Annotated in this window: 889 protein-coding genes, 6 tRNA genes, 10 pseudogenes and 3 riboswitches (1 of these 908 only partly in view); of the genes and pseudogenes, 410 read left to right on the plus strand and 495 right to left on the minus strand. The window is 64.5% G+C overall.

Translation table 11 applies throughout. From position 1 onward, the window contains the following. Positions 1-183: 183 nt before the first annotated feature. The 5 genes from ACM42_RS33475 to ACM42_RS33495 all read left to right on the plus strand — a co-directional run bounded on the left by ACM42_RS33475 (position 184) and on the right by ACM42_RS33495 (position 4,966). Complete coding sequence (locus ACM42_RS33475; RefSeq protein ID WP_271532296.1) at positions 184-951, plus strand: hypothetical protein; 768 nt, start codon at positions 184-186, stop codon at positions 949-951. A gap of 266 nt (positions 952-1,217) precedes the next feature. Next, positions 1,218-1,736, plus strand: a complete 519-nt coding sequence (locus tag ACM42_RS33480) for a hypothetical protein (protein WP_271532298.1) — start codon at positions 1,218-1,220, stop codon at positions 1,734-1,736. Positions 1,737-2,065: 329 nt separating this feature from the next. Next, positions 2,066-2,458 carry a hypothetical protein gene (locus ACM42_RS33485; RefSeq protein WP_271532300.1) on the plus strand — a complete coding sequence of 131 codons (393 nt, stop codon included), beginning with the start codon at positions 2,066-2,068 and terminating at the stop codon, positions 2,456-2,458. A 198-nt stretch (positions 2,459-2,656) separates the two neighbouring features. Next, positions 2,657-4,261: a hypothetical protein gene (locus tag ACM42_RS33490; protein ID WP_271532302.1), complete on the plus strand. Its 1,605-nt coding sequence runs from the start codon at positions 2,657-2,659 to the stop codon at positions 4,259-4,261. Positions 4,262-4,276: 15 nt separating this feature from the next. Beyond that, positions 4,277-4,966: a hypothetical protein gene (locus tag ACM42_RS33495; protein WP_271532304.1), complete on the plus strand. Its 690-nt coding sequence runs from the start codon at positions 4,277-4,279 to the stop codon at positions 4,964-4,966. An 86-nt stretch (positions 4,967-5,052) separates the two neighbouring features. On the opposite strand, the gene ACM42_RS33500 is transcribed toward ACM42_RS33495, so the two are convergent. Then, positions 5,053-5,355 (minus strand): antibiotic biosynthesis monooxygenase family protein, encoded by a 303-nt coding sequence (locus ACM42_RS33500; RefSeq protein ID WP_015687991.1) that lies wholly within the window; start codon positions 5,353-5,355, stop codon positions 5,053-5,055. Positions 5,356-6,513: 1,158 nt separating this feature from the next. On the opposite strand from ACM42_RS33500, the gene ACM42_RS33505 reads away from it, so the two are divergent. Continuing rightward, positions 6,514-7,755, plus strand: coding sequence for a DUF5677 domain-containing protein (locus tag ACM42_RS33505; protein WP_271532309.1), 1,242 nt, complete (start codon positions 6,514-6,516; stop codon positions 7,753-7,755). A gap of 225 nt (positions 7,756-7,980) precedes the next feature. Here the strand turns inward: ACM42_RS33505 and ACM42_RS33510 are convergent, their stop codons facing one another. Beyond that, a complete protein-coding gene (locus ACM42_RS33510; protein WP_271532311.1) occupies positions 7,981-9,072 on the minus strand; it encodes a hypothetical protein in 1,092 nt (363 codons plus the stop codon). A gap of 389 nt (positions 9,073-9,461) precedes the next feature. On the opposite strand from ACM42_RS33510, the gene ACM42_RS33515 reads away from it, so the two are divergent. Both ACM42_RS33515 and ACM42_RS33520 read left to right on the plus strand, forming a co-directional pair. Further along, on the plus strand, positions 9,462-10,079 hold the full coding sequence (locus ACM42_RS33515; RefSeq protein ID WP_271532313.1) for a DUF5343 domain-containing protein: 618 nt from the start codon (positions 9,462-9,464) through the stop codon (positions 10,077-10,079). Further along, positions 10,076-10,645 carry a Swt1 family HEPN domain-containing protein gene (locus tag ACM42_RS33520; RefSeq protein WP_271532315.1) on the plus strand — a complete coding sequence of 190 codons (570 nt, stop codon included), beginning with the start codon at positions 10,076-10,078 and terminating at the stop codon, positions 10,643-10,645. Before ACM42_RS33515 ends, ACM42_RS33520 begins: the two co-directional genes overlap by 4 nt. A gap of 68 nt (positions 10,646-10,713) precedes the next feature. Here ACM42_RS33520 and ACM42_RS33525 read toward each other — a convergent pair whose 3' ends face one another. From ACM42_RS33525 to ACM42_RS33540, 4 genes are all read right to left on the minus strand, one after another. Then, positions 10,714-10,977 carry a hypothetical protein gene (locus ACM42_RS33525; protein WP_271532317.1) on the minus strand — a complete coding sequence of 88 codons (264 nt, stop codon included), beginning with the start codon at positions 10,975-10,977 and terminating at the stop codon, positions 10,714-10,716. 410 nt (positions 10,978-11,387) lie between these two features. Beyond that, a tRNA-Arg gene (locus ACM42_RS33530) sits at positions 11,388-11,464 on the minus strand. 150 nt (positions 11,465-11,614) lie between these two features. After that, positions 11,615-12,136, minus strand: a complete 522-nt coding sequence (locus ACM42_RS33535; protein WP_271532319.1) for a hypothetical protein — start codon at positions 12,134-12,136, stop codon at positions 11,615-11,617. A gap of 160 nt (positions 12,137-12,296) precedes the next feature. Then, positions 12,297-12,869: a hypothetical protein gene (locus ACM42_RS33540; RefSeq protein WP_271532321.1), complete on the minus strand. Its 573-nt coding sequence runs from the start codon at positions 12,867-12,869 to the stop codon at positions 12,297-12,299. Positions 12,870-13,048: 179 nt separating this feature from the next. Between ACM42_RS33540 and ACM42_RS33545 the strand changes: the two genes are divergently transcribed. Beyond that, entirely contained in the window at positions 13,049-13,435 is a 387-nt protein-coding gene (locus ACM42_RS33545; RefSeq protein WP_271532322.1) for a VOC family protein, read from the plus strand. Positions 13,436-13,489: 54 nt separating this feature from the next. Here the strand turns inward: ACM42_RS33545 and ACM42_RS33550 are convergent, their stop codons facing one another. Further along, on the minus strand, positions 13,490-13,987 hold the full coding sequence (locus tag ACM42_RS33550) for a hypothetical protein (RefSeq protein WP_271532324.1): 498 nt from the start codon (positions 13,985-13,987) through the stop codon (positions 13,490-13,492). 261 nt (positions 13,988-14,248) lie between these two features. On the opposite strand from ACM42_RS33550, the gene ACM42_RS33555 reads away from it, so the two are divergent. After that, entirely contained in the window at positions 14,249-14,602 is a 354-nt protein-coding gene (locus ACM42_RS33555) for a GrlR family regulatory protein (protein ID WP_028178611.1), read from the plus strand. Here ACM42_RS33555 and ACM42_RS33560 read toward each other — a convergent pair whose 3' ends face one another. From ACM42_RS33560 to ACM42_RS33600, 9 genes are all read right to left on the minus strand, one after another. After that, positions 14,603-17,290 carry a PAS domain S-box protein gene (locus tag ACM42_RS33560; protein ID WP_271532326.1) on the minus strand — a complete coding sequence of 896 codons (2,688 nt, stop codon included), beginning with the start codon at positions 17,288-17,290 and terminating at the stop codon, positions 14,603-14,605. A 123-nt stretch (positions 17,291-17,413) separates the two neighbouring features. After that, positions 17,414-18,328 (minus strand): DMT family transporter, encoded by a 915-nt coding sequence (locus ACM42_RS33565; protein ID WP_271533692.1) that lies wholly within the window; start codon positions 18,326-18,328, stop codon positions 17,414-17,416. Between the two features lie 79 nt (positions 18,329-18,407). After that, positions 18,408-19,205, minus strand: coding sequence for an NUDIX hydrolase (locus ACM42_RS33570; RefSeq protein WP_271532328.1), 798 nt, complete (start codon positions 19,203-19,205; stop codon positions 18,408-18,410). 4 nt (positions 19,206-19,209) lie between these two features. After that, a complete protein-coding gene (locus tag ACM42_RS33575) occupies positions 19,210-20,163 on the minus strand; it encodes a dihydrodipicolinate synthase family protein (RefSeq protein ID WP_271532330.1) in 954 nt (317 codons plus the stop codon). Between the two features lie 64 nt (positions 20,164-20,227). Next, complete coding sequence (locus tag ACM42_RS33580; RefSeq protein ID WP_271532332.1) at positions 20,228-21,106, minus strand: SDR family oxidoreductase; 879 nt, start codon at positions 21,104-21,106, stop codon at positions 20,228-20,230. Positions 21,107-21,258: 152 nt separating this feature from the next. Then, positions 21,259-22,119: a MaoC family dehydratase gene (locus ACM42_RS33585; protein ID WP_271532334.1), complete on the minus strand. Its 861-nt coding sequence runs from the start codon at positions 22,117-22,119 to the stop codon at positions 21,259-21,261. Between the two features lie 197 nt (positions 22,120-22,316). Further along, positions 22,317-22,706 carry a Zn-ribbon domain-containing OB-fold protein gene (locus ACM42_RS33590; RefSeq protein WP_014494555.1) on the minus strand — a complete coding sequence of 130 codons (390 nt, stop codon included), beginning with the start codon at positions 22,704-22,706 and terminating at the stop codon, positions 22,317-22,319. Then, on the minus strand, positions 22,706-23,863 hold the full coding sequence (locus tag ACM42_RS33595) for a thiolase domain-containing protein (RefSeq protein ID WP_271532336.1): 1,158 nt from the start codon (positions 23,861-23,863) through the stop codon (positions 22,706-22,708). Before ACM42_RS33595 ends, ACM42_RS33590 begins: the two co-directional genes overlap by 1 nt. A gap of 479 nt (positions 23,864-24,342) precedes the next feature. Continuing rightward, positions 24,343-27,834, minus strand: coding sequence for an indolepyruvate ferredoxin oxidoreductase family protein (locus ACM42_RS33600; protein WP_271532338.1), 3,492 nt, complete (start codon positions 27,832-27,834; stop codon positions 24,343-24,345). A 291-nt stretch (positions 27,835-28,125) separates the two neighbouring features. Here ACM42_RS33600 and ACM42_RS33605 point away from each other — a divergent pair, with 291 nt between their 5' ends. Beyond that, positions 28,126-29,334, plus strand: coding sequence for a c-type cytochrome (locus ACM42_RS33605; protein WP_271532340.1), 1,209 nt, complete (start codon positions 28,126-28,128; stop codon positions 29,332-29,334). A gap of 40 nt (positions 29,335-29,374) precedes the next feature. On the opposite strand, the gene ACM42_RS33610 is transcribed toward ACM42_RS33605, so the two are convergent. Further along, entirely contained in the window at positions 29,375-30,019 is a 645-nt protein-coding gene (locus tag ACM42_RS33610) for a trimeric intracellular cation channel family protein (RefSeq protein ID WP_271532343.1), read from the minus strand. A 166-nt stretch (positions 30,020-30,185) separates the two neighbouring features. Between ACM42_RS33610 and ACM42_RS33615 the strand changes: the two genes are divergently transcribed. Further along, positions 30,186-30,611, plus strand: a complete 426-nt coding sequence (locus ACM42_RS33615) for a hypothetical protein (RefSeq protein ID WP_271532344.1) — start codon at positions 30,186-30,188, stop codon at positions 30,609-30,611. 268 nt (positions 30,612-30,879) lie between these two features. Here ACM42_RS33615 and ACM42_RS33620 read toward each other — a convergent pair whose 3' ends face one another. The 3 genes from ACM42_RS33620 to ACM42_RS33630 are packed head-to-tail and all read right to left on the minus strand — an operon-like array spanning position 30,880 to position 32,424. Continuing rightward, positions 30,880-31,689: an isocitrate lyase/PEP mutase family protein gene (locus tag ACM42_RS33620; protein WP_271532346.1), complete on the minus strand. Its 810-nt coding sequence runs from the start codon at positions 31,687-31,689 to the stop codon at positions 30,880-30,882. Positions 31,690-31,740: 51 nt separating this feature from the next. Next, entirely contained in the window at positions 31,741-32,091 is a 351-nt protein-coding gene (locus ACM42_RS33625) for an antibiotic biosynthesis monooxygenase family protein (protein WP_271532348.1), read from the minus strand. Between the two features lie 24 nt (positions 32,092-32,115). Further along, positions 32,116-32,424, minus strand: a complete 309-nt coding sequence (locus ACM42_RS33630) for an NIPSNAP family protein (protein WP_271532349.1) — start codon at positions 32,422-32,424, stop codon at positions 32,116-32,118. 71 nt (positions 32,425-32,495) lie between these two features. Here ACM42_RS33630 and ACM42_RS33635 point away from each other — a divergent pair, with 71 nt between their 5' ends. The 3 genes from ACM42_RS33635 to ACM42_RS33645 all read left to right on the plus strand — a co-directional run bounded on the left by ACM42_RS33635 (position 32,496) and on the right by ACM42_RS33645 (position 34,839). Beyond that, the gene (locus tag ACM42_RS33635; protein ID WP_271532351.1) at positions 32,496-33,194 is read left to right on the plus strand and encodes an ArsR family transcriptional regulator; all 699 of its coding nucleotides are present in this window, start codon (positions 32,496-32,498) and stop codon (positions 33,192-33,194) included. Between the two features lie 194 nt (positions 33,195-33,388). Next, on the plus strand, positions 33,389-34,399 hold the full coding sequence (locus tag ACM42_RS33640; RefSeq protein ID WP_271532352.1) for an alpha/beta fold hydrolase: 1,011 nt from the start codon (positions 33,389-33,391) through the stop codon (positions 34,397-34,399). A 188-nt stretch (positions 34,400-34,587) separates the two neighbouring features. After that, positions 34,588-34,839, plus strand: coding sequence for a GCG_CRPN prefix-to-repeats domain-containing protein (locus tag ACM42_RS33645; protein WP_271532354.1), 252 nt, complete (start codon positions 34,588-34,590; stop codon positions 34,837-34,839). A 165-nt stretch (positions 34,840-35,004) separates the two neighbouring features. On the opposite strand, the gene ACM42_RS33650 is transcribed toward ACM42_RS33645, so the two are convergent. Both ACM42_RS33650 and ACM42_RS33655 read right to left on the minus strand, forming a co-directional pair. Then, entirely contained in the window at positions 35,005-35,289 is a 285-nt protein-coding gene (locus ACM42_RS33650; RefSeq protein ID WP_271533694.1) for a twin-arginine translocation signal domain-containing protein, read from the minus strand. 112 nt (positions 35,290-35,401) lie between these two features. Then, a complete protein-coding gene (locus ACM42_RS33655; RefSeq protein ID WP_271532357.1) occupies positions 35,402-35,716 on the minus strand; it encodes a hypothetical protein in 315 nt (104 codons plus the stop codon). Between the two features lie 129 nt (positions 35,717-35,845). Here ACM42_RS33655 and ACM42_RS33660 point away from each other — a divergent pair, with 129 nt between their 5' ends. Together ACM42_RS33660 and ACM42_RS33665 are read left to right on the plus strand one after the other, a co-directional pair. Next, the gene (locus tag ACM42_RS33660; protein ID WP_271532359.1) at positions 35,846-36,499 is read left to right on the plus strand and encodes a glutathione S-transferase family protein; all 654 of its coding nucleotides are present in this window, start codon (positions 35,846-35,848) and stop codon (positions 36,497-36,499) included. 95 nt (positions 36,500-36,594) lie between these two features. Continuing rightward, positions 36,595-36,747 (plus strand): hypothetical protein, encoded by a 153-nt coding sequence (locus ACM42_RS33665; RefSeq protein ID WP_199762825.1) that lies wholly within the window; start codon positions 36,595-36,597, stop codon positions 36,745-36,747. Positions 36,748-36,768: 21 nt separating this feature from the next. On the opposite strand, the gene ACM42_RS33670 is transcribed toward ACM42_RS33665, so the two are convergent. Beyond that, positions 36,769-37,116, minus strand: a complete 348-nt coding sequence (locus ACM42_RS33670; RefSeq protein WP_271532363.1) for a hypothetical protein — start codon at positions 37,114-37,116, stop codon at positions 36,769-36,771. Between the two features lie 111 nt (positions 37,117-37,227). After that, complete coding sequence (locus ACM42_RS33675; protein WP_124157696.1) at positions 37,228-38,760, minus strand: acyl-CoA carboxylase subunit beta; 1,533 nt, start codon at positions 38,758-38,760, stop codon at positions 37,228-37,230. Between the two features lie 148 nt (positions 38,761-38,908). On the opposite strand from ACM42_RS33675, the gene ACM42_RS33680 reads away from it, so the two are divergent. Next, complete coding sequence (locus tag ACM42_RS33680) at positions 38,909-39,313, plus strand: DUF4260 domain-containing protein (RefSeq protein ID WP_271532367.1); 405 nt, start codon at positions 38,909-38,911, stop codon at positions 39,311-39,313. A gap of 248 nt (positions 39,314-39,561) precedes the next feature. On the opposite strand, the gene blaOXA is transcribed toward ACM42_RS33680, so the two are convergent. The 6 genes from blaOXA to ACM42_RS33710 all read right to left on the minus strand — a co-directional run bounded on the left by blaOXA (position 39,562) and on the right by ACM42_RS33710 (position 44,827). Next, positions 39,562-40,380: a class D beta-lactamase gene (gene blaOXA / locus ACM42_RS33685; RefSeq protein ID WP_271532369.1), complete on the minus strand. Its 819-nt coding sequence runs from the start codon at positions 40,378-40,380 to the stop codon at positions 39,562-39,564. A gap of 74 nt (positions 40,381-40,454) precedes the next feature. Next, complete coding sequence (locus ACM42_RS33690; protein WP_271532372.1) at positions 40,455-40,718, minus strand: EscU/YscU/HrcU family type III secretion system export apparatus switch protein; 264 nt, start codon at positions 40,716-40,718, stop codon at positions 40,455-40,457. After that, entirely contained in the window at positions 40,715-42,286 is a 1,572-nt protein-coding gene (gene fliK, locus ACM42_RS33695; protein WP_271532374.1) for a flagellar hook-length control protein FliK, read from the minus strand. The genes ACM42_RS33690 and fliK overlap by 4 nt, the downstream gene beginning before the upstream one ends. A 54-nt stretch (positions 42,287-42,340) precedes the next feature. Then, complete coding sequence (locus ACM42_RS33700) at positions 42,341-43,135, minus strand: ATP12 family chaperone protein (protein WP_271532376.1); 795 nt, start codon at positions 43,133-43,135, stop codon at positions 42,341-42,343. A gap of 135 nt (positions 43,136-43,270) precedes the next feature. Next, a complete protein-coding gene (locus tag ACM42_RS33705) occupies positions 43,271-43,543 on the minus strand; it encodes a hypothetical protein (RefSeq protein ID WP_271532377.1) in 273 nt (90 codons plus the stop codon). 69 nt (positions 43,544-43,612) lie between these two features. Continuing rightward, positions 43,613-44,827: an RluA family pseudouridine synthase gene (locus tag ACM42_RS33710; RefSeq protein ID WP_271532379.1), complete on the minus strand. Its 1,215-nt coding sequence runs from the start codon at positions 44,825-44,827 to the stop codon at positions 43,613-43,615. Between the two features lie 133 nt (positions 44,828-44,960). On the opposite strand from ACM42_RS33710, the gene ACM42_RS33715 reads away from it, so the two are divergent. Further along, positions 44,961-45,599 carry a hypothetical protein gene (locus ACM42_RS33715; protein WP_271532382.1) on the plus strand — a complete coding sequence of 213 codons (639 nt, stop codon included), beginning with the start codon at positions 44,961-44,963 and terminating at the stop codon, positions 45,597-45,599. Positions 45,600-45,671: 72 nt separating this feature from the next. Here the strand turns inward: ACM42_RS33715 and ACM42_RS33720 are convergent, their stop codons facing one another. Continuing rightward, a complete protein-coding gene (locus ACM42_RS33720) occupies positions 45,672-47,006 on the minus strand; it encodes a replication-associated recombination protein A (RefSeq protein WP_271532384.1) in 1,335 nt (444 codons plus the stop codon). Next, positions 47,003-48,409 (minus strand): DegQ family serine endoprotease, encoded by a 1,407-nt coding sequence (locus ACM42_RS33725; protein ID WP_271532386.1) that lies wholly within the window; start codon positions 48,407-48,409, stop codon positions 47,003-47,005. The genes ACM42_RS33720 and ACM42_RS33725 overlap by 4 nt, the downstream gene beginning before the upstream one ends. A 310-nt stretch (positions 48,410-48,719) precedes the next feature. On the opposite strand from ACM42_RS33725, the gene ACM42_RS33730 reads away from it, so the two are divergent. Next, the gene (locus ACM42_RS33730) at positions 48,720-50,333 is read left to right on the plus strand and encodes an OprO/OprP family phosphate-selective porin (protein WP_271532388.1); all 1,614 of its coding nucleotides are present in this window, start codon (positions 48,720-48,722) and stop codon (positions 50,331-50,333) included. Positions 50,334-50,375: 42 nt separating this feature from the next. Here ACM42_RS33730 and ACM42_RS33735 read toward each other — a convergent pair whose 3' ends face one another. Next, positions 50,376-50,753 (minus strand): winged helix-turn-helix transcriptional regulator, encoded by a 378-nt coding sequence (locus ACM42_RS33735; protein WP_271532390.1) that lies wholly within the window; start codon positions 50,751-50,753, stop codon positions 50,376-50,378. A gap of 121 nt (positions 50,754-50,874) precedes the next feature. Between ACM42_RS33735 and ACM42_RS33740 the strand changes: the two genes are divergently transcribed. Then, positions 50,875-51,888, plus strand: coding sequence for a zinc-binding alcohol dehydrogenase family protein (locus ACM42_RS33740; protein WP_271532392.1), 1,014 nt, complete (start codon positions 50,875-50,877; stop codon positions 51,886-51,888). 107 nt (positions 51,889-51,995) lie between these two features. On the opposite strand, the gene ACM42_RS33745 is transcribed toward ACM42_RS33740, so the two are convergent. The 48 genes from ACM42_RS33745 to ACM42_RS33980 form a co-directional block, all read right to left on the minus strand. After that, on the minus strand, positions 51,996-52,289 hold the full coding sequence (locus ACM42_RS33745) for a DUF1330 domain-containing protein (RefSeq protein ID WP_271532394.1): 294 nt from the start codon (positions 52,287-52,289) through the stop codon (positions 51,996-51,998). Positions 52,290-52,299: 10 nt separating this feature from the next. Further along, on the minus strand, positions 52,300-53,088 hold the full coding sequence (locus tag ACM42_RS33750) for an SDR family NAD(P)-dependent oxidoreductase (protein ID WP_271532396.1): 789 nt from the start codon (positions 53,086-53,088) through the stop codon (positions 52,300-52,302). A gap of 168 nt (positions 53,089-53,256) precedes the next feature. Further along, positions 53,257-53,673: a 50S ribosomal protein L17 gene (gene rplQ / locus ACM42_RS33755; protein WP_063682058.1), complete on the minus strand. Its 417-nt coding sequence runs from the start codon at positions 53,671-53,673 to the stop codon at positions 53,257-53,259. A gap of 147 nt (positions 53,674-53,820) precedes the next feature. Then, the gene (locus ACM42_RS33760; RefSeq protein WP_271532399.1) at positions 53,821-54,852 is read right to left on the minus strand and encodes a DNA-directed RNA polymerase subunit alpha; all 1,032 of its coding nucleotides are present in this window, start codon (positions 54,850-54,852) and stop codon (positions 53,821-53,823) included. Between the two features lie 112 nt (positions 54,853-54,964). Further along, positions 54,965-55,354, minus strand: coding sequence for a 30S ribosomal protein S11 (gene rpsK / locus ACM42_RS33765; protein ID WP_007603045.1), 390 nt, complete (start codon positions 55,352-55,354; stop codon positions 54,965-54,967). Between the two features lie 131 nt (positions 55,355-55,485). Next, positions 55,486-55,854, minus strand: coding sequence for a 30S ribosomal protein S13 (gene rpsM, locus ACM42_RS33770; RefSeq protein WP_028137012.1), 369 nt, complete (start codon positions 55,852-55,854; stop codon positions 55,486-55,488). A 185-nt stretch (positions 55,855-56,039) separates the two neighbouring features. Then, positions 56,040-56,930, minus strand: a complete 891-nt coding sequence (locus ACM42_RS33775; protein ID WP_271532402.1) for an adenylate kinase — start codon at positions 56,928-56,930, stop codon at positions 56,040-56,042. Then, positions 56,927-58,138 carry a preprotein translocase subunit SecY gene (locus ACM42_RS33780; RefSeq protein ID WP_271532404.1) on the minus strand — a complete coding sequence of 404 codons (1,212 nt, stop codon included), beginning with the start codon at positions 58,136-58,138 and terminating at the stop codon, positions 56,927-56,929. The genes ACM42_RS33775 and ACM42_RS33780 overlap by 4 nt, the downstream gene beginning before the upstream one ends. Then, positions 58,135-59,466 (minus strand): preprotein translocase subunit SecY, encoded by a 1,332-nt coding sequence (secY, locus tag ACM42_RS33785; RefSeq protein WP_271532405.1) that lies wholly within the window; start codon positions 59,464-59,466, stop codon positions 58,135-58,137. Before secY ends, ACM42_RS33780 begins: the two co-directional genes overlap by 4 nt. Positions 59,467-59,614: 148 nt before the next feature. Continuing rightward, entirely contained in the window at positions 59,615-60,100 is a 486-nt protein-coding gene (gene rplO, locus ACM42_RS33790; protein WP_271532407.1) for a 50S ribosomal protein L15, read from the minus strand. 75 nt (positions 60,101-60,175) lie between these two features. After that, positions 60,176-60,370 (minus strand): 50S ribosomal protein L30, encoded by a 195-nt coding sequence (rpmD, locus tag ACM42_RS33795; RefSeq protein ID WP_027554162.1) that lies wholly within the window; start codon positions 60,368-60,370, stop codon positions 60,176-60,178. Positions 60,371-60,395: 25 nt separating this feature from the next. Beyond that, positions 60,396-60,992 carry a 30S ribosomal protein S5 gene (rpsE, locus tag ACM42_RS33800; RefSeq protein WP_014494507.1) on the minus strand — a complete coding sequence of 199 codons (597 nt, stop codon included), beginning with the start codon at positions 60,990-60,992 and terminating at the stop codon, positions 60,396-60,398. Between the two features lie 47 nt (positions 60,993-61,039). Further along, complete coding sequence (gene rplR, locus ACM42_RS33805; RefSeq protein WP_024342458.1) at positions 61,040-61,402, minus strand: 50S ribosomal protein L18; 363 nt, start codon at positions 61,400-61,402, stop codon at positions 61,040-61,042. Between the two features lie 11 nt (positions 61,403-61,413). Then, positions 61,414-61,947: a 50S ribosomal protein L6 gene (gene rplF / locus ACM42_RS33810; RefSeq protein ID WP_028177973.1), complete on the minus strand. Its 534-nt coding sequence runs from the start codon at positions 61,945-61,947 to the stop codon at positions 61,414-61,416. Positions 61,948-61,963: 16 nt separating this feature from the next. Beyond that, on the minus strand, positions 61,964-62,362 hold the full coding sequence (rpsH, locus tag ACM42_RS33815) for a 30S ribosomal protein S8 (RefSeq protein WP_027554158.1): 399 nt from the start codon (positions 62,360-62,362) through the stop codon (positions 61,964-61,966). 14 nt (positions 62,363-62,376) lie between these two features. Further along, positions 62,377-62,682 carry a 30S ribosomal protein S14 gene (gene rpsN, locus ACM42_RS33820; protein WP_035673563.1) on the minus strand — a complete coding sequence of 102 codons (306 nt, stop codon included), beginning with the start codon at positions 62,680-62,682 and terminating at the stop codon, positions 62,377-62,379. Between the two features lie 46 nt (positions 62,683-62,728). Next, positions 62,729-63,286, minus strand: a complete 558-nt coding sequence (gene rplE / locus ACM42_RS33825) for a 50S ribosomal protein L5 (RefSeq protein WP_018647250.1) — start codon at positions 63,284-63,286, stop codon at positions 62,729-62,731. Then, complete coding sequence (gene rplX / locus ACM42_RS33830) at positions 63,279-63,593, minus strand: 50S ribosomal protein L24 (RefSeq protein ID WP_028177970.1); 315 nt, start codon at positions 63,591-63,593, stop codon at positions 63,279-63,281. The genes rplE and rplX overlap by 8 nt, the downstream gene beginning before the upstream one ends. Continuing rightward, positions 63,593-63,961 carry a 50S ribosomal protein L14 gene (gene rplN, locus ACM42_RS33835; protein WP_007603030.1) on the minus strand — a complete coding sequence of 123 codons (369 nt, stop codon included), beginning with the start codon at positions 63,959-63,961 and terminating at the stop codon, positions 63,593-63,595. Before rplN ends, rplX begins: the two co-directional genes overlap by 1 nt. Before the next feature lie 84 nt (positions 63,962-64,045). Continuing rightward, positions 64,046-64,294 carry a 30S ribosomal protein S17 gene (gene rpsQ, locus ACM42_RS33840; protein ID WP_028177969.1) on the minus strand — a complete coding sequence of 83 codons (249 nt, stop codon included), beginning with the start codon at positions 64,292-64,294 and terminating at the stop codon, positions 64,046-64,048. Positions 64,295-64,307: 13 nt separating this feature from the next. After that, positions 64,308-64,514, minus strand: a complete 207-nt coding sequence (gene rpmC / locus ACM42_RS33845; RefSeq protein ID WP_011088144.1) for a 50S ribosomal protein L29 — start codon at positions 64,512-64,514, stop codon at positions 64,308-64,310. Between the two features lie 5 nt (positions 64,515-64,519). Continuing rightward, positions 64,520-64,933, minus strand: coding sequence for a 50S ribosomal protein L16 (rplP, locus tag ACM42_RS33850; protein ID WP_008136349.1), 414 nt, complete (start codon positions 64,931-64,933; stop codon positions 64,520-64,522). Between the two features lie 30 nt (positions 64,934-64,963). After that, positions 64,964-65,686, minus strand: a complete 723-nt coding sequence (gene rpsC, locus ACM42_RS33855) for a 30S ribosomal protein S3 (protein WP_028177968.1) — start codon at positions 65,684-65,686, stop codon at positions 64,964-64,966. A 17-nt stretch (positions 65,687-65,703) separates the two neighbouring features. Then, a complete protein-coding gene (gene rplV, locus ACM42_RS33860; RefSeq protein WP_024342451.1) occupies positions 65,704-66,090 on the minus strand; it encodes a 50S ribosomal protein L22 in 387 nt (128 codons plus the stop codon). A 10-nt stretch (positions 66,091-66,100) separates the two neighbouring features. After that, complete coding sequence (rpsS, locus tag ACM42_RS33865; RefSeq protein ID WP_008136357.1) at positions 66,101-66,379, minus strand: 30S ribosomal protein S19; 279 nt, start codon at positions 66,377-66,379, stop codon at positions 66,101-66,103. 12 nt (positions 66,380-66,391) lie between these two features. Further along, positions 66,392-67,225, minus strand: a complete 834-nt coding sequence (gene rplB / locus ACM42_RS33870) for a 50S ribosomal protein L2 (RefSeq protein WP_092294147.1) — start codon at positions 67,223-67,225, stop codon at positions 66,392-66,394. A 12-nt stretch (positions 67,226-67,237) separates the two neighbouring features. Further along, positions 67,238-67,540 carry a 50S ribosomal protein L23 gene (locus tag ACM42_RS33875; protein ID WP_007603019.1) on the minus strand — a complete coding sequence of 101 codons (303 nt, stop codon included), beginning with the start codon at positions 67,538-67,540 and terminating at the stop codon, positions 67,238-67,240. Next, a complete protein-coding gene (rplD, locus tag ACM42_RS33880; protein ID WP_035709574.1) occupies positions 67,537-68,157 on the minus strand; it encodes a 50S ribosomal protein L4 in 621 nt (206 codons plus the stop codon). Before rplD ends, ACM42_RS33875 begins: the two co-directional genes overlap by 4 nt. A 1-nt stretch (position 68,158) precedes the next feature. Further along, the gene (gene rplC, locus ACM42_RS33885; RefSeq protein ID WP_024342448.1) at positions 68,159-68,872 is read right to left on the minus strand and encodes a 50S ribosomal protein L3; all 714 of its coding nucleotides are present in this window, start codon (positions 68,870-68,872) and stop codon (positions 68,159-68,161) included. 98 nt (positions 68,873-68,970) lie between these two features. After that, positions 68,971-69,279: a 30S ribosomal protein S10 gene (gene rpsJ / locus ACM42_RS33890; protein ID WP_002712302.1), complete on the minus strand. Its 309-nt coding sequence runs from the start codon at positions 69,277-69,279 to the stop codon at positions 68,971-68,973. Positions 69,280-69,364: 85 nt separating this feature from the next. Further along, complete coding sequence (gene tuf, locus ACM42_RS33895) at positions 69,365-70,555, minus strand: elongation factor Tu (RefSeq protein ID WP_028177965.1); 1,191 nt, start codon at positions 70,553-70,555, stop codon at positions 69,365-69,367. A 40-nt stretch (positions 70,556-70,595) separates the two neighbouring features. Then, the gene (gene fusA / locus ACM42_RS33900; protein WP_028177964.1) at positions 70,596-72,668 is read right to left on the minus strand and encodes an elongation factor G; all 2,073 of its coding nucleotides are present in this window, start codon (positions 72,666-72,668) and stop codon (positions 70,596-70,598) included. Positions 72,669-72,701: 33 nt separating this feature from the next. After that, positions 72,702-73,172, minus strand: a complete 471-nt coding sequence (gene rpsG / locus ACM42_RS33905; RefSeq protein WP_194393362.1) for a 30S ribosomal protein S7 — start codon at positions 73,170-73,172, stop codon at positions 72,702-72,704. Positions 73,173-73,187: 15 nt separating this feature from the next. After that, positions 73,188-73,559, minus strand: coding sequence for a 30S ribosomal protein S12 (rpsL, locus tag ACM42_RS33910; RefSeq protein WP_007603006.1), 372 nt, complete (start codon positions 73,557-73,559; stop codon positions 73,188-73,190). Between the two features lie 852 nt (positions 73,560-74,411). Then, complete coding sequence (locus ACM42_RS33915; RefSeq protein WP_271532423.1) at positions 74,412-76,418, minus strand: ABC transporter ATP-binding protein; 2,007 nt, start codon at positions 76,416-76,418, stop codon at positions 74,412-74,414. A 133-nt stretch (positions 76,419-76,551) separates the two neighbouring features. Continuing rightward, positions 76,552-78,606, minus strand: coding sequence for an FAD-dependent oxidoreductase (locus ACM42_RS33920; protein WP_271532425.1), 2,055 nt, complete (start codon positions 78,604-78,606; stop codon positions 76,552-76,554). 194 nt (positions 78,607-78,800) lie between these two features. Further along, entirely contained in the window at positions 78,801-82,997 is a 4,197-nt protein-coding gene (gene rpoC, locus ACM42_RS33925) for a DNA-directed RNA polymerase subunit beta' (RefSeq protein ID WP_271532428.1), read from the minus strand. A 128-nt stretch (positions 82,998-83,125) separates the two neighbouring features. Beyond that, the gene (gene rpoB / locus ACM42_RS33930) at positions 83,126-87,250 is read right to left on the minus strand and encodes a DNA-directed RNA polymerase subunit beta (RefSeq protein ID WP_027574048.1); all 4,125 of its coding nucleotides are present in this window, start codon (positions 87,248-87,250) and stop codon (positions 83,126-83,128) included. 482 nt (positions 87,251-87,732) lie between these two features. Next, complete coding sequence (gene rplL / locus ACM42_RS33935; RefSeq protein ID WP_028177960.1) at positions 87,733-88,110, minus strand: 50S ribosomal protein L7/L12; 378 nt, start codon at positions 88,108-88,110, stop codon at positions 87,733-87,735. A gap of 54 nt (positions 88,111-88,164) precedes the next feature. Next, on the minus strand, positions 88,165-88,683 hold the full coding sequence (rplJ, locus tag ACM42_RS33940; protein WP_036041495.1) for a 50S ribosomal protein L10: 519 nt from the start codon (positions 88,681-88,683) through the stop codon (positions 88,165-88,167). Positions 88,684-89,269: 586 nt separating this feature from the next. Further along, a complete protein-coding gene (locus ACM42_RS33945; RefSeq protein WP_271532433.1) occupies positions 89,270-90,223 on the minus strand; it encodes a 2-hydroxyacid dehydrogenase in 954 nt (317 codons plus the stop codon). Between the two features lie 90 nt (positions 90,224-90,313). Beyond that, positions 90,314-91,006: a 50S ribosomal protein L1 gene (gene rplA / locus ACM42_RS33950; protein WP_018647230.1), complete on the minus strand. Its 693-nt coding sequence runs from the start codon at positions 91,004-91,006 to the stop codon at positions 90,314-90,316. A 6-nt stretch (positions 91,007-91,012) separates the two neighbouring features. Beyond that, on the minus strand, positions 91,013-91,441 hold the full coding sequence (gene rplK, locus ACM42_RS33955) for a 50S ribosomal protein L11 (protein WP_008136439.1): 429 nt from the start codon (positions 91,439-91,441) through the stop codon (positions 91,013-91,015). Positions 91,442-91,575: 134 nt separating this feature from the next. Then, positions 91,576-92,130 (minus strand): transcription termination/antitermination protein NusG, encoded by a 555-nt coding sequence (nusG, locus tag ACM42_RS33960; RefSeq protein WP_028146088.1) that lies wholly within the window; start codon positions 92,128-92,130, stop codon positions 91,576-91,578. Next, entirely contained in the window at positions 92,130-92,321 is a 192-nt protein-coding gene (gene secE / locus ACM42_RS33965; protein WP_007611620.1) for a preprotein translocase subunit SecE, read from the minus strand. Before secE ends, nusG begins: the two co-directional genes overlap by 1 nt. A gap of 343 nt (positions 92,322-92,664) precedes the next feature. Then, on the minus strand, positions 92,665-93,933 hold the full coding sequence (locus ACM42_RS33970; RefSeq protein WP_271532445.1) for a class I SAM-dependent methyltransferase: 1,269 nt from the start codon (positions 93,931-93,933) through the stop codon (positions 92,665-92,667). An 82-nt stretch (positions 93,934-94,015) separates the two neighbouring features. Continuing rightward, entirely contained in the window at positions 94,016-95,038 is a 1,023-nt protein-coding gene (locus ACM42_RS33975; protein WP_271532447.1) for a lysylphosphatidylglycerol synthase transmembrane domain-containing protein, read from the minus strand. A gap of 12 nt (positions 95,039-95,050) precedes the next feature. Beyond that, a complete protein-coding gene (locus ACM42_RS33980) occupies positions 95,051-95,638 on the minus strand; it encodes an SIS domain-containing protein (protein WP_271532449.1) in 588 nt (195 codons plus the stop codon). A gap of 165 nt (positions 95,639-95,803) precedes the next feature. Between ACM42_RS33980 and ACM42_RS33985 the strand changes: the two genes are divergently transcribed. The 17 genes from ACM42_RS33985 to ACM42_RS34065 all read left to right on the plus strand — a co-directional run bounded on the left by ACM42_RS33985 (position 95,804) and on the right by ACM42_RS34065 (position 113,528). Further along, positions 95,804-96,832 (plus strand): SDR family oxidoreductase, encoded by a 1,029-nt coding sequence (locus tag ACM42_RS33985; protein WP_271532450.1) that lies wholly within the window; start codon positions 95,804-95,806, stop codon positions 96,830-96,832. 84 nt (positions 96,833-96,916) lie between these two features. Further along, the gene (locus ACM42_RS33990; RefSeq protein ID WP_271532452.1) at positions 96,917-98,482 is read left to right on the plus strand and encodes a PfkB family carbohydrate kinase; all 1,566 of its coding nucleotides are present in this window, start codon (positions 96,917-96,919) and stop codon (positions 98,480-98,482) included. A gap of 26 nt (positions 98,483-98,508) precedes the next feature. Then, positions 98,509-99,510: an NAD-dependent epimerase/dehydratase family protein gene (locus ACM42_RS33995; RefSeq protein WP_271532454.1), complete on the plus strand. Its 1,002-nt coding sequence runs from the start codon at positions 98,509-98,511 to the stop codon at positions 99,508-99,510. A gap of 5 nt (positions 99,511-99,515) precedes the next feature. Then, entirely contained in the window at positions 99,516-100,127 is a 612-nt protein-coding gene (locus ACM42_RS34000) for a hypothetical protein (RefSeq protein ID WP_271532456.1), read from the plus strand. Further along, positions 100,124-101,161, plus strand: coding sequence for a phosphotransferase (locus tag ACM42_RS34005; protein WP_271532458.1), 1,038 nt, complete (start codon positions 100,124-100,126; stop codon positions 101,159-101,161). The genes ACM42_RS34000 and ACM42_RS34005 overlap by 4 nt, the downstream gene beginning before the upstream one ends. After that, positions 101,136-101,984, plus strand: coding sequence for a transketolase (locus ACM42_RS34010; protein WP_271532459.1), 849 nt, complete (start codon positions 101,136-101,138; stop codon positions 101,982-101,984). Before ACM42_RS34005 ends, ACM42_RS34010 begins: the two co-directional genes overlap by 26 nt. 10 nt (positions 101,985-101,994) lie before the next feature. Next, positions 101,995-102,954, plus strand: a complete 960-nt coding sequence (locus ACM42_RS34015) for a transketolase family protein (protein WP_271532461.1) — start codon at positions 101,995-101,997, stop codon at positions 102,952-102,954. A gap of 8 nt (positions 102,955-102,962) precedes the next feature. Next, entirely contained in the window at positions 102,963-104,069 is a 1,107-nt protein-coding gene (locus ACM42_RS34020) for a DegT/DnrJ/EryC1/StrS family aminotransferase (RefSeq protein WP_271532463.1), read from the plus strand. After that, positions 104,059-105,177, plus strand: a complete 1,119-nt coding sequence (locus tag ACM42_RS34025) for a DegT/DnrJ/EryC1/StrS family aminotransferase (RefSeq protein WP_271532465.1) — start codon at positions 104,059-104,061, stop codon at positions 105,175-105,177. Before ACM42_RS34020 ends, ACM42_RS34025 begins: the two co-directional genes overlap by 11 nt. Then, on the plus strand, positions 105,174-105,980 hold the full coding sequence (locus ACM42_RS34030; protein WP_271532467.1) for a sporadic carbohydrate cluster 2OG-Fe(II) oxygenase: 807 nt from the start codon (positions 105,174-105,176) through the stop codon (positions 105,978-105,980). Before ACM42_RS34025 ends, ACM42_RS34030 begins: the two co-directional genes overlap by 4 nt. Next, entirely contained in the window at positions 105,973-106,365 is a 393-nt protein-coding gene (locus ACM42_RS34035; RefSeq protein WP_239624486.1) for an LIC12192 family sporadic carbohydrate cluster protein, read from the plus strand. The genes ACM42_RS34030 and ACM42_RS34035 overlap by 8 nt, the downstream gene beginning before the upstream one ends. Positions 106,366-106,390: 25 nt before the next feature. Continuing rightward, on the plus strand, positions 106,391-107,056 hold the full coding sequence (locus ACM42_RS34040; RefSeq protein WP_271532471.1) for a class I SAM-dependent methyltransferase: 666 nt from the start codon (positions 106,391-106,393) through the stop codon (positions 107,054-107,056). Continuing rightward, positions 107,034-107,618 carry a WbuC family cupin fold metalloprotein gene (locus tag ACM42_RS34045; protein WP_271532473.1) on the plus strand — a complete coding sequence of 195 codons (585 nt, stop codon included), beginning with the start codon at positions 107,034-107,036 and terminating at the stop codon, positions 107,616-107,618. The genes ACM42_RS34040 and ACM42_RS34045 overlap by 23 nt, the downstream gene beginning before the upstream one ends. 103 nt (positions 107,619-107,721) lie before the next feature. After that, on the plus strand, positions 107,722-109,383 hold the full coding sequence (locus ACM42_RS34050; RefSeq protein ID WP_271532475.1) for a hypothetical protein: 1,662 nt from the start codon (positions 107,722-107,724) through the stop codon (positions 109,381-109,383). A 694-nt stretch (positions 109,384-110,077) separates the two neighbouring features. After that, a complete protein-coding gene (locus ACM42_RS34055; protein WP_271532477.1) occupies positions 110,078-111,295 on the plus strand; it encodes a class I SAM-dependent methyltransferase in 1,218 nt (405 codons plus the stop codon). Next, the gene (locus ACM42_RS34060; protein WP_271532479.1) at positions 111,288-112,493 is read left to right on the plus strand and encodes a class I SAM-dependent methyltransferase; all 1,206 of its coding nucleotides are present in this window, start codon (positions 111,288-111,290) and stop codon (positions 112,491-112,493) included. The genes ACM42_RS34055 and ACM42_RS34060 overlap by 8 nt, the downstream gene beginning before the upstream one ends. 3 nt (positions 112,494-112,496) lie before the next feature. Then, positions 112,497-113,528, plus strand: coding sequence for a Gfo/Idh/MocA family protein (locus tag ACM42_RS34065; RefSeq protein WP_271532481.1), 1,032 nt, complete (start codon positions 112,497-112,499; stop codon positions 113,526-113,528). On the opposite strand, the gene ACM42_RS34070 is transcribed toward ACM42_RS34065, so the two are convergent. After that, on the minus strand, positions 113,525-115,108 hold the full coding sequence (locus ACM42_RS34070) for a hypothetical protein (protein ID WP_271532482.1): 1,584 nt from the start codon (positions 115,106-115,108) through the stop codon (positions 113,525-113,527). The two genes, ACM42_RS34065 and ACM42_RS34070, sit on opposite strands and share 4 nt — an antisense overlap. 239 nt (positions 115,109-115,347) lie before the next feature. Between ACM42_RS34070 and ACM42_RS34075 the strand changes: the two genes are divergently transcribed. The 3 genes from ACM42_RS34075 (at position 115,348) to ACM42_RS34085 (ending at position 117,271) form a co-directional block, all read left to right on the plus strand. Beyond that, complete coding sequence (locus ACM42_RS34075; RefSeq protein WP_271532485.1) at positions 115,348-115,854, plus strand: hypothetical protein; 507 nt, start codon at positions 115,348-115,350, stop codon at positions 115,852-115,854. 74 nt (positions 115,855-115,928) lie between these two features. Next, the gene (locus ACM42_RS34080) at positions 115,929-116,369 is read left to right on the plus strand and encodes a hypothetical protein (RefSeq protein WP_271533696.1); all 441 of its coding nucleotides are present in this window, start codon (positions 115,929-115,931) and stop codon (positions 116,367-116,369) included. Between the two features lie 140 nt (positions 116,370-116,509). Further along, entirely contained in the window at positions 116,510-117,271 is a 762-nt protein-coding gene (locus tag ACM42_RS34085; protein ID WP_271532486.1) for a glycosyltransferase family 2 protein, read from the plus strand. A 118-nt stretch (positions 117,272-117,389) separates the two neighbouring features. On the opposite strand, the gene ACM42_RS34090 is transcribed toward ACM42_RS34085, so the two are convergent. Then, positions 117,390-117,465, minus strand: a tRNA-Trp gene (locus tag ACM42_RS34090). Between the two features lie 147 nt (positions 117,466-117,612). On the opposite strand from ACM42_RS34090, the gene ACM42_RS34095 reads away from it, so the two are divergent. Continuing rightward, positions 117,613-118,848, plus strand: a complete 1,236-nt coding sequence (locus ACM42_RS34095; RefSeq protein WP_271532488.1) for a serine hydrolase domain-containing protein — start codon at positions 117,613-117,615, stop codon at positions 118,846-118,848. A 207-nt stretch (positions 118,849-119,055) separates the two neighbouring features. Here the strand turns inward: ACM42_RS34095 and ACM42_RS34100 are convergent, their stop codons facing one another. Then, complete coding sequence (locus ACM42_RS34100) at positions 119,056-119,823, minus strand: SDR family NAD(P)-dependent oxidoreductase (RefSeq protein WP_025037031.1); 768 nt, start codon at positions 119,821-119,823, stop codon at positions 119,056-119,058. A 66-nt stretch (positions 119,824-119,889) separates the two neighbouring features. Next, positions 119,890-120,588 (minus strand): histidine phosphatase family protein, encoded by a 699-nt coding sequence (locus ACM42_RS34105; RefSeq protein ID WP_271532491.1) that lies wholly within the window; start codon positions 120,586-120,588, stop codon positions 119,890-119,892. Between the two features lie 135 nt (positions 120,589-120,723). On the opposite strand from ACM42_RS34105, the gene ACM42_RS34110 reads away from it, so the two are divergent. The 3 genes from ACM42_RS34110 (at position 120,724) to ACM42_RS34120 (ending at position 124,002) form a co-directional block, all read left to right on the plus strand. Then, positions 120,724-121,509, plus strand: a complete 786-nt coding sequence (locus ACM42_RS34110; protein ID WP_028182362.1) for an SDR family NAD(P)-dependent oxidoreductase — start codon at positions 120,724-120,726, stop codon at positions 121,507-121,509. Positions 121,510-122,351: 842 nt separating this feature from the next. Next, positions 122,352-123,524, plus strand: coding sequence for an acetylornithine deacetylase (gene argE / locus ACM42_RS34115; protein ID WP_271532492.1), 1,173 nt, complete (start codon positions 122,352-122,354; stop codon positions 123,522-123,524). 127 nt (positions 123,525-123,651) lie between these two features. Beyond that, positions 123,652-124,002, plus strand: a complete 351-nt coding sequence (locus tag ACM42_RS34120; RefSeq protein ID WP_271532494.1) for an immunity 8 family protein — start codon at positions 123,652-123,654, stop codon at positions 124,000-124,002. Positions 124,003-124,075: 73 nt separating this feature from the next. On the opposite strand, the gene ACM42_RS34125 is transcribed toward ACM42_RS34120, so the two are convergent. From ACM42_RS34125 to ACM42_RS34140, 4 genes are all read right to left on the minus strand, one after another. After that, positions 124,076-124,702: a LysE family translocator gene (locus ACM42_RS34125; RefSeq protein ID WP_271532496.1), complete on the minus strand. Its 627-nt coding sequence runs from the start codon at positions 124,700-124,702 to the stop codon at positions 124,076-124,078. 21 nt (positions 124,703-124,723) lie between these two features. Continuing rightward, on the minus strand, positions 124,724-125,065 hold the full coding sequence (locus tag ACM42_RS34130) for an NIPSNAP family protein (RefSeq protein WP_271532498.1): 342 nt from the start codon (positions 125,063-125,065) through the stop codon (positions 124,724-124,726). Positions 125,066-125,467: 402 nt separating this feature from the next. After that, the gene (locus ACM42_RS34135; protein WP_271532500.1) at positions 125,468-126,526 is read right to left on the minus strand and encodes a phosphotransferase family protein; all 1,059 of its coding nucleotides are present in this window, start codon (positions 126,524-126,526) and stop codon (positions 125,468-125,470) included. A 140-nt stretch (positions 126,527-126,666) separates the two neighbouring features. Beyond that, on the minus strand, positions 126,667-127,902 hold the full coding sequence (locus tag ACM42_RS34140) for an acyl-CoA dehydrogenase family protein (protein ID WP_271532502.1): 1,236 nt from the start codon (positions 127,900-127,902) through the stop codon (positions 126,667-126,669). A gap of 214 nt (positions 127,903-128,116) precedes the next feature. Between ACM42_RS34140 and ACM42_RS34145 the strand changes: the two genes are divergently transcribed. Beyond that, the gene (locus ACM42_RS34145) at positions 128,117-128,782 is read left to right on the plus strand and encodes a TetR/AcrR family transcriptional regulator (RefSeq protein ID WP_194393328.1); all 666 of its coding nucleotides are present in this window, start codon (positions 128,117-128,119) and stop codon (positions 128,780-128,782) included. An 85-nt stretch (positions 128,783-128,867) separates the two neighbouring features. Here the strand turns inward: ACM42_RS34145 and ACM42_RS34150 are convergent, their stop codons facing one another. The 12 genes from ACM42_RS34150 to ACM42_RS34205 all read right to left on the minus strand — a co-directional run bounded on the left by ACM42_RS34150 (position 128,868) and on the right by ACM42_RS34205 (position 139,088). After that, on the minus strand, positions 128,868-129,083 hold the full coding sequence (locus ACM42_RS34150) for a hypothetical protein (RefSeq protein ID WP_271532505.1): 216 nt from the start codon (positions 129,081-129,083) through the stop codon (positions 128,868-128,870). A gap of 177 nt (positions 129,084-129,260) precedes the next feature. Then, positions 129,261-130,490 (minus strand): CaiB/BaiF CoA transferase family protein, encoded by a 1,230-nt coding sequence (locus ACM42_RS34155; protein WP_271532507.1) that lies wholly within the window; start codon positions 130,488-130,490, stop codon positions 129,261-129,263. A gap of 180 nt (positions 130,491-130,670) precedes the next feature. Next, complete coding sequence (locus ACM42_RS34160) at positions 130,671-131,876, minus strand: MFS transporter (protein ID WP_271532509.1); 1,206 nt, start codon at positions 131,874-131,876, stop codon at positions 130,671-130,673. Positions 131,877-131,996: 120 nt separating this feature from the next. Continuing rightward, on the minus strand, positions 131,997-132,167 hold the full coding sequence (locus ACM42_RS34165; RefSeq protein ID WP_271532511.1) for a hypothetical protein: 171 nt from the start codon (positions 132,165-132,167) through the stop codon (positions 131,997-131,999). Positions 132,168-132,209: 42 nt separating this feature from the next. Further along, positions 132,210-132,413, minus strand: coding sequence for a hypothetical protein (locus ACM42_RS34170; protein ID WP_061030115.1), 204 nt, complete (start codon positions 132,411-132,413; stop codon positions 132,210-132,212). 26 nt (positions 132,414-132,439) lie between these two features. Continuing rightward, complete coding sequence (locus ACM42_RS34175) at positions 132,440-133,774, minus strand: PQQ-dependent sugar dehydrogenase (RefSeq protein ID WP_271532514.1); 1,335 nt, start codon at positions 133,772-133,774, stop codon at positions 132,440-132,442. Further along, on the minus strand, positions 133,771-134,223 hold the full coding sequence (locus tag ACM42_RS34180) for a DUF2231 domain-containing protein (RefSeq protein WP_271532516.1): 453 nt from the start codon (positions 134,221-134,223) through the stop codon (positions 133,771-133,773). The genes ACM42_RS34175 and ACM42_RS34180 overlap by 4 nt, the downstream gene beginning before the upstream one ends. A 272-nt stretch (positions 134,224-134,495) precedes the next feature. Then, positions 134,496-134,669, minus strand: coding sequence for a hypothetical protein (locus ACM42_RS34185; RefSeq protein ID WP_246790101.1), 174 nt, complete (start codon positions 134,667-134,669; stop codon positions 134,496-134,498). 128 nt (positions 134,670-134,797) lie between these two features. Further along, positions 134,798-136,510 (minus strand): DNA polymerase/3'-5' exonuclease PolX, encoded by a 1,713-nt coding sequence (polX, locus tag ACM42_RS34190; protein ID WP_271532520.1) that lies wholly within the window; start codon positions 136,508-136,510, stop codon positions 134,798-134,800. Positions 136,511-136,591: 81 nt separating this feature from the next. Continuing rightward, positions 136,592-137,980 carry a nicotinate phosphoribosyltransferase gene (locus ACM42_RS34195; protein ID WP_271532522.1) on the minus strand — a complete coding sequence of 463 codons (1,389 nt, stop codon included), beginning with the start codon at positions 137,978-137,980 and terminating at the stop codon, positions 136,592-136,594. Further along, complete coding sequence (locus ACM42_RS34200) at positions 137,977-138,642, minus strand: phosphoribosyltransferase (protein WP_271532524.1); 666 nt, start codon at positions 138,640-138,642, stop codon at positions 137,977-137,979. The genes ACM42_RS34195 and ACM42_RS34200 overlap by 4 nt, the downstream gene beginning before the upstream one ends. After that, positions 138,588-139,088, minus strand: coding sequence for a hypothetical protein (locus ACM42_RS34205; protein WP_271532526.1), 501 nt, complete (start codon positions 139,086-139,088; stop codon positions 138,588-138,590). The genes ACM42_RS34200 and ACM42_RS34205 overlap by 55 nt, the downstream gene beginning before the upstream one ends. Positions 139,089-139,115: 27 nt before the next feature. Between ACM42_RS34205 and ACM42_RS34210 the strand changes: the two genes are divergently transcribed. Further along, positions 139,116-139,811 (plus strand): hypothetical protein, encoded by a 696-nt coding sequence (locus tag ACM42_RS34210; protein ID WP_271532528.1) that lies wholly within the window; start codon positions 139,116-139,118, stop codon positions 139,809-139,811. A 16-nt stretch (positions 139,812-139,827) separates the two neighbouring features. On the opposite strand, the gene ACM42_RS34215 is transcribed toward ACM42_RS34210, so the two are convergent. Further along, positions 139,828-140,856: a ribose-phosphate diphosphokinase gene (locus ACM42_RS34215; RefSeq protein ID WP_271532530.1), complete on the minus strand. Its 1,029-nt coding sequence runs from the start codon at positions 140,854-140,856 to the stop codon at positions 139,828-139,830. 27 nt (positions 140,857-140,883) lie between these two features. After that, positions 140,884-141,450 carry an HPF/RaiA family ribosome-associated protein gene (locus ACM42_RS34220; RefSeq protein WP_271532532.1) on the minus strand — a complete coding sequence of 189 codons (567 nt, stop codon included), beginning with the start codon at positions 141,448-141,450 and terminating at the stop codon, positions 140,884-140,886. Positions 141,451-141,623: 173 nt separating this feature from the next. Here ACM42_RS34220 and ACM42_RS34225 point away from each other — a divergent pair, with 173 nt between their 5' ends. From ACM42_RS34225 to ACM42_RS34235, 3 genes are all read left to right on the plus strand, one after another. Beyond that, complete coding sequence (locus ACM42_RS34225; RefSeq protein ID WP_271532534.1) at positions 141,624-142,052, plus strand: DUF2267 domain-containing protein; 429 nt, start codon at positions 141,624-141,626, stop codon at positions 142,050-142,052. Positions 142,053-142,070: 18 nt separating this feature from the next. Next, a complete protein-coding gene (locus tag ACM42_RS34230; protein WP_271532536.1) occupies positions 142,071-142,736 on the plus strand; it encodes a dienelactone hydrolase family protein in 666 nt (221 codons plus the stop codon). Positions 142,737-143,049: 313 nt separating this feature from the next. Beyond that, positions 143,050-143,478, plus strand: a complete 429-nt coding sequence (locus ACM42_RS34235) for a universal stress protein (protein ID WP_271532538.1) — start codon at positions 143,050-143,052, stop codon at positions 143,476-143,478. A 178-nt stretch (positions 143,479-143,656) separates the two neighbouring features. Here ACM42_RS34235 and ACM42_RS34240 read toward each other — a convergent pair whose 3' ends face one another. Then, positions 143,657-143,998, minus strand: a complete 342-nt coding sequence (locus tag ACM42_RS34240; RefSeq protein ID WP_271532540.1) for a response regulator — start codon at positions 143,996-143,998, stop codon at positions 143,657-143,659. A 427-nt stretch (positions 143,999-144,425) separates the two neighbouring features. After that, positions 144,426-144,734, minus strand: coding sequence for a hypothetical protein (locus tag ACM42_RS38530; RefSeq protein WP_333922502.1), 309 nt, complete (start codon positions 144,732-144,734; stop codon positions 144,426-144,428). 215 nt (positions 144,735-144,949) lie between these two features. On the opposite strand from ACM42_RS38530, the gene ACM42_RS34250 reads away from it, so the two are divergent. The 3 genes from ACM42_RS34250 (at position 144,950) to ACM42_RS34260 (ending at position 146,208) form a co-directional block, all read left to right on the plus strand. Next, complete coding sequence (locus ACM42_RS34250) at positions 144,950-145,186, plus strand: DUF6894 family protein (protein WP_028182355.1); 237 nt, start codon at positions 144,950-144,952, stop codon at positions 145,184-145,186. Between the two features lie 197 nt (positions 145,187-145,383). Further along, on the plus strand, positions 145,384-145,584 hold the full coding sequence (locus ACM42_RS34255; protein WP_271532544.1) for a hypothetical protein: 201 nt from the start codon (positions 145,384-145,386) through the stop codon (positions 145,582-145,584). 6 nt (positions 145,585-145,590) lie between these two features. Then, entirely contained in the window at positions 145,591-146,208 is a 618-nt protein-coding gene (locus tag ACM42_RS34260) for a hypothetical protein (RefSeq protein ID WP_271532546.1), read from the plus strand. Here the strand turns inward: ACM42_RS34260 and ACM42_RS34265 are convergent. From ACM42_RS34265 to ACM42_RS34285, 5 genes and pseudogenes are all read right to left on the minus strand, one after another. After that, the gene (locus tag ACM42_RS34265; protein WP_271532548.1) at positions 146,205-148,499 is read right to left on the minus strand and encodes a heavy metal translocating P-type ATPase; all 2,295 of its coding nucleotides are present in this window, start codon (positions 148,497-148,499) and stop codon (positions 146,205-146,207) included. The two genes, ACM42_RS34260 and ACM42_RS34265, sit on opposite strands and share 4 nt — an antisense overlap. Before the next feature lie 237 nt (positions 148,500-148,736). Further along, positions 148,737-149,936: an efflux RND transporter periplasmic adaptor subunit gene (locus ACM42_RS34270; protein ID WP_271532550.1), complete on the minus strand. Its 1,200-nt coding sequence runs from the start codon at positions 149,934-149,936 to the stop codon at positions 148,737-148,739. A 2-nt stretch (positions 149,937-149,938) separates the two neighbouring features. Next, positions 149,939-152,302 (minus strand): ABC transporter permease, encoded by a 2,364-nt coding sequence (locus tag ACM42_RS34275; RefSeq protein ID WP_271532552.1) that lies wholly within the window; start codon positions 152,300-152,302, stop codon positions 149,939-149,941. Beyond that, entirely contained in the window at positions 152,299-153,036 is a 738-nt protein-coding gene (locus ACM42_RS34280; RefSeq protein WP_271532553.1) for an ABC transporter ATP-binding protein, read from the minus strand. Before ACM42_RS34280 ends, ACM42_RS34275 begins: the two co-directional genes overlap by 4 nt. Before the next feature lie 46 nt (positions 153,037-153,082). After that, positions 153,083-153,286 (minus strand): annotated as a pseudogene (locus ACM42_RS34285) (universal stress protein); the annotation flags it as partial. A 483-nt stretch (positions 153,287-153,769) separates the two neighbouring features. Between ACM42_RS34285 and ACM42_RS34290 the strand changes: the two are divergent. From ACM42_RS34290 to ACM42_RS34300, 3 genes are read left to right on the plus strand one after another with little or no spacing between them, the layout of a single operon-like run. Next, positions 153,770-153,949, plus strand: a complete 180-nt coding sequence (locus ACM42_RS34290) for a hypothetical protein (RefSeq protein WP_271532556.1) — start codon at positions 153,770-153,772, stop codon at positions 153,947-153,949. Then, the gene (locus ACM42_RS34295; RefSeq protein ID WP_271532558.1) at positions 153,946-155,229 is read left to right on the plus strand and encodes an MgtC/SapB family protein; all 1,284 of its coding nucleotides are present in this window, start codon (positions 153,946-153,948) and stop codon (positions 155,227-155,229) included. The genes ACM42_RS34290 and ACM42_RS34295 overlap by 4 nt, the downstream gene beginning before the upstream one ends. Positions 155,230-155,250: 21 nt before the next feature. Then, positions 155,251-157,905 carry a cation-translocating P-type ATPase gene (locus ACM42_RS34300; RefSeq protein WP_271532560.1) on the plus strand — a complete coding sequence of 885 codons (2,655 nt, stop codon included), beginning with the start codon at positions 155,251-155,253 and terminating at the stop codon, positions 157,903-157,905. A 537-nt stretch (positions 157,906-158,442) separates the two neighbouring features. On the opposite strand, the gene ACM42_RS34305 is transcribed toward ACM42_RS34300, so the two are convergent. From ACM42_RS34305 to ACM42_RS34320, 4 genes are read right to left on the minus strand one after another with little or no spacing between them, the layout of a single operon-like run. Continuing rightward, positions 158,443-159,429, minus strand: coding sequence for a Bug family tripartite tricarboxylate transporter substrate binding protein (locus tag ACM42_RS34305; RefSeq protein ID WP_271532562.1), 987 nt, complete (start codon positions 159,427-159,429; stop codon positions 158,443-158,445). Beyond that, positions 159,426-161,063, minus strand: a complete 1,638-nt coding sequence (locus ACM42_RS34310; RefSeq protein WP_271532564.1) for a hydantoinase B/oxoprolinase family protein — start codon at positions 161,061-161,063, stop codon at positions 159,426-159,428. The genes ACM42_RS34305 and ACM42_RS34310 overlap by 4 nt, the downstream gene beginning before the upstream one ends. After that, positions 161,060-162,682, minus strand: a complete 1,623-nt coding sequence (locus ACM42_RS34315; RefSeq protein WP_271532566.1) for a hydantoinase/oxoprolinase family protein — start codon at positions 162,680-162,682, stop codon at positions 161,060-161,062. Before ACM42_RS34315 ends, ACM42_RS34310 begins: the two co-directional genes overlap by 4 nt. Beyond that, positions 162,679-163,917, minus strand: a complete 1,239-nt coding sequence (locus tag ACM42_RS34320; RefSeq protein WP_271532567.1) for an NAD(P)/FAD-dependent oxidoreductase — start codon at positions 163,915-163,917, stop codon at positions 162,679-162,681. The genes ACM42_RS34315 and ACM42_RS34320 overlap by 4 nt, the downstream gene beginning before the upstream one ends. Positions 163,918-164,017: 100 nt before the next feature. Here ACM42_RS34320 and ACM42_RS34325 point away from each other — a divergent pair, with 100 nt between their 5' ends. Next, positions 164,018-164,932, plus strand: a complete 915-nt coding sequence (locus tag ACM42_RS34325; protein ID WP_271532569.1) for a LysR family transcriptional regulator — start codon at positions 164,018-164,020, stop codon at positions 164,930-164,932. Positions 164,933-165,122: 190 nt separating this feature from the next. On the opposite strand, the gene ACM42_RS34330 is transcribed toward ACM42_RS34325, so the two are convergent. The 3 genes from ACM42_RS34330 to ACM42_RS34340 form a co-directional block, all read right to left on the minus strand. Continuing rightward, positions 165,123-165,196 (minus strand) — tRNA-Gly (locus tag ACM42_RS34330). A 341-nt stretch (positions 165,197-165,537) separates the two neighbouring features. Then, positions 165,538-165,741, minus strand: coding sequence for a hypothetical protein (locus ACM42_RS34335; protein ID WP_271532571.1), 204 nt, complete (start codon positions 165,739-165,741; stop codon positions 165,538-165,540). Between the two features lie 26 nt (positions 165,742-165,767). Next, a complete protein-coding gene (locus ACM42_RS34340) occupies positions 165,768-165,953 on the minus strand; it encodes a hypothetical protein (RefSeq protein WP_271532573.1) in 186 nt (61 codons plus the stop codon). A 192-nt stretch (positions 165,954-166,145) separates the two neighbouring features. Between ACM42_RS34340 and ACM42_RS34345 the strand changes: the two genes are divergently transcribed. Beyond that, the gene (locus tag ACM42_RS34345) at positions 166,146-166,526 is read left to right on the plus strand and encodes a YciI family protein (protein ID WP_061880604.1); all 381 of its coding nucleotides are present in this window, start codon (positions 166,146-166,148) and stop codon (positions 166,524-166,526) included. 129 nt (positions 166,527-166,655) lie between these two features. Here ACM42_RS34345 and ACM42_RS34350 read toward each other — a convergent pair whose 3' ends face one another. Continuing rightward, on the minus strand, positions 166,656-167,246 hold the full coding sequence (locus ACM42_RS34350) for a TMEM175 family protein (protein ID WP_271533699.1): 591 nt from the start codon (positions 167,244-167,246) through the stop codon (positions 166,656-166,658). Positions 167,247-167,369: 123 nt separating this feature from the next. Here ACM42_RS34350 and ACM42_RS34355 point away from each other — a divergent pair, with 123 nt between their 5' ends. Next, the gene (locus tag ACM42_RS34355) at positions 167,370-169,427 is read left to right on the plus strand and encodes an ATP-dependent helicase (protein ID WP_271532576.1); all 2,058 of its coding nucleotides are present in this window, start codon (positions 167,370-167,372) and stop codon (positions 169,425-169,427) included. A 93-nt stretch (positions 169,428-169,520) separates the two neighbouring features. Further along, positions 169,521-170,552, plus strand: a complete 1,032-nt coding sequence (locus ACM42_RS34360; protein WP_271532578.1) for an LLM class flavin-dependent oxidoreductase — start codon at positions 169,521-169,523, stop codon at positions 170,550-170,552. 121 nt (positions 170,553-170,673) lie between these two features. On the opposite strand, the gene ACM42_RS34365 is transcribed toward ACM42_RS34360, so the two are convergent. Next, a tRNA-Tyr gene (locus tag ACM42_RS34365) sits at positions 170,674-170,759 on the minus strand. A 206-nt stretch (positions 170,760-170,965) separates the two neighbouring features. Here ACM42_RS34365 and rlmB point away from each other — a divergent pair. Beyond that, entirely contained in the window at positions 170,966-171,796 is an 831-nt protein-coding gene (gene rlmB, locus ACM42_RS34370; protein ID WP_271532580.1) for a 23S rRNA (guanosine(2251)-2'-O)-methyltransferase RlmB, read from the plus strand. A gap of 165 nt (positions 171,797-171,961) precedes the next feature. Here the strand turns inward: rlmB and ACM42_RS34375 are convergent, their stop codons facing one another. Together ACM42_RS34375 and ACM42_RS34380 are read right to left on the minus strand one after the other, a co-directional pair. Beyond that, positions 171,962-172,474 carry a hypothetical protein gene (locus ACM42_RS34375; protein ID WP_271532582.1) on the minus strand — a complete coding sequence of 171 codons (513 nt, stop codon included), beginning with the start codon at positions 172,472-172,474 and terminating at the stop codon, positions 171,962-171,964. Positions 172,475-172,518: 44 nt separating this feature from the next. Continuing rightward, positions 172,519-173,004: a hypothetical protein gene (locus ACM42_RS34380; protein WP_271532584.1), complete on the minus strand. Its 486-nt coding sequence runs from the start codon at positions 173,002-173,004 to the stop codon at positions 172,519-172,521. Positions 173,005-173,285: 281 nt separating this feature from the next. Between ACM42_RS34380 and ACM42_RS34385 the strand changes: the two genes are divergently transcribed. After that, a complete protein-coding gene (locus tag ACM42_RS34385; protein WP_271532586.1) occupies positions 173,286-173,759 on the plus strand; it encodes a hypothetical protein in 474 nt (157 codons plus the stop codon). Positions 173,760-173,921: 162 nt separating this feature from the next. Continuing rightward, a tRNA-Thr gene (locus ACM42_RS34390) sits at positions 173,922-173,996 on the plus strand. 41 nt (positions 173,997-174,037) lie between these two features. Here ACM42_RS34390 and ACM42_RS34395 read toward each other — a convergent pair. Together ACM42_RS34395 and ACM42_RS34400 are read right to left on the minus strand one after the other, a co-directional pair. Beyond that, positions 174,038-174,751, minus strand: a complete 714-nt coding sequence (locus ACM42_RS34395) for a class I SAM-dependent methyltransferase (protein WP_271532588.1) — start codon at positions 174,749-174,751, stop codon at positions 174,038-174,040. 72 nt (positions 174,752-174,823) lie between these two features. Further along, a complete protein-coding gene (locus ACM42_RS34400; RefSeq protein WP_271532590.1) occupies positions 174,824-174,961 on the minus strand; it encodes a hypothetical protein in 138 nt (45 codons plus the stop codon). 357 nt (positions 174,962-175,318) lie between these two features. On the opposite strand from ACM42_RS34400, the gene ACM42_RS34405 reads away from it, so the two are divergent. Then, a complete protein-coding gene (locus ACM42_RS34405) occupies positions 175,319-175,546 on the plus strand; it encodes a hypothetical protein (protein ID WP_271532592.1) in 228 nt (75 codons plus the stop codon). Between the two features lie 3 nt (positions 175,547-175,549). Here ACM42_RS34405 and ACM42_RS38535 read toward each other — a convergent pair whose 3' ends face one another. Continuing rightward, a complete protein-coding gene (locus ACM42_RS38535; RefSeq protein WP_333922804.1) occupies positions 175,550-175,954 on the minus strand; it encodes a hypothetical protein in 405 nt (134 codons plus the stop codon). Here ACM42_RS38535 and ACM42_RS38540 point away from each other — a divergent pair. Beyond that, a complete protein-coding gene (locus ACM42_RS38540; RefSeq protein WP_442868969.1) occupies positions 175,875-176,189 on the plus strand; it encodes a hypothetical protein in 315 nt (104 codons plus the stop codon). The genes ACM42_RS38535 and ACM42_RS38540 overlap by 80 nt on opposite strands. 300 nt (positions 176,190-176,489) lie before the next feature. Beyond that, entirely contained in the window at positions 176,490-176,744 is a 255-nt protein-coding gene (locus ACM42_RS34415) for a hypothetical protein (protein ID WP_271532596.1), read from the plus strand. A 26-nt stretch (positions 176,745-176,770) separates the two neighbouring features. Here ACM42_RS34415 and ACM42_RS38545 read toward each other — a convergent pair whose 3' ends face one another. The 4 genes from ACM42_RS38545 to ACM42_RS34435 all read right to left on the minus strand — a co-directional run bounded on the left by ACM42_RS38545 (position 176,771) and on the right by ACM42_RS34435 (position 179,262). Beyond that, positions 176,771-177,013: a hypothetical protein gene (locus tag ACM42_RS38545; protein ID WP_333922512.1), complete on the minus strand. Its 243-nt coding sequence runs from the start codon at positions 177,011-177,013 to the stop codon at positions 176,771-176,773. Positions 177,014-177,257: 244 nt separating this feature from the next. Beyond that, positions 177,258-177,965, minus strand: coding sequence for an outer membrane protein (locus ACM42_RS34425; RefSeq protein WP_271532601.1), 708 nt, complete (start codon positions 177,963-177,965; stop codon positions 177,258-177,260). A gap of 285 nt (positions 177,966-178,250) precedes the next feature. Further along, positions 178,251-178,646, minus strand: coding sequence for a hypothetical protein (locus ACM42_RS34430; protein ID WP_271533701.1), 396 nt, complete (start codon positions 178,644-178,646; stop codon positions 178,251-178,253). Positions 178,647-178,878: 232 nt separating this feature from the next. Next, entirely contained in the window at positions 178,879-179,262 is a 384-nt protein-coding gene (locus tag ACM42_RS34435; RefSeq protein ID WP_271532603.1) for a His-rich protein BRANT, read from the minus strand. Between the two features lie 249 nt (positions 179,263-179,511). Here ACM42_RS34435 and ACM42_RS34440 point away from each other — a divergent pair, with 249 nt between their 5' ends. Both ACM42_RS34440 and ACM42_RS34445 read left to right on the plus strand, forming a co-directional pair. After that, positions 179,512-180,054 (plus strand): tetratricopeptide repeat protein, encoded by a 543-nt coding sequence (locus tag ACM42_RS34440; RefSeq protein ID WP_271532605.1) that lies wholly within the window; start codon positions 179,512-179,514, stop codon positions 180,052-180,054. A gap of 109 nt (positions 180,055-180,163) precedes the next feature. Further along, on the plus strand, positions 180,164-181,546 hold the full coding sequence (locus ACM42_RS34445) for a serine hydrolase domain-containing protein (protein WP_271532607.1): 1,383 nt from the start codon (positions 180,164-180,166) through the stop codon (positions 181,544-181,546). Positions 181,547-181,597: 51 nt separating this feature from the next. On the opposite strand, the gene ACM42_RS34450 is transcribed toward ACM42_RS34445, so the two are convergent. Further along, positions 181,598-183,166 carry a S10 family peptidase gene (locus tag ACM42_RS34450; RefSeq protein WP_271532609.1) on the minus strand — a complete coding sequence of 523 codons (1,569 nt, stop codon included), beginning with the start codon at positions 183,164-183,166 and terminating at the stop codon, positions 181,598-181,600. Between the two features lie 239 nt (positions 183,167-183,405). Between ACM42_RS34450 and ACM42_RS34455 the strand changes: the two genes are divergently transcribed. The 3 genes from ACM42_RS34455 to ACM42_RS34465 all read left to right on the plus strand — a co-directional run bounded on the left by ACM42_RS34455 (position 183,406) and on the right by ACM42_RS34465 (position 185,438). Then, positions 183,406-184,185, plus strand: a complete 780-nt coding sequence (locus ACM42_RS34455; RefSeq protein WP_271532612.1) for an NAD kinase — start codon at positions 183,406-183,408, stop codon at positions 184,183-184,185. 100 nt (positions 184,186-184,285) lie between these two features. Continuing rightward, on the plus strand, positions 184,286-184,831 hold the full coding sequence (locus ACM42_RS34460; protein ID WP_008549760.1) for a response regulator: 546 nt from the start codon (positions 184,286-184,288) through the stop codon (positions 184,829-184,831). A 28-nt stretch (positions 184,832-184,859) separates the two neighbouring features. Continuing rightward, positions 184,860-185,438: an Hpt domain-containing protein gene (locus ACM42_RS34465; protein ID WP_028180048.1), complete on the plus strand. Its 579-nt coding sequence runs from the start codon at positions 184,860-184,862 to the stop codon at positions 185,436-185,438. A 117-nt stretch (positions 185,439-185,555) separates the two neighbouring features. Here ACM42_RS34465 and ACM42_RS34470 read toward each other — a convergent pair whose 3' ends face one another. The 4 genes from ACM42_RS34470 to folE all read right to left on the minus strand — a co-directional run bounded on the left by ACM42_RS34470 (position 185,556) and on the right by folE (position 189,392). Continuing rightward, positions 185,556-186,731, minus strand: a complete 1,176-nt coding sequence (locus tag ACM42_RS34470) for a DUF2336 domain-containing protein (RefSeq protein ID WP_271532615.1) — start codon at positions 186,729-186,731, stop codon at positions 185,556-185,558. Between the two features lie 286 nt (positions 186,732-187,017). Beyond that, positions 187,018-188,079 (minus strand): lytic transglycosylase domain-containing protein, encoded by a 1,062-nt coding sequence (locus ACM42_RS34475; RefSeq protein ID WP_271532617.1) that lies wholly within the window; start codon positions 188,077-188,079, stop codon positions 187,018-187,020. A 173-nt stretch (positions 188,080-188,252) separates the two neighbouring features. Continuing rightward, a complete protein-coding gene (gene hisI / locus ACM42_RS34480; RefSeq protein ID WP_271532619.1) occupies positions 188,253-188,675 on the minus strand; it encodes a phosphoribosyl-AMP cyclohydrolase in 423 nt (140 codons plus the stop codon). Positions 188,676-188,702: 27 nt separating this feature from the next. Then, a complete protein-coding gene (gene folE / locus ACM42_RS34485) occupies positions 188,703-189,392 on the minus strand; it encodes a GTP cyclohydrolase I FolE (protein ID WP_271532621.1) in 690 nt (229 codons plus the stop codon). Positions 189,393-189,633: 241 nt separating this feature from the next. Between folE and ACM42_RS34490 the strand changes: the two genes are divergently transcribed. Then, a complete protein-coding gene (locus ACM42_RS34490) occupies positions 189,634-190,089 on the plus strand; it encodes an iron-sulfur cluster assembly scaffold protein (RefSeq protein ID WP_024340718.1) in 456 nt (151 codons plus the stop codon). A 115-nt stretch (positions 190,090-190,204) separates the two neighbouring features. On the opposite strand, the gene ACM42_RS34495 is transcribed toward ACM42_RS34490, so the two are convergent. After that, positions 190,205-191,104 carry a hypothetical protein gene (locus ACM42_RS34495; RefSeq protein WP_271532624.1) on the minus strand — a complete coding sequence of 300 codons (900 nt, stop codon included), beginning with the start codon at positions 191,102-191,104 and terminating at the stop codon, positions 190,205-190,207. A gap of 229 nt (positions 191,105-191,333) precedes the next feature. On the opposite strand from ACM42_RS34495, the gene yidD reads away from it, so the two are divergent. Both yidD and ACM42_RS34505 read left to right on the plus strand, forming a co-directional pair. Continuing rightward, positions 191,334-191,666 carry a membrane protein insertion efficiency factor YidD gene (gene yidD, locus ACM42_RS34500; RefSeq protein WP_271532626.1) on the plus strand — a complete coding sequence of 111 codons (333 nt, stop codon included), beginning with the start codon at positions 191,334-191,336 and terminating at the stop codon, positions 191,664-191,666. A gap of 90 nt (positions 191,667-191,756) precedes the next feature. Beyond that, complete coding sequence (locus tag ACM42_RS34505) at positions 191,757-191,963, plus strand: hypothetical protein (protein ID WP_028180055.1); 207 nt, start codon at positions 191,757-191,759, stop codon at positions 191,961-191,963. 1 nt (position 191,964) lies between these two features. On the opposite strand, the gene ACM42_RS34510 is transcribed toward ACM42_RS34505, so the two are convergent. The 3 genes and pseudogenes from ACM42_RS34510 to ACM42_RS34520 form a co-directional block, all read right to left on the minus strand. Beyond that, positions 191,965-192,921, minus strand: a complete 957-nt coding sequence (locus ACM42_RS34510) for a PDR/VanB family oxidoreductase (RefSeq protein WP_271532628.1) — start codon at positions 192,919-192,921, stop codon at positions 191,965-191,967. Continuing rightward, positions 192,918-193,439 carry an MOSC domain-containing protein gene (locus ACM42_RS34515; protein WP_271532630.1) on the minus strand — a complete coding sequence of 174 codons (522 nt, stop codon included), beginning with the start codon at positions 193,437-193,439 and terminating at the stop codon, positions 192,918-192,920. The genes ACM42_RS34510 and ACM42_RS34515 overlap by 4 nt, the downstream gene beginning before the upstream one ends. A gap of 50 nt (positions 193,440-193,489) precedes the next feature. Further along, positions 193,490-194,801 (minus strand): annotated as a pseudogene (locus tag ACM42_RS34520) (MFS transporter). 356 nt (positions 194,802-195,157) lie between these two features. On the opposite strand from ACM42_RS34520, the gene ACM42_RS34525 reads away from it, so the two are divergent. Further along, on the plus strand, positions 195,158-195,715 hold the full coding sequence (locus ACM42_RS34525; protein ID WP_028180477.1) for a helix-turn-helix domain-containing protein: 558 nt from the start codon (positions 195,158-195,160) through the stop codon (positions 195,713-195,715). Positions 195,716-195,736: 21 nt separating this feature from the next. On the opposite strand, the gene ACM42_RS34530 is transcribed toward ACM42_RS34525, so the two are convergent. Both ACM42_RS34530 and ACM42_RS34535 read right to left on the minus strand, forming a co-directional pair. Beyond that, on the minus strand, positions 195,737-196,951 hold the full coding sequence (locus ACM42_RS34530; protein ID WP_271532632.1) for a hypothetical protein: 1,215 nt from the start codon (positions 196,949-196,951) through the stop codon (positions 195,737-195,739). Between the two features lie 2 nt (positions 196,952-196,953). Continuing rightward, positions 196,954-198,321, minus strand: a complete 1,368-nt coding sequence (locus ACM42_RS34535) for an APC family permease (RefSeq protein ID WP_271532634.1) — start codon at positions 198,319-198,321, stop codon at positions 196,954-196,956. A gap of 327 nt (positions 198,322-198,648) precedes the next feature. Here ACM42_RS34535 and ACM42_RS34540 point away from each other — a divergent pair, with 327 nt between their 5' ends. Then, positions 198,649-199,980, plus strand: coding sequence for an alpha/beta hydrolase (locus tag ACM42_RS34540; RefSeq protein WP_271532636.1), 1,332 nt, complete (start codon positions 198,649-198,651; stop codon positions 199,978-199,980). 48 nt (positions 199,981-200,028) lie between these two features. Here the strand turns inward: ACM42_RS34540 and ACM42_RS34545 are convergent, their stop codons facing one another. After that, complete coding sequence (locus ACM42_RS34545) at positions 200,029-200,406, minus strand: hypothetical protein (RefSeq protein ID WP_271532638.1); 378 nt, start codon at positions 200,404-200,406, stop codon at positions 200,029-200,031. A gap of 90 nt (positions 200,407-200,496) precedes the next feature. Continuing rightward, positions 200,497-201,672, minus strand: a complete 1,176-nt coding sequence (locus tag ACM42_RS34550) for an MFS transporter (protein ID WP_271532640.1) — start codon at positions 201,670-201,672, stop codon at positions 200,497-200,499. Positions 201,673-201,857: 185 nt separating this feature from the next. Between ACM42_RS34550 and thrS the strand changes: the two genes are divergently transcribed. The 3 genes from thrS (at position 201,858) to ACM42_RS34565 (ending at position 205,893) form a co-directional block, all read left to right on the plus strand. Then, a complete protein-coding gene (gene thrS / locus ACM42_RS34555) occupies positions 201,858-203,900 on the plus strand; it encodes a threonine--tRNA ligase (RefSeq protein ID WP_271532642.1) in 2,043 nt (680 codons plus the stop codon). A 92-nt stretch (positions 203,901-203,992) separates the two neighbouring features. Continuing rightward, positions 203,993-204,556, plus strand: a complete 564-nt coding sequence (locus tag ACM42_RS34560) for a nitroreductase family protein (RefSeq protein ID WP_271532644.1) — start codon at positions 203,993-203,995, stop codon at positions 204,554-204,556. A 68-nt stretch (positions 204,557-204,624) separates the two neighbouring features. Further along, positions 204,625-205,893: a serine hydrolase domain-containing protein gene (locus tag ACM42_RS34565; protein WP_271532646.1), complete on the plus strand. Its 1,269-nt coding sequence runs from the start codon at positions 204,625-204,627 to the stop codon at positions 205,891-205,893. On the opposite strand, the gene ACM42_RS34570 is transcribed toward ACM42_RS34565, so the two are convergent. Together ACM42_RS34570 and ACM42_RS34575 are read right to left on the minus strand one after the other, a co-directional pair. Next, complete coding sequence (locus tag ACM42_RS34570; RefSeq protein WP_271532648.1) at positions 205,879-208,341, minus strand: putative bifunctional diguanylate cyclase/phosphodiesterase; 2,463 nt, start codon at positions 208,339-208,341, stop codon at positions 205,879-205,881. The two genes, ACM42_RS34565 and ACM42_RS34570, sit on opposite strands and share 15 nt — an antisense overlap. A gap of 1,052 nt (positions 208,342-209,393) precedes the next feature. Further along, positions 209,394-210,254 (minus strand): LysR family transcriptional regulator, encoded by an 861-nt coding sequence (locus ACM42_RS34575; RefSeq protein ID WP_271533703.1) that lies wholly within the window; start codon positions 210,252-210,254, stop codon positions 209,394-209,396. A gap of 103 nt (positions 210,255-210,357) precedes the next feature. Here ACM42_RS34575 and ACM42_RS34580 point away from each other — a divergent pair, with 103 nt between their 5' ends. After that, entirely contained in the window at positions 210,358-211,362 is a 1,005-nt protein-coding gene (locus ACM42_RS34580; protein ID WP_271532650.1) for a zinc-dependent alcohol dehydrogenase family protein, read from the plus strand. 13 nt (positions 211,363-211,375) lie between these two features. Here the strand turns inward: ACM42_RS34580 and ACM42_RS34585 are convergent, their stop codons facing one another. Together ACM42_RS34585 and ACM42_RS34590 are read right to left on the minus strand one after the other, a co-directional pair. Beyond that, a complete protein-coding gene (locus ACM42_RS34585) occupies positions 211,376-211,615 on the minus strand; it encodes a hypothetical protein (protein ID WP_271532652.1) in 240 nt (79 codons plus the stop codon). Positions 211,616-212,050: 435 nt separating this feature from the next. Beyond that, positions 212,051-213,124 carry a hypothetical protein gene (locus ACM42_RS34590; protein WP_271532654.1) on the minus strand — a complete coding sequence of 358 codons (1,074 nt, stop codon included), beginning with the start codon at positions 213,122-213,124 and terminating at the stop codon, positions 212,051-212,053. Between the two features lie 251 nt (positions 213,125-213,375). Between ACM42_RS34590 and ACM42_RS34595 the strand changes: the two genes are divergently transcribed. After that, positions 213,376-214,395 carry a patatin-like phospholipase family protein gene (locus ACM42_RS34595; RefSeq protein ID WP_271532655.1) on the plus strand — a complete coding sequence of 340 codons (1,020 nt, stop codon included), beginning with the start codon at positions 213,376-213,378 and terminating at the stop codon, positions 214,393-214,395. 18 nt (positions 214,396-214,413) lie between these two features. On the opposite strand, the gene ACM42_RS34600 is transcribed toward ACM42_RS34595, so the two are convergent. Together ACM42_RS34600 and ACM42_RS34605 are read right to left on the minus strand one after the other, a co-directional pair. Next, positions 214,414-214,842 (minus strand): CBS domain-containing protein, encoded by a 429-nt coding sequence (locus ACM42_RS34600; RefSeq protein ID WP_271532656.1) that lies wholly within the window; start codon positions 214,840-214,842, stop codon positions 214,414-214,416. 191 nt (positions 214,843-215,033) lie between these two features. Next, on the minus strand, positions 215,034-215,840 hold the full coding sequence (locus ACM42_RS34605) for a rhomboid family intramembrane serine protease (protein WP_271532658.1): 807 nt from the start codon (positions 215,838-215,840) through the stop codon (positions 215,034-215,036). Positions 215,841-216,294: 454 nt separating this feature from the next. On the opposite strand from ACM42_RS34605, the gene ACM42_RS34610 reads away from it, so the two are divergent. Together ACM42_RS34610 and ACM42_RS34615 are read left to right on the plus strand one after the other, a co-directional pair. Next, positions 216,295-216,849 (plus strand): PAS domain-containing protein, encoded by a 555-nt coding sequence (locus ACM42_RS34610; RefSeq protein ID WP_271532660.1) that lies wholly within the window; start codon positions 216,295-216,297, stop codon positions 216,847-216,849. A 121-nt stretch (positions 216,850-216,970) separates the two neighbouring features. Further along, positions 216,971-218,104 carry a DJ-1/PfpI family protein gene (locus ACM42_RS34615; RefSeq protein WP_271532661.1) on the plus strand — a complete coding sequence of 378 codons (1,134 nt, stop codon included), beginning with the start codon at positions 216,971-216,973 and terminating at the stop codon, positions 218,102-218,104. A gap of 64 nt (positions 218,105-218,168) precedes the next feature. Here the strand turns inward: ACM42_RS34615 and ACM42_RS34620 are convergent, their stop codons facing one another. Next, entirely contained in the window at positions 218,169-218,555 is a 387-nt protein-coding gene (locus tag ACM42_RS34620) for a COG4315 family predicted lipoprotein (protein ID WP_271532664.1), read from the minus strand. A 145-nt stretch (positions 218,556-218,700) separates the two neighbouring features. Between ACM42_RS34620 and ACM42_RS34625 the strand changes: the two genes are divergently transcribed. Both ACM42_RS34625 and ACM42_RS34630 read left to right on the plus strand, forming a co-directional pair. After that, the gene (locus ACM42_RS34625) at positions 218,701-219,207 is read left to right on the plus strand and encodes a GNAT family N-acetyltransferase (protein WP_271532666.1); all 507 of its coding nucleotides are present in this window, start codon (positions 218,701-218,703) and stop codon (positions 219,205-219,207) included. Positions 219,208-219,333: 126 nt separating this feature from the next. Then, entirely contained in the window at positions 219,334-219,624 is a 291-nt protein-coding gene (locus tag ACM42_RS34630) for a hypothetical protein (protein WP_271532668.1), read from the plus strand. A 78-nt stretch (positions 219,625-219,702) separates the two neighbouring features. Here the strand turns inward: ACM42_RS34630 and ACM42_RS34635 are convergent, their stop codons facing one another. Next, positions 219,703-221,643, minus strand: coding sequence for a DEAD/DEAH box helicase (locus ACM42_RS34635; RefSeq protein ID WP_271532670.1), 1,941 nt, complete (start codon positions 221,641-221,643; stop codon positions 219,703-219,705). 799 nt (positions 221,644-222,442) lie between these two features. On the opposite strand from ACM42_RS34635, the gene ACM42_RS34645 reads away from it, so the two are divergent. After that, positions 222,443-222,796, plus strand: a complete 354-nt coding sequence (locus ACM42_RS34645; protein WP_271533705.1) for a cupin domain-containing protein — start codon at positions 222,443-222,445, stop codon at positions 222,794-222,796. A gap of 33 nt (positions 222,797-222,829) precedes the next feature. On the opposite strand, the gene ACM42_RS34650 is transcribed toward ACM42_RS34645, so the two are convergent. After that, positions 222,830-223,252: a VOC family protein gene (locus ACM42_RS34650; RefSeq protein ID WP_271532672.1), complete on the minus strand. Its 423-nt coding sequence runs from the start codon at positions 223,250-223,252 to the stop codon at positions 222,830-222,832. A gap of 109 nt (positions 223,253-223,361) precedes the next feature. Then, on the minus strand, positions 223,362-224,513 hold the full coding sequence (locus ACM42_RS34655) for a zinc-binding dehydrogenase (protein ID WP_271532674.1): 1,152 nt from the start codon (positions 224,511-224,513) through the stop codon (positions 223,362-223,364). A 175-nt stretch (positions 224,514-224,688) separates the two neighbouring features. Between ACM42_RS34655 and ACM42_RS34660 the strand changes: the two genes are divergently transcribed. Then, on the plus strand, positions 224,689-225,186 hold the full coding sequence (locus ACM42_RS34660) for a GNAT family N-acetyltransferase (RefSeq protein ID WP_271532677.1): 498 nt from the start codon (positions 224,689-224,691) through the stop codon (positions 225,184-225,186). Between the two features lie 70 nt (positions 225,187-225,256). On the opposite strand, the gene ACM42_RS34665 is transcribed toward ACM42_RS34660, so the two are convergent. Then, positions 225,257-226,006 (minus strand): class I SAM-dependent methyltransferase, encoded by a 750-nt coding sequence (locus tag ACM42_RS34665; RefSeq protein ID WP_271532678.1) that lies wholly within the window; start codon positions 226,004-226,006, stop codon positions 225,257-225,259. Positions 226,007-226,089: 83 nt separating this feature from the next. Between ACM42_RS34665 and ACM42_RS34670 the strand changes: the two genes are divergently transcribed. From ACM42_RS34670 to ACM42_RS34680, 3 genes are all read left to right on the plus strand, one after another. Next, the gene (locus ACM42_RS34670) at positions 226,090-226,596 is read left to right on the plus strand and encodes a nuclear transport factor 2 family protein (protein ID WP_271532680.1); all 507 of its coding nucleotides are present in this window, start codon (positions 226,090-226,092) and stop codon (positions 226,594-226,596) included. Positions 226,597-226,812: 216 nt separating this feature from the next. Further along, positions 226,813-227,424, plus strand: a complete 612-nt coding sequence (locus ACM42_RS34675; RefSeq protein ID WP_024340745.1) for a PilZ domain-containing protein — start codon at positions 226,813-226,815, stop codon at positions 227,422-227,424. A 331-nt stretch (positions 227,425-227,755) separates the two neighbouring features. Further along, positions 227,756-228,382, plus strand: coding sequence for a transglutaminase-like cysteine peptidase (locus ACM42_RS34680; protein WP_271532683.1), 627 nt, complete (start codon positions 227,756-227,758; stop codon positions 228,380-228,382). Positions 228,383-228,490: 108 nt separating this feature from the next. On the opposite strand, the gene ACM42_RS34685 is transcribed toward ACM42_RS34680, so the two are convergent. Genes ACM42_RS34685 through ACM42_RS34695 form a run of 3 tightly spaced genes read right to left on the minus strand, consistent with a single transcriptional unit; the run spans position 228,491 to position 234,211 of the window. Then, positions 228,491-231,553 carry an efflux RND transporter permease subunit gene (locus ACM42_RS34685; protein ID WP_271532685.1) on the minus strand — a complete coding sequence of 1,021 codons (3,063 nt, stop codon included), beginning with the start codon at positions 231,551-231,553 and terminating at the stop codon, positions 228,491-228,493. A 58-nt stretch (positions 231,554-231,611) separates the two neighbouring features. Beyond that, positions 231,612-232,727 carry an efflux RND transporter periplasmic adaptor subunit gene (locus ACM42_RS34690; RefSeq protein ID WP_028181541.1) on the minus strand — a complete coding sequence of 372 codons (1,116 nt, stop codon included), beginning with the start codon at positions 232,725-232,727 and terminating at the stop codon, positions 231,612-231,614. Beyond that, positions 232,724-234,211, minus strand: coding sequence for an efflux transporter outer membrane subunit (locus ACM42_RS34695; protein WP_271533707.1), 1,488 nt, complete (start codon positions 234,209-234,211; stop codon positions 232,724-232,726). Before ACM42_RS34695 ends, ACM42_RS34690 begins: the two co-directional genes overlap by 4 nt. 188 nt (positions 234,212-234,399) lie before the next feature. On the opposite strand from ACM42_RS34695, the gene ACM42_RS34700 reads away from it, so the two are divergent. Next, entirely contained in the window at positions 234,400-235,119 is a 720-nt protein-coding gene (locus ACM42_RS34700) for a TetR/AcrR family transcriptional regulator (protein WP_271532687.1), read from the plus strand. A 12-nt stretch (positions 235,120-235,131) separates the two neighbouring features. On the opposite strand, the gene ACM42_RS34705 is transcribed toward ACM42_RS34700, so the two are convergent. Then, complete coding sequence (locus tag ACM42_RS34705) at positions 235,132-235,839, minus strand: GntR family transcriptional regulator (protein WP_271532689.1); 708 nt, start codon at positions 235,837-235,839, stop codon at positions 235,132-235,134. Positions 235,840-236,094: 255 nt separating this feature from the next. On the opposite strand from ACM42_RS34705, the gene ACM42_RS34710 reads away from it, so the two are divergent. The 6 genes from ACM42_RS34710 to ACM42_RS34735 all read left to right on the plus strand — a co-directional run bounded on the left by ACM42_RS34710 (position 236,095) and on the right by ACM42_RS34735 (position 241,863). Then, complete coding sequence (locus ACM42_RS34710) at positions 236,095-237,081, plus strand: ABC transporter ATP-binding protein (protein ID WP_271532691.1); 987 nt, start codon at positions 236,095-236,097, stop codon at positions 237,079-237,081. A gap of 41 nt (positions 237,082-237,122) precedes the next feature. Next, positions 237,123-238,412, plus strand: a complete 1,290-nt coding sequence (locus ACM42_RS34715) for an ABC transporter substrate-binding protein (protein ID WP_271532693.1) — start codon at positions 237,123-237,125, stop codon at positions 238,410-238,412. 5 nt (positions 238,413-238,417) lie between these two features. After that, on the plus strand, positions 238,418-239,371 hold the full coding sequence (locus tag ACM42_RS34720; protein ID WP_271532695.1) for an ABC transporter permease: 954 nt from the start codon (positions 238,418-238,420) through the stop codon (positions 239,369-239,371). A gap of 3 nt (positions 239,372-239,374) precedes the next feature. Further along, positions 239,375-240,253, plus strand: a complete 879-nt coding sequence (locus tag ACM42_RS34725) for an ABC transporter permease (RefSeq protein WP_271532696.1) — start codon at positions 239,375-239,377, stop codon at positions 240,251-240,253. A gap of 20 nt (positions 240,254-240,273) precedes the next feature. Then, entirely contained in the window at positions 240,274-241,005 is a 732-nt protein-coding gene (locus ACM42_RS34730; RefSeq protein WP_271532698.1) for an aspartate/glutamate racemase family protein, read from the plus strand. Positions 241,006-241,368: 363 nt separating this feature from the next. After that, positions 241,369-241,863 (plus strand): hypothetical protein, encoded by a 495-nt coding sequence (locus tag ACM42_RS34735; RefSeq protein ID WP_271532700.1) that lies wholly within the window; start codon positions 241,369-241,371, stop codon positions 241,861-241,863. A 180-nt stretch (positions 241,864-242,043) separates the two neighbouring features. Here the strand turns inward: ACM42_RS34735 and ACM42_RS34740 are convergent, their stop codons facing one another. The 4 genes from ACM42_RS34740 to ACM42_RS34755 form a co-directional block, all read right to left on the minus strand. Beyond that, positions 242,044-242,439: a hypothetical protein gene (locus ACM42_RS34740; RefSeq protein ID WP_271532701.1), complete on the minus strand. Its 396-nt coding sequence runs from the start codon at positions 242,437-242,439 to the stop codon at positions 242,044-242,046. 103 nt (positions 242,440-242,542) lie between these two features. After that, positions 242,543-242,881, minus strand: a complete 339-nt coding sequence (locus ACM42_RS34745; RefSeq protein WP_271532702.1) for a hypothetical protein — start codon at positions 242,879-242,881, stop codon at positions 242,543-242,545. A gap of 173 nt (positions 242,882-243,054) precedes the next feature. Continuing rightward, on the minus strand, positions 243,055-243,585 hold the full coding sequence (locus tag ACM42_RS34750) for a gamma carbonic anhydrase family protein (RefSeq protein WP_271532704.1): 531 nt from the start codon (positions 243,583-243,585) through the stop codon (positions 243,055-243,057). A gap of 81 nt (positions 243,586-243,666) precedes the next feature. Continuing rightward, complete coding sequence (locus ACM42_RS34755; protein ID WP_028180891.1) at positions 243,667-243,996, minus strand: DUF6949 family protein; 330 nt, start codon at positions 243,994-243,996, stop codon at positions 243,667-243,669. Positions 243,997-244,217: 221 nt separating this feature from the next. Between ACM42_RS34755 and ACM42_RS34760 the strand changes: the two genes are divergently transcribed. Then, the gene (locus ACM42_RS34760) at positions 244,218-244,925 is read left to right on the plus strand and encodes a hypothetical protein (RefSeq protein WP_271532707.1); all 708 of its coding nucleotides are present in this window, start codon (positions 244,218-244,220) and stop codon (positions 244,923-244,925) included. Positions 244,926-245,150: 225 nt separating this feature from the next. Here ACM42_RS34760 and ACM42_RS34765 read toward each other — a convergent pair whose 3' ends face one another. Then, positions 245,151-246,050, minus strand: a complete 900-nt coding sequence (locus ACM42_RS34765) for an AraC family transcriptional regulator (RefSeq protein ID WP_271532708.1) — start codon at positions 246,048-246,050, stop codon at positions 245,151-245,153. A gap of 195 nt (positions 246,051-246,245) precedes the next feature. Here ACM42_RS34765 and ACM42_RS34770 point away from each other — a divergent pair, with 195 nt between their 5' ends. From ACM42_RS34770 to ACM42_RS34780, 3 genes are read left to right on the plus strand one after another with little or no spacing between them, the layout of a single operon-like run. Beyond that, the gene (locus tag ACM42_RS34770) at positions 246,246-248,372 is read left to right on the plus strand and encodes a molybdopterin-containing oxidoreductase family protein (protein WP_271532710.1); all 2,127 of its coding nucleotides are present in this window, start codon (positions 246,246-246,248) and stop codon (positions 248,370-248,372) included. A gap of 2 nt (positions 248,373-248,374) precedes the next feature. Continuing rightward, positions 248,375-248,680 (plus strand): ferredoxin family protein, encoded by a 306-nt coding sequence (locus ACM42_RS34775; RefSeq protein WP_271532712.1) that lies wholly within the window; start codon positions 248,375-248,377, stop codon positions 248,678-248,680. Next, the gene (locus ACM42_RS34780; RefSeq protein WP_271532714.1) at positions 248,677-249,993 is read left to right on the plus strand and encodes an FAD-dependent oxidoreductase; all 1,317 of its coding nucleotides are present in this window, start codon (positions 248,677-248,679) and stop codon (positions 249,991-249,993) included. Before ACM42_RS34775 ends, ACM42_RS34780 begins: the two co-directional genes overlap by 4 nt. A gap of 109 nt (positions 249,994-250,102) precedes the next feature. Here ACM42_RS34780 and ACM42_RS34785 read toward each other — a convergent pair whose 3' ends face one another. After that, the gene (locus tag ACM42_RS34785) at positions 250,103-250,582 is read right to left on the minus strand and encodes a GNAT family N-acetyltransferase (protein ID WP_271532716.1); all 480 of its coding nucleotides are present in this window, start codon (positions 250,580-250,582) and stop codon (positions 250,103-250,105) included. A gap of 72 nt (positions 250,583-250,654) precedes the next feature. On the opposite strand from ACM42_RS34785, the gene ACM42_RS34790 reads away from it, so the two are divergent. Then, positions 250,655-251,131 carry a PaaI family thioesterase gene (locus ACM42_RS34790; protein ID WP_271532718.1) on the plus strand — a complete coding sequence of 159 codons (477 nt, stop codon included), beginning with the start codon at positions 250,655-250,657 and terminating at the stop codon, positions 251,129-251,131. A 49-nt stretch (positions 251,132-251,180) separates the two neighbouring features. On the opposite strand, the gene ACM42_RS34795 is transcribed toward ACM42_RS34790, so the two are convergent. After that, entirely contained in the window at positions 251,181-251,399 is a 219-nt protein-coding gene (locus ACM42_RS34795) for a DUF3126 family protein (RefSeq protein WP_007602550.1), read from the minus strand. A gap of 134 nt (positions 251,400-251,533) precedes the next feature. Continuing rightward, positions 251,534-252,358, minus strand: a complete 825-nt coding sequence (gene cysE / locus ACM42_RS34800; protein WP_028180886.1) for a serine O-acetyltransferase — start codon at positions 252,356-252,358, stop codon at positions 251,534-251,536. A gap of 279 nt (positions 252,359-252,637) precedes the next feature. Here cysE and ACM42_RS34805 point away from each other — a divergent pair, with 279 nt between their 5' ends. From ACM42_RS34805 to ACM42_RS34815, 3 genes are all read left to right on the plus strand, one after another. Next, positions 252,638-253,996 carry a hypothetical protein gene (locus ACM42_RS34805; RefSeq protein ID WP_271532720.1) on the plus strand — a complete coding sequence of 453 codons (1,359 nt, stop codon included), beginning with the start codon at positions 252,638-252,640 and terminating at the stop codon, positions 253,994-253,996. Between the two features lie 379 nt (positions 253,997-254,375). Then, complete coding sequence (locus ACM42_RS34810; protein WP_271532722.1) at positions 254,376-255,122, plus strand: cytochrome b/b6 domain-containing protein; 747 nt, start codon at positions 254,376-254,378, stop codon at positions 255,120-255,122. Positions 255,123-255,222: 100 nt separating this feature from the next. Continuing rightward, positions 255,223-256,260, plus strand: a complete 1,038-nt coding sequence (locus tag ACM42_RS34815; protein ID WP_271532724.1) for a cytochrome-c peroxidase — start codon at positions 255,223-255,225, stop codon at positions 256,258-256,260. A gap of 239 nt (positions 256,261-256,499) precedes the next feature. Here the strand turns inward: ACM42_RS34815 and ACM42_RS34820 are convergent, their stop codons facing one another. Further along, on the minus strand, positions 256,500-256,913 hold the full coding sequence (locus ACM42_RS34820) for a hypothetical protein (RefSeq protein ID WP_271532726.1): 414 nt from the start codon (positions 256,911-256,913) through the stop codon (positions 256,500-256,502). Positions 256,914-257,020: 107 nt separating this feature from the next. Here ACM42_RS34820 and ACM42_RS34825 point away from each other — a divergent pair, with 107 nt between their 5' ends. Continuing rightward, on the plus strand, positions 257,021-257,956 hold the full coding sequence (locus ACM42_RS34825) for a LysR family transcriptional regulator (RefSeq protein ID WP_271532728.1): 936 nt from the start codon (positions 257,021-257,023) through the stop codon (positions 257,954-257,956). 93 nt (positions 257,957-258,049) lie between these two features. On the opposite strand, the gene ACM42_RS34830 is transcribed toward ACM42_RS34825, so the two are convergent. Both ACM42_RS34830 and ACM42_RS34835 read right to left on the minus strand, forming a co-directional pair. Further along, a complete protein-coding gene (locus ACM42_RS34830) occupies positions 258,050-258,805 on the minus strand; it encodes an alpha/beta fold hydrolase (RefSeq protein ID WP_271532730.1) in 756 nt (251 codons plus the stop codon). Between the two features lie 116 nt (positions 258,806-258,921). Continuing rightward, positions 258,922-260,058 carry a hypothetical protein gene (locus ACM42_RS34835; protein WP_271532732.1) on the minus strand — a complete coding sequence of 379 codons (1,137 nt, stop codon included), beginning with the start codon at positions 260,056-260,058 and terminating at the stop codon, positions 258,922-258,924. Positions 260,059-260,369: 311 nt separating this feature from the next. Here ACM42_RS34835 and ACM42_RS34840 point away from each other — a divergent pair, with 311 nt between their 5' ends. Further along, positions 260,370-260,615, plus strand: a complete 246-nt coding sequence (locus ACM42_RS34840) for a zinc-finger domain-containing protein (protein WP_007602543.1) — start codon at positions 260,370-260,372, stop codon at positions 260,613-260,615. Between the two features lie 19 nt (positions 260,616-260,634). Continuing rightward, positions 260,635-261,834, plus strand: coding sequence for an FAD-dependent monooxygenase (locus ACM42_RS34845; protein ID WP_271532734.1), 1,200 nt, complete (start codon positions 260,635-260,637; stop codon positions 261,832-261,834). Positions 261,835-261,867: 33 nt separating this feature from the next. Here the strand turns inward: ACM42_RS34845 and ACM42_RS34850 are convergent, their stop codons facing one another. After that, complete coding sequence (locus tag ACM42_RS34850) at positions 261,868-262,284, minus strand: twin-arginine translocation pathway signal (protein ID WP_271532736.1); 417 nt, start codon at positions 262,282-262,284, stop codon at positions 261,868-261,870. Between the two features lie 174 nt (positions 262,285-262,458). Here ACM42_RS34850 and ACM42_RS34855 point away from each other — a divergent pair. Next, positions 262,459-262,547 (plus strand) — tRNA-Leu (locus tag ACM42_RS34855). 173 nt (positions 262,548-262,720) lie between these two features. Here ACM42_RS34855 and ACM42_RS34860 read toward each other — a convergent pair. Beyond that, the gene (locus ACM42_RS34860; RefSeq protein WP_271532737.1) at positions 262,721-263,512 is read right to left on the minus strand and encodes a crotonase/enoyl-CoA hydratase family protein; all 792 of its coding nucleotides are present in this window, start codon (positions 263,510-263,512) and stop codon (positions 262,721-262,723) included. Between the two features lie 89 nt (positions 263,513-263,601). Between ACM42_RS34860 and ACM42_RS34865 the strand changes: the two genes are divergently transcribed. Together ACM42_RS34865 and ACM42_RS34870 are read left to right on the plus strand one after the other, a co-directional pair. Next, positions 263,602-264,183 carry a TetR/AcrR family transcriptional regulator gene (locus tag ACM42_RS34865; RefSeq protein WP_271532739.1) on the plus strand — a complete coding sequence of 194 codons (582 nt, stop codon included), beginning with the start codon at positions 263,602-263,604 and terminating at the stop codon, positions 264,181-264,183. A gap of 137 nt (positions 264,184-264,320) precedes the next feature. Further along, complete coding sequence (locus tag ACM42_RS34870) at positions 264,321-265,568, plus strand: multidrug effflux MFS transporter (RefSeq protein ID WP_271532741.1); 1,248 nt, start codon at positions 264,321-264,323, stop codon at positions 265,566-265,568. 324 nt (positions 265,569-265,892) lie between these two features. Here the strand turns inward: ACM42_RS34870 and ACM42_RS34875 are convergent, their stop codons facing one another. Then, positions 265,893-267,500: an ABC transporter substrate-binding protein gene (locus ACM42_RS34875; RefSeq protein WP_271532743.1), complete on the minus strand. Its 1,608-nt coding sequence runs from the start codon at positions 267,498-267,500 to the stop codon at positions 265,893-265,895. A 96-nt stretch (positions 267,501-267,596) separates the two neighbouring features. After that, a complete protein-coding gene (locus tag ACM42_RS34880) occupies positions 267,597-269,204 on the minus strand; it encodes an ABC transporter substrate-binding protein (protein ID WP_271532745.1) in 1,608 nt (535 codons plus the stop codon). 269 nt (positions 269,205-269,473) lie between these two features. Between ACM42_RS34880 and ACM42_RS34885 the strand changes: the two genes are divergently transcribed. The 9 genes from ACM42_RS34885 to ACM42_RS34925 all read left to right on the plus strand — a co-directional run bounded on the left by ACM42_RS34885 (position 269,474) and on the right by ACM42_RS34925 (position 281,700). Further along, positions 269,474-270,604 carry a M20/M25/M40 family metallo-hydrolase gene (locus tag ACM42_RS34885; protein WP_271532747.1) on the plus strand — a complete coding sequence of 377 codons (1,131 nt, stop codon included), beginning with the start codon at positions 269,474-269,476 and terminating at the stop codon, positions 270,602-270,604. 181 nt (positions 270,605-270,785) lie between these two features. After that, a riboswitch (glycine riboswitch) is annotated at positions 270,786-270,890 on the plus strand. Positions 270,891-270,893: 3 nt separating this feature from the next. Beyond that, a riboswitch (glycine riboswitch) is annotated at positions 270,894-271,012 on the plus strand. Between the two features lie 69 nt (positions 271,013-271,081). Beyond that, positions 271,082-272,383 carry a D-amino acid dehydrogenase gene (locus ACM42_RS34890; protein ID WP_271532765.1) on the plus strand — a complete coding sequence of 434 codons (1,302 nt, stop codon included), beginning with the start codon at positions 271,082-271,084 and terminating at the stop codon, positions 272,381-272,383. A 178-nt stretch (positions 272,384-272,561) separates the two neighbouring features. Further along, the gene (locus ACM42_RS34895; protein ID WP_271532767.1) at positions 272,562-273,503 is read left to right on the plus strand and encodes an ABC transporter permease; all 942 of its coding nucleotides are present in this window, start codon (positions 272,562-272,564) and stop codon (positions 273,501-273,503) included. A 19-nt stretch (positions 273,504-273,522) separates the two neighbouring features. Then, positions 273,523-274,410, plus strand: coding sequence for an ABC transporter permease (locus ACM42_RS34900; protein ID WP_271532769.1), 888 nt, complete (start codon positions 273,523-273,525; stop codon positions 274,408-274,410). A 106-nt stretch (positions 274,411-274,516) separates the two neighbouring features. After that, on the plus strand, positions 274,517-276,166 hold the full coding sequence (locus ACM42_RS34905; RefSeq protein WP_271532771.1) for an ABC transporter ATP-binding protein: 1,650 nt from the start codon (positions 274,517-274,519) through the stop codon (positions 276,164-276,166). A gap of 235 nt (positions 276,167-276,401) precedes the next feature. Further along, positions 276,402-277,907: a M81 family metallopeptidase gene (locus tag ACM42_RS34910; RefSeq protein ID WP_271532773.1), complete on the plus strand. Its 1,506-nt coding sequence runs from the start codon at positions 276,402-276,404 to the stop codon at positions 277,905-277,907. A 13-nt stretch (positions 277,908-277,920) separates the two neighbouring features. Then, positions 277,921-279,093, plus strand: coding sequence for a M20 aminoacylase family protein (locus tag ACM42_RS34915; RefSeq protein WP_197967681.1), 1,173 nt, complete (start codon positions 277,921-277,923; stop codon positions 279,091-279,093). Then, positions 279,086-280,507 (plus strand): amidase, encoded by a 1,422-nt coding sequence (locus tag ACM42_RS34920; RefSeq protein ID WP_271532775.1) that lies wholly within the window; start codon positions 279,086-279,088, stop codon positions 280,505-280,507. The genes ACM42_RS34915 and ACM42_RS34920 overlap by 8 nt, the downstream gene beginning before the upstream one ends. Positions 280,508-280,809: 302 nt before the next feature. Further along, positions 280,810-281,700 (plus strand): crotonase/enoyl-CoA hydratase family protein, encoded by an 891-nt coding sequence (locus ACM42_RS34925; protein WP_271532777.1) that lies wholly within the window; start codon positions 280,810-280,812, stop codon positions 281,698-281,700. Between the two features lie 103 nt (positions 281,701-281,803). Here ACM42_RS34925 and ACM42_RS34930 read toward each other — a convergent pair whose 3' ends face one another. From ACM42_RS34930 to ACM42_RS34940, 3 genes are all read right to left on the minus strand, one after another. Beyond that, positions 281,804-282,781, minus strand: a complete 978-nt coding sequence (locus ACM42_RS34930) for an NADPH:quinone oxidoreductase family protein (RefSeq protein WP_271532780.1) — start codon at positions 282,779-282,781, stop codon at positions 281,804-281,806. After that, on the minus strand, positions 282,781-283,389 hold the full coding sequence (locus ACM42_RS34935; RefSeq protein WP_271532782.1) for a 2-hydroxychromene-2-carboxylate isomerase: 609 nt from the start codon (positions 283,387-283,389) through the stop codon (positions 282,781-282,783). The genes ACM42_RS34930 and ACM42_RS34935 overlap by 1 nt, the downstream gene beginning before the upstream one ends. A 134-nt stretch (positions 283,390-283,523) precedes the next feature. Further along, positions 283,524-284,225, minus strand: a complete 702-nt coding sequence (locus tag ACM42_RS34940) for a glutathione S-transferase N-terminal domain-containing protein (RefSeq protein ID WP_271532784.1) — start codon at positions 284,223-284,225, stop codon at positions 283,524-283,526. Between the two features lie 134 nt (positions 284,226-284,359). On the opposite strand from ACM42_RS34940, the gene ACM42_RS34945 reads away from it, so the two are divergent. Beyond that, on the plus strand, positions 284,360-285,382 hold the full coding sequence (locus ACM42_RS34945) for a methionine synthase (protein WP_271532786.1): 1,023 nt from the start codon (positions 284,360-284,362) through the stop codon (positions 285,380-285,382). Positions 285,383-285,387: 5 nt separating this feature from the next. Here ACM42_RS34945 and ACM42_RS34950 read toward each other — a convergent pair whose 3' ends face one another. The 4 genes from ACM42_RS34950 to ACM42_RS34965 all read right to left on the minus strand — a co-directional run bounded on the left by ACM42_RS34950 (position 285,388) and on the right by ACM42_RS34965 (position 287,902). Next, positions 285,388-285,744 carry a hypothetical protein gene (locus tag ACM42_RS34950; protein ID WP_271532788.1) on the minus strand — a complete coding sequence of 119 codons (357 nt, stop codon included), beginning with the start codon at positions 285,742-285,744 and terminating at the stop codon, positions 285,388-285,390. A gap of 22 nt (positions 285,745-285,766) precedes the next feature. Then, positions 285,767-286,384 (minus strand): hypothetical protein, encoded by a 618-nt coding sequence (locus tag ACM42_RS34955; protein WP_271532791.1) that lies wholly within the window; start codon positions 286,382-286,384, stop codon positions 285,767-285,769. Between the two features lie 131 nt (positions 286,385-286,515). Further along, the gene (gene gpt / locus ACM42_RS34960; protein WP_271532793.1) at positions 286,516-287,043 is read right to left on the minus strand and encodes a xanthine phosphoribosyltransferase; all 528 of its coding nucleotides are present in this window, start codon (positions 287,041-287,043) and stop codon (positions 286,516-286,518) included. Positions 287,044-287,164: 121 nt separating this feature from the next. Then, positions 287,165-287,902: a competence/damage-inducible protein A gene (locus ACM42_RS34965; protein WP_271532795.1), complete on the minus strand. Its 738-nt coding sequence runs from the start codon at positions 287,900-287,902 to the stop codon at positions 287,165-287,167. A 282-nt stretch (positions 287,903-288,184) separates the two neighbouring features. Between ACM42_RS34965 and ACM42_RS34970 the strand changes: the two genes are divergently transcribed. The 6 genes from ACM42_RS34970 to ACM42_RS34995 all read left to right on the plus strand — a co-directional run bounded on the left by ACM42_RS34970 (position 288,185) and on the right by ACM42_RS34995 (position 293,673). Next, a complete protein-coding gene (locus ACM42_RS34970; protein ID WP_271532796.1) occupies positions 288,185-289,603 on the plus strand; it encodes a circularly permuted type 2 ATP-grasp protein in 1,419 nt (472 codons plus the stop codon). Between the two features lie 4 nt (positions 289,604-289,607). After that, positions 289,608-290,552 carry an alpha-E domain-containing protein gene (locus ACM42_RS34975; RefSeq protein WP_028177332.1) on the plus strand — a complete coding sequence of 315 codons (945 nt, stop codon included), beginning with the start codon at positions 289,608-289,610 and terminating at the stop codon, positions 290,550-290,552. Positions 290,553-290,670: 118 nt separating this feature from the next. Continuing rightward, a complete protein-coding gene (locus ACM42_RS34980) occupies positions 290,671-291,519 on the plus strand; it encodes a transglutaminase family protein (RefSeq protein WP_271532798.1) in 849 nt (282 codons plus the stop codon). Between the two features lie 67 nt (positions 291,520-291,586). Continuing rightward, entirely contained in the window at positions 291,587-291,994 is a 408-nt protein-coding gene (locus ACM42_RS34985) for a carboxymuconolactone decarboxylase family protein (protein WP_271532799.1), read from the plus strand. Positions 291,995-292,131: 137 nt separating this feature from the next. Further along, the gene (locus ACM42_RS34990) at positions 292,132-292,890 is read left to right on the plus strand and encodes a proteasome-type protease (RefSeq protein WP_035678903.1); all 759 of its coding nucleotides are present in this window, start codon (positions 292,132-292,134) and stop codon (positions 292,888-292,890) included. A 24-nt stretch (positions 292,891-292,914) separates the two neighbouring features. After that, on the plus strand, positions 292,915-293,673 hold the full coding sequence (locus ACM42_RS34995) for an SDR family oxidoreductase (protein ID WP_271532801.1): 759 nt from the start codon (positions 292,915-292,917) through the stop codon (positions 293,671-293,673). Here the strand turns inward: ACM42_RS34995 and ACM42_RS35000 are convergent. Continuing rightward, positions 293,670-294,953: a hypothetical protein gene (locus ACM42_RS35000; protein WP_271532803.1), complete on the minus strand. Its 1,284-nt coding sequence runs from the start codon at positions 294,951-294,953 to the stop codon at positions 293,670-293,672. The genes ACM42_RS34995 and ACM42_RS35000 overlap by 4 nt on opposite strands. 344 nt (positions 294,954-295,297) lie before the next feature. On the opposite strand from ACM42_RS35000, the gene ACM42_RS35005 reads away from it, so the two are divergent. Next, positions 295,298-296,548: a NupC/NupG family nucleoside CNT transporter gene (locus tag ACM42_RS35005; protein WP_271532805.1), complete on the plus strand. Its 1,251-nt coding sequence runs from the start codon at positions 295,298-295,300 to the stop codon at positions 296,546-296,548. A gap of 236 nt (positions 296,549-296,784) precedes the next feature. Here the strand turns inward: ACM42_RS35005 and ACM42_RS35010 are convergent, their stop codons facing one another. Next, on the minus strand, positions 296,785-297,234 hold the full coding sequence (locus ACM42_RS35010; RefSeq protein ID WP_271532807.1) for an SgcJ/EcaC family oxidoreductase: 450 nt from the start codon (positions 297,232-297,234) through the stop codon (positions 296,785-296,787). A 252-nt stretch (positions 297,235-297,486) separates the two neighbouring features. Here ACM42_RS35010 and ACM42_RS35015 point away from each other — a divergent pair. Beyond that, positions 297,487-298,233, plus strand: a pseudogene (locus ACM42_RS35015) (IS5 family transposase). 268 nt (positions 298,234-298,501) lie between these two features. Here the strand turns inward: ACM42_RS35015 and ACM42_RS35020 are convergent. Beyond that, positions 298,502-298,687, minus strand: coding sequence for a hypothetical protein (locus ACM42_RS35020; RefSeq protein ID WP_271532809.1), 186 nt, complete (start codon positions 298,685-298,687; stop codon positions 298,502-298,504). Between the two features lie 267 nt (positions 298,688-298,954). After that, on the minus strand, positions 298,955-299,482 hold the full coding sequence (locus ACM42_RS35025) for a cupin domain-containing protein (protein ID WP_271532811.1): 528 nt from the start codon (positions 299,480-299,482) through the stop codon (positions 298,955-298,957). Between the two features lie 219 nt (positions 299,483-299,701). On the opposite strand from ACM42_RS35025, the gene ACM42_RS35030 reads away from it, so the two are divergent. Beyond that, positions 299,702-301,831 (plus strand): O-linked N-acetylglucosamine transferase, SPINDLY family protein, encoded by a 2,130-nt coding sequence (locus tag ACM42_RS35030; protein ID WP_271532813.1) that lies wholly within the window; start codon positions 299,702-299,704, stop codon positions 301,829-301,831. An 8-nt stretch (positions 301,832-301,839) separates the two neighbouring features. On the opposite strand, the gene ACM42_RS35035 is transcribed toward ACM42_RS35030, so the two are convergent. Beyond that, a complete protein-coding gene (locus ACM42_RS35035; RefSeq protein ID WP_028177340.1) occupies positions 301,840-302,127 on the minus strand; it encodes an usg protein in 288 nt (95 codons plus the stop codon). A 376-nt stretch (positions 302,128-302,503) separates the two neighbouring features. On the opposite strand from ACM42_RS35035, the gene groES reads away from it, so the two are divergent. The 3 genes from groES (at position 302,504) to ACM42_RS35050 (ending at position 304,946) form a co-directional block, all read left to right on the plus strand. Then, a complete protein-coding gene (groES, locus tag ACM42_RS35040; RefSeq protein ID WP_024340799.1) occupies positions 302,504-302,818 on the plus strand; it encodes a co-chaperone GroES in 315 nt (104 codons plus the stop codon). Between the two features lie 45 nt (positions 302,819-302,863). Further along, a complete protein-coding gene (gene groL, locus ACM42_RS35045) occupies positions 302,864-304,504 on the plus strand; it encodes a chaperonin GroEL (RefSeq protein ID WP_035696468.1) in 1,641 nt (546 codons plus the stop codon). 154 nt (positions 304,505-304,658) lie between these two features. Further along, entirely contained in the window at positions 304,659-304,946 is a 288-nt protein-coding gene (locus ACM42_RS35050) for a GIY-YIG nuclease family protein (protein ID WP_271532817.1), read from the plus strand. Between the two features lie 61 nt (positions 304,947-305,007). Here ACM42_RS35050 and lepB read toward each other — a convergent pair whose 3' ends face one another. Both lepB and ACM42_RS35060 read right to left on the minus strand, forming a co-directional pair. Then, complete coding sequence (lepB, locus tag ACM42_RS35055) at positions 305,008-305,757, minus strand: signal peptidase I (protein ID WP_271532819.1); 750 nt, start codon at positions 305,755-305,757, stop codon at positions 305,008-305,010. A gap of 137 nt (positions 305,758-305,894) precedes the next feature. After that, positions 305,895-306,734: a LysR family transcriptional regulator gene (locus tag ACM42_RS35060; protein WP_271532821.1), complete on the minus strand. Its 840-nt coding sequence runs from the start codon at positions 306,732-306,734 to the stop codon at positions 305,895-305,897. Between the two features lie 130 nt (positions 306,735-306,864). Here ACM42_RS35060 and ACM42_RS35065 point away from each other — a divergent pair, with 130 nt between their 5' ends. Continuing rightward, on the plus strand, positions 306,865-307,458 hold the full coding sequence (locus tag ACM42_RS35065; protein WP_271532823.1) for a cysteine hydrolase family protein: 594 nt from the start codon (positions 306,865-306,867) through the stop codon (positions 307,456-307,458). A gap of 11 nt (positions 307,459-307,469) precedes the next feature. Continuing rightward, a complete protein-coding gene (locus ACM42_RS35070; RefSeq protein ID WP_271532824.1) occupies positions 307,470-308,099 on the plus strand; it encodes a glutathione binding-like protein in 630 nt (209 codons plus the stop codon). 7 nt (positions 308,100-308,106) lie between these two features. Here ACM42_RS35070 and ACM42_RS35075 read toward each other — a convergent pair whose 3' ends face one another. Beyond that, positions 308,107-309,195, minus strand: a complete 1,089-nt coding sequence (locus ACM42_RS35075; RefSeq protein WP_271532826.1) for a tlde1 domain-containing protein — start codon at positions 309,193-309,195, stop codon at positions 308,107-308,109. A 619-nt stretch (positions 309,196-309,814) separates the two neighbouring features. On the opposite strand from ACM42_RS35075, the gene ACM42_RS35080 reads away from it, so the two are divergent. Both ACM42_RS35080 and ACM42_RS35085 read left to right on the plus strand, forming a co-directional pair. Beyond that, the gene (locus tag ACM42_RS35080; protein ID WP_271532828.1) at positions 309,815-310,339 is read left to right on the plus strand and encodes a FecR domain-containing protein; all 525 of its coding nucleotides are present in this window, start codon (positions 309,815-309,817) and stop codon (positions 310,337-310,339) included. A gap of 55 nt (positions 310,340-310,394) precedes the next feature. After that, positions 310,395-312,284, plus strand: a complete 1,890-nt coding sequence (locus tag ACM42_RS35085) for a CHASE2 domain-containing protein (RefSeq protein ID WP_271532830.1) — start codon at positions 310,395-310,397, stop codon at positions 312,282-312,284. A 191-nt stretch (positions 312,285-312,475) separates the two neighbouring features. On the opposite strand, the gene ACM42_RS35090 is transcribed toward ACM42_RS35085, so the two are convergent. The 4 genes from ACM42_RS35090 to ACM42_RS35105 form a co-directional block, all read right to left on the minus strand. Continuing rightward, on the minus strand, positions 312,476-313,978 hold the full coding sequence (locus ACM42_RS35090; protein ID WP_271532832.1) for a glycosyltransferase family 39 protein: 1,503 nt from the start codon (positions 313,976-313,978) through the stop codon (positions 312,476-312,478). Positions 313,979-313,984: 6 nt separating this feature from the next. Then, on the minus strand, positions 313,985-315,118 hold the full coding sequence (locus tag ACM42_RS35095; RefSeq protein ID WP_271532834.1) for a glycosyltransferase family 2 protein: 1,134 nt from the start codon (positions 315,116-315,118) through the stop codon (positions 313,985-313,987). A 238-nt stretch (positions 315,119-315,356) separates the two neighbouring features. After that, a complete protein-coding gene (locus ACM42_RS35100) occupies positions 315,357-315,560 on the minus strand; it encodes a hypothetical protein (protein WP_271532836.1) in 204 nt (67 codons plus the stop codon). 142 nt (positions 315,561-315,702) lie between these two features. After that, positions 315,703-316,083 (minus strand): hypothetical protein, encoded by a 381-nt coding sequence (locus ACM42_RS35105; RefSeq protein ID WP_271532838.1) that lies wholly within the window; start codon positions 316,081-316,083, stop codon positions 315,703-315,705. Between the two features lie 114 nt (positions 316,084-316,197). Between ACM42_RS35105 and ACM42_RS35110 the strand changes: the two genes are divergently transcribed. Beyond that, positions 316,198-317,019, plus strand: coding sequence for a DUF72 domain-containing protein (locus ACM42_RS35110; RefSeq protein WP_271532840.1), 822 nt, complete (start codon positions 316,198-316,200; stop codon positions 317,017-317,019). 154 nt (positions 317,020-317,173) lie between these two features. Beyond that, positions 317,174-317,635 carry a DUF488 domain-containing protein gene (locus ACM42_RS35115; RefSeq protein ID WP_271532842.1) on the plus strand — a complete coding sequence of 154 codons (462 nt, stop codon included), beginning with the start codon at positions 317,174-317,176 and terminating at the stop codon, positions 317,633-317,635. Between the two features lie 146 nt (positions 317,636-317,781). Here the strand turns inward: ACM42_RS35115 and ACM42_RS35120 are convergent, their stop codons facing one another. From ACM42_RS35120 to ACM42_RS35145, 6 genes are all read right to left on the minus strand, one after another. Beyond that, a complete protein-coding gene (locus ACM42_RS35120) occupies positions 317,782-318,696 on the minus strand; it encodes a PhzF family phenazine biosynthesis protein (protein ID WP_271532844.1) in 915 nt (304 codons plus the stop codon). 152 nt (positions 318,697-318,848) lie between these two features. Then, positions 318,849-320,156, minus strand: a complete 1,308-nt coding sequence (locus ACM42_RS35125; RefSeq protein ID WP_271533709.1) for an adenylate/guanylate cyclase domain-containing protein — start codon at positions 320,154-320,156, stop codon at positions 318,849-318,851. A 105-nt stretch (positions 320,157-320,261) separates the two neighbouring features. Next, positions 320,262-321,425: an ABC transporter permease gene (locus ACM42_RS35130; RefSeq protein ID WP_271532846.1), complete on the minus strand. Its 1,164-nt coding sequence runs from the start codon at positions 321,423-321,425 to the stop codon at positions 320,262-320,264. Then, a complete protein-coding gene (locus ACM42_RS35135) occupies positions 321,422-322,354 on the minus strand; it encodes an ABC transporter ATP-binding protein (protein WP_271532848.1) in 933 nt (310 codons plus the stop codon). The genes ACM42_RS35130 and ACM42_RS35135 overlap by 4 nt, the downstream gene beginning before the upstream one ends. Then, a complete protein-coding gene (locus tag ACM42_RS35140) occupies positions 322,351-323,268 on the minus strand; it encodes an HlyD family secretion protein (RefSeq protein ID WP_271532850.1) in 918 nt (305 codons plus the stop codon). Before ACM42_RS35140 ends, ACM42_RS35135 begins: the two co-directional genes overlap by 4 nt. Continuing rightward, positions 323,265-323,960: a TetR/AcrR family transcriptional regulator gene (locus ACM42_RS35145; RefSeq protein ID WP_271532853.1), complete on the minus strand. Its 696-nt coding sequence runs from the start codon at positions 323,958-323,960 to the stop codon at positions 323,265-323,267. The genes ACM42_RS35140 and ACM42_RS35145 overlap by 4 nt, the downstream gene beginning before the upstream one ends. A gap of 108 nt (positions 323,961-324,068) precedes the next feature. Between ACM42_RS35145 and ACM42_RS35150 the strand changes: the two genes are divergently transcribed. Genes ACM42_RS35150 through ACM42_RS35160 form a run of 3 tightly spaced genes read left to right on the plus strand, consistent with a single transcriptional unit; the run spans position 324,069 to position 325,291 of the window. After that, positions 324,069-324,404: an ArsR/SmtB family transcription factor gene (locus ACM42_RS35150; protein ID WP_212023706.1), complete on the plus strand. Its 336-nt coding sequence runs from the start codon at positions 324,069-324,071 to the stop codon at positions 324,402-324,404. After that, on the plus strand, positions 324,401-324,862 hold the full coding sequence (locus tag ACM42_RS35155) for an SRPBCC family protein (RefSeq protein WP_271532855.1): 462 nt from the start codon (positions 324,401-324,403) through the stop codon (positions 324,860-324,862). Before ACM42_RS35150 ends, ACM42_RS35155 begins: the two co-directional genes overlap by 4 nt. 15 nt (positions 324,863-324,877) lie before the next feature. Next, entirely contained in the window at positions 324,878-325,291 is a 414-nt protein-coding gene (locus ACM42_RS35160) for a GFA family protein (protein WP_271532857.1), read from the plus strand. A 32-nt stretch (positions 325,292-325,323) separates the two neighbouring features. Here ACM42_RS35160 and ACM42_RS35165 read toward each other — a convergent pair whose 3' ends face one another. From ACM42_RS35165 to ACM42_RS35220, 12 genes are all read right to left on the minus strand, one after another. Beyond that, the gene (locus ACM42_RS35165; protein ID WP_271532859.1) at positions 325,324-326,604 is read right to left on the minus strand and encodes a family 4 glycosyl hydrolase; all 1,281 of its coding nucleotides are present in this window, start codon (positions 326,602-326,604) and stop codon (positions 325,324-325,326) included. Positions 326,605-326,623: 19 nt separating this feature from the next. After that, on the minus strand, positions 326,624-327,649 hold the full coding sequence (gene adhP / locus ACM42_RS35170; protein WP_271532861.1) for an alcohol dehydrogenase AdhP: 1,026 nt from the start codon (positions 327,647-327,649) through the stop codon (positions 326,624-326,626). A gap of 137 nt (positions 327,650-327,786) precedes the next feature. Next, positions 327,787-328,197, minus strand: a complete 411-nt coding sequence (locus tag ACM42_RS35175) for a DUF2000 family protein (protein WP_271532863.1) — start codon at positions 328,195-328,197, stop codon at positions 327,787-327,789. 74 nt (positions 328,198-328,271) lie between these two features. After that, positions 328,272-328,661, minus strand: coding sequence for a DUF4189 domain-containing protein (locus tag ACM42_RS35180; RefSeq protein WP_271532865.1), 390 nt, complete (start codon positions 328,659-328,661; stop codon positions 328,272-328,274). A 197-nt stretch (positions 328,662-328,858) separates the two neighbouring features. Further along, a complete protein-coding gene (locus ACM42_RS35185; protein ID WP_271532867.1) occupies positions 328,859-330,463 on the minus strand; it encodes a molybdopterin-binding/glycosyltransferase family 2 protein in 1,605 nt (534 codons plus the stop codon). Further along, complete coding sequence (locus ACM42_RS35190) at positions 330,460-331,161, minus strand: XdhC family protein (protein WP_271532869.1); 702 nt, start codon at positions 331,159-331,161, stop codon at positions 330,460-330,462. Before ACM42_RS35190 ends, ACM42_RS35185 begins: the two co-directional genes overlap by 4 nt. Before the next feature lie 2 nt (positions 331,162-331,163). Beyond that, positions 331,164-331,487, minus strand: coding sequence for an XdhC family protein (locus ACM42_RS35195; protein WP_007602422.1), 324 nt, complete (start codon positions 331,485-331,487; stop codon positions 331,164-331,166). A gap of 10 nt (positions 331,488-331,497) precedes the next feature. After that, the gene (locus tag ACM42_RS35200) at positions 331,498-332,700 is read right to left on the minus strand and encodes a vWA domain-containing protein (RefSeq protein ID WP_271532881.1); all 1,203 of its coding nucleotides are present in this window, start codon (positions 332,698-332,700) and stop codon (positions 331,498-331,500) included. A 154-nt stretch (positions 332,701-332,854) separates the two neighbouring features. After that, positions 332,855-333,778: an AAA family ATPase gene (locus tag ACM42_RS35205; RefSeq protein ID WP_271532883.1), complete on the minus strand. Its 924-nt coding sequence runs from the start codon at positions 333,776-333,778 to the stop codon at positions 332,855-332,857. A 62-nt stretch (positions 333,779-333,840) separates the two neighbouring features. Next, a complete protein-coding gene (locus ACM42_RS35210; RefSeq protein ID WP_271532885.1) occupies positions 333,841-334,647 on the minus strand; it encodes an FAD binding domain-containing protein in 807 nt (268 codons plus the stop codon). Positions 334,648-334,674: 27 nt separating this feature from the next. After that, positions 334,675-335,160, minus strand: a complete 486-nt coding sequence (locus ACM42_RS35215) for a (2Fe-2S)-binding protein (protein WP_028137319.1) — start codon at positions 335,158-335,160, stop codon at positions 334,675-334,677. Positions 335,161-335,293: 133 nt separating this feature from the next. Further along, positions 335,294-335,740 carry an SRPBCC family protein gene (locus tag ACM42_RS35220; protein WP_028179269.1) on the minus strand — a complete coding sequence of 149 codons (447 nt, stop codon included), beginning with the start codon at positions 335,738-335,740 and terminating at the stop codon, positions 335,294-335,296. A 171-nt stretch (positions 335,741-335,911) separates the two neighbouring features. Here ACM42_RS35220 and ACM42_RS35225 point away from each other — a divergent pair, with 171 nt between their 5' ends. The 3 genes from ACM42_RS35225 (at position 335,912) to ACM42_RS35235 (ending at position 338,597) form a co-directional block, all read left to right on the plus strand. Next, entirely contained in the window at positions 335,912-337,267 is a 1,356-nt protein-coding gene (locus ACM42_RS35225; protein WP_271532889.1) for a 3-carboxy-cis,cis-muconate cycloisomerase, read from the plus strand. Between the two features lie 27 nt (positions 337,268-337,294). Beyond that, positions 337,295-338,077: a 3-oxoadipate enol-lactonase gene (gene pcaD, locus ACM42_RS35230; RefSeq protein ID WP_271532891.1), complete on the plus strand. Its 783-nt coding sequence runs from the start codon at positions 337,295-337,297 to the stop codon at positions 338,075-338,077. 127 nt (positions 338,078-338,204) lie between these two features. Next, entirely contained in the window at positions 338,205-338,597 is a 393-nt protein-coding gene (locus tag ACM42_RS35235) for a carboxymuconolactone decarboxylase family protein (RefSeq protein WP_271532893.1), read from the plus strand. A gap of 12 nt (positions 338,598-338,609) precedes the next feature. Here ACM42_RS35235 and ACM42_RS35240 read toward each other — a convergent pair. From ACM42_RS35240 to ACM42_RS35250, 3 genes are all read right to left on the minus strand, one after another. Further along, a protein-coding gene (locus tag ACM42_RS35240; protein ID WP_442868965.1) for an IS630 family transposase occupies positions 338,610-339,549 on the minus strand; the annotation gives its coding sequence in 2 pieces (ribosomal slippage) (positions 338,610-339,212 and positions 339,214-339,549; 939 coding nt in all). 56 nt (positions 339,550-339,605) lie between these two features. Next, a complete protein-coding gene (locus ACM42_RS35245; RefSeq protein WP_271532897.1) occupies positions 339,606-340,142 on the minus strand; it encodes a hypothetical protein in 537 nt (178 codons plus the stop codon). Positions 340,143-340,342: 200 nt separating this feature from the next. Next, a complete protein-coding gene (locus tag ACM42_RS35250) occupies positions 340,343-340,528 on the minus strand; it encodes a hypothetical protein (RefSeq protein WP_063195310.1) in 186 nt (61 codons plus the stop codon). 292 nt (positions 340,529-340,820) lie between these two features. Between ACM42_RS35250 and ACM42_RS35255 the strand changes: the two genes are divergently transcribed. The 5 genes from ACM42_RS35255 to ACM42_RS35275 all read left to right on the plus strand — a co-directional run bounded on the left by ACM42_RS35255 (position 340,821) and on the right by ACM42_RS35275 (position 345,913). Beyond that, the gene (locus tag ACM42_RS35255) at positions 340,821-341,738 is read left to right on the plus strand and encodes an ABC transporter permease subunit (RefSeq protein ID WP_271532900.1); all 918 of its coding nucleotides are present in this window, start codon (positions 340,821-340,823) and stop codon (positions 341,736-341,738) included. A 27-nt stretch (positions 341,739-341,765) separates the two neighbouring features. Then, positions 341,766-343,067, plus strand: a complete 1,302-nt coding sequence (livM, locus tag ACM42_RS35260; protein ID WP_028179276.1) for a high-affinity branched-chain amino acid ABC transporter permease LivM — start codon at positions 341,766-341,768, stop codon at positions 343,065-343,067. Beyond that, complete coding sequence (locus ACM42_RS35265; RefSeq protein ID WP_271532903.1) at positions 343,064-343,897, plus strand: ABC transporter ATP-binding protein; 834 nt, start codon at positions 343,064-343,066, stop codon at positions 343,895-343,897. Before livM ends, ACM42_RS35265 begins: the two co-directional genes overlap by 4 nt. After that, complete coding sequence (locus tag ACM42_RS35270; protein ID WP_271532905.1) at positions 343,894-344,637, plus strand: ABC transporter ATP-binding protein; 744 nt, start codon at positions 343,894-343,896, stop codon at positions 344,635-344,637. Before ACM42_RS35265 ends, ACM42_RS35270 begins: the two co-directional genes overlap by 4 nt. A 157-nt stretch (positions 344,638-344,794) precedes the next feature. Beyond that, positions 344,795-345,913: a branched-chain amino acid ABC transporter substrate-binding protein gene (locus ACM42_RS35275; protein WP_271532907.1), complete on the plus strand. Its 1,119-nt coding sequence runs from the start codon at positions 344,795-344,797 to the stop codon at positions 345,911-345,913. Between the two features lie 83 nt (positions 345,914-345,996). Here ACM42_RS35275 and ACM42_RS35280 read toward each other — a convergent pair whose 3' ends face one another. Continuing rightward, entirely contained in the window at positions 345,997-346,383 is a 387-nt protein-coding gene (locus tag ACM42_RS35280) for a response regulator (RefSeq protein ID WP_271532909.1), read from the minus strand. 237 nt (positions 346,384-346,620) lie between these two features. Here ACM42_RS35280 and ACM42_RS35285 point away from each other — a divergent pair, with 237 nt between their 5' ends. The 3 genes from ACM42_RS35285 to ACM42_RS35295 are packed head-to-tail and all read left to right on the plus strand — an operon-like array spanning position 346,621 to position 350,768. Beyond that, the gene (locus tag ACM42_RS35285; protein ID WP_271532911.1) at positions 346,621-349,446 is read left to right on the plus strand and encodes a PAS domain S-box protein; all 2,826 of its coding nucleotides are present in this window, start codon (positions 346,621-346,623) and stop codon (positions 349,444-349,446) included. Between the two features lie 58 nt (positions 349,447-349,504). Further along, the gene (locus ACM42_RS35290) at positions 349,505-350,500 is read left to right on the plus strand and encodes a P1 family peptidase (RefSeq protein ID WP_271532913.1); all 996 of its coding nucleotides are present in this window, start codon (positions 349,505-349,507) and stop codon (positions 350,498-350,500) included. Between the two features lie 55 nt (positions 350,501-350,555). Continuing rightward, positions 350,556-350,768: a KTSC domain-containing protein gene (locus ACM42_RS35295; RefSeq protein ID WP_271532915.1), complete on the plus strand. Its 213-nt coding sequence runs from the start codon at positions 350,556-350,558 to the stop codon at positions 350,766-350,768. 13 nt (positions 350,769-350,781) lie between these two features. Here the strand turns inward: ACM42_RS35295 and ACM42_RS35300 are convergent, their stop codons facing one another. After that, a complete protein-coding gene (locus ACM42_RS35300) occupies positions 350,782-351,567 on the minus strand; it encodes an EF-hand domain-containing protein (protein ID WP_271532918.1) in 786 nt (261 codons plus the stop codon). 250 nt (positions 351,568-351,817) lie between these two features. On the opposite strand from ACM42_RS35300, the gene rpe reads away from it, so the two are divergent. The 5 genes from rpe (at position 351,818) to ACM42_RS35325 (ending at position 353,787) form a co-directional block, all read left to right on the plus strand. Further along, entirely contained in the window at positions 351,818-352,519 is a 702-nt protein-coding gene (gene rpe / locus ACM42_RS35305) for a ribulose-phosphate 3-epimerase (RefSeq protein WP_271532919.1), read from the plus strand. Between the two features lie 85 nt (positions 352,520-352,604). Then, positions 352,605-353,129 (plus strand): hypothetical protein, encoded by a 525-nt coding sequence (locus ACM42_RS35310; protein WP_271532921.1) that lies wholly within the window; start codon positions 352,605-352,607, stop codon positions 353,127-353,129. A gap of 131 nt (positions 353,130-353,260) precedes the next feature. Continuing rightward, positions 353,261-353,395 (plus strand): hypothetical protein, encoded by a 135-nt coding sequence (locus ACM42_RS35315; RefSeq protein WP_271532923.1) that lies wholly within the window; start codon positions 353,261-353,263, stop codon positions 353,393-353,395. A 4-nt stretch (positions 353,396-353,399) separates the two neighbouring features. After that, positions 353,400-353,579, plus strand: a complete 180-nt coding sequence (locus tag ACM42_RS35320) for a hypothetical protein (RefSeq protein WP_271532925.1) — start codon at positions 353,400-353,402, stop codon at positions 353,577-353,579. Between the two features lie 25 nt (positions 353,580-353,604). Beyond that, positions 353,605-353,787, plus strand: a complete 183-nt coding sequence (locus tag ACM42_RS35325) for a hypothetical protein (RefSeq protein WP_131871275.1) — start codon at positions 353,605-353,607, stop codon at positions 353,785-353,787. A gap of 26 nt (positions 353,788-353,813) precedes the next feature. Here the strand turns inward: ACM42_RS35325 and ACM42_RS35330 are convergent, their stop codons facing one another. The 5 genes from ACM42_RS35330 to ACM42_RS35350 all read right to left on the minus strand — a co-directional run bounded on the left by ACM42_RS35330 (position 353,814) and on the right by ACM42_RS35350 (position 358,153). After that, positions 353,814-355,253, minus strand: a complete 1,440-nt coding sequence (locus ACM42_RS35330) for a serine/threonine protein kinase (protein WP_271532929.1) — start codon at positions 355,251-355,253, stop codon at positions 353,814-353,816. Between the two features lie 5 nt (positions 355,254-355,258). After that, positions 355,259-355,999, minus strand: a complete 741-nt coding sequence (locus ACM42_RS35335; RefSeq protein ID WP_271532931.1) for a metallophosphoesterase family protein — start codon at positions 355,997-355,999, stop codon at positions 355,259-355,261. Positions 356,000-356,116: 117 nt separating this feature from the next. Next, the gene (locus ACM42_RS35340; protein ID WP_271532933.1) at positions 356,117-356,722 is read right to left on the minus strand and encodes a hypothetical protein; all 606 of its coding nucleotides are present in this window, start codon (positions 356,720-356,722) and stop codon (positions 356,117-356,119) included. After that, complete coding sequence (locus ACM42_RS35345) at positions 356,715-357,386, minus strand: hypothetical protein (protein ID WP_271532935.1); 672 nt, start codon at positions 357,384-357,386, stop codon at positions 356,715-356,717. Before ACM42_RS35345 ends, ACM42_RS35340 begins: the two co-directional genes overlap by 8 nt. Further along, positions 357,383-358,153, minus strand: coding sequence for a MotA/TolQ/ExbB proton channel family protein (locus ACM42_RS35350; RefSeq protein ID WP_271532937.1), 771 nt, complete (start codon positions 358,151-358,153; stop codon positions 357,383-357,385). Before ACM42_RS35350 ends, ACM42_RS35345 begins: the two co-directional genes overlap by 4 nt. A gap of 199 nt (positions 358,154-358,352) precedes the next feature. On the opposite strand from ACM42_RS35350, the gene ACM42_RS35355 reads away from it, so the two are divergent. The 3 genes from ACM42_RS35355 to ACM42_RS35365 all read left to right on the plus strand — a co-directional run bounded on the left by ACM42_RS35355 (position 358,353) and on the right by ACM42_RS35365 (position 360,797). Further along, on the plus strand, positions 358,353-359,720 hold the full coding sequence (locus tag ACM42_RS35355) for a sensor histidine kinase (protein WP_271532939.1): 1,368 nt from the start codon (positions 358,353-358,355) through the stop codon (positions 359,718-359,720). Positions 359,721-359,727: 7 nt separating this feature from the next. Next, positions 359,728-360,381, plus strand: coding sequence for a response regulator (locus ACM42_RS35360; RefSeq protein WP_271532941.1), 654 nt, complete (start codon positions 359,728-359,730; stop codon positions 360,379-360,381). Positions 360,382-360,491: 110 nt separating this feature from the next. Further along, positions 360,492-360,797: a hypothetical protein gene (locus ACM42_RS35365; protein WP_271532943.1), complete on the plus strand. Its 306-nt coding sequence runs from the start codon at positions 360,492-360,494 to the stop codon at positions 360,795-360,797. A gap of 135 nt (positions 360,798-360,932) precedes the next feature. Here ACM42_RS35365 and ACM42_RS35370 read toward each other — a convergent pair whose 3' ends face one another. Then, entirely contained in the window at positions 360,933-361,520 is a 588-nt protein-coding gene (locus ACM42_RS35370; protein ID WP_271532945.1) for a TetR family transcriptional regulator, read from the minus strand. A 585-nt stretch (positions 361,521-362,105) separates the two neighbouring features. Between ACM42_RS35370 and purB the strand changes: the two genes are divergently transcribed. Together purB and ACM42_RS35380 are read left to right on the plus strand one after the other, a co-directional pair. Continuing rightward, positions 362,106-363,413, plus strand: coding sequence for an adenylosuccinate lyase (gene purB / locus ACM42_RS35375; RefSeq protein WP_271532947.1), 1,308 nt, complete (start codon positions 362,106-362,108; stop codon positions 363,411-363,413). A 114-nt stretch (positions 363,414-363,527) separates the two neighbouring features. Beyond that, positions 363,528-364,700, plus strand: coding sequence for a M20 aminoacylase family protein (locus ACM42_RS35380; protein ID WP_271532949.1), 1,173 nt, complete (start codon positions 363,528-363,530; stop codon positions 364,698-364,700). Positions 364,701-364,821: 121 nt separating this feature from the next. Here ACM42_RS35380 and ACM42_RS35385 read toward each other — a convergent pair whose 3' ends face one another. Next, the gene (locus ACM42_RS35385) at positions 364,822-366,729 is read right to left on the minus strand and encodes an acyl-CoA synthetase (protein WP_271532951.1); all 1,908 of its coding nucleotides are present in this window, start codon (positions 366,727-366,729) and stop codon (positions 364,822-364,824) included. A 229-nt stretch (positions 366,730-366,958) separates the two neighbouring features. On the opposite strand from ACM42_RS35385, the gene ACM42_RS35390 reads away from it, so the two are divergent. The 9 genes from ACM42_RS35390 (at position 366,959) to ACM42_RS35430 (ending at position 374,439) form a co-directional block, all read left to right on the plus strand. Continuing rightward, the gene (locus ACM42_RS35390) at positions 366,959-368,041 is read left to right on the plus strand and encodes a SecDF P1 head subdomain-containing protein (protein WP_271532953.1); all 1,083 of its coding nucleotides are present in this window, start codon (positions 366,959-366,961) and stop codon (positions 368,039-368,041) included. A 252-nt stretch (positions 368,042-368,293) separates the two neighbouring features. Then, positions 368,294-369,100 carry a Crp/Fnr family transcriptional regulator gene (locus tag ACM42_RS35395; RefSeq protein WP_028181837.1) on the plus strand — a complete coding sequence of 269 codons (807 nt, stop codon included), beginning with the start codon at positions 368,294-368,296 and terminating at the stop codon, positions 369,098-369,100. Positions 369,101-369,209: 109 nt separating this feature from the next. Next, positions 369,210-370,007, plus strand: coding sequence for a glutamate racemase (gene murI / locus ACM42_RS35400; RefSeq protein WP_239624961.1), 798 nt, complete (start codon positions 369,210-369,212; stop codon positions 370,005-370,007). Positions 370,008-370,068: 61 nt separating this feature from the next. Further along, a complete protein-coding gene (locus ACM42_RS35405; protein ID WP_271532957.1) occupies positions 370,069-370,842 on the plus strand; it encodes an HpcH/HpaI aldolase family protein in 774 nt (257 codons plus the stop codon). 316 nt (positions 370,843-371,158) lie between these two features. Continuing rightward, a complete protein-coding gene (locus ACM42_RS35410; RefSeq protein ID WP_271532959.1) occupies positions 371,159-371,926 on the plus strand; it encodes an acyltransferase in 768 nt (255 codons plus the stop codon). A 241-nt stretch (positions 371,927-372,167) separates the two neighbouring features. Further along, positions 372,168-372,785 (plus strand): 30S ribosomal protein S4, encoded by a 618-nt coding sequence (gene rpsD, locus ACM42_RS35415; protein WP_028181912.1) that lies wholly within the window; start codon positions 372,168-372,170, stop codon positions 372,783-372,785. 68 nt (positions 372,786-372,853) lie between these two features. Then, the gene (locus ACM42_RS35420; protein WP_271532961.1) at positions 372,854-373,069 is read left to right on the plus strand and encodes a hypothetical protein; all 216 of its coding nucleotides are present in this window, start codon (positions 372,854-372,856) and stop codon (positions 373,067-373,069) included. After that, positions 373,062-373,220, plus strand: coding sequence for a type II toxin-antitoxin system RelE/ParE family toxin (locus ACM42_RS35425; protein ID WP_271532963.1), 159 nt, complete (start codon positions 373,062-373,064; stop codon positions 373,218-373,220). Before ACM42_RS35420 ends, ACM42_RS35425 begins: the two co-directional genes overlap by 8 nt. 151 nt (positions 373,221-373,371) lie before the next feature. Continuing rightward, positions 373,372-374,439, plus strand: coding sequence for a threonine aldolase family protein (locus ACM42_RS35430; RefSeq protein ID WP_271532964.1), 1,068 nt, complete (start codon positions 373,372-373,374; stop codon positions 374,437-374,439). On the opposite strand, the gene ACM42_RS35435 is transcribed toward ACM42_RS35430, so the two are convergent. The 3 genes from ACM42_RS35435 to grxD all read right to left on the minus strand — a co-directional run bounded on the left by ACM42_RS35435 (position 374,440) and on the right by grxD (position 376,714). Next, the gene (locus ACM42_RS35435) at positions 374,440-375,702 is read right to left on the minus strand and encodes a serine hydrolase domain-containing protein (protein WP_271532966.1); all 1,263 of its coding nucleotides are present in this window, start codon (positions 375,700-375,702) and stop codon (positions 374,440-374,442) included. It abuts the gene before it with no gap. A gap of 111 nt (positions 375,703-375,813) precedes the next feature. Then, positions 375,814-376,383, minus strand: a complete 570-nt coding sequence (locus ACM42_RS35440) for an O-acetyl-ADP-ribose deacetylase (protein ID WP_271532968.1) — start codon at positions 376,381-376,383, stop codon at positions 375,814-375,816. A 4-nt stretch (positions 376,384-376,387) separates the two neighbouring features. Next, the gene (gene grxD, locus ACM42_RS35445; protein ID WP_271532970.1) at positions 376,388-376,714 is read right to left on the minus strand and encodes a Grx4 family monothiol glutaredoxin; all 327 of its coding nucleotides are present in this window, start codon (positions 376,712-376,714) and stop codon (positions 376,388-376,390) included. Between the two features lie 236 nt (positions 376,715-376,950). Between grxD and egtB the strand changes: the two genes are divergently transcribed. Together egtB and egtD are read left to right on the plus strand one after the other, a co-directional pair. Beyond that, positions 376,951-378,249, plus strand: a complete 1,299-nt coding sequence (egtB, locus tag ACM42_RS35450) for an ergothioneine biosynthesis protein EgtB (RefSeq protein ID WP_271532972.1) — start codon at positions 376,951-376,953, stop codon at positions 378,247-378,249. Positions 378,250-378,382: 133 nt separating this feature from the next. Continuing rightward, positions 378,383-379,354 (plus strand): L-histidine N(alpha)-methyltransferase, encoded by a 972-nt coding sequence (gene egtD / locus ACM42_RS35455; RefSeq protein WP_271532973.1) that lies wholly within the window; start codon positions 378,383-378,385, stop codon positions 379,352-379,354. Between the two features lie 9 nt (positions 379,355-379,363). Here egtD and ACM42_RS35460 read toward each other — a convergent pair whose 3' ends face one another. Further along, positions 379,364-380,557: a low temperature requirement protein A gene (locus ACM42_RS35460; protein WP_271532975.1), complete on the minus strand. Its 1,194-nt coding sequence runs from the start codon at positions 380,555-380,557 to the stop codon at positions 379,364-379,366. Positions 380,558-380,581: 24 nt separating this feature from the next. After that, positions 380,582-380,818: a BolA/IbaG family iron-sulfur metabolism protein gene (locus ACM42_RS35465; RefSeq protein ID WP_008139419.1), complete on the minus strand. Its 237-nt coding sequence runs from the start codon at positions 380,816-380,818 to the stop codon at positions 380,582-380,584. A gap of 214 nt (positions 380,819-381,032) precedes the next feature. Here ACM42_RS35465 and ACM42_RS35470 point away from each other — a divergent pair, with 214 nt between their 5' ends. After that, entirely contained in the window at positions 381,033-381,392 is a 360-nt protein-coding gene (locus ACM42_RS35470) for a DUF427 domain-containing protein (protein ID WP_271532977.1), read from the plus strand. A gap of 136 nt (positions 381,393-381,528) precedes the next feature. Here ACM42_RS35470 and ACM42_RS35475 read toward each other — a convergent pair whose 3' ends face one another. Beyond that, entirely contained in the window at positions 381,529-381,702 is a 174-nt protein-coding gene (locus ACM42_RS35475) for a DUF1328 domain-containing protein (RefSeq protein ID WP_061883064.1), read from the minus strand. A gap of 178 nt (positions 381,703-381,880) precedes the next feature. Here ACM42_RS35475 and ACM42_RS35480 point away from each other — a divergent pair, with 178 nt between their 5' ends. After that, entirely contained in the window at positions 381,881-383,068 is a 1,188-nt protein-coding gene (locus tag ACM42_RS35480) for an acyltransferase family protein (protein WP_271532979.1), read from the plus strand. A gap of 119 nt (positions 383,069-383,187) precedes the next feature. On the opposite strand, the gene purL is transcribed toward ACM42_RS35480, so the two are convergent. Beyond that, complete coding sequence (gene purL, locus ACM42_RS35485; protein WP_271532981.1) at positions 383,188-385,398, minus strand: phosphoribosylformylglycinamidine synthase subunit PurL; 2,211 nt, start codon at positions 385,396-385,398, stop codon at positions 383,188-383,190. A 186-nt stretch (positions 385,399-385,584) separates the two neighbouring features. On the opposite strand from purL, the gene ACM42_RS35490 reads away from it, so the two are divergent. The 3 genes from ACM42_RS35490 (at position 385,585) to ACM42_RS35500 (ending at position 387,629) form a co-directional block, all read left to right on the plus strand. After that, the gene (locus ACM42_RS35490) at positions 385,585-386,064 is read left to right on the plus strand and encodes a PaaI family thioesterase (protein ID WP_271532983.1); all 480 of its coding nucleotides are present in this window, start codon (positions 385,585-385,587) and stop codon (positions 386,062-386,064) included. A gap of 74 nt (positions 386,065-386,138) precedes the next feature. Continuing rightward, entirely contained in the window at positions 386,139-387,104 is a 966-nt protein-coding gene (locus ACM42_RS35495) for a DMT family transporter (protein ID WP_271532985.1), read from the plus strand. 57 nt (positions 387,105-387,161) lie between these two features. Then, on the plus strand, positions 387,162-387,629 hold the full coding sequence (locus tag ACM42_RS35500) for a GFA family protein (protein ID WP_271532987.1): 468 nt from the start codon (positions 387,162-387,164) through the stop codon (positions 387,627-387,629). 89 nt (positions 387,630-387,718) lie between these two features. Here ACM42_RS35500 and ACM42_RS35505 read toward each other — a convergent pair whose 3' ends face one another. After that, positions 387,719-388,696, minus strand: a complete 978-nt coding sequence (locus ACM42_RS35505) for a tripartite tricarboxylate transporter substrate binding protein BugD (RefSeq protein ID WP_271532989.1) — start codon at positions 388,694-388,696, stop codon at positions 387,719-387,721. Further along, entirely contained in the window at positions 388,693-389,394 is a 702-nt protein-coding gene (purQ, locus tag ACM42_RS35510; RefSeq protein ID WP_197967337.1) for a phosphoribosylformylglycinamidine synthase subunit PurQ, read from the minus strand. The genes ACM42_RS35505 and purQ overlap by 4 nt, the downstream gene beginning before the upstream one ends. 169 nt (positions 389,395-389,563) lie before the next feature. Between purQ and ACM42_RS35515 the strand changes: the two genes are divergently transcribed. Continuing rightward, the gene (locus tag ACM42_RS35515; protein ID WP_271532992.1) at positions 389,564-390,580 is read left to right on the plus strand and encodes a magnesium and cobalt transport protein CorA; all 1,017 of its coding nucleotides are present in this window, start codon (positions 389,564-389,566) and stop codon (positions 390,578-390,580) included. Positions 390,581-390,590: 10 nt separating this feature from the next. Here ACM42_RS35515 and purS read toward each other — a convergent pair whose 3' ends face one another. Together purS and purC are read right to left on the minus strand one after the other, a co-directional pair. Continuing rightward, a complete protein-coding gene (purS, locus tag ACM42_RS35520; protein WP_100176665.1) occupies positions 390,591-390,833 on the minus strand; it encodes a phosphoribosylformylglycinamidine synthase subunit PurS in 243 nt (80 codons plus the stop codon). Between the two features lie 14 nt (positions 390,834-390,847). Continuing rightward, the gene (gene purC, locus ACM42_RS35525) at positions 390,848-391,615 is read right to left on the minus strand and encodes a phosphoribosylaminoimidazolesuccinocarboxamide synthase (protein WP_173015815.1); all 768 of its coding nucleotides are present in this window, start codon (positions 391,613-391,615) and stop codon (positions 390,848-390,850) included. A gap of 323 nt (positions 391,616-391,938) precedes the next feature. Between purC and ACM42_RS35530 the strand changes: the two genes are divergently transcribed. After that, on the plus strand, positions 391,939-392,262 hold the full coding sequence (locus ACM42_RS35530) for a DUF1476 domain-containing protein (protein WP_271532996.1): 324 nt from the start codon (positions 391,939-391,941) through the stop codon (positions 392,260-392,262). Between the two features lie 5 nt (positions 392,263-392,267). On the opposite strand, the gene ACM42_RS35535 is transcribed toward ACM42_RS35530, so the two are convergent. Then, entirely contained in the window at positions 392,268-393,236 is a 969-nt protein-coding gene (locus tag ACM42_RS35535; protein WP_271532998.1) for a LysR family transcriptional regulator, read from the minus strand. A gap of 105 nt (positions 393,237-393,341) precedes the next feature. On the opposite strand from ACM42_RS35535, the gene ACM42_RS35540 reads away from it, so the two are divergent. Next, positions 393,342-394,169, plus strand: coding sequence for an isocitrate lyase/PEP mutase family protein (locus tag ACM42_RS35540; RefSeq protein ID WP_271533000.1), 828 nt, complete (start codon positions 393,342-393,344; stop codon positions 394,167-394,169). On the opposite strand, the gene cynS is transcribed toward ACM42_RS35540, so the two are convergent. From cynS to ACM42_RS35560, 4 genes are all read right to left on the minus strand, one after another. After that, on the minus strand, positions 394,156-394,644 hold the full coding sequence (cynS, locus tag ACM42_RS35545; protein WP_050995055.1) for a cyanase: 489 nt from the start codon (positions 394,642-394,644) through the stop codon (positions 394,156-394,158). The two genes, ACM42_RS35540 and cynS, sit on opposite strands and share 14 nt — an antisense overlap. Positions 394,645-394,658: 14 nt before the next feature. Continuing rightward, entirely contained in the window at positions 394,659-395,582 is a 924-nt protein-coding gene (locus ACM42_RS35550) for an ABC transporter ATP-binding protein (protein ID WP_271533003.1), read from the minus strand. Positions 395,583-395,587: 5 nt separating this feature from the next. Beyond that, positions 395,588-396,427, minus strand: coding sequence for a nitrate ABC transporter permease (gene ntrB, locus ACM42_RS35555; protein WP_271533005.1), 840 nt, complete (start codon positions 396,425-396,427; stop codon positions 395,588-395,590). A gap of 64 nt (positions 396,428-396,491) precedes the next feature. Beyond that, complete coding sequence (locus ACM42_RS35560) at positions 396,492-397,874, minus strand: CmpA/NrtA family ABC transporter substrate-binding protein (RefSeq protein WP_271533007.1); 1,383 nt, start codon at positions 397,872-397,874, stop codon at positions 396,492-396,494. A 160-nt stretch (positions 397,875-398,034) separates the two neighbouring features. On the opposite strand from ACM42_RS35560, the gene ACM42_RS35565 reads away from it, so the two are divergent. Then, positions 398,035-399,975, plus strand: coding sequence for a sigma 54-interacting transcriptional regulator (locus ACM42_RS35565; protein WP_271533009.1), 1,941 nt, complete (start codon positions 398,035-398,037; stop codon positions 399,973-399,975). A gap of 212 nt (positions 399,976-400,187) precedes the next feature. Here ACM42_RS35565 and ACM42_RS35570 read toward each other — a convergent pair whose 3' ends face one another. From ACM42_RS35570 to ACM42_RS35580, 3 genes are read right to left on the minus strand one after another with little or no spacing between them, the layout of a single operon-like run. After that, positions 400,188-401,066: a sulfurtransferase gene (locus ACM42_RS35570; RefSeq protein ID WP_271533010.1), complete on the minus strand. Its 879-nt coding sequence runs from the start codon at positions 401,064-401,066 to the stop codon at positions 400,188-400,190. A gap of 52 nt (positions 401,067-401,118) precedes the next feature. Continuing rightward, positions 401,119-402,273, minus strand: a complete 1,155-nt coding sequence (locus ACM42_RS35575; RefSeq protein ID WP_271533012.1) for an acyl-CoA dehydrogenase family protein — start codon at positions 402,271-402,273, stop codon at positions 401,119-401,121. Positions 402,274-402,308: 35 nt separating this feature from the next. After that, the gene (locus ACM42_RS35580) at positions 402,309-402,851 is read right to left on the minus strand and encodes an OsmC family protein (protein ID WP_271533014.1); all 543 of its coding nucleotides are present in this window, start codon (positions 402,849-402,851) and stop codon (positions 402,309-402,311) included. A gap of 247 nt (positions 402,852-403,098) precedes the next feature. Between ACM42_RS35580 and ACM42_RS35585 the strand changes: the two genes are divergently transcribed. Together ACM42_RS35585 and ACM42_RS35590 are read left to right on the plus strand one after the other, a co-directional pair. Next, positions 403,099-403,752, plus strand: coding sequence for a TetR/AcrR family transcriptional regulator (locus tag ACM42_RS35585; RefSeq protein ID WP_271533016.1), 654 nt, complete (start codon positions 403,099-403,101; stop codon positions 403,750-403,752). 285 nt (positions 403,753-404,037) lie between these two features. Continuing rightward, on the plus strand, positions 404,038-404,187 hold the full coding sequence (locus ACM42_RS35590) for a hypothetical protein (protein ID WP_194393097.1): 150 nt from the start codon (positions 404,038-404,040) through the stop codon (positions 404,185-404,187). A gap of 6 nt (positions 404,188-404,193) precedes the next feature. On the opposite strand, the gene ACM42_RS35595 is transcribed toward ACM42_RS35590, so the two are convergent. After that, positions 404,194-404,757, minus strand: coding sequence for a DoxX family protein (locus ACM42_RS35595; protein WP_271533019.1), 564 nt, complete (start codon positions 404,755-404,757; stop codon positions 404,194-404,196). 66 nt (positions 404,758-404,823) lie between these two features. Beyond that, the gene (locus tag ACM42_RS35600) at positions 404,824-406,032 is read right to left on the minus strand and encodes a TrmJ/YjtD family RNA methyltransferase (RefSeq protein WP_271533021.1); all 1,209 of its coding nucleotides are present in this window, start codon (positions 406,030-406,032) and stop codon (positions 404,824-404,826) included. 337 nt (positions 406,033-406,369) lie between these two features. Between ACM42_RS35600 and ACM42_RS35605 the strand changes: the two genes are divergently transcribed. Next, positions 406,370-407,584, plus strand: coding sequence for an NADP-dependent isocitrate dehydrogenase (locus tag ACM42_RS35605; RefSeq protein WP_271533023.1), 1,215 nt, complete (start codon positions 406,370-406,372; stop codon positions 407,582-407,584). A 100-nt stretch (positions 407,585-407,684) separates the two neighbouring features. Further along, positions 407,685-408,188, plus strand: coding sequence for a DUF3455 domain-containing protein (locus tag ACM42_RS35610; RefSeq protein ID WP_271533025.1), 504 nt, complete (start codon positions 407,685-407,687; stop codon positions 408,186-408,188). A 4-nt stretch (positions 408,189-408,192) separates the two neighbouring features. Here the strand turns inward: ACM42_RS35610 and ACM42_RS35615 are convergent, their stop codons facing one another. Both ACM42_RS35615 and alaS read right to left on the minus strand, forming a co-directional pair. Beyond that, positions 408,193-409,419, minus strand: a complete 1,227-nt coding sequence (locus ACM42_RS35615) for a cyclic nucleotide-gated ion channel (RefSeq protein ID WP_271533027.1) — start codon at positions 409,417-409,419, stop codon at positions 408,193-408,195. A 6-nt stretch (positions 409,420-409,425) separates the two neighbouring features. Then, positions 409,426-412,104, minus strand: a complete 2,679-nt coding sequence (gene alaS, locus ACM42_RS35620) for an alanine--tRNA ligase (protein ID WP_271533029.1) — start codon at positions 412,102-412,104, stop codon at positions 409,426-409,428. Between the two features lie 223 nt (positions 412,105-412,327). After that, positions 412,328-412,416, plus strand: a riboswitch (glycine riboswitch). A 146-nt stretch (positions 412,417-412,562) separates the two neighbouring features. Here alaS and gcvT point away from each other — a divergent pair. From gcvT to gcvP, 3 genes are all read left to right on the plus strand, one after another. Continuing rightward, complete coding sequence (gene gcvT, locus ACM42_RS35625) at positions 412,563-413,711, plus strand: glycine cleavage system aminomethyltransferase GcvT (protein WP_271533031.1); 1,149 nt, start codon at positions 412,563-412,565, stop codon at positions 413,709-413,711. A gap of 10 nt (positions 413,712-413,721) precedes the next feature. Beyond that, positions 413,722-414,090, plus strand: a complete 369-nt coding sequence (gene gcvH, locus ACM42_RS35630) for a glycine cleavage system protein GcvH (RefSeq protein ID WP_028178850.1) — start codon at positions 413,722-413,724, stop codon at positions 414,088-414,090. A 273-nt stretch (positions 414,091-414,363) separates the two neighbouring features. Further along, positions 414,364-417,231 (plus strand): aminomethyl-transferring glycine dehydrogenase, encoded by a 2,868-nt coding sequence (gene gcvP / locus ACM42_RS35635; RefSeq protein WP_271533710.1) that lies wholly within the window; start codon positions 414,364-414,366, stop codon positions 417,229-417,231. 437 nt (positions 417,232-417,668) lie between these two features. Here gcvP and recA read toward each other — a convergent pair whose 3' ends face one another. After that, on the minus strand, positions 417,669-418,757 hold the full coding sequence (gene recA / locus ACM42_RS35640; protein ID WP_028142816.1) for a recombinase RecA: 1,089 nt from the start codon (positions 418,755-418,757) through the stop codon (positions 417,669-417,671). A 324-nt stretch (positions 418,758-419,081) separates the two neighbouring features. Between recA and ACM42_RS35645 the strand changes: the two genes are divergently transcribed. The 4 genes from ACM42_RS35645 to ACM42_RS35660 all read left to right on the plus strand — a co-directional run bounded on the left by ACM42_RS35645 (position 419,082) and on the right by ACM42_RS35660 (position 420,477). Further along, positions 419,082-419,282, plus strand: a complete 201-nt coding sequence (locus tag ACM42_RS35645; RefSeq protein WP_271533035.1) for a hypothetical protein — start codon at positions 419,082-419,084, stop codon at positions 419,280-419,282. A 34-nt stretch (positions 419,283-419,316) separates the two neighbouring features. Further along, the gene (locus ACM42_RS35650) at positions 419,317-419,493 is read left to right on the plus strand and encodes a hypothetical protein (protein ID WP_271533037.1); all 177 of its coding nucleotides are present in this window, start codon (positions 419,317-419,319) and stop codon (positions 419,491-419,493) included. 456 nt (positions 419,494-419,949) lie between these two features. Continuing rightward, positions 419,950-420,150 carry a hypothetical protein gene (locus ACM42_RS35655; RefSeq protein ID WP_271533039.1) on the plus strand — a complete coding sequence of 67 codons (201 nt, stop codon included), beginning with the start codon at positions 419,950-419,952 and terminating at the stop codon, positions 420,148-420,150. A gap of 156 nt (positions 420,151-420,306) precedes the next feature. Next, positions 420,307-420,477, plus strand: coding sequence for a hypothetical protein (locus tag ACM42_RS35660; protein WP_271533041.1), 171 nt, complete (start codon positions 420,307-420,309; stop codon positions 420,475-420,477). A gap of 568 nt (positions 420,478-421,045) precedes the next feature. Here the strand turns inward: ACM42_RS35660 and ACM42_RS35665 are convergent. Further along, positions 421,046-421,303, minus strand: coding sequence for a DUF2798 domain-containing protein (locus tag ACM42_RS35665; protein ID WP_239625028.1), 258 nt, complete (start codon positions 421,301-421,303; stop codon positions 421,046-421,048). A 318-nt stretch (positions 421,304-421,621) separates the two neighbouring features. On the opposite strand from ACM42_RS35665, the gene ACM42_RS35670 reads away from it, so the two are divergent. Continuing rightward, the gene (locus tag ACM42_RS35670) at positions 421,622-421,855 is read left to right on the plus strand and encodes a DUF6894 family protein (protein ID WP_035680900.1); all 234 of its coding nucleotides are present in this window, start codon (positions 421,622-421,624) and stop codon (positions 421,853-421,855) included. A gap of 14 nt (positions 421,856-421,869) precedes the next feature. Here the strand turns inward: ACM42_RS35670 and ACM42_RS35675 are convergent, their stop codons facing one another. Both ACM42_RS35675 and ACM42_RS35680 read right to left on the minus strand, forming a co-directional pair. Further along, a complete protein-coding gene (locus ACM42_RS35675; protein WP_271533045.1) occupies positions 421,870-422,124 on the minus strand; it encodes a hypothetical protein in 255 nt (84 codons plus the stop codon). 108 nt (positions 422,125-422,232) lie between these two features. Beyond that, on the minus strand, positions 422,233-422,529 hold the full coding sequence (locus ACM42_RS35680; RefSeq protein ID WP_271533712.1) for a hypothetical protein: 297 nt from the start codon (positions 422,527-422,529) through the stop codon (positions 422,233-422,235). Positions 422,530-422,911: 382 nt separating this feature from the next. Here ACM42_RS35680 and ACM42_RS35685 point away from each other — a divergent pair, with 382 nt between their 5' ends. After that, positions 422,912-423,376, plus strand: a complete 465-nt coding sequence (locus tag ACM42_RS35685) for a PaaI family thioesterase (protein WP_028181100.1) — start codon at positions 422,912-422,914, stop codon at positions 423,374-423,376. A gap of 121 nt (positions 423,377-423,497) precedes the next feature. Further along, a complete protein-coding gene (locus tag ACM42_RS35690; protein ID WP_271533047.1) occupies positions 423,498-423,737 on the plus strand; it encodes a PilZ domain-containing protein in 240 nt (79 codons plus the stop codon). A gap of 121 nt (positions 423,738-423,858) precedes the next feature. Here ACM42_RS35690 and ACM42_RS35695 read toward each other — a convergent pair whose 3' ends face one another. Further along, positions 423,859-424,083 (minus strand): hypothetical protein, encoded by a 225-nt coding sequence (locus tag ACM42_RS35695; protein WP_028181098.1) that lies wholly within the window; start codon positions 424,081-424,083, stop codon positions 423,859-423,861. Positions 424,084-424,235: 152 nt separating this feature from the next. Between ACM42_RS35695 and ACM42_RS35700 the strand changes: the two genes are divergently transcribed. The 4 genes from ACM42_RS35700 to ACM42_RS35715 all read left to right on the plus strand — a co-directional run bounded on the left by ACM42_RS35700 (position 424,236) and on the right by ACM42_RS35715 (position 426,254). After that, positions 424,236-424,640, plus strand: a complete 405-nt coding sequence (locus ACM42_RS35700) for a hypothetical protein (protein WP_271533048.1) — start codon at positions 424,236-424,238, stop codon at positions 424,638-424,640. 96 nt (positions 424,641-424,736) lie between these two features. Then, entirely contained in the window at positions 424,737-425,318 is a 582-nt protein-coding gene (locus ACM42_RS35705; RefSeq protein ID WP_271533050.1) for a bifunctional transcriptional activator/DNA repair enzyme AdaA, read from the plus strand. 136 nt (positions 425,319-425,454) lie between these two features. Next, entirely contained in the window at positions 425,455-425,805 is a 351-nt protein-coding gene (locus ACM42_RS35710; RefSeq protein WP_333922794.1) for a PaaI family thioesterase, read from the plus strand. Between the two features lie 116 nt (positions 425,806-425,921). Further along, positions 425,922-426,254 (plus strand): hypothetical protein, encoded by a 333-nt coding sequence (locus ACM42_RS35715; RefSeq protein ID WP_271533054.1) that lies wholly within the window; start codon positions 425,922-425,924, stop codon positions 426,252-426,254. 78 nt (positions 426,255-426,332) lie between these two features. On the opposite strand, the gene ACM42_RS35720 is transcribed toward ACM42_RS35715, so the two are convergent. The 4 genes from ACM42_RS35720 to ACM42_RS35735 all read right to left on the minus strand — a co-directional run bounded on the left by ACM42_RS35720 (position 426,333) and on the right by ACM42_RS35735 (position 431,344). Beyond that, entirely contained in the window at positions 426,333-426,689 is a 357-nt protein-coding gene (locus ACM42_RS35720) for a carboxymuconolactone decarboxylase family protein (protein WP_271533056.1), read from the minus strand. A gap of 10 nt (positions 426,690-426,699) precedes the next feature. Beyond that, positions 426,700-429,924 carry an efflux RND transporter permease subunit gene (locus ACM42_RS35725; RefSeq protein ID WP_271533058.1) on the minus strand — a complete coding sequence of 1,075 codons (3,225 nt, stop codon included), beginning with the start codon at positions 429,922-429,924 and terminating at the stop codon, positions 426,700-426,702. Continuing rightward, on the minus strand, positions 429,921-430,913 hold the full coding sequence (locus ACM42_RS35730) for an efflux RND transporter periplasmic adaptor subunit (protein WP_271533714.1): 993 nt from the start codon (positions 430,911-430,913) through the stop codon (positions 429,921-429,923). The genes ACM42_RS35725 and ACM42_RS35730 overlap by 4 nt, the downstream gene beginning before the upstream one ends. 131 nt (positions 430,914-431,044) lie before the next feature. Continuing rightward, on the minus strand, positions 431,045-431,344 hold the full coding sequence (locus ACM42_RS35735) for an ArsR/SmtB family transcription factor (RefSeq protein ID WP_442868970.1): 300 nt from the start codon (positions 431,342-431,344) through the stop codon (positions 431,045-431,047). Positions 431,345-431,460: 116 nt separating this feature from the next. On the opposite strand from ACM42_RS35735, the gene ACM42_RS35740 reads away from it, so the two are divergent. From ACM42_RS35740 to ccoG, 4 genes are read left to right on the plus strand one after another with little or no spacing between them, the layout of a single operon-like run. Then, entirely contained in the window at positions 431,461-432,747 is a 1,287-nt protein-coding gene (locus ACM42_RS35740) for an NAD(P)/FAD-dependent oxidoreductase (RefSeq protein ID WP_271533062.1), read from the plus strand. Then, a complete protein-coding gene (trxC, locus tag ACM42_RS35745; RefSeq protein ID WP_271533064.1) occupies positions 432,744-433,187 on the plus strand; it encodes a thioredoxin TrxC in 444 nt (147 codons plus the stop codon). Before ACM42_RS35740 ends, trxC begins: the two co-directional genes overlap by 4 nt. Before the next feature lie 25 nt (positions 433,188-433,212). Then, a complete protein-coding gene (locus ACM42_RS35750; protein ID WP_011088520.1) occupies positions 433,213-433,416 on the plus strand; it encodes a YgaP family membrane protein in 204 nt (67 codons plus the stop codon). A gap of 36 nt (positions 433,417-433,452) precedes the next feature. Continuing rightward, positions 433,453-434,892 (plus strand): cytochrome c oxidase accessory protein CcoG, encoded by a 1,440-nt coding sequence (gene ccoG / locus ACM42_RS35755; RefSeq protein ID WP_271533074.1) that lies wholly within the window; start codon positions 433,453-433,455, stop codon positions 434,890-434,892. 87 nt (positions 434,893-434,979) lie between these two features. Here ccoG and ACM42_RS35760 read toward each other — a convergent pair whose 3' ends face one another. Next, positions 434,980-435,843 (minus strand): transglutaminase-like domain-containing protein, encoded by an 864-nt coding sequence (locus tag ACM42_RS35760; protein WP_271533717.1) that lies wholly within the window; start codon positions 435,841-435,843, stop codon positions 434,980-434,982. A 181-nt stretch (positions 435,844-436,024) separates the two neighbouring features. Between ACM42_RS35760 and ACM42_RS35765 the strand changes: the two genes are divergently transcribed. Both ACM42_RS35765 and ACM42_RS35770 read left to right on the plus strand, forming a co-directional pair. Further along, positions 436,025-436,957 carry a transglutaminase family protein gene (locus ACM42_RS35765; RefSeq protein ID WP_271533076.1) on the plus strand — a complete coding sequence of 311 codons (933 nt, stop codon included), beginning with the start codon at positions 436,025-436,027 and terminating at the stop codon, positions 436,955-436,957. 112 nt (positions 436,958-437,069) lie between these two features. Further along, positions 437,070-438,239, plus strand: a complete 1,170-nt coding sequence (locus tag ACM42_RS35770; protein WP_271533078.1) for a GNAT family N-acetyltransferase — start codon at positions 437,070-437,072, stop codon at positions 438,237-438,239. Between the two features lie 5 nt (positions 438,240-438,244). On the opposite strand, the gene ACM42_RS35775 is transcribed toward ACM42_RS35770, so the two are convergent. Both ACM42_RS35775 and ACM42_RS35780 read right to left on the minus strand, forming a co-directional pair. Then, positions 438,245-438,910, minus strand: a complete 666-nt coding sequence (locus ACM42_RS35775) for a DsbA family oxidoreductase (RefSeq protein ID WP_271533080.1) — start codon at positions 438,908-438,910, stop codon at positions 438,245-438,247. Positions 438,911-439,190: 280 nt separating this feature from the next. Beyond that, positions 439,191-440,012, minus strand: coding sequence for a helix-turn-helix domain-containing protein (locus tag ACM42_RS35780; RefSeq protein WP_271533082.1), 822 nt, complete (start codon positions 440,010-440,012; stop codon positions 439,191-439,193). A gap of 101 nt (positions 440,013-440,113) precedes the next feature. Between ACM42_RS35780 and ACM42_RS35785 the strand changes: the two genes are divergently transcribed. Then, positions 440,114-440,344 carry a hypothetical protein gene (locus tag ACM42_RS35785; RefSeq protein ID WP_271533084.1) on the plus strand — a complete coding sequence of 77 codons (231 nt, stop codon included), beginning with the start codon at positions 440,114-440,116 and terminating at the stop codon, positions 440,342-440,344. A 37-nt stretch (positions 440,345-440,381) separates the two neighbouring features. Next, positions 440,382-440,780: a hypothetical protein gene (locus ACM42_RS35790; protein ID WP_271533085.1), complete on the plus strand. Its 399-nt coding sequence runs from the start codon at positions 440,382-440,384 to the stop codon at positions 440,778-440,780. A 139-nt stretch (positions 440,781-440,919) separates the two neighbouring features. Here the strand turns inward: ACM42_RS35790 and ACM42_RS35795 are convergent, their stop codons facing one another. Beyond that, positions 440,920-441,486 carry an SET domain-containing protein gene (locus tag ACM42_RS35795; protein WP_271533719.1) on the minus strand — a complete coding sequence of 189 codons (567 nt, stop codon included), beginning with the start codon at positions 441,484-441,486 and terminating at the stop codon, positions 440,920-440,922. A 163-nt stretch (positions 441,487-441,649) separates the two neighbouring features. On the opposite strand from ACM42_RS35795, the gene ACM42_RS35800 reads away from it, so the two are divergent. Next, on the plus strand, positions 441,650-442,255 hold the full coding sequence (locus ACM42_RS35800; protein WP_271533087.1) for a hypothetical protein: 606 nt from the start codon (positions 441,650-441,652) through the stop codon (positions 442,253-442,255). Positions 442,256-442,310: 55 nt separating this feature from the next. Here the strand turns inward: ACM42_RS35800 and ACM42_RS35805 are convergent, their stop codons facing one another. Next, positions 442,311-443,036, minus strand: a complete 726-nt coding sequence (locus ACM42_RS35805) for a TetR/AcrR family transcriptional regulator (RefSeq protein ID WP_271533089.1) — start codon at positions 443,034-443,036, stop codon at positions 442,311-442,313. 105 nt (positions 443,037-443,141) lie between these two features. On the opposite strand from ACM42_RS35805, the gene ACM42_RS35810 reads away from it, so the two are divergent. The 6 genes from ACM42_RS35810 (at position 443,142) to ACM42_RS35835 (ending at position 447,466) form a co-directional block, all read left to right on the plus strand. Further along, positions 443,142-444,533 (plus strand): carotenoid oxygenase family protein, encoded by a 1,392-nt coding sequence (locus tag ACM42_RS35810; protein WP_271533091.1) that lies wholly within the window; start codon positions 443,142-443,144, stop codon positions 444,531-444,533. 107 nt (positions 444,534-444,640) lie between these two features. Next, positions 444,641-444,904 carry a hypothetical protein gene (locus ACM42_RS35815; protein WP_271533093.1) on the plus strand — a complete coding sequence of 88 codons (264 nt, stop codon included), beginning with the start codon at positions 444,641-444,643 and terminating at the stop codon, positions 444,902-444,904. Between the two features lie 77 nt (positions 444,905-444,981). Then, positions 444,982-445,557, plus strand: coding sequence for a hypothetical protein (locus ACM42_RS35820; RefSeq protein WP_271533095.1), 576 nt, complete (start codon positions 444,982-444,984; stop codon positions 445,555-445,557). 12 nt (positions 445,558-445,569) lie between these two features. Further along, positions 445,570-446,124 (plus strand): inner membrane-spanning protein YciB, encoded by a 555-nt coding sequence (locus tag ACM42_RS35825; protein WP_271533097.1) that lies wholly within the window; start codon positions 445,570-445,572, stop codon positions 446,122-446,124. A 104-nt stretch (positions 446,125-446,228) separates the two neighbouring features. Further along, positions 446,229-446,525 carry a hypothetical protein gene (locus tag ACM42_RS35830; RefSeq protein WP_028181202.1) on the plus strand — a complete coding sequence of 99 codons (297 nt, stop codon included), beginning with the start codon at positions 446,229-446,231 and terminating at the stop codon, positions 446,523-446,525. 17 nt (positions 446,526-446,542) lie between these two features. Further along, a complete protein-coding gene (locus ACM42_RS35835) occupies positions 446,543-447,466 on the plus strand; it encodes an SH3 domain-containing protein (protein WP_271533099.1) in 924 nt (307 codons plus the stop codon). A gap of 170 nt (positions 447,467-447,636) precedes the next feature. Here ACM42_RS35835 and ACM42_RS35840 read toward each other — a convergent pair whose 3' ends face one another. Next, positions 447,637-449,292 (minus strand): fumarate hydratase, encoded by a 1,656-nt coding sequence (locus tag ACM42_RS35840; RefSeq protein WP_271533101.1) that lies wholly within the window; start codon positions 449,290-449,292, stop codon positions 447,637-447,639. Positions 449,293-449,502: 210 nt separating this feature from the next. Here ACM42_RS35840 and ACM42_RS35845 point away from each other — a divergent pair, with 210 nt between their 5' ends. From ACM42_RS35845 to ACM42_RS35855, 3 genes are all read left to right on the plus strand, one after another. Further along, complete coding sequence (locus ACM42_RS35845; protein WP_271533103.1) at positions 449,503-449,976, plus strand: hypothetical protein; 474 nt, start codon at positions 449,503-449,505, stop codon at positions 449,974-449,976. 312 nt (positions 449,977-450,288) lie between these two features. Beyond that, on the plus strand, positions 450,289-450,462 hold the full coding sequence (locus tag ACM42_RS35850; RefSeq protein ID WP_194393053.1) for a hypothetical protein: 174 nt from the start codon (positions 450,289-450,291) through the stop codon (positions 450,460-450,462). Between the two features lie 116 nt (positions 450,463-450,578). After that, a complete protein-coding gene (locus tag ACM42_RS35855; protein WP_271533105.1) occupies positions 450,579-451,253 on the plus strand; it encodes a methyltransferase family protein in 675 nt (224 codons plus the stop codon). 28 nt (positions 451,254-451,281) lie between these two features. On the opposite strand, the gene ACM42_RS35860 is transcribed toward ACM42_RS35855, so the two are convergent. The 9 genes from ACM42_RS35860 to flgB all read right to left on the minus strand — a co-directional run bounded on the left by ACM42_RS35860 (position 451,282) and on the right by flgB (position 459,708). Then, complete coding sequence (locus tag ACM42_RS35860; protein WP_271533108.1) at positions 451,282-451,989, minus strand: glutathione S-transferase; 708 nt, start codon at positions 451,987-451,989, stop codon at positions 451,282-451,284. A 250-nt stretch (positions 451,990-452,239) separates the two neighbouring features. Further along, a complete protein-coding gene (locus tag ACM42_RS35865) occupies positions 452,240-453,247 on the minus strand; it encodes a Tim44 domain-containing protein (protein WP_028180900.1) in 1,008 nt (335 codons plus the stop codon). A 284-nt stretch (positions 453,248-453,531) separates the two neighbouring features. Beyond that, the gene (gene cckA / locus ACM42_RS35870) at positions 453,532-456,111 is read right to left on the minus strand and encodes a cell cycle histidine kinase CckA (protein ID WP_271533111.1); all 2,580 of its coding nucleotides are present in this window, start codon (positions 456,109-456,111) and stop codon (positions 453,532-453,534) included. Positions 456,112-456,265: 154 nt separating this feature from the next. After that, positions 456,266-457,345, minus strand: coding sequence for a flagellar biosynthesis protein FlhB (gene flhB / locus ACM42_RS35875; RefSeq protein WP_271533113.1), 1,080 nt, complete (start codon positions 457,343-457,345; stop codon positions 456,266-456,268). 12 nt (positions 457,346-457,357) lie between these two features. Next, positions 457,358-458,128: a flagellar biosynthetic protein FliR gene (gene fliR / locus ACM42_RS35880; RefSeq protein ID WP_194393047.1), complete on the minus strand. Its 771-nt coding sequence runs from the start codon at positions 458,126-458,128 to the stop codon at positions 457,358-457,360. 17 nt (positions 458,129-458,145) lie between these two features. Then, positions 458,146-458,409: a flagellar biosynthesis protein FliQ gene (gene fliQ, locus ACM42_RS35885; protein WP_028180904.1), complete on the minus strand. Its 264-nt coding sequence runs from the start codon at positions 458,407-458,409 to the stop codon at positions 458,146-458,148. A gap of 107 nt (positions 458,410-458,516) precedes the next feature. Beyond that, positions 458,517-458,825 carry a flagellar hook-basal body complex protein FliE gene (gene fliE, locus ACM42_RS35890; protein WP_028180905.1) on the minus strand — a complete coding sequence of 103 codons (309 nt, stop codon included), beginning with the start codon at positions 458,823-458,825 and terminating at the stop codon, positions 458,517-458,519. 16 nt (positions 458,826-458,841) lie between these two features. Continuing rightward, positions 458,842-459,267 carry a flagellar basal body rod protein FlgC gene (gene flgC / locus ACM42_RS35895; RefSeq protein ID WP_028180906.1) on the minus strand — a complete coding sequence of 142 codons (426 nt, stop codon included), beginning with the start codon at positions 459,265-459,267 and terminating at the stop codon, positions 458,842-458,844. A 36-nt stretch (positions 459,268-459,303) separates the two neighbouring features. Further along, positions 459,304-459,708, minus strand: coding sequence for a flagellar basal body rod protein FlgB (gene flgB / locus ACM42_RS35900; RefSeq protein WP_271533118.1), 405 nt, complete (start codon positions 459,706-459,708; stop codon positions 459,304-459,306). A gap of 353 nt (positions 459,709-460,061) precedes the next feature. Here flgB and ACM42_RS35905 point away from each other — a divergent pair, with 353 nt between their 5' ends. Beyond that, complete coding sequence (locus tag ACM42_RS35905) at positions 460,062-461,099, plus strand: flagellar biosynthetic protein FliO (RefSeq protein ID WP_271533121.1); 1,038 nt, start codon at positions 460,062-460,064, stop codon at positions 461,097-461,099. Continuing rightward, positions 461,096-461,854 (plus strand): flagellar type III secretion system pore protein FliP, encoded by a 759-nt coding sequence (gene fliP, locus ACM42_RS35910; RefSeq protein WP_239625093.1) that lies wholly within the window; start codon positions 461,096-461,098, stop codon positions 461,852-461,854. Before ACM42_RS35905 ends, fliP begins: the two co-directional genes overlap by 4 nt. A gap of 9 nt (positions 461,855-461,863) precedes the next feature. Here the strand turns inward: fliP and ACM42_RS35915 are convergent, their stop codons facing one another. The 5 genes from ACM42_RS35915 to fliL all read right to left on the minus strand — a co-directional run bounded on the left by ACM42_RS35915 (position 461,864) and on the right by fliL (position 468,601). After that, entirely contained in the window at positions 461,864-465,571 is a 3,708-nt protein-coding gene (locus ACM42_RS35915; protein ID WP_271533124.1) for a tetratricopeptide repeat protein, read from the minus strand. Positions 465,572-465,673: 102 nt separating this feature from the next. Further along, a complete protein-coding gene (locus ACM42_RS35920; RefSeq protein ID WP_271533126.1) occupies positions 465,674-466,429 on the minus strand; it encodes a MotE family protein in 756 nt (251 codons plus the stop codon). Positions 466,430-466,438: 9 nt separating this feature from the next. Next, the gene (locus ACM42_RS35925; protein ID WP_035675328.1) at positions 466,439-466,885 is read right to left on the minus strand and encodes a DUF6468 domain-containing protein; all 447 of its coding nucleotides are present in this window, start codon (positions 466,883-466,885) and stop codon (positions 466,439-466,441) included. Then, positions 466,882-468,084, minus strand: coding sequence for a flagellar motor switch protein FliM (gene fliM, locus ACM42_RS35930; RefSeq protein ID WP_061883026.1), 1,203 nt, complete (start codon positions 468,082-468,084; stop codon positions 466,882-466,884). Before fliM ends, ACM42_RS35925 begins: the two co-directional genes overlap by 4 nt. A gap of 19 nt (positions 468,085-468,103) precedes the next feature. Further along, positions 468,104-468,601, minus strand: coding sequence for a flagellar basal body-associated protein FliL (fliL, locus tag ACM42_RS35935; RefSeq protein WP_131874774.1), 498 nt, complete (start codon positions 468,599-468,601; stop codon positions 468,104-468,106). A 383-nt stretch (positions 468,602-468,984) separates the two neighbouring features. On the opposite strand from fliL, the gene flgF reads away from it, so the two are divergent. The 4 genes from flgF to flgH are packed head-to-tail and all read left to right on the plus strand — an operon-like array spanning position 468,985 to position 472,490. Beyond that, on the plus strand, positions 468,985-469,746 hold the full coding sequence (gene flgF, locus ACM42_RS35940; RefSeq protein ID WP_271533130.1) for a flagellar basal-body rod protein FlgF: 762 nt from the start codon (positions 468,985-468,987) through the stop codon (positions 469,744-469,746). A gap of 16 nt (positions 469,747-469,762) precedes the next feature. Then, the gene (gene flgG, locus ACM42_RS35945; RefSeq protein WP_271533132.1) at positions 469,763-470,551 is read left to right on the plus strand and encodes a flagellar basal-body rod protein FlgG; all 789 of its coding nucleotides are present in this window, start codon (positions 469,763-469,765) and stop codon (positions 470,549-470,551) included. Between the two features lie 10 nt (positions 470,552-470,561). After that, positions 470,562-471,722 carry a flagellar basal body P-ring formation chaperone FlgA gene (gene flgA, locus ACM42_RS35950; protein ID WP_271533134.1) on the plus strand — a complete coding sequence of 387 codons (1,161 nt, stop codon included), beginning with the start codon at positions 470,562-470,564 and terminating at the stop codon, positions 471,720-471,722. Positions 471,723-471,725: 3 nt separating this feature from the next. Next, a complete protein-coding gene (gene flgH / locus ACM42_RS35955) occupies positions 471,726-472,490 on the plus strand; it encodes a flagellar basal body L-ring protein FlgH (RefSeq protein ID WP_271533136.1) in 765 nt (254 codons plus the stop codon). Between the two features lie 268 nt (positions 472,491-472,758). On the opposite strand, the gene ACM42_RS35960 is transcribed toward flgH, so the two are convergent. Both ACM42_RS35960 and ACM42_RS35965 read right to left on the minus strand, forming a co-directional pair. Next, entirely contained in the window at positions 472,759-473,538 is a 780-nt protein-coding gene (locus ACM42_RS35960; RefSeq protein WP_271533138.1) for a 2-keto-4-pentenoate hydratase, read from the minus strand. Between the two features lie 78 nt (positions 473,539-473,616). Further along, complete coding sequence (locus tag ACM42_RS35965) at positions 473,617-474,645, minus strand: SDR family oxidoreductase (RefSeq protein WP_271533140.1); 1,029 nt, start codon at positions 474,643-474,645, stop codon at positions 473,617-473,619. 96 nt (positions 474,646-474,741) lie between these two features. Between ACM42_RS35965 and ACM42_RS35970 the strand changes: the two genes are divergently transcribed. After that, positions 474,742-475,140 (plus strand): winged helix-turn-helix transcriptional regulator, encoded by a 399-nt coding sequence (locus ACM42_RS35970; protein ID WP_271533142.1) that lies wholly within the window; start codon positions 474,742-474,744, stop codon positions 475,138-475,140. Between the two features lie 280 nt (positions 475,141-475,420). Here the strand turns inward: ACM42_RS35970 and dksA are convergent, their stop codons facing one another. Beyond that, entirely contained in the window at positions 475,421-475,786 is a 366-nt protein-coding gene (dksA, locus tag ACM42_RS35975) for an RNA polymerase-binding protein DksA (protein WP_085966600.1), read from the minus strand. Between the two features lie 216 nt (positions 475,787-476,002). Further along, complete coding sequence (locus ACM42_RS35980; protein ID WP_271533144.1) at positions 476,003-476,614, minus strand: NAD(P)-dependent oxidoreductase; 612 nt, start codon at positions 476,612-476,614, stop codon at positions 476,003-476,005. A gap of 147 nt (positions 476,615-476,761) precedes the next feature. On the opposite strand from ACM42_RS35980, the gene ACM42_RS35985 reads away from it, so the two are divergent. Further along, complete coding sequence (locus ACM42_RS35985; protein WP_061023262.1) at positions 476,762-477,133, plus strand: winged helix-turn-helix transcriptional regulator; 372 nt, start codon at positions 476,762-476,764, stop codon at positions 477,131-477,133. Positions 477,134-477,172: 39 nt separating this feature from the next. On the opposite strand, the gene ACM42_RS35990 is transcribed toward ACM42_RS35985, so the two are convergent. Beyond that, positions 477,173-477,589, minus strand: coding sequence for a flagellar assembly protein FliX (locus ACM42_RS35990; RefSeq protein WP_271533146.1), 417 nt, complete (start codon positions 477,587-477,589; stop codon positions 477,173-477,175). Positions 477,590-477,871: 282 nt separating this feature from the next. Here ACM42_RS35990 and ACM42_RS35995 point away from each other — a divergent pair, with 282 nt between their 5' ends. The 4 genes from ACM42_RS35995 (at position 477,872) to ACM42_RS36010 (ending at position 480,390) form a co-directional block, all read left to right on the plus strand. Continuing rightward, entirely contained in the window at positions 477,872-478,996 is a 1,125-nt protein-coding gene (locus tag ACM42_RS35995; protein WP_028181459.1) for a flagellar basal body P-ring protein FlgI, read from the plus strand. Beyond that, positions 478,996-479,364, plus strand: coding sequence for a flagellar assembly peptidoglycan hydrolase FlgJ (flgJ, locus tag ACM42_RS36000; RefSeq protein WP_271533149.1), 369 nt, complete (start codon positions 478,996-478,998; stop codon positions 479,362-479,364). Before ACM42_RS35995 ends, flgJ begins: the two co-directional genes overlap by 1 nt. An 11-nt stretch (positions 479,365-479,375) precedes the next feature. Next, complete coding sequence (locus ACM42_RS36005) at positions 479,376-479,873, plus strand: hypothetical protein (protein WP_271533151.1); 498 nt, start codon at positions 479,376-479,378, stop codon at positions 479,871-479,873. A gap of 157 nt (positions 479,874-480,030) precedes the next feature. Next, positions 480,031-480,390, plus strand: a complete 360-nt coding sequence (locus tag ACM42_RS36010) for a hypothetical protein (RefSeq protein WP_028181462.1) — start codon at positions 480,031-480,033, stop codon at positions 480,388-480,390. Between the two features lie 252 nt (positions 480,391-480,642). Here the strand turns inward: ACM42_RS36010 and flaF are convergent, their stop codons facing one another. The 7 genes and pseudogenes from flaF to ACM42_RS36045 form a co-directional block, all read right to left on the minus strand. Further along, complete coding sequence (flaF, locus tag ACM42_RS36015; protein WP_028181463.1) at positions 480,643-481,011, minus strand: flagellar biosynthesis regulator FlaF; 369 nt, start codon at positions 481,009-481,011, stop codon at positions 480,643-480,645. A 295-nt stretch (positions 481,012-481,306) separates the two neighbouring features. Next, positions 481,307-483,595 carry a DUF1522 domain-containing protein gene (locus tag ACM42_RS36020; protein ID WP_271533154.1) on the minus strand — a complete coding sequence of 763 codons (2,289 nt, stop codon included), beginning with the start codon at positions 483,593-483,595 and terminating at the stop codon, positions 481,307-481,309. 219 nt (positions 483,596-483,814) lie between these two features. Then, positions 483,815-486,085: a DUF1522 domain-containing protein gene (locus ACM42_RS36025; RefSeq protein WP_271533156.1), complete on the minus strand. Its 2,271-nt coding sequence runs from the start codon at positions 486,083-486,085 to the stop codon at positions 483,815-483,817. A 324-nt stretch (positions 486,086-486,409) separates the two neighbouring features. After that, a pseudogene (locus tag ACM42_RS36030) lies at positions 486,410-488,272 on the minus strand (DUF1522 domain-containing protein); the annotation flags it as partial. A gap of 350 nt (positions 488,273-488,622) precedes the next feature. Next, positions 488,623-489,024 (minus strand): annotated as a pseudogene (locus tag ACM42_RS36035) (flagellin N-terminal helical domain-containing protein); the annotation flags it as partial. 357 nt (positions 489,025-489,381) lie between these two features. Next, a pseudogene (locus ACM42_RS36040) lies at positions 489,382-491,211 on the minus strand (DUF1522 domain-containing protein); the annotation flags it as partial. 239 nt (positions 491,212-491,450) lie between these two features. Then, positions 491,451-491,855, minus strand: a pseudogene (locus ACM42_RS36045) (flagellin N-terminal helical domain-containing protein); the annotation flags it as partial. 321 nt (positions 491,856-492,176) lie between these two features. Here ACM42_RS36045 and flbT point away from each other — a divergent pair. Further along, positions 492,177-492,617 carry a flagellar biosynthesis repressor FlbT gene (flbT, locus tag ACM42_RS36050; RefSeq protein ID WP_035671936.1) on the plus strand — a complete coding sequence of 147 codons (441 nt, stop codon included), beginning with the start codon at positions 492,177-492,179 and terminating at the stop codon, positions 492,615-492,617. Positions 492,618-492,704: 87 nt separating this feature from the next. Here flbT and ACM42_RS36055 read toward each other — a convergent pair whose 3' ends face one another. The 9 genes from ACM42_RS36055 to ACM42_RS36095 all read right to left on the minus strand — a co-directional run bounded on the left by ACM42_RS36055 (position 492,705) and on the right by ACM42_RS36095 (position 506,407). Further along, positions 492,705-494,204 (minus strand): pyridoxal phosphate-dependent decarboxylase family protein, encoded by a 1,500-nt coding sequence (locus tag ACM42_RS36055; protein WP_271533158.1) that lies wholly within the window; start codon positions 494,202-494,204, stop codon positions 492,705-492,707. Continuing rightward, positions 494,201-495,454: an ATP-grasp domain-containing protein gene (locus ACM42_RS36060; protein ID WP_271533160.1), complete on the minus strand. Its 1,254-nt coding sequence runs from the start codon at positions 495,452-495,454 to the stop codon at positions 494,201-494,203. Before ACM42_RS36060 ends, ACM42_RS36055 begins: the two co-directional genes overlap by 4 nt. Before the next feature lies 1 nt (position 495,455). Continuing rightward, on the minus strand, positions 495,456-497,090 hold the full coding sequence (locus ACM42_RS36065) for a hypothetical protein (RefSeq protein ID WP_271533162.1): 1,635 nt from the start codon (positions 497,088-497,090) through the stop codon (positions 495,456-495,458). Between the two features lie 10 nt (positions 497,091-497,100). After that, positions 497,101-497,886, minus strand: a complete 786-nt coding sequence (locus tag ACM42_RS36070) for a hypothetical protein (RefSeq protein WP_131872826.1) — start codon at positions 497,884-497,886, stop codon at positions 497,101-497,103. Between the two features lie 71 nt (positions 497,887-497,957). Further along, positions 497,958-499,841 (minus strand): flagellar protein, encoded by a 1,884-nt coding sequence (locus tag ACM42_RS36075; protein WP_271533166.1) that lies wholly within the window; start codon positions 499,839-499,841, stop codon positions 497,958-497,960. A 21-nt stretch (positions 499,842-499,862) separates the two neighbouring features. Then, positions 499,863-501,746 carry a flagellar hook-associated protein FlgK gene (gene flgK / locus ACM42_RS36080; RefSeq protein WP_271533168.1) on the minus strand — a complete coding sequence of 628 codons (1,884 nt, stop codon included), beginning with the start codon at positions 501,744-501,746 and terminating at the stop codon, positions 499,863-499,865. Between the two features lie 32 nt (positions 501,747-501,778). Further along, positions 501,779-504,031, minus strand: a complete 2,253-nt coding sequence (locus tag ACM42_RS36085; RefSeq protein WP_271533170.1) for a flagellar hook-basal body complex protein — start codon at positions 504,029-504,031, stop codon at positions 501,779-501,781. A gap of 290 nt (positions 504,032-504,321) precedes the next feature. Continuing rightward, positions 504,322-504,834 (minus strand): peptide-methionine (R)-S-oxide reductase MsrB, encoded by a 513-nt coding sequence (msrB, locus tag ACM42_RS36090; RefSeq protein ID WP_271533172.1) that lies wholly within the window; start codon positions 504,832-504,834, stop codon positions 504,322-504,324. An 88-nt stretch (positions 504,835-504,922) separates the two neighbouring features. Next, the gene (locus ACM42_RS36095; RefSeq protein ID WP_271533175.1) at positions 504,923-506,407 is read right to left on the minus strand and encodes an NAD(P)/FAD-dependent oxidoreductase; all 1,485 of its coding nucleotides are present in this window, start codon (positions 506,405-506,407) and stop codon (positions 504,923-504,925) included. A 221-nt stretch (positions 506,408-506,628) separates the two neighbouring features. Between ACM42_RS36095 and ACM42_RS36100 the strand changes: the two genes are divergently transcribed. Further along, the gene (locus tag ACM42_RS36100; RefSeq protein WP_271533177.1) at positions 506,629-507,165 is read left to right on the plus strand and encodes a SixA phosphatase family protein; all 537 of its coding nucleotides are present in this window, start codon (positions 506,629-506,631) and stop codon (positions 507,163-507,165) included. A 49-nt stretch (positions 507,166-507,214) separates the two neighbouring features. Next, positions 507,215-507,640 (plus strand): universal stress protein, encoded by a 426-nt coding sequence (locus ACM42_RS36105; RefSeq protein WP_035707892.1) that lies wholly within the window; start codon positions 507,215-507,217, stop codon positions 507,638-507,640. A 934-nt stretch (positions 507,641-508,574) separates the two neighbouring features. Here the strand turns inward: ACM42_RS36105 and ACM42_RS36110 are convergent. Beyond that, positions 508,575-508,811 carry a DUF1127 domain-containing protein gene (locus tag ACM42_RS36110; RefSeq protein ID WP_271533179.1) on the minus strand — a complete coding sequence of 79 codons (237 nt, stop codon included), beginning with the start codon at positions 508,809-508,811 and terminating at the stop codon, positions 508,575-508,577. A 184-nt stretch (positions 508,812-508,995) separates the two neighbouring features. On the opposite strand from ACM42_RS36110, the gene ACM42_RS36115 reads away from it, so the two are divergent. Continuing rightward, positions 508,996-510,339, plus strand: a complete 1,344-nt coding sequence (locus ACM42_RS36115) for an aminotransferase-like domain-containing protein (RefSeq protein WP_239625150.1) — start codon at positions 508,996-508,998, stop codon at positions 510,337-510,339. 1 nt (position 510,340) lies between these two features. Here the strand turns inward: ACM42_RS36115 and ACM42_RS36120 are convergent, their stop codons facing one another. Further along, a complete protein-coding gene (locus ACM42_RS36120) occupies positions 510,341-510,940 on the minus strand; it encodes a YdcF family protein (protein WP_271533182.1) in 600 nt (199 codons plus the stop codon). A 62-nt stretch (positions 510,941-511,002) separates the two neighbouring features. Next, positions 511,003-511,584, minus strand: coding sequence for a hypothetical protein (locus ACM42_RS36125; RefSeq protein ID WP_271533183.1), 582 nt, complete (start codon positions 511,582-511,584; stop codon positions 511,003-511,005). Between the two features lie 65 nt (positions 511,585-511,649). On the opposite strand from ACM42_RS36125, the gene ACM42_RS36130 reads away from it, so the two are divergent. Then, positions 511,650-512,084: a hypothetical protein gene (locus tag ACM42_RS36130; RefSeq protein ID WP_271533185.1), complete on the plus strand. Its 435-nt coding sequence runs from the start codon at positions 511,650-511,652 to the stop codon at positions 512,082-512,084. A 106-nt stretch (positions 512,085-512,190) separates the two neighbouring features. Here ACM42_RS36130 and ACM42_RS36135 read toward each other — a convergent pair whose 3' ends face one another. Continuing rightward, positions 512,191-512,697: a YciE/YciF ferroxidase family protein gene (locus ACM42_RS36135; protein WP_271533187.1), complete on the minus strand. Its 507-nt coding sequence runs from the start codon at positions 512,695-512,697 to the stop codon at positions 512,191-512,193. A gap of 427 nt (positions 512,698-513,124) precedes the next feature. On the opposite strand from ACM42_RS36135, the gene ACM42_RS36140 reads away from it, so the two are divergent. Both ACM42_RS36140 and ACM42_RS36145 read left to right on the plus strand, forming a co-directional pair. Next, positions 513,125-514,207 (plus strand): lysylphosphatidylglycerol synthase transmembrane domain-containing protein, encoded by a 1,083-nt coding sequence (locus tag ACM42_RS36140; RefSeq protein WP_271533189.1) that lies wholly within the window; start codon positions 513,125-513,127, stop codon positions 514,205-514,207. Positions 514,208-514,291: 84 nt separating this feature from the next. Beyond that, positions 514,292-516,244: a hypothetical protein gene (locus ACM42_RS36145; RefSeq protein WP_271533191.1), complete on the plus strand. Its 1,953-nt coding sequence runs from the start codon at positions 514,292-514,294 to the stop codon at positions 516,242-516,244. Between the two features lie 36 nt (positions 516,245-516,280). Here ACM42_RS36145 and ACM42_RS36150 read toward each other — a convergent pair whose 3' ends face one another. Next, positions 516,281-516,739 carry a hypothetical protein gene (locus tag ACM42_RS36150; protein ID WP_271533193.1) on the minus strand — a complete coding sequence of 153 codons (459 nt, stop codon included), beginning with the start codon at positions 516,737-516,739 and terminating at the stop codon, positions 516,281-516,283. 62 nt (positions 516,740-516,801) lie between these two features. Here ACM42_RS36150 and ACM42_RS36155 point away from each other — a divergent pair, with 62 nt between their 5' ends. The 6 genes from ACM42_RS36155 (at position 516,802) to garD (ending at position 524,808) form a co-directional block, all read left to right on the plus strand. Further along, on the plus strand, positions 516,802-518,154 hold the full coding sequence (locus tag ACM42_RS36155; RefSeq protein WP_271533195.1) for an MFS transporter: 1,353 nt from the start codon (positions 516,802-516,804) through the stop codon (positions 518,152-518,154). Between the two features lie 121 nt (positions 518,155-518,275). Further along, the gene (locus ACM42_RS36160; protein WP_028177417.1) at positions 518,276-519,181 is read left to right on the plus strand and encodes a LysR substrate-binding domain-containing protein; all 906 of its coding nucleotides are present in this window, start codon (positions 518,276-518,278) and stop codon (positions 519,179-519,181) included. A gap of 124 nt (positions 519,182-519,305) precedes the next feature. Then, positions 519,306-520,250, plus strand: coding sequence for a 5-dehydro-4-deoxyglucarate dehydratase (gene kdgD, locus ACM42_RS36165; protein ID WP_271533198.1), 945 nt, complete (start codon positions 519,306-519,308; stop codon positions 520,248-520,250). Between the two features lie 26 nt (positions 520,251-520,276). Beyond that, on the plus strand, positions 520,277-521,620 hold the full coding sequence (gene gudD, locus ACM42_RS36170) for a glucarate dehydratase (protein WP_271533200.1): 1,344 nt from the start codon (positions 520,277-520,279) through the stop codon (positions 521,618-521,620). Positions 521,621-521,698: 78 nt separating this feature from the next. Continuing rightward, the gene (locus ACM42_RS36175; RefSeq protein ID WP_271533202.1) at positions 521,699-523,147 is read left to right on the plus strand and encodes an aldehyde dehydrogenase family protein; all 1,449 of its coding nucleotides are present in this window, start codon (positions 521,699-521,701) and stop codon (positions 523,145-523,147) included. Positions 523,148-523,266: 119 nt separating this feature from the next. Further along, a complete protein-coding gene (gene garD / locus ACM42_RS36180) occupies positions 523,267-524,808 on the plus strand; it encodes a galactarate dehydratase (RefSeq protein WP_271533204.1) in 1,542 nt (513 codons plus the stop codon). Positions 524,809-524,812: 4 nt separating this feature from the next. Here garD and ACM42_RS36185 read toward each other — a convergent pair whose 3' ends face one another. Continuing rightward, positions 524,813-525,553, minus strand: coding sequence for a hypothetical protein (locus tag ACM42_RS36185; RefSeq protein ID WP_271533206.1), 741 nt, complete (start codon positions 525,551-525,553; stop codon positions 524,813-524,815). 6 nt (positions 525,554-525,559) lie between these two features. After that, positions 525,560-526,447, minus strand: a complete 888-nt coding sequence (locus tag ACM42_RS36190; RefSeq protein WP_271533208.1) for a MipA/OmpV family protein — start codon at positions 526,445-526,447, stop codon at positions 525,560-525,562. A gap of 342 nt (positions 526,448-526,789) precedes the next feature. Between ACM42_RS36190 and ACM42_RS36195 the strand changes: the two genes are divergently transcribed. Beyond that, the gene (locus ACM42_RS36195; protein WP_271533210.1) at positions 526,790-527,470 is read left to right on the plus strand and encodes a response regulator transcription factor; all 681 of its coding nucleotides are present in this window, start codon (positions 526,790-526,792) and stop codon (positions 527,468-527,470) included. Then, positions 527,467-528,831, plus strand: coding sequence for a sensor histidine kinase (locus ACM42_RS36200; protein WP_271533212.1), 1,365 nt, complete (start codon positions 527,467-527,469; stop codon positions 528,829-528,831). The genes ACM42_RS36195 and ACM42_RS36200 overlap by 4 nt, the downstream gene beginning before the upstream one ends. On the opposite strand, the gene ACM42_RS36205 is transcribed toward ACM42_RS36200, so the two are convergent. After that, positions 528,797-529,009: a hypothetical protein gene (locus ACM42_RS36205; protein WP_271533215.1), complete on the minus strand. Its 213-nt coding sequence runs from the start codon at positions 529,007-529,009 to the stop codon at positions 528,797-528,799. The two genes, ACM42_RS36200 and ACM42_RS36205, sit on opposite strands and share 35 nt — an antisense overlap. Before the next feature lie 12 nt (positions 529,010-529,021). Between ACM42_RS36205 and ACM42_RS36210 the strand changes: the two genes are divergently transcribed. Then, positions 529,022-529,291, plus strand: coding sequence for a hypothetical protein (locus tag ACM42_RS36210; protein ID WP_271533217.1), 270 nt, complete (start codon positions 529,022-529,024; stop codon positions 529,289-529,291). Between the two features lie 242 nt (positions 529,292-529,533). Here ACM42_RS36210 and ACM42_RS36215 read toward each other — a convergent pair whose 3' ends face one another. The 3 genes from ACM42_RS36215 to ACM42_RS36225 form a co-directional block, all read right to left on the minus strand. Next, on the minus strand, positions 529,534-529,890 hold the full coding sequence (locus ACM42_RS36215; RefSeq protein WP_028177426.1) for a hypothetical protein: 357 nt from the start codon (positions 529,888-529,890) through the stop codon (positions 529,534-529,536). Positions 529,891-530,240: 350 nt separating this feature from the next. After that, complete coding sequence (locus ACM42_RS36220; RefSeq protein WP_028177427.1) at positions 530,241-530,831, minus strand: DUF2147 domain-containing protein; 591 nt, start codon at positions 530,829-530,831, stop codon at positions 530,241-530,243. Between the two features lie 105 nt (positions 530,832-530,936). Then, the gene (locus ACM42_RS36225) at positions 530,937-531,965 is read right to left on the minus strand and encodes an NAD(P)/FAD-dependent oxidoreductase (RefSeq protein WP_028177428.1); all 1,029 of its coding nucleotides are present in this window, start codon (positions 531,963-531,965) and stop codon (positions 530,937-530,939) included. A gap of 182 nt (positions 531,966-532,147) precedes the next feature. Here ACM42_RS36225 and ACM42_RS36230 point away from each other — a divergent pair, with 182 nt between their 5' ends. After that, entirely contained in the window at positions 532,148-532,615 is a 468-nt protein-coding gene (locus ACM42_RS36230) for an acyl-CoA thioesterase (RefSeq protein ID WP_271533223.1), read from the plus strand. Between the two features lie 15 nt (positions 532,616-532,630). Here the strand turns inward: ACM42_RS36230 and ACM42_RS36235 are convergent, their stop codons facing one another. Then, positions 532,631-532,951 (minus strand): 2Fe-2S iron-sulfur cluster-binding protein, encoded by a 321-nt coding sequence (locus ACM42_RS36235; RefSeq protein WP_008143731.1) that lies wholly within the window; start codon positions 532,949-532,951, stop codon positions 532,631-532,633. 170 nt (positions 532,952-533,121) lie between these two features. Further along, positions 533,122-533,496, minus strand: a complete 375-nt coding sequence (locus tag ACM42_RS36240; RefSeq protein ID WP_271533234.1) for an Hpt domain-containing protein — start codon at positions 533,494-533,496, stop codon at positions 533,122-533,124. Between the two features lie 396 nt (positions 533,497-533,892). Between ACM42_RS36240 and ACM42_RS36245 the strand changes: the two genes are divergently transcribed. Further along, positions 533,893-539,532: a negative regulator of septation ring formation gene (locus tag ACM42_RS36245; protein WP_271533235.1), complete on the plus strand. Its 5,640-nt coding sequence runs from the start codon at positions 533,893-533,895 to the stop codon at positions 539,530-539,532. Between the two features lie 658 nt (positions 539,533-540,190). On the opposite strand, the gene ACM42_RS36250 is transcribed toward ACM42_RS36245, so the two are convergent. Genes ACM42_RS36250 through ACM42_RS36260 form a run of 3 tightly spaced genes read right to left on the minus strand, consistent with a single transcriptional unit; the run spans position 540,191 to position 542,993 of the window. After that, positions 540,191-541,057, minus strand: a complete 867-nt coding sequence (locus ACM42_RS36250; protein WP_271533236.1) for an MlaD family protein — start codon at positions 541,055-541,057, stop codon at positions 540,191-540,193. A gap of 29 nt (positions 541,058-541,086) precedes the next feature. Beyond that, positions 541,087-541,857 (minus strand): ABC transporter ATP-binding protein, encoded by a 771-nt coding sequence (locus tag ACM42_RS36255; RefSeq protein WP_271533237.1) that lies wholly within the window; start codon positions 541,855-541,857, stop codon positions 541,087-541,089. Positions 541,858-541,859: 2 nt separating this feature from the next. After that, a complete protein-coding gene (locus ACM42_RS36260) occupies positions 541,860-542,993 on the minus strand; it encodes an MlaE family ABC transporter permease (RefSeq protein WP_271533238.1) in 1,134 nt (377 codons plus the stop codon). A gap of 134 nt (positions 542,994-543,127) precedes the next feature. On the opposite strand from ACM42_RS36260, the gene dgcA reads away from it, so the two are divergent. Beyond that, positions 543,128-544,123 carry an N-acetyl-D-Glu racemase DgcA gene (gene dgcA, locus ACM42_RS36265; protein WP_271533239.1) on the plus strand — a complete coding sequence of 332 codons (996 nt, stop codon included), beginning with the start codon at positions 543,128-543,130 and terminating at the stop codon, positions 544,121-544,123. On the opposite strand, the gene ACM42_RS36270 is transcribed toward dgcA, so the two are convergent. After that, positions 544,093-545,289 carry an MFS transporter gene (locus ACM42_RS36270; protein WP_271533240.1) on the minus strand — a complete coding sequence of 399 codons (1,197 nt, stop codon included), beginning with the start codon at positions 545,287-545,289 and terminating at the stop codon, positions 544,093-544,095. The two genes, dgcA and ACM42_RS36270, sit on opposite strands and share 31 nt — an antisense overlap. A 75-nt stretch (positions 545,290-545,364) precedes the next feature. Between ACM42_RS36270 and ACM42_RS36275 the strand changes: the two genes are divergently transcribed. Then, the gene (locus tag ACM42_RS36275; protein ID WP_271533241.1) at positions 545,365-546,705 is read left to right on the plus strand and encodes a hypothetical protein; all 1,341 of its coding nucleotides are present in this window, start codon (positions 545,365-545,367) and stop codon (positions 546,703-546,705) included. A 167-nt stretch (positions 546,706-546,872) separates the two neighbouring features. On the opposite strand, the gene ACM42_RS36280 is transcribed toward ACM42_RS36275, so the two are convergent. Then, positions 546,873-547,232, minus strand: a complete 360-nt coding sequence (locus ACM42_RS36280) for a hypothetical protein (RefSeq protein ID WP_271533242.1) — start codon at positions 547,230-547,232, stop codon at positions 546,873-546,875. 140 nt (positions 547,233-547,372) lie between these two features. Then, on the minus strand, positions 547,373-547,816 hold the full coding sequence (locus ACM42_RS36285) for an RbsD/FucU family protein (protein WP_271533243.1): 444 nt from the start codon (positions 547,814-547,816) through the stop codon (positions 547,373-547,375). A 164-nt stretch (positions 547,817-547,980) separates the two neighbouring features. Here ACM42_RS36285 and ACM42_RS36290 point away from each other — a divergent pair, with 164 nt between their 5' ends. Further along, positions 547,981-549,711, plus strand: coding sequence for a caspase family protein (locus ACM42_RS36290; protein ID WP_271533244.1), 1,731 nt, complete (start codon positions 547,981-547,983; stop codon positions 549,709-549,711). Positions 549,712-550,096: 385 nt separating this feature from the next. On the opposite strand, the gene ACM42_RS36295 is transcribed toward ACM42_RS36290, so the two are convergent. From ACM42_RS36295 to thiD, 4 genes are all read right to left on the minus strand, one after another. Further along, on the minus strand, positions 550,097-551,080 hold the full coding sequence (locus ACM42_RS36295; RefSeq protein ID WP_271533245.1) for a threonine/serine dehydratase: 984 nt from the start codon (positions 551,078-551,080) through the stop codon (positions 550,097-550,099). 64 nt (positions 551,081-551,144) lie between these two features. Next, positions 551,145-552,188 (minus strand): glycosyltransferase family 4 protein, encoded by a 1,044-nt coding sequence (locus ACM42_RS36300; protein ID WP_271533721.1) that lies wholly within the window; start codon positions 552,186-552,188, stop codon positions 551,145-551,147. 13 nt (positions 552,189-552,201) lie between these two features. Beyond that, positions 552,202-553,014: a UDP-2,3-diacylglucosamine diphosphatase gene (locus tag ACM42_RS36305; protein ID WP_028182133.1), complete on the minus strand. Its 813-nt coding sequence runs from the start codon at positions 553,012-553,014 to the stop codon at positions 552,202-552,204. 319 nt (positions 553,015-553,333) lie between these two features. After that, complete coding sequence (gene thiD, locus ACM42_RS36310; RefSeq protein WP_271533246.1) at positions 553,334-554,134, minus strand: bifunctional hydroxymethylpyrimidine kinase/phosphomethylpyrimidine kinase; 801 nt, start codon at positions 554,132-554,134, stop codon at positions 553,334-553,336. Between the two features lie 127 nt (positions 554,135-554,261). Here thiD and ACM42_RS36315 point away from each other — a divergent pair, with 127 nt between their 5' ends. Beyond that, positions 554,262-554,507, plus strand: a complete 246-nt coding sequence (locus ACM42_RS36315) for an Lrp/AsnC ligand binding domain-containing protein (protein ID WP_018642903.1) — start codon at positions 554,262-554,264, stop codon at positions 554,505-554,507. A gap of 109 nt (positions 554,508-554,616) precedes the next feature. Here the strand turns inward: ACM42_RS36315 and ACM42_RS36320 are convergent, their stop codons facing one another. Beyond that, a complete protein-coding gene (locus ACM42_RS36320; RefSeq protein ID WP_271533247.1) occupies positions 554,617-555,543 on the minus strand; it encodes a c-type cytochrome in 927 nt (308 codons plus the stop codon). A 154-nt stretch (positions 555,544-555,697) separates the two neighbouring features. Between ACM42_RS36320 and ACM42_RS36325 the strand changes: the two genes are divergently transcribed. Continuing rightward, positions 555,698-556,114, plus strand: coding sequence for a CHRD domain-containing protein (locus tag ACM42_RS36325; RefSeq protein ID WP_028182282.1), 417 nt, complete (start codon positions 555,698-555,700; stop codon positions 556,112-556,114). Between the two features lie 73 nt (positions 556,115-556,187). Here the strand turns inward: ACM42_RS36325 and ACM42_RS36330 are convergent, their stop codons facing one another. The 10 genes from ACM42_RS36330 to ACM42_RS36375 all read right to left on the minus strand — a co-directional run bounded on the left by ACM42_RS36330 (position 556,188) and on the right by ACM42_RS36375 (position 568,604). Further along, a complete protein-coding gene (locus ACM42_RS36330; RefSeq protein ID WP_271533248.1) occupies positions 556,188-557,471 on the minus strand; it encodes a cystathionine gamma-synthase family protein in 1,284 nt (427 codons plus the stop codon). A 278-nt stretch (positions 557,472-557,749) separates the two neighbouring features. After that, a complete protein-coding gene (locus tag ACM42_RS36335) occupies positions 557,750-558,196 on the minus strand; it encodes a c-type cytochrome (protein ID WP_271533249.1) in 447 nt (148 codons plus the stop codon). A 160-nt stretch (positions 558,197-558,356) separates the two neighbouring features. Then, positions 558,357-560,666, minus strand: coding sequence for a xanthine dehydrogenase family protein molybdopterin-binding subunit (locus tag ACM42_RS36340; protein WP_271533250.1), 2,310 nt, complete (start codon positions 560,664-560,666; stop codon positions 558,357-558,359). A 160-nt stretch (positions 560,667-560,826) separates the two neighbouring features. Next, positions 560,827-561,351, minus strand: a complete 525-nt coding sequence (locus tag ACM42_RS36345) for a GNAT family N-acetyltransferase (RefSeq protein ID WP_271533251.1) — start codon at positions 561,349-561,351, stop codon at positions 560,827-560,829. 52 nt (positions 561,352-561,403) lie between these two features. Continuing rightward, positions 561,404-561,679: a DUF1127 domain-containing protein gene (locus ACM42_RS36350; RefSeq protein ID WP_271533252.1), complete on the minus strand. Its 276-nt coding sequence runs from the start codon at positions 561,677-561,679 to the stop codon at positions 561,404-561,406. A gap of 359 nt (positions 561,680-562,038) precedes the next feature. Then, positions 562,039-563,565, minus strand: a complete 1,527-nt coding sequence (gene murJ / locus ACM42_RS36355; RefSeq protein ID WP_271533253.1) for a murein biosynthesis integral membrane protein MurJ — start codon at positions 563,563-563,565, stop codon at positions 562,039-562,041. A gap of 237 nt (positions 563,566-563,802) precedes the next feature. Then, positions 563,803-564,954 carry a DegT/DnrJ/EryC1/StrS family aminotransferase gene (locus tag ACM42_RS36360; RefSeq protein ID WP_271533723.1) on the minus strand — a complete coding sequence of 384 codons (1,152 nt, stop codon included), beginning with the start codon at positions 564,952-564,954 and terminating at the stop codon, positions 563,803-563,805. A gap of 51 nt (positions 564,955-565,005) precedes the next feature. Continuing rightward, positions 565,006-566,010 carry a Gfo/Idh/MocA family protein gene (locus ACM42_RS36365; protein WP_271533255.1) on the minus strand — a complete coding sequence of 335 codons (1,005 nt, stop codon included), beginning with the start codon at positions 566,008-566,010 and terminating at the stop codon, positions 565,006-565,008. 184 nt (positions 566,011-566,194) lie between these two features. Then, on the minus strand, positions 566,195-567,607 hold the full coding sequence (locus tag ACM42_RS36370) for a mannose-1-phosphate guanylyltransferase/mannose-6-phosphate isomerase (protein WP_271533257.1): 1,413 nt from the start codon (positions 567,605-567,607) through the stop codon (positions 566,195-566,197). Positions 567,608-567,614: 7 nt separating this feature from the next. Beyond that, positions 567,615-568,604, minus strand: coding sequence for an SDR family NAD(P)-dependent oxidoreductase (locus tag ACM42_RS36375; RefSeq protein WP_271533259.1), 990 nt, complete (start codon positions 568,602-568,604; stop codon positions 567,615-567,617). Positions 568,605-568,800: 196 nt separating this feature from the next. Here ACM42_RS36375 and ACM42_RS36380 point away from each other — a divergent pair, with 196 nt between their 5' ends. Both ACM42_RS36380 and ACM42_RS36385 read left to right on the plus strand, forming a co-directional pair. Beyond that, the gene (locus ACM42_RS36380) at positions 568,801-569,760 is read left to right on the plus strand and encodes a lysylphosphatidylglycerol synthase transmembrane domain-containing protein (RefSeq protein WP_271533262.1); all 960 of its coding nucleotides are present in this window, start codon (positions 568,801-568,803) and stop codon (positions 569,758-569,760) included. Continuing rightward, the gene (locus ACM42_RS36385; RefSeq protein WP_271533264.1) at positions 569,757-570,776 is read left to right on the plus strand and encodes an MraY family glycosyltransferase; all 1,020 of its coding nucleotides are present in this window, start codon (positions 569,757-569,759) and stop codon (positions 570,774-570,776) included. The genes ACM42_RS36380 and ACM42_RS36385 overlap by 4 nt, the downstream gene beginning before the upstream one ends. Here ACM42_RS36385 and ACM42_RS36390 read toward each other — a convergent pair. From ACM42_RS36390 to rfaD, 5 genes are all read right to left on the minus strand, one after another. Then, positions 570,764-571,711 carry an NAD-dependent epimerase/dehydratase family protein gene (locus ACM42_RS36390; RefSeq protein ID WP_271533266.1) on the minus strand — a complete coding sequence of 316 codons (948 nt, stop codon included), beginning with the start codon at positions 571,709-571,711 and terminating at the stop codon, positions 570,764-570,766. The two genes, ACM42_RS36385 and ACM42_RS36390, sit on opposite strands and share 13 nt — an antisense overlap. A gap of 82 nt (positions 571,712-571,793) precedes the next feature. Continuing rightward, positions 571,794-573,707, minus strand: a complete 1,914-nt coding sequence (locus ACM42_RS36395) for a nucleoside-diphosphate sugar epimerase/dehydratase (protein ID WP_271533268.1) — start codon at positions 573,705-573,707, stop codon at positions 571,794-571,796. Between the two features lie 84 nt (positions 573,708-573,791). Next, positions 573,792-575,078, minus strand: coding sequence for an O-antigen ligase family protein (locus ACM42_RS36400; RefSeq protein ID WP_271533270.1), 1,287 nt, complete (start codon positions 575,076-575,078; stop codon positions 573,792-573,794). Continuing rightward, on the minus strand, positions 575,075-576,559 hold the full coding sequence (gene rfaE1, locus ACM42_RS36405; protein ID WP_271533272.1) for a D-glycero-beta-D-manno-heptose-7-phosphate kinase: 1,485 nt from the start codon (positions 576,557-576,559) through the stop codon (positions 575,075-575,077). Before rfaE1 ends, ACM42_RS36400 begins: the two co-directional genes overlap by 4 nt. 11 nt (positions 576,560-576,570) lie before the next feature. Next, positions 576,571-577,551, minus strand: a complete 981-nt coding sequence (gene rfaD / locus ACM42_RS36410) for an ADP-glyceromanno-heptose 6-epimerase (protein ID WP_271533274.1) — start codon at positions 577,549-577,551, stop codon at positions 576,571-576,573. Positions 577,552-577,712: 161 nt separating this feature from the next. Between rfaD and waaF the strand changes: the two genes are divergently transcribed. Continuing rightward, positions 577,713-578,783, plus strand: coding sequence for a lipopolysaccharide heptosyltransferase II (waaF, locus tag ACM42_RS36415; protein ID WP_271533275.1), 1,071 nt, complete (start codon positions 577,713-577,715; stop codon positions 578,781-578,783). Positions 578,784-578,961: 178 nt separating this feature from the next. On the opposite strand, the gene ACM42_RS36420 is transcribed toward waaF, so the two are convergent. Beyond that, positions 578,962-579,999, minus strand: a complete 1,038-nt coding sequence (locus ACM42_RS36420; protein WP_271533277.1) for a glycosyltransferase family 4 protein — start codon at positions 579,997-579,999, stop codon at positions 578,962-578,964. Positions 580,000-580,125: 126 nt separating this feature from the next. Here ACM42_RS36420 and galE point away from each other — a divergent pair, with 126 nt between their 5' ends. The 3 genes from galE (at position 580,126) to ACM42_RS36435 (ending at position 583,803) form a co-directional block, all read left to right on the plus strand. Further along, the gene (gene galE / locus ACM42_RS36425; RefSeq protein WP_271533279.1) at positions 580,126-581,139 is read left to right on the plus strand and encodes a UDP-glucose 4-epimerase GalE; all 1,014 of its coding nucleotides are present in this window, start codon (positions 580,126-580,128) and stop codon (positions 581,137-581,139) included. 118 nt (positions 581,140-581,257) lie between these two features. Then, positions 581,258-583,066 carry an ABC transporter ATP-binding protein gene (locus ACM42_RS36430; protein ID WP_271533281.1) on the plus strand — a complete coding sequence of 603 codons (1,809 nt, stop codon included), beginning with the start codon at positions 581,258-581,260 and terminating at the stop codon, positions 583,064-583,066. Positions 583,067-583,101: 35 nt separating this feature from the next. After that, on the plus strand, positions 583,102-583,803 hold the full coding sequence (locus ACM42_RS36435) for a fumarylacetoacetate hydrolase family protein (RefSeq protein ID WP_028179464.1): 702 nt from the start codon (positions 583,102-583,104) through the stop codon (positions 583,801-583,803). A gap of 55 nt (positions 583,804-583,858) precedes the next feature. On the opposite strand, the gene ACM42_RS36440 is transcribed toward ACM42_RS36435, so the two are convergent. The 4 genes from ACM42_RS36440 to ACM42_RS36455 all read right to left on the minus strand — a co-directional run bounded on the left by ACM42_RS36440 (position 583,859) and on the right by ACM42_RS36455 (position 586,628). Beyond that, the gene (locus tag ACM42_RS36440) at positions 583,859-584,317 is read right to left on the minus strand and encodes a YybH family protein (protein WP_271533282.1); all 459 of its coding nucleotides are present in this window, start codon (positions 584,315-584,317) and stop codon (positions 583,859-583,861) included. A 12-nt stretch (positions 584,318-584,329) separates the two neighbouring features. Continuing rightward, positions 584,330-585,259 (minus strand): aspartyl/asparaginyl beta-hydroxylase domain-containing protein, encoded by a 930-nt coding sequence (locus ACM42_RS36445; RefSeq protein ID WP_271533284.1) that lies wholly within the window; start codon positions 585,257-585,259, stop codon positions 584,330-584,332. Between the two features lie 143 nt (positions 585,260-585,402). Further along, positions 585,403-585,558 carry a hypothetical protein gene (locus ACM42_RS36450; RefSeq protein ID WP_014493894.1) on the minus strand — a complete coding sequence of 52 codons (156 nt, stop codon included), beginning with the start codon at positions 585,556-585,558 and terminating at the stop codon, positions 585,403-585,405. A 146-nt stretch (positions 585,559-585,704) separates the two neighbouring features. Next, positions 585,705-586,628, minus strand: coding sequence for a LysR family transcriptional regulator (locus ACM42_RS36455; RefSeq protein ID WP_271533286.1), 924 nt, complete (start codon positions 586,626-586,628; stop codon positions 585,705-585,707). A gap of 213 nt (positions 586,629-586,841) precedes the next feature. Between ACM42_RS36455 and ACM42_RS36460 the strand changes: the two genes are divergently transcribed. From ACM42_RS36460 to ACM42_RS36470, 3 genes are read left to right on the plus strand one after another with little or no spacing between them, the layout of a single operon-like run. After that, positions 586,842-587,552 carry an SDR family NAD(P)-dependent oxidoreductase gene (locus ACM42_RS36460; protein ID WP_271533287.1) on the plus strand — a complete coding sequence of 237 codons (711 nt, stop codon included), beginning with the start codon at positions 586,842-586,844 and terminating at the stop codon, positions 587,550-587,552. 16 nt (positions 587,553-587,568) lie between these two features. Next, positions 587,569-587,805, plus strand: a complete 237-nt coding sequence (locus ACM42_RS36465; RefSeq protein WP_271533289.1) for a tautomerase family protein — start codon at positions 587,569-587,571, stop codon at positions 587,803-587,805. A 30-nt stretch (positions 587,806-587,835) separates the two neighbouring features. Next, entirely contained in the window at positions 587,836-589,065 is a 1,230-nt protein-coding gene (locus ACM42_RS36470; protein ID WP_271533291.1) for a YbfB/YjiJ family MFS transporter, read from the plus strand. An 18-nt stretch (positions 589,066-589,083) separates the two neighbouring features. Here the strand turns inward: ACM42_RS36470 and ACM42_RS36475 are convergent, their stop codons facing one another. From ACM42_RS36475 to ACM42_RS36490, 4 genes are all read right to left on the minus strand, one after another. Next, positions 589,084-590,544, minus strand: a complete 1,461-nt coding sequence (locus ACM42_RS36475) for a flavin-containing monooxygenase (RefSeq protein ID WP_271533293.1) — start codon at positions 590,542-590,544, stop codon at positions 589,084-589,086. 159 nt (positions 590,545-590,703) lie between these two features. Beyond that, positions 590,704-592,125 carry an adenosylhomocysteinase gene (ahcY, locus tag ACM42_RS36480; protein WP_061878853.1) on the minus strand — a complete coding sequence of 474 codons (1,422 nt, stop codon included), beginning with the start codon at positions 592,123-592,125 and terminating at the stop codon, positions 590,704-590,706. A gap of 74 nt (positions 592,126-592,199) precedes the next feature. Beyond that, positions 592,200-593,396: a methionine adenosyltransferase gene (gene metK / locus ACM42_RS36485; RefSeq protein WP_271533296.1), complete on the minus strand. Its 1,197-nt coding sequence runs from the start codon at positions 593,394-593,396 to the stop codon at positions 592,200-592,202. A gap of 60 nt (positions 593,397-593,456) precedes the next feature. Then, entirely contained in the window at positions 593,457-594,812 is a 1,356-nt protein-coding gene (locus tag ACM42_RS36490; protein WP_271533725.1) for a hypothetical protein, read from the minus strand. Positions 594,813-594,929: 117 nt separating this feature from the next. Here ACM42_RS36490 and ACM42_RS36495 point away from each other — a divergent pair. Further along, a pseudogene (locus tag ACM42_RS36495) lies at positions 594,930-595,144 on the plus strand (caspase family protein); the annotation flags it as partial. A 168-nt stretch (positions 595,145-595,312) separates the two neighbouring features. Here ACM42_RS36495 and ACM42_RS36500 read toward each other — a convergent pair. From ACM42_RS36500 to ACM42_RS36525, 6 genes are all read right to left on the minus strand, one after another. Next, on the minus strand, positions 595,313-596,431 hold the full coding sequence (locus ACM42_RS36500) for a cobalamin-independent methionine synthase II family protein (protein WP_271533298.1): 1,119 nt from the start codon (positions 596,429-596,431) through the stop codon (positions 595,313-595,315). 73 nt (positions 596,432-596,504) lie between these two features. Further along, a complete protein-coding gene (locus tag ACM42_RS36505) occupies positions 596,505-597,221 on the minus strand; it encodes an ABC transporter ATP-binding protein (protein WP_271533300.1) in 717 nt (238 codons plus the stop codon). Continuing rightward, positions 597,214-597,969 carry an ABC transporter ATP-binding protein gene (locus ACM42_RS36510; RefSeq protein ID WP_271533302.1) on the minus strand — a complete coding sequence of 252 codons (756 nt, stop codon included), beginning with the start codon at positions 597,967-597,969 and terminating at the stop codon, positions 597,214-597,216. Before ACM42_RS36510 ends, ACM42_RS36505 begins: the two co-directional genes overlap by 8 nt. Beyond that, positions 597,966-598,994 carry a branched-chain amino acid ABC transporter permease gene (locus ACM42_RS36515; RefSeq protein ID WP_271533303.1) on the minus strand — a complete coding sequence of 343 codons (1,029 nt, stop codon included), beginning with the start codon at positions 598,992-598,994 and terminating at the stop codon, positions 597,966-597,968. Before ACM42_RS36515 ends, ACM42_RS36510 begins: the two co-directional genes overlap by 4 nt. Positions 598,995-599,002: 8 nt before the next feature. After that, a complete protein-coding gene (locus ACM42_RS36520) occupies positions 599,003-599,872 on the minus strand; it encodes a branched-chain amino acid ABC transporter permease (RefSeq protein ID WP_028180555.1) in 870 nt (289 codons plus the stop codon). A gap of 210 nt (positions 599,873-600,082) precedes the next feature. Continuing rightward, a complete protein-coding gene (locus ACM42_RS36525; RefSeq protein WP_271533304.1) occupies positions 600,083-601,273 on the minus strand; it encodes an ABC transporter substrate-binding protein in 1,191 nt (396 codons plus the stop codon). A gap of 503 nt (positions 601,274-601,776) precedes the next feature. Here ACM42_RS36525 and ACM42_RS36530 point away from each other — a divergent pair. Further along, positions 601,777-602,061 carry a hypothetical protein gene (locus ACM42_RS36530; RefSeq protein WP_271533305.1) on the plus strand — a complete coding sequence of 95 codons (285 nt, stop codon included), beginning with the start codon at positions 601,777-601,779 and terminating at the stop codon, positions 602,059-602,061. Between the two features lie 70 nt (positions 602,062-602,131). Here ACM42_RS36530 and purU read toward each other — a convergent pair whose 3' ends face one another. Next, on the minus strand, positions 602,132-602,995 hold the full coding sequence (gene purU / locus ACM42_RS36535) for a formyltetrahydrofolate deformylase (RefSeq protein ID WP_172785327.1): 864 nt from the start codon (positions 602,993-602,995) through the stop codon (positions 602,132-602,134). Between the two features lie 137 nt (positions 602,996-603,132). Between purU and ACM42_RS36540 the strand changes: the two genes are divergently transcribed. Then, positions 603,133-603,975: a uroporphyrinogen-III synthase gene (locus tag ACM42_RS36540; protein WP_271533306.1), complete on the plus strand. Its 843-nt coding sequence runs from the start codon at positions 603,133-603,135 to the stop codon at positions 603,973-603,975. A 124-nt stretch (positions 603,976-604,099) separates the two neighbouring features. Beyond that, complete coding sequence (locus ACM42_RS36545; RefSeq protein ID WP_271533307.1) at positions 604,100-605,362, plus strand: MFS transporter; 1,263 nt, start codon at positions 604,100-604,102, stop codon at positions 605,360-605,362. Positions 605,363-605,374: 12 nt separating this feature from the next. On the opposite strand, the gene ACM42_RS36550 is transcribed toward ACM42_RS36545, so the two are convergent. After that, entirely contained in the window at positions 605,375-606,049 is a 675-nt protein-coding gene (locus tag ACM42_RS36550) for a Crp/Fnr family transcriptional regulator (RefSeq protein WP_028181433.1), read from the minus strand. Positions 606,050-606,384: 335 nt separating this feature from the next. On the opposite strand from ACM42_RS36550, the gene ACM42_RS36555 reads away from it, so the two are divergent. The 6 genes from ACM42_RS36555 to ACM42_RS36580 all read left to right on the plus strand — a co-directional run bounded on the left by ACM42_RS36555 (position 606,385) and on the right by ACM42_RS36580 (position 613,545). After that, positions 606,385-607,206, plus strand: coding sequence for an ABC transporter ATP-binding protein (locus ACM42_RS36555; protein WP_271533308.1), 822 nt, complete (start codon positions 606,385-606,387; stop codon positions 607,204-607,206). Then, on the plus strand, positions 607,203-609,134 hold the full coding sequence (locus ACM42_RS36560; protein ID WP_271533309.1) for a long-chain fatty acid--CoA ligase: 1,932 nt from the start codon (positions 607,203-607,205) through the stop codon (positions 609,132-609,134). The genes ACM42_RS36555 and ACM42_RS36560 overlap by 4 nt, the downstream gene beginning before the upstream one ends. A 130-nt stretch (positions 609,135-609,264) precedes the next feature. Beyond that, positions 609,265-610,158, plus strand: a complete 894-nt coding sequence (locus ACM42_RS36565; protein WP_271533310.1) for a branched-chain amino acid ABC transporter permease — start codon at positions 609,265-609,267, stop codon at positions 610,156-610,158. A 3-nt stretch (positions 610,159-610,161) separates the two neighbouring features. After that, entirely contained in the window at positions 610,162-611,235 is a 1,074-nt protein-coding gene (locus ACM42_RS36570; RefSeq protein WP_035674391.1) for a branched-chain amino acid ABC transporter permease, read from the plus strand. A 44-nt stretch (positions 611,236-611,279) separates the two neighbouring features. Further along, on the plus strand, positions 611,280-612,563 hold the full coding sequence (locus ACM42_RS36575; RefSeq protein WP_271533311.1) for an ABC transporter substrate-binding protein: 1,284 nt from the start codon (positions 611,280-611,282) through the stop codon (positions 612,561-612,563). Between the two features lie 142 nt (positions 612,564-612,705). Further along, positions 612,706-613,545 (plus strand): ABC transporter ATP-binding protein, encoded by an 840-nt coding sequence (locus ACM42_RS36580; protein WP_035674385.1) that lies wholly within the window; start codon positions 612,706-612,708, stop codon positions 613,543-613,545. 59 nt (positions 613,546-613,604) lie between these two features. Here ACM42_RS36580 and ACM42_RS36585 read toward each other — a convergent pair whose 3' ends face one another. Next, positions 613,605-614,759, minus strand: a complete 1,155-nt coding sequence (locus ACM42_RS36585; RefSeq protein WP_271533312.1) for an AGE family epimerase/isomerase — start codon at positions 614,757-614,759, stop codon at positions 613,605-613,607. 86 nt (positions 614,760-614,845) lie between these two features. Here ACM42_RS36585 and ACM42_RS36590 point away from each other — a divergent pair, with 86 nt between their 5' ends. Continuing rightward, on the plus strand, positions 614,846-616,069 hold the full coding sequence (locus ACM42_RS36590; RefSeq protein WP_271533313.1) for a phenylacetate--CoA ligase family protein: 1,224 nt from the start codon (positions 614,846-614,848) through the stop codon (positions 616,067-616,069). Positions 616,070-616,085: 16 nt separating this feature from the next. On the opposite strand, the gene ACM42_RS36595 is transcribed toward ACM42_RS36590, so the two are convergent. The 9 genes from ACM42_RS36595 to ACM42_RS36635 form a co-directional block, all read right to left on the minus strand. Further along, complete coding sequence (locus tag ACM42_RS36595) at positions 616,086-616,880, minus strand: class I SAM-dependent methyltransferase (RefSeq protein WP_271533314.1); 795 nt, start codon at positions 616,878-616,880, stop codon at positions 616,086-616,088. Continuing rightward, positions 616,880-617,641, minus strand: coding sequence for a methyltransferase domain-containing protein (locus ACM42_RS36600; RefSeq protein ID WP_271533315.1), 762 nt, complete (start codon positions 617,639-617,641; stop codon positions 616,880-616,882). Before ACM42_RS36600 ends, ACM42_RS36595 begins: the two co-directional genes overlap by 1 nt. After that, positions 617,638-618,240, minus strand: a complete 603-nt coding sequence (locus ACM42_RS36605; RefSeq protein WP_271533316.1) for a class I SAM-dependent methyltransferase — start codon at positions 618,238-618,240, stop codon at positions 617,638-617,640. The genes ACM42_RS36600 and ACM42_RS36605 overlap by 4 nt, the downstream gene beginning before the upstream one ends. A gap of 6 nt (positions 618,241-618,246) precedes the next feature. Further along, the gene (gene asnB / locus ACM42_RS36610; RefSeq protein WP_271533317.1) at positions 618,247-620,112 is read right to left on the minus strand and encodes an asparagine synthase (glutamine-hydrolyzing); all 1,866 of its coding nucleotides are present in this window, start codon (positions 620,110-620,112) and stop codon (positions 618,247-618,249) included. 4 nt (positions 620,113-620,116) lie between these two features. Continuing rightward, positions 620,117-621,115, minus strand: coding sequence for a glycosyltransferase family 2 protein (locus ACM42_RS36615; protein WP_271533318.1), 999 nt, complete (start codon positions 621,113-621,115; stop codon positions 620,117-620,119). Positions 621,116-621,180: 65 nt separating this feature from the next. After that, entirely contained in the window at positions 621,181-622,602 is a 1,422-nt protein-coding gene (locus ACM42_RS36620; protein WP_271533319.1) for a hypothetical protein, read from the minus strand. A 646-nt stretch (positions 622,603-623,248) separates the two neighbouring features. Continuing rightward, positions 623,249-623,479, minus strand: coding sequence for a carbamoyltransferase N-terminal domain-containing protein (locus ACM42_RS36625; protein WP_271533320.1), 231 nt, complete (start codon positions 623,477-623,479; stop codon positions 623,249-623,251). Next, entirely contained in the window at positions 623,473-623,622 is a 150-nt protein-coding gene (locus tag ACM42_RS36630) for a hypothetical protein (RefSeq protein WP_271533727.1), read from the minus strand. Before ACM42_RS36630 ends, ACM42_RS36625 begins: the two co-directional genes overlap by 7 nt. A gap of 51 nt (positions 623,623-623,673) precedes the next feature. Then, on the minus strand, positions 623,674-623,850 hold the full coding sequence (locus tag ACM42_RS36635) for a hypothetical protein (protein ID WP_271533321.1): 177 nt from the start codon (positions 623,848-623,850) through the stop codon (positions 623,674-623,676). Positions 623,851-624,106: 256 nt separating this feature from the next. On the opposite strand from ACM42_RS36635, the gene ACM42_RS36640 reads away from it, so the two are divergent. Genes ACM42_RS36640 through ACM42_RS36670 form a run of 7 tightly spaced genes read left to right on the plus strand, consistent with a single transcriptional unit; the run spans position 624,107 to position 631,328 of the window. Beyond that, positions 624,107-625,483 (plus strand): GHMP family kinase ATP-binding protein, encoded by a 1,377-nt coding sequence (locus tag ACM42_RS36640; protein WP_271533322.1) that lies wholly within the window; start codon positions 624,107-624,109, stop codon positions 625,481-625,483. A gap of 22 nt (positions 625,484-625,505) precedes the next feature. Further along, positions 625,506-627,425, plus strand: coding sequence for an N-acetylneuraminate synthase family protein (locus ACM42_RS36645; protein WP_271533323.1), 1,920 nt, complete (start codon positions 625,506-625,508; stop codon positions 627,423-627,425). Then, positions 627,425-628,114, plus strand: a complete 690-nt coding sequence (locus ACM42_RS36650) for an acylneuraminate cytidylyltransferase family protein (RefSeq protein ID WP_239625288.1) — start codon at positions 627,425-627,427, stop codon at positions 628,112-628,114. Before ACM42_RS36645 ends, ACM42_RS36650 begins: the two co-directional genes overlap by 1 nt. Then, on the plus strand, positions 628,107-628,871 hold the full coding sequence (locus tag ACM42_RS36655; protein WP_271533324.1) for an SDR family oxidoreductase: 765 nt from the start codon (positions 628,107-628,109) through the stop codon (positions 628,869-628,871). Before ACM42_RS36650 ends, ACM42_RS36655 begins: the two co-directional genes overlap by 8 nt. After that, positions 628,868-629,716 carry a sugar phosphate isomerase/epimerase family protein gene (locus ACM42_RS36660; protein WP_271533325.1) on the plus strand — a complete coding sequence of 283 codons (849 nt, stop codon included), beginning with the start codon at positions 628,868-628,870 and terminating at the stop codon, positions 629,714-629,716. Before ACM42_RS36655 ends, ACM42_RS36660 begins: the two co-directional genes overlap by 4 nt. Next, entirely contained in the window at positions 629,713-630,474 is a 762-nt protein-coding gene (locus tag ACM42_RS36665; RefSeq protein WP_271533326.1) for an SDR family NAD(P)-dependent oxidoreductase, read from the plus strand. Before ACM42_RS36660 ends, ACM42_RS36665 begins: the two co-directional genes overlap by 4 nt. 14 nt (positions 630,475-630,488) lie before the next feature. After that, positions 630,489-631,328, plus strand: a complete 840-nt coding sequence (locus ACM42_RS36670) for an SDR family oxidoreductase (RefSeq protein WP_271533327.1) — start codon at positions 630,489-630,491, stop codon at positions 631,326-631,328. 46 nt (positions 631,329-631,374) lie between these two features. Here ACM42_RS36670 and ACM42_RS36675 read toward each other — a convergent pair whose 3' ends face one another. The 3 genes from ACM42_RS36675 to ACM42_RS36685 are packed head-to-tail and all read right to left on the minus strand — an operon-like array spanning position 631,375 to position 633,950. Then, positions 631,375-631,599: a hypothetical protein gene (locus tag ACM42_RS36675; RefSeq protein WP_271533328.1), complete on the minus strand. Its 225-nt coding sequence runs from the start codon at positions 631,597-631,599 to the stop codon at positions 631,375-631,377. Between the two features lie 10 nt (positions 631,600-631,609). After that, the gene (locus ACM42_RS36680) at positions 631,610-633,019 is read right to left on the minus strand and encodes a DUF6418 domain-containing protein (protein ID WP_271533329.1); all 1,410 of its coding nucleotides are present in this window, start codon (positions 633,017-633,019) and stop codon (positions 631,610-631,612) included. Positions 633,020-633,029: 10 nt separating this feature from the next. Further along, positions 633,030-633,950, minus strand: coding sequence for a hypothetical protein (locus tag ACM42_RS36685; RefSeq protein ID WP_271533330.1), 921 nt, complete (start codon positions 633,948-633,950; stop codon positions 633,030-633,032). 379 nt (positions 633,951-634,329) lie between these two features. On the opposite strand from ACM42_RS36685, the gene ACM42_RS36690 reads away from it, so the two are divergent. The 5 genes from ACM42_RS36690 to neuB all read left to right on the plus strand — a co-directional run bounded on the left by ACM42_RS36690 (position 634,330) and on the right by neuB (position 640,125). Beyond that, positions 634,330-635,532: an HAD-IIIA family hydrolase gene (locus ACM42_RS36690; RefSeq protein ID WP_271533331.1), complete on the plus strand. Its 1,203-nt coding sequence runs from the start codon at positions 634,330-634,332 to the stop codon at positions 635,530-635,532. 134 nt (positions 635,533-635,666) lie between these two features. Then, positions 635,667-636,686, plus strand: a complete 1,020-nt coding sequence (locus ACM42_RS36695; protein WP_131873020.1) for an NAD-dependent 4,6-dehydratase LegB — start codon at positions 635,667-635,669, stop codon at positions 636,684-636,686. A 16-nt stretch (positions 636,687-636,702) separates the two neighbouring features. Beyond that, a complete protein-coding gene (locus tag ACM42_RS36700) occupies positions 636,703-637,887 on the plus strand; it encodes a LegC family aminotransferase (protein WP_271533332.1) in 1,185 nt (394 codons plus the stop codon). Continuing rightward, positions 637,880-639,058 (plus strand): UDP-N-acetylglucosamine 2-epimerase, encoded by a 1,179-nt coding sequence (gene neuC / locus ACM42_RS36705; protein WP_271533333.1) that lies wholly within the window; start codon positions 637,880-637,882, stop codon positions 639,056-639,058. The genes ACM42_RS36700 and neuC overlap by 8 nt, the downstream gene beginning before the upstream one ends. Continuing rightward, on the plus strand, positions 639,055-640,125 hold the full coding sequence (gene neuB, locus ACM42_RS36710; protein ID WP_271533334.1) for an N-acetylneuraminate synthase: 1,071 nt from the start codon (positions 639,055-639,057) through the stop codon (positions 640,123-640,125). Before neuC ends, neuB begins: the two co-directional genes overlap by 4 nt. Here neuB and ACM42_RS36715 read toward each other — a convergent pair. After that, entirely contained in the window at positions 640,122-640,733 is a 612-nt protein-coding gene (locus ACM42_RS36715; RefSeq protein ID WP_271533335.1) for an acetyltransferase, read from the minus strand. The two genes, neuB and ACM42_RS36715, sit on opposite strands and share 4 nt — an antisense overlap. Here ACM42_RS36715 and ACM42_RS36720 point away from each other — a divergent pair. The 10 genes from ACM42_RS36720 to ACM42_RS36765 all read left to right on the plus strand — a co-directional run bounded on the left by ACM42_RS36720 (position 640,698) and on the right by ACM42_RS36765 (position 651,773). Then, the gene (locus ACM42_RS36720; protein WP_271533336.1) at positions 640,698-641,981 is read left to right on the plus strand and encodes a nucleotidyltransferase family protein; all 1,284 of its coding nucleotides are present in this window, start codon (positions 640,698-640,700) and stop codon (positions 641,979-641,981) included. The genes ACM42_RS36715 and ACM42_RS36720 overlap by 36 nt on opposite strands. Further along, the gene (locus ACM42_RS36725; protein WP_271533337.1) at positions 641,978-642,886 is read left to right on the plus strand and encodes a Gfo/Idh/MocA family protein; all 909 of its coding nucleotides are present in this window, start codon (positions 641,978-641,980) and stop codon (positions 642,884-642,886) included. Before ACM42_RS36720 ends, ACM42_RS36725 begins: the two co-directional genes overlap by 4 nt. Beyond that, a complete protein-coding gene (locus ACM42_RS36730) occupies positions 642,883-643,584 on the plus strand; it encodes an acylneuraminate cytidylyltransferase family protein (RefSeq protein WP_271533338.1) in 702 nt (233 codons plus the stop codon). Before ACM42_RS36725 ends, ACM42_RS36730 begins: the two co-directional genes overlap by 4 nt. A 13-nt stretch (positions 643,585-643,597) precedes the next feature. Beyond that, positions 643,598-644,419 carry an SDR family oxidoreductase gene (locus ACM42_RS36735; RefSeq protein WP_271533339.1) on the plus strand — a complete coding sequence of 274 codons (822 nt, stop codon included), beginning with the start codon at positions 643,598-643,600 and terminating at the stop codon, positions 644,417-644,419. A gap of 13 nt (positions 644,420-644,432) precedes the next feature. Continuing rightward, on the plus strand, positions 644,433-645,968 hold the full coding sequence (locus ACM42_RS36740) for a lipopolysaccharide biosynthesis protein (protein ID WP_271533340.1): 1,536 nt from the start codon (positions 644,433-644,435) through the stop codon (positions 645,966-645,968). A 62-nt stretch (positions 645,969-646,030) separates the two neighbouring features. Further along, positions 646,031-646,957 carry a hypothetical protein gene (locus tag ACM42_RS36745; protein WP_271533341.1) on the plus strand — a complete coding sequence of 309 codons (927 nt, stop codon included), beginning with the start codon at positions 646,031-646,033 and terminating at the stop codon, positions 646,955-646,957. Positions 646,958-646,982: 25 nt separating this feature from the next. Further along, complete coding sequence (locus ACM42_RS36750; RefSeq protein WP_271533342.1) at positions 646,983-648,371, plus strand: surface carbohydrate biosynthesis protein; 1,389 nt, start codon at positions 646,983-646,985, stop codon at positions 648,369-648,371. Positions 648,372-648,375: 4 nt separating this feature from the next. After that, positions 648,376-649,782 carry a capsular polysaccharide export protein, LipB/KpsS family gene (locus ACM42_RS36755; protein ID WP_271533343.1) on the plus strand — a complete coding sequence of 469 codons (1,407 nt, stop codon included), beginning with the start codon at positions 648,376-648,378 and terminating at the stop codon, positions 649,780-649,782. 11 nt (positions 649,783-649,793) lie between these two features. Next, the gene (locus ACM42_RS36760; protein ID WP_271533344.1) at positions 649,794-650,543 is read left to right on the plus strand and encodes a glycosyltransferase family 2 protein; all 750 of its coding nucleotides are present in this window, start codon (positions 649,794-649,796) and stop codon (positions 650,541-650,543) included. Between the two features lie 267 nt (positions 650,544-650,810). After that, positions 650,811-651,773, plus strand: coding sequence for a UDP-glucuronic acid decarboxylase family protein (locus ACM42_RS36765; RefSeq protein WP_271533345.1), 963 nt, complete (start codon positions 650,811-650,813; stop codon positions 651,771-651,773). Positions 651,774-652,082: 309 nt separating this feature from the next. Here the strand turns inward: ACM42_RS36765 and ACM42_RS36775 are convergent, their stop codons facing one another. Beyond that, positions 652,083-655,376: a M10 family metallopeptidase C-terminal domain-containing protein gene (locus ACM42_RS36775; protein WP_333922702.1), complete on the minus strand. Its 3,294-nt coding sequence runs from the start codon at positions 655,374-655,376 to the stop codon at positions 652,083-652,085. Positions 655,377-655,593: 217 nt separating this feature from the next. Further along, positions 655,594-655,947 (minus strand): hypothetical protein, encoded by a 354-nt coding sequence (locus ACM42_RS38550; protein WP_333922704.1) that lies wholly within the window; start codon positions 655,945-655,947, stop codon positions 655,594-655,596. Between the two features lie 96 nt (positions 655,948-656,043). Between ACM42_RS38550 and ACM42_RS36785 the strand changes: the two genes are divergently transcribed. After that, positions 656,044-657,237: a CaiB/BaiF CoA transferase family protein gene (locus tag ACM42_RS36785; protein WP_271533347.1), complete on the plus strand. Its 1,194-nt coding sequence runs from the start codon at positions 656,044-656,046 to the stop codon at positions 657,235-657,237. Between the two features lie 66 nt (positions 657,238-657,303). On the opposite strand, the gene ACM42_RS36790 is transcribed toward ACM42_RS36785, so the two are convergent. The 6 genes and pseudogenes from ACM42_RS36790 to ACM42_RS36815 form a co-directional block, all read right to left on the minus strand. Continuing rightward, a complete protein-coding gene (locus tag ACM42_RS36790; protein WP_271533348.1) occupies positions 657,304-658,257 on the minus strand; it encodes an outer membrane protein in 954 nt (317 codons plus the stop codon). 75 nt (positions 658,258-658,332) lie between these two features. Beyond that, positions 658,333-659,849: pseudogene (locus tag ACM42_RS36795) on the minus strand (tripartite tricarboxylate transporter permease). 13 nt (positions 659,850-659,862) lie between these two features. Continuing rightward, positions 659,863-660,405: a tripartite tricarboxylate transporter TctB family protein gene (locus tag ACM42_RS36800; protein ID WP_271533349.1), complete on the minus strand. Its 543-nt coding sequence runs from the start codon at positions 660,403-660,405 to the stop codon at positions 659,863-659,865. A gap of 59 nt (positions 660,406-660,464) precedes the next feature. After that, positions 660,465-661,451, minus strand: a complete 987-nt coding sequence (locus ACM42_RS36805; protein WP_271533350.1) for a Bug family tripartite tricarboxylate transporter substrate binding protein — start codon at positions 661,449-661,451, stop codon at positions 660,465-660,467. 145 nt (positions 661,452-661,596) lie between these two features. Continuing rightward, entirely contained in the window at positions 661,597-662,394 is a 798-nt protein-coding gene (locus ACM42_RS36810) for an enoyl-CoA hydratase/isomerase family protein (protein ID WP_271533351.1), read from the minus strand. 61 nt (positions 662,395-662,455) lie between these two features. After that, on the minus strand, positions 662,456-663,655 hold the full coding sequence (locus ACM42_RS36815) for a pyridoxal-phosphate-dependent aminotransferase family protein (protein WP_271533352.1): 1,200 nt from the start codon (positions 663,653-663,655) through the stop codon (positions 662,456-662,458). 204 nt (positions 663,656-663,859) lie between these two features. Here ACM42_RS36815 and ACM42_RS36820 point away from each other — a divergent pair, with 204 nt between their 5' ends. Further along, positions 663,860-666,868: an FAD-binding and (Fe-S)-binding domain-containing protein gene (locus ACM42_RS36820; protein ID WP_271533353.1), complete on the plus strand. Its 3,009-nt coding sequence runs from the start codon at positions 663,860-663,862 to the stop codon at positions 666,866-666,868. Next, complete coding sequence (locus ACM42_RS36825) at positions 666,861-667,289, plus strand: GlcG/HbpS family heme-binding protein (RefSeq protein ID WP_271533354.1); 429 nt, start codon at positions 666,861-666,863, stop codon at positions 667,287-667,289. The genes ACM42_RS36820 and ACM42_RS36825 overlap by 8 nt, the downstream gene beginning before the upstream one ends. Before the next feature lie 313 nt (positions 667,290-667,602). On the opposite strand, the gene ACM42_RS36830 is transcribed toward ACM42_RS36825, so the two are convergent. The 6 genes from ACM42_RS36830 to ACM42_RS36855 all read right to left on the minus strand — a co-directional run bounded on the left by ACM42_RS36830 (position 667,603) and on the right by ACM42_RS36855 (position 674,508). Then, a complete protein-coding gene (locus ACM42_RS36830) occupies positions 667,603-668,385 on the minus strand; it encodes an enoyl-CoA hydratase/isomerase family protein (protein WP_271533355.1) in 783 nt (260 codons plus the stop codon). A gap of 127 nt (positions 668,386-668,512) precedes the next feature. Next, on the minus strand, positions 668,513-670,603 hold the full coding sequence (locus ACM42_RS36835; RefSeq protein ID WP_271533356.1) for a molybdopterin oxidoreductase family protein: 2,091 nt from the start codon (positions 670,601-670,603) through the stop codon (positions 668,513-668,515). Positions 670,604-670,807: 204 nt separating this feature from the next. Then, positions 670,808-671,614 carry an SDR family NAD(P)-dependent oxidoreductase gene (locus ACM42_RS36840; protein ID WP_271533357.1) on the minus strand — a complete coding sequence of 269 codons (807 nt, stop codon included), beginning with the start codon at positions 671,612-671,614 and terminating at the stop codon, positions 670,808-670,810. 22 nt (positions 671,615-671,636) lie between these two features. Further along, entirely contained in the window at positions 671,637-672,929 is a 1,293-nt protein-coding gene (locus ACM42_RS36845) for a TRAP transporter large permease (RefSeq protein ID WP_271533358.1), read from the minus strand. Next, positions 672,920-673,471 (minus strand): TRAP transporter small permease, encoded by a 552-nt coding sequence (locus ACM42_RS36850; RefSeq protein ID WP_271533359.1) that lies wholly within the window; start codon positions 673,469-673,471, stop codon positions 672,920-672,922. The genes ACM42_RS36845 and ACM42_RS36850 overlap by 10 nt, the downstream gene beginning before the upstream one ends. 65 nt (positions 673,472-673,536) lie before the next feature. Continuing rightward, entirely contained in the window at positions 673,537-674,508 is a 972-nt protein-coding gene (locus ACM42_RS36855; protein WP_271533360.1) for a TRAP transporter substrate-binding protein, read from the minus strand. A gap of 286 nt (positions 674,509-674,794) precedes the next feature. Between ACM42_RS36855 and ACM42_RS36860 the strand changes: the two genes are divergently transcribed. After that, entirely contained in the window at positions 674,795-675,571 is a 777-nt protein-coding gene (locus ACM42_RS36860) for a cyclase family protein (RefSeq protein WP_271533361.1), read from the plus strand. A gap of 219 nt (positions 675,572-675,790) precedes the next feature. Here the strand turns inward: ACM42_RS36860 and ACM42_RS36865 are convergent, their stop codons facing one another. From ACM42_RS36865 to ACM42_RS36875, 3 genes are all read right to left on the minus strand, one after another. Then, entirely contained in the window at positions 675,791-676,519 is a 729-nt protein-coding gene (locus tag ACM42_RS36865) for a Crp/Fnr family transcriptional regulator (RefSeq protein ID WP_271533362.1), read from the minus strand. A 281-nt stretch (positions 676,520-676,800) separates the two neighbouring features. Next, complete coding sequence (locus ACM42_RS36870) at positions 676,801-676,929, minus strand: hypothetical protein (protein ID WP_271533768.1); 129 nt, start codon at positions 676,927-676,929, stop codon at positions 676,801-676,803. Positions 676,930-677,020: 91 nt separating this feature from the next. After that, positions 677,021-677,734: a helix-turn-helix domain-containing protein gene (locus tag ACM42_RS36875; protein WP_271533731.1), complete on the minus strand. Its 714-nt coding sequence runs from the start codon at positions 677,732-677,734 to the stop codon at positions 677,021-677,023. 150 nt (positions 677,735-677,884) lie between these two features. On the opposite strand from ACM42_RS36875, the gene ACM42_RS36880 reads away from it, so the two are divergent. Then, complete coding sequence (locus tag ACM42_RS36880; protein ID WP_271533363.1) at positions 677,885-678,202, plus strand: c-type cytochrome; 318 nt, start codon at positions 677,885-677,887, stop codon at positions 678,200-678,202. 6 nt (positions 678,203-678,208) lie between these two features. Here ACM42_RS36880 and ACM42_RS36885 read toward each other — a convergent pair whose 3' ends face one another. Genes ACM42_RS36885 through ACM42_RS36895 form a run of 3 tightly spaced genes read right to left on the minus strand, consistent with a single transcriptional unit; the run spans position 678,209 to position 681,222 of the window. Next, complete coding sequence (locus ACM42_RS36885) at positions 678,209-679,312, minus strand: ABC-type transport auxiliary lipoprotein family protein (protein ID WP_271533364.1); 1,104 nt, start codon at positions 679,310-679,312, stop codon at positions 678,209-678,211. Positions 679,313-679,315: 3 nt separating this feature from the next. Beyond that, positions 679,316-680,083 (minus strand): ABC transporter ATP-binding protein, encoded by a 768-nt coding sequence (locus tag ACM42_RS36890; RefSeq protein ID WP_271533365.1) that lies wholly within the window; start codon positions 680,081-680,083, stop codon positions 679,316-679,318. Positions 680,084-680,085: 2 nt separating this feature from the next. Further along, a complete protein-coding gene (locus tag ACM42_RS36895; RefSeq protein ID WP_271533366.1) occupies positions 680,086-681,222 on the minus strand; it encodes an ABC transporter permease in 1,137 nt (378 codons plus the stop codon). A gap of 176 nt (positions 681,223-681,398) precedes the next feature. Here ACM42_RS36895 and ACM42_RS36900 point away from each other — a divergent pair, with 176 nt between their 5' ends. Both ACM42_RS36900 and ACM42_RS36905 read left to right on the plus strand, forming a co-directional pair. Next, the gene (locus tag ACM42_RS36900) at positions 681,399-681,674 is read left to right on the plus strand and encodes a hypothetical protein (protein WP_035704954.1); all 276 of its coding nucleotides are present in this window, start codon (positions 681,399-681,401) and stop codon (positions 681,672-681,674) included. Next, entirely contained in the window at positions 681,675-682,163 is a 489-nt protein-coding gene (locus ACM42_RS36905) for a phage holin family protein (protein ID WP_271533367.1), read from the plus strand. 37 nt (positions 682,164-682,200) lie between these two features. On the opposite strand, the gene ACM42_RS36910 is transcribed toward ACM42_RS36905, so the two are convergent. Together ACM42_RS36910 and ACM42_RS36915 are read right to left on the minus strand one after the other, a co-directional pair. Continuing rightward, positions 682,201-684,894 carry a bifunctional acetate--CoA ligase family protein/GNAT family N-acetyltransferase gene (locus ACM42_RS36910; RefSeq protein ID WP_271533368.1) on the minus strand — a complete coding sequence of 898 codons (2,694 nt, stop codon included), beginning with the start codon at positions 684,892-684,894 and terminating at the stop codon, positions 682,201-682,203. Positions 684,895-684,958: 64 nt separating this feature from the next. Then, positions 684,959-685,792 carry a universal stress protein gene (locus ACM42_RS36915; RefSeq protein WP_271533369.1) on the minus strand — a complete coding sequence of 278 codons (834 nt, stop codon included), beginning with the start codon at positions 685,790-685,792 and terminating at the stop codon, positions 684,959-684,961. Positions 685,793-685,969: 177 nt separating this feature from the next. On the opposite strand from ACM42_RS36915, the gene ACM42_RS36920 reads away from it, so the two are divergent. Genes ACM42_RS36920 through ACM42_RS36930 form a run of 3 tightly spaced genes read left to right on the plus strand, consistent with a single transcriptional unit; the run spans position 685,970 to position 689,501 of the window. Next, positions 685,970-686,953, plus strand: a complete 984-nt coding sequence (locus ACM42_RS36920) for a zinc-dependent alcohol dehydrogenase family protein (RefSeq protein WP_271533370.1) — start codon at positions 685,970-685,972, stop codon at positions 686,951-686,953. An 11-nt stretch (positions 686,954-686,964) separates the two neighbouring features. Beyond that, a complete protein-coding gene (locus ACM42_RS36925) occupies positions 686,965-688,515 on the plus strand; it encodes a bifunctional aminoglycoside phosphotransferase/ATP-binding protein (protein WP_442868966.1) in 1,551 nt (516 codons plus the stop codon). An 11-nt stretch (positions 688,516-688,526) separates the two neighbouring features. Then, on the plus strand, positions 688,527-689,501 hold the full coding sequence (locus ACM42_RS36930; protein WP_271533371.1) for a CHAD domain-containing protein: 975 nt from the start codon (positions 688,527-688,529) through the stop codon (positions 689,499-689,501). Here ACM42_RS36930 and ACM42_RS36935 read toward each other — a convergent pair. Further along, positions 689,498-691,351: a PHA/PHB synthase family protein gene (locus ACM42_RS36935; protein ID WP_271533372.1), complete on the minus strand. Its 1,854-nt coding sequence runs from the start codon at positions 691,349-691,351 to the stop codon at positions 689,498-689,500. The two genes, ACM42_RS36930 and ACM42_RS36935, sit on opposite strands and share 4 nt — an antisense overlap. Before the next feature lie 210 nt (positions 691,352-691,561). Here ACM42_RS36935 and ACM42_RS36940 point away from each other — a divergent pair, with 210 nt between their 5' ends. Beyond that, complete coding sequence (locus ACM42_RS36940; RefSeq protein ID WP_271533373.1) at positions 691,562-692,290, plus strand: CBS domain-containing protein; 729 nt, start codon at positions 691,562-691,564, stop codon at positions 692,288-692,290. Positions 692,291-692,316: 26 nt separating this feature from the next. Here the strand turns inward: ACM42_RS36940 and ACM42_RS36945 are convergent, their stop codons facing one another. The 3 genes from ACM42_RS36945 to ACM42_RS36955 form a co-directional block, all read right to left on the minus strand. Then, entirely contained in the window at positions 692,317-692,781 is a 465-nt protein-coding gene (locus tag ACM42_RS36945) for a RidA family protein (RefSeq protein WP_271533374.1), read from the minus strand. A 15-nt stretch (positions 692,782-692,796) separates the two neighbouring features. Then, positions 692,797-694,488 carry a benzoate-CoA ligase family protein gene (locus ACM42_RS36950; RefSeq protein ID WP_271533375.1) on the minus strand — a complete coding sequence of 564 codons (1,692 nt, stop codon included), beginning with the start codon at positions 694,486-694,488 and terminating at the stop codon, positions 692,797-692,799. 148 nt (positions 694,489-694,636) lie between these two features. Further along, positions 694,637-695,155, minus strand: a complete 519-nt coding sequence (locus ACM42_RS36955; RefSeq protein ID WP_035672496.1) for a MarR family winged helix-turn-helix transcriptional regulator — start codon at positions 695,153-695,155, stop codon at positions 694,637-694,639. A 252-nt stretch (positions 695,156-695,407) separates the two neighbouring features. Between ACM42_RS36955 and ACM42_RS36960 the strand changes: the two genes are divergently transcribed. Continuing rightward, positions 695,408-696,583 (plus strand): ABC transporter substrate-binding protein, encoded by a 1,176-nt coding sequence (locus tag ACM42_RS36960; RefSeq protein WP_271533376.1) that lies wholly within the window; start codon positions 695,408-695,410, stop codon positions 696,581-696,583. Positions 696,584-696,613: 30 nt separating this feature from the next. After that, positions 696,614-697,066 (plus strand): cupin domain-containing protein, encoded by a 453-nt coding sequence (locus ACM42_RS36965; protein ID WP_271533377.1) that lies wholly within the window; start codon positions 696,614-696,616, stop codon positions 697,064-697,066. Between the two features lie 220 nt (positions 697,067-697,286). On the opposite strand, the gene ACM42_RS36970 is transcribed toward ACM42_RS36965, so the two are convergent. From ACM42_RS36970 to ACM42_RS36985, 4 genes are all read right to left on the minus strand, one after another. After that, positions 697,287-698,537 (minus strand): flavin-dependent oxidoreductase, encoded by a 1,251-nt coding sequence (locus ACM42_RS36970; RefSeq protein WP_028180307.1) that lies wholly within the window; start codon positions 698,535-698,537, stop codon positions 697,287-697,289. A gap of 51 nt (positions 698,538-698,588) precedes the next feature. Next, entirely contained in the window at positions 698,589-700,940 is a 2,352-nt protein-coding gene (locus ACM42_RS36975; RefSeq protein ID WP_271533378.1) for a bifunctional salicylyl-CoA 5-hydroxylase/oxidoreductase, read from the minus strand. A gap of 100 nt (positions 700,941-701,040) precedes the next feature. Beyond that, entirely contained in the window at positions 701,041-701,877 is an 837-nt protein-coding gene (locus ACM42_RS36980; RefSeq protein ID WP_035672506.1) for an enoyl-CoA hydratase family protein, read from the minus strand. A 42-nt stretch (positions 701,878-701,919) separates the two neighbouring features. After that, positions 701,920-702,681: an SDR family NAD(P)-dependent oxidoreductase gene (locus ACM42_RS36985; RefSeq protein WP_271533735.1), complete on the minus strand. Its 762-nt coding sequence runs from the start codon at positions 702,679-702,681 to the stop codon at positions 701,920-701,922. 211 nt (positions 702,682-702,892) lie between these two features. Here ACM42_RS36985 and ACM42_RS36990 point away from each other — a divergent pair, with 211 nt between their 5' ends. From ACM42_RS36990 to ACM42_RS37010, 5 genes are read left to right on the plus strand one after another with little or no spacing between them, the layout of a single operon-like run. Continuing rightward, positions 702,893-703,690, plus strand: coding sequence for an alpha/beta fold hydrolase (locus ACM42_RS36990; RefSeq protein ID WP_271533379.1), 798 nt, complete (start codon positions 702,893-702,895; stop codon positions 703,688-703,690). 12 nt (positions 703,691-703,702) lie between these two features. Then, a complete protein-coding gene (locus tag ACM42_RS36995; RefSeq protein ID WP_271533380.1) occupies positions 703,703-704,992 on the plus strand; it encodes an acyl-CoA dehydrogenase family protein in 1,290 nt (429 codons plus the stop codon). Positions 704,993-704,994: 2 nt separating this feature from the next. Next, the gene (locus ACM42_RS37000; protein ID WP_271533381.1) at positions 704,995-706,530 is read left to right on the plus strand and encodes a class I adenylate-forming enzyme family protein; all 1,536 of its coding nucleotides are present in this window, start codon (positions 704,995-704,997) and stop codon (positions 706,528-706,530) included. After that, positions 706,527-707,615, plus strand: a complete 1,089-nt coding sequence (locus tag ACM42_RS37005; RefSeq protein ID WP_271533382.1) for an NAD/NADP-dependent octopine/nopaline dehydrogenase family protein — start codon at positions 706,527-706,529, stop codon at positions 707,613-707,615. The genes ACM42_RS37000 and ACM42_RS37005 overlap by 4 nt, the downstream gene beginning before the upstream one ends. A 3-nt stretch (positions 707,616-707,618) precedes the next feature. Beyond that, on the plus strand, positions 707,619-708,611 hold the full coding sequence (locus tag ACM42_RS37010; protein ID WP_271533383.1) for a 3-hydroxybutyryl-CoA dehydrogenase: 993 nt from the start codon (positions 707,619-707,621) through the stop codon (positions 708,609-708,611). Here the strand turns inward: ACM42_RS37010 and ACM42_RS37015 are convergent. From ACM42_RS37015 to ACM42_RS37040, 6 genes are all read right to left on the minus strand, one after another. Continuing rightward, the gene (locus tag ACM42_RS37015) at positions 708,608-709,654 is read right to left on the minus strand and encodes a peptidase M29 (RefSeq protein ID WP_271533384.1); all 1,047 of its coding nucleotides are present in this window, start codon (positions 709,652-709,654) and stop codon (positions 708,608-708,610) included. The two genes, ACM42_RS37010 and ACM42_RS37015, sit on opposite strands and share 4 nt — an antisense overlap. Before the next feature lie 32 nt (positions 709,655-709,686). Beyond that, positions 709,687-710,454: an ABC transporter permease gene (locus tag ACM42_RS37020; RefSeq protein ID WP_271533385.1), complete on the minus strand. Its 768-nt coding sequence runs from the start codon at positions 710,452-710,454 to the stop codon at positions 709,687-709,689. Next, the gene (locus tag ACM42_RS37025; protein ID WP_271533386.1) at positions 710,451-711,236 is read right to left on the minus strand and encodes an ABC transporter permease; all 786 of its coding nucleotides are present in this window, start codon (positions 711,234-711,236) and stop codon (positions 710,451-710,453) included. Before ACM42_RS37025 ends, ACM42_RS37020 begins: the two co-directional genes overlap by 4 nt. Beyond that, positions 711,233-712,078 carry an ABC transporter ATP-binding protein gene (locus ACM42_RS37030; RefSeq protein ID WP_442868967.1) on the minus strand — a complete coding sequence of 282 codons (846 nt, stop codon included), beginning with the start codon at positions 712,076-712,078 and terminating at the stop codon, positions 711,233-711,235. Before ACM42_RS37030 ends, ACM42_RS37025 begins: the two co-directional genes overlap by 4 nt. Positions 712,079-712,172: 94 nt before the next feature. Next, positions 712,173-713,867: a dihydroxy-acid dehydratase gene (gene ilvD, locus ACM42_RS37035; protein ID WP_271533387.1), complete on the minus strand. Its 1,695-nt coding sequence runs from the start codon at positions 713,865-713,867 to the stop codon at positions 712,173-712,175. Positions 713,868-713,941: 74 nt separating this feature from the next. Next, positions 713,942-714,925, minus strand: a complete 984-nt coding sequence (locus ACM42_RS37040) for an ABC transporter substrate-binding protein (protein WP_271533388.1) — start codon at positions 714,923-714,925, stop codon at positions 713,942-713,944. Positions 714,926-715,091: 166 nt separating this feature from the next. Between ACM42_RS37040 and ACM42_RS37045 the strand changes: the two genes are divergently transcribed. Then, the gene (locus tag ACM42_RS37045) at positions 715,092-716,009 is read left to right on the plus strand and encodes an NAD(P)-dependent oxidoreductase (RefSeq protein WP_271533389.1); all 918 of its coding nucleotides are present in this window, start codon (positions 715,092-715,094) and stop codon (positions 716,007-716,009) included. 15 nt (positions 716,010-716,024) lie between these two features. Here the strand turns inward: ACM42_RS37045 and ACM42_RS37050 are convergent, their stop codons facing one another. The 13 genes from ACM42_RS37050 to ACM42_RS37110 form a co-directional block, all read right to left on the minus strand. Further along, complete coding sequence (locus ACM42_RS37050) at positions 716,025-716,588, minus strand: flavin reductase family protein (RefSeq protein WP_271533390.1); 564 nt, start codon at positions 716,586-716,588, stop codon at positions 716,025-716,027. Positions 716,589-716,597: 9 nt separating this feature from the next. Beyond that, positions 716,598-717,803: an acyl-CoA dehydrogenase family protein gene (locus tag ACM42_RS37055; RefSeq protein ID WP_271533391.1), complete on the minus strand. Its 1,206-nt coding sequence runs from the start codon at positions 717,801-717,803 to the stop codon at positions 716,598-716,600. Between the two features lie 90 nt (positions 717,804-717,893). Beyond that, positions 717,894-719,162, minus strand: a complete 1,269-nt coding sequence (locus ACM42_RS37060) for a CaiB/BaiF CoA transferase family protein (RefSeq protein ID WP_271533392.1) — start codon at positions 719,160-719,162, stop codon at positions 717,894-717,896. Positions 719,163-719,400: 238 nt separating this feature from the next. Further along, entirely contained in the window at positions 719,401-719,829 is a 429-nt protein-coding gene (locus tag ACM42_RS37065) for a GNAT family N-acetyltransferase (RefSeq protein ID WP_271533393.1), read from the minus strand. 63 nt (positions 719,830-719,892) lie between these two features. Next, positions 719,893-720,192 carry a hypothetical protein gene (locus tag ACM42_RS37070; RefSeq protein ID WP_271533394.1) on the minus strand — a complete coding sequence of 100 codons (300 nt, stop codon included), beginning with the start codon at positions 720,190-720,192 and terminating at the stop codon, positions 719,893-719,895. Then, complete coding sequence (locus tag ACM42_RS37075; protein WP_271533395.1) at positions 720,189-720,572, minus strand: hypothetical protein; 384 nt, start codon at positions 720,570-720,572, stop codon at positions 720,189-720,191. Before ACM42_RS37075 ends, ACM42_RS37070 begins: the two co-directional genes overlap by 4 nt. A 1-nt stretch (position 720,573) precedes the next feature. After that, positions 720,574-720,804: a hypothetical protein gene (locus ACM42_RS37080; RefSeq protein WP_271533396.1), complete on the minus strand. Its 231-nt coding sequence runs from the start codon at positions 720,802-720,804 to the stop codon at positions 720,574-720,576. Beyond that, positions 720,801-721,490, minus strand: coding sequence for a hypothetical protein (locus ACM42_RS37085; protein ID WP_271533397.1), 690 nt, complete (start codon positions 721,488-721,490; stop codon positions 720,801-720,803). Before ACM42_RS37085 ends, ACM42_RS37080 begins: the two co-directional genes overlap by 4 nt. A 38-nt stretch (positions 721,491-721,528) precedes the next feature. After that, positions 721,529-722,344 carry a class I SAM-dependent methyltransferase gene (locus ACM42_RS37090; protein ID WP_271533398.1) on the minus strand — a complete coding sequence of 272 codons (816 nt, stop codon included), beginning with the start codon at positions 722,342-722,344 and terminating at the stop codon, positions 721,529-721,531. Positions 722,345-722,392: 48 nt separating this feature from the next. Beyond that, positions 722,393-723,388, minus strand: coding sequence for a phage tail protein (locus ACM42_RS37095; protein ID WP_271533399.1), 996 nt, complete (start codon positions 723,386-723,388; stop codon positions 722,393-722,395). Positions 723,389-723,457: 69 nt separating this feature from the next. Next, the gene (locus ACM42_RS37100) at positions 723,458-723,679 is read right to left on the minus strand and encodes a hypothetical protein (RefSeq protein ID WP_271533400.1); all 222 of its coding nucleotides are present in this window, start codon (positions 723,677-723,679) and stop codon (positions 723,458-723,460) included. Beyond that, positions 723,645-724,133 (minus strand): hypothetical protein, encoded by a 489-nt coding sequence (locus ACM42_RS37105; protein ID WP_271533401.1) that lies wholly within the window; start codon positions 724,131-724,133, stop codon positions 723,645-723,647. The genes ACM42_RS37100 and ACM42_RS37105 overlap by 35 nt, the downstream gene beginning before the upstream one ends. Next, the gene (locus ACM42_RS37110; protein ID WP_271533402.1) at positions 724,130-724,324 is read right to left on the minus strand and encodes a hypothetical protein; all 195 of its coding nucleotides are present in this window, start codon (positions 724,322-724,324) and stop codon (positions 724,130-724,132) included. Before ACM42_RS37110 ends, ACM42_RS37105 begins: the two co-directional genes overlap by 4 nt. 652 nt (positions 724,325-724,976) lie before the next feature. Between ACM42_RS37110 and ACM42_RS37115 the strand changes: the two genes are divergently transcribed. After that, entirely contained in the window at positions 724,977-726,500 is a 1,524-nt protein-coding gene (locus ACM42_RS37115; RefSeq protein WP_271533403.1) for an FAD-dependent monooxygenase, read from the plus strand. A 150-nt stretch (positions 726,501-726,650) separates the two neighbouring features. Here the strand turns inward: ACM42_RS37115 and ACM42_RS37120 are convergent, their stop codons facing one another. From ACM42_RS37120 to ACM42_RS37130, 5 genes are all read right to left on the minus strand, one after another. Next, the gene (locus ACM42_RS37120) at positions 726,651-728,291 is read right to left on the minus strand and encodes an AHH domain-containing protein (protein ID WP_271533404.1); all 1,641 of its coding nucleotides are present in this window, start codon (positions 728,289-728,291) and stop codon (positions 726,651-726,653) included. 418 nt (positions 728,292-728,709) lie between these two features. Next, positions 728,710-729,342, minus strand: coding sequence for an imm11 family protein (locus ACM42_RS37125; RefSeq protein ID WP_271533405.1), 633 nt, complete (start codon positions 729,340-729,342; stop codon positions 728,710-728,712). Positions 729,343-729,648: 306 nt separating this feature from the next. After that, complete coding sequence (locus ACM42_RS38775; RefSeq protein ID WP_442868971.1) at positions 729,649-729,834, minus strand: hypothetical protein; 186 nt, start codon at positions 729,832-729,834, stop codon at positions 729,649-729,651. After that, positions 729,747-729,938, minus strand: coding sequence for a hypothetical protein (locus tag ACM42_RS38780; protein ID WP_442868968.1), 192 nt, complete (start codon positions 729,936-729,938; stop codon positions 729,747-729,749). Before ACM42_RS38780 ends, ACM42_RS38775 begins: the two co-directional genes overlap by 88 nt. 60 nt (positions 729,939-729,998) lie before the next feature. Continuing rightward, positions 729,999-730,766, minus strand: a complete 768-nt coding sequence (locus ACM42_RS37130; RefSeq protein ID WP_271533406.1) for a DUF4261 domain-containing protein — start codon at positions 730,764-730,766, stop codon at positions 729,999-730,001. Positions 730,767-731,304: 538 nt separating this feature from the next. Between ACM42_RS37130 and ACM42_RS37135 the strand changes: the two genes are divergently transcribed. Together ACM42_RS37135 and ACM42_RS37140 are read left to right on the plus strand one after the other, a co-directional pair. After that, positions 731,305-731,505, plus strand: a complete 201-nt coding sequence (locus tag ACM42_RS37135) for a hypothetical protein (RefSeq protein WP_271533407.1) — start codon at positions 731,305-731,307, stop codon at positions 731,503-731,505. Continuing rightward, positions 731,502-731,729 (plus strand): hypothetical protein, encoded by a 228-nt coding sequence (locus tag ACM42_RS37140; RefSeq protein ID WP_271533408.1) that lies wholly within the window; start codon positions 731,502-731,504, stop codon positions 731,727-731,729. The genes ACM42_RS37135 and ACM42_RS37140 overlap by 4 nt, the downstream gene beginning before the upstream one ends. Here ACM42_RS37140 and ACM42_RS37145 read toward each other — a convergent pair. The 3 genes from ACM42_RS37145 to ACM42_RS37155 form a co-directional block, all read right to left on the minus strand. After that, on the minus strand, positions 731,723-731,992 hold the full coding sequence (locus ACM42_RS37145) for a DUF6894 family protein (RefSeq protein ID WP_271533409.1): 270 nt from the start codon (positions 731,990-731,992) through the stop codon (positions 731,723-731,725). The two genes, ACM42_RS37140 and ACM42_RS37145, sit on opposite strands and share 7 nt — an antisense overlap. Before the next feature lie 144 nt (positions 731,993-732,136). Continuing rightward, positions 732,137-732,385, minus strand: coding sequence for a hypothetical protein (locus ACM42_RS37150; RefSeq protein ID WP_271533410.1), 249 nt, complete (start codon positions 732,383-732,385; stop codon positions 732,137-732,139). Positions 732,386-732,818: 433 nt separating this feature from the next. After that, positions 732,819-733,046 (minus strand): hypothetical protein, encoded by a 228-nt coding sequence (locus ACM42_RS37155; RefSeq protein WP_028178924.1) that lies wholly within the window; start codon positions 733,044-733,046, stop codon positions 732,819-732,821. 128 nt (positions 733,047-733,174) lie between these two features. On the opposite strand from ACM42_RS37155, the gene ACM42_RS37160 reads away from it, so the two are divergent. The 6 genes from ACM42_RS37160 to ACM42_RS37185 all read left to right on the plus strand — a co-directional run bounded on the left by ACM42_RS37160 (position 733,175) and on the right by ACM42_RS37185 (position 737,793). Continuing rightward, a complete protein-coding gene (locus ACM42_RS37160) occupies positions 733,175-733,372 on the plus strand; it encodes a hypothetical protein (protein WP_271533411.1) in 198 nt (65 codons plus the stop codon). Positions 733,373-733,525: 153 nt separating this feature from the next. Beyond that, a complete protein-coding gene (locus ACM42_RS37165; protein ID WP_271533412.1) occupies positions 733,526-733,846 on the plus strand; it encodes a hypothetical protein in 321 nt (106 codons plus the stop codon). A 12-nt stretch (positions 733,847-733,858) separates the two neighbouring features. Beyond that, positions 733,859-734,509, plus strand: coding sequence for a general stress protein (locus ACM42_RS37170; protein ID WP_271533413.1), 651 nt, complete (start codon positions 733,859-733,861; stop codon positions 734,507-734,509). 231 nt (positions 734,510-734,740) lie between these two features. Next, positions 734,741-734,926, plus strand: coding sequence for a hypothetical protein (locus ACM42_RS37175; RefSeq protein ID WP_035676373.1), 186 nt, complete (start codon positions 734,741-734,743; stop codon positions 734,924-734,926). Between the two features lie 228 nt (positions 734,927-735,154). Beyond that, a complete protein-coding gene (locus ACM42_RS37180) occupies positions 735,155-736,441 on the plus strand; it encodes an NRAMP family divalent metal transporter (RefSeq protein WP_271533414.1) in 1,287 nt (428 codons plus the stop codon). Positions 736,442-736,578: 137 nt separating this feature from the next. After that, positions 736,579-737,793 (plus strand): mandelate racemase/muconate lactonizing enzyme family protein, encoded by a 1,215-nt coding sequence (locus ACM42_RS37185; protein ID WP_271533415.1) that lies wholly within the window; start codon positions 736,579-736,581, stop codon positions 737,791-737,793. Positions 737,794-737,796: 3 nt separating this feature from the next. Here ACM42_RS37185 and ACM42_RS37190 read toward each other — a convergent pair whose 3' ends face one another. Then, positions 737,797-738,081: a hypothetical protein gene (locus ACM42_RS37190; RefSeq protein ID WP_035676369.1), complete on the minus strand. Its 285-nt coding sequence runs from the start codon at positions 738,079-738,081 to the stop codon at positions 737,797-737,799. Between the two features lie 170 nt (positions 738,082-738,251). Beyond that, positions 738,252-739,229: an arginase gene (gene rocF / locus ACM42_RS37195; RefSeq protein WP_271533416.1), complete on the minus strand. Its 978-nt coding sequence runs from the start codon at positions 739,227-739,229 to the stop codon at positions 738,252-738,254. A 210-nt stretch (positions 739,230-739,439) separates the two neighbouring features. Here rocF and ACM42_RS37200 point away from each other — a divergent pair, with 210 nt between their 5' ends. Further along, a complete protein-coding gene (locus ACM42_RS37200) occupies positions 739,440-739,700 on the plus strand; it encodes a hypothetical protein (RefSeq protein WP_028178916.1) in 261 nt (86 codons plus the stop codon). A gap of 15 nt (positions 739,701-739,715) precedes the next feature. Here the strand turns inward: ACM42_RS37200 and ACM42_RS37205 are convergent, their stop codons facing one another. Both ACM42_RS37205 and ACM42_RS37210 read right to left on the minus strand, forming a co-directional pair. Next, positions 739,716-742,457 (minus strand): EAL domain-containing protein, encoded by a 2,742-nt coding sequence (locus tag ACM42_RS37205; RefSeq protein WP_271533417.1) that lies wholly within the window; start codon positions 742,455-742,457, stop codon positions 739,716-739,718. Between the two features lie 57 nt (positions 742,458-742,514). Then, positions 742,515-743,774: a FecR family protein gene (locus ACM42_RS37210; protein WP_271533418.1), complete on the minus strand. Its 1,260-nt coding sequence runs from the start codon at positions 743,772-743,774 to the stop codon at positions 742,515-742,517. Between the two features lie 130 nt (positions 743,775-743,904). Between ACM42_RS37210 and ACM42_RS37215 the strand changes: the two genes are divergently transcribed. The 4 genes from ACM42_RS37215 (at position 743,905) to ACM42_RS37230 (ending at position 747,291) form a co-directional block, all read left to right on the plus strand. Then, complete coding sequence (locus tag ACM42_RS37215; protein ID WP_271533419.1) at positions 743,905-745,701, plus strand: ShlB/FhaC/HecB family hemolysin secretion/activation protein; 1,797 nt, start codon at positions 743,905-743,907, stop codon at positions 745,699-745,701. 150 nt (positions 745,702-745,851) lie between these two features. Beyond that, the gene (locus ACM42_RS37220) at positions 745,852-746,682 is read left to right on the plus strand and encodes an alpha/beta fold hydrolase (RefSeq protein ID WP_271533420.1); all 831 of its coding nucleotides are present in this window, start codon (positions 745,852-745,854) and stop codon (positions 746,680-746,682) included. 77 nt (positions 746,683-746,759) lie between these two features. Continuing rightward, positions 746,760-746,936 (plus strand): hypothetical protein, encoded by a 177-nt coding sequence (locus tag ACM42_RS37225; protein ID WP_271533421.1) that lies wholly within the window; start codon positions 746,760-746,762, stop codon positions 746,934-746,936. A 37-nt stretch (positions 746,937-746,973) separates the two neighbouring features. After that, the gene (locus ACM42_RS37230) at positions 746,974-747,291 is read left to right on the plus strand and encodes a c-type cytochrome (protein ID WP_271533422.1); all 318 of its coding nucleotides are present in this window, start codon (positions 746,974-746,976) and stop codon (positions 747,289-747,291) included. Positions 747,292-747,481: 190 nt separating this feature from the next. On the opposite strand, the gene ACM42_RS37235 is transcribed toward ACM42_RS37230, so the two are convergent. Together ACM42_RS37235 and ACM42_RS37240 are read right to left on the minus strand one after the other, a co-directional pair. Beyond that, entirely contained in the window at positions 747,482-747,823 is a 342-nt protein-coding gene (locus ACM42_RS37235; RefSeq protein ID WP_271533423.1) for a phasin, read from the minus strand. 134 nt (positions 747,824-747,957) lie between these two features. Beyond that, positions 747,958-748,143, minus strand: a complete 186-nt coding sequence (locus ACM42_RS37240) for a hypothetical protein (protein ID WP_131871037.1) — start codon at positions 748,141-748,143, stop codon at positions 747,958-747,960. 624 nt (positions 748,144-748,767) lie between these two features. On the opposite strand from ACM42_RS37240, the gene ACM42_RS37245 reads away from it, so the two are divergent. Continuing rightward, the gene (locus tag ACM42_RS37245; protein WP_271533424.1) at positions 748,768-749,124 is read left to right on the plus strand and encodes a hypothetical protein; all 357 of its coding nucleotides are present in this window, start codon (positions 748,768-748,770) and stop codon (positions 749,122-749,124) included. 45 nt (positions 749,125-749,169) lie between these two features. On the opposite strand, the gene ACM42_RS37250 is transcribed toward ACM42_RS37245, so the two are convergent. Next, entirely contained in the window at positions 749,170-749,745 is a 576-nt protein-coding gene (locus tag ACM42_RS37250; protein ID WP_271533425.1) for a hypothetical protein, read from the minus strand. Between the two features lie 46 nt (positions 749,746-749,791). Beyond that, the gene (locus ACM42_RS37255; RefSeq protein WP_271533426.1) at positions 749,792-750,325 is read right to left on the minus strand and encodes a GcrA family cell cycle regulator; all 534 of its coding nucleotides are present in this window, start codon (positions 750,323-750,325) and stop codon (positions 749,792-749,794) included. A gap of 164 nt (positions 750,326-750,489) precedes the next feature. Here ACM42_RS37255 and ACM42_RS37260 point away from each other — a divergent pair, with 164 nt between their 5' ends. Together ACM42_RS37260 and ACM42_RS37265 are read left to right on the plus strand one after the other, a co-directional pair. Next, positions 750,490-751,098, plus strand: a complete 609-nt coding sequence (locus ACM42_RS37260) for a S24 family peptidase (protein ID WP_027576185.1) — start codon at positions 750,490-750,492, stop codon at positions 751,096-751,098. Positions 751,099-751,207: 109 nt separating this feature from the next. Beyond that, positions 751,208-751,483: a hypothetical protein gene (locus ACM42_RS37265; protein ID WP_271533427.1), complete on the plus strand. Its 276-nt coding sequence runs from the start codon at positions 751,208-751,210 to the stop codon at positions 751,481-751,483. A 43-nt stretch (positions 751,484-751,526) separates the two neighbouring features. On the opposite strand, the gene ACM42_RS37270 is transcribed toward ACM42_RS37265, so the two are convergent. Further along, complete coding sequence (locus ACM42_RS37270; protein WP_271533428.1) at positions 751,527-752,501, minus strand: quinone oxidoreductase family protein; 975 nt, start codon at positions 752,499-752,501, stop codon at positions 751,527-751,529. A 225-nt stretch (positions 752,502-752,726) separates the two neighbouring features. On the opposite strand from ACM42_RS37270, the gene ACM42_RS37275 reads away from it, so the two are divergent. The 3 genes from ACM42_RS37275 to ACM42_RS37285 all read left to right on the plus strand — a co-directional run bounded on the left by ACM42_RS37275 (position 752,727) and on the right by ACM42_RS37285 (position 755,404). Next, positions 752,727-752,927 (plus strand): hypothetical protein, encoded by a 201-nt coding sequence (locus ACM42_RS37275; protein WP_018319162.1) that lies wholly within the window; start codon positions 752,727-752,729, stop codon positions 752,925-752,927. A 147-nt stretch (positions 752,928-753,074) separates the two neighbouring features. Continuing rightward, the gene (locus ACM42_RS37280; protein ID WP_271533429.1) at positions 753,075-754,022 is read left to right on the plus strand and encodes an AAA family ATPase; all 948 of its coding nucleotides are present in this window, start codon (positions 753,075-753,077) and stop codon (positions 754,020-754,022) included. A 5-nt stretch (positions 754,023-754,027) separates the two neighbouring features. Further along, positions 754,028-755,404: a vWA domain-containing protein gene (locus ACM42_RS37285; protein ID WP_271533430.1), complete on the plus strand. Its 1,377-nt coding sequence runs from the start codon at positions 754,028-754,030 to the stop codon at positions 755,402-755,404. Positions 755,405-755,423: 19 nt separating this feature from the next. Here the strand turns inward: ACM42_RS37285 and ACM42_RS37290 are convergent, their stop codons facing one another. Beyond that, complete coding sequence (locus ACM42_RS37290; protein ID WP_271533431.1) at positions 755,424-755,606, minus strand: hypothetical protein; 183 nt, start codon at positions 755,604-755,606, stop codon at positions 755,424-755,426. A 350-nt stretch (positions 755,607-755,956) separates the two neighbouring features. Here ACM42_RS37290 and ACM42_RS37295 point away from each other — a divergent pair, with 350 nt between their 5' ends. Further along, positions 755,957-756,175 (plus strand): hypothetical protein, encoded by a 219-nt coding sequence (locus ACM42_RS37295; protein ID WP_271533432.1) that lies wholly within the window; start codon positions 755,957-755,959, stop codon positions 756,173-756,175. An 8-nt stretch (positions 756,176-756,183) separates the two neighbouring features. Here ACM42_RS37295 and ACM42_RS37300 read toward each other — a convergent pair whose 3' ends face one another. Then, a complete protein-coding gene (locus ACM42_RS37300) occupies positions 756,184-757,569 on the minus strand; it encodes a hypothetical protein (RefSeq protein ID WP_271533740.1) in 1,386 nt (461 codons plus the stop codon). 97 nt (positions 757,570-757,666) lie between these two features. Next, complete coding sequence (locus tag ACM42_RS37305; RefSeq protein ID WP_271533433.1) at positions 757,667-758,941, minus strand: allantoate amidohydrolase; 1,275 nt, start codon at positions 758,939-758,941, stop codon at positions 757,667-757,669. 387 nt (positions 758,942-759,328) lie between these two features. Between ACM42_RS37305 and ACM42_RS37310 the strand changes: the two genes are divergently transcribed. The 5 genes from ACM42_RS37310 to ACM42_RS37330 all read left to right on the plus strand — a co-directional run bounded on the left by ACM42_RS37310 (position 759,329) and on the right by ACM42_RS37330 (position 764,737). Further along, the gene (locus tag ACM42_RS37310; RefSeq protein ID WP_271533742.1) at positions 759,329-759,814 is read left to right on the plus strand and encodes a nucleoside deaminase; all 486 of its coding nucleotides are present in this window, start codon (positions 759,329-759,331) and stop codon (positions 759,812-759,814) included. Between the two features lie 202 nt (positions 759,815-760,016). After that, entirely contained in the window at positions 760,017-761,606 is a 1,590-nt protein-coding gene (locus ACM42_RS37315; protein ID WP_271533434.1) for an ABC transporter ATP-binding protein, read from the plus strand. Then, a complete protein-coding gene (locus ACM42_RS37320; RefSeq protein ID WP_271533435.1) occupies positions 761,590-762,681 on the plus strand; it encodes an ABC transporter permease in 1,092 nt (363 codons plus the stop codon). The genes ACM42_RS37315 and ACM42_RS37320 overlap by 17 nt, the downstream gene beginning before the upstream one ends. Continuing rightward, positions 762,668-763,585: an ABC transporter permease gene (locus ACM42_RS37325; protein ID WP_271533436.1), complete on the plus strand. Its 918-nt coding sequence runs from the start codon at positions 762,668-762,670 to the stop codon at positions 763,583-763,585. The genes ACM42_RS37320 and ACM42_RS37325 overlap by 14 nt, the downstream gene beginning before the upstream one ends. 75 nt (positions 763,586-763,660) lie before the next feature. Beyond that, positions 763,661-764,737, plus strand: a complete 1,077-nt coding sequence (locus ACM42_RS37330; RefSeq protein WP_271533437.1) for a BMP family ABC transporter substrate-binding protein — start codon at positions 763,661-763,663, stop codon at positions 764,735-764,737. Between the two features lie 109 nt (positions 764,738-764,846). Here the strand turns inward: ACM42_RS37330 and ACM42_RS37335 are convergent, their stop codons facing one another. After that, positions 764,847-766,196 (minus strand): 8-oxoguanine deaminase, encoded by a 1,350-nt coding sequence (locus ACM42_RS37335; protein ID WP_271533438.1) that lies wholly within the window; start codon positions 766,194-766,196, stop codon positions 764,847-764,849. A gap of 149 nt (positions 766,197-766,345) precedes the next feature. Between ACM42_RS37335 and ACM42_RS37340 the strand changes: the two genes are divergently transcribed. Beyond that, positions 766,346-767,173: an FAD binding domain-containing protein gene (locus tag ACM42_RS37340; RefSeq protein WP_271533439.1), complete on the plus strand. Its 828-nt coding sequence runs from the start codon at positions 766,346-766,348 to the stop codon at positions 767,171-767,173. Then, a complete protein-coding gene (locus ACM42_RS37345; RefSeq protein ID WP_271533440.1) occupies positions 767,170-769,896 on the plus strand; it encodes a molybdopterin-dependent oxidoreductase in 2,727 nt (908 codons plus the stop codon). Before ACM42_RS37340 ends, ACM42_RS37345 begins: the two co-directional genes overlap by 4 nt. A gap of 55 nt (positions 769,897-769,951) precedes the next feature. Here the strand turns inward: ACM42_RS37345 and uraD are convergent, their stop codons facing one another. The 4 genes from uraD to ACM42_RS37365 all read right to left on the minus strand — a co-directional run bounded on the left by uraD (position 769,952) and on the right by ACM42_RS37365 (position 774,247). Continuing rightward, positions 769,952-770,839, minus strand: coding sequence for a 2-oxo-4-hydroxy-4-carboxy-5-ureidoimidazoline decarboxylase (gene uraD / locus ACM42_RS37350; RefSeq protein WP_271533441.1), 888 nt, complete (start codon positions 770,837-770,839; stop codon positions 769,952-769,954). Positions 770,840-770,846: 7 nt separating this feature from the next. Then, positions 770,847-771,782, minus strand: coding sequence for an allantoinase PuuE (puuE, locus tag ACM42_RS37355; protein WP_271533442.1), 936 nt, complete (start codon positions 771,780-771,782; stop codon positions 770,847-770,849). Then, the gene (locus ACM42_RS37360; RefSeq protein ID WP_131870951.1) at positions 771,783-772,196 is read right to left on the minus strand and encodes a DUF3830 family protein; all 414 of its coding nucleotides are present in this window, start codon (positions 772,194-772,196) and stop codon (positions 771,783-771,785) included. It lies immediately after the preceding gene. Positions 772,197-773,839: 1,643 nt separating this feature from the next. Further along, complete coding sequence (locus ACM42_RS37365; RefSeq protein ID WP_271533443.1) at positions 773,840-774,247, minus strand: hypothetical protein; 408 nt, start codon at positions 774,245-774,247, stop codon at positions 773,840-773,842. A 290-nt stretch (positions 774,248-774,537) separates the two neighbouring features. Between ACM42_RS37365 and ACM42_RS37370 the strand changes: the two genes are divergently transcribed. Next, the gene (locus ACM42_RS37370) at positions 774,538-774,789 is read left to right on the plus strand and encodes a DUF2798 domain-containing protein (RefSeq protein WP_271533444.1); all 252 of its coding nucleotides are present in this window, start codon (positions 774,538-774,540) and stop codon (positions 774,787-774,789) included. 7 nt (positions 774,790-774,796) lie between these two features. On the opposite strand, the gene ACM42_RS37375 is transcribed toward ACM42_RS37370, so the two are convergent. Next, positions 774,797-776,584 carry a chloride channel protein gene (locus ACM42_RS37375; protein ID WP_271533445.1) on the minus strand — a complete coding sequence of 596 codons (1,788 nt, stop codon included), beginning with the start codon at positions 776,582-776,584 and terminating at the stop codon, positions 774,797-774,799. A gap of 13 nt (positions 776,585-776,597) precedes the next feature. After that, positions 776,598-777,251: an L-fuculose-phosphate aldolase gene (locus ACM42_RS37380; RefSeq protein ID WP_271533446.1), complete on the minus strand. Its 654-nt coding sequence runs from the start codon at positions 777,249-777,251 to the stop codon at positions 776,598-776,600. 507 nt (positions 777,252-777,758) lie between these two features. Here ACM42_RS37380 and ACM42_RS37385 point away from each other — a divergent pair. The 5 genes from ACM42_RS37385 to ACM42_RS37405 all read left to right on the plus strand — a co-directional run bounded on the left by ACM42_RS37385 (position 777,759) and on the right by ACM42_RS37405 (position 781,742). Next, positions 777,759-777,965 carry a hypothetical protein gene (locus ACM42_RS37385; protein WP_028180880.1) on the plus strand — a complete coding sequence of 69 codons (207 nt, stop codon included), beginning with the start codon at positions 777,759-777,761 and terminating at the stop codon, positions 777,963-777,965. A 110-nt stretch (positions 777,966-778,075) separates the two neighbouring features. Continuing rightward, positions 778,076-778,642, plus strand: coding sequence for a YciE/YciF ferroxidase family protein (locus ACM42_RS37390; RefSeq protein WP_271533447.1), 567 nt, complete (start codon positions 778,076-778,078; stop codon positions 778,640-778,642). A gap of 165 nt (positions 778,643-778,807) precedes the next feature. Further along, the gene (locus tag ACM42_RS37395) at positions 778,808-779,191 is read left to right on the plus strand and encodes an Hsp20/alpha crystallin family protein (protein WP_028180878.1); all 384 of its coding nucleotides are present in this window, start codon (positions 778,808-778,810) and stop codon (positions 779,189-779,191) included. An 8-nt stretch (positions 779,192-779,199) separates the two neighbouring features. Next, a complete protein-coding gene (lon, locus tag ACM42_RS37400) occupies positions 779,200-781,581 on the plus strand; it encodes an endopeptidase La (RefSeq protein WP_271533448.1) in 2,382 nt (793 codons plus the stop codon). A gap of 5 nt (positions 781,582-781,586) precedes the next feature. Then, positions 781,587-781,742 (plus strand): hypothetical protein, encoded by a 156-nt coding sequence (locus ACM42_RS37405; RefSeq protein ID WP_162832024.1) that lies wholly within the window; start codon positions 781,587-781,589, stop codon positions 781,740-781,742. A 70-nt stretch (positions 781,743-781,812) separates the two neighbouring features. Here ACM42_RS37405 and ACM42_RS37410 read toward each other — a convergent pair whose 3' ends face one another. The 5 genes from ACM42_RS37410 to ACM42_RS37430 form a co-directional block, all read right to left on the minus strand. After that, positions 781,813-782,115: an HU family DNA-binding protein gene (locus ACM42_RS37410; RefSeq protein WP_035705209.1), complete on the minus strand. Its 303-nt coding sequence runs from the start codon at positions 782,113-782,115 to the stop codon at positions 781,813-781,815. Positions 782,116-782,457: 342 nt separating this feature from the next. Beyond that, positions 782,458-783,690: an acetyl-CoA C-acetyltransferase gene (locus ACM42_RS37415; protein WP_271533449.1), complete on the minus strand. Its 1,233-nt coding sequence runs from the start codon at positions 783,688-783,690 to the stop codon at positions 782,458-782,460. Between the two features lie 168 nt (positions 783,691-783,858). Next, positions 783,859-785,322, minus strand: a complete 1,464-nt coding sequence (locus ACM42_RS37420; RefSeq protein ID WP_271533450.1) for a GH1 family beta-glucosidase — start codon at positions 785,320-785,322, stop codon at positions 783,859-783,861. A 149-nt stretch (positions 785,323-785,471) separates the two neighbouring features. Then, positions 785,472-785,879 carry a hypothetical protein gene (locus ACM42_RS37425; protein WP_271533451.1) on the minus strand — a complete coding sequence of 136 codons (408 nt, stop codon included), beginning with the start codon at positions 785,877-785,879 and terminating at the stop codon, positions 785,472-785,474. A 62-nt stretch (positions 785,880-785,941) separates the two neighbouring features. Then, positions 785,942-786,109, minus strand: coding sequence for a hypothetical protein (locus ACM42_RS37430; protein WP_271533452.1), 168 nt, complete (start codon positions 786,107-786,109; stop codon positions 785,942-785,944). A 298-nt stretch (positions 786,110-786,407) separates the two neighbouring features. On the opposite strand from ACM42_RS37430, the gene ACM42_RS37435 reads away from it, so the two are divergent. From ACM42_RS37435 to ACM42_RS37455, 5 genes are all read left to right on the plus strand, one after another. Beyond that, entirely contained in the window at positions 786,408-787,367 is a 960-nt protein-coding gene (locus ACM42_RS37435) for a helix-turn-helix domain-containing protein (RefSeq protein ID WP_271533453.1), read from the plus strand. A gap of 97 nt (positions 787,368-787,464) precedes the next feature. Then, positions 787,465-787,734 (plus strand): hypothetical protein, encoded by a 270-nt coding sequence (locus ACM42_RS37440; protein WP_271533454.1) that lies wholly within the window; start codon positions 787,465-787,467, stop codon positions 787,732-787,734. A gap of 121 nt (positions 787,735-787,855) precedes the next feature. Beyond that, on the plus strand, positions 787,856-789,061 hold the full coding sequence (locus ACM42_RS37445) for an NAD(P)/FAD-dependent oxidoreductase (RefSeq protein ID WP_271533455.1): 1,206 nt from the start codon (positions 787,856-787,858) through the stop codon (positions 789,059-789,061). A gap of 65 nt (positions 789,062-789,126) precedes the next feature. Then, positions 789,127-790,062, plus strand: coding sequence for an MBL fold metallo-hydrolase (locus ACM42_RS37450; protein WP_442868972.1), 936 nt, complete (start codon positions 789,127-789,129; stop codon positions 790,060-790,062). A gap of 148 nt (positions 790,063-790,210) precedes the next feature. Then, positions 790,211-790,957, plus strand: a complete 747-nt coding sequence (locus ACM42_RS37455) for an SDR family NAD(P)-dependent oxidoreductase (protein WP_271533456.1) — start codon at positions 790,211-790,213, stop codon at positions 790,955-790,957. A gap of 146 nt (positions 790,958-791,103) precedes the next feature. Here the strand turns inward: ACM42_RS37455 and ACM42_RS37460 are convergent, their stop codons facing one another. Beyond that, positions 791,104-793,551: a TonB-dependent receptor gene (locus ACM42_RS37460; RefSeq protein WP_271533457.1), complete on the minus strand. Its 2,448-nt coding sequence runs from the start codon at positions 793,549-793,551 to the stop codon at positions 791,104-791,106. 351 nt (positions 793,552-793,902) lie between these two features. On the opposite strand from ACM42_RS37460, the gene ACM42_RS37465 reads away from it, so the two are divergent. After that, positions 793,903-796,068, plus strand: coding sequence for a PQQ-dependent dehydrogenase, methanol/ethanol family (locus ACM42_RS37465; RefSeq protein WP_442868973.1), 2,166 nt, complete (start codon positions 793,903-793,905; stop codon positions 796,066-796,068). A gap of 100 nt (positions 796,069-796,168) precedes the next feature. Then, a complete protein-coding gene (locus ACM42_RS37470) occupies positions 796,169-796,807 on the plus strand; it encodes a response regulator transcription factor (RefSeq protein WP_271533459.1) in 639 nt (212 codons plus the stop codon). A gap of 16 nt (positions 796,808-796,823) precedes the next feature. On the opposite strand, the gene ACM42_RS37475 is transcribed toward ACM42_RS37470, so the two are convergent. Beyond that, positions 796,824-797,222 carry a calcium-binding protein gene (locus tag ACM42_RS37475; RefSeq protein WP_271533460.1) on the minus strand — a complete coding sequence of 133 codons (399 nt, stop codon included), beginning with the start codon at positions 797,220-797,222 and terminating at the stop codon, positions 796,824-796,826. Between the two features lie 38 nt (positions 797,223-797,260). After that, positions 797,261-798,619 carry a histidine kinase gene (locus tag ACM42_RS37480; protein ID WP_271533461.1) on the minus strand — a complete coding sequence of 453 codons (1,359 nt, stop codon included), beginning with the start codon at positions 798,617-798,619 and terminating at the stop codon, positions 797,261-797,263. A 201-nt stretch (positions 798,620-798,820) separates the two neighbouring features. Here ACM42_RS37480 and ACM42_RS37485 point away from each other — a divergent pair, with 201 nt between their 5' ends. Beyond that, on the plus strand, positions 798,821-799,441 hold the full coding sequence (locus ACM42_RS37485; protein WP_271533462.1) for a response regulator: 621 nt from the start codon (positions 798,821-798,823) through the stop codon (positions 799,439-799,441). Between the two features lie 69 nt (positions 799,442-799,510). Then, positions 799,511-800,356, plus strand: a complete 846-nt coding sequence (fghA, locus tag ACM42_RS37490; RefSeq protein ID WP_271533463.1) for an S-formylglutathione hydrolase — start codon at positions 799,511-799,513, stop codon at positions 800,354-800,356. Positions 800,357-800,503: 147 nt separating this feature from the next. Here fghA and ACM42_RS37495 read toward each other — a convergent pair whose 3' ends face one another. Beyond that, complete coding sequence (locus tag ACM42_RS37495; RefSeq protein ID WP_271533464.1) at positions 800,504-801,076, minus strand: DUF3280 domain-containing protein; 573 nt, start codon at positions 801,074-801,076, stop codon at positions 800,504-800,506. Between the two features lie 60 nt (positions 801,077-801,136). Here ACM42_RS37495 and ACM42_RS37500 point away from each other — a divergent pair, with 60 nt between their 5' ends. The 6 genes from ACM42_RS37500 (at position 801,137) to ACM42_RS37525 (ending at position 806,159) form a co-directional block, all read left to right on the plus strand. Next, positions 801,137-802,318 carry an ABC transporter substrate-binding protein gene (locus ACM42_RS37500; protein ID WP_271533465.1) on the plus strand — a complete coding sequence of 394 codons (1,182 nt, stop codon included), beginning with the start codon at positions 801,137-801,139 and terminating at the stop codon, positions 802,316-802,318. 218 nt (positions 802,319-802,536) lie between these two features. Continuing rightward, positions 802,537-803,475, plus strand: a complete 939-nt coding sequence (locus tag ACM42_RS37505; protein WP_271533466.1) for a YVTN family beta-propeller repeat protein — start codon at positions 802,537-802,539, stop codon at positions 803,473-803,475. After that, positions 803,472-804,281, plus strand: a complete 810-nt coding sequence (locus ACM42_RS37510) for an ABC transporter ATP-binding protein (RefSeq protein ID WP_271533467.1) — start codon at positions 803,472-803,474, stop codon at positions 804,279-804,281. The genes ACM42_RS37505 and ACM42_RS37510 overlap by 4 nt, the downstream gene beginning before the upstream one ends. Continuing rightward, positions 804,278-805,126, plus strand: a complete 849-nt coding sequence (locus ACM42_RS37515; RefSeq protein WP_271533468.1) for an ABC transporter permease — start codon at positions 804,278-804,280, stop codon at positions 805,124-805,126. The genes ACM42_RS37510 and ACM42_RS37515 overlap by 4 nt, the downstream gene beginning before the upstream one ends. Further along, on the plus strand, positions 805,123-805,731 hold the full coding sequence (locus ACM42_RS37520; RefSeq protein WP_271533469.1) for a hypothetical protein: 609 nt from the start codon (positions 805,123-805,125) through the stop codon (positions 805,729-805,731). The genes ACM42_RS37515 and ACM42_RS37520 overlap by 4 nt, the downstream gene beginning before the upstream one ends. A 125-nt stretch (positions 805,732-805,856) precedes the next feature. Further along, complete coding sequence (locus ACM42_RS37525) at positions 805,857-806,159, plus strand: copper-binding protein (protein WP_271533470.1); 303 nt, start codon at positions 805,857-805,859, stop codon at positions 806,157-806,159. A 57-nt stretch (positions 806,160-806,216) separates the two neighbouring features. Here the strand turns inward: ACM42_RS37525 and ACM42_RS37530 are convergent, their stop codons facing one another. Then, on the minus strand, positions 806,217-806,777 hold the full coding sequence (locus ACM42_RS37530) for a PQQ-dependent catabolism-associated CXXCW motif protein (protein WP_271533471.1): 561 nt from the start codon (positions 806,775-806,777) through the stop codon (positions 806,217-806,219). Continuing rightward, positions 806,774-807,658: a substrate-binding domain-containing protein gene (locus ACM42_RS37535; RefSeq protein ID WP_271533472.1), complete on the minus strand. Its 885-nt coding sequence runs from the start codon at positions 807,656-807,658 to the stop codon at positions 806,774-806,776. Before ACM42_RS37535 ends, ACM42_RS37530 begins: the two co-directional genes overlap by 4 nt. Before the next feature lie 129 nt (positions 807,659-807,787). Here ACM42_RS37535 and ACM42_RS37540 point away from each other — a divergent pair, with 129 nt between their 5' ends. After that, complete coding sequence (locus ACM42_RS37540) at positions 807,788-808,711, plus strand: quinoprotein relay system zinc metallohydrolase 2 (protein ID WP_271533473.1); 924 nt, start codon at positions 807,788-807,790, stop codon at positions 808,709-808,711. A 53-nt stretch (positions 808,712-808,764) separates the two neighbouring features. Then, complete coding sequence (locus ACM42_RS37545) at positions 808,765-809,583, plus strand: quinoprotein dehydrogenase-associated SoxYZ-like carrier (RefSeq protein WP_271533474.1); 819 nt, start codon at positions 808,765-808,767, stop codon at positions 809,581-809,583. A gap of 117 nt (positions 809,584-809,700) precedes the next feature. Here ACM42_RS37545 and ACM42_RS37550 read toward each other — a convergent pair whose 3' ends face one another. Further along, positions 809,701-810,060, minus strand: coding sequence for a hypothetical protein (locus tag ACM42_RS37550; RefSeq protein WP_271533475.1), 360 nt, complete (start codon positions 810,058-810,060; stop codon positions 809,701-809,703). A gap of 138 nt (positions 810,061-810,198) precedes the next feature. Here ACM42_RS37550 and ACM42_RS37555 point away from each other — a divergent pair, with 138 nt between their 5' ends. From ACM42_RS37555 to ACM42_RS37575, 5 genes are read left to right on the plus strand one after another with little or no spacing between them, the layout of a single operon-like run. Further along, positions 810,199-811,146 (plus strand): ABC transporter substrate-binding protein, encoded by a 948-nt coding sequence (locus tag ACM42_RS37555; RefSeq protein ID WP_271533476.1) that lies wholly within the window; start codon positions 810,199-810,201, stop codon positions 811,144-811,146. 1 nt (position 811,147) lies between these two features. After that, positions 811,148-811,885 carry an ABC transporter permease gene (locus ACM42_RS37560; protein WP_271533477.1) on the plus strand — a complete coding sequence of 246 codons (738 nt, stop codon included), beginning with the start codon at positions 811,148-811,150 and terminating at the stop codon, positions 811,883-811,885. Continuing rightward, positions 811,875-812,615, plus strand: coding sequence for an ABC transporter ATP-binding protein (locus ACM42_RS37565; protein ID WP_271533478.1), 741 nt, complete (start codon positions 811,875-811,877; stop codon positions 812,613-812,615). The genes ACM42_RS37560 and ACM42_RS37565 overlap by 11 nt, the downstream gene beginning before the upstream one ends. Before the next feature lie 48 nt (positions 812,616-812,663). After that, a complete protein-coding gene (locus ACM42_RS37570) occupies positions 812,664-813,458 on the plus strand; it encodes a pentapeptide repeat-containing protein (RefSeq protein ID WP_271533479.1) in 795 nt (264 codons plus the stop codon). Between the two features lie 26 nt (positions 813,459-813,484). Further along, entirely contained in the window at positions 813,485-813,832 is a 348-nt protein-coding gene (locus tag ACM42_RS37575; protein ID WP_271533480.1) for a hypothetical protein, read from the plus strand. Positions 813,833-813,842: 10 nt separating this feature from the next. On the opposite strand, the gene ACM42_RS37580 is transcribed toward ACM42_RS37575, so the two are convergent. The 5 genes from ACM42_RS37580 to ACM42_RS37600 form a co-directional block, all read right to left on the minus strand. Continuing rightward, a complete protein-coding gene (locus ACM42_RS37580; protein WP_271533481.1) occupies positions 813,843-814,052 on the minus strand; it encodes a hypothetical protein in 210 nt (69 codons plus the stop codon). 184 nt (positions 814,053-814,236) lie between these two features. Further along, positions 814,237-815,106, minus strand: coding sequence for a hypothetical protein (locus ACM42_RS37585; protein WP_271533482.1), 870 nt, complete (start codon positions 815,104-815,106; stop codon positions 814,237-814,239). 237 nt (positions 815,107-815,343) lie between these two features. Next, positions 815,344-815,424, minus strand: a complete 81-nt coding sequence (gene pqqA, locus ACM42_RS37590; RefSeq protein ID WP_008562446.1) for a pyrroloquinoline quinone precursor peptide PqqA — start codon at positions 815,422-815,424, stop codon at positions 815,344-815,346. Positions 815,425-815,642: 218 nt separating this feature from the next. Continuing rightward, the gene (locus tag ACM42_RS37595; RefSeq protein WP_271533746.1) at positions 815,643-815,972 is read right to left on the minus strand and encodes a hypothetical protein; all 330 of its coding nucleotides are present in this window, start codon (positions 815,970-815,972) and stop codon (positions 815,643-815,645) included. A gap of 146 nt (positions 815,973-816,118) precedes the next feature. Continuing rightward, the gene (locus ACM42_RS37600; protein WP_271533483.1) at positions 816,119-816,517 is read right to left on the minus strand and encodes an EF-hand domain-containing protein; all 399 of its coding nucleotides are present in this window, start codon (positions 816,515-816,517) and stop codon (positions 816,119-816,121) included. 345 nt (positions 816,518-816,862) lie between these two features. Here ACM42_RS37600 and ACM42_RS37605 point away from each other — a divergent pair, with 345 nt between their 5' ends. The 5 genes from ACM42_RS37605 to ACM42_RS37625 all read left to right on the plus strand — a co-directional run bounded on the left by ACM42_RS37605 (position 816,863) and on the right by ACM42_RS37625 (position 821,585). Further along, positions 816,863-818,527 carry a methanol/ethanol family PQQ-dependent dehydrogenase gene (locus ACM42_RS37605; protein ID WP_271533484.1) on the plus strand — a complete coding sequence of 555 codons (1,665 nt, stop codon included), beginning with the start codon at positions 816,863-816,865 and terminating at the stop codon, positions 818,525-818,527. A gap of 10 nt (positions 818,528-818,537) precedes the next feature. Beyond that, positions 818,538-818,894, plus strand: a complete 357-nt coding sequence (locus ACM42_RS37610) for a c-type cytochrome (protein WP_271533485.1) — start codon at positions 818,538-818,540, stop codon at positions 818,892-818,894. Continuing rightward, entirely contained in the window at positions 818,891-819,820 is a 930-nt protein-coding gene (locus ACM42_RS37615; RefSeq protein ID WP_271533486.1) for a substrate-binding periplasmic protein, read from the plus strand. The genes ACM42_RS37610 and ACM42_RS37615 overlap by 4 nt, the downstream gene beginning before the upstream one ends. A 225-nt stretch (positions 819,821-820,045) precedes the next feature. Continuing rightward, the gene (locus ACM42_RS37620; protein ID WP_271533487.1) at positions 820,046-821,035 is read left to right on the plus strand and encodes a Bug family tripartite tricarboxylate transporter substrate binding protein; all 990 of its coding nucleotides are present in this window, start codon (positions 820,046-820,048) and stop codon (positions 821,033-821,035) included. A gap of 124 nt (positions 821,036-821,159) precedes the next feature. Next, a complete protein-coding gene (locus ACM42_RS37625) occupies positions 821,160-821,585 on the plus strand; it encodes a hypothetical protein (protein ID WP_271533488.1) in 426 nt (141 codons plus the stop codon). 136 nt (positions 821,586-821,721) lie between these two features. On the opposite strand, the gene ACM42_RS37630 is transcribed toward ACM42_RS37625, so the two are convergent. Beyond that, positions 821,722-822,690: a helix-turn-helix domain-containing protein gene (locus tag ACM42_RS37630; protein ID WP_028177980.1), complete on the minus strand. Its 969-nt coding sequence runs from the start codon at positions 822,688-822,690 to the stop codon at positions 821,722-821,724. A gap of 512 nt (positions 822,691-823,202) precedes the next feature. Here ACM42_RS37630 and xoxF5 point away from each other — a divergent pair. The 7 genes from xoxF5 to ACM42_RS37665 all read left to right on the plus strand — a co-directional run bounded on the left by xoxF5 (position 823,203) and on the right by ACM42_RS37665 (position 831,085). Then, a complete protein-coding gene (gene xoxF5, locus ACM42_RS37635) occupies positions 823,203-825,008 on the plus strand; it encodes a lanthanide-dependent methanol dehydrogenase XoxF5 (protein WP_271533748.1) in 1,806 nt (601 codons plus the stop codon). 122 nt (positions 825,009-825,130) lie between these two features. Then, positions 825,131-825,622: a c-type cytochrome, methanol metabolism-related gene (locus ACM42_RS37640; protein WP_271533750.1), complete on the plus strand. Its 492-nt coding sequence runs from the start codon at positions 825,131-825,133 to the stop codon at positions 825,620-825,622. 61 nt (positions 825,623-825,683) lie between these two features. After that, a complete protein-coding gene (locus ACM42_RS37645) occupies positions 825,684-826,793 on the plus strand; it encodes an S-(hydroxymethyl)glutathione dehydrogenase/class III alcohol dehydrogenase (RefSeq protein WP_061883481.1) in 1,110 nt (369 codons plus the stop codon). A 32-nt stretch (positions 826,794-826,825) separates the two neighbouring features. Next, positions 826,826-827,389 (plus strand): S-(hydroxymethyl)glutathione synthase, encoded by a 564-nt coding sequence (gene gfa / locus ACM42_RS37650; protein WP_028177984.1) that lies wholly within the window; start codon positions 826,826-826,828, stop codon positions 827,387-827,389. Positions 827,390-828,006: 617 nt separating this feature from the next. Further along, positions 828,007-828,459: a (2Fe-2S)-binding protein gene (locus ACM42_RS37655; protein ID WP_271533489.1), complete on the plus strand. Its 453-nt coding sequence runs from the start codon at positions 828,007-828,009 to the stop codon at positions 828,457-828,459. A gap of 1 nt (position 828,460) precedes the next feature. Beyond that, positions 828,461-830,773 carry a xanthine dehydrogenase family protein molybdopterin-binding subunit gene (locus ACM42_RS37660; protein WP_271533490.1) on the plus strand — a complete coding sequence of 771 codons (2,313 nt, stop codon included), beginning with the start codon at positions 828,461-828,463 and terminating at the stop codon, positions 830,771-830,773. A 54-nt stretch (positions 830,774-830,827) separates the two neighbouring features. After that, complete coding sequence (locus tag ACM42_RS37665) at positions 830,828-831,085, plus strand: hypothetical protein (RefSeq protein WP_271533491.1); 258 nt, start codon at positions 830,828-830,830, stop codon at positions 831,083-831,085. A gap of 159 nt (positions 831,086-831,244) precedes the next feature. Here ACM42_RS37665 and ACM42_RS37670 read toward each other — a convergent pair whose 3' ends face one another. The 4 genes from ACM42_RS37670 to ACM42_RS37685 form a co-directional block, all read right to left on the minus strand. Further along, a complete protein-coding gene (locus tag ACM42_RS37670) occupies positions 831,245-832,969 on the minus strand; it encodes a methanol/ethanol family PQQ-dependent dehydrogenase (protein ID WP_271533752.1) in 1,725 nt (574 codons plus the stop codon). A gap of 131 nt (positions 832,970-833,100) precedes the next feature. Further along, on the minus strand, positions 833,101-833,754 hold the full coding sequence (locus tag ACM42_RS37675) for a QcrA and Rieske domain-containing protein (RefSeq protein WP_271533492.1): 654 nt from the start codon (positions 833,752-833,754) through the stop codon (positions 833,101-833,103). 254 nt (positions 833,755-834,008) lie between these two features. Further along, complete coding sequence (locus ACM42_RS37680) at positions 834,009-834,473, minus strand: group III truncated hemoglobin (protein ID WP_271533493.1); 465 nt, start codon at positions 834,471-834,473, stop codon at positions 834,009-834,011. Positions 834,474-834,610: 137 nt separating this feature from the next. Next, the gene (locus ACM42_RS37685; protein ID WP_271533494.1) at positions 834,611-835,462 is read right to left on the minus strand and encodes a 3-hydroxybutyryl-CoA dehydrogenase; all 852 of its coding nucleotides are present in this window, start codon (positions 835,460-835,462) and stop codon (positions 834,611-834,613) included. A gap of 476 nt (positions 835,463-835,938) precedes the next feature. Between ACM42_RS37685 and ACM42_RS37690 the strand changes: the two genes are divergently transcribed. Further along, entirely contained in the window at positions 835,939-836,637 is a 699-nt protein-coding gene (locus ACM42_RS37690) for an ABC transporter permease (protein WP_271533495.1), read from the plus strand. Here the strand turns inward: ACM42_RS37690 and ACM42_RS37695 are convergent. Then, positions 836,611-837,420, minus strand: coding sequence for a substrate-binding domain-containing protein (locus ACM42_RS37695; protein ID WP_271533496.1), 810 nt, complete (start codon positions 837,418-837,420; stop codon positions 836,611-836,613). The genes ACM42_RS37690 and ACM42_RS37695 overlap by 27 nt on opposite strands. Before the next feature lie 166 nt (positions 837,421-837,586). On the opposite strand from ACM42_RS37695, the gene ACM42_RS37700 reads away from it, so the two are divergent. From ACM42_RS37700 to ACM42_RS37715, 4 genes are all read left to right on the plus strand, one after another. Further along, positions 837,587-837,871: a hypothetical protein gene (locus ACM42_RS37700; RefSeq protein ID WP_271533497.1), complete on the plus strand. Its 285-nt coding sequence runs from the start codon at positions 837,587-837,589 to the stop codon at positions 837,869-837,871. Between the two features lie 263 nt (positions 837,872-838,134). Next, positions 838,135-839,265: a hypothetical protein gene (locus ACM42_RS37705; protein WP_271533498.1), complete on the plus strand. Its 1,131-nt coding sequence runs from the start codon at positions 838,135-838,137 to the stop codon at positions 839,263-839,265. A gap of 61 nt (positions 839,266-839,326) precedes the next feature. Next, complete coding sequence (locus ACM42_RS37710) at positions 839,327-839,605, plus strand: Plug domain-containing protein (protein ID WP_271533499.1); 279 nt, start codon at positions 839,327-839,329, stop codon at positions 839,603-839,605. Positions 839,606-840,045: 440 nt separating this feature from the next. Beyond that, positions 840,046-842,055 carry a putative bifunctional diguanylate cyclase/phosphodiesterase gene (locus ACM42_RS37715; RefSeq protein WP_271533500.1) on the plus strand — a complete coding sequence of 670 codons (2,010 nt, stop codon included), beginning with the start codon at positions 840,046-840,048 and terminating at the stop codon, positions 842,053-842,055. A gap of 2 nt (positions 842,056-842,057) precedes the next feature. On the opposite strand, the gene ACM42_RS37720 is transcribed toward ACM42_RS37715, so the two are convergent. Genes ACM42_RS37720 through ACM42_RS37755 form a run of 8 tightly spaced genes read right to left on the minus strand, consistent with a single transcriptional unit; the run spans position 842,058 to position 850,419 of the window. Then, a complete protein-coding gene (locus ACM42_RS37720) occupies positions 842,058-842,777 on the minus strand; it encodes an ABC transporter ATP-binding protein (RefSeq protein ID WP_271533501.1) in 720 nt (239 codons plus the stop codon). Further along, positions 842,770-843,525, minus strand: coding sequence for an ABC transporter ATP-binding protein (locus ACM42_RS37725; RefSeq protein ID WP_271533502.1), 756 nt, complete (start codon positions 843,523-843,525; stop codon positions 842,770-842,772). Before ACM42_RS37725 ends, ACM42_RS37720 begins: the two co-directional genes overlap by 8 nt. Next, positions 843,522-844,520 (minus strand): branched-chain amino acid ABC transporter permease, encoded by a 999-nt coding sequence (locus tag ACM42_RS37730; RefSeq protein ID WP_271533503.1) that lies wholly within the window; start codon positions 844,518-844,520, stop codon positions 843,522-843,524. The genes ACM42_RS37725 and ACM42_RS37730 overlap by 4 nt, the downstream gene beginning before the upstream one ends. Continuing rightward, positions 844,517-845,392, minus strand: a complete 876-nt coding sequence (locus ACM42_RS37735; protein WP_271533504.1) for a branched-chain amino acid ABC transporter permease — start codon at positions 845,390-845,392, stop codon at positions 844,517-844,519. Before ACM42_RS37735 ends, ACM42_RS37730 begins: the two co-directional genes overlap by 4 nt. Before the next feature lie 11 nt (positions 845,393-845,403). Continuing rightward, positions 845,404-846,645 (minus strand): ABC transporter substrate-binding protein, encoded by a 1,242-nt coding sequence (locus tag ACM42_RS37740; protein WP_271533505.1) that lies wholly within the window; start codon positions 846,643-846,645, stop codon positions 845,404-845,406. A gap of 23 nt (positions 846,646-846,668) precedes the next feature. After that, positions 846,669-849,044, minus strand: a complete 2,376-nt coding sequence (locus ACM42_RS37745; RefSeq protein ID WP_271533506.1) for a xanthine dehydrogenase family protein molybdopterin-binding subunit — start codon at positions 849,042-849,044, stop codon at positions 846,669-846,671. Further along, the gene (locus ACM42_RS37750) at positions 849,041-849,562 is read right to left on the minus strand and encodes a (2Fe-2S)-binding protein (RefSeq protein WP_271533507.1); all 522 of its coding nucleotides are present in this window, start codon (positions 849,560-849,562) and stop codon (positions 849,041-849,043) included. Before ACM42_RS37750 ends, ACM42_RS37745 begins: the two co-directional genes overlap by 4 nt. Then, a complete protein-coding gene (locus tag ACM42_RS37755; RefSeq protein WP_271533754.1) occupies positions 849,559-850,419 on the minus strand; it encodes an FAD binding domain-containing protein in 861 nt (286 codons plus the stop codon). The genes ACM42_RS37750 and ACM42_RS37755 overlap by 4 nt, the downstream gene beginning before the upstream one ends. 252 nt (positions 850,420-850,671) lie before the next feature. Between ACM42_RS37755 and ACM42_RS37760 the strand changes: the two genes are divergently transcribed. Further along, positions 850,672-851,307, plus strand: coding sequence for a TetR/AcrR family transcriptional regulator (locus tag ACM42_RS37760; RefSeq protein ID WP_271533508.1), 636 nt, complete (start codon positions 850,672-850,674; stop codon positions 851,305-851,307). Positions 851,308-851,344: 37 nt separating this feature from the next. Here the strand turns inward: ACM42_RS37760 and hutU are convergent, their stop codons facing one another. The 3 genes from hutU to hutI are packed head-to-tail and all read right to left on the minus strand — an operon-like array spanning position 851,345 to position 855,796. Continuing rightward, positions 851,345-853,015: a urocanate hydratase gene (hutU, locus tag ACM42_RS37765; protein ID WP_271533509.1), complete on the minus strand. Its 1,671-nt coding sequence runs from the start codon at positions 853,013-853,015 to the stop codon at positions 851,345-851,347. Positions 853,016-853,025: 10 nt separating this feature from the next. Further along, a complete protein-coding gene (gene hutH, locus ACM42_RS37770) occupies positions 853,026-854,585 on the minus strand; it encodes a histidine ammonia-lyase (protein ID WP_271533510.1) in 1,560 nt (519 codons plus the stop codon). Further along, entirely contained in the window at positions 854,582-855,796 is a 1,215-nt protein-coding gene (gene hutI, locus ACM42_RS37775; protein WP_271533511.1) for an imidazolonepropionase, read from the minus strand. The genes hutH and hutI overlap by 4 nt, the downstream gene beginning before the upstream one ends. 82 nt (positions 855,797-855,878) lie before the next feature. Between hutI and ACM42_RS37780 the strand changes: the two genes are divergently transcribed. From ACM42_RS37780 to ACM42_RS37815, 8 genes are all read left to right on the plus strand, one after another. After that, positions 855,879-857,237 carry a formimidoylglutamate deiminase gene (locus tag ACM42_RS37780; RefSeq protein ID WP_271533512.1) on the plus strand — a complete coding sequence of 453 codons (1,359 nt, stop codon included), beginning with the start codon at positions 855,879-855,881 and terminating at the stop codon, positions 857,235-857,237. Further along, complete coding sequence (gene hutC, locus ACM42_RS37785) at positions 857,234-857,962, plus strand: histidine utilization repressor (RefSeq protein ID WP_028178008.1); 729 nt, start codon at positions 857,234-857,236, stop codon at positions 857,960-857,962. The genes ACM42_RS37780 and hutC overlap by 4 nt, the downstream gene beginning before the upstream one ends. A gap of 105 nt (positions 857,963-858,067) precedes the next feature. Further along, the gene (locus ACM42_RS37790) at positions 858,068-859,012 is read left to right on the plus strand and encodes an ABC transporter substrate-binding protein (RefSeq protein ID WP_271533513.1); all 945 of its coding nucleotides are present in this window, start codon (positions 858,068-858,070) and stop codon (positions 859,010-859,012) included. 71 nt (positions 859,013-859,083) lie between these two features. Continuing rightward, on the plus strand, positions 859,084-859,857 hold the full coding sequence (locus ACM42_RS37795; RefSeq protein WP_271533514.1) for an ABC transporter permease: 774 nt from the start codon (positions 859,084-859,086) through the stop codon (positions 859,855-859,857). Then, the gene (locus ACM42_RS37800) at positions 859,854-860,639 is read left to right on the plus strand and encodes an ABC transporter ATP-binding protein (protein WP_271533515.1); all 786 of its coding nucleotides are present in this window, start codon (positions 859,854-859,856) and stop codon (positions 860,637-860,639) included. The genes ACM42_RS37795 and ACM42_RS37800 overlap by 4 nt, the downstream gene beginning before the upstream one ends. Beyond that, on the plus strand, positions 860,632-861,864 hold the full coding sequence (locus ACM42_RS37805; RefSeq protein ID WP_271533516.1) for a Zn-dependent hydrolase: 1,233 nt from the start codon (positions 860,632-860,634) through the stop codon (positions 861,862-861,864). Before ACM42_RS37800 ends, ACM42_RS37805 begins: the two co-directional genes overlap by 8 nt. A 1,251-nt stretch (positions 861,865-863,115) precedes the next feature. Then, entirely contained in the window at positions 863,116-864,276 is a 1,161-nt protein-coding gene (locus tag ACM42_RS37810; RefSeq protein WP_271533517.1) for an MFS transporter, read from the plus strand. A 264-nt stretch (positions 864,277-864,540) separates the two neighbouring features. After that, on the plus strand, positions 864,541-867,390 hold the full coding sequence (locus tag ACM42_RS37815; RefSeq protein ID WP_271533518.1) for an ATP-binding protein: 2,850 nt from the start codon (positions 864,541-864,543) through the stop codon (positions 867,388-867,390). Between the two features lie 7 nt (positions 867,391-867,397). On the opposite strand, the gene msrA is transcribed toward ACM42_RS37815, so the two are convergent. The 7 genes from msrA to ACM42_RS37850 form a co-directional block, all read right to left on the minus strand. After that, positions 867,398-867,913 carry a peptide-methionine (S)-S-oxide reductase MsrA gene (msrA, locus tag ACM42_RS37820; RefSeq protein WP_271533519.1) on the minus strand — a complete coding sequence of 172 codons (516 nt, stop codon included), beginning with the start codon at positions 867,911-867,913 and terminating at the stop codon, positions 867,398-867,400. A 29-nt stretch (positions 867,914-867,942) separates the two neighbouring features. Beyond that, positions 867,943-868,398: a cupin domain-containing protein gene (locus tag ACM42_RS37825; RefSeq protein WP_271533520.1), complete on the minus strand. Its 456-nt coding sequence runs from the start codon at positions 868,396-868,398 to the stop codon at positions 867,943-867,945. A 22-nt stretch (positions 868,399-868,420) separates the two neighbouring features. Then, positions 868,421-868,843 carry an OsmC family protein gene (locus ACM42_RS37830; RefSeq protein WP_194392753.1) on the minus strand — a complete coding sequence of 141 codons (423 nt, stop codon included), beginning with the start codon at positions 868,841-868,843 and terminating at the stop codon, positions 868,421-868,423. A gap of 113 nt (positions 868,844-868,956) precedes the next feature. Then, complete coding sequence (locus ACM42_RS37835) at positions 868,957-869,805, minus strand: enoyl-CoA hydratase/isomerase family protein (RefSeq protein ID WP_271533521.1); 849 nt, start codon at positions 869,803-869,805, stop codon at positions 868,957-868,959. Between the two features lie 31 nt (positions 869,806-869,836). After that, positions 869,837-871,150, minus strand: coding sequence for an epoxide hydrolase family protein (locus ACM42_RS37840; RefSeq protein ID WP_271533522.1), 1,314 nt, complete (start codon positions 871,148-871,150; stop codon positions 869,837-869,839). A 242-nt stretch (positions 871,151-871,392) separates the two neighbouring features. Next, on the minus strand, positions 871,393-872,082 hold the full coding sequence (locus ACM42_RS37845; protein ID WP_271533523.1) for a VOC family protein: 690 nt from the start codon (positions 872,080-872,082) through the stop codon (positions 871,393-871,395). Between the two features lie 45 nt (positions 872,083-872,127). Beyond that, positions 872,128-872,796, minus strand: a complete 669-nt coding sequence (locus ACM42_RS37850) for a sensor histidine kinase (protein WP_271533524.1) — start codon at positions 872,794-872,796, stop codon at positions 872,128-872,130. Between the two features lie 326 nt (positions 872,797-873,122). Between ACM42_RS37850 and ACM42_RS37855 the strand changes: the two genes are divergently transcribed. The 5 genes from ACM42_RS37855 (at position 873,123) to ACM42_RS37880 (ending at position 879,693) form a co-directional block, all read left to right on the plus strand. Next, a complete protein-coding gene (locus ACM42_RS37855) occupies positions 873,123-875,966 on the plus strand; it encodes an ATP-binding protein (RefSeq protein WP_271533525.1) in 2,844 nt (947 codons plus the stop codon). Positions 875,967-876,084: 118 nt separating this feature from the next. Continuing rightward, positions 876,085-876,792, plus strand: a complete 708-nt coding sequence (locus tag ACM42_RS37860; protein WP_271533526.1) for a hypothetical protein — start codon at positions 876,085-876,087, stop codon at positions 876,790-876,792. Positions 876,793-876,986: 194 nt separating this feature from the next. Then, positions 876,987-877,688: a type 1 glutamine amidotransferase domain-containing protein gene (locus tag ACM42_RS37865; RefSeq protein ID WP_271533527.1), complete on the plus strand. Its 702-nt coding sequence runs from the start codon at positions 876,987-876,989 to the stop codon at positions 877,686-877,688. An 82-nt stretch (positions 877,689-877,770) separates the two neighbouring features. Continuing rightward, positions 877,771-878,727, plus strand: coding sequence for a heme-binding protein (locus tag ACM42_RS38555; RefSeq protein WP_333922770.1), 957 nt, complete (start codon positions 877,771-877,773; stop codon positions 878,725-878,727). A gap of 15 nt (positions 878,728-878,742) precedes the next feature. Further along, a complete protein-coding gene (locus ACM42_RS37880; RefSeq protein WP_271533528.1) occupies positions 878,743-879,693 on the plus strand; it encodes an alpha/beta fold hydrolase in 951 nt (316 codons plus the stop codon). A gap of 129 nt (positions 879,694-879,822) precedes the next feature. On the opposite strand, the gene ACM42_RS37885 is transcribed toward ACM42_RS37880, so the two are convergent. Beyond that, a complete protein-coding gene (locus ACM42_RS37885) occupies positions 879,823-882,702 on the minus strand; it encodes an ATP-binding protein (protein ID WP_271533529.1) in 2,880 nt (959 codons plus the stop codon). A 344-nt stretch (positions 882,703-883,046) separates the two neighbouring features. On the opposite strand from ACM42_RS37885, the gene ACM42_RS37890 reads away from it, so the two are divergent. Then, positions 883,047-884,024, plus strand: coding sequence for a helix-turn-helix domain-containing protein (locus tag ACM42_RS37890; protein WP_271533530.1), 978 nt, complete (start codon positions 883,047-883,049; stop codon positions 884,022-884,024). Between the two features lie 245 nt (positions 884,025-884,269). Here ACM42_RS37890 and ACM42_RS37895 read toward each other — a convergent pair whose 3' ends face one another. Then, entirely contained in the window at positions 884,270-886,591 is a 2,322-nt protein-coding gene (locus ACM42_RS37895; protein WP_271533531.1) for a molybdopterin guanine dinucleotide-containing S/N-oxide reductase, read from the minus strand. A gap of 361 nt (positions 886,592-886,952) precedes the next feature. Then, entirely contained in the window at positions 886,953-887,147 is a 195-nt protein-coding gene (locus tag ACM42_RS37900; protein ID WP_061883519.1) for a hypothetical protein, read from the minus strand. 87 nt (positions 887,148-887,234) lie between these two features. On the opposite strand from ACM42_RS37900, the gene ACM42_RS37905 reads away from it, so the two are divergent. Continuing rightward, a complete protein-coding gene (locus ACM42_RS37905) occupies positions 887,235-887,750 on the plus strand; it encodes a YciE/YciF ferroxidase family protein (RefSeq protein WP_271533532.1) in 516 nt (171 codons plus the stop codon). A 91-nt stretch (positions 887,751-887,841) separates the two neighbouring features. Here ACM42_RS37905 and ACM42_RS37910 read toward each other — a convergent pair whose 3' ends face one another. The 4 genes from ACM42_RS37910 to ubiT form a co-directional block, all read right to left on the minus strand. Beyond that, on the minus strand, positions 887,842-888,699 hold the full coding sequence (locus ACM42_RS37910; protein ID WP_271533533.1) for an SDR family oxidoreductase: 858 nt from the start codon (positions 888,697-888,699) through the stop codon (positions 887,842-887,844). Positions 888,700-888,817: 118 nt separating this feature from the next. Next, positions 888,818-889,747, minus strand: coding sequence for a ubiquinone anaerobic biosynthesis protein UbiV (ubiV, locus tag ACM42_RS37915; protein WP_271533534.1), 930 nt, complete (start codon positions 889,745-889,747; stop codon positions 888,818-888,820). 25 nt (positions 889,748-889,772) lie between these two features. Then, entirely contained in the window at positions 889,773-890,750 is a 978-nt protein-coding gene (ubiU, locus tag ACM42_RS37920) for a ubiquinone anaerobic biosynthesis protein UbiU (protein WP_271533756.1), read from the minus strand. Continuing rightward, positions 890,750-891,403 (minus strand): ubiquinone anaerobic biosynthesis accessory factor UbiT, encoded by a 654-nt coding sequence (ubiT, locus tag ACM42_RS37925; protein ID WP_271533535.1) that lies wholly within the window; start codon positions 891,401-891,403, stop codon positions 890,750-890,752. Before ubiT ends, ubiU begins: the two co-directional genes overlap by 1 nt. On the opposite strand from ubiT, the gene ACM42_RS37930 reads away from it, so the two are divergent. Next, the gene (locus ACM42_RS37930; RefSeq protein ID WP_271533536.1) at positions 891,344-892,927 is read left to right on the plus strand and encodes a UbiD family decarboxylase; all 1,584 of its coding nucleotides are present in this window, start codon (positions 891,344-891,346) and stop codon (positions 892,925-892,927) included. The two genes, ubiT and ACM42_RS37930, sit on opposite strands and share 60 nt — an antisense overlap. Next, positions 892,924-893,520 (plus strand): UbiX family flavin prenyltransferase, encoded by a 597-nt coding sequence (locus ACM42_RS37935; protein ID WP_271533537.1) that lies wholly within the window; start codon positions 892,924-892,926, stop codon positions 893,518-893,520. The genes ACM42_RS37930 and ACM42_RS37935 overlap by 4 nt, the downstream gene beginning before the upstream one ends. 38 nt (positions 893,521-893,558) lie before the next feature. On the opposite strand, the gene ACM42_RS37940 is transcribed toward ACM42_RS37935, so the two are convergent. The 3 genes from ACM42_RS37940 to ACM42_RS37950 are packed head-to-tail and all read right to left on the minus strand — an operon-like array spanning position 893,559 to position 895,747. Beyond that, a complete protein-coding gene (locus ACM42_RS37940) occupies positions 893,559-893,882 on the minus strand; it encodes a metal-sulfur cluster assembly factor (protein ID WP_271533538.1) in 324 nt (107 codons plus the stop codon). Further along, on the minus strand, positions 893,879-894,388 hold the full coding sequence (locus ACM42_RS37945; RefSeq protein WP_271533539.1) for a DUF2249 domain-containing protein: 510 nt from the start codon (positions 894,386-894,388) through the stop codon (positions 893,879-893,881). Before ACM42_RS37945 ends, ACM42_RS37940 begins: the two co-directional genes overlap by 4 nt. A gap of 12 nt (positions 894,389-894,400) precedes the next feature. Beyond that, positions 894,401-895,747 (minus strand): hypothetical protein, encoded by a 1,347-nt coding sequence (locus ACM42_RS37950; RefSeq protein ID WP_271533758.1) that lies wholly within the window; start codon positions 895,745-895,747, stop codon positions 894,401-894,403. Between the two features lie 355 nt (positions 895,748-896,102). Between ACM42_RS37950 and ACM42_RS37955 the strand changes: the two genes are divergently transcribed. Then, entirely contained in the window at positions 896,103-897,068 is a 966-nt protein-coding gene (locus tag ACM42_RS37955; RefSeq protein WP_271533540.1) for a DMT family transporter, read from the plus strand. A gap of 113 nt (positions 897,069-897,181) precedes the next feature. Here ACM42_RS37955 and modD read toward each other — a convergent pair whose 3' ends face one another. Next, a complete protein-coding gene (gene modD / locus ACM42_RS37960; RefSeq protein ID WP_271533541.1) occupies positions 897,182-898,099 on the minus strand; it encodes a ModD protein in 918 nt (305 codons plus the stop codon). Between the two features lie 233 nt (positions 898,100-898,332). On the opposite strand from modD, the pseudogene ACM42_RS37965 reads away from it, so the two are divergent. Further along, positions 898,333-898,485: pseudogene (locus ACM42_RS37965) on the plus strand (molybdate ABC transporter substrate-binding protein); the annotation flags it as partial. Between the two features lie 173 nt (positions 898,486-898,658). Here the strand turns inward: ACM42_RS37965 and ACM42_RS37970 are convergent. Then, a complete protein-coding gene (locus ACM42_RS37970) occupies positions 898,659-899,498 on the minus strand; it encodes an SDR family NAD(P)-dependent oxidoreductase (RefSeq protein ID WP_271533542.1) in 840 nt (279 codons plus the stop codon). A 317-nt stretch (positions 899,499-899,815) separates the two neighbouring features. On the opposite strand from ACM42_RS37970, the gene ACM42_RS37975 reads away from it, so the two are divergent. Together ACM42_RS37975 and ACM42_RS37980 are read left to right on the plus strand one after the other, a co-directional pair. Then, entirely contained in the window at positions 899,816-900,652 is an 837-nt protein-coding gene (locus ACM42_RS37975; protein WP_271533544.1) for a xanthine dehydrogenase, read from the plus strand. Beyond that, positions 900,649-900,846 (plus strand): (2Fe-2S)-binding protein, encoded by a 198-nt coding sequence (locus ACM42_RS37980; protein ID WP_271533546.1) that lies wholly within the window; start codon positions 900,649-900,651, stop codon positions 900,844-900,846. The genes ACM42_RS37975 and ACM42_RS37980 overlap by 4 nt, the downstream gene beginning before the upstream one ends. A gap of 399 nt (positions 900,847-901,245) precedes the next feature. On the opposite strand, the gene ACM42_RS37985 is transcribed toward ACM42_RS37980, so the two are convergent. The 3 genes from ACM42_RS37985 to ACM42_RS37995 form a co-directional block, all read right to left on the minus strand. After that, the gene (locus ACM42_RS37985) at positions 901,246-902,031 is read right to left on the minus strand and encodes an ABC transporter permease (protein WP_271533548.1); all 786 of its coding nucleotides are present in this window, start codon (positions 902,029-902,031) and stop codon (positions 901,246-901,248) included. Then, positions 902,028-902,840, minus strand: coding sequence for an ABC transporter permease (locus ACM42_RS37990; RefSeq protein WP_271533760.1), 813 nt, complete (start codon positions 902,838-902,840; stop codon positions 902,028-902,030). Before ACM42_RS37990 ends, ACM42_RS37985 begins: the two co-directional genes overlap by 4 nt. A 156-nt stretch (positions 902,841-902,996) precedes the next feature. Further along, a protein-coding gene (locus tag ACM42_RS37995; protein WP_271533550.1) for an ABC transporter substrate-binding protein crosses the window boundary here: on the minus strand, positions 902,997-903,213 show its 3' end. 833 nt of this gene lie beyond the right edge of the window; only the last 217 of its 1,050 coding nucleotides appear in the window; its start codon lies off the right edge, out of view — the gene reads right to left on this strand; the stop codon is at positions 902,997-902,999.

The raw sequence follows: 903,213 nt of genomic DNA on the forward strand, positions 1-903,213 counted from the left end.
GCAGCCTAACTCTGGCAGAAACTCCACTTATCGACGCGGAATTGCTGTTCAGACAACCGGGGCCAGCTCTCCTTCGCGCAAGGTCGAAAAGCAATCGATCAACACAGACCAAGTCCGCGCTACAAGCGGCAGATTCGCAAGAGCTACGAGAGCTATCGCCACCATGATTTTACCAACGTTGGCTTGGCTGCCTATTCGAAGGGATATAAGCGGTTCAAGCTCGACAGACCGCTGTCCATCACCTTGACGCGCGCCAGCATACTACGCGCTGCCGGTCTGGGCCCTGCCCAATCACGCCAGACGAGGAACAGACGCGAGTTACAAGGCGCGTTGCAGCGGCTGACCGAACCGGTCGTGAAAGGATTGCCACCGCTCGTCCGCAGTATCAAGACGATGCGGAGCGGGAGGTTACGGCTCATCATCGAACCCAAGTGGTTGCCGGACGGCAACTATGGCCAACTGGTTTGGCCCCCACCCAAAAGTGGCGCGACGGTACTGGCCCTGTACTTATTCCTCGGTGGCTGCCGGTTACGATCGAGGATCGACCCCATGGCGGTAGAACGCCTTTACCGCCGCATCGGCATCCATCATCTTCGGCCCAGCCATGCGGAGCGTGCGCTGGACCATGCTCTGGTGGTGATCAACGAGCACCTGAAGCTGACAGATGCTGATCTGGAAGAAAGGGATTTCCCCCAAGGAGTAAAGGTAAAGCGTTTCGAGAATGGCAATCGCATCCGGTTCTCAGCGGTCTTGAGTACGAAGCAGAAAGAAAATCGCCGGATCAAAATAGAGCTCAACAAGTACCGACCACAGAAAGAGGAAATCGACCAAAATCGTCGCGAGGAAGAAGAGGCAGAGCGCTGGTACGATGAACACGATCGAAAGCGGAAGCGCAGACAAGCAAGGGAGCGAGAGGATTACGAGGAGAACGGCTACTACGATACGGTCTAGTTCCCCCACGACCCGCGCAGCCAAAAAAAGTAGTTCCCCCACAACCCGCAAATCAGGCTGGGGTAGTTCCCCCACAGCCCACCGAAAAGTGGTGTTTGTGACTGCAGCGCTAGGTGATTTCGTGTTTTTGTAATTCCGTCTAATAGATACACTCTTCAATACAGAGAATATATAAGATTAATGGTGCTAGCACCGTTGCGCTGCGCGCGCCTTTTCTTTTCGATGCTGGATCATGGATACTTAAGCGAGCAAAGGGTGCTGTCTTCATGAGCCAGGGTGTACGGTTACTGATCACTGCTGTCCTTCTGATGCTGAACGTAAAGTACGTCACCGCGGCAGAGCCAACAAAAATCAAAGGGTTCTACATAGGAATGACCCGTGCGGAGGTTCTGAGCCTCAAACCAGCGGACGTAGAGTTCTTTGAGGAAGGCCCAGAACGGTACACCGGCTCGATGGATCTAAATTTCACAGCCAAGTACAGTGGAGCGCCCCAGAACATTGCCGTGTTCATTCATCGGAAAGACCACGTTGACAGCTTCGTGCTGCGTCAAACGTATTTTGACAGAGCGCTGACGTTAAAGCCGAGAGAGTTCATAAACGAGATTCTGGCTCACTACCCCTTCAAGGGGGTTGCGTGCGGCGCACAGCAATCTGGCAATCGATGCACAGGAAAGACCCCCGAGGGGGATTTCGTTCAGCTTGATTGGGATACGCAACTGGGTGCAGCAATTCGCGTCACGAAGGCACCAGAAACGCCGGCTGAACCTAAGCCATCCTTCGATTAGAGCTTGCAAGATCGTCCCGCACGAACACGCCCAGCACACATGAATTTCTGATCTCGTCATTCGAGGTCAACAGTCTCAGTGATGCTCTCTCCCAGTCTCTGGGATTGACTCCCCTACCCCGACCGCCGGTTAGCTAAACCGTAGGCCCTTTCGACCAGCCGCGCCTAAAAACGCTTATGTTGCTCGGGGTTGCGCCTTCTTTGTAATACAACCAAATCCCGCTACGATGGAAGGGGTAACAGCGGGGTATTCAGGTGGCGCGTTCTAAGCCGCGTAGACGCTATCAACTTTCAACCGAGACTAGCTCGGCTCCCATACCGGTGCCACCCATGCGCAGGTCGGGTGTCACGAACGGTTCACGGCTGCACATCGAATTGCGGGACAAGAATTCGCCTTGGGCCAGACGATTGCGTGATCTGCTCGCTCTCATGGTCTCCGATCTCGGCGGCGCGGACAACTGCTCCGAAGCAGAGAAATCACTGGTTCGCCGTGCATCGATGCTCACACTGCAACTTGAACTGATGGAACAGAAGTGGGCTCAGAACGGCGGCGAAGCCTCCGACAAGTCGCTAGTCACCTACCAGCGTGTAGCGAACAGCCTACGCCGTATTCTCGAAAGCATCGGACTCAAGCGGCGCTCTCGCGACATCACGCCATCGCTCGACCAATACCTGCGGCAGAAGCGAAAGGAGGCGAATGGTGCGTCGTCGGAGGAGGATTAGACGTCAGCCTACGGGCTTGATGCTCTCCCACGACCAACGAGAGACGATCACCAACACCGCCAACCAACTCCGACCGGATCTTCGGCATTCCTTCGTGCTCAGGGTCCAGCGGACTCTTACGATCAGTACGTCCGCCGCCTTCGCAAGCGATGCCTTGGTCACTCGGGCAATCGATGCCGCCCTGCGGGAGCTGGTCGGATGATCCCGCGTTACAAGCCGAAGCCCCAATCACCCAAGTTCAAGCGGCATCGGCCAACTGAGCCTAACATCTCGATCCTCGATGCAATGGACGACCCACGTCTGTTCCGACATCACTTCCGAGACGTCAGGACGTGGTCAGCATGGCGGGTCTTCCTTGCGGCTCTGTTCGGCCTGCCTCTCGATGCGGACCAACTCGGTGTCTTTCAGGAATGCACGGGCCGGGACGGTCCCGACCCGAATGGCTACCGCGAGGCGGACCTCGTCATCGGACGGCGTGGCGGCAAATCGTTCGTCCTAGCCTTGATAGCAGTATTTCTCGCGACGATACGCACGTGGACCCAATATCTCGCCCCCGGCGAAAGAGCGACGATCATGGTGATCGCAGCCGACCGCAAGCAAGCCAGGACGATCTTGCGCTACTGCAAGGGCCTCCTATCGGAGACGCCCATGCTAAAACCGCTGATCGGGGGCGAGCGCGCAGAAGCCATTGATCTCAAGAACCGGGTCACGATTGAGGTCCACACGGCTAGCTTCCGCAGCACGCGCGGCTACACCATGATTGCGGCGCTCTGCGATGAGGCCGCATTCTGGCGCTCCGACGAAAGCGCCAATCCCGACGTTGAAATCCTAAACGCCTTACGGCCGGGCCTCGCCTCCATTCCTGATGGGTTGTTGCTCGTCGCCAGCAGTCCTTATGCCCGAAAGGGAGCGCTGTGGACGGCATATCGCAAGCATTACGGGACGGAGTCGCCGGTTTTGGTCTGGCAAGCCGCTACGCGCACGATGAACCCTAGCATTGCGCAGGCTATTATCGATGAGGCGTACGAGGCAGACCCGGCTTCTGCTGCCGCAGAATATGGTGCTCAGTTCAGAGGCGACGTTGAGACCTACGTGAATTTGGAGGTTGTACAGGCTTGTATCAGCCTTGGAGTGTTCGAACGTCCTCCATCGACCAAATTCAACTATCGAGCGTTTACCGATCCGTCTGGCGGGTCGTCGGACAGCTTCACCTTGGGTATCGCCCATGACGAACTGGATGCAGTAGTTCTCGATTGCCTAAGAGAAGTTCGTCCGCCATTCAGCCCGGAAAGCGTTGTTGCTGAATTTTCTCAGACTTTGAAGTCCTACGGCATCTCGCGGGTCATCGGTGACAGGTATGCGGGCGAGTGGCCTCGCGAGCAGTTCCGAAAGCACGGCATCAGCTATGAGCTGAGCGCAAGAACTAAGTCGGATTTGTATAGGGACGCCCTGCCGCTGCTGAACAGCCGCCGCGTTCAGCTTCTAGACGACGCCAAGCTTACGAGACAGCTTATCGGCTTGGAGCGCCGAACAGCTCGCGGGGGGCGTGACAGTATAGACCATGCGCCGGGTGCCCACGACGACGTTGCCAATGCGGCAGCCGGCGCTCTGTTGGCCGCATACGGCGCCAGTAAGGCCCGCATCCGAATGTTTGCGATGCACTCCGGCACTGTTCCGCCTAATGGCCGCCTGCCCCCAACTGTCGAACTCGATCCAGCGACATGCCGGCCCATTGAGCCCGCGGCGGCGCGCATCAGGTGGGTGAAGGTAGACGCGTCGATTCAACGAGCAAAGGCCCCCTAACCAGAGAAGGAGATCATGATGACAAGACGGGTAACTGATACTGAAATTGCCGCAAGGATCGTTCCAACGATGTTGCGCTGGCCGGCTGACGCAAAGACTATCGCATGGGATCGCTTGCGCGAGTGCGTCGATGCGCTGCGCGGTCTCGTTTACACGGTCAATGTGCAATGCTCCGAGGCCGAGCAGGATGGCGACCTTTCGCCGGAAGGTATTATACGTCGCCGCACCAAGATCGGCCAAAAAGCACTATCCGAGTTGGCTGAGTTCGAGCCGCTCCAGTTGGCCGCCAAAGCTGTCGCTGCGAACCTAACCGCTCTTGAAGATCGTATGGTCGAGCTGCCGAAGCCGACAACAAATGCCGTCGATTTCATGCTTGAGCAGGAAATTCGCAGTTATGTCGCCGACCAGAACTCTCCGGTCGAATTCGTTCTGAAAGCGATGCCAGATAGGCGAGTACTGAGTGCCGTTCTGACTGCCCCAGCGTTCCTTTCAGGTCTCAGCGATAATGAATGGAATTTGGTCCGGGAGCGAGCCCGCGCCGCTCTGCATCCCCAGCAATCGGAGATGCAGCACTGGCTGAACAAAGCTCTTTCAGAGGTGCGCGAGGGAGCAGCGGCGGCCAAGCGCATGCTCCTGGAGAGGTGCGAATTGCGAGAGGATAGCGAGGGTCAGTTTCGGCCTATTCGTTCGGCAAAAGTCGCCTGACACCCCAAATCCGGAAATCGCTCTCACTTTTGGTCATGTCAGCTTGGGGCCAACAGCGGAAGTTCGATTCGCGCGCGGGGCGAGGCCTACCTATCAATGGGCGAGAATGTGCGCACGACCTCATACATGCCCGGCTCAAATTTCGCGATCGTGAGCGCCTCTTCGAGAAAGGGTAGCGGTCCAGGATCCTGGCGCATGGACTCATAGTCTTCCGCGCTGCGCCACTGCGCATACATGGTCACCTTCGTGCCGTCGAGGCTCCGATGAAGGGTCGAGGAAACAAAGCCAGGTGCCCGGCTGACGAATTCATCGGTCGCGCGCGCAAGCAAATCGAGGAGCCGGTTCTGGTTGGCTGGATCTACCGTGAAGACATTTATTAGGCTGATCATACGGCTCGGTCCTCTCCTTTGTTGCCTGATGCCTTGCCTATCACGAAGGGGGGAGTTCCAATAGGACCGTCACCATTTCAGCTTCGCGCCGGATCGACCGCCCGAGGTCGTTGCTGGACGCAAATGACGCGCCCCTGAGAGAACACTATCAAACCAAAGGTAGGCCGCACCGGGTCAAGGCCATTGATGCCCGTTGCGGGTCAGCAGCGCCGGTTTGAAAGGCGCCCTGTCACTTCCGGTGTGCCCCGATCACTGACCATATCTGAGCCAACCCGGACTTCGCCATCGGGCCAAAAGCAGATACCGAGTAGTACGAAGCATGTTCATCCTCTGACCTTACTAGGTGCACCAATCATCATCTTTTGGTTGCATCGCCAATGGACGTCAACTACCTGCACTGCGCATGCTAAGCTTTGAATGAGCACGCGGTCCGCTCGGGGTCACAAGCCGATTCTCCAGCTCCATGCGCGATAGGTCTGCTGTTCGCTTCGAACCGGACTAACGGTTCAGCTTTGGCGATTTCCAACCAAAGATTGGCTGAAATTTCCAAATTTTGGAGGGCATAATGATTGTGGTCGCTCCGTCTGGCAAAACAGCGGTTCGATAACGTATTGGCGCAACAGCTCGTAAGTAGTTGAACTTTCTATGGAACAATCCGCTATCCGAGGCGCTGCTTGGCTGGTGCGTTGCGGTTGGACGCGATAACTATTGGTGTTGGATGAAGCGTCTAAAGGAATTTGCAAACCCGCAAACCTGATGACGCTAGGTTGGTGCGTTGTTTGCGGTTGACGCACCGGCGAGGGTCTTACGGTAATCAGCGCTCCTCAGTAAATCCGGGAGCGTTTTGAGGCAATCAACTGCGGGAGCGATTCCGCAGAAGGAGAGCTGCTGTGTCTGAGCAGGACTTGAAGTATTCGGACCTAGTGGAGATCGCCAAACGCAACGGCGATTTCAGAAAGAATTACGGACAGGTAATCGGAGCGTTCCTTTATCTCCGGTCTATAAGCGCCACTCGTCCTAAAGCGATATGGTGGAGTGGTCTGATAACCGCCGCGTTGACCGTTGCAGCGGCCGTACTACACAGGTTGGGCCTGCCATCCTGATCCTTCATCGGATGCCAGTCCTAAATAACTCAACTACCGCTCGTGAGGCGACGATATGAGCTCTTTCGCTAAGGAATTCGAGGAAGCGATCGCCGCCATCCCGCAACAGATCCTTGCCGACACGATAATAAAGAAGCTTTCCGCACATGGCATCAAGCTTTCGCAGAAGAAGGCCCATTTGCTAGCGGGCAAGCTTCTGAATGGCGATCCTGTCAGCAGCGAGACATTTATTGATCGTGTTAGAAGGACGCTCGGCTTTGCGGTTAAAGAGACGGTCGTTGCATTTACGGAGGACGACGTTCGAGCCGTCGAGGAAGCCCTTGACGCGTTCGTCGTCAGCCTGCCGCAGACCGTTCAGGACACGATCGAGAACACGTCGTCCGATCTGCTATTCGCATTGAAGAAAGACTGGTCGCGCGAGGCACGTCGTCAAATGCGAGAACGCGAAGCGTTCAAAAGACGACTGTACCAGCGATGGGGCGAAGGCCTTCACCTTCTGAAGCTTCTCATTGCAGTCTGCCAGGAGGTGGGCAGCGAAATCAGCTCAACTGAAAGGAAAACGGCTGAGGCTCCTTTATCAGCGGCGGTTCTAGCACGGCTGCATGCGCGAGGTTGCCAAATCTCTGAAGAAATTGTCTGCCTTCTTGAGGGCGGGTTTTCGGACGGCGCGATGGCTCGCTGGAGGACCCTGCATGAAATTTCCGCCGTGGCTGCTTTGATCAACGAGCATGGGGAAGAACTAGCCGAGCGCTACCTAGAGCATGATGCTATTGAATGCGCGCGGGCGGCCCGCCAGTACCAGAAATATCACACAAGGCTGGGAGCGGAGGCCATCTCAGATCAGGAGATGCAAGAATTCGAGGAGCGCGCGCAGTTCCTCAAAGAAAAGTACGGCAAGGACTTTGGTAGCTCAAACGGCTGGGCCGCGAACCATTTGGGCATCGCAAAACCAAACATCGATCAACTCATCGCCGCCGCGAGGATCGACCACATGTTGCCGTACTACAAGATTGCAAGTCACAACATTCATGCAAATCCCAGAGGGATATTCTTCAAGCTCGGAATAATCGGCGAGACCGAGATTCTGTTGGCCGGACCAAGCAATGCGGGTCTCGAAGACCCCGGACAGAACACTGCGATCTCACTCATGCAGATAACGTCGGCGTTTGCTCTCATGAACCCGACTTTGGATGATCTGATCTCCATGAAAGTGATCCAGCAGCTTGCAATCCAAATTGGCGATCTGTTGGTCACAGCTCAACAGCAACTTGATCGAGACGAAGCATCATCGAAATGACGTAGCGGCTCGTCCCCGCGTTATTATCCCCATTTTCGGAGCGAGGACTGTGGCTGAACAGTTCCGATGCTTCCAAAACCTTCGGCAGGCCAAATCGGTACGGCATTTTCGTTGCGCCTGGAAGGAGACCTCGATGTGCTCGTGAGCCATAAAGGGTCGCAAACCCAGGAGGTCGGGAAGCCTGCAACGTTCGCCGCAGGCGGTCCGCCACCTGTAAACCCACGACTAGTCCTCACTCCAATTGGTCAGGGACAAAATTCTTGGGAGTTCGCCGAAGCGACGCCAAAAAGCCGGCGGCAGCTCCACCCGTAACGGATGGTGCTCGTCGATTCCTATGTAAAAATTCCGCTCGTCGCCGGCAATGGCAAGGCGGACCGGGCAACCCGGATGCTTGGTCCAACCCTTCAGGTTGGCAAGACTCATTGGGCCGAACCCCATACGAATGGCTTCAGCATCCTCGAATATGTTTGCCGCGGCCGAGATTCCATGGGACAGCATACGAGCGGCTTTGGCTTGATCCTCTTTTGTCATTGAGCGGACGCGCTCCTGCGTCTCCTCCCCGAAATCCAGCAAGCCAAGCCGTTTTGCCGTCCCCTTTATCCGACCGGCCAGTCGTGATGTCTTCGGGCTAAACATCCGGTAGCCGGGAAACTCGAATAACTTCCGCACGTCCAGGAAGCTCTCGACCTCTTCAGCGCCGGCACGCGTCCGACGCATGCGACGCGACATTTCGGTCACGTCGAGCGAGCCGCGACCGACGTGCCGCCATAGGTCAACGCGGATGATTTCGGTCAATCGCTGCTGCAAGACCGAATGCACCTCATCGATTGCTTCAAGGGTCGGCAGTGCGTCTGCAATCACCTCGCGAGCAGGCCGGTTCAAGTGCAGGTTCGTGAGCAGGTATGCAATAGTGCGTCGCTCGGCCTCTTCCCGGGTAAACTGCTCCATCGCCTCCCAGTGGCCCTCCGGGTTGAGAGTAGCGAAGCAGTCCGGACCAATCATTCGGATCACGTGCTCGTCAGGAAACCAAGCTATTTTGCCGTTTTGAGAGTACTTCGGCGCTCGCGGTGAACAGCAAGGGCACGGAGCGTGCCGGTCGGGGGCTCGATGACTGGGAGGTAGGTCGTAGGTGCCGAGATAGACGATACGCGAGCCCGTTACGGGCTTGGAATGGGTATGGTGGCGCCAAGTGTGCGGCTCACCGGTCTTCTTGATGTGGTCCTTGATCTCGCGGACCACTGCTTCCGCTGCGGCGCGGTTGCGATAGTAAGGCTTCTGATCAAAAAACTCGTCGGGGATCTCCAAGTGCAAGGACATTGCGAATCGCTCCTGAGTGATGTTCTGTCACGCTGGCGGTCCTCCCCTGTTTCAGGTTGTTTGTTCCGTCCATACACCTCGGGATGTCGATTCGTAAGGATCTGACAAGCCTTTTAGCAGGTATCCCCTTATTTTTGTCGGGTGTGGCTTCACTACGGGCTGATCAGTGCCAGGCAAGATAGGCAGTAGCGTTGCCGCCCTCAATCGGATGGGATTGACCGGCAGTTCTGTCGCATGAATTCCGGCCTACGATGGTAGCTAGCCGTCGGCCCCTTCAGCCCAAAAACTAGTGAAAAAGGTGGTCAGGAAACAACCTCGGAACAGTTAACAATCTGGCGTTGTGCTAGGGCTTCTTTCCATTGATTCATCCAGTTGGGGAAATGCGATTCATGGCGAGCCTGCCGTATGTTGTGAGCTATAAGAACCTGCCGACACTCTTCGAGAAGATCAATTCAGCAAAAATCCCAGAGCAGGGCTTCACGTACAATTTTCTGCTGACGACTATCGGTTTGAAGTCGACGAACGATAGAGCTTATATCCCGCTACTGCGGCACCTCGGCTTCTTGGACCAGTCGAACATCCCGACGCCGAACTACCGACTTCTCAAAGGAGAAAAACGGAAGGCAGCTCTAGCAGACGGAATCCGCCGCGCGTATAGCGCACTGTTCGATGCCGATCAGGATGCCAACAAGCTCAATGGAGAGAAGCTTAGAAGTCTAGTCGCGCAAGTGGCAGGAACAGACGCTGATCTTACCGGCCGAATTGCTGGCACGTTTGCTTCACTGGTCAACCTTGCCGACTTCGAGACAAATGGACCGGCGGACGAGAAGAGAGCTGAGGAGAAGGCCGATACCGGGGACCTGCCACCTGAAACGGACGGCAATCGGCCCAAACCGAAAGGACTGCGAACGGAATTTCACTACAACATCCAGGTGCAGTTGCCCTCGAATGGCACCGAGGAGACCTATCTGAACATTTTCAATGCGATTCGTAAGACCTTCCAATGACTGTCGATTCAAGAGCTGCCTTATTCTTGATGCTGGGCCAGGCGGCTGAGAGGACCGTTTCTCAGCTTGAGGAGGTCGTGCCAAAAGAAGCCCTATTGATATCTCCATCCTATGATTTGGCGGCGCTCGTTCCAGAGAAGACAAGGCGGGCAGCGGAAGCGTCGGAAGCGTATAAGCTGTTCTTTGTCTTCGAAAGCTATCTTCGAGAGATGATGGTTGAGGTGCTTTCTAACGACGGCCAGAACACCAATTGGTACGAAAAGGTGCCGCCCGACGTGCAGACTGAAGTGACCAAGTTGGAGCAGACAGAAGAGGTGAAGAGCTGGATGGCGCTAGAGTCGCGCGACAAATCTGCGCTGTTGACGCTCCCTCAGCTTCTAAGGGTGATCGATGTCAATTGGAAAGACGGTTTCGAGGACTTGGTGAGAGACAAGAGCCTGATTCAGCAGGCGCGAGTTTTGGTGCATCTGCGCAATACGATCTGCCACATGAGCACCATACCTGTTGAGGAGCTTGCGCGGCTAAAGCAGACGATGCGGGACTGGTTCAGGGTCGTGGCGCCCTAGCTGCTAATGGAAAGTACATTGGGCCACAGCCAGTTAAGGCCGTGGCCCAGAGCTTCGCGCAGAACGGATCAGCTCAGGAGCAGTGAACGTGCCCGCGCGATCTCCAGCGTCGCCGCGTTCTCGATTGCCATCCGTTCATCGCCCTTGATGCGGAGGAGGCCGCTTGCCCGGTTCGTGATCCGGGCCAGTTCGCCCAACGATGGTTTCGCGTTGTCTTGATATGCAAGGACGACGTCTGCAATCGCGATCAACGCTTCGACCCGCTTGCTCTGATCTGACTTGGGCTGCTCGTTCTTAGTTTGCGGCTCGGCCGCTTTATTAGGTTTTGACATGGTTCTCTCGCTCTCTCATTGACGTGCCCGCTAAGATTGTTCAGCGGAGTAGATTCGCCTCTAACCCGTGTTCGGGGAAAACGAAAGAACGATCTCGGGAAATGCCGGCCGCCCGGGAAGTAAAAGGGACCGTAGCGGTCCTATCGGTGGCGGCGCCCTGCGGACGCCGCCTGTTGGTTATGCGGACCGGGGGCGGCGGGTGCCCGGGCGCAGCCAATAGCTCCTGTACGGACGCCGGCCCGACCGGCGGCAGCCGTCCCCCGGCCCCCGCCCTTGGACCGGTGAAGCTCGGCCCGCAATCACCCGCAAGTCAACTAGCTAAGACGTTACCCGCAGCGTTACCCCTGCGATCAAAGCTGTCGAACGGCCCCAGATACCTACAAACAAACTATTGATAATTAATGGCTTTCTGGCGCGCTCGGAAGGATTCGAACCTCCGACCCTCGGAATCGAAATCCGATGCTCTATCCAGCTGAGCTACGAGCGCCCTGGCCCGGGCACCGGGCCACCGAGATTCGCCAGACCGCGCCGGTGACGAACCAGCACACCGGACGGCGCTCGGATTGGTTCGAATTAGCAGAGAGCCCGGCCAATAAAAAGCCCTTCCGGCCTTCATCGAGGCGGGTCGAAGGCGCTGTCACCAGGTCGTGTTGAAGAGACCGAAATGCGGCTGCTGAGCGACCTGCATCATCGGCCGGCCGGGCTGCGGCGCCGGATGCGTCCTGACGATCTTGCGCCTGGGCTGAGGAGCCGGCACCGGAGAAGCTTGAGCCTGAGCAATCTGAGATTGAGTGGCCCCTGCCTTCTTGGCGGCGGCGGTATTGGCCTTCGGCTCCGGCGTGAACTGGGCGAAGGTCTCGCGCACCCGCGTCTTGGCCGAGATCTCGGCTAGTGCCGGCGAGACGTCGTCCTGTACCGGCGGCTGGGGAGCCGCAACAGCGGCAGTCTTCACCGCAGGCGCGGCAATCGTCGGCTGGCTGGTGTCGAGCACGACGCGCTCGGGCAGGTGCCGATTGGACCGGATTCGGATCAGGGGCTGGTCGTTGCCCGCGGTCGCGACGGCTTGTGTTACGGGCGCTGCCGGGAAAACGAAATCCGCCGCGAACAGCAGTGCGAGCAAGGCTCCACCGACAAAAATGAAATACCTAAAGATGGGCATTGGCCGCACTCCGCCCCCCGCATCCCCGCGTGGGCTCTCCGCCTCAACAGGCGATCTCTCAATTGGTTCCTGACCCAGCCATTTGGTTCAAATGGCGATGCATAGTTTCTTGGCCAAGGTCCGCGTAGAGTAACTTTTCCGCTACCGGAACGTGCCGCCTTTAAGCGCGGCGCGCTGCGACCAGCGAACATTTCGCCTGATCGGCATTCACGTTAACGAAGCCGACGGGGATACGCGCAAAGGTCTTGCGGCTCTTCATGCTGACTGCATTCGCCAGCACCCGGCTACGGTTGGTCAGATGACTGCCGTCGCGCCGCGTAAACGCGCAGACGATCTCGACATCCTTTACGGCATAGTCATTGTCGTTTCGCAGCGTTAACGTCACCAGGGCTTTGGAGCCGAGGCCGCCGCGGCGCCAGGTCTGCGATGAAATCCTGAGCCGACTGAGTTCCGCCTTCGCAGGTGCCGACGCTTCGGACGCCGAAGACACCACCGCGGACGCATCGCCCGAAGGAGCCAACTCAACAGCCGCCAGCTCCGGCCTCGCCGGCTCAGCACTAGTGCCTTTGGAAAGGGGCAGCAGCATCCAGATGCCGCAGCCGACGACGATTGCCGCCAGCAGCCACAGAAGGCTACGGCCAAACGAGACGCTCGCGATCGTTACGGCCCGCGCCAATCGTTCGCCGGTCCCGGCGAAGCGCTCCAATCCGATCCGGTCGAGCCTGCCACTCATGGTTGCATCACCGATCGCAGCCGAGCACCATGAACGATGGACTGGGCCACTGCTACGTTAATCCGGGCGACGAACTAAGGTTCCCGCACTTGTGCGAGGCGGCAAGGACGGTGGCGACCGCCGGCCGAGGCCGCTAACATGCGCCGCAACATCGAAGGACCCCGTTGGGAGAACATGAAATGCCAATCGCCGTCACTTGGGATCACGTCCATCTGCGCAGTCCCGATCCAGAAACCACGGCGGCCTGGCTGCGCGACATCCTTGGTGGCGAGATCGTGCGCGCCCCCGGACGGATCGACGTGAACCTCGGCGGAGCCAGGATCTTCATCGCACCACTCGAGGGCGACAGCGCCGTCAACCCGCCGCCCCCGCATCCGCATCAGGGTCTCGACCATTTTGGCCTGACGGTGAAGGACATCGACGCCGTCGCCGCCGAGATCAAGGCCAAGGGTGTCACCTTCACGCGCGAGCCGACGACCATTCGCCCCGGCGTGCGCATCTGCTTCATCCGCGGCCCCGAGGGCATCTCCATCGAGCTGCTCGAGCGCAACAAGAAGTACACCTGACGCGGCGCCGGCCGTCTCAGGCATGCCACCGGAACGACGTGACGCCGCGTGGGGCTAAGTCATGCTACCGGGCATAAAGCAGCGGATGGTGACGCCCATGTAGCCGTAGATCGGCCAGACCATGGTGCGCCCCACCCGATTCGGCTCCGAGATCACGGCTTCCTCGGGCACATCGACCCAGACGAGTTCCTGCTGCTGGCCGTCGAGCGCGTAGCCGTAGCGCGGGACGCGGACGCGATAGTGCCCGTCCTTGCTGTCCCAGTCGGAGTCCGAGAGCGCCGAACCGTCGGCATCGGAGCAGCAAGGCCCCTTGCCGCTGCGCAGACCGTCGAACCATGCTTTCAATTCGGCATTGGTGTTGACGAACTGCCCGCGGTCGCGTGCGTGCCCAAAGGGGGCTGCCAGCGCAAACAAGGTCAAGGCGTACGCTAGGCTTGTCAGGCTTCGCCGGCGTATCGCACTGCCAATCCGCCGTTGTTCGCTTCTGCAGTTCGTGGGACGCGCACCGTACAGACGCGGCTCATCACCGCCGGAATCGATCCAGTTGGTCACGTTCGTCTTGCTCCAGCACCCCGCGGCCAGTGCAACAATGATTATGCATTTCGCGGGCCAACTCCGATTCGTAACGGCGAGCCCCGCTTCACCATCAGAGCGTCACGACGGCATCACGCACAAGCCGGGATAACTACGGCTCGCCGCTGCAGGCTTCCGCGAACGGCCGGCAAACTGCCGCGTTGCGCGAGGGGATGGGCTTTGGCATAAAAGCCGGACCGGTGACGCCATTGGGCGATGGCGGCCGGCCCACGGGACGTTATGAAGAACGGCCTCTATTCAATTCACGTGACCCTGCTCGATGGTCGAGTCGGCAAGGGCAGCGGCGTGATTCTTTTCCGCGACGGCAAGATTCTTGGCGGCGATGCCTACCTCTATTACACCGGCAGCTACACGGTGAAGAACAACAATACCTTCAAAGGCGAGGTGCTGGTGCAACGGCACACTTCGCCTCGGGGCGACGACAATCCGCTGTTCGGGGGCCCCGCCCCGGTCGGCATCGGCGTCAGCGGCACCTACACGGACACGCGCGCGGAGATGACGGGCACAGCGCTGGTCGGCAAGGCCAGCCTGATTTTCGGCGCCACCCTGCACAAGCTAGCAGAGGTCGATTAGCTATTCCGCAGCCTGCTCGAGCGGCGCCACGCGCGGCAGGATGATCTGGATACGCGTGCCGCCGCCAGGTTCGGAATCGAGATCGAGCCGTCCGCCGAGCCGGTTCGTAACGATGCTGTAGACGATGTGCAGCCCAAGGCCGGTGCCGCCCTGGTCGCGCCGCGTCGTGAAGAACGGATCGAAGGCACGGCGGCGGACGTCGAGCGACATGCCGCAGCCATTGTCGGAGAAGATGATCTCGACATTGTCCTTGCCGGACTCGCGCACCTGGATCTCGATGGTTCCCGGCCGGCCGTCCGGGAACGCGTGCGCCACCGAATTAAGAAACAGGTTGGTCAGCACCTGGCCGTATGGGCCGGGATAGCTGTTCATGGTCAGGTCCGGCTGGCACTCGACGTTGAGCGTCAGATTGTGCTTGCGCAGGCCCGGCCGCAGGCTCATCACCACCTGCTCGGTGAGGTCGCCGAGATCGAAAGTACGCTGGTCCGAATAGTTGCGGTCCGCTGCGACCTGCTTGAACGACTGGATCAACTCGGCGGCACGGTTGAGATTGGAGACGAGCTGCGAGGACGCATCGCGGCTGGTGTTGAGGAAGTCGTTGAGCGTGGAGCGGCGCAGCTCGCCTCGCTCGACTTCGGCGGTGAACATCGCGGTCTTGCGCTCCAGCGCGGAGGCGACCGTGAGGCTGATGCCGACGGGATTGTTGACCTCGTGGGCGACACCGGCGACCAGGCGCCCGAGCGCGGCGAGCTTCTCCGCCTCGATCAACGACGCCTGGGTTTCGCGCAGATTGCGCAGCGCGGTTTCGGCGGCTTCCTTGGCCTTGCGCATTTCCTGCTCGCCGCGCTTGCGCTCGCCGATGTCGAGCGCGACAGTCACGATCCGCTCGATCTCGCCCTCGGCATCGAGCAGCGGCAGCTTGTTGACCAGCCATTGGCGCATGTTGCCTGCCGCGTCCTTGTACTCCTCCTCGTAGAAGCCGAGCCCCTTGCGGAGCTTGAGCACCCTCTTGTCGCTCTCGTCGGACTTGGCCGCGCCATAGCGCGACATCAGATCGGACGTGGTGCGGCCGAGCGCATCGCCGGGCTCGATGCCGAAGATGCCCGCCATGTAGCGGTTCATCAGCACGTAGCGCAGCTCGCGGTCCTTGACGTTGATCACAGCGGGCACGGTGTCGATGACCTGCTGGAGCAGGCGCCGGCCTTCGGCGATGGCGTCCTCCGCGCGCTTCTGGTCGGTGATGTCGCGCAGCGTACCCTCGTAGCGGACGATGTTGCCCTGCTCATCCCGCACGCCCGTGGCACTGTCGGAGAGCCAGAGGATGTTGCCGTTGCGCTGACGCACCTGGTACTCGAACTCGCGCACCATGCCGTCGCGCGCCATCAACCGCTGGTATTCGGTACGCGCCTCGGGATGGACGTAGATCGTGTGGGCGATGTCGTTGATGCTGTCGATCAGCTGCTGCGGGCTGTCATAGCCCATCATCCGCGCCAGCGCCGGGTTGGCGTTGAGGAGGTCGCCGGCCGGCGTCGTCACATAGATGCCGTCGACCGAGCCCTCGAACAGCTTGCGGTAGCTCTCTTCGGCGAGGCGCTGCTCGGTGAGCGCGCGCACCGCCGCCTCGCGCGCCGTGTCGGCCTCCTCCAGCGCGCGGCGGAACACTTCGGCAGCCCGTGCGATGTCGCCGATCTCGTTGTCGAGCTCGGCGGACGGAATCGACGTGTCTTTCCGGCCGGCCGCAAGCGCGCGAATGGATCGGGCGATCTGGGCGAGCGGACGCACCGTCCTGCGTACCACGAACAGCGCAGCGGCGATGCCGATCAGCACGCCGATCGTACCGAGCACGATGCTCTGCCACCGCGCCTCGGTCAGGGTGCGAGCAAAGTCGCGCGACAGCACGTGGCCGCGCCTTGCGCTGACCTCGCGCAGCAATTCGGTGACGCGGCCGATCAATCGGCCCTCGGTGCCCAGCACCTCGCGATCGATGTCGACGATCTGCCGTTCGCGGACGGCGACGGCCATGATGGCCTCGGCATAGTCGTTCACCGCCGACTTCAGCTTGGCATCGCCAATATCAAGCGCCCGCATCCCCTGCGCGGCTTGCTCGGCCGCGGACGGATTGCGCGCGAGCAGCCCGACTGCGATCCGGCTCTGCGCCTCGGACAGGCGGGATGCCAGCTCGCGGTCCGCAGTGCCTGCGATGGCTGCATCGAACCGTTCGCGCAGCGGCGGCAGGCCGGCGAGCAGCTGGGCGCGGCGGTCGATCAGGGTCGAGATCCGCTCCAGACCGTTGCGATAGGTCGCAAGCCGCTCGGTGACCCCGTCGATCATATCCTGCTGTTCGGGCGCGAGCTCGATGCGGGTCTTCTTCAGGATGTCACTCAGGGTCGAGGCCGCCTCGCCCACCTGCTGGAACTGGATGCCGGCGCCGGGGTCTGTGACGAAGTCTCGCGCGGCGACGCGCAGCTCGTTCATGCGGCGATCGATATCCTCGGCGAGATCTCCGACGCTCTGGAGCCGCTGCAGCTCGGCGAAGGTCGTGTCGATGTGCCGGATCGCGATCACGCTCGCGGTCGAGGTGACGATGATCACCGCCAGCATCAACAGAAAACTGCCGAAGGTGAGCTGGCCGATGGAGAGCGAAAATGTTCGCCTTTTCTCAGGGGGCGGCGTCAATTCGGCGGACATTGCTGGTTTGAGGACCGGGCTGCTGGAGACCCAATATACGACGTATTGCCGCCCGGGGGGAACATGCCTCGGGGCGCGGAATATCCTTAATATCGGGGCCTGCCGCCTTCTTCAGCCGCGGCCCTACGACAGTTTGACGCTGGCTGCCCTGCGGGCCGGGATGGTCATGGCGGCGACGCCGAGGACGACGCAGGCAAGGCCGATCCAGGCGGTCCGGCTCAGGGCTTCACCCAGGAAGGCGACGCTGATGGCGACCCCGATGGGAACGCGGAGATAGGCCTGCGCGGTGGTACCGACCGATCCCAGGGTCTGGATCAGGCGGAAATAGATCGCGAACGCTGTCGCGGTCGAGAACACCGCGAGCGCGGACAGTGCCAGCATGGAGCTCGGCGAAGGTGACAGCGTCCAGGGCTGCTCGAGCGCCAGCGAGGCCGGGATCAAGACCGCGGCGCCTGCCAGCAGCGAGCCGGCAGCAGGCGCCATGGGGTCGAGGCCCTTGAAGCTGCGGCCGAAGATCGCGGCGCAGGCGTAGCAGATGGTGGCGGCAACGATGGCGGCTTCGGCGAGGAGGCCGCTGCCGATGCCATGAAAGGCATCGGCCCCGACGATCAGCAGGATGCCGGCCATCCCCGCCACGACCCCGAACAGCTTCCGCGGCGTCGTCGCTTCGTGGCGGGTGACGGCCGCCGTGAGCAGGAAGGTGAAGATCGGCGCGGCCGAGTTGAGGATGGTGGCGAGCGCGGCATCGACATGGCGCTCGCCCCAGGCGATCAGCGTCCAGGGGATGACGCCGTTGAGCACGGCCTGGAACGCGAAGCGCTGCCAGGTCGCCCCATCCGTCGGCATCTTGATGCCACGTATCCACATGACGGCCAGCAGCAGCAGCCCGGCAATCGCGGTGCGCGCCGCGATCAGCGTGATCGGCGGGATGGTGGCAACGCCGAGCTTGATGAAGGTATAGGAGCCGCCCCAGAGGGTTGCGAGCGCAACCAGCAGGGCCAGCTCGACGGCAATATTGGTGTCCTGCCGGTTGTCCATGGCGCGCATTCCGTCCTTCTCGGTGGACGGAACCTAGCGCGTCCGCGTTCGCCAATACTTCGTTGCCTATCGAAGTGTACTAGCCGACCGCTCCGACCTCGAACACCTCGCCGTCGTAACCGGCTTCCCGGGGAATGCGGAGCTGGCGGCCGGTTTCGGTCTTGGTCATGACCGGCATCACCGTGACGATCGACAGGCCGCGGGCGTGCTCCAGCGCCGCGTTCACGTTCGGCTGCTTCGCAAGCCGGATCAGATTGCGCGTGGTCGGAAACGGCAACTTGAAGCGGCCGCTCTCACCGCCCTCCACCGCTTCGCGCGGCGAGACCCAGATCGAATCCGTGGACTCGCGGCCGTCGTGGGCGCCGAGCTGGTCGGGCGGAGCTGCCGCGAGGAAGAACCATGTGTCGAACCGCTTGGGCATGCCCTCCGGCGTGATCCAGTGCGCGTAGGGCACGAGCGTGTCGAGCGCGAGCTGGAGCCCGTTCTCGGCCAGAACGTCGAGGAAATTGATCTTGTGCTCGTTAAGCGCAACGCGGTGCCCATCTGCGATCTCGCCGGCGCGTCTGGCATCGACCGGCGTCCCTGTTGCTTTCGACCGCGCCAGCAGGATGCCGCTCTCCTCGAAGGTCTCACGGATCGCGGCGATGCGAAATCCGCGGTCCGCTTCGCTGAGGCCCTCGCCGCCCGAATACAGGTCCGAGCGCGCGACGATCTCCTTGTCGCCGGCATCGACGCTGCCGCCGGGAAACACCAGCGCGCCCGAGTTGAACTCGATCTGATGATGGCGAACCATCATGAAGACCTCGACTTCCCGTGCGGCACTGTCGCGCAGCAGGAGGATCGTCGACGCCGGGCGTGATGCTGATGTCTCGGTCATTCAACTAACCTGCGGCGCTGGATTGCGGCCCGAGATGGGCGCGCTTGTCGACACGGGCGACGCGCGACAGCAGGTACTCGACCTCCGCCTTCGCCGCCGCCGTGATGGTGGCGCCGGGCTTGCGCTGGGCGCTGGAAGCGATGACGCCGCGCTTCTCCAGCACGTATTTGCGCACGGCAAGGCCGGCGCCCGGTTGCTGCTCGTAGCGGATCAGCGGCAGATGAGCGTCGAACAGGTCATGCGCGGCGTCACGCTTGCCTTGCTTCGACAGGCGCACGACATCGATCAGAAGCTCGGGGAAGGCGTAACCGGTCATGGCGCCATCGGCGCCGCGCTCCATCTCGAAATCCAGAAAGAGCCCGCCATTGCCGCAGAGGATCGAGAGCGGCCGCAGCGAGCCGTCCTTCTGGAAGTTGCGCAGCGCCGAGATCTTCTCCAGGCCCGGCCAGTCCTCGTGCTTGAGCATCACGCAGTTCGGATTGTCGGTGACGATCTTGCGGATCACCGCAGGCGTAAACACCACCGACAACGTCAGCGGATAATCCTGCAGCACCCAGGGCACGTCGGGGCCGATCGCCTCGGCCGCCTGCTTGAAATAGCCGATAATCTGATCGTCGGTGCGCAAGCTGGGCGGCGGCGCGATCATCACGCCGGCCGCGCCCGCATCCATCGAGGCCTTCGCCAGCGAGCGCATGGTGGCAAAGCCCGGCGCGGAGACGCCGACGATGACCTGCATCTTCTTGGCGCGCTTGACGAAGCGCACCGCCACCTGCTCGGCCTCGGCCGCATCGAGCTTGGGGGCCTCGCCCATGATGCCGAGCACCGTGACGCCGTCGCAGCCGACCTCCTCGTAGAAGTCGGTGAGGCGGTCGATCGAGCGCTCGTCGATCCGGCCGTCGTCGTGGAACGGCGTCGGCGCGATTGCGAAGGTGCCCTTGGCGTCGGCGGTGAGTTTCATCGTCTCTCTCTTTCTCCGTCATTCCGGGGCGCGCGCAGCGCGAACCCGGAACGACAACATCAGCCTAAAACCGCCGCGCCCCCATCTTGATCTGCTCCTCGGAGAAGAAGATCTCCTTGGCGTGATCGACAATGTCCTGGGCCTTCCAGCTCGTGTGCGGCGGTTTCCAGCCTTCCATTTCCATCATCCGCATTTCGCGCACGCCGCGGGGCCCGGACACGCCCAGCACCTTGCCGGTCTGGTCGCCCGACAAATCGCTGACCATGTATAGCACGGCCGGCGCGATGCCGTCCGGCTCGAGCGCGGCGCCGGGGTTCTCCTTATAGCGGGGCAGGTCTGCGGTCATGCGGGTCAGGGCGCCCGGGGCCAGCGTCCAGACCCGGATGTTGTACTTGCGGCCCTCGATCGCCAGCACGTTGGACAAGCCCCAGATGCCGCCCTTGGCCGCACCGTAGTTGCTTTGGCCGAAATTGCCGATCAGCCCTGATGTCGAGGAGGTGTTGACGATAACGCCGCCGCCGTTTTCCCGCATCCAGCGAAACACCGGCAGGGTGCAACAAAAGGTGCCCTTCAGGTGCACCTTGATGACCTTGTCCCAGTCGGCCTCGGAGGCCTTGGCGAAGGTCTGGTCGCGCAGAATGCCCGCGTTGTTGACGAGGATGTCGGCACGGCCGAAATGCTTGATGGCGTCGTCGAACACCGCCTGGCCGCCCTCCATGGTGGAGATGTCGGCGCCGTTGGCGACCGCCTTGCCGCCTTCGGCCTCGATCGCGTCCACCACCTGCTGCGCCATTGACTTGTCGGCGCCGGAGCCGTCGCGAGGCCCGCCGAGATCGTTGACGACGACCGATGCCCCTTCCCGCGCGAACAGTCTTGCGTAGGCCTCACCGAGCCCCCCGCCCGCGCCGGTGATCAGCGCAACCTTGCCGTCGAGCAATCCCATGGTGGCTTCTCCCTGTTTGTTTTTCTTGCTCCGTCATGGCCGGGTTTGTCCCGGCCATCGACGAACTTGGTCGCCAACTGCACGAAAGAACGTGGATGCCCGGGACAAGCCCGGGCATGACGAAATAACTCAGAGCCGCGCAAGCGGCGTCATCACCCCAGCACCGTCTTGCCGTTCTTGATCACGGTGACGCCGCGCGACTTCACCTTGGCTTCGAACGAGATCACGTTGCCGTCCTTCCAGAGGTCCATGGTCACGGTCTCGCCGGGATAGACCGGCGAAGAGAACCGCGCGACGTGCTGGCGGAAGGCGCTCGCGTCGTAGTCGGCATAGGTCTGGAGTACGCCGCGGCAGGTGATGCCGTAGGTGCACATGCCGTGCAGGATCGGGCGTGGGAAGCCGGCCTTCTTCGCGAATTCCGGATCGGAGTGCAGCGGATTGCGGTCGCCGCAGAGGCGATAGACCAGCGCCTGGTCCGGACGCGTCGTGATATCGATGATCTTGTCGGGCGCGCGCGAGGGGATCTTGTGCGGATCGGGTTGGGTCAGGTTCGGACCGCCGAACCCGCCGTCCCCACGCGCAAAGCGCGAGGCAACTAGCGTCGCCAGCTTCTCGCCTTTCTCGTTCTTCAGCACGGTCTGGTGAACGATGACGACGCCCTTGTCCTTGCCCTTGTCGTAGACCTCGAGCACGGAGGAATCGGCAGTGATGTTGGCGGCGACCGGCAGCGGCTGGTGGAAGGTAATGTCGCGCTCGCCGTCCACCACCATGACGCGGTTGAGGTTCATCTCGCCGGGCCCTGAGCCCCACGCTGCAACGGACGCGAATGTCGGCACAACCTTCAGCGGTCGCGGTGTGAACGTGCCCTCGTTGACGAAGGCGAGCTCGTTCTCGTCCATGGGATCGGCGCCGAGGCCGATGCCGTAGGCGTAGAGCATCACCTCGCGATCGGTGTAGGCGTATTTCTGGCCGATGTTCTTCAGGCCCTTGAGCTCTTCGTATCTGGCGGACATCTTGTTTGTTTCCTCGGATTCTTATGCGCCGCTGCCAGTCGAAGTGCCCTCTCCCCTTGTGGGAGAGGGCCGCGAGAGCCATGCGGCAAACTCGTTTGGGTGAGGGGTTGGCTCCGCAGTGAAAGTCTCTCTGTGGAGAGAAACCCCTCATCCGGCGCTTCGCGCCACCTTCTCCCACAAGGGGAGAAGGGAAGATGCTAGGCCGGCGTGAAGAACGGCAGCGGCGCGCCGTCGGTCGGCTTGAACACCACTTTCACCTTCTGGCCGATCTTCAGCTTCTCGAGATCGCAGTCGACGAAATTGGTCTGCACCGACGGCCCCTCCTTCAACGTGACATAGCCGATCGCGTAAGGCCCGGTCGGCGACTTCCGCATCAGGCTCCAGGTGTAGATCGTGCCCTCGCCCGACGCCTCCTCCCACACCGTCTTGTCGGAGTAGCAGAACGGGCAGATCGAGCGCGGGAAGTAGTGCGCCTCACCACAGGCGGTGCAGCGCTTGATCATGAACTTGCCTTGCTTCGCCGCGTCCCAGAACGCTGCGGTTTCCGGGTTCGTCACCGGGGCCGGATATTTCTTTGCATCTACCATCACACGCGCTCCAGAATGGCGGTCGAGGCGGCGTGGCGGACGCCCAAAAGGCCGCCGGTGCCGTGGGCGATGGCGAGATCGCAATTCGGAACCTGCACCTTCGGATGCGCCTCGCCGCGCAGCTGCCTGACGGCCTCGAGGATCTTGGTCATGCCGCCGCGGTTGACCGGATGGTTGCTGCAGAGGCCGCCGCCGTCGGTGTTGAACGGCAGCTTGCCGACGCCCGAGATGAGGTTGCCGTCGGCGACGAACTTGCCGCCCTCGCCCTTCTTGCAGAAGCCGAGGTCTTCCAGCTGCATCAAGACGGTGATGGTGAAGCTGTCGTAGATCGAGGCGTATTTGATGTCCTTCGGCGTGATGCCGGCTTCCTCGAACGCGCGGGGACCGGACCACACGCCGGCGGAATAAGTGAGGTCGAGATCCTTGCCGCCGCGCGGGCCCTTCATCGCCTCGCCATGGCCGATCAGGCGCACCAGCGGCTTCTTCAGGCTCTTGGCGATCTCGGGCGTCGTCACGATCATCGCGCCGCCGCCGTCGGAGACGACACAGCAATCCATGCGATGCAGGGGATCGGAGATCATCGGCGAGTTCAGGACATCCTCGACGGTGACGACGTCCTTGAGCATCGCATGCGGATTGTATTGCGCGTGGTGCGAGGCCGCGACCTTGATCCAGGCGAGCTGCTCCGAGGTGGTGCCATAGTCGTGCATGTGGCGCATGGCACACATGCCATAGGCATTGTGCGTGGTCGCGCCGTAGGCTGTCTCGAAATCAACCTCGGCGCCCGCCGCGCGCGGCGGCATTGCCCCGGTGCGCGGCTTGCCGGCGAGCGTAACGAGCGCGATCGAGCATTTGCCCGCGGCGATCGCCTCGGCGGCATGGCCGAGATGGATGATGTAGGAGCAGCCGCCGGTCTCGGTGGAATCGACATGACGAAGCTTCTTGGTGTTCAGGCCGAGATAATCGACCATCGGCCAGGCGCCGCCCGGCGCGTCGCCCGCGCAGAAATAGCCGTCGATATCGTCCTTGCTGATCCCGGCATCCTCGATCGCGCCCTTGGCGACCTCGGCATGGAGCTGGGCGGTGGATTTGTCCGGCGCATGCCGGGTCGGGTGTTCATAGATCCCGGCAATGTAGGCCTTGCCCTTGATGGTCAAACTTCAGGTCTCCGCTTGCGCTTCTTCTTGCTCGGTTTTTTCTGAACCGCGATGGCCTGATTGGCAAGCGCGGAAATATTCCGTCGCGCGAGAGGGCAGCGGGTTGGCGCAAGTGGACGATGTTCTTGTGTCCCGGACGCGCTGCAACGCTCCAGCGTTGCTGCGCAGAGCCGGGACCCACGCGGCTGCTCATCGTTGTGACATGGGCCCCGGCTCTGCAGCGCACCGCCAAGGGCGCTGCGCTGCGTCCGGGGCACGAGAGCTCGACTGCACAAAATCCTAAAGGTGTTTTGCCCGACGACACAACCGATATTCAATTTCCGCGAAAACAACCCCATGCACAGTAGAAGGGTGGTTGATTTCAAAGAGGAAATCGTAAGGTCGATTGTAGCCCGGATGAGCGAAGCGACATCTGGGATCTCATGAGCAATGTCCCGGGTCTCGCTTCGCTCACCCGGGCTACGAGCAAATCAATGCCCTTACTCGGCCGCGATCTGCCTTGGCGCGGGCGGCGGATTAGCGAGGTCCGCGGCGAGCTGGGCGTAGCGCACCTTTGCATCCGCGACCGCCTTCTCCTTCACCGGGCCGTAGCCGCGGATGCGGTCGGGCAGCGACAGCAGTTCGACGGCGGTGTCGATCGTGAGCGGCGACAACAGACCGAGCACGGTGGCGACGTCCTTCTCGTAGCCCGTGATCAGATCGCGCTCGAGCTTGCGATCGGCGCTGCGGCCGAAAATGTCGAACGGCGTGCCGCGCAGGAATTTGAACTTTGCCAGCACACGGAAGACGTTCAGCATCCACGGGCCGAAGGCGCGCTTCTTCGGGCGTCCGAGCGCATCGACGCCGCTCGCCAAAATCGGCGGTGCCAGGTTGAAGCTGAACTTGAAGTCACCCTCGAACTGGTCGCGGAGCTGCTGCTCGAAGGCGCCGTCGGTGTAGAGGCGCGCGACTTCGTATTCGTCCTTGTAGGCCAGGAGCTTGGCGTAGTTCACCGCGACCGCCCGAGGCAGCGCATCGCCATAGCCGCCCTTCACAGCGGCATCGCGCACCTGATCCACCAGTTTGCGATAGCGTTTTGCCAGACGACCATTCTGATAGGCGGTGAGATGCTTGGCGCGGTGCTCGATGACCTCGTCGAGAGACATTGCGTCCAGCGTCTTCGGCGCAACCACCTCGTCCGTCCCCTTCAGCATCGCGGCAAGGCGCGCGGGGTCCGCGACCGCCAGGCGGCCGAGGCGGAAGGCTTCCTTGTTCATCTTGATCGAGACGCCGTTGACCTCGATCGCCTGCTCGATCGAATCCGCCGACAGCGGGAACAGCCCCTTCTGATAGGCGTAGCCCATCATCATCATGTTGGTGGCGATGCTGTCGCCGAGCAGCTGCTCGGCCGGCTTGGTGAAGTCGAAGAAGACGGAGTCCTTGTGCAGCGCCGTCTCCAACAACCCATTCAGCTTGCGGGTCTGGAAGTTGAAGTCGCGGTTGAGGACGAAGTCGGCGGTCGGGATCACGTGGCTGTTGATGATGCCGCGGGTGCGGCTGGTGTCGCAGAGCGAGATCGTGTCCTTGGCGACCGCAACCACCTCGTCGGCCGCGAGCACGAGATCGGCCGTGCCGGTGACGATGCGCGAGCAGGTCACCTCTGCCGGATGATCCGACAGGCGGACATGGCTGAGCACCGCCCCGCCCTTCTGCGCAAGGCCCGACATGTCGAGGATCATCGAGGCCTTGCCCTCGATATGGGCGGCCATGCCGAGCAGCGCGCCGATGGTCAGCACGCCGGTGCCGCCGACGCCGCCGACCGCGATGTTGTAGGGCTTGTCGAGAGTCGGTCGCGAGGCCGGCTCAGGCAGCTCGCCGATCTCGCTGAACTCGGCCGGCGCACGGTGACGCGGTTTGCCGCCGTCGACGGTGACGAAGGACGGGCAGAAGCCCTTGAGACACGAATAATCCTTGTTGCAGGAGGACTGGTTGATGGCGCGCTTGCGGCCGAACTCGGTCTCCAGCGGCTCCACCGAGATGCAGTTCGACTGCACCGAGCAGTCGCCGCAGCCTTCGCAAACGGCGGGGTTGATCATGACGCGGCGCGCCGGATCCTCCATCAGGCCGCGCTTGCGGCGGCGGCGCTTTTCGGCCGCGCAGGTCTGCACGAAGACGATCGCCGAGGTGCCCTTATACTCGCGGCACATCTTCATGACGCTGTCGAGCTCGTCGCGGTGATACTTCTTCACGCCGGGCGCGATGGTGTCGGCCGGATAGGCGTCAGGGGTCTCCGAGACCAGATAGATCTCGCGGATGCCCTCGGCGTGGAGCTGGAAGGTGATCTGCTGCGGCGAGAGATCGCCGTCATGGCGCTGGCCGCCGGTCATGGCGACCGCGTCGTTGTAGAGGATCTTGTAGGTGATGTTGGTCTTGGAGGCGACAGCCTGGCGGATCGCCAGAAGCCCGGAGTGGAAGTAAGTGCCGTCGCCGAGGTTCGCGAAGATGTGGTTCTCGTTGGTGAAGGGCGCGATGCCGACCCAGGGCACGCCCTCGCCGCCCATATGCGTGAACGTCTCGGTCGAGCGGTCCATCCACAGCGCCATGAAGTGACAGCCGATGCCGGCGAGCGCGCGGCTGCCTTCGGGGACTTTTGTCGAAGTGTTGTGAGGGCAGCCGGAGCAGAAGTAGGGAGTGCGGGAGACGGGGGCGACCGCCTGCATCTGGGTCGCCTGGCGGCCGTTGAACCAGTCGGCCTTAACGCGGAGCATCTCCGCGATCTCAGGGTTGAGATTAAGTCGAAGCAGCCGCTCGGTCAGCGAGGTCGCGAGCGAGGCGACGCTGAGCTCGGCGGCGAAGGTCAAAAAGCGCTTGTCGTGCTCGTCCATCTTGCCGACGATGCGCGGGCGGACGTCGTCGCGCCAGTTGAACAGCTCCTGCTTGACCTGGTTCTCGACGATCTCGCGGCGCTCCTCGATGATGAAGATCTCCTCGAGGCCGACAGCGAACTGCCGCACGCCTTCCGGCTCCAGCGGCCAGGGCATGCCGATCTTGTAGAGACGAAGGCCGATCTTGGCGGCGACCTCCTCGGTGATCCCCAGCTCGCGCAGCGCCTGGCGAACGTCCTCATAGCTCTTGCCCGACGCCATGATGCCGAAACGGGCGTTCGGCGAATCCATGGTGACGCGGTTGACCTTGTTGGCGCGCGCGAAGGCGATGGCGGCAAAGCCCTTATAGTCCTGCAGGCGCCGGTCCTGCTCGAAGCGGTCGTCGGGCCAGCGCAGATTGAGCCCGCCGGGCGGCAGCTCGAAATCGGTGGGGATGACGAAAGGCTTCATCTCGTCGGTGAGGTCGATCTCGGCGGTGGTCTCCACCGTCTCGGTGATCACCTTCATGCCGACCCAGCAGCCGGAATAGCGCGACATCGCGATGCCGAGCAGGCCCATCTCGATCATCTCGTGGATGCTCGAGGGATAGAGATAGGGCATCAGCGCCGAGATGAAGGCATGGTCGGACTGATGCGGGACGGTCGAGGATTTTGCGCCGTGGTCGTCACCGGCAAGGCAGAGCACGCCGCCGTTCTTGGCCGAGCCGGCCGCATTGCCGTGGCGGAACACGTCGCCACAGCGGTCGACGCCCGGGCCCTTGCCGTACCAGATTCCGACCACGCCATCATATTTGGCACCGGGCGAGAGGTTGAGCTGCTGCGAGCCCCAGACGGCGGTGGCCGCCAGATCCTCGTTCACGCCGGGCTGGAACTTGATGTTGTACTGCTCCAGATGCTTGCGGGCGGCGAAGAGCTGCTGGTCGTAGCCGCCGAGCGGCGAGCCGCGATAGCCGGAGATGAAGCCCGCGGTATTGAGGCCGTTGGCGCGGTCGCGCCGGATCTGGGCCATCGGCAGGCGGACCAGGGCCTGGATGCCCGTGGTGAAGACGTGCCCGGTCTGCTGGGTGTATTTCTGATCGAGACTGATCGGACCCTGGTTGATGCCCATGCTGTCCTCGTTTGGCCCTGCTCAGGCCTTTGTTACTTAAGGTCGCTTAAGCCGTTGCCTTCCCGTCGTTTTTAGCTAGGGCGCGCCGACCGTCACCGCCACTCTATGTCGGATATTTCATGATCCGCACCACAAATCTGGACGAAAAGGCGCGCCGGGTAAAAATCGCAATTTCGTGGCCTCAAACACGCCGGGCATTTTCAATTTGTGTCACCATACCCCCGCCGTCGCGAAATGAATGGCCGCCCCAATGGCCCCGATGACGGCGATTGGTCGCAGGAGAAGCCGAGCATGCGCACGATTCTGGCTTTGATTGCGTTGTGCAGTGCAGTTGCTGGCGCGGCGCTTGCCGCCGAGCCATCACCGGAACTGATCGCCTATGGCAAGACGCTGGTCGAGGCCGGCGACTGCGCGGGCTGCCACACCGCCGATCCGGCGAAGCCGTTCGCGGGCGGCAAGCGGATCGACACGCCTTTCGGCGCGATCTTTGCGCCGAACCTGACGCCGGACCGCGACACCGGCATCGGCGCCTGGACGGATGCCGATTTCGTGCGCGCGGTGCGCACCGGCATCGCGCCCGACGGCTCGAACTATTACCCGGCGTTTCCCTATCCTTACTTCACCAAAATGACGAAGGACGACACGCTGGCGATCCGCGCTTATCTTGCCACGCTGGCGCCCGTAGCGAACCGCAACAAGCCGCCGGAGCTGCGCTGGCCGTTCGGCTATCGCGGCCTGATGCGGCTCTGGAACGCCATGTACTTCAAGCCCGGCCTATTCGAGCCGGACCAGAGCAAGAGCGCGGCCTGGAACAGAGGCGGCTATCTCGTCACCGGGCTCGGTCATTGCGGCGCCTGCCACACGCCCAAGAACTATTTCGGCGCCGACAGGGATGGGCAGGCGCTATCCGGCAATGAGGTCGGCGGCTGGTTTGCCCCCCGCCTCGATGGCGCCGTCCGCACCGGGCTGAAATCGTGGAGCGAGGAGGACATCACGGAGTATCTGCAAAGCGGACGCAACGCCAAAAGCCATGCCGGCGGGCCGATGGCGGAGGTCGTCGTCAACTCGACCGCGAAGATGAGCGATGCCGATGTGCGCGCAATCGCCGTTTACTTGAAGAGCCTGCCGCCGGCGCGGCGTGAGACGATCGTGACGCCGCCGGATGATGCCGAGATGAAGGCCGGCCAGGCCGTCTACGCAAAACTCTGCATCGCCTGCCATGAGGCCGACGGCTCCGGGGCCCCGCGCATCTATCCGCCGTTGCCAGGCAATGCGCTGCTGCAATCCAACAACCCATCCTCCACCTTGCGCATCATCCTCGACGGCGCCTACACCGTGACCACGCCGCGCGCGCCCAACACCGGGGAGATGCCGGGCTATGCCAAGCAACTGTCCGACGAGGAGATCGCGGCGGTGACGAATTACATCCGCAATTCCTGGGGTAACGCGGGCCTGCTGGTGACGTCGGCCCAGGTGGCGAGGGCGAGGAAGGAGCCGTAGCCACCTCCCTCCCTCGTCATCAGAATGAGGCGACTTGACTCTACCTCTCCTCATCCCCGGTGAACACGAATTTCGGCATCTCCCATCTGTAGTGCACCGCAAGCAGGCGGAAGCTGAGGCCGAGCGCGAAGGTCAAAATCGTCCAGAGCTCGGCATTGAGATTGAAGCCGAACGCCGTCGCGTAGAACAAGCCAGTCACGACCGAGACGCTGGCATAGAGCTCGGATCGAAACAGCAGCGGCACGTCGTTGCAGAGCACATCGCGCAACACACCGCCGGCGCAGCCCGTCACCACGCCCGAGACGATCACGATCGGGAGCGAGGCGTCCATCTGCCAGGCGACGTTGCAGCCGATCATGGTGAAGACGACGAGGCCGATGGCATCGAGCACGATGAAGGCGAGGTGCAGCCGGTGGACGAGGCGCGCGATCAGGATCGTCAGCAGCGCCGCCCCACCCGGCAGAGCAAGGTAGATCGGGTTGGCCACCCACACCAGCGGATAGTGACCGAGAAACAGGTCGCGTAGCGTGCCGCCGCCAAGCGCGGTGATGCAGGCGAGAAGACAAACGCCGACATAGTCCATGCTGCGCCGCCCCGCGGCCAGTGCCGCCGTCATGCCCTCTGCCGTCAAGGCGACGAGGGCCAGAAAGTGCAGCACGCTATCGGTCGGCGGCAGACTCCACATCGGTCTCGTTCCCTCGTCGCAGCCATGGAACTCGCGTCCAGTTCCCGAGCGAACAGGTTCCCGATTCCCGACACGAGGGCAACATGCGACGAAAGCATGGGGTGGCGCGGAACGGAATCTCGCACCTGAGGGTTGTCCCGACGTCATAACCGAGGAGATCCAATCGATGGCTGACGACCGTTTTCCCAACGATCCGTATCGCCCGAACCTCGCCGACGATGAGTTTTCTCGCGCGGCGCGCCGGGATGCCGACCTTCAAGCCGATCCTGAGCTCGGGGAAGGCCCTGCCTCCAGCGGCAAGATCGCGCTGTTTGCGGTAGCGGTCGCCCTGGTGCTGGGCGCCGTGTTCTACGGCTTGAACAATACCACCACGACCAACGAGGCCAGCAACACGCCGGCCTCGCAGACTGCGCAGACGCAGCCGACCAATCCGGCGGCGCCTCCTGGCGTGCGCGACGTGACGCCGCGCAACAACACCGAGCCGGGCGTGACCACGGGTGCGGCGCCGAGCAGGCCTGCTGCCCCGGCTCCCGATACGCCTGCTGCAAAGCCGGCGCCGGGTTCGCAGACGCCGTCTGACGGCGCGAAGTAACAGTTAGCAATGAGATGTGACAGCGGCGGGATGCAACATCCCGCCGCTGTTCGTTGGCCTAGATGAGGTGAGATGAGGCTTGATCGCTGCAACGACGGAGGTGCACTCCCTCTCCCGCTCGCGGGAGAGGGTCGGGGAGAGGGTATTTCCGCAATGGGACAATCCCCAAGAGGAGAAAGCCCTCACCCGGCGCTTCGCGCCGACCTCTCCCGCAAGCAGGAGAGGTGAAGGAGCCGCGGCAATCGATTCAACCTAAAGCCATTCCGCTTTAGCTGAACATCTTGTTGAGCTCGCCGCCGGGATAGCCGCCGGCAAGCTCTGTGAACGTTCCCTTCTCCGCCATCTCCTTTGCAGCGCGCATGAAGCCGCCCCAGGCGGCGCGGGCGAGCGAGCCGCCCACACTGATGCGGCGCACGCCGAGATCTTCTGCCTCCTGCAACGACAGGCCGGACGCGCCGATCAGGAGATTGAACGGCTTCGGATGCACCGCCTTCACCACCGCGGCGATGTCCTCGCGGCTCTTCAGGCCCGGCGCGTAGAGGCAATCGGCGCCGGCATCGGCATAGGCGGTCAGCCGATCGATGACGAGCTTGAGGTCGGTGACGCCCCACAAGTAAGCCTCGCAGCGGCCGACCAGCAGCGTGCCACTGTCGCCGATCGCCTTGCACGAGGCCTTGATGCGCTCGACCGCAAGCGCGCGGTCGTAGAGCGGCTTGTCCTTGTCGCCTGTGGAATCCTCGATCGAGAGGCCCGCGACGCCGGTACGCACACAGCGCTCGACATTGTCGGCGACCCTGTCCGGCTCGACGGCAAAGCCGCCCTCGAAATCGGCGTTCACGGGGATATCGACGGCCGAGCTCAATGCTGCCAGATGCTGACAGACGTCCTCGACGCTGACGTGGTTGTCGGCCTTGCCGATGGTCCAGGCAAAGCCTGCGCTCGAGGACGCGATCGCCTTGAAGCCGAGATGCTGCAAGGCTTTCGCGCTGCCGACATCGACCGGATTAGGCAGGATGAAGCAGCCGCTCTCGTGCATCTTCCTGAACGTCGCGCGCTTGTCCGCGGTCGTCACGTGCATGTTTCTCTCCCTAGTTGGCCGCGCAGACATAGGCGCGCCCTTTCAAGTGCGCTAGTGCCCGTCGTGTACGGCGCGGCTGTCCTTCGGAGCCTGCTCGCGGTCGGTCATGCTGTAATCCCGGATCACGCTGGCGATGCGCAGATGATAGTCCGCGAAGATTTTTGCGCGGCCTTTCGCTTGCGTGCGGCGATGCTCCATCGTGTTGCGCCAGGCCTGCACGGCTGCCTCATCCCGCCAGAACGACACCGACAGGATCTTGCCCTTCTCGGTCAGGCTCTCGAAGCGCTCGACCGAGATGAAGCCGTCGATGGTGTGCAGCAACGGCTTCAGATCGGCCGAGAGGTCGAAATAGTCCTGGCGGTGTTCCGGCTTGGGCCAGACCTCGAAGATCACGGCAATCATGAGCATCTCCTGCTGTTGGTTGGCCTACAATACCACCTTGCGCAGGAAGGTGCGCTCTTCGGCGAGGATGAATTTCTCGGACTCGGCAAAATTGAAGTTTGCCATGCCGTCGAGATCGGCCCGCAGCCGTTTGCGATAGGCCTCGTAGGCGGCCAGGCTCTCGAACGAGATCAGGGCGGACGCGATGTTGTTGGTGCCCTCGTGGGGCATGAAATAGCCGATCAGCTCGCCGCCACATCTCGGGATGATGGTGAGCCAGCGCTTCGAATATTCCTCGAACTGCGCGCGCTTGAAGGGATCGAGCTGGTAACGGATGAAGACGGTGACGGACATGACGGGTTCCTGTGCTTGAAGCAACACGCTACGCCCTTGCCCGGCCACAATGCTTCGGCTACCATCGAAGCATGAAAGCAGGTCCTGATATCGCCATGGTCGCCTCCCTCGTCGGCGACCCCGCGCGCGCCAACATGCTCACGGCGCTGATGAACGGCCGCGCGCTCACCGCGAGCGAGTTGGCGCAGGAGGCCGGCATCACACCGCAGACCGCAAGCTCGCATCTTTCGAAGCTCGAGGCCGGCGGCCTCGTCGAGCCCGAGAGGCAGGGCCGCCACCGCTATTACCGCCTCACCGACGACGACGTCGCCGGCGTGCTGGAGGGCCTCGCGGGCCTCGCCGCGCGGACCGGCCACATGCGCGTGCGCACCGGACCGAAGGATCCGGCGCTGCGGCGGGCGCGGATCTGTTACGACCATCTCGCCGGCGATCTCGGCGTGCAGATGCTCGACACCATGCGCGAGCGAAACCTGATCAGGCAGAAGAAGCAGGACATCGAGCTGACGGCCGAGGGCGAGCGCTTCCTCGCCAAGCATCTGCAGATCTCGCCCGAGATGCTGGCGCATCCGCGCCGCCCGGTATGCAAGGCCTGCCTCGACTGGAGCGAGCGGCGGCATCATCTCGCCGGCACGCTGGGCGCCGCCATGATGCAGCGCTTCGCCGAACTGAAATGGGCTTCGCGCGATGCCACGCCCGGCAGCCGCGTGGTGAATTTCACCCGCACCGGCGAGAAGCACTTTGCCACGCTCTTCGGGAATGCGAACGACTGATCACGCGGGGCGCGTGGGTTCGCACGTTTGCGTGTGAATGCGGGCTCTCGTCGCGGCCGGGCTTGACCCGGCCATTGACGTCTTTATGCGCATTGTCATTCCGGGATGGTCCGAAGGACCAGACCCGGAATCTCGAGATTCCGGGTTCGCGCTGCGCGCGCCCCGGAATGACTGCTCCAATTACGAGACCCTCCATGAACCGCCTCCTCCCGGCCGCGCTCGCCGCCGCCCTTCTCGTCTCTCCGTTCACCTTCGCCATCGCCGCCGACAGCCCGCCCCGTGAGCCCTATGGCATCGCGCTCGAAGGCTTTGCCTATCCCTACCCCGTGCACCTCCTGCCGGTCGTCAACGATGGCGAGCAGCTCAGCATGGCCTACATGGACGTGTCGCCCGCGCAGCCGAACGGCCGCACCGTGGTGCTGCTGCACGGGCGCAATTTCCCGTCGAGCTATTGGGCGCCGGTGATCAAGATGCTGAGCGAGGCCGGCTTCCGCGTCGTGGTGCCGGACCAGATTGGTTTCGGCAAATCCTCCAAGCCGCAGGGCGAACTGCATTTCGACACGCTGGCGCGCAACACAATCGCGCTGCTCGATCATCTCAAGATCGACAAGGCCGAGATCGTCGCCCACTCGCTCGGCGGCATGCTGGGCGTGCGCATCGCCCGCGCCTATCCCGACCGCGTCGCCCATCTGGTGCTGACCGCGCCGATCGGGCTCGAGGATTACCGCCTCTACGTGCCGCCGACGCCGACCGGGAAGATGATCGAGACCGAGGACAAGCTCACGCCGGAGGGCTATCGCAAGCAACTCCAGACCAATTACGCGATCAAGCTGCCGGCCGAGGCGATCACGCCATTCATCGATGCCCGCTTCAACATCAAGGGCAGCCCCGACTATCCGCGCTGGCTGCGCGCCTTCGTCAGTTCCGGCCAGATGATCTACCGAGAGCCGGTGGCGCACGAGATTCCGCTAATCGCGCTGCCGACGCTGTTCATCATGGGGGCCGACGACCATAACGCGCCGGGCCGGCCGCTCGCGCCCGAGGCGCTGCGAGCCAAGATGGGGCAGAACGCCGAGCTGGCGAAGGCGCTGGCGGCGAAGATGCCGAATGCGCGGGCCGAGGTGATCCCGAACACCGGGCATCTCGTCTTTCTGGAGGCGCCCGAGAAGTACAAGGAGCTGGTGCTTGGTTTTCTCGGCCGCTAGCGACAGTTGCGTGTCGTCTGAGGCAGGATGCGCGGAACGTTCATGCCGCATTCAGGTCATGATTGGCAGGTTTGGATCGCGACGTGTCGGCACGCCCCAGATTTAACGTGTCGAATCGTGTCTCTTGATTCATTGTGCGCCGCAAGCGCCGTTCCCCTAGCCTGCCTAAGGACGAGAAGGAAGACCAAATGAAATACCTGTTTGCCGCCGTCATGCTCGCCAGCGCGGTCGTCGGTTTCAGCGAGGCGGCCAGCGCCGCCGGAGGTTGCGGCCCGGGTTGGTATCGCGGCCCCTATGGCGGCTGCCGTCCGATGCGCGGCCCGGTCGTCGTTCGCCGCGCTCCGGTGGTGGTCGCCCCGGCGCCGGTCGTCGTTGTGCCTCGCGCACGCGTGTGCCCCTACGGCTTCCGCTGGTACGCCGGCCGCTGCCGCCCGTTCTGATCTCGTCCATTTGCGTTACTGAATGGCCGCGCGGCGGAAGCCTGCGCGGCCATTTTATTTGGGATTGCGACCAAACAATCCATCCGCCGTGGAACCGGAGTGCCTCCAGAATCGAAACGGGGACCGCCGGCGGCGACCCCCGTCCAATCCGCGAACTTCGCGAGCTTACCAGTGATGGCGGCGGTGCCAGCGTCGGCGATGCCGGCGCCAATGACGGCGGTGCCAGCCCCAGTGGCGGTGATGGCCGTAGTGTACCTGCTCTGGCGTCAGCTTGGTGGCTTCCTCGCTGGTGGTGACCGCGGGATGAGCGTCGGAATTGCCCTGCGGCATACGGGCGGGGTCACCGACCGGCTGCGGTGACAGCGGCGCGGCCTGCGCGGCCGTCGCGGCGAAGGCGGCGGCGCCCGCCGTCACCCCCAATGCAAGTTTCAAAAAGTTCCGGCGCTCCATCATTTCTTCCTTTGGTCATCGTGACTTGTGATGCAGAGGAAGTGTCGCGTTCACGACATGAACCGAAGCTGAATCGCGCGTTCAGATTTATTGAGCTGCGGATGTCTCCCGCCTATTTCGCTAATTCCTGCGCCAGCACAAGCGTTTCGCGCGTGCGCTTCACGTCGGGCCAGTCGCGGTTGAAGTCGGCGACGAGCTTTCGTAGCGCGTCACCTTTCAGCATCGCATTCAGCTTTGCCTCGTCATCGAACTGATACATCGCCTGGTGCAGCGAGGGATCGTCCAGACTCCAGAACCGCCAGGCCTTGCTCACGCCGAACGCCTTCACCGCATCGGGCAGGTGTTCCGTCTCGTACCATCGGTCGAAAGCAGCGCGCTTATTGGGATCGGTGACGATGGCGCGGACGACGAAAAAGGCTGCTGGCATCGGATTTCCTCCTGTTGTTTGAACCGAGACTAGCCGGTTAAGCCGCCGGCGACAAAAAGAGTTGGTCAGGTGTCGGAATGGACGCCCTTCGTTCGTCCTTTGCCTCGAACCAGGACACGGAGACAGCAAATGGCCGACCTCACCCTGACCACCTTCGATTGGGTTCCCGCAGCGCCGCGAGGCTTCGTGCGCGACTTCCGCGTGCGCTGGGCGCTGGAAGAAGCCGGCCTGCCCTATCGCGTCGCCAGCGCGCCGTTCGACGATCGCGGGCCCGCGCACCTCGCGCACCAGCCGTTCGGGCAGGTGCCGTGGCTGACCGACGGCGACCTCTCGATCTTCGAGACCGGCGCGATCCTGCTGCATCTCGGCGGGCTCAGCGAGAGGCTGATACCATCCGATCCGCGCGGTCGCGCCGAGGCGACGAAATGGGCGTTCGCGGCGCTCAATTCGGTGGAGATGGCCAGCATGCCCTGGGGCATGTCGAAGTTCATGGGCCATCCGACCGACACGGCGGCGTGGAAATTCGTCGACGACTTCCTCAAGCTTCGGCTCAAGCATCTCGAGCCGGTGCTGGGCAGCCGCGAATGGCTGGCGGGCTCCTTCTCCGTCGCCGACATCCTGATGGCGGACGTGCTGCGCGTCGTCGATGGTTTCGACGGGCTGACGGACAGTCCTGCCTGCCGCGCCTACGTCGCGCGCGCCACCGGCCGCCCGGCGTTCATCAAGGCCCATGCCGACCAGATGGCTCATTTCGCTGCGGCGGATGCGACGCGCAAGGCGTGATGTGGCTCACACATCCAATCCAGCTCCTGGCCTATAGAGTCGCCACCGCCGAATGAAGCAATTCGCCTGAGTTTATTTCCGCTAAGAGGTGACCCGTGGCTCGCATCGAATATCTCAAGCAACAGATCGCCCGCGCCGAGCGGCTGGCAAAAGCCATCCTCGACCGGCAGACGGCCGAGCGACTTCAAGCCTTCGCCGCCGAATGCCGCACGGAATTGTCGGTGCTGACGCTCAAGACGGCCGCGTGAGGCGTGGTGGCGCTGGTTGCGTCACACCAGCTTCAACGGAGCATCGGCGACCAGGCGAAGGTCGATGCGTCCGATCAACGCCGCACGTTGCGCCTCCGCAGCACGAATGGCGTCATCCGTCTGCCGCAGCGTGCTGACATTCGAACCGAGCGAAACGATCCCGCCGAGCACCAGAGCGATCGAGCCGAGCGCGGCGGTCTGACCTGTGCCAAATAGGCCGAGGATCGTCACCAACAGTAGCGCTGCTCCCCCACCGATGGCGATCTTGGACGCCAGGATGTACTTCCGACACCGCTCGGCGATCTCGGCGAGCGCCTCGATCCGATCTTCGATATCGGAGATTTCGTCGGTCGGATCGTCTTCGGTCATTGGATCGAGGATGCCAAATCAGAAGGAACCAGTGGCCCGCATGAGCGAAGCGACATGCGGGACTTGGACAAAGAACCCGGACGTCGCTGCGCTCATCCGGGCTACACGTCCTCACAACGGCAGATTGTCGTGCTTCTTCGCCGGCATTTCCGTCTTCTTGTCCTTCAGCATCGCCAGCGCCCTTGCGATGCGCTTGCGGGTCGAGTGCGGCATGATGACGTCGTCGATGTAGCCGCGCTCGGCGGCGATGAAGGGCGACAGGAAGCGGTCTTCGTATTCCTTCGTTCGGGCCGCTATCTTGTCGGGGTCGCCGATGTCGGAGCGGAAGATGATCTCGACCGCGCCCTTGGCGCCCATCACCGCGATCTGGGCGGTCGGCCAAGCGTAGTTCATGTCGGCGCCGATCTCCTTGGAAGCCATGACGTCGAAGGCGCCGCCATAGGCCTTGCGAGTGATGATGGTGACGAGCGGCACGGTGCATTGCGAATACGCAAACAGCAGCTTCGCGCCGTGCTTGATCAGGCCGCCATATTCTTGGCTCGTGCCCGGCAGGAAGCCGGGCACGTCGACGAAGGTGACGATCGGGATGTTGAAGGCGTCGCAGAAGCGGACGAAGCGCGCGGCTTTCCGCGAGGCGTCGCTGTCGAGCACGCCGGCCAGCACCATCGGCTGGTTGGCGACGAAGCCGACGGTGCGGCCGGCGATGCGGCCGAAGCCGGTGACGATGTTCTTGGCGAAGGCTTCCGCGATCTCGAAGAAGTCGCCCTCGTCGACGACCTTCAGGATCAGCTCCTTCATGTCGTAGGGCTTGTTCGGATTGTCGGGGATCAGCGTGTCCAGCGACATGTCGACGCGGCCGATGTCGTCGAAGCTCGGCCATTCCGGCACGCCGTCGGTGTTATTGGAGGGCAGGAAGTCGATCAGGCGCCGCATCTGCAGGAGCGTCTCGACGTCGTTCTCGAAGGCGCCGTCGGCGATCGAGGAGCGCGTCGCGTGCACCGAGGCGCCGCCGAGCTCTTCGGCGGTGACGACCTCGTTGGTCACGGTCTTCACGACGTCGGGGCCGGTGACGAACATGTAGCTGGTGTTCTTCACCATGAAGATGAAGTCGGTCATCGCCGGCGAATAGACGTCGCCGCCGGCGCAGGGCCCCATGATGACGGAGATCTGCGGGATCACGCCCGAGGCCAGCACGTTGCGGCGGAAAACGTAGGAGTACCCGGCGAGCGCGGCAACGCCCTCCTGGATGCGGGCGCCGCCGGCGTCATAGAGGCCGATGATAGGCGCCCTCGCCTTCATCGCCATGTCCTGGAGCTTCGTGATCTTCAGCGCGTGGGTCTCGGACAGCGAGCCGCCGAACACGGTGAAATCCTTGGCGAAGACGAAGGTCTTGCGGCCGTTGACGGTGCCCCAGCCGGTGACGACGCCGTCGCCGGGCACCTTGGTCTTCTCCATGCCGAACTCGGTGGAGCGGTGCTCGACGAACATGTCGAACTCCTCGAACGACCCCTTGTCGAGCAGCAGCTCGATGCGCTCGCGCGCCGTCAGCTTGCCGCGGGCGTGCTGCGCCTCGATGCGCTTTTCCCCGCCGCCGAGTTTTGCGGCGGCGCGACGGTCTTCGAGGGCGTCCAGGATGTGTTTCATTTGCTCCCGCCAGTTCTTAAGCCTTAAGTGACGCCGGGGGTTCTAACACGGCATTTTGCGGGCCGGGAAGCGGCTTTCGGCGTCGCAGGGCCGCCCTGCCGCAGCGTGAAAGCGCAAGGAATTACAAAGTTTTGCCTGGGAGACGAGCATGACCGAAGGAACCGCCGGGACCGGCGCGGCGACAGGCGGTGTCAACATCCTGCTGCGGTTGGAGGGCCTGACCCTGTTCGCAGGGATGGTGACGCTCTACTGGGCCTGGGACGGCTCCTGGTTGGTCTTCGCCGTGCTCTTCTTCGCCCCGGATTTGAGCTTTCTGGGCTATCTTGCCGACGCCAAATTCGGCGCGATGGTCTACAACGCCGCCCACAGCTACATGGCGCCGGTGGCGCTGCTGACGCTGGGCTTCGGCCTCGCCTCGCCGCTTACTTTGTCAATTGCCTTGATCTGGCTTGCCCATATCGGCATCGATCGGGCGCTCGGCTACGGCCTGAAATATTCCGCCGGGTTCTCCTTTACCCATCTCGGCCGGATCGGGCGGCAGAAGGCCGCCTGATTGGCGCGCGACCTCGCAAGACCCGGTGTTCCGGCCCGATTGACCGAGCAGCCCGATCAGGCTTGCTTCGCGCTCACGGGCTGGCGCCGAATGTGGCGTGGGCCCAATCGGCACGGCGGCGATCACGACACCTTGGCCCGCGCATCACGCAAGCATCGCCGAGATGCTCGCGACGGTCGTCCCCCGGCGCCGTGGAGGAGTTCTTGCAGGCGCTCATCAAGCCAGGTCAGGCGGCAACGGCGTTGGAGCTAGATCGCGCCGATCTCGGCAAGGCAGGCCTGTGTCAGCGGCATGCGCTCGCCGACGAGACGCGGCTCCTTACAATCCATATTGAGCGCGAACACGGTGTGCGCCTCGCCCTTCTCGGCCCAGCCGACCATCCAGCCGAGCGACGGCTCGCCGCGCTCGGCACCCAGCAATCCGGACTTGGCGCGGATGATGCTGTCGCCCACCTTGGTCACCGGCAGGATGTCGGCGACGAGATCCTGGCTGCGCTTTGAGATCGGCAGCACGCGGCGGCGCAGCCGGTCGACGAAATCGACCTGCTCGACCGGATCGATGCGCAGGGCGCCGGTGAGCCAGAACTGGTCGATGCCGCCGCCGATGTCGCGATTGCCGTAGTCGAACTCGTCGACATATTTTTGCATGCGCTCCTGGCCGATGCGCCGTGCAATCTCCTGAAAGACCGGCACCGCGCTCACTGCGATGGCGCTGCGCAGTGTGTGATCCTTGTTCCAGGCCTCGATCGGGCGCTTGACGCCGTCCCAGGGAAACACGTCCTTGTCGGGGTCCGCGACCACGCCGGTCTCCAGCGCAATCAGCGCGTTCGGAATCTTGAAGGTCGAGGCCGGCAACTTGCCCTCGCCCGAGCGCTCCTTGTCGCTGGCGACGATCAGATAGTCCTCGACCTTGTAGCCGACGAAGGTGCCGGATGTGCCGAGATCGGTGAAGCGTTTTGCAAGACTTTCACGGATTTCATTGCGCGGCGGCGCGACGTGGGCGCGCGCGCGGGATGGCAGCACCGCGGCTGCGGCGAGAAGACCGAGGGTGGAACGACGGGTCAGCAAAAGCGATATCCGTGAACTGTGAGAAGCCGCGCGACCATGCAGCCGCTACGTGGTGAAACGATGACAGGTTATTCTTACCGCCCCCGGCCCGACAGCCGCAGCACGAACACCAGCACCTCGGCGACGGCCTTGTAGAGATCCGGCGGGATCTCGTCGCCGAGCTCGACCTTGGACAGCGCGCCCGCCAGAATCCCGTTCTCCTCGATCGGGATGTCGTGGGCATTGGCGATCTCGACGATCTTTTCGCCGATCGTGCCCTTGCCCTTGGCGACGACGACAGGCGCGTTGGTGCCCTTCTCGTAGTGGAGCGCGATCGCAAGCTTGGATGGATCGCTCATGTCGCGCGATCCAGGAAGTGCCCGGCGCGGGCCGGCGCCGGCTGCGGCGGCGTGCCATCGCGGACCACGATGTCGCCGGGCTTGAGTTCGGCTCTCGTCAATGCCTGGCTGAGTTCACCGACGCCGGCACGGAGCTGCTGCGCCGTCGCCGGCCGCTCCGCCCACATCCGCACGAATGTCTTGTCGCCGTTCAGCGTGATCAACGCATGCACGGGTCCGGCCGGCTCCACATTAAGGGAGAAGCGCGCGCGCCAGGTGCGCTGGGCAGGATCGGCGGACTCGTTGCCGCCATCGCGCGAGATCTCGAACTGCGCCATGGCGGTGCCCTGCGGGGTCGCGAACGGAATCTCGAAATTCCACTGCGGCACGGTCGGATCGATCCGGTGCCCGCTGGCATCGATGCGATCGGGGAGCGAAGCAATTTGCAAGAGCGTCTGCCGCGCGAGCGCCGCATCGGTGTCGTCGAGCAGGCGATGCACGGTGGCAGCGAGCGGCGTATCCGGCGCGAGCGATGGCGCGGCGACGGACTGCGGCGCCGGCAGCGCACCGCGGAATGGCGGGGGCGTCGCGTGTGCAGCGGCCTCGAAGAGGTGGCCATCCGGCACGGCCTTGTTCGAGCCCGGCACGTTGCCGGTCAGGTGCGGCAGGTTTTGCGTGACCTCTTGCAGCAGGCTCGCGGCAAGGCCAGCGGACATGATCCGCGATGTCGCCGCCTGCGAAGCGCCGCCGGCGATGTCTCCGAGCACGGCCGCCGTAGGATTGGCGCTGCGCGGCGTTTGCGGCTGCTGCGCGATTTCGGCTGATGGCGATCCCGCCTGCGCCGCCCCACCTGCTGCCGGAGCCGGCGGGGCGCCTTGTGTCGATGGCACGGCCCTCTCAATCGTAGCCAGTGCCTGGCGCAGCACCAGCAGCGCCGCCTTCAGATCGGGCATTGTGCCTGACGACGGCGTCGCGCCTGCGGCGAGCGAAGCCTCGAGGAACAGCCCCGACTTCTGAAATGCGGATTCGATATCGCCGCCGGCAAGCCCGGTATCGAGCGGCGTCTGCTGCGCCAGCACGGCCAGCACCGCCTGCTTCAAGCCCGCAGGCAGATCGCTCCCGGTGACGACGGCGGCCAGATTGGCAAACAGCGGCGCCTGGCTGCCCTGCCTGGTGACGGCATCGGCCGAAGCCACCGTGACGGCGACTTGCTCCAGAGGTGTCAGCGTGTTGCGCGCGGCGCCCGCCGACGGCGCAAGCGGCGGGCTCTCCACCAGCGAGGCCGCACGCGGCGTCAGCGTGACCACGTCGGCGGCCGCCTCGCCTGTCCCGCTCACGACGGCAAGACGAACGGTGCCGTCGTTCCGCGACACCGCCAGCTGGAGATTTTGCCCGGGCGACAGCGCGACTTCCGACATCACGTCGAGCGATAGATTTGCGATCGCGATCCGCACCAAATTGTCGGCGAGGACGCTGACGACCCTGGCATCGACGACGCTGCCGGCTTGGAGCACAAGATCGGGTGTCGCCGCATCAGCCAAGGGGCTGGCGGCGCTGACGGGAGCAATGGAAGTGACCGGCGTCGGCATCTCAGCGGCCTTAGGGAGCGCCGGCTACCGTAACGCTGCGTCGTAAACCTCTCGTTAAGGACCTATGGCTCGGGCCGGGTTTACGGCCGCCAGCACAGCCACGGCGGCCTCGAAATCCCTGAGGCGGATGGCCCGGCGGCTGGCTGCCTCCTCGTCCGCGCCCCATTGCTCGGCGTTCCAGTCCTCATCGACATGGGCGGCGGTCCAGACCTGGTCGGCGTCCCGCGCGCCATGGGCGAGCGCCAGTGCCAGCAACGCCGAGCCGGTCAGGGTCGTCACCACATGGAGAGCGGCGACCGACCAGGCATCCTGCGGCAGCGCGGCGCGCGCCGCCCGAAGCGCCTCGTCCGGCTGCTTCACATGCATGATGCCCTCGGACAGGATGAAATGCGCTCCCAGCGTCCCCGCCGCCCAGAACAGCACAGGATCCCAATGCGCGGCCTCGCGGGCGACCAGTCCCTCGGGATGGCCGGCACGATAGAACAGCAAATCGGACTCGAAATATCTGGCGAGGTCGTTGCTGACGAGCTCGACGCGATCGACGACCCCCTCCACCACGCTGTTGGCGATCCGCGTCAGCGGCATGCTCATGGGGTCGATCGTCTCGCCCTGGGCCGCCCATTCCGCAGCCACCGCCTCGGCAAGTTCGCGCGAAGGGATCACCACCTGGCGACCGGACGGCGTACGGATCGGCCTGCCGTCCAGCGCAATGGCATACCCGCCCTCGGCCTCGCTCACGCCCGCCTCCTTGTAGAAGCGCTTGCGCTGCGGCGGGCGCGCCGACTGGCGTGCCGCCTCGCGCGGATCGGGCGGGCTTTGCCCCGCAGCTTCATCGAACAATTCGCGCATGTCGGTTTTTCGGTCCCTGCCGCTGAATGCCAGGCTTTTAGGATAAACCCGGCAGCCGATAAAGCGAGCGGCGGGCATGAGGGAACTTGGCGGGCGTTGCGGACCTGTTCGCCGGGCCTAGCCGCTAGATCGACCCTAGTTCGCGCATCTGAGCGCATAGGTGCCACGGTGACCGGGGCTCAGCCCCGCGCCTGCGGCATCCTCGAGGCACTTCGAAAAGCGATCGCCGAACGAATTACGCGGAAGCGGCCGGTAATTGTAGCTCGGCGGCGCATCGAGTTGCGGCATCTTCGGCACCTCGAGCTTCGGCGGCGGTGGCGGCGAAGGCAGCGGAACGACCTGCGAGGGGCCCGGCAGCACCAATTGTGCCTGAGCCCCCTGCCCCATAAACAGTGCGGTCAGAACCACGAGACATATCGCGAGCCGTTTCATAGGCGATATGTTGTGCTTCGACTGCCCCCGTTCAACCTGACTTAATTATTCTTCAGGCGCGTTCTCGATCGGATCAAATCTGGTTGCATCAAGCCCGAGCAGGTTCCACGACTGCTGCATATGTGGCGGCAGAGGCGCGGTGGCGTCGATCACGCCGCCGCGCGGATGCGGGATGACGATGCGGCGTGCCAAGAGATGCAGCCGGTTCTGCAAGCCGCCCGGCAGCTGCCAGTTCTCGATGTTGAAATATTTGGGATCACCGACGATCGGATGGCCGATATGGGCCATGTGGGCGCGCAGCTGGTGGGTGCGGCCCGTTACCGGCTTCAGCGACACCCAGGTCAGCTTGTTACCCGCGGTCTCGACCACCGCATAATAGGTCACCGCGTGGCTCGCGCCCTCATCGCCATGCTGGGCGATGCGCATGATGGTGTCGTCCTCGCTCTCTTCCTTGGCGAGGAAGGTCGAGATGCGGCCCTGCTTGGGCTTCGGCAGGCCCGGTACCAGAGCCCAATACACCTTTCGCGCCGATCGCGAGCGGAATGCGCCTGTCAGGTGCGAGGCGGCGAAGCGCGTCTTGGCGATCAGGAGACAGCCCGACGTCTCCCTGTCGATGCGGTGCACGAGCCGCGGCTTCTGGCCCTTGGCGTCGCGCATCACCTCCAGCATCTGGTCGATGTGCCGCGTCATGCCCGACCCACCCTGCACGGCAAGGCCGGCCGGCTTGTTCAGGACGAGGACGTCGTCGTCCTCGTAGATCGTCATCTCCTGCAGCGCCTTGAGCGTTTTTTGCGCAGCGTCCGAGAGCTCCCCGACGACCTTCGGTGCGTCGAGCTTCAGCGGCGGGATGCGGACGCTCTGCCCCTCCTCGAGGCGATCCTTGCTGTCGACGCGCTTGCCGTCGACGCGCAGCTCGCCTTTGCGGACGACGCGCTGGATGTGGGAGAACGACAGGCCGGGAAAGCGCGCTTCGAGGAAACGGTCGACACGCATGTTGTTCTCGTCCGCCGTCACGGTGACGGTCTGGACCTTGGTGGGCAGCAATGCTTCGACCGGCTTTGCCGGAACGGCCTTTTCCAGCACAGCTTTGGGCGCGCGGCGCTCGGCCCGTTCGCCCGCAAAGCGCGGCGGCTTGCTGCCGGGCTTGCCGCCCGGCCGCGGCCCGGCCTTCTTCGCGCTGCGCGCCTGATGCGGACGCGCGTCCTCGCGCTCGTCTCGCGAACGCGGCCTTGGATTCATTCTCTTGATGCGGCGGCTCATGATTGCCTGCGTACCCTAAAAGCGGCCCTACGTCACCGCAAAATCAGTTCAATCCGGCTATGGCCCGGCTATACTGAAGCAGCCCGTGGTTGAAACCCTGCCCAACGCCAGGAGATGAATTTTGGGATACAACATGTCCTGGATTTTGGTCGACGGGATCACCGAAGAAGTTCTGTACGATTGTCTTGATCTCGCTCCAACCGGAGGAACGCCCGATCGATATGATCTAGGAACGAGCTATGTGCCGCTGGCAGGAGCTGTCCTCAAGTCGGGATGGTGCGGTGTATTCGCAAAGTATGCGCTGGTCATGGACGCAACCGTTGGCAAAAGTCCGATACCGCTCACCAGGCTTCCGGCGAAATCCCGATGTATCACCTGCGTCGTTCTCGAGCATGCGATGGTCTCGTACGCGAGCCTTTGGCAAGGCGGCCACTCGGCCTGGGAAATTCGGCATGACAGCGGCCAAGGACGTTCACATCTAGAGGCGCGCGGAGACCCGCCTGTCGTGTTCAAGGAGTTATGCGACACAGCGATGAAGAAGCAACGCGCAGAGGACGCGCAGGGCAAACCCGGTGAATGGGGAGTGGACTATGTTTTCGATGTCCCGATCAACACAGCCGCTTCAATCGCCGGGTACCGCCACGATCGTGTAGTCGAGGAGGATTTCTTCAAAGCTCTGCGCACTCTCGCACCGGCTAACGGGAATGTCCTCACAAAGCTCAACCAGCCGCCTGGATGGTGGCAGACCGTAGGCTCCACAAATTACGAATAGCGAGACGCAAATTAGCTCCGAATCGCAGCACACGGCCCAGCCGCGAGCGATCTCCTGTCAGCAGGCGCCTGGCTATTTCCCGCCCCGCTCCTTGCGCAGCTTGGCCCAGTAATCCAGCCGCTTCCTGATCTCGCGCTCAAAACCGCGCTCGGGCGGGTCGTAGAAGGTCTGGCGACCGAGCGCTTCCGGGAAGTAGTCCTGGCCGGAGAAGGCGTCCGGCGCGTCATGGTCGTATTCGTACGCTGCACCGTAGCCTTCCGACTTCATCAGCTTGGTCGGGGAATTGAGGATGTGCTTTGGCGGCAGCAGCGAGCCGGCCTGCTTGGCCACCTGCATCGCCGAGCCGAAGGCGGTGTAGACCGCGTTCGATTTCGGCGCGGTGGCGAGATAGACCACGGCCTGCGCGATCGCGAGCTCGCCCTCGGGATGGCCGAGGAAGTCGAAGGCATCCTTCGCCGCATTGGCGACGACGAGCGCCTGCGGATCGGCAAGCCCGATGTCCTCGACCGCCATGCGCACGACACGGCGGGCCAGGAACAGCGGGTCCTCGCCAGCGTCTAGCATGCGCGCGAGATAATACAGCGCGGCATCGGGATCAGAGCCGCGCACCGACTTATGCAGCGCGGAGATCAGGTTGTAATGGCCGTCGGCCGACTTGTCGTAGATCGGCGCGCGGCGCTGCAGGATGTCCTGCAATTGCGCGGCATTGAAAATCTCGTCCGCCCGCGCCGAACGCCAGACCTCTTCGGCAAGCGTCAGCGATGCGCGGCCGTCGCCGTCGGCCATGCGCACCAGCACCGCACGCGCCTCCGCATCCAGCGGCAGCTTCTTGCCCTCGACCGCCTCGGCATGCGCGAACAGCTTTTCGATCGCGGCGGCATCGAGCGAACGAAATACCAGCACACGGGCGCGGGACAGGAGCGCTGCGTTGAGCTCGAAGGATGGGTTCTCGGTGGTGGCGCCGACCATGACCACCGTGCCGTCTTCCATCACAGGCAGAAAGGAATCCTGCTGGGCGCGGTTGAAGCGATGCACCTCGTCCACGAAGAGCAGCGTGCCCTTGCCCATCTCGCGGCGGGCGCGCGCGGCATCGAATGCCTTCTTGAGATCGGCGACGCCGGAGAACACCGCGGAGATCTGCTCGAAATGCAGATCGGTGGCATCCGCCAGCAGCCGCGCCACCGTGGTCTTGCCGGTGCCCGGCGGGCCCCAGAACACCAGCGAGCCGAGCGTGCGCGTTTCCAGCATGCGCGTCAGCGCGCCGTCGGGGCCGAGGATATGGTCCTGGCCGACGACCTCCGACAGCGTGCGCGGACGCAGCCGGTCCGGCAGCGGATGCGGCGCCTCGTGGTCGAGCCCGGCCGCGGCAAAGAGAGTCGGCGTCTGCTGTGGTCGTTTCGGACTCATCCGCCCAACGTGACGTTGATCTGCTGGCCGCCGCGCACCAGCGTGATGCGCCAGATCCGCGGCCGCTCGCCTGCGGCCTTCTCGAGATCGCCGGTCTTGCTGATCTTCTGGTTGTTGACGGCCAGGATGATGTCGCCTTTCTGGAAGCCGACATTGGCAGCCGCGGTATCGCCGCCGATATCGGTGATCACGACGCCTTCGGTGTCGGCGTCCAGACGCAGCTCGTCAGCAACCGCGGGCGTGATGGTCGAGACCTTCGCGCCCTGGAACGGCGAGCGGGCGGTGACGACGAGTTCGCTGCGCCCGGTATCGGGCGCGGTCTCCAGCGCCACGGTCAGCTTGATCGGCTTGCTGCCGCGCTGCACGTCGATCTGCGCGGTGCCGCCGAGCGGACGGGTTGCGAAGCGGTAGTCGAAAGCGTTGGGATCATCGACGGCCTGGCCGTCGATGCCGGTGATGAGGTCGGAGGATTTCAGACCGGCCTTCGCTGCGGGGCCGTTGGGCACCACGCTTGCGACCAACGCACCGGTCGGCGAGCGCAGGCCGAGGCTTTCCGCGATCTCCGGAGTCACCGCCTGCAATCTTGCCCCGAGCCACGGCCGCTTCACTGCCTTGCCACCGCTCTTGGCGGAGGCGACGACGACGCGCACCATGTTGGCGGGAATCGCAAAGCCGATGCCTTGCGAGCCGCCGGAGCGCGAATAGATCGCAGTGTTGATGCCGGCGAGCTTGCCGCTCATGTCGACCAGCGCGCCGCCGGAATTGCCGGGATTGATCGGCGCATCGGTCTGGATGAAGAACTGGTAGTCGGTGATGCCGACTTGCGTGCGCGCCAGCGCCGAGATGATGCCGTGGGTCACGGTCTGGCCGACACCGAAGGGATTGCCGATCGCCAGCACGACGTCGCCGACCAATAGCTCATCGGAATTCGTGAAATCGAGCGTCGGGAATTTTTCCTTGGCGTCTTTCAGGCGCAGCACGGCGAGATCGGTACGCGAATCCTTCAGCAGGATCTCGGCCTCGAACTCGCGCTTGTCCGACAGCGACACTTTCACCTGGTCCGCGCCTTCGATGACGTGGACGTTGGTGACGACGAGACCGGAGGCATCGACGATGACGCCGGAGCCGAGCGAGCGCTGCATCTGCTCGGGCTGCTGACCCGGCACGCCGAAGAAGCGGCGGAAGATCGGGTCGTCCAGCAGCGGATTGCGGTTCTGCACCACCTTGGCGGCATAGACGTTGACGACCGCGGGCTGCACCCGTTGCACGATCGGCGCATAGGACAGCCGCAGCTCGGCCGGCGATGACGGGACGCGGCGGTCCTGCGCTGAGGCCGGATTGAAATGGGCCGAAAAGGCTATGCACAAGGCCGTGACGACGGCGGTCCAGGTCGATCGAAACATTCCTACCTCTTGGAAAAGACGTCGGAATATAGGCGCGTTCGCCCCTCAATAGAAGGGCGCGTGGCGGCAATATTCGGCCTCATTCCGGTGTCTCCCGAATGCATGCCCAGCGTGCGATTCGGCAATCTGCCGGAGCGATGGATTGGCATGATGCGCGTCATCCAGCATTGTGGAGTAACGCGGATTCGGTTGCGGCGAATTTGCACCAGTGGGAACCGCGCAACCGGGCGCAGCGTCGCGGGGCAGTCATCGATCACACCTAGGCTCCGCAAACAACTTGGGGAAGTTCGTCAAACGATGGAGTCATGACGTGAGCAGGACAAGAATTACAGCCACGGCAATTGGTCTCGCCGGTGCGCTGGCGGCCTCGCAGGCCCAGGCCCAATCGGCGAGCAGCAGCGAGCAGGAGATCGCGCTGCTGAAGCAGCAGTTGAAGATGCTGGAGCAGAAGCTCGACAAGCTCCAGAGTCAGACCGCGGCGAACACGGCGGCCACGGCGAAAGCCAGGGCCGAAGCGAAGGCTGAAGCGAAGGCCGAGGCGCGTTCGGAGGCGAAGGCCGTCGTTGCCAACGCCAATGCGGCGATCCCCGTCAAGGGACCGGCCCCGGCATCCGGCGTCGTCGTGACGATGCCGAACAATCGCCCGACGATCTGCACCGCCGACCAGGCCAACTGCGTTGCCATCACCAGCCGCCTGCATTGGGATGTCGGCGGCTATGACTATCGTCCCAATACCGCGGCCACTGTGCCGCAGAAGCTCGACAGCGGCCAGAACGTCCGTCGCGCGCGCATCGGCGTCGCCGGCAAGTTCTTCAACGACTGGAACTTCGCGCTGGTCTACGATTTCGGCGGCTCGTCCGACGGATTTGGCGGCGCCGCGCCGGGATCGCTGCCGGGCGGCGGCGTCTCCGGCGTCGAGAACGCGTATCTCAGCTACACCGGCTTGAAGCCGTTCGGCGGCAAGATGGCGATCGAGGCCGGCATCATGGATCTGCCATACACGCTCGACGAAGCGACGAGCTCAAACGACATCATGTTCATGGAGCGCGCCTCGCCCGGTGTAATCGCGACCAACATCGCCGCCGGCGACTTCCGCTCCGCAGCCGGTGCACGCTGGTTCAATGACCAGCTCTGGATCGGCGGCTATGTCACGGGGCCCTCGACCGGCGCGATCCATTCCGCCTCGAGCGCTTCGCCGCCGGGTACGAGCGAGCAGTATGGCGCCGTGGCGCGCGTCGCCGGCAATCCCATCAGCGGCAAGGACTACTCCGTGCATATCGGCGCCGACGCGCAATGGCTGATCCAGCCGCCGCGCAACCTGATCGCCAACACGCAGACGGTCACGCTCAGCGATCGTCCGGAATTGCGTCTCGACCCGACCACCCTGATCTCCACCGGTGCCATCGCCAATGTCTCGGGGGCACAGGTCTACAGCGTCGAAGCGGCAGCGACCTACGGGCCGTTCATCGTCCAGGGCGAGTACTTCTGGTACAACGTCGATCGCACCGCCAACACCGGCGTGCCGCTGGTCGGCGCACCGAGCCTGAAATTCCAGGGTGGCTACGCACAGGCCGGCTACGTGCTGACGGGAGAAAGCCGGGCCTACAATGCCGCGGCCGCGGCCTATCACGGCGTCAAGCCCGCGCATCCGTTCTCGCTCGACGGCGGCGGCTGGGGGGCGTGGGAAATCGCCGGGCGCTTCTCGACGATTGACCTCAACGATCAGCTCGCGACCGCGACCGGTGTCGCCGGTGGCCGGCAGACGGTCTACACCCTCGCGCTCAACTGGTACGTCAACGGCAATGTCCGTTTCATGCTGGACTATCTGCATGGCACGGTGTCGCGACAGGCCTCGCCGATTTCGACCGCCGATGTCGGCTCGAAGTTCGACGCGGTCGCGATGCGCACGCAGTTCGCGTTCTGACGCTCACCTTTTCCGGGAGCGGTACGATCCGCTCCCGGATACTCACGCCGCGCGCTTCGGCTTCCTCACCACCACCGGCGGCGGCGCGCAGGACAGCCGTTCCTGATGACTCTCGCCCCAGGCCTTCAGGATGTCGATGACAGGCCTGAGGCTCTCGCCGAGCTCGGACAGGCAATATTCCACGCGCGGCGGCACCTCGGCATAGACCTTGCGGATGACCAGCTTGTCCTCCTCGAGCGCGCGCAGCTGTTTCGTGAGCATGCGCTGGGTGATGCCGGGCATCCGGCGGCGCAATTCGCCGAAACGCTGGGTGCCGCTCTGGAGGTGGTAGAGGATCACGCCCTTCCACTTGCCGTCGATCAGGTCCAGCGTCGCCTCGACCGAGCAGCCGGGACGACGGGCAAAATTGCGCCGCTTCATGCGTGTTTTCCCAATAGTATCCAAACAGGGACTATATCCCCAAATTTACAGTACTTGCCAATTTGAAGCCAGGGCGACAGTTAGAGCGGCAGGCGAACAGCCCATCTGATGGAGACAAGCCATGAAGGCCGTCGGCTACAAAAAATCGCTTCCGATCGAGGATGCGGATTCACTGATCGATTTCGAGACCGCCAAGCCCGAGCCCAAGGGGCGCGACATCCGCGTCGCCGTGAAGGCGATCTCGGCCAATCCGGTCGACTACAAGGTGCGCAAGCGCGCAGCTCCGCCCGAGGGCGAGACGAAGATCCTCGGCTATGACGCGGCCGGCGTGGTCGATGCCGTCGGACCCGACGTGACGCTCTTCAAGCCGGGCGACGAGGTGTTCTATGCCGGCTCGATCCTGCGCCAGGGCACCAACGCCGAGTTCCACCTGGTCGACGAGCGCATCGTCGGCAACAAGCCGAAGAGCCTGTCGTTCGCGCAAGGAGCCGCCCTTCCCCTCACCTCCATCACCGCCTGGGAATTGCTGTTCGACCGGCTCGGCGCGGTACCCGGCAAGAGCGTCGATCCGCGCACGCTCCTGATCACGGGCGGCGCCGGCGGCGTCGGCTCGATCCTGATCCAACTTGCCCGCCGCCTCACCGGGCTGACGGTACTTGCCACCGCGACGCGGCCGGAGTCGCAGAAATGGTGCCTCGATCTCGGCGCCCATGCGGTGATCGACCACGGCAAGCCGATGAAGGAGCAGATCGACAAGCTGAAGCTGCCGCCGGTCGCGCTGGTGGCGAGCCTGACCTTCACCGACCAGCACTACAAGGCGATTGCGGACTTCATGGCCCCGCAGGGCAAGTTCGGCCTGATCGACGATCCCCCGGAATTTGCCATGAGCACGTTCAAGGGCAAGGCCATCTCGGTGCACTGGGAATCGATGTTCACGCGCTCCTCGTTCCAGACGCCAGACATGATCGCGCAGCATCATCTGCTCAATGATGTAGCCGACCTCATCGACAAGGGCGTGCTGCGCACCACGCTCGACCAGACCTTCGGCACGATCAACGCCACCAACCTCAAGCGAGCCCATGCGCTGCTCGAAAGCGGCAAGTCGCGCGGCAAGATCGTGCTGGAGGGGTGGTAGCAGCCGCAACACTTCGTCATGCCCGGGCTTGTCCCGGGCATCCACGTTCTTGGTGGAGTGGCGAAGGTCGTGGATGGCCGCGCCAAGCGCGGCCATGACGAACTTCGCTACGGCGCAACACCCTCCACGAACATCAGCCGCCGCTCCAACGCCGTCTGCCGCAACTTGAGTGCTTCGGCATATTCGGCCGACGCGTACCATTCGCGCGCCCGCGCCAACGAAGAAAACTCCACGATGATGATCGACTTCGCCGGCGGACCGCCCTCCACCACGTCAGCGGCGCCGCCGCGCGCGAGATAGCGGCCGCCATATTGGGCAATGGTCTGCGCCGCGAGCGTGCGGTAGGCCTCCATCGCGGCTCTGTCGCGCACCTCGACCTCGGAGATCACATAGGCCGCCATGCGCGTCGCCTCAGGCGATCGTGTTGACGATGCCGCCCTCGGCGCGCAGCGCTGCACCGTTGGTGGCCGACGCCTGCTTCGAGGCGACATAGACCACCATGTTGGCGATCTCCTCGACGCTGGCAAAGCGCTGCAGCAGCGAGCTCGGGCGATGCTGCTTGACGAAGTTCGCAGCAGCCTCGTCCACCGACTGTCCATTCTGCTTGGCGAGATCCCTGACGAACGTCTCGACGCCCTCCGACATGGTCGGGCCCGGCAGCACGGAGTTGACGGTGACACCGGTGCCGCGGGTGAGCTGCGCCAGGCCGCGCGCGACCGAAAGCTGGGCCGTCTTGGTCATGCCGTAATGGATCATCTCGACGGGAATGTTGAGCCCGGACTCCGAGGAGATGAAGACGATGCGGCCCCAGTTGCGCTCGAGCATGCCCTTCATGTATGCGCGCGACAGCCGCACGCCGCTCATCACGTTGACCTCGAAGAAGCGGCTCCAGTCCTCGTCCGGGATATCGAAGAAATCCTTGGGCTCGAAGATGCCGGCATTGTTGATGAGAATGTCGACCTCGGGCAGCGCCGCGACGAGTGCCTTGCAGCCCGCCGCGGTCGAGACGTCGGCGGTGATGCCGCGCACCTTGGCGCCCGCCCCTTCCAGTTTGCGCACGGCGGCATCGACCTTGTCCTGGCCGCGCCCGTTGATGACGACGCTCGCGCCCGAGGTGGCAAGGCCCCTGGCTATGGCGTGGCCGATGCCGGCGGTCGAGCCGGTGACGAGGGCGGTCTTTCCGGTAAGGTCGATGTTCATGCGATGTCTCCATGGCTGATGACGGAGATATCGGGAGCGACCTGTGATGCCGCAATCGGGCTCACTGACGCGTGAGGAAGCGCATGTACATGGGCGAACCCGCCCTATGCGTCCAAACAAAAACGGCGCCCGGAAAGGCGCCGCTTCAATTCATATCCGCCGATCGGCTTACGCCGCCTCGGCTTCCTTCTCCTGCACCGGACCGGAATCCTGGCCCTTGGCGTCGACGTCGCGATCGACGAACTCGATCACGGCCATCGCGGCGTTGTCGCCGTAGCGGAAGCCGGCCTTGATGATGCGGGTGTAGCCGCCCTGCCGGTCCTTGTAGCGGGTCGCGAGCGTGTCGAAGAGCTTCTTGACCATGTCGACGTCGCGCAGCTCCGCGATCGCCTGGCGGCGCAGCGACAGGCCGCCCTTCTTGCCGAGGGTGACGAGCTTCTCGACGATCGGGCGAAGCTCCTTGGCCTTGGGCAGCGTGGTGACGATCTGCTCGTGCTTGATCAGCGAGGCCGCCATGTTGGCGAACATCGCGCGGCGGTGCTCGGCCGTGCGGTTGAGCTTCCGATGAACCTTGCCGTGACGCATGTGTTTATTCCTTACATATGAACTGCCGCGACGGTTCGTCGGACATGTTGCTCAGGTGGGCTGCCTGCGTTCGCCCAAGTCAGCGAGTGGCGAATGGTGAGTAGCGAATAGTTCTTCCCCATTCGCCACTCCCTGCTCGCCATTCGCTCAGTAATGATCCTCGAAGCGCTTGGCGAGCTCGTCGATGTTCTCCGGCGGCCAGCCCGGCACTTCCATGCCGAGGTGCAGACCCATCTGGGCCAGCACTTCCTTGATCTCGTTCAGCGACTTGCGACCGAAATTCGGAGTGCGGAGCATTTCCGCTTCGCTCTTCTGCACGAGGTCGCCGATGTAGACGATGTTGTCGTTCTTCAAGCAGTTGGCCGAACGCACCGACAGCTCGAGCTCGTCCACCTTCTTGAGGAAGGCCGGGTTGAAGGCGAGGTCCGGGATGATCTCCTGGGCGACTTCCTTGCGCGGCTCTTCGAAGTTGACGAACACGTTGAGCTGATCCTGCAGGATGCGCGCAGCGTAGGCCACCGAATCGTCCGGCGTGAGCGCGCCGTTGGTCTCGATCGTCATGGTCAGCTTGTCGTAGTCGAGGATCTGGCCCTCGCGGGTGTTCTCGACCTTGTAGGAGACCTTGCGGACTGGCGAGTACAGGCTGTCGACCGGGATCAGGCCGATCGGCGCGTCCTCGGGACGGTTGCGCTCGGCGGGCACGTAACCCTTGCCGGTGGAAACCGTGAACTCCATGCGGATCTCGGCGCCCTCGTCGAGCGTGCAGATCTGCAGATCGGGGTTCAGCACGACCACGTCGCCGACGGTCTGGATGTCGCCGGCGGTGACGACGCCCGGGCCCTGCTTCTTCACGACCATGCGCTTGGGGCCTTCGCCCTGCATCTTGATCGAGATGTCCTTGATGTTGAGGACGATGTCGGTGACGTCCTCACGGACGCCCGCGATCGAGGAGAACTCGTGCAGCACGCCGTCGATGTGCACCGACTGCACCGCTGCGCCCTGGAGCGAGGAGAGCAGGATCCGGCGCAGCGCGTTGCCGAGGGTCTGGCCGAAACCACGCTCGAGCGGCTCGGCGACGATGGTCGCAAAACGCGAGGAATCGCTGCCGGGCGTAACCTGGAGCTTGTTCGGCCGAATCAGTTCTTGCCAATTTTTCTGGATCGTCACTGTTTCACCCATACAGGCCAGTCAATTTGACAGTTCAAATACTGGCGTTGGAGAAAGGCCGCAGATCATTCCCGCGGCTTCTTAGTAAAGTCATCGCGGGCGCCGATGCGCCCGCAACTTGGTATCAAACGCGCCGACGCTTACGGGGACGGCAACCGTTGTGCGGAATCGTTGTCACGTCACGGATCGAGGTGACGGTGAAGCCCGCTGCCTGGAGCGCGCGGAGCGCCGACTCACGGCCCGAACCGGGGCCGGCGACTTCGACTTCCAGCGTGCGCATGCCGTGCTCCTGCGCCTTCTTGGAGACGTCTTCGGCAGCGACCTGCGCGGCGTACGGGGTCGACTTGCGCGAGCCCTTGAAACCCATCGTGCCGGCCGAAGACCAGGCAATCGTGTTGCCCTGCGCGTCGGTGATGGTGATGGTCGTGTTGTTGAACGACGAGTTCACATGCGCGACGCCGGAGGCGATGTTCTTGCGCTCACGACGACGAACGCGGGTGGCTTCCTTGCCCATTGAGTCCCTTTCCTGAAGATCTCAAACGCCGCCGTAATGCCAGCGGCTACACCTGTGGAAGCAAATAGTGAGTAGCGAATGGCGAATAGGGATGCTCCCTACCCGCCATTCGCCATTGCCTATTCGCGAGTTTACTTCTTCTTGCCGGCGATGGCCTTGGCCGGACCCTTGCGCGTGCGCGCATTGGTGTGAGTGCGCTGGCCGCGCACCGGCAGACCGCGACGATGACGCAGGCCGCGATAGCAGCCGAGGTCCATCAGACGCTTGATGTTGATACCGACCTCGCGACGAAGATCGCCCTCGACGAGATAGTCGCGGTCGATGACTTCGCGGATCTGGAGCACTTCGGCGTCGCTGAGCTGATTGACGCGACGATCCACGGGGATCTTCACCTTCTCCAGGATCTCACTGGCGATCTTCTGACCGATGCCATGGATGTACTGGAGCGCGATCAGCACGCGCTTGTTGGTGGGAATGTTCACGCCGGCAATACGGGCCACGGCCTTCTCTCCTGTCGCCGATCCTCGTCAGGATCGGGCTTTAAGTGCTTGTGTTCTCGGGCAGGTGTTCACAAACGCGAACACGACGCCAACCCCCGGTCTTCCTGGGGCCCGGCATCGTCTGAAACTATCCGACTTGGATGCGGGGCTTATTAGGGGATTCCGGGGGCTTTCGTCAACCGCTGCTAGCGTTGGGCTCGCTTTTTCGTGACCTTTTTTGCGGTCTTTTTGGCACCCTTTTTGACGGCCTTCCTGGCGGTCGCTTTTGCGGCCTTTTTGGCCGTTTTCTTGGTCGCGGCCTTGGTAGCGGTCTTGGTAGCGGTCTTGGAACCCTTCACGGCTTTCTTGACCGCCTTTTTGGCAGCTTTGGCGGCTTTGGCCGCCGTTTTGGCTGCCTTCGCCGGTTTTTTGGCCGATTTCTTCGCCGCCTTGGCCTTTTTGGCCGGCGCCGCCTTGGCCGCGCTTCTGGAGTGGGTCTTGGGCTCGACCGCGCCGAGCGCCAGAAGCTGGCGGTGGATGGCGCGGGTGACCTCGTCGATGGCCATCATGCCGTCGATGGTCGAGAGCTTCCGACGCTCGGAATAGTAGTGAATCAGCGGTTCCGTCTGGCTGCGGTAGCTGGCCAGCCGCTTGGTCAGGACCTCAGGGGTGTCGTCGAGCCGGACCTCCTCCCCGCGCTCCCGCATCTGGGCGACACGGGTCTCGACGCGGCTCAGCAGTGCGCTCTCGTTGACGCGGAGCTCGATCACGGCGTCGAGCTTGAGATGCTTCTGCTTGAGCAGCTCATCCAGCGCCTCGGCCTGCGGCACGGTGCGCGGGAAACCATCGAGGATGAAACCGTTCCTGGCGTCCGGCTGGTCGATCCGGTCGGAGATGATTCCGACCACGACCTCGTCCGGAACGAGGCCGCCACTGGCCATGATCTCCTTGGCCTTCAGCCCGACCGGCGTTCCAGCCGCAACCGCCGCGCGTAGCATCTCGCCGGTCGAGAGCTGGACGATGCCATAGCGCTGCACCAAGAGTTGCGCCTGGGTCCCCTTGCCCGACCCCGGCGGTCCCAGAAGTATAATTCTCATCGGCGTACGCCCCCCGGATTGGTGAGCGATACGTCGCGCACCTGTGCTTTGATATCAAGAGCGGTGCAAACCACAACCAGCGCCGCACCACCATTGACGACCATACTATAAGGCAGACCGATCCCGTAAAGGTCGAACACCTCCGGAATCAACTGCAACGCCGTCAGGTAGACGGCTCCGACGACCGTCGTCAATGACACGACGCGATCGAGATAGGCGGCGGTCGCCTCGCCGGGCGCGACACCGGAAATGATGCCGTCACGTTGCGCCAGGGATTTGGCCGTGTATTCGGGATCGATGACATAAGCGGTGTAGATGAAGGCCAGCACGAACACCGCGACGGACACGAGGATGAGGTGCGCCGGCTGCCCGAGTTGAAGATGGCGATAGGCCGCGGCGACCAAGGGGTGATCGGCGCCCATGACGACGCCCGCAAGAGCGAGCGGGAGAAAGAAGATCCATGGCGCCATGGTGACCGGAATCAGGAACCCCGCGCTGTTGAGCTTGATCGGCAGCACCGCTTCGCGCACCGGCAGTTGCCGCGCGCCGACATTGAGCGCGCCGAACTCGACCCGAACATTTCGCCGTGCGCTTTCGACAAGCACGATCACAGCGACGGTCGCGACCCATAACACGGCGTGGAAGAGCACGAGATTGCCCGAGATCGCCCCGCTCCGCACGACGTCTGCGATGCCGGCGACGTCTCGCGGCAGAGAGACGAGCATGCCGACACTCAAGATCAGCGCCAGACCGTTGCCAATGCCGTAGCGGGTGATCTGTTCGCTCAGCCACACCAGCACAAAGACGCCGCCAATCATCGAGGCCGTGGCCGTCATCACGAACCAGCCGTCGGGATTCCTGACGAGCTGCGGAATGGAAATCAGCGCCGAGGAGATGCCGTAAGCCTGAAAAGCGGCAAGAGCCAGCGTGAGTCCGAGCGTGGCACGGGCCACCTTGCGTCGGCCCTCCTCGCCCGACCGCTCGAGCGAACTAAGGCCGCGCCACACGACAGACAGCAACCGGAGGAAGATCGCCGCAGTCAGATAGGGAACGAGGCCGAGCGAAAACAGCGAAAGGCGGCCGTTGAAATCGGGTAGCGACGAGAGACGCGAAACATCCAGCCCCGCGATCGGGATCTGCGTGCCCAGCCTGAAGAGGAGAAGCGCGCCGATCGTGAAAGCGATTCGGCGCGCGAGCTCCCTGCTCATCTACGGCGGCCACGCAGCTTGGACTTCCGGATCAGGCCCTCATACTGATGGGCCAGAAGATAGCCCTGGACCTGCGCCACCGTATCCATGGTCACACTGACGACGATCAGCAGCGAGGTGCCGCCGAAATAGAACGGCACCGACGCGTAGGAGATCAGGATCTCGGGAATCAAGCAGACGATCGCCAGATAAATTGCGCCGAGCACCGTAATGCGCGACAGCACGTAGTCGATATATTCGGCAGTGCGCTCGCCAGGACGGATGCCCGGAATGAAGCCGCCGTGCTTCTTCAGATTGTCCGCGGTCTCGGTCGGGTTGAACACGATCGCGGTGTAGAAGAAGGCGAAGAACACGATCAGCGCAAGATACATGATCAGGAACAGCGGACGGCCATGGCCGAGCTGGGTGTTGATCCACTGGAACCACTCCGGCCCGCTGCCCGCGTTGAAGTTCGCAACCGTGGTCGGCAGCAAGAGCAGCGAGGACGCGAAGATCGGCGGGATCACGCCCGAGGTGTTGAGCTTGAGCGGCAGATGCGAGGACTGGCCCTCGAACATCTTGTTGCCGACCTGGCGCTTCGGATACTGAATCAGGAGGCGGCGCTGCGCGCGCTCCACGAACACGATGAAGGCGATCACGGCGACGGCCATGATGATGACGACCAGGATCAGGCCGGTCGACATCGCGCCCTGGCGGCCGAGCTCGAGCATGTTGGCGAGCGCCGCGGGCAGCTCGGCGACGATGCCGGCGAGAATGATCAGCGAGATGCCGTTGCCGATGCCGCGCGAGGTGATCTGCTCGCCCAGCCACATCAGGAACATGGTGCCGCCGGTCAGCGTGATCGCCGTGGACAGGCGGAAGAACATGCCGGGCTCGCTGACGACGTTGCCGGCGCCTTCGAGGCCTACCGCGATCCCGTAGGACTGGAATGCCGCCAAGATGACCGTCAGATAGCGAGTGTACTGATTCAGCGTCTTGCGACCGGCCTCGCCTTCCTTCTTCAGCGCCTCGAGCTGCGGCGAGACGGTGGTGAGGAGCTGGATGATGATCGAGGCCGAGATGTACGGCATGATGTTCAGCGCGAAGATCGCCATGCGGTGGATGCCGCCGCCGGCGAACATGTTGAACATGCCGAGGATGCCGCCCGCCTGGGAGCGGAACACCTGTTCCCAGATGTTCGGATCGATGCCGGGCAGCGGGATGTAGGTCCCGAGCCGATAAACGAGCAGCGCACCCAGGGTGAACCAGATGCGCTTCTTCAGTTCGTCGGCCTTGGCGAACGCGCCGAAATTGAGATTGGCTGCCAGTTGTTCCGCTGCAGAGACCATCTTGGACTTTCTCCCGCCGCCTGTTGCGCCGTCATGCCCGCGGCCGGGCTACTTTAGCGGACGCCGGACATTATCTGGGGCTCGGCTTCGATAAGTCCACGTCCCGCATGCGTAAAGGCCCGCGAGCCGCGGGCCAATGACGCAGTTGTTACGCCGCCTCGCCTTCTTCCTTGGCAGGGGCGAGGATCTTCACCGAGCCACCGGCCTTCTCCACCGCCGCGATTGCGGTCTTGGTGGCGCCATGCACTTCGATGTTGAGCTTGGACTTGAGCTCGCCGCGGCCGAGCAGCCGCAGACCGCCCTTGGCGCGGCGCAGCACGCCGCCCTTCACCAGGGCCTCGACGTTCACGACGCTGCCGGTATCGATCTTCTTGGCATCGACAGCTTCCTGGAGCCTGTCGAGATTGATCTCGGCGAACTCGATGCGGAAGATGTTGTTGAAGCCGCGCTTGGGCAGACGGCGATGCATCGGCATCTGGCCGCCTTCGAAACCCTTGATGCGCACGCCCGAACGCGCGGTCTGGCCCTTGCCGCCGCGGCCGGACTGCTTGCCCTTGCCGGAACCGATGCCGCGGCCGACGCGCATACGCTTCTTGCGCGAGCCGGCGTTGTCGGCGATATCGCTGAGCTTCATCGCCCTTCTCCTTGTGTCTTGCGCACGATCTTCACCGAAAACCGCTTCCCGCTCCTCGGGATCGTGCGCCTTTGCTTACTTCTCGTCGACGATACGGACGAGATGGTGAACCTTCTCGATCATGCCACGGACCGCCGGGGTGTCCGGCAGTTCGCTGATACGGCCGATCTTGTTGAGCTTGAGCCCGATCAGCGTCGAACGCTGCGAGTGATGGCGGCGGATCGCGCTGCCGGTCTGCTCGAGCTTGATCGTCTTTGCGGCCTTGGCCATAGGAGTCTACTCCGAAAAGCTTCCGTTAGTCGGCAGCCGCCTCGGCATCGCCGCCGATACGACGGGACTGGAGGGTGGACACCTTGATGTTGCGACGGGCTGCGACCGAACGCGGCGAATCCTGGTGCTTCAGCGCGTCAAAGGTCGCGCGCACCATGTTGTACGGGTTCGACGAGCCGATCGACTTTGCCACCACGTCCTGGACGCCCAGCGTTTCGAACACGGCGCGCATCGGACCACCGGCGATGATGCCGGTACCGGCCGGAGCTGCACGCAGGTAGACACGGCCCGCGCCATGACGGCCGGCGATGTCGTGATGGAGCGTGCGGCCCTCGCGCAGCGACACGCGCGTCAGGTTGCGCTTGGCGGACTCGGTCGCCTTGCGGATCGCCTCGGGCACTTCGCGCGCCTTGCCGTGACCGAAGCCGGCACGACCCTTCTGGTCGCCGATCACGACCAGCGCTGCGAAACCGAAGCGCTTGCCGCCCTTGACGACCTTGGCCACGCGGTTGATGTGGACGAGCTTGTCGACGAACTCGCTGTCGCGCTCCTCGCGCTCCCTGCGTTCACGTCCGCCGCCGCGTTGATCGCGTCCACCACGTTGTTCGCGTTCAGCTGCCATGGTTTTTCCAATCCTTCAGAGGCTTGCGCCTCAATCCTCAAATTCTGTTAGAAGCTCAGCCCGCTCTCACGCGCCGCGTCGGCCAGAGCCTTGACGCGCCCGTGGTAGAGATAGCTGCCGCGATCGAACACGACTTCCTTGACGCCCTTCTCGGCCGCGCGCTCGGCCAGCAACTTGCCGACCGCCTTCGCCGCATCGATGTCGGCGCCGGTCTTGCCGCCGTCGCGCATCGACTTCTCAAGCGAGGAGGCAGAGGCCAGCGTCTCGCCCTTCAGGTCGTCGATGACCTGGGCGTAGATGTGCTTGGACGAGCGGAACACTGACAGGCGCGGACGGCCGCCGGCGGAACGGCGCAGCTTCAGCCGCACACTCCGCTTGCGCCGGGCATTCGTAACCTTGGCTTTCGACATGACCGGCTCCGTTACTTCTTCTTGCCTTCCTTGCGGAAGATGAATTCGCCCACATACTTCACGCCCTTGCCCTTGTAGGGCTCCGGCGGACGATAGGAGCGGATCTCGGCGGCGACTTGGCCGACGCGCTGGACGTCGCTGCCCGCCACCGTGATCTCGGTCGGCTTCGGCACCGTGATCGTGATCCCCTCGGGGATCGGATAGATCACGTCGTGGCTATAGCCGAGCGCGAGCTGCAGGTTCTTGCCCTGCATCGCGGCGCGATAGCCGACGCCGGTGATCTCAAGCTTCTTCTCGAAGCCCTTGGTGACGCCTTCGACCAGATTCGCGACCTGGGCGCGAGCGGTACCGTACAGCGCCCGCGCGCGGTTGGTCTCGGTCCGCGGCTTGACCTTGACCTGGCCGTTCTCGAGCTTCACCTCGACGTCGTCATGGACGATAAACTGAAGCTGGCCCTTCGGCCCCTTCATCTTGACGGTCTGGCCGTCGACGGTCGCAGTAACGCCCGACGGCACCGTCACAGGCTTTTTGCCAACACGTGACATGGATCGAAAATCCTTCTCAGAACACCGTGAAGAGGACTTCACCGCCCACATTCGCGTCGCGCGCGCTGTGGTCGGCCATGATCCCCTTCGGCGTCGACAACACCGAAATCCCGAGTCCGTTGTTCACCCGCGGCAGGTTCTTCACCGAGGCGTAGACGCGACGCCCGGGCTTGGAAACGCGCTCAATCTCGCGGATGACGGGCTCGCCGTCGAAATACTTCAGCTCGATCTCGATCTCGCTGCGGCCCGAGGAATGCTCGAGCGTGGCGTAACCGCGGATGTAGCCCTCGGTCTTCAGAACCTCGAGCACGTTCTCGCGCATCTTCGAGCCGGGCGTGGAGACCTTGGTCTTCGACCGCATCTGCGCGTTGCGGATACGGGTGATCAGATCGCTGATTGGATCGTGCGTAGACATCTAAACGACCCTCCTTACCAGCTGGACTTCACGAGGCCGGGGACCAGGCCCCTGGAGCCAAGGTCGCGCAGCGCGATACGGGACAGCTTGTTCTTGCGGTAGTTCGAGCGCGGGCGGCCCGACAGCTCGCAGCGCAGGCGGATGCGGGTCGCCGACGAATTGCGCGGCATTTCCGCCAGCTTCAGGGTCGCGGCGAACCGCTCCTCCATCGGCAGCGTCTTGTCGGCGATGATCGCCTTCAACCGCTCGCGCTTGGCGGCGGCGTTCTTCACCATCCGCTTGCGCCTGTTGTTCTTCTCGACTGAACTCTTCTTTGCCATGCTTGGCTCCTGGGTATCCGCGTTTGAGAGGCTCTAGGTCAGCGTCTCACTGCCGGAACGGGAAATTGAAAGCGGTCAACAAGGCCCTCGCCTCTTCGTCGGTCTTGGCCGTGGTGCAGACGGTGATGTCCATACCGCGGGCTTCCGTGACCTTGTCGAAGTCGATCTCGGGGAAAATGATGTGTTCCTTGATGCCGAGCGAGTAGTTGCCGCGGCCGTCGAAGCTCTTCGGGTTCAGGCCGCGGAAGTCGCGGACGCGCGGCAGTGCGACCGTCACCAGGCGATCGATGAACTCGTACATGCGGGCCTTGCGCAGCGTAACTTTGCAGCCGATCGGCTGGTTCTCACGCAGCTTGAAGGTCGCGATCGCGATACGCGAATAGGTCACGATCGCCTTCTGGCCGGCGATCTGGGTCAGCTCGGCAGCGGCGGTCTCGGCCTTCTTGCGGTCGTTGACGGAATCGCCAACGCCCATGTTCAGCACGACCTTGTCCAGACGCGGAACCTGCATGACGTTCTCGTAACCGAACTTCTCGGTCAGAGCCGTGCGGATCTTCGCATCATATTCCGCGCGCAGGCGCGGCGTGTAAGCGGCCTCAGCCATCGATCTCAGCTCCCGAGCTCTTGGCGATGCGGACCTTCTTGCCGTCCGCCAGAATCTTGAATCCGATGCGGGTCGGCTTTCCGTCCTTGCCGACATACGCGATGTTGGACAGTTGGATCGGCGCCTCTTTCGAGATGATGCCGCCCTCCTGGGCCTGCGTCTGCTTCTGGTGACGCTTGACCACGTTGATGCCGCGCACGAGCGCGGTACCGGCGTCGGGACGCACCTCGAACACCTCGCCGGTGCGGCCCTTGTCGCGGCCGGTCAGCACGACGACCTTGTCGCCCTTGCGGATCTTCGCAGCCATCACAGCACCTCCGGCGCGAGCGAGATGATCTTCATGTGGTTCTTGGCGCGCAGCTCGCGCGGCACGGGCCCGAAGATACGGGTGCCGACCGGCTCGGACTGGTTGTTGATCAGGACGGCGGCGTTGCGGTCGAAGCGGATGACCGAACCGTCAGCGCGGCGGATGTCCTTGCGGACGCGCACCACGACGGCCTTCATCACGTCGCCCTTCTTCACCTTGCCACGCGGAATCGCTTCCTTGATCGACACGACGATGATGTCGCCGATCGTGGCGTAGCGGCGCTTGGAGCCTCCGAGCACCTTGATACACATGACACGGCGTGCGCCAGAATTGTCGGCCACGTCGAGGTTGGTCTGCATCTGAATCATTGATGCACCTCGTCCTCTTTCTCTTTGCGCCAGCCCAGCCGGCGCTCAACATTTCCCTGAAGTCAGTCGGCTAGAGCCAACAGATCAGGCGCTTTTCTTGTGTTCGCCCCGGATCACGACCCAGCGCTTCAACTTCGAAATCGGCTTCGTTTCCTCGATCCACACCATGTCGCCCGGCTTGAACTCGTTGCTCTCGTCGTGCGCGTGGTAATTCTTCGACCGGCGGATGGTCTTCTTGTAGATCGGGTGCGTGAAGCGGCGATCGACCCGCACCACGATGGTCTTGGCTTGCTTGTCGCTGACGACCACGCCCTGCAAAGTACGTTTCGGCATCTTCGTAAGCCTCTTACTTCTTCTTGGCGCGCGTCTGCGCGGCGACGGTCTTGATCCGGGCGATGTCACGGCGAGCCTCGCGCAGGCGCGAGGTGTTCTCGAGCTGCCCGGTGGCGCGCTGGAAGCGCAGGTTGAAGCGCTCCTTCTTCAGATTCAGGATGGCGTCATCCTGCTGGTCGGGGCTCATCGCGCGGATGTCTTCGATCTTCATCTGGGCCATGGCCATTACTCCGCAATGCGCTCGACGAAGCGCGTCTTGATCGGCAGCTTGGCTGCCGCCAGGGTCAGCGCCTCACGCGCGGTCTGGGTGTTGACGCCGTCGATCTCGAACAGCACCCGGCCCGGCTTGACGCGCGCGACCCACAATTCCGGCGAACCCTTGCCGGAACCCATGCGGACTTCGGCCGGCTTCTTGGATACCGGAACGTCGGGGAACACGCGGATCCAGACGCGGCCGGCGCGCTTCATGTGACGGGTCAGCGCGCGACGGGCGGCTTCGATCTGGCGCGCGGTGACGCGCTCAGGCTCGGTCGCCTTGAGGCCGAACTGGCCGAACGCCAACGTCGCGCCCGAAGACGCAACGCCGTGGATGCGGCCCTTGTGCGCCTTCCGGAACTTCGTTTTCTTAGGTTGCATCATGGCTTTAAGCCCTCAAATTCCTGTGCGGCTTTAGGCTGCAGCCGTGTCGCGGCGCTGACGGCCACGATCACCACTGCCACCCGTCTCGCCTTCGGCCATTCTCTTGTCCTGGGCCATCGGATCGTGCTCGAGGATCTCGCCCTTGAAGATCCAGACCTTGACGCCGCAGGTGCCGAAGGTCGTGAACGCGGTCGCAACGCCGTAGTCGATGTCGGCACGCAGCGTGTGCAGCGGCACGCGGCCTTCACGGTACCACTCCATCCGCGCGATTTCCGCACCGCCCAGACGTCCCGAGCAATTGATGCGGATGCCCTCCGCGCCGAGGCGCATCGCCGATTGCACGGCGCGCTTCATGGCACGGCGGAACGCCACGCGGCGCTCGAGCTGCTGCGCGATCGACTCGGCCACCAGCGTCGCATCGAGCTCCGGCTTGCGGATCTCGACGATGTTGATGACGACGTCGGACGAGGTGATGTCCGCGACCTTCTTGCGCAGCTTGTCGATGTCCGCACCCTTCTTGCCGATCACCACACCCGGACGGGCCGAGTGGATGGTGACGCGGCACTTCTTGTGCGGACGCTCGATCACGATGCGGGCAACGGCCGCCTGCTTCAGCTCCTTGTGCAGGATCTCGCGGATCTTGACGTCCTCGTGCAGCAGCTTGCCGTATTCCTGCTTGCCGGCGAACCAGCGGGAATCCCAGGTCCGGTTGATGCCGAGACGCAGACCGATCGGATTGATCTTTTGACCCATCGTGTTCTCCTGCGCTCTTAAGCGGCTGCTTCGGCTTCGACCTGACGAACGATGATCGTCAGCTGCGAAAATGGTTTGTAGACACGACCCGAGCGGCCGCGGCCGCGGGCGGCAAAGCGCTTCATCACGAGGCCGTTGCCGACAAAGGCCTGCGCCACGACGAGATCGTCGACGTCGAGGTCATGGTTGTTCTCGGCGTTGGCGATAGCCGATTCCAGGCACTTCTTGACATCGACCGCGATCCGCTTGCGCGAAAACTGCAGGTCGGCGAGCGCGGCAGACGCCTTCCGGCCGCGAATAAGCTGGGCGACCAGGTTGAGCTTCTGCGGGCTCACCCGCAGCATCCGGGCGACCGCCTTGGCCTCGTTCTCGGCGAGGCTCCGTTCGCGCTTAGGTTTGCTCATCGTGTAATCCTCAAGCCTTCTTGGCTTTCTTGTCGCCGGAGTGGCCATGGAAGGTCCGGGTCGGCGAGAACTCGCCGAACTTGTGACCGACCATTTCCTCGTTGACGGCCACCGGCACGTGCTTCTGACCGTTGTAGACGCCGAAGGTCAGGCCGACGAACTGCGGCAGGATCGTCGAGCGACGGCTCCAGATCTTGATGACGTCGTGACGGCCGGACGCGCGCGCGGCATCTGCCTTCTTGAGCAGAGAACCCTCGACGAACGGGCCTTTCCAGACTGAACGAACCATGTCCGGCGTTCCTTACTTCTTCCGCTTGTGGCGGCTTAGGAGAATGAATTTGTTGGTCGACTTGTTGGTGCGGGTCTTCTTGCCCTTGGTCGGCTTGCCCCACGGAGTGACCGGGTGGCGACCGCCCGAGGTACGACCTTCACCACCGCCGTGCGGATGGTCGATCGGGTTCATCGCGACACCACGGTTGTGCGGCCTGCGGCCCATCCAACGCTTGCGACCGGCCTTGCCGATCGAGGTGTTCATGTGATCCGGGTTCGACACCGCGCCGATCGTGCCGCGGCAACGGCCGTGCACCAGACGCTGCTCGCCCGAATTCAGGCGGATGATGACGTAGTCCTGGTCGCGGCCGACGAGCTGGGCATAGGTGCCCGCGGAACGGGCGAGCTGGCCGCCCTTCCCGATCTTGACCTCGATGTTGTGGATGATCGTGCCGACCGGCATATTGCCGAGCGGCATGACGTTGCCCGGCTTCACGTCGACATAGTTGCCGGCGACGATCGTGTCACCCACGGCCAGGCGCTGCGGCGCCAGGATGTAGGCCTGCTCGCCGTCCTGATACTTGATCAGCGCGATGAAGCCGGTGCGGTTCGGATCATACTCCAGCCGCTCGACGGTCGCGGGAACGTCGATCTTCTCGCGCTTGAAGTCGACGGTACGCAGCGTCTGCTTGTGACCGCCACCGCGGAAACGCACGGTGATGCGGCCGGTGTTGTTGCGACCGCCCGAGGACTTCTTGCCCTCGGTGAGCGCCTTGACCGGCTTGCCCTTGTACAGGGCCGAACGATCGACCATGACCAACTGGCGCTGGCCGGGCGTCGTGGGATTGAATGTCTTCAGTGCCATCGTCGTACGACCTTACAGACCGGTGGTCACGTCGATCCGGTGACCCTCTTCGAGGGTCACGATCGCGCGCTTGGAGTTCGACTGCGAGCCGAGATTGCCGCGGAAGATCTTCGTCTTACCCTTGCGGACCAGCGTGTTGACGCTCTTGACCTTGACGTCGAACAGCTTCTCGATCGCTTCCTTGATCTGCGGCTTGGTCGCCTTTGCGGCCACCTTGAACAGCACCTTGTTGTGCTCCGAGGCGATCGTCGCCTTTTCGGTCACGACCGGCGACAGGATCACGTCGTAGTGGCGAGGCTCGATGTTCTTCGTCATTTGAAGCGCGCCTCCAGCGCATCGATGGCGGCCTTGGTCAGAACAAGCTTCTGACGGCGCAGGATGTCATAGACGTTGATGCCCTGGATCGGCAGCACATCCATGTTCGGGATGTTGCGGGCCGCAGCGGCAAAGCCGTTGTTGAGCTCGGCGCCGTCGATGATCAGCGCGTTGGTGAGCCCGAGGCCCGAGAAGTGACCGAGCAACGCCTTGGTCTTGGCGGTCTCGAGCGCGGCCTTGTCGATCACGACGAGATCGCCGTCCTTGGCCTTGGCCGAGAGCGCATGCTTCAGAGCGAGCGCGCGGACCTTCTTCGGCAGGTCGGTGGCGTGCGAACGCACCACCGGACCGAAGGCACGGCCGCCGCCGCGGAACTGCGGCACGCGGGCCGAGCCGTGACGAGCACCGCCGGTACCCTTCTGCTTGTACATCTTCTTGCCGGTGCGCCAGATCTCGGCGCGACCCTTGGCCTTGTGCGTGCCGGCCTGGCGCTTGTTGAGCTGCCACTGCACGCAGCGCGCGATGATGTCCTCGCGCGGCTCGAGGCCGAAAATGGCGTCGGAGAGCTGGACCGAGCCGGCTTCCTTACCTTCGAGGGTGGTGACCTTCAATTCCATCTCACGCCTCCTGCGCAGCCGGAGCGGCTTCCGCGTCGCCAGCAACCTTGAACTTGCCGGGCTTCGGAGCTTCCTTCGGCAGCGGCTTCTTGACGGCGTCGCGCACGCGGATCCAACCGCCCTTGGAGCCGGGAACGGCGCCTTCGACGAGGATCAGGCCGCGCTCGACATCGGTCTGGACGACGCGAAGGTTGAGCGTGGTGATGCGGTCGACACCCATGTGGCCGGGCATCTTCTTGTTCTTCCAGGTCTTGCCGGGGTCCTGACGACCACCGGTCGAACCGATCGAGCGGTGCGAGATCGACACACCGTGCGTGGCGCGCAGACCGCCAAAGTTCCAGCGCTTCATGCCGCCGGCGAAGCCCTTACCGACCGAGGTGCCGGTGACGTCGACGAACTGGCCGACGACGAAGTGATCCGCCTGGATCTCGGCGCCGACCGGGATCATCGCATCTGCGCTGACCCGGAACTCCTCGACCCGGCGCTTCGGCTCGACCTTGGCGACCGCGAACTGGCCGCGCTCGGCCTTCGGCATGTAAACGGTCTTGCGGCTGCCAGAACCGAGCTGGAGCGCGACGTAACCGTTCTTCTCTTCGGTGCGGTGGCCTACGACCTGGCAATTGCCGAGCTTCAGCACGGTCACGGGGATATGTTCGCCGGCCTCCGTGAAGACCCGCGTCATCCCGACCTTTTGTGCGATCACTCCGGAGCGCATCGGCTTGCTTCCTGTTCTTTCTGTCCTTGCGGACTAGCTAATCTTCGTAGTGAGCAAGATCCGGTCAGAGAACCGGTGCCCACTTCTCGGGGTCTTGCTCAGAGCTTGATCTCGACGTCGACACCGGCGGCCAGGTCGAGCTTCATCAAAGCATCGACGGTCTGCGGGGTCGGATCGACGATGTCGAGCAGGCGCTTGTGCGTGCGCATCTCGAACTGTTCGCGGCTCTTCTTGTCGACGTGGGGCGAACGGTTGACGGTGAACTTCTCGATGCGCGTGGGCAGCGGAATGGGTCCGCGGACCTGCGCGCCGGTGCGCTTCGCCGTGTTCACGATCTCGCGGGTCGACGTATCGAGGATACGATGGTCGAACGCCTTGAGACGGATACGAATGTTTTGGCCGTTCATTGCCGTGCTTTCTTTGAGTAGAGTGGCGAGTAGCGAGTAGCGAATAGAATTCCCTATTCGCCACTCACCATTCCCTATTCGCTTGTTACTCGATGATCGAGGCGACGACGCCGGCGCCGACGGTGCGGCCGCCTTCGCGGATCGCGAAGCGGAGCTTCTCTTCCATCGCGATCGGCACGATCAGGTGCACTTCCATCGCGATGTTGTCGCCCGGCATCACCATCTCGGTGCCTTCCGGCAGGTGCACGACACCGGTCACGTCGGTGGTGCGGAAGTAGAACTGCGGACGGTAGTTGGTGAAGAACGGAGTGTGGCGACCGCCCTCTTCCTTGGTGAGGATGTAGGCCTCAGCCTTGAACTTGGTGTGCGGCTTGACCGAACCGGGCTTGGCCAGAACCTGGCCGCGCTCGACGTCCTCACGCTTGGTGCCGCGGAGCAGCGCGCCGATGTTGTCGCCCGCCTGGCCCTGATCGAGCAGCTTGCGGAACATTTCAACGCCGGTGACGGTGGTCTTCTGGGTGGCGCGGAGACCGACGATCTCGATTTCCTCGCCGACCTTGACGACGCCGCGCTCGACACGGCCGGTCACCACGGTGCCGCGGCCCGAGATCGAGAACACGTCTTCAACCGGCATCAGGAACGGCTGGTCGATCGGACGCTCCGGCTGCGGGATGTACTCGTCGACGTTGCGCATCAGCTCGAGGATGGCATCGTGGCCGAGCTTCTTGTCGGAGTCTTCGAGAGCGGCGAGCGCCGAACCCTTGATGATCGGGATCTTGTCGCCGGGGAACTCGTACTTCGAGAGCAGTTCGCGGACTTCGAGCTCGACGAGCTCGAGCAGCTCCGGATCGTCGACCATGTCGCACTTGTTGAGGAACACGACGAGCGCGGGGACGCCGACCTGGCGGGCGAGCAGGATGTGCTCGCGGGTCTGCGGCATCGGGCCGTCAGCGGCGGACACGACCAAGATCGCACCGTCCATCTGGGCCGCGCCGGTGATCATGTTCTTCACGTAGTCGGCGTGGCCGGGGCAGTCGACGTGGGCGTAGTGGCGATTCTGCGTCTCGTACTCGACGTGCGCGGTCGAGATGGTGATGCCGCGGGCCTTCTCTTCCGGCGCCTTGTCGATCTGGTCGTACGCGGTGAACGTCGCACCGCCGGTCTCGGCGAGGATCTTGGTGATCGCCGCGGTCAGCGACGTCTTGCCATGGTCGACGTGACCGATGGTGCCGATGTTGCAGTGCGGCTTGTTACGTTCAAACTTTGCTTTGGCCATTTGACTCTCCGTTCAATCGTCAGCTTGAGACCGACGACAATCAGGCAAACTTCTTCTGGACTTCTGCCGACACGTTGGCCGGCGCTTCTGCGTAGTGGTCGAACTGCATGGTGAAGGTCGCGCGACCCTGGCTCATCGAGCGCAGATTGTTCACGTAACCGAACATGTTCATGAGCGGCACCATCGCGTTGATGACGTTGGCGTTGCCGCGCATGTCCTGTCCCTGGATCTGACCGCGCCGGGAATTCAGATCGCCGATGACCGAGCCGGTGTAGTCTTCCGGGGTCACCACTTCGACCTTCATGATCGGCTCGAGCAGGACGGACTTGCCCATCTGCAGCGCTTCGCGGAAGCAGGCGCGCGAAGCGATTTCGAAGGCGAGCGCCGACGAGTCGACGTCGTGGTACTTGCCGTCGACGAGCGTCACCTTGACGTCGACCACGGGGAAGCCCGCGACCACGCCGGACGACAGCACGCTTTCCAGGCCCTTCTCGACGCCGGGGATGTATTCCTTCGGCACCGCGCCGCCGACGATCTTCGATTCGAACTCGTAGCCCTTGCCGGGCTCGTTCGGCTCGACGATGAACGACACGGCCGCGAACTGGCCGGTACCGCCGGTCTGCTTCTTGTGGGTGTAGCTGTGCTCCACCCGCTTGGTGACGCGCTCACGGAAAGCCACCTGCGGCGCGCCGATATTGGCGTCGACCTTGTAGGTACGCTTGAGGATGTCGACCTTGATGTCGAGGTGGAGTTCGCCCATGCCCTTGAGGATGGTCTGGCCGGACTCGTGGTCGGTCGACACGCGGAAGGACGGATCCTCCGCGGCGAGCTTGGCCAGCGCCACGCCCAGCTTCTCCTGGTCGGCCTTGGACTTCGGCTCGATCGCGATCTCGATGACCGGCTCGGGGAATTCCATCTTCTCGAGGATCACCTGCTTGTCGGGATCGCACAGCGTGTCACCGGTGCGCGCTTCCTTCAGGCCGGCCAGCGCGACGATGTCGCCGGCATAGGCTTCCTTGATGTCCTCGCGGTTGTTCGCATGCATCAGGAGCATGCGCCCGATCCGCTCCTTCTTCTCACGGGTCGAGTTCACGACGCCGGTGCCGCTCTGCAGAATGCCGGAGTAGATGCGGCAGAAGGTGATGGTGCCGACGAACGGGTCGTCCATGATCTTGAACGCGAGCAGCGCCAGGGGCTCCTTGTCGTCCGCCTTGCGCACGACTTCGTTGCCCTTGTCATCGGTGCCCTTGATCGCAGGCACGTCGAGCGGCGACGGCAGATAATCGACGACGGCGTCGAGCAGCGGCTGCACGCCCTTGTTCTTGAAGGCCGAGCCGCACAGCACGGGATAGAACGCGCCAGTCAGCACCGCCTTGCGGATCAGCCTCTTCAGCGTCGCCTCGTCCGGCTCCTTGCCGTCGAGATAGGCGGCCATGGCGTCGTCGTCGAGCTCGACGGCGGCTTCCACCATCTTCTCGCGGTATTCCTTGGCCTGGTCGACGAGGTCTTCCGGAATGTCGACATAGTCGAACTTGGCGCCGAGCGATTCATCGTTCCAGACGACGCCCTTCATCTTCACGAGGTCGACGAGACCCTTGAAGTTGTTTTCGGCACCGATCGGAAGCTGGATCGCGACGGGCTTCGCGCCCAGACGGTCGACGATGTCGGACAGACACTTGAAGAAGTCCGCACCGATCTTGTCCATCTTGTTGGCGAAGACGATGCGCGGAACCTTGTACTTGTCGCCCTGGCGCCAGACGGTCTCGGTCTGGGGCTCGACGCCCTGGTTCGAGTCGAGAACGCAGACGGCGCCGTCGAGCACGCGCAAGCTGCGCTCGACCTCGATGGTGAAGTCGACGTGGCCAGGCGTGTCGATGATGTTCAGGCGCTTGCCGTTCCAGAACGCGGTGGTGGCAGCCGAAGTGATCGTGATGCCACGCTCCTGCTCCTGCTCCATCCAGTCCATCGTCGCGGCACCTTCGTGCACTTCGCCGATCTTGTGGCTCTTGCCGGTGTAATAGAGGATGCGCTCGGTCGTCGTGGTCTTGCCGGCGTCGATATGCGCCATGATACCGAAGTTACGGTAGTCCTCGATGGCATGTTGGCGGGGCATGGGTCGTTCCTTGCGAGTCCGAGTGTGGCGCCGTTACCAGCGATAGTGCGAGAAGGCGCGGTTGGCTTCCGCCATGCGGTGCACGTCTTCGCGCTTCTTGACGGCGTTCCCCCGGTTATTCGATGCATCCAAGAGCTCCGCCGAGAGCCGCTCGGTCATCGTCTTCTCGTTGCGCTCGCGCGCAGCCGCGATCAGCCAGCGGATGCCCAGGGCTTGCCGGCGGGTCGAACGAACCTCGACCGGAACCTGGTAGGTCGCGCCGCCGACGCGGCGGGAGCGCACTTCGATGGTCGGCATGACGTTCTCGAGCGCCTGCTCGAACACGCCGAGCGGGCTCTGCTTGGTCTTGCTTTCGATGAGGCCGAACGCGCCGTAGACGATACCTTCGGCGACCGACTTCTTGCCGGCGTACATCACCGAGTTCATGAACTTCGTGACGATGATGTTCCCGAACTTCGGATCGGGAAGGACTTCACGCTTTTCAGCAGAATGGCGACGAGACATGGACCTGGTTCCCGCTTACTTCGGACGCTTGGCGCCGTACTTCGAACGACGCTGCTTACGGTTCTTGACGCCCTGGGTATCCAGAACGCCGCGGAGGATGTGATAGCGCACGCCCGGCAAGTCCTTGACGCGGCCACCGCGGATCATGACCACCGAGTGCTCCTGGAGGTTATGGCCCTCGCCGGGGATGTAGCCGATCACCTCGAAGCCGTTGGTCAGGCGCACCTTGGCGACCTTACGAAGCGCCGAGTTCGGCTTCTTCGGGGTCGTGGTGTAGACGCGGGTGCAAACACCACGCTTCTGCGGCGACTGCTGCAGCGCCGGCACCTTCTTGCGCGACTTCTGCACTTCACGCGGTTGAGCGATCAGCTGGTTGATCGTCGGCATCCTGGCCTTACCCTTTGTTCTGCCGCGGCCCCCTCCGGGTCCGCTGTCTTGCCGCGGCCCGTTGCCGGAACCGCAAATTCTTTCGAGCCACCCGCCCGACGAGGCCACCTCATGCGAACAATCCGCACAAAGCGAAATTGCGCCAACCGCTCGATCAGCGAGCGGAAAGCGCTTCGACGCCACAGAGGACCGCAGTATCGAAGCCGTTCAGCGAAAAGCCGCGGCCCGCGCACTGAGGTCATGCATCCGAATTCGATCTCAAGAGAACGTGCTCAAGAGAACTAAAGTCGCACTGGCATTGCCTAGCTATGATCGACAGCGTTTGAGCGGCATTCGTCGAGGTTGGTGCCCGCCTTGAGCGATCCCTCGTGGATCTAGTCCTTTGGGATCAACGGGTGGCCCGTTCCGACGCTGGCGATGCTCACCGCCTGTCGTTAAGTGAGGCGCTTTCTATAGGCGAGAATCGGTCCAGTCAAGGCGAAACGACAGTCAGAAAGCGCTTCATGCGCCTGCAGAAATAGCTTCTTCGGCGCCTTCACCACGCCAGCCCGATCGGGGAACAAAGGGCCTGCTCTGTCGGCTCCGACGAAATTATACCCGGATTAAATATACTTTTATTACCAAACCGAAGCTCTTTTCCGCGCCTTTGAACGAATCCGCCTTGTGCGGCGGGGATCCAGCGCAATTGCCGCCGTGACACCAGGTCACGTCAGCGATCTCCGGGCAACGCTGATCGGTCGGCAGGAGTTGATAGGGCCAACCCAAGGAGGCCAAAAAATCAGTGGCGCAGCTCCGGCCGAACGATTTGCATCCGGGAATCACCGAGCCGGAAGCTGCAGTGCCCGGCCCCGGTCACTCCTCGCCCTCTTCGTCATCGTCTTCGTCGTCGTCGCTTCTGTCGTCGTCATGAGCCGGCGCGCCATGCGGCTGGTGGATCTGGTCGTTCCACAGCTTGCGATAGGCACCGTTCCTGGCGAGCAATTCGGCGTGGGAGCCGCGCTCGATCGCCCTGCCCCCTGAAATCACGATGATCTCGTCCATCTCGACCACCGAGGTCAGGCGGTGAGTCGACCAGATCATGGTACGGCCCTTGGCGATCTTGAGCAGCGTGCGGTTGATCGCGGCTTCCGTGGTCTGGTCGAGCGCCGAGGTGGCCTCGTCCAGCAGCAGCACCGACGGGTTGCGGATGATTGCGCGCGCGATCGCGATACGCTGGCGCTGGCCGCCGGACAGCGTGTCTCCACGCTCGCCGACCGGCGTGTCGTATCGCTGCGGCAGGCTCATGATGTAGCGGTGGATCTCGGCCTTCTTGGCCGCCTCCTCCACCTCCGCGTCGGTCGCCCCCTCCTTGCCGAGCCGGATGTTCTCGCGGATCGACATGTTGAACAGCATGTTCTCCTGGAACACCACCGCCATGCTCCGGCGCAGCGAATCCAGCGTCACCTTGCGAACGTCGACGCCGTCGATGGTGACGCGACCTTCGTCGGGCACGTAGAGCCGCAGGATCAGATTGAGCAGCGTGCTCTTGCCGGAGCCGCTTGGACCGACGATCGCGATGCGCTTGCCGGCATTGAGCTTGAGGCTGAGATTGTCCAGCACCGGCGTCTGACTGCCCTCATACCGGAAGGTGACGTGATCGAAAGTGATGTCGTTGGTGATACGCGGCAGATCGGGCGCGCCGGGGCGATCGGCGCCGCGGGTCGGCTCGTCGAGCAGTTCCTGGATGTGGCGAATCGCGGCGGCCGAGGAGATCGACACCGGGATGAAATGCATCACATGAGCGATGTTGTAGGAAACCTCCCAGAACGCGCTCTCGAAGGTGACGAAGGTGCCGATCGTGATCTGGCCCTTGGTCGCGAGATACGCGCCGATCGCGAGCACCACGAGGTGCAGGAGGAGCACCGAGATGGTGACCGTCCGCTCCACCATGGTCGAGAGGAACGCCGCCGAGGCGATCCTGTTGCGGGTCTCGTCATTGCGCAAGGTGAAGAAGCCGAACATCTTGCGTTGCAGGCTGAACGCCTTGATCACGGCCTGGGCGGCCACGTTCTCCTGCACCATGCCGAGCAGCGCCGACTCGTTGAGCTTCTGCTCGTAGTTGGCGTGCACCGCCTTGGACGTCAGGATCCGCGGGCCGATCAGCGTGATCGGAAACACCAGCAGCGCGACAACGGCGAGCTGCCAGTTCAGGAACAGCATCAGGATGATGCCCGCGACCAGTTCCAGGAACGGCAGCGCGGCACTGTTGGCAAAGGTCTTGACCGAGCCTTCAAAGGCCGAGAGATCGACCGAAAAGCGCGACAGGATCTCGCCGCGCCTGGTGCGGCCGAAATAACCCGCCGGCAGGTCCTGGACGTGCTCGAACAGCCGCTTGCGGACGTCGGAGATGATGCAGGCGGCGAGCCGCGCATCCCAGCGCTCGTACCAGACGGCAACGATCGAGGTGAAGATGCCGGCGACCGCAAGCACGCCGAGGATCTTGTACAGCGCCTGGAAATCCTCCTCCCCGAGCGCCTCGTCGATCAGGAACTTGAGGCTGAGCGGCATGATGACGTTGAACAGCGTCTCCACGAAGACGCCGAACGCCACGTATGACAGCATCCGCTTGTAGTTCGTCAGATAAGGTTTGACGAATCCGACGATGGTCGCGAGCGCGCCGGCGGCTTCGCGCGCGGTAAAGACGACGAGGTCCTCGTCCTCATCGTCATCATCATCGTCGAGCTCGTCATCCCGCTCGTCTTCGCCGTCCTCGTCCTCTTCGAGGTCCGGCTTGGCAGCGGAGGCGAGCTTGTCGTCGAGCTCGGCCGCCTCTTCCGCGGCGAGCTTCTGTTTGTCGGGCGAGAGAGGCTTGGAAGCCATGAAACCAACCGATGCTGACGGCCGGCATGACCGCAGAGAAAGCAGGACATAGCGGCAACCGCTATTGCACCGATTCTATGCGATCAGGATGAATTCGGCAAAACAATTGGCCGATTCGATCCGCGCCCCGCGGCTAGTCCTCGTCCTCGACCTTGTCGAAGAAGGAATAGCGCAAGCTGTCGGCGTCGGCGTACCACTGCCCCGGCCCCTTGTTGGCGGCGAGCGTCGCCTCCCAGAGCGCATCGGTGCAATCCTTGCGGTGCATCGACAGGTCGAAGCCGTTGCCGAAGAACAGTTCGGACCATTCCCACCAGGTGCCGAGCTTCTTGACCCCGCGCAGCAGGTCGTAGCGGTCGATCAGGGCCGGCGCCATGTCCGAGGTGACCGAGCCGAACACGAGGCCGGTCTTGACCACGCGGTTGAGCTCGCGGATCGCACGGGCCACCTGCTTCGGGGAAACGTGGCAGAGGCTGGTCTCGAACACGAAGTCGAACGTGCCGTCCTTGAATGGCATGTCGGTGATCGAGCCGAGCTTGTTGTACTTCTTCAGCGCTTTCGGCGTCTTGGCGTGGATGGCGCGGTTGTTCTCGATTCCCCATGCATCGATGCCGCGATCGCGCAGCGCGCCGACCAGCTCACCGCTGGCGGACCCCGCGACCAGCAGCTTGGCGCCCGTTGCCTTGCCCCAGACGATCCCGATCAGCCTGCTGAGGTAATCGGGGTCGGTGAAGTGCCGCCACGCCTCGTGGTAGGGACCGAGGCCGCGATAATTCTCGAAATAGTCGCGATCGATCTTGTCCGACAGCGGCTTGTCGTCCTGTGCGCGTTCGCGGCGCAGGCGCATCATCTCGGTCAGGATGATGTCGGTCGCCGCATCCGAAGAATCGAGCAGGCCGTTCAGCGTCGAGTCGAACAGATAGTCGCCGACGACCACGATGCCGGGATGCTCCTTCGGCTCGGGCCGGTGGTTGGTCATCACGTCGCGCACGGGCAAGCCGCCCGGAATCGCGTTCACCGACGACAGCCAGCGGTGGATCTTGCCTTCCATGAAATGCAAACGCGCATCGCCGAGAGAAGTCGGCAGCGATTTCAGGGCGGCATCGATCAGCTCCTGATCCGACAGATTGGCGAAAGCCAGCGCGTCGGAGCCGGGAATGAGCCAGTTCAGAACGCCATGCTTGCCGACGTCGTGGCGCGCGCCCTCGTTGTAGACGCAGCAGCCGCCGAAAGCCTCCGACATGAACCAGGCGCCCGGAATCTTCTCGCCCCAGAATGGCTCGTCGAACAGGATCGAGACGCGCAGATAGTGCGCGGGGCGGTCGAAATAGGCAACGTGCTTGACCATCGACTTGCGCAGCTGCTCGCCCTCCCAGCTCAGGGTGGCCAGCCAGGAATGCGGCAGGCAGACCAGGACGAGATCGAAGTCGCGCGTCTCCGGTCCCTTGCCGTTCATCATCTTGAGCTGATAGCGGCCGGTCGGCGCCTTGCCGACGGTGAGCACGCGGTGATTGAGCTGGATGTCGGCATTGACCTCCGACTGCAGGCACTCGATCAGCTGCTCGTTGCCGTTCTGGATGGAATAGAGGCCGATATAGCCGTCGACGTCCATCAGATAGTTCTTGAGCGCGTTGAGACCGTTGGTGTTGTGGCTCTCGGTCGCGATGTCGGAGCGGGCCATCACCTTGAAGAAACGCTTTGCCGTCTCGTCCTCGACCTCCTCGTCGAGCACCTGCTCGGCGGTCTTGTAAGCCCAGGGATTCTCGTTGTCGTGCGCGCCGACGCCCTCGTAATATTCGACCGGCGACAACATCTCGATGCAGCGCTCGCGGAATGCCTCGATCGCGGCCGCGGTCTTGGCGCCGTATTTGCGGCGCATGCCGGGCACGTCATTGAGGAGCTCGCCGCCGAAATGCACCTGCTCGGCGTCCATCGGAATGGTCTGGAGGCCGAAATGCTGGATCAGCTCGCGCAGCGGGTCCGGCCCCGTCATCGAGTAGTCGTAGATCTCGGCAACGCCGGCCTCGTACATCGCGGGCGCCGAATCGAATTTGCGCGTGACGATCTTGCCGCCCAGCCGGTCGGAGGCCTCGTAGATGGTGACGCGGCAGAGATCGCCGAGCTTACGCTTCAGATACCAGGCGCTCATCAGCCCGCCGGGGCCGCCGCCTACGATTGCGAGATCAAGCATGTGAGTTCCGTGGTCCTCCGGCCCTGCCCCCCATCACGGGACCACCGGTCCAAACTCTCCTAGCAGAAGCGCTTTTACGGCTGAAGGAAAGATGAACAAAGGCTGATCCTGCATCGCAGCAAGGAAAGAAAGCAGCAAAAAGGCCGGCAAAAGCCGGCCTTTTCATTGTCCTCGGTATTCCTACGGATGAACGATCATTCCGCAGGCGGCAGCGCAGGAAGCTCGGCCTCCGGCGCGGGCGACACGACGGCCGCCTGCTTCTCGCGCTCGTCCAGGATCAGCTTGTCGCGCTTCATGGCGACTTCGCGGATCTTGGCCATGGAGGCGCCGGTACCCGCCGGGATCAGCCGGCCGACGATGACGTTCTCCTTGAGGCCTTCGAGCGGATCAATCTTGCCGTTGACCGCCGCCTCGGTGAGGACGCGCGTGGTCTCCTGGAACGATGCCGCCGAGAAGAAGGACCGGGTCTGGAGGCTCGCCTTGGTGATGCCGAGCAGAACCGGCGTTCCCGTGGCGGGCTTCTTGCCCTCTTCCTTGGCCTTCGCGTTCAGCGCGTCGAACTCGATCTTGTCGACCTGCTCGCCGGAGATCATGTCCGTATCGCCCTGATCGGTGATTTCCACCTTCTGGAGCATCTGACGGACAATCACCTCGATGTGCTTGTCGTTGATGAGCACGCCCTGCAGCCGGTAGACCTCCTGGATCTCGTTGACCAGATAGGCCGCGAGTTCCTCGATGCCCTTCACCGCTAGGATGTCGTGCGGCGCCGGATTGCCCTCCACGATGAAGTCGCCCTTTTCGACGACGTCGCCGTCCTGAAGGTGGATGTGCTTGCCCTTCGGGATCAGGTACTCGCGCGGCTCGTCGGTCTTGTCCATCGGCTCGATCGAGATGCGGCGCTTGTTCTTGTAGTCGCGCCCGAACCGGATGGTGCCCGCGATTTCGGCGATGATCGCCGCATCCTTCGGACGCCGAGCCTCGAACAGTTCCGCCACCCGCGGCAGACCGCCGGTGATGTCACGCGTCTTGGCGCTTTCGGTCGAGACACGGGCGAGGATATCGCCCGGCTGTACCTTGGCTCCAATGTCGACCGAGAGAATGGCATCGACCGACAGCATGTAGCGGGCATCGCCGCCACGGGCGAGCTTGAGCACCTTGCCGTCCTTGCCCTTCACCACGATGGCCGGACGCAGGTCCGCGCCGCCGCGCGTCGAGCGCCAGTCGATGACCACGCGCTTGGCGATACCGGTGGCTTCGTCGAGCGTTTCCGAGATCGACTGTCCTTCGACCAGATCCTCGAAGCCAATGGTGCCTTCGACTTCGGTGAGCAGCGGCCGGGTGTAGGGATCCCACTCGACGATGCGCTGGCCGCGCTTGACCATATCGCCTTCGTCGACGTGCAGGCGCGAACCGTACTGGATACGGTGCGTCGCACGCTCGGTGCCGTCGGCATCGACGATCGCGACAACCATGTTGCGCACCATCGCGATCAGGTGGCCTTCGCTGTTGCGGGCGATGGCCTTGTTCCGGATTACGATCTTGCCGTCGAAATTGGCTTCGACGAACGACTGCTCGTTGAGCTGCGCCGCACCACCGATGTGGAAGGTGCGCATGGTGAGCTGGGTACCCGGCTCGCCGATCGACTGCGCCGCGATGACACCGACCGCTTCACCGTGGTTGACCGGCGTGCCGCGGGCGAGGTCGCGGCCGTAGCACTTGCCGCAGATGCCGTTGACGAGCTCGCAGGTCAGCGCCGAGCGGATCTTCACCTCCTGCACGCCACCCTGCTGAATGGCCTCCAGATGGCTCTCTTCCATCAGCGTATCGCGATTGATGATCACCTTGCCCGAGCTGTCACGCACGTCTTCGCAGGCCGTGCGTCCGAGGATGCGCGAACCGAGCGAAGCGACCACGGTGCCGGCATCGACGATGGCGCGCATCTTGATGCCGAGCTTGGTGCCGCAGTCGCTCTGCGTGATGATGCAGTCCTGCGCCACGTCGACGAGACGACGCGTCAGGTAGCCGGAGTTCGCGGTCTTCAACGCGGTGTCCGCGAGGCCCTTGCGGGCGCCGTGGGTCGAGTTGAAGTACTCGAGCACCGAGAGGCCTTCCTTGAAGTTCGAGATGATCGGCGTCTCGATGATCTCGCCCGACGGCTTGGCCATCAGGCCGCGCATGCCGGCGAGCTGGCGCATCTGGGCCGGCGAACCGCGGGCACCGGAGTGAGCCATCATGTAGATCGAGTTGATGTCGGCGTCGGCTCCGCTCGCCGTCTTCTTGGTGGCGGAGATCTCCTTCATCATCGCCTTGGCGATTTCTTCCGTGGCCTTCGACCAGGCGTCGACGACCTTGTTGTACTTCTCGCCATGGGTGATCAGACCGTCGTTGTACTGCTGCTCGAAATCCTTCGCCAGCGTACGGGTGGTGTCGACGATCTTCCACTTGCCGTGCGGCACGACCATGTCGTCCTTGCCGAACGAGATGCCGGCCTTGAACGCGTTGTAGAAGCCGAGCGCCATGATGCGGTCGCAGAAGATCACCGTCTCCTTCTGGCCGCAGTGGCGGTAGACCTGGTCGATGACACCGGAGATCTCGCGCTTGGTCATCAGCTTGTTGATGATCTCGTACGAGATCCGCGGGTTCTTCGGCAGCAGGTTGCCGAGCATGACGCGGCCGGCGGTGGTCTCGATCCAGCGCCTGGAGACCTTGCCGGTCTCGTCCATGCCCTCCCACCGGTACTTGATCTTGGTGTGGAGGTGGATGACCTTCGCGTGCAGCGCGTGCTCGAGCTCGGCCATGTCGCCGAACACCTTGCCCTCGCCGGGCAGACCTTCGCGCATGATCGAGACGTAGTACAGACCGAGCACGATGTCCTGCGACGGCACGATGATCGGCTGGCCGTTCGCCGGATGCAGGATGTTGTTGGTCGACATCATCAGGACGCGCGCTTCCAGCTGCGCTTCGAGCGACAGCGGAACGTGCACGGCCATCTGGTCGCCGTCGAAGTCGGCATTGAACGCGGAGCAGACCAGCGGGTGGAGCTGGATCGCCTTGCCCTCGATCAGCACGGGCTCGAACGCCTGGATGCCGAGGCGATGCAGCGTCGGCGCGCGGTTGAGCAGCACCGGATGCTCGCGGATCACCTCGTCCAGGATGTCCCAGACCTCGGGCCGCTCCTTCTCGACCAGCTTCTTCGCCTGCTTCACGGTTGTGGACAGGCCCTTGGCGTCAAGCCGCGAATAGATGAACGGCTTGAACAGCTCGAGCGCCATCTTCTTCGGCAGGCCGCACTGATGCAGGCGCAGTTCGGGACCGACCACGATCACCGAACGACCCGAATAGTCGACGCGCTTGCCGAGCAGGTTCTGACGGAAGCGGCCCTGCTTGCCCTTGAGCATGTCGGCGAGCGACTTAAGCGGGCGCTTGTTGGCGCCCGTGATGACGCGGCCGCGGCGGCCGTTGTCGAACAGCGCGTCGACGGCCTCCTGAAGCATGCGCTTTTCGTTGCGGATGATGATGTCGGGCGCGCGCAGCTCCATCAGCCGCTTCAAGCGATTGTTGCGGTTGATGACGCGGCGGTAGAGGTCGTTGAGGTCGGAGGTCGCGAAGCGGCCGCCGTCGAGCGGCACCAGCGGACGCAGGTCCGGTGGAATCACCGGGACCACGGTCATGATCATCCATTCCGGCTTGTTGCCGGAGTGGCGGAACGCTTCCACGATCTTCAGGCGCTTGGCGAGCTTCTTGTGCTTGATGTCGGAGTCGGTCTCCTGCATCTCGACACGCAGGGTAGCCTCGAGCTTCTCGAGGTCCATGCCCTTGAGCAGCTCGCGGATCGCTTCGGCGCCGATCATGGCGGTGAAGGAATCCTGGCCGTACTCGTCCTGCGCTTTCAGATACTCGTCTTCCGACAGCAGCTGACGGTCCTTCAGCGCGGTGAGGCCCGGCTCCAGCACGACGTAATATTCGAAGTAGAGGATCCGCTCGAGATCCTTCAGCGTCATGTCGAGCAAGAGGCCGATGCGCGAAGGCAGCGACTTCAGGAACCAGATGTGGGCGACGGGAGCTGCGAGCTCGATATGGCCCATGCGCTCGCGCCGGACGCGCGACAGCGTGACCTCGACCGAGCACTTCTCGCAGATGATGCCCTTATACTTCATGCGCTTGTACTTGCCGCACAAGCACTCGTAGTCCTTGATCGGCCCGAAGATGCGGGCGCAGAACAGGCCGTCGCGCTCGGGCTTGAAGGTCCGGTAGTTGATGGTCTCCGGCTTCTTGATCTCGCCGTAGGACCAGGACAGAATCTTCTCTGGGGACGCGATCGAGATCCGGATCTGGTCGAAGACCTGAGCCGGCGTCGTCGGATTGAAGAGATTCATAATTTCTTGGTTCATCGTCTTCTCCTCGCGTGCCGGTCGCCTCCGGCCGCAAATTCGAAAATCATTCAACGAGGCGCCCTGCCCTCAAGGCCTCGGGAAAGGCGCCGATGCCCGGCCGCGAAGGCCGGGCATGAAAGGTCGAATTACTCGGCCGCTTCCGACGTCGGCGCCGGTCCCATCTTGGAGTTGTGCAGATCGACGTTGAGGCCGAGCGAGCGCATTTCCTTGACCAGCACGTTGAACGATTCCGGAATACCGGCCTCGAACGTGTCGTCGCCACGCACGATCGCCTCGTACACCTTGGTACGGCCGGCGACGTCGTCCGACTTCACCGTCAGCATCTCCTGGAGCGTGTACGCCGCGCCGTAAGCCTCGAGCGCCCACACCTCCATTTCGCCGAAGCGCTGGCCGCCGAACTGAGCCTTGCCGCCCAGCGGCTGCTGGGTGACGAGCGAGTACGGACCGATCGAACGCGCATGGATCTTGTCGTCGACCAGATGGTGCAGCTTGAGCATGTAGATGTAGCCAACCGTCACCTTGCGATCGAACGGATCGCCGGTGCGGCCGTCATAGACGGTCGACTGACCCGAAGCGTCGAGACCGGCAAGCTTCAGCATCTCCTCGATGTCGGCTTCCTTGGCACCGTCGAACACCGGCGTCGCGATCGGCACGCCGCGGCTGAGGTTATGGCCGAGTTCGAGCAGCTCGTTGTCGTTGAGCGACTTGATCGTCTCGTCCTCGCCGTAGACCTTCTTCAAGGTTTCCTTCAGCGGCTTGATATCCTGCTTCGACAGGTACGCATCGACCGTCTGGCCGATACGCTTGCCGAGGCCGGCGCAGGCCCAGCCGAGATGGGTCTCGAGGATCTGTCCGACGTTCATGCGCGAGGGCACGCCCAGCGGATTGAGCACGATGTCGGCATGCGTGCCGTCTTCGAGGAACGGCATGTCCTCGATCGGCACGATCTTCGACACCACGCCCTTGTTGCCGTGGCGGCCGGCCATCTTGTCGCCGGGCTGGATCTTGCGCTTCACCGCGACGAAGACCTTGACCATCTTCATCACGCCGGGCGGCAATTCGTCGCCGCGCTGAAGCTTCTCGACCTTGTCGAGGAAGCGCTGTTCCAGCCCCTTCTTCGACTCGTCGTACTGCTTCCGCATGGCCTCGATTTCGGCCATCAGCTTGTCGTTCGGCGAAGCGAACAGCCACCACTGCGACTTCGGGTACTCCTCGAGCACCGCACGGGTAATCTTGGTGTCCTTCTTGAAGCCCTTCGGACCCGCAATGCCCTGCCGCCCCTCGAGGAGCTCGGCGAGCCGGTTGTAGACGTTGCGGTCCAGGATCGCCTGCTCGTCGTCGCGGTCCTTGGCAAGGCGCTCGATCTCTTCCCGCTCGATCGCCAGCGCACGCTCGTCCTTGTCGACGCCGTGACGGTTGAACACGCGCACTTCCACGATCGTGCCCTGCACGCCCGGGGGAACGCGCAGCGAGGTATCGCGGACGTCGGAGGCCTTCTCGCCGAAGATGGCGCGCAGGAGCTTCTCTTCCGGCGTCATCGGGCTTTCGCCCTTCGGCGTGATCTTGCCGACCAGGATGTCACCGGCGCGCACTTCGGCACCGATGTAGACGATACCGGCTTCGTCGAGGTTCTTCAGCGCTTCTTCCGAGACGTTCGGAATGTCGCGGGTGATTTCCTCAGGTCCGAGCTTGGTGTCGCGGGCCATCACCTCGAACTCCTCGATATGGATCGAGGTGAAGACGTCTTCCTTCACGATCCGCTCGGACAGCAGGATCGAGTCTTCGAAGTTGTAGCCGTTCCACGGCATGAACGCGACCAGCACGTTGCGGCCGAGCGCGAGCTCGCCGAGATCGGTCGACGGACCGTCAGCGATGATGTCGCCCTTCTTGACGATGTCGCCGACCTTCACCAGCGGACGCTGGTTGATGCAGGTCGACTGGTTCGAGCGCTGGTACTTCATGAGACGGTAGATATCGACGCCCGACTTGGTCGGATCGAGATCTTCCGTCGCGCGGATGACGACGCGGGTCGCGTCGATCTGGTCGATCACGCCCGAACGGCGCGCCGCGATCGCGGCGCCCGAGTCACGGGCAACCACGCCCTCCATGCCGGTACCGACGAACGGCGCCTCGGCGCGAACCAGCGGCACCGCCTGGCGCTGCATGTTCGAGCCCATCAGCGCGCGGTTGGCGTCGTCGTTCTCGAGGAACGGGATCAGCGCCGCGGCGACCGAAACGAGCTGCTTCGGCGACACGTCCATGTAGTCGACCTTGTCGGGCGTCATCGGCACGACGTCGCGCGTCCCGCTCGAGCGGCAGACCACCAGGTCTTCGGTAAAGCGACCCTTGGCGTCGACCGGCACGTTGGCCTGGGCCACCGAATAGCGCCCTTCTTCCATTGCCGACAGGTACACCACCTCGTCGGTGACACGGCCGTCCTTCACCTTGCGATACGGCGTCTCGACGAAGCCGTACTTGTTCACGCGCGCGAAGGTCGCGAGCGAGTTGATCAGGCCGATGTTCGGACCTTCCGGCGTCTCGATCGGGCAGATGCGGCCGTAATGCGTCGGATGCACGTCGCGCACCTCGAAGCCGGCGCGCTCGCGGGTCAGACCGCCCGGTCCGAGCGCCGACAGGCGGCGCTTGTGGGTGATCTCCGACAGCGGGTTGGTCTGGTCCATGAACTGCGAGAGCTGCGAGGAGCCGAAGAACTCGCGCACGGCGGCGGCCGCCGGCTTGGCGTTGATCAGGTCCTGCGGCATGACCGTGTCGATATCGACCGAGGACATGCGCTCCTTGATCGCGCGTTCCATGCGCAAGAGGCCGATGCGATACTGGTTCTCCATGAGCTCGCCGACCGAACGCACACGGCGGTTGCCGAGATGGTCGATGTCGTCGATCTCGCCCTTGCCGTCGCGCAGATCCACCAGCGTCTTGATGACGGAGAGGATGTCCTCCTTGCGCAGCGTGCGCTGGGTGTCGGGCGCATCGAGGTCGAGGCGCATGTTCATCTTGACGCGGCCGACCGCGGACAGGTCGTAGCGTTCGGCGTCGAAGAACAGCGACTGGAACATGGCCTGCGCCGATTCCAGCGTCGGCGGCTCGCCCGGACGCATCACGCGGTAGATGTCGAACAGCGCGTCCTCGCGCGTCATGTTCTTGTCGGCCGACAGCGTGTTGCGGATGTAGGGGCCGACATTGACGTGGTCGATGTCGAGCAGCGGCAGCTCCTTGTAGCCCTGCTCGTTAAGCGCCTTCATCAGCTTGTCGGTGATTTCCTCACCGGCCTCGGCGTGGATCTCACCGGTCTTCGGGTTGACGAGATCCTCGGCGACGTAGTTGCCGACCAGCTCCTCGTCGGCCATGCGCAGCGCCTTCAGCCCCTTCTCCTGGAGCTGGCGGGCGGCGCGGACGGTGAGCTTCTTGCCGGCCTCGAGCACGACCTTGCCGGTGTCGGCGTCGATAAGGTCGTTGACGGTCGAGTAGCCGCGGAAACGGTTGGCGTCGAACGGAACGCGCCAGCCTTCCTTGGTCCGCTTGTAGAGAATCTTCTTGTAGAACGTGGACAGGATCGCCTCGCCGTCGAGGCCGAGGGCGAACATCAGCGACGTCACCGGAATCTTGCGGCGACGGTCGATACGCGCATAGACGATGTCCTTGGCGTCGAACTCGATGTCGAGCCAGGAGCCGCGATACGGGATGACGCGGGCGGCGAACAGCAGCTTGCCCGAGGAATGGGTCTTGCCCTTGTCGTGGTCGAAGAACACGCCGGGCGACCGGTGCATCTGCGAGACGATGACGCGCTCGGTGCCGTTGACGATGAAGGTGCCGTTCATCGTCATGAGCGGGATGTCGCCCATGTAGACGTCCTGCTCCTTGATGTCCTTCACCGACTTCGCGCCGGTTTCCTCGTCGATATCGAACACGATGAGGCGCAGCGTCACCTTGAGAGGTGCAGCGAAGGTCATGCCGCGCTGGCGGCACTCGTCGACGTCGTATTTAGGCTGCTCGAACTCGTAGCGGACGAATTCCAGCATCGAGGTGCCCGAAAAGTCGGAGATCGGAAACACCGAGCGGAACACCGCCTGCAGACCCTCGTCGAGACGGCCGCCCGGGGGTTCGTCGACCATCAGGAACTGGTCATAGGACGCCTTCTGAACCTCGATGAGGTTCGGCATCTCGGCGACTTCCTTGATGTGTCCGAAGAACTTGCGAACACGTTTGCGACCGGTGAATGTCTGCTGCGCCATCGTGGCCTCTCATTTTCGTCGCCCGCTCTGGGCGCGCCGTCCGGAACGCGGCTGCCACCGCTCTCCGGGTTGAATTTTCGAACCCGCCTTGGGGGCCAGAGACGCAGCTTCAGGCTTGAATGTCCTGAATCTGTTCTTCAGACCTTCAAAACGCAAAACGACGCGCGGGGCGCAAGAGCGCACCCGCCCGTCACAACGATCGTCTTCACGGACTGCAAAAGCCCGAAATAGCCTGCTCTCCCAACGGCTTACAGGGAAATCCGGCATCCCTGCCCACCGCGCTTTCGTGCTGCCGACCCGATATGGGGCGACAATAGTGCAGATTCGAGGGGTAAACCCTCAAATCCCCACACTTTTTCGTGTTCGACCTGCGTCGGGACGTTCCGTCGCACGCCTTTTGCATCCGGCCCACCCCCTTGAGGAGCGGACCGGGATCCCGGACCTCGCCGATGCGTGGCCGGGATCCCGCCAGCAAGCGTTGCTTACTTGAGCTCGACCTTGGCGCCAGCCTTCTCGAGCTGGGCCTTGATCTTGTCGGCTTCTTCCTTGTTCACGCCTTCCTTCACAGGCTTCGGAGCACCCTCGACGAGGTCCTTTGCTTCCTTCAGGCCGAGACCGGTGATGGCGCGGACTTCCTTGATGACCTCGATCTTCTTGTCGCCGGCGCTGGCGAGAACGACCGTGAACTCGGTCTTCTCTTCCGCCGGAGCGGCAGCGGCGCCACCAGCAGCCGGGCCGGCCACGGCGACAGCCGCGGCGGCCGAAACGCCCCACTTCTCTTCGAGGAGCTTCGCCAGTTCGGCAGCTTCGAGCACGGTGAGGCTCGAGAGGTCGTCAACGATCTTCTGCAAGTCAGCCATTGTTCAGTTTCCTTGAGTGTAAGTCTGGTTCGGGTTTGAGTTTTGCGAAGGGCGTCAGGCCGCTTCGCCCTTTGAGGCATGAGCCTGGATGACGCGCGCGAGCTTGCCCGCGGGCGCGTTGGCGAGCTGGGCCAGCTTGGTCGCCGGGGCCACGATGAGGCCGACGATCTTGCCGCGCAGTTCGTCAAGCGACGGCAGCGAGGCAAGCGCCTTCACGCCGTCGACATTCAGGACGGTCTTGCCCATCGACCCGCCAACGATGACGAACTTTTCGTTCGCCTTGGCAAATTCGATGGCGACCTTTGGCGCCGCTACCGGATCGTTGGAAGTTGCGATCACGGTCGGCCCCTTCAGCATGGGGCCGATGGCAACGACGTCAGTGCCTTCAAGAGCAATTTTGGCGAGACGGTTCTTCGAGACCTTCACCGAGGCACCCGCCTGCTTCATCTGCTGGCGCAGCTTCTGCATCTGGGCGACGGTGAGGCCGGAATATTGAGCAACGATCGCGACGCTCGTGGTCTTGAAGACCTCGTTGAGCTGTTCGACCGCCTCTTTTTTTGCCGCTCGTTCCACAGCAAGCTCTCTCCGGTTGGCGGTCATCGCGAGAAGCGGGACCGCCGGGTTGCACCCATCGTCCCGCCCGAACCTGAACCTCCGGGCCAAAAACCCATCGGACACGCCGGGCAAGACGACAATTCAAAGCCTGCCCTCCGGGAGCCCCCTTGGAGGCCCACGGCGTGTCGAGGTCCGAACCAGACCCGTTTCGCGAACCCAACCGTTAAAGCTGGGCGCGAAGTGAAATCCGGTCTTCACCCGTCTATGCAGGCCATGCGATTAAGCCGTTGAGAAATCGAAATTTCCCGCAGGCGCCTGCAGTCTTGGACAGGACGAGGCCAGCCGGCGAACCGTCCGACCTCTGCCCGCATCCCACCCACCGACGGGTTTTCCTTCCTTTTCGGGCAAATCCTTGCGGACGTCCTGAAAAGGAATGATCTCCTGTCGTGTCAGGTTTTCGGAATGCGTGCACGAACGCGCCAGCCGAGGCCGGCACGTCCGGAGGCGGTTCTTTAACCGCTCTCTGCCTGCTTGCCAAGAGCAAAATTCACACCAGTTCCAATCGATTGCCGGCCAGGCTTGATCTCGGCTGACAAGGCCCGATTCAGGACGATTTGACCGCGTAAGGGAGCGGTTTGCCCTCGAAGAACGCGGTCAGGTTGCCCAGGACGCAATTCTGCATGGCAACGTGCGATTCCAGGGTGTGGCCGCCGATATGCGGGGCGAAGACCACGTTCGGCAGCGCCGTCAGCGCAGCGGGGGCGTGCGGTTCCGTCTCAAAGACGTCGAGGCCAGCGCCGGCGATGGTCTTGTCGGTGAGCGCCGCGACCAGGGCTTTCTCGTCGATGACGGAGCCGCGGGAAATGTTGACGACATAGCCGTCCGCGCCGAGACGCCGAAGGATATCGGCATTGACGACGTGCTGGGTGTCGGCCCCTGCCCGGACCGCGATCATCAGGACGCTGCACCAGTCGGCCAGCGCCTCCAGAGAGGAAAAATATCGATAGGGCAGATCGTATCTGGTGCGGCTGAAATAGCCGACCTCGCTCTCGAAAGCCGCGCAGCGCACGGCGATCTTGCGGCCGATCTCGCCCATGCCGTAGACGCCGATGCGGCGGCCGGGCATGCCGGCCTGAGGCCGCATCATTGGCGACTGTTTTGACGCCGCCCAGTCGCCACTACGGACATATTGGTCGGCGACCAGCAGGCGCCGCGTCGCCGCGAGCATCAGGGTCATTGCAATATCGGCGACCGAGGCCGCATTGGCGCCCGGGCTGTGGCCGACGGCGATGTTGCGCGCGGCGGCTGCCTTCAGATCGACACCGTCATAACCGGTGCCGTAGCAGATGATGGCGCCGAGCTTTGGAAACAGATCCATCGCCTCCGCGCCGAGCGGGGTCCCGCCCGCAGTCAGCATCGCGCGGATACCCCTGAGCTCGTCCGCCGGAAAAACCTCGTGCGCGGGCTTGCCAGCGGTGTCGAGCAGTTCGAACCGCTCGGCGAAACGCGCCATCATCGTCTTGGGAAAGCGCGAGTAGATCAGGACCTTGTCAGCCATTGTTCTTGCTTCCGGAGAGCGCCGCCACAAACGACGAGGGGCGGAATCGGTTGCCCAATTCCGCCCCTCGCCTCATGCAATTTCCAAACCTTAGCCGAGAATGGTGCCCGGCTCGACCTTCACGCCCGGGCCCATGGTCGAGGACACCGCAACGCGCTGGATGTAGGTACCCTTGGAACCAGCCGGCTTCGCCTTGGAGACGGCATCGGCCAGGGCCTTGATGTTCTCGACCAGCTTCTCCTCGGAGAACGAGGCCTTGCCGACGCCGGCCTGCAGGATGCCGGCCTTCTCGACGCGGAACTCGACCGAGCCGCCCTTGGCACCCTTCACCGCGCCGGTGACGTCCATGGTCACGGTGCCGATCTTCGGGTTCGGCATCAGGCCGCGCGGGCCGAGCACCTTACCCAACCGACCGACGAGCGGCATCATGTCGGGGGTGGCGATGCAGCGGTCGAAATCGATCGAGCCGTTCTGCACCTTCTCGACCAGGTCCTCGGCGCCGACGACGTCAGCACCGGCCGCCTTGGCCTCGTCAGCCTTGGCGCCCCGGGCGAACACGCCGACGCGGAGCGTACGGCCAGTGCCGTTCGGCAGGGTCACGACGCCGCGAACCATCTGGTCTGCGTGACGCGGATCGACACCGAGATTGATCGCGACCTCGATGGTCTCGTCGAACTTCGCCTTCGCGCGCTCCTTGACCATCTTGATGGCGTCCGCGAGCGGGTAAAGCTTTTCGCGATCAATGCCTTCGCGGGCTTTGTTCAAACGCTTTCCGATTGCCATGACCGCTTACCCCGCAACTTCCAGACCCATCGAACGGGCAGAGCCCTCGACCATCTTCATGGCCGATTCGATGGTGTCGCAATTCAAGTCCTTCATCTTCTTCTCGGCGATCTCGCGCACCTGCGCCTTGGTCACCTTGCCGGCCTTGTCGCGGCCCGGCGCCTTCGAGCCGGACTGGATCTTGGCGGCCTGCTTGAGGAAGAAGGACATCGGGGGGGTCTTCATCTCGAACGTGAACGAACGATCGGCGTAGATCGTGATCACGACGGGAATCGGGGTGTTCTTCTCTTCCTTCTGGGTCTGGGCGTTGAACGCCTTGCAGAACTCCATGATGTTGAGACCGCGCTGACCGAGCGCGGGACCGATCGGGGGCGAAGGATTCGCCGCGCCGGCCGGGACCTGAAGCTTCAGGTATCCGGTCACTTTCTTTGCCATGTATCACTCCTGTTGTGCCGGCATGTCGCCGGCGGTTTCAGGTTCGTGGTCTGGGTCGGATGCGGCTGGCAACCGCCCTCTCCCTCCCACGGCCTCTCTTTGCGCGAAACCTCTCGGCTTCACGCGCTACCCGGTCAGACCTTCTCGACCTGACCGAATTCCAGCTCGACGGGCGTTGCGCGGCCGAAGATCGACACCGCGACCTTCACGCGCGAGCGCGCCTCGTCGATTTCCTCGACCACCCCCGAGAACGAGGCAAACGGGCCGTCGGCCACGCGCACATTCTCGCCGATCTCGAACGACACCGACGCCTTCGGGCGTTCCACGCCCTCCTGCACCTGGTGCAGGATGCGCATGGCCTCGGCTTCCGAGATCGGCATCGGCTTGTTTTCCGCACCGAGGAAGCCCGTCACCTTCGGCGTGTTCTTGATCAGATGGAACGCCTCGTCGGTCAGCTTCATCTTGACCAGCACATAGCCCGGGAAGAACTTGCGCTCGGCATCGATCTTGCGGCCGCGGCGCACTTCCGTGACCTTCTCGGTCGGAACCAGCACCAGCTCGAACAGATCCTCGAGCCCGCGCTGCTTGGCCTGCTCGCGGATCGATTCGGCGACCTTCTTCTCGAAGTTCGAATAGGCGTGAACGATGTACCAGCGCTTGTCGGACACTTGAGCGGTTGCCGTTGCCATCAGTGAATGCCCAGGAGGAAGGTGATGAGGTAGCGGATGATCTGGTCGGCGGCGAAGAAGAAGATCGAGGCGACGGCCACCATGACGAATACCATGATGGTGGTGATCGTGGTCTCACGACGGGTCGGCCAGGTGACCTTGGCGGTCTCCGAGCGCACTTCCTGCAAGAACTTGAACGGGCTGACTGCCATCGTTTGATGTCCAACGTCCATCGACAGACGCGAATGAATTTCGGGGATCCGAACAGCCGCCGTTAGCCCAGCCCTCTGTCTTGAAGGATGAGCCGGAAACCGGGCTCGATTGTTCGGGGATTTCAAAGCCGCGCCGGAGATCCGCGTCTAACGGGCCGGCTGCGAGTGCGGGGTAAATACTGCGGATGGGGCCAAAGGTCAAGATATGGGGGGCTTCGCGGCGAGAAGCCGGCGTCCTCGGCGACCGAGCACAGCCCAAGGAGGATCAAGGGCTTATTCCCCGGTCCCAGCGGAGGCGGGATCAAGGCCCCCGGGAACCTCCCTGATCAACCCGCCGCCCGGATCAGTCGGCCCGGTCGACCATGGAAACACCCGGTAGCGGCACCACGAATTTTCCACCCTCGGCGAAATAGCGGGCGTGCTTGGCCCGGATCGGGTCGACATAGCGCCAGGCGAAGACCACGACGAACGCGGGCTTGCGCTCGTAAAGGGCGGCCGGGGGCAGAATCGGAATGTCGTAACCCGGGCCCGCCATCACGTTCCCCTTCTTGGGGTCGTCGTCCACCAGGAAGTCGATCTTGTTCTCCAGGCCGAACTGCGGGAGCAGCGTCGTGGTGCCGACCGAGACACCGTAGCCGGCGACCAGTTGCCCCCGCGCGTGGGCGGCATCGGCCATCGCGACCAGCTCGTCGCGGATGGCCGCGATCCTCTTCACATAGGGCGCGTAGTAGGCCGGCTGATCGACGCCGAGCCGGTCCTCCTCGGCGATGAACTTCGCGACCTCCGCTGACGGCTTCTTCGCACCGCCGGCGCGCTGGACCGTCACGCGGATCGAGCCGCCCTTCGTCCAGATGTGCTGAACGTCGATCACTTCCATGCCGAGCCGCGCGAAGAACCGCGTCAACGGCTTGATGTTAAAATACGACAGATGCTCGTGATAGACGGTGTCGAGCAGGTTCTTCTCGGTGACGTCGACGCCGTACTGCGTCTCGAAGACGAACAATCCGTCCGGCGCGAGCACGTCGCGAACCCCGATCACCAGCGGATCGAGATTGTCGACATTGGCGATCATGTTGTTGGCGATAACGACGCTCGCCGCACCATGGCTTTGCAGGATGCGGCGCCCGATCGCATCGGTGAAGAAATCGCCGATGGTCTCGATCCCGGCTTCCGTCGCACGCCGCGCGATGTCGACAGCGGGATCGACGCCCAGCACCCGCATGCCGCGCTCCTTGAAGAAGCCGAGCAACGATCCGTCATTGCTGCCGAGCTCGACGACAAGCGAGCCCGGCGCGATCCCGAAGCGGCTGACGACGTCGTTGGCATAGCCTGCGAAATGCTCCCGCAAGCCGAGCGAGAGCGAGGTGGTATAGACGTAGTTGCGGTACTGGATCTCCGGATTGCCGACATGGAGAATCTGGAGGTGGCCGCAGTCCCGGCACAGATGCAGCGCCATCGGTACCGCGGCCCGGAAGACGGGATCGTCGACGCTGGCGTCCGGCACCTGGAAGTTCGGCGTGCCAATGGGCATGCCTGCCATCGGGACGACCAGCTCCTGCTTGTCCGAATGACAGAGGCGGCAAGTATGGCGGACGTAGAACAGGTTTTTCATCGTGGAACCGAGATGTGAGATACGCGAGCGAATGAGATAACCCCATCCTGTGAAGACCAGATCGGCAACGGGCTTAAGCGGGTCATGAGTGGCTCGAGACTTCGGTACCCTGCCCCAGCGCGAAACCGGGCTCTTTCTCCGCCGCTCTGGCGGCCTTGTCCGCGGAATACGACCCGCGCTCCGGACTCGCCAGCCAGATCACGCCGCCGACGAGGCCGACGATCACGCTGATGGCACCCAGCAGGAGTGAAACCGACAGCGCTTCCTCGGACGGCACACCCGCAAGACCGAGGCAGGCGACCATCGCCCCTTCGCGAACGCCCCAGCCGCTGATCGAGATCGGAACGGCCGTCAACAGCACGACCGGCGGAATCAGGATGCCGGCGTCGAGGATCGAGAGCTGCGCTCCGACACCGCGCGCCAAGGCGTAGCAGGCCGCCGCCGTCACGAGATGGATGAGGAGCGCGGATCCGAACAGCAAACCGCGACGCTCGGATTGCAGCAGAAGAAACCTGACGAGCGCTCCGAACCGAACAAAGCTTGCGATCGCGGGAAGCGCGATGAGGCGTTTCGGCAGACGGTCGAGCGTCAACAGGACCACGGTGCCGGCGACGCCCGCCAGCGTCAGTCCGCCGATGGCCAGGATCGCGGCCGGATTGGACACGCGCGACAGCAGAAGCGGCAATCCGGCCACCATCAGCACGATCAGCCCGATCAACGCCGTGAAGCGGTCTGCTGCAACGCCCTTGACCGCCTCCGACCACTGCACGCCACGTTGGCGGAGCAGCCACATCCGCACCGCGTCCCCGCCGACCGACGACGGCAACACCTGATTGAACCAGAGGCTGATCATGAGGATCCGCCAGCCCGCGAGCCAGTTCAGCGGCACGCCGAGCGCGCGCATGATCAGCTCCCACCGGCCGTTGAGCACGAAGGTCTGAAAGAAGATCAGCGCAAGCGCGACGACGAACAGGACGGGATCGACCGAGACGAGATGAGTTCGCAATTGGCGCAGATCGAGGCCGCGCGCGATGTAGACCAGCACCGCGACCGACAGCAGCAGCTTCACCGAAAACAGGACCGCATGCTTGTATCGCGACTGCATCGGATTCCCGCCTCAGGACGCCGGATATTCCGCACGACCGATGACGAGGTCGATCGCGGCCATCATCCAAAACTGGTGCGTGGTCTCGACAATGTTGTAGCTGCGGCTGTCGACCCAGAAATTGACGTCGCCGAGGTTGCGCAGCGGATTGTCCGCATTCATGCCCGACAGCGTGATCACGTCGAGCTTCATCGAGCGCGCCTGCGCAACCGCATTGAGGATGTTCTTTGAACGTCCGGACGAACTGATCGCGACGAGGCAATCGCCGGCGCGGGCATTCAGCCGCACCGCGTGCGCAATCCAGTCCTCGAAGCCGTAATCGTTGGCAAGGCACGACATCATGCTCGCATCGCTGAAGCAGAGTGCAGGCACCGCCGCATTCTTCGCCAGATCGATCGCCAGATGCGAGGCGATGCCGGCCGAGCCGCCATTGCCGATGAAGATGACGCGACCGCCCTGCTCCCGCGTGCGCAACCAGGACGCGCGCGTGGCGGAGATCCCGGCAAAAATACCGTCGTCGATCGCCGTCGCGCGATGCAGGCGGCCCACATAGTCGTCGAGGAAGGCCTTGTGATCGGGATCGACGGACTCGGCAGGCATGGGCTGGCGGCTCGATTGCAACATGTCCGGGTGATACCGGCTATTACCAAGGATTGCAAAGGTATAATACTTGCAAAGTTTGCGAGCGGCTGGTAGTCGGCTTTCGGGTTTCACTCAACATTGGCGAGCCTGTTTCGCTGGGCATTCGCGTCACGGATGTTCCCCATGAAATGCATCGTTACTGGCGGCGCCGGTTTCATTGGCAGCCACCTCGTCGATCGCCTGCTCGATGATGGCCATGAGGTCATCGCGCTCGACAATTTCGTCATCGGACGCGCCGAGAATCTGGCCGCGCGCGCCAGTTCGAGCCGGTTGAAGGTCGTGCGGGCGGACGTCACCGACCTTGACGCGATCAAACCGTATTTCCACGGTATCGATTGGGTCTTCCATCTCGCGGCACTGGCCGACATCGTTCCCTCGATCGAGTCGCCAATCCCGTATCACCGCGCCAATGTCGACGGCACGGTCAACGTTCTCGAGGCTGCGCGGCACGCTGGCGTGCGCCGCTTCGTCTATGCGGCGTCATCGTCCTGCTACGGTATCCCCGACGTCTATCCGACGCCGGAGAGCGCCGAGATCCGGCCGATGTATCCCTACGCGCTCACCAAGAATCTCGGCGAGCAGTGCGTCATGCACTGGTGCCAGGTCTACAAGCTGCCTGCCGTGGCGCTACGCCTGTTCAACGTGTACGGGCCCCGCCATCGCACCACGGGCACCTACGGTGCCGTGTTCGGCGTGTTCATGGCACAGAAGCTCGCGGGCAAGCCCTTCACCGTGGTCGGCGATGGCGAGCAGACCCGCGACTTCACCTTCGTCAGCGATGTCGCCGATGCCTTCGTGACCGCCGCGCGCTCCGATGTGTCACATGAGATATTCAACGTCGGTTCGGACAACACCTACAGCGTCAACCGGCTGGTCGAGCTTCTCGGCGGCGACAAGGTCCATATTCCCAAGCGTCCCGGCGAGCCCGATTGCACATACGCCGACATCACCAAGATCAAACGGGTCCTGAAATGGGCGCCGAAGGTGAAGTTCGAGGACGGCGTCGCGACGATGCTGAAGTCGATGGACCAGTACAGGGACGCTCCGCTGTGGACGGTGGACAAGATCGCCGATGCCACCAAGGACTGGTTCAAATATCTCGGCGACGACGGCGATGCGGCGTCCGGCACTCCACAGAAGGCGGGCCGTTGAGCAGAGTCGTTCGACCCCGACATTCGCGCCGCCAACCGATCATTTCCGGGCCGGCCAGACCGACCCGCGCTTTGGATAATTCACATGGGTAATGCTCCGACCGACAAGCCGACCGTTCATCCGGCACCGCACCAGAAGATCAAGACGGTCGAGGAACTGGGCGAGATCGCGCGGGCCGCGCAGGCCGAGGGCCGGACCGTTGCGCTCTGCCATGGCGTGTTCGATCTCGTGCATCTCGGCCACGTCCGGCACATCCTGGCGGCACGCAACGAGGCCGATGTGGTCATCGTGACCGTCACGGCGGACCGCTTCGTCAACAAGGGCCCGGGACGGCCGATCTTTCCGGAGAACATGCGCGCCGAGATGCTGGCCGCGCTCGGCACCGTCGACTGGGTCGGCATCAACCGGACATCCAGCGCCGAGCCGATCCTCGATACCGTGCGCCCCGACATCTACGTGAAGGGCTCCGACTACGAGAATCCCGAGGATGACGTCACCGGCAAGATCGCCGTCGAGCGGGAGGTCGTCGAACGCCATGGCGGCCGCATCGTCTTCACCCGCGACGTGACCTTCAGCTCGTCGTCGCTGATGAACCGCTATTTCGACATCTACGATCCCCCTCTGCGCGATTACCTCCAGAAGGTGCGCGAAGGCGGTGGCGCCGAACGCCTGCTGAAGCTGATCGACAAGATCCAGGACATGCATGTCGTGCTGGTCGGCGATACCATCATCGACGAATACCAGTACGTCACGGCGCTCGGAAAGGCCTCGAAGGAGAACATTGTCGCCACCCTGTTCAAGAACGGCGAGCAATTTGCCGGCGGCGTCATTGCCGCGGCCAATCACGTGGCGAGCTTCTGCAAGTCGGTGGAGATCGTCACGACGCTGGGCGGCAAGGACTACCCCGAAGAGTTCATCCGCGCGCATGTCCGCCCGAATGTCACGCTCACCCCGATCCGCATTCAGGGCCGCCCGACCACCCGCAAATTGCGGTACGTCGAGATGGGCTATCTGCACAAGCTGTTCGAAGTCTACACCATGGACGACACGCCGCTCGACGAGGCCGAGCGCAAGGAGATCGACCGTGTCACCGCCGAGCGCGTGCGCGGCGGTGACGTGGTCATCGTCACCGATTTCGGCCACGGCATGATCGCACCCAGCACGATCGACACGCTGATCGCGAACTCCAAGTTCCTTGCGGTCAACGCCCAGAGCAACAGCGGAAACCACGGCTACAATCTGATCACGAAATATCCGCGCGCCGACTACGTCTGCATCGACGCGCCGGAAGCGCGCCTGGCGGCCACCGACAAGTTCAGCGACATCGCTTCGGTGATCCAGGACCGCCTGCACCGCAAGATCGATTGCGACAACATGATCATCACGCACGGCTCCTTCGGCTGCTACCCCTTCTCGTCGAAGACCGGCGTCGCGCGCGTGCCCGCCTTCACCAAGACCGTCGTGGATACGGTCGGTGCCGGCGATGCCTTCCTGACGATTACGGCGCCGCTGGTGGCAGCCGGCGGCAACATCGAGGACGTCGCCTTCATCGGCAATGCGGCGGGGGCGATCAAGGTGGGGATCGTCGGCCACCGCAGCTCGGTCGAAAAGGCGCCGCTGGTCAAATTCGTCACCGCGTTGTTGAAGTGACGCGAACGGGAATCTGGAGAACGACAGTGATTGGTCAGAAATGGAATGTGATGGTCACCGGTGGCGCCGGCTATGTCGGCAGCGTGCTGGTTCCCCAGTTGCTGGCGGCGGGCCACAAGGTCACCGTGCTCGACCTGTTCATGTATGGCGAGGACGTCTTCAACGGGGTCCGCGACAATCCCAATCTGCGCCTGATCAAGGGCGACATCCGCGATGAGGCCGCGATCAACGAGGCCCTGCGCGGCAACAATGCGGTGATCCACCTCGCCTGCATCTCCAACGACCCCTCGTTCGAGCTGGATCCGGCACTCGGCAAGTCCATCAACTACGACTGCTTCCGTCCGATGGTGCGCGCCGCGAAGAAGGCCGGCATCAAGCGCTTCATCTATGCCTCCTCGTCCAGCGTCTACGGCATCAAGGACGAGGCCGAGGTGACCGAGGAGTTGTCCTGCGAACCGCTCACCGACTACTCGAAGTTCAAGGCGATGTGCGAGACCGATCTTGCCGACGAAGCCGCATCCGGCTTCGTCACCTGTACGGTTCGTCCCGCCACCGTCTGCGGCTACGCACCGCGGCAGCGGCTCGACGTCGTCGTCAATATCCTCACCAATCTCGCGGTCAACACCGGCCGCATCCGCGTGTTCGGCGGAACGCAGAAGCGGCCCAATCTGCACATCGAGGACATGTCCGCGGCCTATCTGTTCCTGCTTCAGCAGGATGACGCGAAGATCGACGGCAAGACCTACAACATCGGCTACGAGAACCACTCGCTGATGAAGATCGCCGACATCGTCAAATCGGTGGTCGGAGACAATGTCGACGTGGCCGTCGAGCCGACCGACGATCTGCGTTCCTATCACGTCTCCTCGGAGAAGATCCGCCGCGAGCTCGGATTTGCGCCGACGCACACGATCGAACAGGCCGTGTCCGGTCTCGTGGACGCCTTCAAGGCCGGCCGCCTGCCGAACTCGCTCAACGACCCCAGGTATTTCAACATCAAGATGATGCAGAACATCAGCCTGAAGTGAGCGGCGTGCGGATCGGCATCGACTTCGACAACACGATTATCTGCTACGACAAGGTCTTTGCCGCCGTCGCGCGGCAGCGTGGGCTGGTGCCGGAGGGCTGGGACGGGCTGAAGACCGAGGTGCGGGATTATCTGCGGTCCCACGCGGGCGGCGAGCTTGCCTGGCAAGGACTGCAAGGCTTCGTCTATGGCAAGGGAATTGGCGGCGCGGAGATCTACCCCGGAGTCCGCGAGTTCCTCGCAGCGTGTCGCAAGGCCGGCGCGAGCGTCTATATCGTCAGCCACAAGACGCAGTTCGGCCATCAGGATCCCGACCGCGTCGACTTGCGCGAGGCCGCGCGCGGCTGGTTGAGGGGTGCTGGTCTCATCGACGCCGCCGGTGCGGCGCTGGCCGTGGGCAATATCTATTTCGAGGACACGCTGGCGGCCAAGGTCGAGCGGCTTGCGAGCCTGCAGCTCGACGTCTTCATTGACGATCTCGTCGATGTGTTCGAGCAACCGCATTTTCCGAAGACGACGCGATCGATCCTGTTCACTCAGTCGCGGCCTCCCCATCCTGATCATTGCGAGCCGATTGCGACCTGGGCCGACATCCACCGCGGAGTGTTCGCGCGATGAGCGAGCCCGACATCAGCGTCCAGGATGCGATCTCCATCGGCAGCCGCCTCTCTGGCGCGCGGGTCGCGGCCGCTCAACCGGCGCGGTCCGGCGGCAACAACCGGGTGTTTCGGCTGGAGATGGCGGAGGGACCGCCCCTCGCCCTCAAGCATTATCCGTCCGACGGGCGTGATCGCCTGGGACAGGAATATGACGCGCTCTCGTTTCTATCGCGCCACGGCATCACGTCGACGCCGCGACCGATCGCCAAAGATCCGGCTGCGTTCTGCGCGTTGTATCAGTGGTTCGACGGTGATGCCGCGGTCCTGCATCCCCAGGACGATGATGCCGATCAGCTGGCCGATTTCCTGATCGAGCTGCAAAAGCTGCGCAACGCGGACGGCGCGCGGAATTTGCGAAGCGCGTCAGCCAGCATTTTTTCGCCCGAGGAAGCCATCGCGCAGTACGAGCAGCGCCTGGACGGACTACGGCGCGCGTCGCAGGATCATCCGGACCTGCGCGCGTTCATGGACGGCAGCCTGGTTCCCAGCACCGCCATCGCAATCCGGCAACTCCGTCGACGTTACGCGGAACTGGGCCTGGATCCCGCAGCGGCCCTTGCGCCCGCCCATCGTGCATTGAGCCCGTCGGATTTCGGACTGCACAACGCGCTGCGCGCCGATGACGGCAGACTGCGATTTATCGACTTCGAATATTTCGGCTGGGACGATCCGGTCAAGCTCGTGACCGACACCGCGATCCATCCCGGCAGCGATCTGCCCGCTGCCGGCGCGAACCGATTGATCGAACGGCTCTCGCGCACCTTCGAAGCTGGGGATGACGCGTTTGCGATCCGCCGTGACGTACTGTATCCTGTGTTCGGGGCGATTTGGTGCCTGATTGTCCTGAATGTCTATTTGCCGGAAAGCCGCTCCCGGCGCGCCCTGGCTGCGCAAGGTGGCGATCTGACGGTCCGCCTCGCCGGCCAGCTCGACAAAGCCCGCCGGCTCCATCAAACGATTTGCAAACGTGATCCAGATCTCACCCCACGCTGAAGCCGCCCTCACCTGCACGCTGGACGAGCGCAGCCTCTATTTGCGCCGCCTGGTCCTCGGTTCTGTTCGCTCCGCCGGGCGCGGACATGTCGGTCCGGCTCTGTCGCTGATCGAGATGGTCCGCGTGCTCTACGACGACGTGCTGCGGATCGATCCCAAGAGCCCGCGCGATCCCGATCGCGACCGCGCGATCCTGAGCAAGGGACACGGTTGTCTGGCGCTCTATGCGCTCTTGGCCGATCGCGGCTTCTTCCCTCTGTCGGAACTGGACGGCTTTTGCGGGCCCGACAGCATCCTCGGCGGACATCCCGAGTACGGCATGGTGCCGGGGGTCGAGGCGTCAACCGGCGCGCTCGGCCACGGCCTGTCGATCGGTGTCGGCCTCGCGCTCGCCGCGCGCATGCGCGACCGCAGCTACCGGACCTTCGTCTTGCTCGGCGACGGCGAGATCAACGAGGGATCGGTGTGGGAAGCCGCCATGGGCGCGGCCAAGCACGGGCTCGACAACCTGGTCGCGATGATCGACTATAACAAGCTCCAGAGCTACGGGCCGACCGACTACGTCCTGCCGCTGGAGCCGCTTGCGGACAAATGGCGCAGCTTCGGCTTCGCCGTGCAGGAGCTCAACGGCCACGACGTCGGCGCGCTGCGCACCGTCCTGAAGCAGGTCCCGGCCGTTCCGGGCAAACCCACCGCGATCATCTGCCATACCGTCAAGGGCAAGGGTCTGCCGCCGGCGGAATCCAACGCCGATTGGCATCACAAGAACAAGCTGACCGACAGCGAGCTCGACGCCATCCGCGTCGCCGTCGGCGATTTTTGATCGGCTCCCCATGCGCAACACAGCGATGAACATGGTCCACAAGCTCGCCGCGCGCGACGAGCGGGTGCTTTACATCGGCTCCGATCCCGGCGCGGGCACCTTGCGCGCGATGAGCAAGGAGTTTCCCAAGCGCCATCTGATCGAGGGCATCTCGGAAGCGCACATCATCGGCATGTCGGCCGGTCTCGCGATGGAGGGCTTCGTGCCCTACGTCAACACCATCGCGACCTTCCTCACCCGCCGCTGCTACGAACAGGTGGCCGTCGACCTCTGCCTGCACAATCTGCCGGTGCGGCTGATCGCCAATGGCGGCGGGCTCGTCTACGCGCCGCTCGGTCCCACCCATCAGGCGATCGAGGACATCGCCATCATGCGGGCGCTGCCGAACATGACGGTAATCTGCCCGTGCGACGCCGACGAGGCGGCGCGCATGATGGAGCAGACGCTCGACTGGAAGGGCCCGATCTACATCCGGCTCGGAAAGGGTGGCGACGCCATCGTCTCCAAGGCCGAGCACGGCTTTGAGATCGGCAAGGCCATCCTGATGCGCCCGCAGGGCGACGTCCTCATGGTGACCACGGGCATCATGCTCCAGCGCGCCCTCGCGGCGGCCGATCTGCTGGCCGCGCAAGGCATCCGCGCCGGCATCCTGCACATGCACACCGTGAAGCCGCTCGACACCGCGGCACTGCTGCAGGCGGTCCGCGGCACCAGGCTGGTGGCGACGCTGGAGGAGCACGTGCCCTCCGGTGGCCTCGGCAGCGCGGTCGCGGAGGCGTTGATCGACAAGCTCGGCTCCGGCTTCCCTGCGATGCTGCGTCTGTCGCTGCCGGACCGCTTCATGCACAATTACGGCTCGCAGGACTCGCTCCTGAAGAAGCACGGCCTTTCCGCTGGTGCGATTGCGACCTCGATCGAGCATGCGCTCGCCGCCTCGCGCACCTCCTCTCCTCAACTTCATTCCACCTGACGGGTCACATGTACGACGTTCGATATTCCTACCTGCTCGAGCAATTCGCCGACCCCGCTCCGATCCTGGCCGAGATCGGCCGGCTGGTGGCGACCGGTGACTTCACCCTTGGCAAGCCCGTCGCCGAATTCGAAAAGCGCTTTGCCGAGCTGATCGGCGTGCGTCACGCCATCGGCGTCGGATCAGGCACCGACGCGCTCAAGCTGCCGCTCAAGGCGCTCGGCATCGGCCATGGCGACGAGGTCATCACCGCCGCCAACACGTTCATCGCCACTGTCGGCGCGATCGCGGAGACCGGCGCGACGCCCGTGCTGATCGACTGCGACGATTCCTTCTGCATGAACGTCGACCAGGTCGAAGCCGCGATCACCAAGAAGACCAAGGCGATCATGCCGGTCCAGTTGACCGGCGAGGTCACCGACATGGGCAAGCTGATGGCGATCGCGCAGCGCCACAATCTTCCAGTCGTCGAGGATGCCTGCCAGGGCATCCTGTCGGAGTTCGCGGGAAAGCGCTCCGGCACCCACGGCATCGCGGCCGGATTCTCGCTGCATCCGCTCAAGAACCTCAACGTCTGGGGCGATGCCGGCGTCGTCGTCACCAATGACGACGGGATGAACGAGCGGCTCCGCCTCATCCGCAACCACGGCATGAAGAACCGCGACGAGATCGCGATCCTCGGCTGCAACTCGCGGCTCGATTCCCTTCAGGCGGTCGTCGGCAACTGGCTGATCGGCCAGACCAGCGAGATCACGCGGCGCCGGATCGAGAACGCGGCCTATTACGACGCGGGCCTCGCCGGCCTGCCCGGCTTGCGCATCCCGCCGCGCCGGCCCAACGTGAAGCACGTCTACCATCTCTACATGGTGTTCGCCGAGCGCCGCGACGAGCTCTACAAATACTGCCTGGACAACGGCATCGAGGCCAAGATCCACTATCCGATCCCGCTGTATCAGCAGGAAGGCCTCAAGCATCTCGGCTACGCGCCCGGCACCTTCCCGGTCACCGACCGCCACGCCAAGGAAGTCATCAGCTTCCCCGTCGACCAGCATCTGACGCGCGCCCAGCAGGACCGCGTCATCGAGACCGTCCGGAAGTTCTGCCATGGACGCTGACACCGGCCGCCGGCGCATCGGCTACGTCAATCTTCCCGCGCAATTCGAGGAAGAACGCGCCGAGATCATGCAGGCGGTCGAGGGCGTCTTCCAGCGCGGCGATTTCATCGGCGGGGCGGCGGTTGCGAAGCTCGAGGAGGAATTGTCCGCCTATCTCGGCTCGTCGCATGTCGTGACGCTGAATTCCGGCACCGACGCACTGATCCTCGCCATGCGGGCCCTCGACATCGGCCCCGGCGACGAGGTGATCACCCCGCCGAATTCGTTCGTGGCATCGACCGCCGCGATCATCGCGGTCGGCGCCACGCCGGTATTTGCGGACGTGCTGCCGGACCAGAACATCGATCCTGCCGCGGTCGAGGCTGCCGTCACCCCCCGCACCAAGGCGATCATGCCGGTGCATCTGACCGGGCGCATGGCCGACATGACCCCGCTGATGGCGATTGCGGACAAGCACGCGCTCGCCGTGATCGAGGACAGCGCCCAGGCGATCGGCTCGACCTATGACGGCCGGATGAGCGGCACCATCGGCACGTTCGGCTGCTTCTCCGCCCACCCGCTGAAGAATCTCAACGCCGCGGGCGATGCCGGCTTCCTCGTCACCGCCGACGCCGAGCTCGCCGCAAGAATCCGCCGGCTGCGCAATCACGGCCTCATCAACCGCAGCGACGTCCAGGAATGGGGGATCGTGTCCCGGCTCGATACGCTTCAGGCCGAGGTGCTGCGCATCCGCCTGCGTCACCTGCCGTCGGTGATCGAACGCCGGCGGCGCAACGCCGCCCAATATCGCGCCGAGCTCGCCGGCCTGCCCCTGTTCATTCCGCCCTGCCGCAACATCGAGTTCAACACCTTCCACACCTTCGTCGTGCAGACCGACCGTCGCAACGATTTCCAGAAATATCTTGCCGACAAGGGCATCGAGACCGCGATCCACTATCCGGTCCCGATCCACCTGCAGCCGGCAGCGGCGCATCTGGGTCATGGCCGCGGCGCGTTCCCGGTGACGGAACGGCAGGCAGACCAGATCCTCACCCTCCCCATCAACCAGTTCCTCTCGGCCTCCGACATCAGCTATATTTGCGCGACCGCCCGGGAGTATTTCGCATGACGGACACGGACTTCCTCCACGCCGACGAGCAGGCGCTGGCGCAGCGCTTCATCGACGACGGCTTCGTCACCACGCCGACTGACGATCGCGCCGGCCTCGACCGGATCCAGCGTCGTGCCGCCGAGCTCGCGGCAGACTATCTCAAGCTGCCGCACAGCAACGATCCCTACGCGATGCTCGACACCATCCACACGCGGGTGAGCGTGGACGATCTCAATGGGCTGCGGCTGCACGTCTTCAACGGCCTTAACGCCGAACCGTGGTTCCGGCCGACCTACTTTCGTCTGGCGCGCTCGACGATCGAGACCATCGTCGGCAACGAGCTCTGCATGCAGCGGCGCGTCAATCTCAGCATCCAGCTCCCCGGCGACAGCTCGTCGCTGCTCGCCACCCATTCCGACGTCTGGTCGGGCGACTCGCCGTTCGAGGTCGTGGTGTGGGTGCCGCTCGTCGACGTCCGCCGCACCAAATCGATGTATCTGCTGCCGCCGTCCCTGAACGGCGAGATGCAGGACCGGATGGCCAGCCTGCGCAGCGCCGAAGAGCTGTACAAGACCATCAAGCCGCACGCGACCTTCATCGAGATCCCCTACGGTCACGTGATGCTGTTCAACCAGACCCTGATGCACGGCAATCGCGTCAACGAGGAAGCCGGCACGCGCTGGAGCATGAACTGCCGTTTCAAGAGCATCATGTCGCCCTACGCGGACAAGCGCTTCGGCGAGTTCTTCGAGCCGATCCTGCTGCGCCCGGCAACGCGGGTCGGCATGCAATACAAGCTGCCCGGAGGCTTCCATGGCTGAGCGAGCCGGCCATCGCGGCTATATCGGCGCCCGGCCGCTGAACGGCAGCCGCACCCCGCAACACGTCCAGAACATCGTGATCCGCGACTACGCGCGGCGCAAGAACCTGCATTATCTGCTGAGCGCCGCCGAGCACACCATGCCCGGCAGCTACATGGTGCTCGAGGACATTCTGGACGAACTGCCGCGGCTGCATGGTCTGATTCTTTACAGCATCTTCATGCTGCCACCCGACGAGGCACGGCGGCGGCAGATCTACGACCGCGTGCTGCGCGAGGGCTGCGACCTCCACGCAGCGGTCGAGGAGATCACGCTGTCGTCGCAGAAAGACATCCAGGCCGTCGAGGACATCCTGCTCGTCAATAAGTTCGCGACCATCCTGTGACGATGGCGCGGACCGGTTGGCCCCCATGACCACGATCAATTTGCTCCAGCCGATGCACGCATCGACAAAGCGGAACTACGTCCAGCGCGTGGTCGAGCACGACAAGGCGGAATCCGCCACCGTCGCGCGGCAATGGGGACGCGACTACTGGGATGGCGACCGGCGCTACGGCTATGGCGGCTATCGCTATGACGGCCGGTGGCGCCCGCTGGCCCAGACCCTGATCGATCGCTACGGCATCAAGCCCGGCATGAGCGTGCTCGACGTCGGCTGCGGCAAGGGCTACCTGCTCTACGAGTTCACCCAGCTCGTCCCCGACCTCCGGATCGCCGGCATCGACATCTCCGACTACGGCATCGCCAATGCCAAGGAGGAGGTGCGGCCGCTGTTGACGGTCGGCAGCGCCGTCGAGCTCCCCTATCCCGATCACAGCTTCGATCTCGTAGTGTCGCTCGGCGTGCTGCACAATCTTCCGCTCGAGGACGTCTTCCGCGCCGTGTCGGAGATCGAGCGCGTCGGACGCGGCGCCTCGAAATATCTGATGGTCGAGTCCTTCCGCAACGAGCGCGAGAAGGCGAATCTGCTTTACTGGCAGCTCACCTGCCTGAGCTTCCACGGTCCGGAAACATGGGCCTGGATCTACGACAAATGCGGGTACCGAGGCGACCATGGGTTCATCTTCTTCGAATGAAGCAGGCCAGCGCCGGCCGAACTCGTTGCGCGCGCAAAATGCGGAAGTGTTCTATTCGGACGACGCGATCGTAACGGCGGACGACGCCACGATCGCGGAGCTGAAGCGTATCGCCGCCGGCAACCCGCGTCTGCGCAGCCGGCTGTGCACGCATCCCGATCCCTCCTCCGGCCTGCACGAGATGCTGATCGTGCATCATCGCGAGGCCTATGTCCGGCCCCACAAGCATTTTGGCAAACCTGAATCGTTTCACCTGATCGAGGGTACCGCGCAGGTCGTGATCTTCGAGGACGACGGCCGAATTCACGATGTGCTCGAGATGGCACCCTACGGACATGGCGCCCTCTGCTATTACCGGATGCCCGAGAAGGTCTACCACTCGATCCTGATCACCTCGGAGTGGCTGGTGTTTCACGAAACCACCGCCGGCCCTTTCGATCCCTCCCGCACCGCATTTCCCGACTGGGCCCCGGACGGCAGCGACACTGCCGCGGTCCAGGACTATGTCACGAAGATCGGCGCGCTCGCCGCGGAATATCTGAACAAACGAGTCAAAGCTTAGGACCATGGCCAATTCCGCCGGGTTCGATGATTCTCGAGTGAATGCAGGTCCAAGAGCAGCGGCTCTCCGAGAACGGGAGCGAGCGGGCGCTGGATATGTCTACGTGGCTCTGGCTCTCGCCTTTGTCATGAGCGTGCCCGCGCTGTTCGCGCGTGAGGTCTTCGGCGACGACTGGACTGTGTACTACATCTACTGGACCCAGGGTCCAGCCGGCGTTGCCCGCGTGCTGTGGGAGTCGGCACACGCCGGCTTCGCGATTCCTATGACGCTGTTCGTGATGCTTTTGAACGATACTCCCGATGTCGCCGCACGGGTCGTCGGACTGGGCTGTCACCTGGTCAACGGCTTGTTGCTCCACTCCATCCTGTCACGATCACCATATACGAGAAGGATCGCCGCACTTGTCACGGCTCTATTCCTGCTCAGCCCGTTCTATGCAATTCGCCTGACACTCAACGCGGTCTACGACTTCTTCCTGCTCTTCTATTTGCTGTCCTACGCGTTCACATATTCGAAGGTTCGGGCACTTCGATGGGCGGCGCCGTTCGCTTTGTTTTTCTCGTTGTCGCTTGAAATTCTGATCGCGCTTGAACCGCTCCGCATCATGTTGACCTGGTCCACTCGCGAACCATGGAAGCGTAGGCTCGCGCGCCTTGCCCCATTCTGGCTGGTGATCGCGGCCGTGATCATGCTGCGTCTAACCATCCTGGGAAAGAGCGGTCACTACGCCGGGCAGTACAGTTTTGTGCACGACCTCACCGTCATAGGTCACTCGCTGCTCGAGCACCTCGCGGCTTTCCCTAAGGGTCTGTCCTATGCCGCCTCTCACGGGACCGCACTGCTGGGTCATTTTGTCTGGACGGTGCTGACGTTGGCTGCCATGGCGGGCTTCGCTCTCCTCTCTTCCAGAGCGTTATGGACACCTTGGGTGCTCGAGGGTCACGGCTCGATCAGACGTGTGCTGGCGCTGCTCTCGTCGGGAGCCGCGATTGCCATCCTTGGCGCTATGCCCTTCGCCCTGACCGGGACCTATGGCGACGTCACGAGGGGAGAATCGAGGCTGCTGTTCGCCTCGCAACTCGGCATACTGATATTGGCGGCGACCGTCATACAGATGATTCCGACATCGCGTCTGCGCGCAGCGGTCGCGGGCGGCCTGATCGCGGTCTTCACAGTGGCCATGGCGCAGGATTCGAAATGGCTGCTGTATGATGGTCTGATCAGCGCAGACCTACAGCGGCAAGTTCGGGCGGCTTTGCTTGCTGATCCCGAACCAAAGGTCGTGAAGCTCCAGATAGAGAACAGCTCCATCATCTCATTTCGGTCCCGGTGTCTTGGCGCCAATGACGTGAACGTTGCACAGATGATGTTGCGCGACGAGAATCGCGAGCGATCGTATGTCTATACAGACTATTGCGGAGATTTTCAGAACCGCGACCTCGTCCCGAGTGGCAACTGCACCGTTTCCTATCTCGAGTTTTTTCACTGCCCGCCGCGGCGAGAGACCTGGCGCTATCGCGCTACGCCGGGAATTCCGCCGCCCAACGACATCGGATTCGTCGAACTAATGACGTCCGTCCTCGAGGAAGCGCCTTCGGCCACGCAAGGGCGTGGCGAACTCATGGAATTGAAGAACGATCTGCCGACTCCCCTGGCAAGAGGAGAATACCGACCACCTTGCCGCCGGCCTGGAGTACGCGGATCCGCCTGGCTGCTGGCTCTACCCACACCCGCCTGCGAAGATTCCGTTTCAGGAGCTCGATAGGCGCACTGCGGTGGTCATCCTATGGCACGACCTGATGGCGCAGCAGCGTCTGCTTCGAGATCGACCAACTTGGATCGAGCCATCCCAACTCATTTTCTCAAGAGCTGCTGCCGCGGCCCACAATCACCACGGCCCGGCCGATCGCATTCAGCCGATGCGACGTGCCGGAGGAACCTGGTTGGTAACGGGATGGAACGGGCTGACGATGCTGCTTGGCAAGACATTCCGCTGGTGATGATGGCTGCCGCTGTCCCGCTTTCCATCGGAGGATGGGGCATCGTGAGGGAGCGATGGTCGGTGCTCTCGGTTTCGCCGGCATCGCATCCGGAAGGGCGCTCGCGATTTCGATTTTGCTTGGGCCTCGGCAATCTCATCGGGGGCTGTCTGGCTGCTTGCACTGGAGCGTATAGCTTAGGGGACCGACCGGGCTGCTGCTGCGCCGGTCCATCGATGGTAGTTGCACGAATCTGAATAAGGCGCATCACACGGAACCGCCGCGGTGAGCGGGATGAGCCGGATGCGTTGCTCAAACGCAGCCGTGTTGTGGCGCCGTGCTGTTCTGGCCGCCGGTGGCGCCGGGACAAGGCAACTTAGGAATTGTGGCGCAGGCTGAGCCACTATATAGGCTTCAACTACGTTGAGGTTTCACCCCGGGGCTGTTGTCCCCGTGTCATTCCTGCAAAGAGCCAGACCAGTGACCGACCATTGCCGCCTTTGCCATTCGACCAACCTGCGACCGGTCATCGACCTCGGCCTAATGCCGATTGCGCATCGGCTTCGGCACAGCCGAAACGAGCAGGAGGAGCGGTATCCGTTCGAGGTGCTGGCTTGCGGCGAGTGCGGCCTGCCGCAGATCGTCAAGCCGATCGATCCAGAGATCCTGTATCGGCAGTTCAACTACAATTTCAGCAGCTGGAAGCCGGAGCCGCACCAGGTCGACGAGCTCGATACGATCGCGAAATTCTCGACGCCCCAGTCCGTGTTCGAGATCGGATGCAACGATGGCCTGTTCATGGACAAGCTGCGCGAGCGCGGCGCGAAGGTCTTGGTGGGCGTGGAGCCCAACCCCGTGTCGGGCAAGATCGCCCGCGAGCGCGGCATCAAGGTCTATTCCGACATGATCAGCCCGGCGCTGTGTCACGACGCCGTTGCCCAGGCCGGCAAATTCGACCTCGTCGTCTCGCGCCAGGTGCTGGAGCACATCGTCGATTTCGAGAACTTCTTCGACTGCGTGAAGATCGCGCTGCGCGACGATGGGTTGCTGTTCATCGACGTGCCTGATTTCGCGCCCGGGTCGACGGCGGGCGATCTTTCCGTGCTCTGGGAGGAGCACGTCAGCTATTTCACCGAACCGACCCTGCTCGCTCTGCTGGCGCGCCACGGCTTCGAGGCGGTTTCCGTGAAGAAGTACAATTTCAGCGGCGGCAGCCTTGCGGTCGCAGCCCGTCGTGCCGCGGGCCGCGTGACGCCGCCGCCCGCGCCGTCCGGCGTCGGTGAGAAATTCGGCCAACGCGCACGGGAATATGGCGCGCGCCTTCGTCCGATCCTCGCCAAGGCCCGGGCCAATGGTGCCGAGATCGCCATCTACGGCGCCGGCTGCCGCGCCTGCACCTTCACCAACGCCCACGAGCTGGCGGATCTCGTCGACCTCTCGGTCGACGATCAGAAAGAGCGCCAGGGCTTGTTCCTGCCCGGCACCGGCATTCCGATCCGCTCGCCGGACGATCTCGCCGGCAAGCCAGAACCGCTCGTCTGTCTTCTCGCCGTGAACCAGGAGAACGAAGCCAAGGTCAGTAGCCGGCTGCGCGAGAATGTGACGCGGCCGCTGCACATCGTTTCAATCTTCGCGCCTTCCGACATCTGGAGTGAGCTCGACCGTCTCGAGGCGGCCGCAGGGTCGCGGCATGGCTGAGGACAAGCTCTTCAACTACTACGAACGTCAGGACGTTCTGCCGACGTTCGGAAATTTCAAGTCGTCCGCCGAGCTCGAAGCCTACGCCAGCCAGCGGCGCGAACTGTTCTCGGACAAGCTGGTGCTGCCGCCACGGCTGTTCCGCAATGCCGAGGTGCTCGAATTCGGTCCTGATTCCGGCGAGAACGCTCTGGTGTTTGCGGGCTGGGGCGCGAATATGACGCTCGCCGAGCCGAACCGGCATGCACACCCGAAGATCCAGGCCTATTTCGCTCATTTCGGCCTGACCGAACGTCTCCGCAAGCTCGCACTGGCCGATGTCGAGGGATTCCGCAGCGACCGCGGGTTCGACATCATCGATGCCGAAGGATTCATCTACACGGTGCAGCCGACCGAAAATTGGCTCGGCGTCTTCCACCGGCTGCTCAACCCCGACGGTTACGCCGTCGTGTCCTATTACGAGCGCCATGGCGGCTTCTTCGAGCTCGCGCTCAAGGCGATCCATGCGGCGGGCAAGACATTGACAGGCCGTCCTGCGCTCGAAACGGCAACGATGCTGTTCGATGCGAAATGGAGCAGCATTCCGCACACCCGCAGCTTCGAATCCTGGCTGATGGACGTGCTCGAAAATCCCTTCGTCCGGCATCGGTACTTCCTCGACGCGGCGGCCTTGTGCACCGCGGCGCATGAACAGGGCTTCGATATCCATTCGGCATGGCCGGCCTATCGCGACAGCTTGGACGTCTACTGGCACAAGAAGGTTCTGCCCGACGACGAGAAGCTGCGGCGCACGGCGCGCCATCTCGACCGCAGCCGCCTGAGCTTCCTTGGCGGACGAAAGCTCTATCTGGTCGGCAAGGCCGATGCAGTGGAGGCGATCTCGGCATCTATCGAGACGCTGGTTCTCGACGTCGATGCGATGATCGACGATCCCTTCGGCGGGAGCCTGCCGCGCGTGGTCGCGAGCCTCGCGTCCCTGCGCGAGACGATCCGGGCGACGGACATTCTCGCCGACGATGCTGCCGACATCGAAGCCATCACGGCAACGCTCGACAGTTTCCATCGCATCTTTGGCGCGATCGGGCGACGGGATGCGTCCGCGGTCACTGCCCTCACCCGGACGGATCCAGCGTTCATCAACACCTGGGGACAGCCGGCGCATTTCCTCGTCATGCGAAAGCGCTCCAAGGGATCATAGCCAGTGAAGCCAGGCATTGGCATCATCGGGACGGGCATGGTCGGCCAGATGTGCCACCTCGCCAATTTCGCTGCCAATCCCGCCTGCCGCGTCGTCGCGATCGCCGATCTGCGGCCGGATCTCGCTGCCGCCGCGGCGCAGAAGTTCGGCATCTCGCGGGTCTACGGCACGCACCGGGAGCTGCTTGCGGACAGCGAGGTGTCCGCCGTAGTCGTGGTGACGAAGCGGCGCGCAACCGGCCCGATCGTCCTGGACGCGTTGGACAGCGGCCGCCACGTGCTGTCGGAAAAGCCGATGGCCTACACGACGGTTCAGGCCGAGACGCTGGTCGAAGCCGCGCGGCGACAGGACCTCATCTACAGCATCGGTTATATGAAACGACACGACGCCGGCGTGGCACGCGCGCTGGCCGAGCTGGCGCGTATCCGCGCGGACCAGTCACTCGGACGCATCGTCGCCGCGCGAGGCTGGTGCTTCGGCGGCGACACGGGCCGAGCGCAGGACAATTTCGTGATGACCGGCGAAGCACGGCCGGACGGACTCGAACTCTGGGAGGATGGTCCCGACTGGATGCCGCGCGCGATGCGCCCCGGCTACGACAATTTTCTGAATGTCTTCAGCCATATCATCAATCTGGCGCGGTACGTGCTCGGACCATCGCCGAGGGTCGCCGAAAGCTCGATCGAGACCATCGGAGCCGCGCGCATAACCCTCGACTTCGACGGCATCGCTTGCACGCTGGATCTCGTGAACGGAGCCGAAGGTGCCTGGCGCGAGGGACTAACGATCGATTTTGAGCGCGGTGCTGTGACCTTGAAATTGCCCCCGCCGTTCGCCGAACAAGAGGCGGAGGTCATTGTCGACCACGACGGTCAAAGCACGTGGCTGACGGGTGAAGCGAGCTGGGCATTTCGGCGCCAGGCCGACGCCTTCGTTTCCGATATCGCCGAACGACGCAGCCCCCTAGCGTCCGGCGAGGATTCGGTGACCGACATCGCGCTTGCAGAGACAGTCTGGAAGCGGTGGGCTAATTAGCGGCCAGGCTTGACACTCTCGCTTGCGCGGTCGAGCGGCAAGATGCCGGCGATCGGGCCCACCTCGATCGTGACCTGCGCAATTTGAGACAGAAACTCTGCAAGGCCACAGCGCTCCAGCAACCGACACGCGTAGTATTTTCGCACCAATGTCTGGTTCGACACGGCTCCAGGCCCCGGCTGCAACAAGATCGTCGCCTGCGGCCCCGACGGATCGAAATGACGGAATGCAGTTCCTGGAGCAACCCGCTTCTCCTCCATCTCCTGCAGGATGTCGGGCCGCTCGGAATCCAGAGAAAATCCGAAGAAGGGCTGATTGCCCCAGGCAAGGCGAAGCATGCCGGTGACTTCGGCCAATCCGAATGGCACGTGACGTGAGGAGGAACCGACGATACGATCGTCGAGCGCGTAGACGGTCGCCGCAGGCTGCACCCGATCGGCGAGCGCGCGCGTCAGGGCCTCCTGCTTCAATGTTCTTGCCTGCATGAAAACATAGTCGTTCCAGAGCGTGCCAAGGGACACGATCATGCTCAATCCGAACATGACCGCGAAGGCGGCACCGGCACCCGTCCAGCGTTCGGCTTGTCGCTTGAATGCAAGGAGTGCGAGCGCCGCCGGCACGCCGAACATCAGCAGATGACGGCTCTCGTAGAAATGCGTGGAAGACGGCCGGAGCCCGGCAATCAGATAGGGAGACGACAATGCGACGAACAAGATGACGGCGAGCACGAGCGGCAAGGCGATATCGGCTCTGGACGCAGTCGACTTTTTGTCCGGACGCAGCACCAATACTGCGATGCCGACGAGGACCATTGCCACGATGAAGAGCGCCGGAGCTTGGATTGCCGCCCGGATCGCGTCAGCCACGAGATCCCTGTAGCCGGTGACAAAGAACGCCCACCATCCCTTCGCCAATTCGCCGAGCGTCGGAAAATGCGCGCCATAGTGCTGCGCATATAAGCCGATTCGCTTGAACCAGAGAGTGAGCGTGCCCCAATAGACCAGAGGAAGCAGCAGCAATTCCGGATAACCCACAGCGTAGCGCCAGCCTGCCAGCCATGTTCGGCGAACAAAACCGTGCGCCGCGTCTCCGCCCCGCCATATCGCTACGAAAAGACCGAGCATCACGAAGGCATAGAGCATGATCGTCGAGTTCAGCGCGAAGCTCAGCAGGAACACGAGTGCACAGGCGACGCGAAGCAGCACATGCCGCAGACCGCGGGCGCTGAAGGCTCGCGTCAACAGCCACGCACCGACGAATAAGAGTCCAAAGCTGAAAACGTAGACCGAGTTCGCCTTTCCCGCCCAAAGCTGATACCCGGGATAGGTCCAGACAATCAGCGCGACGCCGACCGCTTCGGCGCGATCGAGCAGGCCGAGCCGCATCGCGATCAGTACCAGGCTCGTCGCGCCGAAGACAATTCCAGCGAATGCCAGCGATATCATCACGAGGACCGGGGCGCCCGTCCAATTCGCGAACGTATCGTAGCCATAGAAGATAGGATGGCCGGCACCATTCAAAAGGAAATCGAGGTCGATGAAATAGTCCGCACGCGGCTTGAGCACCAGCCAGTCGTCCATGAAGAGGCCGTCGTTCACGAGCATCGGCGCATGTGCAGCCAGCAACACGCCGAGGAGGACCGCTAGCGCACGCAGCAATGGAGACATCTCGGACGGAGGAACGGCATCGCGACACACGATTGGCATGCCCGTGTGACGACCGCAAGTCCGGGCGCCGGGCTCACTTGACCGGAAAAATACGACCTCCTATAGACTTTCGCTCTGGCTGGGCCTGAGAGGCGTCCGGGGCGATTTACGCAATGAACATGCTACCGGGCCCGGCGCAGGCCGCTGCGATTGGTCTCAGCATCGCCTTTCCACTGCTGTTGCTGTGTTACGCGCGCATCGCCGCCACCGGCGGATCCGGCCGCCGCTTCCGGCTGGCATGCGTCAGCGTCGTCCTGCTTTTCGCGATCGCCTGTATCGCGCTTCCAGGTCGACGCCACCTCGACGACGTACTTGGCGGTCTGCTCCTGTTGGCGACGGCGATGATGTTTTGCTACATCCTGTTCAGCCTGCTGGCCTGGGGCTTTACGGTGACGCTGCTCACGGCACTGGTCAAGACCGGACGTCCCCTCACTTTGGACCAATGGGCTGCGGCCTACATGCAGGGCGGCGACCTCGGCACCTTCACGCACAACCGCCTGAAACTCCTGATCAGCTCGGGGCTGGTGGTGACGGCAGACGGCCGGCTCGCCCCGACGGCCAAGGGGGTAGCGGTCGCATATCTGGTCAAACTTGTTCGTCTGTCGACGGGTCTCGGGTGAGCGGCACAATGTCCTTCGCTGTCGGACTTGTCGCCGTCGTCGTCTTCGCCCTGCTGGCGCCTGCCTTGCAGTTCATGGCCCGCGCTCGCGCATGGGCGCTGGGACCCGTGGTCCTGCTCGCGATCGCCGCGGTCGTCTCGCATGGTCTCGGCGTGATGCTCGGAATTTTCGCCATCCCGCAATTTCAGTATTGGAACGCCGCGTCGATTTTCGGATTTTGCGTCATGGCTTACGTTTTCGCCTTTGGCGCAGTGTATAAATCGGTTTCCCTGGACATCCTGCGCGGCCTCGTCGACCGGCCCGGTCGCAGGGCCCCGGTTTCGGACATCGCCGAAAGGCAGGTTCCAGATCTATTCCGGGGACGAATTGGGAACCTGGTCGATGGCGGCCTGGTCGAACCGGTCGATTCGCACTTCAGGGCGACCGCGGCGGGCCGGAATATGGCGGGCCGCATCGGACGGCTGCGCCGCGCCTTCGGCATTGGCGACACCGGTCTCTACGATTTTTCCGACTAGTTGCGCGAAACACACACATCTCGGGTTTCGTCTCCGGTTGTGTGGACCATGTCCGGAGCCACATTGTTCGCTCGGCTCAGATGACCTAGAGTTGCCTCGGGGTTCTACCAGTCAAGGGTAGCCGGCAACGGCGGCGCAAGATGACACCTTCCAGGGCGGCAAAAAAGCTTACAATCGTCATTCCTGCACTGAACGAGCAGGACAAGATCGCCGACACCATCGACGGCGTGCTGCCGCTCGCCCGCGAGCTGCTCGACGATTTCGAGATCTTCCTGATCGACGATGGCAGCACCGACGCCACCGGCGCGATCATGGACGAGTTCGCCGCCGGCGAGCCACGCATCATCGTGCATCACAACGCAGAACGGCGGGGTGTCGGCGCCGGCTTCGAATTCGCCCTGTCGCGCGCGAAGTTCGATGCCATCACGCTCATTCCCGGCGATCATGCCTTTCAAAACGAAGGGATCGCCCGGATGTTCAAGGCGGCGGGCGCCGCCGACCTCGTCATCACCTATCGCGACAACCAGTCGGACCGCTCCATCAACCGCTCCCTCCAGTCGCATTCCCTGCGGTTCATCCTGAACTGCCTGTTCGGCTTCTGGCTGTCCGACTACCACAGCATGATCGTCTACCCCGTGAGATGGCTGCGCCAGATCGCGGTCAAGGCCGACGGCTACGGCTATCAGATCTGCGCATTGATCTCGCTGCTCCAGCTCGGCCTCTCCTACGTCCAGGTCCCCGTGAGCCTGAATGCGGAGCTGAAGGGATCGTCCCGCGCGCTGCGGCTGCGCACCTATTTCGAGCTCGTCGGCACCATCGTCTCTCTGCTGCGCCGCGTTCCCATTCGGAACGTCGATTTCAGCCAAATTCCGCCCGACGCGGAGCGGACCCTCGCGCGTTGAGGCGCGCCCCGCGGGCCTCGGCGCGGGACCTCGGATATTTGGACCGGCTTTCGGCTATACGTACGAGGGACACCTTGTCCCTACCCCGCCAGCATCTCATCTAAGTGACTGATTTTACTGGCAGGAGTGGCAGGGCTCGAACCTGCGACCCCCGGTTTTGGAGACCGGTGCTCTACCAATTGAGCTACACTCCTACGAACCCGCGTCACCGCGGATCAGGGGCGCTTTCAAGCACAAGGGACGGCCGGTTTGCAAGGGTGAACCGCGTCGGCTTCGCTTGTTTGTACCGGGGTTTCTGGGCCACAGTCCGTTCACGATAACAAAAACGACCGGGAGTGCCCATGACCGCGACAGCGACCGCCACAGCCGCCCCACAGGCAACGACCGCGCTCCAGACCCCGCCTGTGCCGGACGCTCGCCCCGAGACGCTCGGGCTGTCGCGTCCCCGTCTCCAGGCCATGTCGAACGCATTCAAGCGCGAGATCGACAAGGGAACCGTTCCCGGCGTCACCGTGCTGGTGGCCCGGCGCGGCCAGATCGGCTGGTTCGAGGCGCTCGGCAAGCAAGGCCCGGCGGGCGACGCAGCAATGGCGCGCGATTCGATCTTCCGCATCTTCTCGATGACCAAGCCGATCGTCTCGGTCGGCATCATGGCGCTGGTCGAGGATGGCCAGCTCCTGCTCGGCGACGCCGTCGCAAAATTCATCCCGGAATTTGCGAGCCAGAAGGTCGGCGTCGTCAAGGACGGCAAGTTGGAGCTGGTGCCCCCGACGCGGCCCATGACCGTGCAGGACCTGCTCCGCCACACCTCTGGCCTCACCTACGAGCACCAGGGCGACGGCCCCGTGCACAAGCTCTACCAGGAGTCCCGCGTCCGCAGCCGCAAGATCAGCAACGCCGAGCACGCCGCGCTGGTGGCGAGCTTTCCGCTGGTCTGCCAACCCGGTGCCGAGTTCAACTACAGCCGCTCCACCGACATCCTTGGCCGCATCATCGAGGTCGTCAGCGGCAGGACGCTCGGCGCCTTCCTCACCGAGCGCGTGCTCGCGCCGCTCCAGATGGCCGAGACCGGCTTCTCCACATCCGAGGCCAATGCCGGCCGGCTCGCCGAGCCGTTCGCGGCCGATCCCTGGACCGGCGACAAGGTCGCGTTGTTCAACATGCTCGAGCAGCCGGTGATGGAGTCCGGCGGCGGCGGCCTGGTGTCGACCGCGATGGACTATGCGCGCTTCTGCCTGATGCTACGCAACGGCGGCACGCTCGACGGCAACAGGGTCATCGGCCGCAAGACGCTGGAGCTGATGGCCGCCGATCACCTCGGGCCAGGCGTTGCAATCAACGGCACCCTGCTCTCGCCCGGCCACGGCTTCGGTCTCGGCTTCGCCATGCGCCGCGAGGCCGGCATCGCGCCGTTCCCCGGCAGCGTCGGCCAGTATTTCTGGAGCGGCATCGCCGGCACATTCTTCTGGATCGACCCGAAGGAGGATCTGTTCGCGGTGTTCATGAGCCAGGGCCCCGGACAGCGCGACTACACGCGGACCTTGGTGCGGGATCTGGTTTACGCGGCGGTGGAGTGAGGCGGCGTCCGCATAATCTCGTACGGTGACGCTGCATCCTCACATTCGCTGTCATGCCCCGGCTTGACCGGGGCATCCAGTACGCCGCGGCGGATGTGGTAAGAGCGAGCTCTCCAATGAAGGCCTCTGGAATACTGGATCGCCCGCCTCCGCGGGCGATGACACCGGTTGTTGGGTGGGCTTCGTGCCTCTTCTACGCTCTATCGCTCAACTGATCGTCGCGCCGCCGTCGATCACCATGGTCTGGCCGGTCATGAAGTCGCCGGCCTTCGAGCCCAGGAACACCGCCGCGCCGGCGATCTCGTCGGGGATGCCGATGCGCAGCAGCGGCGAGCGCGAGGTCGAGGCTTTCAGGTTCTCCGGATTGTCCCACAGCGCCTTGGCGAAATCGGTCTTGATCAGGCCCGGCGCAATGCAGTTCACGCGGATGTTGTGCGGGCCGTATTCGCAGGCGAGGTTGCGCGCGAGCTGCATGTCGGCGGCCTTGGAAATCGCGTAAGCACCGAGGATGGTCGAGCCCTTGAGGCCACCGATCGAGGAGACGATGATGATCGAGCCGTCCTTGCGCTCGATCATCTGCGGCACCACCATCGAGATCAGCCAGTTGTTGGCGACGATGTTGTTGTCGAGGATCTTCCTGAACTGATCGTCGGAGATGCCGGCGAGTGGACCGTAATACGGGTTCGAAGCGGCGTTGCAGACCAGCACGTCGATCTTGCCGAAGGCGCGGTTGCTCTCGTCGACGAGGTTTTGCAGATTCTCCTTCGACGAGATGTTGGCGGCGACCGCGACCGCGGTGCCCTTGCCGAACTTGTCGTTGATCCCCTTGGCGACCTGCTCGCAGACGTCGGCCTTGCGCGAGGAGATTACCACCTTGGCGCCGTGCTCGGCCATGCGCTCGGCGATCGCAAGCCCGATGCCGCGCGTCGATCCCGTGATGACGGCGACTTTCCCCTTCATGTCGAACAAGGTCATGTGTCTCTCCCTGAGTACGATTTGATTGGCCCGAAACTCATATCGCTCGCGCGAGCGACAGCCGCTTCAGGCGAGCTTCTTGACTTCCGGCCCCGCCGGCTGGTGCATCGCTGCATGCGCAGCATCCGCAATCCACGGCTGCTGGTTCACCATCGGCAGCCGCCAGACGGTGCGCTCGGGACTTGCAAAATAGTCCAACCGCGTCACCGAGCAATTGTCGATGTCGAACGACAGCCCCCGCTCCGGCTGGCCGTCGAGCGCGAGCCCCAGCGCCGCCTTGATCGTGCCGCCATGCGCGACTGCGATGATGTCCTGCCCTGCCGCCTCATTGGTGATCCGCTCGATGGTGCGGCGCGTGCGGTTGTAGAGGTCCATGAAGCTCTCGCCGCCGGGCGCGGGCTCGTTGATGTCGGCGAACCAGCTGGCGCCGACGGGGCGGCTCGCGATGAACTGGGCCCGGTTCATGCCCTGCCAGCGGCCGAGGTTCTGCTCGGCGAGATCCGCTTCCCGCTTCATCGACGCGGGCCTTGGGAAGCCGGCCGCCCAGATCGCCTCGGCGGTCTGGTGGGTACGCATCAGATTGCTCGAATACCAGACCGCCGTGCGTGGCAGCACCTTGGCAACAGCATTGAACACATAGGTATCGCTGGTGTCGCAGGCGATGTCGGACTGTCCGTAGATGTTGCCGCCGTCATTGCGCACCGGCGCGTGACGGACCCACCACCATCGCGTGACGACCACATTTGGCTTGTCTGCACCTGCCATCGAAACCCTTCCATCCCGTTTGATGTCGCTGTACGTGAGTAGCGAACGTGTCTCAAGACACTTTACCGTTTGAAATCTTGTTTGAAATTCCGCCGCGCGGCAAGCGCCACGCGGGACACCACAAGGGAGAAACGCATGGGCCGCCTGCAAGGCAAATCCGTCATCATCACCGGCGCCGGCAGCGGCATCGGTCGCGCGGCTGCGCTGCTGTTCACCAAGGAAGGGGCCAAGCTGATCGCAGTCGATCGCACCGAGGCGGTGAAGGAGACCGTCGAGGAGGTGAAGAAGGCCGGCGGCATCGCGGAAGCCATGATCGCGGATGCCGGCTCCGAAAAGGACGTCATCGCCGTGATCGACAAGGCGGTGAAGGCGCATGGCCGGCTCGACGTGATCTGGGCCAATGCCGGCATCTCCGGCGGGCTCGTTCCGCTCGCCGAGCAGACGGTGGAGCATTGGCAGGAGATCCTGCGCATCAACCTGATCGGGCCGTTCCTCGCGGTGAAATACGCGATGCCGCACATGGTCAAGCAGCAGTCCGGCGCGATCGTGCTGACCGCCTCCGTCGCAGGCCTCAAGGCCGGCGCCAGCGGTCATCCCTATGCCGCGAGCAAGGCCGGCGTGATCAGCCTGGTGCAGACCACGGCCTATTCGCTCACCGGCACCGGCGTGCGCATCAACGCGGTCTGCCCCGGCCTGATCGAAACCGGCATGACCAAGCCGATCTTCGACCGCGCCAAGGAGCGCGGCACCCAGGACAAGATCGGCCAGCTCAATCCGCTCAAGCGCCCCGGCCAGCCGCACGAGCTCGCGGCGATGGGACTGTTCCTGGCGAGCGACGAAGCCTCGTATGTCAACGGCCAGGCGTTCCCGGTGGACGGCGGCCTCACGGCGTCGATGCCGTATACGGGCAAGCCGGTTTAATTGGGATCCCGTGTCCCGGACGCAGCAGCGTTCTTACGCTGCTGCGCAGAGCCGGGACCCAGCAGGCTCCGCAACGCGCTGATGGATGGGCCCCGGCTCTGCAGCGCATCACTTCGTGCTGCGCAACGTCCGGGGCACGACCTCGTCGTTGAATGACTGACATGGGATCGCATCCTCGCGGCGCATCTCGCCCGAGCTTTGTTTCGTCGCCTCAAGTGAAAGAGGGCGCAGGGAAGACCGGGCGCCGGCTGGCACCCGCGGTCCACTGTGCGAAGTTGCAGTCAGAAATTTGCACAGCGGCATACAGGTGAAGCCAAACGTCCGGCCTTCCCTGCGCAGTGGTTTTTACGGCTTATGTCGCGCTCTCCCCGGGGAGCGATGCACTATTGCCCCCGTCGCCTTGCGGATGACTGACGGTGCGAAACCCGGTCGGGCCGCAACGTCACCGCAAGACTTGGCGCACAGACCCCGGGCGCCAGGACCACACGATTTTGCCGTACGCTGATGGCACCGGTCGTATGCGCGACACCTTGCTCACGGTCTCCCGCCCTGCAAGCCCGTTCGCGCCAACGCCATCTGCGTCCACCGCCGCCCGGCCCGCGTTCGTGACGATCGCGATACGCCCCTCTTCCTTGGGCCGGGTTGCGGCGACACATACGTCGTTTCCGAATTTCGGTAAAGCGGAATATTTTCGCCTGGGGGCATTGACCGACCGCTGGCCTGTTTTGCCCGACAGGCAACGCGATATCTTGTACTACCTGTGTTGATTTGCCCGACCGGGCGCCACATTGGTATGGTTCCTGCAAGTGTTTCAGCTTCCATTCCCGCGACAGAACGAGACAATGCCAAGCTCAAGACCCGACCGGATCCGAAAACTCCTCGCCGACCTCGTCGGTTTCGACACCATCAGCGACCGCACCAACCTGCCCCTGATCGCCCATATCGAAAGCTATCTCGCCGCGTTCGGCCTCAAGGGTGAGCGCATCGTCGACGAGACCGGCGAGAAGGCCGCGTTGTGGGTCACGATCGGGCCGGAGGATCGTCCCGGTATGGTGCTGTCGGGCCATACCGACGTGGTGCCCGTCGTGGGCCAGGACTGGAGTCATGATCCGTTCAAGCTGGTGGAGCGCGACGGCAAGCTCTACGGCCGCGGCACCACCGACATGAAGGGATTTGTCGCGGTGTGCCTCGCCATGGTGCCGGAGATGCTGGAGGCCGGGCTCAAGACACCGATTCATCTGGCGATCTCCTATGACGAGGAGATCGGCTGCGTCGGCGTGCGGCCGATGCTGCGCGAGGTCGCCAAGAAGAAGATCAAGCCGCTCGGCGCCTTCATCGGCGAGCCGACGCAGATGCAGGTCATCATCGGCCACAAGGGCAAGCACGGCGTGCGCGCCACATTTCGCGGCCTCGCTCGGCATTCCTCGATCGCGCCCGACGGCGTCAACGCGATCGAATATGCCGCCGAGCTGATTATCGAGATCCGCCGCCGTGCCGAGAAGCTTGCGGCCGCGCGGGCGAACGACAGCCTCTACGACGTTCCGCACTCGACGCTGCTCACCAGCATCGTCCATGGCGGCGCCGCGCTCAACATCGTGCCTGACACCTGCACGGTGGATTTCGAATGCCGCGGTATCGGCATCACGGAGTCGCGCGAGGTGACGGACGCGATCGCCGCCTGGGCCAAGGCCGAGCTCGCGCCCGCGATGAAGGCAAGGCACCCGGAGTGCGGCATCGATTTCGAGGAGATCCTCGACTATCCCGCGCTCGACACCGCGGCCGACGCCGCGATCGTCACGCTGGCCAAGAGCCTTGCGGGACGCAACGACCATGCCAAGGTCGCCTTCGGCACCGAGGCGAGCCTGTTCGCCAGCATGGCCGACATCCCCTCGGTGGTGATCGGCCCGGGATCGATCGCGCAGGCGCATACGCCGGACGAGTTCGTGGAGATGGCGGAGCTGGAGAAATGCGCAGGCTTCGTGGAAAAGCTGATCGCGCATTGTGCGAAGGGATAGCCGGAGGCGATGCTGCCGTAGGGTGGGCAAAGCGGAGCGTGCCCACAATCTGTATCCATCACAAGGATGGTGGGCACAGCGCTACGCGCCCTTTGCTCACCTAAAAAACGCATACGATGGTCCATCCATGGTTGTTGCCAAACTGAGATTTCTTCACAGTCCTGACGCGGATCCGCTTGAGGCTTTCTCGCCAAACGGACCATTTGGAATCCTGGTAATGGCTATCGTCGGCCAGGCCGACGGACCAGGACAAGAGTCTTTCGACTTCATGCTCTGCACGCCCGACTGGTTTAGTTCGAACATGAAGGCTGACTTCATGATCGGGAGGCACTATGTCTTCGTGAAGCAATACGACTATCCCCGGCTCCAAGCGTTCGTCGAAGCCTATTGTGCGGAATGCTCGGGAACGTCTTGGAAGGAAGTGGCGGAAAAACTGAGCCGCCTCGGAAAGTGGGAGTTCGAAGATTACATTCCCTAGCCGTCGACGGCAGCAAAGTAACTTCCCCCGTCGCTCGCAATAACGGGAGTGTGCGGGCACGGAGCGCCCCGCCTCACCGCTCCTGCAAGGCCAGCCGCACGCCGACCGCGCAGTAGATGGTCCCGACCACCTTGCCCTGCCACTTCACCACAGCTGGATGGCGGCGCAGGAGATTGCCGAGACGACCGGCGCCGACGGCGAAGACGACGGTGCTGAGCAAGCCAAGCAGCACGAAGACGATCCCGAGGATCGCAAGCTGAACTGCGGTCGAACCGTTCTCCGGCCTCACGAATTGCGGCAAGAAGGCGAAGAAGAACAGCGCAGTTTTGGGATTGAGCACCTCGGTCAGAACGGCCTGCCGAAAGGCGCGGCGCGCACTGATCGCAGGCGTGCCGCCATTCAGCTCGATGGGCGCCCTGTCGAGCATGGCGCGAATGCCGAGATAGATCAGGAACGCAGCGCCCGCATACTTGACGATGCTGAACAGCAGCGCGGAGGTCGCGACGATCGCCGACAGGCCGACGATCGCCATCGAGGTATGGATCAGGTCACCGACTGCGATGCCGGCACCGGTCGCGATGCCGGCCTTCGTTCCGGAACTTGCGGCGCGCGCCAGGGTGAGCAGCGTCGCCGGGCCAGGAATCAAGACGAAGCCCAGCACGATGAGGACGTAGGTGACGAGGGTGGCGTGATCGATCATGGGCGCGGCTCCGAAGACGGATCAGTGCGGGAGGCCGAGCGACGGCGAGTAGTCCACCGCCACAAGCAAGCGATCCTCGATCTGACCTACCATGAGTCCATGCTCCGCATGAGTCACCCGCTTGATCTCGGCCCACTCGGCATCGGCCATGAAGGCCGCCCATGCCGAAATCTTGGCCGCTTCGTCCGGCCATTCTAGGAGGTACGCGAACTCGGTCCGTTCGCCGAATGTTGTCTCCCACATCGCCACGATCTGGAAGCCGTACCGGGTTCGCATGATGCGGGCGGCGTGATCGCGGAAACGAGCGTGGAAGGCGGCCTTGTTCTTCTCGAAAATCTCGTAGATGCGCAGTTGCTGGACCATGATCATTCTCCGTGGAAAGGAGATATGGTCAGGTTCTGTCGCTGGACAAGCTGGGCCTGGCGCGACGCACGCGCGGACCCTTGTAGCCTCGATGGAGCGAAACGAAATCGAGGATGCCTCCTCCGCGGAAATATCCTGGATTACTTCGCTTCTGCCGTCGCACTTCGAGCTATGGCGGGCAAGTCGCTCGCAATGAATGTGGAATGAGCTCGCTTCATCACCAGTGTCATGCCCCGGCTTGACCGGGGGCATCCCGTACGTCGCGGCTTCTCGGTTCAAGCACTCGCGTCTCTGGAATACTGGATTGCCCGCCTTCGGGGGCAATGACAGAGAGTCTGTGGAGAGAGCGCTCCACCAAAATACGAAAAAGGCGCGGCCACGTCGGCCGCGCCTTCGTTCTACCTACACCGCGCCCGCCTTCTGCGCATATTCCCACGAGGCCTTCGACAGCGGCACGGTGCGCTTGGCTGACTCCAGCGCCTTGGCATTCGCCGCGGTGCCGTCGCGGACGCGGCCGGCGATGCCCTGGGTGATGCCGGCGAGACGGAACAGATTGTACGAGAAGTACCAGTTGAGATCGGGCACCGTCATCTTCGTGACGTTGCAGTAGATTTCTGCCGCCTCGTCCAGGGTCGGGATGTTGAGCGCCTTGAGGTCGGCGCCCTCGAGCCCCGGCATGATCCACTGCATCAACAGGTAGGTGAAGTCGGCCATGGGATCGCCGAGCGTCGACAGCTCCCAGTCCAGCACCGCCTGCACGCGCGGTTCCGTCGCGTGGAAGATCATGTTGTCGAGGCGATAGTCACCATGGACGATGGAGACGCGCGCCTGCTCCGGCACGGTCTTCGGCAGCCATTCGGCGACCTTCTCGAACTCGGGAATGTGCTGCGTCTCGGAGGCGCGATACTGCTTGGTCCAACGGTCGATCTGGCGCGCAAAATAGTTTCCGGGCTTGCCGAAATCGCCGAGGCCGATCGTAACAGGATCGAACATGTGGAGCTTCGCCAGCGTCTCGATCTTGCTGGTGAAAATCTTGCGCCGGTCGTCCGGCGCCTGGCTCGGCAGCGTCGGATCCCAGAACACGCGGCCCTCCTCCATCGACATGATGTAGAAGGCGGCACCGATGATGCTGTCGTCCTGGCACAGCGCATAGGCGCGCGCGACCGGAAAGCCCTGTTTGCCGAGCGCCGCGATCACGCGATACTCGCGATCGACCGCATGCGCCGACGGCAGCAATTTGCCAAACGGCTTCCTGCGCATCACGTAAGAGCGCTTCGGGGTGTCGAGCCGGTAGGTCGGGTTGGATTGGCCGCCCTTGAACTGCAGGACGACCAGCGGACCCTCGAACTCTTCAACGTTCTCGCGCATCCAGGCTTCGAGCCGCATCTCGTCGAAACGATGCCGCTCCTCGACCGGCTTGGTGCCCGAGAACTCCTCGTCTTTCCTGACGCCGTCAGCCACGGTGACGCTCCCTCTTCAGTCCTGACCATCAAAGGTCGAGCATGATCCTAATCGGTAACCGCTGACGCACTTGCGTCAAGCGGTCACCGCATCATGCCCTGTCGTTTCTTCAGATCGGGAGCGCCTCCCGGCCCTCCCTCTCAATGATTGGGAGAGTTTGCATACTTCCGAACCTCGAGCCTGGCAATGGCGCGATTGTGCACCTCGTCGGGACCGTCGGCGAGACGGAGCGTACGGATGTGGGCGTAGTCCTTGGCAAGGCCGGCCTCGTCCGACACGCCGGCGCCGCCGAATGCCTGGATCGCCTCGTCGATGATCTTCAGCGCCATGTTGGGCGCGGCGACCTTGATCATGGCGATCTCGGCCTGCGCGGTCTTGTTGCCGACCTTGTCCATCATGTCGGCGGCCTTGAGGCACAGAAGACGCGTCATCTCGATGTTGGTGCGGGCTTCACCGATGCGCTGCTCCCACACCGAATGCTCGACGATCTTCTTGCCGAAGGCGGTGCGCGAGGTGAGCCGCTTCACCATCTTCTCCAGCGCCTCCTCGGCCTTGCCGATGGTGCGCATGCAGTGATGGATGCGGCCGGGGCCGAGACGGCCCTGCGCGATCTCGAAGCCGCGCCCCTCGCCGAGCAGGATGTTCTCCTTCGGCACGCGCACGTTCTCGAGCAGCACCTGGGCATGGCCGTGCGGCGCATCGTCGAAGCCGAACACCGGCAGCATCTTCTCGACCTTGATGCCGGGGGTGTCGAGCGGAACCAGTATCTGCGACTGCTGCTGGTGCTTGGCCGCCTTGAAATCGGTCTTGCCCATCAGGATCGCGATCTTGCAGCGGGGATCACCGACGCCGGACGACCACCATTTGCGGCCGTTGATGACGTAGTGGTCGCCGTCGCGCTCAATGCGGGTCTCGATGTTGGTGGCGTCAGACGAGGCGACCGCCGGTTCCGTCATCAGGAAGGCCGAGCGGATCTCGCCGTCCATCAGCGGACGCAGCCATTTGCGCTTCTGCTCCTTGGTGCCGTAGCGCATGAACACTTCCATGTTGCCGGTATCAGGCGCGGAGCAGTTGAACACCTCGGAGGCCCAGGTGATGCGGCCCATCTCTTCGGACAACAGCGCGTATTCGAGATTGGTCAATCCCGCACCGCGGAATTCATCATCTTCATGCTCGTTCGGCGGCATGAACATGTTCCAGAGGCCTTCGGCCTTTGCCTTCTTCTTGAGGTCTTCCAGGATCGGGATGACCTTCCAGCGGTCGCCGCTCTTGTCCTGCTGGTCGTAGATCGGCATTGCCGGGCGCACGTGCTTGGCCATGAAGGACCGCACGCGATCGAGCCATTCCTTCTGCTTGGTGGACAGATCAAAATCCATGGGACGCTCCTCGTTTTCTCTCTCGCAAACCCTTTTGCGCCGGACTGTCCTCCCGCCGCGCGCGGCCCGCAAGCGCGAATGCGCGAAGCTGCGAGGCGCACCGGAACCCATCGCAGTTGCGAACGAGTCCTGATTGCGGATTGACTTTTCCCGACCTTCAAACGATAGTTTCATACAACTGTTTGAATTGCAACTCCCCTCCCAGAGGGCTCCCATGGCCAGCGATCATACGAGGTCTGCCATTCTCGCCGCCGCCGAACGGCTCTATGCCGATCGCGGCTTCGGCGACGTGACGCTGCGCGACATCGTTGCGGAGGCCAATGTCAACCTGGCAGCGGTGAACTATCATTTCGGGTCGAAGGACGAGCTGATCGCGGAGCTGTTCGTCACACGATCGATCGCCACCAACCGCGAGCGCCTGCGCGAATTGAAGGCGGCGGAGGAGCAAGGCGGCGGCCGCGCGCCGATCGAGGTGATCTTGCGGGCGCTGGTCGGGCCGACCTTGCGCGGCTGCCTCGGCCCGCAGAACCAGCGCTCCACCGCGGCGCGCTTCATGATCCGCGCCTCGATCGAATCCGTGCCGCCGATCCGCCGCATCAAGAACCGCGAAATCGATCATTTGCGGAAATTCGCCGGCGCGATGCGCCGCGCCCTGCCCGAGCGCAGCGAGGTCGATATCTACTGGGGCCTGAACTTCGCGCTCGCGATGGCGCACCACACCATCCGCGAGAGCGAACGGCTGACGAAGCTGTCGGAAGGCAAATGCGACCTCGACGACGTCGAGGACGTGGTCGCGCGCGTGGTCAGCGTCGCGACGATGGCACTGACGGCGGGAAAGGTCGAGGCAAAGCCGCGCGCCCTGGCGCGGGATGCGCGTTGATCAACGAAGATCGGTCGAAAGCCGCGCGAGGTCAGTCCCGCCTGCGGCAAGACCCTCGGAATTCCGCCTGTAGCAGCGACAGCGGTTACGCCTGCTGCGGCATCTCCTCGGCCTCTTCCTTGGCGAGCAGCAGCAGCATCTCGATACCCATCTCGCCTTCCTGCGGCGAGCGGATGAACTTTATTTCGTCGGCGCTTTGCCGCAGCGCAGCAACGATGGCGACGGCCTGATTGGCCGTTGCCGCCTCAGTCGCCAGAATGGCCTTCTGGTCCTTGGCCTGGAACCCGATCGTGTAGGACATTTGCTTCCCTCCCGAACTCAAGTGGAGAGATCGAATCAGAGTCTCGCGCGAAGGGGAAGCCTGTGCGACTACGGACAGGGATTATTTGGGGATTGTGCGCAAGCCTCAGGCAAGCCCCGGCATGGCGCGTGGGTCCTCGCCGTCGCACGGTCGCGCCGAGGCTCGCGCTCCCTCCGGCTAGATGATCCCCTGCTGCTTCAGCTGCTCGATCTTGCCGGCATCATAGCCGAGCTTGCCGCCGAGCACTTCTTCAGTATGTTCCCCTAACAGCGGCGGGGCGCGGTAGGTCTGGATCGGCGTCTCCGAGAGGGTCAGCGCGTTGCGGACCAGCGAAAGATCGGGTTTGAAGGGGTGGTCGACCTTCACCCGCATGCCGCGCGACTGGACGTGCGGATCGGAAAACACCTGCTCGAAATTGTTGATCGGACCTGACGGCACGCCGGCCTCCTCCAGCTTTTCCAGCCAGTAGGCCACCGGCTGTTTCAGGAACAGGCCGGCGAAGATCGCCATGATCTCCTTGCCGTGCACGACACGGTCGTTGTTCTTGACGAAGCGCGGATCGTTCGCGAGCTCGGGCTCGCCGAGGACCGCGCAGGTGCGCTGAAACTGGCCGTCGTTGCCGACCACCAGCATCAATTCGCCGTCGGCGCAGCGGAACACGCCGGCCGGCATGCCGCCATTGCCCCAGGTGCCGCGGCGCGGCGGCGTCTTGCCGTTGACGAGATAGATCTGCAGCCAGTGCGACAAGGATGCGATGACGGTGTCGAACAGGCAGACGTCGATGTGCTGTCCCTGCCCGCCATTGGCATCGCGATGGTAGAGCGCCGAGAGAATCCCGATCGAGGAGTTCATGCCGGTCATGTAGTCGACGATCGACGGGCCGACCTTCATCGGGCCCTCGCCCGGCTCGCCGTCGATATGGCCGGTGACGCTCATCAATCCGCCCATCGCCTGCAGGATGGCGTCATAACCGGCACGCGGCGCATACGGCCCGGTCTGGCCGAAGCCGGTCACCGAGCAATAGATGATACCGGGATTGATCGCCTTGATGGTCTCGTAGTCGAGGCCGTAGCGCTTGAGATCGCCGACCTTGTAGTTCTCCATGAAGACGTCGGCGTCCTTGGCGAGCTCCCGGACGATCGCCTGCCCTTCCGGCTTGGCGATGTTGACGGTGACGGACTTCTTGTTGCGATTGGCGCAGAGGTAGAACGAATTGTTGTTGTTGGCCTTGCCCTCGGGGTCGGTCAGGTAAGGGGGACCGAAGGCGCGCGCGTCGTCGCCGGTGCCCGGCCGCTCGATCTTGATCACCTCCGCGCCGAGATCGCCCAGCATCTGGGCCGACAGAGGCCCGGCAAGCACGCGGGTGAGGTCAAGGATCTTGATGCCTGAGAGCGGCAAGGCCGACATGTCGATTTCCTCCGGGGAACTGATCTTGGCGTGGCGGCGAGATCGAAAGGCCACGCTCCCTGCGGATACACTATTTTCGTGCCCTGAGCACTGCACTGACGGCATACGGCCATCTCCTGCCGGGCAGCAGCGCCAATTCCTGCCCGCAACTTTCCGCACCGCGAATATCGCCTCGACGTCTCAAGTTGCGCCCGCCGCGACCACCCGCGGCCGGCGGCGGCCGAGCAGGACCAGGATCAGCACCGCGGCGCAGGAGAAGACGAAGGTGAGAGCGAGCGCACCGCGGCTGCCGAACTGGGTCAGCAGGCCGACGAGGAGCGGCGGCGACACCGCCGATGCCAGATTGAGCGGCAGCGCGATCATCGACATGGCCTTGGCGAACTCGGCCTGGTCGTAGAACACGAGCGGGATGGTCGCCCGCGCCACCGCCATCGCGCCGCTGCCGGCGCCATAGAGCAGGATGAACACCGCGACCGCCCAGGTGGCGCCATCGCTCATCATCAGCAGCAGCATGGCGACCGGCAATGCGGTGCCCGCAACGAGCCCGGTCGTGATCCCGTCCCATCGGCCTCCACCGAGAAAATCCAGCCCTCGGGCGCTGACCTGGATCACGCCAAGCATCGAGCCGAACGCCAGCGCCCGAGCCGGCGCCAGCCCCTCCGCCCGCAAGAGCTCGATCAGGATGGCGCTGATGCCGAAAGTGACGAAGGCGTTCAGCGTGATCGCGGCGACGACGAGGCCGAACGTGCTCCTTGGAATCGCAGGCGGCCGCGACCGCCTTGTTGGCTCGGCGCCATCGTCCTTCGCGACGGACCGGCGCGGCGCGACAAACGCATAGAGCGGGAGACTGACGACGAGCATCATCGCCGCGTAGACGAGGCACGTCCCCCGCCAGCCGAGGTGACCGCTCAGGAACGAGGTGGTCGGCCAGAAGATGCTGCTGGACAGGCCCGTCACCAGCATGAGCGCGCCGATCGCGCTCTTGGCCCGCCGCCCCGCGACCTCGTTCAGCATGATATAGGCGCCGGTCGACAGCGTGGCGCTGCCGGCGATGCCGAGCACGATCCACGCGGCGAAATAAAGCATCGGCTCGCGCGCGAGCGACAGCAGCACGAAGCCCGGCGCAGTGACGATCGTGCCGACCATCATGACCGTCCGCGCGCCATGCCGCGCAAACGATTTGGCGAGCAACGGGCCGCACAGTCCCATCGAGACGTAGAGGACCGACGTCCCGGCGAACACCGCCGGCAGGCTCATGCCGAGATCTGCGGCGAGATCGCGCCCGACGATGGCGGGAAGGCCGATCGTGCCCCACCCGACCAGCTGCGTGATCGCGAGCACCAGCAGGACGCCGATGAGCCTGCCGTCAGATTTCAAGAACCGCATTCCAAACGTCGCCTGCCCACGAGGCGCAGATCGCGCCCGGCGGCACGTCATACCCGGTATACGGGACGAGCGGGAATGTCGGTTCCGAATGGCACCGCGGCGCCAGCCGCAGAGCGATTGTCAGGAGGTGTGGCCGGGATCGATGTGCTTCGGCGTCTTCTTGGCGCGCTGCGGCGTCATTTTGGCCGGGTCAGGCGCACCGGGCACGCCGCGCGGACCGAGCTGCTCGCGCTGGATGTCGTCCTCGGACCGGGGCGGCTCGACGCCGTTCTGCTCGCGAAGCTTGGTCATCGCGGCCTCCTTCTCTCGAACGCTATTCTGCGGCCAGGCGCTCTACACACCCAGCGCATTGTCGCCGGCTTCGCGGCCAGGCACGCTGACATGGACTTCATGTCCCTCACGAAGGGCCAGGGACGCCGCGGCCACCGCCGACTCGAAGGCGGCTTCCTTGGTGGCGTATCGGCTCTTGACGTCGCCGTCATGCAGCACGCCCCATTCGTCCTGCACCGGCACGATGGCATATTGAGCAAGGCCCATTGTCGAACTCCTCCCGTTCTCAATGTCTAACGTTGCGTCAGCTGCGGATGCGCCGCCGTCACCCGCCAGACCGTGTTGCCGCTGTCGTCTGCGACCAAGAGCGCGCCGGTCTTGTCGATGGCGACGCCGACCGGGCGGCCGCGGGCCTGGTTGTCGCCGTTGAGAAAGCCAGTGACGACGTCTTGCGCCGGACCGCTCGGCTTGCCATCCGTGAACGGCACGAACACGACCTTGTAGCCGTTGAGCACATGCCTATTCCAACTGCCGTGCTCGCCGACAAACGCGCCGCCGCGATAGGCGGCCGGCAGACCGGTGCCGGTGTTGAAGGCGAGCCCGAGCGGTGCGACATGCGAGCTCAGGGCATACCCCGGCACGATCGCCTTGGCGACGAGATCCGGCCGCTCCGGCTTGACGCGGGGATCGACGTGCTGGCCGAAATAGCTGTAGGGCCAGCCGTAGAAGCCACCGTCCTTCACCGAGGTCATGTAGTCGGGGACGAGATCGGGACCGAGCTCGTCCCTCTCGTTCACCACCGTCCACAGTGCGCCGGTCTGCGGCTCGAAGCTGAGGCCGTTCGGGTTGCGCAGACCACTTGCGAACACGCGCCAGCGGCCGCTGGCGCGATCGATCTCGAGGATGGCGGCACGGTTGTGCTCGGCCTCCATGCCGTTCTCGGTGATGTTGCTGTTGGAGCCGACGCCGGCATAGAGCTTCGATCCGTCGGGACTGGCGACCAGGCTCTTGGTCCAGTGATGGTTGATCGGTCCGCCCGGCAGCGGCGTCAGCACCGTGCCCGGCGCGGTGATCTTCGTATCCCCTTCCGTGTAGGGATATCTGACGACCGCATCGGTGTTGGCGACATAGAGATCGTTGCCGACCAGCGCGACGCCGAACGGCGAATTGAGATGGTCGAGGAAGACGCTTTGCGTCTCCGGCACGCCGTCGCCATTGCTGTCGCGCAGCAGCGTGATGCGATTGCTCGCGCCGGTATCGCCGCCGGAGGTCGCCCAAGACTCGACGAAGCCCATCACGATCTCTTTGGGCCGCTTGATCGAAGCCCCCTTCGGCGCCTTGGATTCCACCACCAGCACGTCGCCATTGGGCAGCACGTAGAGCGAGCGCGGGTGCTGCAAGCCCGTGGCGAAAGCCTTGGCCTGCAAACCTTGCGCGACGGTCGGCGTCTCGTCCTTCTTCCAGCCGACGATGCGGGCGATATGGATCGGCGGCACCAAATATTGCTGGATGTCGGGGAGTGTCGGGTTGGCGCCTACTTGCGCCCTGGGATCGCCGCTGCCGTCATTGCAGCCGGCCAGAAACAGCAGCGACGAGCACAACAGCATGTGGGTGAACAAGTGCTTCATCGCGCAACTCCCACGCCGTGGCGATAGACCATGGCCCAGCCGAGCCAGCCCGTGATCGGCAGGATCAGCACGGTGATCGCGGACAGAACGAGCCCGCTCGGCCACACCGAGGTCCAGGCATCGCGCATGTGGATCATCGTGTTGAAGATCGCCAGGATCAGCACCACCGCATTGCCGATCAAATGCGGCCAGGCCGGCGGCTGCGCCCGCACCAGCCGGTTACCGAGGAAATCGGTCAGGCCCGCGATGGCCGCCAGGACGCCGAAGATGACGCCGACGAGCAGAAGCCAGGCCGAAAAATCCGCCCACATGATCTCGGCGCTGACGACATAGGCGATGTCGGTCAGCAGCGCCCCGACAAAACACGCGATCGGGATCGGCACCAGCATCGGATGAATGGGATGACCCGCGATCTGCGCGGTGCTGCGCACGCGCACGTCTTCTTGCACGATTGGCCTCGTGTGACTTTTGGCCCCTGCCCGTGCGGCCAACTCAGGCTAGCGATGAAGGTTCCTACTGTTGTGCCGCAACCCGTGCGCGACCTGACAGGCCGCCCATGCGCGCCTTGGCCATCGTGAAGCGAGTCATGGCTCGCCCGCGTGCCTATATCCGCCGGGAACATCGGCCAGACCAAGTCCTTTACAGTCCACGCCCAACCCGCGAGAGGTCTTGTGCATAGATCGGGAATTCGGGCCCCAGGGCAATGCAACTCGACGCAGCCTCATCCGCTGATCGGCTTGACGTCGATAACATCTCCGTCATCGACGTGGTCCCGGATCGCTTCGAGCTCTGCCGCGTTGATCTCAAGCAGCCACTTTCTCCACTCCCGCGGATGTCCCTCCGGGGCAGCGAGTTCGCCGCCCGCTGTGTACCGGTACTTCGCCAGCGCGCCCATGGCCCGTTCCATTGCGCTCCCGTCCTTCAAAGTTACAACGCACCGCATCGCAAACCTCACGTGTTTCAGTCGTCGATGAGATTTCCACGGCGGCCCGACGTCACGTTGACTGGGATCAAAGAGCCAAATCAGCGCCTCAGCAGTCTTCGCAGACTGGACAACGGCAGCGTGTTGATCACGTCGGACGCCCCCAGCCAGCCGCGGCGTGCCTGATCGACACCAAATCGCATGTTGTTGAATCCAGCCACCGCATGAGCGTCGGTCGAGATGGCGAGCTTGACGCCTGCCGATTTCGCCGCATGGGCGTGAAGGTCCGTGAGGTCCAGCCTGTCGGGATCAGCATTCAACTCGAGACAACAGCGGCGGGCGGCGGCGGCCGCGACCATCGCCTCGACGTCCACCTCATAGGGTTCGCGCTCGCCGATGAGCCGCCCCGTCGGATGGGCAATGATGGACGCATGACTGTTGTCCATCGCGCGGATGATGCGCTCGGTCTGCAGTTTACGAGACATATCGAACTTGTAGTGCACGGCCGCGACGACGATGTCGAGCCGCGACAGGATCTTGTCCGGCAGGTCGAGGCGCCCATCGGCAAGGATGTCGACCTCCGCTCCCTTGAGGATGACAAAGCCGTCCAGCTTCTCGTTCAATCGGTCGATTTCATCGATCTGACGACCCAGCCTAGCGGCATCCAGGCCATGGGCCACCGTGACATGCCGGCTGTGGTCGGTGATGGCGATGTAGTCGTAGCCTCGCTTTTTCGCGGCGGCTGCCATGTCCGCAACCGGCGCCGTACCATCGCTCCAGTTGGAATGGACATGCAGGTCGCCCCTGATATCGTCGAGTGCAATCAGCCTGGGAAGCTTGCCGGCCTTTGCAAGGGCGATCTCGCCGCGATCCTCGCGCATTTCCGGCGGAATCGCCGCAAGGCTGAGCTTGCGGTAGATTTCCTCTTCGCTTGCGCCTGCTATGCGCCGCTCGCCATCGAACAGGCCGTATTCATTGAGCTTCCAGCCATGGTCATTGGCAAGGCCGCGCAGGACGATGTTGTGGGCCTTCGATCCCGTGAAATACATCAGCGCCGCCCCGTAACTCGCCTTTGGGACGACCCGCAGATCGACTTGAAGGCGAGAGCGGAGGACTACCGTCGTTCTGGTCGGGCCGTGCGCGAGGACCTTGGCGACATTCTCGTACCTGGTGAGCTTGTCGCCGATCGCCACGCCGTTGTGCGCGGCCACGACGATGTCGAGATCACCCACGGTATCGCGCCTGCGGCGATAGCTTCCGGCAACCGCGATCTGATCCGGCTTGGTACTGCGCAGATAATCCAGCAGCGCCTCCGCTTCAGCCTCGGCCTCTGACAGCTTGAAGCGCCGTTCCGCCTGCGGCTTGGCCAGCGCGGCCGCGAGCTTCTCCTCGCTCTTGGCCCCGAAGCCTTTCAGCTCCCGCAATCGTCCCGACCTGATCGCCCGCCGCAAATCCTCGAGCGAACGGACAGCCAACTTGTCGTACAGCAGCTTCACGCGCTTGGGACCGAGCCCGGGAAGCGCCGCGATCTCACCGAGATCACCCGGCAGCTCGCGCTTGAGCCGGTCGAGCACATCGAATTTGTGCGTCGCGACGATGGTTTCGATCTTGCCCGCGAGATCCTTGCCGATCCCCGGTAGCTCGGAGAGATCCTCGCCTGCTTTCAGCAAGCTCGTGATGCTCTTCGGCAGGCGCTCGATGAGACGGGCCGCGTTTCGATAGGCGCGGGAGCGGAAAGGATTGTCGCCCTTGATCTCCAGGAGCTCGGCGGTCTGGTCGAACATCTCGGCGATTTCAGCGTTCTGAACCGGCACAGGCGCTCTCCATGCCATGATACGCTAGGCGCACACCTGGCGTTCGCTTTGATTCAGATCAGAAGGACCTGCGGCAGAGGCCTACCTCATTTTCAGGTCGACAGCGGCTGCCAATTGTTCGAGCCGGGCCGCCACATGGACGGGATAGGACGAGCGGCTTTGAAGGCCTTGAAAGCCCCTCGGCAATCGCTCCAACTCCAACTGCGTCCGGGCGTAAGCGCGGATGTCCTGGAGCGACGGCTGACGCGCTATCGGACGGCCCTGTTGCAGCACAGGGACGATCAGGGCCTCTCCTTCTTGAACGTCGTCTTCTGTCGACAGCACGTCCGACGCCATATGGCCGTCGGCATCGTAGCGGCGCCACACCTGCTTGCGGCCGGGCCAGGTTGCCTTGCCGGTCGAACGCTTCCGCCGCGGCTCGCCGGCATATTCCTGCAGCTTATAGGCGCAATCGAGCGCCGGTACGTCGGACGATGTCGCCAGGCTGGTGCCGATCCCGACGCCATCAATAGGGGCGGCCTCGCGGACAAAGGACAACAACGTTTCTTCCTCGATGCCGCCGCTGACGAAGATGGTCACGTCCTTGAGGCCCCCCTCATCAAGGATCCGCCTCACACTTCTCGAGAGCGCCACCAGATCGCCGCTGTCGATCCGCACCCCGCGGATCGCAATTCCGAGCGCCTGCAGGCGCGGGGCCATGGTCACGACCTTCCTGGCCGCCGCCTCGGTGTCGTATGTATCAATCAACAGCACGAGATCCTTCGGCCGCGCGTGCGCAAACGCTTCGAAGGCGGCCGTCTCGTCGTCGAACGACTGGATGAATGAATGCGCCATCGTGCCGTAGGCCGGAATCCCGAAGCATTTTTCCGCGAGAACGGTCGCAGTGCCGGCAAAGCCCCCGATATAGCTGGCCCGCGCACTCAGAAGACCGGCTTCGGCGCCATGGGCCCGGCGCAGCCCGAAATCGACCAGCAGCTTGTCCGGTGCGAGCAGCGCCATACGGGCGGCCTTGGACGCGATCAGCGACTGGAAATGCAAGACGTTGATCAGCCGGGTTTCGAGAAGCTGGGCTTCGGAGAGCGGAGCCGTGACGCGGAGGATCGGTTCGTTGGCGAAGAACACCGTGCCCTCGGGCATAGCATGAACGTCGCCGCTGAATTGGAAATCGGAAAGATAGTCAATCAGGCGCGCGCTGAACCTGCCGCTGCGGATGAGCCAGCTCAGTTCGTCATCGGAAAACTGCAGACCTTGGAGGAACTCCAGCGCCTGCTCGAGCCCGGCCGCCATCAGGAAATTGCGCTGCGGCGGAAGCTTGCGGACGAAGAACTCGAAGACCGCGGTCCCGGTCTGGCCCGCCTCCAGGTAGGCCTGCACCATGTTCAACTGGTACAGATCGGTCAGGAGTGCGCTTGGTGACGTGTCCCTGCCAATCCCGGAAATTCTCGTCTCCCCGGCAGCCTGAAAGCTCATGAGGTTGATGCCGTCGTCTTCTTGGCCGGGAACCGCTTCAGGATTGCGACGACTTCGTCATCGCTGACCTGGCTGAAATCACGGTAGTAGTAGCCGATCGCGCCAAAGTCCCGCAGCGAATCCAGGCAAACGATTGCGTCGACCTCTCCGTGCAGCCGCTGCAGCGTCTCGAGAGGCGCCACCGGTACCGCGAGGATCAGTTCCTTTGGCCCCCGATGTCGCAGCGCCCGGATCGCTGCGAGCGTCGTCGCGCCCGTTGCAATACCGTCGTCGACGATGATCGCGACCTGTCCCTTGACGTCGGACCGGGCGCGATTGCCCAGATAGCGTTCGCGTCGCCTGTCGATCTCGACAAGCTCCTCCTTGCAGATGGCGTCGAACGTCTCCTCGCTCACGCCGGTTAAATCGAAGATGTCCTGGTTGCGAACGATGACAGGCTGCTCCCCGTCCACGACCGCGCCCATCGCAAGTTCCGGCTGCATGGGCACGCCAATCTTGCGCACCAAAACCAAATCGAGAGGCGCTTCCAACCGTTCCGCCACCTCCGCCGCCACGGGAACGCCGCCGCGCGGCAGCGCCATGACCACGGGATGGCGATTCCTGTACTTCACCAAGGCTTCGGCCAACTGGCGGCCGGCATCGTTTCTGTCTCGAAACAGCATATCGGCAGATCCGCTTGAATTTCAGTCAGACTATTGCGCCGGGGGCCAGGATCGTTGATCAGCGTCAAACCGTATCGCTGTTCGTTTGGCAATAAGTTGTCATGTTGGAGCGCCAGAATGAAGTTTTGATCGAGGATGCCGCGAACGACAGCATCTCTGCCTTGATCCGCAAGGTCGCTTTCCTGAGCCGACCCGAGAGCTACAGCCCCGTTCCCGACCGCCTTCAGGCGCGTGAGACTCACATGTCCTGGGTCTTCATGAACGGCGCGCGGGTCTACAAGCTCAAGAAGCCGGTGCGCTTTCCCTATCTCGACTTCTCGACGTCGGCTCGCCGCGGAACCGCATGCCTGGCGGAAGCCAGCCTCAATCGCCGGCTTGCGCCTGACGTCTATCTCGGCGTCGTGCCGCTGACCGAAAGTTCCTCGGGCTACGCGATCGGCGGCCACGGTCCAGTCGCTGACTGGCTTGTCGTGATGCGCCGCCTGAACGAGGATGAAACGCTCGAAGCCATGCTGCGCAGCGGCAAAACTCGCAGCGCCGACGCCGAGCAGCTCGCGACGGTTCTCGCCCGCTTCTATTCGCATGCCGCGCGGGTCCTGATCGAGCCAGAGACTTACCTCGCCTCGCTGCACGAAGCCGCGATCCTTGATTGGCGAGTTCTCCTGAATCGTAGCTTCGGCCTGCCGCATGGCACGATCCTGCGTGTTGCGTCCGTTCAACGGCGATTTCTCGAACAGAATGCTCAAACACTTATCGAACGGGTCTCGCGAAGGCTCGTCGTCGATGGTCACGGCGACCTGAGACCGGAGCACATCTGGCTGACGCCCCCTTATCCCATCATCGACTGTCTCGAGTTCAATTCCCGTTTGCGAGCCAGCGATGCATTGGACGAGATCGCGTTTCTGCATCTCGAATGCGAGAGGCTCGGCGGCCGATGGTTCGGTGACGCGATCCGCCGACGGCTGGCACACACGCTGCACGACGATCCCGCGAGCGGCGTATTCCTGTTTTATCGGATTGGTCGCGCGATGCTGAGGGCACGCTTGTCCATCGCGCATTTGTTCGATGCGCACCCGCGCACACCCGAAAAATGGCCCCGCCTCGCGCGTGCCTATCTCGCCCTCGCCGAAGCCGACGCAAAGCAGCTCAAACGGCTGCTCGCCCGATGAATGGAGTAAGGCTTCGTCAAGCCTGGTACATCAACAGATCAGCAAGAGATTCGTTCTGATGCAGCCGTCTGACGGCTTCGGCGAGCAGCGGAGCCGCCGAGATCACCTCAAGCTTGGCAAGCACAGGCCCGGGAGGAAGCCGGAACGGCGGAACGGTATCTGTGGCGATGATGCGATCGATCGACGCGTCCGCAAGTGCCGTCTCGGCCCCCGGCATGAACAAGCCGTGGGCAACACACGCAACGACGGCTGTTGCGCCATGCGCCCGCGCCGCCTTTGCCGCACGGACCAGGGTTCCGCCACTGCTGATCAGGTCGTCGACCACGACACAGAATGCATCAGTCACGTCACCGGCAAACAGGTCGCCGGACACCCGGCCCGAGCTACGATGCTTCTCGACGAAGGCCTTTCCTATCGGCCTCTGCAACGCCTTCTCAAGAGCTTCGCGCAACAGATCGGCTCGCTTTCCACCACCCAGATCCGGGGACACAACACTGATTGGCCTGTCGCCCGCGATCGGCCTGATTTTTTCGATCAGCAGCGGCGCCGTCGTGAGTGCAACGGAGGGACAGCGAAAGGCGTTCTCGAAGGCAGCTTCGTTATGCACATCCAGCGTCACGATCCTGTCCGTACCGACCGCCTCGAACAGAGACGCCAGATAGCGGATGGTCACGGGATCATTGTCCTTGGTTCGGCGATCCTTTCGCGCATAGCAAAGATATGGCGTGACCGCGGTCACGCTCGTGGCGCCCGCGTCCTTCAGCGCCCCGATCAAGAACAGCAGGCGACAAAGCTTGTCATTCGGGCTCTCGACGGGGCCACCGTGAAGACTATGAACGACATAGACGTCGCAACCGGCTACCGTATCGAGCGGACGGATTTTGTGTTCGCCGTCTCCAAAGCTGCGCTCTTCGTGGGCAGCCAGCGTACAGCCCAACGACGTCGCGATGTGCTCGCCCAACTCGGCGCTGCCGTCCAGGGCGAACAGGCGCAGCCGATCGCTCCGCGTCAATGCGGTCCGAGGCATCCAACTACTGTCCATCATGGCCACTCCAGAGTTTGGTCATGGAACCTAGGTCCGCAAGCTGTGCTTGTTCAGAACCCTGACCGTGCTGGCCTGCGGCCCCTTCTCTCCGAGTTCCTCGACAAAGCTCACACGCGAGCCGACGGCGATGTTAGCGCGCCCCTCCACAACGCTGTTGCAATTGAAGTAAATTTCTTGGCCGTCGGTCCCTTCCAGAAAGCCGAACTCGCCGCTGGGATCGATACGCACGACGGTTCCAACCGGCTCTCCTTCGTGGAGCTTGGTCTGGCCATGCATCACACGCACCTGGTCCTGCAGCTGCCGCCGTGCGCGCTTGAATGCATCGTCCACCGCGAAGGTCAGATCGGCATACCTCTCGTCCTCCTTGGGCGTCCGTCCGACATTGACCTCGCGCCCTTCGGGAAGGGACAGCCGGATGCTCACCTGGTACTGACCGCCCGTCTTGTGACGATCACCGGGGCCTCTCACGATGATGCGGCCCGCTGTCGCTCGACCGTAGCGCTTTTCCAGCTCAGCGATGTGCCCGTCGATCGCAGCTTGCAGCTGCGGGGACGGCGTCACGTGTTCGAACTCGATTTGAGCCGGGGTTTGCATGGTTACGCTCCTCCTATCAAATGCCGAATTTGAGCACACGATGCGCCCAGAGCTTTGCGCGAGATCAACCCGATCCGATTGGCGATCCACCGTGGGGAACCTTGCGGCACGTCAAAGCAGGCGAGCCCGAGCCTGCAATAGTTAGCGATCGTCTCTGATCCGGGAGCAACATCATGAGCACGTCCACTGGTGTGACTGCGTTGGACCATTCGGTCCAAGAGACAAATGTCTGGCTCAAGGCCATCGACGAGCAGCTGGCCCTGGAGAACCGTCATCAAGCCTACAATGCGTTGCGAGCCGTCCTGCATGCATTGCGCGATCGCCTGCCGCCGGAGGTTGCCGTCAAGCTCGGGGCTCAGCTCCCGATCATGGTGCGAGGCATCTACTACGAGGGCTGGCATATGGCTGCAACGCCGACCAAGGAACGGCATATCGAGGAGTTTGCGGCACATGTCGCCAGGGAGCTTCCGCCGCAGTTCCCGCTCACTGCGCTCGGCGCAGCCCGCGGCGTTTACGAAGTGCTGTGGGAGAAGCTGGATCCCGGCGAATTCGAGAAGCTGATGGCCCATCTTCCGGCGCCGCTCAAGAATCTGCAGGGCTGACCGGACCGTGGGCGGTTCATGAAACGCGATCAATCGCTCGACGTTCTCATTCCGCCGCTGGGGCTGGCAGGAAGGCTGACGCTGCCGGAAAAGGCTCGTGGCCTGGTCGCGTTTGCGCACGGCAGCGGCTCGAGCCGGTTCAGCACCCGGAATATCGCGGTCGCGCAGGGACTCAATGCACGCCGCTTCGCGACGCTGCTGTTTGATCTTCTCACGCCGCAAGAGGAGCAGGATCGATCGAACGTCTTCAATGTTGCAATGCTTGGACAACGGTTGGTCGCGACTGTCGACTGGCTTCAAGGGCTTGAACCTGCGGTTGCCTGCCTGCCTGTCGGATTGTTCGGCGCCAGTACCGGCGCCGCGGCCGCCCTCATCGCGGCCGCTCAGTTGCCTCACCGAATTGCCGCCGTGGTCTCACGTGGCGGCCGCCCGGATCTCGCGGGCGAAGCCCTGCCCCATGTCCGTGCGCCGACCCTGTTGATCGTCGGCGGCGCCGATTTCGGCGTGATCGAGCTCAACGAGGAGGCGCTCACCTGGCTTGGCGGACCCACGGCACTGGAAATCATTCCTAATGCAACGCACCTGTTTCCAGAGCCGGGCGCCATGGACGCCGTCATTGAACATGCGGGCCGATGGTTTGAGCGGTATCTTCAGCCGCCAGCGCCAGTCCGCGCCGGAGACTAGAGGAGAGACCATGAAGCTCCTGTCCAGCGCTTTTGCCGACCGATCGGCTATTCCGCGGCGCCTCACCTGCGACGCGGCCTTGTCGATAGCGCGGCCCAGAAAACCAGACTGAAGCAGGCCACCAGCAATCTCCGGAGGGTTGGCTTTGGTTCGGCACGTATCGCAGATAGCCGCTCGCGATGCCCATCACAGTCGCCAATCGCACGCGGGTTTGCGGCCAGAGGCTGTTCGGTGGCCCGGCAGGGCTTGAGCTGGATCAGTACGGTGCCGATCAACCCCGGCAGAATGTTCAAAAGGCCCAGGGGACTTTCTCATGACGAACATCATGGTGGCAACCGACGGATCGAGCGGCGCATGCCGCGCAATCGACGTGGCAGCCGAGCTTGCCAGAGCGTTGGCATGCGATCTCCTGATCGTCACGGTTGCCGATCGACTTCTGGGCGAAGAAGTCCGGCAACTTCCGCACGGCGGAGCCACCGCCGGTGACCTGTTGGAAGCCTTGACGGGGCAGACCCTCAAGGCCGCGCAAGCCCGTGCGCGCGAAGCAGGTCCCATCCGCATCGAAGTTCGGACATGTTGGGGCGACATCACCCAATCCCTGATCGATCTCGCGGCCCAGACGTCGACCAAGATGATTGTCGTGGGACGGCGCGGACGCGGCCAGCTGACGGGCTTGCTGCTCGGCAGCGTCTCCCAAAAGCTCGTCAGCCTCGCTCCTTGCGCAGTGGTCGTCGTTCCCTGAAGCGGGATCGGCCGCAAACCGTCGATGGGGCGGACGCAGAATTAACGGACGGCGCCCCGCGACAGGCCGCCCGAAGGAGCGAGCATGGGATCGCGACGCGCACGGCAAGCGTCCTCGGGATGAGGGCCGGGACGGCCAGACGTGAGGCAACGTGGTTGTCCTCGTGGGCTTTGCTTCGCTACCAAATCGCCACGGCCTTCATGAGTTCAGCTGGCTGCAGTGGCTTGCTGAGAAATCGCGCTTGCGAGGGCATTTCGGTTACGTGAGGATGCCTCTTGCCCGACATCAGGACCAATCTGACGGGCGGCCATCGATCTCTCACCGCGCTCGCCAGCTGCAGTCCATCCATGGAACCGGGCATGTCGATATCGGTCAGCAGCAGGTCGAACATGCTCTCCGCCAGCATCCGGACGGCAATATCGGCGTTCTCTGCCACGGCCACCTCGTGGCCTGCTTCCAAGAGTTGAACTTCAACATCCATGAGAATGAGGGGCTCGTCTTCGACGATCAAGATCTTCAACGGCCCGCTCCTGAGATGAGACCAATTCTTTCCAAGTCCCCCGCTCGAGCTAGGTTCCAGAGACCATCAGAAATGGCGCCAGCCCCCACGGCCTCGCAGAAATCATCATCACGGATGAACTCGCAAAAAGGGCCTCGGAGCCGCCCGATCATCTGCGCGAGAAGCTTGCGTTTCGGGATTCGGCGGATGACATGGCCGATAATCCGAAAGCGGTGCTGCCTCGCCTGGTGCGGCTCGCGATGGAGGCCTGCGGAGCTGAATCGGCGGGTATTTCCCTCCGGGAGCACGAGGGGTCGGCGGCCTCATTGATTGCGCGCGCATCGCGCGCTTCAACTGTCAGCGTTTGGCCGCTGAGGATTGCTCCTCATCCACCGATGAGCGCCTCCCCATCCCTGACGCCGAAACAGCAGCACTGCCGAACACGTCCCTATTCGCGTCGACCAGTCGACTTGGCCTCCCGAGCCAGGCGCTCCGCCTTCAAGCGCTCGCGGTTGTCTTGAAACGACTGTTGCGCTATTTCATAGTCACTCGGCTGTTTCGTCGAGTCGACCTGCTTGAACTGCTTGTTGGCCTCGCGCATCGCTCGAGCCGTGCGATGGTCATTTGTCCTCATTTTGTTATCCTTCGATTGTGAACGCGGCGCCCGCCGGTCACGTTGCCTGATCGTCTGAGGCAAATAGCGCGTGCAAGCAGCTTGATCGATCGTCGTGGCTGGCCACCACAGTGCTGCGCTCATGGCATCTTCGGGCGCGGCTGCTCGCAAGCCCATCCAAGTCAACTCATCGTTCGACCGCGAGTTCCCTACTTCCAGACGAGCCCGGATCGAAGAAGAATTAGCTTGGAACATCGGACCTCTTGCCGCATATTTTCAGGTATCATCGACATCAGCCAACCATGGGCGTCGGTGACTGAGAGACTACGCGCGCTCCCGCCTGCAGAGGGAGCGCCGTGATGACCCGGTACTACTTCGACATTAGAGACGGCCAGGACCTCTACCCCGACGAAGAGGGCCTTGATCTCGCCGATCAAAAGGCGGCCGAGATCGAAGCTGCAAGAGCGCTAGGCGATTTGGCCAAGGACCTTCCCCCACTCGATGAGCGCCAGCACATGGCGATCGAGGTTCGAACGATGAGTGGACCAATCTTCCAGGCCGCCTTTGTATTTGAGATCGCCCGGCTGAAGCAATAGGGCCGGGTGCTTTGAGATGGGCGCTCGTCTTGCGATCCGCCTGCCGTCTCTGCCCCAGCAAGGGACGGAGACACTCTCTTGATACGATTCCAAAACAATAGCAGCGGCGACGCTGGATGCTTGCCTCTGGCTCAAGAGCGACCAGCATCCCGACTGGATTTTTGTCACCTTATTGGGGCAGGCGGAAGAAGATGACTATGTCGCCGCTCGCTATATGTACTAGGCGCACCCAGACAGCTGTCTGCGCGACGATGAGCGGCACCAGGCCGATGCGGCTCGCCGGCATCCAGAATGACGGTTTCACCTGGCATGAACTCATCGGCCGGCATGACATGAACGCGCCTTTCGCGTCGGACGAGGTGCGCGCGACAAGAGAACGCAACGCCTCGGAGCAGTGAGACTCAATGAATGCCGAAGCATCCGAGGAGGTCATTGAACTGCGGGTCGACGACATCGCCCAGCTCTTTCACACGCTCGATCCTTTTCCGTTTCGCGAGCGTGACCTCGATCGGGAGGCGGAGGAGTACATTGTCGGCTGGGCGCGAGAGCTTTCGGGCCGGGCCTCGATCCGGATTCGAATCCATCATCCCGACACTGATCTGCAAGCGAAAGCAGCCCTGGACCTCCGCGAAGCCTTTGGTCACTATTTCGCGGATCGAGCGAATGCAACTCAAGGAGATATCAACGAGTTGTTCAGAATAGGCCGCTGGTCGCTGGCGATCGGTCTCGCCATTCTGATCACATGTCTGCTCTTTGCGCACCTCGTTGTTGGCGCGCTGTTCGCCAACCCCTTGCGGCGCCTCCTGGAGGAAAGCCTCTTGATCTTGGGCTGGGTTGCGAACTGGCGCCCGTTGGAGATCTTTCTATATGACTGGTGGCCGCTCGTTCGCCGGCGTGATCTGTACCGACGCCTTTCCAAGGCTGTTATCGAAACCCGGCCGCGTCTTGCGGATCGGAGCGAAACCAGCGGATTAGGCGGTCGGGCCGGTTCAAAGGAAGATTTTCGCGGACAGTCAAGCTAAGCTGGTTCCTCGGCGACCGCTTCGTAGATATCCTCCTCCTGAGCCGTGTGCATGCGCACCAACGTTTCAATCGCCTCAATCACTCGTTGAGCGTCTCGGATCAGATAGCGGTCAATCTTCTCTGACGGCAGATCCTCCGCGATCCGGACAAGTAGCCGCGCAAGATGCAGGATCTCCCGATGCGCGCGGCTCATGGCGGACAGGCCATGGCGGTCGCGCAGCACCTCGGCAAGCTTTGGGTAGACGCTGTCCTCATCCCCGCGCTCGTGAGTCACGACGCTGCTCTGAACCAGGCGATGGGCTTCCCCAATCAACGCCGTGGCGGATTCTGGCGTCACGTCGTCCAGCGCGTCGACGATCTCGCGCAGGCGGTCGAGATCCTTGAAGAGGGCCTGATGATCGTGATGCAAGGTCAAACCTTGCTCTGTCGTGATGCGCGGACCGCCCCTGACGAGGGCCGGAGTGAGCGCCCGCAGCGCGTTCAGAATGACCGCAACATCGATCACCTCCTGGACGATCGCCGCGGGCACGGGATCGAGCCAGCCAAGAGTGGCGGCGACCATTGCCACCAGTGACAACCCCATGCCGACGACAATGCTTTGCAGGGCGATACGCCGTGCCTGCTGTGCAATCACGATCGCTTCGCCAACCCGATCGAGCCGGTCCGCCAGAATCACCACATCTGCGGCCTCGGACGAGGCGCTCGCGCCGCGAGCGCCGAGCGCGACCCCGATGTCGGCCACGGCCAGCGCTGGAGCATCATTGATGCCGTCGCCGACCATGATGGTCGGATGCAGGCGCTGTTCGGTACGCACCGCCTCGACCTTGTCCGAAGGGACGCGGTCGGCCAGCACGGCATCGAGGTCGAGCGCCGCACCGATGGCCTGCGCCGCTGCGGCGCGATCGCCAGTGACCATCACCATCCGCGCAATTCCAGCATCGCGCAGCAGCCGGATCGCGCGTGGCGTATCGGCCCGCAGCTCGTCGGCCAGTAGCAGCGCGCCGATTGGACGCCCATCCACAGCAATGAAAACGATCAACGCCGAACGCCACGAGGCGCGCCGGATGGCGCGCAGTTCCCACGGCGACAGCTCGGCACGTGAGAGAAGCATCTCTCGCGAGCCTGCAGTGACCTGGCGTCCATCGATCAGGCCGCTCAGGCCAGACCCCATGGTCTCCTTGACGTGTTCCGGCGGCTTCAGCTTGAGACCGCGATCGACGGCGGCAGCAACGACCGCCTTCGCGAGCACATGATGCGAGGCTTGCTCGAGCGATGCCCCAAGCGTCAGGACCTCGTCCGCGTCCTGCCCCGGCGCGACCTCGACAGAGAGCAACCGCGCCCCTCCCACGGTCAGGGTGCCGGTCTTGTCAAACAGGACGGTGTGCGCACGCGCCAGCGCCTCCAGCGCCGCTCCGCCCTTGACCAAGATGCCGCGGCGGGCGGCCTGCGCCACGCCGGCGATGAAGGCGACGGGTGCGGCCAAGATCAGTGGACAAGGTGTCGCCGCCACCAACACAGCAAGGCTACGGGTCAGATCGCCGGAGATGCGCCACGCCACGAAGGCCATGACGAGCGTCACCGGCAGAAAGATCAGCGCATAGCGGTCGGCCATTCGCACGAAGGGAGCCTTTGCCGTCTGGGCCGCCGTCACCATCCGCACGATGCCGGCGTAGGTGCTCTCGCCAGCCGGCGCGGTCACGGTCAACTCAAAGGTCTCACCAGCATTCAGTGAACCTGAAAGCACTGCGCTGCCGCGTGTCTTCTCGACCGGAATGGGTTCGCCTGTTACCGCGGACTCGTCGATCGTGGCCGAGACCGAGCCGACGATACCATCGACCGGCACAATCTCGCCTGCCCGCACCAGGAGCTGCTCGCCGACCGCGACTTCCTCGATCGGCACGTCCTCGATCCGCTCGTCGTTCTTGCGATGAGCCTGCCGCGGTGCCCGATCAACCAGGGATCGCAGGTCGCGCTCCGCCCGCGCGATCGCGATGTCCTCCAGCACATTGCCGCCGGAATACATGAGCGCAACCACGGCGCCGGCAAGTGGCTGGCCCAGCGCCAGCGCCGCGCTCATCGACAGCAGGGCAATCGCGTCCACGCCCAGACGGCCGCCCAGCAGGTCCCTGACGATCGAGACCGCCAGTCCGCCGATCACGGGCGCAGTGCCGAGCGCCCATGCGAGATCGGCCAGATCGAGGCGGCCGGCGGCTCGCGCAAGAATACCCGCGGCCAATCCTGCGATTGCAATCGCAACCAGGGTCCATCGCAAGACCCGCTCAAACGACATGGTTTGGTCCCACAGCTACCGGAACGTCACTCTCGCCCGAAACCAGCACCGTTGTTTGAGCAGAATCAACCGCAGAGATGAAGAAACGCCAATTCGCAAGCGCGCCTTCACAGGGATCATTGCAAGGCCAGGCGCAACTGGCGTATGCGGGGCGATAACGAGAATCTCTGCCACTCACGGACCGCGACGTCTCGCGTTCTATCCACAGCGGCCCGCGCGAAATCCCGTGCGGTCTCCTCAGCCCGATCGTCGCGCGATGCGTATACCCGGCGCAACTCGGTCGCTGGGATACACAATGATCTGCTCCCCTGGAGTGAGGCCGGAAGCGACGGCCGCGACGCGACCCGAACGGCGCAGGAGCTCGATCTGGCGCAATTCGGCGCGCCCGTCCTTCGCGACATAGACGTTCCAGCCCTCCCCGCGACGAAACAACGCGCCGGATGGGACGATCATGGCATCGTCCCGCGCGAAGACGGTGATCCGAACATCCACCTGATAGGCATCTCCGAGTCGAGCCCACTGCTCCAGGGGCGAGAGGATGTCGACCAGAACATTGACCCTCTGCTCCTCGACCCCGAGGGTCGAGATCTTCGTGAAAGCCGCCGGCTCAACCCGGCGCACCCTACCCTTCAGCGTTCCCTCTCCACCCCAATGGTCGATAGTGACATCGGCTCCGGGGCGGATCTCCACGGCATCGGTGCTGAGAACGTCGACCACGACTTCGAGATCCCTGGCATCGCCGATGTCCAGCAAGGGCGTGCCCGGCTGCACGATCGTCTCGCTTTCCTGCGCGACCTTCAGCACCACGCCAGCGACCGGCGACGCAACGTTCCAGCTGTCCGGCTGCCCGTTTCCGTCGTTACCGTAGCGTGCCAGCAATGCGCGCATTTGGCTGATCTCATGCTCGGCCGCGTGATTCTGGAATTCCGCCGCCCGCAGATCCCGGTCGGCAAGCCGTACCGCAAGCTCTGCACGTTCGAGCGCCTGCGTCGTTGCGGCTCCTTGCTGGGCCAAAGTCCGCGTCCGCGCCATATCGGTGTTGGCCTGATCGCTCTGGGCCCGGGCCCGCTCGACGACCGCCTTGGTGCGCTCGAGATTGGCTTCAGCCGTTCCCAGTCTTTCCTCGACCTCGCGGCGGGTCCGGGGGTCCATCAGCGGCGCCGGGGATGGGGTGATGGTCGCGACGACGTCGTCGACCTGAACTTGATCGCCAACCTTGAAGCGGATCCGGCTCAGCCGCCCCGCAAGCGGCGCGGCAACCGCGTATCGCTCGCGCACGCGCGTCTTGCCGTCCTCATCGACGGTGGCAACGAACTTTCCCTTCGTCACGACGGCAGTCTCGACCGGCACTGGTGCTGGGCTCAAGAACCAGGCCGTAATTCCGACGGCGGCCAGAAGCCCGACAGCGATCGCGATATGGCGGCCCGTGATGTGCATGCTTATTCCCTGGTCTTGAGAGCTGCGACCAGATCAATTCGATCAACTCGGCCTTTGACGATGCGGGCGCTGGCGGCGGCCGCAGCCAGCACGACACCGACTGCAATGAGATAAGTCTGCGGCGCGATCACGGCGGGTATCTGGAAGCTCTCGTTGGAGTGAAATCTGGCGATCAGGCCTATAACAAAGTGAGAGAGCGGTAGGCCGATCAGAATCCCCAGCACGATCTCGATTGCGAACTCGCCGAACAGGATGCCCGCAACCTCGCCGCGCGTAAAGCCCAGCACCCGAAGACTGGCCAGCTCCCATGCGCGCTCCTGCAGGCTGATGCGCGCACTGTTGTAGACGACCCCCACCGTGATGATCGTGGCGAAGGCCGCAAGGATGCCGGCGGTTACCAAAACGAGACCGGCGATCTTCTCCATGAACGAAGAGAGCGTATACGCCTTCATCGTCACAGACTCGATGGTCGGCAGGTTCTTGAACCTGCGCCCTAACGCCGACATCGCTGTCGGCTCGACATACAGGCTCGCCGCCGAAACCACCGCGCCCTCGCCGGTGAAGCGGTTCAGGGTCTCGATCTCCATGTACGAGGCCATTCCGATCGACTCATCGACGATGGCGCAAACCGGCAGGTCGCGCTTGCGCCGCCGCCCTTCCATCGCCTCGACCGCAATGAGGTCGCCGGCTTTCACCTCGAGCCGCTCGGCAAGCCGCCGGGTGAGCGTAATCCCGTCGGGCGTGGCCGCGATCGGGCGCAGCATGGCGTCATGGGGTCGGCGCAGCTGGTCGCCTGCCGACAGGCCGATCACCGAAGTCAGATAGTTGCGCTGCCCGGCGCGAAGGCGCACCGGCACGATGCGCTGCCCCTCCGCCACAAGAACGCCTGGCTCGCGCGCCAGATCGCGCATAATGGAACGATCCATGGGGTGCGGAAACGTCACCCTCGTATTGCCGCGCTCCACCAAATTGAACTGGAGATCAACCATCTCGTCGATGGCATCGCGCCAAAAGATTCCCAGCACCATCATTGGAACGGCAAAGGCCACCCCGGCCACGGTCAACAGCGAACGAAACGGGCGTCCGGCGGTATTCCGCAGGATCATCAGGCGGCGAGATCTGGTCCCGGTGCCTGGCAGAAGCGCTTCGATCCACGAGCGGCGAAAACCTAGCGGCGCGGCCGGTCGCATGGCGACCGCCGGCGCAAGGCGGACGACCTGCCGCAATGCAGTCAGGACGCCGAGCGACGCCGCGATCAGGCTGATCGCAACTCCGAGCGCCAGCGACCACGGCGTCAGCCGGAACGGCAGATCAGGCAAGCGAAAGAAGCCTTGATAGCTTGCAATCATCGCCTTTCCAAAGCCCCAGCCGGCCGCAATTCCAAGCGCGGATCCGATCAACACGATGATGAGGATGAGCTTGAGATAGTGCAGGGTCAGCGCCGCGGTTGGAAAGCCCAGTGCCTTCAACGCGGCAATCTGCTCGCGTTGGACCGCCACAATCCTCCCGAGAGCGCTATTGAGCAGGAACGCCGCAACCCCGAAAAAGATGAACGGGATCGTGGTCGACATCACCTTCTGCTGGTTCAATTCATCCTCGAGAAACCGGTTGGACGGCTGATCCCGTCGCGCGACGGCGCCGACCGACCCGTACGGTTCGAGCAACCGATCCAGTTCGTCGATCACGGGCTTCGGATCGGCACCCGGCGCCAGCGAGATCACGGCATCATTGAAGGCCGCCTTCATATCGAAGGCGGCTTCCGCCGCGCTGCGGTCGACCCAGAGAACGGCATAGAGCCGATCGTCCGGAATCGGCAGGCCCGGCTTGACCGCATAGACATATTCCGGCGACAGTGCGAGGCCGGAAACGCGGAATGCCTCCACCTTTCCATTGAGAAGCACGCGGATATCGTCACCTGGATTCACTCTGTTGGCCTCGGCGAACGCTTCGTTGACCGCTGCGCTCCTTGCGGAGCCGGGTCCAGGCGCCGCGCCGCGCCGCATGTGGAGTCGCGCAAGCCTTTCGTCGCCCGCATGATTGAGCGACACCATCCGGGCCGACACCGGCTGCGATGCTGCCGGCCAATCCACGATGACCTCGCGGACGATGCGGGGCTCCACGGTGGCCACGCCGGGAATCGCATTGAGCTGCGGAACGATCGACAGGGGCGCACGTTTGAGCGTCACGAAAACCTGCGGGAATCGTGCAACCGCGTAGAAGCGATCCACCGCCGAGCTGAGAGAGTCGTAAGTCGAGACCGAGCCAACGAAGACGGCGACGCCGGCGGCTACCAGCAGCGAGATCGTCAGCACTTGGCCCCGCATGCCGGCGATGTCGCGCAGCAGTTTTCGATCGAGCAGGCTCACCAGTGCACCTCGTCTGCCGAGAGGCGACGTGCATTGCGCTCCTCGCCGACGATCCGCCCACCACCGAGCCGCAGCACGCGATCTGCCATGCCCGCAATTGCGGCATTGTGCGTGATGATAATCGTTGTGGTGCCAAGGCGCTCATTGGCTCGCGCGATGGCCGCCAGCACCACCTTGCCGGTCTCGTAGTCCAGCGCGCCGGTCGGCTCGTCGCACAACAGCACATCCGGCGACTTGACGATGGCGCGGGCGACCGCGACGCGCTGCTGCTCGCCGCCGGACAGTTGCGAGGGGAAGTGATCGATCCGCTTCTCGAGCCCGACGAGGGCAAGCACCTCGCGCGGATCGAGCGGCTTGTCCGCAATCTCGGTCACCAGCGCGACATTCTCCAGCACCGTCAGGCTGGGAATGAGGTTGTAGAATTGAAAGACAAAGCCCACGTGCTCGCGCCGGTATCGGGTCAACTCCGCATCTGTCGCGCCGACCAGATTGTGGTCGCGCCAATGGGCCTCGCCCGAGGTCGGGCTGTCCAAGCCCCCCAGGATGTTCAGCAGGGTCGACTTGCCAGATCCGGACGGCCCGAGGAGGACGACGAACTCGCCTTCGAAAATGTCGAGATCGACGTCGCGAAGCGCATGCACGTCGATCTCGCCCATTCGATAGGTCTTCGAAAGCCCCTGCGCGTGAAATACCGGGGATCTCTTGCCATCCAGTTCGAGCGGTTGAGCGTCCATGGGCGTACCCTGCTTGCCGCCTTTCCGTGCTTTGCCTGCCGACTGATCAGTGGAACAACAGCACTGGAATCGGCGGCTTCGTCAGGATACTCCGGGTCGCGCCTCCCAATACGAACTCCCGGAAGCGGGAATGACCGTACGCTCCCATGACGAGGAGATCCGCCCTGCGGGAGGAAACCTGCTGCGTGAGAACCTTGCCGATGACCCGTCCAGCGGCATCGACCCCCTCGACGACCACATCGATGCCATACGCCGAGGCTTCCGGAAGCACCAGAGTCGGTCGCCCTGAATCTTTGACCGCCATTTGGAATCTCCAAACTGAAGCTACCGGAGGATATCCAAGCAAGTTCCAGACAGCTTGATCTAGCTCAGAGTACCGATGGCTTGGTCTGTCGGCCAGACGGCAGATCGCGGCCCACGGCAACCTCCCGCTCATCACGCAGACCGGCGCTTCATTCCGCAGACCGGGAGTCGTGCCTCCGAACAATCCCCGCGCACCCGGCGGTGCCGTAGCTCGCGCTCGATCAGATCAGCGGCAACATTCTCAGCCACTTTAACGAGCTCGCGGGCTTGCGACATCTCTGCGGCCGTCAGATTGACCGAAATCAAGAGGCCTCGTGGCGACCTCGTCGATATAGTTCCAACCTCTGGTCCTTGCATGAGATAACTCAAAGTGGATACCGTGCCGGGATATCCTGTCGCATCTGCGGCACGCTCGCGGCGGATGCATGCGATGCTGCCGCTCATTGCTGTCGTCGTCGGCCTCACCTTTCTCGAGCCAGCGGGCGTGGCACTTGATCTATTGCTGCCGGCGGTCACCATGACGTTGATACGAATCTGGCGGGGTTGGGCAGCAGCCGCGATCGAAGCACCGCCACAAGCACAAGAACGTGACGCCGTACAGTACACATGATGGATTTTCTGAAGCCGAGCCTAAGCCCCGACGTCATCGCCATCGTCGTTGCACTCGGCATCGGGCTCTTGATCGGTCTCGAGCGAGAACGCCGTAAGGGCGAGGGACCGGGGCGCTCGCCTGCCGGGCTGCGTACCTTTGCCGCGGCATCACTCGCCGGCGCCGTCAGCGTCATGATCGGGGGCAAGGGCCTGCTGGCGCTCGTGACCGCCGGGATCATGGCCCTGACTGCGATCGCCTATCTCCGGTCCAGGAGCGACGATCCCGGCTTGACTTCGGAGACGGCACTCATCCTGACGGTTCTGCTTGGCGGGCTGGCCACCCAGCGTCCCATTTTCGCCGCGGGCGTTGCCGTCATTCTGGCCATTCTGCTTGCAGGCCGTGCGGCATTGCACGACTTCGTCCGTACGGTGCTCAGCGACAACGAGGTCAAGGACTGCCTGATCTTTGCCGCCGCCACGCTCGTTGTCCTACCCTTGCTTCCGGATCAGCCGGTCGGCCCCTTTGGCGCGCTCAATCCACGCGCGATCTGGATCATCGTCATTCTGGTGATGGCCATCGGCGCCGCCGGGCATGTTGCAATACGCCTGCTCGGCGCAAGAGGCGGTCTCGCCATCTCAGGCTTCGCCTCGGGCTTTGTCTCCAGCACAGCCACGATCGGAGCGATGGGCGCGCGGGCTCGCAGGGCACCCGAGCTGCTTGGCGCCGCTACCGCCGGCGCAACGCTTTCGACCGTCGCAACGATCGTCCAGCTCGTCGCGGTGCTCGCAGCGACAAATCTCGCTACGTTGCAAAGTTTGATGGTTCCGCTCCTCTGTGCCGGTGCCGCGGCAAGTCTCTATGGCGCGATCTTCACGGTGAAGGGCATGCGAGAGACGAGCCCCGCCGAGCTCCAGCTCGGACGTGCTTTCAGCCTGCCGTCGGCCTTGTTGCTGGCCTTGACGCTCTCCGGAGTCCTCGTGCTCTCTGCCGGCCTGCGGGACGCGTTTGGGGAAATCGGCCTGCTGGTCAGCGCGGCCGTAGCCGGGTTCGCAGATACGCATTCGCCAGCCGTCGCCGCAGCCACCCTCGCCGCCTCGGGAAAGATCAGCTCCGCCGACGCTGTGGCTCCGATTCTGGCGGCGCTGTCGACAAATACGCTCAGCAAGATCGTCGTTGGCTGGGTCAGCGGCGGGCGCTCCTTCGCGCTGCGGCTGATCCCCGGCCTCGTGCTGGTCATCGTGGCCGCATGGGCCGGTGCAGTCGGGCCTGATGTCGCGCACCAAATGTTTCGGAGATAGCCGGGAAGAGGCGCAGGTCTGATGCCGAAGAGCGATTTGATGCATGAGGTTGGACTGACACCAGCGACCGCGCATTCGTTGCCGGCGAGCGAGATCCTTCGCGCGCTTCAAGTCGAGCCGGAGCAGGGCCTCGCGGAACACGAGGCGACGGAGCGCCGCATCCGCTTCGGTTCAAACGCGATCGCTGCAAGGAAGCGGATCAGCGCCCTGACCATACTTCTTCACCAGCTGCGGAGCCCGGTGGTCTACCTGCTGGCCGCAGCCGCTGCGCTCGCCTTCTGGTTCGGCGAACTCGCGGAAGGCGTGGCGATCGTCGCGGTTCTTGCGCTCAACACGCTTATCGGTTTCGTGACCGAAATCAGGGCAGCACGATCGATCGAGGCACTGCGCGCGCTTGGCCGGACATCGGCTCGCGTACGACGCGACGGTCACACGCGCGTGCTCCCGGCGGAGGACCTCGTACCCGGCGACATGCTCCTCGTCGAGGCGGGCGACGCGATCTCGGCTGACCTGCGCATCGTGGAAGCCTCGCGGCTTGCGGCCGACGAGTCGACCCTGACAGGCGAGTCGGTGCCGGTCGACAAGTCGCCCGAGCCGGCCGCCGAAGATGCACGAATCGCCGAGCGCACATCAATGCTGTTCAAGGGCACGGCCGTGACCCGCGGCAGCGGCCTTGGCGTTGCCGTCGCGACGGGCTCCCGGACGGAACTCGGCCGCATCTCTCACCTCGTCGAAGAAGCGGAGCCTGAGAGCTCACCGGTTGAACGCAGGCTCGCACGATTGTCCGGGCAGCTCGTTTGGGCGGTCGGGCTTCTGACCGTTGTGATCGCGGCGGTTGGAATAGCCAAGGGACAAGATGCTTTCCTGGTTGTGGAATCGTCGATCGCGCTCGCGGTGGCCGCCATTCCCGAGGGCCTGCCGATTGTGGCCACCCTCGCGCTTGCCCGCGGGATGTGGCGCATGGCCCGCCAGAATGCACTTCTGGAGCGGCTCTCCGCGGTCGAGACATTGGGCGCGACCACAGTGATCCTGACCGACAAGACCGGCACGCTCACCGAAAACCGGATGGCCGTGCGGCGCTTGTGGGTCGAATCCGGCGAAGTCGAAAAGGCCGGCGTGGAAGAGCTTGCCGGCGATGCGCTGCTCCAGCGGCTGCTGCACACAATGGTACTTTGCAACGAGGCCTCGCTTGGCCATGGGGGAGTAGCCCATAGCGGTGATCCCATGGAAGTGGCGCTGCTGCAGGCTGGCCGGGCGGCAGGTTTGAATCGCCACGAGCTGCTGCGCGGCTTTCCGATCGCGGCCAAGCACGCTTTCGACAACGAAAGCAAGATGATGGCGACCGTGCACCAGCACGGCGGCGCGTATTTCTATGCCGTGAAGGGTGCACCGGAGCATGTGCTCGCGGCGTGCACCGGCATGCTCACCGAGAACGGCGAGACGACACTGGACGAAGCCGCGCGCCGTCTGTGGAGCGGGCGGATTGCCGAGCTCGGACAGCACGGCCTGCGCGTGCTCGCCTGCGCAACCAAACTGGCGACATCGGCAGATGCTCAGCCCTATGGCCAGCTGATATTCGTGGGCCTCGTTGGCCTGGAAGACCCTGCGCGCGCCGACGTTCCGCAGGCGATCCGCGATTGCCGTCATGCCGGCATCCGCGTCGTCATGGTGACCGGCGATCATGCCGTCACGGCCCGCAGCATAGGCCGTGCGATCGGGCTCGAGGCTGACAATGTAGCAGAAGGCCGCCATGTCGAGCTTCTCGTCGAAAAGCATCCGCAGGAATTGAAGCGCGTTGGCATCTTCGCCCGCGTCAGCCCGGCGGAGAAACTTGCGATCGTACGCGCGTATCAGGCGTCCGGTGATATCGTCGCGATGACCGGGGATGGCGTGAACGATGCACCGGCGTTGAAGCAGGCCGACATCGGCGTGGCCATGGGCCTGCGCGGAACGGACGTCGCGCGCCAGGCGGCAGCGATGATCCTGCTCGACGACGCCTTTCCGACGATCGTCAAGGCAGTTCGGGAAGGGAGAATCATCTTCGGCAATATCCGTCGGGCCGCCGCTTACCTTCTGTCCTGCAACATCAGCGAGGTCCTGGTTGTTGGGATCGCGATCGCGGCGGCACTGCCCCTGCCGATCCTGCCGCTGCAGATCCTGTACTTGAATCTGGTGACCGACGTATTCCCCGCCTTCGCACTGGCAATGGGCGAGGGAGAACGCGATATTCTCGAGCGGCCGCCGCGCGATCCGAAGGAGCCGATCCTCGGTCGTCGGCAATGGACAACGATCGTGCTGCAGAGCATTCCGCTGGCGGGCGGAACTTTCGCGGCGCTTGGGCTGGCGCTTTCGGCCGGCTGGACCGGCGAGGCAGTGGTCACCACCACATTCCTGACGATCGCGTTCGCGCAACTCTGGCACGTTTTCGACATGCGCAGCAGCCGCTCCGGCGTCGTCGCCAACGAGGTCACGCGCAATCCATGGATCTGGGCCGCCGTCGGCCTCTGCGGCGCTCTGCTCGCGGTTCCTCCCTACTGGCCGCTGATGGCGGAGGTCTTGCACGTCACCCCCCCGACGGCGGCGATGTGGGCCGTCATCGTGGGCTGCAGCCTGGCACCATCGCTGCTAATTCAGGTCGGCCGCGCCATCATCGTGCTTGCCAATCGAGGTCGCTAAAGCATGATCCGGAAAAGTGCACAGCGGTTTTCCGAAAAGACCATGCTTAAACAACAACCTAAAGCGCGATGACGATTCATCCTATTCGCATCGCGCTTTAGACTCAGCTCACCGACATCGTGAGCAAGGACGCGAGCGAATTGAACGATCTGATTTGAGAGTTAGGTTTCGAATTTGCGGCATCAACAGAAAATCCGAGACGGGCCGGTTATACTCATTCCGCGAAACGTGTAAATTTCGCACGTGGCGGCAGTGTTCGACATGCAAAGCCGTCCCTCTCGTCAAAAAGCGGGTAAATGCGTCTCAGGCGGCTGATGCAGCAATTGACTGCGAAGCGCTCCTGCGGACCAAGACCGCTGATCTGTGGTTCAAAGGCGTCGTGGACCTGTTGCGGCGTGTCCGTTTCGGATCACGTAGGATACGTGAGTTGACCTCCTGGTCTCGCGGCAAAATCACAGACACGTCCGACAGCGCCGAAAATTCAAGGAGCTCTCTCTTCTTATCGGCGAGCAGCCGCACCGCGCCGGCGGCGCCAGCTCAATTCACCTGGGCACCCGAATACTTCACAATCGGCGTCCACTTGTTCACCTCGCTCGCTATAAAGGCCTTGAAGGCCTCAGGTGTCGAGCCCTGGACGATGAAGCCCTGCGCCGCAAAGTAGTCCTTGATGTCAGGAGATTGCAGGACTTTGTTCACTTCCGAGCTCAGCTTTTCGACCACCTCGGGCGGCGTGCCGGCCGGCGCAAACAGGCCTTGCCATGACAGCGCCTCGAAACCCTTCAGTCCCGCTTCATCCAGCGTCGGCACGTCCGGCAGCAGGGGGTGCCTGGTTTTCGAAGTGACGGCCAGCGCGCGAATCTTTCCGGCCTGAATCTGCGGCATCAGCACCAGGACGTCGCCGAACGTGACCTGGATCTGACCGCTCATCAGGTCGGTGAGCATGGCGGCGCTGCCGCGGTACGGAACGTGCACCATCGAGACATCGGCCGCCTGCTTGTACATCTCGCCGGTGAGATGCATCGACGTGCCGTTACCGGCCGAGCCGAAACTCAACTCGCCCGGTTTCGACTTGACGAGGGCGAGAAACTCGGCTGCCGTGTTCGCCTTCACGTCGGGATTGACGGCCAGCACCAGCGGCGCAGTTACCAACGTCGACAGCGGCGCGAAGTCCTTGATCACGTCGTAAGGCAATTTGGCGTACAGCGCCTGCGCGATGGCGTTGCTGCCGGTGACGCCGGCCAGCAGGGTGTAGCCGTCGGGGGCGGATTTGGCCACGAAGTCGGCGCCCAGGGCGCCGCCGGCGCCGGGTCGATTGTCGACCACGACCGGCTGGCCCCAGGCCGCGGCGAGCTTGTCGCCCACACGACGCGCGAGCACGTCGGTGCTGCCGCCCGGTGCGAAAGGCACGACGATGTGGATCGCCTTGTTCGGGTAGTTGGCTTGCGAATGACCCGGCGCGGGCAGCAGCATCGCGAGGCCAGCCAACGCCAGCGTCGCGCGGCGCGAAATCAGGAAGCGGATCATGGGCAACTCCTTGCGGGTGGATTGGCGGCTTCGGCTGGAGACAGGGATCCCCAGCCACCGCCGCCGGCGGTTTCGATGATCAGCAGGTCGCCGGCGGACCACGCGATGCGGGCGCGCGCAGGCAAGAGCTCGACCGCTCCGTCCACACGCAAAACCCGGGCCATAGACGTTGCGCCGGCCCCGCCGCCTTGAGCACCGCGCGCACGGCCGACATGGCGCTCGCCGCGATAGGCGATCCACCCCTGACCTTCGAGCAGCCGATAGGCGCGCCGCACGCCGTCGCCGCCGCATTGCAGACCGGCGCCGCCGCTGCCGCGGCGAATCTCGTAGCATTCCACGCGCAGCGGCGCTTCGGTCTCGATCACCTCCACGGGGGTATTGCGCGCATTGCCGACGTCGGTGGAGACGCCGGCGCGGCCGGGCGCGTGGACGCTGGCGCCGGCGCCGCTGGCGATGATCTCGGTCAACATCCAACGTCGCCCGTCCACCCGCGTGCCGCTGAGCGCGAGGACGGTGGCCACCCCGGCGTGCGGCGCCACGCCCATCCCGCTTGCCGACTGTGACCAGGCTCCAAGAATCGCGTTGCACGCCAGTTTCACGGTCGCCGTGCGCGCATTGACCGCCGCGGGCGGCGTCGGATTGACCAGGCTGCCCGTTGGAAGCTTCAGCGTCAGTGGCGCAAGGCAGCCGGCATTGTTGGGGGCGTCCGGTGCCAGCGTGCGCATGAAGAAGAGAGCCGCCGACAGCATCGCCGCCGGCGATGCATTGAGGGGCCCCCTCACCTGCGACGCGGTCCCCTCGAAGTCGATCACCAGTGTGTCACCCTGCTTGCGCAAGCTCACCACGATTGAAACCGGGGCGGTGTCGCTGCCATCGCCGTCGAGTTGATCGCGCCAGGTCCATTCGCCGTCGGGTGCGGCCGCAAGGGCGGCGCGGGTCATGCGTTCGGTCTGCGCAATCAAGGCATCGCAGACGTCGGCAAAACGAGGTCCGGTGTGACGCGCGATCTGCTTCAGTTCGCGCGCGCCTTGCGTCAGCGCCATCCACTGCGCTTCCAGGTCGCCGCGCAGATTGTCAGGCGTGCGTGAGTTGGCGGCCAGGATGGCGTCGATATCGGGCCGCACGCCTTCGGCGCTGCGCCAGCGCACGGGCGGCAGGCGCAGGCCCTCCTGGTACACTTCGGTTGCGTCGGGCGGAATAGAGCCGGCGGCCATGCCCCCGACATCCTGATGGTGCAAATTGGCGGCGGCGAAGGCGATCACCTCGCCATCGCGGAAGACCGGGTGGACCAGAGCCAGGTCCGGCAGATGCGTGCCGCCGGACCAGGGGTCGTTGAGCAGATAGGCGTCGCCCTCGGACATCGTTGCGAGCGGAAAGCGTGCGAGCACACCGGCAACGGCCGGAATCAGCGATCCCAGCAACAACGGCAGCGAGCGCGCCTGGGCGAGCAGGCGTCCGTCCGGCAGGAACAGCGCCGCGGCACAGTCGCCGCTCTCGCGGGCGATGGACGACACGGCGGCGCGCATCATGCAATGCTGCATGCGGTCGGCCGTGCCTTGCAGCGCCAGACGCAGCGGCTCCATGCGCAGTGCGATGACCGGATCAGGTGCGACGTCGCGCGCGCGCGGCATCATGCCTTCGCCTCCAGCGCCAGCGTCTGATCCGGCGTCAGCCGCCAGGACCAGCCCGCCGGCACGAAGGCGGTGGTCGTCGGCGCGAACAGAGAATGCGGCCCCTCGCCTTGCGGCGGCAGCGAATCCCACGGGCTTTCGCTCGTCGCCAGGCTGACGTCGCCCTCGTCCGGACTGTAGAGCATGCCCAGCGCCGCCATCACGCCGGCGTGCGGCATGACCAGCACACGGCGCATACCGGCCAGTTCGGCGATCTCGGCCGCATGCTGCGCGCCGCCGCCGCCGATGGCGACGAGCACCGCATCCGCCGGATCCAGGTTGCGCTGAAAGGCGTGGGTCTTGAGCGCCTCCGCCATCCCGGCGGCAGCCGCGCCCACGACGGCTTCAGCGGTTCGAAGCACTGACAAGCAGAGCGCGCCGGCCACGCCGCCAAGCGCGGCCTCCGCCGCGGCGCGGTCCAGCACGATCCCGCCGGCCAGCCGGTGCGGCAAGCGGTCCAGTACACACAGCGCATCGCTCAGCGTCGGCAAGTCACCGCCGAGACCAAAGGCGGCCGGTCCTGGCCAGGCTCCTTGCGAGCGCGGCCCCAGGCGCAGCGCGCCGCCCGGCAGCACCGATACCACGCTGCCACCCCCGATGCCGATGGAGGCGATATCCGCGCAGCGCTGACGGATCGGCAAGCCGCCGCATTCCAGCGCGTCGGTGAAGGTCGGCCTGCCGTCGAGCAGAATGCTGATGTCGGCGCTGGTGCCTCCGATATCCAGAACGATCGCGGGACCGGATGCTGCGAAGCCGGCGGCCACGCCCTGCAGCGCCGCGCAGGGACCGGACATGGCGAGGCCGATCGGCTGCTCGGCGAGATCATGCCAGGGCGCAGTGCCGCCGGCCGATCGCATCAGGCGCAGCGGCGGCAAGCCACGTATCTTCAATGCGTCGGCCAGCGCGCGCAGATAATTCGCTGCCAGCGGTTTGGCATAGGCGTCCAGCGCCGTAGTCAGCCAGCGCTCGAATTCCCGCGGTTGCGGATCGACTTCGCTGGACAGTGAAATGTGCAAGCTCGGAAGGCGCGCATGGAGCGCCGCACGCAGCGCGCGCTCATGGGTCGGATTGCGGTGCGAGAACAACAGACCGACCGCCAGCGCGCACACGCCGGCGTCGCTCACTGCATCCGCGATAGCGTCAACGGCCGACAGGTCGAGCGGCTCCACCTCCCGCCCCTCGGCATCGATGCGCCCGCCGATCTCGAAGCGCAGCGGCTCCGGAAACAGCTTTGCTTCGGGCACCGCCGGCATGATCACCGGCTCATACAGCTCCTTGCGGTCCTGGCGCGCCAGGACCGGTACGTCGCGCATGCCACGCGTCAGGACGAGGGCCACCGGCGGCTCGTTCAGTTCCAGCAGCAGATTGGTGATGACGGTGGAGCCGTGCACGACGCGGCCGACGTCATCTGCCACGATGCCCGCCTGCGCGCACAGCCGATCGAGCGCCTCGACGACCGGCTCCGCCAGCCGGCGTCCGGCGCGCGGATGTTTGAGCGATGCAACGTGCCCGTCGCTCCGCAAGGCCACCGCATCGATGAACGTGCCGCCCATGTCCACGGCGAGCGACCAGGACGCGCTCAACGGAAGCGCTCCGGCGAAAACGGCGTCAGGTCCACCTGCGTCGGACGTCCGGCCACCAGATGCGCGATCTCGCGGCCGGTCGCCGCGCCCATGCACATCCCCATATGGCCGTGGCCAAAGGCAAGCCAGGCGTTGTCGGCCGCGCGGACCGGACCGACCACGGGAAGACTGTCGGGAAGACAGGGACGATGGCCCATCCAGCGCGTGAAAGACGATGTGTCCAGGTGCGGGAACAATTGCTGTCCCTGACGAAGCAGAGCATCGGCACGCGCCATGTTGGGTAGCGCTTTCAAGCCGGCGAATTCCACGGTGCCGGCCAGCCGCAGACCCATGGCCATCGGATTGACCATCAGATTGTGCTCCACCGCCATCACGGTGTGGCGCAGGGCCAGGTTCGAGCTCTGCACAGTGACGTGGTAGCCGCGCTGCGTCTCCAGCATCACCGGGCTGTCGAGCTGTGCCGCCAATGCGCCCGACCAGGCCCCGGCTGCCACCACCACACCGTCCGCCGCCAGCGGCTCGCCGCGCTCCAACAGCACTGCCGTGACGCGCCGGCCCTGCCGCTCGAAACTGCGGACGCGGTCGCGGACGTGACGCGCGCCGTCGCCAATGCAGCGATTGTAGATCGCCTTGACGAGGGCAGATGGATCGGATGTGGAGCCGTTATCGGGCGCCAGAATGCCGAACCGAAAACGTCCCTTCAGGTCCGGCTCGAGGCTTTCCAGCTCGTCCTGCTCCACGTCCAGCATCCGCACGCCCAGCGATCGCCGCAGATTCATGCCCCAGGCCCACTGCGCCGCTGTCTCGCGAGAGGAAAAGACGTACAGGCAACCGCTCCGTCGCACCAACTCCTGCGCATCGGCATGGGCCACCAGCGGATCGTAGCAGTCGAAGATCGGCGACAGCAGCGTCCGCAACGCGGTGGCGATGCGTGTCACCTCTTCGCGTGATGAATGATGCAGCATGCGCAGCAGCCATGGCGCCACGAGCGGGGCATAGGCCCAACGCACCGTCAGCGGTCCCAATGGGTCCAGCAGCCAGCGCGGGACCTTCTTCCACATGCCTGGCATGCCCACCGGCAGGCAGGCGCTGGGCGAAAGCGAGCCGGCATTGCCGAAGGAGCAGGCCTCGCCCGCGTCCAGCGGGTCGACGAAGGTCACCGCGTGACCGTCGCGCTGCAGCCACGCCGCAGTGCAAGCGCCGACGATTCCGGTTCCTATGACGACAATGTGCATGCGGGAATTCTGAAAAATAATTCCCCCATCACACAAGCCAATTCTTTTAATATTGTCATCAGGTTTCCTGATAGTCGATCCGTTCGAGCGAGGATATGCGATGCGGCCCGCCGTTCTCTCCACTCTTAGCCTGCGCCAGATGCGCGCCTTTGCCGCTGTCGCTCGAGCGGGCAGCTTCACGGCGGCGGCGCGACAGATCAACCTGACGCAGTCGGCAGTCAGCATGCTGGTTCAGCAACTCGAGGAGACCCTCGGGCTGAAACTGTTCGACCGAGGCGCGGTCGTGTTGTTGACGGCGGCCGGCCAGCAATTGCTCCCCCTGGCGCGCCGCATCCTGGATGACGTGCAACAGATCGCAGAGGGCGCTTCGGACCTTCGCTCCCTTCGCACCGGCCTGTTACGCGTGGTAGCGCCGCAGATGCTGGCATGCACGTGGGTGGCGGCAGTGCTGGGCGAGTTCGAGCAAGCCCATCCGGATGTCGGCCTGCGCGTGACCGACGCGATGGCGGACGAGGTGGTGAGCACGGTGCGCCGGGGCGAGGCGGAACTGGGCGTTGGCCCAGAGCGCGCCACCGGCGAGGATGTTACCAGCACATTCCTGATGGATGTACCGATCCGAGTGGTCTGCTCAGCGCAGCACCCGCTGGCGCGGCAACGCGCCGTCTCGTGGAGAAAACTGCGCGACGAGCGCTGGGTCATTTATTCCAGTGAGTTCAACCGGCACCTGGAGAGCCTGCTGCATGCGCACGATACCTCGCTTTCCATGCAGACCGCCGTCGAGGTCAAATATCTGACCACCGCTTTGGCGTTGGTGGGCGTAGGTACCGGCCTGGCGGCCGTTCCCGACTACGGACGGCTGTTCGCGCCGAATTTCGACGTGCGTTTCATCAAGCTGCGCGCTCCGGAAATCCGCCGCCGCTACTATATATATCAACGACGCGGGCTCGTGCTCTCACCGCCTGCGGAGGCGTTCGCCAAGCTGCTGCGCCAACGCGCGGCACGCAGCGGTGGGTGACTCCGTGCACACGAACTTGCGAACGCACGGTTCCCAGGCCATAGAAGTCCTACACCTGACAATCTGTCTGACGAGCGCATGACCGGCCCGCGCTGTCGCCGAGCCAGCAAGGAGCTGCGTCCGACAGGCGGTTTGATGTTGCGGCGTGATGGGAGCAGCCTACCCCGGTTTGGCGAGGGCGAGAAATCATTGGAGCGGGTGAAGGGAATCGAACCCTCGTATTCAGCTTGGAAGGCTGCTGCTCTACCATTGAGCTACACCCGCGTCGGCCGATCCCCTAACACGGCCGGGCGGCGGTCTCAACTGCCGAGGAGGTCGCTTTCTCGGCTCTCACGGGCTTCGCGGACCCCCCGGTTCCTCGGGACCCACCACCCTTAACAGGGGCGGCAAGGCTGTCTATATTGATGTTTCCCGAAACCAACGAAAGGAGGTGATCCAGTGTCTTATCTCAAGCGCTGTCACCTCGCTGGGATCGCCCGCTGAGCTTTGAGTAAAGGCTTGGCATCGGGGCGTTCTCAGCCCTGGACCAGCGAGCAAGAATCGGGCGCGACGGGGCCTCCCCCGCCGCGCCTTTTCCTTGCGATTTCTTTGAAACTGGAAGCCGGTCAGCCGGCGCGAAGCCGCTCGCGCAGCGCGACGGCGGCGATCAGCATGCCGAGGCACCAGGCCACGACTGCACGGTGCGGCTCCCCGCCAAGCAGCACCGTGAAGAAGCTCGTCAGAAGGCACGGGACGACCGCCTTGCCCGTCCGGCTCATCGTTGCGAGCAGGAACGGCATCGCCGCGATCGACAATTGCAGGACGTTCATTTGAACGACCGGCTCGCCGAAAGGCTTCAGAAGCCGCAGATGTTGAGCGCGCGCGGCCGTTTGCCGCGCCGGCTTTCCACGATCCGCTCGCCACCGTTGTCGACCGCGCTGCCGTAATAGCGGTGATGACCGGCCTGGTCGTGCAGATCGGCCGGCTCCGACTGTCCCGCCCGCCGCGCGTCGCAGATGATCTTGATGGTGTGACCCGACATTGCCGCCTCCAGCAAAAGCCTGTTGTTTATGGTCCATCAGTCGCGACCCGCTCCGGCGGCGTTCACATGGCAGGTCCGCAATCGGGTTTCAGAACCGTTTCGCCGCTTGCCGGGCACGCAATATTCGTCTCGGGATTGTCGGGACGGGCTGCCGTGCTACGTCCTTGGACCTGTGCAAAAGAAGAGGTGACGATGCTCTACGCGATCCTGGCCTACCACGTGGAAGACGAGATCTTGTCCTGGACACCGGAGCAGGACGCCGCGGTCGTGGCCAAAGTCATCGAGGTTCAGGCGCCCCTCCGGGCAAGCGGACAGTTTGGACCGGCGGCCCGCCTGGATGAGACCCGAAAGGCCCGCACCTTGCGTGGCCCCGGCGCGGGGATGGTGCTGGACGGGCCGTTTGCCGAGACCAAGGAACAGCTTCTGGGCTTCCACCTGATGCAATGCGCCACCGAGGATGAGGCAATCGCGGCGGCGCGGAAGCTGCGTGCGGTCAATCCGACCGCGGTCTACGAAATCCGGCCAGTCAAGCTTTACGTGCCGGCCGATGGGTTCGGAGCGACAGAGGGGTGAGCTCAAGCGTGATCCGGAAAAGTGCGCAGCGGTTTTCCCTCGCGACAAACGCGGAACGCGTTTGCGCGGAGATCATGCTTGAACACCAACCTAAAGCGCGACGGCGATTCATCCTGATCGCATCGCGCTTTAGGCGCCCGGCCCGGTCCGCGCATTGTAGAAGCGCTGGATCACGATTCCGCCGAAAGCGATGAACCACAGGAAGGGCGCGACGTGCGGCGCGAACGCCGCAACGATCGTGCCCGGGATGAACACCAGCAACGGAAACAGCGCGGCCATGATTTCCTGGCGCCAGCCGCCCAGGATCGTCCACCACAGCCAGGCATTGAGGCCCGCGATCGCGGTCAAATGCAAGCCGTAGAGCACGGCGACGGCGCTGCTCATGCCGTAATTGGTGTAGAGGCCGTTGGTGACCGGCAGCAGCACGATCGAGAGCAGAAAGAACAGGTTGAGGATCACGTCGCCGCGGCTGCCGACCGGCTGGCGCGCCAGCCGCCGGTGATGGCTGATCCAGAACACGCCGGCGATGATGAAGCTGAGCGCAAAGCCTATCAGCTTGCCCGAATAAACCCGGGCAAGGTCGTTCCAGTCCGGCGCGCTGGTGAACACAGCGGCCTTGGGCAGATCATAGGCGAGGAGCGTCATGCCGACACCGAAAATGGTGTTGCTGAGCGATTCCAGCCGTCGCATCTCGAACTGGTCGGGCTTGAGCTCGGTCATCTCGGGCATGGGGTGCGCTGGAACTGGGGGCCGTCTTCCCCTAAATCCTAATTCCGGTTCCGTCCAGCCGCATTGCGATTCGCGCCGGGATCGCCGACTCTCATCCTTTCACCGGGGCGATTCGTGGCGACATATCTGGACACGCTCAATGCGGAGCAGCGCCGCGCCGTCGAGCATGGCGTGGTCGAGGGCTCGACCGTGGGCGCCCCCCTGCTCGTCATCGCCGGCGCGGGCTCCGGCAAGACCAACACGCTGGCCCACCGCGTCGCGCATCTGATCGTTGCAGGCAGCGACCCCCGCCGCATCCTGCTGATGACGTTTTCGCGCCGCGCGGCGGCGGAGATGGCCGGCCGCGTCGAGCGCATCTCCCGAAAGGTGCTCGGCGAGAACAACGCCGCGATCATGCGCGATGCGCTCACCTGGGCCGGCACCTTCCACGGCATCGGCGCGCGGCTCTTGCGCGAATATGCCGAGCGGATCGGCGTCGATCCCGCCTTCACCATCCATGACCGCGAGGACTCTGCCGACCTGATGAACCTGGTGCGGCACGAGCGCGGACTGTCCAAGACCGCGAGCCGCTTTCCCGCCAAGGGCACCTGCCTGTCGATCTATTCCCGCTGCGTCAACGCCGAGATGGAGATCGAGAAGGTGCTGGGGGTGCACTATCCCTGGTGCAGCGGCTGGGCAGCCGAGCTGAAGGGTCTGTTCGCCGCTTACGTCGAGGCCAAGCAGGCACAGCACGTGCTCGATTACGACGATCTGCTGCTCTACTGGTCGCAGATGATGAGCGATGCGCTGATCGCGGAAGAGATCGGCGGCCGCTTCGACCACGTGCTGGTCGACGAATATCAGGACACCAACCGTCTGCAATCCTCGATCCTGCTGGCACTCAAGCCCGACGGGCGCGGCCTCACCGTGGTCGGCGACGACGCGCAGTCGATCTATTCGTTCCGCGCCGCCACCGTGCGCAACATCCTGGACTTTCCGCAGAGTTTTTCGCCGCGCGCCGAGATGATCACGCTCGACCGCAACTACCGCTCGACGCAGGCGGTGCTGGCGGCGGCGAACGGCGTCATCGGCCTCGCCCGCGAGCGCTTCACGAAAAATCTCTGGACCGAGCGCACCTCCGGGCAGAAGCCGCAGCTCGTCACCGTGCACGACGAGGCCGACCAGGCGCGCTACATCGTCGAGGCGGTGCTGGCGAACCGCGAGCAAGGCGCGTTGCTCAAGCACCAGGCGGTGCTGTTCCGCACCTCCTCGCATTCGGGTCCGCTGGAGATCGAGCTCACGCGTCGCAACATTCCCTTCGTCAAGTTCGGCGGGCTGAAATTCCTCGACGCCGCACATGTCAAGGACGTGCTGGCCCTGTTGCGCTTTGCCGAAAATCCGCGCGACCGCGTCGCCGGCTTTCGCATCCTGCATCTGTTGCCGGGCATCGGGCCCGCGACCGCACAGCGCGTGCTCGACCAGATCGCGGAGAGCACCGATCCGCTTGCCGCGCTCGGGCGGCTCCCGGTGCCGGCGCGCACCGGCGACGACTGGACCGACTTCGTCCGCACGGTCGAAAATCTGCGCTATTCGGAATGGCCGGTCGACCTCGAGCGCGTGCGGCTCTGGTACGAGCCGCATCTCGATCGCATCCACGAGGATTCCGAGACGCGCCGCGCCGACCTGATGCAGCTCGAGCAGATCGCGAGCGGCTATGTCTCGCGCGAGAAATTCCTGACCGAGCTCACGCTCGATCCGCCGGATGCGACCAGCGACAAATCCGGACCGCCCCTGCGCGACGAAGACTACCTGATCCTCTCCACCATCCACTCCGCCAAGGGCCAAGAGTGGAAATCGGTGTTCGTGCTCAACGTCGTCGACGGCTGCATGCCGTCCGATCTCGGCGCCGGCACCAGCGCCGAGATCGAGGAAGAGCGCCGCCTGCTCTATGTCGCGATGACCCGCGCCAAGGACGATCTCCACCTCGTCGTTCCCCAGCGCTTCTTCGTCCACGGCCAGGCCGCCAAGGGCGATCGCCACGTCTACGCCTCGCGCACCCGCTTCATCCCGGAATCCCTGGTCTACCTGTTCGAGCGCACCGCCTGGCCGAAGGCCGCCGCCGGCGCACCGCGCACCGCGGCGCAGGGGCCGAAGATCGACGTCGGCGCGAAGATGCGCGGGATGTGGCGGTAGGCCGGCCACGGAAACCGAGCATTTCCACATGTGCGCTTGTGACCCGGCCGCCGTCCCTTAGATCTGGTCGATCATCCCACAGAGACCTGATCGATGACCGCACCGCTTGAATTCGGACTGGATACCTTTGGCGACGTCACGAGAGATGCGTCCGGCGCCATGATCACGCATGCGCAGGTGATCCGCAACGTGGTGGACGAGGCGGTGCTGGCCGACGAGCTCGACCTCGACTTCATTGGCCTCGGCGAACATCACCGCGCTGACTTCGCGATCTCCTCGCCCGAGACCGTGCTGGCGGCGATCGCATCGCGCACCAAACGCATCCATCTGGGCTCTGCCGTAACGGTGCTGTCTTCGGACGATCCGATCCGCGTCTTTCAGCGCTTCGCCACGCTGGATGCGCTCTCGAACGGGCGCGCCGAGGTGATCCTCGGCCGCGGCTCGTTCACCGAATCCTTCCCGCTGTTCGGTTTCGACCTGCGCAAATATGAAGAGCTGTTCGAGGAGAAGCTCGATTTGTTCGCCGCGCTCTTGTCGCAGCAACCGGTGACCTGGGAAGGCAAGCTGCGTCCGCCGCTGCGGGACCAGCTGGTCTATCCGCCGGTCGAGAACGGCACGCTCAAGACCTGGATCGGCGTCGGCGGCAGCCCGCAATCGGTGGTGCGCGCCGCGCACTACGACCTGCCCTTGATGCTCGCGATCATCGGCGGCGATCCTGCGCGTTTTGCGCCTTACGTCGATCTCTATCACCGCGCCTTCAGGGAGTTCGGCCGCCCGTCCAAGCCGATCGGCGTGCATTCGCCGGGCTACGTCGCCGAGACCGATGCGCAGGCGCGCGAGGAGCTCTGGCCCGACTACAAGGCCATGCGCGACCGCATCGGCAGGGAGCGCGGCTGGCCGCCGATGGGGCGCGACGAGTTCGTCAGCGAGGCCGAGCATGGTTCGCTTTATGTCGGCTCGCCGGAAACGGTGGCGCGGAAGATCGCGAAGACCGCGAAGGCGCTCGGCATTTCACGGTTTCAGTTGAAGTACTCGGCAGGACCTTTGCCGCACGAGAAGCTGATGCGGAGCATCGAGCTCTATGGTCGGAAGGTGGTGCCGATGGTGCGGGAGATGATGGGGTAGCCTGCGTCTGGAGCCGGTCCGCCTACGCCCTGCGGGCTACGGCGTGACAGCCTTCGCTCACTTCGCGCCACGAGCACTTATGGTGGCTTGCCTAGCCGTAGCTCGCGAAGCGAGCGAAGGCTGGTGGGGGAGGCAGGACTCGAACCTGCGAAGCCATGAGGCGGCTGATTTACAGTCAGCTCCCTTTGCCACTCGGGACACTCCCCCGCTCGACGGCAGCACAATCGGGCCGGACCTTGCCGGCGACCGAAGTCGGCCATGGAACGTGAAGGCCGCGACAACCCGGATCGGGGCGCGACCGGGCGCGTTTATGGGCGATGCGGTGGGGCAAAGTCAACCGAGGCAAACAGCTAAAATCGCGCTCGCAGCCACCGAAATTGCCATATTCCGGAACCCATGACAGAAGCGAGCCCATGAAGGATCGAAAATTCGGCCCCAAGGGGGCTCGCGGCGGGGCTAAGCCCTTCAACCGGCCCGGAAAATCGGCCGGCCGCTCGGCGCGGCACGACCGTGATTCGCAACTGGACGGCCCCGTCATCCTCTATGGCTGGCACACCGTCACCATGGCGCTGGCCAACCCTCGGCGCCGGATCCGCAAGCTGACGCTGACCGAGAACGCCGCAAGGCGCCTTGCGGAAGAAAACATCGAGACCCGCGTAGCGCCGGAGATCGTTCGGCCCCAGGAGATCGACCGGCTGCTGTCGCCCGACGCCGTGCACCAGGGCCTCCTGGCCGAGGCCGATCCCCTGCCCTCGCCCGATATCGAGACCCTGACGCAGGAAGGCATGGTGCTGGTGCTCGACCAGATCACCGATCCCCATAATGTCGGCGCCATCCTGCGCTCGGCCGCAGCGTTCGCGGTGAAGGCGATCGTGACCACAGCACGGCACAGTCCGGAGGCGACCGGCGTGCTGGCCAAGGCCGCCTCCGGCGCGCTCGAACTGGTCCCGATGGTCACGGTGCAGAACCTCGCCCGCGCGCTGACGGCGCTGAACGAGCGCGGCTTCCAGACCGTCGGCCTCGACAGCGAAGGCAGCGAGGATCTCAGCGATGTCGCGCTGCGCGAGCCGCTTGCACTCGTGCTCGGCGCCGAAGGCAAGGGCCTCAGGCAATTGACCCGCGAGACCTGCAGCGTCGTGGCGCGGCTCGACATGCCCGGCGAGATCAAGAGCCTCAACGTCTCGAACGCCGCCGTGCTCGCGCTCTATGTGGGCGCGAGCCGGCTCGGCCTGATGAAGCGCTAAAGCATGATCCGGAAAAGTGCGCAGCGGTTTTCCGGAAAGATCATGCTTAAACAACAACCTAAAGCGCGATGACGATTCATCCTAATCGCATCGCGCTTTGGCACAACAAAACGCCCGCCCGCATCGCGCGGACGGGCGTCTCGTTGGGCTTTGGCCGATCAGAGATCAGTGATAGCGGCGCGGCGCGCGGTGACCGCCATAGTAATGCGGCGCGTGGCGATGAGCGTAGCCATAGCGCGGACCGTGGCCGTAGTGCACGCGCGGCAGATAGCCGTAGCGGGGGCCGTAGCCATAACGATACGGACGGTAGTACGGGCGGCGATAGGGGTAAGCGGCCGGCGGCGCGACCGCAGCGGCACGATAGCCGTAGCCGTAACCGTAATTGGCGGGCGCAACGACCGCGTCCTCACGGTAGGTCGGATACGGCGCGAACGCGCCCGGACCGGTATAGGTCGGGCCCTGGTTCACGTAGTAATATTGCGTGGTCGGCTCGACGAGACGCTCATAGGCGCCATAACCGTAGCCGTAGCCGTACCCATAGCCGCCGCAGCCGGTGTTGCAGCCGGAATAGACCGGCGCAACCGGCGCGCACGTGGTGAAGCCGCAGGCGGCGGCGGGCGCGGTGGCGGCGAACGTCACGGCGGCTGCCGCGACCAGTCCCGAAATCATCTGACGCATTACTCTCTCCTGTTGATTTCCGTTTTTTTGGATTGTCACGTTTCTCAACCCGGCGGCCTGCCGGGTAGCTCTGTATGCGGCCGCGGCCGAGGGGGCCGAGGACGATCGTTGATCTCGGGCGCGTAGATCACCGCCGGCGGATCGACGGGCGCGTCCATCTGCGGCGGCAGCGGCGCGGACGACGCGCCCCAACTCTGGTGGTAGCTCTCGGCGGGCTTCGGTAATTTGCGGTTCGCGGGCGGCTCAACCTCGAGCCGACCGTAGCCGGGCCGCAGGCCGAGCGTCGGATAGTAGTGGCCGACGTGGTCGGGCTGCCGATCGGCGATATAGCGTCCGCCATAGATCGTCGGCTGAACCTGCTGGTTCTTGCCCAGACCCCAAACGCCTTCGACAACGCTATAGGACGCGTCGATGTTGTTGATGATGATCGGCACCCCGGGGCGGCCGGGAACGACGATATCGAAGCCCTCGCCGGCAAACGCCGTCGCAGGCAGTCCGATTAGAAAGGCGGCGAGCGCCACGGCGCGCATGAGGAGACCCCGATTATCCGGCGACAACCTAACCGATCGCCACGCAGAGAGAGTTAAGGTCTGCTCACCAATTTCCGGTAAGCCTAATGTGTAAGGGTTTCGCGCCGCTCAAATGCTGCAAAGCAAGCTAGCGAAGTGTTAACGGCGCGGGGCACCGCCGCCGGAACAGCGCCGCCGTGCTCACATCCGTTTGACTGTTCAGCTGCGAAAATCCACGGTTGCATCGGAACGTCCTGCGCCGTCGGCGTTTAGCCCCCGTCAACGAATGGGAGTGAACAGCCATGAACATCAAGCTTCTCGGGGCGACGGCGATTGCAGCGACCATGCTGGCAGGCTCCGCCATGGCGCAGGCGGTCGTCACCAATCCCGGCCGCTGCGCGGCGCAATTCCCCAACGCCAACTGCCAGAACCTCGGCCCGGGAAACCCCTACACCGATAGCGGCTATCGTCATCGCCGCGCGTCCTATCGTCAGACCAATAGCGACTGGAATAACGACTGGAACAGGAGCCGCACCGGCTTCTGGCCGACCGACGTCGCAGCGGGCGTTGCCGGCGCCGCGATCGGCACCGCTGGCGCGATCGCCACCGCCCCATTCCGCGCCTGGGACAATTCCTACGCCTATGACAATTCGTGGGACCGCGGCTGGAACAATCGTGGCTGGGACACCCGTACCTACGCCCAGCGCAACGGCTTCGTCTGTACGCCCGGGACCTGGTTCAAGGGCGAAGACGGCCGCCAGCACATCTGCCAGTAGGTCAACGAGCGTGAGCGCGATGGATCAGGCGGCTTTCGGGCCGCCTGTTTCGTGCCTCCACCAATCATCGCGGGTTCTGGCACTTTCCAACCAAGTCTGATATTGCGACGCGCGGGCGGACAACCGGCACAGATGCCGGGCCCCGCTCGGCTTTCAAGCGTCGCCGGCTTAGCTCAGCGGTAGAGCAGCGGTTTTGTAAACCGAAGGTCGGGGGTTCAATCCCCTCAGCCGGCACCACGTCTTGACCGCAGTTTCAGTTCGAAGTCTTCAGGGCGCTGCTATTCCGAGCCGCTATCGGGCTTCGCATTCGGCAATTGATCCAGGCGCCAGAGCCCGAGGCTCTTGTCGCGCCAGCCACCACCGCCCTCCTCGCAACGCTCGTTGATCAGCGCGTCCGGCGCGGGCCAGTTGAACGGCGCCTTCTCCATGTTGAGCGCCCGCCAGTCGCCGTCCTCGCAATCGCGGTTGCCGTCCCATTCGGGAAAGGTGGTGACCAGCAGGAAGCGCGCCCCGCTCATCCGGAATTGCGCGAGGGCGCGATCGATGTTCGCAAAGCTCAGATGCACCAGGCAGTCCCGGCAGAGAATGATGTCCGCACGCGGCAATGCATCGCGCGTGATGTCGGCGACGAGAAACCGGCCCGGCGAGCTGCCGTCTGCGACACGCCGGCGGTTGGCCTCGATCAGCGACGGCACGATGTCGATGCCGGTGTAATCGACATCGAGCTCGAGCCGGCCAATCCACCCGGCATCGCCGCAGGGCGCATCCAGCAGCGAGCGCACGCGGAGCCGTCGCAGCAGCGCAGGAAGCGCCTCGCGGATCGCGGCGGTCGCGGGATCCTCCGAGCCGAGGCCGGATACCGAAGTGGCCGCGCCCCAAAGGTTGGTCCGCTCGATGCGCTCGAACCGTGCGGCGAGATCCAGGCCCGCGAAGTTCTCGCGGTCGGCAAGGAAACGTTCATGGGCGAGCACGGGAGGACGACAGGAGTTCATCGGACGAGCCTCGAGCCAAGTCGCGAGCCAGTGTACAGGCGATGCGTCGCCGCCGAAATCGCCCGCCTTCCCTCAGGCCGGCTTCTGCCACTCCATGACGTGGAAGAAGGGCACGCGGCGATGACGGGCGACCTGCTCGGGACTGCCGCCTGTCGGCTGCGGCTCGACGAACAGACGCAACTGGAGACCGTGATCGAGCAACTGAGTCATGTAGGTGCTGAGCGACAGTCGCCAGCTTGCCCCTGCTCGACGATCCAGGCAGCCGCGGACGCGGCCCAGCCGTCGCTGACGTCCTCGTTCATAGGCAGACCTTCAGGAGTGGATGTTGGCCGCTCGCATCGCAGGCGCCGCTACTGACCATAAATTCGATCGGAGGCCAACATGAGGTAGCGTGCGTATGCGATGCGCTCCACCACGGTCAAAGAGAAAGCCAGGTCGCCGCCGGTGCGGTTACGGCTGTCGTCATGACGGCCGTGCTGTTCGCGATCGCATGGGTTTTCTGCTGGCACGATAGGTCGATGAAGTGCCGGCTCGGAACCAAAGACGCGCGTCACTCGTTCTTGACCCATGCGGATCAGGGAAGAAAACCGAAACATCATTCTGCTGACGACGGTGATGCTGTGCTGTGGCGCCGTGGCCGGCACGTTGACGCTGTTCGAGCCGGCGCTGGTGCCGGCCCCTGAAAAGCACGTCGCCGAGAGAGCCGTGATCGACGTCACCCGGACATCGATCCAGGTTCCAGTCCGGGTGGTCGGTGCGCCGTTCGAGCCTAACGTCAATCCCCGCGAGCGGTAGCGCTCACCGCGGCGATGCCTCCCTGCCCTCCGCGGACAGGGCGTGGACACGCGCCAGTTCTTCCACGAACGCAATCACCTCCGCCCGCTTGTCGGGCGGAAGCGACAGGAACGCGCGGATGAGCCTCAGCCCCTCCACTTCGTCCGACCGTTCTTCTCCCGCGACCATTCTCTCAATGTCGGGCGATCGGGAAAAATATGCAATCCCTTTCGAACCTCCTTGATTCGATGCGGCCGCTTTGCTGGAATGAGCGCGGCTGAGGTGGATCATGAAATGGATCAGGGAGCGCGACGCACTGATCGCGCAAACACTGGCCTTCGTCCAGTCGGTGACCGGCAGGAAGGATGACGTCCTGCAGCCGGATGCGCCCGCGGTTGGCTCGCCCGTCACGGTGGAGATAGTCGCCATGGAGGCGGTCGCCGTCGAGATCGGGCCGCCGCAAGTTCCGCTTCCACCCCGGCCCGCACCTTTCCCGGCGCTGCGGGCAGGCGGCGATTTCCGCACCGCGATGCAGGCCCGCATTGCCAGTTTCCGTGAGCATCAGGAGCGCTTCGAGCGCGAGCGTGAGGAATATTGTGCGGCGACCCTGACCAGATTGCGTGCCGCCATCCGCGACGTTTCCGGCCCGCCGGCCAAAAAATAAGGCCGCCCGGTCAAGGGCCTACAGCCAGGACCACACTAGCCAGAGATTGGCCGCACAGGCGCCGAACAGCCCCAGCGCCAGCGGCAGGAGCATGTGCCCGCAGGATGTGTTCAGGTCGCTCGTCATGGCGGAAAACATCCGCTGATTCCGGCCGACGAGTCCCAGGGATTCTTTTTTCCGGGATTCAGGACTCGTTAAGGACTCAGGGCCGGCGACGGCCGGTCACGGCCCCGTGATCGGACCGCAGCCCGGAACCCCTGACGGGGCAGCTCGTTAATGGGGTTTCCTGGAGCGGGAAGAATGCCCTACGCCCTGTTCTGCAACGATGCCCAGATCAGCAAGGCCTATCCGAGCGAGTCGGACGTCTGGAAGCTCGCGCAGCGAAGCGGTCTCGTCGTGGACGTGGTTGCGGACGACGAGCGGCCGGGACCGCGCCGGGTGCTCGACAACGGCTACGAGATCGCGCCGTGCCAGGCAGCTCGGGGCGAGGACCCCGCCAAGAACAAGGCGGAGGCCGACCAGCAGTCGAGGATGGAGCTTGAGCTGAATTCCTGAGTGCCGGCACCAAACCGGGGCGCGGCTTAGGGCGTCGCGGCCGCCAGCGAGGCCTGCTCGCCCGGCATGGCCACGCAGGCCTTGCGGCGATGCAGCCCACGGATGGCGCCGGTCACCTTCAGCACCTTGCCCGACGGACAGGAAGCGTCCTTGACGAAGGCCACCTCATAAGGTGCCAGCATCAGAGGCTCGGATTTGAGGATTGTCTGTGCAGAGCACGGCAGGAGGGAGAAGCATGAGAGCACCACTGCCGACACCAAGATACGCATGTCCGTCGTCCCACCAGCCCGATAAATGTCATATAACGCGTTCCGGAGCGCGAGTTCCGTAGATCGCAAAAATTATTTTTGCTTTACCCCGGCCCCATGACGCGCGTGAGAAGGCGCGCCAGCCACCATTTGCAAGCAAATGACGCGCCAGATAGTTCACGAAAAGCAAACAATCGGCTGACAAACCGGCAAATCAAAGGCCGGCGGAGCCGGCCTTTGTCGGGTCTTCAATCGCCACTGGCAGTCAGTAGCGGGAGCCTGCCGGACCGCCCCAGCCGAAGCGGTAGTTCACCCCGACCTTGACGGTATGCTCGTCCTCCCGGCCACGAACGCCGACGATATCGGCCGGGCCGGAGGTAAAGGTGGTGCTGCCGAAATTGTAGTATTGGTACTCGGCCTTGGCCGACCAGCTCGGCGCGAACATGTATTCGAGGCCGGCGCCGACGGTATAGCCGTCCTTGTTGTTGCCGGTGGTGGTGAAGGCCTGCGGCACCCCGGCGATGTTCACGCCAAGGCCGTTATTACGCCAGGCATAACCACCCTTGGCGTAAAGCAGCGTCGGTCCCCAAGTATAGCCGATGCGGCCGGTCACCGATCCGATCTGGTCGGTGTTGGAGGTCACCTGCGTGCCCAGTGGGAAGGTGGCACCGTTGTTGTTGGTCGGCAGCCAGGAATACTGAGCTTCGATACCCATAACCCAGTTGGGCGCGAACTGGTAGTCGAAGCCGCCCTGCACGCCGCCCATGAAGCGGGCGTCGCTGGATTGGAAGCTGCTGTCGCCGGCAAACGCGCCGCCGACATGGCCGCCGATGTAGAAACCGGTCCAGTTGTAGATGACCTGCGGCGGCGTATAGGCCGGAGCCTTGGTGTAGGTGCGCGGCTGCACATCCGCGGCGGCGGCCGGCGCGGCCAGCGCAAGCACAGCGGCTGCACCCAGCAAAATGGACTTCATGATCATCCCCGTTCTTTCATAACGACACTCAGGAAACAACGTGGCGTGAATTGGGTTGCTTCGCGGCGATGCCGGAACGTTGATCGTTCGTCACTGTGACGGGGTGGCAACAACGCGATTTTGTTCCGTCACACCGCCCTGAACTAACTGTTTTTGTCGCGTGCACAAGGCCTGGCGCAACGATTTGTCTCAAGAGGAAATCACCCCGTTCAAAGCTCGCCGAAATGTGATCCAGCGTCTCTGGCTGCGTCTGTCTAACATCAGGCGATGAAGGCGGGCTTTGCGCTACCGCGTCATCTTTTCCAGTTCCGGAAACGGTGCGTAAACCGCACCGGCGCAGAGATCGCTGGTCCTGTCGACCACGCGGTCCGCCCGGCCGTTGACAAAGATCACGGCCCGTTCGCGCATGGCCTTGTAGCCGCCATCGGTCTCGCGCGGGGTGAAGTGCAGGCAGCTCACATAGAACTGCCGGCCTCCGACCTCGCGCTGCACCGGATCGGCCATGCTGGCGTCGCGCACGCCGACCGGATTGTTGAGATAGGTCCGCATCAGGGCCAGCGTGTCGCTCCGGAAATTGTCGGGAAACGGCTGCGGTCCGCCGGCCTGGGTCCCGCCCATCAGCGTTGGACGGTCACCGTCGCTGCCGAAACAGGCCGCAAGTGCCAAGGGCAATGCCAATATCACCGCACATCTCGCCAACCGCCCCACAGGCCCCGCTCTCCGCTCGATCAGATCAGGAGACGTTCTAGCCCCAAGGCTGCACGAAGGGAATTCGCTTGCAGCGGCGCAAGCAGCGCACCGGCCCGCCGCCGGCACCTCGGGCTTTCGCACGAGACACCGCGAACGGACCGGGCCTGAAGTCCGCGCGCGGCGGCGGGGCAATGCCAGGGATGCCGCCGCGCGGGATCAGCCGTCAGTTGCGCTGGTCTGATGCCGCCGGCTTGGTGACGTCCGGCTGCGCCTTCTGCGACTTCTTGGCCGAGACCTGCTTGTGACCATGGCGATCCTTGCGCACGGTCTTGTGCTCGCCGGTGGTGACCGCAGCGTTCGCGTTCATCGCCTTCGACTTGGAATCCACCTTGGCGTCGATGGCCTTGACGTCCGCAGGCTTGAGATCAGCCTTGGCGTCGGCCTTGACGCCGGCGTCCGGTTTCGCGGCGGTGGTCGCCGCCTTGGTCTGGCTCTGGTCCGCCTTGATCACCGGGGCAGTCGTGGCGGTCTTTCCGGCCTCGGCAGCGAAGGCCGGGGCTGCGATCACGGTCGCTGCGAGCAAGGCTGCGGAGATGGTCTTCAACATGGTGGTCTCCTCTTGGAAGGATCTCGAGGCGGCGCCCTCTCGCCCACCCTTCGATCGTAGGTGGCAGCCTAGGCGGAGCACATTGAACCCAGTCTGAAGCCCCTTGCAGGCTTCCGTTCATCTCGATGACAAGTTTGTCATCAGCGACCGGGCGAATAGATCGTGCGAAGCGGGAATGTTTTTGCGCGACGGGTGTTCGGTCTTTGGGCAATCGTGTAGGATCGCCACGTTCCATACGGGAGAATTTCGATGCGCAAACTCTCAATGCTTGTTGTGCCGGGCCTCGTCGCCATGACGCTGGCGGCGGCGCCGGTACTGTCGAGCGCCTACGCCGCGGGCAGCGACGAGCCGTCCTCGCCGCCGAAGTCGGATAGCTCGTCCAAAAAGGGCAAGAAGAAGAGCTCTTCCATCAGCGATCCCAAGTTCCTGGCGGCCTATCGCACTGCCTACGCCGCGATCTACGACAATCACGATTACACGGGCGCGATCGACCAGTTGAAGTCGCTCAAGCGCGACGACGTCGCGGACGTCGCCAATCTGATCGGCTACTCCTATCGCAAGCTCGGCGACTACCAGTCGTCGAAGGTCTATTACGAGCTGGCGCTGAAGGACGATCCGAACCACGTCCGCACCTGGCAGTATTACGGCCTCTGGCAGCTCGAACAGGGCAACCGCGAACAGGCGCAGTATCATCTGAACAAGATCGCCTCGCTTGCCGGCACCGACAGCTCGGAGTATCGCTCGCTTGCCGCAGCGCTCGACAAGCCGACCGGCGCGACGCTGGTCTACTGAGACATCGCAACCTTGAACGAAGTCGACGGGCACAACCTTTCGGGTTGTGCCCGTTCCGCTTTCTCGGCTAGCCTCCGCCACCAATCTTCCCTGCAGATTGGTGTGTGCAATGGACACGTGGCTGCGATGCGCGATCGACTACATCGGCTCCTGGATCGAATTCCAACTGACGACAATCCAGCAGCCCGGCGTCATCGTCGCATTCGCCCATCGCGGCGAGGTCGTCGCCGAGCATGCGTTCGGCCTCGCCAATCTCGATACCGGCGAGAAGCTCACCCCACGCCACCGCTTCCGCATCGCCTCGCACTCCAAAAGCTTCACCTCGGCCGGCATCATGAAGCTGCGCGAGCAGCGCAAGATCCGGCTCGACGATCCCGTGGGCGATTATGTCGGCGGCCTGCATCCGCGCGTCGCCGAGACGACGATCGCGCAAGTGCTGTCGCACAGCGCGGGATTGACGCGCGACGGCGCCGATTCCGGCCAGTTCATCGACAGCCGCCCCTATCTCGACACGAAAGAGTTGCTCGCCGAATTGAAGCTGCCGACCGCAATCGAGCCCGGCACCCGCTTCAAATATTCCAATCACGGCTTTGGGCTGGTCGGCCTCGTGATCGAAGCGGTGACCAGGGAGCCCTACCCGGTCTGGATCAAGCGCGAGATCATCGAACCCGCGGGCTTGCGCGAAACCGAGCCGAATGCACCGCTTGCCAAGGGCACGCCGTTCGCGTGCGGTCATACGCGCATAGTCCCGCTGGGCGAACGCTGCGTGATCCCTGGCGACAATCCCGCACATGCGATGGCATCCGCCGCAGGCTTCGTCGCCACCGCCGCCGACACCGCCCGCTTCTTCGCGCAGCTCGCACCCAACGCGAAGAAGAGCGTGCTGTCGGTCGCGAGCCGCCGCGAGATGACGCGACACCATTGGCGCATCCCGCAGAGCTTCGAGACTTACTATGGCTTGGGCGTCAATGCCGGCAAGACCGACGGCTGGGACTGGTTCGGCCATGGCGGCGGTTTCCAGGGCTACATCTCCCGGACCTGCTCCATTCCCGCTTGCGAGCTCGCGATCAGCATCCTCAGCAACTCCATCGACGGCGCGGCCCCGTTCTGGATGGATGGCGCGATGCAGATCCTGCGCACCTTCAGGACCCGCGGCGCACCCGACCGCCGCGTGCGCGACTGGACCGGCCGATGGTGGACGATCTGGGGCGCGACCGATCTCGTCCCCGCGGGCAACCGCGTGCTCGTCGCCAATCCGCAGTTCAACAACCCCTTCATGGACGCCGCCGAGATCGAAGTCACCGGCCGCGACATCGGCAGGCTGGCCTGGGCGGCCGGCTATTCCAGCCATGGCGAGCCGGTGCGCCGGATCCGCGACAAGCGCGGCAAGATCAGCGACATCTGGATCGCCGGCGCGAACGTGAAGCCGGCCAAAGCCGTCGCGCGCGAGATCGCGCGGAGATACAAGCCGCGCAAACGCCGGCCTCTTTAGTCGGAGCATGACTCTATCGGAAAACCGCTATGCACTTTTCCGGATCAGGCTCTATTCCCTGATCATCGCCTCGACCTCGCTGCGGAACGCCTGCCGAGATCCGTCGCGCGAATAGAACATGTGGCCGCCGGGATAGACGGCGAACTTCACGCGTTGCGTCACGAAGGCCGGCAGCTGGTCGAGCACCCGCCTCGTTCCGAAATAGGGCGTGGCGAGGTCGAACAGCCCGTGCCCGACCAGGACGTTCAGCTTCGCATCTGTGGCGAGGATCTGGCGCAGCTCGGAGACCGACTGCGGCGGGTTGATGCCGCGGCCGAAGTCCCAGTGGCCTTCCACGGCGCCGTTCAGGACCTCATAGGAGCCGTCGGGCCGCCAGTTGAGCTTGCGCGTCAGCACGTCGACCGCTGCGCTCGTCAGCGGCGCCTGGAGCGAATCGCCGGAGGGATCGCCGAAGCGTGAGCTGCTGGAATCCGGATAGGGATCGAAGCCACGCACGGAGGCATCGTAGCGTCCCGTCACCTTGCCGTTCTTGCGGTCGAATTCGCGGCGGAATTCACCGACGTCGAAGCGGCCGGCGAGCCTGCGGCTCACCGCCTGGTCGATGCCGGTGAGCTCGGCGACCTTGTCGGCCAGGCGATTGGTGGCGTCCTTGTCCGCCTCGCCCTTGACGAGGTCGGTCAGGAATTCGCCGCGCGCGTAAGCCTCGACGTCGGCGAGGTCGGCGCGCTTGACCGGTCCCTTGGCCTCGCGCGCCACCGCGACATAGCTCGGCAGCGTCGCGACATATTGCAGGAGGCTGGTGCCGGTGAACTCGCGGAAATCCAGCAACGGCGACACCATGATCAGTCCCCTGACGCCGACACCGTGCTGAAGCTGCAGCTGGCGCACGACCTTCGGGCCGCGAATGCCGCCATAGCTTTCGCCGGCGACGTATTTCGGCGAGGTCAGCCGATCATGTTTCTCCAGCCAGCGGCGGATTACGAGCGCGATCGAATTGGCGTCACCGTCGACGGAGTAGAAGGATTTTCGCGCGTCGTCGCTGCTGGCGACAAATCGGCTGTAGCCGGTGCTGACGGGATCGATGAAGACGAGATCGGTGAAGTCGAGCCAGGTTTCCGCGTTCGGCTTCACCTCCGGCGAGGCCGAGGGCGACAGGGCTTCGCCATCGAGCGGCAGCCGCCACGGACCGGCCGCGCCGAACTGGAGCCACGCCGAGGACGCGCCGGGGCCGCCGTTGAACAGGAACGTCACGGGGCGCGTGGCGCGGTCGGCACCATCGAGTTCATAGGACGTGTAGGCGATGTCGGCCAGCGGCTCGCCCTTGCCGTCGAACACGCGGATCGAGCCGGCGGTCGCGGCGAAATTGAGGGTTCGGCCGGGCAGATCGAGCGTCTGCTTCGTGGTCGAATCCGGCGGGAGACGGTGCAGTTCGGCCGCCGACGGCGACGCCTGCGACGCGTTCTGCGGACCACCGCCGCGACTGCCCTTCTGCCCGGACGGAGCAGCTGTCTCCGGGCGCGGCTTCGGCGGATCGTCGGCGCGCGCAAATCCAGCAAGCGCGAAAGCCGAGACCGCCAGCACCAGGACCGTTCGACGGAGCACCGGCAAATTCGTGACCATGATCGTTCTCCCTGCCCGGCTGTGACAGCCGGTGAGGACAGAAAGGTTAGCCCGGAATTGCGACGCTTTGGGGAATCCTTGGTCTGGTGGGGGCCTGAACGGGTCACAGAGGGTCAAATCACCTGGAGCGACAGTCTCCGTCAGTTTTGGAGGGCGGTCCTCCTCGACAATGCAGGCCCACCTCGTATAGACGAGCCCGGCGGAACTTACTCGAGCCAGCGGCACCTGCCCGGGAAGCCATGACAAAGCCCTCGCGATACGACCGGATCGCCTTCGTCGCCAGCCCGAGCAGCGAGGCGCAGGCCGCCTTCGGCCAGCTCACCAGGGATTATGGCAATTGCGACCCGAAGGATGCCGACGTCGTCGTCGCGCTCGGCGGCGACGGGTTGATGCTCCAGACGCTGCACCAGAACATGCACACGGGAAAGCCGATCTACGGCATGCACCGCGGCACGGTCGGCTTCCTGATGAACGAGTACTCGACGCACGATCTGCGGGCGCGGCTCGAGGCCGCGCATGAATCCGAGATCAACCCGCTCCTGATGCGCGCGACCGACATGCACGACCGCGTGCATCTGCACCACGCCATCAACGAGGTCGCCCTGTTCCGGCAGACCTACCAGGCGGCGCGCCTGAGGATCCTGATCGACGAGCGCGAGCGCATGTCCGAGCTGATCGCCGACGGCATCATGGTGGCGACGCCGGCGGGCTCCACCGCCTACAATCTCTCTGCCCAGGGACCGATCCTGCCGATCAACGCCGCGCTGCTGGCACTGACACCGATCAGCGCCTTCCGTCCGCGCCGCTGGCGCGGCGCGCTGCTGCCCAACACGGCCTATGTCGTGATCGAGGTGCTGGAGGGCGAGAAGCGTCCCGTCGCGGCGGTCGCCGACCACGACGAGGTCCGCGACGTCCGCCGCGTCGAGGTGCTCTCCGACAAGACCATCTCGATGCGGATGCTGTTCGACCCCGGCCACAGCCTCGAAGAGCGTATCCTGCGCGAGCAGTTCGGCTACTGAACCGCCCGCCCCGCCACGCCTCCGGGGACCCGGTCGCAACCCTTCGTTAACTCCCGGCACGATATGGTTAACGAAGGTTGACCGCTCTGGCCCGGACGTCATGTTTCGCATCGACTTCAACAAGCTGCGCTTCCTCGTCTGCGACGACAATCCGCACATGCGCCGCATCCTGCGGACGCTGCTGCATTCCTTCGGCGCGCGCGAGGTCTATGAAGCCGAGGACGGCGCCACGGCGCTCGAAATGTACAGCCATTACGTGCCCGACATCGTCATCACCGACTGGGCCATGCCGATCTTCGACGGGCTCGAGCTTGCGCAGATGATCCGGCAGCCCGAATCGAAGGGCAACCCCTACGCACCGATCATCATGCTGACCGGCCATTCCGAGAAGCGTCGCGTCACGGTCGCGCGCGATGCCGGCGTCACCGAATTCCTGGCCAAGCCGATCTCGGCCAAGGGCCTCTATCAGCGCATCCTCAACGTGGTCGCCAATCCCCGCCCCTTCATCAAGACCAAGACCTATTTCGGGCCCGACCGGCGCCGCAACACCAACTCCGCCTATATGGGCCCCGAGCGCCGCGTCGGCGAAAAGCACGAGGTGCTGCAGCAGCCCTCGCTGCTCGACAAGGCCCGCTCCTCCATCTAGCGCAAAGTCTTCAGGCGAGGCAGGTATCATGGCGAAGAACAGCGCAAAGGACATCGAGGTCAAGGCCTTCGCCACGCACCACGTCATCACGCAGCCCAACCCGCTCCGCAAGGTCCTGCGCCGCGTCGAAGAAAAGGACATGGACGATCCGGTCGGCCGCGCCGAACAGGCGCTCGCGAGCCTCTCCGGCGAGTTCAAGGACTGGATGGCGATCGAGGTCCAGAGACTGTCCACCGCCTGGACTGCCGTGCAGAAGGATGGCTTCACGAAGAAGCTGCGCGACGAGCTGTTCCACGCCGCGCACGACATCAAGGGCGATGCGGCGACGTTCGGCTTTCCTTCGGCAGCGGGAATCGCCGAGAGCCTGTGCCGCGTCATCGAGCACGCACCTGATCTGGAAAAGGTGCCGGCCGAGCTGTTCACGCACCATATCAATGCCATTCTCGCCATCGTGCACGAGAACACCAGGCTCGACAGCCTCAGCGTCTCCGCCGAGCTCAGCCGCCGCCTGCGCAAGGTCGCCGACGACTATCTCGCCAACGTCAACCGCGACCGCCCCGAGCATCTCGAGGTCATCCTGGCCCCGAGCATCGCGCCGGTGGAATAGGCCCTCCGCTTTCTCCTCTCGTCATTCCGAGCGCAGCGAAGCAAATCCAGACTGCCTCCGCGGCGGGATTCTGGATTGCTTCGCTGCGCTCGCAATGACGGAGTCTGCGGGCTCCGGCTAGGCCGCGATCAGATCGTCGTAAGCCAGGTCGACCGCATCATCCGCGACGAGCTCGTCGCAGAACAGCCGTGCCTCTTCGCGCGCGGATTCGGTGGCAAAGCGGCGCAGCAGGACCATCAGCGGCTCGGTGGCGCCCCGGTCGGTCTCGCAATGGGTGAGCACGCGCTCGACCATGCGCCGGCGCAGCCGCGCCGCGCCGTCGTCGCTATCGACAAAGCCTTGCTCGTGGCAGGCATCGAGCGCGACCTGGAACGCCGCAAACGTCGCCTCCGGAAGCCCGGCGCGACGGAGCAGCGCGTGCAGGCTGTTGCCGCCGCGATCGTGCAGCAGCGCGGAGACGCGCGCCGGCGGCAAATCGGCGAGTTCGGCGAGGGCCGCGTCGAACAAATCGAGATTGCCCGAGAGCAGTGCACGCAGGATCAGCCCCGCGGTAAGCTGGCCGGTGATGCGCAAATGCCTGACCAGGCCTTGCATATCCTCGCCGCGCGAGCGCGCCGCGATGTTCATGGTGGAGCGGTCACGCGCCTCGATCGTGATGCGGTCCGCACGGTCGGCGCTGAGCCAGTTCCGCGCCACGACGAATTGCGCCAGCGTCTGCGAGAGCTTTGCCACCAGCGCCGCGCGCGTTGCGGCCGGCAGATCCTCCAGCACCAGCATCGCCTCGCGGATCGCCGCGAGATGGCCGTGACGCTCGACGATGCGGTCCCAGGAGAACGGGGCGAGTTCGGCGTGGGGATTCTCGATCAGCTCAAGTGCGGCAGCCGCGCAGCCGACTTCGGCGATCGCGGCGCACACCGACACCGGCAACGCGATCCGGCGGGCCACCGCGCATTGCACCTCCTCGTTGCCGGTCGCGACGATATCGACGAGGTCGGCGTCGATCAGCAACGGGGAATGTTCGAGCACCGGCAGCGCGACGGTCGGCTGATCTGTCGATAGCGCCCGCACGATTGCGGCCGGCGCCTCGGCGCTGCGGGCAAAGGCCTCGGCCATCGCCTGCCGCACCAGGGGCGAGGGATCGTCGAGCAGCATCAGAAGCGCGCCTTCAGCGGCGATGCGGTCGTCTGCAGAAAGATCCGAGATCAGCCAGGCCCGGGCCAGCGCCCGGGTCGCCTCGGCCCGCTCGCCTGCGGGCGCCGTCCTGATCCAATTAATGAACTGCCGAACAATCATCCTGCTTCCGGCTTACACAAACAAACGAAAATGGTGACGGCTCGTCACCCGCAACACAAAATAAACCATGACGCTTAACAAAGCGTTCACCATAACTGGCTGGTTTTATTGACGTTTTGTTAATGGAACAAAAGCGCTAACCACACGTGCCCCGACAGCAGCGCACGCCTTCCGCGAATGCGCGCTGAGCCGGGCCCAGCCTTCGAGAGAGGCGCACGCAGCATGGGTCCGGCTCGAGGCAGCAGTGTTTCACTGCTGCGGCGCGTCCGGGACACGGGTGCGGAGATTAGCTCGAGAACGTGCCGCTACGATCGCTGAAGAGATCGAGCGGCTGCGGCGGCCGCACGTCCGGCGTCGCCGACGCGACCGAGGTGAGCGAGGCGTTGTCGCCCCATAGTTTCTGGACCGTTGTCGAGACCGGCTGCGTGGCATCGCCGGGCTGATAGATCGAACGAAACACCGGCGTGCCCGGCGCATTGTCCGCGAGCGTCGTCGGCGACGTCGCACTGACGGGCGGCGCGGCCCGTGTGTTCGGGAAGGTCTGAAGATAGACGGCATTGTCGACGACCGGTGCCGTCGGCTGCACGCCGATCGCGCTCGCGACCTCGGTGGTCGACGGCGTGTCGCCATACATCGCCATCGCGTTGCGCGTCACTTTCGAATTGGCTGCATTGGCGTAGCGCGCGTCGAGCACCGAATAGACTTCGGAGACACTGCGGGCGCGGCCGTCTTTGGCGTAGAAGATCGAGCGATTGGCGGACGCCGCGTTGGGAAACAGCCGCGCACCGACCGCCTGCGGATTGTCCTCGGCATTGGCGATCAGCCTGGCCGCGCCGCCCACGCCCATGAAATGCGCCATGTAGAGCTCGCTGTCGGACGGCCTGCGGCCGAGCAGGCCGGTGAGCTTGAAACTGTTCGACTGCGTCAGCGCCGCCGCCATGCTGGAGGCGGCTTCGGGGTCGTCGCGCAGCTTCATGATCGACCGCTTCATCACGGGATCATCGACGGTGTAGGTGCCAGCCGAGGTTCTGGTGATGGCGTCGGCGTAGCTGCCGTAGCCGAGCTGGGTGCCAGCTTCCTTCACGGTACCAAGCCAGGTCTGGTCGATGAACTGGTAGAGCCCGTGCGCGGACGAGGTGGTGGCCCCCGCCGTCGGATCGAAATCCGATTCCATCTTGGCAGTGGTCAGCATGTACTGGAAGCTGACGCCGGAGATGTTGGAGGCCTGCTTGATCGCACCGGCGACGCGCGCCCGCGACGGATCGAGGCCGACCGTCTGGGTGGCACTGGAATTGTCGACCGACATGATGAAATGCCCGCCCCACGCGGCGTTGAGCGACGCCGGCAATTCGGCGTCCGTCGTCTCACCGTGGGACAGTCATGGTTAATGCGGGGTTAATTCAGCCCTCACTGTCCTTCCGGGGCGCGCGCAGCGCGGGCCCGGAATCCATCGCAAGGCATTGCGCGCGGCCGAATGGATTCCGGGCTCGCACCTGCGGTGCGCGCCGGAATGACAGCGAGCTATTTCTTGTAGACCGCGTCCGGATCGAACAGCTGCTCGGCGTCGGCGAACACCAGCTTCGCTCCCCCGCCCTCCGCTTCGACCTTGCGATAGAAGCAGGACCGGCGCCCGGTATGGCAGGCCGCGCCGACTTGCTCGACGCGGATCCAGACCGCGTCCTGGTCGCAATCGGTGCGCATCTCGACCACGCGCTGGGTCTGACCCGAGGTCTCACCTTTTCGCCACAAGGCATTGCGCGAGCGGCTGAAGTACCAGGCATCGCCGGTCGCGATCGTCTTGCGCAGCGCCTCCTCGTTCATGTGTGCGACCATGAGCACGTCGCCGGTGGCGACGTCGGTCGCGACGCAGGTCACGAGGCCGCTCGCATCGAACCTGGGCAGGAAGGCGAGACCTTCTTCGATCTCATGGGAGTGAGCGGACACAGGAGCCTCGCGAGTTTACTTGCGAGGTCAGCGCGTACCTCGCACCAGGGACAGGAAACGGGCCTGCTCCGCGGGGTTGTCGCGGAACATGCCGGTGAAGCGGCTGGTGAACGTGGAAGCGCCATGCTTGGCGACGCCGCGCACCGACATGCAGGTATGCTCGGCCTCGATCAGCACGGCAACGCCGCGAGGCTTGAGCACCTCGTCGATCGCCGCCGCGATCTGCGCCGTCAGGTGCTCCTGGGTCTGGAGCCTGCGGGCGAAGATGTCGGTCAGGCGCGCAAGCTTGGACAGGCCGACGACACGTTCCACCGGCGTATAGGCGATGTGCGCCTTGCCGTAGAACGGCATCATGTGATGCTCGCACTGCGAGGTGAATTCGATGTCGCGCACCAGAACGAAGTCGTCATAGCCGGCGGTCTCGCCAAAGGTGCGGTCGAGCACCTCGGCCGGGCACTGGTGGTAGCCCTGATAGAGTTCGTCGAAAGCTTCGACGACACGGCGCGGCGTGTCGAGCAGGCCCTCGCGCTCGGTGTTCTCGCCGATATAGGCGAGCAGGGTCTTCACCGCGGCTTCCGCCTCGGCGCGAGCCGGGCGCGGCTGGTCGGCACGAACGGCGGCTGCGAGGAATTCGGCGGGATCAAGCTCGGCCGGGCGGCTCTCGAGCTGCCGGTCGGAGGGCTTGTTGGGGCGGATGGATTTGATTGCAGCGTCCATATCGACTCCGTTCGACGGCCTTGCGGCCGGAGTGTCACCGGCAGACGGGGCGGCCAAGCCGCCGGACGCCTGAACAGACCAAGCTTCAGTGGAAAGTCCTGGGGCGACAACGCCGGCAGCGCATATCTGGATCACCGCCATCGCACCGCTGGACTGTTTTTCCACCAGTTCCGTCCCTATATAGGACCGTGTACGGCGCCCGCCAAGGCCGATCCGGCCCGGAAGTCCTGGACTCCATCACATGCTGAACGACATCTACAACAAGCGGATCATCGAACTGGCCGGGAATATTCCGCGCCTCGGGCGGCTGTCGGACCCCGACGCCTCCGCCACTGCCCACTCCAAACTGTGCGGATCGACCGTGAAGGTCGACCTCAAGATGAATGGCGATACCGTCACCGACTTCGCGCATGACGTGAAGGCGTGTGCCTTGGGTCAGGCCTCTTCATCCATCATGGCAAGTCACGTGGTCGGCTCGACTGCGAGCGAACTCCGTGAGTTACGCGAAACCGTTCGCAAGATGCTGAAGGAGAACGGCGCGCCTCCTGAAGGCAAATGGGAAGAAATCAAGTTCCTCGAGCCGGTCCGCGACTACAAGGCGCGCCATGCCTCGACGCTTCTCACCTTCGATGCCGTGGTCGATGCCATCGGCCAGATCGAAGCCAAGGCCAAGCAGCCGGCAGCAGCGCAGGGCTGATCCCAAACCGGCGTCATTCCGGGGTAGCCGAAGGGCGAAGCCGGAATCCTGCGCTACAATATCTGGATTCCGGGTTCGTCGCTTTGCGACGCCCTGGAATGACCGTACGGGGAGCTTACTTCGGCGTCGCCGCAGCCGGCGCGGCCACGCCACCCGTCGGCACCAGGGCTTCCGCCGTCTTGGTCGATTTGGCAGGCTGCGCCTGCTCCGGTTCCGCGCCGAACCGGGCCTGCGTCTTCGGTGCAAGCTCCGCCATTGCTGGCGCTGAAATATCCACATGCGGGAGCACATCAGCCACGAGATCGGTCGTGACCAGATTGGTCAGCTTGAGCTCGCCGGCGTCGAGCTCGTGCAGATCTTCCCAGGGCGGAACACTGAGCGCAAGCGACAGCAAGTCACCGGCGCCCCCCATGTCAAATGTGTATTTGGCGAGCCGGCCGATGTCGCGCTCCACGATCATCAGATCCTGCGCGCTGTAGCTCGCCGCCTTGGCATCGTCGGCCCGGTCGCCCATCCAGATCTGGTGGACCCGGACATGGGCGGCTTCCGGCACGTAGCGCTTCTTGCCGGCGAGCAGCAGGAACACGCACATGGATTCGCAATAGGCCTCCGGCGCGACCGCCGGGCGAGTCGACGGCCCGCCGCGGAGGCTTACGCCGACCGTGGTCAAAAGCCCGAGATTGCGGAAGCGCCGGCCGAGCGTGATCGCGTCATTGACGGACCCGCCGCTCGAATCGAGCACGACGGTCGCGCCCCCGAGCTGGCGTCCGCGCGAAAACTCTTCGAATTCCCTTGGGGTATCGGCGGTGATGATGCCGACCGCGCTGACCCAGCCGCGGCAGGTCGGCTCGCAGGCGACCCAGCTGAACTTCATCGGCAGCTTGCGCTCTTCGAGGGTGTTGCCCGCCCGGGCCGACGACCCGAAAGTCGCGACGGCGCCAGCCAGCGCGATTCCACAGACGGCGGTTCCCACCAGCAACCAGCCGCGAAGATTGAGCGACGTCAGACGTTTCAAACTGGTCCCTTCCCCAAGCCCCAAGGCGATTCAGGCAAGCCCCGTTTTGCGCGTTCAATAAGTCTACACATGAACGTCACAAAAATGGTATCCGGGGGAATACAGATCGTCCAGAGATACTTGCTGCACTGCTCCCAAAAAGCACGCAAATAGGGCGCACAAACAACAGCTTACGGTTCCCTGCGCCGGAACCGGGCAACCCCTGGCTCAAGGTCGCAGCAAAACGCACATGAAGCATTCAGCATGCGAGCACTGTTCCAGTTCCGGTGTGCTCCGGCTGCCGCGCAGATTCGGCCGCGCGCTGATCTGGCTGTATCGGCACACATTTTCGCCCCTGGTCGGTTACAACTGCCGGCACTTGCCGACATGCTCCGTCTACGGCGATGAGGCGATCGAACGGTTCGGGCTCTGGGCCGGCGGCTGGATGACGCTCGCACGCCTGCTCCGCTGCCATCCCTTCGGCACGTCCGGCATCGACAACGTACCCCTCGCCGCGCCGCAAGGCGCACGCTGGTATCTGCCCTGGCGCTACGGCCGCTGGCGCGGGGTCAATGCACCCTGACGCTTGCTGCGGTGCTTGACCATCGCCGCCGGACCGGAACCGGCACTTTCCGCTCGCGTTGTTTCGATGCTCCCACGGGAGGAAACAACAATGCGCTGGAAAATCAGCCCTCATTTTCACTTCCGGCCTGGTCCGAATTTCGGTCACAGGGGACACGATCCCAGAACCATCGACCTGCTCGCCGTCATCGCGCTGCTCGCGCTCGTCCTCGGCTCAGGTTGGTATCTGGCGAGGAGCTTCGCGACACAGCCAAGCACGACAACGTTCATCGTGCCGAGCCAGAGCGTGCACTGGTAGCTCAGAGATCCAGCACCAGCCGCTCGGCGTCCGAGCCCGCCACGCAAACCATGAGATAGCGTTCGCGTTCATACGGCGACAGGATGCGGTCGCGGTGAACTGGCTTGCCTTCGATCCATCCGACCTTGCAGGCGCCGCAGATGCCGCCGCAGCAGGAGGTCGCGATCTCGATGCCTCCCTCCTGCAATGCGGCCAGCATGCTCTGGCCGGTCCGCACTTCGATCTCGGCGCCCGAGCGCGCCAGTGACAGTGTGAACGGTTTGGCATCGGGATCGACGACCGGTGGTGGTGCGACGAACCGCTCGATATGGACACTCGCCGCGGGCCACGCTGCGGTCACCCGCTCGAAATCGTCGATCATGCTTTCCGGGCCGCAGCAGGCCACCATCGTCTCAGATCCACCCTCTCCGACAAGCACTGCGAGATCGGGACGCCCGCTCCGGGACGTCCGATGCACGATGATGCGCCCCTCTTCGACCAGCGAGCCGAGATGCGTGGCGAGCGGCACCTCCTCTCGCACGATCAGATGCAGCGTGAAGTCGGCTTGCTTCGTTCGTTCGAGATGCCGTGCCATGGACAAGAACGGCGTCACGCCGATGCCGCCAGCCAGGAACACGTAGCGCGCGATGCGAGCTTGGGGCTCAAGTCCGCCGCGTGGCAACGACACGCCGATGACATCGCCGATGCCGATTTCGTCGTGCAGCGCCCGCGAACCGCCGCGTCCATCCGCTTCGCGCTTCACCGCGATGACATAGCGCGTGTCGTCCGCGGGCTCGTTGCACAGCGAATAGGTGCGGACCAGCCCGTTCGGCAGATGCAGATCGATATGCGCGCCGGGTTTGAACCGCGGCAGTTCCCACCGGTCGGGATCGGCGAGCGTGAACAGTTTGATGCCTGCTCCCGCCTCCTCGATGCCGGTGACGACTGTCTTGACCGTCGTGATCGGTCGCGCGCTCATGTCGCATTCCGCACGGTATCGCCGACCCTGACGATGCCGCCTTGCAGGATCTTGCAGTTGAGGCCGGAACGATTGATCAGGGGATCGAAGATCGCCTTGCCCGTGATCTCCTCGATATGCCGGCACGGCACCGACAGCCGCGTCGCTTCCAGCAGGGTCTCGCCCAGCCAGAAGCGGCGGCCGACGAGATGATTCAGCGGCACGCCCTCCACCGTAACGTTGCGCCGATGCTCTTCCGGGCCGAGCTCGATCCCGGCGTCGCGCTTCAGCGCAACCAGCGTCTCGAGTTCGAACAGGGTGACCTGCCGGCCCTCTTCCGGCTTGTGCGAGTAAAACCCCTCTTCCTTTCCGATCATGTAGCGGTCGCCCTCGATTCCTTTCCCGGCGACGAGGGTGATGGTCTCGGCCGCGCGCATCGGCAGGAACGCGCGCGGGGCAAGATGGAGGAAGCGCACCACACCGAGCCACCCGAGCTGTGCTGCGCCCTGCGCCGCACCGGCGCTGATCGTATCAAGCATGACAAATCCTTATGAGAAGTCGTGGCGCCGCCGGCAGCGGCGCCGTGGGATCAGGTCAGTTCCTTGTTCGCCATCTCCGGCGCGAACGTGGTCGCGATCGCGGTGACGGCGGCGCAGGCGACGAGCAGCAGCGACACCGGCCAGGTCGCGCCGCCGCTCCAGGCCATCAGAGAGGCAGCAATCAGCGGCGTCAACCCGCCGCTCAGCGCCGCACCGACCTGGAACCCGAGCGAAGCACCGCTGTAGCGCAGCCGAGCCGTGAACAGCTCGGAGTACCAGGGCGCGCCGATACCGAACATGACCATCTGACCGAAAGTGATCGCGACCACGATGGCAGACAACGATGGTCGGATCGCGGGTGTCGAGCAGCCAGAACAGCGGGAAGGCAAACAGCGCCGAGAACAGGCAGCTCGCATAGAACATCGTCTTGCGGCCGACGAGGTCGGACAGCCAGCCGAACAGCGGGATAGCGAGCAGTGCGACCAGCGACGCGGCGAACGCCCCGTTCAGCACCACCGCGCGCGGCAGGCCGAGATTGGCGGTGGCATAGGACATCACGAACACGCCGCCGATGCTGGCATAGGCGATCTCGGAGATCTTCAGGCCGACCGCGGTGAAGAATGGCCGGCGGTGATGCCTGAAGATCTCGAGCAGTGGCAGGCTTGCGACTTCCTTCTTGGCCTGGACCTGACGGAAGGCGGCGGTCTCCTCCATGTTGAGGCGGATGTAGAGACCGACGCCGACCAGGAGGATCGAGATCAGGAAGGGGATGCGCCAGCCGTAAGTCATGAAGTCGCTCTCCGGCAGGCTCGCCACCAGCGCGAACATGCCGATCGCGGCGAGATTGCCGATGGGGTTGCCGACCTGCACCATGCTGCCGAGCAGGCCGCGGCGATGCGTCGGGCAATTCTCGACCACCATCAGCACGGCGCCGCCCCATTCGCCGCCGAGGCCGATACCCTGGAGAAAGCGCAATCCGATCAGCAGCACCGGCGCGGCAATGCCGATCTGCTGGTAGGTCGGAAGCAGGCCGATCAGGAAGGTGCCGATGCCCATCACCATGATCGTGATCGCGAGCATCGCCTTGCGGCCGACCCGGTCGCCGTAATGGCCAAAGATCGCAGCTCCGAGCGGCCGCGCCAGAAATCCGACGGCGTAGGTGCCGAAGGCCGCGATGGTGGCGAGCGCGGGATTGCCTGCGGCGAAGAAGACCTTGTTGAACACCAGCGCGGTCGCCGTGCCATAGATGAGGAAGTCGTACCATTCGACCGCGGTGCCGATCACGCTCGACCACACGATCCGTCGCAAGCTCGCCGCCTCGTCCGGCGCTACGTTCAGGGTTACGTCGTCTGCTACGGTCATCGATCTCTCCAAAAGGTACCGGCGCCTGGGAAAAGCAGTTGGTGCGGTCGCGGTGCCCATCGGCAGCCGCGACGGTAAAAATCGATCATGTTTACTATTGGAAATCAACGCCACGGAACGCGGCAAATGCCGACGATCGCGGCAATGCGGGCGAATTGCGCCAAAATTCGGCGATTTTCCGCGTTATACCAATTCACCTGCTCATAATATCCGCGCCCTTGCCCGAAATTTCTGCTCAGAAGTTTTCCAGTGGAATACGACGCGGGCGACCCGGCTCGGGGCCTTGCCGGCCGCCGGGCTGGCAGTCCGGCGCCTTCTGTTGCAAAACAGGCTTCAGCAGTTCGGGAGACTCATGCGTGCTTGACGTCAGCAAAGCGACAGCGGTCGGGGCCAACATCCGCCAGGCGCGGATCGCCAAGGGCCTGACGCTGGACCAGCTTGCGAAGCAAAGCGACCTCACCCGCGGCTACATCTCGCTGGTCGAGCGCAACCTCAAGATCCCCTCCCTCGCCGCGCTGCTGCGGATGGCCGCCGCGCTCGAGGTCAATGTCGCGAACTTCTTCGACCCGAACGCCGAGCCGGCACCGCGCTACACGCTGTTCCGTCGCCAGGACGGCAATGTGCCGCTGTTCCAGGACACGTTTGGCGTGGTCCCGCTGGCGACCGGTCGCACCCGCAAGATGATGGAGCCCTTTCTGCTGAGCCCGCCGCACAAGTCGGCGACGCGCGCCTCGCATGCGGGCGAGGAGCTGCTGTTCGTCATCAACGGCAGGATCGCGATCAAGCTCGATGGCGAAGAGCTCGTCCTCGGAAGGGGCGATTGCCTGTATTTTTCAGGCGAGACGCCGCACGAGGTCAGGAGCCTCGGCCGGCAGAAGGCCGAAGTGCTGGTCGTCGTGGCCCAGACGCCTTGACGTCCGGCCTCGGCAAATAGCCTACCGGAACCAGAAGAAACGTCCCTGTGACGGTGGGATGGACTCCGGCGGCCGCAGCCGTTTCGGGCGCGGCGGCCTTGGCGGCGGCTCGGTAGCCGAAGTGGTCTCCGCAGTCGGCGCAGTGTCGCTGCCCGGCACCTTCACCGACAGCAGCAAATTCGATTCGCGCATCCGCCATCGATAGCCGACGCCGAAATCGATCGGCTGGGCGCGCGTGAACAGTTCGGCGTAGCGCTCCTGGTAGCGGCCGGGGAATTCGTCGATCGGACCGAGATAGCGGCCGAACGGGAAGAACCGCCATTGCCGTGCGTTGTAGTTCGCGAGCGGAATGCCGGAATCGTCCTGGATGATGGTGGCACTGTTGGCAAGCAGCCAGTCGCGCACGACGGAGAAATTGCCGGAGTGCAACAGATAGGAGGCACTCTTGAGCAGGCTGTTGCCGGGCCCGAGCGTCTCGCAGAACTTCAGGAAGCCTGCGGCGCGCGCGCCGGAATTGGATAGATCGGTCGAGAAATAATACAGCGTGCGCGCTTCCCCATCGCTGCCGGCGAAGGTGATGCGGACGCCGCGCGTTGCGTTTCGTCCAGGATTGTCGTCGCCGACATGCACCCCACCCTTGTCGTCGAGCGCGATCATCTCGACATTGCGGATGGTCTTGCCGGACCGCGCGAGAAAGACATAGAGGATCGGCAAGGTGCCGTTGACCTGATTGGCGTGCAGGTCGACCTTCATCTGCTTGGTGATGAAGAAGGAGAAGCTCAGGATCGAGCCGAGCGAACGCTCGACATTGTAGAGCGCGGCGGCGACCGAACCACGCGGCAGCCGCGTCAGGTCGGGCACCGCTCCCACCGGCTCCAGCGCGCCGAGCACATACGTGCTGGCCTTGGAATAGAAGGCATTGGCGTACAGGAAATCCGGGCCGCTGAACATGTAGAACATGGTCGGCCGGGGCGCGGCGAGATTGGCGTCGGCCCAGCTGCGGATATTGGAGAGCTGCCGCTGTTCGAGCTGGGCGAAAGCTCCATCGAAGAACTTTGCATGGCGCTGCCAGCCCGGATCCCTGGTGAGCGGCACCAGCGGCGAGTCCGCCGAAGGCTGCATGCCCGCAAGGAAGCGCGCGGTGTCGTCGAAGGTGACGTCGGCGGCACGGACGGACGAGACGGACGCAGCCAGCAGGGCAAGGGCGACGGCCACAATTCTCAGGGGGCGGACCATGTCTATTCGCGATTGTCTGACGTACCAGCGGCAGCCGGCCGCCTGCGGAACACAGCATAAATCAACAGGCCCGCGAGCATGACGAGCATCCCCGAGAGCGACTGCACCGGCCGCTCGGTCAGGAGGTAGTACATCATGAACGCGGTCACGAGCAGGAAAACCAGCGGTGTGAACGGGTATCCCCAGGCGCGATAGGGCCGCGGCAGGTCGGGATCGGTGATGCGCAGCTTGATGACGCCGGCGACCGTGAAGAACGAGCAGAACAACAGCGCGAACTGGATGAAGTCGAGCACCGCCTCGAAGCTGCGCGTGAACAACAGCAGGTTGGCGATGGCGAGCTGGAACAGGACGGCATAGGCCGGCGCGCCGCTCGCCGATCGCTTCGAAAACACGCGCAGGGCCGGAATGTCCTCCCCCATCGTCATCATCACGCGCGGCCCGATCCACATCATCGCGCTGATCGAGGAGATCAGGCCGACGCAAATCATGGCGCCGACGATCCGGCCGCCGAGGCTGCCGAAGATGGCGCTGCCGGCGACGCTGGCGACGTCGAGTTGGCCGGCGAGCGCACTCACCGGCGTGGAATAGAGAAAGACCGCGTTCAACGCGACGTACAGCACGAGCACGATCAGCGTGCCCGCAAGCAGCGCGCGCGGCAGGTTCTGTTGCGGCAAGCTCATTTCGCCGATGATGTAGGTCGCGGCATTCCAGCCCGAGAAGGAATACATCACGAAGACGAGGCCGATCGCGAATGGCGCGCTGACGATGTGGGCGAGATCGCCCGGCTGCGGCGTGAAGGCGATCGGCTGCGGCACGCCGATGACGAAGCCGGCGACCAGGAAGGCGACGATCAGGACGACCTTGAGGATGGTCGAGATCAGCTGGAAGGTCGAGGAGTGCCGGACTCCGGTCAGTTGCACGAGCGAGACCAGCCACACCACGCCGATGGCAAGCGGAATCGGCGGCAGATCCGGGACAACCGATTTGGCGTATTCGCCGAACGCCATCGCCGCGAGCGCAACCGGCGCCGCGAAGCCGACCGTGGCCGACACCCAGCCGGCGAGAAAGCCGAAGGCCGGATGATAGGCGCGGCCGAGGAAATTGTACTCGCCGCTCGAGCGCGGAAACATCGCGCCCAATTCGCTGTACGCGAACACCCCGCACAAGGCGACGATGCCGCCGACGGTCCAGAGCAGCAGGATCGAGAAGCCGGACGGGATGTCCTTGACCTGGAACCCGAGGCTGGTGAAGACGCCGACCCCGATCATGTCGGCCACGACGATGGCGGTTGCGACCGGAACGGAGACCCCGGCCCCGCTCCCGGTCAGCCGGCCCATCCGGGCTGCGGTTCCCGCATGTGATGCCGTCATCGCGGTCCTTAACCTCAGGCGTCTCGCCTCGTAGGCCATCGTGCAATTTGGCCCAGTCAATTCAAGCAGGGTTAACAAGGGTTAAATGAGGCAACGGTAGCGGGTACCAAGACACCGACTAACCACGCTTTTGGACAATGACGCCGGGATTTGCCCGGAATTTCCCGATCCCCCTCCCCACAATCAGGACACGATTGCATGATCCTTTTGAGCGTTCCGGATGTGGGGAAGTTGCTCCGGACGCTTAACGTCGCCTAAACGCCAGTCGGCTCAATTGTCTTAAAGCATGCCGACGGACTTGATGTCGTGACTTGGGGTCATGGGTGGATGTTCGGGGCCGTTCCGAGACTGAGAGCTGACTGTCGTGCCGATCGGACAACGTCCGGTGCGCGCCGTCGTGCGCTCCGGGTCGGCCTGATCTCGGCCTTGGTGCCGCTGTCGCTGGTTCAATGCGGCAGGGCGCCCGATCCGGCGGCGCTGGCAACGAACTCGCAGGCGAACGTCCAGGTCGTCGCCAAAACCAGTTCGCAAACCTCCAACGCACGCGTGGCAAGCGGCGACACGTTCGAGGACCGCTTCCCCGCCCCGCAGTTCAAGGAGCGCTTTCCCTCGGCGAGCGAAAGCTTCCTGCAACGGCAGATGTCGGACCTCTCGCCCAGGCGCGCCGTTCAGCAACAACCGCCGGAGCAAGCGTCCTACAAGGTCGCTTCGCTCGAGCCGCAGGTCCCCTACAAGCGTCCGCCGCGCGACGACCTGACGACACTCGTCAGCATGAAATCGTCGGCCTTCCCTTACTTCGGCAACAACCCCGCTTCCGACGCGCCCTTCCTCAACATTTCCAAGGGCGACCGCCGCGGCCACCGCAGCTATTCCGGTCGCGTGTTCTGGCAGGACGAGACCTACAGCGACAGCCGGGTGCTGGTGCACGTGCCCGAGCATTTCGACGTGCACAAGCCGGGTGTGATCGTGGTGTTCTTCCACGGCAATGGCGCGACGCTCGAGCGCGACGTACGCGACCGCCAGCTGGTGCCCAAGCAGATCAGCGATTCCGGCGCCAACGCCGTGCTCCTTGCACCGCAAATGGCCGTCGATGCCGCCGATTCCAGCGCCGGCAAGTTCTGGCAACCGGGCGGGTTCAAGCGCTTCATGGCGGAATCGGCCGACCATCTCGCCCGCCTCACCGGCGATCCCGACAGTGCGCGCGCTTTCGCCAACATGCCGATCGTGATCGTCGGCTACAGCGGCGGCTTCCTGCCGACGGCCTGGAGCCTTGAGGTCGGCGGCATCAGCGATCGCGTCCGCGGCGTGGTGCTGCTCGACGCCATCTACGGCGAACTGGACAAGTTCGCCTCCTGGATCGAGAGCCACCGTTCCGGCTTCTTCGTCAGCTCCTACACCCGCTACACGGCGCGGCGCGACCGTGAGCTGATGAGCATGCTGCGGCAGAAGGGCATCAGCGTCGCCGAGGACATGGACGAGCCGCTCCGTCCCGGCAGCGTGGTGTTCGTGGAGACCGGCGACGGCATCACCCATCGCGATTACGTGACCCGCGCCTGGACGCGGGATCCGCTCAAGGACGTGCTGGTGAAGATGTCGGCAACGCCGTCGCTAGCGCTCACGCGCGTCGCCTCGACCAATCCATCCGCATCGAGCCGCTAGGCCCAATTGCTCAGCTCGATCAGCGACTGAGCCCTGACCTGGCGAATATCAGTTCTTGGGCAGCTTCGGAATGCTCTCGGCAAAGCCGTTGAAGCAGGTCAGCCGCTCGTCCTCTTCCTTGAAGAAACGGCAATCTGCGTAGCCCTTGGCCTTCGCCGGCTTCGGCTTCGGCGCCGGCGGGATCACGGCGTCGTAGCAGTTGAGGCGATCCTTGGTGCCGTCGTCGATCTCGAGGCAGGCCTGGAGCCGGACAGCAATCGACTGCGGCTTGCCCTTCGCTGCCGCGGCGGGCTTGGCCGCGGCCTCGTTGGTCCCCTTGGGCTTGACCTGGACCAGCGGCTTGTCCCCCACCATCGGGGGCTTGTCGGCTTGCGCAAATGCGGAGGTTGAATAGAGCACCGCGGCAACCGCCAGAATCATCCTCATTTCAGTCAACTCTCTTTGGTCCCCATGACCGGCCTTCTAGCGCCCTCACGCGAGGTTTGCCAAGCACCTTGCGCACAGGAAAGACGGCGTTCAGGCGGTTCTGGCAGCAGCCGGCCGCGGCCGGGTCAGCACCAACAGGACCAGCGCCAGCACGACGAAACCCACCGCGACGAAGCCGAGCGTGTGCAGGAGCTCGCGGGCAAACAGCAGCCCACCGACGGCGGAGCCGACCGCCTGGCCGATATAGAGGACCGAGGTATTGAGCGCGACGGTCGCCGATGCCAGCGGCGGCGCGGCCGCGACCAGCCGCACCTGCTGCATAGAATTGGTCGACGCGAAGCCAAGCCCCCAGGTCGCGACCGCGACCGCCATCAAGACGAGCGAGCCCGCGCCGAACGCCCAGCCGGTCATCCCGGCAAGCAACAGGCAGGTGAACAGGAGCGAGGTGCGATAGGGCCCCGAGGTGTCGACGATGCGGGTCGCGATGACAACGCCAAGGAAGCCGCAGACGCCGTAAAGCGCGAACACCATGCCGATCGCATCGGCACCGGCTCCGGTAAGCCTGTTGAGCAGCGGGCCCATATAGGTGAACACCACGAACTGCCCCGACATCTGCAACATCGTGATCGCAAGCAGCAGCAGGATCGTCCTGCTCCGGCCGACCGCGGCCCACGTCTTCAGATCCACCGGTGCGCCCTTCAGGCCCGCCGGAAGGCGCAGCAGCAACAGCAGCAAGCTGATGCAGCCGAGCGCGCCGATCCCGCCATAGGCCGCGCGCCAGCCATAGCGGCTGGCGATGAAGGTGATCAGCGGCAGGCCGACGGCGGCTGCCAACGACCAGCCAAGAAAAATGTACGCAATGGTGCTGCCGCGCCGTTCCGCCGGCACGATCAGTGCTGCCGTGCCGGCGGCCTGCGGCGTGTAGAGCGCACCGACCGCGAGCATCACGAGGCGAATGACAAGGAGGCTGGCGTAGTCGGGCGCAAAGGCCGAAGCGAGATTGCCGAAGGCGAGCACCGCAAGCGTCGTTGCGAGCAACGTCCGCCGTTCGATGCGGCTGGTGAGCCAGGCCGTCAGCGGCGAGCCGATGCACAGCGTGACCGCGCCGAACGTGATCAGGAGCCCGGCCGCATGGATGCTGACCTCAAGTCCCGTCGCCAGTTCCGGCAGCATGCCCGCCGGCGCCAGCACCGAGCAGCCGGTGACGAGATTGCCGAGCATCAGGGCGGTTGGCGCGAAACGGCCGGCGGCGGGGGCTTTTTTCATGCAAGTGCATGTAGAGCAGGCTTGCGGCCAGTTGAAGGGCGCTGCTCCAAATAGTTGGTGCAATGTCCCGGCTTTTGCGCGTCACTTTCTTGGATTTGCCGGATTGCGCAGGCCGAATCGCCTGATATATCGCTCGTTCCCGCTTACCTGCGCTCGTTCGCAGGAGTGAGCCTCAGGAGAAAAGCATGACCGACCAGCCCAAATCCGAGTCCGGCTTCCAGTACAGCCTGTCCAATCTGAAGCCCGTGACCCCTGCCGCCAAAGTCACCCTCACCTTCCCCGACGGCGCCCAGCGCCAATTCGACAAGAGCATCACCGGCCTCGAGATCGTCAAGGGCATCTCGCCGTCGCTGGCCAAGCGCACGGTTGCGATGGCACTCGATGGCGAGGTCGCCGATCTCAACGACCCGATCGAGGATGATGCAAAGATCGAGTTCGTCAATCGCGACGATCCGCGCGCACTGGAATTGATCCGCCACGACTGCGCGCACGTGCTGGCCGAGGCCGTGCAGACGCTGTGGCCGGGTACCCAGGTCACCATCGGTCCCGTGATCGAGAACGGCTTCTACTACGACTTCTTCCGCAACGAGCCGTTCACGCCGGAAGACTTTGCCGCGATCGAGAAGAAGATGCGCGAGATCATCGCGCGCGACAAGCCGTTCACGAAAGAGGTCTGGGATCGCGAGAAAACCAAGCAGGTGTTCCGCGACAAGGGCGAGGCATTCAAGGTCGAGCTGGTCGACGCCATTCCCGGCAACGAGCCGATCAAGATCTACTACCAGGGCGACTGGTTCGATCTCTGCCGCGGCCCGCACATGACCTCGACCGGAAAGGTCGGCAATGCCTTCAAATTGATGAAGGTGGCCGGCGCCTATTGGCGCGGCGACAGCAACAACCCGATGCTGACCCGCATCTACGGCACGGCGTTCGCCAAGCAGGAGGATCTCGACGCCTACCTCAAGCAGATCGAGGAAGCCGAAAAGCGCGACCATCGCAAGCTCGGGCGCGAGCTCGACCTCTTCCACTTCCAGGAGGAAGGCCCGGGCGTGGTGTTCTGGCATCCGAAGGGCTGGACCATCTTCCAGCAGCTGATCGCCTATATGCGGCGACGCCTGACCGGCGACTACAACGAGGTCAATGCGCCGCAGATCCTCGACAAGGTCCTGTGGGAGACCTCGGGCCATTGGGGCTGGTATCGCGAGAACATGTTCGCGGCGCAGTCGGCCGGCGACGAGGCCGAGGACAAGCGCTGGTTTGCGCTCAAGCCGATGAACTGCCCGGGTCACGTGCAGATCTTCAAGCACGGGCTAAAGAGCTACCGCGACCTGCCCTTGCGGCTTGCCGAGTTCGGGGTGGTGCATCGCTATGAACCGTCCGGCGCCATGCACGGCTTGATGCGCGTGCGAGGCTTCACCCAGGACGACGCGCACATCTTCTGCACCGAGGACCAGCTCGCCGAAGAGTGCCTGAAGATCAACGATCTCATCCTGTCGACCTATGCGGACTTCGGCTTCACCGGCGATCTCACGGTGAAGCTCTCGACCAGGCCGGAGAAACGCGTCGGCACCGATGCGATGTGGGATCACGCCGAGCGCGTGATGGCCACCGTGCTGCGCGAGATCCAGTCGCAGAACAATCACATCAAGACCGAGATCAACCCGGGCGAAGGCGCCTTCTACGGGCCGAAGTTCGAATACGTTCTGCGCGATGCCATCGGCCGCGACTGGCAGTGCGGCACCACGCAGGTGGACTTCAACCTGCCGGAGCGGTTCGGCGCGTTCTACATCGACCATGACGGCGGCAAGAAGCCGCCGGTGATGGTGCACCGCGCGATCTGCGGCTCGATGGAGCGCTATATCGGCATCCTGATCGAGCACTATGCCGGCAATTTCCCGCTCTGGCTCTCGCCGGTGCAGGCGGTGGTCACGACCATCACCTCGGAAGGCGACGAGTACGCCAAGCAGGTGCTGGAGCAGGCGCGCCGCGCCGGGCTTCGGGTCGAGATCGACCTGCGCAACGAGAAGATCAACTACAAGGTCCGCGAGCACTCGCTGGCCAAGATCCCGGCGCTGCTCGTGGTCGGCAAGAAGGAAGCCGAGACGCATTCGGTCTCGGTCCGCCGCCTCGGCAGCGACGGACAGAAGGTGATGACGACGCAGGAGGCCATCGCCGCGCTGGTCGAGGAAGCGACCCCGCCGGATGTCCGGCGGGCGCTCGGCGGCGTCTGATCCCTGAAATCGATCTAAATTCGCTTCCGTTGCGGGCGTGCATGCCTATCTCGGCATGGCACGCCCGACGACCAGCCGAAGAGGATATCGCAGTGCCCGACGCCATCGAACTCCTGAAGACCCGCCGCTCGGTCAAGCCGCGCGAAATGACCGGGCCCGGCCCCTCGCCGGCCGAACTCGAGACGATCCTGACCATCGGAGCGCGCGTGCCCGATCACGGCAAGCTCGCGCCCTGGCGCTTCATCATCTTCGAGGGCGATGCCCGCCAGCGTGCCGGCGAGGTGATCGCGAGGGTCTTCGCCCGGAAGAATCCGGGCGCGCCAGCGGCCGACGTCGAGATCGAGCGCAAGCGCCTCACCGATGCGCCGTTGGTGATCGGCATCGTCAGCTTCACCAAGCCGCATCCGAAGGTGCCGGCGTTCGAGCAGGAGTTGTCGGCAGGTGCCAGCGCCATGAACATCGTCACGGCCGCCACCGCGCTCGGCTACGGCGCCTGCTGGCTGACCGGCTGGTTCGCCTTCGATCGCGACGTGCTTGATGGGCTCGGCCTCAAGCCGGACGAGAAGCTCGCCGGCCTCGTGCATATCGGCACGCCGACCAAACCGAGCGAGGACCGTCCGCGACCGTGCCTTTCGGAAATTGTGACGCGCTTTTAGTTCGAAGGCTCGTTGACGCGCCAAACGTTGTGCGGCTTTGATCCCGGCGAGGGAGGGAGGAAGCCCGGATGCGACGGCGTGAATTTCTTATCGGGGCCGCCATGCTCGCCGGCTCGATGGTGCGAAGCCGGGCCGGCGATATTCCCGCCCCCTCGTCCGAGGGGCTCGACCGCATCACGGCGTATTTCGACAACGAGGTGACCAGCGGCCGACTGCCGGGCGCGGTGATCCTCATCCAGCAGCACGGCAAGCCGATCTATCTGAAGACCTTCGGCGTGCGCGACACCAGGACCGGCCTCGCCATGACGCCGGACACGATCTTCGCCATCCACTCCATGACCAAGCCGATCACGTGCCTTGGCGCGATGATGCTGATCGACGAGGGCAAGCTTGCGCTCACCGACCCCGTGTCCAAATACGTCCCCCTCTTTGCCAAGACCAGGGTGGGCCTCCAGACCACCGATCCGCACGGCGAGCTGGAACTTGACTTCGTGCCTCCGGTCCGTCCCGTCAACATCGAGGATCTGCTGCGGCAAACCTCGGGCATCAGCTACGACTATATCGGAGCCGAATGGGTCGAGCATGCCTACAAGGCGGCCAACATCTTCGAAGGTCATTTCAACAACAGGGAGTTCGCCGACCGGATCGCAAGGCTACCGCTGGCACGGCAGCCTGGAACGCTGTGGCGCTACGGCCATTCCACCGACGTGCTCGGCAGCGTCATCGAGATCGTCTCGGGCCAGACGCTGTATCAATTCCTGAAGCAGCGCATCTTCGACCCGCTCGGCATGAACAGCACCAAATTCGTGCTCGCGACCGAGGACGAGCTTGCGCGGATGGCGCGGCCGCTGCCGAACGATTTCATCCTGCTTGCCGGCGAACGCGAGCGCCTCGACCATCCCGAATGGCAATCCGGCGGCGGAGGCCTGCTCTCGACCATCACCGACTATCAACGCTTCTCGCAGATGCTGCTCAACGGCGGTGAGTTCGCGGGCAGGCGCTACCTCAGCCCGGCCGCGTTCAAGGCCATGACGACCGATCACATCGGGCCGGGCTCCGGCGTCGCACGCGACTATTTCTACTTCCCGGGCGACGGCTTCGGCTATGGCTACGGCCTCGCGGTGCGGACCGATCCCGGCAACGCGAAGCCGCCGCCGCCGGGCTCGCTCGGCGAACTGAAATGGGACTCCGGCAGCGGCACCTATTTCGGCGTCGATCCCAAGCTCGACATGGTCTACCTCATGATGCAACAGACCCAGAACGAGCGCAGCCGCATCACGCCCGCGTTCAAGGCGCTTGTCTACGACTGCTACCCGCCCGCACTACGCCGCCCGTGAGGTGCGCTCGCCGAAATCGGCGAGGAGCTTTCCGATCTCGGCCGCGGGCCGCGCGGCACTGAACAGAAATCCCTGTACCTCGTTGCAGCCTTCGGCGCGCAGCCAGTCGAGCTGATCTTCGGTCTCGACGCCCTCCGCGGTCGTGGTGATGTTGAGGCTGCGGCCGAGCCCGGAGATCGCGCGCACGATCGCGCCGCAGTCGGGCCGCTGCGCCAGATCCTTGACGAAGGAGCGGTCGATCTTGATCTTGTCGAATGGAAAGCTGCGGAGATAGCTCAGGCTGGAATAGCCGGTGCCAAAGTCGTCCATGGAAATGCCGACGCCGAGCTCGCGCAACTGATGCAGGGTCGCGAGATTGGCATCGGTCTCGGCCAGAAAGATCGACTCGGTGATTTCGAGCTCAAGCCGCTTCGGCGATAGGCCGGACTGCGCCAAGGCCGAAATCACCACCTGAACCAGGTTGCGGCTGCGGAATTGCGCCGGCGACAGATTGACCGCGACCTTGACGTCGGCAGGCCATTTGACGGCCTCGGCGCAGGCTTCGCGCAGCACCCACTCGCCGAGCTGGATGATGAGGCCGATGTCCTCGGCAACAGGGATGAACTCCGCCGGCGAGATCATGCCTTTGTCGGGGTGATGCCAGCGCAGCAGCGACTCGAAGCCGGAGATTCGGTCGGAGGCGATCGACACCAGGGGCTGATAGTGCAGCTCGAACTCGCCGTTGGCGAACGCACGACGCAGGTCGAGCTCCATGTCACGGCGCCTCTGCGCCTGGAGATCCATCTCGCGCTCGAAGAAGTGGTGCACGCCACCGCCATCGGCTTTCGCCCGGTACAACGCCATGTCGGCATTGCGCATCAACTCCTCCGGCGTCGTGCCGTCGCCCGGCGACAGCGCGATGCCGATGCTGGCGCCGATCACCATCTCCTGCCCGTCGAGATCATAAGGTGCCTTCACCATGTCGATCAGCAAGGACGCGCAGGCGCTGGCCTCGTTCGGCGAGACGTCGGCGGCCAGAATGACGGCGAACTCGTCACCGCCGAGCCGCGCCGCGAGATTGGCTCCGCGGACCGCGGTGGTCAGGCGCTCGGCGACCTGCTTCAGCAGGCGATCGCCCACCGGATGACCGAAGGAATCGTTGATGTTCTTGAAGAGGTCGAGATCCATGTAGAGCACGCCGACCCGTTTTCCATCGGCCTGGCCCAGCGCCTGCTTCAGGCGCTCCTGGAAGAACTCGCGGTTCGGCAGGTCGGTGAGCCCATCATGGTGCGCCATATGGGCGATGCGGGCTTCGGCCTTGCGCCGCTCGGTGATGTCGACCACCGCCACCAGGTAGCCGTCGCGATCGTCGAAGGCGACGCGGCGGCCGAAGGTGAGTACCTCGATTTCGCTGCCGTCGGCGCGCAGATGCCGCCAGTTGCGCGAGGAGTGATAGGCGTCGCCGAGGCGCTCCAGCGCCTCGGCGTGGCTGTCCCACTCGTCCTCCGGCCAGATCTCGTGCAGCTTCATGCGCAGGAAAGTGGCGCGGCTGTAGCCGTAATGCTGGACCGCGGCGTCGTTGACGTTGAGGAACGCCTTGGTCTGCGCGTCGAACACCCACATCGGCATCGGGTTATTGTCGAACAGCAGGCGAAACGAGGCATCGCGCCGCTTCAGCGCGGTGACATCGGAGATCGTCAGCGAAACCACGTCGGCGAAGGCGGTGGCGCTGAGCCTGAGGTAGCGTCCCTCGCTCTCGATCTCGAGCTGCTCGCCGCGGCCGCTCAGAACGGTCTTGAACAGGAATTCCATCACCTCGGGCAAGGCCAGCAGCGTGCCGCCCTCGCCGATCCGCCGCCACAACAGGCTTCCGCTCGCAACCTTCAGCAGTGTGTCCGCGCTTTTGTTGTGATGCACGACCTGAAGATCGAACGGCTTGCCGCCGGCATCGCGCAGCATCACCAGGGAGACCACCGCATCGTCGGTCGAGGAAAAGATCGCGTCGAGGAGGTTGTACTGCGCGCCGCGCTCGTTGACATAGGCACCGACCAGCGTCGCGCCCCAGCGCGAGGACGTCGGCAGCGCCAGCACGTCGTAGGTCCTGACCATGCCGTCGCGCACGCAATGCGCTCTTCCCCGGTGCGGCCGTCCGGTCGCAAGCGCGCTCGCCGCTGCTTCCGACAGCGCCGTGGCACAATCGGGCGACAGCTCGGCGACTGGAATGTCCCAGGCTTCCTCGCCGAGCCATTTCTGCACGTAACGTCCGCTGCGCGACAATTCGAGCGCGCCGTCGTTCTTCAGCAGCGCGATGTGGTCGGCGAGCCGTCCGAGGCTGCCGAGCATCACGTCCTCATAGCGTGGCAGCCGCTCGCCCGGCTTTAACGCCGCATGCCATTTGCGCTGAAGCACCGGGATGTCGTCAAACATTTCGGTGGCCGGCTTTCCCGACACCCTCTTCGCGGCATTCATGGCAGTCCCCAACGCACTTTGCCGGCGCATCCAATGCAGACGCGCTTAACGACGTGTAAAAAGCGCGCAGGCGCGGGTTCCATTCGGCGATTATGACAGTTTTAAGTCAGGCGTTGGTTAGTGGGCGTTAGAGACTATGACAGTTGTGCAAAGGCGATGCTCTCGTGCGGCGCAACGCCGCAACGCGCTGTTGCATGGGCCCCGGCTCTGCAGCGCACCGCTGAAGAAGCGCTGCGCTGCGTCCGGGGCACGAAATGTGATGTTGGGATGCACTGTCTCAGCGCCGTCATTGCGAGTGTAGCGAGCAATCCAGACTGCCGCTGCGGAAAGACTCTGGATTGCTTCGTCGCTTCGCGCCTCGCAATGACCGAGTTTGGGGTAACGGCGTCTTCTTTCGATTTGCATCTTCATTGAAGACACACGGGCGCATCCTCGCGGCTCATCTCGCCCGAGCTTTGCGTCGATGCCTCACCCCCAGATGAAAGAGGGCGCAGGGAGGGCCGGGAGCCGGTTGGCTCCCGTGGACCGCTATGCCAGACGCAAACTGCGTGCGCTTCGATGCACAGCGGGTAACAGGGCAACCGGAGACATCCCGGCCTTCCCTGCGCAGTGGTTGGAACGGCTTATGTCGTGATCTCCCCGGGGAGCGATGCACTATTGCCCCCGTCGCCTTGCGGATGACTGACGGTGCGAACCCGGTCGGGCCGCAACGTCACCGCAAGACTTGGCGCACAGACCCCGGGCGCCAGGACCACACGATTTTGCCGTACGCTGATGGCAGCGGTCGTATGCGCCACGACCTTGCTCACGGTCTCCCGCCCCGCAAGCCCGTTCGCGCCAACGCCATCTGCGTCCACCGCCGCCCGGCCCGCGTTCGTGACGATCGCGATACGCCCCTCTTCCTTGGGCCGGGTCGCGGCGACACATACGCCGTTTCCGAATTTCGGTAAAGAAGAATATTTTCGGCGGGGCGCCTTGACCGATGGTTTGGGTGTTTTGCCCGACAGGCACCGCAAGGCCTTGTAGCCCTGGAGTTGGCTTCATCCGGGTTGCTACGGGTGCGTGCCCGCCAACCGCTCGATCACCAGATCCAGCAGCGCGCGCAGGCGAGCCAGGCGCTTGAGGTCGCGGTGATAGCCGACGAAGGTATCGCGGCCGGGCGGCGACGTACCAATGTCGAGCGCGACGAGGCGGCGGTCGCGGTCCCCGAGCGGGCGCGGCAGCACCGCCAATCCGCCGCCGCTCGCGCAGAGCTCGGCCTGCGCCTGCCTGTTATTGCTGCGCGAAGCCACCTCCGCGTTGGGCAGCGCGCGTTTCAGCCAGGCAGCATCGGGCATGTCGGCGAATTCGACGTTCATGGTCACGACGCGGACGCCACGCCCGTCGCCGGCGCGCGGCGGCTTGGTGCCCTTCTTGCCATAGAGCGCGTAGGGAATGTGCAGCAGCTTCCTGGAAATAATGTCCGGTTCGCTAAACGGCTTGATGCGGAAGACGAGATCGGCTTCGCGGCGCGGCAGGCTGTAGAGGCGCGCATCGGTCAGGAGCTCGACGGTCACCCTCGGATGACGCTTGCCGAAGGCGGCGATCACCGGCGAGAGCATCACCGTCCCGAACCAGTCCGACGACGACAGGCGCAAAAGGCCATCGAGCTGCGTCTCCGCGCCGGAGGCGTGACGTTGAAGCGCGAGCGCTTCCTCCTCGATCCGCTCGGCGTGGCGCAGCACGGCGGTGCCCTCGTCAGTGAGGACGAAGCCGTCGGCGGTGCGCTGGAACAGCGTCTGCCCCAACGCCTGTTCGAGCGCGCGAAGCCGCCGGCCCATGGTCGGCTGGGTCTGGCCGATCTTTCGCGCGGCGGCCCCAAGCGTGCCTTCGCGCGCGATCGCCAGGAAGATGCGCAGATCGCTCCAGTCCATCGCACAGCCCTCATGCAATAATGCACGGTGATCGTACATCGTCGTTGCTTTCCATGCAAAAATTCATGGGCATATTGGAGGGCGACAACGGAGCAGAACAATCATGACCAAACGATCGACAATGCGCGCAGCCGTGTTGGAGGCGTACAACGCGCCGCTGCGGCTCTCGACCATCTCCACGCCCGAAATCGGCCCGCGCGAGGTGCTGGTCCGGGTGCGCGCGAGCGGGGTCAATCCGCTCGACACCAAGATCCATGCCGGCGCGGCACCGCATGCGCGGCATCCGCTGCCCGCAATTCCCGGGATCGATCTCGCCGGCGTGGTCGAGCAGGTTGGGCACGAGGTGAGGCGGTTCAAGCTGGGCGATGAAGTCTATGGCATGACCGGTGGCGTCGGCGGCGTGCAGGGATCGCTGGCCGAATTCGCCGCAGTCGATGCCGACCTGCTGGCTCCGAAGCCCGCCAATCTCGCCATGCGGGAGGCGGCAGCCCTGCCCCTGATCTTCATCACGGCCTGGGAAGGCCTGATCGACCGCGCCTCGCTAGAGGCCGGCCAGAAGGTGTTGATCCATGGCGGCGCCGGCGGCGTCGGCCATGTCGCAATCCAGATCGCGTGTGCCTTCGGAGCGAACGTGTTCGCAACCGGCTCGGCGGCGCAGCGCGCCACGATCGAAGGTTTTGGCGCGATGTTCATCGACCGCAACACGCCTGTCGAAACCTATGTTGCGCAGCATACCGGCGGCCGTGGCTTCGACGTCGTCTACGACACCGTCGGCGGCAAGGTGCTCGACGCCTCCTTTGAAGCGGTGCGCCGCTTCGGCCATGTGGTGAGTGCGCTCGGCTGGGGGACGCATGCGCTTGCGCCGTTGTCTTTCCGCGCCGCAACCTATTCCGGCGTGTTCACGCTGCTGCCGCTGCTGTCGGGCGAAGGGCGCGCGCATCATGGGGAGATCATGATGGAGGCGACGCGCCTGGTGGAAGCGGGCAAGTTGGTGCCGCTGCTCGATCCCAGGCGCTTCACGCTGGAGAATGTCGGCGACGCCTATGCGCTGATCCGCGATCACGCAGCGAAGGGCAAGCTGGTCGTCGATGTCCAGGCGAGCCTCTAGCCCGTTGGCTCCGCTAGTCCTCGCTGGACGCGGCGGAGCGTTTGCGCAGATAGGCCTGCGACAACAGGAAGAACAACGCGCGCTCGCCTTGATATTTGGCAGACGGCCGGGTGCGCTCGAAGCCATCGGCAAATATCTTGCCGGACTGGTCGCACACCTGCCACCGCCAGCCAAACCGCTTGCGCCTGGTAAGGATCACTTCGAACATGCCGACGGGCTTGGTCCCTGCTCCTTGCCGGTCTCGCAGACGCACAGGCCTGCTCCGGCTACCCCCAATTAGATGGATGACCGACATATAACCCAGCGCGGTGGAAAGAGAATAAAATTGATGATCGGAAATTCGTATCGTGCACCGGAGTGTGATGAAGCCGCAGGTGCGGGAATAAGCCCTGGTCAGCGGTGTTTACTCGACCCCAAGAGGCCATTTTGGCGAAACAACGGAGTGGTGGTGGCGAAGAGCCGTTGCTGCCAGCACCTAGGACGCACTTGGCGGTAGCTTGGCGGTAACAAGAGATGCAAGTCCGTGCGCTGGATGAGAACGATCGTGCGGCGCGTCAAGTCAGGCTGCGCGCAGCGCCGCCCGGGTTCTAAAGCGCGATGCGATCAGGATGAAACGTCATCGCGCTTTAGGTTGTTGTTTAACCATGATCTTTTCGGAAAACCGCCGTGCACTTTTCCGGACCATGCTTCAGCGCGCGACGACCTCGACTTCGCCGTCGACGCCGTTGACGACGTTGAAACCGCGCTCGTAGACCTTGCCCTCGTTCTTGGCGATGGCGCGGTATTCGCCTTCGGAGAGCACGACGCGCGGGAACGCGCCGATCGATTCCTTGATGACGTCGCCGCCGGGGGTCAGCACCGACCAGGCGGTGTTGGCGAGCGCCTCGCCGCCCCTGTCGCTGACCAGCTTGAGGGTGATGACGGCGGCGCGGTGGGTGATGGTGACGTCGGTGAGCTTGCCGGCCTGGACGCGGATGTCCGAGCGCACCACCGAATTGGCGTCGCCGTAGTTGGAGACGATGTAATAGGTGCCCTCCGGAATCAGCACGACGTCACCGGCGGCGACGTTCGGCACCAGGGAGGCGCGCTCGCCGGACTCGAACTGGCTGCCCTTGTAGATCGCGAACGAGATCTGGTTCTGCGGAATGCGGCTGGTGCCGACGCGGCCCTCGATGCGCAGGCCGCCCGCCGGCAGCACGAAGGATTCGCGGTCCGTCTCCGCCTTCAGGGCGACGGTGCGCACCGCACTGACGAGGCCGAAGGCAACATGCACGACGTAATTGCCGGGCGGCAGCACGATGTTTGGCGTGGCGTTGCGGTCCTCGCGGATCAGCTTGAAGGTGCCGTTCTCGTCGGGACGGTCGGCGAACACCCGCCAGACCAGGCCGCTGGTGATGGGCGGAGAGTCCTTGCCGTATTTCGCCGTCAGCGACAGCACGCCCTGCCCCGGCACGGCCGCGTTCAGCGGGGCGGCCGGCGGCACGGTCGTAACCGCGGGCGGCGGCATGCTGGGCGTCGCGGGCTGCATCAGCGTCGGCGGCAGGCTTGGGGGTCCCGCGCCAAGGCCGGAGGGCGGCGCCAGGCTGACGGCGCCGCCGGGGTCGGGCACCGATGCCGGCGGCACCGGCGGCGGACGATCGGAGAAAAGCTGCGCCTGCGCAGCAGTTTGGCCTGAGGTAACGAGGCACGCAGCAAGGAACAGCGCCGGCAGCAGCCTGCCGCTGCGCCGCCATCCGATGATGCCGTCACCCCCGCGTGTCATACCCCCTGCTTTTCACCGAAAACGCGGCAAATTCAAGCCTCTGAAACCCCAGGAAATACGGCCTCGCGCGCGATCGCTGGAACCCGATTGACGCTTGCGTGATTACCCCGGAGCCAGCCATCCCTCGCCATACTCCTGCCCCGTGCCCTTCGCAAAGCGGCATAAACCATGCTTCACCCCTGATATGGCGGAGCGCAGCAGCGGTGCCTAGTCTGGTGATACGGGCTGGCCTCGGCGTTAGGAGGGTTTCGGTGCTGGACAGATTGAAGGGTCGGGGCTCCAATGGCGAGAAGGTGGGCCTCGGCAGCATTCGCCGGCCGGTCATCGGGCTTGCCCTCGGCGGCGGCGCGGCGCGCGGCTTCGCCCATATCGGCATCATCAGGACCCTGCTCGCCAACGGCATCGTGCCTGACGTCGTGGTCGGCACCTCGATCGGCGCCGTGGTCGGCGGCCTCTATGCGGCCGGCCAGCTCGACACGCTGGAAGAATGGGGCCGCAGCCTGCAAGGCATGCGCAACATCCTCGGCTATCTCGACATCCGCCTCAACGGCTCCGGCCTGATCGGCGGCGAGAAGCTCGCAATCCGGCTCGAGGAGGCCTGCGGCCAAACCCAGATCGAGGACCTTCCGATCAAGTTCGCGGCCGTGGCGACCGAGGTCCGCACCGGCCACGAGATCTGGCTGACGCGCGGCCGCGTGGTCAACGCGATGCGCGCCTCCTATGCGCTGCCGGGCATCTTCGCGCCGGTGCTGATCGGCGACCGCTGGCTGGTCGACGGCGCGCTGGTCAATCCGGTGCCGGTTTCAGCCGCCCGGGCGCTCGGTGCCGAAATCGTCATCGCCGCAAATCTTTCCAGCGACATCTTCACCCATTCCACGACGATCTATTCGCACGGCGCGATGCCGGAGACGGTGGCGCCCGGTGCCGGGGAGACGACGGTCAAGCGGCGCTTTCCGCGGTTGTTCTCGCCGGAGAAAACCGTGAAGCGCGAGTTCTTCGGCGGCGGCGGCCGGCCCGGCATCTCCTCGGTGATGGTCGATGCCTTCAACATCATGCAGGACCGCATCACCCGCGCCCGCCTCGCCGGCGATCCGCCTGACATGCTGATCACGCCACGCGTCGGCCAGATCGGCTGGTTCGACTTCCACCGCGCCGATGACCTCATCGCCTTCGGCACCCGCGCAGCCGAGCGCGCGCTGGATTCGATCCAGGAGGCCATCCATGTGCTGGCGCCGACGCCCGAGGGCACCGCGCCGAAAGCACAGGAATGAGGCCAGTTGTGAGGCCGGTCAGGCCGTCTTGATGTAGTCGCGCAGGGCTTCCTGCTCCGACTCGTATTCCTGGACGCGGCGCTTGACGATGTCGCCGATCGAGATCAGGCCGACCACCTTGCCGTTGTCGATCACGGGCAGATGGCGGAACTTGCCCGACGTCATCATCTCCATCAGCTCGGCCACGGTGTCGGTCTCCTTGCAGGTCACGACCTTGCGGGTCATGACCTCCGAGACCGGGGCCTCCAGCACGCCGGCGCCGCGCTCGCCAAGCACGCGCACAATGTCGCGCTCCGACAGGATGCCCTCGAGCCGGCTCTGGTTCATCACCAGCACCGCACCGATCTTCTTCTCAGCGAGCAGCTTGATCGTGGCGGCCAGCTTGGCGTCGGGCTCGACGCTCACGATCTGGTGCCCCTTGGTGTTCAGAATGGAACGTACCGTCATTGCAGCCTCCCTGAATCGGAGCCGTCCGCCCTTGAGGCGATCCGAACTTGTTCTTCGAGTCTTCAACTAACAGTTTTGGCGCCGGTTTCACGCTCAGGCGCGTTGCGAAGCATCGCCGCTGGCAGCTTGCGGCTTCGAAACATTGTTCTTTGGGATGATGGATGAATTCGGGCCGCGCCGCAAGCGCCGCTTCAAATACGGTTTGAAATGTCCTGTGATGACGCATCCGCAGCATCGCCTCGAACGCGCGGCACGGGATCGAACAGGGCGAACAGCAGCAAGCCGGCAAAGAAGCCGCCGATATGCGCCTGCCAAGCGACGCTCGTGGTCTCGGAATCGATCCCGATCGCGCCAACGCCGAAGATGATGTTGACGCCGAACCAAACGCTGAGGAAGCCGATCACCCGTCCGTCGCGCAGCGCGCGCGACAGCGGCAGCGCCGGAACTTTTGCGGCGGTATCGGCGTCCGAGCGGCTGAACGACAGGAAGCTGCCGCGGACGAAGGCGAAGCGGATCGCGGCTGCCATCGCGCCCGACACCGAGGCCGAAGCGCCGATCATCGGGGCCACCGCATGCTCGTGGGTGATGAGATGGGCCAGCGCGCCGGCCGCCGCCGTCACCGCCAGGAAGACGAAGAATCTGACCGCGCCGAAGCGCCGCGCCAGCGCGCTGCCGAACGGCAGCAGCCACAGCACGTTGAAGCCCAGATGGGTCAGATTGGCGTGCAGCAGCGAATAGGTGACGAAAGTCCAGACCTTCGCGCCCGCCCCGCCCGGGATCTCCAGATTGAGCAGCGAGGAATCGTAGCGCTTCGGGATGAAGCCGAACACGTCGATGGTCCAGTTCTCGAGCTCCGGCGGCAGCAACACCCGCAGATGGATCACCGCCAAAAGCAGGATATAGGCGGTCAGCGCAGCGGGCAGCGTCAGGATCGGCTCGCGCGGAGCCTCCTCGACGACGGCAGGCACGTCCGGTGACGAATCTTGCGGGGAATCCAAGGCAGCTTCGCTTTCAGGCGCGATCGGAGCGGTAGGCTTGGAGATAGTCGCGTTTGCCGTCCCTGCGCAAGTGCGCAAACGGAAAAGGCAGGGCCCTGGGAAAGCCCTGCCTGTCCGTGTCGGTCTTCCGGTGGCCGGAGAGATAAGGAGTATCCCCACCCCTCCCCGCGGCCCGTGACCAAACTGTTTGACGCCCTGTGTACAGGCCTTGCCGAGAACCTGGAGAAAGCGGCGAGGCTTGCGACCGCGGTCACCATAGCAGGCACGCGGCCGGCACAAAGCGCATAGTTAATTTAACGTTAACGACGCAAAGGCAGGCACAAGAGGGCCGAAAACGCCGCTGCGGCATGGACGCTGCAAATCCCCTCCTGCACAACAAGAGAAGGGATCGCGGGTGCACTGAAGCGGGACAGGTTTGTCCCGTGAGGTCGCGCCCCCGGGCGAGCGTTCAATCATGAAACATCCGTCGAGCCGCGCGTTCTTCGCGTATTGGAACGAGAAGCGCGGCACTGCGCGAGCCCCTGACCGGGCCGACATCGATCCGGCTGCGGTCCGCGGCCTGCTCGGCGACATCTTCGTGCTGTCCTGCGAGCCGAACCTCGGCTTCCCGTTTCGCGTCGCCGGCACGCGCGTCTGCGCGCTCGCAGGAACGGACCTCAAGGACCAGAGCTTTGCGGCGCTGTTCGCCGATGCGAGCCGCAGCGAGATCGAGGAGATTACGACAATCGTCGCCGACGAGACGCTCGGCGCGATCGCCGGCGTCACCGCGGTGCGCGAGGACGGCAGCAAGGCGCATCTCGAACTGCTGCTGCTCCCCTTCAACGCCCGCCCGCACACGCCGGTGAGCGTGACAGGCGTGCTCGCGCCGTTCGACGACGAATGCGGCACGCTCTCCGCCTTCACCCTCACCTCCTGGCGCTATCTGCACCAGCCGGAGAAACTCCTGCCGCGCGCCATCCGCAAATTGCAGATCGCACGCGGGCTGATGGTGTATGAGGGGCTGAGGTAGTCTCCGCCGTACGACACATCAACGCGCGGATGGCCGTTTTTGCCGGATCCGCGTCATTCCTGATGTCGTTGCCAGCGGTTAGCTTCCGCCTCGCGTGAAGCAACGAGCGGGTGACATCGTCATGATAGGGCGCATTCTGGCGTTGGGTGGCGTCGGCTGCGTGGCACTGCTGGCGGCGATCGGCGGAACCTGGCTGTTCCTGTTGCCTGGCTCGCCGGCTCAGGGGACCGCGCCTGCGATATCCAAGGACGAGACCGAGGCGACGCTTGCGGCGTTGAAGCCGCCAAAGCGCAAACGTCCCCTGATCGCCATCGTCGGCATCAACGAGATGAGCGAGACCACCGACTATCTGATGCCGTACGGCATCCTTGCGCGCGCCGACGTCGCCGACGTCCTCACATTGGGAACGCAGCCCGGACCCGTCGCACTCTATCCCGCGTTGAAGGTGCAGCCGCACGCGACGATCGCCGAGTTCGATGCTGCGCATCCCGACGGCGCGGATTACGTCATCGTGCCGGCGATGAGCCGCGAAGACGATGCCGTGGCCCTGCAGTGGATCAAAAGCCAGGCCGGCAAGGGCGCGATCGTCATCGGTGTCTGCGTCGGCGCCAAGGTCGTTGCCAATACCGGGCTGCTCGACGGCCGCCAGGCCACCACGCACTGGTATTCCGTGCGCGATCTGCAAAAGCATCCCGCGATCCGCTATGTCGCGGACCGCAGGCTGGTGGTCGACCGCGGCGTCGCGACGACGACCGGCATCACCGCATCCATGCCGATGGCCCTGACCCTGGTCGAGGCCATTGCCGGCCGCGCCAAGGCGCTAGCCGTCGCCCGCGACATCGGACTTGCGGAATGGGATGCGCGCCACCGCAGCGAAGCCTTCCGGTTCACACGCCCCTTTGCACTGACGGCGATCGCCAACACGCTCGCATTCTGGAACCGCGAGCAACTCGGCATCGCGCTGACGCCTGATATCGACGAGGTGTCGCTTGCGCTGATCGCCGATGCGTGGTCGCGCACCTTTCGCTCGCACGCCCTCACCTTCGCCGCCACGGCGGAGGCGCGGACGAGCCGCAGCGGCCTCCGCATCCTGCCGGACAAGATCGCGGCCGACTGGCCGGCAAAGCACACGCCGCCGGCCGCCGTCGACCTGCCGCCGGCGCGAGCGCTGGACCAGACGCTCCACGCCATCCATGCGCGCTACGGGCTGCGCACGGCCGACTTCGTCGCGATGCAGCTCGAGTATCCGAGATAACGGTACGACAATGCACCGGCTGTCGCCCGCAACGACCGATGCACTGTGTCGGCGTCCAGGGCCGCTACGGCATCGCCAGATGCCAGGCGCCGTTCAAGAAGCCGTCGCCGGTGATGTCGCCGGGCTTCTGGTCCTTGGCGAAGGTGTAGAGCGGCTTGCCCTTGTAGGCCCATTGCCTGGAGCCGTCGTCACGCGTGATGATGGTGTAGCCGTCTCCCGCGGCGTCGCTCGCCTCGGCCTTCAGCACCGGCCAGTTGGTCGCACATGGACCGTTGCAGGCCGACTTGCCGTCCGCATCCTTGTCGAAAGTGTAGAGCGTCATGCCCTTGGCATCGGTAAGCACATTGCCCTTGTCGGTCTTGCCCGTCTTGGTCGGCGGTGCGGCCAAGGCGGCGGGAACGATCGCGAGCGATATTGCCAGCGCGAGCGCGAGGCGGATCGAGGACGTCATGATATCTCCTGTCATGCAATTGGCTTGCATGGGTAGGACGCCGCGCCAGGCCTCGTATTCCTCAGATGGCAGAAAGATATTTTTCGCTGCGCGCGTCAAGGCGGCGGAATAAACTGCACCAACCGAGACAGAACGACGAAGAGACATGAGCAAGCCGCATTGGCGTCCAGCGCACCCATCCGATTTGCCCGCGATCAGCGCCATCGCGGCGCGGATCCATCCTGATCTTCCGGAACGCCCCGAGGTGTTCGCGGAGAAGATGCGGCTCTATCCCGGCGGATGCCGCGTGCTTGTCGCCGGCGATGAGATCGCCGGCTACGGGCTCGCGCATCCCTGGAAACAGCATCAGATCCCGCCGCTCGATCGTTTCCTGGAACGACTCCCCGAAGATGCAGACTGTCTCTATGTGCACGATATCGCCGTGCTGCCGGATCGGCGCGGCGGCATTGCGCGCGCCTATCTGACCGGGATCGCGGAGCTGGCGCGCGCTTCCCACATCGCGACGCTCGCACTGGTCTCGGTCTACGCCACGCGGGCGCTGTGGGAACGTCTCGGCTTCCGTGCCGTGGCGGCGGATGCGTCGCTGCAGGCGAAGCTGGCCTCCTACGGAGAAGGCGCGACCTATATGTTGCGCGACCTCGCTGCGACGTAACATCCCTCCCCGACCGCCCCGGGCTCACGCGGGCGTGAAACCGCCTCCTCGAACCGAGTCAGATCAGCCTCCGTCGAAGGTGTGTGCGAGCCCTTACGGCCTCGCCGAACCGAGGCTGGAGAATCCATGAAGCTCACATTGTCGAAAGTTGCTTTGATTGCATGCGTTGGGACGGCCGCGTTCACCGCGACCAGCGCCACCGCGGCGCAGTACCGGACCTATGGCTGCGACACCGCGTTCTTCGAAGGCTGCGGCTTCCTGATCGAGACGCCGAACGTGGGCAGAAAACCCACCACAGTAATCCATCGCGACACCTCGCCAATCTACATGAAGCAGACCGATCCCCGCTACAGCTCGTCGATGCGTGATGCCGGCGGTGGTGGCGGAGGCGGTGGTGGTGGCGGCGGCGGCCGCTGAGCCCACACCTGCCCTTTCAGATGATGTCGCCGGTGCAATCCGGCGGCATCATTGCAGTCTGGGCTGATCGGTGGTCGATCAACCTCGCCGTTTCTTCTTTGCTTTTTTTCCTGACGCGCCCTTCGCGGGCCACGGCGTGACCGACGGCTCGGCGGGGCCCGGCCTGTTCTTGTGCTTCTTCTTTCCGAAGGAAGGAGCATCGCCGAATTTCGGCGCGCGCTCGTCGTGAGCTTTGCTGCGTGGCTTGAATCCACCTGCCTCGCGCGGGCGATCGTCGCGGCGTTCACGATGTTCGCCGGCCTCGCGCCGGGGCGCGTGAGGGCGCTCCTCCGAAGCTTCCGGCCGGCGCGGCGCCTCCACCATCGGCTCGATGCGGATGCTGTCTTCCTTGTCCGGACGCTTGATTTTGGCGGCAAAGGACTCCGCGACCCGCTCTGAGATCTCGAACTCGGTGGTGGTGTCCATGATCTTGATGGCGCCGATGTCGTGCTTGTCGATGCCGCCGCGGCGGCAGATCATCGGCAGCAGCCAGCGTGCCTCCGCATTCTTGCGTCGTCCGATGGCGGCGCGGAACCAGACGCTGCCTTCCGCCATGCCGTGTTTCGACGATGCTTTACCAGGCTTCGATCGGAGCCGCGCTGGGCGATCCTCGCCATCCGCGCCTTGAGATCTGTCGCGACCGCGATCGTCGCGCGTCCGGCCGCTTCGCTCGCCGGGATCGATGATGTCCTCGGGCGACGGCAGCCGCGCGCGGTAAAGCCGCGCGAGCGCGGCGGCGATGTCCTCCGCCGAGCGCTCGGCCAACAGCGCCTGCGCCAGCACCAGATCGTCGGCCGTCGTCTCCTCGGTGAACAGAACGTCCTTCATGCGCTCGTGATCGAGCTTGCGGATTTCCTCCGCCTGCGGCGCGGTGCCCCAGGCCGCATCGATGCCGGAGACGTTGAGCAGCAGCTCCGCGCGGCGCCGACGTGCGGGTGGCACCAGGAGAACACTCGTCCCCTTGCGGCCCGCGCGCCCCGTGCGGCCGGAGCGGTGCTGCATCACTTCGGCGTCGTTGGGCAGATCGGCATGAATGACGAGGTCGAGGCTCGGCAGGTCGATGCCGCGGGCGGCGACGTCGGTCGCCACGCAGACGCGGGCGCGCCCGTCGCGCAGCGACTGGAGCGCCAGGGTGCGCTCGTTCTGCGTCAATTCGCCGGAGAGAGCGACGACCGAAAAGCCGCGCTCCAGCAGCGCCGCCTGCAAATGCCTGACGGCATCGCGCGTGCTGCAGAACACCAGCGCGCTCGGCGCCTCGTAGAAGCGCAGCACGTTGACGACGGCGTGCTCGACGTCGGCGGGCGCGATGCGGATCGCGCGATACTCGATATCGGCGTGACCTCCTTCGTCGCCGGCAACCTCGATCCGGAAGGCGTCGCGCTGGTATTGCCTCGCCAGCGCGACGATGCCGCGCGGAAACGTCGCCGAGAACAGCAGGGTGCGGCGCGTCTCCGGCGTGGTCTCGAGGATGAATTCCATGTCCTCGCGAAAGCCGAGATTGAGCATCTCGTCGGCCTCGTCGAGCACGACGGCGGCGAGTTCGGAGATGTCGAGACGGCCGCGCCGCAAATGATCGCAGAGCCGCCCGGGCGTGCCGACGACGATGTGCGCGCCGGCCGCCAGCTCGCGCTGCTCGCGCCGCGGATCCATGCCGCCGACACAGGAGACGACGCGCCCGCCGGCATGCCCGTAGAGCCAGGCCAGCTCGCGCTGAACCTGAAGCGCGAGCTCGCGGGTCGGCGCCACGATCAGGGCGAGCGGCGCTGCCGCGGGTCCGAACTCCTCGGCGTCATCAAGAAGATTCTTCGCGATGGCCAACCCGTAGGCGACCGTCTTGCCGGAGCCGGTCTGGGCCGACACCAGAAGGTCACGGCCGCTGGCTTCGTGGGCAAGCACGGCGAGCTGGACGGGGGTCAGTGAATCATAGTTCCGCTCGGCCAAAGCGCGGGCGAGCGGCGGGGTCAGGGCCGGAAGGGACACGGGATGGAGAACCTTGGTTGATTCAGGCGCGGAACGGTGATCCGGCGGACCTGAGCTGCATGCACGGCGAACGGCCTGGCCGCACGCTGGCGATTTGATCTGGGCGCTCTTTACGCCAAGCGCTCGGAAATCACCATACTTATGATGCATGGCTTGCCGGAAAGAGCCGCGCCTGAAGGTTGCAGGGGATTTTCGTGGCCACCTCCATTAACCTGAGACCCACCGGATGTGATGGGAATGACCGCGTGACGTCCTCCGTCAAGCGCGCCTGCGGCGACTGCACGCTCTGCTGCAAGGTGATGGCCCCAAGCCCGCGAATACCTGGCCCCGGCACTGCAAACCCGGTCGCGGCTGCGCGATCTACGCCGCGCGGCCAGGTGAATGCCGGGACTTCGCCTGCCTGTGGCTGGTCAACGATCTCATCGACGAACGATGGAAGCCGAGCCGGTCGAAACTCGTCCTGACAACGTCAGAGGACGTCCGCTGCGACTCGGGCTCTCCCAACGCCTGGCGCAGGGAGCCCTACGCCGGCGACATCCGCGCATGGGCGGCAGAGGGCGAGCGCAACGACATGACGGTGGTGGTGATCGTCGGCAAGCGCTCGATCCTCGTCACGCCGGATCGCGAATTCGATCTCGGGATGGTGGGACCGGACGAGCGGATCGTACGGGAGCTCGAGGGTACGAAGGTGGTGGGCGCGAGGGTGGTGAAGGAGAGCGATCGGCTGGATGCGAGCCCTTGTCGCATCAGCTATTCGATCCCAAATCGAGCCTCACGGAACGACAAAACCGGGGGATCCATGGCCGACGGAATATCTCTTGCCGACAAGCTCGCGACCTTTGGCGATCTCTGGTCGCCGCGCACCGTCACGACCTTCAACGATTGCGACGTGATGGTGGTGAAGGTGAAGGGCGAGTTCACCTGGCACAAGCACGACGACACCGACGATTTCTTTCTCGTGCTCAAGGGCACTCTGGACATCGAACTGCGGGATCGAACGGTGACGCTCGGTCCGGGCGAACTCTACGTCGTCCCCAAAGGCGTTGAACATCGCCCGGTGGCTCGCGAGGAGGTTCATCTTCTGCTGATCGAGCCGACCGGGACGCCGAACACCGGCGACAATGCAACCGCAGCGGCGCGTAAGCTCGCATAGAGAGCCACTTGCTCGGCGTCATCGTTGGTGCGCTCAGATCTCCGCATACACCTCCAGCAGATTGCCGTCGGGATCGCGGAAGAACAGCGTGCGATGACCGAAGGACTGGTCCGTCGGCGGCGACAGCAGCGCCACGCCTTGCCGCAGGAGTTCATCGGCACATTGGTCGACCTCGGCGGCGGAGACCTTGAAGGCCAGTTGCAGCGAGGCGCTGCTCGCCGGGATCGGCGCATCGGAGGCAGTCCGGCTCGGCCTTGCCAAGGCCAGCGTGTTGCTGCCCAAGCCGTATTCGATCCAGTTCGGCGACAGCTCGCGCAGCAGCGGGAAGGCGAGGACATCCTCATAGAAGCGGCGCATCGCCGCCATGTCGCGCACGAAGATGACGGTGTAGTCGATCGCGCGGATCGCGCTGAAGGGAGAGCGTCGGTTCGGGTAGGCAGTCTCTTCGTCTGTCATTTCATCGCTCAATCCAAACTCCGACGCGTAGCCCGCATGAGCGAAGCGACATGCGGGAAATCACCAGCAAGCCCCCGGATATCGCTTCGCTCATCCGGGCTACACGTCTTCACTCCACCAGCTCCGGCCACGGCACGATGGTCGACTTCACCGTCTTCATCGCCATCGCATCCCTCACCGCCTGCGCGACGCCCGCCTCCGTGAACGGATAGATCGTCTGCATCTTCAGCCAGGGATATTTGCCCGCCGTCCGATAAAGCATGTCGACGCCGAGCGGCAGGTCGTTGCCGGTGAAGCCCCAGGATCCCAGCACGTTGAGATCCTTGGTGCAGATGCGGTGCCAGGAGGTGTCGATCGAGCCGGCGTCGGTGAACTGGCCCATCTCGACATAAGTGCCGCCGTCGCGCAGCATCTCGATGCCTTCGGGGCCGGCGGTCGGGTGGCCCGAGCAATCCATCACGAGATCGGCGCCGAAGCCACCCACGATATCGCGCACGCGCGCGATGCGCTCCTGCGGCGACTTCAGCTCTTCGATGTTGACCGTCGCCTCCGCGCCGAATTCGCGCGCGAGCTTGAGCCGTGGCTCCTCCGGCGCGCCGACGCAGATCACGCGCCCTGCGCCCATTTCCCGTGCGGCTGCGACCGCCAAAATGCCGATCGGGCCCGAGCCCTGGATCACCACCGTGTCGCCCCAGCTGAAACCGCCGGCGCGGCTCGCGCGATTGAAGGCGCGGATGCAGGAGGTCAGCGGCTCGGACAGCGCCCCTAATCGCAGCGACATGTCGTCGGGCAGCTTGTAGATCTTGGTGCCCGGCAGCATGTCGAGATCGACATAGACGTATTCGGCCCAGCCGCCCCACAGGTGCGGCGCCTTGTCGAAGCCGAGATAGCGGCCATAATAGACCGGCGTCAGGCATTTGTTGGCAGTCTGCGGATAGTGGATGCAGTAGTAGCAATGCCCGCAGGGCATCAGCGGCGGAATCATCACCTTGGAGCCCACCTTGAGCGGCTTGCTCATGAAATCCTCGGTGAACTCATCGCCGCATTCGACGATGACACCGCCGAGCTCGTGACCCAGCGTGAACGGCCACGGCAGCGGCTTCGGCCAATGTCCTTTGAGGATGTGCAGATCGGTGCCGCAGACCCCGCAGGCACCGACCTTGATCAGCGCGGCCTTCTTGCCGACCTTCGGCCACGGCACGGTGCGGACGACCGGCTCCGAGCCGGGACCGGCGTGGGTGCAGACGCGAATGGATTCCATGGGTGTTTCCTCGCGGCCCGCTTGTTATGATTTGTGGTGCAGGCTGACGACAAGCGTATGTGAGATCCACAGTCGTGCCAAGCGCAAGTCTGGTAGCCCGCATGAGCGTCAGCGACATGCGGGGAGATATGCCCCGGACATCGCTTCATCCTGACTACGGACGGAGGCCACGTCGATGCTGCGGAACTATCGAGACGACGATGCCGATGCCATCATCCGCGTTGCACAGGCGGCGTTCGCAGAGTTCGAGCCGCACTATTCCGACTGGCCGCTCTTCACGGCCAACGTCGCGAAGATGCCGGAGCTTGCCAGGACCGGCGAGATCATCGTCGCCGAAGACGGCGGCCGGATCGTCGGCGCCGTCGCTTATGTGGGGGCGAAAGCGTCGAAGCCGGCGTTCTTCGATCCGTCCTGGCCCATCATCCGCATGCTGGTGGTCGATCCCTCCTCGCGCGGCAAGAGCATCGGCCGACAATTGACCGAAGAATGCCTGCGCCGCGCCGAGCGCGACGGCGCGGGCGTCATCGCGCTGCATACGACGCCGATCATGACCGTCGCGCTACCGATGTATCTGCGCATGGGATTTGTGAAGGTGCTGGACGCGCCAGATATTTTGGGGGTGCCGTACGCGGTGTATGTGAAGAGGCTGGATTGGAACTGCATTGGTAGCTAGCATGAGCGAGGCGATATGCGGGAAAAGCGGCCCCGGATGTCGCTGCGCTCATCCGGGCTACGTAGCTGGCCTAAAGACCGCACACACATATCTGCCGCATGCTTCCTGCAGCCAACGGGCTGCGATCGAAATCACCGAAGCGCTCGATGAGGTGCAGGCCGCCCGAGGCCACGAGCAACGGCATCTCCTGCGGGAAGATGCTGCGCATCGGCAAGGCGACTCGCCAGAAATCCTTCTCCTTCTTGCTCGACCAGTACCAATCCACGTGCCTGACCTGGGTGAGCGGGTCGTATCTCGCGGTCTCTTCGACCGTGATCGTGCCAAGGCCCTCGTGGACCACCGTCCCGATCAGCTCGCGCTTGTTGGGATCAGAGTTGAGCATGGCGACATTGGGCAGGAACGCGTCGAACACGAGCCGGCCCTGCGGCGACAGGTGTCTGCCGACCGATTCGAAGAAGCCTCTGAAGTCCTCGAGGCTATGCAAGTGCAGGATCGAGTTCACGGCGACAATGATGGTGTCGAAGGTTCGCCCTTCGAGATCGAAATCGCGCATGTCCAACTGAATGAACCCCGGCTCAACCGCATACGCTTTGGCATGCTTCCGTGCCCGCTCGAGCATCGCGGAAGATAGGTCGGCTCCGACGACCTCAAGCCCGGCTTGCGCCAGCGGAATGGTCAGGCGGCCGCTGCCGCATGCAAGATCAAGGACACGGTCGCCGCATTCGCGCGCCTTCTCGATATAGAAGCGTTCGAGAATCGCATCTCGCGGCGCCATCAAGTCGTACAGATCGGGGCGGTCGTAGAGGCTGTTCTGTTCCATGAGTGCGATCGTAATGGATAATCTGGTGGCCCGCGTTGGATACTTGGCCGTCATAGCTCAACCGGCGAATGCGGAGGCGGCGTATGGGACCGGCTCTGCCGCATATCGCTGCGAACGTGCATTTCGGCAAGAAATTTGCAACGACGCAAGCAGTGCCACAGCAATTCCATTTCGAGGAGCCCATGACCGAGAACATACGCGCGCTCTTCGATCGCTGGGAGCGGGTTTGGCACGAGGGGCGATTTGACCTGATCCCGGACTGCGTGGGGTCGCAATACATCCGTCATGACGAAAGAGGCGACCGGACCGTCACGCGGGACGAATATGCTGCGGAATTGCAGAGTGTGCATCGAGACCGGCCCGGAATCCGCGTCGTGGTGTATGACCATTCTTTCTCGACTGACCGCGCGTGGTTCCGATTTGCTTTCGTTTGGCCCGATCCCACGACCGGCGAGCAGCGCAGCCGCGCCGGCATGCAAAGCTACCGCATTGAAGGCGGCAAGCTGGCCGAGACCTGGATTACGATGCTTGGTCTTGGGACCGCATGGGCCGACGAGCCCCAGGAAAGCTGGACCCGCCGCAAGGAATGAGCAGCGCCAAGTTCGATCCCCGCCGCATCATCCAATGCCGGCATCGTGCGACCATCCGCGCTGACGGCTTGCCAGGTGACGCCGGGTCTCGGGATGTGGCCTTCCGAGCGCATTGTTTCCGTTCGGAAACGCCGCATCCAATCCTAACGCGACATTAACCCTATGCACCTTAGGGTCGTCCCGGACTCCGCCCGGGCGGGGGGTCGGGTGTTGAAAATGGCGTTGGCGAACAAGAAATTTCTTCCGGCCGCCGAGGAGCGGAGGCGCTTCCAGCGGGTGAAGGTGCACCTGCTCGGCCGTTACATGCTGCCGGACCGCCGGGAATTCCCCTGCCAGGTGATCAACATGTCGCCGGGCGGCCTCGCTTTGCTCGCGCCCGGCATCGGCAATGTCGGCGACCGCGTGGTCGCCTATCTCGACCATATCGGCCGCGTCGAAGGCAAGATCACCCGCATCATCGACAACGGCTTCGCCATGACGATCGGTGCGACGCCGAGGAAGCGCGACAAACTCGCGGCCCAGCTGACCTGGCTCGCCAATCGCGACATCCTCAATCTGCCGGAGGACCGCCGCCACGACCGTATCGTGCCGCGCAACCCCATCGCGGTGCTGACGCTCGAGGACGGCACCAAGATGACCTGCCGCATCATCGACCTCTCGCTGTCGGGCGCCGCGATCGCCGCGGAGAACCGTCCGCCGCTGAAATCGACCGTTCTGCTCGGCCGGGTCCAGGGCCGCGTGGTCCGAAACCTCGAGGATGGCTTCGCGCTGGAGTTCCTGCACGAGCAGCCGATCGAGACACTCGAAGAGAGCGTTACCGCGCGGTAAAGCGCGCGGACGCGAAAACCTCGGTATTTCCAGGCTCGAAGGCGGCCTCCGCGATGCGGACGCCGCCTTTTTCACGTCCCCGGGGCGGCCGCCTTGCGGTTAACGCGTCGGTCGCGAATGGGCGCGAACGCCGCTTCCGCCAGCGTTTCCGCGTTAATCGGTAAAATTTGAATCGATTGCAGTCATATCGAATTTTATGCGAATTCGATTCAAGTATAGATCGAATTCGCCGCGCGTTTTACTTGCATTCGTCTCGACTTGACTTGACTGACTTAGCGGCAACGCAAAAGCTCCGTGCGAAATGTGGTCCCAACAAGAAACGGGGACCGCAATGTTTGACTTCAGGGGACAGGGGAAGAGGCTGGCGCTGGCCGCCATGCTCTTCGGGATCAGCGCGGCGGCGCAGGCCGGCGAAAGCCGTCTGCTCTACGCGAGCCTCGGTGACACCACGCGTGCGCCGATCGGCTGGGTCGAGTTCTGCGCGGACAACGCCGCCCAGTGCCAGGGCGCACCGCTGCAGCCACGCGACATCGTGATGTCGCAGGCCGCATGGCGCGACCTCGTCAAGGTCAATCGCTGGGTCAACGAGACCGTCAAGCCTTTGACCGACCAGGAGCACTGGGGCGTGATCGAGAAGTGGTCGCTGCCATCAGACGGCTACGGCGACTGTGAAGACTACGTGCTGTTGAAGCGCAAGATGCTGATCGACGCCGGATGGCCGCGCCAGGCCCTGCTGATCACCGTCGTGCGCGACAAGAAGGGTGAAGGCCATGCGGTGCTGACGGTGAAGACCGACAAGGGCGAGTTCGTTCTCGACAATCAGAACGAGAGCGTCGTTGCCTGGACGGAGACCGGCTACCGCTTCGTCAAGCGCCAGTCGCAGAGCGATCCCAATGTCTGGGTCTCGCTGGGCGATACCAAGCCGGCGGTCTCCACCGCCAGCGCGAAGGATCAGTAGGAACGAGACAACGAGTTACGCGGCCCGGTCACATCCCCACCCCTCCCCGTCCCAGACCGGTTCGCGCGCGGCCAGCCATCCCCCAATGGCTGGCCGCAACTTTTTGGGCTATGCGGGCGCTGTCTCGGCGGCAGCCGGAGACGCAGCCGGCCGCGCGATCAGGGCATAGGCGACCGGCACCACGAACAGCGTGAACAGCGTGCCGATCGACAGCCCCGTCGCGATCACGAGGCCCATGTTGTAGCGCGACACCGCGCCCGCTCCGCTCGCGGTGATCAGCGGAACGACGCCGAGCACCATCGCCGCGGTGGTCATCAGGATCGGCCGCAGCCGGATCGTCGCGGCCTCGATGATCGCCTCGGTCACTCCCTTGCCCTCGAGGCGCAGTTCGTTGGCGACCTCGACCATCAGGATGCCGTGCTTGCTGACGAGGCCCATCAGCGTGAGCAACCCAACCTGGGTGTAGATGTTGAGGCTGGCACCTCCGATGCCGAGGCTGATGAAGATCAGCGCGCCGGCCAGCGACATCGGCACCGATACCAGGATGATGACGGGATCGAGGAAGCTGTTGAACAGCGCGGCCAGCGCCAGAAAGATGATGATGACGGCGAAAGCGAACGTCGTGACGAAGCCGCCCGACTCCTGCTCGAGCTGCCGCGAGGCACCGCCGAAATCCACCGTGTAGCCGGCCGGCAGGGTCTTCGCGAGATCCTTGAGCGTGGCGAGCGCGCTGCCCATCGACACCGTCGGCATCGCGACGCCCGAGATCGTCGCCGCATTGATCTGCTGGAAATGATTGCGCGACTGCGGAACGGTCCTGTTCTCCAGATGGGCGACGGTCGAGAGCGGCACCATCGAATTGTCGCTCGCCTTGATGTAATAGCCGAGCAACTGGTCTGCCGTCAGCCGATCGTTCTGCTTGGCCTGAGGAATCACCTTGTAAGATCGGCCGTCGAGGCTGAAATAATCGAGGTAGTTCCCCCCGAGCATGGTCGCGAGCGCACCGCCGAGATCACTCATCTTCAGGCCGAGATCACCGGCCTTGTCGCGGTCGAAGGAGACCAGCGTCTGGGGCCTGTCGATTTTCAGGTCGGTATCGAGGAAGATAAATTGGCCGCTCTTCAGCGCCTGCACCATGAAGTTGCGCGAGACCTGGTCGAGCTCGTTGTATGAACCGGTCGTACCGATCACGAACTGGATCGGAAGGCCGTTGCTGCCGGGCAGCGGCGACGGCTGGAAGGCGACCGAGCGCGTGCCGGCGATGGTGTTGAGCAGGTTCTGGAAATCCGGCTGGAGAGTCTTGGTGGTCAGGCTGCGCTGGTCCCAGGGCTTGAGCACCCAGCCTCCAATCGCCTGGGTGGGCGTGTCGATCTGGAAAAGGGTCTTCGTTTCCGGGCGCTTGGCCACGAGATCGTAGATCTGCTGGCTGTAGAATTGCCGCTGCTGAAGTGTCGCTGAGGGCGCCGACGTCGTCAGCGAGAGCACGACACCCTGGTCCTCGTCGGGCGCGAGCTCGCTGGTCGAGGTCGCGTAGAGCCAGGGAATGCCGGCCAACAGCAGCAGCGCGAACACGGCCACGACTGGCTTCATCGCAAAGACGGCCTCCAGCCGGCGGCGATAGGCGCCTGAGAGCCACTCCAGCACGTGGTCGATCGTCCGGACCAAGCGCGCCTCCCAGTTCGTCGCATCGCGCTCGGTCTTGCGCAATAGCCAGGCGCAGTTCATCGGCGACAGCGTCAGCGCGATTACCGCAGATACCGTGACCGCGCCTGCGAGCGTGAAGGCGAACTCGGTGAACAGCGCGCCGGTGAGGCCGCCCTGGAATCCCACGGGCACGTAGACTGCGATCAGAACAACGGTCATGGCGATGATCGGGCTCGCCAGCGCGCGTGCGGACTGGATCGCGGCCTCGACCGGCGCGACACCTTCGTCGATCAGCCGGTGCACGCTCTCCACGACGATGATGGCATCATCCACCACGAGCCCGATGGCGAGCACGAGTGCAAGCAGGGTCAACAGATTGATGGAGAAGCCCATCAGCAGCATCAGCCCGAATGTTCCGATCAGCGACAGCGGGATCGCGATCACCGGGATCAGGACCGATCGCCACGAGCCCAGGAACAGGAACACCACCACGATCACGATCAGCACCGCTTCCACCAGCGAGTGGACGACCTCGTCGATCGAGGAATTGACGAAGTCGGTGGAGTCGTAGAGCACCTCGCCGACCAGACCGTTCGGTAGCTGCGCCTTGATGTCGGGCAGGACCGCCTTCACACCGTTGATGACGTCGAGCAGATTGGCCGTGGGCGCCGTCTGTATGCCGATATAGACCGCCGTCTTGCCGTTGAATTTCGTTTCGCTGTCGTAGTCGTCGTTGCCGAGCGTCACGTTCGCGACGTCACGCAGGCGGATGATGGCGCCGTTGACGGTCTTGACCACGAGGTTGCGGTACTGCTCCAGCGAATGGAGGTTGGTCGAGGCAGCAAGGTCGACCTGCACGAGCCGGCCCTTGGTCGTGCCGAGGCCGGAGATGTAGTCGTTGCCCGACAGCGCGGTCGATACCTCGCTTGCAGTGAGGCCGTAAGCCGCCAGCTTGTCGGGATCGAGCCAGGCCCGGAGCGCAAACTTCTTGGCGCCCAGCAATTCGGCCGTCTGCACGCCCGCGACGGCCTGGAGCCGCGGCTGCACCACGCGCGTCAGATAGTCGGTGATCTGGTTCGGCGCCAGCACGTCGCTGGCAAAGCCGATGTACATGGCGTCGATGGTCTGGCCGACTTTGAGCGTCAGCGTGGGCTGTTGCGTGCCGCTCGGAAACTGGTTGAGGACCGAATTGACCTTGGCGTTGATCTCCGTCATCGCCTTGCCGGAATCGTAGTTCAGCCGCAGATTGACCGTGATGGTGCTGGAGCCGGTGACGCTGCTCGAGGTCATGTAGTCGATGCCGTTCGCCTGGGCGATGGCATTCTCGAGCGGCGTCGTGATGAACCCGGCGATGATGTCGGAATCCGCGCCGGCATAGGCGGTGCTCACCGTGACGATGGCGTTCTGCGTGCGCGGGTATTGCAGGATCGACAGCGTCGCCATCGAGCGCAGGCCGAGCACGAGGATCAGGGCGCTGACCACGAGCGCCAGCACCGGCCGGCGGATGAAGATATCAGTGAAACGCATCTTGTCCTGAACTCGTTTCTCGGCACTCTTTGTCGCGGTATCCGCGCCGTCGCGAAGCCTATTGGTCGACGATGTCTGGCGCGGCCTCGGCCTGCGGCACGTGTGAATTGTCGACCTTGACCGGGCTGCCGTTGCGCAGCTTCAGCTGGCCGGCGATGACCACGGTCTCGCCCGGCTTGATCCCATCGTTGACCGCGACGCGGTCGCCTTTCGGGGGCCTCGTCTTGACGAACATCTGCCGCGCGGTGCCCTGCCCGTCATGGAGATCGTCGACGAGATAGACCAGGTCGCCGTAGGAATTGTTCACGATCGCGGTGAGCGGGAGGGTGACGACCTGCTCGGGCTTGCCGACGGCGATCTCGACCTTTGCGAACATGCCCGGCAGCAGCCGGGCCTCGCCGTTGCGCAAGGTGGCGCGAACCTGGACGTTGCGGCTGCTTGAATCCACCTTGGCGTTGATTGCCGTGATCTGCCCGGTGAAGCGCTCGGCCGGAAAGGCATCGACTGCGACCGACACGTCCTGCCCGATGCGGATCGAGGCCAGCGCCTGCTGCGGCAGGTAGAAGTCGACATAGATCGGATCGAGACTCTGCAGCGTGACGATGCTGGTCCCGGCGGAGAGATACTGGCCGAGATCGACGGCGCGGATACCGAGGCGCCCGGAGAACGGCGCCTTCAACGTCTTCTGCTCGAGCAGGGCCTTCTGCTGGTCCACCAAGGCCTGGGCGTTCTTCAGGTTGGCCCTGTCGCTGTCGACCGTCGCCTGGCTCACCGCGTTGAACTTGATCTGCTCCTCGTCGCGCTTGAGCACGATCGCGTAGTTCTCCGCCGTCGCCTGCAGTGAACGCAGCTTGGCGAGGTCGTCGGTCGCGACCAGCGACAGCAGGGTCTGTCCCGCCGTGACGCTGTCACCCGAGGAGAATTCGATGCTCTGCACGATGCCGGCGACCTGGAGCGCGAGATCGGCGCCGTTGACGGCGCGCAGCGAGCCGACCGCGTTCAGGCTGGACTGCCAGGGCGCGTTCGCGGCAACCACGGTGGAGACGGTCTGCGGCGGATTGGCCAACGCGCCGATGGCCTTCCTGATCATGATCTCCTTGAAGGTCTGGAATCCATAAAGCCCGCCGAACAGGATCGCCATCCCGCACAGCATGATTGTCATCCGCTTGATCATCGCAACGCGTCCTCGGTCTTCTTGTCGGTGCCGGCGAAGTAACCGGCATTGGCGCGCGGCAGCGCGTCCGGCGTTTCATCCACGCGATTCCACCAGCCGCCGCCGAGCGCCTGAAACAGCGCGGCGGTGTCGGTGAAACGGGTCGCCTGCGCCTTGACGCGCGACACCCGTGCGTTGAGGTAGGATTGCTGGGCGTTGATGATGTTGGCGTACGGCACGGCGCCGGTCTTGAACTGCTCGACCGCCATCGCGAGGCTGTCGGCCGTCGCCTTCTCGGCGGCGGTCTGCGCCTTCAGCGTCGCGGCGTCGTACTGGATGGCGCGCAGCGAATCCGCGACGTTCTGGAAGGCGGTCACCACCGTGCTCTTGTAGAGCGCGAGATCCTGCTCGAACGCCGCCACGTCGGCTTCCTTGGTGTGGTACAGCGTTCCGCCATCGAAGATCTTCTGGCTGACGCTGGAAGCAGCACTCCAGACGATCGTCTCGGGCGAGAACAGCCGCTCGGGGCTGGTGGCGCCGTAGCTGCCCGAAAGCGTGAGCTGCGGCAGCAGGTTGGCGATGCCGACACCGACAGTCGCGGTCGCCTGATGCAAGGTCGCCTCGGCCTGACGGATGTCCGGGCGCTGCCGTACCAGTGTCGAGGGCAGCGACAATGGCAGCCGCCCGGGCAGGCGCAGATCGGCCAGCCGCACATGCTCGCCGCGGTCCTGGCTCGGCAGCCGGCCGAGATAGGCCATCAACTGGTTGCGCTGTTGCGCCAGCTGCTTCTGCAGAGGGGCCAGCGTCGCCCTGGCTTGCGCCAGCGTCGCCTCTTGCGACAGCAGGTCGGATTTCGAGATCGCACCGATCTCGAACTGGCGCTGGATGCGCGCCAGCTGATCCGACTCCGCCTTGATGATCTCCTCGGTCGCAAGGATTTGATCGCGGAGCGAGGCATCCGTGATCGCGGCCGTCACCACGTTGGCGGTGAGCGCAAGATAGGTCGCTTCGAGCTTGAAGCCCTGATAGTCGGCCTGGGCTTGCAGCGCCTCGACCTGACGCCGCGTGCCGCCCCAGATGTCGAGCGCGTAGGATACGCTGACGGAAGCGTTGTAGAGCGTGTAGGTCGAACCCTGCGCCGGCCACACCCCCGACTGCGACGTGCTCGTCCGGTCGCGCTCCGCCGAGGCGCTGCCGGACACTTGCGGAAACAGGCTGCCCTGCTGCGCCAGCGCATTCTCCCGCGCATAGCGCAAGGCGAACTGCGCCGCCTGCACGTCGGGATGATTGCGGATGGCTTCCTCGACAAAGGCGTTGAGCTGCCGCGAGCGGAATAGCGCCCACCAGGCGCCGGGAATGTCCCTGCCTGTTTCGAAGCCCTGCGAATTGCCGCCGGTCACCGGCGCACTGGTGGTGGCGGCCGGGCGCTGCTCACGTGTGTAGCCATCCACGGCCGGTCCGGCCGGCGACACGAAGTCCGGTCCGACGGCACAGGACGCCAGCACGACGCCGCAGAGCGAGACGCCGGCCCAGGCCGAGGCCCGCGCCGGCCGCCACCCTCCTGCGACGACGGGGACGTGCCTGGGCCTGCCTGGAAGAGGAGCTGTCAAAGAACTAAACCGTTTAGTTTTTATCCGGGAGGCTGTATGTTGCAGGTTGGAACTAAAAGTCAAGCCGTGGGGTTACGGGTTTAATGACGACGACAGTGCATAAGGCGCAGATGCGAGAGACCAAAGGACTGGCCGATACGAGTCAGAAGCCGCGCGCCAGGGCCAAGCACAGCCAGATTCTCGACAGCGCTCGTGTTCTTTTTCTCGATCAGGGTTTCGATGCCACCAGCATGGACGCGATCGCGCGCGAGGCCAGGGTCTCGAAGGCGACGCTCTACGTTCATTTCGACGACAAGGACGATCTGCTGCTGGCGCTCGTGAATGAGGAGTGCAAGCGCTTCGGGCCGAAGACGTTATGGCGCGACCACGGCGCCAAGATCGATCTCAGGGCAGAACTTCACGCCATTGGCACGACGTTCCTCGAAGCCTTTCTCGACCAGCGCGGACTTGCCGTGCACAGACTCGTGATGTCCTGCGCCTCGCGTTATCCGCGCGTGGCGGAGGTTTTCATGAAGTCCGGACCGGAGCGCTGCGACGCCGAAGTGGCCGCCTTCCTGCGTGCAGCGCAGGCGCAGGGCCTCGTCGACGTTCCCGACGTCGCCATGGCGGCGACGCAGTTTCTCAGCCTGATCCAAGGCAAGGAGATCCTGAAATGGGCTCTCTCGATGAAGACGCCGAGCCCGGCCCGCCATCGCGCGCTGATCGAGAATGGCATCAACGTGTTTCTCGCGGCCTATGAGCGACGTCCCGCGGCTGTGAAGCAGGCGCGGCGAAACCCGGCGAAGGCATCTGCGCGCCGCTAATATCAGGACCGCTCAGGCGCCCAGCACGTCGGCGAGCCGCCTATCCGCGGCGTCGAGCTCTTTCAGGAACAGTTCGGCCTCGATCTCCTGCAGATGCGACAACATCAGCGCGCGCGCGGCCTCGCCATCGCGCCGGCCGATCGCCTCGACGATCCCGGCGTGGTGATCGGTGCCGCAAGCCGGCGTGTCGTGGCGGCGGTAGAGCAGGATGATGAGCGAGGAGCGCGCGATCAGCTCCTTCAGGAATCCGAGATAGATGCTGTGGCCGCTCATCTCGGCGACGAGACGATGAAACTCGCCGGAGAGCCGCACCGAGGCGCGCGCGTCGCCGCGCAGTTCCGCCTCGCGCTCCTCGGTGAGATGGCGCTGCAGGCGATTGATCCAGGCCGGGGACGCCGCATCGATCGCGTGATCGACGATGGTGGGCTCGATCAGGCGCCGCGCCTCGAACACTTCGCGAGCGTCGGCGGGCGTAGGCCGCGCGACGAAGGCGCCGCGGTTCTTCTCGATGTTGACGATGCCCTCATGCGCGAGCTGCTGCAGCGCGGTCCGCACCAGCGTGCGGCTCGCGCCGTAGATGTCGCCGATCTCGTCCTCGCCCAGCTTCGTGCCCGGCAGCAGGCGATGTTCGAGGATCGCGGCGGTCACGCCCTCCCGGATACGGCTGACCCGATCGCTCGCATCTGGCGCATCGGATTTCGGGCGGGTCTTGGCGGCCATTGGTGTGAGGGCTCGATCGGCGACGTTCGGCCGAATGGTAGTCGACGAGCTGTATCCAATCACAGGCGAAACTTTATACAATCTGCGCCCTTTTTGTGTGCAGAGGGGTGCGCCGGCGGCGGCCAGCCAGCCGGGGGCGGAGTTGACCTAACGATCTGACTCCACTGCACAGTTTTCTGAAATCGGTTGGCTGAGGGGTGTTGGCACGGAGCTTGCGGAGAGAGGCGGGAAGCATCGCCCCTGCTCGGACACGCCATGGCCACTCCCGCCACTCTCGAACTGGTCGCCGTCACCAAGCGCTACGACACCACGCTGGCGGTCGACAACGTCAACCTGAAGATCCCGGCCGGCACCTATTGCTGCCTGCTCGGCCCCTCCGGCTGCGGCAAGACGTCGACCCTGCGCATGATCGCGGGCCACGAGGCGGTCAGCGAGGGCGACATCATCCTCGGCGCGCAGAACGTCACCGACCTCGAGCCGGCCAAGCGCGGCACGGCGATGATGTTTCAGTCCTACGCGCTGTTTCCGCACCTCAGCGTGCTCGACAACGTCGCCTTCGCCTTGAAGATGCGCGGCATCGACAAGCCGACGCGGCACAAGCGCGCCGGCGAATTGCTCGAGCTGGTCGCGATGAGCCAATATGCGGGCCGTCTCCCGGCGCAGCTTTCCGGCGGCCAGCAGCAACGCGTGGCGCTCGCCCGCGCGCTGATCACCGAGCCGCAGATCCTCCTGCTCGACGAGCCGCTCTCCGCACTGGATCCGTTCCTGCGGGTGAAGATGCGCGGCGAGTTGAAGCGGCTGCAGCGCGAGCTCGGCATCAGCTTCATACAGGTCACCCACGGTCAGGAAGAGGCGATGGCCCTCGCCGACCACATCGTGGTGATGAACCAGGGCCGGATCGAGCAGCAGGGCACGGCACGCGACATCTTCCATCATCCCCGCACCGAATTCGTGGCGCGCTTCATCGGCGGCCACAACGTCCTCAGCGACTCCGGCAAGCTCATCGCCGTGCGCGCCGATCAGCTCGGCATCGTGCCGTTCGCTGACGGCGCGTTCGGCGCGCCGGCGCTGCTGACCCAGACCGAGTACCAGGGCTCCTACATCGCCGTCTCGCTCACGCTCGACGACGGCACCGCCCTGTTCTCCCACCTTCCCGAGGCCGCCTTCGACGTCCACCCGTTCCGTCCGGGCGATCGCGTGCTGGCCACCTGGGATCCCGCCAAGGCGCAACCCCTGCAATAGCGCCGATCAATCACCGGAATGCGCAACAGAGGAGTGACGACATGACCGAGACCACCAGGACGAAGGGCGTCAGCCGCCGCACGGTGCTCAAGGGCACCGCAGGTCTCGCCGGCCTTGCCGCCGGCTCGGGGGCGATCACCGGCTTTCCCTACGTGAAGTCGGCCGACGCGAAGGTGCTGCGCTATCTCGGCACCGCCGTGAACGAGGGCGACGACATCGCCAAGCAGTGCCTGAAGGACACCGGCATCAAGATCGAATACATCACCGCGACCACCGACGACGTCACCAAGCGCGTGATGACCCAGCCGAACTCCTTCGACGTGCTGGACACCGAATATTTCTCGCTGAAGAAGATCGTGCCGTCGGGCAACATCCTCGCGCTCGACGCCAGGAAGATCAAACAGTTCGACAACATCACGCCTGTTTTCACCAAGGGCGAGACGCCAGGCGGCAAGAAGATCGGCGGCCAGGGCACGGCACCCTGGAAGGTGCTCTACCTCGAAGGCAAAGACTCCAAGAAGTTCGCAACGTCGGCGACCGAATTCGTGACGCTGATCCCGACCGTCTACAACGCCGACACGCTGGGCATCCGCCCCGACCTGATCAAGCGGCCGATCAATTCCTGGTCCGAGCTGCTCAACCCCGAGTTCAAGGGCAAGGCCTCGATCCTCAACATCCCCTCGATCGGCATCATGGACGCCGCGATGGTCGTGGAAGCCTCCGGCAAGTACAAATATGCCGACAAGGGCAACATGACCAAGGAAGAGATCGATCTCACCATGAAGGTCATGACCGAAGCCAAGAAGGCCGGTCAATTCCGCGCCTTCTGGAAGGATTTCAACGAGAGCGTCAACCTGATGGCCTCGGGCGAGACCGTGATCCAATCGATGTGGTCGCCGGCGGTGACGAAGGTGCGCTCGATGGGGATCGCCTGCACCTTCCAGCCACTGAAGGAAGGCTACCGCTCCTGGGCCTCCGGCTTCTGCGTCTCCAAGGGCGTCTCGGGTGCAAAGCTCGAATGGGCCTATGAGTTCGTCAACTGGTTCCTGTCCGGCTATGCCGGCGCCTATCTCAATCGCCAGGGCTATTACTCCGCCGTCCTCTCCACCGCGAAGGCGCATATGGAGCCCTACGAGTGGGCGTACTGGATGGAAGGCAAGCCGGCCGAGAAGGACATCAAGGCGCCCGACGGTTCGCTCTTGGAAAAGGCGGGCGCCGTGCGTGACGGCGGCTCCTACGAAGACCGCATGGGCGCGGTCGCGTGCTGGAACGCTGTGATGGACGAGAACGACTACATGGTCCGCAAGTGGAATGAGTTCATCGCGGCGTAACGGACATGTCGGAAGAAGTTCTGCAACAGGCAACCCCGGGCTTGATCCCGGGGTCGGGCACAGCGCGCGCCGCAAAGCCGACGCGCCTATCGCCGTCCTTCATCTCCTGGCTCCAGGCCGGGCCGATGATGCTGGTGTTTCTCGCCTTCTTCCTCATTCCGCTCCTCTTCGTCGTCATCGTATCGTTCTGGGACTACAATGAATACCAGCTGCTGCCGGCTTTCTCTGGCCGCGGCTACACCGACACTTTCGAGGGCTGTCTCGCGCAGCTCCCCGATCTCTGCACCATCGGCAAGACCTATCTGAAGACGCTGAAGCTGTGCTTCCTGGTCTGGGCCATCACGCTGTTCATCGGCTTCTGGGTCGCCTATTTCCTCGCCTTCCACGTCAAGTCCAAGACCTGGCAGATGGGATTGTCGCTGCTGTGCACGATCCCGTTCTGGACCTCCAACGTGATCCGCATGATCGCCTGGATTCCGCTGCTCGGGCGCAACGGCCTGGTGAACTCAGGCCTGATGAAGACAGGCCTGATCAACCATCCGATCGAATGGCTGCTGTTCTCCGAGTTCTCCGTCGTGCTGGCGCTGGTGCACCTCTTCACCTTCTTCATGGTGGTGCCGATCTTCAATTCCATGGTGCGCATCGACAAGTCGCTGATCGAGGCGGCCTATGACGCCGGCGCCACCGGCTTCCAGACCCTCGTCAACGTCATCATTCCCCTCGCAAAGCCCGGCATCGTGATCGGCTCGATCTTCGTCATCACCATCGTGATGGGCGACTTCATCACCATCGGCGTGATGGGCGGCCAGCAGATCGCTGCCGCCGGCAAGATCATCGAGACGCGCGTGAACGCGCTGCAGTTCCCGGCCGCAGCCGCGAACGCGGTGATCCTGCTCGCGATCACCTTCCTGATCATCACCATGATGTCGCGCATCGTCGACATCAAGAAGGAGCTTTAGAGCATGAAGGAAGGACGCCCGCGCTCTTTCTACGTGCTCGCGATCTTCTTCGCGGCCTACGTATTGTTTCTCTACGGACCGATGATCGCGATCTACGTGCTGTCGTTCCAGGGGCCGCAAGGCGGCCTCACCTTCCCGATGAACGGCGTCTCGACCTTCTGGATCGCGAAACTGTTTCAGGGCACCGGCATCGTCGATCTCGGCGCGGCCTTCCGCCGCTCGCTGTTGCTCGGCGTCATCGTGATGATCGTCACCGTCGTGCTGTCGGTCGCCGCCGGCATGGCGTTCCGCCGTAGATTCAAGGCGCAAAGCATCCTGTTCTATTCGGCGATCGCGAGCCTGATCGTGCCCTCGATCATCACCTCGCTCGGCATCTCGCTGGAATTCCGCATCATCGACGATCTGATCAAGGCGCATTGGAACGAGAATTTCGAAACCTCGATGGGCCTGCTCACCTCCGGGCTCGGCGCGCACCTGACCTGGACGCTGCCGTTCGGGCTGCTCATCATGTTCGCGATCTTCAACCGTTTCGACCCGCGCCTCGAGGAAGCCGCGCGCGATCTCGGCGCGACACCATGGCAGACCTTCCGTCACGTCGTGCTGCCGATCATCCTGCCGTCGGTGATCGGCATCGGCCTGTTCGGCTTCACGCTGTCCTGGGACGAGCTCGCCCGCTCCAGCCAGGCCATCGGCGCGGTGAATACATTGCCGCTCGATCTGCAGGGCCTCACCACCACCGTGACGAACCCCGACATCTATGCGCTCGGCACCGTGATCTCGGCCGTCTCGTTCACTGTGATCTCGCTTGCGCTCGGCACCATCCACGTGCTCAACAAGCGGCAGGCGGCCAAGGGTTCGGACGCCGGCAAGGGGCTCGTCTGAGAGGGAACCTGTCTGATCTGATGCGGCTTCACGTTGTCAACCCCAACACCACCGCGTCGATGACGGCAAAGATCGCCGCTGCGGCGCGCAGCGTCGCCCTGCCCGGCACGGTGATCGACGCGCGTCAGCCGACGATGGGTCCGGTCTCGATCGAGGGATTCTACGACGAAGCCTTCGCGGTCCCCGGCATGCTCGGCTGCATCCGCGAAGCCGACCGCGACGGTGCAAACGCGCACGTCATCGCCTGCTTCGACGACACCGGCCTCGACGCTGCGCGCGCCGCCGCAAAGGCGCCGGTGATCGGCATCGGCGAAGCAGGCTTCCACATGGCGAGCCTGATCGCCGCGCGCTTCGCCGTGGTGACGACGCTCGGTGTGTCCATCGTGCCGATCGAGCACAACTTGCGGAAATACGGCCTCGCCGAGCGCTGCGCTCGCGTCCGCGCGGCCGAAGTGCCCGTGCTGGCACTGGAAGAGCGCAACACCGATGCGCTCGGCAAAATTTCGGCGGAGATCACTGCCGCGATCCGCGACGACCGGGCCGAGGCCATCGTGCTCGGCTGCGCCGGCATGGCCGACCTCGCCACCGAACTCGCCACCACGCACGGCCTGCCCGTGGTCGACGGCGTCACTGCTGCGGTGACGCTGGCGGAATCGATCGTGCGGCTCGGGCTGAAGACCTCCCGGCTCGGGCCCTATGGCGCGCCGCGATCGAAGCCCTATGATGGATTGTTGTCGCAGTTTCAGCCGTAGGCGCAGCAGCAGATACCTATGGACGCGATGAGCACAGAGTCAGTGTGCCCGGCCCGCACCCGCACCGCGGCGGTCGGCCTCGCCTACCGATTCTGATGCGGAATCACTGACGAGCGCAGCCCCGACGACCGGATCAGCAACGCGTCCTTCGGGACGCCTGCGACCGGATTGAGCGAATCTCGCGAAAAAGCGGCAAAAAGGGTGTTATTGAACCTCTTTTTGCACCCGCCCGTCCCATTAATCCCAACCAGCCTCTTTTTGGTCCTATTCCTTGCCGAAACCTAAGGCTTTCGGGACGCCCCGGTGGCCTCTGGGTTGCCGGTCTTCGCCATTCACCAAGTTTCCATTTGGGTTTTGTCAGCGATGATCGATCTCGCCCGGGACACACCGTCCACCTCCCTCCTTCGCCTTGGGGGCCAGCCCATTGCGCTGACCGCTGCAGCCCTCCTGCTCCTGATCGCGGGCGTGACTTCAATCGCGATCTGGCGTGCCTATACCGGCGCCGCCCCTGAGAGCGACCGCATGGTTGCATCGCGGCAGCTCCAGGCCCGCGCGGCCCAGGCGTCCGAGCAGTTGGTCGAGAAGACCAAGGGTCTGGAGGCGACCCAGCAGGAATCGATCGACCAGCTCCAGGTGGTGCAGGATCAGCTCCTGACCATGAAGCGGCTGCTCGCCGCGCAACAGGCCGACACCAAGCGCCTGTCAGAGCAGGTCACCGCCCTGAACGAATCCATCGACGGCTTGCGGCAGTCATTTGCCAGTGCGCGGGCGACCGAGGTCGAGACACCGTCGGTTACCCGCAGGAAACCGGCGCGGCACCGCGTCCAGGCCAGCGCGCGCAAGCGGTCGCGCAGCTGAGCCGACAGCCGCGGGAACTTTATTTTCGCCACTTGTGAACTGGATCACATTCGCCCGTAGGATTCCGCGCGATGTTGGCGGCTACCGGATGGCGTGAGCCGATTTCAATATCCGGGGCTGGCAAGGTCGTTGACGGTATACTGCGTCAACGGCCTTGTTCTTTAACAGGTTATTGCGGTCTCACTCGCAGACGTCGACCCGACGGTACCGCCATCCCGATGGCGTCATGACGCGCTTCCGCGCGACATAGCAGCCGCCGTAACCGTCGTTGTAGCCGGGGCCGTAATAGTAGGGATCCCCGTAGTAGGGATAACCGTAGCCGTAATAGCCGCCGTAGTAGCCGGCACCGACGAAACCCGCGCCGATTGCGACACCTGGCCAGAAGCCGCCGCCACGCCAGGGGCGATGCCCCCAGCCTCCGCCATGGAAGCCACCGCCACGAAAGCCTCCACCATGGAAGCCGCCGCCATGGAAGCCTCCACCATGTCCGAAGCCGCCGCGCGCCTCGGCCGCCTGCGGCGCCAATAGTCCGAGCGCCGCCACAGTCAGCGCCGCCACGATCATCTTGCGAAACATCACTCGATCCTCCGCGTGGACACACTCCACGCTTCAAAGCAGGACCAAGCTAACGTCAGTTGGGAACTCGTGACAGCCACGCTGTCTCACTTCCGCGCGAGCGTCAGCAGCCGCGGCAGATGCTCTTGATCTTCCTGTCGAGCTGCTTGTTCTCGGCGTTGACGGCGGCATCGGCCGCCTCACCTCCGCCGGTGCCGGTGGTGACTCCGGAGCCGGGGCCGGATGACTGAGCCGTACCCAGGCTGTTGGTACCGGGCGGCGGAACTGGCGAATTGGCAAGGCCTCCGGTCGATCCTACCGAGCCTCCCGTCGATCCCACTGAGCCGCCGCTCGATCCGGCTGACCCGCCGGTCGTTTGCGCGAACGATAGGGCGGGCATCGCTGCGACTGCGAGGATCATGATCGTAGTCTTGATTGAACCGCCTGCAGATGAGCTTGCCATCGGAAGTCCTCCTTTACCGGTCAACCGACGCGGTGAAGACAGGTTCCGGTACAGGCGTCTCAGGCGCAACGCTGTCGCGTTCGCCGCGCAATGCACGGTCTGCATCGTTGGAGCCCCATTCGCGGGCAACTGCCGGGCTGATTGATGTGCACTCCGCGCCGCACCGCGATGCGTCAACCGATCCGCTTCAGGCCCTTCTTGAAGCGCGGGCCGTTGGCGACATAGAACTTGGCCGCGCTTCCCATTCGCTGCACCTGGGCGTCGTCGAGCGTGCGGACCACCCGCGCCGGCGAGCCGATGATGAGGGAACGTTCAGGAAATTCCTTGCCCTCGGGGATGACGGAACCGGCGCCGACAATGCTGTTGCGGCCGACCCTGGCGCCGTTCATCACGATCGAGCCCATGCCGACAAGGGCGCCCTCTTCGATGGTGCAGCCATGCAGGATGACATTGTGGCCGACCGTGCAGTTCCTGCCGACGTGAAGCGGAAAGCCGAGATCGGTATGGCAGGTCGAGCCGTCCTGCACGTTGGCGCCCTCGCCGATCTCGATCCACTCGTTGTCGCCGCGCAGCACGGCGCCGAACCAGACGCTCGCACCCGGCTTCAGGCGCACGCGGCCGATCACGGTCGCGGTCTCCGCGATGAAATAGTCGCCGTCGGCGGGAAGATCGGGCGCCTGCCCGTCGAGCTCGTAGATCGCCATCAAGGTCTCCTGTCGGGTTGACCCAGCCATAGCGAAACGGCGGCCTGGAGGCAAAGGGCCGGCCGCACTCAAAGCGCGGCGTCAGACCAGAATGCCGGCCGCGCGCAGCGTCATCAGAAAGAAGGTGCCGCTCATCATGCTCCAGAAGCCGGCGATGACGGTCGCCATCATCACGAATTCCACGCGGCGGCTTTCCACCTGCACGCCGCGCAGCGTGTTGCGCATGATGATGAAGGGCGCGGCGAACACCAGGAACGGAACCGCCGCGAAAGTTTTCGGCGCCACGCCATCCTGCAACAGGCCGAAGCCGGCGGGCCGTTGCGCGAGCGCCTGGTAGCCGTTCACGAGCGCGCCAGCGAGCGCGAAACCGATGCAGATCGAGAAGAAGGTATTGAGAGCTTCAGGTGTCATCGGAGCAGTCCGCACTTCACGCAACGCCGGAGCCCACCTGTGACAAAGAGTGCCGGTTAACGCTACATTATCCTTAAGGGAAGGTTAACGCGGCCGGCCGCCCCGCGCAGGGCCGTCCCCGCCTCCCGCAGCCGGGAATGCTCCGCGAAACCGCCCTCGCGTGGCATATTCGCGCTGATTCGTCGGCCATCGGCCGACCTCCGGCTCGACTTGCGCAATTCATGACGGTGTTTTCGGCAGCTCCCCTCAGGTCCCCCCGCACGCATACCCGCGCGCATGTCGTCCCGATCGTACTCGGAGGCACTGCCGCGGCATGCGCGGTTGCGCTCGTCGCCTATTTGTTGTGGCCGACCTGGGGCAGCAGGGGCGCGAACGCCCCGGACAAGCTGCCGGTGAGCATCGGCGGCACGCTGTTCAACCTGCCGGTGACCGCGATCCGCATGAAGATCCAGCGGCACTCGGGGCCGCAGGAGCGCATCGATCTCGACTTCCTCTATCCCTCCCTGGAGCCGCCCGGCGCGCCGAAGCACGTCACCGCCGACACGGTGGAAGCGGCGGTGCAATCGATCGACCGCATCTTCCTGTCGATCGCGGCCCATCACGATGCGCTCTCGCCCGAGCAGCGGACGGCCACGATCTATCCGCGCTATCTCGATCAGGCCGCGACCATGCCCGTGGACGGGCTGACGATGCGGATGTTCCGCACCGACACGCCTTACGGCAGCGAGGATCTCTATTCCGCGGCAAACCCCGCGCTGACCGCGCGCTGTACCCGCGATGCGGCGACACCCGGCATGTGTCTCTCAGAGCGCCGCGTCGGCGGCGCCGACCTCACCTTCCGCTTTCCGCGCAGTTGGCTGTCGCAGTGGCGTGACGTGGCGGAGGCGATGGACAGGCTGACGGCGCAATTGCGCGGACCGCACAGCTGAGCTCGGCCGCTCGCCCGCAGCAAGATCGAAGCCTCCCTGAACAAAAACATCGAAAACAACCCCATGCACAGTAGCCAAGTTGTTGCGCTTATTCGCATTTTTCGAAGTCAATCCTGACCCGTCGCGCATGGGGTGACGATCGCGGAGACGACCGCTCGGCTCCGCGTTCTCGACCAAGACATGGCTCTTGCGGCGAGGTCCGCCCTCCCGTGACGGAGGGAGGCCTCAGTCCCGAACCTTCTGCGCCCGATACAGGCTCGGCGTCGTCCCGACCGCCTTGCGGAAGGCGCGGTTGAAATTGGCCTGCGACGAAAATCCCGTGGCGTAAGCAATGTCGACCAGCGGACGATCGCTGGTCGACAAGAGGCTCCTGGCGAGGTCGAGGCGCTGACGGCTGACATATTCATGCGGCGCCGCGCCGGTCGCCGCCTTGAAGCTGCGGGAGAAATGCGCCGGGCTCATGCACGCCACCGACGCCAGATCCTTCACCGTGAAATCGCGATCGACGGACGCCGCGATGAACTCCGTCACGCGCGACAGCCGCTTGGCGTCGAGCGGCTTCTGGACGGCATGGGATTGCTTCAGACGGACCGAGGTGGCCGCATAACTGTGCACCAGATGAGCCGACAGGGCCCGCCCCAGGCTCTCGATCAGGAGGCGGCCGGTCGAGGTCTCATGCTCCAGCTCGCCGAGGATCCGGTCCGCGACGTGCTCGATGAAGATGTCGTGGTCGATGCTCTCGTAGCGGATCGACATTCCGGACGGATCGATGTCGAGATCCCGAAGCATAGTGTCGTCGAACGGGTGTCCGGGAAGAAAGATATGCAGGCACTCCTGCATCCGGTTCTCGACGCGGATGAAGTCCTCGCGGATGCCGGCCGGACATAGCCACACGGTGCCCCTTCTGCCGAAAGTGCGCTGCCGCATGCCTGCACCTTCCCGATCGACGACCGAGTTGCCGCGCAGCAGGATCGCGATCTCGGTGTCGCGCGGCAATTGCGGCGGCAGATCGCCCGGATCATGGCTCCACCGCTCCGCGAGCAGGTGCGACCATCGCCGCTCATTGGAGGTCTGAAGCATTCTGCCGGTAACATATTTATCGACAGAATTGCCGAGCATACCCATCGTGTCTCTCCGTCAGATAACGCGATGTGCGGGTAAAGGTAGTGCCGGGTCCAGCAATTAACATGCCAGAGACCGGCCCGGGCGTCCACCGGCCGAGAGCAGGCTGGGACAACAACACCGCACGTTTTGAAAAGCCAGGCCGGGCCCGGCGACCGCATCCTTCGGATTGCCTCAAATCAGGAAGCGGAGAGATCCATGGCAAGGACCACGGTCATCGGCGCATGCCCCCACGATTGCCCGGACACCTGCTCGATTCTGACCACGGTCGAGGACGGCAAGGCCGTCGCCGTCCGCGGCAATCCCGATCATCCGTTCACGCGTGGACGGCTTTGCGTCAAGGTCAACAACTACGAGGAGCGCGTCTACAGTGACAAGCGCGTCCTGTATCCGCTCAAACGCGTCGGACCGAAGGGCACCAGGCAGTTCCAGCGGATCTCCTGGGAGGAAGCCCTGGAGACCATCGCGGCGCGCTGGACATCCGTCATTGCCGAGGACGGCGCGCAGGCCATCCTGCCCTACAGCTATCTGGGCACGCAGGGCATCATCAATGGGCTGAACGTCGGCGATCCCCTCTTCAACAAGCTCGGCGCGACGGTTCTGGAGCGCACCTTCTGCGATTCCGGCTCTTGCACCGCGTACATGATGACGATCGGGCACACGCCGGGCGTCGATCCCGAGAGCTTCGTGCACTCGAAGTACATCATCCTGTGGGCCTGCAACACGCTGAGCACGAACTCGCATCACTGGCCGTTCATCGAGCAGGCGAAAAAGGCCGGCGCCAAGCTCGTGGTGATCGATCCGGTCCGCACCCGCACCGCGCGCCTCGCCGACTGGCATATTCCGATCCGTCCCGGCACCGATGCCGCGCTGGCGCTCGCGATGATCCACGTCATCATCAAGGAGAATCTGGTCGATCGCGACTATATCGACAAATACACCGTGGGCTACGACGAGCTGGCCGAACGGGCGTCCAGCTACACACCCGAATTCGCCTCGCAGGAAACCGGCATTCCCGTCGACGACATCGTCAAGCTGGCGCGGGAATATGCAACGACACCTCCGGCCGTCGTGCGCATTGGCGTCGCGGTCGAACGGCATGCCGGCGGCGGTCAGACCGTGCGCGCGATCGCCTGTCTTCCGGGACTGATCGGCGCCTGGAAGCACGTCGGCGGCGGGCTGCTCCAGCTCCCGATCTGGGCGTTCCCGGTCAGATGGGACGTGCTGATGCGTCCCGATCTCCAGCCGGAGAAGATGCGCGTGCTCAATTCCTGGCGCCTCGGAGCGGCGCTGACGGGCGAGCTCGGCTTCGATCCGCCGATCAAGGCGCTGTTCGTCTACAACGCCAATCCGATGGCGATGGTGACCGAACAGGGCAAGCTCGAAAAGGGACTGGAACGCGAGGATCTCTTCACCGTCGTCAGCGAGCACTTCCTGACCGACACCGCCAAATACGCCGACATCGTTCTGCCCGCGACCACGCAGCTCGAGCAGAAGGACATCATGTTCTCCTGGGGGCATCTCTATCTGTCGTACAACAACCAGGCGATCGCGCCGCTCGGCGAAGCCGTGTCCAACACCGAGCTGTTCCGCCGGCTCGCGCGCGCGATGGGCATCACCGACCCCTCCTTCTTCCGGAGCGACGACGAGATCATCGAGGCCTCCCTCGACTGGAGCAGCCCGGTGCTCGCAGGCATCACGCTCGATGACGTCAAGGCCAAGGGCTATGCGCGCCTCAACATGCCCGCGCCGGCCGACTGGGCGCCGCACCGCGAGGGCAATTTTCCGACCGCATCGGGGAAGTGCGAATTCAGCTCGACCATCGCCGCCGGCGGCAACTTCGTGGTGCCGCTGTTCCGCCAGGGCTACAACGGCGATCAGGACGCCGCGCCGGTCGATCCTCTGCCCCACTACATCCCGCCGAACGAGAACCCGCGCACCGCGCCCATGCTCGCAACGCGCTATCCGCTCAGCCTGATCTCGCCGAAGAGCCACGCCTTCCTGAATTCGAACTACGGCAACCTGCCGGCGCAGACCGCGCAGGCGGGCGAGGAACAGGCGGTGCTCCTCAATCCGGACGATGCGGCACAGCGCGGCATCGTCGCGGGCGCGCCCATTCGCGTGTTCAACGACCGTGGCGCGTTCGAGGCCTTCGCGACCGTTTCGGCCGACGTCATGCCGGGTGTGGTGGTGGCCCCGTCCGGCTACTGGCAGCGGTCCAATCGCCGGGGCGCGACGGTTCACGTGCTGACGCCTCCCGCCTTCGCCGACCTCGGCCGCGCCCCAACGTTCTCGGACATCCTCGTTCAGGTCAGTGGGGCCTGACGATGACATATGTGGTCACCGACAATTGCCGCGGCTGCCGATACACCGAATGCGTGACCGTCTGTCCCGTGGAGTGTTTCCACGTCGACGACGCCATGACCTACATCGATCCGGAAAACTGCATCGATTGCGGTGGCTGCGCGCCGGCTTGCCCGGTCGGCGCGATCGAGCCCGACTATCGCCTCGCCGCGGACAAGAAGTACTGGATCGACGTCAACCGCAAGCGCGCGACTGAAACTCCCGTCATCAGTGCGCGCCTGCCGGCCCTGCCAGGGGCCGATGAACGCAGGCAGGCGCTCGGCCGATGACGGGATCCGCTGCAAACGAAAACCGCATCGCCGTCGTCGGCAGCGGACCGAGCGGCTTCTACACCACCGAGGCCCTGTTGCGCTCGGGCGTACCCGTGACTGTCGACATGTTCGAACGGCTCCCGGTGCCGTACGGGCTGGTGCGGTTCGGCGTGGCCCCCGACCATCCGAAGCTCAAGCAGGTCACAACGGCCTTCGACCGGATCGCCGCCATGCCCGGGTTTCGCTTCATCGGCGGCGTGACCATCGGAGACGACCTCACGATCGACGAGCTGCGCGAGGCCTATGACGCCGTCGTGCTCGCGACGGGCGCGGAACTGAGCCGGGCGCTCGACATCCCCGGTGAAGCACTCCCGGGCAGCCACACGGCGGGCGATTTCGTCGCGTGGTACAACGGACATCCGCAGTTTGCGGATCTGCGGTTCGATCTTCATCATGAGACCGCGATCGTCATCGGCCATGGCAACGTCGCTCTCGACGTGGCGCGCATCCTCGGCAAGACCGCGGACGAGCTGCGCCGGACCGACATCGCTCGCCACGCGCTCGACGTGCTGGCTGAGAGCCGGATCCGCGAAATCCACGTCGTCGGCCGCGGCGGACCGGCGCAGGCCAGATTCACCGCAAAGGAATTGCGTGACTTTCTCGAACTTAGCACATGCGACACATGCGTCGACATGAGCAACGTCAGCTCCGATGAATTCGAGCCGCGATCTCCCGACGATCCGGAGCTGACCGAAAAATTGTCGTTGCTGCGCGCGTTCTGGCAGGCCGCCGTGACGAAGCCGCGGCGCTGCGTTTTTCGATTTCGTCTGTCACCCGTCGCGCTCCGAGGACGAGACCGCCTGGAGGCCATCGCGTTCAAGCAGGAATCGGGCGCTATCGAGGACATCGCATGCGGCCTCTCGCTCAGCAGCGTCGGCCGGAAGACCACGCCGGTGGCTGGGGTTCCCTATGACGCGCATCGCGGCGTGCATGCGAACGTCGACGGACGTGTCGCAGTCGATGGTTCGGTGATCGAGGGCCTCTATGTCTGCGGATGGAGCAAGCGCGGACCGAACGGCACGATCGGCACCAATCGCGGCTGCGGGATTGCGACCGCAGAGGCCGTCCTGGCGGATATCACCCATCGACGGCCGCGCTCGGATACGCCTGACGCACTGCTTGCGCGCCTGACCGGCCGCGTCGCACGCATCGTGAGCTATCAGGATTGGCGCACGATCGACGCGGCCGAGAAGCGCAAGGGAGCCGCGCTCGGCAAGCCCCGGGAGAAGTTTGTCAGCATTCCCGACATGCTCGCGGCCGTAGATCCGTGACGGAGAATGCTGCGCAATTCAAGAGATCGGCGTTGAATTGGTCGACGCAGGGGCCACGGCGTACGGCTCACACCAGCGGGACAGCTTGAGTGCATCTTCCTTTTGGCTATCAAGCCAGATCGTAAGCCATGATGACGCGCCTCTTGCCGAGATATTCGGCCTCCTCGATCGGCTGCCAGCGGCGGGAAGCGTAATAGCCCGGCAAAGTCCCCGAGGTGTAGAGATATAGCCGTCGATAGCCCAGCTCTGCAGCCCTTACCACAGCGGCTTCAATGAGTGCGTTTCCGACACCTTGACTACGCTCGCTGCCGGGCACGAACAGCTGCGCCATCCACGGCGAAAGTGCAGGACGTATCGTCATCTCGCTGGCGAGCAGATTGACCGAGCCAACAAAGGTCGTGCCGCGCCGGGCGACCAGAACTTCCGGCAATTGGTGCGACCGAGCCGCACGGCAAAGGAACTGCTCGTAGTCGGCGGCCGAGCCATAGCCTGTCAGCGGGCCCCAAAACTCAAATTGAAGGGTGGCGATTGTCTTCGACAGACCCGACTCCTCGGTCAGGCCAGCAATCTCAAAAGACTTTACGTGCATATCGAGGCAATGATCTTGGGGGTGCCAATCTAGATGCGCGCGATCACACGCTCTACTCACAGATTGTTGCCAATGGCATCAGCGCCGCCAGACCTTGCGCCGGATCGGCTGCTTGGTACCCTGGCCTTTAAGGAAAACGCGGGGGTGACCGATGTGAGCGACGCGACAGCAAATCCGCCACCCGGCGCCCAATTACTCGGACGCGAATGGCTCGGTTTCGACGAGGCCGGGCAAGCGTTGATCCGCTTTCAGGCGCAGCCCGCATTCACCAACAGGCACGGAACCGTTCAGGGCGGATTCCTGGCGGCGATGCTGGACTCCGCGACTGGGGTCTGCGCACTCGCAACGCTCTCGCCTGACGTGACTGTGGTCACCAAGAGTTTGGAAACGCGCTTCCTGAAACCTGCGGCGGTGGGGCCCATCACGGCGCGGGCGCGGATGATCGAGCAGACGGGGCGCGACATGGTCGTGCAAGCCGAATTGGTCGATGCGGAAGGAATCACGGTCGCCGACGCCACGGCGCGGCTGCGCATCCTTGCAAAGAAATAAAGCTATGGGGCCGTGGCGTCCGCGACCCCATAACGCGGCGTAAGCCGAATTACTCCTGATCGACGAGATCGTCCTCGAGGATCGCCATCTGGAACTGGAACGAGCGATCGTCGTCCTCGTCGTCGACGAAGAGCACGCCGATGAACTCCTCGCCGATATAGACTTCGGCGGAATCGTCCTTCTTCGGCCGCGGCACGACGCGGATCTTGGGATTGCCGAATACGCGCTTCAGATACGCGTCGAGCTTCCTTACTTCCTTGACGTCCACGGCAAGTCTCCAATCGAAATCTAACGTGGCGGGGTTTTAGGACGAGACGCGACGAACCGCCAGCATGAATTGCCAAAGAATTTGGGGACGACAAGGGCCGGAGAATCCGGCCCTTCGCAACATCAAAGTCCGTCTCAAAGCCCCATGGCGTTGATCATCTGATCCATGGTGCGCGAAGGCTCGGCGCAGCCGGCTTCGCCGACGATCTTGGCGGGCACGCCTGCGACCGTGACGTTGTGCGGCACCGGCTTGACCACGACCGAGCCGGCAGCGATGCGGGCGCAGTGGCCGATCTCGATGTTGCCGAGGATCTTCGCGCCGGCGCCGATCAGGACGCCGTGACGGATCTTCGGATGACGGTCCTCGTTCTCCTTGCCCGTGCCGCCGAGCGTGACGCCGTGCAGGATCGAGACGTCGTCCTCGATCACCGCGGTCTCGCCGCAGACGAAACCGGTGGCGTGGTCGAGGAAGATGCCGCGGCCGATGCGTGCGGCGGGATTGATGTCGGTCTGGAACACCGCGGAAGCGCGGCTCTGCAGATAATACGCAAAGTCCTTGCGGCCCTTCAGATAGAGCCAGTGCGCGAGGCGATGGGTCTGGATGGCGTGAAAGCCCTTGAAGTAGAGCAAGGGATCGATGAAGCGAGAGGTCGCGGGATCGCGATCGTAGACGGCGACGAGATCGGCGCGGAAGGCGTTGCCGAGATCGGGATCGTCGCGCAGCGCCTCGTCAAAGGTCTGGCGCACCAGATCGCCCGACAGCGCGGAGTGATCGAGCCGGTCGGCGACGCGATGGACCACGGAGTCTTCGAGGCGGCTGTGGTGCAGCACCGTCGAATAGATGAAGGTCGCAAGCTCGGGCTCGCGGTGGACAATGTCCTCCGCCTCGCCCCGGATCCGGTCCCAGATCGGATCGAGCGATGCGAGCTTTCCTCCCGGATTGACCTGATGCACTGCCATGCGATTTGCTCTCTCGAATTGGCCTCTTTTACCGGCTGTATAGCACAGTCTAGGCGACAAAGTCCTGACGGGCTTGCCTGAGAGTGAACAGCCCCTTGCCCCGCGGGGGTAGGCCAAGGCTTTGAAACACAAGCATTTCTTCTGACGCCCCCAAGCGGCAAGGCCGGCTCAAAGTGGTCAGAGTTCTGCCAAATTCAAGCGGGGCGGCATCAAACTATTGGTGAATTCGCTCCGAGCCGCTATTGCAGGCGAGGTCCGAACGAGGGGCACGGAACCGATTTGACCATCACCACCGATCAATTGCGCGCACGCGCCGCGGGCTCGTTGTGGCTGCGGCTCGCGGCGGCGGCCCTGCCCCTCCTGCTGATCGCGCCGGCGTTCTGGAACGGCTATCCGCTGTTGCAATGGGATACCGGCGGCTATCTGGCGCGCTGGTACGAGGGCTATCTCGTCCCCAGCCGCTCCACGGTGTTCGGCCTCTATCTGCACAATGGCGAGAGTTTTGGCTTCTGGATCAACCTCGCCGTCCAGTCGCTCGCGACGCTGTGGCTGCTGCAGCTCTGCCTGCGTGTGCTCGGATTGATGCAGACCTTCCGCTTCGTCGCGATCAGCCTCTGCCTGATCCTGTCGACCGCCCTGCCCTGGCTTGCAAGCCTGCTGCTCACCGACATCTTTGCAGGACTGTCGGTATTATCGCTGTTCCTCCTGGTGGTCGGCGCAAGCCGCACCTCGGCGCTCGAGAAGATTGCGCTGTTCGCCTTCACCGCCTTTGCTGCCGCAACCCACAGCGCCACGCTCGGCGTGCTGCTCGGACTTTGCGTCGCGGGCTGGATGGCACGGCCGCTGCTGGGCAACCGGCTTCCGCTCGCCGGATTGACGCAGGCGAGCCTCACCATCGTTGCGGGCAGCCTGATGCTGGTGTCGGCAAACTACGCGCTGTCCGGCAAGCTGGCCTGGACGCCCGGCGGCTACGGCGTCGCCTTCGGCCGCATGATGCAGGACGGCATCGTTGCGCGCTATCTCAACGACCATTGCCCCCGCGAACGTTACAAGCTCTGCCCCTATCGCAACGAGCTGCCGGCGACCGCCGACGAATTCCTGTGGGGCAAGAGCATGTTCAACACGCTCGGCCGCTTCGATGGGCTCAACGAGGAGATGAGCTACATCGTCGTGCATTCGCTTGCGGACTATCCGGCCTGGCAAGCCGGCGCGGCGTTGCGCGCGATGGGACAGCAATTGCTGCATGTGGCGACCGGCGAAGGCACCAATGGCTGGATCCCGCACACCTACGGCATCATCGAGCGCTACATCCCCGCGCAAGTCGCGCCGATGCGGGCGGCGCGGCAGCAGCACTGGGACATCGATTTCGCTTACGTCAACTGGCTGCACGTCCCCGTCGCGCTGGCCTCGATGCTGGGGCTGGTCGCGCTGCTCGGCCACGCTCTCGCAAGCCGCCGGCTGGACGACCTGACGCTGCTGGCCGCGACGGTGACGCTGGCCTTGCTCGGCAACGCCTTCATCTGCGGCGTGATCTCCGGCCCGCACGACCGCTACGGCGCGCGGATGGTGTGGGTCGCCACCTTCGTGGTGCTGATCGCCGCGACGCGCCGCTTTGGCGACGAGGCCAAAGCGCGATGAGATTGGGATGAAGCGTCATCGTGCTTGGTTTCGTCCGAGCAGCGAGCGCATTCATCGAAAAGAAGCACCCAGAACTGACTTGGCGTTCAACAGCCTCTCCGCGTCGGCAAAGCACCAGAGTCCGATAACAGCCCTTGGCGGACACCAAGCGCTCTCAAGCGGCCGGCTTGCACGTCTGCTCGTGACCCGAAGCGGACAAGAGGGTGGGAGCAATGTCCCGGTTGGAACATTAGTGACTCATTGATCTGCATCACGGCGCTCGCCGATTTCTGTGATGTTATTTTTCTGCCTTCGCAATGGCAGCGAAGGAGGCCGCACGGTTATAGCGGCGGCCCGCAAACAGTCGTGCCCGCGTTCTTATTGAGGCAGGTGTCCGCTGATGCCGCAGCTCCCCACGTCAACCGAGCATCTTCACGCCTACGACGTATGGGATGCCCCGACGCGGTGGTTCCATTGGATCAACGCGCTCACCGCGCTCGGTCTGATGATCGTTGGAGTCATCCTGCTGAACGACGACGCGCTGGGGCTCGCCGCCAACGGCAAGATCCTGCTCAAAGAAATCCATGTCGTGCTCGGCTACGTCATGGGGCTGAATTTGATCTGGCGCTTCGTTTGGGCATTCTTCGGCAACCGCTATGCCAGATGGAGCGCAATCCTGCCTTATGGTTCCAGCTTTTGGGGCAAGCTGCGCGCTTACGGCAGTGCCTTTCTTAGCGGAGAGCCGCAAGAATATGTCGGGCATAATCCCGCGGCACGCCTCGCAATCGCAGTTCTCCTGCTGCTGCTCGTGCTGCAAGCCGCGACCGGTGTGATCCTGGCGGGCACCGATCTATTCTGGCCGCCATTCGGAAGATGGTTCGCCAGTTGGGTCGCCGCAGCCGGGATTGATCCGGCAATGGTCTCGCCCCTCGCCGCGGAGACGTTGGATCAAACCGCCTACAAGGCCATGCGTGCCTTTCGAGGCCCCGTCGTGACGATCCATCTTTATGCGTTCTATGCGCTCGCGGGCGTCATCCTGCTGCATCTGATAGCGGTGATCGTGACCGAAATTCACGAGGGTGGAAGCATCACGTCGGCGATGTTTACTGGCCGAAAGATTCTCAACCGCCCACCGCAAGACGTTTAAGCTCGAAGGAAGTCCGGCGCTTTGGGAATTTGAATTATGCCCGTTCGCGCCGCCCGTCTGTCCGGCAGGAAGGCCCAACGCCAGTAGATGAGGACTCGCCATGATCAAATACGCCGTCGCATTGCTATCCGTCAGTTGCCTCTTTGCATCCTCCGCTCTGGCACAGGACGATCTGCTAGCGAAGGCGAAGCAGCAGTTCGAGCCGATCCCGACTGCTCCGCCAGATCTGCCGGGTAACGTGGCGACCCCCGGTAAGGTCGAACTCGGCAAGATGCTGTACTTCGACCCCCGGCTCTCCGCGAGTCATGCCATCAGTTGCAGCTCATGTCATAGCATCGGGCTCGGCGGTGCTGACGCCGAACCCACCTCAATCGGCCATCGCTGGCAGCGTGGCGGGCGCAATGCTCCCACGGTCTTGAATGCGGTATTCAACAAAGTGCAGTTTTGGGACGGCCGGGCCAAAGACCTCGAACAGCAGGCCGGCGGGCCAATGGCCAACCCGGTCGAGATGGCGTCGCCAACGACGCACGTGGCCGAGCAGCTGAAAGGCATTCCGGGCTATGGCGACCTATTCGCCAAGGCTTTCCCGGGCGAGTCGGACCCCATCACGCTTGCCAATGCGCAAAAGGACATCGCCGTATTCGAGGCGACGCTGATCACGCCAAACGGGCCGTTCGACCGCTTCCTGAGGGGCGAGCAGGACGCGCTTTCGCCGACGCAGAAAGCGGGCCTAGCGGTCTTCATGGATAAGGGATGCTCGGCCTGCCACAACGGCATCAACGTCGGCGGCGGCATGTACGCCCCGTTCGGCGTGGTTGAGAAGCCGGGTGCCGAGTTCCTGCCACCCGCCGATAAGGGCCGTTTCCTGGTCAGCAAAACTCCGAGTGATGAGTACGTCTTCAAGGTTCCAACGCTCCGGAACGTCGCTCTGACGGCGCCTTATTTCCACACCGGGAAAGCCTGGGATCTACGCCAGGCGGTCGCGGTGATGGGAACCAGTCAGTTAGGCACTCAGCTGACGGACGATGAAATTAACAAGATCACCACCTTCCTCGACAGCTTGACCGGTGAACAACCGAAGGTGACGTACCCCATCCTTCCGCCAAGCGTGGTGAGCACGCCCCGACCGCAGCCGTGATCGGGGTTATCGGTTCTTCCCCGCTCTATTCCTCAGGGCGATTTCACGAAGCCCGGCTCCCGTGAATTACGGTGCCAGTGCACTAATCTCCGCACGGCGCCTATCCGGAGCGCTGGCCAGGGCCAACTTTGTGCACGGTCACCGCAATGGAGCATGCCAGCAAGCGCTCGAAGACAATCCCGGATCACTGAAGCTGAAGCTCCGTTAAGGCGAATGCGGAGGCCGTCGCCTCAATGCGTTCACATCGCCTTGGCGAGCGCGAACAGCCGGAAATCCTCGAGCGCCGCGTGCCGATGCGGGGCGGCTTCGCGCCGGTAAATCTCGGTGTCGACGATCGAGCGGAAGGTGGCGAAATCGCCGTATTCATTGATCGCCGCTTCGTCCCAGCGTTCGCCTGGCGAGCCGACGAGGCTCGTCAGGACCGGGCCGGAAAACATCCGCACGAGCGGCTTACCGGCCGCAAGACGCCGGAATGCCGGCCTGTAGCGTTCATGAAGGGCTTCGCGGCCCGAGCAGGGCGCGGCGTCGAATCCGTCCTCGTAACGCGCATGCGTCCGGTAGCGCAGCAGATTGAGCATATAAACCGGCTGGCCGGGTGGAATCGCCCGCTCGGCGGCGTCAAGGGCTTGCAGGGTGATTTCGATGAGGTTCATGGGACTTCCCGCGTTTCCAGCGCCGCAGAATGCGCGCTGACGCTCCCTGTTTAGCCGTTCGGAAATGGCTCTTGTAGTGACTGCTCAGCCATGACTATGTGGACTGCATGTCCACAACGACTTTGCCTCCCGATCTCTCGCGTCTCCTCGCCTTCGTCCGCGTCGTCGAGGCGGGCTCCTTCGCCGAAGCCGCGCGGCGGGCGGGGACGACCACCTCGGCGATGTCCAAGGCGGTCGCCCGCTTCGAAAAGGCTCACGGCTTGCGGCTTTTGCATCGCTCCACCCATTCGTTGGCGCTGACCGAAGAGGGCGACAGGCTGATGACGGCGGGACGCGCGTTGGTCGAAAGTCTCGCCCGTGTCCAATCTGCGCTCGGCGAAGTCGCGCGCGACGATGGCGGACGGGTGCGCGTGACCGCCCCCGCCTCGTTCGCGCGCGCCTGCATCCTGCCGCGACTGCCCGCGTTCCTGCGGGAGCGACCGGAAATCGAGATCGAGGTCAAATTCCGCAACGAGATTCTCGATCTCGCGGCGGAAGGCGTCGACGTCGCGATCCGCTCGGGGCCCCTCGACCGCGCGCCCGGCCATCAGGCGCGGCGGCTTTGCACGTTCTCCTGGATCGCTTGCGCCTCGCCTGCCTATCTGGACGCGCGCGGCGCGCCGGCGACTCCATACGAGCTTTCCGCGCACGACCACGTCGGCTTCCGCAATCCCGCGAGCGGTCAGATCCTGACCTGGCGCTTCGCCGACCCGCGCGGCAAAGGACCCATTCGCGTCACGCCCAAGCCCAAGCACATTTGCGACGACGCGCACGCTTCGCTCGCTTTGATCGCGAATGGGTTTGGGATCGGCTGGGGGCCAGCGTGGCTCGTCAACGAAGACCTTCGCACCGGCCGGCTGGTCGAAGTGCTTGCGCCCTGGCGCGCGCCTGGGGAACCCCTATGGATGCTGCGCACCTCGGGCCGCCGCCCGCCGCTGCGCACACAGCGCGTCATGTCATTCCTCAGCACGCTTCCCGCCGCGTTCAGCGACAAGGCGGTGTGAAGCATCGGCCGCCACCGAAATTTAGGCGCCAAGCAACTGAGCTCCAGGCCCTAGGGATTAGTAGGCGAAGACCCCTCTTGGCCCTTTGCCGACTCAGCCGCGGCGGGAGAGGAAATCGAGCACGCCGGTCTTGTAGACTTTGTCGCCGACCGCACGCATGTGGTCGCGATTGGGAATATCGAGCACTTCAGAACGGGGGATGATCGCGCCGAGCGCGCTGGCCGAGCCGGCGACGTCGTCGGCGCTGCCGACCGCGATCAGCACGGGCACGTCGATGCGCGCAGCCTCGTCCTTCGTCATGAGATCGCGCGTGCCGCGCAGGCAGGCGGCGAGCGCACGGCGGTCGGAGCGCGTCTGATCGGCAAACGCGCGGAACGTGCGGCCGACGGGATCGGTGACGTCCCCGAGCGCCGGCGCTTCCAGCGCCCTGGCGACGTTCTCGCCGGGGCCGCTGCCCTCGATCAAGCCGCCAATGCCGATGCCGCCGAGGATCGCCGAGCGCAGGCGCTGCGGCTCGTTGAGGGAGAGCCACGCCGCCATCCGTCCGCCCATCGAATAGCCCATGATGTCGGCCTGCGGGATGGCGAGATGATCCATCAGCGCGACCACGTCGCCGGCCATGGTCGGGATCGAATACTGTTCGGGCTCGTACAGCTTCGCGCTTTCGCCGTGGCCGCGATTGTCGAGCGCGATCACGCGGCGGCCGTTCTTGCGCAGCTCCGAAACCCAGGTCGGATAGACCCAGTTCACGTTCTTGCTGGAGGCAAAGCCGTGCACCAGCATGATCGGATCGCCCTCGCCTTCGTCGAGATAGGCAATTTCAACGGCGCCGTTGTGAAAGCTCGGCATCATCAGTTCCGTGGGGTCTTGTGGGGATAGGTCGATCTTAGAGCATGATCCGGAAAAGTGTGCAGCGGTTTTCCGGCAACATAATGCTCAAACAATAGCCTGAAGCGCGTCGCACTTCAGGCCGTGGTGCCCGCGCTGGCCAGAGCGGCCTCGGCTGCGATCTGCGCGCGGCGGAGCCGCCGCGCCCGCCTGCGATCGCACCAGGCCTGGGTCAGACGCTCGGTCGTCGCCTTGATGGAGGACAGAAGGCCGAACAGCGTCAGCGCCGCACTGAGCAGCCAGAGCGCCAGATCGAACGCGCCGCCGATGAGCAGCAGCGCGCCCCGGCCCAGGAGCTTCATGATCGCGCGCGTCTTGCCGCCCTGCGCTTCCGCAAGCCGCGCCGCGCGCGCGACGTCCTTGGGACCTTCGGCCATGCGCAAGGTGTCCATCGCCCCGCGCGTGCCGGTCTTTTCGGCAACGCGCGTGACGTCCTTGCCGAGCCGGACCAGCGCACCAGCCTTCTCAGCCCGGAACGCGGCCTTGATCGCGCTCACGGTCTGGCCCGGCCGCAGCACCGAGCCTGATACCACCGCGTTCCGGAGCATCGGCGTGTCGACGACCTCGCGCGCCGACCGGCCGGCCCATGCGGCAAGCCCCTCGCCGAGCCGTCCGACCTTGCGCGCATCCTTCACCAGCGTCAGTCCGGCGCGCACCGGCGCGGCACCGCCGACGGACACGTAGGTTGCCGCCGTCACCGCAAGTCCGGCAGCCGCAAGCCCGAGCACGAGGCGGTCGGTGTCCTCGCCCATGGCAAGGTGCGTGCCCTCGCGCACCACGTCCCTGACGTCGCCGATCACGAACAGATCGCCGGCCACCGTTCCCGACAGGCTCGCGACGTCGTCCGCGTTGCCGGTGACGAGACCGGTGGCGAACCGCTTTGCGAAATGCAAGGTGGAGTTCTCCGCTTTGACGGCGTCACCGACACGGTTCAGGAGGTCGTCGGGGAGCGCGATGTTTCGATCGCGCGCCAGCGCAACGAAACTATCGGCGAGATCGGTATCATCAGCGGCGAGCGCGGCCTCGATATTGTCCTGAACCAGCCGGTCGTTCTGCCGCAGCAGCGCATCGAGCTTCAGCTCCGAGAGCGCGGAGGGATCATCCTGGGCAGCCAGGATCGCGCCGGCCTCACGGGCATGCGGCGCGACCTGCACGAGCATGAAGCTGCACGCCGCGATACCGGTCAACGCTGTGCTGATTCGCAACCACTTCATGCGGAAAAGCCTGGATGGTCCCTTCGGATCGCTTGCGCCTGACGATTCGTCCTTCGTCGCAACTTGCAGTCGTCCATAGAGATAGTTTGCCAAAATTGCGACACAACGTCCCCGACGAAAGAAGGGCTTCTCTCAGGCCTCAAGATTGTGTCGAATTTGCATGAGCAAATGAGCATGGGGCAATTGCGAACCTTTCGGTTCCACTGGACTAGCAATCATCTGCACCCGTAAGTATGGTCCGCGGCGCCTCAAAGATGCCGCGTCAGTTCTTGATTGTGTCTGCCGCCATTGCCACTCCAGGATGAGTTACGATGTCCGACCATGTCGTCCCGCACTTCCATAACGATGCCGGTGTCCCCGTCATCGAGATCGGCTCGCAAGAGTTCATGTGTGTGGGCGCCAACCCTCCGTTCGACCATCCGCACGTCTTCCTCGACCTCGGCAACGACAACGAGATCATCTGTCCCTATTGCTCGACGCTGTACCGCTTCGCGGCCGACCTGAAGGCGGGCGAAGCCCGCCCGCCGGAATGCGTCCTGAAGGACAAGGTGGCCTGACCGCTTCCATCGGTCAGGGGTGGCGCTCTCCCGAACGATTGTCATCGCCGGTGCCGGTATCGGTGGCCTGACGGCCGCGCTTGCGCTCGCGGCCCGCGGCTTCCGCATCGTCGTGCTGGAAAAGGCCGAGCGCCTCGAGGAAGTCGGCGCCGGCCTGCAGCTCTCCCCCAATGCCAGCCGCGTGCTGGTCGAGCTCGGACTGACCGAACGCCTCAAGGCGCGCGCGGTAACCCCGGAAGCGGTCTCGATCATGAGCGCGCGCGCCGGCGGCGAGCTCTTGCGCATGCCGCTCGGCGAAGCAGCTTCGGCGCGTGCCGGCGCTCCCTATTGGGTGGTGCACCGCGCCGACCTGCAATCGGCGCTGGCGGGCGCTGTCGCCGATCATCCCGACATCGACCTGAAGCTGGGTGCAACCTTCGAGGACGTCGCGCCCCACGCCAAAGGCCTCACCATCGTCCATCGCAGCGGCACGATCCGCCGCAGCGATCTCGCGAGCGCCCTGATCGGCGCCGACGGCATCTGGTCGACGGTCCGCCAGCATCTGTTTCCCGAGGTGCAGCCGCGCTTCTCCGGGCTGATCGCCTGGCGCGGCACGCTCGAGGCCGCGCAACTGCCGAAGGACTATGCCGCGCGCCGGGTGCAGCTCTGGATGGGCCCGAACGCGCATCTGGTCGCCTATCCGATTGCCGGCGGACGCCAGATCAACGTGGTCGCGGTGCTGCCCGGCACCTGGAACCGGCCGGGCTGGAGCACGCCCGGCGATCCTCTCGAGGTGATGGACGCCTTTGCCGCCCCGCGCTGGCCGCCGCCGGCGCGGATGATGCTCGCCGCGGTCGACAGCTGGCGGAAATGGGCGCTGTTCGGCGTGCCCGACGGCTGCCCCTGGAGCAAGGGTCCGGTGGCCCTGCTCGGCGACGCCGTGCATGCGATGCTGCCCTTTGCAGCCCAAGGCGCCGGAATGGCGATCGAGGATGCCGCCGTGCTCGCCCGCCATTTGAGCCCTGACGCCGAGAGCACCAAGGATATCGCCGCCGCGCTGACGCAATACGGCCGTGCCCGCCAGGCGCGGGTCCTTCGGGTGCAGCGGACCGCGCGGCAGCAGGGCCGGATCTATCATCTCGGCGGGCCGCTCGCGATCGCACGGGATCTTGCGATCCGCGCGCTCGGCCCGGAGCGCATGCTGGCGCGGCAGGACTGGATCTATAGCTGGCGTCCTTGATGCGAAGCGCCGTCCGCGGGGCGCCTCAGCGGGTCACCTTGTTCCGGATTTCGAAGCGGGCTTGCCGGAGGGTGACAGCGGCAGCGGCTCAGGCGGTGCCGGCTCAGGCGTCTCCCGGCACTTGTTGCGGCTCCAGGCCTCCTCGACCAACTGCGACTGCCCGCGCACCGCAATATAGTCGTTGCGATAGGCAAGCTCGGACACGACCGCGCCCCCCGTCCCCGTCTCGGCCTTCTGCATCAACTTCTGCAAATCATTGGTGCGCTTGGCGAGCAGCTTGCGCTCAGCCTGCAGCTGCTTGCAGTCGTACAATTCGTATTTGGCGGGATCGGCAAAGGCCGGTGCGATCGTCTCGCTCATGCCGGCGCAGCCGGAGAGCGCGGCGCCGGCGACAAGCAGCATCAGGAGCGCGCCAAAGCCGCGCAGCGAAGAGGAAAACGAAGCAGCCATGCCGGATGAATAGTCCCCGTGGATTGAGAATGCCTAAAGCAACAACAGATGTCCGGATTGAGGCTTTGCCTTGTGCGTCCGGCTCGCTTAAGGAAGAACCGTCCCTCCGGGTACGCAACGCGCCAATTCCAGATGGCCGGAGATGGACTTAAGTGTTTGATCTCGTTGGATCAAGCGGGCATGGCGGAATTGGTAGACGCAAGGGACTTAAAATCCCTCGGTGCGCAAGCGCTGTGCCGGTTCGACCCCGGCTGCCCGCACCAACGGAGCTGACGGCACAGGCCGTGCGCGACCGCGCCATGGATCCATGACGGAAGCGACGGAAGGCATCCAGCGTCACCGGCCGATAGGAGCAGGAGAACTTGCTGCCCTCCAGGTTCTTGACGAAACAGGGATCGAGTCCGCCGACATACGCATCGACCGCCGCGACCACAAGTCAGCCACGCTGCACCTGCCGCGATGCGCGCGCCAGCCAGGCGTCGAGTGCCTCGCGTGTATCCGCGGTCGCCGCCATGCGTGCAAACTGCTCGCGCTCGATCGCGAGTCCTTCCGAAATCGACACGTTGAGGCCGCGCGTGGCCGCCGTGATGACCCGGGCGACGGCCAAGTGCGAGTGGCGCGTGATGCGATCTGCCAGCGCGAAGGCTGCGTCGAGCAGCTCCTCGTGCGGCACGATGCGGTTGACCAATCCCATCTCGTAGGCTCGCCGCGGTGAGAAGGGATCGCCGGTCAGGAGGTACTCCAGCGCCCGCTTTCGGCCTGCGAGCCGGGGCAGGCGTTGCGTGCCGCCGAAGGTCGGCGTGATGCCGATCGCGATCTCGGGCTTGGCAAAAGTCGCCCGTTCGCTCGCGACGGCGAGATGCACGGCTTCCGTGATCTCGCAGCCGCCACCGAAGGCGATGCCGTTGACGGCGGCGATGATCGGCTTGGGAAACGCCTCCATCCGCGCCGTCATCGCCTGCCCGCGGCGCACGAACTCCTTCACTGCGATGTCGGGCCCGCACCTCACGCTCTCCGAGAACTCGGCAATGTCGGCGCCCGCCGAGAAGGCGCGGTCGCCCGCCCCGGTCAGCACAACGGCGCTGACGTTTGCATCGTCCTCGATGCGGTCGAGAATGGCCATCAGGCGGTCGATGAGGGCGTAGCTCAGCGCGTTGAGCTTGTTCGGGCGGTTGAACGTCAGCAGCGCGATGGCGCCCCGCGTTTCAGAAAGTATCAAGTCGGACAAGGCGCAGCTCCTTCCAGGTCGAACGGGCAAGGAAGTCAGCCACATCAGCCTTGTTGTGTATACTCACTAGGCAGTATACATCCGACACGATGTCGGAAAAGGGTGTCACCACGCGCCAGCAGATCGTCGTTGCGGCGACGCGACTGTTCCATGGCGAAGGCATCAGGGCGGTAAGCATGGATGCGGTCGCCGAGAAGGCCGGCGTCACCAAGAAGACCCTCTACTATCACTTCACCAGCAAGGACGAGCTCGTCGCCGAAACCATCGCGGCCAGGGATCAGCCGACACTGGAGCTCTACATGCGCTGGTTCGCCGAGACCGACGGCACCGTGGCCGACAAGGTCCGCGGTCTCTTCACGAAGCTCGGGCGCTCCGTGGATACGCCGCGCTGGCGTGGCTGCGGATTCCTGCGCACCATCGCCGAGCTTGCCAACACCCCCGCCCATCCGGCGGTGAAAGCCGGTGCGGCACACAAGAAGCGCTTTGAAGCGTGGCTCGAAACGGAGTTGCGCGGCCACGGCGTTCCCGATGCAACAGCACTCGCGCGCCGGCTCGTGATCCTGCTCGACGGCGCCACGACCGTGATGCTGATCCATCGCGACCTCGCCTATGTCGACGCTGCCGGACAATTGGCGCTCGACCTGATCGAGCGGGCCCGCAGCACCCGCTGACCTCATTTGCCGTCGGCTCCCGATGGCTCTCACCAAATCTTGTCCGCCCCCGTTCCGCCTGCCAGCCATCCCGAAACATGGGTTGTGCAACGCAGCATGCACGGAGATAAGGTCGCTCGATTTCAGGGGTGAGCTTCTTGTCTGACGTCAATGCCGACGATTGGGTGTCCGCGGGACACCGCCCGATGGGTTTTCCAGAATTCGTCATCGTGATCGCGTCGATCATGGCGCTCAATCCGCTTGCGATGGACATGATGCTGCCGGCGCTGCCCAACATCGGCACCGCCTTCAAGATTCCCGTCGCGAACCATCTCCAGCTGGTGCTGTCGACGTTCCTGATCGGCTTCGGTGCCGGCCAATTCGTCATGGGCCCCCTTTCGGACCGCTTCGGCCGCCGGCCGGTGCTGCTCGGCGGCATGGCGGTCTATGCGGTCGCGAGCGTGCTGGCGGTCGCAGCGCCCTCGTTCGAGACGCTGCTGCTGGCGCGTGCGTTGCAAGGGCTCGGCACCGCGGCGACGCGCGTGATCGCGACGTCGATCGTGCGCGACTGCTATGTCGGCCGCCGCATGGCGAGCGTGATGTCGCTTGCCATGATGGTGTTCATCGCGGTGCCCGTGATCGCCCCCTCGTTCGGACAGGCGGTACTGCTGGTGACGGCTTGGCGCGGCATCTTCGTGGTGCTGATGCTCTATGGGCTGCTCGCGCTCGCATGGTGCGTGCTGCGGCTGCCTGAAACCCTTCCCGAATCCGAGCGCCGGTCGCTGGCCCCCGCCGACGTGCTCTCCGCGTTTCGGCAGACCCTGACCCATCGCCAGACCATCGGCTATGCCACGGCCGCCGGCAGCGTCTTCGGCGCACTCTTCGCCTATGTCTTCTGCGCCCAGCAGGTCTTCACCGGCATCTATCATCTCGGCCACTACTTCCCGCTCGCTTTCGCGGCGATCGCCGCCGGCACCGCCATTGCCGGCTTCCTCAATGCGAGGCTGGTCGGACGGCTCGGCATGCGCGTGATCTCGCACGGAGCGCTGACGCTCTACACCGTCGTGGCCGGCGTGATGCTGCTGACGGAAAGTCTCGGCGTGCTGCCGCTCGCCTTGTTCATGGTGCTCTCCGCCCTGATGATGTTCTCGTTCGGCATGATGGTCGCCAACTTCACTGCGCTCGCGATGGAGCCGCAGGGACACATCGCCGGCACCGCCTCTTCGCTTTACGGCTCGATCACGACGCTGATCGGGATCGTGGTCGGCACGGCGATCGGGCAGAGCTTCGACGGCACGCTGCTGCCCTTCTCGATCGGCTTCTTCCTGTCGACCCTCGCCGCGCTCGCGATCGTGCTGGTGGTCGAGAAGGGGCGGCTGTTCAAGCCGCATCATCGCCCCATCTAGGAACAACGCGGCGGCCTCGATGTTGTCCTGCAGCAATTCGAAAGGGCGCTGCAATGGAACCGGAACACCGCGAAGACCACGCCGAGATAAAGCGGCAGAATACGGAACGATCCGAGCCGCGCGCTGAGCAGGCCACCCTTACCACGCCGCTTGCGAGCGAGGGGCTCGAAGGGGTGCGCGACAGCCACTGCTGAGCACGACGCCTACTCGGTCATCGCCGACTGGCCGAAATCATCCGCAGCGCTGACGCGAAACTGACAAACGACAACGGCGCCGCTGATGACAGCGGCGCCGCGTTCGTTGGCACGAAAGGGTGGTCCTGTCCTACTCCGACTTGTCCATATTCCAGAATACCGGCGTCGCCGGACCGTCGATCACGCCGCTGATCGACTTCCGCCATGCGCTCGGACCCTGGTACTGGCCGAGCGGCACGTAGAGCACCTGATCGTAGACTTCCCTCTGGATCTCGATCGCGATCTTCTTCTGATCCTCCGCCGAGGTCGCACGAACGAAGGCATCCTTGAGCTGCTCGACCTTGGCGTCCTCCGCCCAGCCGAACCAGCCCCCCTTCTTGCCCTGCCCGCCGACGGCGACGTTGGAGATCGGGTTGACCACGTCGGCGCTGACCCAGTTCGTGATGAACATGTTCCAGCCGCCCTCCTTCGGGGACTTCTGGCTGGCGCGCCGGCTCACCACCGTCTGCCAGTCGGTGGCCTGCAGGTCGACCTTGAAGCCGGCTTCCCGCAGTTGCTGGGCCACCACGATCGGCTGCGCCTTGAGCGTCGTGACGTCGCCAGGCGCCATGAGCACGACGGGTGTCCCGTCGTAGCCGGACTCGGCGAGCGCCTTCTTGGCCGCAGCAATGTCACCGCCCTTCGCGAGGGTCTCACCGCCAATGTCGGTCGCGAAAGGCGTGTCGCAGATGAAGATCGCGGCGCAGGTCTTGTAGTACTTGGGATCGCCGATCAGCGCATCGAGCACGTCCTTCTGCTTGACCGCCAGGAGTGCTGCACGGCGAACCTTGACGTTGTCGAATGGCGGATGGAGGAAGTTCATCCGCGCACCCGTCTGGAATCCGAACTTGTTCAGGATCTCGGTCTTGAGCCCCTTGTCGGCTTCGATGGTGGGCAACATTTCAATGGCGGGATTTTCCATGAAATCGATGTCGCCCGACTGCAGCGCGTTCAACGCGGTCTGGGCGTCCGGCATGGTGATCCACTCGACGCGGTCCACCTTCACCACCTTGCCGCCGGCAGTCCAGCTCGCTGGCTCCTTGCGCGGCACGTAGTCGGTGTTCTTGACGTAGATCGATTTCACGCCGGGCTGGAATTCCGACGCCACGAACTTGAAGGGTCCGGAGCCGATCTGCTCGGGGATCGGCTTGTCGGACGGCGTCTCGGCGAGACGCTTCGGCATCATGAAAGCGACCCGCGAGGACGGCTTGCCGATCGAATCCAGCACGAGCGCGTACGGCTCCTTCAGCTTCAGCGTGATGGTCTTGGGGTCGGTCGCCTCGATGCTCGCGGTAAACAGCATCATCTGCTGCCCCATGCCGTCGACAGCGGCCCAGCGCTTCAGGGAGGCCACGCAATCTTCCGCGGTGACCGGCGTGCCGTCATGCCACTTCAGGCCGTCGCGTAGCGTGAAGGTATAGGTCAGCTTGTCGTCGGAAATTTTCCAGTCCGCCATCTGCGGCTGGATCTTGAAGTTCGAATCCGTCGCGATCAGCGTGTCGAAGATCATGTAGCCATGATCACGCGAGATGTAGGCGCTGGTGTAGATCGGATCGAGGACGCGCAGATCCGAGTGCATCACGGCGGTAATGGTCTTGCCCGCGGCAAGAACTGGCGAGGCCAGCGCTGTCGAAAGCGACACGACCGACAGCGCAAGTTTGGAGGCGAACGCGTAACGCCCCCTCGTGAGTTGGAACATCGAGGCTCTCCTGGAATCTTTCCTGGCGGGCGGCGCCGCTGACATCAGCGGCGCCGCGTGGCGATCCGGACGAAGGTTGCGTCGAGAACGCCTCGCCTACTCCGACTTGCTGACGTTCCAGAACAGCGGCGTCGCCGGACCGTCGAGCAGGCCGGTCAGCGATTTGCGCCAGCCGCTCGGCAGCAGATACTGCCCCAGCGGGATGTAAATCACCTGATCGTACGCCTCCTTCTGGATCTCGGCGGCGATCTTCTTCTGCTCGTCGAGCGAGGATGCGCGGACGAACGCGTCCTTGAGCTGCTCGATCTTGGCGTCTTCCGCCCAGCCGAACCAGCCCTTCTTGCCCAGGCCGCTGATCGAGAGATTGGCGATCGGGTTCGCAACGTCGGCCGCGACCCAGTTGGTGAAGAACATGTTCCAGCCGCCCTCCTTCGGCGGCTTCTGGCTGGCGCGGCGGCTCACCACCGTCTGCCAGTCAGTCGCTTGCAGGTCGACCTTGAAGCCGGCTTCGCGCAGCAGCTGGGCCGCAACGATCGGCTGCGCCTTCAATGTCGTGACGTCCCCGGGCGCCATGATCACGATCGGCGTGCCGTCATAGCCGGACTCGGCGAGCGCCTTCTTGGCTTCCGCCATGCCATTGCCCTTGATCAAGGTTTCGGCGCCGACGTCAGTCTCGAGCGGCGTACCGCACACGAAGAACGCGCCGCAGATCTTCTGATATTTCGGGTTGCCGACGAGTGCATCGAGAACGTCCTTCTGGTTCATCGCCAGAAGGGCGGCTCGCCGCACCTTCACGTTGTCGAACGGCGGATGCAGGAAGTTCATCCGGCCGAGCGTCTGGAAGCCGAACTTGTTGGAGACCTCGAGCGTGAGCTCCTTGTTCGCTTCGAGCACCGGCAGCATGTCGTAGGGCAGGTTCTCCATGAAGTCGATGTCGCCCGACTGCAGCGCATTCACCGCGGTCTGCGAGTCCGGCATGGTGATCCACTCGACGCGGTCCACCTTCACCACCTTGCCGCCGGAGGTCCAGCTCGCCGGCTCCTTGCGCGGCACGTAGTCGGTGTTCTTGACGTAGACCGCCTTCACGCCGGGCTGGAATTCCGAGGCCACGAACTTGAAGGGACCCGAGCCGATCTGCTCGGGGATCTGCTTGTCCGGCGGCGTCTCGGCGAGGCGCTTCGGCATCATGAAGGCAACGCGCGAGGACGGCTTGCCGATGGAATCGAGCACCAGGCCGTAGGGCTCCTTCAGCTTCAGCGTGATGGTCTTGGCGTCGGTCGCCTCGATGCTCGCCGTGAAGTCCATGAGCTTCTGGCCCATGCCGTCGACCGCGGCCCAGCGCTTCAGCGAAGCGACGCAGTCCTCCGCCGTCACCGGCGCACCGTCATGCCACTTCAGGCCGTCGCGCAGCGTGAAGGTATAGGTGAGCTTGTCGTCGGAGATCTTCCAGTCCGCCATCTGCGGCTGGATCTTGAAGCTCGAATCCGGGGCCACCAGCGTGTCGTAAACCATGTAGCCATGGTCACGCGTGATGTAGGCCGTGGTGAAGATCGGGTCGATGATGCGCAAATCCGAATGCATCACCGCCGTGATGGTCTTGCCGGCCGCAAGCACTGGCGAGGCCAGCGCGGTTGAAAGCGCGACGACCGACAGCGCAAGTTTGGAGGCGAACGCGCGACGCCCCCGGCGCATGAAGTGGAACATAGAAAGTTCTCCTGACGTGAAACTGTTCAAAGGCAGGTCATTGGTTGAGCATGCGGTTCATTCGTTGGGCGAACTAACCTCATGCAATGCCTTTATCTTTTTGAGACTTGCAGACAGTGCCGAGCGCGTCAATCCGGTTTCGTCGCAGGCCCTCACGGCGCGCGCACGGGCTCCACAAAGATCGGTTTGGCTCTACAACACCTTCCGCTTGTCCTGCCCCGCGCCGATGCAATGCGCGTTCCATCTTTCGAAGCTTGAGAGACATTAAGATGAATCCTGCCAATCTTCCCTTTGATTCCGAGGCGATGCTCGAGGGCCTGCGCGGCTGGGTCGAATGCGAGAGTCCGACTTGGGATGCAGCCGCCGTGGACCGCATGCTCGATATCGCGGCGCGGGATATGGCGATCATGGGTGCGACGATCGAGCGCATCGCCGGCCGCCAGGGCTTTGGTGGCGTCATCCGCGCGCGCTTTCCTCATCCCAAGCAGGGCGAGCCGGGCATCCTGATCGCCGGACACATGGATACCGTTCATCCGGTCGGCACCATCGAGAAGCTGAAATGGCGGCGCGAGGGCAACAAGTGCTACGGCCCCGGCATCTACGATATGAAGGGCGGCAATTACCTCTCGCTGGAAGCGATCCGGCAACTGGCGCGCGCGTCGTTCACCACACCGCTGCCGATCACCGTGCTGTTCACGCCGGATGAGGAAGTCGGCACGCCTTCGACGCGGGACATCATCGAGGCGGAAGCTGCGCGCAATAAATACGTGCTGGTGCCGGAGCCCGGCCGCGCCGACAACGGCGTCACGACCGGACGCTACGCCATCGCGCGCTTCAATCTCGAAGCGACGGGACGGCCGAGCCACGCCGGCGCCACGTTGTCGGCCGGACGCTCGGCGATCCGCGAGATGGCGCGGCAGATCCTCGCGATCGACGCGATGACGACGGAGGACTGCACCTTCTCGGTCGGCGTCGTCCACGGCGGACAATGGGTCAATTGCGTTGCGACGACCGCAACGGGTGAAGCGCTCTCCATGGCCAAGCGTCAGGCCGATCTCGACCGCGGTGTCGAGCGGATGCTGGCGCTGTCGGGCACCAGCAACGACGTCACGTTCAAGGTCACGCGCGGCGTGACGCGTCCGGTTTGGGAGCCGGATGCCGGTACCATGGCGCTCTATGAGAAGGCGCACGGCATCGCCAAATCGCTCGGCGCGGAATTACCGCACGCTAGCTCCGGCGGCGGCTCCGACGGCAACTTCACCGGCGCGATGGGAATCCCCACGCTCGATGGCCTCGGTGTGCGCGGCGGCAATGGCCACACGCTGGAGGAGTTCATCGAAGTGGATAGCCTGGTCGAGCGCGGCCGGCTGATGGCGGGATTGCTGGCGACGTTGGAATAGTGAATTCGTCATTCCGGGGCGATGCGACAGCATCGAACCCGGAATCTCGAGGTCCCGGGTTCGATGCTTCGCATCGCCCCGGGACGACGAGGCGGGCTTTGCACTGCACAATACGTCGGCAGTCGCGGTCGAAATTTAGCCTTGTCTAAAAATGAGGCGTATCGTACTGCTCGGCCGTCCACGCGATGATGCGGGAGAGATCGCGGCGAAGGCTTTCAGCTTTCGTTGCGGCGCCGACGGAGCAACCGCCCCGGAAACTCTCAGGCAAAAGGACCGTTTCGTCAGGACGATCTGGAGAGAGGCGACGCGATTTCAGGCAGTCGTGACGTCCACCGAAGGGGATAGTCCGTCGCAAGACCTCGATAGAGGTGGCGCGCCGGATCAAGCTCTCAGGTAACCGTGACAGATGGGGCGCCGCCAACGGCCTTTCGGCCGGCGGTCAGCCGACTCTAACTCACGGGAGCCCCGAACCTAGCCATGACCCATATTGCCATCATCGGCGCCGGCATCACCGGCGTCACGACCGCCTATGCCCTGCTCGAACGCGGCTACAAGGTGACCGTGCTCGACAAGCACCGCTACGCCGCGATGGAGACGTCCTTCGCCAACGGCGGGCAGCTCTCCGCATCGAACGCCGAAGTGTGGAACAGCACCGCGACGATCCTGAAGGGCTTGCGCTGGATGTTCCGGCGCGACGCGCCGCTGCTGATGAACCCGCGGCCGAACTGGCACAAATATTCGTGGATGAGCGAGTTCGTCGCCAACATCGGCAACTACCGCGCCAACACCATCGAGACCACGCGGCTCGCGATCGAAGCGCGCAGGTATCTGTTCGACATCGCGGCACGCGAAGGGATCAACTTCGATCTCGAACGCCGCGGCATCCTCCACATCTATCGTGACAAGGCCGGATTCGAATCCGGTCTGCGCGTCAACACGCTGCTGCAGGAAGGCGGCCTCGACCGCCGCCCGGTGACGTCGGAGGAAATCCGCGCGATCGAGCCGACACTGCGCAAGGACTATTATGGCGGCTTCTACACGCCGTCGGATGCGACCGGCGATATCCACAAGTTCACCCGCGGGCTGGCGGAAGCCTGCAAGCGGCGTGGCGCGACCTTCATCCACGAGGCCAATATCGATTCGATCGCACGTGCCGGCAGCGGCTTCGTCATCGGCTGGGCCGATCTGGCCGCGAGCGATGCCGTCGCGGCCGCGCGCGGCGCACTGAACGCGGACGGCGTCGTGGTCTGCGCGGGCGTTGCCAGCCGTCACTTCGCCGCCCTGCTCGAGGACCGCGTCAACGTCTATCCGGTCAAGGGATACTCGATCACCGTGCAGCTCGACAGCGCCGAAAGCCGCAACGCCACCCCGACGGTGAGCCTGCTCGACGAGGCCGCCAAGATCGTCACCAGCCGGCTCGGCGCCGATCGTTTTCGCGTCGCCGGCACCGCCGAATTCAACGACTTCAACCGCGACATCCGCGCCGACCGCGTGCAACCGCTGATCGAATGGGTACGCAACAACTTCCCCGCCGTCGAAACGTCGCGCGTCGTGCCGTGGGCCGGGCTGCGCCCGATGATGCCGAACATGATGCCGGTCGTGCGCGCAGGGCGGATACCAGGCGTGTTCTTCAACACCGGCCACGGCCATCTCGGCTGGACTCTGTCGGCGGCGACGGCGCAGATGATCGCCCAGACCATCGACGGCTGGCGCGGCCTCAACGCTCCACCGACGACACCTTCACTTGGGGTTGAGCATGAACTGCGACATGCATCCTGAGTGGTCGATATTGGGGACATGCCGGCCTCTTGCTACGGCGCAGCCCTTGGCACACAATTTGCCCTAAGAGGACGGCGTCTCCGGGCGGCCTTTCCAGCCCAAGTGTTAGGCATGATAGACACGACAGAGTTCACGGGAGCCTTGATGTTCCACACGTTCCGTAGCCGGAGATAAGTGCATGCTGGGTTATCTTATTCGACGCGTTCTGGCCGCGGTGCCCGTGATGGGCGTCGTCGCGCTGTTCGTGTTCCTGCTTCTGCGGCTGACGCCGGGCGATCCCGCCGCGATTCTCGCCGGCGACAACGCGACGCCGGAACGGCTCGAGCGCATCCGCACCTCGCTCGGCCTGAACGAGCCCCTGATCGTGCAGTTCATCACCTGGGTGAACAAGCTGCTGCACGGCGACCTCGGAACCTCGCTGATCTCCAACCTGCCGGTGATGAAGATGATCGGCCAGCGCGTCGAGCCGTCGATCTCGATCGCGCTGTCGACCATCATCCTCGCAGTCATCGTCGCGGTTCCCTTGGGGGTGGTCGCGGCCTGGAAGCACGGCACCTGGATCGACCGCTTCGTGATGGGCCTGTCCGTGCTCGGCTTCTCGGTGCCGGTGTTCGTGGTCGGCTATCTCCTGATCCAGATCTTCGCCATCGACCTGCGCTGGGTGCCGGTGCAGGGCTTCCGCAGCATCTCGAACGGCTTCGGGCCGTTCTTCGAGCGTATCATCCTGCCGACCTGCGCACTCTCCTTCATCTACATCGCCCTGATCGCGCGCATGACGCGCGCGGCGATGCTCGACGTGCTCGGCGAGGACTATGTCCGTACCGCGCGCGCCAAAGGCATCAACGAGGTCGCGGTGATGATGCGCCATGCACTGCGCAACGCCGCGGTCCCCGTGATCACCGTGATCGGCACCGGCTTCGCGCTCTTGATCTCCGGCGTCGTCGTCACCGAGAGCGTGTTCAACATCCCCGGCATCGGCCGCCTCACCGTTGATGCGGTGCTGGCGCGCGACTATCCGGTGATCCAGGCGATGATCCTGCTGACGTCGCTGATCTATGTCGTCGTCAATCTTCTCATCGACGTCGCCTACACCCTGCTCGATCCCCGGATCCGGTACTGAGGCAAGGATAAGGATACAAATGTCGGTCGATACCCTTCCCCAGTCGTCCATTCCGATCACGTCGCCGCTGCGGCCGCGATTCGGATTCCTCACCTCGACGCCCATCATTGCGACTGCGACGGTCCTGCTCACGCTGGTCGTGGTGGTCTCGATCCTCGCGCCGCTGATCGCGCCGCATGATCCGATCCAGCTCGCGCCGTCGCAGCGGCTCAAGCCCTCCTCCACACAATTCCTGCTTGGCACCGACGCCTACGGCCGCGACCTGTTGTCGCGCGTGATCTATGGCGGCCGCATCTCGCTTCTGATCGGCATCGGCTCGGCGATCCTGTCGATCGCCATCGGACTCGCGATCGGCCTCGTCTCCGGCTTCTTCAAGCTGGTCGATTCCGTCCTGATGCGCGTCATGGACGGCCTGATGGCGATGCCGAGCATCCTGCTCGCGATCGCCGTGGTGTCGCTGTCCGGCGCCAGCCTCTGGACCGTGCTGATCGCGATCACGATTCCGGAGATCCCGCGCGTGGCGCGACTGGTTCGCTCGGTCGTGTTGTCGGCGCGCGAGGAACCCTACGTCGAGGCCGCGATCTCGGTTGGCTCCAGCCTGCCGAAGATCATGTGGCGCCACCTGATGCCGAACACGATCGCGCCGCTGATCGTCCAGGGCACCTATGTCTGCGCGAGCGCCATTCTGACCGAGGCCATCCTCTCCTTCCTCGGCGCCGGCATCTCGCCGGAGACGCCGACCTGGGGCAACATCATGGCCGAGGGCCGCCAGTATTTCCAGATCAAGCCGTCGCTGATCTTCTGGCCGGGCCTCTTGCTCTCGATCGCCATCCTCAGCATCAACCTGATCGGCGACGCCGCCCGCGACGCACTCGATCCGCGCATGAAGCAGCGGGAGGGGAAGTGAAATCCTTTACTCCGTCGTTCCGGGGCGGTGCGAAGCACCGAACCCGGAACCTCGAGGTTCCGGGTTCGCGCTTCCGCGCGCCCCGGAACGACGTTGGAGACATTGCATGACCAACACCATCCTCGACATCAACAACCTCGTCGTTTCCATCGGCAAGAAGCCGAAGGGCGTGAACATCATCGACGGCATCTCGATCCAGGTGCGCGAGCGCGAGACGCTGTGCCTCGTCGGCGAAAGCGGCTCGGGCAAGTCGGTGACGTCGCTCACCACGATGGGCCTCTTGCCGAAGGGCACGCTGGTTCCCACCGGCGGCAGCATCAAGCTGGTCGGCGAGGAGCTGCTCACCGCGACCGACCGCCGCCTGCGCCAGCTTCGCGCGACCAAGATGGCCATGATCTTCCAGGAGCCGATGACCGCGCTCAATCCGGTGGTGCCGGTCGGCCGCCAGATCGACGAAGTGCTGCGCGCGCATACCGATCTCGACGGGAAAGCCCGGAAGAAGCGTATCCTCGACATGATGGAGCAGGTCCACCTGCCCCAGGTCGAGCGCATCTTCGCCTCCTATCCGCACCGCCTCTCCGGAGGCCAGCGCCAGCGCATCATGATCGCGATGGCGCTGGTGCTGGAGCCGAAGCTCCTCATTGCCGACGAGCCGACCACCGCGCTCGACGTCACCACGCAGAAGCAGATCCTGACGCTGATCCGCGAGCTGCAGCGCGATCACGGCACCGCCGTGCTGTTCATCACGCACGACATGGGGGTGGTCGCCGAGATCGCCGACCGCGTCGCGGTGATGCGGCAGGGCCGCCTGGTCGAGACCGGCCCGCTCGACACCGTGCTGCGCAATCCAACCATGGAATACACCCGCAACCTGCTCGCCTCGGTACCGAGCCTGGTGCCGCGAGCGCCGCGCGAGGATAGCCGCGAGCCCGTGGTGCTGGAAGCCAACGAGCTCAGCAAGGTCTACAAGGAGCGCGCCTTCTTCGGCAAAGGCCGCGAGGTTGTCGCCGCCGACAAGGTCACGCTGACCCTGCGCAAGGGCCGTACCCTCGGCATCGTCGGCGAAAGCGGCTCGGGCAAGTCGACGGTGGCACGCTGCATCGTCCGCCTGATCGATCCGACCTCCGGTGGCGTGCGACTCGCCGGTCGCGAGATCGCCGACATCTCGCGCCGTCTGCTCCAGCCGCACCGGCAGAAGATCCAGATCGTGTTCCAGGATCCCTACCGCTCGCTGAACCCGCGCGTGACCGTTGGCGACAGCATCGCGGAAGGCCCGATCAACTACGGCGTCTCCCAGGCCGATGCGATGAAGCGGGCGCGCGAGCTGCTTGAGCTCGTCGGCCTGCCGGCAGATGCGGTGTCGCGCTATCCGCACCAGTTCTCCGGCGGCCAGCGCCAGCGCATCGCCATCGCCCGTGCGCTCGCGCTCGATCCGGACGTGCTGGTCGCGGACGAGGCGGTCTCCGCGCTCGACGTCTCCGTGCAGGCACAGGTGCTGGAACTGCTCGACGAGATCCAGAAGCGGCTCGGCATCGCCATCCTGTTCATCACCCACGATTTGCGCGTCGCTGCGCAAATCTGCGACGAGGTCGTGGTGATGCAGCATGGCCGCGTCGTCGAACAGGGCCCCGCAGCCGAAGTGCTGACGCATCCGAAGGAGGCCTACACCAAGGCGCTGCTGGACGCCGCTCCCGGCCGCGACTGGGACTTTGCGAACTTCCGGCCGGTGGCCGAGGGCCTGGCGGCGAGCGCGTAAGATCTCTCCTCCGTCGTTCCGGGCATCGCGAAGCGACGAGCCCGGAATCCATCGGACGGCAGACACTGCAGCAAGATGGATTCCGGGTTCGCGCCCAAGTGGGCGCGCCCCGGAATGACAGCGCAGCAGCATTCCCAAAACGTCTTGACCCTATGCATGGCGCGATTGCTTCCCAGCTTGCTCTTGCGGCAAGGCCGGGGCTAACGTCGCGCACTTTCAATCGGGACTGAACTGAATGACACGTATCGCCATCGGCGGCTTCCTGCACGAGACCAACACCTTCGCTCCGACCAAGGCGACATTTGCGGACTTCCAGCATGGCGGCGGCTGGCCTGCGATGACGGAAGGCTCGGACGTGCTGAAGGTGATGCGGCGCATCAATGTCGGCCTCGCCGGCTTCGTCGACAGCGCTGAAGACAGCGGCTGGGAACTCATTCCGACGATTGCCTGCGGAGCGAGCCCCTCCGCCCATGTCACCAAGGACGCCTTCGAACGCATCGTGAAGGTGATGGTCGACGGCATCGCAGCCGCCGGGCCGATCGATGCGGTCTATCTCGACCTGCACGGCGCCATGGTGACCGAGCATCTCGATGACGGCGAGGGCGAGATCCTGGCGCGCGTGCGCCGCGTCATCGGCAAGGATGTTCCGCTCGTCACCAGCCTCGACCTCCATGCCAACGTCACGCCCGAGATGATCGAGCATGCCGACGCGCTGATCGCCTACCGCACCTATCCGCATGTCGACATGGCCGAGACCGGCCGCGCCTGCGCAAGACATCTGGCGCTGCTGCTGCAGACGAAGCAGCGCTTCGCAAAGGCGTTCCGGCAATTGCCGTTCCTGATCCCGATCAGCTGGCAATGCACCAACGACCAGCCGACCAGAGGCATCTACGAAAAGCTCGCCGCGCTGGAGGGCGATGCGGTTCCGACACTCTCTTTCGCGCCCGGCTTCCCGGCCGCGGATTTCCGCGATTGCGGGCCGAGTGTATTCGCCTATGGCAGGACGCAAGCGGACGCCGACCGCGCAGCCGATGCGATCATGAAGCTGATCGAAAGCCACGAGGACGATTTCGACGGCAAGATCTGGTCGCCTGACGATGGCGTGCGCCATGCCATGGAACTTTCGAGGAATGCGAGCAAGCCGATCATCATCGCGGACACCCAGGACAATCCCGGCGCCGGCGGCGATTCCGACACGACAGGCATGCTGCGCGCGCTGGTGCGCAACAAGGCAAGCGCCGCCACCGGCGCGATCTACGATCCGGACTCGGCCAGGGCCGCGCACGCGGCCGGCGTCGGCGCCAGCGTGACGCTCTCGCTCGGCGGCAAGTCCGGCATCCCCGGCGATGAGCCCTATCGCGAGACCTTCGTGGTCGAAAAGCTCTCCGACGGCCGCTTCATCGCGCCCGGCCCCTATTACGGTGGCCGCGAGATGGAGATGGGTCCCTCCGCGTGCCTGCGCATCGGCGACGTCCGCGTGGTCGTTTCTTCGCACAAGGCGCAGCTCGCCGACCAGGCGATGTACCGCTATGTCGGCATCGAGCCGACCGCGCAGAAGATCCTGGTCAACAAGAGCTCGGTCCACTTCCGCGCCGATTTCGAGCCGATCGCGGAGAAGCTGATGATCTGCGCCGCCCCCGGCGCAATGCCGGCCGACACGGCTTCCCTGCCCTGGACGCGGCTGCGGCCGGGCATCCGCATCAAACCGAACGGCCCTGTTTTCGATCCTCCCTCACGCTAACTGGACAGGACACATGCCCACGATCGACCGCATCGACGGCTACGCCGACGAACTCACCGCTATCAGGCGCGATCTCCACGCTCACCCCGAGATCGGCTTCGAGGAAGTGCGCACCTCCGGCATCGTCGCCGACAAGCTGAAGAGCTGGGGCATCGAGGTGCATCGCGGCCTCGGCGGCACCGGCGTGATCGGCGTCATCAAGGGCAAGGGTTCGAGCGGCAAACGCATCGGCCTGCGCGCCGACATGGACGCGCTGCCGATGGAGGAGAACACCAATCTGAAGTGGAGCTCGAAGATCCCCGGCCGCTTCCACGGCTGCGGCCATGACGGCCACACCACCATGCTGCTCGGCACCGCGCGCTATCTCGCCGAGACCCGGAATTTCGACGGCACCGTGCATTTGATCTTCCAGCCGGCCGAGGAAGGCCTCGGCGGCGCCCGCGCCATGATCAAGGACGGCCTGTTCGAGAAGTTTCCCTGCGACGAGCTCTACGGCCTGCACAACGCGCCCGACCTCAACCACGGCGAGATCGCGATCCTGCCCGGCCCCGCGATGGCCAGCGCCGACTTCTTCGACCTCCGCATCACCGGCTACGGCGCGCATGGCGCGATGCCCGAACGCTCCAAGGACGCGGTGATCATCGCGACCACGCTGGCCCAGGCGATCCAGACCATCGTCAGCCGCAACGTCGAGCCGCTGCAGGCTGCCGTGATCTCGATCACCCAGATTCACGCCGGTTCCGCCTACAACGTCATTCCCGGCGACGCGCATCTTTGCGGCACCATCCGCACCTTCTCGAAAGAAGTCCGCACCCTGATCGCCGAACGCATCCGCACGATCTGCGCCGGCATCGCGAGCGCCTATAGTTGCGTGATCGACGTCGACATCCGCGACACCTTCGACGTGCTGGTCAACCAGGTCGAGCAGTCCAAGGTGGTCGAGGAGGTCGCGCGCACCATCGTCGATCCCGCCAACGTGATCACCCGCACCCAGCCGAAGATGGGCAGCGAGGATTTTGCCGACATGCTGCAGACCGTCCCCGGCGCCTATTTCTGGGTCGGCCATGACGGCTCGGTGCCCGTGCACAATCCCGGCTTCGTGCTCGACGACAAGATCCTGCCGATCGGCGCCAGCATGTTCGCCCGCATCATCGAGACGCGCATGCCGGTGGGAGCCCATGCATAAGAAGAGCGTCGAAGAGGCGGTCACCTCGCTGCACGATCTGTCCGCTGTTGATCTGATCGCGGGCTATCGTGCAAAGCAGTTCTCGCCGAGCGAGGTGCTGGAGGACCTGCTCGCGCACGTCGCTGCGTGGGAGCCGCACCTCAAGGCACTCTATGCGTTCGATCCCGACGGCGCGCGCGAGGCCGCAAAGGCCTCGACCGCGCGCTGGACCGGCGGCGAGCCGTCCGGCGCGCTCGACGGCGTGCCTGTCACGGTGAAGGACAACATCGCAACCAAGGGCGTGCCGGTGCCGCTGGGCGCGGCCAGCGTCAAGCTCGTGCCGGCCGAGAAGGATGCCCCGCCGGCCGCGCGGCTGCGCGAGGCCGGCGCGATCATCTTCGCCAAGACCACCATGCCCGATTACGGCATGCTGTCCTCCGGGCTTTCCAGCTTCCATGCGCTGGCACGCAATCCCTGGGACCTCTCCAAGAATCCAGGCGGCTCCAGCGCAGGCGCCGGCGCTGCCGCCGCGGCCGGCTATGGTCCCTTGCATCTCGGCACCGATATCGGCGGCTCGGTGCGGCTGCCCGCCGGCTGGTGCGGCCTCGTCGGCCTGAAACCGAGCTTCGGCCGCGTGCCGATCGATCCCACCTATGTCGGCCGCGTTGCCGGACCGATGACGCGCACGGTCGACGACTGCGCCCTGATGATGAGCGTGATCGCAAAACCCGACCGGCGCGACGGCATGAGCCTGCCGGCCGAACCGCTCAACTGGAAGGGGCTGGAGAAGTCGCCGCGAAAACTGCGTATCGGCCTGATGCTCGATCCCGGCTGCGGCCTGCCGCTGGAGAAACCGGTGCGCGAGGTCGCGGTGAAGGCGGCGAAGGCGTTCGAATCCGCAGGCGCCGTCGTGACCGAGGTCGACGGCATCCTCACCCGCGAGATGCTCGACGGCCTCGACAATTTCTGGCGCGCGCGGATGTGGGACGATCTGTCGAAGCTGACGCCGGCCGAGCAGGCAAAGGTGCTGCCCTACATCTTCAAATGGGGCGAATCCGGCGCCAGGCTCTCTGGCGTCGACGTGATCCGCGGCTTCAACCAGACCATGGCGATCCGCGCGGCGGCGTCAAAGCTGTTCTGCGAGCTCGACTATGTGATCTCGCCGACTGCGCCGAACGTGAACTATCCGGCGGAATGGGCCTCGCCGACCAACGATCCCATGAAGCCGTTCGAGCACATCGCCTATACCGTGCCGTGGAATATGTCGGAGAACCCCGCGATCTCCGTCAATGGCGGCTTCGACGCCAAGGGGTTTCCGATCGGCGTGCAGATCGTCGGCCGACGCTTCGACGACATCGGCGTGCTCGGCATGGCCAAGGCGTTCGAGGGCCTGCGTGGCCCGCAGCGGCTCTGGCCCGAGCCGCCGGCCAATTAATCCCACTGTCGTCATTCCGGGTTGCGCCCTCTTGGCGCAAGCCCGGATGACCTGGGACAGGCAACCTGCGGAGCCTCTTGCTTACCCTCCCCTGGAGGGGGAGGGTCGGCTCACGTGGAGCGCAGCGACATGTGAGACGGGGTGGGGTGACGGTCTCTCCGCGTCCGACAGTGCCCGAGAGGAGAGATCACCCCACCCCGCTCGCGCTACGCGCGATCGACCCTCCCCCTCCAGGGGAGGGTAAGAAAAACTCAAGCCCTCTGCCGCTCACGCAACGAAAAGAAACAAGGAAGGAAACCGCCATGGCGTATGAGACGATCAAATACGAGGTCGCCGAGCAGATCCTCACCATCACGCTGAACCGGCCCGACAAGCTCAATGCCTTCAACGCGCAGATGCAAGCAGAGCTGATCAACGCGTTCGACGCCGCCGACAAGGACGACAACGTCCGCGCCATTATCGTCACCGGCGCCGGCCGCGGTTTTTGCGCGGGCGCGGATCTTTCGTCCGGCGCCGACACGTTCGACCGCGACGCACGGCGCGGGCCTGTAAGGCGTTTGGCCGACGGCAAGGTCGACTACAGCGATCCCCAGGTGCGCGACGGCGGCGGCCAGGTCACCTTGCGCATCTTCAAGTGCCTGAAGCCCGTCATCGCCGCGGTGAACGGTCCCGCGGTCGGCATCGGCGTCACCATGCAGCTCGCGATGGATATCCGCATTGCCTCGGAGGCCGCACGTTTCGGCTTCGTGTTCTCCCAGCGCGGCATCGTGCCGGAGGCCGCCTCGAGCTGGTTCCTGCCGCGCATCGTCGGCATCTCGCAGGCGCTGGAATGGTGCTATTCGGGCCGCGTCTTCCCGGCGCAGGAGGCGCTTGCCGGGCGTCTCGTCAGCAAGGTCGTCGCGCCGGATGATCTCCTGCCAACCGCCCGCGCGCTCGCCAAGGAATTTGCCGCGAAGACCGCGCCGGTCTCGGTCGCGCTGATCCGCCAGATGATGTGGCGCATGATGGGCGCCGACGATCCGATGGAGGCCCACAAGGTCGACAGCCGCGGCATCTACGCCCGCGGCCGCTCCGACGACGTCAAGGAGGGCGTGGTGTCGTTCCTGGAAAAGCGTCCCGCGCAGTTCAAGGACAAGGTGTCGACCGACATGCCGGATTACTTCCCGTGGTGGACGGAGCGGGAGTATAAGTGACGCTCTCGTAGGGTGGGCAAAGGCGCTCTTGCGCCGTGCCCACCATCTATCAGCAACCGACACCGGAATGGTGAGCACGCTTCGCTTTGCCCACCCGGCACCGTCACTCCATCACCAGCGCCACGCGCCCGATCGCCTTGCGCTCGATCAACAGCCGCATCGCCTTCGCGTAGTCCTCCAGCGGCAGTCGATGCGAGACGTTGGGACGCAGCTTGCCCTCCTCCGCCCATTGCAGCAGCGCCTTGAGGCGCGCTTCGCCGAGTGCGGGATTTTTCCGCACGGCTTCGCCGGCGCGCACGCCCAGCACGCTGGCGCCCTTGATCAGCAGGAGATTGGTCCTGGCCGAGCCGATGCCGCCGGTGAAGCCGATCACCAGCAGCCGGGCACCCCAAGCGATGCAGCGCATGGAATCTACAAAGACCTGGCCGCCGACCGGATCGAACACGACGTCCACGCCGCGGCCGTCGGTGATATGCTTGACCGCGTCGCGAAACGGCTCACGGTCATAGCGCACGAGATGATCGGCGCCGCGCGATTGCGCAATGGCGAGCTTGTCGTCGCTCGAGGCCGTCGCGATCACGATCGCGCCCAGCATCTTGCCGATCTCGACGGCCGCAAGGCCGACGCCGCCGCCCGCGCCGTGGACCAGCAGCACCTCCCCCGGCGCGACCTGACCGCGATCGATCAAGGCATGATAGGCCGTGCCGTGGCCGGCGAGGTAGGTCGCAGCCTCCGCATAGTCGAAGGTGGACGGCATCGGCGTGAGCTGCGAGGGCGAGACCACGGCTTCGTCCGTGAATGCACCATGGCGCATCTTGACGATGACCTTGTCGCCGACCGAAACGCCCCTTGCCTCCGGTCCTACCTCGGTGACATCGCCGGCAGCTTCCATCCCGGGCGTGAACGGCAGCTCAGGCTTGAGCTGATATTCGCCGGCCGCCATCAGCACGTCAGGGAAATTCAGTCCGGCGGCGCGGATCGCAACGCGCACCTCGCCCGGCTTCAGGGCGCGCGAGGCAAACTCCTCCAGCCGCAACGTCTCGGGCGCACCGAGCGCGCGGCATACAACAGCGCGTACCATCAGGCCGCGCTCGCCCTGCTGCGCAGCAGTGCCTCGCGGATCAACGGCAGGCGGTCGTTGCCGAAGTACATGTCGGTCTTGTTCACGAACATCGTCGGCGAGCCGAAGCCGCCGCGGGCGACGACCTCTTCGGTATTGGCCTTGAGCTGATCCTTGATCCCCTGCTCCGAAATGCCGGCGAAGAATTTCTGCTCGTCGATCCCGATTTTCCTGCAGATTTCGGCGAGCACCGCATCCTGCGAAATATCCTTGTCCTCGCCCCAATAGGCCTCGAACACGGCCGTCGCAAACGGCACAATGTCTTTGCCGAGCCAGATGCAGCCGCGCATGGCTTTGACGCTGTTCACGGGGAACACGGTCGGCGGCATCTTGATCGCAAGCCCCGCCGAGCGCGCCCAGTCCTGAAGATCCTTCGTCATGTAGCGCGCCTTCAGCGGCACCGGCTTTTCGCGCTGGGCGTAGACGCTCGGGTTGACCGTGTTGAAGATGCCGCCGACCAGGATCGGCCGCCAGACGATCTCGGCGCCTAGTTCCTTCGCCAGCGGCTGGATGTTGTGGAAGGCAAGATAGGTCCAGGGGCTGGAACAGTCGAAGAAGAATTCGATCATGGCGTTTCCTTTGCTGACGGACCTCATCCTGAGGAGGCCGCGGAGCGGCCGTCTCGAAGGATGGCCACCCGCGATAGTCGGGCCTTCATGGTTCGAGACGCGCCTGCGGCGCTCCTCACCATGAGGAACGGGCACTACGTCTTTCCTAACACTTCCTTCGCACGCTGGCCGAACATGATCTTGCGTGATTCCTCGTCGAACGGCTCTTTCACGAACTTGCCGATCGCGAGCCCGGCCTGTACCTGCGGTCTCGCACGAACCTCGGCATACCAGCGTTTCACGTTTGGATAGTCGTCGAGCGTAAAGCCTTGCGCCTTGTGAGTCATGGTCCAGGGGAAGCAGGCGATGTCGGCGATGGAATAGTCACCGGCGACATAGGCCCCAGTCTTGCCGAGCTGGCGATCGAGCACGCCGTAGAGCCGCGCTGCCTCGTCGCGATAGCGTTCGATCGCGTAAGGGATCTTCTCAGCGGCATAGAGCGCAAAATGTCCATGCTGGCCGAGCATCGGTCCGAGCCCGGCCATCTGCCACATCACCCATTGGATGGTGGTCGAGCGCCCGCGCAAGTCCGTCGGCAAGAACCGGCCGGTCTTTTCCGCGAGATAGATCAGGATGGCGCCGGTCTCGAAGGCCGAGAACGGAGGCCCGCCGTCGGCAGGATCGTGATCGACGATGGCCGGGATACGGTTATTCGGGGAGATCGCGAGAAAGTCGGGGTTGAACTGCTCGCCGGCGCGGATGTTCACGGGCTTCACGCTGTAGGGAAGCCCGAGTTCCTCCAGCATGATCGAGATTTTCCAGCCGTTCGGCGTCGGCGCGTAATAGAGATCGATCACGACCTTTCCCTTGGCCTTTCCTTTGGGCCTTCCCTGTCATCGCCGTCGGAATAGAGAGCGACTTTTGTTGTTCTGTACCTTGACGTTAAGTCATGGCAGGAAGAGGCGCAACACAACCTGCCGGGAGGGCCGCCATGCTGTTTCCAACCACGATCGCCGGCTCCTTGCCGAAGCCGGAATGGCTGGCCGAGCCCAATATGCTCTGGGCGCCCTGGAAGGCGCAAGGCGACGAGCTTCTCCGGGCCAAGCGCGATGCAACGCTGATCTGGCTGAAGATCCAGGAGGACGCCGGCATCGACATCGTCACCGAGGGCGAGCAGGCCCGTCAGCATTTCGTCCACGGCTTCCTGGAGAAGATCGAGGGCATCGACTTCGCCCACAAGGTCGAGATGGGCATCCGCAAGGACCGCTACAAGGCAATGGTGCCGCAGGTGGTCGCCCCGCTCCGGCTCAAGGGACGCGTCCATGCCTTCGAGGCGCGCGTGGCGCGCACACATACCAGGAAGAAGCTGAAGTTCACCCTGCCCGGCCCGATGACCATCATCGACACCATTGCCGATCGCTACTATGGCGACCGCGTGAAGATGGCCTTTGCCTTCGCCGAGTTGCTCAACGAGGAGGCCAAGGCATTGCAGGCCGACGGCGTCGATCTCGTGCAGTTCGACGAGCCAGCCTTCAACGTCTACATGGACGAGGTCAACGACTGGGGCATCAAGGCGCTGGAGCGCGCGGCGCAGGGCCTCACTTGCACCACCGCGGTCCACATCTGCTACGGCTACGGCATCAAGGCCAACACCGACTGGAAGGAGACGCTCGGCGCGCAATGGCGCCAGTACGAGCAGATCTTTCCGGCGATCGACGCGAGCCCGATCCAGCAGGTTGCGATCGAGTGCCGCAATTCCAAGGTGCCGCTCGACCTCCTGGCACTGCTCAAGACCAAGATCGTGCAGGCCGGCGTGATCGACGTCGCCAGCGACACCGTGGAGACCGCCGAGGACGTCGTCCAGGTGATCGATGCGGTGTCGAAATTCGTGCCCAAGAGCAACATCATCGCCACCACCAATTGCGGCATGGCGCCGATGCGGCGGGAGATCGCCGAAGCCAAGCTGATGGCGCTCGGCGCCGGCGCCGCGCTGGCGCGCGAGCGGCTCGGGTGAGACACCTAGTCGCGCGGCAGCGACGTTCCGGCTCCGGGCGCGGGCTCGAGCGTTCTGACGGCGCCTTGCTGGTGATCGCTCTTGCAAGCATGGTCGTCGAGCGACTTCAGCCCGAGCAGATATTGGCCGTGCTCGTGCATGTTGCTCGTCATGTATCTGTCAATGCGGGTCAGAAAGTTCAGCATTTGACTCTCCTCGATGTTGCACGAGAAGGTAAGCTGCCGGGTATAGCCGATCGATGGGACCGTCAGGACGATGTTATAAAGGCGATATAGCCGTCGCTGGAACGACTTGCCCGCAAGAGCAATAAGATGTCGCCGCGCCTCGACAGTTCGCAATATGAGGAACGGGCGGCGCGGCACGATCGGAATTCATGGTACACGTCTAGCCGAGTGCCGTCGGATGCAGCCTGGGCTGATAACCCGCGCTCAGCGCACGCACCGTCGAGGGCGGCGTCAAGAGCTTGGCGTTGTCGAGCCGCCCCTGAGCGCCGGCATAGCCCGCCGGCGACCACCGCAGCACCCTGCCCCGTGTCACTAGAAAACTGGCTTCCCGCTGCAGCACCATCGCCCCATCCGGAAGCTGCTCGATCGGCATCACGAGCTCATGAAGTCGCTTCCGGCCGTGATCTAGCCGCTCGCGATGCAGGACCTCATCGATATCGTGCATGCGGACATCGTGGAGGCGATTGCCTTCCTCCCAGGCGGCGCGAAACTGTTTGGCGTCGTCGCGGCGGCAGAAGAAGCAGGGACGATGGCCGGCGGCGAGCGCGGTGGCCTCATCGAGGAAGAACAGCTCGGTCCAGCTTCGGTTCGCCATCACCTCGCGGCGGCGGCCGCGGAACTCGCACACGCAGGTCAACCAGGCCGACGTCGACCAGCGCTTTCTCAGCAGCGTCTTGGTAGCGGGGTCATGGATGATGCCGCGGTTGCCGGTGAACAGGCCGCGATGCGGCGTGGCGATGATGTCGCCGGTGGGCGTGACGCGGTTTTGCAGCGGCATGGGTGCCGACCTACTACACTGATGTCATTCCGGGGCGACGCGAAGCGTCGATTCCGGAATCTCGAGATTCTCAGGTGCGCAATTGCGCACCATAGTTCTGTCCTGCGGACCGCCCCGGAATGACCTTTCGATCACGCCGCGCCGTCGCGCAGCGGCGGATGGTAGGACAGCGCAGTGTCCCAGGGGAAGAAGATCCAGGTGTCCTGCGAGACTTCCGTAATGAAGGTGTCGACCAGGGGGCGGCCCTTCGGCTTGGCGTAGACGGTGGCGAAATGCGCATCAGGCAGCATCTCACGCACCAGCTTGCCGGTCTTGCCGGTGTCGACGAGGTCGTCGACGATCAGCAGCCCCTTACCGGTGCCGCCGCCGAGATTCATCGCCGCTTCGGAAATCCCCTTGAGGACCTGGAGCTCGCCCTGCTTGTCATGGTCGTAGCTCGCGATGCAGACCGTATCGATGACGCGCACGCCGAGTTCACGCGCGACGATCGCGGCCGGCACCAGGCCGCCACGGGTGATCGCGATCACCGCGTGGAACGGACCAACCTCGTTGAGCCGCCAGGTCAGCGCCCGGCAATCCCGGTGGAACTGGTCCCACGAGACCGGAAAGGCCTTGCCTGCCCGCTCCTGCGCACTCAGCTCCGGTGCTTCACCAGCCATCATCGTCTCCTGCGTCGTCTGCCGGCATCCACGTGCTACAGCATGATCCGGAAAAGTGTGCAGCGGTTTTCCGACAAGATCATGCTCATATAACTGCTATAGCGCCCGGCGCGCCGGGGCTTTAGCGGTTGATGTTCAATCCCGCCAGCATTTCCTTTACTGCAGCCATCGCCGCCGCCAGCTTCTCCGGATCGCGCGAGCGCACCACCAGATTGGTGTTCGGCTTCTGCTCCTCGTCCATGAAGGGATAGCTGCCGATGATGGTGTCGGGATGAGCGGTGGCGATCGCCCGCAGCGGGCTGCCGATGTCGCCCTCGCGCGCATTGGCGCGGACCGATTCGGAGAGCATGCGCACGCCCGATTTCAGCTTGGGCGAGACGATATCCATCATCGCCTGCATGATCGACGGCACGCCGGCCATGACGATGACGTTGCCGATCTTGAAGCCGGGAGCGAGGATGGTCGCACTCTGGATCAGCTCGGCACCGTCGGGGATGCGGGCCATGCGCAGGCGGGCCTCGTTGAGGTCCTGCTCGCTCCAGCGCTCGCGGAAGCGGGCGACGACCTCCGGGTGATGGTCGATACCGACGCCGAACGCCTTGGCCACGGCATCGGCGGTGATGTCGTCATGCGTCGGTCCGATGCCACCCGTGGTGAAGACGTAGGTGTAGCGATGCCGCAGTGCGTCCAGGGCGGCGATGATGTCGGCCTCGTCGTCCGAGACGATCCGGACCTCCTTCAGGTCGATGCCGATATTGGTCAGGTATTCGGCGATGAAGCCGATATTCTTGTCCTTGGTCCGGCCGGACAGGATTTCGTCCCCAATGACCAGGATGCCCGCCGTGACGATGTCGCTCATGCCTCAAGTCCCTCACCTGTGACGCCAACTTTGCCGAGGTAACGCGTTGAAGTCACGCGGTTTTGCTTCTGAAATAAGCAGTCCTCAGCCATTTTTTCAGGCAAGCCGCCGGCCGTCCCCGGCAAATGCCCCTCCTCCATGCTTATCGCGCTGGCCCGGCCCTTGCTACCTCCTAGGGAAGTCATGCACTCTCACGGCATGGCCACGGGACGTTGCGGTCTTGAGCAAGGCCGAAACGACCTGATCAATGGCGCAACGCCTGGGGGAGAACAGTCGGATTCTATGGCAGTCGCGTTTGACGAAATGAATATTCCCGGCGGAGACCTTCGCCCCGCCTATCAGGAGCTGGCGCGCTGGCTCAAGGAAACGCCGCCCGAAGCCCTCGAATATCGGCGCCAGGAGGCCGAGCTCCTGTTCCGCCGGATCGGCATCACCTTCGCGGTCTACGGCGATTCCGAGTCGACCGAGCGCCTGATTCCGTTCGACGTGATCCCGCGGATCATGTCCGGCAAGGAATGGGCGCGACTGGAGAAGGGCCTGAAGCAGCGCGTGCGCGCGCTCAACATGTTCCTGCGCGACATCTATCACGGCCGCGACATCCTCCGCGCCGAGATCGTGCCCGACGATCTGATCTTCCAGAACCCGGTGTTCCGCCCCGAGATGAACGGCCAGCAGGTGCCGCACGACGTCTACGTGCACATCGCCGGCATCGACATCGTCCGGGTCGACGCCGAGGACTTCATCGTGCTGGAAGACAACGCCCGCACCCCCTCGGGCGTGTCCTACATGCTGGAGAACCGCGAGATCATGATGCGGCTGTTTCCGGATCTGTTCGCCCGCCACAGGGTGGCGCCGGTCGAGCGCTATCCGGACGAGCTGCTCGCAGCCCTGCGCTCGGTCGCGCCGCTGAGCGCATCCAGCGAGCCGACCGTCGCCCTGCTCACGCCCGGCGTCTACAACTCGGCCTATTACGAGCACTCGTTCCTCGCCGACAAGCTCGGCATCGAGCTGGTCGAAGGCCGTGACCTCATCGTCAAGAACAACGAAGTGTTCATGCGGACGACGGAAGGGCTGAAGCGGGTCGACGTCATCTACCGACGTGTCGACGACGATTTCCTCGATCCCCTCACCTTCCGACCCGACTCCGTGCTCGGCGTGCCCGGGCTGATGTCGGCCTACGCGGCCGGCAACATCACGCTCGCCAACGCCGTCGGCACCGGCATCGCCGACGACAAGGCGATCTACTCCTACATGCCTGATATCGTGAAGTTCTATCTCGGCGAGGAGCCGATCCTGAAGAACGTGCCGACCTGGCGCTGCCGCGAGCCGAAGGACCTCGCCTATGTGCTGGACAATCTCGGCGAACTCGTGGTCAAGGAAGTGCACGGCTCCGGCGGCTACGGCATGCTGATCGGCCCCGCAGCGACCAAGGCGACGATCGAAGCTTTCCGGGACAAGCTCAAGCGCGAGCCGGAAGGTTTCATCGCGCAGCCGACGCTGGCGCTGTCGACCTGCCCGACCTGCACCGCATCCGGCCTCGCCCCGCGCCATGTCGACTTGCGGCCCTTCGTGCTGACGGGCAGCAAGAGCACCACCATCGTGCCGGGCGGGCTCACGCGGGTCGCGCTCAAGGAAGGCTCCCTGGTGGTGAATTCGAGCCAGGGCGGCGGCACCAAAGACACCTGGATCCTGGACGAGTAGAGAGATGCTGTCGCGTACCGCCGAAAACCTCTACTGGCTCGCCCGCTACGTCGAACGGGCCGAATATCTCGCGCGCACCATCGATGCGACGCTGCGCGTCACCGCGCTTCCCGCCGCCTATATCGGCAAGACCAATGAATGGGATTCGGCGCTGCTCACCGCCGGGGTCGCCGCCAGCTTCTATCAGACCTACGAGGAGGCCAACGAGCACAACGTCGTCGAGTATCTCTCGTTCTCGCCGAACAATCCGTCTTCGATCAGGAACTGCATCGAGGCGGCGCGGCTGAACTCGCGCTCGGTGCGCACCGCGCTCACCAGCGAGATGTGGGACACCATCAACTCGGCCTGGATCGAGCTTCAGGCGGTTTGGAGCAAGGGTGCCTCGACGCGCGAGGATCTCGCCAAATTCCTCCGCTTCGTGCAGGAGACCTCGCTGCGCTTCGACGGCTCGGCCTACCGGACCATGCTGCGCAACGACGCGTACTGGTTCTCGCGCATGGGCGTGCATCTGGAGCGCGCCGACAACACCGCGCGCATTCTCGACGTGAAATATCATGTGCTGTTGCCCGAGGAGGAGCATGTCGGCGGCCCGCTCGACTTCTATCAATGGAGCTCGATCCTGCGCTCGGTCTCGGCGCTGACGGCCTATCACTGGGTCTATCGCGAGACGTTGAAGCCGTGGCTGATCGCGGATCTGCTCATCCTCAACGACACGCTGCCGCGCTCGCTCGCCAGCTGCTACGGCAACCTCGTGCGCAACCTCGACCAGATCGGCGTCGCCTATGGCCGCCAGGGCCCTGCCCAGCGCCACGCCCGCGGCATCCGCAACCGGCTGGAACACAGCAATATGAACGACATTTTCCAGCATGGCGTGCATGAATTCATTCAGGAATTCATCACGGACAATTCCAGGCTGGGCGAAATCATCACGAAGCAGTATTTGATCTAGTCGAGACTGAAACCTTCACCTTTCGTCGTTCCGGGGCGATGCGAAGCATCGAACCCGGAATCTCGAGATTCCGGGTCTGGCGCTTCGCGCCATCCCGGAATGACGGAATCAAAACACCATGCGCCTGCGAATCCAGCACATCACGACCTATCGCTACGAGCCGCCGGCCACCAGCGTGATCCAGATCCTGCGCATGACGCCCGGCAGTCATGACGGGCAATACGTCGCGGAATGGCAGATCGACGTCTCCACCGACACCAAGCTCGACATGCATGAGGACGCGTTCGGCAACGTCACCCACGTGCTGTCCTGCGGACCCGTCGGCGACATCCAGATCACGGCAGAGGGGCTGATCGAGACCCACGACACCGGCGGCGTGCTGCGCGGCACGGACGAGCGTTTCCCGGCCGGGATGTTCCTGCGCTCCACCGACCTCACCTCCGTCAATCCGGCGATGACGGCGGTTGCGCGCCAGTTGCGCGGCGAGGCCGAGAGCGACACGCTGGGCTTCCTGCACACGTTGATGACGCAGATTGCCGATCACATGACGTTCGACGAAGACCCCACCAACAGTGGCACCTCCGCGGCAGAGGCGTTCGCGCTCAAGCGCGGGGTCTGCCAGGATTACGCGCACATCTTCATCGCCTGCGCCCGCGCCGGCGGCGTGCCGGCGCGCTTCGTCTCCGGGCACTTTCTGCGATCAGACGACTCGGTGCATCAGGAGGCCGGCCATGCCTGGGCGGAGGCTTACGTGGCCGATCTCGGCTGGGTCGGCTTCGATCCCGCCAACAGCATCTGCGCCACCGACGCCCATGTGCGCGTTGCGATCGGGCTCGACTATCTCGGTGCAGCCCCGGTGCGTGGCACGCGCTATGGCGGCGGCACGGAAACGCTGGCGGTGGCTGTGAAGGTCGAGCAGACCGGCCGCAGCGGGCAGTCGCAATCGCAGTCCCAGCGGCAGAGCTAGATGCTGCCGGACGAGCGCATGCGCCGTGCTACAATCGCAGGATCAGATCAGACCAGCGAGGTAGCCCATGGCGACTGTAAAACTGCTTTCGGATGACGAACTCTCCGCCGACGCGCGCGCCGTTTTCGACGACATCCGAATGGTGCGGAAGTCGGATTTCGTCAACAATTTCTGGCGGGCGCTGGCGCATGATCCGAAGACGCTGCGGCGGACCTGGAACAGCATCAAGGAAGTGATGGCTCCGGGTGCGCTCGACCCCAAGACCAAGGAAATGCTCTACGTCGCGGTTTCGATCGCCCATGGCTGCAGCTACTGCATCCATTCGCACACGGCCGCCGCACGGGCCAAGGGCATGACCGAGGCCGAATATGGCGAGTTGCTCGCCATCGTCGGCATGGCTGCGGAGACAAACCGGCTGGTCACGGGGCTTGGCGTGCCGGTCGACGAGGCGTTTCTCGTCGATGCAGTGGATTGAGCGACAAGAGCTGACTGTCATTCCGGGGCGCGCGCAGCGCGGGCCCGGAATGACAGCCTTCCCCCGCGGGAATCGGGGGTTTCATGGCTCCCTGAAATTGGCTAGTAATTCCGCGCAAACGCGTTCGGGGACTGGAAATGACCTATTGTTGCGGAATCCTGGTTCGGGACGGTCTGGTGATGATCGCCGACACCCGCACCAATGCCGGCCTCGACAACGTCTCGACCTTCCGCAAGCTGCACATCTTCTCCAAGCCCGGCGAGCGCATCATGGCGATCGCCAGCGCCGGCAACCTCGCCATCAGCCAATCGGTGCTCTCCACCCTGACCGAAGGCCTGGAAGACCCCAACACGGGCGAAATCGAGACGCTGATGAACGCGCCGACCATGTTCCAGGCCGCCCAGCGCATCGGCCGGGCGATCCGGGCGGTGCATGCCACCGAGGGACCGGCACTGAAATCCGAGGACGTGTCCTTCGACGTCTCCTTCCTGTTCGGCGGCCAGATCAAGGGCGCGCGCATGCGTCTGTTCATGGTCTACACCGCCGGCAATTTCATCGAGTGCACCACCGACACGCCCTACCTGCAGATCGGGGAGCACAAATACGGCAAGCCGGTGCTCGACCGCGCCATGCATTACGACGTCGAGCTCTACGAGGCGCTGAAGACCGGCCTGATCTCGATGGACTCGACCATGCGCTCGAACCTCGGCGTCGGCCTGCCGATCGACGTGCTGGTGGTGCGCACGGACGCCTGCGAAGCCGATCTCAACCACCGCATCGAAGCGGGCGAACCTTATTTCCACGATTTGCGCTCGCGCTGGTCGGCGGCGTTGCGCGCCGCGCACCAGAACATTCCGCGCCCGCCCTACAAGAACGAAAAAGAACCCAAAACCTGACAGTTTGAGAAAAGGCAGGAAACGATGAGTGAAGCGAAAAAGATCGCATTGGTGACCGGCGCCGGCACCGGTGTCGGGCGCGCAACGTCGCTGGCGCTGATGAACACCGGCTTCACCGTGGTGCTCGCAGGGCGCCGGCTCGACATGCTCGAGGAGACGGCGAAGCTCGGCCCGGCGGGAAAAAGCCTCTGCGTCACCGCCGACATGACCAAGCCGGACTCCATCGCCGCGCTGTTCGACAAGGTGAAGGCGACCTACGGCCGGCTCGACGTGCTCTTCAACAATGCCGGCATGGGCGCCCCTGCCGTGAACTTCGAGGACCTCAGCCTCGAACAGTGGCAGGCGGTGGTGAACACCAACCTCACCGGCCCGTTCCTGTGCACCCAGCATGCCTTCCGCATCATGAAGGACCAGACCCCGCGCGGCGGCCGCATCATCAACAACGGCTCGATCTCGGCGCACGCGCCGCGGCCGTTCTCGGCGGCCTATACCTCGACCAAGCACGCCATCACCGGCCTGACCAAGGCCAGCAATCTCGACGGCCGCATGTACGACATCGCGGTCGGCCAGGTCGACATCGGCAATGCCGCGACCCCGATGACCGACCGCATGGTCAACGGCCCCGGCGTCCTGCAGCCCGACGGCACCACCAAGCACGAGCCGCGCATGGACGCGAAAGCGGTCGGCGATGCCGTCGCCTACATGGCCAGCCTGCCGCTCGATGCCAACGTGCTGACCATGACGGTGATGGCGACCAAGATGCCGTTCGTCGGACGGGGCTAGCCGCTCACGCGCTGCAGGCGTTCGCGCAGAAACCGACGCAACGCCTGCTCCGCCGCTTCCGTCGGGACCGCGGCATCAAATACAATGAGCTTGACGTCCACCAGAGGATACTCGTCGCTGCGAAACGCGAGGGCGGCTATCGCGCCGAGCGGAACTCGAACGACGGCGTCCTCGCCGCGCCGTGTGGCTTGCATTTCGCCGAGCTCCTTTCGGGAATCGAACCAGAAGAACCTGGTCATCTCCCGCAGCGTGATGTCGCGCCGCGCGATGTGAACCTGCGGATTGCGGCTGCTCGAGCTTAACCCGTATTCGTCAGGCAACGGTACCACGACAAACGACGTCGCGCCGTCGGGCATTGCAGGACCCATGAAGACTCCGACCTCGTGATAAGGAACGTCGACGCGATATCCGGCAACGGCGATATCGGGCGTGGGCAGGATGTGCAGTGCACGCAGAGCGGGGCGTACCTGGTTGTTCATGAGCTTGAGGCCTGCGTGGCCGAATATGCCGGGGCTGTAGAACCACGCGACGGCACAGGCCGCTGCCAACGCCCCAATCTTCAAACTATGGCGAGGGTTACGTTCTTGGCGACGCACGCGATGGGCAAGCCATAGCTGCACGGTGAGCGCCGCAATCGCACTGAGGCAAGCACCGGCGACGGGCAGCCAGCGCGGCACGGCACTGGCGGGATGACCGAGCGGCAGCTGATACGCGAAGCGAATGGCAAGATAGCCACCGAACGCGATCGTTAGCCAGACATATGCGCCGACCAGATTTGCCTGGAATTCGCGACGTGTATCCGCAGCCCACCACGGAAGCCCAAGCAAGTAGCGGCTGGCAAGGGTGAGCAGCAGCGCCAGGATGAGGCCACAGCCGATCAGTACGATCGTGTTTATCGCGAACAACAGCCGTGCGCCGTTAAACTCCACACCGATCGACATCGCTGCTCTGATCGCAACTCCGGCGATGACGCGGGGCACTTCCCCCACGGCAACCACCAGCCAGTCGATCGCTAGCGACGAGGCCGCAAAGCTCGCCACCGCCAGGACAATCAGATCGTACCAGGGAAGGATCGACCGGCGCGCAAGATCGGAGAAGATAAAGCCCGCCAGCGCTCCTCCCGCACCAAGCTTCATGGTCAGGAGGAAGTATCCGTCGGGAAGGTTTGCAATGCGCAGATAAATGATAGAGCCGTACGCGGCATATATCGCACATGCGAGCGGCACGGCCACCCACAGCCACATCGGCACTTCGAACTGGCGCGGGCCGATCCGGATCATGCCGGGATGATAGCAAAGCGCGCTTAATCCGCGGTCAATGACAGCGGAAAAAGCCCGTGGCGGCGTTAGCAATCCGGAAACGGTGTCGCCGCCGGTCGTCCCCTACTCCAGGCGCTCCACCTTTCGCAGCGTCGGAAATAGCTTCATCCAGAGCAGCGCGATCGCGATCTGTTGGCTGCTCTGGCGTCGTCCCCTGGGTCACCCTAATCGGTTTGGGCCCTGATCTCGCCGCCCCGCGTGGCTGAGGCGGACCTGCTTGTCAACAGCAGGACGCCCTCTGCCGCTTGCCGGCATTGCCTTTGCAGCGCCTGCCCGGCCATAATCATTGGGGGTTTGGGAACATCATGCTGCGGCTGCAATCGGCACTGGGCATTTTCGCATTGCTGCTGATCGCCTGGGCGCTCAGTGAAAATCGTCGCGCGGTATCGCTGCGCCAGGCGGCGATCGGCCTCGCCGCGACCTTCGTCACCGCGGTCCTGCTGCTGAAGCTGCCGGTCGTCGCGCATGCGTTCGGTGCCATCAACGACGCGGTCGGCGCGATCTCGGCGGCCTCCCGCGCCGGCTCCGCCTTCGTGTTCGGCTATATCGGCGGCGGCGCCCTGCCATTCGATCTGAAGGTGCCCGGTGCCGATTTCATCCTGGCGTTCCAGGCGCTGCCGATCGTGCTGGTCATGAGCGTGCTGACGACGCTGCTGTTCTATTGGCACGTGCTGCCACCGATCGTGCGCGGCCTGGCCTGGCTGCTCGAGCGCACGCTCGGCGTCGGCGGCGCGGTCGGACTGTCGACCGCCGCCAATGTCTTCCTCGGCATGGTCGAGGCACCGCTGTTCGTGCGGCCGTATCTGGCACAGATGACCCGCAGCGAGTTGTTCCTGGTGATGACCGGCGGCATGGCCGGCATCGCCGGCACGGTGCTGGTGCTCTATGCGACGCTGCTTGCTCCCCTCATCCCCGACGCCGCCGCGCATTTCGTCATCGCCTCGGTGCTGGGCGCGCCGGCCGCGATCCTGGTCAGCCTGATCATGCTGCCCGAGACCTCCGACAAGCGCACCGGCGGCGCGCTGGAGGATCCGGAGATGAATGTATCCGGCACGATGGACGCGATCGTGAAGGGCACCACTGCCGGCCTCGAATTGTTGCTCAACATCGTCGCCATGCTGCTGGTGCTGGTGGCGCTGGTCTATCTCGTCAACGCCATGCTCGGCCTCCTGCCGAACATTGGCGGCGCCGCGATCTCGCTCCAGCGCCTGCTTGGCCTCGTCATGGCGCCGGTGTGCTGGCTGATGGGATTGCCGTGGGATCAGGCGATCACCGCCGGCAGCCTGATGGGCACCAAGACCGTGCTCAACGAATTGATCGCCTATGTCGACTTCTCGAAGCTGCCACCCGGCGCGCTCGACTCGCGCTCGCGCCTGATCATGCTCTACGCGATGTGCGGCTTCGCCAATTTCGCCAGCCTCGGCATCATGATCGGCGGCCTCGGCGTCATGGCGCCGGAGCGGCGCGAGGAGATCAACGCACTGGGCCTGAAGTCGATCGTATCGGGGACGCTCACGACGTGTCTGATGGGAGCGGTGGTGGGGGTCATCGCGTGACACCCGTGGTGATGCCCGTAGCCCGGATGGAGCGCCGCGCAATCCCGGAAAATGCGTCCGCCGAATACGCAGCATCTCCCGGGCTAGTCGACTAGGCCGTGTACCTATAAACTCGGTGGCGTCATGTGACTGATGACACGTCCCCTTTGCTCCTATGGCGACCACGTTCGTGCCGCAGCGCAACGTGTCGCGATGGGCCAAAGCCGGACGTCACGATCACCGACCAAAATTGGAAATCACTGCCGAGAGGATGACAGCGGCGATGAATGGTGGTGAGCAATCACCCATCGACCGTCGCGTTTGACAACCACGAAGGTAAATCGAGATGGGCGGGGAGTATCGTTTTCCGCGGCTCGGGCAAAATTGTAGAAACCTGTCCCCACCACGGATGTCTCGCTCAGGATGATCATTCGTCGCTCGACGATCACATTCTTTCGACCACTGCCTGGCAATTCCTGGAAGTATTTCCGTATGCCCTCTGTACCCTCGGAAATCACAGGGCTGGTCGTTCCTAGCAGGACTGCATCGGGAGCATATAGGCCGACGAGCGCGTCGCGGTCATTTGCAGTGTAAGTAGCCGACCATTTGTCAATTACCGCATTGGCCTCTTCTGCGGGTCCCGCAAGCGCATCTGAAGCAAATGCCCCGGCCCAAAGATACATCGCGACCGTAATTGTCCTTTTCATCGTTCCCCCAATTTGGATATCGAGTTTACAATAGCGGAGATGGTTAGCTGCGACGCACAAATCTAGCATCCCGCGCCTAGCCCACAAGAAGGAAGAACGACACTGTCGTCCACAATGGACGACAGTTCAGCGGAGATGGTCGGCTGGCCTATGTCCGCCTCTACCTCGTAAGCGTCCAACCGAGGCCTGCCTGGGAGCGTTGTGTCCGGCCAGCCCCCTGTGATTCAAGCTACCAAACTGGGAGCTCGAATCATGCGCTATGAACTCGCCGATCATGAATGGATCGCCATCAAGCCTATGCTGCCCAACAAGCCGCGTGGCGTTCCTCGGGTGAACGACCGACGTGTCCTTAATGGCATCTTCTGGGTCCTGCGATCAGGAGCTCCCTGGCGTGATCTTCCCGGGATGTTTGCTACAATCGCTTCGTCCGTTGGCGGCGGGCTGGTGTCTGGGGCCGTATCATAGACGCACTTGCCGCTGCCCATCATGCAGCTGTCCAGATGATCGACACCTCTATTGTCCGCGTGCATCAGCATGGGGCCTGTATCACAAAGAACCAGCGCCAATCGATGGGAAGGTCACGCGGCGGTCTGACGAGAAAATCCACGCGGTGGTCGATAGCAATGGTCTGCCGTACGGCTTGCGTTGAGCCCCGGCGAGGCGCACGACGTTCGACTTGCCGGAAAACTGCTCTCTCATCTGAAGTCGGGGTCAATGTTGCTTGCCGACCGTGGCCACGATGCCGATTGGATCAGAGAGCTTGCGATGAAGAAAGGCGCTTGGGCAAACATCCCGCCGAAAAGCAATCGCAGCGGTCCGATCTGCTTCAGTCCGTACCTCTATCGCGCTCGCAGCCAGGTCGAACGGTTCTTCAACAGGATCAAGCAATGCCGCCGGGTGGCTACACGCTACGACAGACTTGCAGGAAACTACCTTGCCTTCGTCCAGCTCGCATCTATCCGCCTCTGGCTGGCCGCGCGTTATGAGTCCGCGCCCTAGTCTGGCCAGCCGACTTTGGTGTCTCGCTATCCAGATTGGCTCGCGTCCGTTTGGATGGCTTCCGACCGAAGCGTCGCCCTGATCGCGGCAACTAATTGACCTTCTGCACTCTTTCGATTCGAATCCTGCCAAATAATTGTGAGCATGTGGTTGGTGTCGAAATGCGTCTTCTTTTGATCCCACATCGACTTTTCACAAGTATATATAACTGGCCGACTGAGTCCTTCCGCAAAACCGGCATCCCAATACGCGCCGAGATTCGCGTGGCTCAAATCCGCAACAATAAAGCGCGAAGATACACTTGGTGCTTGCCAAGCCAGAGCACCAGATTGTTAGTGGCTTCGATTGGATTGGGAAGCCTATCGAGCGACCAGTAGCTTTCTAGGTCATAAGTCTGAATCGGCTTAACGTCGAAGCCCTGCGAATCTTGCGCTCGGCGAAGCGCGTGGCTCATCTTGGACCTCCGAATCATATCGCTGCCGAGCTTTTCGGGTAGTTCAAGCTGTGCTGAACGCGTAAGGACGAACGTGCCGCATCGACGACACTTATATTGGGTCTTGCTTCCTGCACTCGACGCAGCCGCATCAGCTGTGCCACATACAATGCAATCATTCCCTTGTGGCGGAATCATATAGCGCTCCATTCGACACGCACAAATCGGGCCGCAACACAAAGAGTGAAATGGATTCCAGGCTCGCACTACCCGCGCCCCGGAATGACATCAAGCCTTCAGCTCCACCGTCTTGAACTCCGCCGGCAGGATCACCTCCAGCAGCTCCACGTCGTCCGAATAGTCCAGGATCATGTGCCTGATCTTCGGCGGCTGGGTCCAGGCGCTGCCTTGCTTCATCAGGGTCTCGCCCTGCCCGTCCATATAGGTCTTCACCCAGCCCTTGAGCACGTAGACCATCTGGAATTCGACGTCGTGATAGTGGAGCTTCGACACTTCCGAGGGATTGCACGGACCCTGCAGCCGGATCACGTGCGCCTGCGCGAGGCCATGGGTCGCGTCGGCGATGCCGAGATCGCGGTACTTGGCATAGGCACGCAGGCCGTCGGCCTTGAAGTCTTCCTCGCGGTGATGGCTGACGACGATACGCTGCTTCGGCCGCACGGGCTTCTTCGGAGCGACGGTGCGCGCCTTCGCCTTCACCGCCTTGCGCGCCGAGGATCGCGCCGCTGCCTTCACGTCGCTCCGCTTCTTCACCGCGGTCTTCGTTGCGGGTCTTGATGCCTTTTGCTTGGCCATTGTCTGCCTCCCTGATCCGGGCCGCGCCCGCCTGACGGGAACAACCCGAAGGCAGATTACCCAGTCTTGGGCGAGGCAGCAATTGCGGGGCTTGGTGCAATGAGCTCGACGAACCCAACCGGTCGTAGCTTGTCCCAAGCTGTCGTGGCGAGCGGCCATCGTCTCGTATTCATTCTCTCGCTGAATTAGTCTCGCCGGGAGATCTGGGGGAATTGATTCATGGGCAGCAGCGTCGGTCAGCGTGCATTTCAAAATGCCCGGCTTCAGAAACGGCAAAAAGCCGAAGTGCTGCCATTGCTCGGGCACGCACTCGAGTTGCACAAGAAGGGACTTCTCTCCGAAGCCCGAGCCGCCTATCGACAACTCCTGCAGATCGCGCCCAATCAATTCATCGCGCTGCATATGCTCGGCGTTCTGGAGTCTGATGCCAAGAACTATCAGCAGGCTGAAATTCTGCTGAGCCGGGCGGTTGCCGTGGATCCACGATCTGCCGAAGCTCACATGGGCCTGGGCGTCGCGCTCAACGGGCTGAAACGCCACGATGAGGCCCGAGTAAGCTATCGAAAGGCACTCGCCTTAAAGCCCAACTACGCCCTGGCCCTGTCCAATCTCGGCAACGCTAACGCGGCGCTTGATCTGCACCTCGAAGCGCTCGAGAGCTACGATCGGGCGCTCGCAATGGACGGAAACCTCGCCGAAGCCCACAACGGCCGGGGCTCTGCGCTCTGCCGCCTGCGCAACTATGACGAGGCTCTTGCAAGCCTGAACCGCGCGCTCTCGATCAAGCCCGACTATGCCGCGGCGCTGGCGAACCGCGCCGTCGCATTGCGGGAGCTTCAGCGATTTGACGAGGCCATGGCGGATTGCAATCGGGCAATCGCCCTGGCGCCCGACGACGTGAACGGATGGCTCTGGCGCGCCAATGTCTTGCTCCAGACCCAGCAAATTGCCCCGGCAATGGCCGATTGCGAGAGGGCTCTCGCGATCGCTCCCGATTCCGCTCAAGCTCACCTGGTGCTGGGCCTTTGTCTCGCCGGACTTGGCCGGGTCGACGAAGCGCTCGTCAGTTTCGACAGAGCCCTTGACATCCAGCCTGACCTCCAGAGCGCGATCTCCAGCAAGATATTCACGCTCGATTTCGTGGCGGACGCCAGCGTCGAACAGCATCAGCAAGCGCGGCAAATCTGGTGGGAACGGATCGGAGCGAAGATCGCTGCAGAGATGGCGGCGCCCCACGACAACAACCGCGATCCGGATCGCCGTCTGGTGCTTGGCTATGTCTCGTCGGATTTCAACGCGCATTCGGCTGCGTTCATCTTCAAGCCCGTGCTGCAACACCATGACCGCGCGCAGTTCGAGATCGTGTGCTACTCCTGCTCGTCGAAAGCGGATGCGACGACGAGCGAATTTCAGGGGATCGCCGACCGCTGGCGTGACGCCTCGCAATGGACCGACGATCGCCTCGCCGCTCAGATTCGCGCCGATCGCGTCGATATCCTGATCGACCTGTCCGGCCACACCAGAGGAAACCGCCTCGGCGTGTTTGCGCGCAAGCCGGCACCGATCCAGGTGCACGGCTGGGGCCACGGCACCGGCACCGGGCTGCCGACGATCGATTATCTGTTCTCGGATCCGGTCGCGATTCCTGCCGCGGTTCGGCATTTGTTTGCGGAGACCGTTGTCGACCTGCCATGCTTCGTGACGCTGGCGCCGCTGCCGGCCGGGATTGCGCGGGCGCAGGCGCCAGCGCTCTCGAACGGCTTCGTCACGTTCGGTGTCTTCAACCGCATCAGCAAGATTTCGGACGAGGCTGCGGAAGTCTGGTCCAGGATTCTCGAGCGGGTCCCTGGCTCGCGACTGCTGATCAAGGATGTTGCTCTGGACGATCGACTGGTCCGCGACAAGCTGCTGGCGCGATTTGCGGCTTGTCGATTGCCGGCCGAACGCGTCGATCTGCTCGGAGCCACCTTGCGGAGCGAACATCTGGCATCGTTCAATCGCGTCGACATTGCGCTCGACCCGTTCCCACAGAACGGCGGCGTCAGCACATTGGAAGCCCTGCAGATGGGGGTGCCCGTGGTGGCGAAGCTCGGGAGCAGTCTGCCCAGCCGGGCCGCCAGCGCCATCCTCACCGCGCTTGGCTTGCCGGACTGGGTGGCGGACAGCGATGAGGCATATGTCGAGATCGCAGTCGGCCGCGCGGCGCGGATCGGCGATCTCGATCGATTGCGCCGCGAACTGCCCGCACAGATCAACGCTGCGGCCGCCGGCAACCCCATCTCATATGCGCGCGCCGTAGACGACGCCTATCGCGCGATGTGGATACGCTATTGCAGCGGTGGCGCCTGATCTCTGGCTCAATGCAGCCGGAACACGCCATCCACGGCGCGCAGCTCGGCGGGCTTGATCAGCTTGGAATGCGCCACCGTGACCGAATGCAGGGGGCCGTCGAGCTTTTCCTGCCAGAACGCCAGGAAATCCTTCAGCGCCGGAAATTTCGGAAACATGTCGTAGTTCTGCCAGACGTAGGTCTGGAGCAGCGACGGATGATCCGGCATCCGATAGAGAATTTGTGCCGTCGTCAGCCCGTAACCCAGCATCTGTTTCCGGAAATCCTCGGAAACGCCCCCACTCCGCAGTCCCATGCCAAACCTCCTTTGCAGGAGCGCATTCAGGGGGTGGCTTGATCGGTGCCCCGGGAGCCACCCGGAAACGACGCGCTCACATCAGAGAAATGTGACGCAAACTGACAACCCATCTCAAGCCCAAAAGTTTAACAAGCTGTTGAAATTCAATGCGTTAGCAGCAGATACAGCTCCGTGCTAATACGGGCCCGGCGTCGGTTAACGATGGCAAAGAGATTCTGGCAGTCCGCGCTTTCGGGTGCTAATTTTTCTGCTAGAAGGCCTTGCCCCCGCAAAATTCCTGGCTTATCTCAGCCTCGCCTGTGCTAGCACTCGCGGGCAACGACTGCTAACAATCTTAAAATCCTCAACACGTGCAATTGCTTAGGAGGACTGCATGAAATTCCGTCCGCTTCACGACCGCGTCGTGGTCAAGCGCATCGACGCAGAAGAGAAGACCGCTGGCGGCATCATCATTCCCGACACTGCCAAGGAAAAGCCCTCCCAGGGCGAAGTCGTCGCCGTTGGCCCGGGTGGCCGCGACGAGTCCGGCAAGCTGATCCCGATCGACCTGAAGGTCGGCGACCGCGTGCTGTTCGGCAAGTGGTCCGGCACCGAGGTCAAGATCGACGGCCAGGACCTGCTGATCATGAAGGAGAGCGACGTGATGGGCGTTCTCGAGGTCAGCGAGTCCAAGAAGAAGGCGGCCTAAGAGCCCCCTCTCCCTCCAGTCAAATCATTCCAAGGAAAATTCCAGATGGCAGCCAAAGAAGTCAAATTCTCGGTCGATGCGCGCGACAAGATGCTGCGCGGCGTCGACATTCTCGCCAACGCGGTGAAGGTGACGCTCGGCCCGAAGGGCCGCAACGTCGTGCTCGACAAGTCGTTCGGCGCTCCCCGCATCACCAAGGACGGCGTCACCGTCGCCAAGGAGATCGAGCTCGAGGACAAGTTCGAGAACATGGGCGCCCAGATGGTGCGCGAAGTCGCCTCCAAGTCCGCTGATGCGGCCGGCGACGGCACCACCACCGCCACCGTGCTGGCCCAGGCGATCGTGCGCGAAGGCGCCAAGTCGGTCGCCGCCGGGATGAACCCGATGGACCTCAAGCGCGGCATCGACCTCGCGGTCGAGGCCGTCGTTGCGGACCTCCAGAAGAACTCCAAGAAGGTCACCTCCAACGACGAGATCGCCCAGGTCGGCACCATCTCGGCCAACGGCGACCAGGAGATCGGCAAGTTCCTCTCCGACGCCATGAAGAAGGTCGGCAACGAGGGTGTCATCACCGTCGAGGAAGCCAAGTCGCTCGAGACCGAGCTCGACGTCGTCGAGGGCATGCAGTTCGACCGCGGCTACATCTCGCCCTACTTCGTCACCAACGCCGACAAGATGCGCGTTGAGATGGACGACGCCTACATCCTCATCAACGAGAAGAAGCTCTCCTCGCTGAACGAGCTGCTGCCGCTGCTCGAAGCCGTGGTGCAGACCGGCAAGCCGCTGGTCATCGTCGCCGAGGACGTCGAAGGCGAAGCCCTCGCGACCCTGGTCGTGAACCGCCTGCGTGGCGGCCTGAAGGTCGCGGCCGTCAAGGCTCCGGGCTTCGGCGATCGCCGCAAGGCCATGCTGCAGGACATCGCGATCCTGACCGGCGGCCAGGCGATCTCGGAAGATCTCGGCATCAAGCTCGAGAACGTCACGCTCAACATGCTCGGTCGCGCCAAGAAGGTGATGATCGACAAGGAGAACACCACGATCGTCAACGGCGCCGGCAAGAAGGCCGACATCGAGGCGCGCGTGGCCCAGATCAAGGCGCAGATCGAGGAGACCACCTCGGACTACGACCGCGAGAAGCTCCAGGAGCGTCTCGCCAAGCTCGCGGGCGGCGTCGCAGTGATCCGCGTCGGCGGCGCGACCGAGGTCGAGGTGAAGGAGCGCAAGGATCGCGTTGATGACGCGATGCATGCGACCCGCGCGGCTGTCGAGGAAGGCATCGTCCCGGGCGGCGGCGTCGCCCTGCTCCGTGCCTCCGAGCAGCTCAAGGGTCTGCGCACCAAGAACGACGACCAGAAGACCGGCGTCGAGATCGTGCGCAAGGCGCTGTCGGCTCCTGCCCGCCAGATCGCGATCAACGCCGGTGAAGACGGCTCGGTGATCGTCGGCAAGATCCTGGAGAACAAGGCCTACAATTACGGCTTCGACTCCCAGACCGGCGAATACGCCGACCTCGTCAAGAAGGGCATCATCGACCCGACCAAGGTGGTCCGCACCGCGATCCAGAACGCAGCCTCGGTTGCCGCGCTCCTGATCACCACGGAAGCCATGGTCGCCGAGCTGCCCAAGAAGGGCGGCGCCGGTCCGGCGATGCCTCCGGGCGGCGGCATGGGCGGCATGGACTTCTGATCCAGCCTCTCAGGCAAAGTCGAGATATGCGAAACCCCGGCAGCGATGCCGGGGTTTTTGTTTTCAGGTGATACACGCTAAGATGATGGTGGATTCGTCATTCCGGGGCGGCGCGCAGCGCCGAGCCCGGAATCCATAACCACCGGCGGATGGAATGGCCTACTATGTCTACATCCTCGCAAGTAAGAAGCACGGCACGCTCTACATCGGCGTGACCAGCGATCTCGTTCGTCGGGTGTACGAACACAAGACCAAAGCCGTTCCCGGATTCACGACGAAGTACGACGTTTCGAAGCTCGTCTTGTTCGAGATATACGACGATGCAGTGACCGCCATCGCCCGCGAGAAAGAACTCAAGAAGTGGCGTCGCGACTGGAAGACGCGGCTGATCGAGGAGCAGAACCCAAACTGGGATGATCTTTATCCTGGGATAGCCAACTAAGGCCTGTGGTTATGGATTCCGGGCTCGCGCCCAAGTGGCCGCGCCCCGGAATGACGGGGCCTCACTCCACTTTCCCCAACCGCTCGAAGCGCGGCTCGCCGTCATCGTCGAGCGACCAGAGGATCCGCGTTACCTTGCCGACGAGATTGTCCATCGGGATGAAGCCCATCGCGGATGCCATGCGACTGTCGGTGGAATTGTCGCGATTGTCGCCGAGCACGAAGAAATGACCTGGTGGCACGGCGTAGACGCTGGTGTTGTCGAGGAAGCCATTGTCGGCGGCGCAGTCGTAGGTCACATAGCTCGCGCCGTTCGGCAGCGTCTCGCGCCAGCGCTTGACCTTCGCTTCGTCATCGCCTCCGCAGGCGGCGCCGGCTTGTGCCTCCTTCAGGGCGACGCGCGTCACCGGACGGTCGTTGAGGATGAGCCGGCCCTGCTGCATCTGGATGCGGTCGCCGGGCAGCCCGACCACGCGCTTGACGTAATCGACGGAGGTATCCCTTGGCGTTCGGAAAACGACCAGGTCGCCATACTCGGGCTCGGCGGCAAAGACGCGACCTGAGATCCAGGACGAAGCGAAGGGGAAGGAATAGCGGCCGTAGCCATAGGCATATTTCGCCGCGAAGACGTAGTCGCCGACCATCAGCGTCGGCGCCATCGAATTCGAGGGGATGTTGAACGGCTGATACAGGAAGTATCGAAACAGGAACGGCGGCGACCACAGCACCGGGATCAGCAGGATCAGGATGACGATCGCCTTCCATTCCCGCGATCGTGCCGAGGGACGGATCGTTTGCTCAAGAGTGGTCATGCAGCTGCCCTGTTCAAAGACGTAGTCGTCGCGAGATTACGCAACCTGCGCGCGCGTGCAATCCCCGGCGAACTTGCGAATTTGGTCGCACGTCGCGCGGCCCGCGTTCAATGCGAGGCCATGAACGTCGCCAGCGGTCAGCCGTGCGACAAATCCCTGAAGCAGTGACGTACCCAGTCGATCGTCACGCGGGTCGCAGGATCGCGCTTGAGGTGGTTCTGCACCAGGAGCCAGACGTCGCGACGCCTCGGCAGCAGCGTGGCGCGCAGGCTGCGGTCGGCGAGCAGCGGCCCGCAGCTGTGCTCGGGCAGCACGCCGATGGCCTGATGCGACTGGATCATGGTGCGGATGATGCGGACATTGTCGGTGACGCAGCGCACGTTCGTCAGCCGCTTGGCACGCAGGAACTGCTGCTCGGGGATCGCATCGAGCTCGTCGGGATAGACGCACGCGACCGGCTCGGCTCCGCTGCGGTCCGCGGGCTCGAAGAAATACAGCCTGACCTCGCCGAGCTTGGAGATGGTGAAGTCGCCCTTCTCCGGTTTGCGCAGGCGGATGGCGAGATCGGCCTGCCAGCGCGAGAATTTTACGTTGCCGCTGGAGGTGAGGAATTGCAGCGTCAGCCCCGGGTGATCGCGCAGGAAGCTGGCCGCATGCGGCGCCAGCAGCTCTTCGGCGACCGCATTGGTCGAGGCGATGCGCAGCCGCCCGACCGGGCCGGGCTGGCTCTCCTTGATGCGGTCGATCGCCGCCGCATGCGCCGCCATCGCACCGACATGCTCGAGCACCGCCTCGCAGTGTCGCGTCGGCCGGCGCAGCCCGTCCACGGCGTCGAACAGCGGCACGCCGAGGTCGCGCTGGATGCGCGCGAGCCTTCGGCCGACAGTGGTCTCGTCGATGCGCAGCCGCGCGCTGGCGCCGGCGTAAGTGCCCTCGTCCCTCACCGCGGCGATGATGCGCAGGTCGTCCCAGTTCATTCCGCAAGCCTAGCAGGCGGCGGCGCTTCCTGCAAATTCGCAGCCATATGCCGCAATATTCCTGCACAATGGCAGGCTTCGGTTGCGCTAGTGTCGCCTCATCCGACATCCCCTGGAAGGCCTGACCAGCATGACCGCTCCAAAGACCCTGCTCGAACTCGCCGGCGCCGATCTCAATCCGCCGAAGCTCAACGAGGCCTGCCTCGTGCTGATCGACATCCAGAACGAATATTGCGCCGGTCCGCTGGCCCTGCCCGATGCGCAGCCCGCGATCGCCGCGGCTGCGCGCCTGCTCGCGCGCGCACGGGAGAGCGGAGCCGCGATCTTCCATGTCGCGCACAAGGGCCGCGCCGGCGGCCTGTTCGACCGCGAGGCCGCGCGCGGCGCGATCGTCGAGCGCCTGACGCCGCTCGCCAGCGAGCTCGTGATCGAGAAGGCGCTGCCGAATGCCTTCGCCGGCACCGACCTGCAGGCCCGGCTGACCGCGACCGGACTCAAGAACATCGTGCTGGCCGGCTTCATGACGCATATGTGCGTCAGTTCGACTGCCCGCGCCGCGCTCGACCTCGGCCTGCGCACGACGATCGCGGCCGACGCCTGCGCCACCCGCGACCTGCCCGACGGCCGCGGCGGCACGCTGGACGCCCGGACGATCCATCAGGTCGCGCTGGCCGAATTGTCGGACCGCTTCGCGATCATCGCGCAGGCCGAAGCACTGACTTGATGGAGCATGCGATGCTGCGTCTCCATTTCTTCCCGATGGCCTGCTCGCTCTCGAGCCGCATCGCACTGATGGAGGCCGGGATCGAGGCGCAGTATCACCTCGCCCATATCTGGACCAAGCAGGTCGTGGACGACGGCAGCGATTTCCGTACCGTGTCGCCGAAAGGCGCGGTGCCGGTCCTGGTGCTGGAGAACGGCGAGCGGCTGACCGAGAGCGCAGCAGTGCTGCAATACATCGCCGATGTGAAGCCGGAGGCGGGCCTCGCGACCGGCTTCGTCCATCCGGACCGCTATCGCCTGCAGGAATGGCTGAGCTTCATCGGCGCCGAGATCCACAAGGCGTTCCTGTTTCCGACCTTCTGGTACAAGGACGACGGCTCGCTCGCCAAGCCGCGGGCACGGATCACGGAGACATTGTCGGTGCCGGCAGCGCATCTGGCGGACCGCGAATTCCTCGTCGGCAACGGCTTCACCGTCGCGGATACCCATCTCACCTGGGCCTTGCTGCTGCTCCGTCCCGCAGGGATCGACATCGCGCGATGGCCGTCCTTGTCGGCCTATCTCGAACGGATGCAGGCGCGACCGGCCGTGCGGGGCGCGATCGCGACCGAGATGTCGCTGCGCAAGGCGATGGCGGCGTGAGCGCGCCTCACTCCACCCGCGCCAGCACCGCGAGCTTGCGGATGCCCTTGTTGCGGTAGGCGTCGAGGAACGCGTAATAGTCCTTGAACGACACGCAGCCATTGGAGTCGCCGTTCGGCCCGAGCATGAAGGTATGCGCGAGCAGGCCGTCGCGGCCGTGGATCGCGCTCTCGCCGCCGATCGGGGTCAGGCGCAGCGCCGGCACGCCGTGGAACAGCGCCTCGCGCGGCTTCAGCGTGTAGATGTGCGGCGGCGTCACGCCGCGCATGCGGATCTTCGAGGAGCGCGGATCGTCGAGATTGGAGCCCAGGCCCGAATGCGCCTCGAGCTTGGTGCCGTCGGGCAGATACACGGTCTTGGCGGTGATGTCGTAGACCGCGGTGTCGCGCTCATAGGGCGGCGCGCCGCCGAGCATCGGGTTCTGCTCCTTCGGCGCAATGGACGCGGTCACGCTGGCATCGGCCGAGGCGTAGGCGAGCAGCCCGCCGGACGGCTCGCGCTTGCCCCAGAGCTTTTCCACCATCGACTGGCGCGGTCCGGTGATCGACATCACCGCGGCCTTGGCGCGATCGGCGAACGACTTCGGCTGCGCCTCGGGCGCCGGCACGATCTGGGCCGGATCGGCGGAGGCCAGCTGCATCTGGGCATCGGGCGCGCGCTTGGCCTTGTCCGCGGTCTTGTCAGTGGCCTTGGCTGCCGGCTTCAGCGCGTCGGCGACCCTCGCGACCACGCTCTGCTTCGGGGCGTCCTTCGAAGTTTCCCTGGCCAGCGCAACCTGGGTCGGGGGCGCTGCGCTCGCCGCGTTCGATGGCACTCCTTGCGTCGCGGCCGCGGCAAAGCGCTCGTTGAACATCTCGCGCGAGATCGGAGCTGCGACCTGGAGCCGGTCGGGCAGCAGCGCGAAGGTTTCCCTGATTGCCTCGCCGGCCTCGCGCAGCACGACCTTGGGTGCGCGCCTGACCACCGGCTCGTCGTAGCCGATGCTGCCGACGGTCGGGTAGACGCTCGCGCCGAGAATGTTGGTGTAGATGATCCAGCCGGCGCCCATCAGGACGCAGCCGATCGCCGCGGTGCCCAGCCAATTGGCCGTGGTCATTTTCCGGGAAGGCTTCCGAAGAGAATTCTTGCCAGGATTTTTGGACTTCCGTGCCGCGATACTTTGCGCAGCGATACTCGTACTCATTCGCCTTGCGTCCAGGACGGTGTCACTCAGTCCCCCTTCGAAGTGCCGCTGGTCACGATCCGGGAACAGCATCTCGCAGAGGGTCGGAGCGTCATTAAGGCGACTTTTAGTTAAATGCAGATTAAGTTCGGGCGGATGTGGGGCAACGCGTTAACGCTGTCCCGTTTCGAGAAAAAGCCCGCAGGACTACGGACTTACTCGAATCTGTTAACCATGTTTCTCGACCGGTTCACGTCGGTTCTTCGACGCTTGCGGCCGCAACCACGAGACATTCAACAACGTCATTTTCGTGGTCGCCAACTGGCCCTGACCGTAGCGCGGAAGCGTTGCGCGAGGCTGGTGGGCTCCGCGTCCGTGGGCCGCGCCCCTCACGCGGCACCGCGCCGTGACCGAAAGTTGATCACGTCGGTTCTGGAAATCGCCGCCACGAGCAAGTAGCTCCTATCTCGGCACTTTTCAGCAGCCTCTGCGCGTGATACGGTACCGTATCGACTTGCCCTGAACTGTGCCGCGCACGCAAACGGAGGCTGGCATGAGAGGGATCGCGCGCGCAGGGTTTTTCACCCTGGCGGGGTCGTTTATGTTGATTGGAGCTGCGACTGCACAGCCGGGTGCCGATTTGGGCTGCACGGCATCGCCGTCGGCCGCCGGTACGCAGACCTGGCGCTGCGACAACGGCATCACCATCGTTGCGGAAAATGGCGCCAAATTTGAACTTAAGGACGCCAACCGCGACGGACATATAGACTCCGTGGAGTTGAGCAGCAAAGCCCTGCTGGTCGAGGTGCCCCGGAAGCCGCGGGGCAATCCGTTCAAGGTGCTGACGCCGCAAGCGATCGCCGCGGTGCGCGGCACCAAATGGGCGGTCGATGTCGCTGACGCCAAGACCTCCGTGTTCGTCGCCGACGGCCGGGTCGGCGTGACCCGAAGGGCCCGTGGACGCGGCGTCGTGCTTGGACCCGGCGAAGGCGTCGATGTCGAGGCAACCGGCCCGTTGACCGTCAAGACCTGGGGCCAGCCGCGCGTCGACGCGCTCATGGCAAGACTCGGACAATAAGACCGGGTCACAAGGCTCGCCCATAGGATTCGATAGAAGATTGCAGAACGAGCGCATGCGCAGCCGACGCGTTCAGATCCTGGTGGCACTCGTCCTCACCGCGCTGTGGGGCGCGGGCATCTTTGCCGCGCACGCCAACGGCCGTCTGCGTTTTCTCGACCGCCTGGAAGCCACGCTGACGGATTGGCGGACGCAAGCCCGCGGCGTGCGGCGTCCACCCGATCTCGTCACCATCGTCGCGATCGACGACACCGTGGTGAAGCGCGGCGGCAGCTATCCTCTGCCGCGCGCCGATCTCGCCCGTGTCGTCGACACCATCGTGCAGTTCAAGCCGAAGGTCGTCGGGATCGATCTCCTGCTCGTCGATCGCAGCGCTGCGATCGGCGATGCCACGCTCGCCAGCACGCTCGCCACCGGTCCCATGGTGCTCGCCGCGGCGGCGATCTTCCCCACCGCCAGCGAAACCGTGGATCCGAGCAGCGAAGGTCCCCTCGCCGTTCTGCCGCAGGCTGAGCGCTTCCTGCAGCCGTTGCCCGCCTTCGCCGAACATGCCGAGGTCGGCGTCGTCAACGTCGCGACAGGACAATCGGGCTCACCACTATCGGTGCCGATGCTGTTCCGGACGCGCGACAAGGTCGAGCTGTCGTTCCCCTTGCGCGTCGCGGCCCGCGCGCTCGACGAGCCGCTGACGGTCGCGCCGGACCATCTCATGCTGGGCGATCGCGCGGTGCCGACCGACGGCGATCTGGCATTGCCGATCACCTATTACGGCCCGCGCCGCACGATCCGTACCGTCAGCGCACAGAGCATTTTCGACGGCACGCTCGATCGCGCGGCGATCGAGAACCGGATCGTCGTGATCGGCGCCTCGGTCGCCGGCGGCGGCGACTTCTATCCGACGCCCTTCGATTCCCTGATGCCCGGGGTCGAGGTGGTCTCGACCGCGATCACGCATCTCGTCGCCGGCGACGCCATGGTGCGCGACCGCAGGGTCCGCATTGCCGACGCGCTCACTGCGATCCTGCTGCCGATGCTGCTGGTCGGGCTGCTCGCCTGGCGGCGTAGCGCGCTGGGCATCATGACGGCGGCCGCGTTGATGATCGCCTGGGCCGGGGTCAACCTGTTCGCGTTCACGCACGGTGTCTGGCTGAACGCCGCAACCACGCTCGCCGCGGCAATGCCGCCGGTTGCGGTCTTTGCCGGCGTGCAGCTGTGGGCCGGAGGCCGCCGCACGCAATATTTTGCCGCCAAGAGCAGGTCGCTTGCGCAATTCCAGGCCCCGGCGCTGCAGGAGTGGCTGGCGCGAGATCCGAACTTCCTGTCGAAGCCCGTCCGGCAGGATGCAGCCGTGGTCTTCGTCGATCTCTCCGGCTTCACCGGGCTGAGCGAGCGGACTGATCCGGACGAACTCAGGAATCTTCTGAAGGCGTTTCATGCACTGATCGACAAGGCCGCGATCGCTTCCGGCGGCATGATCACCGGCTTTCTCGGCGACGGCGCGATGATCCTGTTCGGGCTGCCGCGCGCGATGCCCGACGACGCGGCGCGCGCTCTGAAATGCGCGATCGATCTGCATCGCGGCCTCGAACGCTGGATCGCTTCGCTGCCGCCGGCGATCGTATGTCAGCTCGGTTTCAAGATCGGCGCGCATCGCGGCCCGATCGTCGCGTCCCGGCTCGGCGAAAGCCATCAGCACATCACGGCGACAGGCGATACCGTCAATGTCGCAAGCCGTCTGATGGAGATTGCCGCCCAGAACGATGCGCAGCTCGCGCTGAGCGATACGCTGCTGGACACTGCCGATTTCAGCGGCGCTCCCGACGGCGTCCTGTCCGGGCCCCTGCTCGCCCAGGTCCGCGGCCGCTCCGGCATCGTGACGGTCTGGTTCTGGCGCGACCACGACACGCCCAAGGAGACCGCGGCCAAGGCCGAGGTGATCGACTGAATAGCCATTGCCATCGGCCCAACACTCCGCCGTCGTCCCCGCGGATGCGGGGACCCATACCGCGTGATCTATCGATGAGCGCAGGTTGCCGTACCGAACTGAAAAACCGCCACGAACAGCCTTCGCCAAACTTCTCCCTGGGGGTATGGGTCCCGGCGTTCGCCGGGACGACGATGGGGGGACAGTAGGGCTTACCGCGCTTCCGGCGGCGGCGAGCGATCCAGCACCTCGTCCTTGGCGCCCTCGAGCAGATCGATGCCGTAGGTCTCGACCACGAGCGGCCCGCGCTTGCGCTGCAATTGCGCGATCTGCGTCACCTGCGCAAAGAGAGCGTTGAGGGCGGGATGGCCTCCTGCGCGCAGCTCGTCGACATAGAGCAGCTTGCCGGCGAGCAGCCTGGGATCGGGCTCGGGCATGTTGACCCAGCGGATGCGCTGGGTCTGCTGCGCAACGCAGGTGCCGCGCGGCAGATAGAACGCGAGCCAGCCCGTGGTGCCGTAGTCCTGCGCCAGCACACAGGTCGCGCCACTGCGCGCGCGCACCGTTTCGATCTCGGCGGCAAGCTCGCGCCAGCCGACACCGACGCTGCGCACCGTGGCATCGCGGCGATATCCGGACAGCCAGCCGGTATTGGCCTGCACGATCAGGGCTGCAAACATCACGATGCCCGTTGGCGCCGCCCACCGCAGGCAGAAATCGACCAGGCGCCGCTGGCGTGGCTTCCACTGCACGAGGTTGGCGGCGGCCGCCGCGGCGATGACGAAAGGCGGATAGACCGGCGCGAACCAGTTGGCTTCGACGCGGGCATGCAGCGAATGCCAGACGAAGTAGGCAACGATGGTCCAGAACATCGTCTCGATCAGCACGCGCGAGGCCAGCGCGCCGGCGCGCTGCCAGGTCAGCGCGTGCAGGCCCATCGCGCCGAGAATGAAGACCAGCGGCGTCGCGAACGCGATCTGGGTCGGGATCAGCTCGGCGATGAAGACGGGGCGGAAGTCCTCGATCCTGGCACGGCCGAGCTGCTTTGCGAACGAGACCCATTGATGGTCCGCATTCCACAGGATCACCGGCGTGAACAGCGCCAAGGCAACGAGGCCGCCGAGATAGGGCCAGGGCGAGAGAAACCAGCGCCTGAGCTTCGGCACGGACGCGAGCCAGATCAGGATCGCCGGTCCAAAGAACATCGCGGTATATTTCGACAGCAGTGCCGCCCCGACCGCCGCACCGACCGCGAGCCACCAGGCGCCCCGGCCGGTCTCCAGGACCTTGGCGAGGAAGAACAGCACGAAGCTGGAGGCGACCAGCAGCGGCGCATCGGGCGTGACGATCAGCGTGCCGACGGAGGCCAGCAGCGTCACGTTGAGCAGGATGGCGCTGGTCGCAGCCACGCGCACGCCGCCGAACAGGATCGCGGCAGAGCGATAGACCGCATAGCTCATCGGCAGCGCCAGCAGGATCGAGACGAGGCGGACGCCGAGCTCGGTATCCCCCGCGATCATGGTGCCGGCGCGGATCACATAGGCGACCATCGGCGGGTGGTCGTAATAACCGCCCGCCAGATTCTTCGACCACATCCAGTAATAGGCTTCGTCGAACGTGATCGGCGTGAACGCCGCCGCAACGAGCCGCAATCCGATCAGCGCGAGAATCAACAGCACGGTGTTGCGGACGATCCGCGCGTCGGCCTCGCCCATCGCGTGCTATTTCTTGCGCCAGACGAACAGTCCGGACATCGCGTAGTTCCACACCACGCCCATCAGCGCGCCGGCCATGCCGGCCAGCCACCAGATCGGCTCCTGGTCGTAAACCGAGAAGGCGACGCCGACATTGGCGAGCAGGCCGACGCTGCACACGATGTAGAACGCGATCAGGCCGCGCAGCAGCGCAAAACCCTTCAGCCGCTGGTCGCGATAGGTGAGGAAGTTGTTGAGGATGAAATTGCTGGTCATGGCGACGATGGCGCCGGCGGCCTGCGCCTCTGGGAACGGCGCCTTGAACAGCTGAAGCGCGATGAACAGCGTGGTCAAGTGCACCACGAGGCCGATGCCGCCGACCATGGCGAACAGGATGAAGCGCAACGAGACGATGTCGTTGGTCAGCTTGGCCAGCACGAGACCGAGGAAGTCGAGTGCGACCATGGAATCGAGCTTGCTCTCGCCGTGCTGGCGGGCACCGAAAGTGTAGGGGATCTCGACGGCGCGCAAGCTGCCGTGCGCGCTCGCGACGACGTCGAGCAGGATCTTGAAGCCGTGCACGGAGAGCTTTGGCGCGAGCTGCTCGAAACGGTCGCGGCGGATCATGAAGAAGCCGCTCATGGGGTCGGCGATCTCGACCCGCAGCATCTTCCTGGCGACCTCGGTCGCGAGCGCACTGGCTCCGGCGCGCTGCTTGTTGAAGCCTTCGCTCTTGTAGCCCTCGATGTAGCGGCTGCCGACCACGAGGTCGGCCTGATCGCTGGCGAGGAGCAGCAGCATCTTCGGCAGCTGCGTCTCGTCGTGCTGGAGGTCGGCATCGATCACCGCCACATAGGGAGCGCTCGAGGCGAGGATGCCTTCGATACAGGCGCCCGAGAGGCCGCGACGGCCGATGCGGCGGACACAGCGCACGCGGCTGTCGCGCTGCGCCAGCGCGCGCACGACGTCCCAGGTGCCGTCGGGGGAGTTGTCGTCGACGAACACGACTTCCCACGCGATATTGGCGAGCGTCGCCTCCAGCCGCCGGTACAGCACCGTGACGTTGTCGCGCTCGTTGAAGGTCGGGACGATGACCGACAGTTCCGGCCCCTCTTGAGCCTGCGGCGGGATGTCGGCGCCGGGTCTGATCGCTTCGTTCATGACGGCAGCGTATATCCGCCGCGTCCTGCGCTGCCAAGCCGGGGTCTCTGGGGAACGGCCGAAAAGAGGCCCTAAAATGCCAACGACCCCGGAACGGCAGACCGCGCGTACATCCGGCGCAGGCCTGAGCTATTCCAAGGTCGTCCCAGCAACGGAGTTCTTCGCTCAACGTCGCCGTTACAGGCTAGATGGGAACGGCAGAAGCGCTTCGCAAGGGGCGGAAACCCAGTTTCGTGCCCTATTGGTTGGGCACGTCCCGGATTATCGGGCCGCGCGGCGCGGGCGCGGCGGGGGCGGCCGGTGCCGCCGCAGGGGCCGGCTCGACCTTCGCCGGCCTGGCCGGCTTGCCGTACTGGCCGATCGGCCCAAACACGACGGCAACCGCGAGCACGATCGCTGCGACGATCGCCCCCAGAATGCCCCCCATCGACTCAGACGACATGCAAGTCCATCCCTGCTCCAGATGCGGCGAGTGATACCATGGATGAGCGCGCGGCCGGAAGAGGTGCCGAAAGGGGGCGAATAGCGAATGGGGAGTAGCGAATGAGGAAACCGGCCTTACGTCCTTCGCTATTCGCCACTTCTTATCTGGCGGGCGGTCGGTGCTTGACGAAGGCTGTCACGATGTCCTTCTGCGCCGCCTCCACCGCCCTGTTCGCGGTGGCGAGATGAGCGCCAGCATCGATGTTCGGATACTGCGTGGTGAGATAGTCGAGCAACGCGACCCGGTAATATTGCCGCTCCGATGGACAGGCGCCCGCAACCGAGCGGCCGAAATCCTGCTCCGACAGGCCTTGATTGGAGTCGCGCGAATATTCCCGCGCCAGGCAATGCCAGTAATCGTCGCGGCCCTGCTGGGCGAGCTTCTGTGCGCTTCTCGCGTCGTCGTCATCGGCCAAAGCGGGCCATGTCATGGCAGCAGATGTCATCATGACGAGCGCGGCTCCCACCGACAGCATCCGCATCTCGTTCTCCTTTTTTCGCGGGTCCGGGCGCAAGCTTAGACGGGGCGAGCCAACTGGCCAATCACAACTGGTTTGACTAGGATGGGGTCCCTCCCCGTCGATGCGAGAAATTCCGTGGCCAAAGCAAAAACCGCGTCAAAAAAATCCGGCAACATCTTCATCGGCATCGGCGGCTGGACCTTCGAGCCCTGGCGCGGCGTGTTCTATCCGGAGAAGCTGGCGCAGGCGAAGGAGCTGTCCTATGCCGCCTCGAAGCTGACCTCGATCGAAATCAACGGCACCTATTACGGCTCGCAGAAGCCGGAGAGCTTTCGCAAATGGGCGAGCGAAGTTCCCGATGGTTTCGTGTTCTCGGTGAAGGGACCGCGCTTCGCCACCAACCGCCGCGTGCTGGCCGAGGCCGGCGATTCCATCAAGCGGTTCTATGATTCCGGTGTGCTTGAACTCGGCGACCATCTCGGGCCGGTGCTGTGGCAGTTCGCGCCGACGAAGAAGTTTGACGGCGCCGATTTCGGCAAGTTCCTGGAGCTCTTGCCGCGCAAGCTCGAAGGGCGCGCGCTGCGCCATGTCGTGGAAGTGCGCCATGACAGCTTCTGCACGCCGGACTTTGTCGCGCTGATCCGCGAGTTCGAGACGCCCGTCGTGTTCGCCGAGCACGGCAAATATCCGGCCATCGCAGACGTCGCCGGCGATTTCGTCTATGCGCGGCTCCAGAAGGGCAATGACGAGATCAAGACCTGCTATCCGCCGAAGCAGCTCGATGCCTGGGCCAAGCGCCTCCAGGACTGGGCTTCGGGCGGTGAACCCGACGACCTTCCGAAGGTTGACACGGGCAAGCCGACGAAGGAGCCGCGGGACGTGTTCGCCTATGTCATCCACGAGGGCAAGGTGCGCGCCCCGGCCGGCGCCATGGAACTGATCGCGCGGGTGAGCTGAGCGGGCGATGGCCAATTGGGAGCACCAAGGCTTCCTCACGTCATGGCCGGGCTTGTCCCGGCCATCCACGACTTGCCGCGCGGCACGAAGAACGTGGATGCCCGGGACAAGCCCGGGCATGACGACCTCCCGTGTCGTGACCTGAGGAGGCCCCATGGCAAAGGCGAGGAAGCTCTTCACCATCGGCTATGAGCAGACGCCGCCCAAGGCCGTGCTGGACGAACTGGAAGAGGCCGGCGTCAAGCTCGTGGTCGACGTGCGCGCGGTGACGTCATCGCGCCGGCCGGGCTTTTCCAAGAAGCAGCTTTCGGCAGGCCTCGACGAGCGCGGCATCGCCTATGTCCATCTCGCCGCGCTCGGCACGCCGAAAGAGGGTCGCCTCGCCGCCCGCAGCGGGCAGTACGACGTGCTGGAGAAAATCTACGCAAAGCACCTGAAAACGCCGCAGGCGCGGGAAGAGATGGACGAGCTCTCGGCGCTGGTGAAGAAGGCGGGCCCCGTCTGCCTGCTCTGCTACGAGCGCGACCACACCCACTGCCACCGACAGATGATCGCGGAGATCATCGAGGAGCGCGACGGGGTGACGGTGAGGAATTTGGCGGGACGGCAGGTGTAGCCGTCGCCGTCATTCCGGGGCGCGCGCAGCGCGAGCTACGGTGCGCAATTGCGCACCTGAGAATCCATTCCTTCACCCTCTCTGCTGCCCGATGGATTCCGGGCTCAGCGCTACGCGCTGCCCCGGAATGACGAGCTGATAGAGCCTCAGCCCTCCCCCTCCAGCCTCAACGTCCCCTCCATCATCTGCACGCAACTTCCGCCGACATGGGCGGAGACGATCTTGCCGTCCTGCTTGCGCACGCGGGTGAGAAGCATGCTCGGACGGCCCATGTCAAAGCCCTGGCCGATGGTGAGCTTCAATTCGCCGTCACGCGTGGGATCGAGATCGGCGAACAGCGCGGCGGCCGCGACCGTCGCGCTGCCCGTGGCGGGGTCTTCGATCAGGCCGCTTGCGCCGGGAAAGAACATCCGCGCCTGACGCTCGCAGGGCGCCTCCGCTGCCGGAACATCGCGCGTGTAGAAGTAGACCGAGAAAGCGCCGTCGCGCGGGAGCATCCGGCCAAACGCTGCCGCCTCGGGCTTGGCCCTGCGCACGGCTTCGCGCGATCCCACCTCCGCCACCACGAACGGCGTTCCGACGCCGACGACTTGCGGCGCATGATGATCGGTCTTGATGTCATCCGCCGCCAGGGAAATGCAGGCGGCGACGTCGGCTGCGGACAGCTGCGCAAGCCTCGCCAGTTTCTGTGGCGCGGTGAGCTCGGCGCTGATCACCCTGCCCTGCTCCCGCACGATATCGACCGGGACCAGACCGGCCTTTTCCTCGAACAGCAGCCGCGGCTTCGACTCTTTCGCGATCGTTGCCAGCACGAAGGCCGTGCCGACATTGGGATGGCCCGCAAACGGCAGCTCCCGAACCGGGGTGAAGATGCGCACCTCGGCGTCGTTGGCCTTGTCGCGCGGCGGCAGCACGAAGGTCGTCTCGGAATAGTTGAACTCGGTGGCGATCGACTGCATCTGCGCGGTCGTGAGCCCGCCGGCATCGAGCACCACGGCGAGCTGGTTGCCGCCGAAGGCGCGGTCGGTGAACACGTCGACGGTGACGTAGCGGCGCTGCATCGTCTCTTCCTCATGCAAGTGACGGCCGCGACCGGCCGCTTCGCCGGCACTCTACAAGCCGGCCGCCTCGCTCGTCATGCCCCAAAATTCGGAGCAATCGGAGCAATCGCCGATGATGGAAGAGACCTGCGTGCGGCGACGCATGATGCGCGCTACCCCAGCTGAAACACCTGCATCTTCTGCACGTAGCCGCGCACTTCGACTTCACCGAGCGCGACGGCGTCGCTGCCGTCGTCACCCAGCGCCTCACGCACGGATGCGGAGATCAGGAGCTGCGAACCGAACTCCTTGTTCAGCGCCTCCAGGCGCGAGGCGAAGTTCACGGTATCGCCGATGACGGTGTATTCCTTGCGCCGGGGCGAGCCGATATTGCCGGCAACGACCTCGCCGAAATGGATGCCGATGCCGATGCGAAGCGGCCAACTCGTCTGTGCGTTGATGCGGTCCATGGCGGTCAGCATCTCGCGGCCGGCGGCGACCGCCCGCTGTACAGCGTCGGAGGCCTCCAGCGGCGCGCCGAACAACGCCAGAAAGCCGTCGCCCAAGAACTTGTTCACGATGCCGCCATGACGGTCGAGGATGTCGACCAGGACCGCAAAGGCGCCGTCGAGCCGATCGACCACCTCCTGCGGGGTGCGCGACTGCGCGCCGGCGGTGAAGCCGCGGAAATCGACGAACATCACCGCGACACGGCGGAGATCGCCGCCCGCGCTGGCTCCGGCGGCCATCAGCCGCTCCACCACCTGGGGGGAGACGTGCTGCCCGAACAGGTTCGTCACGCGGTCGCGCGCGGTCGCTGCCGCGATACTCGCGGCGAATTGCCGCCGCAATTGCGCTCCGACGGCACCCGCCAGCACGCCGCAGATCAGGATGACCACGCTGCGCACCGCGTGGAAGTAGATCAGGGGCTCGCCGGTCTCGCTCGTCAAGTTGTAGTACAGCGCGGCCGCCAGAAGCCCGGCGGCAGCCACGAGACCCGTGAATGTGGAAAGCCAGAAATCAAGCCGCAGGGTCGAGAGGATGATGAAGATGAAGTACATGAGCGGTACTGCGAAACCGAGAGCCTGGCTCGGGCCCATGGACCGGATCTGCAGGATGAGGATGACGGTCGGCAGCGATGTCTCGATCAGCGTGCCGATATAGCGCCTGATCACCGGCAGGTCGCGATCGAGGCGGAGATTCTTCCTGATCTGGGTGTGGACCCAGACCTCGAACAGGATGAAGCAGAGGAGAAGGCCGTAGACCTGGATGATCCCTTCCGTCCCGCGCCAGACCCGGTTCACCACGGTGGGATCGAGCAAATAGATCACGGTGAGGAACAACATCATGACGCACCCCGTCAGGATCAGCGCCCGCACCCGCAACAGCTCGGTGCGCAGCACTTCCCGCGTCAGCTCGCGCTCGAAATCCTTCGAGAGCACTGCATGCTGCCGTGTCTTCCTGCTCGCAAAACGAACCATCATCCCCCCTTGTCATTCCGGGGCACGCGCAGCATGAACCCGGAATCTCGAGATTCCGGGTTCGCAGTTCGTGCGCCCCGGAATGACGTCACAGGGCAGTTTGCCTCAATCCAGCGTACGACGGAAGCGCGTCACGGCGATGGTCATGGCGAGCAGCATCAGGGCCGCCAGCGCCAGCGTGTCGAAGTGCAGGTTCTGCATGGTCGCGCCCTTCAGCATGATGGCGCGGACGATGCGCAGATAGTGGGTCAGCGGCAGACCCTCGCCGAGATATTGCGCCCACGCCGGCATGCCCGCGAACGGGAACATGAAGCCGGAGAGCAAGATGCTGGGCAGGAAGAACATCATCGACATCTGCATCGCCTGGAGCTGGTTCTGCACCAGTGTCGATATGGTATAGCCGATCGACAGATTGGTGGTGATGAACAGCGTCGAGAGCAGCGCCAGCAGGACGAGGTTGCCGAGCACGGGTACGCCGAACAGGCCGACGCCAATGCTGATGATCAGGAAGGCCTGGACGAAGCCGACCAGCACGTAAGGGACGATCTTGCCGAGCATCACCTCGACCGGCTTGATCGGCATCGACAGCAGGCTCTCCATTGTGCCGCGCTCGACCTCGCGCGTAACCGACAGCGCGGTAAAGATCAGCATGGTCATGGTCAGAATGGTGCCGACCAGCCCCGGCACGATGTTGAGGCTGGACACCGCGGCCGGATTGTAGCGCGCGTGCGCGCGGATCTCGAACGGCATCTCCGGGGGATCGCCGATGTAGAGATCGTGCTTGAGCGCGGTCTGCACGACCATGCCGAGCGAACCGATCGCCGCGCTCGCTGCGACCGGGTCCGTGGCGTCGGCGGCGACCAGCAGCGCCGGCTTGTCACCGCGCCGCACGGCCCGCTCGAAGCCGCGCGGGATCTCGACGCCGAACAGCACCTTGCCGGATTTCAGCAGGTTGTCGAAGTCGTCGACGTCGTGCACTTCATAGAGGAAGCGGAAATAGGCGGTGTTCTCCAGTGCCTTCAGGATCGAGCGGGCGAGATCGGAGTCCTCCTGGAGCAGCACGGCGCTCGGCAGATGGCGCGGCGTGGTGTTGATGGCATAGCCGAACAGCATCAGCTGCATCACGGGCAACATCACGATCATCGCGAACGAAACGCGATCGCGCTTGAGCTGGATGAACTCCTTGACCAGCATCGCATAGGAGCGCCGCAGAAAGCCGAAGCGCTCGCGGATTTCGCGTCGGGGTGCGCGATGGTCGACTGCGCTCATTGGAAATTGTCCCTGGAGCGCCCCATCAGCTCGATGAACACGTCTTCGAGCGACGGTTGCGACTTCTGCCAGCGCAATCCGTCCTTCTCGCGCCAGGGCGCTATGCTGTCTTCGAGTGCCGCGACGTCGCGGCCGGAAACATGCAGTGAGCTGCCGAACGGCGCCACCATGTCGATCCCGGGCTTGCCCGTGAGCGCGGCCGCAAGCTCGTTCAGTCCTTCGCCGGTGACGGTGTAGGTCGTCAGCGCGGATTTCGCGATCACCTCTTCCACCGTGCCGTGCGCCAGCAGATAGCCGTAGGCGATGTAGGCGATCTCGTGGCATCGCTCGGCCTCGTCCATGTAATGGGTCGAGACCAGCACCGTGAGGCCTTCGGCGGCGAGTGCGTGGATCTCGTTCCAGAAATCGCGCCGCGCCTTGGGATCGACGCCGGCGGTGGGCTCGTCGAGGAGCAATAATTGTGGATTGGGCAGCGTGCAGGCCCCCAGCGCCAGCCGCTGTTTCCAGCCGCCGGAGAGCTCGCCCGCAAGCTGCTCCTCGCGCCCTGAGAGCCCGAGCCGCCTGATCATGTCGCGTGCGGCGCCGCGCGCGTCGGTGACGCCATAGAGCCGCGCGACGAATTCGAGGTTCTCGCGCACCGAAAGGTCCTGGTACAGGCTGAAGCGCTGGGTCATGTAGCCGACCTGGCGCTTGATCTTCTCGGCATCGCGACGGATGTCGTAGCCGAGGCAGGTGCCCTCGCCGCTATCGGGCGTGAGCAGCCCGCAGAGGATGCGGATGGTCGTGGTCTTGCCCGAGCCGTTGGGTCCGAGGAAGCCGTAGATCGAGCCGCGCTTCACCTGCATCGACAGATCGTGCACGACCTCGCGGCCGCCGAACGACTTGGTCAGGCCCTTGACGTCGATCGCGATGCCGTTGCCGCTGTTCATCGCTTGTCCGCCACGGGTGTCTTCGGATTGAGATAGACGTCGATCGGCTGTCCCACACGCAAGGCATCGGGACGAGAGGGCCGCGCCTGGATCAGATAGACGAGCTTGTTGCGCTCATCGAGGCTGTAGATGACAGGCGGAGTGTATTCGGCCGAGGTCGCGATGAAGTAGATCTTTGCGGTGAGATCGGCCGCGCAATTGTCGCACGAGACGCGCACCGTGTCGCCGATCGCGAGCTTGGGCAGTTCGGCTTCCGGCACGAAGAAACGCAGCTTCATGTTTCCGGGCGGCATGATCGACAGCACCGGACGCTGCGCCGCCACCATCTCGCCCTCGCGGAAATAGATCTGCTGGATGGTGCCGGCGACGGGCGCGAAGCCCTTGCGCCGCGCCATCCGCGTCTCCGACGTCGCCACCCGTGCTTCCGCGACGCGCAAGGCCGACACGGCGGCATCGAGATTGGCCTGCGTGCCCGAGCCGGTCTTGCTCAGCGAGGCCGCCCGGTCGTAGGTCTGCTGTGCGTTCGCCAGTGTCGCCTTGTTCTGATTGAGATCGGCGCGCTGGAGATCGTCGTCGACGGAATAAAGGGCATCACCGACCTTGACCTCGTCGCCTTCGCGGACGTTGAGCTTGGTGACTCGTCCCGCTTCGTCCGGGCTGACGAAGATCATGTCGGCCTCGACCCAGCCCTGGAAACCGGGATCGCGCCTTTCCTTGCATCCGGCAAGCGAGATTGCGAGGACCAGCGCCACGATCGTACCGAGGCGCGGCAGATTGTGCTGTCGATCCCTCACCCTGAGGAGCTGCGAAGCAGCGTCTCGAAGGGCGAGGAGCCACAGCCGGGCCTGCATCCTTCGAGACGCGCGTTCCACGCTCCTCAGGATGAGGTGAGAGATGGTGTGCGACGACGTCATGTCGTGCTCCGTTCGCCAAAAATCAAATCGAGATGGACGCGCAGCATCTCTTGCGCGTCCAGCGGCGCGTGCCGCGCAAACAGGCTCTGCCAGATCACCGCGATCATCGCGGGCGCGACCAGGATCTGCGGATAGCGCGCGAGGTCCTTCTGCCGGATCTCGCCGCGGGCAATGCCGAGCTCGATCAGCGCGCGCATGGCGGCGACCCCGCGCGAGACGACCTCCCGGTAGTAGAAGTCGGCCACGGACGGAAAGCGCGGGCCCTCCGCCACGATCAGGCGCACCAGATCGCCACGCCTCGTGCCGATCACCTCGTTCAGGAAGTTGCTCGCGAAAGCCTCGATCAGGTCGCGCACCGAGCCCGCCGGCGGCGGCAGCGTGGTCAGCCGTGCGACCACGGGAACGATGACGATACGCACCAGCTCCTCGAACATCGATTCCTTGTCCTTGAAGTGCAGGTAGATCGTCCCCTTCGCCACGCCGGCGCGCTTGGCGATGTCGTCGAGCCGCGTCGCCGCAAACCCGCGCGCGATGAATTCCTCCATCGCCGCTTCCACGATCGCCGCACGCCGCTCCGCCGCGCGCGTCGCACGGTTCGAGGCAGGCACCTCTTCGCTGCGAGCAGGCACAGGGCCCTTGGCACTGGCGCGAGTTGCTGGCGGCAAGGCGGCTTTGGTCGGTTTCCTGGTCATTCGAAATATATGACTGACTGGTCAGTCATAGTCAAGCAAGGCGAGCAACCGCACGCCTGAGATTAAATTAGTATTGACTAATGCATTAGCGAATGCTAATCGATCGGCATGATCGAAGCCGCCCCAAACCCCATCACCACCGTGATGCGCGCCCTCGCCGACCCGACACGGCGCGCCGTGTTCGAGCGCGTGTTCGAGAGCAAGGAGATCAGCGTCGCCGAGCTGACGCGCGGCAGCGGGGTCACTCAGGGCGCGATCTCGCAACACCTGAAGTCCCTCAAGCAGGCCGGTCTCGTCGCCGAGCGCGCAGAGGGCCGCAACGTCTATTACCGCGCCGCACCGCAAGGCCTCGAACCGCTGGTGACCTGGATGGATCATTACGGCGTCTTCTGGCGCGAGCGTTTCCAGAACCTGCGTGACCTCTTGAAGGAGATCGATCCGTGAGTGCTGCCGCGTTGAAAGCCGAAACAAGGGACATCGTCATCGACGAGGTCTTCCCTCACACGCCCGAGACCATCTGGAAGGCGCTGACCAGCGCCCAATTGATCGCGCGCTGGCTGATGCAGCCGACCGGCTTCGAGGCCGTCGAAGGCAATAGCTTCACGTTCCAGACCACGCCGGGCGGCAACTGGGACGGCGTGATCCATTGCCGGGTTCTGGAGGTCGTAGCAAACCGCCGCCTCGTCTACGCCTGGAAGGGCGGCGACGAGCGCAACACCGGCTATGGCGCACCGCTCGACACCATCGTGACGTGGTCCCTCACCCCGGTCGAGGCCGGCACGCGGATCCGCCTGGTCCATGCGGGCTTCGTCCTGCCGAGGAACGAGTCGGCCTACACGGTCATGAGCGGCGGCTGGAAGAAGGTCGTCCGCAAGCTCGACGAAATAAGCGGCGAAGAGTGAAAGGGAGATATCGCGATGGAAAAGCCCTACACCGGCGGCTGCGCCTGCGGCGCGATCCGCTATTCGATCACCGGGGAGCCGCTGTTCAGCAATCACTGCCAGTGCCGGGACTGCCAGCGGGAAAGCGGCAGCGGCCACGGCTCGTACGCGACCTTCGCGCGCGCCGGCGTCACGCTGACCGGCGAAGCGAAGCATTGGGACATGGTCGCCGACAGCGGCAACGTGAAGACGCGCGGCTTCTGCACGCAATGCGGCGTGCCTGTCTACATGACCTTCGCAGCACAGCCCGACGTCTTCACGATCCGGGCGGCAAGCCTCGACGAGCCCGCCCGCTACAGGCCGCAGGCAGTCACTTTCGCCGCGCGCGGTCACGGCTGGGATCGTCTCGACCCGGACCTGACGAAATTTGCGGGCATGCCGCCGGCGTAAGGCACGGCGCGCTGGTGGCGGCGGTCGGTCGCTCAGATGCATGGCCGGATATAAGGTCGGTTGATCTCCCACAACTCCTCGAGCAGGCCGCGCGCGGCCTGCTCGGAATGGATGACGGGGTCGAGCAGCAGCGCTTGCAGCGCCATTTCCTTCGAGGCATGCATCGCTGCCTCCACCGCCATCTGCTGAACCTGAACCTGGGTCGTCATCAGCTTGGCCACGCCATCGGGCAGCGGCCCGAGCGAGACAGGATGGATGCCCGCGGCATCTACCACCACCGGCACCTCGACCGCGGCATCGGCCGGCAGGTTCGGGATCACCTGTCGATTGTGGACGACGGCGGATTCGATGAGTTGCTTGCGGTTATGAACGATGGCGGCGATGATGCCGATCGCGCGTTCCCCCGACGGCACCGACCACCAGTCCGGCACATCGGCACGACCGGCGAGCACGTCATCAATTATCCGCGTCAGTTTCGCGCGTTCGCTCTCGTCCCAGTCAAAGTTGTAGCCACCCTCGCCGGCCTCCCAGCCGAACGAGAGATACTCGCCGACGTGACCGTCGCCGCAGCCGAGCCAGTAGCCGAAGGCATGCAACAGCTTGCGCGTCAGGGGTGAGAAGGTGGGATCGAAATCCCGCTCCTTCTCACGCAACAGCGGATAGAGGTCCTCGCCCGTCTCGCGATCCCGGATTTCGGTCAGGCATTGGAAGTGATTGAGGCCCGCGCCCCACACATCCACCCGGCTTTCCGGCATCCCCAGGATTCGGGCGACATCGCCGCGGGCAAGGAATATTCCGTGGCAGAGGCCGACGCTGCGAATCCTGCTGTAGCGCCCGAGCGCCAGGATGATGCGGCTTTCCGGATTGGAGAAGTTGATGAAGGTCGCACGCGGGCAGCGGAGCTCCATCTCGCGCACGAAGTCGAAGACCACCGGCAAGGTGCGCAGCGTGAAGAACAAGCCGCCGGGCCCACCATTCTCGCCCAGCGTATGATGGATGCCAAATTTGCGCGGAATCTCGAAATCGAGCCGCCACAGCCGATTGCGATCGATGGCGGTGGAGTGCACGACGAACTCCGCCCCGTCGAGCGCCGCGCGCCAATCCGTCGTGGCCTCGATGGCATAACCGGCGCCGGATCTCTCGTTGAGCAGTTTCGCGAGCCGCATCGACCGGCCGAGCCGGTCGACGTTTCGTCCGACGAGGACCAGTGTTGAACCGGCCAGATCGCGGGTCGAGAACAGGTCCCGGAACATGCTCATCCCAAAGGACGCGCTGCTCGCGCCGAGAAAGACGATCTTCGTTGGCCGGACCATGCTCTGCTCCTTCGGGAGGCTAGCTGAAGTCGAGCACCATGCGGCCCTCGATCTTGCCGGCCTTCATCCGATCGAAGACGTGGTTGATCTCCGCGAGCGGCACCTTGGCCACCTCGGCCTTCACCTTGCCGTCGGCGGCAAACGCGATGGCTTCGTCGAGGTCGCGCCTCGTACCGACGATGGAGCCGCGCACGGTGATGCGCTTGAGCACGACGTCGAAGATCGGCGTCGGGAATTCGCCCGGCGGCAGGCCGACGAGGCTGACGGTGCCCTTGCGGCGCACCATCTTCAGCGCCTGCGCGAACGCGGCAGTCGAGACAGCCGTCACCAGCACGCCGTGGGCTCCGCCCCCGGTCGCCGCCAGCACCTTGTCCACAGCACCGGCTGCGAGCGCATCGACCGCGAGATCGGCGCCAGCCTCACGTGCAAGCGCGAGCTTGTCCTCGGCAATGTCGACCGCGACGACCTTGAGCCCCATCGCCTTGGCGTACTGGATCGCGACATGACCCAGCCCGCCGACGCCTGAGATCACCACCCACTCACCGGGCCTGGCTTCGGTCTCCTTCAATCCCTTGTAGGTGGTGACGCCGGCGCACAGGATCGGCGCGATGGCAGCGAAATCGACCGTCGCCGGCAGCTTCGCGGCGAAGGCGGCCGAGGCGATGACATATTCGGCGAAGCCGCCGTTCACGCTGTAGCCGGTATTGTGCTGGTGCTCGCACAACGTTTCCCAGCCGGTCTCGCAATATTCGCAGGCCATGCAGGCATCATGCAGCCAAGCGACGCCGACGGCGTCGCCGACCTTGAGATTCTTCACGCCGGGCCCCAGCGCGGCGACGATGCCGGCGACCTCATGGCCTGGGATGAAGGGCGGCACCGGCTTTACCGGCCAGTCGCCGGAGGCTGCGTGCAGATCGGTATGGCAGACGCCGCAGGCCTTGACCTTGACCAGGACCTCGCCGGGACCGGGCTGCGGCACCGGCACGTCCTCGATCACCAGCGGCTTGCCGAACTGTTTGACGATTGCGGCTTTCATGGTCGGCATATCTCTGCTCCTTCGCATTGCGAATGGCAGAGTAGCGGCCGCGCGCGGCCGGCACTTGATCCGGGTCAAACCGCCCAATCGTTGCGCAGCGTGCTGCCGTCATGACAGCGCGGTGACAGGACTTCCGCTGGTGGACGTCAGCTATGGAACTTCAGGCCGTCGATGATCTTGTCGATCACCTTGCGCTCGGCGCGCATGGCGATGCCGACGAGATTGAGCTCGGTGCGCGCGACTGCCCTCACCGCCTCGCGGTTGGCGGCATCGTGCGTGGTCTTGAACATGTCTTCGGTATAGACGGCCGGCGTAACGTTCCGAGTGAGCGCGCGGTCCAGCGCTCGCGACAACGCCGGACCGTCGGCGCCATAGATCAGGATCGGCTGGCCGATCAGCGCGTGATACTTCGTCCCCGAGGCGTCTTCATAAGCTTCGCCGATGCAGTCCGGAAATGCCGCGGCGATGCCGCTGGTGAGAAAGGACGCGACGTTGAGCTTCTGCCAGGTTTGGAGATCGGTGCGGATCACGACCGCGATCTTGGTGTCGAACTGCATGGATATCCCTAGCTGTCATTCCGGGTTCGATGCTACGCATCGCCCCGGAATGACAGCAAGAGGGATGGATGGAATCAACCCTTGGCGTCGCAGGCCCAGGCGCGGATCACGCATTCCTTGCCGCCGTACTTGTAGCATTCGCGCGTGGCGGCATTGAGCGAGGCCGAGATCTTCGGCTTGACGGCATAGCCATAGGCGCCGCAGGGATTTGTCATATCGACCGACATCGCGGCACAGGCGCGCTTCATCGTCACCGTGGTGCAATCGCCCTTGCACTGCTTCTGCGCCGCGGCGCGGGCCTCGTGCTCGTGGCCATAGTCATAGGCCTGGCCATAAGCGCCGCACTTGCCGACCGCAAAGGCGCCGGCGGCATGGGCTTCGGTGATGTAACGGGCACCGGTGACACAGACGGACAGCGCAAAGAAAAACATCGCGCAACGGCGCGCGACGACGTTCGAAGCCATGGAAAAACCCCTCCCCCCAAGGCAGGTGGAGGCGACTCTAAGCGGCGGTCGTTTCCAGATGGTGAACGGATGGTTGAAAATTGGTGGGCTTGGGAAGTGGCGTAGGGTGGATTAGCGCAGCGTAATCCACCTCTGTTTGTTTCCGCAGAGAAATACAGTGTGGATTACGCCTTCGGCTAATCCACCCTACGGCGCCCTCATCCGCGTCTTGCCGCTTCCAGCGCCTGCGGCGTGTCGATGTCGAGGAAGGCGCTCTCGCCGTCGACGGGCACTTCGGCCACCGCCTCGGCATGCCTGGCGATCAGGTGGCGCGCGCCGACGTCGCCGTCGAGCGTCATCAGTTCCTTGAAGAAGCGGCGCGACCACAGCACGGGATTGCCGCGGCGGCCTTCGCTGACGGGCACGACGATGAGATTGCCGCGGTCGGGCGCAAAGCTGTCGATGAGGCGGTCGATCAGGCCGGCATCGATCAGCGGCATGTCGCCGAGGCACACCACGGCGCCGCCGCAGGTCTCCGGCACGGCTGCGATGCCCGCCTTGACCGAGCTGGCGATGCCGCCGGCGAAATCCGGATTGCGGACGAATTTCACGTTCAGGCCCTGCAAAGCCTGCTCGACCAGCTCGGCCTGATGGCCGGTGACGACGATCACCTCCGATGCTTTCGAGGCCAGCGCCTGCTCGGTCGCAAGGCGCACCAGCTTCTTGCCGTCGAGCTCGGCGAGCAGCTTGTTCGGGCCGCCCATGCGGGTCGAGCGTCCGGCCGCAAGCACGATGGCCGCGACCTGGCTGTTGCCTTCGGTCTCCGGCTTGGCGCGCGGCTGCGGCCGCGTCACGATCTCCATCAGGAGACCGCCGACGCCCATGCCCATCAGCTCGGACCGCGTCACCTTGATGCCGGCGAGGAGCCGCATCAAGACCCAGTCAAATCCGTTCTCGACCGGCGAGCGCGCACAACCCGGCGCGCCCAGCACCGGGACGCCGCCGGCGCGGGCGATCAGCAGCAGATTGCCGGGATCGACCGGCATGCCGAAATGCTCTATCTCGCCGCCGATTCCGGTCACCGCCGCCGGGATCACGTCGCGGCGATCGGCGATCGCGGAGGCGCCGAACACGATGACGAGCTCGGCACCAAGGCCGAGCAAGTCCTTGATCGCGGCCGACAGCGCCTGCTCCTCATGCGGGACACGCCGCTCGGCAATGATGCTGGCGCCGGCCGGCGCGAGCCGCTCGGCGGTGACGCGCAGGGTCTTGTCGATCACCTTGGAGGACAGGCCCGGCAGCAGCGTCGAGACAATGCCGACGCGCTTGATCACGTAAGGAGCGATCTTCAGGACGTCCTTGCCGGCGGCCTTCACTGCCGCATCGCGCAAAACGCCCTCGACGCCGAACGGGATGATCTTGACGGTGCCGACCATCTCGCCCTCGACCACCGGCTTGTAGGCGGTGAGCGTGGCGAAGGTGATGGCCTCGTCGACGTTGTTGATGCGGTCGACCGCAGCGCGGTCGATCACCAGCACGCCCGGGCGCGCGGCGAACAGATTGGCGCGCCCGGTGAAGGCGCGCTCGACATGAATACCCTCGCCGCCGATGGCGAGCGCGATGCTGGCGGCCGCAACGTCCTCGGAGACGTCACCCGCCTCCATCCGCACCACGACGATGTCCTTGATACCGGCACGCTCCAGCGCCTCGACCTCGGCGGCGCCGATCGTCGTGCCTTTCTTCAGCACCAGCGGTCCCTGACGCAGGGTGTGGACGGTCACCCCGCCGATCGCATCCCTCGGGCTCGCCGGTCCAAACTTCATGCCGCTTCTTCTTTTTCTTTTGGAGGCAGCCGAAGCACGGCGGTGATCTCGGCCATGATCGCCACCGCGATCTCGGATGGAGAGACCGCGCCGATCGGAAGGCCAATGGGCGCGTGGATGCGCGCGATGTCGCTTTCCTTGGCGCCCTGCGCCCGCAACCGGTCGGCACGCTTGGCATGCGTCTTTCGCGAGCCGAGCGCGCCGATATAGAAGCAGTTGCGCTCGAAGGCGTGCAGCAGCGCGGGATCGTCAATCTTGGGATCGTGCGTTACCGCGACGAAGGCGGTGTAGGCATCGACGTTGAGCGGCGGCAGCGCCGTGTCGGGCCATTCGGCGATCAGCGGAATGTCCGGGAAGCGCTCGGGGCTTGCGAAGGCCGTGCGTGGATCGACGACAGTCACGTCGTAGCCGAGCGAGCGCGCCAGCGGCGCCAGCGCCTGGCTGATATGGACCGCGCCGACGATGACGAGCTTTGCCGTCGGCGCGTAGACGTTGAGGAACAGCTTCTTGCCGCCAGCCTCGACACTGGCGCTCTTGCCCATGCGAAGCTGCTTCTCCAGCTCGGTGCGCAAGGGATCCCTGGCAAAATCCTTCGCCTTCACCAGCCGCTGCTCGCCGCTCTCGGTGTCGGTCACCAGGATCACCGGCCGGCGCGCGGCGCGCTCGGCATTGAGTTCGTGCAGGATTGCGAGCTTCACGACTAACCGACCTTCTCGACGAAGACGCGGATGGTGCCGCCGCAGGACAGCCCGACATTCCAGGCGGTCTCGTCGGCCACGCCGAACTCCAGCATCCTCGGCTTGCCGCTCTGGATCACGTCCATGGCCTCGGTCACCACGGCGCCCTCGACGCAGCCGCCGGAGACCGAGCCGAGGAAGGTGCCCTCGTCGTTGATGACGAGGCTCGAGCCCGCCGGGCGCGGCGCCGAACCCCAGGTCTCCACAACGGTGGCGAGCGCGACGCCACGACCGGCCTTCTGCCAGTCCTCCGCCGCCTTCAGGATATCCTCGTCGCGATCGAGCATTGGGTGCCTCTCAAGCTGCGGAGCGGATCAGGCTGCGGTGATGCGGCGGCAGCGGCCCGGAGAGCGTCGTGATCAGCTCCTGGATCGAACTCAAATTATGTACCGGGCGGAATTCGTCAACGTGGGGAAGCATCATTTTGATGCCCTGCGCCTTGGCCTCGAAACCGCCGAACCTCAACAGCGGGTTGAGCCAGATCAGCCGGCGGCAGGACCGGTGCAGCCGGTCCATCTCGAAGGCCAGCTTGGAATCGGCCTCCCGCTCCAGCCCGTCGGAAATCAGCAGCACGATGGCGCCCTGGCTCAGCACGCGCCGCGCCCACAATTTGTTGAAGTTGTGCAGCGAGGCCGAGATCCGGGTGCCGCCGGCCCAGTCCTCGACCGAGGCCGAGCAGCTCGCCAGCGCCTCGTCGGGATCGCGCTGGCGCAGCGCGCGGCTGACGTTGGTCAGACGGGTGCCGAACAGGAACACCGAGACGCGCTTGCGCGCGTCGGTGATGGCGTGGAGGAAGTGCAGGAACAGGCGGGTGTACTCGCTCATCGAGCCCGAGATATCGAGCAGCGCGACGATCGGCGCCGGCTTCTGCACCCGCCCGAGGCGATGGATGTCGATGATGTCGCCGCCGGTGCGGAGCGATGCGCGGAGCGTGCGGCGCAGGTCGAGCCGCAGGCCCCGGGGGTCGGGCTGGCGCCGGCGCGTCAGAAGCTCCGCCTGCGGCAGGTGCATCCGCTCGACGGCGCGGAGCGCCTCGGCGATCTCGGCCGCGCTCATCTGCGCGAAATCCTTCTTCTGAAGGATCTCCTTGTCGGAGACGGACAGGCGCAGATCCTGCTCCTGGTGCTGCGGCGTCTCCGTCATCCGCGGTTGCGACATCGCCTCCTGCACGCGGCGCGCGCCCGCCTGCGGCTTCTTCTTGGCCTGCTCCGGCAGCGGCACCGAATCCAGCATGTGCTTCCATTCTTCCGAGGCGCGGAAGAACAGGTTGAACGCCTGCTTGAAGATCAGCGCATGCTCGTGGCGCTTGACGAAGATCGCCTCCAGCGTCGTGAAGACGTCGGCGCGGTTGCCGATGTCAATCACCTCGAGCGCATTCATGGCGTCGATCACCGCACCCGGCCCGACGGGAATGCCGGCGGCACGCAACGCGCGGGCGAAGCCGACGATGTTGTCGGCGAACTGCTCGGTTTGCTCCGGGGCAAGGTGGTTGATGGCCATGGGTCCACACTCTCGGGGTCCACACTCTCGGTCGTCATTCCGGGGCGCGCCTCTTGGCGCGAGCCAGGAATCCATACTCCCGATCGTGGTTATGGATTCCGGGCTCGCGCTGACGCGCGCCCCGGAATGACGAGTTAGTTAAGACGCACGCGCGTCAATTCTCGCTCGTGGCTTCCTTCAGCACCTTCTGCAAGGCATCGCCCTGCATCCGGGTGATGTCGTCCTGATACTTCAGCAGCGCACCCAGCGTGTCGCCGACCACTTGCGGGGTCAGCGACCGGGCATCGAGCTCGGACAGGGCGGTCGCCCAGTCGATGGTCTCGGCGACACCCGGCGACTTGTAGAAATCCTGGTTGCGCAGCGCCTGCACGAAGCGCACGACCTGCTGCGAGAGCTTGGCGGAGATGCCGGGCACGCGCATCTTGACGATCGCAAGCTCACGCTCGGCGGCAGGATAATCCACCCAGTGATAGAGGCAGCGCCGCTTCAGCGCGTCGTGGATCTCGCGGGTACGGTTGGAGGTGATGATGACGATCGGCGGATGCGGCGCCTTCACGGTGCCGAATTCGGGGATGGTCACCTGGAAGTCGCTGAGGATTTCGAGCAGGTAGGCCTCGAACGCCTCGTCGGCGCGGTCGAGCTCGTCGATCAGCAGCACCGGCGGACCGGCGACATCGGGCTCCAGCGCCTGAAGCAGCGGCCGCTTGATCATGTAGCGGTCGGCGAAGATATCGCTCGATAGCTGGTCGCGATCGGTGTCGCCGGCGGCTTCCGCCATCCGGATCGCGATCATCTGCGCGGCGCTGTTCCACTCGTAGACCGCGGAGGAGACGTCGAGGCCTTCATAGCACTGGAGGCGGATCAGCTTCCGCCCCAGCGCCGCCGAGAGCACCTTGGCGATCTCGGTCTTGCCGACGCCGGCCTCGCCCTCCAGGAACAGCGGCCGGCCCATGCGCAAGGCGAGGTAGGTCACCGTCGCAAGCGACCGCTCGGCGAGGTAGCCCCGCGACGTCAGAAGTTCGAGCATCGCATCGACCGATGCCGGCAAAGCACCGGACGAATTGGGCGTTGAAGTCATGAGAAAGCCAGTCTTACTACGCCCTCATCGGGACATGTTCGGGGCCGAGGCGCGAGGTCACCTCACGCCTTGGCGTTGGCGGCATCGACGGCACGCCGCGTCAGCACCCCGATGAGGTGCGCGCGGTATTCGGCGCTGCCGTGGATATCGCTGTTGAGACCTTCGGCCGGCACCGCGATGCCTTCCAGCGCCTTCGAGGCAAAGCGCTTCTTCAGGGCCTCCTCGAATGCGGTGACGCGGAACACGCCTTCGGAGCCGGCGCCGGTGACGGCAACGCGCACGTCCGAAGGACGCCGCGCCACGAACACGCCGACCAGCGCGTAACGAGAGGCCTGGTTGCGGAACTTGATGTAGGCTGCCTTTTTCGGCAACGGAAACATCACCTTGGTGATGATCTCATCGGCTTCGAGCGCCGTGGTGAACAGGCCCTGGAAGAACTCTTCGGCCTTCAGGCGGCGCTTGTTGGTGACGATGGTGGCGCCGAGCGCGAGCACCGCGGCCGGATAGTCGGCGGTCGGATCGTTGTTGGCGAGCGAGCCGCCGATCGTACCCTTGTGGCGCACGGCAGGATCGCCGATCTGGCTCGCAAGGTTCGCCAGCGCCGGGATCGCCTCACCGACGATGGCGGAGGTCGCGACCTCGGCGTGCCTGGCGGTGGCGCCGATCACCAGCGCGCGGCCCTTCATCTCGATCGCGTTGAGCCCCTCGATATGGGAGAGGTCGACCAGATGCGGGGGGCTTGCGAGGCGCTGCTTCATGACGGGAATCAGCGTGTGGCCGCCGGCGATCACCTTGGCGTCTTCGTTCTTCACCAGGAGGTTGGCCGCCTGGCGAACCGTCCCAGGGCGATGATATTTGAATTCGTACATCTGGATGTCCTGATCGCGGGATGCGCGTTACGCGAGGTCGGATTTCGCCATCGCCTTTGCGCCGGCGGAAATCGAAGCGACGATGTTCTGATAGCCCGTGCAGCGGCAGAGATTGCCTTCGAGCTCCTCGCGAATCGTGTGGTCGTCGAGTTCGTGGCCCTTGCGGTGCACGATGTCGATCGCGGTCATGATCATGCCCGGCGTGCAGAAGCCGCACTGCAGGCCATGGTGTTCGCGAAAGGCCTCCTGCATCGGATGCAGCGGCGCGCCGTCGGCGGCCAGTCCCTCGATCGTCTTGACCTCGTGGCCATCGGCCATCACCGCAAGCGTGGTGCAGGACTTCACGGCCTTGCCGTCGAGATGCACGACGCAGGCGCCGCACTGCGAGGTGTCGCAGCCGACATGGGTGCCGGTCAGCTTCAGATTCTCGCGCAGAAACTGCACCAGAAGCGTGCGTGGATCGACATTGGCCGTCACAGGATTGCCGTTCACGATGAGGGAGATTTTTGCCATAAGCACTCTCTATCAGCGCCCCGACGGGGCCGTCGAAGCGGTTCTTATAATTATTCCAGCCCATCATATGGGCCAATATGCCCGGGGGCAACATCGCCCGGAACGCAAGGCGCCATGCCGAAAGCGATAGGTGTCAGCCTTGTACCGCCTTGGCGAAGTTCGCGAAAAATTCGTCGGCCAGTTTCTTGGCGGTGCCGTTGATGAGGCGCTGGCCGAGCTGCGCCAACTTGCCGCCGATCTGCGCCTCGACATCGTACGACAGCAGCGTGCCGCCGTCCTTCTCCGCGAGCTTGACCACCGCGCCGCCCTTGGCGAATCCGGCCACCCCGCCCTCGCCCTCACCGGAGATCTTGTAACCATTCGGCGGGTCGAGATCGGACAGCGTGACCTTCCCCTTGAAGCGCGCCGACACCGGGCCGACCTTCATTTTAGCCGTTGCGCGGAAGCCGCCGTCGTCGGTCTTCTCCAGCTCCTCGCAGCCGGGGATGCAGACCTTCAGCACCTCGGGGTCGTTGAGCTTGGCCCACACGGCCTCGCGCGGCGCCGCAAGCTGGACTTCGCCGTTCATCGTCATGGCCATGAGGTGCCTCCCGGGTCGGATAACTATAGTGCTGATCAAGTAACGCAGCGGCGCGGCAAAGGAAAGGGCGGGGCCGGGTCACGTGCAATGCATATTCGCAACTGCAAAAAAACGTGTGGGGCCGGTTGGGGATTGGCACGGCCGGGCCATGATGATTAGGTCGCGCGCAACATGAGCACATCCCTCTCCCCCCTGCTCGCGCCGATGCTGTCGAGCGCCGCCATGCGCGCGGTCTGCGACGACCGGTCTACCCTGCAGAACATGCTCGATTTCGAGGCAGCCCTGGCACGCGCCGAGGCCGCCACGGCTGTGATTCCGGCATCCGCCATCGGCCCGATCGAGGCCGCATGCAAGGCCGATTGCTTCGACATGGCCGCACTGGCCGAGGCCGCAACGCGATCGGGAAATCTCGCGATTCCCCTGGTCAGGACGCTGACCGCCAATGTCGGCAATGCCGACGCGGAGGCCGCGCGCTACGTGCATTGGGGCGCGACCAGCCAGGACGTCATCGACACCGCGACCATGCTGACGCTTCGTGCCGGCATCGATGCATTGGACGTCGACCTCAGCCGCGCCATCAAGGGCTTTGCCGCACTGGCGCGCAGCCATCGCAACACCGCGATGGTGGCGCGGACCTGGCTCCAGCACGCGCTGCCGATGCCGTTCGGGCTGAAGGCGGCCGAATATGCCGCAAGCCTTGCCCGCGCCCGCTGCCGCCTGCGGCGACTCCGCCGCGAGGGCCTGGCGCTGCAATTCGGCGGTGCCGCCGGCACGCTCGCCGCGCTCGGCGACAGGGGGATCGCGGTTGCCGAACGGCTGGCGCAGGAGCTCAGTCTGCCGCTGCCGGAGGCGCCTTGGCATACCCATCGCGACCGCATCGCCGAGGCCGCTTCCTGCCTCGCCATTCTCGCCGGCAGCTGCGGCAAGATCGCGCGCGACGTCTCGCTGCTGATGCAGACCGACGTCGCCGAAGCCTTCGAGCCCGCCGGCGAGGGCCGCGGCGGCTCCTCGACCATGCCGCACAAGCGCAACCCGGTCGCCGCCGCGAGCGCGCTGGGCGCCGCCACCATGGCGCCGCAGCTCGCCGCCACGATTTTTGCCGCGCAGGTGCAGGACCACGAGCGCAGCGCCGGCCCCTGGCACGCGGAATGGCCGACGCTGCCGCAACTGATGCTGGTCACCTCCGGCGCGCTTGCGGCGATCGTCGACATCGCCGAGGGTCTCGAGGTCGATGCGGTGCGCATGCGCAGCAATCTCGATGCGACGCAGGGACTGATCATGGCCGAGGCGGTCACCTTCGCGCTGGCCGAGACGATCGGCAAGGGCGACGCGCATCATCTGATCGAGGCCGCGAGCAGGCGCGCGGTCGCCGAGAGGAAGCATCTGCGTGAGGTGCTGTCGGCCGATACGCAGGTGACCGCGAACCTTTCGCCGGAAAAAATTGCGGCATTGTTCGAGCCGATGGCCTATCAAGGGGCCTCCCAAGCCCTGATCGACCGGCTGCTCGACAGCCTCGACCGCGAATAAGAACCGCAAATACGACGGAGACGCCGCATGCCCATGATCGATGCCGACGGTTGCCTGCTCAACGTCTCCGTCGAGGGCCGCGACGGCGGGCCCACCTTGATGCTGTCCAACTCGCTGGGCTGCACGCTTCAGATGTGGGAGCCGCAGATGAAGGCGCTGACGCAGGTGTTCCGCGTCATCCGCTACGACCGCCGCGGCCATGGCAAGTCCAGCGTTCCGCCCGGCCCCTACACGATGGAGCGTTTCGGCCGCGACGTGCTGGCGATCCTCGACGATCTCAACATCGAGAAAGTGCATTGGTGCGGCCTGTCGATGGGCGGCATGGTTGGGCAATGGCTCGGCGCCAACGCGCCTGAAAGGTTCGGCAAGCTCATCCTCGCCAACACCTCCTGCTATTATGCCGAGCCGACCAGATGGCTCGAACGCATCGACGCCGTGAAGAAGGGCGGCATCGCCGCAGTCGCGGACGCCGTGATCGCGGGCTGGCTCACCCAGGATTTCCGCGAGCGCGAGCCTGAGATCACCGCGAGGATGAAGTCGATGCTGCTCGCCTCGCCGGTCGAGGGTTATCTTGCCTGCTGCGAGGCGCTGTCGACGCTCGACCAGCGTGAGTTGCTGCCGAGGATCAAGAGCCCGACGCTCGTGATCGCCGGCCGCCACGACCAGGCGACGCCGATCTCGGCGGGCGAGTTGATCCGCTCGAACATTCCCGGCGCCAGCATGACCATCATCGACGCCGCGCACATTTCCAACGTCGAGCAGCCGCATGCATTCACCGATGCGGTGGTGGGATTTTTGACGCAGCGTTAGCAACGACCTTCGTCATTCCGGGGCGATGCGCAGCATCGAACCCGGAATCTCGATCGGCATTCGCAACCTCGAGATTCCGGGTTCGCCTCTTCGAGGCGCCCCGGAATGACTCATTCGGAGGAAACACATGGACGACCAGAAGCGCCGCGATGCCGGCATGACCGTGCGCCGCAAGGTGCTCGGCAATGCCTGGGTCGACAAGTCGATCGCGAACCGCAATGCCTTCAACACCGACTTCCAGGACATGATCACGCGCTACGCTTGGGGCGAGATCTGGACGCGGCCGCATTTCGACGAGCGCACGCGGCGCGTGCTGGTGATCGGCACCATGGTCGCGCTCGGGCAATGGGACGAATTTCGCCTGCACGTGCGTGCGGCGCTCGCCGAGGGCGGCTTCACGCCTGATGACATCAAGGAAATCCTGCTTCAGCAGGCGATCTATTGCGGCGTGCCGGCGGTGAACCACGCCGTCAAGGAAGCCTCAGCGATTGTGCAGGAGCTCGGCCTGCTCAAGACCTAAAGCGTGATGGCATTAGGTTCGATAGCCTGAATTTTTGACGTAGTTGGCGCATTCTTCGGGGGTGAAGGCATCGAGTGCGCGACCGATTGCGGCGCAGACTGCGTCGACGGTTCGTGCGGCGGCTTTGCGGAGCAGATGCTTGAGCTTGGCGAAGACCTGTTCGATCGGGTTCAGGTCGGGCGAGTATTTGGGCAGGAAGAACAGCTTGGCGCCGACCGAGCGGATGAGCTGGCGCACGGCTTTGCTTCTGTGGCTGCCGAGGTTGTCCAAGACGACGATATCGCCGGGTTGAAGGACGGGCAGGAGAACCTTCTCGACATAGGTCCTAAAGCTCACACCATCGATCGGCCCCTCGATGAACCATGGCGCATCGATCCGGTCATGGCGCAGGGCAGCCAGGAAGGTCATGGTCTTCCAGCGCCCGTGGGGGACCTTGGCGGGAAGTCTGTGCCCGCGCGGCGCCCATCCCCGCAAGGGGGCCATATCTGTCCGCGTCCAGGTCTCGTCGATGAAGACCAGCCGTTCAGCTTCGACGCGGCCTTGATACTTTGCCCACTGGGCTCGCCGCCGTGCGACCTCGGGACGGTCGCGTTCGCCAGCCGCCACGCTTTTTTTTGAAGCTGAGCTTCTCGGCATGCACGAAGTCCCACACCGAATGGTAGTCGACCTTCAGGCCGCGTCCGGCAAGTTCGGCAACGAGCCCGCGTATGGTGAAATCGCCGTCCTTGATCCGCTGCGACAGCCAGACCGCGTGTTCGCCCGAAATCGCCTTCGGCTTGTAGCCGCCCATCTGGCTTGGCTCTACGCTGCCGGTCTCATCGACCCGCTTCATCCAGCCGATCGCGGTGCTGATCGCCACCCCAAATTGCTTGGCAGCCTGATTGCGGGACATCCCGCCCTCAATTGCCGCCACCACGCGATTGCGAAGATCCAGAGAATAAGGCTTGCCCATCCATGCTGGCCTCCGTCCAGCCAGCACGGTGAATCAGAAACGGACTGATTTGGGAATCAAAATCGATTCATACTAAACCCATCCCGCTTTAGCGGCTCAAGGCTTGGCGGCGCGGCGATCCCCGACGTCTTCGGCGCTGCCGCCGGCTTCTCGATCACCACCACGATCGCGGCGCCGAGCAAGAGCAGGAGCTCGGTGGCATGCAGCCGGAGCGCGGCCATCTCGCCGACCTTCGAGGCCATCACCATGCTGGCAAACGAGATCAGGCTGCCGATCGCCAGCGCAATGCCGAGCGCCTCGTCGCTGCCGCCGTTCTTGCGGATTCGGGGAATGCAGAGGAGCACGAGGTAGATCGCAAAGAACGCCACGACCGTCAGCCGGCCCAGCGCAAGCAGCCAGGCGGCGCGCACCGTGTCCATCCCCGCCATCTGGAGATGGTCGCTCAGGAACAGCGCGACCGCAACGCTCGGGCGCTCGTAGAGGCCGTGCACCGGGGCAACAATGATGTTGAAGGCAACCATCGCCCAGGCCGGAATGAAATAGGCCGCCAGCAGCGCGCCGTTGACCGAACCGATCCGCCAATTCCCGAACATGCCGCTTCCCGCCTGTTTGCCGGCCTTCGACGAAAGGCCGCGGCTTCGCCGAGCTAACTCGCATCAGACTATGGCGGCAATTTAAACTCTTTGTTTACCTTAACCGTCCCAGGGACTGGGAACTGTCCTAGGGACTGGGCGCCAAAAGGAAAGGCCCCGCCTCTCGGCAGGGCCTCCTCACTCCTGGGCTCCCAAACTCGCTATTCCTGACCGCGCTGGCCGCCCTGTTGCTGGCCTGGACGATCGCCTTGGCGCATCGGGTCGTTCTGCTGCTGCTGTCCGGGTTTCTGGCCGCCGCCCTGCTGCTGCCCGGGCTGTTGACCTGGGCGCTGCTGGCCGGGGTTTTGACTCTGCTGGCCCGGATTCTGGTTCTGCTGCTTCGTCATTTCGGGAAACTCCCTTGTTGGACGTCAGAGCTGAGACAACGGCGGGCATCCACTTTGGTTGCCTGAGGGAACCCGGTTCCTCGCAGTTGCGGAACCGGAAAAGACGACAGTCGTAACGAAATGACCCTTGTACAAGCCCGTCTGCCGCGGCTTCGCTAGTTGCGGCCGCCAGTTCCCTCCTGTTACAAAACCTGAAGAATGCTCAAGGGCTGCCGGGGCCCGAGAAGAAACTCTAGACCTCTCTCTCGAATAGCTCCCTTTGAGCGGCGTCAGGTTTGGTAAACGGCAGCCCATGGATTATTTCGCCCAGCAGCTCATCAACGGTCTCGTCCTGGGCTCGATCTACGGCCTGATCGCGATCGGCTACACGATGGTCTACGGCATCGTCGGCATGATCAACTTCGCCCATGGCGACGTCTTCATGATCGGCGGCTTCATTGCCCTGATCACCTTCGTGATCCTGATCTCGTTCGGGCTGACCGCCATCCCCGTGATCCTGCTCGTCGTGCTGCTGGTCTCGATGGCGATCACCGCGCTCTATGGCTGGACCATCGAGCGCATCGCCTACCGGCCCCTGCGCCACTCCTTCCGGCTCGCTCCGATGCTGTCGGCAATCGGCATGTCCTTCGTGCTCACCAACTATTCGCAGGTGGCGCAAGGCGCGCGCGTCAAGCCGATCCCGCCCTTCATCACCGGCGGCTACACGCTGCACGAGAGCGCGGACGGCTTCGTGATCCAGCTCTCCAACATCCAGATCATGGTGGTCGTCACGACCATCGTGCTGCTGGCGATCTTCACCTGGCTGGTCTCCCGCACCCGGCTCGGGCGCGACATGCGCGCCTGCGAGCAGGACCAGACCATGGCGGCCCTGCTCGGCGTCGACGTCGACCGCACCATCTCCATGACCTTCGTGATCGGCGCCGCGCTCGCTGCGGTGGCCGGCCTGATGTACCTGCTCTATTACGGCCTCGTCGACTTCTTCATGGGCTTCGTCGCCGGCATCAAGGCGTTCACCGCTGCCGTGCTCGGCGGCATCGGCTCATTGCCCGGCGCCATGCTCGGAGGGCTTGCGATCGGCCTGATCGAGACGTTCTGGTCGGCCTATTTCTCGGTCGAATACAAGGACGTCGCGGCGTTCTCGATTTTGATCGTCGTGCTGATCTTCATGCCGACCGGCCTGCTCGGTCGTCCCGAAGTCGAAAAAGTCTGACGGTCACGCGTGGCAGCTCCCTCGACCATGACGGCAAAACCCGCAACGGGCATCGCCTCCCTCCTGAAGACGGCTTTCATCAACGCGCTGATCGCGCTGGTGCTGTTCTCATTGATGGTCGGTATCCGCACCGAGGCGGGCTCCGACGGCCAGCTCACCTACTGGACTCGCTTCGGCGAACTCGCCTCCCTCGTCGGGGCGGTGTTCGGCGGCTCGATCGTGATCGAGCTGCTGCGGCAATGGATCGGCCCGACCGGCGCCGAGAAGCTGGTGCCGCCAGCCGTGCAGAGCGGCATGTCCTTTATCGGCCGCTACCTCGCGCCGGCGCTTCTGATCTTTACGGTGCTGGTGCCGGTCATCTTCTATGACCAGCGTTACATCCTCGACCTCGCGATCCTCGTGCTCACCTATGTGATGCTGGGCTGGGGGTTGAACGTCGTGGTCGGGCTCGCCGGCCTGCTCGATCTCGGCTACGTCGCCTTTTATGCGGTCGGCGCCTATTCCTACGGACTGCTCGCCACCAATTTCGGCTGGTCGTTCTGGATCTGCCTGCCGCTCGCAGGCATCCTCGCCGCGTTTTGGGGCGTGCTGCTCGGCTTCCCCGTGCTACGCCTGCGCGGCGACTACCTCGCCATCGTGACGCTCGCCTTTGGCGAGATCATCCGCCTCGTCATCATCAACTGGCAGGAGCTGACCGGCGGGCCGAACGGCGTCTCCGGCATTCCGCGCCCCTCCTTCTTCGGCATCCCGCTCGACAACAGCGACGAAGGGCTCGCCGCCAGGCTCGGCATCGAGTATTCGCCGACCCACCGCATCGTCTTCCTGTTCTACCTGATCCTGGCGCTGGCGCTCCTCACCAACTGGGTGACGATCCGGCTGCGCCGACTGCCGATCGGTCGGGCCTGGGAAGCCTTGCGCGAGGATGAGGTCGCCTGCCGCGCGCTCGGCATCAACACCACGACCACCAAGCTCACGGCCTTTGCGACCGGCGCCATGTTCGGCGGCTTCGCCGGCGCGTTCTTCGCCACCCGCCAGGGCTTCATCAGCCCGGAATCCTTCACCTTCCAGGAATCGGCGCTGGTGCTCGCCATCGTCGTTCTCGGTGGCATGGGCTCGCAGCTCGGCGTGGCGCTTGCCGCGCTCGCCATGATCGGCGGCTTCGAGCTGTTCCGCGGCCTCGAGACCTACCGCATGCTCGTGTTCGGCATGTCGATGGTGCTGATCATGATCTGGCGGCCGCGCGGCCTGATCGGCCATCGCGCACCCACCGTGTATCTGAGAAAGGCGGAGGCGATCTCGTCCGACCTCGTCAAGGAAGGGCACGGATGAGCGCTGACCAGATTCTCAGCGTCGACCAGCTCGCCATGCGCTTCGGCGGCATCGTCGCCGTGCAGGACCTGTCATTTTCGGCGGAGCGGAAGAAGATCACCGCGCTGATCGGGCCGAACGGCGCCGGCAAGACCACGGTCTTCAACTGCATCACCGGGTTCTACAAGCCGAGCGGCGGCACCATTCGCCTCACCCACGACGACGGCAGGGTGATGGCGCTGGAGCGGCTGAACGATTTCCGCATCGCCAAGCAGGCCAAGGTCGCGCGCACCTTCCAGAACATCCGCCTGTTTCCCGGCATGACCGCGCTGGAGAACCTGATGGTAGCGCAGCACAACGCGCTGATGCGCGCCTCCGGCTTCACCCTTCTCGGCCTCCTTGGCGTTCCTGCCTACCGTGACGCCGAAAAGCGTGCGATCGATCTGGCCACCGACTGGCTCAAGCGGGTCAATTTGCTCGACCGCGCCGATGACGCCGCCGGCAATTTCGCCTATGGCGACCAGCGCCGGCTGGAAATCGCGCGCGCAATGTGCACCGAGCCCGCCCTGTTGTGCCTGGACGAACCCGCGGCCGGCCTCAATGCGCGCGAGAGCGCGGCCCTGAGCGAGCTCCTGCTCTCGATCCGGGACGAGCTCGGCACCTCGATCCTGCTGATCGAGCACGACATGTCGGTGGTGATGGAGATCTCCGACCACATCGTGGTGATGGACCATGGCGTGAAGATCGCGGAAGGCACGCCGCGCGAGGTCCGCGACGATCCGAAGGTGATCGCCGCCTATCTCGGCGCCGACGAGGACGAGGCCGTGGCCGTGATGGAGAACGGGACGTGACATCGGCGCCCACTCCCCTGCTCGCGATCCGCGCTCTTCGCGCCGCCTACGGCAAGATCGAGGCGCTGAAGGGCGTCGACATCGAGATCAATGCCGGCGAGATCGTCGCGCTGATCGGCGCCAACGGCGCCGGCAAGTCGACGCTGATGATGACGATCTTCGGCAAGCCGCGCGCCCGCGCCGGCCAGATCCTCTATGAAGGCCGCGACATCACCGACGTTCCCACCCACGAGATCGCGCATTTGCGCATCGCGCAATCGCCGGAGGGCCGCCGCATCTTCCCGCGCATGAGCGTTGCGGAGAATCTTCAGATGGGCGCGGACTCGACCGAATGCACCGACGCCGAACGCGAGGCGACGCTGCAACGCGTGTTCGCGCTGTTTCCGCGGCTGAAGGAACGCTATGCCCAGCGCGGTGGAACCCTGTCCGGCGGCGAGCAGCAGATGCTGGCCATCGGCCGCGCGCTGATGAGCCGCCCCCGCCTGCTCCTGCTCGACGAGCCCTCGCTTGGCCTCGCACCGCTGATCGCACGCCAGATCTTCGATGCGATCCGGACCCTGAATCGGCAGGACGGTCTGACCGTCCTGATCGTCGAGCAGAACGCCAACCATGCGCTCAAGCTCGCCCATCGCGGTTACGTCATGGTCAATGGCCTGATCACCTTGGCCGGGACCGGTACCGAATTGCTGCAGCGCCCGGAGATTCGCTCCGCCTATCTGGAAGGCGGCCGCCACGGCTGACCGAGCCAAGTCCGACAAGTGCGGCCGAATGTGGCGAGATATCTCCGCAAATGCCCGTATTTTGCCGGTGACTTCTCCTCGAATTCATTCAAGAATGGCGCCGGTTTGAACCGGGCATCCCGGCAACTTCCACAGGCGACCACCCGCGAGGTATCTCATGAAATCACTGAAGCTCATCGGTCTGGCATTCGGCGCATCGATCGCGCTCTTGGGCGCGGCATTCGCGCAGGATGTCACCGTCGCAGTCGCAGGCCCGATGACCGGCGGCGAGTCCGCCTTCGGCCGCCAGATGAAGAACGGCGCCGAGATGGCCGTCGTCGATATCAATGCCGCCGGCGGCGTCAACGGCAAGAAGCTCGCGCTCTCCGTCGAAGACGACGCTTGCGACCCGAAACAGGCGCGCTCGATCGCCGAGAAGATCGCCGGCGCGAAAATCCCGTTCGTGGCCGGGCACTATTGCTCGTCGTCGTCGATCCCGGCTTCGGAAGCCTATGCCGACGGCAACGTGCTCCAGATCACGCCGGCCTCGACCAACCCGCTGTTCACCGAGCGCAAGCTCTGGAACGTGGCTCGCGTCTGCGGCCGTGACGATCAGCAGGGCCTGATCGCCGCGCAGTACATCGCCAAGAACTACAAGGGCAAGAACATCGCGATTCTCAACGACAAGACCACCTACGGCAAGGGTCTTGCCGACGAGACCAAGAAGGCGCTCAACAAGGCCGGCGTCACCGAGAAGATGTACGAGTCCTACAACAAGGGCGACAAGGACTTCAACGCGATCGTCTCCCGCCTGAAGCGCGACAACATCGACCTCGTCTATGTCGGCGGCTATCATCAGGAGAGCGGCCTGATCCTGCGCCAGATGCGGGACCAGGGCCTCAAGACCGTGCTGATGGCCGGCGACGCGCTCGCCGACAAGGAGTACGCCTCCATCACCGGCCCCGCCGGCGAAGGCACGCTGTTCACCTTCGGCCCCGACCCGCGCAACAAGCCGACCGCGAAGAAGATCGTCGAGGCATTCAAGGCCAAGAACATCGACCCTGAAGGCTACACCCTCTACACCTATGCGGCGATGCAGGTTTGGTCGCAGGCGGCCAAGAAGGCCGGCACGACCGACGCGAAGAAGGTCATGGCGGCGATGAAAGCCGGCAAGTGGGACACCGTGATCGGCCCGGTCGAATATGACTCCAAGGGCGACATCAAGCAGATCGACTACGTCGTCTACAAATGGGACGCCAAGGGCGGCTACGCCGAGATCAGCGGCAACGGCACCTGAGCGCGCTTGCCGGGGCCTTTAGACCGCCATCCAATCATCACCGCGCCCCGGCCTAGCCCGGGGCGTTTCTTCTTGCGGCAGGATCAGACGGCTGCGGCCAGCTTGCCGCCGGCCGTGGCCTGGGCCTTCCGCAAGGCCTGCAGCAGATCGTTCGGCCGAAAAGGCTTTTGCAGGCAGACCACGTTGGCGAGGTGGGGCGATTGGTCCACGAAGTCGAGCGCCGTCATCCCGGAGACCGCAATGATGGGGAGCGTCGGTGCTCGCTCGCGCAGGGTCGCGATGACGTCGGCGCCGCTGGTGTCGCCGAGAAAAATGTCGACGATCGCCGCGTCAAAGGGGCTTTCCGCGAAGGCCTTCAGCCCCGCCGCGCCGCTTTCGGCCTCCACGACCTCGAAATGATTGACCCGAAGCACGATCGCGACCATCGCACGGACGTCCTTCTGGTCGTCGATGATGAGAACGCGGGGCATGGGGAACAACTCCCGGTATCGAGATCAGAATCGCCAGGTTCAAACCTGGAACCCGCCGCGGCGGAGGGGCATTGTGGCATCACCTCAGTAAAGGGCACCTTACCCAAGTCCTATTCCGTGTTCCCACCGAGATTAAGAAAGCTGTAACCTTTGGTTGAGTCGTGGGCGGTCCTGTTCACGATCCGCGCCCAGAACCGCTACCATGAACGGACTGCCGGCCGAATGAGACGTGCGGAGATGCTCAAACCCGACCAGCTCAAGACCAACCCGCGAGAGGTGGATGTGCCTGCGACGGTCGACCGGAGCACATTTCTCTCGACCCTGCCGGCCACTTCGGCCGACCGCACCGCAGCGTCGACCATCGTCGGCGTGTCCTCGCTCCTGTTCGCAGCGGCCGTGCCCTTCGCGGGTACCCCGCTCCTGCCGGTGCCGGCCTTCGTCGCGAGTTATCAATCGGCGCTCGCCGTGAGCGACATCGTCACGGCGGTGCTGCTGCTGTCGCAGTTTGCGATCTTGCGGACCCGCGCGCTGCTGTGGCTCGCGACCGGCTATCTCTTCACCGCCGCGGCGGCGCTGGTTCATGCCCTCACCTTCCCCGGACTGTTCGCACCCGCCGGGCTCTTCGGCGCGGGCCGGCAGACCACGGTCTGGCTCTACATGATCTGGCACGCTATCTTTCCGCTGTGCGTGATGGGTTATGCCTGGCTGAAGGAAAAGGACGGTGGCCCCCGGATCCGCGGCGCGGCAAGCCGGGCGATTTACGCCAGCGTGCTCGGCGTCATCGCAGCGATAGCGGTCTTCACCTGGATCGTGACCGCGCAACACGATCTGCTGCCGGTCCTGTTGCGCGACGGCCGGTACACGCCAACCATGATCGGAGTCGTGTCCTTCGTGTGGTCGCTGAGCTTTGCCGCACTGGTCTCGCTCTGGTTCCGCAAGCCGCATACGGTGATCGACGTCTGGCTCATGGTGGTCATGTGCGCCTGGCTGTTCGACATCGCGCTGTCGGCGATCGTCAACGTCGCGCGCTTCGATCTCGGCTTCTATGCCGGACGGCTCTACGGCCTCGCTGCGGCGACCTTCGTGCTCGCAGTGCTTCTCATCGAGAATGTCCGCCTCCAGGCCCATACGGTGGGCCTCGTCGGCAGGCTGCGCCAGCAATCGGCCTCGGAACGCGACTATTACGGCAAGCGCCTCGCGCTGTACGGCGCAGTCGTCGAGTCGTCCAACGATGCCATCATCACGAAATCGCTCGATGGCATCATCACCGGCTGGAACAAGGCCGCCGAACATCTTTTCGGCTATTCCGCTGCCGAGGCCATCGGCAAGCCGATCGACATCATCGTGCCGCCGGATCTCAAGGGCGAGGTCAGGAGCATCCTCAACCGGATCGCTAGCAATGAGTCGATCGCCCAGCTCGAGACGATCCGGATCCGGAAAGACGGCCGCCCGCTCGACGTCGTCCTCAACGTTACACCGCTGCGGACCGATGAGGGAGAGATCATCGGCGCCTCCAAGATCGCCCACGACATTACCGAAGAGAAGCAGTCGAGAGAGAAGCTGCGCCGGGAGACCGAAGAACGCCAGCGCATCTTCGAGACGTCGCAGGACCTGATCCTGGTCACCGACGGCTATGGCAATTTCGTCCAGGTCAGCCCGAGCGTGAAGAACATTCTCGGCTACAACCCCGAGGACATGGTCGGGCACAGCGCGACCGAGTTCATCCATCCCGACGATCTCGAGAGGACGCGAAACGAGATGCGCGCAGCCCGTCGCGGCGCGGTCAAGCGCGGCTTCGAGGCGCGCTACTACCATTACGACGGTCACGAGGTCACGCTGAACTGGATGGGCAGCTGGTCCGAGCCGGTGAAGCGCCATTACTTCATCGGCCGCGACCTCACCGACAAGCAGGCCGCCGAAGCCCAGCTCAGGCAGATCCAGAAGATGGATTCGATCGGGCAGTTGACCGGCGGCGTCGCCCACGACTTCAACAACGTGCTGACCGTCATCACGGGCACGATCGGCATTCTCGGCGATGCGGTCGCCGACCGGCCCGAGCTTGCCGCCATCACCAAGCTGATCGACGATGCCGCCGAGCGCGGCGCGCAGCTGACCAGGCATCTGCTCGCCTTCGCCCGCAAGCAGCCGCTCCAGCCGCGCGAGATCGACGTCAATGCGCTGGCGCTCGAAGCCGCCAAGCTGCTGCATCCGACGCTCGGCGAGCAGATCACCATCATGCCGCAGCTCACCGAGGATGCCTGGCCGACGCTGGTCGACCCCGGCCAGCTGTCCACCGCGATCCTCAATCTCGCGCTGAATGCGCGCGACGCCATGCCCGATGGCGGCACCCTGGTGCTGGAGACCCGCAACATCTTCCTCGACGACGGCTATGCCAGCATGAACCCCGACGTCGCTGCCGGCAATTATGTGATGATTGCGGTCAGCGACACCGGCAGCGGGATCCCGGCGGAGCTGATCGACCGGGTGTTCGATCCCTTCTTCACCACCAAGGAGGTCGGCAAGGGCACCGGCCTCGGCCTGAGCATGGTGTTCGGCTTCGTCAAGCAGTCGGGCGGCCACATCAAGATCTACAGCGAGGAAGGCCACGGCACGAGCGTGAAGATCTATCTGCCGCGCTCGAGCGGGGTGCAGGAGACCGAGTTCGAGGCGCTCCAGAACGCGCCCATCGCCGGCGGCGACGAGAAGATCCTGATCGTCGAGGACGATGCGCTGGTGCGGCAGTATGTCGTGACGCAGGTCAAGAGCCTCGGCTATACCGCGCTCGAGGCTGCCAACGGCGCCGAGGCGCTCAATATCATCGACAGCGACGAGACCATCGACCTGCTCTTCACCGACATCATCATGCCCGGCAACATGAACGGCCGCCAGCTTGCCGACGAAGCGGCCCGGCGCCGCCCCGACCTGAGGACGTTGTTCACCTCGGGCTACACCGAAAATGCCATCGTCCATCATGGCCGGCTCGATTCCGGCGTGCTGCTGCTGGTCAAGCCCTACCGCAAGTCCGAGCTCGCCAAGATGCTCAGGACCGCGCTCGCCGGTTGAGCCTGCGGCATCGCTGCGCTATCGCAGATCGCGAAATGCTCTCAACGACGAGGCCGTCTTGAAAAACCTTCTCACCGATATCGCCGGCGTCCGGGTCGGCCATGCCGAGAATACGGAAGTGGCCTCCGGCACGACCGCCATCATTTTCGACCAGCCGGCCGTCGCGGCGATCGACGTCCGCGGCGGCGGACCAGGTACGCGCGAGGCCTCGCTGCTCGACGTCGCCAATACCGTCGAGCGGATCGATGCGATCGCGCTCTCCGGCGGCTCCGCCTTCGGCCTCGATGCCGGCGGCGGCGTGCAGGCCTGGCTCGCCGAACAGGGCCGCGGATTCAGGGTCCGGGAGGCCGTGGTCCCGCTCGTTCCGGGCGCGATCGTGTTCGACCTGCTCAACGGCGGCGACAAGGCCTGGGGCCGCTTCTCGCCCTATCGCGATCTCGGCTATGCCGCCGCCGCCTCCGCCGGCACCGACTTCGCGCTCGGCAGCGTCGGTGCGGGCCTGGGTGCGACCACCGCCACTTTCAAGGGCGGGATCGGCTCGGCGTCGGCCGTCACGGCGAACGGCGTCAGGGTCGCCGCGATCATGGTGGTGAACGCGGTCGGCAGCGTCACCGTCGGCAACGGTCCCTGGTTCTGGGCCGCGCCGTTCGAGGAAAACGGCGAGTTCGGCGGACGGGGTCTGCCGCCGGCGTTCACGCCCGACATGCTGGCGATGCGCATCAAGGGCGGGCCGGCCGCGAGCGAGCGTGAGAACACCACGATCGGCCTCGTCGTCACCGACGCGATTCTGAGCAAGGCGCAGGCCAAGCGGCTCGCGATGATCGCGCAGACCGGATTTGCCCGCGCGATCTATCCGGTGCACGCCCCGCTCGACGGCGACGTGCTGTTCGCCGCGGCCACTTGCGAGAAGCCGATCGAGCCGCTGGTGGAGCTCACCGAGCTCGGCATGGTCGCCGCCAACGTGGTCGCACGCGCGATCGCAAGCGGCGTGTACAGCGCGACCGCGCTGCCGTTCCCCGGTGCACTGCCGGCGTGGAAGGACAAGTTCGGCTAGGCGAGAAACGAAACCGCGGACACGGCGTTGTCCCGGCGGACCGAGGTGTTCCGCCATGCCGTCGTCCGTGATCCGCTTCTTTCGATATGCGCCAGGCACGCGCGGGCTGAAGGTGACTTTCGTCAGCGGAAGGATCTACCTCTACGAGGACGTTCCGCCCGAGGCCGCCGCTGCATTCAGTCAAGCGCGCTCAAAAGGGACGTTCTTCAATCGCGAGATCCGCGACCGTTATGTCTATCGTGACATCACGCACGAATATGCGGGTTAGCGTTGGGGCGCGCTTACACGCTCATCGACATTGATGAAGCCGACCCCGCCGAAGCCTGCGCCTGACGCTGCATCATTTGCCCGAACCAGTCATAAGGCGAATTGCCGCCGCCGTTGGCATTCGAACTGCTGGAGGCGCCAGGCACGTTGGTCGACATCTTGAAGCCGTCGGCATAGGTGACGGTGGTGGTGGTCGAGCCATCGGCATTGGTCGTCGTGGTCGACGTCGAGCCGCCGCCGGATTGCGACGAGGAGTCCGAACCACCGCCCGAGCCGCCGGCGCCCTGCGCGTGATCGCCGTGGCCGCCCCGCAGCGCCTTCGTCATCTCTCCGAGATTGATGTCGCCATCCGCATTCGCGTCCATCTTCGAGAACACCTCGTCGGCCTTGGCCAGATTGGTGCCGCCCGCGCCGAGGGCGTCCTCGAACTCGGACTTGGTGATCTTGCCGTCACCGTCGCCATCGATCTGCGAGAACAGGTCCTTCAGCGCATCCTCGGGACTCCTCGATGTCGAAGACGCCGACCCAGTCGAGGATGAGCTGGTCGCGCCGCTCGTGTCCGTCGACTGGCTCTGCGCCGCGAACAGCGCGTTCATCGTCTCCGGCGAGATCTGCGGATATCTGCCCGAATTGACCGACGAGGTGGCGCCGCTGGTCGTGCTGCTGCCGCTGTCGATCGCGAACGGATTGGTCGCGCCTTGCGTCGATCCCGTCTTCTGCGTCGATGAGGACGATTTCGAGTTCGTCAGCGACTGGATCGCGCCGAGCGCACTCGATACCGCACCAAGGGCTAACAACATTGCACAACTCCAACCGATGCGGCATGCCGCGGCCAATGTTCCGGGCTGACGTCAGCAAGCGTCGTGCCATCGTGAAAAGCTCAATGAAATCCGCCTCCGCCGCGCTTGGCACCGCCGGGGAACACCGGCAATTCGTGCCGGCCGCGGCAGAAATTTCCGCCCACAGGAAGCACGGCTTCCCTGCATTGCCCGCCAAGGAGGCCCATGTTAGGCGAGGCCATCTTTCACGGCCGCCACGGGAAAACGCGCCATGACCCAAGCCTTCGCCCCCCGCCCCCTGGCCATCGCGCCCTCGATCCTGGCCTCGGACTTCTCCAAGCTCGGCGAGGAGGTGCGCGCGGTGGATGCCGCCGGCGCCGACTGGATCCATCTCGACGTGATGGACGGGCACTTCGTTCCGAACATCTCCTACGGTCCTGATATCATCAAGGCGATGCGTCCCCACACGCAGAAGATCTTCGACGCGCATCTGATGATCTCGCCCTGCGACCCCTATCTCGAGGCTTTCGCGAAAGCCGGCTGCGACCACATCACCGTGCATGCGGAGGCAGGTCCCCACCTGCACCGCTCGCTGCAGGCGATCCGCGCGCTCGGCAAGAAGGCGGGCGTCTCGCTCAATCCGGCGACGCCGATCAGCGCGCTCGAATACGTCCTCGACCTCGTCGACCTCGTGCTGGTGATGTCGGTCAATCCCGGCTTCGGCGGCCAGGCTTTCATCCCCTCGGCGATCGGCAAGATCCGCGACATCCGCGCGATGACGGCGGGCCGTCCGATCGACATCGAGGTCGACGGCGGCGTCGGCCCCGACGTTGCCGGCGCGCTCGCGGCGGCCGGCGCCAACGCCTTCGTCGCCGGCACTTCCGTGTTCAGGGGCGGCACGCAGGACGCCTACAAGGCCAACATCGCCGCGATCCGCAACGCCGCGCTGGGAGCCCGCGGCGAGGCCATCTGACCTCCATTCGCGCGCCGAACCGGCCTTATGGCCGCAGCGACCAATGGGAATGGATGAGATCCGTGCCACTCCCTTCCTGGCAGGCTTGCGGCGCCTGCTCGCCGAGACCTTGCAGGACGGTGAGCAGGTGGTCTGGCAGGACCAGCCCGACGGCGTTGCCCGGATGATCATGTGGCGATTTCTGTGGTGGATGGGATTCCCCTGGCTATTACTGACCGCCGTCGCCGTCAGGAACGATTGGATCGACCAAGCGGCCCAACCTCTCATGATGCTCGGAGTTGCGATGGTTGCGGCTCCGCTGGTGATGCTGCTGCACGACCTGCAGACGCTCTATGTGATCACCGATCGCCGCGCGCTGATCCTGCGAACGGCCTGGGGCAGACGGACCGTCAGCCAGACGCCGTTCCGGGCGATGGACATTGCGTTCGAAATCCTCGACATCGGCGGCGGCGCCGGCCACCTCAACTTCGCATCAGGGCGATCGACCCGTTCGCCCGATACCGACTACACCGGCCGCTACGGGTTTCGCTGTGTTCGAAACGCTCCGCGCATCCGGGATATCCTCGAGGGCGCACGCGCCGGAAAAGTGCGGCGGTCGCCCGCGCAATAAACTGGAGCGCCTCCAGGCGCTGCAGTGGGCAATTGCTGAAAATTGCAACCTCGTTCCGTACTCCTCCGGACTTCCCTGATTCGCGCAAATCACTGCTAGTGGTTCCTGCCTGTTTTTCACGGGAGCACATCATGACGACGACCCTGGTCTGGACTGGCGTGGCGTTGTGGCTTGGTTTCAGTGCGTTTGTTCTGTTCGGCCCTTCGACCGGACCGGTGCAGGTCCCGGCACGTTCGGCGCGCGGCGTCCGTCGCAACCGGATCTGACGCCGTGCAATTCGCGCTCGTGAAGCGCCAGCCGAAGCGCAGGTGCCGTATCCCGCGTCGTCCGCATCCGGGCCTCGACTACTTCTTCGGTCGGCTCGAACTCGCCGAAGGCGAGATGCGGGACGATCCGGGAGAGGAAACGTCGGACCTGGACTACCCGCTCCGGTCACCGAACCGGCATTGAAGATTCTGGATTGGACTCGATACTGATGAAGCCGCATTGCCCGAACTGCCTGAAGGAAATGACCAAGGCGTCCGCGTCGCGTAACCTGTTCAGTTGCGAGCCTTGCCGCGAGATCATCCAGTATTTTGGCGGCGGCGCGGATCACGGCGAACCCGGCCCGGAATTCTCCTGGCCCATCCGCCGCAAGCGCTCCGCCCACGCGGCCTGATCCAAACCCGCAAGACGCCAGGCGGGCTATCCCGCCCTGTCGCCGGCATCTGAGCCGCCGCCATTGCCAGCCAGCCGCTGCGGCCGCACCACGGTGACGGTGCAGCTCGCTTCCGCGGCCACCTTGGCCGAGACACTGCCGAGCAGCATGCGCCTGAACGAGCTCTGCCGTGCGCCGATGATGACGTGGTCGACTTGGTTGGCCTCGGCGAATTCCAGGATCGCGGCGGCGGGATCGACCGACTCCAGCACATGAGCCGACAGCCGGCTCTCATCCAGCTTGAGCGGCGTCGCCCAATGCCTGAGCGCGACCAGGCGGTCGATATGCTTGTTGGAGCCCTGCTCGTCCAGCGTCCGGTCGATCGCAATCCGGCTCAGCTTGAGCACGTTGACGCAGGCGAGCCGCGCCGACGGCAAGGTGGCGAGGATGCGCTCGGTGGTCACGCGCAGCGCCTCGTTCAGCTCCGGTGCGCCCTCCACTGTGTCGAGCGCGACAGCCAGGATCGGGCTCGAAGCGATCTGGGCCGCGACATCCGATTTCGCGCGCGGCGCCATGGCGCCAAGATTGAAACGACGCCGCCAGGCGACGCTGAGGGGATCACGTTTCACCCGCTCCGAGCGCGCGGTGAGCTTGACCTGGTCCGGATAGGCGAGATCGAAGGCGAGCTGGGACGCCGTCGGGTAGCGCCACACCGGCTCGATCTCGAGACACCGCAACACCACCTCCTGAAGCCACGGCGGATAATCCGCGCGGATCTTGCGCGGCGGATGCGGGTCGCGCCAGAGCCGGCGCCGCATCGCGCGCAGCGTCTCGCCCTCGCCGAACGGCCGCTCGCCGGTCGTGAAGAAATACAGCAGTACGCCGAGCGAGAACAGGTCGCTGCGCGGATCGTCGCGCACCCCTGACAGCCGCTCGGGTGCCATGTAGGGCGCGGTGCCGTAAGGCAGGCGGAATTCCTCCTGCAGGAGGTCCGGCAGGTGGTTGTGATGCGACAGCCCGTAGTCGATCAGCACCGCCTCGCCGGAATCGCGGAACATGATGCTGCTCGGCTTGATATCGTGATGGATGACGTTCTGCCGGTGTAAATCAGCAAGCGCAGTCGCGATCTTGGCGACGAGCTGCCGCGCCTCGTCATAAGGCAGCGGCAGGTCAGGGAGCCGCTTGTAGAGCGTGGCGCCTGGGATGCGCTCGATCACGACATAGGCCTGGTGGGCGAAATCGCCGGTGCCGAAGCAGGCCGGCACGTGCGGACCCGCGAGCCGCGGCAGGATCATCATCTCCATCTCGAAGGAGACGATCGCGGCGGGGTCCTCGCCCTCCGACACCCGCGGGATCTTCATCAGCAAGGGCACGTCGATGCCCGGATGGGTGACGCTCCACAGCGTCGCCATGCCGCCGGCATGCACGCATTCACCGATGGTGTAACCGTCGATCTCCGCGCCTGACTTGACAAGGGGTTTCGGCATCGCGGTCAGCGCCCCTGCGACAGCCTGTCGGCCAGCCAGGGCGGCAGTCCGTTGTCGCGTATCCTGCTTGCCGCGGTCGCGACGTCATAGGGTGCGCGGCAATAGGTGATCTGGCATGAGACCGTGTCGAACAGCACGAAGGACGCCGAGGGATCGCCGTCGCGAGGCTGGCCGACCGAACCGAGCACGGCGAGCCATTGCCGTCCGCGCAGGAGCTGCACGGGGACGTCGGTCTTTGGCACGAAGCTCGTCATCTTGGCCGTCACCGACATCGAATAGAGCGCGGGGCGATGGATGTGGCCGCAGAACGTGACATGGGCGGGCGTCGCGATCAGGCTCTTGGCGGCGTCCACCGTCGAGCGGACATAGTGCCAGCGCTGGGGATGAGAGGCCTCAGAGTGCACGAACAGGCGGTCGCTGTCCTCTACCAGCATCGGCAATTCAGCCAGGAAACGCCGTTGCGCGGTGTCGAGCCGGCCGCGGGTCCATTCGATCGCGATCTGCGCCTCGGCGTTCATGGTCTCGGCCGAGGAATTGACCGCCTGGTCATGATTGCCGCGCACGGCGACGGCGCCCTGCGCAACGAGCTCCATCGCGGTATCCACCACCCATTCCGGATCGGCGCCATAACCGACGAAATCGCCGAGCAAGACGAAGCGCTCCGCGCCCTTCGCACGGGCGATCTTCAGGCAAGCCTCAAACGCCTGCCGGTTGCCGTGGATATCCGAGAAGACAGCTAGCAGCACGCACCCTCCACCCCTCGAACTCATATTGAAAGCCGATAAGGCCAAATTGAGGGAGATCAAGACCATGCGCCAGCGACGCGCCGTTTACCAGCGTGCCTCGCGCTGCCGGTGAAGAGCCTATTGCTCGTCCTTGGGCGGCATCCGGGGCGGCGGCAGCGGGGTGAACACGGCGCCCTGCGCACCGGCCGGCGGCGCGTTGAATTCGCCCGTCGATGAATCGCCGCCGCTGGTCTCGAGGATCGTCTTCGGCGTTACATATTCCCTGACCATGTCGATCAGGCTGCCGTCGCCGCCGCCGAAATCCGCGGCGCGTCCGCCTTGAGGATGACCGGCCGCGATCTCGTTCTGCGCTGCATGGGTCTTGTCGGCCAGCCTGTCGTCGTACGGCACCCGGAAGGCCCGGGGGATGCCGCTCGGGCGATTGTCCTCGTCAAGCGCCTCGACCCACAGATAGATCGAGCCGGGATCGCCCTCCAGCGAATGCGGCTCGACGATGCGGGCCTGGAGCAGCTTGAAGGCGGCAGGCATCCTGTCGGAGCTGGCCCAACCGAGCAGTCCCCGCATTTCGGTGAAGCTGACGACATAGAAGGCGCTGGTGACGACCACGGCGACAGCCTTCAGCGACCAGTGCAGCCGCGCATAGACCAGCACCACCAGCAGCAGCGCGCCGATCACGGCATAGGCGACCGAGAGGCTGAGGATGACCGTCTGCAGACTACTCACGGCGCATCCTCACGCCGGTCTTGGGATCGATATCGGCTCCGTTGGCGCGCACGTTGCGGAACGTCTCCATCAGCGATTTCGGCCGCTGGTCGACATTGATGACCTTGCCCTCGGCATCGAGCCGAAACCGCACCGCGGTCTTCTCGTCGCCGGTATGGTTGAGTGCGAGCTTGTTGTCGAAGATCACCTGCGCTGTCGGATTGAGCTTCTGCACCTTCACGCTCGCTGTCACAGGCTCGCCTGTCGTTGCCTGGAAATGCGAGATGTTGACGGTGTATTCGCCGGCGACGATGCCGCGCACGGTGACGATCTCCTCGCGGATGGGCGAGGCGATCTTCTTGCCGTTGACGATGATGAAGTCATTGGCTCCGCCGCGATCGTCGCGGTCGAGCGTGAGGAAACCGGCCTCGCGGTGGCGATACCAGGCGATGTTGCCGGCCGGATCCTGCACGAAGAGGTCGAGATCGTCCGGATGATTGTCCGGCCAGTCCATCGTGATGATGAACTCAGCCTTGGAGTCGATCTTGCCTTCCTTGGCGTCCGGCGAGACAGCGAGCAGCGCCAGGAAGAACAGGAACGCGATCACCTGGAGCGCCTTGAACAGCATCACGCCCAGGGGATCGAACGGCTCCTCGCGCGGATAGAGACCGAAATCATCCATCATGACGGCGCACCGGAACCTTTGCGCTCCAGCACCGGCGTCACATAGGTCTCCGTCAGCAGCACCGCATCCGAGAACACCCGCTGGGTCGCGGCGTCGAGCATGTAGTACTGGATGCGGACCAGGATCGAGCCGACGAGGCCGGCCAGTGTGGTGTACATCGCGACCGCCATGCCGTCGCTCATCAAGCCCATCGAGGAGCGCATCGCGACCTTGTCGGCGGCATCCAGCCCCGCGATCGGCGCCAGCATGATGATGAAGCCGATGATGGTGCCGAGCAGGCCGAGCTTCATCAGCGTGTCGGAGACGAAAGCACCGAAGCCGTTGGAGCCGCGCAACCGATCGGCGAGATTTCGCAACAGCAGCGTCTGGTCGACCGGCCGGTAGTCCTGCGCCGCGGCTTTCGTCACCAGGCTCTGGATGTGGTCGCGCACGAGGCCGCGCGGCAGCACCGCCGCGCTCGCATCCAGCGCCTTGCTGCCGTCCGGCGCCGCCAGCACCGCCCGGCAGCGCCGCGCCGCCGCGCCTTCACGCGCAATCGCCCGCGTGCGCAGGAAGCAATGGCCGCAGGTGAGGACATAAAGCAGCGCGATCACGCTGGAAATGTAGGTCCGGTCCGAGGTCAGCATCAGGTGGATCAGGCCGAAGCGCCACAGCAGCACGACGGCGAAGATCGAGAGCCCGGTGAAGATCATCCAGAACAGGAGCGCACTGCGCTCGGACGGGTCGGTCGCAGTCCCCGCGATCGGTCCAATCGTGATCGAACTCATGCTGCACCGCTCCTGGATTGCAGGCACTGGCCTGCAGCGTGTCCCCACCGAATAGATCAAAGCCGCCGTTTCAGGTCCAAAGACCCATGCCCAATCCGGCTTGGGAAATTTGCCCGAGCTGCAATCCGGCCCATCCCTGCAATTGGCAAGACGCGGCGGCGTTGTTAGGCTGACCTTACCAAACGTCGGGGGTGATCGCATGCGCCTCGTGCTTCAGCTTGTCGCCCGTCTGCTGCTCATCGTTGTGCTCTGCCTCGGAGCCGCGACCGTGTGGGCCACCTTCGACGCCTATCGCAGCGTCGATCGGGCGACCGCGGCGTCGGCGCAGCGCGTCGCGCAGGCGCTCCAGGCGCTGTATTGGCGCGAGCTCTTGTTGCGCAGCAGCAGAGCGCGCGAGCATCTCCTGCCGGTTCCGGACTGGCGCACGCTGGAGACGGTGAAGCTGATCTCGCCCGGCGTCTGCGTCGAGTTCCAGCCGGCCGTGGCATTCGAGAAGCCGCTCTGCGGCCAGAGCGAGGGGCTGGGCAAGGCGCCGCCGCGCTGGTTCGCCGCCATTGTGCCCACCTTCCTCGGCAGCCACGCCGAGGTCATCCGGCCCGTCAGCCCCCGCGCCGCTTCTGCCGGCACGGTGGTTGCGACGCCGGACGGCGCGGCGGCCGTCTCGCTGGCTTGGGAGTACATCCTCAATGTGATCGATGTCGCGCTGCTCATGGCGGCGGCAATTGCGCTGCTGGCCTCGCTCGCGATCGCACATGCGCTGGCGCCGGCGCGCACGATCGTGACCGCCTTGCAGCGCATGGCGCGCGGTCAATATCGCACGAAACTGCCGCGCTTCCGCTCGATGGAGCTGGCGATGATCGGCAGCGCCGTCGGCGCGCTCGGCAACCGGCTGGAGGAAGCCACCGAGCAGCGCGCCGCCCTGACGCGGCGCCTGATTGAAATCCGCGACGACGAGCGCCGCGCCCTCGCCCGCGAGCTGCACGACGAGTTCGGGCAGAATCTCTCCGCCATCCTCGCCTTCGCCAACACAATCGAAACAGCGAGCACGAAGGACAACAGCACGGGAATCGCTCAGGATGCGCGCATGATCTCGCAGGCCACCCATCATCTGATGGCCTCGCTCCGCGATGCACTGAAGCGTCTGCGCAATCCGCTGCCCGAGGAGCTCGGGCTCGAGGCAAGCCTCGTCAATCTCGTCGACAGCTGGCGCTCGCAGAGCGCGGCGCGGCCGACGATCCAGCTCGATCTCAGGGGTGACCTCACCGACATCAGCGGTTCGGCTGCCACCACGGCCTATCGCGTGGCACAGGAATGCCTGACCAACGCGCTGCGTCACGGCGTGGCGCGCGAGATCAGCCTGCGCGTCGAACGCCGTGCCGGCGAAGACGATGCGCTGCTGATCCGCGTCGAGGACGACGGCGGCGGCGACGCGGCCCGTGTCGCGCAGTCGGCCGGTTTCGGCCTGACCGGCATCCGCGAGCGCGTCACGGCAGCCGGCGGATCGCTGTCGATCCTGCCGGCGCGCGGCGGCCTCAGCGTTGCCGCCACCATCCCGCTCGCTGCGTGAGGCCGGGATGAGCGAGGTTGCAGCAACAGGCATCTCCGTGCTGCTGGTCGACGACCACCCGATCGTCCGGCAGGGCTATCGGCGCGTGCTGGAAAGCCAGGGCGATCTGCATGTCGTGGCGGAGGCCGACAACGCCGCGGACGCCTACAGCGCGTTCAAGGCGCATGACCCCGACGTCGTCGTGCTCGATATCTCGATGCCCGGCGCGAGCGGGCTGGAGGCGATCCGCAACATCCGCGCGCGCAGCCCGCGGGCGCGGATCCTCGTCTTCACTATGCACAACGAAGCCGTGCTGGTGAAGGCCGCCTTCGGCGCCGGAGCCTCCGGCTTCGTCACCAAGAGCAGCGAGCCGTCCGCGGTTGTGCACGCCATCCGCAGCGTGGCGCGCGGTGAGCGCGCCATGAGCGACGACATCGCGCATATTCTGGCCGAGGACAACCTGTCGCCGAGGGATTCGGCGCTGGACCAGCTGGGTGAGCGCGAGATCGAGATCCTGCGCCAATTCGCCGGCGGCGCCACCACCGAGCAGATCGCGACGCATCTCAATCTCAGCGTCAAGACGGTGCAGAACTATCACTATCTGATCAAGACCAAGACCGGCGCGCGTACGGATGCGCAACTGGTGCGGCTGGCCGCGACCTGTGGGCTGACGAGAATCTAGCAGCCGGGCTGCCGCACTGCCTTGTCCCTTGAAGCTTCTCAATCTGCTGAACGAAATTGGAACGGAGCCGATCCGGCTCCGGTTAGTACGCCAGAGAAGGAGTAAGGGTCATGAGTAAGGGTCACCGCAAAGCAGTCGACCATCCCCCGATCATCACAGTAGGCGAGCTCATCGACGAACTTTGCCGCCTGCCGGACACAGCCGTCATCCACTTTCGCTGCCCCATGTTCGATCAGGAGCTGACGTTCTACCGCCTTCGAAAGCGGTCAAAGGACGCCGTCGAGATCGCAGTCAATGTATACCCGCATAGCCCACCGGTCGTGCCATCCTCCGATCCTGCCTTCCACACGCGAAAACATTCGGCTTCCTCGCCCTCGCTTCGCGATGGCGCCGCTCTCCAAAAGGCGAAAGGTTGATTGGCCGCAGCCGGGATTGAATGGGACTTGCGGCCTTGAAGCATGATCCGGAAAGGTGCGCAGCGGTTCTCCGAAAAGATCATGCTTAAACAACAACCTAAAGCGGATGACGATTCATCCCGATCGCATCGCGCCTTAGGCCGTCCGCAGCCCGCGCAGCAGCAGAGCCAGCATCGCATCGACGCGCGCGGAGAGATCAGCGTCCTTCCACTCGTCGGCATGGGCCGGATGGTGGAAGCGGACGGTCGCATCGAAGATCGCGCGCGCGGTTGCCTTGACGTCGCCCACGGCGAATTCGCCCTGCTTCACGCCATCGGTCAGGATCGCGGCGATCTGGTCGATCATGGTGTCCTTGTGACATTTGACGGCCGCGCAGGCCTCGCGTGCCAGCGTCAGGTAGGTCTCGAACATCTCGGGATCGTCGAGCACACGCGAACGCTTGGCTGCGAACAGCGTGCGCAGCCAGCGGTCGAGCCTGTCGGGCGCCGGCCCCTGCTCATTGGCGACCGCCAGCAACGGCGCGTCGATGCGGTCCAGCCAGCGTTTGGCAACGGCCTCGCGCAGCGAGGCCTTGCTGGGGAAATGGCGATAGACGCTGCCGTGGCTCACATCAAGCGCACGGGCAACGTCGACCACGGTGGCCTTGGCAAGTCCGTAGCGCCTGAGCACGTCCTCGGTGACTTCGAGGATCCGCTCCGGCGTCAAGACAACGGCTTCATTCATGCCAGCACCATGTTCCCGTTTGGGGCTCAGTTACCCGGCAGTAGGGCTGCTTCCGAAGCGCCCTTGCCGGTCGTTCGGAAAGCCTATGCCTTAATGAGGCAGTTTTGCAGCCTGCGCCGCGATCTGGCGCGCCACCAGCAAATTGAGCCATTGCCCAATCACGCCGGTGAAGTTGAGGATTTCGGTCGTCATTGTCGTAAGTCTCCATTCGTCCGCGGTCCCCGTTCTTTGATCCGCCCTCCGATCCGAGCTTGTTTCGGATGTCGGGCTCCCCGGGGGTTATCGCGGGACGCCCAATTGGAGCGTCCGGAAACGGATATACACGTCTCGCTGACAGATTTCAATATCTGTCAGTCAATGATCCGTGATTGACCGCTGATTTCTGCGGCCGGGGGAGGCCCCCCTCCCGGAGACCCCGCTGCCAGCTGAACCTTGGTGCTGGCTGCCTGCTCGGCCCAATCATCCCCCGCTACCTTGCGCCGGCCGTTTGTTTAGGCCTCCCCGCTCTGCTAAATCACGGCGTAAAAAACATTTTGGCCGGCACAGCCCCCTTGGGCCGCCCGCCTACCTTGTTGGAGCCGTCAGATGATCCCCCGCTACACCCGCCCGGAAATGGCCTCGATCTGGGAGCCGCAGACCCGGTTCAAGATCTGGTTCGAGATCGAGGCGCATGCCGCGGACGCGCTCGCCGAGCTCGGAACCATCCCCAAGGAGGCCGCCAAAACGGTCTGGGCCAAGGCCAAGAACGCCACGTTCGACGTCGCCCGCATCGACGAGATCGAGCGCGAGACCAAGCACGACGTCATCGCCTTCCTCACCCACCTCGCCGAGATCGTCGGCCCCGAGGCGCGCTTCGTGCACCAGGGCATGACCTCCTCCGACGTGCTCGACACCTGCCTCAACGTCCAGCTCACCCGCGCCGCCGACTTGCTGCTTGCCGACCTCGACAAGGTGCTGGCCGCGCTCAAGAAGCGCGCGTTCGAGCACAAGATGACGCCGACCATCGGCCGCAGCCACGGTATCCACGCCGAGCCTGTCACCTTCGGCCTCAAGCTCGCCTATGCCTATGCCGAATTCACGCGCGCCAAGGAGCGCCTGATCGCGGCGCGCAAGGAGGTCGCGACCTGCGCCATCTCCGGCGCGGTCGGCACTTTCGCGCAGATCGATCCGCGCGTCGAAGAGCATGTCGCGAAAGCCATGGGGCTCGTGCCGGAGCCGATCTCGACGCAGGTGATCCCGCGCGACCGTCATGCCATGTATTTCTCGACGCTTGGCGTGATCGCATCCTCGATCGAGCGGATCGCCGTGGAGATCCGCCACATGCAGCGCACCGAGGTGCTGGAGGCCGAAGAGTTCTTCTCGGAGGGGCAGAAGGGCTCGTCCGCGATGCCGCACAAGCGCAACCCGGTGCTGTCGGAGAACCTCACCGGCCTCTCGCGCATGGTGCGGGCCTATGTGACGCCGGCCCTGGAGAACGTCGTGCTCTGGCACGAGCGCGACATCTCGCACTCCTCGGCCGAGCGGATGATGGGCCCCGACGCCACCGTGACGCTCGACTTCGCGCTGGTGCGCCTCGCCGGGCTGATCGACAAGCTGCTGGTCTACCCCGCCAACATGCAGAAGAACCTCGACCGCCTCGGCGGCCTCGTGCATTCGCAGCGCGTGCTGCTGGCGCTGACGCAGAAGGGCGCGAGCCGCGAGGACGCCTACAAGCTCGTGCAGCGCAACGCCATGCCGGTCTGGCGCGGCGAAGGCGACTTCCTCCAGCTCCTGAAGAAGGACACCGAGGTGAAGAAGTATCTCACCGACGCCGAGATCGAGGAACAGTTCGACCTCGGCTATCACCTCAAGCACGTCGACACGATCTTCAAGCGCGTGTTCGGCGAGAGCTGAGCGTCGCTTTCATAGCCCGGGTGAGCGCAGCGATACCCGGGAAATTTCTCCGAAAGATCCCGGATGGCGCTTCGCTCATCCGGGCTACAATCAATCAAAAACGGATCCCACCCCATGCCCATCGTCAACCGCGTTGCCGCCCTCTCCGACGAAATGGCCGCCTGGCGCCATGACTTCCACGAGAACCCCGAGTTGCTCTACGAAGTCCACCGCACCGCCGGCATCGTCGCGGACAAGCTTCGCGAGTTCGGCTGCGACGAGGTGGTGACGGGCGTCGGCCGCACCGGCGTGGTCGGCGTGATCCGCGGCCGCAAGTCGGCCTCCGGCAAGGCCATCGGCCTGCGCGCCGACATGGACGCGCTGCCGATCATGGAGACGTCGGGCGTGCCTTATGCCTCCAAGGTCCCCGGCAAGATGCACGCATGCGGGCATGACGGCCACACCGCCATGCTGCTGGGCGCCGCCAAATATCTCGCCGAGACGCGCAATTTCGACGGGACCGCGATCATGATCTTCCAACCCGCCGAGGAAGGCGGCGGCGGCGGCAAGGCGATGGTCGAGGACGGGCTGATGACGCGCTGGAACATCCAGGAGGTCTACGGCATGCACAACATGCCGGGCCTGCCCGAGGGTCATTTCGCAACCACGCCCGGCGCGATGCTCGCGTCCTCCGACAACATCCAGATCACCGTCCGCGGCAAGGGCGGACATGCCGGCGCAGGCCCGCACAAATCCGTCGACAGCGTGCTGATCGGCTCGCAGATCGTGGGCGCGCTGCAATCCATCGTCGCGCGCAACGTCGACCCGCTGAAGTCGGCGGTCATCTCGATCACGCAATTCCATTCCGGCACCGCCTTCAACATCATCCCGGAGGTCGCCGAGCTCGGCGGCACCGTGCGCACGCTCGACCCCGAGGTGCGCGATCTCGTCGAACGCCGCATCGGCGAAGTCGCCGACAGCATCGCCCGCGCCTATGGCGGCTCGGCCGAGACGAAGTACTCGCGGATGTATCCGGTGACGATGAACCATGCCCGCGAGGCCGGCCTTGCCGCCGAGGTCGCTCGCGACATCGTCGGCGCCGATCGCGTCAACGACAAGTTCGTCCCGATGATGGGTGCCGAGGATTTCTCGTTCATGCTGGAAGCACGACCCGGCGCAATGGTGCTTGTCGGCATGGGCGACGGCAACGAGTGCCACCACCCGGGTTACATCTTCAACGACAACATCCTCGGTCATGGCGCGTCGTTCTGGGCGCGCCTCGTCGAAACGCGGATGCCGGCGGGCTAAGACCGCAATCGCTGCGCTTGTAGCCCGGGTGAGCGATGCGACACCCGGGAAAGCCACACCGGGTAGTCCCATAGTCCCGGATATCGCTTCGCTCATCCGGGCTACGATTCAACGCAAGCGTCTACACCTGCACCACTTCGTGCCGCATCACGAACGGCGCGAGCAGCGTGTGCACTTCGCCAGCGATCATCTCGCGCTGGTCCGGCGGCAATCCCGTCAGCGTCACGGTTGCGATCGAGCCGTGGCTGCCATGGGCGCCGACCTTCACCTTGCAATCGATGCCGCGCTCGACCAGCGGCGCCAGCACCTTGGTGAACACGCGTTGCGCCGCGTCCCAGCGCAGCTGCGGCTTGAACACCTTTCCGACACCGGTCACCGGCATCGGATCGATCGGAATGACCTGCACCGGGACGGCCGCGCGCTCCGGGGTGCGCTCCCGCACCCACGCTTCCAGCTCGCCCGGCTCGACCTTGGCGCCCGGCTTCAGCTGAACGTAGCCCACCGGCAGCTCGCCGGCATAGGCATCGGGCTGGCCGACCACCGCGGCGAAGCCCACCGCGGGGTGGCGGAACATGATCTCCTCGATCGGCGCCGGATCGATGTTGTGGCCGCCACGGATCACGAGATCCTTGGCGCGGCCGGTGATCCAGAGATAGCCGTCGGCATCGAGCCGGCCGAGATCGCCGGAGTTGACCCAGACCTCGTCGACGAAAGCACCCTTGTTGTGCTCGTCATTGAGATAGCCGCCGAACACGCCGGGCCCGGCCATGATGACGACGCCGATCTCGTCGGTCGCGCAGTCGCGGATCAGGCGTCCCTCGGCATCGAGCTGCACGATGCGCACGCGCGCATAAGGCATGGGAAGGCCGACCGAGCCGAGCCGGATCGGCCGCGACGGATAGGCCAGCGTGTGCACGCTCGAGGTCTCGGTCATGCCGTAGACCTCGACCACCGGCAGCTTCAGCTTCTCCTGAATCGCCGAGCCGACCGCGACCGGAATCGCCGAGCCGCCACCTGCCGCATATTTCAGGCTCGATATATCCGCGTTGCCGGGCGGCACCGCGAGGGTGGCGGCAAGCACCGTCGGCACGCTCGACAGCGCTTCGGGCTTGAAGCGCTCGACCAGCTGCCAGATGTTCTTCACCGCATTCGGATTGCGCCAGCCGCTCGGCGACAGCACGACCAGCGAGCCCCCGCTCGACAGCGTCGTCAGCACCTGTGTCAGCGATCCACCGACATGAAACAGCGGCATGCCGAACAGCAGATTGGCGCCGGGCTTCCCCTTCAACAACAGATTGAGTGCCCAGGCCTGATAGACTTGGTTGGCATGGGTGTGCCGCACCAGCTTCGGCGTGCCGGTCGTGCCGCCGGTATGGAAATAAGCGGCGATGTCGCTGCCGGGAATCTGGCGGCCGCTGACGAGCCGGTCCGCCGGCTGCTGCTTGATCAGGTCGCTGAAGGCAAAAACCCCGTTCGCCGGATCGCCGCCGCCGAACACCTGCACGACGGCCTTCAGATGCTTGAGCTGCGGGCGGATCTGCTCGACCTTCTGCCAGATGTCGGTGCCCGGCATCGGTCCGAGCGCCACCAGGATCTTGGTGTTCGCGGCCTCCAGGATCTCGGCGATCTGGTGTGGCTCGAGCAGCGGGTTGACGGGATTGGCAATGCCGGCGGCCTCCGCACCGAACAGCGTGACGAAGGCATCGGGCACCAGCGGCAACATGAAGCTGATGACGTCGCCCTTCTCGGCGCCGAGCGCGTGAAACATGTTGGCGGCCTGCGTCACGCGCGCGATGAGACCGCGATAGGTGACGACCAGCGGTGTGTCAGCAGGATCAGCATTTTGCAGGAACTGGATCGCCGCCCCGTCGGGATTGCGCGCCGCACCTAGCCTGATCGCGTCATAGGTGCTCTCGGCCGCGACGCGGTCGGCGTAAGGGACCTGCTCGAACGCCCGGACCTCCTCGTCCGTCAAAAGATCCGGATAGTCGTTGCCGATGAACCGATCGAGCGCGTGGATGCCCGCCATGAAATTCCGTCCTCCCTCAGATGCATGTCCCCGCCCCCGTATCTTCTGACATCTTGGTTCGGCGAGGCCCCGGCCGATGGCCGGCCGAGCGCGGACAGAATGATGGATGATTGAACGTTCGTCCATTGCCTACCGGCTGCGGCACTTGAACCTCTGCGGCTGGTCCGGGGACCAAGAAACTGGCACTGAATTCGCGCGCCAGCGTCCTGCCGCAAGACTTGAGGTCATCATGACGACGCCCCTGCGGAATCGCATCACGCGGCTGATCGCCGCGTTCGCGACGGTATTCGCAATCGCTCTGCCCTCTGCCACTCTCGGCGCGGACACCCAGTTCGACAAGATGCGGGCCAAAATCGCAGCCTTCGTCGCCGACAAGATGGAGAAGCTGGGCGGGTCCCGCATCGTCTACAAGGTAGACACTGACGGCTTGCGGGCCGCGGCCGTCACGGATCTGCGCGACGATGTCTACAAGACCCTGCGCGAGGGCCGGATCGCTTTCTCCGGCCTTGTGATCCGCGACGGCGGCGTCGACGTGAAGATCGCGGACGCGAAGGGTCGCGAACACCTCACGCGCAAACTCGCGTCGTCGGCCGAGGGACTGCCGGCGCATGCGCTCACCGTGACTGATGGCGGAGATGGTCTGATCAGGCTTGCACCGACCGATGCCGCATTCGCCGAGCGGCTGCGCGACCTCGTCGAAGATTCCATCGCCATGATCGAGCAGCGCCTCAAGGACGCCGGCGTCAAGCTTGCCAGCGTTCAAGTCGATGGGACGGACCGCATCCGCATCTTCCTGCCCGGCGTGATGGAGCCCGAGCATGTCACCGCGATCTTCGCCAGGAAGGTCAAGGTCGGATTCCGCCTGATCGATCTCTCGATGTCCGCGGAGCAGGCGCAATCCGGCGCGCCTCCGGCAGGCACCGAAGTCCTGCTCGGCTTCAAGGACAGGCTTCCCTATCTCGTCGCCAGGGACAGCGCCCTCGAGGGCGACGACATCAGCTATGCCGGCCCGGGATTTACGAGCGGCACGAAGGAGCCGATCGCCTCGTTCCGCTTCAACGGCCGCGGCACGCGGCGCTTCGCCCACATCACCGCAGAGAACGTCGGGAAGCCCTTTGCCATCGTGCTCGACGACAAGGTGATCTCCGCTCCCGTGATCCGCGAGCCCATCACCGGCGGCTCGGGCCAGATCGCCGGCAACTTCACCCTGGAAGAGGCCAACAGCGTCGCGATGCTGCTGCGCGCCGGCTCGCTGCCAGGGCGCCTCGGCCTCGTCGAGCAGCAGGTCGTGCAGCCCGCCACCAAGCCTTAGGCGACAGGCGCGCCACGCCCGGGCCGCATCGGCATCCCGGCCGGTCCGCGACGCCGCAGCCCGCACGACACCCCGAATCACGGTCGCGCCGCGGCCAGGCGCGCAACCAACGGGCAATTGCCGAAACGCCCGATCACGCTAAAATTTGCCTCTTGCAGCATGACGGCCGGAAGCGTCATTCAAGCGGTCGTCATTCGATTTCGGCTATACGGGTGCCGACCAGGATTGAAGGCCTTACGCGAGGACCAGATCATGCCGTCCGGCAGCGCAGACATTTCGTCGATCCTCGACCGCATTCTCGATGCGGCAACCGACAACCTCAGGATCGCCAAGATCCTGGTCCAGATGGGCCTCGACCCGAACAACGTCACCTACGACGCGATCTTCAATCGGCTGCTGGAGATCTTTGTCCAGAACATCACGCTGGCCAATCTGTTCGCCGCGGTCGGCGCCGGATTCTTCGTCGCGACGCTCTTGATGCGGACGATGGTGCCGCTACGTGTCGCCAACATGATCGGCTGCGGGTTCTTCGCCGTCTTCGGCGCGCTCTCCGCCAACGTTGCGACGTTCCTCCTGTATCTCCTGCTGCTTCCGATCAACGCCCTGCGCCTGCGGCAGATGCTCAAGCTGGTCAAGAAGGCGCGCCATGCGGCCGAAGGCGACATGTCGATCGAATGGCTCAAGCCGTTCATGACCGAGCGCAAATATCGGCGCGGCGACACGCTGTTCAAGCTGCGCGATCCCGCGAAGGAGATGTTCCTCACGGTCACCGGCAAGTTCCTGGTCAAGGAGATCAACGTCGAGATCGGGCCGGGAGCGCTGATGGGCGAGCTCGGCTTCCTCACGCCGGACAACCGGCGCACGGGGACGGTCGAATGCATCGAAGACGGCCAGGTGCTGACGATCACCTATGACCGGCTGCTCGAGATCTACTTCCAGGACCCGCAGTTCGGCTACTATTTCCTGGTGCTGACCAGCCAGCGCCTCTTGCAAAACATCGATCGCCTGCAGAAGCAGCTGGCGGCGGAGCGTGCGGCGACGACGAACAGGATCGCATGACCGCCGCGCGGGACACGCGACGTCGGCCCTCCGTCCGGGACTTTGCGGGGCCCCGCCGCAAAATCGCCCTAAAAACCGAATGGTAACCATGACGGGCTAGGGTATCGGCGTGACCAATTCTGAGACCATCCTGGTGTTTGATTCCGGCCTTGGCGGGCTCACGGTGCTCCGTGAGGTCGTGGCCGCGCGCCCGGGTGCGCATTACGTCTATGTCGCCGACGACGCCTTCTTCCCCTATGGGCACCATGACGAGGCTGAGATCATCGCGCGCGTGGTGCCGCTGATGGGCGAGTTGATCGGCACGCATGATCCCGACCTCGTCGTCATTGCCTGCAACACGGCCTCCACCCTGGTCCTGTCTCACTTGCGCGCCGCGTATTCCCTGCCCTTCGTCGGCACGGTGCCGGCGATCAAGCCGGCCTGCGCGCAGTCGAGGACCCGCCGCGTCTCGGTGCTCGGCACCAAGGGAACGGTGAAGCGGGAATACACGAAGGCGCTGATCCGCGATTTCGCGCAAGGCTGCGAGGTGACGCTGGTCGGCTCGCCCGAGCTTGCGTCGCTGGCCGAAGCTGAGCTCCGCGGGGCGCCGGTCAGCGACGAGGCCCTCGCCGCCGAACTCGCCCCGTGCTTCGTCGGCGATCCCGCCGACGCGACATCGCGCACCGACACGGTGGTGCTCGCCTGCACGCATTATCCGCTGCTGCTCGATCGGCTGAGGCGGCTCGCACCCTGGCCGGTCGACTGGATCGATCCGGCCCCGGCGATCGCCCGCCGCGTCTCCGATCTGCTTGGCCCGCGGATCGGCGCACTCGCGCAGTCGGGCGCCGAGATGATCTTCACCTCGAACCGCGCGCACGGCCTGTCGGCCACGCTGACGCCGTTCTTCGGCGGGCGCGCGCTGGCCTGACTTTGCGCCAAAACCGGGCGCTGCTAGGCTTCGCCATCGTCACCTGCCCGCAGGCTTCTCCATGTCGATCCCGACCACGCCGCTCAACCGCCTCCGCCAATTGTGGCGCGAGGGCCGCCCCGCCTTCGGCGCCATTGCGACGATCCCGAGCGTGCAGACCGTCCAGATCATGGCGCGCTCGCTCGACTGGATCATCGTCGATCTCGAGCACGGGCCGATCGGCTTGACCGAAGCGCATGCGATGATCGCCGCCACGACCGGCACGCCCTGCACCCCCTTGGTGCGGATCGCCGCAAACGAGCCGTGGCTCGCGAAGGCCCCGATGGACATCGGCGCCTTCGGCATCAACTTTCCGATGATCACCACGCCCGCCGAAGCCGAGAAGGCGGTGCGTAGCGTGCGCTACCCGCCGCGCGGGGACCGGCTCTGGGGTCCGTTCCACGCCCCGTTCCGCTGGGGCCAGTCGATGCCGGACTACATGGCGAGCGCCGATGACGAGATGATCTGCATGATCACCATCGAGCATGTCGACGCGGTCAATCGCATTGATGAGATCATGGCGACGCCGGGCATCGACGTCGCCGTGATCGGCCCCGGCGATCTCGCCACCTCCATCAACAAGCGCGGCCAGATGGACGATCCAGAGTTGCTCGAACTGATCGCGCGCGCCGAAGCCGGCATCCTCAGAAGCGGCGTGCCGATCGGGGGCGTGGCGCGCACCGCCGACCAGGCGAACCGGCTGATCGACCGCGGCTACCGCGCGATCGCGCTCGGCTTCGACTGGTCGCTGTTCCAGCGCGGCATCATGGCGGCTTTCGAGGGCATCAAGCGCTGAATCGCCGCCACGCGTGTGGCCAGACTTGCCGGGAACCGCGGCGCTGCCAGGGTCCGCAGTTCAGAGGGAACATGCTCAAGAAGACCTTGCTCGCGCTGTCCTCTGCTTTGCCTTGCCTCAAAAGGCCATGCCTGCGGCGACAAATAATTGAAAATATTAGATATTTACGTCGTTGGCCAAACCGCTGGCTTCGCCGGAGCCCTGAAACGACGAACCGATCGGTCGCAAGCCGGTTGGTTCATGCTAAGAGCACGCGGCGAGCGGACGATCCGCTCGTTGCACATATTTTAATCTTATCCGCAGGAACCATAGAGCGATGCGCGGGACGCCCAGAACCATATCGCTACCGCGCCGCCTGATCTGCGACCTCATGCACGCTTCGATGGGCGTGCCCTTCGTTTCGCTCTCCCGTTCGCTCAATATCCGCCCCCTGCTGGAGGCCCGCACAGGCGCAACCGCGCCCGCCGGCTGGGCTGCGACATTCGTCAAAGCCTTTGCCCTGGTTGCCCGAGACGAACCGATCCTGCGCACCGTCTACACCAAATGGCCTTGGCCAGCCCTGTATGAGCTGCCGAAGAGCGTGGCGCTGGTGGCGATTGCTCGGGTCGAGGCCGGCGAGGAATGCGTAATGCCGCAGCGAATCGCAGCCCCAGAGGCCCTGTCGCTGGCCGCAATCGATGCCGAGATCCGACGCGGCAAGACAGCACCGATCGCTGACGTCCCCATGTTCCGCAAAATCATGCGGGCGACCCGCCTGCCGCTACCGCTCCGGCGGCTGTCGTGGGCCATCGGTCTGAATTTCGGCCGCCAGCGGGGCAATTGGTTCGGCAGCTTCGGGGTGAGTTCGGTGGCCGCCTATGGCGGCGGCGAGCTCCACCCCATCACGCCGGGCCCCTATATCGTCAGCTATGGGGTCGTCGAGCCCGACCAGACCATCCATGTCGTGATCCGCTGGGACCACCGGGTCACCGACGCCGCCCCGATCGCCCGGGTCCTGACCCGGCTGGAGCAGGTCCTGAACACTGAAATCGCTGCCGAATTGCGGGCGGCCGGCCCCAAGCCGATCCGGGCGGTCGGGACCTGAACGCGCAGCTTGAGATTCCGGGCTCGATCTGCGGGCGCTCCGGAATGACGGCTAATGAATTGACAGCCAGCCCCAAACTCCCCTAAAAGCCGCCTGCTCGCGGGCCGATTTCGGCCCGCGAAGCGTTTCGCGACCCGTGGTCAAATCCCTTAAGCTTTGGGGATCGGACCTGTCGGTGCCGGGCCAGGCCCGTCACACAGGAGGGCGCGTTTCCTCAAACCATGCAACCGAAGAGGACGCGATGACTAAGCGCAGTGAGGCGAAGTACAAGATCGATCGCCGTATGGGCCAGAACATCTGGGGCCGCCCGAAGAGCCCCGTGAACCGCCGCGAATATGGCCCCGGCCAGCACGGCCAGCGCCGCAAGGGCAAGCTCTCCGACTTCGGCGTGCAGCTGCGCGCCAAGCAGAAGCTGAAGGGCTATTACGCCAACATCAGCGAGCGCCAGTTCCACGGCATCTATGTGGAGGCCAGCCGCCTCAAGGGTGACACCGGCGAGAACCTGATCGGCCTGCTCGAGCGTCGTCTCGACGCGGTCGTGTACCGCGCCAAGTTCGTCTCCACGATCTTCGCTGCCCGCCAGTTCATCAACCACGGCCACGTCAAGGTGAATGGCCGCAAGGTCAACATCTCGAGCTATCAGCTCAAGGTCGGCGATGTTGTCGAGGTCAAGGAAGCCTCCAAGCAGCTCGCCCACGTGCTCGAAGCCAGCCAGCTGCCCGAGCGCGACACGCCCGACTATCTCGAAGTGGACCACGGCAAGATGACGGCGAAGTACATCCGCATCCCCAACCTCTCCGACGTGCCGTTCCCGGTGCAGATGGAGCCGCATCTGGTGGTCGAATTCTATTCGCGCTGATCATTCGGCAGATCGACATTCAAAGGCCCCGGTATCCGGGGCCTTTTTGTTGTGGTAACGTGCCGTCGATGTCCCGGACGACCGACCAGCTCGCCAAAATCACCCCATCGGCCACGCCTAGCGAGGCGGAGCTTGAGGCGTGGGCCAAGCTGTCCCGCGACGAACAGGTCCGCCGATATCAAGCGCTGTTCGCGCAGCCCGATTGCAACGAGTTCACCTCGGACACGCCGGACGACATCCTGGCTGCCGCACGCCAACGCGTTGCTCAACGCCGCCATGGCTGAGTACCGGTTATCGGAGCGTACCCGAGCCGATCTGATCGACATCTACGACTTCACCGAGAGCCGGTTCGGCAAATATCAGGCCGAGACTTACTATGCAGGTCTGATCCGCTCCTTCGGGCTTCTCGCCGATTTCCCTCTCATTGGCCAATAAGTGGAAGAACTCGCCGTTGGCTATCGACGTTTCCGCTTTCAATCACATCTGATTTTCTACACGGTGCAATCCGACCCACGTCGAAATCCGCGCCATTCTCCACGGCGCACAAGACATCAGGCCGCAACTGTTCGACTAGACGAGACCAGCCATGCTCTACACCCCTCCCCCGATCGATCCCAAGGCGCCACCTGTCCGCATCAATCTGCTGTCGGACACGCAGACCAGGCCGACGGCCGCGATGCGCGAGGCGATGGCGCGGGCGGAGGTCGGCGACGAGCAGGTCGGCGACGATCCGACCGTGAACGCGCTGTGCGAGCGCGTGGCCGATCTGCTCGGCAAGGAAGCTGCGGTCTACATGCCCTCGGGCACGATGTGCAACGTCACCGCGACGCTGGTGCATTGCCGTCCCGGCGACGAGATCCTCGCCCATGAGACCGCGCACATCATCGCGCGCGAGGGCGGCGCGCATGCGGCGATCGGCGGTTTCCAGGTCACGCAGCTCAAGGGCGAGGGCGGCCAGTTCACGCCGGAAACTCTTCGCAAGGCGCTGCACCCGCGCACGCGGTACCAGCCACCACAGACCGTCGTCAGCGTCGAGCAGACCGCCAATATCGGCGGCGGCACGATCTGGAAGAAGACCGCGCTCGACGAGATCGTCGCGATCGCCAGGCAACACGGCCTCGTCACCCACATGGACGGCGCACGCCTGCTCAACGCCACCGTGGCAAGCGGCATCTCCCCTCGCGACATGACCGCGGGCTGGGATTCGGCCTGGATCGACTTCTCCAAGGGCCTCGGTGCGCCGATCGGCGGCGTGCTCGCGGGCTCGCGCGGCTTCATCGACGCGGTCTGGCAATGGAAGCAGCGCCTCGGCGGCTCGATGCGGCAGGCCGGGATCTGCGCGGCGGCCTGCATCTACGCGCTCGACCATCACGTCGAGCGCCTGGCCGACGACCACGCCAATGCGCGGGCGCTCGCTCGCGGGCTGTCGCAGATCTCAGGCATCGAGGTGCAGGAGCCCGAGACCAATCTGGTGTTCTTCAGGCCCGATGGCGCCGGCATTCCCGGCGACAAGATGGTCACCGCGCTCCGTCAGCGCGGCGTGACGCTCGCGATGATGGACGGCCGCATCCGCGCCTGCACCCATCTCGACGTCAATGCGAGCCAGATCGAGGAAACGATCGGATACGTGCGCGAGATCGTGCGCCGCGCCTGATCACCGCCCCATCGCCTGATAGATCAGCGTCTTCAGCTCGAGTTGAATCCGGCCGCGCTGCGACGGCGTCTGCGCCATGAAGATCCCGAACAGATCGTCTTCGGGATCGATGAAGAAGAACGTGCCGGCAACGCCGTCCCAGCGATATTCGCCGAGCGGCCATGAGGTGCCCGGCGGCACCGAGGTGCGCACCGCGAAGCCGAGGCCGAAGCCTGAGCTTTCCCCCGGATAGTACATCCGGTCGCGTACGATCTTCGTCTCGGGTCCGATGTGGTCCGAAGCCATCAGCGCAATGGTCTCGGGCTTCAGATAGCGACGGCCCTCATAAGTGCCGCCATTCAGCAGCATCTGCGCGAAACGGGCGTAGTCGCCGATCGTGCCGACCATGCCGGCGCCGCCCGATTCCCATCTCGCGGACCGCCTGATGTCGCGGACCTCGGTGGTCGGGCTGATGCTGCGGTCCTCCGGCATCGGCTCGGCGATACGTGCAAACCTGGCGGGATCGGCAACGTAGAATGCAGTGTCGGTCATGCCGAGCGGATCGAGCAGCCGCTCCTTCTCGAACTGGAGCAGCGTCTTGCCCGAGACCACCTCGACGACGCGGCCGAGCACGTCGGTGGCAAAACCGTAGGTCCACACCGTGCCAGGCTGCTCGGCGAGCGGCAGCGTGGCGAGCTTCGCAACGAACTCGGCATTGGAAAGATCGCTGTTGAAGAGGTCCGCCGCAGCATGGACCTCACGCACCAGTCCACCGCCACGAAAGCCGTAAGGCAGCCCCGCTGTGTGGCGCAAGAGGTCCTTGATCGTGATCGGACGTTCCTGCGGCTCCAGCATCAGCGAAACCCTGCCGTCCGCTGCTTTCCTCTCAATGCCCACCTTCATGCCGGCAAAGACCGGAATGTATTTGGACACGGGATCGTCGAGCGAAAGCCTGCCTTCCTCGACCAGCATCATCGCCACGACTGATGTGATCGGCTTCGACATCGAATAGAGGCGGAAGATCGTATCCGCGCTCATCGATATCTGGGTGCCGACATCGCGAACGCCGAAATTCTCGTAGTAGACGGGCTTGCCGTGTTGCTGGAGCAGCAGGATGGCGCCGGGAATCTTGCCGGCAGCGACCTCGTTCCGGATGTAGTCGGAAACCTTCGCCAGCCCTTCCGTGGAGAGCGTGCGGGCAGTGCGTCCCTCGGAGCCGGCCTTCGCACCGACGACCCCGACGAGAAGAACGAGCCCCGCGATGAACGCGCGGCGCCCACGCATGTCATTTCTCCATGGCTTCCTAAATCAACTGCTTCAATGTTCGCTGCACGCGCTGGCGCTCGGTCGGGATCTGCTTCAGGAGGACGAGGAACTTGTCCCGCCTCGGGTCGATCACGAAATGGCACCGGCGATCTTGCCGGGGCCGCCATATCGCGCAAGCGCCTCGGCATGGAGTTCGGCGCCAGGCTCGGCGAAGCAACAGAACACCACGCGAGCAACGGACGGCGCAGCAGCGAGCGCTTCGATCGTCGTGCGCACCGCGATATCGGCCGCCCGGTCGGCAGGAAAGCGGAAAATGCCGGTCGAAATCGCGGGGAATGCCACCGAGGTCAGCTTGTGCTTGCCGCACAGCTCCATCGATCGGCGATAACAGGAGGCGAGCAGATCGTCCTCGCCGAGCGTGCCGCCATTCCACACCGGACCGACGGTGTGGATCACATGTGCGGCCCTGAGCCGATAACCCCTGGTGATCTTCGCGTCACCCGTCCTGCAGCCGTGGAGCATGCGACATTCGGCGACGAGCTCGGGCCCGGCCGCCCGATGGATCGCACCGTCCACGCCGCCCCCGCCAAGGAGCGACGTGTTGGCGGCGTTGACGATGGCATCAACGCTCAGTGTCGTGATGTCGGCAACGACGACGTCGAGCTCCGCGTCGCCAATCCGGCGCGAGAGCACGGTCACGCCCTTAGGCCGCGACGACGACGCCCTTTTCGGAGAAGAGCTGCTGCAACTCGCCGGCCTGGAACATCTCGCGGATGATGTCGCAGCCGCCGACGAACTCGCCCTTCACGTAGAGCTGCGGAATGGTCGGCCAGTTGGAGAAGGTCTTGATGCCGTTGCGCAGTTCGGCGGATTCGAGGACGTTGAGGCCCTTATAGCCGACGCCGAGATGATCGAGGATCTGGACGACCTGGCCGGAGAATCCGCACTGCGGAAATTGCGGCGTGCCCTTCATGAACAGGACCACGTCGTTCGACTTCACTTCGTTGGCGATGAATTCCTCGATGCTCATATCCATGTCCTTCTGGGCCGAGCCCTCACCATCATTTCGGGCCGGCTCGACCGATTTAACCCGATACCTATCCATATATGTAGCGCAAACCGTTGTGCATCCAAAGTAAAATGGCGGCGACAGGCCCCTTGCGGCCGTGCAGAGCCCAACAGGTCCATAGGCTGATGACATCAATATCATCGCCGGAGAGGACTTTCATACCGTAACGGAGCCCCTATCTAGGACGAACCCTCGTTATGGAACCGGGTCGCGCGAACAACGTTCTCTTGTCCTGTCTGGAGAAAAACGTGACGAAACAAGCCTCAGCTACGGCCGCCCCCCAGCTTTCGTCACCGTCTTCCCGTCCGGACGACCTCGCCGAGCGGCTGGAAGCGGCGTTTCTCACCGTCCGCAATGAGACCGAACGGCGGGCCGCGCCGCTGTCACCAGAGGACCAGCAGATCCAGTCCATGCCCGATGCCAGCCCGACCAAATGGCACCGGGCCCATACCACCTGGTTCTGGGAGCAATTCCTGCTCGGCGGGCACGTTGCGGGCTACCGGCCCTTCCACCCCGATTTCGCGTTCCTGTTCAATTCCTATTACGTCAGCGCCGGCCCGCGACATGCCCGCAATCATCGCGGCGACATCACCCGGCCGAGCGCCGACCAGGTCGGCGCCTATCGCCGGCATGTCGATGCGGCCGTCGTCGAATTCTTCCGTGGGGCCGGTGCGGACAAGCTTCGCGAGATCGCGCCCCTGGTCGAGGTCGGGCTCAACCACGAGCAGCAGCATCAGGAATTGATGTTCACCGACATCCTGCATGCCTTCGCACAGAATCCGGTCTCGCCGGCCTACGATCCGGACTGGCGCTTTCCGGCTTCCACCCGCGGCGGCGAGGATTGGCTGGCGCTGAACGAGGGCATCCACACCGTCGGCCATGTCGACGACAGCTTCCATTTCGACAACGAGAAGCCGGCGCACCGCGCCCTCGTTGGCCCCGTCAGAATCGCACGCAACCTCGTCACCAACGGCGAGTGGCTCGCCTTCATGCACGACGGCGGCTATCGGAGCGCAACGCTGTGGCTGATGGACGGTTTTGCCGCGGCAAGCAGAGAGGACTGGCAGGCGCCTGGCCATTGGCGCGAGGTCGATGGCCAGTGGCATGTGATGACGCTGGCCGGCCTCAAGCCGGTCGATCCGGACGCGCCTGTCTGCCACATCAGCTACTATGAGGCCGACGCCTTCGCGCGCTGGTCCGGAAAACACCTGCCGACCGAGATGGAATGGGAGGTTGCGGCCCGCGCCGGCCAGCTCAACGACGCCTTCGGCCTCGTCTGGCAATGGACCCGCAGCTCCTATTCACCCTACCCCGGTTACCGCGCCGTCGAAGGCGCGCTCGGCGAGTACAACGGCAAGTTCATGGTCAACCAGCTGGTGCTGCGCGGCTCTTCGCTTGCAACTCCGCAAGGCCACAGCCGTATCACCTATCGCAACTTCTTCTATCCGCACCATCGCTGGCAGTTCACCGGACTGCGGCTCGCCGATTACGACTAGAGCATGATCCGGAGAGGTTGCAGCGGTTTCCCGAGAAGATCATGCTCAAACGACAACCTGAAGCGCGGTCTCATCGCGCTTCAGGTTCATCCGACGATCAATGCGCGCCGGACAGCGCGTTCAGGAGAGTATCATGAATGTGCACGCCAGCGCTTTGGCCGAAGCCCATCTTCCCGACGAGCAGACCACCGCCTTTGCCCGCGAGGCCATCGAGGACCTCTCGCAGCAGCCGAAGAAGCTGTCGCCGAAATACTTCTATGACGCGACGGGATCGGAGCTGTTCGAGGCGATCACGCGCCTGCCGGAATATTATCCGACGCGCACAGAGCTTGCGATCCTGAGAGAGCGCGGCGGCGAGATCGCAGACATCATTCCGGAGCACGCGGCGCTCGTCGAGTTCGGCGCCGGCGCGACCACGAAGGTCCGCCTGCTGCTTAATCATTGCAGGTTCGCGGCCTATGTCCCCGTCGATATCTCTGGCGACTTCCTGAAGGCGCAAGCGAACGGGCTGAAGCGGGATTTCCCGACGCTCGGCATCTATCCGGTCGCCGCCGACTTCACCACGCCGTTCGAGCTGCCCAAGCAGGTTGCATCCATGCCGAAGGTCGGCTTCTTCCCCGGTTCGACCATCGGCAATTTCGAGCCGCAAGAGGCCCAGGCCTTCCTGAGGAGCGCCCGCAGGATTCTCGGCAAGGGCGCGCAGATGATCATCGGCGCCGATCTCGAGAAGGACGAGCGGATCCTCTTTGACGCCTACAACGACGCCGCCGGCGTCACCGCGCGCTTCAACCTGAATGTGCTGGTACGCATCAATCGCGAGCTCGGCGGCAATTTCGATCTCTCCGCCTTCACCCATCGCGCGATCTACAATCGCGAGCGGCACCGGATCGAGATGCACCTGATCAGCAAGAAGACACAGACCGTGCGCCTGCTCGGCACCAGCTTCTCGTTCCGCCCGGGCGAGAGCATCCACACCGAGAACAGCTACAAATACAGCATCGAGCGCTTCGCCGCGCTGGCGCAGGGCGCGGGCTGGCGCGTTCGCGAGAGCTGGACGGACGCGGCGAACATGTTCTCGGTGCACGCGCTCGAGGTGGCGGAGTAGCGCCGGGGCTCAATGCTCCGCCGCTTCTTCCGCCTCGGATCCCAGCGACACCGACTCCCACACCGCCACGACGATCATGATCATCGTGGTGGCGATCGACAGCCAGAGCGGCGAGAGGTCGGCTGCGAACCACCACAGCACCAGCAGCAGGATGATGCCGATCCCGTGCGAGAGCTGGAGGAAGCCGCGGATCGCGTACTTGAAAAGAATGGTGCCGACCAGGAACACCAGTGGGCCGCCGACCGTGCTCACGATGGTGCGGGTGTCGGAATGGCCGGTCGGGTGCTTCAGCACCAGCTCGTCCGAGACCGCGGTCAGGATGATGCCGGCGACGATCGGCGTGTGCAGATAGGTGTAGGCGAGCCGGGCCAGGCGGCCGGATTCGGCGGACTTCGAGATGCGCTCGGCTCCGGCCTCCGCGCCCTTGTGAAAATAGATCCACCACATTGCGATGGCGCCGACCAGCGCCGAGACGAAGGCCAGGATATTGTTCGCGGTCCACTCGAGCTCGGCGAAGGTGGCGCCGTTGACGACGACGGCTTCGCCCAGCGCGATGATGACGAACAGCGCGCAGCGCTCGGCCATGTGGCCGCCTTCGACGGCCCACGCCTCGAGCGAGGAAAACCCGAGCTTCGGAATCCAGAAGCGTGCCGCCGGCGAGATGTATTCCCATGTCACCGCCGCGATCCACAGCCATAGCCGCGTATCTCCCTCGGACAGACCGCCTGCGATCCACAGGACCGCGGAGATCGACAACCACGTCAGGATGCGGATCGCGTTGTGCCGTACGGCCGTTCGATGCCGCGGCGTTGCGAACAGCCAGAATGCGGTACGTCCGACCTGCATGCTCGCGTAGGCAATCGCGAACCACAGGCCGCGCCCCTCGAACGCGGTCGGGATCGTCGTCGACAGCACGAGGCCGCCCAGCATCATCGAAAAGAGCAGGAGGCGGACCGGCGTCAGTTCGGGATTGAGCCAGTTGGTGACCCAGGCGGTGTAGACCCACACCCACCACACCGCGAGAAACAGCACCGCGACGTGCACCGCGCCGAGCGGCGTGAAATGATGCAGCAGCGAGTGCGAGATTTGCGTGACGGCAAAGACGAAGACGAGGTCGAAGAACAGCTCGACAAAGGTGACGCGGCTGTGCTGGCTCGGTACGATAACGCGAAACATCGCGCCGCGAGGATTGTCCGCAGCCATCATCGCCCCCGTGGCACGATCAGGTCAGGTGCCGGGCACACCGGTTTGCAGCGCCAGCGCGTGCAGGACGCCCCCCATCTGGCCCTGCAGGGACTGGTAGACGATCTGGTGCTGCTGGACGCGCGACTTGCCGCGGAAGGATTCCGAGATCACGGTCGCGGCATAGTGGTCGCCGTCGCCGGCGAGGTCACGGATGGTCACCTCGGCATCGGGGATCGCTGCCTTGATCATCGCCTCGATATCGTGGGCGTCCATGGGCATTCGGGTCTCGCTCCTTCTGGTCCAAGCGTTTTCTGGTCCAAGCGTTTCTGGTCCAAGCGTTCGAATCGCTGCCGGGGTCCCCTCGCCGGCAAGCTCAAACTTAGCGTGAACGGCCTTCTCCGTCACGCCTTCCGGCACTATATCCGTGATCCCATCAGGATAAAGGCACGACAAAGTGCCGCGCGCGGCAGATTGATCGAAAAGGCGTGAAATCATGAAGCTTCCAGGGCCCGACCACCCCATCACCATCACCCCAAATCCCCGGCGCGTCCGGGTGACTGCCGGCGACATCGTCATCGCCGAGACCAGCAAGGCGCTGACCCTGAAGGAGGCCAAATATCCGGCGGTGCAATATGTGCCACGAGAGGACACCAAGATGGCCCTGCTGGAGCGCACCGACCGTGTCACCCACTGCCCGTACAAGGGGGACGCGAGCTATTTCAGCGTCAAGGCCGACGGCAAGACGCTGGACAACGCAATCTGGACCTATGAGACGCCCTTCCCCGCCATGACCGAGATTGCCGGGCATCTCGCCTTCTATCCGGACAAGGTGAAGATCGAAGAAGTGGGGTAGTTTCCACGCCGGCTCGTGCCGACATGGCCGGGCTTGTCCCGGCCAGCCACGTTTGTTTGATAGTCGCGATACCGAAGACGTGGATGCCCGGGTCAAGCCCCGGGCGCGACGACTGCGGGTGCTGACGCAAGCCCGGCTACGCCCTGAAGATCGTGAGTCCCAGTATCAGCAGGACGAGGAAGATCACGACAAAGACGTAGAACAGGAAGCGGGCGATATCGGCGGAGGCGGCCGAAATGTCGGTGAAGCCGAGCACGCCGGCCACGATCGAGACAAGCAGGAAGATCAACGCCCATTTCAGGATCGTCATGGCCAGCTCCGAAATTGCTGCCGCCCTTCGCGGCCCCTCAAGCCCTTTTCGCGGATGCTAACTGCGCTATGCGGAACTGGTTCCTAACCGCATCAGAGCCCGGGAAGGCTCTGACCCTTGCTGAATCAGGTTCCCGGCGGCACAGTCCCTCCGGGACAGAAGCGCTATCGGGGCGGCCATGATCACGGTGTCACATTCAGCGAGAATGGGCGCGGAGGCTCACGCCGCGCCAATGAGCAAGGCGCGCAATTTGTCGCTCGACCGCGCCCGCACCTTCCTGACGCTGGTGGTGCTGCTGCATCACGCCGTCATTCCCTACACCTATTTCGGCCACACCGATCCGACCTCCTGGATCGGCTTCGACATCATCGTGCTCGCCACCGACAGCTTCTTCATGGCGATGTTCTTCTTCCTGTCGGGACTGTTCACCTGGCCGGGCATCGAGCGGAAGGCGCCATCGGTGTTTCTGCGCGACCGCCTGTTGCGGCTGGGGCTGCCATTCGTGATCGCCGCCCTCACCGTCATCCCGCTCGCCTATTACGCGATCGCGCTGCGGCAGGAGCCCGAGCTGACCTTCGCCGCGTTCTGGTGGAAGACGGTGACATCAGGCCCGTGGCCCAGCGGCCCGGTCTGGTTCGTGTGGGTCCTGCTCGCCTTCGACCTGATCGCAAGCCTGCTCTACCGGGTCTCGGCGCATCTGGTCGATCCGGTCAATCGCGTCTCGCTGCGTGGGTTTGAACAGCCGGCCGCCTTCTGGCTGCTGCTCGCCGTCGTCAGCTTGGTCGCCTACGTTCCGGCGCTGGTCTATTACGGCGTCAACGAATGGTTCGAGTTCGGGCCGTTCTCGGTGCAGGCGAGCCGTGTCCTGCTCTACTTCGCCTATTTCTTCATCGGCGCCAGCGTCGGTGCCGCGAACCTCGATCACGGCATCCTCGGCGCCGAGGGCCAGCTGCCGAACAGCCGCTGGCAGTGGGTCATCATCACGCTGGTCCCCTACTGCCTGATGTGGGGCATGATCTACATCAAGCGCGAGATTCTCGGTAATCCCGATCCGCTGCCGCCCTGGTACGATGTGTTCTACGGCACGTTCTTCGTGCTGTTCTCGGCCTCGATCATGCTCGCGATCCTCGCCTTCTTCCTGCATTCGAAAGCGCCGGGGCCGAACCTGCTCGACCGCATGCAGGCCGATGCCTATGGCATGTTCCTGGTGCATTACCCGATCGCGCTGTGGATCCAGTACGCGCTGTACGACTACAGCCTGCCTGCGATCGTCAAGGCCGCGGTCGGCTTCGTGCTCACGGTGATCCTGAGCTGGGGTGTGACGGCGGGCTTGCGGAAGATTCCGGGGGCCTCGCACGTGCTGTAGGTAATTCGTAGCCCGGATGAGCGTAGCTACATCCGGGAAAACATGTCGACAAAGACCCGGATATCGCTTCGCTCATCCGGGCTACGGCTCCTCGCAATGACGGAGAATGTCGCGCCGTCTCAGGCCGCCTTGCCGCCCATATATTCCGGCAGCCAGCGTTCGAACGACTTGCGCAGCGTGTCGATCGCAACCGGCGCTTCGCCCGCGATCGCGATCGCATCGCCCCCGGTGGTGCCGATCCGCACGCACGGCACTTCGCAGCCACGCATCTTGGCGAGCACGCGGCCGGCTTCCGCTTCCGGCACGGTGACGAGATAGCGCGCCTGGTCCTCGCCGAACCAATAGGCCTGCGGCACCAGCGCGGTCGGCGCCGCGAGCAGTTTTGCGCCGATGCCGCCCGCCATCGCCATCTCGGCAAGCGCGATCAGGAGGCCGCCGTCGGAGAGGTCGTGCACAGCAGTCGCGGTGCCCGCATGGATCATGCCGCGCACGCAATCGCCGTTGCGCTTCTCGGAGGCGAGATCGACCGGCGGCGGCGCGCCCTCCTCGCGACCGCAGATGTCGCGCAGGTAGACCGACTGGCCGAGCCAGCCATGGGTCTCGCCGACCAACAGGATTGCCTCGCCCTCGGCCTTGAAGGCGAGCGAAGCTGACTTGGTGAAATCGTCGAGCAGGCCGACGCCGCCGATCGAGGGCGTCGGCAGGATCGCGCGGCCGTTGGTCTCGTTGTAGAGCGAGACGTTGCCGGAGACGACCGGGAAGTCGAGCGTGCGGCAGGCTTCCGAGATGCCCTTCAGGCAGCCGACGAACTGGCCCATGATCTCGGGCCGCTCAGGATTGCCGAAGTTGAGATTGTCGGTGATCGCGAGCGGCTTGCCGCCGACCGCGGTGATGTTGCGCCAGGCTTCCGCCACCGCCTGCTTGCCGCCCTCGAACGGGTCGGCCTCGCAATAGCGCGGCGTGACGTCGACGGTCAGCGCCAGGCCTTTCGGCCCGTCCTGCACGCGCACCACGGCGGCATCACCGCCGGGGCGCTGCATGGTGTTGCCGAGAATGACGTGGTCGTACTGCTCCCAGACCCAGCGCTTGGAGCACATGTCGGGCGTGCCGATCAGCTTCTCCAGCGCAGGCCCGAGGCCCATCGGCGCCGACACGTCGCGGGCGTGCACGACCGGCAGCGCGGCGGAGGGGACATGCGGGCGGTCATAGACCGGCGCCTCGTCGCCGAGCTCCTTGATCGGCAGATCGGCCATCACGTCGCCGCCATGCTTGACCACGAAACGCTTGCTCGGCGTGGTGTAGCCGACCACGGCGAAGTCGAGGCCCCACTTCTTGAAGATCGCCTCGGCTTCCTTTTCCTTCTCGGGCTTGAGTACCATGAGCATGCGCTCCTGGCTTTCCGAGAGCATCATCTCATAGGCGCTCATGCCGGTCTCGCGGGTCGGCACCGCATCGAGATCGAGGTCGACGCCGAGATCGCCCTTGGCGCCCATCTCCACCGCCGAGCAGGTCAGGCCCGCCGCGCCCATGTCCTGGATCGCGATGACGCAGCCCTTCTCCATGATCTCGAGGCAGGCTTCCAGCAGCAGCTTCTCGGCGAAGGGATCGCCGACCTGCACGGTCGGCCGCTTCTCCTCGGACTTGTCGTCGAATTCGGCCGAGGCCATCGAGGCGCCGTGGATGCCGTCGCGGCCGGTCTTGGAGCCCAGATAGACGATCGGCATGTTCACGCCGGAGGCGGCCGCATAGAAGATCTTGTCGGCATCGGCGAGGCCGACGGCCATTGCGTTGACGAGGATGTTGCCGTCATAGCGGGTGTGGAAGCGCACCTGGCCGCCGACGGTCGGCACGCCGAAGGAATTGCCGTAGCCGCCGACGCCGGCCACCACGCCGGAGACGAGGTGCCGGGTCTTGGCATGCTCGGGCGCGCCGAAGCTGAGCGCATTGAGGCAGGCGATCGGCCGCGCGCCCATCGTGAACACATCGCGCAAAATGCCGCCGACGCCGGTGGTCGCGCCCTGATAGGGCTCGATGTAGCTCGGGTGGTTGTGGCTCTCCATCTTGAAGACGACGGCCTGGCCGTCGCCGATGTCGATCACGCCGGCGTTCTCGCCGGGCCCCTGGATCACCCAGGGCGCCTTGGTCGGCAAGCCGCGCAAATGGATGCGCGAGGACTTGTACGAGCAATGCTCGTTCCACATCGCCGAGAAGATGCCGAGCTCGGTGAAGGTCGGCTCCCGCCCGATCAGCTTCAGGATGCGCTCATATTCGTCGGGCTTGAGCCCGTGGGCGGCAACCAGTTCGGGGGTGATCTTGGGTTCATTCTTCATGGATTCGGGGCTTTCGGCGGCGGTTTGGCCGTTCTTAGGAACATCGGACGGCTTCGAAAAGTCCTTTATGGCGCATTTTCCCGCTGTCCCACGTTTTGCGCCGGGGGCCCCGCGGGAACGGGAATTGCACGGCACGGACGGATCGGATTTAAGGGCTCAAGACCCGCAATTGAAGGCCTGATTTCCTTGCACGAATTGACCAAAGCACCTCCGCCCCGCCGCCCTGATCTCCACGTCGCCACCGAGGGGGAATTTAAGGGCTGGCGGACCTGGATTCGCGACAGTTTCGAGTCCCATGTCGGCCCATTCTGGCACCTGATCGAGGCGGACGGCAGCGTCCGCAGCGCCTTCCGGGTCGAGAAAAAGCACCTCAACGGCTCTGGGAACGTCCACGGCGGCTGCTTCATGGCGTTCGCCGACTATTGCCTGTTCGCAATCGCCACCCACGAGCTGGATGGGCCGGCGGTGACGACGAATTTTGCCTGCGATTTTCTCGACGCGGCTCGCGAGGGCGAACTGGTCGAATGCGTCGGCGAAGTGTCTCGGGCCGGCGGCTCGCTGATCTTCCTGCGTGGCAGGCTCACCTCCGGCGGACGGCCGCTGTTCACCTTCTCCGGCACGATCAAGCGGGTGAAGCGGAAACCGGCACCGCAGCCAAACGCATAGCTCGACCGCTTCCCTTTTCGCGCCCCCTCGCCCAAAGTTGGCCACGCGCTTTTGCGCCGGGGAGCAGGAACAAGGTGCCGCAGAGCACATCGGAGGCGGGTCGCGCGGCGGCATCCGCATCGACGCCGTTGCCGTCCGTGGCCGCCACCGGCGCGCGCAGCTGGCGCGACTACGCGCTGCTGCTGGCACTAGCCTGCTGCTGGAGCTCGACCTATCCGCTGGCGAAGCTGGCGCTGGATACAATCCCGCCCATCACCTTCATCTCGGCGCGCTCGCTGATCGCGGCCGCCTTCCTGTTCGCGATCCTGTGGATGCGCGGCGTCAGGATCCCGACCGACGCGAAAGCCTGGAAGCTGTTCGCGACCCAGCAGTTGATCAACTCGACCTTCCCGTTCCTGATCATCACCTGGTCGCAGCAATATGTGCCGGCCTCGAACACGGTGGTGCTGGCCTCGACGACGCCGATCTTCGCCTTCCTGATCACCTCGCTGATCACGCGGCACGAGCCGGCGACGCTGCTCAAGCTCGCCGGCGCGGTTTTGGGGCTTGCCGGCACCGTCGCGATCGTCGGGCTCGATGCCCTGCATGGCCTTGGCAGCGAGATCGTGGCGGAGATCGCGATCCTTCTTGCCACGATCTCCTTTGCCTGCGCGACCATCTTCGGCCTCCGCCTCTCCGAGTACGACCCGATGGTGGTGGCCGCCGGCTCGCTGCTGTTCGGCGGCCTTGTGCTGCTGCCGCCCTCGCTGCTCATCGACCAGCCCTGGACGCTGCACCCGACGCCGACGGCGATTGTCGCCACCATCGTCATGGGCATCATCTCCAGCGCATTGGGCCTGATGCTGTTCTACGTCTGCCTCGGCCGGCTCGGCACGCTGACGACCAACGCGCAAGGCTATTTGCGCATCCCAATCGGCGTCGGCCTCTCCGTGCTCCTGCTCGGCGAGAGCGTGCCGTCGAATTTGGCGTTGGGCCTGCTGCTGGTGATGGCCGGCGTTGCCGCGATGACGGTGCCTGCGGAGAAGCTCAAGCTGCGCTAGTCTGGACTCAACCAAGCTGTGGCCGTGGAATCAATCTGAACAGGAGAAACAGACAACATGGTGAGCGATACGAACGTTTGGGCCGGCCAGTGCCATTGCGGTGCGGTGCGCTTCGAGGCGACGCTCAGCGACGGCTTCAATTCGATCCGCCGCTGCACTTGCTCTTACTGCCGGATGCGAGGCGCCGTCGTTGCCATGGCGGAAATGGGTGGGTTCAAGTTCCTGCAGGGCGAGGACGCGCTCACAACCTACCGCTTCCATACCGGATCGGCGCAACACTTCTTCTGTTCTCGCTGCGGAATATACACCCATCATCAACGGCGATCTGACACGACATCATATGCCGTCAACGTGGCCTGCCTGGACGGGGTAAGCCCATTCGACTTTGCCGAGGTGCCCGTCATGGATGGCGTCAATCACACCAACGATACCGGCAAGCCAACGCGTCGAGCAGGCACACTCCGGTTTATTCCGGCTGACCAAAGCGCGATGCGATTGGATGAATCGTCATCGCGCTTCAGGTGATTGTTTGAGCATGATCTTTTCGGAAAACCGCTGCACACTTTTCCCGGATCATGCTGTAGCACCACTTTCGGCGGCCGACGGCGAGGCGGTCACTTGGCGTCGTCGGCCAGCATCTTCCGATATTTTTCGACGTCGCGCGTCACGAGCTTCTGCAGCACCTCGGGCGCGTGCTCGTCGGAATCGGGCGTAACGGTCGAGAGGTCGGCGAAGCGCTTCTTCACCGCGTCGGTCTCCACCGCCGTGCGCGCGGCGGCATTCAGCTTGGCGATGACGGCCGGCGACGTGCCCTTGGGCGCGAACAGGCCGTTCCAGCCCTGCGCCTCGAATTCGGGCAGGCCCGCTTCGGCAGAAGTCGGCAGGTCGGGCAGCGTGGCGAGCCGCACGGTCGAGCCGACCACCAGACCCTTCACCAGCTTCTCGTTGATCGACTGCGAGACGGATGCCGCCGCATCGCAGACGCCGTCGATCTGGCTTCCGACGGCATCGGTCAGCGCGGGCGCGGCGCCGCGATAGCCGACCAGCGTCGCGTCGATCCCGGCTGCCGTGACGAAGCTCTTGCAGATCAAATAGTTCGACGAGCCGACGCCGGCATGGCCGAGATTGATCTTGCCGGGATTGGCCTTGGCGTAGGCGATGAACTCCTTGAGGTCCTTCGCCGGAAAATCCTTGCGGACCGCGATGATGCCGAACGTCTTCGCCACCATGGCGATCGGCACGAAGGATTCAGGCGTGAACGGCAGCTTTGGATAGATCGTGTAGGTCGCGGCGTTGGTCCCGGCATTGCCGATCGCAACGGTGTAACCGTCGGGCTCGGCGCGGGAGGCGCGCGTCAGCGCGGTCGAACCGCCCGCACCGGCAACGTTTTCGATCACGATGGTCTGGCCGAGGGCGATGCCCATCTGCTCGGCGACCGTGCGCGCGATCACGTCCGAGGTGCCGCCGGCCGCGAACGGCACGATCATGGTGATCGGACGTTTCGGGAAATCCTGTGCCAATGCGGCGGTCGACGAAATGCTCGCGAGCACAATAACGGCGGCCGACAGCCGCTTCAGCACGAACGAAATCACGCAGCCTTTTCCAGGTGCTGGACCAGGCCGGCGAACAGGCCGCGGCCGTCGGTGCAGCCCATGATGTCTTCGACGTGGTTTTCCGGATGCGGCATCATGCCGAGCACGTTGCCCTTGTCGTTGACGATGCCGGCGATGGAGTGCGCCGCGCCGTTGATGTTGTGGGCCTCGTCGACCACACCTTCAGGCGAACAATAACGATAGAGCACCCGCCCCTCGCCTTCGAGCCGCTTGATGGTCTCTTCGTCCGCCTCGTAATTGCCTTCGCCATGGGCGACCGGCACGCGGATCACCTGCCCGGCATTGTAGCCACGGGTGAACGGCGTGTCGGAACGCTCGACGCGCAGATGCACGTCATGGCAGATGAATTTCAGCCGCGCGTTGCGCATCAACACGCCCGGCAGCAGGCCGGATTCACAGAGGATCTGAAAACCGTTGCAGACGCCGAGCACGAGCCCGCCGTTGGCGGCATAGTCGCGCACCGCATCCATCACCGGGGCCCGCGCCGCAATCGCACCACAGCGCAGATAGTCACCGTAGGAAAATCCGCCCGGCACCACCACGAGATCAGTGCCCGCCGGCAGCGACGTCTCGGCGTGCCACACCATCGCGGGCTCGCTGCCCGAGATCAGCCTCAACGCACGCGCCATGTCGCGCTCGCGGTTGATTCCGGGAAAGACGAGGATGGCGGCTTTCATGACAGAGGTTCCGACGGTGGGCGGGAATCGGGGCTGGCCGAAGGGCCAATTCGTGAAGAGACATAACCATTTGACGGGGATTTTACCAGTGCTAGCCTCGGTCGAGCGCCTTGTACACAGGCGATAGTCGCATGCCGATCGGCCAGTCGCTTTGCCCGGGATTGAAGCCATGAACGTCCCGTCGCTGCCCACATCCCCCTCCGAGCCGGTGTCCACCGAGGGCGTCGTCGCCGCCGGCGCCTATGTCGACGGCCGGCGCGTCGCCAATATCGCCATCAGCGAGGCCTCGAGCTGGCGGGCCAAGCCCGGCCACGTGGTCTGGATCGGCCTGCACGAGCCGGACATGACGCTGCTCGGCGCCGTACAGAAGCAGTTCGACCTGCACGAGCTCGCGATCGAGGACGCCAATCACGCCCATCAGCGGCCCAAGATCGAGCAATATGGCGAGGCCCTGTTCATCGTGGCGCGCACCGCGCAATTGATCGAGGGCCGGATCGCTTTTGGCGAGACGCACATCTTCGTGGGCGAAGGCTATCTGGTCTCGGTGCGCCACGGGGCTTCGACGTCCTACACACCGGTGCGCGAACGCTGCGAGAGCTGCCCGCGGGCGCTCGCCCGCGGCGAGGACTACATCCTCTACGCCATCCTCGATTTCATCGTCGACAATTACTCGCCCGTGCTCGAGAGCATCCACGAGGAGGTCGAGGGCATCGAGGACGACGTGCTCTCCAAGCCCCTCAGCAAGGCGCAGATCGAGCGGCTCTACATGCTGCGCCGCGACCTGCTGCGGCTCAGGACCGCGATCGGCCCGCTGGTGGAGGTCTGCCGCCGTCTGGAGCATGACGAGCTGTCGATGGTGCGGCAGGCCATGCAGCCGCTGTTTCGCGACGTCACCGACCACGTCAGGAACATCCAGGAGCGCATCGATTCCATGCGCGAGGTGCTGGCCTTCGCCTTCGAGGCCAGCCTCCTGGTCGGCCAGGCCCAGGAGACGGCGGTGTCCAAGAAGCTCGCCTCGTGGCTCGCGATCATCGCTATCCCGACCGCGCTCGCCGGCATCTACGGCATGAACTTCAAGCACATGCCGGAGCTGGAATGGGAGTACGGCTACTACATGCTGCTCGGCGTGATGCTGACGGCATGCGGCTCCCTCTACTGGCGTTTTCGCAGCGTCGGGTGGCTGTGAGCCATCCTGCTCACCCGAGCAGCTCCACCCGATAATTCTCGATCACGGTGTTCGCCAGCAGCTTGTCGGCCGCTTCCTTCAGCGCGGCTTCGGCCTTGGCCTTGTCGGCAGCGGCGAGCTCGATGTCGAACACCTTGCCCTGGCGGACGCTGGCGACGCCGTCGACGCCGAGCGACTTCAGCGCGCCTTCGATGGCCTTGCCTTGCGGATCGAGGATGCCCGTCTTCAAGGTAACGGTGACACGTGCCTTCACGTCAAAATCCTCTCTCAGCTCTTCACCAGCACCGGGCCGGAGCCCTGCGGACGCTCGTTCTCCATGAGGATGCCGAGACGCTTTGCGACCTCGGTATAGGCCTCGAGCAGGCCACCGAGATCCCTGCGGAAACGATCCTTGTCGAGCTTCTCGTTCGACTTGATGTCCCACAGACGGCAGCTATCCGGCGAAATCTCGTCGGCGACGATGATGCGCATCATCTCGTTCTCGAACAGGCGCCCGCACTCCATCTTGAAGTCGACGAGGCGGATGCCGATCCCGAGGAAGAGGCCGGTGAGGAAATCGTTGACGCGGATGGCGAGCGCCATGATGTCGTCGATCTCCTGCGGCGTCGCCCAGCCGAACGCGGTGATGTGCTCTTCCGACACCATGGGGTCGTTGAGCTGGTCGTTCTTGTAGTAGAATTCGATGATCGAACGGGGCAGCTGCGTGCCCTCCTCGATGCCCAGGCGCTGCGACAGCGAACCGGCGGCGACGTTCCGCACCACCACCTCGAGCGGCACGATCTCGACCTCGCGAATCAACTGCTCGCGCATGTTGAGCCGGCGGATGAAATGGGTCGGCACCCCGATGTCGTTGAGGTGCTGAAACAGGTACTCCGAGATCCGGTTGTTGAGGACACCCTTGCCCTCGATCACCTGATGCTTTTTCGCATTGAACGCGGTGGCATCGTCCTTGAAGTGCTGGATCAGGGTACCGGGCTCCGGACCTTCGTAAAGAACCTTTGCCTTGCCTTCATAAATGCGACGCCGACGGCTCATGGGGATGTACCGTGTTTTGTTGAAATCCATGAATTTGGTGTGCTCCGGTTGACTAGGATTACGACCCACAGCGGAGCTGCCGTGAACGGCTGGGAACCCATCTATAAACCCTTGGAAACAGAACGGGAACCAAGCCTTCAGGCAACCTATCCGATTGGCTGTCCCAGCACAATCGATCCGGCCGTCCGGCGCCAACTTATACCATCTTGCCTGCGGCTTAACGGCCCGTTGTTTTGCCGATTCGTGCTATCTATGTAGGCATGCAGCCGGGTCGCCGCAACGGAAGGCTCCCGCGCCATTCAGCAGGGGATTTGGAACAAGGCATGAGCGAGTTCGACAAGCGCCAAGAAGGTTTCGAGAAGAAGTTCGCCCTCGACGAGGAGCAGAAGTTCAAGGCGGAGGCCCGCCGCAACCGGCTGCTCGGCCTGTGGGCGGCGGAAAAGCTCGGCATCACCGGTGATGCCGCCACCGCCTATGCCAAGGAGGTGGTCGCGTCGGATTTCGAGGAGGCCGGCGATGCCGACGTCCTGCGCAAGATCACGGCCGATTTCGCCGCCAAGAACGTCGCGGTCACCGAGCAGGCGATTCGCGCCAAGATGAGCGAACTGCTCGCGGTGGCGGCCACCGAGGTGAAGGCGGGGAAGTAATCGCTTCAGCCCACACGCCGGCGCGCAATGCCCTTGCGCGCCGGCGATTTCTTTGTGGGCGTAGTCGAGACATCCAGCCCGGCATAGTTGCGGCGGATGGTCTCGAGCAGGCGCTCTGCGGCAGCGCTCAGAAAGCCGCCGCGACGCGTGACAAGGACGATGTCCTGGTCCGCGGCAAGATCGCCTACGGCGATCGTCGCGATCGAGGCCGCACGCAACTCCTCCGCCACGTGGCTTCGCGCCAATAGCGCGAGGCCAAAGCCCGACTCCACGAGCCGCTTCTGCGCGGTGAGGCTGTCCACGGCCGTCCACTCCACGTCGCCGAGCCCCTGCGTGAGAAACAGCGCGAACACGTGAGCCGCGGCGATCTCGCGACGCCCGCGCGTCTCCGGGAAGGCGATCCAGCGTTCGCCGTGAAGCTCGGCGAGGCGCTTCACGCGCCGTCCGGCCATCGGATGATCGGGCGCACAGACGACCTGCAGCGCCTCGCGCAGCACCAGCTCGCAGGCGAGATCGCCGGAGCGGTCGGTGTTGTAGCGCAGGCCGATCGTGGCCTCGCCGCGCCGGATGAGATCGCTGACCTCGACACTGGTCGCCGTCCGCAAGGTCAGCGCGACGGCCGGATTCTCTTTGGCAAACCGCTTCATGATGGTCGACAGGCGGCCGTCGGCAAGCGTGCCGGTCACGGCCAGCGAAACCGGCCCCGAATTCTGCTTGGTCAACGCGCGTATCGCCTGCTCGGCGTCCTGCGCCGCGGCAACCGCGCGTTCGGCATAGGGGATCAGCACGCGCCCGGCATCACTGAGGCGCGTGCGGCCGGCCACCCGCTCGAACAGCGGCACGCCGAGCTCCTGCTCCAGCAGGGCGATACGACGCGAGATCGCCGGCTGCGAGCGATGCAGGAATTTCGCGGCATTCGAGATCCCACCCCTGCGATGAATGGTCAGAAAGGTGTTGAGGGCGTCGCTGTCCATCCCGAGGCTCATGCAAAAAGCTGATGATCCCGGAAAGAATAACAAATTTGGCGGATGGCGAGAATGCCCCTAAGGCTGCCTGGACCGACAACAGGGAGATCAGCCATGACGAGCCAGTTGGACAAGGCAACGGCGTTTCGCGCCCTGCACGAGCGACCCGGGGCCTTCATCATTCCCAATCCGTGGGATGCCGGTACGGCCAAGCTGCTCGCGGCGATGGGCTTCGAGGCCCTGGCGACCACGAGCCTCGGGGTGGCCAACATGCTCGGCAGCAGCGGCGTCAGTCTCGATGTCATCCTCGCCAACGCGCGCGCAATCGTCGAAGCCACCGACCTGCCGGTCAGCGTAGACCTCGAGAATTGCGGCGCAGACCAGCCGAAGCGCGCCGCCGAAGCGATTCAGCGTGCCGCCGAGGCTGGCGCGGTCGGCGGCTCGATCGAGGATTTCAGCGGCGACCGCGATCGCCCGATCTACGATTTTTCCCATGCCGTCGAGCGCGTCCAGGCCGCGGTGGAAGTGGCGCGTGCGCTGCCGATTCCGTTCACGCTGACGGCGCGGGCGGAGAACTTCCTGCACGGCCGCAAGGACGTCGACGACACGATCCGCCGCCTGCAAGCGTTCGAGGCCGCGGGCGCCGATGTTCTGTATGCGCCCGGCCTGTACGATCTCGCCACGATCCGGACGGTCGTCTCCTCGCTCGGCAAGCCCTTCAACCACGTGATGGGCTTTGCCGATCCGACGCTGACGGTTGCGCAATTGTCCGCCGCCGGCGTCAGGCGCATCAGCGTCGGCGGGACAATGTCGCGCTACGCGCTCGCCGCGTTCATGACCTGCGCGCGCGAGATGAAGGACAAGGGATCCTTCACCTATGTCCGCGAGATGGCCGCAGTCGGCGAATTGCGCGCCGCCTTCGCCGCGGTCAGCCCTCCTTGAAACCGTATTCCGGCACGTTGCCGCTGGCGCCGTAATATTTGTACGGCAGGAACTTGCCGCTCATGGTGATCTTGACGCGGTCGCCCTTCGGGTTGGCGACGCGTTCGATTCCCATGTCGAAGTCGATCGCCGACATGATGCCGTCGCCGAACTCCTCCTCGATCAGTGCCTTCCAGGCCGGGCCGTTCACCATCACCATCTCGTAGAAGCGGTAGATCAGCGGATCGGTCGGCGGCATCGGCGTGCCGGTGCCGCGCATCGGCACCTCGTTGAGCATCGCAACTTCGGCCTTCGACAGGCCGAAGAGCTCGCCGGCATTGGCGGCCTGCGGCTTCGTCAATTTCATCTGGCCGAGGATCGCGCCGACGATCAGCACTTCGGAATAGCCGCCGATCTGCTCGCAGATGTGCTTCCAGCTCCAGCCTTTCTCGCGCTTGATGTCGAGCAGCTTTTCGGTGAGGTCTTCGCGTTTCATCAGGGGTCTCCGTGTCAGGCGGTCAGTCCGGGACTGGTCCCGGGGGTCCAGGTCTGGCGTGGCTCCTCGCCGTTCGAGGCGATCGTCAATCCGGGCTTGCCGATGTGCACCATCGGCACGTTGCGAGGATCGTGATCGGGTGTCTCGGCGGCAAAGGTCTTGCTGCGCGTCACCAGGAAATCGATGATGTGGTTGCGCAAGGCGTAATAGAGCGGATGGCGGTGCAGATCGGTGCGGCCGCGATCCCGCGGCAGCGGGTTCTCGACCACCTCGGCCAGCACCGCGCCGGGACCGTTGGTCATCAGGAAAATCTTGTCGGCGAGATAGATCGCCTCGTCGACGTCATGGGTGATCATGAACGCGGTCTGCCCGGTCTCCAGGCAGATGCGCCGGACCTCGTCCTGGAGCGTGCCGCGCGTCAGCGCGTCCAGCGCCGAGAACGGCTCGTCCATCAGCATCATCTTCGGCGTGATCGACAGCGCCCGCGCGATGCCGACGCGCTGCTTCATGCCGCCCGACAGTTCCGAGGGGCGCTTGTGCTCGGAGCCGGTGAGACCGACGACATCGATGAAGGTCTGCGCATGCGCCCTCACCTTGGCGCGATCCCAGCTTCGCCATTTCGAACTGACGGCATAGGCGACGTTGCCGAGCACGGTGCGCCAGGGCAGAAGTGCGTGGCTCTGGAAGATCACGGCGCGGTCGAGGCTGGTGCCTGAAATCGCCTGACCGTCGACGATGACGGCGCCCTCGCTCGGCGCATCGAGGCCGGCGAGGATGTTGAGCACGGTGGTCTTGCCGCAGCCGGAATGGCCGATCACGCAACAGAACTCGCCGCGCGCCATCGAAAGCCACAGGTTCTCGAACACGGTCGTCGTGGCGCCGCCCGCACCGGGATAACGCTTGGCGATGCCTTCGATGGAGACGAATTTGTCGGTCACTTGCCCTACTCCGGAAACGTGACCATGCGCGTGAAGCGCGCGAGGATCTGGTCGAGCAGCATGCCGACGACCCCGATCAGCAGGATCGCGATAATGACGTTGGTGATCGACAAATTATTCCACTCGTTCCAGACGAAATAGCCGATGCCGGTGCCGCCGACGAGCATCTCGGCTGCGACGATCACGAGCCAGGCGATGCCGATCGAGATGCGCATGCCGGTCAGGATCGTCGGCGCCGCCGCGGGCAGGATCACGGTGAAGGCGCGCCTGACGGTCCCGACCTCCAGCGTCCGCGCGACGTTGATCCATTCCTTGCGCACGCTGGCCACGCCGAAGACGGTGTTGAGAAGCATCGGCCAGATCGAGCAGATGAAGATGACGAAGATCGCCGAGACCGAGGAATCCTTGATGGTGTAGAGCGCGAGCGGCATCCACGCCAGCGGCGAGATCGGCTTCAGCACCTGGATGAAGGGATCGAGCGCCTTGCTGAGCAGCGGCGACATGCCGATCAGGAAGCCGAGCGGAATCGCGACCAGCACCGCCAGCAGATAGCCGGTGCCGACCCGCGCGATCGAATAGCCGAGCTGGATTCCGAGCCCCTTGTCGTTCGGCCCGTTGTCGTAGAACGGCCGCTTCAGATGGTCCCAGAGCTTGGCCCCGACATCGAGTGGTCCGGGCATTGCCGATTTGCCCTGCGTCGCGGTCAGGCCCATCAGCTTGGCGTATTCGGGGCTCATCGTGGCGACCGGCGCGGTGGAGCGCGTGGCCAGATGCCAGATGCCGAGGAACGCGGCGAGCAGCACGATGGAGACGAGGCCGGCACGGAGGCGGAGGGAGGTGCTCATTTTGCAAGCCCTCGCGGTATGGGTCCCGGCGTTCGCCGGGACGACGATGGCGAGAGTGGCGTGCTCACGACGCCTTCCTGATCTTGAAGCTCGCCACATAGTCTTCCGGCTTGGCCGGATCGAACGTCTTGCCCATCACCGCGAACGATTTGTAGGCGCTTGCAGGCGGCGACAGCCCCATCTCGGTCATCAGCTTCTTGGTGTCGGTGGCGAGGTAAACCTGCTCGGCGATCGCCTTGTAGTCGACGTCACCCTTGATCTGGCCCCAGCGCTTCATCTGCGTCAGCATCCAGACCGCGAAGGACTGCCAGGGGAACGGATCGAAATCGACGCGCTTGGCGTCGGTCTTCACCCCGCCGAGGCCGTCGGCATAAGTGCCCGTCAGGACCTGCTCCAGCACCGTGACCGGCGCGTTGATGTAGTTCGCCGGCGCGATCGCCTCCGCGATCTGCTTGCGGTTCTCCGCCTTCGACGCATAGGCGGTGGCATCGACGATGGCCCGCGTCAGCGCCGCAAAGCTGTTCGGCGCCGTCGTGATGAATTCGCGGCTGGCGGCGAAGCTGCAGCAGGGATGGCCGTCCCAGATCTCCTTGGACAACAGGTGCATGAAGCCGACGCCGTCGTAGATCGCGCGCTGACAGATGTTGTCGGGCGCGAGGAAGCCGTCGATGTTGTCGGCGCGCAAGTTCGCGACCATTTCCGGCGGCGGCACCGAGCGCAGCTGCACGTCGGTATCAGGGTCGATGCCGTGCTCGGCCAGATAATACCGCAGCAGGTAATTGTGCATGGAATAGTCGAAGGGGATCGCGAATTTTAGGCCTTTCCAGTCCTTCGGATCGCGCTTGTCCTTGTGCTTGGTCGCGAGCACGATGCCCTGCCCGTTGATGTTCTCGATCGCAGGGACGGCGAACGGAATGGCATTGGCACCCAGGCCGAGCGATATCGCGATCGGCATCGGAGCCAGCATGTGCGCGGCGTCGTATTCCTTGTTGATGGTCTTGTCGCGGATCACCGCCCAGCCGGCGGTCTTGACCACTTCGACATTGAGGCCGTGCTTGGCATAGAAGCCCATCGGCGCCGCCATGATGATCGGCGTGGCGCAGGTGATCGGAATGAAGCCGACCTTGAGGTCCTTCTTCTCGGGCGCGCCGGTCGCGGCGAAGACCTCCGTCGCCGTCTTGAGCGGGAAGAATTGCGACAGCGCCGCGAGCGCGGTCGACGCACCGACCGATTTCAGGAAGGCGCGGCGCGCCACATCCTGCGGAAACATCGCGCGCATCACGGCAGAGGCGACGACGCCCTCGTAGCGCTTCTCCTCGCCCTCGACGGGCTCGCAACGCAGCGCCGAGGCTGCCTGGTCATGCTCTGCCGCGGATCGGTGCCGGCCACAGGCGCAGCCGGCCCGAAGGTTGCGGTCGGGATCAAACGGATTGTCGAACGTGGACATCGGCCCTCCTGCGCGTCGTTGCGAGGAAGAATTACGCAAGGAGCATGCCACGGCCTCCAGATCGGCCAGCGCCTTGGCGACGCAGCACTTTCGATCGAGCTTGGTCGCCACGAAAATTCGTGATAAACGAGATTTCGTAGTTCAATTACGAGATTTCGCAATGGCAACGACGCCAATGCCCGTCCACGACGATGTGGCTCCCTCCATCGATCCGCGCGTCGCAGCGTTCGAATCCTCGGTCGAGGCGACACTGCTGGTCGATCCCTTCAGCGACCAGATCGTCGATGCCAATCCTGCCGCCTGCGCCCTGCTCGGCTATGACCGCGCGCTGCTGCGGCAGACCAGACCCAGCACACTCCACGCCGGCGAGCTTCCGGCCCTCACCGTCTTCACCCAGGCCGTGCTGCACAAGGGCGCCTACTGGACCACGGCGCTCACTCCCCGCCACGCAACGGGGCAAGATCTCCAGCTCGAATATGCAGGCTGTGTGCTGCCGCATGACGGCCGCACGCTGCTGCTGCTCACGCTGACCGATCTCGACGCGCGCCGCCGGCGCAATGTCGATGCCGCCGCCGAGGATCACATGCGCAGCGGCATCTCGACCTGGCAGCGGGTCGAGCGCGTCTTTCAGGACATCGAGCGCGAGAACCAGCTGATCCTGCGCGCCGCCGGCGAAGGCATCTATGGCGTGAACGCGGAAGGAAAGACCACCTTCGTGAACCCGGCGGCGGAGCGGATGCTGGGCTGGACCGCCGAAGAGCTGGTCGGCAAGGAGATCCACCCGATCGTGCACCACACCCACCACGACGGCCGCCACTACCCCGATCACGACTGCCCGATCTATGCGGCGTTCCGTGACGGCGCCGTGCATCAGGTCGATGGCGAGGTGTTCTGGCGCAAGGACGGCTCGCCGGCCTGGGTCGAATACACCTCCACGCCCATCCGCGACCGCGGTGTCGTGGTCGGCGCGGTCGTCGTGTTTCGCGACGTCAGCCAGCGCCGCGAGGCCGACGAGAAGCTGCATGCGGCGCTTGCCGAAGTCGACCGTCTGCGCGAGCGGCTCGAACTGGAAAACGCCTATCTGCAGGAGGAGATCCGCATCGAGACCAATCCGCGCGGCATCATCGGTGGAAGCGAGGCGATCCAGAAGACGCTGCGCCAGGTCAAGCTGGTGGCGCCGACCGCGGCGGCCGTGATGATCACCGGCGAATCCGGCACCGGCAAGGAGCTGATCGCGCGCGCCATCCACGAGGACTCGACCCGCAGCGACCGGCCGCTGATCCGTGTCAACTGCGCCGCGATCCCGCGCGAATTGTTCGAGAGCGAGTTCTTCGGCCATGTGCGCGGTGCCTTCACCGGCGCAATGCGCGACCGCATCGGCCGCTTCGAACTGGCCGACGGCGGCACGCTGTTTCTCGACGAGGTCGGCGAAATTCCGATCGAGCTCCAGGGCAAGCTGCTGCGCGTGTTGCAGGAAGGCCATTTCGAGCGCGTGGGCGAGGCACGCACGCGCGCGGTCGACGTCCGCGTCATCGCCGCGACCAATCGCGACCTCAAGCAGGAAGTCCAGCGCGGCCGTTTCCGCGAGGACCTCTATTTCCGCCTCAACGTGTTCCCGATCGAGACCGTCCCCTTGCGCGAACGGCGCGAGGATATTCCGTTGCTCGCCCAGCACTTCCTGACGCGCGAGGGCAAGGCGCTGAAGTCGAACCTGCGTCTGTCCGAGGGCGATGCGCGGCGACTGACCCGCTACGACTGGCCCGGCAATGTCCGCGAATTGCAGAATGTGATCGAGCGCGCTGCAATCCTGTCCCAGAACGGCCGCCTGCGCATCGATCTGCCCGACGGCTCCGGCGCGCAGGTTCTGTCCGGCGCCGCTCGCCCGAAGGCCGATGCGCGCCCGGCGGTCATGACCTCATCCGAGATGCGCGACCACGAGCGCGCCAACATTCTCGCCGCACTCGATGCCTGCGCGGGAAAAGTCTTTGGTCCCGGTGGCGCGGCCGAAATGCTCGACGTCAAGCCGACCACCTTGGCCTCGCGGATCAAGGCGCTGGGAATTGCGCCCGTCCGTGGGTCTGCCTCAACGGCTAGAGCATGATGCGATCCGGTTCGATGCTGGCCACGGGCTCACTTCACCTCTCCCGCTTGCGGGGGAGGTCGGCGCGAAGCGCCGGGTGGGGGCTCTCTCCACACAGGGAATCCCGCTGAGGAAACACCCCCACCCCAGCCCTCCCCCGCAAGCGGGAGAGGGAGTGCACTTCCTTCGTGGCAACACGGTCTGATCTAGTCTGGCTGGATCGAACCGCGCACTCACGCCGCCTTGGTCGTGACATCAGCTGCAATCGGCAATCCCTGCTCGATCGGCAGCGACGGATCGCGCGACCATTCGTTCCAGGAGCCGAAATACATCCGCACGTCCTTCACGCCGGCATTCTTGAGCGCCAGGAACGTGTTCGAGGCGCGCGCGCCCTTAAAGCAGTAGAGGTAGACCGGCGTGGTCTGCGAGATGCCGACGGTGGCGCATTCGGCCAGGATCTCGTCCTTGGACTTGAAGCGCGGGCCCTCGGCGGTCGGCTTCATCATGCGGTACCATTCCAGCCACACGGCGCCGGGAATGCGGCCCTTGCGCGGGCAGAAATCCTTTCCATAGGGAGAAGAGCTGTCGCCGATCCACTCGTCGACGTCGCGCACGTCGAGGATCGCGATGCCGGGCTTGCCGACGGCGGCGAGCATGGTCTTCGCATCGATCAGGATGTCGCCCGCTTCAGGCACGATCGGGAACGAGGCCTTCACCGGGGTCGGAACGTCCTTGGTCACCGGCAAGCCCGCGGCAGCCCAGGCATCGAAGCCGCCGTGAAGCACCTTCACCTTGGGATAACCGAGCATGGTGAGCAGATAATAGCCGCGGCAGGACTGGCCGAAGCCGGAATTCATCGACTGCTCGTAGACCACGGCTGTTTCCTTGCCGGAGAGGCCAGCCGCGCCGAAGGCGTCGGCGAATTTGCTCTTCAGCTCGCTGATGCCCTCGGGCGTCGAGGTCGCAAGGAACGTGAAGATGTCGTGCACGTTCACGGCATTGGGCAGGTGCCCGGCGCCGTAGGCGTCGGGATTGCGGGTGTCGATCACGACACACGGTTCGGTCTTCAAGAGATCGGCAAGTTCGCTGGCAGAGATCAGAACGTCCGTCATTTGGCAGCCTCTCCGTTGAGGTTAGGTGGTCTTCGGGGTGGACTCGTGAAGCTCAGGTGTCGGCGAGCATCTTGCGCAGCTGCTTGGTGGCAGGCGTGACGATCGCGACGAAATAGGCCTCGCGCATGCGCCGCTGCGCGCGGTGGCTCTTCAGGTAGCCGCGCGCGCCACAATGCAGCATCGCCGCATGCGCCGCCGCGACGCTGGCCTCGCCGGCGCGAAGCCGTAGCGCGATCACCTTGCGCCAGTAGGTCTCCTCTTCGTTGTAGGGATCGCGCGCCAGCGCCATGGTCTCGGTCTCGAGCTCGGCGGCGAGATCGCGGAAGTGCACCGGCTGCTGCGGCAGATATCGGTTGATATGGCCGAGGGGGCTGCCGACCTCGTCCATGATGTTGATGCAATCCTTGATGAGGCCGAGCGCCATGCCGGCCTGGAGCAGGATAAAGCCGGCGCGGATCTTCTTGACGAAGGGCCCGGCCGGATCGGCCAGGATCAGCTCGTCCGGCACGAACACGTCGCGGAACTGCACTCCGTAGGTGCCGGTGCCGTCCATGGCGAGGAACGGCTTGCACGGCGTCAGCGTGATCGCAGGGTCCGAGCAGTCGGCCAGGAACATCACCGTGGCGGGCTCGCCACTTGCGATGCCGGGCTCGCCACTTGCGGTGCCCTGATCATCCTCACGCTCGAAGATGGTGCCGAAATAATGGTCGGGACCGAGATTGGAGACCCAGGGCAGCGCGCCGCGCACGATATAGCCGCCCTCGACCTTGCGCCCCTTCAGCTTCAATTTCTCGATGCCGAAGAAGCTCTTCATGGGGTTGGAGAGCCCGGTGCCGCCGAGCACGCGCCCGGTCGAGAAGGCATCGCCGAAGCGTTTGGCGAGCTTCAGGTTGGTCGAGTTCGCCGCATACCAGACCAGGGTGTCCTGGCACCAGGCCATGAAGGCCGTGGCCCCGCAGACTTCCCCGATCGCGGCCATCGCCTGGATGGCACAGCGCAGATCGGCGGGGCCGTCGTGAGGCACGTGACTGCCCCACGCCCCAACCGCACCGAACTTGCGCAGCACCTCGGCCGGATAGACCGTACCGTCGTCGATGCCGGCGGCGAGCGGCGCGAGCTGCTCGCGCGCGATCCGCGCTACCTCGCCCGCAATGGACGGTGCGGGCTGATCGATAACTTCGGCCCGCGATAAAGCCAGTGAACCCATGATCGTCTCCCGCACCTTGTCCTGATTGCCGTCTGCTAGATGCTGACCTCGAGATTGACCGGCCGGGTGAAGGTGTTGGCGACCGGCGACCATTTCTTCACATGGGCAACCAGCGCATTGATCTCGTCCTGTGAGATGCCCTCGCATTCCATGTCGACCTTGACGCGGACATCGGTGAATCCGACCGGCTTGTCGGAGGTGTCGCCCGTGCCCCAGACCGCCGTGATGTTGAGATCGCCTTCGAGCTCCAGCTCGAGCTTGTTGACGATCCAGCCGCGATGCACGGCATTGGCGTGCAGGCCGACCGCAAGGCAGGAGCCGAGCGCGGCGAGCGAGGCTTCGGACGGATTGGGCGCGGTGTCGTCACCCAGCAGCCCCGGCGGCTCGTCGACGATGTAGGGCTGCAGGTTGCGGATGTAGTTGGCGTGGCGGAATTTACCTTCCGCGACCGTCTTGCACTTCAAGGTCTTGATGACCTTCGGATTCGCCTTGCCGTTGGCGATCAGCTGCTCGAGCCCATTCTTGTCGATGGGCGCGAGGCACCCCGTCAGCACTGTCTTTTGAACGACGGCAGTCATCAGTCTTCTCCCTGGCAGAAGTGGAAATCGGTAGGATACCGAACGGTCTGTTTCCTTGCATGGAGCGTGCCAGAAGCGGCCAAAAGCGAAATGCGAAGCATTGGAGCCGCTTAGGCGTCGCTGCCTGCCGATTGATCAGCCCCCTCTTGCTCAAAGGCGGAGCAGATGAATGAGCGGATGCGAATCTTTTCAGCGCTGGACAGATGCGGCTTGCTGATGTGATGCAGCTGCGATTAAGTTGCAGCCCATGGCAAAGACGTCATCGAAGAAGAACGCGAACTCGCCCCACGCTGGCGCAGGCGACGACGAATCCGCGCGTGGGCGCCTGCTCAGTGCCGCGACGCACCTGTTCTGCAAGAACGGCATCAATGCCACCGGCATCGATGCGATCATCGAGGAAGCCGGCACCGCGAAGACCACACTCTACAAATTGTTCGGCTCTAAGACCAATCTCGTCAACGCCGTGCTGGAAAGCGAAGGCAAGCAGTGGCGCGAATGGTTCATCGGCGCCATGGAGCAAGGCGGCGGCGATGCGCAGGCGAAGCTCACGCGCATCTTTCCCGCGCTGAAGAGCTGGTTCGCGGAGGAGCGCTTCTACGGCTGCCCCTTCATCAATGCGGTCGGCGAGCACGACAAGGACGCCAAGCAGTTTCGCAACATCGCGCTGAAGCACAAGAAGATCGTGCTCGGCCATATCGAGAAGCTCGCCGGCGAGCTCGGCTCGACCGAGCCTGCGGTGCTGGCCCATCAGCTCGGCCTGATCATCGACGGCGCGATCGTCGCGGCGATGATCTCGCGCGACCCGGGCGTGGCCGATACGGCGGCACTCACGGCAGGCCCCCTGCTCGGCCAGTCCAAGGCGAAGAAGAAGCGGGCGGCGGAGCAGCTCGAGGCGGTGTGAATCCGCAGGGACGGTTAGGGAAACGCAACCGATCCCGTCCCTTCAGCGGTCACGCGGGTATTCGAATGAGGGTGTCCGCGTCCAGTGGGTCAGCCAGGCTTACCGGCTCTCCGACCTGCGCACTCGTCGTGGCTACAGAGGCGGCCTTCTTCCATTGAGACAAGGGGTGCCCGCAACTTGCATATTGCGAGTGTTCCGGCGCGCTGCTCAGAAGACGACTTGCCGTGTCGGCTCCTTTGGGCGACACTGGCCGTATTTCAGAGAACGTATTTTTCGAGAGGGCGCATGCCCGAGATACTGGAAGTGATGCTGTGGTGTGCCGCGCTTGCGACGTGGCTGATGCTTCTCTTCGCGTTCCTGGGCGATGCCTTGAAGCCGCTCACAAGGAGCATCCGTCGAGCGATCGAGGACGCATTCAAGCCCCACGTGAAGTGATGCCGTCTACGTTGCCCGGTCCAAGCTGAAACGGCCCGGCCCGGTGACGAAGATCAACATCGCGCCTCCCATGATCGAGATGTTCTTCAGGAAATGGTTGTATTGACCAATCTGCTGCGCGCCGGCGGGATATTCCCAATAGCGGTGTGCGATCACTGTCGCCGTCAGCACGAACACGAACATCAGAACTGCGCAGTAGCGCGTGCCGAGACCGAATATCAGGCCGAGGGATATGAGGACCTCGACTGCTATGTTCATGATGGTGAACAGCTCAGGTGCCGGAAGGTTCAGCGACCTGAAATAGCCCACCGAGCCGCCGAAATTGGATAGCGCTCCGTACGCGCTTCCGACGAATACCCACGCAAGCAGAATGCGGCCGATCAAGATCAGCACGCCCGCTGTCCTTGTGGCGAACTCGTCGAGCGCCCGCGACTCCAAATGGGATATCACTGAAAGAATCCCCCTGCTGTCCACGACCGGCTGAACACGTCCACGGCGAGAGCCAGCCTTATCATGATTGGCGGATCGCACGAAGCGCTCAGACCGCGCGCAGGCCGAGCTGCCGCTCACGAGTGTCAGCGGAGTTGACGCATATTCGTGGGACGTAGTGGAGTACGACGCGCCTTGAGCCTGCTGCTACGGAGCGCTCGATCCGTCGGCCATCATCCCCGCAAGCCGCACGAGCTCCGCCTCGAGATCGCGCTCCACATCAGCTGCGCGGACGTCGAGCACCCGATAGTCCCGCGCCTCCAGCCAGGTCCGCCGGCCCGCGCGGTCGGCCGCTATCGCCTCGCCCTCGCCCGGGTTCACCAGCTCGATCGCGATCCGGTGCGGGAACGAGACGAAGTCCGGGATGTGGCGGCCGACCGGGGTCTGGCGCTTGAACTGGCCGGCGAAGCGGCGGTCGCGCGTCAGCGCCTGCCACAGCAGACGCTCGGCGTCGGTCGGGTTGCGGCGGAGCAGGCGGGCGAGGCCGCGGACGGTGGAGCCGCTGTCGGAGACGCCGCCGCCCTGCCCGTGCTCGGCGAGCAGCGCGCGCAGGCGCGTCGCCTGCTCGCCGTCGAGCACGCCGCCCTTGGCCGGGCCCTTGCGCCCCTCGGCGATCGCCATCACCACACCGTGGAGGGTGTGCATGTCCTGCTTGGTCGGCTCCATGCGGGTGAAGATGTTGCGCAGGTTCACCAGCATGGTGTCGCGCTTCTCGGCCGGGCGCAGGAATTCGACCTTGTCGAGCTCGCGCACGAGATTGTCGAAGAAGGCCTGCATCTGGTGCTGCGAAGCGCGCTCGGAGCGCTCCGGCATGGCGTGGGGCAGCGCGCCCGAGGTCGCGCGCTTGAACCATTCGTAGCCGACCAGCAGCACGGCCTGGGCGAGGTTGAGCGAGGCAAAGCCCGGATTGACCGGGAAGGTGATGATGCGGTTGGAAAGCCCGACCTCCTCGTTGGTCAGCCCCCAGCGCTCGCGGCCGAACAGGATGCCGCACCTGCCGCCGGTCGCGACGTGCCCGGCGATCTCGCTGGCTGCGGCTTCCGGCCCGACCACGGGCTTGGCCTGGTCGTGGGGGCGCGCCGTGGTGGCGAACAAGAGGTCGAGGTCGGCGACCGCCTGCTCCACCGTGTCGAACAATTCGACCTTTTCCAGAATGTGGTCGGCGCCGGCCGCGGCGCGCTGGGCGGCGATGTTGGGCCAGCCGTCCCTGGGGTTGACGATGCGCAGCCGGCCGAGAGCAAAGTTGCCCATGGCGCGCGCGGCCATGCCGATGTTCTCGCCGAGCTGCGGCTCGACCAGGATCACGATGGGACCGTCGAGGGATAGACCCGCCTTGCTCTTGTCAGTCCCCGACATCTCGGTTCGCTTTCACGCTGTCTTTCAAGGCCTTGCGGAGGCCACTTCAGGAGTTGATTCAAGCCGGCCCGCCGGGCGGGCTGCACCGCCGCCTGTCGTTTGCCTGTCCTGACGAAATTCTCAAGGGAAATAACGGGTTGGATTCGACTTTTGATTCTCTTCCGAATCCTCAGGTCCGGCCCTGGGGCAGGGCCGCTTCCCGCTCCCCATCTGCGGAAGCTGGATGAGCTAAAAGTGCATAATCCCTTGGCTTTCGCCAGCCGCGCGGCGATGCTAAGAGGCGGCGGATATTCCCGTGGCGCGCCAAAAGCGCCGTTCCCAAGAGGCTTCCCCGATCATGGCAAAAATCAAGGTATCCAATCCCGTCGTCGAGCTCGATGGCGACGAGATGACCCGGATCATCTGGCAGTACATCAAGGACAAGCTGATCACCCCGTTCCTGGATGTCGAGCTGCTCTATTTCGACCTGGGGATGGAATACCGCGACCACACCAACGATCAGGTCACCATCGACGCCGCCGAGGCGATCAAGAAGGTCGGCGTCGGCGTCAAGTGCGCCACCATCACCCCGGATGAAGCCCGGGTGAAGGAGTTCAACCTCAAGCAGATGTGGAAGTCGCCGAACGGCACCATCCGCAACATCCTTGGCGGCGTGATCTTCCGCGAGCCAATCATCTGCAAGAACGTGCCGCGCCTGGTTCCCGGCTGGACCAAGCCGATCATCATCGGCCGCCATGCCTATGGCGACCAGTACCGTGCCACCGACATCAAGTTCCCGGGCAAGGGCACCCTCTCGATGAAGTTCGTCGGCGAGGACGGCACCGTGATCGAGAAGGAAGTGTTCAAGGCGCCCGGCGCCGGCGTCGCCATGGAGATGTACAATCTCGACGACTCCATCGTCGACTTCGCCCGCGCCTCGTTCAATTACGGCCTGCTCCGTAATTACCCGGTGTACCTGTCGACCAAGAACACGATCCTCAAGGTCTATGACGGCCGCTTCAAGGACATCTTCCAGGACATCTTCGACCGCGAGTTCAAGAAGGAGTTCGACGCCAAGGGCCTGACCTACGAGCACCGCCTGATCGACGACATGGTCGCCTCGGCGCTGAAATGGTCCGGCGGCTATGTCTGGGCCTGCAAGAACTACGACGGCGACGTGCAGTCCGACACCGTCGCGCAGGGCTACGGCTCGCTCGGCCTGATGACCTCGGTGCTGCTCACGCCCGACGGCAAGACCGTGGAAGCCGAAGCCGCCCACGGCACGGTGACCCGGCACTACCGCGAGCACCAGAAGGGCAAGGAGACCTCGACCAACTCGATCGCCTCGATCTTCGCCTGGACACGCGGCCTCGCCCACCGTGCCAAGCTCGACAACAATGCCGAGCTGGCGAAGTTCGCCAACACGCTGGAGAAGGTCTGCGTCGACACCGTCGAGGCCGGCTACATGACCAAGGACCTCGCGCTCCTGGTCGGCGCCGACCAGCGCTGGCTCTCGACCACCGGCTTCCTCGACAAGGTCGCGGAAAACCTCACGAAGGCGCTGGCGTCCTAGCCGCCATCCGCAATTTCGCCCGACTGGACCAGACATCATCAAGGGCCGCGCCAAAGCGTGGCCCTTTTTATTTTTGTGGCCCTCGCGCGGAGATGCGACCATGCGGATCAAGCCTGCCGTCCCCAGCCTGCTGTTGCTCGCCGCCATGGCCGGGCAAGCCAGAGCCGCCGATCCTCTCCCCGACGCCATCGCGGCGCCGGGCGAGACCGTCGTGCTCAGCGTCCACGCCGAGGGCGCGCAGGTCTATGAGTGCAAGGCCGGCGCTGACGGCAAGCTCGCCTGGGCCTTCCGCGAGCCGATCGCGACGCTGCTGTCCGAGGGCAAGACGATCGGGCGGCACTATGCCGGCCCGACCTGGGAGCATGCCGACGGCAGCGCCGTCGTCGGCAAGGCCATCGGCAACGCACCAGGCGCCACCGCCGCCGACATCCCCTGGCTGAAGCTGGAGGTCGCCTCCCCCCGCGGCAGCGGCGTGCTCACGCCCGTGACCACCGTCCAGCGCATCAACACCCACGGCGGCAAGCTCGACGGTGCATGCGAGAAGGCCGGCGAGTTCAAAAGCGCGCCGTACGCGGCCGACTATGTTTTCCTGAAGAAAGGCTGACCGCTCAGCGGTCGGCGTCGTTCTTCTCCGCCTGCGCGAGCTCGGCGAGCGCGAGGTCGCCGCTATCGGCGAGCCTCGCCTTGGCGGTGGTATGGACGTGGTCGGCGAGCGTCGGCATGCGCTCGATCAGGGCGTGAAAATCCTGGGCGTCGAGCACGAGCAGCCGGGTCTTGCGGGTCGCCGTCACCGTGCCGCTGCGTTTTGTCCTGTGCAGCAGCGCGATCTCGCCGAAGAAGGTGCCGTCGGCGAGCCGCACATGCTGGCTCGGCAGCGCGATCTCGACCTCGCCGGCGGTGATGAAATACATCGACGAGGCGACATCGCCCCGCCGCACCAGGATCTCGCCCTGCTCGACGGTGCGCGCGCGGAGCAGCCGCATGATGTCGGCGATCTCCGCGGCCGACAGATGCGAGAACAGCGGCACCCGCGCAAGCATGCCCCAGGTGACGACGAAATCGCGCCGCTTCACCTCTTCGGCGAATGCGGTCGAGATGATCGCGACCGGCAGCGCGATCATGGCAAAGCCGGCGACGATGGCGAAGGTGGAGACGAACTTGCCGAGCGGCGTCACCGGCACGACGTCGCCATAGCCAACCGTGCCGAGCGTGACGATCGCCCACCACATCGCCTGTGGAATGGTGCCGAGCTTGTCGGGCTGCACGTCGCGCTCGATGGCGTAGAGCAGCGAGGCAAAGGTCAGCACCGCGCCGATCAGGATGACGATGCAGCCAATCAGCGCCCGCCGCTCGGCATGCACGGCGGCGAGCAGCGAGCGCATCGCCGGCGAATAGCGGATCAGCTTGAAGAACGGCAGCACGCCGAGCGCGGCCAGCGTCGCATGCCCGCCGGTGGCGAGCACGATTGCCGCGGGCAGGAACGCCATCAGATCGATGATGCCGAGCGCGGAAAAGGCGTAGCTGAGCCGGTCGGCCAGCGCGGAGCCCTTGCGCTGGGTGTGCCCCGCCACCGTCCACAGCCGCGCCGCGTATTCCAGCGCGAACACGATCACGGACAGGACGGTGATGCCCGCGAACAGCGTGCCGAACTGCGCATCGAGCTCCGGCAGCGAGGCGAGGATCATCGCGGCCACATTGAGCACGATGACCCCGATGATCAGCTGGATGAAGCGCGACCCGACCGAATAGGCCAGCGGATCGTGCTCCAGCAAATCGTAGAGGCGATCCCGAAATTCGGGATCGCGAAGCCCACGTCCTCGCGGAACGGGGGCCATTGCGACTTAAGCGCCCGCCATCGCTTTTTCGATCGCGGTGAGCGCGGCCGCCGCCTTGGCGCCATCGGGACCGCCGGCCTGGGCCATGTCGGGCCGGCCGCCGCCGCCCTTGCCGCCGAGCGTTTCGGAGGCGATGCGCACGAGGTTCACGGCGTTGAAGCGCGCGGTGAGGTCCTGCGTGACGCCGACCACCACACCGGCCTTGCCGTCCTCGGTGACGCCGACGATGGCGACGACGCCCGAGCCGATCTGCTTCTTGCCGTCGTCGGCGAGGCTCTTGAGATCCTTCATCTCGATGCCCTCCACGGCACGTGCCATCAGCTTGACGTCACCGACCTCGCGCACGCCGGCCGCGGCGCCGTTGCTGGCTGCGGCGCCGCCGCCCATCGCGAGCTTCTTGCGGGCGTCGGACAGCTCGCGCTCGAGCTTCTTGCGCTCCTCCATCAGCGCGGCGATGCGGGCCGGCACTTCGTCGATCGAGGTACGCAGCTCGTTCGCCGCGGTCTTCGCCAGCGCCATAGTGTCGTTGGCGTGCCTGCGCGCGTAATTGCCGGTCAGCGCCTCGATGCGGCGCACGCCCGAGGCGACCGCGCTCTCGCCCGTCAGCGTGATCAGGCCGATATCGCCGGTGCGCTTGACGTGGGTGCCGCCGCAGAGCTCGACCGACCAGCCGAGCGCGTTGGCGCCGCGCTCGCGCGCGGTCCTGCCCATCGAGACGACGCGGACCTCGTCGCCGTATTTCTCGCCGAACAGCGCGCGTGCACCGGCCTCGCGGGCCTCGTCCACGCCCATGATCCGCGTGGTGACCTCGTCGTTCTCCAGCACAACGTCGTTGGCGATGTCCTCGATGCGGGACAGCTCCTCCGCCGTGATCGGCTTCGGATGCACGAAGTCGAAGCGCAGGCGGTCGGGCGCGACCATCGAGCCGCGCTGGGCGATGTGGTCGCCGAGCACCTGGCGCAGCGCCTCGTGGATGAGATGCGTCGCCGAGTGATGGGCGCGGATCGAGGAGCGCCGCGAATGATCCACCTCGAGCTGCAGCGCGGTGCCGAGCCTGATTTCGCCGCTCTCCACCGTGCCGACATGGACGAAGAGATCGCCGAGCTTCTTCTGCGTGTCGGTGACGCGGAACTTGACGCCGCCCTCACCCGAGAGCACGCCGGTGTCGCCGACCTGGCCGCCAGACTCCGCATAGAACGGCGTCTGGTTGAGCACGATCGCGCCCGTCTCGCCGGCCTTGAGGCTGGCGACTTCATGGCCGTCCTTCACCAGCGCGGACACCACGCCTTCGGCGCTCTCGGTCTCGTAGCCCAGGAATTCGGTCGCACCCAGCTTCTCGCGCAGCGGGAACCAGATCGCCTCGGAAGCCGCCTCGCCCGAGCCCTTCCAGGACTCGCGCGCCTTCACTTTCTGCCGCTCCATCGCATCCGTGAACGCCGCCTGGTCGACGCCGATGCCGCGCGACTTCAGCGCGTCCTGCGTCAGGTCCAGCGGGAAGCCGTAGGTGTCGTAGAGCGTGAAGGCGACGTCGCCGTCGAACATGTCGCCCTTCTTCAGGCCCGCGCTCTTCTCGTCGAGAATGGCGAGGCCGCGCGACAGCGTCTTGCGGAAGCGGGTCTCTTCCAGCCGCAGCGTTTCCTCGATCAGCTTTTCGGCGCGCATCAGCTCGGGGTAGGCCTGGCCCATCTCGCGGACCAGCGCCCAGACCAGCCGATGCATCAGCGGCTCCTTGGCGCCCAGCAGCTGCGCATGGCGCATGGCGCGGCGCATGATCCGGCGCAGCACGTAGCCGCGGCCCTCGTTCGAGGGCAGCACGCCGTCGGAGACGAGGAAGGCCGAGGAGCGCAGATGGTCGGCGATGACGCGGAACGAGGCCACGGTCTGCTCGTTCGGCCCGGTGCCGAGCGCGGACGCCGTCGCATCGATCAGGTTGCGGAACAGGTCAGTCTCGAACACGCTCTCGACGCCCTGGAGGATGCAGGCCATGCGCTCCAGGCCCATGCCGGTGTCGATCGAGGGACGCGGCAGCGGCTGGCGCTCCTCCTTCGTCACCTGCTCGAACTGCATGAACACGAGATTCCAGAATTCGAGGAAGCGGTCGCCGTCCTCCTCCGGCGAGCCCGGAGGCCCGCCCCAGATGTGCTCGCCGCGGTCGATGAAGATCTCCGAGCACGGGCCGCACGGGCCGGTGTCGCCCATCGCCCAGAAATTGTCCGAGGTCGGGATGCGGATGATGCGGTCGTCGGAGAAGCCGGCGATCTTCTTCCACAGGCCCGCCGCCTCGTCGTCGGTGTGATAGACCGTGACCAGCAGCTTGTCCTTCTTCAGCCCGAACTCGGCGGTGATCAGCTTCCAGGCGAGCTCGATCGCGCGTTCCTTGAAATAGTCGCCGAACGAGAAGTTGCCGAGCATCTCGAAGAAGGTGAGATGGCGCGCGGTGTAGCCGACATTGTCGAGGTCGTTGTGCTTGCCGCCGGCGCGTACGCATTTCTGCGAGGTGGTGGCGCGCTGATAGGGCCGCTTCTCCACGCCGGTGAAGACGTTCTTGAACTGCACCATGCCGGCATTGGTGAACATCAACGTGGGGTCGTTGCGCGGCACCAATGGCGAGGACGGCACGATCTCGTGGCCGTTCTCGGCAAAGAAGTTCAGAAAGGTCGACCTGATCTCGTTGACGCCGCTCATGTTCATCCAATCGGGTGTGCTTGGACCCGCTTCCTGCCATCCAAACCGGAGGTTAGGGCTGATATCTGCGGGCCAAAGCGCTTTTAGACAAGGCCTGCTTCAGTGTCCAGAAACTGTGCAAGGAGATCAGAGGGTTGCCGCAGGCGCGCAATCCCGGTTGAAAAGGCGAAACCGCCGCGTTGACAGGCTTGGCCGCCCTGTGGTCTGTAACCATCTATATCGTACGGCCACGTCGGGAGAGACCGGCTTTACTGCCGGCGCCGAAGGAGCAACCGCCCCGGAAACTCTCAGGCAAAAGGACCGCGTGGCTTTGACAGCATCTGGAAAGAGGCGCCGACGGGCCTAAGAACCCGGGTGGCACCCGCCGACGGGATAATACTCTCAGGCACAGCGACAGATGGGGCTTCGACTGGTTGGCCCGGGGAATCGTCCCCGGGGAACCGCCGAGGACCCCTGTGATGCCAGTACCCGCCGACCAGAAATCTCTCCGACATACGCCCCTCCACGCCCTGCATGTGTCCCTCGGCGGCAAGATGGTGCCGTTCGCTGGCTATGATATGCCCGTGCAGTACCCCGCGGGGGTGCTGAAGGAGCACCTCCATACGCGAGCCGCGGCCGGCCTGTTCGACGTCTCCCATATGGGGCAGCTCGCGCTGCGGCCGAAGTCGGGCAAGGTCGAGGACGCCGCCCGCGCGCTGGAACGGCTGGTGCCGCAGGACATCGTGGCGATTGCACCGGGCCGGCAGCGCTACGCCCAGTTCACCAATGCGGAAGGCGGGATTCTCGACGATCTCATGGTCGCCAATTTCGGCGACCACCTGTTCCTGGTCGTCAACGCCGCCTGCAAGGAAGCGGACGAGGCGCATCTGCGCGCGCACCTCGCGGACGATTGCGTCATCGATTCTCTGGCCGACCGCGCGCTGATCGCGCTGCAGGGCCCGAAGGCGGAAGCGGCGCTGGCGAAATTGTGTGCAGGGGCGCCGTCCATGACATTCATGGATTCCGGCCCGCAAGAGGTGGCCGGCCTCAAGTGCTTCGTCTCGCGCTCCGGCTATACCGGCGAGGACGGGTTCGAGATCTCGGTCCCCGCGGCCGATGCGGAGCGTCTGGCAAAAACGCTGCTCGAAAACCCGGACGTGCTGCCGATCGGCCTGGGCGCCCGCGACAGCCTGCGGCTCGAAGCCGGGCTCTGCCTCTACGGCCACGACATCGACACCGCGACCACGCCGGTCGAGGCCGCGCTGGAATGGTCGGTGCAGAAGAGCCGTCGCAGCGGCGGGATGCGCGCCGGCGGCTTTCCCGGCGCCGGGAAGATCCTCGCGCATTTCGATAACGGCGCGTCCCGCCGCCGCGTCGGCCTGCTCGCCCTGGGCCGCGCGCCGGTGCGCGAGGGCGCGCTGCTGTTTGCGGATCAGGCCGGCGGCGAGCCGATCGGAAAGGTCACATCGGGCGGTTTCGGCCCGAGCCTGAATGCGCCGGTCGCGATGGGCTACGTGCCCACGAATTTGAGCGCGCTCGGCACCAAACTCTTCGCCGAGGTGCGCGGCCAGCGCCTGCCGCTCGCTGTCGCCGCCATGCCCTTCGTGAAAAACACCTACAAACGCTGAGGACAAGACAATGACCACGACGCTGTACACCTCCGACCACGAATGGCTCGCGATCGACGGCGATACCGCCACGGTCGGCATCACCGACTACGCCCAGCAGCAGCTCGGCGACGTCGTGTTCGTCGAATTGCCCAAGGTCGGCCGGAGCTTGAAGAAGGCCGAAGCCGCCGCCGTCGTGGAATCGGTGAAGGCCGCCTCCGACGTCTACGCGCCTGTTACAGGCGAAGTGCTCGAGGCGAACGAGGCGCTTGCCGCCGAGCCGGCGCTGGTGAACTCGGATGCGCAAGGCAAAGCCTGGTTCTTCAAGATCAAGATTGCCGACAAGAGCGAACTCGGCGGCCTCATGGATGAAGCCGCCTACAAGGCCCATACGGCGTGAGATGAAGCGCGATCTTTCCACATCGCCATGGCCCGCGAAGGCGCAGGAGTATCGCAGATGAGGGCGTACGCGCGATGTCTCCACATCGTCATGGCCGGGCTTGTCCCGGCCATCCACGGCCTCCTCGCGGCACGAAGAACGTGGATGCCCGGGACAAGCCCGGGCATGACGAGTTTGTGGCACGGTGGTGCCGAAGGAACGTGATCCGCTTATGCGACTGCCCCTGAACTGAGGGGCGTGACGACGACAGATGACCTGAAGCGAGGACCCATGATGACCGCGCACCGCAAATCCAACGGCGATACCGCCGCCTCTTTCGTCCGCCGCCACATCGGCCCCTCGGCGCGCGACGTCACCGCAATGTTGGAGACCGTCGGCGCGAAAAGCGTGGACGCGCTGATGGCGGAGACGCTGCCGGCTTCAATCCGGCAGACCGCCCCGCTCGACCTCGGCAAGCCGCTCAGCGAAACCGAGGCGATCGCGCATATGGGCGAGCTCGCGCGTCAGAACCAGGTCTTCACCTCGCTGATCGGCCAAGGCTATTCCGGCACGATCCTGCCCGCGGTGATCCAGCGCAACATTCTGGAGAATCCGGCCTGGTACACGGCCTATACGCCCTACCAGCCCGAGATCAGCCAGGGCCGGCTGGAGGCGCTGTTCAACTTCCAGACCATGATCTGCGACCTCACCGGGCTCGACGTCGCCAACGCCTCGCTGCTCGACGAAGCCACCGCGGCGGCCGAAGCGATGGCGCTCGCGGAGCGGCACTCGCAGGTGAAGGCGAAGGCTTTCTTCGTCGACAAGGACGTCCATCCGCAGACGCTGGCCGTGATGCGGACCCGCGCCGAGCCGCTGGGCTGGACCCTGATCGTCGGCGATCCCCTCACCGATCTCGCTGAGACTGACGTGCTTGGTGCGCTGCTGCAATATCCGGGAACGTCGGGCGCATTGCGCGACCTCAGGCCTGCGATTGCGGCGCTGAAGGCCAAGGGCGCGCTTGCGATCGTTGCCGCTGACCTGCTGGCGCTGACGCTGCTGGCCTCACCCGGCGAGCTCGGAGCCGACATCGCGATCGGCTCGGCGCAGCGCTTCGGCGTGCCGATGGGCTATGGCGGACCGCACGCGGCCTATATGGCGGTGCGCGATGCGCTGAAGCGCTCGCTGCCCGGCCGCATCGTCGGCCTTTCCGTCGATTCCCGCGGCATGCCTGCCTACCGCCTCGCGCTGCAGACCCGCGAGCAGCACATCCGCCGCGAGAAGGCAACCTCCAACATCTGCACCGCGCAGGTGCTGCTCGCCGTGATCGCCTCGATGTATGCGGTCTATCACGGCCCCGAGGGGCTCTCGCAGATCGCGCGCAACGTCCACCGCCGCACCGCCGTGCTCGCGAGCGGCCTGCGCAAGCTCGGCTTTGCGCCGCAGTCCGAAAACTTCTTCGACACGCTCAGCATCGATGCCGGCGGCAGGCGCGCCGAGATCGTTGCGCGCGCCGCGGCCGAAAGGATCAATCTCGGCATCGGTGATGCGGCTCTGCGCATCGCGCTCGACGAGACCACGACGCCTGCGACGGTCGAAGCGGTCTGGCGCGCCTTCGGCGGCACATTCGCCTATGCCGAGATCGACGCCGGGACGCGCGAGGCGCTGCCGGAGACGTTGAAGCGCACCACCCCGTTCCTCACCCATCCGGTCTTCCACGCGCACCGCTCGGAGACCGAGATGCTGCGCTACATGCGCAAGCTCAGCGATCGCGACCTCGCGCTCGACCGCGCCATGATCCCGCTCGGCTCCTGCACCATGAAGCTGAACGCGACCACGGAGATGATGCCGCTGACCTGGCCGGAGTTCGCGACGCTGCACCCGTTCGTGCCGCGCGAGCAGGCCGCCGGCTATCACGCGCTGTTCGCGCGGCTGGAGAAGTGGCTGTGTGACATCACCGGCTATGACGCGATCTCGCTGCAGCCGAATTCGGGCGCGCAGGGCGAATATGCCGGGCTGCTGGCGATCCGCGGCTATCATGTCGCGCGCGGGCAGAGCCACCGCAAGATCTGCCTGATCCCCTCCTCCGCCCACGGCACCAACCCGGCCTCGGCCGCGATGGCCGGCATGGAGGTGGTGGTGGTCGCCTGCGAGAAGAACGGCGACGTCGACGTCAACGATCTCCGCGCCAAGGCCGAGAAGCATTCGAGCGACCTAGCCGCGGTCATGATCACCTATCCCTCGACCCACGGCGTGTTCGAGGAGCATATCCGCGAGATCTGCGACATCGTGCACGGCCATGGCGGCCAGGTGTATCTCGACGGCGCCAACCTCAACGCGCAGGTCGGCCTCAGCAGGCCCGGAGATTACGGTGCCGACGTCAGCCATCTCAACCTGCACAAGACCTTCTGCATCCCGCATGGCGGCGGCGGCCCCGGCATGGGCCCGATCGGCGTCAAGGCGCATCTCGCCCCGTTCCTGCCCGGTCACCCGGCAACACAAGGCGACGCTCCGGTCGGGCCGGTCTCGGCCGCGCCGTTCGGCTCAGCGTCGATCCTGACTATCTCCTACATCTACATCCTGATGATGGGCGGCGACGGCCTGAAGCGTGCCACCGAGATCGCGATCCTCAACGCCAACTACATCGCAGCGCGGCTCGATCCACACTTCCCGGTGCTCTACAAGAACGCCAGGGGACGCGTCGCACACGAGTGCATCGTCGACCCGCGTCCGCTGAAGACGACAAGCGGCGTCACCGTCGACGACATCGCGAAGCGCCTGATCGACTATGGCTTCCACGCTCCAACCATGAGCTTCCCGGTGCCGGGCACGCTGATGATCGAGCCGACCGAGTCGGAATCCAGGGCTGAGCTGGACCGATTCTGCGACGCCATGATCGCGATCCGAAAGGAGATCGCCGAGGTGGAGGCCGGCCGCTTCAAGATCGAGGCATCCCCGCTGCGTCACGCCCCGCACACGGTGCATGACATCGCGGATGACGATTGGAATCGCGCCTACAGCCGCAGCGAAGGCTGCTTCCCCGCGGGCAGCTCGCGCACCGACAAGTACTGGAGCCCGGTGGGCCGTGTCGACAACGTCTATGGCGACCGCAACCTGGTGTGCTCGTGCCCGCCGGTGAGCGACTACGCGGAAGCGGCCGAGTAAGGAATCGGTGGGTGGTGGGCAGGCGGCTGTGCGAAGCACGGTCCGCCGGCGCAACCCACCGCTTCAGCTTCCGCAGAGACGAACAGTGGTGGATTGCACCGGGCAATGGCTTCGCGCATCGCACGGCCAATCCGCTCTACGGCTTCGACCTAAAACGGAATGGCTTTAGGTTGAATCGATGACCGCGGCGGCTCGTTCACCTCTCCCGCTTGCGGGAGAGGTCGGCGCGAAGCGCCGGGTGAGGGCTTTTTCCTCTTGGGGAGTGTCCCATTGCAGAAACACCCTCTCCCCGGCCCTCTCCCGCAAGCGGGAGAGGGAGTGCACCTTTGAGGTAGCGGCGCGCCCCCCTCGCGCAAAACGAAACGGGCGCCGATGACGTCGGCAACTCAACGTCCTCAGCGCCCGCTCCTCGCGAAAAACTTTTCGTTGGTCGAGGCTTACTCGTCCGCCGGCTCCTCGCCGTCGGCGTCGCGCTCGGGGGTGCCGGCGAGAATCTGCTCGGCGATCAGGCCGGAGTTCTGGCGGATCGAGGTCTCGATCTTGGCGGTGATGTCGGGATTGGCCTTCAGGAATGCCTTCGAGTTCTCGCGGCCCTGGCCGAGGCGCTGGCTGTCATAGGAGAACCAGGCGCCGGACTTTTCGACGATGCCGGCCTTGACGCCGAGATCGAGGATCTCGCCCATCTTGGAGACGCCCTCGCCGTACATGATGTCGAACTCGACCTGCTTGAAGGGCGGCGCCAGCTTGTTCTTCACCACCTTGACACGCGTGGTGTTGCCGACCACCTCGTCGCGCTCCTTGATCGCGCCGATGCGGCGGATGTCGAGGCGGACGGAGGCGTAGAATTTCAACGCATTGCCGCCGGTCGTCGTTTCCGGCGAGCCGTACATCACACCGATCTTCATGCGGATCTGGTTGATGAAGATCACCATGGTGTTGGACTTGTTGATGGAGGCCGTCAGCTTGCGCAGCGCCTGGCTCATCAGACGGGCCTGCAAGCCCGGCAGCGCATCGCCCATCTCGCCTTCGAGCTCGGCCTTCGGCACCAGCGCCGCAACCGAATCGATCACCAGCACATCGACAGCGCCCGAGCGCACCAGCGTGTCGCAGATCTCCAGCGCCTGCTCGCCGGTGTCGGGCTGCGAGATCAGGAGCTCGTCGATGTTGACGCCGAGCTTGCGGGCATAGACCGGGTCGAGCGCGTGCTCGGCGTCGATGAAGGCGCAGATGCCGCCCTTCTTCTGCGCTTCCGCCACCGTATGCAGCGCCAGCGTGGTCTTGCCCGAGGATTCCGGCCCGTAGATCTCGACGATACGCCCCTTGGGCAGGCCGCCGATGCCGAGCGCGATGTCGAGCCCGAGCGAGCCGGAGGACACCGCCTCGATGTCCATGGACCGGTCGTTCTTGCCGAGCTTCATCACCGAGCCCTTGCCGAACTGGCGCTCGATCTGGGAGAGCGCGGCGGCCAGAGCTTTACTCTTGTCCATGGAAGATCCTTCGACGATACGCAAGGCAGTTGCGGACATTGGGTCGTGCTCCTTATGGCGAGGATTCGCGTGAGGGACAAACGTTGCGAGGCAGCTCGGCGATAAAAGCAATGTACCCCATTTGTTCCCGGTTCGCAATATGTTCTTTTGCGGATGCGGGTACTGACCGTATTTGACCCCCGCGTCCCAAGTTGGATTTGGAGGGGCTCAATTCGTCTTGGGGGCGAGTGGTCAAACTTGCTCAGATTCGGTCTGCCACAGGTGTTAACAAGAAACCGTCACCGCGCGGCCCTGGGCATTGATCGGTGACGAGAACGCCATCGCGGCGATCCCGCCTCATGCCTCTGGACGGAAGCTAGCGCCATGCACCTGCGACGCCGCATCAAACAAACCACATCCCTTGAAGAACGCCTTGTCACCGAGGCCCTGCGCCTGCGCGAGCAAGCCAAACTGCTTCCACCAGGCATTGAGCGGGAGCGTGCAATCCGCAAAGCCCGGCTGGCTGAAACCGGCTCGCACATCAGTGAGTGGCTGCGGTCGCCCGGTCTAAGGGCACCGACGTGAAAGGTAAGGCCGCCTCAGTGGGCAGCCTCTTTCATTGCAGGAGATTCAAAATCTCCTCGTCACCCCCAAGGGCTTCCTTGAGCTTCGCCAGACCGGCGGCATCCACCTTGGCCGTTATCTCGAGACGGTTTCCTGCCTGAAGAACGCTGATCTTTTCGGAAAGCCGCTGCGCACTTTCCCCGATCACGCTTTAGGCGTAGGATTCAAGTGATTTGAATCATAGGAGGGTGCAGCTTGACCGCGGTCCTCGTTTTTAAAATCACCACCGTTGCCTTGGGCGTCCTTTCTACAGTCTTCGCTTACACGCTCATTTTCAGCGTTTTTTGAAGAAAGGAACGCCGCCTCCGCCAGCGGCCTCTTTCAGAGATCCGTTTCATACTGCGCGCCGAAGATCGCAGGGCTGCAACGTGCCGTGCGCGCGCGGACCGGCAACGGCGATTGGTGGATTCGTTCGCTCCTGGTTCGGACGATTGGGTGCAGGCCGAAAGGCTGCTCGTCAATTGCCAAGATTCATTTCGGCTGCCCAATTCGCCTTGTGCGCACAACTGAACAGACGCGGATCCGTTTATGGATCCTAATAGATTCATCACCGCGCGGATCCTTGGCACTATCGGTGACGAGGTCGCCGATCGCGCTCCCGCCTTCCTCGCATGGATATGAGAGCGGCATGTTCAATCGGCGACGTTTCAAGCAGCAGCTGACCCTTCAAGACCGGCTTTCCGCATGGGTGAAGCAGGTCCAGCAGCAGGCTTCCCGGCTTCCACCGGGTGCCGAGCGAGACGCCCTCCTCAAGAAGGCCCGCCAGGCCGACGTCGCCAATCATCTGCACGACTGGGTCAAATCGCCCGGGCTTCAACCACCGAAATAGCGGGCATACGCCGTGTTGCTCTTCGAGCGCGAAGGCTGCCGCGCATCAAGAACGCGGCCGCTGCGCCGTCATGTTTCCGCAATCCTGCGGCACCGAACCTTTTTGCGGTCTCCGGCCTTCTCTGGGGATGGGACCGCAACTCCGGGGACCTCAGTCATGACGGACAACGACACGCAGCACGGTGCGATCAGACGCAATCCGCTGCTGGAGGCAGCGCAGAAGGAGATGGTGAAGTTCGAGCGCAAGGAAAACGAGTTCCGCAAGAAGGACCGTGAAGAGCGCGCCGCCGAGCTCCGCCTGCCCTTGAACGAGATCAAGATCCACTAGGCGCCTAAGGCCGGCTCCGGCGTGGGTCGAGGCCGTCCTCGATGCGGTAGCGGTCGCTGGTCCCTCGGCCCGGAGCCATCGCGATCTCGATCCGGCATCGCGCGCCGGGGCTGCACGGCCCCGCGAAGGCGCTGCGCGCAGCTTCAAGGTATCTAAATACTACTCATAACCTGTTGGCCGACCAATGAAATTTCAAAGCAGCCTACTGTGCATGGGGTTGTTTTCGACTTTTTGAATGTCGAGGCGTGCCCGGTACCATCCCCCGGATGGGCACTTGCCGCCGTCCCCGGCACCCAACCCCGTCTACAGCAGCGCCAGCAGCACCAGCCCAATCACCAGCACGACGAAGCCAGCCGCCGTCGCGGCGGCAAATGACCGCTCTACGTTATCCATGATGCCACCCCGTTGTCGGCGGGCCACGTTTCCCCCATGGCCACGCCGAACGGATAAAATCTTGCCGACGGGTGTGTCGGCAGTGGTGCGAACGGATGTCGAAATTGGGACGGGTGCGCGGTCAGTCTGCGGCCGTTCGAGCGCGACCTTCACGTGCCGAGCCTACGGGGCTTTTTCAAGCCTGCCGGCTGGCTCGCGGGTCCCTCTCCTCCCGGGTCAGGCGCAGCGAGAAGGCGCGGATCGCGGGTGCCGCCAGCAGCACGATGGGCAACATCGCAGCCCATGCGATCAGCCACGACACCATCCAGTGCCGAACGAAGATCATCGGGCTGCCTGCGGGCAAGCTGGCGATTCCCGCCGCGACCAGCGAGGTCAGTCCGGACTGGATGATGCCGAAGACGAAATGGGAATAGCGGCGGGGAATGCCAAGCATGAGGTATCCATGGGTGCTTGCCTCATCAGGCAAGCAAGGCACATGCCGTCACCTGGTCGGGATCTGGAAGCCTCGGCAGGAACCAGCATGCAGCCGCGCCTTGACCCCGTGCCCCAGGTGCAACCTGAACGGAGTTCAGGAACTCTGTTCATGGTCGGAGAACCACGGAGCGCGCGCGCCCATTTGCGCGCCGCAGCCCGCCAACGGTCCCGTGTAGTCCGTAGCCGCCCGGGATTGATCTGACGGTGGTTTGGGATTGGACTGCCCGCGCCCAGGGCCTTGGGGGGCGAGGCACCATGCGCGCGATCGGTGCCTGCCATGCCGCTCTATTTCTTTCGAATTCGCAACGGCCGTTATTCCGGCTGCGCCGACCAGGCGACGGAATTTGCCAATCGCGATGCGGCGTGGAAGGAGATGACCAGCGTCTGCGCCGACATGACCGCCGGCATTGCCCGCAAGCTCCAGGAGAATTCCGAATGGCAGATGGAGCTGCTGGACGAGGCCAAGGAGCCGGTGTTCCGGATCCGCATCGTTGCCGAAACCTTCGACTAGCAAGATTTTTCGGATCAGTCCGCGCTGGGCAGCCGCCGCATGGTGAACTCGATGTCGCCGCCGGGCAGTTCGCGCCAGGTCTCGACCGCACTCATGTAGCCGGCCTTGGGGTAGCGGGCGAAGAAGGCCTGCGCCCTTTCCCGCGCCGCCGCGCGCGGCAGCGTGAAGGTCTCGCGCAGATAGCCGTCGCCGGCCGCCTGGCCCGGCTTGCCGGCCATCCTGCGCCGACGCGCCATCCGCTCGGCGAGATCCCGCGGACGATCGGCCATGTCCTGCCCTCCTCTGCGCGCTACGCTCTCAGCCAAATGTAGGGCGCGGGCCGGATCAAGAGGAGTCCTGTCCGAAAGGCATCGTGTCGCCCCCGAACGGGGCTGCGGTCAGTTGGCGGCGGTGCCGCTCTTGGTCTTCTTCGGCGTACCGGTTACGGCCGATGCCTTCGGCCCTGCCGGCTGCTTCGGCGGATCGGCGCGCATGCCGCCCCAGGGATCGTTGGACGCCTTCGAATCCGGAATCTTCTTCAGCGTTTCCTTGTAGGCCTTATCGCGCTCGGCTTCGGCGGCCTTCTCCTCGGGGGTCTTGCTCGGGGCATCCTGCAGCAAATTGAGATTGGGCATTTGCGCGTAGGCAGGTCCCGCCAGCACGGCCAGCACCGCGGCCAAACGGAAAAGCTTCATCATCTACTCCTCGATCATCCATGGCGCGCGGATCGCCCGCGCCGTGTCATCCTCGTCTCAGCCTGGTCGCAACCTGGGGCCGCTCAAGGCCGCGTGGGCCCGCTAGAGCCGATCCGATCTGCACGATTTGGGGGCATGCAGCCAGTCGTCCCAGATCGGGCCGCATTTGGTGCACCCGCTCAGCGCGAGACCGAGCGCGACCATGCCAAAGACGAGGACACACCGACGCAACATCATCCACCCGTACCCAAGCAGGGCATCATACCGGGCCAAGTCAGGCAATTTCAAGCCGACGGGACCGGCGCGAGACCGGGTGACTTTGCCGCGCCGATGCGCGCACAATGAGGCGAAACATCCGGCAACACAGGAGAGCGCGACGCCAATGCAAATGCAGCCAGAAGCCGAGTTCGGCCTCGCCGACGCCCGCCGCATCCTGGGCGAGGTTTTTGCGCCCTGGGTCCAGGATCTCAACCTCGCGGTCGAGCGCATCGAGCACGCGCAGCCGGCAGACGTACCGGACTGGCAGCCGGGCGCGCTCCTGCGCATGCCGTTTTCGGAGCGGCTGTGCCGGAACGGCGGCGTGGTCTGCGGCCAGGCCCTGATGGCGCTTGCCGACACCGCCATGGTGATCGCGATCCTCGCTGCCAACCGCGGCTACCGCCCCATGACCACGGTCGACCAGACCACGCATTTCATGCGCGCGGTATCCTCAATGGACGTGCTGGCGGATGCGCGAGTGGTGCGGCTCGGGCGCACCATGAGCTTTGGCCGCGTCACGTTGCTCTCCGCCGCCGACAGCAAGCCGGTCGCGATGGTGTCGAGCGCGTTCGCGATGCTGCCGGGGTGAACGCTCTCCGCTTCAACGTCGTAAACAAAGTCTGAAGCGCTACGCAAGTAGCGCCAGTATTGAGTTTAGTTCAATGTAATTTCTATGCACTAATTCACAATCATCAGCAGGACTGACGCGGATGATCGAGAAGCGCGCATCGCAACGTCACCGTGTTTTCAAAGGTGGAACGATCACCTTCGAAAACGGCGGCATCGCTTGCACGGTGCGAAACATGTCGGCAGGCGGCGCGGCGATCGACCTGGACGCCCCCGTCATGTTGCCGCAATCGTTCAAGCTCTCGATCGCGCGCGACCGTTTCGCACGGCATTGTCGCACGGTCTGGCGCAGCAACAAGCGCGTCGGCCTCGCCTTCGTGTAGTCGTGCACACGGTGTGAAAGACCGTTCGCATCGTGCGCGCGATGCCGATCCATGTTCGCCCGATACGACGACGGAGTGCGAGCCCGGCCGAAATCAAGCTGGCAGGTCCGCAAGCCTCACTTCATTTCGGCTTCTTGGCAGGTTCGCTCGGGCGGGCGCCGCCCCACGGGTCGTACTTGTCCTTGGGCTCGGGAATGCGCTCAAGCGCCGCCTTGTAGGCCTTCTCGTCGACCTTGGGCGTGTTGTCCGCGGGCTTGGCTCCATCGTTAGGCTGGCGCCGGCCCTGCGCCTGCGCCGAGGCAGCCGTCAGTGCCAGGACCGCTGCCGCTATGACCAAAATCCTCATCGGTGCAATCCCCCTCATGTGGGGTACAAACTAGCCCGCAAACGCGGAATAGCAAACGCCCAGGGTTCTGCGCCTTCAGCAAGTTTTGATTGGCGCGGACTTCGTCGGATCGCATTCGTGCCTATTTGTCGGTCCGCAGGGGACCTTCACGGATGTTGCGGATTATTTCTCATGCAGCGCTGCTCGGTGGCGCGCTTGCGCTCGGTGCCTGCGGCTTTGCCGACAGCCGCGCACCGGTGCCGGAGTTCATGCGCATGAAGGAGGCGGAGCAGCCGCCGCCCGAAGCGCCTCCCGACGTCAAGCGCGTGGTGCGCGAGCAGATCGACGTCGTCTTTCTCGCAACGTCCTATCCGCGCGAGGTGCACGTCGCCCCGCCCCATCGTGAGCTACGAGGGCCGGGCTGGACGGCATGCGTCCGCGCGCAGCTCACCTCCGCGACCGGCGCGCCGCTCGGGGCTCAGACCTACATCGTGACGATATCAGGCGGAAAGGTCGTGGACCGCCGGCGGGCGGAAGCCGACGACATCTGCGGCACGGAGACTTACGAGCGGATCTAGCCGCGGCCTCGCCGATGGACGTCCGCTCGGTCGTTTTCGGACACGGTCATCGCATCAGACTCGCCCTGCAAAAATGGAGACGCTATAGCGGGCGCCATGCTCGACTTCGACGCCCACTACGATGCCCTCCGCCGCCGCGACGCAACGTTGGACGGCGTGATATTCGTCGCGGTGAGAACAACGGGCGTCTATTGTCGTCCCGTCTGCCCGGCGCGCACGCCACTCGCCCGCAACGTGACGTTTTATCGTAGCGCGGCCGCGGCCGAGCACGCCGGCTTCCGTCCTTGCCTGAGATGCCGCCCGGAAACAGCGCCGTTCTGTCCTGCATGGAAAGGCTCCAGAACGACCGTCGAACGCGCGCTGGCCCTCATCGAGAAGGGGGAGCTCGATCGCGGCGGCGTGGAGCGGCTGGCTGAACGGTTGGGAGTCGGCGCACGCCACCTGGCACGTCTGTTCGCCCAACATCTCGATGCGTCTCCACTGCAAGTGGCGCTGTCAATCTGTGTCCAGCGTGCCAAGCGGCTGCTTGATTCAAGCGGTCTTCCGATGGCAGCCGTCGCGGAACGCTCCGGTTTTTCGAGCACGCGGCGCATGAGCACCGCATTCACACGACTCTACGGCTGCCCGCCATCGACCTTCCGGAGAAAGGCCGAAGCTTCGCGAGTCCAACACAGGTGAGTGCGATGAGGAGATTCAGATGACCGCGAAGAGCTATGGAACGGTCGACGCCGAACGACAAAAGCAGATGAGTGGGTTGGAATTCGTCCAAGGCCTTGCTGACGGAACCCTACCTCTCAACACGATCGCCTAAACACTGGGTTATGATGTGGTGGAGGCTGAACTTGGTCGCGTCGTCGTCGCGATGGTCCCCACCGGCGCTCACCTCAATCCGGCAGGCACTGTGCATGGTGGTCTCACGGCCACCTTGCTCAGTTGCATGGGACTGGCGATCCAGTCGGCCCTCGACAAGGGCACCAGCCAGACCACGCTTGAGTTCAAGGTTTCGCTGCTGCGACCGATTACGCCGGAGACCGGCCGGATCACGGCCGAGGGCAAGGTTCTGAATTGCGGCCGCCGCATCGGAACGGCCGATGGACGCGTGATGGATGCCAAGGGCCGATTGCTCGCTCACGGCACGACCACGTGCCTCATCTTCCCGACTTGAGATCAAGGGAACAAGCCGCCCGACAAGGTGCCAGTTCCGGGAAAAACCAGCATCGCGGCGGGAACGATCACCGCCTCCCCTTCTTGTTACCGCCGAGGGCAGTCTCGGAGGAGGACATGATGAGGACGTTTACGATGGCGCTGCTGGCGGGCGTCGGTGCTTTGGCAGCCGTGTCGAGTGCGAAGGCTTCCGATATCTACACGACCAGCGAATACGCCAATCCGGATCTGGTCCAGCAGGTGCGGCTCGTCTGCGACGACGCCGGCCGCTGCTATCGCACGCGCGGCGGTTCACGCGTGATCGTACGCGATTCCTATAACTCGATGCCGCGCGAACGCTATTACGAGCGCCGGACCTATCATCGCGATTGGGACGACGGCCCGCGCGCCGGAGTCGGCATTCGCGCGCCCGGCGTGAGCGTCGGAGTCGGTGTCGACGACCGTTGGTAGTCGATCAAGGCTCAATGGGCGGGACCGGCGGAGACGAATCGCCGGTCCCGTTCGCACAGTCGTGTCAGGTGACCGGCGCTATACGGCGGCCGATTGCTGCTGGAACTGCTCGTAGGCCGCGATCGCATCCGCAGCGTACATCAGCGACGGCCCGCCTCCCATGTAGACGGCCATGCCGAGCGTTTCCTCGATCTCTTGGCGCGTCGTACCGAGCTTGACCAGCGCCTCGGTGTGAAAGCCGATGCAGCCGTCGCAATGCGCGGCGACGCCGAGCGCAAGCGCGATCAGCTCCTTGGTCTTCTTGTCCAGCGCGCCGTCGCGCGTAGCGGCCTGGGCGAGTACGGCAAATCCCTTCATGGTGTCGGGAATGTCGCTCCGCAGCTTCTTCAGGTTCGCCGAGATGTCCCTCGTGATGTCGACGTAGTTCTTGTCCATCGGTTCCTCGCTAGCTGGATCTGGCTGTGGTCGGAGCCGCCTCGCGCGGCGCGCGCAAGGCGATGTAGATCGCGGGAATCACCAGCACGGTGAGCAGCGTTGACGAGGCAAGCCCGAACAGGAGCGAGATCGCCAATCCCTGGAAAATCGGATCGAGCAGGATGGTTGCAGCCCCGATCATGGCCGCGAGCGCGGTGAGCAGGATCGGCTTGAAGCGGACGGCGCCGGCTTCCAGCACTACATCGCGCAGCGACTTGCCCTCGGCGCCGCTGTGCCGGATGAAGTCGACCAGCAGGATCGAGTTGCGCACGATGATGCCGGCCAGCGCGATGAAACCGATCATCGAGGTCGCGGTGAACGGCGCACCCAGCAGCCAGTGGCCGATCAGGATGCCGATCAGCGTCAGCGGGATCGGCGTCAGGATCACGAGCGGCAGACGGAAGCTCCTGAACTGGGCGACGACCAGCACGTAGATGCCGAGGATGGCTGCGCCGAAGGCCGCCCCCATGTCGCGGAAGGTCACCCAGGTGATTTCCCATTCGCCGTCCCACAACAGCGTCGGACGCGACTCGTCCGACGGCTGGCCGTGCAGGCTGATCGCAGGCTTCGGCAGCTTGCCCCAGTCATGGGCATCCACGCGATCGGCGACCGCGAGCATGCCGTAGAGCGGCGCCTCGAAGCGCCCGGCAAGCTCGGCCATCACCATGTCGGCGAAGCGGCCATCGCGGCGGAAGATCGTCGGCGAGCCCTCCTCCATGGTCGCCTTCACGACCTGTCCGAGCTCGACCACCGTCTTGCTGCCGGGCACGGTATTGGCCGGCACCGGCGTGGAGGCCAGAGCCTCGTCCCAGACCAGGTCGCGCTTTCCGAGATGCACCGCGATCTCGATCGGGTTGCGGTCCTCGCCGCGATGCGAATAGCCGATCGAGGTGCCGCCGAACAGCGTCTGGATGGTGTCATAGACGTCGCGCTGCTCGACGCCGAAGAATTCGAGCCGGTCCTGATCGATCGAGAGCCGCAGCCTCGGCCGCTTCTCGCCGACGGAATCGTCGATGTCGACGATGAACGGTACTTCCGCGAAGATCTTCTTGAGCTCGGCCGTGACCGCCCGGCGCGTGGTCGCATCGGGACCGTAGACCTCGGCGAGCAGCGTCGACAGCACCGGCGGGCCGGGCGGCACTTCGACCACCTTGATGCTGGTGCCCGTGGGCGGACCGAGCGCTTTCAGCTTCTCGCGCAGCTCGAGCGCGATCTCATGGCTCGCGCGCTTGCGCTCGCCGCGCGCAGTCAGGTTGATCTGCACTTCGCCGAACTCGGGCCTCTCCCGCAAGTAATAGTGCCGAACCAGGCCGTTGAAGTTGAACGGAGCCGGCGTGCCGGCATAGGATTGCAGCGAGGTGACCTCCGGCAATTGCCGCGCAATCTCGGCCGCGCCGAACAGCGTGCGCTCGGTCGCCTCCAGGCTCGCCCCTTCCGGCAGGTCGACGAGAACGGCGATCTCGGACTTGTTGTCAAACGGCAGAAGCTTGACGGTCACCGACTTGGTCGCAAACAGCGTCATCGACAGCAGCGTCGCGATGCCGACGCCGAGCAGGAATATCCAGGCAGACCGCTTGCTCCGCACGATCGGCGTGGCGAAGCGCCGGTAGAGCCGGCCGAGCCGGCCTTCATCGTGGCCCGCATGCGTCGACGCAATGTCGCCCTTCGGCGCGAGCTTGAGCATCAGCCAGGGCGCCACCACCATTGCCACGAAGAACGAGAACAGCATGGCAGCCGACGCATTGGCCGGGATCGGCGCCATATAGGGGCCCATCAGGCCCGACACGAACAGCATCGGCAACAGCGCCGCGACCACAGTCAACGTCGCCACGATGGTGGGGTTGCCGACCTCCGCCACCGCCTCGATGGTCGCCTGCAGGCGCGGCCGGCCGTCGCGCATGGCCCAGTGCCGCGCGATGTTCTCGACCACGACGATGGCGTCGTCGACGAGAATGCCGATCGAGAAGATCAGCGCGAACAGGCTGACGCGGTTGATGGTGTAGCCCATCAAATTGGCGGCGAACATCGTGAGCAGGATCGTCGTGGGAATCACGACGAAGGTCACCAGCGCCTCGCGCCATCCGATCGCGATCGCAATCAGCACGACGATCGAGATCGTTGCGAGCCCGAGATGGAACAGCAACTCGTTGGCCTTCTCGTTGGCGGTCTCGCCGTAGTCGCGGGTCACCGTCACCTGGACATCTTCGGGAATCAGGCGCGACTTCAATCCTTCGAGGCGCTCGGCGATGTTCTCGGACACGACGACCGCATTGGCGCCGGCCCGCTTGGCCAGCGCCACGCTGACGGCGGGCGTCCGCGTCCACTGTCCAGCTGCGTCGCGCGATTCCGTCCAGACGCGATGCTCGATGGTGCTCGGGCCGACGACGACGGAGGCGACGTCCTTGACGTAGACCGGCCGGCCGTCGCGGCTCGTGATGAGCAATAGTCCGATATCGGGAATGCCGGACAGCGTCTGCCCCGCAGCGACGCTCCGCACGATGCCGGCATCGCGGACCTGTCCCGCCAGGAACGAGCGATTGGCGTCCTTCACCTTCGCCACGAGCTGCTGCAGCGTGATGCCGAACAGCGACAGCTTCTCCGGATCAGGCTCGACCCGGATCTGTTGCGCCGCGCCGCCGGATATGTAGGTCAGGCCGATATCGTCGACCTTCATCAGCTCAGCGCGCAGCTTGTCAGCGAGCTCGTAGAGGTCCTTGTCGGTATAGCGGCTGGCAGCTTCCGGCTTCGGCGCCAGCGTCAACACCGTGACCGCGACGTCATTGATGCCCCGGCCGACGATCAGCGGCTCGGGAATACCCACGGGAATGCGGTCGAGATTGGCGCGGATCTTCTCGTGCACCCGCAGGATGGCATCCTCGAACTTGGTGCCGACCAGGAAGCGCGCAGTGACCATCACGCGGTCGTCCTCGGTCTGGCTATAGACGTGCTCGACGCCGTCGATGCCCTTGACGATCGACTCCAGCGGCTTGCTCACCAGCTCCACCGCGTCCGGTCCGCGCAGGCCGTCGGCATTGACGCGGATATCCACCATGGGAACGCTGATCTGCGGCTCCTCCTCGCGCGGGATCACCACGACGGCGATCAGCCCAACGACGAGCGACGCGAGCAGGAACAGCGGCGTCAGCGGCGATGCGATGGTCGACTTGGTCAACCGTCCTGAGAGCCCGAGATTCACGGCCGCACCAATTGGTCGCCGGCCGAAATGCCGGACAGGATCTCGAGCCCGTCGGGAAGCGCCGGCGTCGGCAGTTCGCGGCCACGCTGCACTGGCACGTCTATCGTTCCGCTGTCCTTCTGAAGCCGAACGTAGTCGATGCCGAACCTGGTCGTCACATAGCTCGAGGGGATGACAAAGGCCGGTCGCGCGCCGCCGGAGATCCAGACCCGCAAGCGGTCGCCGACGAAATATTCGCCGAGGCCCTCGACGGTCGCATCCGCGATGACGCGCCCCTCCTCGATTTGAGGATAAACGAGGTCAATGACGCCCGCCTTGGCGGCTTCTCCGACGAACTCCGCGCCGTCGATGCGAATCTTGTCGCCCGCCTTGAGGAAGCGCGCATGCCGCTCCGGCACGCGAAGCCGCAGCTTGAAGTTCTGTTGGGCGACGGTGACGATCGGATCGCCGGCGAGCACGACGGATCCTATCGTTATCAACCGCTTCAGCACGCGACCATCCGCCGGCGCCAGCACCTGCCCCTGGTTGAGCTGCTCGTTGATCACCGCACGTTCGGCAGTCTTGGCACGCAGGCCGTTCTCGGCGACGTTCAGCGCGGTGCGCTGCTCGTCGAGCTTGATCCGGGGCAGGATACCGCGTTCGACGAGCCCTTCGGTCCGGGTGAAGTCGAGCTGCGCCTGGTTCGCCTGCGCCTGCAGCGCCTCGATCTGCGCGTCGAGCGATTTCATCTGCAACACGAGCTTTTCGTCGCCGATGGCCGCGATTGCCTGGCCGGCGGCGACGCGATCCCCCTCCCTGACCTTGAGCTGAACCACCGTGCCGCCGATGCGTCCGCGCGCCGGCACCACGCTGGTGCTTTCGACCGTGGCGAAGACGGCCTTTTGATCGGCGATCGATTGCGGGGTTACCACGAGTGTTTCGGCTGCCGTGGCCGGTGTTCCAGACGAGCCGATCGCCGCGAAGGCGGCCAGCAGGCCTAGATATCTCATCATACATCGCATGGAACTTTTCCGTGTCATGATCAAAGCATCACCACGCCGCTGCGCAGCTCATTTCATCTGCATCGGAATGGGGCGTGTTGATCCTGCTCAAGGCGCCCTCACCCGAGCTATCCTAAGTTTCATTTTGTCCTTGAGGACCTCGGCGCGCAGAACGCCTGATAAAGCGTCTTCAGCACCTCGCGCGCCGGCTCGCTCGCGATCGAATAGAAGATCGTCTGCGCCTCGCGCCGGGCAGACACCAGTCCGTCCTTGCGAAGGAGCGCAAGATGTTGGGACACCGTGGAGTCCCGGAGGTTCAGGAATTCGGCGAGTTCGCCGACCGACCGCTCGCCATCGATCAGCTGGCAGATGATCAGCAGACGATGCCGGTTGGCCAGCGCCTTCAGCAGCTCGCTCGCCTGATCCGCCGCCCGCTCCATAACTTCAACGTTCATCTTCATACTTGCGTATATACGAAATTACGAATATATAGTCAAGCGCTGCACGACAGCCGGAACTGAACCGGCGGAGCGGCTTGACCCAACGGAGGTAACCCATGGCGGAAGTTGTCGTAATCGGTGCTGGTCTGAGCGGAACGCTGATGGCCTATGAATTGCTGCCGCAGTTGAGAAAGGAGGATCGCCTCAGCGTCGTCTCGCAAGGTGCCGTCTATCATTTCGTCCCATCCAATCCTTGGGTCGCAGTCGGCTGGCGCAAGCGCGAAGAGATCGAGATCGATCTCGCGGACGTCATGAAGCGCAAGGGCGTGCGACTGCTGACGCAGGGCGCAAGGCGCGTCCACCCGACCGAGAACCGTGTCGAGCTCGGCGACGGCACCTCGATCGACTACGACTACCTGGTCGTCGCGACCGGCCCCGAACTGGCGTTCGACGAGATTCCGGGTCTCGGTCCAAAAGGCCATACCCAGTCGATCTGCCACGTCGATCATGCCACGCATGCCCGTGAAGCCTTCGAGAAGCTCGCGGCGAACCCCGGCCCGGTCGTGATCGGCGCCGTGCAGGGCGCGTCCTGTTTCGGGCCGGCCTACGAATTCCTCTTCATCCTGGAGACGGAGCTGCGCCGGCGGAAGCTGCGCGACCGGGTCCCCATGACGTTCGTCACCTCGGAGCCGTATATCGGCCATCTCGGTCTCGACGGCGTCGGGGACACCAAGGGTCTTCTGGAAAGCGAGATGCGCGAGAAGCACATCAAGTGGATCACCAACGCACGCGTCGACAACGTCGCCCCCGGCCTGATGTCGGTGGAGGAGTTCGCCGACGACGGCACGTCTCGCAAGGCCCACGAGTTGCCATTCGCCTATTCGATGATGTTGCCCGCCTTCCGCGGCGTCGAGGCGGTGCGCGGCATCGAGAAACTGACCAACCCACGTGGCTTCGTCGTCGTCGACAAGCACCAGCAGAATCCCGCCTTTCCCAACGTTTTCGCGGTCGGTGTCTGCGTCGCGATCGCGCCGGTCGGCGCGACGCCGGTTCCGGTCGGCGTCCCCAAAACGGGCTTCATGATTGAATCCATGGTGACGGCGACGGCGATGAACATCGGCGCCCTGCTTCGCGGCAAGGCGCCCACGGCGCAACCGACCTGGAACGCGATCTGTCTCGCCGACTTCGGCGACTCCGGCGTCGCCTTCCTTGCGCAGCCGCAGATCCCGCCGCGAAACGTCAATTGGTCCTCCAAGGGAGAATGGGTGCACCTCGCCAAGGTGGCCTTCGAGAAATATTTCCTGCGCAAGATGCGGCGCGGCGAGAGCGAGCCGTTCTATGAGCGTTTCCTGCTCGACCGGCTGAACATCGCCAAGATCAAGGAGGTCCGAACCGGCACATGAACACGACACGCCAGATCGTCTGCGGCAGTTGCGGACGCATCAATCGCCTGCCTGCCGAACGCGCGGCGCAAGGTGCGCGTTGCGGCGCCTGTCACCAGCCGATGTTCACTGGTCATCCGATCGAGGTGGACGAGGACGCCTTCGGCCGCCATGTCGCCAACAGCGACATTCCCGTGCTGGTCGACGTCTGGGCACCGTGGTGCGGCCCGTGCCGCGCCATGGCACCGATGTTCGAGCGCGCCGCCCAGCAACTGGAGCCGAACGTCCGGCTGTTGAAGCTCAACTCGGACAACGCACCTGCACTCTCGTCGCGCCTCGACATCAGCGGCATCCCGACCCTGCTGTTGATGCGCGGCGGCCGCGAGATCGCCCGCCATTCCGGCGCGATGGATGCACGCAGCATCGTCGCCTGGACTGAATCCAACCTGACCCGTTCTTAAGTAGCCAGATAAAAAGGAGCCTGCCATGAATGTCGATAAAGCCGTTCTCGCCTTTGCGGGATTCGTCGTCCTGCTCGGTCTCGCACTGGGCACCTATGTGAATGCGTATTGGTACCTGCTGACGGCATTTGCCGGGCTGAACATGTTGCAGGCCTCGTTCACCGGCTTCTGCCCGGCAGCGATCGTGTTCAAGAAGCTGGGCCTGAGCAGCGGTTGCGCGTTCTCCTGAACGCACAATCCAGCCTGTGATGCGGGGGAACTTGCCATGACCGACGACACCTTCATCGAGGGACCCCTCTACGAGAAGCGGAGGAAGGTCTATCCACAGTCGGTCCACGGCCCTTTCCGCCGCATCAAATGGGCGATCCTCTGCGTCACGCTCGGGACCTATTATCTGTTGCCGTTCGTACGCTGGAATCGCGGACGTGGCCTGCCCGACCAGGCCGTGCTGATCGACTTCCCGCATCGGCGCTTCTACTTCTTCTTCATCGAGCTGTGGCCGCAGGAGGTCTACTATTTCACCGGCCTGCTGATCATCGCGGCCATGACGCTGTTCCTGATGAACGCAGTCGCCGGCCGGCTGTGGTGCGGCTACCTGTGTCCGCAAACCGTATGGACCGACCTGTTCTATGCGGTCGAGCGCTGGGTCGAAGGCGACCGGCGCGAGCGCATGCAGGGCGACAAGCGTTACTGGACGTTCGATCACATCCGGAAGGTCGCACTCAAGCACTTCCTCTGGATCATGATCGCATGGTGGACCGGCGGCGCCTGGGTGCTGTATTTCGCAGACGCACCGACGCTGGTGAAGGAGCTCGCGACCTTCCAGGCGCCCTTCATCGCGTATCTCTGGATCGGCATTCTCACCGCCACCACCTACGTCTTCGCCGGCCACGCCCGCGAACAGATGTGCATCTATATGTGCCCGTGGCCGCGGATCCAGGCGGCGCTGACCGACGAATGGGCGCTCAACGTCACCTATCGCCGCGACCGCGGCGAGCCGCGCATGTCGGTGAAGAAGGCGGATGCCGCGCGCGCCCATGGTGATCTGGCCGGCGACTGCGTCGACTGCCATCAGTGTATCAACGTCTGTCCGACCGGCGTCGACATCCGCCATGGCATCCAGCTTGGCTGCATTCAATGCGGCCTTTGCATCGACGCCTGCGACAACGTCATGCGCGAGATCGGCCGGCCCGCGGGCCTGATCGGCTACGACACCGACATCAACATGCAGCGCCGGCGCGAAGGCAAGCCGCCGATCTACCGCGTCGTCCGTCCGCGCACCCTGGTCTACGCCGCAGCCATCGCCATCGTCGGCAGCATCATGCTGTACACGCTCGCCACGCGCGCGACGATGGACGTCAACGTGCTGCACGAGCGCAATCCGCTGTTCGTCCAGCTCTCGGATGGAGGTGTCCGCAACGACTACACCGTCCGCATCCTCAACAAGGGCCCGCAACGATCGTTCGCGATCGAAGTCTCGGGCCTGCCCGGCGCGACCCTTCGCGTTGCGGGCATCGCGCCGAGTTCCGACGGCAAGTCCGTGGTCGAGGTCGGTCAGGATCAGACCGGCGAAGTCCGGCTGTCGGTGCAGGTCGGCCCGGCCGATCTGCCGAAGGCCTCGCGCGACATCGATATCGCCATCACCGACACGGTCAGCGGCGAGCGCGCTGCTGCCCGTGACCATTTCGTCCCGGGTGACAAATAGCCACCGGTTGGACATCGCCGGCACAGGGGAGGAATGGAGGGTCAAGCCGCTACGACCGGAACCGGAGACGCCAGGCGCTCCGCCAACTCAAGCGAACAGCCGCTGATCCAGCGCCATCGCAGGTCGGGTCGGAATGGCATCACAGTCCCGCACTTCATTCGTGATCACCTTGAAGTGCACGAGTTCCGCTTGGCCAAAGGCAGTCGAAATGGCGACGTCGGCTGCATCCCTGCCGCGCGCGATCACGACGCGGCCGATGCGGGGATGATTGTGCCGTGCATCGAACGTGTACCAACGCCCGCCGATGTAGGCTTCGAACCAGGCGCTGAAATCCATCGGCGCCGGGTCCGGCGGCACGCCGATATCGCCGAGGTAACCGGTACAGTAACGGGCCGGGATGTTCATGCAGCGACACAAGGTGACGGCCAGGTGCGCGAAGTCCCTGCAAACTCCGATACGCTCCTGGTGGCCTTCGGAAGCCGTCCGGTCGCTTCGTGCGAATTGATAGCCAAACTTGATATGGCCGTGAACGTAGTCGCAGATCGCCTGGACGCGGCGCCAGCCGCCGCTGATGTGACCGAACGTCGACCACGCCAGATCCGTCAGCCGCTGGGTGTCGCAATAGCGACTGCCGAGAAGATACACCAGCGCTTCGTCGGGAAGCCGGTCCAACGGAATCTGTTCGGCATGAGGCACAACCTCGTCGGGCAACCCGCCATCCTCGATGATGAACTCGTTTCGAATGTTGATCTGACCGACAGGGGCGACGAGCCGCGTGCAGATGTTGCCGAACCAATCCTCGTAGTCCCTGAGCGCAACGTTCGGCGACACCCGGATGGCATGGTCGGTCAGAAGGTCGCCTTGCCTTGACGGATGAACGGTCAGCATCAGGACCATCGGCACATCCTGAAAACAGTTGAACGCAATGTCGTAGCCTGCCCGGATCCTCAAGATCGTGTCCTCTCGCATCGCCATTGATGTCGATCGACAAGCTCCGCTGGCGATCATTGGTTCCGCGTGCGCTACCGCGAACCTGCTGAAATGCAAGGCATTTGTGCGGTGTGCACACACAATTGGGCTCTTGGAACCGATGCGGAAGCAGGTTCATATGGTGCGAGCCTGAGTACAACAGATGCCCCTCTATTCCGTCCACCACAGCACGACCTACCACTACCGGCAGCCCGTCAGGCTTGGGCAGCACCAGTTGCTGTTTCGTCCCCGCGACAGCTTCGATCAGCGCTTGCTCGCATGCCAACTCGCAGTGCGCCCCGAGCCGTCGGAAATCCGCTGGATCCACGATGTGTTCGGCAATTGCGTAACCCTCGTCGATTTTGCGGCCCGGACCGACGTGCTGGAATTCGAGACCACGATCCGGCTGGAGCATACACCCGAGAACGCGCCGGATTTCCGGATCGAGCCATACGCCCGCGAGCATCCGTTCGCCTACGACGAGACCGAGTTGCCGGATCTTGCACCGTACATGCTCCGGCATTATCCCGGCGACGTCGCCGTCGACGACTGGTTGTCGAAATTCATTGCACCCTCGGCGAGCCGGCCGACGGGGCAACTGCTGATGACGCTCAACGAAGCTATCGCCGAAGGTTTCTCCTATCGGAGGAGAATCTCGCATGGCACGCAAACGCCCGCCGAAACGCTCGACCTGCAGCAGGGAACTTGTCGCGATTTTGCCCTGCTGATGATGGAGGCCGCCCGATCGCTCGGTTTTGCGGCCCGCTTCATCACCGGTTACGTCTACGTGCCGGACCGCGACGGCCCGGCACGACTGGGCGGAGGCTCGACCCACGCATGGTGCTCGATCTACGTGCCGGGCTCGGGCTGGGTCGAGTTCGATCCAACCAACGGGATTGTCGGAAACCGCGATCTGATCAGGGTCGGAGTTGCCCGCACGCCGGCGCAGGCGATTCCGCTCTCGGGGTCCTACTGGGGGGAGGCGGACGACGAGCTCGGAATGGAGGTCGCGGTCAACGTGAAGACGGAGACCATGCCGGAGCCCGAGGAGACGGGCACGGCGGCGCCCGATCGGGCTGCGGTATCCTCAACGTGACGTTAACGGGACCGCTCGAATTGGTTCTGTGTCCCAACGCTATTTTCCAATCTTTGCGCTAAGGATGATCCTCCTGAGACGGGCTTTGCCCGCGTAAACGGGGACGACGGACGTGGTCGACATCGCGCATCAGGCAGCGATCAATCCGGCATCGGCAAGGGATGCCGGAGCCGCGCGCGCGCTCGTCCCGCTCACGGCGATCGACCCCGGCCAGTGGCGCGCACTCGCGCAGCGCACGGTCGAGCCGAACGGATATTACCTGCCCGCCTGGGAGCTGGCTGTCAGTGCGACCGCGCGTGGCCGCAGCAATGCCTCGGCACTGCCGGCATTCGATGAATCTTCGACGCGGCTGATCGGACTGATGCCGGTCATCTCGCTCTGGCGCGCCTGGAAGATCCCCCTGCCCGCGCTGGCGAGCGCGCATCCCTACGGCACGCTGTGCAGCCCGCTGATCGACGGCGATGCGCCGATCGAGGCCGCCACGCGACTGTTGCAGCAGGCGCGCGAGGCCGGCGCGCATGCGCTCGTGCTGACCGACGTCGCGCTCGACGGCGCCGCGATGGACGTGCTCAAGCAGGTCCTGAGCCGCGCCGGCCTGAAGCCGCGAATCCTCTCCTCCTACATCCGCGCCAGCCTTGATGCGACACAGGATGGCGAAACGCTGCTGCGCGAGGCGCTCGGCGCCAAGAAGCTCAAGGAGCTGCGGCGCCAGCGCCATCGCCTCGAAGAGCACGGCGCCGTCGTGTTCGAGGTCGCGCGCAAGCCCGACGAGATCGGGCCGGCGCTCGAGACATTCCTGCAGCTCGAAGCCGGCGGCTGGAAGGGCAAGCGCGGCACCGCGCTGGTCCAGCATGCGGGCGATGCGACCTTCATCCGCCGCGCCGTCCCCGCGCTTGCAGAGACCGCGCAATGCGAGATCGTCACGCTTCGCGCCGGCACGGCGCCGGTCGCCGCCGGCATCGTGCTGCGCCACCACGACCGCGCCTTCTTCTTCAAGCTCGGCATCGACGAACACTTCGCAAGATATTCGCCGGGCGTGCAGCTCACCCTCGAGCTCACCCGCCACCTCTGCGCCGATCCCGCCATCGCCAGCGCGGACTCGACGGCGAGCGCCGATCACCCCATGATCAATCCGATCTGGCGCGGACGCTTCGCGATCGGCGATGTGCTGATCCCGCTGCGCCGTTACGATCCGGTCGTGACGCTGGTTCACGCGGCGGTCGCGGCGCACGGCATCGCGTACGCAACAGCGCGCCGCGCAGTTCGCCTGCTTCGTAGATAGAACAGCTACTCCGCCGCCTGCGCGTTGATCTCCGCCGAGACCTGGCGGATGGCGCGCGCGAGCAGGTTCGGATCCTGCGCGCCGGAGACGGCGTATTTCTGCGCGAAGACGTAGGTCGGCACGCCGGAGATGCCCTTCTCGGCGGCTTCCTGCGCATCCGCCGAAACGCGTGCGACGTCCTCGTCGGTGGCGAGGCGCTTGCGCACGTCGTCGGCATCGAGGCCGACATCGGCCGCCGCCTGCACCAGCACGTTCACGTCGGTGAGATCGCCGCCGTCGCGGAAGTACAGCTCCATCAGGCGCTGCTTCATCTCGGGCGCCTTGCCGATCGCTTCCGCCCACAGGATGAGGCGATGGCAGTCGGTCGTGTTGGGCTGGCGCGCCACCAGTTCGGGCTTGTAGACGAGGCCCTCCTCGCCCGCCGCGGCGACGACGCGCCCCGCAATTCCCTTATAGGCCTCGACCGAGCCGAACTTCTGGGTGAGATAGGCCTCGCGGCTGATGCCCTCGCGCGGCACCCAGGGATTGAGGAAGAAGGGACGGAAATTGAGCTTGACGGGAACGTCGGGCACCAGCGCCAGCGCGCTCTCGATCCGGCGCTTGCCGATATAGCACCAGGGGCACACCACGTCGGAGACGACGTCGATCTGGAGCGGTTTCAGCGTGCTCATGTCAGCGCCTCCTTCGGGCAGGTCACGGGTTCGCCCAAAGATAAGCAGAACCCGCCCCGAGGCAAGCAGGGCTATCGCATATGAGAGCTTTTCCCTGCGGCCATCCTTCGAGACGCCCGCCTTTGGCGGGCCCTCAGGATGAGGACCGAGTGCGCGGCAGCAGTTTCAGATCATACTTAGCCTCATCCTGAGGAGACCGCGAAGCGGTCGTCTCGAAGGACGAGGCGCGCGCTCAGGCCCCGCCAAGAACTCCATGCGATCGCCCTGAGAGGCAAGGGCGCTACGTCATGGCTGCCGCGATCTGCTTCAGTCGTTCGGCCGTGCGCTCGTCGGCCGGAAAGAACGTTTCCAATGCCAGCTCCGACAAGGTGATGTCCACGGGCGTACCGAACACCATGGTGGTGGAGAAGAAACTAAGTATCTCGCCCTCGTGCCGTAGCTTGAAGGGGATGGCGACATTGTCGCTCGACAGCGGCGCCGAACGCGCCGGAATGGGGTAGCTCTTCAGATCATTGTAGAGCCTGATCAACTCGGGATCGGCCGTGGCCTCGCATTGGCGGTGCAGCCGCTCCAGCAGATGGCCGCACCATTCCGCGAGATTGACCGTGCGAGGCGCCAGCGCCTCGGGATGGAAGGCGAGCCGCAGCACATTGAGGGGCTGGCCGAGCAGATGCGGCGGGACGCCTGCGAGCAGCGGTGCCACCATGCGATTGGCGGAGACCAGGTTCCAGTGCCTGTCCACCGCAAGCGCGGGGTTGGGCTCATGTGCTTTAAGCACCAGGTCGATCGCCCGGCGGGCTGATTTCAAGGCGGGATCCTCCAGCGTGCGCTGCGGGAACGCCGGCGCGAAACCGGCGGCGACCAGCAGCACGTTGCGTTCGCGCAAGGGCACGTCGAGGCGCTCGGCGAGCCTCAGCACCATGTCGCGCGAGGGCGCGGCGCGGCCGGTCTCGACGAAGCTCAGATGCCGCGCCGAGATCTCGGCTTCGCCCGCGAGATCGAGCTGGCTCATGCGGCGGCGCTGCCGCCATTCGCGCAAATGGTCGCCGATATGGACCGGCTGGCTGCGTTCGGTACGTGCCGTGGAAGCATGTGCGTTCATGACCCGAAACCTACCACGCGGGTTTCCGCCCTTCCATTACCCGCAAGGTAATCGAATTGGGGCGCAGACGCGCGCATCTTTGGTCGCAACAGGAGATGACCATGATCGCGCTGCTGCTCTATCGGACCATCGCAGACCACGTCTTGCCCTGGGCTACGGCCTTCGCGACCCGCATGCTGGCGCGCAGCCTCAACGTGCCGGAGCCGCTGGTGCATTCGACCGGCGACTATGTCGTCGCCCGGGTCATCGCCTTCGAGCACGGCGTCGGCAGGAGCCTCTGCCCGTTCCGCCTCGCCCGCCTCGCTCGCGCCTGGTGGCGCGGATTGCGCTGACTTCACCCCGACCCCACCCCAACCAAGGAGACCCAAGATGATCGAAGCATCCACCTTCCTGCGCCGCGCACTTCTCGCCGACGCCGTCTTCAGCGGCATCGCCGCGCTCGGCTTCACCTTCGGTGCAGGCGCGTTCGCGAGGCTGTTCAGTCTGCCGGACATGCTGCTGCTCGAAGCCGGCCTGTTCCTGATCGCCTACACCGCCCTGGTGGGTTGGCTCGCCTCGCGGGCCACCGTGGCGAAACCGCTCGTTCTATTGGTCGTGATCGGCAATGCGGCCTGGACGGTCGGCAGCATCGCATTGCTGCTTTCGGGCGCGGTGTCGCCGAACCTCGCCGGCGAGCTCATGGTCGTGGCGCAGGCGATCGCGACCGGCGTGTTCGCCGAGCTGCAATATGTGGGATTGCGGAAGAGCGGGAGCGTGGTGGCAGCGTGAGGCCTCACCACGTGCCATCGTCGCCCGGCTCGGCCGGGCGACGACAATTTCCAGAGACAATCAACCCATGCGGACAAGCTGCGGCGTGAGGATGGTTCGGTCCCGGCTCCGTGACACCTGAGCAGGAAGCGTGAGCTTGTTATGCCCTTGCGCGACCGACCTTGCCGGCGAAGTGCTTGCCGTTCAACTTCTTCTTTTTCGCCGTCGCGCTCTTCGTATCCGCCTTCTTGGCCTTGCGCTCGGCCCGCGCCTTCACCGTGGCGCGTTCGGCTCGCGCCTCGGCGCGCAGCTTCTTGCGCTTCCTCTCGCAGGAGTCGCACTTGCAGCCGATCGGCTTCAGATAGGCTTTGAAATAGTCGGTGCCGTAATCGTAGTTGATCTCCTCGCCCGGCTCGATGTTCTTGATGGCGCGGATGAAGACCTTGCGCTCGCGCGGCCGGACGTCGGATTCGGCGTTGGGCCGGCAGGAATGGTTGATGTAGCGGGCGAGGTTCTTGCGCACCGACCCGTCGATGGTCCAGCGGCCGTTGAGCTCGAACAGATATTTGTTCTCGATCTCGTCCTGCTCGGGAATCCTGGAATCCAGGATCGGTCCGAAATAGCGGATGATCCGGGTGCCCTTCTTGATCGGTTTGGTGGCGAAGAGGCCGAGCCCGGTCTTGGAACGGCCGACGCGATAGGGTTTGTTCGAGGATGTGGCTGGCATGATCAGGAGTACGAAGGCGCGAATGAGGCTGGAGGAGCCCAAGCGAAGCCGCTCTTCTAGAACGATTCCGCGCCGCTGTCAGGTGTCTGGCGGCGCTGTTTGAACCTTGCCCACAGTCAAGGCGTCTGATGGTACCAAGTTCCAGCTGCCTCGAAGTGTCATCATGATCCGTATGACCGCCCCATCGCTCACCGCGCTGCTGATCTGCGCCGGCCTCGGCTGCGCCAACGCCCAATCCGTGGGCAGCAGCTACACCTCGACGGCGCCGAAGGACTGCCGCCAGATCGGCAAGCCCAGTGACCTCGACGGCAGCACCACGCGGGTGTGTCCGGGCAAGGACGGACTCGTGGTGCTGATCGCCGAGGATGATCTGCGCGAGATCGTCTCCGTCGGCCGCAATCGCAAGCAAGCGGCCGAGGAACCGGCAGCCAACGTCTGGTTCGCGCCGTTCAACTCATCGGAAATCACCGTCGAATGGCGCACTGCCGGCGAAAAGCCGTTTGCGATCATCCAGCGCTGGCACATCGCGGACAACACCGATCCCGACAAGCAGGGACGGCCGAAGACCAAAGCCATGCTGGTGGTGACCCGGCTCCCGCCGGGCCCGGTCTGCCACGTCGCCTATGTCGACGCGATCGCCAACCCGGCTGCCAATGAGCTCGCCCGCAAGGCCGCGGACGATTTCGCCCGGGGCTTCACGTGCGGCAAGGACAAGGTGAAGATCATCGGCACAAGCGGGCGCGCCGTCGAGCTGGCCACGATGCGCTAGCCTCTCGCCTTGGCGCGGCGATAGACGCCTCACCATGGCGGGAGTTGCGTTGGGATCAGGGGCCCGTCGGCTTGCCAGTGATCGGCGCCGTCAGCATCGCCTCGAGCAGGCGTTCGGCAGTCGTCCCCTCAGGCAAGCGATCGAGGATGTCCTCGAGCCGCCCGTCGAGCAGCAGCATCGTGAAGCCGTGCACCATCGACCAGGCGCGCGCGATCGCCGCGCCCTGGGTCAGCGTCAGCGCGTCTTCGCTGATCTGCTCCTGCCGCATCATGCCGATCGCATTGGCAAGCCCCGCGAAGGACGCCTCGGCGGCCTCGTGCAGTGAGGGTCTCGAATAGTCGAGCCGCTCGGTGCGGAACATGATGCCGTACATGCCGGGATGCGCCTGCGCATAGGCAACATAGGCTTTCGGCCTCGCCAGCGCGCGTTCGAGCGGCGTTGTGGCGGCATCGCAGGCCGACGCCATCGCGGCGTTGAACTGGCGGAAGCCGACGGCGGCGAGCTCGCTGAGAAGCCCCGTGAGATCGCCGAAATGATGAGTGGGCGCGGCATGCGAGACGCCCGCCTCGCGCGCCACCGCGCGCAATGTCAGGCCGGCGAGCCCATCTCGCTCGAGCACGCGTTCGGCGGCCTTGAGCAGCGCCTCGCGCAGGGCACCGTGATGATAGGGTGTCTCGGTCCTCGCAGCCGCCGGGCGCCGTGCGGGACGCGCCTGCGCCTTCGCTGCCGACGATGTCTTTTTCGGAGTGCGCGGGTTACGCGCGGTTTCGCTCTTGCCCATGGGACAAGCTATATGACGCGATATTGACAGTGTAAAGATTTTGCTTGACCGGAACGGCAATCGGCATTATCTGATCTTTACGATGTAAAGATAGGGAGCAACGCCGTGCAGCAGGCCGCCGAGCGCCGCAACAATATCGCACCGATCCCGTTCGAGGCCGACGCGCCCTTCCTCAAGATCATCGGCGAATTGCCGCGCGAGCTGAACGGCACGCTCTACCGCAACGGTCCCAATCCGCAGTTCGAATCGCCCGGCGCGCACTGGTTCGTGGGCGACGGCATGCTGCACGCCTTCCATCTCGAAAACGGCCGCGCAAGCTATCGCAACCGATGGGTCCGCACGCCGAAATGGCTCGCCGAGCACGATGCCGGCCGGGCCCTGTTCGGCGGCTTCGGCCGCAAGCTGCCGGATGCACCGGCCAACCTCACCGATGGTGGCGTCGCCAACACCAACATCATCTTCCACGCCGGCAAGCTGCTCGCGCTGGAAGAAGCGCACCTGCCCACGGAGATCGAGCCGGGCACGCTGGCGACGCGCGGCTATCACAACTATCAGGGCCGCGTCGCCGGCAGTTTTACCGCGCATCCGAAGATCGATCCCGTCACGGGCGAACTGGTGTTCTTCGGCTACAATGCCGCGGGACCGTTGACGCCTGCCCTCTCCTACGGATCGATCGACGCATCCGGCAAGGCGACGCGCTTCGAGCGCTTCGAGGCGCCCTATGCCAGCATGGTGCACGATTTCATCGTCACCGAAAACCATGTGCTGTTTCCGATCCTCCCGATCACGGGCAGCATGGAGCGCGCGATGAGCGGACGGCCGCCCTATGCCTGGGAGCCGGACAAGGGCGCCTATGTCGGCGTGATGAAGCGCAGCGGCACCGCCAAGGACATCGTCTGGTTTCGCAGCGAGGCCTGTTACGTCTTCCACGTCATGAATGCGTGGGAAGACGGTCACCGCATCGTCGCCGACGTCATGCAGTTTGAGGAAGCGCCGCTGTTTCCGCATCCCGATGGCCGCCCCACCGATCCGGAGAAATCGCGGGCCCGCCACTGCCGCTGGACGTTCGATCTCGCTGGCAATACCGACCGCTTCCAGCAGACATACCTCGACGATCTCACCGGCGAATTCCCCCGCATCGACGACCGCCGCGCCGGACTGAAAAACCGACACGGCTGGTACGCCTGCGCCAATCCGAAACTGCCGATGTTCGGCGCGCTGTCGGGCATCGTGCATGTCGACGGCAACGGCCGAAGGCTCGGCCATTACCTGCTGCCGGCCGGCGACACCATCTCCGAACCGGTGTTCGTCGAGCGATCGAAAGATGCGACCGAGGGCGACGGCTGGCTGCTGGCGGTGATCTGGCGGGCGCGTGAGAACCGCAGCGACCTCGCCGTGTTCAACGCCACCGATGTCGAGGCCGGCCCGGTCGCGCTCGTCCATCTAGGGCACCGTGTGCCCGACGGCTTTCACGGCAATTGGGTGGGCGCGGCGTAGCCATCATCGTCATTCCGGGGCGCGACGAAGTCGCGAACCATGATGAGCAATTGCGCCACCTAGTTCACGCTTGGCGTCGCCCCGAATGACGGAAAGAGGAGTTTCCCATGCACATGCCCTCGATCACCACGGGCTGCTTCGCCCTCCTCGCCCTCGCCTGCATCACGCTCGCCCTCCGAATGATCCGGCTGCGGCGAAGCAGCCATGCCATTTTCAACGGCGGCATCCTGCTCGCCGCCGGCCTTCTCATCGTCTCTGCGCTGCCGATCCTGTCGCGCCTGCCATGGGCGGAGCTAGCCGACGAATTGTTCGACCAAATGGTTGCAGTACTTCACTTTTTGGAGGTCGCCTACGTTATTTTGACACTGTAAAGATTTTGCTTGACCCAGACCTCGTCCTTGAACTAATAATCTTTACATCGTAAAGATCGGCTTGACCGAGGCGACCCATGACGATTTTCGGGATCCTTGCGCCCTATGGCGCCTTCACCTTTCTGATGCTGGTGACGTCGGCCACTTCAAGCGTGTTCGCGGCTTCCGCGATCTGCCTCGGCACGGTCGCGATCGATGTCGCGCGCGGCCGCTCCGTGAAAATCCTCGCCGCGGGCTCGGCAATCGTATTCGCAGCGATCGGCCTTTACCTTGCGTTGATCGATCCCGCGCTCGGCACGCTCGGCGTCAAGCTGTCGGTCGATGTCGGCATCTTCGTCATCTCGCTGGGCTCGATGCTGATCCGCCGCCCGTTCACGCTGCAATATGCGCTCGAATCCGTGCCGACCGAGACCGCGGCGATGCCCGGCTTTCTCCGCGCCAATTACATCATCACCGCCGCGTGGACGGCAGCCGCCCTGTTGATGACGGCCGCCAATCTCGTGCTGCTCTACGCCCCCGGCCTGCCGCTCTGGTCGAGCCTTGCGGTTGCTTTTGCCGCCCGCAACAGTGCGATTTACTTCACAAAGTGGTATCCCGAGCATTGCCAGATCAAGTACGGTACGCCTGCCCGCGCATTGCCCAATGCTCGCTGAACAGGATCGACGATGAAGGACGTATTCGCCCGCCTCGCCTCCGACCTCTTCTCCGCCATCGTCTTCCTGGTCGTCTATCTCATCACCGACAACGTCATCCTGGCGACGTCGGTGGCGATCGCCGGCGCGTTCGCGCAAGTGGTCTGCGCCCGCATCAAGGGACAAGAGCTCAACTACATGACCTATGCGAGCCTCGCGCTCGTCGTCGTGCTGGGCACGGTCACGCTCTTGACCAATGATCCCCGCTTCATGCTGGCAAAGCCCGCGATCGCGCATTTCGCGATCGGCCTCATCATGCTCAAGCGCGGCTGGATGCTGCGCTACATGCCGCCGATCGTCGTCGAGACCGTTCCGGAATATGTGACGGCTGCGGGCTATGCCTGGGCGGCGCTGATGTTCGTGATCGGCGCCGGCGTGATCGTGGTCGCCTCCACAGGCGATCTGAAACTGTGGGCGTTCTACCTCACGGTGGTCGCAGGCGGCGGCAAGATCCTGGCCTTTGCCGTGCAATACGTCGTCCTGCGCCTCATCGTCACCAGCCGCCGGCGTGCCGCCGCCCGCGCCTAAATGTCGTAGCGCAGGGTTAGGCAGGAGCTGCGAGTTGGGCTATAGCCTCGCTCAGGACGGCCGCGGATCGTCGCGGACCGCCGAAATCTGCTCGGGAGACGGGAATGGCCGTAGACGGCAACTGGAATCTGACGATGACGACGCCGATGGGCGAGCGCCAGGCGACGCTGACCCTGCTGAGTTCCGGCGGCACGCTGACAGGCACGCAGGGCGCAGAGGGCAACACCGCAGAGATCTTCGACGGCACCATCAGTGGCGACGCCGTCAACTGGAAGGTTTCCATCACCAATCCGATGCCGCTGACCCTCGAGTTCATCGGAAAGGTCTCCGGCGACAGCATGAGCGGCGAGATGGGCATCGGCCCGATGGGCAGCTTTCCGTTTACGGGCGTACGGGCGTAACGCCGCGGCTTCGGCACATGCCCAACATCCGCCTCGTAGCGGCGACGTTGCTGTGTGTCGCAGCATCGGTGGCGGCGCACGCGGAAGACACCGAACCGGCGTGGCGCGCAAGCGCGCTCGCCATGGTGCCGCCAGACTTTGTGGCCGGCACCGCCTATCGGACCGATGGCTCGACCGGTTATCTCGCCGTTGACCCCGCGAGATCGAATGATCCGAAGACGCCCGCAAGCGTGTTCGCCGCACGCCAGGCGCTCGTGGTCACGCTGACGGCGGATGGGGCGCGCGCAGTCTCGGCGGAGTTGAAGCCGCGCACCGGGCCCGATCCTGACAATGACGACACCGATTTCGCAAAGCTGCACGCCGATCTCGCCGCCAAGCGCGCCAGCCTGCCCGCAGGCACCGAGCCCTGCGATCTCGGCGCCTGGTCCATCGACAAGGACCCGGGCGGCCTCAATGTGCGCGCCGAGCCCTCAACGAAGGCCCGCGTGCTCGGCACGTTGCCGCCGCCCTATCGGCTGAAGCTCGGCGGCAGCGAGAACACGCCCGAGGGCGGCTGGCTCACCGAATTCCGCATCATCGGTTTCAAGGATGGCTGGTTCCTGATCGAGGGCGCCAAACCGCCGGGCAAGGACTACGAGGACGAGAAGAGATATCCGCGCAGCGCGCCAAAGCCCTATGCCGGGCGCGGCTGGGTCGCCTCCAACAAGGTGGGTGCGGCCTATGCCAATGGCGCCACGCGCATGGGCGGGCTGTTCCAGGCACCCTTCGTCGATGCGAAATGGATGCCGGCGCAGCGCGAGCTCGGCGGCGCGCTCGACACCGACGGCGGCCCGAGGCGCATCTTCGCGTGCAGCGGCCTCTGGGGCCTCGTCGAGAGCCACGACGGCGTCCGCGGCTGGTGGCGCGCGCTGTGCTCGAACCAGGTCACGAATTGCAGTTAGGGCCGCGGAAGCTTCCGCATCGTCATGGCCGGGCTTGACCTTGGCTTGTCCCGGCCATCCGCCGCCTTCCTCGCGGCACGAAGAACGTGGATGCCCGGGACAAGCCCGGGCATGACGGTCTCCTGCGAAGGCACATGTGACATCACTGCGCGCGTGCGCGGTATGTAAGGCTAGCCCAGGTTCAACTCCTTGAAGAAGTCGTTCCCCTTGTCATCGATGATGATGAACGCCGGGAAATCGACGACTTCGATGCGCCAGATCGCTTCCATGCCGAGCTCGGGATATTCGAGCACCTCGACCTTCTTGATGCAGTGCTCGGCGAGGTTCGCGGCGGCGCCGCCGATCGAGCCGAGATAGAAGCCGCCATATTTCTTGCAGGCCTCGCGCACGGCGGGCGCGCGGTTGCCCTTGGCCACCATCACCATCGAGCCGCCGGCGGCCTGGAACTGGTCGACGAAGGAATCCATGCGGCCCGCAGTAGTCGGACCGAACGCGCCGGAGGCGTAGCCTTCGGGCGTCTTGGCGGGGCCGGCATAGTAGACCGGGTGGTTCTTGAAATAGTCCGGCAGCGGCTCGCCCTTCTCCAGCCGCTCGCGCAGCTTGGCATGCGCGCTATCGCGCGCGACGATCATGGTCCCGGTCATCGAGACGCGCGTCTTGATCGGATATTTCGAGAACGTCGCCAGGATGTCCTTCATCGGCTGGTTGAGGTCGATCTTGACGACCTCGCCGCCGAGCGACTGCTCGACCTGGGGCAAGTACTGCGCCGGGTTGTGCTCGAGCTCTTCCAGATAGACGCCGTCCTTGGTGATCTTGCCGAGCACCTGGCGGTCGGCAGAGCAGGACACGCCAAGCCCGATCGGGAGCGATGCGCCGTGGCGCGGCATACGGATCACGCGCACGTCGTGGCAGAAATATTTCCCGCCGAACTGCGCGCCGACGCCGAGCGACTGCGTCATCTCATGGATTTCCTTCTCCATCTCGACGTCGCGGAAGGCGTTGCCGTCGGGCGAGCCGTGCGTCGGCAGCGCGTCGAGATAGCGCGCTGAGGCAAGCTTCACCGTCTTCATGCACAGCTCGGCCGAGGTGCCGCCGATCACGATGGCGAGGTGATAGGGCGGGCACGCCGCGGTGCCGAGCGTGAGGATCTTCTCCTTGAGGAAAGCGAGCAGCCGGTCCTTGGTCAGCACCGAGGGCGTCGCCTGGAACAGAAAGCTCTTGTTGGCGCTACCGCCGCCCTTCGCCATGAACATGAACTTGTAGGCATCATCGCCCTCGGCGTAGATCTCGCACTGCGCCGGCATGTTGTTGGCGGTATTCTTCTCCTCGTACATCGAGAGCGGCGCGACCTGCGAGTAACGCAGATTGCGCCGGAGATACGCGTCGCGCGCGCCTTCCGACAGCGCGGCCTCGTCGTCACCGTCGGTGATGACGTTGCACCCCTTCTTGCCCATGATGATCGCGGTGCCGGTGTCCTGGCACATCGGCAGCACGCCGCCGGCCGCGATGTTAGCGTTCTTCAGGAAGTCGAGCGCAACGAACTTGTCGTTCGGGCTCGCCTCGCCGTCCTCCAGGATCGCGCGGAGCTGCTTCAGATGCCCGGGCCGCAGGTAATGGTTGATGTCGCCAAAAGCCGCCTCCGACAGCGCCCGCAACGCCTCGCGCGACACCACCAGCATGTCCTTGCCGAGGACCTTCTCGACCCTGACGCCCTCGGACGAAATCTTCTTGTAGGGCGTCTCGTCCTTGCCCAGCGGGAACAGCGGGGTGTGCTTGTAGGGCGGAACGGGCTTGGACTGATCGGGAAAGGCGGTGGGAGCGTTCATGGGGCGGATCTCGGGTTTCGGGGCCTCGCGGGCCTCTAGGCATAGAAGGGTTCTAAGCGCATTTTGGCCAGAAAAGAAAGGGAGCGGTGCGCATGGGAGAGGCTGGCCGGGCTCGGGAAGGCATTGGCACAGCTCGTGGAAATGCCTCCGCCCGCCCTTGCGCTTCGGGCCCGCCGACGCTTGAATGCGCGCGCTAAGGGGCTTTTCATCATGACATTGAACTTGAACGTCCGCGGCGCGATCCTGGTCGCCGCCGCCATCGCCGGCCTTGTGGCCCTCGCCTCACCCGCGCGCGCCGACCGCTGCGACGACAGCGCCAAGGAGCTTGCAAACCAGGTCGATCGCCTGAAGGTGAATTTCCGGGCGGCCAACGTCGTCTACATGACGCACCCGGCGGCCAAGGAACTGTCCGTCGCCTGCCGCGGCGACAAGTACTCGATCGAGCTCTATGCCAAAGGTGATCGCAAGCCCAAGCCGGAGTTCTATGCGCTGGTGGGATCGATGGCCGCGATCGTCTTCACCGTGACGAAGGACGACACGACGACGGGCGCGACACGCTGCCTGAAGCGGATGGGCCTGTTGCGCGGCGACAAGGTCAGCATGCGCTATCGCCGGCTCAACATGGAATGCACCCGCTCCAAGACGGAGGCTTCCATCGCGATCACCCGCGGCAAGGACGAATAGGCGGGGCGCAGCCCCGCTCTCGCTGCGGACACGATGCGCATGTGGCGCGACGCAACTCGCCACATGCTCCGTCATTGCGAGCGAAGCGAAGCAATCCGGAAATCCATCGGCAGAAGCAGTCTGGATCGCTTCGTCGCAAGAGCCCCTCGCGATGGCGAGGAGAGGTCTCGTCGTTTCACGCAGACCGGCACGTGACGCTGAAAAGCAGCCCATCCCACCGCACCATTTCCCTCGCATTTTAGCGATTGGCTTGAAGGAAATTTCGCTCCTCGCAGGGCAGGCTGAATTGTTTCCATATGTGAGGATTTGTGGATGAAAGTTTCCACCGTGGCGCCCCCGCCGATCGCGATCGTGGTCCCTAACTACGACACGACCAAGCAGCAGGACGACCAGACCAAGGTCAAGGACGAGGATCCGACCTTCAAGCCGCAACCGCCCGCGCCCCTGCCGCCGGGCCAGGGCACGCGGATCGATCAGCTCGCCTGATCAGGCTTGCCACGGCTGAAGCGCCCGATCCGGTCGATCGGGCCTTTCGCGCGTCCGGCCGCATCTTTGCCGGATAGCTGCACCAATATCGTGCGCCGCTCACCCGGGACCTGCGCATGATCGCACGCCTGCTGTTGCAGAACACGGTCTTCGTCGTCGCAATGGGCGCGGTGCTGTTCGCATGCGCCGGAACACTGCAGTGGCCGTCGGCCTGGACGTTCCTCGCCACCTCCGCGCTCCTCGGCCCGCTCTGCGGCTGGTGGCTCTACCGGATCGATCCGGCGCTGCTGGCCGAACGTCTGCGGCCGGTGCTGCAAAAGGATCAGCCCGCCGCGGACAAGATGTTCATGACGGCCTTCGTGTTCGCGATGCTGGCCTGGCTGGTCGTGATGGGGTTTGACCGGCGCCTTCAATCCTCCGACGTGCCGACTACGTTGCAGGCGCTCGGCCTCGTGCTGTTCCTGGCCTCGACACTGTTCATCATGTGGGTCTTCCGCGAGAACTCATTCGCCGCCCCAGTGGTGAAGCTGCAGACCGAGCGTGCGCAGCACGTGATCTCGACCGGTCCCTATGCCCATGTCCGCCATCCCATGTACAGCGGCATGGTGCTGTTCTTCGCCGGCCTGCCGTTGCTGCTGGGGTCGTGGTGGGGACTTGCGATGCTGCCGCTCTTCATCGCCTTGCTCGCGGTCCGCATCTCCATCGAGGAGCGCACGCTGCGCGAGGGCCTGCCGGGCTATACCGAATATGCGGCGCGGGTGCGCTATCGCCTCCTCCCCGGCGTCTGGTGAGGGCTGATCATTGTCCCGTCCGGACCGGCTAACCATCCAGCTCGCGGTAGCGGCGGAAGATACCCTGCTCGTTGAAGGGAATGCGGCGCTCGCTTTCGAGATAGGCCTTGATGTTCGGCCGCGCGGCGATGCGGTCGTGCAGACCGACAAGGCCCGGGACATCCGCTTCGAACGCCTTCATGCGCCTGGGGAAGGCATAACGCAGCCCGTCGACGATCTGGAATAGCGAGAGATCGACGTAAGTCAGGCGGCGACCGGTGACATAGGTGCCGCCGCTCCCATCGAGAAGGCGCTCGAAATAGCCGAGGTATTTCGGCACGCGCTCCTCCCAGAACTCGGCCGTGCGCTTCTTCGCCGGTGCCTTCTGGTCCTCATAATAGAGCGAGGGCCCGAGCGGATGATGGGTGTCGTGGATCTCGACGACGAAGTCCGTGATCGTGAGCTGAAGCTGGTGCACCCAGAGCCTGCCGGCTTCCGTCTTCGGCGCAAGCCCATGGCGGGCGCCGAGATAGAGCAGGATGTTGGCCGTCTGGCCGATGACGAGCTTGCCTGCTTTCAGGAACGGCGGCGCAAAAGGCGGCGTGCCCTCGTGCGCATCCATCATCTTCATCATCGCGGCAGTCCCGCGCGGACCGCGCGCGACATCGACGTAATCGGCCCCCGCCTCCTCCAGCGCCAGCCGCACATATTCGCCGCGGCCCTGGATCTCGGGCCAGTAATAGAGCTCGTATTTCATGGGAGGGGATCCGTGCACGTGGAGCGACGGAACCAATGTATCACTCGCCGCAAGGTTCCGTCAGCGCCGCAGCGACGGCTGGCGCTAAACACTCCGTCATTGCGTGCGCAGCGAAGCAATCCGGAGTCGTTCCGCGGAAGGGATTCCGGATTGCTTTGCAATGCTCGCACTGGCGCGAAGAGAGCGGTGGGCCCAACGAAAAGGGCGCCGTACCCGAGGCACGACGCCCTTCCTCGCAAACCGCTTGCGATCAGTTGGTCTGCTGGATCGCCGACAATTCCCAGCCGCTGCCCGGCCTGCGGGCAAACGTCCAGATCTCGGTCGCCTCGCCCGGCTGCTCGCTGCCGGCAACGATGGCGCCGGTGTTGCGGTCGACCGTCTTGTCGGTGAGCGCGAAGCGCAGCGCCACCGTGGCGTATTCGGTCTCGCCTTCCCGCCAGGCTTCCGCGAGGTCGCCCTGCAGCAGCTTGACGTCGGTCACCTTGTTGACGACGTTGCGCGCACGGTTCTGGGCAAGGTCCTGCTCGAAATAGGAGACCATTTCCGGCGTCGCGAGCGTGTGCAGCTTGGCCACGTCCTCGTTCGACCAGGCGGTCTGAACCTCGCCGAGCAGGCGCTCGAACGCCTCATAGTCGTCCGGCTTGATCTCGAGCGGCGCGTTGTTGGCACCGAAGCCGAAGCCGCCAAGACCACCGGCAAGACCGCTGCGATGGCTCGTCTGCGGTCCAGGCGCTGCGCCTGCATCAGCATTTGCATTGGCATAAGCCGCCCGCGGGGCGTGACGGCGCTGCCACCACGACATGGCCAGCCGCACCACCAGCACAACGAGCGCGATCTGGATGATCAGGCCGAGGATCGAGGACAGGCCGCCGAGGCCGCCGAACAGGCCGCCGCCGAACAGCATGCCGAGCAGGCCAGCGCCGAGGAAGCCGGCCGCAAGGCCGCCCATGAAGCCGCCAGCCCGGCCGAACAGGCCGCCGCGCGCAGGCGCGGAGGCAGCCGAATTCATGCCTGCGCCCGGCTGGGTGTAGGTGCGATTGAACTGCGAGGTCGAGCCCGGCGCGGTCGTGGTCGACGGCGGGGCCGAATAAGAGCGCGAACCGCGCGAACCCGACGACATGCCGCCGCCGGCGCGCGCGTCGGCGGACGAGATCGCGAGTGCAGTCGGCAGCGCAAGCGCCAGCACGACGGCGATCGCCTTGAAGAGACTGCGGGAGCGAAGCGAGAAAGTCATGTGCGTTTCCCAAATCCCCGGCATGGGGATGTGCGCTTAAGATGGGCAGACTTCCCGAAAAGTGAAGCCGGTTTCGGAGCCCGTGACTGCGGCCCTCAGTCGCGGGGATGTGGCAAAAGCCCATATTTGGCGTGGGCTTGGCCGGGCGTGGCAGGGAACCGTGGCCGCGGGTTACCGGCGCTCTTTCGACGAAAATTCCGCTTTTTCCCTGTCATTGCGTGCGCAGCGGAAGCAATCCAGAATCTCTCCGAGAGAGCAGCTGAATTGCTTCGTCGCAACGGCTCCTCGCAGTGACGGCATCGAGGCTCTCACCCCTGCTTCGTCATCGTCTCCTTTACCGCCGCCACGAGCTGGCTGAGCGTGAAGGGCTTCGGCAGGAAGTCGAATTGCTGGCCTTCGGGCAGGCTCTTCTCGAACGCGTCCTCGGCATAGCCCGAGACGAAGATGAACTTGATGTCGGGGTTCTTTTCCCGCATCGCCTTCAGCAGCGTCGGGCCGTCCATTTCGGGCATCACGACGTCGGAGACGACGAGATCGATTGCGCCGCTCTGCTCCTCCAGCATCTCCATGGCCTCGACGCCGTTCTCGGCCTCGACCACCGTGTAGCCGCGCGAGCGCAGGCCGCGGGCGTTGAGCGCGCGCAGGCCCTCCTCGTCCTCGACCAGCAGGATGGTGCCCTGGCCGGTGAGATCGGTGCGCGGCTTGGCCTCGGCGGGCGCGGCTTCCTTCGCGACGCCGCCGGTCGCGCTGGCCGCGGCTGCCGGCTGCTCGACCTGCACGTCCTGCTCGGCGTGATGGCGCGGCAGGAAGATATGGAACGAGGTGCCCTGCCCCGGCTCGGAATCGACATAGATGAAGCCGCCGGTCTGCTTGACGATGCCGTAGACGGTGGAGAGCCCGAGGCCGGTGCCCTTGCCCACTTCCTTCGTCGAGAAGAACGGCTCGAAGATCTTGTCGCGGATGTCGGCGGGAATGCCGGTGCCGGTGTCGGCGACCTCGATCCGGACATAATCCGCAGCCGGCATGCCCTTGTAGGCGAGCTTCGCGGCGTCGTCGGTGGTGACGTTGGCGGTGCGGATGATCAGCTTGCCGCCATCGGGCATGGCGTCGCGCGCGTTCACCGCGAGATTGACGATCACCTGCTCGAACTGGGAGACATCGACCTTCACCGGCCAGAGGTCGCGGCCGTGGACGAGGTCGAGCTTGACCTTCTCGCCGATCAGCCGGCGCAGCAGCATGGTGAGATCGGACAGCGCGTCGCCGAGATCGAGCACCTGCGGCCGCAGCGTCTGGCGGCGCGAGAATGCGAGCAGCTGCCGCACCAGGGTCGCGGCGCGCGTCGCGTTCTGCTTGATCTGCATGATGTCCTGGAACGACGGGTCGGTCGGCTTGTGCGCGTTCAGCAGGAAGTCGTTCGCCATCATGATGGCGGACAGCACGTTGTTGAAGTCGTGGGCGATGCCGCCGGCGAGCTGGCCGACCGTCTCCATCTTCTGGGACTGGTTGATCTGGTTCTCCAGCGCGCGCCGCTCGGTGGTCTCAAGCATGTGCACGATGGCGGCTTCCGCCTCGTTCTCGGCCGTATCGACCGGCGTGACGAAGAACTGGCCCCAGCGCTCCTTGCCCCCTTCCAGCGCCACCTCGACCGGCGCGATGTCGGCCTTGCCCTCGGCGGCCTGGTTGATGGCGGCGATCAAAAGCTGCCGGTCGCGCGAGCTGACCGCGCGGAAGATCGACTTGCTGGCGCTGTCGAGCCCGAGCGCCTGTCCGAGCTTGGCATAGCGCGCATTGGCTCGCACGACATTGCCGGCGCGATCGACGGTCGCGATCGCCATCGGCGTGTGGTCGAAAAAGCGCATGAAGCGCACTTCGGCGGCGCGGTCGGGGTCGCTGCGCTCGTCGCGGGCGCGGCTGATCACGAGCGTGCGCGACGGCCCTGGCGCACCGTCGGCGCCGAAGGCGAGCTTGTGATAGAGCCGCACCGGCATGGTCTTGCCGGTGCGCATGCGCAGGTCGATGTCGAAAACCTCGGTCTTCACCTCGCCCGGCACCGCCACGATCGAGGTCAGCAGCGAGGCGCCGTCGCCGGAGACGATGTCGGTGAGCTTGAGGCCGCCCGAACCGATCTCGGCGAGATCGTAGTCGAGCCAGTTCGCCAGCGTCGCATTGACATAGGCGAGCTCTCCGACCGGATTGACCGAGAAGAAGCCGCACGGCGCGTGATCGAGATATTCGATCGCGTGCTGGAGCTCCTGGAACACGTCCTCCTGGCGTTCGCGGTCCCGGGTGATGTCGGCGATCGACCACACCGCGTATTTCGCCTCGCGCTTTCCGGTGCCGAGCGGGCGCACCCGCATGCGCAACCAGCGGCCCTGGCTGCCGTCTTGGCCGGAGATGCGCACCTCTTCCTGCTGCCGCTTTCCTTCGCGGGCGGCCTTGAGCAGGCGGAACACCGCTTCGGAGACATCAGGGTTGCCGATGAAGACACGCTCGACGGGACGCACGTCCTGGGGGCCGCTGGCGCCGGTCAGCGTCAGATAGGCGGCGTTGGAATAAACCACGTGTCCGCGCGCATCGGTGACTGCGAGCCCGTCGAACGCGTGATCGGAAATGTGGCCAATGATGGGATCATCGAGATTGCGGTCCGCGAAGCGGATGATGCCGGCGGCGAAGGCGAACAGGTTGAACAGGCCGACCATCGCCAGCACGGCGAGGATGCCCAGGATATAGGGCTGCGCCTGCGCGCGCCCGAGCGTCATCAGCCCGACGGCGACCGCGACGAGGCCGGCGGCCACCAGCAGCACCAGCGCAATGCTGCCCGAGCGCGGCGACGGCTCGTGCGCCGCAACGGGCTCGCGTGTGAGGTCGTGGTCGGTCTCAGCAGTCATCTCGAGCTGGCGCAGCCTGTCGGCAGAGAATCAACGCGTTACGGGGCGCGTGGGGTCCTCCCTGCCTGAATCGGACCCAAAGGTGCAAGGGCAGCAGCGGCGAAAGGTACGCTGATTCCCAGATTACGGCCATTTCCGGTATTTTTCGGGTGTTTTATCCCCGCCCGGCGCTGAATCCGCGCCTCAGCCGCATGACGTAGCCGATGACTTCGGCGACCGCATGATAGTGCTCGGTCGGGATTTCCTGGTCGATATCGACGGTGGCGTAGAGCGCCCGGGCCAGCGGAACGTTCTCCACGATCGGGATGTCGTGCTCGCGCGCGATCTCCCGGATCTTGAAGGCGAGGTTGTCGACGCCCTTGGCGACGCAGATCGGCGCCGACATGCCCCGCTCGTAGGACAGCGCCACCGAATAGTGGGTCGGGTTGGTGATGATCACGGAGGCCTTGGGAACCGCCGCCATCATGCGCTTCTTGGCGCGCTGCTGCCGCAACTGCCTGATCTTGCCCTTGATGTGCGGGTCACCTTCGGATTGCTTGAATTCTTCCTTGATCTCCTGAAGCGACATCTTCTGCCGCTGGAACCAGCTTCGGTACTGGAAGAAATAATCGGCGATGGCGACGATCGCGAGCGCCGCGACCACCGCTCCGAGCAGATGAATGGTCATGCTGGTGGTCGCGCCGAGCATGGCGGCCGGATCGAGCCGGACCATCGCCTCCATGCGATGCCGCTCCGGCCACAGGACCATGGTCATGACCGCGCCGAGCAAGACCAGCTTGCCGATGCCTTTGAGAAAATTGGCGGCTGCCTGCTTGCCGAAGATGCGCTTGAAGCCGGCGCCGGGCGAAATCTTGTTGAATTTGGGTTTCAGGGATTCGGCCGACCACACCAGGCGGTGCTGGAGCATGTTGCCGGCAATCGCCGCCAGCATCAGCATCAGGAGGGGGACGCCGACGGCCGCGAGCACGACGAATTCGATCTGCTGCATCAGCGCGAGCAGAGCCTTGCCGTCGGTCTTGATCATCCAGGAATTGGCGAGCAGGTTGCGCATCGGCGTCAGCAGCCCGCTGCCGACCGAGCCCGAGAAGGTCGAGACCACGAGCGTGCCGCCCGCCATCATGAACCAGGTGTTGATCTCCTGGCTCTTGGCGACGTCGCCGCGTTCGAGCGCATCGTCCAGGCGCTTTTGCGTCGGGTCTTCTGTTTGACTTTCGGGATCGTTGTCTTCCGCCATCGATCGACCCCGTCACTTGAGCGGCATCATCTGGTGCATGACACCGATGAAATAATCGAGAAACGTGCCCATCATCGCGGTCAGCACCACGGCGAGCACCAGGAAGCCTGCGAAGATCGACAGCGGCACGCCGACGAAATAGACCTGCATCTGCGGCATCAATCGCGCCAGCACGCCGAGCCCGATGTTGAAGACGAGGCCGAACACCAGGAACGGCCCCGAGAGCTGCAAGCCCAGACGGAACGCGGCGGTGAAGGCGCGCGTCGCCAGCGAGGCGACATCGCCGCTCGATACGGTCTCGCCCGGCGAGAAGATCGTATAGCTGTCGTTCAGCGCGGCGATCACCAGATGATGGCTGTCGGTGGCAAACAGCAGCGTCACGCCAAGAATGGTCAGGAAGTTGCCGACCAGCACGCCCTGCTGCCCCTGCGTCGGATCGACCGAGGTGACGAAACCGAGCCCCATCTGTTGCGCGATCACGGATCCCGCAACCTGGAGCGCCGACAGCGTCACGCGCGCGGTCGCGCCCAGCACGATACCGATCGCGATCTCATGCAGCATCAGGACCAGCAGCGGCGCGAGCGAGCCCATGTCGACCTGGTAGGCGTTTCGATGCAGCGGCAGGATGATCAGCGTGAGCATCAGCGCGATCGACAGCTTTATCCGCGTCGGGATGTTGGTCTCGCCCAGCCCTGGCAGCAGCATCACCATCGCGCCGACCCGGGCGAAGGCGAGCATGAAGGAAGCGGCGAGCGCCGGCAGCAGCGAGACGTCGATGCGCATAATCTACGCATCTTGCCTCAGCCGCCGATGATTCGCGACGATATACGCATCATGTGGGCGTGGAGCGAGTCGGCCATGAACGGCAGCGCCAGTAGCATCGTGGCGAAGATGGCCAGGATCTTCGGCACGTAGATCAGCGTCTGCTCCTGGATCTGCGTCAGCGCCTGGAACAGCGACACGATGACGCCGACCACGAGGCCGACCACCATCAGCGGCGAGGACACGATCACGATGGTCCAGATCGCATCGCGTGCGACGTCGAGGGTTTCAGGTCCGGTCATTTGGCAATTCCGCTGTTCGTTGACGGCTCGAAGGAGGCGAATCGCGAGCAGCGAACGGCGAATGGGAAACGCCCCCACTCGCTACTCACCATTCGCCACTCCCCAATTCAGATCGGCATCTTCATGATGTCTTCATACGCCGCGATCACGCGATCGCGGACCGAGACCAGCGTGGATACCGCGACGTCGGTGTCTGCGACCGCCGTCACCACGTCCATCACGTTGGCCTTGCCGGCGGCCATCGCCACGGTCTGCGCATCGGATTTGCGACCGGACTCCATGACGCTGCCGACGGCGTCCTTCAGCAGCGAAGCAAAGGATTGCCCGGTCGGCTCGCTGCCCTTGCCGGCGCCGCCGTTCTCGAGCACGCGGGCAAGGTTGGCATAGGCGTTCGCGGCGATTGTCGGTGATGCCATGACTCAGATGTCCTGTTCAGCTCTTGAGGATGTCGAGCGTGCGCTGGATCATCCGGCGCGTCGCACTGATGATGTTGAGGTTGGCCTCGTAGGACCGCTGCGCGTCGCGCATGTCGGTTATCTCGACCACCGAGTTCACGTTGGGATATTTGACGTTGCCGCTCGCATCCGCGGCCGGATTGTTCGGCTCGTATTTGACGCGGAAGTCGGACTGGTCGGGCTTGATCCTGCCGAGAGTGACGACCTGCGCGTCCAGCGTGCGGTCGAGCGCGGAGGAGAAGGTCGGAACCTTGCGCCGATAGGGATCGCCGCCGGCGGTCTGCGCCGTCGAGTCGGCATTGGCGATGTTTTCCGAGATCACCCTCATGCGCCCGGCCTGCGCGCGCAGGCCGGAGGTGGCGATCGCCATCGAGCGGGCAAAGTCGCTGCTGTCATTCGCCATGATGCGCCTCTAGCTCTCCTGGTTGCGGGATCACGCCTAGGCCTTGCCGATCGCGGTCTTGAGCAGGCGCAGGCTCTTCGAATAGAGCGAGGTCGCCGCCGCGTAGTCCATCTGGTTGCTGGCGGCCTTCATCATCTCCTCCTCGAGATTGACGGCGTTGCCCGCAGGGCGGGTCTCGAAGCCGGCGTTCTTGTCCTGGTCGAATGCGGAGGTGGCGCCCGATGGCGTCATGTGCGAGGCGCTGGTACGGGTCAGGGCCAGCGGCCCCATGGACCCCGTGACGGCGCCGGTCCTGTCGAGCTTCGGCTCGACCAGGTCGCGCGGCCGGAATTTGGGCGTGTCGGAATTGGAGACGTTCTCGGACAGAACGCGCTGGCGCTCCTGGTGCCACTGCATCTTGGTGCGAAGCGCCGACAGCACCGGGAGGTCGTTGATGGACATCGTCGCGGCTCCTTCCGCCACCCTTGCGGACCCGAGGTCCGAAGCTAGGCAGAATTTGCCGCCTGTATGGTTAACAGCTGGTTAAGGACGCTCTCGATGCATTTCCCCGAGCGAGACACGATTTTGCGCGCCCGTGATTCTACGCCTCGAAAAGTGGCATTAACCCAACCGTTTGGCGGGGCGTGCACAGGCCAAGAAGTCGTTTTGGATCGGGCGATTCATGGGTTATTAAGAGTTGGGGACGGCAAAACTTGCCGTGGAACGTTAAGAAATCGCAGCTTGGGGCATCGTACGCCGGTGGTTGGCAAATCTGACCATGGCTACGAGAAGAGCGCCATTTGTCGGGGACAAGTATGCAAGGCAGCCCTATCACCTTCATCGTCGCGTTCATCGTCGTTCTGGCGTTGATCGGCGTCGCTGCATGGCTGGTTCGCCGATTCGGCAGCAGTCGGCTGGGCGCCAACACCCAGCGCGGCAGGATGCCCAGGCTCGCCGTGATCGACGCCGCCGCGGTCGACGGCCGGCGCCGTCTGGTGCTGGTACGGCGCGACAATGTCGAGCATCTCCTGATGATCGGCGGCCCCACCGACATCGTCGTCGAGCCCAATATCGTTCGCGCCGCGCCCAGCCGCGACCAGCTCCCGCAGCGTCCCAACGCCGCCGAGCCGCCGCGCCTTGCCCCCATGCCCGACGTCGGCAGCTGGGCCGACGAGGCGCCGCGGCCGGAACTGCTCGATCATCCCGAGCCGCAAATGCCCGAGCCCCCACCGCGCCCCGCCCGCCCATCCTTCGCCGATGAGGTGCGCCGGCCTGCTCCTGCGCTGGCCGAACGTCGCAGCGAACCGCCCTTGGGAGGCTTTACACCCGAGCCGATCGCGCCGCGTCCCGAGCGCGAACCACGGCCCGAGCCCCTGCCGCCGCGCATCGCCCGCGGCGAACCGCCGCTGATGCCGCGTCCGCCGCGCCAGAGTGAGCCGGTGAAGATGCCGCCACTGCGCCCCGAGCGCGCCGCAGCACCGCCGCCGCCTCCGCCCGTGCCGCAGGCTGCGCCCGTTCCGCCGCCGGCACCGGGGGGGGGGGGGGGGGGGGGGGGGGGGGGGGGGGGGGGGGGGGGGGGGGGGGGGGGGGGGGGGGGGGGGGGGGGGGGGAGCGCCGAGCAGAATCTCGCCGAAATGGCGCAGCGGCTGGAGGCTGCCCTGCGCCGCCCGGCCGGGGAAACGATCGCACCTCCGGTTGCGCCGGAGCCGCCGGCCGCGCCCCCGCGTGCCGCACGCAGCGAGCCGCCGGCGCCACCCGCCCCGGCAGCGAAGCCGGCCGCGGAAAAGACCAGCTTTGAAAATCTCGAAGACGAGATGGCCTCCCTGCTCGGCCGTCCGAAGCCGTCTTCGTGAGGTTGCCGGCCCTCCCGCGTAGAGTTCTTTTCCTTTCTGTCCTGATCGGCGCGGCCTCGCTCGCGATGCCGGCGCATGCCCAGGACATCAGCATCAATCTCGGCGGCGGCGCTGGCGGCGGCGGCGTCACCGAGCGCGCGATCCAGCTGATCGCGCTGCTCACGGTGCTGTCGATCGCGCCGTCGATCCTGATCATGATGACCTCGTTCACGCGCATCGTGGTGGTGCTGTCGCTGCTGCGCACCGCGTTGGGCACCGCGACCGCCCCGCCGAACTCGGTGATCATTGCGCTCGCGATGTTCCTCACCTTCTTCGTGATGGGCCCGGTCCTGCAAAAGTCCTACGACGAAGGCATCCGCCCGCTTGTCGCCAACCAGATCGGCGTCGAGGATGCGCTCCAGCGCGCCTCCGTCCCCTTGCGCGGCTTCATGCAGAAGAACGTGCGCGAGAAAGACCTCAAGCTGTTCCTGGATCTGTCGGGCGAGCCCCCGCCGGCCACCCCCGACGAACTCGCCTTACGCATCCTCGTTCCCGCCTTCATGATCTCCGAGCTGAAGCGCGCCTTCGAGATCGGCTTCCTGTTGTTCCTCCCCTTCCTGATCATCGACCTCGTCGTCGCCTCGGTGCTGATGTCGATGGGCATGATGATGCTGCCGCCGGCGACGATCTCGCTGCCGTTCAAGCTGATCTTCTTCGTGCTGGTCGACGGCTGGTCGCTGGTCGCAGGAAGTCTGGTGCAGAGCTACGGGGGGTGAGGCGGGCCTCTACCGCGTCATCTTGATCTGCCGCACGACCGGGATCGTGGGCAGCGAGCCGGTGTGGTCGGACTCGTCCTTGGCCTGTGGCGCGCCGGGCGCGCGCGCCGTGGCGTCGGGGAAGCGCTGCTTCATCTCGCGCAGGAAGCCGTCGAGCGTATCGACGCTGGCAGCCAGCTTGGCGATCTCGGCGAATTCGGCGCTCGAGGCTGCGGCCGGCTTGCTGGCGATGTCGAAGGCGACACGGTCGGCGCTCTCGCTCATCAGCGGCGCGTATTTTTCGCGGAAGCGCGACAGGCCGATCGAGTCGTCCGCGAGCGCATAGCCGACGGCGGCGCGGATGATGTCGCTCTTCTCGACCGCATTGAGCGGCTTGAAGTCGCGGAAACGGTCGCCGTAGTAGAGTTCGATCTGCTCGGCGGACTCGCGCCAGCGCCGCGCCGCCCAGAAGATATCGGAGCGAAGGCGGAGCACTTCGCGCCCGGAGACGTTGGAGACGATGTCGAGCGCGAGATCGTGACGGCCGACGTCGCTCTGTGCGCGCGCTTCCAGGAGCAGGCGCTGCTGCCGGAGCTCGCCGGAGAGATCGCTGATGCGGCTCGCGCGCAGCGCGGTGATCGCCATGTCGGGCTTGCGGTTGGCGAGATAGATCATGGACAGGCGCGCGGCGACCTGGGCGCGCGCCGCGCCTTCCAGGCGATGATCGACCTGGTATTGCAGGAGCTCGGCGGCCTGGTCGAGCAGATCAATCGAGGCGAGACGGTCGGCGAGCCGGCGGATCAGCTCGTCGCCGCGGCGGCCGATCGGGGTCAGCTCGCGGAACTCGTAGAACATCCCGAGCGCCTCGACCGGCGGCAGTTCGTCTCCCTTCGGCCCGAGGAATAGCTGCGTGAACAGCTCGGAGGCGAGATCCTGAGCCTGACGCGAAGCTTCGGCGTTCGGCTGAAGCCTCGTCGCGGTACGCGCGGCGGTGAGCGCATCCCGGTAACGCCCGTTCTCGGCATACAGCTGCGACAGCATCTGGAGGGTCTTGACCTCGGTCGTGTCGCCGCGCCAGGTCATCGACAACGTCTCGAGTTCGCGCAGCGCCTCTTCCTTGCTGATCTCGTCGCGCTTCTGACGCAGTGCGACCTCGAGCTGCTTGGCCTCGGCCGCAGCCTGCCGGTCGCTCGAGGCGACCGCGAACTTGTAGTCGTCCAGCGCATCCTTGTCGTGGCCGAGCGCCTCGGCGAGCCGGCCGCGCAGCACGGCGAATCCGGGCGCAGCCTCAGGCGGGACACCGACCACCTCGAGCTCGCTGCGGCGCTTGGAGGCGCCGGCGTAGTCCTTCACCTCGAGCGAGGCGCGCATCGCATCCATCGTCACGATGCGCTGGATGTCGAGCGGCAGAGAGGCGATGGCGAATTCGACGTTCTTGAACTTCTCGCGCGCGTCCGCCCATTTGCCCTGGCGCGCATAGGCGAGCGCCTTCCAGAGCTGGGAATCGTGGCTGTTGCCGATCACGGGATTGGCGAGGTCCTTCAGGCCCTGCGCCGGCCGGCCGATCAGGATGCTCGCGATCGCATGCATGATCAGCGCACCACTCTCCTCCTTGTTGAGAGGATCAGTCAGCATCACGTCTGTCACGGCCTTGGCCTCGTGATACATGGCGCGCGACATGTAGAACTGCGCGAGGTCGAGCCGCGGCAGCGAACGCAACGCCGGTTCGACCGCCGAGATCGCCATCATCAGCTCGCTCTGGCGCGCCATGAAGTTTTCCGACTGGCCCTTGCGCCAGCCTTCCGGGCTGAAGATCGGGCGCACCGCGGTCGGCGCCCGCTCGGCCGAGATGTCCACCGGCGAGAGCGTCAATCCCCCCTTCTTGCCGACAATCACCTTGTCGGAGCCGACCTCGACGCCGACCTCGTCGGAGTTGGGCCGGATCGCGATGCCGTGCGCGGATTCCAGGAGCGAGAGATCGACGAGGTCCTGCCGCTTGATGAAGCCGCGCACCGGCCGCTGCGCGGTGACGACGTAGAGCGTATCGCCGGCATCGGGGTCGGTGAGCTTGTGCAGGAGGCCCGGATTGGCGAAGGGAATCGCGATGTTGGCGAGCGCCGGATCGGTGATGTTGCGCGACATCATCAGCGGCAGCGGCGTCGCCTGGATCTTGTCGGCGAGCGTCAACAGCCAGTTGGTCTCCTTGCCGACCTCCTCGCTCGTCAGCGAGTAGACCAGCGGACGGGTGAGACGGATGCGCACCGCCTGCCCCTTGTCGAGCGGGATGCGGTCGACCTCGCCGATCATCGCGCCGCCCTTGGTGCGGATCGCCTCGACATCGATCGGCTTCGGCGTATCGAACACCAGCCACACCGTGTCGCCGCGGCGGAACGCCGCCGCCGGTGTTGCGACCTGAAGCGGGAACGTCACGCGCAAGCCGTCGCTATCGCGGCGCGCATCGACGCTGGCGACGGCCGGCGGCGCGTCCGGGGCCGCGAGCGCAGCCTTGACAACTTCCTTGACCGGCTCCTTCGCGGCCTCTTTCGGCGCATCGGCCGGCGCCGGCTTGGCAACCGCCGCCGCAGCTTCGGGAGCGGGCGCCGGCTTCGCAGCGTCCCTGGGCACTTCCGGAGCAGGCGCAGCTTCGACCGCGGGAGCGGCTGCCGGTTTCGGCGCCTCAGTGGACGGCAGCGCGGCGGACGCTTCCGGCTTCACCGCGGGCTTGATGTCGATTTTGGCTTCGCGTGCGATCGTCTCCGAGGTCGGCGGCGCGATCTCGCTGCGGGGGTCCTTCGGCTTCTCGGCCGCCGGCTTTTCCGGCGCAGGTGCGTGACCGGCGGGCTTCATCTGCGCGATCGCCGCCTCGGGCGTCGCGGCCGCCTTGCCCTTGTCGGGCTGAAAGGCGACGTCGACGACGTAGTTCTTCTCGTCGCGGAACGAATGCACGTCTGAATCGCCGATCAGCGCGATCTCGACATTGGTCTGATCGATGTCGGCCTTCTGCTTGATCGAGGCGACGTTCGGCGGCGCCGCGACGACCGCGTCCGCCAGGTCGAAATTGAGGTTGGCGTTGAAGACGAGCGTGAGCTTCTGCTCGTTGAGCACGGAGGAGACGCCGACACCGTCGGGCATCTCGAACACGAAGCGCACGAAGGTCGGCTGCACCGAGGCGCGCACGCGGATCTGCGGACGCTTCCTGGCCTCGGCCGCGGCGCGCTGGGCGCGCAGCGCGCGCTCGGCCACGCGGGCGCGCTCGGCCAGCTCCTTGACCACGTCCATGGGCAGGCTCGGCGGCGGTCCCTTCCAGCCTTCGGGCAGCAGGTCGACGAAGGTGCGCTCGCCGGCGTTCATGGTGTTGACGGTGACGCGCCGCGCCAGCGACAGGCGGATCGCGCTCCCATCCGGGTCGCGGCGGGCGGAGTTCACGTAGTCGGGCGCGCCTTCCGGAATTCGGTCGACGGGAACGTCGACGGGCCGGTCGAAGCGGATCACGAGGATGGAGCCTGCGGTCGTCACCTCGGAGGGAACGTCCTCGCCGAGCTTGATGACAAGACGGGCAAAGCCGCCGCCGGCGGAAAAACTCGCCTCGCCCCGGATCGGATCGGCCGCCCGGGCCGGCGCCGTGAGGCCAATCAGGACACAGGCCGCCAGCACGCGCGCCTTTCGGACATGACGCGACAACCCCCGCGCCACTGCGCGGGCTCGCGATACAAATCCAGCGGCAGCCTCTCGCGCCATTGGCGGCATTTCTTCCGGTTCGGCGGGCGTGCCGGCACTGGCGCCGGCCCGTGCCGTCGAATCTAAGGTTTTCCCAATTAAGGACTTCTTAAGTATGAGCCCTCAATTCGGCTTTTGCGTCGGCTTGCCCTCGATCTTGGGAAGATCGCCGGCCGAGGCCGACTGATCGCCGCCGCCATTGGCGCGGCGAGCCATCTCGACCGTCAGCCGCTCGGCAGCCTCCGGCGACATCAATCCCATGATGTCCGACATTTTGCGAGGCGCGATGGCCGAGGCGATCTCGATCAGCACGCCCATCTCGAGCCGGTCGAACACCCGCGCGGCATCCTTGGGCTTCATCCCCTCATACATGGTCACGAGGCCCCTCATGCGCTGGGCTTCGGCGGCCTTCTGCTCGGCCTGCGTCGCGGAGATGCGGGTTTCCACCGCCTTCATCTCCTCGACCTTGTTCTCGATGCGCTTCTCGGCCGATTTCAGCAGGCTTTCGCGAATGTCGATCTCGCGCTGGCGGGCCTCGATCTCCTGCCGCCGCGCCTGCAACCGTTCCAGGATCGCACGTTCCGAGGCCGAGACCTGCGGCTGGCCTTCCTCCACCTTGACCACGGTGCCCTCGGGCTTGGTCTCGGGCGCGGCGGGCTTCGGCGCTTCCTTCGGCGCACCATGGGTCGATCCGGTGATGTCGGGGTCCGCGCGACCGGTCGGGAAGTTCAGGTTCTCCTCGGCCCAGGACTTCTGGTTCGGCTTGTAGTCGAAGACATAGCCGCCATTGATCGCAAGGCCCGCCACCTTCAGCGTGGCGAGGCCTGCGACGGCGACCAGGACGACCGGAATGACGCGGATGTTACGAAAGGACTTCATACCCAGGCTTTATGCGGCAAGGCCGTTGGATCGCCGGCGCTCGGAGAAGGCTTCGGCCGCAGCCGCCACCGCCTTCGCCGTCGACGGCTTGGCCGCAGGCGCGGCAGCTGTTTCGGGGTTCGTCACGGGACGCGCGGCGATCGCGATCTTGGACAGGCGCCGCACCACGTTGTCGGCCTCGCCGAGCTGCTTGTAGAGCTGGTCCGACATCTGCGTCGCGGCGGCGAGCTGGCTGCCCAGGTTCTCGTTGACGTCGCGCACGGCCAGCTTCAGCCCGCCGATCGCGCGCTCGGCGATCTCCGTCGCCGTGATCAGCTCGCCGATGACCGCCTTCAGCGAATGCTCGTCCGCCTTCAGCCGCGTCAGCCGCTTGTTGAGCATGACGCAGTAGACGATCGTCAGCATCAGCAGGATAGCCACCAGCGTCTCGATCGCCATTCCCAGGGAGTGGTTCATGGGGCCTCCATCATCTTGTTCTGCTCGTCCACCTTCTCGAACATCGCCAGTGTCGTACTTGGCTTGCGCAAGGGTTTCGTCACGCGGATCGCGACGCGGTCGCCGACCCGGCCCATCCGCCCCTCGGTCAGCGTGACGTCGCCGCAGCGCACGGTGACGTTGGCGTCGGCGCGCATGTCCAGCGGCAGCGTGTCGCCGACCTTGAGCCGCATCAGCTGCTTGAGCGGAATGTCGGCTTCATAGAGCACCGCATCGACGGCGATCTCGGCCTGCACGATCTCGGTGGCGAAATGGCCTTCCCAGACCGGGTCGCGGCCGAACTTTTCGCCCATGAACATCTGGAGCAGGACGCCCCGGATCGGCTCGATGGTCGCGTAAGGCAGCAGCAGCTCGATATTGCCGCCGCGGTCTTCCATGTCGATGCGCAGGCGGACCAGGATCGCGGCGTTGGCGGGACGGCTGATCGCGGCGAAACGCGGATTGGTCTCGAGCCGGTCGATCGTGAAGGTCACCGGCGACAGCGGCCGGAACGCCTGCTCGGCATCGGCCAGCACCACCTCGACCAGCCGCTTGACCAGCTCGGTCTCGATCGTGGTGTAGGGCCGTCCCTCGATGCGGAGCTGGCTGGTGCCGCGGCGGCCACCGAGCAGCACGTCGATCATCGAATAGATCAGGTTGGAATCGACCGTCGCCATGCCGAAGTTCTCCCACTCCTCCGCCTTGAAGACAGTGAGGACGGCGGGCAGCGGGATCGAATTCATGTAGTCGCCGAAACGCACCGAGGTGATGCGGTCGAGCGAGACTTCGACATTGTCCGAGGTGAAGTTGCGCAAAGACGTCGTCATCAGCCGCACCAGGCGGTCGAAGACGATTTCGAGCATCGGCAGACGCTCGTAGGAGACCATCGCCGAATCGATGATCGCGCGAATGCCGGAATGATCGTCGAGCGTGACGTCGCCGACGGTGAAGCCGAGGAGATTGTCGATCTCCTCCTGCGACAACACCCGCTCGCCGGAGTTCTTGCCGGTGCCGAGATCGCGACTGCCGTCCTCGACCATGGCCGCCCATTGCAGGGCCATGGTTTCCGACAGCTCGTTCTCGGCGGCAGCCTTCGCGGCCTCGGCGGGATCCTCGGAATCGAGCGAGGCCTCCCACTGGGCGGCAATTGCATCCTGGTCGACCTGGTCGTTGCCCGCCATGATCCCTAGTCCGCCATGCTCACTGGACCACGACTTCCTTGAACAGCACCGCGCTGACCTGGATCGGGGCGACCGCCGCGTTGACGCGCTTGGTCAGCTCCTCCTTGAGGCGGAAAATGCCGGCGGAGCCGTTGAGGTCGGAGGGGCGCAGTTCGCGCACATAGGTCTGGAAGATGTCGGTGACGCGCGGCATCGTCGGCTTGATCGCCTCGATCTGCTTCTCTTCCTTCAGTTCCAGCACGATCTTCAGCCGCAGATATTGCACGCGCTCGCCCGGCGAGCCGGCGAGGTTGACCATCAGATCGGGGACGTCGACGAAGGCCGGCGGCTTCGGCGGCGGCGCGGCCTCGGCATGGTGCTCGCCCTCGCCGTGACGGAAGAAGAAGAACCAGGTCGCCGCACCGCCGCCGAGGACGGCGAGCAGGCCGACGGCCATGATGATGAGCTTGAGCTTGTTCTTCGGCGGAGCGGCTTCCGCGCCGTCGGCGGCTGCGCCGCCCTCCTCATTCTCTGCCATGGTTGCCGCGCTCGTTCATTTCTCAAAGGGGTCGAAAGAGCGAATCCTCCTGGCAGACAGTGACGCGATACAAATGCCCCAGCGCAATGCGCTCCTCTGATGTGCAAACGCTACGGTAATAATGGTTAACGGAACCTTTCGATTGGGCTTCCGCTAGGAAAAATCTGCCGGGCAAACATGGCTAACAGAACCTTTCTGCCGCCCTCCCGCGCCCATCAAAAATCAACAAGCAATTGAAATGACACAATCTTTCGAGTTGGCACGGCTTTCGCTGAGAGAGGATCGAGACCTCACGGTTTGGGAGAACCCGAGGTCTCGTTCACGGGATCCGCCAAGGCGCTTGGGAGAGCGAAATGGCAGATCTCACTCAGGGGAGATTTCCGATGCAGAACGCGCTTCTGATCGGCTTGTCACGGCAGATGACGTTGGAACGGCAGATGGATGTCGTCGCCAACAACGTCGCCAATGCCAACACCAACGGCTTCAAGGCCGACCATTCGCTGTTCGAGGAGTATCTCAACTCGAACGCGCGTCATGACAATTTCATCGGTCGCGACCGCCGGATCTCCTATGTGCAGGATCGCGGCACCTTTCGCGACGTCAGCCAGGGGCCGATGGAGGCGACCAACAATCCGCTCGACATCGCGATCAACGGCAACGCCTATTTCGCGGTGCAGGCCAATGGCGGCGAGCTCTATACCCGCGACGGCAAGTTCTCGCTCAACAGCACCGGCCAGCTCGTCACCGCGAGCGGCAATCTCGTGCTCGGCAATGCCGGCCCGATTACCTTCCAGCCGACCGACCACGACATAAATATCGCGCCCGACGGAACCGTCACGGTGCTCGAGGGTACGGCGCGCACCGACTCGATCCGCGGCAAGATCCGCATGGTGTCGTTCGACGATCCGGCCAAGCTGACCAAGCTCGGCGGCAATCTCTATGGCGCCGGCTCGGCCAACCAGCAGGCCGACACCAAGTCCACCTTGCAGCAGGGTTACATCGAGAAGTCGAACGTGAATGCGGTCGGCGAGATGACCCGCATGGTCGAGGTGATGCGCAGCTACACCGCGATCGCCAGCCTGCTCCAGCAGCAGAGCGACCTCCACAAATCGGCGATCGACAAGCTCGCCGACGTTCCGGCCTGATTGAAGGAGAACTGACATGCAGGCGCTTCACACCGCTGCGACCGGAATGGCGGCACAGGAACTCAACGTTCAGGTGATCTCCAACAACATCGCCAACCTGCGCACCACCGGCTTCAAGAAGCAGACGGCGGCATTCCAGGACTTGATCTATGAGCACGTCCGCCGCGTTGGCGCCCAGTCGTCCGACCAGGGCACCATCCTGCCGGTCGGCGTCGACATCGGCGGCGGCGTCAAGACCGTCGGCACGCCGCGCAGCATGACGCAGGGAACGCTGTCGCAGACCGGCAACGACCTCGATCTCGCGATCTCGGGCGATGGCTTCTTCAAGATCCTGATGCCCGACGGCACCTACCAGTACACCCGCGACGGCACCTTCCAGATGGACAATCAGGGCCGCGTCGTCACCGCGCAGGGCAACCCGGTGCAGCCGACCATCACCATTCCGAACAACGCCTCGGGGATCTCCGTCAGCGAGCAGGGCCAGGTCTCGGTGACGCTGCCGGGTTCAACGACCTCGTCGATCATCGGCCAGCTCGGCGTCACGCGCTTCATCAACAAGGCAGGCCTTCAGCCCGTCGGCAACAACCAGTTCATCGAGACCCCCTCCTCCGGCGCGCCGCAGGACGGCACCGCCAACTCCGAGGGTTACGGCAAGATCACGCAGGGCAGCCTGGAGCAGGCCAATATCGACGTCGTCTCGGAGATGAGCGACCTGATCGCCGCGCAGCGCGCCTACGAGATGAACGCCAAGGTCATCAGCGCGGCCGACCAGATGATGCAGTCGACCACGGCGCTGTTCCGCTGAGGTGATGACGATGATCCGCACCACGCTCGCCTCGATCTCCACCCTTCTCCTGCTGGCGCTGCCGGCAGCGGCCGCCGACGAATTCATCGCCTCGCCGGCGCTGCGCGCAAGCGTCACCGTCACGGCGGACGTGGTGCGGATCGGCGATCTGATCGAGAACGCAGGATCCGCCGCGTTGATCCCGGTCTACCGCTCGCCCGATCTCGGCACCACCGGCACGCTGACGGTCGGCCAAGTGCTCTCGGTGCTGCGGGCAAAACAGGTGATCGGCGTCACGACCGGCGACATCAAGGAGGTCCAGGTCACCCGCCTCGCCCGCACGCTCGCCAGCAAGGATATCCAGAACGCGGTCACCGCTGCGCTCGAGCGCCGCTTCGGCCTCGGAGAAGCTGCCAACATCACCGTCACGTTCGACCGCAGCGTCGCCGAGATGCGGCTCGATGCCTCCAACACCGGTGCGCTCGAGCCGGTCGGAACCCGCTACGACGCCCGCAGCGGCCGTTTCGACATCGCCTTCGAGATTGCAAACGACACCCATGTGGCGCCGACCAAGTTGCGCTTCACCGGCACCGCGATCGAGACCGTGGAAGTGGCCGTGCTGACCCGCGACATCGACCGCGCCGAGCTTCTGAAATCCTCCGACGTCTCGCTGGAGCGCCGGCCGAAGACCGAGGTCACCGGGGAACCGGCCACGCGCGACCGCAGCATCGGCATGCAGCTGCGCCGACCGATGCGCGCGGGCACGCCGCTCCGCGTCGCCGACATCGTCAAGCCCGACTTCGTGCTGCGCGATCAGGCCGTCACCATCATCTACCAGGTGCCCGGCCTCTATCTCACCACGCGCGGCAAGGCGATCGAGAACGGCGCCGAGGGCGACACCGTCAGCGTGCTCAATCTGCAATCCAAGCGCACGCTGACCGGCGTCGTCACCGGCCGCGGCCAGGTGACGGTCCAGGGCGGAAGTCAGTCGGCACCGATGGCGCCGGCCGTCGAGCAGACCTCGTCGATCAAGCGTGACGAGGTGCCGCCGGCCGCAGCCCTGGCGCAGAGCCTGATCCAGAAGCCCGCGTCTGCGGCCCAGATCGCCCAAGCCCAGATCCCCGAAGCCCAGATCCCGCAAGCCCAGATCCCGCAAGTTCGTCTCCCGCAAGCTCCAGCCAAATCAGAGTAGGTCATGTCCAAGTTCAGTTCGGCTTTCCGCCTTCGTCGCATTGCGACCTCTGCCCTGCTGCTGGCAACTTGTACGCTGGCGAGCGGCTGCTCCTCGATCGACCGCCTGTCGCAGATCGGCGAGCAGCCGAAGCTGTCGGCGATCGACAATCCGACGACGCAGCCCGGCTACAAGCCGGTGCAGATGCCGATGCCGAAGCCGGAAGTTGCCTCGTACAATCCGAACTCGCTGTGGCGCAACGGCAGCCGCGCGTTCTTCAAGGACCAGCGCGCCCGCCAGGTCGGCGACCTCCTGACCGTGACCGTGAACATCACGGACAAGGCCAACATCGAGAACGACACCTCGCGCAGCCGCACCAACAAGGAAGATTCCGGGATCACGGACTTCATTGGCTCCCAAACGATCACCCAGGCCAACAAGATCCTGCCCGGCCGTATCCTGACCGCCGACTCGACCTCGTCCAGCGAGGGCAAGGGCAGCGTCGACCGCAAGGAAGCCCTGCAGACCAACGTCGCCGCCGTGGTGACCCAGGTGCTGCCGAACGGCAACCTGGTCGTCGAAGGCAAGCAGGAGATACGCGTCAACTTCGAGATCCGCGAGCTGATCGTGGCCGGCATCGTGCGCCCCGAGGACATCCAGAGCGACAACACCATCGATTCCACCAAGATCGCCCAGGCCCGCATCGCCTATGGCGGCCGCGGCCAGATCACCGACGTGCAGCAGCCGCGCTACGGCCAGCAAGTCATGGACGTGCTGCTGCCCTTCTAAGTCTCTCCCGAGCTCCCACATCGTGTTCGCGAACCTAGGCGCGAACGACGATGTACTACGCGGCCTCCGGTAGCTCCCCTGCCGGAGGCCGCATGTGTTTTGCCTTTGGGACCGACTACAGGCTGCGAGCTGCGGCTCATGATCCGCAAATCGTAACGATGCCGCTGCTTTACACTCGGTCATTGCGAGCGCAGCGACGCGATCCAGAATCTTTCCGCGGTGGCAGTCTGGATTGCGTCGCTGCGCTCGCAATGACGGTGGCGAGAGCTCACGTAAACTCGGCCTCCACCGTCCCGAGCCCGTCCAGCTCCATCCGCACCTTGTCGCCGGCCTTCAGCCAGAGAGTCTTCACCAGACTTCCGGTGAGAACGAGTTGCCCCGCATGCAGTCCCTTGCCCTCGGCGGCGAGATGGTTGGCGAGCCAGGCGAGAGCGTTGTGGGGATGGCCGAGCACGTCGGCGCCGGTGCCCTGGCTGACCTCCTCGCCGTTGACGAGGGCGCGGCCCTTGACCGCCTTCAGGTCCGGAACCGAGGAGCGCGGCACCGACGGACCCAGCACGCAGCCTGCGGCGAAGAAGTCGTCGGCGATCAAGGTCGGCGCGCCCATCGTTTCCCACTTCACGTAGCGATCGTCGACGATCTCGATCGCGGGATGATAGGCCTCGACCGCCTCGCCGACCCATTCGGCCGTGAACGGCGCCTCGCCGGCGGCGAGGTCGCGCTTGAGCCGCACCGCGATCTCGCACTCGACTCCGACCCGGACATAGTTGGAGGTGGCGAGCTTGGCGCCGCTGTCGTGGACGCCCTTCTGGAACACGCCGCCGCCGCAGGGGTGCGGAATGCCGATGTAGTCCTGCATCACCTGGCTGGTGCAGCCGATCTTGTAGCCGACGAGCGGGCCGAGATGCGGCAGCAGGAGATCGTGCAGGGCGCGCTGGACCTGATAGCCCTCGGCTTCATCAGCAGGAGGACGCTCCAGCGCCGCGAGCGGCGCATGATTGCGGCGCGCCAGCGCGATCGCCTTTGCGGCTTGGAGTATCTTGTCCATCGGCGCCGCCTCCCACGCTACGCATTCGAAGGCGACACTTGAGCATCCCCGCCCGGGCGTGACAAGCCAGGGGCAACCTCACGCCTTGACCAGGCCGAGCCGGATCAGACTCTCGGCGGTCGCAAGGATCGCCTCGCGGTTGGAGCGAGGCTCCCAGCCGAGCAGCGACCTCGCCTTGGCGCTGGTGGAATGCCGCACCCTGCCGAGCATCGGCACGACCGCACGCAAAAGGGGAATCCGGGTCGCGGCCAGCCGCACCAGCCAGTCGGGGGCTTGAAGCCGCGGAACCCGGCGTGCGGACGGCCCGAGTTCCCGCCGCAGCACCTTGGCGATATCGAGGATCGACATCGTTTCACCGGAGACCGCGATGAAGCGCTCGCCCTTGGCCTCGGGCGCCGTCATCGCCCGCAGGTGCAGATCGGCGACATCGCGCACGTCGACCACGCCGAAATAAACCCGCGGCACCGCCGGCATGGCGCCGTCGAGCAGCGATTTGACGATCTCGATCGAGCCGGAGAAGTCCGGCCCCAGCACGGGACCGAAAATGCCGGCGGGATTGACCACCGACAGTTCGAGGCCGCCGCCCTCGCGCGCGATGAAATCCCAGGCCGCCCGCTCGGCCAGCGTCTTGGATTTGATGTAGGGCTGCAGGCCGGGACCATCGAGATTGGTCCAGTCGGTCTCGTCGAACGGTTTTTGACGCGGCGGATGTCCGTAGCCGATCGCGCCAAGCGACGAGGTGATGACGACGCGCCTGACGCCGGCCGCGCGTGCGGCACGCAGCACCCGCAGCGTGCCGTCGCGGGCCGGGACGATCATCTCGTTCTCGTCCTCGGGCACGCTGGTCGACAGCGGCGAGGCGACGTGCAGGACGTAGTCGCACCCGGCGATCGCCTCGCGCCAGCCCGCGTCTGCCGTGAGGTCCGCCGTGAAGAAGGACACAGTTTCCGGCGAAGCCGCCCCGCCCTCGCGCAGCATCGCCAGCACGTCGTCCCGACGATCAGGCCGACGTACCGTCGTCCGCACGGCATGGCCCACGGCCAGAAGTTGCAGGACGACGTGAATGCCGACGAAGCCCGACCCGCCGGTGACCAGAACAGTGCTCATTGCCAAATTCCCCTCGATGCGAGGTCCGGCGGATCGGTTCCGCCGCGGCCCTGCCCAAGGCCGCATCTGGTCACTATCTCCAAGGGGACAAGTAGAATGGATTTCGAGACCGGTATGGAAAACCTGACCACCAACTGCGACGACGACTGCGATTGCAGCCGAGATCCTGCCCTGCTCGGTGACTTCAAGCGGGCCATCGACGCCCTCGGCGGCAAGTGGAAACTGGAGATCCTGTTTTCGCTGATGAACGGTGCGGTTCGCTTCGGTGCCTTGCGACGATCGATCGGCGGCATCACCCAGCACATGCTGACCACGCAGCTTCGCGAGCTCGAGGAGGATGGCCTCGTATCGCGCATCGTCCTCGCGGAGAAACCCTTGAGGGTCGAGTACGAACTGACGGATGCGGCTTACGGCCTCTTGCCGGCCTTTAAGGAAATGTTGAGCTGGTCCAGGCTTTATGGGGACGCGCGCCTCCTGGCGTCGCGGCAGACCTGATTGCACCGATGCTTGATGCAGCTGGATCAGCGTCTCACCATTCAAGCCGATGTCGTTGATGCGACTCGCAAAACTCGCCCCACCTGAAGTGAAGGCTGTTTCTGATCCGAACTCACGTGAGCTCGGAGGAATCGAGTCTAGCCCATTGATCGTGATTCACTTTTCGCGATCACGCTCGCGCGTTGCCGTGCGGCTGCAAGCGGCAGGCAAAATGCTGATCACGGCGCCAAACGGCGCCTTGCGTCCCAAAAACAAAGAGCCGCACTTGGCGGCCCGGGCTCTATTCGTCGCGATAAACCTTCTCGCGTTTCTCGTGGCGCTCCTGCGCTTCCACCGAGAGCGTCGCGATGGGCCGGGCTTCGAGCCGCTTCAACGAGATCGGCTCGCCGGTTTCCTCGCAATAGCCGTAGGTGTTGTCCTCGATGCGCTGGAGCGCGGCGTCGATCTTGGCGATCAACTTGCGCTGGCGGTCGCGGGCGCGGAGCTCGATGGCGCGGTCGGTTTCGGACGATGCCCGATCGGCGAGATCGGGGTGGTTCACATTCTCCTCCTGCAAAGCCTGCAGGGTGAGCTTGGACTCTTTGAGGATCTCATCCTTCCAGGCGAGGAGCTTCAAACGGAAGTACTCCTTCTGCCGGTCGTTCATGAAAGGCTCTTTGTCGGTCGGTCGGTAGTTTTTCAACTTTTCCAAGGGAGGCCTATCTGTCTAAGCAACGACTCGCAAACGGAACGGGGTCCGTCGAGCGGGGCGTTATATAGCGGCCTCCTGTGACAGACAATATTTCCTCTCATCGCCCGGGTGCCGCCCCCAAGCCCTTGCACAGGAAGCTTTATCCTGGAGGGACCGGGGGCGGCTGACGGCTCAATAGCCGACCGTGAAGCGCTGCCTCAGATGGGCGGGCCGTTCGATCTCGTCGGCGAGCGCTATGGCGTAGTCGGCGAAGGTGATCCAGCTCTTTCCGTTCGCATCTGCGAGAAGCTGGTCGGTCCCAAGCCGGAACTTGCCCGTGCGTTCCCCCTCGACGAACAAGGCCGACGGCGAGATGAAGGTCCAGTTCAGGTCCTTTTCCTGCCGCAGCAAGTCGAGGAAGGTCGAGCCCGCCTCCGCTTCAGCCTTGTATTGGGCGGGAAAGTTGGGAGTTGTGACCAGCTTCACGCCTGGGGCGACCTCGAGGCTGCCGGCGCCGCCGACCACGAGATAGCGACCGACCTTGGAGTCCTTCGCCGCGCCGATCAGCTTGAGCGGGTCACTGGCCAGGAAGTGCACGGAACTCACGGCGACGTCGTGCCCGGCCCACAGCTTGGCGAGGCCGGCCTGGTCGAGCACATCCCCTTTGGTCGGGGTGACGTTAGGCAGGGCTGCGATCTTCTCGGGGTTCCGGGCGATGGCCGTGACGGCGTGGCCGCGGCGGGACAGTTCCCTGGCGATCTCCGACCCGGCCCGGCCCGAGGCGCCGGCGACTGCGATTTTCATGGAAGGCTCCTTTGCTTCTATAGTAACTATCAGTGACTAGATATCGCAAAGGATGCTGGTGTTAAGAGAGCACTTTGTGCTTACCTGATTACGCTGGAGTAACCGGCATGCATATTCGCAAGCGACCAGACTCTCCGAGGACCGACGATGAAACCCGACGTTTACGCAGCGAACTGCCCCACCCGCCAAATCCTCGATCGCGTCGGCGACAAATGGGCGGTGCTGATCCTCTTGCTGCTGCGCGAGGAGCCGATGCGCTTCAATCAGTTGCGCCGCACGATTGAAGGCATCTCGCAGAAGATGCTGAGTCAGGTTCTCAAGTCGCTCGAACGCGACGGCCTGATCAGGCGCCATGCCATCGCGACCGTGCCTGTCACGGTGGAATATTCGATCACGCCGCTCGGGCTGACGCTGGCCGCAGCGGTCGATCCCCTGCGCGATTGGGCCGAGCAGAATCTGAAGGACGTGCTCGCGGCGCAGCGCCGCTACGATGCGCAGCAGAAGGAGGAAGCGGCGTAACAGGACGAGTAGCAGACAGTCATCCTGAGAGACGGATGACTAGTAAGCCTGACCGGCCTTGGCGAGCTCGACCTCGACGCGCAGCTCGATCTCGGAAAGCACCGTATCGAGACCTGGATCTCCCGAGGACGATTTCAGGTTCGCCGCAGCATCACGCAGACGCATCACGGTCGAGGCGTCGAGGTTTCCGGACAGCAGTCCCATCTTGAGATCGTCGAGTACGTCGAGCGCCGTCCTGCCGCGAGCGACCGAGCGCTTGCGGCGCTCGACTGGATCCTCCTCGACACCCTGCAATGCCAGCAGCGCGTCGATGTTGGCGGCGGCCTTCGGTGCAGCAGCGCTCCGCGTCTCCTGCGCCGACGAGGTGTCGGGCAGCACGAAGGTGCCGGAGCCGGTCCGCCTGGCCTGGCTGGCCGGCGCTCCAAGCGTGGTGCCGTTCGGTCCGTAGATGCGCATCGGAAAGAATCCGGGTGATCGATGCCTCACCTTCGCCGTCTTATGGTTAACGGCGCGTAAACAGCCCGGCAAAATCTGCCGACAGGCGGCAGTTTCGCTCCTCAGGCACAACACCCGCTGACACCGGTCGAAACAGATTTATTCAACCTATTCAGCGATCTATCCCGAAGCCCCGGGTTGGCACAGCGCTCGCAAGGAAAGCGCCGGACCAGCTCGTCATGGGAGTGTCGTGCAGGTCCTTCCGATTTGAGGAGCCTCTTTAGGAGCCTTGGGGAGCAGAGGATGCCAGGCGTTCGTTGGGTGAGGATTGTTGGGGTGGCCTGCGCCGCGCTGTCAGCGCTGGCGCTCTCAGTCACGCCTGCAAGCGCGACATCGCGCATCAAGGACCTCGCCAACATCGAGGGCGTGCGGCAGAACCAGCTCATCGGCTACGGCCTCGTCGTCGGCCTCAACGGCACCGGCGACACGCTCAACAACATCCCCTTCACCAAGCAATCGCTGCAAGCGATGCTCGAGCGCATGGGCGTCAACATCCGCGGCGCCACCATCCGTACCGGCAACGTCGCGGCCGTGATGGTGACCGGCAACCTGCCGGCCTTCGCCACCCAGGGCACGCGCATGGATGTCACCGTCTCTGCGCTCGGCGACGCCAAGAACCTCCAGGGCGGCACCCTGCTCGTGACCCCCCTGCTGGGCGCCGACGGCAACGTCTACGCGGTGGCGCAGGGTTCGCTCGCGATCTCCGGCTTCCAGGCCGAGGGCGAGGCGGCCAAGATCGTGCGCGGCGTTCCGACGGTCGGACGCATCGCCAACGGCGCCATCATCGAGCGCGAGATCGAGTTCGCGCTCAATCGGCTGCCGAACGTGCGCCTGGCGCTGCGCAACGCCGACTTCACCACCGCCAAGCGCATTGCGGCCGCGGTCAACGATTATCTCGGCGTCAAGACCGCCGAGCCGATCGACCCCTCGACGGTGCAGCTGTCGGTCCCGCCCGAGTTCAAGGGCAACGTCGTCGCATTCCTCACCGAGATCGAGCAGCTCCAGGTCGATCCCGATCTCGCCGCCAAGATCATCATCGACGAACGGAGCGGCATCATCGTGATGGGCCGCGACGTCCGCGTCGCCACCGTCGCTGTGGCGCAGGGCAACCTCACCGTCACCATCTCCGAGAGCCCGCAGGTCAGCCAGCCCAACCCGCTGTCGCGCGGCCGCACCGTGGTCGCGCCGCGCAGCAGCGTCACCGTCACCGAGGACGGCAAGAAGCTGGCCGTCGTCAAGGACGGCGTCTCGCTCCAGCAGCTCGTCGACGGCCTCAACGGCCTCGGCATCGGTCCCCGCGACATGATCAGCATCCTCCAGGCGATCAAGGCCGCCGGCGCGATCGAAGCCGACATCGAGGTGATGTGATGCAGGCGGGCTCGATCAACACCCCGCGCGTCACCACCGCTTCGGCGTTCTCGGTGGAGAGCCGCAACGGCCGGCCGGACTTCGAGCTCGCCGCCGCGCTGCAGAAAGTCTCGCCGCAGCAGCAAGCCAAGGCGCAGAAGACCGCCACCGATTTCGAAGCGATGTTCCTCAACAGCATGTTCTCGCAGATGACCTCGGGCCTGAAGGGCGAAGGTCCGTTCGGCGATACGCCCGGCACCGGCGTGTGGCGCTCGATGCTGACCGAGCAATATTCCAAGAGCTTTGCTCAGGCCGGCGGCGTCGGCGTCGCCACCGAAGTCTACCGCACCCTGATCATGCAGCAGGCGAAAACGATCCGCACGGCATAAGGTCAAACGAAATGAACCATTTCCACGCCTCACGTCAGCCGATGCAAGCCCAGAGTCCGAACACCGCGACCGGCAGCACCGAGGCGCGCAAGCTCGCCGAAGGCCTGATGGACGCGATGAGCGCCCTGCTCGGACTGATCGAGCGCGAGACCGAGCTCGTTCGCGCCGGCAAGGTCCGCGAGGCGATGACGCTCGAGAGCAAGAAGCAGGAGCTGTCGCGCAATTACGTCGGCGCCGTCAGCCAGCTGAAGGCGAACCAGGCCCAGCTCGCGAAATCCGCGCCGGAGCTGCTCTCGACGCTGCACCGCCACCACGATGCGTTTCGCGCGATGCTCCAGGTCAATCTCACCGTGCTCGCGACCGCGCACGCTGTCTCCGAGAGCGTCGTGCGCGGCGTCAACGCCGAGATCCAGAAGCGTAACGTGCCGAACACCTATACGGCTGCGGGTCGTCGCGCCGCGCCGGGTCCGCGCCACATCACCCCGCTCGCGGTCAGCCGCTCGCTCTGAGCGCGCAGGAACAAGCGACACTTTTACGAAATATTGCGCGGCGACAGCGTCGCGCGGTTAGTCACGTTTCCTTACCAGGTCTTCAAACCTGGTGTTCCATGGTTGCGCTATTAGAGGGGTTGGGATTTGACTCAAGTAAGGCAACCAGGAGGCTGCCATGAGTACAGATTTCAGCATCAGGCCGGTGGGGATCCCGGCACCCGCGCAGATCGTACCGACGTCCAACGTGGCGGCGAACGAGGCCGTGCAAACGGATCTTCCGGTGAGCCAGACGGTCGCCGCGAGCGATACGGGCGCGCCTGTGCGCAATGATCTGCCGAACCACGAGAACGTCTCGCGCCAGGTCGTGTTCGACCAGGCGGCCGCGTCCTTCGTCTTCCAGGTCGTCAACGCCAAGACCGACGCGGTGGTGACCCAGTTCCCCGACGAGGCGATGCTGCGCCGGCGCGCCTATTTCCATGCGCTGGATATGCAGTCCGAGCCCTCGCGTCCGCTCAGCACGGACGTCAGCGCCTGACGACCAGGTGTCGACCGTCACGACGGCGGATCGACACCAGTCAAGTCCGCCGCAAGTTCGGTGGCGATGTCATTGATCCGCGCTAAAGCATGATCCGGAAAAGTGCGCAGCGGTTTTCCGAAAAGAACTTGCTCAAACAACAACCTAAAGCGCGATGACGATTCATCCTAATCGCATTACGCTTTAGCGCCGGCTTCCGTCAGCGTCGACTTGGTCCGCGGTCGGCAAATGCTCGACCACGGCCGCTCTCCGTCACGGCCGTCCGGACAGGCCTGCAGCGATGTTGCGGTTAATCTCGATCAGCGGGCGGAAATGATCGAACTGGGGGCTCATCTGCAGCGCGGCCGTCTGGCTCAGCACGAACACGCTGATGTTGGCGATCTTCTGCCGGACGTCGATCGGCTGCGGATTGGTGTCACGCATCGCCTCGCTCAGGAAGATGGTCCAGAGCTTGCGGTTAAACATCAGGGCCTGCATGGTCTGCTCGCTGAGCGGATCGGCGTTGTTCACCGCGTCCTGGAGCTTGTTGGCGGCCTTGAGCAGGGTCTGCGCCTCGATGTCCCGAGGAGATGCGGTGGTCGTTGCAACACGCGCATAAGCCGAGGCAGCGGAATTCGACATCAATCACACCCTGGACGTTACCTAGCGCGTTATACGCGCTTAAGGATTTCTTTCCCAACCCTAGGCAGCACCGCTTAAGATTTGCTTACGTGTTGTGCTTGGAAGCACTCCGGACAATTACGGGGCACGGAGCTCTTCGTCGGCGCAAACGCTAGATGCACGCATGCACGATGTAAACTCGCTCGGCGTGATGCGCATCGATCTCAGCTAATCTTGTTTTAGCGATCTCCCTTAAAAGAACGGCGGAGCGTTAGCTCCGCCGCGAAATCTCGAGTAGCGAACTTGCGCTGCGAAATTAGCGGAGCAGCTGCAGCACGCTCTGTTGCGACTGGTTGGCCAGCGACAGCGCGGAGACCGCGATCGACTGGCGAGTCGAAAGCGCCTGGCTGTTCGCCGCTTCCTCATTGGTGTCGGCGAGCGTCAGGTTGGACGAGCCGGTCTGCAGCACGTTGATCAGGTTCTTGGAGAAGTCCTGACGCACCTGCACGATCGACAGATTCGAACCGAGGGTGGAACCTTCCGAACGGAGCGTGCTCGAGGCCGCATTCAGGCTGGCCAGCACCTTGTTGGTGGCGCCGTTGTCGATGAAGTCGACGCCGTTGACGAGATTGCTGAGACCGAGCCCCGCCGCATTGAACACCACGCCGTTGATGCTCAGTGTGGAGCTGCCGGTCTCGTTGAAGACGAGCTTCAGCGTGTCGCCGTTGAGCAGGTTGACGCCGTTGAAGGAGGAGTCCTGCGACGTGGTGTCGATCTGGGCCAGGATGTTGTTGAACTGGTTGACCAGGTTGGAGCGTGCGGTCTGCGCCACGGGATCCTGGACCGGCGGCTGCGCGGTGGTGAAGGCCAGAACACCGGTGATGGTGCCGCCGACTGCGCCGCCCGCGAGAGTCGAACCGAGCGTCGACGAGGCATATTCGTTGACGGTGGTCACCGTGAGCACGCCGTTGGCATCGATCGTCGCCGTCAGGTGGTTGGCCTGCAGCTGCGCGTTGAGCTGGTCCAGCGTCTTGACGGTGCCGTTGGTGCCGTCGCCGAAAGTGACGTTCACCGGGGTGCCGCCGTTGAACGAGGTGAAGGTCAGCGTCTTGCCGCTGATGCCGCCGACGCCGGACGTGCGGGCCGCAGTGAAGGCGGTCGCCGTTCCCGTATTGCCGCTGAGACCGAATGCGCTGAGGGCATTGCCGGTGCCGGTGATCGAGAGATCGGCGTTGACGCCGGTGGAAAGCGCAAGCTGGCCGCTGCTGTTGACCGACGACGGGATCTGGCCCGCCGTGGTCGACAGCGTCGCCGCGCCGTTGAAGATGCTGGCCGTCTTGACGCCGGTCGCGAGGTCGACGGCGTTGAGCAGGTCGGTCAGCGTCGCGCTCTGGATGTAGACGGTCGAGTTGCCGTTGCCGTCGGTGACGATGTTGCCGCTGACGCCACCCGACGTAACGCTCGTCGCCGATTGCGGCGTTTGCGCATTCTTGAAGGTGATGGTGTGGCCGTCGATGTTCAGCGTCGAGCCGTCCTGAACGAGGGTGCCGAGCGAACCCGCGGTAGTCGACCGGGCCGCAGTGACATTGGCATTGCCAGCGCCGGTTGCGGACGTCAGTCCGAGCGCCTTGAGGAAGTCGGCCTTTCCGGTCACGCTCAGATCGGCGCCGGTCGAGCTCTTCAGCGTGACCTGACCGCCCGTGATGGACGATGCCACCTGCAGCGTGCCGACGGGACCGGCCGAGCCGCTGACCGAGATGGTCGCGGCGCCGGCGCTGATCGTCGCGCTCTTGACGCCGCTCGCCAGATCGATCGCGCTCAACAGGTCGTTGACGGTGCCGGTGGGCGCGGCGGCCGTCCCCATGTAGACGATCGAATTGCCGTTGCCGTCGGTGGCGATGTGGCCGCTCGCATCCAGTCCCCAGCCGGTCGGCTGCGTCGCGGGCGCCGCGCCGGTCCGGAAGGTAATGGTCTTGCCGTTGACCGTGATCGAGTCCCCGTCGGCAGGCGACGAGCCGAGGGTGCTGGCCGCCGTGGTACCGATCAGCGTCGCGGTGCCGGTCAGTGCAGTGGTGCCGTCGGCCGCGTTGGTGGCGGCGCCGGTCAACGTGCCCGCGGTCGAGCCCAATGATGCACCGAGCGCGGCGGCGGCCGTCACCGGCGTCACGCCACCGGGCGCGCCGGTGTAGAGCACATTGCTGTTGGCGGTTGCGCTTGCATACGACGTCGTGCCGCGCAGATCGGCCGGCGTCGCACCGGGAATCGTGGTCGAGACGTTCGACTTGGTGGAATAGCCGACGGTGGTCTGCAGCGCCTGGTTGGCGATTGATTTCGCGCTGTCGATCAGCTTTTGCAGCGAGGTGATGCCGGTGTTGGCGGCCTGGAGCACCTGCACGCCGTTGTTGATGCCGTCGAGCAGGTTGCTGATGTCGCTCGCCCGGTTGTCCAACCCCTGCGCCGTGAAGAAATTGGTGGGATTGTCGAGCGCCGTATTGACCTTTTTGCCGGTCGACAGCCGCTCCTGCGTCGTGGCCAGCAAGTCGGCCGTCGACTGCAGCGACAACAGGTTCTGGCGAACGGACGCCGAGAGAACGATGTTGGACATTGGCGAGTCTTCCTCTTGAACCGGATACGAATCGGCCGCGCCGTCTGCAAAGCGGGGCTTTGGTCCAGTTTTAGAAGGTGTCCTTTAAAGTATGGTTAACGCCGGTTTAAGGGATAGGGTTAATGGCGGGTGAAGGCCCCTGCCCGCGTCCAAATGCAAAAAGAGCGGCGGGGCAAATGGCCCCGCCGCTCGATTTTACCTCGTAATTTCAGTTGCTTACTAGCGGAGCAGCTGGAGCACGCTCTGCTGCGACTGGTTGGCCAGCGACAGCGCGGAGACCGCGATCGACTGGCGGGTCGACAGCGCCTGGCTGTTGGCGGCCTCGACGTTGGTGTCGGCCAGGGTCAGGTTGGACGAGCCGGTCTGCAGCACGTTGATCAGGTTCTTGTTGAAGTCCTGACGGATCTGCACCACCGAGAGGTTCGAACCGAGGCTCGAGGCTTCCGAGCGCAGCGTGCTCGACGCGGCGTTCAAATTTGTCAGCACCCTGTTGGCGGCGGCGTTGTCGATGAAGTCAACGCCAACGGTCAGCGCCGCGAGGCCGAGACCCTTCGAGTTGTAGGTCACGCCGGTGATGTTCAGGCTCGACTTGCCGGTCTCGTCGAACACCAGCTTGAGCTGGTCGCCGTTGAGCAGATTGACCCCGTTGAACGAGGAGTCCTGCGCGGTCGTGTCGATCTGGTTCAGGATGTTGTTGTACTGAGATACCAGGTTCGCACGGGCCGTCTGCGCGACCGCATCCTGGACGGGGGTGGAAGCCGTCGAGAACGTCAGCGCCGACGTGAGCGTACCGCCGATCGCACCGCCCGCTGCGGTCGAGCCGAGCGTCGAGGAAGCATAGTCATTGGACGCCGTGATCGTCAGCAGGCCGTTGGCGTCGATCGTCGCGGACAGGTTGTTGGCCTGAAGCTTCGAGTTGAGCTGATCGAGCGTCTTGACCGTGCCGTTGGTGCCGTCGCCGAAGGTGACGTCAACCGCGGTGCCGCCGTTGAAGGAGGTGAAGGTCAGGCTCTTGCCGCTGATGCCGCCGATGCCGGAGGTGCGCGCCGCCGAGAACGCCGTTGCGTTGCCGGTGTTACCCGAAAGCCCAAACACCGCCAGCGCATTGCCGGTGCCGGTGATCGACAGATCGGCGTTGATGCCGGTCGAGAGCTGGAGCTGGCCGCTGGTGTTGATCGACGACTTGCTCTGGCCGGTCGCGGTATTCAGCGTCGCCGCGCCGTTGGCCGCAATCGATGCGGTCTGCACGCCGGTGGCAAGGTCGATCGCGTTGAGCACGTCGGCGACGGTGCCGGCCTGGAGGTAGACCGTCGAGTTGCCGTTACCGTCGGTGATCACGTTGCCGCTCTTGCCGAAGCCGGCCGGAATGGCCGGCGCACCCGTCGAGCCCGGGACCGGCGCGTTCTTGAAGGTGATGACGTGGCCGTCGACATTCAGGGATGCGCCGTCGGAAATCAGCGATCCCAGCGAGCTCGCGGTCGTGGTGCGGTTGACGCTCAGCGACGCATTGCCGCCGCCCGTCGCGCTGGAGAGGCCCAGCGCCTTCAGCAGGTCGGCCTTGCCCGTCAACGATAGATCGGCACCCGTCGAGCTCTTGATCGTGGTGATACCCGCGGCAATCGAGGAGGCTGTCTGGCCCGTGCTGGTCGCAATTGTCGCCAGCCCGCTTGAGATGACCGAGGTGTTCACGCCGCTGGCGAGGTCGATCGCGGTCAGGAGGTCGTTGACGGTCGCAGCCGGCGCCGCGGCGGTGCCGAGATAGACGGTGGTGTTGCCGTTGCCATCGGTCACAAGGTTGCCGCTGAGGCCCGAGCCGGCCGGAACGGCGCTGGCAAGCGGCGCCGAGCCGGAGCGGAAGGTGATGGTCTTGCCGTTGACGGTCAGCGTGTCGCCGTCGGCGGGAGCCGTGGCGATCTTCGTGGCGGCGGTGGTGCCGATCAGGGTCATCGTACCCGTCACAGCGGTGGTGCCGTCAGCGGCGTTCACGGCCACCGCGTTCGAGAACGTACCTTGCGTCGCGCCGAGGGTGGTGGTTGCAACGGCCGCGGTAACACCGCCCGCCGTGCCGTTATACAGCACGTTGCTGTAGGCGGTCGCGCTGGCATAGGAGGTCGTGCCGCGCAGGTCGGCGGCGGTTGCGCCCGCGATCGTGGTGGAGACGTTGGACTTGGTGGAGTAGCCGACCGTGGTCTGCAGCGCCTGGTTAGCGATCGACTTGGCGCTGTCGATCAGCTTCTGCAGCGAGGTCAGGCCGGTGTTGGCGGCCTGCAGCACCTGCACGCCGTTGGCGATGCCGTCGAGCAGGTTGTTGATGTCGCTGGCGCGGTTGTCGAGCGACTGGGCGGTGAAGAAGTTGGTGGGATTGTCCAGGGCCGAGTTGACGCTCTTGCCGGTCGACAGACGGTTCTGTGTGGTGGCGAGGAGGTCGGCGGTGGACTGGAGAGAGAGCAGGTTCTGACGAACCGACGCAGAGAGAACAATACCGGACATGACTCTTACCCTTCTGGCTTACGCGTCTTCGTTCGATCGCTTCGGATCGAGTGACGGGCACAGCCTGCGCGGACATGGCTAACAAAGGGTGAAACGCGTCTCGCCGGCATAAGCGGCGGTTCACCATAAGCTGCCGGAAGGCGCGGATGGCATCGACAATCCGTCTGAAATAATTGGGGTTTCTCTGCGCTTACGCTCCATTAACCATAACCGCTGGTTACTTTTCAGAGCGTCTCCTGGTTTCTCGAAAGGTCGAATGACATACGAAAAAGCGGCGGGGCCGAAGCCCCGCCGCCGGATCCTGCTTGCGATGTCGTCCGCGACTTAGCGGAGCAGCTGGAGCACGCTCTGCTGCGACTGGTTGGCCAGCGACAGCGCGGAGACCGCGATCGACTGACGGGTCGACAGCGCCTGGCTGTTGGCGGCCTCGACGTTGGTGTCGGCCAGCGTCAGGTTGGACGAACCGGTCTGCAGCACGTTGATCAGGTTCTTGTTGAAGTCCTGGCGCACCTGCACGATGGTCAGATTCGAACCCAGAGCGGAGGCTTCCGAGCGCAGCGTGCTCGACGCAGCGTTCAGGTTGGTCAGCACCTTGTTGGTGGCAGCGTTGTCGATGAAGTCGACACCGCTGGTCAGCGCAGCAAGGCCCAGACCCTTGGAGTTGTAGGTCACGCCGGTGATGCTCAGGCTCGACTTGGCGGTCTCGTCGAACACCAGCTTGAGCTGGTCGCCGTTGAGCAGGTTGACACCGTTGAACGAGGAGTCCTGCGCGGTCGAGTCGATCTGCTGGAGGATGTTGTTGTACTGGTTGACCAGATTGGCACGCGAGGTCTGCGCGACGACGTCCTGGACGGGGGTGGAAGCCGTCGAGAAGGTGAGCGACGAGGTCAGCGTGCCGCCGATCGCACCACCCGCGGTGCTCGAACCGATGGTCGAGGACGCGTAGTCGTTGGTGGTCGAGATCGTCAGCAGGCCGTTGGCGTCGATCGTCGCGGACAGGTTGTTGGCCTGAAGCTTCGAGTTGAGCTGATCCAGCGTCTTGACCGTGCCGTTGGTGCCGTCGCCGAAGGTGACGTCAACCGCGGTGCCGCCGTTGAAGGAGGTGAAGGTCAGGGTCTTGCCGCTGATGCCGCCGATGCCGGAGGTGCGGGCCGCCGAGAATGCGCTGGCGGTGCCGGTGTTGCCGGCGAGGCCAAGCGCATTGAGCGCATTGCCGGTGCCCGTGATCGACAGGTCGGCATTGATGCCGGTCGAGAGCTTGAGCTGGCCGGAGGCGGGGGGGGGGGGGGGGGGGGGGGGGGGGGGGGGGTTGATCGACGAGGCGATCTGGCCCGAGGTGGCCGCAAGCGTCGCGCTGCCGTTGGCGGCAATGGTGGCGGTCTGCACGCCGGTGGCAAGGTCGATCGCGTTGAGCACGTCGGCGACGGTGCCGGCCTGGAGGTAGACCGTCGAGTTGCCGTTGCCATCGGTGATCACGTTGCCGCTCTTGCCGAAGCCGGTCGGGATCGATGGGGCGTTGGTCGAGCCCGGGACCGGCGCGTTCTTGAAGGTGATGACGTGACCGTCGACGTTCAGCGTCGAACCGTCCGTGATCAGAGCGCCCAGCGAGCCCGAGCTGGTCGTACGGGTCGCCGTCGCCGTGGCGTTGCCGCCACCCGTCGCAGTGGTCAGGCCAAACGCCTTGAGCAGGTCGGCCTTGCCGGTCACGGACACGTCCGCACCCGCCGAGCTCTTCAGCGTCACGATGCCTGCGGCCATCGACGACGCCGTCGCACCGGAGGCAGCACCGATCGTCGCAGCACCGTTGGTGATCGTCGAGGTCTGCACGCCGCTGGCGAGGTCGATCGCCGTCAGCACGTCGTTGACGGTCGCAGTCGGCGCCGCGGCGGTGCCGAGATAGACGGTGGTGTTGCCGCTGCCGTCGGTCACGAGGTTGCCGCTGACACCCGAGCCGCTCGGGACCGCGGCCGCCGCGGGGGCCGAGCCGGCGCGGAAGGTGATGGTCTTGCCGTTCACCGTCAGCGTGTCGCCGTCGGCGGGAGCCGTGCCGATCTTCGTGGCGGCGGTGGTGCCGATCAGGGTCATCGTACCCGTCACAGCGGTGGTGCCGTCGGCAGCGTTCACGGCAACCGTGTTCGAGAACGTACCCTGGGTCGCACCGAGAGTCGTCGTGCCAGTTGCAGCGGTGGGGGGGGGGGGGGGGGGGGGGGGGGGGGGGGGGGGGGGGGGGGGGGGGGGGGGGGGGGGGGGGGGGGGGGGGGGGGGGGGGGGGGGGGGGGGGGGGGGGGGGGGGGGGGGGGGGGGGGGGGGGGGGGGGGGGGGGGGGGGGGGGGGGGGGGGGGGGGGGGGGGGGGGGGGGGGGGGGGGGGGGGGGGGGGGGGGGGGGGGGGGGGGGGGGGGGGGGGGGGGGGGGGGGGGGGGGGGGGGGGGGGGGGGGGGGGGGGGGGGGGGGGGGGGGGGGGGGGGGGGGGGGGGGGGGGGGGGGGGGGGGGGGGGGGGGGGGGGGGGGGGGGGGGGGGGGGGGGGGGGGGGGGGGGCGCCGTGTTGCTGGCATAGGAGGTCGTGCCGCGCAGGTCCGCCGCAGTCGCACCCGAGACCGTGGTCGAGACGTTGGACTTGGTGGAGTAGCCGACCGTGGTCTGCAGCGCCTGGTTGGCGATCGACTTGGCGCTGTCGATCAGCTTCTGCAGCGAGGTGATGCCGGTGTTGGCAGCCTGCAGCACCTGCACGCCGTTGGCGATGCCGTCGAGCAGGTTGTTGATGTCGCTGGCGCGGTTGTCGAGCGACTGGGCGGTGAAGAAGTTGGTGGGATTGTCCAGGGCCGAGTTGACGCTCTTGCCGGTCGACAGACGGCTCTGCGTGGTGGCGAGAAGGTCAGCGGTGGACTGGAGGGAGAGCAGGTTCTGACGAACCGACGCGGAGAGAACGATACCGGACATTGAGTGTTACCCTTCTGGTACGCAACGCAACAAACTTCGATTAGGATTAATCGATGTGCGGGACGGTGAACGTTGAGGGCTAACAAAGCATGAAGCGTGTCGCGCCAGTCCTTGCGCGGATTCACCATATGGCAGTGTCACGCTCGGTCGAGCTCGCGTATATCGCCCTGATAAGACGACGCTTTCTTGCCCAATGGGAAGGCATTTGCCACTCGTCAACCATAACTAAGAGTACGCAATTGCTGCATCCAGATGCACCGTCCCGTCTTGGCGAGCGGCACTCAGATGCCGATGCAAAAACAAAGCGGCGGGGCCGAAGCCCCGCCGCCGGATCCTGCTTGCGATGTCGTCCGCGACTTAGCGGAGCAGCTGGAGCACGCTCTGCTGCGACTGGTTGGCCAGCGACAGCGCGGAGACCGCGATCGACTGACGGGTCGACAGCGCCTGGCTGTTGGCCGCCTCGACGTTGGTGTCGGCCAGCGTCAGGTTGGCCGAACCGGTCTGCAGCACGTTGATCAGGCTCTTGTTGAAGTCCTGACGCACCTGCACCACCGAGAGGTTCGAACCGAGGCTCGAGGCTTCCGAGCGCAGCGTGCTCGACGCAGCGTTCAGGTTGGTCAGCACCTTGTTGGTGGCAGCGTTGTCGATGAAGTCGACACCGCTGGTCAGCGCAGCAAGGCCCAGACCCTTGGAGTTGTAGGTCACGCCGGTGATGCTCAGGTTCGACTTGCCGGTCTCGTCGAACACCAGCTTGAGCTGGTCGCCGTTCAAGAGGTTGACGCCGTTGAACGAGGAGTCCTGCGCCGTCGTGTCGATCTGGTTCAGGATGTTGTTGTACTGAGACACCAGGTTCGCACGCGAGGTCTGCGCAACCGTATCCTGGACGGGGGTGGAAGCCGTCGAGAAGGTGAGCGACGAGGTCAGCGTGCCGCCGATCGCACCACCCGCGGCACTCGAACCGATGGTCGAGGACGCGTAGTCGTTGGTGGTCGAGATCGTCAGCAGGCCGTTGGCATCGATCGTCGCGGACAGGTTGTTGGCCTGAAGCTTCGAGTTGAGCTGATCCAGCGTCTTGACCGTGCCGTTGGTGCCGTCGCCGAAGGTGACGTCAACCGCGGTGCCGCCGTTGAAGGAGGTGAAGGTCAGGGTCTTGCCGCTGATGCCGCCGATGCCGGAGGTACGGGCCGCCGAGAATGCGCTGGCGGTGCCGGTGTTGCCGGCGAGGCCGAGCGCATTCAGCGCATTGCCGGTGCCCGTGATCGACAGGTCGGCATTGATGCCGGTCGAGAGCTTGAGCTGGCCGGAGGCGTTGATCGACGAGGCGATCTGGCCCGAGGTGGCCGCAAGCGTCGCGCTGCCGTTGGCGGCAATGGTGGCGGTCTGCACGCCGGTGGCAAGGTCGATCGCGTTGAGCACGTCGGCGACGGTGCCGGCCTGGAGGTAGACCGTCGAGTTGCCGTTGCCATCGGTGATCACGTTGCCGCTCTTGCCGAAGCCGGTCGGGATCGATGGGGCGTTGGTCGAGCCCGGGACCGGCGCGTTCTTGAAGGTGATGACGTGACCGTCGACGTTCAGCGTCGAACCGTCCGAGATCAGAGCGCCCAGCGAGCCCGAGCTGGTCGTACGGGTCGCCGTCGCCGTGGCGTTGCCGCCACCCGTTGCAGTGGTCAGGCCAAACGCCTTGAGCAGGTCGGCCTTGCCGGTCACGGACACGTCCGCACCCGCCGAGCTCTTCAGCGTCACGATACCTGCGGCCATCGACGACGCCGTCGCACCGGAGGCAACACCGATCGTCGCAGCACCGTTGGTGATCGTCGAGGTCTGCACGCCGCTGGCGAGGTCGATCGCCGTCAGCACGTCGTTGACGGTCGCAGTCGGCGCCGCGGCGGTGCCGAGATAGACGGTGGTGTTGCCGCTGCCGTCGGTCACGAGGTTGCCGCTGACACCCGAGCCGCTCGGGACCGCGGCCGCCGCGGGGGCCGAGCCGGCGCGGAAGGTGATGGTCTTGCCGTTCACCGTCAACGTGTCGCCGTCGGCGGGAGCCGTGCCGATCTTCGTGGCGGCGGTGGTGCCGATCAGGGTCATCGTGCCGGTCACGGCGGTGGTGCCGTCGGCGGCGTTCACGGCAACCGTGTTCGAGAACGTACCCTGGGTCGCACCGAGAGTCGTCGTGCCAGTTGCAGCGGTGGGGGGGGGGGGGGGGGGGGGGGGGGGGGGGGGGGGGGGGGGGGGGGGGGGGGGGGGGGGGGGGGGGGGGGGGGGGGGGGGGGGGGGGGGGGGGGGGGGGGGGGGGGGGGGGGGGGGGGGGGGGGGGGGGGGGGGGGGGGGGGGGGGGGGGGGGGGGGGGGGGGGGGGGGGGGGGGGGGGGGGGGGGGGGGGGGGGGGGGGGGGGGGGGGGGGGGGGGGGGGGGGGGGGGGGGGGGGGGGGACGCGGTGGCGCTTGCATAGGAGGTCGTGCCGCGCAGGTCCGCTGCAGTCGCACCGGCAATCGTGGTGGAGACGTTGGACTTGGTGGAGTAGCCGACCGTGGTCTGCAGCGCCTGGTTGGCGATCGACTTGGCGCTGTCGATCAGCTTCTGCAGCGAGGTGATGCCGGTGTTGGCAGCCTGCAGCACCTGCACGCCGTTGGCGATGCCGTCGAGCAGGTTATTGATGTCGCTGGCACGGTTGTCGAGCGACTGGGCGGTGAAGAAGTTGGTGGGATTGTCCAGGGCCGAGTTGACGCTCTTGCCGGTCGACAGACGATTCTGTGTGGTGGCGAGGAGGTCAGCGGTGGACTGGAGGGAGAGCAGGTTCTGACGAACCGATGCGGAGAGAACGATACCGGACATGACTCTGTTACCTTTCTGGTAAACGACGCTACTGTTACGCGTCTGCTTGGATCGAGATTGACCCAGCGACCGGCGGACCGTGGCGCCGAGACTTCTAACGAAGCATGAAATGAAACCCGCGCTTTTGCCGGGTCACGCGTGATTCGGGGCGCCGAGGCCGCGCACATCGCCACACCGCCGCGCAGACATGACGTTGGAAAGATTGAGCTTTTTCTCGCGAATGCCGGAGATTTACAGCTCGTTAACTAATTCCGGGCGAGAATCAGGCCTTGATGAGCCGCAACGAACGCTCGGTTACGAAAGCGTTGATGGAGAACAGGCATGGCCCTCAAGGTCGAGCTCAGACCGCACGAACGCATCATCGTCGGTAACTGCGTGATTACCAACACGGACCAGCGCGCCCGCCTCCTGATCGACGGCGACAACGTGCCGATCCTGCGCGAGCGCGACATCCTCACGCCGGAGACCGCCAATACGCCCGCCAAGCTCGTCTATCTTGCGGTCCAGCTCATGTACATCTCACCGGATCCGCAGACCCAGCACGGCACCTATTTCAACCTGGTGCGCGACATCGTCACTGCGGTGCCGAGCTCCTGGCCGATCATCGAAGGCATCAACAACAACATCCTGAATGGCGACCTCTACCGGGCGCTGAAGGACGCCCGCAAGCTGATTGCCTATGAAGAGAAGCTGCGGGATCAGTACGCGGCCGCGCATCCCAAGGCCGAAGCGGACAAGGCCGACGTGAGCTCCGCCGCCTGACCACACGCTTTCGCTTCGCCCAAGCTGCGAACGACGACGGCCCCGGATCATCTCCGGGGCCGTCGTCGTTTCAGGCACGCATCGATGTTACTGCGCCGCGAGCGGCGGCGCCTCGACCTCGATCAGTCCGCCGCGGCTCCGCCTTTCGCCGAACTCCAGCACGGCCGCGACCAGCGCATCGACGTCCGTCTCCTCGGTGCGGTGATTGACGATCGCGGCGCGGATCGCAAGCCTTCCGTCCAGCGTCGTGCTCGACGGCGCTGCGACGCCGGACTCCTGGACGTCGGCGACTATCTCGCGATTGACCGCATCATCGGCACGGTAGCGGAAGCAGACGATGTTGAGATTGACCGGCGCCAGCAATTCCAGCCGAGGTTCGGCCAACACGCGCGCCTCCAGATATTTCGCCAGCGCACAGCTTCGCGCGATCACCGCACCAAGCCGATCGGTGCCGAACGTCTTCAGCGTGAACCACGTCTTCAGCGCACGGAAGCCACGCGACAGATCGGGGCCGAGATCGCAGGGCCAGACCGCACCGGTCGCAAGCCCCCTCGCCTCGCGGCGCAGATAGGCCGCCGGCTGCGCAAAGGCCTGCCGATGCTGCTCGCCGTCGCGCACCAGCAGGAAGCCTGCGTCGTAAGGCACCTGTCCCCATTTGTGGAAGTCGAGCGCGATCGAATCCGCGATCTCGATGCCGCCGAGCAGCGGCGCAAGCTCGGGCGACAGGATGGCGAGCGCACCGAAAGCGCCGTCGACGTGAAACCAGATTCCTTCCTCGCGGCACAGCTCGGCGATCGCCCTGAGGTCGTCGATCGCGCCGATATCGACGGTGCCGGCGGACGCGACCACCAGGAAAGGCTTGAAGCCGACCTCGCGATCAACGGCAATCTGCGCGCGCAGCGCTGCGACGTCGATGCGATGATCGTCATCGACATCGATCCTGCGCAGCGCATCGGTGCCGAGCCCGGCAATATCCATCGCCCTGGAGACGCAGCCATGCGCCGCCCGCGAGGTGTAGGCCGTGAGCAGCGCACCGTCATTGCCGATGCCGTGCTGCCGCGCCAGCGTTCCAAGCGCACTCGTGCGCGCCACCAGCACCGCCATCAGATTGGCCATCGACGTGCCCGTGACGAAGATGCCGCTCGCGCTGTCGGGGAAGGCGAACAGGCGGCGCATCCAGTCGACGATCTGGCGCTCGACCTCGATCGGGATGTGGTCGCGCCCGCCGAGATTGGCGTTGAGGCCTGCCGCAAGCATTTCCGCGAGCATGCCGACCGCGGTGCCGCCGCCATGCACCCAGCCCATGAAGCCGGGATGGACGTTGCCGGTCGCATAGGGGGCGACATGCTCGGCGAATTCGCGATAGACCTCGGCGAGATCGCTCGCCTCGCGCGGCAGATCGGCCCTGAATGCCGTACGGACGTCTTCAGGGATCGGCTGCCAGACGGGCCGCGCCCGAACGTTGGCGATGCCGTCGATCGTCTCGTCCAGCATGCGATGGGCGAGCGCGCGAAACTCGCTCCAGTCCTGCGGATCGAGCGAGGTGCTCGTGACGGCGCTTTGCGTGTTGCGGATGATCTCGTTCATGCTGCGCTCCCCTTGCCCGTCCTTGCATGCCGCGACAGCATCGCCGTGAACGCGGCAAAGATCTTGCGCATCTGCGGCGGCTTGTAAGGAAACACGGCTGGCGAATCCATGTTGTGCACGACGGCGGTGTTATCGGCCTCGAACACCAGAAGCTCGCGCCTCTCGTTCTCGGCGCAATCGACGATGAAATAATCGAGGCCGACGCGGCGGCTCATCTCGTCGAGCGCGCTCCTGTGGCGCTCGGCGAAGTCGCTGTCGAAGTCGCGCATGAAGACGGCTTCCTCGGCCCGCTTCTCCTCGCTGAACGCCATGTAGGCGTTGAGATACCAGATGTCCCAGCGGTCGGCGATCGCCATGTGGCAGGCGTAGGGTTTGCCGTCGATCATGGCGAGGCGATATTTGCGGTAGAGCCCGTCGGGGCTCACATAGTCGACGAAGCGTGCGACGAAGAAGTCCTGCTCTTTGCGTTCGGCGAGATAGGCCGCGAGCGCCGCCGCATCGTCGAGCTTGGCGAGCCCGACGCCGGCATGCGAGCCGCGCGGCCGCGCGATGATCGGAAAGTGCAGTTCGCCCGCGATGTCCTCACAGGCGATCCGCTCCTGGGCGAGATCGGACAATTGCGCGCGCGTCGCGTGGATGGTCGCGGGAATGTCCAGACCCGGCACACCAGCCAGCAGCCGATACAGCTTGTCGCGATCGAGATTGCCGATGCGATCGGGCGGATTGAGCAGCGGCCGCGGCCAGTGCGGCGCGGCCTTTTCGATCAGCGCGAGCGCCTCGCGGCATTCCTCGGAATCGGACGCGACCACGATGGCGACGTCGTGCTCGGGCAAGGTTTCCGGCAGACCGACGCCCTTGACCACATAGAGCGTCAGCAGCTCGATGTCGGAGCCTTCGAGCAGGAAATCGATCGGCGTGTTGCCGCCCATGTCGATGTCGGCCGCAAGCGCGAGCACGCGCAAGCCGGGCTGCGGAGCCGCACTGGGCGTACGGAAGAGTTGATGGAAGGTCAGCACTTCGGACTGGATTGCAAGCCCCTGATCCTTGTCGCCTAGAAGCTGGCTGATCAAGGAGAGATCCAGCCCTTCGCCCGCCAACGCGGTCCCCGCCGCGATCCGCGCCACGAGCTGGTCGCGCAACGGATGCAGATCGACGCCTTCGAAGGCCTGGCGCGTCAGCTGCGCAAAGCCGATGCGGTCGGCATAGTTCGCCGCAGTCAAACCGATCGGAGCGGAAACTGGATGCTGCATTTCACACCTCGAACGCGGACTTGACCGGCACGGTCGCGGCTGCACCACGGTCGAGCAGCAGCTCGATCTTCACCAGGACATGGGCGATGCGGTCGAGAACGTGCTGCACATTGCGTCGCGCCTTCGTCATGTCCGGCGACCAGGCTTCCGTCACGAGCCGTGCGCCGACGCAGAGGCGCAGCACGGCCTGCGGCGTCTCGTCCTGCCGCTCCAGCCGGACTGGCTGGCCGACCAGGCAGCGCTGCGCGGCGACCTCTCGGTCCGCCGTGCTGCCGCTGATCTCATCGCTCATGTCCCGCGCCAGTGCACGGTGAACGGCCGAGGTCTCGGCGATCGAGACCGGTTTGCCGTCGCGCAGCAGCGTGAACGGAAAGATCGTGGCTTGCGCGAATTCCTCGTCATCCGCGTCGGCCGTGTTGATCGCGGTTGGAGTTGGAATAGAGCGAAGCGACGGCGACAACGCGATCATGCTGTCGATGCCGGTGGCGAGCTCGGCGAGCATCTCGGCGCGGGAAACCGCGGGCACGGCGTAGTAGCTGCCGATCTCGGCCAGCGCCGCCTCCCAGCGCAGCCATTGACCGAAATTCGGGCGGCGCTCGAAGCGCGAACGCAGCGCCGTCCAGGCCACCGGCCAATCGCAACGGCCGGCGTAGTCGAGGATACCGGGCGCGATCCCCTCACCCCGGTCGAGCGAGCGCGAAAGGCCCTTCGGCACCAGCAGCGCACCGCTGAAGGCGGGCCCGCCGAAGAATTTCGAGCCGGTGATCAGCACCATATAGCCGCGGTCGAGATAGGAGCGCAGCCGGCGGCGGCCGAGCCGGGCCTGGCAGGCATCGACGACGACCTGGACCTTGCGCGGCCAGCGCCGCGCGATCTCGTCGAGGCAGGCCGTGCTCGGCGCACGCCATCCGAGCTTCGAGGAATCCATGATCTGGAGCAGCACGGGCGCGCCTTGCGCGATCGTGGCCTCGACCGCATGCAGCACCGCGGCATCGGCGTCCGCGCGCATCGCGATCCCGGGTGCGACCTCGCGCAGTGGCAACGCAAGACTGGTACCGGCGAGCCCCGCAACCGCGCCGTCCTTGCGAACCGCAACGCCGCTCGCCGTCATGGAGCTGAAATGGTGTCCGCGGGCAGTATGGATCGTCCCGCTTCCGGTCTGGTCGGCGCCGACCACGATCGTCACCGGCCGCGCGCCGAGGATCGTCCGCGCCAGGAACAGGGCATGGAGCTGGGAGTCCGTGCCGGACGGCGAGAACACCACGTCGACGCGCGGCGAGAGCTGGAGATGACTGCGCAGCTCGTCGCGCATGTCCTCGCATCTTGCGTCGAAGGCGACCTCGACCTCGTCGAACAGGCACTTGTGCATCAGCTCTTCGCGCGCCAGCGCAGCGCGGTCATAGGCCGCTTGCGAGATCGTCGATGCGGTCGCGGAGGCGAAATTCCAGATCTCCGGTTCCGGCGAGGCCGCGCAGCCATAGGCGTTGACGCGGTCCTCGGGATCGAGCGCGAGCCGCGGATCTCCGCCGGAGACGAGCAGCGTGTCGAGTGGCGTGAAGAGATCGCGCAGGCGATAGCGCGACCCGCCGTCGGACGCCCGTTCCGGTTCTGACCAACGGGATGCGCGGCCGCTCATCCCGCAAACCTCACGCCGCGGCATCGGCCGCCGCCGCGGGCACGGCTGCGAATTGCGAGGCGATGTCGCCGCGGAACACCGACGGCCCGACGTGATCGAGCGAGCTCTGGATGTCGGCCCAGATCTCGCCGCCGATATCGGTCCAGCGCTTGCAGAAGGCAAAGTCCTCGGAGAGATACGTGCCGGTCGCCGGATCGATCATGCATTCGAACAGCGCGAACCGGTTCTGGCTCGCCGTCAGCGTGTCGTGCGAATGTTCGCGGAAGAATTGCAGGTTCGCATAGGCCGGGTGGCGGCACATCGCCTCCAGCACGTGGCGCCGGATCATCAGGAAGCCGGTGCCGGCGTAGCGCACGCGGGTGAAGCCGTTGACCACGACGATGCGGTCGGGATCCTCGATCTCGAGCACATAGTCGAGCGAGGCGGCCGGCACGTCGGCCCGACCGGACTGGATCGCACGCGCGGCCTTGTCCCAGTTGACCCGCTTGATCGGATAGCAGCCGGCCACGACGTCCGCGCCGCACTCGATCAGCCGGAACACCTGCTCCGGCCTGAACCCGATATCGGCATCGATGAACAGGAAATGCGTCGCCCTGGGATCGTCCAGGAACATCGCGACCAAATTAGCCCGCGCGCGGGTGATCAGGGCGTCGCCGTCTCGCAGGTGCACCTTGAGCTCGAGGTTGGACATGCCGTGCACGGCGCGCTGCAGCGCGAAGATCGAGCTCGCATAAATGCTCGACACCTGCCCGCCGAAGCAAGGCGTTGCCACCACCAGCTGCATCCTGTCCGACATCGACCGCCCCGCCCCGCTCCAATCCTCACCAAGAGGTAAACAGGCATGGTTAACGGCGCCTTAACGCCCCCTTACAGGAACTTGACGAGCGAGAGCTGCGCGAGGTTCGAGGTCACCTGGTAGGACGCCTGGAGGGCGTTCTGGAGCGCCAGGATCTCGCTCGCGACCTGGTCGGGCGAAGCCGATTCCGCCTGGTCGATGATGCCCTGGAGCTGCGCCTTGGCCTGGGTCTGGCGCGTGGTGGCGTCCTTCATCGTGTTCTGGGCCATCGCGATGTCGGTCTGGATGTCCTCGATGCGCTGCTGGCCGGGCTGCTGCGTCAGCGCCTGCGTCACCCGCAGGCTCAGCGCCGACACCTGCCCGCCCGAATACTGGCCGGTCGGCGAGGTCGAGAAGGTCCCGAACACCGCGATCGCCTGCAATTGCCGGCGGATCGCATCCTCGTTCGCCTGGGCGCCATATTGCACCGTGACGGCATCGTCGACCCGGGCCGTCGCCGTCGAGCGCGGCGCCCCCGGCCCGTCATTGCCCAGGTACCACTTCACGGTGGTGGCCGAGCCGTTCACCAGCGTCGTCGCCGAACTCGCGGGCGAGGAGCCGACGCGCAGCGGCGGTTGCGTGGCGGTCACGGGCGTCGCGGCGAAGCCGAGCGAACCCAGCGCCCCCGTATTCGAGCTCGTGATGCTGAGACTCGCCGCGTCGTCGGTGTTGATCGTGATCGAACCGCCATGGACCGTCGAGGGCTTCGACGTCCCCGTGATCTGGTCGATCTTGCTCAGCAGGGTCTGGATGCTGTCGGTGACGTTGAGCTGGTCGCCGGTCGCGCCCGAGCTGACGAAGGTCAGCGTGGTGCCGTTGACGGTGATGGTGTCGCCGGCGACGAAGCCCGGCGAGATCGAGTCCGAGGGGCTCGCGCCGGATAGCGCCGTCGCGCCGGTGACGGGGGCCGGCGGCGCCGCCTGGTTGTTGACCGGCGTTCCGATCGCGGAGCTCGCGGTGTTGAAGAAGTTGTCGCCGGCGACGACCGCGGATGCCGCCACCAGCGAAGTGTTGGCGAGCTTGGTGATCGCGGTGTTCAGCGCAGTGTTGAGGTTGCTCGCGGTGTTGTTCGGATTGACGGGGGTGCTCGCATCGATCGCGAAGCTGCCGAGCGGCGTCGGCGTCGCCGTCGAGGCGGTCAGGTCGATCTGCTCGGTGGTGCCGTCCGGCAGGGTGAACTGAATGCTGAGCTTGTCGCCGTTGTTCGGGTTGACGCCGTTGAGATCGACCGAGAACGACACCGGCGAGCCGCTCGGGCCGGTGACGGTCGCGCCCGTCAGCGTCGAGGACACCGCCTTGATCTTGAGCCCGAACGGCGAGCCCGCGACGTCCTCCGACACCTGCACGGAGCTCGGCGTCGGCTGCGTCTGCACCAGCCGCCCCATGCCGTTGGCGCCGAGGTCGGCGGCCTGGCGCTCCGCCATGACGGTCTTGAAGCCGGCCTGCGTCGTGGTGCCGTTGATGATGTCGCCGGCATCCGCAACCGATTGCGTGTTGACGGCCGTCCCGGAGAACAGATAGCGGCTGCCCGTCTGCGTGTTGAGGACGCCGACCATCGAGCCGAACTGGGCGGCGGCGGTGTTCTGCGCGATCGTCTGGCCGTTGACGTTGAGGTCCTGCGCGGTGTTGGCCGAGCCGGTCTGCACCGTGTTGCGAATCTTCGTCAGCGACTGCAGCGCGGTATTGGCGAGGTTGATGCTGACGTTGACGTTGGTGATCGTGTCGGTATAGCCGTCGATGTTGGAGAGCTGCGCGCGCCCGGCGATCGCAAAACCCTCGTTGGTGCCCATGCCGGAATAGTTCTGCGACAGCTTGCCGGTCGAAAGCTGGGTCGACAGGTCGGTGAGCTGCTGATTGATGTTGCGGATCTGTGCGCCGAGAATCGACGAAGAATAGTTGATACTGCTGATCGACATCTTTCAGAGCCCTGTTACTTGCTACACTTGAGCCTGGAGCAACGTGTTCATCATGCTCTGCACCACCGACATGACGTGGGCGTTGGCGGCGTAGGCATTCTGAAGCTGGATCAGGTTCGACATCTCCGAGTCCAGATTGACGCTGGAGGTCGAATCGAACTTGGCCTGGAGCGTCGAGACCACGACGCTCTGGCCCTGCTGGAGCTGGGTCGCCTGGGTGGCGGCGTTGGCCTGGACGCTCAGGAACTGCTGGAGGTAGTTCGAGACGCTGCCGGTGAAGGGCTGGTTCGCCGAGCCGAGGCCGGTCTGCGGCGAATAGGAGAACACCGCATTGGTGAGCTGCGAATAGAGATAGTCCGAACGCGTGGTGTCGCCCGCGGGCGTCACCGGCGAGGTGTTGTAGACCGACAGCCGGCTCGGATCGGAAACCAGCTGCGTGTTCACGGCAATGCGCCCGGCAAGGCCGGTCATCTGCGAGCCGGACGCCGTGATCGCGCCGGTATAGAGCGCCTGGCCGCCGTCAGTGAACAGCGGCAGCTGCGGATTGCCCGAGGTCAGCGACGTGATCGTCTTCGTGGTCGACGCCGAGTTCACCTTGGCAAGGCCGGTATTGTCGTCGGTCACCCGCAGCGTCGTGGCGGTCGCTGGCGACGGGGCGGCGGAGAACGACAGATGCGCGCCTGGCAGCGCGGTGTTGAGCGCGGAGGCGATCGCTCCCATGCCGCCGGAGAAGTTGACGCCGATCCGCATCGGGTTGGCGTTCGTCGCGTTCTGAAGCGGCAGCGCGGCCGGATCGGTCACGTTGACCAGCGTGATCTGGCGCTGCGTGTTGGTGGCCGTATCCGTGTAGGTGATGTTGACGGTGTTGCCCGGCGCCGCCCCGGCAAGGTCGAGATCAAACCCGGCCGGCGGGCCGGAGACCGTGCTTCCGGCCGTGGTCTTGTCGGACAGCGCGCTCGCCATCGTGGCGGCGAGCTGGTCGATCTGGTTCTGCGCCTGCACCAGCGTCTGGTCGCGCAGCTTCAGGTCGGCCGCGATCTGGCCGGAAGACACCACGTTGTTGGCGACGACGTCGACCTGCGAGCCGTTCGGCAGCTTGATGTTGAACGCGCCGACGCCGGACTTGGCCGGGTCGATGTTGTAAAGCGAGGTCGCCGACAGCGCCCCGGCGGAGGCAAAGGAGAATTCAGAGGCGAGCCCGGCGCCGACGAGCTGAATGCCCGTCGTGGTGTAGATGTTGGTCTGGTTCGAACCGTCGGTGGTGACGCGGACGTCGACATATTTCGACAGCGTGTTGATGGCCTGGTCACGCTGGTCCATCAGCGTGGCGGCCGAGGGATCGTTGGGCGAGAGGCCCTGGAGCTTGGTGTTGATGTCGGCGATCTGCTGCATCGCCGCGTTGGCGGCTCGCGCCGAGTTGCCGAGATCCTGCTCGACGTTGGAGCGCAGCGACTGGATGCCCGTGGTGGTGACGTTGAGCTGCTGCGCCAGGGCCTGCGCCGCGCCGAGCGCGACGGTCTGCGCCGACGACGCCCCCGAACTGGTCGAGAGCGCCTGAAGCGCCGTGGTGAACTTGTTCAGCGCGGCTTCGAGCGTGCCGCTGTTGCCGGGCGTGCCATAGACACTCTGAAGCTGCTTCAGGATGTTGGCCATCTGGTCGGCGTAACCGCTGCCGCCGGTCTCGGTCCGCAGCTGGTTCAGCACGTAGCTGTCGAGCTCGCGGCTGACACCGGTGGTCATCACCGTCGAGCCGAAGTCTCCGGTGGTGACCTCGATCTGGTTCGGTGTCTGGACGACGTAGCCCGGCGTCTGCGAATTCGCGACGTTCGATGAGACGATCGAGAGCGCGGCCTGGTTGGCACGCAGACCGCTCATCGCGCTGGCGAGGGCTGAACTCAAACCCATGACTTGCCACCTTTGGTTACGTTACGCGCCGATCAGCGCAACACGTTCAAGAGGTCCTGCACCATCGAATTCGCTGTCGTGATCACCTTGGTGTTGGCCGAATAGGCCTGCTGGGTCACGATCAGCTTGGTGAATTCGTCGGCGATGTCGGTGTTGGATCCCTCCAGCGACGAGCCGCTGATGGTGCCCGAGGCGCCGTCGATGGCGTCTCCCGACTGTTCGGTCGCGGCATAGGCGCCGCCATCGAGTGCCTTCAGATAGTTGGTGCCGTTGAAATGCGACAGCTGCACCTGGGCGAGGTTGAGGTTCTGGCCGTTCGAGAAGGTGCCGACCACGACGCCGTTGTTGTTGACGGCGACCGAGCGGAGCTGACCGGCGGCATAGCCGTTCTGGGTGATGGTGTTGATGGTCACCGCGCCGCTGGTGCTGGCATATTGCGTCAGCCCGCCGGAGGAGATGTTGAAGGCGACCGAGCCGAGCGACTGGCCGCTGACGGTGACGTTGTTGATGGTGATGCCCGAGCCGCTCGGCGAGGTCAGCGAGCCGTCGGCGGCAAAAGTGAAGGTCTGACCGGTGTTGACCCAGCCGACGGTCGTGCCGGTTGCGTTCGGGTCGGTCTGGTAGAACAGGTTCCAGCTATCCGAATGACCCGCGCCCAGCGAGGCACTGTCGGTCTTGGCCCAGCGCAATTGCAGGTTCACCGGCGTGCCGGCGGCGTTGTAGGCGGTCACCGCGCCACCGCTGATCGATTCCTTGGTGAACGTGGCGATGTCGTTGCCGATCACGCCGCCGGTGCCGGCCGTACCGCCGCCGTCGCGATTCTTGGTGATCGTCGAGGTGAAGCCGAGCGCCGAGAAGGCAGCGCTGTTCGAGCTGGAGACCGTCAGGTTCGAGACGGTGCCCGTGTTGAGGGTAATCACGCCGCCGCTGCTGACCGAAGACCCCGAGGCGCCGGAGAGCGCGTCGATCTTGCCGAGCAGGGTCGTGACGTTGTCGGTGACGTTGATCTGGTTCGGTCCCGAGGCGCCCGAGGCCATGAAGGTCAGCGTCTGACCGTTGACGGTGATGGTATCGCCTGCGGAGAAGCCGGATGTGAGCACCTGGGCGCCGCCGGCGGTCGCAGTGCCGCTCAGCACGGTCGCGCCCGAGATCGCGGGCGAGGACAGCACGTTGCCGCCGCGCGTCACGCTGCTGATGCCGAGCGCGGTGGCGGCCGTGCCGCTGCCGACCGCGACGTCAGTGCCGGTGCCGGTCGAGATCTGGATATTGCCGCTGACCGAGAGCGAAGCTGTGACGCCGGCGCCGCCGGCAGTCTGAATCGCATTCAGGATGTCGGCCACGGTCGCCGTCGTGCCCGCACCGAGACCGATCGTCGTATTGCTGCCGACGGTCGAGACCGTGGTGCCGCCGTTGAACGTGATGGTGTTGCCGTTGATGGTCAGCGTCTGGCCGCTCAAGGCGGTCAGAATGCTGGAGGCGAGATGCGTGCCGGCGGCGTTGTCAAGGGACGTGGTTGTCGAGGCGACCGCCGACGAATTGTTCTGGAGCGCAACCGTGCCCGTCGCCGTCGTCGATGAATAGGCCGAGCGGATGTTGCCGGTTGCAGCCGCGCCTGACACCGTTGCGTTGGCATAGGGCGCCGGCGGCGTGCCGACCGGCAGCGGGTTGGCGGCGAAATCGGACGGATTGAGCCCACCGGCCGCCAGCAACGTGCCGGTCGAGGCGGTGGTTTTCGCCACCGTGTTCGGCTGGGTCGGCAGGTTCGCCGCGTACTGGATCGAGGTGGTCGCCTGCGCCGGAATGAAGTTGTTCTGGAATTGCAGGACGTTCGCCACGCTGCCGGTCGGGTTGCCGGTCTTCGGGTCGACCGTGACGCCCATCAGGTAATAGCCGGCGCCGTTGACCAGATTGCCGTTGGCATTGAGCTGGAAGTCGCCACGCCTCGTGTAGTAGGTGACCCCCGTGAACACCGGCACGTTGTCGACGACGCCGCTCGCCTTCTGGATCGAGAAGAAACCGTCGCCGGTGATCGCCATGTTGGTGGCGACGGTGGAGGATGAGATCGTGCCCTGCGTGGTGATGGTGGCCTTCGCGTTGGCCTGCACGCCGCCTGCGACCTGCTTGCTCGGGACGGATGAGTCGGGAATGAGGTCGACGAAGCTGGTGCCGATGCCCTTGTAACCGGTGGTGGATGAGTTCGCGATGTTGCCGGAAATGTTCTGAAGCGCGAAGGACTGCGCCTGCAGGCCACCCACCGAGGTGTTCATTGCATCGAAGATACCCATAACTTTGTCTCCAAATCCGATCCCGGCGGCCGGTCGACCATGGCCGCAGTCGGGAGAGACGTCGCAAGGCCTATGCCAATGCGGGGATCTTCAGGAAATCAATGACTTAAACGGAAAGCCCCCGGTCGGACGACCGGGGCACAATTGCCGGGCCGGCAACAATTGCCGGGGCGAGTGTCGTTCCGGAGCGATGCGTCAGCATCGAATCCGGAACCTCGAGATTCTCAGGTGCGCAATTGCGCACCATAGTTCGGTCCTGCGGACCGCCCCTGAATGACGACGAGAAAGACTTACGTCGCCGACGCCGCCGCGGGATGGAAGACCAGCCCGAAACCGTCGATGCAATAACGCAAGCCGGTCGGCTTCGGACCGTCGTCGAAGACGTGACCGAGGTGGCCGCCGCAGCGCCGGCAATGCACCTCGGTGCGAACCATGCCGTAGGCGCGGTCCTCGGTCTTGCCGACATTGCCCTCGATCGGCTGGTAGAAGCTCGGCCATCCCGTGCCGCTCTCGAACTTGGTCTCGGACGCAAACAGCGGCAGGTCGCAGCCGGCGCAGGCGAAGATGCCCTTGCGGTGCTCCTTCAGCAGCGGGCTTGAGCCGGGCCGCTCGGTGCCGTGATTGCGCAGGATCTCATATTGCTGCGGCGTGAGCTGGGCACGCCATTCGGCCTCCGTCTTCACAATCTCGAACTTTTCCGCGGCCTTCTCGCCGGCCTCGGCGGGGGATGCTCTCAGCCAGCGAAAGGCCGAAAGGCCAAACAGGCCGGCGACAGTCGTCAACAGGATGCGGCGGTCAACCATCTCATTCTCCGTGCGCGGGGAGTCCACGCCCTGAGATACGGGCTCTAACGGCCGACGTTACACTTCCGGGCGGGATTTTTCTTGGCGCTTATCGCGAGATGCCGGCTTCGTGAGGGGCCGGTTCCGTGCCCTGTTCTATGTTGCCCTGTTCTGTGCGTTGGGCCGCAGGTTTCGGCGGCGAGGTTGGCCGCGGCCGAACGCCGGGCGGCGGACGGCGCGGGCCGGTGCCGGCGGCCCGGTTGGCTTTGGCGAGGCGGGCCTCGCGTTCCCTGTCCTTGAGCCTGGCACGTTCGCGATAGCGGGCGAGCGAGCCCGCCGCGGCGGAACTCGCCCTGCTCCAGATCCCGACCAGCTGGCCCGCGACGCGCCCCGTGGCGCCGCCCGCCCAGACCAGCTCGAACGGCGAGAACAGCCGCCAGCGCTCATCGCCCCGCAGAATGCTGCGCGCGATCATCTGTCCGGCCATGGCGGAGGTGTTCATGCCCTGGCGGCCGAACCCGCTCGCCACCCACAGGCCTTTGCGCAACTGGCCGATCTGCGGCATGCCGTGCACGGTCTGGCCGGTGGCGCCGCCGAACATGTCGGTGATCTCGACATTGCCGAGCTCGGGAAAGATCGTGCGGATCCGCCGCCTGACGGCGCCCGCGAAGCGCTGCGGACGTGCCGCCCAGGTGGTCTCCGGGCTCTCCCATATCAGCCGGTCGCCGTCGACGATCTTGAAATGATCGACGCCGTCGGAATCCATCACCGATCCCTTGAAGGCGATGATCTCATGAAGGCGCTCGCCGAGCGGCGCGGTGATGCCGGCATAGCGCCAGACCGGCAGCAGCGTCTCCGAAAGGCGCTTCAGGGGCGCGCCGAGATGAATGTTGCCGGCGAGCACGATGTGGGTTGCGCGCAGCCGTGCCGAGGGTGTGACGATGCGTTTGCGGATGCCGGAATGATCGATGCTGACGACCGGCGTGTCCTCGAAGATGCGGGCGCCTGCCCGCCGCGCCAGCGCCGCAAGGCCGTGCACATATTTCCGGCCGTCGACCTGGAACGCTTTGGGATAGTACACGCCGTGGAAGTAACGGTCGGTCTTGAGCAGCCCGCGGACGCGATCGGCCTGCCAGCCCTCGACCTCGGTATCGAAATCCTCGTTCAGCATCTGCAACCGGCTGATCAGCCGGTCGCCGGTATCGACGTTGGAGACCTCCAGCACGCCCTCGCTGAGGCCGATTCCCGGCATGTTCTCTTCCGTGGCGTTGGCGCGGACGAATTCTGCGCCTTCCTTCGACAGGGCCCACAACTCGCGCGCGTCCTCGAAGCCGATGCGCTCGATCAGGTCGGCGAGCGGCAGCGCGAAACCAGGCATCACGGTGCCGAGCTGGTTGCCGGAGGCGTTCCAACCGATATGACGGCCCTCGAGCACCGCGACGCTGGCCCCGAGCCGGGCCGCCTCCAGCGCGATGGAAAGGCCGGCAAGGCCCGCGCCGATGACGCAGATGTCGGCGTCGAGATCGAACGACAGCCGCATGCGGTCGCGAAGACCGGCTTCTTCCTGGGACACGCTTGTGAAAGTCTCGCTCATGTCGTTTTCTTAGAGCATGATCCGGAGAAGTGTGCAGCGGTTTTCCCTCGCGACGAACGCAAAATGCGTTTGTGCGGAGATCATGCTCAAAACAATAACTCTAAAGCGCGATGGCGATTCGTCCCAATCTCATCGCGCTTTTGGACCTGTCCGGCGCTTGTCACCTTGTTCTCGACCCGCGCCCGTAGATTATTCTGGACACACAACGATTCGAGAATGCCATGCGCCGTTTGATGCTGCTGCGTCACGCCAAGACCGAGACCGACGCGCCGAGCGGCCGTGACCTGGACCGCCGGCTCGACGAGCGCGGCCACAAGGATGCTGCGCGGATGGGCGACTGGATCGCCGCCCATCCCCCCTTCCCCGATACCGTGCTGGTGTCACATGCCGTGCGGGCCCGGCAGACCTGGGACATCGCCTGGGAGGCGATGAAGGACCGCGTCCCCGTGCCGCAGGTCGAGGTCCTGCCGGAACTCTACGGCGCCGATTCCGCGGAAATCCTTGAAGCCATTCGCACTGCAACCGCCCCGGCCGACCCAAAGCGGTTGCTGCTGATCGGCCACAACCCCGGCATGCACGAGGTCGCCCTGATGCTGATAGGCGGCGGCGACCCGGCCGGCGCCAAGGCGCTCAGCAACAACCTGCCCACCGCGGGGCTTGCGATCTTCGACTTTGACGTCAAGGATTGGGGTGACGTGGCCTACCGCCGCGGCAAGCTGGTGCTGTTCGTCAGCCCCAAGCTGCTTCGATCGGGATGATCGCGCGACCTACGGCAAGACGTGCTGACCGAAAGATATGGAGGCGCAGATGTTCAAGTCCATCCTCGTGCCCATCGACCTCGCCGACACCGATCTCGCCAAGCCGGCGATCGCAACCGCGGCGACGCTGTCGCAGACCTGGAGCGGCACGGTGCGCCTGCTCAACGTGCTGCCGATGACGCCGGTGATGCTGGCCGAGTACGTACCGGCCGATTTCGACGAGCAGCAGCGTCAGACCTCGGAGGAGGCCCTCGCCATCGTCGCGCGCGAGTCCGGCATCGAACCGAGCCGCATCTCCAGCGTGGTGCGCCAGGGCGGCATCTACCACGAGATCCTGGAGGAAGCCGCGCAGATGAAGGCCGACCTGATCGTGATGACCTCGCACCGGCCGGCGATGCGCACCTATTTCCTCGGCTCCAACGCCGGACACGTCGTGCGCTACGCCAAATGCTCGGTGCTGGTGGTCAGGCACTAGGCACCCATCGATCCCCGTCATTGCGAGTGCAGCTCGTAGCCCGGGTGAGCGAAGCGATACCCAGGACAGCTCACGCCGCTTCCCCGGATGTCGCTTCGCTCATCCGGGCTACGAGACTTTGCGTTTCCTGTCGGGCAAACCCCCAAGATGCCGGTCAATCCGCTTCACCGAAAATATTCCGCTTTATCGAAATTCGGAAACGGCGCATGTGTTGCGCAACCCGGCCCAAGGAAGAGGGGCGTATCGCGATCGTCACGAACGCGGACCGGGCGGCGGTGGACGCGGGTCACATCGGCGCGAAGGGTTTTGCAGGGCAGGCAACTGTGAGCAAAGCCGTCGCGCACACGACCGGTGTGATTCCAGCGTACGGCAAAATCGTGTGGTCCTGGCGCCCGGGGTCTGTGCGCCAAGCGTTGCGGTGATGTGGCGGCCCGACCGGGCGCGCGCATCAGCCATCCGCGAGGCGACGGGGGCAATAGTGCATCGCTCCCCGGGGAGAGCGCGACATAAGCCGTAAAACCACTGCGCAGGGAAGGCCGGGATGTCCTGGCTTCACCTGTATGCCGCTGTGCAGATTTTCTGACTGCAAACCTCGCACAGTGGACCGCGGGTGCCAGCCGGCTCCCGGCCTTCCCTGCGCCCTCTTTCATTTCAGAGGGTGAGGCACTGAGGCAAAGCTCGGGCGAGATGAGCCGCGAGGATGCGAAGGTGTGTCTGCAATGAAGATGCGAATGACAGGTGACCTGCCACGCAATGCCGATGTTGAGGCCGTCCGCGCCAAAACGAAAGTTTCGTGCCTCGGACGCTGCGCAGCACGAAGTGATGCGCTGCCGAGCCGGGGCCCATGCCGCAGCGAGTGCACGACTTGCCGGGTCCTGGCTCTGCGCCGCAACGCTCACGCGCTGCTGCGCGTCCGGGACACGGGAGTGGGGGTTTACAAATACCGCGTCAGCTCGGCCTTGAACTGCCCGTACACCGCGTCCTCGATCTGGCTGCGCGTGATGCCGATGTCGCGCAAGGCGCGATCGTCGAGCTCGTTCAGCGTCTTGACGGCGGAGCGGCGCTCGATGCGGTCGAACAGCGCAGTGACGCCGTGAGCGAGCGTACCGAAAAATCCGCCCGACGAGGATGGGCGTAAACTCCGCCCGGCAGTTTGCGAGATCGTGGTCATTTTCTTCTCCGGCCTGTCGTCCCGCGCGGCGAAGCAGTGTCGTTGGCGCGGACGCTGTCAGCGCCTGCACCTCATTTGCCGTCGGATTGCTCTCGCTCTCCTCGGCTCAATCGCGGAACTTGATGGAACTTAAATGCTCCGGTACACTTCTCGGAGCAAGCAAAACATTGCTCTCGGTGCAATAATGTCCAAGTTCGAGTACGTGAAGCTTGCCGATGCCATTGCGGCCGATATCACTAACGGCACGTTAAGGCCCGGCGACCGGCTGCCGCCGCAGCGCAATTTTGCCTATGACCGTGGCATCGCGGTCTCGACCGCGAGCCGGGTTTATACGGAATTGCTCCGCCGCGGCCTCGTGGTCGGCGAGGTCGGCCGCGGCACCTTCATCTCCGGCGACATCAGGCGCCAAGTCGAGACGACGCGCGAGCCGGCCGAGGCGCGCATCAATTTCGAGGTCAACTACCCGCTGCTGCCGCAGCAATGGGCGATGATCGCCAAGAGCCTTGCGGGGCTGGAGCGCGTCGACGCGCTGGAGTCCGCGCTGCGCGTTTCCACCAGCACCGGCACCAGGAGCGCGCGCAATGCGGCCGCCGCCTATCTCGCGCGCAAGGATTTTACGCCGCAGGCGGACCAGATCTTCTTCACCGCCAACGGCAAGCAATCGCTCGCGGCCGCGCTCGCGGCGCTCGTTCCGACCGGCGGCCGCTGCGGTGTCGAGGCGCTGACCTATCCATACGTCAAGAGCATCGCCGCGCGGCTAGGTGTGACGCTGGTCCCGATTCCGATGGACGAGCACGGCGCGCGGCCCGACGCGATCCAGAAGGCGCATCGCGAGGCGCACCTGTCGGCGCTGTATCTCCAGCCCATCATCCAGAATCCACTCGGTGTCACCATGAACGCGACGCGGCGCGCCGACATCATGCGCGTCGCCGAAAAGCTCGATCTTCCCATCATCGAGGACACCGTCTACGGCTTCCTCGCCGACGACACGCCGCTGGCCGCGCTCGGGCCGGACCGCTGCATCGTGATCGACAGCCTGTCCAAGAAGGTCGCGCCCGGTCTCGCGCTCGGCATCCTGGTCGCGCCGCCTCACTTGCGCGAAAGCGTCATGAGCGCGGTCCGCACCGGCGGCTGGATCGCCTCCGGCCACGCGCTGGCGGCCGGGCAGCGGCTGATGGCCGACGGCACCGTCGCCGAGCTGACGCGCCTGAAGCGCATCGACGCGGCGCGCCGCCAGCAGACCGCCGCAAGGCTTCTGGCCGGCTACCAGCTCGCCGCCGACGCACGGTCCTATCATCTCTGGCTGACACTGCCGCCGCACTGGCGTTCGCAGACCTTCGTCGCCGCGGCGGCAAGGCGTGGCATCGCGCTGACGCCGTCCTCGACCTTCGCGATCGCGCATGGTCATGCACCAAACGCGGTGCGGCTCGCCCTCGCTCCGCCGTCGCCCGAGCAACTCGATTCCGGCCTGCGCACGATCGCCTCGCTGCTCGGCACTAAGGAGGAGGATTTCGACTCGACGGAGTAGCTCAGACCTCCGGCCAATCCGCGATAAAGCCCCTCGCCTTGTAAGGCTCGATCTTGTCCCATTCGTGCAGCATGCGGCGACGAAATTCGACATCGGTATGCCAGAGCGCACGCGGCGTCGCGAAGCTATCGACAGTGAGCAGCATCTTCTCGACCTCCGGCCAGTGCCGCTGCAGCGTCATCGGGTAACGCCGCGCGGTCCAGGTGTTGCCGAGGCAGATCACACTGCGGATGTTCTGCCGTCCGAGCGCCGCGTCGATGACCGGCAACGAGAAGATCACGTTCTCGCCGGTGTTCATCGCGCGATGCTCCTCAAGGATAACGTCCGCCGGAATGCCCGCCGCAATCATCGCTGCCTTGATGATCGTGCACTCGGATTGCTCCGAGCCCGGCGTTGCACCGCCGCTGACAATCGACCAGCGGAACAGACCCTCGCGCCAGAGCCTTGCGGCAGTGTCGGCACGCAAGCCAACGTCTTCGCGGGTGTCGAACATGAACAGCAGGTCGGCTGGCCGGAGCGGCGTGTCGATCAGATGCGTGCGGTTGATTCTGGCGATCTCGTCTGCCGTCGGCAGACGGGTGCTGCGGTCCATGACTGACATGAATGCAAGATGCGACGCCGGCGCGGCGAGGCGAAGTCACGTTTGATTGCGGCCGATTGCACTTAAGGCAGCAGAGCCTTCGGCACGCGATCGAAACTGTAGCTCTGCGGCTGATTGCGCCGCACGAAGCCGCCGACCTGCCAGGCGAACAGCGCGGCGAAGCCGACAATGAACAGCGCGCCGGCGAACTCGCCGATCAGAAGCGCGCGGATCAACAGCCCCGCCATCGCCACCGTCAGCACCGCCAGGAAAGCCAGCGCCGCCGCATAGGTCTTGCGGCCAAGGCCGGCGGTCAATTCGGCCCGGCTGCCGGCCTGCGCCATCCGCGCGTGCAGCGCGAGAATGAAATCGCGGAAGCCGCTGTCCTGCGGCGCCATCAGCGCCGCGGTCTGCCAGCTCGTCGAGAGGATCGCGATGCGCCCGCCGCCAGTGCGGCTGACATCGGCACGGAAGCGGTGCTGTTGCATCGAGACCGGGCGGAACGACAGCCGGATCGCCGAGATCTCGTCGTAGCGCCACAGGCCGGAGCGTCCGGCGATGTGCCAGGACAGCCCCTGCTCCGTCAGCTCGAAACGATGCGCCGACCCGATCAGCGAGGCCTTGTAGGCGTAGCTCGTGGCCGAACCAGCTTCAGCTCCCGGCATACCGATCACAGGTCCCGTTCGCGATCCGCTTGCGCGATCGCCCTCACCCATCCTACAAGCGAGACATGGCTCAGACGATGTTTTTTCCACGCCGCCTGATTCTCGGCGCCGCCGTGATCTCCGGCGTGCTGCTCGCGCTCGCGGTCCACATGCTGGGCGCGCGCTATGGTCTCGACCTCGGCGGCCTCTGGCGCTCCGACACGCACGAGTTCATGCCGGCGGGCGCGGCGATCGCATGGTGGCTGATCGCCACGGTCGGCTTCTCCGGCGGCTATTTCACGGCGCGCCTGATGCAGAGCGCCGTCTCCGGACAGATCCCGCAAAGGATGCGGCAATTCCTGGTCGCGGTCGGCGTGCTGCTGCTTGCGGGAGCGGGCCAGGCGGCCTCGGCGCCGAGCCCGATCCCGACCGTCTCGGGCGTGCTGGCCGGCCTCGCCGCGCTCTGCCTCGGTGCGGTGATGGCGTTTTGCGGCGCGCATTTCGCGTTGCGACGCGGCTGACGTGCTCCGCCGAGCTTCGCCGGCGCGCTCATAGCACCGAAGACACACGTCAGAAAAGAAAGCGCCGCGCGCTGCCGCGCGGCGCTTCAGGGCTGCACCGCGACTACTAGCTCGCCGCGCGCAGATTCACCTTGCTCTCGGCGAGCGTCGTCAGCTTCTTGTCGGTCGCCTTCTCCTCCTCCAGCGTCTTGGCGAGGACGCTGGCGCAGTCGTTGCGGCCAAGCTGCTTGGCCCAGGCGATCAGGCTGCCGTAGCGCACGATCTCGTAATGTTCGGCGGCCTGCGCCGCGTTGATCAGTGCGGCGTCGAGCACCGCCTTGTCGGCGACTTCGCCGGCGGTCTCGTCGGCTTCCTCGATGATGCCGTCGATGGCCGGGCAATCGACCGCCTTCACGGCGACGCCGTGCATCTTGAACACTTCCTCAAGTCGAGTGACGTGCTGCTTGGTTTCCTCGAGGTGCGTCAAAAAGCCCTGTTTCAGCTGCGGATCGGTGGCCTTGCTTGCCATCTTCGGCAGCGCCTTGGTGAGCTGCTGCTCGGCGTAATAGATGTCCTGAAGCTGATGCACGAACAGGTCGTTCATGGTTTTGATGTCTTTTGTGAACAGTCCCATCGTTCCGATCCTCTCGGGTTTCGGGAACACGGAGGCGCCGGCTTGCACGAAAAGCCGCATATTCCGCCATGTTCGATTGCTGATGAAGCCTAACGAGCAGGCGGCATCGACGTTCCAAAAGCGCCGATGCCGCTTGCGCTGGAACAATGCGGACGGCGCCAGGATCTGAAATCATGTCAGCGCATCAAACGCGCGAGCGGCGCCGGTTTCACGACTCATATGCTTAACGCGCATCCCATGTGAACCACGTATGACAAAAGCGGCCGTCCAACGCAGAACCTATTGTTGTCAAGGGCTGCACAAGCCGCTGATTTTGCCTTAAATGAGCCTGATCATGCCTAGCGATCGATGCCTGCCTTTGGCCATGATCGCGCCCGACCGGCCAATGCCTGGCCCGGTCGGTCTTTGCCCCCCGCCGGGAGGATGAATGCACGGACTGCTGCCCGCGCTGAAACGCGGCTTCAAGAGATGGATCGGCTGGCGACGGCTCGGAATCGCCGCGAGCATCTTCATCATCGCCTTCGCGATCACCACGCTGGTGCGGACCCTCAAGGGCATCGATACCGGGGTCATCCTGACTGCGTTGACCGAGATTCCCCGCGGCAGTATCGGGCTGGCGGCGATCTGCGTCTTCTTCGCGTTCTGCACGCTGACCTTCTACGACTTTTTTGCGCTGCGAACGATCGGCAAGAAGCACGTGCCCTATCGCATCGCGGCGCTCTCCAGCTTCACGTCCTATTCGATCGGCCACAACATCGGCGCGACGGTATTCACCGGCGGTGCGATCCGTTTCCGGATCTATTCGGACTACGGGCTGAACGCGATCGACGTCGCCAAGATCTGCTTCCTGTCGGGCCTGACCTTCTGGCTCGGTAACATCTTCGTGCTCTCGATCGGCATGGCCATCCATCCGGATGCCGCCTCCGCGATGGATCAGCTCCCCTCGTCGATCAACCGTCTGATCGCGCTCGGCGGCCTCGCCTCGATCGGCGCCTATCTGGTCTGGCTCTGCATGGGCGACAAGCGCCGCGAGCTCGGCCAGAAGGGCTGGAAGGTGGTGCTGCCCTCGGCCCCCCTGACGCTCGTGCAGATCCTGATCGGCGTGGTCGATCTCGGCTTCTGCGCCACCGCCATGTACCTGTTGATGCCGGCCAACCCGCCGATCGACTTCATGTCGCTCGCCGTCGTGTTCATTGTGGCGACCCTGATCGGCTTTGCCAGCCACGCGCCCGGCTCGATCGGCGTGTTCGATGCTGCCATGCTGGTGGCGTTGCCCGAATTCGGCCGCGAGCAGCTTCTGGCAACGCTGCTGGTGTTCCGCATCCTCTATTTCGTGATCCCGTTCGGCCTCGCCATCTCCATCATGGGCACGCGCGAGCTCTGGATGAACGTGGTCGAGCCCTGGCAGGAGCGGCGGCGGCTGGCAGAGGCCTGCGCGCAGGCCAACCTGCCCAAGCAGGTGACACCGATGGAGCGCGAGCGGTTGCTGCGGCAGGCCAATAAGCGCTAAGGCAGCCGGCGCCGACAAAGGTTGCGGGCGGCGGAGCAATGCTCTCTTATTTCCGCCTCAACTTTGCCGTTGAAGACCCGGGCCATGATCCCTCTATCCGTACGCACACTCGCCGCAGGCGCTCTGCTGCTTGCCGGCTTTTTGACCGTCTTGCCGTCCGAGCGCGCCGCCGCGCAGGATGCGGGCGCCATGCAGATCGATTGGGAGGTGCGTAACCGCTTCAGGCTGTTCCGCGAGGAGCGCGACTTCCTGCTCCATGTCGAGAACGCGCGTAACCGCAGCATCCTCGCCGCCGAGCAATCGCTGGAGCTGCAGAGCGAGGGCCGCGGCTGGGCCCGCAACATGGTCAACCGGCTCTGCATCGACCTCCAGGGCCGGGTCAACCAGCCCTGTACCCGCGACAACGTCAAAGAGAACTACATCACCCCGATCGACCATCCGGTGACGGTACGGCTGACCGGCGCGGTGCCGGTCGGCGCCACCTGCGCCTGGTCGTTCGACGACGGCGACGGGCCGCAACAATCGACCTTCGACTGCGCCGAGCCGATCAATCTGCGCGTCCGCTACGGCAGGCAGACAGTCGCGACCGTCGATGTCTCCGCTGGCTCCGATCCGACCCAGCGCGTCCAGACCGAGATCCAGGTCCGCGACATTTTCGTTGCTGGCCTCGGGGACAGCATCGCCTCCGGCGAGGGCAATCCGGACCGGCCGCTGGCACTCTCGGACGAAGGATTTTGCTTCCGCTCCTATCTCGGTACCGCCGGCGCGCAGTACTACCGGCCGAGCCGCCACGGCTTCAAGGGCGGCCGCGCCTGCGAAGCGCCGGATACGCTCGCCAACTGGCAACGCTACAGCGCGCTCTGGTTCAACGCGCCCTGCCACCGCTCGCTGTACAGCTATCAGACGCGCACCGCGCTGGCGCTCGCATTGCGCTACACCCACATCGCCGTGACCTACCTGCCGCTCGCCTGCACCGGCGCCAGCATTGCCGACGGGCTGCTCGGCTCGCAGCGCGCCCGCGAATGCCCGCCCGGCAAGTCCGGCGTCTGCAACACCAGCGTGACCGCCCAGGTCGCCGAGTTGCGCGAAGCGCTCACCGCGGCAAAGAAGCGCCAGCCCGACCGGACGCTCGATCTCGTGCTGCTTTCGGTCGGCGCCAACGACGTCTACTTCTCCGGCCTCGTCGCCGACGTCATCGTCGACACCGCGACCGAGCGGACGCTATTCCGCCGCTCCGGCGTGATGGCGAGCGTTGATGATTCCCGCGATGCGCTGACGCGTGAGCTGCCGCAAAGCTTCGTCAAGCTGCGCGAGGCGCTGAAGCCGCTCGTCGGCGGCGACCTCTCGCGCGTCGTCTATGTCTCCTACGCCAATCCTGCGCTCGCCGATGGTGGCGTGCCCTGCCGCGGCGGCCGCGCCGGCTTCGACATCCATCCGTCCTTCAACGCCGATCCGCAGCGCCTCGCCCGCGTCTCCACCTTCGTCGACACGGAATTCCTGCCGCAGCTGAAGGGGCTCGCCACCTGCACCCGCGGTGCGCTGTGCCGCGATCCCGAATCCGACCGCATGACCTTCGTCGATGCGCACCAGGCCACGTTCGCCGATCATGGCTTCTGCGCCCATTCGGGCAATGACCCCGAATTCGACCGGACCTGCTTTGCAGAGAACGGCCAGAGCTTCAATCCGGACATTGTCAGTGCAGCGAGCCAGCCCATGCTGTGCGGCCGCGGCGCCTCGGAATATCGCGCCTACCTGCCCCGTGCGCGCTGGATCCGCGACGCCAATGACAGCTATTTCGCTGCGATGACCTATCCGCAGGGCTTACCGGCCGCGAGCCAACCAACCGACATTCACGACGCGACCTGGGGCGTGCTCTCCGCCGTCTATGGCGGCGCCGTGCATCCGAGCGCCGAAGGTCACGCCGCCATGGCGGATGCGGCGCTGCCGGCCGCGAGTGCCGTGCTGGGGCTCGATGCAGTGCCGCCCGGCGTAACGCGCGGGCTGCTCGCGCCGCTGCTGCCGGGCGCGCGGCAGTAGCGTCGGCACCGTTGCTTCGGCGCGACGGCTGGGAGTTCAGCCAGAAATGAAGTCGTGGTCGACGCCCCGGCTGTGCCAGTAACGCATCTGCAGCCGCGGCGCGATTTCCCAAGCGATCGCAACTGAGGCAATTGCGCTCAGGACGATCATGACCGGGATGTAAAACGAAGCCTCATCACGAAGGGGACTGAGCAGAATCCCCAGCATGCCTGCACCGAACAGCACAGCCTGCGCCATCATGAACACCATGGCCGAGATTTGAAGACGAACGCGCATGTCAATCACCGTGGCTGTTTCGACTTCAGGGTAAATCTGCCAGGCTCCGAGATGTTCCCGGGTGCGGCCAAGCTGACCGCCGTCGCCGTCCAGTGATCGCCGAGACGCGACGAAATGCGAGACTGACGGCGGTGGCACCGCCGTACCACAACGCACGCAGCGCCTTGGGCCCATCGATCCAAAGACGGCATCGATCGATACTCCCTTGAACTTGGACACTTTGCCGCGCGCGCCTCTAGGACTCGCCTCGAGGAAATGTTCAAGTTCTAAGGAGGCGCATGATGAGCGCAGTGGTGTCCGCCGCGGACGTGAGGAGGTCTCGCGTCAGGCTGTTCATCGTGACCATGTTGTTCCTGGTCACGACAGTCAATTACGCCGACCGCGCCACGCTGTCGATCGCGGGCCCTGCGCTCTCCAGGGAGCTGCATCTGGATCCCGTCGCCATGGGCTACATCTTCTCGGCTTTCGGCTGGTCCTATGTGATCGCGCAGGTGCCGGGCGGCTGGCTGCTCGACCGCTATGGTTCCCGCCTCGTCTATGCCTTCAGCATCATGGTCTGGTCGATCTTCACGATGATGCAGGGCTGGGTCGGCTTCTTCAGCGCCGGCACCGCCATCATCGTGCTGTTCGGCTTGCGCTTCCTGGTCGGCATTGCCGAGGCGCCCTCCTTCCCCGCCAATGCCCGCATCGTCGCGGCGTGGTTTCCCGGCAACGAGCGCGGCACCGCGTCGGCCTTCTTCAATTCGGGGCAATATTTCGCGACCGTGATCTTCGCGCCGCTGATGGGCTGGATCGCGCACGCCTACGGCTGGCGCTTCGTGTTCTTCGTAATGGGGGCGCTCGGCATCGTCATGGGGCTCGCCTGGATCAAGACCGTCTACGGCCCGAAGGAGCATCCTTCGGTCAACGAGGCCGAGTTCGACTACATCAGGGACGGCGGCGCGCTGGTCGATCTCGATGCGCCCAAGGACGATCCGAAGCGGGAGCGAGCGCAGCAATCCGGCTCGGGGTGGGACCACATCCGCCAGCTGCTCTCCAACCGCATGATGCTCGGCGTCTATCTCGGCCAGTACTGCATCAACACGCTGACCTATTTCTTCCTGACCTGGTTCCCGGTCTACCTCGTCAAGGAACGCGGGCTGTCGATCCTGCAGGCCGGTTTCGTCGCGACGCTTCCTGCGCTGTGCGGCTTCATCGGCGGCGTGCTCGGCGGCATCATCTCCGATGCGATCCTGCGCGGGACCGGCTCGCTGACCATGGCGCGCAAGATTCCGATCGTCGGCGGCATGCTGCTGTCGATGTCGATCATAGGCTGCAACTATGTCGACGGACAGGCGCTCGTGGTCGGCTTCATGGCGCTCGCCTTCTTCGGCAAGGGCATCGGCGCGCTTGGCTGGGCCGTCGTCTCCGACACTTCGCCGAAGGAGGCCGGCGGCGTCTCTGGCGGCCTGTTCAACACCTTCGGCAACCTCTCCTCGATCACCACTCCGATCGTGATCGGTTACATCCTGGCCGCGACCGGCTCGTTCAACGGCGCGCTGGTGTTCGTCGGCCTCAACGCGCTGGTGGCGGCGTTCGCCTATCTCGTCATCGTCGGCAAGATCGAGCGGGTGGTGCTCAAAGGTTCCTCCTGAGGGCTCTCACGGGAGCTTGACCAGGCAACTTGCGGCGGCTCACCAGCCGCCGTCTTTGTATTGGGGGTGATCGATGCTAGAAGTGCCGGGGAAACGCCTTATCCATTTAAGGCATGTATCGATGTTCGACCTCAACCAGCTCCGCTGCTTCGTCACGGTGGCGGAGGAACTGCATTTCGGCCGCGCCGCTGCGCGGCTGAACATGACGCAGCCGCCGCTGTCGCGGCAGATCCAGGTGCTCGAGCACATCATCGATGCGCCGCTGCTCGAACGCACCAGCCGCTCGGTGCGCCTCACCCCTGCCGGGCGCAGCTTTCTGCCGGAGGCGCGGCGCATCCTCAAGCTTGCCGAAAGCGCCTCGCAAGTCGCCCGCCGCATCGCGCTCGGCAAGATCGGCTCGCTCAAGATCGGCTTCACCGCGGCCGCGGCCTACGGCTTCCTGCCCGAGCTCGTCGCCGCCTGCCGCGCCAAGCTGCCCGAAGTCGATTTCTCGCTGAAGGAGATGGTGTCCGGCGACCAGTTCGAGGCGCTGACCTCCGGCCAGATCGATGCCGGCCTGCTGAGGCCGCCGATCGCGCGTCCCGAACTCGCCAGCCGCCGCGTCGTTGCAGAGCCGCTGCTCGCGGCGATCCCGAGAAAGCATCCGCTGGCGAACGCCGACAGCATCGCCATCAAGGATTTCGACGACCAGCCCTTCGTGATGTACTCGCCCTATGAGAGCCGCTACTTCCACGACCTCCTGGTCGCGCTGTTCACCCGCGCCGACGTGCTGCCGCGCTACGTCCAGCATCTCAGCCAGATCCACTCGATCCTCGCGATGGTGCGCGCCGGCCTCGGCCTTGCCATCGTGCCGGCCGCAGCCGCGAACCTGAAGATCTCCGACGTGCGGCTGCGGCCGCTGAAGCTGCGCAACCGCGTGCCCGTCGAGCTGTTCATGGTCTGGCGACGCGAGGACGAGAATCCGCTGCTGGCGGCGCTGGTCAAAACCGCCGGCGAATTGTCCTCCGCGGAGCTGCCGGAAGATTGATGCTCAATCCGCATCGGTCGATATAGGCTTTGGCTTGGACGCGCATCGAACGGTCTCCTAAACCACGGCGCATGGACGCGCAGGCTTTGCGTCCTCCGCAACACGCACGAAGGGAGCAGCGCCCGTGAGCAAGATGACCCCGCAGGACATGGCCCGAAAGATCGGATCCGGCCTCCTGTCCTTCCCCGTCACGCCGTTCAGGGCTGACTACTCCTTCGACGAGGCGACCTACCGCGCCAACATGGACTGGCTGTGCGGCTACGACGTTGCCGGCCTGTTCGCCGCCGGCGGCACCGGCGAGTTCTTCTCGCTGACCCCGACAGAGATTCCGCAGATCGTCAGGATCGCCGTCGAGGAAACCAAGGGCCGCGTGCCTGTGCTTGCCGGCACCGGCTACGGCACCGCAATCGCGCGCGAGATCGCCATCGGTGCCGAGAAGGCGGGTGCCGATGGCCTGCTGCTGCTGCCGCCCTATCTCACCCATTCCGAGCAGGACGGCCTCGCCGCCCATGTCGAGGCGGTCTGTGCCTCCGTGAAGATCGGCGTCATCGTCTATAACCGCGACAACGCCATCCTCCAGCCCGACACGCTCGCGCGCCTCGCCGAGCGCTGCCCGAACCTGGTCGGCTACAAGGACGGCATCGGCGACATCGAGTTGATGACCCGCGTCTACACCAGGCTCGGCGATCGCCTCACCTATATCGGCGGCCTGCCGACTGCGGAGACCTTCGCGCTGCCCTATCTCGACATGGGCGTGACGACCTATTCCTCGGCCGTATTCAACTTCGTTCCGGAGTTCGCCACCAACTTCTACGCCGCGGTGCGCAGGCGCGACCATGAGACGATCCATGCCGGCCTGAAGAACTTCATCCTGCCGCTGATCGCAATCCGCAACCGCAAGAAGGGCTATGCGGTCTCGATCATCAAGGCCGGCATGAAGGTGATCGGCCGCGACTCCGGCCCGGTCCGGCCGCCGCTGACCGATCTCACCGAGCAGGAGCTGGCGGAACTGACCGCGCTGGTGAAGAATCTGCCCGCCATCCGATCGACACAACAGGCGGCAGAATAACGGACGACGACAGGGAGGAGCATGCGATGGCCCGGACTGATATCTCTGGCGCACCTGTTGTCACGGCGATGCAGGTGATCCCGGTCGCGGGCCGCGACAGCATGCTCCTCAACCTCAGCGGCGCGCATGCGCCGTTCTTCACCCGCAACATCGTCATCCTCACCGACAATTCCGGCCACACCGGCCTCGGCGAGGTGCCGGGCGGGCAGAGGATCTGGCAGACACTGCAGGATGCCCGCGATCTCGTCATCGGCAAGACCGTCGGCGCGATGAACAACATCCTCGCCGATGTCCGCACCGCCTTCGCCGACCGCGACGCCGGCGGCCGCGGCAAGCAGACCTTCGACCTGCGCGTGATGATCCACGCGGTCACGGCGATCGAATCCGCACTGCTTGATTTGCTGGGCCAGCATCTCGGCCTGCCCGTCGCAGCCCTGCTCGGTGAGGGCCAGCAGCGCAAGAGCGTCGAGACGCTCGGCTATCTCTTCTTCGTCGGCGATCGGCGCAAGTCGAAGCTCGACTATGTCGCGGGCGAGAGCGGCAAGGCGGAATGGTTCAACCTCCGCCATCAGGAGGCGATGACGCCCGAGACCGTGGTGCGGCTCGCGGAGGCCACCCACGACCACTACGGCTTCGCCGACTTCAAGCTCAAGGGCGGCGTGCTCCGCGGCGAACAGGAGATCGAGGCCGTCACCGCCATCGCAAAGCGTTTCCCGAACGCGCGCGTCACACTGGACCCGAACGGCGCCTGGTCGCTGGACGAGGCCGTCAGGCTCTGCAAAGGCATGCACGGCATCCTCGCCTATGCCGAGGACCCCTGCGGCGCCGAGGCCGGATTCTCCGGCCGCGAGATCATGGCCGAGTTCCGCCGCGCCACCGGTCTGCCGACAGCGACCAACATGATCGCCACCGATTGGCGGCAGCTCTCCCACGCGCTGCGCTTAGGGTCGGTGGACATCCCGCTGGCCGATCCCCATTTCTGGACCATGCAAGGCTCGGTGCGCGTGGCCCAGACCTGCCGTGACAACGGCCTGACCTGGGGCTCGCACTCCAACAACCACTTTGACATCTCGCTCGCCATGTTCACCCATGTCGGGGCAGCCGCCCCCGGCAACGTGACCGCGATCGATACCCACTGGATCTGGCAGGACGGCCAGGCGCTGACGAAAGAGCCGCTCCAGATCAGGGGCGGCAAGATCGCGGTGCCCGATCGCCCCGGCCTCGGCATCGAAATCGACCGCGTCGCCATCGAGGCCGCGCATGAGCTCTACAAGAAGCATGGACTCGGCGCCCGGGATGACGCTATGGCCATGCAGGACCTGATCCCGGGCTGGACCTTCGACGACAAGCGTCCGTGCCTCGTGCGATAAGAAGCGTCAGGCATGATCCCGGAAAAGTGGACACCGGTTTTCCGATAGGATCATGCCCCTTGAACAGGGAGGAATAAGATGACAGCGATCCTGAAGAACTTCATCGGCGGCGAATGGGTCGACGGCTCGGGCGTCACCAGGAACATCAACCCCTCCAACACCAACGACGTCGTCGGCGAATATGCCAAGGCCGACAAGGCGCAGACCGAGAAGGCGATCGCCGCCGCGAAGGCCGCCTTCCCGGCCTGGGCGCGCTCGACGCCGCAGGAGCGCTATGACGCGCTGAACAAGGTCTCCGCCGAGATCCTCTCCCGCAAGGAAGAGCTCGGCCGCCTGCTCGCCCGCGAGGAAGGCAAGACCTTGCCGGAAGGCATCGGCGAGGTCGCGCGCGCCGGCCAGATCTTCGCGTTCTTCGCCGGTGAAGCGCTGCGCCTGATCGGCGAGAAGGGCGCCTCGGTCCGTCCCGGCCTCGATGTCGAACTCACGCGCGAGCCGGTCGGCGTCGTCGGCATGATCACGCCCTGGAATTTCCCGATCGCGATTCCCGCCTGGAAGATCGCGCCCGCGCTCTGCTACGGCAACACGGTGGTGTTCAAGCCGGCCGAGCTGGTGCCCGGCTCGGCGCATGCGCTGTCCGAGATCATCACCCGCTCCGGGCTTCCGGCCGGCGTGTTCAACCTCGTGGTCGGCTCCGGCTCCGTGGTCGGCCAGACGCTGCTCGAGCATCCCGACGTCGCCGCGATCTCCTTCACCGGCTCGGTGCAGACGGGCCGCAAGATCGCGCAGGCCTGCGTACTTTCGAATCCGATGAAGAAATTTCAGCTCGAGATGGGCGGCAAGAATCCGCTGGTCGTGCTCGACGACGCCGACCTCAAGACCGCCGTCGAGGTCGCCGTCAACGGTGCCTATTTCTCCACCGGCCAGCGCTGCACCGCCTCCTCCCGCCTGATCGTCACCGAAGGCATCCACGACCGCTTCGTCGCGGCGATGGCCGAGCGGTTGAAGGGCCTGTCGGTGGACGACGCGCTCAAGGCCGGGGTGCATATCGGCCCCGTCGTCGACCAGAGCCAGCTCGACCAGGACCTGCGCTACATCAAGATCGGCCAGGACGAGGGCGCCAAGCTCGCCTTCGGCGGCGAGCTGCTCAAGCGCGAGAACCCCGGTCACTATCTGCAGCCGGCGCTGTTCACCGAAGCCAGCAACAACATGCGCATCGCGCGTGAGGAGATTTTTGGCCCTGTCGCCGCCGTCATCCGCGCCAAGAACTACGAGGAAGCGCTCGCGATCTCCAACGATACCGAGTTCGGCCTTGCCTCCGGCATCTGCACCACCAGCCTGAAATATGCTTCGCACTACAAGCGCAACAGCGAGTCCGGCATGGTGATGGTCAATCTGCCGACCGCCGGCGTCGACTATCACGTGCCGTTCGGCGGCCGGAAGGGCTCGAGCTACGGCGCCCGCGAGCAGGGCTCCTATGCGCGCGAGTTCTACACGACGGTGAAGACGGCTTATACGTATCCGGGCTGAGAAGCTGATATCGTAGGGTGGGCAAAGCGAAGCGTGCCCACCGCTTACGTTCGGTATGAAGATGGTGGGCACGGCGCATTGCGCCTTTGCCCACCCTACGGCTTTGGAGGCAAGCGCAGATGGACCAGGACGTCGCAGCGAAAGAGCAGCCCCGCTACATCAAGCTCAACGAGCGCGACAATGTCGCGATCGTGGTCAATGATTTCGGGCTTCCCGCCGGCTCCCGGTTCGCCTGCGGGCTGACGCTACGCGCCTTCGTTCCACAGGGCCACAAGACGGCGCTGGTCGACATCGCAGAAGGCGCGCCCATCATCCGCTATGGCGAAATCATCGGCTACGCACTCTCTCCCATCGAGGCCGGCGAATGGGTGGATGAAGCCCGCATCCGCATGCCGGAGGCCCCTGCCCTCGACAGACTGGAAATCTCCACCGCCGTCCCCGCGCCGCTGCCGCCGCTCGAAGGTTTCACCTTCGAGGGCTATCGCAATCCGGACGGCTCGGTCGGCACCAAGAACATCCTCGGCATCTCCTCCTCCGTGCAATGCGTCAAGGGCACGATGGAATATGCGGTCAAGCGCATCCGCGCCGAGCTGTTGCCGAAATATCCGAACGTCGACGACGTCGTGCCGCTGACCCATGCCTATGGCTGCGGCGTCGCCATCAATGCGCCCGACGCGGTGGTGCCGATCCGCACCCTGCAGAACCTCGCGCTCAATCCGAATTTCGGCGGCGAGATCCTGGTCGTCGGCCTCGGCTGCGAGAAGCTGGCGCCGGAACGGCTGGTGCCGGAGGGCGTGGGCGATGCCATCGTGCGCATGCAGGACGAAGCCTTCGACGGCTTCGGCGCCATCGTCGATGCGATCATGACCCAGGCCGAGGCCCGGCTGAAGGTGCTCAACACCCGCAAGCGCGAGACCTGCCCGGCCTCCGATCTCGTCATCGGCCTGCAATGCGGCGGCAGCGATGCCTTCTCCGGCGTCACTGCGAACCCGGCCGTCGGCTTCGCCGCCGATCTCCTGGTGCGCGCCGGCGCCACCGTGATGTTCTCGGAAGTCACCGAGGTGCGCGACGCCATCCAGCTGCTCACCCGGCGCGCGATCAACGAGGATGTCGGCCGCGCGCTGGTGCGCGAGATGGCCTGGTATGACTCTTACCTCGCCCGCGGCGGCGCCGATCGCAGCGCCAACACCACGCCGGGCAACAAGAAGGGCGGACTCGCCAACATCGTCGAGAAGTCGTTGGGCTCGATCGTGAAGTCCGGATCGAGCGCCATCACCGGCGTGCTCTCGCCCGGCGAGAAGGCAACGCAGAAGGGCATGCTGTTCGCGGCAACGCCCGCATCCGACTTCATCTGCGGTACGCTGCAGCTCGCCTCCGGCATGACGCTGCAGGTGTTCACCACCGGCCGCGGCACGCCCTATGGCCTTGCCGCCGCGCCCGTGATCAAGGTCGCCACCCGCAGCGAGCTCGCGCGGCGCTGGAAGGACCTGATCGACTTCGACGCAGGCAGCATCGCCACCGGTGAGAAGACCATTGAGGAATGCGGCTGGGACCTGTTCCGCCTGATCCTCGACGTCGCCTCTGGCCGCACCAAGCCGTGGTCGGACCGCTGGGGCATCCACAACGATCTGACGCTGTTCAATCCGGCGCCGGTGACCTGAGGGGTCACGGACCGTCGATCAGGTGCATGTCGCCCAGCGTCAGCGGCAGGCTGCGGATGATGAGGTCCGTTATCGCCGAGCGCAGCCGTTCGCTCGAAGCCGAGCCCTCGAACGGCTCGTTGACCGCACCGCTCGGGCCGGCGATCCTCACCGTGCCGGTGTTGTCGAGCGGCGCGGCCGCGCGCTTCTCGATCACGTCGAACGTCTTGCCGTCGATGACGCGAACCTCGTACAGCGCGTGGATCAGACCGTAGTCCGCAAGCAGCGTCCGGTATTCGGTGAGCCCGACGCCCTCGACGTTGCGGCCGTTTCCAAGCTTTGATCTCGCCCGGGTGATGACGATGTACGCATCCAGTCCCTGCGGCGTGACATCGCTGCGAACCAGCTCCTTGAACGGATCGCTGCGCAGCAGATTGACGGGCGCAACCGCCGAATCCCTGATCGTAGCGAAGGCTGCGCGCCTGTAGTTCACCGGCTGCACGCGAAAACGTCCACTGAGCAGCTTCGTCGCCTGCCGGACGATCAGCTCGTCCAGCCCCCATGCGCTGATCGAGACGCTTTGCCCGGTGTTGCCGAGCGCGGTCAGGCCGGCTTGCGTCAGGCTCATCTCCTCGCCGATCGCCGAGACGATGCCGACGGTCTTGATCGCCTGGAGCTTCGTCGCGCGCGTCTCGAACGCCGCGGCGGCGCCGAGGGCGATACACGCGGCCGCGAGGCCAACCCATAGAAAAGCAATACGGCGCATGACGACCTATCGGATTCTAAAATCGAACGAATAGGACGCACCGAGGCCGACGGTGGTCTGGTTCGACGATCCCCGCAGCTTCACCAGCGGGCTGTCCGCCGCATCGCCGAGCAGCTTCTCGTACTCGACATAGGCGTGCACCTCCCACTGCGGATTGATGCGATAGGAGATCTGGCTGCCGAAGCCGACCGAGTGCGCGCCGCCCTTGGCATTGTAGGTCGGCAACCCCGATGCCAGCGCCTGCACGGCATCGACGCCGAAATACGGCGCGGTCGCCTTGGTGCTTTTCCAGGTGAAGCGGGGGCCGGCCGAGATCGTCAGCCTTTGAATCAGCGGCACGATGACGTCGGCCGAGACGTCGGCGACGGTGCCGGTATGGCCACCCATCCCCTGGCGCAGTTCGCTGCGCAGGCGGAGCCAGTCCACCGGATAATATTCGACGAAGCCGCCGAGCTCGTAGGCGGCCTTGACGTCGCCGAGGCCGGTCAGCTCTGAATATTTGTCGCTCTTGCGCGAGGCGACGTACTTGAACGCAGGCCCGGCGCGAAAATTGCCGACGTCGAGCAGCGCGATGCTGGCGCTGTCGCGCGGCCCGCGAAACTGGTCGATCGATCCGGCGCGACGAATGGAGAAGATCGGAATCGGCATGAGTTTTCCGTTCTTCGATCCGACGAAGTCAGGCATGTATTCGCCGCCGATGCCGACCATGACGGTCCAATTTCCGGAGGGCGAAGGCAGCATCGGCAGTTCGAACGGTGGCGCTGGCAGCGTGAACGCGCTCTGCGCCGATACAGATTGCGCACTCGCCATGATCGCACCGAGCGCAGCAAGACAGGCGGTCGTCCGCCGCGCGGTCGCCGTGAGGCGGAGAGCGGCTTCTTCGAAATACATCATTACGGGGGCCCCCGGACCGGCCTTGCGGGCCTGGTCGACTCGTGTGTTCAGAGCCACAGCATGTGGTCCGGCAAAATTGCCCCAAGATTGCAAGGCGAGAGCCGTCGTCCGAAACGTCGCGCGCCAGGCGCCGGCGGACCAACATTGCCCGAACATTGCCGCGCCGCAGTCACGCCCTCAAATGTTGACGGGCGGTGCCCGCGAACTCTCCCGTTCCTGCCTTTTATTCGCCAAGCTCGCTGCCTTAAAGGGAACCTCGCGCACGAACCGAAATGCCGGACTTCGGCCAGGGAGCGTCAAAGTCGGGGCTCCGTTGCCCCAGCAGAGTCAAGGACGACCCGCGTGCGCTCCCTCGTGATCGAAGACGAACCGCAGATCGGCGCCTATGTCAGCCGGCTGCTCGGGCAACTGCACGGTATCGTCGACCTCGTCGGCTCGATTGCAGAGGCCCGCCAGGCGCTGGAGAACTTCAGATATGATCTGGCGATCGTCGACCGGATGCTGCCCGACGGAGATGCACTCCAGGTGGTCGCGGCGCTGAGCCAGTCGGCGGAACGTCCCGCGATCATCATGCTGACGTCCAAGGACACCAAGGAGGATGTCGTCGACGGCCTCAACGGCGGCGCCGACGACTATCTCGGCAAGCCGTTCGAGCCCCAGGAGCTGATCGCGCGGGTGCGCGCGGTTCTGCGCCGGCCCCGGCTGCTCGCCCCCTCCGTGTTGTCGCTCGGCAATGTCGAGCTGCATCTCGGCAGCAACGAGGCGGTGGTCGCCGACACCAAAATCCTGCTGCGCCGGCGCGAGGCGCTGATCTTGGGAGCGCTCCTGATGCGGCGCGACCGCGTCATCACCCGCGCCGCCCTGATCGAGGAGATCTACGGCTTCGACGACGAGATCGAGTCCAACACGCTCGAAGCGCAGGTCTCGCGCCTGCGGAAGAAGCTGACCGAGCTCGGCGGCGACGTCGAGATCCGCAGCATGCGGGGCATCGGCTACATCCTGCGGCTGGCAAGTCCGCGATGAGGTCGATCGCCCGGACCTTTGCGCTGTCGCTCGGCATCGCCGCGACGACGATTTTCCTGATCATGCTCGGCCTCTTCATATGGCGCTATCCGATGGAGGAGCGCGAGTTCAGGGCTTGCCGGGTCGTGGCCGCCGTTCTCGATCGCGCAACCGATATCGAAGGGCAGAAGCTCACGGTGCGTCCGACGCGCGCCCTCGAAGAGCTGAAGGCGGACAGCCCGAACCTCTGGTACGTCGTGTCCGCGGGCGAGCTGGTCAGCGAGTACGGCAGCGAACGCCGGCCCGCCCTTCCCTTCGCGTTTCCCTATCACGGGCCCATCGGCTCATCGGTCTTCAGCACACTCGACCAGAAGAGCACCTTTTGCCTCGCCGTCGTGCAAAGGGGTTCGTTGCAGCTCGCCATGATGGTCGGCGAGCCTCAAGTCCGTTTCGGCCGGCTTGCAAGAAACTTTCTCATCCGCAGCGTCTTTTCGATCATGCTGCTGGCGCTGGCCTTTGCAGCGACCGTTGCCGTCGGCGCGGCGCTGGCCGCGCGTTTCGTCTCACGCGGAATCGAACGGGTGGCGCTTCGCGCGCTCGCGATCGACCCTGCAGCACCGCAAGGTCTGATCTCCCTGTCCGAGGTCCCTCGCGAGTTGAAGCCGCTGGTCGAGGCGCTGAACCGCGCCTTCGGCGAGATCGACGCCTATATCCGGATGCAGCGCCGCTTCCTCGGCAATGCCGCGCACCAGCTGCGCACGCCCCTGACGCTGCTGCGCGCGAAAATCGAGGACGTCCCCGAGCCGGCCCTCAGAACCGAATTGGTGCGCGACGTCCGCCGCCTGACCTCGCTGGTCGCCGCCATGCTCGACCTGGCGCGACTGCAGAATCATGCGATCGAGACGCGACCGATCGATCTTGCCCAGGTCACGCTGGACGTGCTGGCCGATTTCAGCCCATCGGCGCTGGACGCCGGCATCGAGCTTGCGCTGGAGCAGGACGGGAAGGGTCCATTCCTGGTGCAGGGTGTGGACGCTGCGATCCGCAGCGCCCTCGCCAACCTCGTCGGCAACGCGCTCATCCACGCCCGTGGCGCGCGACGCATCGTCGCCACGCTCGACCGCGATGGCATCTCGATTCACGATGACGGCGCGGGCCTGCCCGATGGCGCCGAGCACGGGCTGATCGAGCCCTTTCAGACCGGCAACGCCGCCAGCGATGGCGCGGGCCTCGGCCTGTCGATCGTCCGCGAGATCATGGCCGCCCACGGCGGCGAGTTGATCGCTTCTTCCACGCCAGGCTGCGGCACGACGATGAGCCTGCGCTTTCCCGCGGCCCCCGCCCCGGTCAAATCTCCGCAGCTTGATCTGCAAGAACGTTAAGCGGGCGCATCGGCGCTTCCGCGAAACCGTCCGGAAACATTGGCGCTGAGAACTTCTTCCTCGTTTCATCCGTTCGCATCAAGCAATCAATATCTCCGCCGAAGGCGACGGAATGTTCGCGCACGAGCGAACCTGTTCCGGCATCGACGCGACCAAACCTCCGATTGACATCTTCCACGGAGATTTTCCAATGCGTGTTCTCTCGATGATTGCCGTTGCCGGTGCCATGATTGCGGGTTCGGCCGGTGCCTTCGCCACTGAGCTTCCTTCTTACGAAGTGACATCGTTTCCGATCTCGGCGACGCAGGTGCAAGTGCTCGGCGGCGCCGGCGTCGAGGAACAGTCGGCCGCGCCCGCGATGACCGTCGCCGGCATGCCCGCCTCGCCCGCGCAGGTCTCGGTGCTGACCCCGCGCGTCAAGCGGCTTGCGAGCGCCAATACGCAGAGCGATGCGCGCTGAGCTGCTCATCCTCGTTCCGGGGCGCACGAAGTGCGAACTCAGGTGCGCCAATGCGCACCTGAGAATGTCGCGCAACAACGTCCGGATTCCGGGTTCGACGCTGCCGCGTCGTCCCGGAATGACATCGAAGCTTTATGGCGTCTAAAGCATGATCCGGAAAAGTGCGCAGCGGTTTTCCGTAAAGATCATGCTTAAACAACAACCTAAAGCACGATGACGATTCATCCTCATCGCATCGCGCTTTAGGTCATGCTGCCCGGCATGAAGCAGCGCACGCGCGGATGGCCGTCGATATAGTGCTTCCAGACCATGGTGCGGCCGAACTTGTTCGGCACGGTGATCACGGCACCGTCGGGCACCACGACCCATTCGTCGTCGATCCGCACGCGGTAGCGGCCGCGATCCGACTCCCAATCGACGTCGGCAATGACGTAGCCGTCGGCATCCGAGCAGCACTGCCCGAATTCGCTGTGCAGACTCTCGAACCAAGGCTTCAGGGGCGAGTTGGCGTAGCGGCCGTCGTCGCGCGCCAGCGCCGAAGCCGCGAGTAGCGTCGTCAACCCCAGCAGCGTGGCCGCGCCTGATATGGCAGGTCTCATGTCGTCTCCGCGGTCGAAGTGATCGCCGCGAGGCAAACGCTGCCGTCCGCCCTCCGCGTGGTGCGCGGCGGGCGTGGAGACGGCGACTCGCTCCCCCAGCAGCTTTGCCGACAGCTATGCAAATCCGGCGCCAGCGCGCATTCCGGGGAACTACTGGAGCGAAGCCGGCACACGTTCCCCTTTGGGCGAACGTGGCCGCACGGGCCGTTCAGGGATGAGGAGGGAGCGATACCGCACCGGCTTCGCCACTGGAGCCTGTCACCGGGCTCGCCGAAGGCGAGAGCCGGTGGCAGGGAACGAGCTTGCGCCGAAGCTACGGCTGTCGAGGCGGCACAGTGCGAAGTACGCCTCTACTGCTTCGGCGGCGCCATCATCGCGCCGCCCTTCTTCGCCGCCGGTGCCGCCGGCTTTGCGGCGGCGGCCTGCGCAGGGAGATATTTTGCCACGATGGCAGGATCGATCTGCGCGATGTTGGCATCCGGCAGGCGCGTCCAGGTCTCGTCCTTGCCGAGCAGCGCGATGCCGAGATAGCCGCGCAGCGTCAGGGTCTGGCCGTCGGGGCTGATCCGCATGTTGGCCTTCCAGATCTGACCGTCGCGCGGATTAAGCACGTTGCCGCCTTCGTACTTCAATCCTTCGCGCTTCATGTTGCGGACGAATGAAATGCCGAGCACCGGCGCGTTCTTGCGATCGTCGGTGCACTTGCTGCAAACCTCGTTCGGATTGTCGGTTGGCCGCGGGAAGGTCTTTGCGATCACGCCTTCGAAGACGCCGTTGCGGTCGATGAAGAGGAACCATCCGACTGTCTTGCCGTCTTCGACCTTCTGCCAGAGGCCCGCCGCCGTGGGCTCGGTGGTCTGCGCCGCACACGGGCTCACCGTCGCGAGCGACAATGCGAGCGCGAGGAAGGAGAGCAGCCGAAAGCTGGAAAAAATCCGCATGAGATCACCTTGCTATTCCACAACCGGAATGGCCGCAGACTACGGCGATTTCGCGAACGGTTCCAGCACCAGAAACATGGGGCATCGCCTCCCCACTGCGTTCCCTCAGTTGACACCGAGCTTCTTTTGCAGGCTAGAGGACGAAGTCGTGTACTGGAACACGAGCCGCTTCTCCGGATAGACGTAGCGATGGGCTTTTTGCGACATCAGCGCGCCCTCGTGGAAGCCGCACAGGATCAACTTGAGCTTGCCGGGATAGGTGTTGATGTCGCCGATGGCGAAGATGCCTGATACGTTGGTCTCGAACGCGGACGTCTCGACCGGCACCAGATTGTTCTCCAGCGCAATGCCCCAGTTCGCGACCGGGCCGAGCTTCATGGTCAGCCCGAAGAACGGCAGCATGGTATCGCAGGCGATTTCGCTCACGCTGTTGTCATTGCCCTTGATGGTCGCGCCGGCGAGCCTGCCGTCAGCGCCGGAGAGCGCGGTGACCTGGCCGAGCCGCAGATCCATCTTGCCGCCGGCAACCAGCGCGCGCATCTGCTCGACGCTGTGGGGTGCGGCGCGAAACTCGTCCCGTCGGTGCAACAGCGTGATGCGCTTGGCCAGGGGATGCAGGTTGAGCGTCCAGTCGAGCGCGGAGTCGCCGCCGCCGACGATCAGCACGTTCTTGTCGCGGAACGTCTCCATCTTGCGCACGGCGTAGTGGACTGACGTGCCTTCATAGGCCTCGATGCCCGGCACCGGCGGACGCTTGGGCTGGAACGAGCCGCCGCCGGCCGCGATCACCACCACCTTGCATTCGAACACCTTGCCGGTATCGGTGGTGCAGCGAAAGGCGGGATCGCCGATCTTCTCCACGGTCTCGACCATCTCGCCGAGATGGAAGGTCGGGTGAAACGGCTTGATCTGCTCCATCAGCGCGTCGGTGAGGCCCTGCCCGGAGACCTGCGGAATGCCGGGAATGTCGTAGATCGGCTTTTCCGGATAGAGCTCGGCGCACTGTCCGCCGACCTTGTCGAGGATGTCGACGAAGTGCGTCTTCATGTCGAGGAGGCCGAGCTCGAAGGCGGCGAACAGACCGCAGGGGCCGGCGCCAATGATCAGCACATCGGTTTTGATCGCGTCGCTCATGTCGTCTCTTTATCTATCGTTATCGGTTGGACGGCGCCCGGCGGGCAGAGGTGACCCTGCCTGTCTAGCCAACGGGGATGGATCAGGGAAGGCATAAAAGCGGGAGCGCCCCGCAGCCGCGCCCACTTGCCGCCGCAGAATAACTGGGTTGTAACGAGCAAGGATATGACGGAGATCAATCGGTGAACGCACCAAGTCGCCTCGATACGACGCCACGCTTGGAGGACTATCCCTTCCGCCTCAGCGACAACGTTCGCTTCGGCGATCTCGATCCCAACCAGCACGTCAACAACGCGGTCTACGCCACCTATTTCGAGACCGGCCGTGTCACGCTGATGAAGCTTCCCGAATACGGGCTGACCCCGCCGGGCCTCGCCTGGATCATGGTGCGGCTCGATATGCATTTTCGCGCCGAGCTCCACTGGCCCAATACGATCGAGCTTGGCCTTGGGGTGGTGAAGCTTGGACGGACGTCCGTGACCTTCGAACAGGTCGTGTTCTCGAACGGGAAGTGCATTGCGTCAGCGACGTCGGTCGGCGTCCTGCTCGATGAGGCCACGCGGCGACCCGCGCCGCTCACCGCGGAGGTGATCGAGAAGCTCAGACCCTGGCACAAGCGCGGAATCGAGGTCGCGGCACCGCGCAGTTGATATAGCGAGGGACGATCAGGCCTGGCGTTCCGGCGTCGCCACCACGAGACCGTCGAGCTCGTCGGAAACCTTGATCTGGCAAGACAGGCGCGAATTCGGGCGCACGTCGAAGCCGAAGTCGAGCATGTCCTCTTCCATCGGCGTCGGGCTGCCGACCTTCTCGCGCCAGGCTTCGTCGACATAGACATGGCAGGTCGCGCAGGCGCAGGCGCCGCCGCATTCCGCCTCGATACCGGGAATGCTGTTGCGGATCGCGGCTTCCATCACGGTTGCGCCGTTCTCGATTTCTACCGTGCGGGTTTCGCCCTTGTGGTCGACAAAGTGAATCTTGGCCATGTGTGCTCGTACTGCCGCGGTGCTGGGAATGAAGGAGGGTCCGGGCTGTCCTATAACGGGTCGGTTAGCCCGGCGCCATAGCGTTTTGATGCGAAGAATGAATCCCGCTTTGCGGGAAGAAAACGCGTCAAAACAAGAGACTAGGCCGGCCCGTCTCTGACCGTATCGGCTTACGGCTTCAGGATCACCTCGATGGCGGCGCGGGCCTCGGTCACCGCCTCTTTCAGAGCGGCGAAGGCATGGGACCGGCCATGGCCGGTCCGGATCGCACTCTCCAGGCTGGTTGCGGCATCGGCCACTGCAAAGGCGCCAATCCCGCGCGCCGAACCTTTGAGCTTGTGTGCGAGCGCGCCGGCCTCGGCCGGACTCGCAGCCATCGCCGCGAGCAGGCGGTCCGCCTGCTCGGCGAACATCGCCAGCACTTCTCGTTCCAGTTCAGTGTCGCCGAGCGTCATCCGGGAGAGGTGATCGAGGTCGAGCGGACTGTCGATCGGTGCAAGCGGGGGCGAAGGCATCCAGTCCATCCGTTGCAGTTCAGGCGTCATGGCGCAGGCCCCGGCGTCGCGTGGCGGCCGCCGGTCCGGCGGTCAGGTTCCCCCCAGCCAAGCACGAAAATGGTTAACGAAATGTTCGAGCCGTTTGACGTAGATCCGCCCGCTTGTTGACGGAAAGTTGCCGCAATTGGCCGAGTCCGGTGGAGAATTGCATTTATTGCTAAGGCGTTAGGGCGCGATCCTGTTAACGATGATTAAGATTGTCTTAATCGCAGGCATTTCATTCGCGACGCTCTGCCAATAGGATGTTGCGGAAATTGGCGGACAAGCCGTCCGGGTGGGGATGGCTCGGAGATCCGCGCAAGCGGCATGATCCGGTCTGTGGGCTTGCGCCGAGCGCAGGGCTCGCGGGGGGACGCGTACAAGTAACGAGGGCTCGGACTGAACATGGCGAACACTCCGAAAAAGGTCAAAGACCCCACAGAAGTTGCGCTTTCTGCGATCCAGGAAGCCCTGAACATCAGTGACACGGCTGCCGATACCAGCCGCAACGCCACCGCGCGCAACGAAGCGGCGCCCCCGGTGCCGCCCGCGCCCCCGATCATCGATGAGCCGAGCTTCGAGCCGCGACCGGCCCCCAATGAGCGGTCGACCGTGTTCGATACGGTTGAGGAGCCGCTCTCATCGCGCCGCGCCGCGAATGACGACCGCGAGACCATCGGCCAGCTGCTCCAGGCGCTTCAGAAGGGCCGCCCCGCCCGCAGCGTCTACACCTTCGCCACCATCTTCGCCGGCGTCTGGCTCGCAGCCTGCGCCGCGCTGACCGTCGGCTTCCTGCCCTCGATCCAGGCCGCCATGGGCCAGAGCGGCGGCGTCCTCGTCATCGCCGGCCTGATCGCGATGGTCTTCGCGCCGATCATGCTGTTCTACTTCCTCGCCAGCCTCGTCTGGCGCGGCCAGGAAATGCGCATGATCGCGCAGGCGATGGCGCAGGTCGCGATCCGCTTCTCCGAGCCCGAAGGCTCGGCCTCCGATTCCATGGTCACCGTCGGCCAGGCCATCCGCCGCGAGGTCGCGGCGATGGGCGACGGCATCGAGCGCGCGATTGCGCGCGCCGGCGAGCTCGAGACGCTGGTCGCCAACGAGGTCGCCGCGCTGGAGCGCGCCTATAGCGACAACGAGGTGCGCATCCGCGCCCTGCTCCAGGACATCGCGCATCAGCGCGACAATCTGGTCGGCCAGGCCGAGCAGGTCCGCAGCGCCATCTCCGGCGTGCAGATCGATCTGCGCCACGACATCGCGCTGATCTCGGATGCGATCGCCTCCCGCGTCGACGAGGTTGCGAAGTCGATCACCGGCGCGCTCGAAGAGCGCGGGGCGCACATCACCCAGGCGCTGAGCAATGCCGGCGACAACATGATCCTGGCGCTCGGCGAGCGCGGCGGCGACCTGCTCGACCGCCTCGAGGAAGCCAGCAACGAGACCACACGCGCGGTGCTCGACGCCAGCGAGCGGCTGACCACGAGCCTCAACTTCAAGACCGGCCACGTCCACGACGAGTTCGTCGACCTCGCCGACCGCGTCCACGAGATGCTGAACGAGCGCATCGACCGCATCACCGGCGAATTCGAGCAGCGCTCCGCCGCGATCGTCGACGGCATCTCCGAGCGCACCGAGCAGGTGCACGATTCCCTGAAGAATTCGTCGGACTCGCTTCTCCTCGAGCTCGAGCTGCGCTCCAACGACCTCTCGGCCAAGATCGACGACGCCGGCAACCGGCTCGCCGACCACATCATGACGAGCGGCGACAAGGCGAGCGAGGCGCTCGACGCCACCGTCAACACCCTGGTCGCCAAGGTCGTCAGCCAGACCGAGACCGCGCACGACTCGCTGTCGCTGCAGATGAGCGCCTTCGACGAGCTGGTGAGGAACCAGGGCACCGAGCTGGTCGAGAAGTTCGCCCGCGACTCCGGCACGCTGGGCGCGCTGATCACGCGCCACATCTCCGAGTTCGACCGCACCGTGAAGACCTTCGGCGGCGAGATCGTCGAGCGCATGGGCCAGCGCACGCAGGACATCGCCGAGACGCTGAAGACCTATGTCGACAATTTCGATACCCGCTTCACGGCGAACGGCGGCGAGATCACGGCGGTGCTCGACCAGCGCCTCGTGCAATTCGAGACCACGGTCGGCGAACGCGTCAGCAATCTCGACGCCTCGCTGAACGGCAAGATCGCCAGCCTCGACGGCACGATCGAAGGCCACATCAGGACCTTCGACGAGCAGCTCGTGGGCCGGGTCGCCGAGCTCGAGCAGTCGTTCGACAGCCGCGCGCAGTCCATGACCGAAACCATCGACGGACGCATCAACACGCTGGCGACGTCGCTGACCGACGGTGCCGCGCAGGCGATCCAGTCGATCGATAGCCGCCTCACCTACCTCACGACCTCGCTGACCGATGGCGCATCCCAGACCATCCAGTCGATCGACACGAGGCTGACGCACCTCACGACGACGCTCACCGGCGGCGCGACGCAGGCGCTCGAATCCATCGATTCCCGCCTCACCTACCTGACCACCGCCGTGACCAACGGCGCCTCGCAGGCGGTGCAGTCGATCGACACGCGCCTGACGCTGCTGAGCTCGACGCTCACGGACGGCACCGCGCAGGCGATCGAGGCGGTCGACCGCCGCATCACCGGCGTCACCGAGATCATCGACGGACGCAGCACGCACCTGACCGACACGGTCACGGCGCGCTTCCAGGAGATCCATCAGGCCATCGAGACCAAGGTCGGCTCGGTCGCCAGCGACATCGACGTACGCGTGGCGCAGTTCGAGGACCTGCTCGGCTCGCGCGTCGAGGCCGTCGCCGGCCGCATCGAGAGCAGCGGACGCCAGGCCAGCGAGGACATGATGTCCCGCGCCGAGATGATCTCGACCGCGATCCGCTCGCATGTCGAGGACGCCGAACGCTCGCTCACCAACCTCGTCGTCAACACCAGCGAGACGATCCAGACCGGCGCGCGCACCGCTCAGCAGTCGCTGTTGACGGTCTCCTCCGACGTCAACGCCCAGCTCAAGATGACCTCAGCCGAGGTCGAGCAGGCGCTGACCGCGGTCGGCACCGGTGCGGCGAACTCGATCCTGACCAGCGCCCGCGAAGCGCAGTCGACGCTGGTCGCGGCATCGGGCGATGCCTCCAACCAGATCAAGGGGCTTGCGGCCGACGTCGAACGCACGCTGTCGGCGGCAGGCGCTGCCACCGCAGCCTCGATCCTGGCCGGCGCCCGCGAGGTGCAGACCACCCTCGTCACCGCCTCCTCGGACGCGGCCAACCAGGTCAAGACGCTCACCGCCGACGTGCAGCGTTCGCTCACCATGGCCGGCACCACCACGGCGGAATCGATCACCGCCGGCGCCCGCGATGCGCAGAGCGCGCTGGTCGCGGCTTCGACCGAGACCGCCAACCAGATCAAGGCGCTGTCCTCGGACGTGCAGCGCTCGCTCACGATGGCGGGCACCTCGACCGCCGAGACCATCATGAGCGGCGCCCGCGAGGCCCAGAGCACGCTGGTCACGGCATCCTCGGATGCGGCGAGCCAGGTCAAGTCGCTCGCGGCCGAAGTGCATCGTTCGCTCTCGCAGGTCGGCCAGTCGACCGCCGAGACGATCACCACCAGCGCCCGTGACGCCCAGAGCACCCTGCTCGCGGTCTCGGCCGAACAGACCAGCCAGGTCCGTTCGCTCGCAGCCGAGATGCAGCGCGCGCTGGCGACCGCCGGCGGCGCCACCATCGAGGCGCTCACCAGCGGCGTTCGCGAGGCCCAGGGCTCGCTGATCTCCGCCTCGAGCGATGCGGCGAGCCAGATCAAGTCGCTGACGACGGACATCGAGCGCACGCTGACCGCGGTCGGCGCCGACACCGCCTCGACCATCCTCAGCAGCGCGCGTGAGGCGCAGATCTCGCTGACCTCGACCTCGGCCGACGCCGCGAGCCAGATCCGCACGATCTCGACCGAGATCGAGCGGACGCTGAGCGCGGCGGCCGCCAACGCGACCAACGACATCCAGACCAGCGCGCTCAACGCCCAGAACGCGCTGATCTCGGCCTCCAACGAGGCGAGCTCGCGGGTCAAGTCGAGCTCGTCCGACGTCGAGCGCTCGGTGCTCGCCGCCAGCAGCAGCTTCGGCCAGGCCATGACCGGCAAGACCGACGAGATCGTCACCTATGTGCAGCAGCAGGCCGACCGCCTGTCGAACATGATCGACGCCAAGCGCGGCGCGCTGGTCGACGCCATCGGCTCGAAGACCAGCCAGCTCACGCTCGACATCGACCGCGTCACCTCCGATGCGCTGAAGTCGATCGAGACGCGCGGCCAGGCCTTCTCGCAGACCATGATGGGCAACGGTTCGGAAGTCGCCCGCACCATCAACGTGGCGAGCGAGATCGCCACCAGCGCGGTCGGCAAGTCGCTCAAGGACCTCGAGCAGGCCTCGCGTTCCGCGATCGACCAGTCGCGCCAGGTCTCGATCGCGGCCGTCACCGAGATGCAGGAGACCAGCAAGATCCTGCGCACCGACACGGTGGCCCTGTTCGAGCGCCTGCGCGAAGGCAACATCCTGCTCCAGGAGGTGCTGACCGGTGCGCACGACAATCTCAACTCGCTCGAGCGTGCGCTGGTGACGCGCGTCGCCGACTTCGTCTCGGCGATGAACGACGTCACCTCGCGCAACGGTGAGGCCACGCAGAACCTGGAAGAGCAACTCAACGTCTTCAACAGCAAGACCACCAAGGCGCTGCAGGATCTCGGCGAGCTGTCGACCCAGTTCGACGCGCACGGCAAGGCGCTCGTCGAGGCCGCGCAGGTCGTCGAGCAGAGCAACAAGAACACCACCGCCTCGCTCGCCGAACGCAAGCAGGCGCTGGAATCGCTCGTCACCACGATCGACCTGCGCACGGCCGATCTCGACCAGCGGCTGTCGCGCTTCACCGGACTGCTCGATGAATCCCTTGCGGCCGCCGAAGAGCGCGCCCGCGACATCGCCCGCGTCGTCGCCGAGACCGCCGGCGCAGGCTCGGCCGCGATCACCCGCCAGTTCGAGGCGGTGCGCTCGGCGTCCGAGGAGGAGCACCGGCAGACGATCGAGGCGATGCACGACATCTACCGCCAGACCACCGACGAGGCGGATGCGATGTTCAAGCAGTCGACGGAGAAGTTCACCAATCTCGTCTCCAGCATGAAGCAGATGGCCTTCGAGATGCACAACGAGCTCGAGGCCACCCGCAACGAGCTGCGCCGCGGCGTGCTCGAGATGCCGCAGGAGGCTGCCGAGAGCACGGCGCAGATGCGCAAGGTGATCGTCGACCAGATCGAGGCCCTCGCCGAGCTCAACCGCATCGTGGCCCAGCATGGCCGCGGCCTCGACGTCACCACGGCGGGCCGCGCCAGCGTGCAGCGCCAGGAAGAGCCGGTGCTGGCGGCCGTCGGCGGCCGGACTGCCGAGACCCGCATGCGCGACACCGGCAGCGCCTCGACGCTGCCGCCGCCGGACCTCGGCATGCCGGCTCCCTCGCGCCGTACCGAAGCGCCGCCGGTTGCGCCTTCCAGCAACGACCAGGGCCGCGACGGCTGGCTGTCGGACCTGCTGAGCCGCACGGACGCCAACCAGGGCGCTCCGACCGGACGTGAGGCGCTGCGCGGCCGCCCTGCCCCCGCTCCGCAGCCACCGGCGCCGCAGGCTGGCGCCAATCCGCTGGAATCGCTGTCGCTCGACATCGGCCGGCTGATGGACCGCAACCTCGCCGCCGAGATGTGGGACCGCTACCAGCGCGGCGAGAACAAGGCCTTCACCAAGCGCCTCTACACGCCCGCCGGCCAGAAGGCCTTCGACGAGGTCGCCCGCAAATACCGCGCCGACCGCAACTTCAAGGGCACGGTCGACCGCTACGTCGCCGAGTTCGAGCGCCTGCTCGACGAAGTCGCCCGCGACGGCCGCGGCCCGCAGGAGCTGCGCAGCCACCTCACCTCGGAGACGGGGCTGGTGTACACGCTGCTCGCCCACGCGGCGGGCCGGCTGGGGTGAGCGGCTTGTAGACGATAACGAACAGGAACGGAGGCCTCGGGGCCTCCGTTTCTGTTTGGGAGTTGTTGCGCGGACCCTCCCAGCGCATGTGAATTCGCCGTCGATCGGGACCGATCTATCGAGGGTCAGACCACCGCTCGCGACCGCAAGATCAAGCCGCGCTTCAGGGTCTATCACCGCGATGTCGACTTGGAGCTCAGTGCCCAATGCGCATCTTCCAAATCAGCGTCGGCGATCCTGCAGGCGGTTAGCTGCAGACCTCTTCCGGGAATTGCGCGGACCCGACGCGTTCGAGACGGCATCCTTTTCGAATCGGCCGACAGCCGATGGCAGGTGTACACAGGATGATGCCGGAGTCGTTAGCTTTCGGCGCGGCCGCTGGCGGGCTCTTCGGGCGTTTGGCGCCGTGAGCCGGCCCGCAGGCCAATAGGCTCGCCAGCGCCAGCAATAGGACGGCTCGGGGCAGGCGCATTTGGATCTCCCGCTGCAGATCGCAGGATCGGCCTTTGCGAAGCCCGTCAGGTCTGGCACCGCAGGGTGGGCTACCGCTTAGATCCCCATCCTACCGGCCGGCGCATGCGTGTCATCTCGATTCAAGAGAGAGCCCCTCATTCGACGCGCTACGCGCGCAACCTTTTCCCAAAGGGAAGAAGGCCTGCTACCGCCTCGGCGCCGCCGCCGGCTTCGGCGGCTCGGGCGGCGGGGCCGGCTGCGATGAGTTGCTGGCGCCGAACAGCACGCGGGTCGGGTTGCGGTCGAAATTGTTCACGGCGCGGCTGATATCGCCGAGGGTGCGGCGGCCGTCGGCCATCAGCGCGCCGGAGCGCTTGTCGAAATCGTCGGCGAGCTCGCGGATCGACTTCACCGCCTGGAACAGCTCGCCGCCATCCTTGCCGCCGGCCAGCGTGTTGAGGCCGAGCATGAGGCTGTCGGCCTTGAGCATGACGCCGTCGACCTTGGCCATCACAGCGTCGATCTTCTCGGAATTGCGCGCCAGCGAGTTGGTGAAGGTCTCGAGGTTCTTGAGCGAGTTCTTCACCGATTCCTGATTGTCGGCGACGATCTTGTTGATGTTCTGCAGCGTGCCGCGGATCGCCTCGGTGACGTCCTGAAGCTTGTTGGGATCGGCCGTGAGCGTCGGGATGCCGTCCTGGTCGAGCGGCGGCGGGGCCGCGGCCTCGTCGCCGCCCTTGAGCGAGATTGCGGCGACCCCGGTGAGGCCCTGGAATTCGAGGCCGACCAGGGTGTCCTTGCGGATCGGGGCGTTGTTCTCGATCATGGCGAGTGCGACAACCCGCCGCGGGTTGTCCAGCTTCACCGAGACCACCTCACCCACCCTGATACCGTTGAAATTGACGCTGCCGCCGTTGCGCAGGCCCGCGGCAGGCCCCTCGAACACGACGCGCAGAGGGCTGCGCTGCTTGGTGGTGTGCAGCGACTGGAACCACAGCACGAAGCCGATCGCCGCGGCGATCACCGCCAGCGTGAACGAGCCGATCAATACGTAATTCGCCCGCGTTTCCATCAGGTGCTCCGGCTACTCAACCCAGCTATTCAACCCATGACCGCGCGGGCGCGCTTGCCATGAAAATACTGCCTCAGCCAGGGGTGCTGCGAGGCCTGCATGTCGGCGATCGACCCTGCCGCAATGATCTTACCGTTCCCTAAAACGGCGATGCGATCACATGCTGTGTATAGGCTGTCGAGGTCGTGGGTTACCATGAAAACGGTCAGCCCCAAAGTGCGCTGGAGGGTCCTGACCAGTTCGTCGAAGTCGCCGGCACCGATCGGGTCGAGGCCCGAGGTCGGTTCGTCCAGGAAGACGAGGTCCGGATCGAGCGACAGCGCGCGCGCCAGCGCCACGCGCTTGATCATGCCGCCCGAGAGTTCCGACGGAAATCGTTCGGCGACTTCAGGCTTGAGGCCGACCATCGTCAGCTTGGCCATGGTGATCTCGTCCATCAGCCGCTGCGAGACGCGCAAATATTCGCGCATCGGAAACTGGATGTTCTGCCCGACGGTGAGCGAGGAGAACAGCGCACCCTGCTGGAACAGCACGCCCCAGCGCCGCTCCACGTTGCGCCGCTCCGACGTGCTGGAGGAATCGAGGTCGACGCCGAACACCTCGATCGAGCCTGCGACCTTCGGCACCAGGCCGATGATGGTGCGCGTCAGCACCGACTTGCCCGCGCCGGAAGGGCCGACGAAGCCCAGGATCTCGCCGCGCTTGACGTCGAGATTGAGCCCGTCGAGCACGCGCGTCGTGCCGAACTGCACGGTGATGTCGCGAACGCGGATGATGGGATCCTGAATCTCGCCCGCCATCGTCACATCCCGATCGAGGCGAAGAAGATGGCGAACACGCCGTCCATGACGATGACGAAGAAGATGCCCTTCACCACCGATGCGGTGGTGTGCTGACCGAGCGATTCCGCGCTGCCCTGCACGGCGAGCCCTTCGACGCAGGCGACGATGCCGATCACGGCGGCCATGACGGGCGCCTTCACCATGCCGACGATGAAATGATCGATCGAGATGGCGTCGCGCAGGCGCAGCAGGAAGGCCTCGGGTTCGACCCCGCCATAGAGCCAGGCAACCAGACCACCGCCATAGAGCGCGGCCATCGCGCCGAGGAAAGCAAGGATCGGCAGCGCCAGCACCAGCGCCAGCATGCGCGGCAGCACCAAGACCTCGATCGGATCGAAGCCCATGGTGCGCAGCGCGTCGATCTCCTCGCGCATCTTCATCGAGCCGAGCTCGGCGGTGTAGGCGCTGCCCGAGCGGCCCGCGACCATGATCGCGACCAGGAGCACGCCGATCTCGCGCAGCACCAGCACGCCCAGCATGTCGACGACGAAGATGTCGGCGCCGAACCGGCGGAAATGGAAGATGCCTTGTTGCGCGATGATGCAGCCGATCAGGAAGGTGATCAGCACGATGATCGGCACCGCGCGCCAGCAGACCTGCTCCATGTGGTGCACGGTCGAGGTCAGGCGGAACGAGCGGGGGTGGATCAAGACGCGAAAACCCGCCGCGAGCACCGCGCCGAGCATATCCACGAGGCCTGTCACGGTCCCGGCCACACCGGCCACGGTCCGGCCGATCTGCTCCAGCATGCCGGAGATGGTGATCGTGCTGCTGTCGACCACTTGGGTCGCCCTGACCCGCCGCACCTCGTCCACGAGGCTGGAATAATTGGCGGAGAGGCCCGCGATCTGCGCCTCGACAGCGCCTTGGGTCAGGCTGCGGCGCAGCCGCTCGATCAGCCAGGCGCCGAAGGTGTCGAGCTTGGCGACCTCGGAGACGTCGATGAAGATGCTTTGCGGACCGCCGGCGAGCTTCTCGGCGTCAGCCACCATCCGCTCCAGGACCGGCGCGAAGCTCGCGGTCCAGGTCCCGGTAGCGCAAAGTGCCAGCGCGTTGCCTTTGGCAATCCGTTCGAGCTTCGGATCGCTGCTCAAAATGTCCGCTCCCGTACCGGGGCGGAGAAAATCAGATGGTTGCGCACGCGCCCTTACCCAGAGAAGGTATCCCCAAGTGGTTAATGTTAGTTGATAGAGGTAACTAGCAGGTTCAGATTTCGCCAGAGTTCAAAATGACTTCCATGAAATTAGTAACTTTGGCGGCGCGAATCGAGCGCTTCCCGATCGCCGGCAGCTTCACCATCAGCCGGGGCGCCAAAACCGAGGCCGTGACCGTCGTGGTGGAGGTAAGCCACGACCGCCTGACCGGCCGCGGCGAGTGCGTGCCCTATTCCCGCTACGGCGAGACACCGGAGGCGACCCTTGCCGCCATCCAGGCCATGCAGCAGGCCCTCGCGGGCGGTCTCACCCGGCAGGCCCTCCAGGTGGCCATGCCGCCGGGTGCGGCCCGCAACGCCCTGGATTGCGCCCTGATTGACCTCGAGGCCAAGTCGGCCGGCCTGCGGGCCTGGAACCTGCTGAACCGCCCGACGCCCGGAGAGCGCATCACCGCCTACACGATCTCGTTAGCGGCCCCCGAGGCCATGGCCGCGGCGACCGCCAAAGCGGCGCACCGGCCGCTGCTCAAGATCAAGCTCGGCGGCGACGGCGACCCGGAGCGGATCGCGGCGGTACGCAAGGCCGCTCCCGAATCCGAGCTGATCGTCGACGCCAACGAGGCCTGGACCGAAGCCAATCTGGAACACAATCTCGCCGCCTGCGCCACAGCGGGCGTCACCCTGGTGGAGCAGCCGCTGCCATCAGGCAAGGACGAGGCGCTGGCGCGGATCAGGCGCCCGATCGCGGTCTGCGCCGACGAGAGCGTGCATGACCGCTCCTCGCTCGCGCCTTTGCGCGAACGCTACGATGCCGTGAACATCAAGCTCGACAAGACCGGCGGCCTCACCGAGGCGCTTGCCATGGCCGATGCCGCACAGGCGCTCGGCTTCGAGATCATGATCGGCTGCATGGTCGCGACCTCGCTGTCGATGGCCCCGGCGATGCTGGTGACGCCGCAGGCGCGCTTCGTCGATCTCGACGGGCCCCTGCTGCTCACGCGCGATCGCGATCATGGGCTGCGTTACGACGGAAGCCTGGTCTATCCGCCTGATTCCGCGCTGTGGGGATGAGCCGTGAGGCGGTGCCGCGCTGACCAGATCACGAGCGCCCCCAGGCCGGCCATCGCGGCCATCACGTAGTACAGGCTATCGCCGATGCGGGCGTAGATCGCGCCTGACGCGATCGAGGTCGCAGCGCCCAGGAGCCCGTTGCAGGCGGCATAGTAGCCCTGCCCCCGCGCGATCTGATGCGCCGGTACGCGCTGCACCAGGAGATTCATGGTGCCGACGATGGTCATGCCGAAGGTGAGGCCGTGGCCGAGCTGCACGATCGCGAGCAGCGCGAGCGGCGGCTCGCTCGCGGTGACGACCCAGCGCACGACGGCGCTGAGCCCGCCGATCGCGATCATCGTGGACGGGTGCAGCGAGAAGCGCGGCGACAGCGCGAACACGACAATCTCGGCGATCACGCCCAGCGTCCACAGCCCCGCGATCACCAGCCCACTGATCCCATGGAGCTGCCAGTTGATGGCCGAGAAGGTGTAATAGGCGACGTGGCTGCCCTGGATCAGCGCGGCCGAGGCGATGACCGCCCAGAAGCCGATATCGCGCAGCAGCGCCGAGCCGGCATGCCTCTCCGTCGTCCTCTGCCTGACATCGTCGAGCGGCTGAAGCAGCAAGCTGGCGAGCACCGCAACGACCGCCCAGGCCACGATGACCCAGATCAGATCGCGCGCCGCGATGACGTCGACGAGATAGCCGCAGGCGAGCGAGCCGGCGGCGAACGCCGCCGAGCCCCACAGCCGCAGCGGTCCGTAGTCGAGCCCGTAGCGGGCGACACCGCGTAGCGCATAGGCATCGGTGAGCGGCATCGTCGGTGTCCACATCATGCAGGTCAGCGCATAGATCAGAAGCAACGCCAGCGGCTGCTGCTGCAATCCAAGCGCCGTGAAGCCGACCGCGGTCGCCAGCACGGACACCATCATGGCAGCGCGAATGGCATGCCGCTTTTCGGCAAAGGCGGTCACTTGCGGCAGCGTGGTGAAGCGCGTGATCGCCGGCAGCGCATTGATGAGCCCGATCCAGGCCGCGTCTATGCCGATCGCCTTCAGCCAGACCGGAAAGAACGGCAGATGCGTGCCCGAGACCGCGAAGATGGCCGAATAGAACAGGGCCAGGCTCACGGCGAATCGCCGCTTCTTGGCTGCAGCAATGGGGATTTGTGATTCGCCTGCCATCAAACCAATTGCGATTCGGTCGATATCGTGGTGATCGTTACAGTAACGCGCGGTGATTTGCGCGACGAGATTGTCATGGCCAACGAAGCATTCGCCCTCTCGCCCATGTCTGCCCGCGCGGCCGAGCCGAACGAGCAGGATTACGACGCGATCCGCGAAGCCTTCATGGAGACCGCGCGCGGTCGCTGGTTCCTCGGCGAATACGCCAGGCGCAACCGCAATGCCGACACAAGCATGGTGCTGGATGCGGTCGCCAGAATCGAAGAAACCCTTGCGGCACAGCGACAACCCGTCGTCGAGGACCGACTGCCCGAAGCGCTGATCGAAATCCGCCGCGCCATTCGCGAGGCCGAGACGATCGCGATCGCGGCGTTCGATCCCGCGGCGATCGAGGCGAGCCTCGCGCCGATCCCGCGCGGGGTGCGCATCATCAAGGAGATCTCCTGGCGCTGGCGCGAGATCGGCGCCGACGGACGAATCTGCGACCTCATTGATTCGCAGCTCGCCTCGATCGAGGCCGCCTGCGGGCAGATTTCGACCATCGACCCCCGCGTCGAGCTCAGGGCTGCCTTCGATCTGCTGAGGGATCGTGTTGAGCAGCTTGACGGCGGCGCAACGCCGCAGGCCGCGCCCTCCGCCGCGCCCGCTGAAATAGTCAGTGAAGCCCCCGTGGCTTTTACGGAGACGCCGCAGGAGATCGCAGCAACTCCCGAGCCCGAGGCAGCCGCTGAGGAGGCCGGCACCACCGAAGCGCTCGCCATGGCCGATCAGGCTGTCGACGCTGTCGCCGTGCCGGAGAAGGCCGCCGAAAGCGAAATCGGGCCCGACAAGGTCGCGGTTGAAGACGTCGCTCTCGAGGAGCCGACCGCCGAACCCGCACTCGCGGAGGCCGCCGACGCGTTCTTGCCTGATGCCGCAGCGGAAGCCGAGGACGAAGCCATCCTCGACGCCATCGCGCTGGAGATGGCCGCGCCCGATCCGGAGTTCGACGAGATCATCGAGCCGGTCGAGCTGGCCGCGCCGACGCCGGAACCGATGGCCTCGGACGTCGCAGCGCCCGTTGCCGCCGAGATTCCGGAGCCGATCGCATCCGAGCCGGTCGTCGCGGAAGAGCCTGGCGCGGACGCACCGATCGCGATGGACTCGCTCGCGCGCCTCACCGACGCCATTGCCGAAGCCGCCGCCGAGGTGATGGAGCAGCAGGCCCCGGCCATGGCGGCCACGGCAACATTCGCCGCAGCGTCGACCGCGACGCTGCCGATGCCTTCGCCCCTGTCCACGTCCTCACCCGAGCCCTCGCTCGGCGCCACCATCCTCGCCAGCGGCATCCTGCAGAAGCCGCGCGCGCCGGCCAACGACCCGCTCGCGCCGATCCGCCGCATGACCCAGGCCGAGAAGATCGCTTTCTTCTCGTAAGAGGACGCGCTCTTTCCCGCGCCGTTCACTCTCGTGTCCCGGACAAGCGAAGTGCAGATCCGGGTCCCAGGAGCCACGAGTTCTACTGCCACATGGGCCCCGGCTCTGCAGCGCACCGTCGAAGAGACGCTGCGCTGCGTCCGGGGCGCGACACCGCCGCTGTCAGCTTACCCGCAATTCCAGATCGGCCCGATCGGCGTGCGCGTCCAGCACGGACCGAAACTGCCGCCATTGTAGCGGCCGCCGTTGAAGCCTGGGCGGCCGAAATAATGCCACTCGCCATCCCAGCGGTAATATTGCGGAACCGGGTCGATGTACCAATGGCGGCGGTCGTTGCGCGCAAGGCGCCGCATCGCGTCCTTCTGCTTGTAGAGCGGAATGCTGTTGCTCAGCGGCTGCCGATAGCCCGGCAGGAAGCCGTAGCCCTTCCAGACCGGCTTGGGACGCTTTTGCGCGGCCTCAGCGGGCGCGACGGCCGGCAGCAGCGACAGGATGACAGCAACGAATAGACATACAAGGCGGGACATGGATCGATGATAGACGCTCGCTTGCTGGAAGGCCATTCAAATTCGAGTTCTGGCTGATCGCACCGATGTGCACAGGATCATCGCACACGATGACCGCATCCGCTTTGCATCAAGCCGTGCGTCGATCGAACGCAGCCCCGCTAGCTGATCACGCCCTTGCGGAGCAGGAAGCAGCCATAGGCTCGGCTGTCGCCGACCTGCACGACGCCAAAGCCTGCCGCCGCCGCACGATAGAAATCCGCCCGTGACAGCTTGCCGGAAGTGACGGGGCGACCGGCTGCGCGCGCGATCTCCGCCAGCACCGCATGCTGCACCTCGGGCACGCGGTCGGGATCATCCACCGGCGTCATCACGCGCACCGGATCGGGATCGAAATCGTCGAGCGGATAGATCGACATGATGGCGCGGATGGCGACCTCCATGCTCATGCCCGGCAGCTGGATCAGGCGCCGCGATGAGGTGCCCTGTGCGATGCGCGTGGCGGGGTGATTGGCATCGACGAAAACGAGGTCGTCGCCATGGCCCATGGAGGCGAGCAGCCAGAGCAGGTCGGGCGTCAGGATCGGATCGATCGATTTCAGCATGTGGCGGACTATCCTCCAATCGATCGTTCACCATAGCAGGCTCCAAGCGTGATTCAGATCACGTACGCGGCCCTGATGATAGGAATCACGAACCACAGGGTCGAACGCGGCCAAGCTTGCTCGCAACCAATCTCGCATCGAGATGAGTGCCAAAGGAGCACGCCATGTTCCGCTTAAAGCCTTTCCTGATGACGGCGAGCCTGCTGGGAAGCCTGTTCGGCTTCGCCTGCGGGCCCGTTTCCGCGCAGGTCGCCCCGGTTGCACCCGCCCCCACCGCCCTGCAAGGCCCCGAGCAGCGGGTGGCGCTGGTGATCGGCAATGCGAACTACCAGAACGCGCCGCAGCTTGCGAACCCCGACGATGACGCGCAATCGATGGCGCAGTTCTTGAACTCCGCCGGCTTCGAAGTCGTCGCAGCGACCGATTTGACCCAGAACGACATGCTCCGCGTCGTCCAGGACTTTTCCGCCAAGGTCGCCTCGCGCGGTCCCAACACGGTGGCGATGGTCTATTACGCCGGTCACGGCGTGCAGCTCGCCGGCGAGAACTATCTCGTTCCCGTGGACGCCAAGGTCTCCAGCCCGACCGAGCTCGTCAACAATTCGGTGCGCCTCGTCGACGTGATGTCCACGCTGGAGACGATCCCGAGCCGCATGCGCATCGTCATTCTCGATGCCTGCCGCAACAATCCGTTCCCCGAGGTCAACGATGCCGGCCGCGGCCTTGCCATCGTCGATGCGCCGAACGGATCGATCGTCGGCTACTCGACTGCGCCGGGCGCCGAGGCGCTCGACGGCACGGGCGGCCACAGCCCCTATACGCAGGCGTTCCTGAACGTCGCGCGCGAGCCCAACGTACCGATCGAGCAGCTGTTCAAGCGCGTGCGCCTGCAGGTCAACCAGACCACGAGCGGCGCGCAGATCCCGTGGGAGAGCTCCTCGCTGACGAGTGACTTCACCTTCTTCGGCGACACCGCGGTTGCCGCCAACCGCGCGCCGGTGAAGGCGCCTGTCGTGCAGATGGCCTCCAGCCTGCCGAGCCGTTCGACACGCCAGGCCTATGACTACGTCGTGTCCGAGGGCCGTCCGGAATACTATCAGGAGTTCATCCAGATGTACCCGCACGATCCGCTGTGCGACCACGTCCGCTGGCTGCTGAAGAACCTGCTGATCTCGCAGGCCTGGCACAAGGCGGTGCTCGCGAACTCGCCCCTTGCCTACAAGAGCTTCCATGACAGCTACGGCAACAGCCCATATGCGCAGGTCGCGCTGAAGCTGCAGGCGCAGCCGAAGCAGATCCCCCTGATGCAGGCGACCAAGTTCCTGGCGCCGCAGAACATTGCTCCGACCCTCAAGATCGGCAATCTCGGCCAGCCCAAATATATGCCGCTGATGCAGCAGGGTCATGGTGCGTCGCAGATGGACGGCAACCTGCCGGTCGTGCAGAAGCCGATCGACGGCAAAGTGTTCGGCAAGCTCGGCAATGGCGGCCAGATCGTCACCCTGCCTGCGCCGAGCAACACGAGCAAGAGCAATGGCGGCATCGGCAAGATCGTGACGCTGCCCGCGACCAACACCAGACCGGGCGCCGGCAACCATATCCCCGGCAAGATCGTGAGCATGCCGGTGAATGTCGGCAAGGGCGGATCGAAGATCGACGCGAAGCCGATCAATGTTCAGACGCAGAACCGCCCGATCCGCATCACCAACGGCAACACCGGCATCGTGAAGCCCAACAGCAACCCGGTGAACAAGGTGCAGGTCCTGAACAATCGTCCGCAGCTCAATGCGATGCCGAACCGCATGGTCAACAGCAACGACAACTTCCGGCAGTCGATGAACCAGGCGCCGAACATGAACGGCGGCGGCAACCGTCGCGGCGGCTTCATGCGCTGAAACCACGCAGAAGGTGCGCTCCCTCTCCCGCCTGCGGGAGAGGGTTGGGGTGAGGGTGCCTCCGCAATGGGAAAGTTGGTGGACTACTGAGAATATCCCCGTTTCGAGAAAGCCCTCACCCGGCACTGCGTGCCGACCTCTCCCGCAAGCGGGAGAGGTTGCACCGAGCACGCAGATAGTTCGAACCACAAGATCGACAAACCAGAAGGGGCAGAGCCGCAGCGCTCTGCCCCTTCTTCATGTCAGCTCTTGAGCTTCGTCATTCCGGGATGCGCCGAGAGGCGCAGGCCCGGAATCCATTGTGCGGCAGAGTCGGCGGAGAAATGGATTCTCAGATGCGCAATTGCGCATCGTAGCTCTCGCTTCGCGAGCCCCGGAAAGACGACTAAGCCACCAGCTCGGCGAACAGATCGGCGTCGACGTTCCCGCCCGAGAGCACGATGACGACGTTCTTTCCGGCGACGTCGAGACGCCCCGCGAGCAGCGCGGCGAGGCCGACGGCGCCGCCGGGCTCAACCACGAGCTTGAGCTCGCGATAGGCAAACGCGACGGCCGCGCCGACTTCCTTGTCCGATGCAGTGACGCCGCGCGCGAGCAGCTTGCTGTTGATCGCAAAGGTCATCTCGCCGGGTATCAAGGCCATCAGCGCATCGCAGATGGTGCGGCCTGCGGGTGGATGCGGCTCGCGGTGGCCGGCGGTCAGCGAGATGCCGTGATCGTCGAATGCCTCCGGCTCGGCCACCACGATTTCGGCGAGCGGATAGCGCGCCTTCACCGCCGTCGCGACGCCCGCAATCAGGCCGCCGCCCGAGGCCGGCGCCACCACGATATCAGGAGCGAGACCGAGGCTCGCCATGTCCTCGGCGATCTCACGGCCGGCGGTGCCCTGCCCCGCGATCACGAAGGGATCGTCATAGGGCTTCACCAGCGTCGCGCCGCGCTTCTCGGCGATGCCGCGTGAGATCGCCTCGCGGTCGTCGCGGTCGCGGTCGTACAGCACGACCTCGGCGCCGTAGGATTTGGTGCGCTCGCGCTTCGACAGCGGCGCATCCGCCGGCATCACGATGGTTGCCTGCATGTCGAGGATTTTTGCCGCGGCTGCCACGCCCTGGGCATGGTTGCCCGAGGAGAACGCAACCACGCCACCGGCGCGCTTGTCCTGCGGGATCGAGAACACCTTGTTGAAGGCGCCGCGGAACTTGAACGAGCCGGTGCGCTGGAGCATCTCCGGCTTCAAGAACACTTTCGCACCGACGCGCTCGTTGAGCACGGGGAAGGACAACAGCGGGGTGCGGATGGCGTAAGGCGCGATCACGCGCGCTGCGGCATCGATGTCGGCAGGGCCGACCGGGAGGAGCTGCTCGGTCATGGCGGAATGGTATCGCGGCCGACGAGGCCCCGGCAAGACACCTCCGCGCGAGGATTTCTCCCGATCAGGCCACGAAGCGCGGCTGTTCCGTCCCGTTCCCGCCGGGCAGCACCGCGCCAGCCGCCCTGATGCTGTCGATAAAGACCCGCGCCGAGGCTTCCCAAGTGTAGTTGGCGGCGAACGCGACGCAGTCCTGCCGACAGACGTCGAGCGCGGCAAAGCAGGCACTGCCCAGATCGTGATCGAGCGCCCCGACCGGCGCATCGCCGATCACGTCGCGGGGGCCCTTCACCGGAAAGGCCGCCACCGGCAGGCCGCTGGCGAGCGCTTCCAGCAGGACCAGGCCGAACGTGTCGGTCTTGCTGGGGAACACGAACACGTCGGCGGCCGCGTAGATGTCCGCCAGCGCCTCGCCCTGCTTCTCGCCGAGGAAGATCGCATCGGGATAGGCCTCCTCCAGCGAGGCACGCGCCGGGCCGTCACCGACGATGACCTTGGTGCCGGGCAGATCGAGGTCGAGGAAGGCCTCGAGATTCTTCTCCACCGCGACCCGGCCCACCGACAGGAACACAGGTGCCGGCAGGCAGAGATCAATGGCACGGGGATGGAACAGGCCGGTATCCACCCCGCGCGGCCACAGCACGACATTGTCGAAGCCGCGGTCGGTCAGTTCGCGGGCCAGCGCCGGGGTTGCCGCCATCACCGCACGGCTGGGCGCGTGGAAACGGCGCAGCGCGTGCCAGATCAGCGAGCCCGGCACCGGCACGCGGGCGCGGACATATTCGGGGAAACGGGTATGGAAGCTGGTCGTGAACGGCAGCTTGCGCTGGCGGCAATAGCGGCGGACCATCAGTCCGATCGGCCCTTCCGTCGCGATGTGGATGCTGTCCGGACGCGCTTCCTGGATCAGCCTCGCGATCCGGGCCGGGCGCGGCATGGCCAGCCGCACGTCGCGATAGCTCGGCATCGCGAAGGTGCGGAACGATTGCGGCGTCAGGAACGCGAATTCGACGTCGAGATCCCTGGCCGCGTCAGCAAGCTTGGTCAGCGTCCGAACCACACCGTTGACTTGCGGGTGCCAGGCGTCGGTCGCGACCAGGATGCGCATCATGCGGCCCTTGTCATGCAGCTCTTGCCGCGACCTGCGGGACGGCCGCTGGCTTCTGCAAATGATCCGCCCAGGTGATGATCTCGAAATGGCCGTCGTCATGCTCGACCAGGGCGGTGCAGCTCTCGACCCAGTCGCCGCAATTCATGTAGCGGATGCCGGCCTCGTCGCGGATCACGGCGTAGTGGATGTGGCCGCAGATCACGCCGTCCGCTTCGTGGCGCCGCGCCTCGGCGGCGAGCGCCTGCTCGAACGCGCCGATATAGTTGACTGCGTTCTTGACCTTCTGCTTGGCCCATTGCGACAGCGACCAATAGGGCACGCCGAACAGGCGGCGGAAGAAGTTGACGAGGCGATTCATCTGGATCGCGAAGTCGTAGGCCTTGTCGCCGAGATGGGCGAGCCAGCGCGCGTTCTGCACCACGAGATCGAAGATGTCGCCGTGGATGACGAGATAGCGCTTGCCGTCGGCGCCGGCGTGAACTGTGTTCTCGACGACGTCGATGCCGCCGAAATGCGTGCCGTAATAGTTGCGCAGGAACTCGTCGTGATTGCCGGGGATGTAGATGATCTTGGCGCCCTTGCGCGCCTTGCGCAGCAGCTTCTGGACGAGGTCGTTATGCGATTGCGGCCAATGCCAGCTCGATTTCAGCGCCCAGCCATCGACGATGTCGCCGACGAGATAGATCGTGTCGGCATCGTGGTAGCGCAGGAAGTCGAGCAGGAGATCGGCTTGAGAACCGCGGGCTCCGAGATGGACGTCGGAGATGAACAAGGTACGAAAGCGCCGCTCCGGGCTCTCGTCACTCACAGCGTAACTTCCCATGCGCCAGCCTGTAACAATGTCCCGTGACAGGGGGATGACCGATTGAACCTTGAGGCACCTCAGATACGAATCAAACTTCGCCTCGCCCTCCCCGCGAATATCAGTCGCATGCGACAATCAGGCGACATGGCGCCGCAGGAGGCGCAAAGGCAGATCGCCTTGTCCCTCCGGAAGTCGGTGCGCTCCCTCCCCCGCGTGCGGGGGAGGGTTGGGGAGAGGGTGTTTCACCGGTGGGATTCCCCAAGAGGAGAAAGCCCGCACCCGTCGCTTCGCGCCGACCTCTCCCGCAAGCAAGCGGGAGAGGTGAACGAGCCCCGAGTCAGTAGAACCTGTGGAAATGATGGATCGGCCCATGGCCGTGGCCGACGCTGAAGCGGTCGGCGGCGCCGATCGCGGCGCTGATCCAGGCCTTGGCATTGCGCACGGCGTTTTCCAGGTTCTCGCCCTTGGCCAGCCCCGCCGCGATCGCCGAGGACAGCGAGCAGCCGGTGCCATGGGTGTTGCGGGTGGCGATGCGCGGCGCGGCGAGCGTGATCGTGCTGTCCGCATCGACCAGATAGTCGATGCTCTCGGCGCCTTCGCCATGCCCGCCCTTGACCAGGACGGCGCGGCAGCCGAGCGCCAGCAGGCGGCGCCCCTGGCTCTCGATCTCGGCCTCGCTTGCCGCGACCGGCTCGTCGAGCAGAGCCGCGGCCTCCGGCAGGTTGGGCGTGATCACGGCGGCCAGCGGAATCAGCCTGGTGCGCAGGGCGTCGACAGCTTCGGCTGCCAGCAGGCGGTCGCCGGAGGTCGCGACCATGACGGGATCGAGCACGACGTGCCGGGGCGCCCAACGCGACAGCGCGACCGCGATGGCATCGATGCTGGCGACCTGGGCCACCATGCCGATCTTCACCGCGCCGACTTCGAGATCGGAGAACACCGCGTCGATCTGTCCGGTGACGAACTCGGCCGGCACCGCATGGATGCCGGTGACGCCGCGCGTGTTCTGCGCCGTCAGCGCCGTGATCACGGAGGCGCCGTAGACGCCGAGCGCGGCAAAGGTCTTCAGGTCCGCCTGGATGCCAGCGCCGCCGCTCGAATCGGAGCCGGCGATGGTGAGTGCGACCGGGGTCGTCATGACGATTTTCCGCGATTTCGAGCCATGACCCGTCTTAGCAAGCTCGCGCCGAACCCAGCAAGTTCGCTTGCTAAATCCGGCTGGTTTTGGCCTATTAGCCGGAAGAATACGCTTCGGAGTGCCCGCGATGGTTCCCTTCTTCGTCCAGATCAAATGCAAGCTCGGCCAGTCCTACACGGTGGCCAATGCGCTTGCCGAAGCCGAGATCGCCTCCGAGATCTACTCCACGGCCGGCCAATACGACCTCCTGGTGAAGTTCTACGTCGACAAGGACACCGACATCGGCCATTTCGTGAACGAGAAGGTGCAGGTGCTGCCAGGCATCCAGGACACCCTCACCATCATCACCTTCAAGGCGTTCGGTACCGGCTAGACCTGCAACACTAGAGTTGGGTTGGTTGCATCGATGCAAGCCGAGGATGTCACCTCTCCCGGAGGGAGAGGTGACACGGACAGCCCGCCGATCCCAACAACATCACGCCTCAGCTCCCCTGCTTGCGTTTCGGCGGCGTCGGCCCGTCCACCGGTGGCAGCGATTTGAGGTACTCCGCCATCGCCGAGAGATCCTGGTCCGGCAATTGCGAGGTGTTCTTGATCACGCGCGTCATCGCGCCGCCGACACTGTCGCCATCAGGCAATTCACCGGTCTTGAGGAAATAGGCGAGATCCTTCGCGCTCCACTCGCCAAGGCGCTTCTGGGTGATGTTCGGAACCCATCCCTCGCCTTCCGGATTGGGCCCGCCGGCAAAGCGCTCGCCGGAGATGATGCCGCCGAGCGCATTGCGCGGGCTGTGGCACTCGGCGCAATGGCCGAAACTGTTGACGAGATAGGCACCGCGATTCCATTGCGGCGACTTGCTGCCGTCGGCAACGAAGGGCTTGCCGTCCATGAACAGGAACTTCCAGATGCCGATGTTGCGCCGGATGTCGAAGGGAAAGCTCACCTCGTGATCACGCACCTTGCCTGCAACCGCCGGCAGCGTTTTCAGATAGGCAAAGAGATCGAGCACATCCTCGCGCCTCGCGTGCTGGTAGGAGGTGTAGGGAAAGGCCGGAAAATAGTGCTGGCCCGATGGCGAGACCCCGCGCATCACCGCGTTGACGAAATCGGCGTCCGTCCATTTGCCGATGCCGTCGTTCGGATCGGGTGAGATGTTCGGTGCGTGGAACGTTCCGAACGGCGACTTGATCGCGACGCCGCCACCAAGCCTGAGACGATCGGGCTGATTGGGAACGGCATGGCAGGACGCGCAGCCGCCGGCGTTGAACATCACCTCGCCATTGGCGAGATCGGGCGCACGGGCCGGGATGGCGCTCGCGGCCGCCACCACCGGCGCGCTGAGCCACCAGTAAAGGCCGGCAGCGGCGATCGCGACGAGCAGCGCCACGACAATTGTTCGTTGCAACATGCGCACCCATTCACTCGTTACGGCGAATCTATGACCGATGTCGTTGCGACTCCAGCCACGAAGATTTTAGCCCGCCCCGGCCGGAGACGGGAATAAACTGAGATGCCGGCTGTTGGAAGTTTGGCAGCCCGTCGGATTCAACAGGGAGAATGTCATGAACAAGTCCGTCATTGCCGTGTTCGCGCTCGGTGCCGTTGCCTTTGCGGGGTCCGCGAACGCCGAAAAGCTGAAAGCGACGCTGGACGGCAAGGCCGAGGTGCCGGCGACGACCAGCAGCGCCACGGGAACGGCCGATCTGAACTACGATGCCGCCAGCAAGAAACTGTCCTGGACCGTCACCTATTCCGGCCTCTCCGGCCCTGCCACAGCCGCGCATTTCCACGGGCCCGCCGAGGCCGGCAAGAACGCAGGCGTTGCTGTCCCGATCCCGAACGCGGCCTCGAGCCCGGTCAAGGGCGAAGCGACCCTCACCGACGCGCAGGCCGCCGATCTGCTCGGCGGCAAATACTACATCAACATCCACACCGCAGCCAATCCGGGCGGCGAGATCCGCGGCCAGGTGACGAAGTAAGCCTCGAGGCTGCTTCGTTGCGCGAAGGCCGGGCGCTGGAGGGGGCGTCCGGCCTTTTCGATCCGGGGGGCGCTCAAGCCGCGTTCAGCGCCTGCGCGAGGTCGGCGATCAGGTCCGACGGGTTCTCGATGCCGATCGACAGCCGGATCGTGGAATCGAGGACGCCGATTTTGCGGCGGATGTCGGCGGGGACGCCGGAATGGGTCATGGTTGCGGGCAGGCTCGCAAGCGATTCCGTTCCGCCAAGGCTCACCGCCAGCTTGAGGATCTGCAGCGCGTTGAGGAACTTCACCGCCGCCTCCTTGCCGCCTTCGATGTCGAAGGAGAAGGTGGACCCGGCACCGAGACACTGCCTCGCAAACGCGCGCCCGGCCGGCGAGCCCTCCTCGTGATGACCGAGGTAATGGACCTTGGCGACCTTCGGATGATCGCGCAGGAAGTCCGCCACGAGGCGCGCATTGTCGTTGGCCTTCTCCATCCGCAGGCTCAGCGTCTCCAGCGAGCGGTTGATCATCCAGCAGGAATGCGGATCGAGCTGGGTCCCGATGGCGCCGCGCAAGGCCTTGATGCCTTTCATGATCGCCTTCGAGCCGAGCGCGGCGCCCGCGATCAGGTCGGAATGACCGCCGACATATTTGGTCAGCGAATACAGCGAGAGGTCCGCACCATGCTCGATCGGCCGCTGAAACACCGGTCCGAGCAGCGTATTGTCGCAGGCGATGATGGGTGTGTGTCCCTGCGCCTTTCCGATCGCGTCGGCAACACGGCGGATCATCGCGATGTCGACCAGGCCGTTGGTCGGATTGGCCGGCGTCTCGATCAGGATCATCGAAACCCGCCCCTTGCCCATGGCCTCCTCCGACGCCTGCTTGACTGCCGTCTCGTCGATGCCGTCGGCAAAGCCGACGGCGCCGATCGACAGGCGCGCAAGCGTGTTCGTCAGCAGGGTTTCCGTCCCGCCATAGAGCGGCTGGGAGTGCAGGATGACGTCGCCGGGGCGAACGAAGGCCAGGATCGTGGTTGAGATGGCCGCCATGCCGGATGAGAACAGCGCACAACTCTCCGTGCGCTCGTAGATCGCGAGCCTGTCCTCGACGATTTCGCTGTTGGGATGATTGAAGCGCGAATAGACGAGGCCCGCGCCCATGCCTTCCGGCGGCTCGCGCCGGCCGGCGACGTAGTCGAAGAAGTCCTGCCCGTCCTCGGCCGTCTTGAACACGAAGGTGGAAGTCAGGAACACCGGCGGCTTGATGGCGCCTTCGGACAGTTGCGGATCATAGCCATAGGTCAGCATCAAGGTTTCCGGATGCAGCATGTGGTTGCCGATGTGGGTCTTGGACGGGAACGGTTTTGCCATGGCCTGTCTCGCTGTTGATTCAGGTGCCGCGGTTGAAACTCCTGATGTCATGAAGCAGTCGGGAAAGAGATGCGCCGACTCGCACGAACGCCGCGGCCGTTGGGCGCAAAGATAGCCACTCCGACAGCGATCCGTCAGACCTTGCGGACAGAAAAAGGGCGATTGCCTTCGCAACCGCCCTTCGCAGTAGCCCGGATGAGCGAAGCGACATCCGGGACAGACGATCAGCTCGCTGGACTCCCGGAATCGCTTCGCTCATCCGGGCGACGGGCCCCGCCTCAGCCGTTCTTCACGCGATAAGTCTCGTGGCAGCCGCCGCATTCCTTGCCGATCGCAGACATGTTCGCCTTGAGCGAGTCGAGATCCTTGATCTTGGCCTTGGCTTCGCCGACGACCTTGGCGAAGCTCGCGATCTTCGCATCGAAGCCGGCCTTGTCCTCCCAGACCTTCGGCGAGGGGCTGTAGTCGCCGTCGAGCTTCACGCCCTTGGCGCTGGCCGGAAACAGGTTCGGCAGCTTCTTGGCGGTATCCTCGAACTGCGCCAGCGCACTGTTCACCGTGGCCTGGTCGTAGGGCTTGTCGCCCTTGACCATCGCCGACATCGCGCCGGCGTTCTTGCCGTTGCCCTTCATCAGGGTCTGGACCTCCTTCACGGAATCCTGCTGCGCCCAAACCGCACCCATGCCGAGCAGCAGCGCGCCCCCGACAACCAACACTCGCTTCATTCGCAAAATCCTTCTCCCGATGCAGGATCGTGCCGACCCCTCAATGGGCCAACACCGTTTGGCAGGTTTCATTCCATCCAGAGCGCGACGACAGATCGTCACGCTCCGGATGATTGTTGAGGATGATTTCCCTGCAAACGCGCTCCGCGTTTGCTTGGTATCACAGGCTGTGGCGGCGATGGTGCTCGTTGATTGCGATCCACACCCGCTCCGGCGTTGCCGGCATGTCGATGTGGTCGATCTTGTATTCGCGCCAGAGCGCATCGACGATGGCGTTGACGATCGCCGGGCAGGAGCCGATCGCGCCGGCCTCGCCCGCCCCCTTCACCCCCATCGGATTGGTCTTGCAGGGGATGTTGTTGGTCTCGAACACGAAGGCCGGCCCATCCGCCGCGCGCGGCAGCGCGTAGTCCATGAAGGTCGCGGTGATGAGCTGGCCGTCGGTGGCGCCATACACCACCTGCTCCATCAGCGCCTGGCCGATGCCCTGCATGGCGCCGCCATGCACCTGTCCCGCCAGCAGCAGCGGATTGAGCGTCTTGCCGAAATCGTCGACGATCACGTAGTTGACGATCTTGATGATGCCGGTGGCCGGATCGATCTCGACCTCCGCGACATGGGTGCCGTTCGGATAGGTGCCGTCGGCGCTGGCAAAGGTCGCGCTGCCTTTCAGCTTCGATGGATCGACGCCCGGCCGCTTGGCGAGATCGGCGAACGAGATCGAGCGGTCGGTGCCGGCGATGCGCACCACGCCCTCGGAGATCTCGAGGTCGCCCGCGCTGGCCTCCAGCGCCTGCGCCGCGATCTCCTTCAGCTTCTGGCCGAGCTCGCGCGTGGCGCGCTCGACGCTGACGCCGCCCGAGGGGATCGAGGCCGAGCCGCCGGTGCCGAGGCCCGTTGCGATCTCGTCGGTGTCGCCCTGGTGGATGTGGACGCGCTCGGGCGCGACGCCGAATTGCTCGGCGACGATTTGCGCATAGGCGGTCTGGTGCCCCTGCCCGCTCGATTGCGTTCCGATCAGCACTGTGACGTCGCCATTGGGATCGAGCCGCACATTGGCGGTCTCCTCGCCCATGGTGCCGCACACCTCGACATAGCTCGCAAGGCCGATGCCGCGGATCAGGCCATGCTTCTTGGCGAGTTTCGCGCGCTTGGGAAACTCCTTCCACTCGGCGATCTCCATCGCGCGCTTCAGATGCGCGGCGAAGTCGCCGGAATCATAGACCTTGCCGGTGGCGGTCTTGTACGGCAGCGCCTTCGGCTGGATGAAGTTCTTGCGGCGGATCGCGTCCGGCGTCATGTCGAGCTTTCGCGCGCAGGCATCGACCAGGCGTTCGATGACATAGGCCGCCTCAGGCCGGCCCGCGCCGCGATAGGCGTCGACCGGAACGCTGTTGGTGAAGATGGTGCGCACCCGGCAGTGGAACGCCTGGATGTCATAGAGGCCCGGCAGCATGCCGGCGCCGCCATGCGGGATGTAGGGCCCGAAGGTGGACAGATATGCGCCCATGTCGCCCATCAGGTCGCAATCCATCGCCAGGAACTTGCCGTCCTCGGCCAGCGCCATCTTCGCGGTGGTGACGTTGTCGCGACCCTGCGCGTCGCCCATGAAATGCTCGGTGCGGTCGGCCGCCCATTTCACCGTCTTCTTCAGTTTCTTGGCCGCGACCGCCATCAGGGCGTATTCGCGGTACGGGAACAGCTTCGTGCCGAAGCCGCCGCCGACATCGGGGCAAATCACCCGCATCTTGTCGGTCGGGATCTTGAGCACGTTCTGGCACAGGATGTCGCGTAGCCGATGGCTGCCCTGGCTGCCGATGGTGAGCGTCAGGTGATCGCGCTTGGCATCGTATTCGCAGACGGCCGCGCGCGTCTCCATGAAGCTCGCAACCACGCGCGGATTGACGATCGAGATTTCGGCCACCGCATGCGCCTTGGCGAAGGCGGCTTCCGTCGCAGCCTTGTCGCCGATCGAGACGTCGAACAGCACGTTGCCGGGCTTGTCCGGCCAGACCTGGGCTGCGCCCTTCTTCACGGCGTTGACGACACCGGTCACCGCCGGCAGCGGGCTCCATTTGACCTCGATCGCCTCGATGGCGTCACGGGCCTGGTCGATGGTCTCTGCGACGACGAAGGCGATGGCATCGCCGACATGCCGGACCTCGTCCTTGGCGAGGATCGGGTAAGGCGGGCCGGTGAACGGATCGGTCTCGAGGTTGAACAGGCACGGCAGATTGCCGAGATCCGCAACATCCTCGGCGGTCAGGATCAGCGCGACACCGGGGAGCCCGCGGGCGCGGCTTGCATCTATGGTGTATTTGGCATGCGCATGCGGCGAGCGCAGCATCAAGCAGCGAAGTGCGGCCTGCGGCGCGTAATCGTCGGTATAGCGGCCCTTGCCGCGGATGAGCGCGTCATCCTCCTTGCGCAGCACGCTTTGGCCAACGCCGAACTTGATGGGAGCCGCCATTTTGTTTTCCCGTTCTCATGGTGGTTTTGCGGACCATATTGCCGTGGAAAAACTGGCAAGGCAAACGGGTTTAGGCGGGCGCGCCCGTCAAGGCCGATGATTCGAAGCCGCCCTCGGCGGCTCTCGGGCAACCATGACGCTCAGCCGCGCCAAACCCGTGTCAATGGCTGAATTTCCTGACCATAAGATATTTATCATACGTGACATCACCTATGCGGACGGCACAGGGATCCGTGCCGTAGACCTCGAACCCGTTGCGCTTGTAGGTCCTGATTGCAGCGGTTGCTTCGAGCAGGACCTCAAGGTGTACCTGCTCGACGCGTGCCTCGGCATGGGCAAGAAGCTCCTTGATGAGTCGATCTCCGAATCCTTTGCCTCGGCCATTTTCCCTCACGTGAACCGTGAAGATGTGACCCCTGTGCTGCGATCGACGAGCTGGCGACACGTAGAAGCCCGCCACTCCGATCAGATTTCCGCGCACAAAGGCGCCGAGGATCGCTCCACTCAGCCAATGGCGATAAGCCGCCAGCATCGCCTCTCCGCCCTCGTCCTCTTCAGCAGAACCAAACGTCTGAGGGTGCGTCCGAAGCGCCTCCGCGCGAATCTCGCGGAAGAGATCGAAATCATCGACAGTCAATCGTCGGATTTCCACGTCCGCCTGGGCACGCGCCGCATGCGATGTCATGATCGTCTCCTCTCCTTGTCGCAGCGAAGGTCGGCCGGGATTGCTGGCCTTCTCACATCCCACCACGGCCCCACAGAGCCCTCGCATTGTCTCTCAACCTCTCGAGCGCACGTTCAGGCGCGATCCAGTCGATCTCGCCACGCGTCAGGCCGATGTCCACCAGGTCCCTGTCGCTCAGGTCGTGCAAGCTGACCCGTGAGTGCGGCCGCCGCTCCTGAAACGCCCGCCAGTATTGCCTGAGCACGCTCAAGCCGATGGAGAGGTCGAGGCGACGTCTCGCGACATCGCGCTCCGTCGCGACTGTGGTGGTCGTCTGTTGGGGTGGCATCGGATGCTCCTGCTGTTGAGCCGGCAGGGAGCGTGGCCAAAGAAAAGGCCCCGTCCGATGCCGGCGGGGCCTGGTGAAAAGATGTCGTCGTCGAAATCCTAGCGCACGACTCCTCCCACCGCCCAGCCGAAGCGGGTGATGTGGTTGCGGTTGAGGGTGCGCGACGATTTGATCATGCGTCGCTCATACCACGGCAATCGCACAAAATCAAGAGATGTGCGAATGTCGGTTGCACCCTGGAAGCGAGCGCCCTGCGCGCTTAAAGCGCGATGCGACAGGATGAATCGTCATCGCGCTTTAGGTTGTTGTTTAAGCATGATCTTTTCGGAAAACCGCTACGCACTTTTCCGGATCATGCTTTAGCCGCGCACCAGGGAGACCAACCAATTACGGCCGAACAGGATGAGGATCGCGAGCGCGTAGACGATGGTGCCGCCGACGGCGAGCAGGACCAGAGTCAACTCATCGTGGAAGCGCATCGAGCCAAGATACGCACCGCCGAAATGCGCGATCAGCCAGAACGCGGCGGCGAGGATCAGTCCGGTCACGAGGAATTTGGCGAGCGACATGAGCCAGGCGCGGTCCAGCACGAGAAAGCCTCGCCGCACCGCGAAGAACAGCACGAGCAGGAGGTTGGTCCAGACGCCGACGGCGGTTGCGAGCGCGAGGCCAATCTGGGCGAGCGATCCCATCAGGGCGACCTTCAGTGCGACGTTGACGGCGATGCCGGTCAGCGAGGCGCGAACCGGCGTCGCCGTATCCTTGCGCGCATAGAAGGTCGCGACCGCACTGCGGATCAGCACGAAAGGAATAAGGCCGATGGCATAGGCCGCGAGCGTGCCGCCGGCGGCGACGGCATCGGCCTTCGAGAAGGCGCCGCGGGCGAACAGCGCACGCATGATCTCGTCGGGCACGGTGAGGAAGGCCGCCACGAACGGTATCGAGAACAGCAGCGTGAAATCGAAGGCGCGACGCTGCGCCCTCATCGCGCCGTCATGGTCGTTGGCGGTAATACGCCGCGACATCTCCGGCAACAGCACCGTGCCGATGGCGATGCCGATGACCCCGATCGGCAGCTGGTTGAGACGGTCGGCATAATAGAGCGCCGACAGCGCCCCCGCGGGCAGGAAGGTCGCGATGATGGTGTCGGCGAACAGCGCGACCTGCGTGCCCATCGAGCCCAGCGTCGCCGGTCCAAGCGCCTTGAAGAAGCCGCGGATGTCTTCGTCGAGCTTCAGCGGCGCGAAACGCGGCAGGCCGCCATGGCGGGCGAGATCGCCCGCGAGCAGGAAATATTGCAGGAAGCCGGAGATGAGCACGCCCCAGGCGGCAGCATGGCCCGCGGTCGGAAACCAGGCGGCGAGCGCCAGCGTCATCATCATCGCGACATTGAGGAAGATCGAGGCCGCCGCCGCGCTGGCAAAGCGCTGCATCACGTTGAGCATGCCGCCGTAGAGCGTCACCAGCGTGATCAAGAGCAGATAGGGAAAGGTGATCCGGGTCAGCTCGATCGCGAGCTTGCGCTGCTCGGCGTCGTCACCGAAGCCCGGTGCGAGGATGCTCATGGCCTGCGGCATGAACAGCCAGGCGACGATCAGCAGCACCACCTGCGAGGCCAGGAGCAGCGTGAAGATGCGGTCGGCGAACAGGCTTGCCGCCGCCTCCCCCTTCTCGCCATGGACATGGGCATAGGCCGGCACCCAGGCCGCGTTGAAGGCGCCCTCAGCGAAGATCGCGCGGAAATGATTGGGCAGCCGCAGCGCCACGAAAAAGGCATCGGCGACAGGGCCGGCGCCGAGGATCGCCGCGAGCATGATGTCGCGGGCAAATCCCGTCACCCGCGAGAGCAGCGTGTAGCCACCAACCGTGAAGATGCGTCCGAGCATGCGCCTGTTTTAGAGCATGGCGCGATTAGGTCTAGGTGCAAGCCGCAGGGAAGGTTTGCTCCCTCACCTACTTGCGGGCAGGGCAATTGCACATGAGGTGCGCGTTAGGAACGCCGACAGTCTCCACAGCGTCATGGCCGGGCTTGTCCCGGCCATCCACGCCTTGCCACGCACACAAAGAACGTGGATGCCCGGGACAAGCCCGGGCATGACGACCAGCGCGGCAAAACGGCGAAATCAGGCCGAGATGGCGCCGCGGACGGCGGCGATGATTCGCTCCTGGTCGGCTTCGGTCACATAGGCGTGCATCGGCAGGCTGATGACGTCCTGCGACAGGCTCTCGCAACCCGGCAGCCCGCCTTCCGCGACCGGATAGTGCTTGTAGGCGGTCTGCTGATGCATCGACTTGCCGTAGTAGATCGCGGTCGGCACGCCCTGGGCCTTCAGCGCGGCGGCAAAGCCGTCGCGGTCGGTACCCTCGGGCAGACGGATGGTGTACTGCGCCCAGACCGAAGTATTGCCGGGGCTGAGGCGCGGCACGGTGACCACATTGGACAGACCGCGCTCATAGCGCTCCGCGACCTTGTTGCGGGCGGCGATCTCGTCGTCAAAGATCTTCAGCTTCTCGATCAGGACCGCGGCCTGCATGGTGTCGATCCGGCCGGTCAGGCCGAGACGGACATTGTCGTATTTGTCCATGCCCTGCCCGTGCACGCGGATGCTGCGCAGCGTGGCCGCGAGCTCGTCGTCATCGGTGAAGATCGCGCCGCCGTCGCCGAAGCAGCCGAGCGGTTTTGCCGGGAAGAAGCTGGTCGCCGTGGCATGCGCGAGCGTGCCGAGCTTGCGGCCCTTGTAGCTCGCGCCAAACGCCTGCGCGGCGTCGTCGAGCACAAACAGGCCCTCGGCCTTGGCGATCTCGGCGATGGAATCGTGATCGGCCGGCTGGCCGAACAGGTCGACCGGAATCACCGCGACGGGCTTGAGGCCGGCCTTGCGGGCGGTCGCGATGCCGCGCTTCAGCGACTCCGGGCTCATGTTGAAGGTCGCCTCGTCCACGTCGACATAAACAGGCGTCGCGCCGGTCCGCGCCACCGGCGAGGCGGTCGCGATGAAGGTGAAGGATGGACACAGCACGGCATCGCCGGGCCCGACATTCTTCGCCATCATCACCATCAGGATCGCGTCGGTGCCGCTGGCACAGCCGATCACGTGCTTGGCGCCGCAATAGGCCGCGAGCTGCTTCTCGAGCTCGAAGACCTCGGGTCCGTTCACGAACTGGCAATGGTCGAGCACGCGCTTGACGGCCGCATCGAGCGAGGCCCCGAGCCGGCGCCGCTGCGCGCCGACGTCGATGAAGGGAATGGGATCGGAACGCAGATGCTGGTTCATAGTCTGGTTCTTGGCGCCTTGTGACGTTTGAGCGGTCGACATGGAAAAGGATCAGCCGGCGACGCGGCGCGGAGCCTTGCGGACAGGCGACGTCGCCGCAGGCCGCGACGGCGTTTCGAGACATTGCGTGGCGATCTCGAGGCTGGCGACGCCTTCATCGCCCGTGACCGCCGGCGTATCGCCATGGCGCACCGCCTTGAGGAATGCGATCAGCTCGGCGCGCAGCGGCTCATCGTGGCCGACCGGCAGATGCCGCATCGAGTAGCTGCCGTCGGGCTTGAAGCCGAAGCACTCGGTGACCTGGCGCGTGAGCAGATCGCCCATCACGTATTTGCCGCGCGTGGCGACCGTGACGCTGCGCGCCTTGAACGGCGTCAGCCAGTTGGTGTTGATGTGGGCGAGCACGCCGTTGGCGGTGCGGAACTGCAGGAGCGCGATGTCCTCGCGCTCGGCGACGGCGCTCGACAATTGCGGCTGCACCTCGACGATGTCGGATTCGGTGAACCAGCGGATCAGATCGATGTCGTGCACGGCAAGATCGATGACGACGCCGACATTGGACATGCGCGGCGGGAACGGGCCGACGCGCGTGATGGCGATGGAGAGAATGTCCTCGCCCGCGATGGCCTGCTTGACCGCGGCGACCGCCGGATTGAAGCGCTCGACATGGCCGACCATCAGCGTCACGCCGGCCTTCTGTGCCGCGGCAACGATCTCCCGGCCCTCTGCCACCGTGGACGCGATCGGCTTCTCGACCAGCACGTGGATGTTCTTGGCGATGCAGGCGAGCGCGACCTCGTGATGCAGATGGGTGGGCGCAGCGATGGTCACGGCGTCGACGCCTTCGGCGAGGAGCTGGTCGAGCGTCTCGAAGCTTTCGCAACTGGCAAGCTCCGTTGCCCGCGCGCGATGTGCCGCCGAGGGATCGACGACGCCGACGAGGCTGACGCCGGGTAGACCCGCAAGCACGCGCGCGTGGTTGCTGCCCATCACGCCGGCGCCAATGACGCCGACGCGCAAGCCGGCCTTCGCCGGTGCAGATCCTTTGGAACTCATCTGAGCAAACCCCGATTCAACCCAAATCCCCGGCGCCTCTCCTAGCACGGCCGCCACATTTATGGCGAATGCGGACCTGGGAGCCCGGACACGATTTGATTCAAAAAGTTACACGTTCCCCGGGCCTTAAGCCGCAAAAGATACCGCCTTCTCGGCCCGGGTCGCGTGATTCGGAGCTTGCTGGTTACGACCTTTGATAGTCGTCTTCAATCCGGATGATGTCGTCTTCCCCGAGATAAGAGCCGGTCTGGACCTCGATCAGCTCCAGCTGGATCTTGCCGGGGTTCTCCATCCGGTGGACGGCGCCCATCGGAATGTAGATCGACTCGTTCTCATGCACCGTCTTCACAGCCTCGTTGACGGTGACCTGGGCCGTGCCCCGCACCACGATCCAGTGCTCGGCGCGATGATGGTGCTTCTGCAGCGACAGCCGCCCGCCCGGCTTCACCACGATGCGCTTGACCTGGTGGCGCTCGCCATTGTCGACGGACTGATAGCTGCCCCAGGGCCGGTGCACCTTCAGATGCTCCTCGGTGACCTTCGGCGCAACCGCCTTCAGCTTGGTCACCAGGCGCTTCAGGCCGTTGGCATCCTTCTGGCGCGAGACCAGAATCGCGTCCGCGGTGGCGACCACGACGAGATCGTCGACGCCTTCGAGCGCGACCAGCGCGGAATCGGTGGTGACGTTGCAGTTGCGGGAGTCCTCGAACACGGCGGTGCCATGCGCCGCGTTGCCTTGCGCATCCTTCTCCGAGAGCTCCCACACCGCGAGCCAGGAGCCGACGTCGGACCAGCCGCACGACACCGGCACCACGGCCGCGCGCGCGGTCTTCTCCATCACCGCATAGTCGATCGATATCGCCTTCGCCGCGCCGAACGCCTCCGGCTCCAGCGTGACGAAGCCGAGATCGCGGCCGGCATTGTTGACGGCGCTCGTGACGGCCTCGACGCTTCCGGCATCGACCTTGCGATATTCGTCGAGCAGCACTGCGGCCGGGAACATGAAGTTGCCGCTGTTCCAGAGATAGCCCGAATTGACGTAGTCGGACGCCTTCACCGCGTCCGGCTTCTCGACGAAGCGCGTAACCGCATGCACTTCGCCGGAAATCACCTCACCCGGATTGATGTAGCCGTATTCGGTCGCCGGCCGCTCCGGCTTGACGCCGAAGGTGACGATGCGCCCGGCCCTCGCGGCGGTGAGGCCCTCGCGGCAGGCGGCGACGAAGGCGGCATTGTCCTGCACCACGTGGTCGGCGGCGAGCGCGAGCACGATCGCTTCACTGTCGCGGTTCTGCGCGAACACCGCGCCCGCCGCGATCGCGGGGCCGGAATCGCGCCGCATCGGCTCGAGGATCACGTCCGCCTCGATGCCGATCTCGGCGAGCTGCTCCAGCACCATGAAGCGATACGACGCATTGGTGATGACGATCGGACGATCGAACAGCGAGGGATCGGACACGCGCAGCAGCGTGTCCTGGAAGGTCGAGCGCGTGCCGAACAGCGGCAGGAATTGCTTGGGGCGAACCTCGCGCGAAGCGGGCCACAGCCGCGTGCCGGCACCGCCGCACATGATCAGGGGGATTATGCGTTTGTCCATCGTGATCTCAAACCTTGAAGTAGTCCCGATACCAGGTGACGAAATTATGGACCCCATGCTCGATCGGCGTTGACGGTGCAAAGCCGGTGTCGCGCATCAAATCCTCGACATCCGCGAACGTTTCCCGCACATCTCCCGGCTGCATCGGCAGCAATTCTTTGATCGCCGTCCGGCCCAGCTCCCGCTCCAGAAGACCGACGACGTGCATCAGCTCCTCCGGATGGTGGTTGCCGACATTGTAGAGCTTAAACGGCGCATTTGCGGCAGCCGGATCGTCCGCAGGCACAAGATCGATCAGCTTCGATACGACGCGGGTCACGTCATCGATATAGGTGAAGTCACGACGCATCTTGCCATGGTTAAAGAGCCGGATCGGCTTGCCCGCCATGATGGCGTTCGCGAACAGAAACATGGCCATGTCGGGCCGGCCCCACGGGCCGTAAATGGTAAAGAAGCGCAGCCCCGTGACCGGCAGGCGGTAGAGATGGCTGTAGGACTGCGCCATTACCTCGTTCGCCTTCTTGGTCGCGGCATAGAAGCTCACGGGATGATCGGTGCGGTCCGCAACCGCAAATGGCAGTTTTGTGTTGGCGCCGTAAACGGAGGATGACGAGGCGTAGACGAGATGACGACAGCCGTTGTTGCGGCAGCCCTCCAGTACGTTGAGAAAGCCCTGGAGATTGGAATCGGCATAGGCGTGCGGCTGCTCGATCGAGTAGCGCACGCCGGCTTGCGCCGCCATGTGTACGACTTTGGCAAAACGATGTTGGGCAAACAGCGCCGCCATCGCCTCGCGGTCGGCGAGGTCGGCCTCGACGAAGGAGAAGCGGGAATCGTCCCTGAGCAGCGCCAGGCGCGCTTTCTTCAGCGCCGGATCGTAATAGCTGTTGAGATTGTCGAGCCCGACGACGGGACGGCCTTCGCCCAGGAGCTGCCGGGCGACGTGAAAGCCGATGAATCCGGCGGCACCCGTGACCAAAATCGCCTGATCCGTCATCCTGTTCCCTGGGGATCCCTAGCCCGGTCCTGTTTAGCCGCCAGCTCGATCGGGCCGCAATAGGCTCGCCGCGCCCTCACAACACCCCAACGACGGCTATTGCAAGATCGGCGCCAAGACCATACCAAAGCGGCCGAATTCGGCGCCTCGCGTCGGGTTGCCTCAAATCTTCGCAAACCCTGTCCATGCGGGCGAGATGCGCCGAATCCTGTTGTCGACGGCCAAGATCATGATTTCCGCGGCGCTGCTCTATCTGGCGCTGCGCAAGGTCGACCTGTCCGAATTGTTTTCGCGCTTCACCGTCACCAGCCTGTTCTGGATCGGCGTCGCGATCGCGCTCGCGTTCCTGCAGATCTTCGTCGGCGTGCTGCGCTGGCGCCAGATCAGCGCCGTCTGCGGCGCGCCGCTCGAGCTCGGCCGCGCCATGCGCTACAACGTGATCGGCTCGTTCTTCAACCAGACCCTGCCGTCGGCGATCGGCGGCGATGCGGTCCGGCTCTGGCTGGTCGCGCGCGCCGGCGCCGGATGGCGTGCGGCGACCTACTCGATCTTCGTCGACCGCGCGATCGGCCTGATCGCGCTCGCGGTTCTCATCGTCGCGAGCCTGCCCTGGAGCTACACCCTCATCACCGATCCGCACGGGCGCTCGGCGCTGCTGCTCATCGACCTGCTGGCGCTCGCCGGCGGCCTCGGCTTCCTGATTTTCGGCGCGCTGAAATGGCCCTGGCTGAAGACCTGGTGGGGCACACATCACATTCACGCCTGCGCGGTGATCGCCAATCGCGTGATCTTCAGCGGCACCCGCGGGCCGATCGTCGCAATCCTGTCGGTCCTCGTTCACGTGCTGGCCGTCGTCATCGCCTGGTGCGTCGTGCGGTCGATTGCGGCCCCGGTTCGCTTCAGCGACGTCTTTCTGCTGGTGCCGCCGGTGATGCTGATCACGATGATGCCGATCTCGATCGCCGGCTGGGGCGTGCGTGAAGCCACGATGAGCCTTGCGTTCGGCTTCGCGGGACTTGCCGCCAACGAGGGCGTCAACGTCTCGCTGCTGTTCGGCGCCGTGTATTTCATCGTCGGCGCAGTCGGCGGCCTGGTCTGGATCCTCAGCGCGGAGAAGGCCGCGCAAGGCTCGGCTCCGATCGGAGTGCCGGAGTGAGCTCGGCCACCGAAGCACTCGCCGGCGCGGCCGTGCTACTTGCCGTTGCGATCGCCGCGCTGATCTCGGCGCTCGTCACCTGGACCAGCCGTCCCCTGCTCCAGCGCTACGCACTGGCGCGACCGAACGCGCGGTCCTCACATCGCATCCCGACCCCGCAGGGCGCGGGCATCGCGGTGATCGCCGCGACCCTGATCGTCGCCTCGCTCTGGGCCGTCTGGGCGAACGTCGCTATCCCGCCGGTACTGATCGGCGCGACGGTGCTGATCGCGCTGGTCGGGTTTGCCGACGACATAAAGTCGCTGCCGGTGATCGTGCGGCTGGTGCTGCAGGCAGCCTGCGTCGGCGCAGTGGTGTTCACCGCGCCGGAGACCGCGCGCATCGTGCCGGCACTGCCGCTTGCTCTGGAGCGCGGCCTCATCGTCCTTGCCGGAGTCTGGTTCGTGAACCTCGTCAACTTCATGGACGGGCTCGACCTGATGACGGTGGCGGAAGTCGTGCCGGTCACCGCGGCGCTGCTGCTGCTCGGATGGCTCGGGGATTTCTCGTTGCCGGCCGTGCTGATCGCCGCCGCGCTGTGCGGCGCCATGCTCGGCTTTGTGCCGTTCAACCGCCCGGTCGCAAAGGTCTTCCTGGGCGATGTCGGCAGCCTGCCGATCGGCCTCTTGCTCGGCTGGTGCCTGCTGGAGCTCGCCTTCCGGGGGCAGACGGCCGCAGCGCTGCTGTTGCCCGCCTATTATCTTGCGGATTCCACCATCACGCTGTTCCGACGCATCATCAGGCGCGAACCGTTCTGGTCGGCACACCGCACGCACTTTTATCAGCGTGCAACCGACAACGGGTTCACGGTGAAGCGGGTGGTCGGCGAGGTATTCGCGCTCAATCTCGTGCTGGCATTGCTCGCCATCGCCACCGTTCGCGCCGGTTCGACGACGGTCACGATCGTCTCACTGTTCGCGGGCGCAGGCGCGGTCGGATTCGTGCTGCGCCGTTTCTCCCGGCCTCAGGGCTCCTGATCCGAGACCGCCAGGCGCAAGCCCTCCTTGAGGGTGACCTGCGGCTGCCAGCCGGTTGCGATCGCCTTCGAAATGTCCAGCTCGAGCGAGCCGATCAGGCCATCATGCATATCCTGCCGGCCCATCATGCGGAGGACCGCGCCGAGCAGCTTTGGCGGCATGCGGAACAGCCGGGTGCTCTTGCCGGAGGCTCGCGCCAGACATGCGATGAATTCAGGCGTCGAGACCCGCTCCCGATCGGCCAACAGGAAGATCTCGAAATTGCTCCCCGGGTCGGGATGGCCGAGCCGATGCAGGATGAACGACGACAGGTTCTGCACAGAGAGAAAGTTGCGGCGATTGCGGATTGCCGCGAACGGCAGCGGCAGTCCCAGCCTCACCGCCCGTGCCAGCAGCGCGAAATTGCCCTTGGCCCCCGCGCCATAGATGAGCGGCGGCCTGATCACCGAGATCTTCATTCCGCTGTCGCGCGCCAGCGTCCTCAAGTCCGCCTCGGCCTCCGCCTTGGATGTGCCATAGAGGCCACGCGGCGTCGGAACATCGCTCTCGCGGAACGGCGCACGGCCTTCATTGGTGCGGCCGTGAACGAGAACGGTGCTGATGAAGATGAACTGGCGCACGCCGGCCGTCGCCGCGGAGCGCGCCAGATGCAGTGTGCCGTCGACATTGACGTCGCGGTAGAGCTGGACCGCGTGTTCATCGTTCTTGTAGTGCACGCGCGCGGCGAGATGGACGACGGCGTCGACGCCTTCAAGCGCGGCCTGCCAGTCTGTTTCGGGGCCGATCGATCCGATCGGAACCTCGCCGTCGGTCCCATCCGCGCGGCGCACCGCGCGGCGGACCGACCACCCTGCCCGCGTCAGCGCAGGCACGATATGGCGGCCGAGGAAGCCGCTCGCCCCCGTCACCAGCGCGAGCGGCTTCGTCTCGCTCATCGTTGCTCCACCAGAATCGCGTTGCCCGACAATCCGCCGACCGGAGCGGCACAGGCGACGATCTTGCCTCGAGGCTGCATGGTCAGGCCGCGGTCGACCCGAATTCGGGCACCGCATCCTTCAGGATGGTCCTGATGGTGGCGCGATCGTCGCGGGCGATCGCCTGCTCCAGCGCAGCAATCCATTTGCGCAGCGTCTGCATCGGCGGTTCGTTCGGCTGCGCGGCCATGATGCCGGGAACACCGATCTCGCGGGTCGGCTCCTCGGAGGCGAACAGGATCTCGTGCAGCCGCTCGCCCGGCCGCATGCCGGTGAACACGATATCGATGTCGTAGCCCGGCTGCAGTCCGGAAAGGCGGATCATGCGCTCGGCGAGATCGACGATCTTCACCGGCTGGCCCATGTTGAGCACGTAGACCGAGACGTCGGGACGCTGCGTTCCGAGCGCATGCGTGGCCGCGGTGATGACGAGATCGCAGGCCTCGCGGATGGTCATGAAGTAGCGGACCATGTCGGGATGCGTCACCGTCACCGGGCCGCCGGCCTCGATCTGCGCCTTGAACTTCGGCACCACCGAGCCGTTCGAGGCCAGCACGTTGCCGAACCGGACCGAGATCAGCCGCATCGGCGGCTCGGCGCCGCCGCTGCCTGCGGCAAGCTCGTGATCGAGCGCCTGGCAGTACATCTCCGCAAAGCGCTTGGTCAGACCGAGCATCGACACCGGCTCGATCGCCTTGTCGGTCGAGATCATCACCATCGCGCCGGCGCCGGCCGCCACGGCGGCATCCGCAACGTTGATCGAGCCGAAGATGTTGGTCTTGACGCCTTCGCTCCAGTCGCGTTCGAGGATCGGAACGTGCTTGAGCGCCGCGGCGTGGAACACGATGTCCGGCTTGAACTCCGCCATCAGGCGCATGATGCGCTCACGGTCGCGAATGTCGGCGATCCGCCCTTCGATCTCGGCTGCCGCCCCCCGCGCGGCGAGCGCTTCCGTGATCGCGTAGAGCGCCGGCTCGGAGTTTTCCACGATCAGGAGCCGTGCGGCGCCGAAGGCGACGACGCGCTCGCAGATCTCTGCACCAATCGAGCCGCCGCCGCCGGTGACGATCACGGCCTTGCCCTTGATCAGCGCTTCCAGGCGCCCATAGTCGATCGTCTCGCTCGGCCGCAGCAGGAGGTCCTCGACCGCGACTGCGGTGAGCCGCGGCGTGTCGCCGCTCTCCAGCGAGGGCATACGGTTGACGATCACTCCCAGCTTGCGTGCCCGCATCAGGATCGATTCCGGGTGTGCTTCCGGCTCGAATGCCGACGGTGTCATGATGAGGCGCGCGATCGCCTTGTTGCGCTTGGCGAAGTCCGCGATGACGTCCTCGACGTCGTCGATGCCGCCCAGCACCGGCAGGTTACGGATGAACTGGCCGCGATCCGCCATCGAGGGCGACAATACGCCAACGGGCCAGATGTGCTTGATGGCCCCGCTCTCGATGCCGCGCAGCAGCACCTCCGCATCCGCGGCGCGGCCGATCAGCAGCGTCGGGGCGGCATCGCTGCCCTTCGCGTGACGCCGTACCCGCGTATAGCGGAAGTAGCGATAGGCCATGCGCAGCGCGCTGAGGAAGGTGATCTCCAGGAACCAGTAGAGAACGATCGTCACCTTGCCGAGGAAAAAGGCGCCGCGGACGTTGGGAGCGACGAAGATGTAGTCGAGCACGAGCAGGGCGACAGTGAGCACGGTCGCCGCGCGGATGATGTTCAGCGCATCCGGCAGCGAGATGAAGCGCCACTTCGTCGTGGTCAGGTTCAAGACGAAGAACACGACCACGCTGAAGGCCAGAAAATAGGGCAGGATCTGGAACAGCAGCGGCAAGCGCTCGAAGAAGTCTTCGCCACCCTCGAATCGCAGATAGAAGGCGGCAAAAAGCGCGGCCGTGGTCGCCAGCAGGTCGTGGAGCGCGATCAGGAAATTGCGCGAGGTAAGATGCGAAAGACGCGTCATCCGCCGACCGATGAATACCCAGTTAGATGCAACCTGACCGCGCTGATACCCCATCTGGGCAAGACTTGCCAGCCGCGCGACCGCTCAGGAACCAGCTTCCCTCATCGTCGCCTTGGCCTGTTGTGCCCGGATCACCATGCCGCCGGCAACGCCGACGCCGATGACGTACATCCAGCCCTCGTGGAAGTCGAACAGATGCGAGTTGAACAGCGAGGTGAAGACGTTCTGCACCACGACCAGGAGCCCGATCCAATTGGCAAGCCCGTCGCCGCGAAACAACAACAGATGCAGGATCCAGATCGTGTAGAGAACGGCGACGCCGATGAAGCCCCATTGCACGGCAACATTCAGCGTCTGATTGTGGGGGTTGCCGATCACTTCGGCTGACGCCTTGTGCTGACTGCCGGGCGTCGCGACGCGCTCGAACAATCCACGCGTCGAGCCCGTGCCGTGTCCTATGATCGGCGCCTCCGCGAAGAAGCTGAGCGACTTTCGCCAGAATTCGAGCCGCAGGCCCAGCGAGGTCGGCTCGCCCCTTTCCATATAGCGCGTGTAGTCGTCCGTAAACCTCTCGGCAGTATGGCGCAAGTGTGGAGAGACCTGCCAGGCGAGAAAGGCACCGGCGAGCAGCGCGGCGGCGACGATCGCGATGCTGCGCCACCTGAGGTGAAGGAACGCGAACACGCCGAACATGATCGGAATGGTGACGAGCGCGGTGCGCGACACCACCACGAAGGCCATGTTGACGAAAAAGCTGAGCGCAAGCGCCGTGAGCAGCCCGGCGAGCCAATATCGCTTCTCCCGCAGCAGCATCACGATCGGATAGGCGAGCGCGACGGCGCAGAGCGTGAATTCCTGGCTCTGGTCGATGTAGTTCTTGACGAAAATGCCGCGCTCCATGGGGTCGGTCTTGAGCGTGAGGTTCGGATAGAAGGTGACCAGCCAGGACATCACCGACAACAGGGCGCAGGACACCAGGAAGGCGACAAAGACCCACTGGCCGCGCTGCGAGCGCTCGAAATGATAGAGCAGGACCGGCAGCACGAGCAGCTTGACGGTTGGGTTGACCGCATAGAAGCGCGCGCCCCAGGCAGCATCCGACCATAGCGTCCCGACCAGCGCGAGCAGCACCAGCGCGATCGGCGCCACACAGATCGGACGCTTCAGCGATTGCAGGAAGGCGCGGACGTCGAGGAACGGCACCATGCAGAGCAGCATCAGCGCGTTGAAGATCCCGGCAAGCGACGTCGACCAGGGCAGCGAGGCCGCGGTCAGGATCGCAAACAGGTCGACTGTCTCGCGCCAGGCCGCCGGACTGCGCAGGCGCCGCCGCAACACCTCGCCGGGGGTCTCCCGGGCAAGCGCCGTCACTTGCTCCCTCCCCGAGCGCGATGAACCAGCGCCGTTGTGCTGAAGCCCTGGAGGATGTCGACCAGCACGACCGTTCCGCCCGCGGCCTCGACGACCTCGTGGCCGACGACCTGCTCGCGGGTGTAGTCGCCGCCCTTCACCAGCACGCCGGGCTTGATCCTGGTGATCAGGTCGATCGGGGTGTCCTCCGCGAAGATGACGACGAGATCGACGGCCTCCAACGCGGCGAGCACCTCGGCACGCGCGCGCTCGTCCTGCACCGGACGATCGGCGCCCTTCAGCCGCCGCACCGAGGCGTCGCTGTTGAGTCCCACGATCAGGCGATCACAGGCGGCGCGCGCCGCGGTCAGCACCTTGACGTGACCGGGATGAAGGATGTCGAAACAGCCATTGGTGAAGCCGACGCGCTGGCCCTGCCTCTTCCATTCGGCGAGCTGGGCATCGAGCGCGGCCGGATCGAGCACGATCTTCTCCTCGGCCGCGAGAGTGGCATGCGGCAGGATCTTTCGCCGCAGCTCGGCCGCGCTCACGCTGGCGGTGCCCTGCTTGCCGACGGCGACGGCGGCGGCGGCATTGGCCACGCGCAGCGCCGTATCCCAGTCCGCGCCGGCCGCAAGCGAAACCGCGAGCGCGGCGGCGACGGTGTCACCGGCGCCGGAGACGTCGCGCACCTTCACCGGGAAGGCCGGAACGTGCACGGCCCCGCCATTGCGCGGCACCAGCGTCATGCCGTGCTCGCCCTGCGTGACCAGGATCGCCTCGCAGTCGGCGAGGCGCATCACGTCCTCGCTGGCCTCGGCGATGCTCTGCACCGTCTCGGCACGGCTGCGGGTCGCCTCCGAGAATTCCTTGCGATTGGGCGTGAGCAGCGTGGCGCCGCGATAGATCGCCCAGTTCAGGCTCTTGGGATCGACCACCACGGGCTTGCCGAGCTTTCGCGCGGCGTCGATGGTGTGGCGGATCACGCGCGCGGTCAGCACGCCCTTGGCGTAGTCGGACAAAAGCACGATGTCGGCGCGCGCGATCTGCGGCAGGATCGCGTCGATCAGTTTCGCTTCGATGTCATCGGAAGCAGGCGCCGCCTGCTCCCAATCCGCGCGCAGCATGTGCGTGGAAAAATGCTCGGAGACGAAGCGGACTTTTCGCGTGGTCGGCCGCGAGGGATCGCACACCAGCACGCTTTCGATACCGGCTTGCTCACCCAGCGCCGATGCCAGCCGCCCGCCCGCATCGTCCTCGCCGACGAGGCCGACGAAGATGCAGCGCGCGCCGAGCGAAGCGACATTGCGCGCGACGTTGCCGGCGCCGCCGATGTGAATCTCGCTGCGCTGGGCGGCAATGACCGGCGTCGGCGCTTCCGGCGAGATCCGCGACACCTCGCCATAGACGAACTCGTCCAGCATGATGTCGCCGATGCAGAGCACCGTGCGGCCTGAGATCGTTTGCGCGAGGGCGTCGAAATCGAGAATGGGGGTCGCCATGATCGAAGGCCTCAGCGGAAGCGGTCGGGCCGGTCGAGATAATTCCCGACATAGGCTTTCACCGCGTCCTCGAGCGTCGTGAAGCCGCCGTTATAACCGGCGCGGCAGAGGCGATCGACCTCGCTCTGGGTGAAGTACTGGTAGCTGTTGCGGATGCTCTCGGGCATGTCGATGTATTCGATGTTGGGCCTGGTGCCGAGCGCGGCGTAGGCGGCCAGCATCAGATCCCTAAAGCTGCGCGCCTTGCCGGTGCCGACGTTGAACAGGCCGGAGACCGACGGCGTCGCCAGCAGCCACATGACGACGCGTACGACGTCGTCGACATAGATGAAGTCGCGGCGCTGGTCGCCGTCTTCGATGCCCTCGCGATGCGACTTGAACAGCTGCACGACGCGGCCCGCCTTGACGTCGTCGAAGCGCCGCGCCAGCACGCTCATCATCGAGCCCTTGTGGTATTCGTTGGGGCCGAACACGTTGAAGAATTTCAGCCCGGCCCATTGCGGCGGCAGCGGATCGCCGTTCGCCACGCGCGCGGCGACCGCGAGATCGAACATGTGCTTGCTCCAGCCGTAGAGATTCATCGGCCGCAATTTTTTCAGTGCCGGTAACGAAGCGTCGTCGTCAAAGCCGGCCTCGCCGTCGCCATAGGTCGCCGCCGAGGATGCATAGATGAACGGCACCGCGTTCATCGTGCACCAGTCCAGCAGGCGCATCGACAGGCGGAAATTGGTCTCGAACACGAGGTCGCCGTCGGTCGCGGTGGTCGCGGAGATCGCCCCGAGATGAATCATGGCGTCGAGCTTGCGGCCCGTCAGCCAGTCGGGCAGCTCGGCCGGGGGAACGATATCCACAAGCTGCCGCTTGGCGAGGTTGCGCCACTTGCCCTCGGTGCCGAGCAGGTCGCAGACCACGACGTCGCTGCGGCCGGCCTCGTTCAGCGCGGCCACGACATTCGATCCGATAAAACCGGCCCCGCCGGTCACCAGCAACATTCCAACCACCTGCCCGATTTTCTTAATGCCCGGTCCTGCCGTAGCGCATGATCCGCCAAAGTGTAAGCGGTTTTGGGATCGTCGCTTCTGCCGGCTTTACCTGCCGGCCGGGAGCGGCTACCGAACCGCCAACATCAGCACGTCTTCGGTCCTATTAACGAATGAATATCGATTCGCAATTTGTTGGAGATGCAGACCGGAGCGACACTCGCCCGCTCCTGATCATTCCCTACATGTGGATCGGCGATTTCGTGCGGAATCATACCGTCGTGCGGGTCCTGAAGGAGCGCTGGCCGAACCGGCCGGTCGATCTCCTGACCACGTCGCTGTGCGCCCCGCTGATCGATTACATGCCCGGCGTGCGCGCTGGCATCGTCTGGGACCTGCCGCGCGGCCGGCTCGCCGTGGCCCGGCAACTCGGCCTGGCAAAGCTCCTGCGCGAGCGGAACTACGGCACCGCCTTGGTACTGCCCCGGACCTGGAAGGCGGCGATCGCGCCGGCGCTGGCCGGTATCCCTGAACGGGTCGGCTTCGTCGGCGAGTTTCGGTTCGGTCTGATCAACCGCTGGCGCTGGGGCGAGAAGAAACTGCCCCGCTTCATCGACAAGAACGCCGCCCTGGCCCAGCCCGACGGCGCCCCCCTGCCTCCGGAATGGCCGGTGCCGCAACTGCGGGTCCCGGCCGATGAGATCGTCCGCTGGCGCGAGGCCAACGGCCTCGGCGCCGGAGCCGCCGTGGCGCTCGCCCCGGGCTCGGTCGGGGTCTCAAAACGCTGGACCTACTATCCCGAGGCGGCCCGGCTCCTGGTCGAGCGTGGCCTGGAGGTCTGGGTGGTCGGCGGCCCCGCCGAAAAGGGCCTCGCCCGGGAGATCGTCGCCGCGGGCGGCCCGGGGGTCCGGGACCTCACCGGGACCGATCTGCGCAACGGCGTCCTCGCCATGGCCGCCGCCGGCGTCGCCATCTCCAACGATTCCGGCCTGATGCACGTCGCCGCCGCCCTGGACACACCCACCATGGGCATCTTCGGCCCCACCAGCCCCTACCTCTGGGCCCCCCTCAACAGCCTTGCGGCAACGGTGGTGCAGGACAAGAGCGCGCTGTCCTGCCAGCCCTGCCAGAGCACGATCTGCAAGATGAACGACCACAGGTGCATGCGGGATATCGCGGCATCGGAGGTGGTGGGGATCGCGCAGCGGGTGCTGAAGGAGGCGGGGGCAAGGGCACTGACCTGAGGCGATCGAGGCTCGCGCGGATGGTGGCATCATGCCAGTGTTTTGCCCGACAAGTCAAAATTCAATTCGAAAAATCCGCAGTAGATCAAACGCTCCGCCAAGCCATTGATTTTAGTGACCTCGGCTACTGTGCATGGGGTTGTTTTCGCGGTTTTGTTTGGGAGCGGTGAAAACCGCGTCAGAGCAGCGGCCGATAGACCTCCCCGATTTGAGCCGCCTCGGCATCGAGGCTGAAGCGTTCGAGCACCCGTGCCCGCCCGCGCTCGCCCATTGCCGTCGCAGCGGCCACATCGCGCATCAGCGGCTCCAGCGCCGCAGCGAGCGCGTCGGCATCCCCCGGCGGGATCAGCACGCCGGTGACACCATCCTCCACCACGAGTTCGGCCGCGCCGGCGCGTGCGGCAACGAGCGCGCTGCCGGCCGCCATCGCCTCGATCAGCGTCAGGCCGAAGCCCTCGTTGCGCGAGGTGAAGGCGTAGATCGTCAGCCGCTGATACCAGCGCTGCACCGCTTCGATCGGCAGCTCGCCTGTGATGACGATGCGCGATTGCAGGTTGGCTGCTTCGATCCGCTTCTTCAGGTCATTGGCAAAGGGCATCTGCTCGGGCGTGACCTGCCCGACGATGACGGCCGTGAAATCCGGATAGCGCAGCAATAAGCGGCACATCGCGTCGACGAACACGTCGGTGCCCTTCTGCGCGCGCACGCGGCCGAAGCAGCCGACGGCGTAGCGGCCCGGCAGCGCGGCTTCCGCGAACGCCGCGGCACGATCGGTCGGCGGCGCATACACATCGGTGTCGACACCGTGCGGAATCACCGTCGCCTTCACCTTCAGGAACGAGGCCGAGATGTCGCTCGTTGCGATGATCGCGTCCATGCGCCGGATCAGCCAGCGCGTGATCCAGCTGTGATGCCGCTGCGCCGCCGAGGTGAACACGAGTTTCAGCGGCCAGCCGAGCGCGCGCAACGCGACGCCTGCCATCATCTCGTTGTTGCGGCGCGCATGCCAGATCACGGGTCGCTTGCGGCGCCACAACTTCAGAAAATCGGCAACGCTCAGCCGCGCGATCCCCTCCGGCGCGTCCGAGCCGAACCAGGCCGCGCGGTACAGTTTCGCCAGCCGCGGCGCCACCATCCGGTTGGTCGCGGTGACCCCGGAATAGCGCCTGTGCAGATTTGGCACGATCACGTCGAGATCGCCGGGGAAACTCGCCACGTCACACTCCATTTAGCAAAGTCCCTATACGCAACATTAAGCATAGTGACCAGTTCAGCCGCGCCGATACCCCCTCTTCACCACGCAAGCGCTAGCTTCGCGCGTTGATCGAAGACGGGTGAGATCATGACTGTGCTAGTCACCGGCGGCGCCGGCTACATCGGAAGTCACACGGTCCTGGCGCTGGCGGAAGCCGGCGAGGACGTTGTCGTGATCGACGATCTCTCCACCGGTTTCTCCGCTTACCTGCCCGAAGGCGTGCCGCTGTTCATCGGCGATGCCGGCGATGAAAACCTGCTCGAAGGCGTGATCGCCCAGCACGACGTCGAGAGCATCATCCATTTCGCGGGCTCGGTCGTCGTCCCGGATTCGATGCGCGATCCGCTCGGCTACTACCGCAATAACTTCACGACCGCGCGCAACCTGCTCAACGTTGCAGTCAAGCGCGGCATCGGTCGCTTCATCTTCTCCTCGACCGCCGCCGTCTACGGCAATCCGGACCAGGTACCGGTGCCCGAGCACGCGCCGACGCGGCCGCTGTCGCCCTACGGCTCGTCGAAGCTGATGACCGAGATCATGCTGCACGACGTCGCCGCCGCCTACGGCATGCAATACGTGACGTTGCGTTACTTCAACGTCGCCGGCGCCGACCCGCAGGCGCGCATCGGGCTCGCCACCGTCGGCGCCACGCATCTGCTCAAGATCGCGGTGGAAGCCGCAACCGGCCAGCGCGCCAAGATCGACGTGTTCGGCACCGACTATCCGACCCCGGACGGCAGCTGCATCCGGGACTTCATCCACGTCACGGACCTCTCGCAGGCCCACCGGTCGGCGCTCGCCTACCTGCGCAACGGCGGCGCCTCGACGACGCTGAATTGCGGCTACGGCCGCGGCTATTCGGTGCTGGAGACCATCGACGCGGTGCGGCGGGTTTCCGGCCGCAGCTTCGCCGTGCAGTACGCCCCGCGCCGGCCCGGCGACATCATGACCATGGTCGCCGACACCAGCCGCATCCGCGGCCTGCTCGACTGGCGCCCGCAATACGACGACCTCGAGACCATTGCGGCGCACGCCCTGGCCTGGGAGGACAAGCTGTTCCGCGAACGCCATGGCGAGCTCCGCCACGCCGTCTCGGCCTAGAATCATCCCAAGCGCAAGCCCTTAATTGGGCTTGAAAAACCCGGCTTGAGCGGGCACAGAGGCCCATCGATCCCTGACGCGCGGGCAGGTTTTGTCCCGCGCCGTCAATGGACACCGGATGGCCCAGTTTCCGAAGAAAATCACCGACGATCCCTACGCGGCAGCGGTTCTGATTCGCCGCCTGGTCACGGAACAGGGCATCGTCTACTGGCGGCGCTACCTCGTCGCCTTCGCGCTGATGGCGCTTGCCGCAGGCGCGACCGCAGGCGCGACCTATGTGCTCGGCCAGGTCATCAACCAGGCCTATGTCGACAAGAACATCCCGGGCATCGCGATGTTCTCGGGCATCACCGTCGCGTTGCTGTTCATCAAGGGCGTGGCGACCTACGGCCACATGGTGATCCTGACCAAGATCAGCAACGCGATTCTTGCCACCAACCAGCGCCAGCTGTTCGCCAAGCTGATGCGCGAGAGCGTCGGCTTCTTCTCCGAGCGGCATTCGTCCGAATTCCTGGCCCGGCTGACGGCGGGCGCCAAATCCATCACCGACGTGCTCAACATGCTGGTCAATGCCATCGGGCGCGACCTCCTGATGCTGCTCGCCATGATCGGCGTGATGGTGTGGCAGGATCCGCTGATGTCGTTCATCGGCCTCGTCGCGGTACCGCCGGCAATGCTGGTGCTGCGCAAGCTGGTCAAGCGCATCAAGGGCCTCGCCTTCAACCAGTTCACCGGCACCGCCGATATCATGGAGACGATGCAGGAATCGCTGCAAGGCATCCGCACCGTCAAGGCGTTCACGCTCGAAGAGACCATGCAGAAGCGGATCGACGAGAACATCGCGGTCGTCGAGCGCAACGCCAACAAGATGGCCCGCGTTGCCAACCGCTCCAACCCGCTGATGGAAATGCTCGGCGGCTTCGCGGTCGCTGGCTGCCTGATGTACGGCGGCTATGCCGTGGTCGCGCTCAACGCCACGCCCGGCGCGTTCTTCTCCTTCATGACCGCGTTCCTGATGGCGACCGAGCCGGCCAAGCGGCTGGCGCGGCTCAACATCGACCTCAACAGCCAGCTGGTCGGTGCGCGCATGCTGCTCGAAGTCGTCGACAGCCCGGCGAGCGAGCGGTCCGACGACGACAAGCCGTCGCTGAAGCTGTCAGATGCCCGCATCGAGCTGCGTGACGTCAGCTTCTCCTATCGTGACGGCGAGACCGTGCTCAACCGCATGAGCTTCACGGCCGAGCCCGGCAAGGTCACTGCGCTGGTCGGTCCCTCCGGCGGCGGCAAGTCGACCGTGCTGGCGCTGCTCTTGCGCTTCTACGAGGTGACGCAAGGCGACATCGTGATCGACGGCCAGTCGATCGGCGCGGTCTCGCGCAAATCGCTGCGGGCACAGACCGCCTATGTCGGCCAGGACGTCTATCTGTTCCGCGACACCATCCGCAGCAACATCGCCTTCGGCCGGCCGGGCGCGAGCGAGGACGAGATCGTCGACGCCGCCAAGGCCGCCTGCGCGCATGATTTCATCATGAGCTTCCCGCTCGGCTACGACACGCCGGTCGGCGAGCACGGTACGCAGCTCTCCGGCGGCCAGCGCCAGCGCATCGCGGTGGCGCGCGCGCTGATCAAGAACGCGCCGATCATCCTGTTGGACGAAGCCACCGCCGCGCTCGATTCCGAATCCGAGCGGCAGGTGCAGGAGGCGATCGAGCATCTCTGCCAGAACCGTACCACCATCGTGATCGCGCACCGCCTGCACACCATCATGCACGCCGACGCCATCCTGGTGGTCGAGGGCGGCGAGATCGTCGAGCAGGGCCGGCATGACGAGCTGCTCCGGCGCGGCGGGCGCTATGCCTCGTTCTTCCGGTTGCAGCATCACGACAGCAGCCCCTTGGGGCTGGCGCCGATCAGTGCAACCGCCTAGAATTTTCATCACCTCAAGACCAGCGAGACCGCTTCATGAACGCCGCCTCCTACGTCATCCCGCTTCCGCCGCAGGCTTCACTTCCCGTCGTCGGGGAGAGCGGCCGTTATCCGGTGCGCCGCATCTGGTGCGTCGGCCGCAATTATCTCGAGCACATCCGCGAGATGGGCAATGACGAGCGCGCCCCGCCGTTCTTCTTCGCCAAGCACGCCGACATGCTGGTGCCCGATGGCGCCACCATTCCCTATCCGCCGCTGACCAAGGACCTGCATCACGAGGTCGAGCTGATCGTCGCGATGAAGAGCGGCGGCCTCAACATCCCCGCGGACAAGGCGCTGGACCACGTTTACGGCTACGCCGTCGGCATCGATCTCACGCGCCGCGATCTGCAGATCGCCTCGCGCAAGAAGGAGCGTCCCTGGGAGATCGGCAAGTCGTTCGACTATTCGGCGCCCTGCTCCGCGGTTCAGCCGGCCTCGAAGATCGGCCATCCTTCGAAGGGCAAGATCTGGCTGACGGTCAACGGCAAGGAAGCGCAGAAGGGCGACCTCACCGAGTTGATCTGGAACGTGCCGGAGATCATCTGGCAACTCTCGCAGCAGGTGAAGCTCGCCGCCGGAGACATCATCATGACCGGCACGCCCGCCGGCGTGTCGCAGCTCCAACCCGGCGACAAGCTCGAATGCGGCGTCGACGGCGTCGGCACGCTGAAGGTGAGCATCGGACAGCCGGAATAGGCTGCACACGTCCGGACATCGAAAGGCCCCGGACCCATCCGGGGCTTTTTTGTTTTCACCGGGCCTTCACCGGCCGGTTGGCATGGCTCGTCTGCGGCACACCGCGATTGAGCGACATGTGCGAATGCACGCACAGCCAGTCAGCGCCATTCCTGGAAAACACCATCGTGGCGCGGCCGGGCCGCGCAAACGCGCTGCCATCGGGATGATAGCCCGTGCTCGTCCACGGCGCGATCACAGTCGCCATCGTGCCATCGGCAGACACCAGAACGGAAGTCTGCTCGATAACAAAGCGGAAATCGGTCGTCTTCGGCCAGACGTTGTCCCACTGCGTCGAGACCCACTGATCAAGGCCGGGAATGACATCGTTGTGCGTGCCGAAGGCGAGCACGTCCGGATGGAAAAGCGGCCGCGCCGAAGCGTAGTCGACCTCGCGGACATAGCCCGCGAAGGTCTCCAGCCAGTTGCGGAAGAACTGCGTGATCTCCGCGTCAGCAATCGGCAAGGAGGCCATTGGCCGGATCATTCACCGTAACGCCGACATCACGATGAGGCCGAGGATCAGCGCCGTCAGCGAGTATTTCAGCGTGTAGTAGACGTTGCGGTTCCACTCCTTGACCTTGCGGCTGGCGAGATGGATCTCGTAGAGCTTGCCGAACACCTTGTTGAGCACGCCGACATTCTCGCCATCGACGTTCTGGGTCGCCGACGCCTTGACGATGTGATGGCTGACCCAGCGGTTGATCGCGGTCATGAAGCCGAACTTCATCGGGCGCTCGACGTCGCAGAACAGGATGATGCGGTTGACGTCGGTGGCATTCTCGGCGCTGTGGATGAAGGTCTCGTCGAACATGAAGGCCTCGCCATCGCGCCAGACGCATTCGACGCCGTCAACGACAATCCGACACTTGTTCGAGTTCGGGGTGACCAAGCCGAGATGGTAGCGCAGCGAACCCGCGAAGGGATCGCGGTGGGCACCGAGCTTGCCGCCCGGGGGCAGCATCGCGAACATCGCGCCGTGCACGCTCGGGATCGAGTTCAAGAGCTCCACCGTCTTCGGACACAGCGTGCGTGCCGAGGGCAGGAAGTCGTCGTACCATTTCAGGTAAAACCGCTTCCAACCGCTCTTGAAGAACGAGTAGAAGCCCCAATCGTTGTTCTTCGCGGCGGCGCGAATGAAACCTTCGTCGAACAGGCGCACCGCCTCGTCGCGGATGGTCTCCCAGTTCTCGCTCAGGGGCTTCAGCTCGGGAAACTGATCGACCGGGATCACCGGCTTGTTCGGCACGGCCGAGCCGGCGTACATCAGCACGTTGTAGGGCGCGAGATAGGTCGAGTGATCGCCAAGCTGGCGCGCGAAGCGCAGCCGCTGCTTGCCGCGAAAGTGAACGTAAATCGTCGAGGCCGCCAGTACATAAAGAATGACAAGTTGCGGCGCAAAAAGCGGTTTCAGCATTTCCCCAGTTCCCGAGTGACCCAGCCGGGGACGTCATCTACTCCGGCCGGGCCCGGGCGACAAGATATTCACCGCTGGGTTGCAATCACGCTGGGGGGAGCGTTCGGACGGAGCTTGGGTGGAAAGGGCCGAAACCGTCCGAATCAAGCCCGCGACAGCGCCTGCAACCCCTTGAAAGTCAGGCGCTTGGGATCGGTGACGCCGGCCAGGTAGAGTCGGCGGATGAAGGCGATAACGGCGTCGCGGTCGCAATCGGTCAGCGCGACGACGGCGTCGACCGCGATCTTCTGGGCTTCCATTGGGCTCACCTCGGCTTTGCGAGTAACCCCGGCCGAGACAGGCTAGGACTCATCCGTTAAATCGGCGTTAACCGTTTTGGAACCCTCGCCGATTCAGCCGCGCCGCCGTATACGCAAAACAACGCATTGCGGGGGCGCGAAGCGGCTCAGCGCACCTTGATGCTCTTCTTCAGCAACGCAAACTGCTTCTTCAGCCGGGGCACCGCGAAGTCGGTGAAGGCCCGCACCTTCGGCACCGAGAGCCGGCCCTGCGGGCAGATCAAATGCGCGGGCATCTCCGGGTCCTCGTCGCCGGCCAGCACGATCTCGAGCTCGCCGCGCGCGACCTGCTCGGCGACCTGGTACGAATACATCCGCGCCAAGCCGCGCCCGGCGACGGCAGAGGCCACTGCCGCATAGGTGCTGTTGACAACGAGCCGCGGGGTGAACTGCACCGAGCGCGGCACCGATGAACCCGCCTGCGGGGCGAAGGTCCAGGAATTGGGCAGATGCGCCATGGCGACGATCTGGTGCTTGGCGAGATCGCCGGGCTCGGCGACGCGCGGATGCTGCTTCAGATAGCGCGGCGCTGCCACCACGACACGGCTGATCTCTCCGACCCGCATGGCAATCATCGCCGAATCCGCCAAGGGACCGATGCGAAGCGCGACGTCGATGCCCTCCTCGATCAGATTGACCGCGCGATCGAACAGCAGGAGCTTTGCCGACACGGTGGGATAGGCATCGAGAAACGCATCCAGGATCGGCCGCAAGACCATCTCCCCCGAGACCACGGGAGCGGTGACCGTGAGCAGGCCGCGCGGCGCCGTGCGCGGTCCGGCCGCGATATCGTCGGCTTCCTCGAGCTCGGCGAGCACACGGCGGCAGATCGCGGCGTAGCGCTCCCCCTCTTCGCTCAGCTTGATCGAGCGCGTGGTCCGGTGCAGCAGTTCGGCGCCGACGCGTTCTTCCAGAAAGGCAATAGCCCGGCTCACCGCCGCCGGCGAACGGCCGAGTTTGCGTCCTGCGGCGGCCAAGCTGCCTTCGTCCACGGCCAGGACGAACACTTTCATCGCATCCAGACGATCCATTCCCTTCCCGTCTTGCTCTGAGCTTCCGCTCGCAGGCTAGGCGTTCGCCGCAACCTCGACAACTACCGCCGGGCGCCGGCCCCGCATTCGTTCGCGCGGCGAAAGAGTGTGTGCCGGACGGCGGCTATTCGCGACCGGGCCGCCGCGGCGTACCTCAGCACGCAAGCCAGCCGCTGCTGGCGCAGGTCTCAAAGCCAACAACAGGAGCCCATCATGGGTATCGAGCAGAAGGTCGCCATCGTCACCGGTGCATCGCAGGGCATCGGCGCCGCACTGGTGCAGGGTTTTCGCGATCGCAACTACCGCGTCGTCGCTACGGCGCGCTCCATCAAGCCGTCTGGCGACGATGATGTCCTCGCCGTTCCCGGCGACATCGCCGACCGTTCCACTGCCGAGCGCGTAGTCTCGCAGGCGATCGCCCGCTTCGGCCGGGTCGACACGCTGGTCAACAACGCCGGCATCTTCGTCGCAAAGCCGTTCACGCAATACACGGCCGAGGACTATGCGGCGGTGATGGGAACGAACGTCGCGGGCTTCTTCAACATCACGCAACTCGCCATCGCCGAGATGGAGAGGCAAGGGTCCGGCCACGTGGTGCAGATCACGACCACGCTGGCGGATCAGGCCAATTCCAACGTGCCATCTGTGCTGGCCTCGCTGAGCAAGGGCGGGCTGAACGCTGCGACCAAATCGCTCGCGATCGAATACGCCAAGCGCAGCATCCGCGTGAACGCGGTCTCACCCGGCATCATCAAGTCGCCCATGCATCCGGTCGCGACGCATGCGCAGCTCAGCGCGCTGCACCCGGTCGGTCATATGGGCGAGATGTCCGACATCGTCGATGCGGTCCTCTATCTCGAGGGGGCCTCCTTCGTTACCGGCGAGATCCTGCATGTCGACGGCGGCCAGAGCGCCGGCCATTGAGACGAGGAGAAGCACGATGCCCATCGTCACCATTCAAGTCACCCGCGAGGGAACGACGCCGGGAGCGGCATCGCTCACGGCGGAGGAGAAGGCCGCGCTGATCAAGGGTTCGAGCCAGCTCCTGCTCGATGTGCTCGGCAAGCCGCTCGATTCCACCTTTGTGGTGATCGAGGAAGTGGACACCGACAATTGGGGCTGGGGCGGCCTGCCGGTGCAGGAATTCAGGCGTCGCCGCATCGCCCAGGCAGGATGATCCGCGCACCTTTGTGCGCAGGAGGATGACATGACCAGCGCAGACACGAAGCGACACGTCGAGACCCGTCCGCAACCGCGGCCGGGCTCGTCCTCACGAACGACCTGGCGATACGCCGTGGCGGGTTTGTCCGCATCGCTGGTCGGGCTTGGCCTCGCTCGCTTTTCCTACACGCCCCTGATCCCGGCTTTGATCGCCGCAAAATGGTTCAGCGCATCCGACGTCGTCTATCTCGGCGCTGCGAACCTCGCCGGCTATCTCGCCGGCGCGCTCGCAGCACGAGCGCTTGCCACCCGCATCGGCGCGGTCCGCGCGCTACGGGCGATGATGCTGCTCGCCACCGTCTCCTTCTTCGCCAGCTCGGCTCCGTTGTCGTTCAGCTGGTTCTTCGCGTGGCGCTTCCTGGCCGGTCTCACCGGCGGCATCATCATGGTGCTGGCGGCGTCCGTCATTCTACCGCATACCTCGGCCGCGCGGCGCGGCATCGTCGGTGGTGTGATCTTCGCCGGCGTCGGCCTCGGCGTAGCGGCATCGGGCACGCTGGTGCCATTGTTGCTGCAACAGGGTTTGCAGCAGAGCTGGTATGGTCTCGGCGTGCTCTCCGCCCTGCTCACGCTCGCGAGTTGGTGGAACTGGCCTGCTGAAACCAGGGCCGATGCTGCGCCTTCGCATCAAGCCAAGCCCCATCACGCCTTGCCGGCCGCCCGCGCGCTACTGGTCCAGTACGGCCTCAATGCGGTGGCGCTGGTGCCGCACATGGTGTTCATCGTCGACTTCGTGGCGCGCGGCCTCGGCCAGGGCATTGCCGCGGGATCGCGCTATTGGGTGCTGTACGGCCTCGGCGCGATCGTCGGCCCGCTGGTCACTGGTCATCTCGGTGACCGCTCGGGTTTCGGCCCCGCGCTGCGCGCGGCCTACCTGATCGAGGCGGCCGCCGTGCTGCTGCCAACCGTCAGCACCGCGCCGGTTTCATTGATCGTGTCGAGCGTCGTGGTCGGCGGCTTCACGCCGGGCATCGTGCCGCTGGTCCTGGGTCGCATCCATGAGCTCGTGCCTCACTCCAGCCAGCAGCAACGCGCGATATGGAGCCATGCCACCACCAGCTTTGCGCTGTTCCAGGCGGCCGCCGCTTACGGCTTCTCCTGGATCTACGCCCAGACGGGCGGCGACTATCTGGTGCTGTTCGGCCTCGGCGGCGGCGCCGTGGTGCTGGCGCTCGCGATCGATCTCGGGTTCGCGCTCACCACGCGCAAGGCATAGAGGCGAGCGACGGCGCGATCAGGAATACTGCATCACGCCGTCGTCGATCCGGCCGAAGCGCAGGGAGACGATGTCGAGCGCGTAGTTCTGATGCAGCCGCCACGGCCGCTTGGAACCCTGCTTCGGCAGATTTGCGACCGAGCGCTGCACGTAGCCCGAGGTGAAATCGAGCGAGGGCTGCGCGGTAATCTCGGGGTCGTCATTGTGAGGCATGCACTGGCGGAAATTATGCCGGTCCATGTAGTTGATGAGCCGGCAGACATATTCGCAGGTGAGATCGCATTTCAGCGTCCAGGATGCATTGGTGTAGCCGAGCGCCGAAGCCATGTTGGGCACGTCGGCATACATCATGCCCTTGTAGGTCAGCGTATTGGCGAAATCGACGGTGCGGCCGTCGACACTGACCTCGAGACCGCCGACGACCTGGAGCACCAGCCCGGTCGCCGTCACGATGATGTCGGCTGCAAGCTCGCGGCCGTCCTTCAGACGGATGCCGTCGCGTGTGAACGTATCGATCTCGCTGGTGACGACGGAGGCGCGCTGCTCGCGTATCGCCTTGAACAGATCGCCGTCGGGAACAAGGCATAGCCGCTGGTCCCAGGGATTGTAGCGCGGCGTGAAATGGGTCGCGACGTCGTAGTCAGGGCCGAGCGCCATGCGGACGCCCTTCAGGATGAGGTCCCTGACCTTGGCGGGCCGGCGCCGGCTGAGCTGGAAGAAGAACATCCCCCACATCACGTTGCGCCAGCGGATCAGATGATAGGCGAGCTGCGCCGGCAAATTGCGGCGCAATTTGTTGGCGAGAGGATCCTGCGCCGGGCGCGACACCACATAGGTCGGCGAACGCTGGAGCATGGTGACCTGCGCCGCCTTCTTGGCCAGCTCCGGCACGAGGGTCACCGCAGTGGCGCCCGAGCCGATCACGACGACGCGCTTGCCCGCGTAGTCGATGTCCTCGGTCCATTTCTGGGGATGCACGATGCGGCCGGCGAATTCCGCGGTGCCCTTGAACTCCGGCGTGTAGCCCGCTTCGTATTTGTAGTAGCCCGAGCACAGAAATAAGAAATTGCAGGTGAACCGCACGAGCTCGGTCGCGCCCTCGCCCGAGATGCGCTCGGCTTCCACCGTCCAGCGCGCGTCCGGTGTCGACCAGGCCGCGCGCTTGACGCGATGGCGAAAACGGATGTGCCTGTCGATGCCGTTCTCGGCCGCGGTCTCGCGCACATAGTTCAGGATCTGCGGCCCGTCGGCGATCGCCTTCGGATCGGTCCACGGCTTGAAGGAGTAGCCGAGCGTGAACATGTCGCTGTCGGAACGGATGCCGGGATAGCGGAACAGGTCCCAGGTGCCGCCGATGCAGTCGCGGCCCTCGAGGATGACGTAGCTCTTGGTCGGACACTTGGTCTGCAGATGATAGCCCGCGCCGATGCCCGACAGGCCGGCACCGACGATCAGCACGTCGAAATGTTCTGATTGCATGGTTTCCTCCGCCGCCGGCGAGTGTCCGCCCGCCGCTGCTGGCCGTCAATCGGCAATCAGCCGTGCAGCAACTGAAAAGCGAACCGAATTCCATGCGCCGAAACAACGAAGCCCCGGATCGCTCCGGGGCTTCGCGTCGAGATCGATCGAACCAGCAGGTCAGTACCGGTAGTGGTCCGATTTGTACGGGCCTTCCTGCTTGACGCCGATGTAGTCGGCCTGGTCCTTGCGCAGCTCGGTGAGCTTGACGCCGATCTTGGCGAGATGCAGGCGCGCGACCTTCTCGTCGAGCGTCTTCGGCAGCACGTAGACCTTCTTCTCGTACTTGCCGTCCTTGTTGTTGGCGAACAGCTCGATCTGCGCCAGCGTCTGGTTGGTGAAGGACGCCGACATCACGAAGGACGGATGGCCCATGGCGTTGCCGAGGTTCACGAGGCGGCCTTCCGACAGCATGATGATGCGGTGCTTGTCGGGGAACTCGATCTCGTCGACCTGCGGCTTGATGTTGGTCCACTTCAGATTGCGGAGCGCCGCGATCTGGATCTCGTTGTCGAAGTGACCGATATTGCAGACGATGGCGCGATCCTTCATCGCGCGCATGTGCTCGATGGTGATGATGTCCTTGTTGCCCGTGGCGGTGACGAAGATGTCGGCGCGAGGCGCGGCGTCTTCCATGGTCACGACCTCGTAGCCCTCCATCGCAGCCTGCAGCGCGCAGATCGGATCGACTTCCGACACCATGACGCGGCAGCCGGCCTGACGCAGCGAGGCCGCCGAGCCCTTGCCGACGTCGCCGAAGCCCGCGACCATCGCCACCTTGCCCGACAGCATCACGTCGGTACCACGGCGGATGCCGTCGACCAGCGATTCACGGCAGCCATAGAGGTTGTCGAACTTTGACTTGGTGACGCTGTCGTTGACGTTGATGGCGGGGAACAGGAGCGTACCCTTGTTGGCCATCTCGTAGAGGCGATGCACGCCCGTGGTGGTCTCTTCGGAGACGCCCTTGATGTTCTTGGCGATCTCGCCGAAATAGCCCTTCGGCTTCTCTTTCAGCAGGCGCTTGACCAGCGCGTAGAAGATCTCCTCTTCCTCCGAACCCGGCTTGTCGAGGAAAGCGGTGTCGCCCTTCTCGGCGCGGACGCCGGCATGCACCAGCATGGTGGCATCGCCGCCATCATCGAGGATCATGTTCGGCGTGCCGCCACCATGCCAGTCGAACAGCTTTGCGGTGTAGTCCCAGTATTCGGTCAGCGTCTCGCCCTTGACTGCGAACACGGGAATGCCGGCGGCGGCGATCGCGGCCGCGGCGTGGTCTTGCGTCGAATAAATGTTGCAGGAGACCCAGCGGATGTCTGCGCCGAGCGCTGCCAGCGTCTCGATCAGCACCGCGGTCTGGATCGTCATGTGAAGCGAGCCGGCGATGCGCGCGCCCTTCAGCGGCTGCTTCGGCCCGTACTCCTCGCGGGTGGCCATCAGGCCGGGCATCTCGGTCTCGGCGAGCGAGATCTCCTTGCGGCCGAAATCGGCGAGCGAAATGTCCTTGACGATGTAATCGGTGAAGCCGGGCTTCGCGTTCATAGGGGGTTCCTGTTTGTTGGCTGGTCATTCCGGGGCGCTCGCGAAACAAGCGAACCCGGAATGACACAAGAGAATTAGAGCGCGCGCTTGAGCTGCTCGACGAGGTCGGTCTTCTCCCAGGAGAAGCCGCCCTCGTTGTCGGGCGTGCGGCCGAAATGACCGTAGGCCGAGGTACGAGCGTAGATCGGACGGTTGAGGTCGAGATGGCTGCGGATGCCGCGCGGCGTGAGATCCATCGCCTGCGCCGCCGCCTTCTCGAGCTGGTCCTCCGACACCTTACCGGTGCCGTGGGTGTCGATGTAGATCGACAGCGGACGCGCCACGCCGATGGCGTAGGCGAGCTGGAGCGTGCACCGGTCGGCGAGACCGGCGGCGACGATGTTCTTGGCGACGTAGCGCGCCGCATACGCAGCCGAACGGTCGACCTTGGTCGGATCCTTGCCGGAGAACGCGCCGCCGCCATGCGGGGCCGCGCCACCATAGGTGTCGACGATGATCTTGCGGCCGGTGAGACCGGTGTCACCATCAGGACCGCCGATGAAGAACTTGCCGGTCGGGTTGATGTGCCAGATCGTCTTTGGCGTGATCCAGTCGTTCGGCAGCGCCTCGCGCACATAGGGCTCGACGATGTCGCGGATCTGCTTGGACGAGATATCCTCGACCAGATGCTGGTGCGACACCACGATCTCGCGCACGCCGACCGGCTTGCCGTTCTCGTACTGCACGGTGACCTGGCTCTTGGAATCCGGGCCCAGCACCTTCTCCTTGCCGGAGTGACGGGCTTCGGAGATCAGGCGCAGGATCTTGTGGGCGTAGAAGATCGGCGCCGGCATCAGATCGGGCGTCTCGTTGGTAGCGTAACCGAACATGATGCCCTGGTCGCCCGCGCCTTCTTCCTTGACCTCGCCCGGCTGAAGCGCGTCCACGCCCTGAGCGATGTCGGCCGACTGCGGATGCAGGAGGATTTCGATGTCGCAGGTCTTCCAGTGAAAGCCCTCCTGCTCGTAGCCGATGTCCTTGATCGCGCCCCGGACGACGCTCTCGATCTGCTCGTTGGTCACCGACTTCGGACCGCGGGTCTCGCCGGCGATCACCACCTTGTTGGTGGTCGCGAGCGTCTCGCAGGCGGCGCGGATGTCCCACGGATCGATGCCCGCCTTCGGCCCTTCACGATAGAACAGGTCGACGATCTCGTCGGAGATCCGGTCACAGACCTTGTCCGGATGGCCCTCGGACACGGACTCGCTGGTGAAGAGATAGGACGCGCGCATCAGTAACCCCTTGTTCCGCCGCTAGCCGGCGGGCGTTTGCGATGTTTACCTTTAATGATGTCAATCACGCCGGCGCGAGATGACGTAGGATTCGTCGAGAAACCAGAGCCCATTGTACTTTCGCAGCACGTCCCTGGCGGCGTCCAGGGTGCGGCTGTTTTGAGTCATTTCCGTCAACCGGTCGTCCTCAATCTGAGCGACATACACTGCCGCATTCCACGCTGCAAAGGCCGTCGAGGTTCCGATAGTGCCCGTGACCTCGTTGGGCAGAGCTTCCATATCATACCTGAAGATCGAACGGTTGTCCGCGTAGGCATTAAAATTTAAGTCGCGGCCCACCGATCCAAGTTCATACTTAATTGCGCGCAATAGCTCATGACGGCTCACTGAGAAAGGGTTTTCTCCAGGCCAGATCGCCTGGATCATTTCCATGCCCGGATCCTGGCCATGGGAGTGGATTCCGATCAGCCGCCCCCCCGGTCGAAGCGCCCGCGCCAGGGGGGCAATGATGCGTTTGGCCCGGAAATTGACCGAGGACAGGGCCCGGTAGGGCTGGGAAGCGATGACGAGGTCGAAATTGGCCTCGGCCTGGCCCGGCCGCGGAATGGTCGCATCCAGAAGAAACCTGTGGTCCTCGCGATAGAGCACGAGGACGACGGGCCGCTCGTAGAGCGGCATGGCGGTGCGGGGGCTGATCGCGGCGCGCCAGTTCTGCTCCAGGAACGGCCTCAGCTCCGCGATCTGCTGCTCGAACTCGCCCGACGAAGCGCCGCGGAGCGGCACCTCGTGCCAGACGGTAGCGGCCGCTGCAGCCGGCGATGCCGGCGTGAGCCAGGGCGCCTCCGCGTAAAACATGTTGGTGAAGACGAATACCGATGCCGGATGCTCGAAAATGCGATCCGGCACCTTTTCCAGCGTCAGGCGCAGGTCCTCCAGACTGAGCTCCTTGCCGGCGACATAGAACGGCATGTGCGGAAAGCGCTGATGCGTTGCGCGCAACACCCGCGCCAGTACCGTGCCGTCGCCGACGCCGGCATCGAACAGGCGCAAGGCCGGCGGGCGCGGATGGATGGAGGCCAGTTCCAGCGCGACCCTGTCTGCGATCACTCGCTTTTCGCTGCAGGTGTGGACGAACAGCAGGTATTTCTGGCGGTTCTCGAAGAACCGGAAATTGCCGCGTGGATCGCGCTTTTCGGGCGGGACCTGAAGTCCCCGCGGCGGCGGCATGCCGCCGACGATCGATGCGGCCATATAGGCCTGGATCCGCTCCAGCGTGTCGATGGTGATGCGTTTTCCCTCGCGCAGGCGATGCACGAGCTTCCCATCATTCACCGCGCGCCGGCCGAACGTCGATTCCGCCATGTCCGCCTTGCGGCAGAACTCCGTGATCTGGCTCAGGATTTCGTCGTTCTTCATGGGGTGGGACACAGTGGGCAGGCAGGTTGGGTTCCGTGTCTTAGCAAATTCTGCCCACTCGGGGAATAGCGCATACGTCCGGCGCCTCGATCCGTCCGCGGCGAGCCGCCGCTGATGGGCTACGCGACCGCGCCAGGCGAGGTCCCACCCGACGGCGAAGGCACGAGCTCCCGGTGCTCCGCCGCTCTCGCGCCATGTCGGCACGCCCGGCGTGGAGGCGCAGGAGATGTTGGCGCGGGTGCGGGCTGAGGTTGGTGTCGAGCACCAAGAACAAGCAGGTGCCGTGGTCGAACGCGCCGCTGCTGGGCGAGGTCTACCTGGCGGAGAGGTGAGATGCTCTCGTGCCCCGGACGCAGCGCAGCGCTTCTTCATCGGTGCGCTGCAGAGCCGGGGCCCATATCTCCGACGAGCAAGTCGAGCAGCATCGGTCCCGGCTCTGCGCAGCAACGCAAGAGCGTTGCAGCGCGTCCGGGACACGCGTGAGCCTTAGCTGCGGAGACTTACTGGCCCCACACTTCCTTCGCGATCTCGACCGCAAGGCTGAGCTTGGCCCATTGCTCCTCCTCGGAGAGGACGTTGCCCTCTTCCGTCGAGGCAAAGCCGCATTGCGGCGAGAGTGCGAGCTGCTCCAGCGGGGCAAACTTGGCAGCTTCTTCCAGGCGGCGCTTGATGTCGTCCTTCTTCTCGAGCTCACCGAACTTCGAGGTGATGACGCCGACCACGACGACCTTGTTGCCCTTGGGCAGGAAGCGCAGCGGCTCGAAGCCGCCGGCGCGGTCGCTGTCGTATTCGAGGAAATAGCCGTCGTAATTGGTGCCGGCGAGCATGGTCTCGGCGACCGGCTCGTAGCCGCCCGAGGAGATCCAGGTGGAGCGGAAATTGCCGCGGCAGACATGCGTCGTCACCACCATGTCGGCTGGCTTTTCGGCCAGCGCGTAGTTGATGATGCGCGCATAGATCTGCTGGAGACCGTCGGGATTGTCGCCGCGCTCACGCGCCTTCTGCAGTTCGTCCTGCGAGCAGAGATAGGCCCAGACAGTATCGTCGAACTGGAGATAGCGGCAGCCGGCGTCATAGAAGGCCTTCACCACCTTGCGGTAGGTCTTGCCGAGATCCTCGTAGAACGCATCGAGATCGGGATAGACGTCCTTGGAGATCGACTTGCGGCCGCCGCGGAAGTGGAGCACCGCAGGCGAAGGGATCGTCATCTTGGCGGTGACGTGGGCCTGGTCGGCGTACTTCTTCAGGAAGCGGAAGTGATCCAGCATCGGGTGGTTGTCGGGGAAGTCGAGCTTGCCGATGACACGGACCGCATCGTGGCGGGTCTGCACGCCCGCGAACTGGATGCCGGTGTCGGGGTGGAACAGCTCGCAGCCGGTGAGCTTGGCCAGGAAGTCGAAATGCCACCAGGAGCGGCGGAATTCGCCGTCGGTCGCGAGCTTCAGGCCAATCGAGGCCTGCTTGTGCACGACCTTCTCGATCTCCAAATCCTCGATCTTGCGCAGATCGTCCGCCGAGATCTCGCCCTTCTCGAGCCTGGCGCGCGCCTCCTTGATCTTGGCCGGACGCAGGAGACTGCCGACCTCGTCGGCGCGGAAGGGGGCTCTGGTTCGCTGCATTTCTGTTTCTCCCGAAATTTCAGTCGGCGCTCGTTGTACTCCTTCTCCCCGCAAGCGGCGAGAAGCGAAGAAATCAGTGGACCGCTGCCCCTGCGACGCCGAGGTGGCGTTCCAGGACCGAGGGGTCGGCCTTCAGCGCGGCACTCGGGGCGTCGTGGACGATCGTTCCGCGCTCCAATATCACAACGCGATCGGCGAGCCCCAGAATCTTTTGGGCATTCTGCTCGACGATGATCGAGCAGATGCCGCCCGCCCGGGTGATGGTCCCGATCGCCTTGAGCAGCTCCTCGACGATGATGGGGGCGAGTCCCTCGGTCGGCTCGTCCAGCAGCAGGACCTTCGGATTGAGGGTCAGCGCGCGGCCGATCGCCAGCATCTGCTGCTCTCCGCCGGAGAGCTGGTTGCCGAAATTGCTGCGCCGCTCCTTCAGCCGCGGGAACATCTCGTAGACCTTCTCGACGATCCAGGGGCCGGGCTGCGCCACCGCCGTCATGTTCTCTTCCACCGTCAGCGAGCGGAAGATGTTGCGCTCCTGCGGCACCCAGCCGATGCCGGCACGGGCCCGCTGGTCGGGACGCAGCGTCGTGACGTCGGCGCCGGCGAGCGCGATCGAGCCGGAGAAGCGGCGGGTGACGCCGACGATGGAGTTGATCAGCGTGGTCTTGCCGGTGCCGTTGCGGCCGAGCAGCGCCAGTACCTGGCCCTCGGCGAGGCGCAGGGACATGTTGGGCAGGACCACCGCCTCGCCATAGCCGGCGCGCAGGGAATCGATCGCGAGCAGGTCAGACATTGACCGCCTCCTCGCCGAGATAGACAGCCTTCACCTGCGGATCACGCGCGACCTGCTCGGGCGGTCCCTCGGTGAGCAGCGCGCCCGAGACCAGCACCGAGATGCGGTCGGCAAAGGAGAACACGAGATCCATGTCGTGCTCGATCAGAAGCACGGTGACGTCGCGCGGCAGCGCGCCGACGACGGCGAGAATGTCATGGCGCTCGCTCTCGGGCACGCCGGCGGCGGGCTCATCGAGCAGCAGCACGCGGGGTTTGGCGGCGATCGCCACCGCGATCTCGAGCAGGCGCTGCTTGCCGTAGGGCAGCGTCACGGTCTGTTCGTTCATGACGTCGAGGAGATGGAAGCGCGCCAGCAGTTCGGCAATCTCGTCATTGACGTCATTGCGCGTGCCCATGCGCCGCCACCAGTCGCCGCCATGGCCGAGACGTTCGGAAACGGCAAGGCCAATGGTCTCGAGTGGGGTCAGGTCGGGATAGAGCTGGTTGATCTGGAAGGTGCGCGACAGGCCGCGCAGCACGCGCTTGTGCACCGGCAGATCAGTGATGTCCTGGCCTTCGAGCAGGATGCGGCCGGAGTTCGGCTTGAGCACCCCGGTGAGCTGGTTGATGACGGTGGTCTTGCCGGCACCGTTCGGTCCGATCAGCGCGTGGCGGGCGCCCTGCTCGATCCTCAAGGACAAATCGCGGGTGACGCGCAGGCCGCCGAACTGCTTTTCGAGATTCTTCGTTTCGAGCGCGATGGTCATGCGTCGCTCTCCGGCACGGCGACCACGGCCTTGCGCCCGGCGATCTGCTTGATCACCAGATTCGGCACATACAGCACCCAGCGATGCAGCCGCTGGCGGCCGACCAGCACGATCACGACCAGCACGAGGCCGATCCAGAACTGCCAGTATTGCGGCGTGATGGTGGAGAACAATTCCTGGAGCATGCGGAACACCACCGCGCCGATCAGCCCGCCATAGAGATAGCCGGTGCCACCGATGACGAGCACCAGCATCAGATCGGCCGAGCGCTCGAAGGCGAACACATCGAGCGAGGCGATCGCGGTGGTCTGGGTGAACAGTGCGCCCGCGATGCCGGCATAGAACGCAGCCAGTGTGTAGATCGCGATCAGGCGGCGGTTGACCGGAATGCCGATGGCGGCCGCCCGAAGCGGATTGTTCTTGATCGCCCGCAGCGACAGGCCGAACGGCGAGTGCACGACGCGGCGGGCGAATAGGAACAGCAGAAAAAGGACAGCCAGCGAATAGAAGAAGCCGGTCTTGCCGAACATGTCGAACGGGATCTCGCCGAAGATCGGCTGCATCTCGATGCCCTGCAGGCCGTCAGTGCCGCCGGTGATGTTGGAGAAGCGCTCGGCGAGCGCTTCCAGCAGCAGCGCGATTCCGAGCGTGACCATCAGGCGCGTCAGATCGACGCCGCGGATCACCAGGAAGCTGGTGGCAAAGCCGAGCACCATCGCGGCAAGGCCGGCGACGATCAGTGCCAGCACGGGCTCGGTGACGATGCCGTGCAAGGCAAGCAGTCCCGCGGCATAGGCGCCGACCCCGAAGAAGGCGGCGTGGCCGAGCGAGACGATGCCGGCGTAGCCGAGGATGAGATCGAGCGACATCGTGAACAGCGCCAGCCGCAGGATGTCGGTCATGATCAGATAGCGCGAGGGAAAGGCGAAACCGCAGGCCAGCACGATCAGCCAGAAGGCGATTTCGCCATAGTGCCAACGCGCTTGGCGCTGGGCGTGATAACCGACGTCGAAAGCGGCGCTCATCGGCGAACTCAACGCGCGGCCGTGCGGCCGAACAGGCCGTTCGGGCGCCAGATCAGGATCACGATCATCATGGTGTAGATCACGAACGGCCCCATCTTCGGCACGTAATATTTGCCGGCGACGTCGCCGATGCCGAGCAGGAGCGATGCCAGGAACGGGCCGGTGATCGAAGAAGAACCGCCCACGGTGACCACGATCAGGAAGTAGATCATGAACTTCAGCGGAAAATACGGGTCGAGGCCGAGGATCTCGGCGCTGAGCGCGCCGCCGAGGCCGGCAAGCCCGCATCCGAAGGCGAACGTGAAGGCGAACACCTGCGGCACGTTGATGCCGAGGCCGCTGGCGGCGCGCGGGTCATCGACCGCGGCGCGCAGGCGGCTGCCGAAGCGCGTCTTGGCCAGCACCATCTGAAGCGCGATGGTGAGCAGGCCGCAGATCACGATGATCATCAGCCGGTAGCGGCCGATGCCGACGCCGAACAAGTCGAACTGGCCCTGGAGCGCGGCCGGCAAATTGATGAAGACGCGCGAGGAGCCCTGGATGTAGTCCACGGCCGCCACCGACATGAAGGTCAGGCCGATCGTGAACAGAACCTGGTCGAGATGGCTGCGCGCATAGAGGTGGCGGTACAGCGTGCGTTCGAGCACGATGCCGATTGCGGCTGCAGAGACGAAAGCGAGTGGCAGCGCGGCAAAGAACGGCCAGCCCATCCGGTTGACCAGCACCATGCAGACGTAGCCGCCGGCCATGGCGAAGGCGCCATGGGCGAGATTGACGAAGTTCATCAGGCCGAGCGTGACCGCGAGCCCGCAGGCGAGCACGAACAACAGCATGCCGTAGGCAACGCCGTCGAACAGGTTGGTGAGGATTGCGGTCATCAGCAGTCGAGGGTCATCTCAAGTGTGGCCAAGGGCAGTGCTGCACTCCCTCTCCCGCTTGCAGGAAAGGGTTGGGGAGAGGGTGCTTCAACAACGAAGACTCCCCCAGAGGAGAGAGCCCTCACCCGGCGCTTCGCGCCGACCTCTCCCGCAAACGGGAGAGGTAAGGCGAGCATGCCGAGAGAGGCCGGGATGACGCGCTTTCGCGCGTCACTTCTTGGTCTTGCCGAGGTCCTTGACGGCTTCGAAGGTTGCGAACTCGACGTTGTAGAGTTCGCCGTCGACCTTCTCGACCTTGCGGATGTAGATGTTCTGCACGATGTCACGGGTCTCGGGATCGATCGAGATCGGGCCGCGCGGGCTTTCCCACTTCATCCCCTTCATGGCCTCGACAAGCTTGGTGCCGTCCGTGTCGCCGCCGGTCTTCTTCAGCGCCTCGTAGATCAGATGGATGCCGTCATAGCCGCCCACGGCCATGAAGCCCGGACGGTTGCCGAAGGCCTTCTTGTAGGCTGCGACGAAATCCTTGTTCATCTGCGAGGGATGCGCCGCAGAATAGAGGTGCGCGGTGACGGTGCCGAGCACGGCATCGCCCATGTTGTTGAGCAGGTCGTCATCGGTGACGTCGCCGGGTCCGATCACCTTGATGCCGGCCTTGTCAAGGCCGCGCTCGGCATACTGTTTCATGAAGTTGCCGCCCTGGCCCGCCGGCACGAACACGAAGATCGCGTCGGGCTTGGCGTCCTTCATGCGCTGGAGGAACGGCGCGAAGTCAGGATTTTGCAGCGGTACCTTGACCTCTTCGACCACCTCGCCGCCGCCGGCCGTGAAATGCTGCTTGAAGAAGTTGAGCGCGTCATTGCCCGGCGCGTAGTCCGAAGTCAGCGTCGCGACCTTCTTGATGCCGTTCTTCACCGCCCAGTCGCCGATGATGGTCGAGGACTGCGCCAGCGTGAAGCTGGTGCGCACGATATAGGGCGAGCGCTCAGTGATGATGGAAGTGCCGGCTGCCATCACGATCTCCGGAATCTTGGCCTGCGTGGCGAGCGGTGCGGCAGCAAGCGCGGCCGGCGTCACGCCGAAGCCGGCGATGAAGTTGACCTTGTCGTTGACGATCAGTTCCTGCGCGGCGGTCTTGGTCTTGTCCGGGATCGCAGCATCGTCCTTGACGATGATCTCGATCTTCTTGCCGGCGACGGTATCGCCCTTCTGCTGCATGTAGAGCTTGATCGCGTTCTCGATCTGCTTGCCGGTCGAAGCCTGGCCGCCGGTCATCGGCAGGATCAGACCGATCTTGACGCTGTCCTGGGCCTTCGCAGGCGCGAGGCCGGCAAGGCCTGCAATGGCCGCAACGGCGGCGGCCCAAGTCGCCTTGTGCGACAGTCGTTTGCGTTCGAACATCAGATGTCCCTCCCCTTCATTCCTGACTCTTGTGCCCTGGACCGAGTGCCCGGCCCTTGCCTTGATCTTATACCGCGCGCGAGCGCTCTCGGGCGCCACATGGGCGTCTTTCGCGCCCTGCTTGTCAATCGGACGTTCGGCGGCCCTTCGGCGCAACCTGTCGACCGGACGCGGTACTACGATTGCGTCGGAGCAGCTCAAGCAACCCGCTCGTGACCGCCTTCATTTGTACGAATGTACAAACAAAATGGACTTGTCAACGAAAACCCCTGCCCGCGGACCAAGCCATGTTGTCGCGAGCCTTGCACCAAGTCCAGAAATGCGATGGATCGCGTGCATGGAGGATTTCGCCTTTCTTTTGCAGAATCTGTACATCTCCGCGCCCCACCCGGTCGCAATTCGGTAGCAAATTACCTACCTCGAATAAGTCTATTTTACCTTGTTGAAGGCTACTCCTATTCGCGCCGGCCCGAGCTGGCGTCCAATGACCGAACGCGCACACCATGCCCAAGACTTTTCGTTCCGCCCTCGTCCTCGTTGCGCTCGCCGCGGGGCTGTCCGGCTGCGGGACGGTCAACGAAAAACTCTCCGCCGGCATGGGCGACTACGTCCCGCAATGGGCCGGCGGCCTGCCCGCCGATGCTCCGCCGCGACCGGGCACGCCGCAATACGACGCCTACATGAAGGAACGCGAACGCAAGCGCCTGCTGCCGGCCGCGGATCGCGAGAAGGAAGAGCAGGCCCAGAAGGGTGCAACGGGGACGACATCGGGGAGCCCGGTGCGCTAACGGAGCGAATGGCGAATAGGGAGTGGCGAATATTCCCCTTGTCCATTCGCTACTCGCCACTCCCCATTCGCTAATCCACGAACACCACCGTCTTGCGGCCGTTGAGGATGACGCGATCGTCGAGATGGTAGCGGATGGCCCGTGCCAGCACGCGGCGCTCGATGTCGCGACCCTTCCGGACCAGATCTTCCGGCGTGTCGCGATGGCTGATGCGCTCGACGTCCTGATCGATGATCGGGCCCTCGTCGAGGTCGCGCGTCACGTAATGCGCAGTCGCGCCGATCAGCTTGACGCCGCGCTCATGGGCCTGGTGATAGGGCTTGGCGCCCTTGAAGCCCGGCAGGAACGAGTGGTGGATGTTGATGCAGCGCCCCGACAGCTTTGCCGACAGATCGTCCGACAAAATCTGCATGTAGCGGGCGAGCACCACCAGATCGGTCTTCGTCTTGCCGACGAGGTCCATGATCTGCGCTTCCTGCTCGCGCTTGGTCTCCTTGGTGACAGGCAGATGGTGGAACGGGATGCCGCCGAAATCGAGCCCGGCATAGACCTCGCGCGGATGGTTGGAGACGATCGCGGTCGGGACCATCGGCAGCTCGCCGGTGCGCCAGCGGTAGAGGATGTCGACCAGGCAATGGTCGGACTTCGAGACCAGCAGCATCACCTTGCGATGTGCGGCGCGGTCGCGCATCTGCCACTCCATGCCGAAACGCTCCGCGATCGCGGCAAAGCCGGTCTGCAGCGCCGACAATTCCACAGCGAGATCGGCCGCGGTGAACACCACTCGCATGAAGAACTTCTTGGTCTCGACGTCGTCGAACTGCTGGGCGTCGAGGATGTTCTGTCCGTTGTGGGCAAGGAACGTCGACACCGCCGAGACGATGCCGGGGCGATCCGGACAGGACAGGGTCAGGACATATTGATGGTCGGGCATTGGCTCTTGATGAAGGTTTGTGCAGCGGAACTATCCGCAATTTGCGCCCTGCTCTAGCACCGACCCCGCCCTTGCGCCAATCCCGGGCGCAGAGTCAGGATGAACGGACGATTGCAATCCATGACCGGAGCATACCCATGGCCGACCGCTTGAACGGCTACCGCATCTTAATTCTGGAAACGCGGGAGGAGGCGCAGTTTTCGAAGCTTCTGGTCGAGCAAGGCGCCGAGGTCGTGCAGTGCCCGATGTTCACCATCCATGACGCGCCGGACCCGGCTCCGGTGGAGGCCTGGATCCGCCGTGCCATCGACGGGCCCTTCGACGATCTCGTGCTGATGACGGGCGAAGGCCTGCGTCGGATCATGAAACTCGCCGGCGCCCGCGGGCTCGACACCGCCCTTGTCGCGGCACTCGCCAAAGCGCGAAAATTCACCCGGGGCCCGAAGCCCGGCAAGGCGCTTCGCGAGATCGGTCTCGAGGCACAGCAGACCACGGAGAAGCCGACCACCGAGGGCGTGATCGAAATGCTGGCCAGGCTCGACCTGAAAGGACGACGCCTCGGTCTCCAGCTCTATCCGGACAAGGATCACGGCGCGCTGACCGGCGCGCTGGCCGCGCAAGGCGCCGCCGTCGACACCGTGCTGCCCTATGTCTACGATTCCAAGGCAGCGGATGCGAACATCGTCGCCGCCATCGACGACATGGCCTCCGGGCGGATCAATTCCATCGCGCTGACCAATCTCGGCCAGGTCCGCCGCCTGATGGAGGCCGCGAGAGCGCATGGCGCCGAAGCGAAACTGCGTACAGGCCTCGAACGGACGTTGATCGCCTCGGTGGGGCCGGCGGTCTCCGGTGAACTCGCCGCGCACGGTCTGCGCACGGACGTCTCGCCGGCGGATGAAGCGTACTTCATGCGTCCGCTGATCTCGGCGATGGCCGCGGCGCTGGCGGAGCGGAAGCCGAGAGCCTCAGCGAGCTAAGAGCCGAGCGCGGGGGCGGCCTGCGGCGGCCGCGATTGACACAAGCATCGCCAGCGCTAGGTTGCGCGACCGCAAGAAGAAACAACAAGGGCAAGGGAATCGCCGTGACACGCGTCATCGCGTCGTGAGCGCCACCGCACGACCTTCGGCGCTCGCGCCATTCCGCATCCGCAACTATCGTTTCCAGTGGCCGTCCGACCTGCTCACCTCCTGGGCCTTCGAAGTCGAGACGCTGGTGCTCGGCTGGTACATCATTGTCGAAACCGGCTCGGTGCTGTTGCTCACCGTGCTTGCTTCACTCCAGTTCGTCGGAACATTGGTCGCGCCCGTGTTCGGCATGATCGGCGACCGCATGGGTCATCGCGATCTCCTGGTCGTCATGCGTCTTGCCTATACTGCGCTCTCGTCGACCATCATGGTCCTGGCGCTGACCGGTCACCTGTCACCGCTGAGCGTCATGATCATCGTCGCGATCATGGGCTTGATCCGCCCTTCGGATCTCGGCGTCCGGGGCGCGCTGCTTGCCGAGATCATGCCGCCCGAGCAATTGGTGGGGGCCATCAGCGTTGCGCGCACGACCCAGGACAGCGCCCGCATCGCCGGGGCGTTGACTGGCGCCGGGCTGTTCGCAGTCCTTGGCATTGGGCTCGTGTATGTGGCGATTGCCGGACTCTACCTCGTGGCTGCGCTTCTGATGCTCTGCCTGACACGGCCGGAAAGGTCGGTCACCACGAGCAATCTGCCGGCGAACGGCCACGCCGTTTCGAGGTTGCTGGGCGACCTGAAGGAAGGCATCGTCTATGCTTGGAACGGCCCGGGAATGCGCGCGGCGCTGTGCGTCGCCTTCCTGGCCAATCTCACCGCATTTCCCTTCACTGGCGGATTGTTGCCCTACATCGCGCGGGAGATCTTTCACACCGACCAGACCGGCCTCGGTTATCTCTCGGCAAGCTTCGCCGTCGGCTCGCTGATCGGCTCCATCACGCTCAGCCTGGTCAGTGGCGTGCGCATTGCCCGGCTTCTGATCGGCGCGACGCTGGCCTGGTACGCCATGCTGCTGGTATTCGTCGAGGTCAGGACCATGCCGGTGGCGATGGCCTGCCTCGTTCTCGCCGGCATCGCCCAGAGCATGTCGATGATCTCGGCAGCCGTCATTCTGATGCGCACCGCGAGCGCACATCTGCGAGGCCGCGTCATGGGCGTGCGCATGATGGTGATCTATGGCTTGCCGATCGGATTGCTCGCGGCCGGCAGCCTGATCGACGTCATCGGCTATTCCGCGACGGGCTCGCTCTATGCCGCCGCGGGCTTCGTTGCGATGCTGGCGATCGCGGTGCGTTGGCGCGCCGACCTCTGGCCAGTCCATGCCCCCGCCAATGCGCGGTGACGAATATCCACCCTAATCCCCGTACCCGCGCAGCCGCTCGATATCGAGGATGGTGACGCCGCCGTACTCCAGCCGCAGCAGCCCCTCTTTCTCCAGTCGGTTCAGCGCGCGGTTGGCGTTCTGGCGGGACATGCCGGAGAGCGCCCCGATCTCCTCCTGGGTGATCTCCAGATGGGTGGTCGATTCGGGATAGAGGATCGGGTTGAACAGCGAAGCAATGCTGCGGGCGAGGCGCGCGGTGGCATCCAGGGTGCGGTTGACCTCGAGCATGCCGATGAACTGGCCGAGCCGCTCGTTGAGCTGGCGCACCAGAAAGCGGTTGAAGCCGACGCTGTTCTCGAACAGCCACATGAAGGCACTGCGCTCCATCAGCGCGACCCGGCTGTCGCGCAGCGCGACCACGTCATAGCGGCGCGGCTCGTTCTTGAGCACGCTGCCCTCGCCAAACCAGGCCCCTGCCGTCAGCCCGGCAAGGCTGGTCTCCTTGCCGTCGCGCGAGACCCCGCCCATGCGGGCCAGACCACTCACCATGCCGGCCCAATAGGCAAAAATGTCACCGCGCATGAACACGGTCTCGCCGGTGCCGTAGGACCGCTCCGTGATTCCGGCACGCGCGACCTCGATCTCCGCTTGTGTGAGTTCGCGCGACCAGGCGGCGACGCGCTTCAGATGATCTTCTGAAATCATGATCTCGCGGCCAGCCGCACCGTTTCGACACTCCGCCTTCTGCTGCATTGCAACATGATGGTTTCGACCGCCATTCGACCAAAGATGAACGCCGCTGCCGCCCTGCAAACTTTGTCGCAGAATTGTCAGCCGGGAGACATTTCAAAATAGCGCTTTCCCCTATTGAGAACCACCTCGGGCGATACGGCTTTCGATCCCAAACGGGAACGAGAGTGCGCGGCTCCGGTCGAGACCATCTGATGCATGGCCTCACCGTCACCGCCGTACTAGGATCGCTCGACAGAACGGACGAAGAGCGCCGCTGAAATGCGCCATGACCGGGAGGGATTCGTTTGGTGGCTACCAGTCTTGAAGTGCGCGGCGTGTCCTTGCGATTCGGCGGTGTTCGAGCGCTGACCGACGTCGGCTTCGCCATCAGGGAGGGCGAGCTGTTCTCGATCATCGGCCCCAACGGCGCCGGCAAGACCTCGATCGTGAACTGTATTTCCGGCCGCTACAAGCCGACCGAAGGCCAGCTCTTCTACCAAGGCCGCGACATCACCGGTTTGACGCCGAATGCCCGCGCCTCGCTCGGCATCGGCCGCACCTTCCAGAACCTGGCGCTGTTCCACCATATGAGCGTGCTCGACAACATCATGGTCGGCCGCCATCATCTCCTGAAGAACAATTTCCTGACGGGCTCGCTGTATTGGCTCACCGGCGCGCGCAAGGAGGAGCTCGAGCACCGCCGCAAGGTCGAGGAGATCATCGACTTCCTCGACCTGCAGTCGGTGCGCAAGACGACCGCGGGCACGCTCTCCTACGGCCTGCGCAAGCGCGTCGAGCTCGCCCGCGCCATGGCGCTGGAGCCGCGTCTCATTCTCCTCGACGAACCCATGGCCGGCATGAACTTCGAGGAGAAGGAGGACATGGCCCGCTACATCGTCGATCTCAACGAGGAGTTCGGGATGACGGTGGTGATGATCGAGCACGACATGGGCGTGGTGATGGACATCTCCCATCGCGTCATGGTGCTGGATTTCGGCAAGAAGATCGCCGAAGGCGATCCGGCCGCCGTGCTCGCCGATCCCCACGTCAGGCGCGCCTATCTCGGCGAGGAGGACGAGGTGCTGGTCGATCCCGACGACGCACCGCCGGCGCAGGAGAGCGCGGCATGATGGATTATGCTGGCCGCGTCGCGCAGGCCGACACTTATCCGAAAATGCTCCGGCTCAACGCGAAGGAGCACGGCAACGAGATCGCATTACGCGAGAAGGATCTCGGGCTCTGGCGCATTTTTACCTGGAACGACTACCAGGCACGGGTGCGCGATTTCGCGCTTGGCCTGGTCGAGCTCGGCCTCGCTCGCGGTGATGTCATCGGCATCATCGGCGACAACCGGCCGGACTGGATCGCGGCGGAAGTCGCGACCCACGCGATCGGTGGACTGAGCCTCGGGCTCTATCGCGACGTGCTGGACGAGGAGGCCTCCTATCTTCTCAACTATGGCGAGGCGCAGCTCGTCTTTGCCGAGGACGAGGAGCAGGTCGACAAGCTTCTCACCCTTGCCGAGCGCGCGCCCAAGCTGAAGCACATCATCTATTCCGACCCGCGCGGCATGCGGAAATATGACGACCCGAGGCTGATGTCGGCGGAGAAGTTTGCCGAGCTCGGCCGGGCACGTGCTGCGCGGGAGCCGGAGCTCTACGACAGGCTGGTCGATGCCACCAAGGGCGAGGACGTCGCGATCCTCTGCACGACGTCAGGTACTACCTCGCATCCGAAACTCGCGATGCTCGCGGCCGGGCGCGTGCTGGGCCATTGCGCGACGTATCTCGCCTTCGATCCGAAGGGACCCGATGACGAATACGTCTCGGTGCTGCCGCTGCCCTGGATCATGGAGCAGGTCTACGTGCTCGGCAAAGGCCTGTTGTGCCGGATGAAGATCAACTTCGTCGAAGAGCCCGACACGATGATGAACGATCTGCGCGAGATCGCGCCGACCTTCGTGCTCTTTGCCCCACGTGTTTGGGAATCGATCGCTGCCGACGTCCGCGCCAAGGTGATGGATGCGACGCCCTTCAAGCAGCGCCTGTTCGACATCGGCATGAAGTCGGGTCTCGCCGCGCTCGAACAGGGCAAGCGCTCGGCCTTTGCCGACGCGATCCTGTTCCGAGCGCTGCGCGACCGCCTCGGCTTCACCCGCCTGCGGTCGGCCGCGACCGGCGGCGCAGCGCTCGGCCCCGAAACCTTCAAATTCTTCCAAGCCATGGGCGTGCCGCTGCGCACGCTGTACGGCCAGACCGAGCTGCTGGGGGCCTATACGCTGCATCCCGACGGCAAGGTCGATCCCGACACGACGGGCGTGCCGATGGCCGACAGCATCGAGATCCGCATCGACAATGCCGACGTCCACGGCGTCGGTGAGATCGTGGTGCGGCATCCCAACATGTTCCTCGGCTATTACAAGAATCCCGAGGCCAGCGTCGCCGACATCAAGGACGGCTGGATGTGCTCCGGCGACGCCGGATATTTCAATGCCGACCAGCAGCTCGTCGTCATCGACCGCATCAAGGATCTCGCCGAGACCTCGCGCGGCGAACGCTTCTCGCCGCAATTCATCGAGAACAAGCTGAAATTCTCGCCCTATATCGCGGAGGCCGTGGTGCTGGGCGCCGGTCGCGACGCACTCGCGGCGATGATCTGCATCCGCTATTCCATCATCTCGAAATGGGCGGAAAAGAACCGGCTCTCGTTCACGACCTACAGCGATCTCGCCTCGCGTCCCGAGGTTTACGCGCTGCTGCAGAAGGAGGTCGAGACCGTCAACGCCACGCTGCCGCCGGCCCAGCGCATCTCGCGCTTTCTGCTGCTCTACAAGGAGCTCGATGCCGACGATGGCGAGCTTACGAGGACCAGAAAGGTCCGCCGCAGCGTCATCAACGAGAAATACGAAGGCATCATCGACGCCATCTACCGCGGCGTCGCGGATATTCCCGTGGACACCGTGATCCGCTTCCAGGACGGCACCACGCAGCGGGTACGCACCACGTTGCGTGTGGTGGACCTCGGCGGCCATGGGCACATGGCGGAGGCGGCGGAATGAGCCAGGCAGAACGGCACGCCCCAGCTCTTCGCCTCAGCACCTCGCATGCGGAGACTCCCCCTCACCCGCCGCGCGTTCCGCGCGCCGGACTCTCCCCGCAGGCGGGGAGAGGCGAAGGACAGCAGATCACATGAACACGGCCTTCCTCATTCAGCTCCTGGTCAATGGCCTCGTGGTCGGCACGCTCTACGGCGTGGTCGCGATGTCGTTCGTGCTGATCTACAAGGCGACGCAGGTCGTCAATTTCGCGCAAGGCGAATTGCTGCTGGTCGGCGCCTGGGTGTGCTGGGCGCTGCTGGCGAAATACCAGGTGCCGTTCTGGATCGGCATGCCGATCACACTGGTGTTCATGTTCGTGTTCGGCATCGCGATCCAGGTGCTGATCCTGCGTCCGATGATCGGCGAGCCCATCATCTCGGTGATCATGGTGACGATCGGCCTCTCCACCGTGCTGCAGGCGACGCTGAAGTGGATGTTCGGCGTCAATCCACAGCCGTTCCCGCGCATTTTCGAGAGCCAGTCGGTCAGCCTGTTCGGGCTCCAGATCCAGACCGTCTATGTCATGAGCCTCGTCGTCTCGGTCGCCATGATGATCGGCATGGCCTGGTTCTTCCGCGCCTCCAAATACGGCCTGGCGATGCGCGCCACCGCGTTCAACCAGCAGGTCGCGCAGTCGCTCGGCATCTCCGTCAAGAGCGTGTTCGCGATGGCCTGGGCCATCTCGGCGACGGTATCGGCGGTCGCCGGCGTCGTCGTCGCAGTCGTGAACGGCGTGTCCTCGGGCCTTGCCGCCTACGGCATCAAGGTATTCCCGGCGGCGATCCTCGGCGGCCTCGATTCCGTTGGCGGCGCGGTGCTCGGCGGCATCATCATCGGCCTGCTCGAGAACGTCGCGCAATACGTCGACAGCGAGTATCTGCACTGGGGCAATCTCTACGAGATCGCACCGTTCTACGTCCTCATCATCGTGCTGATGATCAAGCCCTACGGGCTGTTCGGCACCCACGACATCGAACGGATCTGACCCATGGCCGGCCCTGCCCTCATTCCCGCTGGTGACTTCCGCACCTCCTACGCGGCCGACACCACGATCTTCCCGACCGCGACCAGCCGCAACTTCGCCATCGCAGGTGTGCTGCTGCTGTGTCTGGCGCCGCAATTCTTCAGCGGCTATTGGCTCAGCATCCTGATCCAGATCGGCATCTTCTCGATCGCGGCGCTCGGGCTCAATATCCTGGTCGGCTTCACCGGGCAGATCTCGATCGGGCACGCCGCCTTCTTCCTGCTCGGCGCATTTACCTCCGCCTACATTTCCAACAACGCGCCGATCCCGGTGTTCTTCGCAATTCCGCTCGCCGGCATCGTCACTGCGCTGGTCGGGCTGATCTTCGGCATTCCGGCGGCGCGGCTGAAAGGTCTCTACCTCGTCATTGCGACGCTGGCTGCGCAGTACATCCTGCTCGACTTCTTCTCGCGCGCCGAATGGTTCTCCGGCGGCTCGGTGCCGGCGAGCGCCGCGCCCTTCTCGATCTTCGGCTATACGCTGCGCGGCGACCGGCAGTACTTCTACGTCGTGCTGGCCTATGTGCTGGTGAGCTACGTCCTCGTCACCAATCTGATGCGCACCCGTGACGGCCGCGCGCTGGTGGCGATCCGCGACCACTATCTCTCCGCCGAGATCATGGGCATCAACCTCACCAAGTACCGGACGCTGTCGTTCGGGCTAGCCGCCTTCTTCGCCGGCATCGCCGGCGCGCTCTATGCGCATTACCAGCTCGTGGTGTCGCAGGAGGGTTTCGGCATCGAGCGTTCGATCCTGTTCCTCGCCATGATCATCATCGGCGGCACTGGCTCGATCATGGGCACGCTGATGGGTACCGCCTTCGTGGTGCTGCTGCCGGAATCGATGGAGTGGCTGAGCCATCATCTGAAGGGCGGCGCGATCGACCAGGCGCTCTCGCTCAACAACAACATCACCTTCCTGCGCGAGATCGCGATCGGGGTGATCATCATCGCATTCCTGATGTTCGAGCCTGACGGGCTCGCGCATCGCTGGCGGCAGATCAAGGCGTATTGGAAACTCTACCCGTTCTCGCATTGAGCGCGGGCAACTTCACTTAAACAATAAACAGGAGGAACCGACCCATGACGACAAAGTCCCTTTTGAGTACCGCATCGCTCGTGCTTGCGATCGCCGCATTCTCGGCGAGCGCGCAGGCGCAGATCGCGATCGGGCATCTCGCCGACTATTCTGGCGGCACCTCGGACGTCGGCACGCCCTATGGCCAGGCCGTCGCGGATACGTTCGCCTGGGTCAACAAGAACGGCGGCGTCGGCGGCAAGCAGCTCAATCTCGATACCAACGACTATGGCTACCAGGTGCCGCGCGCGATCGCGCTCTACAAGAAGTGGTCAGCGCCCGACTCCAAGGTCGCCGCAATCATGGGCTGGGGCACGGCGGACACCGAGGCGCTGACCGGCTTCCTTGCCCAGGACAAGATCCCCGACATGTCCGGCTCCTATGCCGCCGCCCTCACCGATCCCGAAGGGGTCAGCGGCAAGGCCAAGCCTGCGCCTTATAATTTCTTCTATGGCCCGAGCTATTCGGACGCGCTGCGCGCGATGCTGATGTGGGCGGCCGAGGACTGGAAGGCCAAGGGCAAGCCCGGCAAGCCGAAATTCGTGCACATGGGCGCCAACCATCCTTATCCGAACGCGCCGAAGGCCGCCGGTGAAGCAATGGCGCAGGAGCTCGGCTTCGAGGTTCTGCCACCGCTGGTGTTCGCCCTCACGCCGGGTGACTACAGCGCACAGTGCCTGAGCCTGAAATCCTCGGGCGCCAACTACGCCTATCTCGGCAACACCGCCGCCTCCAACATCTCGGTGATGAAGGCCTGCAAGACCGCCGGCGTCGAGATCCAGTTCCTCGGCAACGTCTGGGGCATGGACGAGAATGCGGCCAAGACCGCGGGCGATGCGGCCAATGGCGTGATCTTCCCGCTGCGCACCGCGGTGAGCTGGGGCGGCGATGCGCCCGGCATGAAGACGGTGATGGAGATCTCGAAGATGTCCGACGCCAGCGGCAAGGTCTATCGTCCCGTGCACTACGTCGCGGCCGTCTGCTCGGCGATGTACATGAAGGAGGCAATCGACTGGGCCGCCAAGAACGGCGGCGCCACCGGCGAGAACGTCGCCAAGGGCTTCCACCAGAAGAAAGACTGGGTGCCGGCCGGGATGGAAGGCGTCTGCAATGCCTCGACCTGGACCGAGAAGGACCATCGCGGCACGCTCAAGGTCGACCTCTACCGCACCAAGGTCTCAGGCGCGACCGACGGCGACCTCAACGACGTCATGGCCAAGGGCACGATCAAGCTCGAGAAGGTCAAGACCGTCGAGCTGCCGCGCAAGCCGGAATTGCTGGGCTGGTGAGCGTAGCGCCCACCTGACGCACAACCGTCATCCCCCGCGAATGCGGGGGATCCAGTACGCCGCGGCCTCTCCGGGAACGTTGGGCGTCTCTGGAATACTGGGTCACCCGCCTTCGCGGGTGACGACAGCGGAGCAACAAAGCATGACCGAGACCGCAGAAGGCGTTCGCCCCTCCCCCAGCATCGTCCCCGCCCCGCCGCTCCTCGCCGTGCGCAACATCGAGGTCGTCTACGACGACGTCATCCTGGTGCTGCGCGGCCTCAGCCTCGACGTGCCGAAAGGCGCGATCGTGGCGCTCCTGGGCGCCAACGGCGCCGGCAAGTCGACGACGCTGAAGGCGATCTCCGGTTTGCTCAAGACCGAAGACGGCGAGGTCACGCGCGGCGAGATCCTGTTCGAAGGCGAGCGGATCAACGGCATCGACCCCGACAAGATCGTGCGCCGCGGCATCTTCCAGGTGATGGAGGGCCGGCGCATCGTCGCCGACATGACGTCGCTGGAGAACCTCAAGCTTGGCGCCTTCACCCGCAGGGACCGCGAGGTCGATTCCGACCTCGACATGGTCTTCAACTACTTTCCGCGCCTGAAGGAGCGCACGGGCCTTGCCGGCTACCTCTCCGGCGGTGAGCAGCAGATGCTCGCGATCGGCCGCGCCCTGATGGCGCGCCCCAAGATGATCTTGATGGACGAGCCTTCGATGGGATTGTCGCCGCTGCTGGTGAAAGAGGTGTTCTCGATCATCCAGAAGATCAACCGCGACCTCGGCGTCACCATCCTGCTGGTCGAGCAGAACGCGCGCGCTGCGCTCTCGGTCGCGAGCCACGGCTACATCATGGAACAGGGCAAGGTCGTGCTCGACGGTAGCGCAGACGACTTACGCGACAACGAGGACGTCAAGGAATTCTATCTCGGCGGCGCTGGCGACCAGCGCAAGAGCTTCAAGAACCTCAAGAGCTTCAAGCGGCGCAAGCGCTGGCTGTAGCGTTTCAAGCGAAGTGGGAACCGGTCCGCGTGAAGAAAACGCGTCGATACAAATGAGCTTCAACTTTCAAGCACCTGCTCCGCTTCCGTGACTGCGCAGAGAACATGATAGAACGACGACGCAGGAATGGTGTCGATCAGCGATTTGCCGTCGCGATCGAACTGGTCGTACCAGCCGCCCTTCACGGGATGGCTGAGATAATGCCGTTCGAGCCGAACCAGCGCCGCGCGCGCCTCATCCGCCGCACCCGCTTCGCCGGACTCGGCTTGCGCGATCCACGCCTTCGCGATCTCGGTCTGCGGCCACAGCCGGCGCGTGCTGCGGCGGATGTTGCCGACGTCGTCTCCCTCGTCGATCAGGCAGCCCGTGGCCTCGTCGCGATAGCGCAGTGCGGTCGACAGCAGTTCGGCACGCCGCGGCGCGGTCGGGCAGCCCGTGATGCGCTCGAAACCCTTCAGCAGCCAAACCCATTCCGCCTGGTGACCGGGCTCGACGCTGACCGGCTCGATCTTCGACCAGTCTTCCTCGAAGTACTCGGTCAGGATGCGCTTCTGCTTGTCGTAGAGATTGGCCAGGAACAGTGCGAAGAATTCTCCGGCACGGCTCTGGAACGACAGATCGTGGGTCGCCTCGAAGCACGCGATCATCGCCTCGAACAGATGCATGTGCGGGTTCTGCCGGCGCGGCAGCGAGACCGGAAGGCCTTCGTGAACGCCGCCATGCGGCGAGCGCAGATGGCCGTCGAGGAAGGCGAGCAGCGCATCGATCTCGGCACGGACCTGCGCATCCTGGTCGAGGGCGTAGACGGCCGCGAGTGCAAAGAGGACGAAGGCGTGGTCATAGGCATCGCGCCGGGCATCCAGCACCGCTCCCTCGGGCGTCAGCCGGTGCACGTAGCCGGGCCGGCCATCGGGCGCCTTCGCTCTGGCCAGCAGATGCTCCAGCCCCTTCAGCGCGATGCCACGCCCCTCAGGATACCATCCCATCTGCGCCGCCTTGGCGTAACACCAGATCTGGCGCGCCTGCACGAATACGCGCCGGGGCGCGGCAGCGTCGGCCGTGCCGTCGCGGTGCAGCCGGTCGATGAAACCACCCGCAGCCTGATCCCAGCCGACCGTCGACCACAGCGGCAGCGCCTCGTCGATCATGCGGCGCTTCAGGCGCGCGACGACGTTCGACGCCTCGTCCGCCGCAATGATTCCTTCGTCCGCCATCGGGTCCTCTCTAGGCCTCACCAATGGCGGTCTGATACCCATGCTGGTGGCGGTGCGCAACGGATGCCAACACGGAAAGAACAGCCATGACCGCCCATTACGACGCCCGCGAGACCCGTGAACAAGCAGCGCGCGAGGCCGACCTGTTCTCCCGCCTGCCAGGGGTGCTGCGAGCCGCGATGGCCGCCCCGGCCTATGCCGAGCGGCTCAAAGGCTGCGATCCCGCCGCCGTGACCTCCAGGGCGGCGCTGGCGGACCTGCCGGTGTTGCGCAAATCGGAGCTGCCCGCCCTGCATAAGGCCTCTGCGCCTTTCGGGGGCCTCGTGGCAGGGCCTCCCGGCTCGTTCGCCCGCCTCTTCACCTCGCCCGGCCCGATCTTCGAGCCGGAGGGACGGCAAGGAGATCCCTGGCGCGGCGCAAGGGCGCTGTTCGCAGCGGGGTTCCGTCCTGACGATATCGTCCTCAATACCTTCAGCTACCATCTCACCCCCGGCGGCTTCATCTTCGACGCCTCCGCACGCGCGCTCGGCTGCGCGGTCATCCCGGCCGGCCCCGGCAATACGGAACAGCAATTCGAGCTGATCGAGGCCTACCGGCCGGTTGGCTACAGCGGCACTCCGGATTTCCTGAAGATCCTGCTCGACGCCGCAGCAAGCTCCGGGCGCGACATCTCCTCGATCAAGCGCGCGCTGGTCTCGGGCGCCGCGTTCCCGCCCTCGCTCCAGGCCGAGATCAAGGCGCGCGGCATCGACGCCTACCAGGCCTTCGGCACCGCCGATCTCGGCCTCATCGCGTTCGAGACCGAGGCGCGCGAGGGCATGGTCGTGAACGAGGACCTGATCCTGGAGATCGTCAAGCCCGGCACCGGAGATCCGGTTGCGCCGGGCGACGTCGGCGAGATCGTCGTGACCTCGCTCGATCCGCACCATCCCTGGATCCGGCTCGCCCTCGGCGACCTCACCGCGGCCCTGCCCGGCACGAGCCCATGCGGGCGCACAAACATGCGCATCAAGGGCTGGATGGGACGCGCTGACCAGACCACCAAGATCAAGGGCATGTTCGTCCGGCCCGAGCAGATCGCCGAGATCGGCAAGCGCCATTCCGCACTCGGAAGACTGCGCCTCGTCGTTACACGCCAGGGCGAAGCCGACGCGATGACACTGCGAGCCGAAACGGCGGCCGCCAACGACGCCCTGCGCGAAGAGATCGCGGCCAGCTTGCGCGCCGTGACGAAACTCGGCGGCACCGTCGAGCTGGTCAGCCCCGGCACGCTGCCGAACGACGGCAAGGTGATCGCGGACGAACGGTAAGACCAGAGGCGAGCGGCTATTTCGTACCGATCGCCGCCCACGACATCTGGTTGACCCATTCAGTCCGCACGTTCTTCAGCCCGGCCTCCTCCATCAGGCTCTGAACCGTTTCGCGGGGCCAGTAATGCGCGATGCGCGGCAACATCTGGTCAAACACGATCGAGCGGATGTGCCGGAATGAGAACGTCCGCAACAGGTCGAAATAGGCCAGCCGCCCGACGCCGAGGCGAAGCAGCAGCCACAGCACCGCGCTCGGATAGAGCGAGAGATGGTGCACGAGACCGATCGGCAGGCGCGAGAACAATGCCTTGCGCAAGGGATCGGCGAAGCGGACGATCCACTCGTTGTTCTCGTAGCCGTAGACCCAGATCAGGACGCGACCGCCAGGCTTCGTCGCCTTCACCATCTGCCGCAGTGCCAGCTCTGGGCTCTCAAGGTGATGAATGACGCCGATCGAGAAAGTGAGGTCGAAACGGTCTTCGAAGCCGATGTCGAATGCGCTCTGCTTCAGCACGGTTGCATTGGGATATTGCGCGAGGTTGTGTCGCGCGACCGCGAGCGAGCCGTCATCGATGTCGATCGCGGTGGCCTCGCTCACGCCGTACTTCAGCGGCCACAGCGAATTGCGTCCGGTGCCACAGCCGACGTCGAGCACACTCATGCCGTTCCAGTCGTCCGGCTCGAGGAACGGCGTCCATTTGCGGAACTGCGTCTCGTAGTCGGCCCGGATCTCGTTGTAGTGGCTCCATTCGTAGCCGAAACGCTCGGACGAGCCGGTCTGCTTGCCCATTCCCGCGCTGTTCTCGCTCATCAGAATCTTCCGGTTGGAGCGACGTGCGCCTTCAGGCGCGCGAGGCTGTCGCGGACCGCGGGCGGCAGCACCCTGACGACGCGCTTGCGCAGGCGGAACCAGGGCGGGGACACATCGGCAATCGCAACGCCCTCGGGCACGCGTGTGGCGCGGATCGCCGGATCGAGCGCGGCCTGATGCTCGCGGCGGACATAGAGGACGATGTTGTAGCGATACCAGAACGAGATCCGGTGATCACTCACAACCTGAGGCCGGACAAAGTCGTAGGCGTCGAAGCCGTGCCGCGTCAGCCGCTCCCGCCAGAAATCGAGCGGCTGTTCGTTGACGTGATATTCGCCGCCCTGCCCCGGCACGGCCGCGGAGAACAGCAAGTATTTGTCCGCGTGCGTCACGAGATTCTGTACGAACTGGTCGGCGAATTGCACCTGGATGTGTTCGGCGACTTCCAGCGATTGCACCAGATCGAAGCGACGGGACAGATCGAGCGGCCGCGACAGGTCCGCGGGCGTGAACAACTCGCGCGGAATCTCCAAACCGTCCTGATCGACGTAGTCGCCGTCGACGCCCCTTATGTCGCTAACGCCGGACGCGCGCCAGACGCTCAGCCAACCGCCGCCGGCGCAGCCGATGTCCGCGACGCTCGCAATCGGCAAAACGCGCAGCAGTAGCGGAATGATCTCCGAGGCGGCGTAGTGGGACGAGATGGACGCGTAATCCATGAACTTCTCGTCGTACTGGTGCTGAGCGGCTTTCTCCGTCATGGGCCGACCACCCTAAGATAGGCGACATCGTGCATCGGGCCGCTCAACACCCGCGTCCGCGCGACGTCGGCTGCGCGTGACACGGTCGACACGAGCTCCTCCAGCTTGCGCGGAAACCGGCCGCGATCCATGCGGAAGAACATCTCCTTGGCACGGTCGCGCGGATTAACCGGCAGGATGGCATCGACGATGTGAAACGCCCCGCCCGGCCTGACCACACGCAGCGCCTCCAGCGCCATCGCCTGGAGCTGCTCGCCGTCGAGATGATGCGTGGTCGCGACCGAGATGACCTGGTCGAACGAGTCATCCGGGAAAGTGAGCTTTGTCGCGTCCATCGCAATGAACTCACCGCCAGATCGAATTCGCTTTGCTGACGCGATGTAGTCAGGATTGATGTCGATACCGACATAGCGGCCGGGAATGAGCCTGCGTGTCGCGCCCGTGCCACAGCCAAGATCGAGCACGTGGCCGCCTGCACTCAGCGGCACTTCCTCGACCAGCAACTGCGTATAGCGCCGCACGGTCGGCTGACCGATAAACTGGTTGAGATCGTAGACGGCGGGCAGTTCCAGAACCCGCTCCAGCGCTTTCCGCAACATCCGGTCCTATCCCGTGGCTACAGGGCGACGAAAGGCCTGGAGGCCGAGCCAGACCCACAGGGCGATGGCATGGTTCGAACGCCTGTTGCGGTGTTGTTGCCACAAATCGGCGACCTCGGCGAGATCAATGCCGGCGATTTTCTCCAGCGGAATGCGCTGCGGAATTTCCCGCAGCCAGGCAGCGAGCGGGATTCCGAACCCCTTCTTGGGCCGGGATACGAGGTCGGCCGGCACTTTTCGCGCCAGCAATTTCTTCAACAAGTATTTCCCCACGCCATCGCGATATTTGAACGCGGTCGGCAGCCGCGCGCTGAAATCGACGAGATCGTTGTCGAGGAAGATCGCGCGGGCTTCCAGCGAATTCATCATCGCGGCCCGGTCGACCTTGGTCAGAATGCCGTCCTGGAGATAGAACTGAGTATAAAATTCCAGCGTCTTCTCGACGAGACCAAGTCCCGGAGACGCGTTCCACAGAGCCAGCGCCTCCTCATAGAGGTCCTCGGTGTGGATCCTCTCGTCGAACAGTCGCTCGATGTCGGGCGGCGCCAGCGGGCCGAGCCAAGTCGGGTTCCACAACTCCGGACCATAGGAGAGGCCGGTCAACGTGCGCTTGAGCTTGAAATCCAGGCTCATGTTGCGCGTCGACACCGGCAGCCTGCCGGCCACGCTGCGAATGACGCCGTGCAGCACGTTGGGCACACTGCCCTTGTAGATCGACGCGGCGCGCAGTGCATGGAATGGGTCGTAACCGGCAAAGAGCTCGTCGGCGCCATCGCCCGACAGCGCTACCGTTACCTTGCGTCGGGCGAACTTGCACAAGAGATAGGTCGGCAGCAGAGAGGAATCGCCGAGAGGCTCGCCGACCTTGTCCAGGAGCGCTGGAATGAGGTCGCGGGCCCGCGCCAAATCGAGCTTCTCCTCGTTGTGAAGAGACTGGAAAATCTGCGCCACGCGGCGGGCATGCGCGGACTCGTCGAACGAGCGCTCGTTGAAGCCGATCGTGAACGTCTCGAGCCGCTCCTTGCCGACGATGTCGGTTGCTGCGGCCAGCACGGCGCTGGAATCGATACCGCCGCTCAGGAATACGCCGAGGGGCACGTCACTGATCAGGCGGCGGCGCACCGCCTGTGTAACGAGATGGTCGAGTTCGTCGACGAGATCGTCCTCCCTGCGCGACGACATCGCCTCGTCGGGCGCGAGCGAAAACCGCCAGTATCGCTGCGTGGTGACGGCACCCGAGCGAAGATCGAAACGCAGCCAGGAGCCGCCGGGCAATTTCGCCGCGTGACGATAGGGCGTCCGCGGCGCCGGGAAGAAGCCGTAGGCGAACAGCTTTTGCAGGGAACGAACGTCGAGCGAGGCGTCGAAACCGCGATGACTCTCGAGCGAACGCAGCTCGCTCGAGAATGCAAAGAAACCCACGCCCGTGGCATAGAACAGCGGCTTCTCGCCGAACCGGTCCCGCGCCAGGAAGAGTTGGGCTCTCTCGCTGTCCCACACCGCGAAGGCGAACATGCCGTTCAGCCGCCGTGGCAGGTCGTTGCCCCATTCCTCGTAGCCATGTACGAGAACTTCGGTGTCGGAGTGATCGGTGACGAAACGATGGCCACATCGCTCCAGCTCGGCGCGAAGCTCGACGTGATTGTAGATCTCGCCGTTGAAGATGACCGCGATCGTCGCAGTCTCGTTCCACATCGGCTGCGCACCACCGCCGATATCGAGAATGGCGAGCCGCCGATGTCCCAGGAACACGCGATGCGTCTCGTCGGCATGATAGCCGAAGCCGTCTGGACCACGATGCGCGAGCGCATCCGTCATCGCACGGATGTCGCCGACGTCCCCTGCACCGCAAAATCCAGCTATGCCGCACATCGCGTCAAATATCCCTTTGACCGGTGCTCGTGGCCGCGTCGCCCTGGAAATTGATCAACTCGCGCACGAGATAGGCACGGGCTCCTTGCGATTCGTAGTAGGTGCGCACCAGCATCTCGGCGACGAGACCGAGCAGGATGCTCATCATGCCGACCAGGAACAACAGCGCAGCCAGCAGCGGCAGCGGCGTCTGAATCAGCGAGATACGGCCGACGATGCGCAGCAAGACGGCAAGCGCTATGGTGGCGAAGGCGGCAATGATCGAGATCAGTCCGAAGCCGCCGAACAGATAGATCGGCTTAGCGAAATAGCGTCGCAGGAACATCACGACGAGAAGATCGAGCACGACCTTGAAAATGCGCTCGAGGCCGTAATTCGAGGCGCCGAACTGCCGCGCATGGTGGGCTACGGGGAGCTCGGTGATGCGTGCGCCCTGCCACTCAGCATAGATCGGGATGAAGCGGTGCATTTCGCCGTAGAGACGAACGCCACTCACCATGCTGCGGCGGTAGACTTTCAGCGTGCAGCCGTAGTCATGCAGCTTCACGCCTGACACGCGCGAGATGAAACGGTTGGCGACCCGGCTGACCCAGTTCCGCTTGAGCTCAGAATCCTTGCGCTCCCTGCGCCAGCCGGAGACGACGTCGTAGCCCTCGTCGAGCCTCGCCAGCAGGCGCGGGATGTCGGCAGGATCGTTCTGGAGGTCAGCGTCGATCATCACGACGATGTCGTTCGTGGCGTGGTCGATACCTGCCATCAGCGCGGCGGTCTGACCGTAATTCCTGCGGAAGTCGACGACCTTGACCTCGGGATGCGCCTGCGACAGAGAACGCAGAAGCGCAAGCGAGCCATCCTGGCTGCCGTCATTGACGAGCACTATCTCGAAGCGGTTGGGCAGCCCGCGCAGAACATCCATCAGCTTCTCCACCAGAATGGGGAGCGACTGCTCTTCGTTGTAGACGGGCACGATGACGGAAAGGCCCGGGGGAGTTTGTTCAGTCATAGCCTATCGCGCTCCACCTATTCCTGCTCCGCCGGTAAGACGGCGCGGCAGCGGCGATGACGACGTCAGCCCTTGGCGAAATACTCGTCAAGACCTTTGCCTCCGAGATATGCGCGCCTGAGCATCAAGTAGTACCACGGAGTTTCCGTCTTAGAGAAAGAGCCTCCGTCCGGCGCATAGTGCTGACCGAGAATCTTCTTCTCGAAAGTCTGGGCCTGGGCGACCAATGCCGCAGTCGGAATCCACGGCCTCTTCCATTGCGCCACGCCGAGAAAGAGCATGAGGCAGGAGACTAGGGCCAGCGCCTCGCGCGTCGCGGTCGTCCGCTTCGTCAGGACCCAGGGCCAGACCGCGTAGATCAAGCCGGCGAACACAGGCAGTTGGAACAGTCCGATGTAGCGCGGGAAGAGTTCCGACCAGAGATAGATCACGCGGAACACCTGATCGATCCGCGAAACGGCGAAGCAGAGGATCACGACTGCAACCCATCCGAGCAGGATGACGACAGTATCCGCAAGAGGAAGGGACAGATGCTCGAACCTGCTTGTCCTGAAGCGGTTGGCGATCAAACCGAGCGAGGTGACGGCAGAGCGCAGCTTCGGCACGGCTAAGACCAGAAGCGCAAGCCCGATCGGCACGGCCAGAGCGATGGCTATCCCCAACAAGGAAAATCCCATGATCGACAGCATGCGTTCGCGCAGCGCCGTGAGGACGACCGTGAGCAGGATCGGAACCATGTAAGCCGGGCGCAACAGCTCCCTGGGCCGCGAGGCGAGATCGCAGGCGATCATTACAGCGAGCAGGATCGGCGCTTCACTCTGGTGCACGAAGCTCACGACGATCGGCGTCCAATAGGCCAGTCCGCCCCGTCCTGACCAGCGCAGCGCAAATGCTGCGAAGGCGATCATGGCGCAAAGGCAGCGGGGGAAAACCGAGAATGGCGAGAACGCCGCCCCCGGGTTTATCCAGGCGTAGAGACCAAGCCAGAACGTATGATGCAGACTAACGCGTGGCGCGGGCGGTGTCGGCGTCACCTGGTACAACGACCAGGACAAGCTGGGCGGCGGCACTGTGAGATAGAATAGCGCGGCAAGCGCGATGGCGCCAAACAGCGGAAGCACCAACGGACCTCGGGCCGCCCAGAATGCGATGAGCAGGCACAGGATGCCCAGAAACGCGCCCGAGAGGGTCATGCCCCACCACAACGAGAGGTACAGAAATTCGGGAAAATCCCTCGCGGGGTCCGTCATGCCGAGCGACTGCTGCACCTTTCCGGCGAAATACATCGAGAGCGACGTGAACGGATAATTGTTGCAATAGGCAGCGCGCATCCTCGCGCGATAAATGGAGTGATCGCTCGCCGAAACCGCGATGAGGTGCTCCACGAGCTTGTCCTGCTGATCATGCGAGACCTGTCCGGCCTGTTCGACCCCGCACAGATAAAGATACAGGAGATCCTTGTCGAAGCCGATGTTATTCTCAGCCATGCGCCCGTTGATCCCGGCCCAGACCACCAGGGACAACAACACCACGATCAGGGAAGCGAGCGTGAATCGCCGAGTTGAAACCACTCCATCTGCCGTCATTGTCCGCGCCGATACCCTCTCGCCCTAGTTGCGGGCCGGACAATATCGACGCTCCCCCGCACATTCAACTGCCATATGCGCCGTTTTTGCCCGCGGCTGCGCCGCTTCGTCGCGCATTGCCGCTAAGGTCCAAGCCGCCGTCCTCCCAACGGAGCGACGCGCCTTGGCTCAGGCTCAGAGCGTGCTAACGCGCGGCGGCCTTGAACGGCCCCAAGAAAACGGAGCCGTCGGCACCGGCGCAATTCTCCTGGACAGTACACTCACCGTCATGACCAGAAGGAAGTCGTAGGCCAGCGGGAAGTGCCAGATACCGATCGCGGGCATGCGCTTAGATAAAGATGGCTCTCTCCGATCGCGACGACAGCGAGGGCAAAAACGACGCCAGGCCTGCTATACAGACGCAACTTCTGCAACGATCAATCCAATGCGGACCTCAACGGGAGCGACCGGACGAAGTAGATGAGAAGGGCGGCCAGCGCCAATCCACACAGCCGTCGCGGCCCCAAAATCTCCTCCTTCTTCTTGGTGAAGATGCGCTCCTGCCGCGTTAAAAATCGCTGGTGAATGTCTCGCCGTCGCGACTGCGCTTGTCGGACTCGGGATCGAGTTCGTAATTGATACCGCAGGGGCGCAGGAGCTTGGCGAGATAATCCGGGCTGCCATAGGAGGACAGGCCCATGACCTTGTACTCGTCGTTGGTCATCTGATAGCCGAGGTACTCCGTCAGCGTCCCGTAGTAGAGACCAAGACTGTTATGGCGACTAAATCGTGTCAGCACGGGGAAGTCGTTACCGCGTGAATGGGCGATGAGGCCGGAGTTGGATCGCCTGAGAAATCGAAGCAGGCGACGGTCGCCTCTGGAAAACCGGAGCCGCAGAACGAACTCGCGGCATGACAGCGACGATGGTCATAGAGCTCGATCTTCGGGCTATGGCCGAACTGATATTTGGAATATTCGGTGAGACGCCGCCCTCAATTCGCGCAGGTCTTCAGCGGCGAGCAGACCCAGTCGGCCTCGCGCATGGCGATGCCGCCCTGCTTGAGGCACAATTCGATCGCTCCACGCGCCAGCTCGCCGCGCCCGTGGTTCGCAAGCGTAAAGCGCTCCTGCTCCGCGGCTGTAGTCAACTCGCCGTCGGGCAGCAGCACCGCCGCACCATCGTGGTGCGGCGGCGCTTGATCCTCGAGTTGATTCCGATCGCATACACGTCGCCTAGCCCCCTCGCGGAGCCTTCTATAGAAACCGCCGCCGATGTAAATCGGCCGGCCCGAACGGAGGGCGTGACGGCAGCCATATCGGCGCGATGCCCCCAGGGCGCGGGAACCTTGCATCGTCCCCGCGGCTCCCGTATTACCAACCCCTGCTGCAATATGGCCTGGAATTGGGCCCTTCCGGATCCAAAACGTGCTTGAACCGACCCTCGTCACCATCGCTGAGACCGAGACCATTGAGGAAGCCTTCCGGCGCCTGAATGCGAATATGCTCGGCATCCTGTTCGCGCACGACGCGAGCGGACGAATCGTCGGCGCCGTGACGGACGGTGACATCCGCAGGCGAATGCTGACCGGCATCACGATCCAGGACCGGGTTGCGTCCTGCATCAATCGCAACTTCGTCTGGGCGCCGACCGGCGGCCCGCGCGAGCAGATCCTGAAGCTGCTCGACCAGCGCGTGCACGTGGTGCCGATCCTCGATGGCGAGGGACGGCTGGTCGACGTATTCAGCCGCGAGCTGTTCAACCTCTCGGAAGAGAGCGAGGTGTTCGCGCGTGCCCGCTCGCCGGTGCGGATCAGCTTCTCCGGCGGCGGCACCGACCTGACGCATTACTTCGTGGCGAATGACGGCGGCGCGGTCATCAGCGCCACGATCAAGATGTACGCTCATGCGACGCTGCGGCGCCGGAGCGATCCCAGCATCCGGATCTACTCGCACGATTTTCGCCGCACGGTCGAGGCCGACAATCTCGCAGAACTCGGAACGGGCGGGGATCTCGCGCTGATCAAGTCAGTCGTGCGCCTGATCAAGCCGACTTATGGATTCGAGCTCGAGGTGTCCGCCGATTTCCCGGTCGGTTCCGGCCTCGGCGGCTCCGCTGTGGTCTCGTCCGCGATCATCGGATGCTTCAACGAGTTCCGCGGGGACCAGTGGGACCGCCACGAGATCGCGGAGATGGCCTTCCAGGCCGAGCGGCTGATGCTCAACATTCCCGGCGGCTGGCAGGATCAGTACGCCACCGTGTTCGGCGGCTTCAATCACATGGAGTTCTTCTCCGACCAGAACACCATCGTGCCGCTTCGTCTCGATCCCAACATCATCGCCGAGCTCGAGGAGAGCCTGGTGCTCTGCTACGCCGGCTCCGGCCGCGATTCCGGCGCCATTCACCGCGACCAGAAGGCTCAGCACGAGACCAGCGACGCCGTCGCCGCCGCTGCCAAGCAGAAGGAAGTGACGCGCGACATAAGGCGGCATCTGCTGCGCGGCCAGCTCCTGGAATGCGGCCGGCTGATCGACGAGGCCTGGCACGCCAAACGGAAGCTGAGCTCGAAGATCTCGTCGGAGGCGATCGACGCGATCTACGATTTCGCCAAGCAGCACGGCGCGGTCGGCGGCAAGCTCCTGGGGGCCGGCGGCGGCGGTTACTTCCTGTTCTTCGTACGTCCGTTCGAGCGCTACCAGCTCATCGCGGCGCTGGAACAGCAGGGGCATCGCTGTTCGCGCATCATGTTCGAAGAGAACGGGCTGCGGACGTGGAAGTCGCGCGTTCCCGCGCGGCTCGCCTGACGCATATGAGACGAGAATGTTGATGACATCGCCCAAACAGTCTGCTCCGGTCCGCATTGGCAACCGTCTTCTGGGCGATGGCGAACCCTGCTACGTCATCGCCGAAATCGGCAACAACCACAATGGCGACTTCGACCGCGCCATTGCGCTGGTCGATGCCGCGGTCGCGGCCGGCGCCGATTGCGCCAAATTCCAGATGCGCAAACTCGACGAGGTCTATCGCGCCTCGAGTCTGTCCGGGAAGGACGACGACCTCGCCGTCGAATATACGCTCGATCTCCTGCGCCGCTTCGAGCTGCCGATCGCGCAGCAAAAGAAGATCGCCGAGTATTGCGCAGCCAAGGGGATTGAATACCTCTGCACGCCCTGGGACGCGAAGAGCGTCGCCGTGCTCGAAGGCTTCGGCGTGCAGGCCTACAAGGTCGCCTCGGCCGACCTCACCAACCTGCCGCTGCTCGGTCGCCTCACCGCCACCGGCAAGACGCTGATCGTCTCGACCGGCATGAGCACGACGGACGAGATCAAGGCCGCGGCGAAATTCCTCGACGACCGCAATGCAAGCTACGCGCTCCTGCATTGCCAGAGCACCTATCCGGCAGCGCTTCACAACATCCATCTGCGTTTCATGGAGACGCTGCGCGAGATTCATCCGGTCGTCGGCTATTCCGGACATGAGCGCGGCATCGCCGTCTCGACGGCCGCTGTCGCGCTCGGCGCGGTGATCATCGAACGCCACATCACGCTCGACCGCGAGATGGAAGGTCCGGACCATGCCGCGAGCCTGGAGCCGGAGGAATTCAAGGCACTCGTCTCCGGCATCCGCGAGGTCGAGGCGGCGCGCGGCGAGAAGCTCGCGGAACGCGCGCTGAGCCAGGGCGAGCTGATCAACCGCGAGAACCTCGCCAAGAGCCTGGTGGCCGCGCGCGACCTTCCGGCCGGTACGATGATCTCCGAGAGCGACATCGCCGTGAAGAGCCCGGGACAGGGCCTGTCGCCGCTGAAGATGCCAGCGCTGCTCGGCCGCAGGCTGACGCGAACGATGGCGGCGGACGACTATTTCTTCCAGAGCGACCTCGACGAAGGCGTCGCAAAGGCACGGCGCTACCGTTTCGACCGGCCCTGGGGGGTGCCGGTGCGTTATCACGATACCGCGCGCTTCCTGGAGATCTGCGAGCCCGACATCATCGAGTTCCACCTCAGCTACAGCGACATGGAGCGCGATCCCGCGGCCTATCTGTCCGGTACCTATGATCTCGGCTTCGTCGTGCATGCGCCGGAGCTGTTTGCCGGCTCCAAGCTGATGGACCTCGCAACGCCCGATGAGGCGCTGCGGCGCTACTCGCTGGAGCAGACGCAAGCAGTGATCGACATCACCCGCGGCCTGAAGAAGTTCTTCCCCAAGACAAAACACCCGCCCATCGTCGCCAATATCGGCGGCTTCACCATGGATGAGCCGCTGCCGCCGGAGGAGAAAGCCGAGCGCTATCGCATCTTTGCGCAGAGCTTGACCGAGCTCGACATGGACGGCGTCGAGCTGACGCCGCAGACCATGGCACCGTTCCCCTGGCATTTCGGCGGCCAGCGTCATCAGAACATCTTCATCTTCCCGGAGGAGTCGGCCGCATTCTGCGCCAAGCATGATCTGCGCATGTGCGTCGACATCTCCCACACCAAGCTCGCCGCCAATCATTTCGGCTTCGACTTTGCGCAGGGCCTCGCCCAGCTCGGGCCGCACACTGCACATCTGCATTTCGGCGACGCCAAGGGGCTCGACGGCGAAGGACTCCAGATCGGCGAAGGCGAGATCGATTTCGACGAGATCGGACAGGTGCTGCGCAAGCATGCGCCGACGGCGTCATTCATTCCCGAGATATGGCAGGGCCACAAGAACATGGGCGAAGGCTTCTGGACCGCGCTCGAGCGTCTCGAGGGACATATCTGATGGCGCGCAAGACGCTGGCCGTGATCGCCGCGCGCGGCGGCTCCAAGGGCATCCCGCACAAGAACCTGCTCGATCTCTGCGGCAAGCCGCTGATCGCCTGGACGGTCGAGCAGGCGCGCGCCGCACGCGGCGTCGACGTGGTGGCGGTCTCGTCGGACAGTGACAATATCCTGGCCGCCGCCGAGGCCGCCGGCGCCGTAGGCGTGCGGCGTCCGGATGACATTTCGGGTGACCTCGCCTCCTCCGAATCCGCCTGGCTGCATGCCCTCGATGCGACCGAGGCGAGCATGGGACGGTTCGAGCGCATCGTCGCACTTCAGGCCACATCGCCGATCCGCGAGCCCGGCGACATCGAGAACGCGCTTGCAACCTTCGATCGCGATCATCTCGACAGCCTGCTTTCAGTCTGCGAGGTCGAGGATTACTTCAACTGGCGGATCGGCGCGAGCGGACCGGAGCCGATCAATTACGACTATCGCAACCGCCGCATGCGGCAGCAGATCGAGAAGCGCTACCTCGAGAACGGATCGTTCTACGTCCTGATCCCATCCCTCCTGCGCGAGCAGAACAATCGTCTCGGCGGCAAGATCGGCTTCCACGTGATGGAGCGTCACAAGATGTTCCAGATCGATCGTCCCGAGGACGTCAAGCTTTGCGCCGCCATCATGCGCAGTTACGGCTATGCCTGATCTCAGCGCCTTCTCTCTCGCAGGCAAGATCGCGGTGGTCACCGGCGCCTCGCGGGGCATTGGCGCAGCGATTGCAAGCGGCCTGCAGGGTGCGGATGCCACGGTGTTCGGCCTCAGCCGGTCCGGGACCGCGCCGCAGGGCGTCACTGCCATTGCCTGCGATCTCTCCGACGACAGAGCGATCGACAACGCGTTCCGCGCCATTGCGGCAAAAGCCGAGCGCATCGACGCGCTCGTGAATGCCGCCGGCATCAGTCTTCCGGCCCAGAGCGCCGAAAGCGAGCTCGCGCGCTTCCGTGCCACGGTCGCAACCGATCTTACCGGCGTCTACGCCACCATCCTCGCCGCCTATCCGCTCCTGAAGAATGCCGGCTCGGCCGCAATCGTCAACGTCACCAGCATCAACTCGATCCGAGGCTTTCCCGGCAATCCCGGTTACGTGGCGGCGAAGGCGGGCCTTGCCGGGCTGACGCGGGCACTCGCCGCCGACTACGCATCCGACGGCATCCGCGTCAACGCGCTTGCACCGGGCTATGTCGCAACCGAGATGACCGCGAAGAGCTTTGCCGATCCGGTCATGCACGAAGACAGGCGCCGTCACACCATGCTCGGCCGCTGGGGACAGCCTGCCGACATGGTGGGCGCCGCCATCTTCCTGACGTCGGACGCCTCCGCCTATGTGACCGGCCAGGAAATCTTCGTCGATGGGGGCTGGACCACCAAGGGTCTCGCCATCAGCTCGGATAGCACATCGTGATCGCAACATTGCAACGCATCGGCTTCATGCAGGGACGCCTGTCGGCACTGGTCGACGGCAAGATCCAGGCGTTCCCCTGGAATGAATGGCGCGAGGAATTTCCCCGCGCCAAGGCGCTCGACCTGACGCGAATGGAATGGACCATCGATCAGGAGCGGCTGCGGGAGAACCCGCTCATGACCGAGCCGGGACAACAGGAGATTCTGACACTGTCGCGCGAGAACGGCGTGCGCATCCCGAGCCTGACCGGTGATTGCTTCATGCAGGCACCGTTCTGGAAGGTCGACGCCGTGGTACGCGACGCGCTCGTCGCCGACCTCGACCTCCTGATCGCCGCCTGCAGCCGGATCGGCATCGAATTCGTCGTGATCCCGCTGGTCGACAACGGCAAGATCGAGCGCCAGAGCGAGAGCGATACGTTGAAGCGTGTGCTGCTCGCACGCTCCGAGCAGCTCGCAAGGCGGAACGTCAAGATCGTCTTCGAATCCGATCTGCCGCCGCGTGAGCTTGCCCGGTTCATGGAGGCGTTTCCAGCCGACGTCTTCGGCATCAACTACGACAGCGGCAACAGCGCCTCGCTGGGCTATGACAGCGACGAGGAGATCGCCGCATACGCGCCGCGCATCCTCAATGTGCATGTGAAGGACCGCATTCGCGGCGGCACCACCGTGCCGCTCGGAACCGGCAACGCCGACCTTCCCAAGACCATCCGCCTGATCGAGCGTTCCGGCTACAAGGGTCAGTACATCCTGCAAACCGCGCGCGCCGCCGACGGCGATCACGCCGGAGCGCTCGCCAGGTATCGCGACATGACGATCGGCTGGATCGAGGACGCAGCGCGATGAAGCTCGAGCTGAACGATCGCGTCGCTCTCGTCACCGGCGCCAGCCGCGGGATCGGACTTGCGATCGCGACGACGCTCGCTGCGGAAGGAGCCAAGGTCGCGCTCGCCGCGCGGGGAGCCGATGCGCTTGATGCGGCCCGAGCTGCGATCGGCGGCAGCACATCGGCGCACGCGGCCAACGTCACCGACCCGGCCGCTGCCGCGACGCTGGTACACGAGGTTGATCGGCGCTGGGGGCGCCTCGACATCCTCGTCTGCAACGTCGGCAGCGGCGCCTCCGTACCGCCGGGAAAGGAAACCGCGGCGGAGTGGTCGCGAGTGATGGATCTTAATCTCTTCGCCACAACCAACATGATCGAGGCCGCCCGGCCGTTGATGGCGCGCGGCAGCGGCGACCGGGCCATCGTCTGCATCTCTTCGATCGCAGGCATGGCGGCGCTTGGGGCGCCCGTCACCTACTACGCCGCAAAGGCCGCGCTGAATGCGACCGTGCGTGGCTTGGCCCGCCCCCTGGCGCTCGAAGGCATACGCATCAATGCGGTTGCACCCGGCAACATCCTGGCCGCCGACGGCACCTGGGCACATAAGCTTGCGGAAAACCGTGCTGCGGTCGAGGAGATGCTTGTGCGCGAGGTCGCGCTGCGCCGCCTGGGCCGGCCGGAGGAGGTCGCCGACCTCGTCGCCTTTCTCGTCTCGCCCCGCGCGGCATTCATCACCGGCAGCGTGATGGTCGCCGACGGCGGCCAGTTGCGTAGCTGAACAGGAGCCTCCTGATGGCAAGCCCGTCCTCACGCTATGACCTGACCAGCCGCACCGCTCTCGTGACCGGCGCAGGCGGCCTGCTCGGGCGGCAGCATGTCGCCGCGCTTTCGGAAGCGGGCGCGCGCGTCGTCGTCACCGACGTCGGGCTTGCGCAGGCCGAAGCAGCCGTTGCCGCGCTCAAGCAGAACACGCCGTCCGCCGACCTGATCGCGCTTGCGATCGACGTCACCTCCCTTGACTCGGTGCGGGCTGCAAACGAGCAACTTTCCGGCCGCGGTGTCTCCATCGACATCCTCGTCAACAACGCGGCGATCGACCCCAAGGTGACCTCCGCACCCGGCGTGACGCATTCTTCCCGCTTCGAGGCGTTTCCGGTGCCGCAATGGCAGACCGAGATCGCCGTGGGCCTGACCGGTGCGATGCTGTGCGCGCAGGTGTTCGGCGGCGCGATGGCCAAACGCGGTCGCGGCGTGATCCTCAACATCGCCTCCGATCTCGGCGTGATCGCGCCGGACCAGCGAATCTACCGCCAGCCACAGGTGACACGCGAGGAGGAGCAGCCGGTGAAACCCGTGACTTATTCGGTGATCAAGCACGGCCTGATCGGGCTGACGAAATATCTGGCGACCTATTGGGCCGACCACGGCGTCCGCGTGAACGCGATCTCGCCCGGCGGCGTCTTCAACAACCAGGATCCCGCGTTCGTCGAGCGACTGACGCGCCTGATTCCCATGGCTCGCATGGCCGATGTCGACGAATACCGCGCCGCGGTGCAGTTCCTCTGCTCCGATGCCTCGAGCTACATGACCGGGCAGAACCTGGTGATCGACGGCGGGAGAAGCGTGTGGTAGCGGCGGCAGCGCCACGCGCGAGGGCTCCCAGCCCGATAGCGTCTCCTCATAGGAACTCTCGATCCACGATCACCGCCCCGATGGCCTTAGAGCGGTCGCCGTTCTCTCGGTTATTCTCTTCCACACCCGGCCGAATGCGATTCCGGGCCGCTACCTCGGCATCGACATAATCTTCATCATCAGTGGCTATCTGATCACGTCCCATGAGCACGGAGATGGAGGACGGCAGATCTGCGTTTGCAGCCCGCACCATCAATCCATAAGGCGTCATGCGGGCTGTGTCAGGGCAGTTGCGGACGTCGCACCGCAAAGCGGCGAAACAATCGAGTCCTTTCGGCCAGCACCCACGGGAGAATGGGCGCCCGCTCCTCGATAATGATTGCCGCAAACAGCGCAGAAATCTTCACCCAATATGTCGGCGTCGCGACAAAGTTCAGCATACCGCCGATATACATTACGTAGATGCCGTACAGCACGTAGAAAGATAGAGCCGCCGTCACATATCGTTCGACGACGATTGACCGGATCATGACAGCTGAGAGGAGCGCAGTGAGCCAACCGGCTCCCAGCAGAAAGATCCAGCCGAAATAGGGACCAAACAGTTCGAAGAAAATTTCGGGAAACCCGCCGGCGAACTGAAAACCGCCTGTGATGTGTTCCGTCGTCCGCGGCTCACCAATGGTTTCGGACATCAGAAGCTGCGGGGTCGTGTTCCGTCCCGCAACGATGGGGCGGTCGAACAGGAAATCGAAGACGTGGCGTGCGTCCCAATCTCCGTTGACCAGAACGCGTTGATAGGACGCCCATCCTATCTCCGAGGGCTGCACCAGAACGCGCTCGACAAAAGCATCCAGCGCCGCCTGACCTTCGAACCCTCGGACCCTGGTCAGATTCCAATAGAGCGCGAATGCAATCATCGTGGCCGTCAGCACAATGACGCCGGTGCCGGCCAGTACGATGCGGCGGTCGGCAATCCGGGGCAGCAAGCTGAACAAACTTGCGCTCCCGAGATCTCGCGCCTGAACGATCAGCACCGCGGAAAACGGTATGACAAAGAACGCACAAAATCGGTAAAAGGGCGAGAAGCGTCCGCCTACGAGAAATATGTAGAAGACGAGGACGGCCAGCAACCCCACGAAGCGGTAATCGTATCGCTGGCGTCGCAGTCGCTCGGCCGCAAACATGGTCCCCCACCAGAAGCAGAGCATGTCGCCTCGCTCGACCACCAGGCGATGGAGGAAACTGGCCTGTTCATTGAAAGTCCAACGCTCGATCTTGGCAAACAGCGGAATGACACCTCCCTGAATCAGGGCACCGAAAAGCAAGATCAAGAAGAGGACGGACGCGTAGAACGTGACGTCCGAAAGGGTCAGTTGAGATTGGGACGCAGGCAGTCCGGAAGTTGGAGCCGCCCGTGCCCATTCATCGAGCGAACGGGAGTTAAAGACCCAGAGGAAGGGAAGAAGCGTCAGAAAATACGCAATCGACTGGAACACCGTCATGACGCCGGGTCCAATGAACATCTGCAACTGGGACGAGAATATGGGCCCCGACAGATCGATATAGAGCGACGAGATCGTCCGCCATGCGAAGGTGAACAAAAGGAAGGCAAGACAAATGAGGATCGCCGACCTGAACAGTCCCAACCAAACGATGAAGAGTAGTATGGAGGCTCCAGCCAGAAGGGTCATTGCCGAAGTCCTAGCCCAGACGCGCCGGCCGCCTCAGAAAGAAGGTCAAAAGACTGACGAAGAGCAGAATGCCCAAGCCCGCCAGGATAGCTCTTTGCACGAGATTGACTTCCCTCGGCCCTTCCGTCGCGGGAGGCGATCCATCCTGTGGACCCGTCATCGTCACGGTGCGTTCGAGATAAGCCAGTAGAGCAATGCGCGTATCGATGTTGAGCATCCTGTCGACCGAAGCCCCTGGACTCTCCACGAGGGCGGGGCCGATGGAAATCCCGTCCGGCCGAGCCGGCGTGAAGTCCATCTTCTTCAATGTATCGTTGAGCAGCGCTCTCGCATCTTGCAGGCGCGCGCGTACCGAATGCAACAACTCCATCCTCGGCTCGGATAATCTCTGGTGTGCGGCCTGAATCGCAAGAACAGCCTGTCGGAGCAGGGTCACCGCCTCTTCTTTCGAGGCGGAGCTCGCCTCCAGGCGGATCACCGAATCGCCAATAGCGATCCCGCGCAATGAGCCTCCGGCGAACGCCCCCCGCGAGTCGGGAAGCGCCTTTCGAGCATCGGCTAGAACAGTGCTTTGAAATTGGACCGCTCCGATTCGCGTCACCAGATCACGGGCACTCTCCACGGGTTCAACCCCTGCCCCAGCGAGCCCGAGAATACTTTGAAGGGTGGGCACTGTACCAATCGCGATCGTCGAGGTCGCGGTCCAGGATTCCACCTTCCGGCCGACGGCAAGGGAGCCAAGAGCAACCAACAAGATTGCCCCGATCATGAGCGAAAGGACCCAATGTACCCGCGCTGCTCGGACAGCAACATGGAACCATCTCGCGAGCTGCAGAAACGCTGGAGCTCGCGGCGTACGCTCGGCCATCGGCATGTGACTCTTGTCCCCGGCAAACCCCACAATACGGATGGGGAACCCGGTCATCATCATACTGAGCTATCTCTGGTTGATCAATCGGCCCATGGCCAAGGGCTCTCGATGAGCGACCGTCCTATGATCGCCCGCTGCGCTCCGCCCCGCCGGTTCGCTCGACAAGAGAATCCACGACTTCTCCCTTGCTCGTTGCCTCCGGGGGGCGCTAAGCATAAACAGAGCCTGCAACAGTTCCTGCCGCAGCGAGCAGCGCGCCATTGACAGGCGTTGGTGCGGGGTCTTTGTCACTCAGTGTCGCGTCCGCCAAGCCTTGATCGACGATCGACCGACGTTGGGAAACGATCCGGCCACCACAGCTCGATCCAACGAGAGCCAGAACCTTGAGACGGACATTTGCTGCTCACCTTCGACTGAGGTGCCGATTGGGAGAGCCGTCATGCTGAGACAGGCTGTCGTCCTCGTCGGGGGACTCGGCACCCGCCTCGGCGAACGCACCAAAACCGTGCCGAAGCCGATGCTCGATGTTGGCGGCCGGCCGTTTCTCGACACCCTGCTCGACGAACTCGTACGCTACGGCGTGTTCGATGAAATTCTTCTGCTTGCGGGCCACAAGGCGGAGATCGTCGAGACGCACTACGCCGCGGCCGCCAGGGGATCGACGCGAATCATCGTGTCGCGTGAGCCCGAGCCGCTCGGCACCGGCGGTGCGCTCGTGCATGCGCGCGACCTCCTGCATGACCGGTTCCTGCTGCTCAACGGCGATTCCCTGTTCGATTTCAACCTGCTCGACCTGATCATGCGCGCCCAAGGGGGGCGCGTTCACATGGCACTGCGCGACGGCGTCGTCGGGGACCGCTATGGGCGCGTGGTCCTCGACGGTGACGTGGTGCGTGACTTCATCGCCCCGGGTGTGGGTGCCACTGGACCAGTCAATGCCGGCATCTACGTCATCGACAAGTCCGTTCTTGCCGACATCACAATGCTTCCCGCCTCGCTCGAGCAGGACGTATTTCCTGGCCTGACCAAGTCCGGCGCACTGCGCGGCACGGCCTATCGCGGTTACTTCATCGACATCGGCATTCCCGACGACTTTGCGCGCGCCGACCGCGAATTGCGGGACAAGCTGCGACGGCCGGCCGTGTTTTTCGATCGCGACGGCGTGCTCAACCATGATTCGGGATACACTTTCGAGACGCACAGGCTCGAATGGATCGAGGGCGCACGCGAGGCCGTGAAGGCGGTCAACGACGCCGGCTATTTTGCCTTCGTCATCACCAATCAGTCCGGAGTCGCACGCGGCTACTACGAGGAGCATCACGTGGTCGCGCTGCACCGCTGGATGGCGGACCAGATGGCGCTGATCGGCGCGCATGTCGATGCATTCGAATATTGCCCCGATCACCCCGAAGGAACCGTCGCGCGCTATTGCCGCACGAGCGACCGGCGCAAGCCGGCGCCGGGCATGATCATCGATCTCGCACAGCGCTTTCCGGTCGACATGACGCGGAGCATGGTGATCGGCGACAAGCCGAGCGACATCGAAGCCGCTCGTGCGGCCGGCCTCGCCGGCCACTTGTTCGAGGGCGGCAATCTGGAGACCTTCGTGAGACAGCGCCTCATCCCGGCCGGCCAGGCCTAGCCGCGTGTCACGAAAACTGCTGCATCCCCGGGCATTTGGCAGCTTTCTGACGCTGCTCTGTTGCGCGCAACCGCCAGTGTGCTATAGCGCCATCTCGTTGCGAACACAGGCTTAATCGCCTTCTGGGGTCCGGCATGGCAGATCTAAGGGACGCCCGCGTCCTCGTTACCGGCAGCGACGGCTTCATCGGTTCGCATGTCGTCGAGGAGCTGGTGAAGGCCGGGGCACGCGTCAAGGCGATCGTCTACTACAACTCCTTCAATTCCTGGGGCTGGTTGGACACGGTTCCCGCCGACATCATGAAGTCCGTGGAGGTGGTCGCCGGCGATATCCGCGATCCGCACTTCATGATCGCAACCGCCAGCGGCTGCACCGACGTGCTGCACCTGGCGGCGCTGATCGCGATCCCCTTCTCCTACGTCGCGCCCGACTCCTATGTCGACACCAACGTGAAGGGCACAGTGAACGTGCTCCAGGCGGCGCGCATGGCGGGCGTGCGGCGCTTCGTGCAGACCTCGACCAGCGAGGTCTACGGCACGGCGCAGATCGTCCCGATCAAGGAGAACCATCCGCTGGTTGGCCAGTCACCCTACTCGGCCTCGAAGATCGCATCCGACCAGATGGCGCTGTCGTTCCACGCCTCGTTCGACATGCCGGTTGTCGTGATCCGCCCGTTCAACACCTTCGGCCCCCGGCAGTCGGCGCGCGCGGTGATCCCGACCATCATCAGCCAGATCGCGACCGGCAAGCGCAAGATCCGTCTCGGCGCCGTCAGTCCGACGCGGGACTTCTCCTTCGTCACCGATACCGCGCGCGGCCTCATCGCAGGACTTACCGCGCCGGCCGAGCAATGCGTCGGCCAGACCATCAATCTCGGCAGCGGCTTCGAGATCTCGGTCGGCGCGACCGTCGAGATGATCGCCGATGTCATGGGGACCACGATCGAAATCGAGACCGACGAGGCGCGCCTGCGTCCCGCCAACAGCGAGGTCGAGCGGCTCTGGGCCGACAATTCCAAGGCACGCCAGCAGCTCGGTTGGAGCCCTGAATTCGGCGGTGTCGAGGGCATGCGTCGCGGCATGGTCAAGACCGTCAACTGGTTCACCAATCCCGCAAACCTCAACCGCTACAAGGCCGACGTCTACAATGTCTGAGGCGATGGACAGTGTCGTGACCAGCTCAGGCTTCAAGCCAGAGACGATCGTCGACGCCGTGCGGCACGCGGTGGGAACGCCGAACGGTGTCCTCGGCCTGCACGAACCGGTGTTCGCCGGAAACGAGATCGCCTACCTCGAGGAGTGCATCAAGAGCACCTTCGTTTCCTCGGTCGGCCCCTTTGTCGATCGGTTCGAACGCATGCTGGAGGAGGTCACCGGAGCCAAACGCGCGGTCGCCGTCGTCAATGGCACGGCCGCGTTGCATGCCTGCTTCAGGCTCGCCGGCGTCGAGCCCGGCGACGAGGTCATCTCGCCAGCGCTGACCTTCATCGCGACGACGAACGCGATCGCCTATTGCGGCGCAACGCCGCATTTCGTCGACAGCTCGCTTGCCACGCTCGGCATGGATCCCGGCGCACTCGCGGTGCGCCTCGGGGCGATTGCGGAGCGGACCGCAAGAGGCACGATCAATCGCGAGACCGGACGCCGCATCGCGGCGATCTCGCCGATGCACACGTTCGGGCATCCCGTTGCACTCGACGAGATCGCAGCGATCGCACACGACTGGGGCATCGCGCTGGTGGAGGATGCCGCGGAATCGCTCGGCTCGACCTACAAGGGTCACGCCGTCGGATCGCAGGCGCGGCTCGCGGCGCTGAGCTTCAACGGCAACAAGATCGTCACCACCGGCGGCGGCGGCGCCATCCTCACCAATGACGAGGAGCTGGGACGCCGCGCCAAGCATCTCACCACGACCGCGAAGCTTCCGCACAAATGGGCCTTCGTGCATGACGAGATCGGCTTCAACTACCGCCTGCCCAACCTGAACGCCGCGCTCGGCTGCGCGCAGCTCGAGCAGCTCGACGGCTTCCTGGCGAGCAAGCGCCGGCTGGCGGCCGCCTATGAGCGTGTCTTTGCCGACGTGCCAGGCGTGCGCTTCTCGCGCGAGCCCGCGGGTACGACGAGCAATTATTGGCTGAACGCGGTCCTGCTCGACGAGGCGCATGCCGAGCGGCGCGACGACGTGCTCACGGCGCTGAACGAGGCCGGCTTCGGCGCGCGCCCGGCCTGGACGTTGATGCACAGGCTGCCGATGTTCGCGCAAAGCCCCCGCGGCGATCTTTCCACCGCGGAATCCATAGAACGCCGGCTGATCAACCTACCCAGCAGCGCCAGCATCAGGCCCCGCGATGAGTAGTCGCGCACGAAGAATCTGCTTCGTCACCGGCAGCCGGGCCGATTTCGGCCTGCTGGTCTGGCCGATGCGCGCAATCCGTCAGACGCCAGGCCTAACGCTTCAGCTCGTCGCCACCGGCATGCATCTCGCGCCCGAGTTCGGCTACACCTTCAACTCCATCCGCGAGGAAGGTTTTGAGGTTGACGAGCGCGTCGAGACGCTGCTGAGCAGCGATACCGGCGCCGGAGTCGCCAAATCGGTCGGACTCGGCGTGATCGGCTTTGCCGACGCCTTCACGCGGTTGCAGCCGGATCTCGTTGTCGTGCTCGGCGACCGGTTCGAAATGTTTGCGGCCGCGCAGGCCGCGATGTTCATGCGACTGCCGATGGCGCATCTGTTCGGCGGAGACGTCACCGAAGGCGCGGTCGACGAATCCACGCGCCACGCCATCAGCAAGATGGCGCATCTGCATTTCACCAGCAATCAAGGCTCGACGCGGCGATTGATGCAGCTTGGCGAGCACCCGTCCCGCATCCATACCATCGGCTCGGTCGGCATCGACGCCATCAAGCATCTCGATCTGATGAACCGCGACGACATAGGCGACGCGATCGGGATGCCGCTTGGCGAACGCAATGCACTCATCACGTTTCACCCCGTCACGGTCGAAGCCGGGCGGTCGGTGGCCGAGTTGGAAGAGTTGTTTGCTGCCCTGTCGACACTCGATCCCGCCTTCCGTCTTATCTTCACGCTCGCCAATGCTGATGCCGAAGGGCGCGCGCTGAACGATCGGACCAAGGCCTTCGCGGCGCGCCGGCCGAACACGATCGCGGTCGCCTCGCTCGGGCAGCTCCGCTACCTCAGCCTGATGAACCAAGTAGACCTGGTGATCGGCAACTCCTCGAGTGGCGTGCTCGAAGCGCCCTCCTTCGGCGTTCCCACGGTGGATATAGGCGACCGTCAGAAGGGGCGTGAGCGCGCGGCCTCGGTGTTTCATGCAGCGCCCGAACGTGGCGCAGTTGCCGCCGCGATCTCGGCAGGACTCCAGCGTGGCCGCGAAGCCACCGTCAACCCCTACGGCGACGGTGAATCCAGCCGGCGATTTGCCGACATTATCGCCGACATCCCCGATTTCAGGCGGCTTCTGGCCAAGGGCTTCTACGAACTTCCCGCAAGCGGAGCGCGGCCATGACGACGCACACGCTGATCATCGCGGAAGCCGGGGTCAATCACGACGGCAGCCTGGAAAAGGCGCTGGCCTTGGTCGATGCGGCAGCCGATGCCGGAGCCGACATCGTCAAGTTCCAGACCTTCAATGCAAAGGCGTTGGCGGGCGGCGCGGCGAAGAAGGCCGACTATCAGCAGCGCACCACCGATGCCGGCGAGAGCCAACTCGCCATGCTCGAACGTCTCGAGCTGCCGCAGGCTGCGCATGAGACGCTGATCGCGCGCGCCAAGGAGCGCGGCATCGAATTTCTGTCGACGCCGTTCGATAATGCTTCGCTCGACTTCCTTTTGTCTCTGAAATTGTCGCGCATCAAGATTGGTTCGGGCGATCTCACCAACGCGCCGCTGCTCCATGCAGCGGCGAGAGCCGGCGCCATGCTGATCCTATCGACCGGCATGGCAACGCTCGGCGAGGTTGAGGAAGCGCTGGGTGTATTAGCCCATGGCTACGCGCATCGCAGGGATCCCGCAGGTGTCGCCTCGTTCCGCGCAGCATGGCGCGATCGGGCGGCACGCGCCGCGCTGGCGCGGCACGTCAGCCTGCTCCATTGTACAACCGAATATCCCTGCCCCATCGCCGATGTGAACCTCGCCGCGATGGCGACGATGCGATCGGCGTTCCAGCTTCCGGTCGGTTATTCCGATCACACCGATGGGTTCGAGATTTCGGTAGCCGCGGTCGCGCTCGGCGCGACCATCGTCGAAAAGCACCTGACGCTGGATCGCAATGCGCCCGGCCCCGACCACGCAGCCTCACTCGAGCCGGACGATTTCAAGCGCATGGTCGGCGCCATCCGCAATGTCGAGACCGCGCTCGGCGACGGCGTGAAGACGCCGAAGGAATCCGAAATCAGGAACGTCCCGGTGGCGCGCAAGAGCATCGTGGCGGCGCGCGCGCTGAAGGCCGGCGAGATCATCGGACCGGCCGACATCACGGCCAAGCGGCCGGGCACCGGGCGGCTGCCGATTGATTATTGGTCCCTGATCGGAACGGCGGCGCCGAAGGCGCTTGACCCGGATGATCCGGTCTAACGACGGGGCTTTGCAGGAACGCCGCGCAGCACGGACCCGGGCGGCCATGAAGCCGTAACGACAGAACCCATCGCCACCAGCGTATCATTGCCAATGGAAATGTGATCGCGGACCCGGCTGCCGAGCCCCACAAAGGAGTTGTCGCCGATCTCTGCACCGCCGCCGACCACGGTTCCGGGAGACAGATGCGTGCAGTGCCCAACTCGCACATCGTGCTCGACGACCGCGCCGGAATTGATGATGCAGTGATGGCCGATCATGCTGCGTGCATTGACGATCGCACCCGGCATGATGACGCTGCCCGCGCCGATCGTTGCCGATGGCGAGACGAACGCGCGCGGATGGATCACCGACGCCCAGCGTTTGAGCTGCAGCCGGCCGACCAATTGCCGGCGCACGGGCCCTGCCTGCATCGTTCCGATCCCGACCACGAAGGCGGCATCCGGATAGTTGGGCGCAACGTCATCGGTTCCGAGGTAGCGCGCATTGCCCAGTGTACCCGGCTGGCGATCGAGGAAACCGACGACGTTGAACTGGCCCGACAGGAGAGCGGCCTCATAGACCATGAAGGCATGCTCGCCGCCACCGATGATGATGAGATCGTCCATCGCGTTTCCCCTGCACAGACCAATCTTAGCGACCGGGCTGCGGTACTTCAAACCGACGAGGCCTGGCCGGAAAACACGGGCATTAACAAGGTCAACGCCCGGGCCCCTGGCGGGGTTGACGCCGCCTCTCGCAGCCGCGATATAGCAGGCTCAGCCGTGGGCCGCCCCCAATATCTGGCGTATACGAGGCAAATTGCCATGAAATCCTGGCGCAAAGCCGTCGTCGGTACCCAGGCGACTGTGGGCGAGGCCATCGCCGCGATCGAGAGCGGAAGCATCCAGGTTGCGCTGGTGCTCGACGACCACAATCGCCTGCTGGGCGTGGTCACCGACGGCGACGTGAGGCGCGGGCTGCTGCGCGGCATCCCTCTCACCGGACTTGCGACCGACATCATGAACCGGACGCCGGTGTCGGCCCCTGCGACCTTGCCGCGCGAGGATCGCCTGCAGCTGATGCGGCAGAGGTCGATCAAGCAGCTCCCGCTTGTCGACGAGGGCGGCCATCTGGTCGTGGTCGAGACGCTCGATGAGCTGCTCGAACCTCGTCACTATCCTAACCCTGTGCTGATCATGGCCGGCGGCCTCGGCGAGCGCCTGGGTGCGCTGACGCGCGACGTGCCGAAGCCGATGCTCAATGTCGGCGGCCGACCACTGCTGGAGACGATCGTCCGCAACGTGGTGCAGCAGGGGTTTGGCAACATCTTCATTTCGGTCAATTACAAGGCTCAGACGATCAAAGACTACTTTGCCGATGGCGCGGCCTTCGGTGCCAACATCCAGTACGTGCACGAGACCGAACGCCTGGGTACCGCCGGCGCGCTCGGGCTCTTTTCGACCCCGCCGGATCTGCCGATGATCGTCACCAACGGCGACATCCTCACCACGATCAACTATGGAGCGCTTCTCGACTTCCACAACGGAACGCCGGCGGAAGCGACGATGGCCGTTCGTGAGCACAAGGTGCACGTCCCCTATGGCGTGGTTTCCACGTCGGACGGCTTTCTCCAGACCATTCGCGAGAAGCCGACCGAGAGCTGGTTCGTCAGTGCCGGCATTTACGTGATTGGAAGCTCGGTCTTCCGCCATGTCGCCCCCGGCGTCAGCATCGATATGCCGACCGTGCTGGAGCGGGTGATCGCCGATAAGGGACGCGTCGCCGTCTATCCCATTCGTGAATACTGGCTCGATATCGGCCGCCTGGAGGATTTCGAGCAGGCGCATGCAGAGTTTCACGAGGTCTTCCCGTGACCTCAACAACCGCCGTCGTGGTTGGCCTCGGCTCGATTGGCGCAAGGCATGCGCGGGTCCTGCGCGAGCTCGGCCTTCGGGTCGCGACTGTCAGTCGGCGCGAAGGCGGCGACTACGGGTCGATCGCGCAGGCCGTCGCGGCGGCGCATCCGGACTACGTGGTGATCGCTACCGAGACTGCGCGTCATGCGGACAATCTGCAAGAGTTCGCGCAGACCGGGTTCCATGGCAGAGTCCTTGTCGAAAAGCCGCTATTCGCAACACCGGCCCCGGCCCCGAAATATCCCTTCGCCCATGTCAGCGTCGGATACAATCTGCGCTTTCACCCCGTGATGACGGCGCTGGCGGAAAGACTGCGCGGGCGCGACGTGATCACGGTCGACGCCTATGTCGGCCAGGACATCAGGGACTGGCGGCCGGGCCGCGATCATCGTGCGACCGCCTCCGCCACGGCTGATGCCGGGGGCGGCGTGCTGCGGGATCTCAGCCACGAACTGGACTATCTTTTGTGGCTGTTCGGGCCATGGCATCGCGTCGCAGCGCTCGGCGGCTCCTCCGGCGCGCGCGACATCGACGTCGACGACCATCTCGACCTGCTACTCGATATGCAGCGGGCGCCATCGGTGCACGTCCACATGGACTATCTCGATCGCCAGGGCATCCGCCGCATCCGCGTCAATGTCGACGACGACACCATCGAGGCCGATCTCGTCGGCAGCCGTCTCACGGTCAACGGCAAGGCAACGGAGATTCCCAGCGAGCGCGACCAGAGCTATCGCGACATGCATGTCGCGGCAATGCGCGGCGCGAGCCCGGTCTGCTCGCTGCCCGAGGCCCTCGGCGTCGTGCATCTGATCGACGCCAGCGAGCGCGCGCTGCGCACCAAGACCTGGATATCGCCATGAGTCTGGTCTGCACCATCTGCGCGCGAGGCGGCTCGAAGGGGGTGGTCGGCAAGAACGCGCGCGATCTCCTGGGCAGGCCGGTACTCGCGTGGAGCATCGCGCAGGCGCGAGAGACCGGCCTGTTCGATGCGATCGCCTTCAGCAGCGATTCGGACGCCCTGCTCGAGGCGGCGCTGAAGGCCGGCGCCGACATCGCGGTCAGGCGCCCCGACGAGATGGCGACCGATACCGCGCCAAAGCTGCCGGCGATCCGCCATTGTCTCGAGCAGGCCATCGCGCAAATGGGCACGACGCCCGAGATCTTCGTCGATCTCGACGTAACCTCGCCGCTCAGGCTGGCCTCCGACATCACCGGTGCGGTCGCGCTGCTGCGCGAGAGCGGCGCGCGCAATGTCATTACCGGGGCGCCAGCGCGGCGGTCGCCCTATTTCAACCTTGTCGAGCAGCGCTCCGATGGCAGCGTCGGCCTCTCCAAATCTGCCGATCCTCCGATCACGCGCCGGCAGGATGCGCCGCGCTGCTTCGACATGAACGCGTCGATCTATGTCTGGCGCGTCGCGCCATTCCTGGAGCGGCCTGCGGTATTCTACCCGGACACGCGTCTGCTCGAAATGCCGGAAGAGCGTTCGATCGACATCGATTCCGATCTCGATTTTACGCTGGTGGAACTGTTGCTCCGCCAACGACTGGCGGCCTGAGGAGGCGCAAGCGATGACCACGAGCTTCAAGGCTCTGTTCGATCTGACCGGCCGCACTGCCGTCGTTACCGGCGGGTGCGGCATTCTCGGTCGTCGCTTTGCCGAGGGCCTTGCCGAGTTCGGCGCCAACGTTGCGATTGTCGATCTGGATCAGACCGCAACCGATGCCGCGGCAGCCGACGTCGCCTCCCGCCATGCCGTCCGCGCCAGAGGCTACGGTTGCGACATCACCAGCCCTGAAGCGGTGCGCAACACAGCCGATGCGATCGAGGCCGACCTCGGACCGGTCTCGATCCTGCTCAACAACGCGGCCAGCAAGACCCGTGACGTCGACGCCTTCTTTGCGCCTGTCGAGAAATTCTCGCAGGAGACCTGGCGCGAGATCATGGCCATCAATCTCGACGGCATGTTCAACGTCGCGCAGGTGTTCGGCGGCCGGATGGCCGAGCGCGGCTACGGCGCCATCGTGCAGACCGCCTCGATCTACGGACTGATGGCCCCCGATCAGCGCATCTACGAAGGCTCCGAATATCTCGGCCGCGCCATCAACACGCCGGCGGTCTACACCGCCTCGAAGGCCGGTGTCATCGGCCTGACCAAGCACCTGGCGACCTACTGGGCGGCGAAGGGCGTTCGCGTCAACACGCTCACCCCGGGCGGAGTCGAGAGCGGACAGAATGAGACCTTCAAGCAGCGTTACGGCGCCCGCGTTCCGCTCGGCCGGATGGCCCGCGCCGACGAGATGGTTGGCACGATGCTGTTCCTGGTATCCGATGCGGCCTCCTACGTCACCGGCCAGAACATCGCCGTCGATGGCGGACTGAGCGCGTGGTAAGCCGGGCCATGCCATGCTGAAGCGCCTTGTCCAGAACACCGTGGTGTCGGCGATCGTCTTCGGACTTGTCGCCGTCCTCGGCGTCATCGTCATCCCGATCATCATTCGCACCTGGGGCGTCGCCGAGTTCGGATTGATCGTTCTGACGCGCCTCTTCCTGCCCTCCGGTCTGATCGGGGTCATCGATTTTGGCGTGGCGGAAGTGACCACGCAGGTGGTGGCGCGCGCCAGGGAGCACCGCGATTGGCGGCTGGCCGGCGGTCAGCTCCTGTTGCTGACGGCGGTCTCGCTGCTGCTGGCCATCGTGCTCAGCGCTGTGATGTGGCTGACGGTGCCGTTAATCGTTGCCCAGTTCAAGGCCGAGCCGGCTCACGCCGCGAGCTTCACCAACATGCTGCTCGCGACGGCGGCGAGCAACCTCGTGCTATTTCCGGCGCTGGTGTGGGAAGGCGTCGTCAAGGGCTTCGAGCGTTACGGGCTGCTGCGGCTCTGCGAATTCTTGACAACCCTGCTCTACGTGGGCGCCACCATCCACGCTGCGCGATCCGGGCAGCCCTACGAGGTGGTGACTTACTATTTCCTCGCCAGCGGCTTGTTGCGCGCGCTGATCCTGCTCGTCGCCTCGATCGCCGCGCTCAGTCGCACGCGGATCAAGCTGTCGGTGCCTGTCGCGGCGGTCAGCCGCGAGGTGATGACGCGCTGCATCCTGGTGATGCAGGGCAAGTTGATCGGCGGCATCATTGCGCCGATCCAGCCGTTCCTGATCGGCATCTATATCGGTCCGCAGAGCGTCGGCATCTATGATACGCTGGTCAGAATTCCGCGGCTCGCCAAAGTGGTCGCGAGCCTGCTCATCTCGGCGATGCTCCCGGTGGTCAGCCGGCTTGATCAGCGCGACAACCACCGCCAGTTCAACCGGTTTGGTGAAACGGGCATCATGATGCTGCCGATCGTGACCGTGCCGCCCTTAGTCGCGGCCGCGATGATGTCACCCGCGATCATGCATATCTGGATCGGACCGCAGATTGTTCCTTACGCCCACTGGATGGGCCTGATGTTCGTGGTCACGATGTGCTTTCAATATGTGATCTTCGGTAACACGCTGTTCATGACGCGCACGAAGGTTCAGGGGCGGCTGAACATGCTGATGATGATCCATCTGGCGATCTGGGCGGTTGTGACCCTTGCGGCCGTCAACGTCTTGTCCGAGCGGGCCTTCATTCTCGGACAGACCATTGGAACCGCAGCGATCGTACCATGGCAGCTCATGATCTTTGTCAGGGAACTCGCAATGGATGCGAGGCGCTTCTGGATTGCCATCCTGACACACTGGGCGATCCTCGCGATCGCAGCGCTGCTTCTCGCCGCCATCCTCTATGTCACGCCCAACCCAGGAATCGTCACCCTGACGGGCCTGATGGTGGCGTTTTGCGCCGCCACATGGACCGCACAATATTTCATGGTCCTGAGCGAGGAGCAGCGCGGCCTGATTGGCTCTCTTGGACGGACCTATTTCGGCCGAAAGGGCATCTCGCCGACGACACTTTAGGGTAGCAAAATAGAGCGCCTTGAGGTTAAAGAGACCTGCTTTCCTGCGATCGGGCAACCCACATGACGACCATCGATGCCGGCGTGAAAACACCGAAGAAGCAGAAAATCAACCAGTTTCGTCGCCTGTTGTGGCACATCAACAGGACGGATCTCGGCTGGGTCACCAAGGCGGCCCTGACGACTCTGCGGCCGGGCGCCCGGGCCAAGCGCATCGCCCTGCTCAATCAGCTTCCCTCGAAAGAGGAGTGGAGCGAGGCGAGCCGGAAGCTTGACCGAGACGGCTACGTCGACGTATCCACGCTGATGGACCGCCGCCTCGCGGAAGCCGTCGCGGCAGTCGCGGACCACAAGGTGAGCCGGCTAAACGAGCTCTCCGGTAAGCAGCAGCTAGGTCATAAATCCTTCTGGGTCAGCCTGCTGGACGAGGATCTCGTCAACGGCGCATTCGCGACCGACCATCCCTTCGTGCGCTACGCGCTGCAGCCGGCGGCGCTGCGCATCATCGGCGAATTCATGCATGACCTGCCGCAGCTCTCCGACGTGCTGCTGACGCTGTCCCAACCGACCCCGAACCAGGCGCTGAGCTATTCGCAGCTCTGGCATCTCGATCACGATGACAAGCGCGTCTGCAAGCTCTTCATCTATCTGACCGATGTGCAGAACACCGCCGACGGTCCGTTCACCTTCATTCCGGCCGGGCCGTCGAAGCCGTTCCGCAATACGCTGAAGAGCCATATGAACGATGCGCAGGTGTTCGCTAAGACCGGTCCCGACGCGGTCAAGGAGATGATCGCGCCCCGCCTGTCGTCGTTCATCGTCAACACGGCCCGCTGCCTGCACATGGGAAGCCGGATCCAGTCCGACCACAGCCGCCTGCTCTACACCGCGACCTACATTCAGCAGCCGCGCATCTATCCTGAACCGCGCCCGCGTTTCCGGGCGAGCGGAGCCCTGACGGACGTCGAGCGCGCCGCGATGCGCCTGTGAGCCGGGCCGGCCGGGAGCTGACACCTTGCGCATAGGCCTGGTGGTCGATCACCCCAAGCGTGACCTGCCGGGTGCGGTCATGCTCGGCTATCAGCTCGCGCGGCGCGGCGTCTCCGTCGTGCTGGTGCCGATGTACGAGCAGGCCGTCGACGTTCCTCGGCTCGGGCTCGACGCGCTGGTCGTCAACTACGCCCGTCCCGTCAACCTCGATCTCATGCGCAGCTTTGCGAGGGACGGGCTCGCGCTCTACGTGCTCGATACCGAAGGCGGCGTGCTCGCGGAAAAGGGCGGCAACTCGCCGCCGGCAATGGCGGCCCACGTCAAGGGCAGCGGCTACGCCGACATCCTGGCGGGCTATTTCTTCTGGGGCAGTCGGCTGCACGAGGCCTTCCTCGCGGCCGGAACCATGAAGCCGGAGCAGCTTCACCTCACCGGATGCCCGCGCTTCGACTTTGCTGCGCCGCGCTGGCGCGCGCTGCTCGATGGCGAACCGCGCGACTACCTGCTCGTCAACGCCAACTTCCCGCTGGTCAATTCACGCTTCACCGGCAAGCCGGGCGGCGAGCGCGAAGCGATGGTGCGGGCCGGTTGGGATGGCGGCTATGTCGATCGCTTCATCGCGGACCTGAAGCAGGTCTTCACCAACTATCTCGCCGAGATCGACCGCCTTGCCGCAGCGCGGCCCGACCGTACCATTCTGGTGCGTCCGCATCCCTTCGAGAGCGAGGAGGTCTATCGCAACGCGCTGGCGCGCCACCCCAACGTCCTGATCGACGGCACCGGCAGCGTACTCGACCGCATCCGCAATGCGGCCGCGGTCGTTCATCTCAATTGCGGCACGGCCGTCGAATCGGTCCTGCTTGGAAAGCTTCCGCTCCAACTCGAATATCTGAACACACCGACCACCGCCGGCCATGCGGCGCTGCCCGCGCGCGTGAGCCGGCCGGTCGCCTCGTTCGATGAGCTGCTTGACGCGATCGACCATATCGAGCGCGAGACCGAGACCTTCGATTTCGCCCGCGTTCATGCCGCAAATATCGAGGCCTTCTTCCATCTCAACGACGGGCAAGCCGCAGAACGGGTCGCTGATGTCCTGACGCGCGCTGAGGGTGCGCGCCGGCCTTACGTGTCGTTGCTGGCGACCGTGAAGGGCACGCGCGACAAGCCGAGTGTCGGCCAGATCGTCAAGGGCGCCGCCAGCGCCGCGCTCGGATCGGCCGTGACGGAACGGCTGCGCAGCCGGTTCAACCCGGCCCGGCGCGACAAGCAGATCGGGCCGGTCTTCGTCAAGACCCTGCTGCAGCGTATCGCAACTCATGACCGTGCGAGCCCGGCGCAATTCACCGCGAGACGCGCGCACTGCGCGACGACAGGCTTGCCGCTCGCGAGCGTCGCCATCGAACCCGCCCGATAGACTCATGACCACATCCGCAAAGACCATTCTCATCACCACGCTCGCCGAATACCAGACCCGGTTCTGGATTCCGGTCGCGCAGCGGCTGCGTGCGGCAGGCAACGATGTCGAGCTGCTCGCCTTTGACGATCGCAGCGCCGAGATGTCGGCGGCAGAAGGCGTGCCGGTCACGAACATGTATCGCGACGGCCTCAAGACCGGTCCGTCGCCCGACGATCGCCGCGCGTTCGACGCGCGCGTCGCCGCCTACGGACTCGACGGGACCAATTTCCTGTTCAGCCATGAGCGGTTCACGTTCGGCATCCGCGACACCGCCGCGCTTCGCCGGCGGTTCATGATCTATGCCAACGCGATGGAGGCGTTGCTCGACCGCCTGGAGACGCAGGGCAAGCGCGTCGAACTGGTTCAGGAGCTCGGCGGCTTCCTCTCCGTCATCGCGAGCTTCTACGCCGCCAGGCGTCGCAACATCCGCAACTGGTTTATCGAGCCCTCGTTCTTTCGCGGCCGGATGTATTTCACGCCCGACAGTCTCGCTGCGCCCGACGTGATGCCGACTCCGGCGGATACGGTGTCGGCAGAGGTACGCGCCTATCTCGACGACACGCTGAAGCAGCGGGCGATCGTCATCCCCAAAAAGGACCAGCATCATTATTCGGCGGCTTTCAAGAAGGTCGTGAACCTGCGCAACGCCCGCCGCCTCACCGAAAAGCTGTGGGACCAGTTCGCGCTCGGAAAGCATCAGGAGTTCGGACACAATCTGCGTCACGCCCGCGTGCACGCGGCGATGGCGCTCAATGCGACGCGGCTGCGCAAGCTCTACAAGCCGATCCCCGGAGCGCCCTTCGTCTATTATCCATTCCACGTTCCCGCCGACATGGCACTGACGCTGCGCTCGCCCGACTACCTCGACCAGGTCGCAACGGTCGACTTCCTGCTGCGGACGATCCCGGACTCGCATGTGCTGGTGGTGAAGGAACACCCCGCCCAGATCGGCGCGATCTCGGCCGATCGCTTGTTCGAGCTGGCGCGCCGCTTCGACAATTTCGTGCTGCTGCCGCCGCAGACCAACAATTACACGGTGCTCAATCGCGCCGATGCGGTCATCTCCGTCAACAGCAAGTCGGGCGCCGAGGCCTTGCTGCTCGGCAAGCCGGTCGTGGTGATGGGCGATGCGTTCTACCGTTCCTGCCCGCTGGTCTACGCGGTCGACCGGCTGGCGGACGTGCCCGCAAGGCTGCGCGAGGCGCTCTCCGCCGGGCCATTCGATCCAGCCAAGGGCGCGCCCTATTTCGAATCGGCCTGGCGCAGCTCTTATCCGGGCGAACTCTATATCAGCGATCCCAGGCTGCTCGACACGTTTGCAGCCTCGTTGTGCGCCGCGATCGCCGAGCCCGCCGCCCGCGCGAATTGAACGGACCCGTCATGCCGCTCGTCTCGATCATCACCCCATCCTGGAACGTCGAAGGCCTGATCGAGGAGACCATCCGCTCGGTGCAGAGCCAGAGCTTCTCCGATTGGGAGCTGCTGATCGCGGACGACTGCTCGACCGACAGGACACCGCAGATCATCGCTGACATCGGCGAGCGCGATCCTCGCGTCAAGCTGATCCCGCAGGCGAAGAACGGCGGGCCGGCGCTGGCGCGCCAGGCCGCGATCGACCGGGCGCAGGGCCGCTATCTCGCCTTCCTCGACAGCGACGATCTGTGGCTGCCCGAGAAGCTGGAGCGGCAGCTCGCCTTCGCGAAGGCGAAGCAGGCCGCGCTGAGCTACACCGCTTTCCGCCGCATCAACGAGACCAACACGGTCACAGGACGGCTGATCGAGGTACCGGCATCGCTCAGCTATGGGCAGCTCCTGAAGAACACCGCGATCGCCACGCTGACCGCGATGGTCGACCGCGAGATCGCCGGCCCCATCGCGATGAAGAACGAGGGTTATGACGATTTCTGCCTGTGGCTTTCGATCCTCAAACGCGGCCATACCGCATACGGCCTCAACGAGGATCTGGCGCGTTACCGCGTCAGGGGCTCCTCGGTCTCCAGTCGCCCGGTGCGCTCGGCCAAATGGGTCTGGCAGATCTACCGCAATGTCGAGCACCTCTCCCTGGTCCGATCGGCCTGGTGCTTCGGCCATTGGGGGGCACGGGCCTGGTTGAAGCGGCGGGAGTTCTGAAGCGCGATGCGATTCGGATGAATCGTCATCGCGCTTTAGGTCGTTGTTTAAGCATGATCTTTTCGGAAAACCGCTGCACACTTTTCCGGATCATGCTTAAGGCTGATCGCCGGGCGCTCGGCGCGCCCCGCCACAAAAACTGCGAAAACAACCCCATGCACAGTAGGGGTGTTTAGATACCGCAATCCAAGGCATTTGGCTATTGGCGAGTCCGGCCGTTGCCGATACCACTCAGCCGCTCCCCTCGCGAACAATCTGGAACCGATCATGCCGTTTGAAAACTACAGGAACAGCCGCATCCTCGTGACCGGGGGAGCCGGGTTCATCGGATCGCACCTCTGCGAGCGGCTGCTCGATTCGGGAGCCGAGGTAGTGTCCGCGGACAACTATTTCACCGGCAGCCGGCGCAACATTGCCCATCTGATCGCAAATCCGCTGTTCGAGGCGGTCAGGCACGACGTCACCTTCCCGCTCTACATCGAGGTCGACGCGATCTTCAACCTGGCCTGCCCGGCCTCGCCGATCCACTACCAGCGCGATCCGGTACAGACCACCAAGACCTCGGTGCACGGCGCCATCAATATGCTTGGGCTCGCCAAGCGGCTCAAGGCGCGCATCTTCCAAGCCTCCACCAGCGAGGTCTATGGCGATCCGCTGATCCATCCGCAGACCGAGGATTACTGGGGCAACGTCAACCCGATCGGCATCCGCTCCTGCTACGACGAGGGCAAGCGCTGTGCCGAGACGCTGTTCTTCGACTATTGGCGCCAGCACGGCCTGCCGATCAAGGTCGCGCGCATCTTCAACACTTACGGCCCGCGCATGCAGCCAAATGACGGTCGCGTGGTGTCGTCCTTCATCGTCCAGGCGCTCAAGGGCGAGCCGATCACCGTGTTCGGCGACGGCGGCCAGACCCGCTCGTTCTGCTATGTCGACGACCTCGTCGAGGCCATCACGCGGTTGATGGTGAGTGCGGAAGACGTCACCGGCCCGATCAATCTCGGCAACAATTCCGAGTTCACGATCCGGGAACTCGCCGAAAAGGTCATCAAGCTCACGGGCTCGCGTTCCAAGCTGGAGTTCAAGCCGCTGCCGCAGGACGACCCGCGTCAGCGCCAGCCCGACCTTACCAAGGCGAAGGCGGTGCTGAACTGGGAGCCGAAGGTCGCGCTCGAGGACGGCCTGAAGGAGACCATCGCCTATTTCAAGCACTCGCTCGAAATCGCCTGATCCGGCTCGCAACGTCCCTCGCCCGCCGCGAGCCTGTCCGTCATGAGCGAACCGTCCGGCATCGTCGGGGATCCCCGATCGCGGCTAGACTCGAAGGCCGCGCTGACGGTCCCAGCCGCGGAAGGAGAAAGAACGGCGCCAGGACGACCACAAGCTGAAGCTCCTTGGTCCGGATCAGGAGGTCGCCGCGAACGCAAAGACCAGAGGGAGCAGCGATGGCGCGACGTGGATCGAAGGGCTCTGACCGTCACGATCTGCAATCCCCTTGATACGAACAGGACTCAGCTCGACACGACGAGGCCCATGGCGTCAGCTCAGCAGGAAACTGGAGCCGTGCAGATTGTGAAGCACATCTATCACCATGCCGGTCGCGGCCATGTCGTCACTCCCTGCCGGCTGTGTCCACAGCTCCGACGCGGTCTGCGGATCCGCCGGCGCTGGCATCGGGTCGGGGACCTCCGATGGGGTGGTCGATGGGGTCCCGCCCTGGGTGAGGTTGAACGCGAAGCTATCACCGAGCGGCGCAGCGCCGACGGCGCCGTCGCCATTGAGATCCTGCTGCAGCGTCGGCTCCAGCGCCTTCAGGGACGGATCGGTCCCCAGCACTTGGGGAGCTGCGGCGAGCGTCGTGATGAAATTGCCGGTGCTGTCCGTGCTCCAGACGGAGTAGTGCCCGTTCGACGAATCCTTCCAGACCACGTCATAGCCACCACCGGACACCTGCTCGGCGGCAATGACGGACCATGTGGTGTAGTTGGCCGTGTTGACCACATTGCCTTGGTGTTTCAGCGTCGGCCCGGTGCCGGTCGAGATGTTGTCCAGATAGTAGTTGCCGCCGGACAGCACCACGCTGGTTGATCCGAACGCCTCGATCGTAACGGGGCTGGCGGCCGGCACCCCGGTCGTACCATCGCCATTGAGATCCTGCTGAAGCATCGGCTCCAGCGCTTGCAGGGACGGATCGGTCCCCAGCACTTGGGGAGCCGCGGCGAGCGTCGTGACGAAATTGCCGGTGCCGTCGGTGCTCCAGACGGAGTAATGCCCGTTCGACGAATCCTTCCAGACCACGTCATAGCCACCACCGGACACCTGCTCGGCCGCAATGACGGACCACGTGGTGTAATTCGCCGTGTTGACCACGTTGCCTTGGTATTTCAGCGTAGGTCCGGTGCCCGTCGAGATGTTGTCCAGATAGTAGTTGCCGCCAGACAGCACCACACTGGTTGATCCGAACGCCTCGATCGTGACGGGGCTGGCAACCGGCACCCCAATCGTACCGTCGCCATTGAGATCCTGCTGAAGCGTCGGCTCCAGCGCCTGCAGGGATGGATCGGTCCCCAGCACTTCGGGAGCCGCGGCAAGCGTCTTTACGAAATTGCCGGTGCTGTCGGTGCTCCAGACGGAGTAATGCCCGTTCGACGAATCCTTCCAGACCACGTCATAGCCACCACCGGACACCTGCTCGGCGGCAATGACGGACCACGTAGTGTAATTCGCCGTGTTGACTGCAGAGCCGGCATGTTTCAGCGTGGGTCCGGTGCCGGACGAGATGTTGCTCAGATAGTAGTTGCCGCCGGACAGCACCACACTGGTCAATCCGAACGTCTCGATCGTGACGTTATTGTCGATCACACCATTGCCGTTGAGATCCTGCTGGAGCGTCGGCTCCAGCGCCTTCAGCGACAGATCGGTCCCCAGCACTTCGGGAGCCGCGGCGAGAGTCGTCACGAAATTGCCGGTGCTGTCCGTGCTCCAGACGGAGTAATGGCCGGTCGAGGAATCCTTCCAGACCACGTCGTACCCACCACCCGACACCTGCTCGGCAGCCATGACGGTCCACGTGGTGTAGTTGGCCGTGTTCACCACATTGCCTGCATATTTCAGCGTAGGCCCGATACCGGTCGAGATGTTGTTCAGATAGTAATTGCCGCCAGATAGAACCACGCTGGTCGATCCGAACGCCTCGATCGTGACGTTATTGTCGATCACGCCATTGCCGTTGAGATCCTGCTGGAGTGTCGACTCCAGCGCTTTCAGGGATGGATCGGTCCCCAGCACTTCGGGCGCCGCGGCGAGCGTCGCCACGAAATTGCCGGTGCTATCCGTGTTCCAGACAGAGTAATGGCCGTTCGAGGAATCCTTCCAGACCACGTCATAGCCGCCACCGGACACCTGTTCGGCGGCTATGACGGACCACGTGGTGTAGTTGGCTGTGTTCACCACATTGCCTGCATATTTCAGCACAGGCCCGGTGCCGGTCGAGATGCTGTTCAGATAGTAGTTGCCGCCAGACAGAACCACGCTGGTCGCCCCGAATGCCTCGATCACCGTCGGAACGAGGCTGGAGGCAGCGATGGTGACGCCGCCAAACCGGAAATACTCGACTGTCGTGACGGTATCGGTACCGTCAGGTGAGCCACCGCGCAGGTCGGTCAGGGTGAAGGTCTGTGTCGTCGCATCGTACGAAACCGTGTAGCTGGCCCGGCTGCCCGAATACACCGCCGTGTCGGTGCCCGAACCACCATTGATGGAATCGTTGCCCGCACCGCCCGTGATGGTGTCGTTGCCGCCGGCGCCGTTCAGCGCGTTGGCAATAGCGTTGCCAAGGATCGCGTCGTTGCCGGACCCGCCGACGGCGTTGTCGATGTAGGAGCGCGTGTCCCCGTTGTAGAGATAGGCGTTGTAGACGTTGCCCGATGCATAATGGCCGTTGCCGAGATAGGCCAACTGCACGGAGGAGAACACCGACGAAGCGCCGGGATTGAGGTTGATGCTCAGGTTGGTCGTGTAGTTCGACAGGTCGTAGGTATCGACGCCGCCGCCGTCCCAGACGGTCTCGTAGATGCGGTTGGCCGAGCCGCCGACGCCGCCGCCCGGCGCGAGCTGACCGACGCCGTTGATGAACTGCTGTCCGGTGGTCGAATTCCAGGTGTAGACGGTGTTGCTGCTTTGCGTCGTGTAGTCCGCGCCGTACATCGTCTGGAGCGCGAGGATATCGTTGGCCATGTAGGTCTGCGAATATCCGTAGGCTTCGTTGGTGTAGCCGCCCGTGGTCGAAGCGCCGACATAGCTGCGATAGCTCATGACGGTGTATTCGCTACTGTCATGCGCGCTCGGCACCGCGACGTTGGCGGGCCCGCCGGCCTCCTGGCTGTGCTTGAGGCCGAGGGCATGGCCGAGTTCGTGCAGCGCGGTGGTGAAGTAGTAATTGCCGAGCTTGGCCAGCGAGAAATTGTATTGGGTGCCGAACCAGATGTCGCCGCCGGGCGCATAGTTGCCGGGATAGTAGGCGTAGGCGGTCGGATTGGCCGCCGGCGACTGCGCGATCATGATGTCGGCGCCGTTCGTGCCTGCGTACTGGATGTCGGCGTTGGTGTAGCTGAGAATCAGCCCGACCGCGTAGTTGATCGCCGCCTGTATCTGCGTGGGCGCCGAGGCAAAGCCCGAGGTGGTCGGCTCGCTGTAGCCGCCGCTATAGGGATTGGCGTAGTCGCTCGGCGCGTCGGGAAAACTGTAGGTGATGGTGCCCGACCATTTGGCGCCCGACAGCAGGCCGTCGATCTCGGCGTTGTTGGTGGCACTGACATTCACAGCGGTAGCCAATTGACTCTCCAGAGCAACGCTCTCGCCAGATTCGCGGCGGAGGCGCATGATTCTAGCCTGAGAGTTGAACGTTTGGTTTAATTTGGGCCGCGGCGTCCGCTCCCTTCCGTAAGACCTTGTTAGGCGTCAAATTCCGTAGTCATACGGACACCGATGGGATACCGTTTCCGGTCCCCTGTCATGTCCCAGAGACGATATTATGAAACGAGGCGCATTGTCAGCCGGTCTGATCGGCGTCCTCGCGACGTTCGCGGGATCGGATCATCTGTCCAATGGAGATCAGCCTGCCATGGTCGGGAAAGCCAAAGCGGACGACGGCAGGAAGGAGAGCGGCAAGGCAGGCCGCGCACCCTCCATGCCCATCGCCCGCGATCCTGCCGTCGCGGTGGCAGAGGAATACGAAGCCGCCCGCCGGAAGGGAACACGGGAAGCGTTCGAGCTCTTCATTGCGCGCCACGGCGATGATCCCTTGGCCGAGCAGGCGCGCGCGGAATTGAAGCGCCTGTCGCGCTGAGCCATCTACGCATCGCAGCAAAGCCGCCACGCAGCGCAGCAAAGCCGTGTCAGGCATGGCATTTCGGTAGGCGGCATGCGCATCGGACGAGGGTTGCCGCGAGGTCTTTCGGCACTATGGTAGGCCCCGCAATCCGTCCCGGAGCCTCTCAAGATGCCCTTTCCGCATGCCTCGGAAGCCCTGTCGCGCTTCACCGTGCTCGATCTGACCCGCGTGCGCTCCGGGCCGACCTGCGTGCGGCAGCTCGCGGACTGGGGCGCCAACGTCGTCAAGATCGACGCGCTGACCGAGGACGCCGGCGGCGAGCAGCCGGGCGGCCCCCGGCGGGGTTCCGACTTCCAGAATTTGCACCGCAACAAGCGGGCGATGACGCTGAACCTGAAGGACGAGCGCGGGCTCGCCGTCTTCAAGCGCCTGGCCACCAAAGCCGACGTCGTGGTCGAGAATTTCCGGCCCGACGTGAAGAAGAAGCTCGGCATCGACTATGACAGCCTCGCCGCAATCAACCCGCGCATCGTCTATGGCAGCATCTCCGGCTTCGGCCAGGACGGCCCCTACCATAAGCGCCCCGGTTTCGATCAGATCGCGCAAGGCATGGGCGGGCTGATGTCGATCACCGGCGCGCCGGGCGGAGGCCCGATGCGGGTCGGCATTCCCGTCGCCGACCTCACCGCCGGCCTGTTCTGCGCCATGGGCATCCTCACCGCACTGCTCGAACGCGAGGTCTCCGGCAAGGGCCAGTGGGTGCAGACCTCGCTGCTCCAGGCCCAGATCTTCATGCTCGACTTCCAGGCGGCGCGCTGGCTGATGGAGAAGGAGGTCGCCAGGCAGGCCGGCAACAACCACCCGACCAGCATCCCGACCGGCGTGTTCAAGACCTCCGACGGCTACATCAACATCGCTACCACCGGCGGCCGGATCTGGGAGCGTTGCGCGCAAGCGATCGGTGCGCCGGAGCTCTTTGGCCATCCCGACTATGCGACGGCGCCTGCCCGCTCCAAGAACCGCGATGCGCTCAACGCCGAGATCGAGAAGCGCACCGTGACGAAGTCGACCGAGACCTGGGTCCGCGAACTCAACGAGGCCGGCGTGCCCTGCGGTCCCATCTACGCCATCGACCAGATGTTCGAGGACGCGCAGGTGAAGCATCTCGGCATTGCGCAGGACGTGCCGAACGACGAGGGCCGCCATATCCGCCTGGTCGGCCAGCCCGTGACGCTGTCGCGCACGCCGAGCAGGATGGTGGCGCGGCCGCCGGAATTCGGCGAGCAGACCGACGAGGTGCTGAAAGAGTTCGGTTTCGGCGCCGACGAGATCGCGGAGCTCAGGGACGCCAAGGTGGTGTGACCGAGGTCGGAAACGACGATGCCCGGCAAGATTGCCGGGCATCGAAGGCAGTTCGCGCTGGACAGCTCAGTATTTTGCAACGACCGGCGTTGGAGTGAACGCATAGTTGAACCCGGCGCGCAGCACGTGATCGTGGAAGCTCACGTCTGCCTGGTTGGCGGTGCCCGCGAAGTAAGTCTTGCTCCCGAAATCCATGTAGAGATATTCGAGCTTGGCCGACCAATTCCGAGTGAACTTGCGTTCGACGCCAGCGCCCACCGTCCAGCCAACCCGGGTGTCAGTGCTGGTTGCCGCCGCCCCGATTGGAAAGCTGAAACCGCCGAGCGGAGTCGTGCCGCCGAGACCCGGCCCGAAGACCTGGATTCCAAGCGCGGTCGCGGACGAATATTTGAACTCGCCTACGGCGAGACCACCGGTCGCGTACCAGAGAGTCTGCTGATCCGACAGGACACCGACGCGGCCGCGGAATGTCGCGAACCACTGCAGTTCGTAGGAGAGATTTGCGGTGAGCGTCGCAATGGAGTTGAAGTCGGTGCCGATTGGGAGACCGATGATATTCGAACCGTAGCGCGCGCTCGTCGTGGTCACCGTCCGCGACGACCGCTCGCCGGTCGCCTGAATGTCGCCCTCGAGGCCGACGACCCATTTCGGATCCACCTGCCAGTTGTAGCCCAGCTGACCTCCGGCCAGCCAACCGTCGACGTTCTGGCCAAACGCGCCGAATTGTGTGGCCGGGAACGGCAGTGCGATCGGCGCCACAGTCGTCTCCGCCCTGCCCCAGCTGTATCCGGCGTTCAATCCGGCATATAAGCCCGTCCAACTCCAGACCGGATCGACGACGGCCGGAGCTTTCACGTAAGGCTTCGATGCCAGATCAGCTGCCAATGCGCTGGTCGCGACCAGCGATGCTGCCACAACTCCCGTCACAATCCGCTTCATTGCAATGCTCCGTGAAAAACAAGAAATCCACGAGCAGCATAGGCGCCAGGGCCAGTTCAGGCTGTCGCGCGACAGCAACATTTGGGAACAACCACTAGGCGTCAGCGACTGGACTATGGCGACACAATAAAACTACGACACAGATCAAATTCACCTTCATTGCGTCGCCGTCTTGTCCCGCTGCCGCCAGCCGACACGGCCGAGCAAGCCGTCGATCACCGGCCAGAACAGCAGCACGATCGCCAGCGTCGTGATCGAGCCGACCAGACCGTTCGACCAGAACACCTTGAGATCGCCGCCGGCGCCGATCATCGACAGGCGAAAGGCATCCTCGGCGCGGTTGCCCAGCACGAGCGCGAGGGTGAACGGCGCCAGCGGAATGCCGATCTTCTTGAAGACGTAGCCGACGATTCCGAAGCCGAGCATCAGCCAGATGTCGAACATCGCGTTCTGGATCGCATAGGCGCCGATCGCGCAGGACACCACGATCATCGGGGCCACCGCGGCAAACGGCACCCGCAGGATCGAGGCGAAGATCGGCACTGTCGTCAGCACCAGGACGAGGCCGACGACGTTGCCGAGATACATTGAGGCGATCAGGCCCCAGACGAAATCCTTGTGCTCGACGAACAGCAGCGGCCCCGGATTGAGCCCCCACACCATCAGGCCGCCGAGCAGGATCGCCGCGGTGCCCGATCCAGGAATGCCGAGCGCCAGCATCGGCAGCAGCGCCGAGGTGCCGGAGGCATGCGCCGCCGTCTCCGGCGCGAACACGCCCTCGATGCGGCCCTTGCCGAACTCTCGGGCTCCTTGGCGAAGCGCTTGGCGAGATTGTAGCCCATGAAGGAGGCCGCGATCGCGCCGCCGGGGGTGATGCCGAGCCAGCAGCCGATGAAGGAGGAGCGCAGCAGCGTCACCCAGTATTTCGGCAGGTCCTTCCAGACGCTGAGCACGACGCGGAGCGAAATGCCCGCCGCATGCCCCCGCAGGGCCAGCCGCTCCTCCATCGTCAGCAGGATCTCGCTGATGCCGAACAGGCCGATGACGGCGACCAGGAAGTTGATGCCGCGAAGCAGCTCCGGCGAGCCGAAGGTCATGCGGAGATTGCCGGACACGGTATCCATGCCGATGCCGGCGAGCAGCAGCCCCAGGGACATCGAGATGACCGTCTTGTGCTTGGCCTCGCGCCCGAGGCCGACAAAGGAGCAGAAGGTCAAGAGATAGACCGCGAAGAACTCGGGCGGGCCGAACTTCAATGCGAAGGAGGAGATCATCGGCGCGAGAAAGGTGATCAGGAGCACCGCGACCAGCGAGCCGATGAAGGAGGAGGTGAACGCCGCGGTCAGCGCCTCCGCCGCCCGGCCCTGCTGCGCCATCGGATAACCGTCGAAGGTGGTCGCGACCGACCAGGCTTCGCCCGGGATGTTGAACAGGATCGAGGTGATGGCACCGCCAAACAGCGCACCCCAATAGATGCAGGACAGCATCACGATCGCCGAGGTCGGGTCCATCGTGAAGGTGAGCGGCAACAGGATCGCGACGCCATTGGGGCCGCCGAGCCCTGGCAGCACACCGACGAAGATGCCGAGCACGAGCCCGACCATCATCAGCACGAGCGTCTTCCACGTCAGCAGGACGGCAAAACCGTGTAGCAGGAGCCCGAAAGCTTCCATCGCGCGGGCCCGCCTAGCGGCCGAGGGCCGCTTCGAGCGGCCCTTTCGGCATGATGACGTCGAAGGCGATGTCGAAGGTGACGAACATGATCGCCGTGAACACGAAGGCGGTGAGCAGCGACTTCCACAACGCGATCCTGCCGACAAGGCGCATGAAGCCCGCGATCAGGAGGAAGCTCGCGACATAGAGGCCGAGGAACTGTGTCGCCGCGCAGAACAGCAGCGTCGGCACGAACACCGCCATCACGCGGCGGGCCTGCGCCCGCGTGACAAAGGTCTCACGCGCCGCGCGCCGCGCGAGGAGCGCCGTGATCAGACCGTAGAGGCTGCCGCCGCCGAGGATGATGGCGAGGTAGAACGGGAAATAGCCCGGCTCCGGCCCGGTCGCATCCCAGGACGCACCGGTACGCCAATTGTCGTAGCCGAGCGTGACGGCGAGCGCGAGCAGCAGGAGACAGACGACGATCTCGATCGTCCCGGAAGAGACGACGGAGGGGGAGTCGTCTTCAGGCGCGGTCGGATCGTCGACGACGATTTCAAGTTCGGTTTGGGACATGGTGAGCAAATGCTGTGGTCCATGACCTCTCCCCGCTTGCTGGGAGAGGTGATGACCAGCTACTTCGCGACGAAACCGGCTTCCGTCATCAGCGACTTGTTCAACGCATCGTCCTCCTCGAGGAACTGCACCATGTCCTTGCCGGTGAGGAAGATCGGCTTCAGCGCCTGCTTCTCCATGTACTCCTTGTATTCCGTGCTCTGCGTCACCTTGTGGAACAGATCGACATAGAACGCCTGCTGTTCCGGCGTCACCTTGCCGGGCAGGAACATCGCGCGCAGCATCAGATACTGCACGTCGACGCCCTCCTCCTTGCAGGTCGGGATGTCGGCCCAGGACTGCGTCTCCGTCACCTTTCCGGTGTACGAGATGCGCTCCTTGTCGAACACGCAGAGCGGACGCACCTGGCCTGCACGCCAGACTTCCAGATTTTCCGAGGGGTTGTTGACGTTGGCCTCGGTGTGGTTGCCGACCAGCTGGGTCGCGGCCTCGCCGCCGGACTTGTAGGGCAGATAGGAGAATTTCGCGCCGGTCTTCTGCTCGAGGAACACGGTCAGCACGTGATCCTCACGCTTGGAGCCTGTGCCACCCATCTTGAACGGCGAGCTTGCTGCCTTCGCCGCGGCCACGAACTCCTTCAACGTCTTGGGACCCGCGCTGTTGTCCCAGAGCACGAACTGATCGAGTGCGACCACGGAGACCGGGGTCAGCTCACGCCAGTTGAACGGGATCTTGGCCGACAGCGGCAGCATGTAGATCAGCGAATAGGCGATCAGAACCTTGTTCGGGTCGCCCTCGCTGGATTTCATGTACATCAGCGCTTCCGCGCCCGAGGCGCCACCCTTGAGCGAGACGACCATCGGCTGCTTCATCAGATTGTTCTTCTGGATCGCGGCTTGCATCATCCGCGCCATCTGATCGGAGGCGCCGCCCGCGCCCGCGGCCACCACGATCTCGACGGGCTTCGTCGGTTCCCAGCCGGCGAGGGCCGGCGTACTCAACAACAGCGCCGTCGCAGCGCCGACGGCTTTCACTGGAATTCGCACGAGTTTCGCCCCCTGATGTTTTTTTGGCTTTGTAGTGCGGAAATTCTATCCCTGCATTGTGCGGACTAATATTGACGAGTTCAAGCAGGCTGGCAATTCAACGCATATGACTTTCGACTGACGAAGCCGAAAGCTGATGACGCCTCTACCTGCCCTTCCAGACGGGTGTCCGCTTGTTCAGGAAGGCGTCCATGCCCTCGCGGAAATCTTCGCTCATATAGGCCTTGAGGATCAGGTCCTCGCCCTCCTCGCGCGATAGCGTGCGACGGATGCGTCGCACAGCTTCCTTGGTCGCTTCCAGCGTGAGCGGCGCGTGGCTGGCAACGAGCCTTGCGGTCTCGTCGGCGCGGCGTTGCAGCGTCTCGACGTCGGGCACGACCTCGTTGAGCAGGCCGAGCGCCAGCGCTTCCTGCGCCTCGACGAGGCGCGCCTTGAAGATCATGTCCTTGGTGCGGGCGGGGCCGACCAGCGCGACGATGCGGCTGATGTTCGACATCGACAGGCAGTTGCCGAGCGTGCGCGCGATCGGAAAGCCCATCCGCGTCGTCTCGGTGCCGATGCGCAGGTCGCAGCACGCGGCGATGCCGGCGCCGCCGCCGGTGCAGGCGCCGGCAATGGCCGCGATCACCGGAACGCGGCACTGCTCGAGCGTGCCGAGCACGCGGTCGATCCGCGCCTCGTAGTCGAGCGCATCCTGCGCGGTCTTGAAGGCACGGAATTGCGAGATGTCGGTGCCGGAGGCGAACGCCTTGTCGCCGGCACCGGTCAGGATCAGCGCCTTGATCGAGCGATCGGCGTTGATCTCCAGGCAAATCTCCGCCATGCGGTCATACATGGCGAAGGTCATGGCGTTGCGCGCCTGCGGGCGGTTGAAGGTGATCCGCGCGATGCCGTCCTGGACGGAGTAGAGCAGGTCTTCGTTGGCAGTCGTCGGTGCGTTCATCGCGCGCTCTCTTCTTCGTTACGCCGGTTCAGGCCACCTGAACCTTCAAGCTATTCAGGCCTCAAGCCACCTGGGCCTTGGCCATCGGCACCACGTCGCGCCCCTTCAGGACGTCCATGGCCGCGAGCACGCCGCCGCTCCGGTGCGGGATCTTTGCAAGATCCAGGCCCATCTCGACGCCGGCAAGCGTGCCCATCAGCATCAGATCGTTGAAATGGCCGATATGGCCGATGCGGAACACCTTGCCCTTGACCTTGTTTAGGCCGGTGCCGAGCGACATGTCGAAGTTTTCCAGCACGACCTTGCGGAAGGCGTCGGCGTCGTGTCCTTCCGGCACGCGCACGCCGGTCAGCGCGGGCGAATGCGCGGCGGGATCGGCACACTGCGTTTCCAGGCCCCAGACCTTGATCGCAGCGCGCGTCGCCGCGCTGTGGCGCTTGTGGCGGGTCCAGACGTTCTCCAGCCCCTCCTCTTCCAGCATCTTGACCGCTTCACGCAGGCCGTAGAGCAGGTTGGTCGCGGGCGTGTAGGGGAAGGTCCCGAGTTTGTTGAAGTTGATGACCTCCTGCCAGTCCCAATAGGAGCGCATGCCCGGGTTGGCCTTGGCCGCGGCAAGCGCCTTTTCCGAGACGGCGTTGAAGCCGAGGCCGGGCGGCAGCATCAAGCCCTTCTGCGAGCCCGCGACCGAGACGTCGATGCCCCAGGCATCGTGCTCATATTCCATCGAGCCGAGACCGGAGATGGTGTCGACCATCAACAGCGCCGGATGCTTGACGCGGTCGAGCAGCTTGCGCACCTCCAGCGGCGGCGTCACGCAGCCGGTCGAGGTCTCGTTGTGGACGACGCAGACCGCCTTGATCTTGTGCTGCTTGTCGGCGGCGAGGCGCTTCTCGATCTCGGCGAGGTCGGCGCCATGGCGCCAGTCGCCCGGGATGAAGTCGACGTCGAGCTTGAACTTGTCGGCGATGCCGCGCCACAGCACGGCAAACTGGCCGGTCTCGCACATCAGGACCTTGTCGCCCGGCGCGAACACATTGACCATCGCGGCTTCCCAGGCGCCGGTGCCGGACGAGGGGAAGATGATCACGGGCTGCTTGGTACGGAACACCCGCTGCATCGCAGCGAGAACGGCGAAACCGAGCTCGGCGAACTCCGGACCGCGGTGGTCCAGCGTCGGCATGTCCATCGCGCGCAGCACCCGGTCGGGCACGTTGGTCGGTCCTGGAATCTGTAGGAAATGCCTTCCACTATGCACGGTCATCGGCGTCCTTCCCGGTCGTTGAGGCTGTCTTGGCTCTAGCGTCGTCAGCCCGCATTGAGGGCTCCGGCGAGCCGCTCGCATATCACTATTCGCCGGGCTTGTCCCTCGCCCGGCGGAGTCCGTCAATGCACAAGAAGCAGGGCTCGCTTGCCAAGGACCGTGACGGGAGGCAAGACGGTGCCGGCGAACAGGCAAGAGCGGACCATGGCGGCGGAAGTAGCTGGAAAATCACCGGAATCGGCCCAAAAAGACGGTCTGGCGGCACGTCTGGCCCGGGAAATCACCGGCGACGTCTTGTTCGACCCCTTCAGCCGCGGCCGCTACGCCACCGACGCCTCGTTCTACCAGATCATGCCGGCCGGCGTGGTGGTGCCGCGCAGCATGGACGAGGCGCTGCGGGCACTGGCGATCGCCCGCGACGAGGGGCTGAAGGTCACCCCACGCGGCGGCGGCACCTCGCAGTGCGGCCAGACCGTCAATGACGGGCTCGTGATCGATCTCTCCAAGCACCTCAACCAGATCCTGTCGCTCGACGTCGAAGGCCGCACCTGCGTGGTCGAGCCCGGCATCGTGCTCGACGACCTCAACCGCCAGCTCAGAAAGCACGGCCTGTGGTTTCCGGTCGACGTCTCCACGGCCTCGCGCGCCACCATCGGCGGCATGGCCGGCAACAATTCCTGCGGCGGCCGCTCGCTTCGCTACGGCACCATGCGCGACAACACGTTGTCGATGGAGGCTGCCCTCGCCGACGGCACGCTGAGCCGCTTCGGCGAGGTGTCGCGCGATCTCTCCGATCTCAAAGCCGGGGACAGCACCTGCGCCTTGTTCCGCGACATGCTCGATCTCGGAGCCCGCGAGGCCGACGAGATCGCGACACGTTTTCCAAAGGTGCAGCGCCGCGTCGGCGGCTACAATCTCGACGCCTTGGTGCCGCGCAATGCACCAAACAACATGGCACATCTCCTGGTCGGCTCCGAAGGCACCCTCGCCTTCACCACCAAGGTCGAGCTGAAGCTGTGGCCCGTGATCGGCAACAAGGCGCTCGGCGTCTGCCACTTCGGCAGCTTCTACGAGGCCATGGACGCGGCCCAGCATCTGGTGAAGCTGAAGCCGATCGCGGTCGAGCTGGTCGACCGCACCATGATCGCGCTCGGCCGCGACATCGCGATGTTCCGGCCCGTAATCTCGGCCGCCATCAAAGGCGATCCGGACGCCGTGCTGGTGGTTGAATTCGCGGAGGAAGACCAGGCGGACAATCTGGCGCAGCTCAAACAGCTGGGCGAACTGATGGGGGACCTCGGCTTCGGCTGGAACAACGACAAGCGCAAATGGGGCGGCGTGGTGGAGATCATCGAGCCCGCGCTGCAGAGTGGCATTGCCGATTTCCGCGCCGCCGGCCTCAACGTCATGATGTCGATGAAGCAGGAGGGCAAGCCGGTCTCCTTCGTCGAGGACTGCGCCGTGCCGCTGCCGCACCTCGCCGACTACACCGCGCGGCTGAATGAAGTCTTCGCCAGGCACGGCACCCATGGCACGATGTATGCGCACGCTTCGGAGGGCTGCCTGCACGTGCGTCCGGTGCTGAACCTGAAGCTGGAGAAGGACGTCAAGGCGATGCGCGCCATCGCCGAGGAAGCCTTTGCTCTGGTGCGCGAGTACAAGGGCTCGCATTCCGGCGAGCATGGCGATGGGCTGGTGCGCTCGGAATTCCACGAGACCATGTTCGGCGAGCGCCTCGTCGCCGATTTCAAGGAAGTGAAGCAGCGCTTCGATCCCGCCGGCGTCCTCAATCCCGGCAAGATCGTCGATGCGCCCAAAATGGACGACCGCTCGCTATTCCGCTACCGGCCGGACTATCGCATCGGCGAGCTGAAGACCCGGCTCGACTGGTCGGCTTATCCCGGTGCCGGTGGCGGCTTCCAGGGCGCGGTCGAGATGTGCAACAACAACGGCGCTTGCCGCAAGCTCGAGGGCGGCGTGATGTGCCCGTCCTACCGCGCGACGCGCAACGAGAAGGACGTCACGCGAGGGCGTGCCAACACTTTGCGCCTCGCGATCTCCGGCCAGCTCGGCCCCCGCGCACTTGCCTCCGACGAGATGATGGAAACGCTGAAGCTGTGCGTCTCCTGCAAGGCCTGCCGCCACGAGTGCCCGACCGGGGTCGACATGGCCAAGATGAAGATCGAGGTGCTGGCTGCGCGCGCTGCCACGCACGGCCTGACGTTGCGGGATCGGCTGGTGGGCTACCTCCCGCGCTATGCCGGCCTCGCGTCGCGCTTTTCGCCGCTTGCAAATTTGCGCAACCGCAGCCCACTCTTGCGAAGGCTGTTCGAGCGCTTCGCCGGCATCAGCGCGCGCAGGGCCCTGCCCGCCTTCCGCGGCGACGTGTTCGTGCCGCCGGCCGACAGCGTCGGCCCGGATGCTGGCCGCGAAGTCGTTCTGTTCGCCGACACGTTCAACCGCATCTATGAGCGCGAGAATCTCGACGCGGCGCTACGCGTTCTGGTGACCGGCGGCTATCGCGTGCATCTGCCGAAGCCTGCGCGCGGCCGCCGGCCGCTCTGTTGCGGCCGCACGTTTCTCTCCGCCGGCCTCGTCGACGAAGCCAGGGCCGAGCTCGACAGGCTGGTGGCCGCCTTCGCGCCCTTCGCCGCGCGGGGCGTGCCGATCGTCGGCCTCGAGCCGAGCTGCCTCTTGACGCTGCGCGACGAGCTCGCCTCGCTGCGCAAGGACAACGACGCCAAGGCCGTCGGCGCCCATGCCCTCACCTTCGAGGAATTCCTGGTGCGCGAGGCCGAGGCCGGCCGTCTGCAACTGCCGCTCGGGACCGTCGCCGACAAGGCCATTGTGCACGGCCATTGCCATCAGAAATCCTTCGGCGCCTTCAAGCCGGTCGAGCAGGTGCTGCGCCTCGTCCCCGGCCTGAAGGTCGAGACCATCGAGTCCAGCTGCTGCGGCATGGCGGGCGCCTTCGGTTACGGCGCGGACACCTATGAAGCCTCGATCGAGATGGCCGAGCTGTCACTGTTGCCTGCCGTGCGGCGCGCGGACCCAAATACGCTGGTCGTCGCCGACGGCACCTCGTGCCGGCACCAGATCCATGACGGCACGCAACGCGAGGCGCTTCACGTCGCGCGCGTGCTGGCGATGAGCCTCGATCGCGCCGAAACCCATTCCACCTCTCAAGCTGCAAAGGAAACCCACCATGGCTGACCTCACGCTCGATACCGCCCGCAAGATCCTCGACGCCGCCTTCGCGAAAGCCGGCGAGCTCAAGCTGAAGCCGCTGGTCGTCACCATCCTGGACGCGCGCGGTGTGCTCAAGCTTGCCGCCGCGCAGGACGGCACCAGCCTGATGCGCGCCGAGATCGCGCACGGCAAGGCCTATGGCGCGCTCGCCATGGGCATGGGTTCGCGGGCCCTGTTCCAGCGTGCGCAGGAGCAGGCGTATTTCATCGACGCCGTGAACACGATTGCAAAAGGCGCGCTGGTGCCGGTCCCCGGCGGCGTGCTGATCATGGACGGCACGACGCTGCTCGGCGCCGTCGGCGTCTCCGGCGACACTTCCGACAATGACGAGGCCTGCGCGGTGGCGGGTATCCACGCGGCGGGGCTGAAGGCGAATGCGGGGTGAGAGTGTCATTCCGGGGCGCGCCCACTTGGCGCGAGCCCGGAATCCATTTCTCCGTATTGCTTGTTGCACGATGGATTCCGGGCTCGCGCTACGCGCGCCCCGGAATGACGGCAGAGGATGCGGCTACATTCTCGTTGAAATCGAACTGAGGTGGTAAACCCCGCTCGCGCCCCGGACGCAGCGCAGCGCCTTGGCGGTGCGCTGCAGAGCCGGGGCCCATCTCACCGGATGGTCCCGTGCCGCCCTTGGGTCCCGGCTTTGCGCAGCAACGCTCACGCGTTGCAGCGCGTCAGGGACACGAGATCGAGCCCCCTCACCGTCCCGTCCAGACTGGCTTCCTCTTCTCGCTGAACGCCTTCAGCCCCTCCTTGGCGTCCTCGGTGATCGCCAGGAGCGCGATCTGGCTTTCGGTATAGGCGATGCTCTCGTCGAACGACATCGAGGCGATCGCGCGCATGGCGTACTTGCCGCGGCGGATCGCGGTCGGCGATTTGTCCACGATGCGGCCGATCAGCCAGTCGACCTTGGCGTCGAGCTCGGCGGTGGGCACGACGTAGTTGAGGAGGCCCGCGGCCTGCGCGGCCTTGGCGTCGAACGGCTCGCCCGTGAGCGCCCATTCGTTGACGAGGCGCGGCGGTGCGATGCTCTGCAGCAGGCTCAGCACCTGCATCGGGAACACGCCGACTTTCACCTCCGGCAGGCCGAAGATGACGTGATCGGCCGCGACCGCCATGTCGGTCATGCACAAAAGGCCCATGCCGCCGGCCATGCAGACGCCGCCGACCCGCGCAATCGCCGGCTTGGTCGCGTTCTGGGAGAGACGCAACAGATCGGCATAGTCGACATTTGGCTTGGAATGATCCATCGCGAAAGCCGCGCCGGAGTTCTGCAGATCGGCGCCAGCGCAGAACGCCTTGTCGCCGGCGCCCGTCAGCACGATGACGCGGACGTCCTTGTCGTCATGCGCGTCGCGATAACCTTTGCTGATGCCGGCGATCACGTCGCCGTTCAGCGCGTTGCGCTTCTCCGGCCGGTTGATGGTGATCCAGAACGCCTGCCCGCGCTTCTCGGTAATGACGGCTGTGGTGTCGGTCATGGCACGCTCGCTTCCTTGGTCCGCTTGCAGCCATTTGCGGCAGCTCGGGCGGGAGGTGCAAGCGCAAACTGCGGCGCGCCGGCTGCTTTAGCGCCTCGACACAAATTGCCGGCCGATTGCCGCGCGCTCAGGCGGTGACCGCTTTCCTGATCCAGACCTTGTTGTCGTGGAACGCGGCCCCGCCGATCGGCGCGATCGTGTCTGCGCCCGTCAGCATGTTGATGCCGCGGCCGCCGATGTGGTTCTTGTTGGGATGAACGGACTCTGCGATCAGCACACCGCGCCGCACGCCCTCGAACAGCGTTGCGACCAGCGTAGTCTCGCCGCGGTCGTTGCCGAGCGTCACGGCGTCGCCATCGGCGATGTCGAGCGCGGCCGCATCCAGGGGATGGATCATCACACTCGCTTTGCCCTCGCGCGCCTGAGAGGACGGCGTCTCGTTGAACGTGGTGTTGAGGAAGCTCCGCGAGGGACTGGTCGCGAGCCGGAATGGGTGGGACTGATCGGTGTGCTCGATCGCCGCCCAATGGTCCGGGAGATCAGGCATCTTGTCGATATCGCCCATGGTCACACCGAACGGCGGATGCGCCCAGTCAGCTTTGAAGTGGAACTTCTTGTCGGCATGAGCAAAGCCATCGAGATAATGCGAGGTGCGGAAATCCGGCTGCAGGTCGCGCCAGAGATCGGCTTCGAGGCCGGCGATGTCGCCGTGATCGCTCAGCTTCAGCGTCGCATCGATCAATTCGCGCGGCGTCATCTCGAAACCCGGATGCCTCGCGCCGAGCCGCGGCGCCAGCGCCTGCAAAACCTCGTGGTTGGAGCGGCATTCGCCAGGCGGATCGATCAGCTTCGGTCCGACGGAGATGTGCTGGTGGCCGCCGCCGTAGTAGAGATCGTCGTGCTCCATGAACATGGTCGCCGGCAGCACGATGTCGGCCATTTGGGCCGTCTCGGTCATGAACTGCTCGTGCACCGCGACGAACAGATCCTCGCGCGCAAAGCCCTGCCGTACCAGCGCCTGCTCCGGCGCGACCGTCATCGGGTTGGTGTTCTGGATCAGCATCGCCTTGACCGGGCCCTTGCCTTGCAGGGCTTCGGCATCGCCGGTGAGGATGCGGCCGATCTGAGACTGGTCGAGCGCGCGCGTCGACTTGTCGATGGCGTCGTGGGCTTCGATGATGGATTCGTTGAAGTGCCACAGCGCGTAATTGTTGAAGAACGCACCGCCGCCTTCGTATTGCCAGGCGCCCGTCACTGCGGGAATGCACAACGCCGCATGCATCTGCGTCGCGCCGTTGCGCGAGCGGGTGAAGCCGTAACCAAGGCGCAGGAAGGTCCGCTTGGTCTCGCCGACGGCTTTGGCAAAGGCCTCTATCTCCGCCACCGGCACGCCGCTGATGGTAGACGCCCATTCCGGCGTGCGCGTCTTCAAATGCGCCTCGAGCTCGGCAGGACAGTCCGTGTACTTGTCCATGTAGGCGCGGTCGGCATAGCCGTCGCGGAACAGCACATGCATCACGCCGCAGGCGAAGGCGCCGTCGGTGCCCGGGCGCAGGATGATCTTGATGTCGGCCTGCTTCATGGTCTCGTTGTCGTAGATGTCGACCGCGGCGATCTTCGCGCCGCGCTCCTTGCGCGCACGGGCAGCGTGCGTCATCACGTTGACCTGGGTGTTGACCGGGTTGGTGCCCCAGATCACGACGAGGTCGGACAGCGCCATCTCGCGCGGATCGACGCCGGCAATCTTGCCGGTGCCGATCGCGAACCCGATGCGCGCGACATTGGCGCAGATGGTCTGATAGAAGCGCGAATACTTCTTCACATGGGTGAGGCGGTTGAGGCCGTCGCGCATCACCAGCCCCATCGTGCCGGCGTAGTAATAAGGCCAGATCGATTCCGCGCCGAACTCGCGCTCGGCCTCGTTGAAGCGGTGCGCGATCTCATCCAGCGCCTCGTCCCACGAGATCCGCGCGAATTGCCCTGAGCCCTTCGCACCCGTTCTGCGCATCGGATACACCAGCCGTTCGGGATGATGGATGCGCTCTGCGTAGCGGGCAACCTTGGCGCAGACCACGCCGGCCGTGTAGGTCTGCTTTTTCGAACCGCGGACGCGGCCGATGCTGCGGCCTTCGATCACCTCGACATCGAGGGCGCAGGCCGAGGGGCAGTCATGCGGACAGGTCGAATGGCGGATTTCGATCTTGGCGTGCTGGTTCATGTCCCAGTTCGTAACACCAAAATACCAGCCAGCCGAGCGCATTTATCCGGCAAGGCCCATGCGATTTGCTCAAAGCGCACGCGCCGCGGGTTCCTGCTGCAACCGCGAAGACGGCTTGGTCAGGGAAAGAAGCGGAGGTTGCGCGCCGGCCGATTTCCGACGGACGCGCGCTGCCAGCTCTGCGGCCAGATGCGAATGCCTTCCCTATTTGTGCAGCTGGGTGAGACCAGTCGGCGGGCCGTCGACCGCCGTCCAGCCGCCGTCGACGAACAGTGTGCTGCCGCTAACATAGCTCGCGGCATCCGAGGCGAGATAGGCGACGGCGGTGGCGACCTCGTCGGCGCTGCTCCAGCGGTTGAAGACGGTGTGGCCGGCATACAGATTGTAGATGTCGGGGCGCTGCTTGAACGGGCCGGTCAGCGCGGTCTCGGCGATGCTCGGCGCAATCGCGTTGACGCGCACGCCTACGTGGCCGACCTCGGAGGCAAAGCCCTTCACCAGCAGGCCGATCGCCGCCTTGGTCGAGCCGTAGACGCCGAGGCCCGGCTCGATGGTGACCGCACGCACAGAGGAGCAGGCGATGATGCTGCCGCCCTTCTGCTCGACCATGATGCGACCGAAGGCCTGGAAGAACCAGACCGTGCCCTTGACGTTGAGGTTGAGGACGCGGTCGAGATCCTCCTCGGTGTAGTCGAGGATGGTCTTGCGAATGTTGAGCCCGGGCGTCGTCACCGCGATGTCGAGCCGCGGAAACTTCTGCATCACGGTCTTGGCGAGCGCGTTGACCTCCGCAGCGCTTGCGGCGTCGCAGCTAGCCGCCTCCGCCCAGCCGCCCTTCTCGCGAATGCCGGCGGCGGTCGCCTCCGCGGCGTCAAGCGCGCGATCGGCGCAAACGACGCGGGCGCCGAGCCCGGCCAGCGCCTCGGCCGACGATTTGCCGATGCCCGAGGCGGCACCGAGCACCACGGCCGTCTTGCCGGTGAGATCGAAGAGCTTGCGATAGTCGGTCACTGATAGCTTCTCCCTGGTACAGCTAGCCCTTGTAGCCCATCAAGAGGCGCGGCAGCCACAGCGAGAATGCAGGGACATAGGTCACGAACATCAGTGCTGCGATCAGCGCGGCATAGAACGGCAGGATGGTGCGCATCACGGCACCGACCGAGATGCCGCCGATGGCGCAGCCGACGAACTGCGTAGTCCCAACCGGAGGCGTGTTGAGCCCGAGGGCGCAGTTGATCAGCATCAGCATGCCGAACTGCACGGGATCCATGCCCGCCTTCATCGCGATCGGCAGGAAGATCGGGGTGCAGATCAGGATGGTCGCCGCCATGTCCATGAATGTGCCGAGCACGAACAGGATGACGTTGATGAGCAGGAAGATCATCCAGGGTTGCGTGGAGACCTTGCTCATCATTTCGCCGGCGAGGTCGGCAACCTCGTAAAGTCCCATCAGGTACTGGAACATGGTGGAGACGCCGATCAGCAGCAGCACCACGCCTGTCGTTTTCACCGCCTTGGCCGCGGCCCGCAGGAAGTTGCCCCAGGTCATGGTGCGATAGATAAGGAAGGTCAGCAGGATCGTGTAGGTGACCGCGATGGCCGCCGATTCAGTTGCCGTGAAGACGCCGGACAGGATGCCAGCCAGGATGATGCCGACGATCAGAAGGCCCGGTAGCGCGGCCGCGAGCGAGCGGAACACCTCGGGCCAGCCCGGGAACTTGCCGGCGGGATAGCCGCGCTTCACCGCGACCGCGTAGGCGGCGACCAGCATGCACACCATCAGTACCAGTGCCGGCAGCAGACCCGCGGCGATCAGCGCACCGATCGAGACCTTGCCGCCGGCGGCGAGCGCATAGATGATCATGTTGTGGCTGGTCGGCATCAAGGCTCCGACCAGCGAGGCATGGGTGGTGACGTTGACGGCGTAGTCGGTGTCGAAACCTTCCTTCTTCATCATCGGGATCATCACCGCGCCCATCGCCGACACGTCGGCCACGGGCGAGCCGGAGACGCCGCCGAACAGCGTGCAGGCGACCACGTTCGACATGCCGAGCCCGCCGCGGATGTGTCCGACGAGGTTCTTGGCGAGCTGCACGATCTTGTCGGCGACGCCGCCATGCAGCATCAGCTCACCGCTGAAGACGAAGAACGGAATGGCGAGGAAGGAGAAGATGTTCATCCCCGACATCATCTGCTGGAAGATGACGGCGACCGGCAGGCCTTCGTAGAGGATGGTGCAGATCGCCGACAGGCCGATCGCAAAGGCGACGGGGACGCCGAGGATCAGGAAGCCGAAGAACGTGGCGCCGAGGATGATCAGTTCCATGAGGGCACGACCTCTTCGCCGCGCAGGCGAGCGATGATGTGCTCGATGGAGAAGGAGACGATCAGGACGCCGGAAGCGATCAGCGGCACGTAGCGGATGACTTCAGGCAGACCGAGATTGGGGATCTTCACGGTGCCGACCGACGCGCCGAGGATCCAGCCGTTATAGGCCATCGCGACGCCGAACACAGCGACCAGAACGTGGATCACGATCTCGATTCTCTCCCGCACGTGATCCGGAAGCATGACCAGCAGACTGTCCATGCCGATGTGCCCGGCATCGCGCACGCCGACCGCGGCGCCGATCAGCGTGACGTAGAGGATCAGGACCAGCGCCAGATTCTCCGTCCAGGTCGGGCTGGAGTTGAGCACGTAACGACCGAACACCTGGTAGAAGACAATCGTGACGATGACGAGCAGGCCGGTCACCGACAAATACATCCCCACGCGCGCAACGGGGGAGTTGATCCGCGACAGCAGGCCAGTGGACGGGCGTACCGCTACGGTGCCCCGCTCGTGGCTTGCGACGTGTGGGTCTGTCATCCCGCGCCTCCATGCGGAGTCCGGTGCCGCCTCGCGGCGACGCCGGACCCGGTCGCCGCCGTGTCTTACTTGGTGTCCTGGATGCGCTTGACGAGGCTCTGGAGCTTCTCGTCGCCGGCGAACTTCTGGTACACCGGCTTCATCGCATCGACGAATTCCGCCTTGTTCGCGATCGTGACGACCTGAACGCCAGCGGCCTCGACGGTCTTGCGGGAAGCCTGCTCACGCTCGTCCCAGAGCTTGCGCATAACGGGCACCGATTCCTTCGCCGCCTTGCGGATCATGGCCTGATCATCCTTGCTCAGCGTGTCCCAGACCTTCTTCGAGATCACGAGAACTTCCGGAGCGAGGGAGTGCTCGGTGATGTTGTAGAACTTGGCAGCCTCGAAGTGACGCGAGGATTCGTAGGACGGCCAGTTGTTTTCGGCTGCGTCCACGAGGCCGGTCTTGAGCGCGGTATAGACCTCGCCATACGGCATCGGCGTCGGGTTGGCGCCGAGGCTCTGGATCATGCCGACCCACAGGTCGGACTGCTGGACGCGAATCTTCAAGCCCTTCAGATCCGCAAGCGATTTGACCGGCGCCTTCACGGTGTAAATGGACCGGGCGCCGCTGTCGTAATAGGCAAGACCGACCAAGCCAGCGGGCTCCATCGCCGCCAGGATCTCGTCGCCGATCGGCCCGTCGAGGACGGTGCGCATGTGCTGCGTATCGCGGAAGACGAAGGGCAGGCACAACGCGATGGTCTCAGGCACGAAGTTGTTGAGCGGCGATGCGTTGATCCGCATCATGTCGAGCGCGCCGATCTTGAGTTGCTCGATCGTATCCTTCTCGGAGCCCAGGGCGCCGTTCGGAAACACCTTCACGCCGAGCTTGCCCCCGCTCGCCGTCGCGAGCTGCTTGCCCATGAACTTGACGGCCTCGACGGTCGGATAGTCGGCGGGGTGAACGTCGGCGGAACGGAAGTCGCGTGCGGTCGCCAGGGGCGCTGAAACCGCCAGTGCAACGGCTGTGATGATGCCGGCGAGTGTCTTCATCTGGGCTTTCCTCCTGGATCGATTATGTCGTTGTCGGGGCAGATGCTCGGCCGCCTTGGGTCGCTCCCCTTCTGGTGTGAAGTCAAGCGCCAATGTCGTCCCTAGGGCGGGCGGCAATCTCTGTCCAAGCCAAATCCGGCATCGATCAATGCAAGAGTTGCATCGATCGATCTGACGCAATTCACGGAGGCGACGGACCGGGTTGACGTCGCCGGCACGTGACTTGACCCAACCAATGACGGCCCCTCAAGATATCAGAGACTCCGGACCACCTCGAGGAATGCCCATGCCGCGGAAGCTGATCGATATCTCGGTGCCGCTCACAAACGACGTGACCGCCGATCCGCCGGGCAATCACCCGACGATCCAGTACATCGATCACCAGCAGGGGCTGCCGCGCATGCTGCAGTTCTTCGACGGCCTCAAGGCGCAGGAGCTGCCTGATGGTCAGGGTTGGGCCGTCGAGCAGGTCTCGCTGTCGACCCACAACGGGACGCATCTCGATGCGCCCTGGCACTTCCATCCGACCATGAACCGCGGCGAGCGGTCATGGACGATCGACGAGGTACCGCTCGAATGGTGCTTGCAGCCCGGCGTGAAGCTCGACTTCCGGCATCTGCCCGACGGCTACGTGGCAAGTGCGGCCGACGTCGAGAAGGAGCTGAAGCGCATCGGGCACACGCTGTCGCCCCTGGAGATCGTCGTCGTCAACACCAGCGCCGGCGCAAAATTCGGCAAGACCGAGTACGTCAATTCCGGCTGCGGCATGGGTTATGAAGCCACCATGTACCTGCTCGAACGCGGCGTGCGGCTGACGGGCACCGACGGCTGGAGCTGGGACGCGCCGTTCGTCTACACCGCGAAGAGATATGCCGAGACAAAAGATGCCGGCCTGATCTGGGAGGGCCACAAGGCGGGACGGCACATCGGCTATTGCCATCTCGAGAAGCTGCACAATCTTGACCAGCTGCCATCGACCGGATTCACAATCTCATGCTTTCCGGTGAAGATCGAGCGCGCGTCCGCGGGCTGGACCCGCGCCGTCGCCATCATCGATAGCTAGAGCAGTGATGAGATCAGTTCGATCGCCACAACGGAGGTGAACTCCCTCTCCCGCTTGCGGGAGAGGGCTGGGGAGAGGGTATTTCCGCGATGGGATAATCCCCAGAGGAGAAAGCCTTCACCCGCGCCTTCGGCGCGACCTCTCCCGCAAGCGGGAGAGGTTGCACCGAGCCCGTGGCAATCGATTCAACCTAAACCATTCGGCTTTAGGCAGACGCCGTCACTCGCCGTGGAGGCCGCTCTCGGCGAGCTCGCGCAGCGCGTCCGTATCCAGCACCACGATGGCGCCGTGCTCCAGGCGAACCCAGTTACGTCCGGCCCAGGCGCGCAATTGCTTGTTGATGCTCTCGCGCGTCATCCCCACCATCTCGCTGATCTCCTGCTGCGTGATGGCGAGCGTGCCGCTGCCGGAATCGAGCTTGCGCTCTTCGGTGAGACCGAGCAGCGCACTCGCGAGCCGGCCCGGCAGATTCTGGAGGATCACCTGCTCGACCTGCTGACTGGTCCATCGCAGACGCGCGCACAGCAGCTCGATGAATTTCATCGCCAGCGCCGGCTGGCTCTTGACGAAGGGCAGGAAGTCCCGGCGATCGATGACGTAGAGTTCGCAATTGGTGTTGGCGGTCGCATCCGCCGACCTGGGAGCGCCGTCGAGCACCGCGATCTCGCCGAAGATTTCGCCCGGACCGATCAGATTGAGGATGGCGTTCCGTCCGTCGGGCGACGAGGACGAGATCTTCACGGTCCCCGCGACCACCGCGAACAGGCTGTTGCCGGGATCGCCCTTGGCGGCGATCGTCGCGCCGCGCTTGACGGTGGTGTGCTTGGCGTAGCGGCAGAGCTGATCGAGCGCCTCCGGCTCCAGATCCGCGAAGATCGGGTGCTTGCGCAGGACCGATAATTTGTTGCCCGCCGACTGTCGGGGATCGCCGGTCTTGTCCTGAGGCACGCCGCGGGGCTCCTAAGACTACGAGGCATTGGGTTCCTGCGTAGTCAACGTTATCAGGCTTTTCAACCGGAAAGCACGCGCGCGATTTGCGGTAAATGCCACCAAAAGGACGTGGTACAGCCGAGAATTCACATCCAAAGGATGCATGAATGCGTCTCGGACGACGCAGAGTTGCGGGCAGCACAAGCTGTGATTGCGTCGAGCTGGGGGTCAGCGCCGGCCCGGCAAGAGTCGGCGGTCCGACACGCCGGAAGCGGACGAAGACCTGCGGCGCTTCAGCTTCAGCGCTTGGAATCCGGATCGAGCCGACCCGCGCTGGTTTGCCGGTCTGCCCAAGCCAGAACCGCGGCGAATGCGACGAAGATCGCGACGACAACGATGGTCACCAGCAACGCGTCAGCGGGCATCATGCTCCTCCCGGATTGTTTGCAGCATTATTTTGCTGCGCACGGCCGGCGTCATTGATCGGGATCAAATGCCCGAGAGCGTTTGGACAGGAGGTCAGGCCGCAGCCATGGCCTCGACGCGAGCCGGATCGAGCAGGCTGATGCCGCCGTGGATGATCTCGATCACGCCCTGACGCTCCAGCTTGGTGAAGGTGCGACTCACGGTTTCGATGGTCAGGCCGAGATAATCGGCGATGTCCTGACGGCTCATCGGAAGCGGCACCGTGTCGGAGAGCCCCTTGAGCGCGACCAGCCGCTCGCGCCAGCCGAGCAGAAAGGTCGCGACCTTCTCATCGGCCGAACGTCGGCCGAGCAGGACCATATGGTCGCGAGCCTGACTCAACTCGCGAATGGCCAGCTCATTGATTCGCCTGAGCAGCTGCGGCCGATCCTCGATGAAACGGGTGAAGGGCGCTTTTGCGAATTGGCACACGGTCACCGCGCCGATGGCATCGGCCGAGAAGTTGTGCCGGCCGGATAGATTCATCCCCAGGAAGTCACCGGGCAAGGCAAAACCGACGATCTGCCGCCGGCCATCGGGCAGCAGCTTGTACAGCCGCATGACGCCTTCGAGAACGTTGTAGAACGAGGTCGTGATGTCCTCCTCGGAAAACACGGTCTCGCCCGAGCTAAAATGGACGCGGCGGCCGAGATGTTCGAATTCCCTGAGTTCGGCCACATCCAGCGACGAACAAACCGCAGCTCCGCGCACGGCGCAATCGTCGCAAAAATGTCCGTTCGGCTCAATCGTGACCACGGAAGGCTTCATCCACCGCTCCTCGCGCGGGCTGCCCACACCAGGCCGAGTCCACCGCGCTGTTGCATTTTACTGCATCGCGCCAAAGCCGATTGACTCAGATCAAATTTGAGTGGCATCCCCGTCTTATTCTGCCTCCACGGTTCGACGGGATCACCTTCCATGCTGCAAAGCGCTCTGCGTCACGGCCTGATCGGGCTGCTTCTGACTACGCCTGCGCTGGCGGCCCCCACGGCCGAACAGCGCGGCAAGGCCTTTGCTCGGGCCAATTGCGCGCGCTGTCACGCCATCGACCGCGTCTCCAAAAGTCCGGTCGAGATCGCGCCTCCGCTGCGCACGCTGCATCGCCGCTATCCGATCGACAGCCTTGGCGAGGCGCTGGCCGAGGGTATCTACGCCGGTCATGCCGAAATGCCGGTCTTCGAGCTCAATCCGGACCAGATCCACGACCTCCTGTCCTACCTGAAGACGCTGGAATAGTCGGCCTCACACCGCTTGCACGGTCCAACCGATCAGCTCCTTTACGATGCGCGCGAAGGCCGCATCGAAGGCGGCGACGGCCGCGGCCGGCTCGACCTTGTCGAGCTTTTCGCTGGTCTCAATGAGGCGCGAGGCAATCACCTTGCCGTTCTTGTCGACGATCCGCGCCGACAGTCCGATCTCGGCCCGAGTCTCACCCTCCGTGGCGATCCGGAAGCGCCGGATATCGATCAGGAGCTGGTAATCCGCCTGCCCGAGGTCCGACGTGCGCAGCGGGGCGTGGGCGATGTCGTAGTTCTCGAAGCTGTCGATCAGGCGCGCCTGCACCAGTTTCGGAATGCTGTCGGCCCAGAGGAACTCCCCAAAGCCCGGCCTGTCCCCGGCGGGCGCGAACAGCATCCGCTGGGTCTGCAGCATTGCGACCGCTGTCGGCTCGGGAATCGCCAGTGAAGCGGCCAGAGTCTTGCCGGCCGGGCCGAGGTTCTGCGGCGTGCGCAGGTCGTAGGTGACCTTCGGCGCGGGCGTGCCGCCGCCGGTCATCTTCTCGAGGCCCGCCAGAATCCCGTCGATCTTGCCGGTGTTGCGCGCGAGCCCGTCGGAGAAGGTCTTGAAATTCGCAATGGTGTCCTTCAGCGGGCCGGAATTGTCCTCAAGCACCGTGTCGACCCGCCGCAGCGCGTCGCGCGCCGCCTGCGTCATGCTCTGGCCGGCGCCGGCCTCCGCGATCAAGGTCAAGGGCTCGCCGGATTTGGCGACGATCACGCCGCCCTCCAACGTCACCACCGGCACACCGGTGAGGCCCTGAAATTCGAGGCCGACCTTGGTGTCGGAGCGGACCGGCGTCGCGGTGGCAACCGAGATCGTCGCATTGACGAAGCGCGGGTTGTCCGGCGCGAGCCCGAGCTGGGTCACCTCTCCGACGCGAATGCCGTTGAACAGCACGCCGGCGCCGACCAGGAGGCCGGGCACCGGTCCCTGGAATTGCACGTGGTAGTTCGTGCGCGGCCCGATGCCGCCGGTGTTGTTCAGCCAATAGACGAAGCCGAACACCGCGAGGATCGCGGCCAGCACGAAACTGCCGATCAGCACGTAGGGAGCGCGGGTTTCCATCTCTCATCTCATTTCGTGTTGCAGCATCTGCGAGCGCTTGCCGTGGAAATAGGCGCGCACCCAGGGATGCTCGGATTGCAGCAATTCGCGCATCGGGCCGATCGCCACGATCTTGCCGTCGGCGAGCGCGGCGACGCGGTCGCAGACCGTGGTCAGGCTCGCGAGGTCATGGGTCACCATGAACACGGTGAGCTCCAGCGTCCTTTGTAGCGTCTTGATCAGCACGTCGAAATCGCCGGCGGCGATCGGATCGAGGCCCGAGGTCGGCTCGTCCAGGAACAGGATCGGCGGATCGAGCGCGAGCGCGCGCGCCAGCGCCACGCGCTTGGTCATGCCGCCGGACAGCTCCGCCGGATATTTGTCGGCGTCCTCGGCGCGCAGGCCGACCATTTCGAGCTTGGCGATCGCGATCTCGTCCATCAGCTCCTGCGACAGGACGAGATTCTCACGGAGCGGAAACTGGACGTTCTGGCGCACCGTCAGCGAGGAGAACAGCGCGCCCTGCTGGAATAGGATGCCCCATGCCATCGCTGCGCCTCGACCGTGGTCGCCGGCGGATTGCCCCATGACCTCGATGGTCCCGCCGCGGCGCGGGATGAGGCCGATGATGGTCCGCATCAGCACCGACTTGCCGCCGCCGGACGCCCCCACAAGCCCGAGGATCTCGCCCCGGCGAACGTCGAGCGACAGATGGTCGAGCACGGTCTGACGACCGAAGCCGACCACGAGGTCACTGACGCGGATCGCGAACTCGTCTTGCGGTCCGTCCATCGTCACATTCCGATCGAGGCAAAGAAGACAGCGAACAGGCCGTCGAGCACGATCACCAGGAAGATCGACTTCACGACCGACGTCGTGGTCTGCCGCCCCAGCGACTCAGCGCTGCCCTTGACTCGCAATCCCTCGCTACAGGCCACGATCCCGATCACCAGCGCCATGAACGGCGCCTTCAGGATGCCCACCTCGAAGTGGGTGACCGAAATGGCCTCATGCAGCCGCGCGATGTAGATCGGCGGCCCCATGTCGCCATAGAACTGGGCAACGAGGCCGCCGCCATAGAGCGCGGCAATGGATCCGATGAAGGTGAGGATCGGCAGGGCAATGACCAGGGCCGCAACGCGCGGCAGGATCAGGACGTCGACGGGATCGAGCCCCATGGTTGAGAGCGCGTCGATCTCCTCGCGCATTTTCATCGAGCCGAGCTCGGCGGTGTAGGCGCTTCCCGACCGGCCCGCGACCATGATGGCGACGATCAGCACACCAAGCTCACGCAGCACCAGGATGCCGACCATGTCGACAGTATACGACTCCGCGCCGAATCTGCGGAAGTGGAAGAAGCCCTGCTGCGCGATGATGGCGCCGATCAGGAAGGTGATCAGCGCGACGATGGGGATCGCCTGCCACCCGATGCGGTAGAGCTGATAGACCAGTGACGTCAGCCGCAGCGAACGCGGCCGGCGCAGCACGCCTATCACGGCCATGAACAATGCGCCGAGCATCTGGAGGAAGATCGTGATGTCTTCCCGCGCCCCGACCGTGGACTTGCCGAGATCGCCCAGCCTCGCGAGAACCGGATTGGGTGCCGCCGCCGGGGCCGGTGTGTGGCGGTTGACCTGGCGCACCTCGTCCAATAGCCCGGTGAAATGGTCGGCGACGCCGATGAATTCGGCCGATCTGCCTGACGATGCGGCCCGGCGCGACAGCTTTTCCAGGACCCAGGCGCCGAGCGTGTCGAGCGCGCTGATGCCCGACATGTCCAGGGTTACGACGCGCGACCGATCGACGTCGGCTCCGACCGACCGGGACAAGGTTTCGAGCATCACCACATTGGCGGCAGTCCAGGGCCCTTCAGGGCGCAATTTCAGCTCGTCGCCGGACGGCGTCGCGAGCAACAGCGGTTCGTGGTTCACGCTTCCACCTCATCGGGACAATCGGTCCCCATTCAGCCGGCATTTCTAGGCCAGCATGTGGCGGCCGGTTTGACCTGTCTCAAGGCCCCGAACACGCCTTGCCTCTTGACGCAAATCAAGCGCGGTCGCACGGGCGGGTCTTAGACTTGCTTCGATTTAACGAGGATACCAGATTCATGTTCGACAGTGACAGGATGGGCGAAGAATTGCGGGCGCTGAAGGTTGACGTCACACGCCTGCTGAGCACCGCCGGCGAGGAGATGTTCGAGAGTTCGAAAGACCGCGCCGAGGCGCTCGCCGATCAGATCAGGGCCGCGCTCACCGAGCTCGGCGAGACCGTCGAACAAGAGCAGGAGCAGCTCCAGGGCCTCGTTGCGGAGCGTCCGATCACATCGCTCGCCTCCGCCTTCGCGCTGGGCGTGGTCGTCGGCTTCATGTTGAGGAGACACTAGGTGAATACCGAGAACGTCGTCAAACATTTACGCGTGCTGTGGCGTACCGACAGGATCATCGCGGACATCAGGCTGCGCCATCTGCTGATCGGCCTCGGGCTGCGTGCCTTCGCGGCGCTGATCGCGGCGTTCGGGCTCCTGATGCTGGAGTTGTCCGCCTATTTCGCGTTGGTGCAGATCTGGAGCGCAATTGCCGCGGCTGGCATCCTCGGCGCCGTCAATTTTGTCATCGCGGCCGTTCTCTTCGTGATCGCCGGCCGCGCTCCGTCAGGACGTGACATCGAGCTTGCCAACGAAATTCACGGCGCCTCGATCGAAGCCCTCCAGCTCGAGGCGCGCGCGCTCCAGGCCCAGGTGTCGGGCGCGGTGCATCATCCGCTCAGCACGATCGTGCCGATGCTGCTGCCGCTGATCGCAATCATCATCAAGAACTTGCGGACGCCGGCCAAGAAGTCCGCCGACGCAACATCGGCCGAAGCGCGCTCTTGAAGCCTCGCACTTTGCGCTGACATGCTCCAACGCACGCTCAGAGCTTCAACTTGACGTCGCAAAGATCAGGCTCGGCCGGATCCGGCTTGACCTCGAAGCCGAGCTGCCGGCACATGTCGAGCATCACGGTGTTCTCCTGGAGCACGTCACCCGATATGGCCTTCAGTCCTTCCGACCGCGCATAGTCGATGATCAGCTGCATGAGCGCCCAGCCGAGCCCCCTGCCCTTGAGATCGGACCGCAGCAGGATCGCGTATTCGCCGCTCTCGTAGATCGAGTCGGAATGGAGCCGGACGACGCCGACCATCTCGCCGTTGGCCTCGTCGAATGCGACGAAGGCCATCGCGCGCGCATAGTCGAGCTGGGTCAGGCGTGCGATGAATTCGTGGGTGAATTCCTTCATCGGTGCGAAGAAGCGCAGACGAAGGTCATGCGGGGTGACGTGGCCCAGGAATTCGTGGATGATCGGCTCGTCCTCGGGCCGCATGGGCCGCACGAAGATGCGCCAGTCGTCCTTGAGCTTGAGGCGGCGCTCCCATTGCGACGGATAGGCGCGAACGGCGAAATTGGCCGGGCCGGAGCCGACAAACTTCCGCTGCGGCGGCCCGACCGCCACGCGGGCATCGACCGCAGTCACGCCGGTTTCGTCCGCCAGCAACGGATTGATGTCGAATTCGCGGATCTCGGGAATGTCGGCCGCCATCTGCGCCAGCTTGACCAGCACCATGGCGACGGCGTCCGGCTTCACAGCCGGCACGTCCCGGTAAGCGCGGAGCAGCCGCGACACGCGCGTGCGCTCGATCAGGTCGCGGGCCAGCTGCAGATCGAGCGGCGGCAGAGCGAGCGCCTTGTCATTGATGATCTCCACCGCCGTCCCGCCCCGGCCGAAAACGACCACGGTGCCGAAGGTCGGATCGTCGGCGAGGCCCAGGATCAGCTCGCGCGCTTTCGCCTTGACGACCATCGCCTGGACGATGACGCCGCCGATGCGCGCCTCCGGACGCAGCTTTTTCGCGCGCGCGATAATGCTCGTGGCGGCCACTCGGACTGCTTCAGGCGTGGTCAGGTTGAGAACGACGCCGCCGACGTCGGATTTGTGGACGATGTCCCGCGACATGATCTTCAGCACGACGGTGTCGCCCTGTGCGAAGATGACGTTCGCATAGGCAACCGCCTGCTCGACATCGGTCGCCGCATAGGTCGGCACCATCGCGATGTCATAGGCTTCGAGCAGGTGCTTGATCTCGACAGGCTCGAGCCATTCACGGCCATCCGCGACCGCGGCGGTGACGATCTGCCTCGCTCCCCGGGCGTCCGGAACGAAGGTATCAGGCATCGCGGGAGGAACCTGGCTCAGCTCCTCCACCACCTCGCGGTGCCGGACCAGATACATGAAGCCGCGCACGGCGTCGTCCTCGGTCGGATAGTTCGGCACACCGGCGCTGGAGAGTGTCTGAATGATGTGCTGATCGGCTCCAACCCAGGCCGCCAAGACGGGCTTCGCCCAGCTGCGGTGCTGCTCGCGATATTTTCTGACGAGCTCCGTCACGGTCGTGGCGATCTCGGCGGCCGAGGCGATCGCCGTTTGCACGTTGAGGACCAGGACTGCGTCGTTGTCACGATCGGCCAGCAGTTCCTCCAGCGCCACCGCGTAGCGCGCGGCGTCGGCATCGCCCACGATGTCAACGGGATTCGCACCGGACCAGGTCGGCGGCAGCGCGGCATCGAGCTTCTTGCGCGCCTCGGCCGAGATGGTTGCCGGAATTCCTCCGAGTTCGACCAATCGATCGATCGCAAGGACGCCGATGCCGCCACCGTTGGTCAGGATGGCGAGACGCTTTCCCGTCGGCGATTCGACGCGGCCGAGTGTCTCGGCACAGTCGAACAGCTCACGCAGATCGGAGACCCGAAGGACACCCGCGCGGCGGAACGCCGCGTCGTAGACAGCGTCGGCGCCGGCGAGCGCACCGGTGTGGGTGGCAGCCGCCTTTGCGCCCTGCGCCATACGGCCGGACTTCACCACGACGACGGGCTTGACACGCGCCGCGGCGCGCGCCGCCGACATGAACTTGCGCGCGTCCTTGATGGCCTCGATATAGAGCAGGATCGCGCGGGTCTTGTGATCCATCGCGAAATAGTCGAGCAGATCGGCGATATCGACGTCGATCTGATCGCCGATCGAGACGATGCCAGAGAAGCCGACGCCGCGCTGCGCGGCCCAATCCACCATGCCAGCGGCAATTGCGCCCGATTGCGAGATCAGCGCGAGGTTACCCGCCCCCGGCATATGCGCGGCGAAACTGGCATTCAGGCTGACGCCGGGCATCATGATGCCGAGGCAGTTCGGTCCGATCAGCCGCATGCCGTATTTTCGGGCAGCAGTGCTTGTGGCCTCGTGCAGCGATCCCGGTCCCTGGCCGAGCCCGGCCGAGACGATCAGCGCGCCCGCAGACCCGCGACGCCCGGCTTGGTCGACAATGCCTGGAATCTCGCCTGCGGGGGCGGTGATGACCACGAGCTCGGGCACGAAGTCCAGTCTGTCCAGGCTCTTCACCGCCGCGACGCCGCCGATCTCGGCATGGCGCGGATTCACGAGGCCAAACTGCCCCTTGAATCCGGCCTTGCGAATGTTGTCCAGGACGGCGCGTCCCACGGACCCCGGACGGGCGCTCGCCCCGACGAGCGCGACCGAGCGCGGCGACAGCAGGTTGTTCAGACGATAGGTTGACATGAAAGAAAATGCGCCGGGTCAGCGGCGGTTCCGATTGGTTGACGATCAAGCCGAAAGAAGGAGCCTAGTGCGAGATCATAACCCAGCACGGTGGCTGGCCAATGACGGTCTTTGTCACACCGCCCCAGAGGATCTCGTTCAGGCGCGAATGATGATAGGCGCCCATGACGATCGCATCGATGCCATGGGAATTCGCCCAGCTTCCCAGTACCTTGCCGATCGAGCTGCCGCCGCCTTTCGTCGTGTCGAACGAAGCATAGACCCCATGTTCCCTCAAGTAGTCGACGAGAGCTGCGCCGGATTGCACGACCACCTCGGTCTTGTCCTCCGCCACGGTCACCACGCGGACCGAGGTGGCAGCCCGAAGAATGGGCAATGCGTCACCGACCGCACGCGCGGCGCGCGCAGAGTGGTCCCAGGCAATCAAGACGTTTTCGAATTCAGGCCGAAGTTCGTCCGCGAGATGTTCGGGACAGAGCAGAAGCGGCCGGCCGGATCCGAACAAGAAGGCTTCGACAATGCTCTCTGTTCGGCTGTCGTGCGGTTTCACGGGAACCAGCGTGAGGTCGCTGAAGCGGGCATGCTCGGCCAGGATCGCCCCGATCTGATCCGCAGGCACCTTGCCCGATCTGCTCTGGGCGCGAATGTTGGCGCGGGAAGCTGCGCTGGTGAAGGCATTCAGGAGCTGTTGCATGTCGCCGGCCTCGGGGCTGGCGTGCTCGGAATCGCGATCGTAAGGCAGCATCACCCTCGGTCGCTCGAAGACTTCTTCCTCGAGCGCGAGCGCGGTGATCCTGGCGCCGAGATCGGCGGCAACGGCCACGCATTTCTCTATCGCGACCACAGCCGGCCCGCGCGGCTCGCCGACAAGGGGCAGAAAGACGTCCTTGATGGGCATCCGCATTCTCCTGGGGTCGCCACGATAGGCCGGCGCTCGTCGAGGCGCTTGATCCTCGTCAAGGGCAGAGAGACTCTATCCGGTCACCGCGGGAACAGGCGTTGACCGGCGTCAAGGACTGGCCGCTTAGTCATTCTATGAATAGCTCAATGGGAGCGGTTCGCCCCGGAGAGACTCATGCGTGCGATGGTGTTGCCGGCCCCACGAGCGCGGCTCCAGATGGAGGAGCGGCCTGACCCGATTCCGGGCGAGGGTCAGCTCCGGGTGAAGATCAGCGCCTGCGGCGTATGCCGGACCGACCTTCATCTCGTCGACGCGGAGCTGCCCGATATTCGCTATCCGATCGTGCCTGGCCACGAGATCGTCGGCCGGGTCGACCTCGTTGGGCCGAATGTGACAACACATGCGCCTGGCGACCGGGTCGGCATTCCCTGGCTCGGCTTCACCTGCGGAACGTGTCGATTTTGCCGGGAGGGCATGGAAAACCTTTGTGACGCACCGCTCTTCACGGGCTATACGCGCGACGGCGGCTACGCAACCCACACCATCGCCGACGCTCGCTACGCTTTTCCGCTCGGTGAGGCCGGCAGCGACGTGGAGATTGCGCCCCTGCTGTGCGCAGGGCTGATCGGCTGGCGCTCGCTGGTTCTGGCCGGCCCCGCCGACCGACTCGGCCTCTACGGCTTTGGCGCAGCCGGCCACATCATTGCGCAGGTCGCGGTTTGGCAGGGACGATCCGTCCATGCATTCACGCGACGCGGCGACGCCGCTGCACAAGACCTTGCACGTCGTCTCGGCGCGGTCTGGGCGGGGTCATCGGACGAAGCGCCCGACGAGCCGCTCGACGCCGCCATCATCTACGCACCAGCCGGCGAGCTCGTTCCGGCCGCGTTGCGCGCCGTCCGCAAAGGCGGGCGCGTCGTATGCGCCGGCATCCACATGACCGACATTCCAAGCTTTCCGTACGACTTGCTCTGGCAGGAGCGGCAGTTGGTGTCGGTCGCCAATCTGACCCGGCAGGATGGCCTCGATTTTCTAAAGGTCGCCCCGCAAGCCGGCGTGCGTACCGAGACGACGGCGTTTCCGCTCGATCAGGCCAACGAGGTTCTTGGCATGCTGCGGAATGGCCAGATTCTCGGCGCAGCCGTGCTGACGCCGTGATGGTGCTTCGAATGCCCTCTTCGATCGAGGATGAAACGGCGGCCCAGGAGCGCATCTTCCAGATGCTGACCGACCATCCCGGCGTGACGCGGATCGACACGCATGGAGCCTCGGTGTTCCTGGACGCAAAGCGCGCGCTGAAGATCAAGCGCGCCGTCCGGTTTCCTTTCCTTGACTATTCGACGCTCGAGAAGCGCAAGGCGGCCTGCGAGGAGGAGATCAGGATCAACCGGCCGCTGGCGCCGCAGATCTATCATGGCGTCGTGGCGATCACCGAAGAGCCGGATGGATCTCTAAAGGTCGACGGCGCCGGCCGGGCAATCGAGTATGCGGTCGACATGTCGCGTTTCGACGAAAACAGGACACTGGATCATCTGGCAAAGGCCGGTCCGCTGGAGGCGAAGCTCGCCTCGGCTGCCGCTGACGCAATCGCGGCGGCGCACGCGGCGGCGACACGCGCCGACGGAGAAGCCTGGGTCTCATCCATCCCGGCCCTGATCGACGGCAACAGTGACGGGCTGCGGACCGGCGGACATTTCAACGCGGAAGACATCGAAAGGCTCGGCAAGGCGTCGCACGAGGCATTTCTGCGTATTCGTCCCCTGCTCGCAGAGCGCGGCCGCCAGGGCTTCGTGCGCCGCTGTCATGGCGATCTGCACCTCGCAAACATCGTTCTGATCGACGATCGGCCGGTGCTGTTCGACGCCATCGAGTTCGATGCGCAGATGGCGACGGTCGACGTGCTCTACGACCTCGCGTTCACCCTCATGGACCTGTTGCAGCACGACCAACTGCGCGCGGCCAATATCGCCCTGAACCGCTATCTTGCAGCGACGCCGGCCGACAATCTCGACGCGCTCTCGGCCCTGCCGCTGTTCATGTCCATCCGTGCGGCGATCCGCGCCCAGGTGGCCCTGGCACGGCTGAAGCGGCCGCATTCCGATGGTCCCGGCATTCTCGACCAGGCACAGCGCTATTTTGACCTCGCCAGGATGCTGATCCGTCCCCCTGCTCCGCGTCTGATTGCGGTCGGGGGACTGTCCGGCACCGGAAAGACCGTTCTGGCGCACGCGCTGGCGCCGCTGGTCGCGCCGCAGCCGGGAGCCGTCGTGCTGCGCAGCGATCTGGTCCGCAAGCAAATGTTCGGGGTCGAGGACACGCACCGCCTGCCGCCATCCGCCTATACGCCGGAGGTCACGGCCCGCGTCTACGACACGCTGGCTCAGCACGCCCGGCGGGTGCTGGCGCAAGGTCATTCGGCGCTCATCGACGGCGTATTCGCCCGCGAGGACGAACGCGACGCGATCGCCGCGCTGGCGCGCGAGCGCAACGTGGCGCTGAACGGTCTATTCCTGGTCGCAGACCTCGCGACCCGGCAGGCGCGGATCGGAAGCCGCCGGGGAGATGCATCGGACGCCACGCAAGAGGTTGCCGCGCTGCAAGAGCACTATAAGATCGGCCATGTCGGCTGGGCGACCATCGATGCATCCGGGACAGAAGAGCAGACGCTGCAGAATTGCCGGAACGCGATCGCCAAGGGGCAAACAACGCAACCTGATTGATGCGGGCAAGGATGTCGGGACCCACCACAAGCTCGAGGGCGACCACGCGTGCCAAGCCGGCGACGCGCCGCAATACCCTGCCCGGCCGCCTCAGCCCCGGCATGGCCTGCGACACGGCCTTCCGGATCATCGCCCGCCGTCACCTCGATGCCGTGATCGCTCAGCACGACGGGACCTGCCGCGGCGATCCCGAAGCTCTGCACCAGATCCGCATCGCACTGACGCATCTGCGTACTGCCATCCGCTTCTTCTCGCCGATGGTCGACGACGCGCTGCGCCCGCACGTCTGGGCTGAACTGAAATGGCTGAACAGCCAGCTCGGCATGGTGCGGGATCTCGATGTGGCGATCGAGCGGGTCGTCGCCGAGAGTGGCGACGAGCTCGCCGTTGTCGCCGAGCTTCAGCACTGGGACGAGAAACGGGCCGAGAGCCACCGGCTGCTGGCGCGTGCGCTGCAATCCGCACGGTACCGCCGCCTGGTCGAGCAGACCTCGACCTGGATCGAAAGCGGCCCCTGGTCGACCCGGCGCAGCAAGGAAGCCATTCGACTGCGCCGCCGCACGCTCGCCGAACACGCGATGGAGCGGCTGACCGAGTGGGAGACGAGGCTGCTCAAGAAAGCGCGAAAACTCCGCAAGCTCGACGTCGAGAAGCGACACAAGCTGCGGCTTCTCAACAAGCGGCTGACCTATTCGATCGAATCGCTCCAGGACCTGTTTGCCGCGGAAACGCCGACGAAACACAAGTCCATCCTCAAGCAATTGCGCAAGGCACAAAGAGCACTCGGACAATTGAACGACGATGCACGAGGACAGGCGCTGGCCGCGTCCTTGAACGGCACCGGCCTCGATGCAGCCAATCGCTTCCTCAACCGAAAGCGGGAAAAGCAGCTGTTGCGAACCGCGTCAGTGGCCTACCGGAAATTGGACAAGGCCAAGCCCTTCCGCTCCTCGGACCTCGCGCCGAGCTCCGAGCCGGAGATTTAGGTGTGAACATAGTCTCCCGGCGCATCGGGCAGGCCGGGTGCGCCTCCAAGCCCGATCTGCGGCGGATCGCAGGGCGCGGCGGAGCGCACCGCGAGCCATTTGGCCCATTCCGGCCACCACGACCCTTCAACTCGCGGAGCCAGCTTCAGCCATTCATCCGCACCAACATAGGGAGCATCAGCAGCCTTGGTCATCACCTGATAGCTGTGGCCGGGCTCCTCCGGAGGCGCAACGACACCGGCATTGTGACCGCCGCTGGTCAACAGGAACGTCACGTCAGCATCGACCTGATAGTGGACCTTGTAGACTGATCGCCATGGCGCCACGTGATCGGCGAGCGTGCCGACCACGAACATCGGCGCGTGGATATCGGAGAGCGAAATGCTCCTGCCTCCGACGAGATAGCGCCCTCCCGCCAGATCGTTGTCGAGGAACAGCTTGCGCAAATACTCCGAGTGCATGCGATAAGGCAGCCGCGTGGCGTCGGCATTCCAGGCCATCAAATCGCTCGGCGGTGCGCTCTCGCCCATCAGATAGTCATGTGACAGTCGCGACCAGATCAGTTCGTTCGAGCGCAGCAGCTGGAAGGCGCCGGCCATCTGCGTCGTGTCGAGATAGCCGCGCTGCCACATCATGTCTTCGAGAAAGGCCACCTGGCTCTCGTTGATGAAGAGCGTCAGCTCTCCGGCCTCGGTGAAGTCGGTCTGGGCCGCCAGGAGAGTGACAGTGCCGAAGCGGTTATCACCGTCGCGCTCCATCGCGGCGGCGGCGATGGACAGCAATGTGCCTCCCAGACAATAGCCGAGCGCATGGGTCTTCCGACCCGGCATGATCAGGCCGATCATGTCCAGCGCCGCCATGACGCCCAGCCTGCGATAATCGTCGAAGGCGAGATCCCGATCCCTCGCATCCGGGTTGCGCCAGGAGATCGCGAACACGGTGAAGCCTTGACCGGTCAGATATTTGATCAGCGAGTTATGCGGCGACAGATCGAGGATGTAGTATTTCATGATCCAGGCCGGCACGATCAGGATCGGCTCGGGCCGCACCTTCGCGGTGGTCGGATAGTACTGAATCAGCTCGATCAGCTCGTTGCGGTAGACGACCTTGCCGGGTGAAACCGCCACCGTCTTGCCCACCACGAACTGCCCGTCGTCCGCCAATTTCGAGTTGGAGAGCAGGCGCATCATGTCGCTGCACCAGTTCTGCCAGCCGAAGACGAAATTCTCCCCGCCGCTCTGGAACGCCTTCTCCAGCACCTTCGGATTGGTCGCAGCGAAGTTCGACGGCGCCAGCATGTCGAGCAACTGGCGCATCGAGAACTCGACGATCGCTTCATTTGCGTGCGACACGCCGCGTACGCCCGTCGCAGCATCGCGCCACCAGCGCTCTGCGAGCAGAAACGCCTGCGCCAGCAGGTTGAACGGCGGGGTCTCCCATTGCGATCCGCTGAAACGGCGATCCCGCTGCTGCGGCGCGATCACAGCCCACGGCTTTTGCCCAGGCGACATCGCGTGCGCAGCAGCTTCCACGAGCCGGCCGCTGTCGCGAAGGATGTTACGGGAAATCTCCATCTGGCGCTGCGGCGCCGCGGCGAGATGCGAGCTCCAATCGAGCCAGGCGAGCGACAAGGCAAGCGGCGATATCCCGCCCGTGAACCGCGCCAGCATCGCGTGAAAAGCGCGGTCAAAAGGATATGGCTCCGATCCAGGCAGAGGACCGGCGGCAACCGGCATGTGTTCGAGCCTTTCGGGACTCGCCGTCGAGACCTCCGGACCAGCGACGGGATGGGTGGGGAGAACCTGCACCGCCGGTTCTTCAGCCCGTGGAAATTTCTGCACGACGCTCATGGCTCAAATTCCTGCGGGCTTCAGTTCAACGTCGGCAACAGGATACGGCTCGGCCTCGACGACGTGTTGAGCTGCATCAAATCCGGGTCCGGATCACAATTGCTCAATCGGGTTCGATCCATGTTCGCCCGATTGACTTGAGTCAAACCGCACCTCGATACCCGAGTTAGTTTTCGCGCATCGAAATTCAACAAGCCAGCGGAGTTGTCCATGCGCGCCCACCAGATCATGACCCGGTCGGTCATCTCGGTAACCCCCGACACCAGCATCGTCGAAGCGGCAAATATCATGCTGAAGCGGCATGTCAGCGGACTCACGGTGGTCGACGAGACCGGCAAGCTGCTCGGTGTCGTGTCGGAAGGAGACTTCATCCGCCGCAGCGAAATCGGCACCGGGCGCAAGCGCGGGCGTTGGCTGCGGTTCATCCTTGGTCCCGGCAAATCCGCCAGCGACTTCGTCCATGAGCACGGCCGCAAGGTCTCGGAAGTGATGACCGACTCGCCCGTGACGATCACGGAGGATACGGCGCTCGCGGAGATCGTCGCTCTCATGGAGCGGAACAACATCAAGCGGCTGCCCGTCATGCGCGGCGACAAGGTCGTCGGGATCGTATCCCGCGCCAATCTGCTGCAGGCGGTGGCGGGGCTCGCCCGCGAAGTGCCGGATCCGACCGCGGATGACGACCACATTCGCAGCCGCATCATCGATACCATGGAGAAGAACGACTGGTGCCCATTCGGGCTGAACGTCATCGTGCGCAACGGTATCGTTCATCTCAGCGGCGTCATCACCGAAGAGCGCGCACGGCAGGCCGCGATCGTCGCCGCGGAGAACGTCGAGGGCGTGAAGAAGGTGCACGACCATCTGTGCTGGGTCGACACCATGTCCGGCGTCTATCTGAACTCGCCCGAGGACGACGAGCTCGCCAAGGCGAGCTGACCAAGGCGAGCCGATCGCGGAAGAGTTCAGCCAGGAATGACGGCGGTGGCTTCGATTTCGACGCGCGCCGCCTTCTCCACGAGGCGGACCACCTGAACCAGCGCCATCGCAGGATAGTGCGCTCCGAAGACGTCGCGATAGACCCTGCCCAGTTCCTTCAGGTTGGCGAGGTACTCGTCCATGTCGACGACGTACCAGGTCAGGCGCACGAGGTGCTCGGGCCGGGCACCGGCCTCGGCCAGGATCGCGGCGATGTTGTCCAAGGTCTGGCGCACCTGCGCGACGAAGCCTTCCGCGAGGCGCTCTTCTGCGTCCCAGCCGATCACCCCGCCGGTGACGACGATGCGCCCTTCGGCAGCCATGCCGTTGGCATAGCCTTTCGGCACCGGCCAGCCTGACGGCTGGAGGATCTGCGCCTTGATGCGCGTTCCGTCCTCGGCTGCTGGCGGCAGCACCGCGAGTTGCGAGCCTTTCGGGGGCGTCACGGACAATTCTCTATCCTTCTCTCATTCCGCAGCGACGCCTGAGGACGTGGCCGCGACCTGCGCCAGTTGTCGCAGGGCAAAGCGCTTCAGCTTGCCGGTTTCGGTCTTCGGCAATTGCGTCACGAACTCGATCGCGCGCGGATATTTGTAAGGAGCGATCTCGCGCTTGACATGCTCCTGCAGCTCCGCCACGAGCTGCGCGTCCGCAGTCACGCCGGGCGCGGCGATGACATAGGCCTTCACGATCATGCCGCGCGCCTCGTCCGGCGCTCCGACCACGCCGCACTCGGCGACAGCCGGATGCGTGAGCAGCGCCGCTTCGACATCGGTCCCTGCGATGTTGTAGCCGGCCGACACGATCATGTCGTCGGAGCGCGACTGGTACCAGAAATAGCCGTCGCCATCCATCAGATAGGTGTCGCCGGTGATGTTCCAGCCGTTCTGAACATATTTCCGCTGCCGCTCGTCGGCCAGATAGCGGCAGCCCGTCGGCCCGCGCACGGCGAGACGACCCATCGTCCCGGGCGGCACGTCGCGGCCCTCATCATCGACGATCTTGGCCTCATAGCCCGGCACGGGCTTGCCGGTGGCGCCGGGGCGGATCTCGTCCTCGGTCGCGCTGATGAAGATGTGCAGCATCTCGGTCGAACCGATGCCGTCCATCAGCTTGATCCCGGTCGCCTTGAGCCAAGCATCGAATGTCGGCTTGGGCAGCGTCTCGCCTGCGGAGACGCATTTGCGAAGCGAGGAGATGTCGCGGCCCGGAAGCTTGCCGATCATGGCGCGGTACGCGGTCGGCGCCGTGAAGCAAACCGTGGTCTTGTACTGCTCGATCGCCGACAGCAGGTCGTCGGGCGTCGTCTTCTCCAGCACGACGAAGGAGGCGCCGATATGCATCGGAAACAGCACGCCGCCGAAGCCGAAGGTGAAGGCGAGCGGGGCCGAGCCGATGAAACGATCCTTCTGCCCGGCGCGCAGGATGTTGCGCGCGTAACCGTCGCAGACCGCGAGCATGTCGCGGTGGAAATGCATGGTGCCCTTGGGATCACCTGTCGTGCCCGATGTGAAAGCGATCAGGCAGATGTCGTCGGACGCGGTATCGACGGCTGTGAACTCAGAGCTGGCATCGGCGATCAGCGCCTCGAGTGAATTGTCGGTGTCATTGCCCCAATAGACGACACGCTCGAGACCGGGCGCAGCGGCCTTCGCCTTCTCCATCTCGTCGGCGAGTTTTCCGTCACACAGCGCCAGCGTGATCGCCGCTTTCTGGATCGGATAGGACAGCTCCTTGGCGCGGAGCAGCGGCATCGTCGCCACGACGATGCCGCCGGCCTTGATCACCGCGAGATAGGTCGCAACCATCATGGGGTTGTTGGCAGAGCGCAACAGCACGCGGCCGCCGGGGACGAGACCGAGCTTGCCGACCAGCACGTTGGCGATGCGGTTCACCAGCGCCTGCAGCTCGTGATAGGTGTAGCTGACGGAAGGGCTGATGACGCAGGGCGCCTCGCCATGTCCCTGCTCGACCCAGCGATCCAGGAAATAGCTGACGCAGTTCAGTCGCGGGGGGTAGTGCAGCTCCGGCCGAGTGAAGATGAATTCGGGCCAGAGCTCGCGCGGCGGCAGATGTTGCCGCGCGAACGTATCGACATGGGCCGTCGAGGCGTTGCCGTCACACGAACCCGACATTTGAATCTTGGCGGCGTTGGCCATCGCACGCTCCTTTCAGCATGGATTGCACCCGGCAGCACGATCTGGAAACATTTTAGGCTTAAAACAATTCGGCGCAATAGCGGATTTTGGGCACGCCGTGCTTTTTCCTGCGGCAAGAGGGATTGGCGGCCCGTCCCAGCGGCGGGGCCTACGACCGGCGGCGCGCGGCCGATTTCTGCGCGGACGCCTTGGTCTTGGCCAGGAGCCGCATCAGCTCGCGCACGTCCTTCGGGGTCAGGTCGGCGAAGAGATCGGCGATCCAGGTTTCGTGTTCCGCAGCCATTCGGCGAAACTCGGCGCGGCCGAGCTTCGTGAGTCGGATCACCTGGACGCGGCGGTCCGTCTCCGAGGTCCGCCGGTCGAGATGACCGGAATCCACCAGCCGCTCCACGAGGCCGGTGACATTGCCGTTCGATACCATCATGCGCTTGGAGACATCGGACAGCGTCATGCCGTCAGGCGCCTTGTCGAGCTGCGCCATCAGGTCAAAACGGGGCAGCGTGACGTCGAACCGCTGCCGCAGCCGGCCGCGCACCTCGCCCTCGATCAGCGTCGTGCAGGTCAGGAGCCGCAGCCACAGCCGAAGCTCTTCGGCGTGGTCCTCCGGCGTTTCGACGGCCTTGGTCTCGGAATCGAGCATGTTGATGCAGTCACTCACGGCCGGCATTGCCGCCGGCACGGATTCCCCAACGTTTTGAGCTTCAAATAAATCGGAGCCGGCTGCAAGTCCAAAGCTGCAACAATCGACCGCACCACCAGTTTCTTTAGGCTTCAAATAATTGGCGCGCCGTTTGCATGCGGCGCTCCTTGCAGAATGCGACGCCTCGAGCTCGGCTTGCCGCGGCGACCATCATCGGCATAAGTTTGAATTTGGAGTACGTGGCTTGCAGCGCAAGCCAATCGTCACGAGGGACAGATCATGAAGACGCAAATGACCTTGGCCGCAGCCGCCGTGCTGCTCGGCACCGTGGTGACCCCTGCCCTTGCCCAGGAAAAAATCAAGCTGGGTGTGATCGTGACCCTGTCGGGGCCTGCCGCCGCGCTTGGCCAACAGGTTCGGGACGGCTTTGCGCTTGCAGTGAAAGATCTCGGCAGCAAGATGGGCGGCCGTGATGTCGAGGTCGTCGTCGTCGACGACGAGTTGAAGCCGGATGCAGCGGTGACCAAGGTCAAGGGCCTTCTTGAGCGCGAGAAGGTCGACTTCGTGGTCGGACCGATCTTCTCCAACATCCTCCAGGCGATCCACCGGCCCATCACGGAATCGAAGACCTTCCTGATCAGCCCCAATGCCGGGCCGTCGACCTTCGCCGGCAAGGACTGCAACCCGTTCTTCTATGTGACTTCGTATCAGAATGATCAGGTGCACGAGATCCTCGGCAAGGTCGCGCAGGATCGCGGCTACAAGCGCATGTACCTGATGGTGCCGAACTATCAGGCCGGCAAGGATTCGGTTGCCGGGTTCAAGCTCGACTACAAGGGCGAGATCGTCGAGGAATCCTACATGCCGCTGAACACGCTGGACTTCCAGCCGGAGTTGTCCAAGATCTCGTCGCAGAAGCCCGATGCACTGTTCACGTTCATGCCCGGCGGCCTCGGCGTCAATCTCGTCAAGCAGTACCGGCAGGCCGGCCTTGCCGACACCATTCCGGTGCTCTCGGCCTTCACGGTGGATGAATCGACCCTGCCGGCGCAGCAGGACGCCGCGGTCGGCATGTTCGGCGGCGCGAACTGGGCGCCCAATCTCGACAATCCCCAGAACAAGAAGTTCGTTGCCGCCTATGAGGCCGCTTATAACATCGTGCCCGGCACCTACGCCTTTCAGGCCTATGACGCCGCGATGCTGATCGACAGCGCGGTCAAGGCGGTGAAGGGCGATCTATCGAACAAGGACGCCGTTCGCGCGGCGCTCAAGAAGGCCGACTTCACCTCGCTGCGCGGCACCTTCAAGTTCAACACCAACGGCTATCCCATCCAGGATTTCTACCTGACCAAAGTCGCCAAGCGTCCGGACGGCAAGTTCCAGACCGAGATCGTCCAGAAGGTCTTCGAGAACTACGGCGACCGCTATGCCAAGGACTGCAAGGCGGCGAATTAAGGCCGCGTATCGCGTTACGGGAGGACTGCAATGAAGAGCGAAATCACCGGCATCACCCGGGCAAATGAGGGCATCCAGGGCATTTCCTGGAACATCCTCGGCCAGACCTATGTGCCGAAGAGCTACGCCGAGCACAGCTTCTCCTGGCATGCGACACTGCCGCCGGGCACATTCGTGCCGCCGCACATTCATCCTGATCAGGATGAGTATCTCTACATGCTGGAAGGTAAGCTCGATTTCATGCTCGGCAATTCGGAGTCGCAGGCGACCGCCGGCGACCTGATCCGGCTCGGCATGGGCGTGCCTCACGGCATCTTCAACAAGTCGGAGCAGACCGCAAAAGTGCTGTTCTGGGTCTCCCCAAGCCGCAGGCTGTTCGACCTGTTCTGGGGCCTTCACAACATGAAGGAGCAGAAGCCGGAGGACGTGGTGACGATGGCCGCCGAGTTCAACATCCACTTCCTGCCGCCGCCGCCCGGCTAGCATGGATCATGTGAGGCTCGCGCGGCTGGGCCACCTCTCCCCAGCGGGGAGAGGTCGGGTTGCGCAGCAATCCGGGTGAGGGGCCGCAGCGATCAGTGAGATTGTAACCCCTCACCCGGATCGCATCTTTCGATGCGATCCGACCTCTCCCTATGGGAGAGGTGATCTGGGCTCCTGGCTAGCGTAGATTTCTCAAACTCGGTCCGCTCAATCGGCGGTTTCAGGCGCGTACCGCCGCAAGTCCCGGGACCGCGGCAAAGCCGGCCTTGGTGGCGTAGCCGCGCACGATCGCCTCGCGCTGGGAATAACTCAGGACGTTATCGACATTGTCGAAGCCGTCGGGCGCAAGCTGCTCGACGGCGTCGATGACGCCCTCAGGGCCGCCGCGCCGGTTGGAGCGAACGATATCCGCCGTCATCGGCAGGCGCTTCTTCTCGTATTCCAGCAGCGCCTGGCGCGGATGCTCGGCACGCACCAGCGCATCCGCAAGGCAGCGCGCGTCGAGGATCGCCTGCGAGGCGCCGTTCGAGCCGACGGGATACATGGGATGCGCGGCATCGCCGAGCAACGTGACGCGCCCGGACGACCAATAGGGCAAGGGGTCGCGGTCGCAGGTCGGATACTCGTAGAATTCGGGCGTCGCCGAGATCAGGCTCTTGACGTCAATATACGGCACGGAGAAGCGTGCCACATGCGGCATCAGTTCCTCACGCCGCCCCGGCCGCGACCAGTCTTCTTTCCGCGGCGGCGGCGCATTGCCTTCGCCCACCTTCACCAGCACCGCCCAATTAGTCAGGCGGCTCGCCGGGCTCGATCCTTCCGCGATCGGATAGATCACCACCTTGGCATTGAGACCGCCGGCCACGATCATCGATTTGCCGGTGAGGAACAGCGGCCAGTCGCGGGCGCCGCGCCACAGCATCAAGCCGTTCCAGCACGGCGGCCCCTCGTTCGGAAACAGCGTCTCCCGGACGCGTGAGTGGATCCCGTCGGCGCCGATCAGGATGTCGCCACGGGCGGTGTGGACGTGCGCGCCGGCACGATCGAAGAAGTAAGCGGTGACGCCGCCCTCATCCTGCGTGAAGGCCCCGAGCCGGCAGCCGGTGTGAATTGCGTCCGGTCCGAGCCGCTCCTCGACCGCGCGATGGATGACGCCCTGAAGGCGCCCACGATGGATCGAGAATTGCGGCACGTCGTGACCAGCGTCGATGCCGCGGGCTTCGCGCCAGACCTCCTGGCCGTGGCGGTTGAGGTAATAGAGCTGATCGGTGCGGATCGCGACGTCGTCGAGCCTCTGCAAAAGACCGAGCCCGGCCAACTCGCGCATTGCATGCGGCAGCGTGTTGATGCCGACGCCGAGTTCGCGGATGGTGTCGGCCTGCTCGTAGATCTCGCAATCCAGGCCCCGCGAGCGGAACATCAACGCCGTGGTGAGACCACCGATACCGCCACCGACGATAATCGCCTTCATCGCCCTAACTCCACTCGAAACACAGGCAACGGGTTAACGTCGCACGGGCGGTCACTCCGCCGCAAGCGGCTTTGTCGCCTCCGCCTTGAGCTCGGCCCGTGTCTTGGGCTTAGCCTTAATTCTCAGCTCCTCCAGATCCTGCCGGTCGCGCACGCTGTTGCGGAAAATCTGATCTTTTCCGGGCAGATATTGCGGCGGGCAGAATGCGTCGTCGGCCCCGTACCAGGCCGCCGCCCTCATGGTGAAGAAGGGATCGACGAGATGCGGACGGCCGAGCGCGACGAGATCCGCGCGGCCAGCGGCCAAAATGGTATTGGCCTGGTCCGCCGTGGTGATGTTGCCGACGCACATGGTGGCTACCCGCGCCTCGTTGCGGACCTGATCGGAGAACGGCGTCTGGAACATGCGCCCGTAGACCGGCTGCGCATCGCGCACGGTCTGGCCGGTCGAGACGTCGACGAGATCGACACCCGCCTCGGCGAAGGCCCGCGCAATGGCGACGGCATCATCGCCGGTGACGCCGCCGTCAGCCCAATCGGTTGCGGAGATACGCACCGACATCGGCTTGTGCGACGGCCACACCGCGCGCAGCGCCTCGAAGATCTCAAGCGGAAAACGCAGCCGGTTGGCGAGCGAACCGCCATATTCGTCCGTGCGGGTATTGGTCAGCGGCGAGATGAAGCTCGCGAGCAGATAGCCGTGGGCGCAGTGCAGCTCCAACATGTCGAAGCCGCAGCGCTCGCCGCGCTCGGCGGCCGCAACAAAAGCGTCCCTCACCGCGTTCATGCCGGAGCGATCGAGCTCGCGTGGCACCTGGCTGTCGGGGAAATAGGGCAGCGGCGATGCCGAAACGGTTTCCCAGCCGCCTTCATCCAGAGGCCGGTCCATGCCGTCCCACATCAGCTTGGTTGCGCCCTTGCGACCGGCGTGCCCCAACTGAAGGCAGATCTTTGCCTCCGAGTTGCCGTGGACGAAATCCACAATGCGCAGCCATGCGGCTTCCTGCTCGTCGTTCCACAGGCCGGCGCAGCCGGGCGTGATCCGGGCATCGCGGCTAACGCAGGTCATCTCGGTGAAGATCAGCCCGGCGCCGCCGATCGCGCGCGAGCCGTAATGAACCAGGTGGAAGTCTGTCGGCACACCCTCCTTCGCCGAATACATGCACATCGGCGACATCACCGCACGATTCGCGAGCTTCATCTCACGCAGACGGAACGGCTGGAACAGCGGCACCATCGGTCGATCGGTATCGACATCGAAGCCGCTGCTGCGCACCTGCCTTGCAAACGACTTCTCGACCTCCGCCACGAAATCCGGGGCGCGGAGTTTCAGATTGTCATAGGTGATCGCCTTCGAGCGCGTCATGACGCCGAAGGCGAACTGCACCGGATCGAAATCCCAGAAGCGGTCGACATGCTCGAACCAGACCAGCGAGACGTCGGCGGCATGCTGCGTCTTCTCGACCTCCTCGCGGCGACCGTGCTCATAAATTTCCAGCGCCGCCTCGATGCTGGGCGCCTTCTCCATCGCTTCGGCCAGCGCGATCGCGTCTTCCATCGCGAGCTTGGTGCCCGAGCCGATGGAGAAATGCGCGCTGGCCTTGGCGTCGCCGAGCAGAACCATGTTGTCCTTGACCCAGCGCTTGCTGCGGATCATGGGGAAGTTGCGCCACATCGAGCGGTTGGTCAGCAATTGATGCCCGCCGAGAAACCAGCCGAAGATGTCTGCCATCCGCGCGGCGGACTGGGCTTCGTCCAGCCCCGTCAGCCCCGCCCGCTCGAACGTCTCCGGATCGGTCTCGAAGATCCAGGTCGAATGCCCGGCCTCATACTGATAGGCATGGGCGATGAACGGCCCCCACTCGGTCTCCTGGAAGATGAAGGTGAAGGCATCGAGCGGCCTGGTCGATCCCATCCAGGCGAATTTGTTGGAGCGGATGTCGACCTCCGGCTGGAAATGGTCGACGTACTTCTCGCGGAAGCGGCTGTTGATGCCGTCGGCGATGAGAATGAGATCGGCATCGGCGAAGCGGGACTCGTCGTCGATGTCCACCTCGAAATGCAGGACGACGCCAAGCTCGCGAGCCCGCTCCTGAAGGATCAGAAGCAGCTTGCGTCGCGAGCAGCCGCAAAAGCCGTTGCCGCCGACCCGGTGCACCGTGCCGCGGAAATGCACGGCAATGTCGTCCCAATAGGCAAATTCCTGGGTGATGCGGCGGTAGCTCGGAAGATCGTGTTTCTCGAAGTTATCGAGCGTCGCATCCGAGAACACCACGCCGAAGCCGAAAGTGTCGTCGGCCCGATTGCGCTCGTACACCGTGATGTCGGCGGCCGGGCGCTGCTTCTTGAGCAGGATCGCAGCATAGAGACCCGCAGGTCCGCCACCGATGATCGCGACTTTCATGGGAGCCTCGCCAATTCACCCGGCCATGGAAACTATTTTAAGCCTAAAATAATTTCGCGCAAGTCCCCGTTGCTGGCTTGGCCGCGTCAAGACGATCGACCTAGTCGCCCCTGAAGACCGGCTTGACCTTGTTGGCGAATGCCTCGAAGGCCCGCTCGAAATCCGCGGTGGTCATGCACAACGCTTGGGCAACGGCCTCCGCCTCGATCGCCTCCTCCACCGACATCGCCCATTCCATGGCCAGCATCCGCTTGGTCATGGTATTGGCGAAAGTCGGACCTTCCGCGATCTGCTTCGCCAGAATTTGCGCCTGGGGCAGCACCTGCTCCGGCGTGACGATGCGGCTGAAGAAGCCCCAGCGCTCGCCCTCTTCCGCGGTCATGAACCGGCCGGTGTAGAGCAGCTCCGAAGCGCGCGACTGCCCGATGATCCGCGGCAGGATCGCGCAGGCCCCCATGTCGCAGCCGGCCAGCCCCACCTTGTTGAACAGGAACGCCACCTTGGCCCCGCTCGCCGCAAGGCGCATGTCGGATGCCATGGCGATGATCGCCCCGGCCCCGGCACAGATGCCCTCGACCGCGGCCACGATCGGCTGAGGGCACGCCCGCATCGCCTTGACGAGGTCGCCGGTCATCCGCGTGAAGGCGGTCAACCCCTTGGTGTCCATCTTCACGAGCGGGCCGATGATCTCGAACACGTCGCCGCCCGACGAGAAATTGCCGCCGGCACCGGTGACGACGATAGATTTGACCGCGTCGTCGAAGGCGCAGGCACGGAAGAAATCGGTCAGCTCCCGATAGCTTTCGAACGTCAGCGGATTCTTTCGTTCGGGGCGGTTGAGCGTGACCGTCGCAACGCCGTCGACCACAGCCAGCATAAAGTGTTGCGGCGAGTAGTCTGCAAGCGGCACGGTGACGGGATTGGCGGGTCTGCTCATGCGATCTCCTTGGCTTCTTTTTTCGCGACTGCACCAGGCACGCTAGACCTCGCCCCCGGCCACGGCAATCGCCTGCCCGGTGATTGCGCTCGCGCCCTCACCGCACAGCCAGAGAACCGCGTCTGCCACTTCCTGCGGCGTGATCAGGCGTCCTTGCGGGTTGTGTTTCGCGAGCTCTGCGATGGCTTGCTCGCGCGTCCGCCCCGTCTTCTTCATGATGTTCTCGATGCTGCTTGCGACGAGATCGGTGTCGGTGAAGCCGGGACACACTGCATTCACGGTCACATTGCTTCCAGCCATCTCGAGGGCGAGCGAACGCACGAGACCGACTACGGCGTGCTTTGCAGCAGCATACGCGCTGACATAGGCATAGCCCTTGAGCCCGGCCGTCGACGCGACCACGACGATACGGCCATAGGGGCGATCCTTCATGCCCGGCAGCACAGCCTGGACGGCACGCACGACGCCCATGAAATTGACATCCATCATGCGCGCAAAAAGGGCGGCATCCGATTTCGCGAACGGCGCCGATTCAGCACTGCCCGCATTGGCAATCAGGATGTCGATCGGCTTGCGCGCACCCGCTCCGGCAATGGCAGCTTTCAGGGACGCTTCGTTCGACACATCAGCGACGGCCGCAAAGTGCGCCGCACCTGCATTGACCGCCTCTTCGAGAACCGCCGCGTTCCGGCCAAGCACGGTTACGGTCGCGCCAGCGCCGACGAGAGAAGCAGCTATCGCGCGGCCGATGCCGCGACCGCCGCCGGTCACCAGCGCGTGCGGCGAGTGCGGCAATCCGGACATGCGGCGACTCCCTCGGATCTTGTGATCGCTCTTCCGATATATTTTAACCTTCAAATTTTTGCAACGAAAGCGGCGCTCGCCCCCGGAATGCCGCCGCACAGAAGCGGCCCGGAAATTGCTTTAAGTATAAAATTATCTCTTCCCATCCCCCACAGGCCTGTTAGCATCCACGGGCCAAGCAAAAGGATGTCGCGTGTCGCAGCCTGCGCCAATGATAACAAAGGACGGACGCTTCGCCTATGAAGCCGCGGGCGATCCGGGTGCGATACCCCTGATTTTCCTGCATGGCATTGGCGGCGCGGCGCGAAGCTGGCGGCGGCAGCTTGCCACGTTCGGCGACCGCTTCCACACGATCGCATGGGACATGCCGGGCTATGGCGGATCGGCGCCGCTCGCCAGCGTCAGCATCGCTGCCCTGGCCGATGCGCTTCAGCAATTCATCGAGCAGCTTGGCGCGGCCAAGCCTATTCTGGTCGGCCATTCCATCGGCGGCATGATCGTCCAGAAGTGGCTGGTGCAATCCCCCAAACTGGCACGCGCGGTCGTGCTGGCGCAGACCAGCCCTGCCTTCGGGAAGGCCGACGGCGATTGGCAGAAGTCATTCATCGCGGCACGGCTCGGGCCGCTCGATCGCGGGGAGACCATGAAGTCGCTGGCGCCAACGCTGGTGAAGGAGCTGGTCGGCGATGATCCCGATCCGAACGGGATGGAGCTGGCGCGCGAATGCATGGGGAGCGTGCCTGAGGCAAGCTATCGCGCCATGATGCTGGCTCTCATCGGCTTCGATCAGCGCAATACGCTTGGGGATATCTCCGTCCCCACGCTGCTGCTGTCCGGCTCCAAGGACAACAACGCGCCCGCCCCGATGATGGCAAAGACCGCGACCTATATCCCTGGGGCTGAATATGTCGAGCTAGCCGGCGTGGGCCATCTTGCCAATCTCGAACGCCCCGCCGCCTTTGACGAAGCTCTCGGCCGGTTTCTGAACTCTCTCGCGACCAAAGCCTAAGGTAACTGCGCGATGACCATGCAAGTCAGCAAGACTATTGGCACGACCACCAAGGTCGCGCTGGATGCGCCGATCTTCGATCCTGTCGCCTTCCGCCTGAGCGACGAGCAGGCCGGCATCGTTACGCGCGCCCGCGAGATCGGCCAGAGCGTGTTCGCCGCTCGCGCCGCGACCTACGATCGCGAGGCGATCTTCCCGACCGAGAATTATCGCGACCTGCATCGCGTCGGCCTGCTCGGCATTGCCGTCCCGAAGAAGCACGGCGGACTTGGCGCGAACTACCAGACCTATGCCTTGGCGGCCGCCGAGATCGGCCGCTATTGCGGCGCGACCGCGCTCACCTGGAACATGCATGTCTGCTCGACCCTGTGGTCGGGCCCCCTCGCCGACGATCTCGACATGGATGCAGAAACGCGCGCGGAGCACGAGCGGCGGCGCGCGGTTCACTACAAGCGCATCGTCGAGGACGGTGCGATCTACTCGCAACCCTTCTCCGAAGGTGGCGCGGCGGCGGCCGGCGGTGTCGCGTTCGGCACGGAAGCGAAGCCGGTTGCGGGGGGCTGGATCGTCAACGGCAAGAAGATCTTTGCCTCGCTCTCCGGCCACGCCGACTATTACGGCGTGCTTTGCACCGAGATCGAAGAAGGCGAGAAGGCCTCGCGCCGCAACACGCTTTACCTCGCCATCCCCGCAAAGTCGCAAGGCGTCTCGGTTGTCGGCGACTGGGATCCGCTCGGCATGCGGGGCACGGTCTCGCGGACGCTTCTGTTCAAGGACGTTTTCGTGCCGGAGGACTTCGCGCTGATGCCGCGTGGCGTCTATTTCCAGGCTGCGATGCGCTGGCCGCACATGTTCCTGACGCTGTCGCCGACCTATATGGGCCTCGCACAAGCCGCCTATGACTTCACCGTGCGCTACTTGCGCGGCGAGGTGCCGGGCATGCCTCCGGTCAAGCGGCGGATGTACCCGACCAAGCAGATCGCGGTCGCGCAGATGCAGATCAAGCTGGAGCAGATCAAGGGGATCTGGTTCCAGGCCGTCACCGAAGCCTGCGCCAATCCGAGCAAGGAGCAGGTGCTCCGGGCCTATGCCGCGCAATATTCGGTGATGGAAGGCGCCAATGAGCTCGCCGCGCTCGCGATCCGCACCTGCGGCGGTCAGGCCATGCTCAGGTCGCTGCCGCTCGAGCGGATCTATCGCGACAGCCGCTGCGGCTCGCTGATGCTGCCCTGGACCGCCGAACTCTGCCTCGACCGGATCGGGCGCGAAGCGCTGTACGAGGCCGGTGAAACGGACGACTGACGGTGGACCTCTGTAGCCTGATAGACCGCAACGCGGCGTTCGCTCCAGACAAGACGGCTATTTCCTTCGAAGGGAAGCGGCTGAGCTATGCGGCATTCGCCGCACGCATCGAGCGGACCGCGACAGCATTGAAGCAGGAGCTTGGCGTCGGCCGCGGCGACCGCGTCGCGATTCTGAGCCTGAACAGGCCCGATTATCTGGTGCTGCTCTACGCGTGCGCGCGGCTCGGGGCTATCCTGGTGCCACTGAACTGGCGGCTGGCTATCGCCGAGCAGCTGTTCATTCTCAGCGATGCCGGCGCCAAGGTTCTCTTGCTTGAGCAAGCCTTTGAGGGACTTCTTTCCACACTCGCGCAATCCGCACCGGGGACTGCCGTCGTCGGCCTCGATTTCGCACCGCCCGACGGCACAACGTTCGAAGGCCTGCTCGCCAAGAGCGACGGCACCAGCCGAAATCCGCACACCGATCTCTCGTGTCCGCTGCTCATCGTCTACACGTCGGGAACGACCGGGCGGCCGAAAGGCGCAGTGCTGCGCCAGGAGGCGCTGTTCTGGAACGGCGTCATGAGCCAGCACATGCACAACATGACGTCCGACGACCACGTGCTGACCGTGCTGCCGTTCTTCCACGTCGGCGGCCTCAACATCCAGACGACGCCGGCGCTCCAACTGGGCGCGGCGGTCACGATCCATGCGCGCTTTACCCCGGATACCGCGCTTGCGGCCATCGAACAGGAGCGGCCGACGCTCACGGTGCTGGTGCCTGCGATCATCCAGGCGGTGAGCGAGCATCCCGCCTGGGCGACCGCCGATCTTTCGTCACTCAAGGCCGTCGCAACAGGCTCGACCATCGTGCCTCCACACCTGATCGAGCGTTTTGTCGCGCGCGATGTCCCGGTGCTTCAGGTCTACGGCTCGACCGAGACCTGCCCGATCGCAATCTACACGAGGCTCGGCGGCGATCTTTCGCGCGTGGGATCGACCGGCCTTGCCGGCCTGTGTTGCGAGGCGAAGGTGGTCGATCAGGCTGGCAATGAGATGCCGGCGGGCACGCCGGGCGAGATCGCGGTGCGCGGGCCCAACGTGTTCTTTGAATATTGGGGCAACGAGGCCGCAACGCGCGACGCCTTGTACGACGGCTGGTATCGCACCGGCGATATCGGCCTGTGCGATGCAGACGGCTACTTCTGGGTCCGCGACCGCAGGAAGAACATGATCATATCCGGCGGGGAAAACGTCTACCCGGCCGAGGTCGAGCGCGTCCTGCTCGAACATCCTGATGTCAGCGAATGCGCCGTGATCGGCCGGCCGGACCCGCGCTGGGACGAGGTGCCGATCGCCTATGTCATTGCGAGATCCGGCTGCCGGCTCGAGGTGGACGAATTGAGGACGCACCTTCAAGCGCAACTCGCGCGCTACAAGGTTCCGCGCGAGATCGTCTTCGTCACCGATCTGCCGCGGACGGCGCTCGGCAAGGTCCAGCATTTCCTGCTGAAGCAGCTTGATGCGCAGTCCCGGACGCAAGGAGAAGCATCTTGAAGATTGCGGTTCTGGGCGGGGGGAACGGCTCTTTCGCGGCCGCGGGCGATTTTGCGCTGTCGGGGCATGAGGTGCGGCTATGGCGTCGCGATGCCGATCAGGTCGCGGCACATCGTGCCGCGGGGGCGCGCATCCTGGTCAAGGATCACAACGGCCGCCACGACGTGAAGCTCGCGCTGGTCACGACCGATATCGCCGAGGCGGTCAACGGCACGGAGCTGATCCTGTGCCCCGCCCCTGCCTTCGCACAGCCGGATATCGCCCGCCTGCTCGCCCCGCATCTGCGAGACGGCCACGTCGTGTTTCTGCCGCCGGCGACGTTCGGCTCGATGGTCTTCGCCCAAGCGGCGCGGGATGCCGGCAACCATGCCAAGGTGAGCTTTGCGGAGACCGGCACCCTGCCGTGGCTGACCCGCAAGCACGGACCATTCGAGGTCGCGATCACCATCCGCGCCAAGCGATTGCCAGTCGGTGTGTTCCCGCTCGACCAGGCGCCCCACGCGCTCGAAGTCATTGGACGCGCTTTCCCGGGCGTCATCGAGCCGTGCGGGGATGCGCTGTCCGGCGCGCTGATGAATGCAGGACCCATTATCCATCCGCCGCTGATCGTGATGAACGCGGGGCCGATCGAACATTTCGAACGTTGGGACATACACAAGGAAGGTACCCAAGCCGCGATCCGGCGGGTCACCGACGCGCTCGATGCCGAGCGGATCGCCGTGCGTGAGGCGCTCGGCTATAGTGCACCACATTTCCCGCTCGCTCATCACTACGCGAGAGAAGGCGAGATCTGGATGTATGGCCGCGGCTCGCACGACCGGCTGACCGATTCCGGCGACTGGCGCGAACGGATCGTGCTGAGCGAGCACCGCTACATGCGCGAGGATCTGCGGCTCGGGCTGTCGCTGCTGGTCTCCGTCGCAGGCCTTGCTGGCGTAGCCACACCGCTGGCCAAAGCGTTCCTGTCAATCGGCGGCGCGGTCTGCGGCGAGGATTTCGCGCAAGGTGGCCGAACGCTCGAAACGTTGGGGCTCGGCAATCTCAGGAAGGCTGAATTGCAGACGCTGCTTCGCAACGGATTCTGATCGATGACCAGTCGCGTCAATATCGCCTGTCTCGGGGCTGGCCGCATGGGGCGCGGCATCGCCGTCGCATTCGCCTATGCAGGCCACAGGGTCACGATGATCGACGTCAAGGCGCGCTCCGCGGAGGATTTCACCAAGCTGGAAGCGGACGCGCTCGGCGAGGTCAGGAAGACCTTTGCCAGCCTGTCGAAGCTGGGGCTCTTGACCGAGGCGGATGTCGATCCGCTCATCGCGCGCGTCTCGGTGGTCGCGGTCGGCGGAAGCGGTGCAGCTCTGTCCGAGGCCGGCATGGTCTTCGAGGGCGTTCCTGAGGTGGTCGAACTCAAGCGCGAGGTACTGGCGGCAGCGTCGCGACAAGTCGGCCCGGACACCATCATTGCATCGACGACATCGACGATCCTCGTCGATGATCTCTCCGGCGCGATCGTGAATCCTCGCCGCTTCCTCAATGTGCATTGGCTCAACCCGGCCTATCTGATCCCGCTGGTCGAGATTTCGCCCGGCAAGGCCACCGACCCGGCCGTCATCGACGAGGTCAAGGCGTTGCTCGAGGGCATCGGCAAGGTACCGGTTGTCTGCGCCGCCACACCCGGTTTCATCGTCCCGCGCATCCAGGCGCTGGCGATGAACGAAGCCGCACGCATGGTCGAAGAGGGCGTGGCCAGCGCTGAAGAGATCGACAAGGCGATCCGCTATGGCTTCGGCTTCCGCTATGCCGTGCTCGGGCTGCTCGAATTCATCGATTGGGGCGGCGGCGACATCCTATACTACGCGAGTAGGTATCTGGAAGGCGCGCTCGGCAGCGAGCGCTATCGGGCGCCGGACGTCATCTCACGCAACATGCACGAAGGCCGGATCGGCTTGCGCACGGGCGCAGGCTTTCTCGATTATTCCGGGCTCGACGTCGACGCTTATCGCGCGAAGCGGCTCCAGGCCATGGTCGATCTGCTCCGGCATTTCGGACTGGCGCGCCCCCCGGTGCTCGACCACAACTAGCCGAAGACGTCCTGGAGCACGCCCTCCCGGACCACCGCAACGCCGTCGAGCTCGATCGTCGTCCCCATCATCGGCAGGTCGAAATGTCCTGCCGTGTAGCGCCCTGCGAATTCATTCGCTCCGGTCGAGAACAGGAAATTGCCGGAGACGGCCCGAATCTCGGTGCCGTTGGTGTCGCGCTGGTCGTACATCGACAGCGCCTCGTAGCGCGCAGCCGGATTCATGCCGAAGCCGACATGCGACACGGCGTAGGCTTCGCGATCGCCCCAGGCGGCGAGATAGGCACGCATCATCGCAGCATCCGTGCCCTCCCCTTCCAATTCGACGACATAGTCGTCCTTCAACGTCATCTTCACAGGCGACGTCAGATAACGCTTGAAAGTGAGATTGATGTCGCCGGGCGCCATCACCAGCGTGCCGTTGATCGTTCCGCTCTTGGGAAAGCTGACGACGATTCCGCCGGGCCAATGCGCCAGGGTGCCGGGTTTGTCGGTCCAACCCCACACACCGACCGTGGAGGCGCCGACCATGTCGATGTCGAGCGCCGTTCCGGCCTTCGACGTCACCCGCATCCGCTTGGTCCCGCGTAGCAGCTTGGCCGCGGCGCGAACACGCTTCTCAAGCGCGGGATCCGGCACCATCCGTTCCAGCGCCTCGGGATGCTCGTTGGAGATCACCAGGATCCGCGCGCCGGCTTTGAGTATCTCAGGCGTCTCCACCGCGTGCATCAGGCCCTCGATGGTGCAATCCACCACGAAACCGGCCTGCTGCAGTGCGCCGATCACCGGTCCAAGGCGCTGGATCGCCTCGCTCGCTCCGGTCGAGCGAACCGGAACGATATTCCGGTTACGCGGCGTCGGCATCACCACATGAAAGGGCCGCGCTCCCATCCGCAGCAGGGCAAGCTCCGCCAGATGCACGTTCAACGCACGCGACTGGGTTTCCGAGAGGATCGCCGCGGTATCGCCGGCCTTGACGGCGCATCGCTCGAATATCTCGCAGAATGCGTCAATCCATTTCGCTTCGATGCGATCGGCCAGCATGGTTCTCTCCCGGTCTACAGAGTTCTTGTTTGTTATGCTTCGGGGAAGCCCCGGAGCAAGTACGAGCGCAGCGCTCCCAGCAGGCCGTTCAGGATCAGACCCAGCAGCGAGATCGTGATCAGGGGCACGAACATATCGACGGCCTGGAAGGTTCGGGCCGCCGTCACAAGTGCATGGCCCAATCCGTCCGTCGACGTGATCATCTCGGCCAGAAACACCACGATGCAGGAAATGACAAGGCCGATCCGGCATCCGGTCAGAATCGACGGCATCGCGGCCGGCAGCACCACTTTGAAGAGGATTTCATAGCGCGGCGTTCCTGCCGCCATGGCCGACCAGATCAGCTTCTGCTCGACGGTCGATGCACCGTAATAGGTGGAAAGCAGAATGGGAAACAACGCGTCCGCGGCCACCAATGTGATCTTGGATCCGTGGCCGAACCCGAGCAAGAGCAGGAGCGCCGGATAGAGGGCAACCTTGGGCAACGGCGCCAATACGCGGACGATAGGACGGACCACGGCGTTGATCGCGGGGTTGGCGGCAGCCGCGATACCGATGCTCACGCCTAGCACGACCGCAATCGCGAACCCCGCAAACAGCCGGATCAGCGTTGCCGCGATCTCCTGCTGAAACGCGAACGTCACGAGTTGCTGAAGCAGCCGGCCGAAGACGAACCCCGGCGGCGGCAGCAAGACCGCGGGCGCAAAGCCGAATGACACCAGGCCCTGCCATACCGCGATCACCAGCAGGATCGGGGCAATCCCAAGAAAGACGTTCGGAGAGAGAAAGCGCGACATCATGAGAAGCTCAGCGGCATGTCGAACTGCGGTTCGGACCAACGCACAAGTCTGGCACGAGCCTTTTCAAAAATCGCGTCGAGGAAAATTCCCATCGCCCCCACGATGATGATCATCGCGAAGACGGTGTCGTATTGGCCCATGTCGAGCGCATTGAACAGGATATTGCCGGCGCCAGATTGACGGGCAATCATCTCACTTGTGATCATCGTGATCAGCGCCAGCACCAATCCCGTGCGGCATCCGGTCAGGATTTCCGGCAGCGCCGCGGGCAGCACGATCCGCACCAGCCTTTGTGCGGGCGAAAGCCCCATCGCAGCACCTGACCACAGCATCTTCTCTTCGACGGCCTTGGCACCCTCGAAACTGTGGTAGATCACGGGGAGGCTGACGCCCAGAAAGATCACCAGTGTCTTGGTAACGTCGCCGACGCCCAGCCAAAGCATGATAATCGGCATCAAGGCGGCCTTCGGCACCGGATAAATCACCATCAGGAGTGGATTGAAGAAGGCCGCGACGCCCCGGCTGCGTCCCATCAACAGGCCCAGTGGAATCGAAACCAGCACCGCCACGCCGAACCCGACCGCCATGCGCCGAAGCGAAGCGAGGATGTTGATCAGGGACTCCTTGTCGCCGAGAATGTCCGGAATTGCCCGGATCGCTTCAATCGCCGTCGGGAAGCTGTCGTTCTTCAGCGCCAGCGAGGCAACCTGCCACACCGCCAACAATCCGATGCAGGCCAGCACCGGAGCAGCCCGCTTGGTCAACGCAGCCGGTGTCATCATGAGACAGGCCCGGCTTCGTCGCTCTCATCGAACATGCGCTCGATATCGACGACGTACTTCTGATAGCGGGGATCGAGCAACAGCTCCTTGCGGCGGCGCGGCCGCGGCAGATCAATGTCGATGACCTGCCGGATGCGGCCCGGAGATTTCGACATCATGACAACCTTGTCCGAGAGGAAGACGGCCTCGTCGACCGAATGAGTGACGAACAGCACCGTCTTGCGGTCGCGCTCCCAGATGGTCAGAAGATCGTTCTGCAGGCGAGTCCGGGTGTGCGCGTCGAGCGCGCCGAACGGCTCGTCCATCAGCAGAACTTCGGGATGGTAGGCGAGCGTGCGCGCCAGCGCCACGCGTTGCTTCATGCCGCCGGACAATTCCTTGGGGTAGAAACTCTCAAAGCCTTTGAGACCGACCATCTCGATCAGGGCCCGGCTCTGCGCTTCGGCCTCGGCGGCGCGCACACCTTGCTGGCGTGGGCCATACATCACATTTCCCAGCACGGTCTTCCAGGGAAACAAAGCAAACTCCTGGAACACCGGTCCGCGATCCGGACCGGGCCCGATAATCGCATGTCCCTTGATCTTCGCCATGCCGCTGGTCGGGCTGACAAAGCCGCCGACGATATAGAGCAGTGTCGACTTGCCGCAGCCGGACGGACCAAGGATTGAGACGAAGGCTCCCTCCTCAATCGTCAGCGAGATGTCCGACAGCGCCAAATGATCCTTGCGCGCCGAGGTCTGAAAGACCTGCGAGACGCGATCGATCTCGATGATTGCGGAAGCCGGCTCTTGTGATGTCACCGGTCTCATCCATTCGCTCGATCTCGCAGCCACTACCGTCATCCCGTATCTCGTCTCACTCGCGCGAACATTCAGCGGCACGAGCTTAGCAAGAAACCTGCCAGACAGGCCGTCGCCTTCGCACACGTGCGGTGCGTCATTCGAACCACGGCCATTCTGCCGGGCCTTCATGCGTAACGGCTCCGCCCGGCGCTTGGCCGACCAGTCGCGCATATTTTGCGAGCGCACCTGCACGGTGACGGGGCGGACGTTGCTTCCAATCGCGCCGCCGCGCGGCGAGCTCCTGCTCGTCGAGCAGGACATCCATCCGCCGATTTGCGGCATCAATCCGGATCCTGTCACCGTCGCGGACAAGCGCCAGCGGACCGCCAACAAATGCCTCGGGGGCCACATAGCCGATGCACATGCCGCGGGTCGCGCCGGAGAACCGGCCATCGGTGATCAGCGCCACTTTTTCGCCCATGCCCTGCCCGTAGATCAGCGCGGTGACGCCGAGCATTTCGCGCATACCGGGGCCGCCGACCGGCCCTTCGTTGCGGATCACAAGAATCTCGCCCGCCTTGTAGCTACGGTCACGAACCGCTTTGACGCAGGCTTCCTCATCCTCGAAAACGCGTGCGACGCCCTCGAAGAACTGGTTCTTCAAACCGGCAACCTTGATCACCGCACCGTCCGGACAGAGGTTGCCCTTCAGAACTGCAACGCCCCCATCTGGCATGATAGGCGCACGAGACGCGTAAACGACCTCGCCATCGGGCGCATTGGCCGCACCATATTCCTCGGCAAGCGTTCGGCCCGTGATGGTGATACAGCTGCCCTCGATATGCCCGCTCTGGATCAGCTCGCGGATCACCACCGCCGCGCCGCCGATGTCGTAGACGTCTTTCGCCGTGTATTTGCCCCCAGGCCGCAGATTTCCGATCAGCGGCGTCCTGGCAAATACCTCGCCCACATCCTCGATCGTGAATGCAATGCCGGCCTCGTTCGCGATGGCAGGAAGGTGCAGCGCGGCGTTGGTCGAGCCGCCCGTCGCGGCCACGATCGCCGCGCCGTTCTCCAGGGATTTGCGCGTCACGATATCGCGCGGCAGCGGTCCACCACGCTCCAGCATCGCCATGATCAGCCGCCCGGCTCGTCGTGATATCTGCGCCCGCTCGGCATAGACACCAGGCACCATCGAGACGTTGGGAATGGTCAGGCCCATCGCCTCCGACACCATTCCCATGGTGTTTGCAGTGAACTGACCGGCGCATGCGCCGATTGTCGGCAAGCAGGCGCGCTCGATCCGCTCGAGCGTGGCGCCGTCGATCTCGCCGGTCATGAAGCTGCCGACAGCCTCGTAGGAGTCCAGCACCGTCAACGTTCGACCGTCCACACGGCCCGGCAGCGAGCTGCCGCCATAGATGAAAATGGACGGCACGTTGCAGCGAACCATACCCATCATCACGCCGGGAAGCGTCTTGTCGCATCCGCCATACCCGATCAGCGCATCGTAGGCCAGCCCATGCACGACGGCTTCGATCGAATCGGCAATCAGCTCCCGCGAGAACAGAGAGAACTTCATTCCCTCGTGGTTCATGCTGATGCCATCGGAAACCGAGACGGTCGAGAACTCACGCGGCGTTCCGCCGGCCTCCTCGATCCCGGTCTTGGCGGCAGCCACCTGGAAGTCGTGCGTCATGTTACAGGGCGTCTGCTCGCCCTTCATGCTGACGATGCCCACCATCGGTTTGGCGATCGCAGCGTCGTCCAGCCCCATGGCGCGCATGAATGCACGATGCGGGGCTCGGTCGAGCCCGTCTGTGGTGACGCGTGATCGCAACTTCTTCATATGTGCATCTTCTTCCTGCAGCGTCCCGGACGATCCGGAACGCTGCGATCTCACGCTCGATCGTTCGCCCGCTTCTATTGCAGCGGAGCGACGATCGTCTGATGCTTGAACTGCGCGACATCCAGCTTAGGCAGCATTCCTGTCTCCGCATAGATGTCCAGCATCTTCTGGATCGCGGGGAAGTTTGGTGCTGCGCCTGGATCGCGACCGAAATCATTGTCCTTGAGTAGATAGGTCTCGAGCACCGGAACAGGCGCCTTCAGCACCTCCGATACGACCTTCAAGGTCTCTTCACGGTTCGCCAGCGCCTTCTTCATGCCTGACGTGATGTCGCGGACATAGGCTTTGACCAGCTCAGGATTCTTGTCGACGAAATCGGCACGGCAGGCTTCCAGGATGTGCACGATGTTCGGCATGGCCTGGGACAGCGAGAACAGCTTCCTTGTGCCGCCCTTGGCCTCCGCGCGTGCGGCAAACGGCTGGTTCATGTTGACCGCATCGACGCGGCCTTGGCGCAGCGCGTCCTCGGAGACGGCAAAGCCGACCTCGACCAGCTTGATGTCCTTGGCCGGATCGACGCCATTCTGCTTCAAGAGCAGGTTGAATGGCCCTTGCGTGCCGCCACCGATCACGGAAATGCCGACCGTCTTGCCCTTGAGATCGGCGATTGTCTTGATGGGCGAGTCATCCTTGACCGCCCAGTAGACCGAGAAGCCGCCGGGCTTCTCGAAAACGTGCTGCGCCACGATATAGGCCTTGAGATTGCCACCGACCACGCCGTTGGCGAGCGACAGCGGCGCCTGCGTCGCGCAATCCAACGCACCGGCCGCCAATGCCTGCGTCATCGGCGCGGTGCCCTGAAATTGGGTCCATTCGATGTTGTAGGTCTTACCGATACTGGGAAATTCGGTCGGCCGGCGCATCATCCAGTACTTGGATTCCTCGGCCGGGATCGTCCAACCGACGCGGATCGTCTGCTGCCCCCATGACGGGCTTGCCCCCGCGCTCACGGCTGCTGCCGCCCCCAAAGCCAGGATCCATTTCGACACGGTTCGCATCGTACCCACTCCGCTGCTCTGGCGCCGACCGGCGCCCCCAACCCGACCGCCTCAAATGTTTCATGGTTCAAACAATCAGGCAAGCCATGCGAGCCGGGCGGTTTTGCCCTCGGATGCACAATGTATGGTAAAGGGGCCGTCGCATTGCGACAGAAGGAGGCAACCTATGGCTGATGAGAGCAAGGCAAACTCGCAAGGCACCGAGAGGCTCGGCTATCTCGGCCTTGGACTCATGGGGGCGCCGATGACCCGACGTCTGCTCGCAGCCGGCTATCAGGTCGCAGTCTGGAACCGCTCAGAGGGCAAGATCGCTCCGCTCGCCGAGGCCGGCGCCGCGCGTGCGGTCAAGCCTCGTGATCTTCTGGTAAACTCGGACATCGTCTTCATGTGCGTGACGGATGCGGCGGCGGTCGAAGAGGTGATCTTCGGGCCTGAAGGTCTGGCGGCGGCGCCTGGCGCAGGTAAGCTTGTCGTCGACTTCTCCTCGATACATCCCGACGCGGCGCGCGATCTCGCAACGCGACTGAAAGACGCGAACGGCGCGGGCTGGATCGATGCGCCGGTGTCCGGGGGCACGAAGGGCGCCGAGGAAGGCACGCTCGCCATCATGGCGGGCGGGGAAGCTGGCGACATCGAGAGGGTGCGGCCCTATGTGCTGGCCATGGCGCGCAGGTTCACTCACATGGGCCCGGTCGGCGCCGGCCAGACCACAAAGCTGTGTAACCAGGTGATCGTCGGATGCGCGATGGCCGTCCTCGCGGAAGCAGCCCGCCTTGCCGTGAACGCCGGAATTGACGCCAACCGGTTGCCCGAAGCGCTCGCCGGCGGCTTTGCGGATTCCATCCCGCTCCAGCTGTTCGTTCCGCGGATGGTCCAGGGCATTCACAACCCGCCGCTCGGTCACATCGCCACGATGCTCAAGGACCTCGATACGGTCGCCGATGTCGCCCAGGCGACGTCGACCCCGGTGCCGATGGCCACCCTTGCCGGACAACTTTTCCGGCTGGCGAAGGCCGCGCGAGGTGCGGAAGCGGACGCGCTGGAGATCTACAAGCTTTCGGGGCCGGAGCGCCAGGCCGTCTAGGCGACCTGAAGCGCGTTACGGCGCCTTCTTGCGTTCATCGTCGGCCATGAAGCGGCCGAACGCCCCCCGTGCGAAGAGCAGCGGCTCCTTCGCATTGTAGGTGTAGGCCTCGACCGCGCCGAGAAAGATCACGTGGTCGCCGCCATAGTAGCGATTCACGGAGCGGCATTGAAAGTTGGCAACGCTCTCGGCGAGCACTGGCGCGTTGCCGAGGCCTGGCGCCCAGTCCACGCCGGTGAACTTGTCGTCCGACGATTTTGCGAATTTGTTCGCAAGCGCCTGTTGCGAAGCACCAAGCACGTTGACCGTGAAATGGCTGGCGTTCTGGAAGATGGTCAGGCTCGAGGAATAGACGACGAGGCTCCACAGAACCAGCGGCGGGTTCAGAGAGACCGAGGCGAACGAATTGCACGTCAGTCCGTAGGGCTTGCCGTCAGCCGCTGCCGCCGTGATGATCGTCACGCCCGTTGCATAGGTTCCGAGCGCGTTGCGAAAATCGCGGGGATCGATCAGCGAGTTGTCGCTCGCGAACTCGTTGGCGGGATCGGGAGCGCGGGGCTGCTTCGGCAGATCATTCATCGGCCGACCTCACAGCGTGAGATTCTCGGACGGCAGGCCGAGCGCCACCCGTCCATAGTTGGTGCCAGCCGCATCGAAGTTGAACGCGAGATGCGAGTTGATCGCGTGCGCATCGCGGAACTGCCGCTGCAACATGCCGCTCGTGAACAGACCGCGCGCGCCACTCGCGGCAAACAGCATCGAGACCGCGTCCGTGCACAAGTTCACTGAGAAAGATCCGTCGCGCCGGTATCTGGTCTTGGTCGCCATGTCAGGGATATGGCCGCGCCATGCGTCCGTCATGGCATCGAGGCAGGCCGACCGCATGATCAGGCGTGCGGCGTCGATCTTCGCCGAGGCCTCTGCGATCTTGATCTGCGTGCTTTGAAAATCGCTCAGCTTGGCGCGATTGTAGGTTGAAATGCGATGACGCGCGACCTCTGTGTAATCGTCGAGGCACGCCTGCGCGTTCCCCAGCGCGACACCGGAGAGGACGTAAGGGAATAGCGAGAACACGGGTAACGCATACAGCGGATTCGGATTGACCTTGCTTCCCGGTGTCGGGCCACCTGAAAGGTCACCGACAGCGACCGTCATGTGGTCGGCCACGAAGGCGTCCCGGACTTCCACGTCGCAAGACCCCGTCCCGCGCAATCCTGCGACATTCCAGGTGTCCAGCACCTTGTAATCGCCCTTCGGCAGCAGGAAGATTCGATACTCGATGCCGTCCGCCTCGTCCTCGGAGTAGACCACGCTTGCAAGCATGTTCCATTCGCAGGAGGCAACGCCCGAGGAGAACGGCCAACTGCCGTGCAGCCGGTATCCGCCCGCGACCCGCGTGGCGCGTCCTGCGGGAAAAATGAACGAGGATGCGATCAGCGCGTCCGGATCACGGCCCCAGACCAGATCCTGCGCCCTTTGGTCGAACATCCCGAGCATCCAGTGATGGCTCGCCAGGTTGGCGAGATTCCAGGCTACCGACGCATCCGCCTGCCCGAGCAGTTCAGCGCAATCGACGAGGGCGACATAGTCGAGCTCGGCGCCCCCGATCCGGGCCGGTTGGAGCATCCGGAACAGGCCAGCGTCATGGAGGTCCTTTTCGGTCTCCGGCGGAAGACGCCGCAGCTCCTCCGTCCGCGCGGCGCGCTCGCGCAGTCGGGGCAATAGCGCTCGAGCCTTCGCAATCATTGCCGCATAGACTTCTCCGCCAGCTTGCTGTCCGGTGGGCTGAATCATGCGCGGCTCCTGACCGAGCGCCATTCGTGTCCCTCGCTTTCACACATTTATGCGGCGAGACCTTCTCTAAATCAAGCCGAGGCAACGTCCTCAAGCTGGCGTCGGAGGCTTGGCCGAGCCAAAGGCGCCCTTCTCGGCAAATTGGGCAATGCGACGTTCGTCGTAACCGAGCGTATCATGCAGGACCTGCTTCGTATGCTGACCCAATAGAGGTGCCGCAACGGGATCGATCGCGCCGGTCAGGCCCATGGTAATCGGGGGCTCGATGTTGGGCACCCATTCCGCTGTAGGGTGCGGAATCCGGTTCAAGCGATGGCGCTCGCGCGCCTCGGGTGCATTGAACCCCTCCTCGACCGTGCGGAGGTAGCCGACCGGAATATTGGCCAGCTTCATCTTCGCCATCCAGTTCTCGAGCGTATCGCCTGCAAAGACCTCTGCAATGGCTGCCCGCAAGAGCTCCTTGTTTTCCGAACGCGCCTTGCGCGTGGCAAACTGCGGATCGGTGATGAGGTCAGGTCGGTTCAGGACCTCCACCACGAGCCGGCGGTAGAGCCGATCGTTGGCGCAGGCCATGTAGAGCGGCCCGTCGGAGGCCTCATAGACCCCGACCGTGGGAGACCCGCTGGGCGAATTGCCGAACCGGCCGGGGTTTTCGCCGTTGATGAGATAGGCCATGCCGTAGAAGCCGGTCATCCCCATCGCAACGTCGAACAGGGCTACTTCGACATGCTGGCCGCGGCCGAGCCGGTCCCGCGCCAGCAGCGCCAGCAGGATCGCGTTGCAGGCGGACATCCCTGTTGCCATGTCCACGATGGGCGGGCCGGTACGGACCGCCGGGCCGTCGGCAAATCCATTGAGCGACATGAAGCCACTTTCCGCCTGGGTGATGGGATCGAAGCCGGGCCGCGAAGCAAACGGGCCGGTGCGTCCATAGGCGGAGATCGAGCAATAGACCAGCCGCGGGTTGAGCGGCGCGACCGACTCATAGTCGAGCCCGAACCTCTTCATCACCCCGCTCGAAAAGTTCTCCACGACCACATCTGCCTTGCGGATCAGCTCCAGCGCGATCTCTCGGGCCTCCGGCACGGCAAGGTCGAGCGCAATGCCGCGCTTGTTGCGGTTCAGGCTGAGATAGGCGGCGCTTTCGCCGCCAATCTCGGCATGCTCATAGACGCGCGTGTCGTCGCCGCCGTCGGGGTTCTCGATCTTGATGACGTGGGCGCCATAATCGGCGAGCGTCTGGGTGCAGGCCGGGCCGGCGACCACGCGCGTGAAATCGACGACCAGCAGACCATCGAGCGCAGTCGGCCCTCCAGTCCCTCGCGACGAACGCACCGGCAATTGAGGCTTGGTGGGCATCGATAGCGCTCCCTTACATCGGCTTATGGCCGCCGAATTTCCGCAAGAGCAAACTTAAAGCCCGGCGCTGCCGACTTCGCAAGTGCTTCGCCCGCATCGCCCAAATACGCAAAAAGGGCCCGGCAGCCACCAGGCTGCCGGGCCCTGTGATATTCCGGGCACATAGGCTGCGTGACGTCTCGCGCTGGCTATTCACCGTTGCCACGTTCCGCATTACGGGAAACCCCGCTCCATTCTCTCAGCGAAGCCACTTTCGCCAGTAAAGCGTGTGCGACCAGGCCCACGGCGATTCGGGTTCATAGAGCCGATAGCCCGCCTGGATGAAATTATTGGCAGATATCGGATTGTCCGTCGTATCGGAAACGATGCTCTCCCATCCCGCGCGCCGTCCCCGCGCCTCGACGACGCGCATGAGCCTACGCTGGAGGCCGCGCCCCCAACGCCGCTGCAAGACCCCGACCCTGGAGAAATAGCCGCCATTTCGAACGTGCGTCGACGGCACAACACCAGCGAAGGCGACCGCGTCATCACCGTGATAAGCCAGCCACCACGCGCCAAGATCGAACTCGGGCATAGCTGCGGCATCGAAGAACGTGAGTTGATGCAGATCGGCTAAGGTGTCGGCAACGTCATCATCGGACGGATCGACAATACGAATTCTATACATGGCGTGGCTCATTGCGGCAAAGACCGAGATCGGGTGCGCGGCGACGTCACCATCGCCGGAAGCTCACTTGCCCAGCACGACCTTGACACCGAGCCAGACGGCTCCCATGAAACCGGTGGCAAGCACCGTGATCACCGCCTTGAAGGTGTAGCTCTGCGCCTGCTCCACGCTCTTTCGCCACCTGCGCAAGTGCTGGAAATCTGCGCGCAGCTCCTTTCGGTCGTCATCTTCGATTCCCAAAGAGGCGAGCACCGACGCCACCGCCTTCAGTACGATCGCATCGATGCTCTCCTGCTGGAGCCTGTGCTGCTGGGCCATCGTCTCGGCCACAATGGCCTTGATCTCGTCGTCCGCCATCTTCATCGCTTGATGATCCTCGCAACATTCTCGAAGCCGCGCTTGGCGAAATAGAATGAGACCACGAGATTGGCTGTGATCGCCGCAAACCCCGCCAGAGCGTCCGTCGAGCCCAATCCGAGAACCTTGTCCCAGACCAGGAGCTTGGCGAAATAGAGCGCGACGCAATAACCCATCAGCTTGTCCGGCTCATACCAGTGCCCGATCTCGGCGATGCGGTACTGCATGACGGCGTTGGCCTCGGCCGTCTGCGAGGCAATCTCGCTCGCCGCGAGATCTGCCGCGATTTTGCTATCGACATTGCCGGCCTTGAGCTTGGCCTGGTAGGCGTCGATCAGCCCCTTGATGACCGGGCCGCCAAGGAAACTGAGGATGGCCATCCACATCCTAGAGCGTCCGGCGCCGGGCGATTTCGGTCAACACGCCCGCGGTCGCAACCGCGAGCAGCATCTTGAACGCAGAATTTGCGTCCATGCTTGCGAGCTGCGTGAAATCGTAGCCGGAGAACGCCGCGATCAGGCCGGCGCCGAGCACTCCCAGGACATACTGAATGCGAGCCCAGAGGATCGTCACGGAATCTTTGAACCAGGCCTTAACCCTCTCGAACGCGATGGTCATGACTTCCTCTTGAAGATGGCGGTGAAGACGGTGGCGATGAACGCGCCGATGGAGCGCTTGGAGGGGTTGCCGACGGAAGGTGCCTCGTGCGGTGCTTGCGGCGCCGACGGCGCGACCTTCGTGCCCGTGAATGAAATCGTGGGATCGATCGCCATCATCGAGAGCAGCATCGCGACGCAGCCGAGCTGCTGATCGACATGGCTCGGATCGTACCGACCATCAGCGACATATTTTCCGGACTTGTATTGATCGGTGCCCGCCCAGAGGTACGGACTCGGAATGCCCTTGCTGGCGTAACCAAGACCATTGTACATCTCCAGCGCGATCAGAACGCCGGCAAGAGACCAATCCTTGCGCTTCGCAAGATACGGGTGGCAATTGAGCAGCGCATCGATCGCTGCTTCTTCCCACGAGTTGAACGGACCGCGCCCGGCCGGAACGTGGACCGAGACCCTATTCCAGGGATCGCCCTGGGCCAGCGACCGGCCCCAATTCTGCGAGGACTCCCGCTGGTGGATGACGGCGATAACGGCCCACGGGACGCCGGTCCTGGCCTCGACCGCGCGATAACGGGCCTTCGCCGCCATCAACGACGTCGCAACGTTCTCGCTGAGCATCTTCCGCGTCAGCTTGGCATTTTGCCAGCGCAATAGGTTCGCCCACGTGAGGGCGTCGAAATCTACCATGATGTCTCCGAAAAAAAAGCCGCCCGAAGGCGGCGCAACTAGGCGGCGACGATGCGCCCCTTTATGGCGAACAGATCTGGTGGATCGTATCGCTTGAACTGGTCTGCAATCTTCAAATCAGGCGGCGGCTCTCCAACCACCGAACTCTCTTCCAGGATCGTGAAGCCGGCTTCGCAGAACATCCTCACATAATCACTGTGACGGAGGCGGTTCACGTACTGCTTGCCACTGTTGAACGGCCGCCACTCCTTGTCCGAATAGCGCAAGAAGTTCAGGCGAGAGACAGACTTGTCCGACCGCGCATAATGATCGCTGTAGTCGATCGAGTGCGTCGTAAGCCCCTTGGTAACTGCACGCAGCCCCTTGAGCAGAATAGCCAGTTGATCTGTCGGCACATGCTCCAGCACTTCGTTCGAACATGAGCAATCGACCGGCTCATCATCCGAGCCTACGTAATGCGGTGCGAGATACTTCACCCCGAACCGTTCAAGATCATCCCAACTCAACAACTTGACGTGACCGGTCAGGATGTGGTCAGCCGCGTGCTGGATCAGATCCAGCTTGCCAAGCCGCTCAACGTCGCAGGTTACGACTTTCGCCACCCCTAGACGACGTAAGGCGATCGGTACGGCTAGATCGCGGCCGGAGCCAACCTCAAGGACAGAACTCGGAGTTCCGCCCACGTGACGAGCGTAATCCTCAATGGCCCGACGCGCGATACCGGCCAGAGCGTCTAAGGTCTTGGTCCTCCGCGGCCAGTTCCTTGTGACGTGGCGCTGCAAAAAGTAGTGAGCATGAGCACCGCCAGGGAGCTCAAGGGCACGAAACGCTAACGCTTTAAGACGCCAGTCCATCCCCACTTCTAACTCGCGAAGCGGCGGATATGCAACCAAAAGCCACCACTAAATGATCCGGAGCAGCTTGTTCGCAACGATGGTTGGTTGAACGGTCACGACTGGCGTGCTGGTACCGCCTTGGGCTGCGCCCGTAAACGTCGGCTGGATGAAACTGGTGCTCGTAAGCTGCCCGCCGCCAGAATTCAGGATGTTGGTGACCACAGTCTGCGAACCGCCCACCGCGCCGTTGCTAATGGTGGACCACTGGAAATTTGCTGCGCCGCCGCTGTTCGTGCCGGACGGCGTATATGGCGGCAAGTTCGCGGTAATCAGCGTGCGTGACTGAGCGCCACCAGCCTCGCCAAGGGTATCTCCAAATCCGGCAGTGGCGTCGGTCAACCGGCTCGCGGCTGAGCCGCCCATAGTATCAACCCCGGCCACAACGCGACCGCGGAGATCCGGGATGTTAAACGTCGTTGAGCCGTCGCCAGAGCCATACGTAGTGCCGAACATGGAGAACAGGAACGAATAGGTTGTTCGCGATATCGCCTGACCGTAGGCAAGCACAAACGAGCTATTCGGCGCCGACGCCCCCCAGAAGTCAATGCTGGCGCCGATCGGGATGGAATACGGATTGCCGAAGAACCCATGAAGATAGAACGCTGCATCGCTCGAATTGTAAAGCGCTGCATAAGGGGTGCCCTGCACCAGAACGCCAGCCGGCAATTCAACCGAGGGCGCCGACCAAAGCGGCTTTGCACCAAGACCATCTACATTGATCGTCACCGTCGCACCGTTCGTGGCATGCGGTGTGAACGCGATCACTTGACCGTTCAACTGCGAGACCGACTGAAACACCTGATAAGTATTGACCGCGTAGGCCGTACTGCTACCGGTCGTCACGATCGCACCAGCGACGTCATCACGGTACTTGGCAATCGCTGCCATCATCGCGCGGGCCGAGTCGTTGACACTGGAGGGGGATTGCCCCTCCGCCCAGTTGATCGTCGAATCTGCCGTGGCGTCGGCGGACGCCGTCTGAGACCATTTGTAGAGAGTCATCCTGTATCCTTGATGTGAAGAGCAATGCCGTGGCTCGCCATCGCCTGGTTCGATGATTCGCTGCTGCCGTCAGTCCGGCGTTTTCTTCTCTCGGCCGTAGAGCTCGAGGTACTGGGCGCAGCGACACGACGGCGCCCGGGCTGTCAGGAGGTTGCGGATCACGCCTGCGGGGACGCCGGGGCTTTCGCCTGCGATTCGGGCCACGCGCGCGTCGATGATCCCGTCGATCTCGGCTCGCAGCTCCTCAATGCGATCTTCAATCCTGGTCACGCGTTGCAACTTCGTTGCCATTGGTCTTTCCGTCCTTCGTTTCAGCCTGAAATGCCGCCAGCTTCTGGCGGACGGAGGCAGCATCGTTCTGTGCGCGCCGGAGCGCGCGTTCGCGCTGTGCCTCGTGTGAGGCGAGATGAACCTGGATGTCGTAGGGTAATGCGGCGAACCGTTGCTTGAACGGTCCCGGCCAGGACCGAGGCGGCGGGATGGCCGCAATCGCATTAATCGCGCCTGCCGCCGCACCGCCGAGAGTGGGATCCGCGAGACCCGACGATATGTGCATCCGCGATATGTCCTGTACCGCCGGCCAGAGCCGATCCATGCCGAGCGCGGCACAGTCGGTCACAAAGCGCGCCACCGACGCAGGCGTCGCCGGACAGGCCGACACACCGTTCAGCTCACACCATTTGACGAACATCGGCGCGTCGCGCAGGCGCGCCTGCGCGAGCGCCGTCAGCAGCGGGTGGGTCATCGCTTGGCCTTGCGCAGCGCCTCATGGAGGTCGCCCATGCGCCGGCGCAAATCGACGAGTTGAATGCGTCGTCTCAAACTGTGCGGGCTCGAATCGATCTCGGTCAGGGTGCGCGCCTTCGACGTCTTCCTGGTCGTGGGCAAGCGGACCGGTGCACGCTCGGGCTCACATGCGATGTTTTCCTCGCTCACGAGAACGTCTCCCACAGCACGATGGCAACGAGGCCCGCGACGGCCAGCGATATCAGATAAGCGGTCATCTTCTCTCCTTGTGAAGAAAATGCGCGGCAGATCGCGACAAGACGCGATCGTTTCGGGCGCGAACCCTATCTCCGGTCCCGGAGACCGCAGCGGCGCGGGCAGCGGGCCCTGCGCCGCGGGCCGGCACGTTCGCGCGTGCACGGCCAGCAATGGTTCGGACGGCGGCGCGCCGATGGGCGCTCCAAGTTTGACGAGTGCGTGGCCGCAATGCGTTGCCGCCGTCCGATTCCGAAATCGAGAACGAAAAAACCCGCGGCGGATGTCTCCGCGCGGGTCAACCAAACTCGTCTCGATGATGCCATCATGCCGGTGTTTTGCCCGACGTGTCAAACCATGTTTTGTGCGCGATTGTCGTCGCACGAGGCGGACATGAAAAAGCCCGCTGCAGATTGCTCCGCGCGGGCCAACCAAACTCGTTTCGATGATGCCATTCTGCCAGTGTTTTGCCCGACGTGTCAACGCGGCGAGCGCTGAAGCGGAAGCCCCTCCTCCCGGCTCAATATGTGGTTCGCAAGGGGCTTGCTTCAAGCCCCCGATGATCGCGTAGAAGCCTCGACCCAACAACGAGCCGAGGGGTCACGACATGCCTGTATCGCTTCCGACATCCCCGTCGCGCGGCCGAAAGCGCGCAAGTCGCGCGGCAGCCACCGGCCATGCGGTCATCATCGCCGGCGGCGGCCCGACTGGGCTGATGCTGGCCGCGGAGCTTGCGCTGGCGCATATCGACGTCGCCGTGGTCGAGCGACGCGCCAACCAGGAGCTGGTCGAGACGCGCGCCGGTGGACTGCACGCACGCAGCATCGAGATCCTCGATCAGCGCGGCGTCGCCGAGCGCTTCCTGCGCGAAGGACAAATCACCCAGCTTGCAGGCTTCGCCTGGACGCGGCTCGACATCAGCGACCTCCCCACAAGGCACGCCTACGGGCTCGCGCTGCGACAGAACCACATCGAGCGCCTCCTGGCCGACTGGGTCGCGGAGCTCGCGGTCCCGGTTTATCGCAACGCCGAGGTGACGAGCTTCGCGCAGGACGAGGCCGGCGTCGACGTCACGCTCTCCGGCGGCGAGACGTTGCGCGCAAATTATCTCGTCGGCTGCGACGGCGGCCGCAGCGTGGTGCGCAAGACCGCCGGCATCGATTTCGCCGGTTTCGATCCGACGCTCAGCAATCTCATGGCCGAAGTCGAGATGCGCGAGGAGCCGGAATTCGGCCTGCGTCACGACGCGCTGGGCTTTCACGGCCTCAGCAAGACGGAGAGCGGGCGCGTGCTGGTCGTCGTGACGGAGGCGACGCTCGATCGCAACGGCCAGCCCACCTTGCGCGATCTCAGTGAGGCCCTCGTCGCCGTGTACGGCACCGACTTCGGTCTGCACAGCGCCAACTGGATCTCCCGCTTCACCGATGCGGCGCGGCAGGCTGCATCCTATCGCAGGGAACGCGTGCTGCTCGCCGGCGATGCCGCGCACATCCATCACTCCGTGGGCGGCCAGGGCCTCAACACCGGCCTGCAGGACGCGGTCAATCTCGGCTGGAAGCTAGCGCAGGTCGTCAAGGGCATTTCGCCTGACAGCCTGCTCGACACCTACCACGCCGAGCGCCATCCCGTCGCAGCTCGCGTGCTGCGCAACACCAGGGCGCAGATCGCCCTGCTCCGCCGCGCCGACGACGGCCTCAAGGCCGCGCGCGACGTCGTGTCCGAGCTTCTCGCCATGGACGAGCCGCGCAAGCGTTTTGGCGCGATGATGAGCGGGCTCGACATCCGCTATGATCTCGGTGAAGGCCACGCCCTGCTCGGACGCCGCATGCCCGATCTCGATTTGATGGTCGACGGACAGAAGCTGAGACTGTTCGCGCTGCTGCACAGCGCGCGCGGCCTGTTGCTCAATCTTGGCGAGCGCGGCGGCATCAACATCGCTCCTTTGGCAGATCGCATCGCGTTGGTCGATGCCGATTGCGACGGCGCATGGGAGCTTCCGGCCATTGGACAAGTCGCCGCGCCCAAGGCCGTGCTCGTGCGGCCCGATGGCCATGTGGCCTGGGTGGGAGACGAGAACCGATGCGGACTTGCGGTGGCGCTGACGACGTGGTTCGGGACGGGTGGTGCATAAAGCACGAACGTCTCAAGCGCCGCCAAAACAAAAGCCCGCGGCATACTCGCGGGCTTGATACGAACTCTTTCGATGATGCCACTCTGCCAGTGTTTTGCCCGACGTGTCAAATGGCTGTCTCGCGGCCCACGAAGGAGTCCGCCACAAACTTCATTCCGGCCGAAGCAAAGGCCGTATCCAGCGAGAGAACCATTCCTCACCGTCATTGTGCGGATTGCCCGGGCCGTCCACTCCGAAGATCGGTGGTGGAATGAGGTAGCTCGGCTCATCCGCGAATATACCGATCGGCTTGCTCGGCTGCGGATGCTGGCCGTCAGCGGGCGACACGGTCCAACTGCCAAACCGCTCGTTGAATTCGGTAGACGGCAGATACGGGACTGGCGCACTCCCGGATGAGAACACGCTGCCCGCGTTCGTCTCATTCACCCGGGTGAGACGTCGGACATCTTCGGGCGCGACTGATCCTGCGGCAGACGCGGCCGCGGCCTCTGGCAAATCTTTGGCAGGCACGGTGCCGACTGCCGTGCTGGCCCAATTGCCGAAGCGATCCGCAAAATTACTAGCGGGGGTCTCTGGATCAAATGACGAAGCCTCGCCCAACCGCGGCACGAACGCCGATGAGCCCGAAGAGTTGCTGCTGCCAGCCGGGGTGTGGACGTTAAGCCTATCGCCGTTGGTGTTGAACGCAGACGCGCCTGCCGAGAACACTCCTCCGCCAGGAGCGGCAGCGCCCATCGTCGGATCGGAACTACTTTCCTGCGCGTTGGCAGCGCGCGTAAGCGCCAAGGTGCCCCCAATGGCAAGCAGCCAAGCGGGAACGAAGGGGGCCGCTGCGCCGAGTGCGGCCGCTCCGGCCAACCAAGGAAGAAGACCGCGCGCCGGAGACGTGCCTCCGGCGAAGGGATTCTCGTAGAATGGAAGCGCCGTTCCGGAGTGCGGATCGGATTGCAGCACCAGCGGATCTGTCGGGGCAGCCGTTGTCGGAGGCAATTGGCCGAGCCGTTGTTCATTCGGATCCAGCGTGGGAAAAGGTGGCAGCGCACGTGTGACGCGGGGATCACTTCGCGTGAACCCTTCCTGTTCGTCCAGACCGGCAAGCGGAGGTGAACTGTAGCCCGGCAGCGGCGGAAAGTCGCTCGGGTTGGCTGGTGTTGAGCCGGGTATGCGAAGAGTGTCCGAGGAGGGATCGGGCGCTTCGAACTTGGACCAATCCGTTCCGCCAAGGTTGCGATTGCCAGCCGTTATGTTGACGTCAGGATTGCGGGCAATCACCTCATCCAGTAGTTTCCGCCTCTCTGGGTTATCCAAGAATAGCAACCATTTGATCAGATGGTCCAGACCGGCATTCGTTCCTCTTTGCTCGATGTCTCTGATGGCTCTGAGTTGATCCGGGTACTGCGCGAGATAGGCTTTGTGGTCGCTGAGAACCTTCGCATTTGAGAGATTGACCTCCTCTCGCGTCTTGTCGATGGGCCAATTTGTATAGAGATCACCGTTGAGGAAGCCGACGCGCATTGCATCGATGAGAGTCCTTATCTCCGCAGTTCGCTTGCTTGGACTTTCGATCTCTTTGATTGCATCGAGTTTCTCACCGACGGCCTCGACGTACGAATCAATGTGATTACCAGGATGAGGCGACACGTTTAGTTTCGCGGCAATCTTCGGATCTGCTGGCAAATAGATGCGGTTTGCCGGAGAGTCGATATCGAAGGCTTTCTTGTCTATCCCGCGAAATGCGCGGTGGTCTCTAAAGCGGTCGAGAATAATGTGGTGATCAAAGAAAATTGACATACACCCTCACAAATGAGGCTCTTTAGAGTGTGGGCTGATTGAAGGAGGTGGATGAGGCGCACGCGCACGGGCGCCGCGGCGAGGGCCGCGCGTCTGTCAAACGGACTGCAATGCTTGTGAAATGCTAGGGCACGCTGGCGAAGCGCTCGATCATCCGCGGTGGATGCGAGTCACGAAGTGCCAAACTATTCGCCAGCCCGAAAGGAACGACGCTCGTCAGTTCTGTTGCGATCGTTCGATGAAGTATTGCCGTGCCAACCGCCATCTGCCCGCGTTGCTACCAGTGCCCGCGAACAGAAATTGCTCCGCCTCAACGTATCATTGCTGAAGCGAAGCGGGCCGGGACATCTCCGCCGGACCATGGGACGCAGAGCCGTATGCGAGCGCCCCCTCATTCTCGGGAAGACTCAAGGCAGACTCAGAGTTTTAAGACGTCTTGAAACCTAATTCTCTTGAGGCCCGCGGACTTGCAGGCGTCCTTGAGGTCTTGGTCGCATATGAAAGCCGAATCGCGGTGTGCCATACGGAAAATATGAGCGTTGCCGATTGTGGCCTCTCTGAAGACCAGTTTGGCATCTGGAAGGAACGAGTAATATTTCCGACCGTAGTCGCGATAGCAGGTATCGTCCCGAATTCCGATGCGCAGGCGCGATTGCGATTCGTCCAGCGCGTCGAGGACGCGGACGACATCGCAGAGCCAATAGTTCGGTCCATCATAGCAAGCGTGCGGCATTCGCACATCACACGGCACAAATACAAAGGCGTCCGGGTCAAGCGTCTCGAATACTGCCTTTGTCCGGTCCGAAATGAGCCACCAGTCATAACAGAGCTCGAGGTCATATGGCAGACTGCCGACCGATTTATCAAACACATAAGGCACATGCGGGGTAGACGCCGGCAGACGAGATACTCCGTACGGAGGAAGGATACTCTCGTCCTCAACCCAAAACCCCGACCCGCCTCCCACTCTGAAATCGGGACCCATTTTGTAGAAGCGACGCTTTCGTGCGCTGGGTCGTTTCGCAACAGAAACTGTCTTCTGGTCACTCATGACTGAGCCTCGTCAAGCATCGCCTGCAACGACACATGCCACGATAAGCCGCCCAACAATAAAGCCCGCGGCGGTGTGCGGGGCTTTATTCGGGTTCTTTGGATGATACCATTCCGCCAGTGTTTTGCCCGATCTGTCAAATGATCGATCTCGAAGGGCTTCCACATAAGTTCGCAATCAGTCTTCAATTCCATCGCGGCCGTCACAACCATACCCTTTCAAGATTGGCAACAGCTGCGCATCAGCTCAATACTTGGTCGCATCGGTAAATCCGATACCTCTCATACCCGCTTTTTGCGCGCATCCTTAGCTACCTGGTCGCAGACTGTCATGGGATAGAAGGCAGCATGAAGATATGAGCCGCTCCGACAGTGTTCTCTTTGAAGAGAAGGCAACTTCTTTTCTCAGGTTGTAAACCTTACGATTGGGCGTCCGATACTCGATCTCGAGAACGGAGTTCGCTTCGTCGATAGCATCGAGAACTCTGACAATGTCGCAAAGCCACTATGTTGCGCCGGGCGGCCGTCTCGATACCGTGCCTCGCATCTGACAAAACGAACTCCCTCGAAATCCAACGCCTCAAGAAGGCTCTTCATCCGGTCGGAAACGAGCCATTAGTCGTGAAAGAGCTCCCAGTCCGTGCCGAGGGTGCGCACTTACGTGAAATCATCAGTACAGCAAAACACCGGCAGCCCTCCAAAAACATCAGAGTTCTTGTAGCGAACCGCAATCCGCTCGCTCGCATTTGCCCCGATCGTATCGCCGTCCTTCACCACGTTTCCATGCTCGATCAGATACACGGAAAGTCCGGCTACCTTGTCGAACAACGCCGGAAGTGCAAGCTTTCCGGTCACAAACTCGATCTCACGGCCTACAAAGGCGGACAGCCCCATCGTGATCGCTCCGATCTTCGCACCCGACCGGAACGGAAGAATGTCAACCCATAGCCTGAAGGGGTAGTCAGGATACGGGGCGAGCGACCAGCGAGATTCCTCGAGCCATACATCGGCCGGCCGCGCGACCCGGCCAGCCCACACCACACCGCAACATTCCGGCACGGTCGCAATCAACGCACCGATGACTGCGGTCGTAAGGCGGGCAGCGATCAACGGCTGCTCAGCTTTTCCGAGCAGCGAGACGATCATGTGGCCTTGATGGCGCGCCGCCACCGCCTCGCTCTCCGACCACGTTGTGGCAGCGCGTGCCCACAATCCCGGATCCTGCGGAATGGGTGCCGGCATCGACATGACGGCAACAAGCTCGTTGCCGCATCGAATGAGGGGTGAGTCTGCCTGAACCTGCTGCGCACCTCCGTTGTCCATTGCAAACTCTGGATGTCGGGCGTGAAGGGCCTTGGCGACCGCTGACATGTCCGGCGTCACCGGATTGTCCAATAGGACCAAAGCGAGAAGCGAGTTACTCATCGACTGCCCCGCAGGATATTCCAGGACGAGACCGATGCTTCGGTACTTCGCCCACAGGTTGAACCAAAAGCCACTTAGAACAAAAAGAGAACATTGTCAATCGACGTTCTACGCTCGCGTCGAGCGAGCGCAAGAGGGATCACGGCCTCATGTCAATGCAGGAGGTCGAGGCCGATGCGAGTGGCTAGGCGGCGCAGACATTCCACAGCACCCATCACCCGCCGTTGCCATCCGCCTCCTCCTTCAGAGGCGCGTCCTGCGTCTTGCGCCCAAGAAAGCCTTGGCCGGTGAAACGACGTCGACTACCGAGGTCGCTTTGGTTCAAAAATGAGCCTGGCATCACGTCGCGCGCAAAATGAGTAAGTGGCTCAAGCGGCTGAACTTGCACCCGAAAATTTAATCTGCGGCCGTACCAAATGATACAGACCCCTTCTCCGCAAGCGGTGTAGGATTGATCCATCACCGCAAGGCCCGTGGCACAGATCGGTGATGAGAACGCCAGTTGCGCTCCCGCCTGCTCGAATGAGGGAGATGCGCCATGCAGACACGACGTCGTTTCAAACAGACCAAGACCCTGACCGACAGACTCGCGGACGAAGCCGCCCGCTGTCGCGCGGAAGCGCGCACGCTTACGCCGGGGCGTCGCCGCGAGATGCTGCTGCGCCAGGCGCGACAGGACGAGACCGCCATGCAGATCGAGGCCTGGCTGCGCTCGCCCGGACTGAGGGCGCCGACATGACGCAGCAATATCGCGCCTATCTCGTCGGCGAAAACGGCGTCTTCCGATCCGCCGAAGCGTTCGAAGCCCCGTCCGATTCCTCCGCGCTGGTCTTTGCGAAGCAGTTCACGCGGCTAGGCAAGGTCGAAGTCTGGCAGCTCGGCCGCAAGGTCGCCGTGCTGGACTCCGATCAATCCCGGCCACCGCTGCACGCGCGATCCCGATCGGCACCGATGCATCAATGATCGCGTGACCGCGATCGCGACGTCAGATCTTCGATCTCGAAGCAGAACGTCACCTGCATGACGGGACCGCCGGCGTCGCGAACGTCGATCGCCATCTCCTGCCGGCCGCCCGTGAGCGGCGCGGACAGCACGGCGTCGCGCGCCATGTCGGCAACCGACTTGGCCGCCTCGGCCTGAACCGCGCGCGGGCCGGACAATTCCAGTCCCTCCTCGTCCACCGCAGTTCCCTTCTCGTCGCGAAGGTCGAAGTAGTATCGGGGCATTGTTGCATCCTTTGCCGTAATAGCTCAGGGAGCGAACAAAGGTTTCCAAGAGGACGCAAAAATTCTCTTGGGATCAAAGGGTTTTGGGAACGGAGCGCGCACGCTCAGCCGGGACCGGAGTGCGTGAGCTCGCGCACTCGCCTCTCACTCCTCCGCAAGCTTGCGCTCGATATAGGCGTCCACCGTCTCGGCGAACGAACGCTGCACGCCGACCGCGGCATCGTGCTGGTCGAGCGCGTCGCGCTGGAGCACGCGCAGGCCGCGTCCGCGGACGCTCGCCGGCGCCGTGTTCAGGAACTGATCGATGGCGCCCCTGGCGAGCGGAATGGCCTTGGGATCGCCCCTTGCGATCAGGAGCCGCAACAGGCTCTGGCATTCGGCCAAGCCGGGCATGGGTTCTCTCACCTTTGCTGCGATTTCGGCTTCGGCCGCTTGACCGGCTGGGTATGGGTGCCGAACAGCGCCAGCAGGAACGCGACTTCTTCCTTCGAACCGATCTGGATCATGATTGTCTCTCCTGTTCGTTTCGTTGGTCGAGGTGCGGAGCCGAGCCGTTCAGGACAATCGGGTTTCAGCACTGTTTCAGGCGTGTTTCATCGAGGTCATCCGCACGGCCCCGCCTGTTTGCGTCCTCAAAATCAAAGCCCGCGACGGATTGCTCCGCGCGGGCTTTCATCGATCGCGCTGTTGCCTCGGGAGGCGCCGAAGCCCTGGCGGGACCACGGCCACCGCGCCTTCCCGTCTCAGTGCATGTGACCGATCAGGCAGGCGCGCCGCCAAGAAGGATCACAGCGGGATGGCCCAAAGCAACAGCACAGGCATTTCCTCAGTGCGAGGTGCAGATCTTGACCGTCTTCATGCCGGCCTCGGCTTCAGACCTGGTCTTGTACACGGTGTCGCCGCTGACAACCGTCGTTTCCGTGGTCGTCGGCTTGGATTCGGTGATGGTGCACTTCTTGGTCTTGACGTCCTGAACCACGTAGAACGATTGCGCAAACGCGGGAGACGCAACTGACGTCAGCACAGCGGCTGCAATGATGGCTTTGATGTTCATCGTGTCCTCCTCCAGCAGCCCGGTCATCAGGCCTGTCATCTACAAACAGGACAGATTGCCACTTGTTCCCGGACCAAGATTCGAACCAACCGGCTCGGACTGCGTTGGTGCGCCAACAGGAGGCTTCGATGCTGAACGTGCGGCTCGTGACAACTTCTCTGGCGATGCTGGTCGCGCTGATGGCTGCAGAAGCAGCTGAGCCCGTCAAGGACCAGGCTGCTCCTGTCGTTCAAAGCTCCGCCGAAGCCCGCCCCATCCGCGTCATACTTCCAGCTCCCTGGGAAACCACCCAGAGCCAAGGCGAGCCTGTGAAGTCTTCAAAGTAGCAGCCTGCCGGGGAACGCCACTGCGGCAGACGACGGCCACAGCTCGCTCGACGTTGCCGACCAAAGAGCCGCGGCAGACTCCTCCAGAACAGTAGCAACCAATTCGAATCTCGCATGTTGTCGCCGGCACAATCACTTGCAGGAGACAAAAACATGTCACGTCTAACTCTGCTGGCAGCAACCCTGTTGCTGCTCGGCGCGGCGCCCGCGGGCGCCCAGTCGCAGCCGGCGCAAAGCGGGCCCGGAAACAACGCCGTCAACAGCTCGGACCAGAACAACTCAAATGCTCCGGTCGCCGGCCGCAACAGCTTCACCGAGGGACAGGCGAAATCGCGGATCGAGGGCGCGGGATTTTCCAACGTCTCCGGCCTGCAGAAGGACAACGAAGGCGTCTGGCGCGGCAAGGCCGACAAGGCCGGCACCAAGACCGATGTCAGCGTCGACTTCCAAGGCAACGTCAATCCCGCCAAGTAAGGAGGAATTAGCATGACGACCACCATTTCTCGTCTCTACGACAATTATTCCGATGCGGAGCAGGCTGTCAGGCGGCTCGAAAACGCCGGCGTACCGCACTCCGATATCAGCATCGTCGCCAACAACTCGGACAATTGGTACGACTCGTCGTCCGGCAAGGCCGGCCTCACATCGGGCGGCAAGGTCGATCGTGATCGCGACGGCACCGACGATCGCGCCGAGGGCGCGGGGACCGGTGCGGGCATCGGCGCCGGCATCGGCGGAGCGGCAGGCCTGCTCGCCGGCCTCGGCCTGCTGGCCATTCCCGGCCTCGGGCCGGTCGTCGCTGCCGGATGGCTCGCTGCGACCGCTGTCGGTGCGGCCGCCGGGGCAGCAACCGGAGGCATCGTTGGCGCCCTCACCGAAGCCGGTGTCTCCAAGGAGGATGCATCGCTCTATGCCGAGGGCGTTCGCCGTGGCGGCACGCTCGTCACAGCCAGGGTGCCGGACCAGGATCGCGCACGCCTCGAAGCGCTTCTGCACGAGAGGTCCGTGAACTTGCAGGATCGCAGCTCAGCCTGGAAGAAGTCCGGCTGGACCGACTTCGACGCGGCAAGCCCGCCGCTCGCGCCCGACGATATCAGGCGCGAACGCGAGCTGTACGGCGCGGGCTCGCGGCGATAAGCCGGCAGCAGGCCCAACACGACAAAGGCCCCGCGATGCGCGGGGCCTTTTTCATGCCGAACGCCGGTCATCATCGCGACGCCGGCACTCGCCCATGGTCTGATCTTGCCAGTGTTTTGCCCGACGGGTCAAACTTTATCTCAAATTCAGCAAAGCGGATTGGGCGAAGTGAAATCTCTTCGCGTCATGCTGGGACATGTCGCCTGGACGGGGCAAGCCGGGAGATCGTCAATGTACTACGTCGCCGCTGCATTGCTGGTGCTGTCGGGACTGTTCTATTCCGCGAGCCGTCATGAGCTCGGCCAATTCGGAGCGGACGTGTGCAGCTATGGCGGCACGTTCTGCGACAATCCGGTGGTTCTCTTCACCGGCGCGGCGCTGGCCGCCGCCTGGGGCATGTTCGTCAGCGTGAAGTAAGACGACCCGGGCAGCTTTATCCGCACGGAATTTCCGCCGCCGGTTGCGAGCCGCGGATGGCCGCCGATTTCGAGACGTCTTGCGATGTTGGCAATCTACCCCTGTTTTGTCCGACGGAGCAAGCGAATTTAGCATTATCAGAAATACCGCCGCTCGCGCGGCAGGAACCTATGTTCCCGCACTCGCATTTGCTAGGGAGACGCCAGTCCCCCTGCGAGGTCCCCGTACATGCGCGACAGCGCCCTCACGCCGACGAAATCCGCGCCGACGCTGATGCAACGGCTGGGGCCCGGCCTCGTCACCGGAGCTGCCGACGACGACCCGTCCGGCATCGCCACCTATTCGCAGGCCGGCGCGCAATTCGGCTACGGGCTGCTCTGGACCGTATTCCTGACCACGCCGTTCATGATCGCGATCCAGCTCGTCAGCGCGCGGATCGGCCGCGTCACCGGCAAGGGGCTCGCCGCCAACGTCATGCAGATCGCGCCGCGCTGGGCGGTGCTGGCCCTCGTCGCCATGCTGGTTGCCGCAAACACGTTCAACATCGCCGCCGACATCGCCGCGATGGCCGAGGCGCTCTCGCTCGTCATCGGCGGCCTCAACCACGAACACGCGCTGATCTTCGCGGCCGGCTCCACCCTGCTCCAGGTGTTCCTCCCCTACCGCCGCTATTCGCCGGTGCTGAAATTCCTCACCTTGGCGCTGTTCGCCTATGTCGCGACCGCCTTCACCGTCGACATTCCCTGGAGCACGGCGCTGCTCGCCGCGGTGTGGCCGAAGGCAAATGTCAGCGGCGACTATTTCATGATGGTGGTCGCCGTGCTCGGCACCACGATCAGCCCCTATCTGTTCTTCTGGCAGGCCTCGCAGGAGGTGGAGGAGATGAACCAGGGCCAGCGCGACAAGCCGCTTCGCGAGCTCAGGCACGGCGGCAAGCCGGAGCTCGCGCGGATCAGGACCGACACCATCTCCGGCATGCTGCTGTCCAACGGCATCGCCTTCTTCATCATCCTCACCACGGCCTCGGTCCTGCATGCCAACGGCATCACCAACATCAATTCGGCGACCGAAGCGGCCGAAGCGCTGCGGCCGCTCGCCGGGGATTTCACCTTCGCCCTGTTTGCGATGGGCATCATCGGCACGGGCCTGCTCGCCATCCCGGTGCTGGCGGGCTCGGCCGCTTACGGCGTCGCGGAGATCTTCGGCTGGCGTGCCACGCTGGAGGCCAAGCCGGACGAAGCGGTCGGCTTCTACACCATCATCGCGGCGGCGACCCTCATCGGCTTCGGCCTCGGCTTCACCGGGATCGACTCGATCCACATGCTGGTGTGGAGCGCGGTGCTCAACGGCATCGTCGCCGTCCCCATCATGGCCATGATGATGCTGATCGTCTCGAGCCGCGCGATCATGGGCCGCTTCAGGGGCCGCTCATGGCTGATCGCGCTGGGCTGGCTCGGCACTGCGCTGATGGCGCTGGCCGTCCTCGCGCTGCTCGTCTCTTCGATGGTTGGCTGACGAGACCGGCGAAAGCGCCACCGGGACGCGCTCGCGGGCGCATCGCTGCGCCCTTCACGCAGGTCCTCGGTTGGCCTAACAATGCGGTCCGGGCCCGGATCGAGCCACAAGAAGAAGCCCGGGCGACAGGGAGCGACATGAGCAAATCATCAAAAGCAACAAGCCTCGAGATCCTTGCCTGCGATGCCGGCTGGAGAAATTATCATTTCGTCAAGCTGACGACCGAGGACGGCATCGTCGGCTGGAGCGAGTTCGACGAGGGTTTCGGCTCCCCCGGCGTTGGGGCTGCCATCCATCGCCTCTCCGCCCGTGTCATCGGGCAGAACATCTTCCAGCACGAGCGCATCTTTGCCGAATTGTTCGCAGCGACCCGTCCCGCCGCCGGCGGCGTGGTGGCGCAAGCCCTCGGTGCAATCGAGAATGCGCTGCTCGATGCCAAGGCGAAGTCTCTCGGGGTCCCCTGCTATGAGCTGCTCGGCGGCAAGATCCGCGACCGTATCCGGGTCTACTGGTCGCATTGCGCCACATGGCGCATCAATCACCCATCCTGGTACAAGCCGCCAATCGAAAGTCTCGATGGCGTCAAGGCCATGGGGCGCGAGGTGCGCGAGAAGAAGTTCACCGCGCTCAAGACCAACATCTTTTCCTATGACGACGGCAAGCCGACCGGCTGGCGTCCCGGCTTCGGCTCACCCTTCGCCCCCGAGATCAACGTCGACCGCAAGATCCTGCGCGACCTGCACATGCATCTGGAGGCGATGCGCGACGGCGCGGGTCCCGACGTCGACATTCTGCTGGACTGCAACTTCAACGCCAAGACCGAAGGCTATCTGAAGATCCTGCGCGCCATTGCCGACCTCGACATGTTCTGGGTCGAGATCGACAGCTTCAATCCGGAGGCGCTTGGTTATATCCGCAGGCAGAGCCCGCACCCGATCTCATCCTGCGAGACGCTGCTCTCCTTGCGGGAATTCCTGCCCTATTTCCACGAGCAGGCGATGGACGTCGCGATCATCGACACGCCCTGGAACGGCGTCTGGCAATCGATGAAGATCGCGAGCGCTGCGGAAGCCTTCGAGGTCAACGTCGCCCCGCACAATTTCTACGGCCATCTCTGCTCGATGATGAACGCACATTTCTGTGCCGCGGTGCCGAACCTACGCATCATGGAGATCGACATCGATCGTCTGTCCTGGGACCGCGAGCTGTTCACGCATGAGCCGGAGATTCAGGACGGCCATCTGATCGTCCCGGACCGGCCCGGCTGGGGCACCGAGCCCAACGAGGACGCCGTGCGCGCGCACCCGCCGAAGACGAGCGGCGGGCTCCTCAACTACGGCCGCAGGAGCTGAGAGCTACGGCGTCACGGGATTGACGGTCGGGGACGTCTTCGGCCCCGGGCGTGCCGGCTCGACCGGTGACTTCGGTTCGGTCGGAAGCACGGCGGCGCCCGCGGCGCGCGCCGCTTCTCCCGTGGTCGCGTACATCGCGACATGAGCCGGCTGGGTCTTGGCGCGGCTCCACGGCCCGTGGTCGACGATCAGCATTGCCGCAATCGTCACACCCGCCACGATCAGCGCGATCACACCGGGATGCCGAAGGGCGGTGGAGATGGAGTTTGCGAAACGACCACTTGTCATCGAAGGATCCGCTATTTTCCTATTGCAGGTTAACTCAATCGCGCCCCACCCGGTTCCCCGCCCCCATCAAGCAAGTTCCAGGCCAGCGCGTCGGACCCTGCTGCTGCAGCCGAATCCCAGCTGGGAACACACTAAGACCGCCGCGCCTCGCACAAACGCCGTCCGCCGCTTCACTCCCCCGGAGCGATTGCGTTGCTCGGCGTCGGCCGGTCTGTGATCTGCTGGCCGAACAGGCTGCCGATCAGCTCGACTGCAGCACGCGCCGTCCGTCCACGTTCGTCCAGGAAGGGATTGAGCTCGACGATATCGACCGATCCGACTAGGCCGGAATCGTGCAACAGCTCCATGATCAGGTGCGCCTCGCGATAGGTGGCGCCACCCGGCACCGTGGTGCCGACGCCCGGCGCCACGCAGGGATCGAGGAAATCGACGTCGAAGCTGACATGCAGCACGCCATTGCTCGCCTTGACCCGCTCGATGACGCGCCGGATCATGACGGCGACGCCGAACTCGTCGATCTGGCGCATATCGACGATCCTGATCCGACGCAAGCGCATCAACTCCTTTTCGAGCTTGTCGATCGAACGCGCACCGAACAGGTCCAGCCTGTCCGGGTCGATCGACGCGCGCGGATCGCCGCCGAGCAGGCCGTCGAGGCCGGGCTCGCCGCACAGGAACGCAGCTGACATGCCGTGCATGTTCGCGGTGATCGTCGTCTCCGGGGTGTTGTAGTCGGCATGGGCATCGAGCCAGAGCACGAAGAGTTCGCGTCCGCGCTCTTGCCAGTGACGCGCCATCGCATTGACCGACCCCATCGACAGCGTGTGATCGCCGCCAAGGAAGATCGGCAGCGCACCGGTTGTCGCGATCTCATAGCCTCTGCGGCTCAGGACTCGTGTCCAGCGCTGGATTTCGCGGTAGTGATTGGCATTTTCGGGCGGCGTGTCGGTAAGGTCCCGGACTTCGGCTACGGAAAGATCGCCATAGTCGACAACCTCGAAATCCAGGCTTTCGAGCAGTGTTGCCAGGCCTGCGGTGCGCAGCGCCGCAGGCCCCATCAAGGTGCCGCGCTGCGAAGCCCCCATGTCGATGGGAGCACCGAGCAAGGCGATGCGCCGGGCTCGATCCGTCACGGTCCGATCGGTCACGGCTGTCTCCTGACATCAGCAAGGTTGACCCAGCCTAACAGAGATTCGCACCCGTCGTTTCCCGGAGAAGGCAGCCACCATCGATGTATCCCGGAACAAAATCCCGTGCGCTGAATTGCCCATCCAAGGCCGGCACTCGTCGTAAACCACGCGCCTGTCGCGGATAGCCAGAGGTGTCGGCTTCCATCATCAGGCCCGGAGGTCGCCCCCTTGAGCACCGAGATACCGCAATCCACGTCCCAACCCGGCATGGCCGAGCGTGCCATCGATGCAACGGCGGATGTCTCCCGCACGATCGGTGAAGTCGCCGGAGGACTGCGCGCAGGCGTCGACCGCCTGACCTCTGCCGTCGAGGAATCGCGAAAGCCTGGCGGGGCTCTCGCGACGGTCGCAGCGGTCACCCGCGAAGCGCCGCTTGCCAGCCTGTTCGTTGCGTTCCTCTTTGGCATGGCGGTGGCGCGCCGGCGGTAGAAGCGAAGCCCCCGCTCAGGCAGCGCTGGCAGCCTTGTGCCCAGCCGCGAGGAACTGCCGATCGAATGCTTCAGCCGGCATCGGACGGCCGAAGAAATATCCCTGCCCTTCCTCGCATCCCATGCTGACCAGGAAGTCGGCAGTTGCCTTGTCCTCGATGCCTTCAGCCACGACTGTCAGACCGAGCTGCTTGCTGAGACCGATCGTCGAGCCGACGATTGCAGCATCGTCGGAATTCGCGAGAAGACCGAATACGAACGACCGGTCGATCTTGAGCCCGTCGAGCGGAAACTTCTTGAGATAGCTCAGGCTCGCATAGCCGGTGCCGAAATCATCGAACAGGACCCGGACGCCGAGCTCCTGAATTCGCTTGAACATGGCGAGCACGCGGCGTTCGTCATGGAGCAGGATGTCTTCGGTAACTTCGATTTCGAGAAGCGATGGCGTCAGCCCCGTCGCATCGAGCAGCGCTGCAACCGAATGCGCGAGATCGCCGGATTGGAGCTGCGAGGGTGAGAGGTTGATCGCGACGCGCACATTGTTGCCGGACAGTTCCCAGGCTCGCGCCTGACGGCAGGCGGTTTCCATAACCCAGTTTGCGATCCGCTCCGACAGGGCCGAAGTGTTGACCACCGGCATGAACTCTCCGGGCGAGACGTAGCCGCGCACCGGATGTCGCCAGCGGATGAGTGCTTCGGCCCCGACAAGACCGCCGTCGATCAGACGAACCTGCGGCTGGTAGAACAGTTCGAACTCATCGCGCTCCACGGCAAGCGCCAGCTCGCTCTCCAGCGTCAGCCGGTTCTCGAGCTCCTGCCTGATCGCACTTTCGAAGATCACATGGCTGCCGCGCCGCGTCGCCTTCGCGCGGCTCAGCGCCAGATGGCCGTTGCTCAGGAGATCATCAGCCGTCTGCCCGCCTTCCGGATGGACGGCAACGCCAACGCTGATCCCGACCCGGTGCTGCCGCGTACCCGCTGCGAGCGGCGCCTCGAACGCTTGCGTGATCCGCTCGGCAAACGCTTCGATCGACTCGCCGACTTCCGCGCAATCTATCGCGATGGCGAATTCGTCGCCGCTGAGCCGGGCGACGACCGCCTGACCATCGACTTCGCGCCGGAGACGCTCGGCGACCGCGCGCAGCACGACGTCGCCGGCCGAGTGTCCGAGCATGTCGTTGATCTCTTGGAAGCCGTCGAGTCCGAGCACAAGCAATGCGACGCCGGAAGACCGCCGCTCCGCCGCGCTGATCAGGTCGGCGAGGCCCGCATGCAGCATGGTCCGGTTGGCAAGACCCGTCAGCGCGTCGTGCTCTGCCAGGTAGCGAATACGTTCGGCTTCACGTTTGCGGACCGAAATATCGCGCAGGATCGCTCCGTATTGAAAGCCATCCGTTCCCTGCCAGCCCGAGAAGCTCGCTTCGACCGGGAAGGTTTCCCCGTTCTTGCGCCGGCCCTCGAACTCGACCACGACCGCCCCACCCGGAACAAGAAGCGCCTGACGCGCGGCGTCGTGCATCGACGGCCTTGCACCGCCGTCCACCGGCAAAGCACACAGCGTTTCGAACGGGCGGCCGATGATCTCGACCGGCATGTAGCCGAAGATCGCACTCGCGCCGGCATTCCAGACCGTGATCCGGTGCTCCTCGTCGGTGCAGACGAGCCCGTCGCCGAGCGACATCGCGATGCGATGGAAGCGGCTCTCGGCGATACGTCCGAGCAGACCGCGGAAATCGATTTCGTCCAGCGCAATTGCCGTCAGATAAGCGATGATCGCGATGTGGAACAGCGATGTGTCGATGACGAGGGGCCATCTCGCCTGCACGAGGGCTGCGACCAGTTCGGCGGCCACCCCGGCTGCGACGAGGATTGCGACGCGAATTCCCGGAGCGAAGCGGCGCCACGAATACATCATCAGCAGGCAGATCGCACCCAGGCCCAGGATCATGCCGATATCGGACGTCCAGCGCAGCATCCGGTTCTGCAGGATCGATTCAGCGGCCAGCGCCTGGAGGATCGACCCTGAGATGATCTTGCCGTTCGGAACACTGAACCGGTCACCGAGCTCGAGCGCCGTAGCACCGATGACGATCTTCTTGTCTTTCAGCTTGCCGAGCGTGGCGGTATCGCCGCGCAGCACATCAACATAGGAGACAGCGGGAATGGAAGCCGCACGAATGCTGAAGTCCAACAGAAAGGGCGGCCGGCGATTGACGTCCTGTCCCGCCAGCACAACGGCCATCGACGGCATCAAGGCGTCGCCGAGCTTCTCGCCAAACGGATAGCGGCGAACGAGCCCGTCGGATTCGACTGCGACATTGACGACGGCCGGCCACGATTGGTTGCTGAACTGCCTCAGGGGGCGGTTGACGTGAGCCGCGCCACCATTCGGCGCCGGCTGCTTGAAGGACGGAAGGATCGTCGAGCCGCCGACCTCCCGCAGCGCTCCGACGAAGGCTTCGTCGGAGGCCGGGTCGGACGGCGTGCTGAAATCGACATCGAAGGCGACGTCATGCGCCCCCGCCGCATCGAGCCTGCGCAGCAGCTCCGCATGCAACCGGCGTGGCCAGGGCCAGACCCCGATCTGATCGATCGACGGCGCGTCGATGGCCACGACGACGACATTGCCGCTGGCGTCACGCGATTGCCACGCGAACCGCAGGTCGGTGAGCGCGTTGCGAAGCGAGCCATGCCATCCCGTGGACAGCACGATCGCAAGCGCGATCACCACCAGAATATGCGGCCGATAGCGTTTCACCCGATCCTCCCGAGCACCCACTTCATCGGGCGCGCCCCCCTCATCCCCTTACGGACCTCAGTGTCGGTTGTGGCCGTACCCATTGCCATGGCCGTTGCTACCATTCCCCCCGCCATTCCCGTTACCATTGCCGTTGTTGCTGCTACCATTGCCAGTGGCCCCAACGTTGCCGTGGCCATTGCCGTTGTTGCTGCTACCATTGTTGCCGTTATTGCTGCTGTTGCCATTGTTGCCGGCGTTTCCGTTGTTGGCACCGGGGCCGTCATTAGATGCTCCGGCTGTTGCTGCGGCGATCACCGCACTTGCACCGGCCGAGCTGTTGCCGCCAGCCGTTGCAGCACCGCTCGTCGTCACCGCAGTCTGGACTGCGCTGTTGGATACTGTCGTACCGGTCTTGCCGTCGCTCCAGACTGTCTCGGCCCCGGTGCTGGCGTTCGCGTTGCGCACCTGGCCGGGAGCAACGACGCCGTGGGCGAGTCCGCGCGTCACCTTGTGGAAGTTCAGCTTGACCTCGCCGAGCGAGCTCGAAATGCGCACGACGCCGGCCTTGGAGGCATGGGCTCCAGCCGCCTGATGCGATGGCTTCTGTGCGCCGGCCGCCTTCGTGCCCTTGTCGATCGGGCCGAGCGCGTGGATTGCATGGCCGTTCGCCGCATTGCGCGGCGCCGACAGGCCTGATTTCGGCACGGGAATACGCTCAATCGTGGGAGCGCGCGGCTTGCCGTGCTCGATCGGATTGAACGTCCCGGCACCGCTTAGGCTGAGACCGGGCTTGCCGTGCTCAAAGACGGCGGCCGCTTGTCCCGGCATGAGCTGGGCGATCTGGCCCGTCTTGAAATCGGAGACTTCGACCTGCCCGCGGAGCACGCCGACCTTGGTGCTGCCCGCCCCCACCGTCACGCTGAACTGCGTTCCCTTGACCACGGCGGCGAGATAGGGCGTCTCGACCTCGAAATGCTTGACGTTGCGCTTCTCGACCTCGAGCAGGATCGAACCCGCCTGCTGGATGATCGTGGTCGAGAGTCCCTCCTTCTTCTCGGCCGGCAAGCCCACCACCGAATTGGGAGAGATCAGAATCGTCTCCTCGCCGCGGACAAGCAGGACGCGTCCGTTGCGCCCGGTACGAATGGTATCGCCCGGCTTCAGCGTCCCTTCCTGGCTCAACGACACCGCCTGCGCGCCGCTCGCTGCAAGCCAGACCTCGCCGGAGGACTTGCTGACAGACCAGACACCGTCATCCGCAGCGAATGCACCGGAAGCCGTTGCCAGGGCCAGCGCCACTACGAAGGCGCACCGCATTCCAACTTTGCCGAGCATGACGATCCTCAGTCCGCGTTACAGCCGGGCCTGAGGCGTATCCGAAATCACTCAAGAGAGGATTAGCAGGAAGAAGCCAGTGGCGTGGCCTCATTAACCAATCGTTGACCATAAAAACCTAAGAAAAATCATGCAGCTAACGAACCCTTACCGCCACAGGGCAATCCCTCCGTCAGACTACGGAGACGGCTTTGCTGCACGCGGCGGGAAGCGGCATTTCACTACCGTATTGGCGTTGTTGGCACCTATTTTCACGGGAGTTCCGCAGGCATTCGCACAACAGGCGAACCAGCCGGGTTTCGATCCGCGTCAGCCTGAGAAGTATTTCGAGAACCAAACCGAACGGGAATCGCAGAGCCGGCCTCCGATTGAGCTGCCGACAGTCGACCGGCCCAGCGCTGGCGGGGATGCCAAGCTGCAGTTCGTGCTGCGCGGAATCAGCGTCATCGGCGCTCACGCTGTCTCCCGCGAGCGCATCGCCGCAGTGTATCAGCCTTTTCTCGCCAAGAAGGTCTCGCAGTCGGATCTCGCCGCGATCGCCGGCGCGATCAGCGACCTCTACCGCGAAGCTGGATTCCACTTGAGTCGCGCCATCGTGCCGCCGCAGGACATTGTCGACGGCCGGGTCCGGATCCAGGTCATCGAAGGCGCCATCGTGCAGGCCGAGCTGAAGGGCGACGGCGCCGAGCAGTTCGGCGTGAGGCCGATGCTCGGGCCGGTTCTTGCCGAACAACCGTCACGGCTGGCAACGCTCGAACGCCAGCTCTTCCTGATCAACGGCAGGCCGGGCGTCCGGATCGTCGACACCGCGCTGGAGGAGATCGGCGGTACGACCGGCCGCTTCCGCCTGACCATCTATTTGAAGGCCTGGCACGTCTTCTCCTCACTCGCCCTGGACAATCTCGGATCGTCGTCGGTCGGCCCCTGGCAAACCTACGCGACCGGCGCATTCAACTCCTACCTCGCGCCCGGCGACGTGCTGGCGGTCAACCTGTCGACCATTGCCAACGACCCCCGCGAGCTCGGCTTCACACGCCTGTCCTATGACGCACCAATCGGCGTTGACGGTGCGCGCCTCGGCGCTTCCGTCCTATACAGCGCAGTCCGCCCCGGCGACTCACGCCGTCTCGACAGCGACATCACCACGACCGAAGCTTTCGAGGTGCGGGCAAGCACAGTGCCCTTCATGTCGCAATCCTCGGGGCTGACGCTTACCGCGGCTGGGAGCTTCAGCAACGTGTCCGAGCACGACAATTACGGCCCCTGGTACAACGACCACATCAGGACCGCCAGCCTGACCGCCGACTACCGGCTCCAGGATCGGTTCGGTGGCACCAGTCTTGCGACGCTGACCTATCGCCAGGGTCTCGACATCTTTGGCGCATCGCAGTTCGACGACGATCTGTTGTCGCGCGAGGGCGCCTCGTCGAATTTCTCGGTCTTGAACTTCTGGTTCACGCGCTACCAGACACTCAACGGCGCCTGGTCGCTCAAGCTCTCGGCTGCGAGCCAGACGGCGTCGCGGCCATTGTTCACCTCGCAGCAATTCTATCTTGGCGGCGCGGCTTTCGGCCGGGGCTATGGCGCAGCCGAGATCAGCGGCGACAACGGCCTTGCCGGCTCGCTCGAACTGCGCTTCGATCAGAAGCTCAATTTCCACTACTGGACCGGCTATCAGCTCTACGTCTTCGGCGACGCCGGCGCAGTCTGGAACGACGGTTACCGTCTGAGCGACGGCCTGTCGCTGACATCAGCCGGGGCCGGTGTGCGGTTCTTCTTGCCGTACGATCTCCAGGCGGATCTCGGGGTGGCTGTCCCCTTGAGCTACCGGGCGCCGGACAACGAGCGACGCAGCCCACGCTTCCTCTTCACACTGTCGAGCGCGTTCCGGGTCTGCCCCGAGCGCGGCAGGGCCTACTGTCTCTAGCCGCCGTCCTTTCGATCGACCCGGCACGCGGCCCGTTTTGCGGCCTTGCCAACAGACTTACCGGAATTTAATCCAGTAACCTTCTCACGATCGCTCGACCGGGAGTTCCCGATCACCATGTTCAGTCAAAGGTGATTTTGAGACAGAACCATGAGGAAGGTTTTTGCAATCCTGGCTTTGCTCTGCGTCCTTGGAGTCGGGCAGTATTTCGTCGTCAGCCAGTTCGCAATCCGCCATGAGGCCCTGACCCTATTCGACGCCTCGCGCCAGCGGCCGATCTCGGTGCAGATTGCCGTGCGGCGCGACTACGAGACCAAGGCCAATCTCGGCCTGTGGAAGCTCCCGCTCGCCATCATCAGTAACGGCAATACCGTCAAGGCCACCGAATATTCCTTCCTCGCCAACGTCCTCGCCGCACGAGGCTATCTGGTCGCCAGTATCCAGCAGGACTTGCCGAGCGATCCGCCGCTGATGACCCATGTCGGTCAGCCATATGTCGGCCGGCGTGAAGTCTACATCCGCTGCGAAGCCAACATTCTCTTCGTATTGGGCGAACTGAAGAGGCAGCAGGAGAACGTCGAATACGACCATATCACTCTCGTCGGCCACTCCAACGGCGGCGATGTCTCCATGTACGTCGCCCATCAGCACCCGGAGCTGGTGTCGAAGGTGATCACGCTCGACAATCTGCGGGTGCCTTTCGTGCTCAGCGACCACATGAAAATTCTGTCGTTCCGATCGAAGGACCCGCATTTCGTGACAGATCCCGGCGTGCTGCCGACGCCGGAAGAGGCCAAGGCGCGCGGCATCGATATCATCAACACCGGCGCGCAGCACACGGAGATGAGCGATCGCGGTCCGAACTCAGTCAAGGAGAAGATCCAGGAGACGCTCGACCGCTTCTTGCGTGACAGCGCCAGCAGCGCGCTTGCACCGGCGGATACGACGAGCCCGATGATCATGAACCCAGGCGACTATTAGCCGGGAACGCTTTGCGGCAGATCAAAGGCGGCTCCAAAGCGGCACGATAAAAGAGTCACATGGCCTCGGAGAGACACGTGTCGCACTATACCGAAACTCTTGATACGAAAAGCCTTCATACGAAAGGCTTTGGCCTGCCCGCGGCAAGAATGCCGGCATTCATACGGCATCTCTATCGTTCGACCCGCAAGCTGCTGCGGTCGATCATCGCCCGCATTGACCTCTCGCAATTTCCAGGATCATGCTGCGGATGAGCGCGGCGACCGCGTGCGAACGCAGAAGGATTGCCTTATGTCCCGGCATGTGAGACGGATTTGCCTGCTGCTCGGCGTAATCTCCGGCGTCGTCACGTCGCCCGCCCTCGCCGCTGACGCCGATCACGGTGCCGATCTCGCCAGGCGCTGGTGCGCGAGCTGCCATGTCGTGGCGAACGGACAGACCCAGGCGAGCGCCGACGTCCCATCCTTTGCATCCGTTGCGCGCAGGCCGGACTTCAGCCCGGAAAGGCTCGCCTTCTTCCTGCTCGATCCGCACCCGAAGATGCCGAATTTTCCCTTGAGCCGGAGCGAAGCCGGCGATATCGCGGCCTATATCTCATCGCTGCGTTAGCAGTCGCCGGACGATCACGACCTGCTGCAAACGCAAATCCCTGCCGGAAGCCGGCAGGGATCAGCAGAAAGGATGACGGACGGCGAATAAGGTCATTCGGTGGCCCATCATGGACCTGCGCCGATATCGAAGCGCGGATCTCCGCGCCACACAAGGCCAATTTGTGGGCACCCTGTACACACACCGAGAATCAGGACTTGCCCTTGCCTTGTTGCATCAGACTGCCGGTCATCTGGCGCATGTGATCTCCGGCGCTGGTGAACTGACTGCGCAGGAAATCCGATTGGATTCGCATCGCTTCCTGGAGATCGGTGGCATGCACCAGCTTGCGTGCATGCTCGAACGCCGACTTCATGTTCTGCTCGGTGAAAGCCAGCGCTTGCTTCGACACCTCCGTCCCCGCGCCCGGAACGGACGACATCGACTTGGTGGCGGCGTCAAAAAACATGCCGAATGCCTTTTCCGCCTGGTCAATCGTCTTCTCAGCCAGGTCGCGCAGTTCGGCCGGAACTTCGAGCTTCGGTTCGATCATGGTCGCACTCCTCCCTTTTTCTCAACTGAATACCACACTTGCCGGACCGCCTTCCAGCGGCCAGCCCCGGGGGGGAACGGCGCCGGCGCGGCGGCCCAGGCAGAAAAAGGAAGGGAACGGCACAGGGCCGGACTTTAGGACAAGGGATGCTCGGGAAAAGCTTCTTCCGCGGCGAGATCTTCGACCAGCTTGATCACTTCGAAGCGCTGTCGAGGCGCGAGCTTCAGGAACGCGCGGAGCAGGCGCAGACTTTCGACAGTGCTGCTTGCAGGCACACCGAGCTTGAGATGCAACTCAGCCGCGAAATCGAGGTTTTTCATCTCGCACCCATGACAAGCACCGGCCTTCGTGATCCGCTCAAGAACCGAACGCCGCAACAGAACCTATCGCGACGAAGCCTCGGCCGGTGGCCGCCGAGTTCACACACTGAGCTGCATCCGAACAATGGCCTCAACCGACTGGTTGTAACTATGCCAAGGAACAACCCGTCCGGCAAGCCCAACCGTGGATGTAGAGACGCCTCGTCTGCATCGCACCACCGCGATTCCGGATAACAGGAATATCGACCGCCGTCACCCACCTGCGTCAAGAAGTTGCATCAATCACGCACACAGCCCTGATCGCGGTCAATCCGCACAACGTTTCAGCTTGTTTCCGATGTGAATGCACATCGTGCGCACGAATTGGCGATGCTTCAGCATGCACACGCAATTGTTGAGCCCGACTTCGGCGGTTGTATCGCCGGCATGAGAGGTCGATCTTGCAGCCGGTCCTGATCTTGGCGCGACTGTTCGCAGCCGGAACCGCCGGTCCGGGCACAACTCGGCCGTGAACCGCTGTCCGCGAGCGAGCGACCAAGCCGTTGCGGCACGGCCACGCAGATACGGGCGCCATGGCTGAAGACTCTTCGATTTGGGCGCGCGTCAGCACCAAAGGACAACGGCATGCTTTCTCGCTGCGATCTCATCAAGGGCGCCGCGGTCGCGCTTCTCACCCTCTCGATACAAGGCGCATGGGCGCAGGAGACCAGGATGAACCTGTTCAAGATCGTCACCATCAAGGACGAAATCGTCGTCGGATTGTCGCAAGAGGAGCTTCAGGCGCTCGGCGGCAATGATGCGAGCGCCGTTGCACGCGCGCTGGCACAGAAGGGCGACCTCACTGTCTGGCAATACAACGTGCATCGTGGCCCGAACGGCGAACTGCAGCAGGCGCCGACCGCCAAGATCGGGCTTTTGGCCAACGCCTCGCTCCGCGTCGAGCCCTACACGACGCCTTACCGGATTGTACCTCATCCGTAGCGGCAGGCCGGCACGCCTGCGGCCGATGCCACAGGCGTGCCGCAATCATCTGCGCCGGTCCGCACGCCGCGTCCCGGCCTCCGTCGCAAAACCGTAGACCAGCGCCAGCCGATCCAGGCATTCGCGAAAGCGCCGCCCAAAATAATCGTTCCAGCGCTGCGCACGGACGGCCCGTCGCTGCCCGATCTGATCCATCGTCAGACCCAGCACCAGCACATCGTGCACCAGGGCGGCGCCATCGGTGCCGAGCTCGCGTTCGACCCGGTTCAGCCGCAGCACCGCCTGTCGCTGGCTCTCGGTGACCGGCTCGCGCGTACCTGTACCATCGACATATTCGCGTGTCGTGTCCACCGCCTGAGGGCCCCGCTCCGCCCGCTCCCAATCGTCCTGGAAGGCGCGCCCGCCCCGGTATTGCGCGTCGTCGATCTGGTGGTGTGCGTGCAGCCGGCCGAGCGGATCGTTGCGGATTGAGCGGATGGCCAGTATCTTCTCGCCTGAATCGAGCGCGAGCGGATTGTCGACCTCCACCTCCGCCACCTCGGCATTGAACGGCACCTCCCGCGACCGCCGGTCGTAGATCTGCGCCAATTTGTAGGACTTGTTGCGTCGGGCACGAGCCACTCGGATACTCCTTGCAAGACTGACGATTGAACGGACGGCTGCACCTTCAGCCGGCCGAGACCAGCTTCAGCACGACGGGGCCTGCGGCACGGGCGGACCCAGCCTCGGAACGGCGCGCCAGGCGGGCATGCGGCGCGCAATAGCTGGAGCCCGGCTGGCGCGGGTGGCCGCAGAAGGTGATGTCCTCCCCGTCCTTGTCGCCACCATAGGGATAGCGGCAGTCGGCCGGCTCGAGTTCGACCAGTTGGATCAGGCGCGGCTGGACGCCGACGCAACGCAACTTCACCTGCGCCGCAGGCTTCATTGCGGACTTCGGCGGCAGGCTCAGGTTCGGCAACGCCGACCGGCGCGGCGAAATGAGAGTGGCCTCGCCCGGCAATGCTGGTGCGATCGACGGGCTCGTCATCCATTCCGGCACGACGAGCCCGAGCCGCTTGGCGCGGCCGACCACCGCGCTGCGCGTATAAGCCGTTCCAAACCTTGCGTTAATCTGTCTTCCAATCTCCGCGTAAGACATGCCTTTGAGAAAATAGTCGCGAAGCGCGTCGGAGTGCTCCGACGGCCATTGGCCCGGTTCCATGATGCTGTCCTGTGATGCGCCTTCCGATCAGGCGACCGGGAAGCGGTACACACATTCCGTTATTCCGAATACGATGTCAAGCAATAATTCTGATATTCATAATTGCATCAATTCCGAATTTCGGATTACAAGAGGCGAGACGGCGCGCAATCGAGGGAATCACCATGTTGGACGTTGCAATGATCGAACGAGGCCTGGAGAAGACGGGCAAGAGCAAGGGCGGCCTGGCGGCAGCCATGGGCGTGCGGCCCGGCGCGGTCTCGGAGATCCTCGGCGGCGAGCGTCTGGTGAAGGCATCGGAAATCATTCCGATCATGGAATATCTCGAGCTCAATCTCGCGCCGATCATGGGCCGCGTCGGAGCCGGCGCGGTGATCGAGCCGGACTATGAACAGGTTCCCCCGGAAGGTCTCGGCGACATCACATTGCCCTTTCCGATCATGGAAGAGACGATCGCATTCGAGATCGTGGGCGATTCGATGCTGCCCAAATACGAGAGCGGTGACGTGATCGTGGTCTACAAGGACCAGCGCCATCCGCTGTCGAGCTTCTACGGCGAAGAGGCGGTGGTCCGCCTCAAGACCGGCGAGCGCTATCTGAAGACCATCGAGCGGGGAAAATCACCCTCCGTCGTCAATCTCACGAGCTTCAATGCCAAGCCGATCGTCGGGGTCAAGCTCGACTGGGTGGGTGAGATCTGCCTGTCCATGCCCAAGGGGCAGCTCGAGCGGCTGCGTGCGAAATCGGCGCGCCCTCGCAAGAAAGGCAAATAAAGACCATACGATCAGCGATTTCTGATTTATAGAAATCGCGGTTGACAAAGTTCCGTTTTTCGGAAATACTCTGCCGCGTCCCCGACCACGGGCGCGGCAGGATCGTTTCATGCAATACTTCGTCGTGATGATCGAATATGGGCGGCGGGGCCGCGAGGCGGTCGTCGATCCCGAAATCACGAGGCGAGAGGTCATCTCCCGCATCGCCTCGGGTGAATACCGGAACATCTCGTTCATCCACGAAATCGTGGAGAATGCCGTCGAGGACGTGACCGAGGCCATCCTGACCGAGGCCGCCCTGCCCCAGATTGCGCCCGAGGATGTCGACCTCCAGGCAATCCGCCTTGATCACACCCGCGATCTGCGCAAGCACGAGCGGACGTGACGCAGGCCAAGCAGCTTGCGTCACGGCCCGGCCCGGCCGAGCATCAGACCAGAAGAACGGTCGATCCCGTGGTCTTGCGAGCCGCAAGATCGGTATGCGCCTTGGCGGCGTCCTTCAGCGGATAGGTCTGGTGCACCTCGATCTTGACCGCCCCGGACTTGACGACGTCGAACAGTTCGTTCGCCATCGCGACCAGATTTTCGCGCTTGGCGGCGTAGGTGAACAGCGTCGGACGCGTGACGTATAGCGACCCCTTCTGTGCCAGCAGGCCGAGATTGAGCGGCTCGACAGCTCCCGAAGACTGGCCGAACAGAACCGCGACACCGAGCGGCGCGAGGCAATCCAGCGATTTGAGGAACGTATCCTTGCCGACGGAATCGTAAACCACTGGCACCTTCTTGCCGCCGGTGATTTCGTCGACCCGCTTTACGAAATCTTCCCGCGTGTAGATGATCACATGGTCGCAACCATGCGCCTTGGCGAGTTTTGCCTTCTCGTCGTTGCTGACGGTGCCGATCACGGTCGCGCCGAGATGCTTGGCCCACTGGCTCAAGATCAGGCCGACGCCGCCGGCCGCAGCGTGAAGCAGGATGGTATCGCCGGCCTTCACCCGATAGGTCTGCCGGATCAGGTATTGCGTGGTGAGCCCTTTGAGCATCATTGCCGCTGCGGTCTTGTCATCGACGCCGTCGGGCAATTTCAACAGCCGGTCGGCGGGGATCAGCCGCGCCTCGGAATAAGCCCCGAGCGGCGAGGCGCCATAAGCGACGCGATCGCCCGGCTTCAGATCGGTGACACCGGGCCCGACCTCCTCGACGACACCTGCCGCCTCGCTGCCGAGCCCGCTCGGCAATTGCGCCGGATAGAGACCCGAACGGTTGTAGATGTCGACGAAATTGAGTCCGACAGCCGTGTGGCGGATGCGCGCTTCGCCGGGTCCAGGTGTGCCGACATTGACCTCCTCCCAGACCAGGACTTCCGGACCGCCGGTCCTGTGAAAACGAATGGCATGCGTCATGGGCGTTACTCCCTTATCGTTGCAGTGAAATCCAGTGAACCGGGTCGGCCTGCGAAATAGGCATTTGGTCCGCCCCTTACCAGTACCATCCGTAACAAGAATGTCACAGCGAACGACAAACGCCCGCCGTTCCGCCTCTGTTCGAAAGAGTTGATGAGGGCTCCGGGGGTAACCGGCAGTAGCTTTCGCGCGGGGTCTGGTGGTCGCCTGCGAAGGAGAGCCGAGATGCCAGCTTACGTTCAGCATCATCAGGACATCGAGATCGCGCCTGTGAACTGCCCCACCTGCATGGGGTTCCTGCCGATGTATGTGCGCGAGGTCGAGCCGCATTGGAGCCTTGCCAAGATCGACTTCGTGTATGAATGCGCCGATTGCGGCGCCGAGGTCAGACAGACCATCCGCAAGCCGGAGTTGCTGCGGCACTGATCGCACGAACGGCGAACCGCTTAACTATTTGCGCTAAGCGGAAAAAACGCCGTTCACGCGGGCCTGATGTCTCCCAAACGAGGCTTGTTCTTTGCCTGGAACGCAGGCAGAACAAGCCTCAAGCAAGACCTTTGGGAGCGCCCTTTCGTGGCTGATCAGAAGGCCTCGACATCGATCGAGGCAGTGGAGAGCGGCCTCGCCGCGCAAGGCTACATCGCGAGCCGGCAGATCGCGACCGCCGTCTATTTGTCGCAGCAGATCGAGAAGCCGATCCTGGTCGAGGGCCCCGCGGGCGTCGGCAAGACCGAACTCGCCAAGGCGATCGCGGCCTGGCGCGGCATGAAGATGATCCGCCTGCAATGCTACGAGGGCCTCGACGAGGCCAAGGCGCTCTATGAGTGGAAATACGCCAAGCAGCTACTCTATACGCAAATCCTGAAGGACAAGCTCGGCGAGGTTCTCGGCGGCGCGCAGACGCTGCATGCAGCGCTCGACCAGCTCCACGATTTCGGAGACGTGTTCTTCTCCAAGGAGTTCGTCGAGCCGCGTCCCCTGCTCCAGGCGCTGGAGCAGCCGGGCGGCTGCGTGCTCTTGATCGACGAGATCGACAAGTCGGATGCGGAGTTCGAATCGCTGCTGCTGGAAATTCTGTCCGATTTCCAGGTCACGATCCCCGAGCTCGGAACCGTCTCGGCCGTCACGCCGCCGACCGTGATCCTCACCTCCAACAGCGAGCGCGATCTTGGCGACGCCCTGAAACGGCGCTGCCTGCATCTTCATATCGGCTTCCCCGAGCAGCGCCTCGAGGAACGCATCGTCGAAAGCCGCGTGCCCGGCATCTCCCAGACGCTGCGCCGGCAGATGATCGGCTTCATCCACGAGATCCGCTCGCTGGATCTGAAGAAGCTGCCGTCGGTCAGCGAGACCATCGACTGGGCGCGCGTGCTGGTGCTGCTCCAGGCTTCCGAGCTCGACACCGAGATCGTCAAGGACACACTCAACGTCCTCCTGAAATACGAGACGGACATCGAGGCAGCGGCGCCGCAGGTGACCACCTTCATTGCCAAGGCGGCACGGTCCAACGTCTTCGGTTGACGCCGATGCGCGAGAACCTCCATCGTTTCTTTCGAGCGGCGCGGGGCGTCGGCGTTCACGTCTCGCCTGCCGAAAGCATCGATGCGATGCGCGCAGTCGCGCAGGTCGGCATCTCCGACCGCGCCGTCCTGCGCGACGCGCTGCTCCTGACACTTGCCAAGTCCCAGGACGAGAAGCTCGCGCTCGGTGACTGCTTTGATCTGTTCTTCAGTCAGCCGGAGCCGCGGCAGGACCAGCCCGAGGCCGACAACGACGACGCTCCGCAGGACGCAGATCAGCCGCCCTCCTCCGGCGCTCCCAGCGATGCCGGCGATGATCAGCCTCCCGAAGGTCTAGGCCCGCTCGCGCAGATGCTGCTGTCGCAGGACCGCAATACGATTGCGGCTGCGATTGCCAGCGCCTCCGGGGCAGCCTCCCTGTCCGACATCCGCTACTCCACTCAGCGCGGCATATTCTCCAGCCGCATCCTCGACGCCATGGGCCTCCAGCGCCTGCGCGACGATCTCGACGAATTGACCGCGACCAACCCGGCACTGGCCGAACGTCTGCGTGCCGCTCTGGACGCCTTGCGCGAGGCCGTGCGCGATACGGTCTCTCAGGGGCTTGCACTCTATGCCCGCGAGGAGGCCGAAAACCTCCGCAACGAGATCCTGCGCAATGCGCCGCTGGCCCGCATCGAGCGGCGCCAGGTCGCCGAGATGCGCGCCCTCATCCGTCAGATCGCGCGCCGGCTGCGCGAGCGCTACTCGAAGCCGCGCAAACGCCAGCGCCGCGGCCATCTCGACGTCCGTCGCACGCTCCGCCGTAATGCGGCCTGGGGCGGCGTGCCCTTCCTCACGGCATGGAAGCGCAAGCATCGCGACCGGCCGAAGATCATAGCGCTGTGCGACGTCTCGGGCTCCGTTGCGCAAGTGTCAGATTTCTTCCTGCTGCTCATCCACTCGCTGCACGAGGTGGTCGACGATGTCCGCTCCTTCGCCTTCTCCTCGCACCTGATCGAGGTCAGCGAGATCCTGGAATCGAAGTCGCCGGAGGAGGCGATGTCCGAGATCATGTCCAAGGTCGGTTTCGGCTCGTCGGACTACGGCTCTTCGCTGGTCGATTTCGAGAAGGGGTTCATGAGCACGCTGACGCCGCAGACCACGGTGATCGTGCTCGGCGATGCCCGCAGCAACAATCTCAACCCGCGCGCCGACATTTTGCGCCGGATCTCCGATCGCTCGAAGCGACTGGTCTGGCTCAATCCCGAGGGGCGGCTCGCCTGGGGCTTTGGCGATTCCGAGATGCCGCGCTACGCGACCTTTTGCAGCGTCGTGCGCCAATGCGCCACCGCGCACCAGCTCGAGCGCGCAGTGTCCGATATCGTGGCGACCTATCAGTAAGCAATATTAGCCACCCGGGTCAGGCGGCGTTCCGCTCGGCCTGCGCGAGATTGCGTTCCCGAAAGTGATACGCGATTTCGTCGAGCGCGCGCTGCTCCCATTCCTCGGCCTGTGCGAGCCAGAATACCCGACGTTCCGAATCGAGCGCCGCGCGCTCGCGGCATAAAAATTCCTGACTACGGATTTCAGCCAGCCTCTTCATGCACTCACACTCCTGCCGTGTGAAGCCATTCCCCGCGAAGGAGCGTAGCAGAGCCCGGAACAACTTGTCTCGCATTTCTGTGCATATCGCGACGCAAAATGGGACAGCGACGCTTCCCGTGCACCGCGCAATTCGCACTGCAACATCAAGCGCAGATCATCAATTAGTGATCGGAAGTTCAGACGATATTCGCGCGCGAAAGATCTTAACTCTTGTGACGCAACGAACTGCGGCAATTTGTGAAGAGACGTTCTAAACATCTCACCGAATTCCGGACTCATTGTCGTCGCATGGTCTTCATGCAGCGCCGATAACAGGGGCGCGTGAACGTTACGATCGCCTGAGGCAACATGAACGACGATTTCGACTTTGAGCTTTCGCCGGACCAATGGGCGGCCCTGCGCTCACTTCGTAACCCGTTGTCGAACGGCCGTCTCAAGGCCCATCTCGTCGAAAGCCTCGTCGCACTCGGCCTCGTCGTCACCAATGACGGCGTGCCTGCCATGACGCCGACCGGACGCAAGGTGCTGGTGCGCGGATCGTGCCGGCTGCTGGATCTCGTAGCGTGAGCGATACGTCAACGAGTGGATTCGTCAATCCACCGGAGCAGCGGCGTTCCATACGCCCTCCTCCAGACGGACAGGAAGCGCGGAAACCAGGAATGGGCCACGGCGCCCTTGTAGGCCCAGGTGCGATACTTCAGACCCTGTTCTGAGATCAGCTCCTGATAGCCGCCGTGAACCTCGGTCGCCGTCCGAATATCCTTCAATATTCCTTGGGCGCAGGCCCGGTAGGTCTCGCCGCCAGCGAATTCGTCATAGTCCAGCATGCGATCCGCGAACTCGACGTTGAACGTCGGCCAGCAGGAACGTCCCTGATAGGCCGGTGCCGCAATCCTGTGGATCATCTTGTTCCTGGGATTCTCGGCTGAGACCAGGAAATGAAACGTGCTGGGGATGCGAAACCGCGGCTCTGCAATGATCAGATCCGTCGTGGCCGCGAACAGCGCCCGCTCGCTCACGTCGCTCATATTCCAGAATCCACGATGCACGCTGACGAAATCCAGCGCGACCGATGAGGCCGGCGAGCTCGCCGGACCTTCCAGGGAATGCCTGATATGGCCGTCTTTGCCGAACAGGCGGAGCAGGTCTGTCTTGTACTGCGCAAGGTCACGCCCGAGCAGCCGCTTCAGCTCGTTCTCGCCGACGACCCCGAGCTGCACGCCCCACACGAAGGTCGTGTAGACGGAAGCATTGGTCACGAAGCGCCTGCGTTCGGCGCGGGTGTCTGTCGCGGCGGAGCGCGGCGCGTGGACATCGCAAAGCAAATACCTGGTACCATCATCATTGAACGGTTCGAGCTCGCTTGCGAGCTGGAGGATCGCTCGCTTCAGGTCACCGCCATATTCGGCCAGCAACAAGCGACCTGCATGGGCGCATTGTGACATTGCCAGATGGGCGGCCGTCCTGTCTTCGGCAGAGATCATCTGCTGGAGACCGGCGAGAATACCGAGCAGCGTGTCCGACGGGCGCGAGAAATAGTTCACGCCGAGGTACCGACCGCGTCCCGCCGGGACGATGGTCGTCGTGACGACGCCGGCACGAACCGCCTCCAGCAACAAACGGACGCTCTTTTCGAGCAACCGAACCCGCCGCACCGCGTCCTGCGAATCCATGATGGTTTCGGGGTCGAGAACGTCGGGATAGAACCACGCGAAGTCTCGGGGATAATAGGCGGAGGCGTGCGGGGCGCCTGTGACGAGGAAAGCCTCGGTCACCGAGAACGCGCTGTCCATCGAGTGCCGATAAAGGTCCTCGATCGCCGACAACGAATGATGCGACTTTCTCAGGAACCGATCACCGAGAAAATTGACCGCCTGAAGAGCGTTGGCGACAAGGGTCGCAACCCCGCCCTGGTAAAACCGGTTTCCGCGATGTGACGGCAGGGGAATGTCGCTCTTCATGTGCACCGAGTATCTCGCGATCCCGGCGATGGCCGGTCACCATTCCAAGCGTGACTGATTCGTGTCTCGCCACGATGACGGGGCGGGGGCCGGCTGTTCAGCTCGCGGCGGCGCGGCTCTCCCGCGTCTGGAAATTCTCGATCACCCGCAGCAGCACCCGCGCGCCGGCATCGGCATCGGCGAGCTCGACATGCTCATCCGGGTGATGGCTGATGCCGCCGCGACAGCGAACGAAGATCATGCCGACATCGGCAATGTCGATCATCGCCATGCCGTCGTGCCCTGCCCCGCTCGGCAACTCGAACACGGAGAAGCCTTCGGCTCCGATCGCCTGCGCGATCTGCTCCTTGAGCCACGGCGCGCAAGGTGCGGTGCGGTTCTCGTGGGTGACGTCAAGCTGAAGGGCCAGCTGCCGGCGCTTGGCGATCGCCTCGATCCGGCGGACGATATCGGCCACCGCACGCTTGCGGTGTATGTCGGTGGGGGCGCGCATATCGATGGTGAAGAATACTTCGCCCGGAATGACATTGGTCGCGCCGGGCCTCGCCTGGATGTAGCCGACGGTGCCGACCAGGCCGCCCTCGTCGGTGCGGCAAAATTGTTCGATCGCACCAATGCATTCCGCCGCCCCGGCGAGCGCGTCGCGCCGAAGCTCCATCGGTACGGTGCCGGCGTGACCGGCCATGCCCGTCAGCCGTGCGGCAAGCCGTGTGGCGCCGGCAATCGCGGTGACGACCCCCACGGGCAGATTCTGCGCTTCCAGCACCGGCCCCTGCTCGATGTGCAATTCGAGGTAGGCGAGCAGCTCACGCCGCGCTCGCGCGGCCGCGCCGACATGGTCGGGATCGAGCCCGAACTGCACGAGCGCATCGCGCATCGACACGCCATCGCGATCGCGCGTGTTCAGCACATTCTCGTCAAAGGTGCCGGCCACCGCACGGCTGCCGAGCAAGGTCGAAGCGAAGCGCACCCCCTCCTCATCGGCAAAACCGACCACCTCGATCGCAAACGGCAGGCGCCTGCCGCGGCGGTTGAGATCGGCGACGCAAGAGATCGCCGTGATCACACCCAGCGGTCCATCCCATTTGCCGGCATCGCGCACGGTGTCGTAATGCGAGCCGAGCATCAGGCAGGGCGCGCCTGGCCGGTCGCCTTCGTAGCGGCCACAGACGTTGCCGATCGCGTCGATGCGCGCGCTCATGCCGGCTTCGCGCATCCAGCCCAGGATGAGGTCCGCCGCCTCGCGCAACTCCTTGGTGAGATAGATGCGGGTGAGGTTGTCACCTTCTTCCGAGATCGCGGCCAGATCGTTGATCCGACGCACGATCACTTCGCCGAGCGATGCATCTTGAACGGCGTTAACGGACCCCATCTCGACAAACTTCCTCTTCTCTGGACCGCGGCGACGGCCGTCCTGGCGATCGGCGAGAGTTCGATGCCAGCAAAAATCACGTACCGGCGCCTGCCCCAACAGGCGCGTGATTAGCATGAATGCGACTACGCGCCACACTGCCTTGCGCCGGTCGTGCGCGCGGGCGCCCCAACGCCTGCAATTGCGTCTGGCATTTCTTCCCAATCAGGGATCCGACGGGTCACATTACCGATATTTTTCAATCGGTTATCCGGAAAATGCCGTCATCAACAACCGTCCGGCCGGCTGGTGATGTTTCACGGCAAATTGTGTATGAAGCACGGATCAGCGAAGCCGACATTCATCGTGGTTGGCCGGCGCATGGCGGGCATTGACCGCGGAGTAGCGATGGACGCCGCGTCCGAACGTGACGAACACTTCCTGCGCCTGTCGTTCGCGGTCGCCCGCCGCTCGCTTAGCCATGGCAATCATCCCTTCGGCTGCATCGTTGTCGCGGCCGACGGCAAGGTTCTCATCGAGAGCGAGAATGGCTACATGCCGGATCATGACGGCACCGCGCATGCCGAACGGCTCGCGGCCACCCAGGCCTGCCGCACGCTCGGGCGCGAAGTGCTGGCGAAAGCCACGCTCTATTCGTCGGCCGAGCCCTGCGCGATGTGTGCCGGTGCGATCTACTGGGCCGGCATCGGCCGCGTCGTCTTTGGCCTCGGCGAACATCGCCTGCGCGGCCTCACCGGCAACCATCCGGAGAACCCGACCCTCGACCTGCCGTGCCGCGAGGTCTTTGCCCGCGGCCAGCGCCCGACGGAGGTCATCGGCCCCCTGCTCGAAAAGGAGGCGGAGGCGCTGCACGACGGCGCTTGGACGAAGTAGCAGCACATCCAAAGGGAGATGACGCCGTTTTTCTGATCGCGCCCGATGTGACTGCCGAGTTGGAGCAGCTGTCGCGACCTGGTCGCTCAGCACGGTTGACGACCCGCTGGCCGATCGCCCGCCGAAACGTTGAGCAAGGGATGATGCTTTTTCACATCTTACAGCGCGGTTCAAACTGGCCCACTATCGAGACACGTCACGCATGCAAGCGCATCAGCGAATGTTAGATCCGATGCCCAACGGCCGGCATTCCGGCGATTTCCCGCTCCTGAGGACGATCGGCCTCACCAAGCGTTATGGCGATTTCCTCGCCAACGATTCCATCGACATCGACATCTGGCCGAGTGAAATTCACGCCCTGCTCGGCGAGAACGGCGCCGGCAAGTCGACGCTGGTCAAGGCCATCTACGGGCTGATCCAGCCCAGCGCCGGCGAGATCCGCTGGCAAGGCCAGCCAATCGTGCTGTCCGGTCCGTCGGAAGCACGCAGCCGCGGCATCGGTATGGTGTTCCAGCATTTCTCACTGTTCGACAATCTTACCGTCGCCGAGAACGTCGCGCTCGGCCTCGACGGCAAAGAGTCCTTCAAGGACATGTCGGCGCGGCTGGAGCAGGTGTCGAAGACCTATGGACTGCCGCTCGATCCCAAGCGCGAAGTCTGGCAACTATCCGTCGGCGAGCGCCAGCGCATCGAGATCGTCCGCGCCTTGATGCAGGATCCGAAATTCCTGATCCTGGACGAGCCTACTGCCGTGCTGACGCCGCAGGAGGCAGATCAGCTCTTCATCGTGCTGAAGCGACTCAAGGCCGAAGGCCGCGCCATCCTCTATATCAGCCACAAGCTGGAGGAGGTGAAGCGCCTCTGTGACACCGCGACGATCCTGCGTGGCGGCAGGAAGGTCGAGACCTGCAACCCTCGGCTCGAGACCGCGGCCTCGCTCGCACGGATGATGGTCGGCGGAGAGATCAAGGAAGTGAGGGCCTCATCCGGCCGCAAGACGACCGTACCACGGCTCGTCGTCGACGATCTCTCGCTGGCCCCCGCAGACGCGCATGGTGTGCGGCTCGAGCACATCTCGTTCGAGCTGAAGGGCGGCGAGATCCTCGGCATCGCCGGCGTCGCCGGCAACGGGCAGGACGAACTGTTCGCCGCGCTCTCCGGCGAGCGCCTCTCGAACAACCCTAGCACGGTGGTGATCGAAGGCATCGCCGCCGGCCGTCTCTCGATCACCCAGCGGCGCAGGCTGGGCGCCGCTTTCGTACCTGAGGAGCGGCTCGGCCACGGCACCGCGCCGCGCATGAAGCTGTCGGAGAACGCGCTGCTCACCGGGCACGCCGCCGGCGGCATGGTCCGTCGCGGCTTCATCGACACCGCAGCCACGCTGAAAGCGGTCGACCGCGCGACCGAGACGTTCGACGTCCGCAAGGCCAAGCGCGATCCGGAAGCCGCGAGCCTGTCCGGCGGCAATCTGCAGAAGTTCATCGTGGGACGCGAGATCCTGCGCTCCCCCGCGGTGCTGGTGGTGAGCCAGCCGACCTGGGGCGTCGACGCCGGCGCCGCCGCTGTCATCCGGCAGGCGCTGCTTGATCTCGCAACCGCCGGCGCCGCCGTCCTCGTGACCAGCCAGGATCTCGACGAGCTCGCGGAGATCGCCGACCGCATCGCCGTGATGTTCCACGGCAAGCTTTCCGCTCCGCTCGCAGCCAGCGAAGCGAGCCGCGAAAAGCTCGGCCTCCTGATGGGCGGCAGCAGCCTGGAACCGAAGGAGATCGCGCATGCAGCTGGTGCTTGAGAAGCGCGCCGAGCGCTCCGGCACGATCGCGCTGGTGTCCCCACTGATCGCGATTGGCCTCACGATCCTGACCATGGTCATCCTGTTTGCGATACTGGGCAAGAATCCGCTGCTCGCCCTGCACGCCTATTTCGTTACACCCTTGACCGACGGCTATTCGCTCCAGGAGATCGCGGTGAAGGCAACGCCGCTGGTGATGATCGCGATCGGGCTGTCGCTCTGCTATCTCGCCAATGCCTGGAACATCGGTGCCGAGGGACAATTCCTGATCGGCGCAGTCGCCGGAAGCTGGGTCGCGGTGAAGACGCAAGGCACCGATGCCGGCGCGTGGGTGCTGCCGGCCATGCTCGTCCTCGCCGCCGCAGCGGGCGCGCTCTATGCGCTGATCCCGGCGATCTGCAAAGTCAAGTTCGGCGCCAGCGAGATCCTGACCAGCCTGATGCTGGTCTATGTCGCCGACCTCTTCCTCGACTATCTCGTGCGCGGGCCATGGCGCGACCCGCAGGGCTTCAATTTTCCGACCACGGCGGAATTCGATCCGGTGGCGACCGTCCCCCTGCTGATCGAAGGCGGCCGGCTGCATCTCGGCTCGATCATCGCCCTGCTCGTCGTCGCAGCAGCGGCGATCCTGCTCGGGCGCACCATCAAAGGCTTTGAGATCCGCGTGGTTGGAGCTGCGCCCCGTGCGGCGCGGTTCGGCGGCTTCAATGCCAATCAGCTGATCATCCTGACCTTCGCGGTATCGGGCGCACTGGCGGGCCTTGCCGGGATCATCGAGGTTGCAGGTCCGATCGGGCATCTTCAGCCCGGCATCTCGCCTGGTTACGGCTTTACCGCGATCATCGTGGCCTTCCTCGGTCGCCTGAACCCGCTTGGAATACTCATTGCAGGCCTTTTCCTGGCATTGACCTTTATCGGCGGCGAGCAGGCGCAGATCGCGATGAAGATCCCATTGGACGTCACCAAGGTCTTTCAGGGCATCCTGCTGTTCTACGTGCTCGCCTGCGATTCCCTCATCCTCTATCGCTTCAAGCTGGTCTTCCCAAACCGACAGGTGACTCGTGGAGCTGGTTGAAGCCATCATCCTCGCGGTGCTCGCCGCGTCGACGCCGCTGCTGATCGCTGCGACCGGCGAGCTCGTGACCGAGCGCTCCGGCGTGCTCAATCTCGGCGTCGAGGGCATGATGATCGTCGGCGCGGCCTGCGGCTTTGCCGGCGCCTGGCTGACCGGATCGGTCTTCATCGGCGCGCTGTTCGGCATCGTCGCGGGCACGCTGATGTCGCTCGTTTTCGCGCTGATGGCGCTCGGGCTTGCCGTCAACCAGGTTGCGACCGGCCTCGCGCTGACCATCCTCGGCGTCGGGCTATCCGGCCTGATCGGCGCCGGGTTTGTCGGCGAGCGCATCACGCCGGCAATGCACCTCTATATTCCCGTCCTGACGGACATTCCGCTGATCGGCCGCGTGCTGTTCGGCGAGGACGGCTTCGTCTATTTCTCGGTCGCGCTGATCGTCGGCGTCTGGTGGTTCTTGTACCGCACGCGGGCGGGACTGATCCTGCGCGCCTGCGGCGACAATCACGTCTCGGCGCATGCGCTCGGCTATCCCGTGCTGCGCATCCGCACTTTCGCCGTGATGTTCGGTGGCGCCTGCGCCGGGCTTGCCGGCGCTTATTTGCCGCTCGCCTACACGCCGTTCTTCATCCCAGGCATGACCGCCGGCCGCGGCTGGATCGCACTGGCGCTGGTGGTGTTCTCGTCCTGGCGGCCGGGCCGGCTCGTGGTCGGCGCCTATCTGTTCGGCGCGGTGACGATCCTGCAACTGCACGCGCAAGGCTGGGGCGTCGGCATTCCCTCGCAATTCATGTCGGCGCTGCCTTATCTCGCAACCGTCATAGTCCTGGTCCTGCTGTCCCGCGCACGCGGCGGCGGCTCGACCGCGCCGGCCGCGCTCGGCACGGTGTTCGTGCCTGACCGTTAAACCTCATTCCACGGCGGGCGCGATGGGGCGCGCGCGTTGCGGATCGTGGCTTTCCCCTGATGTTGGAGATCGATGATGAGGAAATCACTTCTTGCGCTGACTGCCGGGCTCTTGCTTGCCGGGAACGTCAGTGCAGCCTCCGCCGCCGACAAGCTGAAGGTCGGCTTCGTCTATGTGGGTCCTATCGGAGACCTCGGCTGGACCTATCAGCACGACGTTGGTCGTCAGGCGCTGGTGAAGGAACTGGGCGACAAGATCGAGACCACCTACCTCGAGAACGTGCCCGAAGGGCCCGACGCCGAGCGCTCGATCGAGCAGCTGGTCCGCGCCGGCAACAAGCTGATCTTCACGACGTCCTTCGGCTACATGGACTCGACGCTGAAGGTCGCCAAGAAATATCCGAACGTGCATTTCGAGCACGCCACCGGTTACAAGCGCAACCCGAACATGTCGACCTATTCGGCGAAATGGTATCAGGGCCGCTACATTCAAGGCCTGATCGCAGCGAAGATGTCGAAGTCGGGCGTGCTCGGCTACATCGGTTCGTTCCCGATTCCGGAGGTCGTCTCCGGCATTAACGCGACGATGCTGGCGGCGCAGACCATCAACCCAAACATCAAGGTCAAGATCATCTGGGCCAACACCTGGTTCGATCCCGGCAAGGAAGCCGACGCCGCCAAGGCGCTGATCGACCAGGGCGCCGACGTCATCATGCAGCACACGGATTCGCCCGCCGCCATGCAGATCGCCAGCGAACGCGGCAAGCTCGCCTTCGGCCAGGATTCCGAGATGATCAAGTTCGGGCCCAAGACCCAGCTCACCTCGATCCTGGATACCTGGGGCCCCTACTACATCGAGCGCGTCAAGGCCGAGCTCGCCGGAACCTGGAAGTCCGAAAACACCTGGGGCGGCCTCGACAGCCACATGTTCGCGATGGCGCCCTACACCAACATGCCGGACGATGTGAAAAAGATGGCCGAGGATGCCCAGGCCGCGATCACTGCGGGCAAGCTGCATCCGTTCAAATGCCCGATCGTTGGGCAGGACAGCAAGCCGGTCGAGTGCAAGGGCGGCGATCACCTCGACGAGGGGCAGATCCTTGGCATGAATTTCTACGTGAAAGGCATCGATGACAAGCTGCCGGGCAAGTAGCACGCTTCTTGCATTCCCCAATCCACCTGCTCCTCCCGGAGGAGGTTCGGAGGGGGTGGCCAGAAGCACCCGGCACTTGTGGCTGCCCCCTCTTTCCATCTTGCCCGGCCTATCCCGCCCGCATGGCCCGCGCCGCGGAACTGTGGCGGCGGACGAGGTCTGCCACGTCCAGGCCCGGAATCGCGCCGTCGATCACCGTCCATTTTCCGGCCACCATCACCCGGTCGGCTCGATGCGCCCCGCACAGCACCAAGGCGGCCAGCGGATCGCCGTGACCGGAGAAGCGCAGCTCGTCGAGCCTGAACAGCGCGAGATCGGCGGCCTTGCCGACGGCGATCGCACCGAGTTCCGGCCGCCCGACGCAGGCCGCCGAGCCCTTGGTCGCCCAGCGCAGCGCATCCTTGTGGCTGACTTTCGCTACCCCGTAGCGCGCCCGTTGCAGCAGGAAGGCGGCGCGAACCTCCTGCATCAGGTTTGAGCCGTCGTTCGACGCCGAACCGTCGACGCCGATCCCGATCGCGACGCCGGCCTCCTCCATCTCGCAGACGGGACAGCAGCCGGACGCCAGCAGCTGGTTGCTGCAGGCGCAATGGCTGATGGTCGTCTTCGCGTTGGCGAGGCGCTTGATCTCGCCGTCGTTGAAAAAGATGCCATGGGCGAGCCAGGTTCGCGCATTGAGCCATCCGCACTGCTCGAGATAGTCGAGCGGGCGGCAGCCATACATCTGCTGACAGAATTTGTTCTCGTCCTCGGTCTCGGCGAGGTGGGTGTGCAGGCGCACGTCGAGCTTGCCGGCGAGATCGGCGGTCGCGCGCATCAGCGAGGTCGTCACCGAGAACGGTGAGCACGGCGCGAGCGCGATCTGCACCATCGCATCCGCGTCGCGCTGGTGATGCTTTGCGACCACGCGCGCGCTGTCCGCGAGGATCGTATCCTCGTCCTGCACGACGCTGTCAGGCGGCAGGCCGCCGTCGCGCTGCGACAGGTTCATCGAGCCGCGCGTGAGCAATACCCGCATGCCGAGACGCTTCGCCACCGCCACCTCGATATCGACGGCGTCCTCGAGTCCTGCCGGGAAAACATAGTGGTGATCGGTCGTGGTGGTGCAGCCGGAGAGCAGCAGCTCGGACATCGCCACCGTGACGCCGAGCTCGAGCGCCTCAGGCGTCAGCCTCGCCCAGACCGGATACAGCGCCTGGAGCCAGGGAAACAGCTGCCGGTCCATTGCAGCCGGCAGCGCCCGCGTCAGCGTCTGATAGAAATGATGATGGGTATTGATCAGGCCCGGCAGCACGACATGCTCGCCCGCATCGAACACCGCGACATCCGCGGTTGCGGGCACACCGCCGGCCGGCACCAGCTCGACGATCCGGCCGTCCTGCACCACGATGCCGCGCTCGGCACTGTCGGCGAGGATGGCGAGTGGATCCCTGATCCAGATCGGACTTGCGTCACTCATGATCCTGCTTCTCCACACCGAATGACGACCAGCCTGCAAGGGGGACGTCGGCCCGAACACGATATTGCTACGACTTGTTTGTTGCGGCTTGGCTCCGGTCTTGCAAGACTCGTCTGCACGATTCACCGGGCGGAAGCGCTGGCGCAGCCATGGATTTGAATACCATCACGACGGTGGCCCACCCGCAAACGCGCGCGCAACTGCCTGCCTGGACGACAGGCGATGCTTGGCTTGCAGGCGGCACCTGGCTGTACTCGGAGCCGCAGGTCCACCTGAGGCGACTGATCGATCTCGCCGATCTGAGATGGCCGGCGCTGACGATCACGGACACCCATCTCTCCGTTGCCGCCACCTGCACGGTTGCACAGCTGGACGGACTGTCCTGCCCGCCCGACTGGCTCGCAGCGCCATTGATCGGCCAGTGTTGTCGGGCCTTCCTCGCCTCGTTCAAGATCTGGAAGACAGCCACGGTCGGTGGCAATCTCTGCATGTCCCTGCCGGCGGGGCCGATGATCTCGCTCACATCGGCGCTCGACGGCGTCTGCACCATCTGGAAGGCCGGCGGCGGCGAGCAGAACATTCCCGTCGTCGATTTCGTCACCGGCAACCAGAGCAACCGTCTCATGCCCGGCGACCTGCTGCGGCAGATCGATATCCCGATTGCCGCGTTGCGCCGCCGCGCGGCCTTTCGCCAGATTTCGCTGGCCCCCGTCGGCCGCTCGGCAGCGCTTCTGATCGGCAGCCTCGATCCGGATGGCAAACTGACATTGACGATCACCGCATCGACGGTGCGGCCGGTCCAGCTCTCGTTTGCCAAGGCGCCGGACGCCGCTGCGCTCCGCGCCGCCGTCTCGGAAGGGGTCACCGAGGAGTTGTACAGCACCGACATCCACGGCAAGCCGCTCTGGCGCAAGCACATGACGCTGCGGCTCGCCGAGGAAATTCGCCGCGAACTCCTAGGAGCAACGCGGCCATGAGCTTCGAGGTCAACGGCAAGGCATTCTCTCAGGAGCCGCGCGCCGGCCAATGCCTGCGCACGTTCCTGCGCGAGCTCGGCCATTTCGGCGTCAAAAAGGGCTGCGATGCCGGCGATTGCGGCGCCTGCACCGTGCTGCTCGACGGGGAGCCGGTGCACAGCTGCCTGATCCCGGCGTTCCGCGCCGAGGGACACGCCGTCACCACGATCGAAGGTCTTGGCGGAGATGACGGCACGCATCCGATGCAGCAGGGCTTCCTCGATGCGCAGGGCTTTCAATGCGGCTTCTGCACCGCCGGCATGATCCTGACCTGTGCCTCGCTGAACCAGGCCCAGCGGACCGATCTCGGCGCAGCGCTGAAGGGCAATATCTGCCGCTGCACCGGTTATCGTTCGATTGAGGATGCGATCCTCGGCAAGACCAATGTCGAGGCGAGCGTCGAGGCCGGCGCCGCGTTCGGCCGCAGCCTGCCGGCGCCGGCGGGTCCCGACATTGTGCGCGGCAAGGCACGCTACACCTTCGATACCGCCATCGACGGACTGCTGCACATCAAGCTCCTGCGTTCGCCGCATGCTCACGCCAGGATCGTCTCGATCGACAGGTCGGAAGCCCTTCGCGTAGCCGGCGTGCATGCGGTGCTGACGCATGAGGATGCGCCGTCCGTCCTGACTTCGACTGCGCGGCACGAGAAGGACTGGATGGACCCCGAGGACACCCGCGTCCTCGACGACGTCGTGCGCTTCATCGGCCAAAAGGTTGCCGCCGTCGTCGCCGAGACCGAAGGCGCCGCCGAGGAGGCATGCCGCAGGCTGAAAGTCAGCTACGAGATTCTGCCCGCGCTGATCGATCCGGAGCAGGCGATGGAGCCGGGCGCGCCAATCATTCATCCTGACCGCACCATTGCGAACCGCGTCGCGGACGCGCAGCGTAATCTCGTCGCGGAAACGCACGGCGAGTTCGGCGATGTCGCGGCCGCGCTCGCCACGTCCGCCGTGACCTACGAGGCCACTTTCCACAGTCACCGTGTACAGCATGCGGCACTGGAGACCCATGGCGGCCTCGCCTGGCTCGATGACGCAGGCGTGCTCAATGTCCGCACCTCGACCCAGGTCCCATTCCTGACCCGCCGCGCGCTGTCGGACATCTTCCGGCTTCCCATGGACAAGGTCCGCGTGTTCTGCGAGCGCGTCGGCGGCGGCTTCGGCGGCAAGCAGGAGATGTTCGTCGAGGATATTCTGGCGCTTGCTGCGCTCAAGACCGGGCGGCCTGTGAAACTGGAGCTCACCCGCGAGGAGCAATTCATCGCGACCTCGACGCGGCATCCGATGCGGGTCCACATCAAGGCGGGCGCCGATGCCGACGGCAAGCTCACCGCGCTCCAGCTCGACGTGCTCTCCAACACCGGCGCCTACGGCAATCATGCCGGCCCCGTGATGTTCCACGCTCTGGGCGAGTCCATCAGCGTCTACAATTGTCCGAACAAGCGGGTGGACGGCGTCGCCGTCTATACCAACACCGTGCCGGCGGGCGCGTTTCGCGGCTATGGCCTGCCGCAGACGCTGATCGCCGTGGAGGCCGCGATCGACGAGCTGGCCAGGCAACTCGGCATCAGTCCCTACGAGATGCGCCGGCGCAATATCGTGAAGCCTGGCGATCCCATGCTGTCGCCGCCGCCGTCCGAATATCACGACGTGCTCTACGGCTCCTACGGGCTCGACCAGTGCCTCGACCTCGTCGAGCGCGCGATGCAGGCTGATGGCCCAGAGCCTGACCTGTCGCCGGAATGGCTGATCGGTCACGGCATCGCGCTGACCATGATCGATACGGTGCCACCGGCGGGCCACATCGCCGACGCGACGATCGCGCTCAACGACGACGGCGGCTTCGACCTCACCGTCGGCACGGCCGAGTTCGGCAACGGCACCAGCACCGTGCACCTCCAGATCGCCGCGACCACGCTGGCGACCACGGTCGAGAGAATCCGTCTGCGCCAGTCCGACACCGCCCATGGCGGCCACGACACCGGCGCCTATGGCAGCGCCGGCACCTTCGTCGCGGGCAAGGCGACGCATGCGGCGGCCATGCAGCTTGCGACCGAGCTGAAGGCGGCGGCGGCCGGCGCGTGGCTGTGCGACGTGAAAACCTGCGTGCTCGATGGGGACGCCGTCGTCAGCGGCGTACGGCGCATGCCCTATACGGAACTTGCAAAGCTCGCGCACGACCGCGGACGCTCGTTCGCAGGCACCGGCAATTCCACCGGCACGCCGCGTTCGGTCGGCTTCAATGTGCAGGGTTTTCGTGTCGCCGTGAACAAGGGCACCGGCGAGCTCAGGATTCTCAGGAGCGTGCACGCCGCGGACGCGGGCGTCGTCGCCAATCCCGCGCAATGCCGCGGTCAGGTCGAAGGCGGCGTGGCGCAGGCGCTCGGCGCTGCGCTCTACGAGGAGATGGTGATCGATGCGAACGGCCGCGTCATCAACCCGAAATTTCGCGACTACCACCTGCCCTCCTTCGCCGATGTTCCGCGCACGGAGGTGTTCTTCGCAGAGACGGCCGACACGATCGGACCGCTGGGCGCAAAGTCGATGAGCGAGAGCCCGTACAATCCGGTCGCCGCCGCACTCGGCAACGCAATTGCGGATGCCACCGGCATCCGCTTCACCGCACCGCCCTTCAAACCGGATCGGCTGTTTCCGGCACTGCACGACAAGTTTGGCGACTAGAGTGGGTTCACCTCTCCCTAGGGAGAGGTGAACCAGCGCGCCCGAGCTACGTGCTTTAGCTGCCGCGATAGGTCGAATAGCTCCAGGGCGTTACCAGCAGCGGCACGTGGTAATGGCTTTCCGGCTCGCTGACCGCAAAGCGCAGCGGGATCTCGTCGAGAAACGGCGGATCGGACAGCGGCACATTGCGCTCGGCGTAATATTTGGCGACACGGAATCTGAGCTCGTAGCGGCCGATCGGCAGCGGGCGACCGCCTATCAGCGGCTGGTCGGTGCGCCCGTCGGCATTGGTCACCGCGCGCGCGACGACGCGGTTCTCGCCAAGGCTCGCGAGCTCCACGAGCTCGATCGGAACGCCCGGCGCAGGCTTGCCAATGTGATTGTCCAGCACATGGGTCGAGAGCCGGCCGTGCACCTTCAGCCTGTCATCGGCAGTGACGAGCTGATCCAGCCGCAGCGCGGAGATGCGGCCAATTTCCTCGATTGCACGTCTGGTCTCGGTCTTGGCGATATTGAGCAGTCGCGTCTCGAAGTCGCGCAGCACGGAATCCCTGGTGTGACGGCGCACGCAGACGATATAGGGAAAGCCGAACTTGTCGCGGTAGGCGTGGTTGGCACGCTCGAACGCCGCGTATTCGGCCTCCGACAACCGGTCGAGTCCGGCGCTGTTCTGCTCGTCGGTCGATTCCGCGGTGAGGCCGGCGGCGCGCTGCGTCTTGTCGGCGAGATCGGGATGCGCCCGGATCAGCGCCAACTGGACATCGGGCTCGGCGCTCTGGATCGCCGCCATCAGCGCGGCGTGCAGCTGATTGATGCCGGCGAACGGCCGCTTTGCCGCGAGCTGCTCGGCGATCCATGGCGAATATTCGACGACATTGGCGAGCGCCGCGACGAAGTCGGCCCTGCTTGCGGCGTTGAGGTCGGTGAGCGAGATCTGCGACATCGCCCTCTCACCCGATCTCGAATGCGTCGGCGGCGAGATGGGCGTGCTTGTCGTGCCAATGCTGCGCGATCTGCAACCGCGTCGGCACCCAGACGCGCTCATGCTTGCCGACATAGTCGAGGAAGCGCATCAGTCCCGCCGCGCGGCCGGGCCGGCCGGCAAGGCGGCAGTGCAGGCCCACCGACATCATCTTCGGTGCGGTCTCGCCCTCGGCGTAGAGCACGTCGAAGGCGTCCTTCAGATAGGTGAAGAACTGCTCGCCTTCAGCGAATCCTTGTGGGTTGATGAAGCGCATGTCGTTGGCGTCCAACGTATAGGGAATGATGAGCTGCTTGCCGCCCGGACCCTTCACCCAATAGGGCAGATCGTCGGCATAGGAGTCGCAGAGATAGAGGAAGCCGCCTTCCTCCATCAGCAGCCGGTTGGTGTTGATCGAGGAGCGCCCGGTGTACCAGCCGAGCGGCCGCGAGCCGGTCGCCTTGATATGAACGCGGATCGCTTCGGCGATCTCGGCACGCTCCTGCGCTTCCGTCATGTCCTTGTGCTCGATCCACTTCAGGCTGTGGCTCGCGATGTCCCAGCCTGCCTCCTTCATCGCCGCGACGATCTCGGGATTGCGCTTGAGCGCAGTGGCGACGCCGAACACGGTGGTCGGCCAGTTGCGCGCGGTGAACATCCGCCACAGCCGCCAGAAGCCGGCGCGCGAGCCATATTCGAACATCGATTCGATATTGGCGTGGCGCTGGCCCGGCCAGGGCTGCGCGCCGAGCACGTCCGACAGAAACGCCTCCGAGGCGGCGTCGCCGTGCAGGATGTTGTTCTCGCCGCCCTCCTCGAAATTGACGACGAACTGCACCGCGATCCGCGCGTTGTCGGGCCATTGCGGATGCGGCGGATTGCGGCCGTAACCGCGGAGATCGCGAGGGTAGCTTGTGTCAGTCACTCAGACTTCCTCGAAGCGGATCGGCAGGGCGCCCTTCCACAGCACGCTCTTGCCCAGTGTCGCCAGATTCTCCAGGCCCGAGGTCAGCGTGATGAAATGGTTGCCGGCGAGCTGGCCCATCTTGCTCGCGAAATGCACGCCGCCATAGGCGAGCAGGATCTCGGTCTCGCTGATGCCGCCCGGGTAAAGGATGATCTGGCCAGGCGCGGGATAGCTGGTGTGGTTCTCGTAGCCGACGCCGAAATCGAGGTCGCCGAGCGGCATCCATACGCCCTCACCGCTCCAGCGCACATGGATGATGTGGCTTTCGAACGGCAGTGCCTTGCGGAACGCGGCGACGGTCTTCGGCGCCAATTGCTCTTCGAAGCGGGCATCGAAGGTGAAATCGCCGGCGCTGATAACGAGTTTGCTCATCTCATCTCTCTGAATCGGGGCCGGTGGCCCCACGGATAACGCTCAAGCAAAGAGCATTCCCGACAGTTTCACGCAAGTGGTGCGGTCCATCACCTGCGATCGCAGGACCCGCCGAAAATGTCGCTCCGGCGTGTCTGGCTCCGGCCCGGCGGCTGGCGGAGGCATCCCTTTGGGTCTCGCATGTCATGGCGCCATCGCTGTCGCCCGGGAAACTCAAATTGGCTCCATTGAACCGGATTGTGGCGGGCAAGTCCACCGGCGCCGCCGGCGGAATTGCCGAATAGCTGGCCGGCGCCAAGCGACGTCTGCGGGGGGCGAGCTCGAGCGCGGCAATGCAGCTCTCCCGTGTCCCGGACAAGCTGCAGCGCGCAAGCGTTGCGGCGCAGAGCCGCGCCCCAGGGGCCACACGGCACTATGCCACAACATGGGCCCTGGCTCTGCAGCGCACCGTCGAAGGGACGCTGCGCTGCGTCCGGGGCACGAGAGTGGAGTTTGGCCCACGCTCTCTCCTCCTCGGCATTGCGAGGAGTTCTTCGAAGCAATCCAAGCTGTCGCTGAGGAAATATTCTGGATTGCTTCCGTCTTCGCCGAAGGCTTCGGCGGACAAGTCGCTGCGCTCGTAATGTCGGAGCAAGGGGCGGCATCGCCGCCTTTCCAACACGCATTTCAAATGGCAGACACGGCTTCGCGGTCTCGCGGCGCAATTCGCCCGAGTTTTGCTTCGTCGCTCACCCTCTCGAGCCGAGAGGGCGCAGGGAAGACCGGGTGCTGACCTCGCACCCGCGGTCCGCTGCGCGAAAATGTAGCGCAAAGAGACCGCACAGCAGCATACAGGTGGTGCCAATCACTCGGCCTTCCCTGCGCGATGGTCGGACGGCTTATGCCGTGCTCTCCCGGGAGCCGAGTTCGTTCTGGCCTCCCTCACCCTCGCGAAATCCACCGGCACCGCGCCGGTTGACGCGACTGCCGCATCCGCAAGAGCTTGACCGTAGCAACGACGGCCAGGACCACACGGTTTTGCCGTACGCGCGGCCCGCCATTTCGCCGCAGTTTTCCCAGCCCTGTCGACGGAGCTGGAAACTTACAGGCGACACGAAGCCTAGCAGCGCCGCTCGTCCGCACGCAGCTTCGGGCTCACGGAGAGCAATCCGCCCTGCCCTTCACCCTCGTGCACGATGCTGCCGCGTCCACCGCAAGCCCGGCTCGCGACAATGACGACCACATGATCGCCCCTCAAGAATGAGCCGGGATGGGCGACACATACGCTAAATCCGAATTTCGGTAAAGCGGAATATTTTTTTGACAGCGGGTTGACAGAGTAGCAAAACACCCCGATCGCCAGCGAAGCCCATTGAAGCCTGATGGGATGAGGCTTGATCGCTGCAACGAGGGAGGTGCACACCCTCTCCCGCTTGCGGGAGAGGGTGTATCCCCAAAGGGACAATCCCCAAGAGGAGAAAGCCCTCTCCCGCAAACGGGAGAGGTGAACGACCCGCGGCAATCGATTCGAGCTAAGCCATTCGGCTTTAGCTGCATCCGGACGAGGCGAGCACGGAAGTCCGGTTCGCAAGCTGGCAGAGGGAAACGATGCCAGAATCAAAAAGGGGGCGGTGCAAGCACCGCCCCTTGACTAACGCGACCGCTCAATACGGCGCGTAACCATAGCCCGGACCGTAACCGCCGCCATAGTAACCCGGACCGCCGTAATAGCCCGGGCCGCCATAGTAAGGACGCGGGCCATAATAGTAGCGGTTCTCATAGTACTCGCGGCGGCGGCTCTCGGCGATCGCGCCTCCGATCAGACCTGCCGCCATGCCCATGAAGGCGAGACCTGCGGCGTTCGGCCCGCGTCGGTGGTAATGGCGACGCCGGGCTGCGCTGAAATCAGTGACGTCGGACGCGGCCTGGCCGGCAACGGCCGCCTTCGCGGCCGGTGTCCCGGCCGAGGCGGCCGTGGACGGAGATGCGGAGGCCGCGATCAGGGCGAGGCTTGCGAACGCAGCCACGACCGTGTTGCGGCCGGCTGCGGAAATCATCGGTCCAATACTCATTTCGACCTTCCTCTGTTCTCGCCAAAAAGACATAAGCAAACCTCCTACAACGCGCAAACCATTGAAATAGTTTCATGATCGCGGCGACCTGCCACGCTTTGAACGATTGTAAACCGAACGATCAGGTCCAGCTTGAACCATCCAACCTGAGCGGTTAATGAACAGCCGCGCCGTTTCTCGGTCGCCGTAAGCGTTTCACGTGAACCAACGCATCAACCGACGCCGTCGGGATCGATGCCATTTCCAAGTTTCAACGTGATCGACGCGTCCTTTTCCTCGAAAGAAGTCAGATGATTGCGGTTCGCAAACTGCCGGCGCGCTATGCGCCGATCGTAATGCCATTCGTGCTGTCCATCCTCATGACGGCGGTGGTTTCGGTCATATCGACGCTGCGAAGCCTCGGCGCAACGCCGGCGTTCCTGGCGACCTGGCCGGGCGCCTGGGCGCTGTCCTGGCTCGTCGCGTTTCCGACGCTGCTCATGGTCCTGCCACTCGTCCGCCGGATCGTGGCCTGCCTCGTTGCAGCCCCACCCGGCCAATAGCCGACCGTTACGAGAGCGCCCCAAGCACGCCCCTCGTCGCCTTGTCGATCTCCTCGACATAGCGGCGGCGGGCGAAACTCTCGGTGAGAAAGCCGACCACCTTGCGGCTGTCGGTGGAATCGACCACCGCCAGCATCTCGGCCTCGGCCTCGTCGAACACGGCCATCGCCGATTTCACGTTCATTTCCGGGATCAGCACGATGTCGATCAGGCGGGCGAGCTCGATCACCTGGATGTCGTCGGCGATGCTGTCGAGATCGTTGGAGAACAAGTCGGGCAGCATGACGAGCCCGACATATTCGTCCGCATTGTTGACGATCACGATTCCGGGCCGCGAGCCCAGCGCGAACTCCCGGCGGACCGCGGCGATCGTCGTGGTCGACGGCACCTTGCCGACGTCGGAGCGCATCAGCCGCTCGACCGTGAGGTTGCGCAGCCAGCCGACGTCGTTGGCGCTGCGGATGGTCTCGCCGCGCAGATGCAGCCGCCAGGTCGAGAAGGAGTGGCCGAACATGAAGCGGACGCAGATCGAGGTAACGATGCAGCCGGCGAGCACCACCGCGGTGACGTCGACATTGCGCGTCATCTCGAGCACGAGGAACGACATCGTTAGGGGACCGCCGACGATGGCGACGCCGAGCGTCGCCATGCCCGTCAGCATCGCGACCAGCGGATCGATCGCGAAGTTCGGGCTGATCAGGAGCAGCACCGCGGCAAAGAACTTTCCGATCAGGCTGCCGACGAACAGCGAGGCGAAGAACAGGCCGCCGCGGAAACCCGAGGCGAGCGAGATCAGGCAGGCCGTCACCTTCAAGGCGATGACCAGCGCGATCAGGCCGATCGTCATCTCGTGAAAGAGATCGAGCACCATGGCACCGTGGCCGGCTGCCAGCACCTGCGGCGTGATGATCGCGAAGCCGCCGACGATGAGGCCGCCGATCACCGGACGCAGCCAGACCGGCATCCAGACGAACAGGCGCTCGAACATCGGCGAGGAGCGCATCACGGCGATGCCGACGCCGCTGGTGATGAGGGCGAGCCCGATCAGGGCCAGGTACTGCTCGACGCCGACGGCGCTGACCTTCGGGATCTCCAGCGAATAGGGCGCGCCGCCCAGCCATTGCGCGGTCAGGGCGCCCGCCAGCGAGGCTGCCAGGATCGGCGCGGCGCTGCCGACCGAATAGACGCCGACGATCAGCTCGCAGGCGTAGAAGGCGCCGGTGATCGGCGCGCCGAACGCCGCCGCGATCGCGGCCGCCGCGCCGCAACCGACCATCAGACGCAGATCGTTGCGGCGAAGATTGAAGAACTTACCGAGCAGCGAAGCGATTCCCGAACCGATCTGGGTATAGCCGGCCTCGAGGCCGACCGAGGCGCCGCAGCCGTTGGAGATCAGCGTCTGGCTCGACACCACCACGCTGTCGCGCATCGAGAGATTGCCGCCGCGTAGCGCATTGGCCTCGATCGGGTCCACCGCGTTCGAGATCTTCATGCGCCGCCGCGACCATTCCATGATGCCGAGCGAGAGCCCTCCGAGCGCAGGTGCGATCAGCGCCGCCCACGGGCTGACGCTCTCGTGAGCCGACAGGTGAACATCAATGGGAATGCCGTAGATTACCACATGCGCGATCTGGGCAATCTGGGCCATCAGCGTCACGACCGAGCCCGCGAGCGTGCCGATCACCAGCGCAAGCGGGATCAGGTAGAACTCGTTGCTGCGCAGCAGGGCGCGCAGCCGAACCATGGTGCGGTTCGTCCCCTTGCGATCGACGAGATGCCTGATCCGCACGAACACCCTCTGCCCGCCCCTACCCTTCCGCCAGTCCGTAGCCGGCCATGCGCTGGCGGACCCGCTCGATCTCGTCGCTGGAGAGCAGCGGCGGCCGTCCGATCTGGAGGCAGCCGTGATATTGCCGCGCCAGCGTCTCGACCTCGACGGCGAGCCACATCGCCTTGTCCAGCGTCTTGCCGATCGCGATCATGCCGTGGTGGTCGAGCAGGCAGGCAAGCCGGCCTTCCAGCGCCCGCACCGCATGTTCGGACAGCTCCGCCGTTCCGAACGTCGCATAGGGCGCGCAGCGGATGCTGTCGCCGCCGGCGGCCGCGATCATGTAGTGCACGGGCGGGATCTCCATGCCCATGATGGCCAGGATGGTGCAATAGGTCGGATGGGCGTGCACCACGGCATTGACGTCGGGCCGCGACTTCAGGATGTCGCGATGGAAGCGCCACTCGCTGGACGGTTTCTGATCGGGCGCGTGTGTGCCGTCCATGGCCATGAAGACGATCTGGTCCGGCGACATGACGTCATAGGGCACGCTGGTCGGCGTGACCAGGAGCCCGTCCACATGCCGGACACTGATATTGCCCGAGGTGCCCTGGTTGATGCCGAGCGCGTTCATGCGCCGGCAGGCGTCGATAATGGCCTGTCTCTTGGCGAGTTCGTCTGCTCTCATCGACATTGCGATTTCCTGACGAAGGGCTAGCTGGACCGGAAGTACGTCAAAGCAATATGGCAGCGCAAGCGAAAGAGTCCCGGAGCCTTTCCGTGTCGGCGACGCCCCTGCCAAACCACGAAACGGACGGAAATAGGAAAGAATCTACAAATTGTCGCGGCCCATTGGCAGGCTCGTCCGGGCCGCAGCAATCTGGGGGATCACGAACCACACTGAGGAGGCCGCGAGCAGCATGCGAGAACGCGCGAGAGCACGGCACTTCCAGTGCGACCAAGGGTGTGCGCGATCACCGCCAAGATCGAGGCGGCGATCAGCGGCGCGCGCCGCGCGATCTGGCTCCGTCGGCCTTGTCGCGTCTGGGCATCGAAGACGATATCCGGGGCAACGAGCCCAAGGGTGCGGCGGTCCGGCCACCGCTGGCGGATCCGGTCTGACGCCGCAGGCGCATGGAACGACGTTTCGGCCGCCGACTTAGCTCAGCATGACCACAATGGAGATCGATGGAGACCAATCATGAGCGACAGCGGAATTGGCATGCTGCTGGGCCACGCCTCGGCCCAGATGCTTTGGCTCTGGTTCATCGGCGCGTTCGTGCTCGGCGGAGCCCTCGTTTACGGGGTGATGAAGGCCGGCCATCTGCGCGGCAGCGAGCGGGCACGCCTTGATCGCGCGACGGAAGAGCGGCAGCGCCAGGAAGACCCGTACAAGCGCCCGACCTGAGCGATCCGCGAACGCGGGTTGCAGTTTGGAACTTTCGTTCTCCGAAGGTTTTGATCGCCCGAGGATTGAGGAAGGCGACGCCTTCCCGTGTCACCTCAAGAGGAGGACGTATGGCTAAACGAGCAAAGAAGCGCGCGACCAGGAAGACAGCGGCGCGGCGACCGCGTCAGGCCCCGAAGATGCTCAGCGACCTGTTTCTGGAGACGCTGAAGGACATCTATTTCGCCGAGAACAAGATCATCAAGACCTTGCCCAAGATGGCGAAGGCAGCGCAGTCGAAAGAGCTGACCGCCGCCTTCAACAAGCACCTGCGCGAGACCCAGGGCCAGGTCAAGCGGCTGGACCAGATCTTCAAGATGCTGGGCAAGCCAGCACGCGGCAAGCCCTGCGAGGCGATCAACGGCATTACCGACGAAGGCGCCGAGATCATGAAGGAGTTCAAGGGCGCGCCGGCGCTCGATGCCGGATTGCTCGCGGCCGCCCAGGCTGTCGAGCACTACGAGATCTCCCGCTACGGCACGCTCCGCACCTGGGCCGAGGAGCTCGGCATGCAGGACGCAGCAAGGCTGCTCCAGGCGACGCTGGACGAGGAAGAGGCGACCGATCACACGCTGACGGAGCTCGCCACCTCCGTGATCAACCTGGAAGCGGAAGAAGAGTACCGCGCCGCGGCCTGACCCGCGCCGGCCAATCGGGAAACGCCGCGGCCCGTGCCGCGGCGTTTTGTCGTTCGGCGCTTTCTTGCTCGATGGCACGACGGCGCATGGCACACCGGCGCCACCGCACTGGATTTCCCGGGAACCAGCCCCATATGCAGGCTTTCCCACCCCCGAGCCCGCATCATGCAACCCAAAAATCCCCTCAACTGGATGCTGTCCGAAGCCCTGGACTCGCTGACCCGCGCCGATCGGCTGCGCCAGCAGTTCGGCCGCCAGGAAGCCTGCTGGGAGCCGCCGATCGACGTGCTCGAAACCGAGCGTGAGCTCCTGATCCTGGTGGCGCTTCCCGGCGTCAATCCGGACAATGTCGAGACGGTCATCCATGACGGCGTTCTCGTCATCTCCGGTCAGCGCACCCTCCCGCCGGAGCTTCGCAACGCCCGCATCCATCGGCTCGAGCTGCCGCAGGGCCGCTTCGAGCGGCGCATCGCGCTCCCCCTTGGCCGCTACGCGATCAGCCGCTTCGTGATGGACGGCTGCGTCGCACTGCGCCTCGCCAAATCCTGAGGTCGATCATGGCCAACGAACAGATGAACAACGAACAGACCAATAACGACGTGACGATCCCCGAGGACGCGCTGATCATCATCCCCGTGCGCGAGATGGTGCTGTTTCCCGGCGCCATCGCGCCGATCACGATCGGCCGGGCGAAGTCCATCGCCGCCGCGCAGCAGGCGCTGCGCGAGCAGCGCCCGATCGGCATCGTCCTGCAGCGCAGCCCCGAGACCGAGGAGCCCGGGCCGGACGACCTCTACAGGGTCGCCACCATCGCCAACATCGTGCGCTACATCACCGCGCCCGACGGCACCAACCACATCGTCTGCCAGGGCGTGCAGCGCGCGCGCATCCTCGACTTCCTGCCGGGGACGCCGTTCCCGGCCGCCCGCATCCAGCAGATCCCCGAGCCGACCACGACCTCGCCCGAGATCGAGGCGCGCGCGCTGAACCTGCAGCGCCAGGCGATCGAGGCGATCGAGCTGCTGCCGCAGGCGCCGCCCGAGCTGGCCGCGGTCTTCCAGGGCACCAGCGCGCCCGGCGCGCTGGCGGATCTGGCGACCTCCTTCATGGACATCAAGCCGCAGGACAAGCAGGAGGTGCTGGAGACCATCGACCTCGCTCTCCGCGTGGAGAAGGTGTCGAAGCACCTGGCCGAGCGGCTGGAGGTGCTGCGCATCAGCAAGGAGATCGGGCAGCAGACCAAGGCCTCCTTCGACGAGCGGCAGCGCGAGGCGATCCTGCGCGAGCAGATGGCGACCATCCAGCGCCAGCTCGGCGAAGGCGACGGCAAGGCGGCCGAGGTCACCGAGCTGACGGCGGCGATCGCCAAGGCCAACATGCCGCCGGAGGCGGAGGCGCACGCCAAGAAGGAGCTGCGCCGCTACGAGCGCATGCCGGAAGCCGCCGGCGAAGCCGGCATGGTCCGCACCTATCTCGACTGGCTGATCGAGCTGCCCTGGGCGCTGCCCGCGGAGAAGCCGATCGACATCAAGGAGGCGCGCCGCATCCTGGACGCGGATCATTTCGGCCTGGAGAAGATCAAGAGCCGGATCATCGAATATCTGGCGGTGCGCAAGCTCGCCCCGCAGGGCAAGGCCCCGATCCTCTGCTTCGTCGGCCCGCCCGGCGTCGGCAAGACTTCGCTCGGCCAATCCATCGCACGCGCGATGGATCGCCCCTTCGTGCGCGTCAGCCTGGGCGGCGTGCATGACGAGGCCGAGATCCGCGGTCACCGGCGCACCTATATCGGCGCGCTGCCCGGCAACATCATCCAGGGCATCAAGAAGGCCGGCGCGCGGAACTGCGTCATGATGCTGGACGAGATCGACAAGATGGGCCGTGGCGTGCAGGGCGACCCTTCCGCCGCCATGCTGGAGGTGCTCGACCCCGAGCAGAACGGGACGTTCCGGGACAATTACCTGGGCGTGCCCTTCGACCTGTCGCGCGTGGTGTTCATCGCGACCGCCAACATGCTGGACCAGATTCCGGGTCCGCTGCTGGACCGCATGGAGCTGATCAGCCTCGCCGGCTACACCGAGGACGAGAAGCTCGAGATCGCGCAGCGCTATCTGGTGCGGCGGCAGCTCGAGGCCAATGGCCTCTCGGCCGAGCAGGCCGAGATCGAGCCGGAAGCGCTGAAGCTGATCGTCAAGGGATACACCCGCGAGGCCGGCGTGCGCAACCTCGAGCGCGAGATCGGCAAGCTGTTCCGCCACGCCGCGGTGCAGGTCGCCGAAGGCACGGCCACGAAGGTCGTGATCACGCCGAAGGACATCGCCACCGTGCTCGGCCAGCCGCGCTTCGAAGGCGAGATCGCACTGCGCACCAGCGTTCCCGGCGTGGCCACCGGCCTTGCCTGGACGCCGGTCGGCGGCGACATCCTGTTCATCGAGGCGACGCGCGTGCCGGGAAAGGGCGCTCTGATCCTGACCGGCCAGCTCGGCGACGTCATGCGCGAGAGCGTGCAGGCCGCGATGACGCTGGTGAAGAGCCGAGCCGCCCAGCTCGGCATTGATCCCCAGCTGTTCGAGAAGAGCGACATCCACGTTCACGTCCCCGCGGGCGCAACCCCGAAGGACGGGCCGAGCGCCGGCGTCGCGATGTTCACGGCGCTGACGTCCCTGCTCAGCAATCGCACGGTGCGCAGCGACACCGCGATGACCGGCGAGATCTCGCTGCGCGGCCTGGTGCTGCCGGTGGGCGGCATCAAGGAGAAGGTGGTGGCTGCGGCCGCCGCCGGATTGAAGCGGGTGATGCTGCCGGCGCGCAACAAGCGGGACTATGACGACATCCCGAAGAGCGCGCGGGACAACCTTGAATTCATCTGGCTGGAGCGCGTCGACGAGGCCATCGCCGCGGCGCTCGAGCCGACCGAGTTCAAGGTCGAAGCTGCGGAGTGAATGCGATGAAGAAACTGCTGGAGAAAGCGAAGAGATCGCGGAAGACGCAGCGGCTGCGCCAGTTGCTCGATCGCGCGATCGACCGGGTTCGCGATGCGCTTGCGGCGCCTGAGCCGCGGCTTCAGCCGGTCCCGGTCCGGGTGAAGCGCCGCAAGGGTTGAGCCCTCCGTCTCAAGCCCCCGCGGCTGCCCCAAACAAAAGGCCCCCTCCTTGAAGGGGGTCTTTGCGTTCTCAGGACACGGCGTCCTTGGCGGCCTTGACCGGGCGGGCGCGGACGATCTTCCGGGCCGGCTTGGCCTTGAACATCATCTCTTCACCCGTGAACGGGTTGGTGCCCTTGCGCGCCTTGGTCGCGGGCTTCTTGATGACCACGAACTTGGCGAAGCCCGGCACCAGGAACAGGCCGTTCTTCTTGAGCTCCTTGTGGCCGACGTCGGTCAGCGTCTCCATGACGTTCTTGACGTCGCGCTTGGAAAGCTCTGTGGCGGTCGCAATCTTTTCGATCAACTGCGATTTGGACATTTGGGTTGCCATCGTGTCTCCTCTGATTCGTGACGGCTGCATATTAGACCAACCGGCGAAGGCCTATAGCCTTCTGCACAGTTTTGTCGCGATTTTACGGGCTTTTTGCCCCGCTGTGGCAAAAAACCCTGCATTTTAGCCACTTCCAGTGCGGAAGGAGCCTTGGGCAGCGGATTTTGCCTTGTTTCAAAGGCCCGCACTACATCTTGCTAGAACTGATTCGCCGCTTTCGACAAGCGAAGACCGGCCTCTTTGTGAAAGGCCGGTCGTGTTTCACCCTGAAAAATAAGGGTCGGATCGCATGTCGCCGGTCTTACGCCCCGCAAAAACAGGGAGAAAGTGAGGGGCGATCGGCTAGACGCGCTCGATGATGATGGCCGGCGCCATGCCGCCGGCGGCGCACATGGTGACGAGACCACGCTTGAGATCGCGCCGTTCGAGCTCGTCGAGCACGGTGCCGATCAGGATCGAGCCGGTGGCGCCGATGGGATGGCCGAGCGCGATCGAGCCGCCGTTGACGTTGACCTTGGCGCGGTCGAGCTTGAGATCGCGGATATATTTCTCCGCCACCACCGCAAACGCCTCGTTGATCTCGAACAGGTCGATGTCGTCGATGGTGAGGCCCGCCTTCGCCAGCACCTTGCGCGTCGCCGGCACCGGCGCGTTCAGCATCAAGGTCGGCGAGTCCCCCATGTTGGCCATCGCGACCACGCGGGCGCGCGGCTTCAGGCCGTGTGCCTTGGCGTAAGCCGGCGAGGCCAGAAGGATCGCGGCGGCGCCGTCGACGACGCCGGAGGAGTTGCCGGCGTGATGCACGAAGTCGATGTTCAGATCGGGATATTTTTGCAGGATCAGGCCGCGATAGGTCGTGCCCTTGTCGTCGAGCGCGTAATCGGCGATGGCGGGAAACGCCGGTTTCAGGCTGCTCAGGCCCTCCATCGTAGTCTGCGGCCGCGGATACTCCTCGTGGTCGAGCGCGAGGCTGCCGTCCTCGCGGTGGACCGGCACGAGGCTCTTCTCGAAGTGGCCGTTCGCGATCGCATGCGCGGCGCGCTTCTGGCTCTCCAGCCCGAGCGCGTCGACATCCCTTCGCGTGATGCCTTCCATGGTCGCGATCGCATCGGCGCAGACGCCCTGATGCGACTGCGGATGCCGCGCACGCAGACGGAGATTGCCGCCGTCCATCATCATCGGACCGCCGCCACGGCGTCCCTCCATCGACATCATCTCGCAGCCGCCGGCGATGACGAGGTCTTCGGCGCCCGCCATGATCGAGCTCGCGGCCATGTTGACGCTGGTGATGCCGCTTCCGCAGAAGCGGTCGAGCGTCACCGCGCTGGCGCGCACGTCGTAGCCGGCATCGAGCGCGGACATGCGGCCGAGATCGCCGCTTTGCGTTGCGACCTGCGCGCTGCAGCCCCAGACGATGTCGTCGACGTCTGCCGTATCGATGCCGGTGCGATCGGCAAGTGCGCGCAGCACGGTTGCCCCAAGCTGCTGCGGATGAATGCCGGAGAGCGCTCCCTTGCCGGCCTTGCCGATGCCGCGTGGGGTCCGGCAGGCATCGATGATCAGCGCGTCAGCCATTGGCGTTGTCCTCTCGTTTATGGATGTTGAGGGCGTTGTGAATCAGGGGAGGAGTGGAGTCAATGCGCGGCGTTTGCGCCCTCACCCGATTTTCCGCCGCGCGTAAAATCGAGCCGACCGCACGAAAGCTGCCGCAACGTCATGGCCGGGCTTCGAAAGAGGGGAGAGCTACACTCCCGCCGCGTTCTTCGCGATCACGTTGCGATAGAAGCTGGCGCTGAGTTTGGGCGTGCGAACCTGGGTGTCGAAATTGACGTGGTAGAGCCCGAAGCGCTTGTTCAGTCCATATACCCACTCGAAATTGTCCATCAGGCTCCAGAGGAAATAGCCGCGCACCGGCACGCCCTCGCTGGTGGCGCGCTGGAGCTGGGCGAGATAGTTGCGCAGATACATGATGCGGTCGGTGTCGTAGATCTTGCCGTCGGGCGTCACCGCATCGTCGCCGGATGCCCCGTTCTCGCTGATATAGATCGCATCCGTCTTCCAGATCTTTGCCGCCAGCTTCGGCACCCAGTAGATCGTCTCCGGCCCGACGCGCAGCCAATCCGAATTCATGTGCGGAAACGATTTCGGGATCGGCAGCGGCATGAAGCCCGCGCCCTGGTCGGAGGCCACGACGTAATTCTGTGGCGCGTAGATGTTGAGGCCGAGGAAGTCGACCGGCGAGGAGATGATCTTGAGCTCCGCATCGGTGAATTTCGGCGCGTTGGCCCCGGCGAATTTCAGGAAGGCGTCGGTATAGCGCCCCGTCATGATGACGTTGAGATAGCCGGCATTCATCTCGCGCAGCGCGATCTCCGCGGCGCGAACGTTCTCCGGCGTGTCGATCGCGGGAGCGCAGGCATCGACGTTCTCGGCCGGCCCCACCCTGGTGCCGCGGCGGCCATGGGCACGCACCGCCTGCACCGCGAGCCCGTGCGCCAGCGCACTGTTGTGCCTGATCTGGTTGACATCGGCTTGCGGCAGTGTCAGGCCCGGCGCGTCGATGCCGATGCCGTAGCCGAAATAGACGAAGCGGCCGCTCTCGTTCAACGTGAACACGTTCCTGACCCGGTCGGTCAGACGCTCGGCGACATAGGCCGCGTAATCGCCGAAGATCTTGCAGGTTTCCGTCGAACGCCAGCCGCCGAAACGGTCCTGGAGCGATTGGGGCAGGTCCCAATGATAGAGCGTCAGCCACGGCTCGATGCCGTTCTTCAGGAGCTCGTCGACGAGACGATTGTAGAAGTCGAGCCCCTTCGGGTTGGGCTTGCCATCGCCGTCCGGAAACAGCCGCGGCCAGGCCACCGAGAAGCGATAGGCCCTGCAGCCGAGCTCCTTGATGAGCGCGATGTCCTCCTTGTAGCGGTGATAGTGCTCATTGGCACGGTCACCATTGGTGCCGTCCTCGATCTTGCCGGGGATGCGCACGAACTTGTCCCAGATCGAGGGCCCTCGCCCGTCCTCGTCGACCGCGCCCTCCACCTGATAGGACGAGGTCGCCGTGCCCCAGACAAAGCCCGCCGGAAAGCCGCTTCCACCGCGCCGCTGCCGAGCCGGCTTGGCTTCGGCTGCATCGAGCGCGCCAGTCATGCCGGCTGCGGACAGCCCCGCGATCTTCGCAAGCTGGCGACGCGAGACCTTGTCCGTCATGGATGCTTCTCCGCTTCCGGGTGATTGCGGACGCACAATGGCGAGTCGCGGGCCGTTTGAAAAGCAAGCTTTGGCGAAAGCCGGATGCAGAATCTGGCTGCCTTGGCGCGACATATGGATGCGGGCCAGCCGACGCGGTTGCTTCCCGCTCAGCGCGAGCGCTTCGGCAATTTTCGCAGCTTGTCGGGATTGAACGCCGGCAGCTGCTCGGCTCGTTCGCGTGCGGGTGGCTGCTGTTCCGTCAGAATGAGCGTGCCATGGAGGATCATTCCCGGCACCTGTTGTGCCGTCGCGGTGTAGCTCGCGATCTTGCCGGGGCAGCGTCCCTCGATGTCCAGCGTGAGCTCATCCTCAACGCCAAAGACCGTCGAACGCCCATCGGTATGACGCTTCGTCGATACGGTCGCGGTGAAGCGCTCGCCGTCGACCGAGCAGGAGCCGTGATATGTCATCAGGCTGTCACGGCCCCAAATCTGGCCGTCTGCGACATGGACGATCCCGGTACCCTGGTCGAGGGGCGTCCTGTACCACGCCGCGTAGGTGCCGTCCTTCAGCATGGGAGCAGTCTCTCCTGGTATTCCCACGCGGACCATTGGCACGATTTAATGCCAAGAAATCGTTAATGGCCGTGCCCGTGCCAATCCGGTCTTTCCTTGCGCAGCTCGGCCTCAAGCTCCTCGATGATGCTGTGAAGCAGATGCGCGGCAAGCGGGTCGGTCACTTCGCGCTCCAAATACCGGTAACGCGCGATCAGGAATTCCTGCTCTCTCAACTGGCGTTCTGTCATCAGACGGGCCCTCCGGCAAACCGACGCGCAGAAGACCGAGCAGTTTCATTACAATTTTCAGATCATTTTCCATGGTTTCTGATCGGTTAAGGGCGGCGCCAAGCCCGCGGCGGCGGGCGACAGCTCAACGTCGCTCATCGTGCATTCGTGTAACCGCACGATTGCCCGGAGCAGGATCGGGCAAAACAGAACCGTTCCAGGCAAGACCCGGAGCCTCTGCGCCGCATAGAACTCGCGCCGACCCGTAAAAGCACGGGCACCTGATCTGAAGCAGCAAGCGATCAGAAGGAGCCACGCCATGACCGGGAGCACCGCACTCATGCGCAATCACCCGTCCAGGGGCCAGCCACCCCTGCCCAGCGCACACCCCGTCGATATCGCCATGTCCGAGCGACGCACCGCCGAGGTGGAGATGGCGCGGGTGCTCAGGACTGAACCGACCCGCATGGCGCTGGACTCCTCCGGCGCCGGGATCGCGCACTGGAAACACGATCCATTGCATGACGTCGTCGAACCCATGAGCCACCACGTGATCATGGCCTATAACGGCGTGATGCAGCGCATGGAGCGCCGGTCGGGAAAATCGGTTTCGATCGGCACGTTTCGTCCTGGAGTCGTGATCATCATCCCGGAAGGATCGAGCTCCCGATGGGACATTCCGAAGCCCGTTGATGTCGTTCAGCTCTACCTTCCGAATGCGACACTGAAGCGCGTTGCCGGCGAAGCCGGGATCACAGGAGCGGCCGACCTGCTGGAGCGGACCGCGCACCCTGACCCCATTACGTCCCGACTGCTCTTGAGCTCAGCGGATGCGCTCGAAGGCAATGGGGTCCTCGACACGCTGTTCCGGCACCAGGTGACGGATCTTCTTGCCACGCGCGTCCTGGCTGCGCACACGGGTTCACCGGCCACGTTCCAACCGACCATGGGCGGGCTGTCGCCGAAGGTCCTGCTCCGCGCGATCGAACGGTTGCGCTCGGACAGCGATGCGGACGTCTCCCTCGATGCGCTGGCGTCCGATGCCGGCCTCTCGCGCTTTCACTTCTGCCGCGCCTTCAAGGAGAGCACCGGGCTCTCGCCGCATGCCTGGCTGCGCCAACACCGGCTCGAGCAGGCCATGAACATGCTGCGGGAGAGCGACGACCCGGTCGTCTCGATCGCTGCGGCACTTGGCTATTCCTCGCAGACGGCGTTCGCCGCGGCCTTCAGGAAGCTCACCGGCGAAACGCCGAGCGAATGGCGCAGGCGCATGCGTTAGCAGCAATCGCTCGATGTCGACAGCAATCGCGCTGGGGCAGCGGCACGCCTGATCGGTTAGACCATCACCATGTCCAATCCCGTGACGGAGGCAAATGATGATCGGGAAAGACTTTGTCCACCGGTTGGCCATCACCTCATCACGCAAGGGGCTCGCTACTGCGGTCGTGTACGGACTTACGCTGACTGTTCGCTTCACTTCAGCAACAGGTGACGACATTCCGCCGCAATCCGCACAACGCGCCCACCCCGTGATTTCGGTGATCACCGGGGACAGCTTCCGCCTTCCCTATCAGGACTGGAGCCGCAAGTCCGCGCGGTCGATCGTCTTTCGTCAGGACTGGCCACCCGGCTGCCCGCTCCAATAGGCGTCAGCAAGCTCGCTTCAATCATTCGCGTCGTCGCTGACCGCAACAGGACTTGCCGCAAACCCGCAGCGGCGGCGGCAACGCGCCTGTGCCCAGGAAGATCAACCAAAGGAGACCGTCAATGCGACTAGTCATCATCGGCGCCGGCTTCGCCGGCATGTACGCCGCCCTTTCCGCCGCCCGCCTGCGCGAGATCCAGGGCGTCTCGCCTGACGAACTCGAGATCGCGCTGGTCGCACCCGAGCCGACGCTGGTCGTCCGCCCGCGGCTCTACGAGAAGAATCCGGAGACCTTGACGGCACCGCTCCTCGATGTGCTCAAGGCGATCGATGTCACCTATGTTCAGGGCAGCGTCGAGACGGTTGAAACCCAATCCCACACGGTGAGGGTCGCCACGGCCAAGGACTCCAAGAAGGCGCTCTCCTACGATCGACTCGTGGTCGCCACCGGGAGCCGGCTGTTCCGCCCGAACATCCCGGGTCTTGCCGAGCACGGGTTCAGCGTCGACTCGCTCGACGATGCGATCGCGCTCGACAGGCACCTGCATGGCCTTGCCAAGCGGCCGGCCGCGAATGGGCGCGATACGGTCGTCGTCGCCGGCGGCGGCTTCACCGGCATCGAGGCGGCCACCGAAATGCCGGCGCGGCTCCGTGCAATCCTCGGCCCGAATGCCAGGACTCGCGTCATCATCGTCGAGCGCAACAGCGCGATCGCACCCGACATGGGTGCAGGCCCGCGACCGGTCATCGAGAGCGCCCTCCACAAGCTCGGCGTGGAGACCCGCCTCGGTGCCGGCGTCGCCTCGCTCGACGAGTCCGGCGTCACCTTGTCCAGCGGTGAGCACATCGAAACCGAAACCGTGATCTGGGCGGCGGGTATTCGTGCGGCCCCTCTGACGGCGCAAATCCCTGCCGAGCGCGACAGTTTCGGCCGGCTGCTGGTCGATAGCTGTCTGCGGGTGCCGGGCGTCGAGGGCGTCTTCGCGACCGGCGATGCGGCCCGCGCCGCCTGCGACGACGAGGGCAATTACGCACTGATGTCGTGCCAGCACGCCACGCGCATGGGCGCCTTTGCGGGCAACAATGCCGCCGCCGAGCTGCTCGGCGTTCCGACCAGGCCCTACCACCAGAAGGCCTACGTCACCTGTCTCGATCTCGGCGAAGCCGGCGCACTGTTCACCCGTGGCTGGGACCGCAAGGTCGAGATGGTCGGTGATGTCGCCAAGAAGACGAAGCAAGAGATCAACACGGTCTGGATCTATCCGCCGAAGGCCGAACGCGCCGCTGCGCTCGCGTCGGCCGATCCGGAACGCGTGACCAGCCTCTAACGCACGACGCGATGACGGCCGCGCTCCTGGCTACGCGACCTGATCAACCAAGACCAGCCAGAAGCATGATACAGGAGATCAACATGAACTTGCACAACGCTTCCTATTCCGTTGCATCAAAACCCGAAGAGCTCGTCCCGTCGCGCTATGCGCTGAAGGTCGGCGAGATCGACGTGCTGGTGATCAGCGACGGCGTGCTGCCGCTGCCCGCCGAGATGTTGGCGCACAATGCCGACCCCGCGGTCCGCGCGGCCTGGCTGGATGACATGTTCCTGCCGCCGGACGCGTTCGACTGGGCGTTGAACGTGGTCGTGGTGCGCAGCGGAGAGCAGACCATTCTGATCGACGCCGGGCTCGGATTGGACCCGGACCTGCACCTCCCGCGAGCCGGACAGCTGGTCAAGCGACTGGAGGCCGCCGGCATCGATCTGGCATCCGTGACCGACGTGGTGCTGACCCACATGCACATGGACCATGTCGGCGGGTTGCTCGTCGAAGGCGTGAAAGACCGGCTGCGTCCGGACCTGCGGATCCATGTGGCAGCCGCCGAAGTCAAGTTCTGGGAGTCGCCCGATTTCTCCCGCGTCTCCATGCCGCCGGGATTCCCCGACGCACTTCGACAGACGGCCAAGCGGTTCGCGCACGAATATCACAACCAGCTCCGGACGTTTGAAGCCGAATTCGAGGTCGCGCCGGGGGTGGTGGTCTGCCGCACCGGCGGTCACACCCCCGGGCACAGCGTGGTCCGCCTGACCTCCGGCGGCGAGCGACTGACATTCGCCGGCGACCTCGTGTTCACCGTCGGGTTCGAACACCCTGACTGGCACAACGGCTTCGAACACGATCCCGAGGAAGCCGCCCGCGTCAGAGTGAACCTTTTGCGGGAGCTTGCGGCGAACCGCGAGCTGCTGGTGGCCACGCATATGCCGTTCCCGTCGGTCGGTCATGTCGCGGTCGCCGGCGACGCTTTCCGCTGGGTGCCCGTGTCCTGGGACTATTGAGCGCTTGCCGGACCGAATCCAAACCGGGGCGCGCGCTCATCGCGATGAGTTTGCGCCCTGGGACTCCACATGCACTGAGCCGTCGAAGCCGAAGCGTTGGTCTACGGTCGCTCCGGCGATTTCGAACGGCGCAACCACGCGAACGAACATGCAAGAAAACAAGGTCGTAATCATCACAGGCGGCAGTTCCGGCATCGGTCGAGCCGCAGCTCTCCGTTTCGCCAACCAGGGCGACAAGGTGCTCATCACCGGCCGTCGTGCCGGGCCTATTGAGAATACGATAGCGGAGCATCAGAACATCGCGGGCCTGATTGCGGATACCGCTTCCGCAGAAGACGCCGAGCGGACCATCGCCGAGGCGATCGGCAGATGGGGCCGGCTGGACACGCTCGTCAACAACGCCGGCGCCGGAGCCATCCTTCCGTTGTCGGATGTCGCGGCCGAGCGGATCGCGGACATATTTTCCGTCAATGTGGTCGGTCCGAGCCTGCTGGCCCGCGCCGCCCTTCCTCACCTGCAGGCAACGCGGGGCACCATTATCAACATCTCCTCGACATTTGGTCACCGGCCGGCCGCGGGACTGTCCCACTACGCCGCGAGCAAGGCGGCGCTGGAACACCTGACACGCTGCTGGGCGCTCGAGCTCGCGCCACTTGGGATAAGGGTGAATGCGATCGCGGCCGGTCCGACCGAATCCGGCGCCTTGACCGGAATGATGGGGCTGTCCGCGGAAGCGGCAGAAGCCGTCAAGGACGAAGAGCGCGCGCGAATTCCGCTCGGTCGGCGCGGCGTTCCCGACGACATTGCGCGATGGATCGTGCAGCTTGCAGGTCCCGCCTCGCAATGGATGACGGGCCAAGTTCTCGCAGTCGATGGTGGCCTGGGACTGGCCTAGTTTAGAGCATGATCCGGAAAGGTGTGCAGCGGCTTTCCGAAAAGATCACGCTCGAAGAATAGCCCAAAGCGCGACAACGAATCATCCCAATCGCATTGCGCTTTGAGTCCTGCGCCGATATTGAATCCGCCGCGCTTCGCAAGCGCCTAGAACGTCACGCGCATGCCCGCATAGAACGCGCGCGGCCTTGCCGGGCTCAGCGAGCGCGGGTCGGTGAATTCGGCGCCGCCATTGGTGAAGTTCGGCAGGGCCTCGCGATCGAAGAACTGGCCGTAGGTGGCGTAGCGCTTGTCGAACACGTTGTCGACACGGCCGTAGAGCTGGATGTTCTTCGTCACCTGGTAGGAGGTGTGGAGATTGAACACTGTATAGGACGGCAGCTTCGCGAACTGGTTCGACTCGTCGCCGACGATGTATTGGCTGGAGACGTACAGCGCGTTGCCGCCGACCTTCCAGACGTCGGTCACGGCGTAGTCGACGCCGACCTTGACGCGGTGGCGCGGGATCGCGGGGATCTGGTTGCCGGGTCTGACCTGGATGGTCTCGGTGGCGTCATCGGCGAACGGGCTTTCCGAGCCGAGCTCGAGCGGATCAAGGAAGCGCGCATCGACGAAGGCGTAGCTCGCCTGGAATTGAAGCGTGGGCGACTTGATGTTGACCTCCGCTTCCAGCCCTTGCCGCCGTGTCCGGCCGACATTGGTGAAATAGCCAAAGCCCGTCCGCCCGACGGCGGGCACCGCTACGATGTCGTCATGGTTGGTGGCGCGAAAGCCGCCGATCTTCCATCCCAGCGTGCCGATGTTCAGCTCCTTGGTGCCACGGAAGCCGGCCTCCACCGTCTTGGAGACGACCTGCTTCAACGGCGGATCCGCAACCAGGAAGGCCGCGATGAGGCAGGGACGGGCCGGATCCGCGCAGCCGAGCTCGAGCGGCGTCGGCACGCGGTTGGCCTCAGAATAGCCGGCATAGGCGGTCAATCCCGGCGTGATCTTGTAGGTGCCTCCGATCATCGGATTGAAGCGGGTGTAGGTGTGATCGCCGTTCAGCGCAGTCCCGAGCTGGTCTTCCAGCGAGATCCGCGCCGCGTTGAAGCGGCCGCCGCCAGTGATGGCGAAAGCGTCCGTGACGTTGAACGTGTCCATCGCGTAGAGACCGTTGTATTGATTGACGGTCCGCAACGAGACGGGGCCGGCAACGGGATCTGCCGTGGGAGTCGCCCCCAGGAAAACACCGCTACCGCTGACGACGTAATTCTCTCCCATCGAGCCGATCTCGGAGCTGGCGTTGTAGCGCGTGGTGCTGGCGTCATAGGTTGCGCCCATCACGAAGCGATTGTCGTGGCCGAACAGTTGATCGGTGTTGGTGGCCTGCCCCGACACGCCGAATGTTGTCGAACGGATCGAGCTCCGGTCGATCGCGCCGAGGATCGTCCCCGGCGCAAAGGGGTTGGCGAGTTGCACGCCGCCCGCGCCGTTGGCGGGTGTGGTGTCGTCGCCGAAGCAGAGCAGCGCCGCATCTGCAGCGCACTCCTCCACGTCGGTTGGATTGCCGTCGACGATCTTCTGCTCGAACCTGCGCACATGGGCGGTGCCTTCGAGCGTCCAGGTCGGCGTCGCGTCGACCTTTCCGGTCAGGTTGAGATAGCCGACGCGGTTGGCGGTGGTCTGCGGTGTGGTGTAGGTCGCGCCCCAATATTTATCCAGCAGCTCGGCCGGAACGGTGGCGCTGGCGCCGAAATTGTTCTTGGCGACCCCCATGTTGGCGTGGAATTCGCTGTCGCCGGCCTTGTAGCCGACATCGCCGTAGAAGCGCCGAACGGTCGATTGGGAAAAATTGCGGAAACCGTTATCGCGCAGGCCTTCGAGCGCGGCGTAGACGGCGTAATTCTGATCGACCTGCTTGCCCCATTGCGCCGAGCCCTGGATACGGCCGAACGAGCCACCCATCACGTCTATCTCGGCGCCCTGATAGGTGAAGCCGTCCTTCATTTGCAGGTTGATCGCGCCGCCCAGCGCGTTGAGACCGAAGGCGGGGTTGTTGGTCACCAGCGTCACCGACCTGATCGCGGCGGTGGGGATCAGATCCCAATTGACGGCGTCCGAGAACGCCTCGTTGATGCGGACGCCGTTCTGGTAGACGGCAAGGCCCTGCGGGGTGCCGGTCACGGGAGAGGCGACGAAGCCGCGAAACTCGACATCGGGCGTGAACGGATTGCCGGTGACCTCGCTGATGTTGATGCCGGCGATGTTGTCGCGCAGGGCGTCGGTGACGTTCAGCGAGTTGGTGCGCCTAATCTGGCTGGCATCGACGGCATTGATGGAAGACGGAACCTTGTCGACGTCGAGGCCGCGGCCGATACCCGGCGCGGTTGGATAGACGTATAGGCGTGTCCTTGGACTGGCGGAGCCCGGCGCCCCCACGCGCGCGACCGGTCGCGCCGGCGCGGCGCGTCTTGCCGCCGCAGGCGATGGCGCCGCAACCTCGACCGGCGGCAGGTTCTGGACGTTGGTCTCCTCGTCCTGCGCGGCCATCGCGCTGGTCGCAACAACCATTCCCGTGGAAACTGAAATGATGACCAGACCACGAACGCCCATTCTTGCCCGCCTCCACCCGTATCGTCCGGCTCGTTTCCCCGCCGGTTAGGCCAACGATACAGGCCAACAGCCGAAGAGCACCAGCCGTAAAACGTCCGCCCTGTCCGGAGCTTAAATTCCCGACCAAATCGGGAATTATTCCCGATCCGTCCAACGGCGGGCGCGAGCCTCATCGGGCGCGGCCGGGAACTATTCCCGGTCGCCGCGAGACTTTTTGCCGAACCTCGCGAAAGACCTTCGTGCAATCCTTGGCTCGACATCGCGATCTGATCGCGAGTCATTCATCCGTAGACTCACCCCGCCCTCCTGGGCGGGGTGCCTTTACGGCAAGCAAGAATACAGGAGGACATGATGACGTTGGGGGACCGCTTTTCCGTTCGATATTCATCGGCTCGGCCAGTCCGCGGCAGCCTCGTCCTGGGTCTTCTCGCAGGCTTGGGCTTCGGCGCATCCATCGCCGCCGCGTCTGCGCAGGATTCGGCAAAGACCCCGACGCCGGAGAGCATCAAGGCCATCACCTCGCAGGTCGACGGCGCCTACATCAAGGCCAACACCGCGACGTCCAACAACTGGCCGACAGTCGGTCTCGACTACGCCGAGACCCGCTTTTCGAAACTCAATCAGATCACGAGCGACAACGTCAAAGGCCTCGGCCTGGTCTGGACCTACAATCTCGAATCCTCGCGCGGCGTCGAGGCGACGCCGGTCGTCGTCGACGGCATCATGTACCAGACGGCCTCCTGGAGCGTCGTGCATGCCATCGACGCGCGAACCGGCAAGCGCATCTGGACGTTCGATCCGGAAGTCAACCGCGAGCTCGGCTACAGGGGCTGCTGCGACGTGGTCAACCGCGGGGTCGCGCTCTACAAGGGCAAGGTGTTCGTGGCCGCCTATGATGGCCGCCTGATCGCGCTCGACGCGGCAACCGGCAAGAAGGTCTGGGAAAAGGACACGCTGATCGACCACGAGCATTCCTACACCATCACCGGCGCGCCGCGCGTCTTCAACGGCAAGGTCGTGATCGGACAAGGCGGCGCCGAATATGGCGCGCGCGGCTACGTCACCGCCTACGATGCCGAAAGCGGAAACCAACTCTGGCGCTGGTTCACCGTCCCCGGTGATCCGTCAAAGCCGTTCGAGGACGAGTCGATGGAGAAGGCGGCCAAGACCTGGGATCCCGCCGGCCAGTATTGGCTCAACGGCGGCGGCGGCACGCCGTGGGACACCATCACCTTCGACCCCGATCTCAACCTCGTCTACATCGGCACCGGCAACGGCTCGCCCTGGAACCGGAACGTGCGCAGCCCCGCCGGCGGCGACAATCTCTATCTCGCCTCGATCGTGGCGCTGAACGCCGACACCGGCAAATACGCCTGGCACTATCAGGAGACGCCCGGCGACCACTGGGACTACACCTCGACCCAGCCGATGATACTCGCCGACATCAGCATCGACGGCGCGCCGCGCAAGGTCATCCTGCACGCGCCCAAGAACGGCTTCTTCTTCGTGATCGACCGCACCAACGGCAAATTCATCTCGGCGAAGAATTTCGTCGATGTGAACTGGGCCACCGGCTACGACGCCAACGGCCGCCCGATCGAGGTGCCGGCCGCGCGTGGCGACGCGGCGTACGACTCGATCCCGGGACCCTACGGCGCCCATAACTGGCACCCGATGTCGTTCAACCCGCAAACCGGGCTGGTCTATCTGCCGGCCCAGAACGTGCCGCTGAACCTCATTCCGGAAAAGAAGTTCAAGCAGAATGCCGCAACGCCGGGCAAATTCGGCGGGGCCACCGGCTGGAATGTCGGCTTCGTGCTCAACGGAGAGCCGCCCAAGAGTCTTCCGTTCGGACGCCTGGTCGCGTGGGACCCGGTCAAGCAGAAGGAAGCCTGGCGCGTCGAATACCCCTCACCATGGAACGGCGGCACGCTGACCACAGCCGGAAACCTAGTGTTCCAGGGCACCGCGGATGGACGCTTCGTCGCCTATGACGCCAAGACGGGCAAGACGCTGTGGGAAACAGCGACCGGCACCGGCGTCGTCGCGGCGGCTTCGACCTATATGCTCGATGGCGTGCAGTATGTCTCGATTGCCGTCGGCTGGGGCGGAGTCTATGGCATGGCGCAGCGGGCGACCGAGCGGCAAAGTCCCGGGACGGTCTACACGTTCGCGCTCAACGGCAAGGCGCCGCTGCCGGAATTCGTGAAGTACCAGACCGAAGGCCTGCTCCAGGGCGTGAAGTACGATCCGAAGGACGTGCCCGAAGGAACGGCGCTCTATGTCGCCGCCTGCGCCACCTGCCATGGCGTGCCCGGTGTCGACAGGGGCGGCAACGTCCGCAACCTGGGCTACGTGCCGGCGGAGGAGATCGCCAACCTCAAGAACATCGTGTTCAAGGGACCGTTCCGCGACAAGGGCATGCCGGACTTCACGGGCAAGCTGACGGAAGCCGATGTCGTGAAGATTCAGGCTTTCATCCAAGGCACGGCCGACGCAATACGGCCGAAGAAATGACGCGGCGATACGGCTGCGGCAGGCATTGCCGCAGCCGGCTCGCCCGACGCTCGCCACACGCCTCAATCCTTTGAAACATCATGCCTTTCAGAGAAATCCCTTGAGCCCCATACTCGTCGTCGACGACCATCCCATCATTGCCGAAGCCTGTCGCATCGTGCTGGGGGACGTCGAGGACGTGGTCGCTGCGCGCGATGTGCCGAGCGGCTATGAAGCATTTCTGGAGCACCGCCCCGGGGTCGTCATCCTCGATCTGACCTTTCCGGGAGAAGCACTGGGCGGTGTCGACTTGCTGCACCGCATCTCCTCGGATGCGCCGCTCGCACGCATCCTGGTTTTCAGCATGCATGCGGACGCAAATATCGTGGCGTCCGCGATCAAGGCGGGAGCCATCGGATATTTGCTGAAGGACTCTCCGCCGGACGAACTGCCAAAGGCGGTGCGTCAGGTCAGGCTCGGCCATCGCTATGTCGACGAGCGGATCAATTTGCGCGGCGTGCCCCTGCCCGATCACGTCGATTCCGGCAAGGTCGCCACACTGACGCGCAGAGAACGAGAGGCGCTCAGCCTGCTCGGCCAGGGAAACTCATATTCCGCGATCGCCGAAGAGCTGATCATCACGCCCCGGGCCGTCGCCCGGCTGATCAAGCAGGCGAGGACCAAGCTCGGTATCCGTCGCACGAGCGACCTGCTCCGCCGGGCGCGCGAGCTTGCGGGCGGCGCAGACAGCTCGAACTGACGCGCGAGCCGCCGGTTTATTGCAGGAGCTGGAGCAGCGCGCGTCCGGCAGGCGTCTTCAGTTCTCTCCCATCCAGCGTTCCGTCGTGATCCGGATCGGCTGCGTCGAAGCGCTGCGAAACGACGGCGAGATATTCATTCACCGAGAGCGTTCCATCGTGGTCGGGATCCGCTGCCGCGATCTCTTTGGCGGATAATCTGCCCCGCAACTCCCGCACGTCCAGCGTGCCGTCGTGATCCGGGTCGAGCCTGGCGAAAAGCGCCGTCGCGGCCTTCCTGACCTCGATATGGTCCAGCGTCCCGTCGCTGTCGGTATCGAACTTCCTGACAGGATCAGCGCGAGAAGCCGCCAGCGCAGATCCCGACACCATCACGACAGCCAGTATCGAGACCGTCCATCCGCTAAACTTCAGCATTTCGAGCTCCCCCTGAGGCAGTGGACGTGACATTCAGATCAGGATGAGGCAGTCGGAATCAAGGCCTCCACGGTCAGGCCGGCATCGCCGGAGACGACGTTGAGCGTGCCGCCCAGCGCCAGGATCCGCTCACGCATCCCGACGAGGCCGAAGCCGAGCTTCTGCCCCGGCTCCATGCCGCGGCCGTTGTCGCTGACCCGCACCCGGGCGCAGCCGCGGCCGTCGTGAGTCATCTGCTCCACCGGCTCGATGACGACATTGACCGCGGTCGCACCGGCGTGGCGGAATACGTTGGTGAGCGCCTCCTGCACGATACGATAGATGGTGAGATCGGCCGTCTCGCCGGTCGGCCCGAGCGCCGGCGAGATCACGGTTTCGATCGCGACGTCAGGATGCGACTGCCGCCATAGCCGCGACAGGGATTCGAGCGCCTTGCGCAAGCCGAGCTCGGCAAGGCCCACGGGCCGAAGGCGCTCCAGCACGCGGCGGTTGAATTGCTGGAGTGCATTGATCTGCTCCAGCATGGCGCTGCCATGTTTTCGCACGGCATCCGCACTCGGGTCGCGTCCGTCCGCCAGCTTCGCCAGCGCGCTCGCATGCGCGCGCAGCGAGAACAGGTATGGCCCGAACTCGTCATGGAGCTCGCGCGCGATCTCCTTGCGCTCCATATCCTGCAGCGACACCGCACGCTCGGCAAGACGCCGCTTGTCCTCGACCGCCTCACCAAGCGTCGCGGCAAGGTGGTTGAGCTTGGTGCAGATCGCGGCGAGTTCCGGCGCGCCGCCTGGCGCGACGCGGGCATCATAATGTCCGCCTTCGAGCCTCCCCATTGCCTCAGCCAGCGACTGAAGCGGTGCCAGCGCCCGGCCGACCACGTTCATCATCAGGAAGAACAGCGCAAGCGCGATCACCGAGCCGACCTCGAGCTGGGTCACGATCCCGTCCCAGATCTCGGCGATCTCGTCGTCGGGATGCGAGGTAATCACGAGCGAGGCGGGCTTGCCACGGATCGAGACCGGCACGCTGACCGCGGTCTGCTCGGGATGAACCAGGGCGACGAACCAGGCCGGCGGCGCGCGCGTGTCGGCGTCGGCGTCAAGCCGGGGCGGCGTCAGCGGCTGGCCGCCGGCGTCCCGGAGCGTGATGCTGACATGGCGCAGGCGGCTGAGATCGCGCGCGATCTGGTTGAGCCTGGCATCCGGGTCGGGGGCCTCGTTGAGATCCGCCACGATCATCTCGATGAACTCTCGGGCAAGGCGGATCACGCTCTGGTCCTCGGCCTGCACGCGCGGCCCGGCCTCTGCGACCTGCCGGCCGATATTGACGGCGAGCCCCAGCGCCAGCAGCAGCGCCAGCAAGAGGTTGATGCGCCCGCGCAAGGATAAATTCTGCCACATTGGTATCGCCTGTGCCTCGCGAAGGATGCCCGCCCCTGTCCGATGACGTTGACAGAGGCGAAGCGCCCGATATCTAATCGGAAGCGTACAGCAATCCCGGCCGGGTTGCATGAGGCCACATGAGACGCGCTCATGCCGGCAGCATGCGGCGCAAAACAGGCACATTCCAACACGGGGAGCGCGCTGTCGCGGGGAACGCCTATGCGCATTCTGATCGTCGACGATCATCCCATTGTCGCGTCCGGCTGCCGTGCCGTGCTGGCCGACGAGGGCGAGATCGAGATTTTGGAGGCCGCCGACGCCGAAGACGGCGAGTGCGTCTTCATTGTCGAACGTCCCGACCTCTGCATCATCGACATCAACCTGCCGACCGTCTCCGGATTCGAGCTCGCGCGCCGCATTCTCGAGCGCACGCCCGAGGCCCGCATCATCATGTTCAGCATGAATGACGATCCTGCTTTCGCCGCGCGGGCGATCGAGTGCGGCGCCAAGGGCTATGTCTCCAAGACCGGCGATCCTGACGATCTCGTCGAGGCGATCCGCGCCGTCGGCGGCGGCGGCACGTACCTTCCGACCGCGATCGCGCGCAGCATCGCCTTTGCGGGGCCGACGCTGGCGCAAAGCCCGCTGTCGAAGCTGAATGCGCGCGAGATGGAGATCCTGCGGCTGCTCAGCGCCGGCAAGAGCCTGTCGGAGATCGCCTGGCTGGTGCAATCGTCCTACAAGACGGTTGCCAATACCTCGTCCATCATGCGCCAGAAGCTCGGGGTGAAAACCTCCGTCGAGCTGGTACGGCTGGCGATCGACAGCGGCGTCGCCTGACGACGCCACAAATTTCGGTCACACAAGCGTTGCAATGTTGATGTGGTGAGATGCCACGGAGTTTCAGGCATGACGATCCAGACCGTCTCGACGAATAAATCCTATGGCGGTGTGCAGGGCGTCTATCGCCATGCAAGCCAGGCGACCGGAACCGACATGGTGTTCTCGGTCTACGTTCCGCCGCACGCGAACGACACCAAACTACCCGTGGTCTGGTACCTCTCCGGGCTCACCTGCACGCATGCCAACGTCACGGAGAAGGGCGAATTCCGCAAAGCCTGCGCCGAGCTCGGCCTGATCTTCGTCGCGCCGGACACCTCACCGCGCGGGCCGGACGTGCCGGGTGATGCCAACAACGCCTATGATTTCGGCTTAGGGGCCGGCTTCTATGTCGACGCGACGCAAGAGCCGTTCGCGCGCAACTATCGGATGTGGAGCTATGTCACCGACGAGTTGCCCAAGCTGATCGCGGAAAACTTTCCGGCCGACGTCAAGCGGCAATCGGTGATGGGTCACTCGATGGGCGGCCATGGTGCGCTGACGGTTGCGCTGCGCAACCCACACCGGTTTCGCGCGGCAAGCGCGTTTGCGCCAATCGTGGCGCCTTCGCAGGTGCCCTGGGGCATCAAGGCCTTGACCGGCTATCTCGGGCCGAACAGGGATTCCTGGCGCAACCACGATACGGTGGCGCTGATCGAGGACGGTGCGAAATTTTCGGGCTTCCTGGTCGACTATGGCGATGCCGACAATTTCTTGAAGGAGCAGCTCAAGCCGGAGCTGCTGCAGGAGGCCTGCACCAAGACCAACATCCCGCTGACGCTGCGCCGGCAGGTGGGCTACGACCACAGCTATTACTTCATCTCGACCTTCATGGGCGATCATCTGCACTGGCATGCGGCAAGATTGACGGCGTGATCTCTGCGCGCCGCACGCGCACGCTGCCTCCTTCTTGTGGGAGAAGGTGGCGCGCGCATCGACGCCCCTCACTCGCCTCGCCGCTGCGCGGCGAGCCACCTCCCGCAAGGGAAGTGGGTGCACAGCGGCGCTCGCGGAGAGAAGACCCTACTCCGGCCTCCCGTAGTTGCGCGCCAGCAGGCGGTTGCGGATCAGATAGCTCATCGTGCGCGACCAGGATTCGTCGGTGTTGCCGCGCATGTCGGCGCTGGCGACGGTGATCATGTTGCCGGTCTTCACGTCGCGCAAATAGATGTTGAGATTGATGATCAGGTTCGAGACCTTCTGCACCAGGCCAGTGATCTCCAGGTCGGCGCCGAGCTGTCCGGCGAGCTTGAGGTCGCAGCCGCCGCAGGCCTGCAGATTCGCGTGACGGGCGGCATCCCGAACCGGCGCGATGTCGAGCATCTGGAACTTGCCTGAATCTGCCAGTTCCTTGCGCAGCTGCTCGCTGATGCGCTCGAGCCGCGCCTGCTCGGGCTTCGAGCCGTAGAACTCGCCGGGCAGGCTGGTGTCGATCAGCTCGAAATCGAACACCGCCAGTTTCGGCGGATCTGCGAGCGCGACCGAGCCCGACAACAGCAAAGCCGAGAAACAGATCAGTGCTCGCATAATCGTGATTCCCGGTCTCGCGCGCGCGAGGACGAAATGCGGGGTTGCAAGGCGGGCCAAATCGGTCATGCTTGAAGCAGAAACAATTCTCCACCGGCGGTCAAGCCGGGGAGAACGCCTGGAGGAAACATGATCCGATGGTTGGTCGGCCTGATCGGCTGGAGTCTTGCCGCAACGAGCGCGCTCGCGGCCGACCCCGCCACGATCGGCGTCGGCTATCTCGGCATCGCCGGCACCAGATCGACGCTGTCGCTGGTCGAGCAGCCCGCCGGGAATGACGGCGTTGCCGGCGCGCGCCTCGCCATCGAAGACAACAACACCACCGGGAAATTCCTCAACCAGCGCTTTGCGCTGGAGGAGCGCCGCATCAAGGAAGGCGAGGACGTTGTGCAGGCGGCGTCCGCGCTCGCCGAGAGGAACGGCTTCATCGTCGCCGACCTGCCGGCCGATGCGCTGCTAAAGGTCTCGGACACCTTACGCGACCGCGGCACGCTGCTGTTCAACGTCGGCGCCATCGACGAACGGCTGCGCGAGGCCGATTGCCGCGCCAACGTCATCCATACCGCCCCGACCCGGGCAATGCTCGCCGACGCGCTCGGGCAATACCTGGTGTGGAAGCAGTGGAAGCGCTGGCTGCTCGTGGTCGGCTCCCATGACGAGGACAAGCTGTTCGCCGATGCGCTCCGGCGCACCGCCACGCGGTTCGGCGCCAAGATCGTGCAGGAGCGCACCTTCGAAGACAAAGGCGGCGCACGCCGTACCGATAGCGGCGTGACGCTGATCCAGCGCCAGATGCCTGTCTTCACTCAGCAGGCGCCGGCCTATGACGTGCTGGTCGCCGCCGACGAGAGCGAGGTGTTCGGCGCCTATTTGCCCTATCGCACCTGGGATCCGCGGCCCGTCGCGGGCTCGGCCGGGCTGGTGCCGCGCAGCTGGGACGCCGCGCAGGACCAGTGGGGTGCGATCCAGATGCAGAACCGCTTCTTCAAGCTGAATTCGCGGCGCATGACCGCGCTCGACATGCAGGCCTGGACCGCGGTGCGCATGATCGGCGAAGCCACCTCGCGCACCAATTCCGGCGACGTCAAGAAGGTGACCGATTTCATCAAGGCCCCGGATTTCTCGGTCGCCGCGTTCAAGGGCACGCGGCTCACCTTGCGCGACTGGAACTTGCAGTTGCGCCAGCCGATCCTGCTGGTCGATGGTCGCATGGTGGTGTCGGTGTCGCCGCAGGAGGGATTCCTGCACCAGGTCTCCGAGCTCGACACGCTCGGCTACGATCGTCCGGAGAGCAAATGCAAGCTGAAGTGAGCGAAGTGATGCGACGGAGCCTCCGCAGAGATGGTGCGCTCCCTCTCCCGCGTGCGGGAGAGGGTTGGGGAGAGGGTCTCTCCGCTCGCGAGAACCCCCAAGAGGAGAGAGCCCTCTCCCGTATCGCATCTTTCGATGCGATACGACCTCCCCCGCAAGCGGGGGAGGTGAAGACCGCCCGCGGACGGAGATCGCACCTGCTAAGAGCAGCGTTGCTGATGGTTCTGGCGACCGCCACCGCGCCCGCACACGCGTTCATCGCCTATGTCTCGAACGAGAAGAGCAACACAGTGTCGGTGATCGACACCGACAGCTGGACCGTGACCAAGACCATCAAGGTCGGCCAGCGCCCGCGTGGCATCGATTTCACGCGCGACGGCAAATTCGTGATGGTCGCGGTCGGCGACGACGACACCATCCAGGTGATCGACGCCAAGACGCAAAGCGTGGTGGACAGCCTGCCCTCCGGGCCCGATCCCGAGCTGTTCGCGCAGGATGCCGCCGGCAAGACCCTCTATGTCGCCAATGAGAACGACAACACGGTGACCGTGATCGATCTCGAGAAGCGCGCACGCCTCGGCGACATCCAGGTCGGCGTCGAGCCCGAGGGCATGACCATCAGCCCCGACGGCAAGACGCTGATCAACACGTCCGAGACGACCAACATGGCGCACTTCATCGACACCGCCTCGCGGCAGATCGTCGCCAACGTGCTGGTCGACGCCCGGCCGCGCTTCGCCGAGTTCAAGCATGACAGTTCGGAAGTGTGGGTATCCTCGGAGATCGGCGGGACCGTGTCGATCATCGATCCCAAAAGGCACGAGGTGATCGGCAAGGTCACCTTCGAGATCCCGGGCCTGCGGAAAGAGGCGATCCAGCCCGTCGGCATCGGCATGACCAAGGACGACAAGACCGCCTTCATCGCGCTCGGCCCCGCCAATCGCATCGCCGTGGTCGATGTCGCCTCGCGCAAGGTGACGAAATACCTGCTCGTCGGGCAGCGCGTCTGGCACGTGGCGTTCACGCCGGACGAAAAGTACCTGCTCACCACCAATGGCGTGTCGAACGACGTCTCGGTCATCGACGTCGCCGCGCAAAAGGTGATCAAGACCATTCAGGTGGGCGAACTGCCCTGGGGCGTCACGATCGCACCATGACCAGCCCTGCCCCGATCGCCGAACCACACGACGACGCACCAAGGCCTTATCCCGCCGCCGTGCCGGCGCTGGCGATCGACGGCGTCAGCCACGCCTATGGGCCGCGCCGCGCGCTGATGGACGTCTCCTTCAATGTCCAGCCCGCGAGCTTCACTGCGCTGCTTGGGCTGAACGGCGCTGGCAAGAGCACGCTGTTCTCGCTCGTCACGCGCCTGTTCGGCATCCAGTCCGGCCGTGTCGCCATCTTCGGTCATGACATCAGCAAGAGCCCCGGCGAGGCGCTGCGGCTGTTAGGGGTCGTGTTCCAGCCGCGTACGCTCGATCTCGATTTGTCGCTGACGCAGAACCTGCTCTATCACGCCGCCCTGCACGGCATCAGCCGCCGCGAGGCCGCCGCGCGCAGCGCCGAGCTGCTCGGCCGCATCGGGCTCGAAGAGCGCGCCGGCAGCAAGGTCCGCGATCTCTCCGGCGGCCAGATGCGGCGGCTGGAGATCGCGCGGGCGCTGCTGCACCGGCCGCGGCTGCTGTTGCTGGACGAGCCTACGGTCGGCCTGGACGTCAAGGCGCGCGCCGACATCATCAGCCATGTCCGCCAGCTCGTGACCGAGCAGGGCATCGGCGTGCTCTGGGCCACGCACCTGTTCGACGAGATCAATCCCGGCGACGATCTCGTGGTGCTGCACCAGGGCAAGGTGCTGGCGAAGGGGCCGATGAGCCGCGTCATCGCGGAGGCCGGCGCGCAGGACGTCAACACCGCCTTCATGCGCCTGACCGGCGCGCAAGTGATGCCGGGAGGCGGCGCATGAGCAGCATCACCACGCGTGACACCCCGCGCGGCTTCTCGGTCCAGGAGTACCTGACCTGCCTCACCGGCATCGTCTGGCGCGAGGGGCTGCGCTTCCTGCATCAGCGCGAGCGCTTCGTCTCGGCGCTGGTGCGCCCGCTGGTGTGGCTGTTCATCTTCGCCGCCGGCTTCCGCCAGGTGCTCGGCATCTCCATCATCCCGCCCTACGAGACCTACATCCTCTACGAGGTCTATATCGCGCCTGGGCTGATGGCGATGATCCAGCTCTTCAACGGCATGCAATCCTCGCTCTCGATGGTCTATGACCGCGAGATGGGCAACATGCGCACGCTCCTGGTGAGCCCGCTGCCGCGCGGATTCCTGTTGTTCTGCAAGCTGCTCGCAGGCACCGCGGTGTCGCTGCTCCAGGTCTACGCATTCCTGCTGATCGCCTGGCTCTGGGACATCACCCCGCCGCCCTGGGGCTACCTTACCGTGCTGCCGGCGCTGATCCTGTCCGGGCTGATGCTGGGCTCGCTCGGCATGCTGATCTCCTCGGGCATCAAGCAGCTGGAGAACTTCGCCGGCGTGATGAACTTCGTGATCTTCCCGATGTTCTTCGCCTCCTCCGCGCTCTACCCGCTCTGGCGGGTGCAGGAGGGCAGCCCTTATCTGTACTATCTCTGCGAGGCCAATCCGTTCACCCATGCGGTCGAGCTGATCCGCTTCGCGCTGTACGGGCAGATCAACTGGATCTCGCTGGCGGTGGTGGCAAGCTGCACAATCGCCTTCATGGTCGGAGCGATTTTGGCCTATGATCCCTCGCGCGGGCTGGCGCGACGCGGGCCTGCGGGAGGCGAAGGATGAAGGTCTGGCTCCTGGCTGCCCTGGTGATCGCGCTGTCCGGCACGACCGCGCGCGCGGCCGATCCGCGCTATCCGGACTGGCCCTGTACCCAAGCCAAGGTGCCGGAGATCTCGCTGGCCGCCGTGTGGGCCGGTCCGCCGCTCGACGATGTCCAGAACAAATGGAAGGACGACGCCAAGGTCAGCGCGCTGGTCGCAAAATTGGCGGCGCGCAAGACGCCGCTGGACGAGGCCGAGAAATCGGTGAAGGAGTTTCTGGCCGCCTCCGGTTCCGACAAGACGGCGAATGCGAAGCTGCTATTTGCCGGTCTGTTCGACACGCTCAATGCTCAGCGCTCGCAGGTCATGAACGGGCTCGAACGCGTCAGCCGGAAGCAGCGCGAGGCCGCCGACAAGATTCGCGAGGAAACGCTCCAACTCCACACCCTGCAAGGCGCGACACCCCGCGACGAGGCCAAGGTCGAGGCGCTCAGCAACGAGCTGATCTGGAAGACCCGTATCTTCGAGGACCGCACCAAGGTGGTGCGCTTCGTCTGCGAGGTTCCAACCACGATCGACCAGCGCCTGTTCGCGCTCGGCCGCGTGATCCAGCAGGAAATGGAATAGCGGCAGCCTCGCTGACGGCTTTCGCGCAAGTTCCGCAATCGTTAACCTTTTCCCGAGCTATCTGCCGGAACCAAATCGATCCAGGATGCCTTGTCGAAGTGAACCCCATACCTTGGGAGGCCTCGATGGGAACAACGAAATTCATCTTCGCGGGCGCTGCGGCCCTTAGCTTGCTCACATCCAGCGCATTTGCCGAAGACATGACCGGAACGATCACGCGGATCGACCGTCTCAACGGCACGATCTCGATCCAACAGATGCAGAAGGGTACGGTCGGCGCCAGCGCTGGCAGCGCCGGCGCGCTCCAGGAGTACAAAACCAAGGATGCCGCGATGCTGGATGCCGTTCATGCCGGCGACAGGGTGAACTATACGGCCACCGAGACGAACGGCACCGGCACGCTGACGAAGCTGCAGAAACAGAAGTAACAGCACTGCGCTTGACCTCTCTCCGCTTGCGGAGAGAGGAAGCGTATCTTCGCCTGATCATTGTTGCTCGGGTCGCGGCTCCGGCTGCGCGTCATCGGTCGGAAGCTTCGCGCGCTCCCAGCCGTCGGTGCCGTCGGGGTACCAGGCTACGCTGGTGTAGCCGTAAGCCAGCGCACGCTTGGCGGCGTTCCAGGACATCCAGCAATCGGCGAGGCAATAGATCACGAGCAATGCGGCCTTGTTGCCGCGCGAGGCGCGCGCGAGGCCGCGCTGGAGATAGTCATCCATGGCGGGCGGCAGCGTGCCGTAGCCGGTGTCAGGCAGCCAGATGCTGCCCGGAATGTTCCTGCGCGGCGCATCGCGCCACACCGTGCCCTCGGGAAGGTTCTTCGGCTTCGGCGGCCGCGGCAGGACGTCGACGAAGGTGCCGCTGTTCGCGCGCCAGACCGCCTCCGCCTCCTCGGTCGTCAGCACGCGCGCGCCGGCAAGCGTCGCCGGCACCGGCGCGCGATAATTGTCGGTGCGATAGCCTTCGGGCTCGAACGGCTCTTGCTGCTGCGCCAACGCCGGTGCCACGAGCAGAGCAACGACGATCACAGCGGCAAGCGGCCGTCTCATGGCGTTTTCTTGGCCGCCTCCGCGCCGAGCGGCCGGTCGCTCTCGTCCAGCAGCGGTACGCCGAAATCGAGCAGGATCTTGTTGATCTCGCCCTGGTTCTCCTGGATCACCTTGTTGAGCTGCCGCTTCCAGTTCTGGTCGGCAGGGCGCACGCCCATGCCGATGCGATAGACCAGCTTCGGCCCGGTGGTTTCCTTCACGAGCGGCGTGACATGGAGCGAAGAGCCGGCCTTCTTCGCATAGTAGCCGGCCATCGGTCCCCACAACACGCCGGCGTCGATCTTGCCGGCGGCGAGGTCATCGATCATCGCTTTCGCCGAATTGTCGAAGCGCGTGTCGATCATCAGCGGATAGGGCTTTGCATCGCCCATCAGGCCGGCCAGCGCCATGTTGGTCGCCGGCGGCGTGCCGGCGACGATGCCGACATGCTTGCCCTTCAACCTGGGGTCCTCGAGCGTGTCGACGTCCTCGAGCCCGCTGCCATCCTTCGCGACCAGCGCATAGCTCGTGCGGTAGTAGGGATTGGTGCCCTGCACAAGGTCGTCACCTTGCGGGAAGCCCATGATGACGTCGCAGCGATGCGCACCCAGCGTCATCCGCACGAAACCGGTGGCCTGCGGAAAGAAGACGTAGTCGAGCTTCTTCTGGAGCTTGTCCGCAAGAAATTCGGCGAGCTTGTTCTCAAAGCCCTCGCCCTTCTCGTTGGAGAACGGCAGATTGCGCGGATCGGCGCAGACGCGCAGCACCCTGGGATCGACCAGTTCGAATGAGAGATCGCCGCTGTCCTTGGTCTGCGCGACGGCGACATCGCCGAACGCACAGGATGCGACCACGACCCATAGTGAAAACAACCAGCGACGATGTCGTCCGGCCTCCGTCATCGCGCTTCCTCCTCGTTTTGGTTGGATGTTATCCATGCAACGCATGATGCGCCACGTATGCCAACTTTGTGCTGGGTGCTGGCTTGCTTTGTGCAGTGCAATGAAACCCCTTTGAACTGAGGCAGAAAAGTGTCTCGCATCGCTCTGATGATCGCAGCCTTGTCCCTGCTCCGGGCAACGCTAGCATGTGCCTGGGCCGCCGAATTGCCTGTGAGCGAAGTCGCACCGGGAATCTTCATACACTCCGGGACTATCGCCCTGATGACCCGCGAGAACGAAGGTGACATCGCCAATGTCGGCTTCATCGTCGGCGATGAGGCCGTGGCCGTGATCGACACCGGCGGCAGCCTTCGCGAAGGCGAGGCGCTGCTGGCCGCCGTGCGAGCCCGCACGCCCAAGCCGATCCGTTATGTCATCAACACCCACGGCCATCCCGATCATGTCTTCGGCAACGCCGCCTTTGTTGCGGATGGGGCGAGCTTCGTCGGCCATAGCAGGCTGCCGCAGGCGCTCGCGACGCGTGGGCCGTTCTACCTCGACAATTTCCGTCGCATCATGGGCGGCGAGCTGATCGATCCCGTCAAGATCATTGCCCCTACCCTGCTCGTGACCGACACGATGACCCTCGATCTCGGGTCGCGCCGCCTGAGCTTGCGTGCCTGGCCGGCCGGACACAGCGACAGCGACTTGATCGTGTACGACGAGACGACAAGGACTCTGTTTGCTGGCGACCTGGTCTTTCTCCGCCACATTCCGGTCATGGACGGCAGCATCCGCGGCTGGCTCGACACCTTGAAGCGGCTTGAGACCATCCCGGCGCTCCGCGTCGTTCCCGGTCACGGCCCCGTGAGCGACTGGCCTGCGGCGCTGATCGATGAACGGCGCTACCTGTCAACGCTGCTGTCCGACGTCCGCACGTTGAACAAAAACGGCGAGCCGATCCGAGCCGCCGCGGACAAGGCGGCCGCGTCGGAACGGCCGCATTGGCAGCTGTTCGACGATTACAACGCCCGCAACGCAACTGCAGCATTCTCTGAAATTGAATGGGAGTAGCGGGCGCGCTAGGCTGTGCCTAACGATTGTTTCGTCCGCGCGGGATCATGACCATGACGGGATGCACACGCCGCCAGACCCTCACCGCCCTGCTTCTCGGCCTCGCTTTCGCGATGCCGGCGCAGGCGGAAGAGGCCTACGATCCCTGGCCCGGCCTGGTGCAGGACATCTTCAGCAACCGTCCGATGAATGACGGCAGCGCCGTCATCGGCATCGAGATGCCGTATCGCGCCGAGGACGCGGCCATCGTGCCGGTGACCCTGCGCAGCAAGCTGTCGCCCGGCGATGCGCGGCGCATCCGTTCGATCACGCTGGTGATCGACCGCAATCCCGCGCCGATGGCGGCGAAGTTCGAACTCGGGCCGGATGCCAATGTCACGGAGATATCGACGCGCGTGCGCGTCAACAACTACACCGATGTCCACGCGGTCGCCGAGCTCAGCGACGGTCAGCTCTATGTGTCCAAGACTTACGTGAAAGCCTCCGGCGGCTGCTCGGCACCGGCGGGCAAGAACGTCGAGGAAGCCAGGAACCGGCTCGGCCAGATGCGCTATCGCCAGTTCGCACGCGAGGAGGCGCCGTCAAGCCGCGTGCGCGAGGCGCAGGTCATGATCGGCCATCCCAACAATTCCGGGCTGCAGATGGACCAGGTCACGCAGCTCTACATTCCCGCTTTCTTCATCAACCAGCTGAAGCTGACGCAGGACGACAGCCTCGTGCTGTCGATGGAGGGCGGCATCTCGATCTCGGAGGATCCCAATCTGCGCTTCACGTACGTATCCAACGGCGCCAAGCGTTTCCGCGCGGAAGCAAAGGACACCGACGGGCACGTGTTCCGCAGCGAGTGGGATGTGGAGAAGCCGGGAACGTGATAGCGAGCCGTCATTCCGGGGCGGTCCGCAGGACCGAACTCTGGTGCGCAATTGCGCACCTGAGAATCTCGAGATTCCGGGCTCGCGCTTCGCGCGCCCCGGAATGACGGCAGCAAACTAGAAACACCTCACCTCGGCTTCCGCCTGGGCGCGCCTCAAATCGTTCACCGCCGAGTTCGCTTGCTCCGAGGTGCGGAACTGGACGCCGAGATTGCCGCGCACTTGCGACATGCTGAGCGCGGTCTCGGCGGTAACATAGCGCTCGTAGGGTATGATCGAAGCCACCACGTCGATCGAGCAGGAACATTGCTCGATCGCAGCCCGCGTCTCGCCGGTGGCCTTCATGCAGCCATAGACATACTCCGCGCGCGCCGAGGTGGGATAATCATTGGCCCCCTCGGCCCGTGCCACGCACGCGCTCGCAGCCAGCATCACCAATGCGGCGACAATCGGTCGTAGCTGTCCCGCCAGATTCATGCGCATCCTCCCGCTGGTTGCGACCAAGGCTATGCTATGCGTATTGTCCTGAAAAGCATTCCGTCAGAGGAAACGGCTCACAAGGTGATGAGAGCACTGGGTGTGACGAGGGCATTTGGTCGAACATTGGCGCTCGCAATGACGCTGGCGCTGACGCTCGCCGCGCCCGGCCGCGCCGCGGATGCGATCCGCCTTGCGGTGCAGAAAACCGGAACATTCTCCTGGGAGCTGGCCGCAATCCGAGCGAGCGGTCTCGACAAGGAGGCTGGCCTGTCGCTGGAGGTCACCGAGCTCGCGAGCACCGAGGCCGGCAAGATCGCGATGCGCGCCGGCAGCGCCGACATCATCCTGTCGGACTGGCTGTGGGTGTCGCGCGAGCGTGCGCTGGGCGCCAAGCTCACTTTCTATCCCTATTCGAGCGCGTTGGGCGCAGTGATGGTGCCGGCGGCTTCTCCAATCAAGACGCTCGCCGACCTCAAGGGCCGCAAGCTCGCCGTCGCCGGCGGGGCGATCGACAAGAGCTGGCTGCTGCTCCAGGCGCGCATGAAACAGGACGGGATCGACCTGAAGTCGGAGGCAACCATCGCCTATGGCGCCCCGCCCTTGATCGCCGCGAAGGCGCTCGACGGCGAGATGGATGCGAGCCTCAATTTCTGGAATTTCTGTGCCCAGCTCGAAGCCAAGGGCTTTCGCCGCCTCGCCGGCATCGAGGACATCCTGCCGAAGCTCGGCGCCAAGGGTGCTGTCTCCGCCGTCGGCTATGTCTTCGACGAGAGCTGGGCCGCCAGCCATCGGGACGCCGTGGCGCGCTTCATCGCGATGACCCGCAAGGCCAAAGAGCTGCTGGTGACCTCGGATGCGGCCTGGGACAAGGTCGCTCCGCTCACCGGCACCAGCGATCCGGCCGTGCTCAAGACCTACCGCGACCGCTACCGCGACGGCATTCCGCGCCGGAGCATCGACGACGAGGAGAAGGACGCACGCGTGCTCTACCGCGTGCTGGCCGAGATCGGCGGCCGCGATCTCGTTGGCCCTGCGGCCGAGCTCGACCCCGGCACGTTCTATCACGCAGTCCCCGGAGACTGAGGTGCTGCGTCTTCTCTCGTTCGCCCTGTTCCTCGCAATCTGGTGGACCGCCGCGCTGTTCGTCGGTGGCGCGAAGCTGCCCTCCCCGCCGGCCGTGCTCCAGGTCATGATCGCGGAAGCCTCATCCGGCGCGCTGTTCCTGCATCTCGGCGCCACACTGGCACGCGTCACGCTCGCCTTCGTGCTGGCGATGTCGCTCGGCAGCGCGATCGGTTACCTGATGGGCCGGGTGAAGCTCGCCGATCGGCTCGGCGACCCCTGGCTGATCCTGCTGCTCAATTTGCCGGCGCTGGTCGTGATCGTGCTGGCCTATATCTGGGCCGGGCTCACCGAGGCCGCCGCGATCGCGGCGATCGCCATCAACAAGCTGCCGACCGCCATCGTCACCTTGCGCGAGGGCGCGCGCGCGCTCGACCGCTCGCTCGACGAGATGGCGAGCGTGTTCGCGATGCCGCGCTGGCGCGCCTTCCGCCACGTCGTGCTGCCGCAGCTTGCGCCCTATATCGCGGCCTCCGCGCGCTCCGGGCTGTCGCTGGTGTGGAAGATCGTGCTGGTCGCCGAGCTCCTGGGTCGTCCGAACGGCGTCGGCTTCGAGATCGGCGTCGCCTTCCAGCTGTTCGACACGCCGCGGCTGCTGGCCTATTCCCTGACCTTCGCCGCCGTTGTACTCGTCATCGAAACCTTGCTGGTGCAGCCGTTCGAAGCCCGCGCAAACCGGTGGCGGCCCCGTGCGGCTTGAGGTCGAGATCACAGGAAAAACCTTCAGGAGTGCCGCGGGCGGAACGCACGAGGTGCTGGCGCCGGTCCAGTTCGCGCTTCAATCCGGCGAGGTCGGTGTGCTGATCGGGCCGTCCGGCTGCGGCAAGAGCACGATGCTGCGCATCATCCTCGGATTGGACCGCGACTTTGCAGGCCGCATCGCGCGACCGCCGGAGGCGCGGATTGGCATGGTGTTCCAGGAGCCGCGCCTGCTGCCGTGGCGCTCGGTCGAGCAGAATGTACGGCTTGCGGCACCGGAGGTTTCCGACGCAAAGCTGTCGGAGCTGTTCCGGATCCTGGAGCTGGAAGCCCATCGCAGCCACTTTCCCGGCGAATTGTCGCTCGGCCTTGCCCGCCGCGTCGCACTCGCCCGTGCCTTCGCGGTCGAGCCCGATCTCCTGGTGCTCGACGAGCCCCTCGCCTCGCTCGACGATGCGCTCGCCGGCCGTCTACGCGACGAGATCGCAACGCTGGTCGCGAGCCGTCCGATGATGACGCTGCTCGTCACCCACAGTCTCGACGATGCGATCCGGCTCGGCGACCGGCTGTTCCTGTTGTCGCCGCGCCCCGCGCGGATCATGCAGGAGGTGCCGATCGCCATCCCGCGCGCCGCGCGCAGCGAAGCCGAGATTGCGGCGATCAGGACCGAGCTTGGGCGGCGCATCCAAGCGGAGCAAGGCGACGTTCACGCCGGGCGGGATGTCTCATAGGCAACCGCGCGAGGCCCGTGCTAAATTGGGGCGCAGCGGAGTCTGCTGATGAAGCGAAGGATCGCCCTGACGGCACTTGGCCTTGCTCTGCTCGCGACAACGACGCGCGCGCAGGACATGATGCGCGATCTCGATCTGACATCACCCGCCATGGTCTCCGCCGAGATGAGCCGGCAGGATGTCGAGGCCGCGCTGGCCAAAGCGAGCGCCGGCGCGCCCGCCGATTTGACCGGCAAGCGGTTATCGGGGCTCGATCTCAGTGGTCTCGACCTGGCCAACGCAATTCTCCGTGCGGCACGGCTCAACAAGACGAAACTCGTCGGTGCTCGGCTTGATGGGGCGATCCTCGATCAGGCGTGGCTGCTGGATGCAGATCTCACGGGCGCGAGCCTGAAGGGCGCCAATTTGTTCGCGTCACAGATGGCACGTGCTCGCCTCGACGGCGCCGATATGACTGGGGCGCGCATCACGGCAGATCTCACCGGCGCGAGCATGGTCGGCACGTCGATCGCGGATGCGCATCTCGGTGCCGACATGCGCAACCAGTCGATGGGGCTGATGCGCGCGGTGCTGAGATCCGCCAATCTGGAACGGCTGAACGCGCGCAACGCCGATTTGTCACGCGTCGACCTTGAATTCGCCGTCCTCAGGGGCGCCGACCTGAGCGGTGCATCGCTGAAAAACGCCCAACTCGGCGGAGCCGATCTGACCGGCGCCATCGTCATCGACGCCGATTTCGACGGCGCCGATCTCGCCTCGGCGAAGCTGATCGCGCCGAACGGCCTTGACCGCGCCAAGAATTTCGACAAGGCAAAGAACCGCGAACGCCTGATCAGGGAATGACGGCGCGCCTGTGGGAGGACTGCTTGATGCGTTGGGTTCTGGCATTGATCGCGTTGTTGACGCTTGCCGGCGACGCCGCCGCGCAGGCCAAGGGGAAGGGCATAAGGCTCTGGAACCTGACGGCGGAGACGATCTCCGGTTTCCAGCTCGCGCCGGCCGGCAAGACCGACTGGGGTCCGAACCAGTGCTTGAACGACAAGGACAAGGAGGTCGACCACGACGAGCGGCTGCGCATCACCGGTGTCGAGCCCGGCCGCTATGACGCCAAGGTCAGCTATCCCGATGCGCGGCAGTGCATGGTCCGCGACATCGAGATCAAGGCGGACGCCGTGTTCTCGATCGCCGACAAGGATCTGAAGGACTGCACGAAGTAGCGCGGGCGCCCTATGCCCGGTCGTTCGGGTGTGGATATTCGCAGCGCCACCGCACCGCCTGCCACTTCGGATGCTCGCCGATCCATTGCGCGATATAGGGCGGCGCGGCCATCACGCATTGGCGGGGCGACCCGGAATAGTTGAACACCAGATGCTGCTCCTCGCAGGTAGCAGGCGAGAGCACCGCACACACAGTCACCACCAGGTCGATCGGGTTCATGCCAGTATCCTCTCGCAAGGGGGCGCTGGAGATTAGCACGAAAGATTACGTTGCAAAGGAGGGGGAAGTTTCAGGCGAGCGTGAGGAATGGCGATGGGAACTGCCTCCATCCCTTGCTGCCCTTGCGACGCGCCGAATTCTCGAGGTCATGCCCGTGCTTGTCCCCGCCATGACGGTCTCGCAGCTAGAAGTTGATCCCGAACACCATCCGGGCCTGGTGCCGCTCGAAATTGACGAGGTCGAGATTGCCGCCCGATCCGGCCGGGCGTCCCCAAGCCTGCATGCTCCAGCTCAAGGTCAGCCGCGAGCGCTCGGATAGCTGAAAATATGCGGTGGGGCCGACGAACAGGGCCTGGCCTGAAAATTCTCCGAGGCCGATCCCCTCATATTGCCGGAAATAGCGCAACTCGCCACCGAGCAGCACATTCGGCCGCACGCGCGCCAAGCCAGCAAACGCGGCGCCGATCGTTGAGCTCTTCTCGGATTTTCCTCCAACCTCGAGGCGCGCCCATTCCGGTTGATAGATCAGGTTGAGGGCGCCGATGGCGAAGTTCGGGATCAGTTCGCGGTCGAAGGCCAGCGTGAACTCGGTGCCGTACATTCGCCCTTTGGCGCCGCTGGTCTCGTCAATGCGGTCGCCGTGCAGCTCGGCAGCGATAGTAAGGCCGAATGGCGCCCGGTCGCGATCCAGCAGGCGGTAGCGCAGGTCGAGCGAGGCACCCTGGAAGTTGAACTGGCGGCGGTCGTCGATATCAGGGACGCCCGTGATGTCGTGCAAGCTGGCGGTGCCGCCGACCTCGATACGAAAATTCGGCAGTGGCACCAACTCGATCTCGACCTCGTGCTCGAGCGCGCGATACGCCGCCCCGCCTTTGCCGAAGCGCCCTGTCGTTTGGGTCTGGAATTCGCGCTCGCCGACATTGCCGACATCGGTGCCGATCAAGAAGCCGAAAATATGCTCGGTATCAAAGCCTTCCTCGGCGCTGCTGCGTGCCGGCGCCAGCACGATCGCGCACCCGATCACCATCCAGAACTTACAGGTTCTGCCGCCCATCCCGTGCCCCGAAGGCGCGCCGCCGTGACGCGGCAGCAACGCTCACCGAGCATCAGCGTAACACACTGCGGCAGAGCACGGTCGAGATTTTGCACGGTCGAGATTTTGGTGGAGAGGTCGAAGCCTGTGCACGTGCCGCCTCGCGTCCATCGCGAACCACGATGAGGCCATGCGGAAATCCGACACTGCCGCGGCTTCGACGGCACTCGCCATCGAAGCCGCGGCAGGTCGTCAGTCCTACTTGCGCGAAGCGCAGGCGTACATGTTGATTTCCATGCCGACCGGCACTTCCACGATCTTCGGAGCTTTCCAAGCCATTCGGGTCTCCCAAGGTATTGAGCGCGACATCGCGCAGCGCAAAACGTAGGGCTGCGTCAGGTGCAGTTCAAGCCTGGATTCGACTGCCGAACTCGTCTGTGTCGATTCTTCGCGGCTGCATTTCTCTCTCGGACAACGCCAGTTCCCTCTTGGTCAAACACGACCAGCGAGACAACAACTTGTGCAACGCACCGCGCGCCTAATCGACAACGGTGCCGTCAGCAGCCCTTGTCGGCCATTTCGGTATTCGGCTTGGCGCCTTCGGCGCGTTGGGCCGCGGTCGGCTCACTCTGCATTTGCCGCTGCGCATCCTCGGACGAAGCCGGCGTGTCACCGCTTGCACGATTCATCGTGCTGGTCGGCGGATGCTGGCTGGTATCACCCGTTGAACTGGACGAGTGCGATTGAGCGGAGCCCACGGTGACCGGACCAGAGCCAGCATCCTTGTCGGTGCTGGCGCTACCGGTGTTGCACGGGCCGGCGACGGCAACGCCGGCGCTCAATGTCAGAATGGCGCAGGCGGCAAGAACGGAACGTTTTGTGTTCATCTGCAACTCCTCTTCGCCCGCCGCGCAGCCCCGGCGCCAGGCAGGACGTTGCGGAGAAAACAGGCCGAGCAGCCCGATGTTCCCAAGCGTCAGGCCGGAATGATCGCAAACACGGCCCTCGTCAGGTCAGTTCCGAGTGCGCCTTCTCACCGTAACAATCGCAGCAGGGTGCGGCCGGCGCGCGAGTTCAGCTCCTTCGCATCCAGCGTTCCGTCCTTGTCGGGATTCGCCGCATTGAAGCGTTGCTCGACCACGGACAGATATTCGTCGAGCGTAAGCGTCCCGTCGCGGTCAGGATCGGCGGCGGCGAGCTCTTTCGCCGACAACCGTCCGCGCAATTCGCGCGCATCAAGCGTGCCGTCACGATCGGGATCGAGCTTTGCGAACATTGCGGCGGCCGCCTTCTTCACCTCCGCAAGATCGAGCGTGCCGTCATTGTCGGTGTCGAACAACTTGACCGCGTTGCCAGAGGCCGACCACGCCGGACCGGCTGACAGTGCAATCGTAAGCGAAAGGGCAAGGGCAATTGAACGACGCGAAATCATCTAGACCTCCCTGACGATGAGCCCCGAATCGACGGGGACAGAAACGACATAAATCCGCAAGCGGGCCTTGGTTCAAGTCCGGACTTGCAACTTGCGCGCGCCACAACCCGGGAGAACCCGGCCGTGCGCCCGGCGCGCCTGCACCCCGGGACTGCTTCGTACCGCGGAATTTTCTCAGCGTCTCCGCACAAGTGGAAGTGGTTTCGTAAGGTTTCCGTAAGGCGACCGACACCCCGCGTCCAACGATATCGGCACGGCACTTACGACTTTCGTATTGACGTGTTTTGCTTTCAGGCGGAGTGTTGCAATCGCAGCGTCAAAAGGCGCGCATATTGGGAGGAACGGATGAAACGCTTTGCGATGGCCGCAGGCCTCGTCATGCTTGCGTCAACCTGTGCAAATGCACAAACCACCGAGCAGCTGGTCAAGGGTGCGACCGACACGTCGAACGTTCTCAATTATGGAATGGGCTACAATCTCCAGCGGTTCTCGACGCTGAACCAGATCAACAAGGATACGGTCAAGAACCTCGTCCCGATCTGGAATTACAGCTTCAATGACGATCGTAGCGAGGAATCCCAGCCCATTGTCTATCAGGGCGTCATCTACGTGACCTCGCACAATGCCACCATGGCCGTCGATGCCAAGACCGGCAAGCAGATCTGGAAGAGCAAGATCGAGTATCCCGCCGAGACGCCGAGAATCGTCTGCTGCGGCATCATCAACCGTGGCGTCGCGATCCATGAAGGTAAGCTGTTCCGTACGACGCTCGATGCGAACGTGATTGCAATCGACGCGAAGAACGGCAAGGAGCTGTGGCGGCAGAAGGCGGCCGACATCAAGGAAGGCTATTCGATGACGGTGGCCCCGCTGGTTGCCGACGGCGTCGTCATCACCGGCGTCTCCGGCGCCGAGTTCGGCACCCGCGGCTTCATCGACGGCTGGGATCCGGCGACGGGCAAGCACCTCTGGCGCACCCACTCGATCCCCTCGCCGGACGAGCCCGGCGGCGACACCTGGAAGGGCGACACCTGGAAGCTCGGCGGCGGCTCGACCTGGATCACGGGCTCTTACGACCCCGAGCTGAACACGGTCTATTGGGGCATCGGCAATCCCGGCCCGTTCAATTCGGCGGTGCGCCCCGGCGACAATCTCTACACCTGCTCCGTGCTGGCGATGGATCCCAAGACCGGCAAGATCAAGTGGCACTACCAGTTCTCGCCGAACAATCCGTTCGACTACGACGCCGTGGCCGAGATGGTGCTCGCCGATGTGAACGTCGAGGGCAAGCCGACCAAGACGCTGATGAATGCCAACCGCAACGGCTTCTTCTACGTGCTCGACCGCACCAACGGGAAGCTGCTCGCGGCCAATCCGTACGTGAAGGTCAACTGGGCGACCGGGATCGACATGAAGACCGGGCGTCCGATCGAGACCGACGTTTCCAAGGACGCGCGCGAGGGCAAGAAAGTGACGGTCTATCCGTCCATCCTCGGCGGCAAGAATTGGGAGCCGATGTCGTTCAATCCGCAGACCGGCCTCGCCTATGCCAACACGCTCAACTTCGGCGGCAAGTACAAGGCGGAGCCCGTCACCTTCAAGCAGGGTGAATGGTATCTCGGCATGGACCTGACCGATCCCTGGGAGTTCGGGGACGGACCGCGCGGCCACCTCAAGGCCATCGACCCCATGACCGGCAAGTCGAAATGGGAAGCGCCGAGCGACATTCCGCGCTTCTCGGGCGTGCTGTCGACGGCCGGGGGCGTCGTGTTCTCGGGCGCACTGACCGGTGAGTTCGAGGCCTTCGACGCCGATACCGGCAAGAAGCTCTGGCAATTCCAGACCGGGTCCGGCATCGAGGGACAGCCGGTGACCTGGCAGCAGGATGGCGTGCAGTATGTTGCTGTGACGAGCGGCTACGGCGGCGTCTACTCGTTGTTCTCCGGCGACGAACGGCTTGCCAAGGTGCCTCCCGGCGGCTCGCTCTGGGTCTTTGCGGTCAAGCAATAACCACGGCACGATGCTGAGAGAAGTATCACACAGGACGGTGGCGACGATCGCCACCGTCGCGGTGCTGACGGTCGCGCTTGCGGCGACCGTTCGCGCCGCGGATGACGCAACCGGCAATCCACTGCAGGCGCAGATCGACCATGGCAAGTCGACCTATGCCGAGAAATGCTCACACTGCCATGGCCCCAACCTGATGAACTCCGGCACCATCACGCCGGACCTGCGCGTCTTCCCCGACGACAAGGCGCGGTTCGTCACAACGGTCAAGAACGGCAAGAACAACAAGATGCCGCCCTGGGGCGACATCCTCAGCGACGACCAGATCGGGGATCTCTGGGCCTTCATCTCCAGCCGGAGGAAGCCATGACGGACCGTCGCATTGCATGGACCGTCGCGGCCTTTCTTTCCACGATGGCATCGGCCGCTTTTGCGGCCGACGATCCCCTGAAGATCTGCCTCGACGAGGACCGGCCGCCGCTCTCGGTGCACCACCGCGGTCAGCCGGAGGCCGGCTTCGACGTGCTCCTGGCCAAGGCGATCGCGGAACGGCTCGGACGGCCGCTGGCAATCCAGTGGTTCGAGAGCAGGCTGGATGAGGATTCGAGCCCGCCGCTCGAAGCCAACGCGCTGCTCTCGGATGGGCGCTGCTCGCTCGTCGGCGGCTACGCGCTGACGCAGGACTCGCTCGTCGCCCCCGGGATGAAGACGGCGCGCTTGCCGGATTTCGCCGGGGCCACACGCGACGATCGGCGCCGCCGCGTCCCGCTGGGCGTGCTCGCGCCGAGCCGGCCTTACGTCTATTCGCCGATGACGGTGGTGCTCGGGCCGAAGGCCCGCGGCCGGAAGATCGGCGACATCGGCGATCTCGCCGGCCTTCGTCTCGTCATCGAGAGCGGGTCGCTCGGCGACGCCATCCTGATGAGCTTCGACAAGGGCCGACTGATCGACAGCATCACCCATCTCGTCCCCGGTCGCGACGACCTCATCGGCGCGCTCCAGCGCGGCGACCATGACGCGACGCTGATCGATCTTGCCCGCTTCGACGCCCATCGCGCCGCGCACCCCGACACGGCGATCACGGCGTCCGGCTACTACTACCCGATCGGGGCCAATCGCGGCTATGTCGGGCTCGCCAGCGATGGCGCGCTGATCGAGGCCGTCAACAAGGCGCTCGGCCAGCTTGCTGCCGAAGGCAAGATCGCCGAATTCGGCAAGCAGGCCGGCCTCACCTATCTGCCACCGCGGGAGCCAGCGATTCTGGGCGACGTCTGGACGCAAATCATTCAGCGGTGATTGCAAGGGCGCTGATGCCCCGGACGGCACGCAGTGACGCTCCGCAGAACCTGCGCCCGGTACGCCGCGCGGCGCAGCAGCGCACCGCTGTAGTCGCGTTGCGCTGCGTCCGGAGACGAACTCCCTGCGCGCTGCGCACGCATCATGCGCCAATCTGTCTCGCCTGCCGGCCATGCCCGGCGCCAGCCTGATGCAGTAGGTTCCGCAGAAATCCGGGAGAGAATCATGTCCGCCAAACTCGATCGCCGCCACTTCATCGCCGCCGGTACCGCTGCACTGGCGATGCCATTCGTCGTCCGCGGCGCCTCGGCGCAAGGCACGTGGCCGGCGCGGCAGATTCGCATGATTTGCAGCTATCCCGCCGGCGGACAGACCGACCTGCTCGCGCGCGCCTATGGCGAATTCATCTCCAAGCAGGTCGGCAAGACCGTCGTCGTCGAGAACAAGCCCGGCGCCTCCGGCGCGATCGGCACGGCGGAGGTCGCCCGCGCCGAGCCCGACGGCCACACCATCCTGTGCTCGATCTCGACGACCTACATCATGAACCGGGTGGTGATGAAAAATCCCGGCTACGACATGGACAAGGACCTGACGCTCGTCAGCGTCATTCCCGGCGCCGGCCTGCTGCTGGTGGCGAACCCGAAAACCGGGGTCAAGACGCTGGAGGATTTCGTCGCCTTCGCGCGCAAGAGCGGCAAGGTGAACTTCGGCACCTACAGCGCGGGCTCGGCCCCCCACATGACGATCAACGAGCTCAACAAGCAGTACGGCCTCAATATCGAGCCGGTCCATTATCGCGGCGAAGCGCCGATGTGGACGGGCATGCTCGAAGGCACGCTCGATGCCGCCATGGGCAGCTACACGGCCGCGCAGTCGGTCCTGCAAAGCGACCGCGGCACCGTCTTCGCCGTGCATTCGAAGAAGGTCGACGCGATCCCGAACGTGAAGACGTTGCCCGAACAGGGCGCGACGTCAAAATTCTTCACCGTGAGCGGGTTCACCGGCTGGGCCGTGCCGAAGGCGACGCCGCAGGCGGTAGTCGATCGCATCGCCGAGCTCTGCGTCGCCGCCAACGGCGATCCGAAGGTGAAGGAGGTTCTCGCGACCTTCGTGCTCGAACCCGCAATCGGCTTCAAGGAAACCAATGCGCTGTATCAGCGCGAGCTGCCGATCTGGATCGAGAGCGCAAAGTCGCTCGGCCTCGAGCCGGCCTGACCTTCACGCCATTGCCGGCACGCCGGTTGCTCCCCTTCCGGCCCGGAGTCCGACCAAAGCCCAGTGTCGGAGGCGCGTTTTCCCGCTATGATTGTACCCTCTGCGGACAAGGAGGGCCGATCCCATGACACCGGATGCCGTCGCCGTCGCCGTTATGATCATCCTGCTCTTTCCAATGAGCTATTTCACGCTGGCATCGCCGGCCTTCCTGCTGGTGAGGCTCGATATCCAGCCCGTTGCCCAATTGCTGCGCGGAATGTTCAACGCTCATTTTCTGGTAATGCGCGTCGTCGGCATCATCGGGACGGTGGCTCTCCTCCTCGACGGTCGCCCGCTTGCTGCCGTTGGCGTCGGCATGATCGCAGCCCTGGCGATCTGGGGACGACGCCGCTTCATGCGACGGGTAGACGCCCAGCTCAGCGCGAGGGACGCCGGGGATGCCGCTGCCGCACGACGGTTGCGCCGGCTGCACTGGAGCGCGATGCTGGGGAACGCGGTGCTGCTGGTCGCTTTGGTGGCCGGCATTCCCTACATCGCAACGTCGGCATGAGCTTTCGCCGACGCCGCGCGAGTTGGCTCAAGACGTCTAAAGCATGATCCGGAAAAGTGCGCAGCGGTTTTCCAAAAAGATCATGCTTAAACAACAACCTAAAGCGCGATGACGATTCATCCTAATCGCATCGCGTTTAGTGCCCGCCCGAGTTCGCGGTGCCCTGCTGCGCCTTGTGGATCGAGGACGGTACCACGCCGAAATATTTCCGGAACACCCGGCTGAAATGCGATGAGCTGGAGAAGCCCCACGAGAACGCGACGTCGGTGATGGTCTTGCCGGCGTGGGCCTCGAGCTCCTGGCGGCAGTTCTGCAACCGCGCCTGCCAGATGTAGTCGCTCACCGTGGTGCCGCGCTCCGAGAACAGCATGTGCAGGTAGCGCTTGGAGCAGCCGAGCTCGGCCGAGATCTGGTCGATGCACAGATCCGGATCGCGCAAGTGCTCACGGATGAAGAACTGCGCGCGCACATACATCGCTTCGGGCCCGACACGATCGAACATCGTGTCGGCCTCGCGCAGCGGCAGCAACAGCAGGTCGATCAGGGAATCAGCGACGCCGACCGCGCTGTTCGCCGACAGCTTTGCCGCCTCGTCGAAGGTCGCATGGACGAAATCATGGGCGATCCTCCCCGTGCCGGTTTTTGAGGACAGCTTGCAGGCGGGCATCCGCTGCGACGGGAATCCGCGGTCGCGCAGCAGTGCCTTCGGCACGATCACCACGTCGTGACGCGTGAAGGCCGGGCTGATGATCGAATGCGGGCAGGAGACATCATAGGCGATGATGTCGCCGGGATTGATTTCGATGTGACGGCCTTCCTGTTCGAAATAGGACACCCCGTAGGTCTGGAAGTGGATCTTGATGTACGGGTGTTCATTGGCCTTGGCGCGCGCGAGCGTGTGCGCGATGCGATGCTGGCTCACCTCGATCTGGCAGAGCTTCAGGCGTGACACGCTGGTGTAGTCGATGCGACCTTCCAGCGAGGACGCCTCCAGCGGATCGACGTCGAAATGCCCACACAAGCTCGTCAGCCCATCGATCCAGCTCTGGATCTGCCGCTTCGGCGTCATTCCGGTCGTCGAGAGCGTGTGAATTGTGTCGGACATTAATCCAGCCACTGGTTTGATCCGGAGATTCGACGCGAATCGCGACCAGCGCTGCCGGAGCCCTCAGCCGTGATTGCGTGACGTTTACCTCGAATTCGAGCGATCTTGTGGAACAGCGCCACCGTTCCATTGCCACCCTTAAGATTTAATCCTCCGCCTTAGTTGCAGCGCCGTCAAGGGGAACCTGAGCGTTGAGCGCGGCCCGCCGCGGCGCGGAAACGACTGAATTCGCTACTGCAAAATCAAAATCTTTGCCCCCGTGCGCTGTCGAGCAAACCGGCTTCTCTCTTGGGCAAGTTTCCCAATGGCGAAGTGGTTAGGGATTGCCGCAGGAACAATAAGAACGGGCCGCTCCTGCACGTGGACCCGTGGCTCTCATCAGGAGGAGGAAACAGCACAGCATCGTTTCTGGTCCCAATCGCGACCGCCCTGCACGAGCTGACGCCGGACGAGAAGCCCGGTGATTGAGCAATGCTTCGGAAACAATAAACGAGACCAACGGAGGAATGACTATGCGCAAGGTGCTACTGGCGACCTATCTCGGCTCCGCGGCGGCTCTCGCCGTCGGCAGCGCTTCAGCCAACGACGAGCTGATCAAGATGTCGCAGAACCCGAAGGACTGGGTGATGCCGGCGGGTGACTATGCCAACACCCGCTATTCCAAACTGAACCAGATCAACGCTCAGAACGTCGGCAAGCTCCAGGTCGCCTGGACTTTCTCGACCGGCGTGCTGCGCGGCCATGAAGGCGGCCCGCTGATCATCGGCAACATGATGTACGTCCACACGCCGTTCCCGAACAAGGTCTACGCCATTGACCTTTCCAACGAGAACAAGATCGTCTGGAGGTACGAACCGAAGCAGGATCCGAACGTCATCCCGGTGATGTGCTGCGACACGGTCAATCGCGGCCTGTCCTACGGGGACGGCAAGATCATTCTGCATCAGGCCGACACCAATCTCGTCGCGCTCGACGCCAAGACCGGTCAGGTCGCGTGGTCGGCAACCAACGGCAATCCGGCGAAGGGCGAGACCGGCACTTCGGCGGCCCTGGTCGTCAAGGACAAGGTCATGGTCGGCATCTCCGGCGGCGAGTTCGGCGTGCAGTGCCACCTCACCGCATACGACCTCAAGACGGGCAAGCAGGCCTGGCGCGCCTATTCCGAAGGTCCGGACGATCAGATCAAGCTCGATCCCGCCAAGACAATGTCACTCGGCAAGCCGGTCGGTGCGGATTCCTCGCTGAAGACCTGGCAGGGCGACCAGTGGAAGATCGGCGGCGGCTGCACCTGGGGCTGGATCTCCTACGATCCCGCTCTGAACCTCGTCTATTACGGGTCGGGCAATCCCTCGACCTGGAACCCGAAGCAGCGTCCCGGCGACAACAAGTGGTCGATGACGATCTTCGCGCGCGATGCCGACACCGGCATGGCGAAGTGGGTCTACCAGATGACGCCCCATGACGAGTGGGACTATGACGGCGTGAACGAAATGATCCTCACCGATCAGCAAATCAACGGTCAGCCCCGCAAGCTGCTGACGCACTTCGACCGCAACGGCCTCGCCTACACCATGGACCGCGAGACCGGCGAATTGCTGGTCGCCGAGAAGTACGACCCGAAGGTGAACTGGACCAGCGGCGTCGACATGGACAAGAACTCGCCGACCTACGGCCGTCCAAAGGTCGTAGCTCAATATTCGACGGAGCACGGCGGAGAGGACAAGAACACGAAGGGCATCTGCCCGGCCGCGCTCGGCACCAAGGACGAGCAGCCGGCAGCCTACTCGCCGGACACGCAGCTGTTCTACGTCCCGACCAACCACGTCTGCATGGACTACGAGCCGTTCAAGGTGAGCTACACCGCGGGCCAGCCCTATGTGGGCGCGACGCTCTCAATGTACCCGCCTCCGGGTGAAAGCCACATGGGCAACTTCATCGCCTGGGACAACAAGACCGGCAAGATCGTCTGGTCGAACAAGGAGCAGTTCTCGGTCTGGTCGGGTGCGCTCGCAACGGCAGGCGGCGTGGTGTTCTACGGCACGCTCGAAGGCTACCTGAAGGCAGTCGACGCCAAGTCCGGCAAGGAGCTCTACAAGTTCAAGACTCCCTCGGGCATCATCGGCAACGTCACCACCTATGAGAACAATGGCAAGCAGTACGTTGCCGTGCTCTCCGGCGTCGGTGGCTGGGCCGGCATCGGTCTGGCGGCAGGTCTGACCGATCCGACCGCCGGTCTCGGCGCAGTCGGTGGTTATGCGGCCCTCAGCAACTACACGGCACTCGGCGGTACGCTGACCGTGTTCTCGCTGCCGAACTAGGCCTCGCTCTGCATCGCTCCGGCGCGTGGACCAACTCCACGCGCCGGCTCGTCTCCCACCGGGTCCCACCGGGCTCCTCGAGGAAAAATCTCTTGCGTAAAATCTGCTCTGTCATTGCTGCGATGATCTTGGTTGCGTCCGGAGGAATTGCGGTCGCGGACGGTCCGGGCGACCCCACCGCAGTGAAGAAGGAAGACGACGGAAAATGGCTCGATAAGGAAGGGGTTCCGACCTACAAGATTTCGGCCGACGGCACCGTGGACTGGTTCACCTATTCCGGATACCGCCGCTATCATTCCGACTGCCACGTCTGTCATGGCCCCGACGGCATGGGCTCCACCTACGCGCCAGCGCTGAAGGATTCCATCAAGAGCATGAGCTATGGCGACTTCCTGGGCGTGGTCGCCTCCGGCCGCAAGAACATCTCGACCGCGCAGGAGAACGTCATGCCTGCTTTCGGCGACAACCCGAACGTCGCCTGCTACATGGACGACCTGTACGTCTATCTGCGCGCCCGCTCCACCGAAGCATGGGGCCGGCAGCGTCCCGCCAAGAAGGAGGAGAAGACAGAGGCGTACAAAAAGGCGGAAGACGCCTGTATGGGCAACAAATGAACGTTACGAGGACTGCCGAGACCACCTCTTGGCGTCCTATGAGAATCTGAGGAGTCTTACTATGAAAACACGTGCCGCCGTCGCCTTCGAGGCCAAGAAGCCGCTCGAAATCGTCGAAGTCGATCTGGAAGGCCCAAAGGCCGGCGAGGTCCTGGTCGAGATCAAGGCCACGGGCATCTGCCATACCGACGCCTACACGCTCGACGGCTTCGACAGCGAGGGAATCTTCCCGTCGATCCTGGGGCATGAGGGCGCGGGCATCGTCCGCGAGATCGGCCCGGGCGTGACCTCGGTGAAGCCGGGCGATCACGTCATCCCGCTTTACACGCCGGAATGCCGGCAGTGCAAAAGCTGCCTCAGCCGCAAGACCAATCTCTGCACCGCGATCCGTGCGACGCAGGGCAAGGGCGTGATGCCTGACGGCACCAGCCGTTTCTCCTACAAGGGCAAGCCGATCTACCACTATATGGGCTGCTCCACCTTCTCGAACTTCACCGTGCTGCCCGAGATCGCGGTTGCCAAGATCCGCGAGGACGCGCCGTTCGACAAGAGCTGCTACATCGGCTGCGGCGTCACCACCGGCGTTGGCGCCGTGGTCAACACCGCCAAGGTCGAGCCCGGCGACAACGTGATCGTGTTCGGCCTCGGTGGCATCGGCCTCAACGTGATCCAGGGCGCCAAGATGGCCGGCGCCGACAAGATCATCGGCGTCGACATCAACGATTCCAAGGAGGAGTGGGGCAAGCGGTTCGGCATGACCCATTTCGTCAACCCAAAGAAGGTGACCGGCGACATCGTCCAGCACCTCGTCGGCCTCACCGATGGCGGCGCCGACTACACCTTCGACTGCACCGGCAACACCACGGTGATGCGGCAGGCGCTGGAAGCCTGCCATCGCGGCTGGGGCACCTCGATCATCATCGGGGTTGCCGAAGCCGGCAAGGAGATCGCCACCCGCCCGTTCCAGCTCGTCACCGGACGCAACTGGCGCGGCACCGCCTTCGGCGGCGCGCGCGGCCGCACCGACGTGCCGAAGATCGTCGACTGGTACATGAACGGAAAGATCCAGATCGATCCGATGATCACCCACGTGCTCAAGCTCGAAGAGATCAACAAAGGCTTCGATCTCATGCACGAGGGCAAATCCATCCGTTCAGTCGTCGTGTTCTAGCTCGCAGACATCACACCAAGGAGGATCGACCCATGACTGTTGCACTCCATCCCTCAATCGACAACGGCATCAAGCAAGGCAGCGGCAACTTCGCCGGCGGCACGCTGGTCTGCAAATGCACGGACCATCCGGTCAAGGTCGGTATCAAGGGCGACGTCGCTCACAACCACGCCTGCGGCTGCACCAAGTGCTGGAAACCGCAGGGCGCGACCTTCTCCGTCGTCGCCGTGGTGCCGCGCCAGAACGTCACCGTGCTCGAGAACGGCGACAAGCTCCAGATCGTCGATCCCTCGGCGGTGATCCAGCGCCACGCCTGCAAGGCCTGCGGCACGCACATGTACGGCCGCATCGAGAACAAGAACCACCCGTTCTACGGCCTCGACTTCATCCATCCCGAATTGTTCCAGGAACAGGGCTCGCAGGCGCCGCAATTCGCCGCCTTCGTCTCCTCGGTGATCGAATCGGGCGTGAAGCCCGAGCAGATGGCAGGCATCCGTTCGCGGCTGAAGGAGATCGGGCTCGAGCCCTATGACTGCCTGTCGCCGGCACTGATGGACGCGATCGCGACCCATGTCGCGAAAGCCAAGGCCGCCTGAGCGGGGCCGCCGAGCCTTCGCCGGGTCCCCCATCCGCTCGCTGGCGCCTGCCGTTGCCAGCGAGCCGGACCGGTCGCCGTCCTGGGACCAGCGCGGTGATGCCGCCGCTTCTGCACCAGACATGCATGAGGGCCATCAGTTCCTCAGTCCTGGTCTCTGAATGACTGCGCAGGGCCGCCCGCCTCCCGCTTGAAGCTCGCGGAGCCTGCGTTTCTCCCTCCCTCGACTGAGGCATCCTGCTTCGTCCGCGCAGTTCCTGGCGGACGAAGCTTTTTTTGCTTGGGCCCGTTGCAGAGTCGCGCAGCGCGATGACCACGCCCTGCTTTTGACAAACCATCGATGCAATCTTTTCCCGGTGAGAACACTCGGCTGTGAACGCCGAGCCGGAGCGATCCCTGTTACGATCGCGCCGTCACGATGCCGCGCGAATACAATCAATCAAGAACAATACGGGAGGTATCGAGCACATCTCCAGACATCGCCATTGGCGTTCCTGCCCCTTTCGGGATTTGCCCGCGCGGGACGACGGCGGAATGCGGCGAGACGACGCGTGAACCGTCGCCAACGGCGTCGGCAAACTTTGCATTTGGCATGCTTATGAAGAGCGAGGGACGATCATGATCAAGGTGAAGATCAACGGCCAGGAACAGAGCTGGGACGGCGACCCGGACCTCCCGCTACTCTGGTTCCTGCGTGACGAGGCCGGGCTGACCGGCACCAAATACGGTTGCGGCCAGGCCCTGTGCGGCTCCTGCACCGTCATCGTCGACAAGGAGGCCGTGCGGGCCTGCATCACGTCGGTGAACGACGTCGCCGGACGCGAGGTCACCACAATCGAGGGATTGCATCCCAACGGCGATCACCCGGTGCAGAAGGCCTGGCGCCAGGTCAACGTGCCCCAATGCGGCTTCTGCCAGGCCGGCCAGATCATGCAGGCCGCAGCCCTCCTGATGGACAACCCGAAACCCTCGCATGACCAGATCCGCGAGGCGATGTCGGGCAACATCTGCCGCTGCGGCTGCTACCAGCGCATCGAGAACGCCGTCCATCTCGCATCGACGGGAGTGTGACATGAACTTCATCGACAATCCCCGCAAGCTTCGCGGCTTCGAGAAGCATATCAGGGTCGAGAAGGTCTCCCGCCGCAGCATCCTGAAGGGGCTCGGCGTCACCGGCGGCTTCGTCCTCGCCGCCCCCGTGATGTCGCGCCAGGCGTTGGCCTATGAGACCGGCGCCGGCAAGATGCCGCACGGTGTCGTGGTCGATCCGCGCGTGTTCGTTTCGGTCGCCCCGGATGGCATCGTCACCATCATCGGGCACCGTTCGGAGATGGGCACCGGCGTGCGTACGAGCCTGCCGCTGATCGTGGCCGAGGAGATGGAAGCCGACTGGTCGAGGGTCAAGGTGCAGCAGGCCCATGGCGACGAGGTCAAGTTCGGCAACCAGGACACCGACGGCTCGCGCAGCACGCGGCACTATTTGATGCCGATGCGCCAGATCGGCGCCTCCGCCCGCACCATGCTGGAGCAGGCTGCGGCGAAGCGCTGGGGCGTGCCCGCGACCGAGGTCAAGGCGATCAACCACGAGGTCGTCCACAGCGCCAGCGGCCGCAAGCTGGGTTTCGGCGAGCTCGCCGCGGATGCAGCCAAGGAATCGGTGCCGAGCATCGAAGGTCTCAAGCTGAAGGATCCCAAGGACTTCCGCTATCTCGGCAAGGGTCAGGTCGGCATCGTCGATCTCCACGACATCACCACCGGCAAGGCGCGTTACGGCGCGGACGTCCGCTTGCCCGGCATGAAATATGCCGTGATCGCGCGCCCGCCCGTCACGGGCGGCAAGCTGGTCTCGTTCGATCCGGACGCGGCTCTCAAGATTCCCGGCGTCGAGAAGGTCATGCAGGTGCGCGGCTGGCCGTGGCCCTCGAAGTTCCAGCCGCTCGGCGGCGTCGCCGTGATCGCGCGCAACACCGGCGCGGCGATCAAGGGCCGCGACGCGTTGAAGCTGGTGTGGGACGACGGTCCGAACGGCAAATACGACTCCGTCGCCTATCGCAAGGAGCTCGAGGAAGCCTCGCGCAAGCCCGGCCTCGTCCTGCGCAAAGAGGGCGATGCGGACGCCGCCCTAAAGAGCGCCGACAAGGTGATCGTCGGCGAGTACTACATCCCGCATCTCGCCCATGTCGCCATGGAGCCCCCGGTCGCGGTCGCCAACGTCAAGGGCGACAAGGCGGAGATCTGGGCGCCGGTGCAGAGTCCCGGCGGCACCCGCGAGGACGTCGCCAAGACGCTGGAGATCCCCGAAGGCAACGTCACCGTCAACGTGACGCTGCTCGGCGGTGGTTTCGGTCGCAAGTCGAAATGCGACTTTGCGCTCGAGGCCGCCCTGCTGTCCAAAGAGCTCGGCGCGCCAGTGAAGGTGCAGTGGACACGCGAAGACGACCTCCACAACGGCTTCGTGCACACCGTCTCGGTCGAGCGGATCGAGGCCGGTCTCGACAAGAGCGGCAAGGTGGTCGCCTGGCGCCACCGCAGCGTGGCTCCCAGCATCGCCTCGACCTTTGCCGCCGGCACGTTGCATCAGGCCCCGTTCGAGATCGGCATGGGCCTTGTCGATATGCCGTTCGAGATCGCCAACATCTCCTGCGAGAATCCGGAAGCAGCCGCGCACACCCGCATCGGCTGGTTCCGCTCGGTCTCGAACATCCCGCGGGCCTTCGCGGTGCAATCGATGGTCGGCGAGATTGCGCAGGCGACCGGCCGCGACCAGAAAGACATGCTGCTCGAGCTGATCGGCTCGCCTCGCATCGTCAAGCCGAACGTGAAGGACCTTTGGAACTATGGCGAGCCCCAGGACAGCTACCCGATCGACACCGCGCGCCTGCGCAAGGTGGTCGAGCTGGTCGCCGAGAAGGGCGAGTGGGGGCGCAAGATGCCGAAGGGCCACGGTCTCGGCATCGCAGTGCACCGCAGCTTCGTCAGCTACATCGCGACCATCATCGAGGTCGCCGTCGACGACAAGGGTAAGCTGACGGTGCCGCGGGTCGACACCGCGATCGATTGCGGCACCTATGTCAACCCCGAGCGCATCGCTTCGCAGGTCGAGGGCGCCGCGATCATGGGGCTCAGTCTCGCCAAATACGGCGAGATCACCTTCAAGGACGGCAAGGTGCAGCAGAAGAATTTTGACGACTTCCAGGTCGTCAGGATCGACGAATCTCCTGTGGTGACCAATGTCTACATCGTGCCGCCGGGGCCCGAAACGCCGCCGAGCGGGGTTGGCGAGCCCGGTGTTCCCCCGTTCGCGCCGGCCCTGATCAACGCGATCTTCGCGGCGACGGGAAAACGCATCCGCTCGCTTCCGATCGGCAAGCAATTGGAGGCGTGAAACGGAACACAAACGGCCTCGCGCCGTTTGCATCGATCTGACAGGAGCAGATCGATGAACAAAATCTCAAGGGCGCTCGCAGTCTCACTGTCGGGCGCCTTTCTTTTGACCACCACCGGTGCGTTCGCGCAGGGGAGCACGACTCCGCCGACAACGGCCACGCGCCCCGCTACGCCGAACCAGACTTCGCTCCCCAACGCCAATGCCCCGCCCGCTTCGACCACGCAGACGACGGGAAAGCACAACCCGGATCCGAAGATCCGTGAGATGAACCAGAAGGAAAAGGACAAGGTCGAGCGCGTCGGCAAGTAGCGGTTTGACGACTGCATCGCCACCTACTCCCACAAGCGGAGAAGGGGGCAGTTTCGGCCCGCACGCAATTTCACCACACGCGAGAATGCGGCGGACGTTGCCGTCCGCCGCATTCACCACCCCCCTTGCTGCTCCGCTACGTTCGATCCGCCCGCGGAGCTATTTCTTCAGCGCGAAGACCCAGATGACCCCGCCTTGGGGCACATTGGCTTCGATGCCGATATTGTTGGTCACGAGTGCATCCTGGATACGCTGTGCGTCCACGCCCCATCCCGACTGGATCGCGATGTATTGCGTGCCGTCGATCTCATAGGACACCGGCATGCCAACGATGCCGGAGTTGGTCTTCTGTTCCCACAGAAGTTCGCCGGTCTTGGCGTGGAAGGCTCGGAAGTTGCGGTCGTTTGTCCCGCCGACGAAGACGAGATCGCCCGCCGTCGCCGTGACGGAGCCGAACAGCTGCGACTTCGGAAAGTTGTGCTGCCACACCTTCTTGCCCGTGGCGGGATCCCAGGCCTGAAGCTCGCCGAAATGATCCGCGCCCGGCCTCGTCTTCAGGCCGATGTCCTCCGGCTTGGTGCCGAGCCAGAGCTCGCCCGGCTTGAGCGGGACCTTCTCGCCGGTGAATCCGCCGCAGAAATTCTCATTGGCAGGCACGTAGACGAGGCCGGTCCTCTGGCTGTAGGCGGCCGACGGCCAATCCTTACCGCCCCACAGCGACGGACAGAACTCGACGCGCTTGCCGATCACCGGCTTGTGCGCGGGATCCACGATCGGCTTGCCGGTCTCGTCGATGCCCTTCCAGACGTCGGTATAGACGAACGGCCAGCCTGCGACGTAGTTGATCTTGGTCGGCGTGCGCTCGAGCACCCAGAAGATCGCGTCGCGTCCCGGATGGACCAGGCTCTTGATGGTGCGACCGTTGCGTTGCAGATCGATCAGCATCGGCGCCTCGACCTCGTCCCAATCCCAGGAATCGTTCTGGTGGTACTGGTGATAGGCCTTGATCTTGCCGGTGTCGGGATCGAGCGCGAGCACCGATGCAGTATAGAGATTGTCGCCGGGATGGGTCTCGCCGGGCCATGGCGCCGCGTTGCCGACGCCCCAATAGATCGTCTTGGTCTCCCTGTCGTAATTGCCGGTCATCCAGGCCGAGCCACCGCCGTTCTTCCAGTCGTCGCCCTGCCAGGTGTCGTGACCGGGCTCGCCTTCGCCGGGGATGGTGTAGGTCCGCCACAGCTCCTTGCCGTCCTTGGCATCATAGGCCACGATATAGCCCCGTACGCCGAACTCGCCGCCGGACCCGCCGACGATGACCTTGCCGTCCACGATCAACGGCATCAGCGTCAGGTACTGGCCCTTCCTGTAGTCCTGCACCTTGGTGTCCCACACCACCTTGCCGGTCTTGGCATCGAGCGCGACCACATGGTCGTCCGTGGTGGCGAGGTAGAGCTTGTCCTCCCACAGGCCGACGCCCCGGTTGGTCGGATGCAGCTGAAACAGATCGTCAGGGAGCTGCCGCTTGTAACGCCAGTATTCGTCGCCGGTCTTCGCGTTCAGCGCGATCACCTGCCCCATTGGGGTCGTCACGAACATCGCGCCATTGTTGACGATCGGCGGCGCTTGGTGGCCTTCGACCACACCGGTGGCAAAGGTCCAGACCGGCGTGAGGCTCTTCACGTTCGAGGTGTTGATCTGGTCGAGCGGACTATAGCCCTGCCCGTCATAGGTGCGCCGATAGAGCATCCAATTGCTCGGCTCCGGATTCTCCAGCCGCTGCGCCGTGACCGGTGTGTAGTTCTCGATCGGGCCCGATACGGCGGCGGTCGAGGCGAGGCAGCTGAAGGCGACGAAGCCGGACAGTAACCATTGCTTCCTTGCCATGGAAGTTTTCATGGACGTTCCCCTTTTTCATCCGTTTGAATTCTTGTTGTGAATTCTTGTCGTTCGTCCCATCGTCCGCCCATCGGCGGACGCGGCCTCTCGTGACGCGGGCACGGCCCCGCAACCGTCCATCATCCTGGCTGTGCGCCACCTACCTTTCCGACGAAATTGCCGGCGACGCTGAGCGATCCGCCAGCCAGCGCCAGAGGCAATGCTGCGAGCCGTCGCGGCGCCGGTCCGAACACGACCTGCGCGCCCGCGCGAGGGTCGTATTCGGAATTGTGGCACATGCACTTGAACACCTCCTTGTCGCCGACATCACTCTTCACCCAGGCGGTGACAGGACAGCCCGCATGCGAGCAGATCGCCGAATAGGCGATGATGCCGTCGACAGCACGCGCGCGGGTCTTTTCGTCGAGCTCGGCGGGATCGAGCCTGATGATCAGGATCTCGTTGAGCCGCGAGGCGCTGCGCACCACCGATGTGTTGGGATCCCTCGGCCAGGCATGGAGCGGTGGACCGCCGGCCTTCAGATCGGCCGTGGTGATGATCTTCCCCTCCTGCTCGCCTTCGGAGAAGACGAGCAGATCGCCCTTCTGCGGCCGCTCGTCGGCGCCGGGCGGATCCTCGCCTGCACGCGCCGGCGGGGAACAGCCGAGGCACGCGGTGGTCGCAAGCGCGCCGAGCAGCAGCGTCCGTCGCGTTTGCTCGGTGCCCGCGTCGGCTTCAGCTTCCGCTATGCTCTCGGACGGTGATGAATTGACGTTGAACGGTGCGCTCGACATGCCCGCTAGCAGGCGCTGGAACTCTGCCGAAAACAAGGCAAAGAATTGGCGCCGCAGTGCATCAATATGTCTTTGCTCGCGATGATTGAATGATACTAAACGCGTTCAAGCGCGTTTTCGCAAATTCTACATCGCATCACGCGAACCGCATGATGATTTTGCAGATCAGACCGATGATGTTGGAATTGGTGCAGCGCGCCATCGCGAGATGCGCGGCGCGCGTCCTCAGCGTTTCTGAGGCAGGCATTTTGTATTCAGGGCCTGAGCACGTGACGCGGCGATGCGATGCGACCTGCGACAGTCGCCGAAGCCATCTCGAAACTGTCGGCGATACGACGCGCCTTGTCGATGAACAGCGCAGCCGCCGCCGGCGGGCAGACCTCGCGCGCGGTCTGCTCGAACAGATCGAGCCAGCGGTCGAAATGATCTCCAACCAGATTCAGCGGCAGATGCGCCCGCATCGGCGAGCCATGATAGCGGCCGCTCATCAACACCACCGAGGACCAGAAGTCCCTGAGCTTGGCGAGGTGCTCGTCCCAATTCTGCACGATGGCGAAGACCGGACCAAGCAGCGCGTCCTCGCGCACGCGTCCGTAGAAGCGGGTGACGAGTTCCCCGATCATCTCCTCGGTGATCCCGGTGCGCTGGATCGCATCCTGGGTCAACAGGTTCCGCCGCGCGGCCGCAGCCTCGCGCTCGGCCTTCAGTCGATCCGACATGTCGCTTGTTATCCGTTCTATGTTCCCGCAGGCCGCCCATTCGACATTGTCGGGTCAATTGCGCACGGCGTCTTTGTCGCAGGGCAAATTGCGGGATCTGGCGGCGGACGTTTGAGTGTCCGCCGCCGATGCCTTCATCAGGCGCTATAGGTGTAGAAGCCCTGCCCGCTCTTGCGGCCGAGATGGCCGGCATCGACCATCTCTTTCAGCAGCGGGGCTGGCCGATATTTAGGATCGTTGAAGCCCTTGTAAAAGACCTCCATCACCGAAAGCATGGTGTCGAGCCCGACCAGATCGGCCAGAGCCAGCGGCCCGATCGGATGGTTGCAACCGAGCTTCATGCCGGCGTCGATCTCTTCCGCCGTCGCAATTCCCTCCTGGAGCGCGAAGATCGCCTCGTTGATCATCGGGCACAGGATGCGGTTGACGGCGAAGCCCGGGCTGTTCTTTGCCGTGATCGCCACCTTGCCGACGCGCTTGGCGAAATCGAGCGCCTTGGCATGGGTATCGTCCGAAGTCTGCAAGCCCCGGATGAGCTCGAGCAGCGCCATCACCGGCACCGGGTTGAAGAAGTGCATGCCGATGAACCGGTCGGGACGATCGGTTGCGGCTGCGAGCTTGGTGATCGAGATCGACGAGGTGTTGGTCGCGACCAGCGTGCGCGGCGACAGCGTGGCGCAGAGATCCTTCAGGATCTTGACCTTGAGCTCCTCGTTCTCGGTCGCGGCCTCGATGACCAGATCGCAATCCGAGAGCTTCGCCCGGTCGGTCGTGCCGGTGATACGCTTGAGCGTCGCCTCGCGGTCGGCCGCCGACATCTTCTCCTTCTTGACCAGGCGCTCGAGGCTGCCGCCGACGGTCGAAAGCCCGCGGTTCACCGCCGCATCGGAAATATCGACCATCACGACCGAGAGTCCGGCCGCAGCGCAGACCTGCGCGATGCCGTTCCCCATGGTCCCAGCCCCGATGATGCCAACGGTTTGGATCATTGCGTCACATCCTTCATCTTTGCGGGCGAGCCAGGAGCGGCCCGGCCCTATTGTTGCTGCATCAGGGTCTAGCACCACCACCCGACGGGTGCGACCTGATCCTGTCCTTTCCTTAGTGCATCCACGGGCGGAATAAAGCCGTCCACGGCCGTGCCGCGCCAGGATCTGGGCTCTTCCTACCGGAATCTGCCGGATCTTGTGCCCTGCCCCCAGCAACCCAATGAAAGCCGGGCATCGGGCGCCCGATTCAGAGGGGACAAACCCGCACCCTGAGCCCCCTGAACTGCAACCTCTTGATTGTGCCGACCGCAGCGGCCACAACCGGCGCAGTTGCCATCCGAGGATGCTCGTGGAGGACCCGGCCTGCCGCCAAGGCGGGCCGAAGCTGTCAGGGGCAGGCTGCCGAGGACGAAGGATTTCACGATGGACGTGACTAGGACCACCGGCATCGAGCCGGCGCAACGGCGTCAGGCCGGATGAACGATTTCGTACGATCCATCGGTGCCGCCTTCACGCTGATCGGCGAAGCCGACGCCGAGTTGCTGGGCATCGTCGCATTGTCGGTGCGGGTTAGCCTGACTGCCAGCATCGTCGCGCTCCTGATCGGCGCACCGTTCGGAGCCCTGCTTGCGATCACCCGTTTCCGGGGGCGTCAACTTATCATCATCCTGACTAATGCGCTGCTCGGCCTTCCACCGGTCGTGGTCGGGCTCGCCCTCTATCTCCTGCTGTCGCGGTCCGGTCCGCTCGGGGCGGCGGGCTTGCTGTTCACACCGGCCGCCATGGTGATTGCGCAGACGTTGCTCGCCACGCCGATCGTGGTGGCGCTGGTGCATCGGCCGGCGAGCCTGCTCTGGGCGGAGTATGGCGATCTGGCGCGGATCGACGGGCTATCGACACTGCGCAGCATCGGCCTGCTGTTCGCGCTCGGGCGGACCTCGCTGCTGACGGCCTTTCTCGCTGCGTTCGGGCGCGCCATTGCGGAAGTCGGAGCCATCATCATTGTCGGCGGCAATATCCGAGGCTTCACCCGTACGATGACGACGGCGATCGCACTGGAAACCAGCAAAGGCGACCTGCCGCTGGCGCTCGGACTCGGACTGATCCTGCTGGCACTCAGCGTGGCGGTGTCAACCGTCGCCTTCGTGCTAGTGGGACGCGTTGGGGAAAAATAGCTGCTCGCCGCCGACCTTGTACCCGGCGATCGCTTCCTGCCCCTTCGGCGAAACCAGCCAGTCGATGAAGGCCTGCCCGTCCTTCGCCTTCACGCTCGGATGCTTTTCAGGATTCACCAGCATGACGCCGTACTGGTTGAACAGCCGCTTGTCACCCTCGGTCAGGATGGCGAGCTCGCCACGGTTCTTGAACGATAGCCAGGTGCCGCGATCCGACAGGAGATAGGCGTTCGACGACGAGGCCATGTTCAGCGCCGGGCCCATGCCCTGACCGATTTCCCGGTACCAGTTGTCCTTCCCGGCGCCGAGGTCAACGCCCGCCTCTTTCCATAGCCGCAACTCGGCCGCATGCGTGCCGGACTTGTCGCCGCGCGAGATGAAAGTCGCCTTGGCCGTCGCGATCTTGCGTAGCGCCTCGACCACATCCTTGCTGCCTGATATCCGCGCCGGATCGCTTCTGGGCCCGATGATGACGAAGTCGTTGTACATGACGTCGAACCGTTTTACGCCCTGCCCTTCGGACATGAACTTGTCCTCGGCGGACCTGTCATGGACGAACACCACGTCGGCATCCCCGCGCCGGCCGATATCCAGCGCCTGACCGGTGCCGACGGCAACGACCTTCACGCTGATGCCTTCCGCCTTCGAGAACAGCGGCAGCAGATGACCGAACAGCCCAGACTGCTCCGTCGAAGTGGTCGAGGCCACGGTGATGGTGCGATCCTGTGCGAATGCGATGGTGGACCAGAGCAGAGCCGCTCCGATCGTGGCAAGCTTCCTCATGCGTCGTCTCCGACCAGACACTGACGGTTCTGAATAGCCGCTGGCGACGACGACGGGAACCCCTTGGACAGGCAGTAACGGAAATTGACGCGAGGGCTACACGCGTTGGCAGGAACGTCGTCGGCGCAGGCGGGTTGTCCGGAGATGTAAAGTCAAGGAGAATCCGATGAAGAAGATCATCCTGGCATCCGCATGCATCATGGCGCTAGCGACAGGTGGCGCCTTCGCACAGACACAACCCGCCCCCGGCGCGTCCGGTCAGGGCGACGTCGGCCCCTCGTCGCGAGGCCCGGCGACCAAGGGAATGACGACGGGACGCACATCGAACATGCAGAACGAGGCCAGCGACAGCAAAGGCGCGCAATCGCCATCTGCCGGCGGTAGCAACAGCAACAATATGGGCAGCCAGGCCGGCGGCGGTGCGGGCTCTGGCTCTGGCGCCGGCAAATGAACTGAGGGTCGAATATCCCGAGAGGGGACAGCTGTCCCCTTCCACTCCAAGCAGCGCGTCGATTGGAGGAATCGCGAACCGCATTCGCAAAGCGGGGGGAAATTCCCCCCGCAGAGTGGATGCGTGGATGTTCTGCAATTGGTCCTCCCTACATTGACACGAGTGTGACGGCCGGGGCAGGTTTTCTCATTGCTGGCGAATCAGCGATTGCCTCACGCCGAGTACCTCTTGGACAACTCCCAGTGCTTTCGAGACTGATATCGTTGCTGCGCCGCATCCCCGCGGTGAACTGGGCGTTTACCCGACTTCGGCCCTTGCCGCACAGCGGCAGCATTGACGTCGCGCCGATCGCCACAGACGCTTCGCCCGCCATCATCGAAGACGTCGCGGCCACTGTTCAAGCTCCAATCGCCGAGATCAGCACCACCCCGGTGCGCGACGGCGCTGACCCCGCCACCCAGGCTCCGGTCGCGCAGAACGATGCGGCTGTGTCTGTCGTTGCGGAGAATCCGTCCGACGATATCTGTCCCAGCGACGACTCATCTCCGGAGAGAGTGACGGAAATCGAGGCGCCCGCGACGCCGCCGGTCGCCAAGGAGGTGTTGGTTTCACCGACCGACGCGGAGAACGAGCCGGTTGCGGACACTGATCTCGCCATCATTGGCGATGCATCTCCCGCCGAAATCGATTCCGTCGTCGCAGAGGAGGTTGTGGTTTCATCACCAGCCGTCGCGACCGCTTCGAACGACGTCCCTGATGCCGTTATCGAAGCTGCCCCCTCGCCCAACGTTTCCGCCGAGGTCGAAACGGTCGCCGTCGAAGCAATCCCGGTCCTCCTCGGCGATGCCAATAGCGTCGCGCCTGACGTTTCTGAAGCCGGAGCCGACAGCGACCCGGCGCTCGCCGTCGAGGTCGCGCCGGCCCCTGCAAACGATGTCCCGCTCGTCACAACCGTTGCGATGGCGGCCAACGAGTCAGCCAGCGTCGTCATCGAGATCGAACCGGCTTCGGCGCTCGAGTCTCCTGCTCCTCAGATCCGCAGTGCACCGAAAGCTCGCGCGAGAGCCGCGGAACCCGCCGATCGCGCCGCGCTGATCCGACAGCGCTGGGCGGAGACCGGAATCCGTATGTGGAATCCGCGGCTTCACGGCACCGGCGAGGCCGCGCTGAACATCCAGGGAAGCGTCGGGCTGCTGCCGCCGGCGCCCGGCGAGACAATGCCGCGCTACGACAAGCTGGAATTCAAGATGCTCGGCGGACAGATCGTCTGTGAGGGCGTCATTGTCGAGGCGCCTGCGCAAGCGAGCCATCGCAGCTTCACCCGGCTCGCCGAGCCGCGGAACATCGACTGCGTCCGCGAACCGACGCGGGAGCGTCAGGCCGTTCTCGCCTGATCCTTTCTTCTGCGAACGATCCCGATGTGCTACGCTGATGTCCCGACATGGGAGATCGTGTATGCGCACAAGGTCGCTGCTTCTGGTCGTGATCGCCTTCTCCATCTCACAGCCAGCGCTCGCCGCGGGTAAACGGCCGCGTCCTGCAGCCACGGCCATTCCCGCCACCGATCCAGCAGCACCCTACAAGGCCGATCGGCTCTCTTCCTCGCGCGGAGAGACGATCCTCGACACGCCCGGCCAGACCACCGTGCTGACGCGGCAGGTCCTCGACGACATGAACGCGACCAGCCTGAGAGGTGCGATGCGGTCCACAGCCGGGGTGACGATCGGGCGCTGAAGCGTGACCGGTCGAGCCACGGCAACCGCCCGACCGGAACGACAAGACTGTGGGAGGCAAACCATGAGAACAGTAACGGCCGCGCTGTGCGCACTGGCCCTGTTCGCACACCGGCGGTTCTGCCTAGACCAAAAAGGAGACGACGCGCAACTCGTGGCCCGGGGAACGTAACAAGCCGCTGCTCGACGGAGATAGGCGGAGCGAGCACACCGGATGACACCATGGTTAGCAGGTCGTAGCTGCAGTGATTACGTGCCTGAGACGCACGCTTCGAACGGCGGGTATCCTTAACGGGAGCTCACCAATGCACGCGGCCGGAGAAACCTTGAGGTAGCGCGCAACCTGTGCTGGCCTTCCGCGCTTGGCCCGATCTAACGCGCCCTTTGCCCGCGCCGTGCAAGATCGCCCGCGTTTTCAGGGGATGCGGGGCTCGTATTTCAATGCCTGTTGTCGATTTGAAGTCTCATCTTGCCGCCGCAACGCGGCTGTTTCGCGTACCGGCCGACAACCCGGACCTGACGCGCGCACAGTTCGACGCGTTCTCCAAGCAGATCCCGCTGCTCTACTTCATCCTGATCAGCAACACGATCGCGGTCGCCTACACCTATGTGAACGTGGCGCCGGACTGGCTGACGATGATCGTGCCGAGCGTGCTGACCGTGCTCGCGGGCTTACGGACCTTCTGGTGGCTGCGCCAGCGTCACATCGTGCGCAGTGATGCCGACATCCTGCGCAATCTGCGCGCCACCAACTGGCTGACCTTGCCGATCGGCGCCGGCTTCGCCGCCTGGTCCTTCGCGCTCTACCCCTACGGCGATCCCTTCGCCAAGAGCCAAGTCGCCTTCTACATGGCGGTCACCGTGATCGGCTGCATCTTCTCGCTGATGCATCTGCGCTCGGCGGCACTAATCGTGACGTTGATCGTCGACGTGCCTTATGTGCTGTTCTTCTTCGCCACAGGCGAACCGACGCTGAAGGCGATCGCCGTCAACAACCTCCTGGTTTCCGGCGCGATGGTGACGGTGCTGTTCATTTACTATCGCGACTTCGCCGATCTCGTTGCCAGCCGCAAATCGCTGCTGGCGCAACAGGCGGCGACGCAGGCGCTCTCGGACGAGAACTTTCGACTTGCCAATCTCGATACCCTCACAGAGCTGCCGAACCGCCGCCGCTTCTTCGCCGAATTGTCGAGTGCCTTCACGGATGCCGAGCGCAGGAACGTTCGCGTCGCGGTCGGCATCATCGATCTCGACGGCTTCAAGCCGATCAACGACAATTACGGCCACTCCGTCGGCGACCGCGTCCTGATCGAGGCGGGCCGGCGCATCCGCGAGGTCTGCGAGGGCTTTGGCCCGAAGCGCGTGGAGTTCGCCCGGCTCGGCGGCGACGAGTTCGGTCTCATCGTGTGCGGCGACCCCGACGACGTGGATCTGATGCGACTGGGCGAACGCATCGGCGGCCATATCAAGCTGCCTTACCAGCTCGATACCGCCCACACCGGGCTGTCGTGCTCGATCGGATTCGCATCGTTTCCGGACTCAGCGACCACGTCGGAAGCGCTATACGAGTGCGCCGACTACTCGCTCTATCACGCCAAGCGCAATCTGCGCGGCCGCACCGTGATCTTCTCGAGCGAGCTCGAGGCCGAGATCCGCAGTCGCGGAGTCATCGAGAACCTGCTGCGCACGGCCGATTTCAGCACCGAGATGGACCTGGTGTTCCAGCCGATCGTCGACGCCATGAGCGAGTACACCGCCGGGTTCGAGGTCCTCGCGCGCTGGCATAGCACTCGCCTCGGCATGGTCTCCCCGGCCGATTTCATTCCGGCCGCCGAGCGTATCGGTCTGATCCGCCCGCTGACGCAAGCGCTGCTGGTGCGCGCGCTCGCCATCGCCAAGACATGGCCCGATCACGTCCGCCTGTCGTTCAACCTCTCGGCCCACGACGTCTGCGCGGCGGAGGGCATTTTGCCGCTGATCTCCATCATCGAGAAGAGTGGGTTGCCGCCGCATCGGATCGACTTCGAGATCACCGAGACCGCCGTGACCTTCGACTTCGTGCGTGCGCAGCAGTCGATCGCGACGTTGAAGGCGATGGGCTGCGGCATTTCGCTTGACGATTTCGGCACCGGCTATTCGTCGCTGAGCCACGTCCACCGGCTGCCGCTCGACAAGATCAAGGTCGACCGCAGCTTCGTCGCCGACATCAACGAAAATCCCGTCAGCCATAAGATCATCAAGTCGCTCACGGGCCTGTGCGACGACATGGAGATCGCCTGCGTCGTCGAGGGAGTCGAGACCCGCGCCCAGCTCGACAGCCTGCGCCGGCTCGGCTGTGACTTCATCCAGGGCTACTATTTCGCAAAGCCCATGGCGGCCGATGCGGTTGGCGACTATCTGGCAAAGGAAGGCCAGCGCCTCGAAGGCACCAGGGCCAAGGTCGTGGCCTAACGTCACACCGCGCAGTAGCGCTCCTGGATATCCTTGTCCGCGAGCAGCGCCGCCGCGCTGCTTTGATGCACGACCTCGCCTTGATCGATGATGACGGCGCGGTCAGCCAGCCGCAGCGCCCATTCGACGTTCTGCTCCACCAGCAGCAGCGTCTTTCCCTCGTCGCGCAGGCGGCGGAACAGCACGCCCATCTCCTCGACGAGGACGGGCATGATGCCCTCCGATGGCTCGTCGAGCAGGATCATTCTTGGCTTTGCGATCAGCGCGCGCGCAATCGCCAGCATCTGCTGTTCTCCGCCCGAGAGCGTCACGCCCTCCTGATCGAGACGCTCCTTCAGGCGCGGGAAGGTCTCGGCGATCTCGTCGATCGCCGTGCGCTCCTCGATATCGCCGCCGGCCGCGACGAGACCGAGCCGCAAATTCTCGCGCACGGACAGGCCGGGGACGATGCGGCGTTCCTCGGGCACGTAAGCGAGGCCGAGATGGAAGCGCTGATGCGCGCGGAGCGGCAACAGCTCCCTGCCTGCGAAGCGCACGCGGCCCGCCGCCTTCGGCATCAGGCCCATCATCGCCCGCAAGGTCGTGGTCTTACCGGCGCCATTGCGGCCGACCAGGGCGACCACCTCGCCCCGGTCCACGTGCAGGGAGATGCCGTGCAGGATATGGCTTGCGCCATACCAGGCATGAAGATCGTTGATTTCGAGCAGCGCGGTCTCAGCCATAGCCTTCACTCTGTCCGAGATAGACCCGGCGGACCTCCGGATTGCTCCTGATCTCGTCGGGCGCGCCGTCCGCCAGCAGGCGGCCGTGATGCAGCACCACGACGCGCTTACTGAGCCCCAGCACCATCTTCATCTTGTGCTCCACCAGGAGCACGGTGCGCTTCTCGGCGAGGCGCTCGAGCAGAGCGACCATGTCCTTGGTTTCTTCCGGCCCCATGCCGGCGGTCGGTTCGTCCAGCAGCAGCAATTCCGGCTCGGAAACCAGTGCGATCGCGATCTCCAGTGCGCGCTGCTGGCCATGCGACAGGAATTTCGCCAATTCGTTCCGCCTGGCCAGTAGCCCGACTGCGTCGAGCGCGGCGTCTGCGCGCGCATCCAGTTCAGCGAGCCGGGCGCGGTTGCGCCAGATGTCGTAGCTCACGATCAGCGCTTGGGCCGCCACGCGCACGTTCTCGTGCACGGACAGATCGGGAAAGATGTTCGTAATCTGGTAGGAGCGCGAGATGCCCTGATGCACGAAGCGGTGCTGCGGCAGCCCGTTCAGCTCACGTCCCCTGAAGTGCAGCTTGCCCGAGCTCGGCGTCAGCGCGCCCGAGAGGATGTTGAAGAAGGTGCTCTTGCCGGCGCCGTTCGGCCCAATGATCGAGGTGAGCTGGCCGGCCGCGAACGAAACGGTGATGCCCTCGAGCGCGACGAAGCCGCCAAAGCGTTTGCCGATGCCTTCGGCGCGAAGCAGTTCAGTGCTCATTGCCGCGCCTTTCCGATGCCGAGGGCATCGAGCAGCGTACCCCAGATGCCCTTGGGCAGGAACAGCACGAACAGCACGAAGATCGCGCCGACGAAGATTTGCCAATGCGGCGTCCAGAGCGAGATCACGTCCTCCAGGATCAGGAAGCTGGCGGCACCAACGAAGGGCCCGAAGAAGCTGCGGGCACCGCCGAGCAGCACCATCATCACGATCATGCCCGAGGTCTGGTAGTGCAGGATGTCCAGCGGCACGATGGACAGATGCAGTGCCAGCATGCAGCCACCGAGCGATGAGATCGCGCCCGACAGCATGAACACGACCAGCTTGCTGCGTTCGACGTCATAGCCGCAGGCCCGTGCCCGCTGCTCGTTCTCGCGGATCGCCTCGATGACGGCCCCGAAAGGTGAGTTCAGGATGCGCGACTGGAACCACATCGCCAACGCCGCGAAGGCCATCAGCACGTAATACTTGTTGACGGGATCGAGGAAATTGACCTGAAGGCCGAACAGGCTGATGCGGTCGACCGTGAAGCCGCGCAGCCCGTTCTCGCCGCCGGTGAAGGAGGCCGCCTGAAGCGCGACGTAGTAGACGAGTTGCGCCAAGGCGAGCGTCACCATGGAGAAGTAGATGCCGCGGGTGCGCGTCGAGACGATGCCGATTGCGGCGGCGAGGCAGGTGCTGAGGAGTACGGCGATCGGTACGGCGGCGAACCAGGGTATGCCGTAGCGTCCGATCGCGATGCCGGTGAAATAGGCGCCTGCACCAAAGAACGCAGCCTGGCCGAACGACAGCAGCCCGGTGTAGCCGAACAGCAGATTGTAGCCCATCACCACGACGCCGTAGATCAGGACGTTGACGGCCAGCGCCTTCGACGGCAGCAACCAGGGCAGCAAGGCAAGCACGGCAATCGAGAGGAGCACGCGCTGGTCGAGGAGCCAGCCGAGCCCACTGGAGGCAGGTTTGGCGACCGCTTCGCCGCTCGAAGGTAGCGTCACGCCGTCCTCCCTCTCACACCGAACAGGCCTTGCGGGCGGATCAGCAGCACCACCGCCATCAGTGCGAACATGACGATGGTCGCCATCTCCGGCGCGAACAGCGCCACCATGCTGATGGATACGCCGACCATGAGACCAGCTACGACCGCGCCAACGATCGAGCCGAGCCCGCCGATCACGGTCACCACGAAGGCCTCCGCCAGAACCAGCGAGCCCATCTCCGGATTGACGCTGCGCATGGGCCCGGCGAGCACGCCGCCGAGCGCGGCAAGCCCCACCCCGAGCCCGAAGATCGCGAGCCAGACCCGCCCAATATCGACACCGAGCACCTGCATGATGGTCGGATCGCGCGCGCCGGCGCGCACGATCAGGCCGACGCGGGTCTTCTCCAGCGTCAGCCAGAGCACCAGCAGCACCACCGCCACCAGCGCGATGACGAACAGGCGGTAGCGCGGGAAGAAGCCGATGCCGAGATCGAGCACGCCGACCAGCTGCGGCGGTGTCGGAAAGGGAATGCCGTCGCTGCCGAATACGATGCGCACCCCCTCGACCAGGATGTAGCTGAGGCCGAAGGTCAGCAGCAGCGGATCGTCGATCGAGCGTCCATAAAGCCTGCGGATCAGAACGAACTCGATCAGCATGCCGAAGACGCCGATCAGGATGGGTGCGAGCAGCAGCCCCCACCAGAAACTTCCGGTGAGTGATGCCAGATACAGCCCCGCATAGGCTCCGATCATGAACAGCGCGCCGTGGGCGAAATTCACCACCCCGAGCATGCCGAACACGATCGTCAGCCCAAGCGCAGTGATCACCAGGACCGCCCCAAGGGCGATCCCGGAGAGAAGCTGCATGATGATCAGCGACAGGTCCATCGTGACAGGCTTCAGGTCGCGTGGCCGAGCTCGCTGCAGCTGCGCAGCATGTCGTCGGCCCCCGCGTCGTTGGCCAGGATCGCGAACAGATCGTTCTCATTTGCCATGGCCGACTTCTTCTTGGACTCCAGCACCAGCACCGACTGAACCGACTGATGGTCGCATTTGCGGTAGTGCTGCGGGCCCTTGGTCAGATCGTACTGCAGCTTCTCCAGGGCATCGACAACCTTGTCCGTATCAGTGCCGCCGGCGGCCTGCATGGCAGCCAGCAACGATCCAACGCCGGAATACCCGTAGGCGCCATAATCGGTCGGAATCGCGCCGCCGTTGGCGGCCTTGAACGCTGCGTTGAACGCGGACGCCGACTTGCTCTGCGTCTCCAGCCCCCAATAGTAATTGGCACCGCCGACCACGCCCTCGAACACGTCGGGGCCGACGGCGAGGCGCTGATTGTGCAGGATGACGGGCACGACGATCTTCATCTGCTGCTTGACGCCGAAATCCACGGCCTGCTTGATGGCGTTGGCCTGGTCACGGCCGAAATTCGAGATGCAGAGCACATCCGGTCGCATCGACATCAGGCGCGGCATGAAGGTGGAATAGTCGGCGGCGCCGAACGGATGCAGGATTTCGCCGACATTGTCCGCACCGATCGCGGTCTGAGCGCGCTTGAAGCCGCGCAGCATCTCGTGACCATAGGCATAGTCGGCCACGAGATGGGCGACCTTCATGCCCTTCTTCAGGGTCTGCCGTGCCACGGCGGCCGTCGTCATGTGGGGGTTCAGCGCCTCATGGAAGGTATATTTGCTGAAATCCTTGGCCTCGTTGATGGTGTCGGACTGACTGATCGAGACATAGATCACGCCGCGAGCGCGGGTGACCTCGTTGACCGCCAGTTGTACCGCGCTGGAGAGCGCGCCGACCACGGCATGGACTTTGTCCTTCTCGATCAGCTCGAGCGTGCGGGTCGCGGCCTCGCCGGCGTTGAGCTTGTCGTCGCGGACCAACAGCTCGACCTTGCGGCCGGCAATGCCGCCCTTGTCATTGACGAGCTTCACCGCGAGCTCGGCACATTTGACCTGATCGCGCGCTTCGGCGGCGAACGGTCCGGTCAGCGGCGTCGGGAAGCCGATTCGGATCGTCTCGTCGGCGGCGCGGCCGAGCCGCGGCATGGCGAGCAGGGCCGCGCTGGCCGAGAGGCCGGCGAGCGCGGTGCGGCGGGTTATCTTCGGGGTCGAACCGGATTTGGGCATGATTTCCTCCAACTGTCTTTTTTCTAGAAACGCTTCAGGGCTTTCAGGACTCTTGCAGGCGTGATCGGAATCGAATTGACGGCGGCGCCGAACGGCGCGAGTGCATCGTTGACGGCGTTAAGCACGCAGGCGGACGCCGCTGCGGTGCCGGCCTCCCCAACCCCCTTGGCACCGAGCTCAGTGTCGGCGGTCGGCGTCTCGACATGGGCGATGACGATGTCAGGCATCTCCATCGGCATCGGGACGAGGTAGTCGGCGAGCGAGCCGTTCACGAGCTGTCCGGTGTCGCTGTAGCGGCACTCCTCGAACAGCGCCGCGCCCAGCCCCTGCACGATGCCCCCGCGAAGCTGCTCGTCCACCAGCATCGGATTGATGACCCGGCCGCAATCCTCGACGATGAAATGCTTCAGAAGCTTGATGAAGCCAGTGTCGACATCGACCTCCAGCGAGCAGCCCTGAATGCCGTTGGTGAAGGCGAAGGGATAGCCTTGCGGGGCGAAATGATGGCTGACGGTGAGCTGCGCCTGCGTACCCGGCGGCAGCGTATCGGAGCGGAAATAGGCGATGCGCGCGATCTCCGAGATCGGCATACGCTGGTTCCGCGTGCCTGCGTCCACGACATCGCCATTGACGATGTCGAGGGCCGACGGCTGCTCCTGAAGGATGAGCGCGGCGATCTCCAGAATGTTGCGCTTGAGCGCGCGCGCCGCCTGGAGCGCGGTCTCGCCGCCGATGCCGGCGCCGCGGCAGGCCCAGGTGGCGCCGCCATGCGGCGTCACCTCGGTATCTCCGGTGATGACCTTGACGTGCTCCTGCGCAAGGCCGAGCTGATCGGCCACGATCTGGCTGATGATCGCCTCGGTGCCCTGCCCCTGCTCAGTGACCGAGATCAGGCAGCGCACCTCGCCCGACGGCGTCAGGCTGACGATCGCCCCGTCCTGCGAGGAGATGCGTGCGCCGCCGACGCCATAGAATGCCGGGCTCGGGTTGGTGATCTCGACAAAGGCGGCAATGCCGATGCCGCGGTAGATGCCGCGCTTGCGCAACTCCACCTGGTCGGCACGCAAGCCGTCGTAGCCCATCATCTCGTGCAGGCGCCTGAGGCATGCCTGATGCGACAGCGCCTCGAAGCGGTAACCGGTCGGCGAGGTCTGCGGATAGGCGTCATCGGCGATCACGTTCTGCGCGCGGATGGCGAAAGGATCGAGGCCGAGCTTCGCCGCCGCCATGTCGACCATTCGCTCGGTGACGGCGCAGGCGATGGGATGGCCGACGGCGCGATATTGGCTGGTCTGCACCTTGTTCTGGAAGATCACCTCCAGCGTGGCGCGGTAATTCCTGAAGCGGTAGGGCGCGCCGATCAGGCGGATCACCTGGTTGCCCTCGACCACGCTGGTGCGTGGATAGGTCGAGAATGCGCCGATCGCGGTCAGATCCAGCACGTCCATTGCGAGAATCTCGCCCTTGGCATCCAGCGCCATGCGGGCCCGCAAGCGGTGGTCGCGGGCGTGGATGTCGGAGACGAACGATTCAATGCGGTCGGCGACGTACTTCACGGGACGGCCGAGCAGGATCGAGAGGCCGACCACCGCCATGTCCTCGTGATAGACATGCAGCTTCATTCCGAAGGAGCCGCCGATGTCGGTCGCGATCACGCGAACACGGGCTTCCGGGATGCCATAGTGGCGCGAATAGAGGTCCTGGAACTGGTAGGGCGTCTGGGTGCCATGATGCACGGTGAGCATCCCGGCTGCGGGATCATAGTCGGCAACGATGGCACGAGGCTCCAGCGTCACCGCGGTATGGCGGCCGAAGGAAAACTCCTCCTCCACCACATGGGCTGCATGCGCGAAGGCGTCATCAACGGCACCGCTGTCGAGCTGGCTGCGGAAGCACACATTGCTCGCGCTGCCGGGATTGACCAGCGGGCTGCCGGCCTCACGTGCGGCGTCGATGTCGACGACAAGGGGAAGGTCCTCATAGTCGACCTCGATCAGCTCCAGCGCATCCTCGGCGGTCGCACGGTTCTCGGCGACGACGGCGACCACCGCCTGTCCGGCCCAGACCACGCGATCCAGCGGCAGCGGCAATTGCGGCGCGGAGGTCATGCCCTTGAAATGATCGAGCGTGCCGGTCCAGGGCGTGCAGATCTTTGCGAGATCCGCACCCGTCGCGACGAGATGCACGCCTTCCAGCGCGCGCGCCTCGTCGGTCTTGATCGAGATGATCTTGGCGTGGGCATGCGGACTGCGCAGGAACGCAGCATAGAGCATGCGCGGCAGACGGAGGTCGCTGACATAGCGCCCGCGCCCGGCGAGCAGGCGCTTGGCATTCGGCCGGGGCAGGGAGCGGCCGATGTAGGAGTTCGGGCGGTCGAGCGAGGTCAGCGGCGCAGTCATCTCTCGCCTCCGGCACTGCGTGCTTTGGCGACAGCGTCGATGGCGTCGACGATGGCTTCATAGCCGGTGCAGCGGCAATAATTGCCCGACAGCGCGTCGCGGATCTGGTCGCGGCTCGGTTGGGCAATCTGCGAGAGCAGCTCGCAGGCGTTGACCAGCATACCCGGCGTGCAGAAGCCGCATTGCAGCGCGTTGCGGCGATGGAATTCGGCCTGGAGGTCGGCGATCGCCCCGCTCTCGGTGAGACCCTCGATCGTATCGATCCTGGCGCCGTCGGCCTGCACCGCGAACATCAGGCAGGAGTGCACGGCCCGGCCGTCGATCTGCACCAGGCAGGCGCCGCAGGCGCCCATCTCGCAACCGGCATGCGTGCCCGTCAGCTCGAGCTTGTCGCGCAGGCAATCAACCAGCGTCTCGCGGGGCGCAACCTCGCAGGCGACCTTGCGGCCGTTTACGACGAAGCGGACCCGCACAGTCTCATCGGCCTCGTCCAGCAGGGTTTCGTCAAAGCCTCTCATGCGCCCTCACCGAGACGTCCAAGCAGGCGGCCAAGCAACACGCGGGCGAGGTGCAGGCGCATCGCCGGCGGCACCTCGTCGTTCTCGGGCGGCGCGAGATCACCCTCGAGCGCCGCCTGCGCGGCAGCGATATGTTCCGCATCGAGGCCGAAGCCGATCAGAGTTGCCTCAGCGCCTTTCACCCGCGTCGGCCTATTGCCGACGGAGAAGAAGGAGATGCGGATGTCGTCGATCCGATTACTCGTGAAAGTCGCGAGCATGCCGCAACCGACCAGCGCATAATCCCCGCGCCGCCGCGCCAGTTCGTCGAACGCAAAGCGCTGATCGGCCTTGAACAGCGGAACGTAGATGGCCGTGATCAGCTCGCCGGGCTGCAATGCCGTCTCGAACAGGTCGATGAAGAACTCATCGGCCTTCACGCGCCGGCTGCCCGAGGGACTGGCGATCTCAATCTCGGCGTCCAGCGCCAAGGTCATCGCGGGAAATTCGGAAGCCGGATCTGCCAGCGCGACGCTGCCGCCGAACGTGCCGCGGTTGCGGATCGCGGGATGGGCGACGAAGGGCGCCGCGGCATGCAGCAGCGGCGCGAACTCCGCGATCAGCGGCTCGCTCAGCATCTCGCAGTGGCGCGTCAGTGCGCCGATGCGCAAATAGGCGCCCTCGCGCCTGATGCCGCGCAGCTCGGCAATGTGCGTGATGTCGATCAGCAGCCGCGGCGCCTGGAGCCGCAGTGACAGCGCCGGCACGAGGCTCTGGCCGCCGGCGATGAAACGTGCGTCATCCCCGGCGCGCGCATGAGCGTCCAGCGCCTGGTCGATCGTCGCAGCACGAAAATAGCTGAAAGCCCTCGCCTTCACTGCCGTTTCCTCGAAATCCATCGGCTCATCAGCCGGGATGCCAGATTTGTAACCATCTGGTCTCAAAATCCTGACACGCCGCCGGGAGGCGGTCAACAGGAAATGACCATTTGGTCACAAATGCGCCTTGGGCTATGAAGGCACCAAGACGTATGATTCAGCGACGAAATGGCCCGAAAAGCGCAGAAAACGCCGAAACGACTGGTCCGAAAGCGGACCGAGACAGGCAAGTCCGCGCCAAAGCGCCGCAATATGCGCGCGGCGGATCGGGAGCGCGCGATCGTGGACGAGGCGATCCGGTTCTTTGCGGAGCGCGGCTTCGAGGGCCAGACCCGCGAGCTCGCCAAGCGCATGGGCATTACGCATTCGGCGATCTACCGCCACTTCCCCAGCAAGGAGGCGCTGATCGAGCGGGTCTACCAGGAAGTCTATCTCAGCCGCTGGTCGCCCGATTGGGGACCGATGATCCGCGACCGGGCCTTGCCACTGGAGGCGCGGCTCACCCGCTTCTATCTCGACTATGTCGAACGCGTGTTCGAGTACAATTGGGTGAGGATCTTCGTGTTCTCCGGCATGAAGTCGTTCGGCATCACCAGCCGCTATCTCGACATCGTCAGGCGCGAGATCATCGAGCCCGCGGCCGCCGAGCTGCGTCATGAGCTGAAGTTGCCCGATGCAAAAGCTCACGCATTGAGTGAACGCGAGACCGAGCTGTTCTGGGGCTTGCACGGCCGCATCTTCTATCTCGCGATCCGCAAGTTCATTTACGCAACGCCGATCCCGCCCGATCTCGGCGCCATCGTCCGCGACGCCGTCCAGACTTTCATGGACGGCGCGAAGACGACGATGCCAAAACTGGTAAGCAGTACGCCCCGGCTCGGCGTTTGACCTCGCCCCTGCCCAGAGGGGAGAGGTAGAGCTGCAGCTATTTTGCCAAGCTCGGCAGATCCAGCCCCTTGTCATGGGCGCAGTCGATCGCGATCTCGTAGCCCGCGTCGGCGTGGCGCATGACGCCGCTGGCCGGGTCGTTCCACAGCACGCGCTCGATGCGCCTGGCAGCTTCCGGCGTGCCGTCGGCGACGATCACCATGCCCGCGTGCTGGGAATAGCCGATGCCAACGCCGCCGCCATGATGCAGCGACACCCAGGTCGCGCCGCTGGCGCAATTGAGCAGCGCATTGAGCAAGGGCCAGTCGGACACAGCGTCCGAGCCGTCCTTCATCGCCTCGGTCTCGCGGTTGGGGCTGGCGACCGAACCGCTGTCGAGATGATCGCGGCCGATCACGATGGGGGCTTTCAGTTCGCCCCGCGCCACCATCTCGTTGAAGGCGAGGCCCAGGCGATGGCGATCACCGAGGCCGACCCAGCAGATCCGCGCCGGCAGGCCCTGGAACTTGATGCGTTCCTTGGCCATGTCGAGCCAATTGTGCAGATGCCTGTCGTCGGGCATCAGCTCTTTCACCTTGGCATCGGTCTTGAAGATGTCCTCGGGATCGCCCGAGAGCGCAGCCCAGCGGAACGGCCCGATGCCGCGGCAGAACAAGGGGCGGATATAGGCAGGGACGAAGCCAGGGAAATCGAAGGCATTCTTCAGGCCCATGTCCTGCGCCATCTGGCGGATGTTGTTGCCGTAGTCGAGCGTCGGAATGCCCTGCGCGTGGAAATCCAGCATGGCCTGGACATGGTCGACCATCGAGGTTTTCGACGCGCGCTCGACTGCCTTCGGATCGGAAGCGCGTTTCGCCTCCCAATCGGCCAGCGTCCAGCCCTTCGGCAAGTATCCGTTGATCGGATCATGCGCGCTGGTCTGGTCGGTGACGATGTCGGGCTTGACACCACGGCGAACCAGTTCCGGGAAGATCTCGGCGGCATTGCCGAGCAGGCCGACCGAGACCGCCTTCTTCGACTTCGCGGCCTCCGCCATGATCGCGAGCGCCTCGTCGAGCGTTGCGGCCTGCCGATCGAGATAGCCGGTGCGCAGGCGCATCTCGATGCGGCTGGGCTGGCATTCGATCGCAAGCATCGAAGCGCCGGCCATGGTCGCGGCCAGCGGCTGCGCGCCGCCCATGCCGCCAAGGCCGGCGGTGAGGATCCATTTGCCGGCCAGGCTGCCGCCATAGTGGCGCCGACCGACCTCGACAAAGGTCTCGTAGGTGCCCTGCACGATGCCCTGGCTGCCGATATAGATCCAGGAGCCGGCCGTCATCTGGCCGTACATCATCAGGCCCTTCCGATCGAGCTCGTTGAAATGATCGAGCGTCGCCCAGTGCGGCACGATGTTGGAGTTCGCGATCAGCACGCGCGGCGCGTCCGCATGGGTGCGGAACACGCCGACCGGCTTGCCGGACTGAACCAGCAGCGTCTGGTCGGCTTCGAGCTTGCGCAAGGCCGCAACGATCCGGTCGAAGCTCTCCCAGTCACGCGCGGCGCGGCCGATGCCGCCATAGACGACGAGCTCGCTCGGGCGTTCCGCGACATCAGGATCGAGATTGTTCATCAGCATGCGCAAGGGCGCTTCCGTCAACCAGCTCTTGGCGCTGATGTCGCTGCCGCGGGGCGCGCGGATGGTGCGGTCGTTGTCCAGTCGGCGGTTCATGCGGACCTCTTCAGCTAAGTCTCGGAAATGGATCGGATGAAAGCGCGGCCGTCGCGACGCCCGTCAGCGTGTCGGCCTCGATCAACGCAGCCGCCTTGGCGAGATCGCCGGCCATATAGCGGTCGGCACCGAGTGCCGGCACCTGCTCGCGCAATGCGGCGATGACGGCAGCAAGTGGCCTGCTGGTCGCATGCGGCGCGCGCAGCGTGATGCCTTGCGCGGCGACCAGGAGCTCGATGCCGAGAATGGCGGCGAGATTGTCGGCCATGTCGGACAGCCGCCGCGCGGCGTGCGCCGCCATCGAGACGTGATCTTCCTGATTGGCACTGGTCGGTGTCGAGTCGATCGAGCACGCGAGCGCGCGCTGCTTGTTCTCGGCATAGAGCGCGGCGGCCGTCACCTCGGCGATCATGAAGCCGGAATTGATGCCGGGATCGGGCGTGAGGAAAGGCGGCAGGCCGAAATTCAGCGCGGGATCGACCAATGTCGCAATGCGCCGCTCGCTGATCGCGCCGATCTCCGACAGCGCCAGCGCGATCGCGTCCGCGGCAAAGGCCACCGGCTCGGCATGGAAATTACCGCCGGAGACGATCTCCCCGGTTTCGACCAGCACCAGCGGATTGTCGGTGACGGCATTGGCCTCGACGATCAGCGTGCGCGCGGCCTGCGTGATCAGGTCGAGCGCGGCGCCCGCGACCTGTGGCTGGCAGCGCAGGCAATAGGGATCCTGCACACGCTCGTCGCCTTCGAGATGCGAGAGGCGGATGTCGCTGCCATCGAGCAGCGCGGTTAGCGTCGCCGCCGCGGCGATCTGCCCGGCATGGCCGCGCAGCGCCTGGATCTCGGGCCGGAACGGCGCGGTCGAGGCCATCGCCGCGTCCACCGACAATGCGCCGGTGACGAGGGCGGCCCGCGCCAGGCGGAACGCACGCAGCACGCCTGATACGGCGTAGGCGGTCGAAAATTGCGTGCCGTTGATCAGCGCCAACCCCTCCTTGGGGCCGAGCGTCAGCGGCGCAAGGCCGGCAGCTGCCAGCGCTTCAGCGCCGGACACGGTTTTTCCGTCAACGATCGCCTGCCCTTCGCCGATCATCACCGAGGTCATATGCGCGAGCGGCGCGAGATCGCCGGAGGCGCCCACGGAGCCCTGCTGTGGTACCAGCGGATAGACACCCCGTGCCAGCATGTCCTGCAGCTGCTCGATCAACTCGCGGCGCACGCCGGAGGCGCCACGGCCGAGCGAGATGATCTTCAGCGCCATCATCAGGCGGACGATCGACTCTGGCGTCGCCGCGCCGACGCCGCAGCAATGTGAAACGATCAGGTTGCGCTGGAGCAGCGCGGTCTGATCGGGCGGAATACGCTTCGACGCCAGCTTCCCGAAGCCGGTGTTGATGCCGTAGACGGGGACATCTGCGCGCGCAGCTCTTGCGACGATGTCCGCCGCCGCTTCGATGCGCGGCCAGAACGAGGGATCGAGCACGACGGGCGCACCATGGAGCACGCATGCGAGATCATCGAGGCTGACCGTTCCGGACTTGACGACGATCGCTGCGCCCTCGTCCGTCATTGTCCCCTCCACACCCGGCGGTGCAGCGGATTGAAGCCGATACGGTAGACCAGCTCGGCGGGCCGCTCGATGTCCCAGATCGCGAGATCGCACCATTTGCCGGCCTCCAGCGTTCCGGTGTCGCTGAGGATGCCGAGCGCACGAGCACCCTCACGGGTGACGCCTGCGATGCATTCGGCCACATTCATCCGGAACAGTGTCGCGCCCATATTCATCGTGAGCAGAAGCGAGGTCAGTGGCGAGCTGCCGGGATTGCAGTCGGTCGCGAGCGCCATAGCAACCCCATGCGTGCGGAACGCCTCGACCGGCGGCTTCTGCGTCTCGCGAATGAAGTAGAAGGCGCCGGGCAGCAGCACCGCTACCGTCCCGGCCTTCGCCATTGCGGCGGCGCCGGCCTCGTCGGTGTGCTCCAGATGATCGACCGACAGCGCCGAGAATTTCGCGGCGAGCGCAGCACCGCCGAGGTTCGAGAGCTGATCGGCATGCAGCTTGACCGGCAGGCCGAGTTCCCTCGCCGTCTCGAACACCCGTGCAGTTTGCGCAGCCGAGAACGCGATGCCTTCCATGAAGGCGTCAACGGCATCGGCGAGGCCTGCCTTTGCAATCGCCGGCAACATCTCCTTGCAGACGAGATCGATGTAACGGTCCTTGTCGCCATCAGCCTCCACCGGCAGCGCATGTGCGCCGAGAAAGGACGTGCGGATCACAACCGGTCGCCGGCCTTCGAGGCTACGTGCAGCTGCGAGCTGCCGCATCTCGGTCGCAGTGTCGAGGCCGTAGCCCGACTTGATCTCGATCGTGGTTGCGCCCTCGCCGATCAACGCATCGAGCCGCGGCAGCGCACTTGCGACAAGATCGGCCTCGCTCGCCTTGCGCGTCGCGGCCACCGTCGACACGATGCCGCCACCGGCACGCGCGATCTCCTCATAGCTCGCGCCCTTCAGGCGCAACTCGAATTCGTGCGCGCGGTCACCGCCGTAGACGAGGTGGGTGTGGCAGTCGACAAGGCCGGGCGTGATCCAGCGTCCTCCGCAGTCGATCCGTTCGGCGGCATCGGCATCCGCCGGAAAATCGGCCTGCGCGCCGGCATAGACGATGCGGCCGCCACGCGCGGCGATCACGCCCTGTTCGATCTCGCCGAGATCGCGGCGGTCGGCCCGTAGCGTAGCGAGCCGGGCATTGTGCCAAATCCGGTCGAAGCGCTCTGCCATGCAACGGCCCCCTCGTGGGATGCTTGACTTATATGTCTAGACATATAATCGTGCGGAAGTTCTGTCCAGCCGGCATGGAAACATGACACGACTGCATTTCGCCTCCGCGCTCCTGCCCTCGGGCTGGGCCAATGACGTGCAGGTGGTGATCACCGCCGGCGCGATCGCCGAGGTGACGCCGAATGTCGCGCCCGTTGCCGGCGATGAACGCCACGCAATCGCGCTGCCGGGATTGGCGAGCCTGCACAGCCACGCCTTCCAACGCGGCATGGCGGGACTTGCGGAGCTGCGCGGAGACAGCACCGACACGTTCTGGACGTGGCGCGACACGATGTATCGCTTTGCGCTGGCCATGACGCCGGACGACGTCGCGGCTGTTGCGACGCTGCTCTATGTCGAGATGCTCGAGCAGGGCTTCACCCGCGTTGGCGAATTTCATTACTTGCATCATGATCGCGACGGCTCGCCCTATGCGGATCCTGCCGAAATGGCCTCGCGCATTGCGCTGGCTGCTGAAGCATCAGGCATCGCCCTCACGCTGCTGCCGAGTTTCTATGCGCATGGCTCGTTTGGAGGAGCAGCACCGCATGCCGGCCAACGTCGCTTCATCTGCTCAGTTAATCAGTTCGCCGCATTGATGGCTGCTTCGCGCAAGGCGATCAGCGCATTGCCTGGCGCCAACATCGGCATCGCGCCGCACAGCCTGCGCGCGGTGACGCCGAACGAGCTCACGGCGATCATTCCGCTGGCCGAAGGCGGACCGGTGCACATCCATGCTGCCGAGCAGGTCAAGGAGGTCGAGGATTGCCTCGCCTGGTCGGGACAGCGCCCGGTGCAATGGCTGCTGGAGCACGCGCCGATCGATCAACGCTGGTGCCTCATTCACGCAACGCATACGACTGACGGAGAGGTCAGCGCCTTTGCCAGGACGGGTGCAGTCGCCGGCCTCTGTCCTGTCACCGAGGCGAGCCTCGGCGATGGCATCTTCCCGGCGCGCGAATTTCTTGCCGCCGGCGGTGCGTTCGGTGTGGGCACTGATTCCAACGTGCTGATCGGCGTCGCGGACGAGCTCCGTCAGCTCGAATATGGCCAGCGCCTCAAGCATCGCCAGCGCAACGTGCTCTCCAGTGGCGCGGGCTATTCGACGGGACGCACGCTGTTCGATCATGCGCTCGCGGGCGGAGCACAGGCCCTGGCGCAATCGACAGTCGGCCTCACGCCCGGTGCGCGCGCCGATATCGTCACCCTCGACACTGCGCATCCATCGCTGGCCGGACGTCAGGGGGATGCGGCTATCGATGGCTGGATCTTTGCGGCCGGCAGCGGTGCGATCGATTGCGTCTGGGCCGGCGGCGCCAAGGTCGTCGAAGGCGGTCGGCACAGGCTGCGTCAGTTAGCGCGCGAGCGCTTCAATGCATCGGTGCGGAGGCTCGTCGCATGAGCCTTGCCACTGACGCAGCCGACAAGCCGACCCTCTACAAGCGCATCCGTGCCGACATCGAGAAGCGCATCCTGACCGGCGAGTGGCCGCCGGGCCATCGCATTCCGTTCGAGCATGAGCTGGTCGCTCGCTACGGCTGCTCGCGCATGACCGTGAACAAGGCGCTGTCGGAGCTGGCACAGGCCGACCTAATCGAGCGGCGCCGCCGTGCCGGCTCGTTCGTGCGCCGGCCGCAGCATCAATCGGCGGTGCTCAAGATTGCCGACATTCGCGCCGAGATCACCGCCCTCGGCCGCGCTTACGGCTACGAGCTGATCGGCCGCAAGCTGCGCGCGGCGACCGCTGCCGACCGCGATCGCCTCGGCGTCAAAAAGGCGGGCAAGGTGGTCGCGATCACCTGCCGCCACAGCGCCGACAACGTGCCCTTTGCCGCCGAGGACAGGCTGATCGACCTGTCGTCCGTGCCGGATGCCGCGACCGCGGACTTCTCGCGCGAGCCACCTGGCTCGTGGCTGCTTCACCATGTCCCATGGACCGAAGCCGAGCACACGATCAGCGCTATCGTTGCGGACGATCGCACCGCGGAGGCGCTCGACATCGCCGTCGGCGCGCCCTGCCTCGTGATCGACCGCTACACCTGGCGCAGCGCGCGCACCATCACCGCGGTGCGCCTGCTCTATCCCGGTGACTCTCACCGCCTTGTCGCCCGATTCAAGGGAGGCTGAGAGGATATGTCGGCACAAATCGTGCAACGCTTCGGGCAACGGTCCAGATGGACCGACAGTGATCAACAGGACGTCAATCCATCGATCGGTAAGAGGACGACAATCATGCGTAATTCAAAGCTATTTGCGACAATCATTGCTCTCGCGGCCGCCACTCCCGCGCTCGCCGACGACGTCAAGGTCGGCGTCGGCATCTCCGGATGGACCGGCTTCGCACCGCTGACATTGGCGAAGGAGGCGGGCATCTTCAAGAAGAACGGCCTCGACGTCACGATCAAGAAGATCCCGCAAAAGGACCGCCATCTCGCGATCGCTTCCGGCGACATCCAGTGCGCCGCGACCACGGTCGAGACCTGGATCTCCTGGAATGCCAACGGTGTTGCCACCAAGCAGATCTTCCAGCTCGACAAGAGCTATGGTGCCGACGGCATGGCCGTACGCAACGACGTCGCCGCGATCAAGGACCTGAAGGGCAAGACCGTCGCCGCCTCCGCGCCCGGCACCTCGCCCTATTTCGCGTTGGCCTGGATGCTCAAGAAGAACGGGCTTGCGGTGAAGGACGTCACCGTCGTGAACCTCGAGCCGGCCGCGGCCGCGCAGGCTTTCGTCTCCGGCCAGAACGACGCCGCGATGACCTATGAGCCATACCTGTCGACCGTACGTGCCGCGCCCGACAAGGGCAAGATCATCGCCACCACGCTCGACTACCCGATGGTCATGGACACCTTCGGCTGCACGCCGAAGTTCCTGACGGAGAATCCCAAGGCTGCCAAGGCGCTCGCCGACAGCTATTTCGAGGCGCTCGAGATGATCGCCAAGGATCAGGCCAAGGCCTACGAGGTCATGGGCGCCGACGTGAAGCAGACCGGCGAGCAGTTCGGCAACTCGGCGAAATATCTGCGCTGGCAGGACAAGGCCGCGAACCAGAAATTCTTCGCCGGCGACTTCCTGACCTTCAACAAGGAGGCCGCCGACCTCCTGCTCGAGATCGGCATCATCAAGGCCGCGCCGAAGGTCGAGGACCTCTACGACGCGAGCTTCATCAAGTAAGCTTCTGCAAACCGCCGGTTCCACCACGAGGCGGAGCCGGCTCGTGATCGACTATTCGGATAGACAGTTTGATGCGTCCCCTGGACCCTGTTACATCAAGGCAGCGCGTGGCCTACGGCCTCGCGTTCTTCGTGCTGTTCGTCGCCCTCTGGTCCTGGGCGACGCTCGGCGGTCATGTGTCGAAGACCTTTCTCGCCAACCCGCTGACCATGGTGCAGGAAGGCTTCGACCTGCTGACCAAGCAGGGATTCGCGTTCGACATCGGCATGACGATCTGGCGCGTCGTCGGCGGCTTTGCGCTCGCCGCAATCATCGCGGTGCCGCTCGGCGTGCTGATGGGAGCCTACAAGCCGGTCGAGGCGTTCCTCGAACCGTTCGTCTCCTTCGCACGCTATCTGCCCGCTTCCGCCTTCATCCCGCTTCTGATCCTGTGGGCCGGCATCGGCGAGCTGCAAAAGCTGCTCGTCATCTTCATCGGCTCGGTATTCCAGGTCATCCTGATGGTTGCGGTGACCGTCGGCGCCACGCGGCGCGATCTGGTCGAGGCCGCCTATACGCTGGGCGCCGGCGACCGCGGCATCATCCGCCGGGTGCTGCTGCCTTCCTCGGCGCCCGAGATCGCCGAGATCCTGCGGCTGGTGCTTGGCTGGGCCTGGACCTACGTCATCGTCGCCGAGCTGATCGGATCGTCCTCCGGCATCGGCCACATGATCACCGACAGCCAGGCGCTGCTCAACACCGGCCAGATCATCTTCGGCATCATCGTGATCGGATTGATCGGCCTGATCTCGGACTTCCTGTTCAAGGCGTTCAACGCCTGGCTGTTTCCCTGGAAGCTCGCATGACGACGCTCAAGATCGAACAAGTCTCGCGCACCTTCCCCGCGCGCCACGGCAACGCGCCGACCCGGGCGCTTGAGCCGACCGACCTCGTCATCGGCAACAACGACTTCGTCACCATCCTCGGTCCCTCCGGCTGCGGCAAGTCCACGCTGCTCCGCATCGTCGCCGGCCTCGACCGTCCGACCAGCGGGCGCGTCACGCTCGACGGGCGCGAGGTGACCGGCCCGGGCGCCGATCGCGGCATGGTGTTCCAGTCCTATACGCTGTTCCCGTGGCTGACGGTGCGCGAGAACATCGCCTTCGGCCTGCGCGAGCGCGGCGTGGCGCAGGACGAGCGGAACAAGATCGCGGACGCCTTCATCCGCCAGGTCGGATTGTCCGGCTTCGAAAACCATTGGCCAAAGCAGCTCTCCGGCGGCATGCAGCAACGTACGGCGATCGCGCGTGCGCTCGCCAATGATCCGAAGATCCTCTTGCTCGACGAGCCCTTCGGCGCACTGGACAACCAGACCCGCGCCTTGATGCAGGAAATGCTGCTCGGGATCTGGGAGCGCGACCAGAAAACGGTGCTGTTCGTGACCCACGACATCGAGGAAGCGATCTTCCTCGGCAGCCGCGTCATCGTGATGAGCGCGCGTCCCGGCCGCATCAAGGCCGAGATCCATGTGGACCTGCCGCATCCCCGCTCCTACAAGGTCAAGACCACGCCGGAATTCGTCCAGCTCAAGGAGCGACTGGTCGAGGAGATCCGCACCGAGGCGCTGAAGGTTGCCGAACATGCCTGACACCCCGCAGCGCGCCGACGGAATTCGCGTCCTCGCCGACCTCCATGCGCTACGCGCCGTGGGTGCCTACAAGACCGGCGTGCACAAGCCGACCTTCTCCGAGCCGCACAAGCTTTCGCTGGAGTGGCTCGTTCAGAAGCTGCCCGAGGCCAACCTCTCCGCGACGATCGACGGCATCGGCAATGTGTTCGGCACCAGTACGAAGCCCGGGGCGAAGCTGCTGGCGGGCTCGCACCTGGAAAGCCAGAACTACGCCGGCTGGCTCGATGGCCCGCTCGGCGTCGTCTACGCGCTCGAGGCCGCGCGCGTGCTCAATTCCGATCCCTCGCTCAGCGGCGCGGTCGAAGTCGCCGCCTGGTGCGACGAGGAGGGACATTTCGGCCATTTCCTCGGCTCGCGCTCCTATGTCGGACAGGTGACAGAGGCCGACATCGACGCTGCGCGCGACCGCACCAGCGGCCGCACCATGCGCGATGCGCTTGCCGACATGGGTCTCGCCGGACGCCCGCGCATCACCGTCGAGCCGGGGCGGCACGTTGGCTTTCTGGAGGCGCATATCGAGCAAGGCGATACGCTCGAAAGCGGCGGCCTCGCGATCGGCGTCGTGACCTCCATCGTCGGCATCTGGCAGTACCAGATCAATTTTTCTGGCGAGCAGAACCACGCCGGCACCACGCGCATGGCGGCGCGGAAGGATGCTGGCCTCGCGCTGGCAAAATTCTGCGTTGCGATCGACGAACGCTTTCCGTCTGCCTGTGGCCCGCGTACGGTCTGGACCACCGGGCGCATCACGCTCGATCCGGGTGCGCCGAGCATCATTCCGGGTGGCGCAGAGATGCTGTTCCAGATCCGCGACGACGATCCGGCCGTGATCGCGCGGCTGGAGCAGTTGCTCTGGACCATGGCGGAGGAGGCCAGTGCGAACGGTCCCTGCACCGTCACCGTCGAGAAATTGCGCACTGGTGCGCCCGCCATGATGAATTCCGGCTTCCAGGACGCAATCGAGGCCGCGAGCAGGGCCCTGGCCGGCGGCCGGTCCCTCCGCATGCCCAGCGGCGCCGGGCATGACGCGCAGATGCTCGCGACCGTCATGCCCGCGGGCATGCTGTTCGTGCCTTCGATCGGCGGCATCAGCCATCACTGGACCGAGAACACCGCCGACGCCGATATCGTCACCGGCGCAGAGGTGTTCGTCGACGCCTGCCGGCGGATCCTCGGCGGCTAGAGCGAGATGCGGCTGCCGACCTGCGGCAGTCGATCGCGCGGCACAGCGAAGCAATCCAGAGTCTCTCCGCGGTGGGATTCTGGATTGCTTCGCTGCGCTCGCAATGACGGAGTATGACGCGATGGCGCGTCCTCCAAGTGACGTTGTCATTCCCCGCGACCCGGCTACGCCAGGGCTTCGCCGCGGTTGAGGCCTAGGGGCGCCGAAGCTTCAGCGTAGGCGGGCGGGGAGTCCAGTACGCCGCGGCCTCTCGATTCAGTCACGACCGTCTCGGAGTACTGGATCGCCCGCCTACGCGGGCGATGACACCGAGTGTGGGGTTGCGGACATGCCTTCGCATCCTCGCGGCTGAACTCGCCCGAGCTTTGCTTCGTCGTTCCACCCTCTTGAGCCAAGAGGGCGCAGGGAAGGCCGGGTGCCGGCTCGCACCCGCGGTCTGCTGCGCATAGAGCACACGCAGAAAACCGCACAGCAGCATACAGGTGAAGCCCAACACACGGCCTTCCCTGCGCGGTGGTCGGACGGCTTATGCCGTGCTCTCCCGGGAGCCGAGTTCGTTCTGGCCTCCCTCACCCCTGCGAAATCCACCGGCGCCGCGCCGGTTGACGCGACTGCCGCCTCCGCAAGAGCTTGACCGTAGCAACGACGGCCAGGACCACACGGTTTTGCCGTACGCGCGGTTCGTTGGCGCCACAGGGTTCGACGGCGTTGTGCACTTTGCCGCCGAAATGCTGGCACGACGAACCTGACAGCGCCGCTCGTCCGCACGCAGCTTCGGGCTCACGGAGAGCAATCCGCCCAGCCCTTCACCTCTCGTGCACGACGCTGCCGCGTCCACCGCAAGCCCGGCTCGCGACAATGACGACCACACGATCGCCCCTCAAGGATGAGCCGGGATGGGCGACACATACGACAAATCCGAATTTCGGTAAAGCGGAATATTTTCGCAAAAAGGGCTTGACGCCGACACGTATGGAAATGATCGGGTGTTTTGCCCGACAGGCCGTGGGCCGGCATCGGCCAACATCTGTCTACATCAAGCAACGGTTCGTCGAACGCCGGGCGGATGCTTGGTCTCGGCCTCGCCCTGCATCGTCGGAGAACCTTGAGCGCTCCCAACGGAGCTCTGGGGTTGCTCGCATGTTTTCGCGGGCCAGCCGTGACTATTCGGGCAGGCCTCTGACACAAAGGCGCGGCAATTCTGGTGCTCCTGGGGCACCCCACCCCCTGCCTGCTTCCCCGGGAGTTCTCATGTCTTCAGCCGACCGGCCGGCGACCCGCCTTGCGACCAGACTTGCCTTCTTCGTCGCGGGCTTCGGCATCGCGTGCTGGGCGCCGCTGGTGCCGTTCGCGAAGGCGCGGCTCGGCGTCGATGACGGGGTCCTCGGGCTGCTCCTGCTCAGCCTCGGCATCGGCTCGGTCGTCGCGATGCTGCTGACCGGCGTTCTCAGCGCGCGCTACGGCAGCAGACCGATCATCGTCGCAAGCGGGTTCATGCTCGCGCTGGTCCTGCCGCTGCTCGCGATCGCAAGCTCGCCCATGTCTCTGGCGCTGGCCCTCTTTGCGTTCGGCGCCGCGCTCGGCTCGATCGACGTCGCCATGAACATTCACGCCGTGGAGGTGGAGCGCGCCGCGGGACGCCCGCTGATGTCCGGCTTCCACGCCCTGTTCAGCATCGGCGGCTTCGCCGGATCCGCTCTGGTGACGGTGCTGCTCTCGCTGCAAATCGGCGCGCTCGCCTGCACGCTGATCTGCTCCGTCCTGATGCTGATCGCGATGTTTTTCACCTGGCCACGCCTGCTTCGCTCGGTGCAGATGCAGGAGGGCCCGTTGTTCGTGCTGCCGCACGGATCGGTGCTGCTGCTTGCGCTGCTCGGCGCCATCACCTTCCTCGTCGAAGGCGCAATGCTCGATTGGAGCGCGCTCCTCGTCATCGGCGCGGGGCTCGTCACCGAGGCGCAAGGCGGAGCCGGCTACATCGTGTTCTCCATCGCGATGACAATAGGCCGGCTCGGCGGCGACGCGGTCGTTGCGCGCATCGGGGACCGCGCGACGTTGCTCTGGGGCAGCCTCATGGCGATCGCGGGTTTTGTGGTCCTGCTCACGGCGCCTATCGCAGCGGTCGCCATCGGCGGATTCCTGCTGATCGGGCTCGGCGCGTCAAACCTCGTGCCGGTGCTGTTCCGCCGGGCGGCGCGGCAAACGGTGATGCCTACCGGGCTTGCGGTCGCGGCGATCACGACCGCGGGGTACGCGGGGGTTCTGATCGGCCCTGCCGGCGTGGGCTTCGTCGCAGGTCTTGGCGGATTGCCAATGGCGTTCTGGCTGCTGGCCGCATTGATGGGCCTCGTCACGCTGTCGTCGCGGATCGTCACGGCGGAGCAGCGCCAGATGTCGCGCGTCGATGCGTGAGCGGCACTGCGCCGAATTTACGGGATGGAAGAGCCGGGATCGCCACCGGCCGCAATGGTCCCATGCAAGCGCGGGTCCAGTCCCTCATCTTGGCATGCCAACCTAAACCCTTCTTTCAAAGGCATTATTTTGGCGGGCCGAAGCAAACCCAAGCCATCTGCGCCGGGCTGTCTGCCATGCTGCTTTCGGCCAGTTTACTGGACGCGTCGTTCTGCTAGACCACAACAAAATACCTTTTGACTCCCGTGGAGGGGGCAATGGCACGTGCAGGCTCATAGCAATCACGACTCGCATATTTCATTCGGGCCATTTCGGCTGTTCCCAAAGTCCCGGCTCCTGGAGAAGGAGGGGGAGCCGCTTCACATCGGCGGCCGCGCGCTCGATATTCTGATCTTGCTTGCCGAGCGCCCCGGTGAAGTCATCGACAAGAGGGAGCTGGTCAAGCGCATCTGGGCCGACGTGAATGTCGACGAGGGCAGTCTGCGCTTCCATGTCGCAGCGCTGCGCAAGGCGCTCGGCGATACCGGCAAGTCGACTCGTTATGTCCTCAACGTGCCCGGCCGCGGCTATTGCTTTGTCGCGCCGTTCGTTCAAGCAGCTCCGCCGGTCACCTCAACCTCAGTTGCAGCCGAAATCACCGCTCCTCGCTCCCTGCCTGCTCAGCTCGCAAAGATGATCGGGCGAGAGGAGGTCATCGAGAAGATTTCGAACGGATTGACCCTGCATCGCTTCATGACAGTGGTCGGCCCGGGCGGCATCGGCAAGACTTCCGTCGCCGTCACGGTCGGGCATCGCCGCTCGGCGGATTTCGGCGGACGCGTCTTCTTCGTCGACTTCGGTCCGCTGCGGGACGCCAGTCATGTCACAACCACCATCGCCTCGGTCCTCGGGCTGACCGTGAACTCGGAGGACCCGACGCCGGCCATCCTGACATTCCTGAGGACCGGACCGACCCTGCTGATCTTCGACAGTTGCGAGCATGTGCTGGATACGCTGGCTCCACTCGTGGAGCGCATCGTTCGCGAAGCGCCGCAGCTTCGCGTTCTCGCAACCAGCCGCGAGTCGTTCCGGAGCGACGGCGAGCGGATCTTTCGTCTGTTCCCGCTGGATTGTCCGCCGGAGCGCGAGGGCCTCGATGTCGCCGAGGTTCTCGCCTACCCCGCGGCTCAGCTCTTCGTCGAGCGCATCGCGCAGAGCTCGGGCTCGTTCCAGCTCAGCGCGGAAGAAGCGCCGCTGGTGGCGAACATCTGCCGGCGCCTCGACGGCATTGCGCTGGCGATCGAGCTCGCGGCGGGCCGTGTCAATGCGTACGGCATCGCCGGAACGGCATCCCTGCTCGACAGCCGCTTTTCGCTGCAATGGCGGGGGCGGCGCACGGCCGTGCCGCGGCACCAGACCCTCGCCGCGGCCCTCGACTGGAGCTACGACCTTCTGCCTCCGGCGGAAAGCGCCACATTGCGGCGACTGTCGGTGTTCGCCGGGCCATTCGCGCCGGAGGCCGCCGCCGCGGTCGCATCCGGCGAGGGCCTCAGCACCTCGGAGACCCTGGAGGCGATCGACAGCCTGGTCACCAAATCGCTGATCTCGCCATCCGGTTCGCGGACGCTACGCTATCGCCTGCTCGACACCACGCGCACCTACGCCCTCGGCAAGCTGAACGAGCTCGGTGAATACAGGACGTTTGCGCGGCGCCATGCCGAGCATTTTCAAGATTTCTTCGAACACGCGGAAGCCGATACATCGACACCGCTGCCCGAATGGTTGAGCATCTATGCAGGGGAGCTGGACAATGTGCGAGCCGCGCTCGATTGGGCTTTCGCGCCCGACGGCGACGCCAGGCTCGGCATCGCGCTGACGGCAGCCGCGATCACTCTTTGGGTGCGCCTTTCGCTGTTCGCCGAATGCCGAGAACGCAGCAGAACGGCATTGGCGGCGCTCGGAGACGGCAGGGACAACGACCGCATCCACATGCAGCTGCTGTCGGCACTCGGCTGGTCGCTGATGTATGGCGAGGGTCGCGCGCGCGAGGCGCGCCCGATCCTGGAGACGACTCTCGAGCTGGCGGACAGGCTCGATGACAAGGATTTCCGGCTGCGCGCGCTCTGGGGCCTGTGCATCGACCAGTTCAACAACGGGCAGTTCGGCAGGGCCCGCGTGCTCGCCGAGCGCTTTGCGAATGCGGCGGCGAACTCGCCCGACAGAACCGATCTCATGCTGGGCGACCGGCTGATGGCCGTCGCGCTGCATTATCTCGGCGACCAGAACGAGGCCCGGGTCCGCATCGACCGCGTCCACGGCTCGCTGCATGTGCTGGCGGAGAAGCCGAAGATCTTCCCGCTCGACCTCAGAATATCGACGCAATATTTCCGCGCCCGCATCCTGTGGCTGCAAGGCCTGGCCGATCAGGCCAAGGCCCTCGCCGCCAGGAATATCGAGGAAGGCCGCGCCAATGGTCACGCCCTGACCTTCTGCAGCGTGCTGGGCCAGGCCGCCTGCCCGATCGCGTTCTGGGCCGGCGATGTCGACGCTGCGGAGCGCCATGGCACCGAGCTGCTCGAGCACACCGAGCGCCACGCCATCCGTCTCTGGGGTTTGTGGGCGCGGGCTTTCAACGCGGCGGTCATCGCCAAGCGCGGCGACGTCGCGACGGGCCTGCCGCTGCTGCGCGAAGAGCTCAATCGCGCCGGCGATGCGCGCTTCCTGCCGCGATTTCTTCCATTGCTCGGCGAGCTTGCTGCGGGTTTCCTGGAAGCCGACCAGATCGACCGCGGCCTCGACGTGATCGACGACGTCCTGACCCGCTGCAACGACCGGCAGGAGCTCTGGTATCTGCCGGAGCTGACTCGCATCAAGGCAGAGCTGATGCTCAGGAGCGTGCGACGCTCAGGCGATGCCGAGGCACGCTTGCACGAGGCCATGGACATGGCGGTTCAGCAGGGCGCCCACTTCTGGCAGCTGCGTTGCGCTACCAGCCTCGCGCGATTGATGACCGGAGCCGGCCGGAGCGCGGACGCTCTGTCGCTTCTCGACGATGTCTGCGGAGCGTTCGCCGAGGGTGCTGACACCCGCGACATGCGCATTGCGCGCGACCTGATCGCGCAATTGCGCGCCTGACGGCAGCCTAACCTCCGGCAGCAGCCGCGCGGCGCGGCAGCTTCCAGTCGGGCCGGATGAAGTGGCAGGTGTAGCCGTCAGGATAGCGTTCGAGATAATCCTGATGCTCGGGCTCGGCTTCCCAGAACTCGGCTGCCGGCGCGACCTCGGTCACCACCTTGCCGGGCCACAAGCCCGACGCCTCGACGTCGGCGATGGTGTCTTCGGCGATCCGCTTCTGCTGGTCACTCGTGTAGAAGATCGCCGACCGGTAGCTCGTGCCGAGATCATTGCCCTGACGGTTGAGCGTGGTCGGATCGTGGATCTGGAAGAAGAACTCCAGCATCGTCCGGAAGCTCGTCTTCGCGGGATTGAAGGTGATCTCGATGGCTTCGGCGTGCCCTTCGTGATTGCGATAGGTGGCATTCTTCACATGCCCGCCGGTGTAGCCGACGCGGGTGGAGATCACGCCCGGCTGCTTGCGGATCAGATCCTGCATGCCCCAGAAGCAGCCTCCGGCCAAAACTGCGCGCTCTGTCGTCATCTGACGCTCCATTGGTTTGATTGAGATATTCAGCGCTTGTCCCCCGCGCTATGCAAGCGCGGATCATCAACGTCATCGTGATATTCGAGGCCCAGCGGCCCGATGGCCGAGACCTGCGTGACATATTCGCCTGATTTCGCCCAGTGAAAATGCCAGGTGTCGCCGGGCAGCACGATGACGCTGCCGGGCGGATAGGCTTTCACCATGTCGCCATCGAAGCGCTCGCCGAGCCCGATGTAGAAGACGCCCGACATGACCGTGTAGATGCGGTCCTCCGGATGCTTGTGCGGCATCAGCTTCGTGCCGCCGGGCACCTTCACCCGGACCAGGTAGGGTCCGGGCTCGGAGGGATGGCCGACCATCACCGCCAGCCGCGCGCCCGGCGGGAAAGCGGGGAACGGCTGCCATGCGACGTCCTCGGGCAGGATTGCCCGAAACCTGTCTTCGTCCGGCTGATGTTGGCGAGGCAGATCCTGGCGCGGCATGGCAGCGTCTCCATTGTTTCGATCAGCCCAGCTTGGCGTCGAGCGTGATCGCGGCGTTGAGCACCTTGGACACCGGGCAGTTCTTCTCGGCCTCGCCGGCGATCTTCGCAAAGCCAGCCTCGTCGAGGTTCGGCACTTTTGCACGCAAGGTCAGCGCGGACTTGCTGATCTTGAAGCCCTTGCCCTCGGGCTCGAGTGTCACCGCGGCTTCCGTCGACAGCTCGTCCGGCGTGAAACCTGCCATCTGAAGGCCGAAGGCCAGCGCCATCGTAAAACACCCTGCATGGGCCGCCGCGATCAACTCCTCGGGATTGGTCCCCTTCTCGTTCTCGAAGCGAGTCTTGAACGAATAGGGCGTCTGCGCGAGCACGCCGGATTCGCTCGTCAAATGACCGGTCCCATCGCGACCGGTGCCCTTCCAGACTGCCGTTGCCTTGCGGATCATCTCAATTCTCCTTGTTTGGTTTCAGCACCGGCGCTCGGTACCGGTGAAAGGCGACATCGGCGTGACCGCCTATCATCGTTCCAACCGGCCGAACGTCGCAGCGGTTCCGTCGGCTAGCTGCCGATCTGCCCGACGTGGAAACCGAGCCGGTTCTCGACATCGCCGGCGCGGTGGAAGCCGCGCGCCATCAGCGCCCTGATGCGGGTCTGGCTGGCGGGGCGGCCGAGCGCGGCGAGGAACGCATCCCACTCCGGCTTGATCTCGGCATCGGGCGGCAGGCTCGCGACGTCGACGAGGCGCTTGGTCTCGGCGATTGCCTCCTTGTCGAAGGACGCGATGCGCATCGCGAGCGCCTCGACGAAACCGTCGAGCTCGGCATCCGGCAGCGACCGGTTGACATAGCCGTAGCGCTCGGCGAGATCGCCGTGGATGTCGTCTGCGCCGAGCAGCACTTCGAGCGCGCGGCCGCGGCCGATCAGGCGCGGCAACCGGGCCATCGGCCCGCCGCCGGGCACGAGGCCCGCGCCGACCTCCCATTGCGACAGGATCGCCTTCTCGCGGCTGGCAAAGCGCATGTCGCTGGCGAGCGCCAGCTCGCTGCCGACGCCGGTCGCGCGGCCCCGGATCTCGGCAATGGAGACGACCGGCGCACGGCTGAGGCGCACCAGCATGTCGGGCAGCGCCTGAAGGCCGGTCGGCCCGGGCGCGATCTCGAGGGAGTCTTCCAACGGCGCGAGGAAATCGTAATGGGTGATGAAGAAATCCTCGACGGCGCTGTCGAACACCACGACCTTCACGTCCGGATCGGTCTCGATCTGCGTGATGATGTCGCCCAGCAGCGGCAGCTGCTTCGGGCCGAAAATATTCACCGGCGGCATGTCGAAGGTGACACGCCAGTAGGACGGCAGGCGGCGCTCAAGGCGGATGTCTGCCGTCGTGAAAGTGTGTTCGGGACGATTCATCTCTTGCACTCCTGATGCATGTGTTCGCATTTCAGATCGACTGCCGCAGCGGACGGAACGCGGTGCGCATCTCCGCACAGAACAGCGCGGGCTGCTCCCAGGCCGCGAAGTGGCCGCCCTTGTCGAGGCGGTTGTAGTGCATCAGCTTCGGATAGGCCTTCTCGGTCCAGCTTCGCGGCGCGGCGTAGATCTCGTCCGGGAAGACGCTGACGGCAACCGGGATCTTCACGTGCTTCGGCGCGAAGAACACCAGCTTGTTCTCCCAGTATAGCCGCGCCGACGACACCGCTGTGTTGGTGAGCCAGTAGAGCGTGATGTTGTCGATCACATCGTCCCGCGACAGGCCTTCGGTCTTGCCGTCGAAGACGCGCGCGATCATCGCGGCGCTGCGCGCATCGTGATCGAGCATCCAGGACGCAAGGCCTGCCGGCGAGTCCACGAGGCCATAGAGCGTCTGCGGGCGGTTCGACATCTCGATCGCGTAGCCGAGACCATGCTTGTAGAAATCGTCGAGCTGGTTGTAGGCGATGCGCTCGTCGGTCGAGAGATCCGACGGCCGCACTCCGCCCGGCTGAAGCGCCTTGGCGATGTCGTCGGGCACGGTCGCGGGCATGTTGGTGTGGATGCCGAGCAACTCGGGCGGTGCGATCAGCGCCATCTGCTCGGTGACGGCATTGCCCCAATCGCCGCCTTGCGCGACATAGCGGCTATAGCCGAGCCGCTTCATCAGCACGATCCAGGCGCGCGCGATGCGCTGGGGATCCCAGCCGAGCTCCGTCGGCTTGCCCGAAAAGCCGTGGCCGGGCAGCGAGGGGATCACCAGATCGAACGCGTCCGTAGCCTTGGCGCCGTGCGCGGTCGGATCGGTGAGCGGGCCGACGATCTTCATCTGCTCGATGATCGAGCCGGGCCAGCCATGCGTGACGATCATCGGCAGCGCATTCTCGTGCCGCGAGCGGACGTGAATGAAATGGATGTCGACGCCGTCGATGTCGGTGACGAATTGCGGCAGAGCGTTCAGCCGCGCTTCGATCTTGCGCCAGTCGTAGTCGCTCTGCCAGTAGCGCACGAGCTCCTGCACCGTCCTCAATTGCACGCCCTGCGATTGATCGGTGACGATCTCGCGATCCGGCCAGCGTGTGGCCGCGAGACGACGACGGAGGTCGAGCAGGTCCGCCTCGGGCACGTTCACGCGGAACGGGCGGATCGTGCCGTTCGCAGCCGCCCTCGCCGGCTGCAGCGGCAGCAGGCTCGACACGCTGGCGGCAACCGCGCCCATCGCGGCCTGGCTCAGCAATTGGCGGCGATCGGGGTTGAGGATGTCGGTGCGGACTTGCGTCGTCATTTGGATCTCCCTTGCTTCGACCGGTGCCGGGGATCGGGTTCGAGAGCGGCACATCGGTTCGTTCTGTGCAGACATTGGCGCGGGCAAGTCCGATTTGCTCGTTATGGCTTGTTAGGCCTCGTTAGCCCTTGCGAGTCCGCGCGATGAACCAGAACACGCGATGTCGATGCGGCACGGCGCGCGAGGAGGTCAGTCATCGCGCGCCGTATCGGCCAAAGTCAGGAGCTGGGTTGGCCTGCAGTTCACGACGGCCGCGGCTGGCCGGCCTGCTCGCGGACGATATAGTCGGCGTACCAGTCCGGCCAGTTCTCGTCGTGTCCGCCGCTCCGCGTCTCGTGCTCGCCATGCGCGATCGCCGCGCGGCGCAGCGCCGCCGCCAGATCGGTCGTCGAAGCGAATGTCGTGGCGCCGCTCGCGATGCGCCCGGGCAGTCGTGTCGTGACCTCCTGGAACAGCCAGCCATTGCCGTCGGGGTCGCTGAACGATGCGAACGAGCTGTAGCTGCCGCGCTTCGGGTCGGCACCGCCGAGCCGAACGCTGCCGAACAGATACGGTTCGTCGGGCCCGGCATGAACGTCGCCGGCACCGTGGAATGGCTCGCTGACCTCGACGCCGCGGCCGAGCAGCTCCTGCCGGGCGGCTTCCAGGTCGGAGACGATCAGGTACAGGCCTCGCGCCGAGCCGGGCGCTGCGGACGTCACGTTCTTGCCGAAGATCACCGAGCAGGCCGAGCCCGGCGGCGTGAACTGGATCACGCGCCAGTCCTCGCCTGACGAAAAATCGGCATCCAGCCGCCAGCCGAGGCGGGCGTAGAACGCCTTGGCACGGTCGACGTCGGACACGGGGATCACGACGACTTCGAGCTTCAGGTCAACGCTGCGCGATGTCGAGGGCCCGGTTCCGGTTTCGCGATCGATTTCGATGGTTGTCATGTCGAACTCCCTGATGTGAGACGCGGTTGCAGACACGGAAGGGCTTCATGCGACAGTCGGCATCACGATCGTCACCCGCGTGCCGCCCTGCCCCGCCTCGCCGTGCAACCGCGCGTGGATGCTGCGTGCGAGTCCTTCGAGGATCCGGCTGCCGGTGCCCTGAAGCGGACCGGTCGCACCGATGCCGTTGTCGGCCACCGTGCAGAGCCAGGCGCCGTCGCGGCTCGCCAATTCGATGCGGATCAGCGCACCGCTTCGGTTCGGGAAAGCGTGCTTTGCCGCGTTCGTGACCAGTTCGGTGAGCATCAGCGCGAGCCGATGACATTGAGCAGCCGGCAGTCTGCCGCTGTCGATCGCGGCTTCGCAGCGGATGCCTGCCGGCTCCAGCACCGCTTCGGAGAGGGCTCCACACAGGTTTTCGAAGAACGGCTCCACGGCGATGGCCGATAGATCGTCGTTGTCGGACAGGAGCTGATAGAGCCGGCCGAAGGCGACGATGCGCCGCTCGAGCCGGTCCACCGCCAGCGACACATCCCTCTTGCTCGCGCGCGTGAAGTCGCGGCGGACCGACGCACCGAGCAGCGTCAGCGTGTTCTTCATGCGATGGTGGGACTCCCGCAGCACGAGTTCCCAATCACGCGACTGATCATCGAGACTGGCGACGAATTGAGGTCGAACGACGTGGTCGTTCGGCCGAGCACCGATACCGGACATCATGGCCTCCCCGTTGAAACAGGATCTCACTCGAAGGCTATAGTGGATGCGCCGCGCGCGTTTTGCCCGTTAGACGTTGCAAGATTCTGTTATGATCGGCGGCGCCCGCGATCTCGCGGTGGACACCCGTGCGTCGAGGGTCAGGCGCGCTGACGAATTGTCGCACTCGCGTCGTAAACTGCTCGCGTTTAAGCAAAATTTGCGACACACGTCCCGGTGCGATCAGCGGTCGCCACGCGATTTCGCCACTTTCGGCCGGTTTACTGGACGCCTCGATCTGGTAATCAAATTGCAGACTTCAGCTCATTGATTGGAATTGTTGGCCCGTGCCGGACACTAACGAGCAGGATTCGGTCATAGCCTTCGGGCCGTTCCGCCTGTTCGTGAAATCGCGGCTACTCGAAAAGGACGGCGCCCCGCTTCACCTCGGCGGCCGTGCGCTCGACATCCTCATTTTTCTCGCCGAGCGCGCCGGAGAGGTCATTGACAAGCGGGAGCTGATCAAGCGCATCTGGGCCGACGTGAACGTGGACGAAGGCAGCCTGCGTTTCCACATCACGACGCTGCGCAAGGCTTTGGGCGATGCGGGCGGGGGCTCCCGCTACGTCGTCAACGTCCCGGGACGCGGCTATTGTTTCACGGCTCCGCTGCTCCGGCCTGCAGCATCGGAGAGCCGGACGAGCCCGCCCGCCGCTTCGCCCCCCTCGCTGCCCTCGCCGCTCGCGAAGATGATCGGCCGGGACGGTGCCGTCGAGAGGATTTCCGCCGAGCTTGCCCAGCATCGCTTCGTCACGATCGTCGGCCCCGGCGGGATCGGCAAGACGTCGGTCGCACTCGCTGTCGCGCAGGGCGAACTCGCGGCCTTCGACCGCCAGGTGTGTTTCGTCGATTTCGGCGCGCTGACGGATGCCCGGCTCGTCCCCGGAACCATTGCGGCCGCGCTGGGCCTGACCGTCAGTTCCGAGGACCCGATACCGGGCCTGCTGACGGTCCTGCGCAGCCGGCGCATCCTGCTGGTGTTCGACAGTTGCGAGCACATCCTCGACGAACTCGCCCCTCTGGCCGAGCACCTCGTGCGCGAGGCACCGCAGCTGCATATCCTGGCCACCAGCCGCGAATCCTTTCGCGCAGAAGGTGAACGCGTCCATCGGCTGTTTCCGCTGGATTGCCCGCCGGAGCGCGACGGGCTCGGCATCGCTGACATCCTTGCCTATCCCGCAAGCCAGCTCTTCGTGGAACGCATTGCCGAGAGTTTGAGCGAATTCGAACTGCGGGAGGAGGATGCGCCGCTCGTCGCCGAGATCTGCCGGCGATTGGACGGCATTGCGCTCGCGATCGAGCTCGCGGCCGGACGCGTGAACGCCTATGGCATTGCCGGGACCGCCTCGCTGCTGGACAGCCGCTTCTCGCTGCTGTGGCGGGGACGGCGCACCGCAATTCCGCGGCATCAGACCTTGAGCGCGGCGCTCGCCTGGAGCTACGACCTGCTGCCGCCGGCCGAAAGCGCGACGCTGCGCGGCCTGTCGGTGTTCGTCGGGCCGTTCACGCTGGAGGCCGCGCTTGCCGTCGCATCCTGCCAGGGGATCAGCGAGCCTGAAGCCGCCGAGGCGATTTCGAACCTGCTGTCCAAATCCCTGATCGCGACCTCGCCTGCGGAGCGGCGGCTGCGCTACCGCCTGCTCGACACCACCCGCGCCTTCGCCGCGGACAAGCTCGTCGAGAACGGGGAAGCGGACCGGGTCGCGCGCGCCCACGCCGAGTATTTCCGCGACTTCCTGCACGACATCGCCCTCAAATCCACGGGCATGCAAAGCGCGGGCGGCTTCCTTCCCTATGCCGACCATTTGCCGAATGTCAGGGCCGCACTGACCTTCGGCTTTTCGGAGAGCGGCGATCGGACGATCGGCGTGGATCTGGCGGCCTCGGCGGCGCAGTTCTTCCTGGAACTGACCTTGCTGACGGAATGCTACCGCTGGACCCGGCAGGCTCTGGCGTCGCTCGATACGAATGCCGTGGACGGCCGCCAGGAGATGACCTTGCAGGCCGCGCTCGGCGTCTCCGTGATGTTCACGCAGGGCAATACCGAAGCGGTCCGGTCGTCATTCACGCGCAGTCTCGAGCTTGCCCGGGAGCTCGATGACCTGCACTGGCAGCTCTGGCTGCTCCGCGGATTGCACATCTATCTCACCAGGGTCGGAGACTTTCACGGCGCGCTCGGAATCGGCGAGCAGGGCGAGAGCGTTGCGCGAAAACTGAACGATCCCGCCGCCACGCTGAACGTCGAATGGATGCTGGGCGTGGCGCATCATCTGATCGGCAACCAGGACAAGGCGATTCGGTTCTGTGAGAGCGCGATGGTGCACAATCCCGGCTCGCAACGGCTGAACATCGGCCATCTCGGGTATGACGACCGCATCGTCGCGCTGGTGGCGCTGGCGCGCGGACTCTGGCTCACCGGCCGGCCCGAGCGTGCGGTCGAGGCCGCCAGATACACCGTTCGCGAGGCCGAGCTGCTCGAACAGCCGCTGACCCTCGGCATCTCCCTGATCTGGACGATTTACGTGTTCCTCTGGGTCGGCGACTGGGACAACGCCGAAATCCTGATCGAGCGGCTGATCGACCATTCGGCGCGGCACTTCCTCGGCCCCTATCACGCGGTCGGCATCGGCCAGAAGGGCGAGCTGCTGCTGCGCCGCGGCGACGTTGCCGCAGGCATCGAGCACCTTCGCCGCAGTCAGGCCACGTTGTACGCGACACGGCACCGGATCATGACGACCGTGTTTGCGACGGCGCTCGCGGAGGGTCTCGCTTCCCAGAACCAGTCCGACGAAGCCTTGCAGGCGATCAACGAGGCGATCGCCCAGATCCCCGATCATGGCGAGTCCTTTGACATGCCGGAGATGCTCAGGATCAAGGGCGACATCCTCGCCCGGTCGGGCAACCCGGTAGAGGCCGAGAGCTGCTTGCGTAAATCGCTGGATCTGTCGCAGCGCCAATGCGCGGTCGGCTGGGAGCTCCGCGGCGCGATCAGCCTCGGCCGCATCTGGCGCCAGGCCGGAAAGGCCGGCGACGCACGCGACTTGCTCGCCCCGCTCGTCGCGCGCTACCAAGAGGGGCTGCAGACCCGCGATCTGGTCGCCGCAAAGGGCCTCCTCGCCGCCCTGAATTGACAGCATCTTCAACGAGATACCGCCGACACGCGCGCTCGCAACTCCTAACAACTTCTAACACGCCAAGCCGCCTACGCCCCGCCATGGTGGCGACACTTCATGGTGGATATGGCGGGACATGGCGCTTCTTGACGACGTAATCGATGCCAGCGGCGGCTTGGCCCACTGGAACAGCTTGAACCGGTTTACGCTCCACCTTTCCGTCGGCGGATCGCTGTTCTCCAGCGCGGGACATGCCCGGGAATTCAAGGACGTGACTGCGGAAGGCTCGACCCGCGCGCAATCGCTCCGGTTCACCGGCATCACCGGAGGCGAACACGCCGGCTCCTTTCAACCCGACGCGATTACGATCGAGAGCCTGGATGGTGAAGTCCTGCGGACCTGGCGCAACCCGAGCCTCGCGTTTACCGAGGCCGGCTTGCCTGCGCTTGCGGACGAACTGCATCTTGTCTTCTTCTGCGGCGTCGCGATCTGGAACTATCTGACCAGCCCGTTCCTGCTCGCCGATCCCGATGTCACGGTCGAGGAGCTGCCGCCCTGGCGTGAGGGCGCCGAGACGTGGCGGCGGCTTCGGGCACAATTCCCCCCGCACCTCATCACGCTCGCGCCTGAACAGATCTTCTATTTCGACGAGAGCGCCCTGCAACGGCGGACGGACCACGATCTCTTCGGAAACAAGGTCGCGCACTACTCATGGGCTCATGACAGCTTTGGCGGCATCGTAGTGCCGACACTTCGACGCGTGCAGACGCTGCAGCCTGACGGAACGGTAATCGCCAAGCCCGTGCTGATGGACGTCGAGATCTTCGACGCCGTCTTCGAGTAGGGACGAGCCCCCGCGGGAGCGGCGGCTACTCTGCCTCTCAACGCCTAACAATACATAACGAGCCAACAGACGGCCTCGGAGGCAGACTGCACTCGCGAGCAACGAACGACGTGTGCTCGAACGAGACCCAGGCTGATGCGTCTCCACCTCGCTGGAACGCGTCATCGCGGCAACGGCACCCAAGGAGAACAGTTATGAAAGTATTGATGGTCCTCACCTCCCACGATCAGCTCGGCAACACCGGACGCAAGACCGGCTTCTGGCTCGAAGAGCTTGCTGCGCCCTACTACGTGTTCAAGGATTCCGGTGCGGAGATCACGCTCGCTTCGCCCAAGGGCGGACGTCCGCCGCTTGACCCCAAAAGCAACGAGCCCGAGTTCCGCACCGACCTGACGCTGCGCTTCGAGAAGGACGCGGCGGCGGAAGCACAGCTCGACAAGACGCTTCGCCTCGACAGCATCAGGCAGGAGGATTTCGACACGGTGTTCTACCCCGGCGGCCACGGCCCCTTGTGGGACCTCGCCGAAGACCCGAACTCGGTCAAACTGATCGAGTCCTTCCTTGCCGCCGGCAAGCACGTCGCGATCGTCTGCCATTCACCGGCCGCGCTGCGCCACGTCAAGACCCCGGACGGCAAGCCGCTGGTCCAGGGCAGGGAGGTGACCGGCTTCACCAATGGCGAGGAGGAGGAAGTCGGACTCACCAAGGTGGTACCCTTCCTGGTCGAGGACGAGATGCTCCGCCTCGGAGCGACCTTCTCGAAGAAGGCCAATTGGTTGCCCCATGTCGTCAGCGACGGCCTGCTGATCACGGGCCAGAACCCACATTCGTCGGGTCCGGCCGCGCAGGCGCTGCTGGCTGCCCTCAGGGGCAAGCCGATGGCGAAGGCTTCGTAAATCCCGGCCGCGGTCACATCTGGTGAGGCGCCGGCGATGGCGCCTCACGACGCCGCGGAACATCTCTCAAGAGGACACGATCATGGACTTGCTTTCCTACGCGAAGACGATCGCAGAGCGCATCGAAGCGCACTCGGTACAAGCCAAGATACCGGTTGCAATCTGCATCATCGACATTCACGGCAACACCGTTCTCAAGCACCGCATGAACGGCGCGCCGGCCTTCTCGCTCGAGCTGTCGGAGCGGAAGGCCTACACGTCCGCGCTGGTCGGGCTTCGAACCACCGAGCTTTCCCCGATGGTGCAACCCGGACAGCCATTGTTCCCACTGATGGGTGTTGCGGGCGGACGATTCTGCTCGATGGGCGGTGGAGCGCCGCTGCACATCGACGGACAGCTTGTCGCCGGCATCGGTATCAGCGGCGGTACCGTCGAGCAGGACGTCGACATACTCGAAGCGGGGCTCCACGAACCCGTAGCCACTGATACGCTCGACATGAAGTTCGAGGTCGTCGTCCTTCCGGTCTCGGACGTCGAGCGGGCCAAGCGCTTCTATGCCGATCTCGGCTGGCGGCTCGACATCGACTACGCCGGCACGAACAACTATCGCGTCATCCAGTTCACTCCGCCGGGCTCCGGGTGTTCGGTGATTTTTGGCAGCAACCTGACCACGGCGGCGCACGGCTCGCTGCAGGGGCTCCATCTGATCGTGTCCGACATCGAAGCCGCATGTGCCGACCTGCGCCGCCGCGGCATCGCAGTCAGCGAGCCATTCCACGATCCCGTCGGCATATTCCACCATGCCAGTGCGAGCGATCTCGCGGCCGGCCCCAATCCGCAGCGGAAGAGCTATGCCTCCTACGCCTCGTTCAGCGATCCCGACGGCAACGGCTGGGTGTTCCAGGAGATCACCGCGCGGCTGACCGGACACATCGAGGACGACGACGAAAGCTTCACACCCGAACTCACGGACGTCGTCCGGCGCGCGGAGGCGGCTGCGCGCCGAAGCGCCGCCGCGGACGGTCGGGCCGCAGCGTGACATCGGAGCAATGACATGAAGGTTCCAGCTACCCTTGCACTCTCGGCGGCCCTGGCCTGCACGACTGTGCACGCCTCGGCACAAGACCTGCGATCGAGCCGGCGTTCGATCAGCTATCACACCGTCGATATCCAGGGCCTCGAGATCTTCTACCGCGAGGCCGGCCCCGCCGACGCACCGACCGTGCTGCTGCTGCACGGCTTCCCCTCCTCGTCGCGGATGTGGGAGCCCCTGCTGCCGCTGCTCGCCGACAGATATCACGTGATTGCACCTGACTATCCCGGCTTCGGCAACAGCAGCGCGCCGCCGCCGTCCGCATTCACCTATACGTTCGACAACATCGCCGGCGTGATCGGAGAGCTCACGGCGAAGCTCGGTCTCGGCAAATACGTCCTGTTCATGCAGGACTACGGAGGTCCTGTCGGCTTCCGCATGGCGCTGGCGCATTCCGAACGTGTCCGCGGAATCATCATCCAGAATGCGGTGTCGCACGAGCAGGGCTTGAGCCCGCTCTGGGAGGCGCGTCGCAGGTACTGGGCCGACCCGGCACACGAGCTCGAGGCGCTCAAGGCCAATTTCACCTCGCTGGCGGCGACGCGTCAGCGACATCTCGGCTCAAGTCCGCACCCCGAACGCTACGACCCCGACACCTGGAACGACGAATACGCGTTCCTGACGCGTCCCGGCCAGGCCGAGATCCAGGCCACGCTGTTCCTGGATTACCGGACCAACGTCGCCTCCTATCCCAAATGGCAGGACTGGTTGCGCAAGACGCGGCCGCCGACGCTGGTGGTCTGGGGCAAATACGATCCGTCTTTCAAGGTCGCCGGCGCCACGGCCTATCGCGACGACGTGCCGGATGCCGAGGTTCACATCCTGGAGGCAGGCCACTTCGCGCTGGATGAAGCCACCGACGAGATCGCCGCGCTCGTTCGCGACTTCCTTGCGCGCCTGGACAAGGGCTAAAGCATGATCCGGAAAAGTGCGCAGCGGTTTTCCGAAAAGATCATGCTTAAACAACAACCTAAAGCGCCGCGATGACGATTCATCCTAATCGCATCGCGCTTTAAGCTCGGGATTTCCGACCGCGTGTGATCAGGCCGGCTGATTCAGCATCAGCCGTGCCGCCCTGAGATCGGCGGTCTCGAACCCCTCGGAGAATCGGGCGTAGGTGCTGGCGAGCCGCTCAAGCGAATCTGGCACACCCTGCCGGTCTCGCAGCCGCGACAGCGACATCTCGGTTCGCAACTGCCAGGACAATGCGCCCTGGTGCTCGGCGAGCGTCGCCGACGCGACCAGACTTGCCTCGGCAGCTGCGAGGTCTCCGCCATGCGCCTCGAGCTCTCCCCGCAAACGGAGCAGCTCCGGCATGTCGAAGGCGCCGCCTTCCTGCTCGATCCGCGCAATGGTCTCGTGCAGCACCTCTCGCGCTTCCGGCAGCCGTCCGAGTGCCGCCAATCCCTTGGACAGATCGGCAGCGAACGCCGATGCGTAGAGTTCGTAGCGATCCGCGTGCAGACGTGGGAGCGCAGTCCGCAACAGGTCGATGCCGCCGGGGACCTCGCCGCGGGCGATCATGTTCTGCGCCCGAAAGCCGCTCGCGACGGCTTCGTAAGGAACGAGCCCGTGCAGGTTCGCATGCCTCGCCAGGCGACCGGTCATGGCCTCGACGGAGGACCAGTCGCCAACCCAGCCGAACACCGAGGCGGACCAGCATAATGCGATACAATGCATGACCGCGTCGCGCGGCGCTGACGCGCCGACGAGCGGGCGGATGCATTCGAGCGCACGATCGGGAAAGCCGCGCAGCCATAGCACGCGCGCAAGCGGAATCTGCGGCGTACGCGAATAGGCGAAATGCCCGGGTTGAGTGCCACGCAGCGCGGCGTCGTCGCGCAGGCCCTCGTCGAGATGAGCCTGCGCCTCGAGCTGGTCCCCGGCGAGGTGATAGGACACGCCGAGGAGCGCCTTGCTGCCGGCAACGCCTGCGGTATCGCCGATCAGGTGGGCAATCCGCTCGGCGTGGCGCGCAGTCGGCACCAGATGCCGATAGCCGCCGGTCCGGCGGTAGAACATATTGAGCCGCGACAGTAGCCGGAATGTATTGGCGTGGTCGCCGAGCGCCTCCGAAATCTCCAGCCCACGCCTGAGCGCCGCTTCCGCCTGCTCGCTGTTGCGCTCGGTGAACATGAGGGCGTGACCGAGCGTCGACTGGAGCTCGAGCTCCCATCTGCCGCCCCGCTCGGCCTCATCGAGCGCCGCGAGTGTGCGATCGGACCATATGCGCGCTTCGTTCAGCAAATTGAGCTCGACGAACAGCCTCGTGCAGCTACCCGTGAGCGGCACGCGCAGGCCGGCGCCGTCAGCATTGGCGTAGCTCCATGCCAGTGCCGCGCGGGCGTCGGCGAGCAGGCCCGCCCGCTCCTGCGCGCGGGACGCCTGGTCTCGGCTGCCCGGCTCCGTCATGCCGGCTTCGAGCGTTCGCTGAACATATACGGCATGACGGCGCGCGATTGTATCGGCCTCGCCGCCGTCGGCCAGCTTCTGCATGGCATAGGCACGCGTTGCATCAAGCAGACGATAGCGCCGCGACGCGCCGTCCGGCTGCGCCGATACCAGCGACTTGACCACGAGTTGCTCCAGCGCATGGACGACGCGATCCTCCGCCGTCGCCGCGTCAGCCGCCACCGCGACCGCCCCCTGTAACGTGAAGGGGCCCGCGAAGACGGCGAGGCGCTGAAACACGATGCGCTCGCTCTCGCCGATCAGGCCAAAGCTCCAATCGAGCGTGGCGCCGAGCGTCTGCTGGCGCGGCGGCGCCGTTCGCCGCCCGCGCCATTCGAGCTGGAGATGGCTGTCGAGCAGCGCCGCCATCTCGCGCAATCCGTAGAGACCGACGCGCGCGGCGGCCAGCTCGATCGCGAGCGCGATGCCGTCGAGCTTGCCGCAGATCCGGACCAGGACCTCCGCATCCTCGTCCGTGATGTCGTCCCGATGGCCCGCCGCGACGGCGCGGTCCACGAACAGACGCGCAGCGGGATAGTTCAACACCTCGCCGGCGCTAAGGCGGGCGTCCTGCGGCGGACCCGGCAAGGGGGCCAACTCGAAGATCTGCTCCCCTTCCACCAGCAGCGACTCGCGGCTGGTCGCGAGGATAGCGACGCCAGGCGCCTCACGGTAGATGGCTTCTGCGAGACGCGCGACCTCGTCGATGACGTGCTCGCAGCTGTCGAAAACGAGCAGCAGCCGTCGGCCGCGCAGAAAATTGACGATGCTGCCTGCGGGATCGTTGTGATGCACGACGAGGCCCAGCGCGGCGGCAACCGTGCTCGCGACCAGCGCGGCGTCCTGCAGCGGACCGAATTCGAGGAAATGGACGCTGCCCTCGAACCTGTCGCACATGTCATGCGCGAGCGCGGCAGCAATGGTGGTCTTGCCGATGCCGCCCGGCCCCCGCAGCGTGACGAAGCGATTACGGAGCAGGCGCGTTGCCAGATCGGCCACGACGTCGTCCCGCCCGACCATCCGATCCAGGCGACGCGGCAGAGCCGGTGGCGGGGCGGATGTTTCGGGTGGCCGCGACGCGGTCACAGGCGGCTCTGCACGTTCGCCACGCCGCACGGGCGCGACGAAGCAATAGCCTCGGCTCGGGATGTTGGTGATGTAGCGGGCGCCGTCCTTGCCGTCGCTGAGCGCCTTGCGCAGCTCCGCGACATGGACCCGCAAGCTGATCTCCTCGACGGAGAGGCCGGACCACGCGTAGCTGAGAATCTCGTTCTTCGGCACCACCTCGCCGGCACGGCTGACGAGCAGGCGCAAAATGTCCATCGCCCGGCTTCCGAGCTTGACCGGCACGCCGTCCTTCTCCAGCAGCCGCGAGCGGAGCGAGAACGGTCCGAACGAGACGGCATCGAGATCAAGGATCGGACCAGTGTCGCCGCTACCGCGGCCATGTCCTGCCGAAAGCTCGGTCACATCGCGCTCATCTTGCCTGCTTCTTCGAAACGCGGCGCAACTATACAAGGCGCCGCTGCGAGGTCCAGTGAAGGCATTGCAGCGGTCTCGCACCGGCGCGTCGGTCTACGCGATGCGCTCTCCTCAGGCTGCTCCGGTCTGCGCAAATGCATGACAAATTGACCCTAACCAGCCCCTCTGCGACGAGCTGTCACACCTGGTCCACACCCACAGAATCTAACAGTTCCTAATCACCACTAACGGGCGTCCTGGCCAGCTCACGTTTATCCTCTCAACATGGAAAGCATTGGTTTGCGCGCCTTCCGGTCGTTGCAAGCAACGGCAAAACCAGGAGAGGACGAACGATGTCGAGCAACTTGCACGTGGCGCATGCCTGGGTTGATTTTCCGGTCGCCCCGCAGGATCACGAGGGTCTTCGCCCCACACAGGCGATCGCCCGGGAGAGCCAATGGCGCCAGATCGATCGCACTCCGGAGGGCATGATCGAAGACATCACGATCTCGCGATGGGATGACCCGCGGAGCAACTCGTCGCACGAAACGACGACGCCGGACGATCGCTATTTTGTCGGCATTGCCCTGAAAGCCACGCGTGCGAAGCTGACACGCGGCGGCCGGATCGTCTTCGAAGGTGCCATGCCGGCGGGGTCGCTCTATGTCACCGCCCCGTCGAAGCCGCTCGGCGCACAATTCCAGTCGCCGTGCGCATTCCTGCACGTCCACATCTCCACGGACCATCTTCGAGCGCAGGCCGATGGGCTGAACGATCTCGTGCTGTTGCGCGATCCGCTCGCCGCCGAGCTCGCCAAGGCTCTGATCGAGCATGGTGATGCCGCGGATCGGGAGTTTACAAGCTGCATCGGCCAGACCCTGGCGATGCATCTCACCCGGATGGAGCTGCCGCGCGTCAAGGTCAATGCCTTGCCGAAATGGCGGTTGCGGCGGGTCGAGCAGCACATCGCCGATCATTTCGACCGCTGTATCAGCCTGTCCGAGCTCGCCAATGTCGCCGGCCTGTCCAGGATGCATTTTGCGGCGCAATTCCGCGCCGCGACCGGTTATCGTCCCCGCGAATATCTGCTGACGCAGCGGGTTGAGCATGCCAAGACGCTGCTCGCGACCACCGAGCGGCCATTGGCGGAGATCGCCCTTTCCGTGGGCTTCAGCACGCAGGCGCATTTTTCGACCGTCTTCAAGCGCATCAGCGGTCAATCTCCGGCGCGCTGGCGCCTTGCCAACGTGGACGGACAGCTCGAGGTCGAAGCGCGGCCGAGGCGGCACGCGCCTCCGGAGCGGGATTGGATTGCCAGCGCCGCCGCATAGCTGATCCGGCGAGCGACGGACGACAGGGACCCCGAGGCGTGTGCCTCAACTTGTTTGCTGCTCCCGATCTCGCCGCTGCAAGTCCTCGTGTCCCAGACGAGCTGCAACGCGCGAGCGTTGCGGCGCAGAGTCGGGACCCAGAACGCTCCACGGTAGCTTGCGGTGAGATGGGCCCCGGCTCTGCAGCGCATCGTCGAAGAGACGCTGCGCTGCGTCCGGGGCACGAAAGTGCAATACTGACGCCCCTACACCGGATCGAACGCCCGGATCGGCGGCAGATTGCCGGTGAACTTCTCTACCTCGACGGTCGTCAGCTGGCCGGTGCAACCTTGCGCCAGTGAGGAGGTGCCGATGTCGCGGGTGAGCACGTTCGGATTGCCGTGGACACAGAGCGGCGCCTCGTCTTCGGGATCCATCGGATCGTACCAGGCACCGGTCGGAAGCTGGACCACGCCGGGCGCGATGCCGTCGGTGACGTGGACGGCAGCGAGGCATGCGCCGCGCTCGTTGAACAGGCGAATGATGTCGCCGTCCTTGATGCCACGCGCGGCCGCATCAACCGGGTTCATGCGCGCGACCTCGCGGCCGCGATGCTTTGCGGCAAGCGAATGTCCGCCAAAATCGAGCTGGCTGTGCAGGCGCGTCGCCGGCTGGTTGGCGACGAGGAAGCACGGCGCCCCGGGCTTGGGCGTATCGGTCTTGTCGAGCCAGACCGGATGGCCGGGACAATCCGCATCGCCATGACCTGCGATCTTGGCCGAGAAGATCTCGATCCGCCCGCTCGGCGTCGGCAGGGCGTGATTGACCGGATCGTCGCGGAAGCGGCGCAGCCGGCCACCGTCATCGGGCTGCTGGGGCACGACCAGGCTGCCGCGCGCCCAGAATTCGTCGAAATCAGGGGCTTCGAGGCCGCGCTTGGCCAGCGATGCGCGAGTCGGCTCGTAGAGATGTTTCAGCCACTGCCGCGACGTGCGTCCTTCGGTGAAGGGTTCGCGCGCTCCGAGACGGTCGGCGAGATCGGCAAAAATCTCGTAGTCGTCGCGCGCGAGCCCAAACGGCTCGGCGATCCGGTGCATCGCGACCATGAGCGGATCGTTGCTGGAATAGCCGATGTCCTCGCGCTCCAGCGTCATCGTCGAGGGCAGCACGATGTCGGCATGACGGGCTGTGGCGGTCCATGCGAGTTCGTGCACGACGAAAGTGTCTACTTGCGCGAACGCCTTGCGCAAGCGGTTGATGTCCTGGTGGTGATGGAAGGGATTGCCGCCCGCCCAGTAGACCAGACGAATGTCCGGATAGGTGCGCGTCTCGCCGTTGTAGCGATAGGTGCTGCCGGGATTGAGCAGCATGTCGGCGATGCGCGCCACCGGGATGAAATCCGCGACACCGTTGCGGCCCTGCCCCAGCGTCGGCCCCGGCACGTCGTTGACGCGGCGGCCGTAATAGCCGATCGCACCCAACGAATAGGCGTAGCCACCGCCGGGAAGGCCGATCTGGCCGAGGGCTGCCGCCAGCACCATGCCCATCCACACCGGCTGCTCGCCATGCTCGGCGCGCTGAAGCGAATGGGAGACGGTGATGAGCGCGCGCTTCCGGGCAAGACGCCGCGCCAGCTTGCGGATCGTATCCGCCTCGACGCCGCAGATAGCGGCGGCCCATTCGGCATGCTTTGCTTGCCCATCGCTTTCGCCGGTGAGATAGCGCAGGAAGACCGGCCAGCCCTCGGTGTAGCGATCGAGGAAGGCCTGGTCGTGCAGGCTTTCGCTCACGAGCGTGTGGACGATGCCGAGCATCAGCGCGGTGTCGGTACCGGGCACGCAGGTGACCCATTCGGCGCCGGCCTCGACCGGCAGATCGTCGCGGAGCGGACTGACCAGGATGAACTCGCAGCCGCGCCGGCGCGCAGCCGCCATCGCGCCGCGCTCGACATGCTTGCTGATCGAGCCGCCGGCCACCATGGAGTTCTTCAGCGCCATGCCGCCGAATGCCAGCACGATCTCGGTGTTATCAGCGATCTGCTCCCAGGTGACGTTGCGCTTGGTGATGTCCTCGTAGCCCGCCAGGACCTGCGGCAGCAGCACCGAGGACGCTCCGGAGGAATAGGAGTTCACCGAGCGAACGTAACCGCCCATCGCGATGTTGAGGAAGCGATGCACCTGGCTCTGGGCGTGATGGAAGCGGCCGGCGCTCGACCAGCCATAGGAGCCGCCGAACACGGCGCCCGGCCCGCGCGTGTCGCGGATGCGTGCCAGTTCGTCCCCCAGGAGATCGAGCGCCTTCTCCCAGCTGACGGAGACGAACTCGTCGCGGCCGCGGCGATCGTCGGGGCCCGGCCCGCGCTCCAGCCAGCCGCGGCGGACCGCCGGCTGGGCAATGCGCGCCTGGTGGCGGAGCGCGCCGGGGAAATTGTCGATGATGCCATTCGGATCGGGATCGCCCGCATAGGCCCTGACCTCCAGCCCGGCCGCGCCCTGACGCGCGGAGAAGACGCCCCAATGCGAGGTATGCGGCTTGAAGCCGTCCGACAGGTCGAGACCAGGGTCGGGAAAGCCAATCGTATCGTCCATGGTCTGATCCTTGTTCCGGTACTGGCGCAATCGAGGTGGTAATATACCGATCCGCTCCGGACGTCGTCGAGATCAGCGTTGACGGAAACGCTGGCCTGCCCCGCGCAATGCCAGCCGTGGCGTCGCTAAGGCACCTCCCGACCATGATAGGACTGACCTGCACCGGTCGAGAGCCGGGGGACTTGCCCGAACTGCCCTTCGTGTCGCTGCGTCGGCGAGGAGAGTTCGTTGCGAGGCGATCGTCTATGTCGGCATTCGCCGGGCACCGGAGCCCGCACCGAGCGAATGCGTCATGCTGGCGGGGCCTGGCAGCATCCGCGTGCCAATCAGGAGCTCACGCGATCGTTCCCGCCCCGCTGCGTCAGCCTGGCCGAGCCGGATGAAGCGTGCGCGGATGCCGCTCGTGCAGTAACCGCGCGAGCTCCTCACGCTCCGTCGGGCGTCCCTTCATGGCGGTCTCGAACAGCGCCTCCTGGATGTCGCGAGGCATGTCGCCCCACACGTCCATCGCCGCGCGTCCGAGCAGGCCTGCAAGATGATCCTGTCCGTCGTTCATTCGGCTCTCCCGATCTGCCCACGGGAATGGAACAGCCACGGCCCCACGGCGTTCCACTGCCATCATTGTGAAAAGGAGACGTCGTTTATGGGATTCTTCACCAAGGACATCAAATCGATGGAAGACCTGCTGCTGCACGGGCTCCAGGACATCTATTACGCGGAACAGCAGATCCTGAAGGCGCTGCCGAAGATGATCGACAAGGCGACCAACAGGGACCTCGTCGCCGGGCTGAAAACCCACCTGGAAGAGACCAACAAGCAGGTCGAACGCCTCGACAAGGTGTTCGCGAAACTCGGCAAGGAGCCGAGCGGCACTCATTGTCCGGCCATCGACGGCCTCATCAAGGAAGCCGACGAGACCGCCGGGGAGATCGAGGACAAGGCCGTGCTCGACGCCGCGATCGTCGCGAACGCACAGGCCGTGGAGCACTACGAAATGTGCCGCTACGGCACGCTGATCGCGTGGGCCGAAGAGCTCGGCCACGACGACATCGTGCGCTTCCTCACGACCAATTTGAACGAGGAGAAGGCCGCCAACACCAAGCTGAACACGGTGGCTCTTCGCAAAGGCGTCAACGCCAAGGCCTCCAGCGCCGCGTGATTGAGGCCGGCTGACCGGGACCTGGTGGCGGCCCCGCTCGCGGCGCCGCCACGCTCCTTGCGACCGGCTCGCCGCCGGCGGGCACATTCGATCAGATGAACGGCTTCCCACCGGTGACGGCCAGCGTCGCCCCCGAGGTGTAGCTCGAAAGCGGATCGGCCAGCATGACATACGCCGTCGCGAGCTCCGCCGGCTGGCCGGCGCGCTGCATCGGGACCTGCTTGCCGAAGTTCTTGACCCTTTCCTCCGACATGGTCGAGGGGATCAGCGGAGTCCAGATCGGACCCGGGGCCACCGCGTTGACCCGAATCCCCTTCTCGGCCAGCATCTGGGCGAGCCCGCCCGTGAAATTCTGGATGGCCCCCTTGGTCGTTGCGTAAGCCAGCAGCGTAGGGTTCGGCATGTCCGAATTCACAGAAGCCGTGTTGATGATCGCAGCTCCCGGCCGCATATGGGGGACGGCGGCCTTGGTCAGATAGAACATGGCGTGGATGTTGGTCTCGAACGTCCGCTGCCACTCTTCGTCGCTGATATCCGCGATGTCCTTGAACGTGGCCTGATGCGCCGCGTTGTTGACGAGGATGTCGATGCCGCCGAGCTCTTCGACGGTGCGACGCACGATGGCGCGGCAGTGATCGGGATTGCTGATATCGCCGGGGATCAGGACGACCTTGCGTCCCTCCCGCTCGACCAGAGCCTTGACCTCGGCCGCATCCTCGTCCTCATTCAAATAGGAGACGACGATATCCGCGCCTTCACGTGCGTAGGCGAGCGCGACCGCGCGGCCGATGCCGCTGTCGCCGCCCGTGATGATGGCCTTCTTTCCGGCCAGGCGTCCGGAGCCCCTGTAACTCTCCTCGCCATGATCCGGTCGCGGCTGCATCGCCCGCGTCGAACCGGGCATCGGCTGCTGCTGCGAGGGATAAGGCGGCTTTGGATAGTCGGTCATGGACAACTCCCGGCGTTTGCTGCGCTAACGGGGCGGCGCCGGAAGTGTTCCTGGTATTGTCCGAGCCACGCCATGCCGCGAGGCTCGCGCCGCCCCCTTTGTGAGGACCTGCGTGCCGTTACGCCGTTGGCGGGGTTCCGATAGGCGCATCCGCTGACTGGGCACGACGATAGACATGACCCGGCTCCGCCCACAGGAACCCGTTGGAGAAAGGCACGCCCGGATAAGCGGCCGCGAGGCGGCGGTTGCCAGCATCGACGTCGTCGCGACGGTCCAAGACGTCGCGAAAGGTCCTGGCGACTGCGACCATGTCGCAATCCTGCGGCGACAGGCGCAGCGAGCCGACGTTGCTGTCGCGCAACATGCCGGCATCGCCCAGCAAATTGGTGCAGGTATGAGACAGGGTCTGCACGCCGTTGACGGTCAGGAAGTCCTGCTGCTCCAGCGTGTTCAGGAGCAGACCATCCGGATCCTGCTCGCAGACGAAGCGGCAATTGTCTTTGGCGAGCTTGTGAAGGCGCGCATGATAGCAGCGGGCGGAGATGGCGAGCGGTACCCTGCCGAACGCAAACACTTCGATCGAGACGTCCGGAACGGCTCTCGCGATCGTCGCCACCGAGGCCAGCGGCAGCTCCGGCGGCAGGCAGATGCGCCTCGCCCCGCGCGCGGCGTGAAAGGCCGCGCTCGCCTCGTTGTAGATGTTGACGAAGGGCCCGATGGCGTGCGGCCGGCCTGCGAGCGCCCTGAGACAGGTCAGATCATTCACCTCGACCAAGACGCCCTCGGCCGCCGCGAGCTGTTCGGTCTGACGGCGCTCGCGCCGCAGCGAGACCAGGATCAGGGAGCCCAGCAGGACCTGCTTGCCGGCGCTCTGCAGCCGTTCGACCACGGCCGGCAGGTAGGTCGCGAAGAACGGCGAACGCTTCGAGCAGACAACCTCGCCGACGGATACGACGTCGACCGGCGCTTCGTCGGCAATACGGAAATAGAAATCGCGCCAGCGATCCGGCGCCCAATTGTACAGAACCGGGCCGAGGCTGAGTTGCATCGCTGGACCTCACATATTCGATGGATTAGCGCCACGTCTTGCGATAGGCGCCGAGCGTGGAGGCCTGCCCCTCGGTGAACGGCTTCAGGCTCGCAATATCCGCCTCGCTTCCGCTCTCGAGCGCCGCGAGCGCATGACGGAAATGACGCACCACGCTTTCGACATAGGCGCGGCCGCGCTGGCGGCCCTCGATCTTGAGCGCGGTCACCCCGGCATCACGCAGGCCCTTGAGCAGCGTCGTGGCATCGAGGCTGACGGGATCCTCGAAGATGTAGCCGGCGCCCTGTGCGGTCGAGAAGCGCCCCTTGCACAGCGTCGGATAGCCCGCCGGCTCACTCGCCCCGAACCGGTTGATGGTGAAGCCGCCCAGGCTGGACGTCGTCCCCTCCGCGGTCTGCTCGTAGACCACATGGCTTGGAGGCGAGCAGACGCCCTGCATGTTCGGCGACTTGCCGGTCGCATAAGACGACAGCGAGCAGCGCCCCTCGGCCATCACGCAGAGCCCGCCGAACACGAAGACCTCGGTCTCGCAGGCCGTCTCCCGGGTGATCTCAGCGATCTCCGGCACGCTCAGGACACGCGGCAGCACGACGCGCCGCGCCCCGAACGCCTCGGCGTAAAAGGCGATGGCATCCGGATTCGCGGCCGCGGCCTGAACCGAGACGTGCAGGCGCTGGTTCGGATGGCGTCTCGCCGCGTAGTCCATCAATCCGATATCGGCGAGGATCAGCGCATCGGCGCCGGCACTCACCGCATCGTCTACCGCGCGCTTCCAGATGTCGACGGCAGAGGCGCGCGGGAAGGTGTTGATGGCCACCAGGATCTTCGCGCCGCGGCCATGCGCCAGCGCGATGCCCTTGCGCAGCTCGTCGCGGCTGAAATTCAGCCCCGGAAAATTGCGTGCATTGGTCTCATCGTTGAAGCCGCAATAGATCGCGTCGGCGCCGGCATCGATGGCGCTCTTCAACGCCGCCGGCGTCCCGGCAGGACAGATCAGCTCCATCATCTCCATTGCTCGCTTTGCTGCGATGAGCCGATTACGCGGCCACGGGCGACCTCGAAGGCGCGCCGCACCGGCGCGCCCAGCGGGCCGAACAGCGAGGACAGCTCGACGGCAAGATCGAGCTGGGCGTCGTCGATCGCATTGCGCAGCGCGAGCACAGCCTCGACGTTGCCCTCGACGACGAGCTCGCGCGAAAACATCAAGGCATCGCCATCGACCCGGCCTTCGAGCAGAGCCAGGAGATTGGCGAGCGAGGCCGAGATCCGCGCATCCAGACCTCGCGGCAGGTCGCGCACGACGGACAGCCGCGGCGGCCTGGCCTCGACCACGAAGGCAAGTGGCAGATCGATGGGCTTGATGCCGAACCGCGCCCGCGCGTGGTCGCCGAGCCGCTCGAACATCGCCGAGTTGTGCCGATGGATCCGCTGCAGGACGGCGGTGAGAACGAGCTGCAGCGGCAACAGCGGCAGCGGACGCATGGCAAGCGCGAGGAGCGGCGGAATCGTGGGCAACGGGCCGGGCGATGCGGCGGACGGATCATTCATGGACACACATCTGGACGGAATGCACGCCGCTGTATTTGAGCCGGAACAATGAACCTCGAAATCAACCCGGCTAGCTCTGGTTTTTTTGAGGAGCTGGTTCAGTTGCAACGTGATGTACCCCGCTTTCGCGGCTTGTCCGACTTCCTGCTCTTCGTCGAAAGCCGGGGCCAGTTGCGACGCATTCGCGAGAGGGTCTCGGTCGTCCACGAGATCACGGAAATCCACCGGCGCGTGCTCGAGGCACACGGACCGGCACTATTGTTCGAGCAGCCCGTCAAGGCCGACGGTGGTCCGTCGGACATGCCGCTCCTCACCAATCTGTTCGGAACGATGGAGCGGATCGCATGGGGAATGGGCATCGTGCCCGATCGCCTCGAAGAGCTTGGCGCGCTGATGGCCGAACTACGCGCGCCGCGGCCCCCGAACGGCATCAGGGATGCCTTCAACAAGCTCCCGCTCGCTCGCGCCGCGTTGGCGACGCGCCCACGCACGCGCGCGGCGGCGCCGGTCCAGGACTGCGTCACGATGGGGCCGGATATCGATCTCGCAAAGCTGCCGATACAGATCTGCTGGCCCGGCGAGCCGGCGCCGCTGATCACCTGGCCGCTCGTGATCACCGTGCCGCCTGACTCCGCGACGGCCGACCAGGATGAAAATGTCGGCGTCTATCGCATGCAGGTGCTCGGTCGCGACCGCGCGATCATCCGCTGGCTCGCGCATCGCGGCGGCGCCCGCCATCACCAGCAATGGAAGGCGATCGAACGCGACATGCCGGTCGCGATCGTCATTGGAGCCGATCCCGCCACGATCCTCGCCGCGGTGATGCCGCTGCCCGAGACGCTGTCCGAGCTGCGCTTCGCCGGAATCCTGCGCGGCGAACGGCCCGACCTGGCGCCATGCCTCACCGTCCCGCTCGCGGTACCCGCCGAGGCCGAGATTGTCATCGAAGGCTTCGTCTCCGCGACCGAAACCGCGCCCGAGGGACCGTATGGCGATCACACCGGGTACTACAATTCCATCGAGGCATTTCCCGTGATGCGCGTGACGGCGATCACCAGCCGAAACCAGCCCGTCTACCTCTCGACCTTCACGGGCCGGCCGCCGGACGAGCCGTCGCAGATCGGCGAGGCGCTCAACCGCCTGTTCGTGCCGCTGATCCGTCAGCAATTCCCCGAAGTGACGGACTGCTGGCTGCCCCCGGAGGCCTGCTCCTACCGCATCGCGGTCGCGGCGATCAAGAAGCGCTATCCCGGCCAGGCGCGGCGCCTGATGCTGGGCCTGTGGTCGATGCTGCCGCAATTCAGCTACACAAAGCTCCTGATCGTGGTCGACGAGGACATCGACATCCGCGATTGGCGGGCCGTGATGTGGGCCGTTTCGACACGAAGCGACTCCTCGCGCGATCTCGTGACACTCACCGACACGCCGATCGACTATCTCGACTTCGCCTCGCCGAAATCGGGCCTCGGCGGCAAGCTCGGCATCGACGCCACCACGAAGATTGCACCGGAGACGGATCGGGACTGGGGCATTCCCCTGGCCATGGATCCTGCCGTAACCGCGCGTGTCGATGCGATGTGGTCGAGCCTCGGCCTTTCCGGCGTGCCCGCACGCGCTCCAGTCCTCACATGAGCGGGCGGCACGGCATCGTCGTCGGCATCACCGGCGCCTCGGGCGCTGCGATCGGCGTTCGCGTCGTCGAGCGGCTGGCGGACAATCCACACTGCGCGGTGCACCTCGTGGTTTCGCCCGCGGCGGAGCGGACGCTGAACGAAGAAATCGGTATCGATGCGCTGGCGCGGCTGCGTGCCATCGCCTTCCGCTGCCATCCTCATTCGGACGTCGGCGCCTCGATCGCCAGCGGTTCGTATCCGATCGCGGGCATGATCGTGGCGCCCTGCTCGATCCGTACGCTCTCGGCCATCGCCTGGGGGCAGCTCGACGACCTTCTGACGCGCGCCGCCGACGTGCAGCTCAAAGAGCGGCGCCGGCTGGTGTTGCTGGTCCGCGAGAGCCCGCTGCATCTCGGCCATTTGCGCGCGATGCTGCAGGCGACCGAGATCGGCGCGATCATTGCCCCGCCGATGCCCGCGTTCTATCTGAGACCACAGTCGCTGGATGACGCGATCGACCAGATCGCCGCAAGGGCGATCAACCTGCTCGACCTGACAAACCTTCGCACGCCGGCAAGAGTCTGGTCCGGCTCGAGCTTCGATGGCGCGTAGCCGACGGAACGCCTTCGCGTCAAACCCGCCTCGAGCAATCAATTCACCTCGGCGAAGCCGAGCGACGCCTTTACGCCAGGCGAGATCATCCAGGGCTGCCAGGGCGGCTCAAACGTCATGGTGACGTCGACCGATTCCACACCCGGAACGAGACCCGCGCTGTTGGCAACGCCCTCCTTGAGAAAGGAGGCGGCAGGACAACCTCGCGTCGTCGCCGTCATCGTAATGTGCGCGACGCCATCATCGACCGATACATCGTAGACAAAGCCCAGATCTACGATGTTGTGTCCGAGTTCCGGATCGATCACGACCTTCAGCGCCTGCCTTATCTGGGCCACGAGATCGTCGTCGCTGGCAGTCATGCGCGTACCCTTACCGTCAGTTGATAGGCGTCCCTCTGCGGTGTGAAGCCGCCGCGCCACTGATGGCCGCGCCTGGTCAGCTCCCGAAACAGGAACACCGGTTCACGACTGAGCAAAGCGGAGAGCGTCTGCCCAGGCGCAAGTTGCTCCACCGAGGCCAGAATCCGAACCATCGGCTCCGGCGGATCGAGGTCGCGGTTGTCGAGATGGACGGCAGGCTCCGGCCAATCGCTGTCGCTCGTCGCAGCGGGCGCTGGTTCGGCCGCTGCGAACGAGCCGTCGTCCGGCATGAACCGGATCTCCCATTCGCCGCCTTCGAGTTCGGCTTCGCGATGCGCGAAGCCCTTGCTCGCCATGACGTCAAACAAAGGAACCGGCTTGAAGGGAGCAAAGAGCCGCAGGCCTTCGCCAGGCTCCAGCCGCTCCAGCGCAGCCATGATGATCGAGAACGGCTCGCCGCCTGCACGCAGGATCGGCCGGACGTCGACGTCGATGAATTCGGTCATTGCAGTCTCCTCTCAGTTTCGCGAGACCAGAATATGGGGCACGACTGCTCCGGCCGGCAGGCGCAACGGCTCCGCCACATCCGCAAGCCGCCTGGCCCTGACGAGTTCCTCAACGAGGCCAAGCGTCGCAAGCGTCACGACCGCGACAGCAATGCGGAAGCCGAGTCCCGCATCCAGCAGCAGCATCAACGTGGCTGCCCAAGTCCCGGCAAAGAACAGGACAAACCATTTTGACGCGCGGCGTTCGGCGACGAGATCCTGGACGCGGGGCGTCGGCGCTTTGCCCATCACCGGGCCGTACGTCTCGAGCCAGGTCAGGAACGGAACGATCTTGTAGAGATTGGCGAGCACGAGACCAGTGAGCCAGCCGAACGCGACCAGAAAGGCCAGCGCTCCGGCATGCGACTGTAAAGAACCGGTCACAACAAACGCGGCGCCAAGGATTGCGACTGCGATGAGGCTCCCCAGCGAAAGCAGGCTCATGCGGGTGTTGAGCTCGAGCGCGCGGCGTTTGCGGGTCCTGTACAAGCCGAGCACGTCACGGCCATAAGCGGCCAGCGATAGCAGGGCCGCAGCTCCAGCAAGCAGAAGCACCAAATTCAGTCCGGTCGCGCGCCACAGTGCAAGCACGCCACCGACAACACCGACCCCCAGCGCGGCGGCCCCGCCACGCCAGGCAAGCCGACCCAGCTTCGCATCGCCATCGGGCGCGAGCATGAACATCGCAAGCAGGCGATAGCTGACTCCCATGGCAGTGAACGTCAGCCATCCGCCAAGCCCCGCAATCGCGTGGATCGGAACGCCCGATACCAGCAGGTCCGGCCACAGTGCACCGACGGCCGTCCCGGACAGCACCAGAGAGAACAGGCCGCCGAAGGCCGCCGTGACACAGATGGAGGCAAGCCCGACTGCGACGAACCGCGCGGGCTCCGGCAGCGGGCGAGCCGACCAGAGCGTCATACCGAGATTGGCAACGACCAATGCGAAACCGGCCATCAGCAGGCCCGCGCCGGCCGGAAGCAGCCAGCGCGGCCCGTCGAAGTGGCCGCCCAGAGCCAGAAAGCCTGCGAGCAGGACAATCAGCCCGAGCGTCAGCAGCGCGAGGGCCGGCAGCGTCCAGCGCTCCGCATAGAGCGGCTTTGCGACCAGCACCGGCACGAACTGAAACAGCGCGCCGCACAAAACCGTGCTCAACCAGCCGACGCAAACCATGTGGACGATGACGAGCGTGTCCGGTCCGCCGATGTCGTCGTGCGGAAAGCCGAACCCGGCAACCATCATAACTTCCGCGAGCAGCAGCCACACGACTGCGAGCGCGAAGTAGCTGACGGTCCATCTACAGAGGCTGGTTCCGATCACCGGCTTGCTTCCCATCGCCTGCACGCAATTCCGTGCCAGCGCTCGAAAAAGGTAGGCAGCTGCAGCCACAACCTCTTTGTCGAGGCGCAAACTCCTCTCCTTTCTCGACCCGCCCCGACCAGAGTTCGATGCACCCTTCGGATTCTCGCGAATGCCGGCTCGCCCGGTCTGACGTGCAAGCGGCAGGCGCCGTGCTTCGCGGTGGATACATTGGTCATGGCAGGGAACGCGGGTCGAATTGCCCTTCACTGGGTCGGCGGAGGTGCAGAGCGGATTGCCGAACTCTCGGCTAGAGAATCCCCCGAGGGCCGATCACCATGGCGTCATCTTTGATGACCATGTTGCGGAGAGCATTTTGAAACTCACAGGTGCTTTAAGTGCGCAAAGACATCTCAAGCAATCGGACACCGGCTTGACTCCTGCAGCCAAATCGAACGAGCGGATTCTCGGACTCCTAAGCGCAGCCGGCGTGTTCTGCATCTGGTCCGGCTTTCTTGTCTTCTCAAGGGCCGGCATGCAATCCGGCCTGACGCCCTTCGATTTGACGGCACTTCGGTTCCTGGTCGCCGGCGCCCTGGTTCTTCCGTTCGCCAAGGCCTGGTGGCCGCGCCACCTGCCGCTGCACGCAATCCTGTCGATGTCAATTTTTGGCCCCGGCGCACTCTACAACATTTTGATGTACTTCGGGTTGAAGGGCTCGTCGGCAGCATACGGGGGAGCGTTCGCCAACGGTTCGTTACCGATCTTCACCATTTTGCTGGGTTTGTTTTTCGCACGACGCGTGCCGTCCTGGCGGCAACTCATCGCAGTTCTCATCCTGCTCGTCGGCGCAGTACTCATTGGCATTCCGGGCATGCGCGCCGGCGGCAGTAGTGTGGCATCGGCCGTCGCGTTCTTCCTCGCGGCGTCAGCTGTGCTCTCGATCTATGTGATGGGCGTGAAGCACTGGCAGGTCGAGGCGCGCCAGGCGCTGGTTCTGGTCAGCGTGCCGAACGCGTTGCTTTTCCTGCCGGTCTGGTTTTTCTTTCTTCCCTCCACCATCCAGGATGCGCCGTGGTCCACGATACTGCTTCAGGCCGCCTTCCAGGGCTTGGGTCCCGGTTTCCTGGCGGTCATCCTGTTCTCCATTTCCGCGAGGATTCTCGGGCCAACGCCGTCGGCCGGACTGGCTGCGGCGGTACCGGCAAGTGCAACGCTGTTGGCGATACCGGTGCTTGCGGAGATTCCAACCGCCATCGAGTGGATCGGCATCGCGATTGTCACTGCCGGGCTCGTTCTGCTTCTCGGAAGCCAACCCGAAACCAGGAGCCTGTCCAAATAGCGACGGCGATGCGGGAGACGTCCGATTCCCTTGGGCCATGAATCGCGTTAGAACCGAGGCAGAGAAGATCGTCGACGGTTTGCGACCGAGGTCTCGATCTCATGCAGCTCCTGCTACGTCGACGCCGGAACGGCCGCACGCATTTTGGGACTTAGCCGCGCGTTGAGCGTGCTGTCGTCGGCTGTCGCAATTCGCACCTGCACGTCCCTCGGCTTCGCCAGATAGGGTGAGGACGTGACCAGGACATCGGCGCCGGCCTCTGCATAGGCCGCGGCATTTGCCGCATTGACGCCACCGGCGGCGGCGATGATCGGCCGAACGCGCGTATAGGCCATGGATGCCATGCGCTTGACCAATGCAGCTATCTCGGCTGGCGAGAACTTCTCGGCTTGAATCACGTCGAAACCGGCCACCGCCGCGGCAAGTGCGGCATCGGCAGTCTTCACCTCGACCACGAGCTTCTTCTCCGGCGCCGCCCGGCGCAGCCGCTCGACCGCTTGAAACAGCGGCAGCTCGCCGAGAAAGACGCGGTGCTCGGGAAACACCAGCACGGTCTCGGACAGGCCGAGCCGGTGCATCACGGCGCCGCCCGCCTTCACGGCCGCCACCGCAAAGCGCTTGGTGCCCGGCACGTTCTTGCGCGTGCAGGCGACCGGGATATGAGGAGCGACCGCCCTCGCCGCATCGACGATGGCGCGGGTCTCGCTGGCCACACCCGACCAGATCTCGATCAAGGTCTGCGCCACCTTCCAGCTCCGCAGCAGGCCCGCGGCCGGACCGCGCGCCTGAAGGATCGGGGCGCCCTGCTCCAGCGCCGCGCCGGACGCGGCGAACAATTCCACCTCGCAGCCGGCGAGCGTGATGATCGCGGCGGCATCCTCGGCGAGCGCCAGCACCATGGGCGCGCGCGCGGCGAACTTCATCACGCCGATGACCCCGCCGATCCCGAGCGCCTCGGTGGTGAGATCGCCGTACGGGACGTCGTCCTCCAGCAGGCGTTCCAGTTCGGCGCGTGATGCGACGGTTGCCATGTCGTGCTTCCCTTCATTGGTGTCGACTTGCCGACGAATTGTCGGAAATCTGACGCGGATCATCGATCCCGCCGTCGCAAGAGGCGGGAAGCCCCCTCTTTTGACGCCATTCTTGCAAGGCGCACACCAGACTGCGACCGCATATCCGGCACGCCGATTGCTGGGATGCTTCCGGCCGGCGCCTTGCAGCAATCGGGCTGCGCTGAAGCAATTGCCGGCCGCTGGAGTTCACCATGAAGCTGCTTCGCTCGATCACCATTGTTGCAGGATTGTTGCTCGCAGGCGCATCGGCGCAGGCCGCGCAGACCAACGTCGCCGTGGCCGCCAACTTCACCGATGCCGCCAAGGAGATCGCCGCCCTCTTCAAACAGAAGACTGGGCACGAGTCGCGCTCAACTTGTCGGCATTGCTGCAAAAAGATTCCATCGCACCTGCACGCTTTGTCATCCGTTTCACGGAATTTGCTATCGCGACGCGCGACACGCTCGAGATCGAAATCTCCGCATTGATCCAGCGCAAATCCGCGAGACTTTTTCCGTGGCGGGCCGCTGCCGCCTGATTACACGTGCTGCCCTCCGTTGATCGGTACTTCCGCACCTGTGACGTAGCTGGCCGCCTCCGAGCAGAGGAAGAAGATCACCCTCGCGACCTCGTCCGGCGTGCCCACGCGATGCATCGGAATGATCGGCGCAAGTTGGGCCTCGGTCTCCGGCGACAGGATATCGGTCTTGATTTCGCCGGGAGCGATCGCATTCACGCGAATTCCGAACGGCGCGTAGTCGTGCGCCATCTCGCGGGTCAGGCACGCAAGCGCGGCCTTCGACGTCGCATAAGCGGTGCCGGCAAACGGATGCACCCGGGAGCCCACGATCGAGGTGACATTGACGATCGCGCCGGCAGCCCGCTTCAGCTCGTCGACGAGGCCCTGCGCGAACAGGACCGGCGCGAGCAGGTTGACGTGGAACACGCTCATCCAGGTCTCGACCGGTGTCGTCAGCGAGTTCAGCCGGGCGCCGTCAGCCGCCTTGGGCGAAATGCCGGCATTGTTGATCAGCGCATGCAGCGGCCCGCCGTTGAGCCGCTCCTTGATCCCGGCGACCGCCCGCGGCAGCGCGCGATGGTCGCTCAATTCCACCTGCACATGGTTGTCCGCCCCTGAATCCCAGGGACACCGCTCACCGTCGAACGGTTGCCGGGAACAGGTGATGATCCGCCAGCCCGCCTCCGAAAACAGCTTTCCCGTCGCATGGCCGATGCCGCGGGACGCGCCGGTCAGAACCAGCGTTTTGCGCTCACCATGTTCTGCCCGCGACTTGTCGCCGTGAAACGGACACAGTGCGACATCGGGTGCCGATGTACCCGAAGGGGCATCATCGCGATCCAAAAGATCGAGCGTCATGTCAACTCCTCGCCGCGTCCGGACGGACGCCAGACAATGACAACGGGAGCAACTTTGCAGGATTTGGGCCACGCCCCGCCGCCGGATCGCTGCGATTTTCACGGCTGAATGTCGGCTTCGCGACACGCTGCCAGATTTGCGACACGCGTGCGTGCGCTTTCGAACCAAGTGGCGCCGTCACGGCGCAAACCTCCTTCCCGAGTGCTGGCCAGCGGTTGAGAGCTGTTTTTCAATCATTCCAAATGGCCCGGCTCTTGCTCTCCTTGTTCCAAGCTTGATCGCATCTTGCTGCACTTACTCCGCAAACGTGGTTTCAAATGCCCCAGCCGAACGACCATCGACTCTTTGCCGTCATCCTCGGCACCAATGAGATCGCATCCGCGATCGGCATCCAGCTCGTGCGCGCCGGATATTGCGTCGTGATGTCACACGATCCGGATCCGCCGGTGATTCGGCGCAAGATGGCCTTTCATGACGCGCTCTTCACGGACACCGTGCAGCTTGAGGACATTGTTGCCGAGCGCGTCGACGACGGCGTGCAGGTCCATCAGGCGCTCCGTCGACCGGCGCAAATCCTGGTCACATGGCTCGGCCTGCTCGATCTGCTTCCGGTCCGCCACATTGACCTTCTGATCGATGCGCGTCTGCAGAAGCGCCGGATCACGCCCGACCTCAGGCGACTCGCCCGGCTCGCTATCGGGCTAGGTCCCGGCTTCTCATCGAACTCCAATTGCGACGTCGCGGTGGAGACCCGGCCCGGCAAGATCGGACTTGTCACCGACGCACGCTGGACCGACACTGCCGATGGCGTTGCGAGTTCACTGGGTGATGTCGGCGCAGAACGCTTCGTCTATTCGCCGTTCGCGGGACGCTGGCACACGCCGGTCGAGATCGGCGCCCGCGTCTACCGGGATCTCGCGCTCGGCCATCTCTCCGGCGTTCCCGTGCTCGCGCCGCGCGACGGAATCCTGCGCGGCATCGCCCGCGACGGCAGTGAAGTTCCGGCCGGCGTCAAGCTGCTGGAGATCGATCCGCGCGGGCGGCACGCCCAGTGGACCGGAACGGATGAGCGCGGGCGCGCCATAGCCAATGCCACAACCGCCGCCGTCAAGTTCCACACCGCACATCGCATCACGCAACGGAATCCGGCATGATCGTCTGCTCCTGCAACATCATCAGCGATCACGACATCAGGGGTGCGGTCGGCTCGACCGACGACGAACTCTTTTCGGCTGCGCAGGTCTACGACTGCCTGGGCTGCACCGTCAGGTGCGGACGATGCTCGCAATCCGTGCGGCGGATCCTCGAGGAGCAGCCGCCGCGCTGCGTACAAACGGGAACGTTCTGACGGGCGATCCCCCTCCTGGTCTTGCGGAAGCCCGGCTGCGTTCGCTGAGCAGCCACCCGGACGCCATGATCAGGTACGCGCAAGAGGCGCCTGACCACTAAAGCGCGATGCGATTGCGATGAATCGTCATCGCGCTTTATTGTCTGAGCATGATCATTTCGGAAAACCACTGCACATTCTTCCGGATCATGCTGTAATGTGCCGGTGCCCGCAGGCTTCCCGGATCGGCCACGCTGCATTTGTACTTTATATCTTCGCCGCCGGCGTGGAGCGTGCGCCTGGTTCGGACCATCACGTCACTATCGTTCGTCTCGCGAGTTGCGGGCCCGAGTGCGCGAGTTCAATGGGTCGATTTCTCGTCGCGATCAAGAGTTGCGTCTCCCGCGATCGCCGGGCGCCTTAAGAATTCCTCCGCTGCCGCGCGCTCGCCAGCAGCACCAGCATGAAGGACGCCGCCGTCATCAGCGTCGAGATCGCTGCAATGGTCGGGTCGATCTCGTCGCGCAGCGCGGTGAACATGCGCTTGGTCAGCGGCTGGTACTGGCCACCGGAGATGAACAAGGCGACGATGGTCTCGTCCATCGCCGAGATGAAGGCGAAGACGCCGCCGGCAATCACGCTGGACTTGATCTGCGGCAAGGTCACCGCGAAGAAGCTGCGCAGCCGGTTCATGCCAAGGCTGCGCGCCACCATCTCCTGGGCGGGATCGAAGCTCTGCAGGCCCGCCAGAACCGAGATGACGACATAGGGCAGGCCAAGCATCACGTTCGCCAGCACCAGGCCCGGCATGGTCGCCACGAGGCCGACCCTGGCGTAGATGAAGAAGATCCCGACCGCGATGATGATGATCGGCACCACCAGCGGCAGCAGCAGCGCCAGATGGATGACGCGCATGATGCGCAGCTTCGACTGGCTGATGGCATAGGCGGCGGCGATGCCGAGCGGCGTTGCAATCAGCACCGTCAGAAGCGCGAGCGTGAGCGTCACCCGCGTCGCCTGCATCCAGGCGGGATTGGCGAAATATTGCTGATACCAGCGCAGCGAGAACGAAGGTGGCGGGAAGGTCAGGAACCGCGCGCCGGAGAACGAGATCGGCGCGATGATCAGCACCGGCAGGATCAGATAGACCAGCACCAGGGCGCTGACCACATAGAGCGCAATCCGTGCGGGCGAGAGGCGCGTCATTTCTGTCCCAGGATGCGATCGAGCGCGACGAAGCGGCTGACGACGGCGAAGATCAAGAGCACGCTCAGAAGCAGAACAACGGCCACGGCGCTTGCGGCGCCGAACTGGTTGTAGAGCTCGACATTTCGGCTGACCAGCATCGACACCATCACCGTGCGGCCGCCGCCGAGCAGCTCCGGCGTGATGTAGAAGCCGAGGCAGAGCACGAACACCATGGTGCAGCCCGCGAGTACGCCTGGCAGCGACAGCGGCAGGAAAACGCGCACGAAGGTCAGCGACGGGCTCGCGCCGAGGCTGGCGCCGGCCTGCATCAAATCGCCGGGGATCTTCTGCATCGTGGCGTAGAGCGGCAGCACCATGAACGGCAGCAAGATGTGCACGGTTGCGACGACCGTGCCGAAGGTGTTGTGGACCAGCGCGAGTGGTTCGCTGATGACGTCGAGATAGCGCAGGAACTGGTTGATCACGCCGGTCCGCTGCAGCAGTGCCAGCCAGGCATAGGCCCGGACCAGCACGCTGGTCCAGAACGGCAGCACGACCAGCGACAGAATCAGGATGCTCCATCCCTTCGGCACGGAGTTGGCGAGATACGCCACGGGATAGCCGAGCAGCAGCGCGATGACGGTTACCGCGAGGCTGATCTCGAAGGTCAGCGCGAAGCTGCGCCAGTAGATGGCCTCGGTGAAGACGCGGCGGTAATGTTCCAGCGTGAAGCCGTCCTGATAGACCGATTGCCAGGCCAGCCAGCCGACCGGCAGCACGATCAGGAGCAGGATCACGAGCAGCGCCGGCGACACCAGCGCCAGCATCAGCCCGTTCTCGCGGCGCCGATGCTGCTCCGATGGATCGGACACTGATGTCTTCAACGCGGCCTCGCTGGTCTCGGTTGCTGCACCTCTCCCGCAGGCGGGAGAGGGAGAGGAGAACCGGTACCGATGCTCCTCCGGCTCATCTCTTCGCTCGGCCTACTTCTGCAGGAACGACGCCCAGCGCTTCTCGGCCGCTTCACCGGCCGGCGAGGACCACCAGGCGTAGGACATCAGCGCCTGCTTGGCCGCGTTCGCCGGCTCGCTCGGCAACTGTGCGGCGCGCTCCGGCTTGATCACGCCGGTCTCGAAAGCCTTGGGATTGCCCGGGCCGTAGTCGATGTGGAGCGGCAGATTGGCCTGGTGCACGGGATCG

Source organism: Bradyrhizobium sp. CCBAU 25338, assembly GCF_028128965.1.
Taxonomy (GTDB): Bacteria; Pseudomonadota; Alphaproteobacteria; order Rhizobiales; family Xanthobacteraceae; genus Bradyrhizobium; species Bradyrhizobium liaoningense.

Coding starts and splice junctions, on each gene's coding strand:
- ACM42_RS34175 (WP_271532514.1), bottom strand. CDS start 133,774: ATGAAGCACTTGTTCACCCACATGCTGTTGTGCTCGTCGCTGCTGTTT.
- ACM42_RS35235 (WP_271532893.1), top strand. CDS start 338,205: ATGGACGACCAGAAGCGCCGCGATGCCGGCATGACCGTGCGCCGCAAG.
- ACM42_RS34465 (WP_028180048.1), top strand. CDS start 184,860: ATGGCGAAGAACAGCGCAAAGGACATCGAGGTCAAGGCCTTCGCCACG.
- ACM42_RS37655 (WP_271533489.1), top strand. CDS start 828,007: ATGATCAAGGTGAAGATCAACGGCCAGGAACAGAGCTGGGACGGCGAC.
- ACM42_RS36580 (WP_035674385.1), top strand. CDS start 612,706: ATGACCGAGACCGCAGAAGGCGTTCGCCCCTCCCCCAGCATCGTCCCC.
- hutH (WP_271533510.1), bottom strand. CDS start 854,585: ATGACGGACGAGGGCGCAGCGATCGTCGTCAAGTCCGGAACGGTCAGC.
- ACM42_RS37240 (WP_131871037.1), bottom strand. CDS start 748,143: ATGAAAAACCTCGATTTCGCGGCTGAGTTGCATCTCAAGCTCGGTGTG.
- ACM42_RS35675 (WP_271533045.1), bottom strand. CDS start 422,124: ATGGCCGATCGTCCGCGGGATCTCGCCGAGCGGATGGCGCGTCGGCGC.
- ACM42_RS36575 (WP_271533311.1), top strand. CDS start 611,280: ATGACGACAAAGTCCCTTTTGAGTACCGCATCGCTCGTGCTTGCGATC.
- ACM42_RS37495 (WP_271533464.1), bottom strand. CDS start 801,076: ATGACCGATTTGGCCCGCCTTGCAACCCCGCATTTCGTCCTCGCGCGC.
- ACM42_RS34045 (WP_271532473.1), top strand. CDS start 107,034: ATGGGTTCATCTTCTTCGAATGAAGCAGGCCAGCGCCGGCCGAACTCG.
- ACM42_RS35610 (WP_271533025.1), top strand. CDS start 407,685: ATGCGGATCAAGCCTGCCGTCCCCAGCCTGCTGTTGCTCGCCGCCATG.
- ACM42_RS35410 (WP_271532959.1), top strand. CDS start 371,159: ATGCGCGGGACGCCCAGAACCATATCGCTACCGCGCCGCCTGATCTGC.
- rlmB (WP_271532580.1), top strand. CDS start 170,966: ATGAAGGATCGAAAATTCGGCCCCAAGGGGGCTCGCGGCGGGGCTAAG.
- ACM42_RS34995 (WP_271532801.1), top strand. CDS start 292,915: ATGAGTGAAGCGAAAAAGATCGCATTGGTGACCGGCGCCGGCACCGGT.
- ACM42_RS36760 (WP_271533344.1), top strand. CDS start 649,794: ATGCCGCTCGTCTCGATCATCACCCCATCCTGGAACGTCGAAGGCCTG.
- ACM42_RS34295 (WP_271532558.1), top strand. CDS start 153,946: ATGATGGATTTTCTGAAGCCGAGCCTAAGCCCCGACGTCATCGCCATC.
- ACM42_RS36100 (WP_271533177.1), top strand. CDS start 506,629: ATGCGCCGTTTGATGCTGCTGCGTCACGCCAAGACCGAGACCGACGCG.
- ACM42_RS33650 (WP_271533694.1), bottom strand. CDS start 35,289: ATGGAGCGCCGGAACTTTTTGAAACTTGCATTGGGGGTGACGGCGGGC.
- ACM42_RS34210 (WP_271532528.1), top strand. CDS start 139,116: ATGCGCCGCCTGAACGAGGATGAAACGCTCGAAGCCATGCTGCGCAGC.
- purB (WP_271532947.1), top strand. CDS start 362,106: ATGATCCCCCGCTACACCCGCCCGGAAATGGCCTCGATCTGGGAGCCG.
- ACM42_RS37455 (WP_271533456.1), top strand. CDS start 790,211: ATGCAAGAAAACAAGGTCGTAATCATCACAGGCGGCAGTTCCGGCATC.
- ACM42_RS37140 (WP_271533408.1), top strand. CDS start 731,502: ATGACGCAGCAATATCGCGCCTATCTCGTCGGCGAAAACGGCGTCTTC.
- ACM42_RS35125 (WP_271533709.1), bottom strand. CDS start 320,156: ATGGTTCGTTTTGCGAGCAGGAAGACACGGCAGCATGCAGTGCTCTCG.
- gcvH (WP_028178850.1), top strand. CDS start 413,722: ATGACCACGACGCTGTACACCTCCGACCACGAATGGCTCGCGATCGAC.
- ACM42_RS35655 (WP_271533039.1), top strand. CDS start 419,950: ATGTTCAATCGGCGACGTTTCAAGCAGCAGCTGACCCTTCAAGACCGG.
- ACM42_RS36245 (WP_271533235.1), top strand. CDS start 533,893: ATGGCGAACACTCCGAAAAAGGTCAAAGACCCCACAGAAGTTGCGCTT.
- ACM42_RS34310 (WP_271532564.1), bottom strand. CDS start 161,063: ATGATGCCGCGCGCGCGCGACGTCGCACCTGATCCGGTCATCGCACTG.
- ACM42_RS35615 (WP_271533027.1), bottom strand. CDS start 409,419: ATGGCCCCCGTTCCGCGAGGACGTGGGCTTCGCGATCCCGAATTTCGG.
- rpsE (WP_014494507.1), bottom strand. CDS start 60,992: ATGGCAGCTGAACGCGAACAACGTGGTGGACGCGATCAACGCGGCGGC.
- hutC (WP_028178008.1), top strand. CDS start 857,234: ATGAGCCTTGCCACTGACGCAGCCGACAAGCCGACCCTCTACAAGCGC.
- ACM42_RS37605 (WP_271533484.1), top strand. CDS start 816,863: ATGAAACGCTTTGCGATGGCCGCAGGCCTCGTCATGCTTGCGTCAACC.
- ACM42_RS34270 (WP_271532550.1), bottom strand. CDS start 149,936: ATGCACATCACGGGCCGCCATATCGCGATCGCTGTCGGGCTTCTGGCC.
- ACM42_RS36435 (WP_028179464.1), top strand. CDS start 583,102: ATGAACGCCGCCTCCTACGTCATCCCGCTTCCGCCGCAGGCTTCACTT.
- ACM42_RS36925 (WP_442868966.1), top strand. CDS start 686,965: ATGCCCTCTTCGATCGAGGATGAAACGGCGGCCCAGGAGCGCATCTTC.
- ACM42_RS33875 (WP_007603019.1), bottom strand. CDS start 67,540: ATGACGAAGAACATCGAGCCTCGCCACTACGACGTGATCCTGTCGCCG.
- ACM42_RS37985 (WP_271533548.1), bottom strand. CDS start 902,031: ATGACGCGCCTCTCGCCCGCACGGATTGCGCTCTATGTGGTCAGCGCC.
- rpsJ (WP_002712302.1), bottom strand. CDS start 69,279: ATGAACGGCCAAAACATTCGTATCCGTCTCAAGGCGTTCGACCATCGT.
- ACM42_RS33735 (WP_271532390.1), bottom strand. CDS start 50,753: ATGAAGCGGCGCAATTTTGCCCGTCGTCCCGGCTGCTCGGTCGAGGCG.
- ACM42_RS36315 (WP_018642903.1), top strand. CDS start 554,262: ATGGTTCCCTTCTTCGTCCAGATCAAATGCAAGCTCGGCCAGTCCTAC.
- ACM42_RS34715 (WP_271532693.1), top strand. CDS start 237,123: ATGACCGAGACCACCAGGACGAAGGGCGTCAGCCGCCGCACGGTGCTC.
- ACM42_RS34700 (WP_271532687.1), top strand. CDS start 234,400: ATGACGACGACAGTGCATAAGGCGCAGATGCGAGAGACCAAAGGACTG.
- ACM42_RS36055 (WP_271533158.1), bottom strand. CDS start 494,204: ATGAACGAGATCATCCGCAACACGCAAAGCGCCGTCACGAGCACCTCG.
- ACM42_RS34935 (WP_271532782.1), bottom strand. CDS start 283,389: ATGATCGAATTCTTCTTCGACTGTTCCAGCCCCTGGACCTATCTTGCC.
- ACM42_RS33690 (WP_271532372.1), bottom strand. CDS start 40,718: ATGAGCGATCCATCCAAGCTTGCGATCGCGCTCCACTACGAGAAGGGC.
- purU (WP_172785327.1), bottom strand. CDS start 602,995: ATGCCCGACCATCAATATGTCCTGACCCTGTCCTGTCCGGATCGCCCC.
- ACM42_RS34545 (WP_271532638.1), bottom strand. CDS start 200,406: ATGAGGATGATTCTGGCGGTTGCCGCGGTGCTCTATTCAACCTCCGCA.
- ACM42_RS37165 (WP_271533412.1), top strand. CDS start 733,526: ATGTCACGTCTAACTCTGCTGGCAGCAACCCTGTTGCTGCTCGGCGCG.
- ACM42_RS35670 (WP_035680900.1), top strand. CDS start 421,622: ATGCCGCTCTATTTCTTTCGAATTCGCAACGGCCGTTATTCCGGCTGC.
- ACM42_RS34425 (WP_271532601.1), bottom strand. CDS start 177,965: ATGAAGTCCATTTTGCTGGGTGCAGCCGCTGTGCTTGCGCTGGCCGCG.
- ACM42_RS36975 (WP_271533378.1), bottom strand. CDS start 700,940: ATGAAAGTCGCGATCATCGGTGGCGGACCTGCGGGTCTCTATGCTGCG.
- ACM42_RS36220 (WP_028177427.1), bottom strand. CDS start 530,831: ATGCGGATTTTTTCCAGCTTTCGGCTGCTCTCCTTCCTCGCGCTCGCA.
- ACM42_RS37045 (WP_271533389.1), top strand. CDS start 715,092: ATGGCTGATGAGAGCAAGGCAAACTCGCAAGGCACCGAGAGGCTCGGC.
- ACM42_RS35470 (WP_271532977.1), top strand. CDS start 381,033: ATGAAGCTTCCAGGGCCCGACCACCCCATCACCATCACCCCAAATCCC.
- ACM42_RS33970 (WP_271532445.1), bottom strand. CDS start 93,933: ATGAAAAACCTGTTCTACGTCCGCCATACTTGCCGCCTCTGTCATTCG.
- ACM42_RS33640 (WP_271532352.1), top strand. CDS start 33,389: ATGAACCGCCTCCTCCCGGCCGCGCTCGCCGCCGCCCTTCTCGTCTCT.
- ACM42_RS36935 (WP_271533372.1), bottom strand. CDS start 691,351: ATGAGCGTCGTGCAGAAATTTCCACGGGCTGAAGAACCGGCGGTGCAG.
- ACM42_RS37555 (WP_271533476.1), top strand. CDS start 810,199: ATGACGCTGGCGCTGACGCTCGCCGCGCCCGGCCGCGCCGCGGATGCG.
- ACM42_RS33500 (WP_015687991.1), bottom strand. CDS start 5,355: ATGATCAGCCTAATAAATGTCTTCACGGTAGATCCAGCCAACCAGAAC.
- ACM42_RS37230 (WP_271533422.1), top strand. CDS start 746,974: ATGTCCCGGCATGTGAGACGGATTTGCCTGCTGCTCGGCGTAATCTCC.
- ACM42_RS37595 (WP_271533746.1), bottom strand. CDS start 815,972: ATGAACACAAAACGTTCCGTTCTTGCCGCCTGCGCCATTCTGACATTG.
- ACM42_RS35285 (WP_271532911.1), top strand. CDS start 346,621: ATGCTCAAACCCGACCAGCTCAAGACCAACCCGCGAGAGGTGGATGTG.
- ACM42_RS35700 (WP_271533048.1), top strand. CDS start 424,236: ATGTTGCGGATTATTTCTCATGCAGCGCTGCTCGGTGGCGCGCTTGCG.
- ACM42_RS34785 (WP_271532716.1), bottom strand. CDS start 250,582: ATGCACGTAAAGTCTTTTGAGATTGCTGGCCTGACCGAGGAGTCGGGT.
- ACM42_RS37185 (WP_271533415.1), top strand. CDS start 736,579: ATGAGCAAATCATCAAAAGCAACAAGCCTCGAGATCCTTGCCTGCGAT.
- ACM42_RS37980 (WP_271533546.1), top strand. CDS start 900,649: ATGATCGTCTGCTCCTGCAACATCATCAGCGATCACGACATCAGGGGT.
- ACM42_RS35430 (WP_271532964.1), top strand. CDS start 373,372: ATGCTCTACACCCCTCCCCCGATCGATCCCAAGGCGCCACCTGTCCGC.
- ACM42_RS36720 (WP_271533336.1), top strand. CDS start 640,698: ATGCTCGCCGCCACCGATGATGATGAGATCGTCCATCGCGTTTCCCCT.
- rplK (WP_008136439.1), bottom strand. CDS start 91,441: ATGGCAAAGAAAGTGACCGGATACCTGAAGCTTCAGGTCCCGGCCGGC.
- ACM42_RS37645 (WP_061883481.1), top strand. CDS start 825,684: ATGAAAACACGTGCCGCCGTCGCCTTCGAGGCCAAGAAGCCGCTCGAA.
- ACM42_RS37445 (WP_271533455.1), top strand. CDS start 787,856: ATGCGACTAGTCATCATCGGCGCCGGCTTCGCCGGCATGTACGCCGCC.
- ACM42_RS35825 (WP_271533097.1), top strand. CDS start 445,570: ATGAAGGACGTATTCGCCCGCCTCGCCTCCGACCTCTTCTCCGCCATC.
- gfa (WP_028177984.1), top strand. CDS start 826,826: ATGACTGTTGCACTCCATCCCTCAATCGACAACGGCATCAAGCAAGGC.
- ACM42_RS33645 (WP_271532354.1), top strand. CDS start 34,588: ATGAAATACCTGTTTGCCGCCGTCATGCTCGCCAGCGCGGTCGTCGGT.
- ACM42_RS37210 (WP_271533418.1), bottom strand. CDS start 743,774: ATGCTCGGCAAAGTTGGAATGCGGTGCGCCTTCGTAGTGGCGCTGGCC.
- ACM42_RS36605 (WP_271533316.1), bottom strand. CDS start 618,240: ATGTTGCGGAAAGCGCTGGAGCGGGTTCTGGAACTGCCCGCCGTCTAC.
- ACM42_RS36185 (WP_271533206.1), bottom strand. CDS start 525,553: ATGCGCCGTATTGCTTTTCTATGGGTTGGCCTCGCGGCCGCGTGTATC.
- rpmC (WP_011088144.1), bottom strand. CDS start 64,514: ATGGCCCAGATGAAGATCGAAGACATCCGCGCGATGAGCCCCGACCAG.
- ACM42_RS36300 (WP_271533721.1), bottom strand. CDS start 552,188: ATGCGCATCCTGGTCGCGACCGACGCCTGGCACCCGCAAGTCAACGGT.
- ACM42_RS35820 (WP_271533095.1), top strand. CDS start 444,982: ATGACGATTTTCGGGATCCTTGCGCCCTATGGCGCCTTCACCTTTCTG.
- ACM42_RS33515 (WP_271532313.1), top strand. CDS start 9,462: ATGGCGAGCCTGCCGTATGTTGTGAGCTATAAGAACCTGCCGACACTC.
- ACM42_RS37700 (WP_271533497.1), top strand. CDS start 837,587: ATGAAGAAGATCATCCTGGCATCCGCATGCATCATGGCGCTAGCGACA.
- ACM42_RS36360 (WP_271533723.1), bottom strand. CDS start 564,954: ATGAACCAGCATCTGCGTTCCGATCCCATTCCCTTCATCGACGTCGGC.
- ACM42_RS35195 (WP_007602422.1), bottom strand. CDS start 331,487: ATGCTCGATCGCGACGAGGATATCCTGAAGGCGGCGGAGGACTGGCAG.
- ACM42_RS37435 (WP_271533453.1), top strand. CDS start 786,408: ATGACCGGGAGCACCGCACTCATGCGCAATCACCCGTCCAGGGGCCAG.
- ACM42_RS35365 (WP_271532943.1), top strand. CDS start 360,492: ATGAGTAAGGGTCACCGCAAAGCAGTCGACCATCCCCCGATCATCACA.
- rplB (WP_092294147.1), bottom strand. CDS start 67,225: ATGGCACTGAAGACATTCAATCCCACGACGCCCGGCCAGCGCCAGTTG.
- flbT (WP_035671936.1), top strand. CDS start 492,177: ATGGCCCTCAAGGTCGAGCTCAGACCGCACGAACGCATCATCGTCGGT.
- ACM42_RS35005 (WP_271532805.1), top strand. CDS start 295,298: ATGCTGCGGCTGCAATCGGCACTGGGCATTTTCGCATTGCTGCTGATC.
- ACM42_RS37415 (WP_271533449.1), bottom strand. CDS start 783,690: ATGGCTGACGCGCTGATCATCGATGCCTGCCGGACCCCACGCGGCATC.
- murJ (WP_271533253.1), bottom strand. CDS start 563,565: ATGCTCGGACGCATCTTCACGGTTGGTGGCTACACGCTGCTCTCGCGG.
- ACM42_RS34290 (WP_271532556.1), top strand. CDS start 153,770: ATGCTGCCGCTCATTGCTGTCGTCGTCGGCCTCACCTTTCTCGAGCCA.
- ACM42_RS34040 (WP_271532471.1), top strand. CDS start 106,391: ATGACCACGATCAATTTGCTCCAGCCGATGCACGCATCGACAAAGCGG.
- ACM42_RS35690 (WP_271533047.1), top strand. CDS start 423,498: ATGATCGAGAAGCGCGCATCGCAACGTCACCGTGTTTTCAAAGGTGGA.
- ACM42_RS36670 (WP_271533327.1), top strand. CDS start 630,489: ATGGCAAGCCCGTCCTCACGCTATGACCTGACCAGCCGCACCGCTCTC.
- ACM42_RS37865 (WP_271533527.1), top strand. CDS start 876,987: ATGAAAGTATTGATGGTCCTCACCTCCCACGATCAGCTCGGCAACACC.
- ACM42_RS35735 (WP_442868970.1), bottom strand. CDS start 431,344: ATGGAGCGGGCGGCGGATCAGGCGAGCGAGCTGCTGAAGGCGCTGGCC.
- ACM42_RS35275 (WP_271532907.1), top strand. CDS start 344,795: ATGAAATCACTGAAGCTCATCGGTCTGGCATTCGGCGCATCGATCGCG.
- ACM42_RS36060 (WP_271533160.1), bottom strand. CDS start 495,454: ATGCAGCATCCAGTTTCCGCTCCGATCGGTTTGACTGCGGCGAACTAT.
- ACM42_RS34675 (WP_024340745.1), top strand. CDS start 226,813: ATGGCGTTGGCGAACAAGAAATTTCTTCCGGCCGCCGAGGAGCGGAGG.
- ACM42_RS36590 (WP_271533313.1), top strand. CDS start 614,846: ATGACCGCCCATTACGACGCCCGCGAGACCCGTGAACAAGCAGCGCGC.
- ACM42_RS35585 (WP_271533016.1), top strand. CDS start 403,099: ATGGCAAAGACGTCATCGAAGAAGAACGCGAACTCGCCCCACGCTGGC.
- ACM42_RS34140 (WP_271532502.1), bottom strand. CDS start 127,902: ATGGATTTTGATCTGTCCACCAAGCAGAAGGAATGGCTCGATCGCGTG.
- ACM42_RS35225 (WP_271532889.1), top strand. CDS start 335,912: ATGAGCACATCCCTCTCCCCCCTGCTCGCGCCGATGCTGTCGAGCGCC.
- ACM42_RS34100 (WP_025037031.1), bottom strand. CDS start 119,823: ATGACCTTGTTCGACATGAAGGGGAAAGTCGCCGTCATCACGGGATCG.
- ACM42_RS33915 (WP_271532423.1), bottom strand. CDS start 76,418: ATGGCTTCCAAGCCTCTCTCGCCCGACAAACAGAAGCTCGCCGCGGAA.
- rfaE1 (WP_271533272.1), bottom strand. CDS start 576,559: ATGGCGACCCCCATTCTCGATTTCGACGCCCTCGCGCAAACGATCTCA.
- ACM42_RS37805 (WP_271533516.1), top strand. CDS start 860,632: ATGCCTGACACCCCGCAGCGCGCCGACGGAATTCGCGTCCTCGCCGAC.
- ACM42_RS34530 (WP_271532632.1), bottom strand. CDS start 196,951: ATGGTCCGCCCCCTGAGAATTGTGGCCGTCGCCCTTGCCCTGCTGGCT.
- ACM42_RS35370 (WP_271532945.1), bottom strand. CDS start 361,520: ATGAATGAAGCCGTTGTCTTGACGCCGGAGCGGATCCTCGAAGTCACC.
- ACM42_RS35295 (WP_271532915.1), top strand. CDS start 350,556: ATGCCGTCGTCCGTGATCCGCTTCTTTCGATATGCGCCAGGCACGCGC.
- ACM42_RS36010 (WP_028181462.1), top strand. CDS start 480,031: ATGAGTACAGATTTCAGCATCAGGCCGGTGGGGATCCCGGCACCCGCG.
- ACM42_RS35845 (WP_271533103.1), top strand. CDS start 449,503: ATGACATTGAACTTGAACGTCCGCGGCGCGATCCTGGTCGCCGCCGCC.
- ACM42_RS34220 (WP_271532532.1), bottom strand. CDS start 141,450: ATGCAAACCCCGGCTCAAATCGAGTTCGAACACGTGACGCCGTCCCCG.
- ACM42_RS37690 (WP_271533495.1), top strand. CDS start 835,939: ATGAACGATTTCGTACGATCCATCGGTGCCGCCTTCACGCTGATCGGC.
- ACM42_RS34195 (WP_271532522.1), bottom strand. CDS start 137,980: ATGAGCTTTCAGGCTGCCGGGGAGACGAGAATTTCCGGGATTGGCAGG.
- ACM42_RS36995 (WP_271533380.1), top strand. CDS start 703,703: ATGACCATGCAAGTCAGCAAGACTATTGGCACGACCACCAAGGTCGCG.
- ACM42_RS36960 (WP_271533376.1), top strand. CDS start 695,408: ATGAAGACGCAAATGACCTTGGCCGCAGCCGCCGTGCTGCTCGGCACC.
- secE (WP_007611620.1), bottom strand. CDS start 92,321: ATGGCAGTCAGCCCGTTCAAGTTCTTGCAGGAAGTGCGCTCGGAGACC.
- ACM42_RS34710 (WP_271532691.1), top strand. CDS start 236,095: ATGGCCACTCCCGCCACTCTCGAACTGGTCGCCGTCACCAAGCGCTAC.
- ACM42_RS35540 (WP_271533000.1), top strand. CDS start 393,342: ATGACGAGCCAGTTGGACAAGGCAACGGCGTTTCGCGCCCTGCACGAG.
- ACM42_RS34920 (WP_271532775.1), top strand. CDS start 279,086: ATGCATAAGAAGAGCGTCGAAGAGGCGGTCACCTCGCTGCACGATCTG.
- flgG (WP_271533132.1), top strand. CDS start 469,763: ATGCAGGCGCTTCACACCGCTGCGACCGGAATGGCGGCACAGGAACTC.
- ubiV (WP_271533534.1), bottom strand. CDS start 889,747: ATGCAACTCAGCCTCGGCCCGGTTCTGTACAATTGGGCGCCGGATCGC.
- ACM42_RS36095 (WP_271533175.1), bottom strand. CDS start 506,407: ATGAGCGAGACTTTCACAAGCGTGTCCCAGGAAGAAGCCGGTCTTCGC.
- ACM42_RS36755 (WP_271533343.1), top strand. CDS start 648,376: ATGACCACATCCGCAAAGACCATTCTCATCACCACGCTCGCCGAATAC.
- ubiU (WP_271533756.1), bottom strand. CDS start 890,750: ATGGAGCTGATCTGTCCTGCCGGGACGCCGGCGGCGTTGAAGAGCGCC.
- ACM42_RS37295 (WP_271533432.1), top strand. CDS start 755,957: ATGAACGACGATTTCGACTTTGAGCTTTCGCCGGACCAATGGGCGGCC.
- ACM42_RS35535 (WP_271532998.1), bottom strand. CDS start 393,236: ATGGACAGCGACGCCCTCAACACCTTTCTGACCATTCATCGCAGGGGT.
- ACM42_RS34250 (WP_028182355.1), top strand. CDS start 144,950: ATGACCCGGTACTACTTCGACATTAGAGACGGCCAGGACCTCTACCCC.
- rpsN (WP_035673563.1), bottom strand. CDS start 62,682: ATGGCAAAGAAGAGTTCAGTCGAGAAGAACAACAGGCGCAAGCGGATG.
- ACM42_RS35815 (WP_271533093.1), top strand. CDS start 444,641: ATGCACATGCCCTCGATCACCACGGGCTGCTTCGCCCTCCTCGCCCTC.
- ACM42_RS37710 (WP_271533499.1), top strand. CDS start 839,327: ATGCGCACAAGGTCGCTGCTTCTGGTCGTGATCGCCTTCTCCATCTCA.
- ACM42_RS33700 (WP_271532376.1), bottom strand. CDS start 43,135: ATGCGCGAATTGTTCGATGAAGCTGCGGGGCAAAGCCCGCCCGATCCG.
- ACM42_RS35855 (WP_271533105.1), top strand. CDS start 450,579: ATGATCGCACGCCTGCTGTTGCAGAACACGGTCTTCGTCGTCGCAATG.
- fghA (WP_271533463.1), top strand. CDS start 799,511: ATGACGATCCAGACCGTCTCGACGAATAAATCCTATGGCGGTGTGCAG.
- ACM42_RS35860 (WP_271533108.1), bottom strand. CDS start 451,989: ATGAAATACGAGCTCTATTACTGGCCCGAGATCCAGGGCCGCGGCGAA.
- ACM42_RS36285 (WP_271533243.1), bottom strand. CDS start 547,816: ATGCTGAAATCGATCGATCCGATCCTGACGCCCGACCTGCTCTGGCTG.
- ACM42_RS34015 (WP_271532461.1), top strand. CDS start 101,995: ATGCGCAACACAGCGATGAACATGGTCCACAAGCTCGCCGCGCGCGAC.
- ACM42_RS37880 (WP_271533528.1), top strand. CDS start 878,743: ATGAAGGTTCCAGCTACCCTTGCACTCTCGGCGGCCCTGGCCTGCACG.
- ACM42_RS37520 (WP_271533469.1), top strand. CDS start 805,123: ATGAAGGTCTGGCTCCTGGCTGCCCTGGTGATCGCGCTGTCCGGCACG.
- ACM42_RS34625 (WP_271532666.1), top strand. CDS start 218,701: ATGAGCAAGCCGCATTGGCGTCCAGCGCACCCATCCGATTTGCCCGCG.
- ACM42_RS37930 (WP_271533536.1), top strand. CDS start 891,344: ATGAACCTCGAAATCAACCCGGCTAGCTCTGGTTTTTTTGAGGAGCTG.
- ACM42_RS36790 (WP_271533348.1), bottom strand. CDS start 658,257: ATGTTGCTGTCGCGCGACAGCCTGAACTGGCCCTGGCGCCTATGCTGC.
- ACM42_RS35965 (WP_271533140.1), bottom strand. CDS start 474,645: ATGAGCACTGTTCTGGTCACCGGCGGGTCGGGCTTCGTCGGCATTCAC.
- flgH (WP_271533136.1), top strand. CDS start 471,726: ATGTCCAAGTTCAGTTCGGCTTTCCGCCTTCGTCGCATTGCGACCTCT.
- ACM42_RS37695 (WP_271533496.1), bottom strand. CDS start 837,420: ATGAGGAAGCTTGCCACGATCGGAGCGGCTCTGCTCTGGTCCACCATC.
- ACM42_RS33660 (WP_271532359.1), top strand. CDS start 35,846: ATGGCCGACCTCACCCTGACCACCTTCGATTGGGTTCCCGCAGCGCCG.
- ACM42_RS37235 (WP_271533423.1), bottom strand. CDS start 747,823: ATGATCGAACCGAAGCTCGAAGTTCCGGCCGAACTGCGCGACCTGGCT.
- ACM42_RS35530 (WP_271532996.1), top strand. CDS start 391,939: ATGAGCGAGTTCGACAAGCGCCAAGAAGGTTTCGAGAAGAAGTTCGCC.
- ACM42_RS37465 (WP_442868973.1), top strand. CDS start 793,903: ATGACGTTGGGGGACCGCTTTTCCGTTCGATATTCATCGGCTCGGCCA.
- ACM42_RS34865 (WP_271532739.1), top strand. CDS start 263,602: ATGTCGGAAAAGGGTGTCACCACGCGCCAGCAGATCGTCGTTGCGGCG.
- ACM42_RS33490 (WP_271532302.1), top strand. CDS start 2,657: ATGATCCCGCGTTACAAGCCGAAGCCCCAATCACCCAAGTTCAAGCGG.
- ACM42_RS33725 (WP_271532386.1), bottom strand. CDS start 48,409: ATGTTTCGATCGACCTGGACCGCCGTCGTCACGGCCTTGTGCATAGCC.
- ACM42_RS33535 (WP_271532319.1), bottom strand. CDS start 12,136: ATGCCCATCTTTAGGTATTTCATTTTTGTCGGTGGAGCCTTGCTCGCA.
- ACM42_RS34820 (WP_271532726.1), bottom strand. CDS start 256,913: ATGAACCTCATCGAAATCACCCTGCAAGCCCTTGACGCCGCCGAGCGG.
- ACM42_RS36675 (WP_271533328.1), bottom strand. CDS start 631,599: ATGACGCCTTATGGATTGATGGTGCGGGCTGCAAACGCAGATCTGCCG.
- ACM42_RS36490 (WP_271533725.1), bottom strand. CDS start 594,812: ATGAAGAACGACGAAATCCTGAGCCAGATCACGGAGTTCTGCCGCAAG.
- ACM42_RS34125 (WP_271532496.1), bottom strand. CDS start 124,702: ATGATCGATCACGCCACCCTCGTCACCTACGTCCTCATCGTGCTGGGC.
- ACM42_RS34580 (WP_271532650.1), top strand. CDS start 210,358: ATGACCAAACGATCGACAATGCGCGCAGCCGTGTTGGAGGCGTACAAC.
- ACM42_RS36540 (WP_271533306.1), top strand. CDS start 603,133: ATGGCCGACCGCTTGAACGGCTACCGCATCTTAATTCTGGAAACGCGG.
- ACM42_RS37055 (WP_271533391.1), bottom strand. CDS start 717,803: ATGATTCAGCCCACCGGACAGCAAGCTGGCGGAGAAGTCTATGCGGCA.
- ACM42_RS36070 (WP_131872826.1), bottom strand. CDS start 497,886: ATGTCGGACAGGATGCAGCTGGTGGTGGCAACGCCTTGCTTCGGCGGG.
- ACM42_RS36340 (WP_271533250.1), bottom strand. CDS start 560,666: ATGGCGGCTCCCATCAAGTTCGGCGTTGGCCAAAGCGTGCTGCGCAAG.
- ACM42_RS33570 (WP_271532328.1), bottom strand. CDS start 19,205: ATGACCGAGACATCAGCATCACGCCCGGCGTCGACGATCCTCCTGCTG.
- ACM42_RS37990 (WP_271533760.1), bottom strand. CDS start 902,840: ATGCTGGCGCTGGTGTCGCCGGCGCTGCTCGTGATCCTGCTCCTGATC.
- ACM42_RS35435 (WP_271532966.1), bottom strand. CDS start 375,702: ATGCGTGGGCGCCGCGCGTTCATCGCGGGGCTCGTTCTTCTCGTCGGG.
- ACM42_RS37860 (WP_271533526.1), top strand. CDS start 876,085: ATGGCGCTTCTTGACGACGTAATCGATGCCAGCGGCGGCTTGGCCCAC.
- ACM42_RS36940 (WP_271533373.1), top strand. CDS start 691,562: ATGCGCGCCCACCAGATCATGACCCGGTCGGTCATCTCGGTAACCCCC.
- ACM42_RS35385 (WP_271532951.1), bottom strand. CDS start 366,729: ATGGCGGGCATCCACGCGCTCGATCGGTTCATCGGCAACGACTATCCG.
- ACM42_RS36290 (WP_271533244.1), top strand. CDS start 547,981: ATGTTCCGCTTAAAGCCTTTCCTGATGACGGCGAGCCTGCTGGGAAGC.
- ACM42_RS37095 (WP_271533399.1), bottom strand. CDS start 723,388: ATGACTCTCTACAAATGGTCTCAGACGGCGTCCGCCGACGCCACGGCA.
- ACM42_RS36445 (WP_271533284.1), bottom strand. CDS start 585,259: ATGCTGAAACCGCTTTTTGCGCCGCAACTTGTCATTCTTTATGTACTG.
- ACM42_RS34335 (WP_271532571.1), bottom strand. CDS start 165,741: ATGAACGTCCTGCAATTGTCGATCGCGGCGATGCCGTTCCTGCTCGCA.
- ACM42_RS37840 (WP_271533522.1), bottom strand. CDS start 871,150: ATGACGACGCAAGTCCGCACCGACATCCTCAACCCCGATCGCCGCCAA.
- ACM42_RS37940 (WP_271533538.1), bottom strand. CDS start 893,882: ATGACTGCCAGCGACGACGATCTCGTGGCCCAGATAAGGCAGGCGCTG.
- rpoB (WP_027574048.1), bottom strand. CDS start 87,250: ATGGCGCAGCAGACATTCACCGGTCGCAAACGTGTTCGCAAGTTCTTC.
- hutU (WP_271533509.1), bottom strand. CDS start 853,015: ATGAACCGCCGACTGGACAACGACCGCACCATCCGCGCGCCCCGCGGC.
- ACM42_RS34165 (WP_271532511.1), bottom strand. CDS start 132,167: ATGACCAAGCTTCGCGAGCAGAACGGCGTCGAGCCGCCCCGGTCCGAG.
- ACM42_RS34215 (WP_271532530.1), bottom strand. CDS start 140,856: ATGATGGACAGTAGTTGGATGCCTCGGACCGCATTGACGCGGAGCGAT.
- ACM42_RS37330 (WP_271533437.1), top strand. CDS start 763,661: ATGAGGAAATCACTTCTTGCGCTGACTGCCGGGCTCTTGCTTGCCGGG.
- ACM42_RS35115 (WP_271532842.1), top strand. CDS start 317,174: ATGGCAAAGGCGAGGAAGCTCTTCACCATCGGCTATGAGCAGACGCCG.
- ACM42_RS34280 (WP_271532553.1), bottom strand. CDS start 153,036: ATGGACGCTCAACCGCTCGAACTGGATGGCAAGAGATCCCCGGTATTT.
- ACM42_RS35345 (WP_271532935.1), bottom strand. CDS start 357,386: ATGATGGATGATTTCGGTCTCTATCCGCGCGAGGAGCCGTTCGATCCC.
- secY (WP_271532405.1), bottom strand. CDS start 59,466: ATGGTCTCTGCAGCGGAACAACTGGCAGCCAATCTCAATTTCGGCGCG.
- ACM42_RS35355 (WP_271532939.1), top strand. CDS start 358,353: ATGCGCCTCGTGCTTCAGCTTGTCGCCCGTCTGCTGCTCATCGTTGTG.
- ACM42_RS36930 (WP_271533371.1), top strand. CDS start 688,527: ATGTCGGGACCCACCACAAGCTCGAGGGCGACCACGCGTGCCAAGCCG.
- ACM42_RS35360 (WP_271532941.1), top strand. CDS start 359,728: ATGAGCGAGGTTGCAGCAACAGGCATCTCCGTGCTGCTGGTCGACGAC.
- ACM42_RS34880 (WP_271532745.1), bottom strand. CDS start 269,204: ATGTTCCACTTCATGCGCCGGGGGCGTCGCGCGTTCGCCTCCAAACTT.
- ACM42_RS35730 (WP_271533714.1), bottom strand. CDS start 430,913: ATGAGATATCTAGGCCTGCTGGCCGCCTTCGCGGCGATCGGCTCGTCT.
- ACM42_RS36910 (WP_271533368.1), bottom strand. CDS start 684,894: ATGTCAACCTATCGTCTGAACAACCTGCTGTCGCCGCGCTCGGTCGCG.
- ACM42_RS34155 (WP_271532507.1), bottom strand. CDS start 130,490: ATGTCGGCCTTGCCGCTCTCAGGCATCAAGATCCTTGACCTCACCCGC.
- rpsK (WP_007603045.1), bottom strand. CDS start 55,354: ATGGGCAAGGAAGCCACCCGCGTTCGTCGTCGTGAGCGCAAGAACATC.
- ACM42_RS34975 (WP_028177332.1), top strand. CDS start 289,608: ATGCTGTCGCGTACCGCCGAAAACCTCTACTGGCTCGCCCGCTACGTC.
- ACM42_RS37800 (WP_271533515.1), top strand. CDS start 859,854: ATGACGACGCTCAAGATCGAACAAGTCTCGCGCACCTTCCCCGCGCGC.
- gcvP (WP_271533710.1), top strand. CDS start 414,364: ATGACCGCGCACCGCAAATCCAACGGCGATACCGCCGCCTCTTTCGTC.
- ACM42_RS33555 (WP_028178611.1), top strand. CDS start 14,249: ATGAAGAACGGCCTCTATTCAATTCACGTGACCCTGCTCGATGGTCGA.
- ACM42_RS36390 (WP_271533266.1), bottom strand. CDS start 571,711: ATGAGCGAGACGAAGCCGCTCGCGCTGGTGACGGGGGCGAGCGGCTTC.
- ACM42_RS37265 (WP_271533427.1), top strand. CDS start 751,208: ATGCAATACTTCGTCGTGATGATCGAATATGGGCGGCGGGGCCGCGAG.
- ACM42_RS34840 (WP_007602543.1), top strand. CDS start 260,370: ATGTCCGACCATGTCGTCCCGCACTTCCATAACGATGCCGGTGTCCCC.
- ACM42_RS34185 (WP_246790101.1), bottom strand. CDS start 134,669: ATGGGCGCGCTGGCGAAGTACCGGTACACAGCGGGCGGCGAACTCGCT.
- rplF (WP_028177973.1), bottom strand. CDS start 61,947: ATGTCACGTGTTGGCAAAAAGCCTGTGACGGTGCCGTCGGGCGTTACT.
- ACM42_RS34930 (WP_271532780.1), bottom strand. CDS start 282,781: ATGGTACGCGCTGTTGTATGCCGCGCGCTCGGTGCGCCCGAGACGTTG.
- ACM42_RS36295 (WP_271533245.1), bottom strand. CDS start 551,080: ATGACCGAGCAGCTCCTCCCGGTCGGCCCTGCCGACATCGATGCCGCA.
- ACM42_RS36885 (WP_271533364.1), bottom strand. CDS start 679,312: ATGGAAACCCGCGCTCCCTACGTGCTGATCGGCAGTTTCGTGCTGGCC.
- ACM42_RS36025 (WP_271533156.1), bottom strand. CDS start 486,085: ATGTCCGGTATTGTTCTCTCTGCGTCGGTTCGTCAGAACCTGCTCTCT.
- ACM42_RS36745 (WP_271533341.1), top strand. CDS start 646,031: ATGACGACCATCGATGCCGGCGTGAAAACACCGAAGAAGCAGAAAATC.
- ACM42_RS37430 (WP_271533452.1), bottom strand. CDS start 786,109: ATGACAGAACGCCAGTTGAGAGAGCAGGAATTCCTGATCGCGCGTTAC.
- ACM42_RS34980 (WP_271532798.1), top strand. CDS start 290,671: ATGCGCCTGCGAATCCAGCACATCACGACCTATCGCTACGAGCCGCCG.
- ACM42_RS34815 (WP_271532724.1), top strand. CDS start 255,223: ATGATCAAATACGCCGTCGCATTGCTATCCGTCAGTTGCCTCTTTGCA.
- ACM42_RS36305 (WP_028182133.1), bottom strand. CDS start 553,014: ATGGGAAGTTACGCTGTGAGTGACGAGAGCCCGGAGCGGCGCTTTCGT.
- ACM42_RS34235 (WP_271532538.1), top strand. CDS start 143,050: ATGACGAACATCATGGTGGCAACCGACGGATCGAGCGGCGCATGCCGC.
- ACM42_RS34620 (WP_271532664.1), bottom strand. CDS start 218,555: ATGACGTCCTCGATCCGCCTCGCGCTCGCGCTGGCAATATCGCTCGCG.
- ACM42_RS37075 (WP_271533395.1), bottom strand. CDS start 720,572: ATGTGGATGGCCATCCTCAGTTTCCTTGGCGGCCCGGTCATCAAGGGG.
- ACM42_RS37895 (WP_271533531.1), bottom strand. CDS start 886,591: ATGGACGATACGATTGGCTTTCCCGACCCTGGTCTCGACCTGTCGGAC.
- ACM42_RS36965 (WP_271533377.1), top strand. CDS start 696,614: ATGAAGAGCGAAATCACCGGCATCACCCGGGCAAATGAGGGCATCCAG.
- egtB (WP_271532972.1), top strand. CDS start 376,951: ATGGAACCGGGTCGCGCGAACAACGTTCTCTTGTCCTGTCTGGAGAAA.
- ACM42_RS37640 (WP_271533750.1), top strand. CDS start 825,131: ATGATCTTGGTTGCGTCCGGAGGAATTGCGGTCGCGGACGGTCCGGGC.
- rpsG (WP_194393362.1), bottom strand. CDS start 73,172: ATGTCTCGTCGCCATTCTGCTGAAAAGCGTGAAGTCCTTCCCGATCCG.
- ACM42_RS36620 (WP_271533319.1), bottom strand. CDS start 622,602: ATGGCTGAGAATAACATCGGCTTCGACAAGGATCTCCTGTATCTTTAT.
- ACM42_RS35205 (WP_271532883.1), bottom strand. CDS start 333,778: ATGACTTCAACGCCCAATTCGTCCGGTGCTTTGCCGGCATCGGTCGAT.
- ACM42_RS35325 (WP_131871275.1), top strand. CDS start 353,605: ATGAAGCCGCATTGCCCGAACTGCCTGAAGGAAATGACCAAGGCGTCC.
- ACM42_RS34440 (WP_271532605.1), top strand. CDS start 179,512: ATGCGCAAACTCTCAATGCTTGTTGTGCCGGGCCTCGTCGCCATGACG.
- ACM42_RS36680 (WP_271533329.1), bottom strand. CDS start 633,019: ATGACCCTTCTGGCTGGAGCCTCCATACTACTCTTCATCGTTTGGTTG.
- ACM42_RS35085 (WP_271532830.1), top strand. CDS start 310,395: ATGCGCAGCCGACGCGTTCAGATCCTGGTGGCACTCGTCCTCACCGCG.
- ACM42_RS37725 (WP_271533502.1), bottom strand. CDS start 843,525: ATGAGCACTGAACTGCTTCGCGCCGAAGGCATCGGCAAACGCTTTGGC.
- ACM42_RS34340 (WP_271532573.1), bottom strand. CDS start 165,953: ATGTCGGGTCACACCATCAAGATCATCTGCGACGCGCGGCGGGCGGGA.
- ACM42_RS33675 (WP_124157696.1), bottom strand. CDS start 38,760: ATGAAACACATCCTGGACGCCCTCGAAGACCGTCGCGCCGCCGCAAAA.
- ACM42_RS37380 (WP_271533446.1), bottom strand. CDS start 777,251: ATGTCGATGAGAGCAGACGAACTCGCCAAGAGACAGGCCATTATCGAC.
- ACM42_RS35765 (WP_271533076.1), top strand. CDS start 436,025: ATGCCCCTCTATTCCGTCCACCACAGCACGACCTACCACTACCGGCAG.
- ACM42_RS35030 (WP_271532813.1), top strand. CDS start 299,702: ATGGGCAGCAGCGTCGGTCAGCGTGCATTTCAAAATGCCCGGCTTCAG.
- ACM42_RS36900 (WP_035704954.1), top strand. CDS start 681,399: ATGTTCGACAGTGACAGGATGGGCGAAGAATTGCGGGCGCTGAAGGTT.
- ACM42_RS34885 (WP_271532747.1), top strand. CDS start 269,474: ATGAATCCTGCCAATCTTCCCTTTGATTCCGAGGCGATGCTCGAGGGC.
- ACM42_RS37345 (WP_271533440.1), top strand. CDS start 767,170: ATGAGCTTCGAGGTCAACGGCAAGGCATTCTCTCAGGAGCCGCGCGCC.
- msrA (WP_271533519.1), bottom strand. CDS start 867,913: ATGACGACAGAGCGCGCAGTTTTGGCCGGAGGCTGCTTCTGGGGCATG.
- ACM42_RS37625 (WP_271533488.1), top strand. CDS start 821,160: ATGACACCGGATGCCGTCGCCGTCGCCGTTATGATCATCCTGCTCTTT.
- ACM42_RS34075 (WP_271532485.1), top strand. CDS start 115,348: ATGAACATGCTACCGGGCCCGGCGCAGGCCGCTGCGATTGGTCTCAGC.
- ACM42_RS37335 (WP_271533438.1), bottom strand. CDS start 766,196: ATGAGTGACGCAAGTCCGATCTGGATCAGGGATCCACTCGCCATCCTC.
- ACM42_RS34110 (WP_028182362.1), top strand. CDS start 120,724: ATGGGCCGCCTGCAAGGCAAATCCGTCATCATCACCGGCGCCGGCAGC.
- ACM42_RS34510 (WP_271532628.1), bottom strand. CDS start 192,921: ATGAGCGCGCGACCGATCACGACGGTCAAGACAGTCGTCACCGGCATC.
- ACM42_RS34575 (WP_271533703.1), bottom strand. CDS start 210,254: ATGGACTGGAGCGATCTGCGCATCTTCCTGGCGATCGCGCGCGAAGGC.
- ACM42_RS35990 (WP_271533146.1), bottom strand. CDS start 477,589: ATGCGCATCTACGGACCGAACGGCACCACGCTTGGAGCGCCGGCCAGC.
- ACM42_RS35580 (WP_271533014.1), bottom strand. CDS start 402,851: ATGACTGCCGTCGTTCAAAAGACAGTGCTGACGGGGTGCCTCGCGCCC.
- rpoC (WP_271532428.1), bottom strand. CDS start 82,997: ATGAACCAAGAAATTATGAATCTCTTCAATCCGACGACGCCGGCTCAG.
- ACM42_RS33510 (WP_271532311.1), bottom strand. CDS start 9,072: ATGTCCTTGCACTTGGAGATCCCCGACGAGTTTTTTGATCAGAAGCCT.
- ACM42_RS35105 (WP_271532838.1), bottom strand. CDS start 316,083: ATGCGGATGCTGTCGGTGGGAGCCGCGCTCGTCATGATGACATCTGCT.
- ACM42_RS35680 (WP_271533712.1), bottom strand. CDS start 422,529: ATGAAGCTTTTCCGTTTGGCCGCGGTGCTGGCCGTGCTGGCGGGACCT.
- hutI (WP_271533511.1), bottom strand. CDS start 855,796: ATGGCAGAGCGCTTCGACCGGATTTGGCACAATGCCCGGCTCGCTACG.
- ACM42_RS35775 (WP_271533080.1), bottom strand. CDS start 438,910: ATGAGCACGCTGAAACCGCTCCAGATCGACGTCGTCTCCGACGTGGTG.
- ACM42_RS35480 (WP_271532979.1), top strand. CDS start 381,881: ATGATCACGGTGTCACATTCAGCGAGAATGGGCGCGGAGGCTCACGCC.
- ACM42_RS35515 (WP_271532992.1), top strand. CDS start 389,564: ATGAACGTCCCGTCGCTGCCCACATCCCCCTCCGAGCCGGTGTCCACC.
- ACM42_RS34540 (WP_271532636.1), top strand. CDS start 198,649: ATGTTCGGGGCCGTTCCGAGACTGAGAGCTGACTGTCGTGCCGATCGG.
- ACM42_RS34925 (WP_271532777.1), top strand. CDS start 280,810: ATGGCGTATGAGACGATCAAATACGAGGTCGCCGAGCAGATCCTCACC.
- ACM42_RS34775 (WP_271532712.1), top strand. CDS start 248,375: ATGACATATGTGGTCACCGACAATTGCCGCGGCTGCCGATACACCGAA.
- ACM42_RS35465 (WP_008139419.1), bottom strand. CDS start 380,818: ATGCCCATGGACGCCCACGATATCGAGGCGATGATCAAGGCAGCGATC.
- purL (WP_271532981.1), bottom strand. CDS start 385,398: ATGAAGAATGAACCCAAGATCACCCCCGAACTGGTTGCCGCCCACGGG.
- ACM42_RS36810 (WP_271533351.1), bottom strand. CDS start 662,394: ATGAACGCACCGACGACTGCCAACGAAGACCTGCTCTACTCCGTCCAG.
- ACM42_RS37975 (WP_271533544.1), top strand. CDS start 899,816: ATGCCCCAGCCGAACGACCATCGACTCTTTGCCGTCATCCTCGGCACC.
- ACM42_RS37425 (WP_271533451.1), bottom strand. CDS start 785,879: ATGCTGAAGGACGGCACCTACGCGGCGTGGTACAGGACGCCCCTCGAC.
- ACM42_RS36020 (WP_271533154.1), bottom strand. CDS start 483,595: ATGTCCAACATCGTTCTCTCGGCGTCCGTTCGCCAGAACCTGTTGTCG.
- ACM42_RS36715 (WP_271533335.1), bottom strand. CDS start 640,733: ATGGACGATCTCATCATCATCGGTGGCGGCGAGCATGCCTTCATGGTC.
- ACM42_RS36985 (WP_271533735.1), bottom strand. CDS start 702,681: ATGTCCGGATTGCCGCACTCGCCGCACGCGCTGGTGACCGGCGGCGGT.
- ACM42_RS35265 (WP_271532903.1), top strand. CDS start 343,064: ATGAGCGCTGACCAGATTCTCAGCGTCGACCAGCTCGCCATGCGCTTC.
- ACM42_RS36505 (WP_271533300.1), bottom strand. CDS start 597,221: ATGTCTGACCTGCTCGCGATCGATTCCCTGCGCGCCGGCTATGGCGAG.
- rpsS (WP_008136357.1), bottom strand. CDS start 66,379: ATGGTTCGTTCAGTCTGGAAAGGCCCGTTCGTCGAGGGTTCTCTGCTC.
- ACM42_RS37105 (WP_271533401.1), bottom strand. CDS start 724,133: ATGACCCACCCGCTGCTGACGGCGCTCGCGCAGGCGCGCCTGCGCGAC.
- ACM42_RS37890 (WP_271533530.1), top strand. CDS start 883,047: ATGTCGAGCAACTTGCACGTGGCGCATGCCTGGGTTGATTTTCCGGTC.
- ACM42_RS36890 (WP_271533365.1), bottom strand. CDS start 680,083: ATGGACGGACCGCAAGACGAGTTCGCGATCCGCGTCAGTGACCTCGTG.
- ACM42_RS33565 (WP_271533692.1), bottom strand. CDS start 18,328: ATGGACAACCGGCAGGACACCAATATTGCCGTCGAGCTGGCCCTGCTG.
- ACM42_RS37220 (WP_271533420.1), top strand. CDS start 745,852: ATGAGGAAGGTTTTTGCAATCCTGGCTTTGCTCTGCGTCCTTGGAGTC.
- ACM42_RS35350 (WP_271532937.1), bottom strand. CDS start 358,153: ATGAGTTCGATCACGATTGGACCGATCGCGGGGACTGCGACCGACCCG.
- ACM42_RS36980 (WP_035672506.1), bottom strand. CDS start 701,877: ATGAGCAGACCCGCCAATCCCGTCACCGTGCCGCTTGCAGACTACTCG.
- ACM42_RS36475 (WP_271533293.1), bottom strand. CDS start 590,544: ATGCAATCAGAACATTTCGACGTGCTGATCGTCGGTGCCGGCCTGTCG.
- ACM42_RS36530 (WP_271533305.1), top strand. CDS start 601,777: ATGCCCAAGACTTTTCGTTCCGCCCTCGTCCTCGTTGCGCTCGCCGCG.
- ACM42_RS36685 (WP_271533330.1), bottom strand. CDS start 633,950: ATGATGATGACCGGGTTCCCCATCCGTATTGTGGGGTTTGCCGGGGAC.
- ACM42_RS35865 (WP_028180900.1), bottom strand. CDS start 453,247: ATGCCGGGGATTTGGGAAACGCACATGACTTTCTCGCTTCGCTCCCGC.
- ACM42_RS34965 (WP_271532795.1), bottom strand. CDS start 287,902: ATGAGCGACATCGTCACGGCGGGCATCCTGGTCATTGGGGACGAAATC.
- ACM42_RS35050 (WP_271532817.1), top strand. CDS start 304,659: ATGGCCTACTATGTCTACATCCTCGCAAGTAAGAAGCACGGCACGCTC.
- ACM42_RS36250 (WP_271533236.1), bottom strand. CDS start 541,057: ATGGAAACGCGGGCGAATTACGTATTGATCGGCTCGTTCACGCTGGCG.
- ACM42_RS34765 (WP_271532708.1), bottom strand. CDS start 246,050: ATGGGTATGCTCGGCAATTCTGTCGATAAATATGTTACCGGCAGAATG.
- ACM42_RS33480 (WP_271532298.1), top strand. CDS start 1,218: ATGAGCCAGGGTGTACGGTTACTGATCACTGCTGTCCTTCTGATGCTG.
- ACM42_RS37135 (WP_271533407.1), top strand. CDS start 731,305: ATGCAGACACGACGTCGTTTCAAACAGACCAAGACCCTGACCGACAGA.
- ACM42_RS33545 (WP_271532322.1), top strand. CDS start 13,049: ATGCCAATCGCCGTCACTTGGGATCACGTCCATCTGCGCAGTCCCGAT.
- ACM42_RS36860 (WP_271533361.1), top strand. CDS start 674,795: ATGCCGCGGAAGCTGATCGATATCTCGGTGCCGCTCACAAACGACGTG.
- ACM42_RS34685 (WP_271532685.1), bottom strand. CDS start 231,553: ATGCGTTTCACTGATATCTTCATCCGCCGGCCGGTGCTGGCGCTCGTG.
- ACM42_RS36520 (WP_028180555.1), bottom strand. CDS start 599,872: ATGACCGCAATCCTCACCAACCTGTTCGACGGCGTTGCCTACGGCATG.
- fliK (WP_271532374.1), bottom strand. CDS start 42,286: ATGCCGACGCCGGTCACTTCCATTGCTCCCGTCAGCGCCGCCAGCCCC.
- ACM42_RS36695 (WP_131873020.1), top strand. CDS start 635,667: ATGGCAGATCTAAGGGACGCCCGCGTCCTCGTTACCGGCAGCGACGGC.
- ACM42_RS35905 (WP_271533121.1), top strand. CDS start 460,062: ATGCAAGGCAGCCCTATCACCTTCATCGTCGCGTTCATCGTCGTTCTG.
- ACM42_RS35780 (WP_271533082.1), bottom strand. CDS start 440,012: ATGAACGCACATGCTTCCACGGCACGTACCGAACGCAGCCAGCCGGTC.
- ACM42_RS37130 (WP_271533406.1), bottom strand. CDS start 730,766: ATGAGTAACTCGCTTCTCGCTTTGGTCCTATTGGACAATCCGGTGACG.
- ACM42_RS35960 (WP_271533138.1), bottom strand. CDS start 473,538: ATGGACAAGATACTCCAAGCCGCAAAGGCGATCGCGCTGGCGCGCCGC.
- ACM42_RS34070 (WP_271532482.1), bottom strand. CDS start 115,108: ATGGACGACTGGCTGGTGCTCAAGCCGCGTGCGGACTATTTCATCGAC.
- ACM42_RS37535 (WP_271533472.1), bottom strand. CDS start 807,658: ATGACGGAGGCCGGACGACATCGTCGCTGGTTGTTTTCACTATGGGTC.
- ACM42_RS34730 (WP_271532698.1), top strand. CDS start 240,274: ATGCGGCTTCACGTTGTCAACCCCAACACCACCGCGTCGATGACGGCA.
- ACM42_RS37270 (WP_271533428.1), bottom strand. CDS start 752,501: ATGACGCATGCCATTCGTTTTCACAGGACCGGCGGTCCGGAAGTCCTG.
- ACM42_RS37390 (WP_271533447.1), top strand. CDS start 778,076: ATGGCTAAACGAGCAAAGAAGCGCGCGACCAGGAAGACAGCGGCGCGG.
- ACM42_RS37405 (WP_162832024.1), top strand. CDS start 781,587: ATGAAGAAACTGCTGGAGAAAGCGAAGAGATCGCGGAAGACGCAGCGG.
- ACM42_RS35560 (WP_271533007.1), bottom strand. CDS start 397,874: ATGTCCACGTTCGACAATCCGTTTGATCCCGACCGCAACCTTCGGGCC.
- flgA (WP_271533134.1), top strand. CDS start 470,562: ATGATCCGCACCACGCTCGCCTCGATCTCCACCCTTCTCCTGCTGGCG.
- ACM42_RS38545 (WP_333922512.1), bottom strand. CDS start 177,013: ATGCGTATCTTGGTGTCGGCAGTGGTGCTCTCATGCTTCTCCCTCCTG.
- ahcY (WP_061878853.1), bottom strand. CDS start 592,125: ATGAACGCGAAGCCCGGCTTCACCGATTACATCGTCAAGGACATTTCG.
- ACM42_RS37290 (WP_271533431.1), bottom strand. CDS start 755,606: ATGAAGAGGCTGGCTGAAATCCGTAGTCAGGAATTTTTATGCCGCGAG.
- argE (WP_271532492.1), top strand. CDS start 122,352: ATGCCAAGCTCAAGACCCGACCGGATCCGAAAACTCCTCGCCGACCTC.
- ACM42_RS34230 (WP_271532536.1), top strand. CDS start 142,071: ATGAAACGCGATCAATCGCTCGACGTTCTCATTCCGCCGCTGGGGCTG.
- ACM42_RS36500 (WP_271533298.1), bottom strand. CDS start 596,431: ATGCAGCGAACCAGAGCCCCCTTCCGCGCCGACGAGGTCGGCAGTCTC.
- ACM42_RS36375 (WP_271533259.1), bottom strand. CDS start 568,604: ATGACGGATCAGGCGATTTTGGTCACGGGTGCCGCCGGATTCATCGGC.
- ACM42_RS37010 (WP_271533383.1), top strand. CDS start 707,619: ATGACCAGTCGCGTCAATATCGCCTGTCTCGGGGCTGGCCGCATGGGG.
- folE (WP_271532621.1), bottom strand. CDS start 189,392: ATGGACGCTGCAATCAAATCCATCCGCCCCAACAAGCCCTCCGACCGG.
- rpsL (WP_007603006.1), bottom strand. CDS start 73,559: ATGCCGACGATCAACCAGCTGATCGCTCAACCGCGTGAAGTGCAGAAG.
- ACM42_RS35075 (WP_271532826.1), bottom strand. CDS start 309,195: ATGACCACGGCCAATTGGCTGGGCACCGCGGCGATCGGCTGCGTCCTG.
- ACM42_RS35600 (WP_271533021.1), bottom strand. CDS start 406,032: ATGTCGGGGACTGACAAGAGCAAGGCGGGTCTATCCCTCGACGGTCCC.
- ACM42_RS35180 (WP_271532865.1), bottom strand. CDS start 328,661: ATGGCTTCGAACGTCGTCGCGCGCCGTTGCGCGATGTTTTTCTTTGCG.
- rplX (WP_028177970.1), bottom strand. CDS start 63,593: ATGGCTGCGAAGATCCGCAAGGGCGACAAGGTCGTCGTGCTGACCGGC.
- ACM42_RS36240 (WP_271533234.1), bottom strand. CDS start 533,496: ATGACGCCTGAACTGCAACGGATGGACTGGATGCCTTCGCCCCCGCTT.
- ACM42_RS36665 (WP_271533326.1), top strand. CDS start 629,713: ATGAAGCTCGAGCTGAACGATCGCGTCGCTCTCGTCACCGGCGCCAGC.
- ACM42_RS34665 (WP_271532678.1), bottom strand. CDS start 226,006: ATGGAACAGAACAGCCTCTACGACCGCCCCGATCTGTACGACTTGATG.
- ACM42_RS36065 (WP_271533162.1), bottom strand. CDS start 497,090: ATGAGCGGCCGCGCATCCCGTTGGTCAGAACCGGAACGGGCGTCCGAC.
- ACM42_RS36325 (WP_028182282.1), top strand. CDS start 555,698: ATGAACAAGTCCGTCATTGCCGTGTTCGCGCTCGGTGCCGTTGCCTTT.
- ACM42_RS36320 (WP_271533247.1), bottom strand. CDS start 555,543: ATGTTGCAACGAACAATTGTCGTGGCGCTGCTCGTCGCGATCGCCGCT.
- ACM42_RS36345 (WP_271533251.1), bottom strand. CDS start 561,351: ATGACATCGCATGCGGCGCGTGCCCAGGCGGACGTGGAAATCCGACGA.
- flgC (WP_028180906.1), bottom strand. CDS start 459,267: ATGGCGAATGACAGCAGCGACTTTGCCCGCTCGATGGCGATCGCCACC.
- ACM42_RS33975 (WP_271532447.1), bottom strand. CDS start 95,038: ATGCAGTCGCGATACAAGCATGCGGTCCTGTTTTCGGTGAAGCTGCTG.
- ACM42_RS36145 (WP_271533191.1), top strand. CDS start 514,292: ATGATCCCTCTATCCGTACGCACACTCGCCGCAGGCGCTCTGCTGCTT.
- ACM42_RS35250 (WP_063195310.1), bottom strand. CDS start 340,528: ATGACGAAGCAGCAGAACCAGAATCCGGGCCAGCAGAGTCAAAACCCC.
- ACM42_RS36870 (WP_271533768.1), bottom strand. CDS start 676,929: ATGATGCCCGCTGACGCGTTGCTGGTGACCATCGTTGTCGTCGCGATC.
- fliM (WP_061883026.1), bottom strand. CDS start 468,084: ATGGCGGGCAACGACCAGGTCGACCAGGATGCAATTGCCGCCCAGTGG.
- ACM42_RS35500 (WP_271532987.1), top strand. CDS start 387,162: ATGGTGAGCGATACGAACGTTTGGGCCGGCCAGTGCCATTGCGGTGCG.
- ACM42_RS33760 (WP_271532399.1), bottom strand. CDS start 54,852: ATGGGTGAAACAGTGACGATCCAGAAAAATTGGCAAGAACTGATTCGG.
- livM (WP_028179276.1), top strand. CDS start 341,766: ATGACGGCAAAACCCGCAACGGGCATCGCCTCCCTCCTGAAGACGGCT.
- ACM42_RS37580 (WP_271533481.1), bottom strand. CDS start 814,052: ATGAACCCGATCGACCTGGTGGTGACTGTGTGTGCGGTGCTCTCGCCT.
- ACM42_RS37970 (WP_271533542.1), bottom strand. CDS start 899,498: ATGACGCTCGATCTTTTGGATCGCGATGATGCCCCTTCGGGTACATCG.
- ACM42_RS37395 (WP_028180878.1), top strand. CDS start 778,808: ATGCAACCCAAAAATCCCCTCAACTGGATGCTGTCCGAAGCCCTGGAC.
- ACM42_RS36470 (WP_271533291.1), top strand. CDS start 587,836: ATGACCAGCGCAGACACGAAGCGACACGTCGAGACCCGTCCGCAACCG.
- ACM42_RS35060 (WP_271532821.1), bottom strand. CDS start 306,734: ATGAACTGGGACGACCTGCGCATCATCGCCGCGGTGAGGGACGAGGGC.
- recA (WP_028142816.1), bottom strand. CDS start 418,757: ATGTCCGCAACTGCCTTGCGTATCGTCGAAGGATCTTCCATGGACAAG.
- ACM42_RS37175 (WP_035676373.1), top strand. CDS start 734,741: ATGTACTACGTCGCCGCTGCATTGCTGGTGCTGTCGGGACTGTTCTAT.
- ACM42_RS34450 (WP_271532609.1), bottom strand. CDS start 183,166: ATGGTCACGAATTTGCCGGTGCTCCGTCGAACGGTCCTGGTGCTGGCG.
- ACM42_RS33575 (WP_271532330.1), bottom strand. CDS start 20,163: ATGAAACTCACCGCCGACGCCAAGGGCACCTTCGCAATCGCGCCGACG.
- ACM42_RS33485 (WP_271532300.1), top strand. CDS start 2,066: ATGCGCAGGTCGGGTGTCACGAACGGTTCACGGCTGCACATCGAATTG.
- ACM42_RS37570 (WP_271533479.1), top strand. CDS start 812,664: ATGAAGCGAAGGATCGCCCTGACGGCACTTGGCCTTGCTCTGCTCGCG.
- ACM42_RS33605 (WP_271532340.1), top strand. CDS start 28,126: ATGCGCACGATTCTGGCTTTGATTGCGTTGTGCAGTGCAGTTGCTGGC.
- ACM42_RS33710 (WP_271532379.1), bottom strand. CDS start 44,827: ATGAGCCGCCGCATCAAGAGAATGAATCCAAGGCCGCGTTCGCGAGAC.
- rpsC (WP_028177968.1), bottom strand. CDS start 65,686: ATGGGTCAAAAGATCAATCCGATCGGTCTGCGTCTCGGCATCAACCGG.
- ACM42_RS36380 (WP_271533262.1), top strand. CDS start 568,801: ATGCGCCGAATCCTGTTGTCGACGGCCAAGATCATGATTTCCGCGGCG.
- rplO (WP_271532407.1), bottom strand. CDS start 60,100: ATGAAGCTCAGCGATATCGCCGACAACGCCGGCTCGCGCAAGAAGCGT.
- ACM42_RS36645 (WP_271533323.1), top strand. CDS start 625,506: ATGACATCGCCCAAACAGTCTGCTCCGGTCCGCATTGGCAACCGTCTT.
- rpe (WP_271532919.1), top strand. CDS start 351,818: ATGACCCAAGCCTTCGCCCCCCGCCCCCTGGCCATCGCGCCCTCGATC.
- ACM42_RS37255 (WP_271533426.1), bottom strand. CDS start 750,325: ATGGAACCGGGCCAATGGCCGTCGGAGCACTCCGACGCGCTTCGCGAC.
- ACM42_RS33740 (WP_271532392.1), top strand. CDS start 50,875: ATGAAGGCCGTCGGCTACAAAAAATCGCTTCCGATCGAGGATGCGGAT.
- ACM42_RS37680 (WP_271533493.1), bottom strand. CDS start 834,473: ATGTCGGATCGACTGAAGGCCGAGCGCGAGGCTGCGGCCGCGCGGCGG.
- ACM42_RS34745 (WP_271532702.1), bottom strand. CDS start 242,881: ATGGCAAGCTCATCTGCAGGCGGTTCAATCAAGACTACGATCATGATC.
- ACM42_RS36560 (WP_271533309.1), top strand. CDS start 607,203: ATGATGGATTATGCTGGCCGCGTCGCGCAGGCCGACACTTATCCGAAA.
- ACM42_RS34380 (WP_271532584.1), bottom strand. CDS start 173,004: ATGCGCGCCGTGGCGCTCGCCGCCTTTCTAATCGGACTGCCTGCGACG.
- ACM42_RS37760 (WP_271533508.1), top strand. CDS start 850,672: ATGCGCGCGGCGGATCGGGAGCGCGCGATCGTGGACGAGGCGATCCGG.
- ACM42_RS36600 (WP_271533315.1), bottom strand. CDS start 617,641: ATGACGGAGAAAGCCGCTCAGCACCAGTACGACGAGAAGTTCATGGAT.
- ACM42_RS33775 (WP_271532402.1), bottom strand. CDS start 56,930: ATGAGAATTATACTTCTGGGACCGCCGGGGTCGGGCAAGGGGACCCAG.
- ACM42_RS35570 (WP_271533010.1), bottom strand. CDS start 401,066: ATGACGGACGTTCTGATCTCTGCCAGCGAACTTGCCGATCTCTTGAAG.
- ACM42_RS34415 (WP_271532596.1), top strand. CDS start 176,490: ATGCCCTACGCCCTGTTCTGCAACGATGCCCAGATCAGCAAGGCCTAT.
- flgJ (WP_271533149.1), top strand. CDS start 478,996: ATGCAGGCGGGCTCGATCAACACCCCGCGCGTCACCACCGCTTCGGCG.
- rfaD (WP_271533274.1), bottom strand. CDS start 577,551: ATGTTGCTGGTGACCGGCGGGGCCGGTTTTATCGGATCGAATGTCGTG.
- ACM42_RS37085 (WP_271533397.1), bottom strand. CDS start 721,490: ATGGTAGATTTCGACGCCCTCACGTGGGCGAACCTATTGCGCTGGCAA.
- ACM42_RS34615 (WP_271532661.1), top strand. CDS start 216,971: ATGATAGGGCGCATTCTGGCGTTGGGTGGCGTCGGCTGCGTGGCACTG.
- ACM42_RS37545 (WP_271533474.1), top strand. CDS start 808,765: ATGACGGGATGCACACGCCGCCAGACCCTCACCGCCCTGCTTCTCGGC.
- ACM42_RS35090 (WP_271532832.1), bottom strand. CDS start 313,978: ATGGGCGAGGCCGACGCGCGGATCGTCCGCAACACCGTGCTGTTGATT.
- groL (WP_035696468.1), top strand. CDS start 302,864: ATGGCAGCCAAAGAAGTCAAATTCTCGGTCGATGCGCGCGACAAGATG.
- ACM42_RS34610 (WP_271532660.1), top strand. CDS start 216,295: ATGAAACATCCGTCGAGCCGCGCGTTCTTCGCGTATTGGAACGAGAAG.
- lon (WP_271533448.1), top strand. CDS start 779,200: ATGGCCAACGAACAGATGAACAACGAACAGACCAATAACGACGTGACG.
- ACM42_RS35420 (WP_271532961.1), top strand. CDS start 372,854: ATGTCCCGGACGACCGACCAGCTCGCCAAAATCACCCCATCGGCCACG.
- flgK (WP_271533168.1), bottom strand. CDS start 501,746: ATGGGTTTGAGTTCAGCCCTCGCCAGCGCGATGAGCGGTCTGCGTGCC.
- metK (WP_271533296.1), bottom strand. CDS start 593,396: ATGCGCGCGTCCTATCTCTTCACCAGCGAGTCCGTGTCCGAGGGCCAT.
- ACM42_RS36210 (WP_271533217.1), top strand. CDS start 529,022: ATGCGTGTTCTCTCGATGATTGCCGTTGCCGGTGCCATGATTGCGGGT.
- fliE (WP_028180905.1), bottom strand. CDS start 458,825: ATGGCATCACCGACAATCGCCGCGAACGCCTATGCCAACCTTGCCCGC.
- ACM42_RS36845 (WP_271533358.1), bottom strand. CDS start 672,929: ATGGAACTGATCATCCTCGGCGCCACGTTCTTCGGCTTCCTGATCCTC.
- pcaD (WP_271532891.1), top strand. CDS start 337,295: ATGCCCATGATCGATGCCGACGGTTGCCTGCTCAACGTCTCCGTCGAG.
- ACM42_RS37615 (WP_271533486.1), top strand. CDS start 818,891: ATGACGGACCGTCGCATTGCATGGACCGTCGCGGCCTTTCTTTCCACG.
- rplN (WP_007603030.1), bottom strand. CDS start 63,961: ATGATTCAGATGCAGACCAACCTCGACGTGGCCGACAATTCTGGCGCA.
- ACM42_RS34955 (WP_271532791.1), bottom strand. CDS start 286,384: ATGCCGCTGCAAAACCGCGTCACGCCCACCGGCGACATCATCGCCACG.
- ACM42_RS35665 (WP_239625028.1), bottom strand. CDS start 421,303: ATGCTTGGCATTCCCCGCCGCTATTCCCATTTCGTCTTCGGCATCATC.
- ACM42_RS36920 (WP_271533370.1), top strand. CDS start 685,970: ATGCGTGCGATGGTGTTGCCGGCCCCACGAGCGCGGCTCCAGATGGAG.
- ACM42_RS36460 (WP_271533287.1), top strand. CDS start 586,842: ATGGGTATCGAGCAGAAGGTCGCCATCGTCACCGGTGCATCGCAGGGC.
- ACM42_RS36200 (WP_271533212.1), top strand. CDS start 527,467: ATGAGGTCGATCGCCCGGACCTTTGCGCTGTCGCTCGGCATCGCCGCG.
- ACM42_RS35130 (WP_271532846.1), bottom strand. CDS start 321,425: ATGAGCGCAGTCGACCATCGCGCACCCCGACGCGAAATCCGCGAGCGC.
- ACM42_RS36455 (WP_271533286.1), bottom strand. CDS start 586,628: ATGGATCGTCTGGATGCGATGAAAGTGTTCGTCCTGGCCGTGGACGAA.
- ACM42_RS36875 (WP_271533731.1), bottom strand. CDS start 677,734: ATGAAGCCTTCCGTGGTCACGATTGAGCCGAACGGACATTTTTGCGAC.
- ACM42_RS37030 (WP_442868967.1), bottom strand. CDS start 712,078: ATGACGGTAGTGGCTGCGAGATCGAGCGAATGGATGAGACCGGTGACA.
- thrS (WP_271532642.1), top strand. CDS start 201,858: ATGACCGACCAGCCCAAATCCGAGTCCGGCTTCCAGTACAGCCTGTCC.
- ACM42_RS34790 (WP_271532718.1), top strand. CDS start 250,655: ATGGCATCAGCGCCGCCAGACCTTGCGCCGGATCGGCTGCTTGGTACC.
- ACM42_RS36595 (WP_271533314.1), bottom strand. CDS start 616,880: ATGAGCGAGAACAGCGCGGGAATGGGCAAGCAGACCGGCTCGTCCGAG.
- ACM42_RS34150 (WP_271532505.1), bottom strand. CDS start 129,083: ATGTCCTACACGATCGGGTTCCAGGCCAAGGACCAGAAGGCCATTCTG.
- ACM42_RS37675 (WP_271533492.1), bottom strand. CDS start 833,754: ATGTCGAGCGCACCGTTCAACGTCAATTCATCACCGTCCGAGAGCATA.
- tuf (WP_028177965.1), bottom strand. CDS start 70,555: ATGGCCAAAGCAAAGTTTGAACGTAACAAGCCGCACTGCAACATCGGC.
- ACM42_RS34535 (WP_271532634.1), bottom strand. CDS start 198,321: ATGACGGCATCACATGCGGGAACCGCAGCCCGGATGGGCCGGCTGACC.
- ACM42_RS36395 (WP_271533268.1), bottom strand. CDS start 573,707: ATGACGCGTCTTTCGCATCTTACCTCGCGCAATTTCCTGATCGCGCTC.
- ACM42_RS36880 (WP_271533363.1), top strand. CDS start 677,885: ATGCTGCAAAGCGCTCTGCGTCACGGCCTGATCGGGCTGCTTCTGACT.
- ACM42_RS33985 (WP_271532450.1), top strand. CDS start 95,804: ATGAAATGCATCGTTACTGGCGGCGCCGGTTTCATTGGCAGCCACCTC.
- ACM42_RS34720 (WP_271532695.1), top strand. CDS start 238,418: ATGTCGGAAGAAGTTCTGCAACAGGCAACCCCGGGCTTGATCCCGGGG.
- ACM42_RS35740 (WP_271533062.1), top strand. CDS start 431,461: ATGGCGGAAGTTGTCGTAATCGGTGCTGGTCTGAGCGGAACGCTGATG.
- ACM42_RS34400 (WP_271532590.1), bottom strand. CDS start 174,961: ATGACTCAGTTGCTCGATCACGGTCTCCAGTTGCGTCTGTTCGTCGAG.
- ACM42_RS36955 (WP_035672496.1), bottom strand. CDS start 695,155: ATGCCGGCCGTGAGTGACTGCATCAACATGCTCGATTCCGAGACCAAG.
- rplE (WP_018647250.1), bottom strand. CDS start 63,286: ATGGCTGAGGCCGCTTACACGCCGCGCCTGCGCGCGGAATATGATGCG.
- ACM42_RS35165 (WP_271532859.1), bottom strand. CDS start 326,604: ATGGTCCGGCCAACGAAGATCGTCTTTCTCGGCGCGAGCAGCGCGTCC.
- ACM42_RS36850 (WP_271533359.1), bottom strand. CDS start 673,471: ATGACAGACCCACACGTCGCAAGCCACGAGCGGGGCACCGTAGCGGTA.
- ACM42_RS34490 (WP_024340718.1), top strand. CDS start 189,634: ATGCTGAACGACATCTACAACAAGCGGATCATCGAACTGGCCGGGAAT.
- ACM42_RS33505 (WP_271532309.1), top strand. CDS start 6,514: ATGAGCTCTTTCGCTAAGGAATTCGAGGAAGCGATCGCCGCCATCCCG.
- ACM42_RS35800 (WP_271533087.1), top strand. CDS start 441,650: ATGATCCGTATGACCGCCCCATCGCTCACCGCGCTGCTGATCTGCGCC.
- ACM42_RS37215 (WP_271533419.1), top strand. CDS start 743,905: ATGCAGCTAACGAACCCTTACCGCCACAGGGCAATCCCTCCGTCAGAC.
- ACM42_RS38780 (WP_442868968.1), bottom strand. CDS start 729,938: ATGAAGAGCCTTCTTGAGGCGTTGGATTTCGAGGGAGTTCGTTTTGTC.
- ACM42_RS37550 (WP_271533475.1), bottom strand. CDS start 810,060: ATGAATCTGGCGGGACAGCTACGACCGATTGTCGCCGCATTGGTGATG.
- uraD (WP_271533441.1), bottom strand. CDS start 770,839: ATGTCGCAGATCTCGCTCACCGACCTCAACGCCGCAAGCAGGGCCGAC.
- ACM42_RS36215 (WP_028177426.1), bottom strand. CDS start 529,890: ATGAGACCTGCCATATCAGGCGCGGCCACGCTGCTGGGGTTGACGACG.
- ACM42_RS35460 (WP_271532975.1), bottom strand. CDS start 380,557: ATGGCTGCGGACAATCCTCGCGGCGCGATGTTTCGCGTTATCGTACCG.
- ACM42_RS34085 (WP_271532486.1), top strand. CDS start 116,510: ATGACACCTTCCAGGGCGGCAAAAAAGCTTACAATCGTCATTCCTGCA.
- ACM42_RS37845 (WP_271533523.1), bottom strand. CDS start 872,082: ATGACAACCATCGAAATCGATCGCGAAACCGGAACCGGGCCCTCGACA.
- ACM42_RS37285 (WP_271533430.1), top strand. CDS start 754,028: ATGCGCGAGAACCTCCATCGTTTCTTTCGAGCGGCGCGGGGCGTCGGC.
- ACM42_RS34035 (WP_239624486.1), top strand. CDS start 105,973: ATGGCTGAGCGAGCCGGCCATCGCGGCTATATCGGCGCCCGGCCGCTG.
- ACM42_RS36650 (WP_239625288.1), top strand. CDS start 627,425: ATGGCGCGCAAGACGCTGGCCGTGATCGCCGCGCGCGGCGGCTCCAAG.
- ACM42_RS34470 (WP_271532615.1), bottom strand. CDS start 186,731: ATGATTGTTCGGCAGTTCATTAATTGGATCAGGACGGCGCCCGCAGGC.
- xoxF5 (WP_271533748.1), top strand. CDS start 823,203: ATGCGCAAGGTGCTACTGGCGACCTATCTCGGCTCCGCGGCGGCTCTC.
- ACM42_RS33540 (WP_271532321.1), bottom strand. CDS start 12,869: ATGAGTGGCAGGCTCGACCGGATCGGATTGGAGCGCTTCGCCGGGACC.
- ilvD (WP_271533387.1), bottom strand. CDS start 713,867: ATGAAGAAGTTGCGATCACGCGTCACCACAGACGGGCTCGACCGAGCC.
- ACM42_RS36525 (WP_271533304.1), bottom strand. CDS start 601,273: ATGTTCGAACGCAAACGACTGTCGCACAAGGCGACTTGGGCCGCCGCC.
- ACM42_RS37750 (WP_271533507.1), bottom strand. CDS start 849,562: ATGAGAGGCTTTGACGAAACCCTGCTGGACGAGGCCGATGAGACTGTG.
- dksA (WP_085966600.1), bottom strand. CDS start 475,786: ATGAACGACCGGCAGAAGGAGTACTTCCGTTTGAAGCTCCTCGCCTGG.
- ACM42_RS35380 (WP_271532949.1), top strand. CDS start 363,528: ATGCCCATCGTCAACCGCGTTGCCGCCCTCTCCGACGAAATGGCCGCC.
- neuC (WP_271533333.1), top strand. CDS start 637,880: ATGAGTAGTCGCGCACGAAGAATCTGCTTCGTCACCGGCAGCCGGGCC.
- ACM42_RS34670 (WP_271532680.1), top strand. CDS start 226,090: ATGGGACCGGCTCTGCCGCATATCGCTGCGAACGTGCATTTCGGCAAG.
- ACM42_RS36615 (WP_271533318.1), bottom strand. CDS start 621,115: ATGACTGAACAAACTCCCCCGGGCCTTTCCGTCATCGTGCCCGTCTAC.
- waaF (WP_271533275.1), top strand. CDS start 577,713: ATGAATATCGATTCGCAATTTGTTGGAGATGCAGACCGGAGCGACACT.
- ACM42_RS34705 (WP_271532689.1), bottom strand. CDS start 235,839: ATGGCCGCCAAGACCCGCCCGAAATCCGATGCGCCAGATGCGAGCGAT.
- ACM42_RS34325 (WP_271532569.1), top strand. CDS start 164,018: ATGCGGCCCGCCGTTCTCTCCACTCTTAGCCTGCGCCAGATGCGCGCC.
- ACM42_RS37740 (WP_271533505.1), bottom strand. CDS start 846,645: ATGCCCAAATCCGGTTCGACCCCGAAGATAACCCGCCGCACCGCGCTC.
- rplC (WP_024342448.1), bottom strand. CDS start 68,872: ATGCGCTCCGGAGTGATCGCACAAAAGGTCGGGATGACGCGGGTCTTC.
- ACM42_RS35135 (WP_271532848.1), bottom strand. CDS start 322,354: ATGAACAGCGGCAACGGCATCGCGATCGACGTCAAGGGCCTGACCAAG.
- ACM42_RS37040 (WP_271533388.1), bottom strand. CDS start 714,925: ATGCGAACCGTGTCGAAATGGATCCTGGCTTTGGGGGCGGCAGCAGCC.
- ACM42_RS38550 (WP_333922704.1), bottom strand. CDS start 655,947: ATGCCTGACACGGCTTTGCTGCGCTGCGTGGCGGCTTTGCTGCGATGC.
- ACM42_RS37145 (WP_271533409.1), bottom strand. CDS start 731,992: ATGCCCCGATACTACTTCGACCTTCGCGACGAGAAGGGAACTGCGGTG.
- ACM42_RS35300 (WP_271532918.1), bottom strand. CDS start 351,567: ATGTTGTTAGCCCTTGGTGCGGTATCGAGTGCGCTCGGCGCGATCCAG.
- ACM42_RS33615 (WP_271532344.1), top strand. CDS start 30,186: ATGGCTGACGACCGTTTTCCCAACGATCCGTATCGCCCGAACCTCGCC.
- rplA (WP_018647230.1), bottom strand. CDS start 91,006: ATGGCAATCGGAAAGCGTTTGAACAAAGCCCGCGAAGGCATTGATCGC.
- ACM42_RS35695 (WP_028181098.1), bottom strand. CDS start 424,083: ATGAGGATTTTGGTCATAGCGGCAGCGGTCCTGGCACTGACGGCTGCC.
- ACM42_RS36515 (WP_271533303.1), bottom strand. CDS start 598,994: ATGAGCGCCGCTTTCGACGTCGGTTATCACGCCCAGCGCCAAGCGCGT.
- ACM42_RS37460 (WP_271533457.1), bottom strand. CDS start 793,551: ATGGGCGTTCGTGGTCTGGTCATCATTTCAGTTTCCACGGGAATGGTT.
- ACM42_RS34445 (WP_271532607.1), top strand. CDS start 180,164: ATGGACACGTGGCTGCGATGCGCGATCGACTACATCGGCTCCTGGATC.
- ACM42_RS36990 (WP_271533379.1), top strand. CDS start 702,893: ATGATAACAAAGGACGGACGCTTCGCCTATGAAGCCGCGGGCGATCCG.
- ACM42_RS34985 (WP_271532799.1), top strand. CDS start 291,587: ATGGCGACTGTAAAACTGCTTTCGGATGACGAACTCTCCGCCGACGCG.
- ACM42_RS35280 (WP_271532909.1), bottom strand. CDS start 346,383: ATGCCCCGCGTTCTCATCATCGACGACCAGAAGGACGTCCGTGCGATG.
- ACM42_RS34255 (WP_271532544.1), top strand. CDS start 145,384: ATGTCGCCGCTCGCTATATGTACTAGGCGCACCCAGACAGCTGTCTGC.
- ACM42_RS35925 (WP_035675328.1), bottom strand. CDS start 466,885: ATGAACCACTCCCTGGGAATGGCGATCGAGACGCTGGTGGCTATCCTG.
- ACM42_RS35805 (WP_271533089.1), bottom strand. CDS start 443,036: ATGGGCAAGAGCGAAACCGCGCGTAACCCGCGCACTCCGAAAAAGACA.
- ACM42_RS33720 (WP_271532384.1), bottom strand. CDS start 47,006: ATGAGTCCGAAACGACCACAGCAGACGCCGACTCTCTTTGCCGCGGCC.
- ACM42_RS35970 (WP_271533142.1), top strand. CDS start 474,742: ATGGATTTCGAGACCGGTATGGAAAACCTGACCACCAACTGCGACGAC.
- ACM42_RS37015 (WP_271533384.1), bottom strand. CDS start 709,654: ATGCTGGCCGATCGCATCGAAGCGAAATGGATTGACGCATTCTGCGAG.
- ACM42_RS33620 (WP_271532346.1), bottom strand. CDS start 31,689: ATGCACGTGACGACCGCGGACAAGCGCGCGACGTTCAGGAAGATGCAC.
- ACM42_RS33635 (WP_271532351.1), top strand. CDS start 32,496: ATGAAAGCAGGTCCTGATATCGCCATGGTCGCCTCCCTCGTCGGCGAC.
- ACM42_RS34645 (WP_271533705.1), top strand. CDS start 222,443: ATGGCCGACGGAATATCTCTTGCCGACAAGCTCGCGACCTTTGGCGAT.
- ACM42_RS37370 (WP_271533444.1), top strand. CDS start 774,538: ATGATTGCGGTTCGCAAACTGCCGGCGCGCTATGCGCCGATCGTAATG.
- fliQ (WP_028180904.1), bottom strand. CDS start 458,409: ATGACCGGACCTGAAACCCTCGACGTCGCACGCGATGCGATCTGGACC.
- ACM42_RS34970 (WP_271532796.1), top strand. CDS start 288,185: ATGGCAGTCGCGTTTGACGAAATGAATATTCCCGGCGGAGACCTTCGC.
- ACM42_RS34725 (WP_271532696.1), top strand. CDS start 239,375: ATGAAGGAAGGACGCCCGCGCTCTTTCTACGTGCTCGCGATCTTCTTC.
- thiD (WP_271533246.1), bottom strand. CDS start 554,134: ATGACGACCCCGGTCGCACTCACCATCGCCGGCTCCGATTCGAGCGGC.
- ACM42_RS34650 (WP_271532672.1), bottom strand. CDS start 223,252: ATGACAGACGAAGAGACTGCCTACCCGAACCGACGCTCTCCCTTCAGC.
- ACM42_RS37485 (WP_271533462.1), top strand. CDS start 798,821: ATGCGCATTCTGATCGTCGACGATCATCCCATTGTCGCGTCCGGCTGC.
- rplL (WP_028177960.1), bottom strand. CDS start 88,110: ATGGCTGACTTGCAGAAGATCGTTGACGACCTCTCGAGCCTCACCGTG.
- ACM42_RS37530 (WP_271533471.1), bottom strand. CDS start 806,777: ATGAGACGGCCGCTTGCCGCTGTGATCGTCGTTGCTCTGCTCGTGGCA.
- ACM42_RS34120 (WP_271532494.1), top strand. CDS start 123,652: ATGGTTGTTGCCAAACTGAGATTTCTTCACAGTCCTGACGCGGATCCG.
- ACM42_RS34570 (WP_271532648.1), bottom strand. CDS start 208,341: ATGAATGCCGCGAAGAGGGTGTCGGGAAAGCCGGCCACCGAAATGTTT.
- galE (WP_271533279.1), top strand. CDS start 580,126: ATGACTGTGCTAGTCACCGGCGGCGCCGGCTACATCGGAAGTCACACG.
- ACM42_RS36135 (WP_271533187.1), bottom strand. CDS start 512,697: ATGGGACTGTTCACAAAAGACATCAAAACCATGAACGACCTGTTCGTG.
- ACM42_RS36570 (WP_035674391.1), top strand. CDS start 610,162: ATGGCCGGCCCTGCCCTCATTCCCGCTGGTGACTTCCGCACCTCCTAC.
- ACM42_RS35185 (WP_271532867.1), bottom strand. CDS start 330,463: ATGAAGTTTGGACCGGCGAGCCCGAGGGATGCGATCGGCGGGGTGACC.
- ACM42_RS37585 (WP_271533482.1), bottom strand. CDS start 815,106: ATGGGCGGCAGAACCTGTAAGTTCTGGATGGTGATCGGGTGCGCGATC.
- ACM42_RS34225 (WP_271532534.1), top strand. CDS start 141,624: ATGAGCACGTCCACTGGTGTGACTGCGTTGGACCATTCGGTCCAAGAG.
- ACM42_RS37480 (WP_271533461.1), bottom strand. CDS start 798,619: ATGTGGCAGAATTTATCCTTGCGCGGGCGCATCAACCTCTTGCTGGCG.
- ACM42_RS34105 (WP_271532491.1), bottom strand. CDS start 120,588: ATGGCAGGTGCAGACAAGCCAAATGTGGTCGTCACGCGATGGTGGTGG.
- ACM42_RS33525 (WP_271532317.1), bottom strand. CDS start 10,977: ATGTCAAAACCTAATAAAGCGGCCGAGCCGCAAACTAAGAACGAGCAG.
- ACM42_RS36365 (WP_271533255.1), bottom strand. CDS start 566,010: ATGAGTTCCAAAGGATCTGCACCGGCGAAGGCCGGCTTGCGCGTCGGC.
- ACM42_RS34200 (WP_271532524.1), bottom strand. CDS start 138,642: ATGCTGTTTCGAGACAGAAACGATGCCGGCCGCCAGTTGGCCGAAGCC.
- ACM42_RS33625 (WP_271532348.1), bottom strand. CDS start 32,091: ATGATTGCCGTGATCTTCGAGGTCTGGCCCAAGCCGGAACACCGCCAG.
- ACM42_RS37340 (WP_271533439.1), top strand. CDS start 766,346: ATGGATTTGAATACCATCACGACGGTGGCCCACCCGCAAACGCGCGCG.
- ACM42_RS37245 (WP_271533424.1), top strand. CDS start 748,768: ATGCTTTCTCGCTGCGATCTCATCAAGGGCGCCGCGGTCGCGCTTCTC.
- cckA (WP_271533111.1), bottom strand. CDS start 456,111: ATGACTGCTGAGACCGACCACGACCTCACACGCGAGCCCGTTGCGGCG.
- ACM42_RS34830 (WP_271532730.1), bottom strand. CDS start 258,805: ATGCCGAGCTTTCACAACGGCGCCGTTGAAATTGCCTATCTCGACGAA.
- ACM42_RS34875 (WP_271532743.1), bottom strand. CDS start 267,500: ATGTTCCAACTCACGAGGGGGCGTTACGCGTTCGCCTCCAAACTTGCG.
- asnB (WP_271533317.1), bottom strand. CDS start 620,112: ATGTGCGGCATAGCTGGATTTTGCGGTGCAGGGGACGTCGGCGACATC.
- ACM42_RS35785 (WP_271533084.1), top strand. CDS start 440,114: ATGATCGCGCTGCTGCTCTATCGGACCATCGCAGACCACGTCTTGCCC.
- ACM42_RS34890 (WP_271532765.1), top strand. CDS start 271,082: ATGACCCATATTGCCATCATCGGCGCCGGCATCACCGGCGTCACGACC.
- ACM42_RS37450 (WP_442868972.1), top strand. CDS start 789,127: ATGATACAGGAGATCAACATGAACTTGCACAACGCTTCCTATTCCGTT.
- gpt (WP_271532793.1), bottom strand. CDS start 287,043: ATGGCTGGTGAAGCACCGGAGCTGAGTGCGCAGGAGCGGGCAGGCAAG.
- ACM42_RS34095 (WP_271532488.1), top strand. CDS start 117,613: ATGACCGCGACAGCGACCGCCACAGCCGCCCCACAGGCAACGACCGCG.
- ACM42_RS34755 (WP_028180891.1), bottom strand. CDS start 243,996: ATGACACCTGAAGCTCTCAATACCTTCTTCTCGATCTGCATCGGTTTC.
- ACM42_RS33590 (WP_014494555.1), bottom strand. CDS start 22,706: ATGGTAGATGCAAAGAAATATCCGGCCCCGGTGACGAACCCGGAAACC.
- ACM42_RS37420 (WP_271533450.1), bottom strand. CDS start 785,322: ATGACGGACAAGGTCTCGCGTCGCCAGCTTGCGAAGATCGCGGGGCTG.
- ACM42_RS37670 (WP_271533752.1), bottom strand. CDS start 832,969: ATGGCAAGGAAGCAATGGTTACTGTCCGGCTTCGTCGCCTTCAGCTGC.
- ACM42_RS35330 (WP_271532929.1), bottom strand. CDS start 355,253: ATGCCGAAACCCCTTGTCAAGTCAGGCGCGGAGATCGACGGTTACACC.
- ACM42_RS35145 (WP_271532853.1), bottom strand. CDS start 323,960: ATGACCAGGAAACCGACCAAAGCCGCCTTGCCGCCAGCAACTCGCGCC.
- ACM42_RS36550 (WP_028181433.1), bottom strand. CDS start 606,049: ATGATTTCAGAAGATCATCTGAAGCGCGTCGCCGCCTGGTCGCGCGAA.
- rplV (WP_024342451.1), bottom strand. CDS start 66,090: ATGAGCAAACCTAAGCGCGAACGGAGCCTCGCCGAGAACGAGGCCAAG.
- ACM42_RS37500 (WP_271533465.1), top strand. CDS start 801,137: ATGATCCGATGGTTGGTCGGCCTGATCGGCTGGAGTCTTGCCGCAACG.
- ACM42_RS34835 (WP_271532732.1), bottom strand. CDS start 260,058: ATGAAGTGGTTGCGAATCAGCACAGCGTTGACCGGTATCGCGGCGTGC.
- ACM42_RS37070 (WP_271533394.1), bottom strand. CDS start 720,192: ATGAAGATGGCGGACGACGAGATCAAGGCCATTGTGGCCGAGACGATG.
- ACM42_RS33990 (WP_271532452.1), top strand. CDS start 96,917: ATGGGTAATGCTCCGACCGACAAGCCGACCGTTCATCCGGCACCGCAC.
- ACM42_RS37850 (WP_271533524.1), bottom strand. CDS start 872,796: ATGTCCGGTATCGGTGCTCGGCCGAACGACCACGTCGTTCGACCTCAA.
- purQ (WP_197967337.1), bottom strand. CDS start 389,394: ATGAAAGCCGCCATCCTCGTCTTTCCCGGAATCAACCGCGAGCGCGAC.
- ACM42_RS37100 (WP_271533400.1), bottom strand. CDS start 723,679: ATGGCAACGAAGTTGCAACGCGTGACCAGGATTGAAGATCGCATTGAG.
- ACM42_RS34460 (WP_008549760.1), top strand. CDS start 184,286: ATGTTTCGCATCGACTTCAACAAGCTGCGCTTCCTCGTCTGCGACGAC.
- ACM42_RS37440 (WP_271533454.1), top strand. CDS start 787,465: ATGATCGGGAAAGACTTTGTCCACCGGTTGGCCATCACCTCATCACGC.
- ACM42_RS36350 (WP_271533252.1), bottom strand. CDS start 561,679: ATGCCACCCCAACAGACGACCACCACAGTCGCGACGGAGCGCGATGTC.
- ccoG (WP_271533074.1), top strand. CDS start 433,453: ATGACCGACGACACCTTCATCGAGGGACCCCTCTACGAGAAGCGGAGG.
- ACM42_RS36830 (WP_271533355.1), bottom strand. CDS start 668,385: ATGACCGACACCACAGCCGTCATTACCGAGAAGCGCGGGCAGGCGTTC.
- ACM42_RS33750 (WP_271532396.1), bottom strand. CDS start 53,088: ATGAACATCGACCTTACCGGAAAGACCGCCCTCGTCACCGGCTCGACC.
- ACM42_RS36085 (WP_271533170.1), bottom strand. CDS start 504,031: ATGGGTATCTTCGATGCAATGAACACCTCGGTGGGTGGCCTGCAGGCG.
- ACM42_RS34060 (WP_271532479.1), top strand. CDS start 111,288: ATGGCTGAGGACAAGCTCTTCAACTACTACGAACGTCAGGACGTTCTG.
- ACM42_RS37660 (WP_271533490.1), top strand. CDS start 828,461: ATGAACTTCATCGACAATCCCCGCAAGCTTCGCGGCTTCGAGAAGCAT.
- ACM42_RS34990 (WP_035678903.1), top strand. CDS start 292,132: ATGACCTATTGTTGCGGAATCCTGGTTCGGGACGGTCTGGTGATGATC.
- ACM42_RS35425 (WP_271532963.1), top strand. CDS start 373,062: ATGGCTGAGTACCGGTTATCGGAGCGTACCCGAGCCGATCTGATCGAC.
- ACM42_RS35395 (WP_028181837.1), top strand. CDS start 368,294: ATGCCGTCCGGCAGCGCAGACATTTCGTCGATCCTCGACCGCATTCTC.
- ACM42_RS37475 (WP_271533460.1), bottom strand. CDS start 797,222: ATGCTGAAGTTTAGCGGATGGACGGTCTCGATACTGGCTGTCGTGATG.
- ACM42_RS34680 (WP_271532683.1), top strand. CDS start 227,756: ATGTTTGACTTCAGGGGACAGGGGAAGAGGCTGGCGCTGGCCGCCATG.
- egtD (WP_271532973.1), top strand. CDS start 378,383: ATGAATGTGCACGCCAGCGCTTTGGCCGAAGCCCATCTTCCCGACGAG.
- ACM42_RS34300 (WP_271532560.1), top strand. CDS start 155,251: ATGCCGAAGAGCGATTTGATGCATGAGGTTGGACTGACACCAGCGACC.
- ACM42_RS33520 (WP_271532315.1), top strand. CDS start 10,076: ATGACTGTCGATTCAAGAGCTGCCTTATTCTTGATGCTGGGCCAGGCG.
- ACM42_RS36510 (WP_271533302.1), bottom strand. CDS start 597,969: ATGACCATCGCGCTCGAAACGAAGAATCTCGAAAAGCAGTTCGGCGGC.
- ACM42_RS36105 (WP_035707892.1), top strand. CDS start 507,215: ATGTTCAAGTCCATCCTCGTGCCCATCGACCTCGCCGACACCGATCTC.
- nusG (WP_028146088.1), bottom strand. CDS start 92,130: ATGGCAACGGCAACCGCTCAAGTGTCCGACAAGCGCTGGTACATCGTT.
- ACM42_RS35850 (WP_194393053.1), top strand. CDS start 450,289: ATGAAAGTTTCCACCGTGGCGCCCCCGCCGATCGCGATCGTGGTCCCT.
- flaF (WP_028181463.1), bottom strand. CDS start 481,011: ATGTCGAATTCCGCTGCCTCGGCTTATGCGCGTGTTGCAACGACCACC.
- ACM42_RS34025 (WP_271532465.1), top strand. CDS start 104,059: ATGGACGCTGACACCGGCCGCCGGCGCATCGGCTACGTCAATCTTCCC.
- lepB (WP_271532819.1), bottom strand. CDS start 305,757: ATGACCACTCTTGAGCAAACGATCCGTCCCTCGGCACGATCGCGGGAA.
- ACM42_RS36655 (WP_271533324.1), top strand. CDS start 628,107: ATGCCTGATCTCAGCGCCTTCTCTCTCGCAGGCAAGATCGCGGTGGTC.
- ACM42_RS35590 (WP_194393097.1), top strand. CDS start 404,038: ATGCCCGAGATACTGGAAGTGATGCTGTGGTGTGCCGCGCTTGCGACG.
- ACM42_RS37905 (WP_271533532.1), top strand. CDS start 887,235: ATGGGATTCTTCACCAAGGACATCAAATCGATGGAAGACCTGCTGCTG.
- modD (WP_271533541.1), bottom strand. CDS start 898,099: ATGGCAACCGTCGCATCACGCGCCGAACTGGAACGCCTGCTGGAGGAC.
- ACM42_RS36190 (WP_271533208.1), bottom strand. CDS start 526,447: ATGATGTATTTCGAAGAAGCCGCTCTCCGCCTCACGGCGACCGCGCGG.
- ACM42_RS37745 (WP_271533506.1), bottom strand. CDS start 849,044: ATGACTGCGCCGCTGACCTCGCTCGACCGCCCGAACTCCTACATCGGC.
- ACM42_RS33980 (WP_271532449.1), bottom strand. CDS start 95,638: ATGCCTGCCGAGTCCGTCGATCCCGATCACAAGGCCTTCCTCGACGAC.
- ACM42_RS33920 (WP_271532425.1), bottom strand. CDS start 78,606: ATGCTTGATCTCGCAATCGTAGGCGGCGGCCCCGGCGGGCTGATGAGC.
- ACM42_RS37795 (WP_271533514.1), top strand. CDS start 859,084: ATGCGTCCCCTGGACCCTGTTACATCAAGGCAGCGCGTGGCCTACGGC.
- groES (WP_024340799.1), top strand. CDS start 302,504: ATGAAATTCCGTCCGCTTCACGACCGCGTCGTGGTCAAGCGCATCGAC.
- ACM42_RS34600 (WP_271532656.1), bottom strand. CDS start 214,842: ATGACGGTACGTTCCATTCTGAACACCAAGGGGCACCAGATCGTGAGC.
- ACM42_RS37115 (WP_271533403.1), top strand. CDS start 724,977: ATGCCTGTATCGCTTCCGACATCCCCGTCGCGCGGCCGAAAGCGCGCA.
- ACM42_RS34905 (WP_271532771.1), top strand. CDS start 274,517: ATGACCAACACCATCCTCGACATCAACAACCTCGTCGTTTCCATCGGC.
- ACM42_RS34810 (WP_271532722.1), top strand. CDS start 254,376: ATGCCGCAGCTCCCCACGTCAACCGAGCATCTTCACGCCTACGACGTA.
- rplQ (WP_063682058.1), bottom strand. CDS start 53,673: ATGCGTCACGGCAAGGTTCATCGGAAGCTCAACCGCACGGCCGAGCAC.
- ACM42_RS37525 (WP_271533470.1), top strand. CDS start 805,857: ATGGGAACAACGAAATTCATCTTCGCGGGCGCTGCGGCCCTTAGCTTG.
- ACM42_RS34740 (WP_271532701.1), bottom strand. CDS start 242,439: ATGTTTCGCAAGATGATCGTGGCGGCGCTGACTGTGGCGGCGCTCGGA.
- ACM42_RS35175 (WP_271532863.1), bottom strand. CDS start 328,197: ATGCAGTTCGACACCAAGATCGCGGTCGTGATCCGCACCGATCTCCAA.
- ACM42_RS37910 (WP_271533533.1), bottom strand. CDS start 888,699: ATGACCGACTATCCAAAGCCGCCTTATCCCTCGCAGCAGCAGCCGATG.
- rplP (WP_008136349.1), bottom strand. CDS start 64,933: ATGATGCAACCTAAGAAAACGAAGTTCCGGAAGGCGCACAAGGGCCGC.
- ACM42_RS35705 (WP_271533050.1), top strand. CDS start 424,737: ATGCTCGACTTCGACGCCCACTACGATGCCCTCCGCCGCCGCGACGCA.
- ACM42_RS37080 (WP_271533396.1), bottom strand. CDS start 720,804: ATGACCATCGCGTTCGAGAGGGTTAAGGCCTGGTTCAAAGATTCCGTG.
- ACM42_RS33715 (WP_271532382.1), top strand. CDS start 44,961: ATGTCCTGGATTTTGGTCGACGGGATCACCGAAGAAGTTCTGTACGAT.
- purC (WP_173015815.1), bottom strand. CDS start 391,615: ATGAGCCGTCGGCGTCGCATTTATGAAGGCAAGGCAAAGGTTCTTTAC.
- ACM42_RS37120 (WP_271533404.1), bottom strand. CDS start 728,291: ATGTCAATTTTCTTTGATCACCACATTATTCTCGACCGCTTTAGAGAC.
- ACM42_RS35070 (WP_271532824.1), top strand. CDS start 307,470: ATGCTGCGTCTCCATTTCTTCCCGATGGCCTGCTCGCTCTCGAGCCGC.
- ACM42_RS34910 (WP_271532773.1), top strand. CDS start 276,402: ATGACACGTATCGCCATCGGCGGCTTCCTGCACGAGACCAACACCTTC.
- ACM42_RS34565 (WP_271532646.1), top strand. CDS start 204,625: ATGCGACGGCGTGAATTTCTTATCGGGGCCGCCATGCTCGCCGGCTCG.
- ACM42_RS37510 (WP_271533467.1), top strand. CDS start 803,472: ATGACCAGCCCTGCCCCGATCGCCGAACCACACGACGACGCACCAAGG.
- ACM42_RS35985 (WP_061023262.1), top strand. CDS start 476,762: ATGAAACCCGACGTTTACGCAGCGAACTGCCCCACCCGCCAAATCCTC.
- ACM42_RS37320 (WP_271533435.1), top strand. CDS start 761,590: ATGCAGCTGGTGCTTGAGAAGCGCGCCGAGCGCTCCGGCACGATCGCG.
- neuB (WP_271533334.1), top strand. CDS start 639,055: ATGACGACGCACACGCTGATCATCGCGGAAGCCGGGGTCAATCACGAC.
- ACM42_RS36765 (WP_271533345.1), top strand. CDS start 650,811: ATGCCGTTTGAAAACTACAGGAACAGCCGCATCCTCGTGACCGGGGGA.
- ACM42_RS33655 (WP_271532357.1), bottom strand. CDS start 35,716: ATGCCAGCAGCCTTTTTCGTCGTCCGCGCCATCGTCACCGATCCCAAT.
- ACM42_RS35080 (WP_271532828.1), top strand. CDS start 309,815: ATGAGAGGGATCGCGCGCGCAGGGTTTTTCACCCTGGCGGGGTCGTTT.
- ACM42_RS34515 (WP_271532630.1), bottom strand. CDS start 193,439: ATGCTTGATACGATCAGCGCCGGTGCGGCGCAGGGCGCAGCACAGCTC.
- ACM42_RS35100 (WP_271532836.1), bottom strand. CDS start 315,560: ATGTCGTCTGAGTCGATGGGGGGCATTCTGGGGGCGATCGTCGCAGCG.
- ACM42_RS37170 (WP_271533413.1), top strand. CDS start 733,859: ATGACGACCACCATTTCTCGTCTCTACGACAATTATTCCGATGCGGAG.
- ACM42_RS34160 (WP_271532509.1), bottom strand. CDS start 131,876: ATGCGGTTCTTGAAATCTGACGGCAGGCTCATCGGCGTCCTGCTGGTG.
- ACM42_RS38530 (WP_333922502.1), bottom strand. CDS start 144,734: ATGAGCGCAGCACTGTGGTGGCCAGCCACGACGATCGATCAAGCTGCT.
- ACM42_RS35660 (WP_271533041.1), top strand. CDS start 420,307: ATGACGGACAACGACACGCAGCACGGTGCGATCAGACGCAATCCGCTG.
- ACM42_RS35995 (WP_028181459.1), top strand. CDS start 477,872: ATGCCAGGCGTTCGTTGGGTGAGGATTGTTGGGGTGGCCTGCGCCGCG.
- ACM42_RS37190 (WP_035676369.1), bottom strand. CDS start 738,081: ATGACAAGTGGTCGTTTCGCAAACTCCATCTCCACCGCCCTTCGGCAT.
- ACM42_RS37685 (WP_271533494.1), bottom strand. CDS start 835,462: ATGATCCAAACCGTTGGCATCATCGGGGCTGGGACCATGGGGAACGGC.
- ACM42_RS37275 (WP_018319162.1), top strand. CDS start 752,727: ATGCCAGCTTACGTTCAGCATCATCAGGACATCGAGATCGCGCCTGTG.
- ACM42_RS35405 (WP_271532957.1), top strand. CDS start 370,069: ATGTCGATCCCGACCACGCCGCTCAACCGCCTCCGCCAATTGTGGCGC.
- ACM42_RS34405 (WP_271532592.1), top strand. CDS start 175,319: ATGCGGATCAGGGAAGAAAACCGAAACATCATTCTGCTGACGACGGTG.
- ACM42_RS33680 (WP_271532367.1), top strand. CDS start 38,909: ATGACCGAAGGAACCGCCGGGACCGGCGCGGCGACAGGCGGTGTCAAC.
- ACM42_RS35645 (WP_271533035.1), top strand. CDS start 419,082: ATGCACCTGCGACGCCGCATCAAACAAACCACATCCCTTGAAGAACGC.
- ACM42_RS36950 (WP_271533375.1), bottom strand. CDS start 694,488: ATGGCCAACGCCGCCAAGATTCAAATGTCGGGTTCGTGTGACGGCAAC.
- flgB (WP_271533118.1), bottom strand. CDS start 459,708: ATGTCCATCAACGACCTCCCGGTGCTGTCGGCGCTTCGCACCAAGATG.
- ACM42_RS33670 (WP_271532363.1), bottom strand. CDS start 37,116: ATGACCGAAGACGATCCGACCGACGAAATCTCCGATATCGAAGATCGG.
- ACM42_RS36820 (WP_271533353.1), top strand. CDS start 663,860: ATGGCGGCGGAAGTAGCTGGAAAATCACCGGAATCGGCCCAAAAAGAC.
- ACM42_RS35840 (WP_271533101.1), bottom strand. CDS start 449,292: ATGAACGCTCCCACCGCCTTTCCCGATCAGTCCAAGCCCGTTCCGCCC.
- ACM42_RS33585 (WP_271532334.1), bottom strand. CDS start 22,119: ATGTCCGCCAGATACGAAGAGCTCAAGGGCCTGAAGAACATCGGCCAG.
- ACM42_RS33780 (WP_271532404.1), bottom strand. CDS start 58,138: ATGAGCAGGGAGCTCGCGCGCCGAATCGCTTTCACGATCGGCGCGCTT.
- ACM42_RS34735 (WP_271532700.1), top strand. CDS start 241,369: ATGATCGATCTCGCCCGGGACACACCGTCCACCTCCCTCCTTCGCCTT.
- ACM42_RS34360 (WP_271532578.1), top strand. CDS start 169,521: ATGACCGCACCGCTTGAATTCGGACTGGATACCTTTGGCGACGTCACG.
- ACM42_RS34915 (WP_197967681.1), top strand. CDS start 277,921: ATGCCCACGATCGACCGCATCGACGGCTACGCCGACGAACTCACCGCT.
- ACM42_RS34080 (WP_271533696.1), top strand. CDS start 115,929: ATGGCCCGCGCTCGCGCATGGGCGCTGGGACCCGTGGTCCTGCTCGCG.
- ACM42_RS33745 (WP_271532394.1), bottom strand. CDS start 52,289: ATGGCGGCCTATGTGATCTCCGAGGTCGAGGTGCGCGACAGAGCCGCG.
- ACM42_RS34455 (WP_271532612.1), top strand. CDS start 183,406: ATGACAAAGCCCTCGCGATACGACCGGATCGCCTTCGTCGCCAGCCCG.
- ACM42_RS34170 (WP_061030115.1), bottom strand. CDS start 132,413: ATGGGCCTTGCTCAATATGCCATCGTGCCGGTGCAGGACGAATGGGGC.
- ACM42_RS35795 (WP_271533719.1), bottom strand. CDS start 441,486: ATGCCAGCCACATCCTCGAACAAACCCTATCGCGTCGGCCGTTCCAAG.
- ACM42_RS36130 (WP_271533185.1), top strand. CDS start 511,650: ATGGCTCAGACGATGTTTTTTCCACGCCGCCTGATTCTCGGCGCCGCC.
- ACM42_RS35200 (WP_271532881.1), bottom strand. CDS start 332,700: ATGGCCATCAACCACCTTGCCCCGGAGCAAACCGAGCAGTTCGCCGAC.
- ACM42_RS36275 (WP_271533241.1), top strand. CDS start 545,365: ATGGCCAACGAAGCATTCGCCCTCTCGCCCATGTCTGCCCGCGCGGCC.
- ACM42_RS37150 (WP_271533410.1), bottom strand. CDS start 732,385: ATGCCCGGCTTGGCCGAATGCCAGAGCCTGTTGCGGCTCCTGATCGCA.
- ACM42_RS34005 (WP_271532458.1), top strand. CDS start 100,124: ATGAGCGAGCCCGACATCAGCGTCCAGGATGCGATCTCCATCGGCAGC.
- ACM42_RS35720 (WP_271533056.1), bottom strand. CDS start 426,689: ATGGACAAGAACTACGTCGACATCACGAGGGACATCTCGGCGAACCTG.
- adhP (WP_271532861.1), bottom strand. CDS start 327,649: ATGCCGACCATGAAAGCCGCAATCGTCAAACAGTTCGGCAAGCCGCTG.
- ACM42_RS36740 (WP_271533340.1), top strand. CDS start 644,433: ATGCTGAAGCGCCTTGTCCAGAACACCGTGGTGTCGGCGATCGTCTTC.
- ACM42_RS37305 (WP_271533433.1), bottom strand. CDS start 758,941: ATGGGGTCCGTTAACGCCGTTCAAGATGCATCGCTCGGCGAAGTGATC.
- alaS (WP_271533029.1), bottom strand. CDS start 412,104: ATGAGCGGCGTCAACGAGATCAGGTCGACCTTTCTGAACTTCTTTGCC.
- ACM42_RS37610 (WP_271533485.1), top strand. CDS start 818,538: ATGCTGAGAGAAGTATCACACAGGACGGTGGCGACGATCGCCACCGTC.
- ACM42_RS34690 (WP_028181541.1), bottom strand. CDS start 232,727: ATGATCAAGCGGATGACAATCATGCTGTGCGGGATGGCGATCCTGTTC.
- ACM42_RS36235 (WP_008143731.1), bottom strand. CDS start 532,951: ATGGCCAAGATTCACTTTGTCGACCACAAGGGCGAAACCCGCACGGTA.
- ACM42_RS34020 (WP_271532463.1), top strand. CDS start 102,963: ATGTACGACGTTCGATATTCCTACCTGCTCGAGCAATTCGCCGACCCC.
- msrB (WP_271533172.1), bottom strand. CDS start 504,834: ATGGTTGACCGCCGCATCCTGTTGACGACTGTCGCCGGCCTGTTTGGC.
- ACM42_RS35210 (WP_271532885.1), bottom strand. CDS start 334,647: ATGTACGAATTCAAATATCATCGCCCTGGGACGGTTCGCCAGGCGGCC.
- ACM42_RS36800 (WP_271533349.1), bottom strand. CDS start 660,405: ATGTCCCAAACCGAACTTGAAATCGTCGTCGACGATCCGACCGCGCCT.
- ACM42_RS36690 (WP_271533331.1), top strand. CDS start 634,330: ATGCTGAGACAGGCTGTCGTCCTCGTCGGGGGACTCGGCACCCGCCTC.
- ACM42_RS38535 (WP_333922804.1), bottom strand. CDS start 175,954: ATGGCGACTATCTCCACCGTGACGGGCGAGCCAACCGCGGGCGCATCC.
- ACM42_RS37385 (WP_028180880.1), top strand. CDS start 777,759: ATGAGCGACAGCGGAATTGGCATGCTGCTGGGCCACGCCTCGGCCCAG.
- ACM42_RS36330 (WP_271533248.1), bottom strand. CDS start 557,471: ATGGCAAAACCGTTCCCGTCCAAGACCCACATCGGCAACCACATGCTG.
- ACM42_RS37515 (WP_271533468.1), top strand. CDS start 804,278: ATGAGCAGCATCACCACGCGTGACACCCCGCGCGGCTTCTCGGTCCAG.
- ACM42_RS37300 (WP_271533740.1), bottom strand. CDS start 757,569: ATGAAGAGCGACATTCCCCTGCCGTCACATCGCGGAAACCGGTTTTAC.
- ACM42_RS33630 (WP_271532349.1), bottom strand. CDS start 32,424: ATGTCCGTCACCGTCTTCATCCGTTACCAGCTCGATCCCTTCAAGCGC.
- ACM42_RS37180 (WP_271533414.1), top strand. CDS start 735,155: ATGCGCGACAGCGCCCTCACGCCGACGAAATCCGCGCCGACGCTGATG.
- ACM42_RS36335 (WP_271533249.1), bottom strand. CDS start 558,196: ATGAAGCGAGTGTTGGTTGTCGGGGGCGCGCTGCTGCTCGGCATGGGT.
- ACM42_RS34435 (WP_271532603.1), bottom strand. CDS start 179,262: ATGTTGAAGACCATCTCCGCAGCCTTGCTCGCAGCGACCGTGATCGCA.
- ACM42_RS37720 (WP_271533501.1), bottom strand. CDS start 842,777: ATGGCTGAGACCGCGCTGCTCGAAATCAACGATCTTCATGCCTGGTAT.
- ACM42_RS35020 (WP_271532809.1), bottom strand. CDS start 298,687: ATGAGCCACGCGCTTCGCCGAGCGCAAGATTCGCAGGGCTTCGACGTT.
- ACM42_RS35255 (WP_271532900.1), top strand. CDS start 340,821: ATGGATTATTTCGCCCAGCAGCTCATCAACGGTCTCGTCCTGGGCTCG.
- ACM42_RS34655 (WP_271532674.1), bottom strand. CDS start 224,513: ATGGAATCCATTCGCGTCTGCACCCACGCCGGTCCCGGCTCGGAGCCG.
- fliR (WP_194393047.1), bottom strand. CDS start 458,128: ATGCGCATCGACGTCTCGCTGCTGCCGGCGCTCGCCGCTTCCTTCATG.
- ACM42_RS35475 (WP_061883064.1), bottom strand. CDS start 381,702: ATGACGATCCTGAAATGGGCGTTGATCTTCCTGCTTGTCTCGATCGTG.
- ACM42_RS37790 (WP_271533513.1), top strand. CDS start 858,068: ATGCGTAATTCAAAGCTATTTGCGACAATCATTGCTCTCGCGGCCGCC.
- rplD (WP_035709574.1), bottom strand. CDS start 68,157: ATGGAATTGAAGGTCACCACCCTCGAAGGTAAGGAAGCCGGCTCGGTC.
- ACM42_RS35120 (WP_271532844.1), bottom strand. CDS start 318,696: ATGCAGCGCCGCTACGTCACCGTCGACGTGTTCACCGACCGCGCCTTC.
- ACM42_RS36110 (WP_271533179.1), bottom strand. CDS start 508,811: ATGACCACGATCTCGCAAACTGCCGGGCGGAGTTTACGCCCATCCTCG.
- ACM42_RS34320 (WP_271532567.1), bottom strand. CDS start 163,917: ATGCACATTGTCGTCATAGGAACCGGAATCGTCGGCGCTTGCACTGCG.
- ACM42_RS37020 (WP_271533385.1), bottom strand. CDS start 710,454: ATGATGTCGCGCTTTCTCTCTCCGAACGTCTTTCTTGGGATTGCCCCG.
- ACM42_RS35715 (WP_271533054.1), top strand. CDS start 425,922: ATGATGAGGACGTTTACGATGGCGCTGCTGGCGGGCGTCGGTGCTTTG.
- ACM42_RS33600 (WP_271532338.1), bottom strand. CDS start 27,834: ATGGGCATCAACCAGGGTCCGATCAGTCTCGATCAGAAATACACCCAG.
- ACM42_RS37600 (WP_271533483.1), bottom strand. CDS start 816,517: ATGATTTCGCGTCGTTCAATTGCCCTTGCCCTTTCGCTTACGATTGCA.
- cysE (WP_028180886.1), bottom strand. CDS start 252,358: ATGGCAGTGCATCAGGTCAATCCGGGAGGAAAGCTCGCATCGCTCGAT.
- ACM42_RS37310 (WP_271533742.1), top strand. CDS start 759,329: ATGGACGCCGCGTCCGAACGTGACGAACACTTCCTGCGCCTGTCGTTC.
- ACM42_RS33580 (WP_271532332.1), bottom strand. CDS start 21,106: ATGGGATTGCTCGACGGCAAGGTTGCGCTGATCACCGGCGCGGGCGGG.
- ACM42_RS35160 (WP_271532857.1), top strand. CDS start 324,878: ATGGAAAAGCCCTACACCGGCGGCTGCGCCTGCGGCGCGATCCGCTAT.
- ACM42_RS33495 (WP_271532304.1), top strand. CDS start 4,277: ATGATGACAAGACGGGTAACTGATACTGAAATTGCCGCAAGGATCGTT.
- ACM42_RS36120 (WP_271533182.1), bottom strand. CDS start 510,940: ATGTCAGTCATGGACCGCAGCACCCGTCTGCCGACGGCAGACGAGATC.
- ACM42_RS34145 (WP_194393328.1), top strand. CDS start 128,117: ATGGCCAGCGATCATACGAGGTCTGCCATTCTCGCCGCCGCCGAACGG.
- ACM42_RS36785 (WP_271533347.1), top strand. CDS start 656,044: ATGCCCTTTCCGCATGCCTCGGAAGCCCTGTCGCGCTTCACCGTGCTC.
- ACM42_RS35830 (WP_028181202.1), top strand. CDS start 446,229: ATGGCCGTAGACGGCAACTGGAATCTGACGATGACGACGCCGATGGGC.
- rpsH (WP_027554158.1), bottom strand. CDS start 62,362: ATGTCTACGCACGATCCAATCAGCGATCTGATCACCCGTATCCGCAAC.
- garD (WP_271533204.1), top strand. CDS start 523,267: ATGGACCAGGACGTCGCAGCGAAAGAGCAGCCCCGCTACATCAAGCTC.
- ACM42_RS35835 (WP_271533099.1), top strand. CDS start 446,543: ATGCCCAACATCCGCCTCGTAGCGGCGACGTTGCTGTGTGTCGCAGCA.
- ACM42_RS34345 (WP_061880604.1), top strand. CDS start 166,146: ATGCTCTACGCGATCCTGGCCTACCACGTGGAAGACGAGATCTTGTCC.
- ACM42_RS37835 (WP_271533521.1), bottom strand. CDS start 869,805: ATGAATCGTCCCGAACACACTTTCACGACGGCAGACATCCGCCTTGAG.
- ACM42_RS37065 (WP_271533393.1), bottom strand. CDS start 719,829: ATGTATAGAATTCGTATTGTCGATCCGTCCGATGATGACGTTGCCGAC.
- ACM42_RS36855 (WP_271533360.1), bottom strand. CDS start 674,508: ATGAAGACACTCGCCGGCATCATCACAGCCGTTGCACTGGCGGTTTCA.
- ACM42_RS35010 (WP_271532807.1), bottom strand. CDS start 297,234: ATGAAAAGGACAATTACGGTCGCGATGTATCTTTGGGCCGGGGCATTT.
- ACM42_RS34590 (WP_271532654.1), bottom strand. CDS start 213,124: ATGACACGCGGGGGTGACGGCATCATCGGATGGCGGCGCAGCGGCAGG.
- ACM42_RS36825 (WP_271533354.1), top strand. CDS start 666,861: ATGGCTGACCTCACGCTCGATACCGCCCGCAAGATCCTCGACGCCGCC.
- ACM42_RS37780 (WP_271533512.1), top strand. CDS start 855,879: ATGACACGACTGCATTTCGCCTCCGCGCTCCTGCCCTCGGGCTGGGCC.
- ACM42_RS37160 (WP_271533411.1), top strand. CDS start 733,175: ATGCTGAACGTGCGGCTCGTGACAACTTCTCTGGCGATGCTGGTCGCG.
- dgcA (WP_271533239.1), top strand. CDS start 543,128: ATGACTTCCATGAAATTAGTAACTTTGGCGGCGCGAATCGAGCGCTTC.
- ACM42_RS35980 (WP_271533144.1), bottom strand. CDS start 476,614: ATGAAAATCGCAGTCGCCGGCGCCTCGGGCCGGGCCGGGTCGGAGATC.
- ACM42_RS36115 (WP_239625150.1), top strand. CDS start 508,996: ATGTCCAAGTTCGAGTACGTGAAGCTTGCCGATGCCATTGCGGCCGAT.
- ACM42_RS36585 (WP_271533312.1), bottom strand. CDS start 614,759: ATGGCGGACGAAGGAATCATTGCGGCGGACGAGGCGTCGAACGTCGTC.
- ACM42_RS33945 (WP_271532433.1), bottom strand. CDS start 90,223: ATGGCTGACAAGGTCCTGATCTACTCGCGCTTTCCCAAGACGATGATG.
- ACM42_RS34030 (WP_271532467.1), top strand. CDS start 105,174: ATGACGGACACGGACTTCCTCCACGCCGACGAGCAGGCGCTGGCGCAG.
- ACM42_RS36155 (WP_271533195.1), top strand. CDS start 516,802: ATGAGCGCAGTGGTGTCCGCCGCGGACGTGAGGAGGTCTCGCGTCAGG.
- ACM42_RS36815 (WP_271533352.1), bottom strand. CDS start 663,655: ATGACCGTGCATAGTGGAAGGCATTTCCTACAGATTCCAGGACCGACC.
- ACM42_RS37935 (WP_271533537.1), top strand. CDS start 892,924: ATGAGCGGGCGGCACGGCATCGTCGTCGGCATCACCGGCGCCTCGGGC.
- ACM42_RS37050 (WP_271533390.1), bottom strand. CDS start 716,588: ATGAATGATCTGCCGAAGCAGCCCCGCGCTCCCGATCCCGCCAACGAG.
- ACM42_RS34770 (WP_271532710.1), top strand. CDS start 246,246: ATGGCAAGGACCACGGTCATCGGCGCATGCCCCCACGATTGCCCGGAC.
- ACM42_RS36970 (WP_028180307.1), bottom strand. CDS start 698,537: ATGAAGGCGATTATCGTCGGTGGCGGTATCGGTGGTCTCACCACGGCG.
- ACM42_RS35035 (WP_028177340.1), bottom strand. CDS start 302,127: ATGGGACTGCGGAGTGGGGGCGTTTCCGAGGATTTCCGGAAACAGATG.
- trxC (WP_271533064.1), top strand. CDS start 432,744: ATGAACACGACACGCCAGATCGTCTGCGGCAGTTGCGGACGCATCAAT.
- ACM42_RS36175 (WP_271533202.1), top strand. CDS start 521,699: ATGACAGCGATCCTGAAGAACTTCATCGGCGGCGAATGGGTCGACGGC.
- yidD (WP_271532626.1), top strand. CDS start 191,334: ATGAAGCATTCAGCATGCGAGCACTGTTCCAGTTCCGGTGTGCTCCGG.
- rplR (WP_024342458.1), bottom strand. CDS start 61,402: ATGTCGAAAGCCAAGGTTACGAATGCCCGGCGCAAGCGGAGTGTGCGG.
- ACM42_RS37825 (WP_271533520.1), bottom strand. CDS start 868,398: ATGCCGCGCCAGGATCTGCCTCGCCAACATCAGCCGGACGAAGACAGG.
- ACM42_RS35065 (WP_271532823.1), top strand. CDS start 306,865: ATGACCGCTCCAAAGACCCTGCTCGAACTCGCCGGCGCCGATCTCAAT.
- ACM42_RS37025 (WP_271533386.1), bottom strand. CDS start 711,236: ATGATGACACCGGCTGCGTTGACCAAGCGGGCTGCTCCGGTGCTGGCC.
- ACM42_RS34305 (WP_271532562.1), bottom strand. CDS start 159,429: ATGATCCGCTTCCTGATTTCGCGCCGCGCGACGCTGGCGTTGGCTGGC.
- flgF (WP_271533130.1), top strand. CDS start 468,985: ATGCAGAACGCGCTTCTGATCGGCTTGTCACGGCAGATGACGTTGGAA.
- ACM42_RS36465 (WP_271533289.1), top strand. CDS start 587,569: ATGCCCATCGTCACCATTCAAGTCACCCGCGAGGGAACGACGCCGGGA.
- ACM42_RS34505 (WP_028180055.1), top strand. CDS start 191,757: ATGCGCTGGAAAATCAGCCCTCATTTTCACTTCCGGCCTGGTCCGAAT.
- ACM42_RS36440 (WP_271533282.1), bottom strand. CDS start 584,317: ATGGCCTCCTTGCCGATTGCTGACGCGGAGATCACGCAGTTCTTCCGC.
- fliL (WP_131874774.1), bottom strand. CDS start 468,601: ATGGCAGAGAATGAGGAGGGCGGCGCAGCCGCCGACGGCGCGGAAGCC.
- ACM42_RS35685 (WP_028181100.1), top strand. CDS start 422,912: ATGCAAATGCAGCCAGAAGCCGAGTTCGGCCTCGCCGACGCCCGCCGC.
- ACM42_RS37830 (WP_194392753.1), bottom strand. CDS start 868,843: ATGATCCGCAAGGCAACGGCAGTCTGGAAGGGCACCGGTCGCGATGGG.
- ACM42_RS37810 (WP_271533517.1), top strand. CDS start 863,116: ATGTCTTCAGCCGACCGGCCGGCGACCCGCCTTGCGACCAGACTTGCC.
- ACM42_RS34260 (WP_271532546.1), top strand. CDS start 145,591: ATGAATGCCGAAGCATCCGAGGAGGTCATTGAACTGCGGGTCGACGAC.
- ACM42_RS37360 (WP_131870951.1), bottom strand. CDS start 772,196: ATGAGCAAACTCGTTATCAGCGCCGGCGATTTCACCTTCGATGCCCGC.
- ACM42_RS34350 (WP_271533699.1), bottom strand. CDS start 167,246: ATGACCGAGCTCAAGCCCGACCAGTTCGAGATGCGACGGCTGGAATCG.
- ACM42_RS36160 (WP_028177417.1), top strand. CDS start 518,276: ATGTTCGACCTCAACCAGCTCCGCTGCTTCGTCACGGTGGCGGAGGAA.
- ACM42_RS37090 (WP_271533398.1), bottom strand. CDS start 722,344: ATGGACTGGCGTCTTAAAGCGTTAGCGTTTCGTGCCCTTGAGCTCCCT.
- rpmD (WP_027554162.1), bottom strand. CDS start 60,370: ATGGCCAAGGCCGCAAAGACGATCAAGCTCGAGCAGACCGGCAGCGCG.
- ACM42_RS37630 (WP_028177980.1), bottom strand. CDS start 822,690: ATGTCCGACACAATTCACACGCTCTCGACGACCGGAATGACGCCGAAG.
- ACM42_RS36730 (WP_271533338.1), top strand. CDS start 642,883: ATGAGTCTGGTCTGCACCATCTGCGCGCGAGGCGGCTCGAAGGGGGTG.
- ntrB (WP_271533005.1), bottom strand. CDS start 396,427: ATGAGCACCTCCCTCCGCCTCCGTGCCGGCCTCGTCTCCATCGTGCTG.
- ACM42_RS34375 (WP_271532582.1), bottom strand. CDS start 172,474: ATGCGTCAGATGATTTCGGGACTGGTCGCGGCAGCCGCCGTGACGTTC.
- ACM42_RS37735 (WP_271533504.1), bottom strand. CDS start 845,392: ATGGACCTGTCGCTGATCATCATGCAGCTTCTCTCCGGGATCGCCCTT.
- ACM42_RS36225 (WP_028177428.1), bottom strand. CDS start 531,965: ATGAGCGACGCGATCAAAACCGATGTGCTGATCATTGGCGCCGGCCCC.
- ACM42_RS37315 (WP_271533434.1), top strand. CDS start 760,017: ATGCAAGCGCATCAGCGAATGTTAGATCCGATGCCCAACGGCCGGCAT.
- ACM42_RS36735 (WP_271533339.1), top strand. CDS start 643,598: ATGACCACGAGCTTCAAGGCTCTGTTCGATCTGACCGGCCGCACTGCC.
- ACM42_RS36125 (WP_271533183.1), bottom strand. CDS start 511,584: ATGCCGGGAGCTGAAGCTGGTTCGGCCACGAGCTACGCCTACAAGGCC.
- ACM42_RS36270 (WP_271533240.1), bottom strand. CDS start 545,289: ATGGCAGGCGAATCACAAATCCCCATTGCTGCAGCCAAGAAGCGGCGA.
- fusA (WP_028177964.1), bottom strand. CDS start 72,668: ATGCCCCGCCAACATGCCATCGAGGACTACCGTAACTTCGGTATCATG.
- ACM42_RS35920 (WP_271533126.1), bottom strand. CDS start 466,429: ATGAAGTCCTTTCGTAACATCCGCGTCATTCCGGTCGTCCTGGTCGCC.
- ACM42_RS34850 (WP_271532736.1), bottom strand. CDS start 262,284: ATGGCTGCTTCGTTTTCCTCTTCGCTGCGCGGCTTTGGCGCGCTCCTG.
- ACM42_RS35605 (WP_271533023.1), top strand. CDS start 406,370: ATGGCAAAAATCAAGGTATCCAATCCCGTCGTCGAGCTCGATGGCGAC.
- ACM42_RS33610 (WP_271532343.1), bottom strand. CDS start 30,019: ATGTGGAGTCTGCCGCCGACCGATAGCGTGCTGCACTTTCTGGCCCTC.
- ACM42_RS37900 (WP_061883519.1), bottom strand. CDS start 887,147: ATGAACGACGGACAGGATCATCTTGCAGGCCTGCTCGGACGCGCGGCG.
- ACM42_RS35215 (WP_028137319.1), bottom strand. CDS start 335,160: ATGGCAAAAATCTCCCTCATCGTGAACGGCAATCCTGTGACGGCCAAT.
- ACM42_RS35575 (WP_271533012.1), bottom strand. CDS start 402,273: ATGGGTTCACTGGCTTTATCGCGGGCCGAAGTTATCGATCAGCCCGCA.
- ACM42_RS35390 (WP_271532953.1), top strand. CDS start 366,959: ATGACGACGCCCCTGCGGAATCGCATCACGCGGCTGATCGCCGCGTTC.
- ACM42_RS34825 (WP_271532728.1), top strand. CDS start 257,021: ATGTCCACAACGACTTTGCCTCCCGATCTCTCGCGTCTCCTCGCCTTC.
- ACM42_RS35095 (WP_271532834.1), bottom strand. CDS start 315,118: ATGAACGAAGCGATCAGACCCGGCGCCGACATCCCGCCGCAGGCTCAA.
- ACM42_RS34945 (WP_271532786.1), top strand. CDS start 284,360: ATGCTGTTTCCAACCACGATCGCCGGCTCCTTGCCGAAGCCGGAATGG.
- ACM42_RS37125 (WP_271533405.1), bottom strand. CDS start 729,342: ATGAGTGACCAGAAGACAGTTTCTGTTGCGAAACGACCCAGCGCACGA.
- rpsQ (WP_028177969.1), bottom strand. CDS start 64,294: ATGCCGAAACGTACTTTGCAGGGCGTGGTCGTCAGCGACAAGCAAGCC.
- gcvT (WP_271533031.1), top strand. CDS start 412,563: ATGCCAGTACCCGCCGACCAGAAATCTCTCCGACATACGCCCCTCCAC.
- ACM42_RS36450 (WP_014493894.1), bottom strand. CDS start 585,558: ATGGAAGCCCAGAAGATCGCGGTCGACGCCGTCGTCGCGCTGACCGAT.
- ACM42_RS37665 (WP_271533491.1), top strand. CDS start 830,828: ATGAACAAAATCTCAAGGGCGCTCGCAGTCTCACTGTCGGGCGCCTTT.
- ACM42_RS34760 (WP_271532707.1), top strand. CDS start 244,218: ATGACGGTGTTTTCGGCAGCTCCCCTCAGGTCCCCCCGCACGCATACC.
- flhB (WP_271533113.1), bottom strand. CDS start 457,345: ATGGCGGAAGACAACGATCCCGAAAGTCAAACAGAAGACCCGACGCAA.
- ACM42_RS35245 (WP_271532897.1), bottom strand. CDS start 340,142: ATGTTCGGGAATTGGCGGATCGGTTCGGTCAACGGCGCGCTGCTGGCG.
- ACM42_RS36005 (WP_271533151.1), top strand. CDS start 479,376: ATGAACCATTTCCACGCCTCACGTCAGCCGATGCAAGCCCAGAGTCCG.
- ACM42_RS35025 (WP_271532811.1), bottom strand. CDS start 299,482: ATGGCCAAGCAAAAGGCATCAAGACCCGCAACGAAGACCGCGGTGAAG.
- ACM42_RS37060 (WP_271533392.1), bottom strand. CDS start 719,162: ATGCCCACCAAGCCTCAATTGCCGGTGCGTTCGTCGCGAGGGACTGGA.
- ACM42_RS36835 (WP_271533356.1), bottom strand. CDS start 670,603: ATGAACCAGCACGCCAAGATCGAAATCCGCCATTCGACCTGTCCGCAT.
- ACM42_RS34630 (WP_271532668.1), top strand. CDS start 219,334: ATGAAGCTCACATTGTCGAAAGTTGCTTTGATTGCATGCGTTGGGACG.
- ACM42_RS34130 (WP_271532498.1), bottom strand. CDS start 125,065: ATGGTCCAGCAACTGCGCATCTACGAGATTTTCGAGAAGAACAAGGCC.
- ACM42_RS34660 (WP_271532677.1), top strand. CDS start 224,689: ATGCTGCGGAACTATCGAGACGACGATGCCGATGCCATCATCCGCGTT.
- ACM42_RS37410 (WP_035705209.1), bottom strand. CDS start 782,115: ATGGCAACCCAAATGTCCAAATCGCAGTTGATCGAAAAGATTGCGACC.
- ACM42_RS36565 (WP_271533310.1), top strand. CDS start 609,265: ATGAACACGGCCTTCCTCATTCAGCTCCTGGTCAATGGCCTCGTGGTC.
- ACM42_RS37365 (WP_271533443.1), bottom strand. CDS start 774,247: ATGAGTATTGGACCGATGATTTCCGCAGCCGGCCGCAACACGGTCGTG.
- ACM42_RS34395 (WP_271532588.1), bottom strand. CDS start 174,751: ATGAACTCCTGTCGTCCTCCCGTGCTCGCCCATGAACGTTTCCTTGCC.
- ACM42_RS34385 (WP_271532586.1), top strand. CDS start 173,286: ATGAACATCAAGCTTCTCGGGGCGACGGCGATTGCAGCGACCATGCTG.
- ACM42_RS37715 (WP_271533500.1), top strand. CDS start 840,046: ATGCCTGTTGTCGATTTGAAGTCTCATCTTGCCGCCGCAACGCGGCTG.
- ACM42_RS33560 (WP_271532326.1), bottom strand. CDS start 17,290: ATGTCCGCCGAATTGACGCCGCCCCCTGAGAAAAGGCGAACATTTTCG.
- ACM42_RS34550 (WP_271532640.1), bottom strand. CDS start 201,672: ATGAAAAAAGCCCCCGCCGCCGGCCGTTTCGCGCCAACCGCCCTGATG.
- pqqA (WP_008562446.1), bottom strand. CDS start 815,424: ATGGCTTGGAAAGCTCCGAAGATCGTGGAAGTGCCGGTCGGCATGGAA.
- ACM42_RS35565 (WP_271533009.1), top strand. CDS start 398,035: ATGGCAACGACGCCAATGCCCGTCCACGACGATGTGGCTCCCTCCATC.
- ACM42_RS35750 (WP_011088520.1), top strand. CDS start 433,213: ATGAATGTCGATAAAGCCGTTCTCGCCTTTGCGGGATTCGTCGTCCTG.
- ACM42_RS36140 (WP_271533189.1), top strand. CDS start 513,125: ATGCACGGACTGCTGCCCGCGCTGAAACGCGGCTTCAAGAGATGGATC.
- ACM42_RS34265 (WP_271532548.1), bottom strand. CDS start 148,499: ATGTCGTTTGAGCGGGTCTTGCGATGGACCCTGGTTGCGATTGCAATC.
- ACM42_RS37575 (WP_271533480.1), top strand. CDS start 813,485: ATGCGTTGGGTTCTGGCATTGATCGCGTTGTTGACGCTTGCCGGCGAC.
- ACM42_RS35150 (WP_212023706.1), top strand. CDS start 324,069: ATGATCGAAGCCGCCCCAAACCCCATCACCACCGTGATGCGCGCCCTC.
- ACM42_RS36075 (WP_271533166.1), bottom strand. CDS start 499,841: ATGTCGATCAGCAGTATCAACTATTCTTCGTCGATTCTCGGCGCACAG.
- ACM42_RS35220 (WP_028179269.1), bottom strand. CDS start 335,740: ATGGCCATGACGATGAACGGCGAAGTCCAGCTTGCGGCGCCGCGCGAG.
- ACM42_RS34900 (WP_271532769.1), top strand. CDS start 273,523: ATGTCGGTCGATACCCTTCCCCAGTCGTCCATTCCGATCACGTCGCCG.
- ACM42_RS37945 (WP_271533539.1), bottom strand. CDS start 894,388: ATGACCGAATTCATCGACGTCGACGTCCGGCCGATCCTGCGTGCAGGC.
- ACM42_RS35915 (WP_271533124.1), bottom strand. CDS start 465,571: ATGGCGCGAGAGGCTGCCGCTGGATTTGTATCGCGAGCCCGCGCAGTG.
- ACM42_RS34750 (WP_271532704.1), bottom strand. CDS start 243,585: ATGGCGATCTACGAGCTCGACGGGCAGGCGCCCGATCTTCCCGCCGAC.
- grxD (WP_271532970.1), bottom strand. CDS start 376,714: ATGAGCATCGAGGAATTCATCGCCAACGAAGTGAAGTCGAACGACGTG.
- ACM42_RS36255 (WP_271533237.1), bottom strand. CDS start 541,857: ATGGCGGGCGAGATTCAGGATCCCATCATCCGCGTTCGCGACATCACC.
- ACM42_RS36915 (WP_271533369.1), bottom strand. CDS start 685,792: ATGCCCATCAAGGACGTCTTTCTGCCCCTTGTCGGCGAGCCGCGCGGG.
- ACM42_RS38555 (WP_333922770.1), top strand. CDS start 877,771: ATGGACTTGCTTTCCTACGCGAAGACGATCGCAGAGCGCATCGAAGCG.
- ACM42_RS34780 (WP_271532714.1), top strand. CDS start 248,677: ATGACGGGATCCGCTGCAAACGAAAACCGCATCGCCGTCGTCGGCAGC.
- ACM42_RS37505 (WP_271533466.1), top strand. CDS start 802,537: ATGGTTCTGGCGACCGCCACCGCGCCCGCACACGCGTTCATCGCCTAT.
- ACM42_RS37155 (WP_028178924.1), bottom strand. CDS start 733,046: ATGAACATCAAAGCCATCATTGCAGCCGCTGTGCTGACGTCAGTTGCG.
- ACM42_RS36280 (WP_271533242.1), bottom strand. CDS start 547,232: ATGTCCCGCCTTGTATGTCTATTCGTTGCTGTCATCCTGTCGCTGCTG.
- ACM42_RS37620 (WP_271533487.1), top strand. CDS start 820,046: ATGTCCGCCAAACTCGATCGCCGCCACTTCATCGCCGCCGGTACCGCT.
- cynS (WP_050995055.1), bottom strand. CDS start 394,644: ATGAAACGCGAAGACCTCACCGAAAAGCTGCTCGACATCAAGCGCGAG.
- ACM42_RS37260 (WP_027576185.1), top strand. CDS start 750,490: ATGTTGGACGTTGCAATGATCGAACGAGGCCTGGAGAAGACGGGCAAG.
- gudD (WP_271533200.1), top strand. CDS start 520,277: ATGGCCCGGACTGATATCTCTGGCGCACCTGTTGTCACGGCGATGCAG.
- ACM42_RS36430 (WP_271533281.1), top strand. CDS start 581,258: ATGGCCCAGTTTCCGAAGAAAATCACCGACGATCCCTACGCGGCAGCG.
- ACM42_RS35000 (WP_271532803.1), bottom strand. CDS start 294,953: ATGATCCGGATCGGCCCGCGCCAGTTCGAAGTGCCGATGTGGCTGTGG.
- ACM42_RS35790 (WP_271533085.1), top strand. CDS start 440,382: ATGATCGAAGCATCCACCTTCCTGCGCCGCGCACTTCTCGCCGACGCC.
- ACM42_RS35315 (WP_271532923.1), top strand. CDS start 353,261: ATGACGACGACCCTGGTCTGGACTGGCGTGGCGTTGTGGCTTGGTTTC.
- ACM42_RS34895 (WP_271532767.1), top strand. CDS start 272,562: ATGCTGGGTTATCTTATTCGACGCGTTCTGGCCGCGGTGCCCGTGATG.
- ACM42_RS36370 (WP_271533257.1), bottom strand. CDS start 567,607: ATGGACAAACGCATAATCCCCCTGATCATGTGCGGCGGTGCCGGCACG.
- rpsD (WP_028181912.1), top strand. CDS start 372,168: ATGACTAAGCGCAGTGAGGCGAAGTACAAGATCGATCGCCGTATGGGC.
- ACM42_RS35140 (WP_271532850.1), bottom strand. CDS start 323,268: ATGACGTCGTCGCACACCATCTCTCACCTCATCCTGAGGAGCGTGGAA.